This is a genomic window from Flavobacterium sp. N1994, assembly GCF_025947145.1.
Taxonomy (GTDB): Bacteria; Bacteroidota; Bacteroidia; order Flavobacteriales; family Flavobacteriaceae; genus Flavobacterium.
This window is the reverse complement of sequence record NZ_CP109999.1, coordinates 2363481-3286226: the sequence shown is the minus strand read 5'-3', so window position 1 is coordinate 3286226 and position 922746 is coordinate 2363481. Positions and strand designations below refer to the sequence as shown.

General features: G+C 35.1%; 800 protein-coding genes, 11 tRNA genes, 3 rRNA genes, 2 pseudogenes and 1 riboswitch (2 of these 817 running past the window's edge). Of the genes and pseudogenes, 367 read left to right on the top strand and 449 right to left on the bottom strand.

Translation table 11 applies throughout. The annotated features are described in order from the left end of the window. The 8 genes and pseudogenes from OLM53_RS14610 to OLM53_RS14575 form a co-directional block, all read left to right on the top strand. Window positions 1-831, top strand: the final stretch of a protein-coding gene (locus tag OLM53_RS14610) for a DNA translocase FtsK (RefSeq protein ID WP_264520964.1). The gene continues 1620 nt to the left of window position 1, outside the view; only the last 831 of its 2451 coding nucleotides appear in the window; its start codon lies beyond the left edge, outside the window; the stop codon is at window positions 829-831. Between the two features lies 1 nt (window position 832). Continuing rightward, window positions 833-1474, top strand: a complete 642-nt coding sequence (locus OLM53_RS14605) for a LolA family protein (RefSeq protein ID WP_264520963.1) — start codon at window positions 833-835, stop codon at window positions 1472-1474. A 7-nt stretch (window positions 1475-1481) separates the two neighbouring features. Next, window positions 1482-2891: pseudogene (locus OLM53_RS14600) on the top strand (LptF/LptG family permease); the annotation flags it as partial. Between the two features lie 443 nt (window positions 2892-3334). Continuing rightward, window positions 3335-4471, top strand: coding sequence for a 3,4-dihydroxy-2-butanone-4-phosphate synthase (gene ribB, locus OLM53_RS14595; protein WP_264520962.1), 1137 nt, complete (start codon window positions 3335-3337; stop codon window positions 4469-4471). 338 nt (window positions 4472-4809) lie between these two features. Continuing rightward, a complete protein-coding gene (locus OLM53_RS14590) occupies window positions 4810-5583 on the top strand; it encodes a S1/P1 nuclease (protein ID WP_264520961.1) in 774 nt (257 codons plus the stop codon). A gap of 649 nt (window positions 5584-6232) precedes the next feature. Further along, complete coding sequence (locus OLM53_RS14585) at window positions 6233-7114, top strand: UDP-2,3-diacylglucosamine diphosphatase (RefSeq protein ID WP_264520960.1); 882 nt, start codon at window positions 6233-6235, stop codon at window positions 7112-7114. Further along, window positions 7114-8154: a glycosyltransferase family protein gene (locus tag OLM53_RS14580; RefSeq protein WP_264520959.1), complete on the top strand. Its 1041-nt coding sequence runs from the start codon at window positions 7114-7116 to the stop codon at window positions 8152-8154. The genes OLM53_RS14585 and OLM53_RS14580 overlap by 1 nt, the downstream gene beginning before the upstream one ends. Next, complete coding sequence (locus OLM53_RS14575; RefSeq protein ID WP_264520958.1) at window positions 8154-9509, top strand: GH1 family beta-glucosidase; 1356 nt, start codon at window positions 8154-8156, stop codon at window positions 9507-9509. The genes OLM53_RS14580 and OLM53_RS14575 overlap by 1 nt, the downstream gene beginning before the upstream one ends. A gap of 260 nt (window positions 9510-9769) precedes the next feature. Here OLM53_RS14575 and OLM53_RS14570 read toward each other — a convergent pair whose 3' ends face one another. Further along, window positions 9770-10231: an endonuclease domain-containing protein gene (locus OLM53_RS14570; protein WP_319799852.1), complete on the bottom strand. Its 462-nt coding sequence runs from the start codon at window positions 10229-10231 to the stop codon at window positions 9770-9772. 316 nt (window positions 10232-10547) lie between these two features. Between OLM53_RS14570 and OLM53_RS14565 the strand changes: the two genes are divergently transcribed. The 5 genes from OLM53_RS14565 to OLM53_RS14545 all read left to right on the top strand — a co-directional run bounded on the left by OLM53_RS14565 (window position 10548) and on the right by OLM53_RS14545 (window position 14147). Continuing rightward, window positions 10548-11474 (top strand): PfkB family carbohydrate kinase, encoded by a 927-nt coding sequence (locus tag OLM53_RS14565; RefSeq protein ID WP_264520957.1) that lies wholly within the window; start codon window positions 10548-10550, stop codon window positions 11472-11474. Next, complete coding sequence (locus OLM53_RS14560) at window positions 11467-12369, top strand: pseudouridine-5'-phosphate glycosidase (RefSeq protein ID WP_264520956.1); 903 nt, start codon at window positions 11467-11469, stop codon at window positions 12367-12369. Before OLM53_RS14565 ends, OLM53_RS14560 begins: the two co-directional genes overlap by 8 nt. A 529-nt stretch (window positions 12370-12898) precedes the next feature. Further along, the gene (locus OLM53_RS14555) at window positions 12899-13054 is read left to right on the top strand and encodes a hypothetical protein (RefSeq protein WP_264520955.1); all 156 of its coding nucleotides are present in this window, start codon (window positions 12899-12901) and stop codon (window positions 13052-13054) included. Between the two features lie 31 nt (window positions 13055-13085). Then, the gene (locus OLM53_RS14550) at window positions 13086-13523 is read left to right on the top strand and encodes a glycoside hydrolase family 19 protein (protein ID WP_264520954.1); all 438 of its coding nucleotides are present in this window, start codon (window positions 13086-13088) and stop codon (window positions 13521-13523) included. 279 nt (window positions 13524-13802) lie between these two features. Beyond that, complete coding sequence (locus OLM53_RS14545; RefSeq protein WP_264520953.1) at window positions 13803-14147, top strand: DUF5763 domain-containing protein; 345 nt, start codon at window positions 13803-13805, stop codon at window positions 14145-14147. Window positions 14148-14170: 23 nt separating this feature from the next. Here OLM53_RS14545 and OLM53_RS14540 read toward each other — a convergent pair whose 3' ends face one another. From OLM53_RS14540 to OLM53_RS14460, 18 genes are all read right to left on the bottom strand, one after another. Then, on the bottom strand, window positions 14171-14554 hold the full coding sequence (locus OLM53_RS14540) for a hypothetical protein (RefSeq protein WP_264520952.1): 384 nt from the start codon (window positions 14552-14554) through the stop codon (window positions 14171-14173). A gap of 79 nt (window positions 14555-14633) precedes the next feature. Beyond that, window positions 14634-15437 carry an endonuclease/exonuclease/phosphatase family protein gene (locus OLM53_RS14535; RefSeq protein ID WP_264520951.1) on the bottom strand — a complete coding sequence of 268 codons (804 nt, stop codon included), beginning with the start codon at window positions 15435-15437 and terminating at the stop codon, window positions 14634-14636. Window positions 15438-15476: 39 nt separating this feature from the next. Continuing rightward, on the bottom strand, window positions 15477-16034 hold the full coding sequence (locus tag OLM53_RS14530) for a hypothetical protein (RefSeq protein WP_264520950.1): 558 nt from the start codon (window positions 16032-16034) through the stop codon (window positions 15477-15479). Window positions 16035-16154: 120 nt separating this feature from the next. Beyond that, the gene (locus OLM53_RS14525; protein ID WP_264520949.1) at window positions 16155-16343 is read right to left on the bottom strand and encodes a hypothetical protein; all 189 of its coding nucleotides are present in this window, start codon (window positions 16341-16343) and stop codon (window positions 16155-16157) included. A gap of 10 nt (window positions 16344-16353) precedes the next feature. After that, window positions 16354-16764: a molecular chaperone DnaJ gene (locus OLM53_RS14520; protein WP_264520948.1), complete on the bottom strand. Its 411-nt coding sequence runs from the start codon at window positions 16762-16764 to the stop codon at window positions 16354-16356. A gap of 7 nt (window positions 16765-16771) precedes the next feature. Beyond that, window positions 16772-17167 (bottom strand): hypothetical protein, encoded by a 396-nt coding sequence (locus OLM53_RS14515; protein ID WP_264520947.1) that lies wholly within the window; start codon window positions 17165-17167, stop codon window positions 16772-16774. Between the two features lie 81 nt (window positions 17168-17248). Beyond that, entirely contained in the window at window positions 17249-17677 is a 429-nt protein-coding gene (locus OLM53_RS14510) for a hypothetical protein (RefSeq protein ID WP_264520946.1), read from the bottom strand. A 187-nt stretch (window positions 17678-17864) separates the two neighbouring features. Further along, window positions 17865-18806 (bottom strand): hypothetical protein, encoded by a 942-nt coding sequence (locus tag OLM53_RS14505; protein ID WP_264520945.1) that lies wholly within the window; start codon window positions 18804-18806, stop codon window positions 17865-17867. A 6-nt stretch (window positions 18807-18812) separates the two neighbouring features. Beyond that, window positions 18813-19718 (bottom strand): DUF6175 family protein, encoded by a 906-nt coding sequence (locus OLM53_RS14500; protein ID WP_264520944.1) that lies wholly within the window; start codon window positions 19716-19718, stop codon window positions 18813-18815. Window positions 19719-19728: 10 nt separating this feature from the next. Next, window positions 19729-20202 (bottom strand): hypothetical protein, encoded by a 474-nt coding sequence (locus OLM53_RS14495; RefSeq protein ID WP_264520943.1) that lies wholly within the window; start codon window positions 20200-20202, stop codon window positions 19729-19731. Between the two features lie 3 nt (window positions 20203-20205). After that, window positions 20206-21036: a penicillin-binding protein activator LpoB gene (locus OLM53_RS14490; RefSeq protein WP_264520942.1), complete on the bottom strand. Its 831-nt coding sequence runs from the start codon at window positions 21034-21036 to the stop codon at window positions 20206-20208. 5 nt (window positions 21037-21041) lie between these two features. Then, entirely contained in the window at window positions 21042-21626 is a 585-nt protein-coding gene (locus OLM53_RS14485) for a hypothetical protein (RefSeq protein WP_264520941.1), read from the bottom strand. Window positions 21627-21874: 248 nt separating this feature from the next. After that, window positions 21875-22081 (bottom strand): hypothetical protein, encoded by a 207-nt coding sequence (locus OLM53_RS14480; RefSeq protein WP_264520940.1) that lies wholly within the window; start codon window positions 22079-22081, stop codon window positions 21875-21877. A gap of 25 nt (window positions 22082-22106) precedes the next feature. Continuing rightward, entirely contained in the window at window positions 22107-22910 is an 804-nt protein-coding gene (locus tag OLM53_RS14475) for a hypothetical protein (RefSeq protein ID WP_264520939.1), read from the bottom strand. A gap of 84 nt (window positions 22911-22994) precedes the next feature. Beyond that, entirely contained in the window at window positions 22995-23210 is a 216-nt protein-coding gene (locus tag OLM53_RS14845) for an HTH domain-containing protein (protein WP_413614249.1), read from the bottom strand. A gap of 155 nt (window positions 23211-23365) precedes the next feature. Further along, the gene (locus OLM53_RS14470; protein WP_264520938.1) at window positions 23366-24040 is read right to left on the bottom strand and encodes a response regulator; all 675 of its coding nucleotides are present in this window, start codon (window positions 24038-24040) and stop codon (window positions 23366-23368) included. Then, window positions 24041-25678 (bottom strand): ATP-binding protein, encoded by a 1638-nt coding sequence (locus OLM53_RS14465; RefSeq protein ID WP_264520937.1) that lies wholly within the window; start codon window positions 25676-25678, stop codon window positions 24041-24043. 57 nt (window positions 25679-25735) lie between these two features. Further along, window positions 25736-25912, bottom strand: a complete 177-nt coding sequence (locus OLM53_RS14460) for a hypothetical protein (RefSeq protein WP_264520936.1) — start codon at window positions 25910-25912, stop codon at window positions 25736-25738. A gap of 336 nt (window positions 25913-26248) precedes the next feature. Here OLM53_RS14460 and OLM53_RS14455 point away from each other — a divergent pair, with 336 nt between their 5' ends. Next, the gene (locus OLM53_RS14455) at window positions 26249-27085 is read left to right on the top strand and encodes a hypothetical protein (RefSeq protein ID WP_264520935.1); all 837 of its coding nucleotides are present in this window, start codon (window positions 26249-26251) and stop codon (window positions 27083-27085) included. Between the two features lie 135 nt (window positions 27086-27220). Next, window positions 27221-27943 (top strand): hypothetical protein, encoded by a 723-nt coding sequence (locus tag OLM53_RS14450; protein WP_264520934.1) that lies wholly within the window; start codon window positions 27221-27223, stop codon window positions 27941-27943. A 292-nt stretch (window positions 27944-28235) separates the two neighbouring features. On the opposite strand, the gene OLM53_RS14445 is transcribed toward OLM53_RS14450, so the two are convergent. From OLM53_RS14445 to OLM53_RS14425, 5 genes are all read right to left on the bottom strand, one after another. Continuing rightward, the gene (locus OLM53_RS14445; protein ID WP_264520933.1) at window positions 28236-32630 is read right to left on the bottom strand and encodes a T9SS type A sorting domain-containing protein; all 4395 of its coding nucleotides are present in this window, start codon (window positions 32628-32630) and stop codon (window positions 28236-28238) included. 6 nt (window positions 32631-32636) lie between these two features. After that, on the bottom strand, window positions 32637-35675 hold the full coding sequence (locus tag OLM53_RS14440; protein WP_264520932.1) for a T9SS type A sorting domain-containing protein: 3039 nt from the start codon (window positions 35673-35675) through the stop codon (window positions 32637-32639). Between the two features lie 801 nt (window positions 35676-36476). Beyond that, complete coding sequence (locus OLM53_RS14435; RefSeq protein ID WP_264520931.1) at window positions 36477-36836, bottom strand: DUF86 domain-containing protein; 360 nt, start codon at window positions 36834-36836, stop codon at window positions 36477-36479. After that, window positions 36829-37128, bottom strand: a complete 300-nt coding sequence (locus OLM53_RS14430) for a nucleotidyltransferase family protein (RefSeq protein ID WP_264520930.1) — start codon at window positions 37126-37128, stop codon at window positions 36829-36831. The genes OLM53_RS14435 and OLM53_RS14430 overlap by 8 nt, the downstream gene beginning before the upstream one ends. 74 nt (window positions 37129-37202) lie before the next feature. Then, on the bottom strand, window positions 37203-37391 hold the full coding sequence (locus tag OLM53_RS14425; protein WP_264520929.1) for a hypothetical protein: 189 nt from the start codon (window positions 37389-37391) through the stop codon (window positions 37203-37205). Window positions 37392-37741: 350 nt separating this feature from the next. Here OLM53_RS14425 and OLM53_RS14420 point away from each other — a divergent pair, with 350 nt between their 5' ends. Next, the gene (locus OLM53_RS14420; protein WP_264520928.1) at window positions 37742-38080 is read left to right on the top strand and encodes a helix-turn-helix domain-containing protein; all 339 of its coding nucleotides are present in this window, start codon (window positions 37742-37744) and stop codon (window positions 38078-38080) included. 323 nt (window positions 38081-38403) lie between these two features. On the opposite strand, the gene OLM53_RS14415 is transcribed toward OLM53_RS14420, so the two are convergent. The 9 genes from OLM53_RS14415 to OLM53_RS14375 all read right to left on the bottom strand — a co-directional run bounded on the left by OLM53_RS14415 (window position 38404) and on the right by OLM53_RS14375 (window position 48824). Continuing rightward, window positions 38404-39663: an McrC family protein gene (locus OLM53_RS14415; protein ID WP_264520927.1), complete on the bottom strand. Its 1260-nt coding sequence runs from the start codon at window positions 39661-39663 to the stop codon at window positions 38404-38406. Between the two features lie 2 nt (window positions 39664-39665). Continuing rightward, on the bottom strand, window positions 39666-42113 hold the full coding sequence (locus tag OLM53_RS14410; protein WP_264520926.1) for an McrB family protein: 2448 nt from the start codon (window positions 42111-42113) through the stop codon (window positions 39666-39668). A gap of 168 nt (window positions 42114-42281) precedes the next feature. Further along, complete coding sequence (locus OLM53_RS14405) at window positions 42282-42953, bottom strand: abortive infection system antitoxin AbiGi family protein (RefSeq protein ID WP_264520925.1); 672 nt, start codon at window positions 42951-42953, stop codon at window positions 42282-42284. A 9-nt stretch (window positions 42954-42962) separates the two neighbouring features. After that, the gene (locus OLM53_RS14400) at window positions 42963-43880 is read right to left on the bottom strand and encodes a hypothetical protein (RefSeq protein WP_264520924.1); all 918 of its coding nucleotides are present in this window, start codon (window positions 43878-43880) and stop codon (window positions 42963-42965) included. A gap of 90 nt (window positions 43881-43970) precedes the next feature. Next, window positions 43971-44258, bottom strand: a complete 288-nt coding sequence (locus OLM53_RS14395) for a hypothetical protein (protein WP_264520923.1) — start codon at window positions 44256-44258, stop codon at window positions 43971-43973. An 80-nt stretch (window positions 44259-44338) separates the two neighbouring features. Beyond that, window positions 44339-44905 carry an REP-associated tyrosine transposase gene (locus OLM53_RS14390; protein ID WP_264520922.1) on the bottom strand — a complete coding sequence of 189 codons (567 nt, stop codon included), beginning with the start codon at window positions 44903-44905 and terminating at the stop codon, window positions 44339-44341. A gap of 90 nt (window positions 44906-44995) precedes the next feature. Beyond that, window positions 44996-45778, bottom strand: a complete 783-nt coding sequence (locus tag OLM53_RS14385) for a hypothetical protein (protein ID WP_264520921.1) — start codon at window positions 45776-45778, stop codon at window positions 44996-44998. 521 nt (window positions 45779-46299) lie between these two features. Further along, window positions 46300-48489 carry a DNA/RNA helicase domain-containing protein gene (locus OLM53_RS14380; protein ID WP_264520920.1) on the bottom strand — a complete coding sequence of 730 codons (2190 nt, stop codon included), beginning with the start codon at window positions 48487-48489 and terminating at the stop codon, window positions 46300-46302. Next, entirely contained in the window at window positions 48486-48824 is a 339-nt protein-coding gene (locus OLM53_RS14375) for a nucleotide pyrophosphohydrolase (RefSeq protein ID WP_264520919.1), read from the bottom strand. The genes OLM53_RS14380 and OLM53_RS14375 overlap by 4 nt, the downstream gene beginning before the upstream one ends. A 360-nt stretch (window positions 48825-49184) precedes the next feature. Between OLM53_RS14375 and OLM53_RS14370 the strand changes: the two genes are divergently transcribed. From OLM53_RS14370 to OLM53_RS14350, 5 genes are all read left to right on the top strand, one after another. Beyond that, window positions 49185-49826, top strand: coding sequence for a DUF6266 family protein (locus OLM53_RS14370; protein ID WP_264520918.1), 642 nt, complete (start codon window positions 49185-49187; stop codon window positions 49824-49826). A gap of 363 nt (window positions 49827-50189) precedes the next feature. Further along, window positions 50190-50963, top strand: coding sequence for a M15 family metallopeptidase (locus tag OLM53_RS14365; protein WP_264520917.1), 774 nt, complete (start codon window positions 50190-50192; stop codon window positions 50961-50963). Between the two features lie 118 nt (window positions 50964-51081). After that, the gene (locus tag OLM53_RS14360; protein WP_264520916.1) at window positions 51082-51729 is read left to right on the top strand and encodes a hypothetical protein; all 648 of its coding nucleotides are present in this window, start codon (window positions 51082-51084) and stop codon (window positions 51727-51729) included. A gap of 48 nt (window positions 51730-51777) precedes the next feature. Continuing rightward, entirely contained in the window at window positions 51778-52152 is a 375-nt protein-coding gene (locus OLM53_RS14355) for a hypothetical protein (protein WP_264520915.1), read from the top strand. A gap of 464 nt (window positions 52153-52616) precedes the next feature. Next, window positions 52617-53372: a hypothetical protein gene (locus OLM53_RS14350; protein WP_264520914.1), complete on the top strand. Its 756-nt coding sequence runs from the start codon at window positions 52617-52619 to the stop codon at window positions 53370-53372. A 245-nt stretch (window positions 53373-53617) separates the two neighbouring features. Here OLM53_RS14350 and OLM53_RS14345 read toward each other — a convergent pair whose 3' ends face one another. Beyond that, window positions 53618-59086, bottom strand: coding sequence for a beta strand repeat-containing protein (locus OLM53_RS14345; RefSeq protein WP_264520913.1), 5469 nt, complete (start codon window positions 59084-59086; stop codon window positions 53618-53620). 295 nt (window positions 59087-59381) lie between these two features. Between OLM53_RS14345 and OLM53_RS14340 the strand changes: the two genes are divergently transcribed. From OLM53_RS14340 to OLM53_RS14325, 4 genes are all read left to right on the top strand, one after another. Next, window positions 59382-59819: a hypothetical protein gene (locus OLM53_RS14340; RefSeq protein ID WP_264520912.1), complete on the top strand. Its 438-nt coding sequence runs from the start codon at window positions 59382-59384 to the stop codon at window positions 59817-59819. 132 nt (window positions 59820-59951) lie between these two features. Next, window positions 59952-60389, top strand: a complete 438-nt coding sequence (locus OLM53_RS14335) for a DUF1801 domain-containing protein (protein ID WP_264520911.1) — start codon at window positions 59952-59954, stop codon at window positions 60387-60389. A gap of 203 nt (window positions 60390-60592) precedes the next feature. After that, entirely contained in the window at window positions 60593-60784 is a 192-nt protein-coding gene (locus OLM53_RS14330) for a cold-shock protein (RefSeq protein WP_264520910.1), read from the top strand. Window positions 60785-61325: 541 nt separating this feature from the next. Continuing rightward, window positions 61326-61973 (top strand): hypothetical protein, encoded by a 648-nt coding sequence (locus OLM53_RS14325; RefSeq protein WP_264520909.1) that lies wholly within the window; start codon window positions 61326-61328, stop codon window positions 61971-61973. 652 nt (window positions 61974-62625) lie between these two features. Here the strand turns inward: OLM53_RS14325 and OLM53_RS14320 are convergent. From OLM53_RS14320 to OLM53_RS14300, 5 genes are all read right to left on the bottom strand, one after another. Beyond that, window positions 62626-63171: a YceI family protein gene (locus tag OLM53_RS14320; RefSeq protein ID WP_264520908.1), complete on the bottom strand. Its 546-nt coding sequence runs from the start codon at window positions 63169-63171 to the stop codon at window positions 62626-62628. A 99-nt stretch (window positions 63172-63270) separates the two neighbouring features. Then, the gene (locus tag OLM53_RS14315; RefSeq protein ID WP_264520907.1) at window positions 63271-63564 is read right to left on the bottom strand and encodes a hypothetical protein; all 294 of its coding nucleotides are present in this window, start codon (window positions 63562-63564) and stop codon (window positions 63271-63273) included. A gap of 115 nt (window positions 63565-63679) precedes the next feature. Further along, the gene (locus tag OLM53_RS14310) at window positions 63680-64189 is read right to left on the bottom strand and encodes a GNAT family N-acetyltransferase (protein ID WP_264520906.1); all 510 of its coding nucleotides are present in this window, start codon (window positions 64187-64189) and stop codon (window positions 63680-63682) included. Window positions 64190-64201: 12 nt separating this feature from the next. Then, window positions 64202-64777 carry a helix-turn-helix domain-containing protein gene (locus tag OLM53_RS14305; RefSeq protein WP_264520905.1) on the bottom strand — a complete coding sequence of 192 codons (576 nt, stop codon included), beginning with the start codon at window positions 64775-64777 and terminating at the stop codon, window positions 64202-64204. A gap of 123 nt (window positions 64778-64900) precedes the next feature. Further along, window positions 64901-65026: a hypothetical protein gene (locus OLM53_RS14300; protein WP_264520904.1), complete on the bottom strand. Its 126-nt coding sequence runs from the start codon at window positions 65024-65026 to the stop codon at window positions 64901-64903. A 250-nt stretch (window positions 65027-65276) separates the two neighbouring features. Here OLM53_RS14300 and OLM53_RS14295 point away from each other — a divergent pair, with 250 nt between their 5' ends. Further along, entirely contained in the window at window positions 65277-65960 is a 684-nt protein-coding gene (locus tag OLM53_RS14295; RefSeq protein ID WP_264520903.1) for a hypothetical protein, read from the top strand. Between the two features lie 79 nt (window positions 65961-66039). On the opposite strand, the gene OLM53_RS14290 is transcribed toward OLM53_RS14295, so the two are convergent. Next, window positions 66040-66522: a VirK family protein gene (locus OLM53_RS14290; RefSeq protein WP_264520902.1), complete on the bottom strand. Its 483-nt coding sequence runs from the start codon at window positions 66520-66522 to the stop codon at window positions 66040-66042. Between the two features lie 255 nt (window positions 66523-66777). Between OLM53_RS14290 and hemN the strand changes: the two genes are divergently transcribed. Continuing rightward, on the top strand, window positions 66778-68136 hold the full coding sequence (gene hemN / locus OLM53_RS14285; protein WP_264520901.1) for an oxygen-independent coproporphyrinogen III oxidase: 1359 nt from the start codon (window positions 66778-66780) through the stop codon (window positions 68134-68136). A gap of 79 nt (window positions 68137-68215) precedes the next feature. Here hemN and OLM53_RS14280 read toward each other — a convergent pair whose 3' ends face one another. The 9 genes from OLM53_RS14280 to OLM53_RS14240 form a co-directional block, all read right to left on the bottom strand. After that, window positions 68216-68446: a YdcH family protein gene (locus tag OLM53_RS14280; protein WP_264520900.1), complete on the bottom strand. Its 231-nt coding sequence runs from the start codon at window positions 68444-68446 to the stop codon at window positions 68216-68218. Between the two features lie 20 nt (window positions 68447-68466). Then, a complete protein-coding gene (locus OLM53_RS14275) occupies window positions 68467-69168 on the bottom strand; it encodes a sulfite exporter TauE/SafE family protein (RefSeq protein WP_264520899.1) in 702 nt (233 codons plus the stop codon). Window positions 69169-69174: 6 nt separating this feature from the next. Then, window positions 69175-69615, bottom strand: coding sequence for a FixH family protein (locus tag OLM53_RS14270; RefSeq protein WP_264520898.1), 441 nt, complete (start codon window positions 69613-69615; stop codon window positions 69175-69177). Window positions 69616-69633: 18 nt separating this feature from the next. Further along, window positions 69634-71052, bottom strand: coding sequence for a cytochrome c oxidase accessory protein CcoG (gene ccoG / locus OLM53_RS14265; protein ID WP_264520897.1), 1419 nt, complete (start codon window positions 71050-71052; stop codon window positions 69634-69636). A 4-nt stretch (window positions 71053-71056) separates the two neighbouring features. Continuing rightward, entirely contained in the window at window positions 71057-71983 is a 927-nt protein-coding gene (locus tag OLM53_RS14260) for a cbb3-type cytochrome c oxidase N-terminal domain-containing protein (RefSeq protein ID WP_264520896.1), read from the bottom strand. Between the two features lie 29 nt (window positions 71984-72012). Then, window positions 72013-72156 (bottom strand): CcoQ/FixQ family Cbb3-type cytochrome c oxidase assembly chaperone, encoded by a 144-nt coding sequence (locus tag OLM53_RS14255; protein WP_413614248.1) that lies wholly within the window; start codon window positions 72154-72156, stop codon window positions 72013-72015. Window positions 72157-72184: 28 nt separating this feature from the next. After that, window positions 72185-74374, bottom strand: a complete 2190-nt coding sequence (ccoN, locus tag OLM53_RS14250; protein WP_264520894.1) for a cytochrome-c oxidase, cbb3-type subunit I — start codon at window positions 74372-74374, stop codon at window positions 72185-72187. A gap of 2 nt (window positions 74375-74376) precedes the next feature. Beyond that, window positions 74377-74568: a cbb3-type cytochrome oxidase assembly protein CcoS gene (gene ccoS / locus OLM53_RS14245; RefSeq protein WP_264520893.1), complete on the bottom strand. Its 192-nt coding sequence runs from the start codon at window positions 74566-74568 to the stop codon at window positions 74377-74379. A gap of 87 nt (window positions 74569-74655) precedes the next feature. Then, the gene (locus OLM53_RS14240) at window positions 74656-77037 is read right to left on the bottom strand and encodes a heavy metal translocating P-type ATPase (RefSeq protein ID WP_264520892.1); all 2382 of its coding nucleotides are present in this window, start codon (window positions 77035-77037) and stop codon (window positions 74656-74658) included. Window positions 77038-77144: 107 nt separating this feature from the next. Here OLM53_RS14240 and OLM53_RS14235 point away from each other — a divergent pair, with 107 nt between their 5' ends. Continuing rightward, window positions 77145-77825, top strand: a complete 681-nt coding sequence (locus OLM53_RS14235; RefSeq protein WP_264520891.1) for a Crp/Fnr family transcriptional regulator — start codon at window positions 77145-77147, stop codon at window positions 77823-77825. Between the two features lie 59 nt (window positions 77826-77884). On the opposite strand, the gene OLM53_RS14230 is transcribed toward OLM53_RS14235, so the two are convergent. From OLM53_RS14230 to OLM53_RS14170, 13 genes are all read right to left on the bottom strand, one after another. After that, entirely contained in the window at window positions 77885-78391 is a 507-nt protein-coding gene (locus OLM53_RS14230; protein WP_264520890.1) for a hypothetical protein, read from the bottom strand. Window positions 78392-78410: 19 nt separating this feature from the next. Then, complete coding sequence (gene trxA / locus OLM53_RS14225; protein ID WP_264520889.1) at window positions 78411-78713, bottom strand: thioredoxin; 303 nt, start codon at window positions 78711-78713, stop codon at window positions 78411-78413. A gap of 2 nt (window positions 78714-78715) precedes the next feature. Beyond that, window positions 78716-78907: a DUF2892 domain-containing protein gene (locus tag OLM53_RS14220; protein WP_319799866.1), complete on the bottom strand. Its 192-nt coding sequence runs from the start codon at window positions 78905-78907 to the stop codon at window positions 78716-78718. A 23-nt stretch (window positions 78908-78930) separates the two neighbouring features. After that, the gene (locus OLM53_RS14215) at window positions 78931-79248 is read right to left on the bottom strand and encodes a rhodanese-like domain-containing protein (RefSeq protein ID WP_264520887.1); all 318 of its coding nucleotides are present in this window, start codon (window positions 79246-79248) and stop codon (window positions 78931-78933) included. A 141-nt stretch (window positions 79249-79389) separates the two neighbouring features. Continuing rightward, entirely contained in the window at window positions 79390-79686 is a 297-nt protein-coding gene (locus OLM53_RS14210) for a chaperone modulator CbpM (RefSeq protein ID WP_264520886.1), read from the bottom strand. Then, entirely contained in the window at window positions 79679-80572 is an 894-nt protein-coding gene (locus OLM53_RS14205) for a DnaJ C-terminal domain-containing protein (RefSeq protein ID WP_264520885.1), read from the bottom strand. Before OLM53_RS14205 ends, OLM53_RS14210 begins: the two co-directional genes overlap by 8 nt. A 171-nt stretch (window positions 80573-80743) precedes the next feature. Continuing rightward, on the bottom strand, window positions 80744-81358 hold the full coding sequence (locus OLM53_RS14200; protein WP_264520884.1) for an NADPH-dependent FMN reductase: 615 nt from the start codon (window positions 81356-81358) through the stop codon (window positions 80744-80746). After that, window positions 81345-81584 (bottom strand): 4a-hydroxytetrahydrobiopterin dehydratase, encoded by a 240-nt coding sequence (locus OLM53_RS14195; RefSeq protein WP_264520883.1) that lies wholly within the window; start codon window positions 81582-81584, stop codon window positions 81345-81347. The genes OLM53_RS14200 and OLM53_RS14195 overlap by 14 nt, the downstream gene beginning before the upstream one ends. 106 nt (window positions 81585-81690) lie before the next feature. Beyond that, the gene (locus tag OLM53_RS14190; protein WP_264520882.1) at window positions 81691-82149 is read right to left on the bottom strand and encodes a ferritin-like domain-containing protein; all 459 of its coding nucleotides are present in this window, start codon (window positions 82147-82149) and stop codon (window positions 81691-81693) included. A gap of 88 nt (window positions 82150-82237) precedes the next feature. Beyond that, the gene (locus tag OLM53_RS14185) at window positions 82238-82822 is read right to left on the bottom strand and encodes a DUF4142 domain-containing protein (protein ID WP_264520881.1); all 585 of its coding nucleotides are present in this window, start codon (window positions 82820-82822) and stop codon (window positions 82238-82240) included. Window positions 82823-83082: 260 nt separating this feature from the next. Next, on the bottom strand, window positions 83083-83616 hold the full coding sequence (locus OLM53_RS14180) for a hypothetical protein (RefSeq protein ID WP_264520880.1): 534 nt from the start codon (window positions 83614-83616) through the stop codon (window positions 83083-83085). 137 nt (window positions 83617-83753) lie between these two features. Then, entirely contained in the window at window positions 83754-84143 is a 390-nt protein-coding gene (locus tag OLM53_RS14175; RefSeq protein WP_264520879.1) for a hypothetical protein, read from the bottom strand. Between the two features lie 11 nt (window positions 84144-84154). Next, on the bottom strand, window positions 84155-84409 hold the full coding sequence (locus OLM53_RS14170; RefSeq protein ID WP_264520878.1) for a hypothetical protein: 255 nt from the start codon (window positions 84407-84409) through the stop codon (window positions 84155-84157). 245 nt (window positions 84410-84654) lie between these two features. On the opposite strand from OLM53_RS14170, the gene OLM53_RS14165 reads away from it, so the two are divergent. After that, window positions 84655-85260, top strand: a complete 606-nt coding sequence (locus OLM53_RS14165) for a 2,3-bisphosphoglycerate-dependent phosphoglycerate mutase (RefSeq protein WP_264520877.1) — start codon at window positions 84655-84657, stop codon at window positions 85258-85260. A gap of 35 nt (window positions 85261-85295) precedes the next feature. On the opposite strand, the gene OLM53_RS14160 is transcribed toward OLM53_RS14165, so the two are convergent. Further along, window positions 85296-85988, bottom strand: a complete 693-nt coding sequence (locus tag OLM53_RS14160) for a type 1 glutamine amidotransferase domain-containing protein (protein WP_264520876.1) — start codon at window positions 85986-85988, stop codon at window positions 85296-85298. 385 nt (window positions 85989-86373) lie between these two features. On the opposite strand from OLM53_RS14160, the gene OLM53_RS14155 reads away from it, so the two are divergent. Next, a complete protein-coding gene (locus tag OLM53_RS14155) occupies window positions 86374-87561 on the top strand; it encodes a PAS domain-containing sensor histidine kinase (RefSeq protein ID WP_264520875.1) in 1188 nt (395 codons plus the stop codon). Further along, complete coding sequence (locus tag OLM53_RS14150; protein WP_264520874.1) at window positions 87558-88601, top strand: response regulator; 1044 nt, start codon at window positions 87558-87560, stop codon at window positions 88599-88601. Before OLM53_RS14155 ends, OLM53_RS14150 begins: the two co-directional genes overlap by 4 nt. A 253-nt stretch (window positions 88602-88854) precedes the next feature. Here OLM53_RS14150 and OLM53_RS14145 read toward each other — a convergent pair whose 3' ends face one another. The 8 genes from OLM53_RS14145 to OLM53_RS14110 form a co-directional block, all read right to left on the bottom strand. Further along, window positions 88855-89307, bottom strand: coding sequence for a hypothetical protein (locus OLM53_RS14145; protein WP_264520873.1), 453 nt, complete (start codon window positions 89305-89307; stop codon window positions 88855-88857). A 131-nt stretch (window positions 89308-89438) separates the two neighbouring features. Beyond that, window positions 89439-90134 carry a hypothetical protein gene (locus OLM53_RS14140; RefSeq protein ID WP_264520872.1) on the bottom strand — a complete coding sequence of 232 codons (696 nt, stop codon included), beginning with the start codon at window positions 90132-90134 and terminating at the stop codon, window positions 89439-89441. A gap of 449 nt (window positions 90135-90583) precedes the next feature. Beyond that, window positions 90584-90668: transfer RNA gene (locus tag OLM53_RS14135), tRNA-Ser, on the bottom strand. A gap of 378 nt (window positions 90669-91046) precedes the next feature. Further along, a complete protein-coding gene (locus tag OLM53_RS14130; RefSeq protein WP_264520871.1) occupies window positions 91047-91436 on the bottom strand; it encodes a YegP family protein in 390 nt (129 codons plus the stop codon). 39 nt (window positions 91437-91475) lie between these two features. Beyond that, a complete protein-coding gene (locus OLM53_RS14125) occupies window positions 91476-92219 on the bottom strand; it encodes a sensor histidine kinase (protein ID WP_264520870.1) in 744 nt (247 codons plus the stop codon). A gap of 227 nt (window positions 92220-92446) precedes the next feature. Beyond that, the gene (locus OLM53_RS14120) at window positions 92447-93097 is read right to left on the bottom strand and encodes a response regulator transcription factor (RefSeq protein ID WP_264520869.1); all 651 of its coding nucleotides are present in this window, start codon (window positions 93095-93097) and stop codon (window positions 92447-92449) included. A 36-nt stretch (window positions 93098-93133) separates the two neighbouring features. Further along, on the bottom strand, window positions 93134-93877 hold the full coding sequence (locus OLM53_RS14115) for a sensor histidine kinase (RefSeq protein ID WP_264520868.1): 744 nt from the start codon (window positions 93875-93877) through the stop codon (window positions 93134-93136). Further along, window positions 93867-94835 (bottom strand): hypothetical protein, encoded by a 969-nt coding sequence (locus tag OLM53_RS14110; RefSeq protein WP_264520867.1) that lies wholly within the window; start codon window positions 94833-94835, stop codon window positions 93867-93869. Before OLM53_RS14110 ends, OLM53_RS14115 begins: the two co-directional genes overlap by 11 nt. A 595-nt stretch (window positions 94836-95430) precedes the next feature. Here OLM53_RS14110 and OLM53_RS14105 point away from each other — a divergent pair. From OLM53_RS14105 to OLM53_RS14090, 4 genes are all read left to right on the top strand, one after another. Beyond that, entirely contained in the window at window positions 95431-95892 is a 462-nt protein-coding gene (locus tag OLM53_RS14105) for a hypothetical protein (protein ID WP_264520866.1), read from the top strand. Between the two features lie 102 nt (window positions 95893-95994). Further along, window positions 95995-111912 (top strand): T9SS type B sorting domain-containing protein, encoded by a 15918-nt coding sequence (locus OLM53_RS14100; RefSeq protein ID WP_264520865.1) that lies wholly within the window; start codon window positions 95995-95997, stop codon window positions 111910-111912. Window positions 111913-111952: 40 nt separating this feature from the next. Next, the gene (locus OLM53_RS14095) at window positions 111953-113227 is read left to right on the top strand and encodes a sterol desaturase family protein (RefSeq protein ID WP_264520864.1); all 1275 of its coding nucleotides are present in this window, start codon (window positions 111953-111955) and stop codon (window positions 113225-113227) included. Then, window positions 113217-113891, top strand: a complete 675-nt coding sequence (locus tag OLM53_RS14090; protein WP_264520863.1) for a lysoplasmalogenase — start codon at window positions 113217-113219, stop codon at window positions 113889-113891. The genes OLM53_RS14095 and OLM53_RS14090 overlap by 11 nt, the downstream gene beginning before the upstream one ends. Before the next feature lie 25 nt (window positions 113892-113916). Here the strand turns inward: OLM53_RS14090 and OLM53_RS14085 are convergent, their stop codons facing one another. Both OLM53_RS14085 and OLM53_RS14080 read right to left on the bottom strand, forming a co-directional pair. Further along, the gene (locus tag OLM53_RS14085) at window positions 113917-114330 is read right to left on the bottom strand and encodes a DUF6691 family protein (protein ID WP_264520862.1); all 414 of its coding nucleotides are present in this window, start codon (window positions 114328-114330) and stop codon (window positions 113917-113919) included. A 3-nt stretch (window positions 114331-114333) separates the two neighbouring features. Beyond that, window positions 114334-114891: a YeeE/YedE family protein gene (locus OLM53_RS14080; protein ID WP_264520861.1), complete on the bottom strand. Its 558-nt coding sequence runs from the start codon at window positions 114889-114891 to the stop codon at window positions 114334-114336. A 76-nt stretch (window positions 114892-114967) separates the two neighbouring features. Between OLM53_RS14080 and OLM53_RS14075 the strand changes: the two genes are divergently transcribed. The 4 genes from OLM53_RS14075 (at window position 114968) to OLM53_RS14060 (ending at window position 117756) form a co-directional block, all read left to right on the top strand. Beyond that, on the top strand, window positions 114968-115447 hold the full coding sequence (locus tag OLM53_RS14075) for a DUF4199 domain-containing protein (RefSeq protein WP_264520860.1): 480 nt from the start codon (window positions 114968-114970) through the stop codon (window positions 115445-115447). Window positions 115448-115491: 44 nt separating this feature from the next. After that, window positions 115492-115998 (top strand): 2-dehydro-3-deoxyphosphooctonate aldolase, encoded by a 507-nt coding sequence (locus tag OLM53_RS14070; RefSeq protein WP_264520859.1) that lies wholly within the window; start codon window positions 115492-115494, stop codon window positions 115996-115998. 67 nt (window positions 115999-116065) lie between these two features. Further along, entirely contained in the window at window positions 116066-116884 is an 819-nt protein-coding gene (kdsA, locus tag OLM53_RS14065; protein WP_264520858.1) for a 3-deoxy-8-phosphooctulonate synthase, read from the top strand. An 11-nt stretch (window positions 116885-116895) separates the two neighbouring features. Continuing rightward, window positions 116896-117756: a hypothetical protein gene (locus OLM53_RS14060; RefSeq protein WP_264520857.1), complete on the top strand. Its 861-nt coding sequence runs from the start codon at window positions 116896-116898 to the stop codon at window positions 117754-117756. A gap of 64 nt (window positions 117757-117820) precedes the next feature. On the opposite strand, the gene OLM53_RS14055 is transcribed toward OLM53_RS14060, so the two are convergent. Continuing rightward, on the bottom strand, window positions 117821-119191 hold the full coding sequence (locus tag OLM53_RS14055; protein WP_264520856.1) for a M20/M25/M40 family metallo-hydrolase: 1371 nt from the start codon (window positions 119189-119191) through the stop codon (window positions 117821-117823). An 86-nt stretch (window positions 119192-119277) separates the two neighbouring features. On the opposite strand from OLM53_RS14055, the gene OLM53_RS14050 reads away from it, so the two are divergent. From OLM53_RS14050 to OLM53_RS14030, 5 genes are all read left to right on the top strand, one after another. Beyond that, window positions 119278-119886 carry a hypothetical protein gene (locus OLM53_RS14050; RefSeq protein ID WP_264520855.1) on the top strand — a complete coding sequence of 203 codons (609 nt, stop codon included), beginning with the start codon at window positions 119278-119280 and terminating at the stop codon, window positions 119884-119886. A gap of 2 nt (window positions 119887-119888) precedes the next feature. Then, a complete protein-coding gene (locus OLM53_RS14045; protein WP_264520854.1) occupies window positions 119889-120185 on the top strand; it encodes a winged helix-turn-helix domain-containing protein in 297 nt (98 codons plus the stop codon). Window positions 120186-120243: 58 nt separating this feature from the next. Beyond that, window positions 120244-120972: a DUF1361 domain-containing protein gene (locus OLM53_RS14040; protein ID WP_264520853.1), complete on the top strand. Its 729-nt coding sequence runs from the start codon at window positions 120244-120246 to the stop codon at window positions 120970-120972. A 223-nt stretch (window positions 120973-121195) separates the two neighbouring features. Continuing rightward, window positions 121196-122560 (top strand): cell envelope integrity protein CreD, encoded by a 1365-nt coding sequence (gene creD, locus OLM53_RS14035; protein ID WP_264520852.1) that lies wholly within the window; start codon window positions 121196-121198, stop codon window positions 122558-122560. 15 nt (window positions 122561-122575) lie between these two features. Continuing rightward, a complete protein-coding gene (locus OLM53_RS14030) occupies window positions 122576-123358 on the top strand; it encodes an oxygenase MpaB family protein (protein ID WP_264520851.1) in 783 nt (260 codons plus the stop codon). A gap of 45 nt (window positions 123359-123403) precedes the next feature. On the opposite strand, the gene OLM53_RS14025 is transcribed toward OLM53_RS14030, so the two are convergent. The 4 genes from OLM53_RS14025 to OLM53_RS14010 are packed head-to-tail and all read right to left on the bottom strand — an operon-like array spanning window position 123404 to window position 126916. Further along, window positions 123404-124438 carry an o-succinylbenzoate synthase gene (locus tag OLM53_RS14025; protein WP_264520850.1) on the bottom strand — a complete coding sequence of 345 codons (1035 nt, stop codon included), beginning with the start codon at window positions 124436-124438 and terminating at the stop codon, window positions 123404-123406. A gap of 2 nt (window positions 124439-124440) precedes the next feature. Beyond that, window positions 124441-125118, bottom strand: coding sequence for a metal-dependent hydrolase (locus OLM53_RS14020; protein WP_264520849.1), 678 nt, complete (start codon window positions 125116-125118; stop codon window positions 124441-124443). Window positions 125119-125134: 16 nt separating this feature from the next. Then, window positions 125135-126058: a 1,4-dihydroxy-2-naphthoate octaprenyltransferase gene (menA, locus tag OLM53_RS14015; RefSeq protein WP_264520848.1), complete on the bottom strand. Its 924-nt coding sequence runs from the start codon at window positions 126056-126058 to the stop codon at window positions 125135-125137. Between the two features lie 18 nt (window positions 126059-126076). After that, window positions 126077-126916, bottom strand: coding sequence for a 1,4-dihydroxy-2-naphthoyl-CoA synthase (locus tag OLM53_RS14010; protein WP_264520847.1), 840 nt, complete (start codon window positions 126914-126916; stop codon window positions 126077-126079). 110 nt (window positions 126917-127026) lie between these two features. Between OLM53_RS14010 and OLM53_RS14005 the strand changes: the two genes are divergently transcribed. The 3 genes from OLM53_RS14005 (at window position 127027) to OLM53_RS13995 (ending at window position 130484) form a co-directional block, all read left to right on the top strand. Next, window positions 127027-128172 (top strand): C1 family peptidase, encoded by a 1146-nt coding sequence (locus OLM53_RS14005; protein WP_264520846.1) that lies wholly within the window; start codon window positions 127027-127029, stop codon window positions 128170-128172. 90 nt (window positions 128173-128262) lie between these two features. Next, window positions 128263-129507, top strand: a complete 1245-nt coding sequence (locus tag OLM53_RS14000) for an MFS transporter (RefSeq protein ID WP_264520845.1) — start codon at window positions 128263-128265, stop codon at window positions 129505-129507. 356 nt (window positions 129508-129863) lie between these two features. After that, the gene (locus OLM53_RS13995) at window positions 129864-130484 is read left to right on the top strand and encodes a hypothetical protein (RefSeq protein ID WP_264520844.1); all 621 of its coding nucleotides are present in this window, start codon (window positions 129864-129866) and stop codon (window positions 130482-130484) included. A 65-nt stretch (window positions 130485-130549) separates the two neighbouring features. On the opposite strand, the gene OLM53_RS13990 is transcribed toward OLM53_RS13995, so the two are convergent. Continuing rightward, window positions 130550-131608, bottom strand: coding sequence for an NAD(P)-dependent alcohol dehydrogenase (locus OLM53_RS13990; protein WP_264520843.1), 1059 nt, complete (start codon window positions 131606-131608; stop codon window positions 130550-130552). 251 nt (window positions 131609-131859) lie between these two features. On the opposite strand from OLM53_RS13990, the gene lipA reads away from it, so the two are divergent. From lipA to OLM53_RS13975, 3 genes are read left to right on the top strand one after another with little or no spacing between them, the layout of a single operon-like run. Continuing rightward, the gene (gene lipA, locus OLM53_RS13985) at window positions 131860-132729 is read left to right on the top strand and encodes a lipoyl synthase (protein WP_264520842.1); all 870 of its coding nucleotides are present in this window, start codon (window positions 131860-131862) and stop codon (window positions 132727-132729) included. Between the two features lie 17 nt (window positions 132730-132746). Next, window positions 132747-133736, top strand: coding sequence for a type I glyceraldehyde-3-phosphate dehydrogenase (gene gap / locus OLM53_RS13980; RefSeq protein ID WP_264520841.1), 990 nt, complete (start codon window positions 132747-132749; stop codon window positions 133734-133736). 43 nt (window positions 133737-133779) lie between these two features. After that, a complete protein-coding gene (locus tag OLM53_RS13975; RefSeq protein ID WP_264520840.1) occupies window positions 133780-135945 on the top strand; it encodes an ATP-binding protein in 2166 nt (721 codons plus the stop codon). On the opposite strand, the gene OLM53_RS13970 is transcribed toward OLM53_RS13975, so the two are convergent. Continuing rightward, complete coding sequence (locus tag OLM53_RS13970; RefSeq protein ID WP_264520839.1) at window positions 135942-136757, bottom strand: purine-nucleoside phosphorylase; 816 nt, start codon at window positions 136755-136757, stop codon at window positions 135942-135944. The two genes, OLM53_RS13975 and OLM53_RS13970, sit on opposite strands and share 4 nt — an antisense overlap. Further along, window positions 136729-137748 (bottom strand): tetraacyldisaccharide 4'-kinase, encoded by a 1020-nt coding sequence (gene lpxK, locus OLM53_RS13965; RefSeq protein ID WP_264520838.1) that lies wholly within the window; start codon window positions 137746-137748, stop codon window positions 136729-136731. Before lpxK ends, OLM53_RS13970 begins: the two co-directional genes overlap by 29 nt. A gap of 58 nt (window positions 137749-137806) precedes the next feature. On the opposite strand from lpxK, the gene OLM53_RS13960 reads away from it, so the two are divergent. From OLM53_RS13960 to OLM53_RS13935, 6 genes are all read left to right on the top strand, one after another. Next, the gene (locus OLM53_RS13960; RefSeq protein ID WP_264520837.1) at window positions 137807-138376 is read left to right on the top strand and encodes a hypothetical protein; all 570 of its coding nucleotides are present in this window, start codon (window positions 137807-137809) and stop codon (window positions 138374-138376) included. A 35-nt stretch (window positions 138377-138411) separates the two neighbouring features. After that, window positions 138412-139506, top strand: coding sequence for a Nif3-like dinuclear metal center hexameric protein (locus OLM53_RS13955; protein ID WP_264520836.1), 1095 nt, complete (start codon window positions 138412-138414; stop codon window positions 139504-139506). 3 nt (window positions 139507-139509) lie between these two features. Further along, entirely contained in the window at window positions 139510-140289 is a 780-nt protein-coding gene (locus OLM53_RS13950; RefSeq protein WP_264520835.1) for a zinc ribbon domain-containing protein, read from the top strand. Window positions 140290-140320: 31 nt separating this feature from the next. After that, complete coding sequence (locus OLM53_RS13945; protein WP_264520834.1) at window positions 140321-141166, top strand: alpha/beta fold hydrolase; 846 nt, start codon at window positions 140321-140323, stop codon at window positions 141164-141166. A gap of 249 nt (window positions 141167-141415) precedes the next feature. Next, window positions 141416-144040 carry a cyanophycin synthetase gene (gene cphA, locus OLM53_RS13940; RefSeq protein ID WP_264520833.1) on the top strand — a complete coding sequence of 875 codons (2625 nt, stop codon included), beginning with the start codon at window positions 141416-141418 and terminating at the stop codon, window positions 144038-144040. Between the two features lie 66 nt (window positions 144041-144106). Next, window positions 144107-144565 (top strand): DUF1569 domain-containing protein, encoded by a 459-nt coding sequence (locus OLM53_RS13935; protein ID WP_264520832.1) that lies wholly within the window; start codon window positions 144107-144109, stop codon window positions 144563-144565. Here OLM53_RS13935 and OLM53_RS13930 read toward each other — a convergent pair. The 8 genes from OLM53_RS13930 to OLM53_RS13895 all read right to left on the bottom strand — a co-directional run bounded on the left by OLM53_RS13930 (window position 144562) and on the right by OLM53_RS13895 (window position 152767). Then, a complete protein-coding gene (locus OLM53_RS13930) occupies window positions 144562-145821 on the bottom strand; it encodes an asparagine synthetase B (protein ID WP_264520831.1) in 1260 nt (419 codons plus the stop codon). The genes OLM53_RS13935 and OLM53_RS13930 overlap by 4 nt on opposite strands. An 85-nt stretch (window positions 145822-145906) precedes the next feature. Further along, the gene (dnaB, locus tag OLM53_RS13925) at window positions 145907-147454 is read right to left on the bottom strand and encodes a replicative DNA helicase (protein ID WP_264520830.1); all 1548 of its coding nucleotides are present in this window, start codon (window positions 147452-147454) and stop codon (window positions 145907-145909) included. 140 nt (window positions 147455-147594) lie between these two features. Then, window positions 147595-148548, bottom strand: a complete 954-nt coding sequence (locus tag OLM53_RS13920) for an acetyl-CoA carboxylase carboxyltransferase subunit alpha (RefSeq protein ID WP_264520829.1) — start codon at window positions 148546-148548, stop codon at window positions 147595-147597. A 91-nt stretch (window positions 148549-148639) separates the two neighbouring features. Beyond that, window positions 148640-149521: a DMT family transporter gene (locus OLM53_RS13915; RefSeq protein WP_264520828.1), complete on the bottom strand. Its 882-nt coding sequence runs from the start codon at window positions 149519-149521 to the stop codon at window positions 148640-148642. Beyond that, window positions 149508-150593 carry an LptF/LptG family permease gene (locus OLM53_RS13910; protein WP_264520827.1) on the bottom strand — a complete coding sequence of 362 codons (1086 nt, stop codon included), beginning with the start codon at window positions 150591-150593 and terminating at the stop codon, window positions 149508-149510. Before OLM53_RS13910 ends, OLM53_RS13915 begins: the two co-directional genes overlap by 14 nt. A gap of 4 nt (window positions 150594-150597) precedes the next feature. Then, window positions 150598-151728 carry a tRNA guanosine(34) transglycosylase Tgt gene (gene tgt, locus OLM53_RS13905; RefSeq protein WP_264520826.1) on the bottom strand — a complete coding sequence of 377 codons (1131 nt, stop codon included), beginning with the start codon at window positions 151726-151728 and terminating at the stop codon, window positions 150598-150600. 155 nt (window positions 151729-151883) lie between these two features. Continuing rightward, window positions 151884-152159, bottom strand: coding sequence for a hypothetical protein (locus OLM53_RS13900; RefSeq protein WP_264520825.1), 276 nt, complete (start codon window positions 152157-152159; stop codon window positions 151884-151886). Between the two features lie 137 nt (window positions 152160-152296). Further along, window positions 152297-152767, bottom strand: coding sequence for a response regulator (locus tag OLM53_RS13895; protein WP_264520824.1), 471 nt, complete (start codon window positions 152765-152767; stop codon window positions 152297-152299). Between the two features lie 122 nt (window positions 152768-152889). On the opposite strand from OLM53_RS13895, the gene OLM53_RS13890 reads away from it, so the two are divergent. Genes OLM53_RS13890 through OLM53_RS13880 form a run of 3 tightly spaced genes read left to right on the top strand, consistent with a single transcriptional unit; the run spans window position 152890 to window position 155352 of the window. Then, window positions 152890-153735 (top strand): transketolase, encoded by an 846-nt coding sequence (locus OLM53_RS13890; RefSeq protein ID WP_264520823.1) that lies wholly within the window; start codon window positions 152890-152892, stop codon window positions 153733-153735. Between the two features lie 5 nt (window positions 153736-153740). Continuing rightward, entirely contained in the window at window positions 153741-154394 is a 654-nt protein-coding gene (locus OLM53_RS13885; protein ID WP_264520822.1) for a hypothetical protein, read from the top strand. 4 nt (window positions 154395-154398) lie between these two features. Then, window positions 154399-155352: a transketolase family protein gene (locus tag OLM53_RS13880; protein WP_264520821.1), complete on the top strand. Its 954-nt coding sequence runs from the start codon at window positions 154399-154401 to the stop codon at window positions 155350-155352. Window positions 155353-155399: 47 nt separating this feature from the next. Here OLM53_RS13880 and OLM53_RS13875 read toward each other — a convergent pair whose 3' ends face one another. After that, complete coding sequence (locus OLM53_RS13875) at window positions 155400-156554, bottom strand: FKBP-type peptidyl-prolyl cis-trans isomerase (RefSeq protein WP_264520820.1); 1155 nt, start codon at window positions 156552-156554, stop codon at window positions 155400-155402. 80 nt (window positions 156555-156634) lie between these two features. Between OLM53_RS13875 and OLM53_RS13870 the strand changes: the two genes are divergently transcribed. Next, window positions 156635-157015, top strand: coding sequence for an RNA-binding S4 domain-containing protein (locus OLM53_RS13870; RefSeq protein ID WP_264520819.1), 381 nt, complete (start codon window positions 156635-156637; stop codon window positions 157013-157015). A 93-nt stretch (window positions 157016-157108) separates the two neighbouring features. On the opposite strand, the gene OLM53_RS13865 is transcribed toward OLM53_RS13870, so the two are convergent. From OLM53_RS13865 to recR, 9 genes are all read right to left on the bottom strand, one after another. Then, complete coding sequence (locus tag OLM53_RS13865) at window positions 157109-166321, bottom strand: lamin tail domain-containing protein (protein WP_264520818.1); 9213 nt, start codon at window positions 166319-166321, stop codon at window positions 157109-157111. A gap of 239 nt (window positions 166322-166560) precedes the next feature. After that, window positions 166561-171522 carry a MopE-related protein gene (locus OLM53_RS13860; RefSeq protein ID WP_264520817.1) on the bottom strand — a complete coding sequence of 1654 codons (4962 nt, stop codon included), beginning with the start codon at window positions 171520-171522 and terminating at the stop codon, window positions 166561-166563. Window positions 171523-171852: 330 nt separating this feature from the next. Further along, the gene (gene rfbB, locus OLM53_RS13855; protein WP_264520816.1) at window positions 171853-172899 is read right to left on the bottom strand and encodes a dTDP-glucose 4,6-dehydratase; all 1047 of its coding nucleotides are present in this window, start codon (window positions 172897-172899) and stop codon (window positions 171853-171855) included. Between the two features lie 10 nt (window positions 172900-172909). Next, on the bottom strand, window positions 172910-174187 hold the full coding sequence (locus OLM53_RS13850) for a nucleotide sugar dehydrogenase (RefSeq protein WP_264520815.1): 1278 nt from the start codon (window positions 174185-174187) through the stop codon (window positions 172910-172912). Window positions 174188-174240: 53 nt separating this feature from the next. After that, window positions 174241-175632, bottom strand: a complete 1392-nt coding sequence (locus OLM53_RS13845; protein WP_264520814.1) for a UDP-glucose 6-dehydrogenase — start codon at window positions 175630-175632, stop codon at window positions 174241-174243. A 9-nt stretch (window positions 175633-175641) separates the two neighbouring features. After that, window positions 175642-176622 (bottom strand): SDR family oxidoreductase, encoded by a 981-nt coding sequence (locus tag OLM53_RS13840; RefSeq protein ID WP_264520813.1) that lies wholly within the window; start codon window positions 176620-176622, stop codon window positions 175642-175644. Next, window positions 176619-179093 (bottom strand): polysaccharide biosynthesis tyrosine autokinase, encoded by a 2475-nt coding sequence (locus tag OLM53_RS13835; RefSeq protein ID WP_264520812.1) that lies wholly within the window; start codon window positions 179091-179093, stop codon window positions 176619-176621. The genes OLM53_RS13840 and OLM53_RS13835 overlap by 4 nt, the downstream gene beginning before the upstream one ends. 11 nt (window positions 179094-179104) lie before the next feature. Continuing rightward, window positions 179105-179893 (bottom strand): polysaccharide biosynthesis/export family protein, encoded by a 789-nt coding sequence (locus tag OLM53_RS13830; RefSeq protein ID WP_264520811.1) that lies wholly within the window; start codon window positions 179891-179893, stop codon window positions 179105-179107. 76 nt (window positions 179894-179969) lie between these two features. Then, window positions 179970-180590, bottom strand: a complete 621-nt coding sequence (gene recR / locus OLM53_RS13825; RefSeq protein WP_264520810.1) for a recombination mediator RecR — start codon at window positions 180588-180590, stop codon at window positions 179970-179972. A gap of 136 nt (window positions 180591-180726) precedes the next feature. On the opposite strand from recR, the gene OLM53_RS13820 reads away from it, so the two are divergent. After that, window positions 180727-182223: a sodium:solute symporter gene (locus tag OLM53_RS13820; RefSeq protein WP_264520809.1), complete on the top strand. Its 1497-nt coding sequence runs from the start codon at window positions 180727-180729 to the stop codon at window positions 182221-182223. Here OLM53_RS13820 and OLM53_RS13815 read toward each other — a convergent pair. Continuing rightward, complete coding sequence (locus tag OLM53_RS13815) at window positions 182220-182585, bottom strand: CoA-binding protein (RefSeq protein WP_264520808.1); 366 nt, start codon at window positions 182583-182585, stop codon at window positions 182220-182222. The genes OLM53_RS13820 and OLM53_RS13815 overlap by 4 nt on opposite strands. 112 nt (window positions 182586-182697) lie before the next feature. On the opposite strand from OLM53_RS13815, the gene OLM53_RS13810 reads away from it, so the two are divergent. Beyond that, complete coding sequence (locus OLM53_RS13810) at window positions 182698-183321, top strand: MarC family NAAT transporter (protein WP_264520807.1); 624 nt, start codon at window positions 182698-182700, stop codon at window positions 183319-183321. A 247-nt stretch (window positions 183322-183568) separates the two neighbouring features. On the opposite strand, the gene ctlX is transcribed toward OLM53_RS13810, so the two are convergent. From ctlX to OLM53_RS13790, 4 genes are all read right to left on the bottom strand, one after another. Further along, a complete protein-coding gene (gene ctlX / locus OLM53_RS13805) occupies window positions 183569-184504 on the bottom strand; it encodes a citrulline utilization hydrolase CtlX (protein WP_264520806.1) in 936 nt (311 codons plus the stop codon). A gap of 1 nt (window position 184505) precedes the next feature. Next, window positions 184506-185420: a dimethylarginine dimethylaminohydrolase family protein gene (locus tag OLM53_RS13800; RefSeq protein ID WP_264520805.1), complete on the bottom strand. Its 915-nt coding sequence runs from the start codon at window positions 185418-185420 to the stop codon at window positions 184506-184508. Between the two features lie 80 nt (window positions 185421-185500). Next, complete coding sequence (locus OLM53_RS13795) at window positions 185501-187480, bottom strand: T9SS type A sorting domain-containing protein (RefSeq protein WP_264520804.1); 1980 nt, start codon at window positions 187478-187480, stop codon at window positions 185501-185503. A 1-nt stretch (window position 187481) separates the two neighbouring features. After that, on the bottom strand, window positions 187482-190106 hold the full coding sequence (locus OLM53_RS13790) for a beta strand repeat-containing protein (RefSeq protein WP_264520803.1): 2625 nt from the start codon (window positions 190104-190106) through the stop codon (window positions 187482-187484). A gap of 642 nt (window positions 190107-190748) precedes the next feature. Here OLM53_RS13790 and OLM53_RS13785 point away from each other — a divergent pair. Continuing rightward, a complete protein-coding gene (locus OLM53_RS13785) occupies window positions 190749-190895 on the top strand; it encodes a hypothetical protein (RefSeq protein ID WP_264520802.1) in 147 nt (48 codons plus the stop codon). Then, window positions 190895-191140, top strand: a complete 246-nt coding sequence (locus OLM53_RS13780; RefSeq protein WP_264520801.1) for a hypothetical protein — start codon at window positions 190895-190897, stop codon at window positions 191138-191140. Before OLM53_RS13785 ends, OLM53_RS13780 begins: the two co-directional genes overlap by 1 nt. 110 nt (window positions 191141-191250) lie before the next feature. Here OLM53_RS13780 and OLM53_RS13775 read toward each other — a convergent pair whose 3' ends face one another. From OLM53_RS13775 to OLM53_RS13755, 5 genes are all read right to left on the bottom strand, one after another. Beyond that, window positions 191251-191505: a hypothetical protein gene (locus tag OLM53_RS13775; protein ID WP_264520800.1), complete on the bottom strand. Its 255-nt coding sequence runs from the start codon at window positions 191503-191505 to the stop codon at window positions 191251-191253. Beyond that, entirely contained in the window at window positions 191505-191876 is a 372-nt protein-coding gene (locus tag OLM53_RS13770) for a hypothetical protein (RefSeq protein ID WP_264520799.1), read from the bottom strand. The genes OLM53_RS13775 and OLM53_RS13770 overlap by 1 nt, the downstream gene beginning before the upstream one ends. Before the next feature lie 98 nt (window positions 191877-191974). Then, complete coding sequence (locus tag OLM53_RS13765; protein WP_264520798.1) at window positions 191975-192244, bottom strand: hypothetical protein; 270 nt, start codon at window positions 192242-192244, stop codon at window positions 191975-191977. Beyond that, a complete protein-coding gene (locus tag OLM53_RS13760) occupies window positions 192244-193143 on the bottom strand; it encodes an IS1595 family transposase (protein ID WP_264520797.1) in 900 nt (299 codons plus the stop codon). Before OLM53_RS13760 ends, OLM53_RS13765 begins: the two co-directional genes overlap by 1 nt. A gap of 174 nt (window positions 193144-193317) precedes the next feature. Beyond that, window positions 193318-194601 carry a citrate synthase gene (locus OLM53_RS13755; protein WP_264520796.1) on the bottom strand — a complete coding sequence of 428 codons (1284 nt, stop codon included), beginning with the start codon at window positions 194599-194601 and terminating at the stop codon, window positions 193318-193320. A gap of 715 nt (window positions 194602-195316) precedes the next feature. Here OLM53_RS13755 and OLM53_RS13750 point away from each other — a divergent pair. Then, the gene (locus OLM53_RS13750) at window positions 195317-197506 is read left to right on the top strand and encodes an ATP-binding protein (RefSeq protein WP_264520795.1); all 2190 of its coding nucleotides are present in this window, start codon (window positions 195317-195319) and stop codon (window positions 197504-197506) included. A gap of 84 nt (window positions 197507-197590) precedes the next feature. Here OLM53_RS13750 and OLM53_RS13745 read toward each other — a convergent pair whose 3' ends face one another. From OLM53_RS13745 to sucC, 7 genes are all read right to left on the bottom strand, one after another. Then, window positions 197591-199564: a T9SS type A sorting domain-containing protein gene (locus tag OLM53_RS13745; protein WP_264520794.1), complete on the bottom strand. Its 1974-nt coding sequence runs from the start codon at window positions 199562-199564 to the stop codon at window positions 197591-197593. Between the two features lie 44 nt (window positions 199565-199608). Next, window positions 199609-200376 (bottom strand): LytR/AlgR family response regulator transcription factor, encoded by a 768-nt coding sequence (locus tag OLM53_RS13740; protein ID WP_264520793.1) that lies wholly within the window; start codon window positions 200374-200376, stop codon window positions 199609-199611. A gap of 16 nt (window positions 200377-200392) precedes the next feature. Beyond that, complete coding sequence (locus tag OLM53_RS13735; RefSeq protein WP_264520792.1) at window positions 200393-202360, bottom strand: tetratricopeptide repeat protein; 1968 nt, start codon at window positions 202358-202360, stop codon at window positions 200393-200395. Between the two features lie 187 nt (window positions 202361-202547). After that, entirely contained in the window at window positions 202548-203285 is a 738-nt protein-coding gene (locus tag OLM53_RS13730; protein ID WP_264520791.1) for a class I SAM-dependent methyltransferase, read from the bottom strand. Window positions 203286-203292: 7 nt separating this feature from the next. Further along, window positions 203293-204249, bottom strand: coding sequence for a glycosyltransferase family 2 protein (locus tag OLM53_RS13725; protein WP_264520790.1), 957 nt, complete (start codon window positions 204247-204249; stop codon window positions 203293-203295). Beyond that, window positions 204249-205565 carry a glycosyltransferase family 39 protein gene (locus OLM53_RS13720; RefSeq protein ID WP_264520789.1) on the bottom strand — a complete coding sequence of 439 codons (1317 nt, stop codon included), beginning with the start codon at window positions 205563-205565 and terminating at the stop codon, window positions 204249-204251. Before OLM53_RS13720 ends, OLM53_RS13725 begins: the two co-directional genes overlap by 1 nt. A gap of 134 nt (window positions 205566-205699) precedes the next feature. Next, window positions 205700-206893 (bottom strand): ADP-forming succinate--CoA ligase subunit beta, encoded by a 1194-nt coding sequence (gene sucC / locus OLM53_RS13715; protein ID WP_264520788.1) that lies wholly within the window; start codon window positions 206891-206893, stop codon window positions 205700-205702. A gap of 330 nt (window positions 206894-207223) precedes the next feature. On the opposite strand from sucC, the gene gltB reads away from it, so the two are divergent. The 4 genes from gltB (at window position 207224) to OLM53_RS13695 (ending at window position 214149) form a co-directional block, all read left to right on the top strand. Beyond that, on the top strand, window positions 207224-211738 hold the full coding sequence (gene gltB / locus OLM53_RS13710; protein ID WP_264520787.1) for a glutamate synthase large subunit: 4515 nt from the start codon (window positions 207224-207226) through the stop codon (window positions 211736-211738). Window positions 211739-211741: 3 nt separating this feature from the next. After that, window positions 211742-213196 (top strand): glutamate synthase subunit beta, encoded by a 1455-nt coding sequence (locus OLM53_RS13705; RefSeq protein WP_264520786.1) that lies wholly within the window; start codon window positions 211742-211744, stop codon window positions 213194-213196. Window positions 213197-213263: 67 nt separating this feature from the next. After that, on the top strand, window positions 213264-213725 hold the full coding sequence (locus tag OLM53_RS13700; protein WP_264520785.1) for a hypothetical protein: 462 nt from the start codon (window positions 213264-213266) through the stop codon (window positions 213723-213725). Window positions 213726-213741: 16 nt separating this feature from the next. After that, a complete protein-coding gene (locus tag OLM53_RS13695; RefSeq protein ID WP_264520784.1) occupies window positions 213742-214149 on the top strand; it encodes a hypothetical protein in 408 nt (135 codons plus the stop codon). A gap of 20 nt (window positions 214150-214169) precedes the next feature. On the opposite strand, the gene OLM53_RS13690 is transcribed toward OLM53_RS13695, so the two are convergent. Then, the gene (locus tag OLM53_RS13690; protein WP_319799851.1) at window positions 214170-214904 is read right to left on the bottom strand and encodes a biotin--[acetyl-CoA-carboxylase] ligase; all 735 of its coding nucleotides are present in this window, start codon (window positions 214902-214904) and stop codon (window positions 214170-214172) included. A gap of 87 nt (window positions 214905-214991) precedes the next feature. Here OLM53_RS13690 and rsfS point away from each other — a divergent pair, with 87 nt between their 5' ends. From rsfS to OLM53_RS13655, 7 genes are all read left to right on the top strand, one after another. After that, window positions 214992-215363, top strand: coding sequence for a ribosome silencing factor (gene rsfS, locus OLM53_RS13685; protein WP_264520783.1), 372 nt, complete (start codon window positions 214992-214994; stop codon window positions 215361-215363). Window positions 215364-215380: 17 nt separating this feature from the next. Beyond that, the gene (ftsH, locus tag OLM53_RS13680; protein WP_264520782.1) at window positions 215381-217303 is read left to right on the top strand and encodes an ATP-dependent zinc metalloprotease FtsH; all 1923 of its coding nucleotides are present in this window, start codon (window positions 215381-215383) and stop codon (window positions 217301-217303) included. A 116-nt stretch (window positions 217304-217419) separates the two neighbouring features. Then, complete coding sequence (locus OLM53_RS13675) at window positions 217420-218025, top strand: lactate utilization protein B/C (RefSeq protein ID WP_264520781.1); 606 nt, start codon at window positions 217420-217422, stop codon at window positions 218023-218025. A 1-nt stretch (window position 218026) separates the two neighbouring features. After that, on the top strand, window positions 218027-218851 hold the full coding sequence (locus OLM53_RS13670) for a phosphatidate cytidylyltransferase (RefSeq protein WP_264520780.1): 825 nt from the start codon (window positions 218027-218029) through the stop codon (window positions 218849-218851). Continuing rightward, window positions 218841-219494, top strand: coding sequence for a phosphatidylserine decarboxylase family protein (locus OLM53_RS13665; protein ID WP_264520779.1), 654 nt, complete (start codon window positions 218841-218843; stop codon window positions 219492-219494). Before OLM53_RS13670 ends, OLM53_RS13665 begins: the two co-directional genes overlap by 11 nt. Before the next feature lie 6 nt (window positions 219495-219500). Then, window positions 219501-219776, top strand: a complete 276-nt coding sequence (locus OLM53_RS13660; RefSeq protein ID WP_264520778.1) for an acyl-CoA-binding protein — start codon at window positions 219501-219503, stop codon at window positions 219774-219776. A 4-nt stretch (window positions 219777-219780) separates the two neighbouring features. Beyond that, window positions 219781-220557, top strand: a complete 777-nt coding sequence (locus OLM53_RS13655) for a superoxide dismutase (RefSeq protein ID WP_264520777.1) — start codon at window positions 219781-219783, stop codon at window positions 220555-220557. A 41-nt stretch (window positions 220558-220598) separates the two neighbouring features. Here OLM53_RS13655 and OLM53_RS13650 read toward each other — a convergent pair whose 3' ends face one another. The 3 genes from OLM53_RS13650 to OLM53_RS13640 all read right to left on the bottom strand — a co-directional run bounded on the left by OLM53_RS13650 (window position 220599) and on the right by OLM53_RS13640 (window position 224487). Continuing rightward, the gene (locus tag OLM53_RS13650; RefSeq protein ID WP_264520776.1) at window positions 220599-222638 is read right to left on the bottom strand and encodes a M13 family metallopeptidase; all 2040 of its coding nucleotides are present in this window, start codon (window positions 222636-222638) and stop codon (window positions 220599-220601) included. Between the two features lie 138 nt (window positions 222639-222776). After that, entirely contained in the window at window positions 222777-222974 is a 198-nt protein-coding gene (locus OLM53_RS13645) for a hypothetical protein (protein ID WP_264520775.1), read from the bottom strand. A gap of 94 nt (window positions 222975-223068) precedes the next feature. Then, window positions 223069-224487, bottom strand: a complete 1419-nt coding sequence (locus tag OLM53_RS13640; protein ID WP_264520774.1) for an MBL fold metallo-hydrolase — start codon at window positions 224485-224487, stop codon at window positions 223069-223071. 165 nt (window positions 224488-224652) lie between these two features. Between OLM53_RS13640 and OLM53_RS13635 the strand changes: the two genes are divergently transcribed. The 4 genes from OLM53_RS13635 to OLM53_RS13620 all read left to right on the top strand — a co-directional run bounded on the left by OLM53_RS13635 (window position 224653) and on the right by OLM53_RS13620 (window position 228313). Beyond that, window positions 224653-226206 carry a bifunctional response regulator/alkaline phosphatase family protein gene (locus OLM53_RS13635; protein WP_264520773.1) on the top strand — a complete coding sequence of 518 codons (1554 nt, stop codon included), beginning with the start codon at window positions 224653-224655 and terminating at the stop codon, window positions 226204-226206. Between the two features lie 12 nt (window positions 226207-226218). Then, on the top strand, window positions 226219-226626 hold the full coding sequence (tsaE, locus tag OLM53_RS13630) for a tRNA (adenosine(37)-N6)-threonylcarbamoyltransferase complex ATPase subunit type 1 TsaE (RefSeq protein ID WP_264520772.1): 408 nt from the start codon (window positions 226219-226221) through the stop codon (window positions 226624-226626). 44 nt (window positions 226627-226670) lie between these two features. Next, on the top strand, window positions 226671-227864 hold the full coding sequence (locus OLM53_RS13625) for an alanine dehydrogenase (protein WP_264520771.1): 1194 nt from the start codon (window positions 226671-226673) through the stop codon (window positions 227862-227864). Between the two features lie 68 nt (window positions 227865-227932). Beyond that, the gene (locus OLM53_RS13620) at window positions 227933-228313 is read left to right on the top strand and encodes a DUF4258 domain-containing protein (protein WP_264520770.1); all 381 of its coding nucleotides are present in this window, start codon (window positions 227933-227935) and stop codon (window positions 228311-228313) included. 33 nt (window positions 228314-228346) lie between these two features. Here the strand turns inward: OLM53_RS13620 and OLM53_RS13615 are convergent, their stop codons facing one another. From OLM53_RS13615 to OLM53_RS13580, 8 genes are all read right to left on the bottom strand, one after another. Next, window positions 228347-228730 carry a hypothetical protein gene (locus tag OLM53_RS13615; protein ID WP_264520769.1) on the bottom strand — a complete coding sequence of 128 codons (384 nt, stop codon included), beginning with the start codon at window positions 228728-228730 and terminating at the stop codon, window positions 228347-228349. Between the two features lie 99 nt (window positions 228731-228829). Beyond that, window positions 228830-231802, bottom strand: coding sequence for a protein translocase subunit SecDF (gene secDF, locus OLM53_RS13610; protein ID WP_264520768.1), 2973 nt, complete (start codon window positions 231800-231802; stop codon window positions 228830-228832). A 437-nt stretch (window positions 231803-232239) separates the two neighbouring features. After that, complete coding sequence (gene mdh, locus OLM53_RS13605) at window positions 232240-233175, bottom strand: malate dehydrogenase (protein ID WP_264520767.1); 936 nt, start codon at window positions 233173-233175, stop codon at window positions 232240-232242. A 90-nt stretch (window positions 233176-233265) separates the two neighbouring features. Then, on the bottom strand, window positions 233266-235206 hold the full coding sequence (gene gyrB / locus OLM53_RS13600) for a DNA topoisomerase (ATP-hydrolyzing) subunit B (protein ID WP_264520766.1): 1941 nt from the start codon (window positions 235204-235206) through the stop codon (window positions 233266-233268). Window positions 235207-235438: 232 nt separating this feature from the next. Continuing rightward, window positions 235439-237112, bottom strand: coding sequence for an asparagine synthase B (gene asnB, locus OLM53_RS13595; protein WP_264520765.1), 1674 nt, complete (start codon window positions 237110-237112; stop codon window positions 235439-235441). 156 nt (window positions 237113-237268) lie between these two features. Beyond that, the gene (locus OLM53_RS13590; RefSeq protein ID WP_264520764.1) at window positions 237269-237718 is read right to left on the bottom strand and encodes a hypothetical protein; all 450 of its coding nucleotides are present in this window, start codon (window positions 237716-237718) and stop codon (window positions 237269-237271) included. Window positions 237719-237783: 65 nt separating this feature from the next. Beyond that, the gene (locus OLM53_RS13585) at window positions 237784-239523 is read right to left on the bottom strand and encodes a TonB-dependent receptor (protein WP_264520763.1); all 1740 of its coding nucleotides are present in this window, start codon (window positions 239521-239523) and stop codon (window positions 237784-237786) included. 19 nt (window positions 239524-239542) lie between these two features. Further along, on the bottom strand, window positions 239543-242557 hold the full coding sequence (locus tag OLM53_RS13580; RefSeq protein ID WP_264520762.1) for a tetratricopeptide repeat protein: 3015 nt from the start codon (window positions 242555-242557) through the stop codon (window positions 239543-239545). A 162-nt stretch (window positions 242558-242719) separates the two neighbouring features. Between OLM53_RS13580 and OLM53_RS13575 the strand changes: the two genes are divergently transcribed. After that, the gene (locus OLM53_RS13575) at window positions 242720-243403 is read left to right on the top strand and encodes a cell division ATP-binding protein FtsE (RefSeq protein ID WP_264520761.1); all 684 of its coding nucleotides are present in this window, start codon (window positions 242720-242722) and stop codon (window positions 243401-243403) included. Here OLM53_RS13575 and OLM53_RS13570 read toward each other — a convergent pair. Genes OLM53_RS13570 through OLM53_RS13560 form a run of 3 tightly spaced genes read right to left on the bottom strand, consistent with a single transcriptional unit; the run spans window position 243372 to window position 246587 of the window. After that, the gene (locus OLM53_RS13570; protein ID WP_264520760.1) at window positions 243372-244637 is read right to left on the bottom strand and encodes an ArnT family glycosyltransferase; all 1266 of its coding nucleotides are present in this window, start codon (window positions 244635-244637) and stop codon (window positions 243372-243374) included. The genes OLM53_RS13575 and OLM53_RS13570 overlap by 32 nt on opposite strands. Then, the gene (locus OLM53_RS13565) at window positions 244637-245464 is read right to left on the bottom strand and encodes a 2OG-Fe(II) oxygenase (RefSeq protein ID WP_264520759.1); all 828 of its coding nucleotides are present in this window, start codon (window positions 245462-245464) and stop codon (window positions 244637-244639) included. Before OLM53_RS13565 ends, OLM53_RS13570 begins: the two co-directional genes overlap by 1 nt. Further along, window positions 245451-246587, bottom strand: coding sequence for a hypothetical protein (locus tag OLM53_RS13560; protein WP_264520758.1), 1137 nt, complete (start codon window positions 246585-246587; stop codon window positions 245451-245453). Before OLM53_RS13560 ends, OLM53_RS13565 begins: the two co-directional genes overlap by 14 nt. 62 nt (window positions 246588-246649) lie before the next feature. On the opposite strand from OLM53_RS13560, the gene OLM53_RS13555 reads away from it, so the two are divergent. After that, window positions 246650-247576 (top strand): glycosyltransferase family 2 protein, encoded by a 927-nt coding sequence (locus OLM53_RS13555; protein ID WP_264520757.1) that lies wholly within the window; start codon window positions 246650-246652, stop codon window positions 247574-247576. Here OLM53_RS13555 and OLM53_RS13550 read toward each other — a convergent pair. After that, window positions 247553-247966 carry a sugar 3,4-ketoisomerase gene (locus OLM53_RS13550; RefSeq protein ID WP_264520756.1) on the bottom strand — a complete coding sequence of 138 codons (414 nt, stop codon included), beginning with the start codon at window positions 247964-247966 and terminating at the stop codon, window positions 247553-247555. The genes OLM53_RS13555 and OLM53_RS13550 overlap by 24 nt on opposite strands. Beyond that, window positions 247963-249039, bottom strand: coding sequence for a glycosyltransferase (locus tag OLM53_RS13545; RefSeq protein WP_264520755.1), 1077 nt, complete (start codon window positions 249037-249039; stop codon window positions 247963-247965). Before OLM53_RS13545 ends, OLM53_RS13550 begins: the two co-directional genes overlap by 4 nt. A gap of 44 nt (window positions 249040-249083) precedes the next feature. Here OLM53_RS13545 and OLM53_RS13540 point away from each other — a divergent pair, with 44 nt between their 5' ends. Further along, window positions 249084-250217: a glycosyltransferase gene (locus OLM53_RS13540; protein WP_264520754.1), complete on the top strand. Its 1134-nt coding sequence runs from the start codon at window positions 249084-249086 to the stop codon at window positions 250215-250217. On the opposite strand, the gene OLM53_RS13535 is transcribed toward OLM53_RS13540, so the two are convergent. The 3 genes from OLM53_RS13535 to OLM53_RS13525 all read right to left on the bottom strand — a co-directional run bounded on the left by OLM53_RS13535 (window position 250214) and on the right by OLM53_RS13525 (window position 253043). Beyond that, window positions 250214-251482, bottom strand: a complete 1269-nt coding sequence (locus tag OLM53_RS13535) for an O-antigen translocase (protein WP_264520753.1) — start codon at window positions 251480-251482, stop codon at window positions 250214-250216. The genes OLM53_RS13540 and OLM53_RS13535 overlap by 4 nt on opposite strands. A gap of 1 nt (window position 251483) precedes the next feature. Further along, a complete protein-coding gene (locus OLM53_RS13530; protein WP_264520752.1) occupies window positions 251484-251936 on the bottom strand; it encodes an acyltransferase in 453 nt (150 codons plus the stop codon). Between the two features lie 129 nt (window positions 251937-252065). Next, window positions 252066-253043: a GNAT family N-acetyltransferase gene (locus OLM53_RS13525; protein ID WP_264520751.1), complete on the bottom strand. Its 978-nt coding sequence runs from the start codon at window positions 253041-253043 to the stop codon at window positions 252066-252068. A gap of 113 nt (window positions 253044-253156) precedes the next feature. Here OLM53_RS13525 and OLM53_RS13520 point away from each other — a divergent pair, with 113 nt between their 5' ends. The 8 genes from OLM53_RS13520 (at window position 253157) to OLM53_RS13485 (ending at window position 261622) form a co-directional block, all read left to right on the top strand. Beyond that, window positions 253157-254980: a gliding motility-associated C-terminal domain-containing protein gene (locus OLM53_RS13520; RefSeq protein WP_264520750.1), complete on the top strand. Its 1824-nt coding sequence runs from the start codon at window positions 253157-253159 to the stop codon at window positions 254978-254980. A 35-nt stretch (window positions 254981-255015) separates the two neighbouring features. Further along, a complete protein-coding gene (locus OLM53_RS13515) occupies window positions 255016-255801 on the top strand; it encodes a TrmH family RNA methyltransferase (RefSeq protein ID WP_264520749.1) in 786 nt (261 codons plus the stop codon). 74 nt (window positions 255802-255875) lie between these two features. Then, window positions 255876-258095, top strand: coding sequence for a RelA/SpoT family protein (locus OLM53_RS13510; RefSeq protein ID WP_264520748.1), 2220 nt, complete (start codon window positions 255876-255878; stop codon window positions 258093-258095). Window positions 258096-258163: 68 nt separating this feature from the next. Next, a complete protein-coding gene (locus tag OLM53_RS13505; protein ID WP_264520747.1) occupies window positions 258164-258616 on the top strand; it encodes a Fur family transcriptional regulator in 453 nt (150 codons plus the stop codon). 3 nt (window positions 258617-258619) lie between these two features. Then, complete coding sequence (locus tag OLM53_RS13500) at window positions 258620-258847, top strand: hypothetical protein (RefSeq protein WP_264520746.1); 228 nt, start codon at window positions 258620-258622, stop codon at window positions 258845-258847. Window positions 258848-258868: 21 nt separating this feature from the next. After that, window positions 258869-259510 carry a hypothetical protein gene (locus OLM53_RS13495; RefSeq protein WP_264520745.1) on the top strand — a complete coding sequence of 214 codons (642 nt, stop codon included), beginning with the start codon at window positions 258869-258871 and terminating at the stop codon, window positions 259508-259510. Window positions 259511-259532: 22 nt separating this feature from the next. Beyond that, window positions 259533-260804, top strand: coding sequence for an adenylosuccinate synthase (locus OLM53_RS13490; protein ID WP_264520744.1), 1272 nt, complete (start codon window positions 259533-259535; stop codon window positions 260802-260804). A gap of 8 nt (window positions 260805-260812) precedes the next feature. After that, complete coding sequence (locus OLM53_RS13485) at window positions 260813-261622, top strand: hypothetical protein (protein ID WP_264520743.1); 810 nt, start codon at window positions 260813-260815, stop codon at window positions 261620-261622. 93 nt (window positions 261623-261715) lie between these two features. Here OLM53_RS13485 and OLM53_RS13480 read toward each other — a convergent pair whose 3' ends face one another. Further along, window positions 261716-262303, bottom strand: coding sequence for a hypothetical protein (locus OLM53_RS13480; protein ID WP_264520742.1), 588 nt, complete (start codon window positions 262301-262303; stop codon window positions 261716-261718). Beyond that, complete coding sequence (locus tag OLM53_RS13475; protein ID WP_413614247.1) at window positions 262304-264178, bottom strand: alpha-amylase family protein; 1875 nt, start codon at window positions 264176-264178, stop codon at window positions 262304-262306. Between the two features lie 129 nt (window positions 264179-264307). Between OLM53_RS13475 and OLM53_RS13470 the strand changes: the two genes are divergently transcribed. From OLM53_RS13470 to rlmH, 6 genes are all read left to right on the top strand, one after another. Beyond that, window positions 264308-265987 (top strand): OstA-like protein, encoded by a 1680-nt coding sequence (locus OLM53_RS13470; protein WP_264520741.1) that lies wholly within the window; start codon window positions 264308-264310, stop codon window positions 265985-265987. A 4-nt stretch (window positions 265988-265991) separates the two neighbouring features. Then, a complete protein-coding gene (locus tag OLM53_RS13465; RefSeq protein WP_264520740.1) occupies window positions 265992-267179 on the top strand; it encodes an aspartate aminotransferase family protein in 1188 nt (395 codons plus the stop codon). A 153-nt stretch (window positions 267180-267332) separates the two neighbouring features. Further along, complete coding sequence (locus OLM53_RS13460; RefSeq protein WP_264520739.1) at window positions 267333-268733, top strand: tetratricopeptide repeat protein; 1401 nt, start codon at window positions 267333-267335, stop codon at window positions 268731-268733. Further along, entirely contained in the window at window positions 268734-269474 is a 741-nt protein-coding gene (locus OLM53_RS13455; protein WP_264520738.1) for a shikimate dehydrogenase family protein, read from the top strand. 11 nt (window positions 269475-269485) lie between these two features. Beyond that, window positions 269486-269671, top strand: a complete 186-nt coding sequence (locus OLM53_RS13450) for a hypothetical protein (RefSeq protein WP_264520737.1) — start codon at window positions 269486-269488, stop codon at window positions 269669-269671. Between the two features lie 6 nt (window positions 269672-269677). Beyond that, window positions 269678-270151: a 23S rRNA (pseudouridine(1915)-N(3))-methyltransferase RlmH gene (gene rlmH, locus OLM53_RS13445; RefSeq protein WP_264520736.1), complete on the top strand. Its 474-nt coding sequence runs from the start codon at window positions 269678-269680 to the stop codon at window positions 270149-270151. Here rlmH and OLM53_RS13440 read toward each other — a convergent pair. Both OLM53_RS13440 and folP read right to left on the bottom strand, forming a co-directional pair. Continuing rightward, a complete protein-coding gene (locus tag OLM53_RS13440; protein WP_264520735.1) occupies window positions 270145-270780 on the bottom strand; it encodes a hypothetical protein in 636 nt (211 codons plus the stop codon). The two genes, rlmH and OLM53_RS13440, sit on opposite strands and share 7 nt — an antisense overlap. After that, the gene (gene folP, locus OLM53_RS13435) at window positions 270777-271595 is read right to left on the bottom strand and encodes a dihydropteroate synthase (protein ID WP_264520734.1); all 819 of its coding nucleotides are present in this window, start codon (window positions 271593-271595) and stop codon (window positions 270777-270779) included. Before folP ends, OLM53_RS13440 begins: the two co-directional genes overlap by 4 nt. Before the next feature lie 124 nt (window positions 271596-271719). Here folP and OLM53_RS13430 point away from each other — a divergent pair, with 124 nt between their 5' ends. The 8 genes from OLM53_RS13430 (at window position 271720) to OLM53_RS13395 (ending at window position 277068) form a co-directional block, all read left to right on the top strand. Then, a complete protein-coding gene (locus OLM53_RS13430; protein WP_264522459.1) occupies window positions 271720-272262 on the top strand; it encodes a DUF1599 domain-containing protein in 543 nt (180 codons plus the stop codon). 15 nt (window positions 272263-272277) lie between these two features. Beyond that, the gene (locus tag OLM53_RS13425; protein ID WP_264520733.1) at window positions 272278-273384 is read left to right on the top strand and encodes a MauE/DoxX family redox-associated membrane protein; all 1107 of its coding nucleotides are present in this window, start codon (window positions 272278-272280) and stop codon (window positions 273382-273384) included. 257 nt (window positions 273385-273641) lie between these two features. Continuing rightward, window positions 273642-273950 carry a hypothetical protein gene (locus OLM53_RS13420; protein ID WP_264520732.1) on the top strand — a complete coding sequence of 103 codons (309 nt, stop codon included), beginning with the start codon at window positions 273642-273644 and terminating at the stop codon, window positions 273948-273950. Between the two features lie 43 nt (window positions 273951-273993). Further along, on the top strand, window positions 273994-274491 hold the full coding sequence (locus tag OLM53_RS13415; protein WP_264520731.1) for a TlpA family protein disulfide reductase: 498 nt from the start codon (window positions 273994-273996) through the stop codon (window positions 274489-274491). Next, the gene (gene tpiA, locus OLM53_RS13410; protein ID WP_264520730.1) at window positions 274491-275243 is read left to right on the top strand and encodes a triose-phosphate isomerase; all 753 of its coding nucleotides are present in this window, start codon (window positions 274491-274493) and stop codon (window positions 275241-275243) included. The genes OLM53_RS13415 and tpiA overlap by 1 nt, the downstream gene beginning before the upstream one ends. A 144-nt stretch (window positions 275244-275387) precedes the next feature. Then, entirely contained in the window at window positions 275388-275858 is a 471-nt protein-coding gene (locus OLM53_RS13405) for a hypothetical protein (protein ID WP_264520729.1), read from the top strand. A gap of 64 nt (window positions 275859-275922) precedes the next feature. Next, a complete protein-coding gene (gene prmA, locus OLM53_RS13400) occupies window positions 275923-276756 on the top strand; it encodes a 50S ribosomal protein L11 methyltransferase (RefSeq protein ID WP_264520728.1) in 834 nt (277 codons plus the stop codon). A gap of 36 nt (window positions 276757-276792) precedes the next feature. Continuing rightward, on the top strand, window positions 276793-277068 hold the full coding sequence (locus OLM53_RS13395; RefSeq protein WP_264520727.1) for an ATP-dependent Clp protease adaptor ClpS: 276 nt from the start codon (window positions 276793-276795) through the stop codon (window positions 277066-277068). Here OLM53_RS13395 and OLM53_RS13390 read toward each other — a convergent pair. After that, window positions 277065-277493 carry a hypothetical protein gene (locus OLM53_RS13390; protein ID WP_264520726.1) on the bottom strand — a complete coding sequence of 143 codons (429 nt, stop codon included), beginning with the start codon at window positions 277491-277493 and terminating at the stop codon, window positions 277065-277067. The two genes, OLM53_RS13395 and OLM53_RS13390, sit on opposite strands and share 4 nt — an antisense overlap. 126 nt (window positions 277494-277619) lie before the next feature. Between OLM53_RS13390 and OLM53_RS13385 the strand changes: the two genes are divergently transcribed. The 4 genes from OLM53_RS13385 to OLM53_RS13370 all read left to right on the top strand — a co-directional run bounded on the left by OLM53_RS13385 (window position 277620) and on the right by OLM53_RS13370 (window position 280994). Further along, complete coding sequence (locus OLM53_RS13385) at window positions 277620-278399, top strand: hypothetical protein (protein ID WP_264520725.1); 780 nt, start codon at window positions 277620-277622, stop codon at window positions 278397-278399. A gap of 15 nt (window positions 278400-278414) precedes the next feature. Next, window positions 278415-279245 carry a 4,5-DOPA dioxygenase extradiol gene (gene ygiD, locus OLM53_RS13380; RefSeq protein ID WP_264520724.1) on the top strand — a complete coding sequence of 277 codons (831 nt, stop codon included), beginning with the start codon at window positions 278415-278417 and terminating at the stop codon, window positions 279243-279245. 360 nt (window positions 279246-279605) lie between these two features. Further along, complete coding sequence (locus OLM53_RS13375) at window positions 279606-280199, top strand: hypothetical protein (protein WP_264520723.1); 594 nt, start codon at window positions 279606-279608, stop codon at window positions 280197-280199. 87 nt (window positions 280200-280286) lie between these two features. Continuing rightward, entirely contained in the window at window positions 280287-280994 is a 708-nt protein-coding gene (locus OLM53_RS13370; protein ID WP_264520722.1) for a VIT family protein, read from the top strand. 88 nt (window positions 280995-281082) lie between these two features. Here OLM53_RS13370 and OLM53_RS13365 read toward each other — a convergent pair whose 3' ends face one another. From OLM53_RS13365 to OLM53_RS13350, 4 genes are all read right to left on the bottom strand, one after another. Continuing rightward, entirely contained in the window at window positions 281083-282261 is a 1179-nt protein-coding gene (locus OLM53_RS13365; protein WP_264520721.1) for an AIR synthase related protein, read from the bottom strand. A gap of 87 nt (window positions 282262-282348) precedes the next feature. Further along, window positions 282349-283119 carry an OmpA family protein gene (locus OLM53_RS13360; protein WP_264520720.1) on the bottom strand — a complete coding sequence of 257 codons (771 nt, stop codon included), beginning with the start codon at window positions 283117-283119 and terminating at the stop codon, window positions 282349-282351. Beyond that, window positions 283119-284030, bottom strand: a complete 912-nt coding sequence (locus tag OLM53_RS13355) for an OmpA family protein (RefSeq protein ID WP_264520719.1) — start codon at window positions 284028-284030, stop codon at window positions 283119-283121. The genes OLM53_RS13360 and OLM53_RS13355 overlap by 1 nt, the downstream gene beginning before the upstream one ends. 1 nt (window position 284031) lies before the next feature. After that, window positions 284032-284916 (bottom strand): OmpA family protein, encoded by an 885-nt coding sequence (locus OLM53_RS13350; RefSeq protein ID WP_264520718.1) that lies wholly within the window; start codon window positions 284914-284916, stop codon window positions 284032-284034. 110 nt (window positions 284917-285026) lie between these two features. On the opposite strand from OLM53_RS13350, the gene OLM53_RS13345 reads away from it, so the two are divergent. The 4 genes from OLM53_RS13345 (at window position 285027) to OLM53_RS13330 (ending at window position 288819) form a co-directional block, all read left to right on the top strand. Then, window positions 285027-285470 carry a T9SS type A sorting domain-containing protein gene (locus OLM53_RS13345; protein ID WP_264520717.1) on the top strand — a complete coding sequence of 148 codons (444 nt, stop codon included), beginning with the start codon at window positions 285027-285029 and terminating at the stop codon, window positions 285468-285470. Window positions 285471-285485: 15 nt separating this feature from the next. Then, window positions 285486-286517 carry a PQQ-binding-like beta-propeller repeat protein gene (locus OLM53_RS13340; protein WP_264520716.1) on the top strand — a complete coding sequence of 344 codons (1032 nt, stop codon included), beginning with the start codon at window positions 285486-285488 and terminating at the stop codon, window positions 286515-286517. Window positions 286518-286591: 74 nt separating this feature from the next. Continuing rightward, a complete protein-coding gene (locus tag OLM53_RS13335) occupies window positions 286592-287650 on the top strand; it encodes a hypothetical protein (RefSeq protein WP_264520715.1) in 1059 nt (352 codons plus the stop codon). An 80-nt stretch (window positions 287651-287730) separates the two neighbouring features. After that, window positions 287731-288819: a hypothetical protein gene (locus OLM53_RS13330; RefSeq protein WP_264520714.1), complete on the top strand. Its 1089-nt coding sequence runs from the start codon at window positions 287731-287733 to the stop codon at window positions 288817-288819. Between the two features lie 39 nt (window positions 288820-288858). Here OLM53_RS13330 and OLM53_RS13325 read toward each other — a convergent pair whose 3' ends face one another. After that, a complete protein-coding gene (locus OLM53_RS13325; RefSeq protein ID WP_264520713.1) occupies window positions 288859-291048 on the bottom strand; it encodes a glutamine synthetase III in 2190 nt (729 codons plus the stop codon). Window positions 291049-291242: 194 nt separating this feature from the next. On the opposite strand from OLM53_RS13325, the gene OLM53_RS13320 reads away from it, so the two are divergent. Beyond that, window positions 291243-292187, top strand: a complete 945-nt coding sequence (locus OLM53_RS13320; protein WP_264520712.1) for a TerC family protein — start codon at window positions 291243-291245, stop codon at window positions 292185-292187. 75 nt (window positions 292188-292262) lie between these two features. On the opposite strand, the gene OLM53_RS13315 is transcribed toward OLM53_RS13320, so the two are convergent. The 6 genes from OLM53_RS13315 to OLM53_RS13290 all read right to left on the bottom strand — a co-directional run bounded on the left by OLM53_RS13315 (window position 292263) and on the right by OLM53_RS13290 (window position 314827). Then, window positions 292263-293099, bottom strand: coding sequence for a hypothetical protein (locus tag OLM53_RS13315; RefSeq protein WP_264520711.1), 837 nt, complete (start codon window positions 293097-293099; stop codon window positions 292263-292265). Window positions 293100-293173: 74 nt separating this feature from the next. Further along, complete coding sequence (locus tag OLM53_RS13310; RefSeq protein ID WP_264520710.1) at window positions 293174-303574, bottom strand: T9SS type A sorting domain-containing protein; 10401 nt, start codon at window positions 303572-303574, stop codon at window positions 293174-293176. Between the two features lie 20 nt (window positions 303575-303594). Further along, the gene (locus OLM53_RS13305; RefSeq protein ID WP_264520709.1) at window positions 303595-304116 is read right to left on the bottom strand and encodes a hypothetical protein; all 522 of its coding nucleotides are present in this window, start codon (window positions 304114-304116) and stop codon (window positions 303595-303597) included. A gap of 473 nt (window positions 304117-304589) precedes the next feature. Then, window positions 304590-312119 (bottom strand): T9SS type A sorting domain-containing protein, encoded by a 7530-nt coding sequence (locus OLM53_RS13300; protein WP_264520708.1) that lies wholly within the window; start codon window positions 312117-312119, stop codon window positions 304590-304592. Between the two features lie 623 nt (window positions 312120-312742). Beyond that, on the bottom strand, window positions 312743-313861 hold the full coding sequence (locus OLM53_RS13295) for a GTP cyclohydrolase (RefSeq protein ID WP_264520707.1): 1119 nt from the start codon (window positions 313859-313861) through the stop codon (window positions 312743-312745). After that, entirely contained in the window at window positions 313862-314827 is a 966-nt protein-coding gene (locus OLM53_RS13290; protein ID WP_264520706.1) for a transporter, read from the bottom strand. Between the two features lie 124 nt (window positions 314828-314951). Between OLM53_RS13290 and OLM53_RS13285 the strand changes: the two genes are divergently transcribed. The 7 genes from OLM53_RS13285 (at window position 314952) to OLM53_RS13255 (ending at window position 323268) form a co-directional block, all read left to right on the top strand. Further along, window positions 314952-315203, top strand: a complete 252-nt coding sequence (locus tag OLM53_RS13285; RefSeq protein ID WP_264520705.1) for a DUF4834 domain-containing protein — start codon at window positions 314952-314954, stop codon at window positions 315201-315203. A gap of 89 nt (window positions 315204-315292) precedes the next feature. Further along, window positions 315293-317788: a YfhO family protein gene (locus tag OLM53_RS13280; protein ID WP_264520704.1), complete on the top strand. Its 2496-nt coding sequence runs from the start codon at window positions 315293-315295 to the stop codon at window positions 317786-317788. Further along, window positions 317788-319083 (top strand): glycosyltransferase family 4 protein, encoded by a 1296-nt coding sequence (locus OLM53_RS13275; RefSeq protein WP_264520703.1) that lies wholly within the window; start codon window positions 317788-317790, stop codon window positions 319081-319083. Before OLM53_RS13280 ends, OLM53_RS13275 begins: the two co-directional genes overlap by 1 nt. A gap of 6 nt (window positions 319084-319089) precedes the next feature. Further along, on the top strand, window positions 319090-320556 hold the full coding sequence (locus OLM53_RS13270; protein WP_264520702.1) for a lipopolysaccharide biosynthesis protein: 1467 nt from the start codon (window positions 319090-319092) through the stop codon (window positions 320554-320556). Between the two features lie 68 nt (window positions 320557-320624). After that, window positions 320625-322382, top strand: coding sequence for a DUF885 domain-containing protein (locus OLM53_RS13265; protein ID WP_264520701.1), 1758 nt, complete (start codon window positions 320625-320627; stop codon window positions 322380-322382). Between the two features lie 24 nt (window positions 322383-322406). Next, window positions 322407-322841, top strand: coding sequence for a VOC family protein (locus tag OLM53_RS13260; protein WP_264520700.1), 435 nt, complete (start codon window positions 322407-322409; stop codon window positions 322839-322841). Between the two features lie 16 nt (window positions 322842-322857). Beyond that, window positions 322858-323268 (top strand): hypothetical protein, encoded by a 411-nt coding sequence (locus tag OLM53_RS13255; RefSeq protein ID WP_264520699.1) that lies wholly within the window; start codon window positions 322858-322860, stop codon window positions 323266-323268. 64 nt (window positions 323269-323332) lie between these two features. Here OLM53_RS13255 and glmM read toward each other — a convergent pair whose 3' ends face one another. After that, window positions 323333-324721 (bottom strand): phosphoglucosamine mutase, encoded by a 1389-nt coding sequence (gene glmM, locus OLM53_RS13250; protein WP_264520698.1) that lies wholly within the window; start codon window positions 324719-324721, stop codon window positions 323333-323335. A gap of 142 nt (window positions 324722-324863) precedes the next feature. On the opposite strand from glmM, the gene OLM53_RS13245 reads away from it, so the two are divergent. The 14 genes from OLM53_RS13245 to OLM53_RS13180 all read left to right on the top strand — a co-directional run bounded on the left by OLM53_RS13245 (window position 324864) and on the right by OLM53_RS13180 (window position 346899). Then, entirely contained in the window at window positions 324864-325454 is a 591-nt protein-coding gene (locus OLM53_RS13245) for an acyl carrier protein phosphodiesterase (protein ID WP_264520697.1), read from the top strand. 3 nt (window positions 325455-325457) lie between these two features. After that, entirely contained in the window at window positions 325458-327128 is a 1671-nt protein-coding gene (gene ggt, locus OLM53_RS13240; RefSeq protein ID WP_264520696.1) for a gamma-glutamyltransferase, read from the top strand. A 135-nt stretch (window positions 327129-327263) separates the two neighbouring features. Further along, entirely contained in the window at window positions 327264-329567 is a 2304-nt protein-coding gene (locus tag OLM53_RS13235; protein WP_264520695.1) for a zinc-dependent metalloprotease, read from the top strand. 173 nt (window positions 329568-329740) lie between these two features. Further along, window positions 329741-331561, top strand: coding sequence for a chloride channel protein (locus OLM53_RS13230; protein ID WP_264520694.1), 1821 nt, complete (start codon window positions 329741-329743; stop codon window positions 331559-331561). Between the two features lie 80 nt (window positions 331562-331641). Then, window positions 331642-334473: an excinuclease ABC subunit UvrA gene (uvrA, locus tag OLM53_RS13225; RefSeq protein ID WP_264520693.1), complete on the top strand. Its 2832-nt coding sequence runs from the start codon at window positions 331642-331644 to the stop codon at window positions 334471-334473. Window positions 334474-334508: 35 nt separating this feature from the next. Further along, window positions 334509-335231 carry a TIGR00730 family Rossman fold protein gene (locus tag OLM53_RS13220; RefSeq protein ID WP_264520692.1) on the top strand — a complete coding sequence of 241 codons (723 nt, stop codon included), beginning with the start codon at window positions 334509-334511 and terminating at the stop codon, window positions 335229-335231. Between the two features lie 21 nt (window positions 335232-335252). Further along, window positions 335253-336686, top strand: coding sequence for an MBOAT family O-acyltransferase (locus tag OLM53_RS13215; protein WP_264520691.1), 1434 nt, complete (start codon window positions 335253-335255; stop codon window positions 336684-336686). Continuing rightward, on the top strand, window positions 336686-337573 hold the full coding sequence (locus OLM53_RS13210) for a hypothetical protein (protein ID WP_264520690.1): 888 nt from the start codon (window positions 336686-336688) through the stop codon (window positions 337571-337573). Before OLM53_RS13215 ends, OLM53_RS13210 begins: the two co-directional genes overlap by 1 nt. Continuing rightward, the gene (locus OLM53_RS13205; protein WP_264520689.1) at window positions 337570-340383 is read left to right on the top strand and encodes an aminopeptidase; all 2814 of its coding nucleotides are present in this window, start codon (window positions 337570-337572) and stop codon (window positions 340381-340383) included. Before OLM53_RS13210 ends, OLM53_RS13205 begins: the two co-directional genes overlap by 4 nt. Before the next feature lie 185 nt (window positions 340384-340568). Next, window positions 340569-342974 carry a thiamine pyrophosphate-dependent enzyme gene (locus OLM53_RS13200; protein ID WP_264520688.1) on the top strand — a complete coding sequence of 802 codons (2406 nt, stop codon included), beginning with the start codon at window positions 340569-340571 and terminating at the stop codon, window positions 342972-342974. Between the two features lie 25 nt (window positions 342975-342999). Then, a complete protein-coding gene (locus OLM53_RS13195; protein WP_264520687.1) occupies window positions 343000-344388 on the top strand; it encodes a hypothetical protein in 1389 nt (462 codons plus the stop codon). A gap of 21 nt (window positions 344389-344409) precedes the next feature. Beyond that, the gene (gene lysA / locus OLM53_RS13190) at window positions 344410-345615 is read left to right on the top strand and encodes a diaminopimelate decarboxylase (RefSeq protein ID WP_264520686.1); all 1206 of its coding nucleotides are present in this window, start codon (window positions 344410-344412) and stop codon (window positions 345613-345615) included. A 390-nt stretch (window positions 345616-346005) separates the two neighbouring features. Beyond that, window positions 346006-346539 carry a DinB family protein gene (locus OLM53_RS13185; protein ID WP_264520685.1) on the top strand — a complete coding sequence of 178 codons (534 nt, stop codon included), beginning with the start codon at window positions 346006-346008 and terminating at the stop codon, window positions 346537-346539. 3 nt (window positions 346540-346542) lie between these two features. Next, on the top strand, window positions 346543-346899 hold the full coding sequence (locus tag OLM53_RS13180; RefSeq protein ID WP_264520684.1) for a bleomycin resistance protein: 357 nt from the start codon (window positions 346543-346545) through the stop codon (window positions 346897-346899). A 27-nt stretch (window positions 346900-346926) separates the two neighbouring features. On the opposite strand, the gene pafA is transcribed toward OLM53_RS13180, so the two are convergent. From pafA to OLM53_RS13140, 8 genes are all read right to left on the bottom strand, one after another. Further along, window positions 346927-348540 carry an alkaline phosphatase PafA gene (pafA, locus tag OLM53_RS13175; protein WP_264520683.1) on the bottom strand — a complete coding sequence of 538 codons (1614 nt, stop codon included), beginning with the start codon at window positions 348538-348540 and terminating at the stop codon, window positions 346927-346929. Window positions 348541-348663: 123 nt separating this feature from the next. Next, entirely contained in the window at window positions 348664-350547 is a 1884-nt protein-coding gene (locus OLM53_RS13170) for an OmpA family protein (RefSeq protein WP_264520682.1), read from the bottom strand. Between the two features lie 11 nt (window positions 350548-350558). After that, window positions 350559-351518 carry a type IX secretion system membrane protein PorP/SprF gene (locus OLM53_RS13165; protein ID WP_264520681.1) on the bottom strand — a complete coding sequence of 320 codons (960 nt, stop codon included), beginning with the start codon at window positions 351516-351518 and terminating at the stop codon, window positions 350559-350561. 18 nt (window positions 351519-351536) lie between these two features. Continuing rightward, window positions 351537-362360, bottom strand: coding sequence for a gliding motility-associated C-terminal domain-containing protein (locus OLM53_RS13160; RefSeq protein WP_264520680.1), 10824 nt, complete (start codon window positions 362358-362360; stop codon window positions 351537-351539). Between the two features lie 385 nt (window positions 362361-362745). Further along, on the bottom strand, window positions 362746-363690 hold the full coding sequence (locus OLM53_RS13155) for an NAD(P)H-dependent flavin oxidoreductase (RefSeq protein ID WP_264520679.1): 945 nt from the start codon (window positions 363688-363690) through the stop codon (window positions 362746-362748). 21 nt (window positions 363691-363711) lie between these two features. Beyond that, entirely contained in the window at window positions 363712-365322 is a 1611-nt protein-coding gene (locus OLM53_RS13150) for a S8 family serine peptidase (protein ID WP_264520678.1), read from the bottom strand. Between the two features lie 27 nt (window positions 365323-365349). Continuing rightward, on the bottom strand, window positions 365350-366537 hold the full coding sequence (gene mnmA / locus OLM53_RS13145) for a tRNA 2-thiouridine(34) synthase MnmA (protein ID WP_264520677.1): 1188 nt from the start codon (window positions 366535-366537) through the stop codon (window positions 365350-365352). Between the two features lie 90 nt (window positions 366538-366627). Next, window positions 366628-367389, bottom strand: a complete 762-nt coding sequence (locus OLM53_RS13140) for a toxin-antitoxin system YwqK family antitoxin (protein WP_264520676.1) — start codon at window positions 367387-367389, stop codon at window positions 366628-366630. 268 nt (window positions 367390-367657) lie between these two features. Here OLM53_RS13140 and OLM53_RS13135 point away from each other — a divergent pair, with 268 nt between their 5' ends. Further along, complete coding sequence (locus OLM53_RS13135) at window positions 367658-368233, top strand: fasciclin domain-containing protein (protein ID WP_264520675.1); 576 nt, start codon at window positions 367658-367660, stop codon at window positions 368231-368233. Between the two features lie 49 nt (window positions 368234-368282). On the opposite strand, the gene proC is transcribed toward OLM53_RS13135, so the two are convergent. Beyond that, window positions 368283-369080, bottom strand: a complete 798-nt coding sequence (gene proC / locus OLM53_RS13130) for a pyrroline-5-carboxylate reductase (protein ID WP_264520674.1) — start codon at window positions 369078-369080, stop codon at window positions 368283-368285. 286 nt (window positions 369081-369366) lie between these two features. Here proC and OLM53_RS13125 point away from each other — a divergent pair, with 286 nt between their 5' ends. Next, on the top strand, window positions 369367-370350 hold the full coding sequence (locus OLM53_RS13125) for a fasciclin domain-containing protein (protein ID WP_264520673.1): 984 nt from the start codon (window positions 369367-369369) through the stop codon (window positions 370348-370350). Between the two features lie 65 nt (window positions 370351-370415). Here the strand turns inward: OLM53_RS13125 and yidC are convergent, their stop codons facing one another. The 6 genes from yidC to guaA form a co-directional block, all read right to left on the bottom strand. Then, window positions 370416-372326, bottom strand: a complete 1911-nt coding sequence (gene yidC / locus OLM53_RS13120) for a membrane protein insertase YidC (RefSeq protein ID WP_264520672.1) — start codon at window positions 372324-372326, stop codon at window positions 370416-370418. A gap of 26 nt (window positions 372327-372352) precedes the next feature. After that, window positions 372353-373966, bottom strand: coding sequence for a CTP synthase (locus tag OLM53_RS13115; RefSeq protein WP_264520671.1), 1614 nt, complete (start codon window positions 373964-373966; stop codon window positions 372353-372355). Window positions 373967-374109: 143 nt separating this feature from the next. Beyond that, window positions 374110-374301 carry a DUF3820 family protein gene (locus OLM53_RS13110; RefSeq protein ID WP_413614246.1) on the bottom strand — a complete coding sequence of 64 codons (192 nt, stop codon included), beginning with the start codon at window positions 374299-374301 and terminating at the stop codon, window positions 374110-374112. A gap of 41 nt (window positions 374302-374342) precedes the next feature. Next, window positions 374343-374747 carry an OsmC family protein gene (locus OLM53_RS13105; protein WP_264520669.1) on the bottom strand — a complete coding sequence of 135 codons (405 nt, stop codon included), beginning with the start codon at window positions 374745-374747 and terminating at the stop codon, window positions 374343-374345. Further along, window positions 374747-376801, bottom strand: a complete 2055-nt coding sequence (locus OLM53_RS13100) for a LysM peptidoglycan-binding domain-containing protein (RefSeq protein ID WP_264520668.1) — start codon at window positions 376799-376801, stop codon at window positions 374747-374749. The genes OLM53_RS13105 and OLM53_RS13100 overlap by 1 nt, the downstream gene beginning before the upstream one ends. Window positions 376802-376898: 97 nt before the next feature. Continuing rightward, window positions 376899-378428 (bottom strand): glutamine-hydrolyzing GMP synthase, encoded by a 1530-nt coding sequence (guaA, locus tag OLM53_RS13095; protein WP_264520667.1) that lies wholly within the window; start codon window positions 378426-378428, stop codon window positions 376899-376901. A 569-nt stretch (window positions 378429-378997) separates the two neighbouring features. Between guaA and OLM53_RS13090 the strand changes: the two genes are divergently transcribed. The 3 genes from OLM53_RS13090 (at window position 378998) to OLM53_RS13080 (ending at window position 384163) form a co-directional block, all read left to right on the top strand. Further along, window positions 378998-379675: a hypothetical protein gene (locus OLM53_RS13090; protein WP_264520666.1), complete on the top strand. Its 678-nt coding sequence runs from the start codon at window positions 378998-379000 to the stop codon at window positions 379673-379675. 721 nt (window positions 379676-380396) lie between these two features. After that, window positions 380397-381488 carry a hypothetical protein gene (locus tag OLM53_RS13085; RefSeq protein ID WP_264520665.1) on the top strand — a complete coding sequence of 364 codons (1092 nt, stop codon included), beginning with the start codon at window positions 380397-380399 and terminating at the stop codon, window positions 381486-381488. 65 nt (window positions 381489-381553) lie between these two features. Beyond that, window positions 381554-384163 carry a T9SS type A sorting domain-containing protein gene (locus OLM53_RS13080; RefSeq protein ID WP_264520664.1) on the top strand — a complete coding sequence of 870 codons (2610 nt, stop codon included), beginning with the start codon at window positions 381554-381556 and terminating at the stop codon, window positions 384161-384163. 215 nt (window positions 384164-384378) lie between these two features. Here OLM53_RS13080 and OLM53_RS13075 read toward each other — a convergent pair whose 3' ends face one another. Beyond that, entirely contained in the window at window positions 384379-385884 is a 1506-nt protein-coding gene (locus tag OLM53_RS13075; RefSeq protein ID WP_264520663.1) for a T9SS type A sorting domain-containing protein, read from the bottom strand. A gap of 152 nt (window positions 385885-386036) precedes the next feature. Here OLM53_RS13075 and OLM53_RS13070 point away from each other — a divergent pair, with 152 nt between their 5' ends. Then, complete coding sequence (locus tag OLM53_RS13070) at window positions 386037-387248, top strand: hypothetical protein (RefSeq protein ID WP_264520662.1); 1212 nt, start codon at window positions 386037-386039, stop codon at window positions 387246-387248. 136 nt (window positions 387249-387384) lie between these two features. Here the strand turns inward: OLM53_RS13070 and OLM53_RS13065 are convergent, their stop codons facing one another. Beyond that, entirely contained in the window at window positions 387385-390072 is a 2688-nt protein-coding gene (locus OLM53_RS13065; RefSeq protein WP_264520661.1) for a T9SS type A sorting domain-containing protein, read from the bottom strand. Window positions 390073-390188: 116 nt separating this feature from the next. Between OLM53_RS13065 and OLM53_RS13060 the strand changes: the two genes are divergently transcribed. Then, window positions 390189-391418: a hypothetical protein gene (locus OLM53_RS13060; protein ID WP_264520660.1), complete on the top strand. Its 1230-nt coding sequence runs from the start codon at window positions 390189-390191 to the stop codon at window positions 391416-391418. Window positions 391419-391472: 54 nt separating this feature from the next. Here the strand turns inward: OLM53_RS13060 and OLM53_RS13055 are convergent, their stop codons facing one another. Further along, entirely contained in the window at window positions 391473-393143 is a 1671-nt protein-coding gene (locus OLM53_RS13055; protein ID WP_264520659.1) for a sodium:solute symporter family transporter, read from the bottom strand. A gap of 156 nt (window positions 393144-393299) precedes the next feature. Beyond that, window positions 393300-393425, bottom strand: coding sequence for a hypothetical protein (locus tag OLM53_RS13050; RefSeq protein ID WP_264520658.1), 126 nt, complete (start codon window positions 393423-393425; stop codon window positions 393300-393302). 526 nt (window positions 393426-393951) lie between these two features. On the opposite strand from OLM53_RS13050, the gene OLM53_RS13045 reads away from it, so the two are divergent. From OLM53_RS13045 to OLM53_RS12965, 17 genes are all read left to right on the top strand, one after another. Next, on the top strand, window positions 393952-394821 hold the full coding sequence (locus OLM53_RS13045) for an ABC transporter ATP-binding protein (RefSeq protein ID WP_264520657.1): 870 nt from the start codon (window positions 393952-393954) through the stop codon (window positions 394819-394821). A 69-nt stretch (window positions 394822-394890) separates the two neighbouring features. After that, complete coding sequence (locus OLM53_RS13040) at window positions 394891-397263, top strand: ABC transporter permease (protein ID WP_264520656.1); 2373 nt, start codon at window positions 394891-394893, stop codon at window positions 397261-397263. After that, entirely contained in the window at window positions 397260-398420 is a 1161-nt protein-coding gene (locus OLM53_RS13035; protein ID WP_264520655.1) for a M1 family aminopeptidase, read from the top strand. The genes OLM53_RS13040 and OLM53_RS13035 overlap by 4 nt, the downstream gene beginning before the upstream one ends. A gap of 527 nt (window positions 398421-398947) precedes the next feature. Then, window positions 398948-399631 carry a hypothetical protein gene (locus OLM53_RS13030; protein WP_264520654.1) on the top strand — a complete coding sequence of 228 codons (684 nt, stop codon included), beginning with the start codon at window positions 398948-398950 and terminating at the stop codon, window positions 399629-399631. Window positions 399632-399824: 193 nt separating this feature from the next. Continuing rightward, window positions 399825-400457, top strand: a complete 633-nt coding sequence (locus OLM53_RS13025; RefSeq protein ID WP_264520653.1) for a DUF4145 domain-containing protein — start codon at window positions 399825-399827, stop codon at window positions 400455-400457. A gap of 172 nt (window positions 400458-400629) precedes the next feature. Next, window positions 400630-401049 (top strand): hypothetical protein, encoded by a 420-nt coding sequence (locus OLM53_RS13020; protein WP_264520652.1) that lies wholly within the window; start codon window positions 400630-400632, stop codon window positions 401047-401049. A gap of 146 nt (window positions 401050-401195) precedes the next feature. Then, the gene (locus OLM53_RS13015; RefSeq protein ID WP_264520651.1) at window positions 401196-402125 is read left to right on the top strand and encodes a DUF4365 domain-containing protein; all 930 of its coding nucleotides are present in this window, start codon (window positions 401196-401198) and stop codon (window positions 402123-402125) included. Window positions 402126-402212: 87 nt separating this feature from the next. Beyond that, window positions 402213-402512 carry a hypothetical protein gene (locus tag OLM53_RS13010; protein ID WP_264520650.1) on the top strand — a complete coding sequence of 100 codons (300 nt, stop codon included), beginning with the start codon at window positions 402213-402215 and terminating at the stop codon, window positions 402510-402512. Between the two features lie 914 nt (window positions 402513-403426). Next, on the top strand, window positions 403427-403906 hold the full coding sequence (locus OLM53_RS13005; protein WP_264520649.1) for a YbjP/YqhG family protein: 480 nt from the start codon (window positions 403427-403429) through the stop codon (window positions 403904-403906). Between the two features lie 202 nt (window positions 403907-404108). Next, window positions 404109-404519, top strand: coding sequence for a hypothetical protein (locus tag OLM53_RS13000; RefSeq protein ID WP_264520648.1), 411 nt, complete (start codon window positions 404109-404111; stop codon window positions 404517-404519). Window positions 404520-404695: 176 nt separating this feature from the next. Next, window positions 404696-405301 (top strand): REP-associated tyrosine transposase, encoded by a 606-nt coding sequence (locus OLM53_RS12995; RefSeq protein WP_264520647.1) that lies wholly within the window; start codon window positions 404696-404698, stop codon window positions 405299-405301. 77 nt (window positions 405302-405378) lie between these two features. After that, entirely contained in the window at window positions 405379-406317 is a 939-nt protein-coding gene (locus OLM53_RS12990) for a T9SS type A sorting domain-containing protein (protein WP_264520646.1), read from the top strand. Between the two features lie 155 nt (window positions 406318-406472). Beyond that, window positions 406473-407114, top strand: coding sequence for a T9SS type A sorting domain-containing protein (locus tag OLM53_RS12985; protein ID WP_264520645.1), 642 nt, complete (start codon window positions 406473-406475; stop codon window positions 407112-407114). A 60-nt stretch (window positions 407115-407174) separates the two neighbouring features. Further along, window positions 407175-407657, top strand: coding sequence for a hypothetical protein (locus OLM53_RS12980; RefSeq protein ID WP_264520644.1), 483 nt, complete (start codon window positions 407175-407177; stop codon window positions 407655-407657). Between the two features lie 83 nt (window positions 407658-407740). After that, entirely contained in the window at window positions 407741-408352 is a 612-nt protein-coding gene (locus OLM53_RS12975) for a hypothetical protein (RefSeq protein WP_264520643.1), read from the top strand. A gap of 123 nt (window positions 408353-408475) precedes the next feature. After that, a complete protein-coding gene (locus OLM53_RS12970) occupies window positions 408476-408751 on the top strand; it encodes a hypothetical protein (RefSeq protein ID WP_264520642.1) in 276 nt (91 codons plus the stop codon). 8 nt (window positions 408752-408759) lie between these two features. After that, window positions 408760-409446: a T9SS type A sorting domain-containing protein gene (locus OLM53_RS12965; RefSeq protein ID WP_264520641.1), complete on the top strand. Its 687-nt coding sequence runs from the start codon at window positions 408760-408762 to the stop codon at window positions 409444-409446. Window positions 409447-409644: 198 nt separating this feature from the next. On the opposite strand, the gene eno is transcribed toward OLM53_RS12965, so the two are convergent. After that, entirely contained in the window at window positions 409645-410937 is a 1293-nt protein-coding gene (eno, locus tag OLM53_RS12960) for a phosphopyruvate hydratase (RefSeq protein WP_264520640.1), read from the bottom strand. Window positions 410938-411160: 223 nt separating this feature from the next. Between eno and OLM53_RS12955 the strand changes: the two genes are divergently transcribed. Beyond that, window positions 411161-412225 carry a hypothetical protein gene (locus OLM53_RS12955; RefSeq protein WP_264520639.1) on the top strand — a complete coding sequence of 355 codons (1065 nt, stop codon included), beginning with the start codon at window positions 411161-411163 and terminating at the stop codon, window positions 412223-412225. Between the two features lie 38 nt (window positions 412226-412263). On the opposite strand, the gene carA is transcribed toward OLM53_RS12955, so the two are convergent. The 33 genes and pseudogenes from carA to rpsL all read right to left on the bottom strand — a co-directional run bounded on the left by carA (window position 412264) and on the right by rpsL (window position 430800). Next, a complete protein-coding gene (gene carA / locus OLM53_RS12950) occupies window positions 412264-413385 on the bottom strand; it encodes a glutamine-hydrolyzing carbamoyl-phosphate synthase small subunit (RefSeq protein WP_264520638.1) in 1122 nt (373 codons plus the stop codon). Between the two features lie 376 nt (window positions 413386-413761). Then, a pseudogene (rplQ, locus tag OLM53_RS12945) lies at window positions 413762-414214 on the bottom strand (50S ribosomal protein L17); the annotation flags it as partial. A 62-nt stretch (window positions 414215-414276) separates the two neighbouring features. Further along, window positions 414277-415269 carry a DNA-directed RNA polymerase subunit alpha gene (locus tag OLM53_RS12940; RefSeq protein ID WP_136151653.1) on the bottom strand — a complete coding sequence of 331 codons (993 nt, stop codon included), beginning with the start codon at window positions 415267-415269 and terminating at the stop codon, window positions 414277-414279. 21 nt (window positions 415270-415290) lie between these two features. Then, window positions 415291-415896 carry a 30S ribosomal protein S4 gene (gene rpsD / locus OLM53_RS12935; RefSeq protein ID WP_264520637.1) on the bottom strand — a complete coding sequence of 202 codons (606 nt, stop codon included), beginning with the start codon at window positions 415894-415896 and terminating at the stop codon, window positions 415291-415293. An 80-nt stretch (window positions 415897-415976) separates the two neighbouring features. Next, complete coding sequence (rpsK, locus tag OLM53_RS12930) at window positions 415977-416360, bottom strand: 30S ribosomal protein S11 (protein ID WP_131476278.1); 384 nt, start codon at window positions 416358-416360, stop codon at window positions 415977-415979. Between the two features lie 8 nt (window positions 416361-416368). Continuing rightward, window positions 416369-416743, bottom strand: coding sequence for a 30S ribosomal protein S13 (gene rpsM / locus OLM53_RS12925; protein ID WP_264520636.1), 375 nt, complete (start codon window positions 416741-416743; stop codon window positions 416369-416371). Between the two features lie 2 nt (window positions 416744-416745). Then, window positions 416746-416862, bottom strand: coding sequence for a type B 50S ribosomal protein L36 (gene ykgO, locus OLM53_RS12920; RefSeq protein ID WP_073370549.1), 117 nt, complete (start codon window positions 416860-416862; stop codon window positions 416746-416748). 10 nt (window positions 416863-416872) lie between these two features. Next, entirely contained in the window at window positions 416873-417088 is a 216-nt protein-coding gene (gene infA, locus OLM53_RS12915; protein WP_026714631.1) for a translation initiation factor IF-1, read from the bottom strand. 5 nt (window positions 417089-417093) lie between these two features. Next, window positions 417094-418437: a preprotein translocase subunit SecY gene (gene secY / locus OLM53_RS12910; RefSeq protein ID WP_264520635.1), complete on the bottom strand. Its 1344-nt coding sequence runs from the start codon at window positions 418435-418437 to the stop codon at window positions 417094-417096. An 11-nt stretch (window positions 418438-418448) separates the two neighbouring features. Next, window positions 418449-418901, bottom strand: a complete 453-nt coding sequence (rplO, locus tag OLM53_RS12905; RefSeq protein ID WP_264520634.1) for a 50S ribosomal protein L15 — start codon at window positions 418899-418901, stop codon at window positions 418449-418451. 11 nt (window positions 418902-418912) lie between these two features. Beyond that, window positions 418913-419095: a 50S ribosomal protein L30 gene (rpmD, locus tag OLM53_RS12900; RefSeq protein WP_121312865.1), complete on the bottom strand. Its 183-nt coding sequence runs from the start codon at window positions 419093-419095 to the stop codon at window positions 418913-418915. A 12-nt stretch (window positions 419096-419107) separates the two neighbouring features. Next, the gene (rpsE, locus tag OLM53_RS12895; protein WP_133533887.1) at window positions 419108-419632 is read right to left on the bottom strand and encodes a 30S ribosomal protein S5; all 525 of its coding nucleotides are present in this window, start codon (window positions 419630-419632) and stop codon (window positions 419108-419110) included. Window positions 419633-419638: 6 nt separating this feature from the next. Continuing rightward, complete coding sequence (rplR, locus tag OLM53_RS12890) at window positions 419639-419992, bottom strand: 50S ribosomal protein L18 (RefSeq protein ID WP_264520633.1); 354 nt, start codon at window positions 419990-419992, stop codon at window positions 419639-419641. A gap of 12 nt (window positions 419993-420004) precedes the next feature. Further along, entirely contained in the window at window positions 420005-420547 is a 543-nt protein-coding gene (gene rplF / locus OLM53_RS12885) for a 50S ribosomal protein L6 (RefSeq protein WP_264520632.1), read from the bottom strand. 16 nt (window positions 420548-420563) lie between these two features. Next, entirely contained in the window at window positions 420564-420962 is a 399-nt protein-coding gene (gene rpsH, locus OLM53_RS12880) for a 30S ribosomal protein S8 (protein WP_264520631.1), read from the bottom strand. Window positions 420963-421039: 77 nt separating this feature from the next. Then, window positions 421040-421309, bottom strand: a complete 270-nt coding sequence (gene rpsN, locus OLM53_RS12875; protein ID WP_264520630.1) for a 30S ribosomal protein S14 — start codon at window positions 421307-421309, stop codon at window positions 421040-421042. A 3-nt stretch (window positions 421310-421312) separates the two neighbouring features. Continuing rightward, on the bottom strand, window positions 421313-421864 hold the full coding sequence (gene rplE / locus OLM53_RS12870; protein WP_264520629.1) for a 50S ribosomal protein L5: 552 nt from the start codon (window positions 421862-421864) through the stop codon (window positions 421313-421315). 2 nt (window positions 421865-421866) lie between these two features. Further along, a complete protein-coding gene (gene rplX / locus OLM53_RS12865; RefSeq protein WP_264520628.1) occupies window positions 421867-422181 on the bottom strand; it encodes a 50S ribosomal protein L24 in 315 nt (104 codons plus the stop codon). A gap of 11 nt (window positions 422182-422192) precedes the next feature. Continuing rightward, window positions 422193-422561 carry a 50S ribosomal protein L14 gene (rplN, locus tag OLM53_RS12860; RefSeq protein ID WP_007803649.1) on the bottom strand — a complete coding sequence of 123 codons (369 nt, stop codon included), beginning with the start codon at window positions 422559-422561 and terminating at the stop codon, window positions 422193-422195. Window positions 422562-422563: 2 nt separating this feature from the next. After that, the gene (gene rpsQ / locus OLM53_RS12855; RefSeq protein WP_264520627.1) at window positions 422564-422824 is read right to left on the bottom strand and encodes a 30S ribosomal protein S17; all 261 of its coding nucleotides are present in this window, start codon (window positions 422822-422824) and stop codon (window positions 422564-422566) included. Window positions 422825-422840: 16 nt separating this feature from the next. After that, window positions 422841-423032, bottom strand: coding sequence for a 50S ribosomal protein L29 (gene rpmC, locus OLM53_RS12850; RefSeq protein WP_264520626.1), 192 nt, complete (start codon window positions 423030-423032; stop codon window positions 422841-422843). Window positions 423033-423045: 13 nt separating this feature from the next. After that, entirely contained in the window at window positions 423046-423471 is a 426-nt protein-coding gene (rplP, locus tag OLM53_RS12845) for a 50S ribosomal protein L16 (RefSeq protein ID WP_264520625.1), read from the bottom strand. 19 nt (window positions 423472-423490) lie between these two features. Then, window positions 423491-424246: a 30S ribosomal protein S3 gene (gene rpsC, locus OLM53_RS12840; protein WP_264520624.1), complete on the bottom strand. Its 756-nt coding sequence runs from the start codon at window positions 424244-424246 to the stop codon at window positions 423491-423493. Between the two features lie 5 nt (window positions 424247-424251). Continuing rightward, the gene (rplV, locus tag OLM53_RS12835; RefSeq protein WP_264520623.1) at window positions 424252-424662 is read right to left on the bottom strand and encodes a 50S ribosomal protein L22; all 411 of its coding nucleotides are present in this window, start codon (window positions 424660-424662) and stop codon (window positions 424252-424254) included. A 6-nt stretch (window positions 424663-424668) separates the two neighbouring features. After that, window positions 424669-424947 carry a 30S ribosomal protein S19 gene (rpsS, locus tag OLM53_RS12830; protein WP_007136562.1) on the bottom strand — a complete coding sequence of 93 codons (279 nt, stop codon included), beginning with the start codon at window positions 424945-424947 and terminating at the stop codon, window positions 424669-424671. A gap of 10 nt (window positions 424948-424957) precedes the next feature. Continuing rightward, on the bottom strand, window positions 424958-425782 hold the full coding sequence (gene rplB / locus OLM53_RS12825) for a 50S ribosomal protein L2 (RefSeq protein ID WP_264520622.1): 825 nt from the start codon (window positions 425780-425782) through the stop codon (window positions 424958-424960). 6 nt (window positions 425783-425788) lie between these two features. Further along, window positions 425789-426079, bottom strand: coding sequence for a 50S ribosomal protein L23 (gene rplW, locus OLM53_RS12820; protein WP_264520621.1), 291 nt, complete (start codon window positions 426077-426079; stop codon window positions 425789-425791). Between the two features lie 6 nt (window positions 426080-426085). Then, window positions 426086-426715, bottom strand: a complete 630-nt coding sequence (rplD, locus tag OLM53_RS12815; protein WP_121312851.1) for a 50S ribosomal protein L4 — start codon at window positions 426713-426715, stop codon at window positions 426086-426088. Further along, a complete protein-coding gene (rplC, locus tag OLM53_RS12810; protein ID WP_264520620.1) occupies window positions 426715-427332 on the bottom strand; it encodes a 50S ribosomal protein L3 in 618 nt (205 codons plus the stop codon). The genes rplD and rplC overlap by 1 nt, the downstream gene beginning before the upstream one ends. Before the next feature lie 99 nt (window positions 427333-427431). Next, window positions 427432-427737, bottom strand: coding sequence for a 30S ribosomal protein S10 (gene rpsJ, locus OLM53_RS12805; protein WP_264520619.1), 306 nt, complete (start codon window positions 427735-427737; stop codon window positions 427432-427434). 11 nt (window positions 427738-427748) lie between these two features. Beyond that, window positions 427749-429905, bottom strand: coding sequence for an elongation factor G (gene fusA / locus OLM53_RS12800; RefSeq protein ID WP_264520618.1), 2157 nt, complete (start codon window positions 429903-429905; stop codon window positions 427749-427751). Between the two features lie 10 nt (window positions 429906-429915). Next, on the bottom strand, window positions 429916-430392 hold the full coding sequence (rpsG, locus tag OLM53_RS12795; protein WP_264520617.1) for a 30S ribosomal protein S7: 477 nt from the start codon (window positions 430390-430392) through the stop codon (window positions 429916-429918). A gap of 24 nt (window positions 430393-430416) precedes the next feature. Next, complete coding sequence (gene rpsL, locus OLM53_RS12790) at window positions 430417-430800, bottom strand: 30S ribosomal protein S12 (protein WP_007136570.1); 384 nt, start codon at window positions 430798-430800, stop codon at window positions 430417-430419. A 181-nt stretch (window positions 430801-430981) separates the two neighbouring features. On the opposite strand from rpsL, the gene OLM53_RS12785 reads away from it, so the two are divergent. The 4 genes from OLM53_RS12785 (at window position 430982) to rlmB (ending at window position 438250) form a co-directional block, all read left to right on the top strand. Next, window positions 430982-432649: a hypothetical protein gene (locus tag OLM53_RS12785; RefSeq protein WP_264520616.1), complete on the top strand. Its 1668-nt coding sequence runs from the start codon at window positions 430982-430984 to the stop codon at window positions 432647-432649. A gap of 97 nt (window positions 432650-432746) precedes the next feature. Next, window positions 432747-436007 carry a SusC/RagA family TonB-linked outer membrane protein gene (locus tag OLM53_RS12780; protein WP_264520615.1) on the top strand — a complete coding sequence of 1087 codons (3261 nt, stop codon included), beginning with the start codon at window positions 432747-432749 and terminating at the stop codon, window positions 436005-436007. Between the two features lie 4 nt (window positions 436008-436011). Further along, on the top strand, window positions 436012-437451 hold the full coding sequence (locus tag OLM53_RS12775; RefSeq protein ID WP_264520614.1) for a SusD/RagB family nutrient-binding outer membrane lipoprotein: 1440 nt from the start codon (window positions 436012-436014) through the stop codon (window positions 437449-437451). 64 nt (window positions 437452-437515) lie between these two features. Next, on the top strand, window positions 437516-438250 hold the full coding sequence (gene rlmB / locus OLM53_RS12770; RefSeq protein WP_264520613.1) for a 23S rRNA (guanosine(2251)-2'-O)-methyltransferase RlmB: 735 nt from the start codon (window positions 437516-437518) through the stop codon (window positions 438248-438250). A gap of 133 nt (window positions 438251-438383) precedes the next feature. On the opposite strand, the gene OLM53_RS12765 is transcribed toward rlmB, so the two are convergent. After that, the gene (locus OLM53_RS12765) at window positions 438384-439148 is read right to left on the bottom strand and encodes a rhomboid family intramembrane serine protease (RefSeq protein ID WP_264520612.1); all 765 of its coding nucleotides are present in this window, start codon (window positions 439146-439148) and stop codon (window positions 438384-438386) included. A gap of 358 nt (window positions 439149-439506) precedes the next feature. On the opposite strand from OLM53_RS12765, the gene OLM53_RS12760 reads away from it, so the two are divergent. Beyond that, window positions 439507-440784, top strand: coding sequence for a replication-associated recombination protein A (locus tag OLM53_RS12760; RefSeq protein ID WP_264520611.1), 1278 nt, complete (start codon window positions 439507-439509; stop codon window positions 440782-440784). Here OLM53_RS12760 and OLM53_RS12755 read toward each other — a convergent pair. The 10 genes from OLM53_RS12755 to hpt form a co-directional block, all read right to left on the bottom strand. Then, window positions 440781-441500, bottom strand: coding sequence for a hypothetical protein (locus OLM53_RS12755; RefSeq protein WP_264520610.1), 720 nt, complete (start codon window positions 441498-441500; stop codon window positions 440781-440783). The genes OLM53_RS12760 and OLM53_RS12755 overlap by 4 nt on opposite strands. Beyond that, window positions 441500-442183, bottom strand: coding sequence for a YjjG family noncanonical pyrimidine nucleotidase (locus tag OLM53_RS12750; RefSeq protein WP_264520609.1), 684 nt, complete (start codon window positions 442181-442183; stop codon window positions 441500-441502). The genes OLM53_RS12755 and OLM53_RS12750 overlap by 1 nt, the downstream gene beginning before the upstream one ends. Before the next feature lies 1 nt (window position 442184). Then, entirely contained in the window at window positions 442185-442877 is a 693-nt protein-coding gene (gene radC / locus OLM53_RS12745; protein ID WP_264520608.1) for a RadC family protein, read from the bottom strand. Between the two features lie 36 nt (window positions 442878-442913). Beyond that, entirely contained in the window at window positions 442914-444269 is a 1356-nt protein-coding gene (locus tag OLM53_RS12740; RefSeq protein WP_264520607.1) for a UDP-N-acetylmuramate--L-alanine ligase, read from the bottom strand. Then, window positions 444269-444967, bottom strand: coding sequence for a tetratricopeptide repeat protein (locus tag OLM53_RS12735; protein WP_264520606.1), 699 nt, complete (start codon window positions 444965-444967; stop codon window positions 444269-444271). Before OLM53_RS12735 ends, OLM53_RS12740 begins: the two co-directional genes overlap by 1 nt. 136 nt (window positions 444968-445103) lie before the next feature. Continuing rightward, the gene (locus OLM53_RS12730) at window positions 445104-447260 is read right to left on the bottom strand and encodes a S46 family peptidase (protein ID WP_264522458.1); all 2157 of its coding nucleotides are present in this window, start codon (window positions 447258-447260) and stop codon (window positions 445104-445106) included. 279 nt (window positions 447261-447539) lie between these two features. Next, window positions 447540-448574, bottom strand: coding sequence for a GTPase ObgE (obgE, locus tag OLM53_RS12725; protein WP_264520605.1), 1035 nt, complete (start codon window positions 448572-448574; stop codon window positions 447540-447542). 72 nt (window positions 448575-448646) lie between these two features. Next, complete coding sequence (locus tag OLM53_RS12720; protein ID WP_264522457.1) at window positions 448647-449870, bottom strand: hemolysin family protein; 1224 nt, start codon at window positions 449868-449870, stop codon at window positions 448647-448649. 110 nt (window positions 449871-449980) lie between these two features. Further along, on the bottom strand, window positions 449981-450553 hold the full coding sequence (locus OLM53_RS12715) for an adenylate kinase (RefSeq protein WP_264520604.1): 573 nt from the start codon (window positions 450551-450553) through the stop codon (window positions 449981-449983). A gap of 21 nt (window positions 450554-450574) precedes the next feature. Then, window positions 450575-451105 (bottom strand): hypoxanthine phosphoribosyltransferase, encoded by a 531-nt coding sequence (gene hpt / locus OLM53_RS12710; RefSeq protein WP_264520603.1) that lies wholly within the window; start codon window positions 451103-451105, stop codon window positions 450575-450577. 97 nt (window positions 451106-451202) lie between these two features. Between hpt and OLM53_RS12705 the strand changes: the two genes are divergently transcribed. From OLM53_RS12705 to OLM53_RS12690, 4 genes are all read left to right on the top strand, one after another. Next, window positions 451203-451736 carry a hypothetical protein gene (locus OLM53_RS12705; protein WP_264520602.1) on the top strand — a complete coding sequence of 178 codons (534 nt, stop codon included), beginning with the start codon at window positions 451203-451205 and terminating at the stop codon, window positions 451734-451736. A gap of 48 nt (window positions 451737-451784) precedes the next feature. Then, window positions 451785-452936, top strand: coding sequence for a 5-(carboxyamino)imidazole ribonucleotide synthase (locus OLM53_RS12700; protein WP_264520601.1), 1152 nt, complete (start codon window positions 451785-451787; stop codon window positions 452934-452936). 100 nt (window positions 452937-453036) lie between these two features. Continuing rightward, window positions 453037-453519: a 5-(carboxyamino)imidazole ribonucleotide mutase gene (gene purE / locus OLM53_RS12695; protein WP_264520600.1), complete on the top strand. Its 483-nt coding sequence runs from the start codon at window positions 453037-453039 to the stop codon at window positions 453517-453519. Window positions 453520-453522: 3 nt separating this feature from the next. Then, entirely contained in the window at window positions 453523-455547 is a 2025-nt protein-coding gene (locus tag OLM53_RS12690) for a M3 family metallopeptidase (protein ID WP_264520599.1), read from the top strand. Window positions 455548-455597: 50 nt separating this feature from the next. Here OLM53_RS12690 and OLM53_RS12685 read toward each other — a convergent pair whose 3' ends face one another. Next, entirely contained in the window at window positions 455598-456413 is an 816-nt protein-coding gene (locus tag OLM53_RS12685; protein WP_264520598.1) for a hypothetical protein, read from the bottom strand. Between the two features lie 155 nt (window positions 456414-456568). On the opposite strand from OLM53_RS12685, the gene gcvP reads away from it, so the two are divergent. From gcvP to OLM53_RS12670, 3 genes are all read left to right on the top strand, one after another. Next, the gene (gcvP, locus tag OLM53_RS12680) at window positions 456569-459412 is read left to right on the top strand and encodes an aminomethyl-transferring glycine dehydrogenase (protein WP_264520597.1); all 2844 of its coding nucleotides are present in this window, start codon (window positions 456569-456571) and stop codon (window positions 459410-459412) included. 125 nt (window positions 459413-459537) lie between these two features. After that, window positions 459538-460140 carry an HAD family hydrolase gene (locus tag OLM53_RS12675; RefSeq protein ID WP_264520596.1) on the top strand — a complete coding sequence of 201 codons (603 nt, stop codon included), beginning with the start codon at window positions 459538-459540 and terminating at the stop codon, window positions 460138-460140. Between the two features lie 278 nt (window positions 460141-460418). Continuing rightward, the gene (locus OLM53_RS12670; RefSeq protein ID WP_264520595.1) at window positions 460419-461534 is read left to right on the top strand and encodes a tetratricopeptide repeat protein; all 1116 of its coding nucleotides are present in this window, start codon (window positions 460419-460421) and stop codon (window positions 461532-461534) included. Between the two features lie 119 nt (window positions 461535-461653). On the opposite strand, the gene OLM53_RS12665 is transcribed toward OLM53_RS12670, so the two are convergent. After that, window positions 461654-462298, bottom strand: coding sequence for a hypothetical protein (locus OLM53_RS12665; RefSeq protein ID WP_264520594.1), 645 nt, complete (start codon window positions 462296-462298; stop codon window positions 461654-461656). A gap of 405 nt (window positions 462299-462703) precedes the next feature. Here OLM53_RS12665 and OLM53_RS12660 point away from each other — a divergent pair, with 405 nt between their 5' ends. From OLM53_RS12660 to OLM53_RS12630, 7 genes are all read left to right on the top strand, one after another. Then, complete coding sequence (locus tag OLM53_RS12660; RefSeq protein WP_264520593.1) at window positions 462704-463084, top strand: group III truncated hemoglobin; 381 nt, start codon at window positions 462704-462706, stop codon at window positions 463082-463084. Window positions 463085-463206: 122 nt separating this feature from the next. Continuing rightward, window positions 463207-464265, top strand: a complete 1059-nt coding sequence (locus tag OLM53_RS12655) for a 3-oxoacyl-ACP synthase III family protein (protein WP_264520592.1) — start codon at window positions 463207-463209, stop codon at window positions 464263-464265. A 43-nt stretch (window positions 464266-464308) separates the two neighbouring features. Further along, window positions 464309-464833, top strand: a complete 525-nt coding sequence (locus OLM53_RS12650; RefSeq protein WP_264520591.1) for a methyltransferase — start codon at window positions 464309-464311, stop codon at window positions 464831-464833. Window positions 464834-465179: 346 nt separating this feature from the next. After that, entirely contained in the window at window positions 465180-465824 is a 645-nt protein-coding gene (locus tag OLM53_RS12645; protein WP_264520590.1) for a WG repeat-containing protein, read from the top strand. Window positions 465825-465925: 101 nt separating this feature from the next. After that, window positions 465926-466774 carry a glycosyltransferase gene (locus OLM53_RS12640; RefSeq protein WP_264520589.1) on the top strand — a complete coding sequence of 283 codons (849 nt, stop codon included), beginning with the start codon at window positions 465926-465928 and terminating at the stop codon, window positions 466772-466774. 70 nt (window positions 466775-466844) lie between these two features. Then, window positions 466845-467591, top strand: a complete 747-nt coding sequence (locus OLM53_RS12635) for an MlaE family ABC transporter permease (RefSeq protein ID WP_264520588.1) — start codon at window positions 466845-466847, stop codon at window positions 467589-467591. After that, a complete protein-coding gene (locus tag OLM53_RS12630; RefSeq protein WP_264520587.1) occupies window positions 467591-468355 on the top strand; it encodes an ABC transporter ATP-binding protein in 765 nt (254 codons plus the stop codon). The genes OLM53_RS12635 and OLM53_RS12630 overlap by 1 nt, the downstream gene beginning before the upstream one ends. Before the next feature lie 29 nt (window positions 468356-468384). Here the strand turns inward: OLM53_RS12630 and OLM53_RS12625 are convergent, their stop codons facing one another. The 15 genes from OLM53_RS12625 to OLM53_RS12555 form a co-directional block, all read right to left on the bottom strand. After that, a complete protein-coding gene (locus OLM53_RS12625; protein WP_264520586.1) occupies window positions 468385-469446 on the bottom strand; it encodes a mannose-1-phosphate guanylyltransferase in 1062 nt (353 codons plus the stop codon). Window positions 469447-469449: 3 nt separating this feature from the next. Continuing rightward, window positions 469450-469944 (bottom strand): hypothetical protein, encoded by a 495-nt coding sequence (locus OLM53_RS12620; RefSeq protein WP_264520585.1) that lies wholly within the window; start codon window positions 469942-469944, stop codon window positions 469450-469452. An 8-nt stretch (window positions 469945-469952) separates the two neighbouring features. Further along, complete coding sequence (locus OLM53_RS12615) at window positions 469953-470555, bottom strand: SprT-like domain-containing protein (protein ID WP_264520584.1); 603 nt, start codon at window positions 470553-470555, stop codon at window positions 469953-469955. Window positions 470556-470558: 3 nt separating this feature from the next. After that, the gene (locus OLM53_RS12610) at window positions 470559-471236 is read right to left on the bottom strand and encodes an SDR family NAD(P)-dependent oxidoreductase (RefSeq protein ID WP_264520583.1); all 678 of its coding nucleotides are present in this window, start codon (window positions 471234-471236) and stop codon (window positions 470559-470561) included. Between the two features lie 33 nt (window positions 471237-471269). Continuing rightward, complete coding sequence (locus OLM53_RS12605) at window positions 471270-471896, bottom strand: hypothetical protein (RefSeq protein WP_264520582.1); 627 nt, start codon at window positions 471894-471896, stop codon at window positions 471270-471272. Then, window positions 471896-472930 carry a D-alanine--D-alanine ligase gene (locus OLM53_RS12600; protein WP_264520581.1) on the bottom strand — a complete coding sequence of 345 codons (1035 nt, stop codon included), beginning with the start codon at window positions 472928-472930 and terminating at the stop codon, window positions 471896-471898. Before OLM53_RS12600 ends, OLM53_RS12605 begins: the two co-directional genes overlap by 1 nt. Before the next feature lie 11 nt (window positions 472931-472941). After that, window positions 472942-473652 (bottom strand): NRDE family protein, encoded by a 711-nt coding sequence (locus OLM53_RS12595; RefSeq protein ID WP_264520580.1) that lies wholly within the window; start codon window positions 473650-473652, stop codon window positions 472942-472944. Continuing rightward, complete coding sequence (locus OLM53_RS12590) at window positions 473640-474128, bottom strand: DinB family protein (protein ID WP_264520579.1); 489 nt, start codon at window positions 474126-474128, stop codon at window positions 473640-473642. The genes OLM53_RS12595 and OLM53_RS12590 overlap by 13 nt, the downstream gene beginning before the upstream one ends. Window positions 474129-474174: 46 nt before the next feature. Further along, a complete protein-coding gene (locus OLM53_RS12585; protein WP_264520578.1) occupies window positions 474175-474564 on the bottom strand; it encodes a DoxX family protein in 390 nt (129 codons plus the stop codon). A 12-nt stretch (window positions 474565-474576) separates the two neighbouring features. After that, window positions 474577-475035: a YHS domain-containing (seleno)protein gene (locus tag OLM53_RS12580; RefSeq protein WP_264520577.1), complete on the bottom strand. Its 459-nt coding sequence runs from the start codon at window positions 475033-475035 to the stop codon at window positions 474577-474579. A gap of 88 nt (window positions 475036-475123) precedes the next feature. Next, on the bottom strand, window positions 475124-475552 hold the full coding sequence (locus OLM53_RS12575; RefSeq protein WP_264520576.1) for a YHS domain-containing (seleno)protein: 429 nt from the start codon (window positions 475550-475552) through the stop codon (window positions 475124-475126). 26 nt (window positions 475553-475578) lie between these two features. Next, on the bottom strand, window positions 475579-476478 hold the full coding sequence (locus OLM53_RS12570; RefSeq protein ID WP_264520575.1) for a hypothetical protein: 900 nt from the start codon (window positions 476476-476478) through the stop codon (window positions 475579-475581). 6 nt (window positions 476479-476484) lie between these two features. Then, window positions 476485-476898 carry a DM13 domain-containing protein gene (locus tag OLM53_RS12565; protein WP_264520574.1) on the bottom strand — a complete coding sequence of 138 codons (414 nt, stop codon included), beginning with the start codon at window positions 476896-476898 and terminating at the stop codon, window positions 476485-476487. A gap of 81 nt (window positions 476899-476979) precedes the next feature. After that, the gene (locus tag OLM53_RS12560) at window positions 476980-477657 is read right to left on the bottom strand and encodes a Crp/Fnr family transcriptional regulator (protein WP_264520573.1); all 678 of its coding nucleotides are present in this window, start codon (window positions 477655-477657) and stop codon (window positions 476980-476982) included. Window positions 477658-477767: 110 nt separating this feature from the next. Then, window positions 477768-478907: an acyl-CoA dehydrogenase family protein gene (locus OLM53_RS12555; RefSeq protein ID WP_264520572.1), complete on the bottom strand. Its 1140-nt coding sequence runs from the start codon at window positions 478905-478907 to the stop codon at window positions 477768-477770. A 94-nt stretch (window positions 478908-479001) separates the two neighbouring features. Here OLM53_RS12555 and OLM53_RS12550 point away from each other — a divergent pair, with 94 nt between their 5' ends. Beyond that, window positions 479002-480084, top strand: coding sequence for an anhydro-N-acetylmuramic acid kinase (locus OLM53_RS12550; protein WP_264520571.1), 1083 nt, complete (start codon window positions 479002-479004; stop codon window positions 480082-480084). On the opposite strand, the gene OLM53_RS12545 is transcribed toward OLM53_RS12550, so the two are convergent. After that, the gene (locus OLM53_RS12545) at window positions 480053-480466 is read right to left on the bottom strand and encodes a DUF1003 domain-containing protein (protein ID WP_264520570.1); all 414 of its coding nucleotides are present in this window, start codon (window positions 480464-480466) and stop codon (window positions 480053-480055) included. The genes OLM53_RS12550 and OLM53_RS12545 overlap by 32 nt on opposite strands. Before the next feature lie 126 nt (window positions 480467-480592). Here OLM53_RS12545 and OLM53_RS12540 point away from each other — a divergent pair, with 126 nt between their 5' ends. From OLM53_RS12540 to OLM53_RS12530, 3 genes are all read left to right on the top strand, one after another. Next, complete coding sequence (locus OLM53_RS12540) at window positions 480593-480844, top strand: hypothetical protein (protein ID WP_264520569.1); 252 nt, start codon at window positions 480593-480595, stop codon at window positions 480842-480844. Between the two features lie 125 nt (window positions 480845-480969). Then, entirely contained in the window at window positions 480970-482196 is a 1227-nt protein-coding gene (locus tag OLM53_RS12535) for a Glu/Leu/Phe/Val dehydrogenase dimerization domain-containing protein (protein ID WP_264520568.1), read from the top strand. A gap of 79 nt (window positions 482197-482275) precedes the next feature. Beyond that, a complete protein-coding gene (locus tag OLM53_RS12530; RefSeq protein ID WP_264520567.1) occupies window positions 482276-483154 on the top strand; it encodes an energy transducer TonB in 879 nt (292 codons plus the stop codon). 52 nt (window positions 483155-483206) lie between these two features. On the opposite strand, the gene OLM53_RS12525 is transcribed toward OLM53_RS12530, so the two are convergent. The 3 genes from OLM53_RS12525 to OLM53_RS12515 are packed head-to-tail and all read right to left on the bottom strand — an operon-like array spanning window position 483207 to window position 484856. Further along, entirely contained in the window at window positions 483207-483740 is a 534-nt protein-coding gene (locus tag OLM53_RS12525) for a DUF4468 domain-containing protein (RefSeq protein ID WP_264520566.1), read from the bottom strand. 23 nt (window positions 483741-483763) lie between these two features. Then, window positions 483764-484159 carry an ExbD/TolR family protein gene (locus OLM53_RS12520; protein WP_264520565.1) on the bottom strand — a complete coding sequence of 132 codons (396 nt, stop codon included), beginning with the start codon at window positions 484157-484159 and terminating at the stop codon, window positions 483764-483766. Next, entirely contained in the window at window positions 484140-484856 is a 717-nt protein-coding gene (locus tag OLM53_RS12515; RefSeq protein WP_413614245.1) for a MotA/TolQ/ExbB proton channel family protein, read from the bottom strand. Before OLM53_RS12515 ends, OLM53_RS12520 begins: the two co-directional genes overlap by 20 nt. Before the next feature lie 127 nt (window positions 484857-484983). On the opposite strand from OLM53_RS12515, the gene OLM53_RS12510 reads away from it, so the two are divergent. Both OLM53_RS12510 and OLM53_RS12505 read left to right on the top strand, forming a co-directional pair. Then, window positions 484984-486204 (top strand): bifunctional folylpolyglutamate synthase/dihydrofolate synthase, encoded by a 1221-nt coding sequence (locus OLM53_RS12510; protein ID WP_264520564.1) that lies wholly within the window; start codon window positions 484984-484986, stop codon window positions 486202-486204. Window positions 486205-486273: 69 nt separating this feature from the next. Beyond that, a tRNA-Val gene (locus OLM53_RS12505) sits at window positions 486274-486348 on the top strand. A 387-nt stretch (window positions 486349-486735) separates the two neighbouring features. Here the strand turns inward: OLM53_RS12505 and OLM53_RS12500 are convergent. Beyond that, the gene (locus tag OLM53_RS12500) at window positions 486736-488463 is read right to left on the bottom strand and encodes a hypothetical protein (RefSeq protein WP_264520563.1); all 1728 of its coding nucleotides are present in this window, start codon (window positions 488461-488463) and stop codon (window positions 486736-486738) included. 417 nt (window positions 488464-488880) lie between these two features. On the opposite strand from OLM53_RS12500, the gene OLM53_RS12495 reads away from it, so the two are divergent. The 9 genes from OLM53_RS12495 (at window position 488881) to OLM53_RS12455 (ending at window position 501213) form a co-directional block, all read left to right on the top strand. Next, entirely contained in the window at window positions 488881-491949 is a 3069-nt protein-coding gene (locus OLM53_RS12495; protein ID WP_264520562.1) for a PAS domain S-box protein, read from the top strand. Beyond that, on the top strand, window positions 491946-492368 hold the full coding sequence (locus OLM53_RS12490; RefSeq protein WP_264520561.1) for a response regulator: 423 nt from the start codon (window positions 491946-491948) through the stop codon (window positions 492366-492368). Before OLM53_RS12495 ends, OLM53_RS12490 begins: the two co-directional genes overlap by 4 nt. Window positions 492369-492378: 10 nt before the next feature. Continuing rightward, window positions 492379-493401, top strand: coding sequence for a PAS domain S-box protein (locus OLM53_RS12485; protein ID WP_264520560.1), 1023 nt, complete (start codon window positions 492379-492381; stop codon window positions 493399-493401). 124 nt (window positions 493402-493525) lie between these two features. Next, complete coding sequence (locus OLM53_RS12480; protein ID WP_264520559.1) at window positions 493526-493939, top strand: response regulator; 414 nt, start codon at window positions 493526-493528, stop codon at window positions 493937-493939. A gap of 32 nt (window positions 493940-493971) precedes the next feature. Beyond that, complete coding sequence (locus OLM53_RS12475) at window positions 493972-496698, top strand: PAS domain-containing protein (protein ID WP_264520558.1); 2727 nt, start codon at window positions 493972-493974, stop codon at window positions 496696-496698. A 238-nt stretch (window positions 496699-496936) separates the two neighbouring features. Further along, on the top strand, window positions 496937-497479 hold the full coding sequence (locus tag OLM53_RS12470; protein WP_264520557.1) for a heme NO-binding domain-containing protein: 543 nt from the start codon (window positions 496937-496939) through the stop codon (window positions 497477-497479). 4 nt (window positions 497480-497483) lie between these two features. Further along, entirely contained in the window at window positions 497484-500186 is a 2703-nt protein-coding gene (locus OLM53_RS12465) for a PAS domain-containing protein (protein ID WP_264520556.1), read from the top strand. Further along, complete coding sequence (locus tag OLM53_RS12460) at window positions 500173-500490, top strand: Hpt domain-containing protein (protein ID WP_264520555.1); 318 nt, start codon at window positions 500173-500175, stop codon at window positions 500488-500490. Before OLM53_RS12465 ends, OLM53_RS12460 begins: the two co-directional genes overlap by 14 nt. A 6-nt stretch (window positions 500491-500496) precedes the next feature. Next, the gene (locus tag OLM53_RS12455; protein WP_264520554.1) at window positions 500497-501213 is read left to right on the top strand and encodes a LytR/AlgR family response regulator transcription factor; all 717 of its coding nucleotides are present in this window, start codon (window positions 500497-500499) and stop codon (window positions 501211-501213) included. Between the two features lie 1604 nt (window positions 501214-502817). On the opposite strand, the gene OLM53_RS12450 is transcribed toward OLM53_RS12455, so the two are convergent. Together OLM53_RS12450 and gldJ are read right to left on the bottom strand one after the other, a co-directional pair. Next, window positions 502818-504101, bottom strand: coding sequence for a UDP-N-acetylmuramoyl-tripeptide--D-alanyl-D-alanine ligase (locus OLM53_RS12450; protein ID WP_264520553.1), 1284 nt, complete (start codon window positions 504099-504101; stop codon window positions 502818-502820). Window positions 504102-504168: 67 nt separating this feature from the next. Continuing rightward, the gene (gene gldJ, locus OLM53_RS12445) at window positions 504169-505896 is read right to left on the bottom strand and encodes a gliding motility lipoprotein GldJ (protein ID WP_264520552.1); all 1728 of its coding nucleotides are present in this window, start codon (window positions 505894-505896) and stop codon (window positions 504169-504171) included. A gap of 206 nt (window positions 505897-506102) precedes the next feature. Between gldJ and porU the strand changes: the two genes are divergently transcribed. The 5 genes from porU to OLM53_RS12420 all read left to right on the top strand — a co-directional run bounded on the left by porU (window position 506103) and on the right by OLM53_RS12420 (window position 514573). After that, window positions 506103-509993, top strand: a complete 3891-nt coding sequence (porU, locus tag OLM53_RS12440; protein ID WP_264520551.1) for a type IX secretion system sortase PorU — start codon at window positions 506103-506105, stop codon at window positions 509991-509993. A 38-nt stretch (window positions 509994-510031) separates the two neighbouring features. Then, window positions 510032-511219: a type IX secretion system outer membrane channel protein PorV gene (gene porV / locus OLM53_RS12435; RefSeq protein WP_264520550.1), complete on the top strand. Its 1188-nt coding sequence runs from the start codon at window positions 510032-510034 to the stop codon at window positions 511217-511219. A gap of 93 nt (window positions 511220-511312) precedes the next feature. Then, window positions 511313-511795 carry a cytidine deaminase gene (cdd, locus tag OLM53_RS12430; protein ID WP_264520549.1) on the top strand — a complete coding sequence of 161 codons (483 nt, stop codon included), beginning with the start codon at window positions 511313-511315 and terminating at the stop codon, window positions 511793-511795. Between the two features lie 142 nt (window positions 511796-511937). Then, entirely contained in the window at window positions 511938-512939 is a 1002-nt protein-coding gene (gene pdhA / locus OLM53_RS12425) for a pyruvate dehydrogenase (acetyl-transferring) E1 component subunit alpha (RefSeq protein WP_264520548.1), read from the top strand. A gap of 2 nt (window positions 512940-512941) precedes the next feature. After that, the gene (locus tag OLM53_RS12420) at window positions 512942-514573 is read left to right on the top strand and encodes a pyruvate dehydrogenase complex dihydrolipoamide acetyltransferase (RefSeq protein ID WP_264520547.1); all 1632 of its coding nucleotides are present in this window, start codon (window positions 512942-512944) and stop codon (window positions 514571-514573) included. A 75-nt stretch (window positions 514574-514648) separates the two neighbouring features. Here OLM53_RS12420 and OLM53_RS12415 read toward each other — a convergent pair whose 3' ends face one another. Beyond that, window positions 514649-517564, bottom strand: coding sequence for a T9SS type A sorting domain-containing protein (locus OLM53_RS12415; RefSeq protein WP_264520546.1), 2916 nt, complete (start codon window positions 517562-517564; stop codon window positions 514649-514651). 99 nt (window positions 517565-517663) lie between these two features. Between OLM53_RS12415 and OLM53_RS12410 the strand changes: the two genes are divergently transcribed. Beyond that, complete coding sequence (locus OLM53_RS12410; protein ID WP_264520545.1) at window positions 517664-519562, top strand: hydrolase/aminopeptidase; 1899 nt, start codon at window positions 517664-517666, stop codon at window positions 519560-519562. A gap of 638 nt (window positions 519563-520200) precedes the next feature. Here OLM53_RS12410 and rrf read toward each other — a convergent pair. The 6 genes from rrf to OLM53_RS12380 form a co-directional block, all read right to left on the bottom strand. Continuing rightward, window positions 520201-520310: ribosomal RNA gene (rrf, locus tag OLM53_RS12405) — 5S ribosomal RNA — on the bottom strand. A 143-nt stretch (window positions 520311-520453) separates the two neighbouring features. Next, window positions 520454-523337 (bottom strand): 23S ribosomal RNA (locus OLM53_RS12400). A 103-nt stretch (window positions 523338-523440) separates the two neighbouring features. Further along, window positions 523441-523514: transfer RNA gene (locus OLM53_RS12395), tRNA-Ala, on the bottom strand. A gap of 92 nt (window positions 523515-523606) precedes the next feature. After that, a tRNA-Ile gene (locus OLM53_RS12390) sits at window positions 523607-523680 on the bottom strand. 87 nt (window positions 523681-523767) lie between these two features. Further along, window positions 523768-525279, bottom strand: a 16S ribosomal RNA gene (locus OLM53_RS12385). The 16S, 23S and 5S rRNA genes sit together here with 2 tRNA genes alongside, the layout of an rRNA operon. 546 nt (window positions 525280-525825) lie before the next feature. Continuing rightward, window positions 525826-527058, bottom strand: a complete 1233-nt coding sequence (locus OLM53_RS12380) for an ABC transporter permease (protein ID WP_264522455.1) — start codon at window positions 527056-527058, stop codon at window positions 525826-525828. A 4-nt stretch (window positions 527059-527062) separates the two neighbouring features. Between OLM53_RS12380 and OLM53_RS12375 the strand changes: the two genes are divergently transcribed. Next, entirely contained in the window at window positions 527063-528277 is a 1215-nt protein-coding gene (locus OLM53_RS12375) for a DUF1343 domain-containing protein (protein WP_264520544.1), read from the top strand. On the opposite strand, the gene OLM53_RS12370 is transcribed toward OLM53_RS12375, so the two are convergent. Next, the gene (locus OLM53_RS12370) at window positions 528274-528771 is read right to left on the bottom strand and encodes a YkgJ family cysteine cluster protein (protein ID WP_264520543.1); all 498 of its coding nucleotides are present in this window, start codon (window positions 528769-528771) and stop codon (window positions 528274-528276) included. The two genes, OLM53_RS12375 and OLM53_RS12370, sit on opposite strands and share 4 nt — an antisense overlap. A 53-nt stretch (window positions 528772-528824) precedes the next feature. Between OLM53_RS12370 and OLM53_RS12365 the strand changes: the two genes are divergently transcribed. Both OLM53_RS12365 and OLM53_RS12360 read left to right on the top strand, forming a co-directional pair. Further along, window positions 528825-529526, top strand: a complete 702-nt coding sequence (locus tag OLM53_RS12365; RefSeq protein WP_264520542.1) for a class I SAM-dependent methyltransferase — start codon at window positions 528825-528827, stop codon at window positions 529524-529526. 2 nt (window positions 529527-529528) lie between these two features. Next, a complete protein-coding gene (locus OLM53_RS12360) occupies window positions 529529-530071 on the top strand; it encodes a YfiT family bacillithiol transferase (RefSeq protein WP_264520541.1) in 543 nt (180 codons plus the stop codon). A 95-nt stretch (window positions 530072-530166) separates the two neighbouring features. Here OLM53_RS12360 and OLM53_RS12355 read toward each other — a convergent pair whose 3' ends face one another. The 8 genes from OLM53_RS12355 to OLM53_RS12315 all read right to left on the bottom strand — a co-directional run bounded on the left by OLM53_RS12355 (window position 530167) and on the right by OLM53_RS12315 (window position 537880). After that, window positions 530167-531372: an aminotransferase class V-fold PLP-dependent enzyme gene (locus OLM53_RS12355; RefSeq protein ID WP_264520540.1), complete on the bottom strand. Its 1206-nt coding sequence runs from the start codon at window positions 531370-531372 to the stop codon at window positions 530167-530169. Between the two features lie 55 nt (window positions 531373-531427). Further along, window positions 531428-532060, bottom strand: coding sequence for a 7-carboxy-7-deazaguanine synthase QueE (locus tag OLM53_RS12350; RefSeq protein ID WP_264520539.1), 633 nt, complete (start codon window positions 532058-532060; stop codon window positions 531428-531430). A 114-nt stretch (window positions 532061-532174) separates the two neighbouring features. Beyond that, the gene (locus OLM53_RS12345; RefSeq protein ID WP_264520538.1) at window positions 532175-533836 is read right to left on the bottom strand and encodes a tetratricopeptide repeat protein; all 1662 of its coding nucleotides are present in this window, start codon (window positions 533834-533836) and stop codon (window positions 532175-532177) included. Window positions 533837-533846: 10 nt separating this feature from the next. Further along, window positions 533847-534767 carry a PstS family phosphate ABC transporter substrate-binding protein gene (locus tag OLM53_RS12340; RefSeq protein ID WP_264520537.1) on the bottom strand — a complete coding sequence of 307 codons (921 nt, stop codon included), beginning with the start codon at window positions 534765-534767 and terminating at the stop codon, window positions 533847-533849. Between the two features lie 227 nt (window positions 534768-534994). Then, a complete protein-coding gene (locus OLM53_RS12330) occupies window positions 534995-535777 on the bottom strand; it encodes an energy transducer TonB (RefSeq protein WP_264520535.1) in 783 nt (260 codons plus the stop codon). 27 nt (window positions 535778-535804) lie between these two features. After that, on the bottom strand, window positions 535805-536365 hold the full coding sequence (locus tag OLM53_RS12325; protein WP_264520534.1) for an ExbD/TolR family protein: 561 nt from the start codon (window positions 536363-536365) through the stop codon (window positions 535805-535807). Window positions 536366-536382: 17 nt separating this feature from the next. Next, window positions 536383-537012, bottom strand: a complete 630-nt coding sequence (locus tag OLM53_RS12320; RefSeq protein ID WP_264520533.1) for an ExbD/TolR family protein — start codon at window positions 537010-537012, stop codon at window positions 536383-536385. A gap of 46 nt (window positions 537013-537058) precedes the next feature. Continuing rightward, the gene (locus OLM53_RS12315; protein WP_264520532.1) at window positions 537059-537880 is read right to left on the bottom strand and encodes a MotA/TolQ/ExbB proton channel family protein; all 822 of its coding nucleotides are present in this window, start codon (window positions 537878-537880) and stop codon (window positions 537059-537061) included. Between the two features lie 786 nt (window positions 537881-538666). Here OLM53_RS12315 and OLM53_RS12310 point away from each other — a divergent pair. Genes OLM53_RS12310 through OLM53_RS12290 form a run of 5 tightly spaced genes read left to right on the top strand, consistent with a single transcriptional unit; the run spans window position 538667 to window position 545255 of the window. After that, entirely contained in the window at window positions 538667-541342 is a 2676-nt protein-coding gene (locus OLM53_RS12310; RefSeq protein WP_264520531.1) for a leucine-rich repeat domain-containing protein, read from the top strand. After that, window positions 541272-541568: a T9SS type A sorting domain-containing protein gene (locus tag OLM53_RS12305; RefSeq protein ID WP_264520530.1), complete on the top strand. Its 297-nt coding sequence runs from the start codon at window positions 541272-541274 to the stop codon at window positions 541566-541568. Before OLM53_RS12310 ends, OLM53_RS12305 begins: the two co-directional genes overlap by 71 nt. 3 nt (window positions 541569-541571) lie before the next feature. Next, window positions 541572-544436 carry a T9SS type A sorting domain-containing protein gene (locus OLM53_RS12300; protein ID WP_264520529.1) on the top strand — a complete coding sequence of 955 codons (2865 nt, stop codon included), beginning with the start codon at window positions 541572-541574 and terminating at the stop codon, window positions 544434-544436. A 3-nt stretch (window positions 544437-544439) separates the two neighbouring features. Continuing rightward, window positions 544440-544883, top strand: coding sequence for a YybH family protein (locus OLM53_RS12295; RefSeq protein ID WP_264520528.1), 444 nt, complete (start codon window positions 544440-544442; stop codon window positions 544881-544883). A gap of 9 nt (window positions 544884-544892) precedes the next feature. Further along, entirely contained in the window at window positions 544893-545255 is a 363-nt protein-coding gene (locus tag OLM53_RS12290; protein ID WP_264520527.1) for a cupin domain-containing protein, read from the top strand. Window positions 545256-545309: 54 nt separating this feature from the next. Here the strand turns inward: OLM53_RS12290 and OLM53_RS12285 are convergent, their stop codons facing one another. The 3 genes from OLM53_RS12285 to OLM53_RS12275 all read right to left on the bottom strand — a co-directional run bounded on the left by OLM53_RS12285 (window position 545310) and on the right by OLM53_RS12275 (window position 549643). After that, window positions 545310-546650: an FAD-dependent oxidoreductase gene (locus tag OLM53_RS12285; RefSeq protein WP_264520526.1), complete on the bottom strand. Its 1341-nt coding sequence runs from the start codon at window positions 546648-546650 to the stop codon at window positions 545310-545312. 63 nt (window positions 546651-546713) lie between these two features. Next, window positions 546714-549101, bottom strand: coding sequence for a penicillin acylase family protein (locus OLM53_RS12280; RefSeq protein WP_264520525.1), 2388 nt, complete (start codon window positions 549099-549101; stop codon window positions 546714-546716). A 137-nt stretch (window positions 549102-549238) separates the two neighbouring features. Beyond that, window positions 549239-549643, bottom strand: coding sequence for a glycine zipper family protein (locus OLM53_RS12275; RefSeq protein ID WP_264520524.1), 405 nt, complete (start codon window positions 549641-549643; stop codon window positions 549239-549241). A 168-nt stretch (window positions 549644-549811) separates the two neighbouring features. Between OLM53_RS12275 and OLM53_RS12270 the strand changes: the two genes are divergently transcribed. After that, window positions 549812-550789, top strand: coding sequence for a YitT family protein (locus OLM53_RS12270; protein WP_264520523.1), 978 nt, complete (start codon window positions 549812-549814; stop codon window positions 550787-550789). Window positions 550790-550803: 14 nt separating this feature from the next. Here the strand turns inward: OLM53_RS12270 and OLM53_RS12265 are convergent, their stop codons facing one another. From OLM53_RS12265 to queA, 4 genes are all read right to left on the bottom strand, one after another. Further along, window positions 550804-551889: an agmatinase family protein gene (locus OLM53_RS12265; RefSeq protein WP_264520522.1), complete on the bottom strand. Its 1086-nt coding sequence runs from the start codon at window positions 551887-551889 to the stop codon at window positions 550804-550806. Window positions 551890-552005: 116 nt separating this feature from the next. Further along, entirely contained in the window at window positions 552006-554063 is a 2058-nt protein-coding gene (locus OLM53_RS12260; RefSeq protein WP_264520521.1) for a T9SS type A sorting domain-containing protein, read from the bottom strand. Window positions 554064-554138: 75 nt separating this feature from the next. Continuing rightward, the gene (gene kynU, locus OLM53_RS12255; protein WP_264520520.1) at window positions 554139-555422 is read right to left on the bottom strand and encodes a kynureninase; all 1284 of its coding nucleotides are present in this window, start codon (window positions 555420-555422) and stop codon (window positions 554139-554141) included. Window positions 555423-555639: 217 nt separating this feature from the next. Then, a complete protein-coding gene (gene queA, locus OLM53_RS12250; protein WP_264520519.1) occupies window positions 555640-556689 on the bottom strand; it encodes a tRNA preQ1(34) S-adenosylmethionine ribosyltransferase-isomerase QueA in 1050 nt (349 codons plus the stop codon). Window positions 556690-556829: 140 nt separating this feature from the next. On the opposite strand from queA, the gene OLM53_RS12245 reads away from it, so the two are divergent. Next, a tRNA-Pro gene (locus OLM53_RS12245) sits at window positions 556830-556903 on the top strand. 3 nt (window positions 556904-556906) lie between these two features. Here OLM53_RS12245 and aroA read toward each other — a convergent pair. From aroA to OLM53_RS12175, 14 genes are all read right to left on the bottom strand, one after another. Further along, complete coding sequence (gene aroA, locus OLM53_RS12240) at window positions 556907-558133, bottom strand: 3-phosphoshikimate 1-carboxyvinyltransferase (protein ID WP_264520518.1); 1227 nt, start codon at window positions 558131-558133, stop codon at window positions 556907-556909. Window positions 558134-558211: 78 nt separating this feature from the next. Continuing rightward, window positions 558212-558538, bottom strand: coding sequence for a nucleotide pyrophosphohydrolase (locus tag OLM53_RS12235; RefSeq protein ID WP_264520517.1), 327 nt, complete (start codon window positions 558536-558538; stop codon window positions 558212-558214). 23 nt (window positions 558539-558561) lie between these two features. Next, entirely contained in the window at window positions 558562-559011 is a 450-nt protein-coding gene (locus tag OLM53_RS12230) for a hypothetical protein (protein WP_264520516.1), read from the bottom strand. A 609-nt stretch (window positions 559012-559620) separates the two neighbouring features. After that, window positions 559621-560109, bottom strand: coding sequence for a hypothetical protein (locus OLM53_RS12225; protein WP_264520515.1), 489 nt, complete (start codon window positions 560107-560109; stop codon window positions 559621-559623). Between the two features lie 144 nt (window positions 560110-560253). Further along, window positions 560254-560664, bottom strand: coding sequence for a hypothetical protein (locus OLM53_RS12220; protein WP_264520514.1), 411 nt, complete (start codon window positions 560662-560664; stop codon window positions 560254-560256). 66 nt (window positions 560665-560730) lie between these two features. Then, window positions 560731-561183, bottom strand: a complete 453-nt coding sequence (gene dtd / locus OLM53_RS12215; RefSeq protein ID WP_264520513.1) for a D-aminoacyl-tRNA deacylase — start codon at window positions 561181-561183, stop codon at window positions 560731-560733. Window positions 561184-561262: 79 nt separating this feature from the next. Beyond that, entirely contained in the window at window positions 561263-561622 is a 360-nt protein-coding gene (locus OLM53_RS12210) for a four helix bundle protein (protein WP_264520512.1), read from the bottom strand. Between the two features lie 30 nt (window positions 561623-561652). Further along, window positions 561653-562630, bottom strand: coding sequence for a ribosome small subunit-dependent GTPase A (rsgA, locus tag OLM53_RS12205; RefSeq protein WP_264520511.1), 978 nt, complete (start codon window positions 562628-562630; stop codon window positions 561653-561655). A gap of 90 nt (window positions 562631-562720) precedes the next feature. After that, complete coding sequence (locus OLM53_RS12200; protein WP_264520510.1) at window positions 562721-563245, bottom strand: hypothetical protein; 525 nt, start codon at window positions 563243-563245, stop codon at window positions 562721-562723. A gap of 99 nt (window positions 563246-563344) precedes the next feature. Continuing rightward, window positions 563345-564427, bottom strand: coding sequence for a chorismate mutase (locus OLM53_RS12195; protein ID WP_413614244.1), 1083 nt, complete (start codon window positions 564425-564427; stop codon window positions 563345-563347). Window positions 564428-564431: 4 nt separating this feature from the next. Beyond that, on the bottom strand, window positions 564432-565283 hold the full coding sequence (locus tag OLM53_RS12190) for a prephenate dehydrogenase (protein ID WP_264520509.1): 852 nt from the start codon (window positions 565281-565283) through the stop codon (window positions 564432-564434). A gap of 9 nt (window positions 565284-565292) precedes the next feature. Then, on the bottom strand, window positions 565293-566438 hold the full coding sequence (locus OLM53_RS12185) for a pyridoxal phosphate-dependent aminotransferase (RefSeq protein ID WP_264520508.1): 1146 nt from the start codon (window positions 566436-566438) through the stop codon (window positions 565293-565295). Then, complete coding sequence (locus OLM53_RS12180) at window positions 566435-567262, bottom strand: prephenate dehydratase (protein ID WP_264520507.1); 828 nt, start codon at window positions 567260-567262, stop codon at window positions 566435-566437. The genes OLM53_RS12185 and OLM53_RS12180 overlap by 4 nt, the downstream gene beginning before the upstream one ends. 241 nt (window positions 567263-567503) lie before the next feature. Then, window positions 567504-568430 carry a M28 family metallopeptidase gene (locus tag OLM53_RS12175; protein ID WP_264520506.1) on the bottom strand — a complete coding sequence of 309 codons (927 nt, stop codon included), beginning with the start codon at window positions 568428-568430 and terminating at the stop codon, window positions 567504-567506. Between the two features lie 119 nt (window positions 568431-568549). Here OLM53_RS12175 and gldA point away from each other — a divergent pair, with 119 nt between their 5' ends. Then, complete coding sequence (gldA, locus tag OLM53_RS12170) at window positions 568550-569452, top strand: gliding motility-associated ABC transporter ATP-binding subunit GldA (RefSeq protein ID WP_264520505.1); 903 nt, start codon at window positions 568550-568552, stop codon at window positions 569450-569452. A 31-nt stretch (window positions 569453-569483) separates the two neighbouring features. Here the strand turns inward: gldA and OLM53_RS12165 are convergent, their stop codons facing one another. From OLM53_RS12165 to OLM53_RS12125, 9 genes are all read right to left on the bottom strand, one after another. Next, window positions 569484-570233 carry a head GIN domain-containing protein gene (locus tag OLM53_RS12165; protein WP_264520504.1) on the bottom strand — a complete coding sequence of 250 codons (750 nt, stop codon included), beginning with the start codon at window positions 570231-570233 and terminating at the stop codon, window positions 569484-569486. 10 nt (window positions 570234-570243) lie between these two features. Continuing rightward, on the bottom strand, window positions 570244-571332 hold the full coding sequence (locus OLM53_RS12160) for an acyloxyacyl hydrolase (protein WP_264520503.1): 1089 nt from the start codon (window positions 571330-571332) through the stop codon (window positions 570244-570246). A gap of 147 nt (window positions 571333-571479) precedes the next feature. After that, entirely contained in the window at window positions 571480-572436 is a 957-nt protein-coding gene (metF, locus tag OLM53_RS12155) for a methylenetetrahydrofolate reductase [NAD(P)H] (RefSeq protein ID WP_264520502.1), read from the bottom strand. Between the two features lies 1 nt (window position 572437). Then, a complete protein-coding gene (gene metH, locus OLM53_RS12150) occupies window positions 572438-575098 on the bottom strand; it encodes a methionine synthase (RefSeq protein ID WP_264520501.1) in 2661 nt (886 codons plus the stop codon). A gap of 59 nt (window positions 575099-575157) precedes the next feature. Further along, window positions 575158-576147 carry a homocysteine S-methyltransferase family protein gene (locus OLM53_RS12145; RefSeq protein ID WP_264520500.1) on the bottom strand — a complete coding sequence of 330 codons (990 nt, stop codon included), beginning with the start codon at window positions 576145-576147 and terminating at the stop codon, window positions 575158-575160. A 172-nt stretch (window positions 576148-576319) separates the two neighbouring features. Continuing rightward, window positions 576320-576424, bottom strand: a riboswitch (SAM riboswitch). Window positions 576425-576572: 148 nt separating this feature from the next. Next, complete coding sequence (locus tag OLM53_RS12140; RefSeq protein WP_264520499.1) at window positions 576573-577457, bottom strand: T9SS-dependent choice-of-anchor J family protein; 885 nt, start codon at window positions 577455-577457, stop codon at window positions 576573-576575. A gap of 140 nt (window positions 577458-577597) precedes the next feature. Further along, window positions 577598-578698 carry an aspartate kinase gene (locus tag OLM53_RS12135; RefSeq protein WP_264520498.1) on the bottom strand — a complete coding sequence of 367 codons (1101 nt, stop codon included), beginning with the start codon at window positions 578696-578698 and terminating at the stop codon, window positions 577598-577600. After that, window positions 578685-579689, bottom strand: coding sequence for an alpha/beta fold hydrolase (locus OLM53_RS12130; RefSeq protein ID WP_264520497.1), 1005 nt, complete (start codon window positions 579687-579689; stop codon window positions 578685-578687). Before OLM53_RS12130 ends, OLM53_RS12135 begins: the two co-directional genes overlap by 14 nt. Window positions 579690-579788: 99 nt before the next feature. Next, entirely contained in the window at window positions 579789-581081 is a 1293-nt protein-coding gene (locus tag OLM53_RS12125) for an O-acetylhomoserine aminocarboxypropyltransferase/cysteine synthase family protein (protein WP_264520496.1), read from the bottom strand. A 698-nt stretch (window positions 581082-581779) separates the two neighbouring features. On the opposite strand from OLM53_RS12125, the gene metK reads away from it, so the two are divergent. Further along, a complete protein-coding gene (metK, locus tag OLM53_RS12120; protein ID WP_264520495.1) occupies window positions 581780-583030 on the top strand; it encodes a methionine adenosyltransferase in 1251 nt (416 codons plus the stop codon). Window positions 583031-583083: 53 nt separating this feature from the next. Here the strand turns inward: metK and OLM53_RS12115 are convergent, their stop codons facing one another. Together OLM53_RS12115 and OLM53_RS12110 are read right to left on the bottom strand one after the other, a co-directional pair. After that, window positions 583084-585768, bottom strand: coding sequence for a carboxypeptidase-like regulatory domain-containing protein (locus tag OLM53_RS12115; protein WP_264520494.1), 2685 nt, complete (start codon window positions 585766-585768; stop codon window positions 583084-583086). Between the two features lie 18 nt (window positions 585769-585786). Continuing rightward, window positions 585787-586695: a GLPGLI family protein gene (locus tag OLM53_RS12110; protein ID WP_264522453.1), complete on the bottom strand. Its 909-nt coding sequence runs from the start codon at window positions 586693-586695 to the stop codon at window positions 585787-585789. Window positions 586696-586885: 190 nt separating this feature from the next. Here OLM53_RS12110 and OLM53_RS12105 point away from each other — a divergent pair, with 190 nt between their 5' ends. The 3 genes from OLM53_RS12105 to OLM53_RS12095 all read left to right on the top strand — a co-directional run bounded on the left by OLM53_RS12105 (window position 586886) and on the right by OLM53_RS12095 (window position 595482). Next, on the top strand, window positions 586886-587680 hold the full coding sequence (locus tag OLM53_RS12105) for a hypothetical protein (RefSeq protein WP_264520493.1): 795 nt from the start codon (window positions 586886-586888) through the stop codon (window positions 587678-587680). Then, window positions 587680-588294 carry a deoxynucleoside kinase gene (locus OLM53_RS12100; RefSeq protein WP_264520492.1) on the top strand — a complete coding sequence of 205 codons (615 nt, stop codon included), beginning with the start codon at window positions 587680-587682 and terminating at the stop codon, window positions 588292-588294. Before OLM53_RS12105 ends, OLM53_RS12100 begins: the two co-directional genes overlap by 1 nt. Window positions 588295-588471: 177 nt before the next feature. Further along, the gene (locus OLM53_RS12095; protein ID WP_264520491.1) at window positions 588472-595482 is read left to right on the top strand and encodes a T9SS type A sorting domain-containing protein; all 7011 of its coding nucleotides are present in this window, start codon (window positions 588472-588474) and stop codon (window positions 595480-595482) included. A gap of 272 nt (window positions 595483-595754) precedes the next feature. Here the strand turns inward: OLM53_RS12095 and OLM53_RS12090 are convergent, their stop codons facing one another. Further along, entirely contained in the window at window positions 595755-598355 is a 2601-nt protein-coding gene (locus tag OLM53_RS12090) for a sodium-translocating pyrophosphatase (protein ID WP_264520490.1), read from the bottom strand. Between the two features lie 166 nt (window positions 598356-598521). Here OLM53_RS12090 and OLM53_RS12085 point away from each other — a divergent pair, with 166 nt between their 5' ends. Next, complete coding sequence (locus OLM53_RS12085) at window positions 598522-599241, top strand: glycosyltransferase family 2 protein (protein ID WP_264520489.1); 720 nt, start codon at window positions 598522-598524, stop codon at window positions 599239-599241. 3 nt (window positions 599242-599244) lie between these two features. Here the strand turns inward: OLM53_RS12085 and OLM53_RS12080 are convergent, their stop codons facing one another. The 7 genes from OLM53_RS12080 to OLM53_RS12050 all read right to left on the bottom strand — a co-directional run bounded on the left by OLM53_RS12080 (window position 599245) and on the right by OLM53_RS12050 (window position 604869). Next, entirely contained in the window at window positions 599245-599844 is a 600-nt protein-coding gene (locus OLM53_RS12080; protein ID WP_264520488.1) for a DNA-3-methyladenine glycosylase family protein, read from the bottom strand. A gap of 19 nt (window positions 599845-599863) precedes the next feature. After that, the gene (locus tag OLM53_RS12075) at window positions 599864-602374 is read right to left on the bottom strand and encodes a DUF5686 and carboxypeptidase regulatory-like domain-containing protein (RefSeq protein WP_264520487.1); all 2511 of its coding nucleotides are present in this window, start codon (window positions 602372-602374) and stop codon (window positions 599864-599866) included. Window positions 602375-602504: 130 nt separating this feature from the next. Beyond that, on the bottom strand, window positions 602505-603482 hold the full coding sequence (locus tag OLM53_RS12070; RefSeq protein WP_264520486.1) for a pyruvate dehydrogenase complex E1 component subunit beta: 978 nt from the start codon (window positions 603480-603482) through the stop codon (window positions 602505-602507). 145 nt (window positions 603483-603627) lie between these two features. Continuing rightward, the gene (locus tag OLM53_RS12065; RefSeq protein WP_264520485.1) at window positions 603628-603843 is read right to left on the bottom strand and encodes a hypothetical protein; all 216 of its coding nucleotides are present in this window, start codon (window positions 603841-603843) and stop codon (window positions 603628-603630) included. Window positions 603844-603865: 22 nt separating this feature from the next. Beyond that, window positions 603866-604216: a hypothetical protein gene (locus OLM53_RS12060; RefSeq protein ID WP_264520484.1), complete on the bottom strand. Its 351-nt coding sequence runs from the start codon at window positions 604214-604216 to the stop codon at window positions 603866-603868. Window positions 604217-604226: 10 nt separating this feature from the next. Beyond that, window positions 604227-604391: a DUF6496 domain-containing protein gene (locus OLM53_RS12055; RefSeq protein WP_264520483.1), complete on the bottom strand. Its 165-nt coding sequence runs from the start codon at window positions 604389-604391 to the stop codon at window positions 604227-604229. Between the two features lie 16 nt (window positions 604392-604407). Beyond that, a complete protein-coding gene (locus OLM53_RS12050; RefSeq protein ID WP_264520482.1) occupies window positions 604408-604869 on the bottom strand; it encodes a universal stress protein in 462 nt (153 codons plus the stop codon). Window positions 604870-605072: 203 nt separating this feature from the next. On the opposite strand from OLM53_RS12050, the gene OLM53_RS12045 reads away from it, so the two are divergent. From OLM53_RS12045 to OLM53_RS12025, 5 genes are all read left to right on the top strand, one after another. Further along, window positions 605073-605819 (top strand): electron transfer flavoprotein subunit beta/FixA family protein, encoded by a 747-nt coding sequence (locus OLM53_RS12045; protein ID WP_264520481.1) that lies wholly within the window; start codon window positions 605073-605075, stop codon window positions 605817-605819. A 16-nt stretch (window positions 605820-605835) separates the two neighbouring features. Beyond that, a complete protein-coding gene (locus tag OLM53_RS12040) occupies window positions 605836-606804 on the top strand; it encodes an electron transfer flavoprotein subunit alpha/FixB family protein (protein ID WP_264520480.1) in 969 nt (322 codons plus the stop codon). A gap of 234 nt (window positions 606805-607038) precedes the next feature. Further along, entirely contained in the window at window positions 607039-607662 is a 624-nt protein-coding gene (locus tag OLM53_RS12035; RefSeq protein WP_264520479.1) for a bifunctional nuclease family protein, read from the top strand. A gap of 1 nt (window position 607663) precedes the next feature. Further along, the gene (locus OLM53_RS12030) at window positions 607664-608488 is read left to right on the top strand and encodes a thymidylate synthase (protein ID WP_264520478.1); all 825 of its coding nucleotides are present in this window, start codon (window positions 607664-607666) and stop codon (window positions 608486-608488) included. A 9-nt stretch (window positions 608489-608497) separates the two neighbouring features. Further along, complete coding sequence (locus OLM53_RS12025) at window positions 608498-609439, top strand: energy transducer TonB (protein ID WP_264520477.1); 942 nt, start codon at window positions 608498-608500, stop codon at window positions 609437-609439. Window positions 609440-609495: 56 nt separating this feature from the next. On the opposite strand, the gene OLM53_RS12020 is transcribed toward OLM53_RS12025, so the two are convergent. Beyond that, window positions 609496-609792 carry an isoamylase early set domain-containing protein gene (locus OLM53_RS12020; protein ID WP_264520476.1) on the bottom strand — a complete coding sequence of 99 codons (297 nt, stop codon included), beginning with the start codon at window positions 609790-609792 and terminating at the stop codon, window positions 609496-609498. A gap of 238 nt (window positions 609793-610030) precedes the next feature. Here OLM53_RS12020 and OLM53_RS12015 point away from each other — a divergent pair, with 238 nt between their 5' ends. Genes OLM53_RS12015 through OLM53_RS12000 form a run of 4 tightly spaced genes read left to right on the top strand, consistent with a single transcriptional unit; the run spans window position 610031 to window position 612362 of the window. Then, window positions 610031-610369: a 2TM domain-containing protein gene (locus OLM53_RS12015; RefSeq protein ID WP_264520475.1), complete on the top strand. Its 339-nt coding sequence runs from the start codon at window positions 610031-610033 to the stop codon at window positions 610367-610369. Further along, window positions 610366-610848 carry a dihydrofolate reductase gene (locus OLM53_RS12010; RefSeq protein ID WP_264520474.1) on the top strand — a complete coding sequence of 161 codons (483 nt, stop codon included), beginning with the start codon at window positions 610366-610368 and terminating at the stop codon, window positions 610846-610848. Before OLM53_RS12015 ends, OLM53_RS12010 begins: the two co-directional genes overlap by 4 nt. Window positions 610849-610903: 55 nt before the next feature. Then, window positions 610904-611635, top strand: a complete 732-nt coding sequence (gene ubiE, locus OLM53_RS12005) for a bifunctional demethylmenaquinone methyltransferase/2-methoxy-6-polyprenyl-1,4-benzoquinol methylase UbiE (protein ID WP_264520473.1) — start codon at window positions 610904-610906, stop codon at window positions 611633-611635. Between the two features lie 22 nt (window positions 611636-611657). Beyond that, window positions 611658-612362 (top strand): porin family protein, encoded by a 705-nt coding sequence (locus OLM53_RS12000; protein ID WP_264520472.1) that lies wholly within the window; start codon window positions 611658-611660, stop codon window positions 612360-612362. A 20-nt stretch (window positions 612363-612382) separates the two neighbouring features. On the opposite strand, the gene OLM53_RS11995 is transcribed toward OLM53_RS12000, so the two are convergent. After that, complete coding sequence (locus OLM53_RS11995; protein ID WP_264520471.1) at window positions 612383-613111, bottom strand: TrmH family RNA methyltransferase; 729 nt, start codon at window positions 613109-613111, stop codon at window positions 612383-612385. Between the two features lie 37 nt (window positions 613112-613148). Here OLM53_RS11995 and OLM53_RS11990 point away from each other — a divergent pair, with 37 nt between their 5' ends. From OLM53_RS11990 to accD, 3 genes are all read left to right on the top strand, one after another. Beyond that, window positions 613149-615686, top strand: coding sequence for an outer membrane protein assembly factor (locus OLM53_RS11990; RefSeq protein ID WP_264520470.1), 2538 nt, complete (start codon window positions 613149-613151; stop codon window positions 615684-615686). A 48-nt stretch (window positions 615687-615734) separates the two neighbouring features. Beyond that, on the top strand, window positions 615735-616802 hold the full coding sequence (gene fbaA, locus OLM53_RS11985; protein WP_264520469.1) for a class II fructose-bisphosphate aldolase: 1068 nt from the start codon (window positions 615735-615737) through the stop codon (window positions 616800-616802). A gap of 73 nt (window positions 616803-616875) precedes the next feature. After that, window positions 616876-617730: an acetyl-CoA carboxylase, carboxyltransferase subunit beta gene (accD, locus tag OLM53_RS11980; RefSeq protein WP_264520468.1), complete on the top strand. Its 855-nt coding sequence runs from the start codon at window positions 616876-616878 to the stop codon at window positions 617728-617730. A 249-nt stretch (window positions 617731-617979) separates the two neighbouring features. Here the strand turns inward: accD and OLM53_RS11975 are convergent, their stop codons facing one another. After that, window positions 617980-619233: an ABC transporter permease gene (locus OLM53_RS11975; RefSeq protein ID WP_264520467.1), complete on the bottom strand. Its 1254-nt coding sequence runs from the start codon at window positions 619231-619233 to the stop codon at window positions 617980-617982. Between the two features lie 163 nt (window positions 619234-619396). Here OLM53_RS11975 and purH point away from each other — a divergent pair, with 163 nt between their 5' ends. The 6 genes from purH to rodA all read left to right on the top strand — a co-directional run bounded on the left by purH (window position 619397) and on the right by rodA (window position 626608). After that, window positions 619397-620923, top strand: coding sequence for a bifunctional phosphoribosylaminoimidazolecarboxamide formyltransferase/IMP cyclohydrolase (gene purH, locus OLM53_RS11970; RefSeq protein WP_264520466.1), 1527 nt, complete (start codon window positions 619397-619399; stop codon window positions 620921-620923). A 54-nt stretch (window positions 620924-620977) separates the two neighbouring features. Further along, window positions 620978-622006, top strand: a complete 1029-nt coding sequence (locus tag OLM53_RS11965; protein ID WP_121312631.1) for a rod shape-determining protein — start codon at window positions 620978-620980, stop codon at window positions 622004-622006. Between the two features lie 72 nt (window positions 622007-622078). Further along, window positions 622079-622906, top strand: a complete 828-nt coding sequence (mreC, locus tag OLM53_RS11960) for a rod shape-determining protein MreC (RefSeq protein WP_264520465.1) — start codon at window positions 622079-622081, stop codon at window positions 622904-622906. Continuing rightward, window positions 622899-623405, top strand: a complete 507-nt coding sequence (locus OLM53_RS11955) for a rod shape-determining protein MreD (protein ID WP_264520464.1) — start codon at window positions 622899-622901, stop codon at window positions 623403-623405. Before mreC ends, OLM53_RS11955 begins: the two co-directional genes overlap by 8 nt. After that, complete coding sequence (mrdA, locus tag OLM53_RS11950; protein ID WP_264520463.1) at window positions 623402-625336, top strand: penicillin-binding protein 2; 1935 nt, start codon at window positions 623402-623404, stop codon at window positions 625334-625336. Before OLM53_RS11955 ends, mrdA begins: the two co-directional genes overlap by 4 nt. Before the next feature lie 12 nt (window positions 625337-625348). Then, window positions 625349-626608, top strand: coding sequence for a rod shape-determining protein RodA (rodA, locus tag OLM53_RS11945; RefSeq protein WP_264520462.1), 1260 nt, complete (start codon window positions 625349-625351; stop codon window positions 626606-626608). 101 nt (window positions 626609-626709) lie between these two features. On the opposite strand, the gene OLM53_RS11940 is transcribed toward rodA, so the two are convergent. Further along, the gene (locus tag OLM53_RS11940; protein WP_264520461.1) at window positions 626710-628980 is read right to left on the bottom strand and encodes a carboxy terminal-processing peptidase; all 2271 of its coding nucleotides are present in this window, start codon (window positions 628978-628980) and stop codon (window positions 626710-626712) included. Window positions 628981-629182: 202 nt separating this feature from the next. Here OLM53_RS11940 and surE point away from each other — a divergent pair, with 202 nt between their 5' ends. From surE to OLM53_RS11920, 4 genes are read left to right on the top strand one after another with little or no spacing between them, the layout of a single operon-like run. Then, entirely contained in the window at window positions 629183-629953 is a 771-nt protein-coding gene (gene surE / locus OLM53_RS11935; RefSeq protein WP_264520460.1) for a 5'/3'-nucleotidase SurE, read from the top strand. A 52-nt stretch (window positions 629954-630005) separates the two neighbouring features. Beyond that, window positions 630006-631118 carry a lipid-A-disaccharide synthase gene (lpxB, locus tag OLM53_RS11930; protein WP_264520459.1) on the top strand — a complete coding sequence of 371 codons (1113 nt, stop codon included), beginning with the start codon at window positions 630006-630008 and terminating at the stop codon, window positions 631116-631118. A 47-nt stretch (window positions 631119-631165) separates the two neighbouring features. Continuing rightward, complete coding sequence (locus tag OLM53_RS11925) at window positions 631166-631810, top strand: C40 family peptidase (RefSeq protein WP_264520458.1); 645 nt, start codon at window positions 631166-631168, stop codon at window positions 631808-631810. A 38-nt stretch (window positions 631811-631848) separates the two neighbouring features. Continuing rightward, window positions 631849-633879: a ComEC/Rec2 family competence protein gene (locus OLM53_RS11920; RefSeq protein WP_264520457.1), complete on the top strand. Its 2031-nt coding sequence runs from the start codon at window positions 631849-631851 to the stop codon at window positions 633877-633879. Window positions 633880-633890: 11 nt separating this feature from the next. On the opposite strand, the gene OLM53_RS11915 is transcribed toward OLM53_RS11920, so the two are convergent. From OLM53_RS11915 to OLM53_RS11905, 3 genes are all read right to left on the bottom strand, one after another. After that, window positions 633891-634358 carry a thioredoxin family protein gene (locus OLM53_RS11915; protein ID WP_264520456.1) on the bottom strand — a complete coding sequence of 156 codons (468 nt, stop codon included), beginning with the start codon at window positions 634356-634358 and terminating at the stop codon, window positions 633891-633893. A gap of 64 nt (window positions 634359-634422) precedes the next feature. After that, entirely contained in the window at window positions 634423-635934 is a 1512-nt protein-coding gene (locus OLM53_RS11910) for a peptide MFS transporter (RefSeq protein WP_264520455.1), read from the bottom strand. A 73-nt stretch (window positions 635935-636007) separates the two neighbouring features. Continuing rightward, a complete protein-coding gene (locus OLM53_RS11905; protein ID WP_264520454.1) occupies window positions 636008-637684 on the bottom strand; it encodes a peptide MFS transporter in 1677 nt (558 codons plus the stop codon). Window positions 637685-638445: 761 nt separating this feature from the next. Here OLM53_RS11905 and OLM53_RS11900 point away from each other — a divergent pair. Together OLM53_RS11900 and OLM53_RS11895 are read left to right on the top strand one after the other, a co-directional pair. After that, window positions 638446-638589, top strand: coding sequence for a hypothetical protein (locus OLM53_RS11900; RefSeq protein ID WP_264520453.1), 144 nt, complete (start codon window positions 638446-638448; stop codon window positions 638587-638589). A gap of 220 nt (window positions 638590-638809) precedes the next feature. Next, window positions 638810-639649, top strand: a complete 840-nt coding sequence (locus tag OLM53_RS11895; RefSeq protein WP_264522452.1) for an acyltransferase family protein — start codon at window positions 638810-638812, stop codon at window positions 639647-639649. Window positions 639650-639862: 213 nt separating this feature from the next. Here the strand turns inward: OLM53_RS11895 and OLM53_RS11890 are convergent. Next, window positions 639863-639935, bottom strand: a tRNA-Phe gene (locus OLM53_RS11890). Between the two features lie 99 nt (window positions 639936-640034). Between OLM53_RS11890 and OLM53_RS11885 the strand changes: the two genes are divergently transcribed. The 7 genes from OLM53_RS11885 (at window position 640035) to OLM53_RS11855 (ending at window position 647538) form a co-directional block, all read left to right on the top strand. After that, window positions 640035-640766 (top strand): type III pantothenate kinase, encoded by a 732-nt coding sequence (locus OLM53_RS11885; protein ID WP_264520452.1) that lies wholly within the window; start codon window positions 640035-640037, stop codon window positions 640764-640766. Next, on the top strand, window positions 640759-642024 hold the full coding sequence (locus OLM53_RS11880; RefSeq protein WP_264520451.1) for a hypothetical protein: 1266 nt from the start codon (window positions 640759-640761) through the stop codon (window positions 642022-642024). The genes OLM53_RS11885 and OLM53_RS11880 overlap by 8 nt, the downstream gene beginning before the upstream one ends. Window positions 642025-642036: 12 nt before the next feature. Next, on the top strand, window positions 642037-643311 hold the full coding sequence (locus tag OLM53_RS11875) for a tetratricopeptide repeat protein (RefSeq protein ID WP_264520450.1): 1275 nt from the start codon (window positions 642037-642039) through the stop codon (window positions 643309-643311). Beyond that, window positions 643311-643862: an LPS export ABC transporter periplasmic protein LptC gene (gene lptC, locus OLM53_RS11870; protein WP_264520449.1), complete on the top strand. Its 552-nt coding sequence runs from the start codon at window positions 643311-643313 to the stop codon at window positions 643860-643862. Before OLM53_RS11875 ends, lptC begins: the two co-directional genes overlap by 1 nt. A 5-nt stretch (window positions 643863-643867) precedes the next feature. Further along, window positions 643868-644065 (top strand): hypothetical protein, encoded by a 198-nt coding sequence (locus OLM53_RS11865; protein WP_264520448.1) that lies wholly within the window; start codon window positions 643868-643870, stop codon window positions 644063-644065. Window positions 644066-644068: 3 nt separating this feature from the next. Then, window positions 644069-645328, top strand: a complete 1260-nt coding sequence (locus OLM53_RS11860) for a hemolysin family protein (RefSeq protein ID WP_264520447.1) — start codon at window positions 644069-644071, stop codon at window positions 645326-645328. A gap of 107 nt (window positions 645329-645435) precedes the next feature. After that, window positions 645436-647538: a peptidylprolyl isomerase gene (locus tag OLM53_RS11855; protein WP_264520446.1), complete on the top strand. Its 2103-nt coding sequence runs from the start codon at window positions 645436-645438 to the stop codon at window positions 647536-647538. Between the two features lie 56 nt (window positions 647539-647594). Here OLM53_RS11855 and OLM53_RS11850 read toward each other — a convergent pair whose 3' ends face one another. The 7 genes from OLM53_RS11850 to OLM53_RS11820 form a co-directional block, all read right to left on the bottom strand. Continuing rightward, window positions 647595-648509, bottom strand: coding sequence for a GYDIA family GHMP kinase (locus tag OLM53_RS11850; protein ID WP_264520445.1), 915 nt, complete (start codon window positions 648507-648509; stop codon window positions 647595-647597). 23 nt (window positions 648510-648532) lie between these two features. Then, window positions 648533-649849 carry a hydroxymethylglutaryl-CoA reductase, degradative gene (locus tag OLM53_RS11845; RefSeq protein ID WP_264520444.1) on the bottom strand — a complete coding sequence of 439 codons (1317 nt, stop codon included), beginning with the start codon at window positions 649847-649849 and terminating at the stop codon, window positions 648533-648535. Between the two features lie 41 nt (window positions 649850-649890). Further along, window positions 649891-652683 carry an AsmA-like C-terminal region-containing protein gene (locus tag OLM53_RS11840; RefSeq protein ID WP_264520443.1) on the bottom strand — a complete coding sequence of 931 codons (2793 nt, stop codon included), beginning with the start codon at window positions 652681-652683 and terminating at the stop codon, window positions 649891-649893. A 120-nt stretch (window positions 652684-652803) separates the two neighbouring features. Next, window positions 652804-655674 (bottom strand): alpha-amylase family glycosyl hydrolase, encoded by a 2871-nt coding sequence (locus OLM53_RS11835; RefSeq protein ID WP_264520442.1) that lies wholly within the window; start codon window positions 655672-655674, stop codon window positions 652804-652806. A gap of 69 nt (window positions 655675-655743) precedes the next feature. Further along, window positions 655744-656904, bottom strand: coding sequence for a SusE domain-containing protein (locus tag OLM53_RS11830; RefSeq protein WP_264520441.1), 1161 nt, complete (start codon window positions 656902-656904; stop codon window positions 655744-655746). Between the two features lie 15 nt (window positions 656905-656919). Continuing rightward, window positions 656920-658482, bottom strand: a complete 1563-nt coding sequence (locus tag OLM53_RS11825) for a RagB/SusD family nutrient uptake outer membrane protein (protein ID WP_264520440.1) — start codon at window positions 658480-658482, stop codon at window positions 656920-656922. A 12-nt stretch (window positions 658483-658494) separates the two neighbouring features. Next, on the bottom strand, window positions 658495-661566 hold the full coding sequence (locus OLM53_RS11820) for a SusC/RagA family TonB-linked outer membrane protein (protein ID WP_264520439.1): 3072 nt from the start codon (window positions 661564-661566) through the stop codon (window positions 658495-658497). A gap of 227 nt (window positions 661567-661793) precedes the next feature. Here OLM53_RS11820 and OLM53_RS11815 point away from each other — a divergent pair, with 227 nt between their 5' ends. The 9 genes from OLM53_RS11815 (at window position 661794) to OLM53_RS11775 (ending at window position 675492) form a co-directional block, all read left to right on the top strand. Continuing rightward, a complete protein-coding gene (locus OLM53_RS11815) occupies window positions 661794-662819 on the top strand; it encodes a LacI family DNA-binding transcriptional regulator (RefSeq protein ID WP_264520438.1) in 1026 nt (341 codons plus the stop codon). Between the two features lie 467 nt (window positions 662820-663286). Next, window positions 663287-664651, top strand: a complete 1365-nt coding sequence (locus OLM53_RS11810) for an MFS transporter (protein ID WP_264520437.1) — start codon at window positions 663287-663289, stop codon at window positions 664649-664651. After that, window positions 664652-665305: a beta-phosphoglucomutase gene (pgmB, locus tag OLM53_RS11805; protein WP_264520436.1), complete on the top strand. Its 654-nt coding sequence runs from the start codon at window positions 664652-664654 to the stop codon at window positions 665303-665305. A gap of 25 nt (window positions 665306-665330) precedes the next feature. Continuing rightward, on the top strand, window positions 665331-667634 hold the full coding sequence (locus OLM53_RS11800; protein ID WP_264520435.1) for a glycoside hydrolase family 65 protein: 2304 nt from the start codon (window positions 665331-665333) through the stop codon (window positions 667632-667634). 57 nt (window positions 667635-667691) lie between these two features. After that, on the top strand, window positions 667692-669527 hold the full coding sequence (locus OLM53_RS11795) for a glycoside hydrolase family 13 protein (RefSeq protein ID WP_264520434.1): 1836 nt from the start codon (window positions 667692-667694) through the stop codon (window positions 669525-669527). A 90-nt stretch (window positions 669528-669617) separates the two neighbouring features. After that, entirely contained in the window at window positions 669618-671984 is a 2367-nt protein-coding gene (locus OLM53_RS11790; RefSeq protein WP_264520433.1) for a TIM-barrel domain-containing protein, read from the top strand. A 4-nt stretch (window positions 671985-671988) separates the two neighbouring features. Further along, window positions 671989-673638, top strand: coding sequence for an alpha-amylase family glycosyl hydrolase (locus tag OLM53_RS11785; RefSeq protein WP_264520432.1), 1650 nt, complete (start codon window positions 671989-671991; stop codon window positions 673636-673638). Window position 673639: 1 nt separating this feature from the next. Next, window positions 673640-674287 carry a glycerophosphodiester phosphodiesterase gene (locus OLM53_RS11780; RefSeq protein ID WP_264520431.1) on the top strand — a complete coding sequence of 216 codons (648 nt, stop codon included), beginning with the start codon at window positions 673640-673642 and terminating at the stop codon, window positions 674285-674287. Beyond that, window positions 674284-675492, top strand: coding sequence for an NAD(P)/FAD-dependent oxidoreductase (locus tag OLM53_RS11775; protein WP_264520430.1), 1209 nt, complete (start codon window positions 674284-674286; stop codon window positions 675490-675492). Before OLM53_RS11780 ends, OLM53_RS11775 begins: the two co-directional genes overlap by 4 nt. Before the next feature lie 2 nt (window positions 675493-675494). On the opposite strand, the gene OLM53_RS11770 is transcribed toward OLM53_RS11775, so the two are convergent. Together OLM53_RS11770 and OLM53_RS11765 are read right to left on the bottom strand one after the other, a co-directional pair. Continuing rightward, entirely contained in the window at window positions 675495-676262 is a 768-nt protein-coding gene (locus OLM53_RS11770) for a LuxR C-terminal-related transcriptional regulator (RefSeq protein ID WP_264520429.1), read from the bottom strand. A gap of 24 nt (window positions 676263-676286) precedes the next feature. Beyond that, entirely contained in the window at window positions 676287-677051 is a 765-nt protein-coding gene (locus OLM53_RS11765; protein WP_264520428.1) for a LuxR C-terminal-related transcriptional regulator, read from the bottom strand. A 339-nt stretch (window positions 677052-677390) separates the two neighbouring features. On the opposite strand from OLM53_RS11765, the gene OLM53_RS11760 reads away from it, so the two are divergent. The 4 genes from OLM53_RS11760 to OLM53_RS11745 all read left to right on the top strand — a co-directional run bounded on the left by OLM53_RS11760 (window position 677391) and on the right by OLM53_RS11745 (window position 681391). Next, window positions 677391-678308, top strand: a complete 918-nt coding sequence (locus tag OLM53_RS11760) for a T9SS-dependent choice-of-anchor J family protein (RefSeq protein ID WP_264520427.1) — start codon at window positions 677391-677393, stop codon at window positions 678306-678308. Between the two features lie 9 nt (window positions 678309-678317). After that, window positions 678318-678521 carry a hypothetical protein gene (locus OLM53_RS11755; RefSeq protein WP_264520426.1) on the top strand — a complete coding sequence of 68 codons (204 nt, stop codon included), beginning with the start codon at window positions 678318-678320 and terminating at the stop codon, window positions 678519-678521. Window positions 678522-678872: 351 nt separating this feature from the next. Beyond that, the gene (locus OLM53_RS11750; RefSeq protein ID WP_264520425.1) at window positions 678873-679091 is read left to right on the top strand and encodes a hypothetical protein; all 219 of its coding nucleotides are present in this window, start codon (window positions 678873-678875) and stop codon (window positions 679089-679091) included. A 92-nt stretch (window positions 679092-679183) separates the two neighbouring features. Further along, a complete protein-coding gene (locus OLM53_RS11745) occupies window positions 679184-681391 on the top strand; it encodes a tail fiber domain-containing protein (RefSeq protein WP_264520424.1) in 2208 nt (735 codons plus the stop codon). Window positions 681392-681440: 49 nt separating this feature from the next. On the opposite strand, the gene OLM53_RS11740 is transcribed toward OLM53_RS11745, so the two are convergent. Then, window positions 681441-681917 carry a TspO/MBR family protein gene (locus OLM53_RS11740; protein WP_264520423.1) on the bottom strand — a complete coding sequence of 159 codons (477 nt, stop codon included), beginning with the start codon at window positions 681915-681917 and terminating at the stop codon, window positions 681441-681443. A gap of 86 nt (window positions 681918-682003) precedes the next feature. Between OLM53_RS11740 and OLM53_RS11735 the strand changes: the two genes are divergently transcribed. The 6 genes from OLM53_RS11735 (at window position 682004) to OLM53_RS11710 (ending at window position 688318) form a co-directional block, all read left to right on the top strand. Beyond that, window positions 682004-683110: a diphosphomevalonate/mevalonate 3,5-bisphosphate decarboxylase family protein gene (locus OLM53_RS11735; protein ID WP_264520422.1), complete on the top strand. Its 1107-nt coding sequence runs from the start codon at window positions 682004-682006 to the stop codon at window positions 683108-683110. Further along, window positions 683107-684045, top strand: a complete 939-nt coding sequence (locus OLM53_RS11730; protein ID WP_264520421.1) for a mevalonate kinase — start codon at window positions 683107-683109, stop codon at window positions 684043-684045. Before OLM53_RS11735 ends, OLM53_RS11730 begins: the two co-directional genes overlap by 4 nt. 56 nt (window positions 684046-684101) lie before the next feature. Beyond that, complete coding sequence (locus OLM53_RS11725; RefSeq protein WP_264520420.1) at window positions 684102-685019, top strand: geranylgeranylglycerol-phosphate geranylgeranyltransferase; 918 nt, start codon at window positions 684102-684104, stop codon at window positions 685017-685019. 132 nt (window positions 685020-685151) lie between these two features. Next, on the top strand, window positions 685152-686063 hold the full coding sequence (locus OLM53_RS11720) for a pseudouridine synthase (RefSeq protein WP_264520419.1): 912 nt from the start codon (window positions 685152-685154) through the stop codon (window positions 686061-686063). Window positions 686064-686122: 59 nt separating this feature from the next. Beyond that, window positions 686123-686485 (top strand): nuclear transport factor 2 family protein, encoded by a 363-nt coding sequence (locus OLM53_RS11715; RefSeq protein ID WP_264520418.1) that lies wholly within the window; start codon window positions 686123-686125, stop codon window positions 686483-686485. 66 nt (window positions 686486-686551) lie between these two features. Next, window positions 686552-688318, top strand: a complete 1767-nt coding sequence (locus OLM53_RS11710) for a DUF885 domain-containing protein (RefSeq protein ID WP_264520417.1) — start codon at window positions 686552-686554, stop codon at window positions 688316-688318. 94 nt (window positions 688319-688412) lie between these two features. Here the strand turns inward: OLM53_RS11710 and OLM53_RS11705 are convergent, their stop codons facing one another. Continuing rightward, window positions 688413-689183: a hypothetical protein gene (locus OLM53_RS11705; protein ID WP_264520416.1), complete on the bottom strand. Its 771-nt coding sequence runs from the start codon at window positions 689181-689183 to the stop codon at window positions 688413-688415. A 341-nt stretch (window positions 689184-689524) separates the two neighbouring features. Here OLM53_RS11705 and OLM53_RS11700 point away from each other — a divergent pair, with 341 nt between their 5' ends. After that, window positions 689525-690817, top strand: a complete 1293-nt coding sequence (locus OLM53_RS11700) for a site-specific integrase (protein WP_264520415.1) — start codon at window positions 689525-689527, stop codon at window positions 690815-690817. Here the strand turns inward: OLM53_RS11700 and OLM53_RS11695 are convergent, their stop codons facing one another. The 33 genes from OLM53_RS11695 to OLM53_RS11535 form a co-directional block, all read right to left on the bottom strand. After that, the gene (locus OLM53_RS11695) at window positions 690818-691033 is read right to left on the bottom strand and encodes a helix-turn-helix domain-containing protein (protein ID WP_264520414.1); all 216 of its coding nucleotides are present in this window, start codon (window positions 691031-691033) and stop codon (window positions 690818-690820) included. A gap of 100 nt (window positions 691034-691133) precedes the next feature. Then, window positions 691134-692885, bottom strand: coding sequence for a DUF4209 domain-containing protein (locus OLM53_RS11690; protein ID WP_264520413.1), 1752 nt, complete (start codon window positions 692883-692885; stop codon window positions 691134-691136). 13 nt (window positions 692886-692898) lie between these two features. Continuing rightward, a complete protein-coding gene (locus OLM53_RS11685) occupies window positions 692899-693867 on the bottom strand; it encodes a TaqI-like C-terminal specificity domain-containing protein (RefSeq protein WP_264520412.1) in 969 nt (322 codons plus the stop codon). Window positions 693868-694042: 175 nt separating this feature from the next. Next, window positions 694043-694651, bottom strand: coding sequence for a formyltransferase family protein (locus OLM53_RS11680; protein ID WP_264520411.1), 609 nt, complete (start codon window positions 694649-694651; stop codon window positions 694043-694045). A 56-nt stretch (window positions 694652-694707) separates the two neighbouring features. Then, window positions 694708-695190: a GNAT family N-acetyltransferase gene (locus OLM53_RS11675; RefSeq protein WP_264522451.1), complete on the bottom strand. Its 483-nt coding sequence runs from the start codon at window positions 695188-695190 to the stop codon at window positions 694708-694710. Next, on the bottom strand, window positions 695136-695774 hold the full coding sequence (locus OLM53_RS11670) for a hypothetical protein (RefSeq protein WP_264520410.1): 639 nt from the start codon (window positions 695772-695774) through the stop codon (window positions 695136-695138). Before OLM53_RS11670 ends, OLM53_RS11675 begins: the two co-directional genes overlap by 55 nt. Window positions 695775-695827: 53 nt before the next feature. Continuing rightward, complete coding sequence (locus OLM53_RS11665) at window positions 695828-695956, bottom strand: hypothetical protein (protein ID WP_264520409.1); 129 nt, start codon at window positions 695954-695956, stop codon at window positions 695828-695830. Window positions 695957-696133: 177 nt separating this feature from the next. Next, window positions 696134-696490, bottom strand: a complete 357-nt coding sequence (locus OLM53_RS11660; protein ID WP_264520408.1) for a hypothetical protein — start codon at window positions 696488-696490, stop codon at window positions 696134-696136. Beyond that, the gene (locus OLM53_RS11655) at window positions 696487-696912 is read right to left on the bottom strand and encodes a hypothetical protein (RefSeq protein WP_264520407.1); all 426 of its coding nucleotides are present in this window, start codon (window positions 696910-696912) and stop codon (window positions 696487-696489) included. Before OLM53_RS11655 ends, OLM53_RS11660 begins: the two co-directional genes overlap by 4 nt. After that, entirely contained in the window at window positions 696913-697647 is a 735-nt protein-coding gene (locus OLM53_RS11650) for a hypothetical protein (RefSeq protein WP_264520406.1), read from the bottom strand. Window positions 697648-697649: 2 nt separating this feature from the next. Further along, a complete protein-coding gene (locus OLM53_RS11645) occupies window positions 697650-698096 on the bottom strand; it encodes a hypothetical protein (RefSeq protein ID WP_264520405.1) in 447 nt (148 codons plus the stop codon). 10 nt (window positions 698097-698106) lie between these two features. Then, window positions 698107-698334: a hypothetical protein gene (locus OLM53_RS11640; protein ID WP_264520404.1), complete on the bottom strand. Its 228-nt coding sequence runs from the start codon at window positions 698332-698334 to the stop codon at window positions 698107-698109. Next, window positions 698334-698702 carry a hypothetical protein gene (locus tag OLM53_RS11635; RefSeq protein ID WP_264520403.1) on the bottom strand — a complete coding sequence of 123 codons (369 nt, stop codon included), beginning with the start codon at window positions 698700-698702 and terminating at the stop codon, window positions 698334-698336. Before OLM53_RS11635 ends, OLM53_RS11640 begins: the two co-directional genes overlap by 1 nt. A 2-nt stretch (window positions 698703-698704) precedes the next feature. Further along, a complete protein-coding gene (locus tag OLM53_RS11630; protein ID WP_264520402.1) occupies window positions 698705-699415 on the bottom strand; it encodes a hypothetical protein in 711 nt (236 codons plus the stop codon). Next, on the bottom strand, window positions 699415-699912 hold the full coding sequence (locus tag OLM53_RS11625; protein ID WP_264520401.1) for a hypothetical protein: 498 nt from the start codon (window positions 699910-699912) through the stop codon (window positions 699415-699417). Before OLM53_RS11625 ends, OLM53_RS11630 begins: the two co-directional genes overlap by 1 nt. Before the next feature lie 3 nt (window positions 699913-699915). Continuing rightward, on the bottom strand, window positions 699916-700788 hold the full coding sequence (locus OLM53_RS11620) for a hypothetical protein (RefSeq protein WP_264520400.1): 873 nt from the start codon (window positions 700786-700788) through the stop codon (window positions 699916-699918). Further along, complete coding sequence (locus OLM53_RS11615; RefSeq protein ID WP_264520399.1) at window positions 700785-701279, bottom strand: hypothetical protein; 495 nt, start codon at window positions 701277-701279, stop codon at window positions 700785-700787. Before OLM53_RS11615 ends, OLM53_RS11620 begins: the two co-directional genes overlap by 4 nt. After that, window positions 701263-702129, bottom strand: a complete 867-nt coding sequence (locus OLM53_RS11610; protein WP_264520398.1) for a hypothetical protein — start codon at window positions 702127-702129, stop codon at window positions 701263-701265. Before OLM53_RS11610 ends, OLM53_RS11615 begins: the two co-directional genes overlap by 17 nt. 2 nt (window positions 702130-702131) lie before the next feature. Beyond that, a complete protein-coding gene (locus OLM53_RS11605; protein ID WP_264520397.1) occupies window positions 702132-702404 on the bottom strand; it encodes a hypothetical protein in 273 nt (90 codons plus the stop codon). After that, on the bottom strand, window positions 702404-702778 hold the full coding sequence (locus OLM53_RS11600; RefSeq protein WP_264520396.1) for a hypothetical protein: 375 nt from the start codon (window positions 702776-702778) through the stop codon (window positions 702404-702406). Before OLM53_RS11600 ends, OLM53_RS11605 begins: the two co-directional genes overlap by 1 nt. Next, complete coding sequence (locus OLM53_RS11595; protein ID WP_264520395.1) at window positions 702779-703282, bottom strand: hypothetical protein; 504 nt, start codon at window positions 703280-703282, stop codon at window positions 702779-702781. It lies immediately after the preceding gene. A 1-nt stretch (window position 703283) separates the two neighbouring features. Then, window positions 703284-704249, bottom strand: coding sequence for a late control protein (locus OLM53_RS11590; protein ID WP_264520394.1), 966 nt, complete (start codon window positions 704247-704249; stop codon window positions 703284-703286). Then, the gene (locus OLM53_RS11585) at window positions 704249-704851 is read right to left on the bottom strand and encodes a DUF6046 domain-containing protein (RefSeq protein ID WP_264520393.1); all 603 of its coding nucleotides are present in this window, start codon (window positions 704849-704851) and stop codon (window positions 704249-704251) included. Before OLM53_RS11585 ends, OLM53_RS11590 begins: the two co-directional genes overlap by 1 nt. Continuing rightward, window positions 704851-706665, bottom strand: coding sequence for a hypothetical protein (locus OLM53_RS11580; RefSeq protein ID WP_264520392.1), 1815 nt, complete (start codon window positions 706663-706665; stop codon window positions 704851-704853). The genes OLM53_RS11585 and OLM53_RS11580 overlap by 1 nt, the downstream gene beginning before the upstream one ends. Window positions 706666-706889: 224 nt before the next feature. Continuing rightward, window positions 706890-707444, bottom strand: a complete 555-nt coding sequence (locus OLM53_RS11575) for a hypothetical protein (RefSeq protein WP_264520391.1) — start codon at window positions 707442-707444, stop codon at window positions 706890-706892. An 87-nt stretch (window positions 707445-707531) separates the two neighbouring features. Beyond that, complete coding sequence (locus OLM53_RS11570) at window positions 707532-707918, bottom strand: hypothetical protein (RefSeq protein ID WP_264520390.1); 387 nt, start codon at window positions 707916-707918, stop codon at window positions 707532-707534. A 1-nt stretch (window position 707919) separates the two neighbouring features. After that, on the bottom strand, window positions 707920-708336 hold the full coding sequence (locus tag OLM53_RS11565) for a hypothetical protein (protein WP_264520389.1): 417 nt from the start codon (window positions 708334-708336) through the stop codon (window positions 707920-707922). Next, window positions 708337-709512 carry a DUF2586 family protein gene (locus OLM53_RS11560; protein WP_264520388.1) on the bottom strand — a complete coding sequence of 392 codons (1176 nt, stop codon included), beginning with the start codon at window positions 709510-709512 and terminating at the stop codon, window positions 708337-708339. Beyond that, window positions 709509-709964, bottom strand: coding sequence for a hypothetical protein (locus tag OLM53_RS11555; RefSeq protein ID WP_264520387.1), 456 nt, complete (start codon window positions 709962-709964; stop codon window positions 709509-709511). Before OLM53_RS11555 ends, OLM53_RS11560 begins: the two co-directional genes overlap by 4 nt. A gap of 50 nt (window positions 709965-710014) precedes the next feature. Beyond that, the gene (locus tag OLM53_RS11550) at window positions 710015-710488 is read right to left on the bottom strand and encodes a lysozyme (RefSeq protein WP_264520386.1); all 474 of its coding nucleotides are present in this window, start codon (window positions 710486-710488) and stop codon (window positions 710015-710017) included. 113 nt (window positions 710489-710601) lie between these two features. Continuing rightward, window positions 710602-710973, bottom strand: a complete 372-nt coding sequence (locus tag OLM53_RS11545; protein WP_264520385.1) for a hypothetical protein — start codon at window positions 710971-710973, stop codon at window positions 710602-710604. A gap of 1 nt (window position 710974) precedes the next feature. Continuing rightward, window positions 710975-711817, bottom strand: coding sequence for a hypothetical protein (locus tag OLM53_RS11540; RefSeq protein ID WP_264520384.1), 843 nt, complete (start codon window positions 711815-711817; stop codon window positions 710975-710977). A gap of 27 nt (window positions 711818-711844) precedes the next feature. Then, the gene (locus OLM53_RS11535; protein WP_264520383.1) at window positions 711845-712828 is read right to left on the bottom strand and encodes a hypothetical protein; all 984 of its coding nucleotides are present in this window, start codon (window positions 712826-712828) and stop codon (window positions 711845-711847) included. A gap of 193 nt (window positions 712829-713021) precedes the next feature. Here OLM53_RS11535 and OLM53_RS11530 point away from each other — a divergent pair, with 193 nt between their 5' ends. The 8 genes from OLM53_RS11530 (at window position 713022) to OLM53_RS11495 (ending at window position 719265) form a co-directional block, all read left to right on the top strand. Further along, the gene (locus OLM53_RS11530; protein WP_264520382.1) at window positions 713022-713306 is read left to right on the top strand and encodes an oxidase; all 285 of its coding nucleotides are present in this window, start codon (window positions 713022-713024) and stop codon (window positions 713304-713306) included. Next, complete coding sequence (locus OLM53_RS11525; protein WP_264520381.1) at window positions 713293-713817, top strand: hypothetical protein; 525 nt, start codon at window positions 713293-713295, stop codon at window positions 713815-713817. The genes OLM53_RS11530 and OLM53_RS11525 overlap by 14 nt, the downstream gene beginning before the upstream one ends. Beyond that, on the top strand, window positions 713814-715370 hold the full coding sequence (locus OLM53_RS11520) for a hypothetical protein (RefSeq protein WP_264520380.1): 1557 nt from the start codon (window positions 713814-713816) through the stop codon (window positions 715368-715370). The genes OLM53_RS11525 and OLM53_RS11520 overlap by 4 nt, the downstream gene beginning before the upstream one ends. Further along, on the top strand, window positions 715367-715837 hold the full coding sequence (locus tag OLM53_RS11515; protein WP_264520379.1) for a hypothetical protein: 471 nt from the start codon (window positions 715367-715369) through the stop codon (window positions 715835-715837). Before OLM53_RS11520 ends, OLM53_RS11515 begins: the two co-directional genes overlap by 4 nt. 5 nt (window positions 715838-715842) lie before the next feature. Then, on the top strand, window positions 715843-716268 hold the full coding sequence (locus OLM53_RS11510; protein ID WP_264520378.1) for a DUF1320 domain-containing protein: 426 nt from the start codon (window positions 715843-715845) through the stop codon (window positions 716266-716268). Then, window positions 716268-716762: a phage morphogenesis protein gene (locus OLM53_RS11505; protein WP_264520377.1), complete on the top strand. Its 495-nt coding sequence runs from the start codon at window positions 716268-716270 to the stop codon at window positions 716760-716762. The genes OLM53_RS11510 and OLM53_RS11505 overlap by 1 nt, the downstream gene beginning before the upstream one ends. After that, the gene (locus OLM53_RS11500) at window positions 716762-717997 is read left to right on the top strand and encodes a DUF935 domain-containing protein (protein WP_264520376.1); all 1236 of its coding nucleotides are present in this window, start codon (window positions 716762-716764) and stop codon (window positions 717995-717997) included. Before OLM53_RS11505 ends, OLM53_RS11500 begins: the two co-directional genes overlap by 1 nt. A 152-nt stretch (window positions 717998-718149) precedes the next feature. After that, the gene (locus OLM53_RS11495) at window positions 718150-719265 is read left to right on the top strand and encodes a phage minor head protein (RefSeq protein WP_264520375.1); all 1116 of its coding nucleotides are present in this window, start codon (window positions 718150-718152) and stop codon (window positions 719263-719265) included. Between the two features lie 168 nt (window positions 719266-719433). Here the strand turns inward: OLM53_RS11495 and OLM53_RS11490 are convergent, their stop codons facing one another. From OLM53_RS11490 to OLM53_RS11395, 20 genes are all read right to left on the bottom strand, one after another. Next, window positions 719434-719619 carry a hypothetical protein gene (locus OLM53_RS11490; protein WP_264520374.1) on the bottom strand — a complete coding sequence of 62 codons (186 nt, stop codon included), beginning with the start codon at window positions 719617-719619 and terminating at the stop codon, window positions 719434-719436. A 39-nt stretch (window positions 719620-719658) separates the two neighbouring features. Beyond that, window positions 719659-720048, bottom strand: coding sequence for a hypothetical protein (locus OLM53_RS11485; RefSeq protein WP_264520373.1), 390 nt, complete (start codon window positions 720046-720048; stop codon window positions 719659-719661). Between the two features lie 180 nt (window positions 720049-720228). Next, window positions 720229-720651 carry a hypothetical protein gene (locus tag OLM53_RS11480; RefSeq protein WP_264520372.1) on the bottom strand — a complete coding sequence of 141 codons (423 nt, stop codon included), beginning with the start codon at window positions 720649-720651 and terminating at the stop codon, window positions 720229-720231. Window positions 720652-720727: 76 nt separating this feature from the next. After that, complete coding sequence (locus OLM53_RS11475) at window positions 720728-720973, bottom strand: hypothetical protein (RefSeq protein WP_264520371.1); 246 nt, start codon at window positions 720971-720973, stop codon at window positions 720728-720730. A 122-nt stretch (window positions 720974-721095) separates the two neighbouring features. Then, the gene (locus OLM53_RS11470) at window positions 721096-721272 is read right to left on the bottom strand and encodes a hypothetical protein (protein ID WP_264520370.1); all 177 of its coding nucleotides are present in this window, start codon (window positions 721270-721272) and stop codon (window positions 721096-721098) included. An 11-nt stretch (window positions 721273-721283) separates the two neighbouring features. Next, window positions 721284-721649, bottom strand: coding sequence for a hypothetical protein (locus OLM53_RS11465; protein WP_264520369.1), 366 nt, complete (start codon window positions 721647-721649; stop codon window positions 721284-721286). Beyond that, window positions 721646-722071 carry a hypothetical protein gene (locus OLM53_RS11460; RefSeq protein ID WP_264520368.1) on the bottom strand — a complete coding sequence of 142 codons (426 nt, stop codon included), beginning with the start codon at window positions 722069-722071 and terminating at the stop codon, window positions 721646-721648. The genes OLM53_RS11465 and OLM53_RS11460 overlap by 4 nt, the downstream gene beginning before the upstream one ends. 11 nt (window positions 722072-722082) lie before the next feature. Next, window positions 722083-722514 carry a hypothetical protein gene (locus OLM53_RS11455; protein WP_264520367.1) on the bottom strand — a complete coding sequence of 144 codons (432 nt, stop codon included), beginning with the start codon at window positions 722512-722514 and terminating at the stop codon, window positions 722083-722085. After that, window positions 722511-722816, bottom strand: coding sequence for a DUF4406 domain-containing protein (locus OLM53_RS11450; RefSeq protein ID WP_264520366.1), 306 nt, complete (start codon window positions 722814-722816; stop codon window positions 722511-722513). Before OLM53_RS11450 ends, OLM53_RS11455 begins: the two co-directional genes overlap by 4 nt. Beyond that, window positions 722813-723145, bottom strand: coding sequence for a hypothetical protein (locus tag OLM53_RS11445; protein ID WP_264520365.1), 333 nt, complete (start codon window positions 723143-723145; stop codon window positions 722813-722815). The genes OLM53_RS11450 and OLM53_RS11445 overlap by 4 nt, the downstream gene beginning before the upstream one ends. A gap of 144 nt (window positions 723146-723289) precedes the next feature. Next, window positions 723290-723634, bottom strand: a complete 345-nt coding sequence (locus OLM53_RS11440) for a hypothetical protein (RefSeq protein ID WP_264520364.1) — start codon at window positions 723632-723634, stop codon at window positions 723290-723292. Next, window positions 723631-723876 (bottom strand): hypothetical protein, encoded by a 246-nt coding sequence (locus tag OLM53_RS11435; RefSeq protein ID WP_264520363.1) that lies wholly within the window; start codon window positions 723874-723876, stop codon window positions 723631-723633. The genes OLM53_RS11440 and OLM53_RS11435 overlap by 4 nt, the downstream gene beginning before the upstream one ends. A 192-nt stretch (window positions 723877-724068) precedes the next feature. Then, window positions 724069-724245, bottom strand: a complete 177-nt coding sequence (locus tag OLM53_RS11430) for a hypothetical protein (RefSeq protein ID WP_264520362.1) — start codon at window positions 724243-724245, stop codon at window positions 724069-724071. 126 nt (window positions 724246-724371) lie between these two features. Continuing rightward, entirely contained in the window at window positions 724372-725004 is a 633-nt protein-coding gene (locus OLM53_RS11425; protein WP_264520361.1) for a DUF3164 family protein, read from the bottom strand. Between the two features lie 10 nt (window positions 725005-725014). Then, window positions 725015-725368 carry a hypothetical protein gene (locus OLM53_RS11420; protein ID WP_264520360.1) on the bottom strand — a complete coding sequence of 118 codons (354 nt, stop codon included), beginning with the start codon at window positions 725366-725368 and terminating at the stop codon, window positions 725015-725017. Beyond that, complete coding sequence (locus tag OLM53_RS11415) at window positions 725358-725717, bottom strand: hypothetical protein (protein ID WP_264520359.1); 360 nt, start codon at window positions 725715-725717, stop codon at window positions 725358-725360. Before OLM53_RS11415 ends, OLM53_RS11420 begins: the two co-directional genes overlap by 11 nt. Further along, the gene (locus tag OLM53_RS11410; RefSeq protein ID WP_264520358.1) at window positions 725714-726361 is read right to left on the bottom strand and encodes a hypothetical protein; all 648 of its coding nucleotides are present in this window, start codon (window positions 726359-726361) and stop codon (window positions 725714-725716) included. The genes OLM53_RS11415 and OLM53_RS11410 overlap by 4 nt, the downstream gene beginning before the upstream one ends. Before the next feature lie 4 nt (window positions 726362-726365). After that, a complete protein-coding gene (locus OLM53_RS11405) occupies window positions 726366-727244 on the bottom strand; it encodes an ATP-binding protein (RefSeq protein WP_264520357.1) in 879 nt (292 codons plus the stop codon). Window positions 727245-727274: 30 nt separating this feature from the next. Next, window positions 727275-729326: a hypothetical protein gene (locus OLM53_RS11400; protein WP_264520356.1), complete on the bottom strand. Its 2052-nt coding sequence runs from the start codon at window positions 729324-729326 to the stop codon at window positions 727275-727277. 13 nt (window positions 729327-729339) lie between these two features. Further along, window positions 729340-729534: a hypothetical protein gene (locus OLM53_RS11395; protein WP_264520355.1), complete on the bottom strand. Its 195-nt coding sequence runs from the start codon at window positions 729532-729534 to the stop codon at window positions 729340-729342. Between the two features lie 126 nt (window positions 729535-729660). Here OLM53_RS11395 and OLM53_RS11390 point away from each other — a divergent pair, with 126 nt between their 5' ends. Further along, window positions 729661-730362 carry a helix-turn-helix domain-containing protein gene (locus OLM53_RS11390; RefSeq protein WP_264520354.1) on the top strand — a complete coding sequence of 234 codons (702 nt, stop codon included), beginning with the start codon at window positions 729661-729663 and terminating at the stop codon, window positions 730360-730362. Between the two features lie 495 nt (window positions 730363-730857). On the opposite strand, the gene OLM53_RS11385 is transcribed toward OLM53_RS11390, so the two are convergent. Continuing rightward, window positions 730858-732960 carry a BREX-1 system adenine-specific DNA-methyltransferase PglX gene (locus OLM53_RS11385; RefSeq protein ID WP_264520353.1) on the bottom strand — a complete coding sequence of 701 codons (2103 nt, stop codon included), beginning with the start codon at window positions 732958-732960 and terminating at the stop codon, window positions 730858-730860. A gap of 755 nt (window positions 732961-733715) precedes the next feature. On the opposite strand from OLM53_RS11385, the gene OLM53_RS11380 reads away from it, so the two are divergent. From OLM53_RS11380 to OLM53_RS11340, 9 genes are all read left to right on the top strand, one after another. Continuing rightward, window positions 733716-734954, top strand: a complete 1239-nt coding sequence (locus tag OLM53_RS11380; RefSeq protein WP_264520352.1) for a T9SS type A sorting domain-containing protein — start codon at window positions 733716-733718, stop codon at window positions 734952-734954. 52 nt (window positions 734955-735006) lie between these two features. Beyond that, a complete protein-coding gene (locus OLM53_RS11375; protein WP_264520351.1) occupies window positions 735007-735687 on the top strand; it encodes a response regulator transcription factor in 681 nt (226 codons plus the stop codon). Further along, window positions 735684-736955 (top strand): sensor histidine kinase, encoded by a 1272-nt coding sequence (locus tag OLM53_RS11370; RefSeq protein WP_264520350.1) that lies wholly within the window; start codon window positions 735684-735686, stop codon window positions 736953-736955. Before OLM53_RS11375 ends, OLM53_RS11370 begins: the two co-directional genes overlap by 4 nt. Window positions 736956-737047: 92 nt before the next feature. Further along, window positions 737048-737467 (top strand): PepSY-like domain-containing protein, encoded by a 420-nt coding sequence (locus OLM53_RS11365; protein WP_264520349.1) that lies wholly within the window; start codon window positions 737048-737050, stop codon window positions 737465-737467. Window positions 737468-737620: 153 nt separating this feature from the next. Then, the gene (locus OLM53_RS11360) at window positions 737621-738385 is read left to right on the top strand and encodes a phosphatase PAP2 family protein (protein ID WP_264520348.1); all 765 of its coding nucleotides are present in this window, start codon (window positions 737621-737623) and stop codon (window positions 738383-738385) included. 49 nt (window positions 738386-738434) lie between these two features. Next, entirely contained in the window at window positions 738435-739454 is a 1020-nt protein-coding gene (locus OLM53_RS11355; protein WP_264520347.1) for a YncE family protein, read from the top strand. Between the two features lie 29 nt (window positions 739455-739483). Continuing rightward, window positions 739484-740722: a TolC family protein gene (locus tag OLM53_RS11350; RefSeq protein ID WP_264520346.1), complete on the top strand. Its 1239-nt coding sequence runs from the start codon at window positions 739484-739486 to the stop codon at window positions 740720-740722. Next, a complete protein-coding gene (locus OLM53_RS11345) occupies window positions 740691-741647 on the top strand; it encodes an efflux RND transporter periplasmic adaptor subunit (protein WP_264520345.1) in 957 nt (318 codons plus the stop codon). The genes OLM53_RS11350 and OLM53_RS11345 overlap by 32 nt, the downstream gene beginning before the upstream one ends. Then, entirely contained in the window at window positions 741647-744700 is a 3054-nt protein-coding gene (locus OLM53_RS11340) for an efflux RND transporter permease subunit (RefSeq protein WP_264520344.1), read from the top strand. The genes OLM53_RS11345 and OLM53_RS11340 overlap by 1 nt, the downstream gene beginning before the upstream one ends. 226 nt (window positions 744701-744926) lie before the next feature. Here the strand turns inward: OLM53_RS11340 and OLM53_RS11335 are convergent, their stop codons facing one another. The 5 genes from OLM53_RS11335 to OLM53_RS11315 form a co-directional block, all read right to left on the bottom strand. Continuing rightward, window positions 744927-746132: a primase-helicase family protein gene (locus OLM53_RS11335; protein WP_264520343.1), complete on the bottom strand. Its 1206-nt coding sequence runs from the start codon at window positions 746130-746132 to the stop codon at window positions 744927-744929. After that, entirely contained in the window at window positions 746129-746446 is a 318-nt protein-coding gene (locus tag OLM53_RS11330) for a hypothetical protein (protein ID WP_264520342.1), read from the bottom strand. Before OLM53_RS11330 ends, OLM53_RS11335 begins: the two co-directional genes overlap by 4 nt. Before the next feature lie 12 nt (window positions 746447-746458). Beyond that, window positions 746459-746749 (bottom strand): helix-turn-helix transcriptional regulator, encoded by a 291-nt coding sequence (locus OLM53_RS11325; RefSeq protein ID WP_264520341.1) that lies wholly within the window; start codon window positions 746747-746749, stop codon window positions 746459-746461. Window positions 746750-746845: 96 nt separating this feature from the next. Then, window positions 746846-747751, bottom strand: coding sequence for a hypothetical protein (locus OLM53_RS11320; RefSeq protein ID WP_264520340.1), 906 nt, complete (start codon window positions 747749-747751; stop codon window positions 746846-746848). A 143-nt stretch (window positions 747752-747894) separates the two neighbouring features. Further along, window positions 747895-747976 (bottom strand) — tRNA-Leu (locus OLM53_RS11315). A gap of 106 nt (window positions 747977-748082) precedes the next feature. Between OLM53_RS11315 and OLM53_RS11310 the strand changes: the two genes are divergently transcribed. Next, window positions 748083-749471: a dipeptidase gene (locus OLM53_RS11310; protein ID WP_264520339.1), complete on the top strand. Its 1389-nt coding sequence runs from the start codon at window positions 748083-748085 to the stop codon at window positions 749469-749471. 155 nt (window positions 749472-749626) lie between these two features. Next, window positions 749627-750727, top strand: coding sequence for a DUF4407 domain-containing protein (locus tag OLM53_RS11305; RefSeq protein WP_264520338.1), 1101 nt, complete (start codon window positions 749627-749629; stop codon window positions 750725-750727). A 12-nt stretch (window positions 750728-750739) separates the two neighbouring features. Here OLM53_RS11305 and OLM53_RS11300 read toward each other — a convergent pair whose 3' ends face one another. From OLM53_RS11300 to ruvC, 5 genes are read right to left on the bottom strand one after another with little or no spacing between them, the layout of a single operon-like run. Then, window positions 750740-751111, bottom strand: coding sequence for an MmcQ/YjbR family DNA-binding protein (locus tag OLM53_RS11300; RefSeq protein ID WP_264520337.1), 372 nt, complete (start codon window positions 751109-751111; stop codon window positions 750740-750742). A gap of 4 nt (window positions 751112-751115) precedes the next feature. Further along, window positions 751116-751517: a GNAT family N-acetyltransferase gene (locus tag OLM53_RS11295; protein ID WP_264520336.1), complete on the bottom strand. Its 402-nt coding sequence runs from the start codon at window positions 751515-751517 to the stop codon at window positions 751116-751118. Then, window positions 751514-752266 (bottom strand): cyclase family protein, encoded by a 753-nt coding sequence (locus tag OLM53_RS11290; RefSeq protein ID WP_264520335.1) that lies wholly within the window; start codon window positions 752264-752266, stop codon window positions 751514-751516. The genes OLM53_RS11295 and OLM53_RS11290 overlap by 4 nt, the downstream gene beginning before the upstream one ends. Continuing rightward, a complete protein-coding gene (gene hemW / locus OLM53_RS11285) occupies window positions 752266-753399 on the bottom strand; it encodes a radical SAM family heme chaperone HemW (RefSeq protein ID WP_264520334.1) in 1134 nt (377 codons plus the stop codon). Before hemW ends, OLM53_RS11290 begins: the two co-directional genes overlap by 1 nt. Continuing rightward, a complete protein-coding gene (gene ruvC / locus OLM53_RS11280) occupies window positions 753399-753953 on the bottom strand; it encodes a crossover junction endodeoxyribonuclease RuvC (protein ID WP_264520333.1) in 555 nt (184 codons plus the stop codon). The genes hemW and ruvC overlap by 1 nt, the downstream gene beginning before the upstream one ends. Window positions 753954-753978: 25 nt before the next feature. Here ruvC and OLM53_RS11275 point away from each other — a divergent pair, with 25 nt between their 5' ends. Then, window positions 753979-754902 (top strand): hypothetical protein, encoded by a 924-nt coding sequence (locus tag OLM53_RS11275; protein WP_264520332.1) that lies wholly within the window; start codon window positions 753979-753981, stop codon window positions 754900-754902. Next, the gene (locus tag OLM53_RS11270) at window positions 754893-756026 is read left to right on the top strand and encodes a glycosyltransferase family 2 protein (RefSeq protein ID WP_264520331.1); all 1134 of its coding nucleotides are present in this window, start codon (window positions 754893-754895) and stop codon (window positions 756024-756026) included. Before OLM53_RS11275 ends, OLM53_RS11270 begins: the two co-directional genes overlap by 10 nt. A 76-nt stretch (window positions 756027-756102) precedes the next feature. Here OLM53_RS11270 and OLM53_RS11265 read toward each other — a convergent pair whose 3' ends face one another. The 9 genes from OLM53_RS11265 to OLM53_RS11225 all read right to left on the bottom strand — a co-directional run bounded on the left by OLM53_RS11265 (window position 756103) and on the right by OLM53_RS11225 (window position 768186). Next, window positions 756103-756579 (bottom strand): hypothetical protein, encoded by a 477-nt coding sequence (locus tag OLM53_RS11265; RefSeq protein WP_264520330.1) that lies wholly within the window; start codon window positions 756577-756579, stop codon window positions 756103-756105. 4 nt (window positions 756580-756583) lie between these two features. Next, the gene (locus tag OLM53_RS11260) at window positions 756584-756955 is read right to left on the bottom strand and encodes a hypothetical protein (RefSeq protein ID WP_264520329.1); all 372 of its coding nucleotides are present in this window, start codon (window positions 756953-756955) and stop codon (window positions 756584-756586) included. Window positions 756956-757073: 118 nt separating this feature from the next. After that, window positions 757074-760379 carry a T9SS type A sorting domain-containing protein gene (locus tag OLM53_RS11255; RefSeq protein WP_264520328.1) on the bottom strand — a complete coding sequence of 1102 codons (3306 nt, stop codon included), beginning with the start codon at window positions 760377-760379 and terminating at the stop codon, window positions 757074-757076. Window positions 760380-760684: 305 nt separating this feature from the next. Continuing rightward, window positions 760685-760758: transfer RNA gene (locus tag OLM53_RS11250), tRNA-Asp, on the bottom strand. Window positions 760759-760843: 85 nt separating this feature from the next. Next, on the bottom strand, window positions 760844-761770 hold the full coding sequence (locus OLM53_RS11245; RefSeq protein ID WP_264520327.1) for a DUF58 domain-containing protein: 927 nt from the start codon (window positions 761768-761770) through the stop codon (window positions 760844-760846). An 88-nt stretch (window positions 761771-761858) separates the two neighbouring features. Then, window positions 761859-762176 carry a thioredoxin gene (gene trxA, locus OLM53_RS11240; RefSeq protein ID WP_236397846.1) on the bottom strand — a complete coding sequence of 106 codons (318 nt, stop codon included), beginning with the start codon at window positions 762174-762176 and terminating at the stop codon, window positions 761859-761861. Window positions 762177-762289: 113 nt separating this feature from the next. After that, complete coding sequence (gene dnaE / locus OLM53_RS11235) at window positions 762290-766804, bottom strand: DNA polymerase III subunit alpha (protein WP_264520326.1); 4515 nt, start codon at window positions 766802-766804, stop codon at window positions 762290-762292. Window positions 766805-766963: 159 nt separating this feature from the next. Beyond that, window positions 766964-767341 (bottom strand): RNA recognition motif domain-containing protein, encoded by a 378-nt coding sequence (locus OLM53_RS11230; protein ID WP_264520325.1) that lies wholly within the window; start codon window positions 767339-767341, stop codon window positions 766964-766966. A gap of 128 nt (window positions 767342-767469) precedes the next feature. Then, complete coding sequence (locus tag OLM53_RS11225) at window positions 767470-768186, bottom strand: DUF6252 family protein (RefSeq protein ID WP_264520324.1); 717 nt, start codon at window positions 768184-768186, stop codon at window positions 767470-767472. Window positions 768187-768385: 199 nt separating this feature from the next. On the opposite strand from OLM53_RS11225, the gene OLM53_RS11220 reads away from it, so the two are divergent. From OLM53_RS11220 to OLM53_RS11190, 7 genes are all read left to right on the top strand, one after another. Further along, window positions 768386-769015 (top strand): 30S ribosomal protein S16, encoded by a 630-nt coding sequence (locus OLM53_RS11220; protein ID WP_264520323.1) that lies wholly within the window; start codon window positions 768386-768388, stop codon window positions 769013-769015. A 15-nt stretch (window positions 769016-769030) separates the two neighbouring features. Next, complete coding sequence (rimM, locus tag OLM53_RS11215; protein WP_264520322.1) at window positions 769031-769555, top strand: ribosome maturation factor RimM; 525 nt, start codon at window positions 769031-769033, stop codon at window positions 769553-769555. A 101-nt stretch (window positions 769556-769656) separates the two neighbouring features. After that, window positions 769657-770364, top strand: coding sequence for a tRNA1(Val) (adenine(37)-N6)-methyltransferase (locus OLM53_RS11210; RefSeq protein WP_264522450.1), 708 nt, complete (start codon window positions 769657-769659; stop codon window positions 770362-770364). Window positions 770365-770456: 92 nt separating this feature from the next. Then, window positions 770457-771185, top strand: coding sequence for a hypothetical protein (locus OLM53_RS11205; protein WP_264520321.1), 729 nt, complete (start codon window positions 770457-770459; stop codon window positions 771183-771185). A gap of 174 nt (window positions 771186-771359) precedes the next feature. Then, window positions 771360-772538, top strand: a complete 1179-nt coding sequence (locus OLM53_RS11200; protein ID WP_264520320.1) for an acyl-CoA dehydrogenase family protein — start codon at window positions 771360-771362, stop codon at window positions 772536-772538. Window positions 772539-772657: 119 nt separating this feature from the next. Continuing rightward, window positions 772658-773440: a DUF3050 domain-containing protein gene (locus OLM53_RS11195; protein ID WP_264520319.1), complete on the top strand. Its 783-nt coding sequence runs from the start codon at window positions 772658-772660 to the stop codon at window positions 773438-773440. Next, window positions 773437-774141 (top strand): SGNH/GDSL hydrolase family protein, encoded by a 705-nt coding sequence (locus OLM53_RS11190; protein ID WP_264520318.1) that lies wholly within the window; start codon window positions 773437-773439, stop codon window positions 774139-774141. The genes OLM53_RS11195 and OLM53_RS11190 overlap by 4 nt, the downstream gene beginning before the upstream one ends. Here the strand turns inward: OLM53_RS11190 and OLM53_RS11185 are convergent. The 10 genes from OLM53_RS11185 to OLM53_RS11140 form a co-directional block, all read right to left on the bottom strand. After that, window positions 774136-774471: a 2Fe-2S iron-sulfur cluster-binding protein gene (locus tag OLM53_RS11185; protein WP_264520317.1), complete on the bottom strand. Its 336-nt coding sequence runs from the start codon at window positions 774469-774471 to the stop codon at window positions 774136-774138. The two genes, OLM53_RS11190 and OLM53_RS11185, sit on opposite strands and share 6 nt — an antisense overlap. Beyond that, window positions 774472-775530, bottom strand: a complete 1059-nt coding sequence (locus OLM53_RS11180) for an NAD(P)/FAD-dependent oxidoreductase (protein WP_264522449.1) — start codon at window positions 775528-775530, stop codon at window positions 774472-774474. It lies immediately after the preceding gene. A gap of 85 nt (window positions 775531-775615) precedes the next feature. After that, entirely contained in the window at window positions 775616-775855 is a 240-nt protein-coding gene (locus OLM53_RS11175) for a NifU family protein (RefSeq protein WP_264520316.1), read from the bottom strand. 1 nt (window position 775856) lies between these two features. Next, window positions 775857-776990 (bottom strand): Mrp/NBP35 family ATP-binding protein, encoded by a 1134-nt coding sequence (locus OLM53_RS11170; protein WP_264520315.1) that lies wholly within the window; start codon window positions 776988-776990, stop codon window positions 775857-775859. A 125-nt stretch (window positions 776991-777115) separates the two neighbouring features. After that, a complete protein-coding gene (locus OLM53_RS11165) occupies window positions 777116-778417 on the bottom strand; it encodes a TolC family protein (RefSeq protein WP_264520314.1) in 1302 nt (433 codons plus the stop codon). After that, window positions 778410-780845, bottom strand: a complete 2436-nt coding sequence (locus OLM53_RS11160; protein WP_264520313.1) for an ABC transporter permease — start codon at window positions 780843-780845, stop codon at window positions 778410-778412. Before OLM53_RS11160 ends, OLM53_RS11165 begins: the two co-directional genes overlap by 8 nt. A gap of 36 nt (window positions 780846-780881) precedes the next feature. Next, on the bottom strand, window positions 780882-782282 hold the full coding sequence (locus OLM53_RS11155; protein WP_264520312.1) for a hypothetical protein: 1401 nt from the start codon (window positions 782280-782282) through the stop codon (window positions 780882-780884). A gap of 9 nt (window positions 782283-782291) precedes the next feature. Continuing rightward, window positions 782292-783074, bottom strand: a complete 783-nt coding sequence (locus OLM53_RS11150; protein ID WP_264520311.1) for a head GIN domain-containing protein — start codon at window positions 783072-783074, stop codon at window positions 782292-782294. A 23-nt stretch (window positions 783075-783097) separates the two neighbouring features. After that, entirely contained in the window at window positions 783098-783799 is a 702-nt protein-coding gene (locus OLM53_RS11145; protein ID WP_264520310.1) for an ABC transporter ATP-binding protein, read from the bottom strand. 20 nt (window positions 783800-783819) lie between these two features. After that, the gene (locus tag OLM53_RS11140) at window positions 783820-785058 is read right to left on the bottom strand and encodes an efflux RND transporter periplasmic adaptor subunit (protein ID WP_264520309.1); all 1239 of its coding nucleotides are present in this window, start codon (window positions 785056-785058) and stop codon (window positions 783820-783822) included. Window positions 785059-785199: 141 nt separating this feature from the next. Between OLM53_RS11140 and OLM53_RS11135 the strand changes: the two genes are divergently transcribed. Together OLM53_RS11135 and OLM53_RS11130 are read left to right on the top strand one after the other, a co-directional pair. After that, a complete protein-coding gene (locus tag OLM53_RS11135; protein WP_264520308.1) occupies window positions 785200-786546 on the top strand; it encodes a sigma-54-dependent transcriptional regulator in 1347 nt (448 codons plus the stop codon). Then, window positions 786547-787878: a sensor histidine kinase gene (locus OLM53_RS11130; protein WP_264520307.1), complete on the top strand. Its 1332-nt coding sequence runs from the start codon at window positions 786547-786549 to the stop codon at window positions 787876-787878. Here OLM53_RS11130 and OLM53_RS11125 read toward each other — a convergent pair. From OLM53_RS11125 to trmB, 3 genes are read right to left on the bottom strand one after another with little or no spacing between them, the layout of a single operon-like run. Continuing rightward, on the bottom strand, window positions 787856-788194 hold the full coding sequence (locus OLM53_RS11125) for an MGMT family protein (protein ID WP_413614243.1): 339 nt from the start codon (window positions 788192-788194) through the stop codon (window positions 787856-787858). The genes OLM53_RS11130 and OLM53_RS11125 overlap by 23 nt on opposite strands. Then, entirely contained in the window at window positions 788194-788820 is a 627-nt protein-coding gene (locus OLM53_RS11120; RefSeq protein WP_264520306.1) for a LysE family transporter, read from the bottom strand. Before OLM53_RS11120 ends, OLM53_RS11125 begins: the two co-directional genes overlap by 1 nt. After that, complete coding sequence (trmB, locus tag OLM53_RS11115; RefSeq protein WP_264520305.1) at window positions 788821-789495, bottom strand: tRNA (guanosine(46)-N7)-methyltransferase TrmB; 675 nt, start codon at window positions 789493-789495, stop codon at window positions 788821-788823. An 86-nt stretch (window positions 789496-789581) separates the two neighbouring features. Here trmB and OLM53_RS11110 point away from each other — a divergent pair, with 86 nt between their 5' ends. Next, entirely contained in the window at window positions 789582-790646 is a 1065-nt protein-coding gene (locus OLM53_RS11110) for a glycosyltransferase (RefSeq protein ID WP_264520304.1), read from the top strand. On the opposite strand, the gene OLM53_RS11105 is transcribed toward OLM53_RS11110, so the two are convergent. After that, window positions 790620-791663 carry a sensor histidine kinase gene (locus OLM53_RS11105; protein WP_264520303.1) on the bottom strand — a complete coding sequence of 348 codons (1044 nt, stop codon included), beginning with the start codon at window positions 791661-791663 and terminating at the stop codon, window positions 790620-790622. The genes OLM53_RS11110 and OLM53_RS11105 overlap by 27 nt on opposite strands. Beyond that, complete coding sequence (locus OLM53_RS11100; RefSeq protein ID WP_264520302.1) at window positions 791664-792347, bottom strand: response regulator transcription factor; 684 nt, start codon at window positions 792345-792347, stop codon at window positions 791664-791666. A gap of 288 nt (window positions 792348-792635) precedes the next feature. Here OLM53_RS11100 and OLM53_RS11095 point away from each other — a divergent pair, with 288 nt between their 5' ends. From OLM53_RS11095 to OLM53_RS11080, 4 genes are all read left to right on the top strand, one after another. Beyond that, window positions 792636-792950, top strand: coding sequence for a T9SS type A sorting domain-containing protein (locus tag OLM53_RS11095; RefSeq protein WP_264520301.1), 315 nt, complete (start codon window positions 792636-792638; stop codon window positions 792948-792950). A 103-nt stretch (window positions 792951-793053) separates the two neighbouring features. Then, the gene (locus tag OLM53_RS11090; protein ID WP_264520300.1) at window positions 793054-794784 is read left to right on the top strand and encodes a T9SS type A sorting domain-containing protein; all 1731 of its coding nucleotides are present in this window, start codon (window positions 793054-793056) and stop codon (window positions 794782-794784) included. Between the two features lie 100 nt (window positions 794785-794884). Further along, on the top strand, window positions 794885-795865 hold the full coding sequence (locus tag OLM53_RS11085) for an acyl transferase (RefSeq protein WP_264520299.1): 981 nt from the start codon (window positions 794885-794887) through the stop codon (window positions 795863-795865). A 44-nt stretch (window positions 795866-795909) separates the two neighbouring features. Beyond that, a complete protein-coding gene (locus OLM53_RS11080; protein ID WP_264520298.1) occupies window positions 795910-796635 on the top strand; it encodes a hypothetical protein in 726 nt (241 codons plus the stop codon). Between the two features lie 26 nt (window positions 796636-796661). On the opposite strand, the gene tyrS is transcribed toward OLM53_RS11080, so the two are convergent. After that, entirely contained in the window at window positions 796662-797963 is a 1302-nt protein-coding gene (gene tyrS, locus OLM53_RS11075; protein WP_264522447.1) for a tyrosine--tRNA ligase, read from the bottom strand. A gap of 256 nt (window positions 797964-798219) precedes the next feature. Here tyrS and OLM53_RS11070 point away from each other — a divergent pair, with 256 nt between their 5' ends. Beyond that, the gene (locus tag OLM53_RS11070) at window positions 798220-799215 is read left to right on the top strand and encodes an NAD-dependent epimerase/dehydratase family protein (protein ID WP_264520297.1); all 996 of its coding nucleotides are present in this window, start codon (window positions 798220-798222) and stop codon (window positions 799213-799215) included. Here OLM53_RS11070 and OLM53_RS11065 read toward each other — a convergent pair whose 3' ends face one another. Genes OLM53_RS11065 through OLM53_RS11055 form a run of 3 tightly spaced genes read right to left on the bottom strand, consistent with a single transcriptional unit; the run spans window position 799216 to window position 801709 of the window. Further along, window positions 799216-799623, bottom strand: a complete 408-nt coding sequence (locus tag OLM53_RS11065; protein WP_264520296.1) for a DUF4296 domain-containing protein — start codon at window positions 799621-799623, stop codon at window positions 799216-799218. It lies immediately after the preceding gene. A 10-nt stretch (window positions 799624-799633) separates the two neighbouring features. Next, the gene (locus OLM53_RS11060; RefSeq protein WP_264520295.1) at window positions 799634-800974 is read right to left on the bottom strand and encodes a dihydroorotase; all 1341 of its coding nucleotides are present in this window, start codon (window positions 800972-800974) and stop codon (window positions 799634-799636) included. A 9-nt stretch (window positions 800975-800983) separates the two neighbouring features. Further along, window positions 800984-801709 carry a polyprenol monophosphomannose synthase gene (locus OLM53_RS11055; protein ID WP_264520294.1) on the bottom strand — a complete coding sequence of 242 codons (726 nt, stop codon included), beginning with the start codon at window positions 801707-801709 and terminating at the stop codon, window positions 800984-800986. A 106-nt stretch (window positions 801710-801815) separates the two neighbouring features. On the opposite strand from OLM53_RS11055, the gene OLM53_RS11050 reads away from it, so the two are divergent. Continuing rightward, the gene (locus OLM53_RS11050) at window positions 801816-802490 is read left to right on the top strand and encodes a DUF4271 domain-containing protein (RefSeq protein ID WP_264520293.1); all 675 of its coding nucleotides are present in this window, start codon (window positions 801816-801818) and stop codon (window positions 802488-802490) included. A 10-nt stretch (window positions 802491-802500) separates the two neighbouring features. Further along, window positions 802501-803250 carry a uroporphyrinogen-III synthase gene (locus OLM53_RS11045; protein ID WP_264522446.1) on the top strand — a complete coding sequence of 250 codons (750 nt, stop codon included), beginning with the start codon at window positions 802501-802503 and terminating at the stop codon, window positions 803248-803250. A gap of 75 nt (window positions 803251-803325) precedes the next feature. Here the strand turns inward: OLM53_RS11045 and pckA are convergent, their stop codons facing one another. Together pckA and OLM53_RS11035 are read right to left on the bottom strand one after the other, a co-directional pair. Next, window positions 803326-804951: a phosphoenolpyruvate carboxykinase (ATP) gene (pckA, locus tag OLM53_RS11040; RefSeq protein ID WP_264520292.1), complete on the bottom strand. Its 1626-nt coding sequence runs from the start codon at window positions 804949-804951 to the stop codon at window positions 803326-803328. Between the two features lie 81 nt (window positions 804952-805032). After that, the gene (locus OLM53_RS11035; protein WP_264520291.1) at window positions 805033-805419 is read right to left on the bottom strand and encodes a DUF423 domain-containing protein; all 387 of its coding nucleotides are present in this window, start codon (window positions 805417-805419) and stop codon (window positions 805033-805035) included. 123 nt (window positions 805420-805542) lie between these two features. Between OLM53_RS11035 and OLM53_RS11030 the strand changes: the two genes are divergently transcribed. The 4 genes from OLM53_RS11030 to OLM53_RS11015 all read left to right on the top strand — a co-directional run bounded on the left by OLM53_RS11030 (window position 805543) and on the right by OLM53_RS11015 (window position 808718). Then, window positions 805543-806304, top strand: coding sequence for a DUF3108 domain-containing protein (locus OLM53_RS11030; RefSeq protein ID WP_264520290.1), 762 nt, complete (start codon window positions 805543-805545; stop codon window positions 806302-806304). 12 nt (window positions 806305-806316) lie between these two features. Next, window positions 806317-806643 (top strand): hypothetical protein, encoded by a 327-nt coding sequence (locus OLM53_RS11025; protein ID WP_264520289.1) that lies wholly within the window; start codon window positions 806317-806319, stop codon window positions 806641-806643. 10 nt (window positions 806644-806653) lie between these two features. Next, complete coding sequence (locus tag OLM53_RS11020) at window positions 806654-808027, top strand: saccharopine dehydrogenase family protein (RefSeq protein WP_264520288.1); 1374 nt, start codon at window positions 806654-806656, stop codon at window positions 808025-808027. Between the two features lie 220 nt (window positions 808028-808247). After that, window positions 808248-808718 (top strand): Lrp/AsnC family transcriptional regulator, encoded by a 471-nt coding sequence (locus OLM53_RS11015; protein ID WP_264520287.1) that lies wholly within the window; start codon window positions 808248-808250, stop codon window positions 808716-808718. Here the strand turns inward: OLM53_RS11015 and OLM53_RS11010 are convergent, their stop codons facing one another. The 3 genes from OLM53_RS11010 to leuS all read right to left on the bottom strand — a co-directional run bounded on the left by OLM53_RS11010 (window position 808719) and on the right by leuS (window position 813612). Beyond that, window positions 808719-809297 (bottom strand): hypothetical protein, encoded by a 579-nt coding sequence (locus OLM53_RS11010; RefSeq protein WP_264520286.1) that lies wholly within the window; start codon window positions 809295-809297, stop codon window positions 808719-808721. Between the two features lie 162 nt (window positions 809298-809459). Continuing rightward, the gene (locus OLM53_RS11005) at window positions 809460-810155 is read right to left on the bottom strand and encodes a zinc metallopeptidase (RefSeq protein WP_264520285.1); all 696 of its coding nucleotides are present in this window, start codon (window positions 810153-810155) and stop codon (window positions 809460-809462) included. Window positions 810156-810750: 595 nt separating this feature from the next. Next, window positions 810751-813612: a leucine--tRNA ligase gene (leuS, locus tag OLM53_RS11000; RefSeq protein ID WP_264520284.1), complete on the bottom strand. Its 2862-nt coding sequence runs from the start codon at window positions 813610-813612 to the stop codon at window positions 810751-810753. Between the two features lie 322 nt (window positions 813613-813934). Here leuS and OLM53_RS10995 point away from each other — a divergent pair, with 322 nt between their 5' ends. From OLM53_RS10995 to truB, 4 genes are read left to right on the top strand one after another with little or no spacing between them, the layout of a single operon-like run. Next, entirely contained in the window at window positions 813935-814810 is an 876-nt protein-coding gene (locus OLM53_RS10995; protein ID WP_264520283.1) for a cell division protein FtsX, read from the top strand. Window positions 814811-814857: 47 nt separating this feature from the next. After that, window positions 814858-815100 (top strand): DUF3098 domain-containing protein, encoded by a 243-nt coding sequence (locus OLM53_RS10990; protein ID WP_264520282.1) that lies wholly within the window; start codon window positions 814858-814860, stop codon window positions 815098-815100. Then, complete coding sequence (locus tag OLM53_RS10985; RefSeq protein WP_264520281.1) at window positions 815100-815897, top strand: undecaprenyl-diphosphate phosphatase; 798 nt, start codon at window positions 815100-815102, stop codon at window positions 815895-815897. The genes OLM53_RS10990 and OLM53_RS10985 overlap by 1 nt, the downstream gene beginning before the upstream one ends. Next, complete coding sequence (gene truB, locus OLM53_RS10980; RefSeq protein ID WP_264520280.1) at window positions 815897-816592, top strand: tRNA pseudouridine(55) synthase TruB; 696 nt, start codon at window positions 815897-815899, stop codon at window positions 816590-816592. The genes OLM53_RS10985 and truB overlap by 1 nt, the downstream gene beginning before the upstream one ends. Here truB and OLM53_RS10975 read toward each other — a convergent pair. Continuing rightward, on the bottom strand, window positions 816549-817181 hold the full coding sequence (locus tag OLM53_RS10975) for a thioredoxin family protein (RefSeq protein WP_264520279.1): 633 nt from the start codon (window positions 817179-817181) through the stop codon (window positions 816549-816551). The genes truB and OLM53_RS10975 overlap by 44 nt on opposite strands. Before the next feature lie 142 nt (window positions 817182-817323). Here OLM53_RS10975 and pyrH point away from each other — a divergent pair, with 142 nt between their 5' ends. From pyrH to OLM53_RS10960, 3 genes are all read left to right on the top strand, one after another. Then, window positions 817324-818031, top strand: coding sequence for a UMP kinase (gene pyrH, locus OLM53_RS10970; protein WP_264520278.1), 708 nt, complete (start codon window positions 817324-817326; stop codon window positions 818029-818031). 83 nt (window positions 818032-818114) lie between these two features. Then, window positions 818115-818675: a ribosome recycling factor gene (gene frr, locus OLM53_RS10965; protein WP_264520277.1), complete on the top strand. Its 561-nt coding sequence runs from the start codon at window positions 818115-818117 to the stop codon at window positions 818673-818675. A gap of 87 nt (window positions 818676-818762) precedes the next feature. Then, window positions 818763-821249 carry a DUF5686 and carboxypeptidase regulatory-like domain-containing protein gene (locus OLM53_RS10960; protein ID WP_264520276.1) on the top strand — a complete coding sequence of 829 codons (2487 nt, stop codon included), beginning with the start codon at window positions 818763-818765 and terminating at the stop codon, window positions 821247-821249. Here OLM53_RS10960 and OLM53_RS10955 read toward each other — a convergent pair whose 3' ends face one another. Next, on the bottom strand, window positions 821250-823520 hold the full coding sequence (locus OLM53_RS10955) for a cation:proton antiporter (RefSeq protein WP_264520275.1): 2271 nt from the start codon (window positions 823518-823520) through the stop codon (window positions 821250-821252). A gap of 185 nt (window positions 823521-823705) precedes the next feature. Between OLM53_RS10955 and OLM53_RS10950 the strand changes: the two genes are divergently transcribed. From OLM53_RS10950 to OLM53_RS10935, 4 genes are all read left to right on the top strand, one after another. Then, window positions 823706-826135, top strand: coding sequence for an efflux RND transporter permease subunit (locus OLM53_RS10950; RefSeq protein ID WP_264520274.1), 2430 nt, complete (start codon window positions 823706-823708; stop codon window positions 826133-826135). Between the two features lie 41 nt (window positions 826136-826176). Beyond that, window positions 826177-827610, top strand: a complete 1434-nt coding sequence (gene asnS, locus OLM53_RS10945) for an asparagine--tRNA ligase (RefSeq protein ID WP_264520273.1) — start codon at window positions 826177-826179, stop codon at window positions 827608-827610. A 75-nt stretch (window positions 827611-827685) separates the two neighbouring features. Beyond that, window positions 827686-829158, top strand: a complete 1473-nt coding sequence (gene rpoN, locus OLM53_RS10940; RefSeq protein ID WP_264520272.1) for an RNA polymerase factor sigma-54 — start codon at window positions 827686-827688, stop codon at window positions 829156-829158. A 12-nt stretch (window positions 829159-829170) separates the two neighbouring features. Continuing rightward, the gene (locus OLM53_RS10935; protein ID WP_264520271.1) at window positions 829171-829776 is read left to right on the top strand and encodes a hypothetical protein; all 606 of its coding nucleotides are present in this window, start codon (window positions 829171-829173) and stop codon (window positions 829774-829776) included. On the opposite strand, the gene OLM53_RS10930 is transcribed toward OLM53_RS10935, so the two are convergent. From OLM53_RS10930 to OLM53_RS10910, 5 genes are all read right to left on the bottom strand, one after another. Beyond that, on the bottom strand, window positions 829771-830463 hold the full coding sequence (locus OLM53_RS10930; RefSeq protein ID WP_264520270.1) for a porin family protein: 693 nt from the start codon (window positions 830461-830463) through the stop codon (window positions 829771-829773). The genes OLM53_RS10935 and OLM53_RS10930 overlap by 6 nt on opposite strands. Before the next feature lie 23 nt (window positions 830464-830486). Then, window positions 830487-830573 (bottom strand) — tRNA-Ser (locus tag OLM53_RS10925). Between the two features lie 58 nt (window positions 830574-830631). Beyond that, window positions 830632-831660 carry an asparaginase gene (locus OLM53_RS10920; protein WP_264520269.1) on the bottom strand — a complete coding sequence of 343 codons (1029 nt, stop codon included), beginning with the start codon at window positions 831658-831660 and terminating at the stop codon, window positions 830632-830634. Window position 831661: 1 nt separating this feature from the next. Continuing rightward, complete coding sequence (locus OLM53_RS10915) at window positions 831662-832786, bottom strand: 1-acyl-sn-glycerol-3-phosphate acyltransferase (protein ID WP_264520268.1); 1125 nt, start codon at window positions 832784-832786, stop codon at window positions 831662-831664. A 64-nt stretch (window positions 832787-832850) separates the two neighbouring features. Beyond that, window positions 832851-833618, bottom strand: coding sequence for a TatD family hydrolase (locus tag OLM53_RS10910; RefSeq protein ID WP_264520267.1), 768 nt, complete (start codon window positions 833616-833618; stop codon window positions 832851-832853). A 74-nt stretch (window positions 833619-833692) separates the two neighbouring features. On the opposite strand from OLM53_RS10910, the gene OLM53_RS10905 reads away from it, so the two are divergent. Beyond that, window positions 833693-834130: a retropepsin-like aspartic protease gene (locus OLM53_RS10905; protein WP_264520266.1), complete on the top strand. Its 438-nt coding sequence runs from the start codon at window positions 833693-833695 to the stop codon at window positions 834128-834130. Here OLM53_RS10905 and OLM53_RS10900 read toward each other — a convergent pair. Beyond that, window positions 834105-835340, bottom strand: coding sequence for a TCR/Tet family MFS transporter (locus tag OLM53_RS10900; RefSeq protein ID WP_264520265.1), 1236 nt, complete (start codon window positions 835338-835340; stop codon window positions 834105-834107). The genes OLM53_RS10905 and OLM53_RS10900 overlap by 26 nt on opposite strands. Before the next feature lie 133 nt (window positions 835341-835473). Between OLM53_RS10900 and OLM53_RS10895 the strand changes: the two genes are divergently transcribed. Beyond that, on the top strand, window positions 835474-836496 hold the full coding sequence (locus OLM53_RS10895) for a hypothetical protein (protein ID WP_264520264.1): 1023 nt from the start codon (window positions 835474-835476) through the stop codon (window positions 836494-836496). Between the two features lie 81 nt (window positions 836497-836577). Here the strand turns inward: OLM53_RS10895 and odhB are convergent, their stop codons facing one another. Together odhB and OLM53_RS10885 are read right to left on the bottom strand one after the other, a co-directional pair. Beyond that, window positions 836578-837795: a 2-oxoglutarate dehydrogenase complex dihydrolipoyllysine-residue succinyltransferase gene (gene odhB, locus OLM53_RS10890; RefSeq protein WP_264520263.1), complete on the bottom strand. Its 1218-nt coding sequence runs from the start codon at window positions 837793-837795 to the stop codon at window positions 836578-836580. A 103-nt stretch (window positions 837796-837898) separates the two neighbouring features. Next, on the bottom strand, window positions 837899-840679 hold the full coding sequence (locus OLM53_RS10885) for a 2-oxoglutarate dehydrogenase E1 component (RefSeq protein ID WP_264520262.1): 2781 nt from the start codon (window positions 840677-840679) through the stop codon (window positions 837899-837901). 115 nt (window positions 840680-840794) lie between these two features. On the opposite strand from OLM53_RS10885, the gene OLM53_RS10880 reads away from it, so the two are divergent. Next, window positions 840795-841343, top strand: coding sequence for a hypothetical protein (locus OLM53_RS10880; RefSeq protein ID WP_264520261.1), 549 nt, complete (start codon window positions 840795-840797; stop codon window positions 841341-841343). On the opposite strand, the gene OLM53_RS10875 is transcribed toward OLM53_RS10880, so the two are convergent. Together OLM53_RS10875 and OLM53_RS10870 are read right to left on the bottom strand one after the other, a co-directional pair. Then, window positions 841340-841690: a hypothetical protein gene (locus OLM53_RS10875; protein ID WP_264520260.1), complete on the bottom strand. Its 351-nt coding sequence runs from the start codon at window positions 841688-841690 to the stop codon at window positions 841340-841342. The two genes, OLM53_RS10880 and OLM53_RS10875, sit on opposite strands and share 4 nt — an antisense overlap. Next, a complete protein-coding gene (locus OLM53_RS10870; RefSeq protein ID WP_264520259.1) occupies window positions 841690-842664 on the bottom strand; it encodes a polyprenyl synthetase family protein in 975 nt (324 codons plus the stop codon). The genes OLM53_RS10875 and OLM53_RS10870 overlap by 1 nt, the downstream gene beginning before the upstream one ends. A gap of 148 nt (window positions 842665-842812) precedes the next feature. Between OLM53_RS10870 and OLM53_RS10865 the strand changes: the two genes are divergently transcribed. The 5 genes from OLM53_RS10865 to OLM53_RS10845 all read left to right on the top strand — a co-directional run bounded on the left by OLM53_RS10865 (window position 842813) and on the right by OLM53_RS10845 (window position 850211). Continuing rightward, window positions 842813-843571 (top strand): SDR family NAD(P)-dependent oxidoreductase, encoded by a 759-nt coding sequence (locus tag OLM53_RS10865; protein ID WP_264520258.1) that lies wholly within the window; start codon window positions 842813-842815, stop codon window positions 843569-843571. A gap of 8 nt (window positions 843572-843579) precedes the next feature. Beyond that, window positions 843580-844185 carry a TetR/AcrR family transcriptional regulator gene (locus OLM53_RS10860; protein WP_264520257.1) on the top strand — a complete coding sequence of 202 codons (606 nt, stop codon included), beginning with the start codon at window positions 843580-843582 and terminating at the stop codon, window positions 844183-844185. A gap of 8 nt (window positions 844186-844193) precedes the next feature. Then, on the top strand, window positions 844194-845516 hold the full coding sequence (locus tag OLM53_RS10855) for a TolC family protein (RefSeq protein ID WP_264520256.1): 1323 nt from the start codon (window positions 844194-844196) through the stop codon (window positions 845514-845516). 10 nt (window positions 845517-845526) lie between these two features. Then, window positions 845527-846666: an efflux RND transporter periplasmic adaptor subunit gene (locus OLM53_RS10850; protein WP_264520255.1), complete on the top strand. Its 1140-nt coding sequence runs from the start codon at window positions 845527-845529 to the stop codon at window positions 846664-846666. A gap of 86 nt (window positions 846667-846752) precedes the next feature. Next, window positions 846753-850211 carry an efflux RND transporter permease subunit gene (locus OLM53_RS10845; RefSeq protein WP_264520254.1) on the top strand — a complete coding sequence of 1153 codons (3459 nt, stop codon included), beginning with the start codon at window positions 846753-846755 and terminating at the stop codon, window positions 850209-850211. 298 nt (window positions 850212-850509) lie between these two features. On the opposite strand, the gene OLM53_RS10840 is transcribed toward OLM53_RS10845, so the two are convergent. Next, window positions 850510-851502, bottom strand: a complete 993-nt coding sequence (locus OLM53_RS10840) for a TlpA family protein disulfide reductase (RefSeq protein ID WP_264520253.1) — start codon at window positions 851500-851502, stop codon at window positions 850510-850512. Window positions 851503-851651: 149 nt separating this feature from the next. Between OLM53_RS10840 and aspS the strand changes: the two genes are divergently transcribed. The 17 genes from aspS (at window position 851652) to OLM53_RS10755 (ending at window position 868035) form a co-directional block, all read left to right on the top strand. Further along, the gene (aspS, locus tag OLM53_RS10835) at window positions 851652-853403 is read left to right on the top strand and encodes an aspartate--tRNA ligase (RefSeq protein WP_264520252.1); all 1752 of its coding nucleotides are present in this window, start codon (window positions 851652-851654) and stop codon (window positions 853401-853403) included. A gap of 219 nt (window positions 853404-853622) precedes the next feature. Further along, on the top strand, window positions 853623-853823 hold the full coding sequence (locus OLM53_RS10830) for a cold-shock protein (RefSeq protein WP_162126695.1): 201 nt from the start codon (window positions 853623-853625) through the stop codon (window positions 853821-853823). 205 nt (window positions 853824-854028) lie between these two features. Next, complete coding sequence (locus OLM53_RS10825; protein WP_264520251.1) at window positions 854029-854394, top strand: NADH-quinone oxidoreductase subunit A; 366 nt, start codon at window positions 854029-854031, stop codon at window positions 854392-854394. 26 nt (window positions 854395-854420) lie between these two features. Continuing rightward, window positions 854421-854966: an NADH-quinone oxidoreductase subunit B gene (locus OLM53_RS10820; protein ID WP_264520250.1), complete on the top strand. Its 546-nt coding sequence runs from the start codon at window positions 854421-854423 to the stop codon at window positions 854964-854966. A gap of 1 nt (window position 854967) precedes the next feature. After that, window positions 854968-855507, top strand: coding sequence for an NADH-quinone oxidoreductase subunit C (locus tag OLM53_RS10815; RefSeq protein ID WP_264520249.1), 540 nt, complete (start codon window positions 854968-854970; stop codon window positions 855505-855507). Then, entirely contained in the window at window positions 855508-856743 is a 1236-nt protein-coding gene (gene nuoD, locus OLM53_RS10810; RefSeq protein WP_264520248.1) for an NADH dehydrogenase (quinone) subunit D, read from the top strand. It begins immediately after the preceding gene. A 95-nt stretch (window positions 856744-856838) separates the two neighbouring features. Next, entirely contained in the window at window positions 856839-857369 is a 531-nt protein-coding gene (locus OLM53_RS10805; protein ID WP_264520247.1) for a complex I 24 kDa subunit family protein, read from the top strand. Between the two features lie 4 nt (window positions 857370-857373). Continuing rightward, window positions 857374-858741 (top strand): NADH-quinone oxidoreductase subunit NuoF, encoded by a 1368-nt coding sequence (gene nuoF, locus OLM53_RS10800; RefSeq protein ID WP_264520246.1) that lies wholly within the window; start codon window positions 857374-857376, stop codon window positions 858739-858741. An 18-nt stretch (window positions 858742-858759) separates the two neighbouring features. Further along, entirely contained in the window at window positions 858760-859815 is a 1056-nt protein-coding gene (locus OLM53_RS10795; protein ID WP_264520245.1) for a 2Fe-2S iron-sulfur cluster-binding protein, read from the top strand. Beyond that, window positions 859808-860839, top strand: a complete 1032-nt coding sequence (gene nuoH / locus OLM53_RS10790) for an NADH-quinone oxidoreductase subunit NuoH (RefSeq protein WP_264520244.1) — start codon at window positions 859808-859810, stop codon at window positions 860837-860839. The genes OLM53_RS10795 and nuoH overlap by 8 nt, the downstream gene beginning before the upstream one ends. A 12-nt stretch (window positions 860840-860851) precedes the next feature. Continuing rightward, entirely contained in the window at window positions 860852-861403 is a 552-nt protein-coding gene (locus tag OLM53_RS10785) for a NuoI/complex I 23 kDa subunit family protein (protein WP_264520243.1), read from the top strand. Continuing rightward, window positions 861403-861915, top strand: coding sequence for an NADH-quinone oxidoreductase subunit J (locus OLM53_RS10780; RefSeq protein ID WP_264520242.1), 513 nt, complete (start codon window positions 861403-861405; stop codon window positions 861913-861915). The genes OLM53_RS10785 and OLM53_RS10780 overlap by 1 nt, the downstream gene beginning before the upstream one ends. Window position 861916: 1 nt before the next feature. Beyond that, window positions 861917-862237 carry an NADH-quinone oxidoreductase subunit NuoK gene (gene nuoK / locus OLM53_RS10775; RefSeq protein WP_264520241.1) on the top strand — a complete coding sequence of 107 codons (321 nt, stop codon included), beginning with the start codon at window positions 861917-861919 and terminating at the stop codon, window positions 862235-862237. 6 nt (window positions 862238-862243) lie between these two features. Further along, on the top strand, window positions 862244-864121 hold the full coding sequence (nuoL, locus tag OLM53_RS10770; protein WP_264520240.1) for an NADH-quinone oxidoreductase subunit L: 1878 nt from the start codon (window positions 862244-862246) through the stop codon (window positions 864119-864121). 10 nt (window positions 864122-864131) lie between these two features. Continuing rightward, the gene (locus OLM53_RS10765; RefSeq protein ID WP_264520239.1) at window positions 864132-865568 is read left to right on the top strand and encodes a complex I subunit 4 family protein; all 1437 of its coding nucleotides are present in this window, start codon (window positions 864132-864134) and stop codon (window positions 865566-865568) included. Window positions 865569-865577: 9 nt separating this feature from the next. Continuing rightward, on the top strand, window positions 865578-866948 hold the full coding sequence (locus OLM53_RS10760) for an NADH-quinone oxidoreductase subunit N (protein WP_264520238.1): 1371 nt from the start codon (window positions 865578-865580) through the stop codon (window positions 866946-866948). 52 nt (window positions 866949-867000) lie between these two features. Continuing rightward, window positions 867001-868035: an aldo/keto reductase gene (locus OLM53_RS10755; protein WP_264520237.1), complete on the top strand. Its 1035-nt coding sequence runs from the start codon at window positions 867001-867003 to the stop codon at window positions 868033-868035. Here OLM53_RS10755 and OLM53_RS10750 read toward each other — a convergent pair whose 3' ends face one another. The 8 genes from OLM53_RS10750 to panC form a co-directional block, all read right to left on the bottom strand. Beyond that, complete coding sequence (locus tag OLM53_RS10750; RefSeq protein WP_264520236.1) at window positions 868036-869418, bottom strand: PQQ-dependent sugar dehydrogenase; 1383 nt, start codon at window positions 869416-869418, stop codon at window positions 868036-868038. Between the two features lie 208 nt (window positions 869419-869626). Then, entirely contained in the window at window positions 869627-871576 is a 1950-nt protein-coding gene (locus OLM53_RS10745; protein ID WP_264520235.1) for a transglycosylase domain-containing protein, read from the bottom strand. Window position 871577: 1 nt separating this feature from the next. Then, window positions 871578-872045 (bottom strand): gliding motility lipoprotein GldH, encoded by a 468-nt coding sequence (locus tag OLM53_RS10740; RefSeq protein ID WP_264520234.1) that lies wholly within the window; start codon window positions 872043-872045, stop codon window positions 871578-871580. 61 nt (window positions 872046-872106) lie between these two features. After that, window positions 872107-873468, bottom strand: a complete 1362-nt coding sequence (radA, locus tag OLM53_RS10735) for a DNA repair protein RadA (RefSeq protein WP_264520233.1) — start codon at window positions 873466-873468, stop codon at window positions 872107-872109. Window positions 873469-873487: 19 nt separating this feature from the next. Then, window positions 873488-874768 carry an alpha/beta hydrolase gene (locus OLM53_RS10730; protein ID WP_264520232.1) on the bottom strand — a complete coding sequence of 427 codons (1281 nt, stop codon included), beginning with the start codon at window positions 874766-874768 and terminating at the stop codon, window positions 873488-873490. Window positions 874769-874825: 57 nt separating this feature from the next. Continuing rightward, window positions 874826-875791 (bottom strand): lysylphosphatidylglycerol synthase transmembrane domain-containing protein, encoded by a 966-nt coding sequence (locus OLM53_RS10725; protein ID WP_264520231.1) that lies wholly within the window; start codon window positions 875789-875791, stop codon window positions 874826-874828. 5 nt (window positions 875792-875796) lie between these two features. After that, on the bottom strand, window positions 875797-876147 hold the full coding sequence (gene panD, locus OLM53_RS10720) for an aspartate 1-decarboxylase (protein ID WP_264520230.1): 351 nt from the start codon (window positions 876145-876147) through the stop codon (window positions 875797-875799). A 14-nt stretch (window positions 876148-876161) separates the two neighbouring features. Then, complete coding sequence (panC, locus tag OLM53_RS10715; protein ID WP_264520229.1) at window positions 876162-877010, bottom strand: pantoate--beta-alanine ligase; 849 nt, start codon at window positions 877008-877010, stop codon at window positions 876162-876164. 106 nt (window positions 877011-877116) lie between these two features. Here panC and OLM53_RS10710 point away from each other — a divergent pair, with 106 nt between their 5' ends. From OLM53_RS10710 to OLM53_RS10680, 7 genes are all read left to right on the top strand, one after another. Continuing rightward, on the top strand, window positions 877117-877923 hold the full coding sequence (locus OLM53_RS10710; RefSeq protein WP_264520228.1) for a glycogen/starch synthase: 807 nt from the start codon (window positions 877117-877119) through the stop codon (window positions 877921-877923). Window positions 877924-877937: 14 nt separating this feature from the next. After that, on the top strand, window positions 877938-879788 hold the full coding sequence (locus tag OLM53_RS10705; RefSeq protein ID WP_264520227.1) for a DUF4270 domain-containing protein: 1851 nt from the start codon (window positions 877938-877940) through the stop codon (window positions 879786-879788). 8 nt (window positions 879789-879796) lie between these two features. Further along, on the top strand, window positions 879797-881650 hold the full coding sequence (gene glmS, locus OLM53_RS10700; RefSeq protein ID WP_264520226.1) for a glutamine--fructose-6-phosphate transaminase (isomerizing): 1854 nt from the start codon (window positions 879797-879799) through the stop codon (window positions 881648-881650). Window positions 881651-881926: 276 nt separating this feature from the next. Beyond that, a complete protein-coding gene (locus OLM53_RS10695; protein ID WP_264520225.1) occupies window positions 881927-884806 on the top strand; it encodes a TonB-dependent receptor domain-containing protein in 2880 nt (959 codons plus the stop codon). Between the two features lie 27 nt (window positions 884807-884833). Beyond that, window positions 884834-886402, top strand: a complete 1569-nt coding sequence (locus tag OLM53_RS10690) for a G-D-S-L family lipolytic protein (RefSeq protein WP_264520224.1) — start codon at window positions 884834-884836, stop codon at window positions 886400-886402. Window positions 886403-886592: 190 nt separating this feature from the next. Continuing rightward, complete coding sequence (atpD, locus tag OLM53_RS10685) at window positions 886593-888104, top strand: F0F1 ATP synthase subunit beta (protein ID WP_264520223.1); 1512 nt, start codon at window positions 886593-886595, stop codon at window positions 888102-888104. Between the two features lie 10 nt (window positions 888105-888114). Continuing rightward, window positions 888115-888396 carry a FoF1 ATP synthase subunit delta/epsilon gene (locus OLM53_RS10680; protein ID WP_264520222.1) on the top strand — a complete coding sequence of 94 codons (282 nt, stop codon included), beginning with the start codon at window positions 888115-888117 and terminating at the stop codon, window positions 888394-888396. A 55-nt stretch (window positions 888397-888451) separates the two neighbouring features. Here OLM53_RS10680 and OLM53_RS10675 read toward each other — a convergent pair whose 3' ends face one another. The 3 genes from OLM53_RS10675 to OLM53_RS10665 are packed head-to-tail and all read right to left on the bottom strand — an operon-like array spanning window position 888452 to window position 889342. Continuing rightward, complete coding sequence (locus tag OLM53_RS10675; protein WP_264520221.1) at window positions 888452-888616, bottom strand: GldL-related protein; 165 nt, start codon at window positions 888614-888616, stop codon at window positions 888452-888454. A gap of 6 nt (window positions 888617-888622) precedes the next feature. Then, window positions 888623-888835 carry a helix-turn-helix domain-containing protein gene (locus OLM53_RS10670; protein WP_264520220.1) on the bottom strand — a complete coding sequence of 71 codons (213 nt, stop codon included), beginning with the start codon at window positions 888833-888835 and terminating at the stop codon, window positions 888623-888625. Window positions 888836-888838: 3 nt separating this feature from the next. Then, window positions 888839-889342, bottom strand: coding sequence for a DUF2975 domain-containing protein (locus tag OLM53_RS10665; protein WP_264520219.1), 504 nt, complete (start codon window positions 889340-889342; stop codon window positions 888839-888841). A 120-nt stretch (window positions 889343-889462) separates the two neighbouring features. On the opposite strand from OLM53_RS10665, the gene OLM53_RS10660 reads away from it, so the two are divergent. From OLM53_RS10660 to OLM53_RS10635, 6 genes are all read left to right on the top strand, one after another. Next, window positions 889463-890605: an aminotransferase class I/II-fold pyridoxal phosphate-dependent enzyme gene (locus tag OLM53_RS10660; protein WP_264522445.1), complete on the top strand. Its 1143-nt coding sequence runs from the start codon at window positions 889463-889465 to the stop codon at window positions 890603-890605. Window positions 890606-890647: 42 nt separating this feature from the next. Continuing rightward, window positions 890648-891049: a GxxExxY protein gene (locus OLM53_RS10655; protein ID WP_264520218.1), complete on the top strand. Its 402-nt coding sequence runs from the start codon at window positions 890648-890650 to the stop codon at window positions 891047-891049. A 63-nt stretch (window positions 891050-891112) separates the two neighbouring features. After that, the gene (locus OLM53_RS10650; RefSeq protein WP_264520217.1) at window positions 891113-891517 is read left to right on the top strand and encodes a DUF2007 domain-containing protein; all 405 of its coding nucleotides are present in this window, start codon (window positions 891113-891115) and stop codon (window positions 891515-891517) included. Further along, complete coding sequence (gene bioD, locus OLM53_RS10645; RefSeq protein ID WP_264520216.1) at window positions 891518-892135, top strand: dethiobiotin synthase; 618 nt, start codon at window positions 891518-891520, stop codon at window positions 892133-892135. It begins immediately after the preceding gene. A 113-nt stretch (window positions 892136-892248) separates the two neighbouring features. Further along, window positions 892249-893520 (top strand): adenosylmethionine--8-amino-7-oxononanoate transaminase, encoded by a 1272-nt coding sequence (gene bioA, locus OLM53_RS10640; RefSeq protein ID WP_264520215.1) that lies wholly within the window; start codon window positions 892249-892251, stop codon window positions 893518-893520. A 33-nt stretch (window positions 893521-893553) separates the two neighbouring features. Continuing rightward, entirely contained in the window at window positions 893554-894708 is a 1155-nt protein-coding gene (locus OLM53_RS10635) for a beta-ketoacyl synthase N-terminal-like domain-containing protein (RefSeq protein WP_264520214.1), read from the top strand. A gap of 262 nt (window positions 894709-894970) precedes the next feature. On the opposite strand, the gene OLM53_RS10630 is transcribed toward OLM53_RS10635, so the two are convergent. Next, window positions 894971-895441 (bottom strand): regulatory protein RecX, encoded by a 471-nt coding sequence (locus tag OLM53_RS10630; protein WP_264520213.1) that lies wholly within the window; start codon window positions 895439-895441, stop codon window positions 894971-894973. A 340-nt stretch (window positions 895442-895781) separates the two neighbouring features. Between OLM53_RS10630 and OLM53_RS10625 the strand changes: the two genes are divergently transcribed. Then, entirely contained in the window at window positions 895782-901811 is a 6030-nt protein-coding gene (locus tag OLM53_RS10625; RefSeq protein ID WP_264520212.1) for a T9SS sorting signal type C domain-containing protein, read from the top strand. 65 nt (window positions 901812-901876) lie between these two features. Here the strand turns inward: OLM53_RS10625 and bioB are convergent, their stop codons facing one another. The 3 genes from bioB to OLM53_RS10610 all read right to left on the bottom strand — a co-directional run bounded on the left by bioB (window position 901877) and on the right by OLM53_RS10610 (window position 904537). Then, on the bottom strand, window positions 901877-902962 hold the full coding sequence (gene bioB / locus OLM53_RS10620; RefSeq protein ID WP_264520211.1) for a biotin synthase BioB: 1086 nt from the start codon (window positions 902960-902962) through the stop codon (window positions 901877-901879). A 76-nt stretch (window positions 902963-903038) separates the two neighbouring features. Next, on the bottom strand, window positions 903039-903482 hold the full coding sequence (locus tag OLM53_RS10615) for a hypothetical protein (protein ID WP_264520210.1): 444 nt from the start codon (window positions 903480-903482) through the stop codon (window positions 903039-903041). 122 nt (window positions 903483-903604) lie between these two features. Then, the gene (locus tag OLM53_RS10610; protein ID WP_264520209.1) at window positions 903605-904537 is read right to left on the bottom strand and encodes a bifunctional riboflavin kinase/FAD synthetase; all 933 of its coding nucleotides are present in this window, start codon (window positions 904535-904537) and stop codon (window positions 903605-903607) included. 340 nt (window positions 904538-904877) lie between these two features. Between OLM53_RS10610 and OLM53_RS10605 the strand changes: the two genes are divergently transcribed. Both OLM53_RS10605 and OLM53_RS10600 read left to right on the top strand, forming a co-directional pair. Beyond that, complete coding sequence (locus OLM53_RS10605; RefSeq protein WP_264520208.1) at window positions 904878-907199, top strand: zinc-dependent metalloprotease; 2322 nt, start codon at window positions 904878-904880, stop codon at window positions 907197-907199. A gap of 130 nt (window positions 907200-907329) precedes the next feature. Next, entirely contained in the window at window positions 907330-908580 is a 1251-nt protein-coding gene (locus tag OLM53_RS10600; protein WP_264520207.1) for a zinc-dependent metalloprotease, read from the top strand. Between the two features lie 46 nt (window positions 908581-908626). Here OLM53_RS10600 and pth read toward each other — a convergent pair whose 3' ends face one another. The 3 genes from pth to OLM53_RS10585 all read right to left on the bottom strand — a co-directional run bounded on the left by pth (window position 908627) and on the right by OLM53_RS10585 (window position 910959). After that, window positions 908627-909193 (bottom strand): aminoacyl-tRNA hydrolase, encoded by a 567-nt coding sequence (gene pth, locus OLM53_RS10595; protein WP_264520206.1) that lies wholly within the window; start codon window positions 909191-909193, stop codon window positions 908627-908629. Between the two features lie 179 nt (window positions 909194-909372). After that, a complete protein-coding gene (locus OLM53_RS10590; protein ID WP_264520205.1) occupies window positions 909373-909978 on the bottom strand; it encodes a 50S ribosomal protein L25/general stress protein Ctc in 606 nt (201 codons plus the stop codon). A 39-nt stretch (window positions 909979-910017) separates the two neighbouring features. Further along, entirely contained in the window at window positions 910018-910959 is a 942-nt protein-coding gene (locus tag OLM53_RS10585; RefSeq protein ID WP_264520204.1) for a ribose-phosphate pyrophosphokinase, read from the bottom strand. Window positions 910960-911204: 245 nt separating this feature from the next. Between OLM53_RS10585 and OLM53_RS10580 the strand changes: the two genes are divergently transcribed. Next, window positions 911205-911284 (top strand) — tRNA-Leu (locus tag OLM53_RS10580). 217 nt (window positions 911285-911501) lie between these two features. Here OLM53_RS10580 and mgtE read toward each other — a convergent pair. From mgtE to serS, 5 genes are all read right to left on the bottom strand, one after another. Beyond that, window positions 911502-912851 (bottom strand): magnesium transporter, encoded by a 1350-nt coding sequence (gene mgtE / locus OLM53_RS10575; RefSeq protein WP_264520203.1) that lies wholly within the window; start codon window positions 912849-912851, stop codon window positions 911502-911504. Continuing rightward, window positions 912841-913617 carry a 16S rRNA (adenine(1518)-N(6)/adenine(1519)-N(6))-dimethyltransferase RsmA gene (gene rsmA, locus OLM53_RS10570; RefSeq protein ID WP_264520202.1) on the bottom strand — a complete coding sequence of 259 codons (777 nt, stop codon included), beginning with the start codon at window positions 913615-913617 and terminating at the stop codon, window positions 912841-912843. The genes mgtE and rsmA overlap by 11 nt, the downstream gene beginning before the upstream one ends. Before the next feature lie 96 nt (window positions 913618-913713). Next, a complete protein-coding gene (locus OLM53_RS10565) occupies window positions 913714-914025 on the bottom strand; it encodes a DUF4286 family protein (RefSeq protein WP_264520201.1) in 312 nt (103 codons plus the stop codon). A gap of 26 nt (window positions 914026-914051) precedes the next feature. Next, window positions 914052-915830, bottom strand: a complete 1779-nt coding sequence (locus tag OLM53_RS10560) for a tetratricopeptide repeat protein (RefSeq protein ID WP_264520200.1) — start codon at window positions 915828-915830, stop codon at window positions 914052-914054. An 80-nt stretch (window positions 915831-915910) separates the two neighbouring features. After that, window positions 915911-917182, bottom strand: coding sequence for a serine--tRNA ligase (serS, locus tag OLM53_RS10555; protein ID WP_264520199.1), 1272 nt, complete (start codon window positions 917180-917182; stop codon window positions 915911-915913). Window positions 917183-917381: 199 nt separating this feature from the next. Here serS and OLM53_RS10550 point away from each other — a divergent pair, with 199 nt between their 5' ends. The 4 genes from OLM53_RS10550 to OLM53_RS10535 form a co-directional block, all read left to right on the top strand. Then, entirely contained in the window at window positions 917382-919301 is a 1920-nt protein-coding gene (locus OLM53_RS10550) for a M1 family aminopeptidase (protein WP_264520198.1), read from the top strand. A gap of 79 nt (window positions 919302-919380) precedes the next feature. After that, entirely contained in the window at window positions 919381-920727 is a 1347-nt protein-coding gene (rseP, locus tag OLM53_RS10545) for an RIP metalloprotease RseP (RefSeq protein ID WP_264520197.1), read from the top strand. A gap of 84 nt (window positions 920728-920811) precedes the next feature. Further along, a tRNA-Asn gene (locus tag OLM53_RS10540) sits at window positions 920812-920885 on the top strand. A gap of 226 nt (window positions 920886-921111) precedes the next feature. Then, window positions 921112-922746: the 5' portion of a tetratricopeptide repeat protein gene (locus OLM53_RS10535; RefSeq protein WP_264520196.1), read on the top strand. The gene runs 504 nt beyond the window's last position; only the first 1635 of its 2139 coding nucleotides appear in the window; the start codon lies at window positions 921112-921114; its stop codon lies off the right edge, out of view.

The window sequence follows — 922746 nt, the reverse complement described above, 5'->3', positions numbered from 1 at the left end:
AAAGTAGTGCATACTTTAAATTCGTTGTGTATTGAAATGGACAACCGGTATTCTTTGTTGAAAGATGCTATGGTTAGAAATATCAAAGAATACAACGAGAAATTCAAATCCCGTAAATTAAATCCGGAACACGGTCATCGTTTCCTGCCTTATATCATTTTGGTTGTCGATGAGTTTGCCGATTTGATTATGACTGCTGGTAAAGAAGTGGAAACCCCTATTGCTCGTTTAGCTCAGTTGGCTCGTGCGATTGGTATTCATTTAATCATCGCGACACAAAGACCCTCAGTAAATGTAATTACCGGATTGATCAAAGCGAATTTCCCAGCGCGTATTGCCTTTAGAGTAACTTCTAAAATAGATAGTAGAACTATTTTAGACACGCAAGGAGCTGACCAATTGATTGGACGAGGGGATTTATTATATTCTAATGGAAATGATTTAGTGCGTGTACAATGTGCTTTTGTTGACACTCCCGAAGTGGAAAGAATTGTAGAATATATCGGTTCACAAAAAGCATATGCTAGTGCTTATCTCTTGCCAGAATATGTTGGAGAAGATGGCAGTAGCGTGAATCTTGAATTTGATATTTCAGAAAGAGACAGCATGTTTAGAGAGGCTGCCGAAATAATTGTATCCGCTCAACAAGGTTCGGCATCATTATTGCAGAGGAAGTTGAAACTGGGTTACAATCGTGCAGGTCGTCTGATTGATCAATTAGAAGCCGCCGGAATTGTAGGTCCGTTTGAAGGAAGTAAAGCGCGAAGTGTTAACATTCCCGACTTAGCTTCATTAGATCAATTTTTCACCAATGAACAAAACAATGCCTAAAATGAAAAAATTCCTATCCCTTGCGATCTTGCTTTTAGTAACGTTTACCACCCATGCTCAAGATAAAAAAGCAAAGGAGCTACTTGACCAAGTAACCGCTAAGATTAAATCGTACAACAACATTACCATCGATTTCAAATATTCCCTTAACAACAGTAAAGAGAATATCAACAAAGAAAGCAAAGGCAACTTAGTGCTAGAAGGCAATAAGTATGTGTTGAATTTCATGGGCGTTACCAAAATATTTGATGGTAAAAAAAGCTATACCATCGTTCCTGAAGACGAAGAAGTAACAGTATCCAGCTTAAACGAGAAAGATGACAATGCCATCACGCCTTCTAAAATGCTTACCTTTTTTAACACGGGTTATAAATTTGCCTGGGATATTCTGCAAGATGTAAAGGGAAGAAAAATACAATACATCAAATTGACGCCAACCAATGCCAAAGACCAACGCAAAGAGATTTTGTTAGGCATTGATTCTCAAACCAAAAACATTTACAATGTCATTGAAATGGGTAAAAACGGAACAAAAACGACACTTATTGTTAATTCTTTTAAAACCAACCAACCTTTATCCAAAAATCAGTTTACCTTTGCTGCCAGTAAATATCCTAATTACTACATCAATAAACTAGATTAATCTCGAGGTGAAAATACTGGACAAGTACTTATTAAAATCTTTCCTCATTACATTTGCTTCTGTCTTTGTAATTCTATTTTTCATTTTTGTACTTCAAGTAGTTTGGCTTTTCATTTCTGAATTGGCTGGGAAAGACTTAGACTTCATTATGATTTTGAAGTTCCTACTATTTAAAATGCCAAGTATCATTCCACTGGTATTACCGCTTTCTGTGTTATTGGCTTCGATTATGACTTTTGGAAGTTTAGCCGAAAACTATGAGTTTGCCGCGATGAAATCCTCTGGAATATCGCTTCAAAGAGCCATGCGTGTTTTAATTTATTTCATGTGTATATTAAGTGTGGCCGCTTTTATCTTTGCCAATAATGTCATTCCGTATGCCGAATATAAATTCACCAACTTCCGAACCAATATTGCCCAAGTAAAACCAGCCTTAGCCATTGCCGAAGGACAGTTTAGCCAAGTGGGGACCTATAACATCAAAGTAGAAAAGAAGTCAGGAGATAATGGAAAGTTCCTAACTGGGGTTACCATACACCAGATGTCTTCTCTAGGAGCAGGAAGTAATACGGTGATCAAGGCTAAAAAAGGTGAATTAGTCAGTAGTGAACATTCAAACATATTAAAATTAGTTTTAAAAGAGGGTAATTATTACGAAGACATCATTCCAAAAGATTTTGCAGACCGCAATAAAGTTCCCTTTGCCAAAAGCGAATTCAAACGGTATGTAATCAATATTGATTTATCGAAATTGAACAACACCAATGTCAATGAAGATAAAATTACCAATACCAATACGATGCTTAACGTTAGCGAGCTTCGATTTACTTTAGATTCCCTGCAGAAAAACTATAATAAAGACGTAGAGTCGATTTCAGAAAACATCAACCTTCGTTCTTCTTTGAATGGTAGTACTGGTATATCTACTACTCCTACAGCACCTACCCTTAGCTTTGCCAGTATTTTACAGTCGTATTCTGTAACCGATAAATCTCAAATCCTCCGGGTGGCGAGTAGTACGGTAGATGCGACCAACTTCACTTTGGAAAGCTCTCGTTTTGAGTTAGAGGACAAACAAAAAAACATCAATTTGCACTGGATTGCTTTACATGATAAGTTTGTCATTGCCTTTGCCTGTTTGCTAATGTTTTTTATTGGAGCGCCCTTGGGGGCTATCATCAGAAAAGGCGGTTTAGGATTGCCGCTTGTTTTTGCAGTCCTTATTTTCATCATTTTTCACTTCATCAATACCTTTGGTAAAAAGGTAGCACAAGAAGGTGGCATCTCCCCCTTTTTAGGTTGCTGGATGGCATCCTTAGTCTTAGCGCCTTTAGCTATACTATTGACCAAAAAAGCTACCGATGATAAAGGATTTGCTATTAATATGGATGGGATTGCTATTTTCTTCAACAAGTTGTTACCAGCAAAAACAATAGACGTTGTAGTAGAAACCGTTACGGGTATTGAAATCCATGATGCAGAAAATACTACTGAAGTAACATCCTCTATTCCTAAAAAAGAAGTTCCTGTTAAAGAATCGATGCCAATAGATGCCTCCGCTATTCAAAGCCAATACAAAAAGTATAGTATCCTAACGCTTGTTAGCTATGTTCTTTTGTTTGCCGTTATCATCGCAACAGCTTTAGAAGGTTTGTTGGTTATAGGTGGGGTAATAGCGTTATCGGTTGTTTTTTATTTTATGGTATACAAAACGCAACAAATAGTAAAAACGGCAGGAAACCAAAAAGATTTAAAAGATGCTATTGTACTATTGGGTGCTTTCCCGTTTTATCCTCTATTCTATATGTACAATACCCTTTATTTAAAAGAAGTTTTATCCGAATCAAATAAAAACGTCTAATGGACAACCCAAAAACCATTCAACTCAATACTATTGAAGAAGCCATCGAAGACATCCGTCAAGGCAAAATTATTATTGTAGTAGATGATGAAGATCGTGAAAATGAAGGCGATTTTTTGGCTGCAGCCGAAAAGGTAACCCCTGAAATGATTAACTTCATGGCCACGCATGGCAAAGGACTCATCTGTGCGCCCTTAACCGAAAAGCGTTGTGATGAACTCGAATTGCACTCGATGGTTAAAAACAATACCGACCATATGGAAACGGCCTTTACAGTTTCTGTAGATTTAAAAGGTCACGGAGTTACCACTGGTATTTCAGCATCTGATAGAGCAAAAACCATTTTAGCTTTAGTAGATGAAACTACTAAACCCTACGATTTGGCTCGACCAGGACACATCTTTCCTCTAACAGCTAAACAAGGTGGGGTATTGAGACGAACAGGACATACCGAGGCAGCTATTGATTTTGCAAGATTGGCTGGTTTTAAACCCGCTGGTGTTATTGTAGAAATCATGAATGAAGATGGTACTATGGCTCGCTTACCACAACTGGTAGAAGTAGCTAAGAAGTTTGATTTAAAACTAGTTTCCATCGAAGATTTAGTGGCTTACCGTATGCAACACGATAGCTTAATTGTCAAAAAAGACGACTTCGAAATAACGACTCGTTTTGGTACGTTCCGTTTGAGAGCTTACCAACAAACAACCAACAATCAAGTGCATTTGGCGCTAACAAAAGGCAGTTGGAATTTAGGGGAACCTATTTTGGCCCGAATTAATTCGACACAAGCGAATAACGATATTCTAAATACTTTAGCCAGCGCTATGGATAAAAAGTTGGATGATGTTTTTAATCGTATCATTCAAGAAGAAAAAGGAGCTATTTTATTCATCAATCAAGAAGTAGACTCCTCTGATTTGTTAGACCGCTTAGCCGAACTCAAACAATTGCAAGCCGATGGTATTTTTAAAGTACCTCAAATTAAGATGGACGTAAAAGACTTTGGCATTGGTGCCCAAATATTACACGACCTAGATATTTCAAAAATACGACTCATCTCTAATACTACTCAAACCAAACGAGTAGGAATGATTGGATACGGATTAGAGATTACCGAATATGTAAAGTATTAAATCTTTACCCTCCTATAAGAAAGAAAAAAACGTCCTAGTATACTGGGACGTTTTTCATTTGTGGCTTTAACAATGACATTAGTTAGGACCAAAAACTACTTTTTGGTGAGTCGCCTTCTTCTCTTGACAAACTCATTGTTTTATAATACGAAGATGCCGCTATTCAGTGTAACAGTTGTTATATAAATTTTGGAAAATATTATACTATTCCCACTTATATAGTAAAGACTAAAATTGTAATCCTAATAATACACCCTATAGTCGCTTTCTGTTTTTTAACAAAATATTGACTTTCCCCTTTCAGAATTACAATACATTTACAGTCTAAATACCACTTAATGAAACAGACATTCTTCACAATGGCTCTGGCTGTTGTATTATTATTAGGCACTACTCGCTCCTTTGCCTGGGGGCAAAAAGGGCACGCTTTAGTCGCCGAAGTAGCTTTTCACTATATGGATGAAACTACCAAAAAAAATGTAATGCAGTTCTTAGGCGGCATGTCTATTGAGGAAGCTGCCAATTGGATGGATGCCATCAAAAGCGACCATGCCAATGATTATATGAAACCTTACCATTATATCGATTTTGAAAAAGGATCTAAAGAAATCCCTGAAGGCGATAATATCGTTACGGTACTCAACAGTACGCTAAAAGACCTTGACCATAAGGAAACGCTATCGCAGGACGAAATTAAAAGACGAATACTAATTTTGTTTCATCTTATTGGTGATTTACACCAACCGCTTCACATTGGTTATCCTTCTGACAAAGGAGGGAATAACGTACAGCTTAACTTTATGGGAGCCTACGGAACCAACTTACATGCTACATGGGATTCTGGAATTATTGAATACAAAGGTACTACCCTACAAGATGTTTTGAACAGCAAAAAATACACTTCTGAAGAGTTTGCTGCGGTACAAAAAACCGATATTATTGGTTGGGCTAAACAATCCAGAGGCTTTCTTAAAGAGGCTTATAGTGTGAGAAACAATAAAGCGGATGACTTCTATGTAGATGCAGTATACCCAATTATTGAAAACCAAATTCTGGATGCGGGCATACGTTTGGCGGGACTTTTAGAACATTATTTCAAAACCACTTCTTAAACAAAAACCCCTTGTCAAGTTTAGAGCATTGACAAAGGATAGTCGTTATTTTCGTTAAACGAAAACTTATAAAATCGTCCCAGAGCTATGGGACGATTTGCATTAGTAGTTAAAGCAATGTTATTTGTTAGGACCAAATATTCTTTTTGGTGATATGCCTTCTTCTCTTGACAAACACATTGTTTATATAAGCAAATGTGCCACTTTATAGTCATTCTCTTGTTATAAAATTATTTAGAAGAGTTGCATAATTCTCATTTTCAGGAGGTAACATTGTGTGTTGTGATTTAGTTTAAAGGAGGACGACTCTGCATTTCGGTTGGTTTCTTTTTGGGTTTGGGTTTTAAGTGGTGGGTTTAAACCTGACAGGTTTTAAAAACCTGTCAGGTTTGAGACCATGCTGCTTCTCAAATACCTTAACCTAAATTTAACCATTTGGCAATCATAGGTTTCCGATGTAGTTTTACTTTTAACCTAAATTTTATAGTATAAAAACACTATCGAAATAGTACTTAAATATACTACCCTCATACATCAAGTAGTGTTTGTTTCCAACACTGCTAAGGAAACATCTCCTCTAATTACTCGCTTACCTTCTTATCCATTGCTAACCCTGTTTTATTTTATAAAATAGATAAATCCATACGCTATGCCTAAAACTAAAAAAAGAAAAATTGATTTATTGGTACTCTCCGATATTCACTTGGGAACTTATGGTTGTCAGAGTAAAGAACTCCTAAACTATATGAATAGCGTCAAACCTAAAATGGTGGTGTTGAATGGGGATATTATAGACATCTGGCAATTCAGTAAACGATACTGGCCTAAATCCCACATGCAAGTCATTCACAAGCTCTTTAATTGGATGAGCAAAGGCGTCAAAATCTATTATATCACAGGGAATCATGATGAAATGCTGCGCAAGTTTGAAAGCTTCAAAATGGGAAAACTGTCTATTGAAAACAAATTGGTCTTAGACTTAGATGGCAAAAAGACCTGGATATTTCATGGCGATGTTTTTGATGTTACCATGCAACACTCGAAATGGTTAACCAAACTGGGGTCACATGGGTATGATTTGTTAATTCTTATCAATGCCGTTTGCAATTGGGTTTCGGTTAAAATGGGGAAAGGAAAAATATCCTTATCCAAGAATATTAAAAACAGTGTCAAAACGGCCGTTAAGTTTGTTAATGACTTTGAAAAGACCGCAGCCGATATTGCCATCTCTAACGGATATGACTACGTCTTGTGCGGTCACATTCATCAACCAGAAATGAAAACCATTACTACCTCACACGGTAATGTAGAGTACCTCAACTCGGGGGATTGGATAGAAAATCTTACGGCATTGGAATACAACAACAAAGAATGGTCATTATATAAATACAATCCTGAAGCCTTCAGCAAAGCAACGCTAGAAGCCAATGAAGACGAATTAGTATTAATGGAAAACGAGCAAATATTCAACCAAATGCTCGGTAGTTTTTTAGAAAAAAAGGATATCATCACCCCTATTAAATTCAAATAATGAAAATATTATACGCCGTACAAGGCACAGGTAATGGCCATATTACCAGAGCCATCGAAATCATTCCCTATTTACAACAAAAAGGGGAAGTCGATATATTGGTGAGTGGTATTCAATCGGATATTGAGTTGCCTTTTGAAGTGAAGTACCGCTTCAATGGCCTTTCCTTCATCTTTGGTAAAAAGGGAGGGGTTGATTATTGGAAAACCTTTATGAAGTTAAACTCTCTTAAATTACTAAAGGAGATTAAAAAAATAAACCTAAAGTCGTATGATGTGATTATCAGCGATTTTGAACCTGTCTCTTGTTGGGCTGCCATCAAAGCTAAAAAAGTCTGCATCGGATTGAGCAATCAAGTGGCTACTTTACATCCTTTGGCACCGCAACCCAAAAAACAAGACATGATAGGGAAATTAGTGTTGCAAAACTATGCGCCTACCACCTACAACTATGGCTTTCACTTTAAACGGTTAGACGGTACTATTTTCACCCCTATTATCCGAAAGGCTATCCGCGAATTAGCACCTACTACTGGAGAGCATTATACGGTCTATCTTCCGGCTTATGACGACTTGCAAATCATCAAACGGTTGGAGAAACTAACGGAAGTGCATTGGCAGGTCTTTTCGAAACACAACAAAAAAGAAATCCATTTAGAACATATTACCATACTGCCTATTACCCCTGATTTGTTCCTGAAAAGTCTGGCTTCGGCTAAAGGCGTTTTGTGTAATGCCGGATTTGGCACCGCAAGTGAAGCTTTATTTCTGAAAAAGAAACTAATGGTTATTCCGATGAAGAAACAGGTAGAGCAATATTATAACGCGGAAATGTTGAAAGAAATGGGCGTTCCTGTTCTTAAAAAACTAAATTCTGATAGCTTGCCGAAACTAAAGAAGTGGTTAGCCGATGATACTGTGGTGGATGTAGATTACCCCGACAACGCCGAAGAAATAGTGAACCTCATCCTCGAAAATCATGCTGGGAATAAGAAGATGGATACCCAACACGAATCGAATAAATACCCTTTATTTCAATAATGGCAAACAAACCGTTGGCTAAAAAAGACTTTGGAACCGATTTCTTATGGGGCGTTTCGTCCTCTGCTTTACAAACCGAAGGAGCGGCTACTGTAGATGGAAAAGGAGTTTCTATTTGGGATGAATTCGTTACCCAGAAAAAGAAGATTCTAAACAACGATACCCATTTTGAGGCAGCCGATTTCTATACGCAGTACAAAACCGATATTGCTTTACTCAAAGAAATGGGGATTCCTAATTATCGGTTCTCCTTGGCGTGGACGCGCATTATTCCTGAAGGTATTGGTGAAGTCAATCAAAAAGGATTGGATTTTTACCATGAGGTCATTGATTGTTGTTTGGAACACGGTATCGAACCCTTTGTAACACTTTATCATTGGGACTTGCCTCAAGCCCTAGAAAATAAAGGAGGATGGACCAATCGTGCCATACTAGAATGGTTTGCCGACTATGTAAGGGTTTGTGTCACCGCCTTTAAAGACAAAGTACGGTACTGGATGGTACTCAATGAACCTATGGTCTTTACTGGAGGAGGGTATTTTCTGGGCATTCATGCTCCGGGTAAAAAGGGGTTTAAGCATTTTATTCCTGCTATGCATCATGCCGTATTGTGTCAAGCTATTGGGTATAATACTATTAAAGCGATTGCTCCTGAAGCTCAAGTAGGGACCACTTATTCTTGTTCTTATGTTACTCCATATTCAGGTAAAGTCAAAGATAAAAAGGCCGCTCATAGAGTAGATGCTTTACTGAACCGTCTGTTTATTGAACCTACTTTAGGGTTAGGCTATCCGATTGATGCGCTTCCGTTTCTGAAGCGGGTAAGACAATACGAGTTGCCACAGGATAAACATTTGATGCAAGTTAGTTTTGACTTTATTGGGATACAAAATTATACTAGAGAAGTAGTGGGTCATTCGTTATTTACCCCCTACATCAAAGCCAAAATTATTCCTGCCGACAAACGCAAAGTGTTTTATACCGCTATGGATTGGGAGGTCTATCCTGAAGCCATCTATGAAATGATTCTAAAATACGACCGCTACGAAGGCGTAAAAAAAATACTGATTACTGAAAACGGTGCTTCCTTTCCTGATGAACTAGAAAATGGTATCGTAGACGACCACCATCGCAGTCATTTCATCAAATCCTATTTAGAGCAAGTCCTCAAAGCCAAGCAAAGCAGTACTAAGATTGCAGGGTATTTTGTATGGTCGCTCACCGATAATTTTGAATGGGCCGAAGGCTACAAACAACGTTTTGGACTCATCCATATTGATTATGCTACTCAAAAGAGAACCATTAAGAATTCGGGATGGTGGTATAAGAGGTTTTTGGAGGGAGGTGAATTTTGAATTGTGAATGGTGAATTTTGAATGGTGAATGATGAATGGTGAATGTTGAATTGGGATTTTGTTTAAAGGAGGACGACTCTGCATTTAAGGAACCACCCCGTCATACACTTCGTTATGCCACCCCTCCTTGAAAAGGAGGGGAGTTTTACGAATATCATTTTTTTGCAATTAAGTTATAAAAAGAGCGATAGTGCTCCCCTCCTTTTCAAGGAGGGGTGCCCGAAGGGCGGGGTGGTTGGCGAAGTGGTTACTGTTGTCAGCTAAAGTTCCTGTTTAAAACATTTTCTAATCTCCTCTATTACCCCGTCTAAATTCTCAAATACTTGTTTGTTTTCAAAACGCACCACTTTAATATTGAAATAAGCTAAAAACAAATCCCTTTCTTGATCATACTGTTGAGCTATTTCATTGTTGTGAACTTCACCATCTAATTCTATGGCTAAAGCTTCACTTGGACAATAAAAATCAACAATATAATTACCAATGCTGTGTTGTCTTCTGAACTTTCTGTTGCTAAGCTTAGCCTTTTGAAGTTCTTTCCATAAATAAGCTTCAGCTGGAGTGAGTTTGCTGCGTAACTGAGTTCGAAAAGTTTTTAAATGAGGTAGAGAATGAATAGATAAAATAGGATTAGTTATTGTAACCACCCCGTCCTTCGGACACCCCTCCTTGAAAAGGAGGGGAGCCTTATCCTCATTCTTCAAATCTATTTTCTTTTTCATGTAAGCTAGTTTATTTGTAGTAAAAATAATAAATAATTGTAAGAGAATAAGTATATGGAAAAAATTTGCATAAAGAGTAACCACCCCGTCATACACTTCGTTATGCCACCCCTCCTTGAAAAGGAGGGGAGCTTTACGAATATCATCTTTTTGCAATTAAGTTATAAAAAGAGCGATAGTGCACCCCTCCTTTTCAAGGAGGGGTGCCCGAAGGGCGGGGTGGTTTCTTAGTAGTACACTCTTCCTCTCTAAAGTCAACCCACAACTTATAACCTACAATTCCTAATTCGTAATTCGTAATTATTATCTTTGCTTCATGTCAAAATCCGTGTTGTGTATTGGAGCTACTTTGGTAGATGAGCTTTATTTCTGTGAGGGGAATATTGTGGCTCAGTCTTCTAATCCTGCTCATAAGGCTACTTGTATTGGTGGCGTGGTGAGTAATATTGTGCAGCATTTGGCTTTGCTGGAGGTGAAGGTGGGGTTACTTACGGCTTTAGGTTCTGATGCGGATGGGGAGTATATTAGAGCTTCTTTTGGTCAACTGGGAATTGACTTAAGTCAGGCGGTGACTATGGACGGAAGCACTGGGAAATATGTTTCTATACTGAACCCTGATGGGAACTTATATGTGGCTGTTTGTCAGGATATTAGTGATGTGGCGATTAGTATTCCGGTGTTGGAGGCTCGAGCCAATTATATCAAAGGCTTTGAGGTGTTGTTGATTGATACCAATTTGGCTACCTCCACTATTCAATGGCTTATCGACTTTGCTAGAACCAATCATCAAACCCTTATTATAGAACCGGTATCGGTGCCTAAAGCGGCTAAACTGGCTTCTTTGAACCTACACGGCGTTTATTTAATTACCCCTAACCAAGAGGAGCTTCAAGTGATGCATCCTTTGGCTATTCCCCAAGAACAAGAACAACTCGATGCTTTACAACAACGAGGCGTATCCCATATCTGGCTTCGTAAAGGCAGTCACGGTTCGGTGATGCATCAAGCGGAAAACAGTATTACCTTGGGCGTATCCCCTATTACTATTGTGGATAGTACTGGAGCGGGTGATGCGGCCTTGGCGGGTTGGTTGCTGGGGTTCTTGCAAAACGAGGACGAACAGACCTGCTTACAATTGGGGCACACCCTAGCCTTTGAAATCCTTCAGCAAAAAGGCACCATTGATGCGACCATTACTAAAGAAAAATTATATACCTTAAAGTCTATTTATTACCATGATTAATTATATCAAAATACACCCCGAAGTCAAACATGCGCTTGAGAATAACCTGCCTGTAGTGGCTTTAGAATCGACTATTATCTCGCATGGGATGCCTTGGCCTCAGAATGCGGTTACGGCTAAATCGGTAGAAGCTGTCGTAAGAGAACATGGCGCGATACCGGCTACGATTGCTATTAAAGACGGCTGCTGTTTGGTGGGTTTGTCTTCTGACGATATTGATTATTTCGGTCAAGCCCAAGGAGTATGGAAAGTCAGCTTACGCGATATGCCGTATGTGATTGCCAATAAACTTCCAGGAGCAACTACAGTAGCAGCGACTATGCGGATTGCTTCAATGGTAGGGATTAAGATCTTTGCTACTGGCGGAATTGGTGGGGTTCATCGTGGCGCTGAAACTACTATGGACATCTCAGCCGACTTAACCGAAATGGCCCAAACCAACGTGGCGGTTGTAGCCGCTGGCGTGAAATCGATTTTAGATATTGGACTTACCTTGGAGTATCTGGAAACTATGGGGGTTCCTGTAGTGACTTATGGGCAGGATGAATTCCCGAGCTTTTACTCTTCTAAAAGTGGGTTTGCCTCTCCGTTACGCTTAGACACCCCCCTAGCCTTTGCCCAATTATTGAAAGCCAAATGGGATTTAGGACTCAACGGCTCGGTCTTAATAGCCAATCCTATTCCAGCCGAATATGAAATGGAACCGACTGAAATAGAGCAACACATCACACAAGCCTTAGCCGATGCTGCTAAGCAAAACATCAAAGGGAAAGAAGTGACGCCGTTTATCCTGCAACACATTGCCTCGCATACCCAAGGAGAAAGCTTAGAAGCGAATATTGCTTTGATAAAGCATAATGCTAGAGTGGCATCGGAGATTGCGAGGGAGATGTGATTAGTAATTAGTGACTAGTGATTGGCTACTGCTGTTTATAGATGGTGATAGTTTTTAGTTTTAAACCTGACTGGTTTTAAAAACCAGTCAGGTTTCTTTTTTAGAACTACTTTGGTGTAACAGCCCTTCCTACTATGCTAAAGTAATTAAAACCATGCTATAAAAGTAACCACCCCGTCATACACTTCGTTATGCAATTAAGTTATAAAAAGAGCGATAGTGCTCCCCTCCTTTTGAAGGAGGGGTGCCCGAAGGGCGGGGTGGTTACTGTTGTCAGCTAAAGTTCTTTTATAAACAGTAACTATTTCGCCATTACTTATTTACAAACCATAAAAATTTCTCTTTTCCTAATTGTTACAAATTAATTTCCTACTTTATTCCTAGTGCTTCAAAAGAGAATCACCACTACCACAATTTTATTTGTTTGCTTTTATTGATTTCCCCACAGAAATTGATAAGGTGGATTTTGCCTTGAGTGGGTTACGCTTTAGGCGCACAAATCTTGTATTCATTTAAAAACTATACTATTATGCAACTAACCGAAGACCAACTAAAGAAAATAATGCCTCAAGCCAGAATGCAATTATTAGAAATGTTTTTGGCCGAGTTTCAAGTACAATTCCCGAAATACCAAATCGATACTCCGTTACGACTGGCGGCTTTTTTGGCACAAGGGGGAACATGAAAGTGGAGAGTTACGAGAGCTAGTGGAAATTATGTATTACTCGACTTCCCAACGCTTGATGGCGATTTGGCCAACACGTTTTAAAACGGTAGAAAGCACCCTTCCCTATTTAAAGAACCCTGAGAAATTAGGCAATTTTGTTTATGCTAACCTCATGGGCAATGGTACTCCAGCCAGTGGTGATGGTTTTCGCTATCGTGGTAGAGGTTGGTTTAATGGTACGGGGAAAGATTTTTATAAAAAAATGACAACTTTGAGTAAACACGATTTTGTAGCCCATCCGGATGATATGGCGGTGCCTAAATTTGCTGTATTGTCGGCTTGTGAAGAATGGAAGGAGAATAATTTAAACGCGCTAGCAGATAAAGAAGAGTTTACCAAAATCACCAAGATTATTAACGGAGTGTTAATTAGCTTGCAAAGTAGACTGGTGCATTATCATAAAGCTAGAGCGTTTTTTGGGGTTTGAGTTAGTTGTTATATGTTCTAGGTTGTGGGTTTGTCTAATAGAGGGCTTTACTGCTAAGGGACTACCCACAGACGAAGTATCAGGATAAACTACTATACAATAAATTGAATAACAATACGAAAATTGATTACGATCTCGAATGAGGAATATGTTTATTGGATGTAATTTCTTGATTGCAAATACAATAAATATGGAGCAAGTGCTTTCTGTTGCCTTTATTTTACTACCTTAGCTTTACTACTAAAAACAAATCCTGGTGATTTTTTTTACTGTAATAAGATGTATAAATATCTAATCGTAGTTTTATTTTTTTCTTTAACTGCAAACGCCCAAAAGATTTATAAGACCCCTTCTGGTGCAAAGTATCATTTGGGTAGTTGTAGAATGGTTAACAATGTGTCGGAGGAACTATCTTTTGAAAAGGCGGCTGAACTTGGGTTGACCCCTTGTAAAATATGCAAACCACAGCATTATAATACATTGGGATTCAAGGCTTCCACAAACAGAGCTCAAGGGCAAAGTCAAACGGTTCAGTGTAAAGGAATAACAAAAAAAGGCACAAGATGCAAACACATGACTAGCATCGCCAATGGATATTGTTTTCAGCATAATCCTGCTAATTGAAAATAGTTGAAGTTTCTAAATACTTAATCTGCCTCTAGTTCATACTCATTACCATCATTGTCTGTTGCTTTCAGTTTGCCATAACCATCCCATTCCACTTTTACTTCTATTTCATTTCCATCGTCATCATTCAGTATACCTTCTCCATATTTATCTTGCATGGTAACATTTCCAGTAACCTCATCACCGTCTTGATTCGTTCCTGATACATCATAGTTGTACTGATAATCACCCGATGTTCCTGTGCGATGTTCATATTTGTAGGTGGTGTCTGTATGATAGGTCTCTTCAACTACAGCTTCTGAATGTGGAGTAAAACCTTGTGGTTCTTCTTGAGGCTGATTTTCTGGATTGCTTTTGCAAGCAACAAAAAATAGTAATAGTATATAAAAGTAACTGTTTTTCATACCTCCGTTATTATGTTAAACATCATTATATCAATAATTATTTCGTTCTAAAAAGCTAATTCAACCACTTGGTGATTGACTAGTTAGGTAATAATTCGACTGCAATTGGAATATGGTCTGAAATTTTCCTTGCTTCTTTTAGGGTGGGAAATGATTTGTAAAAATAAAGGACTTTGGGATTGGAAAGCGTCACTTTTGAGGACTGAAACCAAATGTTGTCAAATTCGGAAGCAAGGCAATCTTCCCCTTTGCATTCTTTCCTCAGGGAAGTTTTCTGCTTTTCAAAAGCATTTTTCCATCCCATTTTCCTCAACGGATTAAAAACCGTATGTGATTGGGGGCAATTGAAATCACCTAAGAATACAAGGTTTACGTTTGGGTATTCAGCTGGTAAAAACTTAAAATATTTGATTTCGGTTTCTGGTTGTTTGCTTTTGGTTATGGCGTGAAAGTTGACTAAAGTGATTTGTTTACTCTTATATTCAAAAGTGGCATAATAGGGTTCTCGGTCGATTTCGAGATGGTATTTCTTTTCAAGCCAAGGTTTGCCAATTAGCTTTATGCTTGCCGTCTTCCAAAGAAAAGCATAGCGCTCTGTTTTATAGGATGAACTACTCGTTGGGTCACTTATAACATAGTCCCATTTGGCTCCTTTTCTGTTTAGTTCCTCTGCCAATCTTGCAACAGCTTGGGAGCCACCATAACCAGCCACTACTTCCTGAATGGCAATTATGTCATATTCCTTAATGGTATTGGCAATAAAGCTTATCGTAGTATCTGATTTTGATTTGCCAAAGTTCTCGAGGTTCCAAGAGAGGGTTTTGAGTTGAGCGTGGACAACTACTGTTAGTATAAGAAATAGTAAGAGTAGTTTGGTTTTCATTAAAGTATTCTCTTTTTATTATCTCAAATTTAATCGAAATTATTTAAGTTGCTCAATTTTGCTTTTAGCTTCTTCAAAAGCATTTAGAATTAATTCAGCATTGTCTATAAAAACCGTGTTGTCTGAACCATATTTTTCAAGTTTTAAATACCAATTAATTTTTCCTTTACTAATATAATATCCAACTTTAAATCCATCAACAGTTGTGAATTTATTTTCTAAATAGTCTGGATTTGAAGCTAAATCATTTTCTACTTCTTGTTTTAATGTTTTGACTGCTTTGATTACCTCCATTAAATCAAGGTATTCGATTGATGCTGTTGAATTACTATACTGCCCTGATTTTTCAATTTGAAAAAAATAACTTGACACTGTACCTGAAATAATTTTTCTAACTCTAGTTTCGATCTTTCCGCCATATGAAATTTTTATTCCTTGAAGATTATAATCCAAGAATTTTACTATTGACCCGGTTTTGGATGTAAATGCATCCATTTTTGTTTTTATTGGTTCGGATTCTTTCTTTGTATCTTGCGCGAAAGATGTCAATGTTCCTATAAGCAAGAAGAGCAAAAGTGTTTTTGATTTTTTTATCATATTGATTTATTGGCTAATTATAAATTATAGTAATTTTCAAAATATTATTCAAAGTCTAACAAAATTTCAGCTTATTAATTAAATTCAGTTTGTTTTACCAATTCATTTCTAAAAGAGATTTTAATTTTTATCCCAATTAGTAATTGGTTTTAAACAGTTTATCCAAATCATTGCGACAATTGGAAGCATAAATCCAAAAAAGCCCCAACCTCCTGAATCTCTATTTAATTCTTTTGCTTTGCTTGAACAAACAACAGCGCCAACAATTCTTAAAATCAATTGTATAATTAATAATGCACCTGGTTCCATATTTTATTATTTAAAAATTAATATTTAATTCATTAATTGCCCTAAGTTTTAAAGCGTTTAATTTTTCAAAATTTCTTTCATTTTTTGTGATCTCCTGAAAAATTTCTTCTGCTACTTTTTGCTTAGAGTCATTTATAAATTTATCTGGATGGCATTTCTTACTCAACTCTTTATATAAAGTTCTCGAATTATGAATGCTATTAATAAGATTATCCATATCAACATTACTCTTCTTTGAATTTTTAATATTTTTTGTTTCCAAATCAGAGAGTGTAGAAACTTTCATTTTTCGTTTTAGTTTATGTATCAAAAAAAGAATTACTGCTAGTTCAACTATCGCAATCCAAAACCACACTGAATTAAAGAGTGTTATTTTTTCGACTAGAATAATTTTTTTATTTGAATCAATTGGTGAAATCATATAGTATCTATGTTAAAATTCCGCTTAAATTTGAATAATCCATTAATTTCCATTTACAACCATTGAAGCCAGCATTGTCATGAACTTCTAAAGTATCCCATCCCAAAGAAATAAGTTTTCTAACTAATTCATCATTATCTAAAACTACTTTACCAACTTCTATTAACTCACTTTTACTTAATGCCCTACCTGACAGCGCCTTAATTCTAAAACCACCTGCCATCCATTTTGAAAAAGCGTGCCTATAGTCACTTTCTCCATATGTTATTTTTGCTTCAAGTAAAGTTGGTGCTATTCCTGAAATGAATGCATTTTTTGCAGCGCGATTAAAATCACGTATTAGTTTAAAACGTTCTCCCATTTCACCAAACCAATCAGCGATAACCATAATTTTATGCCACATATTTATTGCCTTTTTGAAAGTTTATTATTTGGTTAGAAATATTCTAATATATTTAATCTATTTATTGGTAACTACAGTTTTTTATTCTTTAATAAAAACTGTATTTCCCCAAGCGTCTTTTTTGTATGTTCCAAGTTTATTTCCTTCATTATCGTATACAGCCGTATTTCCCCATGCATCATTTTTATATACATATTTGGTATTTCCGCTATTGTCTTGTTGGATAGTATTTCCCCAAGCGTCTTTCTTCTGTACTGAAGTTGTATTTCCATTATTATCTTGCTGGATAGTGTTGCCCCACGCATCTTTTTTTTGTGTAGTAATTGTATTTCCTCTATTATCTACCCAAACTTTATTACCCCAGGCATCAGTTTTCTGAGTGGCAATAGTTTGTCCATTAACATCTACTGCTACAATATTACCCCAAGCGTCATTCTTATATGTAATATTTTGAGCCAAGGAAATTTTTGAAAATGATAGAAATACAAATAAAAAGACTAATTTTTTCATAATGTTTTTTTTGGGTATATGTAAATTATTTTAAATTATTACTAACTTTTTTTAGTAGATATTCCACGTTTATAATTTCAATTTGGTTGCTCGTGTTAAAGCGATATAGCACACACTATTAAAGTTAGCTTAACTGAATAAGTTGCAATGAATTTTATTGCGCTATAAAAAGACATTCTGTTAGCTATTACTTAACTATCAAAGTATAATTCAAATTATTACTTTGACTTTTATAATAAGAAACTGCGATATCCTTGATGGCGTTTATCCTTTGTTTTTCCAACCCTACAGAATCGTTATATTGCTTCATTTGGAAATCCCATAGTTTTTTTTCTTCAGCATTTACTTTGGTCTCAATAGTTTTTGCAAGATTTTGAGCTTCTTTATAACAAGGTGAAGCGGGATCTATATCTGACAAAATGTTTAGTGTTTCTACATAATTGTTAGTTGCGATAGTATTTTTTGCCAGTTGCATTTGTTTGGTACAATTCTTTTTCTGAAATCCTTTGTAGGCTTCGAGTGCCGTTGCCTGAACCTGAGTATGACAGCTAACAGCATCTGGAACAGACATAAGTAAACCAAAGGCTTCTTCAAATTGCTGCTTCTTAATCAAATTCTCTGATTTTTTAATGATATCAGCACATTTTGCTTCGTAATACGCTATGATTTTGGTTTTACTTTTATCGATGAATATTTTATAGTCTGGATCGTTTACTGCAATTTTGGTTATTGCGTTTGTTATTGCTAATTCCTTACTGCTTGCGCTTCCGCTTATTTTTTTACTGACAGAAGAGAACAGTATATTGCTGTCTACCTGCTTTATAAAAAGACTTAACTCCACATTCACAACAGTTATGTTTTGCATTCCACCTTCGACAACGTTGGTTTCATTGACAGCCAACTTTGGATAAATCACAAAGTTGTTGTCATAACCAGAATCAGACAAACCTGAAAGTGTTACGATTTGGGAAATCTTTGTGTCTAGTTTTGCCAATTGGGAGTCATCTAAATTTTCCATTACTTCTGGCATGACTACCGAAAGAGAAATTTTGCCGATTTCATTAGTTAATTGAGCTTTTGATGTAAAAGAAAAAAGCGTAGCGATTAGTATAAAATAAATGTATTTCATTTTTATTTATTTAATTGTTATATAAATTGTACTGCTTTTAACATCTTTAGCTGGTTGTAAGCCCAAGCCTTTGAAAAATTTAAAAATTTCGAGCGCAAATTTGTTTGGATTGTAATTATTACCTGTAGTTTGGTCCTTCAATGGAATTTTGACATCGTCTAAGATCATTCTCGTATCGGTTGTCCCTTGGATGTGATAATTGTTTTTAAACGCATTTTTTTCCATCCATACTTCAATCTGATCGGAAAGAGGTAACCCATCTGAGCCTATCTCTGATGACATTTTATACTGCGAACCAGCATCAAAACTGATATCAACGATAACCGATTTCCCATTATTTACAATATCTGTAAATTTGGTCTGCATTACATTTAGGAAATCCTCAATACAACTTTCAACTGCTTTTGAAGCCAGCTTGTTATAATCTTCAGTGTAAAACCTACCACTCTCTCCAACTTTATTCGATAATGAATTTCCTGTTGATGCTTCATAACCAGTTAAAATTAGTTTTACAGCATTACCAGAACTTGCGTTGTCAACTATTACTTCTGCCTGTACATAAACATCAGCACCAGACATCTGAATAATCTGAGCCTTAATGTCTGTTTGATTATCCGAAGTAAAAATATTGTTGTCTTTAGCGGCTTTTAATTTTGCTATAAAATCTACTGTTGTAAAACCTCTACTGTCAAAACCTTCTTTTATTTTGGTTATTGCAATTCGTTTGTTTGGGTCGTTTTCTAAAACAGTACGCAAATCTTCACCCTCTTTTGTATAGGGGATTACCATTATTTTGGGTTGCACTGTTACTACCTGACCGCCACTGTTGGTCGACGCAATTTGGCTGAATATATTATTTGAAATGCATAGCATCAGCAGTACAGCATTATATTTTATGGCTTTATATATCATAAGGTGTATTTTAAAATCCAAACTTGCGGATTACATTGTTTTGTTCCAAGTCCTTTCGTAAGGCAACCAAGTTAATTTTTACATCGACGGCTATGCTTTTTGAACCTCCATTTTGTTTTGCAAAAGCACTGACTGGAATACTTGACATTATGAATGTTTTGTATCTTTTCTGATTATAAAACTTTTCGAAATAGACTTTGTTTTTTCCTATTTCAGCTGATTCATCAGTTCCAATTAAGGCTGTTTTTTGTTCCGATTCAGGAAGGCCTCTAAAAAGTATAACGTTAATGGCTTGCTTTTCAGCATTTCCAATTGCTTCCTGTTCGTTCTTTCCGTAACCGATTGCCCTTATCGTAATATATCCTTCTTTACCAGAAACATAATTTGCTTCGGAAGTTGGTACTATTTTATTACTGCAGCTACTAATGGTTATAAGGAACAATAAAATAAGTAAAAGACTTGTTTTATTAAATAGGGTTTTCATTTACTATTTTAGTATTAGTTTACAAGTTAATTTTTCTGCAGCGTTAAATCTGGAAAGAATTTCCTTCCCTCCATCAGAAACAGTACATTCTGAAAAATCATCCCCTGCAATTTTGCTTATTTTTAATTCGCCTATCTGAGATGGATATGGTTTGCCGTCAATCATTTCATTTTTTTCAACGGTTAGTTTATCGCCTTCCTTAAAACCAAATTCCTTTCCTCCAGAAATTAAAATAGTCAAGGCCGTTTCCTTTTTTATGGTTAGGATTTTACAAATCTTAGTTGTTAGTGGGAATGTTTTTATAAAATAGGCTATTAATTTGGGCTCAACTGATTTTAATGCTTCGTTTACGGCACTTTCAGGGGATAACATTAAAGGACTTACATCGGTCTGAAAGCTCTCGGCTTCAGTAGTTTTTCCAGATTCTACCTCATTTACTTTCAACGTAAAAGAGATACTTGATTTGTAGCCATTAACACTTCCATCACTGTTTTTAATCGCGTAAATACTCATTTTTAGAATATTGCCGACAATCATGTTTTCAGCTGCTAGAGCCACATCCTGCTTAACGGTGTTTTTACTATCCAGAAAAGCCTCTGACTTTTGGAATTCTAGTTCCTGTTTGAGTTTATCATAACTGGTTCTGTCAACTACCGTAAAGCGTTTTGAATTAGTAACTACTTGGACTACCTTTTCAGCAACAGCACCAGAATACTTAGAATTAACTTCTGAAGTAAATGCTGCGACTCCTAAAATTGGTTTTGCAGGTGATTGCGAATGCACTAAAAACACATTCGTAAGCAGAAGCAATAAAAGAGAGTTTAAATTTCTCATACTGCTTAATAGTTTCCGGAGGATTTCAGAGTTGCAATTAGGTTACTGATCACTTTTAGGTTTAACTTCAATTCCGGTAAAACCAACGCCATGACTTCTTTAGAAAAGTTTAAAGATTTTGTAGCTTTAGGAGCCTGCATCAATCCAGCGCTCTTGATATCAGATGATGCAGAGGCTACTAATGCAGATGAAGCGGTAACAATTTCAATCTGGCTAGCAATATTAGATGCCAATTTAGTAAGTTCATCCATTGTTGGCTTTTTAACCGTTACGTCTGTAACTCCATCTACTGATTCACCAACTGTTCTTTTATACATTTCAGGAACAAGAGTATTAATTTCTTTAGTTGAAACTAGCATCTTAGTAGAATTTACTGCCAGCTGATCAATGCTTGAAATCCCAGAAACTTTTGGTTCGGTTAATTTTTCAAATTTAGCTTTTCGCTCTTCTGCTTCTTTTGATTTCATTTCCGCTTTTAAAACTTCTCTTTCCGCCTTTAATTCATCTGGTGTTTTCTGAGCAAGACAGTTTTGGTTCATTATTAAAATCAATCCAAGAAAAAATGCTGTTTGGTAAATTTTTTTTGACATGTTATTTTAGTTTTTGTTTTGTCCTACTCTTTTGGCTTTTCGGTTACTCCTCGTTTTTTTTAGTGATTTCTGAACTTCACTCTCTTTTAATAATTATTTTTTTAAAACATAACAATTTTACAATTCCACTCTGCAACCAGAATGCAGTTTCTTAGTTTTTATTAACAATTAATTATATACTTTAGTGTTTGCGACCGAGATAGAATACCACAAACCATCCCGGAGCAAACACTTCTGCTATACTGTATTTAACTGGTGTGACATTCTGACGAACAGGTTTTACATCCGTTGGATTGTGGGTAGGTCTTTTTTGCTTTTTCTACCGCTGCTTTGCAGTTTTTAAAAAGGCCTAAATATTGTCTGTTTATAAAATTTGGCAAGTACTCACATACACTTGTATGTACTTCGTGGTCACCATTTTTTTGTGGATTGATATTAACGTAGTATAAGTTCATTCTTTTTCTTGTGGATAATTAGTAATTAGTATTTCCAAGTATCAGCTTGTGATTTAGAGTAAGTGAGGTAAAATTTATCGGGAGCACTGTTTATAAAAACATTGGTGATTCCTCCTCCTTTTTGATTACAAAAAGCATTCTTTTCCTCTCTGAAAGCATTCTTTTCGGCAATATTTGTTATTTCTGAAACGTAGAAATCATTTTTTACCTTGTTCGTTTTATCTCCGAGTTTATAGGTGATGCTATTGTAAAACTTTATAGGAGAAGAATCTTCGGAGAAAGCTTTATAGCTGGTTTGTTTTGCAGTAGGGAATCGCAATAAATCGCAATCTCTAATAACGGTTTGATTAATGTTAAATTCCGAAACCTTCTTGGAGGATTTAGGAGGGATAGCCACAACTTTAGCTTCTACAATCTGAACTCCGCTTGTACTATTTGTAGCTATTGTATTAGATGTGTAGGACGATAATGCTAGCCAACCCAATTGCGAAAACCCTGTAGTTTTTGAAGTATTTGTTGCTGTATTACTTGAGTTGCTATAGATTCTGTTTTGATAATAATCATATGCATTACCATTGATTACATAAAAACTTTCATCCAATTGAAGGTAGATAACCTCGTTAGTTTTGTTGTAAAATGTGAAACCAGGATTTCCATTGTTTGCCCAAAGATTATAACTTATTTTACAATTGTTATCCTCAAAAACAATAATGTTCCCTGATGGTTTAACTGTTTCGGATGTAGTTTTATACACCTGATAGTAGTAGGTGCTTACTGTTTTACATGATGTTAAAAAGCACAATAGTACGAATAGCGTAATTTTTTTCATTTTATTTGATTATTAGAATTAGTAATCAAACTTAAACTCAATAAAAATCAATTCTATACGGAAAACCGTAAAGACATAAAAAAACTACCCCTTGAAATTCAATTCACATTCCCTTTCGTAACGGTATTTTTTATTTTGGGAATCGTAAGTTATAGGAGCATTGAGTTCTGTTTTCATAAAAGTGATATAATTATAAACCGTGCGCACAGAAATCCCTAATCTCTCCGAAAGATCTTCTGAATTACCTGCTCGCTTGGCTTTAATTAGCTCGTGAATTTTTATGATGACTCTTATATCCAAAACAGTACAATTTTAAACATTAGGTCTGCAATCAAAATGCAGTATTACTATTTTGTAAACTTAAAGTGATGAAAGAAGTATTCCTTACGGAAAACCGTAAGAAATATAAAGAGGTGTATGAGATTCTTCCTTTGTCAGAATGACAAGACTGTAGGTTAAGCTATTCCTAAGTCTTTGGCAATTGCAATAAGATGCACGGTATTGTTAGCTCTGAAGTGGTCTTTGAGTTTACCTAATCTTTTTTCGATAGTACTTTTGCTGTTGGGGGTTATACCCAGTTCTTTGAATCTGACTTCGAGTTCATCTTGAGTCACTCCTATGGACAATTCTTGTATTATCTTAATATCGTAATCATCTATTTCAAGTGTCGTTTTGTCTTTAACTATATACTGTAAATTGGGTGAGAGATATATTTGGTCGTTCTCTTCTATTACTGAAATAGCTTTTTTAAGTTGGTCGATACTATTCCTTCCTTTGTGAACATAAGCATTGATTTTACAGTTGTCGAATAATGATTTTATTTTGAAGCTTTTATCTTCAACGGAATACACAATGATTTTTAATTGGGGTAATAATCCTCTAATTTGCGCAATGGCTTCTTCACCTGTTTTGATTTTAACCTCGCGATAGTCCGGTTCAAAGGAAAGGTCAGAAATGAATAAATCATAAGGCTCTTTCTCTGCAATTGATTTTTTAATTTTTAGTAGCGCATCATCACAATATTTAACATGATCGACTTGGGTTATGCCAAAATCGCTTACTGCCTTTATTACAGAAAGAAAAATACTGTCAATATCTTCGGCAACTAAAACTTTTTTAAATAGGCTCATCTATTTGGGTATTTGGATAGTAACTCTAAAACCTTTGCTGGTTTTACTGTCAAAATTAAAAGTTCCTTTCAAGGCTTTAATACGGTTTTCCGCATTTTGAAGTCCTTTTTTAGAGAATGTAGTAGGGTCAATGCCTTTTCCGTTGTCTGAATATTTTATTTCTAAGGATTTGGAAGTATTTTCAAAACTAAGTGCCACCAAGTTAGCTTCACTGTGTTTTTTCATGTTGACCAATAGTTCTTGCAGCACACGATATACGGCATACTTGGTTTCTTTATTCACTTTGTTCCAATCAATAACGGAGGCATTTTTTACAATAATATTGACTTCATTAGAGTTAAAACTATTTATTAATTCTAACAACTCTTTACTGTAAGATGCATCTGTTTTAATTTCACTATTGGATTGTGATATATCTCTTGCCTTTGCATAAATAGCATCTAAATTTTCAACTAAAACCTCTCTATTTAAAGGATTTTTAAGATCTTGGTTTTCCGCATAATTCATGGCTTGAAATACATCATTGGCTAATTCATCATGAATTTTTTTAGCGATTCTATGCTCGGTTTCATATACCGAGGCTTCTAACTTCTTCCTATTCCTTTTTCGAATATACCAGAATACTAGCATGGCCAAGAAAACAATTATTGCTACTGTAAAAAAGGCAAACTGCATTTTGCTCTTGTATTTCTTTTCATTTTCGATTGCTTTTTTGGAATCAAATCTGATTTTGGCAAACTGATTTTTAGCTGAATTTCGGCTTGTAGTCAGACTATCATTTATTTTTAAAAAGTCGGTTATATATTTTTTTGCGGCTTGCGGCTCACTACTTTGTATTAAGTATTTCAGGGATTCGAGTTTATCGTCAGGGTTATTTACTTGCTTTGCGGCGTTGAGCGCATTAAGCGCAAACTGGCTTGACTTTTTTTTATCCTTATCCCTAAAAAACTCCGCCAAGTGAGTGTTGGTTTGAATGCTTCCCATGACATCCTTTAGACTGTCTGTTACTTGATATGATTTTAAAAGATTAGCATAGGCTTCGGGACGGTTTAACTTATATTGTGAATACCCAAGGTTATTGAGGATTAAGGCATCATCCTGTTTTCGGTTATGCTTATTTAATAATGGTTTTAGTATTACTATGGCCTTTTCATGCTGATTTTTCTCTTGGTAAATCAAACCGATATTGTTTCTAGCAAGCGTTCTTGCTATAGTATCTTTAAAACTTTTTGAGGCTTTTTGATAGTATAACAGCGCATCATCCCATTTTTTCTGTTTATCAAAAGCCACCGCCATCATATTATAAAGGTAGGGTTTGTACACGGAACCTTTATAATTAGCCAATGCTTCGGTTAACGTTTCTTCACTTCCGTAGAAATCGCCCACATGTTGCTGAATGGTTGCAATTTGTAAGAGGGCATAGGTATAATCTTCCCCCTCTTTACTATAACAAATTTCCTTGGCGCGGTTGTAATAGTAAAATGCGCTATCCAGTTGCACTTTTTTATCAAAGAACCCATCCGCTTTATCGATTAAGGTCAAATACTTTTCCCCATCTTCTTTTACAGGATTGGTACAAGAACCTAGACAGCAAAGGATAAAAAATAAAATCGGGGAATATACTTTTTTACGTAACATTCCCCGAAGTTATTAAATAAATGTTAGACACAAAATTTGAATCTAACTTTTATACACTTATCCTCCTAATCCTGTCCCAGGTGGTTTTGGAGGTGGTGGTATCCCTTGTCCTCCTGTATCATCTGCTTGGATGGTTGTTGCAGCAGGTGCAGTATCGGAAACCGAATCGGTTGTACAAGATGTCATTATGGAAGATGACAGGATAAAAAATGATAAAAAAAGTATTTTTTTCATGATTTTAAGAATTAAAAATTGGACATAGTTGTGGCTGTTCGGGTGCTGCCCGAAGCCGTTGCATAGCGAAAAATCTATGCGGTTTTTTGAGTACTCGGTACTCTTTTTTTGGGAAGTAAGTGTGCTGCTACAGAACCGTTTTCTTATACTTCCCGAATAAAAATTCCGTCCTGTATAGCGACACTTTTTAAGAAGTAGTTTTGTACATTTGTTCTATCGCGATGTAGAACAAGAACTAATTCTGAAGCAAAGGAATGGGGTTTTTGTATGAGTGTTTACAAGGAATTCCGGTATTTCCGATGATTCCGAAGATTTCCTTAAAAATCCTAACCAACTATGAAACAAAATGACTTTGAAGCCTACAAAAAAGCGGTAAAACTTCGTTATGAAGAAGAAAAGAATGGCAACTATTCAAGCTTTTTATGGCAACCTAGTAGGGCTAATTTGAGAAAGCTTTGTGTGGAAAGATTGAAAGAAAATCCAAGCTCAGATGACCTCAATAGTTTTAAAATTTTCATAGGATTTGAATTCAAACCTGAAAACAGCAATAAGTTAAAAGATGAAACAGATCGTTTCAGAACTATAGAGAATTTTTTAAAAGGAAGTTCTGATAGTAATGATGTAGAGGTAATAAATTTAGCCGCTATTTTAGTTGATTTCACGCCAAGACCTTATTTAAAATTTGTAAAAAGTTGCAAAGATGAAATAGATACAATAGGTGTTAACTTTTTAGAAAAAGAAGAACCCAAAACAGTAAAAACACCACCAGTACTACCTGAGAAAAATTTAAGTACTAAAAAGAAATTAATTATAGGGCTACTAGGTTTTACCGCTTTATTCTCTATCGGATATACTGCAAAAGATTTGGTCCTACCCACAAAAGAGTGTATGCAATGGCAAAGTGACCATTACGTATTAGTAGATTGTCAAAGTGAGAACAATGGTTTGTTTGCCTCTTCCCCTATTATTCCTTATGATGAAAATGCAGTAGCTTTGCATAAATTAATGGTTTGTGACACCACTACTTTTTTTGAAGGCGGTAAGGCAATAATTTGGTATTGTAAAGTTGGTCGCTTGCCTGAGTTTTTTGATGGCCCAGGATTACATCCTATAACTGGAAAAGCTTTGCGACCCGTAACCAATTATATTATTGGGAAGTATGTAAAAAAATAAAACCGCATTTACGGTTTTCCGCATCCCTACTCTAATTCGTATTGCTATTTTTAGCCGAAAAACTATTCAAACCTAATAAAAATGGAAATCGAGTATTAATATAATATAATTGATAAAAACCAAAACCTTATACAAATGAAAAAAATACTTTTAATACTTATTGTCATTACTTTACTATTCCCAAAACAAGCAAGAGCTCAGAATAATACTGCTACAGCAATAGCAGCTACAGTAGCTACTGCAGGACTAATAACAGCAGCAATATTGTCTTCAGAAGACATGAAAGAAAGAGCAGAGCTTAGAGCTACTCAGTGGGTTTTAGCTAATCATCCAGAATTTACCACATTTAATTTAGAGACATTTGATTTTAATGGTAAGAAGGCAAAAGATATGTCCACAACAACTGTGATATCTTTTAAAATTCAAGAATTTACACCTGTAATGAATCCAAAACTTGATGGTAAAAAATATGTTTTATTTTGTTTTACTAGCTATGGTTGGATAAGTGATCAGGGCATGGATTTTAGCAAAGTGAATTGGTACTTAATTGATGGTGAAGAATGGTTGAAAATGATGGTGACCTACACTAAAGTGTCCTCAGAAGAAAAAGACGAAAAAGTACTTAAAGAAACATTATTAGCTGGTGTAATTGAAAATAAAGGAATTAAAGTTAAAGGTAAAATGGTAATTCCATTTTATAAGTTAGATGGTGATAGCTATTTAGTTACAGATTACTCTTCAGATATGAAATTTGTTTATAATGAAAAGTCACTTTGTATTTTTTTAAAAAAGACTGGGGATTTAGTACAGATGAGAAGGCAAACTATTATTGATACTCATCTTTTCTTTTTCCCTTAAATTAATAAAAACATACTCGGATATTTTAAACATTATGAATGCGATTAGCATATTTCCTGAAAAGCTTTGCGACCGGTAACCAATTATATTATTGCGAAGTATGTTAAAAATAAAACTGTAATTACGGTTTACTATAAAATAGGTGTTGTAATTTTTTCACGTCATAAAGTATGTGATTTAATTTTAGTTTGCTTAGGAAAGTTGGCGGAAGGTGTTTTGTAATGGAAGGTTACAAAAATAAAAAAAGCGTTAACCAAATAAATGAATAACGCTTTTTAGAACTTATTTTAATTTATTCTTTTATAAATTTAAACACTTCTTTTTTATCATCTGACTCTATCTTAATAAAATAATTATTAGCGGGTAAGTTGGATAAATCAATTGTTATTTGATTAGCGTTTTGTGGAATTGAATTTATCAATTGTCCCAAAGTATTATATATAGTTGTTAGCTTAATAGTAGTGGCGGATTCTATATTTAATTTATCTTTAACAGGATTTGGATACAGTTTACATCCTACTGCTTCTATATCACTAGCTCCTAAATTATTTATAATTGTCAAGTTTGTTGTGTTAGCATCCTGAATTGTTAATGCATCGCCAGTTTGATTATTGGCTGCTTCAACCATAGCATTTACTTGAGTTTGCGTTAAAGCTGGCAAAGATGATTTGGTTTGTAATGTTACTTTAAATAATAACCCTTGCCCGTTTATAGCGGCATTAGCATATCTAGTCATCCCAATACTTAGCATTGAAGCGGATGCATAATTCAAAACCAAACAATCTGAACCAGTATTTCCAAAAATAGAACCAGTATAATCAATTACAGCAGTACTTAAATTAAAAACAGATTCATCAAAAATTAAATTAGTAGATATACCAAATAAATTATTTAATCCTCCAGTATTATTTATACTCACATTAAATGTAACTGTTTGAGGTAAAATAGCTGCATTTATAGTTGTACTACTTGGTGTTACTATTATATTCCCTGCAGCAGTCGTATTTTGTGTTAGTGAGGAGAAAACAGGATTTGTAGATGACATTTTAGAATGAAATTGATTCATATTATAACCTATGGCAGCTTGGTCTGCATTGTTAATTACTCCGTCTCCATTTGAGTCTGCAAATACCTTGAAAGCATCACCATTAGGAGTGCTATGATTATATCCCCAAAGTGTCGCAGGTTGGGCATTCCATTGAATAGTTGCGTTTGGTCTTGCCGTTCCTATTGCATTATAAAAATACCCAATAGGTAATAAATCGGCTGTTGATACTGTGTGGGAATTATTTAAATCTCCTGGCCATACGGCTATTTGATTGGAAAATGTATAACAGTTTTGGCCTTGATTATTCAGCCCACAAGATGTTCCTGATGAATTATAGGCACTTACATCATCTATGTAGAAACAAAAAACGGTTCCGTCAGGAATAGTAATATTCTTAGTTACAAAACGCAAGGTATAGTACAAACCACTTCCTGAATAACCAGATGACGGACCTACTTTAGTAATACCAAAATCTAAAACGCCGTTGGTTGCTGTAGGTGGTGTAGAAATTACATTGCCGCCAGAACCCAATAAAGTACTGGCTGTAAATCCTTGATAATCTAAATATTGATTCACTGCCGCATTTCCTTTGAGTTTCATATACAAACTATACAGATTTGTTGCGCCTGTTAATTGAACATCCACCGTTATGGTGTCAAACAAGCCAATAGTTGTATTAGAAGATGTAAGACTCAAATTACCAATGTTAGGTTGTGGTGTGACATTTACAATAAACGAAGTAGTTTGTGTACAACCATTACTATTTACAAAACTAGCAGTATAGGTAGTTGTAGCACTTGGATACACGACAGGGTTGGCAACAGTAGCTGAACTTATAGCTGTAGCTGGTGTCCATTGAATATTTGGTACCGTATTAAAAGTCCCATAGAGCTGTAAAGGAATCGCACTACCACTAGTGATAGTAGCATTAGTTGCAATAATACCATCAGCAGAAATGCTGGCCGTAGGAGTAGTTAGAATAACTATTGATGTTGACGTAGAAATGGCTGGACATCCTCCACTTGGTTGAATCGTATATGTTATAGTATAAGCCCCGGCAGTCGACAAACTAGGATTAATTGATCCTGTAACTGAATCTATTGATAATCCAGCTGTAGAACTATAGGTGCCACCAGCATAAGCTACATTACCTACTGCCGTGACTTGAACCGATGTTAATGATTTACAAAACGGATTACCAGAATACGTTATAGTACCAGTAGGTAAAGAAGTTACAGTAATAGTTTTAGATGCTATTGCTGTACACCCATAAGAACTTGTTGCAGTAACAGAATATGTTGTTGTTACTGATGGATTAACAGTGATTGTATCTGAAGTGCTACCATTACTCCATAAATAAGAACTGCCTCCAGAAGCTGTTAATGTTGTATTTGAACCAGAGCACACGAAGTTTGAACCAATAATAGAAACTTGTGGTATTGGATTATCAATTGTAAAAAAGCTAGTCGTAGTAGCTCCGCTACATCCCAAATAAGTTGTTTCTCTTACTGATATGGTATGAGTTCCTGGGGCTAAATTATTAAACTGTGTTGAGGATTGCCATGAGCCATTATCTACACTATATTCATATAACATAAATGGTCCGAAAGTGCCAACATCACTGTAATCCTCAGGATCAATAGCTGTCCAATCAGCAGGGTTCCAAGTTACACTTGGTACTGTTGCCGTTGGGAGTCTTTTATATACATATCCTGGTTGACCACTAGGGGTAAAATCAAATCCACTCGTTTCCCCCCATAAATCAACTTCAACATCACTACTTGTTGTTAATCTAATATTATCGTTGGTGTTTACTCCTCCAGTACCACTCAAAAATAGATTTGGAACAATACCACCTATGTTCATAGAACTTCCAATAGCAACTACAAAAACAGAATTATTCGCTAAGTTTCCTGACAATGGGTAATTCCAAGCAGGAGTGGAATTACCGTTATAATAGGCTTTTAATTTATAACTGCTTAAGTTTACACTTGCCCCAGTTCCATTAAATATTTCAATATAAGTTAAGGCACTAGCAGCGGCGTCTGTTACTTCAGAAATATATAAATCAGATGGGGTATTAGGAATACTAGAAATAGAAGAAAGCGGTGATGTGACCTGAAGTCCTCCTAATAGATTATTACACGTAGGTTGTTGAATTGCTATTGTGGGTGTTGTATTTATTACATTTACTGTTCTAGAACTTGTTGAAATGAATCCGCAAGAATCAGTTCCTGTTACAGTATATGTTGTTGTATTAATTGGGTTTACTGTTATTGAGCTTGAGTTACTGCCGTTGTTCCAAGAATATGAACTTACGCCAGAAGCTGTTAATGTTACATTTTGTCCATTACATAGTGCATTTGGCCCCGAAATGATGACATTTTGGTTTGGAATTACTGATACACTTAACGAGGCAGTTGATGTGCAACCTACCGAATTAGTTACTGTAACGGAATACTGTGTGCTTTGAGTTGGATTTATAGTTATTGAGTTCGTATTTTGTCCTCCATTCCATAAAAAATTTGTCCCTGCACTTGCTGATAAAGTAACACTTTGTCCAGTACAAACTGCAGCTGTCGTCGATGGAATAATGTTAACAATTGAAATATTTGAAGCAGAGCATAGTGTTATTTTTCTAATTCTATTATTTCCACTATCCGCTATATAAAGAATACCAGAATTAGTAATGCATATACCATTTGGAGATTTAAATTGCGCAATTGTGCCTGCGCCATCAATATAACCTGCGCTTGAACCGACAACTGTTGAAACTACTCCTGCGGGAGTTATTTTTCTAACTTTGTTATTGCTATTATCTGTAACATATAAACTTCCAGTTGCGTCAATACAAATTCCAGTTGGATAATTAAATTGGGCTATTGCACCAGCACCATCAACATAACCCCCAGCATAGCCTGCAATGGTAGACACGGTACCAGAGGGAGTGATTTTTCTAATTTTATTACTTCCATTGTCCACAACAAAGACATTTCCGGAAGCATCAACACAGATTCCCAATGGGGAATAAAATTTTGCAGCAGTACCAATACCGTCAGAATATCCAGCTATAGACCCTGCTAAAGTTGTAACTAGTCCTGCCGGAGAAATTTTCCTTATTCTGTGATTACCGTTATCTGTCACAAATACATTTCCAGTAGCATCAATACAAACTCCATGTGGAAAATTAAATTGAGCAGTAGTACCTAATCCATCTACTGAACCAGAGATAGAGCCTGCCAATGTGGAAACCACTCCGGCTGGGGTAATTTTTCGGATTCTATTATTTCCCCTATCGGCAACATAGATATTGCCAGAAGCATCTGAACAAACTCCAGTTGGACCATTAAATGACGCAGCGGTACCAGAACCATCGCTATATGCAGCAGAACCAGAACCTGCAAAGGTAGTAACTATTCCAGCTGCAGTAATTTTACGAATTACATTACCATTCCATTCCGCTACATAAATATTACCTGAAGGATCAACGCAAACTGCAGTGGGATTGTTAAATTGAGCTGCTGTTCCTGTTCCGTTGGTAGAGCCTGCAACTCCGGAACCCGCAAAAGTAGATACTACTTGAGCATTTGAAATTATTGCGCTAAAAAGGATGCTAGCAATAAGAATAATTTTTTTCATAATTTTCTATTTTCTGTTAACAATCACTTTTTTAGTCATTATTATAGTATTGTTTGAGTTTGTTATTTGAACAAAATAAATACCCGTTGCACCCCAGTTTTTAGTAGAAAGGTCGGTAGTGGGGTTTTGGATGTTCATTTCCTCCACTGTTTGACCTAAAATAGTAATTACCTTTAATTTAAGATTATTCAATTGTGATGCCTTTGTTCCCGTAACAAGATGTACCATATCGTTTGTAGGATTAGGATAAAGAACAAAATCATCTTGTTTTATTGGATTAGTTCCTAAATTATTAGTGATGACTAAATTCGTTACAGGAGCATCTTGTATTACTAAAGTTTCCCCAACCTGATTATTGGCGGCATCTACATAACCGGAAACCGAGGTTTGAGTCAATGATGAACCAAGAGAAGATTTGGTTTGTAATGTTACTTTAAATAATAACCCTTGCCCTACTATAGCAGCATTAGCATATCTGGTAAGTCCAACGCTAATCATGTTAGTAGAATTAAAATTCAACGCCAAACAATCAGCTCCTACAGTTCCAAATATAGAACCCGTATAATCTACCGTTGCCGTATTTAAATCAAAAATAGTTTCGTCAAAAAGTAGGTTTACAGATGTACCGTAAAGCGCATTGAGCCCTCCTGTATTATTTACACTAACCGTAAAAGTTACTGTTTGAGGCAAAGCAGCTCCGTTGATAACCGTGTTATTTGGAGTTACAGTTAACGTGCCTGAAGCAGTGGTAAGTTGTTGTGGCGTAAAATGAGGTGGCGCTGCCGAAACCGCAGAAGTACTCATTTTGGAGTGTATCTGATTCATATTTAATCCTATGGCAGCTTGGTCTGCATTGTTAATGACCCCATCTCCGTTAGAATCGGCAAATACTTTATAGCCATCACTATTTTGTGAACTATGATTATATCCCCACAAAGTAGCAGGATGGGCAGACCATTGAATGTTAGTATTTGTTCTTGCTGGTCCAGTTGCATTATAAAAATACCCTATTGGCAATAAATCGGCCGTGGTAACTGAATTAGATTTATTTAAATCTCCTGGCCAAACATTAACTTGATTGTTAAAAGCATAACAATATGGAGGTTCATTATATATCAAATTAACAGTGTTTCCAGTAGAATTGTAGGCACTTACATTGTCTAAGTAAAAACAAAAACTAGTCCCTTGAGGAATTGGAATGTTTTTAGTAACAAACCGAAAAGAATAAAATAACCCACCACCCGTATACCCGGGCACCGAACCCACTTTGGTAATTCCGAAATCATACACCCCACTGGTTGCTACTGGTGCCGTTGAAATAACACTACTTCCTGTTCCCAGTAATGTACCGGCAGTATACCCTGAATAATCCAAATATTGACTTACGGCGGGATTACCTTTAAGTTTCATATACAAACTGTACACATCAGTAGCTTCTGAAAGTTGCACATCTACAGTAATGGTATCAAATAATCCGGCAGTAGTAGTTGATGAAGTAATGCTTAAATTACTATAATTTAGGATTACTACTTGAGTCGTAACATTAGTTTGGCATCCGTTATAGACAAAATATGAAACTGTATAAGTACCCGGCATAGAACTGCTTGGATATATTTCTCCTGTGGAAATATTCATTTCTAGTCCACTAGGTTGTGAGGAAAAAGAACCTCCCAAATAATTGCCTGACCCTGTTAAAGTAACTGGTTGTGGTGTAGTTACATTAGTATAATAGGTACTACTAGTATAACTGATACTTGCTGTTGGTGGAGTTACAATATTTACATCTACTTGATATTGTACATTGGGGCAACCATCTGGTGTTGCAGTACAAGTCACACCGTAGTTCCCCGGAACAGAAGAACTTGGAGATATAGACCCTGTTATAGTGTTTAGTGAAAGTCCTGTAGAACCTGAAAAAGTAATATTTGTATAAGTTCCTGAAATTTCCATCACATCTATGTTTCCCGCTGTTGCGCAAAAAGAGTTATTCACGCCGTAATATTGAAATCTTGGGTATATATCACAAATAGTTGTTTTTCGAATTATATTATTGCCTGAATCAGCTAAATATAATATGTTTGAATCTATAAAAATTCCTTTTGGTGCATTAAATAAAGCGGTTGAAACATTCCCATCTAAATAACCCTGGTTTGAACCAGAATAGGTTGCAACTGAGCCCAAATTAGGATTGTAAGTATAAATCTTCCTAATTCTATTATTGTTTTGGTCAGTTACATAAAGCTGACCATTGGCATCCATTGAAATGCTGGTAGGGTTATCAAATTTAGCAGTAGTTCCAGAGCCATCACTATATCCTTGAGTTGATCCCGCATAGGTAGTTACTACACCCGTTAACGTAATTTTTCGTATTCTATTATTATTCGTGTCCGTTACATAAATATCTGAGCCCTCAGCTGTAACTCCCCTAGGACCATTAAATTGAGCTACCGTTCCGGTGCCATCAGCATACCCTTGTGTAGAACCAACAAATGTAGTAACTACTCCCGTTGCTGTAATTCTTCGAATTTTGTTATTGCTAGTATCTGCAACATATACTATTCCGCCAGTAGTCAAACATATTCCCATCGGTGCATTAAACTTAGCTCCTATTCCCGTTCCATCAACATAACCTTGTGTTGAGCCTGCCAATGTAGTTACGACTCCTGCTGCTGTGATTATTCGAATTCTGTTATTATTGGTATCGGCTACATATATATAATATCCATCAGTACAAATACCAGACGGATTGTTAAATTGAGCTGCTGTTCCTGTTCCATCTGCAAAGCCCGCAACTCCTGAACCAGCAAGTGTTGTGACAACTCCTGTTGCCGATATTTTTCGAATTACGTTGTTATTGGAATCAGCTACATACACATTATGAGTATTATCTACACAAATGGCTGATGGATTGTTAAATTGAGCTACTGTTCCTGTTCCGTTAGTGGCCCCTGCAACTCCTGAACCTGCAAAAGTGGAAACTGCTTGAGCATTTCCTATAAAAACAGTACAAAACAAGGTTATTATGCAATAAAAAAAATCTTTCATTAGATTGAAAATTACTTTATCATTTGAGTATTATAATCACTTAATGTGATAATTATCTTGCCAAATATATGTTTTATAAAATATATGTTCATGCTAAAATATCCAAAAATTCAGTTCAAGTTGTTTCAACTACAGTAATGTGAATTTGGTCGGTAAATAGTATCGCAATCAGCAGTGAAACGGTCGGAAAATTAATTACTAATAATCCCTAAAATTCATTTCACCCCGCTCCGCAAAGAGGTCCCTAGAAAAGCTGCGTAAATGTCTCCCTACTTTGCGTAATTTTTTACTATTTAAAAAAGCTTAAATTTATAGCTCAAAGGATGAAGACTTTGCGAAGCGGAGATGTGATTAGTAATTAGTGATTGACTACTGCTGTTTATAGATGGTGGGAGTTTTTAGTTTTAAACCTGACTGGTTTCTAAAACCAGTCAGGTTTCTTTTTTTGAACTACTTTGGTGTAACAGGGGGGCACGCCTAGCTATGGTAATTATACCCCTGCTATAAAAGTAACCACCCCGTCATACACTTCGTTATGCCACCCCTCCTTAAAAAGGAGGGGAGCTTTTACTCAGATCATTTTTTAGGGATTATCTATAAATAAACTACACGCAGCTCCCCTCCTTTTCAAATTTGATAGTAAGAGGAGACCCAAGCTTGCGAATTGTATGGAGGTATAGCGTAATAAATGTCCAGTGGACATTCGGTTTTAACAGTGGCATAGTAGTGTATGACGTGGTGGTTGCTGCTGTAGTCAGCTGTCTGTTGTAAATTGCAGCGGTTACTCTTCCAGCAAGGGCTCTAAGTAGTTTTATCGTTTTCTTTGATTAACGCATGAACTTCGCTTTTTAGTTTGGGAAGATGGTTTGTTAGGATTGACCAAATATTTTCGTCCGAAACATTGTCATAAGCATGGATGACTTGGTTTCTCAACCCGATAATTGCTTTGGCATTACTAATTTTTTCAGTAAACGAAATATCACGAGTCATTATTCTGTTCACTGCCTCTCCAATAATCTCAAAATTTCTTTCGACAGCTCTTTTAAGCATTAAGTTGCTTTTGTACTTAAAGAAATCTTTTTCTTCTTCAATGAAAAAACTGTCGATTTCGTCAATAGACATTTTAATATCGTAAAGCCATTTAAGAATCCTTTCATCCATAAATAAGCGCTTTTGATTTGTTGATTGAGTGGATTAAGATTGGGTTTTTTAAAGTTTGTTCTTCCACTAAATCAACTTCACGACCAAATAATTTTTCTAAATTTTCTTTGAACTCCATGTAGTTATCGAAATACTTTGATAATTCAATAGCTTTAAATTTTACGAGAAGGTCAATATCACTTTCTTTATTGAAGGTAGTATTCAGTACTGAACCAAATAGATACATCTTTTCCACATTGTATCTTGTACAAAGTCTTTTTACATCTTCTATATTTTGGTCAACGATACCCATAAAGCAAATTTAGGTAAAAAAGTTCTATTTGATGCGGACGCCAAAATAATTACTAGTAACTACTACCCTGTCCATTATCTCAACAACTGCATCACTTTCTCAACTTCTAGTCCAAGATAGTCACAAAGTTCATCGATGGTGATGGGTTGGTGTTTGGGTTTGGCTTTGAAGGCTCTGATTTTTTTGATGACATCGCGACAGTGTCTTTCGCTTTTGCCTGTAATTTGTTGTACATCTTTGTTGTAAATGCAGATTCTGTTCATGGTAGTGTTTGTTGCAATAAAAAAAATAGCTTAGGTTGATTCTTAAAACATCAGTTCGCTGGGGTACAGCAACTGTTAGGGCATAATGTGGCGTTCTCCTTTTTGGTAAACGACACTCACACAGCACACTAGTAACCATGTGAAACAGATTTACTAGTATCAAATATAATACCAATACCTGTTACTTTTCCTATGATTTTAAAATCTTAAGGGAAAATTAAGTTTTCACTTTCGGCAAAAAGTGACGGTTTCGGCAAAAAACGGCAAAAACTACCTTTTTCGACAAACACCCTGTAACGACTTACTAAAGCACTCTTCTTGTGGGTATTGTCTCTTAATACGTTTTGATTATGCCTACACCTAATGAAACCCAAAGCAATGCCCCTACTCCTATAGGGACTAAAAGTAAAAAGAGTTGGAAAGAAGTAATCTTTAGCCTAGTGGCTTTAGTACACCGCAGAAAATTAGTAGAGCTAGAAGCGAACTACTATGACAATGCCGATTTAAAACAACTCTTTAAAGTGTGCGACAAAACCCTCTACCGCTGGCGCAAAACCCAACAAGTACCCTATGCTAAAATAGGCGGTAAAATCATGTACTCTAAACAAGCCATCCTAGGCATCCTGCACGAGCGTATGGCGAACCGCTACCACCCTATGCATATTAAAGACTATCAGAAAAGGGATTGATGAGTTGTGGGTTAGTAAGTGTAAACTGAGACCGCAAACTGAGACTCTAATCCAATCAAAAAAGCCCAGTTAGGGGCGGCATATTTGGTAGAAATATAATAAGAATAGGTTTTTACAGTGCCGTAGGTACGGTATAGTTATAGGTTTACCGTTTTTAGTTTTTTAGCCACAAATTACACAAATTAGCACAGATTATTTCAAGTTCCCACCCCTACCAGACAATCCTTTTCTAGGATTCATAAATACAACAATAATTGCTTTTTTTTAGATTTACTTACCACGCGAAAGGATTCGCGCGGGAGCGGGGCGGGGCCCTATTAAAACTAACTGTTTTTATATTCTACCGCAGAAAACCATCCCAAGATTTCTTTACCAATGTTTTCATTCAACGTTTCAGTAGCTTTATTAAAAATAGAAACCTTTCCTAAGGAACAAGCATGCTTGTTATTTTCAAAAGGTACAAAATCACCTTCTTTTATTTCTTTTGTTTCGTTTGAAGGATAGAGTAACATCGCTTTTTTACTATCCCAATACTCATTATAAACATACATCTGTCTTAAATCTTGTGTTGAGGGTTCTGAATAATCAATATTCTTCCATTTGGTATCTATAATAAAGGTTTCTTTGTCGTCACCTTCTCCTTTTTCAATTACAATGTCTGGGCGAATAGTGATATTCTTCCAAAATGGTTTTGAATCCTGCCCATAAACTCTAACATCATCTTTTGCCGATTGTTTCAAACGAACCAATACATATTCCTCCCACAATGAATTCATATCAAACAATAACGCCAACATTTTTTCATTACCACTTGAAATGTTAGGGGCATAATTCAAAATAATTAATCTAGCTATGGCTAAAGCTGTTTCATAAGGAGCTGTCTTCCTATTGTTAGGAAGTTTGGTAAAAGTTGTTTCGTTTACATGAATTGATTTTACCTCTGGAAAATCTAATTGTACCGTTTTACATTTGCTGTACAAGTAATTCCCTTTAGTGCATTTCTCTACTATAGTTAACGCTATATTTAATACTTGATGCACTAAATGGTCTTTATCATACACTTGATGCTTAGTATAGAAACGTTCTTTATGCACCAAGTTCTTGCTAATATGTCCAGCAAATTCGAGTTTGCCTTTCAAGGCTTTAACATTACTAGTTTCCTTATAATATTGTTTGATTAGCCCGTGATGGATTAGTAGTTGTACCTCATTTAAAAACCATTCAAAGTAAATGTCTAATAAGTGAATCTGTTGTTTTCTAACATTGGCTTCGCCTACCTGCTGCACTTTCAGTTTACGAGTAACTCGTAGCATTTCTATTAAAGCCCGCTGCCATTTTTGTTTAGCTAACTCATTCTCAGTTTCATATTTATCAATCTTGGGCAATATCTCAATGGTTAGACCATCCACTTGAATCACACCAACAAATTGCTTGAATAAAATGCCATTATGTTTTAAATCAAAGTATTGATATTGATGTAAAGCATTAAGTTTAGATAAGGCCACAAAATGGCGTTGCTCAAACTTACCTTCTATGGGGAGAAAGCTATGTTCAAAAACTTGTATGGTATTGTCTTTTAGCATGCTTAGGCTAATAAGGTTTGTAGCGCCTCTTCAAAATCAACCTCTTTAAATGGAATTAACTCATAGGCCTTAGCAATGTCTATTTCATTTTTAGTTTCAAAATCAGCAAAAATGTTTTTATCACTAGATTTTGTTATGTTTTTGTCTTGTACAAATCCTTTACCTAAAACCAAACCTATTTTCCCGTAATCATTATAAAAGTATTCCTGTAGTAACGGAATAATTTCATTTTCAAATGAGTTTTTGAAGTTATCTTTTATAAAATAAGCATGCCCTAAAGTATGGTTCCTGTCTAATAATAGCTCTATACGGTTATTGATTTTTTCCATGATTTCTATTCTTTTAAAATCTGTAAAACCTTTTTCCGCTACTACCTTACTGTCAGGCATTAATTCTTTAAAAGTAAACCTTCTTCTTAATGCAGTATCCAGAGCTTCCACACTGCGGTCTGCTGTATTCATAGTGCCTATGATATACACGTTTTGTGGAACGCCAAACTTTTCATTACTATAAGGCAAAGTAACTTCTAACGCTTCATCTTTTCCTATTCTTTTATCTTCTTCAATTAAGGTTATTAATTCTCCAAAGATTTGGGAAACATTACCTCTATTAATTTCATCAATAACAAGGACATAAGGTAAAGCAGGTAAAATAGTTTCTTGAATATCACTTTTTTTATTGCCCTTTATTCTTTGATTTACGTAATTTAAAACCGACCAATAAGCAGTCGAGTTTGAACCTCCTATTTCAGCTCTAAACTCTTTATCAATGTTTTTTATCACACTTAAGTCTGGGAAGGCTTCTTGTAATTTTTTGGCTCTTGAATAAGATACAGTATATTCTTTTGCTTGTTCAGAATAAATAGGTTTTAACTTTAAATTCCCCCCACCCGAAATATCTACTACTTGCAATCCCAGTTTAGGAGTTTGAATAGATAAAAACAAAGGGGTTTTTGCTTCTATTTGTTTATTAACTTCAGTAACTAAATCATCCCAACCATCATCAAACGTATATACTTCTTGAGTTTTTGTTATTGCTTTATTGGGTTTTTTAGCATTTTCTACCAATTGCTTAAATATTCCTTTTTCAACATCATAAATCACTTGTTTTTCGCCTTCTTCATTCTCATCCACTTTGGGCTTTATCCCTTCAATAAAATCTTCATAACTCATGCTTTGGTGAAAAGTGGTAAACACAATTCTCCCATCTTTAACATATTGGTCAAAGCGTTTTTTTATTTCCTTTCTATCCTCATTTTTTAAATCTTCTTCAGGTTTTTTTTCAATGATAGCTAATGATTTATTGATGGTATGAAAAGTCTTCCCTGTCCCCGGAGGTCCGTATAAAATTTGGTTGAGTGGAAAACCATTTGGTTTAGCGTTTTCAGTTTTGATTTCAGTAGAAGTAGTTCCGACAGCATAATCAAAAGTGTAATTTTCAAAATCTTCATCATTGTGGGTTCTGTAACCCGATTTTTTAGTTCTATTTAGTTCAGATATAAACCCATCAACTATTGATTGTCTTTCTTGTTCTGAAAGAATTAATTCATTAAAATAAGAGCCCCAAGGCAATGGTGCTGCTCCTTTATATTGTGAACTTGATTCATTTAATTTATCGTTTGATAACACATAAAATTTCCCTTTTTTTTCAGATGAATTTAATATCCAAGCTATTCGCTGTCCAATTGTGAAATGTAATCGTTTCCCTCTGTAACTAAATTGCAATCGTTCATCTCCTTTTTTAAGATTGAGTGTTGTAATTATGTATTTAAAAAAATCAAAATAAGTAGTTACATCTTTATCGTCAAACTTTTTTAAGAAAGTTAAAAAATCTTCTTTTTGTTCATCATCATTATATTTTACAAACCTTTTTTCCATTTTATCAATCATAGATTCAAAAACAGGAACAGTTATTCTATTAGCAACAAAATCTTTATTTTTAGCTTTTTCCCTTTGTATATAATCATTAACAATAGGTAGTACTATGGCAATGTCTTTATCTACAAATTCTAACATTTCCTCTATTGTTTCATAGCTACTCTTATGCATTTTTGTTTTTAGAGTATACATTTTATTATCAGTAGAGGTTACACTCTGTAGTCCTATTTTTTCCTCTAGAGCTGGCTTCATACTTTCAAGAAGCGATAAAATAGATTGGTTCTGGGCATTATGAGGCGATTTAGTTTGGTTAAACTCAATAAAATAATTATACCCCGTTTTGGTATAATGAAATATCAAACCAATATTGTCACCCGAAGAGCCAGGATAAGAACCTGGCAAGGTCCAAAAAGTGGTTGAAAAGTATTTGGATTTTTCAGTACCAATAAAATAATCCTTCTTAGCATCCCCAACACCGTTTCGGCGCACTGAAAAAGTAAAAGAATTATCTTTTTGATGCTTGGCCATTAACCAATCGTATACTTTCTTTTCGTAGTCTTTGTAGTTTAGCATAACTATTTTGTTTTATTCTTTTATTTTCTTTTATAAGCGAGTTAGTCACTATATGAAATGCTTGATAGACATAGCCATTTTTATGATTTTTATATCTTGCATAATAAAAAATCTAATTAATTTCAATTGTTTTACAAAAACGATTAAAAAACTTTTGTCTTGTTTTGGCTAAAAATCTCTTTCTATTTGTTTTGAAGTCATAATTTTTGAAAGCAATAATTCATAGCTCACTTTTTCATTACTTATTTCTTTTAGTATTGGCATTATTTTATCAAATTCTTTTTCATTTTCTATGATGATATATTCAATGGCACTCAATTCTAATTTCATTCTGTGTTGTTCATTGTTTCTTTCTGGAACTGATTTTCTAGATGTGCCGAAGAATGGCTCAACTAATGAATTATCTGGAACATAACGCCACTCTCTTTCATCGTAAAATTTCTTTCTTTTTTCTTTACCATCTTTATATTCCTGATTACCTAAAAACTGTTTTAAATATGGAATCAAATGCTTTCTTTCGTATTCATTAAGGTCTTTGTTTTTAATTAATGACCTTACTAAATTACTTTCACTTGTTACATACCAAACAGGTTTTACACCAAGTTCTCTCGCGTAAGTTCTTTTGATGCCAATTCCGTATCTTCCATACCAATCAAAATGTTCTTTAATCAAACTTAATGGAATGTCACAAAAACAAGCCATTGGAACCCTATAACCATTATTTCGTAATGGTAGCTTTTCATATGTGTTACTGCAATAAAATCCATCTCTTAAATTATTGATAAGATAATCTAAACTGTCAGTAAAATTGAATAAAGTTGTTGAGCTGATTCTTGTCATTTATTTTACTTAATTATTATTTAAAGCTGCTTCATTTACAATCGACAAAAATTCTTCAAATGATTTGTCTAAAAGGTTTCTATCTCTTAAATAATTTGGAATATTTAGTTCTTTTTTTTGGAGAAAGTCTTTTGTAGCAGTGTATAAATCATCAAACCGGTAATAATTCAATGAGTCGATAGATTTATTATTTGAGAAAAATGATTCAATAATTTCGCCGTTTAGTCGCTGAGATCTTGGAATGGGTATTGGCATCTTAATATTAGGATTGGATGATTCAATTTCTATTTCGTTTTTTCCAGTTATATTATGCTTAAACCCTTTATTACATTTAATAATTTCTTTAACAATATCATAAAGAGATAAATATTGGTGTTTTGCATCCAATACATCTTGATAATTCCATAATTCATTTGGGCGAGTTATTTTAGGATTATTTATTAATTCATCAGCCCAAATATTTGATGACCCTTCTCTGTCAAAAGGCGGGGAATGTTCGCCAATATTGCAATTTGGAATAAACATATCCCATACAGCAGCTTGATTTAACCATAATTGCTGATCTATAACCTGTCGAGTAAAATGAGATGGACCCCCAATCGGCCAATCCCAAAAACTATTCAAATTTGCACCGCTTATCCTTAAAAGTTTTGCTTCAACTAAACCAATTTTTACTTCCTCATTAAATCTGAAAACAAATAATGCATCCCGTCTTGTAGTATCCCTAGCATGAGCTTGAATAGAAAATGATCTTATAAATGGATATTTGTTGACTTCTTGTCTAATTAATCTACAAAGTACAGAAACTCTATCTCTTTCATTTGTCTCCAATGGATTATATGGGTCAATTAATTCCCGTCTAACTTCAGTGTCTGCCGTTTGAAATATACGTGCAATAATTTCAGCTATAAATGGATTTCCAAACATGATATAAATATTTAATTTAAATTCACCTTTAACTTGCCCAATTATCAATATCGGCAACAACTAATCAAGGTTGTATACGAGTTTATTTTTTTATTTATTTTCCCTCTCTATAAATAAAACTAAAGCCTCAATAAAGCCATGAGGACTTAAAGATACAATTTCATCTTCCGATTCATATCTAAATTCATTCTCAATAAATTCAGAAATATTTATTTGATCATATCCATTTTTTTCTAGAAAAGAATTGACTTCTGCAACAGTTGCTTCCATTGTTTTTTTAGTTTCAAATATTTTAAAAACTGCAAGCTCATCTCTGATTTCAACATCAAAAACTTTAGCTTCTTCTCTAGTATTTGGAAAATTATCTCTTAATCTCATCCCTAACTCTTTTTATATTCTACACTCTCCTCCGCAACAATCCCCGCTACCGCGCGAATCCCTTCGCGTGGCTCTATGAACTATAATTTAAAATACTGAAAAACACAAATACCATCTAACAATCCTTTTTCACCTGCATAATCCGGAGCACTACTATATTTGTAATCTTCAGGTCTAAACACAATTCCTTCCTCTACAGGATTATTGTGAATATAATCAATTTTTTGTTGAATTACTTCATTACTCCACAACTCAATTGGTTTATTATCATGTCGCCAAAATTGAAAATTTGTAGTATTTGAATTTTTTGCCGCTTCTTTTTTAAAATAGTCTAACAAAAACTCTTTTCTGCTTTCCTTTTGGTTTTCCTGAATACATTTAACAATCGACCTACTTGTAAACCTTTTTAAATCCCCAATCAATAATTCGGGATTTTGCCCCTCTATACTTCTAAAAACTAAATGTACATGGCTACTCATAATGCACCATGCGTGGATTTCTAATCCTTTGTTTTGTTGACAATGGGTAAGACTCTCTATAAATAAATCTTTATATTCATTACGGGTAAATACATCTAACCAACCAACTACAGCAAAGCTTATAAAATACAATCCTTCAGGATTATGAAACTTATAATTCCTACTCATATAATTTTATCAAATAAAGTAAAAGTAGGAATTTATTTTAAATATACCACGCGAAAGGATTCGCGCGGGAGCGGGGCACTAATGTTTTATTTATTTATTACAAATGCTTTCTAATTTATCAAAATAGTTTTTCTTTTCATATTCAGCTAATAACTGAAACTGATTAAAAGTATAATCACTGGTTAAATTAGTCAAAATACAATTTACATTTTTCTCTATGGTTTCGCTTGGAATATTTTCGTTTGATTGCTTAATAGATTTGACTAAATAGTCATATAAAAAATTCTTTATTTTCTGAGACCAACCGAGACTGGCTTTTTTGTCAATCCAAGGTAATACTTCCAAAACAACTTTTTGGTCATCCATGTAATTAGCATTATAAAAAGCAAACCATAGGTATTGAGTTGATTCTGATAAGCATGCGCTTTTGTTTAAATAAAGGACATTTTTATCACTAGGTATATTATTGGAGTTTGCATAACATGCATTTTGTACAATATTATTTGTACAATAATAATCAGCATCTTCTTTTGAAGTAAAAATGAAATACTGTCCTTTGTTACTACCTCCTATAACATTAAGTAGACTGAGTATAGCAGAAGATCCTTGAGCAGTAACAGAAGGTAAGCTACCAATAGTTGATGAAAGCGAACTTCTTAGTTGTCCATTCTCGTCAAGGAAAGAAACCCTGTAAACAAGTTGAGTTGTACCAGTCGGAATTTCAGCTCTTAACCACTTTCTTTTGTGATCTGCTAATGGTATTTCTTTTTCGGTTTTTCGTTCTTGGTCCCAATATCCATCTTCACTTTGCGCAAAAGTCCCTATGGTAAATAGCGTTGACAAGGCGATAATTAATAAGATTTTTGTATGCATAATTTAATTGTTTTAAAAGTTTTAATTTTTTATTTGTAATGCTAAACTCTGAGAAACAATTTGTTTTGGATTATCGACAGTATAGATATATTTAATACTAAATCTTTCAATCACAAAATGTTTTTAAGACACAAGTGAAGCAACTCTCAAACTCACCCGAGCAAAGCGAAAAGATGAAATAATCCAATTAACAATTTTGTTTCTCAAGATTACCACAAAGTCATGAGACTTCGCGGAGCGGGTTGTTTATTGGACTTAAATAATCAATAAAATTTTCACTTAAATCTAAATTTTTAAGGGTTTCTATTTTAGAAATTAAATCAATATTCTTAATGTTATTAGAAGATAAGTCTAAACTAATAATATTATCATCATCATCTAGCACATAAGCATTCTTTGTTTGATATTTAGAAAATAAATTATTATCAACTTTTATTAGTTTAATTTTATAATATTTTTCTAATTAAAGTATTTGAATTTCAGTCATATTTTATTTCCTTTTTAATTAAGCCACTATCTCTTTAACAAACACATTCAAAAACCCCAATCACTTTCAAACTACTCAATTCATCACTTTCAATTATAATATCTTCAAAAGATGAATCATAGGATATAGGTTTTAAAGTTATAGATTGATGACTCCATAAGTCTTGAGTAACTTCTTTTTTGCTTCTATATTCTTTTACACTGTATCCCGAACCAAAATCAGGATCTTGAATACTTGTGTGTTCTACCAAAACTATTTTTCCATCCCTTGAGCCTCCAGTATATTTTCTGAACATACATATTGAACCATTAGGTATAATCTTATTCATTGATTCACCAATAACTTTACAGGCGAATAAATCATTTGAGGGTTTATAATTTTTTGGTAAAGCAATCCATTCACAATCAGTTACGGTTTGTAATTCACTAAAATTCCCAGCAGCAACTTTCAAATCATAGATTGGAATGCTATTTACATAGGGTATAATATCATTTTTCTCTAAAACAAGAGTTCCTTTTTTAGTTTTAAATTTTGGTATAAATTGAGAAAAATAATCTCTTAAATCTTTATCACAAACGTATATATAGGTTCCTCGAATACCCCGAAGCATTATCGTTTTGTATATGTTTAAAATAAAATCTTTTAACTCTTCCGGGTCAACAATAGATTGTTTACCATTTACATCATAATAATTTTCTTTTAGAATTTTAATTTCATTAGTTGCTTTGTCATAAGTAATTTCATTCCCAAAAATTATCCCTGTATAATTTAAATCATATCCTTGTGTTGTATGAATGCAACCTACTTCTTCTCTAGAGTTAACAGAATTAACCCAATCAATGTTGGTGCTGTTCCATTTTAGCCTTGTCTTTTCAATTTCAATATCAAAATCTTGCTTGGAGTCTTTTTTATTGGTCATCCAAGGCCATGAATACCCAGCTACTAATCTAGATAAACCATTTTCTATATCTCTAGATTTTATTTCATTAACAATGTCCTCAATAGAATCAAAAAGAATAAGTTCATATTCCTTTGAATTAAAAATAATATTTGAATTAGTCAGATTACATTTTAAAAGATTATCAATATAATTTACATAATCATTTCCACCTCTAGACCTAAATTGAGATTTTAAATATTCTGTTTTGGTCAAACTATTCACTTTAAGTTTGTCAAAATCTTCTTTTTTAACATCGGAAGGTTTTATAGATTGGTTTTCATCATAAAAGTAGATAGCACTTTCAGATTGTTTCATAATCCAATCTAATTCATTGCAAGTGTGTTTATTTAAATTCAACTTTTCACAGACAACATCAAATGCTCTAAAATAAGCTCCTAAATTAACTCGGCGTCTTAAACGATGTGATTCATCAACAATAACAATATCAAATGTATCATTAACAATTTCGGCAGGTCCAATAACCATATTGGCACTAAGTCCCTTAATATTTTTAAATACTTTCTTTAATGTACTTCTAAAGGATGACATTGGAACAACCAGTGCCATTTTAGGGTTTGGATATTTCTTTTTTAACTCAAAAACAATTTCCATGAATTCGAACTCATCATCTCCAAATTCATCGAAATTAAAATCATCATTGGTAGTATTGAGTAATTTAAAAAGAAATATGGCTAGTATTGTTTTGCCAGTCCCAGCTCCACCTTCAATAATAATATTTTTATAAGTATTATTCAGTAGATTTTTCATTATAACCAGTAAACTACTTTTTTGTTCAGAGGTCAAGGTTTTGTATGGAGAATATTTGAATAAATCAGAATTGTCAATATAATCAATAGGATGTTTGGCTATTCCAACTGTTCTTAAGCTATCCCAAATGGATTTAAAAATATCCCAATATTCTTTTTTTTGATAGTAATTATGATTAGCTAATCCTATATTTCCATTGATTAACTTATATTGACCATCACCAGAAATATATTTAATCAAATTAGATTCAATATCTAAGGTTGCCGATTTATTAAATTTTTCACTGGATATTAAATGAACTGCAGATAGTTTATTTTTTTTATTATTTTTTAAGTGGCTACTCATTCTGGCATAGGCATCTGTTGTTTCTCCAACATAGGCTTCATTTATATTACCATCACTCAAAATATATACAACAGGCCATAAATCTTTTACATAATGGACTGTATTAAATTCATTAACTAAATTTGAATCAAAATCATATTTGTTAATTGTGAACAATTCGCCTTGACTCATAATTCGTTATATTTCCTGGCAGTTCCTTTTGCTTTATCTACTGGGTACTTTTCATTATTACTTTTTATCTTTTCTAAGACAATATCAAATACATCCAAGTTATGTTTTTCTGCCAAAAGAAAAGAAAAAGATAATATATCAGCTAGTTCTTCTTTCAAACGATCTTTCTTTACATTTTCTACATCATCTCCTTTTTTCCACAAGAAAAGTTCATTTAATTCAGCTGCTTCAAGAGAAATTGCCAATGCTAAATTCTTAGAATCATGAAACTGCTTCCAATCTCTATCATCTCTAAACTTTATTAGTTCATCTATTACTTGTCTGTATTTTTCCATAAAGAATAATTTATCATCCCAAACTTAACAAAAATCCCACACATACACAATCCTTATCCTTAGTGTTTTTTAGCCCTAACTTATCAAGCACACTTACAAAAAAAGTAACTCTCTTCCTTTGTTCGAGTTTCCTTCGGTCTTCGTTCGGTAAATGTACCATTTTGCCCAAACGCTATCGAACGAATATCGAACATGTATCGAACAAAACCCCTAAAAAGATAGAACAAATGGACATTACAGGACAGTTTCGGACACTTTCGGACATCGTAGTTTGTTACTGAAAGCCCTGTTGTAATTTCGGGTCACGGTGTTGGTAGAAGGCCACATCGGAAACAAATGTTTAATTTAAATTTTAAAAGTATGGGAACGTACAACAAAGGAATTTTGGGTCCATTTTCGGGGAAAGTGGGCACCGTAGTAGGCGCTAATTGGCGCGGGAAAGACATCATGAGATCTTTACCCAAAAAAGGAAGTAGAAAAGCCTCAGAGCTACAACTCTTGCAACGGGCTAAGTTCTTAATCGTAAACGAGTTTTTAACGCCTATCAACCCTATCCTAGGGAAGTACTTTGGCAGCAATGCCGGCGACAAAACGCGAATCAACCAAGCCTTGTCATACCACATGAGGGAGGCGGTAACCTATGTAGACCCCAGCTTTGTCATGGAATACGACAAAGTGCAAATCGCCAAAGGGGATTTACTAGGGATTCAAAACCCTACGGTAATTGCCTCGGGTAGCAATGGGGTAAAGTACAACTGGGAGGACAACTCGGGGCAAGGGGAAGCCAAAGCTACTGACCAATTGGTGGTTGTGGTGTATGCGCCAGCGTCTAACTTGTATTTTTACTTGTTAACCGCAGGAACGCGTTCAGCGGCTTCGGCAACCCTAACCTTACCTACTTATTTCGCAGGACTGGAAGTGCAAAGTTGGATTACTTTCGCCAGTGCCGATGAGAAACACTATGCGACCAGTGTGTATATGGGAGCGGTAACCGTAAGCTAAGGGTGTTGGGAAGATTAAACCTGACAGGTTGTTGTGATCTGTCGGGTTTGTTTTTTTACAACTATCCTGCTAAGAGCCTAACCACCCCGTCATACACTACGTTATGCCACCCCTCCTTCCAAAGGAGGGGAGCTTTACGCCCTTCATTTTTTTGCACTTAAGTCATAAAAACAGCAATAGAGTTCCCCTCCTTTTGAAATTTGATATTAAGAGGAGACCCGAGACCATAGGTCGAACTGTATGGAGTGATAACGGAATAAATGTCCAGTGGACATTCGGTTTTAACAGTGGCATAACGCAGTGTATGACGGGGTGGTTTCCTTTTAAGAATCAGAACAATTATAACTTTTAATAAATAGTATTATGAAACTATTAGAATTAGGCAGCCGTGGGGCTGCTGTAAAAAAATGGCAATATTTCCTTATCGGACAGGGATTTTATCTTGGTAGTGCCAATGGTATTTTTGATACCACTACGGAATATGCTACACGGCTGTTTCAAAAAAAGCAGGGTTTGGTGGCGGATGGTGTGGTGGGGAATTTAACAGTTGGCGTGGCGGTATTAGAAGGCTTTGAGGTTGTTGCTGAGAAGCGTAACGATACTACAGGAGTTGATTTTCCACCGAAACCTAGTTTTCCTCCTTTAGTATCTAATGCGCAACGGGAAGCGCTTTTTGGGAAAATAGGGGTTAAAGCTAGTCCCTTGCCTAACAATCCAGAACATTTTGACATTACGAATGATTGGCTTAGGGACAATATTGTTAAAGTGGAAATCCCCCAACTTATTCCTTTGAAAGGGAATGCTACGGTGTATTTTCACAAAAAGGGGGCGCGACAGTTACAGCAACTTTGGAAGGATTGGGAAAAAGCGAGACTGCTCTCTCTAATACTGACTTGGAATGGTGCCTTTAACCCAAGGTTTGTACGCGGCAGTAGGACCGTTTTGAGTAATCATGCCTTTGGAACGGCGTTTGACATTAATTATCCTTGGAATACACTAGGGAGTGTTCCTGCACTAGTAGGTCAAAAAGGGAGTGTTCGCTTGTTAGTCGCGATAGCCCATAAGCATGGTTTTTATTGGGGTGGTCATTTTACGCGCAAGGATGGGATGCATTTTGAGATAGCTAAAATTTGGTAACCGTTTAGTACATTAAAAATCTCATTTGTAGCGATTGTTTATTTGTGAGATTTTTGTTAGATTTGAAATAGATACTCTTTTAAGAATAAAGGGGTAACGTCAAACCTAAGGCATACCAATGAGACAAATCGTAAAATTCTGGAAGTGGTTTCAAGACAATGAGGAGGGGGTTAAAAATGCGATACTCCTCGGAATTAATACTGACGTAATAGAAGAAATGTACAACAGGTTTAAAACCATTTCCGTACGAATAGGGTTTAAAATTATGATTTCTCCAGAAACAGGAAAAGGCACCTTCATTATCTCAGGAGGGGGCTATCCTAAACTGTTTCCTAAAATAAATGCTATAGTAGCACAGGCGCCCCCTTTGGAGTATTTTGTTCCTGAGGCTTTTATCAAACCCATTGAAGACAGAACCCCCTATCTTAAAGGAGAAGATGATCCATATCCTTTTGATGACTATGAAATCAAAATCAGCGAAATCTACCTCTCCATAGCCGATTACAATATCGCTACCAAACAACTTAGAATTAAACTCCATGTTCCTGACTTCATCAGCCCCGAAGAGTATGAGGAGGCAGGCGAAGACATGTATACGTTGCTAGTGGATGTCCTAGGGGAAATAGCATATAAAAAACACATCAAGTCCTTTGAAATTTGTCCATTACCCGAAGACACCCGAGGTCTTTTTGAACTGATAACGCTTCAAGATCATATTGATTATTTGTATAAAGTGAATAGTAGAGGGAAAACACGACTTATTTAATGCTACTTTTGGAGACTCCCACTGGTATTATATCTTAAAAAATCCATCATGAAAAAACATCCCCTCCTATTTCCCCTAGTTGTTTTACTCTTCTGTACTGCGTTTACTACTTCCAAAAAAGGTAGCACTACTACTTGTGATATTGTCAACTTTTATAAAGCGGTGGAACCAGAGGACCGGGATACTAAAGTACTAACTCCCTCGGGCGACTTAGAAGCGGTGGACCTTATTTTAGTGCCTACGAAACCTGAAATAAGGACTTATAAAGTGATGCTAAGTCGGAAAGGGTCGAATTTGTATAAAGTAGACCAAGCCAATTTGTATATAGAAACGAACTACTGTGTCGAGTTTCCTAGTGATAAGGAGGTGACTTTGATTGTTAAAAGTAGTTATGGGGTTAGTAAGGGGAGTATGGAGTTGTGAGGAAAGAGGAAAGAAGAAAGAAGCAAGAGGAAAGAGCGAGACGTGAAGCTTTGCTTGACTGTATGGAGCTGAATTAATTACGAATTGGGTTGTAGGTTATGAATTATGTTGAATGTTGAATGTTGAATTGTGACACGAGAATTTTGATCGACTGTATGGAGCTGAATTAATTACGAATTGGGTTGTGAATTATATTGAATGTTGAATGTTGAATTGTGACACGAGAACTTTGTTCGACTGTATGGAGCTGAATTAATTACGAATTGGGTTGTGGGTTGTGAATTATGTTGAATGTTGAATGTTGAATTGTGACACGAGAATTTTGTTCGACTGTATGGAGCTGAATTAATTACTAATTACTAATTCCTGTTGTAGGTTAAAGAAATATATTTATGGGATGTGATCTATCGTTACTGAGTCGGCATACTTTGGACCTTTCTAGTCTGGAGGGCTTGGCTATGGATTTGGCTGAGCGGTTGGATATCAATATAGAATATGGCTATCATGCTATGGCGGAGTATAGTGACTTGTTGGAAGAAGCACTAGAGGAAGATTTCATACTCCTGGGCAAGATTAAAAAAGAAGGTTCCTGCTGGCACTTCCGACTTATTGATGAGCAGTATCAGCAAAAAGCGTTGTATGCTAAATTTGGAGATACCCTTTTTGAAAAAGAGGCATATTGGTATTGGGAAAGAGTGTTAGATGACGCTACTATCAAGGCTGAAAAAGAAAGTATTTTTGACCCTAATTTTGAACTAACGGCTATCATAGCCCTTGACAGCAACAGTAGTTTAAGTATTTATAAAGAGGTGATTAGTAGTGATTTGTTTTACTATAGCAGATGGTGGTCTTTTACGGATATCATGCAAGGGAACAACTATCTTTACGATGAACAAGACTTGCGAAAGTTCCGCCAATCGGTAAGGAACAGCACGCTGGCTCTTGGGGGTGATAAAGTGTATTACGTTAATGACCAATGCCCTCATTTGAAAGGCGTTGGCCAAGGAGACGAAAGCGAGTACACCTGGAAAGCGCTAGAACGTTATATACATTCTAGAAAAACATTGGAAGTGTTGTCCATCTCTGCTATTCTGACCGATAAGAACTATCAAAGAGAGGTGAAAACTAAAAACCAAAGGAATTTAGCCTTTTACGATGACTTTGAAGATTTAGATGGGAAAGACGCGCTGTTTCCTTTTTGGCAATTAAAAAAACCGTAAAGGAAGACTTGGTTTTACCATATTTACGTTTGAAAGGAAGTATTGTAGATTGGATGTGAAGAGAGAAGAAAGAAGAAAGAAGCAAGAAGAAAGAAGCAAGAAGAATGAGGAAAGAGGAAAAAAGCGATACGAGGGGATGGTTTGACTGTATGGAACGCAGCGGAATAAATTATAAATTTTAAGGAATAAAAAAACCACCTAAATCAAATGATAAAGATGGTTTTTACTTAGATTACTCCTTTATACTAGTCTATTAGTGTTTTCTTTGTGAAAACATAGTGGTCGTCTAACGTTACTTTTACCAAAAGAATTTGTGGTGCCACGTTTAATGAATTGGTTTGAAATACATTAGTGTTTAGGTTATTCTTAGTCAACACTACTTTGCCTAAAATATCAAATACTTCTACTTTGGTAATGGCTAGTGCTGGCGAAATTACTTCAAGCCCCTGATTTTCGGATATGATTTTAATATCCTTATCGGTTATTGTTGGCGTTGTTATACCCAATGCTTGCGCAGTAAATTGCAATTCAAAACGATTGTTAAAAGTACCACTAGTCGTTACAAAAGTATAAGGTCCGGTTTTTAAATTGTTTACTGTATTGGTTGTTTTATCTAACAAATAGATATTTTGACTAGTGAATACCCCATCAAAATCATCTAAATGAATACTCAATTCTCCGTTTATTGTAGTAGTGTACCCAATAGGGATACTATCTGTTGCTGAAAACGGTAGACTCTTTCCTTGTATGGCTAAATTATCTGCTCCGTTCATGGTATACATAGAAACCGAGTTCCCAACAGCGAACGTTTTACCATCAAATAACGAATCATAATCATTGGTGGCCCCTTCCACATAACCTACTAACATTTGGTTATAGGCTCCTAATGCACTTCTTAAGGAAAGCCAAACGCGATGTCTTTCTAATCCTTCTGAAATAGAGTTCGTCGTAGTGGATGCTGTACCATTTTTGAAAAACTGGGTATTATTCCCTGCCAAACGCATCGCATTATTAAAAGTAGCCGAGTAGGTTCCGTTGGCCAAACTTGTTTTAGCTTCGATAAAGAAACCTTGTCCTGCAGCTATTTTTCCCATTGGTCTTGATCCTCCGCTTGGAGCCGGAAGTGTCCCTACTCCTCCGGTATAGTTATATTTGGCATAATCATTGGCCGTATAGACATTGTTGGTAATAGCAGTATTGTGCGTCCATAAATACAACGTTCCGTTAGTAACTGCTGTGTTCGCTGTTATAAATAAATCAGCATCAATAGCGGATGGATAAGGGTTACCTATCAAATTATAAGTGCCTGTGCTTTTAACAATGGGAGTAGTAATCACTCCATTATTAGGAACACCTGTAAAACTTGTTTCTACAATTTGTGTCGGGCTATAGGTTAAGCCGCTTGGTGCTCTCCCTATATAACCAACACCTTGTGCCATGGTTGTTGCTCCAGTCTGGTAAACCCAATTATTAATCGTTGGGCTAAAATTATAAAATAATGAATTGGTGGCTAATTGGCTTAATGGAGCTGATGCTACCGGTGAAGACCAATAGGTATAATCATATTGTTTTAGAGGTGTTGTTTCTCTTTCGTAAGTTATCGTTCCACTGTTAACCGCCGCATCGTTTGTTTGAACTAAACTAGCCTTATCATTAAATCTTAAAGTTCCTCCAGAGTTAACTGTTACAGAGTTTAAAACCGTTAAGGTATGTCCTGAATTGATATTTACAGTAACCCCCGAATTAACTTGACAAGAACAACCTATCAAATCTGAAGAGGAGTTATAATTAGCAGCAAAAACAATTTTTTCAGTACTTGTTGGAGCTAATCCTGTTGACCATGATCCGTTCCATGTATTAGTGGGTTGTCCATTCACCGTTGCACTCGCAGAGGCTAATGAGGTACAAGTACCTACTGTAGCTTTTACTGTATAAGTTCCTGCAGGAGCGGTGATTACTGAACCAGCGATTGTTACCCCTGTTGCTGGCGTTACCGCATAGGTATAGGAAGCATTGTAATTTGTTATGGAAAAGCTACCCGTTGCTACAGCACATGTTGGTTGTGTTACAGCACCTAAGGTTGGCTGCACTGGAGTAGCTGGCTGTGCATTCACTGTTGTGCTGGCAGAGGCTACTGATGTACAAGTACCTAATGTAGCCGTTACTGTATAAGTTCCAGCCGGTGCTGTTATCGTTGCCCCAGAAATACTTACTCCTGTTGATGGCGATACTGCATAGGTATAAGAGGCGTTATAATTTGTTATTGAAAAACTACCTGTTGCTACTGAACATGTTGGTTGTGTTACAGCTCCTAAGGTGGGTTGAACCGGAGTAGCTGGTTGTGTATTTACCGTTGCACTCGCAGAGGCTACTGAGGTACAAGTACCTACTGTAGCTTTTACTGTATAAGTTCCTGCAGGAGCGGTGATCAATGAACCTGAGATTGTTACCCCTGTTGCTGGCGTTACCGCATAGGTATAGGAAGCATTGTAATTTGTTATGGAAAAGCTACCCGTTGCTACAGCACATGTTGGTTGTGTTACAGCACCTAAGGTTGGCTGCACTGGAGTAGCTGATTGTGCATTCACTGTTGTGCTGGCAGAGGCTACTGATGTACAAGTACCTAATGTAGCCGTTACAGTATAAGTTCCAGCCGGTGCCGTTATCGTTGCCCCAGAAATACTTACTCCTGTTGATGGCGATACTGCATAGGTATAAGAGGCGTTATAATTTGTTATTGAAAAACTACCCGTTGCTACTGAGCATGTTGGTTGTGTTACAGCTCCTAAGGTGGGTTGAACCGGAGTAGCTGGTTGTGTATTTACCGTTGCACTCGCAGAGGCTACTGAGGTACAAGTACCTGATGTAGCTTTTACTGTATAAGTTCCAGCTGGAGCGGTGATTACTGAACCAGCGATTGTTACGCCTGTTGCTGGCGTTACGGCATAGGTATAGGAAGCATCATAATTTGCTATGGAAAAACTACCTGTTGCTACAGCACATGTTGGTTGTGTTACAGTTCCTAAGGTTGGCTGCACTGGCATAGCAGTTACGCCTACCGTATAGGTTGCTGTTGCTATTTGTGGAGCACACGTATTATTACTCGTAACGGTCATTGTTAACTTTACCGTAGTACCAATATCACCAATTGCTGGAGTATAAGTTGGAGTAAGCGTTGTTGCATTTGATAGCGTTCCTGTACCATTATGCGTCCATAGTATCGTTCCGTTAGTTGCGGTAGCCCCACTTACCGTAGCAGTACTAGTAGAACATATGGCTTGACTACCACCTGCTGCAGCCGTTGGCAATCCTTGTACTGTTACCACGGTAGCCGATGAACTATTACTTTGACAGCCACTGGCATTGGTGATCTGCACGGTATAACTTCCGGCAGTAGTCACAAAAATACTTGGTGTGGTTTCACCAGTTGACCACAAATAAGTGGTACCGGCACTAGAAGTTAAGGTAGCCCCATCTGTCTGACAGAAAGGAATGCTATCTACCGTAGATATGGTTGGTGTGGTTGGAGAAGATGCGGTCGTTACATTGCCACTCGTCACGTTTGCACTGGTACCACAACCATTAACTGCTCTAATTCTGTATTTATATTGTGTTGCACTAGTTACTCCTGTTATAGTATAGGTCAATGCCGTAACTCCAGAAGCCGTTCCTAAAATAGTAGCAAAATTGGATGCCGCAGTCGACCATTCAATGGTATAGCTATTGGTTGTACCTGTTCCAGCAGCCCAATTGACCGTAAATTGGGTACAGGTAATTCCGGTTACAGCATTTAATGTAGGGATACCTGGTGCCGCTCCAGAAGTAGTAATAGTACCACTCGTAACATTGGCACTAGAACCACAACCATTAACCGCCCGAATTCTGTATTTATACTGTACGCCATTAGTTAATCCTGTTATGGTATAGGTTAATGCCGCAACTCCAGAAGCCGTTCCTAAAATAGTAGCAAAATTGGATGCTGCAGTAGACCATTCAATAGTATAGCTATTGGTTGTTCCTGTTCCTGCTGCCCAATTAATCGTAAATTGGGTACAAGTATTATTTGTTACAGCATTTAACGTAGGAATACCTGGTGCCGCTCCAGAAGTAGTAATACTACCACTCGTAACATTGGCACTGGAACCACAACCATTAACCGCCCGAATTCTATATTTATACTGTACTCCATTGGTTAATCCTGTTATAGTATAGGTCAATGCTGTAATACCAGTAGCCGTTCCTAAAATAGTAGCAAAATTTGACGCTGCCGTTGACCATTCAATTGTATAGCTATTGGTTGTTCCCGTTCCAGCAGTCCAATTGATAGTAAATTGAGAACAGGTATTATTTGTTACTGCATTTAAAGTGGGTGCACCAGGAGCTAAAGTTGTAGCATACGTTATGGTTCCAGAATTTGTACTAATACAAGTTCCGTTAAAAACCCTTACTCTATAATAGTAAGTTACCCCTGCTGTTAAACCGGTAATATTGCTTGTTACTACGTTACCAACATTTAACGCATTGTATCCGGGAACAAAACTAGTAAAACCACTATCGGTAGCCACATCCAATTCATAATAAGAAGCCCCTGATATAGCACTCCAGTTAGCCGTAATTTGAGTACAAGTAGCGCCAGATCCAGCCAAAGCAGTTGGAGCACTTAGTGAAGAATTCACCGTAACTGTAGTAAGGTTATTGGTAATAATATCAGAGTAACAACTTTGCGAAGTGATGCGAGTAATTTTAACCGTTCTAGTACCAACAGTTGTAAATCCGTTTGCTATAAACGTTCCGGTTCCTGCTGTAGTAACGTTCATTACTGCTGCTGTTTGTGGCACTCCCTGAATTTCGTAATCAACAGCGTACAAACCAATCGGTAAACCAATAGCCGTTGCGTTAAGCGTTATGATAGAAGAATTTCCGGCACATACATTCACAGAGGCTGCTACAGTGCTGGTTAAGCTGAAAGCAGCGCAATTGTAAGTAATTTTAATTTGACCATCTCCACCATCTCCACCTAAATAATAGAATCCAAAAAACCCAAAATCACCATTATCGCCACCGCCGCCACCGCCGCCTGGATTTGCCCCTGTCAAGCCATCGTTTCCAACATTTATAAGTAACCCTAAGAAATTAAAGATATAACCAACCCCTCCATTACCTCCTGCGGCACCATTTGTTACTGCATTGGCACCAGTGCCATTAGTGGCAGAATTACCATTTGAGGCACTACCGGCACTACCTGCACCGCCACCGCCACTGTTAGATAGTATTCCATTAGCCCCTTTTCCACCATTAAAGGTTGTTCCGGTTCCGCCGGCACCACCCACTCCTGAGTTTGAATTTCCTTGCATTCCACCAAATCCTCCATTGGCAGCAACAGTAGAGAAAGTAGTTGCTCCTCCATTTGCTCCATTTGCTGTTGTACCAGTTCCTCCTGCTCCAATAGTATAGTTTATACTTGAACCCGATACTACCGCAACAGTATTTTTAGAATAGCCTCCGCCTCCACCACCACCGCCAGAGGCAGTAGCATTTCCGGCAGTTCCACCTCCAGAACCACCAGCTCCCCAGCACTCTACTGTTAGTGAGGTAACTCCGGCCGGAACTGTAAAAGAGGATGTTCCTGGTGAAGTTAGAGTCACCGTTGTTTGGGAATAAAAACATACTGGCAAAAACAGTACTAGTACTAAAATAACATATATCTTTTTCATGGTAACATTTACATTCTATTGGTCGAATTTTATTTTTCAAAATTAACTCCGCCCCTGTAAACTGAGAAAGTTTATCGTTATTTAGCCAATAAAATCTATGAATGGCAACTACTAAGGAGATCATCTATTTTTTTTACCATTCAACTACACCTTTGTTATAGAAAATCATTATGAATCATATTTAGTAACACCACTTAAACCATAGTTTTCTTGAGTTGTGGATAAATAAATACTAATTACTAATTTCTAATTTCTAATTTAGCTTACGATTTGATAGTATATAAATTATAATAGAATGAGTGTCATTAAAGAAATCTACGATGTAGCTAAAGACAGTGCTGTGCTGGCTACTAAAGCTTCAGCTTTGAAGCGGGCTTTAAAAGCCGAGTTGAAACTGAATCAAAAACTACTGGCGGACATTGGGAAGTCGGCTATCATAGACCGGGAGCGTAGGTTACAAATCATTGCAATGCTAGAGGTGGGCGAACTCACTGCTGCGGTAAAATATGAAATGCCCTATACTACCATTTCTAGAAAAAAAGTAACAGCGGAACTTGCCGAAAAGCATAAGATTAAAAGAATCGTAGATTTTGATTTAGAAACCTTGATTGAGGCATTGTATCTGATGATCTCCTACTTGAAAAAAGACTGTCAAAACACGAAGATTGATTTGAACTTGAGGTTGATTAATATTACTAAGTATACTACTGTGTTGTTGGAGGTGTTGAGTTGAAGGTAAGAAGAAAGAAGCAAGAAGTAAGAAGCAAGAAGTGCTACACGAGAGCGTAGCTTTACTTTATAGAGCGAAATGAATCACTAATTACTAATTTGGCTATTAAATTAGAGCATATACTAATACCATATTATGGCAAAAAATAAGACTATTGCAACGGAGGTGGATGTGTTAGCTTTTATCGATTCTTATGTCGGTGAGGAACAAAAGAAAGCGGATAGTTATCAACTCATTGCGCTGATGCGGGATTGGACAGGATTTGAGCCGAAAATGTGGGGGCCTAGCATTATTGGGTTTGGTAGCTATCATTATCACTATGCTAGCGGACACGAGGGCGATATGCCTTTGCTAGCCTTCTCCCCTCGTAAAGCGGCCTTTTCGCTCTATGTCTACTCTCCCACCGAAGCATCAAAACCTTTATTGGAGGACTTGGGAAAGTTTAAAATGGGGAAATCCTGTATCTATGTAAAAAAGTTATCCGATATCCATATTCCAGTGTTGGAGAAAATGGGCAAAGCCACTATTGCGTATCTGAATGAAAATAAGGAGTGTGGTTGTAGGGAGTTGTGAGTTATAAGTTGTGGATTGTAGGTTAAAAAATTACTAATCGCTAATTACTAGTTACTAGTTACTAGTCCTTAATCACTATCCTTTTTGAAAAAATTTTAATCAAAAAGCTAATATTTTAAAATATTTTTAAATAAAATAAGAAAAAGATGCGTTTTTATTAAAAACAAACTATCTTTGCGCTTTAATACTATATATTTATTTTTATGATTGAAGGAACAATTAAATTTTTCAATGAAGCTAAAGGCTTCGGATTTATTACGCCAAATGCAGGTGGTCAAGATGTATTTGTTCATGTTACTGGCTTAAATGGTCAAGTACGTGAGAACGACAAAGTGTCTTACACTGTAGAAGAAGGTCAAAAAGGACCACACGCTGTTAATGTAAACGTTATCTAAGATATATTTTACCGATACCAAGGAAAGCCAGTCTAATAGACTGGCTTTTTTTATGGGTGTTGGGTTTAGAAAAATTACGAAGTTGGAAGTGCGGAATGCAAATTGCGAGACAGGAGCTTAGCTCGACTGTATGGAGTGCGACGGAATAAATTTACGTATGGATTTAAAATAGAACTTTTGTGCTTCTTTGGTACCACCTCGTTATAGATTGCATCGGTGCCACTCCTTTTTAATTAAAAAATGAATGTATTACTCTAAAAAAGACAATACATTTATTAACATAAAACTATTCCTCCAATCCTTTTTTTATGTTATATATCTTTCCGTATACCATAATTGGTCAAAATACTTAGCTAAATCCGTAATTTATTCCTTGTATTTAATTGTGATGAAAATGGATTTATACTAATGACTAGTTTGGAATAATTTCATTTTAAATATATATTTACAAACCAATTTTTACACAAATGCTGATTTTGAAATGATTATGTTTTTAGACTCGAATTTTGTCAACCCTTTTTTAGTTTAGATTCCTTTAATCATGAATAAATTATTATTACTATTATTATTATTTTCAATAAATATATTTTCTCAAAAATTTGTTTACGACAAAGTTTCAATTGAAACTAGTTTTGGGTATAATATTCCAATGATGAATCAATCTTCAGATGGAAGTGGTCAATTTGCTTCCTTTTCTCATATTAATATGGGGGGTCGCTATATGTTTAATCAAAAGTGGGGTGCAAAAAGTGATTTTAGTTTTGATACCTTTAATGCTGGAGATAAAGGCAGTGATCATTATAGATTAAATTTAGAAGCCTATTACAATGTAGGCGATTTTTTTGATTTGAATAGCATTTCTAATCAGAGTATTGCATTATATTCTCATTTGGGTGGTGGTATTACTTATAATAACACCCATAATAAGGAAATTCAAATCGGGTACATCCCCGGTTGGGAACGACAAATCAATGTAACTTTTGGATTATCTCCGAGATTTAGGCTAAACGATGACATTTCTCTTTTATTGGATTGGACTAATATCGTTGCCATGAGACAACATTTTTATTACAGTGGAGAGCCAGTATTAACTGCAGGAACAAACGGTACAATGGGATTTCATATGACTTTTAGCTTAGGTATTTCTTTTTCAATAGGAGAGTTTGATGATCACGCAGATTTTTATTAATATAAACGTCAATTTTTCTAAAGATAGCTGCGATAGATGGTATTTACAATCTGAAACCATGAATAAAGTTTTCAATAAATCCAACAAAACTATAACTAAAACGTTTTGCATTGCGTCATAGTTTCTAGCCAAACTGAAAAAAATCTTCCGATAGAGTAACAATTCCTCTTTCACTAGATTTGAAACGCTACTCTTACCATCAAATTTAAAAAGAAGGAAAACTTTTTTTGTTTACTTTTATTAAAAAAAGACACTATGAAATTTGGTTTCCGAATTCCTTCAATTACTAAAAGAATAGCGGCGCGCACTTCTCCGGCACGGTTTGTTAGGCATAACCTGGGTTTGAAAGCTCCACGAGGGATGGGATGGGTTACTAATCCGAAACGGTTTATGTATAATAAAGTGTATAACAAAACGTCTCGGGGGTGTTTGGTGAGTTTGGTGGTTTTGGTGGGGGTTCCCCTTGGGGCGTTGTTGTGGGTGTTATTCTAGACACTCCCCTAACCCCTGTCTAGAGGGTAATTTTAAGAGCTTTGTTTTTAATAGCTATGGATTCCCGCCTGCGCGGGAAAGACATAAAAATCTCAGTGACATGCTTTAGTATTACCACTTCCTAAAAAAGTCTAAAAGAGGTCGTTGTCATTGGGAATTTCTACTCTGGAATTACTTGTTGCTTTATGAATTGCATTTCTGCTATTAGCGATACTTCCTCGCCTACTAGCATTCCTCCTGCCTCTAGAGTTGTATTCCACTCTAATCCAAAATCTTTTCTGTTAATTTTTCCGGTTACCGATAGCCCTGCTTTTAGTTGCATCCAAGGATCAAGGATGGGCGGACTGTACTCTGCCGCTAAGGTGATGCTTTTCGTGTGCCCTTTTATGGTTAAATCTCCTGTTATGGTGTATCCTCCTTCTTTGAGTTGGATGATGTTAGTAGCCACAAAAGTCAGTGTTGGATATTCTGCTACGTCAAAGAAATCGCCCCCTTTGAGGTGTCCATCCCGCTCTTCATTGTTAGTGTCTATCGAAAGGGTCTCGGCCGAAAAACGAATCTTGGAAGTTTCAAAGGTATCGTCTTCATTTTCTATAGTTGCTTCGACGCTGTTGAACTTACCCGATACATTGGTAATCATTAGGTGTTTTATTTTAAAGCCTATTTCGGAATGTGTGGGGTCTAGGACCCAAAGTGATGTTGCCATGGTGATTGTGAATGGTGAATGGTGAAACGAGAGCTTTGCTCGACTGTATGGAGCGTAGCAGAATAAATGCTGAATGGTGAATTGAGGTAAAGAAAGGGGTTATTTTTTCTTTAAGGGTCTTTTTACAACTGCTGGTTTTTTAGCTTTTTCTTTGGCTAGTTGGGCTGCTTTCTCTTTAGCTTGTTCGGCATCTCTTTGCTTAGATTCTTTTTCATATTGTGCCGCTTGAGCTTCTACTTTTGCTCGACGTTCTTGCAGTACTTGATCAGGAGACTGGGGTTGTTGATCTATTTTGTCCTGATCATTTTCCTGATGGTCGTCTTGTTTTTCTGTTTGTGCAAAGGCTATTGTGGTTCCAACCAAAAAGAGCAGTGTTATCCATAATTTTTTCATGACATAAAGTATTAAACGTTATATCGAAGGTAGTTTTTTAGTCGGCCAATGCTTTTATAGTATTCTACAAAAAGATTGCATAATTCCTTGGTGGTGAGTTGGTATTGGTTGGATATTATTTACTCAATACCTTTTCAAAGGCTTTTCTAGGGCTGCCTCTGAAATAGACTTCTCCGCAATAAACATAGCCATTGTTTTGCAATAGGGTTAGCATGGGAGCATTGTCGAAATTGGTGTCGACTTTCAGGCTATAAATTTGATTTTGACGGGCGTAATCTTCTATATAAGCCAGCATTCTTTTGGCTACTCCTTGCCCTAAGAAAGCATCGGAGACAGCTACTCGATGGTATACCACAAAATCATGGTGAGTTAGCCACTGCCCTTCTATGGTATCGTATTCAGGTTCGTCATTGATTAGGATAGCCGTATAAGCGATGATAGTAGTGTTGAAGGTGATTAAATATCCTACTCCTTTTTCGATATCTTGTGTTACCACTTCAGGATTGGGATACCCGTCTTGCCATTGGTTGCTACCATCGGCTTTGCGTCTTTGAATGGCTTGTTGCAGGATGCCCCATATGGCAGGGACTTCGGATAGTGTGGCGAGTCGGAATTGATAAGACATTGCAGTTGTGGATTATATTTTATCTAGGGCTTTTCTTTTTAGGGTGCCCACTTCTTTGAAGTAGGTGGGTGTTAGTCCTGTTATTTTTTTGAATTGGGTGGAGAGGTGCGCCACACTACTGTATTCTAATTGAAAGGCGATTTGAGATAAAGTGAGTTGGTCATAGATAAGTAACTCTTTGGCTTTTTCTATTCGTTGTTCTATAAAATAATTTTCAATGGTTCTCCCTTCAATAGCGGAAAATAAACTACTTAGGTAAGTGTATTCATGGTGCATGACTTCGGATAAATAGATGGAGAGTTTGGTTTTGGCCGCATCCCCTTCCATTTCGTTACGGGCTCTTTTGATGACAACTTGTTTTATTTTTTCTATCAGTCCGCTGGTGTGATTGTCGATGAGTTCAAAACCTACTTGACTCAGGCTTGATTTTAAACGCGCTTTTTGCTCCTCCTTTATAGCCTCTTTCAAATGAATTTCGCCAAAGATGACTTTGTGAAACGGTATACCCTCTGTTTGCAAAATAGCTTCTACGGCCATGACGCAACGTTGGCAAACCATGTTTTTGACTACTAGTAAAGTGGAATTCATAGTGTAAAGTTACAGAATTGTGTTGAAAGTTGTGGGTTGTAGGTTGCTAGAGATTTCTATATGCTATTATAAAAGAAGCCACTCTGATGAAGAGCGGCTTGCTTTAGTCTGATGGGTTACTGTTTACTTGCAGGTACCACAAGTACAATTAGCACCACATTGACAATCGACGCAAGTACAATTGGGATTAGTACAAGTATTGGTCGTTGATTCGGCGGCACATTGGCACATTTTTACTGTTGTTTTCATGATGATTTCATTTATTGTTATTACTGGTACAAAGATATAGGCAGGCTACAACTGGGGCATTATATAACTTTGGGAAGGCATTATATAATTTTGGGGTTATGCGTTTTGGAAGAATAAAGTATGATTACGTTTTGGTTATGTATTGTTGTCTAAAGGGTTATCTCTATTTAAGTAGTCATTATAATATAAAAAAATTCTGAATATGTTGATTATTTTTTTATTTTTGAAGAATAACCTTAAAACAAAACAAATGAAAAAAATTTTAGCTTTATTGATTATTGCTGTTGCCATCACGAGTTGTAGTAAAGACTCTGGTAGTAGTTCACCCGCTTTCAAACCATCGGTAACCAAACTGAATCTAGCCACTAAAGTTCCGTCTAATTTACAAACCACTTCTCCAGAAGCTTGGACACAAATTAGTCAAATGGATGCCTATATGAGTCTTGGTGGTTCCTACATGACACCCCCATCTGGTAAAACGGATTCAGCTGGTTCCACTTATACTTGGACCTATGGCAACTATACTGTTGTTTATACTTATGCTTTAGTAGGTACAGAATATGAATTTAATTATACCATGACCCAAAGCGGTACGACTTACTGCACGATTACAGGTTGGGAAAATACAGATAGTTCGGCAGGACATTGGGCTTATAGCATCAATACAGCTGTAGTGGGTGATCCATCAGGTTCTGACTATAACATTACTTTTGACTGGACTAAAAACGCTACTAATGACTACCATTTTGTTATGAATTTTGATATGGGACAATCTAATAATTTACATTATGTGGCTAATATCAACCATGATTATTCTGGTGACTTCTTATACACTTCAAGTGGTACACAATACTATGGTGGCAGTTGGAATGCTTTAGGTCACGGTCAATACACCGATTACTTAACTTCTCCTCCTACAGTAACAACGTTCTAATGTAAAACGTTTTTGGAATAAAAAAGAGCAACATTTTATGTTGCTCTTTTTGTTTCTTGGAGTTATTTCTTTATCTACTTTATTCCACAAACAACGAAACGGCTCCATCGTTAGTGCCATCATTGATAGTGCCTTTGAAAGTTTCATCCATCACAATTTTGAACTTAGAGGAGAACTTTCGGGGTTTTAGGTAACGGGCCGTAATTTCAACTGAATTGTCAATTCGCACTTTTATTTTTACATAGTTATATACGTAACCATAAAAGGACTGATTGATTAATACGGTTTGGGAACTCGTTACAAAAGAAGGTACTTTGTTTTTGAACACACTGGAATCAAAGTATTCGTATGTATCCAATTTCATACCGCCAATGGCATTAGGCGATTCCGGTTCTTCCACACCGTCAGAAAATAGTTTGCATTTCCCATAGTAAATTAAAGCTTTAACTGATTTACCCGCTTTAAAAGCAGTCATCAATTCTTCAAAATTGTGAATAGGAGTCTGCGCTGATGCTGTAATAGAAAAGCCTAGCAGCAGCAATAAAAAAGTTATTTTTTTCATAGTAGTTGTGTTTTATGGAGCAAAAATAAAGGAAATCCTTTTGGATTTAAAATATTTTACAATCACATGATTTTAAAAGTTTTACTTCCCTATTTTTTCTATTTGGATTCAGAATCAGTCATACTCTTTAAAGTTCTAAAATTTCCCTTACATGATATATATCATTTTTGGTACAAGTTAAAAAATATAATTTTGGTTTGTATTGTAGGTGAGCGCATTAGATACTCCCTAAAAAAATTGCTTAAAATGAAAGTCATGAACTGTTCGCTTGTCCAAAAATATAATGTCCCTGGTCCGAGATACACTAGCTATCCTACTGTTCCTTACTGGGATGAAACCTTTACGTCTGACGATTGGGAGTCTATGCTAAAAATTTCTTTTAAAGAATCTTATCAAGAAGGGATTAGCTTGTACATTCATTTGCCATTTTGTGAAAGCATGTGTACTTTTTGCGGCTGTCATAAGCGTATTACTAAAAACCATCAAGTAGAAGAACCTTATATTCAAGACGTTTTAAAAGAATGGTCATTGTATTATAATTTATTGGGCAAAAGACCTTTGATTAAAGAAATTCACTTGGGTGGAGGTACCCCTACTTTTTTCTCTTCTAAAAATTTGGAAGACCTTATTAATGGTATTTTTTCTTTGGGCACCAAACATCCGCAATGCGACATGAGTTTTGAAGGACATCCTAACAATACTACCTATGCGCATTTGCAAACCTTATATCATTTGGGCTTCCGAAGAGTGAGTTTTGGTGTTCAAGATTACTCAGAGAAAGTACAGCGCGCTATTAACCGAGTGCAAGCCTTTCACAATGTGGCTCGAGTTACGCTTTGGGCCAGAGACATTGGTTATACTTCTATAGGACATGATATTATTTTTGGTTTACCTTTTCAAACGCTGGAAGATGTAGCGGATACGATTGAGAAAACAAAATCTTTACACCCCGACAGACTGGCTTTTTACAGTTATGCCCATGTGCCTTGGATAAAAGGAAACGGACAAAGAGGGTTTAAAGATGAAGATGTACCCAAAGATGATGAGAAACGAAGACTCTACGAAGAAGGCAAAAAAATGCTCTTAAACAATGGCTATCACGAGATTGGTATGGATCATTTTGCTTTGGAAACGGATAGTCTATATCAAGCTTTTCGCGATGGAAAACTACATAGAAACTTTATGGGTTATACCGACTCTAAAACAAAATTAATGATTGGTTTAGGAGTTTCTTCTATCAGTGATAGTTGGTTTAGTTTTGCACAAAATGTAAAAAATCTGGATGAATATCATCAGTTATTAGAATGGGATAAATTGCCTGTTTTTAAGGGACATCTTTTGACTAAGGAAGATTTAATCATTCGGAAACACATCTTGAATTTAATGTGTCAGTTTACTACTTCTTGGAAAAATGAAAGTGATTACTTTGATGATATTCCGGAGGTACTCATAGAGTTACAGGAGATGGTTGTTGATGGTTTACTAGAAATATCTAAAGATACTATAACCGTTACCGAAGCCGGAAAACCCTTTGTTCGTAATATTTGCATGGCCTTTGATTTACGATTAAAACGTCAGTTACCACAAACTAAGTTGTTCTCTATGACCGTTTAAATCTTTTCTTTTTCAACTGCATTTCTCATAAAAAAAAACCACGTTTCTCAACGTGGTTTTCTACTAATTGATAATCAAATTATCTATTCAAATAGGCGTATATTTCATCTTTTAGGAACAACAACTTCGCTTTTAATTCGTGCGTAAATTGTTCGTTAGCAATTTCAGTTCCGATATTGATTCGGTGAATCTGATGCTCCAATTCGTGGTAATCATCAAATAGTTTTCTGAAATGCGTATCGGATACTTTTAATTCGTGGATTTTATCCTGAAGTTCAGGGAATTCTTGTAGTAAATTGTGTTTTTCCATGAGTATAATTATTTTAGGTTTTAATGACAATTAGGATGTGCTTGGATAAACAAGCTCATCGTACTAGGTGACACATAAGGAATTCCGATTCCCAACCCTCTTAGAATAAAGAGCATCCCGATTCCCACTGCCACTATGGGAATTAGTTTTTGCATTTTGCTACGAATAGGATTGCCAAGCCAATGCGCCATATAAACTATAGCGCTCATCAAAGGAACCGTTCCTAATCCGTATAAAATCATGTAAGTCATACCATACCATTCGTTTTGCATAGCAATGGCTCCAAACAAAGCAGCATAGACTAAACCACAAGGTAAAAATCCATTAAGCAAACCAATAGTGTAAATAGAACTTGTTGATTTTTTCTTGAACTGTTTTCCTAAGCTCGATTTCACTTTGGATATCAAACGAAAAACAGGTTTTGAAAAATTATATCGGGCAAAAATCTTTTCGGGAATCAACACAATGGTAATCATCATAATTCCTATGACAATAGACATTTGCTGTTGAATTCCGGCGAGATATAACCCTTTACCTAGTAAGCCAAAAACCAATCCCAAACTAGCGTAAGCCGTAATTCTACCTAAATGATACACTATAATTTGAAACGTTTTTTTGGTTAGGTTATTGCGATCTAACGGCAACATCATGGCTATGGGTCCACACATACCAATGCAGTGCAGACTGGATATAAGTCCGAATAGTAAAGCCGTGTAAAGCATGATGTTTTAATTAATATAAACTACTTCTTTGGTGAGGTACTTTTTACCGTCATTTTGCCATTCCATATTAATGTCCCAACGACCGCCAACCAAGTTTGTTTTAGGTATGAGCAAAGATGAATTAGACAGTGAAATCGGAACCTCAAAATCTAATTTTTTGTTGGACGGTCGGTAAAAGGACACTATTCCTTTGGGTTGGCTATTTTTTGGAAATACTACTGTAATTCCTTTGGCATCATTAACAAATGTTGGTTTCTCAACCAAATCATGGGCGTTTTGAATACGAGCCATTTCGTCACCAAAATGAACATCGTGTTTGTAATATTCCTCAACCACTAAATCATTGTCATATTTTGAATCGGATTGTACTTTGAAAACAAAGTATAAAATGAAGCTCATGAATAGTGCAAAAGCTATTACGATTCCCTTTCCCCAATTAATTTTCATATCGTTATTTTTTTATGGTTAATCAAAACTTCTCGGACTAAGAAAGCTAGTAGAAGTGGTTTCGATTTTTTTATTTCCGTTATAGACTCCAATTTTAATTTTAGTTCTGTCATGATCTAACAAGTACTGATTGATTTCGATAAACAAAGTTCCTTTGCTCATGCTTTGTTTCGGCACTTTTAAATCTTGCTTGCCTACTACATTCAGTTTTCCTTTGATGTTCATCAGTTTGAAATGAATGTCATTAAAATCTTTAGTCGTTTTATTAATAATTTTGAACGTATAAATATTACTAATGTTATCTCCTTTGTGCTGAAACAGTTGTCCTGGTAATCTCAGAATGGTGGTTTCTACTTCAGAACGTAAGAACAGTAATCCAATTAAAATTCCCATCAAGATCAACAGTACTGCTGAGTATCCTTTCATTCTTGTGGTGAACTTGAACTTCGCTTTCTTTTCAATTTCATCTTCCGAAGCATAGCGAATCAATCCTTTTGGCAAATTGACACCTTCCATGATAGTGTCACATTCATCAATACAAGCGGTGCAATTCACACATTCTAGTTGCGTTCCGTTTCTGATGTCGATTCCGGTTGGGCAAACGTGCACACATTGTTTACAATCGATACAATCCCCTTTTCCAGAAGCGGCTCGGTCTTCTTGTTTGTTGAATTTGGCTCTACCGACTTCTTTTTCTCCACGAACAAAATCGTAGGCTACATTAATGGACTTGTTGTCTAATAAAACGCCTTGTAATCTGCCGTAAGGACAAGCGATAATACAAACTTGCTCTCGGAACCAAACAAACACGAAGTAAAACACGCCTGTAAAAATCAGTAACGCTATCAAAGTGCTTATGTGAGTCGCTGGTCCGTCTTCAATCATTTGGAACAACTCATCACTGCTGATTAGATACGCTAAGAATACATTGGCAATGAAAAACGAAATGATGAGAAAGATAAACCATTTAAGGCCTTTCTTTCTAATTTTCTCCGCATTCCATTCTTGTTTGCTTAAGCGAATTTGAGCCCCTCTATCCCCTTCAATCCAGTATTCAATTCTTCGAAACACCATTTCCAGAAAGATGGTTTGCGGACAAATCCATCCACAAAATATCCTTCCAAAGATGACGGTAAAGAAGATGACGAAGACTACGCCTACAATCATAAAGAGCACGAAGAGATAGAAATCTTGAGGCCAAAATGGGAATCCGAAAATATTGAATCGTCTTTCCAAGACGTTGAACATCATGAACTGATTCCCATTTATTTTTAAGAACGGATTGGCAATTAAAACGAGGAGCAGAAAATAGCTCACCCATTTTCGGTATTCATAGAATTTACCTGAAGGTTTTTTAGGAAAAATAAACTTCCTATGCCCTGCTTCATCAATCGTTCCAATGGTATCTCTAAAGGCTTCGTCCGGTAAATTTGACATTGTTTTATTTTTTTACTTGTGTACTATCCGCTTTAACTGTGGCTTTTGCAGCCTCGTCTACCCATACTTCTCCGTCTGGAGCTTTTGGATTTGGAGGATTACTGCCTTGTAAGGACAACACATAACTGGCTACTTTTTGGATGTCTTTTGGTTTCATACCATTGGTTTTCCATGACACCATTCCTTTTCCGTCACGTCCTCCATTAGTAATAGTATGGAATACATTTTTGATTCCACCACCTAAAATCCAATGATCGTCGGTTAAGTTAGGTCCAATTTGTCCTCCAGCATCCGCACGGTGACAAGCCACACAGTTGGTCATGAATATGGTTTTCCCTTCTGCTAATGACCCTTTGTCTGTAAGTAAGGTTACTGTTTTTTCGTCCATCAAATCAGGAGCCGTTTTCATGTAATTGGCAACATCAATCTTAGCTTGAGCCATTTCTTTTTTAAGCTCCATTTCTTGATTGTCACCTCCCATGATTTCAAATCGAACCAAATAAACAGCCGCAAAACCGATACAACCTAAGAACAAATACACCCACCATGGCGGTAATTTGTTATCTAGTTCTTTAATACCATCGTAGTCGTGATTTAGCAAAATATCGGTTTCGCTCTCCATTGGAGTAGTACGAGTTAACATTTGCATTAGTTTTTTATACCACTCCGCATCTTTAATGTTAAGGGTATTGACATTATCAACTACTTTTTTCTGTTCTTCTGTAAGCATATGATAAGTCACATTGTTTACGGCACTCATGGTGATTTCTATAGCTATCAAAAGGAATAGAAACACGGCTAGGAACACCATAATCATTGGGTACTTGATAAAAGCAGGACGGTCGCCTGAGTCTATGAAATACTCCATCGCCCCGAAAACTGTAAAGAATATAAGGGGAATTCGAACGTATACTGGGATTAATTTTTTCATTTTTTACTATTTAAAATTATAGTTTGGTTTTAATCGTTTAATGGAAGTTGACTTAACTCTTTGATTTTTTCTTTCTTATAGGAGTACACCCAAAGACCTAATCCTACGAAGAAGAAAAAGAAGATTAATAAAGACACTATTGGATAAATCGCAACTCCCGCGATGGTTTCCATATTATGTTTGATTTGTTCGAACATGGCGTTAGTTTTTAGCGGTTTCTTTTACTTTAATATCGGTACCTAATCTTTGAAGATAAGCTATCAAAGCTACTATCTCTCTTTCGTTCATAGGAACAAAAGCTTCTCCTTTAGCAGCTGCTTTATGCTTGCTGTCCTCATAACTTTTTACAAAATCAGGATCTTGTTTCAAGTTCTCTTCAATTGTAAGGGCTTGCGCTCTTAAGTTCTTTTGAGCGTTAGCAATATCGGCATCCGTATAAGGAACACCAAGAGTAGCCATCACTTTCATTTTTTTCTCAGTCAACGATATATTCAAAGGTTTGTTATCGAATAGCCATTGGTAACTTGGCATAATAGAACCCGCAGAAATACTTTGTGGACTCCACATGTGGTTAAAATGCCAGCTATCATTGTATTTTCCACCTACTCTTAACAAGTCTGGACCCGTACGTTTAGACCCCCAAAGGAATGGGTGATCGTAAACAAATTCACCAGCTTTAGATTGTGGTCCATAACGTTCCACTTCACTTCTAAATGGACGAACTGATTGAGAGTGACAACCCACACAACCTTCACGGATGTACAAGTCACGACCTTCTAGTTCTAGTGGAGAATAAGGTTTCACACTAGCAATAGTTGGGATATTTGATTTTACCATGATGGTTGGAACGATTTGGATAATTCCACCGATAAGAATCGCAATAACCGCAAAAATGGTTAATTGTATTGGTCTTCTTTCTAACCAGGAGTGGTATTTCTCGCCTTTCATTCTAGCACTGCTGATTCTTTGTAATTCAGGAGCTTCTGCTAATTCATCTTCTACCGCTGCGTTAGCACGTACGGTTCTGATAATATTGTAAACCAATACTAACATTCCCACTAAATATAAAGTACCACCCACCGCTCTCATGGCATACATTGGCATGATTTCTTTAACGGTTTCCAGGAAGTTACCATAAGTTAACGTTCCATCTGGGTTGAATTGTTTCCACATAGAAGCTTGCGTAAATCCAGCTACATACATTGGAAGGGTATACAAGATAATCCCTAAAGTACCAATCCAGAAATGGAAGTTGGCTAATTTTTTAGAGAACAAAGGTCCTTTCGTCATTCTTGGGATCAACCAATAAATCATACCAAATGCCATAAATCCGTTCCAAGCTAAAGCTCCCACGTGAACGTGTGCAATAATCCAGTCGGTATAGTGTGCAATAGCGTTTACATTTTTAAGAGACAACATTGGTCCTTCAAAAGTGGCCATACCATAACCGGTAACGGCTACCACGAAGAATTTCAAAATAGGTTCTTCTCTTACTTTGTCCCAAACTCCTCTTAAAGTAAGTAATCCATTAATCATACCTCCCCAAGATGGAGCAATCAACATGATAGAGAACACAACTCCTAAGTTTTGTGCCCAGTTGGGTAAAGCAGAATACAACAAGTGGTGAGGTCCAGCCCAGATATAAATAAAGATTAAAGACCAAAAGTGTACAATTGACAATCGGTAAGAATATACCGGACGGTTAGCTGCTTTTGGGACGAAGTAGTACATCAATCCTAGGAATGGTGTTGTAAGGAAGAATGCCACGGCATTATGTCCGTACCACCATTGTACTAAAGCATCTTGAACTCCAGCGTAAACAGAGTAACTTTTTAAAGCCGTAACTGGTAATTCTAAACTGTTGAAAATGTGTAAAACAGCTACCGTAACAAAAGTCGCAATGTAGAACCAAATGGCAACATATAGATGACGTTCTCTACGTTTCAGAATTGTTCCAATCATGTTGATTCCAAAGACTACCCAAATTAAAGCTATAGCAATATCTATAGGCCATTCTAATTCGGCATACTCTTTAGAAGTAGTGATTCCTAAAGGCAGTGAAATCGCTGCAGCGACAATGATTAATTGCCATCCCCAGAAATGTACGTTACTTAAGAAGTCACTAAACATTCTGGCTTTTAGTAATCGCTGTAAAGAATAATAAACCCCCGCAAACATAGAGTTTCCTACGAAAGCGAAGATTACAGCATTGGTATGTAAAGGTCTCAATCTACCAAAGCTCAACCAGGAAATTCCTTCGGTCATGTTTGGAAAAAGAAACATAAGAGCTAGAATTAGCCCTACTAACATTCCCACGACACCAAAGAGTATGGTAGCGTAAAGGAACTTTTTTACAATTTTGTTGTCGTAATAAAATTGTTGCATTTCCATAATTAAATTTGTTTTTCTATTTTGGTTTGTACTGATTTTGGTTTTTCTATTTTGAGTTCGTCGTCAAAGAGCATTCTGACAGACGGCGTGTAGTCATCATCATATTGGCCACTTCTAACCGCCTTGATGAAGGCAATAAAAAAGCAGATGGCTACTAGAATACTGATGGAGATTAATAAATAAATGACACTCATACCTTAAATTTGTGTTAACAAAGCTACTGTAGGAAATTCTTAAAAAATATGACATTTGTCATACTCCAAAAGGTTTCGGCTTTGGGGTTATATTTTAGTTTTTTTAGCATAATAATTACTCATCAAGGTTACAAAACTGACTATAGTAATGGTACTCAATGGCATAATGATGGCCGCAACTAAAGGCAGTAAATTTCCAGTTACAGCAAACGACAATCCGACTACATTATATAATAAGGAGAGTGTAAAACTCATCTTAATGGTGGTAATCGCTTTTTTAGAGAGTTGCAAAAAGTAGCCTAGTTTTTGAAACTCCCCTGCATCCAAAATAGCGTCGCAAGCAGGTGAAAACACATTGACATTTTCAGAGATGGAAATCCCAACATTACTTTGTGCTAAAGCTCCAGCATCATTTAATCCATCGCCTACCATCATCACATTTTTACCTTGCTCTTGAAGGGTTTTGATAAACTCTAATTTCTGTTCCGGTTTTTGGTTGAATATTAATTCGGTTCCTTTAGGCAACAGTTGTTCTAATATGGCCTGCTCCCCTTCGTTGTCTCCTGATAAAACTTTGATTTCATAGGTAGCACTCAAGGTTTTGAAAAGGGTGGAAAGTCCCTCACGATATTCATTATTAAAAATGTATTTACCATAGTAAGTATCGTCTACCTTAATATGTACCGTGGTTTGCTGAATGCTATTTTCGTCTTTGACTCCTAAAAATGCCGCTGAGCCAATGGTAACATGAAAATCGCCTACTTGTGCTTTTATTCCTTTCCCTGTAAGTTCTTCAAAATGGGTGACTTTTACTCTTCCTGATTCGGGCAAGTGGTTGTATAACATTCGGCTCAAAGGATGGTTTGAAGCTCTAAGGGTGTTTTTTAGCAGCATCTCATACTCTTCGGAAAGTGCTTTACCTTCATAAGAGATATTCGATTTCTTGTTGGTAGTAATCGTACCTGTTTTATCAAAAACGATGGTGTTTACTTTGGCTAATTGCTCGATAACAATGGCGTTTTTGAGGTAGAATTTCTTTTTCCCTAAAATCCGCAACACATTCCCAAAAGTAAAGGGCGCCGTTAAAGCTAGTGCACAAGGACAAGCCACAATTAAAACCGCAGTGAATACATTGAAAGCTGTATTGATATCTTTAAAAACCCAATACCCAAAACCAGCAAAGGCAATTAATAAAAGGATAGGCGTAAAATAACGGCTGATTTTGTCGGTAATGGTTTTGTGTTTTTGTTCTACATTTTTTTGGAAAACATCGTTGCTCCACAATTGGGTTAGGTAACTTTGGGAAACCGAATGCAGTACTTCCATTTCAATGACTTTCCCTACTTGCTTTCCTCCTGCATAAACTTTATCTCCTGATTTCTTGGTTATCGGAATGGCTTCCCCAGTAACAAAACTATAATCAATCTCGGCTTTATCTGAAATTAAAATCCCATCTACCGGAAGTAATTCTTGGTTTCTGATAAGCAGTCTATCCCCTTTTTTGATATCATAAATCGGAACACTTTCTTCTGAAAAGTCATCCCTAATTTTGGTAATCGCAATAGGGAAATAGGATTTAAAATCTCTTTCAAAACTCAAGAAGCTATAAGTTTTGATTTGGAACATTTTGCCTAATAACATAAAGAAAATTAAGCCCGTTAAGCTATCGAAGAAACCAGAACCATAGTTCATTAGGATGTCAACCGTACTTCGCACAAACATGACTACGATTCCTAAAGCAATAGGAATTTCGATGTTGAGCATTTTGGTTTTGATACTTTTATAAGCTGCCACATAATACCCACTAGCTGAATACAAGAAACTAGGTAGTGATAATGCAAAAATCAGCCAACGGAAAAAGCCTCGGTATTGGTCGAGCCAAAATTCATTCACTTCAAAATACTCGGGAAAGGAAAGCAACATGATATTCCCAAAACAGAAGAATGCTACGCCTAGTTTATAGGTCAGACTTCTATCGGTTTTAATCTTGCCGGTTTCGTAATTTTCTAAACTAATATAAGGTTCGTAGCCAATGGAGCTCAATAAATTGACGATGGCTTTTAACGAAACGATTTCTGGATTGAAAGTGATTCGAACTCTTTTTTCGGGGAAGTTGACTTGCGATGCTGTTATTCCCGCTTGAAGACGCTGTAGATTTTCCAAAATCCAAATACACGAACTACAATGAATGTGAGGAATATTAAGTGAAACAATAGCGGTGTTTTCTTCCTGAAATTCGAGAAGTTTTGTAATAATCGTTTCATTGTCTAAAAAATCATATTTGCCTTTAATCTCTTGTGGGGTTGCTCCAGGTGATTTCTCAAAATCGTAATAGCAGGTTAAATCATTGATGCTGAAAATTTCGTACACGGTTTTACATCCGTTGCAACAAAACTCCTTGTCATCAAACAAGATTTCCTCTTCTTTTACAATATCTAAACCACAATGGAAACATTTTGATGTGTCCATAACTTTGCTCATTTTACCTGATACAAAATTGATGAACAGTTGTTAACTAAAATATGATTTTTATCATATAAAAGATGTAAATTTGCGTACCTATAATATCCTAATTTATGAGTAAGTGTGAACAGTGTATCGTTAGGGAATTAAGTTCTCTAAAAGCTTTAAACAAAGACGAATTACTTAAAATTGCCGATTGTAAAACTTCTAAAATAGTTCGTAAAGGCGAAACCATTTTTGAAGAGGGCGAAACCATTCACGGGGTTTTTTGTGTGAAAGATGGCGTTTGTAAAATGTCGAAATTGAGTCCGAATGGAAAAGACCAAATCGTAAAATTGGTAAAAAAAGGAGAATTATTAGGGCAACGTTCTATGATTAGCGATGAGCCAGCCAACTTAACTGCGGTAGCCCTTGAAGACATGCAAGTGTGTTTCATCCCTAAAAATGAAATCCTTGGTTTCTTTGATAGCAACAATAAATTTTCGATGAATGTGATGAAGACCATCTGTGGAGACTTAAAAGACGCGGATGATATTATGGTCAATATGGCGCAAAAATCAGTAAAAGAAAGATTGGCACTGACTTTAATTTATTTAGAAGATAATTTTGGAAAACAAGAAGATGGCTCTCTTAAATTGCAACTTTCTCGAGAAGAAATTGCCGGAATGATAGGCACCGCTACTGAATCGTGTATCCGACTTTTGTCTGAATTCAACAAATTGGGATTGATAGAACTTACGGGTAAGAAGATAATTATCACGGAAAGAAATAAGCTTATCCGAATGGGGAATTAAAATACCACTTAGTGTTTGTATAAAAAGCCAATTGTTATAGAAATGATTGGCTTTTGTTTTTAATGTATAGCAAGCTTAGACTTTAACTCTTTCAGATTAAAATGCGTTTGGTATTCAGTAGTGGAACTTACTGCCGTTTTGTTTTTTTTGTTGGCATCCAACCAATATTCGCCACAAACTGAAATACAATAATCTGTTGTTTTCTCACTACTTCCGAATCCTCTTGAGCCTCCCTCACCATTATAAAAAGCAATCACGTAATAGTTGCCTATTTTGAATTTTGAAAGATAGGGTCTGCATAATATTCCGTTGTCGCCCCAAACGGTAATTTTTTTTCGAGTTTCTTTTCCCTTGTATATTGCTTTAACTTCAACTTCCATTGACATGGGCATTTTCTCTTTATAAATGTCTTTGAAGGTTAAATATTTAGTCACTTTTACTAATGCCACAAATGGTGTTTTGTTGGCCACTTTCAAAAAATCGCCTTTAGAATCACATTCACATGCGAATGTGGATTGGATTAGTAACAATGAAATAATGATTAGAGTAGATTTTAGTTGTTTCATAAAGTGAATTTACAACTTATTAATTGGTTTTTTGCAAAATAATCTCAGTTAGCTGTTCTTTGGTTAAAACTCCGGATTGCCTCCATAATGATTTGCCGTTTTGGAATAACATCATCGTAGGAACGCCACGAATTTGGTATTTTGAGGCTAGTTCTTGATTCTTATCGACATCAATTTTTATGATAGTAATGCGATCGCCTAAACTATCTTTTACGTTCTTGAGTACGGGAGCTAACATTTGGCAAGGACCACACCAAGTAGCAAAAAAGTCGAGTAAAACTGGTTTGTCTGAATTGATAATCTCTTGAAAGGAATTAGTCATCTTTATTTTTTATAACAAGTGTTAATACGTAATAGAGCATATAATGGACAAAAACTAAGCAAACTAGTCATAACAAAGATGATAGCCAATCCTACTAACACTAAAGCCAGAACACCGCTTATAACATTAGTTAAATACAAAATTGCTATTACAACCGCGATTAACACACGGATTAGTCTGTCGACTGTCCCCATATTTTTTTTCATGATTTATATTTTTACTTGTTTAAAAGAGATTCCACATTCTCCCAAGTACCGCCATTATACACATTTGTAAATCCATTGTGTTCTAAAATATATTTGGCTTGATTACTTCTGCCTCCACTTTTACAAAATACCACAATATTTTTTTTGCCTTTAAATTTTGATAAAAAGTTAGGGATTTGATTTAAGGGAATGTTGACTGACCCTTTTAAATGACCTTGAGCAAATTCGTCAGCCGAACGCACGTCTACCAAAAAAGCGCCATCATTTACTATTTGAGCTAAATTAATATCTCCTTTAGTAGAAAACATTTTATTGAGTATTTTGAACATTTTACTTGTAATTTTAAATTATAATTAATCTGTTTTAAAGCAAAATTACAACTAATGGTTTGCGTAAAATATGATAAAAGTTACATTATAGAAAAAAACAGATGATTTGATATAAGGGCATTTCGTAGTCAAAAAAATCAGTTACTCCTCTTCAAAAAAAGCTAACTTGTTCTTGGCGATTTGCAGTTGTCTTTGGTACTCTTCCATTTGATGGAGTAAATTCATAATCACATCAATCCCTTCTAGATTAATATTGAGGTCGTAATGCAATCGGATTATTTTTTCAATAGAAACCAATTGAGCCACCGAGAAATATTTCTTTTCTTCTCGTTCTACAATGTCAATCATACCCTGACTTTGTAGCTCAAAAATAAAATCTACCTCTATTCCGTGGTGCAAACAAAACAAGTCAATTACTATTAAATCGTCACTATTCATCGTTTCTTAATTTTGAAAGTTCAACAAATAATTCTTTCTCCTTTTCGGTCAGATTAGTAGGAGTTTTAATTGTATACGTGATGTATAAATCTCCGTACTGACCTTCCGTTTTATAAAGGGGGAATCCTTTTCCTTTTAATTTTACTTTAGTACCCGTTTGGGTTTCGGGTGGGACTTTCAATTTTACTTTACCATCAAAAGTATTGACCACCATATCACCTCCTAATACAGCTGTGTATAGGTCTAAATCAACATTGGTATACAGATTATTACCATCTCTTTTAAAAGGAGGAGTATCGACAATTGAGAAAGTTATATATAAGTCGCCATTAGGTCCGCCATTGGCACCTGGAGCACCGTGACCTGGAATCTTTATAATTTGTCCGTTTTCCACTCCAGCAGGAATAGTAATTCTAATACTTTTATGATTGACTGTTAAAGTTTGTTTTTGGGTTTGATAAACGTCTTTTAAAGTTAGACGTAATTCGGCAGTAAGGTCTTGTCCTCGGTATCTGACTTCCCTACCTCTTCCTCCTCCTGCATTACCAAACATGGACTGAAAGTAATCGGAAAAATCATCTGAGAAATCTGCCGATTGTTGTTGTCTTCCTGTACTTTGTTGTTGGTTGGGATTATATCCAGCTTTTTCAAACTCCTCCGCATGTTGCCAGTCTTTACCGTACTTATCGTATTTTTTACGGTTTTCGGGATGACTTAATACTTCATTGGCTTCATTGATTTCCTTAAATTTCTTTTCAGCATTCTTGTCATTCGGACTAACATCTGGATGGAATTTACGAGCCAATTTGCGATACGCTTTTTTAATATCGGCTTCTGTAGCGGTTTTGGGGACTTCGAGAATTTTATAATAATCTATAAATTCCATTGTAATATTTTTTTAGTAATGTAAATTAGAAGAAACATCCTTAAAGTTACGCTAAAAATCAATGATTTACAACTGTTTGAGTGTTAATTATGCGGTCCAAATTATTTAAAACTTACACCAACAAGTCAAATAAGATTTATATCCGTTATTAAAGCACAATGTATGGGTTTTCTAACCATTTTTAGAATAGGATTTGACAACGGATAGCAATTCTGATATAAAAACAGCAGCCAGTTTATCGGTAGTTTCTTTTTCAATAGCAACTCCATTTTCAGTATACTGTTTATCCACATTTGGTACAGAAAAGATAGCTGGGATGGTAATTGCTTTCATTTTCCAAAGGGTAAATTGCAACGACACTAACACTTGAGAGCCACCAAAGGCGCCATCCGAAACGGTTACTATGCCCACAGGTTTGTGATGCCATTCTTCTAATAACAAATCGATTACATTTTTCAAGCTAGCGGGATAACCACCATTATATTCGGGGGTAACTATGATTATACCATTGGCTGATTTAATCTTATCGGCAAATTCTATAACTTGTTCGGAAGGATTTACCATCGTACTTAGTTTATCTTCAAAAACAGGAAAAGCGTATTTTTTCAAATCCAGAATTTCATTCGTAGCTAAACAACTGTTTGTCAAATAATTTTGAAAATACAAGGATACAAAATGACTCTTTCGGTTATTTCTAACACTAGAGGAGATAATAGCGATATGAGGTAAGATTGTATTTTCGGGGGAAGGTGTTTCAACACCTCTTATAAAACTATTGGTTAGCATAAATGGTGTCTATTAGTTTCGCTAGTGAATGATCTTTTTCGGTAATCTTGTCCTTGGCATCATGAGTAAAAAGGGCTATATCAACTTTGTTGTATTCGTTACTCCAATTGGGATGATGGTTCATTTTTTCGGCGGCAAAAGCCACTCGGGTCATAAAAGTAAAAGCTTCTATAAAGTCGTTAAACTGAAAGCTTCGTTGCAATTGATTGTTTTCTTCTTTCCACATAATTTTTATTTTAATTCTAAGTAAGCTACCTCTCGTGATACCCAACTATTGCAATCCTTTTACGTAATTGCAATAGCGTTTATCCTAAAATGAAAGTAAATAGCAACTAAATTTCTACTAAAGCATCACGCATTGCTTTTACTTTATTGTGATCTGCTTTTATTAATGATTGTTGGTGACTTATCATCGATTGCTGTTTGGTATTTAAAAGTCCTGTATAATCTTCAAGGGCTTCTTTATAAGTGGCAAGTGCAGCATCTTCTCCGTATTCGCAGGAATTAAGAATCGCTTTCCTGTCTTTTCCTGTAAGCGCTGCTTTTACATCCATCCAAACTCGGAAGAATTTGCCCGAGGTTAAGGTACCTTCTGCAATTTCTCCATCAAGTGCAGCCACTTCTAGTACTAATTCTTGCCTGCATTTTTGACTAGTAGCAATAAATTGCCCAAACAAGTTTTTCAAATCTTGTTCTTCTGTTTCTTTGGAGGCCGTTTCATATCCTTCAATTCTATCGTTATTGATTGTGATTAGTGTATTTAACACTTCGACTGTTTTTTCATTTTCCATTTTTATTGTTTTTTACTTGTTTTAATTATTGTTTTTTTTTGTAACCCTCTATAAAAGTTGATGAATTCTCTAACCTCTATTGTTATACCTAATTTATTGCATTGCATTCCTTTTGACATTTTAAAGCCAGCTCGAGATTGGTTTTTAGAGTGGGAAGTGTTGAGCCTGCCCATGCTTTGATTTCTGGATCAAGACATTCTGAAGAGGCTGTTTCAAATAAGGATATAGCAAATTGATGTTGACTTATCATCATAGCCGTGTAGGTTCTATCAAAATTAATTCCTGACTGATGGTTTAGCTTTTGATAAGCTTTCAATCCCATTTCGGTTTGCGATGTAGGAAGTGTTATGCTTTTTGTTTTAAGTAATGAATTCAATACATTATTGGAATTTGCATAATCCCTTTCCATCCTTTTTCCTAAGACTTTAGTCTCTTTCTTATTTCCTTTTTGTTGTGCTAATTTCCCTAAACTAATTTGTTCTAAGTTAATTTCGGATGCATCCAATAAAAATTGAGCTGCTTCTTCGCTTCTTCTTCTATCGTAGGCAACATCGTTTCTTTGCAGTACGATTTTTTTACTAACTTGAGATTTGCCATCCAAATAGTTGAATGTTGTGCCAATGACAACAATTAACACGATTCCTTGTAAAACTCTTTCTTTATAATTTTTCATTTTGAATTGTATGAATAGCTATTGACATAAAAAATACCAAAGCACTATTTCATTTGCATTATTTGTTTGGCAAAATTCAATATATTCAGTTAGGAAAGGATTCTAAAATTCTTTTTTAAAATTATATGATTCACACTTTGAAAAAAAGATATGAATTGAAAGCTTGGTTGTTAAGCGTTTTTAGTTGTGAATAGAAGGCTTTATCGATCATCAAAATCAACAGCACCAATTAATGCAACAGCGTTGTTTTTGTCCATTGATTAATTTACTTTGCTTGCTTTTTTAGTGGGAGCAACCACTTGCACTTTTGTTGGTACTTTTTCTATGGCAATAAATGAATTGGTTAACAACAATACAATAGCAATTAAAATAGCAATCGTTGTCAAACTAACACCTTGTAAATACCTTTTATTTCCTTTGATGGTGGCTGCGCTGTTTTTGATGTAAGAAGCTTTGTTGGCTTCGATTTCAAAGAGTAAGACTTCTTTATAGGATTTCTTGATTAGGGTTTGATATTTTTCTGGAGATAATGCTTGGTCTAGAGGTTTACCCCTAAAAATGCTTAACATCAAAAGTATGGAACTGATGAATAAGGCAATGGAAGCAATCGAGATGTATTGAAATATCCGGTAAGCACCATTCAAACTATTTAAGAAAAACGGAATAAACAATACCGTAAAACCAATAATGGTTCCAGCATAAGAATGTTGTTGCCGATAGGAGTCGACTTGCTTCTCAATAATCTCTTTAGAGTTAATGGCAAGAAATTCTAAGTGCCTAAGATCTTCTTCCATATTAAAATAGAACTATTTGAACCGTTTTCATTACTAATGCTTTATTTCTCATATGATGGCATCCTGCCAGTAAAATGATTTAGTAATTGTTTTTTTTTTATTTTAAAAGGTTGAATTATAATGCTTTTAGAAACGCATTATTTATCATTAATTTCTTTTTCTATCTCCGCAATTTCTGTTTTCTCCATTTTGATACCTTGTCTTAGCAACCCAAACAAACTCATATAAAGATTGGCAATCCATACCAAAGAAAATCCAGCTATCAAATAACCTCTCCAATCGGGTATCAATAATTGGTATCCTGTTGTAATAAGAACCACTATGGTAACATAGTGGCTAAAACAATACTCGCAGGTAAAGAGGTAAAATAATTTTCGTTTTACTATCGACTTTCCCTGCTTGCTATGCTTGACACAAAACTCTCTAGGTTCCCTAAATACTTCTTCTTGAGTAACTGTCCAAGCAACACAAGCAATGGGCAATGCCAATAAAAAAAGCCAAATTACCTGAGTGCTTATTGCAGTCATGGGATTATTTTCTATTTAGTTTCCTCAAGAGCATTTTCGGCAGCAACTTTTTTAGCTACTTTTTCAGCTTTTTTTACTTCTTTCTTTAGGTTGTTCTTTTGAGTTTTACCTGTTGCTGAGTCTATCCTTTTATTGATTTTCTTTGCCAATCTTTTAGCCGTTTCATCAATTCTTCTCATTATTTTTTTTCCGCTTGATTTTACCAAAGTGGCTTCTTTAAGTGCAGAAGTAATTTCGGCAGCAATCTTTTTTGAACTTGATTTCATAATCTTGTTTATTAAATGTTTTGGAATAGCCAACCCAACTATTGAGACAGCCTTTTAATTATTTGATACAAATTTCCGACATCTATAAAAAAGAGCGAATGACAGATATCACCAGAATAAGTGACATACAACACTTATTTGACAGCAACGTAGAAAGTGAGCCTTATCATCTTTACTATCAATAAGACTCACAATCAAATGGCAAATTATGATGTAACTTTGTTTCCATCATCAACTTATGTACTATGTCCCTATTAGTTTTGGTTCGTCACGGACAATCAGTTTATAACTTAGAAAACCGTTTTACTGGCACTGTCGATATTGGTCTCACACCACTAGGAGAAGAGGAAGCAAAACAAACTGGAGAAAAACTCAAAGAGTACTCTTTTGATAGGGCTTATACTTCAATGCTTATAAGAGCTCAGGAAAGTTTACGAATTATTCTAGAAGTAATAACACAAACAAATATTCCTGTCATAAAAAACGCTGCCTTGAATGAAAGAATGTATGGCAGTTTACAGGGGCTTAACAAAGAAGAAACGACAAAGAAATATGGAGAAGCACAAGTTGAAATATGGAGAAGAAGTTATGCTGTTAGTCCACCCGATGGTGAAAGTTTAGCCGCCACTTTTGCAAGAACCGTACCCTATTACAAAACCGAAATAGAACCCAAATTAAGAGCTGGTCAAAATGTATTAATTGTGGCACATGGTAACAGTTTACGATCCTTGATGATGTATCTGGAAAACATCAGCCCAGAAGCCATTGCAAAAGTGAATATGTCAACTGGAGTGCCTAGAATGTATACCCTAAATACAGAACTGAAAGTTTTAGCCGTAGCCTACTTATAAAATTCACTCTCAGTCCTACTCCAATATAAATATCTTTATTTCTCTTTTTTGTCATTTAGTGTTTCTAATAGCAATTTTGCTACCGCAGCGGAAGAAGCTGGATTTTGTCCTGTAATCAGTAATCCATCTTGTTTTACATAGGATTCCCAGTCATTTCCTTTGCTATAATGAGCGCCCTGTTTGGAAAGCTCATCTTCCAGTAAAAAGGGAACCACTTTAGTTAACTTCACGGCCTCCTCTTCCGTATTCGAAAAACTAGTTAGGTGTTTTCCTTTTACTAAAGGCTGACCGTTTTTGGCTTTTACATTAACTAAAGCAGCGGGCGCATGACATACGAAAGCAATTGGCTTTTGATGATTATAAAAACCTTCTATCAAGTGAATAGAATCTTTGTCATTAGCCAAATCCCATAACGGACCATGACCTCCAGGATAAAATACCCCATCGTAGTCGGCTTGATCTAAATCACTTAATTTTAGGGAATGTGCGACAAGATCAATTGCTGTTTTGTCTTTGTAGAATCTCTCAGTATCTGCCGTCTGCGCTTCTTTCGCTTCGCTTTTAGGATCAACTGGAGGCTGCCCTCCTTTTGGTGACGCAATGGTAATAGTCGCACCAGCATCTAAAAGAACATAGTAAGGTGCTGCAAATTCTTCAATCCAAAAACCAGTTTTCCCACTGGTAGTCCCTAAAGTATCATGGGAGGTTAGTACAATCAGTATTTTCATGTCTTTGTTATTAGTGATTTATAAAAGTTAGTGTGTGTTTGAGTTGGCTGCATACAATCGTTTTACTTTTTTCCCAATCGTATTCATAAGGATTGAGGTAGTGATTGCCGTTAGCGCTATTAGAGCAAATAGTGTTCTCATTTGTTTTTATTGATTCTGATCAAGTAAATCCTGTATCCATGCAAAGTTGAAACAAGTCGTGTCAGATTAAAATGAGTACCACCATTACTTTATATGATATCTATCATTAATTAATAAGACCGTTGACATATAAAAAAAAGAAAATGAATGAATTCTATAATATATTAAAAGAATTATATAAAGCTGCACAAGCCTAAACAGTCGAAATTTACATAACACTAACGCTCATTAACCCAAAATAGTTATGGAAAAAGCTGCTCTACTTAATGCCATAGTGTATAATGCCATTGACGGTATTATCACTACTGATGATTTTGGAACTGTAGAAAGTATTAATCCAACAGCTTGTGTACTCTTCGGATATTCTGAACAAGAAGTTTTAGGAAATAATATAGCTTTACTAATTCCATCTCTCGATTGGCCATCACGCGATTACTTCTCTAGCCGATATAAAACAACGGTTGATAGCCCCTTTATAGAAAAAGCAAGAGAACTTAAAGGAAGAACTAAAGAGGGTTACCAATTTCCTTTTAAACTTGGTGTGAGCGAAGTTCATTATGCCGGTCGAAAGATTTATGCCGGATTCATTCATGACCTTAGCCAACAAAAAGCCGATGAAGAACGCCTAAAAAACTATGCTTCTCATTTGGAAGAATTGGTGGAACTCCGAACCAAAACCTTAAATGATACGATAAAAGCCCTCGAAAAATCAAAAGAGAAAGTAAGTGCCACTTTAGAAAAAGAAAAAACTCTTAGTAAACTTAAAAACCGATTTTTATCGATGGCTTCTCATGAGTTCCGCACTCCTTTAAGCACGGCTCAGTTATCCGCTTCTCTTATTGAAAAATATGCCGAGCCTCTGGAGAACGCTAATATTACCAAACATGCTGGCAAAATCATTAATGCTGTAACCAACTTGACTACGGTCCTCAATGATTTCTTATACATAGAACAATTAGAAATAGGTCGAGTGAAAACTAACATCACTTATTTTGACTTGAAGAAGTTAGGAGAGGAGATTACAGAAGAAATGCAATTACTTGCCAAAGGTCAGCAGCAAATACACTTCACTCATAATGGAACTCAAAAACTAATGCATCTGGATGCTAATTTACTTAAGAACAGTATCATCAATTTAATTACCAATGCTATAAAATACTCTAATGATACTTCTCGCATAGAGTTCACCACCGAAATTAACGATACCAATTGTATTATAACTGTAAAAGATGAAGGGATTGGCATTCCACAAGAAGATCAAAACCATTTATTTGAACCTTTTTTCAGAGCACACAATACGGGTAATATTCCTGGTACTGGATTGGGTTTGAATATAGTTGCCCGATATATTGCGCTGATGAATGGATGTATTTCCTATAGTAGTATTGTAAATGAAGGAACCCAATTTACACTAACCTTTTCGATGAAATGAGCAAAGTATTACTAATAGAAGACAACAACGAAATAAGAGACAACATTGTAGAAATCCTTGAATTGGCCAGATACGAAGTTATCGTAGCTCAAAATGGCAAAGAAGGGGTTGAAAAAGCTATAAAAACTATTCCCGATATCATTCTGTGTGATATCATGATGCCTGAACTGGATGGTTATGGCGTGTTGTATCTCCTCTCTAAAAATCAAGAAACCGTTAATATTCCCTTTATATTCACAACTTCTAAATCAGACCGACTTGATATACGCAAAGGCATGGAAATGGGAGCCGATGATTATCTTACTAAACCCTTTGGCCGATTAGAACTTTTAAATGCTATTGAAATCCGACTGAAGAAAAAAGTACTGCAACATGATTTTTACAGCAAATCCTTAGAACAGTTAGATCATCTTATATCAAAAAATAAAGGCCTGACCGAATTAAAAAAAATCATTGATGAACGTAAAAGCAGGTTGTTCAAGAAAAATCAGGTGGTGCATTATGAAGGAGATAATGCTACTGGGATTTACTTAGTACTTTCTGGAAAAATTAAGACTATCAAAATGACTGAAGAAGGAAGGGAACTCATTACGGGTATTTATGAGCCTGATGATTTTTTGGGGACCAACATTATCCTTTCGAATATGTCTTATGACGATACCGCCACCGCACTTGAAGACACTCATTTGTGCTTTTTCCCTAAAGCCCAATTTGATGAGATGTTGCGGTTGTATCCTGATGTTGCCGAAAAATTTCTCAAAATCTTATCTAATGAAATTCGGAATAAAGATGCCTATCTTTTGCAACTGGCCTACCAATCCGTAAGAAAGCGAATTGCCGAAGCTATTTTGCGCTTAGTAAAAAAACAAAGTAATGAAAGCGTCTGCATCACAAGAGATGATCTTGCTGCCTTATCCGGCACCGCTTCTGAAACCGTTAGCCGCACTTTAACGGAATTTAAAAATGAAGGTTTGATTGAAAAAAGAGGCAGTATCTTAAAAATTCTAAATCAAGATAAGATTGTTAAGATGCGGAATTAGAGCGAGATTATTCAGGCAGCAGGGAATCATGCCATTCCTTTATGGTAACAGATTTTACAATACCTTCTAGTATAAAAGGATCTTCTTTTACATATTGCTCAGCAGCTTCACGGGTTTTAACGTTCCGCGGCTTGACGCAGTGGCGGCAAGTTGAACGGACAAGTGTAAAGATATGAAAATTTCCGGCTGTCGATTTTCCGTTTAAGGAAAATCGGAACCAGCCATTGCTGCAAACCGCTGTTAGCACCAGTTGTTATACCAAATTTTTATTCAACCAAATATCAATTTTTCCTCTAAGCTTTTTCTTGTCTTTACTGAATACATAAATTTTTATTGATTTTTCAGACGTATGTCTACATCCAAAGCATGCATAATCAATTTCATTTAAGCTATATATTTTTTTGATTTCCATTTTTTCGTCATAAGTCAATGTCATTTTTCTTTGTGATTGCAATTTGTTACACTCTACAGCAGCCAAAAACTTTTTAGCCTTGTTTTTAGAAAGCAAAAGTTTTTTAACTTCATCGTAATTTTTCTCTTCAATTAAATGGGCCAAATTTGTCATCATTTTTCGGCTATCTGAATTAATTACAAAACCAATGATAGTGTCTTTGTCTTTTGAGATACTTATTGTCTCAATATGGATTTGAGCAGTTAAGCCTTGATTTAGCAATAATGAAAATACTATTAAAGATAAATTTTTCATAAGATTCAGTTTCAGTTTCACGCTGAGTAATTGGTGCTAACTAGTAAATGTACTCAAGTTATACAACTTCTTGGTATAAGTAACTCTTTCAAATATATAAAAAAGAGTGTAAATTCACCTTTAGCGGTCTTCTAATCATCAAAAGTTACCTTCAAATCAACGATTTTCAAGTAAAAATTAACGAAAGTTAGGGTCAAATCAACGAAAGCTGACCTTAAATCGACGAAAGTTGGGGCCAAATCAACGAAAGTTACCCTCAAATCGACGAAAGCTGGGGTCAAATCAACGAAAGTTACCCTCAAATCGACGAAAGTTGGGGTCAAATCAACGAAAGTTGGGGTCAAATCAACGAAAGCTGACCTCAAATCAACGAAAGTTGGGGTCAAATCAAAGAAAGTTACCCTCAAATCAACGAAAGCTGACCTCAAATCAACGAAAGTTGGGGTCAAATCAACGAAAGCTGACCTCAAATCAACGAAAGCTGACCTTAAATCGACGAAAGTTGGGGTCAAATCAACGAAAGTTACCCTCAAATCAACGAAAGTTGGGGTCAAATCAACGAAAGTTACCCTCAAATCAACGAAAGCTGACCTCAAATCAACGAAAGTTGGGGTCAAATCAAAGAAAGTTACCCTCAAATCAACGAAAGCTGACCTCAAATCAACGAAAGTTGGGGTCAAATCAACGAAAGCTGACCTCAAATCAACGAAAGCTGACCTTAAATCGACGAAAGTTGGGGTCAAATCAACGAAAGTTACCCTCAAATCAACGAAAGTTGGGGTCAAATCAACGAAAGTTACCCTCAAATCAACGAAAGCTGACCTCAAATCAGCGAAAGTTGGGGTAAAAACGAAGTGAATAGCTACTTAAGATTAAGTAAAAGGGATTAATTCTGTTGATCCCCTGGGGTGAACCTTGCAAAGGAAACCGTAACGACTTTTTCAAAGCCCTTGCTTTTTTTATATCCCTAAAGCCCTCAAAAAGGAACTTGTATATAAGGGATTAACTATGTTGATCCCCGAAGGTGAACCTTGCAAAGGAAACCGTAACGACTTTTTCAAAGTCCTTGCTTTTTTTATATCCCTAAAGCCCTCAAAAGTGAACTTGTATATAAGGGATTAACTATGTTGATCCCCGAAGGTGAACCTTGCAAAGGAAACCGTAACGACTTTTTCAAAGTCCTTGCTTTTTTTATATCCCTAAAGCCCTCAAAAGTGAACTTTTGGTGCTTTGGGGATATAAAAAAACCCGAAACTTTCGTTTCGGGTTTCCTTTGCGGAGAAAGAGGGATTCGAACCCCCGGACCTGTTACAGTCAACAGTTTTCAAGACTGCCGCAATCGACCACTCTGCCATTTCTCCAATAAGTCGGGCATCAATTTCTTAATGCGGTTGCAAATATAGTAACCTTTTTGATTTTGCAAAAAGAATTTCAGTAAAAAATACAGTTATTTTTTGAGAATATCTTTATTTGGTTAACGCACTGCTAATTATGAGATAAATCAAAGAATATCTGATGGTTTTCTTTTTTTTAAAACCCCGATTAATAGGTTCTAATCGGGGTTCACATTCTGGTAGTTTTGAGCCAAAAAAAGTTAACTAGGTAAGCAGAGGACAGTCTCAATATCCTTTGGTATGCTTGATAAATAAATGTAATTTCCCCTAAATCAAAATAGTAATAATTTATACAAGCTGCTTACCTAGAAAACACATTTGGGGTGTTAGCAGTAGTAAGTATAGTTACAGTGACGATTCTTTTATTGCATAGTTATTCGTCATTTCAGTAATAAAAATTCGTTTGTTAGATTTGTCTTCTACAGTAGCTTCAGGGGCATTACTTTTTATAGAGGCAATACCTTTATCACAAGCAAAATCACTTCCATACATTTGACTGGTACCAATAATTTGTCCATTACTGGCTAATAGGGTAAAGTAATACTTGCCATTGACCGATTTGTTTTTACGAAACAAACTACTGTCATATGAAAATCGTTTTACCGATTCGATACCCTTCTCGCAATTCGCTTTTGTAGTGTAGCCTTCACTAGTAAGAATTACCATTCCGTTATTGGCTTTCAAATTGAATTGAAATTCGCCATTAGTTCTTTTGGTGATTATAAATCTTCCCATAACTTCCTTTGTTTAGTGTTCTTCTTTCTTTTTTTGCAATTAATCCCTAAAATATATTTTGAACGTTGTCCCTACTCCTACTTCGCTATCCACGGTAACTTTACCATTCATAGCTTCTATTTGGTATTTTGAAATGTATAACCCAAACCCATTGGCATTTTCATGCTTATGAAACGTTTTATACAATCCGAATAAAGCATTTCCATGGCGTTCTAAATCAATTCCAATTCCGTTATCTTTTATGGCTAAGACTTGGTATTCGTTTTCAAGATAAAAGTCAAATTCTACTTGAGGTAATCGATCTTGGTGTGCATACTTAATGGCGTTTGTTGCAAAATTTAACAGCACGCTTTCCAAATAAGCCGAATTGAAATTCACATAGGCATTAGTAGGTACCTTATTGATAAAGGTGATGTGATTTTCATTCTTATACCCTGAAATAATTTGGCTGACTTTATCTATATATTGATTCAAATTCAAAGACTCTTTTGCAATATTCTTATTACTCTCCACACTCACTATCTTGAACAAATCGGCAATGGTGTTATTCAAATTATCAGAAACTGTTCTTAAATGCCCTAAGGCTTCTTTCGTTTCAGTAGGATCATCCTCAAAATCAATGATATCAAGCAATAACTTAATATTTCCCGTGTGGGCATTTAAATTGTGAGACATAGTATAAAATAAATTCAATAACCTACTATTAAGCTCTCTACAAGTAGTTAGCTTTTCAACCAAATCTAATTCTTTGGCAGGAGCGATACAGCTATTGGTCTTTTCCATCAAATTATATAGTATGCTATTTTGAATTACATTATCCTATCACAAATATAAATTCAATGAAATCAATAACTTGTAGAACATTAAAATTCATTTTGTAGAATTGTTTCTACAATAAAAAGGGCGAAAAATGGGTAAAAAAAGGAATAGAAAAAGCGTCTGACAATGCAGTGAAATGGAAACTAAAGGAATCGTATTTTTTATAACCAAATAGATTACAATAGCTTACATTACTTATTCTCCTCGAAGTACAATTGGAACAACTCAATTAAAGCGGCTAAGTTGTCGATTTCCAATTTTTCAAAAACACGGTTTTTAAAGGTGCTGACTGTCGTTTTCTTGATCTGAAGTAAGTCAGATATTTCTAAATTGCCATAACCTTTGATTAATAAGCGTGCGACTTCTACTTCTCGTATCGATAGTTTTTCAAGCGGATTGATTGGCGTTTTGGAGATGTAGGAATCTAATATTCGGTCTTTAATGGTTTGTGTAACATACTTGCCCGAAGTAATCATGCTTTTAACAGCGTTTTTAATCTCGTCTTCCGAGCAACCTTTGTTTAAAAAACCAGAAGCTCCAGCATTTAAATACCGCATCGCATAAATAGATTCATCATAAGCAGTAAAAATCAGAATCTTAATGTCGGGCTGAAGGCTTTTTACTTCCGGAATAATATTGATACTATTGCCATCGGGGAAGTTGATGTCTAAGACTAACAAATCTAACTTGGTTTCTTTAACTACTTTAAGGGTTTCTTTAAAAGTCCCTGCGGTATGGATTTTGGCATTTAAAAAGAGTTCTTTGATTACTAATGAAATTCCTTGACGCACCACACTATGATCATCAGCAATTAAAAAAGTATAGTTGTTTGTTAACTTCATTGAGAGAAGATTTGGCAATTAGTTTGTTTATTAGGCTTAGACTTGCGTAAGAATTAAATTGAAAGTAACATGGGTTCCTTTGCCTTGTTCACTGGTTACTGTAATTTCTCCATCGAATAATTCCACAATCTCTTTACAGATATTCAATCCTAAACCTACGCCTAAATTAGTAACTTTTTCTGAAACCGTTCCTTGATAATACGACTCAAATATATTTTTCAAATCGTTTTCTGATATTCCAACTCCATTATCTGAAATGATTACTGCTAAATTGTTTTCAAAACCAGAAATAGGTTTGAAATCTAGAGCTACTTTAATCCAACCTTTGTCGGTAAACTTATTAGCGTTTCCGATTATATTATAGAATAGCTGATGAATCTTAGCCACATCGGTATATACAACACTATCCGATTTTAAATTGGATTCTATTTGCAGTTGATTGCCTTTGGCTTCAGCCAATGAAGACATAGAAGAAAGAATATGATTTAATTCATCTTTCAAATGTACTTTTTTACATTTCAACACCAATTGATGTGTGTCCTCTTTTGAATATTCCAAAATTTGATTAGATAATAACAATAAGGAGTTGGTCGTAAATTCTATTGACTTAAAGGTTTCTTTCAATTCCTCGTCTTTAACATTCGCTCGAGCTTTTTTGCTATATAACCCGATAATACTTAAAGGGGAACGAATTTCATGGCTAATCATTCCGGTAATTCTGTTTTTAAAGTCTAGGTTTTGGCGTATTTTTTCTTGTGCAGTAGTTAATCTATTTTTCATATTCAAAAGCAATACGAGTGAAGTTAAACAGGATAACGGAAACCACCAGCATTAATAGTATCAACAAAATAATACTATAGCTTCTAACCATTTTATTAGTATGGTATTGATCTTCAATATTTTTCTGATTATCGTCTTGCAACAAGTTACTAGTGTTATAAGTCGACTTAACTTTATCGCTCAAGGCTAATAATTCATTATTGAGTTTCATCAACTTCAAATCACTTTTCCTTAAATTTGAGAAGGACTTTTTTAGAGTGTTGAATTCGTTTTCGTAATATTTATTGCTAATCAAAAGGGTGTTGGCCAATTGTTCTTCCATATTACCTGTAGATACTTTGTCTTTATAACGCATGGTAACTACAGTATTCAAGTATTCTTTCTGAATATTAATTCTCCCTGCAAAAGCATCTGCTAATCTTGAAAACAGTCCCTTACGAGAGGCAGTGTCTACCTTTATATAGGAATCGGTTTTAACATTGTCTAAAAACTTCTTAGATTCGAAGGGAGCAAACTTAAACAGTCTTGGAAATCCATCTTGGTTTTGACTTATTTGATTGTCAATAATAGAATCAATAGCGACTTTGATTCTCAAGATTTCGGATTCGGTTTTATCTTTCTCTTTTAGGATTTTCTTAAAATCTTTATCTTCTGAAGAAGCGAGATGGAGACTATCCATCAAACGTCCCATTTCATTTAAAGTAATAGTATAGTTTTTTAAAGAAGCCTCATCTCTATTATTGATATAATTGTTGAAATAACCTTGAGATTTAATCAATGAATTGTTTACAAGGCTAGTGTATTTCAGCGCTTTATTAGATGCCGCTATAGTATCAAAAGCATTAGACAACTTGGTTTCATTATACCAAGTTACTATAGCCATAACTTGTAAAAATATAATACTGGACAATAAGGTGTAATGAACTGCTTTTCTGTGTTCAAATTTTAATTTTTCCAAATAAATGAAATTTGTTGTTATTTTTTAATTGAGACAAAACATATAGGCCAAAATAAAAAATAACTTAGATTATAAAATAAAAAAATCACCATAGAACTAATTGAGTGTAGTGTCCTAACTTTCAATTACAAATGCTATAATGTTAAAAGAGATTTGGGGTTTTCTTTTAATTTTATCTGATGAAATAAATTCATTAGATTATTTCTTCTAGCTATAATTTAAGTAGAGAAATACTCAGCAAATTTAGCATTCTTAAAGAAAAAACAACGTAGTACATTATGAATATTGGTGTAGAATAAATTCTACATTATCAAATTTTTAGTCTAATTTACTCTTTTGTAAAGAAGTATAATAGGGTTTTACAACAACTAAATTGTTTAATTTAAAATAACACAATAGTTGACGCTAAATCATATAAAGCTTAGACAACAATTTGTATAGTTTTATGTACTTTGTAGTATATTAGTTAATTTTTTTTGTTTTAATAGGGAGTTTGGGAATTATACACAAAAATTATAGATATAATTCCTCTTTTATTTGCTTTTTACAATCTATTAATTACATTTGATTAAGATAACATTAACAACTGTTAAGCATGCCAAAACCATTACTTTCTCTTTTTGTAAAAAAGATAGAGTTCCATTATTTTATAGTTGGATTGGTATTGCTTTTTGTTCAAAAAACAAGCGCTACAACATTTTATGTTAATGATGATTCCCTTAAAGGGGATACTTATACAACTGCTATTGGAAATAACAATAATGATGGTATTTCACCAACTAGCCCAAAATTAAGTATACAATCGGCTTATCAAAAAGCTCAAGATGGAGATAATATCGTAATAGAGACTTACAGTTATTCTGATCTTTACACTAAAGGAGTTTTAACATTTGAAATTACAATAAAAGACAAATTTATAATTACGGGAATTACTGATAGTAACTTCTCACAAGCGCCCCTTCTCTCAAATCAAAAAGTATCCCCTACTGAATTTTACATTGAAAATGACAAACCTATTGATCGTGATGCCTACTTGCGAAATTTAAAAACGGAGTAGAGAGGAATGATTTTAAATAGGGCACTTGCACAAGTTCAGTGTGCCAAACAACTATAAATTGATTATAAAACTAATTTCACCCCTCGGGTTAAGTTAATAACTATGTATAGATTTTTACTTATAATATTGTTATCGTTTTCTGGACTTATAACTCAGGCAGCGGCTCCAGCTCCGGGCAATGATGACCCATGCAATGCTATACCATTAACTGTTGGGACTACCTGTAATTATTCACAATATACTAATACTGCTGCTACTGCATCTAGTGGAATACTTACTCCTGGATGTGCAAATTATTTGGGTGGCGATGTATGGTTTAGCGCTGTTGTTCCCGCTAGTGGAATTCTAATTATTGATACAAATGTCGGCACAATGACAGATGGAGGGATGGCTTTATATTCTGGACCCAATTGTAACAATCTTAACAATCTTATTGCATGTGATGATGATGGGAGCAGCAATGGCCTTATGCCTTCAATTAGTCAGACGGGGTTAACACCAGGAGCAACTGTATATATCAGAGTATGGGAATATGGAAACGATAACAATGGAACTTTTTCTATATGTGTAAAAGCAGGTGTTCCTTGTACTACATCAACTAATAATAGTTCATGTGCATCAGCTGATGGTTTTTGTACAGGAGTATCCTATGATTATTGCAATACAACAAATGTTGCATCAGTTGGACAAGGTTTGTTTAGTACAAGTTCCGGATACAATCCAATTTATGGTTGTTTGGGTTCAAGCCCTAATCCGGCTTACTATTTTATGAACATTGCCAATACAGGACCTATTACGTTCAACATTTCACAACAGACAAGTACAGGAGTGGGTATAGATGTAGACTATATAATTTGGGGTCCATTTGCTAGTCAAGCAGCAATGTGTAGCGGGCTTGCTGCAAATAACATTGTAAGTTGTAGTTATTCTACAGCTGCAGTAGAAACCGCATCCATACCAAATGCACAAGCAGGGCAATATTATATGGTGCTAATAACTAATTTTTCCGATCTGCCAGGGGTAATTAACTTTTCTCAAACAAACGCCTCTATGCCAGGCGCAGGAACAACAAACTGTAATATTGTTACAGCAGTTCCCAGTACTTGTTCAGGAGGAAATTTTACACTAACGGGCTCAATTAATGTTCCTGCACCTCCTATATCTGGAAATCTTACTATTACTAATTCATGTGGTGGATCACAGGTAATTAATGCACCATTCAACACACCAATTACTTATTCTATTCCCAATATTTGTGGTAATGGCGGTTCTTGTAATGTGACTGCTTTTTTTTCAGCAGCAGGCGCGCCAACAATATTACCTACAACATATACTGCCCCTAGTTGTAATTCATTAACTGTTTCACCTGGTATTTGTAATGGCAGTAATCAGTATGTACTTTCTGGCACTTTAACTACTGGGTGTTTACCAACAACGGGAACACTTACCATTACAAATTCTTGTGGAGGTTCAGTTGTTTTTACCGCACCTTTTACTAGTCCACTGAATTGGTCTTTGCCTGCTTCTTCTGGTAATGGGGGTAGTTGTACAGTTACTGCAGTTTATTCTGCAGCAGGCGCACCTATAATAACTCCAGCAACTTTTAATGAACCAACCTGTTGCGGTGCCAACGCAGGCACGGTCAATGTTACACTGACAAACGGTGGGGTAAAATCAACATTGGCAAACGGAAATATTCAAGTAGCACTTTGTCCTGGTGGGAGTGTAAATATTGCTACCAATAACGACTTTACACTGCCAACTCCAGGATGTGCAACTTGTATAGCAGGACTTATGTATGCAATATACAATAGTCAAGGACCTTCAGTTCCAGACCCTGATTTAGATCCCAATTGGACTGGGTATTATTGGACTGGGGCAAATTTTCCAGGCACCAGCACCGGAGGATTGAATACCAATTCTGGGGGAGCTTGTTCTGCTATTCTTAATCTTGATGCTGTAGCTGGGTATGCCTCTCCAAATTCGCCAACCAATACTTTAGTATTCGTCCCAATTACAGGAGATGCAGTTGATTTACCTAATCATGACAATAATGGTGATTTTTGTTTTGATATAGGCCCTTCCATTAGTGTTACCTATATGAATCCAATTACATTCAACGTGATTGGTAGTTGTTCGGGAAGTATGTCGATAGAAATTAATGGGGGTTATCCTCAATTTTTACCGGGGCTTTATACAATTACTAATACTGGTTCGGGCACACTAAGTAATACAACAGCTACATCTGGAGGAATTGTCACCGTATCTGGATTAACCAATGGACAAACTGTTTCATTATCAGTTACAGACGCAAGTGGCTGTGTTTATAATTTTACAAAAACATTTACTACAATACCATCGCCTGTTGTAACGGTATCGCCAACCAATACTTCCATTTGTCCTGGAAGCTGTGTTAATCTTGTTGGAACGGTAACATCTAGCGTTCCGTCTGGAGTTTCTACATTTACAAATTCGTTTTGTAATGCTATCCCTGATGGAGGCATTACTGGTACAAATACAGGACAATTTAATACTGGTTCATGGGCATCATCAATCAATAATATTTCTGGTTTTTGCGGTAGTACCTGGACAACAGGACAACCACTTACAGTTTGTTTAAATATTAATCATACATATGATTCTGATTTAAACATTTTCTTACAGGCGCCTAATGGTTCAATTCTATCATTAAGTCAGGATCATGGCGGTGCAGGTAACAACTATACAAATACCTGTTTTTCTACAACTGCTGCTAATGTCATTGGTTCAGGTGGAAATAATACTGCTCCGTTTTCTGGGACTTATGCCCCTGATGGAGCTGGAGGTTTTTCTGTTTTTAATGGAACTCCAATTAATGGAGCATGGACTTTATGGGTAGGGGACGATGCAGCAGGTGATGCAGGTACCATTTCTGGTTGGAGTATTACTTTCACTAATCAAAATACGTTCACCTATAGCTGGTCGCCTTCAACCGGATTGTCTGCTACTAATGTTTTAAATCCTCAAGCATGCCCAACAAGCACAACAACCTATACTTTAACAGCTACAAATTCTTGCGGCTGTACAACAACCGTATCAACAACAATTACAGTAGCTTCTGTAATCCCAACGATTATAACTCAGCCAGTTTCTCCCCCAGCAGTTTGTACAAACGGCACTTCAACCCCACTTAGTGTTACAGCTAGTGGTGGAGGACTTACGTATCAGTGGTATAGTAATACTATTAATAGCACTATAGGCGGAACATTAATACCGCTTGCCACTTCATCAACCTATACTCCTCCAATTAATGTTGCTAATACAATGTATTATTATGTTATAATTACATCAGGAACATGTGGAACCGTAACAAGTGATGTTGTTGCTGTTGTTGTGAATGCGGTTCCAACAGCTACTATCAGTTATGCTGGAGCTCCGTTTTGTAATTCGGTAGCTACTGCTCAAAGTGTTACTCTAACAGGAACTGGTACTTATACTGGTGGAGTATATACTGCTCCTGCGGGACTTTCCATTAATCCTGCTACTGGTGCCATTACTCCTTCGACTTCAACTCCAAATACTTACACGGTTACCTACACCATTGCTGCCGCTGGTGGTTGTGCAGCTTTAACTGCTACTACATCGGTAACTATTAGTTCTGTTCTAAATCCAACTATTTTAACTATAGCACCAACCTGCGCTGCTGATGGATTTACAACTATTACTAATTACAATGCAGCTAATACCTATACCTTCTCTCCTGCTGGACCAAATGCTGGAGCGGGGGGAGCCATAACCGGAGCTACTATTGGAACTGCGTATACTATAACTTCTACCAATGGTGGATGTACTTCTGCAGCCTCTGCTTCTTTTACTAATGTTGTGATGTTGGTTACTCCTGCTGTGCCAACGGTATCAACTACAGCACCAACGTGTGCGGCAGATGGATTTACAACTATTACCAATTACAACCCAGCTAATACCTATACCTTCTCTCCTACTGGTCCAACTGCTGGAGCGGGGGGAACCATAACCGGAGCTGCTATCGGAACGGCTTATACTATAACTTCTACCAACGGAGGTTGTACTTCTGCATCCACTAGCTTTACTAATTTGATTAAACTAGTTACTCAACCTATACCAACAGTATCCACCACAGCACCAACCTGCACTGCCGATGGTTTTACAACTATTACTAATTACAATGCTGCTAATACCTATACTTTCTCTCCTGCTGGACCAAGTGCCGGAGCTGGGGGAACCATAACCGGAGCTACTATCGGAACAGCTTACACGATAACTTCTACCAATGGTGGGTGTACTTCTGCAGCCTCTGCTTCTTTTACCAATCTGATTAAACTAACAACTCCAATAGTACCTACTCTATCTACCACAGCACCAACCTGTGCTGCAGATGGATTTACAATCATTACTAATTACAATGCAGCTAATACCTATACTTTCTCTCCTGCTGGTCCAACTGCCGGAGCGGGTGGAACCATAACAGGAGCTACTATTGGAACGGCATATACTATAACTTCTACCAACGGTGGATGTACTTCTGTTGCTTCAGCTTCATTTACCAATCTTATTAAACTAACAACTCCAGTAGTACCTACTCTATCAACCACAGCACCAACCTGCGCTGCTGATGGATTTACAACTATTACTAATTACAATGCAGCTAATACCTATACCTTCTCTCCTGCTGGACCAAATGCTGGAGCGGGGGGAGCCATAACCGGAGCTACTATTGGAACTGCGTATACTATAACTTCTACCAATGGTGGATGTACTTCTGCAGCCTCTGCTTCTTTTACTAATGTTGTGATGTTGGTTACTCCTGTTGTGCCAACGGTATCAACTACAGCACCAACGTGTGCGGCAGATGGATTTACAACTATTACCAATTACAACCCAGCTAATACCTATACCTTCTCTCCTACTGGTCCAACTGCTGGAGCGGGGGGAACCATAACCGGAGCTGCTATCGGAACGGCTTATACTATAACTTCTACCAACGGAGGTTGTACTTCTGCATCCACTAGCTTTACTAATTTGATTAAACTAGTTACTCAACCTATACCAACAGTATCCACCACAGCACCAACCTGCACTGCCGATGGTTTTACAACTATTACCAATTACAATGCTGCTAATACTTATACCTTTACACCTTCTGGACCAACTGCCGGAGCTGGGGGAACCATAACAGGAGCTACTATAGGAATGGTATATACTATAACTGCAACCAATGGTGGGTGTACTTCTGCTGCCTCTGCTTCATTTACCAATCTTATTAAACTAACAACTCCAGTAGTACCTACTCTATCAACCACAGCACCAACCTGCACTGCCGATGGTTTTACAACCATCACTAATTATAATGCTGCCAATACCTATGCCTTTTCTCCTGCTGGACCAACTGCTGGAGTCGGTGGCTCTATAACTGGAGCTACTATCGGAACAGCCTATACAATAACTTCTACCAACGGTGGATGTACTTCTGTTGCTTCAGCTTCATTTACTAATCTTATTAAACTAACTACTCCAGCAATACCGACTGTATCTACCACAGCACCAACCTGTGCTGCTGATGGTTTTACAACTATTACTAATTACAATGCTGCCAATACCTATACCTTCTCTCCTGCTGGTCCAACTGCTGGAGCGGGGGGAACCATAACAGGAGCTACTATAGGAACTGCTTATACTATAACTTCTACCAATGGTGGATGTACTTCTGCAGCCTCCGCTTCCTTTACTAATGTTGTGATGTTGGTTACTCCTGCTGTGCCAACGGTATCCACTACTGCACCAACGTGCGCTGCAGATGGATTTACAATCATTACTAATTACAATGCAGCTAATACCTATACTTTCTCTCCTACTGGTCCAACTGCCGGAGCGGGTGGAACCATAACCGGAGCTACTATAGGAATGGTATATACTATAACTGCAACCAATGGTGGGTGTACTTCTGCAGCTTCTGCTTCCTTTACTAATGTTGTGATGTTGGTTACTCCTGCTGTGCCAACGGTATCCACTACTGCTCCAACATGCGTGGCAGATGGTTTTACAACTATTACTAATTACAATGCTGCCAATACTTATATCTTCACTCCTGTCGGACCAACTGCTGGAGCGGGGGGAACCATAACCGGAGCTACTATCGGAACAGCTTACACGATAACTTCTACCAATGGTGGGTGTACTTCTGCAGCTTCTGCTTCCTTTACTAATGTTGTGATGTTGGTTACTCCTGCTGTGCCAGCATTATCTACTACTGCTCCAACGTGTGCGGCAGATGGATTTACAACTATTACCAATTACAATGCTGCCAATACCTATACCTTCTCGCCTGCTGGTCCAACTGCTGGAGCTGGTGGAGCCATAACTGGGGCAACTATTGGAACAGCTTATACTATAACTGCTACCAACGGAGGTTGTACTTCTGCATCCGCTAGCTTTACTAATTTGATTAAACTAGTTACTCAACCTATACCAACAGTATCCACCACAGCACCAACATGTACGGCTGATGGTTTTACAACTATTACTAATTACAATGCTGCTAATACTTATACCTTTACACCTTCTGGACCAACTGCCGGAGCTGGGGGAACCATAACCGGAGCAACTATTGGAACTGCGTATACTATAACTTCTACCAACGGAGGATGTACTTCTGCAGCTTCGGCTTCCTTTACTAATATCGTGATGTTGGTTACTCCTGCTGTGCCAACAGTATCTACTACTGCTCCAAATTGTATAGCTGATGGTTTTACAACTATTACTAATTACAATGCTGCTAATACCTATACTTTCTCTCCTGCTGGTCCAACTGCCGGAGCGGGTGGAACCATAACAGGAGCTACTATTGGAACGGCATATACTATAACTTCTACCAACGGTGGATGTACTTCTGTTGCTTCAGCTTCATTTACCAATCTTATTAAACTAACAACTCCAGTAGTACCTACTCTATCAACCACAGCACCAACCTGCGCTGCTGATGGATTTACAACTATTACTAATTACAATGCAGCTAATACCTATACCTTCTCTCCTGCTGGACCAAATGCTGGAGCGGGGGGAGCCATAACCGGAGCTACTATTGGAACTGCGTATACTATAACTTCTACCAATGGTGGATGTACTTCTGCAGCCTCCGCTTCCTTTACTAATGTAGTGATGTTGGTTACTCCTGCCGTCCCAACCCTTTCAACTACTGCTCCAAATTGTATAGCTGATGGTTTTACAACTATTACCAATTACAATGCTGCCAATACCTATACTTTCTCGCCTTCTGGACTAACTGCCGGAGCGGGTGGAACCATAACAGGAGCTACTATAGGAACTGCTTATACTATAACTTCTACCAATGGTGGGTGTACTTCTGCAGCCTCCGCTTCCTTTACGAATCTGATTAAACTAGTTACTCCTGCCGTCCCAACCGTTTCAACTACTGCTCCAACGTGCGTGGCTGATGGTTTTACAACCATCACTAATTACAATGCAGCTAATACCTATACTTTCTCTCCTGCTGGACCAACTGCTGGAGCGGGTGGAAACATAACTGGTGCTACTATAGGAACGGCATATACTATAACTTCTACCAACGGAGGTTGTACTTCTGCATCCACTAGCTTTACTAATTTGATTAAACTAGTTACTCAACCTATACCAACAGTATCCACCACAGCACCAACCTGCACTGCCGATGGTTTTACAACTATTACTAATTACAATGCTGCTAATACCTATACTTTCTCTCCTGCTGGACCAAGTGCCGGAGCGGGGGGAACCATAACCGGAGCTACTATAGGAACTGCTTATACGATAACTTCTACCAATGGTGGGTGTACTTCTGCAGCCTCTGCTTCTTTTACCAATCTGATTAAACTAACAACTCCAATAGTACCTACTCTATCTACCACAGCACCAACCTGTTCTGCAGATGGATTTACAATCATTACTAATTACAATGCAGCTAATACCTATACTTTCTCTCCTACTGGTCCAACTGCCGGAGCGGGGGGAACCATAACAGGAGCTACTATAGGAACTGCTTATACTATAACTTCTACCAATGGTGGGTGTACTTCTGCAGCTTCCGCTTCCTTTACTAATGTTGTGATGTTGGTTACTCCTGCTGTGCCAAAGGTATCCACTACTGCTCCAACATGCGTGGCAGATGGTTTTACAACTATTACTAATTACAATGCTGCCAATACTTATATCTTCACTCCTGTCGGACCAACTGCTGGAGCGGGGGGAACCATAACCGGAGCTACTATCGGAACAGCTTACACGATAACTTCTACCAATGGTGGGTGTACTTCTGCAGCTTCTGCTTCCTTTACTAATGTTGTGATGTTGGTTACTCCTGCTGTGCCAGCATTATCTACTACTGCTCCAAATTGTATAGCTGATGGTTTTACAACTATTACTAATTACAATGCAGCTAATACCTATGCCTTCTCTCCTGCTGGACCAACTGCTGGAGCGGGTGGAAACATAACTGGTGCTACTATAGGAACGGCATATACTATAACTTCTACCAACGGTGGATGTACTTCTGCATCCACTAGCTTTACTAATTTGATTAAACTAGTTACTCAACCTATACCAACAGTATCCACCACAGCACCAACCTGCACTGCCGATGGTTTTACAACTATTACTAATTACAATGCTGCTAATACTTATACCTTTACACCTTCTGGACCAAGTGCCGGAGCGGGGGGAACCATAACCGGAGCTACTATAGGAACTGCTTATACTATAACTTCTACCAATGGTGGGTGTACTTCTGCAGCTTCTGCTTCCTTTACTAATGTTGTGATGTTGGTTACTCCTGCTGTGCCAACGGTATCCACTACTGCTCCAACATGCGTGGCAGATGGTTTTACAACTATTACTAATTACAATGCTGCCAATACTTATATCTTCACTCCTGTCGGACCAACTGCTGGAGCGGGGGGAACCATAACTGGAGCAGTACTTGGAACTGCTTACACGATAACTTCAACCATCGGTGGATGTACTTCTGTTGCTTCAGCTTCATTTACTAATCTTATTAAACTAACTACTCCAGCAATACCGACTGTATCTACCACAGCACCAACCTGTGCTGCTGATGGTTTTACAACTATTACTAATTACAATGCTGCCAATACCTATACCTTCTCTCCTGCTGGTCCAACTGCTGGAGCGGGGGGAACCATAACCGGAGCTACTATCGGAACAGCATACACGATAACTTCAACCAATGGTGGGTGTACTTCTGCAGCCTCTGCTTCTTTTACTAATGTTGTGATGTTGGTTACTCCTGCTGTGCCAACGGTATCCACTACTGCACCAACGTGTGCGGCAGATGGATTTACAACTATTACCAATTACAACCCAGCTAATACCTATACCTTCTCTCCTACTGGTCCAACTGCTGGAGCGGGGGGAACCATAACCGGAGCTGCTATCGGAACGGCTTATACTATAACTTCTACCAACGCAGGTTGTACTTCTGCATCCGCTAGCTTTACTAATTTGATTAAATTAGTTACTCAACCTATACCAACAGTATCTACCACAGCACCAACCTGCGCTGCAGATGGATTTACAACCATTACTAATTACAACCCAGCTAATACCTATACCTTCTCTCCTGCTGGACCAACTGCTGGAGCGGGGGGAACCATAACAGGAGCTACTATCGGAACAGCATACACGATAACTTCAACTAATGGTGGATGTACTTCTGCAACTTCTGCTTCCTTTACGAATCTGATTAAACTAGTTACTCCTGCCGTCCCAACCGTTTCAACTACTGCTCCAACGTGCGTGGCTGATGGTTTTACAACCATCACTAATTATAATGCTGCCAATACCTATGCCTTTTCTCCTGCTGGACCAACTGCTGGAGCGGGGGGAACCATAACCGGAGCTGCTATCGGAACGGCTTATACTATAACTTCTACCAACGGAGGTTGTACTTCTGCATCCACTAGCTTTACTAATTTGATTAAACTAGTTACTCAACCTATACCAACAGTATCCACCACAGCACCAACCTGCACTGCCGATGGTTTTACAACTATTACCAATTACAATGCTGCTAATACTTATACCTTTACACCTTCTGGACCAACTGCCGGAGCTGGGGGAACCATAACAGGAGCTACTATAGGAATGGTATATACTATAACTGCAACCAATGGTGGGTGTACTTCTGCTGCCTCTGCTTCATTTACCAATCTTATTAAACTAACAACTCCAGTAGTACCTACTCTATCAACCACAGCACCAACCTGCACTGCCGATGGTTTTACAACCATCACTAATTATAATGCTGCCAATACCTATGCCTTTTCTCCTGCTGGACCAACTGCTGGAGTCGGTGGCTCTATAACTGGAGCTACTATCGGAACAGCCTATACAATAACTTCTACCAACGGTGGATGTACTTCTGTTGCTTCAGCTTCATTTACTAATCTTATTAAACTAACTACTCCAGCAATACCGACTGTATCTACCACAGCACCAACCTGTGCTGCTGATGGTTTTACAACTATTACTAATTACAATGCTGCCAATACCTATACCTTCTCTCCTGCTGGTCCAACTGCTGGAGCGGGGGGAACCATAACAGGAGCTACTATAGGAACTGCTTATACTATAACTTCTACCAATGGTGGATGTACTTCTGCAGCCTCCGCTTCCTTTACTAATGTTGTGATGTTGGTTACTCCTGCTGTGCCAACGGTATCCACTACTGCACCAACGTGCGCTGCAGATGGATTTACAATCATTACTAATTACAATGCAGCTAATACCTATACTTTCTCTCCTACTGGTCCAACTGCCGGAGCGGGTGGAACCATAACCGGAGCTACTATAGGAATGGTATATACTATAACTGCAACCAATGGTGGGTGTACTTCTGCAGCTTCTGCTTCCTTTACTAATGTTGTGATGTTGGTTACTCCTGCTGTGCCAACGGTATCCACTACTGCTCCAACATGCGTGGCAGATGGTTTTACAACTATTACTAATTACAATGCTGCCAATACTTATATCTTCACTCCTGTCGGACCAACTGCTGGAGCGGGGGGAACCATAACCGGAGCTACTATCGGAACAGCTTACACGATAACTTCTACCAATGGTGGGTGTACTTCTGCAGCTTCTGCTTCCTTTACTAATGTTGTGATGTTGGTTACTCCTGCTGTGCCAGCAGTATCTACTACTGCTCCAAATTGTATAGCTGATGGTTTTACAACTATTACTAATTACAATGCTGCTAATACCTATGCCTTCTCTCCTGCTGGACCAACTGCTGGAGTCGGTGGCTCTATAACTGGAGCTACTATCGGAACAGCCTATACAATAACTTCTACCAACGGTGGATGTACTTCTGTTGCTTCAGCTTCGTTTACCAATCTTATTAAACTAACTACTCCAGCAATACCAACCGTTTCAACGACAGCACCAACGTGCACTGCTGATGGATTTACAACTATTACCAATTACAATGCTGCCAATACTTATACCTTCTCACCTGCTGGACCAACTGCTGGAGCGGGCGGAAACATAACCGGAGCTACTATAGGAACTGCTTATACTATAACTTCTACCAATGGAGGTTGTACTTCTGCATCCGCTAGCTTTACTAATTTGATTAAACTAGTTACTCAACCTATACCAACAGTATCCACCACAGCACCAACATGTACGGCTGATGGTTTTACAACTATTACTAATTACAATGCTGCTAATACTTATACCTTTACACCTTCTGGACCAACTGCCGGAGCTGGGGGAACCATAACCGGAGCAACTATTGGAACTGCGTATACTATAACTTCAACTAATGGTGGGTGTACTTCTGCAGCTTCTGCTTCCTTTACTAATGTTGTGATGTTGGTTACTCCTGCTGTGCCAGCATTATCTACTACTGCTCCAACGTGTGCGGCAGATGGATTTACAACTATTACCAATTACAATGCTGCCAATACCTATACCTTCTCGCCTGCTGGTCCAACTGCTGGAGCTGGTGGAGCCATAACTGGGGCAACTATTGGAACAGCTTATACTATAACTTCTACCAACGGAGGATGTACTTCTGCAGCTTCGGCTTCCTTTACTAATATCGTGATGTTGGTTACTCCTGCTGTGCCAGCAGTATCTACTACTGCTCCAAATTGTATAGCTGATGGTTTTACAACTATTACTAATTACAATGCTGCTAATACCTATGCCTTCTCTCCTGCTGGACCAACTGCTGGAGTCGGTGGCTCTATAACTGGAGCTACTATCGGAACAGCCTATACAATAACTTCTACCAACGGTGGATGTACTTCTGTTGCTTCAGCTTCGTTTACCAATCTTATTAAACTAACTACTCCAGCAATACCAACCGTTTCAACGACAGCACCAACGTGCACTGCTGATGGATTTACAACTATTACCAATTACAATGCTGCCAATACTTATACCTTCTCACCTGCTGGACCAACTGCTGGAGCGGGCGGAAACATAACCGGAGCTACTATAGGAACTGCTTATACTATAACTTCTACCAACGGAGGTTGTACTTCTGTAGCTTCTGCTTTGTTTATTAATGCACCACATTTACTTAACATTCTTACAACTACTCTATCACCTCTTTATTATTGTGACCCGAACAATGATGGTTTTGGTTTCTTTGATTTAACTCAAGTGACACCATTAATTACTGGAGGAAATCCTTATTCTGTTAGCTTTCATGAGACGATAACAGATGCTCAAATTCATGGAACAACTATTCCAAATCCTTCAAATTATTATAATATTCACATAAATAGTCAGACCATTTACATTCGAGTTGAATTAACTGGATCTTCGAGTTGTTATCAAATCATAACGTTAGACTTAATTGTCAACCCAACTCCAGAAGCCACAGAGCCTGCAGATTATCATGTTTGTGACACTAATAATGATGGTTTTGCTAGCTTTGACTTGACAACAGTTTCATCTGAAGTTTTTGGTTCCATAAATCAATCAACAAATAGTATCTCTTATTATACAAGTTTAACCAATTCGGAAACGGAGACAAATCCAATAGGTAATCTCACTAATTTTATTAATCAAACTATCAATACCCAAACTATCTGGATACGTATAGAAAATAATGCAACAGGTTGTTCTGATATCGTAACTTTACAGTTGTTTGTAGACCCTTTACCATTGACTACACAACCTAATTATCCAGCTTACACACTATGTGATGTTTCATTACCCTTATCTTTTGAACAATTTGATTTAGGTTCAAAAATCAATACTATTTTACTAGGACAAAGTGGGATGAATGTTACTTTTCATTTCAGTCAAGCTGATGCTTTAGCCGATGTAAATCCGTTACCACTATTATATACAAATGCTATCCCATTTGTACAAACACTATGGATTAGAGTAGAAAATGCTATTACTGGATGTTTCGTATTATCTACAATGGATATAAGGGTTGAACCACTTCCAAGTCCGATTCCACAAAGTCAACCTTATACCATTTGTGATGGTAATCAGGATGGATTTGGTTCCTTTAATCTAAATTCATTAACTGCTGCTATATTACAAGGTGCTAATTATACTATTACATATCATGAAACTATTAATGATGCTCAATTAGGTAATAATCCTTTGGTTAGTCCTTATAATAATATAAACCCATTTGTTCAATTTATTTATGCATCAGCAATTGACAACGTTAATGGTTGCAGAAGTATTATCCCAATAGAATTGCATGTTGAACCTCAACCTTTAATGCCAATCTCAATTGCTCCGTTGATTCAGTGTGATCAGGATAACAATCCACAAAATGGAGCTATGTTGTTTGATTTAACACAAATCGATGCCGTTGTATTGGGAGCGCAAACTTCTTCTCCAACAAACTTTACTGTGACTTATTATATTTCTCAGGCTGATGCCATTGTAGGTACTGCTCCTATAATACAATCTACTCATTACGTTGGATCCAATCATCAAATTATTTGGGTTAGAGTTGAAAATAATCTGTCAGGTTGTTTTGCCGTAGGTTCTTTTGAATTATTGGTTAATCCTCCTCTTTTGTTAATTACTCCAGCACCTTTGAGTATCTGTGATTCTGATGCCAATCCAAATGATCAACACACTGTTTTTGATTTGACTGTTAAGAATTTTGAAATTACTCAAGGTCTACCTAACATGACAGTAACTTATTATCCTAGTTATCCTGTCACCGCTTCTAGTGCTCCAATTCCTAATCCAACAACTTATACCAATGTCTCTCCTGCTGTTCAAACATTAGGAGTTATGGTTACCAATCCACAAGGGTGCAGAAGTTACATTTCATTAGATATACGAGTATTGCCAATTCCGGTTCCAAATACCACAGGAATTCGACCATTGACACCTCAGTGTGATGTTAACAATACAGGAGATATGATGGAAATCTTTAATTTAACTTTAAACGCATCTCATATACTAAATGGGGATCCAACCCTAACATTACACTACTATCCTTCACAAAATGATGCTTTGGCTGGAACCAATCAAATTCTAAATCCTACAGCGGCTTTAGTTGGACAAAATGTGTGGATTAGAGTTGAAAACACGCGAGTGGATTATCTTGGTCATAAATGTTTTGTTTTAGTAGAGCAACCTCTAACAGTTAATCCTTTACCAGCAACTATTCCAAATAGTATTGTTCAAAATTGTGATGATGATACTGATGGGCAAACGGCTTTTGATTTAACAGCAATAACTTCTAGTTTTTACAACAATCCCAATTTTACTGTTACTTATTACACAACAGCAAATAATGCACAATTAGGAATCAATCCAATTTCTTACCCGACGACATATCTGAACGCTACAAACCCTCAAATTATTTATATAAGAGTGGTGAATAATATAACTGGATGTGTTAATTATAATGGACAATTTACTTTAACTGTTAATCCGAAACCAACAGCAACAGCTCCAGCTAATTTTGCTACTTGTGATACTGATGGAACCAATGATGGCTTCTTTGCTTTGGATTTAAGCACGTATATCAATGGAGTTATTGGTACTCAAGTTGGCGTTTCGACTACTTTTTATGATACTCAAAATGATGCGATTCAAGGTGTAAATTCAATCACTAATTTGAGTAATTACCAAACTTATACCCATACCATTTGGATTAGAGTAGAGAATACTTCAACTGGATGTTATCAATTAGTAACTTTTAACAATACTGTTGAGCCATTGGCTGAACCAAACATTACTTCACCAAGCGATACCATTTGTGTTGAATACGGAACCCATACATTATTGAGCGGATTGATATTAAACAGTGGTATTACCAACCCTAATTATACTTTTGCTTGGTCGTTGGGAGGGACTGCTATACCAAGTGCAACCAATTCAACTTATACCATTGCTGCTGCAGCTCCAGGAGATTATACTGTGATAGCTACCAGTACAAGTTCATTAGCCTGTGTTTCTGATGTATCGAATACTTTCACTGTGATTCAATCAGGTCCTCCTCAAGCTGATTCTCCTGCTTATACTGTTAGCAATGCCTTTGACGATAATCAAACTATAACCATAAATGTGTTAGGATTTGGAGTTTACGAATACAGTTTAGATGATGGTCCATTCCAAAGCAGCAATATTTTTGAATATGCAACATTAGGAGAACATACTATTACGATTCGAGATGTAAAAGGGAATACAAGTTGTGGTGAAATTGTAATTTCTGGTGTTCAAACGATTAATTATCCTCATTACTTTACTCCAAATGGAGATGGGTATCATGATACTTGGAATGTTATTGGGCTTGAAAACCAACATAATGCCCGACTATATATTTTCGATCGTTATGGTAAACTCTTGAAACAACTCAGTACCGATGGGCCTGGTTGGGATGGAACATACAATGGTTATATGCTACCATCAACTGACTATTGGTTCAAAGTGGAATACCTTGAGCAATCGAACTGGAAAGAATTTAAATCTCACTTCTCACTGAAAAGATAATAGCGGAATTTGTTATATTTGAAAGACAAATTCAACATTTATGGAACAATACGGGAAAATCTTATTGATTGCTATGCCCTTTTTTCTTTTACTAATTGTAATTGAAAAAATATACGGCTATTACAAAGGTATTGATCATGCTCCGATGATGGATAGTATTTCCAGCATCAGTTCAGGAATGACTAATGCTGTAAAAGATGCGTTGGGCTTGAGTATTGCCATTATTTCTTATGAATGGATGGTTACTCATTTGGCAATTATTCATGTTCAGACTACTGTTCTAACTTACATAATAGCTTTTTTTGCTATTGATTTTTATGGCTATTGGGGACATCGATGGGCACACCAAATTAATTTTTTTTGGAACAAACACGCCATTCATCATAGTAGTGAAGAATTCAATTTAGCTTGCGCCTTGCGTCAACCAATTTCAAGTTTTGTGAATTTATTTACTTTTCTTTTACTTCCTGCCGCACTTTTGGGAGTTTCTTCAACAGTGATCGCCATTTTATTACCAATACATTTGTTTTTACAATTTTGGTATCACACTCGATATATTGGCAAATTGGGTTTTATAGAAAAGTTTATGGTTACACCCTCTCATCACAGAGTTCATCATGCTATCAACCCGGAATATATGGATAAAAATCATGGTCAAATCTTTATTTTTTGGGACAAATGGTTTGGCACTTTTCAGGAAGAATTAGATTCGGTTCCACCAGTGTTTGGTATAACTAGACCCGCTCATACTTGGAATCCGATTAAAATCAATTTTCAACATTTGTGGCTTTTGATTAAAGATGCTTATCATGCCGAAAACTGGAAAGATAAATTCACTATTTGGTTTAAACCCACAGGATGGAGACCAAAAGGTTTAGATGAGAAATATCCAATTGATAAAATAACGGATGTTTACCGATTTGATAAATATGGACATCAGCATTCTCAGCTATTGATGTATTGGTCTTTAGTGCAATTGTTTACAACACTCGGATTAATTAGCTATCTTTTTGGAAATATTGCAACCATTGGTTTGCCAAATATTTTTGTCTATGGGATATTCGTTTTTCTGACGGTTTACAGTTACACCGAATTGATGGATACTAGAAAATTCTCTGTGTTTTGGGAAGGATTGCGATTTCTTTTTTCGATGGGAATCCTCTATTTCTATGGCGATTGGTTTGGAATGTCAACCCTATTGCCTTTTTCAAATGGATTACTTATCACCTATTTCACTTTATCTTTATTGATGAGTTCTTATTTTGTTTTCATCGAATTCAAGAAATCTAAAAACACGCTTTCTTATGATAACTAGTCAACGATTGCTTCAAGGTTTTCTGATTTTTGGGATAGTCTATTCTATACTTTTACTGACAGGAAATGACGCTATAACTTGGTACTTAAAACCGTTTTTATTGCCGTTATTATTTTATGCCGTAGTTAAAAGCGATTCGTTTGAAACCAAAAAATGGTTGTTATCAGCACTGTTTTTTTCTTGGGTTGGAGATTGTATTTTACTATTTGCCGACAAAGGAGAATTGTATTTTATCTTCGGATTGATAGCCTTTTTGATTGCTCACATTTTGTTTATCCGACTCTTTTTTAGACAAAAATCAGAAAAAAACCATTTAAAAAATCCATTATTTTGGATTGGTTTTATTGGAATAATAATCTATTTAAAAAGTATGCTTTCTTTGCTTATTCCCACGTTAGGCGATTTAAAAGTACCTGTGAGTTTTTATGCCATGACTATTTCCATCATGCTAATCATAGCTTTAAAAGGAGCTTTTAATTGGGAAAACAATTCAAAATATATTGTACTTCTTGGCGCCTTTTTCTTTGTAACATCAGATAGTATTTTGGCTATCGATAAATTTCATTCGCCAATACCATTAGCTTCGTTTTGGATAATGTTGACTTATTTAATTGCTCAATTTTCTATTACATATGGAATTTTAAAATTGAATCAAAAAAAATAGCATTTCGATTGAAATGCTATCTAATTTAATGTGGGAGTTTATCTTTTAAAACACCATATAAAAACGTACCAAAAACAGCGCCAATTAATATCAATCCAACGCTCAGAAATCCAGCTCCTAACATAATAAATATTGGTCCAGGACAAGCTCCTACCATGGCCCAACCTAATCCAAAAAGGATTCCACCAATCCAATATCTGGCATTCCCTTTTTCTTTGTCTGGAATAGTCAATACGTTTCCTTCAATATCTTTTAATTTGCTTCGTTTTATAATTTGGATTCCAATAACTCCAGTTGCAATAGCAGTCATAATAATGCCATACATATGAAAAGATTGAAATTGGAACATTTCATAAATTCGATACCAAGAAACCGCTTCGGCTTTAGTTAATACAATTCCGAAAAAGAAACCAACGAGTATAAACTTTATATATTTCATAACTTAGAATAATAAGGGTAATATAAAATGTGACATAATCAGTCCACCAACAAAAAAACCTATCACAGCTTTTAGAGACGGTAATTGTAAATTACTCATTCCAGCAATAGCATGACCTGAAGTACAACCACCCGCATACCTGGAGCCGAAACCTATCAATAATCCACCTACTAGTAAAATAATAATCATTTTGGGAGATTCAAATATTTGGTTTCCGAATAAAGCATCCGGTAATAATTTTCCGTTTGGAGCATCTATTCCCATTGCTGCTAATTGTTGAATTGTTTTAGGATTAATATCCACATTCGAAGCATCACTTAAAAAATGAACGGCAACATACCCTCCAATCATAGCTCCAAATACTACAGCTAAATTCCACCGTTGTGATTTCCAATCCCAATCAAAAAAAGGCACTTTTCGTCCGATTCCCGTCATGGCACATAAAGAGCGTAAATTGGATGACATTCCAAATACTTTTCCGAAATAATTAAGTAATAGCATTACAACTGCAATAAGAAAACCAGCAATTGACCAATGCCATGTATGTGTTAAAATTTCCATAGGTTGATTTTTTACAAAAATAGCAATATTAAATTACTGAAATGAAGTATTTTTGATCTCGAATTAAAAGACCAAAATGAAAAACTATTCTATAGAAATAAAATGGGCCCTTCGCTTTACCTTGTTGACCTTAGCTTGGTCTATCGGAGAAAAGACAATCGGACTTCACGATGAAAATATTGCAAACTACGGAATGTACACCAACCTTTTTGTTTTTCCAGCTATATTGTTTTTCTATTTAGCAATACAGGAAAAGAAAAAATATATTTTCAACAACAGCATGACATGGACACAAGGATTTGTTAGCGGAATAATTATATCCTTTATCATAGCTTTACTTAATCCTGCTGTGCAATATGTCATTTACAAAAGTATAACACCTCATTTTTTTGAAAACATCATAGCGTACAAGGTAAAAAATCATTACATGACTTTGGAAAATGCTAAAGTGTATTTCAATTTGAAAACCTATATGATAGAAAGTACTTTCACTGGTTTATCAAAAGGAATCATCACTGGAGCCCTAGTTTCATTATTGATTCGCAATAAAAAATAATTTTTAGCACGATTATTGTAGCTCCATGAAAAAAATAATTTATTATGAAACCAAAAATTCACGAATACAGAAAAACCAATAGTAGCATTGTGAGTAAAAATCTAATCCAACTGACATTTATTATTGTCATACTTTCTTTGTTTACCTCATGTGTTAGTACAAAATCGACATTAAAGAATGTAGATAATAATGCACCGATGCCCACCTTATCAAAAGACAATACTTTTGTTTTAACAGAGTATAGTAAAGACAAAAAATATGGTTATGATCCTGATTATCCTGTCAATGTTTTTTATTTAAATACTAAAAGCGAAAACTTAAATGCTGAACGTTACTTGAATGCTTTAGCTGGGCCGAAAGGCGAACCCATTACCTATATAAAATTAGAAAGCTGTTGTCCATTCCCTACAAAAAGATCAGAAATGGGAGCTGGTTTTCTCGATGTATATGAAGTACGATGGAAAGGACAAGCAGAACCTATCAAACTTTATTTAAACATCTATGAAAGAGGATACTTACTTGTTCCTTTAGGGCTTTCGATAAAAAAATAACTTAACATATTCACTGCAACTATTTATCAAATAAATAGTAACTTTGCACGCGTAAAAAACACACACTATGAATATTCATTCTATTCCACAAATCAAACATACTGATAGTGGGAATTTCTTTGTACTCGCTGGACCATGCGCCATAGAAGGAGAAGAAATGGCAATGAAAATTGCTGAAAAATTAGTTACTATAACTGATAAATTACAAATCCCATACGTTTTTAAAGGATCGTTCAAAAAAGCCAATCGTTCTAGAATTGACAGTTTTTCTGGAATTGGTGATGAAAAAGCTTTAAAAATACTTCGCAAAGTTTCGGAAACTTTTCATATTCCAACTGTAACCGACATACATACCAATGAAGATGCCGACATGGCTGCCCAATATGTTGATGTATTACAAATTCCTGCCTTTTTAGTTCGTCAAACGGATTTAGTGGTGGCTGCTGCCAATACCGGTAAAGTAGTCAATCTGAAAAAAGGACAGTTCATGAGTCCAGAAAGTATGAAACACGCTGTTCAAAAAGTATTGGATTGTAATAATCAAAATGTAATGGTTACCGATAGAGGAACTATGTTTGGGTATCAAGATATGATTGTAGATTTTCGTGGTATTCCAACCATGCAAAATTATGCAACGACCGTTTTAGATGTAACCCATTCATTACAACAACCTAATCAAACCACTGGAGTAACCGGAGGAAGACCCGATATGATTGAAACCATTGCCAAAGCTGGAATTGTTGTTGGTGTTGATGGTATTTTCATAGAAACCCATTTTGACCCAGCACATGCTAAAAGTGATGGTGCCAATATGCTGCATTTGGATTATTTTGAAGGTCTAATGACAAGGCTAGTAGCTATCCGAAAAACAATTAATCAATTTTAATATAATACGCTTTGAAAAAAATAGTTTTATTTTCGTTCCTAACAGTTTGTGTCTTATCACAAACCATTTCTGCTCAAGAAAAAGCAGTTAATCCTGAAAAATATACCGCACACAACAAAGGCAAGATGTACATTTATTGGGGTGGAAATCGCGAAAGCTTTTCTAAATCTGACATTCATTTTAAAGGCCCTGATTATGATTTTACACTTTACGATGTAGCCGCTGAAGACAAACCAAAAGGATGGCAGATAGATTATGTAAATCCTTCAAGAATGACGATACCACAAACCAATTTTAGAATAGGGTATTTCATCAATGACCATTATAATATTTCCTTAGGTTTAGATCACATGAAATATGTAATGATTCAAAATCAAACGGCTAACATTGGTGGTGTTGTTGGCGCTTCTTATCCTAATTTTCAAGGCACTTATTTAGAGTCGGGAAATCATACTATAGACTTAAGTGATGAAAAATTTCTAACCTTTGAACATACTGATGGATTAAACTATGTAAACACAGAAATTTCAAGAGTAGATGATGTTTCTAAACTTTTTCATTTACCAAATACTGATAAGTTTCAAGTAAACATAACAGAAGGTATTGGTGGCGGTTTTTTATATCCAAAAACAAACGCTAAACTACTAGAAAAAGAACGTCATGATGATTTCCATGTTTCAGGATTTGGTTTATCGGCAAAAGTGGGGATTAATCTAACTTTCTTTAAATACTTTTTTGTTCAAGCCGAATTAAAAGGAGGCTATATCGATATGCCAGATATCCGAACTACTTTTGATCCAGCAGATAGAGCTTCACAACATTTTTATTTTTTACAAAGAATTATTGCTTTTGGAGGAATATTTAAAATATAAAGCATCGCACAAAAATAAAAAACGTCCCAAAAATTGGGACGTTTTTTTATTGTTTAAGACTGAACTAATCAATCCCATATTGGTCAAATAAATACATCAATGAAGCCATAGTTGCAGCACCAAGTTCTAATTCTCTTTTATTCACAGCATCAAATGTATCATTCGCAGCGTGATGATAATCAAAATAACGCTGAGAGTCCGGCGCCAATCCAGCTTTTACAATTTTTGCAGAAGTTAAATGTCCAATATCTGAACCCGTTCCACCAATAGTAAAACTTTGAATTAAATAAGGGTCAAATAAATATTTCCAATTGTTTACTTTTTCAAAATTGGCTGCATCACATTCAAAAGTAAATCCTCTTGGGGAAAATCCTCCGGCATCACTTTCGAGAGCAAAAATGTGATTTTCTTTATTCTGCTTTGCTAACTCTTCGTATTTTTTTCCGCCCTTTCCTCCGTTTTCTTCATTTATGAAAAGTACAGCTCTAATCGTATTTTTGGGTTTATAGTTTAATTTTTTAAATAACTCTAAAACTTCCATGCTTTGTACCACACCAGCTCCATCATCTTGAGAGCCATCTGCTAAATCCCAAGAATCAATGTGTCCTCCAACAATCATAATTTTTTCAGGATGTTCAGAACCTGTAATCTCTCCAATAACATTATAAGAAAGAACATCTTCAAATGTTTGACAAGATAACTTCATATAGAATTTTAAACCACTATTCCCTTTTAATTTTTTGCTCAATAGTTCAGCTCCATTTGTACTGATAGCAGCTGTTGGGATATATTTTTCTTTTGGTAAATCACCATAACTTTGCGCACCCGTATGCGGAAAATCATCTAATCTGAAGTTCATGGAACGAACTATCGTAGCCGCTGCCCCATATTTTGCAGCTTCTTTAGCACCATAGAATCTTTGATCAACACAATTCCCATAGGATTTAAAAGCATCAATATTTTCGGGTTCAAAGGGTCTGTTATAGAAAACTATTTTTCCTTTAATTTTTTCAGTTCCAAGGATTTCTAGTTCTTTCAAGCTATGAACTTCTATAACCTCAGCTGTCAATCCATTTTTTGCGGTAGCAATAGAACCTCCAAGTGCACAAATGGGAATAGCAGTTTTTGTTTTATTATCCAAAATATAAGCCGTTTCTTTTTCACCCCTTACCCATTTTGGTACCATCACTTCTTGAAGATATACTTTATCCAATCCTAAAGTTTCTAGTTTTGATTTTGCATAAGCAATCCCTTTTTCAGCACTAACCGAACCTGATAATCTAGAACCAATTTTATTAGACAAATCATCTAACCAGGAATAACAATTGGAATTGGTTAACGAAAAAGTATAGATATCCTTAAACATTTGTTGGTCTTTGCTTTGGGAATACACTACAGAAGTAAGGAATAATGTGAAAAGTGCGATTTTTTTCATGGGAAATATTTTCATCAAAAATAAATGAAAAAACATTTGGTCAATGAAAAATATTTTATTTACTTTGTTTTTCAAAGTACTTTAAAATGGAAAACGAAAAATACCTTAAAGACATACAAGACATTAAACAAATGATGTCACAATCAACACAGTTTATTTCCTTAAGTGGTTTATCCGGAATTCTCGCTGGAATTTATGCATTGATTGGAGCCTTTATAGTTAACTACCTTTTGGAACAAAATAAATATGATGTTGTTATCATTGAAGGGCAGACATTTAAGTTGATTGTTTTAACAGCTTTAGTAGTTTTGTTGTTATCATTAACAACCGCTTTCCTGATGACTAAACAAAAAGCCAAAAAAGTGGGAGAAAAAGTTTGGAATGCTTCCTCCAAAAGATTGCTCATAAATTTCTGTATTCCTTTGTTCACTGGTGGAATTTTTGCTTTACTCCTATTGCGTCATGAAGTATATGGTTTGATTGCTCCGATAACATTAATATTCTACGGATTAGCTTGTTTAAATGCTAGCAAATACACCTTAAAAGATGTTCGTTATTTAGGCATCACCGAAATCATTCTTGGACTTATAGCAGTTGAATTTTCAGGATATGGATTGTATTTTTGGGTATTAGGTTTTGGCATTTGTCACATCATTTATGGAGCGATGATGTATTTTAAATATGATAGAAATTAATTTTGAAAAACATCATTCAAAATATCAACAAAGCCTTTGATCACCGAATTCGTTTGGGCATTATGTCGATTTTGATGGTGAACGAGAGTGCCGATTTTAATACGCTCAAAGAATTGCTTGGTGTCACAGACGGAAATTTAGCTAGTCATGCCAAAGCACTGGAAACCGAGGAATACATTATGATTGAAAAGCAATTTATTGGTAAAAAACCAAATACAAAATACATGGCAACACCTGCTGGGAAGAAGGCTTTTAAAGACCATATTGAAGCCTTAGAAAAATTGATCTCAAAAAGTTAACTCTATTTTTTTATAATTAAACTTTGAAATTCAAAGTACTTTTAAATACATACATGTTATGGACAAAATCTTATCGGTTTATTTATTAGATAAAAAACAAAATTCTATTTTAATACTATTAGCCTTGCTATCATTGGGTTTAATGCTGTTACGTGTTAAACTCACACGTGAAATCTATTTACTTTTTCTGCTCTGGAATTTGTTTTTAGCTTATATCCCCTATTTTTTGTCGAGTAAAATTAAGACTAGTATTCCTGGTACTTTATCTTTTTATTTCATAGGAATAACTTGGTTGCTTTTCTTGCCAAACTCCTTTTATTTAATAACGGATTTTGTTCATCTACATCACTTTAATAGTTATCAATATCTCTTTGATATTTTGCTGTTAACTTCCTTTACAATTGCAGGATTCTATGCTGGAATACTTTCACTGTTTGATATACATCATCTATTACAAATGAAATACAGCTTTAAAAAAAGCTGTTTCTTGATTGGAGTTAGTATTTATCTATCGGCATTTGGTATTTATCTTGGTAGAATATTGCGCTTTAACAGCTGGGATATCATAAGACATCCTTTTACGCTTTTTTACCATAGTTGGAAAAGCATTCAAAATAGTGAAACTCTTTTATTCACATTGGTTCTTGGCACTCTCATCTTTCTTATTTATGGCATTTCATATTCGTTTAACAACAAAAAAATCAACTGGAAAATTTTCAACCTATTTAGCCATTATCTCTTTTGGAATTGGCACTTTATTCCTAATCGCCAATCTCCTATTTCCTAAAGTGGATCAAATTTTAATTTTTGGATTCTTATATCTACTACTAGCAATAGTACTGAACGTAATCGCATTAATCAATTTAATTTATCAATTCTCAATCTACCAACAAGAAAGAGAAACCATAGCCATTAGAATATTGATTTTACTGGCTAATATTCCTATTGCCTTCTTTTATGCAAACATTGTATTTCACAACAATTTATTCTAACTAAAAACAATTAAAATTATGGAAATTTCAAAAAATGAAGAAATTCAAAACAACGAACCAAAATCCTTTTTTCAATCTACTACAGCCAAAATGCTAATGGTAGGATTTTTAACGCTTGTCTTATTAATTCCGTTATTCTTCGTGCAAGATTTAATCCGAGAACGTTCGGTACGAAAAATGGAAATGGTGGATGAAGTAACTAATTTATGGGGAAAAGACATTCTATTTTATGGACCAATTCTTCGTATTCCCTATACGAGCTATGAAGCTTATAATGTAACTAATTCTAAAACTGGGGTAACTACTATTGAAAGAAAAGCAATATCAAATTATGCCTATTTCTTCCCAAATGAATTGAAAAACACTTCAAACATCAAGAAAAACGAATCGCTTAAACGGGGGATTTTCAACCATGTCGTTTTCACGGCTGATATGAATTTTAAAGGAAGTTTCTCGAATCCCAACTTTTCAAAATTGAATATTGCTGAAGAAAACATTCAATGGGATAAAGCAACTGTACTAGTAAAAACTACGAATCTAAAAAGCATCAAAAGCGAATTAAAAATTCAGCTGAATAGTGATAAATTTTCATTTGAACCTCAAAATAATGACAAAAGCGAATACAGTGTTTTAGCCACCAATAACTTCGACTATAAAACATTAGTCAACAAAGAAAAAATCGATTTTAATTTTACTATTACCTATAACGGAAGTAATAGTGTAGAATTTATTCCTATTGGAAAGACAACTCAAGTGAGTGTGGATTCTGATTGGGAATCGCCTAGTTTTGACGGCTCATTTGCTGCAAGCGACACTACAAAAACTATAAATAAAAAAGGATTTCACGCCGATTGGAAAATTCTCGATATCAACAGAACCTTTTCGCAACAATATGCTAATGCTCTACCTGATTTAGATGATTATCTTTTCGGAGTAAAATTAATTCAAACCGTAGACGAATACCAACAGAACGAACGTGCTTCTAAATATGGTTTTCTAGTAATTGGATTAACCTTTTTAATCTTCTTTTTGATACAATCCGTTAGCAAAATAAACATTCATATTTTCCAATATTCAATGATTGGTTTGGCGCTGATTATGTTCTACACCCTATTGATTTCCATAACTGAACACAGTACCTTTAGTTTTGCCTACAGCATCGCTGGTGCTTCTGTAGTGGCGATGATAACCCTCTATTCCATTTCCATATTAAAAAATAGAAAGTTTCCCATGTTTATAGGTATTTCGCTTTCAGTGTTATATACGTTTATCTATGTTATTATTCAAATGGAAGATTATGCTTTACTGGTTGGAAGTATAGGATTGTTTGCCATATTAGGTGCTGTGATGTATTTTTCCAGAAAAATTGATTGGAGTAAATAATAAAATTATAACCCTATGGAAACCAAAAAAGAAATAGTAGACTTTGTGAATAAAGGTTCTGTTGTTAGAAAAATCTGGGGAAATAGTGACACCATTCTTTTCATTTTTGCTGGAGCTTCTGCCGAATTTGCACTAAACAAAGCAGTAGATTGGCTCTATTATACAGGAAAATTACCTTCAGATCCTTTAGGGAGATTGTTTTCGACAGTTAGTTACGCTAGGAAAATAGTCTTTTCGTCAACAGAGGAAGCTAATAAAGCTATTGATACGATGAGACAAATACACGCAGCTGTAGAACACAATCGAGGAGCAACAATTCCTGACTGGGCCTATCGTGATGTGTTGTTTATGCTAATTCATTATTCTATCGCTTCGTACGAACTTTTAGAAAGAAAATTGAAGGAGGATGAAAAAGAGGAAGTCTATAATGTCTTTTATCGTGTGGGAAAAAGAATGGGATTATCCGAATTACCAAAAACTTATACCGAATGGCTTCCTGTGAGAGAATCTCATTTGATAGAAAACCTAAAAGCCAGCAAATATACTTTTGACCTATTCAAACAATACAAAAAACACTTAGGCATTTTTAGATACAAAGTACTAATTGAAGCTCAAAAACTAGTTGTTCCAAAACGGGTAAAAAAGTTATTGTATCTGAATAATTCCTCTTTGTTATCGATTGCGATTCCAGTTTATAAATTGAGTCGGAATATAAAAATGAACCAATTTTTAAAAAATTTATTACTCCCACCTGATTATAAAATTGAAATAAGGGAACTGGATATTCATCCCGTTTAAAGTAAATTTTATTCCTTAAAAGCCTGCTTCTTGGAGCAGGTTTTTTTATATAGTAAAGTTCCAGTTTCTTGTTGTATCATACCAAAGTTGTCCATCATAAACCGTCAAAGGAGAATCAAAATTATTGGTATATAAACTTCCCGTTCCTAAACCTTGTGGCATCGAATTATTTTGTAAAAAAGTAAATTGGGCAATCGCATTTAAACCTACATTACTTTCCAATGCAGAAGTAATCCACCAACCGATATTGTATTTTTTTGCCAATGCAATCCATTCTAAAGTTCCTCTAAATCCGCCGATGAAACTGGGCTTCAAAATGATGTATTGGGGCATCACTTTTTGCAATAATTCTTCTTTACTTTCCAATGAAAATATTCCAATTAGCTCTTCGTCCAAAGCTATAGGAATTGTCGTGCTTTTACACAAAACTGACATCGTGTCAGTCTGATTTTTTTTAATTGGTTGTTCAATACTATGTAATTTAAAACCAGTTAGTTGTTTTATTTTAAATAAAGCATCATTTGAATCAAAAACACCATTGGCATCGACTCTGATTTCAATTGTTTTTTCATCAAAATTTGCTCTAATAAAGCGTAATAAATCTAATTCTTTATCAAAGTCTATGGCTCCAATCTTAAGTTTTATACAGCTAAAACCTTGCTCGATTTTGCCTTCAATTTGGGCTTTCATGAAGTCTTCATCCCCCATCCAAATCAATCCATTTATGGAAATACTTTTAATGCTTTTTACAAAATCGGAAGGAAATAATTCGAAGGGAGTTTCACTTTTCAAAGACAAAAAAGCCATCTCTACTCCAAATTGAATTGAAGGAAATTCGATTAATTCTTCCCAAAGTTTTTGTTCTCCAAGATGGATATTTTCGCAAGTCCATTTTAATTTTTCTTCATAATCGGGTCTATCATCCGCACTCAATCCACGAAGAATTCCACACTCTCCTATTCCCTTTTTACCTTCTTTTTCTAAGATGATAAACCAAGTTTCTTTATCGGTTAAAATGCCTCTTGAAGTTCCTGAGGCTTGTTTAAAATGAAGTATGTATTTGAAGTAAGAAGCTTTCATTATTAAAGCGAAATGCTTTCTCCAATATCTAAAAGCATTAAATCTTTTCCGGCATCAAAGAACTTCTTTTTGGCTTCATCATGATTAATTACAATAAATCCGAATGTATCAAAATGCACTCCTAATACTTTATCACATTGGACAAAATCTGCGGCAATAATAGCATCTTCAACATCCATTGTAAAATTATTTCCAATGGATAGTATTGCTAAATCTAATTTAGTTCTCATTGGAATAAGTTTCATATCCATAGTAAGAGCGGTATCTCCAGAAATATAGATGTTTTTATGCTCACCTTCGATTACAAAACCTGCAGGATTACCACCATAACTTCCGTCTGCAAAAGAACTGCTATGCACTGCATTGACTAATTTCACTTTTCCAAAATCAAATTGCCAACTTCCGCCATGATTCATGGGGTGGTATTTTAATCCTTTATTTGCAAAATGAACCGCCACTTCATAATTTGCTACAATAACCGCATCTGTTCGTTTAGCTATAGCTTCTGCATCAAGAGTATGATCATTATGAGCATGCGTAAGTAGTATATAATCTGCTTTTAACACATTGATATCAATATGAGAAGCCTTGGGATTTCCAGTAATAAAAGGGTCTACTAAAATATGTTTACCGCTTACTTCAATTCCAATACAAGCGTGTCCGTAGAATGTAATTTTCATGGCAAATGATTTTTTATTAAATGTAATTAACCAATAAGTCTGAAATAAAATAGATTAAGCTCAAAGCCAATAAAACCGATAGAAAAAATGTGCTTAAGGCTAATTTCTTCAACTCTGGATCCAATAATTTTGGGTTTCTATTTTTTTTCACTCTGTTTAGATGCGATAGTAATGGCAAATAGGCTCCTAAAAAAATATATTGATCGAAATGAAAATTATTCAAAATAGCAAAAATAACAACTAGAATCATTGCAGAAATCACTAAAAAGTAATGATATTTTTTTGCCCATTCACCGCCTTTTTTAACCACAACTGTATTCTTACCTGCTTTTCTATCGCTTTCTTCATCTCGCATATTGTTAAGATTCAAAACCCCTACGCTTAAAAAGCCTATAGCTGTCGCTGGAAGTAGCAATAGCCAATCTATTTCTTTAGAAAACATGAAATAAACACCAAAAGTACTAACCAAACCAAAGAAAATAAAAACAAACAAATCGCCATAACCTCTATAACCATATGCTCCTTTTCCAACAGTATAACGAATAGCAGAGGCAATTGCCAAAACCCCTAAAAACAAAAAGATAAAGGAATAAAGCAAGTAACTTTCTTTGAACGCACAATAAATCAGTAAAATGGCAAAACACAAAGTAACAAAGGATGTTAGTATTATGGCATTTTTCATAGCAAATGGAGTAATAGCTCCTTTTTGAATCGCTCGTTTTGGCCCCACCCTATCATCGTTATCCGTTCCTTTTACACCATCACCATAATCATTTGCAAAATTGGAAAGTATTTGTAATCCTAACGTTGTTAGCAAAGCAAAAACGACAATTTTCCAATTAAACATAGCTTGTGACATGGCATAAAAACTACCCACAATAATTCCTGATACCGAAAGTGGTAAAGTACGAAGTCTCGCCGCTTCAATCCAGTGTTTCATTTTTTTATTTTTAATGTTTTATGGCAACCACTTTTTTTCAAAGTTAGGTTTTCTTTTTTCTAAAAAAGCATCTCTTCCTTCTTTTGCTTCGTCAGTCATATAAGCTAATCTTGTAGCTTCACCAGCAAAAACTTGCTGTCCTACCATTCCATCATCTGTTAAATTCATAGCGAACTTCAACATTTTTATGGATGTCGGTGATTTTGCTAAGATTTCTTGTGCCCATTCGTAAGCAGTATCTTCTAATTCAGCGTGAGGAATAACCGCATTTACCATTCCCATTTCAAAAGCATCTTGAGCGGAATAATTTCTTCCTAGAAAAAATATTTCACGTGCCTTCTTTTGTCCTACCATCTTGGCCAAATAAGCAGAACCATAACCTCCATCAAAACTAGTTACATCGGCATCCGTTTGTTTGAAGATAGCATGTTCTTTACTAGCTAATGTTAAATCGCAAACCACATGTAAACTATGTCCGCCACCTACAGCCCAACCTGGCACAACACAAATAACAGCTTTTGGCATAAAGCGAATTAAGCGTTGTACGTCCAAAATATTTAGTCTGTGGTAACCATCATCGCCTACATAGCCTTGATGTCCTCGCGCTTTTTGATCTCCGCCTGAACAAAATGACCAAATGCCGTCTTTAGAACTTGGTCCTTCAGCAGAAAGCAAAACAACCCCAATAGAAGTATCTTCTTGAGCATCTTGAAATGCTTGTAGCAATTCGGATGTGGTTTTTGGTCGGAAAGCATTGCGAACATCAGGACGATTGAAAGCTATTCTCGCAACACCATTGCATTTTTTATAAGTGATGTCTTCAAAATCTTTAACTGTTTTCCAATGAATTGAACTCATGTAAATGCTAAAATTTGTTAAAATAAAAATCGAAAAAATAAATTGGTCTATTTTAGCGTAAAAATAAATCATTTTTTAGTCTTAACTACAAAAACAAATAGTAATTCCTTATGAACAAATCAATAATTTATGTTGCTTCCTTATTCCTCAGCTTTACTGGAATAGCTCAGACTTATGAATTTCATACCATTAAAGATATTGAAGCCACTCCTGTAATCTCTCAGGATAAAACAGGAACTTGTTGGAGTTTTGCTACAACTTCCTTTCTAGAAGCAGAAATCATCCGTTTGACTGGAAAGAAAATCGACCTATCGGAAATGTATAATGTTCGTAACACTTATCTGGATAAAGCCGAAAACTATGTGATGCGTCAAGGAAAAGCACAGTTTGGAGAAGGCGGATTAAGCCATGATGTGATTAATAGCGCTAAAAAATATGGTGTGGTTCCCGAAAGCAATTTCATTGGAAAAACAAACCCAGATTTGAAATACAATCACAATAAAATGGAAGCCGAATTAGAAGTGGTGGTTAAAAAAGCAGTAGCTGAAACCCCTAAAAAATATCCAAATTGGAAAGCGGATTATGCTACTATTTTAGATACTTACATGGGGAAATTTAATGAAGAGGATAAGATTATTTTACCTAATCAATCTATCGACAATAAGGAAGCTTCAGGAGAAAAAGCAGTAACGCCAAAGCAGTTTTTGTCTACTACTAAATTAAATTTAGATGATTACATTACCATAACTTCCTATATCAACCAACCTTTCTACTCCAAATTTATTTTAAACATCCCAGATAATTTTGCTAATGGCATATTCTACAACTTGCCTTTAGATGAATTTATGCAAAATATTGATAATGCTATTACTAAAGGATTTACAGTAGCTTTGGATACCGATGTAAGTGAAGCTACTTTCTCTGAAGAAAATGGTATAGCTGTCATTCCGGAAAATGCTGCTGACTCGGAAACTATTTTAAAAGAAATTAAACCCGAAAAAAATATTACTCCAGAATACCGTCAAGCGGAATTTGAAAATTACGACACCCAAGACGATCATTTGATGCACATTGTTGGAAAGGTAGAAGATCAAAAAGGGGATGTGTTTTACAAAGTAAAAAACTCTTGGGGAGCCAATTCAGGGAGAGATGGTTTTATGTATATGAGTGTTTCTTATTTGAGGTTAAAATCGATATCGGTCATGTTGCATAAAGATGGCTTGACTAAAAAAACTAAAGCAGCTTTGAGAGTATAACCTAAAAACAAATTATCACATTTCAAGAAACCTGGAGGAATTCAATTCTTTCAGGTTTTTTGTTATATTTAACCAACTAAAACCAACCTGATGAGAACCTTTACCCGTCAAGAGAAGATTAAAATTCTCTTTAGTTTCCCTGTTATTATTGCTGCTTTGGGCTATTTTGTTGATATCTATGACTTGCTGCTTTTTGGTATCGTACGCATTCCAAGTTTGAATGATTTGCATTTGGATGCCGATAAAGTAGGGACAATGATTATTAACTACCAAATGACCGGAATGATACTTGGTGGAATTTTATGGGGAGTCTTTGGGGATAAAAAAGGGAGGCTTTCGGTTTTATTTGGATCCATATTAGTGTATTCTTTAGCGAATATTGCTTGTGGATTTTTACCCCAAATGAACTTTGGTGACAAGGCGATGATTTATGCTTGGTTGCGCTTTATCGCTGGAGTGGGTTTAGCAGGGGAACTGGGTGCTGGAATCACCTTGGTTTCTGAAACGTTACCTAAAGAATTACGTGCTATTGGCACTTCTCTTGTGGCAGGATTTGGCGTTCTCGGTGCGGTAGTGGCTCAGTTTACTGTAGAGCTATCTGGAAGTTGGTCAACGGCTTATTTTATTGGAGGCGGATTGGGATTGGTATTATTAGTATTGCGTATTAGTGTTGCTGAGAGCGGTATCTTCAAAACGGTCAAAGAAAACACAACCATAAAACGAGGAGATTTTTTATCTTTTTTTACCAAAAGAGCATTGTTTGTCAAATACCTAAAATGCATCTTAATAGGAGTTCCTATTTGGTATTGCATCGGGATTATAGTCTTTATGGCGAACCAGTTTGCTCCTGAGATGGGTATTGCTTCTATAAATCCTGGGAAGGCCATTATGTGGACATACATTATGACTTCAATTGGGGATTTCTCTTCCGGATTTATATCTCATGCGTTGCGTTCGCGAAAGAAAGCCATATTGTATATGCTCCTTTTTACGGTTGTTGGACTTGCCCTACTCCTTTTTAGTGGCAACAAAAGCGAGAACATGTACTACTTTTATTGTGGGTGGATTGGTTTGGGCACTGGATTTTGGGCAATGTTTGTTACGTTGGCTGCAGAACAGTTTGGCACCAATTTACGAAGCACTGCTACTACGAGTGTCCCTAATATGGTAAGAGGGGCCGTTCCATTGATGTTGATTGGTTTTGATTATTTGAAACATAGCCATACGGTTATTATTTCGGCCGCTATTGTTGGGGCTGTAGTCTTTAGTATGGGACTTTATGCTGTACTTACTATCAGTGAAACTCATAACTGCGAAATGGATTTTGTGGAGTAATGAAATGACTTTTTTAGTGTCTGGTTAGATACTAATAACCTCTTATTTTACTATTTAAGTCTCAAATTTGATATTAATAATCTATTATTTTACTCTTATAGCCTCTAATTAGATACTAATAACCTCTTATTTTACTCTTATAGCATCTAATTAAATAATAATAATCTATTATTTGATACTATTTTATACTACGAAGAGTCTTTTTGCTGTTTAGAAGAAACTCAAAGTGTCAAAGAAGATAAAAACAGTATCAAAAGAACTCTTTTCATTTGCGACTAACATTAGGCAATTAATGTGAGTAACAACAGAAAAAAAATTAGAAATTACACTACTTTTGCGCCATCTAAAATACATTTATGAATTCTGATTATTTACAATGGATTGGCTATGTGGCTTCGGTGATTATTGTGTTATCAATGATGATGCCCTCTATAATTAAGTTTCGGTGGATTAATTTGGTTGGGGCTTTGCTGTTTTCTATATATGGTTTTTTGATTCAGGCGATTCCAGTTGGAGTGCTGAATGGGATTATTGTTTTGGTGGATGTTTACTATTTGTGGCTCATCTATTCCAAGAAAGAAACCTTTGAAATTCTAGAGATTAATGCTAGTAGTGAGTATTTGAAGCGCTTTTTGAAATTCCATGATGCCCGTATTCAAGTATATCGTCCTGGTTTTAGTTATAAGCCAGATGACAATACGGTTAGTTTTTTTATTCTGAGAAATATGGCTGTGGCAGGTTTCTTTTTGGCTCACCGAAGTGAAGGCTCTGTACTTAATGTAGATTTAGATTATGTCTTGCCCGAATACAAAGATTTTAAGAATGGAAAGTACATTTATTTTCAACTGAAAGATCAATTTATTGCTGCTGGCTTTACCCGAGTGGTGGCAGAAGGAAATAACAAACGCTATTTTAATTATTTGAAAAAACTCGGTTTTACCGAAGTGAAAAAAGGTGTTTATCAAAAAGACCTTTAGTGGATTTGTTATAAAAGAAAAAAAGCAGCCTCAAGGCTGCTTTTTTGTTTATGATTGTATTCCAATTAATTTTTTAGAGAAGCCATATCAATTACGAAACGGTAACGTACATCACTTTTCAGCATTCTTTCGTAGGCCTCATTGATGTCTTGCATTTTGATGATTTCGATTTCGGATACGATATTATGTTCGCCACAGAAGTCTAACATTTCTTGTGTTTCCGCTATCCCTCCTATTAAAGATGCTGCCACAGATTTTCTTCCCATGATTAGCGGAACAGTATTTAAAATTGGTTCTAATCCACCTAAATACCCTACCAAAACAAGCGTTCCACTGATTCCTAAAGTAGTGATATATGGATTTACATCATGTACATAAGGAACGGTATCAATAATCAAATCGAATTTCCCAGCAACAGAAGCCATGAGAGCGTCGTCTGTGGAGTTGATTACCGCATCGGCACCTAGTTCTAAAGCATCTTTTTCTTTGCCTGGTGTTCTTGAAAATAAAGTTACTTCGGCACCTAATCCTTTGGCTAATTTGATAGCCATGTGTCCTAATCCACCTAAACCTACTACCGCTACTTTACTCCCTTTACCTACTTTCCAGTGGCGTAATGGAGACCAAGTGGTGATTCCGGCACAAAGCAAAGGGGCTACTGCTGCTAAATCTAAATTGGCTGGTACTTTCAAAACATATTTCTCATCTACCACTACTTTTTCAGAATAACCGCCGTAAGTCATCCCGCCAAGGTGTTTGTCAGCACTGTTATAAGTCCCCACCCATCCGTTTAAGCAATATTGTTCAAGGTCTTGTTGGCAACTGCTGCAAGTTCGGCAAGAATCAACCAAACAGCCAACTCCAGCAAAGTCTCCTACTTTTAATTTGGTTACACCACTTCCTACTCTAGTTACTTTTCCGATAATTTCATGTCCAGGAACAGCTGGATATGAAGTAAATCCCCAATCGTTTCTAGCCGTATGCAGATCAGAGTGACAAACGCCACAATAAAGGATTTCGATTTCAATATCATTGTCAAGAACATCTCTTCGTTCAATATTCATTTGACTTAATGGAGCATCAGGCGCTCCTGTTCCGTATGCTTTTACATTTGGTGTTGCCATATTGGTGTTGTTATAAATTATTTTTTTATTTGATTTTGAAAGGTAACATTTATTCCTTGTTACAGCAAGTGTCCATTGATAGTATTTGCAAATAGTGATATAATTCACTTTTCTGTTTTAGGGTTATTAAGTTAAACACTCAATAGATAAATTTGTACTGTAAACACAATCTCAAAAAGAAAAAAATCCAAATGGTGTTAACGCCATTCTAAGATTTACCTTTGTATCTTTGTAGCGCAAAAAATTGGAATATGGAAACCGTTTTAGACACTAATTTACCTGTAGGCAAGCCTAAATGGCTTAAAGTTAAATTACCTATTGGTCAAAAATACACTGAACTTCGTGGCTTGGTTGACAAGTACAAACTAAATACTATTTGCACTTCAGGCAGTTGTCCTAATATGGGCGAATGTTGGGGAGAAGGAACGGCTACCTTTATGATATTGGGAAATATTTGCACCCGTTCTTGTGGATTTTGTGGTGTAAAAACAGGACGTCCAGAAACGGTAGATTGGGATGAACCCGAAAAAGTGGCTCGTTCTATCAAAATTATGAAAATCAAACATGCTGTTATTACTAGTGTGGATCGTGATGATTTGAAAGATATGGGTTCTATCATTTGGTTAGAAACAGTCCAAGCTATTCGCAGAATGAATCCAGAGACTACCTTAGAAACTTTGATTCCAGATTTCCAAGGAGTAGAAAGAATCATTGACCGAATTGTAGAAGCCAATCCTGAAGTGGTATCGCATAATGTTGAAACCGTTCGCCGTTTGACGCGAGAAGTTCGTATTCAGGCGAAATATGATAGAAGTTTGGCTGTATTGAAATACTTAAAAGCACAAGGCATTAGAAGAACCAAATCGGGCATCATGCTAGGTCTTGGGGAAACCGAAGAAGAAGTAATTCAAACCATGCGTGATTTGAGAGATAATGATGTGGATATCGTTACTATTGGACAGTATTTACAACCCAGCAAAAAACACTTACCTGTTAAAGAATACATCACTCCAGAGCAATTTGAGAAATATGAAAAGCTTGGAAAAGAAATGGGATTCCGTCATGTAGAAAGTGGCGCTTTAGTACGTTCCTCTTATCATGCCGAGAAACATATTCTTTAGCCTTAACAATAACAAAATTGAAAACAAAAATCGCCATTAATGGTTTTGGAAGAATTGGAAGAAACTTATTCCGATTGCTTTTGAACCACCCTAGTATTGAAGTTGTTGCTATTAATGATATTGCTGACAATAGAACGATGGCGCATTTGATAAAATACGACAGTATTCATGGAGTTTTGCCCTATGAGGTTTCCTTTGATGATAATTCAATCATAGTAGATGGTAAGCACTATTCGTTTTATCATGAAAGAGACATTCGTAATTTAAGTTGGAATGGCGTTGACTTTGTGATTGAAAGCACAGGGAAGTATAAAACTTTTGAAGACATAAACTTACATCTTTTGGCTGGAGCCAAAAAAGTAATTCTTTCTGCTCCTTCAGAAGTTCCAGAAATTAAAACGGTGGTTCTTGGTGTTAATGAAAACATATTAGATGGCACCGAAAAAATAGTTTCCAATGCTAGCTGTACTACCAACAATGCAGCTCCGATGATTAAAATCATTGATGAACTTTGTGGTATTGAGCAAGCTTACATCACCACGGTTCACTCCTACACAACCGACCAAAGTTTACATGATCAGCCTCATAAAGATTTGCGTCGAGCCCGTGGAGCTAGTCAATCTATTGTACCAACAACTACAGGTGCTGCGAAAGCATTGACGAAAATTTTTCCGGATATGGAAGGAAAAATCGGAGGAAGCGGGATTAGAGTTCCTGTTCCTGATGGTTCTTTGACTGATATTACTTGTTATGTAAAAAAAGAAGTCTCCATTGACCAAATCAATACTGCTTTCAAGAACGCATCACAAACTTCATTAAAAGGAATTTTAGATTATACTGAAGACCCTATTGTTTCTGTAGACATTATTGGAAACAAGAACTCTTGTTTATTTGATGCGCAACTAACTTCTGTAATAGGTAAAATGGTTAAAGTGGTAGGTTGGTATGACAACGAGATTGGGTATTCTAGCCGAATTATTGACTTAATTCTTTTGTTAAAAAAATAAATTCCCTACTTTTAGCATCCTGTAATTTTATTTGCAACGCTAAATGAAGTGGATTTGTATTTTACTATTTCTTCCAATTGTCTTATTTGGACAAAAGAAATCGGCTAAAGAAGTCGATAGTGTTTCTTATTTTATTCAGTTAGCCAACTTCAACAAAAAGACCAACAATTATAAATCTGCACTTGCTTTTTCACAAAAGGCATACAATTACGCCAAACAGAATAAAAATGTAAAAGGTCAAGCGAATGCTATGTTTTCTTTGGGTTTGACTTACTTTGACTTAAAGAAAATGAACGATGCCATTGAGACTTTTAATAAAAGTGCTGAATTATATGGTGTGCTTCGTCCCTCTACAGATTATGCTTTGTGCTACTACAATATTGGTCTTTGTTATATGAATTTAGAAGAGTTCAGCAAAGCCGAAATTAATTTTAACAAAGCCCAATCGATTTATACTATTTTAAAAATTGACACCACTCAGTTTTTGAATTTGCAAAAAGGAATATTGTATAAAAACAATGGACAAACCGATTTGGCGTCTAAATTATTCAATGAAATTATTTCCAAAGACGATTCAAAAGATATTTTCAAAACCAAAGCTGAAGCTTATTACCAATTAGGAACTATTGAAGAAACATTAAATCACAATAATTTAAGTGCTAATTATTTCAGTAGAGCTTTACGATTGAGTGAACAGGATAAAAATTTAGATCAAAAAGTTAAAATTTTATTGGAACTAAGTAAAGTTTATGAAAGATTATTAGACCTGAAAAAATCATATGCTTATTTAAAAGAGCATCTCAATTTGAAGGATAGTCTTTTGCATTTAAACAATCAAAAATTAGATGTGAATGATTATGTAGATTTTAAGGAAAGTGAGCGTTTAAAGGCTATTGATCAGATGACCAAAGAAAACGAGGCCCAACAAAAAACAAATCGTTTTGCTAAACTGATTACCATCTTAGCTATTTCTCTGATTACGATTTTATCTCTTTTGAGTTTGTCTTTATACAAAAACAACATCATCCGAAGTCAATCAAATACTGTTTTAAAAGAGAAAAACTTTGAGTTGCAAATTGCCAAAGACAATGCTGAGAAAGCATCAAAAGCAAGAGCCGAATTCTTATCGACTGTAAGTCATGAGTTAAGGACACCTTTAAATGCTATCAACGGAATTACCCATTTATTGTTGGAAGACAATCCAAAACAAAATCAGTTGCATTATTTGAATTCTCTTAAGTTTTCGGGCAACTATTTATTGACATTTATTAATGAGATTTTAGAAATCAACCGAATTGAATCTAGTAATATAGAGATTGAGTATATTGATTTTAACATCAAGCAATTGCTTACCGATATTCAAAATTCAATGGCGGAAATCGCATCAAAGAACAATAATAAATTTACGTTAGAAATTGACGAAAATATACCAGACATTCTATTGGGCGACCCAACAAAGCTTTCTCAAATCTTCATTAATTTGATTAATAACGCACTGAAGTTTACTAAAAATGGTGAAGTTGCTGTTATAGCTAAATTAGTGGAAACTGGTGATGACTTTTCGAGAATCAATTTTGCTGTACGCGATACAGGTATAGGCATCCCTGAAGAAAAACAAGAAACCATTTTTGAAAGTTTCTCTCAAGGTTCTATCGAAATCAACAGAAAATATGGCGGTACTGGTTTAGGCTTGACTATCGTAAAAAAACTAGTCGATTTATTGGGGGGAGAAATCAATTTAACTAGTAAAGTTGGTATTGGGACTACTTTTGACTTTGAAATCAATTTACTTCATGGCACAGAAGAAGTGGTGGTTGAAAAAGTGAAATTATACTCGGACGATATCTTAAAAGGCAAACACATTTTGGTTGTAGAAGACAATAAGATCAATCAAATGGTCACCAAAAAAATGTTAGAGAAAAAAGGAATCACTTGCCAAATTATAGACAATGGTGAAGATGCTGTTGAGATACTCTCTAAGGAAAACCCGTTTGATTTAGTCTTGATGGATGTCCATTTACCAGGGATTAATGGTACTATTGCCACTCAAAAGGTTAGAGAATACGACATCAAAAAACCAATTATAGCCCTAACTGCTATTTCGTTAAACGAAAATAGAGAAATGCTGTTATCTTTTGGAATGACAGATGTTATTACGAAACCTTTTGAACCCGAAAATCTTTATCGGATTATTGCTGCTAATCTTTAGAATTGTAAAATTAACTCTTTGATTAATTTTCTAACATGAGGTTCGGCTTTGGCTGCAGCTTTCAGCACTTCATCATGGCTTACATCTTCCATACTTGATTCAACATCACCCATATCAGTAATTACAGACAATCCAAAACAATCCATATCCATGTGACGAGCAACTATTACTTCGGGAACCGTTGACATTCCGACACAATCGGCACCAAGAATTTTTACCATTTTATATTCGGCAAACGTTTCAAATGTTGGGCCTTGCAAACCAAGATAAACACCATCGTGAAGGGTAATGTTGTTTTCTGTAGCTATTGATTTTGCTTTAGCTATCATCGCTTTATTGTAAGCTTCATTCATATTCAAAAACCTTGACCCAAAGCGAGGGTCGTTTTTTCCACGTAATGGATGTTCGGGAAACATATTGATATGATCTTTGATAACTACTACAGAACCTACTTCATAATCAGAATTCACACCACCTGAAGCATTTGAAACAATAAGTTTAGTTACGCCAAGATATTTCATTACTCGAACAGGAAACGTAACTTGTTTCATATCATATCCTTCATAAAAATGAAAGCGGCCTTGCATGGCCATCACTTTTTTATCTCCAATACTTCCAAAAACCAAAGCGCCTTTGTGACCTTCAACAGTGGAAACTGGGAAATTAGGTATTTCGTTATAGGGTAATGTAAATTCTATAGTGATATCTTCGGTAAAATTTCCTAATCCCGAGCCTAAAATGATACCATACTCAGGGGAAAAATTAGTTTTGTTTTTAATATAACTAACGGTTTCTTGTACTAGTTCCCACATAATTTAAAATAGTTTGATCAAAAGTCTCTTGATTCACAAGAAGTTTGCTTTTGATAGGTAAATAATATAATTGTGCTTTCAATAATTCAGCCTCCAAACGTACAAAATCTTTTTCAGTTGTAATGATGATTTTATTTTTGGCGCATTCTTTAATACGGTTAATTTCACTTTCGGTAAAATGATGATGATCATCAAAAGTCATCGTTTCATCCTTTTCAGCTTGTAAAAATTGAAAGAAAGGTTTTGGATTGGCAATGCCAGCAAGCAGTATTTTTTGTGTGGCTTTAACCTCTCCTATTGTTAGATTTTCAGCATCATTATAAACTTTATCATCATAATCAATACAGCTAAAAAAGATTGGCAAATTAATTCCTATTTTCTTTTTAATATTTTCTTGTTCTTGTATAGAAAGGTCTGAGGGACATTTAGTAACTATTATTAGATTAGCTCTTTTTGCTCCATCACGGCTTTCACGAAGATTCCCAGTTGGCAAGATAAAATCATCAGAAAATAAATCACCGTAAGCCGTTAAAAGAATATAAAAACCTGCTTTAACCTTTCTGTGTTGAAAGGCATCATCTAACAAAATAATTTCAGGTTTTGAAGATTGTGCCAATAATTGTTCTATCCCATTCTTTCTATTAGCATCAACGGCTACTTGAATGTTGGAGAATTTTTTATAATACTGAAATGGTTCGTCTCCAATGGTTTCAGCAGTCGCCTTTTCATTGGCTAAAATAAATCCTTCTGATTTTCTTTTATACCCTCTGCTTAATGTGGCTACTTTATATTTTGGAGAAAGCAACCGAATTAAATACTCAATCTGAGGAGTTTTTCCAGTGCCACCAACGTTAAGGTTCCCAACGGCAATTACTGGAATATCGAAAGAATAGGATTTGAAAATCCCTTTATCGTAAAGATAATTTCTTAAAGAAGTGATAAAACCATACAATATGGCAAAAGGAAAGAGTAATTTTCGCAACAAAATCATACTACGAAAGTAACGATTTTTTATATTTGAATGAAATTATTCGATTTATACAATACAAATGAAACCCCAATTACTAAAAACCCTCTTTGTTTTACTATTGATTTCACCAGTTGCCTTTACGCAAGAAGCAGAGAATTCGGCTATTTTAAAAATTATTTTTTCAAAATATTATAAAGACGAAAAAGTCATCGCCAAAGGAAGGTTACAACTCTTAAGTTTTTATTGTAAAAAAGCACCTAATAATGAGGAAGTCTTAGAAGTAATCTCTAAAAGCGAATTTCTAAAAAAGAATGCCTCCGAGATCAAAAAACAAATTGTTATTGGCATAGATGAAGATTGGTCGGCAGCCTACAATATGTTGTTTGACAATCAAAATCAATATTTAAAAAGTAAAGTAAATAACTGTTTGTCTTTGGAAGAATTTCAAGCGGCTTATGCCAAACACGGAGAAAACAACCAGCGCTTGATGATTATTAGTAAACCCATTTATTTTGCTAACGGAAACAATGCTTTAGTAAAAGTAGCCTTCTACAGAACCATTGAACACAATAGTGGTAGCTATTTGTTATTGGAAAAAGTAAATGGTGTGTGGACGATTAAAGAATATTTAAACCAATGGGCAACATAAACTGTATTCCCTCAAAGTAGGCCTATAAAAACAATATGAAGATAAAAGAAATCCTCCCGATACTAGAAGAAATGGCTCCTCTGGCATATGCCGAAGACTTTGATAATGTAGGCTTGCTTGTAGGTGATGCAAATTGGGAAGCCACAGGCATCTTGGTTTGTCATGATGCTTTAGAAAGTGTAATTGATGAAGCCATTGCTAAAAAATGCAACCTAATAGTTTGTTTTCATCCTATTATCTTTTCTGGTTTAAAGAAAATCACAGGCAAGAATTATGTAGAGCGTTCTGTTCTTAAAGCCATTAAAAATGATATTGCTATTTATGCAGTACACACCGCTTTAGACAATCATAAAAATGGAGTAAACAAAATATTCAGCGATGCTTTAGGTTTGGTGAACACCAAAATCTTAGTGCCAAAACAAAACTTCATACAAAAACTAGTGACTTATACCATTCCAGAAAATGTAGAAGCACTACGCAACGCTTTATTTGATGCTGGAGCTGGGAAAATTGGCAACTATGAAGATTGCAGTTTCAATTCGAAAGGAATCGGGACCTACATGGGCAATGAAGATAGTAATCCAGAAATTGGAGAACGTTTTGAATTTGTAGAAAATGAAGAAATCAAAATTGAAGTCACATTTGAAAAACACTTACAATCCAAAGTGTTGAAAGCGCTCTTTAAAAATCATGTTTATGAAGAAGTGGCTTATGAAATTTACAATTTGCAAAATACGCATCAAAATATTGGTTTGGGCATGATTGGCGAATTAAAAAACCCAATGAGTGAAACCGACTTTCTATCTTTTGTTAAAGAAAAAATGCAATGTGGTGGCATTCGACATAGCGCTTTACTGGGAAAACCAATAAAAAAAGTAGCAGTGCTTGGAGGTTCAGGAAGTTTTGCCATCAGTAATGCTAAACAAGCTGGTGCTGATGCATTTTTGACCTCAGATTTAAAGTACCACAACTTTTATGAAGCTGAAAATCAATTGGTTTTAGCTGATATTGGTCACTTTGAAAGTGAAAGATTTACAAAAAATTATATTGTTGATTTTCTTAAGAAAAAAATCCTTAATTTTGCAATCATTTTTTCGGAAGAAAATACAAATCCTGTTAAGTACTTATAAAATATGGCGACTACAAAAGAACTAAGTGTTGAAGACAAATTGAGAGCTATCTACGACCTGCAAATCATAGATACAAGAATTGATGAAATCAGAAACGTTAGAGGAGAATTACCTTTAGAAGTGGAAGATTTAGAAGATGAAGTTACTGGTTTAAGCAACCGTCTAGATAAATTAAAAAGTGATTTAGTAGTTATTGAAGACCAAATCAAAGCTAAAAAAATTGCCATTGATGATCATCAAGCTGCTATTAAAAAATACACAGAACAACAAAAAAACGTTCGTAACAACAGAGAATTCAACTCTTTAACTAAAGAAGTAGAATTTCAAGAATTAGAAATTCAATTAGCTGAAAAACAAATCAAAGAACTTAAGGCTTCTATTGATCACAAAAAAGAAGTAATCAGTTCTTCTAAAGAAAAATTGGACCAAAAATCTACACACTTAAAACACAAAAAAGCCGAACTAAACGACATCATGGCTGAAACTCAAAAAGAAGAAAGCTTCTTGATGGAAAAATCAGCTGAGTTTGAAGCTCAAATCGAAGAAAGATTATTAGCGGCTTACAAAAGAATCCGTTCAAGCGTTCGTAATGGTTTAGCCGTTGTATCTATTGAGCGTGGTGCTTCTGCTGGTTCGTTCTTTACCATTCCACCACAAACACAAGTGGAAATTGCTGCTAGAAAGAAAATCATCACCGATGAACATTCTGGAAGAATATTAGTAGATGCTTCTTTAGCAGAAGAAGAAAGAGAAAAAATGCAAAAATTATTTGCTCACCTATAATAATTAATCCCGATTCATTCGGGATTTTTTTATGCAAAAAATAAAATTCCTTATCCTCACCAAATCCGTTGGGTTTTATCTCAATGTGCTGAGTTATGTCAATTTAGAAAAAGCTAAAAACAAAGCTTACCAACTTTTTAGCCAACCCAGAAAAGGGCGACTTACTAAAGAACATTTACCAAAAACTTTGCAAAGCGCCACATTAGAGACCTTTCAATATGATAAAGACCAGTTTCAAACCTATATATGGAAAGGTAATCAAGAAATCATTCTTTTGGCTCACGGCTGGGAAAGTAATGCTTCCCGTTGGAAAAAACTATTAGCGTATCTCAAACCATTAGGAAAAACCATAATCGCTATTGATGCTCCAGCACACGGACTCAGTGATGGAAAAGAATTTAATGCCCCAAAATACGCCGAGTTCTTAAATGTACTCACTCAAAAATACCAACCCAAAACCATCATTGGACATTCCATCGGTGGCGCGGCAATTGCTTATTATTTGAACCAATACCCAAATCCCAATATCGAGAAAGTGATATTACTCGGAGCCCCTTCCGATTTTAAAATCATGAGCGATAATTTTATCAAGTTGCTCAGTTTAAACAACCGAATTAAAGACAGTTTAGAAGCCTATTATCTCGAAAAATTTAATATTCACATTGATGATTTCTCAGGACATAAATTTGCTGCTCACTTTACACAAAAAACATTCGTAGCACATGATATCCATGACGAAGTTGTGTTAATCGACGAAGGTAGAAAATATGCTTCCACCTTAAAAAAAGCAACCTATATTGAAACAAGCCATTTAGGTCACAGCATGCATGACGCCGATTTGTACCAAAAAATAATCCAATTTATTTCAGAAGCGTAAAAGCTTGGGCGTTCTTGTGGTCCCTTTTCCCGCTCTTCGTTATACAAGGTACCACTACGATCGGGGCTAACTAGGATTTGTCTTTTGTATTTGTCCACTTAAAAAACTGGAAATCAACACCAATTCACTCTAAGATATTGTATTTCGGGTACTTTTAGCATTTCAGCAAAAAAAAGTGTGTTTCAAAAACAAATATTTCCTATTTTTAACAAAATCATTACTAATTACTTTTACTAATTCTTCCTTATCATGAAAATAGATAAAATACAAGCACTCCGTGGTCCCAATATTTGGAGCGTTCAACGTAAAAAATTAATCCAAATGCGCCTTGATTTGGAAGAAATGGAGCAATTTCCAACCAATAAAATTGAAGGGTTTCGTGAAAGGATAGAAGCTATGTTTCCAACTATGATTGAACACCGTTGTTCTGAAGGCACTCGTGGCGGATTCTTTTCGCGCATCGAACGAGGAACATGGATGGGTCACGTCATTGAGCACATCGCTTTAGAAATTCAAACTTTAGCCGGAATGGAAACTGGTTTTGGAAGAACAAGAGAAACCAAAACACCTGGTGTATATAATGTAGTTTTTAGCTATACCGAAGAAAACGTAGGTATGTTTGCTGCAGAAAGCGCGGTAGCCATAGCTGAGGCCTTAATAGCTGGAACCGATTACGACCTTGAAGCTGATATTCAAAAAATGCGTGAAATTAGAGAGCGTGTTCGTTTAGGACCTTCAACAGGTAGTATTGTAGAGGAAGCAGTTAATAGAGATATTCCTTGGATTCGTTTAGGAACTAACTCTCTGGTACAATTAGGATACGGTATCAATCAAATGCGTTTTCAAGCTACGATAACTTGCAAAACTAGTAGCATTGCTGTTGACATTGCTTGTAATAAAGAACAAACTAAAAAAATGTTGGATGCCGCTTCAATCCCAGTTGCCAATGGTGGCATTTGCGTTGATGAAGAAGATTTAGACGAAGTAATCCGAAAAATTGGCTATCCAATTGTAATAAAACCATTAGACGGAAATCATGGAAAAGGAGCTTCTATCAATGTAAAAACAAGAGAAGACGCTGTAGATGGATTAGCCTACGCCAAAAAATATAGCCATCGAGTAATCGTTGAAAAGTTTATTACAGGTTACGATTTTAGAGTCTTAATCATTGACAATAAACTTGTAGCTGCAGCCAAAAGAGAACCAGCTCACGTTAAAGGGGATGGAAAACAAACCATACAACAATTAATAGACGAAACAAATAAAGACCCTAGACGTGGTTACGGACATGAAAATGTTTTAACTCAAATTGACGTCGATAGAGATACCACCGATTTATTAGAAAAATTAAATTACACTTTAGAAACCGTTCCAAAAAAAGACGAAATAGTATATCTAAAATCAACGGCAAACTTGAGTACAGGTGGAACTTCTATTGATGTAACCGATATGATGCATCCTGAAAACATTTTTCTTTGTGAAAGAATTTCTCGTGTTATCGGATTAGACATTTGTGGTGTGGATATCATGGCAGAAAATCTAACACAACCTCTAAAAGAAAACGGCGGTTGTATTCTAGAAGTAAATGCAGCACCTGGTTTTAGAATGCACTTAGCACCATCAGAAGGATTGCCAAGAAACGTGGCGGCACCTGTAATTGATATGCTTTATCCTCCAGGAAAACCTAGTCGTATTCCAATTATTGCCGTAACAGGAACCAATGGGAAAACTACCACTACCCGACTTTTAGCTCACATTGTAAAAAATAATGGGTACCAAGTTGGATTCACCACATCAGACGGGATTTATGTTCAAAACCACATGATGGAAAAAGGAGATACTACAGGACCTATTTCTGCCGAATATATTTTAAAAGATCCAACCGTGGAATTTGCTGTGCTAGAAACAGCTCGTGGTGGAATTCTTCGTTCTGGACTTGGTTTCAGCCGTTGTGATATTGGAATCATTACCAATATACAAGAAGACCATCTGGGACTAAGCGACATTCATACTTTAGATGATTTGGCTCGTGTAAAAAGTACGGTTGTAAAAAGTGTTAAGAAAGAGGGTTGGGCAATTTTAAACGCTGAAGATGAGCAATGTTTGAAGATTGCTAACGAATTAAGTTGCAACGTAGCCTACTTTAGTATGGATGAAAATAATCCAAAAGTAAAACAGTTTTCTAAAGAAGGTAAAATAGTAGCTGTTTATGAAAATGGATTTATCACCATCAAAAAAGGAGAATGGAAAATGAGAGTAGAAAGAGCTACTCACGTTCCGTTGACAATGGGTGGAAAAGCAAAGTTTATGATTGCCAATGTACTGGCAGCGACCTTAGCAGCCTATTTACAAGGTTTCAAAACAGATGATATTAGTTTGTCACTACAAACCTTCATTCCAAGTGCAGCGCAAACTCCAGGGCGTATGAATATATTTGAATTCAAAAAATTCAAAGTCTTAATCGATTTTGCTCACAATCCTGCAGGATATAAAGGTGTTGAAGAATTTTTAAGTTCTGTAGAAGCCACCAAGAAAATAGGAATTATTGCTGGAGTTGGTGACCGTCGTGACGAAGACATCAAAGAATGTGCTTTAATTGCCGCTAGAATGTTTGACCATATTATCATCCGACAAGAGAAATATTTACGGGGTAGAACCGAAGAGGAAATCATTGGTTTAATCATGGAAGGAATTGCTGAAAGCGGAAGAAATGTGACCCATGAAATTATTACTAAAGAAGTGGAAGCCATTAAACACGCAATCAACAATGCTGAAGAAGGCACTTTTATTACAGCACTTAGCGATGTAGTAACTAACGCTATTAATATTGTTCAAGAATATTTGGATAAAGAAAGCGAAGATGGCAACATCTAAAATTTGAAATAAAAATAACAAATCCCAAAATCTATAAGGTTTTGGGATTTTTTAAATTATACATCAATGAATCAACTTCAAAAAATCATTCACCAACTAGAAAACCAAATTCCAAATTTTGAAAAAACCAATGTAGCGGTTTCGCAATCTACAGTAGGCTGGCAAATAGATCACAGTTTATTGGTAGTAAATGGTGTAGTTGAACAACTTAAAAACTCCAATCCTGAAAATTACAAATGGAAGTTCAAGTGGATTAGGACTTATATTCAAATCATAAATAAAATTCCAAGAGGAAAAGTAAGGGTCCCCAAATCGGTTAAACCAATTGATGTGGCTGACATTGCTGATTTGACTAATAAACTAGAACTAGCAAAGAACAATATAGCTGAGATGGAAAAACTAGCGGCTAATAGTTATTTCACGCATCCTTTTTTTGGTGATTTAAATTTAAAATCTTCTATTTGGTTTTTAAAATTACACACCAAACATCATCTTAAAATAATTGAGGATATCGTTAAGAATTAAGTTTTTTGGGGTTTCTTGCTAGCTGCTGGAAACAATACGTTGTTCAATATCAATCGGAAACCCGGTGAATTAGGATGTAAATCTAGTACTGTTGGCTCATCACCTACTCTATGTTGGTAATCTTCTGGATCATGTCCTCCGTAAAAAGTAAAAAAACCTTTCCCCTTTTGTCCGTGAATGTAACGTGCTTCGTCATTCAATTCATTTTTTCCTAAAATGAGTACATTTGATTTTATCAATTCACTATCAAAAGCAGTAGTTTGTCCCATAAAGCCTTTTATCAATTGAGTATGATTTTGGCACAACATACTTGGAATGACATCCCATTTTGCAGAAAACTCCATCAAAGTGAAATAATCTTTTTCAAACGGAATTCTTCTTTTTTCTGTCATATCAATATCCGAAAACTCATAATGATCGGGCTTTCTATCTAATATGAAATTTTTAAAAGCAAAAGTATTAGAGTAATTTATTTTCGATTGATAATTAGGTTCACTATCATCGCCATCAAACATAGGTTCGCAAATATCAATACCGTCAGTAGCTAAAGCAATATCAAAACTATCCGTTGCTGAACACATCGCAAACATAAAGCCACCACCAATTACAAAATCGCGAATCTTTTTGGCAACAGCCAATTTATCCTGGGATACTTTAGCAAAACCTAATTTAGCAGCCAAAGCTTCCGCATCTTTCTTTTGTTCAATATACCACGGCGCATTTCTGTAGGCTCCGTAAAATTTACCATACTGTCCAGTAAAATCTTCATGATGCAAATGCAACCAATCATACAAAAGCAATTGATCGCTCAATACTTCTTCGTCGTACACCACCTTAAAAGGGATTTCAGCATAGGTTAGCACCATCGTAACGGCATCATCCCAAGGTTGTTTGCCTGGCGGAGAATAAACAGCGATTTTAGGTGCTTTTTCCAATACTACAGTCTCCATGTTTTGTGATGGACTAGAAATATCAGCTAAAATAGATTCTTCTTCAGCATCTGATAATATTTCGAAACTTACTCCTCTAATTTGGCATTCCTTTCTAATTTCGGGAGCGTCAGGAAGTAAAAAGGAACCGCCTCTATAATTTAACAACCAGCTTGCTTTGTATTGTTTGTCTAATGCCCAATAGGTTATTCCATAGGCTTTCAGATGATTTTTTTGAGTAGTTTCATCCATTGGAATTAAAATGAAACTCGCCTTCATCGAAAAGGAAATTAGCAAAAGGAAAATATAAAGCGATTTTTTAAACATTTTAGTAAAAATTGAAACTCAAAGATAACAGTTTTACTGTGAAGAAAAACATAAAAAAATCCCGAGGTTAATCGGGATTGTATATTTAGAATGGGACATCGCTGTCGTCATCGTTGGAATTGATATTACTACCAAAGGCTTCATTTGGTGATGGTAAATTTTTAGTCATAAACGGATTATCATCATGATTCATTTTGGATGGTAAATCATCGAAGGCACTTCCGTATTCTTCCAAATTATCAAACTTACCAAGGTTTCCGATGAATTTCAATCTTATGTTTTCTAACGAACCGTTACGGTGTTTAGCAATAATAAATTCGGCTTGACCGGCAGTTGGCGTTTGCTCATCATCATCCCATTCGTCAATTTTATAATACTCTGGACGATAGATAAACGAAACAATATCGGCATCTTGTTCAATCGCACCCGATTCACGTAAGTCGGAAAGTAAAGGTCTTTTACTAGAACCACGTGTTTCAACGGCACGCGATAACTGAGATAAGGCAATTACTGGAACTTCCAATTCTTTGGCTAAGGCTTTTAAGTTTCTAGAAATAGTAGAGATTTCTTGTTCCCGATTTCCACCACCTTTACCATTACTTCCTCCAGCAGTCATCAATTGCAAGTAATCAACAATGATTAATTTGATTCCGTGTTGGGAAGATAATCTACGAGCTTTAGCTCTTAAGTCAAAAATGGATAGTGATGGGGTATCATCAATAAATAAGGGCGCTTTTTCTAAGTCTTTCACTTTAGTAGAAAGCTGTTCCCACTCGTGTTTTTCTAATTTTCCAGTTCTCAATTTTTCAGAAGACAAGCCTGTTTCAGAAGAAATTAAACGAGTAATCAATTGTACTGAAGACATCTCTAAGGAAAACAAAGCTACGGGATGACCAAAATCGATAGCAATATTTCTTGCCATTGATAATACAAAAGCCGTTTTACCCATACCTGGACGAGCAGCAATAATAACTAAATCGGAAGGTTGCCAACCAGAAGTTACTTTATCCAATTTATCAAAACCAGTGGCGATACCACTCATTCCTTCTTTATTGGCAATATCTTCTATTCGTTTTTTGGCTTGAATTACCAAACTTTGCGCAGTTTCTGAACTTCGTTTGATATTTCCTTGTGTTACTTCGTATAATTTGGATTCAGCTTTGTCTAACAAATCAAAAACATCCGTAGATTCATCGTAGGACTCTTCTATAATTTCAGAAGAAATTTTAATCAAGCTTCGTTGAATAAATTTTTGCAAAATAATTCTCGAATGAAACTCGATATGAGCCGATGAAGATATCTTTTGAGTAAGTTGAATCAAGTAAAAATCACCTCCTGCTAAATCTAACTTACCATTCTTTTTCAGCTGTGCTGAAACTGTTAATAAGTCAATAGGCTGTGAATCTGTGAATAACTGAAAAATAGCTTCAAAAATATGCTTGTGGCCGTCTTTATAAAAAGCATCAGGCTGAAGGATATCAATCACTTCGTCAACCCCTTTTTTATCAATCATCATAGCGCCTAATACCGCTTCCTCCAAATCCATGGCTTGCGGTGGCAACTTCCCGCGTTCTAAATTGATGATGGTAGTTTTATCTACTTTAATTGGGTTTATATTTCTGATGTTTTCCATGTAGCGAAAGTAACAATTTTGGTAAAATTATTGGGATTGAGTTATTCAAAAAGTATGTTTATAAGTTTCTTTTTTTTGTTAACAACCAAAAAAAAATCCGAAACTAAAGGGCTTCGGATTTACATATATTTTGTAAGAAATTATTCTTTATATTCGCCCATCTTACTGTATTTGTCCATCCTTTGAGACACTAATTCGGCTGTTGATAAATCTTTCAGTTCGTTGAACGCTTTCATGATATATTGTTCAACAGTTTTGAATGCTGTTGCTTTATCGTAATGAGCTCCTCCAAGTGGTTCTGGAATAACATCATCAACTAATTTCATTTTTTTCATATCAGAAGAAGTCAGTTTCAAAGCTTCAGCAGCTTGTTCTTTATACTCCCAACTTTTCCATAAAATAGAGGAACAAGATTCAGGAGAAATAACGGAATACCAAGTGTTCTCCATCATTAAAACTCTATCGCCTACTCCAATTCCTAAAGCTCCTCCTGAGGCGCCTTCTCCAATGATTACACAGATAATTGGCACTTTAAGACGAACCATTTCTAAAATATTTCTGGCGATTGCTTCCCCTTGTCCACGTTCTTCGGCTTCTAAACCAGGAAATGCTCCGGGAGTATCAATCAAAGTTACTACTGGAATATTAAATTTCTCTGCCATTTTCATCAAACGCAAGGCTTTACGATATCCTTCCGGACTAGCCATACCGAAATTACGCAACTGACGCATTTTGGTATTAATCCCTTTTTGTTGTCCAATTAACATAAAAGATTGTCCGTCAATTTTTCCTAGACCACCAATCATAGCCTTGTCGTCTTTGAAACTTCTGTCACCAAACATTTCAAGGAAAGTACCTTTGGTTAAATTGGTGATATGTTCTAAAGTATAGGGACGATTAGGGTGACGTGATAATTGTACCCGTTGCCAAGCAGTAAGATTTTTGTATATTTTTCTTTTGGTTTCTTCTAGTTTTTTTTCAATTTGTTTGCAAGTTGCAGTGACATCAACATTGGATTCGGCTCCAATTATCTGGCATTTATCGAGTTGTTCTTCTAATTCTTTAATTGGAAGTTCAAAATCTAAATATTCCATAAACTTTGTTCTTTTAGGTTTAATCGAATAGCAAATATAAAATTTTATATTGTGATAAAACGCACTTTTTAGTGATTAGTTGTAAACAGTTTTAGTTCAATTTTTTACGAGATTTTATTACAGCGTTGAGAATAACTGTAACTAATATTATGACAGCCCCAATATAAAATTCAAAGCTCATTTTCTCTTTTTCTTTAAAAACTAATACCGCTAAAATGATTCCATAAATAGGTTCTAAATTAATGGTAAGCATCACCGTGTAAGGACTTAAAAATTTCATTATCGAAGTAGAAGCAATAAAAGCATAAGCAGTACAAACCGAACTCAAAATCATTAAATAAAGTAAATCTTTAGCAGAAAGCACAAAAAAAGTAGACGAAAAACTTTGTGTAAACAACAATAAAAAAGTAAAAAATAGCACTCCCCCACTAAGTTCATAAAATGAAATAATTGTTGGATTATGTTCCTTAACCAGCTTGCTATTTATAACGGCAAATAAAGCCGAAAGAAAAGCTGAAGTCAATGCTGTTGCCATTCCCCAAACGTAATTCCCTTCTACATTAAAAATGATATACAACCCAACAACAACAAGTAATCCGAAGAAAACTTCATAGAATACTATTTTTTTTCCGAATAAAAGAGGTTCTAAAAGTGACGCAAATAAAGCTCCTGTAGATAGACAAGCCAAAGTGATAGAGACATTTGAAATCTTTATAGCTCTAAAAAAAGTAAACCAATGTAACGCAATGATTAGTCCAGAGAATAAGAATTGGAATAAAGCTTTTTTGGAGACCTTTAAAGGTAATTTTTTGAAGTAAATATAAATGGCAATAAATCCAACTGCAAACAGCATTCGAAACCAAACCAAAGGCAAAGCATCAAGCGAAATTAACGCACCAAGCACTGCAGTAAATCCCCAAATAAATACCACTAAATGGAGATGCAAATAACTCTTAAGGTTATCGCTTAGCATTCCGCAAAAGATAAAGAGCTAAGATTCCAAAAATGATATTAGGTGTCCAAACCGCTATTAACGGAGGTGCCGAAGACTTTTCAGCCAATACCCCAAAAACCTTATCTAAAAAGACAAAGGTAAATGCTAATAAAATCCCTATCGCTAAGTTAGTTCCCATTCCACCACGACGCTTCATTGAAGAAACTGCCACAGCTATAATAGTTAGGATAAAAGCCGAAACAGGAATACTGTATTTTTTGTAAAGCACCACCAAATACACATTGATATTGGAAGAACCTCGAGCCTTTTCTTTATCGATAAACTTATTCAATTCGTTTAATGGCAAGGTTTCAGCAATATATACCACTGGAGTCAAATCTTCAATATCAAATTTAAAAACAGTGTCCTTTACTTCTCCTGATTCAATGATATCTCCAAATTTACCTACCTTTCTTTTATTGTAATTATATAAAGTATAGGTTTTCTGTATTGGATTCCACTTTATTCTACTGGCTAACAATTTGTATTTTAATTTATCTCCATCAAATTTTTCCATTGAAAAATTGAAAGCCATTTTAGAAACTTCATTAAAGTTACTCACAAATATATATTCATCTTTGCTTATTTGGCGAAACACATCATTGTTGTCTCTCATTCCTTCTGGACCACTAGCGTTGAGATACATGTATCTAAAATTATTAAATCCAGCACTTGCTCTAGGTACTAAAAAAATGGTCATTACCAAGGCAAAAAGAGATACTATGGTAGCCCCAATAATATAAGGTCTCAAAAATCTGGAGAAGGAAATACCCGAACTTAAGATGGCGATGATTTCAGTATTATTGGCCAGTTTTGAAGTAAACCAAAGTACCGAAAGAAATAAAAATATCGGGAATAATAAATTAGCAAAATAGATGGTGAAATCCAAGTAGTATCTAGCTATAGCCGAAAAAGCTACTTTATTTTCAATCATCTTATTGACTTTTTCAGAAACGTCAATCACTATTCCGATGGGAATAAACATTAGTAACATCACTGTGAATGTTCCTAAATAACGTTTGAGAATATATTTGTCAATTATCTTTAGCATAAAACTATAATCTTTGGCTCATATTTTTTACCATCATATCTTTCCAAGTTCTGAAATCTCCCGCTAAGATATGTTTTCTTGCTTCACGAACCAACCACATATAAAAACCTAAATTGTGAATCGTAGCAATTTGTTTTCCCAAATATTCATTAGCTGCAAATAGGTGACGTAAATAGGCTTTAGTATATTCTGTATCAACAAAAGTATAGCCCATTTCGTCAAGAGGAGAAAAATCATCTTCCCATTTTTTATTTTTGATGTTGATAGTGCCATTGGCTGTGAATAACATTCCATTTCGTGCATTACGCGTAGGCATTACACAATCGAACATATCAATTCCTAAAGCAATGTTTTCTAAAATATTGATTGGTGTTCCTACTCCCATTAAGTATCTTGGTTTGTCTTGTGGTAAAATATCGCAAACTACTTCGGTCATAGCATACATTTCCTCTGCTGGTTCACCAACAGATAATCCACCGATGGCATTTCCTTGTTGCCCTGCATTGGCAATATATTCAGCTGATTGTTGACGTAAATCTTTATAAGTACTTCCTTGAACTATTGGAAAAAAAGTTTGGTCATAACCATATTTAGTAGGCACTTTATCTAAATGATTGATACAACGATCTAACCAACGATGCGTCATGTGCATTGAGCGCTGTGCGTAACGATAATCACAAGGGTAAGGTGTACATTCATCAAAAGCCATAATGATATCAGCCCCTATAGTTCGTTGGATTTCCATCACATTTTCTGGAGTAAAAATATGGTAAGAGCCATCAATATGCGATTTGAATTTAACGCCTTCTTCTTTTATTTTTCGGTTAGCCGAAAGGGAATATACTTGGTAGCCTCCACTATCCGTCAGAATATTTCTATCCCAGTTCATGAATTTATGTAAACCTCCCGCTTTTTCTAAAATAGCAGTTTGCGGACGCAAATATAAATGATAGGTATTTCCCAGGATGATATCTGGATTAATCTCTTCTTTCAATTCTCTTTGGTGCACTCCTTTCACAGAAGCAACTGTGCCAACGGGCATAAATATTGGAGTTTCAATTACACCATGGTCGGTAGTGATACTTCCAGCACGTGCTTTTGAATTAGGGTCATTCGCTAATAAATCAAATTTCATAGTCTCTTTTTACAGTCGGCAAAGATAAAAGATTTAGAATTTAGGATTTAGGATTTAGGATTTTATTTAACAGAATTAATAACTTCAAAAGTAGATACAAATAAAAAAAAGGAACTCATCATTACATTGGGTTGCCATTATTTTTTAATGAATCATCATAAGAGGCTTGGAAAAGAAGAACTTCTGCTTTTTGGAAATGGCTCAGATAAATTCTCATCATCTTGTCCTGAAACTTCCGCATCGTCCTTATCTATTTTACTAGATGTTGTATCTCTATTGTCATTAGAAACACGATCAGGGTTAGCATCTGTGGACACTGTAGTTTTTTGATGTGGCTTTTTTTCAGAATGCGTATCATACTTACTTTCTATTTGATTTTCTTTTAAATCAGTAGCTTTAAGAGTGCCTTGGGGTTTTGGTATTGTTTTCATGATACTATATTTAATGGTTTATAATACAGTAAAATTAAGAAGGTCTTTTAACTAAAAATTGTACAATTCATTTATAAAGTTATATGATTGCCACATAACGAATGAAACAAGTATTTAGTTAATTGATTTACAAACTATCAACCGTTAATTTGACTTGATTTAATATCCATTTTCAATACGTTTTCTATAGCCTCTTTAAAGTCGTGAATACTGGGTCTTTTCAATAAGTAATTGACTCCTATCTCTGAAAAATGGCGCACCAACTTTTTAGGGTAAGCTCCCGATACCATGACAATAGGAATATCTTTCCATTCCTCAGTCTTTTTAATGAGAGCAACTATTTCCTCTCCGTTAAGAATAGGCATATGAATATCCAAAAAAATTATATCGGGTTTTTCTGCTTCATTGTCTAATGCTTGCAACATTCTGCGACCTTGTGTAAACAACAAAACATTGTGACCTAAACTCTCCGTAACTTCTTTAAAAAAATCTAAATCTTCTTGGTCATCATCTAGATAGTAAATAGTTTGTGATTTCATACTTTGTAAATTTGGTAACACAAAATTAGCACGAGGCCTACCAAAGAGTATTACAGAATAAATCGACATTTTTATATAATTTCACTATTGCAGTTAACTGTTTATATCCTGTAATAACTAATTTATAAAACTTTTGCCTTTCGAAAAAAATAGAATTACTTTTGAGAACGAATAATTTTTAACTACAAATAATGGCAAACATTCAACAACTACAAGATTTTACAACACAAACCAGAAGAGACATTCTTCGAATGGTACATGCAGTAAATTCAGGTCATCCAGGAGGTTCTTTAGGCTGCGCTGAGTTTTTAACGGTATTGTATCAACATGTAATGAAAAGAAATCCAGGTTTTAGTATGGACGGAATGGATGAAGATTTATTCTTCTTATCCAACGGTCATATATCCCCAATTTTCTATAGCGTTTTGGCGCGTAGTGGTTATTTTCCCGTTTCGGAATTGGCTACTTTTAGAAAACTGAATACCCGTTTACAAGGGCATCCTACCACTCATGAAGGTTTACCTGGCGTTAGAATTGCTTCTGGTTCACTTGGACAAGGTATGTCGGTAGCTATTGGCGCAGCTCAAGCGAAAAAATTGAACGGAGATAATCATTTAATATATTCTTTACATGGTGATGGTGAATTGCAGGAAGGTCAAAATTGGGAGGCCATTATGTATGCTTCTGCCAAAAAAGTAGACAACTTAATCGCTACAGTAGATTACAACGGACAACAAATTGATGGTGCCACTAATGATGTTTTAAGTTTAGGCAATTTAAAAGCTAAGTTTGAAGCTTTTGATTGGGACGTACTAGAAATAACAGAAGGTAACAATATTGAGGCTATCGTTGCAGGAATGAATGAAGCCAAAAGTAGAACCGGAAAAGGCAAACCTGTTTGTGTATTATTACACACCGTAATGGGACATGGTGTTGATTTTATGATGTATACTCATGCTTGGCACGGAAAAGCACCAAATGACGAACAATTAGCCAACGGATTAGGACAAAACAAAGAAACTTTAGGAGATTATTAATCTGAATGCGGAAATTTATCACTTTAACGGTTTTCCTTTTCTGTCAAAACGTTTTTTGTCAAGAATATTATTTTGATATTTTCCTTGAATATGCAGTAAAAAACAATAAAACGGACATGTTTTTGTTAAATTCCTCTTATGAGGATTATTTGTTTTATTGTTATAATAATGGAGGTGAATTTAAAGGAGAAATTGATGATCACAAGAATAATATAATTCATCACTATTCGTTAAAGAATATTAATAATTCAATAGAATTTAAATATTTATATTCAGAAATAGATACAAAACGCTTAGAGTATAAGAAAGCACCTTGCACCATTGAAACTGAAAAATACCAAGTGAAACAAAATGAAATTGATAGTTTGAACCAATCATTTGAAATTATAGAATTCACAAATAAAAGAAAGAAAAGAATTTATCAAACTATATATATAAATATGGTGAAACTTGTTGAATCAAAATCTTTACCATCCTTTGCATATGGTTATTTTAAAGATTACTCAAAGTGTAAAATTATTGACTTACCGAGAGGTTACATTCCATCTCTAATTTCAACAGAAACTGTCAATAAAGACAAAAATCAAATTAAACTTATACAAAAGAAAAAAATAAATACCATTTTGTCTATTAAACCTGAAGACATAAAATACAACTAGAACAATGAAAAAATATACCAACACAGGAAGTAAAGATACCCGTTCCGGATTTGGAGCAGGAATGACCGAATTAGGACAAAAAAACGAAAACGTGGTAGCGCTTTGTGCCGATTTAATAGGCTCGCTAAAGTTTGACGATTTTAAGAAAAACCATCCAGAGCGATTTTTTCAAATTGGAATTGCAGAAGCAAATATGATTGGGATTGCAGCAGGATTAACTATTGGAGGTAAAATTCCTTTTACAGGAACCTTTGCTAACTTTTCTACTGGAAGAGTCTATGACCAAATTCGTCAATCTGTAGCCTACTCTGATAAAAATGTGAAAATTTGTGCATCACATGCTGGGTTAACCTTAGGAGAAGATGGTGCCACACATCAAATATTAGAAGACATTGGGTTGATGAAAATGCTACCCGGAATGACAGTAATCAATACCTGTGATTATAATCAAACTAAAGCCGCTACATTGGCATTAGCAGATCATCACGGACCTGCCTACTTACGTTTTGGTCGTCCAGTTGTTCCAAATTTTACCCCAGCAGATGAACCCTTCGTTATCGGAAAAGCGATAATGCTTAATGAGGGAACAGATGTAACTATTATTGCAACCGGGCATTTAGTTTGGGAAGCCTTAATTGCTGCAGAAACTTTAGAAGCGAAAGGGATTTCGGCTGAAGTAATTAATATACATACCATCAAACCTTTGGATGACGAAGCTATTTTAAAATCGGTAGCTAAAACGGGTTGTGTAGTCACTGCAGAAGAGCATAATTTTTTAGGAGGCCTAGGAGAAAGTGTTGCTAGAGTTTTAGCTTTGAACAATCCAAGTCCTCAAGAATTTGTGGCCGTTAAAGATAGTTTTGGAGAAAGCGGAACACCAGAACAACTAATGGAAAAATACAAGCTCAATAATCAAGCTATTGTGGAGGCTGTAGAAAGAGTAATAAAAAGAAAATAGTTACTATAAAAAAAATCCCGCTTAAACTAGCGGGATTTTTTTTTATACTATTGGTCAGAAAAAACAGGCTTAGCTGAAGGATCTAAATATCTTCTTAATCTTGTTGGATCAGTAAAATCTGCAGGATTGTTTGATGTTGGATACCCTAAAGCATTATTAGGTCCAGTGAACTTTCTTGGAACCCCTTGTCTTTCATCTACATAAGGTGTTAACGGATCATCCACAGCAGCTCCATCATAAGGATAATATCTAACAGTGTGTACTGGATCAGTTGGATTTACATAACTTGTTTCACTTCTAGTCGTAAAGTAATCTCCATCATCATCATTATCTAAAAAATTTGGGATTTCATCACCATCGGTATCATCAATATTAGCAACACCCGTAGCTAAAGTCAACATATAACCATCAGGTGTAGTAGGATGTGCTGCATCGGTTCCTATATCTTCTAAGTATGAAGGAATTCCATCACCATCTTGATCAGCTCTTTGAATCTCAAATAATTTAAAACTAAAAATTAGTGGTGAATAAGCAGGAATACCACCCGTTGCATTAGAGTAATAAGCTAAGCCTGATGGTAGAAACATAACTCCAGCTCCATAATCATTATAAGTAACTGTACCATCAGAATTTCCAGTATAACTCCCTGTTTTAAATTGTGGGAATACCTCACTCCAACCTCTAATAACACTTGTTAAACTAAAAAAGTTTTGAGGAGTAACTAATTCTTCAAACTGATTTGATAAAACTGAAGTAATATTTGTTGTAGCATCTGTCGTGCTATAAATATACTCTCCTCTGTAAGCAGTTAATACTCTATCAACATTACAAGGTGATTTACTAGTAGCACCTGAACCTTGTCTCAACTGTAGGTAGTAAATTTTATATGGAATATCAACAGAATTTTGTGTTACAGTTACATTTCTGGTCAAAATTGGGTAAGTCGTTTGATCCCATATAGAAGTATGAGTTATATCTCCTGTTGGAATTAATGTAAAAGTCACATCTTGATCATCTGTTCCTCCCGGGTTACTAACAACTTCCATGTAATGAGTTTTCATAAAAGTTTCAATACTTGCCATATCTTTTACATTCTGCTCTGAATAATCGCGAATAGGCTCTTCACTGCTACTACTCTTCGAACAAGAAACAATAGTCATAGCTATAGTAAAAAGTAATATGATTTTGGATAATTTATTCATTTTTTGTTTGAATTTTAAGCCCGCAAGATACAATATTGATTTATTTTTGTGAACAATTTAACGTTGATTTTGGAAAAAAAATGAGAGTAGATAAATATTTATGGTGTGTTAGGTATTACAAAACTAGAAACATGGTAACGGAAGCTTGTAAAAAGAATCATATCACTGTTAATGGACAAGTGGCGAAGCCATCAAAAGAAGTTTTTCCGACTGACAAAGTTACCTTTCGTAAAGATCAAATTACTTATAGTATAACTGTTTTAGATATTCCTCAAAATCGAGTTGGTGCTAAATTAGTTGATATCTATAGAAAAGATGATACTTCCCCCGAATTATTTGCTCACTTAGAATTATTGAAATTATCAAAAGAACACTATCGGAAAACGGGCACCGGAAGACCAACCAAAAAAGACAGAAGAGACTTAGATGAACTTGATTTTGGATCAGAAGAAAATCAATAAAGTCTTTTAAAAATAATTTTTAGTTTAAAACCTTAACTAAAAAAAAGACCCTCGATTGCTCGAAGGTCTTTCTTATTTATACTAAAGAGTTATTTATCTCTTAACCACCCTAACGATTTCCACACTATCCTCTTGTGATACAACCACGTTGTAAACACCTGAAGGATATCTGTCTCCGATGGTGGTGTTCTCCATATCAGATACATTAACCTCACGTTGTTCTATTAACCTTCCAACCATATCGTACACTTTTACGCCTACAACTGATTTACTTGAAGTGGTAACATCTAACATAAAGTTATTGGCAAATGGATTTGGATAGGCCGAAGCTTTAAATGGCAATTTAACTGTTCTTGATGGAGCAGCTGTGAATAAATCACAAGCTGTTGAATAATCTCCAAACACTCCATTCTGTTTAATAGCTACCGATACATTGTAATTTTTACCTAACTGTGCAATTGAGAATTGATTCAATCTAAAGTTAGAATAAGTAATCACGATTTCTTGTGAGTTGGTAATAGACTCTCCACTAATTTCATCTAACTTCACTTTATAGTTAGGGAAACCTGGGTAAGGTGTAATGTTCAACTGTTGGGTTAACGAAGTTGCAGTTGACAATCCACATTGTGATGGTACTAACGATGTAGTTGGGAAGAATGGGGTTTGAACGATACATTCTGAACCAAATCCTGACCATTGTGTTACACTGTTGTTCAATATACTATACTCTACCGCGATAGAATATTGCGTATTGTAGGCTAACGTAATGCCTTGGAATGCTACTAATGATGAGAATCTACTAGCATTTGGTAAGGAATAGTAATACGTCGGCGTTGGCCCATTATCACTTGTCAATCGAATACGGAAACGGTATCCTGTAGCATAAGCTGCTGGACTCGCTGTAATACCTGCATTCATTGTAGCTACTTGCGAACCACAAGTTGGTGCTGCCAATCCAATTAATGGAATCGATGGCGTTGAAACTGTACATTCAGCTCCATAAGGCGCTTCTACTGGTAAACTAGTTACTGGATCATTGTAAGTATATTTTACAGCTACTTGATAACTTGTATTATACTGTAATGGGAAACCAGCAAATGTGTTAGCTCCCACAAAACGAGTGGCTGAAGAAGAGAAACCATACGTCGGTGTTGGTCCACTATCACTTGTCAATCGAATACGGAAAGTATACCCTGTAGCATTCAATCCGCCATTAGCTGAAATTGTAGAAGATAAACTAGCTAATGTAGCGCCACAACTTGCTGAACTCAAAGTAATCAATTGAACCGTTGGTCCAGTTACTGTTATAGTATTTCCGTAGAACGGAACAACTTCGTCATTAATCACTGCTGATACTTTAATAGTATAGGTAGCACCATATACATGAAGTGATGCTGGAATAGTTACATAACGTGAGGCTTGAATAATATCTGACGAGGTTACATTAGTAGTTACATTAGTGATAGAAAAACGATATTTAATATTCGAAGTTCCTGGATAAGTATATCCTACTGCTGGAATTGCTGTTGACAATGATAATAATGTGGTATTGTTGTATGAAGCTGTCATATTTACAACTACTGGCGCACATCCTTCAGACATTGCTCCACTACAATTATCATCAATGTTGTTATAACATATCTCAGTCACTCCTGGGTTAATAGTGGCAACAGCATCATTACAATCTCCACCTAAAAGACTATAAGCTGGAGCAAGATTAGAACAAGTTACTTGACTAACCGCTGAATTACCATAACCATCACCATCTAAATCTTGATACCATGTTAGAGCACTTACTACAGATACTACTACTGTGGCTGTGTTATCAACTGTACATGGTGAAGTAGCTGATTGTGTATAGGTATAAGTTCCTGCCCCAGATGGAGCTGGTGACCAAGTACCGCCTGTTGCTGGCGAACCTGTTAAGGCACCAAACAACAATCCTGTTGTTAAAGTAGTAGTAGAACAGATAGTCAAAGTACCATTACTTCCTGCACTAGCGGGTAAAGCTTGTTCGGTAACTGTTACTGTAGCTGTATTATTAACAGCACAAGGTGAAATAGCCGTTTGAGTATATGTATAAACTAATCCAACATTTGACCAAGTTCCTCCTGCTGCTGGTGAACCTCCTAAGGCAGCAAATAATTGTGCATTACTTGGTGTTGTACCAGCACAAACGGATAAAGTTCCATTTGTCCCCGCACTTGCTGGGGCTGATTGAACAGTAACCACTACTGTAGCTGTAGCATTAGCACAAGGTGCAGTTCCTGCTACAGTATAAGTATAAGTTCCTGCTATACTTGTTCCTGGAGTAAATGTTCCTAAGTTGCCTCCTGATAATGTAGAAGGGCCAGACCAAGTTCCTGAAGCATCGGGAGTGCCTCCTAATGAACTAAATAAGTTTACTGCTGAACTAGTAGAACATAAAGTAATCGAACCATTGCTTCCTGCATTAGCTGCTGTATTCACAGTGAATGTTTTAGAAGCAGTAGCTGTAACGTTATTACTATCCGTAATCGTAACAGTGTAAGTACCTGCATTAGTAATAGAAGCAGTTGCACCCGTTTGAACTGGAACAGTATCCCATGAATAAGAATAAGGTGCTACCCCTCCCGTTCCTGGTATTGCTGTCCATGTAACAGCAGAATCAGTAGAACATCTAGAGGCTGCTCCTGAAATAGTAACTGAAGGATTGGCTAAAGTAGTAACATTTATTACGTTTGAATTAGCAGAGGTACTTGTTGCTGCAAAAGCACGAGCACGATAATAATAGGTAGTGCTTGGCGTTAATCCAGTTACTGCCTGTGAAGTAGCATTAACGGTTAAATCATTATAACCAGAAACAAAAGAAGGAACAACAGGATTAGTAAACGTATGCGAACCAAGATTTGTTACTACATCAATATTAGACACTGTCCACTCTGTAGCCAAAGTTGGGAATCCTGATGATGGATTAGTAGTTACTCCTCCTATTACAGTTGCTTTTCTTACTAAGGTTTTATCAGTGGTAGCAAAGCCACCAGTAGCGGTCCAACCACCTGCTCCTGGATCTTCTCCTATTCTTCCAAAAATATCCACATTGGCATTGGTTGAAATTTTAAATAAAGCCACGGCGTCATTTCCATTGTAATTAAGAGCACCATTTGATGTCGAAGCACCTGCATATACTGTAGCTGAAGCGTTTTTATAAACTATAGTACTTCCATTGGCAAGAGTACCACTTAAAAGTACATCATTACCTGGAGTAGTTGCTCCATTAGTATAAGATCTTAATCTATAATCGGATAAATTAACCGAAGTACCTGTTCCATTGTAGATTTCAATATATTTATTGTTACTTGAACCTTCTACATACTCTGAAATAAACAAATCTGTAGCATTAGTAATAACACTAAAAGTAGATGATGTACTAACATCTAGTCTATAGCTTGAAGCTCCTGTAACAGCAGTCCAATTGGCAACAAAACTATTAGAAGTTACCGAAGAAGCAGCATTAGCTACTGGTGCCGCAAGTCCACTTGTTAAGAATGAAGCCTCAGCACTATAAAATGAACCAAACCCATTTACAACATAAGCATGATAGTAATAAGTAGTGTTAGGTGTTAAACCTGAAACAGAAGCTGTAAAAGGTCCTGTAGTATATCCTGTTCCTGTTACTTGAGTTCCAGCTCCGTTACTAAATCCAGCAGAAGTACTGTATTCGATTCCGTAAGAACTTATAGCAGAACATCCCGCAACCGTAATATTTCCTGCAAGAATAGCAGCTACTGAAGTGATGCCACTTGGATTTCCTGAAGTAACTGTAGGTGGTGTATTTATACCTGTTCCACTGGCGTCTACATAAACTGTAGTTGCATTTCCTCCACTTACTGGAATTCCATTTATACCTGTTCCTCCATATGATTGAACAGCAGTTGGTGTAAATTTAACATTAATAGTTGTTGATATAGTAGTTCCATAACCACTTATGGTTGCAGTAGCTCCGTATCCACTTCCTGCATCAAAAGTAAATCCAGCCAAAGGACCAATAGTTACAGTACTTCCATCGAGAGTCGTTCCTGATAAAGTAAATGAATTAGCAGCTGTCGTTGTATTGATACAAACACTACCAAAAGGATTAAGCGTTCCAGCACTTAATGTAGCCACTATTGGAGTAAGTGTTGTACCTCCAAGTCCAGTTCCAAAAGCAGTTTCAACATTGTCACCATTACGTGCTTTTAAGCGGAAAGTATAAGTGGTTGAAGAAGCTAAAGGAGAAACTGTAATAGTTGCCCAAGTAGCAGCAGTTTTCCATACTGGACTAGCGCCTAGTGTTCCATTAGCTTGAACATAATTACTAGTGCTTGTTTCCTGAATAGCAAATTCAGTAATAGATGGATTGCTATTAGTAGAAGATCCATCTAATGATATGTCTAAAGAAGTATAATTAGCATTATTTACTACAGGTAAACCTGGCACATTGGCCAAAGTGTAGAAATTGCTTTCACTACCATAATTTGTACCAATAGTATTGGTAGCATAAGCACGATAGAAATATTTTGTATTGATTGACAAACCAGATAGTGTACTAGCGAAAGTTCCTGTTCCTATTCCATCAGAAGTTCCTGTGGTTGGAGCGGTACTTGTACCGTAAGCTACTCCTCTGGCACTAACTGAAGCGCCTCCATCAGAAGTAACATTACCACCAGAAGTAGCTCCAGATGTTGTTATTGCAGAAGCTGTAGTTGTAGTAACTGTAGGTGCAAAAATAGTAGCAGTAGTTGATCCCGTTATAGTAACGTTTTTACAACGTACTGTTTGTCCAGAACCAAGAGTATTACCAGACCCTTTGTATATAAACACTCTAACATACAAAGTTTGAGTATTAGGTACCGAAATTGATAGTCCAGAAAAAGTAGTGGTAACTGCTCCAGTTCCTATAGCAAAAGAAGCTCCGGCAGAAACTGGCGATGTAAAGGATGGACTAAAAGAATAATATACTTCACCTGTTGCTGTTGTAGAAGAAAGGTTATTTGTAGTAGCAATACTTGAAACCACTAAATCATTTCCTGATGTTGGACTAATGGTGAATTGATAGTAATCATTGGCATCTAAACCAGCTGTACCCCAACTATTTGACGAAACACCATTTGTAGTGTAACTCATAGTACCAATTCCTGTGCCTCCTGTTTGAGTACCTCCTGAAACATTACCCACAGTAGTAGCATTAGCATTGGCGGTTAAAAGCCAAGTAGCAGAAGCTGTCTGAGCAATAGCAATAGCGCTACTAGTAACTTGAGGCAAAATACCTGAATCAGCAAATAGTGTATAAGACCCAGCTGCAGAAAGTTGTATATCATTAAAAGTAGCTACTCCTGCAACAGCTGCTTTGGTAGTAGTTCCTGATAATGTTCCAGAACCAGTTGCTTTGGTTAAAACAATATTAGAAGTATAAGTGTCATCAACTGAACCATTTGGTCTACGAGCTTCTACTGTAAACGATGTTAAATTAGTTCCAGTACTTCCTGTTGAAGGTACACCAACAAAAGTAAGGTGGTCAGCAGGTGTAAGTGTTGAAAAAGTAGTTGCAGCACCATAAGTGTAGGTCGTTCCGTCAAAAAGGTAAGCTTTAAAAGTATATCCAGTTGCAGGTGTTAAACCTGTTAAATTAAGTAAATAATTTCCTGTAGTCAATCCTGAAACACTTGAAGTAGTTACTCCTGTTCCACCATTTATTGGATCGCTATTAGTAGCGGTCACTGAATAAACAAACCCTTTTTGAGTAGTAGCCGCAGGGCAGATAGCAAGTGTTCCTACGTTTCCGTTTAATGTGGCTATGGTATTATTTAATGATGTTGCTGCTGAAGATGTTACTACCGCAGTAACATTTATCCCAGTTCCGCTAGCATCTACATATACTGTAGGAGCATTACCGCCACTAACTGGAATTCCATTACTACCTGTACCTCCATAAGATTGTACAAGTGTTGGAGCAAATTTTACATTAATTGTTGTAGCAATAGTACTTCCGTAACCACTAATTGTTGCTGTAGCTCCATACCCACTTCCAGCATCAAAAACAAATCCTGATAGAGGCCCTATGGTTATAGTACTTCCATCAAGAGTACTTCCTGATAAAGTAAATGAATTAGCACTTGAAGTAGAATTAATACAAGCGGTTCCAAACGCTGCAATTGTTCCAGCACTTAAATTTGGCGCAACAATCGTTTGAGCACCCGAAGCACTAGTAGTTCCTGTGATACTATTCCCTACTGAAGTAATTGAAGTATTAGTTAATCCATTTATAGTAATTGTACGGGAAGATATAGCTGTATTAGAAACATCAACGGTTAACCAATAGTAATAATCTCCTACTGATAAACTTTCTGAGGTTGTAAAAGAAATTGTCTCATTACTAGTTGCTGTAGCTTTACTAGAAGAGAAGGAAGCTATTGGAGTATTAGTATCAAAAGTAGAAGAACTTGTTCTCCATAATCTAAAACCGTTAGTAGTAATATCAGATGACACATAAGCTCCAGCCGATCCTGCTGTAACAAAATCAATTTGAGTTATACTAGCTGTACCTCCAGACACAGTAAATTTCGCTTTACTGATTACTGTTGTATTGGTTCCTCTTAAGATATTACCCGCTGCAACTTGTGTTCCATTATCAGCAATAGTAACGGAAGTAGCAGTAATTGTTTGTTGATTTCCTGCTGCAGAACCTGTTATGGTTTGACTAGCTGTGATATCAGTATTCGCTAAGGATGCTGTAAATGTTCTTGCGTTAGTAGCCCCTGAATTAACATCAGCAATTAACAAATAACGTTTTGCTGAACCTCCGGTTAAAGTTTGTACTAAAGAAGTAAACGATAATGGATTTCCATTAGTAAAACTAGCAGAACCAATGGCTGCTGAAATTTCACCTGCATCGGCTACCCCAAAATTAGAAGAATCAACAATTAATCTGAAGTTGGATAAATCAGAAGTTGTTGCTGTACCACTTGTAGCAATACTCGCTGCCGAGAAAGTATAACTTGCGCTACAACTTGATGGTGTTAAAGTAAATCCATATAATACAGCATTATTTGTTCCAGAAGCTATATTGGATGCTGCAGGTGTTCCTGTATTAGCAAGAACAATTTCTGGAGTAACTGAAGTACTTACAGTAATATCAAAAGTAGTAGCTGCATCACTAACATCAATAACTCTAATATAATACGTATTTCCTGAAACAGCGGTATTAAAATCAGCTGTTTCATCACCTCCATTGGTGCTGTTCGCAATTGGAACATTACCTGGACCATCTCCACCAAATAAAGTTAATCTTCCGGCTGTAGAAGAAGGACAAGTTGAAGCATAAACTTCAAAGTCAATATTTTCAGAATTATCTCCAGGGAAGTTGATAGCTATAGTATGCGTCCCTGAACAAGATGGTGTAAAGGAATACCATACATCTCTACTAGTTCCATAATCAGGAGTTGCACTTGCAAAAGTTCCTCCAGAGTTAGTAGTTCCAATACTTAAAACAGTGGCAGTGGCACAAGCATCATTAACTGGTGGCGCTGGTGTAGTGGTAAATTGAACTATACTTCCATAAGTGTACGTAGTTCCATCATATATATAGGCTTTATAAGAATATTGTGTACCATAAGACAAGCCAGTAACTGGTAATGTAAAAGTACCAGCAGAAGCCGATGTAGAAGTTGTTGTTACAAACGTTCCTCCTTGCAATGGATCCGCATCATCAGAAGTTTTAGAATATACAAAACCTCTAGTTGTAGAACTTGGACAAACCCCTAGCCCATAACTACCACTTAAAGTTGCCGTAGTTCCAGCAAATGTAGTAGGACTATTGGTAGTAGCAGTTTGTGTTACAGATGCAATACCTGTACCTGACAAACTACTTGTTGGTGTATTACTTCCACTAGTAGTACTTGTTACCGTTGCTGTAGCTGTTCTAGATCCGCTTGCTGAAGGGTCAAATGTTATAGTGTAGTCAGCAGTTCCGCTAGCAGCAATAGTTGAATTTTGAGTAAAACCACTAATACTAAAATCAGTAGAATTAGTACCACTTATTGCTACTTGAACTCCAGCCGCCGCAACAGGACCTGAATTTGTAATTCTATAGGTTACCGAACTAGTACCTGAATTTGTACATACTGAGCTAAAAGTGCTAGGTGTTCCTGGTATTGATATAGCAAGAACTGGGCTTGAACCTGTAGTAGATGGATTCTGAGCATTTGAATTACCACTCGCGAATTCGCCAACAGTATATTGAGAAACTGCTCTAACTCTATACCAATAAGACGTACCTCCACTCAAACCTGTTACAAGTTTTGAACTTGTTGCTTGACCCGAAACGTATAAATCGTTAAATCCTGAAACCATAGAGGTAAAAGCAGCGTCAGTCGCTACATCTAAACGATAACCTGTTACCCCAGCTACGGTAGTCCAATTTGCTGTAAAACCATTTCCATTAACAAGAGTAGCCGCAGTAGTGGTAGTGGTCGCTGGAATTGGATCCATCAACATATTACTAAAATTAACAGTATTTACCCCTGATGAATTTATACATTTAAAAAAATTAAGAGCTTGTGTAGCAGTTGTTGCAGATTTTTCATCTAATTGTTTGCTAGTCCCTACCCATACATCAAATTTATCATTAGCAACAGATTCTTCACTACCATTTGGAGCTTTATAATTTAATGTTGCCCCACTATTATTAATTACAAATAAAACGGTTTGAGTACCTGAAAAAGTAGTAGCACCATTTGTTGATCCAGCAATATCTCTAACAACAAATTCACCTGCATTAGCAGTACAGTTAAATGCTAATCTTGTATGAAGATCGGCATTAGTTAATGTGGTGTTATTTGAACTAGCGGTAGTCCCTCCTCCAACTGCAAATACCACTGCACTAGTAGATGCACCACTAGAAGCAGAGTTAGCATAATCAAATCTTATCATTAAGGAAGTTGGTGCTCCAAATGAAGCCCCCCTCACTATACCCCATGCATTTGCTGTTCTAGCAAGAGTTAATTTATTACTACCCACAGTAATTGTTGAACCCGCACCAGAAGAAGTAAACCCAGTAAATTGAGCATTTGTTGGAGAAGCTGCAAAATAGGTTCCCGTAGTTTGCACTGAACTAGTTGTTGCTAATGCTGTTGCAAATTGTTGTTGAAATAACTGTCCCAAACTCACATTCCATACCATCAAGAAGAATAGGATTAAAAAATTAGGAAGAATTCCTCTATTTGCTTTTACTTCTTGGCGCGAAATAACAAATAAAGACTCGAGAAGCTTAACGTACTTTTTTACCATGATATTAAAAATTTATGTATTTGACTAACACAAAAATATAGATAAAAATTGTAAAAAATTCAAATAAATATTAACTAATTGTTAACCTATAAAACACATGCATTTTATCGTTTCTATGCGCACTTTATCGATATTTTTTTTTATCAAGTATGTTTATTTCTTACAAAATAAAAATAGCTAAAACAAAAAAAGACCCTCGATTGCTCTAAGGTCTTTTGCATTTATTTAAAGTATATAACTTATCTCTTAACTACCCTTACGGTTTCAATACTATCCTCTTGTGATACAACCACGTTGTAAACACCTGATGGATATCTGTCTCCGATAGTAGCATTCTCTAAATCCGTTACGCTAACTTCACGTTGTTCTATCAATCTTCCAACCATATCGTACACTTTTACGCCTACAACTGATTTACTTGAAGTGGTAACATCTAACATAAAGTTATTGGCAAATGGATTTGGATAGGCCGAAGCTTTAAATGGCAATTTAACTGTTCTTGATGGAGCAGCTGTGAATAAATCACAAGCTGTTGAATAATCTCCAAACACTCCATTTAATTTAATAGCTACCGATACGTTGTAGTTTTTACCTAACTGTGCAATCGAGAATTGATTTAATCTAAAGTTAGAATAAGTAATCACGATTTCTTGTGAATTGGTAATAGACTCTCCACTAATTTCATCTAACTTAACTTTATAGTTAGGGAAACCTGGGTAAGGTGTAATGTTCAACTGTTGGGTTAACGACGTTGGTGTAGCCAATCCACATTGTGATGGCACTAACGATGTAGTTGGGAAGAATGGGGTTTGAACGATACATTCTGAACCAAATCCTGACCATTGTGTTACACTGTTGTTCAATATACTATACTCTACCGCGATAGAATATTGCGTATTGTAGGCTAACGTAATGCCTTGGAATGCTACTAATGATGAGAATCTACTAGCATTTGGTAAGGAATAGTAATACGTCGGCGTTGGCCCATTATCACTTGTCAATCGAATACGGAAACGGTATCCTGTAGCATAAGCTGCTGGACTCGCTGTAATACCTGCATTCATTGTAGCTACTTGTGAACCACAAGTTGGTGCTGCCAATCCAATTAATGGAATCGATGGCGTTGAAACTGTACATTCAGCTCCATAAGGCGCTTCTACTGGTAAACTAGTTACTGGATCATTGTAAGTATATTTTACAGCTACTTGATAACTTGTATTATACTGTAATGGGAAACCAGCAAATGTGTTAGCTCCCACAAAACGAGTGGCTGAAGAAGAGAAACCATACGTCGGTGTTGGTCCACTATCACTTGTCAATCGAATACGGAAAGTATACCCTGTAGCATTCAATCCGCCATTAGCTGAAATTGTAGAAGATAAACTAGCTAATGTAGCGCCACAACTTGCTGAACTCAAAGTAATCAATTGAACGGTTGGTCCAGTTACTGTTATAGTATTTCCGTAGAACGGAACAACTTCGTCATTAATCACTGCTGATACTTTAATAGTATAGGTAGCACCATATACATGAAGTGATGCTGGAATAGTTACATAACGTGAGGCTTGAATAATATCTGACGAGGTAACATTAGTAGTTACATTAGTGATAGAAAAACGATATTTAATATTCGAAGTTCCTGGATAAGTATATCCTACTGCTGGAATGGCTGTTGACAATGATAATAATGTGGTATTGTTGTATGAAGCTGTCATATTTACAACTACTGGCGCACATCCTTCAGACATTGCTCCACTACAATTATCATCAATATTGTTATAACAAATCTCTGTTACTCCTGGATTAATAGTGGCCACAGCATCATTACAATCTCCACCTAAAAGACTATAAGCTGGAGCAAGATTAGAACAAGTTACTTGACTAACCGCTGAATTACCATAACCATCACCATCTAAATCTTGATACCATGTTAGAGCACTTACTACAGATACTACTACTGTAGCTGTATTATTAACTGAACATGGTGAAGTAGCTGATTGTGTATAAGTATAGGTTCCTGCCCCTGTTGGAGCTGGTGACCATGTTCCTCCTGCTGCTGGTGAACCTGTTAAGGCACCAAACAACAATCCTGTTGTTAAAGTAGTCGTAGAACAAATAGATAATGTTCCGTTACTTCCTGCACTAGCTGGTGTTGGCTGAACGGTAACCACTACTGTAGCTGTATTATCAGCACTACATGGTGATGTAGCTGCTTGTGTATATGTATACGTTCCTGCCCCTGCTGGTGCTGGTGACCAAGTCCCGCCTGCTGCTGGAGAACCACCTAAGGCTCCAAACAACAATCCTGTAGTTAAAGTAGTCGTAGAACAAATAGTTAAAGTACCGTTACTTCCTGCACTGGCTGGTGCTGGTTGAACCGTAACCACAACTGTAGCTGTATTATCAACGGTACATGGTGAAGTAGCAGCTTGAGTATAAGTATAGGTTCCTGCACCTGACAAAGCTGGTGACCAAGTTCCTCCTGCCGCTGGTGAACCTGTTAAAGCTCCAAACAACAATCCTGTAGTCAAAGGAGTAGTAGAACAGATCGTTAATGTACCATTACTTCCTGCACTTGCTGGTAAGGCTTGTTCAGTAACAGTTACTGTAGCTGTATTATTAACAGCACAAGGTGAAATAGCAGTTTGTGTATAAGTATAAACCAATCCTATATTAGACCAAGTTCCTCCTGCTGCTGGCGAACCTCCTAAAGCAGCAAATAATTGTGCATTACTTGGTGTTGTACCTGCACAAACAGTTAAAGTTCCATTTGTCCCTGCACTTGCTGGTGCTGGTTGAACCGTAACAACTACTGTAGCTGTATTATTAACAGTACATGGCGAAGTGGCCGCTTGAGTATAAGTATAAGTTCCTGCACCTGCCAAAGCTGGTGACCAAGTTCCTCCTGCTGCTGGTGAACCAGTTAAGGCACTAAACAACAATCCTGTGGTCAAAGGAGTAGTAGAACAGATTGTTAAGGTACCATTACTTCCTGCACTTGCTGGTAAGGCTTGTTCAGTAACAGTTACGGTAGCTGTATTATTAACAGTACATGGTGAAGTGGCAGCTTGAGTATAAGTATAAACCAATCCAACGTTTGACCAAGTACCTCCTGCTGCTGGCGAACCTCCTAAAGCAGCAAACAATTGTGCATTACTAGGAGTAGTTCCTGCGCAAACCGTTAAAGTTCCATTAGTTCCTGCACTGGCTGGTGCTGGTTGAACCGTTACCACTACTGTTGCGGTATTATTACCTGAACATGGTGAAATAGCTGCTTGAGTATAAGTATACGTTCCCGCACCTGCTGGAGCTGGTGACCATGTTCCTCCTATTGCTGGTGAACCGGTTAAGGCTCCAAACAACAATCCTGTGGTTAAAGTAGTAGTAGAACAGATTGTTAAGGTACCATTACTTCCTGCACTAGCTGGAGGTGATTGAACCGTATTTGAAATAGAATTGCTAGTAGCTGTAGTTGAGGATAAAAACGTTCCTCCAGTAACCGTAATGTCAACTGTTACTGCTTGTCCATTAGTTATTCCTGTTGTTGTATAAACATTTGATGAAGAACTTTGTACAGAACTTCCATTTACTTTAAAATTATAAGAAACTGTCCCTCCTCCAACATTAGCAGCGGTAGCAGTAAAAGTTACGCTAGTTCCTAAACAAAATGTATTATCAGCATCGTTACTAACTAAAGAAACTGTTGGTGTATCATTTACCGTTAATACTCCTGTTGAAGCATTAAAACTTGCTGTTTGACCAGCTCCTAAACCAGTAGTTGATAAAGTAGAGGCACTGCTAAGAGCTCCAGGTAAAATAGTGTAGTTACCTCTAGCAGGAGCAGGGCTAAATGCAACACTCAAACCAGAAGTAGTAATTGTAGCAGTATAACCTGATTTTACGACACTTAGTGTTCCTGCTGTAACATTGGTTGCTCCAGTGTAAGTTTTATTATTACCAGAATAAACAACTGTTCCACCATTAACGATTACACCACTTGTATTAATAATATTTCCTGTTAAGTTTAGGGTTCCAGAACCACCATCAAAAGTTACATTACCACCTAAATAAATTTCATTATTAAATGTACAGCTTCCTGATCCAGATAAACTTATTGTTCTAGTGGCTCCACTTGTATTAGGAGCAACATAAATAGAATGACCAACAGTTACTCCATTTATGGCTTGTAAATTAACATTATTCGTTGTTGCAACATCACCAACGTTTAATCCCAAATCTACCCCTCGGTTGCTGGTAGAAGTATTTGTTCCTAAACCAGTTTGAACTCTAACAGTTCCGTTTCCAATTTGTATTTGTCCATTATAAGTATTAGATGAACCATTAACCACTAACGTTCCTGATCCATCTTTTCCGTATTTTGTACCATTATTAGCACCTCCTGTTAAATTTCCACTTAAGGTAAATGATTGTCCAGAAGAAACATCAATAACACCCGCAGAGGAATTATCAATAATATTAATATTTTGTGTTCTTGTTGTAGTTCCAGTCACTGCGAAAGTGGAGGTATTCGCTCCATTCCCGACATTTAAACCTGCCGTCCCTAATGCTGCATTATTTGAAATAGACAAAGTCCCTCCATAAATGGTTGTAGGACCTGAATACGAATTCGTTCCATTAAAAAACACACGTGTATTAGTTTGAACATTTCCTAATTCATCAGTTCCAATATCAATGGGTTTACTAGTTCCAGTTATATTTCCATTAATGGTGATTGTACCGCTTGTATTACTTCCTGCAATTCTTAGAGCAGTAACTCCACCACCTATATCTATAGCCCCTCCAAAAGTAAGGCTTCCTGAATTTTGAGTGGTTATCCAGGATGTTCTTGACCCAGCATCATAAAAATTTACTGTGTTATTTATAGTTTGAGCTACAGTAGACTGACTCAACACCCAACTATTATTAGTACTAAAATCAAATAGACTCACAGGATTACCAGTAATCGTATACGATTTTGCACCTGTAAAAAAAAGTCTCCAAGCACTAAATGGATTACCAGCATCATTGTTACTTGTGGCTAATCCATTCCCTTTCCATTCTAATTGGGCATAAGTAATCCCACCAGAAGTCCAGTTTGAAGTGGTACTCCAATTGTTTCCTGAACCAGTCCATTCTCTAAATACTTGAGAAAAAGAAAATAAAGGAGTTAACAATACTAAATAAAGTAATAATTTTTTCATAATAAGAAAATTAAAAAATTGATTTAAAAAACCTTAATTGTTACATTGTAAATTAAACAATGTGAAATCATGAACAAAAGGAATGTCAGGTTAAAGCAAATTTGGGAGTATAAAACTATAAAATTATATAAACTAAATTACAAAAGGAAACCTTACCACACAAGCGAAAACGTTTTCGTGTTAATAAATTATTGATTTTAAGTTAATAAAGTAAGAAAGCAAAAATAATTACCGGTTAAAATTAGCAAGTCCATAAATACAGGCTTATTGACAAAAAAGCAAAAAAATATCCGCTAAGGCGGATATTTAATATGTTGGAATTAATGAGATTTATTGATATTGCTTTTCATAATACGTTTGATAATCTCCTGAAGTAACGTTTTTAAGCCATTCTTCATTAGACAAATACCAGTCAATAGTTTTTTCTATACCTTGTTCAAAAGTTACAGAAGGCTTCCACCCTAACTCTTTGTTGATTTTAGTAGCGTCTATAGCATAACGTAAATCGTGTCCGGGTCTGTCTTTTACGTAAGTAATTAACTTTTCAGATTCACCTGCTGGGCGACCTAGCTTTACATCCATTTGACGGCAAAGTAATTTTACCAAATCAATATTTTGCCATTCGTTGAAACCACCTATATTATAAGTCTCATGATTCTTTCCTTCATGGAAAACTAAATCAATAGCAATAGCATGATCAATTACAAATAACCAATCACGTGTATATTTACCATCGCCATAAACAGGCAATGATTTATTATTAATGATGTTGTGAATAAATAACGGAACCAATTTCTCAGGGAAATGATTAGGTCCGTAATTATTAGAACAATTTGTAATTACATAAGGCAAGCCATAAGTCTCTCCATATGCTCTCACAAAATGGTCAGAACTCGCTTTTGATGCTGAATAAGGAGAGTTTGGATCATAAGGAGTCGTTTCAGTAAACAATCCCTCAGCTCCTAAACTTCCATAAACCTCATCGGTAGAAATGTGATAAAAACGCTTTCCTTCAAAGTTGTCTTTCCAAATGGTTTTAGCGGCATTCAATAAGTTCATGGTACCAATAACATTGGTTTTAACAAAGGCCAACGGGTCGGTAATAGAGCGGTCAACATGAGACTCCGCAGCCAAATGCAATACGCCATCAAATTGATGTTTTTGGAATAAATCAGTAATAAAATCAGCATCAACGATATCCCCTTTAACAAAAGTGTAATTGGGTGATTGATCAATATCTGCAATATTTTCTAGATTGCCCGCATAAGTCAGGGCATCCAGATTAAAAATTTGATAATTTGGATATTTGGTAACAAATCGTCTCACTACGTGAGAACCAATAAAACCTGCACCACCTGTAATTAATATCTTCTTCATAAATTTAAAATTATAATCTTCCGTCTGCTTTTTCGTTTAATACTCCTTTTACATCAAATAGAACCCCATTAGATTTTTTCAGTTTAGATAAATCAATAGTGGTAAATTCCTTGTGAGCTACACCAAGAACAATAGCATCAAATGTTGCTGAAGGAAGTTCATTTGTAGTAGTTAATTTATATTCATGTGCTACCTCTGATGGTTTAGCCCAAGGGTCAAATATGGTTACTTGAATTCCATAATCCGCCAAAGCATGCACTACATCCACAATTTTGGTATTTCGAACATCGGGACAATTTTCTTTGAAGGTGATTCCTAACATTAATAATTGGGCACCGTTAATAGTAATGCCTTTTTTAATCATCAGTTTCACCACTTGTGAAGCCACGTATTCTCCCATACTATCATTCAGTCGTCTTCCGGCTAAAATAATTTCGGGATGGTATCCTTTTTCTTGTGCTTTTTGAGCCAAATAATAAGGATCTACACCGATGCAGTGTCCTCCAACTAATCCTGGTTTAAACGGTAAAAAATTCCATTTAGTACCAGCAGCTTCTAATACTGCATGGGTATCAATTTCTAACAAATTAAAAATCTTAGCCAGTTCGTTTACAAAAGCAATATTGATATCTCGTTGTGAATTTTCAATCACTTTTGCTGCTTCTGCAACTTTTATAGAGGGAGCTAAATGCGTTCCAGCTGTAATAACTGATTTGTATAACTCGTTCACTCTTTGTCCAATTTCTGGAGTAGAACCTGAGGTTACTTTTAGAATTTTTTCAACCGTATGTTCCTTATCCCCTGGATTGATTCGCTCTGGAGAATATCCCGCAAAGAAATCAACATTGAATTTTAATCCGCTTACTCTTTCCAATACAGGAATACATTCTTCTTCTGTAACTCCGGGATAAACTGTAGATTCATAAATAACAATATCTCCTTTTTTTAAGACTTTACCAACTGTTTCACTTGATTTATATAAAGGTGTCAAATCAGGTCTATTGTTTTTATCCACTGGTGTTGGAACCGTTACAATGTAATAATTACAGTTTTGAATATCTTCAATAGTACTACTGCAATATAATCCGTTTGCATTACTACTTGAACTTACCAATACCCCTTTCAAAGTGGATTCGTCTATTTCTAACGTAGCATCATTTCCTGCATTTAATTCTTGAATTCTATTTTGATTGATATCAAAACCAACTACAGGATATTTTGTAGCAAATAATCTTGCTAGTGGTAACCCAACATATCCTAATCCAATAACTGCTATTTTAATATTCATGAGATTTTTTTAACTAATTGATTTAAAAAAGGGAATTAAATATACTTATTAAATTAAACACCAATAGATTGATATACAAATCCTATTGATTTCATATGCTCAGCATCCAATAGATTTCTTCCATCAAAAACAAACGCTGGTTTTAGCATACTGTCGTATATTTTTTGCCAGTCGTAGTCTTTAAATTCATCCCATTCTGTTAGTATAGCAATAGCGTGGCCGTTTTTACAAGCATCATAAGGGTTATCATACGAAGAAATGTGTTTCTCGTTTTCTGATGGCTTTCTTGTTTCTAGATAATCTAAATCGGAAAGCACTTGTTTTTGAGAAACTTTTGGGTCAAACAAAGCAATTTTTGCTTGTTCGTTAATCAAATCGTCAGCCACATAAATAGCAGCAGATTCTCTAGTATCATTAGTATCTTTTTTAAACGCCCATCCTAAAAAGGTTATTTTTTTTCCTGAAACCGTATTGTATAATGTTTGCACAATATTTTTAGAAAAGCGACGTTTTTGGTGATCGTTCATGATAATAACCTGTTCCCAATAATCCGCTACTTCATTTAGTCCAAATGCTTTTGAAATGTATACTAAATTTAAAATATCCTTTTGAAAGCAAGAACCTCCAAATCCTACTGAAGCTTTTAAGAACTTCGGTCCGATTCTACTATCCATTCCAATTGCTCTGGCTACTTCATCAACATTAGCTTCTGTTTTTTCACACAATTCAGAAATAGCATTGATAGAAGATACTCGTTGCGCTAAAAAAGCATTTGCCACTAATTTTGACAATTCTGATGACCAAACATTAGTGGTTAATATTCTCTCTCTTGGCACCCAGTTAGCATAAACATCAACCAAAGAAGCTATAGCTTTTTGTCCTTCAGGTGTATTTTCTCCTCCAATTAAAACTCGGTCTGGATTCAATAAATCTTGAACAGCCGTTCCTTCTGCTAAAAATTCAGGATTAGAGAGAATTTGAAATTGAACTCCGTTTCCAGTATTATCTAATATACTTTTTAATGCTTCTGCCGTTCTAACGGGTAAGGTTGATTTTTCAACAATAATCTTATTGTTTTTCGCAACTCTGGCAATTTGACGCGCGCAAAGTTCGATATGTTTCAAATCGGCTGCCATTCCTTTTCCAGTTCCGTAGGTTTTGGTTGGAGTGTTAACTGAGATGAAAATTAAATCTGCTTCATCAATAGCTTTATCCACTTCGGTAGAAAAAAATAGGTTTTTCCCACGAGTGCCAGCTACCATCTCGTTTAATCCAGGTTCGTATATCGGAATATTACTAACGTCTTTGTCATTCCACGCAGCAATTCTAGCTTCGTTTAAATCAACTACAGTAACTTTAATGTTTGGGCATTTTTGTGCTATAACGGCCATCGTTGGTCCACCTACATACCCTGCGCCAATACAGCAAATGTTTTTAATTTTCATTCTAATATTTTATTTTAAATTATCCCAATACCATTTCACAGCTTCTTTTAAGCCCTCTTGAAAAGAATATTTGGGAGCATAGCTTACTAATTTTTTTGCTTTATCAATACTTGCCAAAGAATGCGGAATATCGCCAGCTCTATTGGGTCCGTGTATCACTTTAACGTTAGCTATTTCAGCATCAAATTCGGATAAATACTCTTTCAAATAAGAAACCATATCATTTAAAGTGGTTCTATCACCAAAAGCGGTATTGTAAACGGTATTAATAGCTTCCTTATTTTGAGTCAACATCGCTAATTCATTCATCTGAATCACATTATCGATATAGGTAAAATCTCTTGAAAAATTACCATCTCCATTGATAATCGGACTTTCATGCTCCATTAACTGCATTACAAATTTAGGAATAACAGCCGCATAAGCCCCATTAGGATCTTGCCTTCTTCCAAAAACATTGAAATAGCGCAAACCAATAGTTTCTATACCATAAGTAGTACTGAAAATTTCAGCATATAATTCGTTTACATATTTTGTAATAGCATAAGGAGAAAGAGGTTTCCCAATTTTGTCTTCCACTTTTGGTAAGCTTTCCGAGTCACCATAAGTAGAAGAACTGGCGGCATAAACAAATCTTTTAACCCCTGCATCTCTCGAAGCTACCAGCATATTTAAAAAACCAGCAACATTTACTTCATTTGTAGTTATAGGATCGTTTATGGAACGAGGAACCGAACCTAAAGCGGCTTGATGCAACACATAATCAACTCCTGCAACTGCTGCTCTACAGTGTTCTAAATTCCGGATATCTCCTTCAATTAATTTAAAATGATCCAATTTTAAAAATGGGGCAATGTTATGCCTATGTCCTGTAGCAAAATTATCCAAACAAACTACAAAATATGCTTTAGATAAGAAATACTCACAAAGATTAGACCCAATAAATCCAGCTCCTCCGGTAATTAATATGGTCGTTTTAGCTCCTATCATTTACCTAATTTTTTTAATATTCGGTATTTCCATTTTGCAAAAAATGCTGTAGGCTCTTCATCTTCATGGTATCCGCTTCCGTAACCATAGCCATAACTATAGCCATAACCGTAACCGTAGCCATAGCCAACGCCATATTTGGCTTTGTTTTCATATCCATTAAATATGATACTCACATTATTAAGTTCGCCACGTTTGGTTCTATTATTTAATAATGTTAGCATTTCTTTTTTGGTAAAATTTTGACGCACCACATACAAAGTAACATCACAATATTGTGATAATTCTAATGCATCCGAAACTAGTCCAACTGGTGGTGTATCCAAAATGATATAATCATACTTTTTCTTTAATTCCGCAATCAATTCTTTCATCGTATCGCCAAGAATCAATTCGGAAGGGTTTGGAGGAATCGGTCCAGAAGTTATAACATCAAGATATGGAATGTGGGTTTTTTGAATTACCTCATCTAACGTTTTCTGACCAATTAAATAATTTACAGCACCCAAATCATTAAGAATATTGAAATCGTCAAAGATTTTTGGTTTTCTTAAATCCAATCCAAGAATAATCGTTTTCTTTTCGCTCAAGGCAAAAACAGTAGCTATGTTTAAGGAACAGAATGTTTTCCCTTCACCACTGACGGAAGAGGTTAACATTAATGTCTTCGTCCCAGAAATACTTTGCTTTTTATATAAAAATTGAAGTGACGATCGAATAGCTCTAAACGATTCCGAAAGGGCCGATTTAGGTCTTTCAAACACCGACAAATTACTTTCCGAATGTTTAACTCCAACAATTCCGATTAATGGCAATTGAGTTTGTGATGAAATATCTTCAATGTTTTGCACTGAATTGCTAATAAAGAAGATAAAAAACACTAATACCAGCGGGATGATTATTCCCATGAAGAAAGCCAAAACATAATTCACACTAGTTTTTGGACCTAATAGTCCGCCACCAACATCTTTAGCTGGATCTATAATTTGAATATCTGGTAAATTCGCTGCTTTTACAATAGAGGCTTCGCTCCTCTTTTGTAAAAAAGTATTATAAATGTTATCACTCAAATTATATTTCCTAGACAACTTTAACCATTCTTGTTTGTTTTCCGGTAGTTTGCTAATTTCAGCTTCTACAACACTTATTTTTTGATTGGCTAAATTCAAATCATACAACAAGGCATTTCTATAGGAATTAATATTTTCAAGCAATACTTTCTTAACCGATTGTATTTCATTATCTATTCTTTCATAGTACACCTCTCCTTTAATAGAATAGGCCAATTCAGATCGTTGTATCGATAATGAAATCAATTTAGAAACATTGGTATTAATGTTAGGTTCTTCAATCCCTGCAACGGTTGGCGCTGGTAATTTCGAAAAATCAACACTGCTTTTTAAATAGTTTTTTAAAGTGTTTAAGTAAGCAATCTTTCTTTCAACATCGTCTTTCTTAGTATCATAATCTAACAGACGTTGTTTATAATCTAAGCCTCCTTGCTCAATGTCGATTATGTTATTATTCTTTCCGAAATCCTTTAACTCATCGCCTGAATTTTTCATTATCTTTTCCATAGAAAGCAATTGCTTATCAATGAAATTAATGGTGTTTTCAGCAAATTTATTTTTATTGTCTAATTGTCTTTTTATCAATACTTCAACAGTAGCATTCAAAAAATCAACCATTCTGTTTTTGTTGTTTCCTTGCACACCTAGTTTAAGAATGGAGCCTGCTTTTTCATCCATAGACACATTAATTCCCATACAGTTAGACACTGTTTTATCGAAATTATTGAAACGAACGGAGATTTCTTCACCAATATTCCCAGTATCCGTAAAAGTAGATGAATTTAGCCTCCAATGAAGAAAGGGTAAATTTACGTCTTCTCCTACCCTACATATTTTTTTAAACTCTTTATTAGGAACAGGAATTGTAGTAATCTTGTTGTCTGAATACCGAATAACTGGCACTAAAGTAGCATGAAATGGGATAGTAATTTGATAAGTCTTATCAGATATCATTTTTACTTTTACAAACTGCTCCAGTAACTGAAATTGATTTTTATCTGCAACAACTTTAAAAGGAATCTCACCATAGACATCTTTTAAGAAATACTTAGTTTGTAATAAATAGTCAATATACAATTGCTTATTATCTACCACAATCTCGTTATGTGACCTTGATTTAAGCGTTGTAGAAATCATCTGAACTTTATCAGAAGTTCCGCCCCAATTGAAGACTAAACTGGTATTAGAAGTAAAAAAAGGATTGTTTTCCTCTTGAATGGTTATTGTAGTTTCAACACCATAAATTTTTTGTTTCCTAACGTTTACTTGATGCGCTATAGAAAAGGCAATGATTAATGCAATAACAAACCACTTCCAATAGCTCAAAGTCTTAATTAAAAACCCTTTGAAGTCAAAACTATTTTGTTGGTCAAAAAAAGTAAAATCTTTTACGTCTAACATGAAAAATGGAATTAGTTTCTAAGTAACAAATAGGTTGTTGTTGCTAATGATAACAAAGTAATTATGGTAGTAAGTGACTCTATACCTGTTTTCCCTGTTCCCCATGTTTTTTGTTTCAAGGGCTTAACATAAATGTAGTCGTTGGGTTGAAGGTAGAAACAAGGTGAATTAACGGCTTTACTATCTGTTAAATCTATAGTAAATGTTTCACTTCCTTGAGGATATCTTCTAATTACTTTCACATCCTTTCTGTCGCCAGTAATTGCAATATCACCAGAATTAGCAATAGCTTCCATGATATTTACTTTGTCTTGATACAAAACTTTAGTTCCGGTAGTACCCACTTCCCCATTAATAGTATATCTAAAACCAGCCTGTTTAACGGTAACAAAAATACCAGCCTCCGTTTTAAAATATTGATCGTGAAGCATTTTCTCCACTTTAACTCTTACTTCTTCAATGGTAAACCCTAAAACATTAATTTCTCCTAAGATGGGCATTCTAATATTACCATGATCATCAACAGAATAACCATTAAAGTAACTACTTTGCTCACTAGCTACCATAGTATTTTGAGCTCCAGAAGTATTAAAGATTTCAACTAATTTAGGATCTATTGCTTTTATAGTAATCAGTAAGATGTCATTAGTTTGAAGACGATAAGGTTTTTGATTTGAGGGTGTAACCGTTTGAGGGTTGGTGTCGTTTTTATCTTGTAAATAAATCAAATCCTTTTTAGGGATACATGAAGTGACTAAAATACTCAATAGCAGTAATAAATATATTTTGGGTTGGTTCATTATTTTTAATAAAAAATTAGCAAACAAAGATAGTTTTTCAATTCTAATTACAAAAATGTAGTTTGCTATTATTTTGTTATATATTTTTTAAGGTATTTTCAAACGGTATGCGGTTCAAAATACTACGTCCTAAAGTCACTTCATCAGCATATTCCAATTCATCGCCAACTGCAATTCCTCTAGCAATCGTAGAGGTTTTCAAGGGATAGTCTTTGATTTGTTTGAAGATGTAAAAGTTCGTTGTATCGCCTTCCATTGTAGAGCTTAAGGCAAAAATTAATTCTTCAATTTCTCCTGATTTTACCTTGGCGACCAAAGAAGCAATAGTCAATTGATTCGGACCAACACCATCTATCGGCGAAATTTTACCTCCCAAAACATGATAAATCCCCTTAAACTGATTCGTATTTTCAATAGCCATGACATCGCGAACATCCTCGACTACACAAATAATTTTGTGATTTCTCTTAGGATTATTACATATTTCACATACGTCAACATCTGAAATATTATGACAGGAAACACAAAATTTAATATTATCGCGCATCGTTGTCAACGCATTGGACAAAAAATGAGTCTGCTCCGAAGGTTGTTTTAACAAATGCAATACCAATCGCAAAGCCGTTCGCTTCCCAATACCTGGCAATTGCGCCATTTCGTTAACTGCTTTTTCTAGCAATTTTGATGAAAATTCCATTTGGCAAATTTAGAGAAAAGAACAAAGAACAAAGAACAAAGAAAGCAGAACTTTTCATCAAAATAATCGTCTTTACTCTTTCTTCTTTGTTCTGTATTCTTTTTTTGTATTTTGGCTTTCTGTAAAACCTGAACTTATGTCACCAACTACGATTCTTATTATCATCATTCTTTATTTTGGTTTACTGATTTTGATTTCCAATTTAGTCAGTAAAAAAAGCTCCGACAATGATACTTTTTTTAAAGCCAATAAAAACTCTAAATGGTATTTGGTGGCTTTCGGAATGATAGGAACAGCGCTCTCTGGCGTTACTTTTATTTCGGTTCCAGGGGAAGTGGGCAATCCCGATTTACAGTTCAAATACTTCCAGTTTGTTTTGGGAAATGCCATTGGGTTTTTAATCATTGCCAAAGTCTTACTCCCGCTATATTATCGTATGAATCTGACCTCCATTTATGGTTATATCGAGCAACGTTTAGGGGTTGTCAGTTATAAAACGGCTGCTACTATTTTCTTAATTAGTCGAACAATTGGTTCAGCTTTCCGACTCTATTTAGTGGTGATTGTATTACAACGTTATGTATTTGATTCTTTTCACGTGCCGTTTGCTTTAACCGTTTTAATTTCACTCGGATTGATATTCGCCTACACTTATCGTGGTGGTTTAAAAACGATTATTATTACCGATAGTTTGCAAACATTCTTCTTAGTTTCTTCTGTGTTTTTGACGATATTTTTCATTTGCAGCAGTTTAGATTTTACTTTTTTTCAAGCTTTTGAAGCCGTAAAACAAAGCAACTACTCTAAAATATTCTTCTTTGACGATTATCTGAAAGGGAATTATTTTTGGAAACAAATCTTAGGGGGGATTTTTGTAACTATTGCTATGGTTGGATTAGACCAAGATTTGATGCAAAAGAATTTAAGCTGCAAAAACATTGGCGAAGCGCAAAAGAACATGTTCACTTTTACCGGAATTTTTGTGATCATCAACATCTTCTTCTTAAGTGTTGGAGCCTTACTGTATATGTTTGCTGAGAAAAATGGCATAGCCGTTCCGATGGTAGATGATGTAGCTAGAACCGATTTTCTTTTCCCTGAAATTGCGCTAAAATCATTAGGTATTGTTCCAGCAGTAGTATTCTTATTGGGATTGACAGCAGCGACATTTGCTACGACCGATTCGGCACTGACTGCTTTAACGACATCCTTCTGCGTTGATTTTTTAGGTATGGATAAAACCGAAAACCAAAACAAACCCAATGTAGTTAGAACAAGACATTTTGTTCATATTGGATTTTCAATTCTTATGTTTTTGGTAATTGTGATATTCAATGCGGTGAATGATGCTTCAGTAGTAAAGATGATTTTCAAGATTGCTTCCTACACTTATGGACCACTTTTGGGATTGTATGCTTTTGGGTTGTTTGTGAAATCAAAAACAGTGCATGACAAACTGGTGCCTTTTATCTGCTTAATTTCTCCAGCGATATGTTTCTTTATCAGTAAGTATTCGGTTGAACTTTTTGGCGATTATACTTTCGACAATGAATTAATCATCGTAAACGGATTCATCACCTTTATCGGATTGCTTTTAATCAGTAAACCAGCGACTCAAAATACGCGTTACTAATATTGATTGGTCGCCAATAAAACCAAAGTACAAGCTACTTCTACTTTGATACCGTTGCCTTGTAATAACTGATAAAACTCGGGGTTCTCCGTTCCAGGATTGAAGACAACACGCTTGGGTTTTGTTTCGATAATGTAATTATAATACTCCCTTTGACGCACTGGATTTAGATACAATGTCACCGTATCAATATTTTTAAGTGGAATGTTTTTGGTTCGGATAGTAATGCCAGCCACTTCTCCCATATTAGAGCCAATCGCAATCACTGAATGCCCTTTTTCGACCAACATCGTAATCGCTTTGAAGGCGTATCTTTCTGGTTTTGTGGTAGCCCCAAGGACCAAAGTCTTCTTATTTTTCATGATTTCATTTCTTGGTGTCAAAGATAATGGTAACTTTATAATTCGGAAGATTTATTTAACTTCTATTTAATATTTAAAGTAAAACTGAGGAATTACCTTTGCCAAAAAAACTATGGAGCTTTTTCTTTTTCTATTTGCGGCGCTTTTTTCAGTGCTGAATCCTATTGGAACCGTGCCTATTTTTGTGGGCTTAACTCAAGATTACACTAAAAAAGAACGTTCTAGAGTTTCGCTTTGGACCGCCATAGATGTTTTCATTATTCTAATTATTTCATTTTTCATCGGACAATATGTGTTGACCTTTTTCGGAATAACCATTAGCGCACTTCGAATTGCTGGAGGTATTATTATTGCCAGTTCCGGGTTTTCGCTTTTGAATGGAAAGTTCAGTAAAAATCGTGGGATTGATAAAAAAGTCCAACAAGATATTGAAAACAGAAATGACATTGCTTTAACGCCATTAGCCATGCCGATGCTTGCTGGTCCGGGTTCTATTTCGTTATTGATTGCCTTTTATCAAGAGCACAATACTACTCATGAAATTCTTATTTCCTCCTTTGCTATTTTTATAGTGGCTTTTGTTGTTTTTTTAATTCTTCGCAGTGCTCATTATTTAGCCAAATACCTTGGAGCTTCTGGAATCGTAGCTATTTCTAGAATCATTGGATTTCTAACCATTGCTATAGGAATTCAATATATCATTAGCTCTGTTTTGAGTATTGTTAGAGGAATTTAATTAATTACGAATTGAAAATTACGACACGAGATTTGCTCGACTGTATGGAGCGTAGCGGAATAAATTACGAATTTTGAGAAAGTATTCTGTATCTAAAAAATAATCCTTTATAGCTTCTTCGAGTTATGTTCGATATTGGTTCGCAAAGGGGTAGTACAATCCCGAACAAAACCCCATGGAGACATCCATAAAAAAATCCCAAAAGCTATATTAGTTTTTGGGATTCTTTGAAAAGTAGTATAATCGTTTAGGCTTTCGGAAGGAAAATTTCGGCCATCATGCAGCGAGCACTTCCACCTCCACAAGCTTCGATAGTGTCTAAGCTAGAATGAATGATTTCTACATGGGCTTCTAGTTGGGCGATTTGTTTTTTGGTTAAGCTTTTATAAGCTGATTCACTCATCACCAAAAATCGCTCGTCATTTTTCCCTTTTACTTCTAACATGTTTCCTGCAAAGTTGTTTACCTGATCTTCTGTGATTAGGATGATTTCTTTGTCGTCTCCACGAAGACTATCAAGGACCATTTTGCGTTCTTTTTTGTCATCGATACAATCGGCACAAATTACGGCAAACGTATCGCCAAGGCACATCATTACGTTGGTATGATAAATTAGTTTTCTTTCGCCATTTACGGTTTGAAACGCTTCAAAAATTACGGGCGTAAATTCAAAATCTTCACAAAACTCAATCATCAATTCTTCATCGGCTCTTGGAGAAAGGGCGCAATAAGCTTTCCCGTTTTCTCGGTCTAAAAGCAAACTTCCTGTGCCTTCTAAAAAAACATTGTCTTCTTCTGCCAAAGTATAATCCATGATTTCATTGATTTCGAAACCTTCGTCTTCTAAAACATCCAAAATATCTTCTCTTCTTTCGGCACGGCGATTTTCGGCAAACATGGGATATAACACCACATCTCCACTTTCGTGAAAGGAAATCCAGTTGTTAGGAAAAATACTGTCTGGCGTATTAGGCTCTAAAGTATCTTCGACGACAGTTACCTGCACACCTACTTTTCGCAATTTATTGACAAACGCATCAAACTCGGCTTGAGCCTTAGCATTTACCGTTTCTGGCGAGAGTCCGTCCAGTACTTTTTGATAATAATTATTTACGGCAGTTTGCTCGTTCATACGAAACGCTACAGGGCGAATCATCAGTATGGCATTGGTAGTTTGTTTCATGTTAGTCTCTTATTAACGGTAATGTTGAACATCTCAACAGTCCTTCTTGTTTAGCAATCTCTGCGTATGGTATTTCTTCTACTGTAAAGCCATTATTACGAAGCCAATGATTTAATCTTGTAAAGTTTTTTTCAGAAACCACTACAGTATCGTCTATTGAAAACACATTGGAATTCATGTCATACATTTCGTCTCGAGTGATGTGAAAGAGGTTTTCTTTGCCAAATAATTTCACTAAAAACACATAATCTGCTTCTTCACGGAAGCCACTTTTATAGATGATTCCTTTGTTCTTACCCACAGGTTGAAAACAACAATCTAAGTGTAAGGCATTGTCTCGAGCTTCTAATTTTGACTTGACTAAATCAAATTCTTTCACCATTTTATTGGGAAATAATGCTTTGATATAATTGACCCCTGCCATATTGGTTCGGGCTGTAATGTAATCTTTGTAATCAGAACCCTTATAAGTTCCTATGAAAATATAATCGTTCCAAAGCATCACGTCTCCGCCTTCAATATGCACTTCCTCTGGAGGACGCACCACTTTTGCTGGATTGATTTGATCAATAACATACTGGACGGCATCTAATTCTCGTTCCCTATCAGGCAAAATATTAGCCTTAATAAAAATATCATCAATGACGAATCCGATGTCACGGGTAAAGATTTGGTTATAGTTTTCAATCATTTCAGGACGAAAAACTTGTACCTCATACTTTTGAAATACTTGATTAAAAGCTTCCATTTCTTTGACCATATCCTCTTCTACAGGATAGGTTCCTGCTAGAATGTGTTCTAGTGATTTGGGATCGTAAGCTTCTTCTTTTGTTGGTGTTGGACCATTATTAACGGCGGAACCGAGCACTACGGCTCTTAATCTTGACGTTTCGTTTTTTACATTTAATTGTAGCATAAAATAGCTTTTGGCTTGGGACAAATATAAAAAAGCTTCTCGGTTAGGAGAAGCTTTGTTTATAAGTATTTAGGGAAAAACTAGTTCTTTATCAACTTTTCGGTTACTAATTGTCCGTCTTCAGAAGTAATGTTGATGATATAAATACCATTGGCATAACGGCTTACATCGATTTGGGTTCTATCTGTTTTTTCTACTTGTTTTTCATCAACCACTTTACCGTCAATGGTGGCAATACTCACTCTACTGAATTGAGCTCCTTTCATTACAATTTCGATGGTGCTACTGGATGGATTTGGGATAATAGCAAATCCTTTGATTACTTTAACCAAATTAACCGTTTCTTTACCCATTGCTGGTTGACCATTAGTTACCACACTGTTCTGAGTTGGTGTTTTATAAGTAAAGTTGCCAGAGCATCCTTCGGGATAGGCAGAAAATTGGGAACCAAACACGGCTTCAAAACCAGGATTAAGTTCTACAAAATTGGTGGCATGATACACTACTCCATTAGACAAAACGTTATCACCTACTGAAACAATATTGGCTGCTTTAATCCAATCTGATCTTTCCTTAGTCTTCAGCAGTGGTGTTGCTAAATTATTGACATCATCTGCAGGCGAAATTAAGGTTAAGGTTGCTTTGCAACAATTAGTAAAGCTCACATCGGGGCCGATATTCGCTGAGTTATCGGATATGGTATAAATAAAATTTCCAGCTGGGCAATGCACATTAAAATTGGCATCTATTTGGAATTCAAAATTACCATTCGGATCTGCTCCAAATAAACTTGGTGCAACCGTAAAACAAAAGGTTGAACTCGTAAGTTGTGTTGGTGCATTTATGGTTCCAACTATCGCTCCGTTTTGAGTTATATTAAGAACAATTGAACTTAAAGTGGCATTAACAGGAGACTGATAAGTTCCACAAACCTGAATTGGGGTATTTCCAGACATATCTGGGCAATTGAGATTTGTTGGGTCCGTATTTAAGGCTCCAAGTTGAGGATTGGCGCAAACCGTTCCGCAAATATTATCTATATAAACTGTTCCAAAATGGGCTGAAGGTTGGCAATCACTAACGGTAAATTCTATAGTTCCTGGTTGGTTTAGAATTTCTCCCACATTCAATCGGGCACAAATCCAATCGGTATAAAGCACTCTTCTTTTACTGCTAACATAGATTACATTGAACAAACAATTGTCTGGATTAGCAATGATACAAATTTCATCTACCACATTACCAAATTGGTCTTTAGCTCTAACCCTGAAAAAAGGTTGTATAGGTTGTCCGTGAGCTGGCTTATTATCCATTACCAATGAAAAATTAAAATCAATGGTAGCTTGATTTATATTGGGAAAATAGCGAGAAACTGTGGTTTGATCGGAAGAGCCTAAACCTTGTTCATTATTTAACTTAATACACTTGCTACCTCCACCTCCACTAGTGAATAGTGTTGGGACGTTTACTCCTAAGCCTGCTAAAGTGGGGTCATACTGTTGGTATCCTGGACTGGTATTATCAATTAAAGTTACGGTGGCGTTCATATCGTTTACCACTGGAGTCACCACATTGGTAGCGGTCATTACTGATGGCGTTGCGCATGACAAGAAAAATGCTGTTCCAGAAGCAGGTTGCGGATGCGGGTCAGACCAAAAAGAATAGCCTGCGGTTCCGTTTTCAAAATCTCCGTTTACACATTGCTGTTGTAAAATAACAGGAATTGGTTTTGCATAATACTCGTCTTTTACCTCTGGATTTTGAATAAAGAATAGTTTTCTTAATTCAAAGACTTTCGTTTTTAGAATTGCATTTTGCAACTCGGCGTCGGTGAATTCTTCTTCACTTCTTAGATGCTGAATGAGCTCATCGTTAACTTGTTGCGATAATTCATAATTGTTAAGATTTTCATCTATAAATTTTTGAATTTCCGCTTCCGTCCGACTGGCATTTGAAATCCTAGTATTTTCAGCATTTAGATACTCATTAAGTTGTGCTGAGATAATACTTGAATTAAAACAAATAGCACAAACTAGTATTGTTTTTACTATCCTGTTCATATCAATCTTCGTTAGCAGTTAATTTTCTCACTAGAGTTTTTAGCTCTTCAATGTCTTTGTTGTTTTTTTCAATGGCTTTATTTTGCTCTATGATGTAAAGCGTTAATTCTTCAATTTTAGCCATGTGTTTCGCTTGCATTTCGGCTAAATCAAGTCCGCTTTTTGATAATTCACTTGCTGAGTCAATACCTGGTAAATGTTTGTTTGCCGTAATATATTCTTCCACATTTTTTAATGGCATTAAATTGTAATTTTTTTCAAAAACATAATCCGCCCAGTTAGCCGTACTTCTTAGTGCTACCTTTACTTTTTCTGTCAAGATTCCACCTTCTACAAATAACTTATAATTTCCAGTAGTACTTGGATAAGCAGCTGTTGAACCAAGGTATATTTTTCCATTTGAAGTGCTATTGGCTGTTTTAAACCAAATATTACTATTATTCATATCCACAATTCTGTTGCTATTGATTGTTGTGGCTTGGTTTATAGTTCCATTGTTAGCATAAAGGCTGTTATCTACTGAACTGATTTGAAATGGAGAAGCAGTTGAACCATTACCAGTTACAGTAATATTACTATTTCCAGAAACTACACTTGTAGTAGGAAGAGTTACTGTATTACCATTGGATATAGCTAAAGTATTACCCGTTAATGTTAAAGATTGAGCATCTGTATCGGTATAGGTTGGCAAGGTAAAAGAGCCACCACCATTAGAAAGCGTTACTGTATTTCCAGTTTGAGTGATAGTTTGAGGCACATCAGTGTATGTTGGAAGTGTCACACTATTTCCGTTTGAGATAGCTAATGTATTCCCTGTTAATGTTAAGGATTGTGCATCGGTATCGGTATCCGTTGGCAAGGTAAATGTCCCTCCTCCATTAGAAAGCGTAATCGTATTTCCAGTTTGAGTGATAGTTTGAGGCACATCAGTGTAAGTTGGAAGTGTCACACTATTTCCGTTTGAGATAGCTAATGTATTCCCTGTTAATGTTAAGGATTGTGCATCAGTATCTGTAAAAGTTGGTAAAGTAAACGAACCACCACCATTAGAAAGCGTAATCGTATTTCCATTTTGAGTGATAGTTTGAGGCACATCAGTGTAAGTTGGAAGTGACACACTATTTCCGTTTGAGATAGCTAATGTATTCCCTGTTAATGTTAGAGATTGTGCATCAGTATCTGTAAAAGTTGGTAAAGTAAACGAACCACCACCATTAGAAAGTGTTATTACCCCTCCTTCAGCCTGGGTAAGCACTTGAGGTACATCGGTATACGTTGGAAGTGTTACACTGTTTCCATTGGATATTGATAAAGTATTTCCTGATAGGGCTATAGTTTGTGCATCAGTATCAGTGTCTATTGGTAGTGTAAAAGACCCTCCACCTTGAGAAAGTGTAATGGTGTTCCCTGATTGTGAAAGCGTTTGTAATTCATTAGTTGTACTACCATCAACTTCTGTAAAAGTAGGTACTGGTAAATTTACTGGACTACTTGCCACACCATTAACAGTAGTTACTAATTGATTATTTGTATTGATAGCATTAGAAATAGAGTTGACAATAGGTGTTTGTGAAGCTATCCCATTTACATTGCTATTCATTACATTGGCCGTTGACGATAGAACGTTACTATCCACAACATTATTTATTTTTTGAAGCACTACATCACCAGTAGCATTAACACTTAAAAACTTATTGTTTTGTTGCACAGTAACCGCATTGAAATTGCTTGTTAGATTTGTAAAACGCAGTCCAGAGTTTCCATTAGTTCCTTGAGTAATTTCTAATTTATTATTGGGGGCACTTGTTCCTATTCCGACTTTACCTTCTACAAGCAAACCATTAACTGGAGCAACTTCACCAGGGACTATTCCATTAGGAGTAAAATTTTTACCTATTACTACAGCACCACTTACATCTAATTTATTGGCTGGGATAACATTATTCCCCAAACCTATCCCCATATTTCCGTATTTGTTAACAAAAATTCTTTGCATTCCAGAACCATCAGAAATTATAACTGATTTACTAGTATCATTCCCTGCTAAAAGAGATGTCGAGGGTAGTTTTTGTACAGCTATTCTATTACCTATGAATACATTTTGACTTCCGTTTAATAAATTAATTGCGGTTTCAGTACCTAAGAAAATATTACTGTCTCCAGTTTCTAAATTTCTTGGTGTTGAGCAGCCAACTGCAATATTATTATTTCCTAAATTGGTTAATAAAGAGGCATAACCAATGGCTGTGTTATTGTAACCTTCAAGATTTGCTTCTAAAGTTCTGTGTCCAATGGCAATATTTCGAGAACCCGTTGTGTTGTTTACTAAAGTTCTAGTTCCGAAAGCAGCATTTAAAGAACCTGAGCCATTAGAAACTAATGAACCATTACCAAAAGCACAATTAAAACCTCCAGTAGAGTTAGATAGTACTCCTATTCCGAAAGCACTGTTGCTGCTGCTAGTATTATTAATTAAAGCATTTTTACCAAAACCGGTATTGTAGTTTCCGGTATTATTTAGACCTGCATTCTCTCCTGAGAAAGTGTTATCTACTTGCGCATTTGTCGTAAATACGATACCGAAAAAAGATAGGATTGCAAAAAAATAGGTAGTTTTCATTTTCATAGCAGAACATTTTAAAATTATAAAATCAATCAAAAACACATCTTTATTTTTCTAAAAATGGTATTGATTTTGTTCTGTTATTTTGACATATCAAATGTATTTTTATTTTTTAAAATAATCTACAAAATACACATAAAATCGATGAATTACATATATTTATAAATTGATTAAGACAATATCTTACATTTTGATAGGTAACTATATATTACTTTGCAGTAATGAAAAAAGAGTGTTAAGTTTGGGATTTATCCAAAGTTTGAAAATACGCTAAAACTTGTGTTGTCTTAAGGTAAAAATCGACAACGAGTGCGGACGGCTTTGCAATGTTCGGCAACTATTTTGCGTCAACTTTAGACTTGTGCCTAATTCAGTCGTTTTGTGGTGGCTCACTAAGTCCCCCTATCGTGTGGAAATGCAAAGATAATAAATTGTAACTTTTTGCGTTTATATAACGTATAATGTTATGTGATAATGATGTAAACAATTAACAGAACTTTACAAATACATCAAGAACTTTACTACTATCTTTGTATAAGATATAAGTAGTTTACTTACATTAAACGGATAAATATGCATTTCATCGATTATTTTCATATAATCAATAGAATACTAATTACTTTTATTTCGAAATAAAACCATATCATGAAAACTACAACAGTAGATAAAAGCAAAGTAAAAACTCTTGAAGATTTTAAAAAACTTCAATGGACAAATGTATCAGCTAAACAAAAAGCCGATGTGTATTGCGCTATTGCTAAAATACAATCTTCAGTAGTAAAAATAGCTTAATGGCTTACGAAATAACTCCGCAAGAGCTATATGGATGGGCTATGTATTACTTTAATACTCCGACCCAAAAAATTAATGTTGCTTTTATGCATTTAGAAGACAATAATTATATGTCTATAGTATTTTCAGAAGACGGAAATCCAATAAACAATCCTCACGATGATAACTTTATAGAAACTATAGACGGTATTATAAATCAATTTGATGATAATAGAGGGTTAACATATCAAATGTATGCAGAATAAAAAAGCTCCTTAATTGGAGCTTTTAAAATAGTCGTAAAATACTAATAAAATTACGCTTGAATACTAAGGTTAAATGTATTAACAGATTTTATCAATAAAAACGCGAGTAGTTACTCGGGTTTTTGAGATTCATATTCTGAAAGCCATTTTTCAAATATTCCTATTCCAATTTTTAATCTTTTTAAAATACTTCGTATTTCTACTCTTAAAATCAAATCTTCGTTTGGGCGAATAGAAATTCTATACAAACAATTTGGACATCTATAAGTTCTCAAATTTGTCCTGTCATCCTCAATCTTACAATTTAAGTCTTGTAAAAACTTTATGAAAACCTCTGGCGATATTGCTTTTTCTGTACTTGCCATTAAAATTCCATTGCCATTTTTTTCAACTCAGCTTTTTCGGGTATATTAAACATCTTTTTTGCATCATCAAACGTCATTTCACTTTTTTCAACACGTTTCTTAAAGAAGTCATTTTTTTCCCAACCTAATTCACGTATTTCAGCATAAAAATTGGACTCGCCCATTTTATTGAAATCACTCATTAATAACTCTACTTGTATCGTTAAAAAATTTCTTGCCTCCTCTTCAGTAGAACCAGATGATGCTAGCATCATGCTTGGTATAACTAAAACGTGCTTATTGTTAATTTCATCAAAATAACCTAAACCACTTAAGTTAGCCTCAAGAACTTTCTTGCCGTTATATTTAATTATTTCTATATTTTGTGACATAATGTTTAAATGTAATTTAAAAAATACGAATGTAAAGATAATATCTTTTTAATACAACAACAACAAATTATTAATTCATTAAGAATTGTTGTTTGCAATTATTTTTTATCCTTGTTAGGGTTAAATTTAGATGCTTGTTTTAGCATTTTATTAAAAGTTGATAGTTCTCTATCGTCAACAAACTTTTCAAAGCTATTCTTTCGTGTAAATCGATTTTTTTTCTTTTCGCCTTGTTCGGTTATAATTATCTCAATATAATCTGCATCGTCAAGGTTTATCCCCAAAAGTTGTTCGGCTTCTTTTACAGAGTAATATATTTCCCCGTCAAGTTCCATTTTTAATATTGTATCTAATTTACTTAAGTCCATTAGTGAATAAGCATTTTATAAGTTGTTCTATTTTCACCATTCGAAAGTAATAAATTTATTCTGTCCTCTGTAGACAAATCTCGTGTATTATATCTATAAACAAACTCGTCAACGTATAACTGCAAATGTTTTTTAGATGTGAAATGATAAATCCCAATAATACCACGTTTTAATAAACTCCAAAATCCCTCAATAGTATTTGTATGTATATTTCCTCTAACATATTCATTTTTGTTATGTTTTATATATTGGTGGTCGTAGACTTTGCCCAATGCTCTATAAGAACGATGTTCGTCTGAATATAATACAGAACCTATTTCGACTGATTTAAGTACTTGTTCTTGCAATTCTATAGATGTAGCGTGATTTACAGTTTTAGCATAAACTTTACCTCCACGCTCGACTGCTCCAAATACAATATCTTTCCCGAAATAATTTGCACTACTACGTTTGTGAACAGGTCTATTTTTATCCTTTCCTCCCACATACGTTTCGTCGCATTCAACTTCATTGCGTAGTTGTATCTCACTATCAATCTTAAAACAGTTTCTTATCCGTTGCAACATAAACCAAGCAGACTTTTGAGTAATATCTAAATCACGACTTAATTGTAAAGAGGATATTCCCTTTTTATGCGAAGTTGCAATAAAAATAGCTAAGAACCATTTTTGTAAAGGCATCTTAGTATTGTCAAACAAAGTATTTGTCTTAACATTAAAATTCTTTTGTGTGTTCTTGCACATATAACCATTTTTGGTTTTATATACCTTTGAACTTGCATCGAAAGGACTAACTACATTGCCGTCCCAACGTATTCTCTCGAAATGCTCAATGCACGATTGTTCGTCGGGAAACGCTTGTAATAAGTCAATTACTGATTTAATTTCTTTGTTAAACATACCTAAATTGTTTAAAGTTTAAGCAAATATAAGAAGTAAAATGCAGTAAAAAAAATATATTTACTGCAAAATTGTATATAATACCCTTTTGATAAATTCTCTTTTACAAGTTATTTTCACAAAAAAACTCCTTACGATGGTAAGGAGTTTTATAAACTATAAAATGAATAATCTTTATCTTTTATCCATGGCTTTAAATTCTCTTAAAGGATAGCCGGTGTATATTTGTCTTGGTCTTCCTATTGGCTCTTTATTGATACGCATTTCTTTCCATTGCGCAATCCAACCTGGTAGACGACCAATAGCAAACATCACTGTAAACATATCCGTTGGAATACCTAAAGCACGATAGATGATTCCTGAATAGAAATCAACATTTGGATATAATTTTCTTGATACAAAATAATCATCTACTAAGGCAGCCGCTTCAAGTTGTTTGGCGATATTTAAAATTGGATCGTCTACCCCTAAGGTACTTAAAACCTCATCAGCGGCTTTTTTGATAATTCTGGCTCTTGGATCGAAGTTTTTGTAGACTCTGTGTCCGAATCCCATTAAACGGAAAGGGTCATCTTTATCTTTAGCTTTTGCCATATATTTAGCGGCATCCCCACCATCTTTTTGAATGGCTTCTAACATTTCTAACACTGCTTGATTAGCACCTCCGTGTAATGGACCCCAAAGAGCAGAGACTCCAGCAGAAATAGACGCGAACAAGCCAGCGTGTGATGAACCTACAATTCTAACGGTTGATGTAGAACAGTTTTGCTCATGGTCTGCATGCAGAATAAATAGTTTATCAAGGGCATTTACTACTACTGGATTTGAAGTATAAGGTCCGGTAGGTAATTCAAACATTAAGTGCAGGAAGTTCTCCACGTATCCTTTTGTGTTATCATAGTAGTTTAATGGATAGCCCATCATTTTTCTATACGTCCAAGTAGCAATGACCAAGAATTTACCCATGGTTTTACACACGGCTTCGTACATTTCTTTTTCATTTTCCACGTTAACTACTTTTGGATTAAAAGCAGTTAAGGCACTAGTAAGTGCAGAAAGCACACCCATTGGATGAGCCGTTTTTGGGAAACCGTCAATGATGTTTTTCATTTCTTCGTTTACCAAAGTATATTTTCTTATATCTGTTTCAAACTGTTCTAACTGGGTTTTAGTAGGTAGTTCTCCAAAAATTACTAAGTAAGCTACTTCTAAAAAATCGGCTTTATCAGCTAAATCTTCTATGGCATAGCCTCTGTAACGAAGAATACCTTCTTCACCATCAAGAAATGTGATGTCGCTTTTGCAAGAACCTGAGTTTTTGTATCCTGGGTCTAGCGTAATGGCACCCGTTAGGGCGCGTAGTTTTTCAATATCGATGCCAGCTTCGTTTTCACTTCCTACAATAACCGGAAACTCATACTTTTGGCCATCAAATTCTAATATTGCTGTTTTAGACATGGTATAAATAAGGGAATTAAATCTGATTGTTTATTAATTCAACAAAATTAGGGAATTCGAAATGAAATAAAAAAGAATTATGACAACGTTTTCGTTAATTATTTGATAAAAAAACGACATTTTATCTGCTTCGTTAAACTTGGTAACTTTAAAACCCTAAGTTGTAATTAGAAACCCCCTTCCTAATTGCTTTGTCACCACTAGTAAATGCTTTGTCACCCCGTCGGGAAGAAAGAAACCCTTTTGGGGAAACAAAAAACCTTAAGGGGATACTCTATCACCCCATCGGAAACAAAGAAACCCCGTGGGGGAAAAGAAAAACCCTGTGGGGGAAAAGGAAAACCCTGTGGGGTAAAGTAAAAACCCTAAGGGGATACTCTATCACCCCGTGGGGGAAAAGGAAAACCCTGTGGGGATACTTTATTACCCCTCGGGAAACAAAATAACCCCTCGGGGGGAAAGGAAAACCCCAGTTAGAAAGAATAAAACCCTAATTTAGGTTAAGAAAATCTATCTCTTAATTTATAAAGTCTAATAATAAAGGACGCCAGTTTTTTGATTTTTGGTTCCTATTTTACTACTTCTACTACAAAATAAGAAGGGTAAATTAATAATAATATGTTTAGGATAGAGAATGCCATTATTTTTTTGCTATTTTTGGGTGGAATGGAAATAATTTTACCCCAATTTTAATTACTATTTGCCGTCTTAACGAATGAAAGAAATCAGAAGTAAGATTAATTTATATTTAGAAGACTCTTATTCTATTAGGATTAATAATCTTGAAGAAAGTATTATCCTAACCAATAAGGCACTGGCTTTATGTGAAGGAAAAGAGTTTGATGATTTAAAAGCAAAAGCTTACTCTCAGCTTTCGTTATATTATATGATCACTGGTAAGTATGATGAATCCTTTAATTTATCTCAAAAAAGCATCAAACTTTATGAAGAGCTCCATGATGACAAAGGAGTTGCTGATGCCAAATATAATTTAGCCAGTTTTTATTACAAGACTAATAATTTTCAGATGGGCGTTGTATATCTTATAGATGCGCTCATTGTGTATAAAAACCTCAACGATTATCACAACATTTCCAAATGTGAAAAATCGTTAGGGACTGTTTACGACTTTACAGGTGATGAGCAAAAAGCCATTCAATCCTATAAAAATGCTATCAAAGCGGCTAAAAAAATCAATGATTTAAATCTGGAATCGAATGCTTACAATAATTTGTCGGGGATTTATATCAAGAATAATCAAGTTGAAGCCGCTTGGACCATTATTTTAAAATCGATTGAAATCAAGCAAAAAACTAAGGATACTCGGGGCTTGGGATTTGCCATTTATGGAAGAGGAAAAATTCATTTTGCACAAAAAAATTATACTGAAGCCATAGCCGATTTTATAGAAGCTATAGCCATTCATACAGAAATGGGTGAAAAATTGGGATTGGGAATGGCTTACACCAAATTGGCGAAATTGTATTTTGAAATTGAGGATATTGCCTTAGCCAAAAAATATGCTAGTCTTGGATTGGAGGTTTGTAATTCGTTTAACATTTCCATCATTAAAATTAAATTACTTCACCTATTTTATACCATATATAAAGCTGAAAACAATTTATCTAAAACCCTTGAATTTCTAGAGTTTTACCTTTTTGAAAAAGAAAGTGTACTCAATGCTCAAAACTTTAAGGTAATAGAGAATTATGATTTGCTAGTGCGGATGCAGGCTATGCAGAAAGAAGCTGAATTTCAAAAGGAGAAAGCCATTATCCTTGCCAAAAGTAATAAAGCCGAAGAAACTGCTAGAATACGACAAGAGTTTTTATCTACCATGAGTCATGAGATAAGAACCCCTTTGAATGCTATTACTACGGTGGCTACCATGCTAAATGAAAATGCAAAACCCGAAGACAAAGTATTGGTAAATTCGCTTAAATTTTCTTCGAATCATTTGATGCAGATTGTCAATAACATTTTGGACTATACTAAGCTTGATTTAGGAAAAATGACTTTAGATTTGAAATCCAGCAATATCAAATTCTTTTTAGATAACTTTTGGAATGCGTATAATTTTCAAGCTAAAGAAAAGGGAATTAAATTCAAATTAAAATTAGACGAAGCACTATTTGACTATTACTATATTGATGAAACCAAAATCACACAAATATTAGGGAACTTAGTTAACAATTCGCTCAAATTCACTGATATTGGAGCTATAAAACTGGACGTTAAGGTTGTACATCAAACAGAGACTCACGATACTGTGGCATTCAAAGTATCGGATACTGGCATTGGAATTGAGAAAGAGAATCTGGAAAAAGTCTTTGAAAGTTTCTCCCAACTTAAATCGGGCATTACCCGAAAAAAAGATGGAGCAGGTTTGGGTTTATCGATTACGAAAAGGCTCATTGAATTGCATGGAAGTAAAATAGAAATACAAAGTATTATTGGAAAAGGCTCAGCTTTTACTTTTGAATTGAAGTTGAAGAAATCTAAAAATACAGAGCAAAACAATCAGACTAATTTTGAAAATGATATTAATGGTGTAAAAGTATTGCTAGTAGAGGACAATGCTATTAATGCTATGATTGCCTTGAAACTTTTATCCAAATGGGGTATGGTTACTGACCATGCTAAAGATGGACTTGAAGCCACAGAAAAATCACAAAACACTAAATATGATTATATCCTAATGGACATTCACATGCCTGTTTTGGATGGTTATCAGGCTGCTAAAAACATTAGAACACTTCCCAACTTCAACAAAGAAACTCCCATATTTGGGCTCACTGCGGATATAGCTGCCAAAGACAATGAGGAATACAATTTTTACTTTAATGACTTTTTGTTGAAACCCTTGGAGATTGAAAAATTAAAAGGGGCTTTAAATTCCCTGTAGTGCCCTTTTATTTGAAATAAAAAAACCACTAATTTACATACTAACTAATGCAAACTAGTGGTTCAAACAAGCATATACAAAAAACTAATCTTTCTCTTTCACAATTTTTTCTACTTTCTGACCTTTATCAGAAGTTATTTTAAGGAAGTAAATTCCGTTTGATCTTTGCGTCATATCCATTGAGACCTTATCAGAATCGGATATATTGGTTTGCAACAACTTTCCTGAAATATCATAAAGTTGTACAGTTTTAATACTATTGTTACTATCGATATTTAGTATTGAATTGGTTGGATTTGGATAAACTAGGATAGAAGCATCCATTTCATTTTGCCCAATACTTAAATTCTGGAATGTAGTGGCAGCATTGTTCGTTGTAACTTCGGCAGGAGTTATAAGTGTTGGAATGAAACCTGCTTCATAATCGAAAAATAGTTGGGCACTACTGGTTACGGTAGATCCTGATGCTAACGAACCTACTGTTTTTATTTTTAGCAATATTCCTCCGTCTCCTCCAGGCCCACCAGCATTTACATTACCCATAAAAAATATCGCAGTTGCTCCGCTAATTCTAAGATTTAACGGATTAGAAGAATTGAGGATTTGCAATGAGTTCATGTCGTATTTTGCAGGGTCAAAAACCACTTTAGCAGTCACATTTTTAGCCACAGCATTTCCTGTGTTTACAAAATTGATTCGGTAATGAAGGTAATTTCCAATTTGTGTATTATCAGCGGCTACACCTTCTAGACAATCTATGGTGTTTTGAGTAACAGTACCAACACTTTGTTTGTAATTGAAAGCATTGTCTGGTGCTGTTGTCGTTTCTGTAGCTCCTAGATTATCGGTAATGGTAGTATTGAAATTTAAAGCCTCCCCTACTGCATTACCGGCATTTATTGACAGCGTTACATTAAAACTTCTGGTTTCGAATGGCAGTAAATTAGAAAAATTTAAAGCGACTTGTCCTGCAGTAGCAATAGAAGCGCTTACATCTGAGCAACTAACAATACTAGTTTTCGAACTATCGTAAGTAAGCAGCACATTTCCGTTTACTATTCTAGAGCCTTTGTTTTTATAGGTTACCTGATAAACTGTATTGCCTCCAGCTACTGCTGAAGCATTAGGTGCTACTACTACTTCTAAATCAGGCGAAGGAACAGTGGCTGCAGTGATAGGAAAGTCAACAGTAGCATTGGCACCCAAAGTTCCTCCCGGTGCTGTTGGAATTATAAATGCACTGCTCGTTTCAATTACTGGGCTTACGGTATAACTTCCTGAAGTTTGTTGGGTATAGAAAGCATATTGACCGTTTGCATCTGTTATAGTTTGAAGCGTATCGGCACCAATTACACATTTCACTTTCACAAATGGAAATTTAGCATCACTCGCATCAATTCCGTTCCCATTTCCATCATAAGCTATGGTTCCTGATATAGTTTCATAACTCCCTACAGGTCCTGGAGTTGGGGTACAATATGAATTAACAACAACAGTTGTACTACCTGGTAAATCATTTATGACTGATGCTACTTGAGCTTCATCAATACAGATATACGATAAATTAGAAATATCTCCACTGCTGAAATTAAAAACATCTGAATTGTTCCCGTTTTTGGCGTAAATGGTAAAAAGCGAATTATTGGATACATCAGAATCTAAAAGATTCACCAAAGCAGACAAATCTATTGTAGTAAGGCTATTATGATCAGCAACTAAATGTTGTAAGTTTACTAAAGCAGAAAGTTCAACAGTAGTGACTAAATTTTGGTGAAAATCTAAAGTTCTCAAATTGGTAAAACTCTCGATACCCGTCAAGTTTACTATAGAAGCACTACTTACATCTAATTGATAGACTGCGTTAGCTTCTGTCAAACTAATCTCATTATCGCCATCCGCATCTACTTTTAAATTATTGCCATTGTTATCTTTGGCAATCGAATTGGATGTGGAAGATTGCAATACTTTATTTTTAAAGACTGTTCCATCAAACACGATATTTGTAGCATTTGCCATCCCAGCAAACAACAACAGTATTAGGTAAATAGTATTTTTCATTATCATTATATTTTGGTTCAACTTGGGAGTCTGTATGGTGTATTTTAATTTATTTTTTTGGACAAAACGTCTTGCAATAAATCTCTTTTTCTTTGAGATACTGGAAGATGTTCGTCATTATGCATCACTACAAATCCATTTTCTTTTTTCACATACGACTTAACGTAAGCTAAGTTTATTAAATGCGATTGATGAATCCTGACAAAATCGTATTCTGATAACAATTCCTCATACTCTTTTAGTGTTTTTGAGATTAGGATTGGTTTTCCGCTTTTTATAAAAAACTTAGTATAATTGTCATCACTTTCGCAGCGAATAATATCATTAATGTCTAACAAATGCATTCCATCAGAATTGGACAAAGCGATTCTTTTAAAGTTATCTGCTTTTTTCCTGATGTTTTCTAATAATAAATCGATGTGTGAATAGTCGTTATCTTTTTCTAGAACCATTCTAATTTTATCCACTACTTTTTCTAAATCATCAGGTGCAACAGGTTTTAATAAAAAATCTAAAGCACTAAATCGGAATGCTTTGATAGCATAATGCTCATACGCGGTAACAAATATTACATGTGACGTTACTTTGCCGTTGATTTCAGATAATTTTTCTAGAATATCGAAACCTGTTCCGTCATTCATTTGAATATCTAGAAAAACAATTTGAGGTTTTAAGTTGTTTAAGATTTTCACGCCACTTTCCACGCTATCCGCTTCACCAATGATAGAAATATCGGGTGCATAAAGTGAAAGAAGTCCTTTCATTCCATCTCTTAAATTGATATCATCGTCTATAAGTACAGCTGTAATCATTTCTTTTTTAATTTAGTTATATAGTAGATAAATATTGTAGCGGTAAAACGAGTGTAACTCTAGTTCCCAATACTTTTCCGTTTTCCTGGATTTCTTCAATGGTCACTTTTGATTTTTTAGAGGTGGTTTCCTCCATCATTTCCAGTCTCTTTTTAGTAATATCTAATGCCATCGATTTGTGCATAGATACCAAGTTTTTCTTCATTTCTTTCGATTTGTTAATTCCTATACCATTATCGGTAACTACACAAACTAAACTTTCGTTTTCTAGAAAAAAATCTAAAGTGATAAGACCCGTTCTAGTGTTTGGATTCATACCGTGAATTATGGCATTTTCAACAAAAGGTTGCAACAATAAGGGTGGTAATGCCACATCGTCCTCAATTTCTTTGCATTTGTTTATTTTAAATTGGAACGAATTATTGAATCGCAATTGTTCTAGTTCCAAATAATTTTCAAGGCTTTCGATTTCTTTATCGATTGGGATTAGCGATTCTTTGGAATATTCTAAAGTTAATCGCATTAGTTTAGAAAACTTGGCTAAATATTTAATGGCGGCATCCGTACTGTTTTTGACAATAAAACTGGATATCGATCCCAAACAATTAAACACAAAATGAGGATTCATTTGCAAGTGCAATGCTTTTTGTTCGTATACGGCTAATTCTTTTTCAAGGGTTAATGTCTTTTTAAGTTGTACTCGGTTGTACATTAGGAAAGCAATTCCAGATAGCAATAAAGACAATAAAATAGATAAGAATACTTTGATTTGATTGTACTTTTTTTGCTCGTTGTAAACCAAATCCTTTTTAATTTGTTCTTCTTTTTGAATCATTTGTTTTCTATCGAAATCAAAATTCATTTCAGCGCGTATCGAATTTTTTATGGTTTGCGCATTGGTTACGCTATCTTTTGCAACACTATAGAGTTTGTAATGCTTATATGCTTCGCTTATATTATTTTGTTTTTCATAAATATCACTTAGCGTTTTTTCAAATACTTGTACTTTATCTAGCGTGTTTAACTCTCTTGACAAGACCAAAGCTTTGTTGGTATACTCTAATGCTGAATCGTATTTTTTTTGCTTTAAATATATTTCTCCCAAATTGGCATACGAATTGGCTATTCCAAATTTGTTTTCCGTTTTTGTAAAAATAGCCAATGCTTTATCTGTAAATTCAATAGCCTTAGCAAATTGATTGATTTCAGAATAATACAATGAATTATTATAATAAAGTTGGGCTAACCCTTGTGGATTGGGATACTTATCAAAATACACTTTTGCTTCATTGAAACGGGCTACTGCTTTTGGATAGTTTTTTTTCAGTAAGTAAATTAAGCCTATGTTACTAGTGGTAGTTCCAATGTTTTCGTCTTTTAGTTTTTCTTGAATATCCAAGCATTTTTCATAGTATACTAAAGCTTTAAAAAGCTCGTTTTGCGATTTATAAATTACTCCAATATTATTATAAACTCTAGCTAATTTTTTTAGGTTGTTGGTTTCTTCAAAGATTTTTAACGATTTAAAATTAAACTGCAAGGCTTTATCGTAATTACTTTGTTCCATAAAAACATAACCAATGCTTCCATAAGCACGAGCCAAGCCATTTTTTATTTCATTTATATTTTCTTCTGAACCTATAGGCAATTCATTTTCGAAAATAGTTTGGGATTTTGAAAAATAGTCAAGTGCTTGAGTATAGTTCCCAAGAAGTACATTAGCATTTCCTAGAAGATGATACGCATTTCCTTCTTCAACTTTAAAGCCAATTGATTTTGCAAGCTGCAACGCTTTAGTAGCATATTGCAAGACTTGTTTTGGATTTGTTGACAGGTATTCACTGGCCAAATTATTAAGCGTTTTAGCTTTTACAATATCGCTTTTGGTATGGGTAAGCTGCCATGACAAACTATCAATCGCTTTGTTTTGTCCGTTGACAAACAAAGAAAAGGAGAGAAATACAAATAGTAGTTTTAATTTCATATCGCTAATTATTAAATCAAAAATAGACTTTACTTCTAAACAATGCGATAAAAATTAGAATTCGATTGGTTTTGTCGAGAATTCGATGTAAAAATAAAAAAAGCCCTATCGGATTTCTATTTCCGAAAGGGCTTAGTAAACAATAGCTTATAGTGCCTTTTAATCGTTTTGAATTAGAATTTTGATACTAAGAAACTCTTTTGGCAATACAAAAAGTGCTTACGCCAAAGGGGAAATTCACTGCTTTCAACAGTTTGTTTTCAAAAACAATTAAATTAAGTAAAGTGGAATTTACTAAAGGGTTACCAATGCTAATATCGGCTTCTCCTTTTTTATTCTTTTGAAAAACAGCGCTCATTTTTCTGAATAAATACACCGGTAAAAACAAAAAGAAATTCCAATAACTAGATTTTATAATTTCTAAATTTTCAGCTATCAGCTTTGATTTTAATTCGGGATTAGTATAACGACGATAGTGCATATTTACTTCATCATGGTAACTCCATAACGACATAAAAGCGGGAACAAAAACATACATGGTCCCTCCTATTTTAAGCAGGCTTTTCCAATTTTTAATCGCTTTGGTGTCCTCTTGAAGATGCTCTAAACAGTCCGAGGCAATGATAATATCAAAAGTTTCATTGAGTGTTATGTTTTGGGCATCCATTACATAGGCATTAGCAATTCCGTTAGCCTTACAGTTTTCTATAGCTATTTCGCTAATATCAATTCCAAAAAGATTTTCAGTTTTAAAACCTAAAGCTTCCAAGTCTTTTAGAAAGATTCCAGACGAAGAACCAATGTCAAGTACTTTGCTGTCTTTTGGCGCGTCTTTCAGTAAGTCAAGCAAGTATTTTCTACGCGATTTGAACCACCAGTGGTCTGTTTCAACATCATGATATTTCTTTTCAAAATCTTTTTCCATAATTTTTTTAGTCTACTCTTTTATCAATGAAATATCGTGGTCTTTGTTTTACTTCTGAATAAATTTTACCAATATATTCGCCTATTATTCCGAAACAAAATAACTGAACTCCTCCTAAAAAATACATAGGTAACACCGTTGAAAGCCAACCGGGAACCACATTGCCTGTGTACAAAGCAAACAAAGCATAACCGGTCATAATCAAACAAACAAAAAAGATAACAAAACCTATTATAGTTACCAATTTTAAGGGATAATTACTAAAGGAAGTAACCCCATTCCAGGCAAAAGCAGCCATTTTTCGGAAGGGATATTTTGACTCACCTGCAAACCGTTCTAATCGGTCATAATAAACCACATCTTTGTTGAACCCAATGCTTGGGATAATGCCTCGAAGGAACAAATTCACTTCATCAAACTGCGCTAAAGCGTTCAAAACTCTTTTGCTGCACAATCTATAATCGGCGTGATTGTGAATGATATTCACCTTCATGATTTTCATTAAATTATAAAAAAGTAAGGCTGTATTTCGTTTGAAAAAAGTATCTGTCGTTCTTTCTTTTCGAACACCATAGACGACATCAATTCCAGATAAAAATTTTAAAATCATTTCTTCAATAACACTAACATCGTCTTGCAAATCGGCATCAATAGAAATTAAAGCGTCGGCTTCGTCTTTGAAGATAAGTAATCCTGCTAGTAATGCTTTTTGATGACCTACATTTCCAGCTAATTTTAAACCTTTAATATGGGTTAATTGAGTGGCTTTTTCTTCTATACAGTGCCAAGTTTTATCCTTACTCCCATCATCAACAAAAGCGGCAAAACTCTTTTCAGAAATGATATTTCGGGCCACCAAATCTTTTATAATATCGTTCAATTGCAATGATGTTTCAGGCAAAACTAATTCTTCGTTATAACAAGGAGAAACGATTCCAATAATGGGTTTTTGGCTGGCTTCCATTAGCTAGTTTGTGTTTTATTTGGAAAAACAAATTTAGCAATAAAGTTGACTTTATTTTGCACCCATCGAATTCTGTATAAACCTGCAGCACTCATGAGGTATAAAGCAACTCTTGTTGGAAACATATAACGTGGTTCCATATAAGTTAAACCGTGAAAAATTAATAAAGCAACAATAACTGCCCAAAACAACCAGTAATGGATTAAGTTTTTTTCTTTGAATAAAAATACAAAGGCTCCAAAAATGAGTAATAGATTAATACAATTTATCAGAAGAATTACAAACCAATAAGCTATGGGGCCGTGAATTGGTCCTAAATGAAATTTTTCTGGAGTAACACTATTAATGAAATAAACGTGACCATAAAAGCATTTTACAAAAAATTGTCTTGTAAAAAGGAATGGATGTTCAAAAGCATCATTAATCAAAAATTCTTTATAAACTTCGTTAGAGGAACGATGGGTTTTGTCCATAATACCAGACAATTCAGTTCCGCTTTTCCCCCAATTTTGATAGTCTTTACTATCAGCTCTGTTATCATTATCCCAGAAACGAAAGTCGGTAGGTTCCTCTCTAAATTGAAATCTTCCCATATGGGCTACATAATAAAATAAGCCTTCTTGGTTTTCATAAGATTTGGTCCCAGTGATTGCTTTTGCAGCTTGTAAGGCTCCGTATCCCAACAATCCAACACAACAAAAAGTTAGCAGGAGTTTTTTTCCAAAGATTTTAAAAAATTCCTTTCTCTTGAAATAAGAATAGCCGACAATCAAAAATCCTAGACCTAAAATCAGCATCGTGTTGGGTCTGTTCAGAATTAAGAACCACATGCCAAGAATCAATAAAATCCAACCTGTTTTTTTATTGGGATTTTGAAACGCTATAGTCCAACCATAAAGTGCTAATGTCAAGGAAAAAAAGGCAGGTACTTCGGCCAAAATTCCCAAAGAATAATAACAATGTATTGGGAAAGCAAAGAAGAGCAAAATAGTAAGAAGCCCTACTTCTTTTGAAAATAATGCATTGGCAATCTTAAAAATTAATAATAAACTGATAGTAACAATTATAAAAGTAAATACTGTTGCATATACCCAGAGCTGATTATCAGTAGCTTTTGAAGAGGCAATAAAATAAGCTGGTGTATAAAAAATAATAGGCCCTGGCGCTTTGGTTATAGTTACTTTATCATAGCTAACATCTCCTTTTAGATAACGGGCTAAATTTTTAGATTCGACATGAAAAGTATTATCACCAAAAGGTTTTGCTTTGAAAGGAAGGTTAAGCACAATCAACATCATGGTGGCTGATATCAGCATTATGAAAAGATTGATTCTTTTAGTTGAGAAAGTAGTTGTATCCATATATACTGTTACTTGAAATAGTGTCGAAAAATAATAAAAAATCCCGAGCTTTCACTCAGGATTTTATTTCTATATTGAATTTCAATTTATTAAGATAAAGCCGCTTTAACTTGATCTGCTGCTTCTTGAAATTGTACTGCAGATAAAATTGGCATACCCGAATTATCTATTAGTTCTTTTGCAATTTCAGCATTAGTTCCTTGCAAACGTACAATGATTGGCACTTTTATAGCATCTCCCATATTTTTATAGGCATCAACAACTCCTTGGGCAACACGGTCACAACGAACAATTCCACCAAATATATTAATCAAAATGGCTTTTACATTGGGATCTTTAAGGATAATTCTAAAGGCTGTTTCCACACGTTTTGCATCAGCAGTTCCACCAACGTCAAGGAAATTGGCTGGCTCAAAACCTGCATATTTAATTAAATCCATGGTTGCCATTGCTAATCCTGCTCCGTTAACCATACATCCTACAGTTCCATCAAGATCAACGTAGTTCAAACCAACTTCTTTGGCTTCTACTTCAATTGGATTTTCTTCACGAATATCACGCATGTCTGCGTATTTTGGTTGACGGTATAAAGCATTGTCATCAATATTCACCTTAGCATCAACTGCCATGATTTTGTTATCCGAAGTTTTTAAAACTGGATTAATTTCAAACATAGAAGCATCACAACCGATATAAGCGTTGTATAATGAATCTACAAATTTCACCATTTCTTTAAAAGCATTTCCAGAAAGTCCAAGATTAAAGGCAATTCTACGTGCTTGAAAAGCTTGTAAACCAACAGTTGGATCAATTTCTTCTGTAAAAATTAAATGTGGCGTATGTTCAGCTACTTCTTCTATATCCATTCCACCTTCTGTAGAATACATAATCATATTTCTTGCTTTGGCTCTGTTTAAAAGCACTGACATATAGAACTCAGACGTTTCACTTTCTCCAGGATAATAAACATCTTCAGCAACTAAAACTTTATGCACTCTTTTTCCTTCTGGTGGAGTTTGAGGCGTTTTTAACATCATCCCAATAATTTGTTCTGAAAGTTCTTCCACTTGTTGCAGATTTTTAGCCAATTTTACTCCGCCGCCTTTTCCTCTTCCACCTGCGTGAATTTGAGCTTTAATAACATGCCAGCCCGTTCCTGTTTCGGCCGTTAATTGTTTGGCAGCTGCAACAGCTTCTACTGGACTATTAGCGACGATGCCACGTTGAACGCGAACGCCATAACTTGCTAAAATTTCTTTTCCTTGATATTCGTGTATGTTCATATAAATAAGTTGGTTTGTGAGATGCAAAACTGTCCAAAAACTTCAGAACAGTAAAACGAGTCACAAAAGTAATTAATTAGAATCAAACCAAAAAGAAATGTATATCAAATTAGCTACTTTATTCAAGAAATTAATCTGGTCTAATTTGCTACTACTAATCAAACTCAAAACAGACAAAAAATTGCAGAGAAGCTTTTAAAACAATTCATTTATTGTCAAATTAATAATATTTTATAGTTTACAGCGTAATACTGATAAAAATTGATACAATAGTAAATTTAAGTAAATTATTTTTATCTAAAATATTAATTTAGTAAAAATTTAATACGCATGAAAATAAAAGAACAAGGTCTTTATTTACCAGAATTTGAACATGATAATTGCGGTGCAGGATTTATTTGCAATTTAAATGGAATTAAATCGAATGACATTATTCATAAAGCGCTTGACATTTTAATAAAACTAGAACATCGAGGCGCAGTAAGTTCGGATGGTAGAACTGGGGATGGTGCCGGAATTCTATTTGATATTCCTCATGATTTCTTTAAAAAAGTTTGTTCTTTTGAGATTCCAAAACCTAAAGAATATGCTGTTGGCATGGTCTTTTTACCCAAAAGTGAGAACCAAATTTCCTTTTGCAAAACTGCCTTTGAAACAGCCATTAAGGAACAGAATTTAACTATAATTGGTTGGCGTGATGTTCCTGTTGACAAATCTAATCTTGGAGCAATTGCAGCCGATAAAGAGCCTACTATAAAGCAAGTCTTTGTCAGCAAAAATGGATTACAACTTAACGAACAACAATTCAACGCTAAATTATTTGCTGCCAGAAAAATAGCGGAACATTCTATCATCAATTCTAAAATTTCCGAAAGTCATCGCTTTTATTTCTCAAGCTTTTCTACCACAACTATTATTTATAAAGGACTCTTAATGCCCGAAGATATTAGTCGGTTTTATACTGATTTGCAAGATGATGATTTGGTAACCCGATTAGCATTAGTACATCAAAGATTTTCAACAAATACTTTCCCTTCTTGGGAATTAGCACAACCGTTCCGTTACATGTGTCATAACGGAGAAATCAATACGCTCCGTGGAAACATTAGTCGAATGCGGGCACGTGAAGCGCTTATGAAAAGTGATGTTTTTGGCGATAACATCAAAAAATTATTCCCCATTATTTTAGAAGGAAAATCAGATTCAGCATCCATGGATATGGTTATTGAATTGTTACTAATGACAGGTCGCTCTTTACCAGAAGCCATGATGATGGTAGTTCCCGAAGCTTGGGAAAAACACCAAACTATGTCTGAGGAGAAAAAAGCTTTTTATGAATTCAATGCTTGTATCATGGAACCTTGGGATGGACCAGCTTCAATTCCTTTTACAGATGGGAATGTCATTGGTGCTTTATTGGATAGAAATGGATTACGCCCTTCACGTTACACCCTCACCAAAAGTGGTTTTGTTATCATGTCTTCGGAAATTGGAGTACTCGATATAAAGGCTGAAGATGTATTACAACACGGTCGATTAGAGCCGGGTAAAATGTTTTTGGTAGATATGAATAAAGGACGAATTATTGAAGACGATGAAATAAAAAATGCTATAGTTACTAAACATCCCTATAAAAAATGGTTAGATGAAAATCTACTTCAATTAGCTAAAATTCCATATACTAACAACCCTATTCCCCAAGAAAAGATAGATTTTGAAACTCGACAACGTTTGTTTGGTTATACTATTGAAGACCTTCAAACCATTATAAACCCAATGGGAATTCAGGCAGCAGAAGCTATTAGTTCCATGGGAAATGATACTCCTTTAGCCGTTTTATCCGATCAACCACAACTCCTTTATAATTATTTCAAACAAATGTTTGCTCAAGTAACCAATCCTCCATTGGATGGCATTAGAGAAGAGATTATTACAGATATTAGTCTAGCTATCGGTGGTGATTTTAATATTTTTGATATAGAGCCTAAACATTGCAAGAAACTTAAAATTCAAAACCCAGTTGTATCAAACGAAGATTTAGATAAAATTAGAAATATTCATCACTTAGATTTTAAATCGGTCACTATTTCGACTTTATATGAAATTGAAAAAGGCGTTAACGGATTTGAGCGAGCACTAGAAAAATGCGTTCAAGCTACCTTCAAAGCTGTTGAAGAAGGGTGCAATATTGTAATTCTTTCCGATAGAGGGGTCAATGAAAAAATGATGCCCATTCCGATATTGTTAGCTTGTTCTTATATTCATCATACTTTAAATACGCTTAAAGTACGTTCTAAATTTGGAATAATTATTGAATCTGCAGAACCTCGAGAGCCTCATCATTTTGCGCTATTGTTTGGTTATGGCGCGAGTGCTATCAATCCATACATGGTGAATGAAATTATTTACGACCAAGTTAAAAAAGGATTTATTCCTGATATCAAAGCAGATTATGCCATCAAGAATTACAACAAAGCCATTGCAAAAGGAATTTTAAAAATTATGAATAAGATTGGGATTTCTACTTTGCATTCCTATCGAGCTGCTCAAATTTTTGAAATTTTGGGATTGAATAAAACGGTTACTTCAAAATATTTCCCAAATACTCCTTCAAGAATAGAAGGAATTGGATTGATGGAAATTGAAAAAGAAATCAAAAAAAGATATCAAAAAGCGTTTCCAAATTCAAAAATTGCCAATTTATTACCTTTAGAAATTGGTGGTATTTATCGTTGGAGAAGGACAGGTGAAAAGCATATGTTTAACCCAACTACTATTGCCAAACTCCAACAAGCCGTTCGTTTAAACAGTCCTGAGAGTTATAAAGAATACTCCAAAACAGTTAACGAACAAAGTGAAAATCTAATGACTATTAGAGGTTTGTTTGAATTTAATAACCTCGACCCCATTCCTATTGACGAAGTAGAATCTTGGACCGAAATTGTAAAAAAATTCAAGACGGGTGCCATGTCTTATGGCTCCATCAGTCAAGAAGCTCATGAAAACTTAGCTATTGCTATGAACCGAATTGGTGGAAAAAGTAATTCTGGCGAAGGGGGAGAAGATTCCAAACGCTTTCAAAAAGACCTTAATGGTGATTCTAAAAACAGTGCCATTAAGCAAGTGGCTTCGGGCAGATTTGGAGTTTCCATCAATTATTTGACCAATGCTAAAGAGATACAAATCAAAATGGCCCAAGGGGCAAAACCAGGAGAAGGAGGTCAATTACCGGGAGAAAAAGTAGTGCCTTGGATTGCTGAAACTCGGAACTCCACTCCATATGTAGGTTTGATTTCTCCTCCTCCACATCACGATATTTATTCGATTGAAGATTTATCACAACTCATTTTTGATTTGAAAAACGCTAATCGGGAAGCTCGCATTAATGTTAAGTTAGTTTCAGAAGTTGGTGTTGGGACAATTGCTGCTGGTGTTGCCAAAGCAAAAGCGGATGTGATTCTAATTTCTGGTCATGATGGAGGAACTGGAGCTGCTCCACTAACTTCTTTACAACACACCGGAATTCCATGGGAACTAGGTTTGGCAGAAGCTCAACAAACTCTAATCTTGAATGATTTAAGAAGTCGAGTAGTTTTAGAATGTGATGGACAATTAAAAACGGGGCGTGATGTAGCTATAGCTGCCTTGCTAGGTGCCGAAGAATTTGGATTTGCAACAGCACCATTAGTAGCTTCTGGTTGCATTATGATGCGCGCTTGTCACTTGAACACTTGTCCGGTTGGTATTGCCACACAAGATCCTGAACTCAGAAAAAACTTCAAAGGAACGCCCGAGCATATCATCAATTTTATGTATTTCATTGCCGAAGAATTAAGAGAAATCATGGCACAATTGGGATACAGAACACTCAAAGAAATGGTAGGGCAATCCCAAAAATTGAATGTCAATAAAGCGATTCAACATTATAAAGCCAGTGGATTGGATTTATCACCCATTTTATACAAACCCGAAAAAGCCAAAGAAGTCCCTAATCACAATACCACTTCTCAAGATCATCATTTAGATCACGTCCTCGATTTTGAAATTATAAAAGCAACCATCCCTTCCATATACAGAAAAGAGAAAACCAGAATTAATTTTAAAATAAAAAATACCGACCGTTCAGTTGGTGCTATTTTAAGTAATGAAATTTCTAAAATTTATGGTGCCCAAGGTTTACCAGAAGATACCATCTTAATTGACTTTGAAGGCTCTGCTGGACAAAGTTTTGGTGCATTTGCCACGAATGGATTGTCGCTTAAAATTCATGGAAACTGTAATGATTATTTAGGCAAAGGACTTTCAGGAGGTAAATTAATCATTAAGGTCCCTGAAACTGCAACATTTAAACCAGAAGAGAATATTATCATCGGCAATGTAGCACTTTATGGAGCCATCACTGGGGAAGCCTATATTAATGGAATGGCGGGTGAACGTTTTTGTGTTAGAAATTCAGGAGCAACAGCTGTTGTAGAAGGCATTGGTGACCATGGTTGCGAATATATGACTGGCGGAACTGTCGTGGTTCTAGGGAAAACAGGAAGGAATTTTGCAGCAGGAATGAGTGGTGGCGTAGCTTATGTTTTTGACCCCAATAAATTATTCGAAAATGGATTATGCAATATGGAAATGGTAGCACTTGAAACTTTGGAAAATGAAGATTTTACTCTACTTAGAAGCTTGATAAAAAATCATTTTTTATACACCAATAGTCCATTAGCAAAAAGAATTTTAGATGATTGGGAAAACCAACAAAACCATTTTATCAAAGTGATGCCAACAGATTATAAAAAAGCATTAAAAAGATTGTCAGAAGAAAAACAAATAGCCGCATTAATAGCTTAAGTTATGGGGAAGATAGGAGGATTTAAAGAATTTGGAAGAACGGACGAGAGCAATCTACCCGTAAAAGAACGTGTTGCGAATTACAAGGAAATTACGATTCCTTTAGATAAAACTAAAATCAAACAACAAGGTTCGAGATGCATGGATTGTGGAATCCCATTTTGTCATAGTGCTTGCCCATTAGGAAATTTAATTCCCGACTTTAATGACATGGTTCATCAAGAAGAATGGCAAAGTGCTCTAACTATTTTACAAGCTACCAATAATTTTCCTGAATTTACTGGAAGATTATGTCCTGCCCCTTGCGAAAAATCGTGCGTTTTAGGAATTATTAGCGAACCCATTGCAATAGAAAACATCGAAAAAAATATCGTTGAAAGAGGATTTGCCGAAGGTTGGATTAAACCACAAATTCCTGAAATTAGAACCGGAAAAAAAGTAGCAGTTATAGGCTCCGGCCCTGCAGGATTAGCAGCTGCGCAACAATTAAATCGAGCTGGACATTGGGTAACCGTTTTTGAAAGAGATAACGCTATTGGTGGTTTATTGCGTTATGGCATTCCAAATTTTAAATTAGAAAAAGCTATTATTGATCGGAGAATTGCCATTTTAGAAGCAGAAGGTATCATTTTTAAAACCGATGTAAATGTAGGAGTGAATTTCAGTGTTGAACAATTAGAAACTTTTGATTCCATAGTTCTTTGTGGTGGCGCAACAGATAGCAGAAGCTTGCCGACTAAAGGAATTGAAAGTAAAGGTGTGGTGCAAGCCATGACTTTTTTAACACAACAAACCAAAATCTTGTATGGAGAAACAATTCCAAATCAAATAACTGCTAAGGGTAAAAATGTTATTGTAATTGGAGGTGGTGATACAGGTTCCGATTGTGTGGGAACAGCTAACAGACAAGAAGCCAAATCTGTAACCAATTTTGAAATTTTACCTAAACCACCAGAGTTCAGAAGTGAAACTACTCCTTGGCCCTTTTGGCCTTTGCAATTAAAAACTTCCACTTCTCATGAGGAAGGCTGTAATAGAAATTGGTTGATTAACACCAAAGAGTTCATTGCCAATGAAAAAGGAGAATTAATAGGCTTAAAAACGGTTGAAGTAGCTTGGAAAATGGTCCCTGGTGAAAGACCAGAATTGATTGAAAAAGAAGATTCTGAAAAAATTTGGCCATGTGATTTGGCATTATTAGCTCTAGGATTTACAGGCCCAGAGAAAACACTAAGCAAACAATTAGGCATTGAAATAGATAATCGAAATAATTATAAAGCTACAAAATACCAAACGAATGTCCCTCATATTTTTACTGCTGGAGATATGAGACGTGGACAATCACTAATTGTTTGGGCAATATCAGAAGGTAGAGAAGCTGCGCGTGAAGTAGATTTATATTTGATGGGCTACACTAATTTGCCAACTAAAGGAACTGGAGATTTGCCAACGTTATAAAAATTGTTTTTTTAACAAGTACGCAACCTTTCTTAACAAAAAGTATCATTAAGCAAACCAATAAACCATGAAAAAAATCTGTTTTTTACTATTTTTTGTTTTTCTCTTGAATGCTTGTTCTAGTAGTTCTTCACAACAAAGTCAATTAGTAATTGGAACTATTTCTAACAATAGTGAATATAAAGGTGGTGCTAATCCACCTCAAGAAATTTTAGATGCATTAGCTATTTACAACCCCTCAGCAAATCAAACATTTTATATTCGAAATGCTTTAAACTATACTCCCTTTACTCCCATTATTAGCACAATTACAACAGACAACAATGGCAGTTATTCCACTTCATTACCCGTTGGTTCCTATGCTATTATTAGTCAAGAAAAATATGATTTTGAACAAAATCCTTTAGCAGATGCAAACTGTAGTTATCTTCAGGTACCAGATTTTACTTTAACTATTGTCGCAAACCAAGTCAACTATAACAGTCAATATACCGATAAAGTCAATTACTGTCTGGCACTTCCACAATAATATAAATCCATAAACTATGAAAAAGCTAATTTCATTTTTTGGTGTTTTTTTCCTCTTCTTATTTGTGAGTTGCAATTCTAATTCGAACGCTACTACTGATCCTATTCAAGGACAATGGAAACTAGTTAATGTAAGTGGCACTTTTGCTGGTATAAATAATAACTTTACTGTAGGAATGATAACTTGGGATTTCAATCCAATTACACAAACCGTAACGGTAACAAACAATAACACAGATCCCAATTTATGGGATGTTTTAGAAACCGGTGTTTACCCTTATCATTTTGTAAATAATCCTGAATCACCATGTGGTCAAAGCATTGACATCAATGGAAGTGCGTATGGTTGTTATTCTATCTCCAACAATACTTTAGTAATAGATCAATCTATAGCCGACGGATTCGCAATTAGATTGGAAAGATAGTTGCTTCCTTTTTAAATATTTTAATATAACATTTTGATTTCTTTGATTTCAAAATGAGCAATACTGTCATCTTCTAATAGTATTTCTAATTTACCTTCATTACTTACTTTCTTAATAATACCCATGAATTGCTTCCCTGTTTTATCTTCAAAAGCAGACGGGTAATTTATTTTATATAAATTTTGATGATAACAATCCCATAATGAAGCTTGATTTTGCTCAAGTTGTAGCAAATTATCTTCTAAAGATTCTCTTATCAGTAGTGCTATTTTTTCTGTTGAATAGTTATCTCCTGTAACACACTTAAGCGAAGTCGCTTGAGGGAGATGTTCAAAATTAGTTTGATTTAAGTTTAATCCAATACCAACGACAGCCGTAATATTTCCATCCGTTTTAAATGTATTTTCAATTAATATGCCTCCCAGTTTTTTAGAATCTGCCATAATGTCGTTGGGCCATTTTATTTTGCATTGCTGAATTTTAAAAAATTGTAAAACTTTTAAAACAGATACGGCTACTGTAACATTAAGATCAAATATGGTATGATTCGTCAATTTAAAATCAGAAATCAAGATACTCATAGTGAGGTTTTTACCTGGCTCAGAAACCCATTTTGCTCCCATTTGTCCTTTTCCTTTTGTTTGTTCTTCGGCCATGACAATAGTGAAATTTTCTAATGTAGAAACTTTACTCAATTGCTTCAAATAGTCGTTAGTAGAATCTATGGCATTGAGTTTGATAAAGGGTATGGACATGTAATAAATATTAACGAATTTTAAACTTTTGTTGAGCAAAAATAAAGACAAAAAGTAATACATTTGCAAAACATACATAAATAGTAAATGACGAAAAAATCGGTAAGCAGTGATGTCCTTTTGGCAAACATTATAAAAGGCATTGAAGAAGTAAAAGGAAATGATATCGACATCCTCGATTTAAGAGCTATAGATACAGCGGTTTGTGATTATTTTATAATCTGTAACGGAAATTCCAACACACAAGTTAATGCTATAGTTAACTCCATTCAAAAACTAGTTTCTAAAGAATTAAAAGATAAACCTTGGCACGTTGAAGGAACGGATAATGCGGAATGGGTATTAATGGACTATGTAAACATAGTAGTTCATGTATTTCAAAAGCAAATTCGTGAGTTTTACAACATTGAAGGGTTATGGGGTGATGCTAAAATCACAACAATTGAAAATAAATATTAAAAGTTCCAATATAAAAAATGGCTAGCGAAAAAAAACCTACTGGTTTCAAATTAAGTCCTTGGTGGATTTATGGAATCCTTATTGCCGTATTTGTGCTTCTAAACTACATTGGTGGTGCGGGATTTCAGGATACAACAAAAATATCTTATTCTAAATTTAATGAGCTTTTAGATAAAGGGCAAATTGAAAAAGTTGTCATTTACAACAAAGTCGAGGGCGAAGCTTATCTTACTAAAGCCGCATTGGCAGATAAAGCCAATAAAAATGTGGCTAAAGATATGTTAGGAAACCTTAACAAAGGGCCTCACTACTCTTTTGATATTGGTAATGATGAAGTTTTCCAAAATAATATTGAAAAAGCTAAAACGGAAGGAAAAATTAAAGATTTTGACTTTAAAGCCAAAAGCAATTGGTCCGAACTATTAATCAGCATTTTACCAATCGTAGTAATTATTGGGCTTTGGATATTGATTATGAGAAGAATGTCAGGTGGTGCTGGCGGCGGTGGCGGAGGTCAAATCTTTAACATCGGAAAATCTAGAGCAAAACTTTTTGATGAAAACTCGGAAGTCAAAACAACTTTTAAAGATGTTGCTGGATTAGAAGGAGCCAAAGAGGAAGTACAAGAAATTGTTGAGTTCCTCAGAAATCCAGATAAATATACTGTTTTAGGGGGAAAAATTCCAAAAGGAGCCCTTTTAGTTGGACCTCCAGGAACAGGAAAAACATTATTAGCTAAGGCCGTTGCTGGTGAAGCAAAAGTTCCTTTCTTCTCTTTATCAGGTTCTGATTTTGTGGAAATGTTTGTAGGTGTTGGAGCTTCTCGTGTTAGAGATTTATTCAAACAAGCCAAAGACAAATCTCCTGCCATTATTTTTATTGATGAAATTGATGCTGTAGGACGTGCTCGTGGTAAAAATAATTTCTCTGGTTCTAACGACGAACGTGAAAATACTTTAAACCAATTGTTGACTGAAATGGATGGTTTTGGTACTAATACTCACGTTATCGTTTTGGCAGCAACCAATAGAGCTGACGTATTAGACAAAGCCTTAATGCGAGCAGGAAGATTTGACCGTCAAATTTATGTTGACTTACCAGACATTCGCGAACGTAAAGAGATTTTTGAAGTACACTTAAAACCTTTGAAAAAAGTAGAAGATTTAGATGTAGATTTTCTAGCCAAACAAACTCCAGGCTTCTCTGGTGCTGATATTGCTAACGTTTGTAACGAGGCTGCTTTAATAGCTGCTAGAAACAATAAAACAGCTGTAGACAAGCAAGACTTCTTAGATGCCGTTGACCGAATAGTTGGTGGATTAGAAAAGAAAAATAAAATCGTTACTACTGATGAAAAACGCGCTATTGCTGTTCACGAAGCTGGACATGCTACAGTAAGTTGGATGCTAGAACACGCTGCCCCATTAGTAAAAGTAACTATAGTTCCAAGAGGTCAAAGTTTAGGCGCTGCTTGGTATTTACCTGAAGAACGCTTGATTGTTCGTCCAGAACAAATGCTTGATGAAATGTGTGCGACTATGGGTGGAAGAGCTGCTGAGAAAGTAATGTTCAATAAAATCTCAACAGGCGCCTTAAGTGACTTAGAAAAAGTTACTAAACAAGCTCGTGCGATGGTTACCATTTATGGTTTGAATGACAAATTAGGCAATGTAACTTATTATGATTCATCAGGGCAAAGTGAATACAATTTCTCAAAACCTTATTCTGAAGAAACAGCTCAAACTATTGATAAAGAAATTTCTAATTTGATAGAAAATGAGTACCAAAGAGCCATTAAAATATTAGAAGAAAACAAAGATAAATTAGAACAACTGTCGAATATTTTAATTGAGAAAGAAGTTATTTTCAAGGATGATTTAGAAACCATTTTTGGAAAAAGACCCTTCGATATCCCAGCTGAAGAAACCGATATAGTTTAAGACTAAAAGTTTTTTAACATTTTTTTAAAATCTTAATTCAAAACAAGCTTTTGAATTAAGATTTTTTTATCTTTGAAGAATTCCTAATACCTAATTAAGATTATATAAATACAAGCATGAGTCTTTTCAGAAAAATTTTTGGCACTGGTAATGATGCATCTGACGAGGAAAGTCAAAGCGAATTCAATAATACCCCTTCAAGCTTTTCTTTACTTCCTGTTGACGAGAAGTTTACCTATAATTTCAAAAAAAATGGAGGTAAGTTTTTGTATTGTGAAAACTTAAGCGAAGTAAAAGACCAATTCCTAAATATTTTGGAAGAGAATGATTGGTTTGAATGTGAAGCTTTATGTTATGAACCAAAGCTTTTTAGCATGTTGGATGAAAACAAATTAACCTACGACAAACCTACCAACCCAAAATTTTTATTTGCCAGCTGTGAAAACTTAATTGCCGATGAAGGTTCAGTACTTTTTTCATCCAATCAAATCAAGCAAAACAAACCGAACGACTTACCTATAAACATCATAATCCTAGCCACTACAAGTCAAATTTTAGAAGCAAAAAGTGATGGTCTTCGCGTTATTAAAAAGAAATACGACAAAGATTATCCAACCAATATTACGACCATAAAATATTTTGAAAAAGCAAAAGACGAAGACTTTCTTCAATATGGAAGTACGGCCAAAAACTTATATCTCCTGCTTCTAGAAGATTTATAAAATGAACGAATCGCTAAAGAGATTATTATCTGGTGTAGTATATGTTGCACTACTTTTAATTGCAACTTCTTACTCCGTTACTAGTTTTTATATTCTCTTCGGGGTGTTTATGCTAATTGCCATTTATGAGTTCTGTCAGTTGGTCAATTTGAATAAAATACTACCGCTTCTTTTTGGCGCCTTCATCTATTATTTAGCCACACAGTTTAAAACTACTCAATTCAATGATGTTTTACTTTTATTAGCGACGCTATTTGTTTCTGTAAAATGTTTGCATCTTCTTTTTGTGTCAAAAAAAGGAAAGATTGATAAACTATCAAAATACATATATGTCATTGGCTATGTCATTTTTCCATTCATTCTAATAACCAAAATTCCATTTGGAATAAAAGGATTCAATCCAAAAATTATCATTAGTATTTTTATTCTAATCTGGACGAATGATACTTTTGCTTATATTGTTGGGAAATCAATAGGAAAGCATAAGTTGTTGGAAAAAATATCTCCCAAAAAGACTATAGAAGGATTTATAGGTGGCATTCTTTTTTCAGTAATCGCTGGAATTTTGATTTCTAAATTTTATATTCAACCCAAACCTAATCACCATTTTATTTCACTATTCATTTGGACCATAAGCGCTGTAATTATTAGTGTTTTTAGTACTTTGGGCGATTTAATCGAATCTAAATTTAAAAGAATTGCTGGTGTAAAAGATAGCGGAAATATAATGCCCGGTCATGGCGGTGTTTTGGATCGCCTAGATAGTATTATATTTGTAGCACCATTTGTTTATTTGTTTTATCAAATTTTATATTATGTTTCATAAAGAAGGCGGAAAAATTATTTTAATAGCAACTTCAGTAACTGTGGTAATTTTTCTTTTATCACATCAATTAACCTCTATTCTTTGGTTAGAAAAAGCGATTCAAATTGCAACTTTAGTTTTTCTACTATTGATTTTACAGTTTTTTAGAAATCCAAATAGAAGAATAGAAGCCAATGATAATATCGTTACAGCTCCAGTAGATGGAAAAGTGGTGGTAATTGAAGAAGTATTTGAAGAAGAATATTTCAAAGACAAACGTTTGCAAGTTTCTATTTTTATGTCTCCTATAAATGTACATGTTACCCGTTATCCTGTTAGTGGAAAAGTTAAATATAGTAAATACCATCCAGGTAAATATTTAGTAGCATGGCATCCAAAAGCTAGTACTGAAAATGAAAGAACTACTATTGTAATTGAAAATAGAATCTTTGGAGAAATTTTGTATCGTCAAATTGCTGGGGCTTTAGCAAGAAGAATAGTAAATTACGCTGAAGAAGGGATGCAAGTGCGTCAAGGCGATGATGCTGGTTTTATTAAATTTGGTTCAAGAGTAGACATTTATTTTCCATTAGGAACTAAAATAGAAGTATCACTCCAACAAAATGCAGTTGGAAATCAAACTGTTATTGCTATAAAAGAATAATCATACATGAGTGAAAAAGAATTAGATATTCGATTTCAAGAAGCTGTAGCTATAGCTTCTAATATGTCGCAATCATCCCTTCCACAAGATGTGCAATTGCGCTTGTATGCTTATTATAAACAAGCTACATTTGGTACTATTGATTATAATCATTCAGCTGATTTTGATTTGAGAAATGCTTTTAAAACCAATGCTTGGATGCAGATAAGTCATCTATCGATTGACGAAGCTAAAGAATTATATATAGAAGCTATTCATGCTATTGTGAAAAATACCAAATAGAATTATGAAAAAGATTTTTTCAATTGTTTTATGTTGCTCCTTTATTTTCTTTTTACCTGCATGTAAAAGAAAGAAATTGACAGAGGTTGTTGAAGTTCCATTACCTTCCGCCGAAGAAAAAGTTACCATCGGACAACCTGATGATGTAACTGCTGAGGAAGGTCAATTTGCATTAACCAAACTACCTTATGAATATAATGCGCTATCGCCAAGTATTGACATCCTTACTATGGAAGTTCACTATTCTAAACATTATTTAACCTACACAAACAATCTCAATAAATTAGTTGCTGCGGATGCCACATTGACCGATTTGACTATTGAAGACATCTTAAAAAAAGCGGATGGCACTAATGCCGATTTAAAAAATAATGCTGGCGGTTACTATAATCATGGATTTTTTTGGGAAGGAATGGGACCAAAATCGGGTGGAGAACCTAAGGATACTTTAGCCACTGTAATCACAAAAGACTTTGGTAGTTTTGAGAATTTTAAAACTCAATTTGCTGATGCTGCTGAAAAACAATTTGGTTCAGGTTGGGCATGGTTAGTTTTAGACAAAACTGGAAAATTACAAGTTACTAGTACACCCAATCAAGACAATCCTTTAATGCCAAAACAAATCGTTTCAGGTACTCCTTTATTAAATCTTGATGTATGGGAACACGCTTATTATTTAGACTATCAATACAAACGTAAAAGATATATTGAGAATTTCTTTAAAATCATCAATTGGAAGAAAGTTTCCGAAAGATATGAAGAAGCTATTGCTAAGAAATAAAAAAAATCCCTATCGTATGTTAGGGATTTTTTGTTTAAGCTTTACCAAATGACAACTCTGTCTTTTTCTGGCAAATACATTTTGTTGTTTGGTTTCACATTGAATGCTTTATAGAACTCTGCAATATTCATCAAAGGCCCGATAATTCTGAATTGTGCTGGCGAGTGAACATCAGACATAATTTGTCTTGCTACAGATTCATCTTTGGCTTGCACCATCCAGGCATATCCGTAAGACAAAAAGTATCTTTGCTCTGGTGTCAAGTTGCTAATTTTTTCTTTGTTTTTGAATTGCGCTGTTTTTTTGAAAGCTTCATAACCCATCACAACGCCTCCTAAATCCGCTATATTTTCTCCTTGTGTAGCATCGCCATTAATAAACTTTCCCTTAAGCGGTTCAAACTTGTTAAATTGTGCTACAATAGCTTTTGTTTTTTGAGTGAACTTTTCTTTGTCTTCTTTTGTCCACCAATCTCTCAAATTTCCTTTATCATCATACTGACTCCCTTGATCGTCAAAGCCATGTGTTATTTCATGACCAAATGTAGAACCACCAATAATACCATATAAAATAGCATCATCCGGCATTCTTCCTTCAAAACCTGGCACTAAAATATTACAGGCAGGAACACAAATTTCGTTGTTACTTGGATTATAATAAGCATTATACGTTTGCGGGAACATTCCCCATTCGGTTCTATCAACTGGTTTCCCATATTTGTTTATCATATAATTATAGGCCCATTTATTGACCGCCATGACGTTGTTACAATATGTATTTCTATTAATAACCACACTACTCATATCTTTCCATTTATCAGGATACCCAACTTTCATAACGATTTTACTCAATTTGAAAAGTGCTTTTTTCTTTGTCTCCTCACTCATCCAATCCAATTTCTTGATATGCTCAGCATAAACATCTCGAATGTTATTTCCTATTTCTAATAGTTTTTCTTTAGAACCTTCTGGTAAATAATCTTTAACATATACTTGCCCAATTAATTCTCCCAAAGAACCGTCAGTTTGTTCTACTATTCTTTTCCATCTTGGTTTTTGCTCTTTCACACCATTCATGACAGTCGAATAAAAAGCAAAATTTTGCTTCTCAATAGCATTATTTAAGTATGCAGCATAAGTATTTACCAAATCCCATTTCAAATACGTTTTCCAATCCTCAATAGCATAAGTAGCGACTATTTTATCCAATCCTTTGTAGAATTCTGGTTGACCAACAATAACCGTATCCGCTTTGGTAATGCCTAATTGTGGTAGTACATTTTCCCATGCTATCGATGGTGTTGATGCTTTAAATTGGGCTAAAGTCATTTTGTTATAATTCTTAATAGGATCACGAAGTGCTTCTAGCTTTCTGCTATTCTTAGCCAAATCGGTTTCCAATTTCATAATAGTTGTAGCAGCATTTTTGGCTTTAGCAGCGTCATCTCCTGTCAATTCCATAATCGCTTGAATATGCTTTACGTATTCTGTTCTGATTTTTACTGTTTCTGGGTCTGTATTAAAATAATAATCTCTTTCCCCTAATCCTAATCCACCTTGACTGAAAAATAAAGCATTTTTGGAACTTATTTTATCATCTTGACCCACTCCAAAAGAAAAGGCTGAACCCACTCCCATAGTATGTAGATGCCCTATAGTATTCATTAAGGTTGGAATATCGCTTATCGCTTGAATTTTTGCAAATTCCATAGCCAATGGTTTTAATCCTGCTTTTTCAATAGACAAAGTATCCATTCCTGAAGCATAAAAATCACCTATCTTTTGCTCATTACTTCCTTTAACGGCATCTGTATTTTTAGCCGATTTTTCACAAATGCTTTTTATTTGATTATTAATGGTATCTGCAATGGTTCTGAAAATACCATTACTGTTTTCACTATTTGGAATAGGATGTTTTTTAAACCAACCCCCGTTAGCATAATGAAAAAAATCATCACCTGGAACTACTGTTGTATCCCTGTTGGTAATTAAGGGGTCTTCATATTGAATTTCTTTTTTGTTACAGCTTACAATAAGCAGAGCCGAAAATAGGCAAAGAGTAAGTTTGGTATTAAATTGCATAAGTTTATAATTTTGATTACGAATAGGTCTAAAAAAATTAAAAAAGTTACCAAATGTATGTTATTATGTTGAAGATTACTTAAAACCAAAAAAAAGTGCTTGAATTTTCAAGCACTTTTTTCATAAAAGAAAAATAAATTATTTTTTTTCTTCTGCTTTTTTAGCAGCACAACAAGATTTTTTTTCTCCTGCAGCACACATTTTCTTTTCACCAGCAGCACATGTTTTTTCTGTTTTAGCTACTTCTTTCTTTTTTTCTTTTGGCTTTTCTTGTGCATTAACATTCATAGAGAATAAAAATGCCACCACTGCCATCATTGAAATTACTTTTTTCATTTTTATAAATTTAAATTAATATTGACTTCAACAGTTCCTCAAATGTAATTAATATTACAAATGTCAGATACACTTTAACATTCTTTTGACTATGCTATAATAATGTTGTCGGACAAACATAGTCTGAAATTGGAGTTGCTGTTATTTTGATTTCGTTGAACCCTCCTACTACATCTGCAAAATTTTCAAATCCTCTTTGTTTTAATATAGAAGCTGCAATCATACTACGATATCCACCCAAACAATGAATTACAAAAAATTGGTCTCTTGGGAATGCATCCAAATAATTATTGATTTCATTTAAAGGAACATTTTGAGCCCCAACAATATGCTCTGACTGAAATTCGCTTCGCTTTCTAACATCAAAAATGGGCACTTTATGAATTTCTTCCAAAATAACTAAATCCTCTGCGGTGATTCTATCTATAGTATCGATTTCTTTATTGACATTCTTCCAGGTCTGAAAACCCCCATCCAAATAGCCAATGCAATAATCATAACCTACTCTTGACAATCGAATAATAGTTTCTTGAACTTTCTCATTATCATCTGCTACGATTAAAATCTGTTGTTTCAAATCGGGGATTAATTCCCCAACCCACATAGCAAAATTACTTTCCAATCCAATATTGATACTATTGGGAATAAACCCTTTACAAAATTCTGATGCTTTACGGGTGTCCAAAATTAAAGCTTGCGTTTCATTAGCAACAAGTTCAAAAGTTTTGGCATCAAATGGTTTCTGACCCCGAAGCATAACGGCATCCAAACTTTCATAGCCTTGAATATTCATTAAAACATTCTTAGGAAAATATGCTGGAGGAGTATTCAGCCCAGTCAATATGGCCAATACAAATTCGTCTTCTGTGAATTGTGGATTTAAAGCATAATTCGTTCTTTTTTGATTTCCTAAAGTATCTGTGATTTCTTTACTCATCATTTTACCACAAGCACTTCCTGCTCCATGATTTGGATAAACAATCAAGTCATCTGCAAGAGGCATGATTTTTTCTCTTAAAGAGTGGAATAATAATCGAGCTAATTTATCTTGTGTTAAATCTGCAATAACATGTTGTGCCAAGTCTGGTCTTCCAACATCTCCAATAAACAAAGTATCTCCTGTTATAATTCCAAACTCTTTCCCCTCTTCATTTATCAATAAATAACAAGTGCTTTCCATAGTATGTCCCGGAGTATGAATGGCTTTTACCTTGCACTTCCCGACCTCAAAAATCTGATTATTTTTGGCAATCAAAGCTTCAAAATTGGGTTTTGCTGTTGGTCCGTAAACAATGGTAGCCTTTTCCTTTGAAGCTAAATCTAAATGTCCCGAGACAAAATCGGCATGAAAATGAGTTTCAAAAACATATTTTATTTTGGCAATATCTTTCCTAGCTCTGTCAATGTAGGGTTGGACTTCTCTCAAAGGGTCAAAAATAGCGGCTTCCCCATCACTTTCTAAATAATAGGCTACATGAGCCAAACATCCGGTATAAATTTGTTCGATTTTCATGTTTCTTCTTTTCTTCAAAAGTATCACTTCCCATTTCATATAAAAATGATAATTATCAGTTGATAGTATTGTGTTTATCTAAATCAAAAAACTTTTTCAGTTTTATAATAATTTTAATAATACTGCGTTTTATAAATAGTAATTTGCAACCAAACAATAACGATTATGGATACGATAAAAATTCTGTGGGTAGATGATGAAATTGATTTACTTAAACCACACATTTTATTCCTTGAAAAGAAAAATTATAAGGTAACTACTTTTAATAATGGTCGGGATGCTGTTGATGCTTTTGAAGATGGCAATTTTGACATAGTCTTTCTTGATGAGAACATGCCTGGAATGAGCGGTTTGGAAACACTTTCAGAAATGAAAGAAAAAAAATCATCCACACCGATGATTATGATTACCAAAAGTGAGGAAGAATATATCATGGAAGAAGCCATAGGTTCTAAAATAGCCGACTATTTGATAAAACCTGTGAATCCAAATCAAATATTACTAAGTTTAAAGAAAAACCTAGACCATTCAAGATTAATTTCAGAAAAAACAACCTTAGATTATCAAAAAGAATTCCGAAAAATTGCTATGGAAATGGCCATGGTAAACAGCTATGAAGATTGGGTAGAATTATATAAAAAATTACTTTTTTGGGAATTGGAATTAGAAAACATTAACGATCAAAGTATGTTTGAAATTCTAGAAAGCCAAAAAGTAGAAGCCAATTCGCAGTTTGGAAAATTCATTGAACGTAATTACGAAGATTGGTTTGAACCGAAAGCTGATAGACCCATTCAATCTCATACCTTGTTCAGAGAATTAGTTGTTCCCGAATTGGTTAAAAAAGATAAACCTGTCCTTTTTGTAGTTATAGATAATCTTCGTTACGACCAATGGAAAGCTATTGAAGGTGTCGTTAGCAATCATTATAAACTTGAAAAAGAAGTCCCATATTACGCTAGTTTACCAACTGCAACACAATATGCTCGAAATTCTATTTTCTCTGGTTTAACACCATTAGAAATGGAAAAGCAGTTCCCGCAATATTGGAAAAATGATGTCGAAGATGGCGGAAAAAATCTTTATGAAGCCGAGTTTCTTACTGCTCATTTAAAACGATTAGGTTTAAATATCAAACAAGATTATTTTAAAATTACCAATTTAACCAGTGGTAAAAAATTAGCTGAAAACTTCAAAGGATTAAAAGACAACCAATTGGTAACCGTCGTTTATAATTTTGTGGATATGCTTTCACATGCCAAAACAGAAATGGATGTGGTAAAAGAATTAGCTTCAGATGATAAAGCCTATCGTTCCCTGACACTAAGTTGGTTTAAAAACTCTCCTTTATTAGAAATTATTCAACAAGCCCAAAAATTAGGATTCAAATTAATCATCACTACTGACCACGGAACAATCAATGTAAAAAACCCTTCAAAAGTGATTGGCGATAAAAACACTAGTTTAAATCTGCGTTATAAAACCGGAAGAAGTTTGACTTATGAAGATAAGGAAGTATACGCTGTAAAAGATCCTAAAAAAATTGGTTTGCCAACCATCAATATGAGTAGTTCTTATATTTTTGCAAAGAATGATTTTTTCTTGGCTTATGTCAACAATTATAATCACTACGTTAGTTACTATAGAAATACCTATCAACATGGCGGAATTTCATTAGAAGAAATGATAGTGCCGTTTTTAGTTTTTAATCCAAAATAGTTTATTAGACCTATGGAAATCATTTTTTCATTAGATGAAATTCAAGAAGTAGCTCAAAAAATCATCGCCGAAAACCCAAATAAAGTAATGCTTTTTCATGGCAATATGGGTGTTGGAAAAACAACATTAATAAAGGCTTTGGCAAAACAACTTGGAGTTCAAGATGCTACAAGTAGTCCAACTTTTTCGTTAGTAAACGAATACAAAACCAATGATAATCAATGGGTGTATCATTTTGATATGTACCGATTAAAATCGGAGACCGAAGCCTTAGATATGGGTGTTGACGATTATTTATTTTCAGGAAATTGGTGCCTTATCGAATGGGCAGAAAAAATTCCGAATTTACTTCCTGATGATTTTTCGGTGGCTAAATTAACGCAAACCATCGACGGTAAAAGACATTTAACATTGAGCTAATTGAATAAATTTTTGTAATTTGGTGCAAAATTCAATTGTGCAGTATGGCTATTACCCCTTTCACAAAGCAACAGCTTTTACCTCAAGAGGAAAAATTAGAAGTATATCGTCATAAAAGCGAGCTCTTCATAGGAATACCCAAAGAAACTTCTTATCAAGAAAGACGTATTTGCTTAACTCCCGATGCAGTTAATTCACTGACTTCTCACGGTCATAAAGTAATGATTGAATCGGGTGCTGGATTAAGTTCAAGCTATACCGACAAAGAATTCAGCGATGCTGGAGCAACGATTACTAAAGATGCCAAAAAAGTTTTAAGTTGCCCCATGATACTCAAGGTCGAACCTTTAACCATGGAGGAAATTGCCTTAGTCAATAGCAATACCATTGTCATTTCTGCCATTCAATTAAAGACTCGAAAAAAAGAATATTTCGAAGCTTTAGCCAAGAAAAAAATAACGGCTCTAGCTTTTGAATACATCAAAGATGAAGACGGTTCCTATCCTGCTGTGAAATCATTAAGCGAAATCGCAGGAACGGCCTCAGTATTAATTGCAGCCGAATTAATGATTAACAACGAATTCGGAAAAGGATTATTACTAGGCAATATCACTGGAGTTCCCCCTACCGATGTAGTGATTCTTGGCGCTGGAACTGCTGGAGAATTTGCCGCAAAAACTGCTTTAGGCTTAGGAGCCAATGTAAAAGTTTTTGACAACTCCATCACCAAACTACGTCGTTTACAAAATAATTTAAATCAAAGAATATTTACTTCTACTATTCAGCCAAAATCATTGTTAAAAGCTTTGCGAAGATGTGATGTGGCGATTGGAGCTTTGCGAGGTAAAGAACGTTGCCCAGTTGTTGTTACTGAGACGATGGTAGAACACATGAAAAAAGGAGCTGTAATTGTTGATATTAGTATTGATACTGGAGGTTGTTTTGAAACTTCGGAAGTAACAACTCACGAAAATCCAACTTTTATCAAAAATAACATTATTCATTATTGCGTCCCGAATATCCCTTCTCGATATTCCAAAACGGCTTCGCTTTCTATTAGCAATATTATCACACCTTACCTTCTTCAAATTGCTGAAGATGGTGGTTTAGAGAGTGCTATCCGTTGTAATAAAGGGTTGAAAAATGGAGTCTATCTCTATCATGGAATTTTAACCAACAAAGCGATTGGCGATTGGTTCAATTTACCAGATAATGATATTAATTTGATTGTTTTTTAATAATAAACTTCCCTTAAAAATGTATTGGATATAGAACATTGATTACTTTTGCCAAAAATTAATCTACTATGAAGTTTTACCAACGTTTCGCCTACTACTTAGTAGGTTTAGTTATGGGCTGTTTTTTTGTTGCTGTTGTATTCAGCGGAAAAGACACACGTTGCAATTATTTTCCCAATGCCCGAGTTTTAAATGACTTAAGAACTAAGCCGTTCCTTTATGATATTGAAGCCTCGCGAAGACTTTCAGAAGATTGGGTAGATACACTTGACATCAAAAACACCTTGACTAATGGTGATGTTGATTTTGATAAAAGCAATATCAAAGAAGAAGGAGGTAAACTCTATGTCATCTATGGCAAAACCAGAAAAGGAAAAGAAATCACCTTAGAAGTTATCAATTACCCTGACAAAGCCGTATTGAGAAATATAATCAAGAAAGATAAATAATAAAAAAGCCGAACAATTAGTTCGGTTTTTTTATTATACTGGCGTTACATTTTTGAAATTATAACTAATAGTCAAAATAGCGACCACTAAAAATGGAATAGTAGAACCTAATATTTTGATATTTAAGCTCATAACTCCAATCACAAACATAAATCCTAATAATAAGGTCAAAGCGACAATACCTATAAAAGTAAGTGTTCTTTTAGTTGTGGACTGAAAAAGGGTAATTAACAATAGTAATTGTCCCAAAAAAGGAAGCAATACAAAAGGATGAAGTACTGTACTTGGATGTGTAAACATTTTTGAAAATAGTTCCATTTCAACTTGAAATAGAAATAAATGATTTGATTTCCCCCACTCTAAATAACCTATCAGCGAGGTAAGAATCAATAGTAGATTTAAAATTTTACTTTTCATTTTTAAAGAATATTTATTTACCATCTCTTGTAACAAATTTAACAAAAAAAGGGTTGCCACACTGACAACCCTTTTTCAAATATATATAAACTAAGTAACTTAGTTACCGTGTCTTTTTTCAATATCTTCAATAGCTTCTTTGCTCATGGTATCCACTAAAACTGGTGTTGCTATGAATAACGATGAATAAGTTCCTACGATAATACCAATCAACATAGCGAAGATAAATCCTCTGATTGATTCTCCACCAAAAATGAACATGATTAATAATACCATAATCATCGTTAACGAAGTATTTAATGTTCTTGATAACGTAGTATTAATAGAAGCATTTACCACATCTTTAAAGTGTCCTTTTCTGTCTCCAGCTAAGAACTCTCTAATTCTGTCAAATACAATTACGGTATCATTCATAGAGTATCCAATTACTGTTAAGATAGCTGCGATAAAGTGCTGATCCATTTCCATGTGGAAAGGCATGAACTTGTAACAAATAGAATAAATACCTAATACAAAGATAACGTCATGGACTACTGCAGCTAATGCTCCAAGAGAATACTGCCATTTACGGAAGGAAATTACAAGATATAAACCAACTACTAACATAGCTCCTAAAACCGCCCAGAATGAGTTAGTCTTAATATCGGCAGAAATCGCAGCTCCTACTTTAGAAGCTTGCAATACTCCTACTTGTTTTCCGTCATAAGTATTGATGAATTTATCATAAGTCATATTAGCGTTGAAATATTTTTTCAAGCCATTGTATAATTTTTCATTAACTTCTTTATCAACTCCTACTCCATCTTCTTTAATTTTGTATTTTGTTGTAATTTTTAATTGGTCATCTTCACCAAATACTTTAGCCTCAACCCCTGTTTTAAATTCAGCTGATAATTCATCTGATACTTGAGTAGGTTCTACTGGTTTTTCAAATTTCACTTGGAACGTTCTTCCTCCAACAAAATCAACACCTTCGTCTAAACCATTAACATAAAATGAAACACAACTTCCAATAATAACAATAGAGGAAATTAAATATGACCATTTTTTAATTCCAATGAAATCAAAATGGAAACCTGTAAACCAATTTTTAGTTAAGTTAGTTGTAAATGTTAAGTTAGCATTTTTCGCGATATCTCTATCAATAAACATTCTTGCGATGAAGATAGAAGTAAATAACGAAGTGAAAATACCAATTAATAAAGTAGTTGCAAATCCTTGGATTGGACCAGTACCGAAGATGAATAAAATAGCTCCAGTTAAAACGTGAGTAACGTTTGCATCAATGATAGAACGCATAGCTCCTTTCCAACCGTAAGATGCTTTTACTGCATCAGCTAATGACTTCCCATCCCTTAGCTCTTCTTTTGCCCTTTCATAGATGATGATGTTCGCATCTACTGCTGTACCTAATGTTAACACGATACCTGCAATACCTGGTAAAGTTAAAACCGCACCTAAACTTGCTAAGATTCCGAATAAGAAAAGTAAGTTCACTAAAAGCGCAACGTTAGCATACCAACCCGCTCTTCCGTAATAGAACACCATCCATAAACATACTAATAAGAATCCAACAATAGACGATGTTGTACCTGCATCAATAGCTTTTTGACCTAAAGAAGGTCCAACTACTTCAGATTGTACAATCTCGGCAGCAGCAGGTAATTTACCAGCTCTTAATACGTTGGCTAAATCTTTAGTTTCAGCAATATCAAAGTTTCCAGAGATTTCAGATCTACCTCCAGAAATTGGACCTGAAGTAACTCCAGGTGCAGAATACACAATGTTATCTAAAGCAATAGCGATATAGCTTTTTTGAGTGTAAGCTCTTCCTGTTAATTCTTCCCAAACTCTTGCACCTTGTCCGTTCATTTGCATAGAAACGGCTGGTTTACCCATTTGGTCAAACGTATCCATAGCATCTACAATAACACCACCACTTAACGGCGCTACATTGTCTCTGTTACCTTTTAAAGCATACAAACCAACAGTTTCTGTTTCTTTTTTGGTTTTTTCATCTACTTTAACTTCTGGTTTTCCCCAAACAAATTTAGCGTAACGTTTGTCTGCTGGTAATAAGTTGTGAATCTCTGGTCTTTTTAAATAACCGTTGATTACAGCAGTATCTTTTGGCGAAGCAATAACTAAGATTGGTCCTCCACCTTGAGAAATGAATTTATCAAATAAAGGGTTTTTTCCTTTTTTTGTAGCCGTTGAATCTTTGTCTTTGTCTGTTAACAATTTAGTCAATGAATCTGCAGGTTTTGCAGCAGCTACTTTCTCATCCGTTTTAACGGTTGCTTTCAAAGCCTCGTTAGCCGAACCTAAGAAGCCCATTAATTCTTCTGCTTTATAAGTTTCCCAGAACTCTAATTGAGCGGTACTTTGTAATAATTTTTTAATACGGTCAACATCTTTAGCTCCTGGTAATTCTACCAAGATTCTTCCTGTTTGACCTAATTTAGCTATATTTGGTTGAGTTACCCCAAACTTATCGATACGTTTTCTTAATACACCAAAGGCAGATTCTACTGACTCATCAACTTTTTTACCCAAGACTTTTTTCACTTGAGCATCTGTCATTTTGAAATCAATTTCTCCTTGTAAATTTCTATTCGCAAAAATACTAGGATCTGCTAATTTCACAGTCCCTCTTGACTCATTATCAAAAGCAATATAAAAAGCATCTAAGTAACTTTGATTCCCCACTCTGTCTCTAGTTGCATCTTCTAACGCTTTATTGAAAACTGGGTTTTTAGAGTAATTAGACAATCCTTTCAATACATCTTTTACAGATATTTGTAGAATAACGTTAATTCCTCCTTCAAGGTCAAGACCTTTATTGATTTGTTTATCTTTTACTTCATTGTAATTAAAATCGGTAAACCCTAAACTGAAAACTTTTTCTTTTCCAATAGAGTCAAGATATTTAATTTCTTTTTCAGGATGTCCTCCTGCAAAAGCCTTGGCATCATTTTTTACCTTGTTGGCCACAAATGTGAATGAAAGTTGGTAGATACTTACCAATGCAAATAGTATTGCGAAAAATTTAACTAGTCCTTTATTCTGCATTATTACTAAAAATTAATTAATTCTTTGGTTTAATATTATTGGTTTTTAAAAGCAAAAAACTCCTGAAATACAAGGGCTTAGACTATAATCCTTTGTATTTACAAGGTTTCGGCTTTTTTTGAAACGTGCAAATATATAATTCTAAGTGTGATTAACCAATATTTTATCGATTAATATCAAAAAAAATAGGGTGAAAATTGTAGTTTTTTTGAGTCTCAAATTATAATCTTTTTATTTATGCTGATAAACCGTTTAGTTTATGCCTATAAACTGAATGATTTATGCCTATAAACCGTTTTGTTTATGCCTATAAACTGAACCGTTTATACGGTTAATTTTTATATCCCTATAGACGGGCGTTAGTAGTGGCTTAAAAACAAAAAAAGATTGCACTTTGCAGTACAATCTCTTTTTATAATTTAGGTGGTAAATATCCCTTAACCTAATATCGATTTCAAATCACCATTCATCGCTCTTACTGCATCAGCACTCTTAGCAAATTTGGCTTTTTCTTCATCATTTAAAGTAATATCAACAATCTTCTCTACACCGTTTCTACCAATGATACATGGCACTCCGATACAAATATCACTCTGTCCATATTCTCCTTCTAGATATACTGAACAAGGAATCATTTTCTTTTGGTCATTCAAAATAGCATCTACTAAATAAGAAACAGAAGCTCCTGGAGCATACCAAGCAGAAGTTCCTAATAACCCCGTCAATGTAGCGCCTCCCACCATAGTATCTGCGGAAACTTTTTCTAATTCGGCTGTCGATAAAAATTCAGAAACTGGCACTCCATTATAAGAAGCTAATCTTGTTAACGGAATCATAGTAGTATCTCCGTGACCTCCAATTACCATTCCTTGAATGTCATTCGCAGGTTTGTCTAAAGCAAGTGACAAGTAGGTTTTGAATCGAGAACTATCTAAAGTTCCTCCCATTCCGATAACTCTATTTTTTGGTAATCCTAAAGATTTAAAAGTCAAATAAGTCATAGTATCCATTGGGTTAGAGACTATAACAAAAATTGCCTTAGGAGAATGTTGCAATAAGCTTTCTGCAACCGACTTCACAATACCAGCGTTGATTCCAATTAATTCTTCACGAGTCATTCCTGGCTTTCTAGGAATTCCGGATGTAATAACTACAACATCGCTTCCTGCTGTTTTTGCATAATCATTTGTACTTCCAGTAACTTTAGTATTAAACCCTAAAGTAGTTTGTGTTTGGGTAATGTCTAAAGCTTTTCCTTCTGCAAAACCTTCTCTAATATCTACCAACACAATTTCGCTGGCAATTCTTCTGTAAGCAATAGCATCAGCACAAGTGGCACCAACGTTTCCTGCTCCTACAATCGTAACTTTCATTGATTTTATTTTAAATTATAAATTTTGAATTTTAAATTGAACATTAAATTTTGAATCATTTAAAATTTATAATTCAAAATTTAAAATAATCTATGCATCTATCTTAGCATACACTGCATTCTTCTCTATAAACTCTCTTCTTGGTGGCACTTCATCTCCCATCAACATAGAGAATACTCTATCGGCTTCCGCTAAACTATCGATAGTTACACGACGTAAAGTTCTAAAGTTTGGATCCATGGTAGTTTCCCATAATTGCTCAGCATTCATTTCCCCTAGACCTTTGTAACGTTGAATCGCTGCACTTCCTCCCATTCTCTCATTAGCTGAATCACGTTGATCATCATTCCAAGCGTATTCTTTTTTGTTTCCTTTTTTAACTAAATATAAAGGTGGTGCTGCAATATAAACGTGTCCGCCTTCAATCAGTTCTTTCATAAATCGGAAGAAGAACGTTAATATTAAGGTAGAAATGTGACTACCGTCGACGTCGGCATCACACATGATGATTACTTTATGATAACGCAGCTTTTCTAAGTTCAAGGCTTTAGAATCTTCATCCGTACCAATGGTAACCCCTAGTGCGGTGAATATATTTCGAATCTCTTCGTTTTCAAATACCTTGTGATGCATGGCTTTTTCCACATTCAGAATCTTACCTCTCAAAGGCAAAATCGCTTGAAAGTTTCTATCACGACCTTGCTTAGCAGTTCCACCCGCCGAATCTCCCTCTACAAGATACACTTCGCATTTTGCTGGATCTTGTTCTGAACAATCAGACAATTTTCCTGGTAAACCTCCACCGCCTAAAACGGTTTTACGTTGTACCATTTCACGTGCTTTTTTAGCTGCATGACGTGCTTGAGCTGCTAGAATAACTTTCTGAACAATGATTTTAGCATCATTTGGATTTTCTTCCAAATAGTTTTCTAACATTTCAGCCACTGCTTGAGATACTGGAGAAACTACTTCTCTGTTACCCAATTTGGTTTTAGTTTGTCCTTCAAATTGAGGCTCTGAAACTTTTACTGAAATGATAGCGGTTAATCCTTCACGGAAGTCATCCCCTGAAATCTCAAATTTCAATTTATCTAAAAGTCCAGAAGCATCAGCATATTTTTTCAAGGTACGGGTTAATCCCATACGGAAACCTTGCAAATGCGTTCCTCCTTCGTGAGTATTGATATTATTTACATAAGAGAAAATGTTTTCAGAATAGCTAGTGTTATAAACCAATGCTACTTCAACAGGAACTTCCCCTTTTTCATTTTCCATGCCAATTACATGCGAAATGATAGCTTCTCTACCTTTATCTAAAAACCGAACAAATTCTTTTAATCCTTCTTTGGAATGAAAAACTTCTGAATTGAATTCCCCTTTATCATTTACATCTCTTCTATCCGTAAGTGTTATTGTGATTCCTTTGTTCAAGAAAGACAACTCACGCATACGTCCAGCAAGGGTATCGTAGGAGTATTCTATAGTTTGTGTAAAGATACTTTTATCAGGATGGAAAGTAACCATGGTTCCGCGTTTGGTTGTTTCGCCAATTTGCTTTACAGGATACATTGCTTTTCCTTTTTCGTATTCTTGCTCGTACACTTTTCCTTCTCTGAAAACAGTAGCTCTCAAATGATCAGAAAGTGCATTTACGCAGGAAACTCCAACTCCGTGAAGACCTCCAGAAACTTTATAGGAATCTTTATCAAACTTTCCTCCTGCACCAATTTTGGTCATTACCACCTCAAGAGCTGACACACCTTCTTTTTTGTGCATGTCAACAGGAATTCCACGTCCGTTATCTTCAACGGTAACCGAATTATCTTCGTTTATAATAACACCGATAGTGTCACAATGTCCAGCTAAAGCCTCATCGATAGAGTTATCTACCACTTCATAAACCAAGTGATGCAAACCTCTAACTCCAGTATCTCCAATATACATGGAAGGGCGCATTCTTACGTGCTCCATTCCTTCTAATGCCTGAATACTATCGGCCGAATAACTGTTCTTTTTAATCTCGTCGCTCATATTATTTTATCGTAAAAAATCTAATTTTGTCTAACGAGCAAATATATAAAAACGCATAGGATTTCCTATTCAAAATTGGCTTTAAAACCTTTAAGTTATTAACATTTTTGGCATGATTTCAACAAAAAAACGCTCAACAAAAATGCCGAGCGTTTTTAACAAACAAACTAAACTTCAATCTAAACTCAATACTTTACCATTGAGTTTCTTTTTAAAGCGAATACTATCGCTTTTATGCTTTTACATAGGCATCATCGTGCACATTTGCGACAGCTCTACCAGAAGGATCATTCATGTTTTTAAAGGCCGCATCCCATTCTAATGCAATTTTGGTACTACATGCTACACTTGCTTCTTGGGGAACACATAAAGCTGCTGCATCACTTGGGAAATGTTCGTTAAAAATAGAACGGTAATAATATTCTTCTTTTGATGTTGGTGTTTGCAACGGAAACTTATATTTAGCATTTGCTAATTGGTCATCCGAAATTTCTTTGGCTACCATTTCTTTCAAAGTATCAATCCAACTGTATCCTACTCCATCACTAAATTGTTCTTTTTGTCTCCAAGCAACACTGGCTGGCAACATATCTTCAAAAGCTTTCCTTAACACCCATTTTTCCATTCTTTCCCCATTAATCATTTTGTCTTGTGGGTTGATTCGCATAGCCACATCCATAAATTCTTTATCCAAAAATGGCACACGTCCTTCGATTCCCCAAGCAGCTAAACTTTTGTTGGCACGTAAGCAATCGTACATGTGTAATTTGCTTAATTTACGAACGGTTTCTTCATGAAATTCTTTAGCATTTGGTGCTTTATGGAAATACAAATAGCCACCAAACAATTCATCTGAACCTTCGCCTGAAAGTACCATTTTAATTCCCATTGACTTGATGACCCTTGCCATCAAATACATTGGCGTTGAGGCACGAACAGTCGTCACATCGTAAGTTTCCAAATTATAAATCACATCTCGAACAGCATCTAATCCTTCTTGAATGGTGAATTTTATTTCGTGGTGAATGGTTCCTAAATGATCGGCTACTACTTGCGCTGCTGCTAAATCAGGCGAACCTTCTAAACCTACGGCAAACGAGTGTAATTGTGGATACCAAGCATCAACAGTATCACCAGATTCGATACGTTTTTGAGCATATTTTTTGGCGACTGCCGAAGTAATAGAAGAATCCAATCCTCCTGATAATAACACTCCATAAGGCACATCACTCATCAATTGACGGTGAACAGCTGCTTCTAATGCTTTCTTAATTTCTTCAATGCTAGTTGCATTTTCTTTTACGGCATCGTAGTCTGTCCATTCTCTTTTGTACCATTGCACAAATTCGCCGTCTTTGCTTGATAAATAATGTCCAGGAGGGAATAATTGTATTTTAGTACAATATCCTTCTAAAGCTTTTAATTCTGATGCCACATAAAAGGTTCCGTTTTGATCCCAACCAATGTATAATGGAATAATTCCCATGTGGTCACGAGCTACAAAATATTCATCTTTCTTCACATCATAAATCGCAAATCCGAATATTCCATTCATTTCATCAATGAAGTGAACGCCTTTTTCTTGATAAAGTGCTAAAATAACTTCGCAGTCACTTTCCGTTTGGAATTGGTATTTCCCATCAAATTGTTTTCGTAACTCTCTGTGATTATATATTTCACCATTGGCCGCTAAAACCAATTTTTTATCTTGACTAAACAAAGGTTGTTTACCCGAAGCAGGATCAACAATAGCCAAACGTTCGTGAGCTAATATTGCTTTCTCATCGCTGTAAATTCCGCTCCAATCTGGACCACGGTGACGGATAATTTTTGACATTTCCAACACTTTTGGTCTTAATACTTCTGCTTTTTGTTTTAAATCAAAGGCACATACAATTCCGCACATATTCTTTTATTTTATTTTGATGGGGCAAAGATGGTATAATAGTTATAAATGAAAAACATAATTAACTATTTAATTATAAATTATAACTAAAAAACAAAATACTATTAACTTATGAAAGTTAAAAAATAGAAAAATGTAACTTTGAGTTAGAATTTGTTATAAAACACTTTCAATAGTATACCACTTCCCATTCATATCAAATGAAAAGTCGACTTGGTTCCCCATTAATTTGCTTCCGAGAGGTGATTGTGGTGAAAGTGCAAAAATAGTTTTATTGTCAATAGTTATTTTTGGCAAAGCCACACTTATAAAAAGCAACATACCATTGGCTTGAACTAAACTTCCCAAAGCTACTTTTTTATGAATTTGCGAAGCATCAATTTTATCAAGAATACTTTTTTGTTCTAGTATTTCTTTGAGCTTGTGATTGAGTTTTTCTTGTTCGATATGCATCATTGACAAAGCTGTCTCATGTTTATCTCCAGCTGAACCTTTGGCATCATTTTGTGCATCAATAGTTAAACCAGCAATCATATCTTGAAAAACATCAATTCTGTCTTGAACGAGCTCTTTGTAGCGATGAAGGATTTGTTGTTTGAATGTCATAGTTGGAAATAAAAAATCCTGTAAAGCAAATATACTTAACAGGATTCCTTTTGATTTAATTTCTATTAAAAATCAAATTTATAATTCGCTCCAATTAAAACTTGTATTGTTTGCACAGGATAATTTGACCATCTTTCATATCCTTGATTCGCTAAATTATTTCCTTTTAAGAAGAAGGATAAACGCTCACTATATTTGTATCCAACATGAGCATTCAAATCGAAATAGCTTTTAAGTGTGATGTTTTCATCTGGAGGAAAAGGAAGCGAAACAGTAGCTTGCCTGAAGAGGTCTTTTCTTTCTCCTACGAAGAACAAACTAGTTCCAGCATACCATTTTGGAGTAATGGTTACATCTAGGGTTGACGCTAATTTTATGGCTGGCAAATTCCAAGCTTCTTTTTCAACATCAGTGGTGAAACTACTAAAAGTTCCGTTGATACCGAAAGAAACGTTTTTAGAAAAATCAGCTTTTAATTCTCCGAAGAAACTTAACGTTTTTACTTTATCATATACCACATCAAAAGAATTGGCAAATGTATAACCATCCGTATTCGTATTAAATTGATCATAGATATTGCTTTTGAATAAGGCCTTCCCTTCTTCATTTTTGTATGAACCACGGATATTATAACTTACGCTACTAGCAAGTTTTCCTTTTAATCCCGCATAGATATCGTATTTTTGATCGGTTGGCCCTATACCAATTGTTGGAGATACAAAGAAATTTTCCTGAACAAAATCATGAAAAGAATTTTGATGCAAAGCACCTTCTAAACCAGCGTAGAAAACCATTAAATCTCCAACGATTTTATAGGAACCCGTAACCTGTGGATAAATAAAGAACTTGCTTTGTCCAGCTTCTTGTGCAGCACTATAGAAAAATCCAACACCAGCATTTATGGTTAAATCTCCTTTGTGAATTTTTACGCTTGGCTGAAAACCAACATTAGTAAAACCATATTTAAAAGAACTTCCACCATTGTATGTTTTATCAAAAGAACCATTGATATAATCCAACACAAAATCGGCTTTAATTTTTTGTTCTACAATATCAAATTCTAAAGATGGTTTGGCAACAAATCGATTTTCGGCTGAGCCAAATGCATCCCAAAACCGACTGAATTTCAAAGTACTTTCTTTAAGAAAACTATCACTTAAGCCTAATCTTCCTCCAACATACAATGTATGATACGTTTGTTGTTCGTTGATTGTTGCAATGGTGGCGTCAGTAAAAAGTCCGGGGTGAATTCCATACCAATTATATACTTGGTGTTGGTAGCCTAGATCAGCATTCCAACTCATGGCTTTAGTTCTACTCCCGTAAGTTAAATCTAAGGCTGTATTGAAGAATTTATCATCTAACGGCAAGTCTTTTATTCCTCCTTGTGAAGAATTGTGACGTAACATTCCACCAAAATAATCCGTATTACTAATACTTTGCGTAATGAAAAGCTCAGCACTAATGGTTCCAAAATTTCCTGCTCCTAAAGTTAAATAGTTGCTGAATATTTTTTCTTCGGCACTTTTGTCAACATTAGCTGCTTTTCCTTTTGAAGGTGTAAATGTAGACGCTACTGGAAAGGAAAAAATATTATATTTTATATTCTCTTTCTTCGAAGTGTCATCATCGTCCAACGTTGGAGTTTCCTTAACTTTAAAAGCATCTGAAATAGTTGGCGTGTAGGGTTTTACCACATTCACCACTTCGGTTCCGATATTGTCGTCTTTCTTTTGTGCAAATGAAAATTGGATTGCAAAAAGAAAAGCTATTATTGTTATTTTATGTTGAAAATTGATTTTCATAAATTTCATTTATTTGGGCTTATTCAGTTAATGATGAATTCGTTTTGGCTGCTTCACCTTTTATTATTTTGAGTTGCGCTTGTGCTTCTGCAATTACATCATCAAATTCTTTGAAGTTTTTAATTACACTGTCTAAAATGGAAGTAGCACTAAAATTGTCTTTCATTTGGTAATAATTATTAGCCATAACAATCAACCCTTTGGCACCAAAATATTTATACCCCGAATAATCTTTAGCTAATTTTTGAACTGTTTTATTCGAATCTTCAAATTTGCCATCTTTGTTTTTGAAATAAGCATCATAATATAAAGCTTCTGCCGCTACTTCACCTTTAGCTATGGTTAACAATTTAGCGTAAGCTGTTCTTGCTTTGGGTTCATCATTAGCCTTAATAGCAGAACGAGCCACGATAATTTGAGCATCACTTTTTATTTTGTTGTCAGTTTTTGGGTTTGCTAATACCTTATCAGCATAAACCACTGCATTAGGATAATCCTTTTGATCATAATACGCTCTCATCAAATTGGCTTGAGCAAAAGTTACGTTTTGAGGAAAATCAGCTTCTGTTTCTAAACGTTGTAATACTGGAACGGCTTTGGTATAATCGTCTTTTTTCAAATGAATTTCTGCTAAACGTGCTAAAGACTGCTCTGTGAATTCGTTTCTTGGTTTACTGATAACAAATTCATAATTGGGAATAGCAGTTACTTCTTTTCCATCAGCAAATAAAGATTGTGCTAAATAGAAATTAGCTTTCAAAGCGTGAATTCCGTTGGGAAACTGAGAAACATAGCTTGTCAAACTAGTTATGGCTTGCTTGGTATTGTTTTGCAAATATTGTTTTTCAGCTGATTCATATGTATCATTATCTAAATCAGCATCTGAAACTTCTACAAAATCTAATGTTTTAACCCAAGCAGCATATTCATTTACTTTTCCATTATCCATGTAAATCAAACGAGCTGTTGAAACCGCTTCCAAAGCTTCTGGAGTTCTAGGGTAATCGGAAGCTACCTTTTTAAATTTGGCAATAGCCAATTCATCTTTTTGGGAATTATAATACACTAACCCTTGACGTAAAATCGCTTTTGAAGCAAATGAACCATTTTTAAATTCGCTTAATAATTGGTCATACGTTTTAATGGCTAAATCTGTTTTGTTTTCGGTAACATAAGTATTTCCTAACTCGAATAATGCATCATCTCGATATTGTGAGGTTTTGAATTTTGCAAGAAACGAATTGAAATCCTCTATTTTCTTATCGTTTTTGCTAACAAAACCATAGCTTAATGCTTTTTGAAAGGCGGCATAATCGGCATCAATCCCTTTCATTTCTATCGCTTTATTGTAAGCATCCATTGCTGGCCAATATTTAGAAGAAACAAATCGGCTATCTCCAAGTCTTAAGTAAGCATCGTTTAAACGTACTTTGTCATCTTTATTCCCATCTACAAAACTTTGGAAATAATTACCTGCTTGGTCATACTCTTTTTGTTTGAAATAGGCATACGCAATATTGTAATTGATATTCTTATATTCAGGAGTTGTTTTGGCTTCCGCCGAATCTGCAAATTGTTTGAAGCTTACTAATGCATCATTAAAATTATCTAAAACATACTCGGTTTCTCCTTTCCAAAAAGTAGCACGAGCCGTGATTTTTGCATTTTTTTGATTGGCGATAGATTTCTTAAACATGCTCAATGCCTCTGCATAAGTACCATCAGTAAACAATTCGATTCCTCTGTAGAACAATACTTTTTGGTACGCTTCTCTGTTTTCAGGAGTGTTATTTTTTTCCAATAAAGTCAAAGCTGCTTTATAATTTTTTGAAGTGATGTACGAATTAATCAGCAATCCTTCGATTTCATTTTTGCTTGACGAATTTGGATATTTAGCTAAAAACGCAGACAAAACATCAGGAACCGATTGATACGAGTTTCCTATTTCGTAACTCAATTTTGCATAATTTAAATTAGCATCTTCTTGAATTTTTAAATCAAAATCCATTTCAGAAGCACTTTTAAAAGCGTTTAAGGCTTGTTGTTTTTTATCGGTTTTGAAATAACATTCTCCCAAATGATAATAAGCGTTTTGCGCTACCGAGTCTTTACCATCAATGATTTTATTAAACTGTGCAATAGCATTTTCGTAGTCTTTTTGCTGGTAATAAGTGTACCCTAATTGATAAAAATCGGTGTTACTCCATTTTCCTTTTTTGCCTTTGTATTCTTTTAGATAAGGCAATGCTTTATCGTATTGTTGCAAATTGAAGTAGCTTTCTCCGATGATTTTATTCAATTCTGATTTTTCAGAAGCATTTGATTTAGGCATAGCCGAAACTCCAGCATCAATAGCTTTTTGGAAATCACCCGATTTGAATGCCATATCTGCTTTGAAATATGATAATTTCTCTGAGTATTTTTCCTCGGTTTCTACTTGTTTGAAATACTTGTTAGCTTCTTTATAATTATCCCCTTCATAAGCCATAAAACCTAAGTAATAATTGGCTTGCACTCCATATTCCTTTGAATTAATCACTTTGTTGAAATAACTAGCCGCTTCTTTTTTGTCTCCTGCCGTAAAGTATGCATATCCTTTTTGGAAGGTAAATTTTTCTGTTTGCTCATACGTTAAAGCGTTTTCATCTACTTTATTAAAATACTCTAAAGCTTGCGGAAACTTACCTTGCTCAAAATAATATTGAGCCACTTCAATATAGGCTTGATTTTGTTTGGAACTTGTTGGATAATCCGAAATGAATTTTTCGATTAACTCATCAGCATTATTCTGATTCAAATGAATAGCGCAAATACCAACATAGTAGGCACAATCCGCTTGAACATCCTGATTGTTGTTTTCGTGTTTTACTTTTTCAAAAAGAATTTGTGCCGATTGGTACTGTTTGTCTTTAAACAATGAAATAGCGTTGTCAAATTCCGACAAGTTACTCGTATAAATAGCCGACTGCTGTGCTGAAACCTGATTTATCCCTGCTATAGAAAGCAGAAAAAATAACATTAAAAATTTACGCATGTTTTTTATTTTTTCTATCCCAAAAATAGTGTCCTATTACCTATAACGTAAAAACTACAGCTTTTATTATAAACATTCTTTTAAACAATTTTTATTATGGGATTTAGAATTTGGAAATTGGAATTTATATTTACTATTTTTACCCAATAAATGGAATTACTCATGTCAGAAACTATTTTATCTCTAAAAAACGCAACTATTTATCAAGAAAATAGAGTGATTTTATCACAAATAAATCTTGAAGTTAAAGAAGGTGAATTTCTATACATCATTGGGAAAACAGGAACTGGAAAAAGTAGTTTTATGAAGACCCTTTATGGTGATTTGCAATTAACCACTGGAACTGGAAACATTGTGGGTTACGATTTAGTCGGTTTAAAAGAAAATGACATTCCGTTTTTGAGAAGAAAATTAGGGATTGTTTTTCAAGATTTTCAATTATTGCCTGACCGAAGTGTCAATGAGAACATGCTATTTGTCTTAAAAGCAACGGGCTGGACAGACAAAACCGAAATGCAAACTAAAATCGATGAAGTGTTGAATAGTGTTGGTATGAAAGGTCTGACTAACAAAATGCCTCATCAACTATCGGGTGGTGAACAACAAAGAGTGGCTATTGCTAGAGCTTTGCTAAACGACCCTGAATTAATCCTTGCTGATGAACCGACAGGAAACCTTGATCCACAAACTAGTGCGGAAGTATTAGCTGTTTTGAAAAAAATCAATGAAAATGGAAAAACGGTGATTATGGCTACCCACGATTATGCTGTAATTATGAAATTCCCAGCGAAAACTTTGAAATGCGAAGACAATACTATTTTTGAAGTGGTTCAAAAAACGGTTTAAGTTGTTTTCTTTCTGATAAAAATTTTGCCAAAAGCACTATCATAAAAGGAAAAGTCACTAGGTGAAATCTATCGCCTTGACCACAAGATATTCCCGAAAGCAAAATGATATAAGTAATAAAAAAGGCCATAAAAAAGTATACTCTTTCCTTTCTGTAATTATTAAATAAAAAGTAAGCTGATAACAGAAGGGCTACTAAAGTAAAAAGTCGGTTTTGCCATTTAGTGATAGCAAATAATACGTTTTTTGACACATCAAAGAAACTTTGATTTACTCTTCTTAGATTTTTACATTCATAAAGACAACTGTTACCACTCTTAGTATTCTCTATAACATCTGAGAAATATGCCTTTAACAAATTGATTTTATTAAACTGCAATTGCTTTTTAAAATCCTCAGCCGCAATTATTTTTTGATTTTTAGATTCATTACTAAAAATATAATCTGCTCTTGGGTTATTTATTTGACTGTATTCTTTGCCATACTTGATACACATAGCCTTACTTCCAATATAGCCATAATAAGTCGGGGCATCAATATAACTAACTGTAAAATCTCCGAATTGGTATTTCATTCCGGCACACTGAATAAAGACCAAAAACAAACTACCATACAAAAACCAACTTGCTTTTGATTTGTAATTTTTGAAAATAATTTTGATAAAACAAACCACGAAAACAATTGCCAAAAACTTAGAACCTGGTTTAATTAGCATACTTAAAACGAATACGCTTAACGCTAAAGAAAGCCATAAAAAACGGTGTTTCTCATAATATTTTAGCAAAAAGTAAAAGGCCAAAACAAACATAAAAATATAAATCGTCTCAGTCAACAAATGAAAAACATGTGCTGTATTGCCCACTGTAAAGAAATATAGCAACGAGAAAAGAAAAGCATTTTTTGGCTTGATCGTTTTTTTTAAAATGTCAAACAGCAATAATGAAGTGGCTAGCCAACAAACCAGATTAACATAAAAACCGAAGGTAAAAATACTTTCATCAGAACCTCCAAATAGATAAGGAATTCCAGAAATTGCCGCCATTAAAATAGGCCGATAGTTATGACCTCTGTAAAAAACATATAAGTTTTTGGCCGACTCTTGATAGTTGAAAGAATCAGAATGCATCACGCCTTGACTACTCATTTGGGTCATAAAATCAAAGAGAGAAATCCAAAGCAACCCAATTAGTATTAGGAGAAAATGAAATTTATATTTTACAAAAAATGATGGCATTAATTCTCTTTTTTCTTGTAAACGTGTGGATTTTCTTTGATGCCTTTTTTGAAAATTTTACGCAAACACATTCTTAAAAAAGTGTCGGTTCTCAAAATTAAATCAGATAATTTATTTTCAGGTCTACCACGAAATGAAGTCACATGAAAGCTATCTGAAGCCAATAAAGGAGAATCAGAAAAATAATAATTAGAAACACAACGTCGATACCCTTCAAAAACTACTGGTGAAACCGAATGCAACGAATTATTATGGGTCTCCATAATCGCCAAACGATTGAATTTACTATGAATTGTGATGGGCTTCTGATCTAATCCATTAGGCCAAAGTTCTAAGTTACCACCGTATTCTTCTTTCCAATTGGGTGTCACATAGTACAATAAATTCAGCACACGCCATAAATTGCGGTCTTTGTCATGAGAATTGTCTAAATGGGGATTGAGAAATTGTTTGCTTCCCATTAAGGAAATACCTCCAGCATATAAATATTCATCAGGAATAGGATGCTTAACATTGCAAATTTCACCTATAACCGCAACCACTCTTTTGTCTTGAAACGCATAAATAATTTCTTCAAGTAACGGATTGTACAAATCCATTTGAGCGGCTATATACTTGTTTTCACGGATGCTTTTTTTTAAGACCATTTGATTCGGTTCTGGAAATACTTTTGCAATATTTTCTGCAATTTCATCTGGCAACAAATCATCTAACCACAAATGTCCTATACCATTTTGAGAAGCAGAAAACCGTTGTTTTAATTGTTCTTTTTCTGAAGAAATTTTTTCAAAAATTAAGGTGGCTAATGAAACTCTATCCCATGTCATAGTCTATGATTTTAGCTATTTGTTTTGCATTATTTATATCGTTCAGCACTTTGGAGAAAGCCTGATTTCTATTATCTACATCTTGAAAAGGTTGATTTCTTAGTGTTTTTATTTTCGCAATGAATTCTTCTTTTGAATGGGCAAGTTCACAAAATTTAAGCACTTGTTCATCATCAACCATATTGGAATTAACCAAACAAAATCTACTCTTAAAAAGCGAATTGATAACTTTCAGTTTTGTCCCCGATTTTTGAAAAGACAACATTACATTGATATGAGCATTCTTGAATAAATCGTCTAATTGAGAATCATTTTTAAGTTCAACAAACTCAATATTTGGTAAATTTTTAGTTCTCTTTTCAACCATTTTTTTTCCATTAGAGGAAGCTATTATCAATTTGTAATCACCAATCTGTTTAAAAACTTTTATTAAAAACTTAGCGGCATTCTTATTGTCAGCCAATCTTAAATCGCCATGATAAAAAGCATAATTTCCATATTCAGAAAGTGGCGCCACCTGTTCATTGCCATGAAAAACCGGAACATAACTTACCTTATCTGTAATCGTTTTTGCAAAGTCGTTCTCATAAGTGGAAAGCGTAAAAACATGATCGAAGTTGGCTATATTTTTCTGATAATCAATATACTTTTGAGCGGCATAATGATAAGCTATCTTTTTAAAATAATTGGTTTCATTCTGGCTCATTCCAGCATAAAAATTAGACTCAATATTATGGAGTCGCAAGTATTTTTTATTATCTAATTTAATCTTTTGAAGAATCATAGTCGTATGTAATCCTTCAAAAAAAATAGGCGCATCGACTTTTGCTAAATTCTCGATTAATTCATTGCGAAAACGGCAAACCACCGGGAAAGGATATTGAGAAAAAAGAAAAAATGGATTTTTGTTTTTCTTATATAAGTAAACCTTTTCAGTGATGGCTTTTAATTCATTTGAAACGACATCCCTATCCTCATAAAAACAATGCAAATGAATAGTAAAACCAATAGCATGCAAAGCTTTAACTTTATAAAAAACATCAATAGCTCCACCAAAATCTGGCGGAAACGGATTGTCAAAGCTGATGATGTGAAGCGGTTTTGTTTGCATTATAATAGACAAAAATAGCATTTTAAAAAGAAGTAAATGCGTCTTTTGAGTATATTTGAATTCAAAATTGACTTATGCCATTTTTTTCGATAATTATTCCAGTTTTCAACAAAGAACCATTTGTTAAAAAAACATTGAAAAGTGTTTTAAACCAATCTTTTACTGATTTTGAAATTATTATTGTCAATGATGGTTCAACGGATGAAAGCGAAGCTAAAATTTTGTCTTATAACGATCCTAGAATTCATTATTTTTCAAAATTAAATGAAGGAGTAGCTATCGCAAGAAATTTTGGGATTGAAAAAGCACAAGGAGAATTCATCTGCTTTTTAGATGCCGATGATTTTTGGCATCCCACTTTTTTGTCCACCATGCATTCTTATATTCAAAAGCTACCAGAACAAAAAGTATTTGCTACCGCTATTGAAATTGAAACCAATAAAAAAAGTATTACTGCTCAATATTCCATTCCCAAAATATCCTATTTTGAAATTGTGAATTTCTTTGATGCCAGCCAAAAAGAATGTGTGTTATGGACATCAAGTATTGCAATACACAAAAGTGTCTTGAGGACTGTGGGAAATTTTGACCCGATAATTAAAAAATGTGAAGATACAGAGTTATGGATTCGTATTGGACTTAACTATCCTATCGTATTTATTTGGGAAATTTTGGCAAAATATGTGTATGATGAAAGTAGTATTTCTAGGCAATGGAATTACTTTTTTGAACCTTATACTTTCAATAAATACGCTTTATTAGAAAAGCAAAATCCCAAATTAAAACAATACATCGATTTGAATCGGTTTGCCGCGGTGATAAAGTGTAAACTCTTAAGTAATTACAAATTAGCTGAAGAAATTTATTCAACCATAGACTTGAAAAGTCTACCTTGGAAAAAAAGAATACTACTTAAAATGCCAGCAATTATATTGAAAATACTTATCCAATTTCAAAAATTCACAACCAATATTGGCTTAGGAAATTCGGTTTTTAGATAGTTTATAATCTGTATAATCTCTAATGTAATCGGCTTCTTCAAAAATACCTGAAGCCAAGACTAAGCAAACAGAACCTGAAGAAAAATTATGCAACTCGCGCCAAATCCCATTAACGATAAGTAGGCCAACATTTGGTTTGTTAAGCGTTACTGTTTTTTCTTCACTTCCGTCATTTAAAATCACATCAAAACTTCCGCTCAACGCTACTAAAAACTCTTGTTGATTTTTATGTGAGTGCCCACCACGTCTACCTCCACTAGGAATATCATATAAATAATAAACCCTTTTCATTTCGAATGGTATAGCATTGTCCTCAATAACAGAAAGATTACCACGAGTATCGTGTACCTTTTTAATATCAATAACTTGGACGTCGTGGATGGTTGTCATTTTGCTTCTAATAAATTTTTCCAATGTCGGGCAATGGTTGTCAAAGATAAGTGTTCTACGCTTTTTTGAGCATTATTTTTGCAAATCCTATACAAATTTTCATCAAAAATCAAATTATGAATGGCTTCTGACAACGCTTTTTCATCATAATTTTGAACCAATAATCCATTATAGTTATTTTGAATAATTTCTTTTGGCCCTGTTTCGCAATCTACTGATATTACTGGAATACCAGCTGCTAATGATTCAACAACACTCATAGGAAACCCTTCGAATCGACTGGTTAAAATAGTATATTTAGCATGTTGAATGTAGGGCGTAATATTATTTTGGAAAGGCAACATTGTAACAAAACCCTCTAACTGTAATTCTTTGATTTTTGCAATAATAAAATCCTTGCTTGAACCTTCTCCAATGAGCAACAAGTGAATTCCTGTTTCATACACTTTTGACTGAGAAAAAGCAGTTAATAATAGAGTGAAGTTTTTAATTTCTTCTTCTAATCGACCAAAAAATAGAATATAGTTTTCAGGAGTATTACTAGGTTTTGGGGCAAGACTTTCTGGAAAAATAATCGGATTATAAATAGTTGTTGTATTTTTAAAATTGAATTTTTGGCAAATTTTATCTTCAATAGCTTTAGAAACACAAACTAATTTAGTGGCCTTTTTATATAAATAGTTAGCTCCTTTAGAAAAATACATATCCAATTTAGCACTGTGCACCATAAAATAGGTTCTTCTTTTACCATAAATCCATTTGGTAAAGACTTCTCTAATGAAAACAGGTCTTGAACGATTATCAATTACAACTTGAATATCATTTTCAAAAAGATAATTGGCAATATATTTTCCTTTTTTTACAGCTCTAAAAAATCCTTTTTCATTAGCAAATAATTTTCCTAAGTTGACCAAAGTACCTTGATATTCAAAATCAATTTCATCCGAAATAATGATATGATGTATTTCATAGCCTAAATCGTGCAACATAAAACTCAACAAACCTGCAAAACGCTCTGCACCACCAACACCAAGTGATGCGGAAACTATAGCTATTTTGTTGTTGTTTTTCATTTCTTACTTATATTGCAGTTCTATTTGCCAAATATAGCAAGATAATGAAGATTTTACTCATTGGAGAATACAGTCGATTGCATAATTCTTTGAAAGAAGGATTGCAAAAATCAGGAAACGAAGTAACCCTTTTAGGATTTAAAGATGGTTTCAAAAAATATCCTGTCGATTTTCCATTGGAGAAAAAATGGGATAGTGGGTTTTTAAAAAAATGCAAGTTGGGTCTTCTAGTGTTGACAGGATTTGACATTTCTTCTTACTTAACTTATCGACAATTTTGGAAAAATAGAAACCATTTCAAAGACTTTGATGTGGTACAATTGATCAATGAAAATAGTTTTTTTTGTGATTATAGTCATGAAAAAAAGATACTAGACTTTATTTTTAAACACAATAAAAAAGTGTTTTTACTTTCTAGTGGTGATGATTATTGTTATGTTAAGTATAATTTTGAGCATCCAGAAAATCCATCAATTGTTCAACCCTATTTGGCAGGTAAAATAGAGGATAAAAATTTTACGAACGTATTGAAATTTAGAACTAAATCATTCGAAAAATTACATCACTATATTTTTAAAAACATACACGGTGTAATTGCTACCGATATAGATTATCAAATCCCATTACAAAACCATCCAAAGTATTTAGGGTTAATTCCTAGCCCAATAAACCTAACTAAATTCCCAACAAGCAACATAGAAATAAACGATAAGATTATAATTTTTCACGGGGTCAATAGAGAAAGTTACTTTAAAAAAGGGAATGATTATTTTGAGAAAGCCTTGGTAATTATAAAAGACAATTATCCTGAAAAAGTGCATATAACTGTAGTCGAAAATGTGCCCTATCAAAAATACATTTCTTTATACGACAATGCTCATATAGTGTTAGACCAGTTATATGGTCATGATCAAGGGAGTAATGGTTTGGAAGGAATGGCTAAACAAAAAGTGGTTTTCACTAATGCCAGTGAACTTTTTGAAAAACATTATAATCTGACTGAAAAGGTTGCCATAAACGGTTTACCTAATGTAGATTATTTGGTCCAAGAATTATCTTTTTTAATCGAAAATCCTTCCGAAATAATAGCTATTGGAACACGAGCAAGAACCTTTATCGAAAAGGAGCATGATTATTTAAAAATTACTGAACGTTATTTAGCAGTTTGGAAAGATTAGCGTTTAAAAAACAATTTCCTAAACATAAATAAAACCAAGGCCAAACAAATTAGATTAGCATAAAAATAAGCTTGTAAAACGCCTTCTACCGAAAACTTTTTCATTAAATAAATAGAAAGCAAAAAGTACGACAAATTAAAAACTATCTCTCCCAAAAAATAGCGCTTCATCATAGTTTTTACTAAAATTTGAAAGCCAAAAGCCAAAGTAATTATTCGGATAAAATCGCCCGCTAATTGCCAAATCAACAACTCATTGATGCTAGAAAAATCTTCCGTAAATGCTACTTTAATGATGATACTTCTCGCCAAATAAATAACAATCAACATGACTAAAAACAAAGGAACAAAGATTTTAAAATAGGACTTTAATTCGGCTTTAAATTCTTTCTCTGTGTGTATGGATGCTAATTTTGGCATATAATACAAGGACAAACCCGAGCTGAAAAACATCATATAAAAGCTAGACAATCTATTCACAGCATCCCAAATTCCGGCCTCCTGAATAGAATAATTTTTGACAATCCCGTTTCTGATAAAAAGCAAAGCCATAGGAACAATAACAGCACTCAACAAAGCCATAACCGAAAACCGTTTGATGACATTGAGGTATTTTGTGCTCATTATTTTTTGCAAATCAAATTTGAAATAATCGCTATCCTTTCTAACAAACAAAAAGGTAACTACCACCATTAAAAACTCACCAATAGCGATAGATAAAAGTCCTCCTGAAATATTATGTTTCCATATTAAAAAAGCGGTCAATACAAAGATGACTAGATTGGAAATTATCTGAATAACCACAATACTTTTATACTTTTCCAATCCATTATAAATGGCCAACCAAAAAGTATTAATCACCATAAAAGGCAATAATAATCCAAAAAAACGTATAGGTGTAGTATACTGATTGGTATAAAATAAAAAGGAAGAAATGGGAGTTGCAAAAGCAAAAACTAAGATGGCCAATAAGGTTGATATAACTAAAAACAACCAAAAAAAAGTAGAGTAAATCACCGAAAGCTCTCGTTTATCTTCTTTATTTTCTACAAATAATTTAACAATAGAATTACTGATACCAAGGGTGGCAACCGATTTAATCATCGTAGTGAAATTTCGGAAACTGCCCATCAAAGCCATTCCGCTTGTGCCTAAAAAAATGGAAATGATTTTGGAAGAAAAAATACCTAAAACAAAACTCACTGCTACCGAAATAGAATTCAGCGACAAGACTTTTAGTAACGTATTTTGCTTAAAGATTTTCAAATTAGAGGTTTCGTATTACTCGTGCCGGATTTCCCGCTGCAAAAACATTAGGTGGAATATCTTTTGTAACTACAGAACAAGCGCCAATCACTGAATTTTCCCCAATAGTTACGCCTTTAAAAACAACCGAATTATAATAAATAACCGCATTCTTTTTAATCGTTATTTGACCAGTTTTAGGAATACCTGTCATTCTTTTTTCAGGATCAAGGTCATGACCATCAGTATCTACCAAAAAGCAATTGATGCCAATCATTACATTGTCTTCTAAAGTGATTTTAGAAACTGCTTGAATAGAAGCTCCGTTTGCCATGACTACATTATCCCCAATAATTACTTCACTATCTTCTTCTAGAGAAAGAATATAATTATAACTCGAATAAGTAAAATGCGCCGCTGTAACTCCGTTTTGAAAATTACTTCCAAATTGTATTTTCCCTCTTCCACTAAGCAAAAGTGGTAAATATAAATTCGGTTTCCCAGTTACTCTCTTACAATCCGAAAGCAGTTTATACTTCCAAATTCTTAACGTAACAAAAAGGAAAAATTTTATCTTATACCTAATATTCACAATCCCTAAATTTTAAATTAAAACTGTATCTAATGCACTAAAGTTGGACGGACTCACTTCATAATAATCTTGAACCGTAGTTTTTGCCCCAAAACTTTCTTTCCAAAACAAAATTCCCTCATTAATCTTCTTTCCATTTTCTTCATGAGATGGCCCAAAATCAAAGAAATTTTTATCTTTAAAAACTTCAGTAACCAAATGATGGTACAAAAAATCCAAACTACCCAATTCATTCTTTTGTTCATTGCCCGAAATATATTGTGGATGGGCCACTTTATCGGTGACAAAAATAGTTGTTCCTGCTACGATTTTATCTTGATAATACACATTAAAATGTCGAATGTTATCTGGGAACTTTTGTTGCAAACTTATAATTTCTGCTGCGGCGTGAACTGGTTTGGCGTTGTGTTTTTTATCCAAATTAGGAATTAAAATTTCATTCCAAAACAAGTCAAACTGAAGTTCCTCTTTAATAACCAAATTGTTCTTTTCACCACGACGAATGCTTTCTTTTCGTGTTTTAGAAAATGAAAAAGGTTTTGTCAAATCAATGACAGAAAGACAATCTCTTCGAATCAATTTAGCATTGGTCAAAAATAAAGCATATTCAATTTCTTCCGAAAAATACGTGTTGTAAATAGAAGGAATTAATTTCATTTGAAAAATGCTAATTCCTATTTGATTCAAAAACTGTAAAACCGATTGAGCAATTTCAAGAACTTGTCCCAATTTAATAGTAGCATGAAAAACAAATCCGCCATAAGTCAATCCTTGATGAGAAAAAATAATGTCCCCAACTCTATTAGCTGGAATAACAGAAACCAATTTTTCAGCTTCAAAAACCAACAGTGAAAAATCATGAAATCTATCCTGATGGTATTCCATGAAATTACGGTGAAACAAAAAAGTTCCATTTTTGGACTCGCTAACAAAAGCATTCCAAACAGCAAAATCTTCTGGTGAATATTGTCTGACAGTATAGTTTCTCACGTGTAGTTTTTAAACATCGGAAAATTAAACATTTATTTTTAAAAAAGTCGGTCTTATTAAAAATTCAGTTTTCAAAAATAATTGTTTAATTTTAGCTTTTAAACCCATTTGTTTTGAAATCATATCGTGTTTTATGGATTTTCATCATACTCCTTAGTCCATTTCCAAAACTATTTGGACAAACTCAGAATGTGATTTTTTATCAACAATTCAATGGCAGATACGATTTTACTTTTATTGGAAACACCCTAAATGTAACCCCAAATGGAGCTTTCGACCCATGTTTAGTACTACCTAATTCTTCGGCAACTTTAAATCTAAATACAAACGATGTCATTGAAAAGGCTTATTTATATTGGGCAGGTTCTGGAACTGGTGATTTTGATGTGAAATTAAATGGTACTGATATCGCCGCACAACGCACTTTTTCGGCTACTCAAAATTCAAATGGACATCCTTTTTTTAGTGCTTTTGCCGATGTTACAACGTTTGTACAAACTACTGGAAATAGTCTTTATACGTTATCTGACCTTGATGTATCCCCCTTTTTAGATGCCTCTACCTATTGTGATAACGGAACTAACTTTTCGGGTTGGGCTATTGTGATTGTATTCAAAAACAGCAATTTGCCATTAAACCAACTCAATATTTATGACGGATTAGAAGCTTTGCAAACTGCAATCATTAATGTTCAAGATTCATTAGTTATTAATTTACCCAGTTTAAATGTATTGGATGCCGCTGGAGCTAAAATAGGTTTTGTGGCTTGGGAAGGTGATGCTTCTATTCATAATCAGGAATCATTATCTATTAATGGACATATTTTGAGTAATCCTCCTTTAAATCCTTCCGATAATATTTTTAATGGCACCAATAGCATTACAGGTGACAACACTTTATACAACATGGATTTGGATATTTTTGACATTCAAAACAACATCCATGTCGGAGATACCTCAGCTTCCATAAGTATGACTACAGCGCAAGATTTTGTATTAATTAATGCCATTGTAACCAAGTTAAATAGCCAACTACCCGATGCGACCATTGCTATCAATGCTGTTGATAAACAATGTGATTCAAAAACAATAGTGGTGCATTATACCGTTGCTAATTTAAATTGTACCAATCCGCTTCCTGCTTTAACCCCGATTTCGATTTATATCAATGGAGTGCTTTTTCAAACCCTATTAACTCCAGTTGAAATTCCTATTGACGGCACCATTAGTGACCAAATCACACTGGTTTTGCCTAATGCTATTAGTACCAATTTTGAAATCAAATTGGTTGTTGATGATGCTGGTAATGGAACTGGAATTGTAACCGAATTAGTAGAAAACAACAATGTATCCATCACAAATGAAACGCTTTTGCTTTCACCAACAATTAATCCTTTACAAAATTTGCAAGTTTGCAACGAGGGATTTACTAAAGGCACTTTTGATTTTTCAAGTTATGAAGATTTAGTAAAAACAAATCCTGGTGATGCAGTTTATTTTTATGAAACTCTTGAAGACGCCAACAATAATGTCAATCCCATTTTAAATAGTACCAATTATGTTGCTTTGACCACTCCCAAAGAAATTTTTGTTAGAGTGAACAATGCCAATTGTTTTGCCACTACTTCCTTTTTAGTAACCACAAGAAATTGTCCTCCAACAGTTTACAACTTCGTTTCTGCTAATAACGATACGCTAAATGACGTTTTTTTTATTGCAGGGTTACGTGATATTTTCTTGAATTTTGAACTCGAAATATACAGTCGTTGGGGAAGATTGATTTGGACAGGTAATCAAAATACCGAAGATTGGAATGGTTATGTAAAAGACGGAATTGGAACCAAAAATGCACCCGATGGCACCTATTTTTATTTATTGTTTTTAAATGATATTGATTATCCCGAACCATTGAAAGGCTTTTTATATCTAAATCATTAAAAAAACGAAGTAACTTTGACTTTTCAATTACTCGCATGAAACAAATTACCTCTTCTCAAAATCCGTTTATAAAGTCACTGATTCAACTTCAGGAAAAAGCCAAAGCCCGAAAACAATCTGGCACTTTTTTGATAGAAGGAATGCGCGAAATTGAACTCGCCATCAAAGGAAATTATGAATTAGAAACCCTTCTTTTTCTCCCCGATTTAGTTTCTGAAACCCAAATAAGCAAATTCAAAAAGCATTCAGAAGTAATAGAAATCTCAAAAGAAGTCTATCAAAAACTAGCCTATCGTGACACCACTGAAGGGATATTGGCTGTAGCCAAAACCAAATCTTTACAAGTAGTAGATTTAAAACTTCCCGAGAATCCCCTAATCCTTGTCATGGAAGCCATCGAAAAACCAGGAAATATTGGTGCTGTCCTTCGTACTTGCGATGCAGCAAAAATAGATGCGGTAATCATTGCCAATCCAAAAACCGATTTGTACAATCCGAATATTGTTCGATCTAGTGTTGGCTGCTTATTTACCAACCAAATTGCAACAGGAACTACGGAAGAAGTTATCGATTTTTTAATCAAAAACAACATTCATTTCTACAGCGCGACATTACAAAATTCAACTTCTTATCATACTCAAAATTACACTAAGCCAACCGCTTTAGTTGTAGGAACTGAAGCAACAGGTTTATCCCAAGAATGGCGAGAGAAAGCCACGCAAAATATCATCATCCCAATGCAAGGCGAAATAGACAGCATGAATGTTTCTGTTGCTGCCGCTATTTTGATTTTTGAAGCAAAAAGACAACGCGGATTTTAATATAAGATTTTAATTTTTCCATTTGCACAGTTCATTTGTTATGCTTATTTTTAGCTAATTGATTGAAACATGCTATGATTGAAATAGATTTAGAAGAAGAAAAAAAAGCTATTGCCCGAGAATACAAAGAATTACTTCGCATAAGTTACCAAACACTTACTGATTCTGATAAAAAACTCATCCGTAAAGCCTTTGATGTCGCTGTAGAAGCACATAAAGACCAACGCCGTAAATCGGGCGAAGCTTATATTTTTCATCCTATTGGTGTGGCCAAAATTGTAGCTTCTGAAATAGGGCTTGGCGCGACTAGTATTGCAGCAGCTTTAATGCACGATGTGGTAGAAGATACTGACGTAACCATAGAAGACATTGAAAAAAAATTCAATCCAAAAATTGCTCATTTGGTCGAAGGATTAACCAAAATTTCTCAGGTTAAAAAAGACATGAACATCTCGATGCAGGCGGAAAACTTCCGTAAAATGCTGTTGACATTGAATGATGATGTTCGGGTGATTCTTATCAAAATTGCGGATCGTTTGCACAACATGCAAACTATGGATTCGATGCCCGATTACAAACAAGTAAAAATTGCTTCCGAAACCTTATACATATACGCTCCATTAGCGCACCGATTGGGATTGTATAACATCAAAACCAAACTAGAAGATTTAGGCTTGAAATATACCGAGCCCGAAATTTACAAAGACATTGTCAGCAAAATAAAAGAAACCAAAGAAGAACAAGACGAGTACATCAAAACAATTTCTGATGTTTTGAAAAAAACATTAGATGAAGAGGGTGTTGAATATGTGATGAAGGGCAGACCAAAATCTATCTATTCTATACGAAGAAAAATGGCAGCTCAGAACGTGACTTTTGATGAAGTATACGACAAGTTTGCCCTCCGAATTATCTACAAATCTAATCTTCATGACGAGAAATTCTTAGCTTGGAAAATCTATTCTATTGTTACCGATCATTATCGCCCAAGTCCAAGTCGATTACGGGATTGGATTTCTTCTCCAAAATCTACAGGTTATGAAGCGTTACACATTACAGTAATGGGACCTAAAGGACGTTGGGTAGAAATTCAGGTGCGAAGCGAACGTATGGATGAAATTGCTGAAAAAGGATACGCAGCCCATTACAAATACAAACAAGGAGCCACTGAAGAAAGTGGTTTGGATACATGGTTAAATCTTTTAAAAGAAGCTTTAGAAAGTTCTGAAACCAATGCGGTTGATTTTGTGGAAGATTTCAAAATGAATTTGTATGCCAAAGAAATCTTTGTCTTCACACCCAAAGGAGAAATCAAATCCTTGCCTAAAGGAGCCACTTCACTCGACTTTGCCTTCAGCATTCACTCCGAAATTGGAATTAAAACACGCGGAACTCGAGTTAATGGGAAATTAGTGCCCCTAAATCATGAACTCAAAAGTGGTGACCAAATTGAAATCATTACTTCTATCCATCAAAAACCAACGATAAACTGGTTGGATTATGTTACTACCTCGAGAGCCAAAAATAAAATCAGAAACGTTCTCAACGAAAATACCAAGAAAATTGCCGAAGACGGAAGAGAGCTTCTTACTCGGAAAATGAAACATTTAAAAATTACGTTGAGTGAAAGTGTGGTTAATGAATTGGTTAATTTCTTCCATTTAAAAACTAGTCTGGATTTATTTTATCGTGTTGGAATTGGCTCTATTGAAAACCAACAACTCAAGGATTTTGCCGCTCAAAAAAGCAATACCTTGATGAATTTCTTTAAAAGTAAAATCAAGCGTTCACCAAGTTCCAACCCAGAAGACATCAACAAACAAGTGCTTAATAGCAACTATGATATGTTGGTTTTTGGCTCAGAACAAGATAAATTAGATTATAAATTATCGTCCTGTTGTAACCCCATTCCTGGCGATGAAGTATTTGGATTTATTACGATTAACGAAGGGATAAAAGTCCATAAAAAAGATTGTCCTAATGCCATTACGTTACAATCTAATTACGCCTATCGCATCATGCAAGCCAAATGGATTGACTCCACACAACAAGAATTCAAAGCCATTTTGAAAATTACAGGTATGGATAGTTTAGGATTAACCAATGAGCTAACCAAAGTAATCTCTAACAATATGCACGTGAATATTCAAAGTATTTCCTTGAGTGGTGATGCCGGAATTTTTAACGGACAAGTAGCGGTGGTGGTTCAGAATAATGCCATTTTGAAAAAATTAATAGACAACATCAAAAAGATTGACGGAGTGGATAAAGTAACTCGAGTATATACCAACTAAAATGTTGAATTGTTAATATTTAAACTCGCAAACTTTTAATCTTTACCCAAAAAAATTACCTTTGTCCTATGACACTAATTGCATCAGATAATCTCAAAAATCAAGAGACCGTAAAAAATGTTTTTACGATGTATCTTGAAAACAAAGGGCACCGCAAAACACCTGAGCGCTATGCTATTCTTCAAGAAATATATGAAAGCGAAGAACATTTTGATATCGAAAATTTGTATATCAAAATGAAGAATAAAAACTATCGCGTTTCTCGTGCCACCTTATACAATACTATTGAACTTTTATTGGATTGTGGTTTGGTTCGAAAGCATCAATTTGGTCAAAACCAAGCGCATTATGAAAAGTCTTATTTTGATAGACAACACGACCATATTATCATGACCGATACTGGTGAAGTTATAGAGTTTTGCGACCCAAGAATTCAAACTATCAAACAAACCATCGAAGAAATTTTTGGTATTGAGATACACAACCATTCCCTTTATTTTTACGCTAATAAAAAAGAATAATCTATGAAGCCTTTCGACTATTTTAAAAAGACTTTTGTTTTTGTTTTTGTTTTTATAATCGTTTATAAAGCCGTCGGGTCAATGTTCAATCGCTTTGCTGATTTAGATCTTCTATACGCTTTAAAAACGCTATTGGTTGCATTCACAACTGCCTTAGTTCTTGGTGTCATCAATTATTTTGCAAAAGTGGATTTGTTTATCAAAGACCGAAATCAGAAATCAAAAGAGTAGCGGCAATAAATTACAACCCTAATGAAATTAAGACATTCACTCCTTTTAGCTATCCTTTTATTTTTTACTTTTTGTTCAAGTAGCATAGCCCAAAGACTTCCTGATGAAGCAGAGCCTCTGAGATTCCACAAGGATTACACCGAGAATGGATTGATTTTTGGAACCATTACATTTCCAAATGAAAAAATGAGATTTGATAATTATAGTATTCTAATTAATTACATCACCTCAGATAAAAAATTGCGTAGAAAGTATTCTAACAACATCCGAATAGACCCTACAATGTTTGTAGGGAAACATTATGGAGAACTGGAAGGAGGCAAAACCTATCTGTTTGTTATGGAAAAAGAACCAGGAGAATATACTATTCCTTCTGTAAAATTTACCATTTTTAAGCTCTTTGATTCTTCCCCACAATTTAGCAATGCTAACGGTTTCTCAATCCCGTTCACTGTCAATAAAGGGGAAATTACATACATTGGAGAGATTAACATAAATGAATATGCACTAAAAGGAGAACCTATAATTACCATAGAGGATAAATTTGAAAGGGATAAAAATGCTATGAAAAGCAGGTATAAAATGGTGAACTGGGACGCAGCCGTGAAGTCTAAATTTGAACTCTTTCACCCAGATGGCGATGAAAAAATAAGCAACTACTAACAACATATAATACAACAACACAATGACCGTAGATTTACTACTCGGATTACAATGGGGAGACGAAGGCAAAGGAAAAATCGTTGACGTTCTAACCTCAAAATACGACATCATCGCTCGCTTTCAAGGCGGACCTAATGCTGGACACACCCTAGAATTTGACGGAATCAAACACGTCTTGAGAACCATTCCATCTGGAATTTTTCACAGCAACAATATCAACATCATCGGGAATGGTGTGGTGATTGACCCTGTGGTTTTTAAAAGCGAAATTGATGGCTTAGCCAAATTCAACCTCGATTTAAAATCGAAACTAATCATTTCTCGTAAAGCCCATTTGATTTTACCCACCCATCGTTTGCTAGATGCTGCTTCGGAAGCTTCGAAAGGGAAAGCTAAAATTGGTTCTACTTTAAAAGGTATTGGACCCACTTATATGGACAAAACAGGGCGTAACGGTATCCGCGTAGGTGATATTGAACTGGCTGATTTCAAAGAACGATACAGAGCTTTAGCCGACAAACACGAAGCTATGATTGCTTTTTACGATGTAAACATTCAGTACAATTTACCTGAACTGGAAAAGGAATTCTTTGAAGCTATTGTCGATTTACAAAAACTAACTTTCATTGACAGCGAAGAGTATTTAGCACAAGCCCAAAAAGCTGGAAAATCAATTCTATGCGAAGGGGCCCAAGGATCTTTGTTAGATGTTGACTTTGGTACGTATCCTTTTGTAACTTCTTCTAATACAACTGCCGCTGGTGCTTGTACCGGATTGGGTATTGCTCCTAATAAAATCAAAGAAGTATACGGCATTTTCAAAGCCTATACTACTCGAGTAGGTTCAGGACCTTTCCCTACGGAAGATTTTGGCGAAGCTGGAGATGTAATGGCAAGCGTGGGGAACGAATTTGGTTCGGTTACCGGAAGAAAACGCCGTTGCGGTTGGCTCGATTTAGTGGCATTGAAATATGCTATCCAAATTAATGGTGTCACCCAACTGATGATGATGAAAGGCGATGTACTATCAGGGTTTGAGACTTTGAAAGTCGCTACAGGATATAACTACAAAGGCGAAGTCATTCACCATTTACCTTATAATATAGAAGAAGAAAACGTCACGCCTATTTACACCGAATTCAAAGGATGGAAACAGGACTTAACGGGTTTGACCACTTTTGAAAGCTTACCCAAAGAACTAAAAGACTACATCGAATTCATAGAAAGAGAAGTAGAAGTCCCGATAAAAATTGTATCGGTAGGACCGGATAGAAAGCAGACGATTACGAGATAAAGCTGCCTATGAAAAGCTATTTTTTATTTCTTGCCATCTTCCTTTTTAGTATCAGTAATGCGCAAACGACGGAATATAGAGTTTCTTTAGATTCTGGGCTTTTCTCTTATGGAGGTGAAGGTGCTTTTTCCTCAAGCAGTATGGTCATTTACCCTGGAAGAACTGATGGGTATACTTTAAATCCTTATGGCAGTGATGTTGCTTTTTGTTATGGACTATCGGTTGATTGGAGACATATTACTAGCTCTAAAACCCTCTTTGGATTTTCTTTAGGTTATGAAATAGTACGAAGTAAAACAACCATTACTTTGGTTCAAGGCGATTTTTCATCCTTTTATGGAAACATAAATGGTTTCTTACCTAGTGGCGCAGAAACCGTTACGACCAACTATGACCTCAATGCTTTTCCGTATGCAGGTCACCGTTTCATGATAAAGAAAACTCCTGTTGATTTAGTCTTTGGAGTAGATGTTGCCTATATTTTAGGTTCGACCGAAAAAGGGGAAGCTAATGGCACCTCCGTTATTTCAGGAACTGTTGTGACTGTCGGAGGTGGGGGAAATGGAGGAACTGTTCCCGTTTTAGGAGCAATAATCCCTACTAACCAAACTACTTATACCTCCTCTAACAATATTTACAATACTTCTTTTGACCTTAGACCAAGACTACAAGTTTCAGCCGATTATTATAATTTCGGACTTTACCTAGGCTACTCCTACGGACTAGTGAATTACAATACCAATCCCAGAAGTGGAGCCAATACAGGAAATACTTATTCCAGAATGATCCGATTTGGAGTAACTTATAAATTGTTTTAGAGGATTTAAAAATTAAAACGATAAGAGGAACAATAATCCTATTTGACATTAAATAAAAAGAAACCCTTTCATCGCTGAAAGGGTTTTTTTGATTTATTTACTGATAACTATTGGAGGTAATGGGGCATATATGATGCTATCCATCATCTTCTCTCGGTCATCGCCTAGCTTCTGCATAAATTCGGTAATGGCATCGCCGTAGCTTCTTTTCGTGTAGGCATAAACTAGAATTCCCATTTTGCCGTTGCCCAAATATACTTTTTTGTATCGATACATATTAAACTCGACTATCAATAGTTTATCACCATCGCTTTGACTCAATAAAAAATCGACCATAAACTCCGTACTGTCCCCGTTTTGATGTACCTCATAGTTGCACACCTTGTCGGTCTTTTTTCTAACTTCGAGTTCTTTTACTTTTTGTTGCATCGCGGCTTCGGCTGTCACATCTTTATCAAAAACATGCAGCGTCACCATCTGATTATAATGATCAAAGTTTTCGCCTTCAGGCAAATATTCCTGTATATAATAAAAGTCTTTGGGATGTTCGCTCCACGAAAGTGCAAAGGAAGTTCCGTTAAATTTTAAAGGTCCTGTTACTCCTATCCTATCAATAGGGTCAGTAGTGGCTTTAGTGAATGACAATAAAGCTAGACTAAAAATAAGCAGGCATTTTTTCATTTAAGGCAACTTAAAGATAAACGATTCGCTTGGTTTCACACTTACCACCATCTTCCCTTCTCCATTGTTAACATTCAACTGCGATGTATTTCCGTAAAGTTGGTCTTTTACATTGTACACTCCGTCTTTTAAATTCCATGTTTTAATCACGTCGGCTGGCACTTGCAACTCAAATTTACTGGTAGTTACCCAAGAGAAATTGACTACTATAATCAATTTTTCATTGGCGGTCCAACGCACATAAGAATACAATCCGGCGTCGTATCCTTTGGTTTTATTACGGTTAATAGTTTGTATTTCTTGGTATTTGCCTGTTAACGCATCGCTTACTAAAGTAAAATTCAACAAACGAGAATAAAAATCTCTAAGGTCTTTTTCTTCTTTGGTTAATTGACCTCCGTCAAATTTCCCACCGTTCATCCAACGTTGGTGATTGGGTACTCCAACATAATCAAAAATACTAGTACGCGTTGGTTTTCCGAAACCGCCATCAATAGTTCCTGCTTCGCCTACTTCTTGACCAAAATAAATCATGGTAGGTGAAGTTCCCATAGTAGCAGAATATACCATCATAGGTTTTCCTTTTTCGGGTGTACCTGCAAAATCTTTACTAGCCAATCGTTGTTCATCATGATTATCTAAAAAATGGAGCATATGATGATCAATATCCGCCATTCCCATTTGAATATCCGAAAGCGGATCTGGCATAGCGTTTCCTTGAATGATGGCTTTCAAGTGGTCGTACGTTTCTACTTTATCATACAAATAATCCATTTTTCCTAACTTGATGTAGTTTCTATATTCCTTCGGATTATACACTTCTGCCATCAAAAAGGCATCTGGGTTTTTCATCTTTATGGCTGAATTCATATAGCTCCAAAATTCATAAGGCACCATTTCGGCCATATCATAACGGAAACCATCTACTCCTTTAGCGGTCCAATACAAAGCAATGTCACGGAATTTTTTCCAAGAACTTGGAACGTCTTTATCTTGCCAATAGGCATAATGCGCTTTATAGTCTTTGTTGTCATAACCTGCAGGTAATTCTGGGAAATCTTTTGAACCATCTGGTTTGATACCATAATTTACTTTCACAGTTTCATACCAATCGTTAATATCAGGCTTAGCTTGACGTGAACCATTACCTGTCCATTTTGCAGGATATTCAGTAAACTTACCATCAATAAGCGGATTTTTTTCTCCGTTTAAAGGCTTATAAGAATCAGATGTTGGCACTTCAAAAGCTTTACCTGGAATGTAATAGAAGTTATTGTTTCGGTCGTATTCTACAGAAGTATTATCATCGGCACCAAAATCGCGAACCCCTTTTGGATTACTCAAGCTATGGTAATTACGAGCAATGTGATTCGGCACAATATCGATAATCACTTTCAAGTCATTTTTATGAGTGCGAGCAATTAAGGCTTCAAATTCTTCCAATCGTTTCGCTGGATTTTCAGCTAAATCAGGATTCACATTGTAGTAATCTTTTACAGCATAAGGCGAACCAGCACGTCCTTTTACGACATCTGGATCATCATTTGAAATACCATATTTAGTATAATCTCGAATGACATCATGATGAGGAACTCCGGTGTACCAAATATAGGTTACTCCAAGTTTCTTAATTTCTTGTAGTGCTTTATCAGTAAAGTCGTTGAACTTCCCTACTCCATTTTCTTCAATGGTTCCCCAGGGTTTGTTGGTGGTATTTTTATTTCCAAATAGGCGGGTAAAAACTTGGTAGACTACATCTTTCTTTGGCGTATTGGTTACTTTGGGTTTGGCACTCATAGTGGTTTTTTTTTGGGCAACAGTTGTATTAACAATAACACAACTTAGGATTAAGGCAAATGTTAAACGTGTTTTCATACTATGTTCCGACTTAAAATTGGTTCCATAAGTCATAGCTACAAATATAGAAATATATGTAACATAAATAATTCTTAATAAACCATTTCATTATGTCGAATTTCATAAATTTGGCAAAAATATAAACACTTGAAAAAGTTACTTTTTTACTTATTGCTCCTTCTTAGTATTGCCAACCCACTTCAGGCTCAAAAAACCTCAAAAATAGTGGTGGAACATGCTGATTTTTTTAATAAAGATGATGAGAAAATTCCAGATGCTGTTTTGCTACAAGGCAATGTGAGAGTAAGTCATGAAGGGGTTGTTTTTACTTGTAATAAAGCTTATGTTTTTGAAAAAGAAAATTATTTAAAAGCTTTTGGCGAAGTTCAAATGGTACAAGGTGACACCCTTTATCTAAATAGTAAATATGCCGAATACAATGGTGAAGTAAAACAAGCTTATGCTACTGGTAATGTTATCATGCGTTCTACCGATGCTACATTGGTTACCGATACTATTAACTTTGACAGAAAAGTTCAAGAAGCATTTTATAATTCTTATGGTACGATTACCAATAAAGAAAACACATTAAAAAGTAAATCGGGGCGTTATTATGCCAATGAGAAAAAGTTCCGTTTTCTTACTGCCGTAACCATTACTAATCCAAAATATACTATCAAGTCCAATCACTTAGATTATTATACGAATTCGGGTCACTCCTACTTGTTCGGTCCTTCCACTATTACAAGTAAAGAGAATTACATTTACACTGAAAAAGGATTTTACGATACCAAAAAGAACTTGGCTCACTTTCTCCGGAAGTCCTATATTAGATATAAAGACCGTTTAATTGAAGCAGACAGTCTTTACTATGATAGAAATCGGGAATATGCTTCGGGAACTAATAATGTCAAAATCACCGATTCCATTAATAAAGGGATAATCAAAGGACATTATGCGGAAATCTATCGGAATCTAAAAACCGAGAAAGACTCGATGATCATTACCAAACGAGCGGTTGCAATTACTTTGGTCGAAAAAGACTCTATGTATATTCATGGCAAGAAAATGCTGGTTACTGGAAAAACTGGAAATCGAATCATTCGTGCCTTCAACAATGTTCGTTTCTACAAACTAGATATGAGCGGGAAATGTGACTCGATTCATTCAGACCAAAAGAAAGCCTTAACGAAACTTATTGGCAAACCTATTCTTTGGAATTATGAAAACCAAATGACTGGTGATGTTATGCATCTAATTGGCAATAACGAAACTGAAAAATTAGACTCGCTTAAAGTACTCAATAATGCCTTTATCATTTCTAAAGATTCACTCGGCACTGGTTATAATCAGGTCAAGGGACGGAATTTGTATGGTAAATTCAAAGACAACAAACTTTATGATGTAGATGTCGTCAAAAATGCAGAAGTCATTTATTATATGCGCAATGACAAAAATGAGTTGATTGGTATCAATAAGAATGTAAGTAGTAAAATCAATATGACTTTGGATAAAAACACTATTGACACCATTACCTTTTTTGACCAAGTAGATGGCGATATTTATCCCGAAAAAGATTTACCCGAAAACACACGAAAATTGAGGGGATTCATATGGCGTGGCGATGAACGAATAAAAACTAAAGACGATATTTTCCCTGAAGAAGAAAATGTGTTAGATGCCAAAATTCAAGCTGAACGAAAAGCACAAATGGCTAAAGAGGATACCCCTTTAGAACCTAGCAAAGAAACTTTGGATTACGATAAAAACAATCCAAAACCAAAGGCTGAAAAAATAGACTCCAATTCAAAACCGATGGTGAAATAAGCTAATGAAGCAAGATTTTTTAAAATACCAAGCACAAACATCTCCTTATCCATTAGGCATGGAAGTCTCACATGCTGTGGGTTCCTATATTTATGACACTAATAATAAAAAATATTTAGATTTTGTTGCTGGGGTTTCTGCTTGCTCATTGGGACACCAACACCCAAGAGTCAATCAAGCCATCAAAGACCAACTAGACAAATATTCCCATGTTATGGTTTATGGTGAATATGCGCAACATCCTGCTGTGGCTTATTGCAAATTATTAGTAGAAAATCTACCACCAAGTTTGAACAAAGTTTACTTAGTTAATTCTGGTACCGAAGCTTGTGAAGGCGCTTTGAAATTGGTTCGAAGAGTTACAGGAAGAAGCCAACTGATTTCTTGTCACAATGCCTATCATGGAAATACAATGGGATCGATGAGTGTGATGGGTTTTGAAGAGCGCAAGCAAATTTTTCGTCCGTTAATTCCCGATGTTGATTTTATTACTTTCAATAACGAAGAAGACATTCTAAAAATAACAACTAAAACCGCTGGAATCATTTTAGAAAGTATTCAGGGTGGTGCTGGTTTTATTGAACCCAAAAATGATTTCTTTGCCAAAGTAAAAAGACGTTGTGAAGAAGTGGGTGCTCTAATGATTGTAGATGAAATTCAACCTGGTTTTGGAAGAACCGGAAAATTATTCGGTTTTGAAAACTACAATGTTGTTCCTGACGTAGTTATAATAGGAAAAGGAATGGCGGGCGGAATGCCAGTTGGAGGATTCATAGCCAATAAGAAGCACATGGATTTATTGAGTCACGATCCCAAACTAGGTCATATTACCACTTTTGGCGGGCATCCTGTCATTGCGGCAGCTTGCTTGGCTACTTTAGAAGAAATTTTAGAAAAAGACTACACAAAACAATCATTAGCAAAAGAAAAGCTGTTTCGAGAACTTTTGGTACATCCTTTGATAGAAGAGATTCGAGGAAAAGGATTAATGCTTGCGGCAATGACAAAAGAGGCAACAATTACTAACAAAGTAATTTTCAAATGTCAAGAAAAAGGGTTGATTTTATTTTGGTTACTTTTTGAAGCAAACGCAATAAGAATTACTCCTCCTTTAACCATCTCTGAAGACGAAATCAAAGAGGGTTGCGCTATCATCCTCGAAGCAATGGATGAAATTAGTAAAGAATCGTAGGGAAATAAAAACCTTACTTGTTATATGCTAAAGCATTAGCCCTAAAACTACAACTTGAATTGTTAATTAAATTGTTTACAACAATAAATCCAATTCATTATTTAAGCAGCGTGTTTCCCTAATTTTATTAAGGATAATTTAATACCTACAATTATGCACCTAGATCACGACGAAGAAGATTATAACTTATCCTTATCGAAATTCGAATCTATGTTAAAAACTAACAAAGTATTCTTTTTCGATTCAGAGGAATTTGAGGAAATTATTCTACATTACCTCGATATGGGAAAAGCTAATTTAGCCAAGAAAGCTTTAAAGTTAGGACTAGAACAACACCCAAAATCTACCGGATTAAAATTAGTTCAAGTAGAAATGTTAGTTTACGATGACAAATTAGATCAAGCAGAAAAGTTACTCAACGAATTATATGCTATCGAACCTACTAACGAAGAAATTTTTATCCAAAAAGCCAACATCTATTCTAAAAGAGATGACCACGAAAAAGCGGTAGAGTTTTTAAAAACCGCTTTAAAATATACTGAAGATTATGCCGATGTGTATAACTTAATCGGGATGGAATATCTTTTTATGGATAATCTAGAATTGGCCAAAGAAAACTTTATCAAATGTTTAGAAGAAGATTTTGAAGACCAATCTGCGTTATATAATGTGGTGTATTGCTTTGAATTTTTAGATCAAAACTTAGAAGCCATTGAATATCTAAAAACCTATATCGATAGAAATCCATACAGTGAAATCGCATGGCATCAATCGGGAAGATTGTATTATGGCGTTAAAGATTATGAAAATGCAGCTACTTCTTTTGAATTAGCCACATACATAGATGATGAATTCATCGGTGCTTATATGGAAAGAGGAAAAGCATTAGAACGCTTAAAAAGATATCCAGAAGCCATCGAAAGCTACAACAAAACTATCGAATTAGACGACCCTACTTCCTACGCCTTGCTTCGTATAGGAAAATGTTTTGAAAAACTGGGAAACAAAGTCGAAGCATTAAAATATTTCAACAAAACAGTGCATGAAGATCCTCTTTTAGACAAAGGTTGGATTGCTATTACTGATTTTTATGTACGTCAAAAAAACTACCAAAAAGCACTATATTTTGTAAACAAAGCTTTAGCCATTGATGATCAAAATCGATTATACTGGAAACGTTATGCTACGATTAATAAAGCGATGGATCATTTTGAAGAAGCTGAATTTGGGTATCGTAAAGCTATAGAATTTGGTGATGTTCAATTAGACACTTGGTTATTTTGGGTGGATATTATGCAAATAATGGGCGAATTTAATAACGCTATCCTAACGTTAATTCAAGCATTAGAATATTTCCCAGAGGATTACGAAATAGAATATCGTTTAGCTGGTTTTCATTTTTTACTTAACGAAGAAGAAAAAGGAAATTACCATCTAAGTAATGGTTTGCGAATTAATTTCAAACACCAAACGCTATTAAAAGATTTATTTCCTATGGTCTGGGAAAAACAATCCGTACAAGAGTATATTTCAAAACATCAAAAACCAGAATAAATGTCGAGAAGACAATTTGGTTTGATTGGTAAAAACATAAGCTATTCCTTTTCAAAGAAATACTTCACCGATAAATTTGCTTTAGGGAATTTAGCTGATTGTTCTTATGAGAATTTTGACTTAGCTTCTATAGAAGAATTTCCAACTATCATTAGCCATAATCCCGATTTAAAAGGATTGAATGTAACCATTCCGTATAAAGAAACTGTAATTCCCTATTTGCATAAACTTTCTAAAAATGCCGCGCAAATTGGTGCTGTAAATGTTATTCGTTTTACCAAAAAAGGAAAACTAAAAGGATACAATTCTGACTATTATGGCTTTATGAAGTCATTACAACCCTTATTAAAACCTCATCACAAAAAAGCATTGATTCTAGGAACAGGAGGCGCTGCTAAAGCAGTTTCTTTTGCTTTAGACAAATTGGGAATTCTATACACTTTTGTAACTCGAGAAGAAAAAGAAGGTATGATTGATTACAACCGAATCAACGCCACAACTTTTGATAATTATCAAATTATTATCAATTGCACACCATTGGGGACAAGCCCAAATACCAAAGAATTCCCACCAATACCTTATACCTTTTTTACGCCAAATCACATTGCTTTCGATTTGATTTACAATCCGGAAGAAACTCAATTTTTAAAAAAAGCTAAGAAAAAAGGTGCCGTAACTAAAAACGGTTATGAAATGCTAGAACTTCAAGCCGAAAAAGCTTGGGAAATTTGGAATAAATAAACTATAAAACCATGAATAGAAACAAAAGAAGAATTATTTTCGCGGTAATGTTTATGCTCTCCGTTGGAAATTTTAGTAGAATTCAAGGCAATGAAAACATCAGAACCATTCAGTTTATCTCCATTTTTGTGATGGGAATGTTGTTTGGATTATTGTTAAAAGAAATCATCGATGCTATTAGAAATAAACAGCAGTAATAGTTTATGAATATCAAACTTTTAGCTATTGGTAAAACGGACAATAAAGCGTTACAATCATTAATTGATGATTACACCAAGCGTTTGTCTTTTTATATCAAGTTCGATTTAGAAATCATTCCCGATATAAAAAATGTAAAAAACCTTTCTGAAAGTCAGCAAAAGGAAAAAGAAGGAGAATTGATTTTAAGTAAACTTGCTCCAACTGACCAATTAGTTCTATTAGACGAAAACGGCACCACTTTCTCTAGTGTTGGTTTTTCAGATTATTTGCAAAAAAAAATGAATTCGGGGGCAAAGACTTTAGTGTTCGTGATTGGCGGTCCTTATGGTTTTAGTGAGGAAGTGTATAAAAAAGCACAAGGTAAAATTTCGCTTTCACTGATGACGTTTTCCCATCAAATGGTTCGCTTGTTTTTTATTGAGCAATTATATCGTGGCTTTACCATTCTCAGAAACGAGCCTTATCACCATCAATAAATATATTCTAAATTATAGTTGATGGTTATGCTTTTGTTCGAAATCTTCAGTTTTTGCAAGAATAAAATCGTCTGCAAATAGTTTCCAAAAGCCATTTTTTTTCTAAAAGCAAAGACAACTTTTATAGGTTTATCTTGTATTGAGTTATTCAAAATAGCAACCAATTCTTCTTTTGAAAAAACTTCGTCTTTAAAGTGCACCAAATTGTTTTCATCAAAAGTTATGGTGTTTACAGTAAAATCTGGTTTTTCCAATTTGTATTTTAATTTAGTAAATGGAAGGAAAGCCATCGCTTTTTTCAATGTATCCGTATAAGTAAAATAGTTTTCAGCCGTTTCTGTTTTATGCATACTTACCTCCTTTTTGCTTTGCAATTTTTTAATTTCTGGAATGACTAATCGCAAAGGCAAACGCTTATCAATATTGAATAACCAGTTGGTAGTACTCATGATGTTATTTTTATTGACCTCCATCAAAGTGTCTTTCTTTTCGGTTTTGAAAAAGAAATAAATCGGCGAATGATCTTGAACATCTGCAACCATAGTTTCGCCAGCTTTTGGCAATAACACTTCTTTGTTTTGACAGGAAAACAAGAAAATACACAATCCTGCAATACTTAATTTCTTCATAATTTTGATACTAATTTTATAGTTTCCATAGCTTCTTTTACATCATGAACTCTTAAAATGTTGGCTCCTTTTTGAAGTGCAATAGTATTTAAAACAGTCGTGCCGTTAAGTGCAAAATCAGGTTGAGTTTCTAATGTTTTATAGATCATTGATTTTCTTGAAACACCCACTAATATTGGTAATTGTAACATCTGAAATAATTCAAGATTATTCAAGACTTCGAAATTTTGTTCTAAAGTTTTTGCAAAACCAAATCCTGGATCAATAATTACATCGTTAATTCCTAAACTTCTTGCTTGAGCCACTTTTTCAGAAAAATAAAGTAGCATTTCTTTGGTAATATTTTCATAATGTGCCAAACTTTGCATCGTTTGTGGATTGCCCTTCATGTGCATCATGATATAAGGAACTTGCAATTGAGCAACCCTCTTCATCATTTTTTCATCTAAACTTCCTGCCGAAATATCATTGATGATACAAGCCCCATTTTCAATCCCAGCTTTGGCAACATTAGCACGAAAGGTATCTATGGAAATCAAAGTTTCTGGAAAGTGTTTTAAAACCAAATTTACCATCGGAATCAAACGAGTAATTTCTTCTTCTTCAGAAACAAATTCGGCACTTGGCTTACTAGAATAGGCTCCAATATCAATAAAAGTAGCCCCTTCGGAAAGCATTTTTTCTACTTGGAATAACAAACTCTTTTCATCTGAATAGTTCCCTCCATCATAAAATGAATTAGGCGTAACATTTAATATCCCCATGACTTTAGGAACAGACAAATCGACAAGATTTCCGAGACAGTTAATGGTCATTTGTTTTTTAAGATAGTTATAAGATTTAGTCCTTTGTACTTCAATCTTTATTCTTTACTTTTGACGCGAGACCTTCCAATTGAATGGTACGAAAGTAAAAAATTTGACACAAAGATACACTGAAATGAGTAATACTTCTCAAGAATATGATAAGGTTATCGCTATTTGCCGACAACTCTATAGCAATAAAATGAAAGATTATGGAAGTGCTTGGCGAATCTTGAGATTACCCTCATTAACCGACCAAATATTCATCAAAGCACAACGCATACGTAGTTTACAACAAAATGAAATTCGGAAAGTAGATGAAGATGAAACGGGAGAGTTCATCGGAATTATTAATTATTGCATTATGGCTTTAATACAACTGGATTTAGGAGTTGTTGAACAACCCGATTTAGATGTTGCAAAAGCAGTTCAGTTATATGACGAAAAAATTTCTTTAACCAAAAAATTAATGGAAGACAAAAACCATGATTATGGTGAAGCTTGGCGCGAAATGAGAGTAAGTTCTCTTACTGATTTGATTTTACAAAAGTTACTTCGTGTTAAGCAAATTGAGGATAACAAAGGAAGGACTCTTGTATCTGAAGGCATTGATGCTAATTATCAGGATATGATAAACTATTCTGTTTTTGCCTTGATTTTGATGAAATTTGGACAATAATAAACAATTCAAATTATGACTACTGAAACCAAAAAATCATATTTAGCGTGGACACTGAGAATAATTGTAGCTGCTCTTTTTATTGTATCGGCTTTGGCCAAACTTTCTAAAGGTCATTTATTAGACTCTCCTTATTTTGCTATTTCAACTTTTGAAGTAAAACAATTATATCCACTTGGATTTTCAGAAGGATTTGCACCTTATTTTTCGAGAACACTAATTGGTATCGAATTAGCATTAGGATTATTGCTTTTGCAAAATAATTGGTTACGAAAATTTATAGTTCCTGTGACAACTCTATTACTTCTAGTTTTTATTGGACATCTCAGTTATGTTACTTTTTTAAGTGGAGGAAATACTGGGAATTGCGGTTGTTTTGGCGAGCTAATACCAATGACTCCCATTCAGGCAATCCTTAAAAACATTGTTGCTGTTGGTCTTTTGGGATACCTATATTATTTGTTGCCCAAAAAAGAAAAAAATGGAAACTTTTGGATACTCACCACTGTACTTTTTGCTACAATTTTAGGAATTTATATGTTGGCCCCTATTCAGCCTCCTGCAAGTAATTTTACGGTTTCAAGTCCAGCAGATACAACAACAGATACGATTTCAACAACACAAATAGATACAACGAAAACTGCTCCAACTGTTATTGCAAAAGATACTTTAAAGAAAGTGGAAACTATTGTAAAACCTGAAAATAATGAACCTGAAAAACACAAATCAGGTTACACTCAATATTTTGCCAATATTGATAAAGGCAGAAAAACACTTTGCTTCTTTGTACCAGGTTGCGATCATTGCCGTCAAGCCGCAAAAGAATTAACAGAATTGAAAAAAGCAAATAAGAATTTCCCAGAAATATCGATTATCTTTATGAATGAAGAAGCCGATTTGATTCCGGATTTTTTCAAAGAAGCAGGTGCGGAATATCCTTATAAAATAATCGAGGTTATCCCTTTTTGGAAAGTTTTGGGTAACGGAAAAGACACTCCGGGGGTAAAATATTTATGGAATGGCAACGAACTTAAATATTATTTTGGCATTACTGAAAACAAGTTTGATCCAGTAGATTATCAAAAATTGATAAACAAACCGTATTCAGATTTCAAAAAATAATTTTTTACAGCATTTCATTTAGAAAAATGGAAACAAAGTCAGTCAGTAAAATATATTTTAATATTTTTATATCCTTGCTTTTTATCTTATTGGGAATTTATTTGATAAGCAAAAGTGGTAACGAAAATAAAATTATAGGTATTCCATATAGAATGCTAATTGGAATTTTAGGGGTCATCGTGAATTCAATTTTAGGAATTAAATGGATTTTTATTCTTTTGACAAACAAAAAATAAATTCCATCAAAATTAGAGATTATGATTAAATATATAATGTCGCAAAGAGTACATATAAGAGGATTAATTGGAATCGGCTTTTGTATTTTTGTTTTTGCATTAGGTTATGTTGTTTTAGAATTTATTTCAACTAGAGAAGATCCTCCTTTAGGAAATACTATATACATACTTTTGGGCAGCACTTTTATTTTTACTTCAATACTAGGGTTCGTTGTTATTCTAAAATATCTTTATGATTATAAAAAGAAAAAACAAAAACGCGAAAGAAAAAGAAGAAAACACAAATTATTTTATTTGAAAGATGCTACTAAAAATAAAAAAATTGACTAATTCTATTAACAATAATCCGGTACTGAATTTTATAAAAAATAATATGAAAAAAACTGTTTTATCACTCATTGCAGTTATAGCTATAATAGCTTGTACCAATGCTCAAAAAAAGGAATTTTCTAAAGAAAGTTTGTCTAAAAAATTAGTCACTACTAGCAATTCAGAAACCTCTTTTGAGAATGTTTTGAAAAGTCATTTAGGAAAAGTTACCGTCATAGAAGTATGGGCATCATGGTGTAGCGATTGTGTCAAAGCCATGCCAAAAGTAAAAGACATGCAAGCTAACAATCCTAGTGTAGATTATGTTTTTATTTCAATGGACAAAGCCTTTGACAAATGGCAAGCAGGAATTCAAAAACATGAACTCAAAGGCGATCATTATTGGGCAACCGACGGTATGAAAGGCGAATTTGGAAAATCAATAGACTTAGATTGGATTCCAAGATATATTATAATTGATAAAAAAGGTAATATTATAACATATAGAGCCATTGAAACTGATTTTGAAAAAATAAACGAGACCTTAAAAAAACTACAATAATGAGACAAAAAATAGTGGCCGGCAATTGGAAAATGAACAAGAATGCTGAGGAAACGGAAGATTTACTAAATGAATTAATAGCAAAACTACCCCATGACAGTGAAGCCCAAATTATTGTAGCTCCAACCTTTGTCAACCTTGCTTCAGCTGTAGACCATTTAGAGTTTACGAATATTGATGTGGCAGCACAAAACATGAGTCAGTTTGAAAGGGGTGCTTATACTGGTGAAATTTCAGCTAGTATGCTTAAAAGCATTGGTGTAAATATTGTACTAATTGGTCACTCTGAACGTCGTGCATATTTTCATGAAACCGATTTTATTTTGGCAGATAAAGTAACAACTGCTTTACAAAATAATATGACCGTAATTTTTTGCTTTGGCGAAGAATTAAAAGACAGACAAAACAACCAACATTTCAATGTAGTAGAAAATCAATTACGAGATGGTTTGTTTCATCTAAAAGACAAGGACTGGGAACAAATTATTTTAGCTTATGAACCTGTCTGGGCCATTGGAACTGGAGAAACAGCATCACCGGAACAAGCTCAGGAAATGCACAGATTCATCAGAGAAACGGTTAGACAACGTTACCAAAGCAACATTGCCGAAGAGGTTTCAATACTTTATGGCGGAAGCGTAAAACCTGATAATGCTAAGGAAATTTTTTCAAAACCAGATGTGGATGGAGGACTAATTGGAGGAGCGGCCTTAAAAGCAGATGATTTTGCAGCTATTGTAAGTTCGATATAAGAAAATAAATATTTTATCTTGAAACCTTTCATTAATTTGAAAGGTTTTTTTTATGTAATAACTTTATATTTTGCATTTTGTCGATTTTTTTTGCTTTTAATCGAAATAATACACTATTTTTATCCCGCCCTAATGTCAAAACAAATGAAAACTAAATTTGCTCTATTTTTTGTGATGCTATTCTATCTGAATAGTTATGCTCAAATTGATACACAGAAACGATTTCAATCCGATTCCAGAAAATATTATGTTTGGAATACTGAGTTTGAAAAGTATGAATTGAAAGAAACTGAATATGAAAACTCAGTCATTGATATTCGTGAAATCGGTTCAAAAACCAATGGTTATATCGTGATTAGTATGATGGATAATGGACAAGTAAGATTGCACCATGGTTCTATTATAGAATTTGCACAAACCAGTGAAAATGAAGGAACTTGGCAAATTCGTTCCAAGTTTATGAGAGCTAAATTAATTTATAACCCCAAAGAAAATACCATAACCTACCTTTATGAAGCTGAAAACAAACGCTACAACAAGCTAATGATTTTTGCTGTAACCCCAGACGAAATTCCCAACGCAAGTTTAAAAACAGTTGTTAGAACAGACGATTAAAGTTTTTTGCAAGAATGATTTCTAAGTAACCTTATCGATTGTTACCTTTGCAAAAAAATAATCCATGTCAAACATCTATTTAGCCTATCATTTTTCGGTGGAACCCAAAGTATTAGGTTCTGAAATTTTAATTGCCGAATTAGGCGAAAAACCTTTTGAAAGTTTCATTGAAACCGAAAATGGGTTTAGTGCTTATATTCAAAAAGACCTTTGGACAAAAGACGTATTAGATGATATTTATTTGTTACATTCTCCTGAGTTCACTATTTCCCACACAATCGAAGAAATTGCGCAAGTCAATTGGAACGAAGAATGGGAAAAAAACTTCGAGCCCATTGATGTAGACGGAAAGTGCCATGTTCGTGCACCCTTCCATCCAAAAACTAATGCCGAATTTGATATTGTTATCGAACCTAAAATGAGCTTCGGAACTGGCCATCATGAAACCACTCACATGATGATTCAACACCTTCTTGAAACAGATGTTACCAACCTAAAAACCCTTGACATGGGTTGCGGCACTGCCATATTAGCCATTCTTGCCGAAATGAAAGGAGCCAAACCTATTGATGCCATTGATATCGACAACTGGTGCTACTTGAATTCTATAGAAAATGCAGAACGTAATAATTGCCATGAAATTTCGGTTTACGAAGGCGATGCTGCTTTACTTGAAGGCAAAAAATACGACTTGATTATTGCTAACATTAACCGCAATATTCTGTTGAACGATATGCAACAATATGTGGATTGTTTAAACAAAAACGGCATCCTTTTATTAAGCGGATTTTACATTGAAGACATTCCATTTATTGATAGTTCTTGCACAGAAAAAGGCTTGACCTATGTTAAAAAATTCGAAAGAAATAATTGGGTTTCTTTGAAATATGTAAATTAGCAACAGAAAAAATTACTCTAGTAAAACGAAATGAAAATGAGCACTATAGAAAAAGTACAGGAAGACGTTTTAGTCGAAGAACAAGTTGGAGTTAACAACGAAATCGTATTGTATAATGACGATGTCAATACCTTTGACCACGTAATTGACACCTTAATTCGAGTTTGCCAACACACTTCAGAGCAAGCCGAACAATGTGCCATCTTGGTTCACTATAAAGGAAAATGCACCGTAAAAACTGGTTCTTTTGATGAGTTAAAACCGCAATGCAATCAATTGCTGGAAGCGGGTTTAAGTGCCGAAATTATTTAAGCCTTAAACTTCCAATCAAATTCATCTTTGTCATTAATAATAGCACCTATTTCCACTCGGATAATATCATTATATTCTGATTGCAGAATTAACCAATTGCTCTCATTGAAATGATTTTCGGTAGTATCAAAATCTTCTTTGGTCCAAGATTTAAAAGGTAAGGCTTGCTTAATCTCATCAATGTTTTTACCAATTACTTTTTTATCTAAAATGGTAGCATCCGCGTGTGAACAAATGATGTAGCCCAAACGGAAGTCTTCTTCTTCATAAAAAGTCAAACTCCATTTTTGTTGATTGTACAAACAAATCACATTCCCATCTTCATCTTTATACTGCTTGTCTGGTTTGCCATAAATAGCCTCAACATGGTTTTGTTTCATCCCAAAAAGCAATTGGTCTACTCCGTTTTTTAGATTGATTATCATAATTATTTCTTTGATAACAAAGGTCGCAAAGTTTTTGAAAAAGTTGGAAACAGATTTGTTATTTTTACGTTAGCCAAATCCTTTAAAAAGCCTGTAGTAAATTTATCAAAATCCTAAACACAAAATATGAAAACAGATTTACTCTTTCAAATCGATGCTTGGATCATTTCATTACTACTTTTTATTTTAATGATCAGCGCCACTTTTATAGGGGTGAAAATTGGCAATAAAATAAATAACAATAAACAATCTAAAAAAAATTTAACAGAGACTTCTGCTCATATTGGACTATTATTTTTTTTACTAGCCTTTACCTTTGGAATGAGTGGCAGTCGTTATGATGACCGCAGGGCAATTGTTGTGGAAGAGGCAAACGATATTGGAACTGCTATTTTGCGAAGTGATTTATATCCAGATTCAGAAAGGGAATTATTTCGAAAAGATTTCAAGCAATACGTGGAAAGCAGGATTGCTTACTATCAAGTTGGATCTAACACTAAGGACATTGAGAAAGCCGATAGTATCTCTCAAACAATATCTTCACGATTATGGCATCGGGCAAGCGAACTTTCTAAAGAGCCCACCAATCTGTCAGCTACCCAACAAATGATTCCTGCTTTAAATACGATGATAGACGCATCTACCTCAAGGCTTGCTGGAGAAAAGGCAAAAGTACCTGAAAGCATTTTGATGATGCTGTTTTTACTGGCCATAATTTCTGCATTTTACAGCGGTTATTCGGAAGCCAGAAAAGGTAAAATTGATTGGTTGGTCCAAATCGGATTTTGTTTGCTGGTTTCATTAGTTATATTGTTTACTTATGATTTAGACAGGCCAAGAAGGGGTTTTGTAAACTTAGACGGACCAAATCAAAACATAATCGAATTACGTAAAAATTTCAAATAAATCCTATTGCTACTCATGCAAAACCTGAACAACTTAGAACAATTCTCAAACAGTTTACCGAATTCGGAACGAATGCCCTTATTGTTCATAGGTCATGGTAGCCCGATGAATGCTATCGAAGAAAATCAGTTTGTTACTGGTTTTAGAAATGTTGCCAAAACCCTTCCAAAACCTAGTGCAATTATCTGCATTTCGGCGCATTGGTTTACCAATGGCACTAAAGTTACCGCTATGGAAATGCCTCAAACCATTCACGACTTTGGTGGATTTCCAAAAGCTTTATACGAAGTGCAATATCCTGCCAAAGGAAGTCCAGCTCTTGCAGAAACCACTAAACTATTATTAGAACCTACACTAGTAGAGCTAGATGAAAAATGGGGACTAGACCACGGCGCCTGGTCAGTATTGAAGCATTTATATCCCAAAGCCGACATTCCGGTAATTCAGTTGAGCATTGATTATACTAAACCAGCACAATACCATTTCGATTTGGCTCAAAAACTAAGCAAACTGCGTGACAAAGGCATTCTGATTATAGGCAGCGGAAATATCATTCATAATTTACGATTAGTAGATTTTCATAATTTTGATAAAGATAATTATGGTTTTGATTGGGCGATAGAAGCCAGAAGCGTGTTAAACAATTATCTCTTGAAAGGCGATTTTCAGTCGCTGATTGAGTATGAAACAAAATCGACTGCTATTCAATTAGCTGTTCCTACTCCAGATCATTATTTACCTTTGATTTACACATTAGGGCTAAAGCAAAAAGACGAAGACCTATCCCTATTTAATGACAAATTAGTAGCGGGGAGTTTGAGCATGACCTCCGTAAAGATTGGTTAATAAATAGTTCACGCAATTAAATTCACAGAACTCTCAATTAAGATACTAGTTCACCAAACTAAATTGACAGAACTCTGAATTAAGATACTAGTTCACTAAACTAAATTGACAGAACCCTTAATTTAATTACTAGTTCACCAAACTAAATTGACAGAACTCTGAATTAAATTACTAGTTCATTAAACTAAATTGACAGAACCCTGAATTAAATTACTAGTTCACCAAACTAAATTGACAGAACTCTGAATTAAATTACTAGTTCACTAAATTAAAATTGGATTTCTGTTACGATTACTTTTAAAAAAATCGGACATTTACATAGCGATATTTAAATTGCTTTTATAAATAATTATATCAACTATGTGGTGGCAGTATTTATTAGTTTTTGCAGGAGCCTTTTTGTTTGATGTAGTTCCTTTTCCTTTTCCTCCCGCTTTTTCCATAATGGTACCTTTGCAAATCATGTTCAAACTGAATACTTGGTTGGTCATCATTATTGGAGTTATAGGTTCTATTTTAGGAAGGTATGTGCTTACGTTATACATCCCTTTGTTAGCCGATAAAATCTTTAAACCCGAAAAAAACAAAGAAGTACAATTTCTTGGAAAAAAATTAACCGAGAAAGGATGGAAAAGTCAACTGATTATTTTGGCTTATTCCTTATTACCATTACCTACTACTCCACTCTTTTTAGCTGGCGGTATGGCTCGAATAAAACCTATTCAAATTATTCCTGCGTTCTTTATCGGTAAATTCGTAAGCGATGCTATTGCTGTTCATTTGGGCAAATTTGCTTCTGAAAATGTTACTGATATGTTGAGCGCTGCTTTATCTTGGAAGTCAATTGGCAGTTTACTTTTTGGTTTATTGCTAATCTGTGCGCTATTATTTATTGACTGGCTATCGCTTCTTGAAAAGAAAAAATTCAAACTGAATTTTAAAATCTGGAAGTAATTCGGAAATGAAATTAACTGATAAAAGCACAACAATTTTTCATAAATTAGTGCTTCCCTTTATATCCAAATTATAAAATGTTCGATTATGGAAGACCACACAGACGATTATTTAGCTTCGCACTACATACATAAAAGCAATTGGTTAAGAGCTGCCGTTCTTGGTGCCAATGATGGTATTTTATCCACAGCGAGTATTGCCATTGGAGTTTCGGCAGCCAGTCATTTTAGAGAACCTATTGTGTTAGCCACTGTTGCTGGATTAGTTGCTGGAGCGTTGTCTATGGCGGCAGGTGAATATGTTTCCGTTAGCTCTCAAACCGATGTAGAAAAAGCCGATATCGAAAGAGAAGCACAGGAATTATTAGACATGCCAGAAATTGAATTACAACGATTGGCAGAGATTTATGAAAATAGAGGCTTAAAGAAAGAAACCGCTTTACTGGTGGCCAAAGAACTAACAGAACATGATGCTTTGGGAGCTCATGTCAGAGATGAATTAGGTATTAATGAAATCTCACAAGCCAATCCTATTCAAGCCGCATTGGCTTCGGGTGCTTCGTTTACTCTTGGTGGATTGCTTCCGTTGCTGGTAACCTTATTTTTACCTTTAAAAAACATGGAGTATTCGCTGTATGCTTTTGCACTGATGTTCCTAATCTTGCTTGGGGTAATTGCTGCCAAAACAGGAGGCTCAAGTATTCAAAAAGCCATCATCAGAATTACCTTTTGGGGAACTGCTGCTATGGGATTGACTGCATTAGTGGGCTATTTATTTGGAGTTAATGTAGCTTAATGAAATAACTTGACCTTAGTGGGTTCAATAAAGTTCATGTAAATGATTATGAGAAGAGATTCTTCCTTCGTCAGAATGACAAATTAAACTAATACTCAAACTTTCCGAACTCACTAGTAATGGTGAGTTTTTTGGTTTCACTAGCTTCTACTCTACCGACAATTTGAGCCTCAACACCAAAAGATTTTGAGATTTCGATGATATCTTTCGCAATAGCTGAAGGAACGTATAATTCCATGCGGTGACCACAATTGAAGACTTGGTACATTTCTTTCCAATCCGTTTTAGATTGTTCTTGGATTAGTTTAAAGAGCGGTGGCACCGGAAATAAATTGTCTTTGATGACGTGAACCTTATCCACAAAATGCAAGACTTTAGTTTGGGCGCCGCCTGAGCAATGCACCATTCCGTGAATATCATTTGGTGTGTATTTATTTAAAATTGATTTGATAATGGGCGCATAAGTTCTTGTGGGGGAAAGCACCAATTTCCCAGCATCTATAGGTGAGTTTTGAACAGCATCCGTCAATTTTACATTTCCAGAATACACTAAATCATCAGGCACCGAAGCATCAAAACTTTCAGGATATTTATCGGCTAAATATTTAGCAAAAACATCATGTCGTGCCGAGGTTAATCCGTTGCTTCCCATGCCGCCATTATAACTCTTCTCATATTTGGCTTGACCGAAAGAAGCTAAACCAACAATGACATCACCAGCTTGAATATTAGCATTGTCAATCACTTCACTGCGTTTCATTCGGGCAGTAACTGTGGAATCTACGATAATGGTTCTTACTAAATCCCCAACATCTGCCGTTTCTCCACCAGTAGAATAAATGGTAACTCCATAGGTTTTTAATTCAGCGATTAACTCTTCTGTTCCATTAATAATGGCTGATATGACTTCGGCTGGAATTAGGTTTTTGTTTCTGCCAATGGTAGAGGAAAGCAAAATAGTATCCGTTGCTCCCACACAAAGTAAATCGTCAATATTCATAATCAAAGCATCTTGAGCAATGCCTTTCCATACCGAAACATCTCCAGTTTCTTTCCAATACAAATACGCTAAGGAGGATTTTGTACCAGCGCCATCCGCATGCATAATGAGACAGTAGTTGTCGTCATTAGTCAAATAATCGGGAACAATTTTGCAGAAAGCTTTAGGAAATAACCCCTTGTCGATGTTTTTAATAGCATTGTGAACATCTTCTTTAGAAGCGGAAACCCCACGAAGATGGTAGCGTTGACTGTTATCAGAGCTCATGTGTAGTAGTTAGTTGTGTGTCGCAAAGATAAGTATTTCAATTGTGAATTGTGAATTGTGAATTGTGAATTGTGAATTTTAGGAATCTTATTTCTCTACAATCATAATCTCTACACGGCGATTTTCGTCTTCTTCTTGTGGTGTTTTTTCGGGGATGGGATGAATAGGTCTTGACGTTCCAAAGCCTTTAAAAGTCATTCGTTTTCTGTCAATTTTATTACGGAGCAAAAAGTTGTAAATAGCTCGTGCTCGTGCAGTAGAAACATCATTTAAATCACTGACCAACTGGCAACAGATGTGCCCTTGAATTTCAATTTTGAGTTTGGGATTTTCTTCCATGGCGCAACGCAAGTCGATTAAAGTGGGTTCAGACTTAGGAACAATTCTTGCCGAATTATTAAAGAAATAAATATTAGGTAAAGCAATGGTTTCGCCAACTTTAGAATTTTTAATCCTCTTAGTCAATTCACTTTCGACAGCAACAACTTCGGGTTCTTTATAAAAAATAGTGACTTTTCTATTCTCAGCTTGCACTTTGGATTGCTTAAAATCTTTACCAAAGGCAATTTTCTCTATATTTTTATTGAACTTTAATCCACTTTTATCCAATAAAATCTGAACATTTTCAATACGTCTTAGCGCTAATTTTTTATTGTAATCTTTCGTGTCAATACTATCGCAATAGCCTAATAGCTTTGTGATTTCTACATTTTTATTTGTGGCAATCCATTCGTTAATTTCTAGAATTGATTTTTGATTGGGAAAATCTTTATTAAAATCGAAAAAAACATCAAGTTGCTTTTGCCCCAACGATTTGATTGAAACCAGAAAAAATAATATGATAATGTTTAATTTCATTATTTATTTACAATTAGAATTTCTACTCTACGGTTAGCTGCGCGTTCCTTTTCATTTCTTTCCGGCAGTTTATATATCGGGTCATTACTTCCGTAACCTTTGAATGCAAGTCTGTTTACCTCAACTCCGTTTGTTGTCAAATATTTAAGAATAAAAAGCGCCCTTCTATAAGACAATTTGGTATCATTCGGATTTGGGTTACAGCAAATATGTCCGTGTATCTCAATCACCAGTTTCGGATTATTCAGCATAATATCAAGCAATTCATCCAAAAGAGGTATCGATTGATAGATCAGTTTTTCTGAATTAAATTCGAAGTTGATATTTTTTATTCTAATCAAGTCTCCTTTTTTGGCTTTTTCAAATTTCGATTCTAATGTAGCTCTTTCTTCTTCTACAATAGCTTCTATATCTGCAGCCTCTACTATATCCTCTGGTTCATTTTGCTTTGTTTCCTCTCCTTTGAGTTCTCTTTCTGGTCTTCTGCCAAAAGGACCTTCGGGTATTGTTTTAGTATTTTTTACAGCTTCATTATTAGTTGAAATCAAATTATAAAACACTTCTACTTTTCTGTTCTCGCTTTGATTTTTAGAAAACTTAAAATCTTTGCCAAATGATTTTAGCTCTACTTTATCTGCTATCTTAACCCCATTCTTATTCAAAAATGCTATCATCGAATTGACTCTTCGCATGGCTAAATCTTTGTTGTATTTACTATCATCAACGCTATCGCAATAGCCTAAAACCCTTGTAATTTCAACATTTTTATTTTTCAAAATCCATTGATTCATCTTTACTTGCGATGCTTGATTAGGGACATCTTGATTGAAATCAAAAAAAACATCAAACTTGTTTTGACCAATACAACCTAACGAAAATAACAGAACACAAATTAAAAAAGAATGACGCATCTTAATTATCTACAATTAAAATTTCAACACGGCGATTAGCAGCTCGTTCTTTTTCGTCTTTTTCAGGCAATGGGTAAATTGGATCTGTGCTTCCAAAACCTTTATAGGATAATCTTGCTCTGTACACATCATTGGCCACTAAAAAATTGTAAATGGCTTTGGCTCTTTGGGTTGATAAATCTGTTCTATCCACAGGCATACAACATAAGTGTCCTTGAATTTCAATCTTCAAAGTGGGATTACTTCTAAGAACTAAAAGCAACTCGTATAATTTTCCACGTGATTCTGGGACTACTGCAAAGGTGTTGATGATAAAGTTGAGATTGTCTATTTTAAGTTTTTCTCCCGCTTTAGCATGTCCAATTTTATTCATAAAAGCCCTGTCCAATTTGAATTCCGATTGGGTTCCGTTAGGGTTGTCAAAGACTAATTTTTCTGGATAATCGATATCAGGTTTAGGTTCTTCAACAACAACTTCTTTTTTGATCCCTAGAATTTCATCTTCTCGTGGGATGTCTTTTTCTAAAATATAATACACCAGTACTTTTCTGTTTTCTGCTTTATTTTTAGATTGTTGAAAGCTTTCCCCAAAACTTCTAGTTTTAAAATCTTCTCTGATTTTGATTTGGTTTTTGACTACATTAAATATGAAATTCACTCTGTTTTGAGCCAAAGTATCATTGAATCCGTTAGTACCATCTTCATCAGTAAAACCGTGAATAGCCACAATTTTATTGTTTTTGTTTTCACTAATCCAACCAGTAAGTTTTGCTTGTTCCTTGGCATTTAATTCAAATTTATTGCTGTCAAAATAAAGAGCCAATTGCTCCTGTGCACGAAAAGAAGTTGCAATAAGAAGAAAGAGAAAAACAAAAATAGGTTTCATACACTGGTTTTAATACTAACGAAAGTTACACAAAAATAGTATTTGATAGTATAAATTAGGTTAAATAGTTCCTTAATAATATTTATATTTGTAAAAAAAAACTCTAGCAAATGAAACAACTAATACTATTTACGTTTTTAATCATAACCGTTTCAGCCAGTTCGCAATCTCTAATACAATCCGTTAACTCGGGAAGTTTGATTACTGCAAGTTCTTCAGTTTCTATTGGTGAAATTGTGGTGGTTCCTCAAAATCAATCCCAATCTAGTTCTGGAATAATTGGAATCTTGGTTCAAACATTGGAAGTTCCAAAATTGGAATTAAGCAACAAAATTACGGTTTATCCAAATCCAACCACGTCAACGGTATACTTTCAAACAGATACCAATCTACTGGATGAGAAAGTTTCTGTTTTTAATTTATCGGGACAATTAATCTCTGAAAAGAAAATAACAGGAGACAATGCTTTGGATTTATCGGAGCTTTCTTCGGGAATGTACCTTATTCAATTCGCTAACAAGAGCATCAATTCCTTTAAAATAATCAAACATTAAAATCAATTTTCTATTATGAAAAAACTATTTATATTATTTACCCTTTTTATTTCCTTATTCACATTGGCTCAAGTCCCTCAAGGCATTTCTTATCAAGCGATTGCTTTAAATGGTTCAGGAGCTCCTGTTGTGAGTTCGAATGTTAGGGTGAGACTTTCAATTCTTGACAGTACAACTTCTGGAACCGTTTTATATTCAGAAACACATTTAAAAACCACTAATGCCCAAGGATTATTTAATCTTGTTATTGGGCAAGGGACAGTAGTTTCGGGAACTTTTGCCACCATCAATTGGGGAATTAATTCTAAATTCTTGAAAGTGGAGATGGATGCTACTGGAGGAACAACTTATGTATTGGTTGGCACAACACAATTACTTTCAGTTCCATATGCTATGACGGCAGGGAGTTTAGCAGATGCTTCTGCAAATGACAGTATAGAAAATAATAAAACTTCAAATTTTGCTTTTGCTAGCACTTCAGGCAATGTTTATGCTTTTAATGCTACTACTGGTGCTTGGGTTGGTCAATCTGGATCAGTTAGTGCAGTTGGTGGATTAATTAGTTCTAATAAAAATGTTGCTTTTCGTAGTACCTCTGGAACGGTATATGCTTTTAATTCTTCAACAAATACATGGATAGCACAATCAGGTACTGTTAGCAGTTCAGGTGGACTAATAGGTTCTAATGGAAATTTTGCTTTTGCTAGTACATCTGGAACGGTATATGCTTTTAATAAAAATACAGGAATCTGGTATGGCCAAAGCGGATCTGTTAGTAGCACTGGAGGTTTAGTAGGATCTAATGGAAGTTTTGCTTTTGGCAGTACTTCTGGAACCGTGTATGCTTTTAACCCATCAACAAATACTTGGATTGCCCAATCAGGAACTGTTAGCAGTTCAGGAGGACTTATAAGCTCTAATGGAAATTTTGCTTTTGGTACCACCTCTGGAAATGTATATGCTTATACAAAAAGTTCAGGAGTATGGACAGTTCAAGCTGGAACAGTTAGTGCTACCGGGGGATTAATTTCTTCCCCTTCTAATTAAAAAAAAGTACTATTTATTATAATCGTAGAATAAAAAAAACCTGCTCTTATCAAGCAAACATATAATCAAATACAATGAAAAAAATATTAATAATAGCGTCACTATTTCTATCTGCTTTAACTTTTGCACAAGTCCCACAAGGGATATCCTATCAAGCTATAGCTATAAATGGTTCAGGTGCTCCTGTTGTAAGTGGCAACGTAAGAGTGAAACTTTCAATATTAGATACTTCTGCGACTGGAACCGTTTTATATTCAGAAACACAATTAAAAACCACGAATGCTCAAGGTTTATTTAATCTTGTTATTGGTCAAGGAACAATAGTTTCGGGAACTTTTACTGCCATCAATTGGGGAACCAATTCTAAATTCTTAAAAGTTGAAATGGATGCAACTGGTGGGACAACCTATGTTGCTGTTGGTACTACACAATTGCTTTCAGTTCCTTATGCAATGCATGCAGGAAGTGTAGCTAGTATTGCTGGAAACACAGGGATAAATGATGATATCGTTTCCAACCAATCTTCTAATTTTGGGTTTATTGATTTCTCCGATAGCAAAGCCTATGTTTTCAACAGTATTATAGGGACTTGGTCTTCTCAAGCTTTTAATCCTAATTCTTCACCTGATTTAGTAGAAACTAAAGGTAGTTTTGCTTTCATAGATTTTACGACCAGTAAGGTTTTTGTTTGTAATGGAAAAACCGGAATTTGGTCCTCACAAACATTCAATTCAAATTCCTCACCTACTTTAACGGCTTCTAATGGAAATTTTGTTTTTACCGATTATTCAGGTAGTAAAATATATTCTTATAACGGTAAAACAGGTGCATGGTCTTCACAAAGCTTTAATCCAAATTCTTCTCCTGACTTAGTACAAACCAATGGTAACTTTGCCTTTGTAGATTTTACAGACAGTAAAGTCTATGCCTTTAATGGTAGAACAGGCAGTTGGTCATTTCAAACATTCAATTCAAATTCCTCGCCTACTTTAACAGCTTCTAATGGAAATTTTGCCTTTATAGATTTTACAGATAGTAAAGCATATACTTATAACGGAAGAACTGGAACTTGGGTTTCACAAACATTTAACTCGAATTCATCACCAACAATAACCGTTTCAGAAACAAATTAAAAGAGTTTTATTGAAGTACACCTTGCTACTATTTAAGTCCTTATTATTTAGATTACATAAAGCATATAAAACTTTACATTATGAAAAAAGTATTACTATCCCTTATATTATTTATTACTTTTCATAGTTGGGCACAAGTACCTCAGGGTATTTCTTATCAAGCTATTGCTCTAGATACTAATGGAAATCCTATTCCAAATTCCGTTATTGGTATTAGACTTTCTATACTTGATAGTAGTGTCAACGGGAGTGTTTTATATACTGAAACTCATCAAGTGACTACTGGCAGGGGAGGATTATTTAATTTGATTATAGGATTTGGTACTCCAGTTACAGGTACATTCCCTGCTATTATTTGGGGTACTAATACTAAATATTTAAAAGTAGAATTAAATCAAACCGGCAGTGGTTCAAATTACAACTATGTTGGTACGACCCAATTGCTCTCAGTGCCTTATGCTTTGTATGCAGAATCAGCCCACAATGTTAATGCTACTGATATAATAGGCTATACTGATTCTAATGCTAGAACGGTTGGGTACATGACATCAAATACCGGATACTGTTTTTTAAATGGGTATAACACGGCAAACCAATGGTTTTCACAACCATTATCGGGTCAACCCATAAAAATCGTAGGATCAGACTTTAACATAGGAATATTAACTTCAACACATGCTTATGTTGCTGCAATAAATAGTGATAATAATAATATTCAATGGTATTCAATTTCTTTAACAGGAACTCCAATAAAAATAATAGCTACTGGTGGAAAATTTGGAATATTAACAACTACTAATGCTTATGTCTTTTCAGATAGTGAAGATGCCAATAACAATGTGACTTTTAGTTGGTTTAGTCAAAGCCTTAACGGGACTCCTATTGATATTATGCCTTTATTTAGAGGGATTGGAGTTGTAACAACCACTAATGGCTATGGTTTTGGCAAAACAATTTCTAATACCAATACTGTATCTACCTGCAACTGGTATGCTTCAAACCCTATAACGGGCCAATTTATTAAAGCTATGGTTAATGAAGATCTATTTTCTATTTTCACATCAACCAGTTGCTACACTTTTGCTCCTGTGTCAATTTCAAATGCGATTGGATCATTCAACTGGACTTCAGTAAGCATGAACGGAAGTTTTATTGATGCTGCTAAATAAAAAAACCGCTCAATGAGCGGTTTTTTTTTATGAGTGGTATTATCTAGTAAACAATAACTCTCTGTATTTGGTTAGCGTCCAAATTTCATCATCTACTAGTAATTCTAATTTATCACAATGTTCGCGAATTACTTCAAAATAAGGTTTTACTTTATCACAATACGCTTCGGCCATTTTTTGGGCATCTGTTAAAGCATTAGCTTTTTTACGAGCTTCGGTCATTTCCTCTACTTTGGTGTTGATACCTTCAATATGATGAGATATTTCTTTGATTAACGAAATTTGTTCTTTGGCTATTTTCTCAAAGTCTTTTCCGAAAATTTCTTTTAATCCACGTACGTTTTCAATCAAGGTATTTTGGTAACGAATAGCTGTTGGAATCACATGATTGCGGGCAATATCACCTAATACTCTACCTTCAATTTGGATTTTCTTAGTGTACTCTTCTAGTTCAATTTCGTATCGCGCCTCTACTTCAACATGGTTCATTACATTTAAGTCTTTGAACAAGTCTAAAGCTTTATTAGAAACTTTAGCTTTCAAAGCAGCTGGAGTAGTTTTATGATTGCTCAAACCACGTTTCTTAGCTTCTTTTTCCCATGCATCACTATATCCATCACCTTCAAAAAGAATGTTTTTAGTATCCTTAATGTATTCTCTCAAAACATTAAAAATGGCTTCGTCTTTCTTCAAATCTTTTTTCTCGATTAAAGCATCTACTTCTTTTTTGAATTCTTTTAATTGTTTTGCTACAATCGAGTTCAAAGTAGTCATAGCGTTAGCACAGTTAGCAGAAGAACCTACGGCACGGAATTCAAATTTATTTCCAGTAAAGGCAAAAGGCGAAGTTCTATTTCTATCAGTATTATCTAATAATACATCTGGAATTTTACCCACTACATTTAACTTCAAATCTGTTTTTTCTTCAGGTGATAATTTCCCTTTGGTTACCCCTTCTAAATCGGCTAAAACTCTGGTTAATTGAGCACCAATAAAAACAGAAATAATAGCTGGTGGTGCTTCATTAGCGCCTAATCGGTGATCGTTACTAGCCGTTGCAATAGAGGCTCTCAACAATTCTTCATATTCATTAACCGCTTTGATGGTATTAATGAAAAAGGATAAAAATTGTAAATTACTCATTGGTGTCTTTCCTGGAGACAATAAATTCACTCCAGTATCTGTTGCCATTGACCAGTTATTATGTTTTCCAGAACCATTAACTCCTTTAAAAGGCTTTTCGTGAAATAGCACTTTAAAATCGTGTCTTTCTCCCACTTTTTGCATGACATCCATCAACAAAGAATTGTGATCAACCGCTAGATTCGTTTCTTCAAATATTGGAGCCAATTCAAATTGATTTGGAGCTACCTCGTTATGTCTTGTTTTTACAGGAATACCTAGTAACATACATTCTTCTTCCAATTCTCTCATGTAGTTTAAAGCACGTGAAGGAATAGAACCAAAATAATGATCATCTAACTGTTGTCCTTTGGCTGAAGTATGTCCCAATAAAGTTCTACCAGTCATGATTAAATCGGGACGAGAATTAGCCAATGCGGAATCAACCAAAAAATATTCTTGTTCCCAACCTAGAGTGGCGGTAACTTTTTTAACATTTTTATCAAAATATTTACATACATCAGTTGCCGCTTCATCAACAGCATTTAAGGCACGTAATAGAGGTGTTTTATAATCTAAGGCTTCACCTGTATAAGAGATAAAAACAGTAGGAATACATAATGTAGTTCCGAAGATAAAGGCTGGAGAAGTTGGATCCCAAGCTGTATAACCACGAGCTTCAAAAGTATTTCTAATACCACCATTTGGAAACGAAGAAGCATCTGGTTCTTGTTGTACTAATTGTCCTCCACCAAATTTTTCAAGAGGATCAGAACCATCATAAGAAGTTTCAAAAAAAGCATCATGTTTTTCTGCAGTTGCTCCCGTTAGAGGCTGAAACCAGTGAGTATAGTGAGTAACGCCTTTGGCAAGAGCCCATTCTTTCATTCCCATTGCGATATAATCAGCAAGCTTTCTGTCAATTTTAGTTCCATGCTGCACGGCATCTTTTACCCCCTTGTGAGCGTCAGAAGTCAAGAACTGCTTCATGGCTTTGTCATTAAACACATTGGAACCGAAAAGGTCTGATTTTCTTCCGGCTTCTTCAAATTTTACAGGTTTTCTACCTGATGCATCTTTTAATGCTTGGAAACGTAAAGTTGACATAAATTTAAATTTTAATATTATACCCTATTAATTTAGCACAAATATAAAAATATTTTATTCAAAAAATAATTATACCCTATTTTTTATAGGGTCAAAATACTAAATGTTTATTATTTTTATAAAAAGTTATTAATTCGTTAAATAATACCCATAAAAACACAATCCACTATATTTGTAATAATAAATCGTACCTCATGATTGTTTGGATCATTTTTTTAGCCACTATTTTATTATTTTTAGCATTAGATTTGGGAGTTTTTAATAAGACGCCACATATTATAAGCTCGAAAGAAGCAGGGATTTGGACTCTTGTTTGGGTTGTTCTTTCTTTTGCCTTTTCTGGCGTTATCAACTGGTTGTATAGCACTAACTACATTGCCAATCCAACAGGAATAAAACCTGCTGTAGCCACCATAAAATATATTACTGGTTATCTTATAGAATTGTCTTTAAGTATTGATAATATTTTTATTATAGCTGTAATTTTCGCTTCCTTTAGAATACCACAAAAATACCAACATCGTGTTTTGTTTTGGGGAATATTAGGCGCTATCATTTTCAGAGGATTAATGATATACTTTGGTGTTGTATTGATAAATAAATTTAGCTGGATGACTTATTTATTTGGAGCATTCTTACTCTTTACAGCTTTTAAAATGCTATTCAAAGGAGATGAAGGAGAGTTTGAACCAAAGAAGTCTTTTGTCTACAGAATGATTAGCAAAGTTATCCCTATAACAAGTCATACAGAGAAAGATCATTTTTTTACTAAAATCGATAGTATCAATTATGCAACACCTCTTTTTGTTGCTTTGTTAGTCATAGAAGTAATGGATATGCTTTTTGCTTTAGATAGCGTTCCGGCAATTTTAGCAATCACCTCTGATCCTTTTTTAGTATTTAGTTCTAATATTTTTGCTATCCTTGGTCTACGATCCATGTATTTCTTTTTGGCCAATATGCTAGAAAAATTTAGTTATTTAGAATACAGTTTAATAGCCATTTTATCATTTGTTGGCATCAAAATGCTGATTGTTGAATATTATAAATTTCCTGAATGGGTTTCGTTGAGTTTTATTGCCCTGTCGCTTATAACTGGAGTAGCTATTTCTGTTTTAAAATCATCTGAAGAAAACTAGTATATCGATTTAATAATAAATAAAAAAAGCCATCTAATTTAGATGGCCTTTTTTTAATAATTAAATTTTATTCTATTACAATGTCCAAGTTCCTGTTGCGGATTGCGAATTACCGTCAGTAACAGTAACTGAGAAGTTACCGGTTCCTAAACCGCTTAAATAAGCAACAGCATCATTTGAATTAACTGTTGAAATTAGAACATTGTTTTTATAAATTTTAAGTTGGTATGGTGCAGTTCCTCCAGTGATAGTAATAGTTACTAAACCATTTCCATCTTGACATACGTCAGGATTAGATCCAATTTGAATGTTTAAAGAAATGCCTCTACTACAATTAATGTATCCATTATCAACAGTTCCGTTGTCAAAATTTTGATTGATAGCCGTTGCGGCATCATTAATAGCTGATAACGAATATTGTGTAGAACAACCTCCAAGAACATTATTTGCTAATTGTAAAAAGTTAGCGATACTCATACCGGCAAATGTCCCCGATTTGATTGTTAATGAACCAAAACTTGTACTACTGGTAGAAAAATTTGGATCATAAACGTCAAAACCTACTGCTAAAGCAATAGCAAGTACTTGAGAAGATAAAACCCCTCTACTAGTAGTTGGATCTGTTGCACTTCCATTAAGAACAGCTGGGCTTCCACCTGCAGGCAAATAATTTGCAACAGCTGATGATGATGTAAAAGTCAATGTATTGCTTCCGCATCCAATCATTACTCCATCAGGAAAAGCAGCATCGAAATTTGCATCTCTGTAACATCCTGGATTGTTTCCGTTACAATTTGTTCCCCATCCACCAATTGTGAATGTTTTGAACTGACCTGAACAACCTTGGCTATACCCTGAAGTGATACCTAACATTAGTGTTAGGATAAAACTAATAAGAACTCTTTTTTTCATAATATTTGAATTTAAAAAGGTTTATAAAACCCTTCAAATAAGCTGAAGGGCTTTATTACCTCTTATTTATAGATTTATCTTTTAATTACTCTTAAAGTTTTAACTTCAGTTCCTTGAGAAACAATTACATTGTATACTCCAGCAGGGAAACGTTCTCCAACTTGCAATCCTGATACTTCATCTGCATTAACCTCACGTTGTTCGATTAATTTTCCAGTCATATCATAAATAGTCACCGCTACTTTATCAACACTTGATGTTGTTACATCTAAGTTGAAGCTACTGCTAAATGGATTCGGATAAGCTTTAGCAGTCATTGTAGTTGTCAAGTTATCATTTGTAGCTTTAGCACAAGTTGAACCTCTAGTGATTGTGAATGTTGCACAAACGCTATCTGAATTACAATTTCCTGTAATACTGTAAACCACTCTCACTGTTCCACCGTATGTCCAACTTGGTGCTACTCTACAATCTCCACTGAAGACTGCTGTTGCTCCACATCCTGAACTTACTGTTGTGAATTGAGCTAACCAATTAGCAAATGCACAATTAACTGCATATTGACTACTATAGTTAGTAGCTGGGTAACTTACATTACATGGTCCTGCTACATCAACAGCACCTCCAGCAACAACTGTAAATCGTTTTGTACAAGTATAAACAGTTGCTTGTGATGTTTGTCCTCCACAAGTAATAGCTTGACCACAAGTATTATTTGTTCTGTAAGTCCAAGTAACATCTACATATCCTCCACACGCTGATGGTGCACAAGATGGTGCATTGTTAGTCAAAGTTCCTGAACTACATCCACCGCTTACAGTTGTTGAAGCTAAGAATGATGTCCATGCGCAATTTACTTGTGCTTGAGTGCTACATGCTGGTACTGTTACATTATTACCACAGTTGAAAGTCACTGCTGGTGCAGCGGCTACTGTGAAACGTTTAGTACAAGTATAAGTACTAGCAGTAGTAGTTTGACCTCCACAAGTAATTGTTTGTCCACATGCACTACTTCCTGCTGTATAAGTCCAAGTCACGTCTACATATCCTCCACAAGCTGATGGTGGTGTTGATGGCGCATTGTTGGTCAATGTTCCAGTGCTACATCCTCCACTTACGGTAGTTGATGCTAAGAATGAATTCCATGCACAATTAACTTGAGTTTGAGTACTACATGATGGTACTGTTACATTATTACCACAGTTGAATGTTACTGCTGGTGCAGCGGCCACTGTGAAACGTTTAGTACAAGTTTGTGTTCCTGTAGTTGAAGTTTGACCTCCACATGTTACTGGTTGACTACAAGTACTGTTTGTTCTGTAGGTCCAAGTTACATCTACATATCCTCCGCATGCTGATGGTGCATTAGCTGGTGCATTGTTTGTCAATGTTCCAGAAGAACATCCACCACTTACGGTAGTCGAAGCTAAGAATGAAGCCCATGCTGCATTTATTTGTGCTTGTGAACTACAAGATGGTACTGTTACATCGCTTGCACAGTTTAGAGTTGCAGCTGTTGCAGCTTCTACTGTGAAACGTTTAGTACAAGTTTGTGTTCCTGTAGTTGAAGTTTGACCTCCACATGTTACTGGTTGACCACAAGTACTGTTTGTTCTGTAAGTCCAAGTTACATCTACATATCCTCCACAAGATGCTGGTGGTGTTGAAGGTGCATTGTTTGTTAATGTTCCAGTAGAACATCCTCCGCTTACAGTAGTTGAAGCCAAGAATGAAGCCCATGCTGCATTTACTTGTGCTTGAGTACTACAAGAAGGAACTCTTACATCACTTGCACAGTTTAGAGTTGCAGGTGTTGCTGCTTGTACTGTGAAACGTTTAGTACAAGTTTGTGTTCCTGTAGTTGAAGTTTGACCACCGCATGTTACTGTTTGTCCACAAGTACTATTAGTTCTGTATGTCCAAGTAACATCTACATATCCTCCGCATGCTGCTGGTGGTGTAGATGGTGCATTGTTTGTCAATGTTCCTGCACTACATCCACCACTTACAGTAGTTGATGCTAAGAATGAAGTCCAAGCAGTATTCACTTGAGCTTGAGTGCTACAAGAAGGTACAGTTACATTATTTCCACAATTAAGAGTTGCAGCTGGTGCAGCTTCTACTGTGAAACGTTTAGTGCATGACACTGAATTCGTATTACTGCTTCCACAACCTGATTGTTGTCCACATACACTTACAGTATAAGTCCAAGTAACATCAACATAACCTCCACATGTTGAAGGTGCGCTACAAGAACTTCTTGTTAACACTCCGTTACATCCACCTGAAGCAGTTGTTGAAGACAAGAATGAATTCCAAGCTGCAGTTACTTGTGCAGCTGTGCTACATGCTGGTACTGTTACATTATTACCACAGTTGAATACCACTTGCGATGGTGCAGCAACTGTAAATCGTTTAGTACATGATTGTGTAGTAGGAGTTCCTCCACATGATCCTGCAGTGTAAGTCCAAGTTACATCTACATATCCGCCACATGCTGATGGCATAGTACAAGTACTTCTTGTTAACACTCCATTACATCCACCACTTGCAGTAGTTGAAGCTAAGAATGCATTCCAAGCTGTAGTTACTTGTGCAGCTGTACTACAAGCTAGTACGGTTACATCAGTTCCACAGTTGAATACAACTGGAGAAGACGCAGCAACTGTAAATCGCTTAGTACAAGTATACACTCCATTAGAACTTGTAGCTGGAGCACCACAACTAGTTGCAGTTGTTCCACAACTACCAACTGTATAAGTCCAAGTAACATCAACATAACCTCCACACAATGATGGCATTGTAGCTTGAGTTCTAGTTAATACTCCATTACATCCACCTGAAGCAGTTGTTGAAGTTAGGAACGAATTCCATGCTGCTGCTAATTGAGATTGAGTGCTACAAGCAGGTACAGTTACATTATTTCCACAATTGAATACCACTGGAGCTGGAGCTGAAACAGTAAATCTTTTAGTACATGATACTGTATTACTACTTCCACATCCTGATTGTTGACCACAAGAACCTACTGTGTAAGTCCAAGTAACATCTTTATAACCTCCACATAATGAAGGTGGTGTTGTTCCATTGTTTGTCAGTACTCCGCTACATCCTCCTGTTGCTGTCGTTGAAGCTAAGAATGAATTCCAAGCTGCAGTTACTTCAGCTTGTGTGCTACATGCTGGTACTGTTACATTAGTTCCACAGCTTATAGCTACTGGTGCTGGTGCTGCAACTGTAAATCTTCTAGTACAGTGTACTGAATTACTGTTGCTTCCACACCCTGATTGTTGTCCACATGTACTTACTGTATAAGTCCAAGTAACATCTACATATCCTCCACATAATGCAGGTGCACTACATGCAGATCTTGTTAATACTCCATTACATCCACCTGTAGCAGTTGTTGAAGCCAAGAATGCACTCCAAGCAGCATTTAATTGCGCTTGTGTGCTACATGCTGGTAAAGTTACAACATTACCACAGTTGATAACAACTGGTGCTGGAGCTGCAACTGTGAATGTTTTAGTACAAGATTGAGATGTACCACATCCAATTACATTATAAGTCCAAGTAACATTTACTGAACCTCCGCACGCTGATGGTGCTGTTGTTGGCGCATTGTTTGTAATCGAACCATTAGTACAACCTCCACTTGCAGTAACTGAAGCTAAGAATGAAGCGTATGCCGCATTAACTTGAGCTTGTGTACTACATGCTGGTACTGTTACATTAGTTCCACAATTGAATACAACTGGTGTTGCTGGTGTAATAGTAAACGTAGCTGTACGAGTAGTTGATTGGTAACATTTATCAGATACTGTATAAGTAACTGTTGTTGCTCCTCCACAATATGCAGGTGCAGAAGGTGTTCCTTCTCCAAAGCTTCCTACTGGTGAACATCCTCCACTTACTGTAAATCCTGATAACCATGTAGCGAATGCTGCATTAGCTGCATCTTGATTGGCATAAGAACATGCTCCAGTTGTACTGTCTTGTGCGCTTGTCACATTAACAGCTGGTGCTGGTGTAATAGTAAACGTAGCTGTATGAGAAGTTGATTGGTAACATTTATCAGATACTGTATAAGTAACTGTTGTTGCTCCTCCACAATAAGCTGGTGCAGAAGGTGTTCCTTCTCCAAAGCTTCCTGATGGTGAACATCCTCCACTTACAGTAAATCCTGCTAACCATGTAGCGAATGCTGCATTGGCTGCATCTTGATTAGCATAGGTACAAGCTCCAGTTGAACTGTCTTGTGCACTTGTCACATTAACTGCTGGTGCTGGTGTAATAGTAAACGTAGCTGTATGAGTAGTGGTTTGGTAACATTTATCAGATACTGTATAAGTAACTGTTGTTGCTCCTCCACAATATGCTGGTGCAGATGGTGTTCCTTCTCCAAAGCTTCCTACTGGTGAACATCCTCCACTTACTGTAAATCCTGATAACCATGTAGCGAATGCTGCATTGGCTGCATCTTGATTGGCATAGGTACATGCTCCAGTTGAACTGTCTTGTGCACTTGTCACATTAACTGCTGGTGCTGGTGTAATAGTAAATTTAATTGTCACTGAACCTGAGTAACATTTATCTGTTACATTGTAAGTAACACAAACTGAACCTCCTGAACATAATGATGGTGCAGTTGGATGCCCTTGAACAGTTCCAACTGGCGAACACCCACCACTTACACTTAATCCATTTAACCATGTGTTAAATGCAGCATTTAATGCATCTTGATTTGCATAAGCACAAGAACTATATGTTACATTACTAGCTGCATTTATAACAACTGGCGCTGGTTGTGAAATAGTAAAGGTAGCTGTATGAGTTGTAGTTTGGTAACATTTATCAGATACTGTATAAGTAACTGTTGTTGCTCCTCCACAATGAGCTGGTGCTTGTGGAGTTCCTTCTCCAAAACTTCCTACCGGTGAACATCCTCCACTTACTGTAAATCCTGATAACCATGTAGCGAATGCTGCATTGGCTGCATCTTGGTTGGCATAATTACATGCACTCGTTACACTATCTTGTGCACTTGTCACATTAACAGCTGGTGCTGGTGTAATAGTAAACGTAGCTGAATGTGTAGTAGTTTGGTAACATTTATCAGATACTGTATAAGTAACTGTTGTTGCTCCTCCACAATAAGCTGGTGCAGAAGGTGTCCCTTCTCCAAAGCTTCCTATTGGTGAACATCCTCCACTTACTGTAAATCCTGCTAACCATGTAGCGAATGCTGCATTGGCTGCATCTTGATTGGCATAAGAACATGCTCCAGTTGTACTGTCTTGTGCGCTTGTCACATTAACAGCTGGTGCTGGTGTAATAGTAAACGTAGCTGTATGTCTAGTTGATTGGTAACATTTATCAGATACTGTATAAGTAACTGTTGTTGCTCCTCCACAATATGCTGGTGCAGAAGGTGTTCCTTCTCCAAAGCTTCCTGATGGTGAACATCCTCCACTTACAGTAAATCCTGCTAACCATGTAGCAAATGCTGCATTGGCTGCATCTTGATTAGCATAGGTACAAGCTCCAGTTGAACTGTCTTGTGCACTTGTCACATTAACTGCTGGTGCTGGTGTAATAGTAAACGTAGCTGTATGAGAAGTTGATTGGTAACATTTATCAGATACTGTATAAGTAACTGTTGTTGCTCCTCCACAATAAGCTGGTGCAGAAGGTGTTCCTTCTCCAAAGCTTCCTGATGGTGAACATCCTCCACTTACTGTAAATCCTGATAACCATGTAGCGAATGCTGCATTGGCTGCATCTTGATTAGCATAGGTACATGCTCCAGTTGAACTGTCTTGTGCACTTGTCACATTAACAGCTGGTGCTGGTGTAATAGTAAACGTAGCTGAATGTCTAGTTGATTGGTAACATTTATCAGATACTGTATAAGTAACTGTTGTTGACCCTCCACAATAAGCTGGTGCAGTCGGGATACTTTGTGTAGTTCCAATAACTCCAAGAACTCCTACTGGTGAACATCCTCCACTTACTGTAAATCCTGATAACCATGTAGCGAATGCTGCATTGGCTGCATCTTGATTGGCATAACTACAAGCATTTGTAGTACTATTATCTGGTGTTGTCACATTAACAGTTGGTGCTGGAGTAATAGTAAAGGTTCTTACAATTACAACTGGCTCATGACATCTATCAGTTACGGTATAAGTAACTGTAGTTGATCCTCCACAATAAGCTGGTGCTTGTGGTTGTCCCTCTCCAAAACTTCCTGATGGGTTAATACCTGCGCTTACACTAAAATGAGCTAACCATGCATTGAATGCTGCATTTGCGGCATCTTGATCTGCATAAGTACAAGCTCCTGTTAAACTGTCATTTGGTGTATTAATAGTTGCTGGTGTTACTGGTGTAATCGTAAACGTAGCGATATGAATTGTTGGTTCATAACATTTATCTGATACTGTATAAGTAACCGTTGTTGACCCTCCACAATATAATGGTGCTTGTGGCTGTCCATAACTTCCCACTGGTGAACATCCTCCACTTACTGTAAATCCTGCTAACCATGTAGCAAATGCTGCGTTTGCTGCGTCTTGATCTGCATAATTAGTAGCGGGAGTTATACTATTTGAAGGTGTATTAACTAAAACAGCTGGTGCTGGTGTAATAGTAAACGTAGCTGAATGAGTAGTGTTTTGGTAACATTTATCAGATACTGTATAAGTAACTGTTGTCGCTCCTCCACAATAAGCTGGTGCTTGTGGTTGTCCATAACTTCCCACTGGTGAACATCCTCCACTTACTGTAAATCCTGCTAACCATGTAGCAAATGCTGCATTAGCTGCATCTTGATTGGCATAAGTACATGCTCCACTTGTACTGTCTTGTGCACTTGTCACATTTACAGCTGGTGCTGGTGTAATAGTAAATGTAGCTGTATGAGAAGTTGATTGGTAACATTTATCAGTAACTCTATAAGTAACTGTTGTTGCTCCTCCACAATATGCTGGTGCTTGTGGTTGTCCATAACTTCCTATTGGTGAACATCCTCCACTTACTGTAAATCCTGATAACCATGTAGCGAATGCTGCATTGGCTGCATCTTGATTTGCATAAGTACATGCTCCACTTGTGCTGTCTTGTGCGCTTGTCACATTAACAGCTGGTGCTGGTGTAATAGTAAACGTAGCTGTATGTGTAGTGGTTTGGTAACATTTATCAGATACTGTATAAGTAACTGTTGTTGCTCCTCCACAATATGCTGGCGCAGAAGGCGTTACCTCTCCAAAGCTTCCCACTGGCAAACATCCTCCACTTACTGTAAACCCAGATAACCATGTAGCGAATGCTGCATTAGCTGCATCTTGATTTGCATAACTACAAGCTCCACTTGTACTGTCTTGTGCACTTGTCACATTAACTGCTGGTGCTGGTGTAATAGTAAACGTAGCTGTATGAGTAGTGGTTTGGTAACATTTATCAGTAACTCTATAAGTAACTGTTGTTGCTCCTCCACAATATGCCGGTGCAGAAGGTGTTCCTTCTCCAAAGCTTCCTACTGGTGAACATCCTCCACTTACTGTAAATCCTGATAACCATGTAGCGAATGCTGCATTGGCTGCATCTTGATTGGCATAAGAACATGCTCCGGTTGTACTGTCTTGTGCACTTGTCACATTAACTGCTGGTGCTGGTGTAATAGTAAACGTAGCTGTATGAGAAGTTGATTGGTAACATTTATCACTAACTCTATAAGTAACTGTTGTTGACCCTCCACAATAAGCTGGTGCTTGTGGTTGTCCATAACTTCCTATTGGTGAACATCCTCCACTTACTGTAAATCCTGCTAACCATGTAGCGAATGCTGCATTGGCTGCATCTTGATTGGCATAAATACATGCTCCAGTTGTACTGTCTTGTGCGCTTGTCACATTAACAGCTGGTGCTGGTGTAATAGTAAACGTAGCTGTATGAGAAGTTGATTGGTAACATTTATCAGATACTGTATAAGTAACTGTTGTTGCTCCTCCACAATAAGCTGGTGCTTGTGGTTGTCCATAACTTCCTATTGGTGAACATCCTCCACTTACTGTAAATCCTGATAACCATGTAGCGAATGCTGCATTGGCTGCATCTTGATTGGCATAAGAACATGCTCCAGTTGTACTGTCTTGTGCACTTGTCACATTAACTGCTGGTGCTGGTGTAATAGTAAACGTAGCTGTATGAGAAGTTGATTGGTAACATTTATCAGATACTGTATAAGTAACTGTTGTTGCTCCTCCACAATATGCTGGTGCAGAAGGTGTTCCTTCTCCAAAGCTTCCTACTGGTGAACATCCTCCACTTACTGTAAATCCTGATAACCATGTAGCGAATGCTGCATTGGCTGCATCTTGATTGGCATAAGAACATGCTCCGGTTGTACTGTCTTGTGCACTTGTCACATTAACTGCTGGTGCTGGTGTAATAGTAAACGTAGCTGTATGAGAAGTTGATTGGTAACATTTATCAGATACTGTATATGTAACTGTTGTTGCTCCTCCACAATAAGCTGGTGCTTGTGGTTGTCCATAACTTCCTACTGGCGAACATCCTCCACTTACTGTAAATCCTGCTAACCATGTAGTGAATGCTGCATTGGCTGCATCTTGATTTGCATAGGTACATGCACCTGTTACACTGTCTTGTGGTTTTATAACATTAACAGCTGGTGCTGGTGTAATAGTAAACGTAGCTGTATGTCTAGTTGGTTGATAACATTTATCAGATACTGTATAAGTAACTGTAGTTGATCCTCCACAATAAGCTGGTGCAGAAGGTGTTCCTTCTCCAAAGCTTCCTGATGGTGAACATCCTCCACTTACTGCAAATCCTGATAACCATCTAGCGAATGCTGCATTGGCTGCATCTTGATTAACATAGGTACAAGCTCCAGTTGAACTGTCTTGTGCACTTGTCACATTAACTGCTGGTGCTGGTGTAATAGTAAACGTAGCTGTATGAGTAGTGGTTTGGTAACATTTATCAGATACTGTATATGTAACTGTTGTTGCTCCTCCACAATAAGCTGGTGCTTGTGGTTGTCCATAACTTCCTACTGGCGAACATCCTCCACTTACTGTAAATCCTGCTAACCATGTAGTGAATGCTGCATTGGCTGCATCTTGATTTGCATAGGTACATACACCTGTTACACTGTCTTGTGGTTTTATAACATTAACAGCTGGTGCTGGTGTGATAGTAAAGGTTGCTGTATGTGTAGTTGACTGGTAACATTTATCAGATACTGTATAAGTAACTGTTGTTGCTCCTCCACAATATGCTGGAGCTTGTGGTTGTCCATAACTTCCTATTGGAGAACATCCTCCACTTACTGTAAATCCTGCTAACCATGTAGTGAATGCTGCATTGGCTGCATCTTGATTGGCATAAGTACATGCTCCTGTTACACTGTCTTGTGGTTTTGTTACATTAACAGTTGGTGGTACAGGAACTGTAAATGTACTTGTACAAGTTTGTTGTTGACCACATTGATCAGTAACCGTCCAAGTAACTGAAGTAGCTCCACCACATGCTAAAGGTGCAGATGGTTGCAAAGGATTTCTAATTAAAGAAGGATTTGTACCTCCTGTATAGCTGAATGAATTTAACCAATTATTAAATGCCGTATTAACTGCGTCTTGAGTTTGACATGCTGTAATTGTTGTTGTTTGAGGACAACTCAAAATAACTGGATTAAATGCTGGTTGTGTAATTGTTTGTGAAGTTGTTGTTTCACATCCTTCAGCTGACATAACATCTACAATATATGTGATACCAGATACACTTCCTGGTAAATTAGGAAATATACCTGTTGAATTAGAAGGTCCACTCGGTAAAAGAGTATAGGTGTAAGTTCCAACATCAGAGAATGAACCTACTGCTGTAAGAGTTGATAATTGTCCGTAACATAAGATTGGACTGTAAGAAGAAGTAGCAGCCACTTTCGATATCGAAACTGATTTACTACACTCACAAAATGTATGAGGAGAACTTGTTGAATTAGTTACGTCTAATTGTAAATTAAACTCTGCAGTAGTAGTACCAGGAAAAACCTGTAACGATTGTGTAGTTTTATTTGCAATTGGATCATATACTACATTCCCATAAGTTCTGATAAAAGCTCCAGAACTATTAGAAGGAAATGAATACGCAAAATTTAAATTATGCTGTGGATCTAAAAGATTTGGCAATCCACTTCTTGCTACCACAATATTAATTGTGATATCGCCTGAAGTGTCTAAAGAATTAGCTACTGCACAACCTTCAAGTGGTCCGATAAGATTACAAGCAGGCACTAATGTTCCTTGTGCAGAAACTCCTTGAGAAAAGGAACCCATAAATAGTAGGAAAACCAAAAGAAATTTGAAATTTCCTTTAAGACTTTCGCAACAACAATAGAAACGATTTTTAAATCTTGTTTCTATACTGAATAAAGTTGAATTTTTCATGTATTAGGTTTTTAAATAAATTAAAGGTTACCGATAGAAACCGATTTTGTACAAGAACATGTTTTACTAGCACCTCTTGAAGTAGGTGGGTTGATAACCGTTAATTTTAAATTAAATGCTCCGATTTTATTACCGGGATTTATTGTAATGTTTGGCTGTCCATTTTGTGTAGCAAAAGACGCAGCAGAATTATTGGATTTAAATTCCCATTTATAAATCGTTCCAGGAACTGATCTATAAACTTCAGAATTTATAGTGAAATTTTGACCTCCATCTCTTAGACGTTTGGCCTCTAAAACACCATTCAAATTACATGCTGGTTGTTGAGCAAATAAAAAATTAGTAAATAGAAAGAGTAAAACAAGTATAAAAAAACTTGGAATACTACCTTTCTTTTCAGAAGTTTTTTTAATGGAATTTGTTGTGTTTTGTGAATAATTCACTCGACTAAAATCCATCTTAAAGCCGTTTTCTTCTACAGGAGAACTGTAGTCTCGAATGTGCAGGCATTCTAGAAAATTAATTAAAGTACTGTTTTTCATAATGATTAGGTATTAAATTTATACCACATCATGAATAGGATCAGTTTAGTATTTTAGTATGACTAATTAAAATTTGATATTCAAACTTAATGTAGTCAATTAAGAAATAATTGATGGTAGATGTTAATTGGGATGATAAAAGTATATAGAAAAAATAATGGATGTTAAAAAAACCTAAAATTTTCTATGAATGAATTTATTTCATCGATTAAGTGCAGTTTTTCAAAGTTAAAAAAATTAATTTAATCGATTATATGCTTTTTTGTGTAGTTAAAAAGAAATTGAAAGAAAAAAATTGCTAATAATAAACTAATTTATCAATATCAATAAAATGGCAATTATCTGTTTCATTTGGGTTCATTTTATTACTTAAAAAGTAAGGTTACAAACATTACTCATTTTTCATATCTTTTTATATAATAAGGGCTCTTTAATTTAAATTAAAGAGCCCTTATTATTATTTTTAAAATCGACTACTGTTTAATCACCCTAGTAGTTTCAATTTCTCCTCCTTGATTAACAACGATATTGTAAATTCCAGTAGGGTAACGCTCACCTGTTTTAAATTCAGATACTTCAGACAGATTCAGTTCTCGCTCCTCCATTAATCTACCAGTCATGTCGTATACAGAAACTCCAACTTTTTCCTCACTAGTGGTAGTTAAATTTAAATTGAAATTCTGTGAATATGGATTTGGATAACTAAAAACAGAAATCAACTTATTAGTAGCACATACATTATAATATACTATTATTGGTGAACTATAAACAGCAGTTGCATCGCAATCTCCATTAATAAATTTGGCTCTAAAGTAATTTTTTCCAGCTGTTGCGGTTGTTACAGTATAACTTGGTCCGTTAGCACCATCTATTAGTGTGTAATCAGTTGATGTAGGGGCTGTATTTGAATTAAGTGGGACAACAGCTGTTTCCCAAAGAATTTTAGTAGCACTATACCCTTGTCTAACATTCAAAACTTTAGTAGCAGAAGTACATATTGGGTACCTAACACTTCCTGAAGTTGTAGGTGAGTTAATTGATCTAGCAATTGGAGCTGCATAAATTCTCACTGAAACTAGTGTTCTTGGTCCCTCAATTGAGTTTATCGTTTGTGATACATAATAATTTCCTGTAACCAAAACTGTCGTTGATGCCAATGCTGCGCCTCCTGTTGCAACAGTATACCATTTCAATGAAATTCCAGTTGCCACTAAGTCTGAAACAGTAGCTGAAATACAGAATGTTTGTGCTAAAGCTATTGGAGCAGTAACAATATTGCTAACAGTTACAGCCACTAAAGTTCTAGCACTTTCACATGAATTTAATGTTTGTGAAACATAATAATTACCTGTAGATATTGAAGTCGTTGACAACAAAGCGCTTCCGCCAATTGCAACAGTATACCATTTCAATGAAGTTCCTGTTGCTACTAAATTAGCAACAGTAGCTCCAGCATTAAATGATTGAGAAGTTGCAGTTGGAGCAGGTGTTACATTTACTGTTACTGCAACTATTGTTCTATTACTTTCACATGAATTTAAAATTTGAGAAACATAATAATTACCAGAACTCAAAGTAGTATTTGATGCTAAAGCAGTTCCACCAGTAGATACATTATACCAACTTAAAAAAGATCCAGTCGCCACTAAATTAGAAACAGTAGCTGAATTACAAAAAGTCTGAGCTGATGCCAATGGTGCAACTGTTGTATTTACTGTTATAGCAACAGCTGTTCTTGCACTCTCACATGAGTTTACTGTTTGTGAAACATAATAATTTCCAGAAACTAAGGCAGTATTCAATACTAAAGCCGTTCCGCCAGTCGCAACATTGTACCATTTCAAAGAAGTTCCCGTTGCAACTAAATTAGCAACAGTAGCTCCATTACAAAATGTCTGTGCTGATGTCGATGGAGTTGCCACCGTACTTACTGTTATAGCAACAGCTGTTCTTGCACTTTCACAAGAGTTTACTGTTTGTGAAACATAGTAATTACCAGAAGCTAAGGCTGTACTTGAAACTAAAGCTGTTCCGCCAGTAGCAACATCGTACCATTTCAAAGAGGTTCCAGTTGCCACTAAATTAGCAATAGTAGCTGAATTACAGAAAGTTTGAGCCGTTGCTGTTGGCGATGCAGTTGTATTGATTGTCACCGCAACAGTAGTCCTTGTACTTTCACATAAGTTTAGTGTTTGTGACACATAATAGCTTCCTGTTGTCAAAGCTGTAGTTGAGGCTATAGCCGTTCCGCCTGTTGCAACAGTATACCATTGTAAAGAAGTTCCAGTTGCGACTAAATTAGCAATAGTAACTGAATCACAAAAAGTTTGAGCTGTTGCAATTGGTGCAGCTGTAGTATTAACAGTAACAACTGCCAATGTTCTAGTACTTTCACATGAGTTTACTGTTTGCGAGACATAATAATTCCCAGAAACTACTGCTGTACTCGAAGCTAAAGCTGTTCCTCCGGTCATAACATTATACCATTGCAAAGAGGTTCCCGTTGCCACTAAATTAGCAACAGTAGCTCCATTACAAAAAATTTGAGCCGATGCTGATGGGGCAAAAGTTGTGTTTATCGTTACTGCTACTATTGTTCTAGGACTTTCAACTGAATTTACAGTTTGTGATACATAATAATTCCCTGTATTTAGTAATGTTGTTGTAGATAATGGAAGACCACCAGTAGCAACATCATACCATTTTAATGAATTTCCGGTGGCACCTAAATTAGCAACAATAGCCCCATTACAAAATGTTTGGGAGTTAGCTATTGGAGCAGCAGGTGTTGAGTCAATAATTACAGTAACTAATGTTCTTGAACTCTCACATGAATTTAATGTTTGTGACACATAATAATTACCGCTTACTAAAGCTGTTGTTTGTGTTAAAGACGTTACTGTTGTTGCATTACTATACCATTTCAAAGCCGTTCCAGTAGCCACTAAATTGGCAACAATAGCAGAATTATTAAAACTTTGAGTTGCAGCAGCAATTGGTGGAGTTGTTATGTTTACTGTTACCGCAACAGTTGTTCTAACACTTTCACAAGAGTTTACTGTTTGAGATACATAATAGTTTCCTGTTGTCAAAGCCGAAGTTGAAGCTAAAGCTGTTCCTCCTGTCGACACATTATACCATTGCAATGAAGTTCCAGTGGCAACTAAGTTCGAAACTGTAGCTCCATTACAAAAAGTTTGTGAACTTGAAGTTGGCGCACTAGTATTATTAATTGTAACAATTACTAATGTTCTTGAACTTTCGCATGAATTTACTGTTTGTGTAACATAAAAATTGCCTGACACCAAACTAAAGGTTGACGCTAAAGCAGTTCCTCCAGTAGTAACTGTGTACCATTTTAAAGCAGTCCCAGTTGCTACTAAATTAGCTACAGTCGCTCCATTACAAAATGTTTGTGACGTTGCTGTTGGTGCAGCGGTTATGTTTACAGTTACTGAAACAGTAGTTCTAGCGCTTTCTATAGAGTTTACAGTTTGTGATACATAATAATTCCCTGTAGTTAATGGTGTAGTTAAGGATAATGCTGTTCCTCCTGTTGCTACGTTATACCATTGCAAAGAAGTCCCTGTAGCAACCAAATTTGCAACAGTAGCCGAACCACAAAATGTTTGCGACGACGCTGTTGGTGCTCCTGGAGCACTATTAATCGTTACTGCAACTAATGTTCTCGTACTTTCACAAGAGTTTAATGTCTGTGATACATAATAATTTCCTGTACTTAATAGTGTCGTTGAGGCTAAAGCAGTTCCTCCTGTTGCAACAGTATACCATTGCAGTGAAGTTCCCGTAGCAACTAAATTTGAAACTGTAGCTGAATTATTGAAAGTCTGTGCCGTTGCTATTGGTGCAACTGTTGTATTTAAAATAACATTAACTGTAGTTCTTGAACTCTCGCATGCATTTACTGTTTGTGTGACATAATAATTACCAGTTATCAATGCTATAGTAGATGCTAAAGCTGTTCCGCCTGTTGCTACATTATACCATTGTAAAGAAGTTCCTGTAGCAACTAAATTAGAAACTGTAGCCGAATTACAAAAAGTCTGCGCTGATGCAGATGGAGAGACTGTCGTATTTACTGTTACACCAACTGTTGTTCTAGCACTTTCACATGAATTTAATGTTTGTGATAAATAATAATTCCCTGTAGTTAATGGTGCAGTTGACGCCAAAGCAGTTCCTCCAGTTGTAACAGTATACCATTTTAATGAAGTTCCAGTAGCTACTAAATTAGCTACAGTAGCTCCGTTGCAAAATGTTTGTGTCGTTGCTAATGGTGCTGCGGTTAAATTTACAGTTATTGCAACAGTAGTTCTAGCACTTTCTATTGAGTTAACGGTTTGTGAAACATAATAATTTCCTGTAGTTAATAGTGAAGTGGATGCTAATGCTGTTCCTCCTGTTGCTACGTTATACCATTGCAAAGAAGTCCCTGTAGCAACCAAATTTGCAACAGTAGCCGAACCACAAAATGTTTGTGCCGTTGCTGCTGGTGCTCCTGGAGCACTATTAATTGTTACTGCAACTAATGTTCTCGTACTTTCACAAGAGTTTAATGTCTGTGATACATAATAATTTCCTGTACTTAATAGTGTCGTTGAGGCTAAAGCAGTTCCTCCTGTTGCAACAGTATACCATTGCAGTGAAGTTCCCGTAGCAACTAAATTTGAAACTGTAGCTGAATTATTGAAAGTCTGTGCCGATGCTGTTGGTGCAACTGTTGTATTTAAAATAACATTAACTGTAGTTCTTGAACTCTCACATGAATTTACTGTTTGTGTGACATAATAATTACCTGTTATCAATGCTATAGTAGATGCTAAAGCTGTTCCGCCTGTTGCTACATTATACCATTTTAAAGCAGTTCCAGTGGCTACTAAATTAGCTACAGTAGCTGAATTACAAAAAGTCTGTGCCGATGCTGTTGGTGCAATGGTATTATTTATTGTTACAGATACTGCTGTTCTAGTACTTTCGCATAAATTTAATGTTTGTGATACATAATAATTTCCGGTAGTTAATGGTAAAGTTGACCCTAATGCTGTTCCTCCCGTTGCTATGTTATACCATTGCAGAGAAGTTCCTGTGGCTACCAAATTGGCAACTGTAACTCCATTACAAAATGTTTGTGAAGTTGATATAGGAGGTGCGGTCGTATTTAAAGTAACATTGACTGCAATTCTTGAGCTCTCACATGAATTTAATGTTTGTGATACATAATAATTCCCGGTAGCCAATACTGTAGTTGAGGCTAATGCTGTTCCTCCAGTTGTAACAGTATACCATTTTAATGAAGTTCCACTAGCAACTAAATTAGCAATAGTAGCTCCATTACAGAATGTTTGAGACGTTGCTGTTGGTACAGCAGTTATATTAACAGTTACTGCAACAGTTGTTCTAGCACTTTCTATTGAGTTTACGGTTTGTGAAACATAATAATTCCCTGTAGTTAATGGTGTTGTTGAAGCTAATGCTGTTCCTCCTGTTGCTATGTTATACCATTGCAGTGAAGTTCCAGTAGCTACCAAATTTGAAACAGTGGCTCCATTACAGAATGTTTGTGATGTTGCTATTGGCGCAGGTGGAGTTGTTCCTGAAGCAGCAGTTGCAAAACTTATTGTTGTTGTTCCTGTCCCACTATAATTAGAAGCTGAAATAGTGTAAACCGTTGTTGCTTTAACTTCTGTTGGAGTACCAGACAAAACACCAGTAGTAGTATTAAAATTAATTCCAAGTGGTAAGTTTGGAGTAATTGTATATGGATCAATTGAAGTTATTTTTCTTATACGTTGAGTGTAGGAATCTGCGACGAATACATTTCCAGATAAATCCGTTGTTACGCCAACAGGAAAATAGAATGAAGCAACATTGCCAATTCCATCAACATAATTACTAGAACCATCACCAGCATATGTACTAACTAATCCCGTGTTTGTAATTTTTCTAATAACTGAATTATAGTAATCTCCAACATAAATATTTCCTGATGTATCAAGAGTAATTCCAATTGGATTATAAAAATTAGCTAATGTTCCTTGACCTTCTGTATAACCAGCAAAACTACCCGCAAATGTACTTACAGTTCCATCAGTTGCTATTTTTCTAATTCTGTTATTTGCTGTATCAGCTACATATATAATACCTGTTGCATTATCAATAGCTATCCCTTGCGGATTCTTAAACCTAGCTATGGTTGATGCACCATCTGCATATCCTGAAAGAATATATCCTGCAACTGTAGTTACCATACCAGTAGTACTTATTTTTCTAATACGACTGTTTTTGGTATCTGCAACATATATATTTCCAGAAGCATCAACAGTTAAACTGTAAGGATTGTTAAATTTTGCAGCAGCACCTTGACCATCAAGATAACCCGCAGTCCCATCACCTGCAATAGTTGTTACTATTCCTGTGCTAGTAACTTTACGAATACAATTATTAAAGGTATCTGCAACATATATATTTCCAGCAGAATCAAGTGCTATTCCTTTTGGATTATTAAAATAAGCTGTTGCTCCTTGCCCATCAACAAATCCAGTAGTGGTGTTACCAGCAAGTGTAGAAACAATACCATTTGTGGAAACTTTTCTTATACAAGAATTAAAATCATCTATAACATAAATTATACCTGTTGATGTAACAGCAACTGCTACTGGACTATTAAACATTGCCATTGTACCTCCTTGCCCGTTTTCTAAACCACGAACAGCCGATCCAGAATATGTTGATGTATCTCCTACGTTAGTTATTTTTCTAATACAATTATTAGTAACATCAGCGACAAAAGCATTACCTGAAGAATCAACAGTAATTCCTTCTGGGTATTTAAATGTAGCCACTGATCCTATCCCATTAACTGCTCCAAAACCACCTGTACCTGACAAGGTAGTTACCAACCCAGTATTACTTATTTTTCGAATACAATTATTATTATAATCAACAACGTATAAATTTCCTGATGTATCAGCAGCTAATGCTCTAGGGGCATTAAATTGCGCGACTATTCCCTGACCATTAACAAGTCCAGGACTACCATTTCCTACAACAGTTGTTACTAATCCAGTATTTGATATTGCACGGATACGATTGTTAGATGTATCGCTTATATATATTACATTTGAACTAACAGCAACACCAACAGGATTATTAAATTTAGCTAGAGTTCCTTGACCATCTAAAAAACCAGCTGTTCCGTCTCCTGCAATTGTTGTCACTAATCCTGATGTTGAGATCTTTCTAATACGATTGTTACCTGAATCCGCAACGTAAACGTTTCCAGATGCATCAACTCCCAATCCTTTTGGGTTCAAAAATAAAACAGAAGTACCTTGCCCGTCAAGATAACCTGATGTGGTTACATTTCCTGCAAGTGTCGAAACTACACCTAGTGAAGATATTTTTCGAATGGCACTAGAATTAGATTCCGTAACGTATACATTTTCCGAAGCATCAACAGCAATAGAATAAGGTAAATTAAATTGTGCAACTGTTCCATCTCCATTTGCAAACCCAGGAATACCAGTCCCTGCAAAAGTTGACACAAAACCAGAAGCTGTTATTTTTCGAATACAATGATTTTGACTATCCGCAACATAAATGTTTCCAGATGTAGCAATAGCAACTCCAGTTGGACTATAATATTTAGGTGACGCAATTGTTCCATCTGCATAACCAGACACTCCATTTCCAGCAACGGTCCCTACATTAGCTCTAACTGATGGAGCTCCTCCACTATTTGTTGGTGTTAGTGGAGAGATTGCGTTGTTAATAATATAATTGTTTTGTACCCCTGAATAAGATATGCTTGGTACTTGTGCTAGAAGAAATGAGTTAGACGCTACTATGAAAAGTAATAACAAAATTCTTTTCATGTATAATTGTCTTTCATTTGATAGTTTTGGCTCTAATAAAATATAATTATCAAGAGTTACTTTTATCATTTCAACTAAATTAAAATATGTTTTAGTATTTTTTTTCATTTGGATTTAGTATTGCAATGATATATAATTTTTATTTTTTAAATGCTTTCAAATCAAAAGATTGGCAAATTTTAACATCTTAAAAATGTAGGTTTTTTATTAAAAATTACTTATCAATAGTTATCAACAAAATATTGTTTTTATTGTATTTAATTTTTTTTAACATTTTTTATTTATATATTTTACTCTATTTGTTAAATAGATAATTAATATATTATATATTAACATTTTAATGAATTTAATAACCGAAAGAAAATACATCTAAACTAAGATTTTATCTGTGAAGTGTAAAAATATCCGTTGAAATACATTCTTTTTTATTTAGTAAGATTTTTAACGTTAAAAATAAAATCTCATTTTTCGGATTCAAAAAAAGATACTTTATTCGTACAATTATAAATACTCTTTTACAATTCTACAGTAGAACTTTTAACTGCTTAATCACTATAACAATATTAAACATTTTATCGATTAAAATACAAATAAAATCGATTAAGTACACATTTTAACTAATTTATAAAGAAATATTCTTATATTTTTTATATTAAAATCTAAATTTACTTTTGCACATAAAAAAACCTCTTCGTTTCCAAAGAGGTTATTTTTTATAAATCCCATCAGCTTTATAAATCCAACTTATAAGTTCTTCGTCTTTTGAAAGTTACGGGCTCAAAATGCTTCCACATGTTGTGAATTGCGTGATTGTCTTCTAATTCTGGAGTTCTAATACAGTTTTGAATCTTTTTCTCTTTAAAGGTAATATAGTATTCATTGAAAATAATGGCGGTAACTCCTTTGCTCTGATATTCTGGGTCAATACCTATTAAATAGAAGAGTACATCTTTGCTCTCTTTTTTAGCTTTAAGTAAGTGATAAAATCCAAAAGGAAATAATTTACCTTTGGTCTTTTGCAATGCTTCTGAAAAACTTGGCATAACGATACTAAAGGCAACCATATTATCATCTTTATCCATAACAAATTTGATGTATTCAGGATTGATGAAACTGATGTATTTCTTTTTAAAATATTCCTTTTGAACATCGGTAATAGCAACAAACGAAGACAAGTTAGCATAGGATGCGTTGAATAAGTCAAACATTTTGTCTACATAAGGTAGAATATCTTTGGTATTTGTAAAATTTAATGCTGTAAGTTGGTATCGTCTTTTTATCAACTCATTAGGTTTTACAAAAAACTCTGTCTTTACATTAGTAAACGGAAACTTGTTTTCGAGATATTCTTTCTCCTTAACGTAGACTAACTTTTCTAAATGGTCTTTATAGTACGGAAAATTATACCAAGTAATCATAGATCCAATTTCATCAAAACCTTCCGTCAGCACCCCTACTTTATCCAAATTTGAAAAACCCATTGGTCCTTCTACATATTCCAACTTGTTTTTTTTGCCCAATTCATAAACTTTCTCAAGCAATGCTTTGGTCACCTCTATATCATCTATTACATCCCACCAACCAAAACGCACTTTACGCTTTTTCTGATGATTTACTTCATCCCAATTGATGATAGCAGCAATTCTCCCAACAATTTTATCCTTTTGGTAAGCCAAATAAAAAGTAGCTTCTGCCGATTTAAAGGCTGGGTTTTTTGATTTGTCAAAAGTATCTAACTCATCATTAATTAATGGTGGAACCCAATAAGGATTATTTTTATATAGGAAAAAAGGAAATAACACAAACTCCTTAAGTAGTTTTTTAGTATTGGCTTCGACTATTGTAATCATTTATTTGGTCTTTTCTAATTCTACTTCGTCTTTACGCTTTTTGCCTTTATCTTTTTTTGATTCTTTATCTTTCTTTTTATCTTTTTTATCGCCTTTTACTCTTTTGTAATTGACTTCATAATTACTATCAAAACGCCAAGCCATCCCAATATTGACCAAAAGCAACGATGGTGTTTCTTTTACGTTTTTACTAAATGAAGCATCCAACTGAATATTTTCACGAACCAAATAAGCCGCTCCTAAACGAAATACAGTATCTGCATAATAATCACTTTTATATCCTTGAAACTCCAAAAACCCTGACCAACGCATATTAAATCCTCTCGTCATTGTGGATATAAAACCCAGCGTTGGATAATCCGTCATGTATTTATCCGCAATAATATTATTAACCCAAACCCATTTAGTTCCAAAATGATGCTGTGTAATTACCATCAATTTGGGGCTTATAGTTTTGTCCGATGGAAAAGTAAACGGATTGTTCCCAAATTTTAAATTCACTCCGGCATAAACCGCAACAGCTGGAATAAATTGGCTCCATTTGAAACTATGATTAGCTCTCCAACTATATAAATTGGGCTTGTCTTCTTTTATAAATGGATCATAAACCAAATATTTTGCCCCAACAGTAACTTGTTTAAAACCGCCTCTAGTATCATTTACCAGAGGAGCTTCATACCAATCATATTGGTATTGAGTATTTAAATCAAATTCAAATTGATCAAAAAAAGCACCGTATCTAACATCTAATTCAGTCCCAAAACCGTTGGCTTGATATCGCAATAAATCATGCTTTTCTCTAATAGCATACAATCCTGCCTCAGCTTGAATCACTGTTTTTCCAACGGAAAATGCTGACATAGACTTACCAGGTCTATTGGAATTTATAATATCAGTATATTGTGCATATTGAGTAGCTGAAATTAGAAGAAAACCAGCCACTAACATTTTTTTTAAATTCATCATAAAGCAAGGAGATTAAGCATTGAATCTTTGTCAACCAAAAGTAATATATTTTATCATTTATTTAAGACGGCAAAGCGAAATTTAAATTGTGGAATTTAGTATTTTTGACAAAATTATTTTAACAATGGAAACCGCATCTTTCAACGGACTTATTGATACGCTTATCTTCATAATAGTTTTTTATTATGCTGCTAAATTCCTAGCCCGTTTATTTTTACCAGTCATTGCCAAAAAAGTAGTCGAAAAAGCTTCGCAGCAATTCCAACAACAACAGCAAAATTATCAACAACAAACTCAGTCACAAGCTACTTCTTCTGAAAAACCAAAAGAGAAAAAAATCGTAGGCGACTATGTTGATTTTGAAGAAATAGAATAATTTAGTACTCCAATCAGGAACACCTTACCTAAACCACACCCGAAGCGTAGCTGAATTGTTTGAAGCGCAGCGGAAAAAAACCAAATTAAATGAAGCAACTGCAAAAGTTATATCCACATCTATTAGCCATTATTGGTTTCATTATTATCTCTTTAGTCTACTTCTATCCCGTTATTCAAGGCAAAAAAATCTACCAATCCGATATTGCAAAATATACTGGAATGGCCAAAGAGCAAATCGACTTCAGAGCCGAAACTCATACCGAACCTTATTGGACAAACTCATCCTTTGGTGGTATGCCCACTTATCAATCAGGAGCTAATTACCCAAATGATTATATCGGAATGTTGGATAACGCTATTCGTTTTCTTCCTCGCCCCGCGGATTATTTATCCCTCTACTTTTTAGGATTTTATGCCTTAATGTTAGTCTTTAGAGTTGATCCTTTAAAAGCTTTCTTTGGAGCACTTGCCTTCGGATTATCAACCTATTTGATTGTGATTCTCGGCGTTGGACATAATGCCAAAGCCCATGCCATTGGGTATATGCCGTTTGTAGTAGCTGGGTTTATTCTAGTCTTCCGAAAGAAATATATTCATGGTGGAATTCTAACCATGCTGGCCGTTGCTCTCGAAATTACAGCCAATCACTTCCAGATGACTTATTATTTATTGTTGCTTTTGATAGTAATGGGTTTCTTTTTTGTGTACCAACTTTATCAAGAAAAGGACTTAAAATCGTTACCTAAAATCATAGGGACATTTATAGTCGCAATAATTCTTGCAGTCGGCGTAAATGCCACAAGTTTAATGGCAACCAAAGAATACACTGATTTCAGTACTCGTGGAAAAAGCGAATTGACTTTCAACACGGATGGTACTAAAAAAGAAGGCAACATTTCAATGGACAGAGATTATATCACTGAATATAGTTATGGAATTGTAGAAAGTCTAAACTTATTTTCTCCTCGATTATTTGGAGGCGGTAATAACCAAAAGCTAGGAGAAGATTCTCATGTCTACAATTTTATGTTGAATTATGGTGCCTCTTCTGAAGAAGCAAAACAACTTACCGACAACTACGCAGTAACCTATTGGGGAGACCAACCACAAGTAGCAGCGCCCGCTTATATTGGAGCAGTTGTTTTCTTCCTTTTTGTATTGGCATTGTATCATGACAAACGTAAAATAAAATACGCTCTAGTTGCCGGAGCTGTATTCTCATTACTCCTTTCTTGGGGTAAAAACTTATCGGTACTGACAGACTTCTTCATTGATTATGTTCCGATGTATGACAAGTTTAGAGCTGTGTCTTCTATTCAAGTTTTATTAGAATTGTGCATACCTGCTTTAGCTATTATGGGACTGCAATCCTTCTTTACGGATGAAGAAAATCGTTGGAAAAGCTTATGGAAAACAGGAGCCACAACCTTAGGAATTATAGTTTTACTCTTTGTTTGCAAAAGCATGTTCCATTTCTCAGGTGAAATTGATAGCCAACTTATTGAAGCTTTAAAACAACATCCTGATAAAGCATTCGGACCTCAATTCATAGACGCGCTGAAAGAAGATAGAAAAGATTTGTATTCTGCCGATTTATTACGTTCTGGGTTTTTAATTGCGGTTAGTTTTGGAGTACTTTATTTTTATATCAAAAATAAACTGGCTGCCAATACCGCTGTGATTTTAATTGGAATATTCATGGTGGGCGATTTGTTCTTTGTAGATAAAAATTATGTTAGTAATGATGGAAAACAATTCAGAAGCGCTCAAGAGGTAGACCTTCCTTACCAAGCCACCCAAGCAGATTCTTTGATACTACAAGACACTACAAACTTTAGAGTATACGAAGTAGCTGGAGGAATTTACAGTCCACGTTCTTCTTACTTCCACAAATCCATTGGAGGTTATAGTGCCGTTATGCCTAGACGCTTCAAAGAAGTGTACGAGTACCAAATAGAAAAAAGCATGTCGGATTTGGGTAGCATTATCGACCCTAAAACACTATCACTTTCTAAAAGTCTCCCAGTTATCAATGCCTTCAATATTAAGTATTTAATCGTTGGCACTGAAAAAGGCGATATTCCAATTGTAAATCCGTTTCATAATGGGAATGCTTGGTTTGTAACTAAAATTGAGGCTGTTAATTCTGCTGATGAAGAACTGAAAGCTTTAGGAAAAATTGATACTAAAGAAATCGCTGTTAGACAAAAAGAAAAAGATGAAAAGTCTTTTGAAATCTCTTTGCCATTTGCTAAAGATAGTTTAGCTTTTATAAAACTCGATTTATACAAACCAAACCATTTGATATACACTTCTAATAACACCAATAATGGCTATGCTGTCTTTTCTGAAATCTATTATAAAAATGGCTGGAAAGCTACTATCGATGGCAAGGAAAGCGATATCCAAAAAGTAGATTACACCTTAAGAGGTATGTTTATCCCAAAAGGAAAACACACCATCGAGTTCAAATTTGAGCCACAAGTGGTAAAAACGGGAAGCCTTATTGCACTGATTAGCTTTATAGTTATGGTATTGGCCATTATAGCTGGCGTATATTTAGATAACAGAAAAAAGACGTAATGTCAGCACCAAAGAAACTTTTAATCATCACTTATTATTGGCCCCCAGCAGGCGGACCGGGAGTGCAACGTTGGTTAAAGTTTGTCAAATATTTACCCGATTTTAATATCCAGCCGATAGTCTACATTCCTGAAAATCCAACCTATCCTATTATTGATAACGGATTAGAAAGCGAAGTTTCAGAAAAGGCAATTATTCTCAAAAGACCCATCTTCGAACCTTATGGTTTGGCTTCTTTTTTTGGTAAAAGCAAAACCAAGAAAATCAGTTCGGGTATCATTCCCAATCAGAAGAAACAATCTTTTTTAGAAAAGACTTTGCTCTGGGTTCGAGGCAATCTCTTTATTCCTGATGCGCGTTTTCTTTGGGTGACTCCATCTGTAAAGTATCTTAAAAAATACATCCAGGAAAATAATATTGATACCATTGTTACATCGGGACCGCCGCATAGTTTGCATTTAATTGGTCTAGCACTAAAAAAAGAATTAGATGTAAAATGGTTTGCCGATTTCCGTGATCCTTGGACTACCATTGGGTATCACAAAGCTTTGAAATTATCTTCGTATGCCGAAAAGAAACACAAAGCATTAGAAAAAGAAGTGTTGACAACTGCCGATACCCTAATTGTCACAAGCAAAACTACCAAAACCGAGTTCCAAGCCATAACATCCAAACCTATTGAAGTCATTACCAATGGCTATGATGTGGAGAAAATCGAGAAACAAGCTTTAGACGAAAAGTTTACTTTAGCGCATATTGGTTCCTTTTTATCCGAAAGAAATCCAACGATACTTTGGCAAGCATTACAGGAATTAGTTTCTGAAAATGCCCCCTTCAAAAACGATTTCCGACTAAAATTAATAGGTGCCACTAGTCAAGAAGTTTTGGATACGATTACCGAATTTAAACTAAAAGATTACATTCAAAATTTAGGCTACGTCTCCCATCAAGAAGCGGTGGAGCATCAAAGAAAATCACAAGTTTTATTACTCATCGAAATCGATTCTCAAGATACCAAAAGCATCATTCCAGGAAAGTTATTTGAATATATGGTTTCTGAAAGACCTATAGTAGCCATTGGCCCAAAGGATTCTGACTTTGCCGAAATCATTACAACAACCAATACTGGAGTTTTCTTTAATTATAACGAAAAAGAAAAACTAAAAGCATTACTTTTGAAGTACTATCAGGAATACCAAAATCAAAACTTGAAAGTTCATGCGGTTGGATTACAGCAATATTCTAGAAAAAGCCTAACGGAACAATTGTCAAAACTCGTAATTCGTAATTCGTAATTTAATATGGGCATCGTTCAAAGTCAATCCATCAAAAACACCTTTCTTACCTTTCTTGGTTTTGGGATTGGCGGGATTAATGCTTTGTTTTTTTACACTAATTTTCTCGGGAAAGAGCATTACGGAGTCATAACTACAATTCTTTCGGGAGCCAATATCATGATGCCGTTGATGGCTTTTGGAGCACAGAATACTTTAATTAGATTCTTTTCTTCGTATAAAAATCAAAAAGAACGCGACGAGTTTCTGACGTTTATGCTCTTTCTTCCACTTGCTTTAATCCTACCTGTTGCTTTAGCCTTTTATATTTTTTACGATGAAATTTCACACAGCTGGATTGAGGAAAACCCAATACTTAAACCATTTTTTTGGCTTATTCCACTAATTGGCCTTTTTATGGCTTATTGCGAGGTTTTTTATGCTTGGGCAAAAGTTCATATGAAATCAGTCACAGGAAGTTTCATTTATGAAGTTTTGTTGCGGTTTATCGTAATGATTTTATTAGTAGCAGTCCATTTCGACTGGCTTGCCAAAGATACTTTTGTCTATTGTGTTGCCATTGCCTATTTAGCGCAATTGATCGGAATGCAACTCTATGCTTTTTCGGTTAAAATGCCGGTATTGCGATTTGCCATTCCCGAAAACGTTAAGGAAATCGTTTATTATTCGATTTTCATAATTGTTTCGGGCGGTGTTGCTGTAATGCTAATCGATTTCGATAAAGTAATGATTGCTAAATACCTTCCGATAAGTGAAAATGCCTTGTACTCTGTTGCGATTTTTATCTCAACCGTAATTGCGGTTCCAAGTCGAGCCATGACTCAAATTATTGCTCCAATTACCGCCAAATTAATGGTAGAAAACAAACACGATGAACTGAATGATCTATATAAAAAAAGTGCCATTAACCTCCAAGTGATAGGTGGCTTTATCATGATACTGATTTTTGTCAACATCAAAGAAATGTACCATCTGATTCCGAAAGATTATAGTGGTGGAATTTTGGTAGTATTCCTTATCGGATTATCCAAATTCTATGATGTGTTGCTTGGAAACAACAACTCGATTATCGTCAATACTAAACACTATCGAACTGTTTTATTATTTGGCGTTTTTACTGTGGCATTGATGATAGTTTTGAACATGGTTTTTATTCCACTTTACGGTATTGAAGGTTCGGCCTTTGCTACTTTGCTTACCGTGGCTATATATAATACCATCAAACTGATCTTCGTGGTTAAGAAAATGGATTTGTATCCGTTTACCAATAACACCTTGAAATCATTAGCCATATTGGCCCTTTGTTTTTCACTATTTTACTTCTGGGACTTCCCGTTTCACACTATCATTAATATCGGATTGAAATCGATTTTGGTTAGTGTTTTGTATGTTTATCTGAATTACAAACTTCAAATTTCGGAAGAGGTCAACGGCGTTATTGAGAATGTTTTAAGAAAAGTGAAGTTGCTTTAGTTTTTTCGCATAAAGACTTTGGTTTTTTTGTAAATTCGTAATCCGAAATAATTAAACCAACCAAACTCATGAAAAAAATACTAGCAGGACTTCTTGTTTTACTTACTATTACATTCGTTAGCTGTAAATCTGATAAAAAAGAAAACAACGCAGATACCGACAAAAACTTTGCGTCATTTGAAACCAAATTCTTAGACGCCTATTGGAAACAATATCCTTCCCTTTCTATAGCGCAAGGGTATGGCAAATATTACGACAAACTAGTAGTCCCAAATACTGCTTCATTTGAGGCTAATGTGGCTTTTTCTAAAAAATGGTTAGCCGATTTAGCCGCTTTAGATTATGACCAACTAAGCGATAACAATAAAATCAGCAGTGATATTATCAAAAACCAATTGGAAAGCGACATTTGGTATACCACTGTTTTCAAACAACAAGAATGGGATGCTTCTATCTACAACATCAGCGGTTCTTGTGACTATATCATCAACCAACCTTATGCGCCTTTAGAGGAACGCTTAAAAATATTGTCTCACTTTTTAGAGAACTCGGATGCCTACTATAAAGCGGCTTTGGAAAACTTGAAACAACCTACCAAAGAACATTTGGAAATGGCCATCAATCAAAATAAAGGAGGTTTGGAAATCTTTGGCAAGTCCTTAAACGATTCTATTGCTGCCTCTAAACTAAATACAGCCGATAAAGAAAGTTTACAAAAAAACATCAACAAAGCCATCACAGCTATGAATGGCTATGTAAGTGGTTTACAAAAAATAGATGCCGATAAAAACTTCAAGTTCAAAGACTTTAGAATAGGGAAAAAACTATTTGCTGAAAAGTTTAAATACGATTTAGCAACCGACTTTACTCCAGAACAGATTTATGAAAAGGCTATTGCCGATAAGAAACTATGGCACAACAAAATGTTTGTCACTGCCGATAAAGTGTGGACCAAATATTACCCAACCACTGCCAAACCCAAAGACAGCTTAGAAGTAATCCGAATGGTGTTGAGCAAAATGCAGTTAAATCACCCTACGCCTGCTGAGTTTTATCCAACCTTAAAGAAACAGGTAACCGAATTGAAAAAGTTCATCATCGAAAAAAACTTATTTGATTTTGATACGGCATCAACACCGATTGTAGTGCGTTACATGCCAGTTTACGCCAGAGGTTTTGCCATGGCTAATGCAGAGTTTATTCCGCCTTACCAAAAAAAGGGAACCACTTATTACAATATTGATGACTTAACACAATATCCTCCTGCCAAAGCCGAAAGCGCTTTACGCGAAACCAATTCGTATTCTTCTCAAATATTATCCATCCACGAAGCCGTGCCTGGTCATTGCGTGCAAGGGATTTACAACAACAAAAAATCACCGGATGTCTTGCGTTCTGTGTTCCAAAATGGTGCTATGATTGAAGGTTGGGCGGTGTATTGCGAAGGCATGATGGTAGAAAACGGTTGGGGCAATCACGAACCTGAAATTGAATTAGCTCTTGGTGTTTGGAAACTTCGTGAGTTAGCCAACGTGATTATTGATTATGACATTCAGTGTTTAAATACTCCAAAAGCTGACATCGTAAAACTATTAACCAAAGAGTGTTTTCAAACGGATCAACAAGTGGAAGAAAAGTACCACCGTGCCACCGTTTCTCAAGTACAACTTTGCTCTTACTTTAGTGGTTCAACAGCTATTCAACAGCTTAGAGAAGATTACAAAAAGAAAATGGGCGACAAGTATAGCTTAAAAGATTTCCACGAGAAATTCTTGAGCTTTGGAAGTTCTCCGGTGAAATACATTCGCGAACGTATGTTGCAATAAGTTTAAATCCTAAATTAATAAACCATGGCATACATAAATCCTTATTTACTGTTTAACGGGAATTGCGAAGAAGCCTTCCTATTTTATCAATCTGTTTTTGGTGGTGAGTTTCCTTATATGGGAAAATTCAAAGACATGCCTGCTGATGACAATTGTCCTCCACTCACGGCAGAAGATGCTGAAAGAGTAATGCACGTATCGTTACCCATTGGCAATACCATTTTAATGGGAAGCGATAGCAATTCACAAAGCGGTGATGTGGTAATGGGAGCTAATGTTTCGATTTCTATCAATACCGAAAGTCGTGCCGAAGCAGACAAAATCTTCAACGGATTATCCGCTGGCGGAAATGCTTTTATGCCTATGAATGATACCTTTTGGGGCGCCTACTTCGGGATGTTTATTGATAAATTTGGCATTCATTGGATGGTCAACTTTGACGAAGTACCTCAACAATAATTCAACAACGTAAACCATGAAGAATATCAAAATAATTGCCATCTTATTATTTGCACTAAGCATGCAATTCGCAACAGCCCAAAAAGTAAAAATCAAAGACAATATTGCTTATGTAGATGATACCCCCTACCTAAAAGTGAGCGACTGTGGGATGTACAAAGAAGATTGCTCTATCAGTAATTTGGAGGGCAAAGTAATTATTACTATTGACAAACTACCCAACCAAGCCAAACCAGGAACCTATCTTCAAATCGCTTTTAAAGGGTTAAATACCAGTATCGAATTAAATACCACTATGTCAAGAATAGTTAAACTTTTGTACAAGAACAATGCTATTGATAAAGAAGGGAATCTAATTCCGGAGAATGTTAAACTCATTGCTACAAAATATACTAGAGAGTATTCCCTAAAGGAAGGAGACGATTAGTTTTTACTGAAATAGTACTTTATAAAAAAGCCCCGATTTCTCGAGGCTTTTTGTTTATTTCAATTTATATCCCAGCTACAGCCTTTATCTCCTCAATAATTCTTAACGCTAATTTATCGGCTTCGTCTTGTGTGGCGGCTTCAGTATAAATACGGATAATCGGTTCGGTGTTGGATTTGCGTAAGTGTACCCAGTTTTCGGCAAAGTCTATTTTTACCCCATCAATGGTATTGATTTCTTCGTTTTTGTATTTCTCGGTCATGGCTACCAATATCGCATCTACGTCTATTTGTGGCGTCAACTCAATTTTGTTTTTGCTCATGTAGTATTGTGGGTAGGATGCTCTTAATTCGGCCACCGTTTTGTCTTGGTTTGCCAAATACGTTAAGAACAACGCCACCCCTACCAAACTGTCTCTTCCGTAATGCAACTCAGGATAAATGATACCGCCGTTTCCTTCACCCCCTATGATAGCATTGGTTTTTTTCATCAGTTCAACTACATTCACCTCTCCTACTGCACTGGCTTGATAGCTTCCGTTGTGCTTATTGGTAATATCACGCAAGGCACGAGAAGAGGACATATTCGAAACGGTATTCCCTGGAGTTTTACTCAATACATAATCAGCGCAAGCGACCAAGGTATATTCTTCTCCAAACATTTCGCCATCATTTGAAATGAAAGCTAATCTATCTACGTCTGGGTCCACCACAATTCCAAAATCCGCTTTCTCCTCTACCACCAATTTACAGATATCGCCTAAGTGTTCTTTCAATGGTTCTGGATTGTGGGGAAAATGACCATTAGGTTCGCAGTATAATTTCACGCACTCTACGCCCATTTGCTCTAATAACTTCGGAATGATAATCCCACCCGAAGAATTCACACCATCCACCACTACTTTAAACTTTCTTTTAGCTACCGCTTCGGCATCAACTAAAGGTAAATCTAAGACCTCATCAATATGAATATCCATGTAAGCATCATTCACGGTAATTTCTCCCAAGGAATCCACATCCGAAAAGGTGAACGCTTCAGCCTCGGCAATCTCTAAAATAATAGCCCCTTCTGCTCCGCTTAAAAACTCGCCTTTAGCATTCAATAACTTCAATGCATTCCATTGTTTTGGGTTGTGAGAAGCCGTTAAAATAATGCCTCCATCCGCTTCTTCCATAGGAACAGCTACCTCAACTGTTGGCGTAGTGGATAACCCCAAATCAATCACATCAATCCCTAAACCAATCAACGTATTCACCACCAAATTGTGAATCATCGGTCCCGAGATACGAGCATCACGTCCGATAACTACCTTTAACTTGTCTTTTTTGATGTTGTTCTTTAGAAAAGTGCCATAGGCTGAAGCAAATTTTACAGCATCTACTGGTGTTAAATTGTCGCCCACTTGTCCGCCGATGGTACCGCGAATACCTGATATAGATTTGATTAACGTCATTTTGAGTTTTTAGTTTTGTATTATGAGCTGCAAATATAATGAATTGCCTTTTTCGGTACGTCAGTTCGTGTGAATTTGACAAAGTCGAAATTGTATCAAGAACAACTGTTGGTTTCTAATATAAAATTCTTAAATTAGGCACATGAACTTCCTAGCGCACATTTATCTTTCAGGCGATAACGATTTGGTGAAAATCGGGAACTTCATGGCGGATAGTATTCGAGGAAATAGTTATGAAGCCTATCAAGAGGATATCAAAAAAGGGATCTTACTCCACCGCTCTATCGATAGTTTTACTGATATGCATCCTATTTATAGGCAAAGTAAACACCGTTTACACGAAAAGTACGGCCATTACTCGGGTGTGATTATGGATATTTTCTACGATCATTTCTTAGCCAAGAACTGGCATTTATATTCTGATGAGAAGCTGGAAGACTATGCTACCAACTTCTATACTCTCCTAACCGACAATCGCGAATTGCTTACCGAAAAAGTACAGAACATGCTGCCTTCTATGATAGGACGCAATTGGTTGGTACGCTATGCTACGATTGAAGGGTTGGAAATGATTATGTTTCAAATGGACCATCGCACGATGAATCGGGTGGACATGCACGAATCTATTGTAGAGCTAAAACAGTACTACACCGAATTTGATACCGAGTTCCAATTGTTTTTTGAGGAATTGACCCAACATTGTAAGGCGAAATTAAAAGAACTGAATAGGTAATTTATGAAAAGAGGTTTGTTTTTATGGTTACTGATATCGCAGTGTCTTTTCTCCCAACAAAAAGGACTCGTTGCTGATAAAGCCATGGTGGTTTCGGCACGGGAAGAAGCGTCTAAGATTGGCGTAGCTATTATGAAAAAAGGCGGTAATGCATTTGATGCGATGGTAGCGACACAATTAGCACTAGCAGTAGCTTATCCTTATGCAGGAAACATTTCTGGTGGTGGTTTTATGGTGTACAGAAAAGCCGATGGTACTATTGGTTCTTTAGACTTTCGCGAAAAAGCTCCACAGAAAGCGACTAAAAACATGTATCAAGATAAAGCTGGCAATGTAATTCCCAATTTAAGTACGGATGGCGCGTTGTCTGTTGGTATCCCAGGAAGTGTGGCGGGGATATTTGAAGTACATAAGAAGTTGGGGAAGCTCCCTTTAAAAGACTTATTTCAACCGGCTATTACTTTGGCACAAAGAGGCATTGTAGTAACCGAGAAAGAAAAAGCTAAGTTGGATGAATATAGAGGAATTATTGTCAAAATAAGCGGAGACAAAACATTATACAATAAATCCTTTCAAGTAGGTGACACCATTAAATATTTGACATTAGCCAAAACCTTAAAACAAATAGTAAAGAACGGGAAAGATGAATTCTACAAAGGGAACACAGCTAAAAAACTCGTGACTTTCTTGCAAAAAAAAGGCGGTATTATCTCGATGAAAGATTTAGCCGATTATAAAGTAGTTTGGCGCACACCGATTACCTTCAAGTACAAAGAATTAAACATTATTTCGATGGCACCACCATCAAGCGGAGGAATTACATTAGCACAAATCATGAAGATGATTGAACCATATGACGTGTCGACTTTCAAACAGAATTCAACTCAATATATTCAGCTTTTAACTGAAGCCGAACGAAGAGCCTATGCCGATAGAAACTACTTTCTAGGCGACCCTGATTTTGTCAAAATTCCACTAAAAGGATTGCTTAACGAAAGGTATTTAAAAAATAGAATGAGCAATTTTTCTTTTGATAAAGCCACCCCTTCTAGTGAAGTCAGCCATGGCGATGTATCGGTTTACGAAAGCAATGAAACCACCCACTACTCTATTGTAGATGCTGAAGGCAATGCGGTTTCGGTAACCACCACTTTGAATGGCGCTTATGGTTCAAAGTTATATTGTGACGAACTGGGATTCTTTTTAAACAACGAAATGGACGACTTCTCCTCGAAGCCTGGAATCCCAAATTCTTATGGGTTGGTTGGAGCTGAAGCCAATAGTATTGCACCACAAAAAAGAATGTTGAGTTCGATGACGCCTACTATTGTGGAGAAAAACGGAAAGCTCTTTATGCTGTTAGGTTCTCCTGGCGGTTCTACTATTATCACTTCGGTTTTACAGACCATATTGAATGTGTATGAATTTAATATGACCATGCAACAAGCGGTTAATGTTCCAAGATTTCACAATCAATGGTTGCCAGAAGACATTATGGTGGAGCCAGATAAATTTGATAAATCAACCTTGGAAAGGCTATCGACTAAAGGCTATAAAATCAATGAAAAACTAGCCCCTGTTCTAGGTAAAGTAGACGCCATCTTGATACAATCGGACAAAAGATTGGAAGGTGGTGCTGACTTTCGAGGAGATGATAAAGCCGCGGGATTTTAGTCTAAAACACTAAAGAAACTTTTTCTTGTAATTCAAATCAAAAAAAGAAATAAAATATTTATTTTTACTCCCTTAAAACGGTAGGGTTTTTTTACCCTAAATTGTTTTTTTCAATTAACAAACTTATTAAACCTAATGAAAAAAATTATTCTTTTGTTATCCATTTCTTTCTCTTTGTTGAGTAATGCTCAAAGTGATAGAATTTGGAAACCTTACAGTGGTTTACCATTTACTAAAACCAAAAACGTAAATCGCCTCTCTTTCCCTAAAACTTTTGATTTGTATGAATTAAATTTTGACAACATCAAACAAGTTTTAAATTCAGCTCCAGACCGATATGTGAGTTCTAATGGAGTAATCCTGACCATCCCTAATACCAATGGTCAATTAGAACATTTTAAAATGTTTGAAGCTTCTAATTTTACACCCGAATTGCAATCACAATTTCCTGAAATAAGAGCCTATGTAGGTATTGGTGTTGAGGATCCTCATGCCCAATTGCGATTGAGTATTTCTCCACAAGGAATACAAACTATGGTTTCAAGAGCCGATAAAGCAAGTGAGTTTATGGAGCCTTATGCTACTGATGCCAATGTATATGTAGTATACAATTCAGCTCGAAATAAAGCCGCTATTCCTTTCGTTTGTTCTACAACAACGGAACCAAAAAATCCAACTATCACTGGGAAATCTGCTTCAACCAATAGATCAAACTCAGGTACTTTAAAAAATGTCCGTTTGGCTTTATCTTGTAATGGTGAATATGCTGCCTATTTTGGTGCTAGTACAGCAGGTAATGCTACCGACAAAGCAAAAGTTTTAGCCGCATTTAATGCAACTCTTTCTCGTTGTAACGGAGTTTATGAAAAAGATTTAGCGATACACATGAACTTGGTAGCTCAAACTACCAATGTTATTTATTGCAACCCATCAACCGACCCGTATTCAACCAATTTAAACAGTTGGAATGCACAACTTCAAAATACTTTAAGCACAAAATTAACAGGTGCTAGTACTACATTAGCAGCTAATAATGCTGCCTATGATATTGGACATATGTTTGGTGCTACTGGTGGTGGTGGAAATGCAGGTTGTATTGGTTGTGTATGTGTAGATGATACCTCAAGCACAACTGATTTGAACAAAGGTTCTGGAATCACTTCTCCAGCTGATGGAGTTCCAATGGGTGATAATTTCGATATTGATTATGTAGTGCATGAAATGGGACACCAAATGGGGGCTAATCACACTTTCTCTGATAGCAGTGAAGGAACTGGAGTAAATATGGAAATAGGTTCAGGTATAACGATTATGGGTTATGCTGGGATTACCAACTATGATGCAGCACAACATTCTATTGATATTTATCATGCAGCTAGTATTGGTCAAATTCAAACCTATATGAATTCCACTTCTTGTCCAACAGAAGTAACACTTGCTAATGCAGCACCAGTTGTGAATGCTGGTACAGATTATACTATACCTAAAAGCACTCCTTTTGTCTTAACTGGAGCGGCAACATCAACTAGTCCATCTGTATTAACTTATTGCTGGGAACAATATGATAATTGTGGTTCTCAGACTGGGGCAAATAGTGTGGCAAAAGTTACCAAAACAATAGGCCCAAATTGGATATCCTATACCCCTAGTGCATTACCTTACAAATACTTTCCCGTAATGGCTACTGTATTAGCGAACGCTCAAACGACTATTGGTGATGGAAGTCAAGGTATAGCTGTAGAGGCTTTAAATTCAGTAGCTAGAGTTTTAAATTTTAGACTAACCGTTAGAGATAATGTTGCCGGAGGTGGCGAAACTAATTTTGACGATATGAAAGTTACCGTTGATGCAACTAAAGGTCCGTTTACAGTTACTTCACAATCTGCTACTGGTATTTCTTATCCTGGTAATTCTACTCAAACCGTTACTTGGAATGTAGCTAGTACAAGCACATTAGCTGGTGCTTCAACGGTTGATATCTACTTGGCCACAAATGATGACGGTACCAATGCCACTTTTTCTACTTTAGTAGCTTCGGCATTACCAAATAATGGTTCGGCTTCAATTGTAGTGCCAAATATTCAATCTTCTACTTGCCGATTTATGGTAAAAGCATCTGGAAATGTATTTTTTAATGTGAATACGCAAGACTTTACGATTACAGCACCTTTAGCAACAACACAATTAGAAATGAGTAATTTTACTTTGTATCCAAATCCAAACAAAGGAAACTTTACAGTACAATTCAATTCTTCAAGCACAAATGATATAGCAATTGATGTGTTTGACATAAGAGGAAGAAGCATATTTCAAAAAGTGTATTCCAACACTGGATTCTTTTCACAGAATGTTGATATGAATTTAGTAGAATCTGGAGTGTATTTGGTTTCTGTTAAAGATGGAGATAAAAAAGTAGTGAAGAAAATTTTCATTAACTAATACTCTTCTATAAAACTAAAATATTTTGAAATCCTGTTTAGCAATGTTAAACAGGATTTTTTTATTAAAAAGAAACTCAAGAAAACAAAGCAACGAACATTTAAATTTAACTTTGAATTTTTATGAAATACTCTTTTTAAGAAGTATTTTAGCATTTCAAAAGATTTGAATAAATGTCGACGACAAAAGCTTCTCATTTTAAAATCATTTTTAGAAGTATTTTCAGAAGAGCCGAAAATCTAATTTTCCTTCTGAAGGATAAAGTAAGTGAACGGAATTTCATTTACTTGGCCAGTGTAGCTGTGGCGATAACTTGTTCTTTTGCCGTAATTATTCTTAAAAGTTTTGCTCACAATATTTTTCTTTGGGCCAATGATATCAATGGGTTTTTAAAACTGCCGTATATCAACAGTTTGTTACCCGTTGCCGGTATTTTACTCACGGTTTTTGTGATTCGGAATTTCCTAAACAATAACTTAGAAAAAGGAAGTTCCAGAATCTTATATGCCGTTGCCCGAAAAGGCGGTATTGTTCCTAAAAAACAAATGTATGCGCAAATCATAACCAGCTCCTTAACTGTAGGTCTAGGTGGTTCAGCTGGATTAGAGAGCCCAATTGTAATAACTGGTGCAGCCATTGGTTCTAATTTTGCACAGAAATATCATCTGTCACAAAAAGATAGAATTTTGCTTCTAGCTTGTGGTGTTGCAGCTGGAATTGGAGCCGCATTTAACGCCCCTATTGCGGGAGTCTTATTTGCCATTGAGGTGGTCTTGACTGATGTTTCTATTTCTGCATTTATCCCTATTATCATTTCGGCAGCTACTGGTGCTTTGATTTCTACAGTATCGCTTAATCACGATGTGATTTTAAACTTTGAGCAGACTTTAAAATTCGATTATCACAATACGCCGTTTTATATTTTATTGGGACTATTAGCAGGATTTGCTTCAATATACCATGCTCGAAACTTTCAAAGAATAGAGAAGTTCTTTGGCACTTTTAAAAATAAAGGGTATCGTAGAGCCTTATTTGGCGCCTCCATATTGGCGGTTTTGATTTTCTTTTTTCCAACCCTTTTTGGTGAAGGATATGAAAGCATTAAAACGTTAGCCTCTAAAAATCCAAGTATTTTATTGAACAATACCATGCTTGAACCTTTTAAAAGTAGCGAGTGGGTTTTACTAGCATTTGTTGGCGTAACGATGATGCTAAAAGCCTTTGCTACTGGACTAACTTTAGGCAGTGGTGGTAATGGCGGCAACTTTGCTCCTTCCCTTTTTGTGGGTTCTTATCTTGGTTTCTTTGTGGCCAAAACAGTAAACTTGTTAAACATCACCCACCATCTTCCGATTGCCAATTTTACTATTGTTGGGATGGCTGGCATTTTGAGTGGCTTATTTCATGCTCCGTTAACCGCTATATTCCTTATCGGAGAAATTACGGGTGGTTATGATTTGATGGTACCTTTGATGATTGTATCCTCTGTGAGTTATGCGGTTTCCAAACAATTTGAAAAACATTCAATGGATGTGAAAGCTCTTGCTGCTAAAGGAGAAGTATTTACCAGCGATAAAGACAAAAACATTTTACAAAGCATTGATATTTCCAAATTAGTACATCAAAACTTTAAAACGCTAACCATCGAAAACGCTGTTGAAAATGTGGTAGAAATATTCTCAACAACCGAACAAAAAATCATTCCCATTATTGATGCCGATAAAAACCTAATAGGTATTGTGGATTTTGAAACAACTAAAGCCATTATTTTTAATCCGTTTCGTGTAAAATTCATGTCGATTAGCGAAATCATTAGCCAACCCGATGGCATCATTTTACTCGATGATAAAGTAGAAAAAGTAATGAAGCAATTCGAAACCTCGAACAGCAGGATTCTACCTGTTGTACAAAAAGGAAAATACTATGGCTTTCTTTCTAAAATAGACATCCTAGAAAACTACCGTCTCCGATTGAAAGAAATGATTATTGAGTAATATCTTTTAACAATAACTTCTTAACTGTCTACCTAAAAATTCTTAGTAAAATAGTATCTTTGCGCTTTGCAAAAAATGCTATGCTAGATACGGAAAACACGATTGAAGTACTCGGTGCTCGAGTTCATAATCTGAAGAATATTGATATCACTATTCCCAGAGAAAAACTGGTGGTAATCACCGGGCTTTCGGGTTCGGGGAAATCATCGTTGGCTTTCGATACGATTTATGCCGAAGGACAACGTAGATACATCGAAACGTTCTCTGCGTATGCGCGTCAATTCCTTGGTGGATTAGAACGACCTGATGTAGATAAAATTGATGGCTTATCCCCTGTCATTGCTATTGAGCAAAAAACGACTAGTAAAAGTCCACGTTCTACAGTGGGAACTATTACTGAGATTTATGATTTCCTGCGTTTATTATATGCTCGTGGTGGTGAAGCTTTCAGTTATGTGACTGGTGAGAAAATGGTTTCCTATTCGGATGAGCAAATCAAGGAATTGATTGTACAAAACTTTACTGGAAAACGCATCAATATTCTAGCGCCAATCATTCGAGCTCGTAAAGGACACTATGCCGAATTATTCCAGCAAATTACCAAACAAGGTTTTCTAAAAGTAAGAGTAAATGGTGAAGTACAAGACTTGCTTCCCGGAATGAAACTAGACCGTTACAAAACGCATGATATAGAAATTGTCATCGACAGAATGGTGATTGAAAATAACGAAGAAAACGAGAAACGATTATCCGAAAGTATTAAAACAGCCATGTATCACGGCGAAAATGTCTTGATGATTCTAGACCAAGACACTAATGAAGTGCGTTATTTTAGTAGAAATTTGATGTGCCCAACTTCGGGAATATCGTATCAAAATCCGGAGCCGAATTTGTTCTCTTTCAACTCTCCAAAAGGAGCATGTGAAACTTGTAAAGGTTTAGGAACGGTACACGAAATCAATCTAAAAAAGATTATTCCAAATCCGAAACTATCTATTAAAAGTGGTGGTTTTGCTCCTCTTGGCGAATATAAAAGCTCCTGGATTTTCAAGCAATTAGAAATCATTGGAGAAAAATTTGGTTTTAAAATTACTGATGCCATTGAAACCATTCCAGAAGAAGCGATGCAGGTTATTTTGCACGGTGGCAAAGAGAAATTCTCAGTAGAATCTAAAACCTTAGGCATTACCAAAGAATATAAAATTGAGTTTGAAGGCATATCGCATTTCATCAAAAATCAATACGACGAAATTGGCTCGACTTCCATCAAACGTTGGGCAAAGGAATTCATGGATGAAGTTCAATGTCCAGAATGCCACGGCTCTCGTTTGAAACAAGAAGCAATGTATTTCCGAATCAACGATAAAAACATTTTCGATTTGTCGACTATGGATATTTCCGATTTATCGGTTTGGTTTGATGATTTAGAGCATCATTTAAATGAAAAACAAAAAATAATAGCCACTGAAATCGTCAAAGAAATCAAAGATCGTTTACGCTTTTTGGTAAATGTTGGCTTGAATTATTTATCGATAAACCGAAGTTCTAAATCACTTTCTGGTGGTGAAGCACAGCGTATTCGTTTGGCGACTCAAATTGGTTCACAACTCGTTGGAGTACTTTATATTTTGGATGAACCGAGCATTGGTTTGCACCAAAGAGACAACGAAAAACTAATTCATTCTTTAGAGCAATTGCGTGATATCGGAAATTCTGTTTTAGTGGTGGAGCACGACAAAGACATGATTGAACGTGCCGATTATGTGATTGACATTGGCCCAAAAGCCGGAAAATTTGGTGGCGAAATCATCAGTAAAGGAACTCCTGCCGAATTGCACAAAGAACATACGATGACAGCGATGTACTTGAATGGTGAAATGAAAATTGAAGTTCCCAAAAAACGTCGTGAAGGCAATGGCAAATTCCTAAAATTAACTGGAGCAACAGGAAACAACTTGAAAAATGTTTCTATCGAATTGCCTTTAGGAAAACTAATATGCGTAACAGGGGTTTCAGGAAGTGGAAAATCTACTTTGATAAACGAAACCTTGTATCCGATTTTGAATGCTTATTATTTCAACGGAGTCAAAAAACCACAACCTTATAAGAAAATTGAAGGCTTAGAACATATCGACAAAGTGATTGATATTGATCAAAGTCCAATTGGAAGAACTCCAAGAAGTAATCCTGCAACTTACACTGATGTGTTTTCAGAAATTCGAAGTTTGTATACGCAAACGCCAGAAGCTATGATTCGCGGGTATAAAGCGGGACGATTTAGTTTTAATGTTTCTGGTGGAAGATGTGAAACCTGTGAAGGTTCGGGAGTAAGAACGATTGAGATGAGTTTTCTTCCTGATGTTTATGTGGAATGTGAAACTTGTCAAGGAAAGCGTTTTAACCGAGAAACTTTGGAAATTCGATACAAAGGAAAATCCATTTCGGATGTGTTGAACATGACAGTGGATGAAGCCGTACCCTTTTTTGAAAACATTCCGAAAATCTATCGCAAAGTAAAAACAATTCAAGATGTTGGTTTGGGATATATTACTTTAGGACAACAAAGCACCACGCTTTCGGGCGGTGAAGCTCAGCGAATTAAATTGGCAACCGAATTGTCTAAAAAAGATACTGGAAACACTTTCTATATCATGGACGAACCTACTACAGGTTTGCATTTTGAAGATATTCGAGTTTTGATGGATGTCATTAATAAATTGGTTGACAAAGGGAATTCCATTTTGATTATCGAACACAATATGGACGTAATCAAACTTGCCGACTATATTATTGACATCGGGCCTGAAGGTGGAAAAGGCGGTGGCGAAGTAGTAGCCAAAGGAACTCCAGAAGAGCTAGTTAAAAATAAAAAAAGCTACACGGCGCAGTTTTTGAAAAAAGAATTACTTTAGCGCGTTTGCGTAAATATTAAAAATTAAAAATATACATGAAAGAAGAATTTCTAAATGAAGATGATAAAATCCATGACAAATTAAAACAAAAGCCATGGAATGAAATAAGAACTAACGACTCTTGGGCGATTTTTAAAATCATGTCGGAGTTTGTAAACGGATATGAAACTATGGCCCGTATTGGTCCTTGCGTTTCTATTTTTGGTTCGGCTAGAACAAAACCAGACGACCGATATTATCTATTGGCTGAAAAAATTGCTTATAAAATCAGTAAAGCGGGTTATGGTGTGATTACTGGCGGTGGTCCCGGAATTATGGAAGCTGGAAACAAAGGCGCACATAATGGTGGCGGAACTTCGGTTGGACTGAATATCGAATTGCCCTTTGAGCAACATTTCAATCCTTTTATTGACAAAGATAAAAACCTAAATTTTGATTATTTCTTTGTTCGTAAAGTGATGTTTGTTAAATATTCTCAAGGATTTGTTGTGATGCCTGGAGGTTTTGGAACTTTGGACGAATTATTCGAAGCGGTTACTTTAATCCAAACAAAAAAGATTGGGAAATTCCCGATAATTCTTGTTGGTACCGATTTTTGGTCAGGTTTAATCGACTGGATAAAAACGGTTTTAATTGAGAAAGAAAAAACAGTTCATATGGAGGATATGAACCTCATCAAAATTGTAGATACCGAAGATGAAGTAGTAGAAGCTTTAGATAATTTCTATAAAAAATACAATTTGAGTCCGAACTTTTAGAACCAAAATCAGTATACCAATATGTTTTTTAACTCACTACAATTTGCGTATTTTTTGCCTGTGGTGTTTTTGGCCTATTGGTTCATTCCCAATAAATCCAAGGCTTCTCAAAATTTTATTTTAATTGCGAGCAGTTATTATTTTTATTCTTGTTGGGATTGGCGATTTTTATTCTTACTCCTTTTTTCAACGTTATTGGTTTATTTTACTGCATTAAAAATTGAAAGCTGTGTTTCAGCTTTTTCCCGAAAAATGTGGCTTTGGTTTGCCGTTGCGTTGAATCTTAGTTTTCTTGGTCTTTTTAAATACTACGATTTCTTTGTTAATTCCTTCACCGATTTAGCAAACAGCTTTGGATTACATTTGAGTCCATTGTTACTAAAACTGGTACTTCCTGTTGGGATTTCGTTTTACACCTTTCACGGGTTGTCCTATATCATCGATATTTATTTTAAAAGGATTAAAGCCGAACGTAATATTATTGATTATTCGCTTTTCGTGAGCTATTTCCCATTGCTTGTCGCGGGTCCAATTGAAAGAGCGACACATTTGTTACCACAATTAAAAGTCAAAAGAGAATTCAACTTTGAAAAAGCTAAGGAAGGCGTCTATCAAATCATTTGGGGATTAGTTAAAAAAGTAGTGATTGCCGATACTTGTGCTATGTATGCTAATGCTGTATTTGATCATTATAATTCGATGAATTCGCTTTCGCTGATGTTGGGTGCTGTGTATTTTGCTTTCCAGATTTATGGTGACTTTTCGGGTTACTCCGATATCGCTTTAGGAACTTCAAAATTGTTTGGAATTGACTTACTGAAAAACTTTGATTTCCCCTATTTTTCTAGAGATATTGCCGAATTCTGGCGCAAATGGCATATTTCCTTAACGACTTGGTTTCGGGATTATTTGTACATTCCTTTAGGAGGAAGTAAAGGCTCTAAGTGGATGAAAATCAGAAACACTTTTATCATTTTCTTGGTTAGTGGTTTTTGGCATGGAGCCAGCTGGACCTTCATCGCATGGGGATTTATTAATGCGTTGTATTTTATTCCGTTGTTAGTATTAAACAAAAATCGGAATAATATAGATGCTTTTTCGCTTTCTTTCAATTGGAGTTCCTTGAAAATAGTTTTGAATATCTTGATGACATTTATTATAACTTGCCTCGCTTGGATATTTTTCAGAGCCAAAACCATTCACGATGCGCTAGCGTACATCAAACGTATGGTTACGGATTTACACTTTTCTTCACAGTATTTCAACTTAGAACGTTATAGTTATGAACTTGTATTTATGCTTTTATTTTTCGTCATGGTAGAATGGAATAATCGTTATAAAATAGAACCGCTCTCAGGAAAATATTCTTGGTTGAAAGTAAGTTTAAGCATCATAGCAATTATAGCATTAGGGATTTTTACGGATTACAAGAACTTTATTTATTTCCAATTCTGATGAAAAAGTTTTTAGTATTTATAACAAAAATTATACTGGTCATAGTGCTTTCTGCTGCTGTGTTAGATGTTGTGTATACTGCTATTTATTTGAGAAGTGCTAAAAGAAATAAAATAGAATACGTTATCAATTCAAAAAATAAAAGTTTTGATGTAGTCTTTCTAGGTTCTTCGAGAACGCAAAATCACATGGTAGCTAAACTCTTCAACGAAAAAGGAATTAAAGCATATAATTTTGGTATGAGTGGTTCCAAATTAGAGGAAACGGCTTTGCTTTTAAAACTAATGTTAGAACGAAATTATAAAATCAAAAACATCATTTTAGATGTTGATTTGAATCTCAATAGCAATGCTCATTCTGATGGTGTCAGAGCTATGTATATGCCTTATTTACATTGTTCGTCAACCATTCGAAACCATTACAAAACCATCAAAGGATACAACAAACTGCTTTATATTCCGTTTTACAGATACATTGAGAATGACACCAAAATTGGATTCCGAGAAATGTTTTTTTCATTGGTAGGTAAAAAATCAAATGCTTTAGATAACTTTGGGTATTTCCCGTTAAGAGGCGAAGGGAAAAATATGAGTTACGACCTTTCAGATTATGCGCCAAAAAGAAATATAGCTTACGAAGAAATAAAGTCCATTTGCCAAAAAAACAAGATTCATCTGATTGCCATTAGTACCCCAATGTGTCAAGAATGTGATTCAGACGCTTATTTTAACAGCATAAAGTCAGTGTATCCTGAAGTGTATAATTACGAGAACAAAGTAACGGAAGACAAGTATTTTTCATCCTGTGGGCACATGAATGTAGAAGGCGCTACGCTATTTACCAACCTTATATTAAACGATTTTATCCATAACAAATTCAACCCTTGAAAAAGCTCCTTTTTATTTTTCTGATTCTCAATCAAACCTTGTCAGCACAACACAAATCCAAATTAGTTGTTGCTATAGACCATGATAAAAAAGTCTTGACTGTAAATCAGCAACTGACCTTTTTCAACCAAACTAATGATACATTGACCAACATTGTTTTAAATGATTGGATGAATGGATACAGTTCCAAAAACACGCCTTTGGCAGCACGATTTTCAGATGAATTTGAAAGAGGATTTCATTTAGCCAAAGAAAAAGAACGTGGCAGAACAAGTGATATTGCTATTGTTGATGAAACCCAATCAGCCTATACTTGGGAAAGAGATGAGAACCATCCTGATGTTATTCAAATTCGGTTAAAAGAAAAGTTATTGCCAAATCAAAAAATAACGATTGTTTTAAGTTATAAAGTGAAAATTCCGAATGATAAATTTACCAAATATGGATACAGTGACAATGGTCAGTTCTATTTGAAGAATTGCTTTCTGGTTCCTGCACGGTATGACAATCATGGCTTTGTTAAATATGACAATTTAAATTTGGACGATTGTGCTAATGCCCTTTCCGATTATGATATTGAAATCAATGTCCCTCAAAATTTTAACTTGCATTCTGATTTAAATGAAGTACAAAAAGAATCTAATACTGGTTCCAATAACTATCATCTTACTGGAGAAAAAAGATTGGATTTTACACTCTTCCTAGATGATAAAAAGGACTTTGAAATTTATAAAAACGGTGATATAGAAATTGTTTCCAACCTAAAAGACAACCGTTTAAACGAAATTCAAAGAGCTCTTGTGGTTGATAGAATCGTGAGTTATGTCAACGAAAACTTGGGCAAATTCCAACACGGAAAGGTAACTGTAGCGCAAGCAGATTATGATAGAAATCCGTTTTACGGTTTGAACCAATTACCCTTTTTTATTAGCCCGTTCCCCGATGAGTTTATGTATGAAATCAAGTTTTTAAAAACGTATTTGAATAATTATCTTCACAATACGTTACAACTTGATCCTAGAAAAGACAATTGGATTTATGACGGAATTCAAGTCTATATTATGATGAAATATATTGAAGAGTTTCATCCTGATACTAAAATGATGGGCGGTGTTGCCAAGCTAAGATTGCTAAGAGGCTATAATTTAGTTTCCCTCGATTTTAATGGACAATACAGTTATTTGTATATGCTGATGGCACGTAAAAACTTAGACCAACCTTTGGGAAATCCGAAAAATACTTTGATAAAATTCAATGAAAAAATTGCTTCCAAATACAGAGCTGGATTGAGTTTAAGATACCTAGACAGCTATTTACAAAACCATGTAGTTCAAAATAGCATTCAACAATTCTTGGAGATGAATAAAAATCAGCAAACGAATCGCAAGGATTTTGAAAATCTTTTGACTACTAATTCTCCCAAAAAAATCAATTGGTTTTTTGATAAAATTATTGATTCTCGAGATATCATTGATTATAAGTTTGACCAAGTTACACGTACTAAAGATAGCATTCGATTTTCATTAAAAAACAAAACATCTACCAATGTTCCCATTTCTATTTATGGCATCAAAGGAAAAGAAATTGTTTATAAAAAATGGTTTGACACTATCGCTACCGACAGTATTTATTCTATTCCAAGAAATAATGCCGATAAAATTGTAATCAATTACAAAAATGAAGTTCCCGAATTTAATTTGAGAAACAATTGGCGTTCCTTACATGGTTTTCGCTTAAATAATCGTCCGATAAAATTCAACTTTATGAAAGATTTGGAAGATCCTTATTACAATCAAATCTTATATGTTCCCACTTTAGAATATAATTTATATGATGGTTTTTTACCTGGTTTGCGTTTTCACAACAGAACCATTTTAGACAAACCTTTTATTTTTGATCTCAATCCAACGATTTCAACCAAAACACAAAATTTATCTGGAAAAGGATTTATGTATATCAATCAATACAATAGAGATAGTAATTTGTATAATATTCGGTACTCACTAACAGGCCACTATTTACATTACGCGCCAGATGCCTATTATACCAAATTAGCTCCAACGGTAACTTTATTCTTTAGACCCGATGATTTTAGAGACAACAGAAAACAAGCTTTAAGTATAAAAGAAGTCATTGTAGACAAACAAGCAACAGCCTTTACCGTTAGTGAAAATAGCGAAAACTATCAAGTTTTTAATGTCAAATACAACAATTCTAAAACAGAGGTAACGAAACATTTTTCTTTTTTAGGAGACTTTCAATATTCAACTTATTTTGGAAAATTGGCTACTGAAGTGCAATACCGAAAACTTTTTGACAACAATCGTTCTATAAACCTTAGATTCTTTGCTGGGACTTTTTTGCATAATAAAACCACTTCCAATTACTTTGATTTTGGTTTAGACAGGCCTTCCGATTATCTTTTTGAAAGTGATTATTTGGGTCGTTCGGAAACTAAGGGAATCTATAGTCAACAATCGATTGTTTCAGATGGTTTTTTCAAATCCAAACTAGAAACCAGAACCGCGAACCAATGGATGGTAACGACGAATGCTAATTATACGATATGGGGTTGGATTGATGGCTATGGTGATATTGGTTTTATAAAAAATAAAGATAGTGCGCCTAAATTTGTCTATGATAGTGGTATCCGCTTGAACTTGGTTACCGATTATTTTGAATTATTTTTTCCAGTTTATTCTAATAATGGTTGGGAAATTGGAGACAAGAACTATGGCGAAAAAATTAGATTTATTATCACTTTCAGACCTGAAACCCTCATCAATCTTTTTACTCGAAAATGGTTTTAAACCAAAGTTAAATTTACTTTACTTTAAAGATTTGTTTAGATATTTTAATTTTTATTGAATATCTTTCATTATTACCTCTTATAAAAACAAATAAATTACAGATAGTTAAATCTATATTTTCAGTTGAGAATAGAATTTGTTACTACTTTTTATTTAAATTTGTTTCTTCATGAAATATTATTCCTATGTCTGAAACTACATCCAAAACCGAAATCACCTTTGAAGACTTTAAACAAGAAGTTTTAAATGATTATAAAATTGCCACTATAAGCAGAGAATGTAGTCTCCTTGGACGAAAGGAAGTACTAACAGGAAAAGCTAAATTCGGAATATTTGGTGATGGAAAAGAAGTGCCTCAATTGGCTATGGCAAAGGCATTTCAAAATGGAGACTTCCGTTCCGGATACTATCGTGACCAGACGTTCATGATGGCTATTGGTCATTTATCTATTCAACAATTCTTTGCTGGATTATATGGTCACACCGATTTGGCGCATGACCCAATGAGTGCAGGAAGACAAATGGGAGGACATTTTACCACCCATTCCATTGATGAAAATGGGAATTGGAAAAACCTAACGCAACAAAAAAACTCTAGTGCCGACATCTCTCCTACTGCTGGACAAATGCCGCGATTATTAGGATTGGCACAAGCTTCAAAAATCTATAGAAATGTTCGAGGTTTGGAGGGGTTTTCTAACTTTTCTAATCAAGGGAATGAAGTAGCTTGGGGAACAATTGGGAATGCTTCTACTTCGGAAGGATTATTTTTTGAAACCATCAATGCTGCTGGTGTTTTGCAAGTACCAATGGTAATCAGCGTTTGGGATGACGAATACGGAATTTCTGTTCATGCCAGACATCAAACTACTAAAGAAAGTATTTCTGAAATTCTCAAAGGATTTCAACGGGATGAAAATGGAAATGGCTACGAAATCTTAACCGTAAAAGGTTGGGATTATCCAACCTTAGTCGCTACTTATGAAAAAGCCGCAGAGATTGCCCGTGAGGAACATGTTCCCGTTTTAATTCACGTACAAGAATTAACTCAACCTCAAGGTCACTCAACTTCGGGTTCACACGAACGTTATAAAAATGAGGAACGTTTAGCTTGGGAAACCAAATTTGATTGTGTGGCTCAAATGAGAACGTGGTTACTTACCAATGATTTGGCTACAGCTGAAGAATTAGAAACCATTGAAAGCAATTCTAAAAAAGAAGTTTTAGAGGGTAAGAAATCCGCTTGGACTGCTTTTGTTGCTCCGATGAAAGAAGAACAACTGGAATTAATTTCGGTATTGAATTCGATTGCAGCATCTAGTACTAAAAAAGCTTTTATCGAAAAAGAAGCAGCAGATTTGGCCTCCATCAAAGAACCCATCCGTAAAGAAATTATAACCGTTGCTCGTAAAGTTTTGAGATGGGTTGTCAATGAAAATGGACAACAAGAATTAGCTACTTGGATAACCAATTACACCCATAAAATCCAACCAAAATTTAGCTCTCATTTATTTTCACAATCCGATAAAAATGTTTTAAAAGCTACCGAAACTGCACCAACTTATGATGACAAGGCTGAAGAAGTAGATGCGCGTTTAGTATTGCGTGATAACTTTGATGCTATCTTTTCAAAATATCCTGAAGCATTAGTTTTTGGTGAAGATGCAGGGAATATTGGAGATGTGAATCAAGGTTTAGAAGGCATGCAAGAGAAATACGGAGAACTTCGTGTGGCGGATGTTGGCATTCGTGAAGCAACTATACTAGGACAAGGAATTGGATTAGCCATGCGCGGTTTACGTCCGATTGCAGAAATTCAATATTTAGATTATTTGTTATATGCCATTCAAATCATGAGTGACGATTTGGCAACGCTACAATACAGAACACAAGGTCGTCAAAAAGCACCTTTAATCATAAGAACTCGTGGACATAGACTAGAAGGTATTTGGCATTCAGGTTCCCCAATGGGAATGATTATCAATGCTATTCGCGGGATTCATGTATTAGTGCCAAGAAATATGACTAAAGCCGCAGGTTTTTACAACACTTTGCTTCAAACTGACGAGCCTGCTTTAGTAATAGAATGTTTGAACGGATATCGTTTAAAAGAAAAAATGCCAACCAACTTGGGTGAATTTAAAACCCCTATTGGTGTTGTAGAAACCATTAAAACTGGAAGCGATATAACGATTGTTTCTTATGGTTCAACACTACGAATAATAGAACAAGCTGCAAAAGACCTACAAGAAGTAGGTATCGATGTTGAAATCATTGATGCTCAATCGTTGTTGCCGTTCGATATCAATAAGGACTGTGTTAAATCTATTATGAAAACGAATCGTTTATTGGTGATAGATGAAGATGTACCGGGTGGAGCTAGTGCTTATCTTTTGCAACAAATTATAGACGAACAAAATGGATATCAATATCTAGATAGTCAACCACAAACCTTAACTTCTAAAGCGCATAGACCTGCTTATGGAACCGATGGTGATTATTTCTCAAAACCTTCGGCAGAAGATGTTTTTGAAAAAGTATATGCCATCATGCACGAAGCTAAACCAACACAATTTCCTAGTTTGTACTAAGATTTTCCATCTATAAATCAACTCTATGCAACTTAAAAAAGTTTTCTTTTATATCATAGGCACTTTTACTTTGCTTATTCCAGCATTTTACAATGGATATCCATTAGTCTATTCTGACACAGGTTCCTATCTTTTCAATGGAATGGAATTAACAATCCCAAAGGACAGGCCTACAATGTATGGGCTTTTTGTTCATTTATTTAGTTTGAATTTTTCGTTGTGGCTTGTCATTTTCATGCAATCTTTTATTGTTTTTTATGTGCTTTGGCACGTTTTTAAACTGGCAACAAAACCATCAATACCCAAATGGTTTTTTATCCTTTCGATGGCTCTTATGTCATGGTTTACAGGTTTAGGATGGTATACAAGTCAAATCATGCCCGACATATTTACAATAGTCACTCTTTGTACTTTAGCACTTCTTCTTTTCAAGAAAAATCATAGCCGACTACAAACTATCTTTTTTAGTATACTATTGATTTTTGCCATGAATACGCACTTCTCCAATTATCTTATAGCGATACTAACCATCATTATACTATTTATAATAACCAGAAGAAATGGTATTCCCAATGCGAAAAAAGAAGTTTCCTTTAGGCTTCCTGTTTTAGTAACTATACTAGCCATTGCAGTGGGATCAATGACTAATTTTATGGTGGGAAGTACTTTTAAATTAAGTCAAAACAGTCATGTGTTTTTAATGGGGAAAATGCTAGACAGTGGCGTTTTAAAATCGTTTCTTGATGACAATTGTGCTACTAAAAATTATACCTTATGTGATTGCAAAAACACATTACCTGAAACGAGCAGAAATTTACTTTGGGATACTAATAGTCCGTTACAAAAAAATGGCGATTGGCAAAATTCAGAAGCTAGTTATAATGAAATTCTAGTTGATATTGTTACTAGTCCAAAGCACTTATCGCTTTTTTTATATAATGATTTTTGCTCCTCACTAACGCAACTTTTTCAAAACGAGGTGGGTTCGGGAGTGATATCAAATTGGTATTCAGACCCTACAAGTCCTCCTTACCAAGCCGTTGCAAAATATTTTCCGTTTGAATTAAATCAGTACAAACAATCTAGACAGAACACAAACTTATGGGAACAAAATTTAGACTTAACGCTAATCAATTTTATTACTTTCTTTCTTTTGATTATTGCGGTCATTGCTCTAATTTATGTTTTCTTTGTTAGCAAAATAGGACGTCAATATACAGTTCAAACTCAAGTTATAATTTATACAATCCTAATTGGAATTATAACTAATGCTATTGTGACCAGCTCCTTAGCCAATGTATATGACAGATTGCAGGCAAGAGTAAGCTGGGCTTTGGTTTTTTGTCTTTTACTTCTATTTACCCAACATAAAACCCAATTGTCCAACAGGATAAATGCTTTTTTAAAAAATTAAAATTTCTAAATTATAGAAACCATGCAACCAAAACAGTTACTTGACTTAGCCGAGACTTTTGGAAATCCGTTATATGTTTATGATGCTGATAAAATTGCTTTTCAGTACCAACGCTTAACCAATGCTTTTTCTAAAGTTGAAAAATTGCGTATTAATTATGCGATGAAAGCGTTATCGAATGTTTCTATTTTAAAGCTGCTTAAGAATTTAGGTTCGGGATTAGATACGGTTTCTGTTCAAGAAGTGTTGCTGGGTTTGCATGCTGGTTTTACTCCAGATAAAATTATTTTTACTCCCAACGGAGTTTCTTTTGAAGAGATTGAGGAAGTCGCTAAGATGGGAGTTCAAATCAATATTGATAACCTTTCGATTTTGGAACATTTTGGCACTAAGTATCCTAAGGTTCCTGTTTGCATCCGTATCAATCCGCATGTGATGGCGGGTGGGAATGAGAACATTTCTGTGGGGCATATTGATAGTAAGTTTGGAATATCGATTTATCAAATTCCGCATGTGTTGCGTATTGTTGAGAATACAAAGATGAATATCAATGGTATTCACATGCATACTGGTTCTGATATTTTAGATATCGAAGTGTTTTTGTATGCTTCGGAAATATTGTTTGATACTGCGAAACAATTTAAAAATTTAGAGTTCCTTGATTTTGGTTCCGGTTTTAAAGTGCCTTATAAAAAAGACGATATCGAAACCAACGTAGAAGAGTTGGGTAAAAAACTAACTAAGCGTTTCTTGGCCTTTGAAAAAGAATATGGTCGCGAACTAACCTTAGCATTTGAACCTGGTAAATTCTTAGTGAGTGAAGCTGGATTCTTTTTGGCCAAAGTGAATGTAGTAAAACAAACTACTTCGACCGTTTTTGCTGGCATTGATAGTGGTTTCAATCACTTGATTCGCCCTATGTTTTATGGTTCGCAACATTATATTGAAAACATATCCAATCCTAAAGGGAAAGAGCGTTTTTACACCATAGTAGGTTACATCTGTGAAACGGATACGTTTGCTAATAACCGTAGGATTGCTGAAATTCACGAAGGCGACACGTTATGTTTTAGAAATGCGGGGGCTTATTGCTTCTCGATGGCTTCTAATTATAACTCGCGTTTTAAACCCGCAGAAGTTTTATGGAAAGATGGTAAAGGCCATTTGATAAGAGAACGAGAAACCCTTGATGATTTATTACAGAATCAAATTATGATAGATTTGTAGCATACCATCCCACTTAGGTGGGATTTTTTATGGATTACAAATAGTGTTTTAGAGGTTGCAGTAGCTTTTTCGGACATTGGTTATGTGTTTTCGGAGGTTGGTCATGTAATTTCGGAGGTAAGTTATTGCTTTTCGGACGTAGGTCATGTGTTTTCGGGCGCTGGTCATGTGATTTCGGACATTGGTCATTGCTTTTCGGACATTGGTCATTGCTTTTTGGAGGTTGGTGATTCAATATCGGAGTTTGGCCATTGCTTTTCGGAGGTTGGTGATTCAATTTAGGAGTTTGGTTATATAATTTCGGGAAGTTTTGTTTGAAAGTTTTGTTTTGAGCAGAATATGAAATATTATTTTTCACTACATTAGACTTACTAAAATGTAATTAATTCAATGGAAAAAGAAGCCATTATATCCAAAATAAATAGTAATCATAATTCATTTATAGATTACATTTCACATTTAACTGAGGAAGAATTTGAGTATTGTTATGCTGATAAGTGGACCGCTGGGCAACAGTTGGAGCATATCTATTTATCAGTAAAACCACTTAATCAGGCTTTAGTTCTTCCAAAATTTTTATTGAAGTTTCTATTTGGAAAAGCTAATAGACCTAGTAAAACTTATGAGGAATTAGTAAAACGGTATCAAGATAAATTACAAGCAGGCGGGAGAGCTACTAGTAGATTTGTACCAAAGGTTATTCCTATTAGTCAAAAAATGGAACTAATTGAAAACCTAAACCTTATGATTCCCAAATTAACATCGAAAATAACTCGCTTTACAGAAACTGATTTAGATGTTATTATTTTACCCCATCCATTATTGGGAAAAATAACCCTTAGAGAGATGTTATATTTTACAGCCTATCACGTTGAACATCATCAAGAACTAACGAAAAGAAATTTAGCCAATAGAAATAATTAAATTATGCTTACCAACATTCATCCCAAGCTTCCCATGCGTGATAAAGCTATTACTCGGGAGTATTATATCAATCAATTAGGTTTTCATGAATTTGGCAGTGCTGATTATGAGGGTTATCTAATGGTAGAGAAGGACAATATCCAAATTCATTTTTTTGAATTCAAAACGTTAGACCCGAAAGAAAACTATGGACAGGTTTACATCCGAACGGATAACATCGAAACGTTTTACCAAACCTTATTAGACAATAAAATAAGAATCCATCCGAATGGCTATTTAGAAGCTAAACCATGGGGGCAACGGGAATTTTCTTTACTTGACCCCGACCATAATTTGTTGACCTTTGGGGAAAGTCTATAACTTAAAAAGGCTCCTAAGAGCCTTTTATTATTTATCCAGAATCTCTGTTAAGACTTGGGCTTCGGTTCCGTTAGGAAGGGCTACTTTTATTTTTTGAGCAATGGTTGGTGCTATTTCTGTAATTACTTTTCGGTCGCTGGTTTGTCCTGGTTTAATGTTCCAACCAAAGAAAAGTAAAGGCACATGAGTATCATAACTATATGGTGTACCGTGTGAGGTTCCCGTTGCTCCATATTCGATGTAACCTGGTTTGTCTAGAATTATTAAGTCACCATCTTGTGTGGCATCATATCCTTTAGCAATGCAATTTAAATAATAATCAGTGCCAGTATTGGCTAAGATTTCTTCTTCAGAATAGACCCTTTTTACTTGGTCTTGGGTCATTAAATAGTCTTTGAATGCTTGTTTCACTTTGGAAACTTCAAGCCCTTTTATTTTGATTTTTTCTTTATCTACAAAGAGATTGAAATTAGAATAGTTCCATACTAAATCCTCACCAAAAGTATCGGTTGAGAATTTCTTTAATCCTTTTACTATTTCTTTGGTTTCTATATTGATGACGTTGTATTTGTTGTCGTTTAGGAATTTAGCATTTTCAGCTCCGGCATGATCGGCTGTTAAGAATAAAAGATAATTCCCTTTGCCCACTGTTTTATCTAAATAAGCTAGGAAGTCAGCAATGGTATTATCTAAACGCAAATAGGTATCTTGTAACTCCATTGAACGCGGTCCTAAAATATGCCCCATGTAATCTGTAGAAGAAAAACTAACCGTTAAGAAATCGGTTATATTGTCTTTCCCTAATTGTTCTTTATCAATAGCCGTTTTGGCAAACTCCTCCAATAAATCATTTCCATAAGGAGTTGATCGAAGAATACCTGCATCATTTTTAACGGTATAAGCACTTTTTAAATCATACGGAAAAATAGGTTTGGCACCGTTTGGTTTTCCTTCATAAATATTATCATCTGGTAAACTTTCATCATAGGTTTCCTTTGGTTTTAGTAAATCCCAACCTTTATTGATATAAGGCATGAAGTGTTTTTCATTGTTAAATTGGGTAACCCAATCAGGCAAAGCCGTTCCGTAGAAAGTACTGGATATAAAAGATCCTGTTTTGCTGTACCAAAAGGCCCAATTGGCAAAATGTCCGGCAGGTAAAATAGCTCCACGGTCTTTTAAACTCATTCCGATTACTTTTCCTTTGAAGTTGGTGGCCAATCGCAATTCATCTGTTATCGTTGTAGACAGTAAATTTTTAGGAGACATTTCGCCTTCTTCTTTTGTTCCATCACCAATAGTTTGCACCGAGGCATCATCGGTACAATAAACGTCCTTGCCTAGTTTTCTGCTGAACCATTCGTTCCCTACAATTCCATGAGTGGCTGGTGTTGTTCCTGTATAGATGGACGCGTGACCAGGAGCGGTATAAGTGGGCATGTAGTTATAATGGGTATTCTGAAAAGTGTAGCCTTCCTTCATCAATCGTTTAAAACCATTCTCTGAAAAGTCACTTTGAAAGCGGTAGAGGTATTCCATTTTCATTTGGTCTACCACGATGCCCACCACTAATTTTGGACGTTGTTGTGCTGACAGATTGGAAATAATCAATAAGAAAGCGAAGGAAAGAAACTTATTCATGAGTTGTAATTATATTTTACAAAAGTACATATTCAACTGAATAGTAGCCTAAAAAAAATGCACTCTGTTCTTAGAGTGCATTTTAGTAAAAATCCCAACTTTATTAACAACAACTAACTGAAATTATTTCAAAATCATAAAAGTACATCTACGGTTGGTAGCGTGTTCTGCTGGAGTACAATCGTTTTTAGGACAAATAATTAACGGTTTTGTTTCTCCGTATCCAATGGAACGAAGTCGTTTTCTATCGATGCCATTTTTCACTAAATACTCTAAAGCAGAAGCGGCTCTTTTATTGGACAGTCTTAAATTATAAACATCTGATGCACGTGAATCTGTATGAGCACCAATCTCGATTTCCATGTATGGATATTTTTTAAGGATACCTAAAAGCACATTTAAAACTTGGGCTGCTTGAGGTTTAATATCCCATTTATTCAAGTCGAAGTAAATATTTTCAAGCTCAATCAAAACCGTTCCATCCGCTTGTTTGTTGATGATATCTTCGGCATCATAATACGATTGGACTTTCATTTGTAAATCTATATACACTTTGCCTTTTTGGCTAGTATCAAACTCGGCTTCGGCAGGAATATAAAAATCTTTGAAAGCCATAATTTTGTATTTCCTATTAGGCTCTGTGTTGAAATCAAAAGTACCATCTTTACCCACTAAAACTTCTTCAAGCAAATTACCTTTATCGTCAAATAATTTTACTGTAGCACCAGGTAAAAGTTCAGTTGTTTTAACATCTCGAACTTCTCCTTCCACTAAATATTGCAATTTATTTTCTTCTTGAACAAAGGTATACAAGTTATCATCACCCGTTCTGTTAGAGGCGAAATAGCCTTTTTGAGTTTTTTCATCAAGAATGAAATTGAAATCATCCATTTCACTATTAATAGTGGAGCCAAGATTAAGTGGTTTATCAAATTCGGTATCGCTAATTTTCAAGCTCATAAAAACATCTAAATTTCCATTCCCTTGATGCCCATCTGATGCAAAATAGAGCGTTCCATCTTCTGTCAGGAAAGGAAATTGTTCTCTGTGGATTGTATTGATTGTCTCTCCTAAATTTCTGGGTTGACTGTAGGTTCCATCTTCATTAACATCTACGACATAAATATCCATTGAGCCTTCAAACGAACCAGGCATATCACTGGCAAAATACAATTTCTTACCATCTTTAGTCAAGAAAGGATGTTCAACTGAATAGGTATCGCTTGAAAAAGGCAACATGGTTACTTTGTCCCATTTTCCGTTTACAAACTCTGCTTTGTAAATTTTGATCATGGCTACTTTCTCATTACCAACTTTGACTTGCTTTTCTCCACTTCTGTTGAAATACATGATTTTACCATCGGCACTAAACGTGGCGTTACTTTCGTGTTTCTTGGTATTGATAACATCAGAAAAAGGCTCTACATCGGTCAATTGTCCTTGGCTATTTACTTTTGCTGAAAACAAGTCAAGATAAGGTCTGTCGTTCCATCCGTATGCTTTATCAGCAGCATTTCTGAGGGACGCAAAGACTACTTTATCCCCATAGAAAGAAATTCCAAAATCACCGTTGGTCTTATTTTTCGACATCATTTGCAACTTGAAACTAGTAGGTATGTTTCTCGTTATGTTTTTCATGAATTTAGGAGTGCTTTGTTCGTATCCTAAATATTCACTCATGATAGCATCGCCTTTATCAAAATCTTTTGTTCCTTTCAAGGCATTAGCATATCTGAAAAACACTTCCTTTTTAACACTGTCTTTATAGGTAAAAAACAATTGTCCATATGCCCGAACGGCATTGTTCATTTGGAAATTATAGTAATAGCAATCGCCTAAATTTTGCAACACTTGTTTCGATTGAGGCACTTGCTCATAAGCCTCTGCAGCTTTGACATAAGCTTTTCTTCCAAATAAAGAATTGGCTTCTTTAACACTAGCTTTCTTTTGGGCAAAAAGAGTGGTGATACTGCAAAAAACAAAAAGTATGTAGTAGAATTTTTTCATCATTTTCATTTTTAAAAGAACCTTGGTGATTTGTCGTATCCTTTACCTGATGAAGAGAGTTTATTTGAATCTAAATCAAATAGTAAAAATACTTCGTGAGAACCCGAATTGAATCTACCCAAATTGGATAACGTATAATCATAGGAATATCCAATTCTGAGTGTTGGTGTAATATAAAAACTGGCTAATCCGCTAACCGAATCTCCCAATCTATAGCCAGCACCTAATTCAAATTTGTTATTAATTAAAACATTCGTCGTTAAATCTAAAGCAACAGGGGCTCCTTCTACTCCTTTGGCCATGAATGCTGGTTTTAATTTGAAATTATCATTTCCGTTAAACGTAAATACATAACCACTGGTTAAGAAAAAATGTACCGATTCCACACCACTTCCTGGACGTCCGTTTATGGTTTCAATATGTCTTGAAGTCATTAAATTAGGGGTGGAAAAACCAACATAATAATTGGGTCCAAACAAATACGTTCCGGCACCAATATTCGGAAAGGTTTTACTAATGTTATCCTGAAATGCTGGATCTATCGTAGGGTCGGTATAGACAAATCCGTTAAAATCGGTGTTAAATAAAGTAACTCCCGCTTTCAATCCGAATGATAATTTTACCGATTCGTTTAAAGGAATTACATAAGCAAAATCGGCAAAGATGTTATTTTCTCTTACCACATTACCAATTTCATCGTGTACCACTGAAATACCCATTTCCACTCTTTTCGACAACGGTTTGTGAGCGAAGAACGTTTGGGTCGTTGGTGCTCCTTTTATTCCTACCCATTGGGCACGATATAATCCTCCTAAATTAATTACATCTGGATTATCTGTTGCATATGCTGGATTGACCACACTCATGTTATACATATAATGAGTGAACTGCGGATCTTGTTGTGCGTGTAACTTTGAAGTCAAAAATACCACAAGCAGCACTAAGAGATATTTTATAATTTTATGTTTCATATTTGTACTCATTGCTCCTTATCTGTTTAGATATACTCTACCTTGAATGGCACTTTTTATTCCGTCATTAAAATCAAGAATATAAAAATAAACCCCAGTTGGTAATAATTTGTCGCCTAAATTCAAACCACCTACGGTAGTTGTTCCGTCCCAATTTGGAACGTTTATATCTCCTTTATAAACTAAACTTCCGTAGCGATTATAGATTTCTAATTTGAAATTTGGGAATAAAATAGCAAGATGTGGAATTTCAAAAGTGTCATTGATTCCGTCGTTGTTTGGTGAGAAACCATCTGGTATTACAACATCACAAACCGTCAAATCTACCTTAACAGGAAGGCGAGTTGCACTTTCGCAACCATTTGCAGAAACAAGAGCTCCATAATAGGTTGTTCCATTAACTAATAAATCGGCATCGCTATAAGCAGTTCCACCAATATTGGCATTATACCAAATTACTGTAGGAGTTCCAACAATATTAGCCGATAGACTTGCGATAGTTGGCGCTGGGATAAGCGTTCCGCAGAAAAGTTCACCATTTGGATTTAAAACTGGTGTTGCTAATGGCGCTACATTGAAAGTAGCTATTGGGAATACTGTGCCTGTAATACCACAAGTTGATGCAGTAGCAGTCAAGTTATTAATTGTTATAGTAGTATTTCCATTATTTACTATATCCGTTCCAGTTATGGTAAATGTTGTTGCTCCTCCTGTGAATGTGACAGAAACTGTTGCTGTTGCAGTATTTGCACCAGATAATTGATAGGTAATAGAATAATTACCATCTGCTAAACTAGTCGCTCCTGAAATAGTTACTACACTACCTATATTAGTACAAGTATCTTGAGCTGCAACTGTTGCTCCAGTAGTGTTTGGAATTGGATTGATGACAAAACTAACCGTAGCATTTTCATTGGCATTGGTACAAGCTGTTGTGGCTACAATTCCATTAATTGTTAATGTGTAGTTTCCAGCAGTAGGGAATACTGATGATGGAATTGCAAATTGACCTGCACCAGAAGTTATGGTTACATTTCCTGAATTTCCTGCTATTGGCGTTCCATTTGGAATCGAATAACTAAATTGATATACATCATCAGGGAGATTTGTAGCTCCTGAGATATTCACCACTATACCATTGCCAAAACAAACATTGGTCACACTTAAGTTGGTATTATCAACATCAGCAAGTGGTCTAATGATAATTTGTTGGACAACATTGGTTAGTGTGTTTGAACAAGTAGTTGTATTATTTACAATACTTGTAAATGTAATTACTGTTGTACCAACGTTTGGTAATGAGGCACTAGGAACAGTAAAGCTTCCGATACCAGATGCTATGGTAACTATTACTGATTGTCCTGCTAATGTGTTACTTCCTGATAAATCATAATTTAAGGTGTAAGTTCCATCAACCATTCCGTTAAGGCTCACAATAACACCGCTTCCTAAACATGCAGGAGAAACGGATACATTGAATGTTGCTAATTGTGGTGTAGCCAAAATAGTAAATTGCACTACTTCAGAATCTGATCCACACGCATTGGTAAGTGAATAGGTATAACTATATGTTCCAGCTGTGAAATTGATGATATTCAATGGTGATGTTACCGCTTGTCCATTACTATCAGTCCATCCTCCTCCAGCATCTTCATTTGTTAAAAGTGAGGCCAAATCAAGAACTCCTATTGAAGCACAATATGATGGTACTGGTGTAACAGCAGTTCCCGCTGATAAAGGAGCAACAACTGTAAATGTAATGTTGGCATCTTCATTAGTGTTTGAACAACCTATTGTGGTAGTGATGGTGTTAATAGTAAGCGTATAACTTCCAACGGTAGCAATAACTGACGCCGGAATTGTAAACTGACCAACACCACCTGTAATGGTTACATCACCCGAATTTCCTGTTGATGGCGTTCCGGTTGGAATAGTGTAATCAAATTGATAAACACCATCTGGAAGATTAACAGCGTTAGTAATATCCACTACTGCATTTGAATTTATACAAACAGATGAAACGGCCAAATTAGTATTGTCTATTTGTACAATTGGATTAATGGTGATGCTTCCAGCTACATTAGTCAAAGTGGTTTGACAAGTTAATGCTGTATCTTGAATTGTAGTAAAGGTAATAATAGTGATTCCTGTATTAGGAACATTGGCAGCAGGGATGGTAAAGCTTCCTGTTGTTCCCGAAATTACAACCGTAGCTGTTTGATTTGCTAATGTATTGCTTCCATTTAAATCATAGTTCAACGTATAACTTCCATCAACCATTCCTGTCAAATTAACCACGACATCAGTGCCTATACAAGCTGTTGCATTGGTAATGTTTGCTGACGTTATTACTGGATTTGGTAAAATTATGAAATGAACATCTGTGGTAAAAGTTCCGCAGGCATTAGTAACACTATAAGTATAGGTGTAAGTTCCTGCAGCAAAAGCACTGACATCAATTGGTGAAGGTGTTGACCATGTTCCCCCTGCATCTTGACCTGTTAATAAAGTAGTCAAATCTATAGTTCCAACAGAAGTACAATAAGAAGGCGTTGGTGTAACTGCTGTTCCTGATGACAGTGGAGCAACTACCGCAAATGTGATATTAGCATTTTGACTAGTATTAGAACAGCCTGTTATAGTAGTAATTCCAGTAACCGTAATGGTATAGTTTCCAACAGCTGCAATAACCGATGCTGGGACAGAAAACTGACCTACTCCTCCAGTTATAGTAACATCTCCTGAATTTCCTGTTGCAGGAGTTCCTGTTGGAATTGAATAATCAAATTGATAAACTCCGTCAGGTAAATTAATAGCATTTGAAATTTCAACTATGGCATTAGATCCAATACATACAGAAGAAACTGCTATATTAGTATTGTTAATTTGCACTAATGGATTAACGGTAATCGTAGCCAGTATAGCGGTCAAAGTCACTTGACAAGTAGATGTAGTATCTTGAATGGTATTAAAGGTAATGGTTGTAGTTCCCGTATTAGGAATACTAATAGTAGGAACTGTAAAACTTCCAACTCCTCCTGAAATCACAACCGTTATCGTTTGATTTGCTAATATATTACTTCCACTTAAACTATAATTCAGACTATACGTTCCATCCACCATTCCAGCTAAATTAACAACTGCATCAGTCCCTACGCAAGCAGCAGCATTACTAATGTTTGTATTTGTTAAGATTGGATTTGGTAGAACTGTAAATTGTACATCCGTAGTAAAAGTTCCGCAGGTATTTGTAACACTATAAGTATAGGTATAAGTTCCGGCAACAAAGCTTGAAATGTTAACTGGTGAAGGTGTTGACCATGTTCCTCCTGCATCCTGACCAGTTAATAAAGTATTTAAATCAATAGTCCCAACTGAAGTACAATAAGAAGGAGTCGGTGTAACAGCTGTTCCTGGCGAGAGTGGGCCAACAACTGCAAAAGTAATATTAGCATCTTGGCTAGTGTTAGAACATCCATTTGTGATGGTAATTCCACTAATCGTAATGGTATAATTTCCAATGGTTGCAAAAACAGAAGCTGGAACAGAGAACTGACCTACACCACCTGTAATCGTTACATCTCCTGAATTTCCAGTTGGCGGAGTTGCTGTAGGAATTACATAATCAAATTGATATATTCCATCAGGAAGATTAACCGCATTTGAAATTTCAACGACTGCATTTGAACCAATACAGATGGAAGAAACAGCAATGTTAGTATTGCTAATTTGCACTAACGGTTTCACTGTAATCGTTGCCAATATACCCGTTAAAGTAACTTGACATGTTGAGGCAGTATCTTGAATGGTAGTAAAGGTAATTGTAGTGGTTCCTGTATTAGGAAGACTAGTCGCAGGAACAGTAAAGTTCCCTACTCCACCAGAAATTACGACAGTTGCCGTTTGATTTGCTAATGTATTACTTCCACTTAAACTATAATTCAAACTATAAGTTCCATCAACCATTCCCGTTAAATTAATTAAGGCATCAGCACCAACACAAGCAGAGGCATTGATAACATTTGCATTAGTTAAGATTGGATTTGGAAGAACCGTAAAGTTAACATCCGTAGTATGAGTTCCACAAGAATTAGTTACCGAATAAGTATAAGTATAAGTTCCAGCAGTAAAGCCAGAAATGTTAACTGGTGAAGGTGTTGACCATGTTCCGCCTGCATCCTGACCAGTTATTAATGTATTCAAGTCGATAGTTCCTACTGATGTACATACTGGTGGAATAGTAACTGCAGTTCCTGGATTTGATAATGGATTCACAATTACTGTAACCGTAGAAGTAGCATTAGCACATGGTGAAGTTCCTATAACTGTATAAGTAAAATGATAAGTTCCAACACCAACGGTCGATGGATTGAATATGTTGTTTGTCAACGCATTTGTTGCATCATCGTCATTCCATGTACCTGATCCTTGTGTACCATTTAAACCTGTGGATAAATCAAATGAAGTGATATCAGCACAAGTATTTAAAGTCTGTCCAGTTCCTCCAGAATTTGGAGCTGTAACTATCGCAACTGTAACTGTTGCTGTTGATGGAGTAACACAAGTTCCTCCAACTGTATAGGCATAGGCGCCCGCTGTATCAACTGCTGGATTGAAAACACCAGTTCCACTAGCTAAAGCTGGCGACCAAGTTCCTCCTGCTTGTGGTGTTCCTCCTAATGAAAGGAATAAATCTTCAGAAGTTCCATTAGAACAAAATGTTTTAGGTGCATCAATACCAGCATCTGGAATTGGATTTACGGTAACCGATATAGTAGCAGAATCGCTAGAACATGGAGCTGTTCCAGACAAAGTATAAACATAATCCCCTTGTGGATCAACAGCTGGATCAAATAAACCAGTTCCACTAGCCATTGGTGGTGACCATGTACCGCCTGTTTGTGCATTTGGTCCTAATAATAAGAATAAGTCTTTTGGAGGATTATTGACACAGATTGTAAGTGTATTGTTTGCTCCTGCTTCTGGTCCTTGAACAACAGTAACAGTAACTGTTGAAATATCGTCAATACAAGGTGCAATACCTGTAATAGTATATGTATAAACTCCAGATGTATCTATAGCAGGATTAAAAATTCCTGTTCCACTAGCTAAAGGTGGTGACCATGTTCCTCCTAATTGTGGTGTTCCTCCCAGTGAGGCAATTAAATCAACTGAGTTTTGATTTGAACAAATAGTCAATGGTGCATCAATTCCAGCATCTGGTATTGGATTGATAACCACTGTGGTTTGTGCTGGTAATGCTGGACATGTCGTTGTGGTGTTGGTAGCGATAACGCTATAAACTCCTGCCGTAGTGGTAGTAAAGGTAGCAACGTTTCCTGGATTGGTAGCTCCCGATGGAACTGTCCATACATATGTATAAGTCCCTGCTGGACTCGGAGTAGCCGTTACGGTAGCTGGTGTCCCTTGACATACTGGAGCACTACTAACCGTTACTGTTGGTATTGGATTAATAACCACTGTGGTTTGTGCTGGTTGTGCTGGACAAGTCGTTGTGGTGTTGGTAGCGATAACGCTATAAACTCCTGCCGTAGTGGTAGTAAAGGTAGCAACGTTTCCTGGATTGGTAGCTCCCGATGGCACTGTCCATAGATATGTATAAGTCCCTACTGGACTTGGAGTAGCCGTTACGGTAGCTGGTGTCCCTTGACATACTGGTGCACTACTAACCGTTACTGTTGGTATTGGATTAATAACCACTGTGGTTTGTGCTGGTTGTGCTGGACAAGTCGTTGTGGTATTGGTAGCAATTACACTATAAACTCCTGCTGTAGTGGTAGTGAATGTAGCAACGTTTCCTGGATTGGTAGCTCCCGATGGCACTGTCCATAGATATGTATAAGTCCCTGCTGGACTTGGAGTAGCCGTTACGGTAGCTGGTGTCCCTTGACACACTGGAGCACTACTAACCGTTACTGTTGGTATTGGATTAATAACCACTGTGGTTTGTGCTGGTTGTGCTGGACAAGTCGTTGTGGTGTTGGTAGCGATAACACTATAAACTCCAGCCGTAGTGGTAGTGAATGTAGCAACGTTTCCTGGATTGGTAGCTCCCGATGGCACTGTCCATACATATGTATAAGTCCCCGCTGGACTCGGAGTAGCCGTTACGGTAGCTGGTGTCCCTTGACATACTGGTGCACTACTAACCGTTACTGTTGGTATTGGATTAATAACCACTGTGGTTTGTGCTGGTTGTGCTGGACAAGTCGTTGTGGTATTGGTAGCAATTACACTATAAACTCCTGCTGTAGTGGTAGTGAATGTAGCAACGTTTCCTGGATTGGTAGCTCCCGATGGAACAGTCCATACATATGTATAAGTCCCTGCTGGACTCGGAGTAGCCGTTACGGTAGCCGGTGTCCCTTGACACACTGGAGCACTACTAACGGTTACTGTTGGTAATGGATTAATAACCACTGTGGTTTGTGCTGGTAATGCTGGACATGTCGTTGTGGTGTTGGTAGCGATAACGCTATAAACTCCTGCCGTAGTGGTAGTAAAGGTAGCAACGTTTCCTGGATTGGTAGCTCCCGATGGAACTGTCCATACATATGTATAAGTCCCTGCTGGACTCGGAGTAGCCGTTACGGTAGCTGGTGTCCCTTGACATACTGGAGCACTACTAACCGTTACTGTTGGTATTGGATTAATAACCACTGTGGTTTGTGCTGGTTGTGCTGGACAAGTCGTTGTGGTGTTGGTAGCGATAACGCTATAAACTCCTGCCGTAGTGGTAGTAAAGGTAGCAACGTTTCCTGGATTGGTAGCTCCCGATGGCACTGTCCATAGATATGTATAAGTCCCTACTGGACTTGGAGTAGCCGTTACGGTAGCTGGTGTCCCTTGACATACTGGTGCACTACTAACCGTTACTGTTGGTATTGGATTAATAACCACTGTGGTTTGTGCTGGTTGTGCTGGACAAGTCGTTGTGGTATTGGTAGCAATTACACTATAAACTCCTGCTGTAGTGGTAGTGAATGTAGCAACGTTTCCTGGATTGGTAGCTCCCGATGGCACTGTCCATAGATATGTATAAGTCCCTGCTGGACTTGGAGTAGCCGTTACGGTAGCTGGTGTCCCTTGACACACTGGAGCACTACTAACCGTTACTGTTGGTATTGGATTAATAACCACTGTGGTTTGTGCTGGTTGTGCTGGACAAGTCGTTGTGGTGTTGGTAGCGATAACACTATAAACTCCAGCCGTAGTGGTAGTGAATGTAGCAACGTTTCCTGGATTGGTAGCTCCCGATGGCACTGTCCATACATATGTATAAGTCCCTGCTGGACTTGGAGTAGCCGTTACGGTAGCTGGTGTCCCTTGACACACTGGAGCACTACTAACCGTTACTGTTGGTATTGGATTAATAACCACTGTGGTTTGTGCTGGTTGTGCTGGACAAGTCGTTGTGGTGTTGGTAGCGATAACACTATAAACTCCAGCCGTAGTGGTAGTGAATGTAGCAACGTTTCCTGGATTGGTAGCTCCCGATGGAACAGTCCATACATATGTATAAGTCCCTGCTGGACTCGGAGTAGCCGTTACGGTAGCCGGTGTCCCTTGACACACTGGAGCACTACTAACGGTTACTGTTGGTAATGGATTAATAACCACTGTGGTTTGTGCTGGTAGTGCTGGACAAGTCGTTGTGGTATTGGTAGCAATTACACTATAAACTCCTGCTGTACTGGTAGTGAATGTAGCAACGTTGCCAGGATTGGTAGCTCCCGATGGCACTGTCCATACATAAGTATAAGTCCCTGCTGGACTTGGAGTAGCCGTTACTGTAGCTGGTATACCTTGACATACTGGTGCACTACTAACCGTTACTGTTGGTATTGGATTAATAACCACTGTGGTTTGTGCTGGTTGTGCTGGACAAGTCGTTGTGGTATTGGTAGCAATTACACTATAAACTCCTGCTGTAGTGGTAGTAAAGGTAGCAACGTTGCCAGGATTAGTAGCTCCCGATGGAACAGTCCATACATATGTATAAGTCCCTGCTGGACTCGGAGTAGCCGTTACGGTAGCTGGTGTCCCTTGACACACTGGAGCACTACTAACCGTTACTGTTGGTATTGGATTAATAACCACTGTGGTTTGTGCTGGTTGTGCTGGACAAGTCGTTGTGGTATTGGTAGCAATTACACTATAAACTCCTGCCGTAGTGGTAGTGAATGTAGCAACGTTTCCTGGATTGGTAGCTCCCGATGGCACTGTCCATACATATGTATAAGTCCCCGCTGGACTCGGAGTAGCCGTTACTGTAGCTGGTGTCCCTTGACATACTGGTGCACTACTAACCGTTACTGTTGGTATTGGATTAATAACCACTGTGGTTTGTGCTGGTTGTGCTGGACAAGTCGTTGTGGTATTGGTGGCAATTACACTATAAACTCCTGCTGTAGTGGTAGTGAATGTAGCAACGTTTCCTGGATTGGTAGCTCCCGATGGCACTGTCCATACATATGTATAAGTCCCTGCTGGACTCGGAGTAGCCGTTACTGTAGCTGGTGTTCCTTGACATACTGGAGCACTACTAACGGTTACTGTTGGTATTGGATTAATAACCACTGTAGTCTGTGCTGGTTGTGCTGGACAAGTCGTTGTGGTATTGGTAGCAATTACACTATAAACTCCTGCTGTACTGGTAGTGAATGTAGCAACGTTGCCAGGATTGGTAGCTCCCGATGGCACTGTCCATACATAAGTATAAGTCCCTGCTGGACTTGGAGTAGCCGTTACTGTAGCTGGTATACCTTGACATACTGGTGCACTACTAACCGTTACTGTTGGTATTGGATTAATAACCACTGTGGTTTGTGCTGGTTGTGCTGGACAAGTCGTTGTGGTATTGGTAGCAATTACACTATAAACTCCTGCTGTAGTGGTAGTAAAGGTAGCAACGTTGCCAGGATTAGTAGCTCCCGATGGAACAGTCCATACATATGTATAAGTCCCTGCTGGACTCGGAGTAGCCGTTACGGTAGCTGGTGTCCCTTGACACACTGGAGCACTACTAACCGTTACTGTTGGTATTGGATTAATAACCACTGTGGTTTGTGCTGGTTGTGCTGGACAAGTCGTTGTGGTATTGGTAGCAATTACACTATAAACTCCTGCCGTAGTGGTAGTGAATGTAGCAACGTTTCCTGGATTGGTAGCTCCCGATGGCACTGTCCATACATATGTATAAGTCCCCGCTGGACTCGGAGTAGCCGTTACTGTAGCTGGTGTCCCTTGACATACTGGTGCACTACTAACCGTTACTGTTGGTATTGGATTAATAACCACTGTGGTTTGTGCTGGTTGTGCTGGACAAGTCGTTGTGGTATTGGTGGCAATTACACTATAAACTCCTGCTGTAGTGGTAGTGAATGTAGCAACGTTTCCTGGATTGGTAGCTCCCGATGGCACTGTCCATACATATGTATAAGTCCCTGCTGGACTCGGAGTAGCCGTTACTGTAGCTGGTGTTCCTTGACATACTGGAGCACTACTAACGGTTACTGTTGGTATTGGATTAATAACCACTGTAGTCTGTGCTGGTTGTGCTGGACAAGTCGTTGTGGTATTGGTAGCAATTACACTATAAACTCCTGCTGTACTGGTAGTGAATGTAGCAACGTTGCCAGGATTGGTAGCTCCCGATGGCACTGTCCATACATAAGTATAAGTCCCTGCTGGACTTGGAGTAGCCGTTACTGTAGCTGGTATACCTTGACATACTGGTGCACTACTAACGGTTACTGTTGGTATTGGATTGATAGTTATTGTTACTGTCGAAGTATCTGGAGCACATAATGCCGAAGTAACAGTATAAGTAAAAACATAAGGACTTCCTGCCAAAGTCATTGTTGAAGGGTCTACTGTACCTTGCGAGCCATTTATAGTTGCTAAAGGCCCAGTCCAAACTCCTGTATTATCTGGTGTACCTCCTAATAAACTAAACAAATCAAAAGAAGGCGTGGTTGGAACTTGTTCTATGCAAATTCCTCTAGCACCATCAATACCAGCGTTGTTTGGCTCATAAATATTTACTAAAACTTCAAACCTATCGCTACTTTCACAAGGAGGATCTACTGTTGTGGCGTAATAAAACTGACCGTTAACTAAAGGAGTAGATAAATCTAATGGAATACCAAAAGCAGAAGTCAAATACCAATTATTATTTCCAGAAGCTACTAAATCACCAACAGTAGGCATAGCACCCGTATGACAAAATTCTTGGACAGCATTACCTGTTGGTACAGGAACTAATCCAACATTTACAAATAATTGCAACCTAGAAGTTTCACATCCAGTAGCAGGATTAGTTTGACTAATATAATAAATAGTATTATCCGAAAGAACAGCAGTATTTGAAAGTGCAGTACCTCCAGACGGAGTTGTATACCATTTTAAATTATTTCCAACAATAGCAAATTGAGAATTAGTTGGTGTAGCTTGACTCAAACTAGTAACGCAAACTCCTTGAAAGTTAGGTCCAGTTGGAGCTGAATACACTTTAACTATAACACTTTGTCTAGTTCCACAAGTTCCAGTATTATCATCTGCAAAATAATCTTCACCATTTATCAAACTAGTTGAACTTGATAAAGCTGTTGTAGATGTTGCAGTAGCATACCATTTAACCCCTCCCCCATTATCGGTAGCCACAAGACTAGCAATTGTAGGCGATTGTGTATCACAAAATGATTGATTGGCATTTGTTACTGTAGGACATTGAGAATATACAGTATTATTATGTCCGAAAAGACACAACAATAAAAGGAAATAAAAGAAATAGTTTTTAACAAGAGTAGTGATTCTCATAAGCAATTCAATTTTAAACAATTCTTTGCTAAACGAACTATACTAATAATCCTAATTACTTATTAAAAATAAATAAAACTGACATTTAAACAGTATACACCTAAGCAAAAAACGCTTCTACTATATTACTCATAAAAATAATTATGGTATTTAGGTTATTAAAATGTTATAAACAAAATCATCAACATTATTAACATTGTGATATTTAAATATCTACATTATATCTAACTGAATTAAAACAACTTATGAAAAATAAAAAAAGTTATTAATATTTTTTTCTTACAATAAAAAAATAGTAATGTTAATAACACACATTACAAATTAGTAAAAAATAACGATTAAATGCAGATTTCTATCGGCCAAATACAAAAAAAAAAGAATTGATTTAAAAAGAAAGATTCTGAGCCTTACCAAGAGTAGTATTGAAATCAAGGATGATTTCTTCAATAATATCTTTTACAGGCTTAATCTCATGAATTAGGCCCGCAATTTGTCCTATTTCCAACTCTCCTTCTATTAAATCTCCTTCAAACATTCCTTTCTTAGCTCTTGCTCTGCCTAAAAGTATTTTTAAATCTTCTGATGTTGGACATTTGGAGTAAAGCTCTTGAATATCATTATAAAATTTATTTTTTATTAGTCGGACTGGAGCTAATTCTTTTAAGGTTAATTGAGTGTCGCCCTCTTTTACATTTAGAATTGTTTTCTTGAAATTTTCATGTGAGGAACTTTCATGTGATGCCGCAAATCGAGAGCCCATCTGAACTCCATCAGCGCCAAGTACCATAGCTGCCAACATTCCTTTACCATTTGCAATACCGCCAGCTGCAATTAGTGGAATACTAATCTGTTCTTTAACCATCGGAATCAATGCAAAAGTTGTGGTTTCCTCTCTTCCATTATGCCCACCAGCTTCAAAACCTTCGGCAACAATAGCATCAACTCCAGCTTCTTGTGCTTTTAAAGCAAATTTGGAACTACTCACAACATGCACAACGATAATTCCCCTTTCTTTTAAATAACTAGTCCATGTTTTTGGATTTCCAGCAGAAGTGAAAACAATTTTTACTTCTTCCTCAATAATGATTTGAATAATTTCTTCAATATTAGGATACAACATTGGGACATTCACTCCAAAAGGTTTATCAGTAGCTTTTTTACATTTTTGAATATGCTCACGCAAGACATCTGGATACATAGAACCAGCACCTATCAACCCAAGACCACCTGCATTACTTACTCCACTTGCTAATTTATAACCACTATTCCATATCATTCCTCCTTGAATAATTGGATATTTTATATTGAAAAGTTGGGTAATTTTATTCATGCAGACAGAAAGTTTTCAGTATTAATTTTTAACGACTTTTCCAGTTTGTGTAAAGGAATCGCTTTTAATTGTATAGAAATAAATTCCCGAGTTTAAATCGGACATAGAAATGGTAGCATCAGAATTTTGAATTTTTTTCTCAATCAACAACTGCCCCAAAGCAGTATAAAAACTAACCGAGGCTTCCTCAAAATCATTTGGAAATAAAAAAATCAACTGATCATGAACTGGATTTGGATATACTAAAAAACGTCCTTTTGTAATATCATTTACAGAAAGCTGAGCATTATTTAAAGCCAATTGAAAGTCTGGAATTCCATAACCATATTGGTCATTCGGATTTGTGAATCTATCGGCTGATTGCTTTACATAATCTATCACTTGCTGATTGGTTAAACCCGGAACCGCTTGCCAAAAACTTGCAATAGCTCCCGCCATTATTGGACAGGCAAATGAAGTCCCGCTCGCAGTAACTATTTCCCCATTAGTATTAGAAAGAGTAGCACTTAACCCTTTTGCCATGACATCTGGTTTAACTCTGCCGTCAAAGCTTGGCCCGATAGAACTAAAAGAGGCATAAGTTCTATCAAACTGAACGGCTCCAACTGCTAAAACATTAGTAGCTTCTGCTGGAACCCCGATATGAGGATTATCACTTGTTCCTGAATTTCCTGCACTAGCTACTACAACCATTCCTTTGCTAAAAGCAATATTAGCACCTTGAGATGCAAAAGCAACATCCCCAGTCATCTCCTCATAAGTATGACTGTAATTTAGATTATCATATTCAAAATAACCTAAAGAAGTTGAAATGATGTCAGCTCCAATTCTATCGGCTTGTTCAGCTGCTTCTACCCAATAACTTTCTTCTACTGGATTTTCTCCACCCACATCTTCTGTAATGAATAAATAATATTGAGCATCAGGAGCTGTTCCTACTAATTGCCCATCAACATAACCTGTCATACAAGATAAAGTCATGGTTCCGTGATTGTGTGTTGAAAAAACATCAGTATTACCTGCTACATAATTATAGCCACCCAAATATTGACCATGATTAAAAAACCTGTTAAAAGGAATTATAGTATTCACCGCCGTAAAACCAGAATCTAAAACGGCTATTATTTTTCCGGAACCAGTATAATTAGCCTGATGCAATAAGTCTACATTAAGCATTTGAATTTGATTAGCAGAATTGCCGTAGTTAAAAACATCTTGTACGTTGAGTTGTTTATTTACAGCTTTGAATGATTGATGAGCAACCATTCTAGCATTCAAAGATGGATCGGCAAAGTGCACATGATTAACAAAAGGTAAATTGGTCAATGCTTGAATATCACTAACGCTTCCACGGATGTGGAGACAATTTAACCACTTGGACTTCGCTTTAACTTCTATACCTATAACTGATGAAATCGCATCAATATAGGATTGTTCTATAGGAGCGTCATTGGTGCTTAAAGAAATATTTTGAAGTGCTCTCCTATCTAAAGCTCTTTGTGACAACTCGGATAATGGATTATCAAAGAAAGCTTGAGCATTTGGTTTATCATTAAAGTACACCCAGGCATCTTCCTGAGAAAAGCCATAACAACTAAAAAGAAAAAATACTAAAAGGAAATAATTTTTCATCACTTTCGCATTTGGGAAAGTGCTAATTTATGAAATTACTCCAGAACCAACTAATTCTTCACCAATATTCCAAGCTACAAATTGCCCTTCAGTAATAGCGGATTGCGGTTCGTCAAAGGAAACATACAAACCACTTTCAAATTGATATAAAGTGGCTTTTTGCAAAGCTTGTCGGTAGCGAATGCGAGCCATTACTTCTAAAGATTCTCCATTTTTCAATTTCAAATCTTCTCTTATCCAATGAATTTCTGAAGGTTGTACCTGTAATGTTTTTTTGAACAAACCAGGATGATTAGCCCCTTGTCCAGTGTATATCGAATTCGATTTTACATCAGTAGCCATAATGAAAAGTGCTTCTTTTGTTCCGCCGACATTTAATCCTTTCCGCTGACCTATGGTAAAATAATGGGCGCCCTGATGTTTGCCAACCACCTTACCATTTTCTGGTGTATAGACAATTCCTTTGGCTTCAAAAACCAATTGCTCTTCTAAAGAATGAAACTCAGGTTTTGGCTGATTGTATATTGGATTAGTAGCGTCGATTTCATAAATCAAACCTTCTTTGGGTTTTAATTGTTGTTGCAAAAATTCAGGTAAACGAACTTTACCAATAAAGCAGAGTCCCTGAGAATCCTTTTTTTCAGCAGTAACCAAATCTAATTGTGTGGCAATTTCTCGTACTTCAGATTTTTTTAATTCTCCGATGGGAAATAACGACTTCGCTAACTGTTCTTGTGATAATTGACATAAGAAATAGGATTGATCTTTGTTGTCATCTTTTCCAGCTAATAATTGATAAACTGGTTTACCATCAACGTTTATTTCTCCTTTTCGGCAATAATGTCCAGTGGCTACATAATCGGCACCCAGACTTAAAGCAATTTTCATGAAAACATCAAACTTAATTTCGCGATTGCACAATACATCAGGATTTGGTGTTCTTCCTTGCTCGTATTCTTTGAACATATAGTCTACGATTTTTTCTTTGTATTGTTCGCTTAAATCAACTGTTTGAAAAGGAATCCCCAATTTTTCAGCCACGAGAAGTGCATCATTACTGTCTTCTAACCATGGACATTCGTTGGAAATCGTAACCGAATCATCATGCCAATTTTTCATAAAAAGCCCAATGACTTCATAGCCTTGTTCTTTTAATAAATAAGCAGCGACACTCGAATCAACTCCTCCGGACAGTCCAACAACAACTCGTTTCATTGTAAAAAAAAATTTGCGACAAAGTTACCGCAAATTCTGTATAGTTTTGTACTCTAATATCAGTTAAAGTAATTCAGTCGTAGAGAAAACTTATTTCTTCATTGATGGCATATCTTCTGGTTTCTCTTCAGGCTTAATTTCAATCTTAACATCTGACTGATTAGGCATAATAGGTCTTTTGAAATTCTTGTTTTGATAGTTCATGTTAACTTCTTTCAGTTTTCCTTTCACGAGAACTTTCCACATCCCTACTTTCTTTCCTTCTTTATAAAGTCCTTGTCCCACAATTTGGTTGTTAGGATCTTTAAAAATGGCTAACCCATCATACTCACCATTTTTATAAATACTTTCTTCAAGAACAATTCCATTTTCAGCGTAACTTTTATATTTACCTTCTTTAATTCCATTTTTGTAACTAGTTTCTTCAGCTATTTTCCCGCTTTGATAAAAGACTTTTCTAATACCTTCAAGTTTTCCATTTTTATAGAATTCTTGCGTCATTATTGTTGGCAAATCCTCGTGATAATATTTCCATTCACCATCAAATTGTTTGTTGATTACTTTTCCTTCGCTTACTTTATTTTTATTTTGATTGTAAAAAATAGTATAGCATGAACCATCTTTTGCATTAAATTCTCTCGTCGCAATTACAGTTCCTGCTTTGGTATCATCAAAAAATTTAAATATCCCCACTTCTTTTCCGTGGTCAAAAGTTCCTTCATATCTAGGTCGGTTTGATTCTTTATATATCCCTTTCCAAATGCCATGCTTCTTACCTGCCTCATCTAGTTTATTAAAATCCTGTGCGCACACCGAAATTGAGGTTAACAATAGTACAATTATGTATTTCATATTTTTTATTTTTTCTGGCTCAACAAAAATAGTTCTTTACTCATAACGTAAAACAGTGTAAAAAATTATTTTAATCAAAACTTTTCTGTTCAAACAAATACCAATCCGAAAAAATAAATGACTAAAAAGTGAATACAAACAGCCTATTTCTGTGATTCATAGACCAAACAAAATGTCTGTTTTTTTTATAAAATTTAATTTCTTGAATTTTTTATTTTTTGTTAAACAAAAATATTTTAGATTTGTGCTAACATAAAACAAAAACAATATGAAAAAATCAATTAAAAACGCTGCAATTATTTTATTGGCATTTGTAGCTTTTTCTTGTTCAGATGAAGGAAACACTGCTTTGAAAAAATCTTCAATTGGAGAAATAGCGAGAGCAACACCACAGTTAAGTTCGTTTGTTGAAGCCTTAGATATTACAGGATTAACATCAACTTTTGATAACGCTGGAGATTATACTGTTTTAGCACCTGACGATGCTGCATTTGATGCTGTATTATCTGCTTTTAGCGAACCAGACTTGGCGACTCTTGAAGCTGATTACCCAGGCCTATTGGCAAAAGTACTTAAGTATCATGTTGTTAGTTCAAGTGTGCTTTCAACTTCATTAAGCAATGACCAAAGTGTTAGTACTTTGTTTGAGCAACCTCTTACAGTATCTATCATTCCAGTCGACAGTGCTAATCCTGCAACATACCCAGGACAACCAAATTTCATTTCTTTTATTGGAAATAATACTACTACCCCATCTTCAGCAAACGTTACTGCAAGAGATGTAAAATGTACTAACGGTGTTATACATACTATTGATGCAGTATTAATTCCTGCAGGTTTATAAAATATTGTACCAAAAAATTAAAAAAAGCTTCCAAAATTGGAAGCTTTTTTTATGAACCTAATTCTAAAGCCCTGTCATTAGCAGCTTTAACTCCGTCTATTATTGTTTTCTCTAAATTTCCTTTTTCAAAAGTCTGTAAAGCTCTTTCCGTTGTCCCTCCTTTTGAAGCGACTTTGGCTATCCATTCTTCATTGGATAAGGAATAACTATTTTGTATTGCTACTGAACCCATAAAGGTTTGGTTCACTAGCAATTCCGCTTCTGATTCATTAAATCCTAAATCAATTGCAGCTTTAATCATAGATTGCATGAAGTAGAAAACATAAGCTGGTCCACTTCCTGAAATAGCTGTAGCGGCATCTATTAGTTTTTCATTCTCAACATACACTGATTTTCCTGTGGTATTAATTAAGTTTTGAATGATAAACAATTCCTTTCTATCCACATTAGCCGAGGCTGTAAAAACAGTCATTCCCATTCCTATTTGCGTTGGAATATTGGGCATAGAACGTACAATTTTAGTACAAGGCAACTCTTTGGCTATTTTTGAGATAGTAATTCCAGCCATAACTGAAAAAATGATCTGACTATCTTTTAAATAAGGTTTGATAGTTTGCGCTAAAGATCCAAAATCTTGTGGCTTAACTGCTAATATGACAATATCAAAATTGCCAATAGTTGTTGTTGGAATTGTTTCAAAATTATCCTTTGGAATTATTGTTTCCGCCTCTGAAAAATCATTTCTAACCAAAACATGAATGTCTTCCGGCTTTATAAAACGAGAACCAATAAAACTATTAGCATAGGTTTTACCCATATTTCCGTAACCAATAATAAGTACTTTCATATTAAGTAAATAATTAATTTTTCCAAAAGTAATTTATTTATAACTATCTACTTATAATTATTTACAAATTTAAATTGAGACTATTTCTGTTTAACTTTCTTATCAAATTAGAAAATAGATAAATTAATTCAAAGCCAATAATCATAGTAAATCCCTAGTAATGTGATTATAAGAACTGATTAAACAATACTGTTAATTTTTTATTAAACCTTACTTCGTTTAACTTTTTTCTTTTTTTGTTAAACAAAAAGTATTTAGCTTTGTTAAAACTTTAAATAAAAACGCTATGAAAAAATTAACAAAATTTATCGGAATGGCGTTATTGTCTCTTACCATTTTCTCTTGTAGTAGCAGTGACAGTTCACCAACCCAACAAACAATTGTTGGTATCGCATCAGCAGATGCTCAATTTTCAACTTTAGTAACAGCGTTAAACCGAACTGGATTAACAGCTACCTTAAACGGAGGAGGACAATATACTGTCTTTGCTCCAACCAATACAGCTTTTCAGACCTTTTTTGCTTCACTTGGGTCTGGTGTAACTGTTGATAATGTAGATGTAACTGTTTTGAAAAACATTTTACTAAATCATGTTATTGGTAGTGAAATTAAAAGTACTGCTGTACCAGCCGCTGGATATGTTTCTACATTATCTCCGATAAATACAACTCCTACTTCACCTACCATAAGCATGTTTGTTCAAAAGGTGGGTTCAGACGTATTTATAAACGGCGGAACTGCAACAACAGGTGTAAAAGTTACTACTGCAGATGTTGATGCAAGTAATGGCGTAATCCATATTGTGAATAAAGTAATCGCTATCCCAACTGTTGTTGATCATGTAGTTGCTAATCCAGATTTTGAGACTCTTCAAACAGTGGTAACTAGTGCAGATCAAAGTGCCGTTTTAGCAGCATTATCTGGATTAACAGCAGCCACTCCGGCAACCCTTTTTGCTCCAAACAATGCGGCCTTTGCTACAGCTTTAGGAACAGGTGGTTTTGCTAATGGCGCAACTGCAGCTCAAGTTACTAAAGTATTACAATACCATGTTACAACAGCTGGAAATGTTCGTTCAAGCCAATTAACAAATAATCAAGTTGTTGGTATGTTCACAAGTCCAGTTCAGAACGTAACTGTTATTCTTGGAACAGGAACGGTAGATATTAAAGATACAGCAAATAACTTATCAAGAGTTTACCAAGCCGATATCCAATGTTCAAATGGTGTTATACATGCTATTAACAAAGTTTTACAGCCCGTTTTATAATTTTAAATTGCTATAAAAAAGAAAAGCGCAGTTACACTGCGCTTTTTTTATTGGTTTAAGAAATGTTATTTCTTTTTATTTTGCAATTGCTTTTGAGCTTCGGCTTGTTCCATCATTTCTCTCATTTTCTTTTGGAACTTACTTTCAGATTTTGGCTTAGTCTTATTCTCTTGAATTTGAGCATGTATTTTTTCGCTGTTGATAAAATACTTCTTAATCACCAACATGATTCCAATAGTAATTAAGTTAGAGATAAAGTTATACAAACTCAATCCAGAACCATAACTATTGAAGAATAACAACATCATAACTGGCGAAATGTAAATCATCATCTTCATGATTTTAGTCATATCTGGCATTCCTTCTTGTTGTGGTTGTGCCATCGCCTGATCTCCTGAAGTCATTTTCATATAGAAGAAAATTGCAATAGCCGCCAAAATAGGAAACAAACTAATGTGGTTGCCATATACAGCCGAAATGATTGGAATATTTTGTTTCCAAGTAATTACAGCATCAAAAGACGACAAGTCATTGGCCCACAAGAAACTCTTTTGACGCAACTCAAATGCCGATGGGAAGAACTGGAACGAAGCATACATAAACGGAATTTGAATCAAGGCAGGAATACAACCCGCCATCGGATTTACTCCGGCTTTGCTATATAGCTTCATAGTTTCCTGTTGTTTCTTCATTGGATCTTTTTTGAATTTTTCTCCAAGTTCCATAATCTCAGGACGCAATACTTTCATTTTGGCTTGTGACAAAAAGGATTTAAAAGTAATAGGCGACATGGCAATTTTGATTAAAATGGTAAACAAAATAATCGCAATTCCATAAGGAATAAATGACCCTAAAAATCCAAATAACGGAATGAAAATAAAGCGGTTTATCCAACCGAAAATCCCCCAGCCTAACGGAATGATTTTATCTAAGTTCTTATCGTAGGCTTTTAATGTTTTATAATCTGTGGGACCATAATACCAATTCATTTTATAATCTAACTCGCCATTTTTAAATGCTAACGGTAAAGTGGATTTAAATTGTTTAGTAAAAATCGTGTCTTTAGTTTTATCCACTACTAAATCGGTAGAATAAAGTTTTGCATTTTCAATTGGAGCATTGAATAACAAAATAGAAGAAAAGAAGTGTTGTTTATACGCTACAAAAGTGGCTTTCTCTGGCAATTCTTCTTTGGCTGTACCTTGACTTACATAACTTACTTTTCCGTCTTTGTGCTCAAAATAAATCTCAGCATATCGGTTTTCATAAGCTATACTTTTTTCATTACAATAGGCTTTTAAATCCCATTCTAAATCTAATGGTTTGGTGGTATTTAAAACCCCATTTAACCCTTGAGAACGAAGATCAAAACCAAGCATATACTCTTTTGGTTTTAATACATATTTGTATTCTAAAAAGGCATTAGCTCCCGCTTTCAATTTCATTGACAACACTTGATCGTTACCAACTTTAGTTAGTGTTGGTTCAAAGAATAAGTCTTTCGTATTTAAAACTCGGTTGTCTTTGGTTTGTAATTGTAGATTAAGACTAGCATTATTGTTTTTTACTAATTCCACTAATTGCCCAGAACCTTTAGCGTATTTTTCAAATTCCTTTAAAGTGGCTTCTACTATATTCCCTCCTTTGTTGGAGATTTTTAGTTTCACTACTTCATTTTCTAATGTGGTTACATTTTCTTTGGCAGAAGGTAAGGTTGCCGAATAAGCAAAACTTCCTAAACTTCCTTGTAACTTTTTAATAGCTACTGAATCGGTTGCTGTCGAATCTACCACTGCTGTTAACGCTTGTTTTGGTAGCGAAGTTTTTGCTTTTTGAATGCTATCTTTAGTAGCTTTTGCTTTTGCTATTTGTTCCTTTTGAGATTCTTTTTGGTTGTTAAACATCATCCACATGATGATGATGAATATTAGACCAAAGCCTATAATTGTATTAAAATCAAATTTCTTTTGTTCCATAGTAACGCTGAACTTGTCAGTATCTTTTAATTATTTTTATGTTTGACCATTGCGGCCACAAAGCTAACAAAAATTGGGTGTGGATTTGCAACTGTACTTTTATATTCTGGATGGTATTGTACCCCGATAAAAAAAGGATGGTTTTTGAGTTCTATTATCTCCACCAATCCTGTTTCTGGATTAATCCCAGAGCAAACTAATCCTGCACTTTCTAATTGTTTTCTGTATTCATTATTGAATTCGTAACGATGACGATGACGTTCTTCTATTTGGTCTTTTCCATAAATTTGGTGTGCCAATGTGCCACCATTGATATCACACTTCCAAGAACCTAAACGCATCGTTCCCCCTTTATCTGTAATTGTTTTTTGATCTTCCATGATGGAAATTACCGGATGTTTGGTTTCTTCATTCATCTCAGTAGAATTCGCATCTTTAAGTCCTAGAACGTTTCTTGCATATTCGATAACCGCCATTTGCATTCCTAAACAAATTCCGAAAAAGGGAATGTTGTTTTCACGAGCATACTTAACGGTATCAATCTTTCCTTCAATTCCACGACCGCCGAATCCTGGAGCAACTAGTATGCCATCTAAATCCTGAAGCTGTTCTTCTGCCGTTTTGGCATCCAAATACTCGGAATGGATAGAAATCACGTTCACTTTCGTTTGATTAGCTGCACCAGCATGAATAAAAGACTCTAAAATAGATTTATAAGAATCTTGCAATTCCACATATTTTCCAACTAAGCCCACATTAACGGTCTGCTTTGGATGTTTTAATCTATGTAAAAAAGTATTCCAGTTTTTTAAATCTGGAGCCGATTTCTTTGGTAAGTTTAATTTCTTTAAAGCAACCAAATCTAAGCCTTCTTCTAACATCAAATTAGGGACTTCATAGATAGTTAAAGCATCGATAGATTGAATTACGGCTTCTCTTTTCACATTGCAAAACAAGGCCAGTTTTTGACGCAATTCATCGGATAGTTCATGCTCGGTTCTACATACTAAAATATCGGCTTTGATACCGCTTTCCATCAAAGTTTTTACCGAGTGTTGGGTTGGTTTTGTTTTTAATTCTCCGGCTGCAGCCAAATAAGGAACCAATGTTAAGTGAATTACAATTCCGTTGCTTTCTCCTAATTCCCAAACCAATTGACGCACTGATTCGATATAAGGTAATGATTCAATATCTCCGACCGTCCCTCCAATTTCCGTAATAACAATATCAAAATCGCCTGAATTTCCTAGGAGTTGCATGCGCTCTTTGATTTCATTGGTAATATGGGGAACTACTTGAACTGTTTTACCTAAAAACTCTCCTCTTCGCTCCTTTTCGATTACGGATAAATAAACTCTTCCAGTGGTAACGTTATTCGCTTGTGAAGTAGGGACATTTAAAAATCGTTCGTAATGTCCTAGGTCCAAGTCTGTTTCTGCTCCATCATCCGTTACGAAACATTCTCCGTGTTCGTATGGATTTAAAGTGCCGGGATCTACATTAATGTAAGGGTCAAATTTCTGAATGGTCGTTCGGTAGCCTCTTGCCTGTAGTAACTTGGCCAAAGAGGCAGCTATGATGCCTTTTCCTAAAGAAGAAGTCACACCGCCAGTAACAAAAATGTATTTTGTTTGATTCATTTTATTTAGTAGTTGTTGTGTTGTAGTTGTTGTAAAAAACGAGGCAAAAATACAATTTAAATTGGATTGTTAGTTTGTTAAATCGTTAGATTTTTAGAAAAAACAATAGGCTATAATCTAACTTATCTAAGTAGTCTATAAATCTAATAATCTTTCTTAGGATATTGCTTTTTTATGTTACGAACCAATTCTTCTAAACCATTTAATTTAAGTTCGTATACCAATTGCAATTGCTCTCCGAGTTGTCCTTTAGGAAACCCTTTATTGCTATACCAAACGACATAGTATTCGGGTAAGTCAATGAGGTAATACCCTTCATATTTACCGAAAGGCATTTTAGTATGAGCCAATTTTATAAGGAGTTGTTGTTGCGAATTCACTTCCAATTAAAGGTTATTTCCTTTTTGATATCGGGGTGTAAACTGTAAAACACGGGGCAAGTCATTGCAGCTCTTTCTAAAATAGTTTTGGTCTTATCATCAGCCTCTAAATTCATGTGAAAAGTAACATGAATTTCCGAAATTCTTCTAGGTTCAGCAGCCATGACTTTGCGCACTTCGGCGGTGGTGCCTTTTAATTCCACATCCATGTCTCTAGATTTGATAGCCATAATGGTAATCATGCAAGTGGCCAAAGAATTCGCCACCATATCGGTTGGTGAGAACGCTTCTCCTTTTCCATTATTATCGGTGGGTGCATCGGTAAGGATTTCGGTTCCCGATTGTAAATGCATGGACGATGTTCTTAGTTCGCCTAAATACCTAACAATAGATGTTTTCATTAGAGTGCTTCTTTTATCGTTAAATCGGTGTCGTAATACAGAATGTATATGCCGTTGTTGGAATAGCCGTAAGTAGCATTGGCTACGTATTCAAATTTGTTTTCTATTTGTTCAGAAGAAGAAGCTTGTACGGTTTCTTCGAACGTTTTATCCTGTGATAATCTTAGTAAGGTATCAAAGGTTACATCAAAGCCTCTGATGGCGTATTGGTTGGGCAAGATTTTATTGATTTTTTTATACTTGGCATCAAACTGATTGGCTTCATCGCTTTCGTTTGGTCTGGAAAGGGATGGGTATAATAGTTTTAGTTTGGTTAACCTTGTCAAGGATATTTCTTCAAAATCAAGCGTTTCATTAGGCTCTAAAATAACCAATTGTACTTGATAGTCTTTTTGAGCTGCTAGCATAGCCGATGTAGTTGCTAAAATCATTCCGGTACTTTCGGAAGCGAGCACTACATAATTGAGTTTGTCTTTCTGAAATACGGCTTTCAAACTATCGGCAACCACAGTTCCCTTTTCGCTCAAGCCCACTATTTTAACTGCGGTTTGTGCAGTTTGAATGTACTGTTTGATACTTCCTTTTTTATTATCTACTACCGCTACTATGTTACCGCCTTTCGATCTCATATAATTAAAAATAGAGCTTCTTAAGACATCATTTAATGGCATTGATTGGTATAAGTTAGCATACTTTTTCCCATCTTCTTTTGACAATGGTGAAATGACAGGCGTTTTAGTTGACTGTACCAATTCTGCTAGTTTTTCTACGTTGGATTGGTAAAAGGGTCCTACTATGGCATCCATCGTTTGGAGGTTGTTTTGTTGCACTAACGCCGCCACATTGGAAGAGTTTTTAGTTTCTTGTGAATCTAAAATTTTGATGTCTACATTTAAACCTAACACTTTAGCCGAGTCAATTGCCATTAGGGCGCCTGCGTAAAAATCTAAAGTCAAGTTTAAGAATTTATCTTTCTTCAAACGCGCTTGAGTAGAGTTAATGGTATCGCTTTCTAGTTTTGAGATATTAAATGGAAAAAGTAATGCGAGTTGTTTTCTCGCATTAGTGTTGATTGATTTCGATAAATTTCCTTGTTCCTTTCTGACCGGTTCTTTCCGCTGTCCTTTGGGAACTCTGAGAATCATCCCTAGTTTTACGCCCTTCTTTAACTCGGGGTTTAAGGAGATTAATTCCTTTTCAGAAATACCATAATCGGCAGCAATACTGGCTACGGTTTCTTTTGGTTTCACCACATATTCTTCCAGGTATTTTTTGGTACTGCTTGTGCTTTCTGTATTGGTTACTACTGGTGCTTCCGCCACGAGTTTCTTTGTTGGTTCTGCTACCGCTGGTGCTGGAGCATTTCCTGATACTACTATTTTAAGACCTATTGGAAAATCGTTAGCGATTTGTGGGTTTAGACGCTCTAATTCGGCAATGGTCATTCCGTATTTTTTAGAGATGCCGTATTTAGTTTCTTTTGGTTCAATGATATGATAGGTAGTTCCCGCTGGTGCTATTACCGGTTTTGGTTCTGCTTTTGGAGCTACCACTTTTGGAGTTTCTTTTACTACTGGTTTTTCTACCTCAACTGGTTTTGCCACCACTACACTTTGACCGCTTCCTGATGCAGGGATTTTAATATTCTGCCCAATCTTCAAACCATCTTTTAGCAAGTCTCCATTGGCTGCTTTTAGTTCGTCAATGGTGATGTTGTACTGTTTGGAAAGACTGTACATGGTTTCTTTCGGCTGAACTAAATGTGTAGTTGGGTTGGTGTTTTGAGGAGTACTCGGAGTACTTTTAGGTGCTGGAGCAGCTACTACTTCACCTGTTGGTGGAATTAGTAAGACACTATCCAATTGAATACCGTTTTGAGAATCGGGGTTTAGCTTGTAAATATCATAAGGGGTTACCTTATATTTTTGGGCTATCATAGTAATCGTTTCCCCTTTAACAACAGTATGTTTAATATATTTTTCTTGCTTCGCAGCAACCGTAAACACAAAAGAAAATACGGTTAAAACTATAGAAAAAAGAATGCGGTTTTTCATTTACTTATTATTTTTTAAACGTCTAAAGTTAACAAAACTTTTTAAATGCCATATTAATTGGTACTTTTTTTCATTAACTTTTTACTGTTAACAAAAACTACTCCCATTCAATGGTAGCTGGTGGTTTGGAACTAATGTCATACACTACACGGTTCACTCCTTTGACTTTATTGATGATTTCATTAGAGATTTTCATTAAAAAATCATAGGGTAAATGCACCCAATCTGCTGTCATTCCGTCTGTGGATTCTACGGCTCTTAGGGCTACTACTTTTTCATAAGTACGCTCATCACCCATCACTCCAACGCTATTTACCGGGAGTAAAATGGCACCTGCTTGCCATACTTTATCATATAAGCCATGCTCTTTTAACCCGTTGATGAAAACAGCATCTACTTCTTGGAGGATTCTCACTTTCTCTGGTGTGATGGCTCCTAAGATTCTGATGGATAAACCTGGTCCTGGGAAGGGGTGTCTTCCTAGTAGTTCTGGGTCGATGCCCAATGTTTTGCCTACTCTCCTTACCTCATCTTTGAACAACATTCGTAAAGGTTCTACGATTTGTAGTTTCATATAATCGGGGAGGCCTCCTACGTTGTGGTGGGATTTGATGGTTGCCGATGGCCCTTTTACAGAAACCGATTCGATTACATCAGGATAGATAGTGCCTTGAGCTAACCATTTTACGTCTTCTATACGATGAGCTTCTTCGTCGAAAACTTCTATGAAGGCTTTGCCTATGGCTTTACGTTTGGTCTCGGGGTCTTCTACTCCGGCTAGGGCTAACAGAAAACGATCGGAGGCGTCTACTCCTTTTACGTTTAGGCCCATGTCTTTGTATTGATGGAGTACGTTTTCGAATTCGTTTTTACGGAGCAAGCCGTTGTTTACAAAAATGCAATATAAGTTGGTTCCAATGGCTTTGTGTAATAGTACTGCGGCTACTGTAGAGTCAACTCCGCCTGATAATCCTAAAACTACTTTGTCTCCTTTTACTTTTTCTTGTAGTTCTTTTACGCAATCCTCTACAAATGCGTTTGGAGTAAAGTTTTGAGGGACTTGGGCAATCTTTACTAAGAAGTTTTCCAGTATTTGTTTTCCATCGGTGGAATGGTATACTTCGGGGTGGAACTGGATAGCATACGTGGTTTCTCCTTCTATTCTGAAAGCTGCGTTTTCTACGTCTTTGGTACTGGCTAAACGAACTCCGTTTGTTGGCAATTTCTTGATGGTATCGCTGTGGCTCATCCAGACTTGGGAATTTGGCGCTACATCTTGTAGAAAATGCTCTCCTTCTTTGATGAACGATAAATTGGCTCGACCGTATTCTCTGATGTTACTTGGTGCAACTTCTCCTCCATTGAAGTGGGCTAAATATTGGGCACCGTAACACACGGCTAGTAAAGGAAGTTTGCCTCTTATTTGGGATAAATCAGGATGAGGAGCGTCTTCGGCTCTAACGGAATAAGGGCTACCCGAGAGGATAACTGCTTTGTAGGAGGATAAATCATCTGGAAAATGATTGTAGGGAAAGATTTCGCAGAAGATATTGAGTTCCCTAACCCGGCGCGCAATGAGTTGTGTGTATTGCGAGCCAAAATCTAAAATTAGTACGTTGTGTTGCATGTGCAAAAGTACTATTCTGTATTGAAAATAAAAATTGAATTTACAAATTGTGGGAATGAATTTAATTTCATGCTATTAGACATCTAAAAAATGATTGGATGGGAGTAGAAATGTTGTGGGTTGTGAGTTATTGTTTTACATGGGGATTTTGAGGGGGATTTTGCTTTTTTGTACTTGTGTAAATGGGTAACATTTGGGCCTAGATGCTGTTTGTCCCGACCTATAAATTAGTTGTCCCAACCTAAGAATTGAATGTCCCAACCTAAGAACGTAATGTCCCAACCTAGATATTAAATGTCCCAACCTAGGAATTAGATGTCCCAACCTAAAAATGTAATGTCCCGACCTAGATATTGAATGTCCCGACTTAGGAATTAGATGTCCCAACCTAGAAATGCTATGTCCCGCCCTAGCTATTGCATTTTCCATACTAAAAAAGCTATGTACCTAACTTAAAGAATGTTAAAATTTTGTTAGCGTAGGAATTTTGGCACGCTTTTTGTTTTGGGTTTATTATACACGTGTACTGAGTTTTAAATTTTTGTTTTACTTTTTAAAATTTTATTATTATGATTACTAGAATTAAAAAAGAAGAATACACTGCTTTGGGTGATTTTATATTACCAAGCTTTGTGCGAGACCAAGCTATTATTGTGGCTAAGTTTCCTAAATTGAATGATGCGTTTTTGACTGCGTTTACTACCAAGTTAAATTTTGTAAAGAAATTGGAGAGTCGTGTGGTAAAGGCTGAAGAAAAAAAGAAAGTTACTGCTGACTTGTATCAAACGGCTGCTGCGTTGAATGCGGAGCTTACGGTTTTGAACAGTTATGTTGCTGATGCTGGGTTGAATACTCAGGTTGTTACGGCTTTGAAAAATGACCTTTACATTGCTAATATTGAGGGGGCTGTTTTGAAGACGGAGGGTGTTTTACAGTATGTTACTAGTAACCAAGCTGCTCTTGAGGAAGAAGGGATGTCGGCTGCGTTTGTAGCTACGTTGGATGACTTTATTACGAAGCTTGCTGCTAAGAATAGTTTGCAAAATGACTATATGAATAGTTTGAAGCAACTGACTGAGACCAATGGTTCGCATTATGATGAATTGTATGGGTTTATTAGTAAAATTGCTAACAAAGGAAAGTTGATTTTTAAAGCATCGGTTACTTATGATGAGTATTGCATTACGAAGAACATTAGTAAGATGCGTGCCATTAGGGTAAAAGTTGACGATAAGAAGTTGCCTTGATTTCTGAGTTGTTCATGACGAGAAGACCCCTGCCTATATGGTGGGGGTTTTTGGTTTTTGTCGGGTTTATTAAAAATATATAAATGGCGCTATATTTAATTTCAAGTTAGTTCAACCTAGAGAATAACCCTTCTATTTTTTTACCGTATCCTACTTTAAGAATGAGTTTAGTAATTTACTGCGTATTCCTTTATTACAGTTTGAGGCTTGTTTTTTGAAAATCTCATGGTATCCATGATTTGATACGCTTTTCTATATTCTTGAATTAAAACTTCAGCATCAGCTAATTGTCGTTTTTTTAGAGGGAGGTTTATTAAATCAATCTATGGAAGGCATATGAACTAAAGCAGGATTTTCGTCTAAAACTAATTTCTTTATTTCCTTTAAAGATGTTACTGGTACTACACCCATAGAATTTATAAAAAACGGGAATAATAAGGAGCTATCCTAAATCAACTTATTTAAGGAATCCTTTTTTAACTCAAACAATAAAAACCTAAAAAAGCCCAACCATTAAACACTTTTGGCTCTTTTAAAAGCACAAACATCTAAATAGTTATTGTACACTATTAGTCTTTTTGCCCCTATAGATTTTGGCGAAGTAACCTATTGCTTCTATTTTGTTTTATTCTATTGAACTTGATAAGGCAATTGTAATTTGATATCAAAAAATAGGATTTCACAATTTGTTCGCTATTTTTGAAATCCTTATACCAATTAAATGGCGCAACAATTATATCCTTTTGATACTTTTTCGGTTCGTGAGTTGAATCTTCAGCTGATGAAAAAGTTGGGGTATAGTATTAAGTCTAAATCAGATTGTGCTAAACTGAGTGAGTTAATCTTTAAAGAAGGCTTAGGGCTTATTTCGCAAAGCACCTTGTACCGTATTTTGCTTTATGACAAAGCGCATAAACCTTTTTACAATACCTTAACCATAATAACTCAGTTTTTGGGTTATATTGATTGGGAAGACTTTTGCAAAACGATACACCGTAAAAAGAAGTTGGAGTATACTAACGGTCATTTATCCCATACTAATCTTGAGAAATCTTTGCTTTATCAATGCATTCAATTAGAAAACTACCGGCCTTTAGAAGCACTATTCAACAACATAGGAGATGTTGAACAAGAAGCAAAAGACAGTATCACCTTAATGCTTTATGATAGTTTGTTATCAATATCGGATACGATGCCTTTCTTTACCTATTTTGGCAATAATACTTTTATTAGAGAATCGTTTTTTGAATACGGAGTAGATCCTAGTTTTAGAATTGCTAACTATGATGAGGGATTTAGAATATACTTAGGTAATTACACCCCTGATAAAAGTTTGTTGGATTTGCAGAGTTTTATCTTTGGAAACTGTGTCTTGTTTAGGCATTATTGTGTAAAAGGAGACTGGGATAAAGCTTTAGGATTGGGACAAACATTATATAATACGCCTCTACTTTCCGCTACCGAGATGGAAAGTATATATGTTTTTCCGCGTTTGCGTTACCTAAGTTTAAAGTTGGTGTATTTGAAATTAACAAACGCTAATGCCGCTTTGATTGAAGACTATGTTCACTATCTCATAGACTATGCTAAAACAGTGTATAGTTCCCTTACTTATATTGAGCGCAGAATTGTATTCTATAATCTTGGGGATGTTTTTTTACAGACTAATGTAAATAAATTTTATCAAGAGCAACTCAAAGCCCTTTTTGAAAATGAATTTGCCCTTTTTCCTGAGGGATTATTACATAAACCCTTAGCGAAAGTACTTCCGTATTTTGAACCTAATGGGTTATTACAGCATAGGCCAACTTGAACTAAAATGAACTGTTTTATTAAATAGCGTATTAGTAACATTGTAGTAAATTAAAATTTACTCTAATGAAAAAATTATTATTACCATTATTTTTTATAACAATCTCCCTTAGTGTTTATTCACAACCAGGCTCTTTAGATCTTTCTTTTAATCCTCCTAATGCCATATATGGAAATGGTCAAGGCGCTGACGCAGGTATTGTCTGTACAGCTCTTCAAACCGATGGAAAAATTATTATTGGAGGGTCGTTTACCACATACAATGGCACTGTGTGTAATAATATTGGACGTCTTAATAGTGACGGCTCTTTAGACACTTCATTTAATCTAGGAGGAACAGGACTTAACGGAGCTGTTACTAGTATAGCGCTTCAAAGTGATGGCAAAATTATAATTGCAGGCGCATTTAATGTTTACAACAATCTTTCATCTTGTCCTGGAATAACAAGGCTTAATACGGACGGTTCGATAGATACAACTTTTTCTGTTGGAAATGGGCCGGGCACCGGTATGATTTCATCACTTAAAATTCAAAGTGACGGAAAGATAATTGCCTGTGGAAATTTTAGAGATTTCAATAATGGATCGATTAGAAATGACATTGTTCGTTTAAATTCTAATGGAACTGTAGACCCCTCATTTACCTCTGGCTCAGTAGTAAATGGCGATGATATTCAATACATTACTTCCTGTTGTGTTCAAGGTGATGGAAAAATAGTTATTGCAGGAAATTTTACCTCTTATATAGGGAATACATGTTACGGAATTGCTCGTCTTAATATTGATGGTTCTTTTGACTCTACTTTCAACACTGGAACAGGTATAACTACCGCAACTGGCATGTATAGTAATGTTGTTAACCAGATTGGGTTACAAACTAATGGTAAAATTATAATTTGTGGACAGTTCCCATATTATAATGGATATGCAAGAAAGGGGATAGCTAGTATAAATACTGACGGCAGTATAGATACGACCTTTAATTGCGGTGAAGGAACAGATGGTTCTGTAGATTATTTATCAATAGAGAGCAATGCGAAAATCATTATATCTGGTTCATTTTCATCATATAACGGCTACTCTATGAGCAATAGTGCCAGATTAAATGCTGATGGATCATTAGATGGTAATTTTAACACCGGAACACCGGGATTACATTTTGTAAGCTCTAACACTCTAAATGATGGGAAGATTATTATTTGTAATGTTTTTATCCAAAGTTGGAATACCAAATCCATTGCTCGCCTAAATAATGATGGTTCATTAGATACTACATTTAACCCGTTATTAGGAACAGATAATATTGTAAATACTACTTTAATTCAGAACAATGGTAAAATTGTAATTGGCGGTAATTTCAAATATTATAACGGTAGCATGATAAATCGAGTTGCCCGACTTAATAATGAAGGATCATTAGATACTGCCTTTAACCCAGGAATTGGTCCTAATAATTCTGTTTTTACTTCAGCTATTCAAAATGATGGAAAAATTATTATAGGTGGTATTTTTACATCTGTTAATGGTATAGTGAATAATCGTATTGCACGTTTAAATACTGATGGTTCATTAGACACTACCTTTAATACTGGTTTAGGAGCAAATCAATCTTTTGTGATAGTAAATCAAGTTTCTCAGACAACCCCATCTATTAACACTATAGCAATTCAACTTGATGGTAAAATTATTATTGGCGGGAGATTTATCTCTTTTAATAATACTGCCCAAAAAAATTACATTGTTAGACTTAATGTAGATGGGACAATAGATTCAACATTTAATTCTGGTAACATTGGGTTAGATAGTACAGCAATTACCGTCATTAAAAATATAACTATTCAAAATGACGGAAAAATAATTTTAGTTGGAGATTTTTCCTCATATAACGGGGTTACAAGAAATCATATTGTTCGCATAAATACAGATGGAACTTTAGATTCTACCTTTAATCCTGGAACAGGGACCAATGGAATTATTTATTCGACAACTCTTCAAAGTGATGGAAAAATTATTATTGTGGGGAATTTTACATCCTACAATGGAGTTGCCAAAAAATATATTACCCGTTTAAATACAGATGGAACTTTAGATTCTACATTCAATACTGGTTTGATAGGAGCAAATTATGGTATAACAATAGCAACTCTTCAAAATGATGGAAAAATAGTTATTGGTGGAAGTTTTACAACATTTAATTTGGTTAGTAAAAATCACATTGTAAGATTAAATACAGACGGAAGTTTAGATGCCACTTTTGACGTAGGTAATGGTACTGGATCATATTTTATATCAGACCCTAGTCCAATTTGTTTTGCGCTTCAAACGGATGGTAAGATTATCGTAGTTGGAAATTTTACTAGCTATAATAATATAGCTAGATTTGGAATTGCTCGCATAAACTCACAAGGATCACTTTCGGTAAATGAAGACTATTTAAAATCTAATTTTACCATTTATCCCAACCCAACATCATCCAAAGTATACTTTGACAACAGTAAAGATAATTTTAAAGAAGTGGTTTTTTACAATTATTTAGGTCAAGAAGTTACAAAAGTTTCATTCACTGCAATAAGTGAAAATCAAGAACTAGATATGAGTAATTTAGCTTCCGGAGTTTATGTCTTAAAATTTGCAAACGACAAAATTAATCGATCAGTTAAAGTTGTAAAGCAATAAAAAAAGCAATGAGCTGCTTTGCTTTTTATATTTCATTTCAAATTATAGGTTAATCTTGTCCTCCTTTGTAATGACTATAAATGAAGGAGTACCCATTTACAAACTGAAAACATCCTTTAAAAAAATAACTTGCTAGTAGAGTACTATTGCTTTTATTATAAAAAAAGCGACAACCCGAAGGTTGTCGCTTAAAAAAACGAACTTAACTAATGGTATTATTCTTTTATAATTTTTTGAGTATAATGCTTATCCTCAGATATAATATCTAATATGTAAATTCCAGCTGCTAATGAACTAACATCACTATCTTTAGCATTAACATTGAGTAAACTTTTGCCAGTGATGTCGTAAATAGTTCCTGTAAATTCTTTTATTAGATCAACATGCAAAACATCTTGCATTGGGTTTGGGTAAGTTTTAATGGTACTGCTAGCGAAATTTTCATTTGCAAGATTGGCTGCGGTTAGTTTGATAAGAAATGCATCGGAATGGACATTATTTAGATTTCCAAATGTATCACCATAATTAGAATAGGTTGACCCTCCAGAGAGATATGTGCCATCTGCCAATTGCAAGAAGCCACCGGATTCATCTCCTGAACCACCTATGCATTTTTGCCACTGAATTGCATTGGAAGGACTAAATTTTAAAGCAAATATATCTCTGCCTCCATGATTCCCTGTAATATTTCCATCATTTGAAGTGGAACTTCCTGAAATTAAATACCCCCCATCAAGAGTTTGTTGTATTCCTCCTCCATCGTCGCCACTACCGCCATAACAATTTTGACCTAATATGACACCGGTATTACTTATTTTAAAGACCCAAACATCCCAATCACCATGATTGCCATATACATCGCCATCATTTGATTTTGAACTAGCTGAAACCAAATATCCGCCATCATTTGTTGCAATAATGTTAGAGCTATCCTCATTTAGAGAGCCTCCATAGCATTTTTGCCACTGTATATTGCCTCCTTGATTTACTTTAGTTATTAAAACATCATAGCCATCATGATAACCAGGAAAAGTTGATGAACTAGTACCTCCTGATAAAATATAACCCCCGTCGGATGTTTGTAATAAATTATAATAACTATTGTATTGATAATATTGTTGCCATTGTACATCACAAATATTAGTAAGTTTTATTAGCCAACTATACGAATATGTATAGGTAGCTCCATTATTATCTATTGTAATTGTTATTCTACCTGTTGCGAGAAACCCGCCATCTGAGGTTTGAATAATATTATAAAAAGCATCATCTCCATCGGAACCACCAAAGCATTTTTGCCATAGTATGGTGCCTTGAGCATCTATTTTGACCATCCAAGCATCATACCCTCCATGATTACCGGCAACGTCTCCATCAGTAGAATTGGTTTTTCCACTAATTATATACCCTCCATCAGTAGTTTGAATAAATGAGTACAGTTCGTCTTCGCCAGTGCCACCAATACATTTTTGCCATTGAATGGTTCCAACGGAATTGGTTTTAATAATCCAAACATCAGTTCCTCCATGATTACCGATTACAATTCCGTCGTTAGAGCTTGTTCGAGAAGCTATTATATAACCTCCGTCGGAAGTTTGAGATCCGCCGCCTAATCCATCATCATTAGAACCACCATAACATTTTTGCCAAATGGCAGTTGGAGCTTGTGCATTTGTAAATTGAATTGCTATAAGAGCAACTAATAGTAAAAGTTTTTTCATGAAATCAATTGTTGTCTATGATAATCGGCAAAAATATCTCAAATCTAAATCACTTATGTTTGGCAAATAAAAGCAAATAAAAAAGGGCTTTTATTATAACGAGAACATCAGTATTTTAGCCGACTATGGCCAGACTAATTCAAAAACCTAAATTGGAGTACTTACAGCACCTTAGGGCTGAAATCAATAAAAAATTTGTTAGTAATATTGCTTCAGCTACTGATTGTGAGACCTTAGCAGCTGCTATCTTTTTAAAAACACAACATCGTCTTTCTAATGATACTATTCGGCGGTTGTTTGCCATAAAAAAAAGCACATCGCATCCCAGCTTATTTACTTTAGATGTTTGTGCACAGTATTTAGAATACCAAAACTGGGAAGATTTTGTGCAATTTTTTTTGGAACAAAGTGCCTTACATCAAAAGAATTTATTGTTTGATATCATAGCCGAACAGGTCGCTTTTGAAGAACTACTTTCTCGAATAAATTCTTATATCCAGTCGACAGATTTATATGCTAATTTCAACAAGATAATTTTATATAAGGCTCAAATTAGGGACGAAGGTTTTTTTAAACGCCTCTTTGAGTTTACCCCCATTTTTGAATACAAGGAAGAACATAAATATGATATTTACTATACCATACATTTATTAGGTTCTTTATGTGACCGATATGATTGGTTAGGATCTATTGCTATTCAGTATTATCACACCATTCCTTATGACAATAATTACTTTGTAGAATGGCTTGTAGTTCCTGAAAAAAAATATTATTTGCCATTATTAGAAAACTATTTTGAAAACAATAGGAATATAAAATCTATAGCTATTTTTTATCATATAATATGGTCTACTCACTTTATTAAGGAACAAAATTGGGAAGGATTAGATGCGCATTTCAAAAAATCACTTCCTTTACTGATAGGCTCATTTACGCCAAACAGCATTTTAAAAATGAGATTGTTAGGCGTTCAAATGTTTCATGATTTTCATTTTAACAATGGTTCTCAAAAAAATACTATTTGGAAAAAAATATTCAACAATCCTCTTCTTGATGCACGAGACTCAGGAGATCGAATCACTAGTATTTTTATTATCAGTCTCTATTTAATTCAATTGAAAGAATATGAAATGATTATAGCACTTTTCGAGCAAAAAGCTATTAAATCGACAACGTTGTTAGGCCATTGGGGCAGTTTAAACTTTAATCAGTTAAAAGTGCTTTACGCTTTAGCTCTATTACAAACGGATAAAACGGAAGCCGCGCGTAGGGTATATAACCAAATTAAAGCCAACCAGTTTGACATGAACTTCAAAACGCAGATGCTAGAGGCTTACAAAATCTTAGCTGCCGAATTAAACTAAAAAAGCCCAACTACTAACTAAAGTTGGGCTCTCTTGTAACACTAAAATTTCTATGTAATTATTGTAAAATTATCTTCTTTCTGCAAAGTACTTCGTAAATGAAATTACTCTACGTGCAAGTAGTAGCCTTTTTTTATTATTTCTTAATTATTTTGACAGCTTGATTTCCTTGAGGTGATGAGAAACGTACTATATAGTTTCCTGTAGCTACTGTACTAGGCAGTAGTATTTCTTGTTGATACTCCCCTGATTGCTGTTCTTTACTATTTAAAACTGATTGAACCACTTTTCCTTGAAGGTCTATTATCTCAATTGTAACTATAGCTGCATCCTTTAGACTATAAGAAAAGGTTGCGCTCTCTTCAATTGGATTAGGATAGACCATGAAATTAGTATCTTTTGTTGTAAAATCTAAAGTGCCTAAATTCAAATTAGTATAGCGAGTCATCGCCATTATGGTATTAGACCCGTTAAATGATCGACCAACGGCTAATAATTTATTACTACTCAAATACAATAATTTATTAATGCCTGATGAATAATAAATTGGGGTAGATAGAATTCCCGCAGTTCCGAAGGTTGCATCTAATGTTCCATTTGTATTGTATCTTGTAATTCCAAATTGAGAATTAATTGCGCCCGCTTTTACAATTTTTCCATTGGGTTGCATAATCGCATTATAAAATGTATCTGTTACCAAGCCATTAGTTCCATAAGTGGTATCTATAGTTCCGTTAGGTAAAAATTTAGTAATTAAACTACCCGTTGATATATCTGAAACCAAGTATAAATTGGAATTCGAATCGGATAAAAATTCACGAGGATTATTATAGGTGTTATTTTCAGTAATTACTTTACCGTTTGTTCCAAAAGTGGTATCAATTAATCCAGAGACATTAAACTTAACCATTCCATTAGCTAAGGGAGGCAAGTTATTTCCAGTTGTATACAATGGACCCGTAACAATTACACTATTGTCAGGATTTAAAATTAACTTTCTTGGATATTCGTATTCTGTTGCAGAATAAAAATCAAATCTTGAGGTTGCAATACCATTAACGCCATAAGTTGCATCTAATGTTCCATCTAGATAATATTTACTAACACCAAAACTTAATAAAGAACCATCAATATTAAAATTATCAAATGCAACATAAATACTTCCATCATTTGCCGCTATTAAATCATCAACAAATGAATAGTTTAGTGATTCGTCCAAAACAGTAATAAATCCAGCATTTACTCCCCCAAATGTAGCGTCTAAAATACCATCTGATGAATATCTATAAATGGTTAAATCATTTGAAACTAATATTTTTCCATCCAACTGTTGTTTCATAACATAACCATAAGCAAAGCCACAATCTACAATTCCATTTGTACCGAAAGAATTGTCAATGGTTCCATTTTGATTGTATCTTATAAGAAGCGTTGTATCTGAACTGTATCCGTTTTTAGAAGAAACCATAACAACGGTTTTTCCAAAAGGCTGTTCTATTGCGCTGTTAATAATATCTGTTCCTTGTTTTAAATTGAAATCACGAATATATTCTGTCACTCCTGTACTGGAAGTTTGGATAAACTCCATTCTAAAATCAGAATTTGTATTTTTATTAAAATTAGTTCCTCCCGTTAAAATTTTTCCATCGGGTTCAACAATTAAAAAACTTGATAGCGATTTCAAATCCGCATTAAAACTACTTGAACCTACATATACTGTACCTGTTGAAGAAAACGAAGTGTCAGGAGTGCCGTCTGAATTGAATTGATTTAAAGCAAATTGAGTATTAGTTGTTATTGAGTCATAATAAGTTCCAGATATCAAAATTTTTCCTGAACTCAAACAATTTACTTGTGGTTTTTGATAAACATTATTGGTTCTATAACTTGGTTTTAACACACTGAATGTGGCATCTATAGAACCATCAATATTATAACGTTTAGCGTATAAGAAACTCGATGAAACTGAAATTGACGACGAAGAAGTAGAAGAGTTACTTGGAGATGTATAATTTCCGGCGGTAACTATTTTACCATCCGATTGAAAATCTATAGATTGAATTCCCGTGGTAGAAGTAACAATTCCATTAGTTCCAAATGAAGTGTCTAAACTACCAATAGTATTAAATCTAGAAATAATATAATCTGTACCAGTAGTTACTTGTCTTCTCCCTGCTACTACAATTTTACCATCAGTTTGAATTTTTGTTGCAAATAAAATTTCATTTGAGCCTGAAAGTGGTAATGTTGTCACGCCATCTAAATCAAAAAAGGTATCAATGGTTCCGTTACTATTCAAGCGAATTATAGCGAAGTCCGTGTCAGTTCCGTTACTTACATACCCTGTTGCAATTATTTTTCCATTGCTTAACATAGATAATGTTTTAATTGTCATGCTGTTTCCGTTACTATCTAAGTATATATAACCTGTACTATTAAAAGACGAGTCAAATGAGCCATCGGAATTTAGTCTTGTAACATAAGAACCACCAGCAACTAAAATTTTACCATCCGATTGAATCGTTACTGCTTCTAACACATTTGAAAAAGAACGATATCCATAATTATTAAATGAAGTATCTAAACTTCCTGTTGGAAATACTCTCGAGATAAAACCATTGGCAGCAAATTGATCTGCAGTACGACCAACAACAATAATATTGCCATCTGTTTGCAATGCTGCGCTTGTGACCCATTCATCCGTATTTGAGGTTGAGAATTGATTTAAAACAATCCCACCATTTGTGCCAAAAGTTGGGTCTAATGTTTGTGAAAAACTGATTATTGAGTTTGTAATAAGTATGGTTAAAAGTATTTTTTTCATGGAATTCAAATTTTCAACAATATTACTCCATTCCCCAACCAAAATAAATTGCAAGTTATTGCAACTTTATATTGAAAAGGTATTACCATTATATTTGTCATGCCTTACAAAACAATATGAACCAACCCAACCTTTATATCATTACCCTTTGCAATCAAGTGGAAACCCGCTTGGGCTTTAAGATTAAAAATATAGCCGATGCGCATCAGGCATCCGTTCAATTGGCATTGCAAAAACTACACATTTCACCCCATACCATTGCTCGTTTGTATGGCGTAGTGAAGCCTTTTAGAACGCCTTATAAAGACACCTTAAATGTGTTAGCACGCTATTGCAACTTTACCGATTGGGAAGATTTTTGCGAGAATCAAACCAACATTCCGTTTGATCCCAACTTTTTCCTAACCGAGGCTTCTGATGGGTTTTCCTTAGCGGTGTTGCAATTGGTTTTAGCTAATGAAGATTTTAAGGCCTTGCCACTGGTGTTAGCCCAAGCAAAGAACTCTGAAAATGAAACGATACGATTCACAGCGGCCGAACTTATAGGCGCCTATGTGCGCCAAAGCAAAAGACAAAAGGAGTTATTACAGATACTGGCAGCCAATTCAATAGGGCATCTCTTTTTTTATGAATGTTATGTAGACGAAGACAATGAAGGGAAGTATTTTTCAGAGGCTTTGTCTCAGTATTATTTACCTCAACTTAATAATGACTACAGAAAACTTTTTGTGTATTGTTTTATCATCAGTCAAACAGCGCATAAAGAACGCAAAGCCTCTCCTTTGATTCCAGAGTTTCAACAATTAATTCAAGAATTGGATAAAGCAAATTGCCATTTTCACGAACTTTCCAGATGGATAGAATGTTTGATTCTCATTGATGGATTTACTGGAAAGCTTCCAGCCACTTGCACAAAACACATACAGGAACTAGTGGCAGTGTGTATCGATTTGCCCAATACTGAAAAAGCATGGTTGCTGGCTAGGTCATTAAAAGCCTTATTACTCTTTGGTTTGAAAGAGGAATTGTTTCACAACAAAGCGCTAAACAAAGTTATTGATGCGCTAATCAAAAACCAAAAGAAAGAAGAGCATAGCATTGCTTTGTATATCCTACAATACTACTGGATTTGTCAATCGATGTACTTTAAAAGTAAAACTGTATATGCACCATTTCGCATTCACAATATTATATTCCAAAATGAAAGCCACGAAAAAACCGCTATTGAATTTGCGGTGGCCTCGTTGTTTGCTTCTGGAGAAAATAAAAGTATACTTGATTCAAATCTCAAAGGGTATTGCGAAGAAAAAGGGGTGCATTGGGTGTTGCGGTTATTAGATAAGTAATCGTAGGTTTATTAATTGTTACAAAGCTGTTCTGCAATGAGCTGCTTTTGTTTTTTAGTTCTCTTTATTGAACTCCAACTCATAATTGGCATTCGCTTTCTGTATGAGTCGATAGGACGCAAAGAAGACAACTATAAACACTAGTAATAATCCAATAAACAGGGCATAATTACCAACAAGGAAATTCCAAAAGATAAAGTAGAGTAAGAACCCATTTCCGGTTTGTAGAAGCCAAGCCAAAACTCTTAGTTTTGAAAAAGTTTTACCACTATTGTGGTAGCGTTTCCAAAATCCACCGGGTCTTATGGTAGTGGCAAATCGTTTTAATGTAGCGTCCTCTGTAGCGGGAGTGATAAAGGTAACAATCAACCAGCTTATGCAGACTGTTAGGGTTAACAGTATTATTTTAATAGGATAGTAATCCATAGTATAGGTGTGCTCAATGAAGCTAATGAATTGGTATACGGTAGCGTTGTTTTGATATAACCCATCCAGTAGTAGAGGGTAGACTATAGCTGCAATCATAGCGGTGAGTTGTGACCAAGCATTGATGCGCCACCAATACCAACGGAGCATGAACACCGGACCCACACCGGCTGTTATGGCAAATAAATATTGGGTAATTCCTATCAAAGAATCGGCATATATAGCAATACCTCCCGATACTATAGTGATATAAACCATTGCTAAGTTCCCTAATTTAGTTGCTTTAACCTCACTCAATTCAGGGTTGACTGTATGCTTGTAAAAGTTTTCAATTAAAAGAGAACCTCCCCAGTTTTGCATATTTTGCACAAAGGAGGTCATCGGAATCATAAACAGTAAGATTACCAATCCCCACATCCACTTAGGGAGTGCCTTTACAAACAAGTTGGTAAAAGCTAACTCGCTATCTGCAATACCGTTGGTAAAACCATAGACAACCGCCATGAAAGGCAAAGTAAATAACACAACTCTAAAAAGCACATTGAAGAGTGACGGCAAGAAAATACTTTTAACTAGGTCGTTACTGCTATGAGTCGCCATCAATTTTTGTCCGTTCATGTCAGGGTAATCCAATAAGGACGCTGACCACCATTGCACCAAAATAAAGACTAAAAACGCATTAAATGTGGTAGAACCCACACTTGGAATAATAGTAACATTGATTTTAGAAGCTTGCAAGGTGGTGGTCAAATGCGATAATCCACCGGTGTTTTGAAACAAGCCAATCACGACTGCGCCAAATATGAAACTGAACAGAATAAACAAGATAAAATCTAGCTTCATCCGTAACTTTAAACTGTTAAAGAAGGTGAGTATAATGAGAAAGGCAGTTATTAAAATTATAGTGGCATGAAGCTCTATCCCTGTAATAAAACACACGATTTTACTAAAAGCCAATACACTAAAACTAATAAGAAAAGGAATAATAAGGAGCCCTAAATACAAACTTCGAAATGTATGAAGTAAGGTAGCTCCTTTACCCGAATACCTGAAGAATAAAAATTCATTTTCGGTTTTTACTGGAACATTTCGCCACAAATGAGCAAAGAAAGCGACGCTAAATGTTGAACCAATAAACGCACTCCAATACAACCACATATCAGACAATTTTCCTTGTAGTAAAGCAGCACAAATTAATTGAGGTTCAATCAGGAAACCACTAGCCATCAAGATTGAAAAACCTACAAGCCACCACGATTCATTTTTGGAGTAAAATAAATGAGTTAGTTTCTTCTTCAATGGTTACTGTATTGTTTTATAAGTGATTCGTTTTAAGAGAATTTTAATTTCTTGTGAAGGTTTGTAATTTATCCTAGCTTCTTTGATATTAGTTTTACCCATGGGTACTTCGGGTGATTCTGCCGCTGTACCTTGCAAGTTTAGGAAAAATGTTCACTAATTATCTATTTTAATAATTCTATGTTGTGCCAATTGATTTCCGATAATATCGCTTAGCGCAATGATAAAGGCATAACAATCGGTTTTCCTTAAAATAGTAGCTTCTGAAATTATGCGTGCCAAATCATCAAGAGTTACTTCACTTTGACTAATGGCATACGGATACTATTTTATTTCCGGTGTGATGCACTATTATGTTGCTTGGCACCATTTTAAAATGTACAGCATAGTAATTTTTTTTTGATACCGTTAGAAAAATGATTTCATCCTGACGAAATTACAAAAACATACTGATATATTTTTGATTCCCCTAAGTGGAATTGCACAATTGCTGTTGGGAGATTAAAAAAGAGAGCTAGATAAAACCAAAAACACTACTTAAAGATGAAAAAAAGTGTTAGGTATAGCTTTAATTTTATACAGTTATTGGTATCTATTTCAAACTACTTTAATTTCTTTTTTAAGCTTTTCCTGTGAGCGGGATTCTTTAAGTGGAACTTATTCAAAAGACCATAAAACCTTACCCTCGAAACGCTATTATAAGTTGGTTCAAAAGTTTTTTTGTAGTATTGTTAAAATCTATGTGTAACAAAACAAACTTAGTGAACGTCAAACCGACTTTATAATAACTTCTAAACCAACCACATTTATGGAACTAGTCATTAAAAATTTAGACAAACGATACAGCAATGGCGTACATGCCTTAAATAATGTTTCTTTAACCATCCCCACCGGAATGTTTGGTTTATTGGGTCCTAATGGGGCTGGTAAATCTTCTTTAATGCGAACCTTGGCTACGTTGCAAGATGCTGATAGTGGTTCGGTGACGTTGGGCGCTATTGATGTGCTTAAAGATAAAGAAGCGGTGCGAAAAGTATTGGGGTATTTGCCTCAGGAATTTGGTGTGTATCCTAGAACTACTGCGGTGGATTTGTTAGATAACTTGGCTTTACTAAAAGGTTTTGAAAACAAATCGGAAAGAAAGCAAATGATTGAACAACTTTTGGTAAAAGTCAATCTTTGGGAACAACGCAATAAAGCGGTTAGCAGTTATAGTGGTGGAATGCGTCAACGTTTTGGGATTGCACAGTGTCTTATTGGAACCCCTCAACTGGTAATTGTAGATGAACCTACTGCAGGATTAGACCCAGGAGAACGTAATCGATTTTATAATATCTTGAGTGAGATTGGGGAGAATACTATTGTGATTCTTTCTACCCATATTGTGCAAGATGTTCGTGAATTGTGTACTCAAATGGCGGTGGTAGATAAAGGACGTGTTCTATTTTCTGGGAATACCGATGATGCTTTGCTTGAAGTAAAAGGGAAAGTGTGGGAGAAGAAAGTAACGAAACAAGAACTGGCCAAATATCAAGACGAGTTTAAAGTGATTTCTAATAAATTGGTGGGTGGACAACCTTTGATTCACGTGTTTTCGGAAGAGCGCTTGGAGGGCTTTGCTAAGGCGGAAGAAAACCTAGAAGATGTGTTCTTTGCTAAACTAAACGAGTTGGTATAACTTTTAAAAACGTAACGTCTTATGTGGAAATTTATACAATTCGAACTCAAATACTGGTTAAAGACTCCCATGGTGTGGATCTTTTTATTCATTAATGCTTTATTGGTCTTTTTTGCTGTAGCTTCTGAACATGTTACTATTGGAGGCGGCATTGGCAATACGCATAAAAACGCTCCTTTTGTGATTGAACAATATTATGGGGTGTTCTCTACTATTTGTCTTTTGATGACTACTGCCTTTATGAATGCAACTGCTAACAGGGACTTTCAATATGGGATGTACCAGTTTATCTTTACCTCCCCTATTAAGAAAAGGGATTACTTCTTTGGGAAATTTATTGGTGCTGCTATCGTTTCTGTTATTCCTTTGTTGGGGATTTCTATTGGGGCGCTTTTAGGAACTTTATTGGCTCCGGCGTTGGATATGTGTCCGGCGGAACGTTTTGGTCCTACGGATTGGAGTGGGCATTTCTTTGGGATATTAAACTTTGGGATTCCGAATGTGATTATCTCTGGGGTGATGTTGTTTTCTTTGGCTATTATTTTCCGTAGTAATATCATTTCTTTTATTGGTTCGATGTTGATATTGGTGTTTTATGCAGTGTCGAGCATCTTTACTCGGGATATTCAGAAAGAATGGTTGGCGAATATCTTAGATCCATTTGGCGCTAAGCCGTTTCAAATCATGACTAAGTATTTAACGGTAGATGAAAAGAATAATCATGCGGTTTCGCTTCATGGGGAACTGTTGGTCAACCGTGTGGTTTGGTTGACGATTATGATTGCTATACTGGTTTTTGTTTACTACCGCTTTTCTTTTAATACTAAAAATGTAAAGGCTAAAAAAGAGAAAGTGGTAAAAGACACTGCTCCTGCTGTTATCACCAATACCACATTCCAACCTACTAAAGCAGGGGTGTTTTCTTGGTCTACGTTTTGGGGGTTGACTCAATTTGAGATTAAAGCGGTGATTAAGAACCCTACGTATATTATCATTGTTTCGATAGGGATGATTTTATTGATTACCGAATTGACTAGCTTTTCGGGGCGTTTTGGTGCGGTGCAGTATCCTGTGACTTATGATATTGTAGACATTATTGATGGCAATTTGATGCTGTTTATGATTGGGTTTATTGCCTTTTATACGGGGGTATTGGTTTGGAAAGAGCGTGATGCTAAAATCAATGAGATACAAGATGCTACTCCAATTAAGACCATCAGTTTATTTGGGTCTAAAGTTGTGGCGGTGATCTTTGCTGTTGCTTTAGTATTAGTGGCTGCTATTCTTCTTGGGATTATTGCTCAAACCTTGCATGGGTATACTCGATATGATTTGGGTGTGTATATAGAATCGTTATTGGTCTTGAAATTATTGAGCTATGCTTATTTGGTGGTGCTTTCGTTACTGTTCCATTATTTGATTAACAATCGGTATGTGGCTTACTTTGCTTTTGTGATGTTTGTGATTATGAACTCTTTTATATGGGGATTATTGGAAATTAGTAGCAATATGGTTTCTTTTAATGCTAAGCCTTTCTTTACTTATTCGGATATGAATGGATTTGGTCCTTTTGTGCCTGGTTTGTTTTGGTTTAACTTGTATTGGGGGTTGTTTTGTATTTTGCTTTGCTTTGGTATCCTTGCTTTTTACATCCGAGGGAAAGAAAGCGACTTTAAACACCGTTGGCAACAAGCTAAAGTACAATTCCGTCAAAGCAAGATGGGACTTTCTATTGCTTTATTGGCTTTTATCCTTTGTGGAGGTTGGGTGTTTTACAATACGCAAATCGTCAACCATTATGAATCTGGAAAAAACATGGAAGATAAGCAAGTGGACTATGAAACGAAGTATAAAAAATACGAACATTTGGCACAACCTCGCTTTTATAAGTTTGATTATACGATAGACATTCAACCAGAGGAGCGCAATATGACGGCTACTATTGAAGCTTGGGCTAAGAACAAAACTAACGCTCCTATTCCCGAGTTGCATTTTACTTTGCCGATGTTATCCGATAGTATTAAATTGAACATCCCTAATGCTAAATTGAAAGTCAATGACAAAGATTTGAATTATAGAATTTATACACTGAATAAAGCTTTGGCACCTAATGATTCTATTAAAATTACGGTGAATGTCGTTAGTATCACTAAGGGGTTTGAGAACGAGGTAAGCTTTACGCAATTGACCCAAAACGGAACTTTCTTTAACAATGAAGAGATTATGCCGAATTTTGGATACAATGCCAATTTTGAAATCTCGGATAAAAACCTGCGTATTAAACGGAAGTTGCCTAAGCGTGATAGAATGCCTAAACTGGATACCAACAATTTAGTGGCTCGTGGGAATACTTATATCAGCAGTGATTCGGATTGGGTGGACGTTACTACTACTATTAGTACGGCTAAAGATCAGATTGCGGTGGCGCCGGGTCTTTGTTGAAGAGTTGGGATGCTAATGGCAAGAAGTATTTTAAATATCATTTAGATCAAAAGTCGCTTAACTTCTATTCGTTTATTTCTGCAAACTATCAAGTGGAAAGAAAGAAATGGCATGGCATTGACTTAGAAGTGTACTATTACAAAGAACATGCGACTAACGTGCCTAATATGATGAAGAGCATGCAAAAAGCGTTGGAATACTACACCACTAACTTTGGCCCTTACTATCACAAGCAGTGTAGAATTGTAGAGTTTCCTAGATACGCTAGTTTTGCGCAGGCGTTTCCGGGTACGATGCCTTATAGTGAAGGGATTGGGTTTATTACTGATTTGCGCGATGTGACTAAGGATGATATTGATATGGTCTTTTATGTGGTAGCGCATGAGATGGGGCATCAATATTGGGCACACCAAGTCTGTGGCGCGGGTATGCAAGGAAGTGAAATGATGAGTGAAGGATTTGCGCAGTATTCTTCGTTGATGGTGATGGAAAAAGAATATGGCAAGGATAAGATGAAGAAGTTCTTAGAGTATGAAATGAACGATTACTTGAGAGGGCGAAGTTCAGAGTTTGAAGGCGAGAATCCTATTATGAAAACGGAGAACCAACAGTATATTCATTACAATAAAGCCAGTGTGGTCATGTATTATTTTAAAGAAATGATTGGCGAACAAAACGTGAATAAGGCGATGAAGAACCTCATCAACGAATTTGCGTATAAAGATCCTCCTTATGCTACTTCTTTGGATGCTGTGAATGAATTTAGAAAGGTGACTCCGGATAGTTTGGGTTATTTGATACCCGATTTGTTTGAGCACATTACGTTGTTTTCTAACCGTGCTTTGAAAGTGACCTCTAAAAAAGTGGGAGCTGAATATGAAGTGACGATTAAAACTACCTCGGAGAAGTTTCGTTCTAATGCTTTGGGGAAAGAGACCCCTACTCCTATTGCGGATTATATAGACATTGGGGTATTTGGCAAATCAGACAAGGCGGATGTACTTGGGAAGCCCTTGGTGTATAAACGTTTGAAGATTACTAAAAAGGACAACACCTTTGTGTTTAAAACGAAAAACGAACCTGCTAAAGCGGGAATTGACCCTTATAATTATTTGATTGACCGTATTCCGGATGATAATGTGAAGGGGGTTGAGTGATTTTACTACCCTGTTTTACCTTAGTATGATTTTATAAAAAAGCGGTTTCCTTTAAACGGGAAGCCGTTTTTGTTTGTTTATGCTTTGGGAAGCTCCATTTAGCCATGGGGGTGCTTCATTTAGCTTTGGGGGTGCTTCATTTAGCTTTGGGGGTACTTCATTTAGCTTTGGGGGTACTTCATTTAGCTTTGGGGGTACTTCATTTAGCTACGGGGGTGCTTCATTTAGCTACGGGGGTACTTCATTTAGCTACGGGGGTACTCCATTTAGCCATGGGGGTACTTCATTTAGCTACGGGGTTACTTCATTTAGCTGCGGGGGTGCTTCATTTAGCTGTGGGGAGAGGGATTTACCCTTTTGAGTTATGCGTTATGAATTATGAGTTATGCGTTTAAAATGTGGGGGAATTCGTTAAATATTAGTTAAAATACTCGCTTACAGATGTTTGTGGCATGGAATTTGATTTTTTCTTACAAAATAGTACTTGGCTATTTTGTTAACCCATGTTTAATTTAAATTTTAATGTTATGAACTCTTATGTTAAAAATGAGGAAGTTACTGCGTTAGGTGATTTCGTTTTCACGAGTTATGAGCGTGATTTTGATGCTATTAAAAACAGATTCGCTACTATGAATGCTGCTTTTAGAGACAGTTTTGTTGCAAAACTGGATTTTGTTAAGGTTTTAGAAAGTAGTTTAGTACTTACTGAAAACCAAAAAGGGATTACTGCTAGTTTGTATGCAGATGCGAAACTTTTGAATGAAGAATTGAACTTCTTGAATGCTAATTTTGCTGATGCTGGTTTGAACACTCGTATTATTAGCGATTTGAAAAGGGATTTGCACAATAGTAACATTGAAGGGGCTATTTTGCAACTGGAGGCGTTGAAACAATTTGTTACTGCTCATAAAGATGAACTTATTGCTAAGGATATGCCTGCTGATTTTGTGGACACGTTAGACGGCTACAAAGCGAAATTGGCGTCTAAAAACAAGATACAAAATGAGATTATGGATAACCGCAAAATGCTTACTGATAAAAATATAGCGCATTATGATGAGTTGAAAAAGATGCTCAAAAGAATTATGCGTAATGGGAAGTTGGTTTTTAAAGGTACGGTCACGGAAGACCAATATGCTCTTATGAAAGTAGTGCAACGTATGCGCGCTGCGAAGCGTAAAAAAGAGGAAGAAGGCGGTGGTACCCTTTAAACTGCACTTCATTTTAGGGGAAGCCCAAGGCGAAAGTCTTGGGTTTTTTTGTTTGTATTATTGAATAACTATTAAATGGTTATTAATGGTTTTGTAATCTTTTTTATATATTTGGGATAGCTAGTGATGCTGAAGAGCTTTAGGAACTTGAGGATATTTACTAATTATAGGCAAGCTTTAAAAAAAAGTACAAATGACACCATATAAATTACCACAATTCGCTGAAACTTCTTTTAACTGTCCTATTTGCAATGCATTTGCAGCGCAAACTTGGAGTCAGATTTATTTTAAAATTAGTGGCGGAATTACTACCATTGATTCATCTTATATATCTCGTTGCTCGCATTGTCGTGATTATAGTTTTTGGGTTGATGAAAAACTAATTTTTCCAAGCTTAAGTACTGCTCCACTTGCTAATGTAGATTTGCCTGAAGAAATAAAAAAAGATTATGAAGAGGCTAGAGAAATTTTAAATAAATCACCCCGAGGTGCTGCAGCGTTACTTCGCTTATGTGTCCAAAAATTATGCGGGAAACTTGGTGAAAGTGGAAAAGACATCAATAAGGACATAGGCAGTTTAGTTGAAAAAGGATTGCCTATTCGTGTACAACAATCATTAGACATTGTTAGAGTAATTGGAAATGAAGCTGTTCACCCAGGTCAAATAGATTTAAAAGACGATATTGAAACAGCAACAAAATTATTTCAACTGATTAATATTATTGTTGATGCAATGATAACTCAACCGAAAGAAATTGATAAAATGTTTAATTCTTTACCTGAAAACAAACTTGACGGAATAAAAAATAGAGATACACCAAAATAAGCCTGCCTATAACAGCGGTTTAAAGCAACTGTCAGGCATGGGATTTTCTAGAATCTTATGCGAAGATTCAATGGAAAGTTTTGTACTTGGAGTAATTAGTGATAAATTTAACAGATGCTTTAAGCCGCGGCACGTTATGCACAATGCCAACAACCTTACAACCAAATAAATTATGGCAACAACATCTAAAGATTTCAGAATTTATTTTGCAGTAGTTTTTACAATTATAGCCGCTGTAATATTATATGACCAGCGAGAAAATTTCCTGGGATTATTTAATACTAAAAAGCCTTATTGGTGTTTAGCATTTTGTCTACTTGGGTTTAGTGTATTGGTCACAAAACTTTGTATAAACTCAAAAATTCCAGAAGCAGACAGAAAAAAAGTGTTGCTCAGATATTGTATGTATTATACAATTATGTTGATCGTTATGTCAGCTTTAAGTTGTGTGATTTCAATAAGCTTATTTAATAAATCTGAAAAAATATTTTTAGCTTCTTCTGCACTTTTATCTTTTTTCCTTGGTTTTTTCATAGACAGCTTGTCTATCATTGTAGAAAAGTTGGCGGAAAAATTAGGTGGAAATGACTAAGCAATAAGCATAACAGCTGTTTCACCCAATTGCGAATTTGTGGTTAGTTCATGTTTGCATTTTGCAAGATTTTATATCTTAGCCGAAAGTACGCAGTTCCGAACTTCGCAACTGACGAGAAGCGACGAAACGTTATATGAAATTTTATGGACGACCTTCCTATTTACGATAAAACAGAGGAAACAGCTAATCTTGGGATAATACTTGTATCAAGCCAGGTCGTAAAAACTTATTCATGGATTTTAAGAGAACAATTCAAAAATGATTTAGGAATTGATGTGCAAATTGAAATTGCAAATGAAAATAGGCAAGGTACAGGAAGACTTATAGCTGCCCAGGTAAAAGCAGGTCCATCATACTTCCAAGAGCCAACTGAAAATGGATTTGTTTACAGAGGCAAGAAAAAACACTTAAAATATTGGTTAAATCATTCATTGCCAGTTATTGTTATTCTTTGTGATTTAGTAAATGACATAAGTTATTGGACAGAGGTCAATAGAACCAGCATAACTAAATTAAAGAAAGGTTGGAAAATCATAATTCCTAAAAATCAAATTTTAGATGAGTCAAATCGCAGGAACTTATTAGCAATTGCAGGCGCACCACAACATCCAGATATAGTTGAATTATTAATTTTCAAGTTCCTACAAGAAAAATATCATAAGTATTCAGGAAATAGAATTAGTATTACTCCTATTTTACATGAACCGAGAGATTTTCATTATTTCACTTGTTTAGCTGAAATAGAAAATCTTCCTGGATTAGTATATGTAGCACATTATTATGATTTATATAAAGATCTTGATTTAGAAGATGTGAAAAAATTTATATCGTGGAGAGAATTGAACATAAAATCTTGTGGTCATTCAAATATTTTACCTAATTTATTTATACTCATTGTCTCAGAAAAAAAAGAAAATTTAATAATAAAAAAAGAAATACAAGAACTAATAGAAAATACTGAGAAACTATCTATTATACGACTTTATTACGAAAACAAACCATTACTTGGAATTAACAAATTTTATTCGTTAACTGAAATTGGTGAAGATGGTGAAGAAATTTACGATTACTAAAACTGCATATAATTGCGATTTGGCCCCGCTCCCGCGCGAATCCTTTCGCGTGCTAAATGGAAAGAATAAAAAACAATCTGGATTGCTATGACGCCATTACATGTATTTTATATAATGTTTGCTCTTCAAATTTGCGGCTATATTTTGCTTGACACTTTCAATTTACCCCGTTGGAAATATTTACTTCTTGCCATAGGTTTATTTTTAGATTTTTTTATCCTTCCAGATTATTTTATGCCAGTTTATAGAGAAGGACAGTTAAGATGTGGACTGCCTGAATTAGGGATTCATTTAGCATTTTGGATTTTCGGATGTGGAAGTATTATTTGTACTCATATTGTTTATGTTATTTTGAGCTCACTTAATAAAGCTAAAAAAAGAACTTAATAGTCTTTTGTTGGAATAACTGGTTTAGTTTTTAAGTTTGGGAAAAATAAAAATGTACACTTTTTGTGTACCTAATTACCATAATTACAATTTTGTTTGTGAAATCATGAGAAAACACAATAGCAGGTTTAGTTTTTAAGTCGGATAAAAATAAAAATGTACACTTTTTGTGTACTTGTTTAAAGAAATTAAAATATAGTATTACACCCGCTCAGCTTATAATGAATAACAAAGCGCAAAGTCGGGAGACATTTGCGCAGCTCAGTGGAAAAGAGAATACTTTGTGAAGCTTGGGTAATGGTAGGGTAAAAATATCGTACCTACGGCACTTTACTAATTTGTTGATTTCATTTTCTACCTTTATGGCATCCCTAACGGGATTATAAATATTCGTTAAAGGTTTCAGGATTCCCTGATTGTATCGGAATCATTTGAAGGGACGGGAGGGTAAAACAAGGTATCGGAGTTTAAGCAACAGTTATTAAAAACGTAACAGAAATAATGAAAGAAAAAATATTTAAATACTCAACGTTATCATTAGTGTTGATCAACTTTTGGACGTTATACCTATTCTTTGATTATTTCACTGAAAAGAGAGGAATATTTGAAGCATTAGGCTTATTCTTTCAGTTTGCAGGAAGTGTAGTCTATGCTGTTGCATTCAGTTGTGTTTTGTTGATTATCCGATTAGTTTTTCATCTAAGAAAAAAAACAAATCCATTGAAAACTAACTTCTTTTATATTCTTTGCGGAATATTCAACTTAAATAATTTCATAATTTGGTCGATATGTTTTGTTCTAAAAATTTTAGAAATTGGAAACTGTTATTTAGCCATTTTTATTGTTAGTTCATTTTTAATTTCGTGCTTTATACTCGTAGATATTTACCAATCAAATTTCAGAAGTAAGAAAGAATGAAAACCTGTAATAGTTATTTGCTAAGCCTTTTGATACTCATTTTCATACTCTCTTCCTGCAAGAAAAATGAAAGCACTGCCCACGAGTCAAAAACGAGGGTAGTAAATTCTGAAAAAGAAATTAAAAATACAATCAGAGCATTTTATTCGGCTTATATCACTGAATCTTTATCTGAAGAGCCTCTGAAGGAACAAAAGAAAAAATTAGATTCAATAACCCAAATTTATGTTACGCAATCATTACTGGACAGTATCAACTATGAGTTCAAAAACAATGCATTGGATTACGATCCTTTTCTAAATACTCAAGATACTACTCCGCAAATGCTAAAAACCCTAATCATAAAGAAAAGCAAACAAAATGGGAATTGTTATACAGTACTGTTCTTGAGTGATGCATATGATAATTCATTCACCACTATTACGCTCAAAATTTCAAATGAAAACGGTAGCTATAAAATTTCAGCCATCAAATAAAAGCGTTTGGTGCCAAAGCTAGTTTAGTTTTTAAGTTGGATAAAAATAAAAATATACACTTTTTGTGTACCTATTTACCATAATTAAAATTTAGTATTACACCCGCTCAGCAGTTATGATGTATAACAAAGCGCAAAGTCAGGAGACGTTTGCGCAGCGTGGGTCGGAACGTAAGTAGTCATTTAACCAATAACACTATAATATGAAATCTCTCCATCTTTATCTATTAGTTTTTTTCTTGTATTTTGTCAATGTCATGTCGGGTCAAAATGGTTACACGCTGAAGTTCGAAAGTGCTTTTTTCATGTCTTCTGAAAATCCAACATTATATACTGGTTCAACGGCAGAAGTTGTCAAAACTTTCACTGTTCCCGCCAATTGCGTTCTAGAGATTAATTCTGGATGTGTTGAATCTTCTCAAGGTAGCCCTTTTCCAATTACGAGATTAAAAATTGGAGATGAATACCTAACCAAATTGGATACTTCTAAAAACTGGCAACCCATTTTAGTTAAAGAAGGAACTGTTGTATCTCTTATTATGAAACCTGTAGTAAATAGACAATGCTTGTGTGGTTATGTTGCTGGAACATTGTATCGAAAAGTTCCGAATTAAATTGTTTCCTCAGCAAGGTGTTTATAAGAAAAGCTAGTTATGATGAATAATAAAGCGCAAAGTCGGGAGACATTTGCGCAGCTCAGTGCTCCTATAAGCATAGTGTTCCTAAGAAAAGCTGCGCAAATGTCTCCTGACTTTGCGCAATTTTTTTATATTTGATAAAGTATAATCTCATGAAAGAAGGATATGTTATAAGAGAACAATCATTACCCCATTTTTTAACGGCAACAGTTGTCGATTGGGTTGATGTTTTTTCAAGAAAAAATTATAGAGATACTGTAATCGAATGCTTTGATTTTTGCATTAAAAATAAAGGAATGATTTTGTATAGTTATGTAATAATGAGCAATCATATTCACATGATTATTCAGTCAAATGATGGAAAACTGTCGGATTTAATTCGTGATTTTAAAAAATTTACTTCTAAAACTATTTTAGATAAAATTCAATCAGAGCCTGAAAGTAGACGAGAATGGATGTTGGAACGATTTAAATTGGCTACAGCAACACATTCAAGAAATAAAAATTATCAGTTTTGGCAATTGGGCAATCATACAGAAGAAATTTATTCTGAAAATTTTATGTGGTCAAAAATTGATTATATTCATTTTAATCCTGTTCGCGCAGGTATTGTTTTAAAGCCACAAGATTATATTTATTCGAGTGCTTCAAACTATATTGATGGCAAAGGAATTCTTGATGTTGAAATAGTTCAAATTCCAGTTGTAAATGTTATGAATCCTAATTCAATTTCAAAATATATTAGTTACGATGAATAACAAAGCGCAAAGTCGGGAGACATTTGCGCAGCGTGGGGGTTATAGCCATAACTAAGCATGCCTTTAATTATAAAAATATGAGAAAACTAGTAGTAGTTCTTTTTGCTTTGACAACGAAGATGATCAGTCAAAATTTAGTGAGCAATCCCAGTTTTGAAACTTATTCCTCCTGTCCTGACAACAATAGTCAAATAGATAAAGCTACCTCATGGCATGTGACTAGCAATAGTGCCTCAGCCAGTCCAGATTATTATAACAGCTGTTATACCGATTCTAGTACTTTAGTTGGTGTGCCTGCCAATATTGTTGGAAATCAAAGTGCTTATGATGGTACAGCTTATGCTGGTATTTTTTGTTATTTCGAGGAGGTTGCCTTAAGGGAGTATATACAATCCCAATTAATTTCGCCTCTTGTTGCAGGGCAAAGGTATTATGTTTCTTTCTGGGTATCATCAGCGGACAGGTATGGTCTTACCATTAATTCTTTGGGGGCATATTGTTCAACTACTCCCATTAGCGGCGATGGGTCATTTGGTCCTATTGCTGTATTTCCTCAGGTGAATAGCAGTTCGATGCTTTCCGATGCCACAAATTGGACCCAAATTACTGGGAGTTTTATAGCAACCGGCGGAGAGCAATACATCACCATTGGTAATTTTTCGAGTGATGCCGCTACTCAACACGTTGTTTATAATCCTAATTCGTTATATACTTCTTTGGCCTATTATTATATAGATATGGTTGAGGTTTCTACCAGTTCCCTTAGTATAAGTCAATTTCACAACGCGACACTATCAATTCTTCCTAATCCCTTCAAAGACAGTATAACTCTTGACTATGAAAACAAAAGCGTTACGGATACTATCGAAATTTATACTATAAGCGGCCAGCTGGTAAAGAAAGTAGTAAGTGGCGTTGATACTATTTCCTTAGGGGATTTGCCAACAGGAGTTTACTTTATATCGGTTGACAGGCAGCTTTCCGGTAAATTAGTTAGTAAACTAGTGAAACTATAAAGCCTATCCTAAAAATTTATTGAGGAAATTAAAAACAGACAACAAGCTAGAGAGAAACAGTGGATTCGTTTTTACCTTGGGGATATTGAAAAGGGAAATTGTATATCTTTACTATTTGACTGGGGAGCATTGTGCAACATCATAAAACCAAAAAAATGAAAGCAAAATTACTTATTGTATTACTCTTTGTCTTGTTTGTTGTTAATTCCTTTGGACAAAACAATCCAGTTGAAAATTTGACTTGGTCACAAACTTACGAAACCCCAAATAATTATTTTCAACTAAATTGGGAAGAACCACTACAACCACATAATCCATTACTGGGATATAATATTTATCGTAACGACGAGCTCTTTAGATTTCAAACTGAGAGAGCTTTATATAATTTTTATTCTCCAGTTTATGGTTTTGTTTCAAATTGTGGGTTAAGCTTTTTAGAATTAGACAATCAAAATCAACTCTATACTGATGGTTTTGAAATTCACGTAACTGCGGTTTATGATCCAGGGCAAATGGAATCAAATTATACACAAACTTATCATGCTAATCCACTTGCGTTACAAAATACTAGTTTTACTCAAGAAAAAATGATACTATTCCCCAACCCAACAAAAGGATTAGTAACTATTGGGAACTTAGATTTTGAAAAAATAATGATTAGTGATATTTCAGGAAAAGTAATTAAGACCCTTGACGCTTCTCCTCAAATTGATTTAAGCGATCTATCCAAAGGGCTTTATATCATAAAACTATTTTCTGAACAAAAAATACTAGTAGACAAAATACTAATTGAATAGATTGTTTGATTAATAACCGTGTTACGTTGCGAGGCATATTCTAAAAACCTAATACCTAAAATGAAAAAACTATTTATTCTAATCCTCATTCCTTTTTTCATTTCCTGTGATAAACATTTAGATGAAAAAATATATAAATCCAAAGATATTACGGTAAAGTGGTATAGAGTTAGCAACATTTCAAGTGGTCACGACTTTATAGATTTAGAGCGTTGGGGAGATACTGACAATATCATGAAAGCCAATACCGGTGGCATATATGACGTGAAAATTATAGGAGACACCATACTAATTAGAGCCATTCCCCAAATAGGTATTTATGATTTAGTAGCCAAGAAAAATGAGTGCTATGTAAAATTAGACACGACCGTTACAACCTATGAATATATGAAAAAATTTCAACCAGAAAACGCTAAGTATTTTAAATCAAAAGATACATTGGGTTCAAGTGAAAATGTCTCTAAAGAAGAACTTGAAAAAAAGATACTGGTGGGAGATTTTATAGTTTCTCCTAAAAATAAAGAGGCTAAAAAAAACAAGTAGAACGATACTTATACTAAAAGCTATTAGTGGCTAGCCTAAATAGCTGGCATAGTCTTATTAGCTTAACGAAATACGAACCGCAATTGAAAGCACAAAATCAAAATAAAAGAATAATACAGCTAACGATTGTTGGAGGATTGTTCTTTTTCATTCTTTACAAATCCTATCAAGTTGATTTTATTTTTGCTGTTTTCTTCTATATAGTTTTCGGAATTTTAGAAATCATTTTATTGTCGAAAGTAATTCCTGAAGATTTAGAAGCGTTCAAAAAAAATAGAAATGCAAGAAGTTTACTTCCTAGCTTCCTAGCTGCATTTACTATTTTTTCGATACTCGGTTTATATCTGCATTATGAAAATTTGGAGCAGTCGAAAACCTATATTCACGCTGTTGGTAATGGGTTAATCATTGATTTAAAAGAAGATGGAAAATATATAATTAAAAGCGGAAGTTGGGGAGGACGAGTGCATCATTATGGGAATTACAAAATCCAAGACAGTATCATAAAACTTGATAAAAATAGGTTTGCAACTATAGAAATAAGTGGAGAATTCAAGATAGGAAAAGTATACATTGACAAAGAAAACAACAGTGAAAAGGTGCTTTTCCAAACTAAGAAAAATGAAATTATTGAAAATGCCGATTTTTTTATATTGACAAATAAAATGACTGTTAGCGGTCGTTTTGAGCAATAACTGGTTCAGGTTTTAAGTTGAGAAATACTCAAAAGGAAAATTATGTATCTTTACGATTACACTTACTGCAGTAGTACTTCTTTTAGTGGTGGGACGCTAGCTAATACCTCAAAAATTATATAAATGAAGCTATCTAAAGTTTTTGAATTTATAGCAGAAATCATTGTTTGGTTTCAAATTGTTATGTCCCCTACGCTAATTTGTTTTGCCATAGGCTCGATAATTTATTTTATGAATCCAGGCGAAACTAATTTGATTATAGCCATTGGTCTTATTTTTATTGGATTGGTTGGTGGCATCCTTTACGCTAATAAAATTTGGAGAACGAAAGGAACGGTTTCGTTTATATCGAGAGTGAGTGCTAGTCCTGAATTGGATACTGATAGTAATGACAAATAAAAGATAAAATGAAACATATACTGACTTTGCTTTCGATACTATACGGGATGAATTGTTTTTCGCAAACACCAAATCCTGATTTATTTCAGACGTGGTATTTATACGATTATTACTCTAGTGATGATAATATCCATCACCCTGTTTCGACTATAACTCCGGCTGTTTCCCCTTATGTAACTTTTTCAGGCACTTCTGATTTTAGTGGAATGGGAGCCTGTAATGCTTTTTATGGAACTTTCAGTTGTCCGGCTGCTAATCTTATACTATTCAATACTTTTGCCGGTACGTTGCTTCTTTGCAACGCTACTCAACATATCACATTAGAAAATGCTTTCTTTTCGCTTTTTCAATCGGGAGGGGAATATTATATCTCTGGGACAGGAACTGCTATGAGTTTGGTTATTTTTACGCCCATTTTTAATACGTATGTATTTGGAAATGCTCCGCTTGCCACAGAACGTTTTACTTTAAATCAAACGATGATCTACCCTAACCCCGCGGATTCGGAAATATTTATTGATGCTAAAAACAATGTGATTGACCGGGTTGATATTGTAAATTCCCTAGGGCAAACGGTGAAAACGGTGAATACTAATTTTGATAGTATTTTTATTTCCGACTTGGCTTCTGGAATTTATACTCTAAAGTTGTTTTCTGACGGCTACACGACTTACAGAAAGATTATAATAAAATAGCGTTGTTCTTCTTACTATTATTACTTGAAATGACGATGGGATGAATATATCGTACCTACGGCACTTTACTAATTCATACATTTTACTTTCTACCACTATTGTATCCCTAACGGGATTACTTTGCTTTTATAAAAAAGAAAACACCTGACCGATTTCTAAAATCTGTCAGGTGTACTTATAACCTATCCTTATAAAGGATTATTTTTGTTTGAATGCTTTTAAACCTGGGAAGTAAGCAGTATCACCTAACTCCTCCTCTATTCTTAATAACTGATTGTATTTGGCCATACGGTCAGAACGAGAAGCCGAACCGGTTTTGATTTGACCACAGTTTAACGCTACCGCTAAATCGGCAATCGTATTGTCTTCTGTTTCTCCCGAACGGTGTGACATTACTGAAGTGTATCCGGCATTTTTAGCCATGTTTACCGCTGCAATAGTTTCTGTCAACGTTCCGATTTGATTTACTTTTACTAGGATAGAATTAGCAATTCCTTTTTCTATTCCAGTGGCTAAACGCTCTACATTGGTTACGAATAAATCATCTCCTACTAATTGTGTTTTATCTCCAATTAATTCGGTTAAGTATTTCCAACCTTCCCAGTCGTCTTCGTACATTCCGTCTTCAATAGAAATGATTGGGTAGTTGGCGGCTAAAGAAGCTAAGTATTCCGCTTGTTCTTTTGAAGTTCTTATTTTTCCGGTTGCGCCTTCAAATTTAGTATAGTCGTATTTTCCGTCTACATAAAATTCAGAGGCAGCACAATCTAATGCAATCATTACTTCGTCACCAAATTTGTAGCCAGCATTTTCAACTGCTTTTTTGATGGTATCTAAAGCGTCTTCTGTTCCACCAGCTAAGTTTGGAGCAAAACCTCCTTCATCTCCTACTGCAGTAGAAAGGTTTCTATCGTGCAATACTTTTTTAAGGTTGTGGAAAATCTCTGTTCCCATTTGCATCGCATGAGAGAATGAAGTTGCTTTCACCGGCATAATCATAAACTCTTGGAAAGCGATAGGCGCATCAGAGTGGGAACCTCCGTTGATGATGTTCATCATCGGTACTGGTAAAGTATTGGCTGAAACACCTCCTACATATCGGTATAAAGGCAATCCCAATTCGTTAGCTGCTGCTTTAGCTACTGCTAAAGAAACTCCTAAGATAGCATTAGCACCCAAATTAGATTTGTTTGGCGTAGCATCTAATTCAATCATTAATTGATCGATATGATTTTGTTCAAAAACCGAAACTCCCATTAATTCTGGAGCTATGGTAGCATTCACATTATTTACCGCTTTAGAAACTCCTTTTCCCATGTAGGCTTTTCCGCCATCTCTTAATTCTACTGCTTCGTGTTCTCCTGTAGAAGCACCGCTAGGAACAGCAGCACGACCTAGAACGCCGTTTTCAGTAACTACATCTACTTCGATGGTTGGGTTTCCTCTGGAATCAAGAATTTGTCTTGCGTGAACTTTGATGATAATGCTCATTTTGAATTTGTTTAAAGGTTTTAATTAGGATTACAAATTTAAGAAATTAAAAAAAGAGACTTGCAATTATTTGCACAACTTATAAACGCAATCGTTTTAGTTAGCTATCGAATTTATGAAAAATAGTACTTCCCTTTAATTATATAAGTTTAAAATAATATAAGACAACATGCCCCCTTCCTGTTGGATGTAGATTTGTATCAATAATTAAACTATTGTTATCATGAAAACTTCTACTACTAAAAACAGTCCAACAAACAATCCACTGTCAATGATTTGTTTGTTCCTTTTTGTTGCTCTTCTTCCTAACTTTTTGCAGTCGCAAACTTTCAGAACCATCGATGCTTATATGGATGATTTTGCTAAAAACGAATTGTTTGTTAAAAAATCGTTGATGGATTATTCTGTTACTATAGTAGAATCGCAAATGTATTCTAGAACTAAAACTACGGCTGCTAGAATCATAGAGAAATTAGAGAAAGTGAATTTGCTTATGAAAAATAACAATAGAGGATTTGATGGCAACACCCAACTAAGAGATAGTTTCATCAAAATGAATCAAAAAACGATTGATTGTTTGAACAACGGAAGTTTAATTTTAAACGATTATGAATACCAAAGCACTTTGTCTTTAACTGAAATTGGAGACAATCTTAACCGAAAAGAAAGTGAACTTATCACCTATTATAAAGAGCTTAAAAGTTTTGAGTTGGATAAAAAAGCCTTTGCTTTCAATAATAAAATGCACCTTAATGTTAAAAAAAGAAAAAACATTTTAGAGTACAATGCGTATCAAAATATCCTTTTTTATAAAATGAATGTGATAGATGAAAAACTAACTGCCGTAATCACTGCTAAAGACAAAAAAGGATTTTCTGGTTGTTTAGATATCATAGCCTTAATGCATCAAGAAATTTTGGCCAAAACGGATCTTTATAAAGACCAGTACAAAGACAACACGTTAAATGATGCTAATATTGACTACTCTAATTTTATATCTAGTCAAAAAGATAAACTTACTGCTTTATTCAACAATTATGCTGATGCTTACAATGCGCTACAATTACTAAAAAAAGCACCACAAGCAGAAACCAATGAAACTATTGTAGCCTATAACAATGCGGTTAAAGTTTGTAATACCAAAAAGAATTTGTTTTATGCTGTCTTTAATGGCATCCAAACTATCAAAACTACTAAATACAATAATTGGTTGGCCACTAATAGTTCATTCTTAAAAAACAATGGTCAATTTGATAGCATTTATGAAAAATACGCTTATAACGATTAGTTGTAGAAGTCTAATTTAGTTATTCCAAAGGCGAAAAGTTATACTTCGAGTAGGCTTTTCGCTTTTTTTATGTTGGCAACAAAATCATCAAAAAGGTATTCCGAATCGTGCGGTCCTGGACTTGCCTCAGGATGGTATTGCACCGAAAAGCAGTTCTTTGATTTCATACGCATTCCAGCTACTGTATTATCATTGATATGATAATGGGTAATTTCTAAATCAGGATGTCTTTCTAGTTCTTCTCTGTTGACAGCAAATCCGTGATTTTGCGAGGTGATTTCACCTTTTCCTGTCAAGGTATTCATTACCGGATGATTGATTCCTCTGTGGCCGTTAAACATCTTATATGTTGAAACTCCGTTCGCCAATCCAATAATTTGATGTCCTAAACAAATGCCAAATACAGGTTTATCGGAAGCTATCATTTTTTGAGCAGTGGTGATTACTTGCTCTAAAGGTTCAGGATCACCAGGTCCGTTAGATAAAAAGTAGCCATCCGGATTAAAAGCTTTTAATTCTTCGAAGGTTGCATCGTAGGGAAACACTTTGATATAACAATCTCTTTTGGCTAGGTTGCGTAAGATATTGGTTTTGATACCTAAATCTAAAGCTGCAATTTTATAAGTTGCGTTTTCGTTACCAAAGTAATAAGGCTCAGTTGTAGAAACTTTAGAAGCTAGTTCCAATCCTTTCATATCTGGGACTTTGGCTAATTGACTTTTCAATTCTTCGACAGCAGTTCCATCAGTGCAAATTACTGCATTTTGTGCTCCGTTGTCACGGATGTAACTTACCAAAGCACGAGTATCTACATCGGAAATGCAGATAAGATTTTGTTTTTCAAAATAGTCGTAGAGATTGCTTTCTGAATCAGGGCGCGAATGGTTGAAGCTAAAGTTTTTGCAAACTAAACCAGCAATCCTAATTTTATCGGATTCTACTTCGTTAGCATTTACTCCGTAGTTTCCAATGTGTGGATTGGTCGCTACCATGATTTGTCCGAAGTAAGATGGGTCGGTAAAGATTTCTTGGTATCCAGTCATTCCGGTGTTGAAGCAAACTTCTCCAAAGGTTATTCCAGAGATTCCGATAGATTTGCCGTGAAAGATGGTTCCATCGGCTAGTAATAAAATGGCTTGTGATCTTGTAGTGTGTTGCATTGTGTAGTTGTGTTTAGCAAATTTATTTATTTCATACTAAAATTTAGAAAAGAATTATCAGAGTTTATAAACATTCTGTTTTAAGTTTTAGACAAAAAAAAAGGATAAACAAAATTGCTTATCCTTTTTTATATTTATGAGTTGGCAATCATTATGCCTCTTCTTCTTTTGATTCTTCATCAGCTGCTGGAGCTTCTGGAGTTTCTTCTGCAGCAGGAGCTTCTGCTTCTGCTACTGGAGCTTCTTCAACAACTTCTGGAGTTTCTACTTCTGCAGCAGGTGTTTCCACTTCAGCAACTGGAGTTTCCACTACTTCTTCTACTGCTGGAGCAGCTTCTTCAACGATTGGAGCAACTTCTTCAACAACTGGTGCTGGAGCTGGAGCTTTAGGAGCTGCAGTAGTTTCAGTCGTTTTCTTAGCACGACGTGTTCTACCTTTTTTCTCTTCTTTTTTACCTCCATTGTATAGTTCGTTAAAGTCAACTAATTCAATCATGGCCATATCAGCGTTATCCCCTAAACGGTTACCCATTTTAATGATACGTGTATATCCACCTGGACGATCTCCTACTTTAGCAGCAACTTCTCTAAAAAGTTCCGTTACTCCATATTTATTTCTTAAGTAAGCGAAAACAATACGACGGTTGTGAGTTGTATCTTCTTTTGATTTTGTTATAAGCGGCTCAACAAATTGTTTTAACGCTTTTGCTTTAGCAACAGTAGTGTTAATACGTTTGTGCTCGATAAGAGAACAAGCCATATTAGCCAACATAGATTTTCTATGTCCAGTCTGTCTGCTTAAGTGATTTACTTTTTTTCCGTGTCTCATGACTTATTTTTTTAACCTTCATCTTGCATCAATCCACCTTGGAGAGCAAAATATGAAGTAATTTATTCTTTATCTAATTTGTATTTACCTAAGTCCATTCCGAAAGTTAAATTCTTGTTGGCAACCAATTCGTCTAACTCAGTTAGCGATTTTTTACCGAAGTTACGGAACTTCATTAAGTCATTTTTGTTGAAAGATACTAGATCTCCAAGTGTATCAACTTCTGCAGCTTTCAAACAATTCAAGGCTCTTACAGATAAATCCATATCTACCAATTTTGTTTTAAGCAATTGTCTCATGTGTAATGATTCTTCATCATAAGACTCAGTTTGAGCAATTTCATCAGCTTCAAGGGTGATTCTCTCATCTGAGAATAACATAAAGTGGTGAATTAAAACTTTGGCAGCTTCAGTTAAAGCATCTTTTGGATTGATTGAACCATCAGTTTTGATTTCAAAAACTAATTTTTCATAATCTGTTTTTTGCTCTACACGGAAGTTTTCAATAGCATATTTTACATTTTTTACCGGAGTAAAAATGGAGTCTGTAAAGATAGTACCTATTGCTGCGTTTTGTTTTTTGTTCTCTTCTGCAGGAACATAACCACGACCTTTCTCGATAGTTAATTCCATATTAAGATTTACTTTGCTATCTAAGTTACAAATCACTAGTTCTGGGTTCAATACTTGGAAACCAGAGATGAATTTTTGAAAATCACCAGCAGTAATTTGATCTTTTCCTGAGATAGAGATAGAAACTGTTTCGTTATCTACATCTTCAATCTGACGTTTGAAACGTACTTGTTTTAGATTTAAGATAATTTCAGTAACATCTTCTACTACTCCTGAAATAGTTGAAAACTCATGCTCAACACCATCAATTCTGATAGATGTAATGGCATAACCTTCTAACGCAGAAAGTAAAACTCTTCTAAGTGCATTACCAACTGTCAATCCGTATCCTGGTTCTAAAGGTCTGAATTCAAACTTACCTTCAAAATCGGTTGAATCGATCATGATAACTTTATCGGGCTTCTGAAAATTAAATATTGCCATAATTTAGACTAATGTCAATTATTATTTGTTGTACAACTCTACGATTAATTGTTCTTTGATGTTTTCTGGAATTTGCAATCTTGCAGGTACAGAAACAAAAGTTCCTTCTTTAGTGTCATTATTCCAAGTAATCCACTCATATACGTGAGATGAATTGGCTAATGAACGCTCTATAGCTTCAACAGATTTAGATTTTTCACGAACAGCCACTTTGTCACCTGGTTTCAAGTGATAAGAAGGGATGTTAACCAATTCTCCGTTCACAGTGATGTGACGGTGAGAAACGATTTGTCTTGCTGCTCTTCTTGAAGGCGCAATTCCCATTCTGTAAACCACATTATCTAATCTTGCTTCGCATAATTGTAAAAGGATTTCACCTGTTACACCTTTAGAAGCTGCTGCTTTTTCAAAAAGGTTTCTGAATTGTTTTTCTAAAATTCCATAAGAATATTTAGCTTTTTGCTTTTCCATCAATTGGACAGCGTACTCAGATTTTTTACCTCTTTTTTTAGCCATCCCGTGTTGTCCAGGAGGATAATTTCTTTTTTCGAAGGCTTTGTCTTCTCCGAATATTGCTTCGCCAAATTTACGAGCAATTCTTGTACTTGGACCAGTATATCTTGCCATTTTAAATTGTTTTAAGATAGAGATTATGAATTCAGGTCGAATCCTCCGATAATCTTTATTCTATCTTGATTATACTATAATTATACTCTACGTCTTTTAGGAGGACGACATCCATTGTGCGGCATTGGAGTAACGTCAATGATTTCTGTTACTTCAATTCCTGAATTGTGTATAGAACGGATAGCAGACTCACGTCCATTACCTGGTCCTTTAACATACACTTTTACTTTTTTAAGTCCAGCTTCTAATGCTACTTTTCCACAATCTTCTGCTGCCATTTGAGCTGCGTATGGAGTGTTCTTTTTAGAACCTCTAAAGCCCATTTTACCAGCTGATGACCAAGAAATAACTTCACCTTTTTTGTTAGTTAACGAAATGATGATGTTGTTAAAAGTTGCATTAATATGCGCTTCGCCCGTTGATTCAACGATAACTTTACGTTTTTTTGTAGTCGCTTTAGCCATATTACTTATTATTTAGTTGCTTTTTTCTTGTTAGCAACAGTTTTTCTTTTACCTTTTCTTGTTCTAGAGTTGTTCTTAGTTCTTTGTCCTCTTAAAGGAAGACCAGATCTGTGACGGATACCTCTATAACATCCGATGTCCATTAAACGTTTGATGTGTAGTGACACTTCTGAACGAAGTTCACCTTCAATTTTGTAATATGATACCGCGTCACGGATTGCTCCGATTTCGTCATCATTCCAATCTTGAACTTTTGTATCTTGGCTTACTTGAGCTTTTTCTAAAATCTCAATAGCTCTACTTTTACCTACTCCGAAGATGTATGTTAAAGCGATAACTCCTCTTTTGTTTTTAGGTATATCTACCCCTGCTATTCTTGCCATAACTATCCTTGTCTTTGTTTAAATCTAGGATTCTTTTTGTTGATTACGTATAATCTGCCTTTTCTTCGTACAATTTTGCACTCGGCACTTCTTTTCTTAACTGATGCTCTTACTTTCATTGTAATACTTTTAATATCTATAAGTAATTCTTGCTTTTGACAAATCGTAAGGACTCATTTCTAATTTCACTTTGTCACCAGGTAACAATTTGATATAATGCATTCGCATTTTTCCAGAGATATGAGCAATTACAACGTGTCCGTTTTCTAATTCTACACGAAACATTGCGTTCGATAATGCTTCGATGATTGATCCGTCTTGTTCTATTGCTGATTGTTTTGCCATAAAAATTAAGCTACTGCTTTTCTATTTTTACCACTTTTCATCAATCCGTCATAGTGCTTATTCAATAAATAAGAATTTATTTGTTGAATAGTATCGATAGCCACACCAACCATAATGATTAATGAAGTACCACCATAGAACATTGCCCAAGATTGTTGAACACCAAGACCTACGATAATGGCTGGGAACACAGCTATCAATGCAAGAAATAATGAACCAGGGAATGTTATTAGAGACATGATTCTATCTAAGAAATCTGCTGTTTCAATTCCGGGTTTAACCCCTGGTATGAAACCACCGCTTCTTTTTAAATCATCAGCCATTTTATTTGTAGGGACTGTAATTGCTGTGTAGAAGAATGTAAAAATTACAATCAACGAAGCAAATACTAAACAGTACCAAAAACCAAACATATTACTAAAGGTTCCTGCAATAGATTGAGATGTTTCAGATTTTGAAAGACCTGCTACTGCTGCTGGAATAAACATAATTGCCTGAGCAAAAATGATTGGCATTACACCTGCAGAATTTAGTTTTAAAGGAATCCATTGTCTGTTTCCTCCCATCATATCTTGTTCGAAATCTCCAGTTGTAGTACGACGAGCGTATTGTACTGGGATTTTTCTAACAGCCATAACAAGTAAAACACAAGCGATGATTACTAATAACCAAACAATGATTTCAATTACTAACAACATTGGTCCACCATTATTATTGGTAACTTTTGAAGTAAACTCTTGAATTAATGCTTGTGGTAATCTCGCAAGGATTCCAACCATAATCAATAATGAAATACCATTACCAATTCCTTTATCAGTAATTTTTTCTCCTAACCACATGGCAAATATAGTACCTGTAGTAAGAATCAAAACTGATGAAAATAGGAATGCAAATGAGCTTACAGGTAGAAGGAATGCTCCTGGTTGTAATACTCTTTGCAAGTTATAGATATAACCTGGTCCTTGAATTAAAGTAATACCGATGGTTAACCATCTAGTAATTTGATTTAATTTCTTTCTGCCACTTTCCCCATCTTTTTGCAGTTTTTGCAAATAAGGAATGGCAATACCCATTAATTGAACAACAATTGAAGCAGAGATGTACGGCATGATACCTAATGCAAATACTGAAGCTTTTGAAAAAGCACCACCGGTAAACATATCAAGTATTGAACCAATACCTTTATCTGTTTGACCAGCTAAGCTGTGTAATTGTGTAGCATCAATACCTGGTAGCGTAACGTGCGCTCCAAATCTGTAAACTAATAATAGACCAAGAGTTACCAAGATTCTATTTTTTAGTTCTTCTATTTTCCAAACATTACTTAATGATTCAAAAAATTTCTTCATTGTTATAGCAATTATAGTGTTACAGCTTCTCCACCAGCAGCTTCAATTGCCGCTTTTGCAGTAGCCGTGAATTTATGGGCTGTTACTTTTAATTTTGCTTTCAATTCTCCTCTACCAAGAATTTTAACCATTTCATTTTTAGTAGCCAAACGGTTTTCAACAAATACTGCAAAGTCTACAGTATCTGTAACAATTCCATTATCAACTAACAATTGAAGTGCGTCAAGATTTACACCTTGGTATTCTTTACGATTAACGTTTGTGAAACCAAACTTAGGCACACGTCTTTGAAGTGGCATTTGCCCTCCTTCAAAACCAATCTTTTTAGAATAACCAGAACGAGACTTAGCTCCTTTGTGACCTCTTGCAGAAGTACCACCTTTTCCAGAACCTTCTCCTCTACCTAATCTTTTATTTTGATTATGTGTTGAACCTTCAGCAGGTTGTAAGTTACTTAAATTCATAACTGTATTTGTTATTTAACTTCCTCTACGGAAACTAAGTGTTTAACTTTATTTATCATTCCAAGGATCGCTGGATTTGAATCATGCTCCACAACCTGTCCCATTTTACGAAGACCTAAAGCTTCTAATCCTCTTTTTTGTGTAAGAGGACAATTGATTTTGCTTCTAACTTGTTTTACTAATAATTTAGCCATAATTTCCTTGAATTAACCTTTAAATACTTTTTCTAAAGAAATACCTCTTTGTTTTGCAACAGTAACAGCACTTCTCATTTGTAATAAAGCATCAAAAGTTGCTTTTACTACGTTGTGAGGATTTGATGATCCTTGAGATTTTGACAATACATCATGGATACCAACTGATTCAAGAACTGAACGAACAGCTCCACCAGCAATTACTCCGGTACCGTGAGATGCAGGCATCAAAAATACTGCTGCTCCACCAAATTTTCCTTTTTGTTCGTGAGGTACAGATTGTCCACTTAAAGGAATTCTAACTAAGTTTTTCTTTGCATCTTCTACTGCTTTAGCAATAGCTTCAGAAACGTCTTTAGATTTTCCTAAACCATGTCCAACAACACCGTTTTCATCACCTACAACAACAATCGCAGAAAAGCCAAATGCTCTACCTCCTTTTGTTACTTTGGTAACACGATTTACACTTACCAAACGATCTTTTAGTTCAAGACCACTAGGTTTTACTAACTCTACATTTTTGTATCCGTTATACATAATTTCTTAGAATTTAAGTCCAGCCGCTCTTGCGCCTTCCGCTAATGATTTAATACGACCGTGATATAAATAACCTCCTCTATCGAAAGTTACTTCTGTAATTCCGGCTTTTAACGCTTTTTCTGCAGCAAGTTTTCCAACTTCAGTTGCAATTTCTACGTTTGTACCTTTAATGTTTACTCCTTTATCTTTAGATGAAGCAGCCAATAAAGTAACTCCATTCACATCATCAATTAGTTGTGCATAGATTTCTTTATTACTTCTGAAAACAGAAAGTCTTGGTCTAGCAGCAGTACCGCTAACAATCTTTCTGATTCTGAATTTAATTCTTTGTCTTCTTTCAGTTTTTGTTAATGACATAATACTACTTTTTTACGCTGATTTACCTGCTTTTCTTCTCAATTCTTCACCAACAAACTTAACTCCTTTTCCTTTGTAAGGTTCTGGTTTACGGAAACCTCTGATTTTAGCAGCGATTTGTCCGATTAGTTGTTTGTCAAAAGATGTTAACTTCACGATTGGGTTTTTACCTTTCTCAGAAATAGTTTCTAATTTAACTTCTGGAGCTAATTCTAAAACGATATTATGAGAAAAACCTAATGCTAAGTCTAATTTTTGCCCTTGGTTAGAAGCTCTGTAACCTACTCCTACCAATTCTAATTCTTTAGTAAAACCTTCAGACACTCCAATAATCATGTTGTTGATTAATGATCTGTATAATCCGTGTTTTGCTCTATGATCTTTACTATCAGATGGTCTTTCTACTACTAGTTGACCTTCTTCAACTTTTACAGTTACGTCTGCGTAATCTTGTGTAAGTTGACCTAATTTTCCTTTTACTGTAATTACTGTTTCACTAACTTCAACAGTTACACCTGCAGGAATTGAAATTGGATTTTTACCTATTCTTGACATTGTTTAACAGTTTTAATTAGTATACGTAGCAAATTACTTCTCCACCAACATTTAATTGCTTAGCTTGTTTTCCAGTCATCAAACCTTTTGATGTAGAAACAATAGCAATTCCTAATCCGTTAAGGATTCTTGGGATTTTTGTTGAACCTGCGTATTTACGTAAACCTGGTTTACTAATTCTTTGGATATCTTTGATTACTGACTCTTTAGTATCTTTATCATACTTCAAAGCGATTTTGATGGTACCTTGAACAGTACTGTCATCAAATTTGTAACTTAAGATATATCCTTGATCGAATAAAATCTTTGTGATTTCTTTTTTCAAGTTGGAAGCTGGAATCTCAACCACTTTGTGGTTTGCCATCACTGCATTTCTAACTCTCGTAAGATAATCTGCAATTGGATCTGTATACATATGTATAAATTTGCGGTTATGGTTTTCAAAAAGTACTCACTAAATGAACCTTTAACCAATTGATAATTACTTGTTGATTACCAAGAAGCCTTTTTAACTCCTGGGATTAATCCTTGGTTTGCCATTTCACGGAAAGTAACACGTGAAATACCGAATTGACGCATATACCCTCTTGGTCTACCTGTTAATTTGCAACGATTGTGCATACGAACTGGTGAAGCATTTTTTGGTAATTTTTGTAACCCTTCGTAATCTCCAGCTTCTAATAAAGCTTTTCTTTTCTCAGCGTACTTTACTACCGTTTTTTCTCTCTTAACCTCACGGGCTTTCATTGATTCTTTAGCCATATCTTAATTCTTTTTAAAAGGTAAACCTAATTCAGCCAATAATGACTTTGCTTCTTTATCTGTGTTTGCCGTTGTTACGAAAGTAATATCCAAACCTGATATTTTGTTTACTTTATCAATATCAATTTCTGGGAAAATGATTTGTTCTGTAATACCAAGGTTATAATTACCTCTTCCGTCAAAACCAGTAGCTTTGATACCATTAAAATCTCTTACACGTGGTAAAGAAGATGTGATAAGTCTATCTAAAAACTCATACATTCTTTCCCCTCTAAGAGTCACTTTGGCTCCAATTGGCATACCTTTTCTCAATTTGAAAGACGCAACGTCTTTCTTAGAGATTGTAGATACTGCTTTTTGTCCAGTAACTTTTGTTAACTCATCAACTGCATAGTCAACTAGTTTTTTGTCAGATACTGCTGCACCAACTCCACGGCTTAAAACGATTTTTTCCAATTTAGGAACTTGCATTACGTTTTTATAACCGAATTCTTCTTTAAGGGCAGCTATTACTCTGTCCTTATATTCTTGCTTAAGTCTAGGAATATATGCCATAACTATAATACTTGATTAGATTTTTTAGAAAATCTTACTTTCTTATCTCCTTCTACTTTGATTCCAACCTTAGTAGCTTCTTTTGATTTTGGGTCAATTAAAGATAAGTTTGAAATATGCAAAGGAGCTTCTTTCTTAACGATTCCTCCTTGAGGGTTTTTTGCACTAGGTTTTGTATGTTTCGAAACCATGTTTACACCTTCAACGATTGCTTTGTTTTTCTCACGGTCAACACGTAAAACTTTACCTTCTGAACCTTTATGGTCTCCAGCGATAACTTTTACCGTATCTCCTGATTTTATTTTTAGCTTTATCATCTTACTACGAATTAAAGCACTTCTGGTGCTAATGATACAATTTTCATGAATTGTTTTTCACGAAGTTCTCTTGCAACTGGACCAAAAACACGAGTTCCTCTCATCTCACCTGCAGCATTCAAAAGAACACATGCATTGTCATCAAATCGGATATAAGAACCATCGGCTCTTCTCACTTCTTTTTTGGTACGTACAACAACTGCAGTTGAAACAGCACCTTTTTTTACGTTTCCGTTTGGTGTTGCATCTTTAATTGAAACTACAATTTTATCTCCAACAGAGGCATAACGACGTTTCGTTCCTCCTAATACACGGATAGTCAAAACTTCTTTTGCTCCTGTGTTATCTGCGACTTTTAGTCTTGATTCTTGTTGTACCATAATTATTTAGCTCTTTCAATGATTTCAACTAGTCTCCAACATTTAGTTTTTGATAAAGGTCTTGTTTCCATGATCTTTACTGTATCACCAATGTTACAGTCATTTGTTTCGTCGTGTGCATGAAACTTTTTAGTTTTTAACACGAACTTACCGTATAATGGGTGTTTTACTTTAGTTACTTGTGCTACAACAATAGACTTGTCCATTTTGTTTGACGTAACCACACCAATTCTTTCTTTTCTTAAATTTCTTTTATCTTCCATTTTAGCTAGCATACAATTATTGTAACTCTCTTTTAGTTAGCTCTGTTGCTACTCTAGCAACCGCTCTTCTAGCACTTCTAATTTGAAGTGGATTAGCAATTGGAGAAATAGCGTGAGCGTTCTTTAAGTCGGAATACGCTTTTCTTAATTGACTAAGTTTTTCTTGCAACTCAGCTGCGGATAGATTTATAATTTCTGATTGTTTCATAATTAATTTTAGATTATGCTTCGAAATCTCTAGCAACGACAAACTTAGTTTTTACAGGAAGTTTTTGAGCAGCAAGACGTAAAGCCTCTTTTGCAACAGAAAGTGGAACTCCACCAACTTCAAACATAATTTTTCCTGGTTTCACAACGGCAGCCCAATATTCGACTGCTCCTTTACCTTTACCCATACGTACCTCAAGAGGTTTCTTTGTGATAGGTTTGTCTGGAAATATATTAATCCATAATTGTCCTTCTCTCTTCATGTAACGAGTGGCAGCAATACGTGCAGCTTCGATTTGACGTGAAGTTAAGAACATACCATTTTCATGTACAGATTTGATTCCAAACATTCCACTTGAAAGCATGTGTCCTCTTTGAGAAACACCTTTCATTCTACCTTTTTGTACCTTACGGTATTTTGTTCTTTTAGGCTGTAACATTTTTCTTTAATTTAAAAAATTACTTTCTTTTACGTGCATCTGGTTTACCACCTTTGTTAAAAGGTTTTCTATCTCCTTTTGGAGAGTCTCCACCTTTACCGCCAGAAGCTTGTTTTTTATCCATTCCAACAAGTGGAGATAAATCACGCTTTCCGTAAACCTCACCTTTCATGATCCATACTTTGATACCCATTCTACCATAAGTAGTATGTGCTTCAGCCAAAGCATAATCAATATCGGCTCTGAAAGTTGATAGAGGAATTCTTCCTTCTTTGAATTGTTCAGAACGTGCCATTTCAGCTCCGTTCAAACGACCAGAAATCAAAACTTTAATACCTTCTGCATTCATACGCATTGCTGCTGCGATAGCCATTTTAATAGCTCTTCTGTATGAAATACGGCTTTCGATTTGACGTGCTATACTAGTTCCAACTAAATAAGCATCTAACTCAGGTCTTTTAATTTCAAAGATGTTAATTTGAACCTCTTTGTCAGTAACTTTCTTAAGTTCTTCTTTCAACTTGTCTACCTCTTGTCCGCCTTTCCCGATAATGATACCTGGTCTTGCAGTAGTGATAGTAACGGTTACAAGTTTCAAAGTTCTCTCGATGATTACTTTTGATACACTAGCTTTTGATAAACGAGCATGGATATACTTTCTGATTTTATAATCTTCGGCAATTTTATCACCGTAATCATTTCCACCATACCAGTTTGAATCCCATCCTCTGATGATACCAAGTCTGTTTCCTATTGGATTTGTCTTTTGTCCCATCTTACTTAATTTGCTTGTGTGTTATCTAATTGTCCTAATACGATAGTAACGTGATTAGAACGTTTTCTAATTCTGTGTGCTCTTCCTTGTGGAGCTGGACGAAGTCTTTTCAACATCATTCCACCATCTACAGTGATTGTTTTTACAAATAAGCCTGCTTCTGATACATTACCTTCACTATTTTTTTGCTCCCAGTTATTGATAGCAGATAATAATAGTTTCTCTAATTTTCTTGAAGCTTCTTTTGAGCTAAATCTTAATATATTTAAAGCTCTTTCCACTTTCTGACCTCTTACCAAGTCTGCTACTAAGCGCATTTTTCTAGGTGAAGTAGGGCAGTTATTCAATTTCGCGAAAGCAATAGACTTATTAGCCTCTTTTCTCGCATCTGCTGTTTCTCTTTTACGAACTCCCATTGCTTCTTATTTTTTACCTTTATTTTTTGCTCCAGCGTGACCTCTAAAAGATCTAGTTGGTGAAAACTCTCCTAATTTGTGTCCTACCATGTTCTCAGTTACATAAACCGGAACAAATTGACGACCATTGTGTACTGCGATTGTTTGCCCAACAAAATCTGGAGTAATCATAGATGCTCTAGACCAAGTCTTAACCACACCTTTATTTCCACCAGCAATATTTTCTTGAACTTTTTTATCTAATTTATAGTGTACAAAAGGTCCTTTTTTTAATGAACGTGCCATGTCTATCTAATTATTTCTTTCTGCGTTCAACAATATACTTATTACTCGGGTTCACTTTAGAACGAGTTCTATACCCTTTAGCAGGAAGTCCTTTTCTAGAACGTGGATGACCTCCAGAAGAACGTCCTTCACCACCACCCATTGGGTGATCGACAGGGTTCATAGCTACTGGTCTTGTTCTTGGTCTTCTTCCTAACCATCTTGTTCTACCTGCTTTACCAGAAACGATCAATTGGTGGTCAGAGTTAGAAACCGCCCCAATAGTTGCTGAACAAGTCAACAAGATTAATCTTGTTTCACCTGAAGGCATTTTAATTGTAGCATATTTTCCGTCTCTTGCCATTAATTGAGCAAATGTTCCAGCAGAACGAGCAATAACAGCTCCTTGTCCAGGACGCAATTCGATACAAGAAATAACAGTTCCTAATGGAATTTTGCTCAAAGGCAAAGTATTTCCAATTTCAGGAGCTGCACCTTCTCCAGACACTACAGTCTGACCTACTTGCAATCCGTTTTGAGCAACAATATATGTTTTCTCACCATCTACATACCACAATAATGCGATAAAAGCTGTTCTGTTTGGATCATATTCAATTGATTTCACTGTAGCTGGAATACCAACTTTAGTTCTTTTGAAATCAATCATACGATACCTTTGTTTGTGACCACCGCCTGTATAACGCATGGTCATTTTTCCTTGACTATTTCTACCTCCTGAGTTTTTTATCGGTGCTAACAAAGAGCGCTCCGGCTTATCAGTCGTGATGGCGTCAAAACCATTCACAACTCTAAAACGCTGACCCGGGGTAATAGGTTTTAATTTTCTAACTGACATTTTCTATTAGATATTATTGTAAAAATCTATTGTTTCTCCCTCTTTAACTTGAACGATAGCTTTCTTGTAGCTATTCGTTTTTCCACTGATTAAACCACTTTTTGTATACTTAGTAGTTCTATCAGCTCTATAGTTCATCGTGTTAACAGTAACAACTGAAATTCCGTAAGCAGCTTCTACAGCTTTCTTAATCTGAACTTTGTTTGCTTTTTTGTCAACAACAAAACCAAAACGATTGAAAACCTCACCTTCTTTGGTGATTTTTTCAGTTATGATAGGCTTAATTATGATACTCATGGTCTATTATTTGCTTAAATTTTCTTCAATTCCTTCTAAAGAACCCTCTAAAAGAACTAAATTATTAGCATTTAAAATTTCGTAAGTGCTTAACTCTGAATTAGTTACAACGCTAGACGCCTTTAAATTGCGTGAGGACAAATATACATTTTTATTTGAATCACCCAACACAAACAAAGATTTTTTGTTTTCTAACCCTAAAGCTTTCAAAACATTGATGAAATTTTTAGTGTTTGGTGTTTCAAAATTAAAGTCTTCAACAACTAATAAATTTGATTCTTTAACTTTTAAAGAGAAAGCTGATTTACGAGCTAATCTTTTTACCGTTTTGTTCAATTTGAAAGAATAGCTTCTTGGTCTTGGACCGAAAACTGTTCCTCCACCTTTGAACAATGGACTCTTTTTAGATCCTGCACGTGCAGTACCTGTACCTTTTTGTTTTTTAATCTTACGAGTACTTCCCGCTACTTCAGCTCTTTCTTTAGCTTTGTGCGTTCCTTGTCTTTGATTAGCTAAGTATTGCTTAACATCAAGATATACTGCGTGATTATTTGGCTCAATGCCGAATACTGAATCAGAAAGTTGCACTTTTCTTCCAGTATCTTTTCCGTTGATATCGATTACTTTTACTTCCATTACTTCTGAATGATTACGTAAGAGTTTTTACATCCAGGAACACATCCTTTGATAACAAGTAGGTTCTTTTCAGCCACTACTTTTAAAACTCTAAGATTTTGTACTTTTACATTATCACCACCCATTCTTCCTGCCATACGCATTCCTTTGAATACACGTGATGGATAAGAAGATGCTCCTACAGAACCTGGCGCTCTCAAACGGTTATGTTGACCGTGGGTAGCTTGTCCAACCCCACCAAAACCGTGACGTTTTACAACCCCTTGGAAACCTTTTCCTTTTGAAACACCTTGCACATCAACAAATTCTCCTTCGCTGAATACTTCCACAGTGATGTTATCACCTAATTTGTAATTTTCTTCAAACCCTTGGAATTCAACGACTTTTTTCTTAGCAGAAGTACCCGCTTTTTTAAAGTGACCTAAGTCAGCTTTAGTAGCGTGTTTTTCGCCTTTGTCATCGAAACCAAGTTGAAGAGCTGAATACCCGTCAACCTCATTGGTTCTGACTTGGGTAACGACACAAGGCCCAGCTTCGATTACAGTACAAGGAATGTTCTTCCCGTTCTCATCGAAAATGCTTGTCATGCCGATTTTCTTTCCAATTAACCCAGACATAAATATTAATTATTAATTATTACTTGTTTACTTTTTTTATAAAGAAATAAGTATCAGAAATAAAACTACTTCTGATACTCATTTCAGATAATGGTTTACTTATACTTTGATTTCTACTTCAACACCACTTGGCAATTCAAGTTTCATTAAAGCATCAATAGTTTTCGAAGAAGAACTATAGATATCTAGTAATCTTTTGTATGAACTTACCTCAAACTGCTCTCTCGCTTTTTTGTTAACGTGTGGAGAACGTAATACAGTAAATATTTTTTTGTGCGTAGGTAACGGAATAGGACCTATTACTACTGCACCTGTACTTTTTACAGTTTTTACAATCTTTTCAGCAGATTTATCTACCAACATGTGATCGTAAGATTTCAATTTTATTCTAATTTTTTGACTCATCTTGATAAAAATTATGCGTTTCCTTTTGCTTTTTTGATAACTGCTTCAGAGATATTAGAAGGTGTTTCTGCATAGTGAGAAAATTCCATAGTAGAAGTTGCTCTACCTGATGAAAGTGTTCTCAATGTAGTTACATAACCAAACATTTCTGATAACGGAACATCTGCTTTGATAGTTTTAGCTCCATTTCTGTCTCCCATGTCATTCACTTGACCTCTACGACGGTTGATATCACCAACGATATCTCCCATGTTTTCTTCAGGTGTAATAACCTCCATTTTCATGATTGGCTCCAAAATAATGGCACCAGCAGCTTTAGCTACTTCTCTATACCCCATTCTCGCAGCTAACTCAAAAGAAAGCGCATCAGAATCTACAGGGTGGAAAGATCCATCCAATAATGTTACTTTTAAACTATCTACTTGGTAACCTGCTAAAGGACCAGTTTTCATAGCTTCACGGAAACCTTTTTCTACAGATGGGATGTATTCTTTAGGAACGTTACCACCTTTTACTTCGTTAACAAACTGTAATCCGATTGGTGCTTTACCGTCAACTAAGTCAGCAGGCTCTAATCTAAATACAATATCTCCAAATTTACCACGACCTCCAGATTGTTTTTTGTAAACTTCTCTGTGTTGTGCTGTTTTGGTAAACGCTTCTTTGTACTCTACTTGTGGCTCCCCTTGGTTCACCTCAACTTTGAATTCACGTTTCATACGATCTACAAGAATGTCTAAGTGTAACTCACCCATACCTGAAATAATCGTTTGACCAGAAGCTTCATCTGTTCTTACAGTAAACGTTGGATCTTCTTCAGCCAATTTTGCCAAAGCCATACCCATTTTATCTACGTCTGCTTTAGTTTTTGGTTCAATAGCGATACCAATTACTGGCGCAGGGAATTTCATTGACTCAAGAATGATTGGGTGTTTTTCATCACACATCGTATCTCCGGTCTTGATATCTTTAAATCCAACTGCTGCTCCAATATCTCCTGCTTCAATATAATCGATTGGGTTTTGTTTGTTTGCGTGCATTTGGTAGATACGCGAAATTCTTTCTTTATTTCCTGAACGAGTGTTCAAGATATATGAACCAGCATCTAAACGACCTGAATAAGCACGGAAGAAAGCTAAACGACCAACATAAGGGTCAGTAGCAATTTTAAATGCTAAAGCAGCGAACGGCTCTTTTACATCAGGACGACGTAAGATTTTAGTTTGATCTTCTTCTAATAAATCAGCATCATCAGGGTGAATTCCTTCAATACCTTCTTTATCTAAAGGAGATGGTAAATATTTACATACAGCATCCAACATAAATTGAACACCTTTGTTTTTGAATGATGAACCAGCAATCATAGGAATGATAGCCATATCAATAGTAGCAGCTCTTAACGCTGTGTTGATTTCGTCTTCGGTAATTGAATCTGGATCTTCCATGTATTTATCAAGCAAGTTCTCATCATAATCTGCAACTGCTTCAATAAGGATATCTCTGTATTCTTTTACTTCAGCTAACATATCCGCAGGAATGTCAACAATATCAAAAGTTGCCCCTTGAGTTGCATCATGCCATACGATAGCTTGGTTTTTTACTAAATCAACTACTCCTTTAAAGTCATTTTCTTCACCAATTGGTAAAGTAATAGCCACCGCGTTAGATTTTAACATATCTCTAACTTGTTGACATACCATTAAGAAGTTAGAACCTTGACGGTCCATTTTGTTTACGAATCCCATACGTGGAACTCTATATTGATCTGCAAGTCTCCAGTTAGTTTCTGATTGTGGCTCAACACCGTCAACAGCACTAAATAAGAAAACTAAACCATCCAATACACGTAACGAACGGTTTACCTCTACAGTAAAGTCAACGTGTCCTGGGGTATCAATAATGTTAAAGTGATAATCATGAGAAGTTGGTAATGGTTTACCTTGCTCAGTTGGGAAACTCCATTCACAAGTAGTAGCTGCAGAAGTAATGGTAATACCTCTTTCTTGCTCTTGTGCCATCCAGTCCATTGTTGCAGCACCATCGTGTACTTCACCAATTTTGTGTGATTTTCCAGTATAGAATAATATACGCTCCGTTGTTGTTGTTTTACCAGCATCAATGTGAGCAGCAATTCCGATATTTCTTGTAAATTTTAGATCTCTAGCCATTTCTTAAATATTAAAATCTGAAGTGAGAGAATGCTTTGTTTGCTTCTGCCATTTTGTGAGTATCCATTCTCTTTTTAACAGCAGCACCTTCTTCTTTAGCCGCAGCTAAGATTTCTGAAGCTAATTTACCAGCCATAGATTTTTCATTTCTTCTTCTAGCATAAAGTATCATCCACTTCATAGCCATAGAGATTTTTCTATCTGGTCTGATTTGCATTGGAATTTGGAATGTAGCTCCACCCACTCTACGACTACGTACTTCTACGTGAGGCATAACGTTTGTTAAAGCATCTTTCCAAACTTCTAATGATGATTTTTCATCATTATTCTTTTTTGTTTCTACGATTTCCATTGCATCATAGAATACTTTGAAAGCTGTTGATTTCTTACCATCCCACATCAAGTTATTCACGAAACGCGTTACTAACTGATCGTTAAATTTTGGATCTGGTAAAAGTGGTCTTTTCTTTGCCGCTCTTTTTCTCATGTCTTTACTTTAAAAGTTTTTAAATTACTTTTTTGCTTCTTTTGGGCGTTTAGCACCGTACTTAGATCTTCTTTGTGTTCTTCCTGCTACACCTGATGTATCAAGCGCACCACGCACAATGTGATATCTAACTCCTGGTAAATCTTTTACCCTTCCGCCTCTCACTAATACTATCGAGTGCTCTTGTAGATTGTGACCTTCTCCTGGGATGTATGCATTTACCTCATTTCCATTTGTCAAACGTACACGTGCAACTTTACGCATTGCAGAGTTTGGTTTTTTTGGAGTAGTAGTGTAAACACGCGTACAAACACCTCTTCTTTGAGGACAAGAATCTAAAGCAACCGATTTACTCTTCTTAGTGATCTGAGTTCTTCCTGTTCTTACTAATTGTTGAATTGTTGGCATAATTAAATACTAATTTTTCTTTATTTATTAAATTCCCGCTTTTTTAGGGGTTGCAAATGTAGTAATTATTTTGAATGAAACAAATCGTAATTAATTAATTTTCAAACAAATTCTTTTTAGATTCGACGAACAACAATAAAAACAGATTTTTTGCGTTATTTTTATCCAAACTTTAGACCTCTTGAAAAAGATTTTTCTCTTTTTTTTCTTAATTACTATTAGCGGAACTATTTCTGCACAACAATTTTATCTAAAAATTATTGGTCAAAATGAAAAAGAAACTAAGTTGGTAGACAGCATCAGCTATGTAACGAACCATCAAAATGCGAAATCAATTGTTGATGAAAATAATTTATTTTATGAAAAACTAAACAGAATTGGATATTTAGAAAGTCAGCTCCAAGAAAATTTTAAACTAAATGATTCTACTTTTTGCTTTAAATATATGCTTGGAAAAAAAATAAATTATGCACGCATATATATAGGTATAAATTTGAAAGATAATATTCCCGAAACTTATCAAATAAAAAACGACTCTCTCACTCTGCATTATGATGAAATTGAAGGCTTTTTAAACACAACAGTAAAAAAATTGGAAAACAATGGTTTTTCTATGGCAAAAGTAAAACTGAATAATATTCAAAAGAAAAGCAATCTTATCACAGCTGACTTATCTATCACAAAAGAAATTAAGAGGCAAGTAAATGATATTGTTATTAATGGTTATAATAAATTTCCAGAGGGACACAAGAAAAATATCCTTCGATTGTATCGTAACAAAGTTTTTAATCAAAAAAACCTAGACAAGATTTATAATGATTTTGAAAAGTTCCGTTTTGTGAAACAAAGCAAGTATCCTGAAATATTGTTTACCAAGGATTCCACAAAGATTTATGTCTATTTAGAAAAAACAAAACCCAATACTTTTGACGGTTATATCGGTTTTAGCAATGACGAAAACAAAAAAATCGTTTTTAATGGTTATTTAGATTTGGTATTGAATAACATTTTGAATTCTGGGGAGAAATTTGCCTTGTATTGGAAAAGCGATGGAAAAGATCAAAAAACTTTCAACCTTGGAGTAGAATTACCTTATCTTTTTAAAAGCCCAATAGGCTTAAAAGCAGAACTGAACATCTTCAAACAAGACAGCACTTTTCAAAACACTAAAACGTCCCTCGATTTAGGCTATTATTTTAATTACAACACTAGATTATATCTAGGATATCAGTCCACTGAGTCTAGTGATATTAAAAATGCCAATACTAGTACTCTTAGCGATTTTAACAACTCCTATTTAACGTCAGCTTTAGAGTTTTTAGATTTTAAAAATGATGATTTTCTCTTTCCAGAAAAAACAAATTTTAACTTAAAAATCGGAACGGGAAAAAGAGATTCGAAGCTGATTTCAGACAATCAGTTTTTTATTCGTTTAAATTTAAATCATAATTTATATCTCAATCCAAAAAACATCATCAATATTAAATCACAAAATTTTTATCTTCAAAGTGGTAATTATATTATTAATGAATTGCAACGATTTGGTGGCATCAACTCTATTCGAGGATTTAGCGAAAATAGCCTTCAAGCTAATACTTTTAATTCTATTCTAACAGAATACAGGTATGTTTTAGCACCGAACATATACATACACACCATTATTGATTTCGCAAGCTTGCAAGACAACACTTCAAATAGTAAAGAAAACTTACTCGGTTTAGGTTTTGGCTTTGGTTTATTATCTAAAAACGGGCTATTTAACTTAGTCTATGCTAATGGAAGCACAAAGGATCAAGCCATAAAATTGTCCAATTCAATAGTTCATATTAGTTTTAAAGCTAATTTTTAAAAAAAAATACAAATTTTAACACATTGATTTAACTTTTCATTAGGATTATTAAGATTTTTTTAAGAATTTTGGATGACTAATTATAACCAAATAAATAATGAAAACAAAGTTAAATGGATTCTTAACGTTATTCATAGCGTTATTAGTGCAAATCTCTTTTGCACAGGACAGGGTAGTTACTGGTGTTGTTACTGATAACGGCGGATTACCCATTCCCGGAGTAAACGTTCTTGTAAAAGGAACTAAGTCTGGCACACAAACCGATATGGATGGTAAATACTCCATCAAGGCGACATCATCCCAAACATTGATTTTTAATTTCATAGGGATGAAATCTCAAGAAGTTACTGCATCATCTTCATCAATTAATGTAAAAATGAAAGATGACGCTGTTGAACTTGAAGGAGTTGTCGTGACGGCATTAGGTGTTAAAAGAGAGAAAAAATCTCTTGGTTATGCCACACAAGAAGTTAAAGGAAGAGATTTAAACGCAGGTGGCACAGGAGGAAACATTTTAAATGATTTATCCGGAAAAGTTGCTGGTGTACAAGTTAGAAGAAACAATAACTTCGGGGGTTCTACTGACGTGGTTGGTAGAGGTGTTAGAAATTTAACTGGTGGAAATCAAATGCTTATAGTAATTGATGGGGTTCCAATTAACAATGCAAACACCAATTCTACACAACAAAGAAACGGTAGAGGGACTACATTTGATTATGGAAGTACTGCATCCGACATTAATCCAGATGACGTTGAATCTGTAAACGTATTAAAAGGACCAGCTGCAAGTGCTCTATATGGGTATCAAGCTGGTAACGGTGTTTTAATGATTACAACTAAAAAAGGAAAATCTGGAAAAAAAGGTATTGGTGTAACTGTATCTAGCGAAGCTATTTTCGGTAGTATTGATAAAAGCACTTTCGTTAATTACCAAACTAAATACGGTGAAGGATATGGATTGTACTATGGCCCAAGCGGCGATGGCTATTTTGATCAGTCTGACATAAATGGTGATGGTATAATAGATAATATTGTTCCAACATACGAAGATGCTTCTTTTGGAGCTCCATTTGATAACAGCCTAGTGTACCAATGGAATGCATTCACTCCATATTCTCCAAATTTTGGACAAAAGACTCCTTGGAAAGCAGCTGCAAATGGACCTATAACGTTTTTTGAAACTCCAGTATCTTTAAACAATTCTATTTCTATTGAAGATGCTGATGATAAATCAAGTTTCTTAATTAATTTTTCTAACTTAAATCAAACTGGTTTAATGCCAAATAGTGAGTTAAAGAAAAATAATTTTAGCGCTAAGTTTACTCATAAATTTAATGAAAAATTAACTGCTTCTGTTTTTGCAAGTTATGTTACTCAAAACACCATCGGAAGAAATTCAACTGGATATAATGATAACATCCTTTCAAATTTCCGTCAATGGTGGCCAGTAAACGTTGATATAAAAGAATTAGAACAAGTTTACAATGCTTCTGGCGGACAAAACGTAACTTGGAATATTAAAAGTCCAACTGATTTAACTCCAGCGTATTGGGACAATCCTTATTTTCAAAGAAATAAAAACTACGAAAGTGACGAAAGAGACAGATTTATTGGATATCTTAATTTAGATTATAAAATCAACAACTGGTTATCTGCTCAAACAAGAATATCAAATGATTCTTATAGCGAACTTCAAGAAGAAAGAAGAAGCCAAGGTTCAATTGCTGCTGAATTCGGCATAAATCGTTTAGACGAGTCTTCTGGTTATCAAAGATTTAACAAAACATATCGTGAAAATAATTACGATTTAATTTTCAATGCCTATAAAGATTACGGAAAATTTGATGTTAGAGCTCTTGCCGGTGGAACGATCAAAAGAACTAAAGTAGCTACTATTTTAGCTTCAACACAAGGTGGATTATTATTACCAGGAATTTATAGTATTCAGAATTCTGTCGGAACTCCTCCTCCTGCTGTAGAAAGTGATATTAAAGACGGTGTTAATAGTTATTATGGTCAGCTTACATTAGGATATAACAAATTAGCCTATTTAGAAGGTACAATAAGAAGAGATGCTTTTGCTGCCTTACCTGCTGGTGATAATGTTTTAACAACAAAATCAATTAGCGGTAGTGTTATTTTTTCTGAATTAGCTAAAGCAAGCTGGTTAAATTATGGAAAAGTTAGAATTGCTTATGCAGAAAGCCCTCTTGGAAGTCCTACACAATCTCTTATAGATACCTATACAAGAGTTGATCCATTTGGCGATCAACAGTTGTATTCTGTAAATTCAATTAAAAACAATCCGTTTCTTCAACCTGTAAAAACAGATACTAAAGAAGTTGGTTTGGAAATGAGTGTATTAAATAGAAGATTGAATTTTGATTTTTCTATGTACAAATCATTAACAGTAGATCAAATATTTAATGCGCCTTATTCAACCTCTACTGGTATAAACACAAGAGTTATTAATGCTGGTTCAGTAGAAAACAAAGGATTTGAATTACAAGTTACAGGTACACCTGTAAAAACAGAAAAATTTTCTTGGGACATAACTTTAAACTGGTCTAGTAACCGTAACGAAGTAGTTTCATTAGTAAGTGGAGTTGACAACCTACAACTTGGAAGCTTCCAAGGGGGTGTTACTCTTAATGCACAAGTTGGGCAACCTTATGGTGTAATAAAGGGATCTGATTTCACTTATTTAAATGGACAAAGAATTGTAGGGGCTAACGGTAGATATGTTTTAAACAACAATAGTAATAATGTTATTGGAAATATTACTCCAGATTGGATTGGTGGTATAAAAAACAAATTTACATACAAAGACTTTTCTTTTAGTTTCTTAATTGATATGCAAAAAGGGGGAGATATTTTCTCGTTGGATAGATCATATGGCTTAGCAACTGGTTTATATGCAGAAACTGCTGCAAACAATGATTTAGGAAATCCTATCAGAAACCCTATAACTACTGGTGCTGATTCTGGAGGTATTATTCTTCCCGGAGTACAAGCAGATGGAACTCCAAACACAGTTAGAGCTCCTGGTCCAGAATATTATGGTAATAGCTTTGGTTACAGAAGACAACCAAACAGAGCTTTCATATATGATGCTTCTTATATAAAATTAAGAGAAGTAGCTATCAGTTATGAGTTTCCAAAAAAATGGATAGGAAAAATGTCTCTTGATGGTTTAAAATTAAGCATAGTGGGTACTAACTTATGGATAATTGAGAAAAACCTACCAGATGCTGATCCTGAAAGTGGTTTAGGTTCAGGTAATTTATCAGCTGGATATTCTGTTGGTTCGTTACCATCAACAAGAAATATAGGATGTAATTTAACTTTTAAATTCTAATCTAATGAAAAAGATATTATTAATGATTGTGGTCTTTACAGGAATATTTTCATGTACTGACGACATAACAGGTTTAAACCAAAACACCAAAGACGCTACTGTTGTACCTGCAACTTACGTGTTCACAAATGCACAGAAAAACATAGTAGACCAAATGGTAAGTACTAATGTCAACAATAATGTTTTCAGATTGTTTACTCAACAATGGACTGAAACTACATACACTGACGAAAGTAACTACGATGTAACTACCAGAACGGTTCCAGATAATCACTGGGGTGTTATTTACAGAGATGTATTAAAAGATTTACAAGAATCTAGAAAATTGTTAATGCAATATGTTCCTGCAACAACTCAAGAAGAAAAAGAAAATGCAAACAGAATTGCTATAGTTGATATTCTAAGTGCTTATTCCTATTCTGTTTTAGTTGATACATTTGGAGATGTTCCTTATTCAGAGGCATTAGATGTTGAAGCTCATCCACTACCTAAATATGATGATGCACAAACTATTTACAAAGATTTAATTAGTAAATTAACTGCTGCATCAACTACTTTAGACTCTGGTTATGATAGTTTTGGAGATGCTGATTTAATATACGCTGGTAGTGCTGCAAAATGGAAATTATTTGCGAATTCACTTAGACTAAAAATGGCAATCAATATGGATGATATTGATCATACCTATGCAAGCGCACAGGCATTAGCTGCTGTAGCTGATGGCGTCATTACAAGTAACAGTAATAATACAGCATTAAAGTATTTATCTGCACAACCAAATGCAAATCCAATATTTGTGGATGTAGTAGCAAGTGGAAGAAATGATTTTGTTCCAACAAGCACTGTTATCGATCAAATGAATGGTTTAAATGATCCTAGAAGATCAGCGTATTTTGATATAAATGGCAGCAATTATGTAGGTGGTACTCCGGGTGATGGAAATACTTTTGCTAACTTCTCACACATTGGAACTACTTTACTTGACCCTACTTTTGAAGGATTAATTATGGATGCAACTGAAGTAGAGTTCACTTTAGCAGAAGCTGTTGAAAGAGGAATTGCTGTTGGAGGAACTGCTGAATCTCACTATAATGCTGCCATTACAGCATCTATGAGTTACTGGGGTGTTTCTGCTGGCGATATCTCAACCTATTTATCACAATTAAGTGTTGCCTATACAACAGCAACGGGAACATGGAAACAAAAAATAGGAGAACAAGCTTATTTAGGTTTGTATAATCGTGGATTTGAATCTTGGACTTCATACAGAAGATTAGATTTCCCTGTTTTAACTGCACCTGTTGATGCAGCAGTAAATCAAGTGCCAACAAGATATACATATCCTGCAAGAGAAGAAACATTAAATTCAGCCAACAATGCAGCTGCATCTTCAGCAATTGGTGGAAATACACTAACAACAAAATTATTCTGGGACGTACACTAATCTCAAAATAAATGTAACACTAAAACCATCCCTTTTCGGGATGGTTTTTTTATATCTTTGCGCCATGGAAAAAGAAAACCAAATCTTCGGAATCAGAGCTATTATAGAAGCTATTAATGCAGGAAAAGAAATCGACAAAGTCTTTATTCAATCGGATGCACAAAGTGAATTGATGCAGGAACTACTAAAAGTGATGAAAAAAAATAGCATCAATTTCTCTTACGTTCCCGTTGAAAAATTAAACAGATTAACTCCCAACAACCATCAAGGTGCCGTAGCAACCATTGCTCCTATCACTTTTGTAAAACTTGAAACTTTAGTAGATAGCGTTGTAGAAAGTGGCAAAATGCCATTATTCCTAATCTTAGATCAACTAAGCGATGCCAGAAACTTTGGAGCCATCATCAGAACCGCTGAATGTACTGGAGTTGACGGAATCATTGTCCAAAAAACAGGTTCAGCTCCTGTTAATGGCGATACGGTTAAAACGTCAGCTGGAGCCGTTTTCAATGTGCCCATCTGTAAAGTTGATCATATCAAAGACGCCATTTTCTATCTTCAAGGGAGTGGCATTAAGACCGTAGCAGCCACCGAAAAAACAGAAGATAATATATATGACATTTCATTAAACGAACCTGTAGCCATCATCATGGGAAGCGAAGACCGAGGCATCAATCCATCAGTATTAAAAATTGTAGACGCTAAAGCCAAACTCCCTATGTTTGGAACCATTGGATCCCTGAACGTTTCAGTAGCTTGTGGTGCGTTTCTATATGAAACAGTAAGACAAAGAAAGTAATCCATCAACAAAATAATAAGAAGCGAAAGGCTCGGGAAGTATCAGTAATCCCTATTCCCGCTATCCATTACAATAAAATGTCCCGATATCTCGGGACATTTTATTTTCATTACTACCGGGGCTAGACAGTAAACTATTCGTTTTCCTTGTCATCGTTAGTAGCTTGCTTATAAACATAAACATATTGAGGCAGAACGGATGTTGCCTCTTCAACAATTTCTTCAGGTTTTGGTGTATTAACAAAGTTACCATGCTCATCAAATCGTTTCATAAAAGGGTCTTCTTCCGGATTAAAATCGGGTTTCTCCCAAGGATATTGTGTTGCTTTTACATAATCGGGGGTTTTAAATCTTATCGCAAAGAAAAAACCAGTAATCAAACCTGCCAGATGTCCCTCCCAAGAGATTTGTTTATCCACTTCGGGAAAAACATACCAAATCATTCCGCCATAGAGCATCACTACTGTAAGGGATAACGCCATCAATCGGTAATATTGGGTCATCATTCCTTTGAAGAAAATAAAGGAAACTAGAACATAAATCAAACTACTAGCCCCTATATGAAAAGAGTCTCTGCCTATTACCCAAGTTATAATTCCAGAAAGCAAAATCCCATAGAACAATACTTTCAAAGAAACGTCTCGATAAAAATAAATTAAAGCTGTTGTTAGGATAAATAACGGAATAGAATTGTTGGCAATATGATTCAAATCTCCATGCAAAAACGGGCTAAAAATAACGCCTTGCAATCCAGTTAAGGTTCTTGGTAAAATACCGTGTGAGGATAAATCAATTGCAAAGCTATGTTCAAAAAAGAAAACAGCCCATATCATAATAAGCAGTAACGAAGGTACAATCCAAACCGAAGGGGTAAACTTAAAATTATGGTAATCGTTCATTATATCTGATTAATTTTTTTACTACTTCTCAAAAATATAGCCAAACTAAAAGTAATGCTAATTTGTCAGTTTATCCCAAAATTTAGCCGATATATAGCTAGAAGGATTTGTACTCACCCGAAAGGGTATTGCTAGGTATCTTGAAGGTTCTGTGCTTTCCCGAAAGGTTGTCGCTACCTAGCGGGAAAGTTTCGGGAAGAAATGATCACTGCTTTTAAAAGGAGCCTAGAGATTGTAAATAGCCCCGATGGGAGTGGCATCTTGTCTTTTTTGACGAGATAGAACGGACAGCGGGAACAAGATTTAAAATTTACCCGAACGATGGGCTTCAAAATAATTAAAACTGTATTTTTACACCATGGAAGCACCACTTGCCGAACGCATCAGACCACAACGATTAGAGGACTACATTAGCCAACTTCACTTGGTGGGTGAAAATGGTTCTCTAACGCAACAAATTGTTCGTGGCATTATTCCGTCTATGATATTTTGGGGCTCACCAGGTACGGGGAAAACCACTTTAGCACAAATTATAGCCAAACAAAGCAATCGCCCTTTTTATGAACTTAGTGCTATCAATAGTGGCGTGAAAGACATCCGGGATGTGATTGAAAAAGCGAAACTCAGTGGCGGATTGTTTACTGCCAAAAATCCTATTTTGTTTATAGATGAGATTCATCGGTTTAGTAAATCGCAGCAAGATTCACTTTTAGCAGCGGTTGAAAAAGGGTGGATAACGCTTATTGGCGCAACAACAGAAAATCCAAGTTTCGAAGTCATTCCAGCACTTTTGTCACGTTGTCAGGTTTATATTCTGAATCCGTTTTCTAAAGAAGATTTGTTGGCGTTGTTAGAAAGAGCGATGAAGGAAGACCAAATCATTTCGACCAAAAAAATAAAATTAAAAGAAACCGAAGCGCTCCTTAGACTTTCGGGTGGTGATGGACGCAAACTATTAAATATTTTTGAACTCGTGGTAAATGCAAGCCCTGAGGGTCAAATTACCATAACCAACGATAAAGTTTTAGAATTGGTACAGCAAAACACGGTACTCTACGACAAAACAGGAGAACAACATTATGATATTGTTTCAGCATTTATAAAATCCATTCGAGGAAGTGACCCTAATGGAGCGGTATATTGGTTAGCTCGAATGATTGAAGGCGGTGAAGATGTGAAATTCATAGCAAGAAGAATGTTGATTTTATCGAGCGAAGATATTGGCAATGCGAATCCAACGGCGTTTATTATGGCGAACAATACCTTTCAGGCAGTTTCTACCATTGGTTATCCTGAAAGCCGAATTATCCTAAGTCAATGTGCAGTTTATTTAGCTACTTCAGCAAAAAGTAATGCAAGTTATATGGCAATAGGTGAAGCGCAGGCCTTAGTAAAACAAACTGGCGATTTATCGGTGCCCATTCATTTGCGAAATGCTCCTACTAAACTTATGAAAGAATTAGGGTATGGGGAAGAATACCAATACTCGCATAGTTATGAAAATAATTTTTCGGAGCAAGAATATTTGCCTGATGAAATCAAAAATACGGCTTTCTACAAACCAGGGAATAACGCTCGAGAAAACGAATTGCGCAATTTCCTAAAGAATCGATGGAAAGATAAGTATGGATATTAAAATTTAAGGTGCAATAGTTCTGAAAAATGATTGCCATTTTCATAATATTCAAAGTACCAGTGAGTATCTTTCTGAAACACCACTCCATTAGCATTTCCTTTAATTGCTATAAAAACATTATACTGTGAGGTATTTAACAATCTCATGATAACTTTTGGTTCGTTATCTACCACTTGAAACCCATTCGCTATAGGTTGGGCAAAATAGAATTCGGAATTAGTATTTACAACTTGATTTGAATCTTCATTTTTATTTATTACCACTGCAGTTTCTGTCCTAACATCATTTTTCCCATTGTATTTGTAGTTCAGTTTGTCAAAAGACTTAAAAGCTGCACGCAACGCCTGAGTATAGGCAACAGCATATTCTTTTTCCTTACTAGTGCCAAAATCTGTTTCATAAACTACTTTGTCTCTACAATCTTTGAGTACTACTTTTACTTTGGTAGCAAACATTCCATTTTTTTCGTCAAGCGAAGCATACAAAATAGAACATCTATCGTTTTGACCCTCGTCTGGAAAAGTTTCTGTACTCAAATACGATTTAAGTCCGTATTTCTGAAGTAATAATTTTGTTAATGTATTCAAACTGTATTTATCATTTTCTTTAAAAAAATCATATTTTATGGGTACAATAACATATTGGTAGTCATTTATACTTTGTGAAATAGCAGGAAGACTAACTAGGAAAACTAGGAACAAAAATATTTTTTTCATTACATCATATTTTTTAATTCTAATAAATGCTTTATAGTTACAACGCCATGGATATTATGGATTTCTTTTTCATCAAACAAAACAGCTTTCATTCCAAAATCTAATGCACCACGCACGTCAGCATCGATACAATCACCAATCATAATGGCATTCTCTTTAGCAACATTAGCCAAAGATAAAGCAAATTCAAATATGTTACGGTGTGGTTTTTTTACACCCGCCATTTCCGAATTTGTTATCGTTTTAAAATAATGCTGCAATCCTGAATTATTGATTTTTCGCTGTTGAACCTCAGCAAAACCATTAGTAATAATGTGCAAATTGTACTTAGGTTCCAAGTAATCCAAAATTTCAATAGCACCCTCAAACAGTTGATTATTATCCGGTAAGAATTCAATATAATCATGTGCTATTTTATCAATAGCTTCATCAGAAATAGCATATTCAATCCTATCGAAAGATTGCTTCAATCTGTTATAACGCAATTCCTCATGGGTGATTTTATCGACTTGATACAATTTCCAACAGGCTTGATTTATAGGAGCATAGACTTCTATAAAAGCATTAGTATCAATGGTAGGATGATGTTCCCTAAAGATTTTGTCAAAGGCTAAGATTGAATTTTTATCAAAATCCCAAAGCGTATGATCTAAATCGAAAAAGATGTCGGTGATGTGTTTCATATTAAAAAATGCCTTCGTCTTGAAAGCTGTAATATCCGTTTTCAGTAATGATAATATGGTCTAATACTTTAATGTCTAATTGTTCTCCTGCCAATTTTAATTTCTTGGTAATTTCCTTATCAGCATCACTGGCTTGCAACTTTCCGGAAGGATGATTGTGTGACAAAATTACGGAAGTAGCATTGTGTTCCAAAGCGGTTTTGAAAATTAATCGCACATCCACTACGGTTCCAGTAATTCCGCCTTTAGACAACTGCGATTTATAAATTACTTTATTGGAATTGTTGAGATACAACACCCAAAATTCTTCATGAGGCAACTCCCCTATTATAGGTTGCATGATTTCAAAAACGGCTTTGCTGGAAGTTATTTTTTGCAACTCAACCGACTCTTCTATTCTGCGTCTTCTCCCTAATTCTAAGGCAGCGGTTATCGTTACTGCTTTCGCCTCTCCTATTCCTTTAAATTCTAGTAATTGCTTCAACGATAATTTACCTAACGCATTTAGGTTATTATCAACACTCGCGAGTATTCTTTTGCTTAATCCAACAGCACTTTCATTCCGACTTCCAGAACCAATTAGGATGGCAACCAACTCGGCATCGCTCAAAGCTGTTTTACCTTTTAGCATTAGCTTTTCCCGTGGCTTATCATCTTCTGCCCAATGTTTTATAGAGAAATTTTGTTCACTCATCACTACTTAAATAATGATAAATGTAAGAATTTTAATTTAATTAATCAATCCCTTCACCTCATCAAAATTCAATCCGCCATAATTCCCCGAACTCATTAAGAGTAAGGCTGAGTTATTCAAATCGTAATTGAAAAGGAAATCCTTAAACGCTGCTGGATCTGTGTAAATAATCAAATCGTTGCGTTTGAAAGATTGCGCAATTTGATCATACGTTATTTCTTCAAGCTGTTTTATTTTGACCGCATCTGGCGAATAGAACACTACAGCAACATCTGCCGCATCAAGAGCGCCTTCATATTCTTTTAAGAATTCAGGATTCAAACTGCTATAAGTATGCAACTCTAAACAGGCCACTAGCTTTCTATTGGGATATTGTGCTTTTACGGCTTTAGTGGTGGCTGCAACTTTACTTGGCGAATGAGCAAAATCTTTATAAGCTACTTTACCTTTTCCTTCAGCTATTTTTTCTAAACGCTTGCTGGCACCTTTGAAACTTGCAATGGCTTCGTAGAAATCGGCTTCATCTACGCCCATGTTTTGGCAAATCCATTTGGCTCCGGCTAGGTTATTTAGATTATGTGCTCCGAAAACCTCAATTGGCATTGGTCCCTCTGGAGTGTCTAGTAAAGTAGTTCCATCTTCAACAGTATAACTTGGCGTTTGATAAGGCAATCTTCGGATGGTATTGGTGGTTTCTTCGGCTACTTTTTTAACCGTTTCGTCCTCTTCGTTATAGACTAGAATTCCACCTTTAGTAATTTGGTTGACAAAAATTTCAAACTGCTCTACATAATTATCAAAGGTTGGAAACACATTGATATGATCCCAAGCAATCCCCGAAAGCAAAGCGATATTAGGTTGGTACAAATGAAACTTTGGCCTTCTGTCTATAGGTGATGACAAATATTCATCACCTTCTAAAACAATAAAATCATTTTCATGGGTTAGATGTACCATGGTGTCAAACCCTTCTAATTGAGCGCCTACCATATAATCCACTTCGATATTATGATAATGCATCACGTGAAGAATCATGGATGTAATAGTTGTTTTTCCGTGAGACCCTCCAATAACAACCCTCGTTTTGTTTTTAGATTGTTCGTAAAGAAACTCTGGATAAGAATAGATTTTTAATCCTAGTGCTTGCGCTTTTAACAACTCAGGATTATCGGCTTTGGCATGCATTCCGAGAATGATAGCTTCTATATCTGCAGTGATTTTTTCTGGAAACCAACCCAACTCGACTGGTAATAATCCTTTCTTTTCTAATCTGGATTTGGAAGGTTCAAAAATGGCGTCATCGCTTCCTGTAACTTGATATCCTTTGTTGTGTAAGGCTAATGCCAAATTGTGCATGGCGGCTCCACCAATGGCTATAAAATGAGTTCTCATTATGATTTGTTTCGTTCTTGATAATTTTCTAAAAGTATTTTGGCTTTTTGTGGCTGATTCATTTTGTTCTTATATAAATCGGCTAATTTTTGATAGCTGGTTTTAGAACCACTTATGGCAATCGCTTTACTGTATTGTTTTTCGGCTTCTTTGTATCTTTCAAAATACTCAGCAATATGGCCTTTGGCAAGATAGCCATCAACAGGAGAAATTTTTAATAATTCAGCAGCATAATTTTCAGCCTTGCGTTCACTTCCTCCAACAATTCCTGGAAGTTGAAGGTATAATTCGATTAATGCCCAACGCGCTTCTATGTGATTTGGATTGAGCTGAATGGCTTTTTCAAAATGGAATTTGATATCGCTTATCATTCCGAGTGCTTTGAATTTGTTGCTCTCTTTTGCTTTCATTCCGAGGCACCCCCCGTATTTATAATAGTAATTGGCATTCGAAGGTTTGAGTATTTTTAATTTGCCATAATAACTCATAGCTTTATCCCAAGATTTGTTAATTCCTTCTATATCGCCTAGGTATTCTAATGTTTTAAGATGATGGGGATCTTCAAGTAAAATGCTCTCAAAGATTGGTTTAGCCATAGCATATTTCTCTTGGCTAAACAACTTCTCAGCTTTCTCAAAATTAGTTTGTGAGAAGGTCATGGTGGAAACAAAAAAAATAAGACAAAGTAACTTTTTCATTTACTATCATATACTTGATGCTAAAAGCAAATGTAGTTTATTATTAGGATTTCTATAAAACATTTAACGCAAAAAACCTTCCTGAATTACTTCAAGAAGGTTTAGATTTTTGTTTTGTACTGAAGACAAAGGTAGATTATTTCACCAAGGTCATTTCGTCTACAATATTTTTGGCTCCCGAGAAGTTCTCGATAACCCAAAGTACATAACGAATGTCAACGTTGATGGTTCTTTGTAATTTTTTATCGAAGATAACATCTCCTGCCATGGCTTCGATATTTCCGTCAAAGGCTATTCCTATTAGTTCCCCTTTTCCGTTAAGTACTGGCGAACCTGAGTTTCCTCCTGTGATGTCGTTATCGGTTAAGAAGTTGACGTGTAGGCTTCCGTCTTTATCCGCATATCGCCCGTAGTCTTTCTTTTTGTTCATTTCCAAAACTTTGGTAGGCAAGTCGAATTCTTCATCTCCTTTTTTATACTTTTTGACTTGTCCGTCTAGGGTTGTGTAATTGTTGATGGAAGCATCGTTTCGTTTGTCAGCTGGTAACGAACGTACTTTTCCGTAAGTTAAACGTAGCGTAGAGTTAGCATCTGGATATTTGATATCGCCAATTTTAGATTCTCTTAAACCTTCTACTAACAATCTGAAAGAAGCATCAAAAGCATCTTTAGCTTTCGCAATGGCATCCGATTTTACATTGGAATAAGCAATCAAATCAGTAGACAAACTATACAACGGATCATTGTCTAATAATCCTTGACTTGGGTATTCAATGAAAGCTTTTACTCTATCAAGCGAGGAGAAGATACTCAAATTGAAAGTCGCGTCTACATAGTTTTTGAACCCTTTCCCTTGATTGCTTTTTTGTAAAGCAAGTACTGATGGTGCTAAAGGATATCCTGCCGATTTAGTCGAATACAACTCTAATTGAGCCGTTAAAATATCTTTTTCAGCTGGTAGATAAGTGTCTTCAAAGAATTTACTGGCAACCGCTAGAACGTTCTCTTTCAAAGCTGCACGTTTTGTTTCATCAGCTTTAGTGTAAGCGTCTAAAAGTTTACCTAAGGATCTAGCAACACTCCCTGTAGCACTAGTTCTGAATAATTGTTGTAAATAATTGTCGTGTCTTGACTTCTCGTTGGTCAAGGCGTAGTACTTATTGATATTGGTTACCACGTTACCGTATTTGGCTTTATTTTCTGGCTTATTGGCCCATTTATCAAATTTGGCTTCTTGTGCTGCTTTTGATTTGGCGGTACCAAATTTCGATAAGGCATCAATCATTCCTTGACGATTTTTCCAATAGTTAGCAGTTGAGGCGTATTTAGATGCATACACTAAACGAAGCGCATCACTTTGGTCCATGTATTTTTTCATGTTATCCATTCCAGTTTTGGCTCCTTCAACCCACGCTGGATAGGCAAACTTAACGTTTTGTTCAATACCTCCTGCTGGCATCCAACGGTTGGTTCTACCAGGATAGCCTAGTATCATAGCGAAATCATTTTCTTTTACGCCACTAAGATTTACAGGCAAATAGTGTTTTGGTTGCAATGGAACATTACTTTCTGAATACGCTGCTGGATTCCCGTCTTTATCAGCATAAACACGGAACATAGAGAAGTCTGCAGTATGACGTGGCCATTCCCAGTTGTCGGTGTCTCCACCAAATTTTCCTAAACTTTCTGGTGGTACTCCTACTAAACGAACATCTTTATAGTCTTGGTAAACGAAATAGTAGTATTCATTTCCTTGGAAAAAGGATCTTACAGAAACGGTATATTTTCCGCCTTCGTTGTTTTCTTTTTCGATAAGGGCAATTTCAGCATTGATGGCTTTTTCTCTATCGGCTTCCGACATCGATGGGGTAACTTTGGCTAAAATTCTTTTGGAAACATCATCCATACGAACAAAGAAGCGCACGAATAAGCTAGTTTCTGGATGTTTTTCAGCAGCTCTGTTTGGTGCCCAAAAACCGTTTTTTAGTAAGTTGTTGTCGGCGGTTGATAATTCTGCGATGGCATCATATCCACAGTGGTGATTGGTTAATACTAAACCATCTTTGGAAACAATTTCTGCAGTACATCCACCGTTGAATTGTACTACGGCGTCTTTAAGACTGTGGTGGTTGATGCTGTAGATTTCTTCAGAAGTCAACTTTAGTCCTTCCTTTTGCATGTCGCGGTGGTTTAAACGTTCGATAAACATTAGGAACCACATTCCTTCGTCGGCTTTCATGGTCGTTGGTAGTAATAGTAGTGCCACGATTGCCGATACAATAATTCTCTTCATCATAAAGTAATAAGTTAATAGATTGAATGCTAGTAGTATGTTGATACTTGTATTTGTTACAACTACAACTGTTAAAAGCGTTGCGAATATAGTTTTTTTTAGGATTTTAACGAAAGGTATTTAACAGAAAAATAGAGTTAAAATCCTTTGCAACTGGATTATTATTTGCAAAAGGGAGAGTGATCATCTCCACTCTACAATTTTGCTTTAGTCAAAATCAATTAAAGTAGCGCAATGTGTAGATACAAAAAAATCCCGAATTGCTTCGGGATTTTCTATTTATATACCATGACTATTTTCAGGTTCTTCGGCATCTACGTTTAGCATTTCCCAAAGTTTGTCTTTTAGTTCGGTTAGCCCTTGGTTAGCTACTGAGGAAATGAAGAGATAAGGTGTTCCTTTGAATTCTTTATCGAGTTGTGCTTTGAGTTCGGCTTTAAGTTCGTCATCAAGCATATCGCATTTGGAAACCACAATTAGTTTGTCTTTATCCAACATTTCTGGGTTGTAGCGACGTAATTCGTCAAGCAAGATTTCATACTCTTTTTTGATATCTTCAGCATCGGCTGGCACTAGAAATAATAATGTTGAGTTACGCTCGATGTGTCTTAGGAAGTAATGTCCTAATCCTTTCCCTTCAGCAGCTCCTTGAATAATTCCGGGGATATCCGCCATGATGAACGATTTGAATTCACGATAAGCTACGATACCTAAATTAGGTTTCAAAGTAGTAAAAGGATAATCGGCAATCTTAGGTTTGGCTGATGTTAACACAGAAAGTAAAGTGGATTTTCCAGCATTGGGAAACCCTACTAAACCAACATCGGCTAACACTTTTAATTCTAATATGACATCCATTTCTTCGGTAGGCATACCCGGTTGTGCATAACGTGGCGTTTGATTGGTAGAACTTCTAAAGTTCCAGTTTCCTAAGCCTCCTTTACCCCCTTTGGCTAATATTCTTTCTTCGCCATGTTCTGTAATTTCGAATAGAATTTCATCTGTTTCTTTATCGCGCACTACAGTTCCTAATGGCACTTCGATTACTTTATCTTCTCCATCATGACCTGTACTTCGAGAACTTCCTCCATCGCCACCGTGTCCCGCTTTGACGTGACGTGCGAATTTAAGGTGAAACAAAGTCCAAAGTCCTTTATTGCCTTTTAGAATTACGTGTCCTCCACGACCTCCATCTCCGCCATCAGGTCCTCCTTTTTCAATAAATTTTTCTCGGTGCAAGTGAGAAGAACCCTTCCCTCCTTTTCCGGAAGAAACATATATTTTTACGTAGTCTACAAAGTTACCTTCTGTCATTTTTTCTCTCTTTATTACAATGATAACAAAAAAGCCGAATGTCCACTGGACATTCTCCTCTTAATATCAAATCTATTCTTTTAATGCTTTAACTAGCACTTTATCAATCTTAACACCATCCATATCGATGATTTCTAATTCAAATTTGTTCCAAATGAGTTTTTCTCCAGTAGTGGGTATCTTACCCATTTCGGTCATGATTAGTCCGCTTAATGTGGTTACTTCATAATCGTTCGTCAACTCATCCATATCGAAAAAGGTTAGGAAATCATGTAAGGAATACAATCCGTCTACTAACCATGTCCCGTCTTCGCGAGCTATTAATTGGTATTCATCTTCATCAAAATCGGACGCATCTCCCACCAAAGCTTCTAAGATATCATTCAAAGTAATGATACCTTGAAAAACTCCGTATTCATCAGTAACCAAGGCATAATGCACTTTAGACTTTTTGAAATTCTCCAAAGCTTTATAAGCTGATGTATGTTCTATTAAATATACTGGTTCTTTGGTAATGGCTTTTAAATCGAAAGGCCCTTTTTCAAATCCGGCAAATAAATCTTTCAATAAAACAATTCCTTCGACGTCGTCTAGATTTTCTTTGCAAACAGGATAAACCGAATGCAATTCGTCTAACACTTTTGCTTTTAATTCGGCAACGCTATCGTCATGGGAAAGATATACTATCGATTGACGGTGGGTCATTAATGAATTTATTTTTCGGTCACCAATGTGAAACACACGCTCAACAATATCTTGTTCAATTTCTTGTACTTCGCCCCCTTCGGTTCCTTCTTTGATGATAGCTTTGATTTCTTCTTCGGTAACTTTTCCGTCGGCGGTGGGTTTTATTTTTAAAAGATTCAGTATTCCATCGGTTGATTTAGTCAATAACCAAATAAAGGGCATCGTCACTATAGAGACCATTTTCATGGGAACAGCGACACCTTTAGCTATTGCTTCTGGGTAATTGAGTCCGATTCTTTTGGGTAATAATTCGCCTAAAACTAAAGAGAAAAAAGTCAATATCACTACAACGATACCTACACCGATACTCACAGAATAGGGTTTCAATACTGGAAAAGTAGCAATATACCCTTGAACATCGTGCGTGATTTTATCGCCAGAATAAATCCCTGTTAAAATTCCAATCAAAGTAATTCCGATTTGAACCGTAGATAGAAATTTGTTCGGAGAATTAGCCAAGTCTAGAGCCACTTTAGCATTGGTATTTCCTTTTTTAGCAGCTGTTTCCAAACGGGTTTTACGAGCCGATATCAGCGCGATTTCCGACATAGAGAAAACGCCGTTGAGTAGAATTAAAAAAAGAATGATTAAGATTTCCATTTTGAGTTATAAGTTATGAGTTATGAGTTATGAATATAACTTCTAACCAAAAATTTCAATTATAGGTTGTCGATTACTTGGCTTAATCGTTGTGTTACTTCTTCTATAGAACCGATACCATCCACTTTGTGGAATTTGCCTTGTGCGTTATAATAATGCATCAATGGTGCGGTTTTTTGATTGTATTCGTCGTAGCGATTTCTAATTTTTTCTTCGTCTTGATCGTCTGGTCTACCAGAAGTTTTCCCTCTTTCTAACAAACGTTGTACTAAAATTTCATCATCGGCTTCTAACGCTACGGTAGCCGTTATGCTTTGTCCTTTTGATTCTAAGAATTTATCTAATGCATCGGCTTGCGCTAACGTTCTTGGGAAACCATCAAACAAAAAACCAGCAGACTGTGGATTTTTATCGACTTCACTTTGAAGCATTTGAATGGTCACTTGATCTGGAACTAAATCACCTTTATCCATGAAGGTTTTAGCCAATTGCCCCAACTCGGTATCATTCTTAATATTGTATCTAAAAATATCTCCCGTCGAAAGATGGGTTAGATTGTATTTTCCTTTTAAAAATTCAGCTTGTGTGCCTTTTCCTGCACCTGGTTTTCCGAAAAGAACGATGTTAATCATTGTATTATTTTGAATTATAAATTATTGTGCTAATTGATAAATGTCTGGAAGGTTTCTTCCTAATCCGTCGTAATCTAAACCGTAACCTACTATGAATTTGTTTGGAATTCTAATCCCTACATAATCGATTTTGATGTCTTTTTTATAGGCTTCGGGTTTGAAGAAAAGGGTGGCGATTTTTAAATGCTTTACCTTTTTTTCTTTGAAAATAGCTTTCAATTCTTCTACCGTATTTCCTGTATCCACAATATCTTCCACAATAACAACCGTTCTTCCTTCTAAATCTTGGTTAAGACCGATTAATTGTTTGATTTGGTTAGTGGATTGCGTTCCTTCGTAGGAGGCCATTTTTACAAAACTTACTTCGCACATCCCACGATATTGTTTCATTAAATCAGACAATACCATAAAGGCTCCGTTCAAAACACCAATGAATACAGGCACATCATCAAAAAAATCATCATCCATTTGTTTGGCCATATTCTTAATTGCAAAATCAATTTCATCAGAAGAAATGAATGGCTCGAAAGTTTTATCGTGAAGATGTATCATGTGGTTTTGAATTTAAAATAAGGTGCAAATTTAAAGAAGTCTTGAGTATTACCTACTAAGTATTAGCACTTTTTTGCAAATTTGGTATATTTACTTCGTGAACGCAGAATTTTACAAACAAATTGAACAAGGAACCGCTCATCGCAAAAGTAGAGATGAAAATACTGCTTTTGTGTTATCCCATCCTGAATACCTTGATGATTTAGCTTTAATAGCTTGCCATCCTAAAGACAAGATTCATTACAAAGCTTTGTGGATAATGGAATTAATCAGTGTCAAAAACACATCCTTTTTAACACCAATTGTTGACACATTTTGTTCAGCATTAACACATTATACAATTGAAAAGGCCATTCGTCCTAGTGCGAAAATTTGTTTTCAATTAGTCAAAAGCAAAGCCATAACCCTCACAGCAAAGCAAGAAAAACAGATTATTGAGACGTGTTTAGATTGGCTGATTACAGATGTTAAAGTAGCACCAGCAGCATTTGCCATGCGTGCTTTATTTCTGTTAGGCAAGAAACATCCTTGGATACATGAGGAATTAAAGCTTATCCTTTCTAAGACAATTCCTAATCCAACTCCTGGATATCGTTTTGCTGTTAAAGACATTTTAAAACGTTTGCCATAGTTCAACTAATAGTTATCTTTGTGCCAACAACTACAACAACTACTACGAATGAATTACTTCTCATCCAATTTTAAACTAGGCATTCTCGGTGGTGGGCAATTAGGCAAAATGCTCTTGGCTGAAACGAGAAAGTTTGACATTCAAACGTATGTTTTCGACCCAAGTATGGATGCTCCTTGTCAATATGGGGCTACCAAATTTTTTATTGGCGATTTAATGGACTTTGATACCGTTTATGATTTTGGGAAAAAAGTAAATCTTTTGACTATCGAAATTGAAAACGTAAATTTAGAGGCGTTAGAAAAATTGGAATCCGAAGGATTGAAAGTGTATCCCTCTCTAAAAACCTTGAGATTAATCCAGAATAAAGGCGTTCAAAAAGATTTTTATATCGAAAATCAAATCCCAACCGCTGCTTTTAAAAGGTTTCCATCACTAAACGGATTAAGAGCGGAAATAGAAAATGGTTTGATAGAAACCCCTTTTGTATGGAAAGCGGCTCAATTTGGTTACGATGGTAACGGAGTTAAAGTAGTCCGTTCGGTTTCTGATTTAGAAAATTTACCAAATGTAGAATGCATTGCTGAACAAATGGTAGCCTTTAAAAATGAATTAGCCGTTATTGTAGCGCGCTCCGTTTCGGGAGAAGTTAAAGCATATCCGGTAGTAGAAATGGAATTCCATCCAGAAGCGAATCAAGTAGAATATGTAATTTGTCCAGCCAGAATCGACTTTCACATCGCCAAAAAAGCTACTGAAAAAGCATTAAAAGTAGCCAAAGCCTATAATCATGTTGGATTACTAGCAGTAGAAATGTTCCAAACGCACGATGAAGGAATTTTAGTTAACGAAGTAGCACCTCGTCCTCATAACTCAGGACATTATAGTATTGAAGCGAGTTATACTTCGCAGTTTGAAAATCATTTACGCGCTATTTTGGATTTACCATTAGGAAGTACTGCGAGTAAATTGGCTGGAGTTATGGTCAATTTGGTCGGTGCCGAAGGCTATCACGGCAACGTTATTTATGAAAATATCGAAAAAATTATGGCAATAAAAGGAGTAACTCCACATATTTATGGCAAAAAAGAAACAAGACCTTTCCGCAAAATGGGTCATGTGACTATTGTCAATGAAGATATGAATGAAGCTAGAAGAATTGCGGAAGAAGTAAAGAATACTATTAGAGTAATTTCATAAACTATTATGAATTATAAATTTTAAATTATAAATGATTATGTTTAACGATGAACAAATTTCATTCAAAATTTAAAATTCAAAATTTAAAATTTAAAATAACATGAAAGTAGCCATCATCATGGGAAGTCAAAGCGATTTGCCAATCATGCAGGAAGCCATAGATATCCTAAAAAGTTTTGACATCGAAACGGAAGTCGATATTGTTTCGGCACACCGTACTCCTGAGAAATTATTTGACTTTAGTAAAAAAGCTCATACTCGTGGCATTTCGGTAATTATAGCTGGAGCGGGAGGAGCGGCTCATTTACCCGGAATGGTAGCTTCGATGTCACCTTTGCCTGTAATTGGTGTTCCAGTAAAGTCTAGTAACTCCATTGATGGATGGGATTCTGTTTTGTCTATTTTACAAATGCCTGGTGGTGTCCCTGTAGCTACTGTTGCTTTAAACGGAGCCAAGAATGCCGGAATTCTAGCAGCCCAAATCATCGGAAGTCATGATAAAATGATTCTGGATAAAATAATTTTATACAAAGAAACCTTGAAAGAAGCGGTGAATAAATCATCGGACGAAATGAAAAAATAAACTATGAAAATCTTAACAGAAACCTTCACTACTAAACATAATACGGCACCTTTTAGCCAGATAAAACTAGAAGATTACCAACCCGCTTTTATCGAAAACATTGCCAAAGCTAGAGCAGAAATTGACAGTATAACAAACAATCCCGAAACTCCTTCTTTTGCCAACACCATTGAAGCTTTAGATTTCTCGGGAGAAGCATTAGACCGATTATCGTCTATTTTCTTCAATCTGAATTCGGCTGAAACCTGTGACGAAATGCAAAAGATTGCTCAGGAAGTATCGCCTTTGTTAACCGAATTCAGTAACGACATTGCTTTAAATGTGGATTTGTTCCAACGAGTAAAGACCGTTTATGACCAAAAAGACTCGTTAAACCTAACGCCAGAGCAAGCCACTTTATTAGATAAAAAATTCAAAAGTTTTGCACGAAACGGAGCTTTACTTCCTGAAGATAAAAAGGAAATTTTACGAAAAATAGACACCGTATTAGCCAAACTAAAACTGACTTTCGGTGAAAATGTATTGGCGGAAACCAACAGTTATAAATTACACATCACCAACGAAGGGGATTTAAAAGGTCTACCAGATGGAGCGAAAGAAATGGCGCGTTCTTTAGCCAAAGCAGATGATTTAGATGGTTGGTTATTTACCCTAGATTTTCCAAGTTATTTGCCTTTTGTTACTTATGTTGACAATAGGGAGTTGCGAAAAGAAATGGCTATTGCCGCTGGTAAAAAAGCCTTTCAAGAAAATGATTATGACAATCAGGAAAACGTAAAAAACATAGTAAAATTGCGTCACGAAAGAGCGCAGTTGTTGGGCTATAAGTCGCATTCTCATTTTGTTTTGGAAGAGCGTATGGCACAAAACCCTGAAAAAGTACAATCGTTTTTAAATGATTTGCTAGAAAAAGCCAAACCAGCCGCTTTAAAAGAATTTGCCGAACTAACCGCTTTCGCCAAAGAACTTGACGGATTAGAAAGTCTAGAGAAATGGGATGGCGCTTACTATTCGGAGAAATTGAAACAAAAATTATTCAGTTTAGACGACGAGATTCTTAAGCCTTATTTCAAATTGGAAAACGTATTGAATGGTGCGTTTACAGTAGCAGAAAAGTTATTCGGTATTACCTTCAAAGAAGTATTCGATATTGAAAAATACCATGACGATGTTCAAACTTTTGAAGTACTAGACTTCGAAGGAAAACTAGTAGCCATTTTCTACTCCGATTTTTTTCCAAGAAAAGGAAAACGAAACGGGGCTTGGATGACTTCGTTCAAACCACAATTTATTAAGGATGGCGTAAATGAAAGACCTCATGTGTCTATCGTTTGCAATTTCACGCAACCTACCGAAACCAAACCATCGCTATTAACCTTTAATGAAGTGACTACTTTATTCCATGAATTCGGACACGCTTTACATGGTATGTTAGCCAATACAACTTATCCAAGTTTATCAGGAACATCGGTGTATTGGGACTTTGTGGAATTACCAAGTCAGGTGATGGAAAACTGGTGTTACGAGCCTGAAGCTTTAGCGTTGTTTGCTAAACATTATGAAACGGGAGAAATCATTCCACAACAGTATGTAGAGAAGATTAAAGAAAGTGCAAGCTTTTTAGAAGGAATGGCAACCTTACGTCAATTGAGTTTTGGAATATTAGACATAGCGTATCATGCCAAGCCACAAACTATTGACAATATCAAAGCTTTTGAAAAAGCAGCTATGGACCACACCACCTTATATCCAGATGTAGCTGAAAATTGTATGAGTGTTTCGTTCTCCCATATCTTCCAAGGAGGATATTCTTCTGGCTATTACAGTTACAAATGGGCCGAAGTTTTAGATGCAGATGCTTTTGCATACTTTCAGGAGAAAGGTATATTCAACAAAGAAGTGGCCACCAAATTCAAAGACAACGTACTGTCAAAAGGCGGAACCGAATTGCCAATGGAATTATACAAACGCTTCCGCGGACAAGAGCCAAAACCTGAAGCCTTGTTAAAAAGAGCGGGATTAATATAGATCATTAGATTTTTAGATAGTTAGAAACCGGAGATAATGCTTCGGTTTTTTTATTGGAGGAACACCACTAACCCCCACCACAAAATAGGAATACTCTCTACCCAAAAAGAGCTGTAATATTTTGACCTTTTTTCATAAGCAAATAAAAGGAAAAGAAATACCGTGAAAGCAATGCCCAACTTTAAAAACAAAGTGGTAAAACTAAAATCCGAATTTAAAAATTCTAACAGTATAAAGACCACTAGTAACAACCCTCCCACTATTTTTGTCTTCTTAACTCCTATCTGTTGTGGCACCGTTTTTAAATTAGGATCATCAATTTTCAAATCGATGATTTCAAAGATTAAGATCAACACAAAAACCAAAACAAATCGCTGTAGTGCCACCAACATAACCGTTAAATTCATAGATAGTCCAGCATTCACAATGGGTAAAAACAAAGTCACCCCAACCCAGCACAAAGCCACAATATAAATCTTTACTCCAGCCCAATTACGTGCGTTTCTTCTATTAGGAAAAAAGGGTAAAGTGTACAGTAACGTCAAAATCAGAAAAACGAAAGCAATGATTTTGGTGTTGCGTTCCAATTGTAAAAAGTAAAATCCAGTAGCTAAAAAAGAAAGAAAACTCAATGCCGCAATTCCTTTTAATTCGGTTCGCATTTGCAATTTTTGTGTTCTGGCCAAAGCGTCGTATTTCACAAAATTATACCCCACTATCGTTCCATAAAAAGCAAACCAAGCTGGTGATTGTATTTCGGTAATGTCAAACAAATATCCCGTCATTCGAACCAAAGCATAACAAGACAAAGCCACGTGAATACTGCTGTTGATATAAAAATCGAGAAGTGCCTTTAGGAATCGCATAGTATAAAAGTAATCAAACTGTTAATAAGGGGCCTTTTTAGTTGAAAAATTCTCAAAACATTAGACTTTGTTTAGCACAAAATTAGAACATTAATAATTACTTTTGTTTGCGCAAAAAAAAGCACAACTATACACACTTTAGAACTTACATTTTAATGAGAACAGACGCATTTGCATTACGCCATATAGGTCCACGTGAGAGCGACCTTAACCACATGTTCAAAGCCATCGGTGTCGAAAACATGGAGCAACTGATTTACGAAACCATTCCTGATGATATCCGTTTAAAAAACGACCTTAATTTGGAGGCCCCGATGACCGAATATGAATACTTAAATCACATTCAGGAATTAGGCAAGAAAAACAAAGTCTTCAAATCGTACATCGGTTTAGGATATCACCCCACTATAGTTCCGGCTGTAATACAAAGAAATATTTTTGAAAACCCAGGTTGGTATACTGCCTATACGCCTTATCAAGCTGAAATTGCACAAGGGAGATTAGAAGCTATTTTGAACTTCCAAACTACCGTTATCGAGTTGACGGGTATGGAAATAGCCAACGCTTCTTTACTAGACGAAAGTACCGCTGCTGCCGAAGCTATGGCGCTATTATTTGACGTTCGTTCTCGTGACCAAAAGAAAAACAATGCTAACAAATTCTTCGTTTCAGAAGAAGTGTTGCCACAAACGATATCCGTTTTACAAACGCGTTCTACGCCAATTGGTGTCGAATTAGTAATTGGAAACCACGAAAATTTTGACTTTTCAACTGACTTTTTTGGAGCCATTTTACAATACCCTGGCAAATACGGTCAGGTAAATGATTATGCTGGATTTATCACAAAAGCCAAAGCCAACGAAATAAAAGTAGCCGTAGCTGCCGATATTTTATCTTTAGTAAAATTAACCCCTCCAGGAGAAATGGGAGCTGATGTAGTAGTAGGAACCACACAACGTTTCGGAATTCCGATGGGATATGGTGGTCCACACGCTGCCTTTTTTGCTACCAAAGAAGAATACAAACGTTCCATGCCAGGAAGAATCATTGGAGTAACTATTGATACTAACGGGAACAGGGCTTTACGTATGGCATTACAAACTCGTGAGCAACATATCAAACGTGAAAAAGCGACTTCTAATATTTGTACTGCTCAAGTGTTATTAGCCGTTATGGCCGGAATGTATGCGGTATATCATGGTCCAAAAGGATTGCGCTATATTGCGAATAAAGTACATTCTTCTGCGGTGACCTTGGCAGATGCTTTGAATAAATTAGGCGTATACCAAACTAACGCTTCATTCTTTGACACCCTTCTAGTAAAAGCGGATGCTCAAAAAGTAAAAGCCATTGCCGAGAAAAACGAAGTGAATTTCTTTTATGTAGATGCCAACACGATGGCTATTTCGTTAAACGAAACGACTTCGATTTCTGATATTAATCAAATCATTGCCATCTTTGCAGAAGCTACTGGAAAAGAGAAAATAACTATTACTCACCTATCTACTTCTGATAATTTTACGCCTAGCTTAGAAAGAAAATCAGCTTTCTTGATGCATGATGTGTTTAACAACCATCATTCGGAAAGTCAGTTGATGCGGTATATCAAAAAACTGGAACGTAAAGATTTATCCTTAAACCACTCGATGATTTCGTTAGGTTCTTGTACCATGAAATTAAATGCTGCTGCTGAAATGTTACCCTTATCAATGGCGAATTGGAACAGCATACACCCCTTCGCTCCTATGGAACAAGCAGAAGGGTATATCACCATGCTTAAAAAACTAGAACACCAATTAAATGTGGTTACTGGTTTTGCAGGCACAACATTACAGCCTAACTCAGGCGCCCAAGGAGAATATGCCGGGTTAATGACGATTCGAGCGTATCATTTATCTCGTGGCGATCATCACCGAAATGTATGTCTGATTCCTTCTTCGGCGCACGGGACTAATCCTGCCTCAGCTGCCATGGCTGGGATGACGATTATCGTAACCAAAACAATGGATAACGGTAATATTGATGTTGAAGATTTAAGAGCCAAAGCGATTGAACACAAAGACAATCTTTCTTGTTTGATGGTAACCTATCCATCTACTCATGGTGTTTTTGAAAGCGCTATTTGTGAAATCACTAAAATCATTCACGATAACGGTGGCTTGGTGTATATGGATGGTGCTAATATGAATGCCCAAGTAGGATTAACCAATCCTGCCACAATTGGTGCCGATGTTTGTCACTTGAACTTACACAAAACCTTTGCTATCCCTCACGGTGGTGGTGGACCTGGTGTTGGACCAATATGTGTCAACGAAAAACTAGTGCCGTTTTTACCAACTAATCCTGTAATTAAAGTAGGTGGCGACCAAGCCATTACAGCTATTTCTGCGGCACCTTATGGTTCAGCTTTAGTATGTTTGATTTCTTACGGCTATATCACTATGCTAGGGGCTGAAGGGTTGAAAAGCGCCACACAATATGCAATCTTAAATGCCAATTATATTAAAGCTCGCCTAGAAGAACATTACCCTGTTTTATATTCAGGAGAAATGGGACGTGCGGCTCACGAAATGATTTTAGATTGCCGTTCGTTCAAACAAAACGGAATTGAAGTTACCGATATCGCCAAACGTTTAATGGATTATGGTTTCCATGCTCCTACGGTTTCTTTCCCGGTAGCCGGAACTTTAATGATTGAACCTACTGAATCAGAAGATGTGGCCGAATTAGATCGTTTTTGTGATGCGATGATTTCCATCAGAAAAGAAATAGACAAAGCCAGTGCTGACGATGCGAATAACGTATTAAAAAATGCACCGCATACTTTAGCTATGTTAACTGGTGATACTTGGACTTACCCTTACACTCGTGAACAAGCAGCCTATCCATTGGATTATATTCACGACAATAAATTCTGGCCAAGCGTACGTCGTGTTGATGATGCCTATGGTGACAGAAATTTAGTTTGCTCTTGTGCTCCTATTGAGGCGTATATGTAACATTTAAAACTTAACTATCATAAATCCCAAATTCTAAGTAAGAGTTTGGGATTTTAATTTTTAGATATGAGAAATAGCCCCTTTTACCTAAAGGACAAGACCACAATCACAATAACATAAATAGCATGACTATCAAAAACATAGTATTCGACTTTGGAGGCGTTTTAGTAGACTGGAATCCAAGGCATTTATATAAAAACCATTTTCAAGACACCAATGAAATGGAGTCTTTCCTGAAAAATATTTGTACAGAGGAATGGAATATAGAGCAAGACAGAGGACGTTCTCTTGAAGAAGCTACTATAGAATTGCAAAAGAAGTTCCCAGAACACAGTGCTTCCATAGCACTTTTTTATGGGGAATGGGAAACGATGTTGAAAGACGAAATCCCTGGAACTGTAGCATTACTGTATAAACTCAAAGAAAAGTATCCCCTTTATGGTTTGACCAACTGGTCTTCGGAAACCATTGACATTGCCTACAGAAGATTTTCTTTTTTTAAGGAGTTTGAAGGCATAGTAGTCTCAGGAACAGAAAAGCTGATAAAACCAGACAAAAGAATTTATCAATTGTTGCTCGACCGATATTCGATAAAAGCGGAAGAAAGCATTTTTATAGACGACAATATCAACAATGTAAAAGCAGCTCAAGAACTTGGTTTTTATGCCATTCATTTTCAAAATCCCGCACAATTGGAAGCTGACCTTTCGAAGATCATCACAATATAAAGCGACAAATACCCACTAGTTCCCGCACAAAACCTTTCGTGTGATCTTTTCCCTTTATCCATTACAACTAGTAGACATTTGATTTGAATGGGGTATTCTCAACACTTAAGCACTAACAACAAAAGTAGTAGGGCTAAGTTACTTGGTTTTAAATAACCTCAAATCACTATTAACCAAATACTTATATGTTTTTTATTTAAAAAAAGCATATCTTTACTTTGTAAATTATCCGCCTAGATAAATGGAACTACTGTTTTGCCACTCTTATAACACAAGCTATGAGGAAAATAATACTATCTATTATTACCGTTTTTGTGTACCCTCAATTTTATGGGCAAACGGTTGCTGCCCTTTATGATCAAAAAGAGTATGAAGCACTTATCAAACTAGAGGACAAGGCTGATGCACTAACTGGTGAAGAATTATATCAAGTAGGCTTTGCCTTTTTTCAATTGGAAAATGATGATAAAGCTATTTCTTTTTATGACAAGGCTATTGCCAAAGGTTTTGATAATGCGCTTACCCATTTCTACAAAGGAGTAGCCCTTACTTTTCTGAGAAAATACCCAGAAGCACTTATTGAAGTGGATATGGCTCTAAAAAAGGAACCCAACAATCAGGAGTATATGAATCAAAAAGGGCTTATTTACAAATACCAGGGTAAGGAAGACAAGGCACTCGATTATTTTGAAGAAGCCACGCGTTTCCCCAATACTTTTGGCGAACCCTATTTCTGGGTAGCTTACATTTATCACGGAAAACAAGATTATGAAAAAGCCCTCAAACTGTATTACGTTGCTGCTCAAAAAGTGCCCAAACAAAATACGTATTATGTAAACACCCTTTTATTCATTGGCCAATTAGAGTATACGTTTACCCAAAATTACCAAAAATCGGCAAAAGCCTATGCAGAAGCAATAGCACTCAAGCCTAAGGACTATAACAATTACCCAAAACTCATTAAAGCGTACAATGCAGCAAAAGAATATGCCAAGGCTGATGCTGTTTTTGATTTGTTGAAAGCCGCTTATAAAAACAATGAACTTCCCAAAGAGTTCACAAAATATAAAACAGTGGCCATTGATGAATACGAATGGAACAAACAAAGACTACTAGTGTATAAATCGCTGGAAGATCCAAAAGAAGCACTGGATGTATCCTATACAATCAACCTATTAAATCCAAACGGAGATAAAGTACTACGGAAATTCACTGTGGAAAAAACCATCCAAATAGCTAACGGAAATAGGCACGTGTTTTGTGAAGTTCAAGAAGAGTCCCACCTGACCTACCCCTACGGCTGGAAAACGGATACCATACCCTTGGAAGACATAAAAAAGGCCATTACGCAAGTATTGGAAGGCAGTTTACAAAAGACTGCCACTGAAAAATAACTTTGTATCCTAAAACTTGTCATGCTAACAGTGGAAGCATCCCATTAACTTGAAAACGAATTGTAAATCCACACTATTAGGAAGACTGCTCACTACGAACTGCGACTGAAAACTAACCCCTACACCACCCCAGTAAACATAATCTGCACCGGATTAAACTGTTTGCTATTACAGTAATTCTTAGCCCCCAGCACCGTACGAGTATCCCATAACAATAGTTGGGCAGCAACTATAATCCTAGTACCCGTTGGAAACGATTGGGTTTCTAAAGTTAGGGTGGTTGGGACACTTTGCTCTAGCTCAAACCCAAAGACCTCTGTAACTACTGCTCTTCCTTCTTCAGCAGGAAAGCCCAACACCAGTATCGCTACTTCTCCTCCCCTATAGGAAATAGGCACTCTCATAGACAACAAAGGCTCTATAGCTACAGTAGGGAGTTGCACCGTACCACTTTCTGTAATCCTAAAAGACAACGTCTCTGGAAGATAATCCTGTAGCTGGCTATCCTTATGAAATTCAAAACCCACTAGTGCTGATAAGTCAGCGGAAAACAAAGTCAAATGCTTTGAAGAGTTCTGCGGAAAATGAAAGGCTTTATGTAATGCTCCCGTCAATCTTTGACTAGCATAAGGATCCGTACCCACCTGCAGCAAAGGACGCAACCCGTTTTTTATCCCTTTGGATTGTTCAACCGCATACCTAAAGTTAGCTGAACTAACGCGAGTACCCTTACTTTGTTTCGGGTCAACCGGACAAGGTTGCACTATTGGTTTACCATTCAGAATACGGGTATACACCGGACCAATAAGCCCCTGTAATTGCATTTTTCGATTTAGAGTTGCCATACTTTTGATGAATTTAAATTAAACAATCAGCTCTTCTTAATTACCTTATTATTAGAGCTATAGAATAGCTTCCTACATAAATCATGCCATTCTCCTTCCTAGTGTGTGCGGGTTCTGTACGGGTTCTATCCGATGTGTGTCCGAGTAAAACTATAGTTACATCGGACACACATCGCACACACATCGCACACACATCGGACACACTACGAAGAAAACCGCACCAATACTAGACTGAAGACTAGCGTTCTTTTTCTCTTAAAAAAATGACAACAATCAGTTTTTAGAAAAAGAGGAAAAGGTATCTTTGGGACTCAATTGATAATTATGCGCGACATTCAGAACCAAGACGACCTTTATGTATTGGTGGACGAGTTCTACAAAAAGTTATTGGCTGATGCTTCGATAAGCTATATTTTTACGGAGGTGGTAAAGATAAAGTTGGAAGAACATTTGCCTATTTTAGTTACATTTTGGTCACAGGCTATTTTAGGAACGGGAGGTTATTTCAATAATTTGACACAAATACATTTGGATGTAAGTGCTAAAGAATACCTATCGCCTGAACTATTCAACATTTGGCTAAATCACTTTTATGCTGCTGTTGATGAAAACTTCAAAGGCGAAAAAGCAGAGCAAATAAAAACCCAAGCCTTAAGTATTGCCACCATTATGCAGATTAAAATCATACAAGAAAAAGATAAATAATTATTAGTTCAATAATAATAAAGGTGATTCTTTACATTATTCACAATAGTTGGAAATTAGTTGGAAATTACATAATCAACAATTATTTTTATTAATAATTTCGTAATGAAATATTTAAAATAATGAATATAAAAATAACAGGTTCGGGAAGTTATATCCCTACACAAATAGTATCCAATAAAGATTTTGCAGCACATGTATTTTTAAATGATGACGGAACTCCTTTTCCTCATCCGAATGATGTTGTAGCCGAAAAATTTCTAGAAATCACCGGTATTAAAGAAAGACGTTATGTTACCGATGATTTACTTACTTCAGACATAGCCACCATAGCAGCTAAAAAAGCTATTGAAGATGCTAATATTGACCCCGAAACCTTAGACTATATCATCTTTGCACATAATTTTGGTAACGTAAAAAAAGGGGCCATCCAAACCGACTTACTACCCAGTTTGGCTACTCGAGTGAAATATGATTTGCGTATAAAAAACCCAAAATGTGTTTGTTATGATATGCTTTTTGGTTGTCCTGGTTGGGTAGAAGGGGTAATTCAAGCCCAAGCCTTTATAAAAGCAGGAATGGCCAAAAAATGTTTAGTTATTGGTGCCGAAACCCTTTCACGTGTAGTAGATTTACACGACAGAGACAGTATGATTTATTCGGATGGTGCAGGAGCTACTGTCATTGAAGCTACTGAAGAAGAAGGAGGAATATTGGCACATGAAACGGCTACTTTCACATATGACGAGGCGTATTATCTGTTTTTTGGGAATTCATTCAATAAAACCCATGATCCCGATGTGCGCTATATCAAAATGAACGGTAGAAAAATTTATGAATTTGCTTTAAGCAATGTGCCAAAAGCCATGAAAGCCTGTCTAGATAATAGTGGTATCGATATCAAAGATGTAAAAAAAGTATTGATTCATCAGGCCAATGAAAAAATGGATGAAGCCATCATACAACGTTTTTACAAACTTTACCATGAAACGCCTCCTGAAGGCATCATGCCCATGAGTATTCATGAATTAGGAAATTCTAGTGTTGCTACCGTTCCTACCTTATATGATTCCTTAGTTAAAGGTAAAATCGAAAATCAAAGCATCCAAAAAGGAGATGTAATTCTCTTCGCATCGGTTGGAGCAGGTATGAACGTGAATGCAATTGTATACAGAATGTAATAAAGTTTGTAACTTCGCACTCTATAATTTTGCAACATATTACATGTACGAGAAGACCTATCCCAGCAAACGCTTTAATTTAACGTTAGCTTTTTTACAGAAACACATCCAACCCACTGAAACCATTTTTGATCTTGGGGTGCCTAATCCCTTTTCTAAAATCATGGAAGAGCATGGCTATACCGTAATCAATACCAAAGGGGAAGATTTAGACAATGACCAATCTGCTTTACAAAATGAAAAGTATGAAGTCTTCACCGCTTTTGAGATTTTTGAGCACTTATTAAATCCATATACTGTTTTGGAAAATGTTACATGCGATAAAGTATTAATCTCTATTCCTATGCGATTATGGTTTTCTCCAGCTTATAGAAGTAAAACGGATAAATGGGATAGACATTATCACGAATTTGAAGATTGGCAATTAGATTGGCTTTTAGAAAAGACAGGTTGGAAAATTATAGACCGAGTAAAGTTCACGCATCCTGTAAAGAAATTGGGTTTCCGCCCTTTATTGAGATATTTTACCCCTCGTTATTATATGGTCTATGCTGAAAAAGTAAAATAACTTCCGATAGCAATCCAATAAAAAAACCATCTAGTAAGATGGTTTTTTTGTGCCTTTTTTATACTGAATTAATTTAATTATTTGATTTTCAGTACTATATATTTTATCACTGAAGTATATTGACTTATTTCGTTAATTCTTTCCTTTATCACTACTCTTTTTAGAAAGAAATAAAGAAAAAAAAGGGTACTATTTTAGTTTACAAAAAAGAACAATTGTAAGTTTTATAATAAGTATTTCCTACTTTTTGCAAAAAAAAATGCATTTCGTCGATTTTATTTGTCATTTAATCGACAATCTTAGTATGTTTGACCTGTAATTAAACAAAACCCTAAATCTATTTATTATGAAAAAACTATTTACTTTTTCGATGTTGACTGTTTTCACTTTTTCATTCGGTCAAAAATTATTTATTGTTAAATCCGATGAGAAATTCGGTATCATCAACGAGTCAGGTGTTGAAGTAATTCCACCAAAATACAATGCTATTGATGACTTTGATAAAATGCATCCAAATTGGGCTAAAGTAGAACTAGAAAACCTATATGGTTTCGTTGACAAAAGCGGAAAAATTGTGGTAGAACCAAAGTATCAAACCATTGAAAATTATGATGAGTACAACGATGGTTGGGCCTTGATTATTAAAGATGGAAAATATGGCTTCATGAACGAAGCTGGAAAAGAAATCGTTCCTCCTATGTATGACAAAGTTGGAAAATTTGGTGAGTATTCCAAAGAATGGATACTTGTTGAAAGCCAAGGTCTAAAAGGATTTATTGACAAAGATGGTAACATTGTTGTTCCAGTAAAATACGTAGAAGTGTCTAAATTTGACGATGTTAGAAAAAATTGGGCCCTAGTTAAAAACAGAAAAGAAAAACTTGGTTTTATTGACAAAACTGGTAAAGAAGTAATTCCTGTAATTTACGATACTATCGAAGCTTTCACTAAAAAGAAAGGTAAAACTACAGAATTAGCTAACGCAGAATAGATGTTTATATTTTATAGTTGATTTTAAAAAAGGATTTCTTAATTGAAATCCTTTTTTTTGTTTTCTAATTTATATTTTTACCCTATCAACCGATAGCAACAATGGATTATTATATTGTCATTCCTTCTCATAATGAAGAAAAATATATTGCACAAACCCTACAATCTATAGTTGAGCAAACTGTTTTGCCTAAGAAACTAGTAGTGGTTAATGACAATTCAACAGATCATACAGAAGCCATTGTTGCTAGTTTTATTCAAAATCATCCTTGGATTTCATTGGTAAATAAATCTTCTGAAGCGATACATCTTCCGGGCAGTAAAGTAATTCAAGCTTTTCAAAAGGGCTTAGCAACCTTAGACGACCACTATGAAGTCATGGTAAAAGTAGATGCCGATTTGATATTTCCTCCTACTTATTTTGAAACCATACTCTCCCATTTTCAATCAGACGACCAAATAGGAATGGCGGGGGGCTTTGCTTATATTGAAAAGAATGGGGAATGGATTTTGGAAAACCTTACCGATAAAGACCACATCCGTGGTGCTTTTAAAGCCTACAGAAAAGAAGCCTTCCAACAAATTGGAGGATTAAAACCTGCTATGGGTTGGGACACCGTGGATGAATTGTTATGCAAATTTTATAATTGGAAAGTGATAACTGATACCTCCTTAAAAGTCAAACATCTTAAACCCACAGGAGCTAGCTATAATAAAACCGCGCGTTACAAACAAGGCGAAGCTTTTTATACCTTGGGTTACGGATTCTTTATTACTGCCATAGCCTCGCTAAAACTAGCCCTACGAAAAGGAAAGCCACTATTGTTTATAGATTATATCAACGGATTTTGGAAGGCTAAATCAGATAAAAAACCACTTTTAGTTACTGCCGAACAAGCTAAATTTATTAGAAGTTATCGTTTGAAAAAGATGAAGGAAAAGCTAATGTAAAGCTAAAAAACCACCAACTCATACCTCATAACTCATAACTTCTCCCTATTTTTGACAATATTTTTAGCCCATGATGTTAGTCCGCTATTTATCGCAAATCGGAAAATATTTTTTGATGTGGAAAGAAATTTTCAATAAACCTACTAAGTGGTCGGTGATGAGACAATTAATCTTCAAAGAAATTGATGATTTAATTATTGGCTCACTCGGTATTGTGTGCTTTATTTCTTTCTTTGTAGGTGGTGTTGTTTCTATTCAAACTGCTTTGAATTTGACGAATCCCTTAATTCCAAAGTACCTTATTGGTTTTGCCACTAGACAATCGGTAATATTAGAATTTGCGCCAACCTTTATTTCGATAATTATGGCGGGTAAAATGGGTTCATTCATCACTTCTAGTATTGGAACAATGCGGGTTACAGAACAAATTGACGCTTTAGAAGTAATGGGAGTTAATTCCCTAAATTACTTAGTATTCCCAAAATTAATCGCCTTACTACTCTACCCATTTTTAATTGGTATCAGTATGTTTTTAGGGATTTTTGGAGGTTGGATTGCTGCTGTTTATGGTGGATTTGCTTCTAGTAATGATTTTATAACGGGGTTACAACAAGAGTTTATTCCGTTTCATATTGTGTATGCTTTTATTAAAACCTTTGTTTTTGCATTAATATTAGCCACTATTCCATCGTTTCATGGTTATTATATGAAAGGCGGAGCGCTAGAAGTAGGGAAAGCTAGTACCGTCTCATTTGTGTGGACAGCGGTAACCATTATTATGGCCAATTATATATTAACCCAATTACTTTTGACCTAATGATAGAAGTTAAAGACCTAGAGAAATCATTTGGAGACAGCAAAGTATTAAAAGGGATTTCTACCATTTTTGAAACGGGGAAAACCAATTTAATTATCGGGCAAAGTGGATCTGGAAAAACAGTTTTACTTAAAAGTTTACTTGGAATACATACACCAGATAAAGGCACCATTTCTTTTGATGGGAGAGTTTATTCCCTTTTAACCGATGATGAAAAAAGAGCTTTACGAACCGAAATAGGAATGGTATTTCAAGGTAGTGCCCTTTTTGACAGTATGACTGTTGAAGAAAATGTAGGCTTTCCATTGAAAATGTTTTCTAAAAAAACGGCTGCCGAAATTAAAGAGCGTGTTGATTTTGTAATCGATAGAGTAGATTTAAAAAATGCCCACGATAAAAAACCATCTGAACTTTCGGGCGGGATGCAAAAACGGGTAGCGATAGCTCGTGCCATTGTAAACAATCCGAAATACCTTTTTTGCGACGAACCTAACTCGGGCTTAGACCCAAAAACAGCCATTATCATTGACAATCTGATTCATGAAATTACGGTAGAATACAATATCACTACTGTAATTAATACACACGATATGAATTCGGTAATGGAAATAGGTGAGAAAATTATTTTTCTGAAACAAGGGATTTTAGCTTGGGAAGGAACCAAAAAAGACATTTTCAGAACCGATAACGAAGCCATAACCGACTTTGTGTATTCCTCTAATCTTTTCAAAAAAATTAGGAAAGCACAGAATAAAGAAGAATAAAAAAGGAGCAATTACTGCTCCTTTTTTATTTATAATTCATTAGCTAAACCAGTAATTCGCTTAATGTCTTGTTCTTTACTTTTGGGATAAATTAGTAAAATCCCTTCTTTATCTACAATTATATAATCGTTTAAACCGTCAACCACTATAATTTTATTGGCATCGGAACGAATGATGTTATTGGAAGCATTTTCCAACACTACTTTAGCATTGATAACGCCGTTGTTGTTTTCGTCCTTATCTAGTTTTTCGTGAAGTTGCCCCCAAGTTCCTAAATCATTCCAATCAAAAGTAGCTGGTAACACAAATACGTTTTTGGCTTTTTCCATTACGGCATAGTCAATGGAAATATTTTCTGCATTTTCGTAATGGTCTTCTATGAATTGTTTTTCATTTTCAGTATTATAAGTATCAAAACCTTCCTGAAATAGGGCATTCATTTGAGGTTGGAACTTTTCAAACGCTTCGGTAATTGATTTTACACTCCATATAAAAATACCGCCATTCCAAAGGAAATTTCCAGCAGCAAGAAAGGATTTTGCGGTTTCATAATCGGGCTTTTCACGGAACTGATTTACTTTTTTAATCGGATTAGCATCTGTTTTATCAAATTCGATATACCCGAAACCGGTATTGGGGAATGTGGGTTGGATCCCCAAAGTCATCAAAGCATTTTCTTCTTGACAAAAGTCGAAACATTGTTGTAGATTTCTTGAAAACGCCACTTCATCTTCAATCCAGTGATCGCTTGGTGCTACTACCATAACAGCATCTGGGTTTTGTTTTTGGATTTTCAAAGAGGCATATAAAATACAAGGTGCTGTATTTCGCATCGCGGGTTCTAGCAAAACTTGCTTTGGTTTGACCATAGGCAATTGTTCTAGAACCAAATCGTTGTAGCGTTCGTTTGTTAGAATTAATATGTTTTCTATCGGAATCAATTTTGACAAACGACTGAATGTCTTTTGAATCAAGGTATCTCCCGAACCCAACATGTCGTGAAATTGTTTTGGTAAATCAGTAGTACTAACGGGCCAAAAACGGGAACCTACTCCCCCAGCCATTAATATGGCGTAATAATTTTTATTCATTTTTTATCTTATTCTATCATCCATTTTTAAAAGACCACTTTGCCTGATGTCGTATAGAGTGCCTTCGATTTTATCATAATTTCCTTTAATATCAGTTTCTTTATTTGTGGTCAAATTGGTAACTAAAATTCCTGTTGTTAACTCATCGCTTTCGGAATAGTAATCATCATAAATTAAATAGTCAAAATTACCTATCTTAAAAAATATTGAAGTTATTTCCATTCCTGCATTTTGAATTCCACCCCCTCTAAAATAATACGAATAAGTAAACTTATTCCAACTTTCTTTATTTTTTTCAGGATATTCGAGTTCAATATTATTTGCTGTGCCAAATCTATAAATAATATAGGCATTATTTTTATCTTTTGCCAAAACCATTTTCTTTCCATTTTTAGTAGGAAAAGAAAATATCAAATCCTCGTTGGGCAAGATATAGTTTTGTGCCAAACAGAATTCAGCAAAAAGAAGCAAGAAAATAGTAAAGTTTCCTTTTTTCATAATGTCCTTTATCCTGGTAATATTTCCACCTCAGCATTGGCATTAAACAAAAACAATCTGCCTGTTTTCACTTCCAAACACTCATAGCGCTTGACACGAAGACCTTTCTTTTGAAATATTCTACCATTCTTTATTCGGAAAAAACTACCGCTTGGCACTTCGTGAATATAATGAACATCTGGTTTTCGTTCGTCAAATTGTTTTAAAGCATACGCCAATCTAGCATCGGTATCGCTACTAGCTGTGGGGTTTCTAAAATGATTGGCTACTAAGGGCAATACCGAATGAGGGAAGATTTCGGGACGAATAAACGGCGCCATCAATCGTTGAAAAGTGAGTTTCCATTCGTTACCATGAGGCTTTATCATCCTGCCGTATTTTTCAAAAGCTGCTAAATGAGCAATTTCGTGAACTAATGTTATTAGAAAACGGTACTTATTCAAGTTAGCATTGACGGTAATTTCGTGTTTACCATTCAACGATTTTCGATAATCTCCATGACGTGTTTGCCGTTCGTTGACGATTTTCAAATGCACATTATTGCTTTTGATTAACTCAAAGCAAGCTTGAACAGAGTGTTCGGGTAAATATTTCGATAAGACTTCGCTCAAAGGTTATGGCGTTGATGATGACACTTGAATTATTTTTCCGTTGTGATATTTGTTACCTGTAAGGGCAAAATTGAAAATATAATCGGCCATTTCTTTTGCAGAAATTGGTGCTTCATATCCTGGAAATGCCTCCTGTAACATTTCTGTATTTACCGCTCCGAGTGCTAATACATTGAAAGCAATGCCTTGTTCTCTGTATTCTTCGGCTAATAATTCGGACAAGGTGATTACCGCTCCTTTACTGGAACTGTAAGCTGATAGTCCAGCAAACTTCATACTTCCTTGTATACCACCCATGGAACTGATGGAGACTACATGGCTTCCTTTTTTAAGAAAGGGTAAGCACACTCGAGTCAAATTGGCCACCCCAAAAACATTAACTTTGTAAACGTTTTCAAAATCTTCTTGAGTCGTCTGAGCAAAAGGCTTCAAAACTAAACTCCCAGCATTATGAATAATAATATCGACATTTTTCCAGGCATTGGAAAGGAAATTTTCCATTGAATTCAAATCGGACTCTTTGGATAAATCTACCGAACGTGAAGTGATGTTTGGATTACCAAGAAACTCTTGAGGAATATTTCTTGAGATAGCTAACACTTGATGTCCTGCCTTGGCAAACTGCAATGCTAATTCGTAACCGATACCTCTGGATGTTCCTGTGATGATGATGTTTTTCAAAATCTTTTTTTTGTAAAAATAAGAAAATGAAAACTAGTAATAATATTTTTTGCAAAACTTAACCGCTTGAAAAATCCCCAAACCAAAAAACACAAGAGGAATGATCAATTGGATTAAATACTTAGCTAAAAATGCTACGTTGGCGGCAAAATAATGTAGTGACAGAATTAGAGTCAACATGCCAAAAAAGGTTCCAGTAACCGTCCCCAATACATAAAAGTATTTTCTTGATTTTGAAACTTCAATATATTGACCATTTAAAAGCCAGAGATTCCAACCCGTCCAAAATGGGATTTGAATAAAATTCAGACAACTCAATACAATTCCTAAAACAAATGGGGAATAAGTAAAAGAAGTAGCATGATTGGTTTTTGCATTGGAACCCAAATAGAAAACAATCGCCAAAACAAACATAAAGAGCACCGAAAAACCCTCGATGAATTGGGTTATTTTTTTATTCTCCGCTAGTTTTTTGGCAAAGATCAGAGTGAAATAAATCACGAAAAATTCAATACAAATCACACCAAATAAAAATATAACCGTGGTTTGCATTCCTGATTTTTGAAACAATTCAAAACCAACCACATTCAAATACCCTAAAGGAATAGAACCCAGAAAACTGACTATAAAACCAACGAATATATTTTTGAGATTTTGCATTAAAAATGGACTATTTTGTTGGATTGTTCTAGATGCAAACGGTATTGTTCCATCCCTACTTTATGAGACAAATAGGGGACTCCCCTTTTATGATTTTCTGCACTAATTTGAAACATATAACTGATGTGTCTTGCCAATTCTTTCCAAGCAAAAAACAACGAATGTTTTGGGTCATAAATGTGGGTAGGTTCACTAGCCGCTCCGTTTAATTCAACAATGGAGAAGTTTTTCCCTTCTTCCAACTCTTCCCAAGTGTTGTACATTAAGTCCATACGACCAAAATAAAAGGCTGTAATTTCAAGACACATAGCATCAATTACCTGAGTTAATTCAGGTGAAATTAAATGGGAGTAATCTAAAAATTTGGCGCCACGAGCGTGGTTTCCATAAGGAACTAAGTTGCGTTTTTCTCCTTTTGTCAATACGGTTTTTAATTGGCTTCCGTATTCTTTTTCGAGTGCCTTTAATTGCAATTCGTATCTTGGATTGGCTTTCAATAATGTTTCTATGGTAGACGAACCATCACCTTCAACGATAAGAAATTCTTTGGCAACAATGCCAGTAATTCTTCCGTGTTTTTCATTAGGGAAACGGACATAAAAAATACCTACTTCATTAGGATAGGGAATCAAATTCTGCAACAAATAATCAAAATTGGCTTTATGGTGATAGTTTCTTAATTCGTCCAAATTGGTGATTTTTTTCACTGCTGAACCTCGTAGTCCAATATCCGGTTTTACTATGAATGGCAAATTAATTTTAGAAGATTCTAAGATTTTCAAAACCTCATCAAAAGGAATTTTCTCTTGGACAAACCTTGTTTTGGGATAGTATTTTTGCGGAATCAAATCATAGATTTTTATCTTGCTATCCATGACAAAACCACCGTTTTCCATACTTGGATTACAAGCATTGAAAAAGAAAATGGTGCGTGCCTTCAAAGCATAATACCCCCACAAAAAATAAATAGGGATGTACACTATTTGGAAAGGCCAATATTCCCAATGGAACAATTTATGGAAGAAGAGTTTCAAATTACGAATGATTAAAGTGATAGAAAGGTATTGGAAAAATCCCGTTCGGCAATCAAATCCGAGTAATGAAGTTCGACTTTATTTTTTTCGACAACGGCTTGCGTGATGCTTAAGGTTTTTAGCATTTCATTTCTATTGATTACTAATCCATGTTCTGTATTTTCCGGTTCCGTATAGCGATGAAAATTAAACAGTTCTTCTTCATTAACTGCCGGTTTTATATCTAAAAATGCAGCAAACCAACTAGCTCTTTTGGCTCTGATTTCCTTTGAATACAAAGTCGATGAAGACCAAATATGACTTTGAGAAGTTGCTAATGCAATAGTACTTTTCTCGATTTCATTCCATCGCAACTGATAGAGTTTTTGATTTTCAAAAAGCACTAAAGTAAAAGGCTCAATAGCTGTTAAATCAATACTTTCCCAATCTTGAATCACCGATTCACCGCTGATGAGTTCTAGGACAATCAAGCCGCGACTTTTTCGGTAACTTTCTTTTAGGACATGCTTTTCCTCTGCCCCGTTTAAAAGCACTAAAACCGTAGCCTTTTCATTAACAGCAAACCAAGTTCCGCCCGCTTTTTTATCTTTTGGAAAAATAATATTCTTGTTGTTGATGAGATAATTTTTGGGTTCGATGGCATTAGGTCTCAGCACTTTTTCATCTCTATTGGAAGTGATGATTATTTTGCCATTAGCATTGACAAAACTTACTGTGCACATTGTTTTCTGTATTCTATTGTAGATCGGGCGACACCAAAATTTTCGTCAACCTGTAAATGTTGCGATTGCAAAACCGCTACTTTTATTAAAGCTTGATGATGAATACAATGTTCTAAATTGTATAATAACTCTCTGAAATAGTTGCTTTCAATTCGCAATTCTTCTCCGTCAACCATTTGCTGTAACATCAATGTTTTATTTTCTTTTTCTATTTGAATCTTTATTTCTGCAAAGCATTGCAGGGCGAAATCAGTATCCGTTTGAATTCGGTAGTCCCGATTTCTTTTATCATAATTCACAATGCCACTCTTATATTGATTTTCTAGGCACTGAAACATTTCAATAATATGTCGAGTATGTTCACCAATACTTGAGTTACTCAATCCGCTACAAGGAGCCGTATAATCCTCTTTGGAAAGTTGCTTTAACAACGAAACCAATTCATTTAATGTTTTATGTAAAGAAGCTATGAGCATATTTTTTGATGTTTTAATCAATTACGGATTTTCTACTAGTTCAGTTTTAGATTTTGAATCGGAGTAAATCAGGTATTTTATTCTTGTTTTGAAAAAGTAAGATAATACAACAAAGCAAGGTAATTATAGCCAAAGTAAACAATTCACCACCGTCATTTTTCACTTCTATACCCAACACAAACAAGTGTGAAAAAATAGCTCCAAGCATTGTTCCTGCTCCAATTAATGCGCCAAGCAATGTAGTTCTTGGGATTAAAATTAAAATAGAAGCAATTAATTCTGCCACTCCAGAACCAATTCTTCCGAAAGGTTCAATTCCTAATTTGGTAAAAATATAAACACTCTCTTCGGCTCCCGTAAATTTAAAAAATAAAGTTTGAACTAGGATTACCACTGCAATAAGTTTTACAATCCAAATGAATATTGATTTTTTCATTTTTTTAGTTTTTTAGTTGATGATTTTTTTCCAGTTAGCGTCCGCTTTTTTATTAAGATTGGACTCATCTTTATTCCATGATTTCAGAGTATTATTGAAGTAGGCATTGTAAAACAAAAATAGCTTCCCGTTGGTGATTTTAAACGTTTCAGGATCTACTTCCACTTTCTCTCCAGTAGAACCCATAGCATAAGCACACCAACCTCCGTATTGAGGCTCATAACTTGCTGGGGATTTAACAAAAGCTTCTTTATTAGCTTGAGAAGAAAAATTATAAATCACTCCTTCATTTGTTGCAGTGAATGTAGACTTTCCTTTCACCGCTTTTTTCTGGGTAAAATACGCCACAGGATCATATCCTTGAAGGGCTACTTTTTTATCAAGATTGAATTCTGCTATTCTTTTTTGAGCCGTTTGCCCAACCATTATTGTTGTAAAGCTAACGAACAATACTAAAAATACTTTTCTCATTTTTTTAAGTTTTATAATTTGATGAGACAAAGATATAGTGGGTAAAAATTTGACTTTGTCCGCTACTTTACATTTGAGGCAAAAAATATTATTTTTTTAATTTTTTCCAGTTCTCGTTGGCTTTGACAATGCGTTCTGCACGGTCTTTTGACCACATTTCTTTTACTTTCAAATTGTAATTCAGGTATAATTTATCATCCACAATGGTAAAGGCTTGTGGGTCGGTTGGGGAGGCATGACCTTCGGAAATACCGTAGGCACAATACCCTCCATATTGCGGTACATATTTTTCTGGTTTTTTTAGAAATAGGGCTCTGTTTTTTTCAGAGGAAAAGAAATAAATGGCTTTCTTATATTCGGTATTGATTTCGCTTCTGCCTTGGATGGCTTTGTTGCTTTCAAAATAAGCTACTGGATCAAATCCTTGAATGGCTACTCCATTTTTTAAATACTGATTTTGAGCTTGGATTTGTACTGAAATCATTGTAACGAACAGGACTAAAATTAATTTTTTCATGTTTTATATTTTATGTTTTTAATTTATTAAAATGAATATTGATATTGCAATCCTAGAACAAAGCTTCTAGTTAATCCGTCTGGACGACTATCTCGAACCACAAAAGGCGTTGCCAAGGACAATTCTAAACTGCTTTGTTTTGTAAGACTATACGAAGTTATTATATTTCCGTTAATGGTTAAACCATCCGAACCCTTAATGTTTTCTCTTTGTCCAAAAATGTTTTCAAAACTGTCTTTTCCCAAATGGTAAATGAATAATACATTAGGCTTAAACGTAAATTTCTTATTGGGTGTTTTTAGAGAATAAGTAGCTCTTAAAAGGGCATCGGGCTTACGCTCAAATAAATTGGTCGATGGAAAATCATTGGTTCCACCGTATTCTTTGAAATAAGAATTATTATTTAAGTTCACAATAGGAAGCTGCAAAGCGCCATTAAAATCCCAATACTTGTAATGCAAATTAGTTCCCAAAAACAAATCGATAGTTCCTAAACTAGATTGATAATCTAAGGGTAACGAATAGCCGTTAATCTTAAGATTAGAAGCAGTGAACGGAAATTTAAAGCCCAATAAAGTACTCCACTGTTTCTTATTCTTTTCTTTGAAAGTGTAATTGCCAATTAAAAAAGCATCTCCAAATTGACTACGCGTCCCAAAACTTCCATGAGCCGTAGAGTAAGTAACTTTACTTGTGAAAGAAAATCGCTCACTGAATCTTTTTGTGTACGAAATGTAAGGAGAAAAATACCCCACATCCGCTTCGCCTAAACTATAAATAGCAGCCAATTCGAGTGTGCTTTTAAATGATTTATCCTCCGATTGAAATCCGTGATTGATGGAACAAATTCCGGCATCGCTACAACCCTGAGAAAACATATAATTTACGGCAAGTAGTAACCCAAAAACTAAAAGTGTCTTTTTCATTATTTTTTAATTTGATGTTAATGCGGCAATAGCAAACAAATGATTGTACTGCTGACAATGGATTAATACATGAGAATAGTCGGCCACATTTACATTGGCTGGAATAAGATATACCGTTTGGGAAGTTAAATTTCCAAGGTTTACAAATTGATTTGGAGTAGCCGCTTTAGACAAATAGACTTTCAAATCAGGACCGTCCGAAATAGAAAAATTGTCGAGTTGTACTTTGTACTGATTGTTTTCGAGATAAATCTTAGCTTTTCCTGAAACAACAATGCCGTCAGTTGGTACAAAAGTGCCTGAGTATTTCAATACCGCTGTTGGCGTTATAACTTCAGCTTGGCTGTCTTTTGTTAAAGGTCCTTCTTCCTGACAAGAGGCAAAAATGAAAAGTATGGGTAGTAAAAAAATCTTTTTCATAGCATTTGTTTTTTTATTAAACAAAGCTATTACAGTTACTAAAAGAGAAATGTCGGGTAGTTTACAATTAGAATAAAAAAACTATAACTTCGAAATATCTTCTATGATGATTTCTTTGCGTCCGTAGTGCATGATTCCGTTTTCTTCTAATTCATTTAGTAATAAAGTGGCCGTTTGACGGGAGGTACAAATGATTTGAGCAATATCGGTTTGGGTAAGGTAATTTTCGAGAAGGACTCTATTGCCTTCTTTCTTTCCGTCACGGTCAGCCCAATCTTTCAGAAACGTTAGCAAACGAGTTTTAGCATCTTTAGACATCAAATTGGCATAATTGTTTTTAATGCGTTTCATTTTGAGTCCAACGAATTTGGTATAAGACAACGCTAAACTTGGATTTTGCAATAGTAAATTTTCAAAATCAGAAAGTAGGAAACTGCAAATGATGATATCATCGGTAAGTGCCTTAGCGTATTCATTTGAGTTTTGATCGCTATCTAATTCTAATTCGCCAAACAAATCTCCTTTTTGAATGATATCCTTCACGGTTTCATTTCCTTCTTCATCCACAGAAACAATTTTGATATTTCCTTTTTTGAGTAAAAAAACACGAGGTAAATCGGAAGAAGAAAAATAAATGATATCGCCCTTTTTAGCTTTTTTAAATCCGGTAATGATACACAACTGCTTGATTTGAGACATACTCAAGGTCCAAAACAATTTGTGATCACGGAGATACCAATATTTTAGTTCTTCATACATGAAGTAAATGTACTAATTTTTCCAAATCAAAAAACCCTTTCATTGCTGAAAGGGTTTAATGAGTATTAATTTTAAAATCTTATGTAGTTCAATAACAAATTTACAAAAAATTATGATACCAAACCACGAGAAATTACAATTCTTTGTATTTCTGAAGTTCCTTCATAAATTTGGGTGATTTTCGAATCGCGCATCATACGTTCTACATGGTATTCGGCCACATAACCGTTACCTCCATGAATTTGAACAGCTTCATTAGCTACTTCTAAAGCTATTTCAGAAGCATATAATTTAGCCATAGCACCTGAATGTGCAATGTCTTTCCCTTCATCTTTTTCGCAAGCGGCTTTCATGATTAACAATTTAGCCGCGGTAATTTTTACAAACATATCGGCTAACTTAAAGGCAATAGCTTGGTGTTTGAAAATTTCTTTGCCAAAGGCTTTTCTTTCGTGTGAATATTTTAAGGCCAATTCATAAGCTCCAGTTGCAATTCCTAAAGCTTGTGATGCAATCCCGATTCTTCCTCCGTTCAAAACGTTCATAGCGAAGTTGAATCCAAACCCATCTGCTCCAATTCGGTTTTCTTTTGGCACTTTTACATCCGTAAATAATAAGGAGTGTGTATCGCTTCCGCGGATTCCCATTTTCTTTTCTTTCGGACCTATTTCAAATCCTGCCCACCCTTTTTCAACGATGAAAGCATTGATTCCTTTATGCCCTTTTTCCACATCGGTTTGTGCTATCACTAGATAAGTAGAAGCCGTTCCTCCGTTGGTAATCCAGTTTTTAGTTCCGTTTAGCAAATAGTAATCACCCATATCTTTGGCAGTTGTTTTTTGAGAACTTGCATCACTTCCTGCTTCTGGTTCTGATAAACAAAAGGCACCTATAACTTCACCTTTAGCTAAAGGCACTAAATATTTCATTTTTTGTTCTTCCGAACAATATTTTTCCATTCCGGCACAAACTAAAGAATTGTTCACCGACATAATTACAGCAGCTGAAGCATCGACTTTAGCAATTTCAGTCATCGCTAAAACATAAGAAACACTATCTAATCCAGCACCACCATATTTTGGATCTACCATCATGCCGAGGAATCCTAATTCACCCATCATTTTTACTTGTTCTGTTGGGAACTTGGAATGTTCATCTCTTTCAATTACACCTGGTAATAATTCCGCTTGAGCAAAATCTCTAGCAGCTTGTTGAATCATTAAATGTTCTTCGGTTAAATTAAAATCCATAGTTGTGATAATTATGTTAGTCTATTCTTTAATTTTGGTGCCCAAAAGTATGATAATAAAGTCAAAATTTCAAACGTTTTCGTAAATTTAGCCAATGTTTAAAGAAACCTACCATGTTATCGGCGTAATGTCAGGCACATCCCTTGATGGTATTGATTTGGCACACATTCATTTCACTATAATTGAGGGCAAATGGAAGTTTGAAATTTTAGAATGTGAGACGATTTCTTATGACCCTTTTTGGTTAAACAATCTAAAAGTAGCCGTTGATTTTTCCACTGATGCATTAGCAAAACTGAATCAGGATTACACTATACTTTTGGCAAATGTCATCAAAGCATTTATAGAAAGACATCAACTGCAACATGTTGATGCTATTTGTTCTCATGGACATACCATTTTGCACCAACCTCAAAATGGATTTACACTTCAAATAGGCAATCTTCCTGAAATAGCCAATATCCTAAATCAAACTGTGGTTTGTGATTTTAGAGTTCAAGATGTTCAGTTGGGTGGACAAGGTGCTCCATTAGTTCCTATTGGGGACCAAATTTTATTTTCCGAGTATGATTATTGTTTGAATTTGGGTGGATTTTCTAATGTTTCATTTGAGACGAATGGAGAAAGAATTGCTTTTGATATTTCTCCAGTCAATACCGTTTTGAATTATTATGCCAACAAACTTGGTCTGGATTATGATGATAAAGGAACTATTTCAAAATCAGGGCAATTGAATGCTCGTTTGTTATCTGACTTAAATGAATTTGACTATTACAAAAAACCATTTCCAAAGTCACTTGGATTTGAATTTGTGAAAGCCACTGTTTTGCCTTTGCTAAAGGAATACAGCATTCCAACTGAAGACAAAATGCGAACTTTTACAGAGCATATCGCGTTGCAAACCGCTTTAGCACTACCCAAAAAAGAAGGCCAAATGCTAGTTACTGGTGGTGGAGCCTACAATAGTTTTTTAATAGAAAGAATGCAATTTCACTTACCCCAAATGAAGCTTGTTATTCCTGATGCAAAAACTCTAGAATACAAAGAAGCTTTGATTTTCGGATTGCTTGGCGTATTAAAATTACGAAATGAAATTAATGTGCTTAGCAGTGTTACTGGTGCCCAACACAACCATTCTTCTGGAGTTATTTTTTATCCATCGCTTCCAATATCCTAATAATTTTATCCAGCTTATCGACTTCCATTGAGTTTAGTTTGATGGTTAAAGCTTCAATTTCTTTTTTGGCATCAATATTAGTTTGATAATCGGCTTGTGCTTGAATTCTGTCACGCTCATTTTGACGATTTTGGGCCATCATAATAATAGGTGCGGCATAAGCTGCTTGAGTAGAAAAAAGTAAATTCAAAAGAATAAACGGATAAGGATCCCAATGAGAAACAAAGGCTACAAAATTTAAAATCATCCAGATTGCAACCACTATGGTTTGAATAATGATGAATCGCCACGATCCCATATTATTAGCTACTTTATCTGCTATACGACTACCAAAACTTAAGGTTTCTGAATGTTGCTCATGCCAATTTTTTATAATTCCCATGCTGATATAATGTTGTTTATTTGTAAAGTTTAAAACTAATCAAACCTATCGATTTATAACTAATATTTAACAAATTGTATTTTCTTTTTTTATACATTAGCTACTCAATCTTAAAATTTAAAAACGATGAAAAAACTAATGTTAGCCGTAATGGCAATGATAGGATTTACGCTTACTGCCTCAGCACAACAAGCTCCTAAAAAAGCAGACAAAGCTGCTAAAGAAACCAAAGCTCCTGCAGCTAAAAAAGAAGAAGCTAAAGCTCCTTTGAAAAAAGATGGCACTCCAGACAAACGTTTTAAAGAAAATAAAGAAGCTAAAGGACCACTTAAAAAAGATGGTACTCCAGACAAACGTTTCAAAGAAAACAAAAAATAAGAATTTTTTATCCCATAAAAACGCCACTCCCGGAGTGGTGTTTTTTTATGCCTAAATCCTACCTATTTAATCCCAATCTATAAATCTCAAATTCCTATATTTGCACCACAAACAAACTAATTACAATGAAAGAATTACTTAAAAAATTCGAAAACAAACAACCCGAAATAATATTCAACTGGAAAGACACTGAAACCGATGCCGAAGGATGGACGGTCATTAATTCTTTACGGGGTGGAGCTGCTGGTGGTGGAACAAGAATGAGAAAAGGACTAGACATGAACGAAGTCCTTTCTTTAGCCAAAACGATGGAAGTGAAATTTTCTGTTTCTGGACCAGCTATTGGCGGTGCCAAATCAGGAATTAACTTTGACCCCAATGACCCTCGCAAAAAAGGTGTTTTACAACGTTGGTATAAAGCGGTTTCTCCTTTGTTAAAAAGTTATTACGGTACTGGCGGCGATTTAAATGTGGATGAAATTCATGAAGTTATTCCGTTTACCGAAGAATGTGGGGTTTGGCATCCACAAGAAGGAGTTTTCAACGGACATTTCAAACCAACTGAAGCCGATAAAATCAATCGAATTGGTCAATTGCGTCAAGGCGTAATCAAAGTAATTGAAAATCCAAAATTCTCTCCAGATGTTTTACGGAAATATACTGTTGCTGATATGATTACTGGTTATGGCGTTGCTGAAGCCGTGCGTCATTATTATCATATTTATGGTGGTGATGTACAGGGTAAAAAAGCCATTGTACAAGGTTTCGGAAATGTAGGCTCTGCAGCTGCATTTTATTTGGCAGAAATGGGTGCTAAGATTGTTGGAATTATTGACCGTGATGGTGGCATCATCAATGAAGAAGGATTTACTTTTGATGAAATCAAAAGATTATTTTTAAATAAAGATGGTAACAAATTGGTAGCTGAGAATATGATTCCGTTTACAGAAATCAACGAAAGAATCTGGACGCTAGGGGCTGATGTATTTGCTCCTTGTGCCGCTTCAAGATTAGTGACCAAAGAACAAATTGACAACTTAATCCAACATGGATTAGAAGTTATTTCGTGTGGAGCTAATGTTCCGTTTGCCGATAAAGAAATTTTCTTCGGAAGCATTATGGAAGCTACTGATAGTAAAGTGAGTTTAATTCCTGACTTTATTTCGAATTGTGGAATGGCCAGAGTTTTTGCTTATTTCATGGAGAAAAAAGTACAAATGACTGATGAAGCTATTTTCTACGATATTTCAGAAACCATAAAAAAAGCCTTAGAAAAAGCGCATAACTTAAATTCAGATAAAAAGAATATCAGTGCCACTGCTTTTGAAATTGCCTTAAAACAATTGGTTTAATAAAAAATTAACAGCTGACATTACACAATATTTAGTACTTTTAAACGTTAGTATTGTATAAATAGACAAAAGAATAGCTATGAGTTTGGAAATCTCTAACGATGAAAAAAAATCTTTAGCCATTACGATAGTAGTGTATGCTTTGTTGCTACTATTACTTTTCTTTTTGCGCTTTTGGCCCCCTGCTAACATGAAACTCATGGGTGGCGGTGGCGGTGGCGGTATCGAAATGAACTTTGGCGATAGTGAATATGGTATGGGAGATAATTACAAAAGCGAAGTTCTAAATGTAAAAGACCAAGCTAAAGTTGCTCCAGTTAAAACTTCACCTGACGAAGATGTCATTTCAGATGATAACGCAGATGATAATGTAGTTATTCCTAAAAAGGAAAACATTAAGAAAACGCCAGTTGAAGTTAAAAAAGACATCAAACCTGTACCTGAAAAACCAAAAGTTTCTAAAAGTGCTAACGATGCCTTATCAAGTATACTAGGCAATAAAGGCGGTGATGGAAATGATACCAAAGGCGGAAACAAAGGAAGTGCTAACGGGAATCTAAATTCTAATGGCTATTACGGTAACGGAAGCGGAACAGGTTCTGGTGGTGGAAACGGTTCTGGAAACGGAACAGGAAGTGGTTCTGGAACGGGCTCAGGAAACGGTGGAGGCAATGGAAGTGGATCTGGGTATTCATTAGGAAACCGAAAAGCATTAAGTAAACCTCAACCTGATTATATCTGTCAAGAACAAGGAAGAGTTGCTGTAGAAGTTACTGTAGACAGAAATGGTAATACTTTGAAAGTTACCGCTGGAGTTCAAGGAACGACGAATACCGCAAAATGTTTAGTAGACCAAGCAAAAATTGCTGCAATGAGTACTAAATGGCAAGCGGATAGTAACGCTCCAGAAGTTCAAGTTGGAAAAATAATTTATACTTTCCGAAGAGCACAACAATAAAAAAATCCCGATTTCACAATCGGGATTTTTTTATTATTATTCTTTAAGAAGTTTACCAGTTATCAGCTTTCTTCTTTTTATCCATATAAGTTACTAAACTTTGGTTTAACCCGTTGAACAACCCTTCGTAAGAGTTAGGCGCATCACTTAAATATTTTTTCACATTGCCATCTTTATCATAGTATTCAGAGAAGTCGTCTAAATTAGGTCTAGCGATTTTTCCATTGATATCTTTTAATACAATATCAGTAACAGCGAATTTATATTTGCCATCTTTAAAAGTAATTTCGATTGTATAAGTGGCATTGGAACAAACTGTAGTTCCTCCTGCTTTGCTGCAAAGGAAGTTGTCTTTAACTCCTTGAAATGTTATTTTTTCATCTTCTACTACTGATTTTACGGCGTCTGCGCTTTTATTGTTTTCTTTAACCCAAGCTACTGTTCTTTTGAATAAATCTTTAGCCGGACTATCGTATGAAGTCACTATAAAATCAGTTAATCCTTCTTTTGAAAATTTGAAGGCGGTGTCTTGTGCAAAGGTTGATGCCGAAATAAAGACCATCAACAGTATCCCTTTTAGTTTCATCTTCTTACTATTTAATTTTTTATTTACTTTGGACTTGTGGCGATATAAAACTTCAATTTATTCCTCACTCCTATTTGCAATACATCCACTAAATCTTGTACTTGCAAAGTGGCTGGAATCCTAATTATAACCGTTTGGTCTTTAGCTGGATTCATTTTGGACAACAATTTAGCTTCCAATTGGTCAAAACCCACTTCTTCTTTATCCACGAAAAATTTCTTCTCCTCTGTAACGGAGAGCGTGATTAATTGTTTGTTTGTCTTTTCATTCGTTTTCGATTTTGGCAAGGTCATTCGGATAACATTTGGGTTTGCTAAAGTCGATATAATTAAGAAAAACAACAACAAGAAGAACATAATGTCGCTCAAAGACGATGTAGCGACTTCTGCATGAAATCGTTTATTTCGTTTTATTGCCATTTGGTCTTTGAATTATATTGATAAATTCTAATACTTGCTTCTGAATCGATAATGAAAAGGCATCAATTTTACCATTGAATAAATGATAAGCACTGTAAGCAATAATACCTACTATAAGTCCGGCACCACTACTAATCATTTTTTCATACAATCCTCCTGAAATATTTCCAATACTAATATCTTCTGTCACCGAAATAGCATAGAAAATCTTAATTACTCCCGAAATGGTTCCAATAAATCCGAGCGTTGGTGCAATACCAGCAATCAAACCTAATTGTCCGAGTCTTCGTTCCATGTAACCAATTTCAATATTGGCTGCACGTTCCATGTTAGATTCAATTTCGCCAATATGTCTTCCAATAGTAAGCACACCTTCTTTAATGATGGCTCCTTGTGCATTGCCACTTCTCTCAGCAGAAGAAACCGCCAAGTCAATATTCGCATTATTTAAATGATTGCGAATATCTTTCATTAAGTGTGTATCGATTTTGGCCGCTTTGTGAATATACAAATAGCGTTCAAAAATTACATACAACGTGTAGAACAATAAAATAGCAATTGGAATTAGAAAGATTCCTCCTTTAAAAATAAATTCTAAAACCGAAACTTCGTTTGTCAGAGCAGTATTGGCTTTATCCACTGCAGGAAGTGCTTGTGCTAAGGTGTCAACTTGTAACTGTAAAAACGTGCTTATCATATTTATCTGTTTTTTTACTATTAATTCTGAAAATAATTTCAATTTTGTACTCGTCGAATACGCCTCACAATATAAACGAAAAAAAACGTATTAAAGTATACTGCCCAGTTAAATTTTTCCGAAAATTATGAACTATAAAGAAACCTTAGATTGGATGTTTAATAAATTACCTATGTACCAAACACAAGGTGCTGCGGCTTATCGAAAGGACATTACCAATACTGTTTTGTTAGCCAAACATTTAGGAAATCCAGAACAATATTTAAAATGCATTCATGTGGCTGGCACCAATGGAAAAGGGTCAACCTCTCACTTGCTAGCTTCTGTTTTACAGGAAGCAGGTTATAAAGTGGGATTGTATACTTCTCCCCATTTAAAAGATTACAGGGAGCGAATTACTAGTAACGGAAAGCCCATTTCCGAAGCATATGTTTCGGAATTCATTACTAAAAACAAACCTTTTTTTGAAGCCCATCAGTTGAGTTTTTTTGAAATGTCGGTTGGATTAGCTTTCGAATATTTTGTCAAAGAAAAAACAGATATCAACATTATTGAAGTGGGCATGGGCGGACGGTTAGACTCCACCAATATCATCACACCATTAATTTCTGTAATTACCAATATTGGATTGGATCACACTCAATTTTTAGGAGATACTCTTGAAGCAATTGCTTATGAAAAAGCGGGAATTATCAAATCAAACATTCCAGTAGTAATTGGCGAATATGTTCCTGAAACGAAACCTGTCTTTATAGCAAAAGCCAAGGAAACAAATTCTGAAATCTTCTTTGCGTCTGATTTAATTGAAGAAACTTACCCTTCAGCATTAGTGGGGGATTATCAAATTCAGAATAAAAAAACCGTTTTGCAAACTATTAGCGTTTTACAAAAAAAAGAACTTCTATGCATTTCTGTGGACAACATAAAAGATGGCTTTTTGAATGTAATTAAAAACACTAACTTACAAGGAAGGTGGCAGCAATTAGGTGAGTATCCAAAAATAATTTGTGACACGGCTCACAATGCTCATGGACTTCGTATCGTTTTGAATCAATTACAAAAAGAGCGATTTGATCAATTGCATATTGTTTTAGGTGTTGTAAATGATAAAAACTTGGCAGAAATTCTACCTTTATTCCCTAAGAAAGCAAAATATTATTTCTGTAAACCTGAAATTCCAAGAGGATTAGAGGCAACAATACTACAACAAGAAGCAGTTGCTTTTGGACTAATTGGAAAAGTATATTCTTCGGTTTCAAATGCTTATCAATTCGCAAAGGAAAATGCTGGAAAGAATGACTTAATTTATGTGGGCGGAAGCACTTTTGTAGTAGCAGAAATTTTATAATTTTTTTTAATTTTAATTTGCATTATCAAAAAAGTAGTCTATATTTGCACTCGCATTCAAGCACAATGCGGGCGATTAGCTCAGTTGGTTCAGAGCATCTCGTTTACACCGAGAGGGTCGGGGGTTCGAATCCCTCATCGCCCACAAGAAAAACCGAAACTTCGTTTCGGTTTTTTTATTTTATAATGGTGTCAAAAGCTTGCTTTTGTAAGGCGTTATAAAATAAAAAAACGACTTGTTGCAAACAAGTTGGTTTTCTTGTTCAGAGAATCCCAAAAAGGGATCAGCGCAGCTAATCCAGATTATACTTTATGAGTTAAAGCTCAATATACCTGAAGCCCACTGGGCTTCCTCCTCTTAATATCAAATCTCATCGCCCACAAGAAAAATAAAAAGCAAGCTACCAAAAATAGCTTGCTTTTTTATTTAGCTTACTTAGTTATACTAAAAAGAAAGCCGATTAGTTTCCTAATCGGCTCCTGTAATTTAAAAGTATCTGCAACATACCTTCTAATAAGTTTGAATTTGTTCTTAGTTTGCTATTTTCTTTGTTGCTTTCAATCCTTCTATTGTGGTTACCTCAGCTAACAATACTTGATTGGCGACACCAACATTTATTCTGGTTTCCGAAGCATTAATCCCTGTTTTTTCAAACAATACTCTTCCGCTAATGTCAAAGATACGTACCGTTGCCATCATTGTTGAGCCTGAGTTTAGTATTAAAGTATGTTCTTGATTGTAAATCACAATAGAATTTGGGGTAAAACTGCTGTTAGGTACACTAAGCATATTTTGATAAACCAATTCAAAACGGTTAGCAAAAGTACCAGCCTCTGAAACGAAAGTATATGAAGCATTGTTCAAGTTATGTAACGAACCATCTAAATTGTCTCTAATAAAAATATCTTGAGCGTTTCCAGCAAACAACCCATCAACATGATCTATCGCTATAGTGTAAGTACCTGCGTTAGTAGCTTTGAAACTTAATGGCACTACATCAGAAGTAGTAAATGGTAAGGCCCTTCCCTGAATTGCATAACGATTAGTTCCAATTAATGTAGTCAAAGAAATATCACCATCATTAATAAATTTCCCATCAATCCCACTATCATAACCTTGAGTAGCATTGGTACAATACCCTATAAGCAATTGAGAAAAAGAACCATTCGAGCTAGTGGCATTAAGCCAAATTCTATGACTTTCAACTGTATTTGTTACGTTTGAGTTTTTAAAAAACTGATCGGAATGATCATTTGTGCGCATGGAATTATTAAAAATAAGGGTATTCCCATTTCCTGAACCTTCAACAAAAAAACCTTGTCCAGTTTGAATAACCCCATTTAAATCATAAACTTCCGCTTCTCCGTTACTAGCAAAACCCAATGAACTCCAAGAACAATAACTTGGCGATAAGGCATTGTTCGTTTTTCTCCAGAAATATAGGGTTCCCGTTATGTTGTCACTATTAGCAGCTACAAAACTAGCAGCATCTATAGGTGAAGGATAAGGATTACCTACCAAATTAAAACGATTCCCCACTCCTCCATCAACCATAGTAAAACTATAATCCCCACTATTAGGAACACCTGTAAAATTACCCTCCCAACTTGTCGCATTGGTTGATGGATGATTGTTAGGCATTCTAATTAAATACCCCTGAGCCATAGCAAATGTAGTAGTTGATGGATCAACAACAGTATACTGATTAGTGCTGCTTGTTGTGGCTGGCGGTACTATATCTTCATAAGTGGTGAATTTATAAAAACGATTGGTCAAAGTTAGAGGCGAAAAATTCAAAAGGGTTTGACTGCCAGTAACCGGACTTGACCATAAGGTGTAATCCAAACGTTTTAATAGGGAACTATTACGTTTCATAATTATGTTACCCGAATTCAAATTAGTTGTTCCTTCCTGAATCAAATTTGCATTATCATTAAATGTAATTGAACTTCCTGAATCTACAGTTAATGCCCCACTCAATCGTACTGTATTTCCTGAAGAAATGTTTACCGTGGCGTTATTTGTAATCGACAGGGAATAAGCATAAATATTTGCTTCTCCGATGGTAGTAAGAGGAGCAGCAATAACAGCATCTGTTGTTTCATTTGGTAGTCCATTATCCCAAGCCGGTGTGGTTGCAGGTGGGGTAATTGCCCATGTCGTAATAGCAGTGGCTTGTCCATAGCTTGAAAAATAAAATCCAAAAAGAAAGTATACTAATAAGATTCTGTTTGTTGAGAGGTGTAATAATTTTTTCATAATTGTTTGGGGTTTTAAGTTTAATCTCTAGAGAAGTTAAATAGTAGTTACTATTTTAAACCTTCAATTTTAATTGTTTGATTGACAAAAACACAATTGAAATAATCTTGAAAATCAGCATATAAGCCTTAAAAAAATAATTATCAGATGCATTTCATAAACAAACTTATAACCTATCGCTACTCCTATTTTCAAAAAATAGACGAATGGTTTTTTAAATTCGCTGAATGACTATTTAACATAGCTGAATGGAATATCTCTCGATAAAATACTATTTAATGTTAAAGTTTTAACAGTCTAACTTTTCCTATATAAGAAAATTCGATTATTTTTGTAAACAATAAACCACTCATTTAACATAAAAACCCAAGATTCCTTTTTTTTGGAGGAAAAGATGGTTTGCTATATTTTCCAAATATGATTGGTAAAAACACTCTTTCAGAATTCTTCAACATTTCCCCTACACCAAGTTTGGTTTTGCACATTGACGCACCAAAATTTACTATTGTCGAAGTCAATAAAGCTTATCTAGAAGCTACCAATTCTAAACGCGAAGATTTAATTGGGAAAGGGATTTTTGAAGCATTCCCAGACAATGATTTAGACTCAGCTGCTGATGGAGTTAAAAATTTATCCCATTCATTACATACTGTTGTACAAACCAACAAAAGGAATAAAATGGCAATTCAAAAATATGATATTCCTATTCGAGGAACGTCAAAATTTGAACTGAAATATTGGGAACCAGAGAACATTCCATTGCTTAATGACACTTCTGAATTACAATACATTATCCATTGTGTACTTGATGTTACCGAGAAAGTAAAAGCCGAAAAACGATTAAAAGAGTTTGAATATTTCTTCAAGAATAGTAACGATTTTTCTTGTATTGCCAACGATGAAGGATATTTTGAAATTGCTAATTCCAGTTTTAATACCATATTAGGATATTCTCAAAACGAATTAACAACAAAACCGTTTATTGATTTTGTTCATCCCGATGATATAGACTCTTCATTACAAGCCTACAACCAATTAAAATCTGGCGAGAAAGTAATACATTTTACTAACAGGTATCGCAAAAAAGATGGTTCCTATCTTTGGTTAGATTGGAATGCTACTCCCAATTCTATTACAGGTAAAATTTATTGTATTGCCCGGGATATTTCAGAGAGAAAAAAAGCAGAAGAAGAAAGTATCAAAGCGAATAAAAAGTTTAGTTCTATTTTTGATTTTAGTCCAGTAGCCATTTCAATTACAAAAGTGTCAGATGGTACATTTATCCAAGTGAATGATGCATTTTGCGACACAACAGGATATAAAAGTGAAGACCTTATTGGGAAAAAATCGGTTGATGTAAAAATTATTGATACCGAATTACGCCAAAAATTGATTTCCAAAATCTTGAAAGATGAGAACCAGAAAAAAGATATTGAAGGAACAATTAAAAAACCTAACGGTGAATTATTGGAGGTACTTTATAGAGTTGAGAAAATTGAAATAGATGATGAACCTTGTTTTATATCGGCATTAATTGATGTTACTGCTCAAAAAAAGGTTGAAGAACAACTGAACAAACTGAATGAAATACTAGAACAAAAAGTTCAGGAGCGAACTGAAGAAGTTAAAAAAGCACTTAACCGTTTTGAATATGTAACCAAAGCAACTTTTGATGCCATTTGGGATTGTGATTTAGTAGAAGATAAAATTTATTGGGGAGATGGTTTTAAAAAAATATTCGGATACAATCTTAAAGAACTAAATGACAATAGTGCAAGTTGGATGGAAAACGTTCATCCAGATGATTTAGAAAAAATCACAAATAGTTATCATACTACCATTAATAGCAAGGAGAACAATTGGATTGAAGAATACCGATACAAAAAAAATGATGGTAACTATTGCTATGTCATCAACAAAGGAATAATAATCCGTGATAAAAATGGCAAAGCCAATAGAATCATCTGCGCTATGCAGGACATATCCAAGAAAAAAGAGGAAGAGGTACGACTAAAACTATTAGAATCGGTAGTAACAAATACGAATGATGCCATAGTCATCAAAGAAGCAGTACCTTCTGACGAATCGGGAAGAAAAATTGTATATGTCAATAACTCTTTTACCCGTATGAGCGGTTACAAGCCCGAAGAAATTATCGGAAAAACTCACCAGCTATTGCAGGGTCCCAATACTGATAAAAAAGAATTAGCCCTTTTTTACAAATCCCTTGACAATTGGAAACCATGTGAAATTACTATAATTAATTATTCAAAAGAAGGTAAAGAGTATTGGGTTAACCTTTCATTAAATCCAGTTACTAATGAAAAAGGAGAATACACTCATTGGATTTCTATTGAAAGAGATGTAACAGAAAGAAAAAAACAAGAAAAGGAATTATATATAACTACATTAAAGTTATTTGATACGCTTGAAAGTATTCAAGACGGTTTTTATACTTTAGACAACAATTGGAATGTCACCTATTGGAATAAGGTTGCCGAAGCAATATCGGGCATGAAGGAAAACGCAATGATCGGGAAAAATTTTTGGGAAATATACGAAGGGCGCATTTCAGAAAAAATACATAGTGCCTTTTTAAAAGCCAAATTAGAAAAAAAACCCGTCAGATTAGAAACATACTCTAAGGCACGTAAAATGTGGTTTGAGTTAAATGCTTTCCCATCTAGTATAGGTTTGACGGTTTATTTCAAAAATATTACGGAAAGAAAAGCTACAGAAACTAAACTTAAAAAGAGTAACAAAGCCTTAGAGAATAACTTAAAAGAACTGGCTATTTCTAATCAAGAACTTGAGCAATTTGCTTATGTAGCCTCTCACGACTTACAGGAACCTTTGAGAATGGTTACCAGTTTTCTGACTCAGATTGAAAATAAATATCAAGATGTTCTTGATGAAAAAGGCAAAAAATACATCTTCTTTGCAGTTGACGGAGCTAAACGTATGCGTCAAATCATTTTAGATTTATTAGATTTTTCCAGAATCGGCAAACATGAAGATAAACTTGAAGAAGTTAATTTAAATTCCGTTTTGGATGAAATTAGGTTACTTTACAGAAGTCAAATTGAAGAAAAAAATGCCACAATGGAGTATGGCAAACTTCCTAAAATACAAACGTTTGCATCTCCAATAAAACAGGTATTTCAAAACTTAATAGGCAATGCCTTAAAATATTCAAAACCAAACGAAAAACCTATTATTACTATCTCTTCTGATGAGCATACTAATTATTGGCAATTTAAAATAACGGATAATGGCATTGGCATCAATGAAGAGTATTTTGATAAAATATTTGTCATATTTCAGCGTTTGCATACAACCGACCAATATGCTGGAACTGGAATTGGATTAGCTATATCAAAGAAAATTATTGATAATTTAAAGGGCCAAATTTGGTTAGAATCAAAAGAAGGACAAGGAAGTACTTTTTACTTTACCATTCCAAAAAATAAACAACATAAATTATGAAAGCAATAAACATTTTATTAATAGAGGATAACGAAGGGGATATTCTACTAACCCAAGAGGCATTGGGAGAAAGCAAAATAATCAACACTATTAATGTTGTTAAGGATGGCAAACTAGCTATTGATTTTTTAACCCTAAAAGAACCTTTTCAGGATGAGGAATTACCCAATCTTATTTTGCTCGACATTAATTTACCAAAGAAAAACGGACACGAAGTCTTGCAATACATTAAAGAAAGTGCAAAATATAGACACATTCCTGTTATTATGCTGACAACTTCCTCTTCTGAAAAGGACATTAATAAAGCCTATAACAATTATGTGAATTGCTTTATTACCAAACCTGTAGATGTAAATGAATTCATGCTTGCTGTAACAAAGATTGAAAGCTTCTGGATAAGTATAGTACAACTACCTTAAATAAAATACCATGAAAACTAGTAAAGATAATAAACCGTATCAAATTGTGATTATTGAGGATAATCCAGGTGATTATACACTTATTGTAAATTATTTAGAAGAACAGTTTTTATCCCCAAAAATTTTCTGGGCTAAAAATTTCAAAGAAGCAAAAAAATTAGTAACAGATGCTACCATTTGTAGTGACTTAATACTATTAGACCTTTCATTGCCTGATAAAAGTGGAGAAGAACTTATCACAGAAATGTTTTTGCTTTGTCCTGAAACCCCATTAATCATTTTAACAGGGCTGTCTGATAATACCTTTGGAATTAAATCATTATCACTAGGTATTTCTGATTATCTGATAAAAGACGAACTCGATGCCAACCTTTTATATAAAAGTATTATTTACAATATTGAGAGGAAAAAAACCTTACTTCAATTAGCAACTTCAGAAAAACGATATAGCGATTTATTTCATTTAAGTCCGCAGCCTATGTGGGTTTATGATACTGTTTCTTTACGCTTCTTAGATGTAAATGAGGCCGCAGAAAAACATTATGGATATTCATTACAGGAGTTTTTAGGTATGACGATTAAAGACATTAGACCTGTTGAAGACATCCCAGAAATGCACAAAAGAGTGGAATTTTTAAATGAAAATGAAGGCTCGCATTCATTGGGGACTTTTAGGCATAAAAAGAAAAATGGTGAAATCATTTATGTTGAAATTCAGAGTAATATTATACAATTTCAAGATTCTATTGGACGAATTATATTGGCAAGTGATGTTACAGAACGACTTTCTTATATTGAAGCCATTGAAAAACAAAATGAAAAACTAAAAGAAATTGCCTGGATACAATCGCATGTTGTGCGTGCGCCTTTAGCCAGGATGATGAGTCTGATTGATATCATTAAAAATTTTGGTATTGAAGAAAATGACAGTGAAAATTTATTAAATAACTTATTAATATCTGCCGAAGAACTTGACGTAATAATTAAAGATATTACAAAAAAATCAGAAGGGATACAACTAGATAAAAAATAACAATTCCATAATTAAAAAAATATTTATTTATTTAACCTAAAAATACTCCTTTCGTATATTTTTGTAACTGTTTAATCAAAAAATGTTGATTATCAATATTTAAAAAGAAAATCTATAAGTTAAAATGGTAAAAACATTAAAGATTCTTTTCATAGAAGACGACACTATTGAGGTGATGAAATTCAACAGAGTAATTGCTGCTTTAGGCCTAACCCATCAAATAATTGAATCCAATAATGGGGATAGTGCATTAGCTATTTTAGAAACAAAAGAAAACCTTCCAGATATAATACTTTTAGATTTGAATATGCCAAAACTTAACGGAATAGAATTTTTAACGATTTTAAAAAAAGACCCTGTATTAAGATATATCCCTACCATTATTTTAACCACTTCTAGTAATTTTAAAGATGTCAAAGAATGTTATAAAATTGGCATTGCTGGGTATCTTCTTAAACCTTTAAAATATGAAGACTATGTTTATAAAATTCAAAAACTACTAGATTATTGGAGTTGCAATGAATTGATTTCAGAATAAAACAAACCTTCTTTTGACAGTGCGGCTGACCTATGGCAGATATACAATTTACTTTTACGGACTCTACTTTAAATACCATTTTCCCTTTTTACATCCTAATTGATGAAAATCTCACAATTAAGAAGTTTGGGAACAGTATTGGTAAGATGATGCCCAACCTTGAAGAAGATAAATTATTTACAGATTTTTTTACGGTGATAAGACCTTTTAAAGAAAACATCACTTCAAAGAATTTCATAACCTTACTCAACCAGTCAGTCATATTTACCTCTAAAGGAATTAAAACTTTAACATTAAAAGGTCAATTTGAGCGGCAACAAAGTAATTTTCTCTTTCTAGGCTCTCCTTGGCTCATGTCATTAGGAGAGGTAAGCCAAAAGAAACTAGAACGTAGTGATTTTGCCTTTCATGATTCTGCATTGGAAATACTCCATGTACTCGAAAATCAAGAAAAAAACAATATCGAGTTAAAAGGACTAATTAAAACCATTGATACCCAAAGTAAACAACTTAAAATTGATAAAGAAGAACTTAACAGACTATCATTAGTAGCCAGTGCCAATAAAAATGGGGTGGTATTTACACAACCCCAAGGAGAAATATTTTGGTGTAACGAAGCCTTTGAATACATCACGGGGTTTTCAAAAAAAGAGATTATTGGAAAATCACTGATTGAGGTTGGTAGTGGTAAATTATCCAATAAAAAGGAAATTTACAAAATGATTGAAGCTTTTTACAAAGGCGTCCCTTTTGAAGTCGAATATCTCCACACCAAAAAACAAAAAGGGTCATTTCGTTCTAAAATAAATGGACAACCTATTTTTGATTCAGAGGGCTATGTGTCACAATATTTTGCTATTATTGAAGATGTTTCTATTGAAAAAGAAAAGGAAGAACAATTAAAACTTCTCTCTTCTATAGCTGAAAAAAACAGCAACCCAGTTCTTATTTCGGACAAAGATGGGAAAATCGAATGGGTCAATTCTAGCTTTTTAGATTTGACTGAATATAGTATTGAAGAAATAATTGGAAATAGTTCTGATGTTTTATTATATGGTCCGGAGACAGACAAAAAAACAAAACTATATCTAAAAGAGCAGATAAAAAATGGGTTGCCTTTTGATTGTGAAATTATAAACTATACCAAATCCAAACAAAAATATTGGGTTCGAATTCAAGGTCAGGCCTTGCATGATGAACAAGGGAAGATTAAAAAATACTTTACTATACAAGAAGACATTTCTTTAGAAAAAGAATTTAATCAGCAATTGATAGAATCACAAAATAGATTAAATTCATTGATTGCCAATTTACAGTCAGGGATTTTGTTTGAAGATGACAACAAAAAAGTATTGTTAGTCAATAGCAAATTTTGCAGCTTGTTTGAAATTGACGCCGATCCAGAGATTATGAAGGGATTAGACTGTGAAATGATTGCAAAAGGAGTCAAAGATTACTTTAAATATCCTGATCATTTTTTACAACGAGTGAATGAAACCATCGATAAAAAAGAAATTGTAATCGCAGAAATGGTGGAACTTGCAGACGGACGAATTCTAGAAAGAACTTTTATTCCAATATATCGAGGGAAGAAATTAGACGGTTATCTATGGAGTTATGAAGATGTCACTATCAAAAAAAGATACCGAGAAAGTCTGGAAGCCGAAAGAGAAAAATACAGTAGTATTATTGCCAATATGAATATGGGACTGTTAGAAGTAGATAACAACGATATTATCAAACTAGCTAATCAATCTTTTATTGAAATGAGTGGTTATGCAGACACTGAATTAATTAACAGAAAAGCTTCCGATTTATTTTTAAATAATAAAAGTAAAATCATTTTAAAAGAAAAAATGATAAATAGATTGAATAGAATTTCAAACTCATACGAAATTCCGATTACTAATAAAGTTGGTGAAGAAAAATATTGGTTGATTAGTGGTGCCCCCAATTATAATGTAAACGGAGAAGTAATAGGTTCAATAGGTATCTATTTAGACATAACCGCGCAAAAAAAATTAGAGATTCAAAAAGAACAACTTTTAAAGCGATTAGAAACACAAAACGAAAGACTTAACGAATATGCCCACATGGTTTCCCATGATTTAAAATCACCTTTGCGAAGTATTCACTCTTTAATTACATGGATAAAAGAGGACAATAAAAACATTTTTAATGAAACAACTGACCGATATTTTGAATTAATTGAGGATAAAGTAGAAAAAATGGATAATTTAATTCAGGGAATTTTGACCTATTCAAAAGTAGAATCAAATAAAGAAGTTACAGAAAAATTAAACCTTAATGAAATTGTTCAAAACTGTATCAAAATAATGCATATTCCAAAAAATACTACCATAACTATCAAAAGAGAATTACCAATACTTGAAACAGATCATTTCAGAATGCAACAATTGTTTCTAAACTTGATTAGCAATGCTGTTAACTATATTGATAAAAAAGAAGGAATTGTTGAAATAACATATGAAGACATTGGCAATGACTATATATTTTCGATTAAAGATAACGGCATAGGCATCGATGACAAGTACCAACTCAAAATTTTTGAGCTGTTCCAATCTTTTTCAAAAGATACTAAAGCTACAGGAATAGGATTATCTATAGTTAAAAGAATTGTAGATTATTATAATGGCAAAATATGGCTGGAAAGTTCTTTAGGAATAGGAACCACATTTTTTATCAAATTACCAAAGTTTCATAAAAAAACTATACGCCACAAAACAACCAATATATAATAATTGAAAATAGTATCAATCAAAAAAATACAACATTAAAAAACAACATCACAATTAGTCTTTAAAAAAGTTTAAATTTGAATGCTTTTTTATTCTTACTTGAAAAATAATTATTAAACAAAAAATTGTAAATAGCTCAAACATTGTTCCTTCATTCAAATCTAAGTAACTGAGATCAATCTCAAATAGTGTGAAAATATTGAAATGTAAGAGTAATATGTTTTTTAAATTAAATATAATGTACGGAATTGTAAATAAAGCAATAGAAGAATTAATAATTACCAATTATGGTGAAGACATTTGGAAAATCATCCATGCCAAAAGCGGTATAGACCATGATTTTTTTATCAGTGATAAAGCTTATGATGATGAAATCACTTTTACATTAGCAAAAACAATTTCTGAAGAACTTTCTATTCCAATTAACGAAGTTTTACTATCATTAGGAGAATGGTGGATTGTCAAAACCACTAGAGAAAAATATGGCTCTTTAATGGAGTCAGGAAGGTCTACATTAAAAGAGTTCTTGATTAATTTACCGATTTTTCACAACCGAGTTATGTTAATTTATCCCAAACTAACACCACCTGAATTTAAAGTGACTGACATTACCGAGAGAAGTCTTAATTTACATTACATCTCTAAAAGAGAAGGTTTACAAGAATTTGTTCGTGGTTTAATACAAGGGTTAAGTATTATATTTACTACCGATACCACTATAGAATTACTTCAATCACGTGAAAATAATGCCGAATTTGAAATTTTTAAAATAAGTTGGTAAGCGTATGAGTGAATCACCAATTGTAATTAACAAAACTTCATTTAATAATATTTTCCCTTTCCATATAATAATAGATGAAGATTTAAAGCTGAAGTCTTTTGGAACAAGTCTTTCGAAAATCTATCCAAAACTGGCTATAGGTGAAGTTTTTAGTACCTATTTCAATATCAAAAGACCTTTAATAACAACGCCAACACCTCAAAACATAAAATCAATTTTTAATCAGTTGGTTGTTATTACTGACAAAAAATCAAACGAATTATCGCTTAGAGGTCAATTTGAACCTCATGAAAATGGAGTACTCTTTGTTGGTTCTCCTTGGCTTGTTTCTATGGATGAAATGGTAGATAATAAATTAACCATCAGTGATTTTGCAAAACACGATCCATTACTTGACATACTTCACGTACTCAAAAACCAAGAAATTAAAAACCAGGAACTAGAAGAACTATTAGAAACTATAAATAATCAAAAAAAAGAATTAAAACAAGATAAAGAAAATCTAAACATACAATCACTGGTTGCAAGTGCTAATAAAAATGGCGTCGTTTTAACCAATGCTATTGGTGACATTATCTGGTGTAATAAAGCCTATGAAAGCATCGTAAATATGACTTCCTCTAAAATTATAGGTAAAAATATATTATCCTTTGGACCCTGTAAAATTACTGGAACTAATAAAAAGAAAAAAATACTAGAAGACTTCCGCAAGGGAATTATATTTGAAGGAGAAAAAAATATTGTTACCAAAAACAATAAAAAATATTATTACAAAACTACAAAGCAACCAATCAAAAATGAACAAGGTGAAGTAATTAACTACTTTGCAGTAATAGAAGATATCTCTGTAGAAAAAGAAAGGGAAGAACAATTGCTACTATTGTCTTCTATAGCAGAGAAATCTTTTAGTGCGGTAATCATTACTGATGAAAAAGGAAATACAGAATGGGTTAACCAAAGTCTTTTAAATATGACCGGTTACACATTTGATGAATTTATAGAAAAAAAACCTGGGGAACTATTGCATGGCCCCGAAAGCTGTCCTAATACAATTTCTTATCTAAAAGAGCAAATAAAAAATGGAGAGGCTTTTTATTGTGAAATGTTACACTACACTAAATCAAAAGAAAAATATTGGGTTCGTTTAAATGGACAGTCTATTCATGACAAGAATGGTAAAGTTTTTAAATTTTTCGCAACCATGGACGATATTACTATAGAAAAAGAGCATACAGAACAAATTTTAACCTCAGAAGAGAGATTAAATTCATTAATAGCAAATTTACAATCGGGGATTTTATTAGAAGATGAAAACCGTAAAATTATTTTAGTAAATAAAAAATTCTGTGACCTTTTTGGAATTCCTTTAGAACCCCATATGCTCAAAGATTTTGATTGTGAAGTAATGGCGGAACAATCAAAAGATTTTTTTAAAAATCCTGATGCCTTTTTAAACCGAATTAAAGATATACTCCAAAAAAAAGAAATTGTTATTACAGAAGAAATCGAATTAACTGACGGTCGTAGCCTTGAAAGAAGTTTTATTCCAATGCATAAAGGAGAAAAATTAGTAGGTTATATATGGTGTTATGAAGATGTTACCTTAAAAAAAAGATACTACGAAAATATTGCTAAAGAAAGAGAAAAGTATAGCAACATTATTGCAAATATGAATATGGGACTATTAGAAGTTGATAAACATGACATTATCAAACTAGCTAATCAATCCTTTTCTAATATGAGCGGTTATAGTATAGAGGAACTTTTAGAAAAAAAAGCTACAGATTTATTTGTGAAAGATACTAATAAAAGTATCATTGAAAATAAAACAAAAGAACGCAATATTGGACAATCCAATTCTTATGAAGTACCTATTGTCAATAAATATGGTGAAGAAAAGTATTGGATGATAAGTGGCGCTCCCAATTATAATCTTAATGGTGAGATTATAGGTTCTATTGGTATCCACTTGGATATTACTGAGCAAAAAAAATTGGAACTCCAGAAAGAACAACTTTTAAAGCGATTAGAAACACAAAACGAACGGCTTAATGAATATGCTCATATGGTTTCACACGATTTGAAATCTCCTTTGCGAAGTATCCACTCTCTAATTTCATGGGTAAAAGAAGATAATATGAATCTTTTTAACGAAACTACCATGAATTATTTTGAATTGATTGAGGATAAAGTAGAGAAAATGGATAATTTAATTCAAGGAATTTTAACCTATTCAAAAGTAGATTCAAATAAAGAAATTAAAGAGAAAATAGACCTTAATGAAATAGTTCAAAACTGTATTAAAATCATACACATCCCTGAAAACATTAATGTAAATATCAAAAAAGAATTACCAATAATTGAAACCGATCTTTTCAGAATGCAACAATTGTTTCAAAACTTAATCAGCAATGCCGTTAACTATATAGACAAAAAAGAAGGCATCGTCGAAATAGATTATCAAGAACACAATAAAGAGTATTTATTTTCTATAAAAGATAACGGACAGGGAATTGATCATAAGTACCAAAGAAAAATCTTTGATTTATTTCAAACTATTTCAGAAGAAGAACAATCTACAGGTATAGGACTATCCATTGTAAAAAGAATAGTTGATTACTACCATGGCACTATTTGGTTAGAAAGTTCTTTAGGAATCGGAACCACATTTTTTATCAAACTACCTAAGAATCATGGAAAAACCTAATATAGACTACATCAATAAACTTTCGAGAAATGAAGAAGCAGTAAAAGAAAAATTTATAGCAATACTCAAATTCGAAATCCCTATTGAAATTGATACTTATTTTGTAAGTTTACAAAATAACAAATGGAATGATACAAAAGAATCTATACACAAGTTAAAAAATAAAATTGGCATTTTAGGTTTGGAAAATAGTTATCATTTAGCGGATGAGTATGAAAAATCCAATCAAAATAATAGAAAAAAATTACAGATAGCATTTGAAGAAACATTAATTTTAATTCAGCAATTTGTGAGTTGCTTATAAAAAAATATGAATTGCATTATAATAGATGACGAAATGATGGCAAGAGCAGTTATTGCTCAAATGATTGCACTTTATACTGAACTGAATGTGGTTGAGGAATTTAGCAATGCTATAGACGCCATTAAATACTTAAACCAAAATACAGTTGATGTTGTTTTTCTTGATATTCATATGCCCGATTTTACAGGCTTTGATTTTATAAATACCATTAAAAACCCTCCTAAAATTGTATTAATTACTTCTGATAAAAATTTTGCCATTAATGCCTTCGAATACGATTGTATCGTTGATTATTTGGTAAAACCAATAACGGAAGATCGCTTTGAAAAAGCAATGCAAAAATTAAATTGGCGTGTTGAAACAGTAAAAAAAATTATTCCTTTTAGTGAGAAAAAAAAACTGAGCAATATACCTGATGAATTCTATGTCAACATTAATAATCGTTTAATAAAAATTGACATTCCAAGCATCACATTGATTAAAGCCAATGGAGATTATGTTACTATTAAAACAGACACTAGCTCTTATATAGTTCATACTACATTAAAAAAAATTGAAGTGAAATTACCACAAGATTTATTTTTAAAAATTCATCGTTCATATGTAATTAACACTAAAAAAATAATTGACATCGAAGATAATAGTGTTTTAATTGGAAAAGATGTTATTCCAGTAAGTCGTGGAAATAAAGCAGAGTTAATGAAACGGCTTAATTTATTATAGCAAAAACTCATTATAGTTACAAATTAGAGTAAATTATTAGCGAAAGCTTATAGTTTACTCTTTTTTATTTTGAAACACATAAGAATGAATTTAGTCGAAATAACCTTTGACCGCTTCAAAAAAACCATTCAACTATAGAAAAGCAACTCTCAACCGATTTTCAAAAAACACATGCAACTTCCTCCGTAAGTTTGCTATGTAAAACACTAATAAGTATTAGAATTTAATCTGACATATTATGAAAAAAGGTACTCGTACTCTGCCAAAATTTGTCATTTATGTGAATTTTATTTTTTTGCCTATTTTTTACACATTTAGAATTGATGCATCCTCATTAAATCTACTAATATTTCATGTGATAAATCAAATTTTAATACTGAAACTAGTATAACAAATTGTAATAGTAGTAAGCAAACAATAGTTGATAAAGGCCATTGGTAATTATGAATGTAATTACATAAAATAGGGCTTATATTTTGAAATAACACGCTTTTCCATATGGAAATTTTAGGGTTGTGTTTATTATTTTTTTTATTTGACACTAAAACCATCCTGATGTATCGGGATGGTTTTTTAAAAAAAACAAACCGTTTACAGTAATTATCACCCCAAATTACACCTGAAAGTAAAACCTTTTTTTAATCCTGATTTACCTACTTATGATTAACAGAACCTCAATACTAAATAAATCACACCACGATAAATTTGAATGTTTTAATACTGTTGGATTAATTTTACAGGACCAAATTTATCTCAATAGAAATGATGAGTTACTACAATTTGACATCAATGATATCAAACAAATCAATATTAAAAAAGAAAGAAACTTAAAAAATAACCATTCTCTTTTTGTCACTTCTTGCGCCTTAGTTTTTTCAACATTTCTTTTGGGAAATAGTATAGGACAAAATTACAAACTTGCCTTTATTTTTGTTTCAAGTGTACTCCTATTGATTTCTTTTTTTTTAAAAACTATCACTATAAAATTTTACTTATAACAGTACACTATCATTTTACTCCTATAATTGTAAAGGATAACTGCGAAGATCAAGCAAGTGAATTGATAACTATGACTAAAAATAAAATCATAAAAAACAAATTATATCAAAAAGCAAGTTAACATAAAAAAATGCAATGACTGTTTACAAATCAAAGTTTGGACTAATCAAAGAAGGCAACCTTATACTTTATAAGATTGATAGTGAACCGATTGCACTTGTCTCTATCGTAGATATAAAAATGAGCAAAAACAATCTGTGTCTTAACTTTTTTTTTAACTTATTTAAAAGAAACGAGTATGATTTTATTATTATGTTGGATAGTGAGAAACAGATTAAATTCTCATTTGGGAAAAAAAACTTAGTAGTGCTTCAGAATTTAAAAAAAGAATCTTGCACATGAAATTTTGTTTGCAAGATACCATCAGCGAATGAAATAAATTGTGGGTTGCTTTGATGGTTTCATTCTGATATAAAAGGGTGAAAAAATATTTCTTTTCATAGCAAATATTCCTTTTAAAATCATGACATACTTAAAACTAGCATTTAATCTGATTCGAAAATAACTCAACAAAAAAACTCCTCAACAAATTGAGGAGTTTTTATTTATAGATATTCCAAAGTCCGCTCTAATGCCATTCCTCTTGAGCCCTTTATCAACAGCGTTTTATTTTCTAATGTATTCAACTTTAAAAAGGCTGTAAAATCATCAAATGTACTATGAAAATGGAAGTTGTCTTTTGAAATTGCATTGACAAAGAAATCCTTCCCAACGAAATGACATTCAAACAAACTATTGTCCATCAAATACTCTACTATAGCTTTATGTTCTGAAAGACTTTCTTCACCAAGCTCATACATATCGCCAATGATCACTACTTTATTGTCTTTATCCAATTGTATAAAGTTTTCTAAAGCTACTCTCATACTGCTCGGATTGGCATTATAGGCATCTAATATAATCTCATTTGTACCTTTAGTCAATAACTGAGATCTATTATTCTCGGGAATATAACTTTCAATTGCTTGTTTAGTATCGTTTATAGATACTCCAAAATGATTTCCAATAGTTATGGCTGCATTAATATTGTTGGCATTATACAATCCGATTAAATGAGAATGGATTTCAACACCCAAGACTTTAATTTTTACAAACGGATTAGCGGTAACACTTTCAATAAAAACAGTAGCATTCATCTCCTTTTGACTGAATGTAACCCTATTGAAATTTACTGTTTTAGCATTCTGAATATCATCATCCAAATTAACAAAAACCGATTTATTATTCAACTTCAAATAAGCATACATTTCACTTTTCCCTTTTATTACGCCTTCTACTCCTCCAAATCCTTCAAGATGCGCTTTTCCAAAATTGGTAATATACCCATAATCAGGTTGGGCTATTTCACATAAAAACTCAATTTCCTTTTGATGATTGGCTCCCATTTCTACAATCCCAATTTCTGTTTCAGTAGTAAATGACAATAAGGTTAGTGGCACTCCAATATGATTATTCAAGTTCCCTGTAGTAGCTGTAGTATTGAATTTTTTAGAAAGGACTACATTGATTAATTCTTTGGTTGTAGTTTTTCCGTTACTACCTGTTAATGCAATTATAGGCAGCTTTAAATAGTGTCTGTGGAATTTGGCTAGCTCCTGAAGCGCAATTAGACTATCGGCTACTACTATTGTTCGCTCATCTATAAAGTAATCTGGATTATCAATTATAACATAAGATGCTCCTTTTTCTAATGCTTCTTTAGCAAAAGTATTAGCATCAAAACGCTCTCCTTTGATGGCAACAAAAAATGAATTGGCTTGAATTTTTCGGGTATCAATTGAAACCTTACTGCATTGCAAAAATAAATTATGAATCTCTTGAATGGTCATTTGGAAAAATAGTTAAAATAAAAAAGCCCTTAAAAATAGGGCTTTTTTGTATTATACAGAACTAAAATTAGTTTCTTGCTCTTTTCTTTTTGTCAGCTTTTGGACCAACTCTTGACATGGCACATCTAAATCCGATAAAGTCAGTAGCCATATCTTGTGGAAAGTATCGTCTTTGTGCTGGGTCTAACCAATACGCTCTATCTCTCCAAGAACCTCCTTTATAAACTCTAACATCATCATTTACTAAAGTAGTACGTTTATTAGAGTGGTCATACTTTCTAACCATATTTCCTAAACTATCTGTAGAAACATTATGCCTTGGAGAATCATACATTCTTTGATCGTCTTTAAGCTTTCCTTTTTCATCTCCTTCTTCAGATCCACCAAATTTGAAATATCTTGTTGATTGTTTATCACCGTCACGATAGTTTCTATTATCTGATTGAGTAAAGTTTTGTCTTAAATAAGTTTCTTTCTCATCAACTGCCACTTTAGCAATTTGACCAGGGAAATTTCTTGAAATAATTTTACCATTAGACAAGGTATCAAATTTTTGAGTCTCAGCAGTAACTAACTCTACTTTTCCATCATCTCCAATTTTATCTTTGGTATAAACATTTCCTCTGTAGTAGTTGAAATCGTTAGCTTCATCATCAACAATAGGTCTGTAAACATCAGCAACCCATTCGGCCACATTTCCTGCCATATCATATAATCCAAAATCATTAGGCGGATATGATTTCACTTTGTTAGTAATATCAGCGCCATCATCAGACCAACCTGCAATTCCACCATAATCGCCTTTACCTTGCTTAAAGTTAGCCAATTGATCTCCTCTTACTTGACGTTTCCCTGAACGAGTATAACTTCCAGACCAAGGATATTTCTTTTGTCCTTTGTATTGATTGTATTCTCTTTGACCTACATCAGCAGCAGCAGCATATTCCCACTCAGCTTCCGTTGGCAATCTATATTCTGGTAAAATCAAACCTGAAGTTCTTTGTGCGTAAACATTTTTAGCGCTGTTTCCAGCAGTATTGTTTGCTCCAGGAGCAGCTCCTTTTGCAGCAGGTTTTGCACCTCTACCAGCACCTCTTTTCAAAACAAGTTTTTCATCTCCCCCTTTTGCAGTTGAAGGAGAAGCAAGATAGGCTTCTGTACTGAAAACTTTATCAGCGGTCATATCAGTAACCTTTGAATCTTTTTTCAAATACTTTTGCTCTTCAAGGATTTTTTCGTTCACACGATCGGTTCTCCATTTTGCAAATTCAGTAGCTTGAATCCAATTAACCCCAACTACAGGATATTCAGCATAAGCTGGATGTCTTAGGTAGTTTTGAGTCATCGTTTCATTATATCCTAAACGATTTCTCCAAACCAATGTGTCTGGTGAAGCGCCTTCGTAGATGTTTTTATAATTGTCTTGGTCTGGTGGAAAAACTGTTTTTAACCAATTTAAGTATTCCATATACATTAAATTTGTTACTTCTGTCTCATCCATGTAGAAAGACATAACGTGTTGCTGATTTGGAGTGTTATTCCAATCATGCATAACGTCATCCTGAACTTTACCCATGGTAAATGTTCCTCCTTCAACCATAACTAAACCAGGGCCGGTTGCTTGTTTTTTAAATTTGTTAGCGTATTGAAAACCTCCTTTTTTATCGTTGATTTTCCATCCAGTGGCTCTAGAACCACCACCTTTAGTGCTGGATTTTTTACTACAACTAGCAAAACCGATTATCATTACTAAGGATAGTAATAACTTTACAGCAATAACTTTGTTTACTTTCATATTCATAGTAGGTATAAATTTCGAGCGCAATATAAGTATTTACCTTTAAATTGCAACAGTTTTTTTAAATTAATACTAAATTCGCCCTTTAAAGACGCGTCAGATACATAACGCAAAATTAAAAGTTTTATTGTATTTCAACTCAAAAAAAATATTTTTTTGCTCCTTTATACTTTTTTCATCATATTTACGTTTATTGTTTACTTATGAAAAGGAATATTACCATTTACTTAGTGTTTTTGAGCACTTTCTTGGCATTTGCTCAAGAACAAGGGAACATTTCATTAAACTGGACGAACAAAAAAAAGTTGTTCTATGGTGATTTTTACTTCATGGTTCCTCAATTCAATTCCGAAAATTATATTTTTGATACTTATTCAAAAACTATAAACTATTCTTTAACCATAAAGCTTAACAGCAAAATAAACGAGAGCGGATTTCAACTAACCAATCTTGTATTTGAATCTATTCCAGAAGATCAACTTGGAGATATTGCCCTCAAAAACATTCCTACATCATTCAAATATACTTTCAAAAACAACGTTGCTCGCGATCAATATTATGGTAAAATTTTAATAACACCTATAATTAAAGAAGGAACTACTTTTAAAAAATTAGTATCTTTCAGCTATTCAATTAGCCAAGTTGCTATGAGAACAACGCCTGTTGCTAATAATATCGTAACTATTGGAAACTCCGTTTTAGATTCTGGAAAATGGTATCGCTTTTATGTAGAGAAATCTGGAGTATACAAAATATCTAAAGGCTTTCTTCAAAGCTTGGGGTTTGATACGAATGTCGATCCGAGAAAAATAAAAATCTATGGCAACGGAGGTCGCTTATTACCCCTTCTAAATTCTGTGGATTACCCGATGGATTTAGCTGAAAATGCCATTCAATTTGTTGGCGAAAATGATGGCGTTTTTGATAATCAAGATTATATTCTTTTTTATGCTGAAGGCCTCGATAAATGGAATGAAGATTATAGAAGCAATTTAAACATCTATGCCAATAAATCCTATTATTACGTGACTGCCAATGGAGATATGGGAAAACGTATCGTTGACATGGCGCAACCGACTTCTAGTGCTACAGCCATCATTAATACTTTTGACGATTATCAATTTCACGAAACTGAAGAAGTAAATATTGGCAAGCTAGGAAGAGTATGGTTTGGCGAACAATTTAGTATTGATAATGAGCAAGATTTCAGTTTTAAATTTCCAAATTTAGTTACGTCATTACCCATAAAAGTAACTGTTCATGCTGCATCAATTGCTTTTAACACTACCTCTTTTAAAGTAGAAGCTAATAGTCAATTAGTTGGTAATATTGGATTCAATGCCTTAACCAATAATAGTGGTGTTTCCGCAAGTGATGGATCCCTAAATAATGTTGCTGTCAATGTTTCTTCTGAAGATGTTGTTGTAAAAGTTACCTATGATAACAATAGCGTTCCTAGTTCAAAAGGATATTTAGATTATATCAACATTAAAGCCACTAGAAATTTGCAAGGGTATGGAAAACAATTTCCCTTTCAATATGACCAAGCTGGTGCTATGTTAGGTGTTGTTGGAGAATATCAAATAGCCAACGCAGCTGCAATCTCACAAGTTTGGGACATAACAGACATCTATAATGTTACTAAAATTGACAATACCCAAAGCTCCCTCTCATTCAAATCCTTTTTAGGTCAAGTCCGAAAATATATTGCCGTTGACAATGCGGATTATTATACTCCCTTAAAGGAATCTAAAACAATAGTCGACAATCAAAATCTGAAAGGCACTATTTTCAACGACGCACAAGGGCAATTCAAAGATGTTGACTATCTAATTATAACCCCTAAATTTTTAAATTCCGAAGCCGAAAAATTAGCTGCCTTCCACAGAAGTTATTCTAATTTGAATGTTAAGGTAGTAAATCTGGAAAACATCTATCAAGAATTCTCTTCTGGCAAACAAGACATTGGAGCCATCAGGAATTTTGTTAAATATGTGTATTTCAACGCTTCAGCTCCTGACAAAAGAGTCAAATATTTAAATCTTTTCGGAGATGCATCTTATGATTTCAAAGACCGAATAGCGAACAACACCAACATCGTTCCTATTTATCAAGCGATAAACAGTTATACCGAAACCGATTCCTCCTTTGCCTCTGATGATTTTTATGCCATGATGGATGCTAATTCAGGAAAATTAGACTCCTATACCAGCAACTATATTGATTTAGGCGGAATCGAAATAGCGGTGGGAAGGATGATTGTTAGCACTGAACAACAAGCTGCTGAAATGGTAAATAAAGTAATTGAATACCATGATCTTAAATCTTATGGAAGTTGGAGAAATAATTATGTAGCCATAGCTGACGACCCCTCCATCGATCCAAATCGAACTGGCGATAATCAACTTCAGTACTTTCAAAACAGATTAGCCGACAGAATCTCAACCGAAAAACCATTCATAAACATAAAAAAAATTCTCCTAGACTCCTATCAGCAAGAAACTTCAGCGGGAGGAAAAAGATATCCCAAAGCAAGAGAGGAAATTTTTGCTGCTTTTGAAAAAGGAGCTTTAGTCTTTAATTATCTGGGACATGGTGGCGAAGATGGTTTGACTGAAGAACGAATTTGGGAAAAAACAGACGGACAAAATTTAAGCAATCAATATAAATATCCCTTATTCATTACCATTACTTGTGCTTTTTCCAGATTTGATAATCCATACCGTCCTACGGCTGGCGAATATACCTATTGGAATCCAAAAGGAGGAGCCATTTCTATGATTACTACCATTCGAGAAATTGGTCAATCTCCAGCTCAAACATTTAACGACAAAATAGGCGAATATTTATTTGCCTACGGAAGTAATAATTACACTTCAATTGCCGAATCCTTACGTCTTGCCAAAAACATAAACTCCAATCCTTCCACTAATGTAGTCTTTTGTTTAGGCGATCCCGCTTTGATGCTAGCCATTCCTAGACCCAAAGTGGTTTTAACTAAAGTCAACGGCATGCCTATCACTGGACCAATTGACGATTTTAAATCCTTAGCCTATGTGAAATTAACAGGCGAGATTTTAGACGAAAACAACAATATTGTACCCACTTATAATGGAGAATTAGCCGTAAATATTTTTGATAAAAACATTCATACGGAAACACAGAGAAATGATGGCTATGACGCCATTATTGATGATGCTTACGATACAGCTCCAAAAATGCCATTTACCATTCTTGGTGAAACCATTTTTAGAGGAAATGCTTCCGTTACTAATGGGAATTTTGAATTCGGATTTTATGTGCCAAGAGACATAAGAATCCCTGTGGACAATGGCAGAATCAGTTTTTATACCAAAAGAAATACCATTTTATTAGATAAGACAGGTTATAATACCGATATAAAAATTGGAGGAATTAACACGAATGCTGTTGCCGATGTAACACCCCCAACCGTAAAATTATACATGAATGATGAAACGTTTGTAAACGGTGGCATTACCAATACCTCTCCTTTTTTCTTGGCAAAACTTGAAGATGAACACGGTATCAACACAGCCAGTGGCATTGGACATGACATCCTGGGCATTCTTGATGGAGATGAAACAAAACCCTTCATCATGAATGATTATTATGAAACGGAATTAAATGATTATAAAAAAGGTCGTGTTTACTTTCCCTTCCGAAATTTAGCCGTTGGTTTACACACTATCACTTTTAAAGCTTGGGATGTGTATAACAATCTCGTAACTGCTGAAATACAATTTGTGGTAGTGGGAGATGAAAGCATAACGCTAAGTCACGTACTGAATTATCCAAACCCATTTGTGAGCTATACTGAATTTTGGTTTTCACATAACAGACCCTTTGAACCTTTAGAAGTGCAAGTGCAAGTAATGACTATAACGGGAAAAATAGTTTGGACAAAAAATCAAACGATTACTACAGACGGATTTCTTTCCAGAGACATCACTTGGGATGGAAAAGATGATTTTGGTGACCGAATTGGTAAAGGCGTTTATGTCTACAAACTAACTGTAAGGTCCACTTTATCGAATAAAAAAGCAGAAAAAATAGAAAAACTTGTTATCCTTTAGGAAAATACTATATTTGTTAACTTTTATTAAAATTGAAAATGAAAAAAATTGCATTACTACTTTTACTAACCTCCATACAAATCATCAATGCCCAAATAGATAGCCGAGTAATCACTACTGGGGTTCCTTTCCTTTTGGTGGCGGCTGATGCTCGTGCAGCTGGTATGGCTGATCAAGGAGTTGCTACTTCTCCGGATAATTTTTCGCAACAATGGAATCCAGCTAAATATGCTTTCGCTACAGACAAACAAGGTTTCACTGCCAGTTATACACCCTATTTAACAAGTTTAGTAAACGATATTTCTCTAGGACAAGCCACCTATTATAACCGATTCGGAGCCGAAGGAAGAAATGCCTTTGCAGGAAGTTTACGTTTTTTTGGTTTAGGAGAAATTGAGTTGAGACAAAATGCAGATGATCCGGCTCAAATTGTTAAACCAAGTGAGTTAGCATTAGATGGTTCGTATTCGTTAAAATTAAGTGAGCATTTTGCCATGGCAGTTGCTGGAAGATATATTCGTTCCGCTTTAAGAATTCCGTCAGGTGATTCAGGCGATGCAAAACCAGCAAGCTCATTTGCAGTAGATATCGCTGGATTTTATCAAGGTGAAGAAGCGGCTTTCTCGAGTTTTAATGGCCGTTTACGTCTTGGTTTTAATTTCCAAAACATGGGGCCAAAAATCAACTATGACGCTGGAGCTTCCGATGATAACAGTGCCAATTTCCTTCCAGCCAACATGAGAATTGGTGGAGGCTATGACTTTATTTTAGATGATTTCAACAAAGTATCTATCAATGTTGAATTTGCAAAATTATTAGTGCCTACCCCTCAAAAACTAGAAGATGTTAATGGCGACGGAGTAATCGACAATAGTGATAGTGCCATTATCAACAGTCAATACAATAAAATCAATTGGGTTTCAGGGATTTTCCAATCATTCAATGATGCACCGGGTGGATTTAGTGAAGAACTTAAAGAGATTACTTATTCTGTAGGTACTGAATATTTGTATCAAGATTCTTTTGCCTTTAGATTAGGTTATTTTCACGAAAGCCCAGAAAAAGGAGCTCGTAAATTTTTCTCTCTTGGAGCTGGGTTCAAATACAATGTAGTTAAAGTGGATGTATCTTATTTATTCTCTGCTTCACAAGTGAAAAACCCATTAGAAAATACACTTCGTTTCTCATTATCGTTTAACTTTGGTGATAAATACGACGATTATTAATAGATAGTAACTGATAAAAATAATATCCAAATTTCAAAAAAAGAGATTTGGATTTTTTTTCCTCAATACCCAATGAAAAATTAGTCATTCCGAATGAAAAAAATAGAAATCAATACCTCGTTCACTGCATTTCAATCTGTTGAAGAACTTCCGCAAGATGTTCAAGAGTTAATGAACCAAGCTATAGAAGTTAGAAAAAATGCCTACGCTCCTTATTCTAAATTTAGAGTGGGTGCAGCGCTCCTTTTAGATAATGGCAAAATAGTTTTAGGTTCTAATCAGGAAAACGCAGCCTATCCATCAGGTTTATGCGCAGAAAGAGTTGCCATTTTTCAGTCGGGTTCAATTTATCCTGATGCCAAAATCATTAAAATGGCCATTTCAGCAGCATCAGACACCAATAAAACCCTATCTCCAATACCTCCTTGTGGCGGTTGCAGACAATCGATTTCTGAATATGAATTCAAACAAAACACTCCAATTGAAATCTATTTCATGGGAGAAAGTGGCGAAGTTTACAAATCAGATTCTATCAAAAATCTTTTGCCTTTAAGTTTCGATAAAAACTTCTTGTAGCTAGGTAAAAATTACTCTTTTAAATTTTACTTCTTACTCGGAATGTTTTACTTTTGCCTTTCGCAAATTTGTGAGTGAGTGAACTGTTTTGCGTTGAATCATAAAAATTACAACTTAATAACACTTTAGTAAAAAGTAACAAATGAAAGAAGTAACCAGAGAAGTTTATTTAAAATGGTATGAAGACATGCTATTTTGGAGAAAGTTTGAAGACAAATTGGCCGCACTTTATATTCAACAAAAAGTTAGAGGATTTCTTCACTTATATAATGGTCAAGAAGCAGTATTAGCAGGTGCTTTACACGCTATGAACTTAGGCGGTAAAGACAAAATGATTACAGCTTATCGTAATCACGTTCAACCTATCGGAATGGGTGTTGACCCAAAAAGAGTAATGGCGGAACTTTTAGGAAAAGTAACAGGAACTTCCAAAGGAATGGGAGGCTCGATGCACATCTTCTCCAAAGAACACGGATTTTACGGAGGTCACGGTATTGTTGGAGCGCAAATTCCAGTAGGTGCAGGTATGGCTTTCGCCGATAAATATTTCAATACTGGCGGTGTAACTCTTACCTATTTTGGTGATGGCGCAGCACGTCAAGGTTCTTTACACGAAGCTTTCAATATGGCCATGTTATGGAAATTACCTGTAGTATTCATTTGTGAAAACAATGGGTACGCTATGGGAACTTCTGTAGAAAGAACTGCCAATCATACCGACATCTGGAAATTAGGTTTAGGATACGAAATGCCATGCGGACCCGTAGACGGAATGAATCCAGTAAAAGTAGCCGAAGCAATGCATGAAGCTATGGAAAGAGCACGTCGTGGTGACGGACCTACTTTCTTAGAAATGAAAACTTACCGTTATAGAGGTCACTCTATGTCGGATGCCCAATTATACCGCTCAAAAGAAGAAGTCGAAGAATACAAAAAAATCGACCCCATCACACAAGTACTTGATGTCATCATGGAAAAAAGTTATGCTACGAAAGAAGCTATCGAAGAAATTGATGAGCGCGTAAAAGATTTAGTAGAAGAATGTGCCACATTTGCCGAAGAATCTCCATTCCCAGAAGCACAACAATTATACGATGTGGTGTACGAACAAGAAAATTATCCTTTCATCCCTCACAGATTATAATTATGGCAACAAAAATCACAATGCCTCGCTTAAGCGATACAATGACAGAAGGAACCGTTGCTACTTGGTTGAAAAAAGTGGGTGATGTAGTTAAAGAAGGGGATATTCTAGCTGAAATCGAAACTGATAAAGCCACCATGGAATTTGAATCTTTCAATGCTGGAACTTTATTATACATAGGAATTAAAGAAGGTGAAACTGCAGCAGTAGATTCTCTTTTAGCCATTATTGGAAAAGAAGGAGAAGATATTTCTGGATTAATCTCAGGAGCTGCTCCTGCAACTGTTGAAACAAAAGCAGAAGCTCCAGCTACAACCGAAAGTACTCCAACAGCAACTGTCACACCGAGCGAAGTCGAGGTGCCAAAAGGAGTAATAGTAGTAACCATGCCTCGCTTAAGCGATACCATGACAGAAGGAACCGTGGGAACTTGGTTGAAAAAAGTAGGTGACGAAGTGAAAGAAGGAGATATCCTAGCCGAAATCGAAACCGATAAAGCTACTATGGAATTCGAATCGTTCAACGCTGGCACATTATTATTCATCGGAATTCAAGAAGGGCAATCAGCACCCGTAGATAGTGTATTAGCTATCATCGGACCTGCAGGAACAGACATTACTGGCATAGCCGAAAACTATAAAAAAGGAGGCGCTACTCCAGCTTCAACTCCGGCAGCAACAGAACAAGCAACCGTAGTTGCACCAGCCACCGAAGCTATTCAGACTAATGATGGAGCAAGAATTTTTGCTTCTCCATTAGCCAAACAAATTGCTAAAGAAAAAGGTATCAATCTAGCTCAAGTAAAAGGTTCAGGTGAAAACGGTCGTATCACAAAAAGTGATGTCGAAAACTTCACTCCTTCTACTGCAGCAGCTCCACAAGCAGTAGCTTCAGCACCAAGCTCAAGCGAAGCACCACAAGCTCCTGTGAGACCTTTTGTTCCAGCAGGAGAAACCATGTCAGAGGTAATCAAAAATTCGCAAATGCGTAAAACCATTGCGAAACGTCTCTCAGAATCTATCTTCACCGCACCGCATTTCTATTTAACGATAGAAGTAGCTATGGACGAAGCCATGAAATCAAGAGCAACTATCAATACCATTCCAGATACGAAAGTATCTTTTAATGATATGGTCATCAAAGCCTGTGCTATGGCCTTGAAAAAACATCCTAAAGTAAACTCGCAATGGAGTGAGGATGCGATAACCATAAATTACCACGTAAATGTTGGTGTAGCTGTAGCCGTAGAAGACGGATTAGTAGTACCGGTATTGCGTTTCACTGACCAAATGAGTTTAACTCAAATTGGTGGCGCTGTAAAAGATTTAGCAGGTAAAGCCAAATCTAAAAAACTACAACCAGCCGAAATGGAAGGTAGTACGTTCACAGTGTCTAACTTAGGAATGTTCGGTATTCAATCGTTCACTTCTATCATCAACCAACCTAACTCTGCTATCCTATCCGTAGGAGCTATCGAAGAAAAACCGGTAGTAAGAAATGGCCAAATTGTAGTAGGAAACACGATGACCCTAACCTTAGCTTGCGACCACCGCACTGTTGATGGAGCAACAGGAGCACAATTTCTGCAAACCCTTAGACAGTTCTTGGAAAATCCAGTGACGATGTTAGCGTAAATTAAAATGTCATCCCGAGCGCAGTCGAGGGAACTTTATAAAAAAACCCATTCATTTGAATGGGTTTTTTATTTATTACTCTTTAATTATTCTTAGTGTCTTTTGACCAGTTTCTCCCTGAACCTTGACAATATAATTTCCAGTAGTCAATCTGGATAAATCAATCGTTATGGCAGTACCATCAACCTTTTGCTCGAACACCTTTTGCCCAAGCATAGTATAAACCGTAACCGACTTTAAAACAACACTCGACTGCAACGTCAAAATATCCTTAACCGGATTTGGCGCAAATCGTATTGGGAATATTTCATTGTCAGTAACTCCTAAAGTAATATGAACCGTTACGGGTAATCGAGCAACACTTTCTATCCCTCCAACAGTTTGGGTAGCATAATAAGTAGTACCATCTACTAATGGAGTATTTAAGGGTAGCGGAGTAGATGTTGTCATTTTATTAGTAGCCGTAGCATACCATTGCACATTAGTACCATTTATAACAATATTAGCTAAAGTAGCACCAGGAGCAAAAGATTGCGAAACCAAACCTGTAGGCGGTGGCACACCATTAGATTGCAATACCACAAAACCTAAAGACATAGCAGAACACCCTGAAACACTAGCATTCTCAACACTTACACTATAAGCCCTGCTTTCGTTATTAGGTGTTGCTGAATTCACTGAATAGGTCGAATTAGTAGCACCCGCAATCAAAGTTCCATTAAGATACCATTGATAGCTATAGTTTCCTATCACCCCAGAGTCAAGTAAAAGAGATTGTACCACAGTATTACTAGCATCAACATAAACAGTATTAAATCCAGTAGCAGTAGTAATAATTGGATTTGGCAACGAATAAACCCTCAAAGGCTGTTCTACCAAAACATAACAATGATTACCTAAATAATCTGCATAACTATTTTCAACTCTAATCCAAACATTGGAACCAACCAAAGCTGCTACTGGGGTCAATATTTCATTCAAATTAAATTGAGCATCAGCCATTGTAGCAAAATAATGCAACGTTAAATTAGGATCACCATTCACAATGTAGGCTGCATTAAGTGTTAAATCAAACATTTCCATCATATCGCCTGAATTGTTGACATCACATTGTGAAACCAATGCAGGCGGATTGGTATTGGGTGTCGGAACTGGCAATACTCTGATATCTAAAGTTGACAACGTTACACATCCCGTTGGAACGGTTACCCTAACACCAAGGGTTTGAACTGCTGGTGTCACATTAGTATAAGCAGTCGGATTAGTTATTTGATTTGTATTATTGACTGCATCCATATAACTCGGATAATAAGTAACTAAATAAACTGGATGGAATTGATTTATTTCCGTGCTTTTCACATTCAAATCAAAAGTGGTGTATTGATCATTCGGATTAGCATCACTATCACAAACCTGCAAGGGTGTTGGAGTAGTTACAGCAAAAGGACCGCTGATAATTAATTGAAAATTGCCAACATTATAACAATGTGTTGCGCTATTTTCTACGCGATACCAAATGGTTTGTCCACTGCTTCCAGTATAATTTGTTACTGGTATAATCGGGCTAATTCCAGCATTGGCTAAAACCTGACTTGTATAAAATGTTACCGTATAATTGGAAGCAGGCAATGGCTGTACTGAAAAAATTGCAGCTGTTTTTTGTGTTAAATCAACTGTAGTAATTCCATCCTGAGGATTGGCATCCGTATCACATGCAGTAAGCCAGGAAAGCGTATAAGCTAATGGTGCCGGATTTACCTCAAGTTGAATGGAAATTACCGAATAACAATGAGTAATTTGATCTTCTGCTCTTACATATATGTTTTGTACAAATGGATTAATGTTTACATAAGGTGATGTTATTTCATTACCCCCAATTACAGCATCTGTAAACGTTTCATAAAATGTTATGATGTAGGGAATTGTATTTCCCTGATTTAAATCACCTGCCATTGATGTTAAATCAAATGTAGCAATACCATCCTGATCAGCATCACAAACAGTATAAGGACTTGTTGGTGGTGTCAAATGTGGCAAAGGTTTAACTACAATATCCATAGTAGATATAGTATAACATCCTGTAACCGCATTGGTTATTCTAATAGCCAGTGTCTGAACATATATAGAGGAATTAACATACGCAGAGGGGTTCACAATCGGATTCGTACTACTTTGCGCATCGGCCAAACTAGTATGAAAAGTTACATACATTCCCGTTTGCCCCATAAGGATAGAAGGAACTCTTGAATTCAAATCAAATACCTCATAACCTACTGCTCCGGTAGAATCACACAAAGCATATTCAGGATAATTAGGCTGCATCGACTGTGGTATCGGAGTAACATATAAATGAAAACTAACCACTTTATAACATCCTGTAGCATTTACGGCAACACGAGCCCAAATAACGGTTCCATTAGCGGCAACATAATTACTAATTGGAGTAATAGGGGAGGATCCTAAATTGGCATTAAGTAGTGACGTATGAAAAGTTACTGTAATAGTTGCTGGATTATTAACACCCACAAGTTGGGGTACCAATGAGGTTAAATCAAATGCCTCAAAACCATCATTATTAGAATCACACATTGAAATATCAGTAGGAACGGTGACATCTGGAGTTGGATTCACAACCAATTGCAAACTCCCAACTGTAAAAGCATTCGTATTGATATTAGTTACCCTAAAATAAATGGTTTGATTCCATGGATTGACATTATTATAAGGACTCGATATTGGATTAGCACCCGTTTGAGCATCGGTTGAAGTACTATAATACCCTACAACATAATTAGAAGCAGCACTTGATTGCGCCGCAAGTATTACATAATTCAAATCGGCAAAATCAAAAGTCCCAAACCCATCATTGTTAGGGTCACAATAAGTTAAAGGTTGAAGCGTTGGTGCCACAGGATCAACAGCTGTTATCGTATTAGCAAAGGAACATTGAAAGACAAATAACGACAAGACAATAAGTAATCTGATTTTCATAGTATAAGAGTTTTCCCAAAGCTACAAAAACATTTTATATAATTCTGACAAGCCAATTATTTTGATTTAATTTACACTTCCAATTAACAGTCCCATAAAATGAAATCAAAGTTTCACAAACTCTCAAAAAACACAACAACAGTAAGTAAAAAAGTAATCCTCTTTTCAATACTCCTTATCGCAATAGCTTGTCAAAAAAAAGAAACTACCCTTCCCTCCCAAACCAAATGGGTCCAAGACGACCATTCTTTTGCCCAACCTAATAAAGCCGTAGCAAAACACCTAGACTTAGACATCAAAGTTGATTTCGATACCCAAACCCTTTCAGGAAAAGCCTCTTGGACTATTGAAAACAACGCCAAAGGAAACGAAATCATCTTCGACGAAAATACCCTAAACATCACCAAAGTAACCCTAGGCGATGACGAAAAAGAAACCCAATTCCAACTAGGAGACTCCGTTGAATTCCACGGAAGACCCATTCACATTACGATACAACCAACAACTACCAAAGTCAACATTTACTATAACACCACCAAAAAAAGCGTAGCCCTACAATGGCTTACTCCAGAACAAACCGCCGACAAAAAGAAACCCTTCTTATTCTCGCAAGGCGAAAGCATCTGGTCCCGCACATGGTTGCCTTGTCAAGACTCCCCTGGCATTCGCTTCACTTATAACGCCAAAGTTACCGTGCCCAAAGACCTAATGGCGGTAATGAGTGCCGTTAACCCACAACAAAAAAACGATACAGGCATTTACACTTTCCAACAAGACAAACCCATTCCCTCCTACCTAATGGCCATTGCCGTGGGCGATATCCAATTCCAATCCATAGACCATCGCACTGGCGTGTATGCCGAACCTTCGGTAATCAAAAAAGCGGCTTGGGAATTTGCCAAACTAGGTGATATGGTCAATGCTGCCGAGAAACTCTTCGGTCCTTACCGCTGGGGACGCTATGATGTGATTGTATTACCGCCCAGTTTCCCTTACGGAGGCATGGAAAACCCTAACCTAACCTTCCTAACTCCTACCGTTTTAGCTGGCGACCGTTCGTTAACGAGCTTGTTAGCCCACGAACTAGGACACAGTTGGAGCGGCAACTTAGTCACCAATGCCACTTGGGATGACATCTGGCTCAACGAAGGCTTTACCACCTATGTAGAACACCGCATCGGCGAAGCAGTATTCGGCGTAAAAGAAGCCAAAATGCAAGACGTCTTAAGTCGAAAAGTACTGCAAGACAACCTAACCGATTTAGGCATCACCAGTCCTGACACCCGACTAAAAGTAAACACCACAGGCAAAAACCCAGACGATGGGCTAAGCGACATCCCTTATGAAAAAGGCTATGCCTTCCTGCAAACTATAGAAGCGGCTGTGGGTCGAGAAAAGTTTGATGCGTTTATCACCGCCTACTTCAAAGCACATTCGTTCCAATCCATCACCACCGAAGATTTTGTGACCTATTACAAAGAAAACTTAATCAAAGGCTACAAAGCCCTAGCCGATAAAATAAAAATGGAAGAGTGGATCTACAAACCAGGCATTCCCCCCAACATCATCACACCTATTTCTGAAGACTTCAACGCCATTGATGCCCTTCAAAAAACATGGCGACAAACGGGAGTCAAAGGCCTAAGCCAAAAAATAACCTCCACCAACGAAAAACAACATTTCATCGACTACCTTCCAGCCGACATCACTACGGAGGAAATGACCGCCATCGACAAAGAATGCAATTTCACCAACGGAGGGAATTTTGTAGTACGACGCCAATGGTTCATCCAAGCCCTAAAACACCACTACAAAACCGCCTATCCAGCCATAGAACAATTCCTAACCACCTACAGCCGCACTGGCTCCCTAACCCCACTCTACAAAGAAATGGCAAAGACCCCCGAAGGTAAAACCTGGGCCAACCAAATCTTTGCCAAAGTAAAAGCAGGGTATCATGCTACTACATTGGAAGCGGTGCAACAAGTGTTGAAATAAAGTCGCAACAACTATATTGTCACCCTGAGCGCAGTCGAAGGGCTTTAAATTAAAAAATCCCATTCTAATTAGAGTGGGATTTTTTATAATTTCTCTTGTCATTCTGACGAAGGAAGAATCTCATCTCACCCACTACCGCACGAATCCTTTCGTGTGGTTAATTAAATCCACAATAATACATTCCTTCATACAAACCCGACAAAGCCTATTTTTATAGGGCATTTATTTTAGTACTTCCATAAAATAAAAAATTAATTAAAGTTTAGGCAATAAATTCTCCATTGAAAAAGAAAGTAATGACAAGGCGTCAACATTTTCTCGAAGCAGCCTCAAGTTTTTATTTATAAGGCGTCAATATTTTGTCGACGCGGCTTGGACATTTTGTCGACGCAGCTTCAATATTTTGTTTTCCAATGCGTCAACATTTTGTTTTCCAATGCTTCAACATTTTCTCCACCGTATTAGAAAACAAAAAAACTTTGATATTAAGAATTTGATAATAAGAGGAGGAAGTCCAGTGGACTTCAGATTTGAAATTAAAAGGAGCAAGCCCAGTGGGCTTGAGGTACATGAACTTCAGTTCATCAATAACCATAAAACAAAAAACCCTATCCAAATAAATGAATAGGGTTTCTAAAAAAAGGCAGCGACATACTCTCCCACATAACTGCAGTACCATCTGCGCAGTCGGACTTAACTTCTCTGTTCGAGATGGGAAGAGGTGAGCCCCGACGCAATAACCACCTTAAGTCGTTTTGCAAAGGTGATTGACTTAATCAATCAACATTACACAATATCTTAACATACTGAGATAAAAAATATAACTTGTCATTCCCAACTTGATTGGGAATCTGAAAGATTGCACTCCCGTCTTGCGACGGGAGATGCGACGTACATAAGCTTACGGGTTATTAGTACTACTCGACTATGACATTACTGCCTTTACATCTATAGCCTATCAACGTGGTCATCTTCCACGACCCTTAAAAGAAATCTCATCTTGTGGTGGGTTTCGCGCTTATATGCTTTCAGCGCTTATCCCTTCCAAACGTAGCTACTCTGCGGTGCTCCTGGCGGAACAACAGATACACCAGAGGTTTGTCCAATTCGGTCCTCTCGTACTAGAATCAGATCCACTCAAATTTCTTGCGCCCACAATAGATAGAGACCGAACTGTCTCACGACGTTCTGAACCCAGCTCGCGTGCCACTTTAATGGGCGAACAGCCCAACCCTTGGGACCTTCTCCAGCCCCAGGATGTGACGAGCCGACATCGAGGTGCCAAACCCCCCCGTCGATATGAGCTCTTGGGGGAGATCAGCCTGTTATCCCCGGCGTACCTTTTATCCTTTGAGCGATGGCCCTTCCATGCGGAACCACCGGATCACTATGCTCTACTTTCGTACCTGATCGACCTGTATGTCTCTCAGTCAAGCTCCCTTATGCCATTGCACTCTACGCACGGTTACCAAGCGTGCTGAGGGAACCTTTAGAAGCCTCCGTTACTCTTTTGGAGGCGACCACCCCAGTCAAACTACCCACCAAGCAATGTCCCCCACATACGCGGGGTTAGACCTCAGATAAGCAAAGGGTGGTATTTCAACAATGACTCCACAACGCCTAGCGACGCCACTTCATAGTCTCCCACCTATCCTACACATCACTTATCCAAGACCAATACTAAGCTATAGTAAAGGTGCACAGGGTCTTTTCGTCCCATTGCGGGTAATCGGCATCTTCACCGATACTACAATTTCACCGAGCTCATGGCTGAGACAGTGTCCAGATCGTTACACCATTCGTGCAGGTCGGAACTTACCCGACAAGGAATTTCGCTACCTTAGGACCGTTATAGTTACGGCCGCCGTTTACTGGGGCTTCAATTCAATGCTTCTCCGAAGATAACATCTCCTCTTAACCTTCCAGCACCGGGCAGGTGTCAGGCCCTATACCTCATCTTACGATTTTGCAGAGCCCTGTGTTTTTGATAAACAGTCGCCTGGACCTTTTCACTGCGGCCAGCATTGCTGCTGGCGACCTTTCTCCCGAAGTTACAGGTCTATTTTGCCTAATTCCTTAGCCATGAATCTCTCGAGCACCTTAGGATTCTCTCCTCGACTACCTGTGTCGGTTTACGGTACGGGTACTGTTAATCTAAGTTTAGAGGTTTTTCTTGGAAGCCCTTAGGCGCACTATCACTTTGTCCGAAGACTCCGTGTACTATCGTATTTCCCCAAAAGCCGTGGATTTGCCTGCGGCTCTTATAGGTAGGTACTTTAACGAACTATTCCGTCAGTTCGCGGCGCTTTCATCACTCCGTCACCCCATCACAATTAACAGTAGTACGGGAATATTAACCCGTTGGCCATCGACTGTTCCTTTCGGATTCGCCTTAGGACCCGACTAACCCTCAGCTGATTAGCATAGCTGAGGAAACCTTAGTCTTTCGGTGTGCGGGTTTCTCGCCCGCATTATCGTTACTTATGCCTACATTTTCTTTTCAAACCAGTCCAGCATGCCTTACGACACACCTTCAACCCTGTTAGAATGCTCCCCTACCACTTATACTTACGTATAAATCCATAGCTTCGGTAATATGCTTATGCCCGATTATTATCCATGCTCGTCCGCTCGACTAGTGAGCTGTTACGCACTCTTTAAATGAATGGCTGCTTCCAAGCCAACATCCTAGCTGTCTGGGCAGACAAACCTCGTTTTTTCAACTTAGCATATATTTGGGGACCTTAGCTGATGGTCTGGGTTCTTTCCCTCTCGGACATGGACCTTAGCACCCATGCCCTCACTGCAAGTAAACATTATATAGCATTCGGAGTTTGTCAGGAATTGGTAGGCGGTGAAGCCCCCGCATCCAATCAGTAGCTCTACCTCTATATAACTTTAACACTTGCGCTGCACCTAAATGCATTTCGGGGAGTACGAGCTATTTCCGAGTTTGATTGGCCTTTCACCCCTACCCACAGGTCATCCGAAGACTTTTCAACGTCAACCGGTTCGGACCTCCACTATGTGTTACCACAGCTTCATCCTGCCCATGGGTAGATCACACGGTTTCGCGTCTAACACTACTGACTAAAGCGCCCTATTCAGACTCGCTTTCGCTACGGATCCGGTACTTAATACCTTAACCTTGCCAGCAACGTTAACTCGTAGGCTCATTATGCAAAAGGCACGCCGTCACCCCACGAAAGGGCTCCGACCGCTTGTAAGCGTATGGTTTCAGGATCTATTTCACTCCGTTATTCACGGTTCTTTTCACCTTTCCCTCACGGTACTGGTTCACTATCGGTCTCTCAGGAGTATTTAGCCTTAGCGGATGGTCCCGCCAAATTCAGACAGGGTTTCACGTGCCCCGCCCTACTCAGGATACCACTATCCTTATCTTCTCTTACTTATACGGGACTATCACCCTCTTCGGTTAACCTTTCCAGGTTATTCTAATTCAATCCGCAAGAAATGTCGTGGTCCTACAACCCCAAAATTGCCGTAACAACTTTGGTTTGGGCTAATCCGCGTTCGCTCGCCACTACTTACGGAATCACTTTTGTTTTCTTCTCCTCCGCCTACTTAGATGTTTCAGTTCAGCGGGTTTGCTCTCCTATCGGAGTGACATGTCTTCAACATGCCGGGTTGCCCCATTCAGGTATCTACGGATCAATTCGTGTGTGCCAATCCCCGTAGCTTTTCGCAGCTTATCACGCCTTTCTTCGCCTCTGAGAGCCTAGGCATCCCCCATACGCCCTTATTTTGCTTATTGTACTTTTGCTTCTACACATTACTGCATAGAGAGCGTGTTCTTTCTACTTTGTTATTATTTTCTTATCTCAATATGTCAATGAACTTTTCCGCGTTAGCGGCTGTGGAGAATATCGGAGTCGAACCGATGACCTCCTGCGTGCAAGGCAGGCGCTCTAGCCAGCTGAGCTAATCCCCCGTTCTATTTAGTGGACAGTTAACAGTTTTCAGTTAACAGTACTTCAAACGGTCACTCAACCTCTAAAATTTCCTTAAACAAGCTAAACAAAGTAGTCCCGCCCAGACTCGAACTGGGGACCCCTACATTATCAGTGTAGTACTCTAACCAGCTGAGCTACGAGACTCTGTATTTTGCTTATTATAATATTTGAACTAACAGCGAGAGTAATTGAATTTCTAATTTAAGGTCTAGTCCTTTTTATCGTCTCTAGAAAGGAGGTGTTCCAGCCGCACCTTCCGGTACGGCTACCTTGTTACGACTTAGCCCCAGTTACTAGTTTTACCCTAGGCAGCTCCTTACGGTCACCGACTTCAGGTACCCCCAGCTTCCATGGCTTGACGGGCGGTGTGTACAAGGCCCGGGAACGTATTCACCGGATCATGGCTGATATCCGATTACTAGCGATTCCAGCTTCACGGAGTCGAGTTGCAGACTCCGATCCGAACTGAGAACGGTTTTGTAGATTCGCTCCTGGTCACCCAGTGGCTGCTCTCTGTACCGTCCATTGTAGCACGTGTGTAGCCCAAGGCGTAAGGGCCGTGATGATTTGACGTCATCCCCACCTTCCTCACAGTTTACACTGGCAGTCTTGTTAGAGTTCCCGACTTGACTCGCTGGCAACTAACAACAGGGGTTGCGCTCGTTATAGGACTTAACCTGACACCTCACGGCACGAGCTGACGACAACCATGCAGCACCTTGTAAATTGTCTTGCGAAAGATCTGTTTCCAAACCGGTCAATCTACATTTAAGCCTTGGTAAGGTTCCTCGCGTATCATCGAATTAAACCACATGCTCCACCGCTTGTGCGGGCCCCCGTCAATTCCTTTGAGTTTCATTCTTGCGAACGTACTCCCCAGGTGGGATACTTATCACTTTCGCTTAGCCACTCAGATTGCTCCGAACAGCTAGTATCCATCGTTTACGGCGTGGACTACCAGGGTATCTAATCCTGTTCGCTCCCCACGCTTTCGTCCATCAGCGTCAATCCATTAGTAGTAACCTGCCTTCGCAATTGGTATTCCATGTAATATCTAAGCATTTCACCGCTACACTACATATTCTAGTTACTTCCTAATAATTCAAGTCTGACAGTATCAATGGCCGTTCCATCGTTGAGCGATGGGCTTTCACCACTGACTTATCAAACCGCCTACGGACCCTTTAAACCCAATGATTCCGGATAACGCTTGGATCCTCCGTATTACCGCGGCTGCTGGCACGGAGTTAGCCGATCCTTATTCTTACGGTACCGTCAAGCTCCTACACGTAGGAGTGTTTCTTCCCGTACAAAAGCAGTTTACACACCATAGATGCGTCTTCCTGCACGCGGCATGGCTGGATCAGGCTTGCGCCCATTGTCCAATATTCCTCACTGCTGCCTCCCGTAGGAGTCTGGTCCGTGTCTCAGTACCAGTGTGGGGGATCTCCCTCTCAGGACCCCTACCTATCGTAGCCATGGTAAGCCGTTACCTTACCATCTAGCTAATAGGACGCATGCCCATCTTTTACCGTTGGAACTTTAGTAATCAAGTGATGCCACTTAAATACACCATGGGGCATTAATCCAAATTTCTCTGGGCTATTCCCCTGTAAAAGGTAGGTTGCATACGCGTTACGCACCCGTGCGCCGGTCTCAGATATTGCTACCTTACCCCTCGACTTGCATGTGTTAGGCCTGCCGCTAGCGTTCATCCTGAGCCAGGATCAAACTCTTCATCGTATATTGTTATGCTGATATCGCTATCTGCATCGTAATGTAGACAAAGGCTAGGCTTTTTCAAATCTTTCGATTCTCTTACTCTCTTTTATTTGTTTTAAACATCACTGCTTAAAACGGCTGTCAATTCAATATGTCTATGAACGTGTTCTTCTTTTTTAATACCGCTTTCATTCTCAAAGCGGGTGCAAAAGTAATTATTCTTTTCTAACTAACAAGGCTTTTTAAAATTATTTTTGAATTATTTTAATTCCTTCGTTTTTTCAGTCTTCAATGAACTTTTCCTCTCTTGCGGGGTGCAAATATAAGAACTCTATTTCTTTCAATCCAAATAAAATTTGCCCTTTTTTCCATCTTTTTTTAAGATGTTGATAACTTGTGTTTTACAATTACCGTTTGTCGATTACCATTAAAAAACACTCCCTGATAAAAACCAAAAGTCATCACTAGCCCCGATAGTAGTGGCATCCTTTTTCCTTTTTTAAAGGAAAAAGATAGAACGGATAGCGGGAGCATATGCTCTTAAAGAATACTGACGTGGTGCTCCTTCTACTCGAAACGAATGGATTTGGACGGTGTGATTTTGGTAATAATGTAGGACGGAATGAGTAGTACCACTAAACAAATCGCTACGGTTCCTATGTTTAATAGCAGGATGTAGAACAAGTTGATGTCGACTGGAGCTTCGTTGACGTAATAACTTTCGGGGTTCAATTTGATGATGCCGAAGTATTTTTGAATAAGCAATAGTCCAATTCCAATGACATTCCCCCAGAGCAATCCTCTTCCTATTAAGTAGGCGGCGTTGTAGAGGAATATTTTTCGGATAGCCCAATTGTTGGCTCCAATAGCTTTTAGGATTCCGATCATTTGGGTTCTTTCGAGAATTAAAACCAACAGCGCCACCACCATATTAATGGTAGAAACGGCAATCATGACAATGAGAATGACGATGATATTGAAATCAAATAGTTTGAGCCACTCGAAGATGTAGTAGAATTTTTCTTCTATGGTTTGGGTGTCGAGTGTGGAGGACGTTTCTTGGTAGACTTCTTTTCCTTTTTGCTCGATTTGGGTAAAGTCATCTAGGAATACTTCGAAGGAGCCGATTTGGTCTGGGCGCCATTTATTGATGCGTTGCACGTGACGAATATCGCCAATGACATAACTAGCGTCGAATTCTTGAAAGCCTGAATTGTAGATTCCGACTATTTTGAAATTACGAAGATTGTAACCCTCGCTGTTTTCCTTCATGAAATAGGTTACGAATTTATCGTCGAGCTTTAATCCTAATCGGTTGCAGAGATATTGCGAAATCATCACTTCTTCATTAAGATTAGATTTGAAGTTAGGCAGTCTTCCTTGGACTAAATATTCTTTTAAGTTATCCGTTTGGTAATCCTTCCCTACTCCTTTGAAGATGATGCCTTCGAAAGCTGTTTCGGTTCTGATTATCCCTGCTTTGCTTGCCACGGCTTGTACATGGGAAATGCCTTCTACATTTTTGAACTTGGGGTAAAACTTTTGGTGAAGGGTAATGGGGTCAGTACTAACATCGGAATTGTTGTCGTTATACCCTGAGATGATAATATGTCCGTTGAAAGCGGAGACTTTTTGACGGATTTTTTGTTGGAGACCGATACCGGTTGCGATAGAAACTATCATCATGATCATACCGAGTGCTATGGCCGTGATGGCAATTTTTATTATTGGCGCAGAAATACTACTTTTATGGTCTTTAGCAGTAATGAGTCTTTTCCCTATAAAATATTCTAATTTCAATGGTATGATGTCAAAATTGGTGTTCAAAAATACAGTTTTATTCTTGGTTTTGCTAATGGTTTCTTGTGGGAGTTCTGTGAAGAGCAAAGAGGAAAGAAGCAAGAAGCAAGAAGTTATAGTGGAGAATACAACTTCAGAAATAAAAACTGGTGCTGATAATTACGCTACTTACTTGCCCTTATTAAAAGATAAGAAAGTGGGAATTATAACGAATCAGACTGGGATTCTTTCCGACAAAACTCATCTTGTTGATTTCCTTTTGGGAAAAAAAATAAATCTACTGAAAATCTTTGCACCCGAGCACGGCTTTCGTGGCACTGCGGATGCTGGAGAACATGTGGTGGATGGAAAAGATACTAAAACCGGATTACCCATTATTTCTTTATATGGCAATAATAAAAAACCTAAATCGGAACAACTGGCTGGACTTGAAGTGTTGGTTTTTGATTTGCAGGATGTTGGTGCTCGATTCTATACTTATATTTCTTCGTTGCATTATATTATGGAAGCCTGTGCGGAGAATAACATTCAGCTAATTGTTTTAGACAGACCCAATCCGAATGGTGGTATTGTTGATGGACCGATTTTAGAAAAAGAGTTTTCTAGCTTTGTTGGCATGCACCCAATTCCATTATTACATGGGATGACGATTGGTGAATATGCCCAAATGACAAATGGTGAAAAATGGCTTAAGAATGGCGAACTATGTAAGTTGACTGTGATTCCGTGTTTGAATTATAAAAGAGAAATGGCTTATAGTTTACCTGTAAAACCATCTCCGAATTTACCCAATGACCAAGCAATCAATCTTTACGCCAGTTTGTGTTTGTTTGAAGGAACGAATGTGAGCGTAGGGCGTGGCACCGAAAAACAATTCCAAATATATGGTTCGCCTTATTTGCCAAAAAGTGATTTTAGTTTTACTCCGGTACCGAATATGGGGGCTAAAGAACCACCTTATAAAAACCAATTGTGTTATGGTGAAGATTTGAGTAGTGCTCCTAAAGTGCATCAATTGGAATTGAAATGGCTAATAAAAGCTTATACTGCAACTGCAGACAAAACTAAATTCTTTACCGATTTCTTTACTAAGCTAGCTGGCACCAAGAAATTACAACAACAAATAGAAGCGGGAACATCGGAAGCTGACATTAGAAAATCTTGGGAGAAAGGGTTAGCAGATTTTAAAGTAATGCGAAAGAAATATTTGATTTATTAAAGAGGCAAACGCTTTTTCATTTCTTCTACAATATTGTAGGCTGCTGGACAAATAGCAACATTCTTCAATGTCAAATCTGCAATTTGTTGAAACTTCTTTCTATCAGTATGAGGAAATTCTCTACAGGCTTTTGGGCGTACATCGTAAATCATGCAGTAGTTTTCAGTATCCAAAAACGTACACGGAACACTTTGTAGCACATAATCTTTATCTTCATCTATTCTCAAATACTGATCGATAAACTGCTGTGGTTTTTGTTTCAAATGTTTAGCAATTCGTTCAATATCGGCCGAAGTGAATAATGGTCCTGTGGTTTTGCAGCAATTGGCGCATTGTAAACAATCGGTTCGTTTGAACTCGGCGTCATGTATATCCTGCATTACATAATCTAGATTCTTGGGTGTTTTCTTTTTGAGCTTATCAAAATACTTTTTGTTTTCGATATGCTTATCTTTGGCAAGCTTTTGAATTTCGTTTAAAGAAGGCTTTAGCATTTTGTTTTATTTCTAATGCAAAAGTACCAACTTTACCACTCTAATTTACATTTATGAAAGACCTTTTTGGAAAAGCCATCCTAGATTTTCAAACCCATAATTCACCCGAAGATTTGGTGACGGAAACTACTATTTCTGAAGCGGATGAAATGAGTGTGGCGTATCTTTTTAGAAAGTACAACGAAATGCCAAAACTCGAAAAGAAAGGGTTACAACTTTGTAAAGGAAAAGTTCTTGATGTAGGTTGCGGCGCTGGAAGTCATGCTTTATATCTTCAGGAAAAAGGATTTGACGTGACAGCTATTGATATTTCTGAAAATGCTATTAAAGCGTGTCAACTCCGTGGCATTAATAATGCGAGAGTACAAAACCTATTGGAAGTTAAAGATGAAAAATTCGACACCTTTCTGTTACTAATGAATGGCACGGGCATCTTTGGAACTTTAGCCGATACTTCAAATTATTTGCGAAAACTAAAGTCACTCTTAAATCCGAATGGTCAAATCCTAATTGACAGTTCTGATATTATTTATATGTTTGATGCAGATGATGACGGCAGTTATTTGGTTCCGGCTGACGGCTATTATGGCGAATTGACTTTTACTGTTTCCTATAAAGGAGCCACCGAGGAGCCTTTCCCTTGGTTGTATATCGATTATAATACTTTTCAAAATGTAGCTCATGCCAATGGTTTGCATTGTGAATTACTATTGGAAGGCAAACATTTTGATTATTTAGCCAAACTTACGCTCTAATTATGGAAAAATCTGATTTAGAAAAACTACGCTACCCTATCGGGATATTCGAAGCTCCTACTGTTTACACTGCTGAGCTTTTGGCGAAAGCCATACAAACGATTGCCGACTTTCCGCAAAAACTAAAAAAGGAAGTGCAGCATTTGTCAAAGGAACAACTGGATACTCCCTACAGACCAGAAGGTTGGACGATTCGTCAAGTCATACATCATTGTGCCGACAGTCATATGAATTGTTTTATCCGATTGAAATGGACCATGACTGAGAACAATCCGACTATAAAATTCTATTATGAAAACCTATGGGCTGAAGGAATAGACAACCGAACGATGCCTATTGAACCCACGCTTCAATTTTTGGAAGGACTGCATTACCGATTAGCCTTTGTGATGAAAAGTTTGTCAGAAACCGATTTGGAAATGGCCTACATACATCCCGAACACAATAAGGAATTTGAACTCCGAGAAATGATTTGTCTTTACGAATGGCATTGCACCCATCATTTGGCACACATTACCGAATTGAAAAAAAGAAAAGACTGGTAATGCTAATTTTTAGGAGCTATTTCCAGCTATCCACTATATCTTTTGCTTTTTAAAGAAAAAAGCAAAAGGATGCCGTTACTATCTGGGCTATGGTTTTAGACTTGAATCAAATCTGTTGTTCTAATACTATCTTCCAAAGCGTTGTATAAAATATCTAAATCGGCTTGAGCGTTATACCCATTGATAGAATACCGAATATAAATATTTCCATTTAAAGGCATTACTGGGATTTGAATTCTGTATTTATCATATAATAAACTCTTCAATTCCGCAGGTTTATCAGTATCAATTGGAACGCTTGCCATTTGTCCTAAAAATTCAGAGGTTATTGGACTCAATGGATTAGTATTTAGCAAATCACAAAAGCGTTGGTAATTATCCAATACTATTTGTTTGCAGTTTTTTGAAACTTCTTTCCAATTGTTTTCCTCTAAAAATTGAATCACCGTTGGCGTACATAAAAATGCTGAAATATCTCTAGTGCCTTGCAATTCGTGATAATCTAAAAACTGACTTTCACCAGGAGCCACACTTTCATATCCCCAACTTACCACCAAAGGTTCTAACTCATTTTGCAATTCGGGTTTAACATATAAAAAAGAACTCCCTGTAGGAGCCAGCATCCACTTGTGTAATGTGGCTGTATAATAATCTGGATTCAAATCGGAAATATTTAAATCGATATGACCTGGTACATGAGCACCATCAACTATAGTGATTAAACCCAAATCTTTAGCTCTATCACAGATTTCTTTTACCGGAAAAATCAAAGCTGTGGCACTCGACATCTGGTTTAGGAAAATTACTTTGGTGTTTTCGTTATATCCTTTCCAAAACTCTTCTATGATTTGTGCTTTTGAAACTATAGGCAAAGTAATGTTTTGACGAATGTATTTAGCTCCTGACTTTTTGCAATAAAAATTCCAAGTTCTATCCATGGCACCATACTCGTGATTGGTAGCTAAAATTTCATCTCCTTTATTAAGTTTAATGCTCCGCATGATAACGTTTACAGCAAAAGTTGGATTGGGAGTAAAAAACAAATCATGCCCTTGGCACCCTACATATTGAGCCAAACTTTCACGAGCTGTCTTTAAATACTTAGGCTGTCTTCGCTGAATAAAATCAACGGGGTCTGACTGTAATTCTAATTGAAAACGTTGAAATGATTCAAAAATAGGTTTGGGACAAGCGCCGAATGACCCATGATTTAAATAGGTAATGTTGGGATCTAAAAGAAATTGTGATTTACTCACACTATGTGATTTTTTATTTTGGAGTTCGTGAACCGATGGTTTCATGATTGATGAATTTTGGTAAAAATAAAAAATCCCAAACAATGTTTGAGATTTTACATTAAGGGATATTCAAATATTTGTGTGTTTGCAAAGACACTCTCCACTTTGGGTTACTCATTACATAATCAACAATAAGTGGCGTCATTTCCTCTTTTTTACTCCATTCTGGTTGTAAAAACAGAATGGCGTTGTCATTTACTTTGGCAGCTTGTTCTTCGGCAAAAATGAAATCGTGTTTGTTGTAAATGATAACTTTTAATTCATTAGCAATAGCATAAGCATCTGCTACTGGTAATTTATTTTTCTTTGGCGAAAGACAAAACCAGTCCCAAGTTCCTGAAACAGAATAGGCTCCAGATGTTTCGATATGAACTTTTAGATTTTTATCTTTTAATTTTTGAGTCAATACTGTCATATCCCAAGTTAATGGCTCTCCTCCTGTTACCACAACAGTATCAGCATATTTTTTTGCATTGTCAACAATCAAATCTGTTGCAGTGGGAGGATGTAGCTCTGCATTCCAACTTTCTTTCACATCACACCAATGACAACCCACGTCGCAACCGCCTATTCTAATAAAATAAGCTGCAGTACCTGTATGAAATCCTTCACCTTGAATGGTATAAAACTCCTCCATAAGGGGAAGCATTTCTCCTTTTTCAACCGCTAATTGTGTTTCTTTTGATAACATTTTTTTCAATAATAGTTGGCAAAGATAATCATTAGAAAGTGAGTTAATTTTAATTTTTACAAATAAAAAAACCGACAGCTTTTAACTATCGGTTTTAAATTTAAACTTTGAAAATTATTTTAATAATTTAATAGCTTCAAGAGCATATTGATTGGCTGGATCAAGCAATAATGTTTTATTCAGCAATTCCTTTGCTTTTGCTTTATCCGTATTGGCAAAAGTTGATGCTATATTATTATAAGACTCAATGAATTTGGCTTTGTTTTTAGTCACTTCTGCTTCTCCTTTTGCAGTCACTACATCAATATATTGTTGGTAATATGTTGCCATCTCGGTATCTTTTTCCAACAATCTATTGGTTCTTGCTCTAAAGATGTAAGCATCTTGAGTGGTAGGTGAAGCTGTGATTACATTTCCAAAGGCAACATCAGCTTTTTGCAAAGCAATAGGATCAGGTTTAACTACTTCTTTTCTAGTGTTATCATAATAAATAGCATTTCCTAAAAAGAAATTATCTAGTAAAAAGTTTTTAGAATTTGGATATCCAACCGCTATATCAAATATGGCAGCTGCGGCTCCAAATGCTTTTTGATCATACAATTTTTTTCCTATTTCATTCAATTCATTAGCGGCTAATGGCTCCATGTCAAGAGCTTTTTTAATATCCGCAATACCAGAGGCTAATTGTGCTTGGTCTACTGATTTACCATCAGCACTAGTTCCTTTTTTAATTTTAGCTTGACCTAAATATAAATAATCACGAGGGATAATTTTGTTGGCAGGGTTAGATGTGAATTTTTGTAAAGCATCTAAAGCGGCGTCGATGTTTCCATTTTCATAGGAAGAGTAGCCTAGATAACGAAGAATTCTTGGGTTAACTCCATCCAATTCTTTCATCTTATTTGCTTCTAATTCTAGTGCTTTGTAATCTTTGGCTAAGATTAAGAAGTCAGCATGACGCATACGAGACGTAATAGAATAGTCCGTTAAACTCATGTATTTTTCATAAAACCCTAATGCTTTTTGAATGTTTTCATCATAGCTTTTTGGAACATTGCTTCCCCATAAATAGTAAGTCTCTGCTAATTCACGATAAACCGGACCGTAATTTGGATTGATTGCTATTACTTCGTTATAAGCTTTAATGGCTTCTGTATAAGCTTTAGCTCCTTTTAATAATACCCCTAACTGCATTTTAGCTCTCAATAGAGAACTATCAAATTGATAAGCATTTCTGTAGGCCACATAAGAATCGTTTTGATTTTTAGCTCCATAATAGGCGTCTCCTAATGCTAACTGAACTTGTGGGTCATTGGGACTTGCTGCTTGAGCTTTTAATAAAACATCAATAGCGCTTTTATAATCTGGTTTATCAGCATCCATGAAAGCACGACCAATATAAACATACTCTTCGATATCTTTCTTTTTTAATTCTTTAGTAACCAAATCAAATTTTGCTTGAGCAGCAGCTTTGTTGTTGGCATCTAAATCCATTTGTGCTAAACCTATATTATTCAGCCTTGCCCCTTCGCTTGAAGCTAAGCCTTTTTGAAAATATATAGTAGCAGAATCCGCTATATTTTGTTTCAAATAAATGGTTCCTAATAAAAAGGACGCTTTTCCATTAGATGGTTTAGCTTGTATAACTGATTTCAACAATGATTTAGCTTTCTCATATTGTTCAGCATCTATTGCTTTTTTTGCTGATTCTAAATCTTGTGCTTTCGCAATGGTTGTTGCCACTAGAGCTAGACCAAAAATTTTATACTTATTCATCTTCTTCATATTAATTTTTATCTTTAGTAATTGTGTTTCTTATCATTATTTTTCTGCCTGGTGTACGCTCAGGAACAAGCCCTGATTTTAAAATAATACGTTGACCTCTCTCTCCTCCAAGGAAGGAAGCAAAGCCCATTCCCAGTCCAGAATAACCCTGACAATTCACTATATACAAATGCCGTGCCAAAGAATATTTACCCATCGCTAAATTATCTTGTGTAGGGAAAAAATATCCCCCTTTATCTTTGTCCTTAACGGCTAACACATTGACTTTATCTACAAACTCTTGTAAGTCTAGAGGCGGTTGAAATATCCAATTCATTCCAATTACCCCAACCATTCCATCATTTTTAGACACATACTTAATGACCTCCTCATTTGTTTTTAAGGAAAAAACATTCTTTTGGTTTATTACTGATGTTCCTAGAACTTTTGAAAGACATCTTACTGTGCTTGAATTAGCATTATCAAAAACTAACCCTTTAATATTTGAAACTGCTTCTCCTTTTAAAAATTTGGAAATGTCTTGTAATGTAACCAAGGTATCCTTATCTGTTTTACTTTTTATTAAAGCAACAGCATCAGACGCGAAAGGAGTTGTTTTTGGAAAAATCTTTTTAGCTTTAAAAGCATTGATCTCTTGTTTTGAAAGCTCTCTTGTTAGAATGGCAATTTTAGCTGTATCATTAAGTAAAGCATTTACAATTTCATTTTCTGATTGAGGAACTAAATGCAATTTAGCTTTGTATTCTGTTTCAAAAACGGCTTGCTCATCTTCAATAATTGGTAAAATAGATTCGTCAACGTAAAGTGTAGCTTTTCCTTCTATAATGGTGTCTTGCTTATCATTTTCTTTTTTCTGACATGAAAAAACAAAAAGCAAGGTTAACAAAACAAAGCCAATAAGTGTCTTAGTTAATTTATTCATTAGTCTTCTTTATTAAAGAAACGCAAAAATCGTAAAAAAGAATATACAATCAGTAAAATTCCAAAGGCAATTCTGTATTTATATTCTAAAGTTAAAGGTAAGGACTTCCAAAATATGATGATTAAGCCCAATGTTAAATAAATCAAAAAAAACAAAATGCCTATAACGAGAAGAAACCGCTCTTTAAGCGATTTCTTCTGAAAGTTTTCAATGTATTTTGAAATCATTTATTCTGCTGATTGGATAGAAATTGGTAATGAATATAACACTCTTACTTTCTTACCATTTTGTTCTCCAGGATTCCATTTTGGACAAGATTTTAAAACTCTTATCGCTTCTTTTCCAGAACCAGGACATACCTCTCTAATAACTTTGATATCGGTAAGTGAACCATCTTTTTCAACAACGAAGGTTACAAATACTTTACCACTACCACAATCTTCTGGAGCAGAGTAAGCTCTACCAATATAACCGTAAAATTTTTGCATTCCTCCTGGAAAATCTGGTTTTACTTCGATACCCGCTGTGTTGTAGATGTTATTATCTTCTTCAACGACACTTGGTCCGTTTCCAACGGGCTCTACTGTTAAAGGAGCATCAGGATCTCCTTTTATTGTTTCATCTCCTAATTTTTTATCTTTGATTTCTTCCACTTTTGGTGGTTCTTCCGTAACTTCATCTGTTTTAGCCACAACTGGCTTAACAAACTTCACCTGATCTACTTTAGGAGGAGGAGGTGGTGGTGGTGGAAGATCTTTTGGTTGTTCTTTTGGAGGCAATTTAATCGTAACGATTTTTTGATCCAATGTGGCTTCATTCTTTGAAAAATCAGGAATTAAGCTAATGATGAGTGGTGCACTTACTGCTAATGCAAAAACTATTGCCCCGATAACAAGTGAACGAATGGTTATTTTTGAATTTTCTTGACGCAATTCATAAGCCCCATAGGCTTTATTACGTCCTTCAAAAACGATGTCTATCCACTGTTTATTAAATAAGTCTAATTTCATTTTAGTATATTTTTGATTAACACTGGATTATTTGTTCATTTCGTCAACTAATTTCATCTCTTCTGGAGTAATGTCATTTACTATAGCATATGTTGGCACTTTGCAAATAGCCATTTCGTCCAAAACATCAACTAAGTTTCTATAAGTAGATTTTTTAGAAGGTTTAATAATTACTATCAATCCTTTGTTTTTATCACCCGTAACTTGAGGAACAGAAACTACTCTTTTCAAAATTTCTTGACGTAACCCATTTTTACCGTATACGGCATCAGTAGGTTTTCCATTAGGTTCAGGTGCTTCAAGAAGTCCGTGAAACCATTTTATTTTATTGTCTTTACCCATTATGATGGTTAAAGTTCTTCTTTGGTCAACCTTAACGTCTTTTTCAGGCTTGTCTTTTTCATCTTTATCAGGCAAACCTAAATCCATAGATTGAGGTTTTGATAATGAAGTGGTTAGCATAAAGAACGTAATCAACAAGAACGCCAAATCCACCATCGCAGTCAAATCAACCTTTGCATTGGATTTTTTACTTCTTACTTTGCCGCCTTTCTTGCCGCCACCGTCGCCGGTATTTAATTCAGCCATTGTATAATATTATTATATTAATAGTCTTTTCCTCTTAAACCAGTAACTAAATTAAAGCTATTGATTTTTTGATCTTGTAAAATATCCATCACTTTTTTGATTTGAGGATATTCTTCTTTAGCATCGCCTTTAATTGCAAATTGAAGCTCTTTAGTCCCTCCATTATCAATATTTGCTTTTCTAGCCCCTTGTATCCAATCTTGTAATTGATTGTTAATAGAGTCACAAGGAACACCAGGTTGCACCCCTTTTTTGGCTCTATCAGCACCTTTCATCCCCAGTAATTGCTTCAATCCTTCAACAGGAACTCCAAATTCGTCAACTAAGGCGAATTGAGCTTTCTCTGTCTCAGTGAATGTCACTTTATATTTCTGAGCCATATAATCTAGAGCTCCTGAACGGATGGCTCTATCTTTCATTCCAAAAAACACCTGCTCTTTTCCTTCACTTTTACCTACAGTAATAGTCACTAAACCTGTTTCTGGCAATTTAGTTTGCACAGTGGAAGAGGGAGTATCTACAGGAAGTGGCTCTGGCACTTTTGCCGTTGCCGTTAAGATAAAGAATGTAAGCAAAAGGAACGCTACGTCACACATCGCTGTCATGTCGATGGATGTTGACTTTTTGGACATTTTTACTTTACCCATTATTTATTTGTTTTTATAACAATTAATAGAATTCTCTATAACTGTATTATTTTTTTAAACTTCCTCTGAATTTTCTATAAGTGTTCACAATAGTTACACCAGCCTCATCAATAGAGTAAGTAAGTGTATCAATTTTAGAAGTAAAGAAGTTGTAAGTAATAATCGCTAAAGCCGAAGTAGAGATACCAGTAGCTGTATTAATCAACGCTTCAGAAATACCATTGGCTAACGCAGCTTGGTCAGGAGTTCCTGCTGAAGCTAATGCACCAAACGCTTTAATCATCCCCGTTACTGTTCCTAATAATCCCGCAAGAGTTCCTAAGGATACTAATGTAGAAATAATAGTTAAGTTTTTCTCTAACATTGGCATTTCAAGCGCTGTAGCTTCTTCAATTTCTTCGTGAATAGTTTCTGCAGCTTCCTCGCTATTGAATCCTTCAGCTTTCACTTCTTGGTATTTTACTAAAGCCGATTTTACTGCATTAGCAACTGAACCTTGTTGTTTGTCACAAGCATTGATAGCTTCATCAATTTTTCCTTCTTTAATATCCGCTTGGATTTTTGTCATAAAAGTATCCAAGTTTCCTTTTCCAGCTGCTTTAGAAATAACAGCAAAACGCTCAAATGAAAATACAATTACCATAAGCAATAATCCCATCAAAACTGGTACAATAGGCCCTCCTTTGTAAACCATTGCCAAATAATTCCCTGGAAGTGGATGTCCTGTATTTACACCACCTTCGAAATTAGCACCATTCCCCATGATGAAATTCCAAATAATCCATCCAATAAAAATACATGCTACGATTATGATTCCAGAAATCATACCAATACCTTTTGAACCGCCTTCTTTTTTAACGTTTGCCATTTTTTTAAATTTTAAAAGTTTTAAATAATTTATAAGTTTTAGTTGTTAATAAACTTGATTGGTAGCAAATTTAATTTTTTAGTTGAAATAAAAAAACTTTTTTTGAGATTAATACCTCAACGTTTAATAACATCAATTATGACCTTTTCAGTCATTACAAGCAATCATTAAATATTACCTAAAAACACTAATGATTTTAAGCACTTTACTACTTATTTTCAATGTATAACGTGAAAAGGTTTGAAAATGTATTTTTTTACCCAACTTTTTTAATCATCTAAATTTAAGTATTTTTAATTCAATTCAGAAACAATTAACATTTCCTATACTTTACCTCTACATTGGTTGAAAATGCCATCCTTATACTTTCATCCCTTATCCTGCTACTTATTAAGCAGAAATAAACTATGCTTTTTACAATTTCATACAGATTTACTATCTCGTTCTTGATTAGTGTGTAGCAAACCCATACCCTATCCATAGTGAGTCCATTAAAACATCATTTTTTATGGAGTAGCTATGGACTAGCTATGGACTAGCTATGGACTTGGTACAAACAAAACACTTTAAAATTTCTAAAATGGGTTGATGCTTTTCTTTGAAATTGAAACTTTTCTTTGGAAGCCTACAGTAGGTTTTTGCTTTTTGGTGTTAGCGGTATACTTTATCTTTAAGAAGTAGGTCTTTAAATTCTAATTCAAATAGGCAATTTACTCATTGATAATGAATAATATGAAAACTTATTTGTACTTTTGATTGTCATCCGAATCCGATAAATCAAAGCTTATGAAAAATTCTATTTTTACAATGTTTGCGTTACTTTCACTTTTTATTAGCAATGCTCAAAATGTCAACATCCCCGATGCGGTTTTTAAAACCGCTTTGTTAAATCATCAACCGGTCATTGATACCAATAGTGATGGAGAAATACAAGTAAATGAAGCTTTAGCAACCACTTCATTAGTTTTTAATGGTCCCAACAATCTTAATTATATAAATGGTAACATTCAAAACACAACTGGTCTTGAATCATTTACTAATTTAAACTCTTTGACCTTTAGACAATATCCTTTAGCCAGTTGGGATCTTAGTGCTTTAACCAGCCTTCAGCATTTAGACTGCTCTAGAAGTAATTATTTAACCACATTAAATGTTAGTGCATTAACTAATCTTCAGACTTTAGATTGTTCTTCTGGTGGGCATTTAAATTCCCTAAACTTAAATGGATTAATTAATCTTCAGACTTTAGATTGTTCTTTCTGCAGTTTAGCAACTTTAGACTTAACTGGATTGACTGGATTAACCTTTGTGGACAGCCACCAAAATTTGAGTATATCTTCAATTGTAACTACTGGAGCCAATAATATCACTCATTTTAATTGTTCACAAGGTTCGTTACTTTCTTTACTTGTAACGGGTATGACCAACCTACAATACTTGGATTGTGGTGCACAATTTAATTTGGCTGGAGTTAGTGGCATTACCTCTCTAGATTTAACGGGATTAAACAACTTGACCTATTTGAGCTGTAATTGGAACGAACTAACCTCATTAGATGTTTCCCATTTAACAAATTTAACCTATTTGAATTGTAATCGAAACCACATACCCGTTTTAAATGTAACCGCATTAACTAACTTGACTTTTTTGAATTGTAGCAATAATCTAATAGCAAACCTCAACGTAACACCTTTAACTAATTTGACTTATTTGGATTGTGGCTATAATCAAATACCATCGTTAGACTTAGCTCCATTAGTCAATTTAACTACCTTATATTGCTCAAACAACTTATTACCAACGATTTCTTTAAATACTTTAACAGCTCTTACTCAACTTGATTGTAGTGATAACCCAATACACGCTATAAATTTAACTAATAATACCAATTTAACATGGCTTTATTGTGGTAACAATCAACTAACAACACTTAGCATTGGTAACTTAGTAAACTTAGCTACTTTATATTGTGCTGGAAACCAACTGACAACTCTAGACGTTTCTAATCTACATCATCTCACCAGTATTAGAGTAGATGGTAATTTATTTACGACATTAGACTTTAGTCAATCTATTTTACCCATTCCAAACTATGTTTATATAAGTGTTAATTATTCTTTTGGTAATTGTCCAAACTTAACTTACGTTAATTTAAAAAATGGTGTAACTATGTCTTACGGAAATGTCACGGCTATAGACAGTCCTAACCTCCAATACATTTGTGCAGATGAGAGCAGCATTCAGGCGATACAACATGACATAGCTATGAACGCTTCTTACAGCACAACACCTGCTAATGTTCAGGTAAACTCGTATTGTAATTTTGTGCCTGGCGGAGTTCACAATACTATCTCAGGTACGGTTACTTTGGACAATAACAATAATGGTTGTGATGTTAATGATATTCATCCAAGAGATTTTAAAATCAACATTAATGATGGCGTACAAACTGGCGCTACCTTTTCAACGGCCAATGGTGGGTATTCCTTTTTCACACAATCAGGGAATTTTACTTTAACACCACAATTTGAAAACCCTTATTTTATAGCGTCACCGGCAAACTCCATCAAAACCTTTGCCACTCTTGACGGCTCTACTCAAACACAAGATTATTGCTTAACGGCCAATGGGGTTCACAATGATGTTGAAATTACTATAATTCCGGCAAGTAATGCTCGTCCTGGATTTGATGCTGTTTATTTATTAACCTATAAAAACAAAGGAAATCAAATACTGGCGGGGAATATAAATGTAACTTTCGATGATGGTGTTTTAGATTTTATTACGGCTACGCCAATGATAGACAGCCAGTCACTAAATAATTTGGGTTGGAATTATACCAACTTATTACCGTTTGAAAGCAGAATGATATATTTCACATTGAATTTAAATAGTCCAACAGATACTCCACCTGTGAATATTAATGATGTTTTAAACTTTAACACGACTATAAATCCAATCGCTGGTGATGAAACTACTAACGACAACACGTTCTCTATTGCTCAATTAGTCGGTGGCTCTTTTGACCCTAACGACAAAATTTGCTTAGAAGGCAATACCATAACTCCAAGCATGGTGGGAGGCTACTTGAATTACGTCATTCGTTTTCAAAACACAGGTACATTTTATGCCGAGAATGTTGTTGTAAAAGACGTAATCGATAGTTCAAAATTTGACATTAACTCACTTCAATTGGTAGCCAGTTCTCATCCCCACAATACAAGAATTTCTGGCAATAAAGTAGAGTTTATTTTTGAAAACATTAACCTTCCTGCACAGACAGATAACGAACCAGGAAGTCATGGATTTGTAGCGTTTAAAATAAAAACCAAAAGCAACTTAGCATTAGGCAATCAGATTCAAAACACAGCTAATATTTATTTTGATTTTAATGCTCCAGTTATTACCAAATACTACTTCTACCACTGTAGCTCTTTTAAATGTTTCCGAATTAGAAAGTAATACTGTTTCAATTACTCCAATTCCTGTTACAGATGTACTTGAAATTAGAGCATTGGAAACCATTACTTCTGTTCAGTTATTTGACATTCAAGGCCGACTATTACAAGTTAAAACAACAGATAGTTTGTCTACTACATTAGATTTTACTGGAAAATCCTCGGGTGTTTACTTAGTAAAAGTGCTTACTTCAAAAGGAATGAAAGTTCAGAAAGTAATAAAAAACTAAACCATGAAAAAAAACTATTGCACCCTCCTCCTTATTTTTGTTTTTTTTACAAGCCAAGCACAGATTGTGAACATTCCTGATGCGAATTTTAAAACCTACCTGATCCAATTTGAACCTACCATTGATACCAACCATGATGGTGAAATACAACTGAGCGAAGCACAAGCGGTTACTTCAATATATATCAATGGTAATAGTAATACTTTTATACAAGACCTTACTGGTCTTGAAGCCTTTACAAATCTAACCGGTTTGTATTTAAACTTCGTAGGGGAAACAGGATTTAATCCAAGTGTATTTACACACCTTCAAAGTCTATCCTTAGTGGATATGAACATTGCTACTTTGGATTTAAGTAATTTGACTACCCTTGAGCATATAAATCTGAATCATGCCAACATAACTTCTTTAAATATAACAGGTTTAATCAACCTTCGCACTCTCGACTGCTATAGCAATCCGCTTACTTCTTTGAATTTAAACGGATTAATAAATTTAGAAACTTTGAATTGTGCCTATAATGGTCTAACTGCTTTGAACTTAACCGGATTAAGTAGCCTAGTGACTGTAGACTGTTCCGACAATGCCTACATGACTTCACTTATAACCACTGGCGCCAATAATATTACCCATTTAAATTGTCGTGGATGTACTCTGACTTCATTAACCGTAACTAATATGACCAACCTACAACAATTAGATTGTAGCTATCAGGTATATGGTTCTGCTATGGGAATTTCAAATTTGGATTTAACAGGCTTAACTTCTCTTACTTCTTTGAATTGTATGAGCAATAACCTGACTTCATTAAATGTTGCTGACCTAACAAATCTTACTTCTCTACAATGCGCTAGTAATCATATAACCTCACTAGATGTAACTCCACTTGTAAACTTAACATCCTTAAGTTGTGGAAGTAACCCACTAACTACCTTAAACGTAACGCCGCTAACCCACTTGCTTGGATTAGAATGTAGCCTTACTTCAATAGTAGCTATTGATTTGAGTACATTAACTAATCTTGACAGTTTGAACTTAGTGGGCAATGCCATTAGCTCATTAAATCTTTCCAACAATTCAGCCTTAACTGAGCTTTATTGCAGTAATAACCAACTTACTGCACTACCAATTTCTAATTTAGTCAATCTTATACATTTTAATTGTTCCTCAAACTTATTAACCTCACTCGATCTTACTAATTTACATGCGCTACATGAAATAAGAGTAGGTGGCAATTTATTTACCTCTATGGATTTTAGTCACAATCCTGCTGTGGGTAACCAAGCCATTTCAATTAATGACTCTCCAAATTTAACCTACATCAATGTAAAAAACGGCACCTTGGGTCAAATGAGCTCCTATGGATTAGACATATCCAACTGTCCCAACTTACAAAATATTTGTACTAATGAAGAAGACATTGCCTATGTTGCTCAACAAATAGCATCTGGGTCTTATATGGGTACCACACCTACCAATTTACAAGTGAACTCTTATTGTTCTTTTGTTCCAGGGGGACTCAACAATACCATAACCGGTACAATAACATTAGACATCAATCATAATGGTTGTGATGTTAACGATCTTCATCCAAAAGATTTCAAAATCAATATCAATGATGGGACCAATAGCGGTGCTACTTTTACAACGGCAACTGGGAGTTATTTGTTTTATGTACAAACTGGGGATTACGCTTTAAGTCCACAGCTTAATAACCCATATTTCACCATTACACCAAACAACAACACCATAAACATTACAAATCTTGATGGAACTGCACATACACAAAATTATTGTGCCACACCAAATGGCACTCATAAAGATTTAGAAATTAATTTATTGCAAATAGGCAATGCTCGACCAGGGTTTGATACTCAATACGTTTTGGTGTATAAAAATAAAGGAACTGAGCCACTCAGCGGAAGTATTAACTTATCATTCGATGATTCCGTTCTTGATTTTGTATCAGCGAACCCGACAATAAGCAGTCAATCTTTAAATAACCTAACTTGGAATTATACTAATTTAGACCCCTTCGAAAGTAGAAGAATAAATTTCATTCTCAACGTGAATAGTCCAGTTGAAACACCTGCTGTTAACATAGATGATGTCTTGCGATTTGTTGCTACTATTAATCCCATTTCTGGAGATGAAACCAGTGAGGACAATTTATTTCATTTTGATCAGACTGTTAGGGGTTCTATGGACCCCAACGATAAAACCTGTATAGAAGGTAGTGCTATAACTCCAAACATGGTTGGTGGCTACTTGAATTATGTCATCCGTTTTCAAAATACAGGTACCTATTATGCCGAGAATGTTGTTGTGAAAGATATAATTGACACTTCAAAATTTGACATTAACTCCCTTCAATTGGTAGCCAGTTCTCATCCGCAAACCACAAGGATTTCAGGAAATAAAGTTGAGTTTATTTTTGAAAACATCAACCTTCCTGCTCAAATAGACAATGAACCAGCTAGTCATGGTTATGTGGCATTCAAAATTAAAACTAAAAACAATTTGGTTTTAGGCAATGCTATTCAAAATACGGCTAATATTTATTTTGATTTTAATGCTCCGATTATTACCAATACTACTTCAACAACTGTAGCACTTTTAAATGTTTCTGAATTAGAAATCAATTCCGTTTCAATTACCCCGATACCAGTTATTGATATCCTTGAAATTAAAGCATTGGAAACTATTAGTTCGGTACAGTTATTTGATATCCAAGGCCGACTTTTACAAACAAAAATTTGCGACAATACTACAACTACTCTTGATTTTACAGGAAAATCATTTGGTGTTTATTTAGTAAAAGTGTTTACTTCAAAAGGAATGAAAGTGCAGAAAGTGATTAAAAACTAACCCATGAAAAAAGTTGCTTTCCTTCTAGTAATTGGATTGGCATTAAGTTGCTCCAAAAAAACGGAAACTCAAAAACCAGAGACTTTAAAAGCAGAAGTTTTTAAGGCTGAAGCCGATTTTAAGAATCTATCCCAATCTAAAGGAATTGCTCAAGCTTTCTATACTTTTGCAGATAGCAATGCGGTAATTAAACGAGAAAACGATACTTTGATTCAAGGAAAAGAAAACATTAAAAACTATTATAGCAATCCAAAATTCCAAAAAGCCTCTGTAATTTGGAAACCTGATTTTGTTGCTGTTTCAAACGATGGTTCTTTGGCTTATACTTATGGAAAGTTTGTTTGGACTTCTTCAGATTCATTGGGAAACAAAAAAGAGTTTAAAGGACGCTTTCATACCGTTTGGAAAAGACAAAAAGATGGAAGGTGGAAATATGTTTGGGATTAATTTATAAATATGAAGAAATACTTGATACAAAAATCGCCCTTTGTAGTTCCGACTACTGATGGCAAACTGATTGAAGAACATCACGGAATTCCAACAACTGGAAACCAGGAAATATCTATTGCGCACATGATTGCACCTCCAAAATGGAGCGAACCTTTCCAAACCCCAGAGTTTGACGAATACACCTATATCATTTCGGGGAAAAAGCAATTTATTATTGAAGGAGAAACGGTTATTTTAGAAGCGGGTCAATCTATCAAAATTGAAAAGAATACTCGAGTGCAGTATTCTAATCCCTTTGACGAACCTTGTGAATACATAGCTATTTGCAAACCTGCCTTTGATTTTAATAAGGTGCATCGGGAGGAATAGTAACTATTCCACAGAGACACTCAGAGAAGACGCAGAGTCACACAGAGTCTTTTGTTATTTCAATAATGCTATGATTTTGTCTTCAACCTTCTTGCTATTCCACTCTTCTTCAATGTTTGGCATTTGCATTACTTCCTCCATGATTTTATTTTGGAAATCTCCTATTGCCAATGCTTCTGAATAGGGTTGTAAACTGAAGGTTACTCTACTATACAAGGGCAACCACATATTAGGATGTTTGTCAGAGAACCATTTTTCTATTTTCTTTTGCAATAAGAATTTCTCATCGGCTGTTTTGGTACTCATCTCGATAAAATTTCGAAGAGATAATTCGGCAATTGCATCAGCATTAGGTTTGCGTGATTTTTGATATTCCTCGAAAATAGTCTTCCAGTCATCCCCATATTTAGTCATCATTTGACTTAAGACGGTAATATCTTCAAAGCCAGCATTCATTCCGTGACCATAAAATGGCACAATAGCGTGTGAAGCATCTCCAATCAAAGCTACTTTGTCTTCAAACGTCCAAGGATAGCATTTCATAATCGCTAAATAACTGGTCGGATTTTTAAAGAAATCTCTAATTAAATCAGGAATAACTTCTTTGGTATCTGGGAAATAATTGGCAAAGAAATCTACTAAGGAAGTTTCGTCTTTTAATTGTTCAAAAGAATTTTCTCCTTCAAAAGGCATGAATAAAGTGCAAGTAAAACTTCCATCTAAATTGGCTAAAGCCATCAACATAAAATTCCCGCGAGGCCAAATATGCAAAGAGTTTTTATCAATCTTGTGTGTTCCATCTTCATTAGCTGGAATATGAAGCTCTTTGTAGCCTAACTTCATAAACTCTTGCGAATAATCAAACATACTTTGACGTTGCATTCGGTGTCGAATTCTAGAGAAAGCCCCATCCGCACCAAAGACTTTGTCGTATTGCAACTCGGCCCATTCTCCTCTTTCGGTTTCTCCTATGTGAAGTGTTGCTGTTGCTAAAGTGACATCCCAAATTTTGTGTTCAAAAAAGAATTCAATACCTTCTTCCTCAGCTAAATCAATCATTCTCCGGTTTAAAACCCCTCTCGACAAGGAGAAAATCGCCTCACCATCTTTACCGTAATATTGGTAATTGAGTTTTCCGTCTTTTAAATGAATGGCTCTTTTATCCACTGGAATTCCGATTTTACGAATTTCATCATCCAATCCAACATCTTCCATAGCTTTCCAACCACGGTTAGACATTACTAAATTGATAGAACGCCCTGAGAATTCAACTGTTCGAATGTCTGGACTTCTGTCATAAACATGAACGGTGTGACCTTGTTTTTTGAGATAAATTGCCAATAATGTTCCGACTAAGCCTGAACCAACAATAGCAATTTTTTGAGGAGTTTGCATTTATTTTTACTAAACGGTTTTGCAAATTTAATTATTAGCCCTGTAATACAAGCATGATTTTTATCATTCTTTCACTTTAAAAACCAACTTGGTAGAAGTTGTTTCGATTTCTTTTTTATTCAATTTCATTTTACGGAACTTACCTGTAACGAATAAATCGGATTGGTCGCTATAATGTTGACTCATTGGGTTTCCAGATTGCCCTGTTGGCAATACACTCCAGCTATTTTCAATATCCGAAAAATCGATGATACGTCTTGTTGAGGGGCCTCCTTTGGTATTAATTTCTGCCTCATCAGAATAAATGAAAAGTTGGTTGTTGATGACTTCATTAGTTCCAGAAATTGGGAAGGAACCCACATTGAAAAACTTACTAAACAATTTTACTTTACCTATAGGATGCTGAAATGTTACTTTATGTACTTTCTCCCATTGCCATTGGTTTACATCTGAACCTAATTGTTTTTCTAATGAAATTATGGCTTCTTTAAAAGATTGGGTTAAGATTTCCGATTGGGTTTCTTTCTTGGATTTGGTATTGATATTATCCCACCAAACCGAAGCACCATTTTTACTCTGATTTTCAATTACCTGTTTGATGATATGTGTATTGAGTAATAACTTAAAATTGTCCGCACCAAATTCATCTTCAAACGTATCTTTCAAATAAAAATAAATCCATTTGTTGTAAATCGTAGGCGCTATATCTTCCAAATTGTGTGTGGCTTTCCATTCTTTTAAAACCGTTAGTGCTTGCTTTTCATTTGATGAAAATTGAGCAGTATTCAGAGGTTTTGTAATATTTCCAACTATACTTTCTGCAGTAGCAGAAGTATTGTCAACAATCATTTTAGAAACATCTTCTTTGGTCCAATTGTTTTTTGGCGCCAATAAACCATCAATTCTTAAGGCTCTGTCTTTGGGCAAATAATAGCCTGGATACAAATAACCATCAATAGCTTCGGGTTGATTATTGGATGTGTAAACGTAATTCCATGGCGGGTTTATAGCGGCTGGATTTTTGGCAAAAGGCAACCATTCTTTTTTATCATCAATACCATTGGCACCATTTAGAATAAAATTAGTATTAACCGATTTGTCCACCTTATAAAGTTTACCGGAAGTTATCCAAGCTATGTTTCCTTTAGCATCGCCATACATAATATTTAATCCAGGTGCTTTAATGAGTTCAATATGTTTTTGAAAACTCTCCAAATCTTTAGCATGAGACAATTCATAAACAGCGTCAAGAATTTCATTTTTCTGTTGGGTATAAATCCACGACATAGCCACTGATTTCTCCGATTTCAATCCTTCTAACAAACCGTTTACTATAGGTCCGTGTTGTGATGACTTTACGTTCAGTTTGACATCAGAGCTGTCTTTTACTTTGATAGTTTTTTGCTTGAAAGTGTAGTTTTTAAAACCATCAATAGTTTTGTATTGTTTGTCATTATTAGGATTGTCTTCTTCTTGGAAGAAATCCACATCATCATTCTCAAACATGGTTAATCCGTAGGCATAATTACGATTGTGTCCTAAAAGAGGAAATGGAGTTCCAGCAATATAGTATCCGTATATTTCATAATCTGGGCACGTAATGTGAGCTTCATACCAAGTTCCAGGCTGCGAATACATAATGTGAGGATCATTAGCTAATATTACTTTACCGCTTTTTGTTTTGGCACCACCAATGACCCAACTATTGCTACCAATGAAAGCTGGAACAGGAGACGTTTCCAATAATCCAGCTACTGATTTCGAAATCGAGGCGTATTCTTTATAATCTCCTTTAAATGATTGTAATTGTTTCGTGCCGAATTCACCTTGAATGCCAAAATCTTGTAGATATTCCATTCCGAAACGGTCGCGAATATCTGTTAGCAAAGGATCTGTTTTTTGAGCCATCGCAAAGCTAAAAGACATAAATCCGAAGATATTGTAGACATCTTTTAAAGTAAATTTTTCTTGTTTGATTCCTAGCAATCTTAACTCTACTGGAGTAGTTCCTTGTTCTATATATTGATTAATTCCATCCAGATAGGCATTTGCTAAAATATAGGTTGGAGCGTTTTTATCTAAATGGGCCACAGCTTGTTTCGAGTTTTCGTCGATACCAATTCCAGCAAAGAATTTGTCTGTTTTTAATGCAGGTGTTCCAAAAATTTCTGAAAGTCTACCAGGAGCAATACGACGCATGAGTTCCATTTGCCATAATCTATCTTGAGCATGAACATAACCAAGTGTTGTCATCGCATCTTTTTGATTATCGGCATAGATGTGAGGAACACCATACTCATCAAAATAAACCGTTGTTTCTTTACTGATATTCTTTAGTTTTTCTTCTCCTTCGTACTTGGGTTTAGTGTATTGAAGATAGCCAAAGATTGCTATGGCAGAAAGAACTATCAGGATAAGAATAATGAGAACTATTTTCTTTATTAGTTTCATGGTGTCGAGGTTGTTTGGTAAACAAATATAATAATAACCAATATATGTTTGACCTAATCAAAATGCCATTAGTGCAAATAAAAACGAGTTGACACCATCCCTGACGTCAACTCGCATTCAAAAAATTATTATGTATCCTAATTTCTCTTACTGTCATCTATTATAGCTCCCGTTCCTGCTCCAAGACCCGCTCCAGCTAAACCACCAATTATAGCCCCTTCACCATGTTTTTTATCTACAAGAGCTCCTGTAATAGCCCCTACACCAGCTCCAATGACTGCCCCTTTTGCAGCACGGCTCCATTTTTTTCTTTTAGGAGTTGCCGCAGTAGCTTGTTGATCGTGAACAACTACTACTTCTTTTGGCTTTTGGCTATTATTAATCATTGTCATCGAATCAATAATATGTTGCTTTTCAGCTACTGATTTCATTGAATCAATGGTGGTTTGATGAACGTCATCTAACACTACTCCTTTAGTGTCAGTATTTTTACAAGACACAAAAGCGACTGTAAATACTGCAATCATTATTACCTTTTTCATTTTAATTGAGTTTATTGGTTATATAGCAAAGGAACAATAGAACTCCAAAGTAACTGTTATAAAATATTGGCTAAAAGTTATAGGATTATAATTTGAAAGTGTTGACTAGTTAGTTGAAAATCTTTTGGCTATATTTACCATAATCGACAATCATTAATTATTAATGCCATGAATTCAATTTGGAAAAAAATAATTCTTCGGACCACACTTAATGAAAGGCGTAAAAAATCAAGTAGCGAAAAAACCTTTTCAGATTATGAGTTAGCAAAAGGATACCGCCTATTTCTGATTTTAGGAAGAAGGCATTTTAAAGATTTTATTTTAATAAGTCTTGGCATTCTTTCTGCCTCCTTTGGATTTAAAGGTTTTTTACTAACCAATCATTTTATTGACGGTGGCGCTACTGGGATTTCATTATTGATTTCAGCATTGACAAACATTCCATTGTATTGGCTAATTATCGGGATCAATATTCCATTTATCATTTTGGGTTACAATGTGATGGGGAAGGCTTTTGCTATTAAAACTGCTCTTGCTATAACAGGCTTATCTATTTGTTTAGCTACAGTAACGTTTCCCAATGTTACCAACGATAATTTATTGGTGGCCGTTTTTGGCGGTTTTTTTCTAGGTGCAGGCATTGGATTGTCTGTACGTGGCGGGGCTGTTATTGATGGCACAGAAGTTTTGGCAATTTATCTCAGTAGAAAATTTGGAACGACTATTGGGGATATCATTGTGGTAATAAATGTGGCTATATTTTCAGCAGCCGCTTATTTTTTGGGGATTGAAATAGCTTTATATTCCATGATTACCTATTTATCCGCATCAAAAACATTAGATTTTATTGTTGAAGGAATTGACGAATATATTGGAGTAACCATCATATCCATGCGAAGTGAAGAAATGAGACAAATGATAATCGATACTATGGGTCGAGGTGTAACCGTATATAGCGGAAAACGTGGCTATGGAAAACGTGGTGAAACCAAAGAAGTTGATATTATTTATACCGTTATCACTCGCCTTGAATTAAACAAACTTAACACCGAAATTCAAAAAATTGAACCCGATGCTTTTGTTGTGATGAATAGTGTGAAAGATACCAAAGGAGGTATGATTAAAAAAAGAGCTTTGAAACACTAAGGTAAATAGTTCTTTTATTTTCTATCAAAAACAATCTTGTTCCCAACATTCATTCCATTATTCTTAGCCAATACCCCACACATGTGAAATAACATTCTAGCGCCAACATTGCCATCCCAATCTGTTTCGCCGGGAGCTACTTCAACTAAATCAAAACCAATAATTTCTTTACCGCTTTCGGCTAATTTGTTGAATAAATAAGTAGCTTGTTCAAATGAAAATCCTCCTGGAACAGGAGTTCCTGTACTTGGTGCATACCACTGAAACATTCCATCAATATCAAAAGAGATGCACACTTTTTGTGGCAAAGAAGCAATAATAGCATCGCATTGTGCTGCCCAAGTTATACCTTCAAAGGTTTCTTTTTTCAAATCAGAATCAGTATGAACCAAAACTCTTCCATTTTGTTGTTTTACCACTCCTACTTCTTGTTCACAGAAATCGCGAATACCAACTTGAACAATTTTTGATAGCTGTGGAATTTGTAATGCGTTGTACATAATAGATGCATGAGAATAAGTAAAGCCTTCATAAGCTATACGTAAATCCATATGAGCATCTAAATGCAAAATTCCGAAGTTATCATGTTGAGTGGCCAAGGCTTCATAATAGCCTAGTGGAGTAGAATGGTCACCTCCAAGTAAGGCTACTTTTTTGCCTTGTTTCATCCAATACAAAACTTTTTCCTTTACTTCAGAATGTAAGTCACGACAAACTTTATTAATCGTTGCCAAATCTTCTAACAAACTAGGATGATTGTTTAAATCCTCTCCTCCTTCTAACGCTTCTATGATGGGTTGGGCCAATGCTTTGTAGGCATTAGAATTAATCTTCCAATGTTCTGGCGCTTCGTCCATGAAAATGCCCAATTTCCATAACTCTGGAAAATCCTGATGACTTAAATCGACTTGAAAAGAAGCATCAAGAACAGTTTCTGGTCCTTCTGATGCACCCGAACCATAGCTCACAGTTACTTCCCATGGAACAGGAATGATAATAATTTCTGATTGTTCTGAAGAGAATGGTAATCCAAAAACCGTAGCATCGGCTAGTCCAGGTTGAGATGGATCAAAAGTATCTATAATTTGTTGTTTGGTCATTTTATTTTGAATTACAAAGTCGCAAAGATACTTTGTTGCATAGTCATTTGAAAACATTTATAAAAAAAGAAACCACAAATAAATTGTGGTTTCTTTAAATCTAATCTTATTAAGTATTAATTTTTAATAAATTTATAAGACACTTTAGCGTTTGTGAAGTATAGATTATAAACACCTTTTGCTAAAGAAGCAATATCAATACTTTCTTCATTAGAAGTTACTGCTTTTTTCATAACGGTTTGTCCTAACATATTGTAGATAATTACACTTTCGTTGCTATCAAAATCACCTTTAACATTTAACACATTGTTAGCAGGATTTGGATATAAAACAAAGTGGTTTTTCACTGACTCACTAACTCCCAAAAATGGTGTTATAGTAAGTTGAAATGTTCTGTTTATAGTTGAAGTACCACTAGTTGCTACCATTGTTATAGTATAAACGCCTGGCGCTAAAATGGTACCCATAACTGGGGATTGTGTTAGTCCTGCATCACAATTATTAGTAATTGGATTGGCTAAAGTAGCATAGCTTGGTAATGTATAGGTATTTGTAGCATCTGCTTGAACCGTTTGATCTGCAATAGTTCCCATTCTAAAAGCAATTGATGGCATTGTATATCCTCTATTAGTATAAATACCTGTCATTAATTGTATATCAGAACAAGGATAATTCATATTTATTGCGGCTTGTCTTACGGCGATAGCTGCATTTTGTTGGTTTGTTGAGCTAGTTGTAGTTGACAAACCTTCTAACATAGCCATATCTGATTTTGTTCTTCCAATAGCATCAAAGACTTCCATTCCAGCTGCAGCCCAAATTTCTCCATCATCATGAACTTCTCCATCTAAATCAGCGGGATATAATTTCGCTGTGTCTGTCATTCTACCTGGCCAAAAAGGATTGTGTCCATCCCAACTAAACACATAATTGTATTGATCTGTATTTGATGCCCATTGATTCAAACTTCTACTGTAAGAAACAGCCCAGTAATCACCAAAACCTTCACTCAAACCATTAACTTGTGATAAGTGACCTCCCGTAATCCAATCGTGAATTCCATGTCCTAATTCGTGTAAAATTACGTCAGCATCTTCAGCATCATCTACACCACCTTCTCCAAAATGTAATTGACCACTAGAATAGTGTGAGTTATCGGCACCACTTTCAGCGCTTGGGTCATAAAAAAGAACTCCTGAGTTGTATAAAGAAACACAAGGAATACCTAAAGTTAAATTTATATATCGAAGATTTTTATCAATATGATAATAGGCATTTACTGCTTCAAAACCATCTTGGTTTCTGTTGAAATTGAAAGCACTTGTAGCTTGAGTAAATAATCCTTTACTAGGAGCTGCTAAGTCTTTAATCTCAGCGTAAGTCCCTTTTAACTTATATACATTAGAGGCAAATTCAAGTTCAGGAATGGTAACACTAGTTCTTGCATTATCTAATGCTGTATTGGTAACATCGCCTGAACCAGCTCCGTCTACATAACTTCCGCCATAAACAGAACCTGTTTTGGATAGTGGATCTGGGTTGAAAACAAAACCAGTTCCTGAAACGAAATTTGTGGATTGCGTATTATTAGCTGGTGGAGTTGTAGTATTATTTGGGTTTCCTTTTTTGTGGTAAACAGCGATATCTTTAGTACTTAAAACAAGTCCGGTTTGAGCATCGATAATGGTCTCCCAACTTCCTACTTTGAATTCATTACTAGTTACTACTCTATAGACCAATTTAGTGTCTTGTAATTTTGTGTAAACAAAAAGGTTGCATTCTTGAAACGAGTTATTTCCTGTTAGTTTCAATTCAGCATTTGAAATTGTTATGGCTGAAGCCTTTGAAATTGAAGGAGTCGTATTTACTAAAACATTTTTATTTACATAAGAATCTGAAGTATAAGAAATTTCATTATCTGGAGAAAAATGGATAACAATTTCAGATTCAAAAACAGGAACATCGTTAACCATTTGTTGGAATCTAAGTGTTTCTCCTGACAAACTTTTTCTAACAAAACTTAACTTGAAAGTATCTGTTGATTTGATTTTAAGGTCACTGGCGTGATTGGTTATCCATTCTCTAGCGGCCCCTTCATTTTTAGAAACTTGAGCAAAGCTGGAAATTGAAAATAGAAGAGATGCAATAGTTACAAAAAGTAATTTAAATTTCATTTTTAATACTGTGGTTTTTATGGTAATTGATTAATAATTAATTGCAAATCAACAAATTGTTTTTCAGAAAACAAATTATTTTACTATTAAAATCCCTTTTTTAAGGATTTGTCCGAATTCATACATATCTTCATAAGAACAATAAAATGGTGCTGGTGCTAAACGGATTACATTCGGTTCGCGCCAATCCGTAATTACTCCGTTTTTCATTAAATAGTCAAATAAACTCCTTCCTTGTCCGTGAAGAAAAACAGAAAGTTGGCAGGCCCGTTCTTCTTGATTATTTGGCGTTATGATTTCAAATTCTGTTCCTTCGATTTCTTTATCAATTTCGTGTAGAATAAATTCTAAGTAAGCTGTTAATTGATTTCTTTTTTGGATTAGTTTATCCATACCCACTTCGGCAAACATTTCAACAGAGGCTAAATAAGGAGCTAAAGACAAAATAGGTAAATTACTTACTTGCCATCCATCAGCTCCAACAATAGGGTCATATTCTGGTTCCATTTTGAAGCGACGTTCTTTATTATGCCCCCACCAACCTCCAAAGCGATTTAAGTTTTTGTTAGTATGATGCTTCTCATGAATAAAGCATCCTGAAGCATTTCCTGGTCCAGAATTCATGTATTTGTAACTACACCAAGCCGCAAAATCAACATCCCAATCGTGCAATTGCAACTCAATATTCCCAGCAGCATGCGCTAAATCGAAACCGACTTTCGCTCCTACTTTATGTCCGGCCTCTGTGATGGTTTTCATGTCAAACACTTGACCGGTGTAATAATTAACACCTCCTATTAGTACTAAAGCTAACTCATCTCCCACTTCATTTATTTTGGCAAGAATATCTTCTAATCGAATGTTGTGTTCGCCTTCTCTTCTTTTGATTTCAACAATTACGTCCTCAGGTTTATAACCATGAAAATTGACTTGAGTTTGAAACATATATTGGTCAGAAGGAAATGCTTTTTCTTCGCAAATGATTTTATATCGTGTTTTTGTTGGCTGATAAAAAGTCACCATTAACAAATGTAAATTCACAGTCAACGTATTCATAACCGTGATTTCAGAAGGCTTTGCTCCAACCAATTTACTTAGAGGATTGGCAAATCTTTCATGATAATCCCACCAAGGTTTTTCGGCATAAAAATGTCCTTCAACAGCAAGATTAGCCCAATCATTCATTACCTCATCAACATAATTTTTGGTTCGTTTTGGTTGTAATCCTAAAGAATTTCCAGTGAAGTAAATTACATTCTTATTATGGTGTTGTGGAAAAATGAACTCTTCTCGGTAATTTTTTAATTCATCTTGAGAATCGAGTTGTTGCGCAAATTCGCGAGTGTTTTGGAAAGTCATTATTGTTTATTTGTTGCGTAAAAGTAGAAAAAGAAGAAAGAAGAAAGAAGAAAGAGAAAAGAAATTTACAATTTTATGGATGGTATATAGCCCTGATGGGAGCAAGCTACCGTGTAGCGCGGACAGCAGGAATAAGGTTTAAACTATGACCGAACGATTGGCTCAAAAAAAATCCCAACATGGCTGTTAGGATTTCATTTCGAATATTTAGAGTCAATTAGATAATCAACATCGCATCACCATAAGAGTAGAAACGGTATTTTTCTTTAATAGCTTCTTCGTAGGCTTTTTTCATTAAATCATGACCACAGAAAGCCGAAATCATCATTAATAAAGTTGATTTTGGTGTGTGGAAATTAGTCACCATACAATCTGCAATGCTGAAATCGTATGGAGGAAAAATGAATTTGTTAGTCCATCCTGTATAAGGATTCAAGGTTCTTGCTGACGATACAGAGCTTTCTATGGCGCGCATTGATGTTGTTCCGATACAGCAGATTTTTTTCTTTTTAGCTTTGGCTTGATTTACAATATCACACGCTTCTTGAGAAATGATTAATTCCTCAGAATCCATTTTATGTTTTGATAAATCTTCTACTTCAACTGGATTAAAAGTTCCTAAACCTACGTGCAGTGTTACCTCAGCAAAGTCGATTCCTTTAATCTCTAATCTTTTTAAAAGATGTTTAGAAAAGTGCAACCCTGCAGTTGGTGCAGCTACGGCTCCTTCTTCTTTGGCATAGATAGTTTGGTAACGCTCAGCATCTTCCTCTGTTACTTCTCTGTTGATGTATTTTGGAATTGGAGTTTCTCCAAGTTCTGTTAATTTTCTTCTGAATTCGTCATACGAACCGTCGTACAAGAAACGCAATGTTCTTCCACGAGAGGTAGTGTTATCGATTACTTCAGCTACTAATGAATCATCATCACCAAAATATAATTTGTTCCCAATTCTGATTTTGCGTGCAGGATCAACTAAAACATCCCAAAGACGTTGTTCCGCATTTAATTCTCTTAATAAGAAAACTTCAATTCTAGCACCCGTTTTTTCTTTGTTTCCGTACATACGGGCTGGGAAAACTTTGGTATTATTCAAAATCATTACATCCCCATCATCAAAATAATCAATAATGTCTTTGAATTCTTTGTGCTCTATAGTTTTAGTTTTTCTGTTGACCACCATTAATCTGGCTTCGTCACGATTTTCTGCAGGAAATTCAGCTAGCAATTCAGCTGGAAGATTAAACTGGAAATGAGATAATTTCATTTAATAAAGTTTATGAGTTTAGTTGTTTAAAGATTATTTTTCAGACAATTTTAAACGCTTGCAAATATACTATCGTGAGATAGCGAATGTCAAGTAAAAAGCAGTTTATTTTTATTTTTTACTATTTTTGCGACATAGTTCGGGATGTAGCGCAGCCTGGTAGCGTACTAGCATGGGGTGCTAGGGGTCGCTGGTTCGAATCCAGTCATCCCGACTTTTATTCTTCTTTTATTGTAAACCCAATACTTTTTAAATCTTCCCAAAACGTTGGGTAAGATTTAGAAACTACTTCGGCTTCTTCTATTAGGATTGGAACTTTTAATGCTAATGGAGCAAAAGCCATAGCCATACGGTGATCTTGGTAAGTTTTGATTTTTATATTAGAAAGAATGCTATCTGTTGGTTGTAAAGTCAAGCTATCATCAGAAATAGTAACTAGAGCTCCTAACTTTTCTAATTCATTTTTCAACGCTTGCAGTCTATCTGTTTCTTTAATTTTGAGGGTGTGCAAACCTGTCAAATGACAACCTATTCCTAATCCAAAACAAGTTACAGCAATGGTTTGGGCTATGTCTGGAGAATTATTTAATGGTGAATGGTGAATGGTGAATGATGACTGTTTTACTTTTTTCAGAAGGATAGTATTTTCCTGAAATGTAGTTTCCACTCCAAATTCATTATAAATTGTTGCTAAGACGCTATCGCCTTGCAAGCTGTTTATCTTATAACTAGAAAGCGTTATTTCGGTTCCTATTTCGGATAATGCAATGATTGAATAATAATAGGATGCGGAAGACCAATCACTTTCAATTACGAATTTAGAATTACGAATTACGAATTGTGGTTGCACTTCAATTTTATTATTTTCAAATGAAGTTTCAACTCCAATTTCATTGAGTAAAGACAAAGTCATTTTGATATACGGTACAGAAGTGATTTCTCCTTCTAAAGTAAGTTCAATGCCGTTTTCTAATTTGGGTGCGATGAGTAAAAGTGCTGAAATGTATTGACTGCTAACATTGGCCGCTAATGACACTTTGTTTTGTGTTAGTTTTTTGCCTTTGATTCTTATGGGTGGGAAGCCATCATTTTCTTCATAACTGATTTCAGCTCCAAGTTGACGTAAAGCATCTACTAGTATTTTAATGGGTCTTTCTTTCATACGGGAAGAACCTGTTAAAACCACTTCTCTATCTTCTTGAATAGCAAAATAAGCTGTTAGAAATCGCATAGCGGTTCCTGCATGATGAATGTCTATAACAGCATCATTACTTTGTAAAGCTTTGGTCATCACTTCTGAATCATCAGAATTGGAAGTGTTTTCTAGTGTAAGATTTGGATATAACGCTTGAAGCACCAATAATCTATTCGTCTCCGATTTACTTCCGGTGATTGAAATTGCTGCATTAGGATTAACGATTGAAGATTTTAGAAGTAAGTTCATAAGCTATTACACAGAGATTCCCAGAGAAGCACAAAGATACACAGAGAAACTTCCCTCTTCCAACTTCTAACTTCCATCTTACTTTAGTTTATCGTTATTATGATGGCGGTCGTGGTCGCGATTGGTTTTTAAATCCATTTTTTTATCAAAGGCGGCTTGCAAATCGATTCCTGTTTGGTTGGCCAAACATAAAACCACAAAAACAACATCGGCTAATTCTTCGCCAAGATCTTTGTTTTTATCACTTTCTTTTTCTGATTGTTCGCCATAACGACGGGCTATGATTCGGGCTACTTCCCCTACTTCTTCAGTAAGTTGTGCCATATTTGTAAGTTCGTTAAAATAACGAACGCCGTGGTTTTTTATCCAGTTATCAACTTCTAGTTGGGAATTTTTTAAGTCCATGTTTATGAATGGTGAATGGTGAATTATAGTATCCTGCTCCAATTTTTGGGGTCAAATATATCGTTATCTTTTTCGGATTGCATTATTTTTTCGGCTAGTTCTCGCATGGCATCGGCATTGTCTTCGTTATTAACGATACAATCCATGATATATTCTCTCACGCCTATAACTGCTTCATCTATTTCGAGCATTTTTTTATCTAGTTCTTCTTGTGCCATTACTAGATTGGCTTCGGCTTGTTTTTCGTCAAGAACAGCGTCTTCATACAAGTCAATTTTTTCGTCAAATGTATCGTAACCTTCTACCATTTCGCTTATATCATCTCCGTTTTCATTGGCTATCTCTTCGCTCAATTCTTTTAATTCTCTTAGTATATCTGGTTGTTCTAGTATAGGTTGTGCTTCTAGCCACTCTAACATCGCATTTTCATTTTCGTCAAAAATAAGTTCTAAAAGTTTTTTACGATATTTCATAAATGGTCTTTTTTTTCATTATGCATATTATTGGCTCAAAGTCAGGAGACTTTGCACAGCTGGTTATGAGCCTCACAAATATAATAATTGTGAAGTGTGAATGATGAATGGTGAGTGTTTTTTCTTAAAAAGAGACAGCATTAGCTATAACAGCAACACTAAAAGGAATAAAAAAACTTTCCGCCCCATAAGGAGCGGAAAGAGTGTGGTATTTTTTGAGTAAAAGCTTTGACTTTGTACTTAATGTCAAAGTTTCCATTGTGAAAATATTTAAAAAAGTAAAAAGTCAATAGGGTTATTTGATGAAAAGTACATGGCATAAGACGAATGGCAAAAAGCAAAGGATAAATGGCAAAAAAGTTGTTATAAAACCTAAAACTTGTCGTTGTTGACGCTATCGTTTAGGTGTATTAGCTAAAATTTTAGGTTGTGTATGTATAATTATACGTGAAGTAGTGTATATTTTTAGGTCTGTGATGTAAAATTTTAGGTTATTTACCTAAACGTTTAGGTTATATAAGGTAAACGTTTAGGTTTTTGGCTATGCCAATAAAAAACCCCTTTAGCTAATTATTGCTAAAAGGGTCTTGTTACCGATACTAAAGTACGCTATGACGTAGGTGAATCGGATGGAGGTGTCGAAGTTCCTGATCGTGGGAAAAACTGCGCCATCTCGTTTACCTTAGTTTCAAAACCAGCTGTTTTAGTCCCTGCTTTGTATTGGCTAAAACCATAATCCGTAAGGGCGGCTTGGTAATTGTCAAAGTCATGCAGGATTTTGTTGTTGTCTAATCCGTCTAACAAACTTTGCAAACGCGTGATAGTTGATTGTATAAATACCCTTGAATCATAATCATTTTGAAATTCGTCCCAATCTACATCGGGGCTACTAAGCGCAGGCTGGTTGTTATGGTAATCTAAAGCTTTGTTTACAATGAGTTTGTTTTGCTCATTGATGCTCCCATACTTTTTGCGTTCGTCAGGAGAGAGGTTTCTTAGTTTAGGCGTTAAGGCCGCTTCTAAATCATTTAATGCTTTACCAACTGCTGTTTTCTCGGTAGCATCATAATGCACATTGTTTAAATTTTCAAAAGGCATACTGTTGTTTTTTAAAAGATTAATACTACGTTTTAAAACTAAAGTACTATTTACCTTTCATATTGACAACTTTTTGTAGTTTTTTTAACATAAAAAAGCGGCAAATGCCGCTTAAATTGTCAATCTTGAAATTTTATTTAGTTTCTATTGTCTATTGTAATAGTATCCCGAATTCGTTGGTGTTGAATAAGTTGGTGTTGAGTAATAACTATTAGTTGTTGAAGGTGTTGTATAGGTTGGTGTTGGTGTTGAATAATAATAACTATTAGTTGTTGAAGGTGTTGAATAAGTTGGTGTTGAATAATAGCTATTAGTCGATGGTGTTGAATAGGTTGGTTGAACAGTACCTTGTTGTCCTGTATAAGGATTTACATTGGGGTAAGTTGAATAATTATCGTTTATTGTAGCGTTAGGAGTTGTTCTGTAATACCCTTGTACATAAGTACCGTTAGATTTTGTATACCCATTTACATAGGTACTATTTGGGTTTACTTGTGCATAAAAATCAAATGAGAACAAAAGTAACATTATGATTAAGAAGATTCCATTTTTCATTTTAAAAATAATTAAAGTTAGTCTTTCAAAGATAAACATAATTATTTAGAATTAACAACAACTCTCTTATTCTCTGTTCTTTGTATCCATAATTATAGTAACTGGCCCATCATTTAAAAGCGCTACTTTCATGTCGGCACCAAATTTTCCGGTTTGTACTTTTTTGCCTATTTCGGTTTCCATTTGTTGAATAAAGGACTCATATAATGGAATGGCAACCTCAGGTCTCGCAGCTTTAAGATAGGATGGGCGATTGCCTTTTTTGGTAGAAGCTTGTAAGGTAAACTGACTAACAATAATCATTTCTCCACCTACATCTTTGAGAGACAAATTCATCACTTCATTTTCATCACCAAAAATTCTCAGGTTAGCTATTTTGGCGGTAAGCCAATCTATGTCTTCTTTACTGTCAGCATCCTCAACACCAATTAAAACCAATACTCCTTTTTGAATATCGGCTACTTTGAGACCTTCAATAGTAACAGAGGCTTGAGAAACTCTTTGAATTACTGCCTTCATTTGAATTATGAGTTATGAATTATGAGTTATGAATTGAATGTGGTGAAATATTGGCTTTTTATTAATTTATAATTCATAATTATTTTTTCATACTTTGTTTGGTTGTTACTATTATTGATGCTAAAATTTTATTGATTTCAACAATATCAGACTTTAACGATTGAAATTGAATTTCATTCAAATATTCCGATTGGAATAATAACTGTAACCAATAATCAGTTTCGTTGGCTTCCTTTTGCGCAATTGCTAATTTATGTATAAAATCTGGTTTACTCTCTGCATGTTTTGCTTCACAAACTAAAGCTCCAATTGCCGTTCCGCTTCGTAGTAATTGTTTACTGAGGATAAATTCTTTTTTTTCTACACTTAAAAACTGATATAATTTTACTATTCTCAATGCAAAACTAAAAGACTTACTTTTTATGACATTATCACTCATAATTCACAATTCATAATTCACAATTCACAATTATTTCCTCGTTTGATCACTCGCAATGCGTTCCTCATTATAAATATCAGAACGATACTGCTCATCATCACCTTCCAGTATTTTGAGATAACTATTATAACGTGACCATGCGATTTTATTTTCTTCTAAAGCTAATTTGACAGCGCAATTGGGTTCTTCTTTGTGTAAACAATTATTGAATTTACATTGGTCTTGCAACTTAAAAAATTCTGGAAAATAGCCGCTCACTTCTGAGGGCTCCATATCAACAATCCCGAAACCTTTTATTCCTGGTGTATCAATGATTTTAGCATCAAAAGACAAATCATACATTTCAGCAAAAGTGGTGGTATGTTGTCCTTGCTTGCTTTGTTCCGAAATGTTTTTGGTTTTCAAATTCAAATCGGGTTCCAAAGCATTCACAAGAGTTGATTTTCCAACACCCGAATGTCCAGAAAACATGCTAACTTTTCCGGTCATCAATTCCTTTAATTGATCTAATCCTTTTTTCTCTTTTGCGGAAACTTTAAGGAATTTATATCCAATTTGAGAATAAATATATTGCAGATACAATTGTTCCTCTTGCATGGCTTCATCGTAAGTATCAATTTTGTTAAAAATCAAGACTGCTTCAATGCCATAAGCTTCGGCAGTAACCAAAAATCTATCAATAAAACTAGTAGTTGTTGGCGGATTATTAATCGTAATTAACAGAAAAACAATATCAATATTAGAAGCAATAATATGAGTTTGTTTAGATAAATTAACCGATTTTCTAACGATGTAATTCTTTCTATCGTGTATGTTATGAATCGACCCCGTAACGGCGTCTGAACTTTCATCTAATTCGAAGTCAACGACATCACCGACAGCAATGGGGTTTGTGCTTTTGATACCTTGCATTCGGAATTTTCCTTTGATGCGGCATTCAAAAATTTGGTTGTCAGCTGTTTTTACTGTATACCAACTTCCCGTAGATTTATAAACTAGTCCTGTCATAGAGCAAAGATACCATTTCCAATTTATATTTTAGAGCAAAAAAAAGTTGCCATTGCTGGCAACTTTATAATTATTAAAACTAAAAAAATATTAGTATTTGTATGCAACTCCTGTTTTGATTGCTTGTGAACCACCAAGAGCGTTTGAATTAGCTCCAACAGTTGTTTTATCAGATACTTGTAAAACAAAAGGGCATCCTAATTTTGCAGCATCCATTTTTAATTTTTTCGCCGCTTTTTTATCTCCAGTGTTTCCAGTTTGGAAGTTAATTAAACCTGTTTTTCCACGAACTTCACCCACTTTTTTCAAACCTGCGATGTATGATTTATCCTCAAGAATAACCACTTTTTCCCAATCATCTTCTCCGTTGATTACGATTTTCTCTGTAATGTCTTCTTGTCTTTTTGTTTTTCCGTAGATGATTTTTTCTACTGCATATTTACCAATAGTGTTTTCTGCATCTTCACCATCATACTTAAAAACAATAGTGTATTCGTCTAGACGGATTACTTTTCCTTCTACAATTTCTCCACTGTGTTTATAAATTTTGTCAGTTTGTGCATTGGCAACACCGAAGCTAAACACCATTGCGAATAATAAAATAATTTTTTTCATTTTTTGAGATTTTTAATTTAAGTTTCCTTTTTGTCTTGCAATGATACAAAAAATATATAATAACAAAATACGTCAATTATCGTATTTTTAAACAATTAGTTAAGAATTGATAATCTTTTCTTGATGCGCTATACTTTCTTGATGTATGGCTTTGAATATTTTTAATATAAATTCTTCACTTAAACCCCTTTCATCTCCATCTAAAATCATTTTTCCTAAAATTTCATTCCAACGTTTATTTTGAAGAACGGCCACATTTTTAGCTTTTTTCAAGGCTCCAATTTGCTCTGCTACTTTCATTCTGTTTCCTAATATTTCTAATAATTTGCTGTCAGCAATGTCTATATTCGCCCGAAGTTTTATCATTTCGGTATTGAAATCATCTTCTTCAACCGTTACTTTTTTAACTTTTAAATCTTCGAAAATCTTTTTCAAAACAGTTGGCGTCACTTGTTGTGCTGCATCACTCCATGCATTATCTGGGTCGATATGGGTTTCTATAATCAATCCGTCATAGTTCAAATCTAAGGCTTGTTGCGATACCTCTTGAATCATATTTCTTTGTCCTGTAATATGGGAAGGGTCACAAATCAAAGGCAAATCGGGGAATCGACTTTGCAACTCAATGGGTAATTGCCACTCTGGAATGTTTCTGTATTTTGTTTTCTCATAAGTTGAAAATCCACGATGAATTACTCCTAGTTTTTTAATTCCGGCATTAACCAATCTTTCAACACCACCAATCCAAAGAGCCAAATCTGGATTTACGGGATTTTTTACCAAAACAATTTTATCCGTTCCAACCAAAGCATCAGCAATTTCTTGAACGGCAAATGGATTTACTGTAGTTCGAGCACCAATCCATAACACATCAATATCATGCTCTAAAGCTAATTTCACATGTGCTGCATTTGCCACTTCTGTTGCCATAAGCAATCCTGTTTCTGCTTTTGCTTTTTGCAACCATTTTAAACCAATAGCTCCAACCCCTTCAAATCCTCCCGGACGAGTTCTAGGTTTCCAGATTCCAGCACGAAAAATACTAACATCAGAATTTTTAAGTTCGTGAGCAATTTTCAAAACTTGTTCTTCAGTCTCAGCACTGCATGGTCCCGCAATTACGAGAGGATGACTTAATTTAAAATCATCTAACCATTTTCTGTTTTCCATTGTAATATTCATAGCTTTATTTATTTCCGTTTAAAATTTCTTTTATTCTGTTTGTATTTTGCATTTCGTTGAAGACAGCTTCGTAATTTTCATCTTCTAGTAATTTTTTAAAGTGAGTTAAATTCAAAATATATTCATCCAAACTTTTAACAACATGCTTTTTATTTTGTTTAAAAATGGGTGTCCACATAGCAGGGGAACTTTTGGCTAAACGCACGGTACTTTCAAATCCGCTTCCAGCCATATCAAAAATATCGCGTTCATCTTTTTCTTTTTCTACCACCGTTTTGCCTAACATAAACGAACTAATATGCGATAAATGCGACACATAAGCAATGTGTTTATCATGCGATTTTGGGTCCATATACCGAATACGCATTCCGAGTTTTTTAAACAACTCCATTCCTCTTTCTTGCAGTTTAAAAGTTGTTTTTTCGACTTCACAAATGATATTCGTTTTATCTTGAAATAATCCTTTTATAGCTGCTGAAGGTCCCGAAAATTCGGTTCCTGCGATAGGATGTGTTGCCATGAAATTTCTTCTTTTGGTATGATTTTCAATGGCTTCACAAATGGGTAATTTAGTTGAACCAACATCAATAACCAGTGTTTCTTCACCAATTGCGTCTAAAACCTTTGGCAAAAGTACCAATCCAATATCGACAGGAACTGAAACAATTACTAAATCAGCAGAAACCAAATCTTCAATAGTGGCTTTCTTATCGATAACTCCCAATTTTATAGCTTCTTCCAAATGATTTTCATTAGAATCTATTCCGAAAACTATCGCCTTTTCATAGTGGGTCTTTATGTCTAATGCCATCGAACCTCCGATTAATCCAATTCCTATTACGTATACTTTTGTCATCTTTTCTATTTAAAATCTTGAAATAGCTTCTTGTATTTTAGCTTCAGTAACACAAAGTGAAAATCGAATATAACCTTCTCCATTGCTACCAAAAATAGTTCCTGGTGTTATAAAAATATGTTTTTCGAGTAACACTTTATCTATAAATTCTTCTGCAGATGGTATTTCTTTTGGCAGCTTAGCCCAAACAAATAAACCCACATTCGTTTTATCAAAAGTACAATTCAGTTTTTGAGCCAATTCGAAAATCAGGTTTCTGCGTTTGGTGTAAATTTCATTTTGCTCCTCAAACCAATCTTTACCAAGTTTCAAAGCTTCAATGGCTCCTTTCTGAATGCCATAAAACATACCACTATCCATATTGCTTTTTACTTTTAACACGGCATCAATCAAAGTTGGATTTCCTAAAACCATTCCAACACGCCAACCTGCCATATTATAAGTTTTGGATAAAGAATTTAATTCTAAAGCCACTTCTTTTGCGCCTTCAATCTGTAATATTGAAATAGGATTTTCGTTCAATACAAAACTATACGGATTGTCATTTACAATCAAAATATGGTGCTTCTTCCCAAAGGCTATTAATTTTTTAAATAATTCTAATGTCCCGTTTTTTCCTGTTGGCATGTGTGGATACGAAACCCACATTAGTTTGACTTTTGATAAATCTAATTTTCCCAAAGCTTCAAAATCAGGTTCCCAATTTGTATCCTCCGATAAATCATAATAAACGGCTTTAGCCTGAACCAATTCGGTTACCGAGGCATAAGTGGGATATCCAGGATTTGGAATTAAAACGGCATCCCCTTCATTTAAAAATGCTAATGAAATATGCATAATTCCTTCTTTGGAACCCATCAATGGCAAAACTTCTGAATTGAAATCTACTGTCACTCCAAATTGCTTTTGATAAAAATCAGCCATTCCTTTTCTAAGCTCTGGCAACCCCTGATAGCTTTGGTATTCGTGGGCTTTGTCATCAAACATTGCTTTTTGAATAGCTTCAATTACCGATTTATCTGGGGCCAAATCAGGACTACCAATTCCCATGTTGATGATAGGTTTCCCTTCCGAAATGAGTTGACGGACTTCCCGCAATTTCTTGGAGAAGTAATATTCCTCAACGGTATCTAATCTTTTGGCTGTTACTATCATTGCTCTCCTTTTTTATATTCACCTAACACTTTAAAATGCGTAGTCATTAATTCCAAAATCTTTTTAGCTTTTTCATAATGTTTGTATTTTTCAAAAACTACATCAACAAAAAAGGAATACTGAAATGGGGTTTCAATAATGGGCATGGATTGGATTTTAGTCAAATTCAGTTTCGAATTATTCATCACATTTAAAACCGTTGCCAAACTTCCCGGAGTATCATCTAATTCAAACTTAATCGAAGCCTTATTAATTTCCTCCTTGGGTAATTCTTTATTTTCCGTTTTTACAATCACAAATCGGGTTTTGTTGCTTTGAATCGTATGAATTCCTGCTGAGAGAATTTCTAAATCGTACAATTTGGCAGCAATGGGAGCCGCTACTGCGCCAATACCCATGAGTTTTTGTTCTTGAATTCTACTTGCCGTTTCTGCTGTATCTCCGCTTTCTACCAATTTGATGTGTGGGTATTGACTAAAAAAAGGAGCGCATTGTAACAGTGCCATCGGATGAGAATGCACTTCTTTGATATCTTCCATTTGCTGTCCCTTTAGCGCCATTAAATTCAGATGAATATCTAAATAATGTTCCCCAATAATATGCAGATTATTGCGGTCGATTAAAGCATAATTTGGAATTATAGATCCCGCAATTGAGTTCTCTAAAGCCATCACCCCTTTCTGTGTCTTGTTTTCTAAAAGACTTTTTACCAAATCTGGAAACGACATACATTCATCTAAATCAAAATCAGAAGCAAAATATTCCTGCGCCACTTGATGATGAAATGAACCTTTAATTCCTTGAATTGCAATTTTTGTTTCCATAGAGCCAAAAAAAAATCCCGATTCTCATCGGGATTTATATATGGTTATTTTAAATTTTACTTTTTTACATAACACAACACTAATCCCTTTTTCTGTCCGAAGAAGAAATAAAAGTAATAGTTAAACCAAGTGTTGAATGTTCTCATTTTTGATATCTGTTTGGCTAATGTAGGAAATAAAAACATAGGTTTTACAAGGCATTGCAAAAAAAAATACTATAACGTTTTAGTAAAAAATGAAACTATCTAATTTTTTGAACCCTCGTTGGTGTATCTTTCCCATTAACAATACTTTCCGAGCTAATCGCGATGGCTTTGATAATTTCGGTCATATTATCAAAATCTAAAGTGGATACTTCATCACTCAATTGATGATAATTGGGTTCTGAATCCATTTTTGAAGTAGAAATGGTATGAGCAGGAACTCCATAAGCGGCAAGAGTTGCATTGTCTGAACGATAAAAAAGATTTTCTTCTAAATAAGGGTCTTCATAAAATCGGAACTTACTCCCTTTCAAATTATTTTGAAGAATGGTTCCAAAATTAGACTTTTCAAATCCTGTTATGTAGGCCGAATTTTTATGCCACTTACTTTCTGTGCCAATCATTTCTATGTTGAACATAGCTATTACATCATCTGGATTTATACTTTCCGAAAAAAACTTAGACCCAAATCCTCCTTCTTCTTCTCCTGTAAAACAAACAAAGATTATGGTTCTTTCGTTATTATTCAATTCTTTAAAATAGTTTGCCAAAGCAATTACAGCAGTGGTTCCAGAAGCATCATCATTGGCACCATTGTATACTTTATCCTTTCCATTTTCTTCTTTCCCTAAATGATCATAATGGCTTGAAAAAACGACATATTCATTTGGTTTTGATTTTCCTGGAAGGATTCCAATAACATTATTGGCACTTGCATTTCTGACAACAAATTCTTGTCTATAATTCTTTAGTCCTTTGTAATAAGTCAATCCAACTTTGGAAAATTCTTTTTCAATAAAGGCTGAAGCCGAATCAACACCCGTTGTGAAAATTTGTCTACCTTCCATTTTATCAGATGCCAACGTTGTTTCAATTCTAACGATATCATCTTTTTGAATGGTTGGTTTGACTTGAGCTTTGGAAATAAATCCAATTAACAAAAACAGGAACAAGACTCTTTTCATACTTTATAGTGTTTTGTGTAAATATAAAAATCAAATTTTAAATAAAAACAACTATAGTAATCTTAAAAAATAATAAATCAATATTTTTTCTATTTACATTTGCTTCAAATAGTTCAGTTATGTCAATAGAAGTTCAAAATATTTCGAAAAGTTATGGTGCTCAGAAAGCATTAGACAATGTTTCTTTTTCAGTAAAAAAAGGAGAAATCGTTGGTTTTCTTGGGCCGAATGGTGCTGGAAAATCAACTTTAATGAAAATTTTGACCACCTTTATCAATGCTGATGAAGGAACTGCGACTGTAAATGGAAGTGATGTTGCTGAAAACCAAAAAGCAGTGCAACTTTCTGTTGGCTATTTACCAGAACACAATCCGTTGTATTTGGATTTGTATGTTAGAGAATATTTGGCTTTCAATGCGGATGTATATAAAGTGGCTAAATCCCGAATAGAAGAAGTAATTCAACTTACTGGTCTATCTCCAGAAAGTCATAAAAAAATTGGACAATTATCTAAAGGATTCCGTCAACGTGTTGGATTGGCAACGGCTTTGCTTCATAATCCTGATGTGTTAATTTTAGATGAACCAACAACAGGACTTGACCCAAATCAATTAGTGGAAATCCGAAATGTTATTAAGAATGTTGGAAAAGACAAAACGGTTTTTCTATCCACACACATTATGCAGGAAGTGGAAGCCATTTGCGATCGCGTCATCATCATTGATAATGGTAAAATTGTGACCGATAAAAAATTAGACAAATTAGTTTCAGAAGAAAAAGAACAAATCATCGAAGTAGAATTTGACAAAGCTATTGCTGAAAGTTTATTAGCTAATTTACCTAACATCAAAACTTATAAAAACACCAGTGACAATCTTTGGGTTTTAACCTTCAATACAGAAGAAGATATGCGTCCAAAAGTGTTTGATTTTGCACAGGAAAACGGTTTAAAAACACTTCAAATCAGTTTAAAGAGCAAAAATTTAGAACAGATTTTCAGAGAAAAAACAAAACAGCAATAAAACAAAAAATCCCGAATCATCGGGATTTTTTTTATGGATATACTACATGTCCATAAAACAATTGTTGGACATTAACAATTGGCGGTATATGCTTTAACATAATATTACCCGTACTATTCATAGTCCCGGTTATGCTTTGAATTGGGTTTACAATCATATCGTTAGAACCTCGATGATAGACTACAATATTTTGAGCAATTAAATTTTGAGCCTCAATCCGTCCGTCTCCAAAATAGAAATTAAAATTAGCCGTATTGGTTTGACCTGTCAAGTAAAATCGCGACACATTATTATTTGCAATAGTCAACGATTGATTATTAATATTCAAAGTAAAATCACCTATTCCTGCTCCAGCTTCACCATCGGCATCTTTATCAAAAGAGATAAAAATTAAATTTGGGAAAGTCAAAACCCCATTTGAACTAATATTTCTATCTGTTTTAGAATATACTTCTTCTAGCGTTGGTGTTGTTACCAAAATTTTTGTGGTTCCATAAGCTCTCACCCAATTGCAACTGGTGTCATCTTTAAAAATCAGTTGGTCCCCATTTTGTTGCACGCCAATATTGTCAATGAAGTTTTCTCCAGCTTGAATCTGAACTTTATACTCTGTTCCTTCTGTAATTACAACTTCAATTCCGCGATAAACTTTAATTTTTTTAAAGGGCAACACTGGAACATCCTTAGTAATAATAGCTCCGTTACTCTCCACACAATCGCTAGGTTTTTCACATGAGTTAAAAACCATTAGTAGCACTATAGATAACAAAAACTTTTTCATCTCTTTTATTTTATAATCTAACACCAATACCAAACTCTAAAGCTTCCGCCAAAAACATATGGGTCTTTATTGTAAAACTTCCGAATACTTTATCAGTGATATAATACTTCATACCCACTCGGTCATAAACCGGAATATCATTTTTAAAAGGCTCATAAACATAATATCCTAACTGAGCTTCAAGTGAAATCCTATTGACAAAAAGTTCATAACCCACAAAAATTCCTACTCGTTTATAATCGGTGTTAGGGTCAATATTCTTTTCAGGATAAGCCACCGAATAATATTTAATATAATCTTTAAAGGAATACGTCAAAAACAAATCTGCTCCAAGTTGTAAAGCCGACTTCCTATTAAAACGCTTATCAGTATAAAATCCAAGATGGTAAAAAGGCTGTTGTCCGCTTCTGATTATTGGACTTTCATTAACTCCAGTTCTAAAAACAAAATTGTATTTAATAGGTTCTCGATAGGATTTTTTTACCAGAGCCGTGTCATTCTGAATGGCTTTTTCGTTTTCGAAATTATAATTTAATCCAACGTTCAGCATATAAGTATTAATCCCGCTATTAGGCGTTTTCACTCTACCATTAGAATAATGTGTAAACATAAGCCCCGCATGAAACCCGATGTGATTAAACAACTTTTGGTTATCATAACTCAACCCAATATTGGTGTTATCTAAAATTTCGGTGCCAAAAGCCTTGTTAATACTATTGTTAACCTTGTCATACGGATTCGTTGCATAGGCAATCCCTTGTGATAATCGCAGTTGCAAATGTCTTTTTAAAAAATAAAAGTCGTAAAATCCTCCCACAGAATAACATAGTCCAAGAGGCTGACTTTTAAAATCCTGATACAAGAAAAAAGCCCCATAATCTGGGAAACCATAAATTTTATGCCAATCTTTTGCTCCGTGAGTTTTAACTAAAAAACTAACCACAACACCTTCTGGATGCCCATTAATCAAGTTATACATGTCTTCCCTATGCGGTAAAACATTCCCTCGCAAAGTAGCCACCTCAACTGCAAAAGTGTTTTTATGCTGAGCACAAACAACTCCCGAAAACAATACAATAAAGTAGAAAAAATGCCTCATCCTAAAAATTAAAACGCACAAATATAATCGAATATCTTTAGGAGCGAAGCGTTTGGGCATTTTTGTCAGCCATGTTCCCGCTGTCCGCGCTACACGGTAGCCACTCCCATCGGGGCTAGTTAGGATTTGTCTTTTGTGAAAATAATTTTAAAAAACAGTAGAAGCAATGGCTTTAATATTCTCGGCTTTTCCCATAGAATAGTAATGTAACACCGGAATTCCGGCAGCCACTAATTCCTTACTCTGTTGAATACACCATTCTATACCAATTTGTTTTACAGCATCGTTGTCTTTGGCTTTAACAACGGCCATAATCAAATCATCTGGCAATTCTAAACTAAAACGATGCGGAATCAAATTCAGTTGCTTCTTGGTTGCGATAGGTTTCAATCCAGGTATAATTGGAACTGTGATTCCAGCCGCACGCACTTTGGACACATAATCAAAGTATTTTTGATTGTCAAAAAACATCTGAGTGATGATATAATCCGCTCCGTTTTTGATTTTTTGCTTTAAGAAATGAATATCACTGTCCAAACTTGGTGCTTCCATATGTTTCTCCGGATAACCAGCCACACCAATACAAAAGTTAGTTTGAGCCGAATTCTTTAAATCTTCATCTAAATAAATTCCGTTATTCAGATTGCTTACTTGCAACACCAAATCGGTAGCATACTCATTCCCTTCTTTCTCAGGATGAAAATAGGTTTCTGTTTTCAAAGCATCACCACGAAGCGCCACAACATTATCTATTCCAAGGAAATCTAAATCAATCAATAAGTTTTCAGTATCTTCTTTGGTAAAACCGCCACACAAAATATGTGGAATCGCATCGACATTGTATTTATTCTGAATACCAGCACAAATACCAACTGTTCCTGGACGCTTTTTTACAATTTTCTTTTGTAATAATCCGTTGGGTAATTCTTTATACTCGTATTCCTCACGGTGATAGGTAACATCAATAAACGGCGGATTGAATTCCATTAACGGATCAATACTATCAAAAATAGACTGAATATTTTGTCCTTTTAAAGGCGGTAAAATTTCAAACGAAAACAATGGTTTTCCGTTGGCGTTTTCTATATGTTGGGTTACTTTCATCTTAATCTGCTATATTGGGGTTAAGCCATTTTGTAGCGGTTTCTGTCGAAATGCCTCTTCTTTTGGCGTAATCTATTACTTGGTCTTCTTTAATTTTCCCGAGTCCGAAATACTTACTCTCTGGATTGGCAAAATAATATCCTGATACTGATGATGCGGGCCACATCGCCATGCTTTCGGTTAATCGCACTCCGATTTCTTGTTCTACATTTAATAATTTCCAAATCGTTGGTTTTTCTAAATGGTCAGGACAAGCTGGATAGCCTGGTGCCGGGCGTATTCCTTTGTATTCTTCCTCAATTAAATCCTGATTGCTCAAGCTTTCATCCGAAGCATAGCCCCAGATTTCTTTTCGGACTTTCAAGTGTAAATATTCCGCAAAGGCTTCGGCTAATCTATCACCTAATGCTTTCACTAAAATCGAATTATAATCGTCTAATTGCTTTTCAAATTCGGATGCTTTTTCGTCAACACCAAATCCTGTCGTTACACAAAAACATCCGATGTAATCTTGCTTTCCGTTGTCTTTTGGAGTAACAAAATCCGCTAAAGCAATGTTTGGAGCTCCAGCTGTTTTTTGAGATTGTTGCCGTAAAGTCAGAAACTTGTAATTTGTTCCTTGAATTTCAATATCATCATCATTTACAGTATTCGCTGGAAAAATTCCTAGAATACCTTTCGCAGTCAGCCACTTTTCGGAAACGATTTGAGCTAACATTTTTTGAGCATCGGCAAATAAAGCAGTGGCTTGTTCTCCCACAACTTCATCCGTCAAAATCGCTGGATATTTCCCATATAATTCCCACGAACTAAAAAACGGTGTCCAGTCAATGAAATCAACTAATTCAGACAGTTCTATTTCAACAGTTTTGGTTCCGATGAAATTTGGTTTAACTGGACTGAAATTATCCCAATCTAATTGCAATTTATTTTTACGAGCGTCTTCAATTGACAAATAATTTTTATCCCGACTTCTATTCAAATATCCATCGCGTAATTTGTCATACTCAGCACGAACGGTTTTAGCGTATTCCACTTTAGTTTCAGCCTGAAGCAGATTGCTAGCTACTGTTACGGCACGTGAAGCATCGTTAACATGAACTACGGTTTCCTTATATTCTGGTGCAATTTTCACAGCTGTGTGAGCTCGAGAAGTGGTTGCTCCACCAATCATAATCGGAATTTTGATATTGAGTTTGTCCATTTCTTTGGCTAAATACACCATTTCGTCTAGCGATGGCGTAATTAATCCGCTAAGTCCAATGATATCTACATTGTGTTCAATAGCTGCCGCTATAATTTTTTCAGGTGGCACCATTACACCCAAATCGATGATTTCAAAATTGTTGCAACCTAAAACTACCGCTACAATATTTTTCCCGATATCGTGCACATCACCTTTTACCGTTGCCATCAACACTTTTCCGGCCGAGGAAGATTTTCCGTCTTTTTGTGCTTCGATGAAGGGCAATAAATAGGCTACTGCTTTTTTCATCACACGAGCTGATTTTACTACTTGAGGCAAGAACATTTTTCCGCTTCCAAATAAATCACCAACAACGTTCATTCCAGCCATTAAGTTAATTTCGATAACATCGATAGCTTTTTCAGAAGTAGCTCTGGCTTCTTCAACATCTATTTCTATAAATTCGTCAATTCCTTTTACTAAAGAATGTGTCAATCTATCTTGAACCGAACCGTTTCTCCATTCTTGAATTGCTTTTTCATTGACTTTAAAATCGCCTTTGAAACTTTCTGCTAAATCCAATAATCTTTCAGTGGCATCTTCTCTTCTATTCAACAAAACATCTTCTACATGTTCCAATAAAATTGGATCGATTTCGTCATAAATCTCTAGCATTTCTGGATTTACAATTCCCATCGTCATTCCGTTTTTAATAGCATGATATAGGAACGCTGAGTGCATTGCTTCACGTACTTTGTCGTTACCGCGGAAAGAAAACGAAACATTACTTACTCCGCCAGAAACTCCGGCATAAGGAAGATTTTCACGAATCCATTTGGTGGCTCTGAAGAAATCTAAAGCGTTTAGTTTGTGTTCTTCCATTCCGGTGGCGACTGGAAAAATATTCGGATCGAAGATGATATCCTCAGCTGGAAAATGCACTTCATTTACCAGAATATCGTAACTCCTTTTACAGATTTCGATTCTTCTTTCGTAATTATCGGCCTGACCGTCTTCATCAAAAGCCATTACGATTACAGCAGCTCCGTATCTTTTTATCAATTTGGCATGATGCACGAATGCTTCTTTTCCTTCTTTAAGAGAAATCGAATTCACAACCCCTTTTCCTTGAATCACTTTCAGACCCGCTTCGATGATTTCCCATTTGGAGCTATCCACCATTACTGGAACTCGAGCAATATCTGGTTCGGCTGCAATTAAGTTTAGGAATTTGGTCATAGCATACACACCATCCAACATTCCTTCATCCATATTAATATCGATGATTTGTGCGCCTCCTTCTACTTGGTTGCGCGCAATATCAAGGGCTTCTTCGTATTTCTCCTCTTTAATTAAACGCAAAAATTTACGCGAGCCTGTTACATTCGTTCGTTCTCCTACGTTTATAAAGTTTGATTCCGGAGTAACTATTAATGGTTCTAATCCGGATAGTTTTAAGTATTTTGTTTCTGCCATTTTTGTTTTTGCCACGAATTGCACCAATTATCACAAATTTAATTCGTGGTTGTTTTTTATTATGCGTTTTCTAAAATAGTTCTCGGTTTAAATTCTGCAGCTACTTCTGCAATGGCCTTTATATGCTCTGGAGTGGTGCCGCAGCAACCACCAATGATGTTGATTAAATTATCTTGTAAATATTCCTTAATTAACCCTTGCATTTCTTCCGGGGTTTGGTCGTATTGACCGAAAGCATTAGGCAAACCTGCATTGGGATGTGCTGAAATATTGAGTTGTGTATTGTGAGCTAATCTTTTTAAATACGGTTTCAATTGATCAGCACCTAAGGCGCAATTAAATCCGATACTTAGTAAATCGATGTGGGCAATTGAAATTAGAAATGCTTCTACGGTTTGTCCTGAAAGTGTTCTTCCTGAAGCATCGGTAATCGTTCCAGAAACCATCACGGGAATATCAAGATTGCGTTCTTCTTTTACTTCTTCTATGGCGAATAACGCCGCTTTTGCGTTTAGTGTATCGAAAATAGTTTCTACTAAAAGTACGTCGACACCACCATCGATAAGGGCTTCTACTTGTTGTTTGTAAGCTATTCGTAAATCGTCAAAAGTCACGGCACGAAATCCAGGGTCGTTAACATCTGGCGACATACTAGCGGTTCTATTAGTTGGCCCTATGGAACCTGCTACAAAACGAGGTCTATCAGTAAATTCGTCAGCTACTTCTCGAGCAATTTTTGCAGATTCATAGTTGAGTTCATAAACCAAATCTTCTAAGTGATAATCGGCCATACCAATAGTAGTTCCTGAAAACGTATTGGTTTCAACAATATCAGCTCCAGCTTGAAAATACAAGCGATGCACTTGTTTTACCGCTTCGGGTTGGGTAATAGAAAGTAAATCGTTGTTGCCTTTTAGAGGATGTGGAAAATCTTTGAAACGTTCTCCTCGAAAATCTTCTTCGGAGAAATTGTTGCGTTGTAGCATGGTTCCCATCGCTCCGTCGAGCACGAGGATTCTCTCTTGTATGGCTTGTTGAATCTTTGACATTTCTTATTCTTTACAAAAATGGATAACTAATTAGCCCCGATTGGCAGTGCTACCATGTAGCACAGAAAGCGGGAATATGGACTGCAAAAACACGCAAGCCATTCGCTCAGATACTGAAACAAGTTCAGCATGACAGTATTATAGGTTATCAGAAAGTTGAGAAGAATTCTCGGGGTTATCTGCTCCCAATAAATTGGGATAGAATGTAGCACCTTCTTTTGGCAAAGGGTTGCTAAGCTTTCAACGGGTCTATTCCCTCCAGCTTTCGTGATAACGAACAATAAGTTTATGAACACTGCAAAGTAATGACATAGTTTTTAAAATTACAACAAAAATCTATAAATATGTTCTAAAATAAAACTACATCGTTGTAATAAAAAAAGGAGCATAAAACTATGCTCCTTTTAAAATAAAATTGATGTAATTTAGTTTTTAATAATTTTTGATGTTCCAACTCCTAATTCAGATTTTACTTTAACAAAATAAACTCCAGCATTTAAATCAGCTATGTTTATTTGAACAGCCTCTATATTAGAAAACTTCATTTCCTTTACAATTCTTCCGTTAATATCTATTACGGAAACAGTATCAATTGTTGCATTATTTTTTGCGGTCAGATTAAAAACATCTTTAACTGGATTTGGTTGTAATGAGAAATTGTTTGCAAAGAAATCTCTTGAATTAAGAGCTGGTCTATCTACAGAAAAATTATCAATCCCAATATAATTTGAATTTATACCAGTTGGCCCACCTTGTTGCACATGATAACGCAATGCGATTCTGCAATCCGTTGGCCCTGATAATCCCGTAATTGTATAAGAATATTGTGTCCATATTGCAGGATAATCGGTTGTATTCATGGTAGGATTTACTGATAATGCCAAAGTGGTAAAACTACCAACGTTGTTAGGGGCATTTGGCATAACTTCTGTTGCTTCTGTGCTAATTCTTAGCTCTAATCTATCGGGATATGTTGCTGGATTAATAGTGGTACGAGTATAAAAAGAAATAATATCACCATTTTGCAATCCTGTTAACATAGGTGTAAACAACCAAGTGCTTATTCTACCCGAACCCGTAATGCTATTGAAATTGGCTCCAATGTAGGAAGTTGTTGCTCCGCTGTTAGCAGCAAAAACAGTATCAGTTCCTTGAAACCAAGTAGTACTTCCAACGTTATTTGCTAGGTTTGAAAAAATCCAACCACTTGGTTCTAGTGTCGTAATATCATCAAAATTTTGAGAAATTAAATTTTGAGCACTTGAAATAATTGTTGTAAAAAATGCGATTAAGAGTAAAGTTTTTTTCATAAGATATTTTTTAAATTTAATCGAAAATAATTTTTTTATTTTTTATTCATCATAACAAATCTTTAATCAGCATAAATACTCGACCAAGAGTTAACATCAGCATATTGTATGATAAAAATATGTATCCTAAATAAAAAAAATTACAACCAAACCGCTTCTTTAATTTTAATTTTTTCGGCTACTTTAAGAATATCTATCAAAACTCCTCGAGCAGTGACTTGCTTTCCGGCTCCAGCTCCTTGAATAACAATTGGAATCTCTCCATAAGATTTGGTGTAAATTTCAATTAGATTGTCTGCTCCTTTTAGTTGCCCTAAAGCAGAACTTTTGGGAACAGAAATTAATTTGACTTCTACTTGCTTTGATGTTACATCGAGTTCGCCCACATAACGTAAAACTTGATTTTCAGCTTGCGTGATTTTGGCGATTTGGAATGGCTTATCAAATAATTGTTTGTTGACCGAATAGTCGGCTTTGGAATTTTTTTCATTAAGATTTGGAAGCAAAAGGGATTCAATTTTGATATCAGAAAACTCAAGTTGTTGTTCTATTTCTCGTGCTAAAATCAACAACTTTCTAGCTACATCATTTCCGGATAAATCTTCTCTTGAATCGGGTTCGGTTAATCCGATTTTTTCGGCTTGTGCTAAAATTTTTGAAAACGGAAGTTCTTCTTCAGAAAATCGATTAAAAATATAACTTACAGAACCGGAAAAAACACCTCGAATTTTAGTGATTTCTTCACCAGATAAATACAAGTCTTTAATGGTTTTAACGACAGGTAATCCAGCACCGACATTCGTTTCATATAAAAATGTCTTATCATATTTCTTAAGATTTCTTCTTAACTCTTTGTAAAAATCAGTATGTAGCGTATTGGCTTTTTTATTGGCTGCCACAATATCAAATCCGTTTTGAATAAGTGGAATATAATTTTTGATGATATCTGCACTGGCTGTAGCATCAACGGCAATCAAGTTTTCCAATTGTTGTTCCTGAACGTATTCGATGATATCTTCAATTCGGAATGGAATAGCAGATTGGGCAAAGTTGGCTTCCCATTGATTTTTTAGTCCGTCTTTTTCAAAAAAGGCTAAAGTAGAGTTGGTAATAATGGGAAACCGTAGGTCGATGTTTCTTTTTTCTAGAAAGAATTTTTGACTTTCAATAACCTGATTGATTAAAGTGCTACCGACATTGCCGATACCAAAGAGAACGATATTAATTCTAAGCACTGACATAACTTTGTTGTTTTTTAATGTTAAAAATGGGGGCTAAAATTTGGGTTAATTGTTCGAATTCTATTAGGAATGCATCGTGACCATGAATAGAATGTATTTCTTGATAAAACACATTTTCTTTTATTGATTTCAAGACTTCATACGTTTCCCGATTTTCATCTGGGATAAAAAAGTAGTCCGTATCAACTGCAACAATATAAATATTGGACTGAATTGCTTTGGTCACCACCAAAAAATCATTTCTATCTCGAGTAATATCATTCGTTTTAAGCAAATGATTCATCAATTTATAAGCGGATAAGCGAAAACGGTTTTTGAGTTTGACTCCGTGATTGGCCAACCAATTCTCTATTTGAAACACCTCAGAATCTTTGAATTTATTTCGTTGAAAACGTTTGTTAATAGATTGAGGCGTTCTATACAACAACATAGCATGCAGGCGTGCATCGGCAATAGGATCATCTGAATTATTGAGAATTTGATCCTGAATCAAAACATTGGCAATAACCCAATCAGTAGCTTTCCAATCGGTTGCAATCGGAATTAAGTTTTCTATTGATTTTGGTTTTAAAGTTGCCATTTCCCAGGCCACAGCTCCTCCTAAACTTCCTCCAATAACAGCAAAAACAGATTCAATTTTGAGGAAAGACAAACCTTCCCAAAAAATTCGAGCCACATCTCTAATGGTAAAATCTTGATAAGAAGTGATTAAATTTCCAAAAATATTATCGTACCCATTTCCAGGGATATTAAACGAAATGACTGTAAAATAATTGGTGTCGACAGTTTTATCTTCGCCAATTAAATCATTCCACCAGCCATTTTCTCCGGTAACATTGGAGTTTCCTGTAAGCGCATGGTTAACTACTACGACTGGCGCCGACCCTATGGGCTGACCAAAGGTCTGATAGAACAGCGGAATATACGGTCTTCGTTTTCCGTTTTCTAAATCAAAAATGAACAGGTCTATTTTTTCTAAATTCTTTTTCATAACAATTTTTTTTAAAAGACTGCCTTCAACCTCAACTTTGAAGACAGTCTTAACAAACAAACCAAACCTAACCAATTGGTTTTATCTTCAATTTCTTTATTATATAAGTTGAGGCGTCTTTAGGGTTACAAAAACCGCTTTCAAATCGGCTTTCAAATCTTCAATATCTTCTAAACCTACTGAGAGGCGGATTAAATCTTTAGTCACTCCTGTAGTTTCCTGTTCGGCGTCAGATAATTGTTGATGCGTAGTGCTAGCTGGATGGATGATAAGCGATTTTGTATCGCCAATATTGGCAAGCAAAGAGAATAATTTAGTGCCATCAGCGACTTTTTTGGCAGCTTCGAATCCTCCTTTTAACCCGAAGGTTACGATGCCGCTTTTTCCTTTTGGTAAATATTCATCGGCTAAGTCTTTGTATTTAGATGATGCTAATCCAGGATAATTTACCCAAGCTACTTGCTCTTGCGTTTGTAACCATTGGGCTAAAGCCAAAGCATTTTCACTGTGTTTCTTGATTCTAATTTCTAAAGTTTCTAATCCTTGAATGGTTTGGAAAGCGTTAAACGGACTTAATGCTGCTCCGAAATCGCGTAACCCTTCGATTCTTACTTTGGCAATAAATGAGGCTGCTCCAAGAGCTTCGTAGTATTTTAATCCGTGATAACCTGCTGATGGCTCTGTAAATTCAGGGAATTTCCCATTGCTCCAATCGAAGTTTCCAGCATCAATGATTACACCTCCTAATGAAGTTCCGTTTCCTGTGATGTATTTGGTTAACGAATGAATAACGATATCGGCGCCATATTGAATTGGGTTCAGCAAAAAGGGTGTTGCTACAGTATTATCAACAATAAAAGGCACTTTGAAGGCTTTGGCTTCTTTAGAAATAGCTTTCAAATCCAACACATCTAATTTTGGGTTTCCTAAACTTTCGGCGAAAAAAGCTCTTGTGTTTTCTTGCGCTGCTTTGGTAAAGTTTTCTGGATTAGATGGATCGACGAAAGTTGTTGTAATGCCTAATCTTGGCAAAGTTACTTTCAGCAGATTATAGGTTCCTCCGTACAAGCTATTGGAGGCTACAATGTGATCACCCGCTTTTAGTAAAACCAACAAGGTCGTTGCAATTGCTGAAGTTCCTGATGCCGTAACTACTGCTCCGATTCCGCCTTCGAGTGCCGCTAAGCGTTGTTCAAGAATATCGTTTGTTGGGTTGTTCAAACGAGTGTAAATGAATCCGGCTTCAGCTAGTCCAAAAAGATTGGCAGCATGGTCTGAATTATTAAATACATACGAAGTCGTTTGGTAGATTGGAACGGCTCTGGTTCCTGCGTTTTTAGTAACGTCGTGTCCTGCGTGTAATGCGTTTGTTGCAAATTTTTGTGTGCTCATGATTTAGAATTTTAATTGTTTAACTATTTAGATTTTTTTTTTGAAATAAAAAAAGTCCCTTTGGATGGCTTACCAAAGGGACTTTTAGGAAGTAGCTATACTACGACTAAGTGCTCAACTTTTGGTAACAGGGTATGCCAATACAACAACACATCATATGCATCATCATGTTGTTCATCATCATATTTTTTCCTGTTCCGTTCATTATTTTATTTTTTAATTTTATTGCTTTTTGAATTTCTTTTAAATAAAAAAACCTCTGCGGTTTGCAGAGGTTCAATTGTATATATTTTAAATATTTAAAATTATGCAATAGTGAGCTCTGCGGAAGTTTCCGGCATCATGCAACACATATGGCACATTGTAAATTTCATTTTTGTTGTTTTTTGTTGGAGCAAACTTCTGAACTATTTTTCAATTGACCAAACTTAATTTGAAAATTTAACATTTGAGATTTGTTTATATATATTTAAATACTACGTATTTAGATTTTTTAAACAATCATAAAAAAAATAAAAAAAGTAAAATAGTTTTTTATATTCTAAATAGTCTTTATACATTTGCACACGAAAAAATGGGAGGAAAAATTTGAACTGATTGCAACCTCGTTAAAAAATGCTAAAGCAGAAACTCTCCTTTAGCTTTCAAAGCAATCTTCCTTATTTTTACAACAATTAATATAAAACTAAAATATAGTTATGGCTTATTTATTTACGTCGGAGTCAGTGAGTGAAGGACATCCAGACAAAGTTGCAGACCAAATTTCTGATGCATTAATTGATAACTTTTTGGCATTTGATGCTGATTCAAAAGTAGCTTGCGAAACATTGGTTACTACTGGTCAAGTGATTTTGGCAGGAGAAGTAAAATCAAGTACTTATCTTGATGTACAATCTATTGCAAGAGAAGTAATCAGAAAAATTGGATATACTAAAAGCGAGTATATGTTTGAAGCTGATTCTTGTGGTGTTTTATCTGCAATTCATGAACAATCTGCTGATATTAATCAAGGAGTTGATAGAGCAAGTAAAGAAGAGCAAGGTGCTGGTGACCAAGGAATGATGTTTGGTTATGCCACTAATGAAACGGAAAACTATATGCCATTGGCTTTAGATTTGTCTCATGCTTTGTTAATTGAATTAGCCAATTTAAGAAGAGAAAATAACGAAATTAAATACTTACGTCCAGACGCTAAGTCACAAGTGACTTTAGAGTATTCTGATGACAACAAACCACAAAGAATTGATGCCATTGTAATTTCTACTCAGCATGATGATTTTGCTGCCGAAGCTGAAATGTTAGCTAAAATTAAAAGCGATTTAGTTGGCATTTTGATTCCAAGAATTAAAGCAAAATACCCGCAATATGCTCATTTTTTCAATGACCAAATTACCTACCACATCAATCCAACAGGAAAATTCGTAATTGGTGGACCTCACGGAGATACAGGTTTAACTGGAAGAAAAATCATTGTAGATACTTATGGTGGTAAAGGAGCTCACGGTGGTGGAGCATTCTCTGGAAAAGACCCATCAAAAGTTGACCGTTCTGCTGCTTATGCAACACGTCATATTGCTAAAAACTTAGTAGCTGCTGGATTGTGTGACGAAGTTTTGGTTCAGGTTTCTTATGCGATTGGAGTAGCAAAACCAACTTCTATTAACGTAGTAACTTACGGAACTTCAAAAGTAAATTTAACTGACGGAGAAATCAGTAAAGTAGTTGAAAACGTATTTGATATGCGTCCGTACTTTATTGAACAACGTTTGAAATTAAGAAATCCTATTTACAGCGAAACTGCTGCTTATGGTCACATGGGAAGAACGCCAGAAACGGTTACTAAAACTTTCCAATTACCAAATGGAGCTCCAAAAACAGTAACGGTAGAGTTATTTACTTGGGAGAAATTGGATTATGTAGATAAAGTAAAAGCAGCTTTCGGATTATAAATCTGAAACTCCTTCTTATAAAAAAACCAGCTCAATGAGCTGGTTTTTTATTGCTATAAATTATATTTCATACTAAAAATAATATACCTTGGCTGAACAAAATACTGTGAGTTGGAAACAGCAAATTGGTTAAAACTACTATCGTTCAAGGATTTTGTGTTTAATAAATTATTGACTCCAATTTTATATTCCCACTTACTGTCTTTCTTTTGATAGACTAAACTAGAAGAAAGGAAATCATAATGATTATCAACCGTTTTATCATTGTTGTAATAATGGTAATACTCATACTCCGTTACCCAACCAAAGCTATCCCAGAAATAATAATCTAATCGTGCAAAAGGACTGTCTGTTTTAAAAGTAGTGTGATTATACTCATTATTGGTAAACGTATAGCCTAACTCGATATTAGGCATTTTTTTAAAATTGGTAGAAGTCTTTAAAGTATAAGTATGTGTAAAACTCTCTGTACTATTGTTGACCCCTCCGATAATATTATAAAACTTAGACCAATTAATATTGGCACTTAAAGAAGCTTTATAATACTTTAAAAAAGAACGTCCATAGCTTCCCATACTGGAAAAATTTTCATCTGGAAAGTTGGAATTATAAGGAGTGGATAATTGATTTACTCCTGCAAAAACGACTCTAGATTTCACAGCATCTACACTTCTCGTATAAGTTGCATTAGCAAAAATATTTTCAAAATTAAACATATTGTATTTGAAATAGCGCAAGGAGTGGACTTGAGATGTAGCATTTTCTAAATTCCTATTCCCTCTGAAAATACTATTATAGCTCGACATTAAATAGCCTTCAGCCAATTTTGTGATATCTGTAAAATCATTGGTTAAAGAGAAATTATAGGTCAGTGTCTCTGACTTTTTAATTTGGTATAACACAAACAAGTCGGGTAATAATTTATTGAAATGATTTTGTAACGAAGCCCCCAATTGCTGACTATTGGTGTTATAAAAATGATAGCTTACTCCTGGTGTAATAGTGAATTTTCCTTTAAGAATTTTGTAGTGTAGACCAATAAAGGCATCATTAAAACCATAAACCACTTGATTATTATTTTGATTCGAATTCAAATCATTTACGGAACCATTATCTAACATTTGGAATAAATGAGTGTTGAAATTTTGATTCGAATAAGTGTTTCCAATAGTCAGATTAATGTTGCTTTTGGGAGTTAGCATGTAATAATAATCAAACTTTGCGTCGATCTTATTTGTTTTGGCCAAACGATTTTGATTGATATCGTTTCTATTTTGTCCTGATATATAATCCGTTAAAGTAAAGGGTTGCGTTTGAAGATTAGCATTATAAAAAGGATCTTCGTATTGATACATGTGTTGGGCTTCCAATACAAAAACATTCTTTTCATTTTTCGTATAATACAATCCGAGATTTTGATTAATCGTCAGAGGGTTTTGTCTTTTATTGGTATAAATATTTTCGTTTGAATTAACGGAATTAATGATGGTTTCTCTGGTCAGATTATTATTTTCATCTTGTTTTGAAAACTTAGTTAAAACATCATAATCAAATTGAAAATCAGTAGTAGGTTTATAACTCGAACTCAACTTAGCCAACCCAAAATTACTGTTTTGAAACGAGTTTTCGTTGCTAATTTGTTGAGCATTATTAGACAAATAAGTAGTTTGCGATAGTGTTTGGACCTGCGTCTTTGATGCTGAAAAAATACCAAATCCACTTATATTCCATGCTTTAGTTGGGTTATAGGAGAAATTAGCTGCTCCAAACTTAGTGTCTATCTCTTTGGCTCGGTTGTTTCTGAGCATTAATATTCCTAAATCATTGGAGGATACATTAAAGTTACTCCCTCCTTTGGACATCATCTTTCGGAAGCCACCTGTCATTTTAAAATAATCTTGTATCGTTAACGGCAACTCTCCAATGTTATTAAAATTGGAAATGATATTGACACTGTACTTTGGACTATAATAAAACACTTTGGGATTTATGATATGACGATCTTCGACATGTCCAACGCCTATTCCAGCGGTCATGTCACCGAACCAAAAGTTCTTTTTCCCGTCTTTCAGTTTAATATTCATGGCTATATTATCCTGATTGTTCTCAACTCCTTTTAGGATAGAATTTTCATTGTAGTTTCTAAGCACTTGTACTTTATCAATGGCATCGGCAGGAATATTTTTAACCCCTAATTTAGTGTCTCCATCAAAAAAGTCTTTTCCTTCCACCATAAGTTTAGATACTTTTTTTCCTTCTACTTCAACTTCGCCATCAGCATTTACTTCAACTCCAGGTAATTTTTTCAAGACATCTTCTAGTTTTTTTTCTGTTCCAGTTTTGAACGAATCGGCATTATAAACAATGGTGTCTCCTTTAATAGAAACAGGCATTTCACGAACAATTTCAACTCCCTCGAGTTCTATTCCGCCCGTTTCCATCATTATATTTTGCGTTATATTTTGAGATTGAGTGGTCACCGTAATCTCTTTGTTTTGCATTCCGAGGTAACTCAGTTTAATGGAATAGGTTGAATTTGGTTTTAGATTTAGAAAAAACTTCCCTTTATCATTGGTAATAGCATAAGCATCCATAGTTTTAGTGCCCAGATTCATCGCCATTATGTTAGCCATTTCGAGAGGAGCCTTATTACTGTCTTGCACTAAGCCTTCAAAACGAATGTTTTGAGAAAAAGATATTGACGTTATAAACAAGAAGAAAAGAATACTATTTTTCATGAAGGTTTATGTTCCAAATTAATGCCCCATTCTCATTTCCATTCGTCTTCCATCACCACCTTTTCCGTCATACATTTGTCGCATTTCTTCCATTTTTTTTATTACGGTTTCGTCGTATTCTTTTTGAGAAATTACTTTTCCGTTGGTTGGCGCTTTAATTTCTGCCTTTTCTTTAGCATTCAAAACCACCTTTGAACATAAAACAGTCGTTTTACCATCGTTGACTTCGAGAATTAAACCTGGCAAACCCCAATAGCTTTCGGGCCCTTGATTTACTGGAATTTCAGGTGTATACCAAGCGGTGATTGTTATTTCCTTTGGCATATCAAAATCATCCATAAAATTGGTTTTCTTGTCTTTATCTTCGGTTTTTGGTTTGTCTGTTTTTTTATCTTCCTCTTTTTTGGGTCTGAAATTTCTAAAATCGGATTGACTTACTGGTCTAACGGCTGTTGCTTTGAAACAGTTGTAGCCGCCAATCATTCTGGTTTCGCTTTCCATTTTCCAGTTTAATTTGGGCAACGAATCTTTTACTAAAAATTCTTTCCCCATAAATTCTTTATCAACCGTATAACTTTTATCTTTTACATTTTTATAATAGGTGCCGCCACCGCCCATCATAGAGGACATCATTCGCATTCCTCCTCCTTGTCCTGTTCCTGGCGCATCTAACTTTTCTTCTTCTTTATAGATGGAAGCTGACTTATCAAAATTGAGAATGAATGTTTTTTCAAACATTTTTTTCATTCGCTCTTCAATCATTTTCTGCATTTCGGGAGTAATTTCTTTATTCCCTTGCAAACGAGATTTAAAATCGGAAGTGCTTGTTTTTGACTCATAAACGGCCATTCCTTGAAAATCTTTTTGAGCATTTGAAATACTAAATGCCAATAAAAATAATGAAGTATAAACTAATTTTTTACTCATCAGAGTTGCTTTTTTACGGAATTCGTGACCCGAGCCTGAAAGGTGAACGGATGAAATAATCTTTGATTTCATTGATTTTTAGTTTTGAAAGAACAAATATGACAAATACTTGCGAATTCGTTACCAATGTTTTGTTAAAATATCTTTTTGGTGTTGTCAAAATTAGATTCGTTTATTGTAAATTAGCCCTATGATGAAGAATGTAATTTATTTATTATTAGTGTTGAGTTGCACCATAGGTTTTAGTCAAAATCAAAAATTAAAAACTAAGGCATTGGATACAAAAGAACTAGACAACAAGACGTATATCGGCTTTGATGGCTTGGGTAATAATTATTATATAAAAGATAATGTTTTTAGTAAAGAAAACGAGACTCAAAAATGGGAATATAAAAATGTAGCGCTTGGAAAAATAACTTCTGTTGATTATATCAATCCCATGAAAATAGTGGTCTTCTATGAAGACTTTAATACGATAATTACGCTTGACAACCAACTGAATGAAACCCAAAAAACAAACCTATTCGACATTGACAATACCATTTTTGCTTCTAAAATTGGTTTAGCTTCTCAGAATCAATTTTGGATTTATAATGCTTTGACTCAGCAAATAGTATTGTTTGATTATTTGAAAAACACTTTTAAAAATATTGGAAATCCTATTCAAGAGAATATAAAATACACCCAGTCAGACTTTAATAATTTTTATTGGATTGATGAAGTGAACAATTGGTATACTATTGACATTTTTGGCAAGGTTACTTTATTGGCCAATATTCCACCTTTTGAAAAAATTCAAATTATTGATAACGAAAAATTATTGTTTTCAAGAGACAACGTGCTCTATTGTTTGAATAACCAAAATAAAGTCGTTTACGAAATAGAAATTGTTGAGAAATCGTTTAAAAATTATTATTACAAAGACCAAATTTTAGCTATTTTTACCAACCAACAAATTAAGAATTATAAAATAAAATTACCATAATGCACATAGCGGTAGCAGGAAACATCGGAGCAGGAAAGACAACGTTAACACGATTTTTAGCCAAACAATTCAAATGGGAACCTCATTTTGAAGATGTAGTTGACAATCCTTATTTGGATGATTTTTATCACCAAATGGAACGTTGGAGTTTTAACTTGCAGATTTATTTCTTGAACTCTCGTTTTCGCCAAGTGTTGCAAATTCGCGAAAGTGGAAAAAATATTATTCAAGATAGAACGATCTATGAAGATGCTCACATTTTTGCTCCTAACTTGCATGCTATGGGCTTAATGACCAATCGTGATTTTGAGAATTATTCTTCACTTTTTGAATTGATGGAAGGACTAGTTGGTGCTCCCGATTTGTTGATTTATTTACGAAGCTCAATTCCTAATTTGGTTTCTCAAATTCACAAACGGGGTCGTGATTATGAAAATACTATTTCAATTGATTATTTAAGCCGATTGAATGAACGATATGAAGCTTGGATACACACTTATGACAAAGGGAAATTACTTATCATTGATGTTGACAATATAGATTTCGTAAACAATCCAGAAGATTTAGGATTTGTCATCGATAAAATTAATGCCGAAATTAACGGTTTGTTTTAAAAAAAATATCTTCCAAAAAGCCTCGCATTTGTGAGGCTTTTTTATTTGTTCATCGGTAATAACTTCAAAAACAACGGTTAAATTTGGTTATTAAATAAATTAATATCTATTTTTATACAATTAGCATCAAAATAATTTAACCATTTTGGCTCATTTACACACCCCAAAAAATACCATATGATGAAAAATTACGCAATTAAAACACCTGTGCTTTTAGCATTCTTTTTGTTCCTATCATTTAATTTTACAACTTTAGCCCAATCAAAAACTGGAAAAGGTTCAGAACACAATAATAATTTCCGTCGAACTTCATCTCAAAACATAACCCGAAATAGCGCACCAACTCAAGGCACTTTAAGCACTTCAACTGTGACAGCTTGCGATAGTTATACTTGGCCTGTAACGGGTCTAACTTATAACATCACTGGAATTTATGGCTCAGGCGGAGGTATAACTCAGCTTTTTAATGATCAGACCGCATGGGACAATTCAGCAACTACTTATGGAGCAACCGTTGCGTTCAATAATTTAGCGGGAATTCCTGCAGCTACTACATTAAATTTAACTATTGGGAGTACTAATGTAACTTTGAGTGCTCCAAGTGGCATGTATTCTAGTGGTACTTTTGTAGGTACAAACAATCCACAAGAACCCATCACTATAACTTTTAGTCCAGCTATTTATGGTGTTGCTGGCAATTTTTTTGTTACTAATATTTCAGACAATATCATAAATGGAAACGTTACAGCTTCCTATTCTGATAGTGCCGTTGACAGCCGAAACGTAAATTCAGATACTGAAACTTACGGCTATTTTTCGACAACTCCTTTAACTAGTGTTATTTTAACAACTACTACCTCAAATAGATTTATCTCCCTAAAAAATTTAAGTATTGCTACTAATCCAGCTTCAACTGATACTTTAGATTTAACTATTATTACCCCAGCTACACCAACTTTCCCTGTTGTAGCACCAATATGTGAAGGAAATACTTTAGCAGCATTGCCAACTACTTCTAATAATGGAATTACTGGAACTTGGTCACCAGCTATAGATAACACAAACACCACTACATGTACATTTACACCTGACAGTGGACAATGTGCAACTAATACTACCAAAACAATTACTGTATTTCCTATTACAGCTCATTCTACAAGTATGACAGCATGTAATAGTTATACATGGCCAATTAATGGAGTAACCTATAACGCTAGCGGTTCCTATACAACCACAATCCCAATAACAGACACTTCAGAAATAGATGATTTTAATTTATGGGTTCAACATGCACTTTCTTTCAACGCTACTATAGTTTTGAATGATCTTAGCACTATTCCAGCAACCAATCCAACAACTTTTACTCTAGGTTCAACTAATGTTACCATGTCTGCACCCGGAGGAATGTATTCTAGCGGAAGTTTTCTTGGAACAGCCAACCCAAATAATCCGATAACAATAACATTTAACCCTCCTGTATATGGTGTATCTGCCAATTATTTTACAACCGATATTAACGATGCCGTTATTTCAGGAAATGTGACCGTTACTTATTCTGATGGTCACGTACAAAGTAGAACAGTTACTACAGACACAGATACTTTTGGCTATTTTAATAACAATTTAATAAGTAGTATTGTTTTTAGTTCATCAACAAATGTCCCTAATCATTATGTTTCGATAAAAAATTTCGCTGTGGCTACTAATCCTACCAGTTGTAGTACAGAAACATTAGACCTGACCATAAATACAACTCCACCTCCTGGAGACACTCGTGCTACAGCAATAAATGTTTCAACACCAAATTATACTACGACAGGGAACAACCTTGCAGCAAATTGTTATACTGATACATTTGGGACTCCTGCACCAGATGTTTGGTATAAAGTTACTTTAGATGCTTGTGCTCAATCTTTAAGTTTAAACACTTGTACTGGAACCAATTTTGATACTATTTTGAGAGTATTTACTCAAGATGGAACAACTGAATTAGCCAATAGTGATGATGATTGTGGACTTACTAGACAATCTTCAATAACTGGATTGGATGTTTCATCAGAAGATGTTGTTTATGTTTTGGTAGATGGATATTATGGTTTGGGTGAAGAACAAGGTACTTATGGATTGAATATTACACAAACCTTATTGCCACAAACTGCACCAACTTTTACAACTATTTCACCCATTTGTAATGGAGATGCATTATCATTGCCAACTACTTCCAATAATGGATACACCGGAACTTGGTCGCCAGCGATTGATAATACAACAACCACCACATATACATTTACTCCAAGTGCAGGTCTTTGTGCCTCAACTGCCAATCTAACGGTGACTGTTAATCAGCCAATAACTCCAACTTTTACGGCAGTTAGTCCAATTTGCAATGGTGATTCATTATCCCCTTTGCCAACTACTTCAAATAATGGCTATACAGGAACTTGGTCCCCAGCACTAGACAATACAATTACAACCATTTACACATTTACACCTGATGCTGGTCAATGTGCAGCTACTACAACTTTAACGATAACGGTTAATCAACCCGTAACGCCAACCTTCACAGCTATTGCTCCTATTTGTAATGGCGATTCATTATCCCCTTTACCAACTACTTCTAATAATGGATACACAGGAACTTGGTCGCCTGCTTTAGACAATACAACCACCACAACTTATACATTTACACCAACTGCAGGTCAATGTGCTGCAACTGCTTCTTTGACAATAACTGTTAATCAACCTATAACACCAACTTTTACCGCTATGGCTCCTATATGTAATGGAGATTCCTTATCCTTACCTACAACTTCCAATAATGGATACATAGGAACTTGGTCACCAACCCTAGATAATACAACAACCACAACTTATACTTTCACACCAAATACTGGTCAGTGTGCAACAACAACTTCTTTGACAGTAAATGTTAATCAACCTGTAACACCAACCTTTACAGCAGTCGCTCCAATATGTAATGGTGATGCTTTATCGGCTTTACCTACAACTTCCAATAATGGATACATAGGAACTTGGTCACCAACCCTAGATAATACAACAACCACAACTTATACTTTCACACCAAATACTGGTCAGTGTGCAACAACAACTTCTTTGACAGTAAATGTTAATCAACCTGTAACACCAACCTTTACAGCAGTCGCTCCAATATGTAATGGTGATGCTTTATCGGCTTTACCAACGACTTCCAATAATGGATATACTGGAAGTTGGTCTCCAGCTTTAGATAATACTACTACCACAACTTATACCTTCACTCCTGATGCTGGTCAGTGTGCTACAAATGCTTCATTAACTATTACGGTTAATCAACCCATAACGCCAACCTTTACTTCGGTTTCTCCAATATGTAATGGTGATTCTTTATCGGCTTTGCCAACGACTTCTAATAATGGATATATAGGAACTTGGTCACCTGCTTTAGATAATACTACATCTACAACATATACCTTTACTTCTGATGCTGGTCAGTGTGCTACAAATGCTTCATTAACTATTACGGTTAATCAACCTGTGACACCAACTTTTACAGCAGTCGCTCCTATTTGTAATGGAGATTCTTTATCGGCTTTGACAACAACTTCCAATAATGGATATACTGGAACTTGGTCACCAGCTATAGATAATACTACAACCGCGGCTTATACGTTTACACCAACTGCTGGTCAGTGTGCAACTACAGCTTCTTTAACTATTACAGTTAATCAACCTGTGACGCCAACTTTTACAGCAGTAGCTCCTATTTGTAATGGAGATACCGTATCGTTACCAACGACTTCCAATAATGGCTATATAGGAACTTGGTCGCCTGTTATAGATAATACAGCTACAACGACTTATACGTTTACTCCTGATGCCGGTCAATGTGCTACAACAGCTTCTTTAACTATTACAGTTAATCAACCTGTGACACCAACTTTCACAGCTGTAGCTCCTATTTGTAATGGAGATTCTTTATCAGCTTTACCAACAACTTCCAATAACGGATATACAGGAACTTGGTCATCTGCTTTAAATAATACAGCAACTACAACTTATACATTCACTCCTGATGCTGGACAATGTGCAAGTACAGCTTCTTTGACAATAACAGTTAATCAACCTGTAACACCAAATTTTACTGCGGTATCTCCTATTTGTAATGGAGATTCTTTATCAGCTTTACCAACAACTTCCAATAACGGATATACAGGAACTTGGTCACCTGCTTTAAATAATACAGCAACTACAACTTATACCTTTACTCCTGATGCTGGTCAGTGTGCAAGTACAGCATCTTTAACTATTACGGTTAATCATCCTCTGACACCAACTTTTACTCCAGTAGCTCCTATTTGTAATGGAGATACGGTATCGTTGCCAACTACTTCTAATAATGGATATAATGGAACTTGGTCGCCAGCTATAGATAATACAGCAACTACAACTTATACATTCACTCCAGATGCTGGTCAGTGTGCAAGTACAACTACTTTTACAATCACAGTTAATCAACCTATAACACCAACTTTCACAGCAGTGGCTACTATCTGTAATGGTGATACATTATCAGCTTTGCCAACTACATCTAATAATGGATATACAGGTACTTGGTCACCTGCTTTAGATAATACAGCAACTACTACTTATACCTTTACTCCTGATGCTGGTCAGTGTTCAAGTACAACTACTTTAACAATCACAGTTAATCAACCAGTAACGCCAACTTTTACAACAGTAGCTCCTATTTGTAATGGAGATTCATTATTAGCTTTACCAACAACTTCCAATAACGGATATACTGGATCTTGGTCACCTGCCTTAGATAATACAGCAACGACAACTTATACATTCACTCCTGATGCTGGACAATGTGCAACTACAGCTTCTTTGACTATTACGGTTAATCAACCTGTGACACCAACTTTTACGCCAATAGCTCCTATTTGTAATGGAGATGCACTATCAGCTTTACCAACAACTTCCAATAACGGATATACTGGAACTTGGTCACCTGCTCTAGATATTACAGCAACTACAACTTATACCTTTACTCCTGATGCGGGTCAGTGTGCAAGTACAACTTCTTTAACTATTACGGTTAATCAACCAGTAACACCAACTTTTACGGCTATAGCCCCTATTTGTAATGGAGATACGGTATCGTTGCCAACTACTTCTAATAATGGAATTTCAGGTACTTGGTCACCGGCTTTGGATAACACAACTACTACAACTTATACCTTTACACCTGATGCTGGACAATGCGCAATTACAGCTACATTGACAATAAATGTTAATCAACCTATAACATCAACTTTCACAGCAGTGGCTGCTATTTGTAATGGAGATTTATTATCAGCTTTACCAACTACTTCCAATAATGGAATTTCAGGTACTTGGTCACCAGCTTTGGATAACTCAACTACTACAAATTACACATTCACTCCTGATGCTGGACAATGTGCAACTACAGCTTCTTTAACTATTACAGTTAATCAACCTGTTACACCAACCTTCACAGCGGTGGCTGTTATCTGTAATGGAGATTCTTTATCAGCTTTACCAACTACTTCCAATAATGGAATTTCAGGTACTTGGTCACCAGCTTTGGATAACTCAACTACTACAAATTACACATTCACTCCTGATGCTGGTCAATGTGCAAGTACAGCTTCATTAACTATTACGGTTAATCAACCAGTGACACCAACTTTTACGGCTGTAACTCCTATATGTAATGGTGAAACTTTAACTGCTTTACCAACAACATCTAACAATGGATACACGGGTAGTTGGTCGCCAGCTTTGGATAATACAACGACGACAACTTATACATTCACTCCTGATGCGGGACAATGCGCAACAACAGCTTCGTTGACTATAACGGTTAATCAACCTGTTACCATACCAACATTTACAGCAGTGAATCCAATATGTAATGGTAATACACTAACAGCCTTACCAACTACTTCTAATAATAATATATCAGGTACTTGGTCGCCTGCTTTATATAATACAACAACTACAACTTATACATTCACTCCTAATATCGGACAATGTGGCGTTGTAACAACTTTAACAATAATCGTTAATCAACCCGTTACGCCAACTTTTACAGCAGTAGCTCCTATTTGTAACGGAGATGTTGTAGTCTTGCCTACAATCTCAAATAATGGAATTTCTGGAACTTGGTCGCCCGCCATAGATAATACAAGTACTACCACTTACACCTTTACTCCTAATGCTGGACAATGTGGTGTTGCTACAACTTTAACTATAACGGTTAATCAACCTATAACGCCAATATTTACTGCGGTGGCTCCTATTTGTAATGGAGATTCTTTATCGGCTTTGCCAACGACTTCCAATAATGGAATTTCAGGTACTTGGTCACCAGTTTTGGATAACACAACGACTACAACTTACACATTCACTCCAAATGCTGGGCAGTGTGCCACAACAGCTTCTTTGACAATAACGGTTAATCAACCTCTTACACCAACCTTTACTGCGGTGGCTCCTATTTGTAATGGAGATCCATTAGTAGGTTTGCCAACTACTTCTAATAATGGGTTTACGGGAACTTGGTCACCTGCTTTAGATAATACTGTAACTACAACATATACATTCACTCCAGATGCTGGTCAATGTGCAGCATTAGGTACTATGACTATCACTGTTAATACCGCCAATACCCCAACAGGAAACGCTACACAAACATTCCCAGTAGCTAATTTGAATGATGCTACAATTGCAAATATTGTTGTGAGTCCAGCAAATGTGGTGTGGTATGGTTCGTTAGCCGATGCTCAAACAGGAAGTAATGCATTAGCAACATCAACAGTACTTACTAATGGCGCTACTTATTATGCTGTCAATGTTGTTGGGTCTTGTTCTAGTACTCCTCTTGCTGTTACGGTAACTGTTAGTTTAGGCAGTGATGCATTTGATGATTTACATTTTGCTTATTATCCAAATCCAACTTCATCTGTGGTTACCATTTCGTATTCTAGAAACATTACTCAAATAACATTGGTTAACCTAATTGGCCAAACCTTGATGACAAAAGAAACAAATGCAACGGAAGTTCAAGTGGATTTATCTCGATTTGCTGAAGCCACTTATTTCATTAAAGTAGTTGCGGATGATAAAGAGAAAATCATTAAGGTCATTAAGAAAAGATAGTTCTTTTTATAAATGATTAAAAAGCTGGCTCTCTAATAATGAGTCGGCTTTTTTTATATCCTAATACCCTATACCTTGCAAATTAATAACAATTTGTTCCCGAAAGCTTGTCGCTAGGTAGCGGGAAGGTTTCTGGGAAACATTTTAAGGGTTTTGGACATAAACCGGGCACTTCTTGCCTTACCCAACAGAAAAAAGCTTGTTAGCATTTCATTAAAACAAAAAAACAGCCCACATAAGCGGGCTGTTTTTGTTTCTATAAAGTATACCTATTATTTCAATGCCTCTACTTTAGCTTTTACTTCTGCTTCTGTTCCTTCAAAAGTTTCAGAGGTTGAAGTACCCCCTACAGTAGTAGTAACAGTTGCTTTGGCTTTACCGTTTGTATTGATGATAACCACTTTTACATTTTTCTCAGTAGTAGATGGAGCTGTTGCTCCTTTTTTAGCACAACAATCTTCTTTTTTATCCGCTGACATATCAACACAAGATGTTTTCTTGATGAAGTTACCGTTAGCATCATAATGAGAAAGACAAGCTTCTTTTTGCTCTGGAGTACATTTTAAAGAATCACACATTTTAGCGCACTCGTCTTTAGTCATAGTAGCACATTTGCTCATATCGCATTTGCCTATCATATCCCCTTCACAAGATTCCATTTGAACAGTACATTTCATTTCTTTAGTTCCACCTTCGTTACCAGCCCCTAAGATTGGAGCGATTACTAAACCAATTAAACACGTCAATTTGATTAAGATGTTCATTGATGGACCAGAAGTATCTTTAAATGGATCTCCAACAGTATCTCCAGTTACAGCCGCTTTGTGAGCATCTGACCCTTTGTATGTCATTTCTCCGTTGATTTCAACACCAGCTTCGAATGATTTTTTAGCATTATCCCATGCACCACCAGCATTGTTTTGGAACACAGCCCAAAGTACACCTGAAACAGTAACTCCGGCCATATACCCTCCTAACATTTCAGCGATTAATTGGTTGTTATCTCCGTAAACTAATTTACCTAATAATACAATGGCAATTGGGAAACCAATAGTCATTACTCCAGGTAACATCATTTCTCTTAAAGCAGCTTTAGTAGAAATCTCAACACATTTACCATATTCTGGTTTACCAGTTCCTTCCATAATTCCAGGAATTTCTTTGAACTGACGACGAACTTCGTATACCATGTCCATAGCCGCTTTACCCACAGAATTCATAGCTAAAGCAGAGAATACTACTGGAATCATACCACCAACAAATAACATGGCTAATACAGGCGCTTTGAAGATATTGATACCGTCAATTCCTGTGAACGTTACATAAGCAGCAAATAATGCTAAAGATGTTAAGGCAGCAGAAGCAATAGCAAAACCTTTTCCAGTTGCAGCAGTAGTATTACCTACTGAATCCAAGATATCTGTTCTTGTTCTAACTTCTTTTGGTAATTCACTCATTTCAGCAATACCACCCGCGTTATCAGAAATTGGTCCGAAAGCGTCGATAGCTAATTGCATAGCCGTTGTAGCCATCATAGCAGAAGCCGCTAAAGCCACACCGTAGAAACCAGCAAAAGCATAAGAGGCCCAAATAGCACCAGCAAATAATAATACAGTTGGGAAAGTAGAAATCATACCTGTTGCTAAACCAGCGATTACGTTAGTTCCTGCACCAGTTGATGATTTTTGTACGATAGCCAAAACTGGTTTTGTACCTAAACCTGTGTAATATTCTGTTACTGATGAAATAGCTCCACCAACAAATAATCCGATAATTGTAGCATAGAACACACGCATTGAAGAGATTTCTTTTAATCCTTCACCGTAGAATTCCATTTTCATTGTAGCAGGCAACATGAATTGCACTAAGAAATAACAAGCAATTAAAGTTAATCCAATAGAAACCCAGTTTCCAATGTTTAATGCTTTTTGTACTTGAGCTTCTTTAGCATCATCACTAGTGATTTTAACTAACATTGTTCCGATGATAGAGAATAAGATTCCGAAACCAGCGATAGCCATAGGCAATAAAATTGGACCAATTCCACCGAAAGCGTCTTCGATTTTTCCGCCCATATCTTTAATCACATAGTTACCTAAAACCATTGCAGCTAATACCGTTGCAACATAAGAACCGAATAAATCGGCACCCATACCGGCAACGTCACCTACGTTATCTCCAACGTTATCTGCAATTGTTGCAGGGTTTCTTGGGTCATCTTCTGGAATTCCAGCTTCAACTTTACCTACTAAGTCAGCACCAACGTCAGCAGCTTTAGTATAAATACCACCACCAACACGAGCAAACAAAGCGATAGATTCAGCTCCTAAAGAGAAACCAGCTAATGTTTCTAATACCACGGTCATCCCTTCGGTATCTGTCCAAACACCACCCATAAAGAAGTGGAAGAACACTATAAAGAATGTTGTTAACCCTAAAACAGCTAAACCAGCAACTCCAAGACCCATTACAGTACCACCACCAAAAGAAACTTTTAAAGCTTGTGGCAAACTTGTACGAGCAGCTTGCGTAGTTCTAACATTTGTTTTAGTTGCAATTTTCATCCCCATGTTTCCTGCTAAAGCTGAAAAGAAAGCTCCGAAAATAAAAGCAACAACAATTAATAAATGCGTTTTAACACCAGGTAAAAAAGTAATACCTGCTAACACCACACTTGCAATAAGTACAAAAACGGCTAACAATCTGTATTCTGCTTTTAAGAAAGCCAAAGCACCTTCGTAGATGTAATCTGAAATCTCTTTCATTTTACCATCTCCGGCATCTTGTTTTAAAACCCAGCTTCTTTTGATTGCCATAAAAGCCAATCCAATTAACGCCATTACTATTGGCACATAAATCATGTATGATTCCATAAATATAATTTTTGTTATAAATTTTATCGGTCGCAAAAGTAACAAAACTTTAACAAATAAAAACAATATAATTAGTGAATATTAGTTCAATTGATATACATGTATTTAAAGTAAATCATTGCTTACTAAACCAAAAAAACTATTTTTGAGAAATATTTAAATCCAAATGGAGATTAAAACCCTTTCTGTTATTATTCCTGCCTACAATGAAGGTCCAACTATTTACAAAATATTGGACAAAATAAAAGCTGTTTCTCTTATTGACACCATTGAAAAGGAAATTATTATTGTGAATGATTGCAGCACAGACAATACTTCTGATAGTGTAAAAAATTACATCCTAAATAACCCAAATCTTACTATTGTTTTCAAAGAACACGATAAAAACAAAGGAAAAGGTGCCGCCATTCACACAGGAATAGAAATGGCATCAGGAGATGTTATTGTGATTCAAGATGCTGATTTAGAATATGACCCTCAGGAATATAACATTTTGCTAAACCCGATGATTAAAGATGTTGCTGATGTAGTTTATGGAAGTCGCTTTATGGGTGGAAATCCACACCGAATTTTATTTTTTTGGCATAGCATTGGAAATAAATTCTTAACCTTTTTGAGCAATATGTTTTCCAATTTGAATTTGACCGATATGGAAACCTGTTACAAAATGTTTAGAGCAGATGTCTTAAAATCGATACCATTAAAAGAAAAACGTTTTGGTTTTGAACCAGAAGTTACCCAAAAAATAGCTCGTATTCCTAAAATCAGAATCTACGAAGTGGGGATTAGTTATTATGGAAGAACTTTTGAAGAAGGCAAGAAAATAAACTGGAAAGATGGTTTTCACGCCATCTATTGCATTTTACGATATGGCATTTTCAAATAGGTATCATACCATTGGTTTCCGATTCCTTTTCTCCAAATAATGATGCCAAAGTATGAAAGTTGCCATGCTTCTGTAGGGTTTCCAATGGTCTGAAAGACGCTCCATTTCTTCTTTAGTGTGAACATCAAACAATTCTTTAATGGTATTGACTACTGCTATATCTCCAAGCGGAATAATATCTGGTGATTGTAATGAAAACATCAAATAGACATCAATAGTCCAATGTCCAATTCCTTTGATTTTGATGAGCTCATTTCTGACTTCGTCAGCGGATTTCGAATTGAAACTTTCTAAATCTAATTCTTCTGAAACCGCTTTGGCTAAAATTTTTAGGTAACTAATTTTTTGTCGACTCACCCCACAACTTTTGAGTTCATCATCAGAACATTTACTGATTGTTTCTGGAGAAACGTCACCTAACCTAGTTTCTATTTTTTGAAAACAAGCTTTCGCTGAATCAATAGAAACTTGTTGCTCTAAAATTAATTTGCATAAGGTAACAAAGCCTTGAGGTCGAGAAGGGATAAATGGATTCCCGTATTTATCGATAATCCCTTTTAGGGTTTCCTCTTTATCACATAAATAACGAATAGCTTCTTGCATCAAACAGTTTAAACGACAATTAGAATTCTGGATTAAAGTCTAATCGAATTCCAAAATTAGGGGCTTCAGGACCATTTACATTTTTGAAACTACTTCTCCAAACAAAGTCGATACGAATAGGTCTAAAGTTCCCATAACCAATGTTTTCTATTCCAAAACCAAACTCACTATATAATGAACTTGAAGGAGCATTATAGACAATGTTACTTCTGTTAATATCAATATTTTCTTGTCTAACTGTTCCGTAAATGCTTCTGTAAAACATGATTTCTCGAAGTTTCAACTTTTTTAGCAATGGTACTTTATTGAAAAGAAAGCCATTTAAATGATGCTCGAAGTGGCCCATAACGTAGGCATCTGTCATTAAATCATAGTAATCCAGCAAACAAAAAGTATTTCTTACTACAGAATACGATTGATTCGAAGCTACAGGGAAAAGTAGTGGAAGAGGTAAGGTTTCAAATACTTTACCAGCCTCTATATATGGTCTAAAAATACCAAAGTTACTCAAGAAAATAGGTCTTGAAATTGAAGCTTGAATTTTGTTATAATTAAAATCACTTCCAAAAATACCTTTATAGCCTTTTGTATATTTTAGGATAAAAGTTGGATACAAACTGTTTCCTATTCTTTGTTCTACACCAAAACCATAAACAAAACGTTTTGGAGTATACGTCAAAGAAATATTGGTCGTGAAGTTTTTAATAGCATTTATGTTATTGACTCCATCCAGCGAATAATCAATAGTAAAAAATTGTTCTGCTGCCGATTTAATATGTTGGTTGATTCCAGTAAAAGTAAGATGTAAATTTTTGTTTATTCCCCAATCAACATATAATGAATTCTTTTCTATTCGAGACAAATAATAATTATACCCACGGGCAATTAATACATTGGTTTCATTATTGGCTGAAAGTAAATCCGTAACATCTAATGTTCTTCCTCCAAGTTGCATATTGTCATCAACATGAGTAGCTCCAATAATTATTCTAGGATTAGGAAATAAAAGATATTTCACCTCTGCACCGTATTTAAGTTTATGGTCTTTGGTACCATAGGCAAAATAGAGCTGACTTCTGAACAAATCATTTGACGTTTTAAAAGTACGTAATCCTCCTTTTAAACGAGTTCCTTCGACGTTATTATTAGAAATAGTTTGCCAAAAAGAACCAAATTGAACATTTTTAAAAACATCAAAATACCCTGTAGACAATATGTTAATGGCACTTGAAACGGTTTTGACTCTTGGGTTGTTTTTTAATTCATCTATTATTTTTCGGGTAGCTCTCAAGTTTGGGTCTTTGGTAACTACACCATTCCAATAGGTATCATCTTTATAAAACTGATCGGAGCGTACTTGAGTGATTTTCTTGTTATAAAAAGCCTCGTCATGATTAGGTTCAAGATCATAATCACTGAATACTAAATTTTTCTTGACAAACAATCCTTTTTCTTCGTCGTTTTTGGTAAAAAGAGTAAAATCGCCTTCATAATAATCTCTATCTGGGAGATAAATACTATCGTTAAGGATTTGGAAGCTTTTTTCAATACTTAAATTTCTAACTAGGTTTAAATTGATTCCTTTATTGACTTTCATTGACACTTCTGTCAAAGCAAAGTTCTTATCTACTACTTTGAAGTTTCCTTCAAAAGCTATGGTTCCTGCTTGTCTTGGGAAGAAATACATTAGATAGGTTTTGCGATTATTTTCTACAATACTATCCTTCAATACATAATCATAAATCTCATAGCCTCTTTTGGATATCGGACTAACAAATGATTTATTTAAAATAAGTATATCGTCATCATACATGTCGATAGTAGAAAATGTATTGCTAATTCTATCAAATAAAAAACCATATTGACTAACCCCAACATTTCGTTCGGCCTCCATGTCTATACGTTCTTGCTTTAAAACATTATTGCCATAGATAGATTCATAATTCTCTTTCATGAATATAGGCACAAAAAACTTTTTATCTTTTTTTTCTGATTTTATAATTCTAACAATACTATCATACTGCTTTGCCATAGTTTTTTTCAAAAAAACACTATCTAAATTACTCAGTCCAATGGATACTGAAGTATATTTTTTATAATCGTAGGCTTTGACAAGATTTAAACCGTTCTTCTTTTTATTTGCCCATATTCCTTTTAGTATTCTATAGGCAGGATTTTCTTTTTTTGACAAGTGCTTTTTGGGTTTCCTTACAATTACGACTTCATTAAGTTGTTGTCCACTTTGTAACTTAATCTTAAGATTTTCAACTGTTGCACTTTTTAGTTCTACTACTTTCGGAGAATATCCAACAAAAGTAATCTCTATAGCTTTTTGATCCTTATCTGAAGAAATCGTAAATTTTCCATCCACATCAGTAGCAACTCCAATTTTTGAACCTACAAACAAAATATTAGCAAAAGGAACGGGTTGATTATTTTCGTCTAAAACAGTACCGCTTACTTTCGTTTGAGCAAGAATAGTGTTTGAAAACAGAAGAAAAAGAATAGAAAGTGTAAATATATTTTTCATGGCAAAAAAAAACTTCATCAAATTTTTCTGATGAAGTTTCAAATATAGTTATTTAGATTACTAGATTTTTAGACTTCTTAGATTTTTAGAACATTTTTCTATAGTTCTAAACATCTAACTACCTAACAATCTATTTATAAGTTACTTTTTTTACCGCCTTGACTACATCATCTGCATTGGGTAACCACTCTTTTAATAGTGTTGGTGAATAAGGTGCAGGTGTGTCCGCTGTTGTAATTCTTTGTATTGGAGCATCTAAATAGTCAAAAGCTCTTTCTTGTACCATATAAGTAATTTCAGAAGCAACACTAGCAAATGGCCAAGCTTCTTCTAGAACTACTAATCGATTTGTCTTTTTAACCGAATTGATAATCGCATCATAATCCATTGGACGAACCGTTCTTAAGTCGATGATTTCACAAGAAATTCCTTCTTTTGCTAATTCATCTGCTGCAATGAAAGCTTCTTTGATGATTTTTCCAAAAGACACAATGGTTACATCTGTACCTTCTCTTTTTACATCGGCAACGCCTAATGGAATGGTGTATTCTTCTTCTGGCACCTCTCCTTTGTCGCCATACATTTGTTCTGACTCCATGAAGATTACTGGGTCGTTATCACGGATGGCTGCTTTTAATAATCCTTTAGCATCATATACTGTTGATGGAACGACCACTTTTAAACCAGGAGTATTGGCAAACCAGTTCTCAAAAGCTTGAGAGTGAGTTGCTCCTAATTGTCCGGCTGAAGCTGTTGGTCCACGAAAAACCATTGGCATTGGAAATTGTCCAGCCGACATTTGACGCATTTTAGCAGCATTATTTATAATTTGGTCAATCCCAACTAATGAGAAGTTGAAAGTCATGTATTCTACAATAGGACGACAACCGTTCATGGCTGAACCTACAGCAATTCCTGCAAAACCAAGCTCTGCAATTGGTGTATCGATTACTCTTTTTGGTCCAAATTCGTCAAGCATTCCTTTTGAAGCTTTGTAAGCACCGTTGTATTCGGCAACTTCTTCACCCATTAAATATACTGATTCATCTCGACGCATTTCTTCACTCATCGCTTCGGCAATCGCTTCTCTAAATTGTATCGTTCTCATATAAATTTACTTTGTATCAATTTTGGATAGCAAAAGTAAAAATTTAAAATGAGAAACGATTTTTTTTAAGGTTTTTTGTGGTTCGTTTCATCGAAAAAAAAGAATTTATTTTAACGAAAACGATATAACAAACCTTAGCTCATTTTTACAATTTGTGATGTTTGGCTACTTCTTTATCATAAACCGCTGCCTTTTGGCTGTGCTCGTATGCCGTTTTAGCGCTTTCATTAGCTTCTAGTTCTTGACCTCCAGCATGATATTTCATAGCTTCCAAATGGGCTTTAGCCGCTTCTTGATGTTCTAACGCCGCATTTTTATGGCTTTCTATAATGGCTAATGTTGATTCTTTCTGCGTTTCCATAATTATATTTTGTATGTGATTATTAATTTTGATCATTATCTTCTTCTAAATTATCGTGATTGTCTCCGCCAATGCTGTACCCATTATTTTCTTCGTCTTCACTGCCAATATTTTCCTGTTCATCATCTAATTCAGAACCTGGAATATCTAAATCCGCTCCAGATTTATCTTGATTGAAGTTTTTCTCATTGTACTTTCCATCCTTGGCATTGGATGTTTTAGTTTTGGAAACCTCTTCGGGATCTATTTCAGTTTCTTCCTTATCAGTATTATAAATATCTTCGCTTGAGGGATAGATTTGATAATCTGGGAAAGTCTTATTTGAATCCTCTATGGTTTGTTTCTTTGCTATGTTGGTGCTATTTTTACTCATGTCTTTAGTTTTATTTTCTTTTTTTACTTAATCCTGCTTCACTTAAAGCAATGGCAACTGCTTGGTCTCTTTTTGTCACTTTTCCGCCAATTCCATCTTTTCCTGATTTTAAAGTGCCTTCTTTAAATTCGTGCATCACTTTTTCTACTTTATCTTTCTGTTTTTTAGTTTCCATAATTTCAATTTTTAAGTTATTTATGTTCTTTAATTGGAATAATAAACAAAGGTATTTTGGTTTCTTTTAAAACGCTTTCTGTTACACTACCCATTACTGCTTTTTCGAGCCAATTATGACTATGCGAACCAATAACAATAATAGTAACATGAAGTCTTTTTGCAGTATCTAAAATAACGGTTGGAAAATCCCCTTGTTCCGCAATAATTTCAATATCTGATGCTTTTAGATGACTTTTTATATTTCCTAAAAAATTAATAGAAGATTCAATCAAACTTAGATTGTTATCAATATTGAAAAAATCATATCCATAAAATCCCATAAAAGGTTCAGAATCTATACTGTTGTAATAAGAATCATCGGCAACTACATGAAGTAAGGTCACTTTGGCATTCATACTTTTGGCTAATTCAAATCCTTTTTCAGCAATCATTCGAGCTGACAACCCATAATCTAGGGCAATTAAAACCTTTGTCATTTTATATATGTTTAACTAATTATTCTTTTATAAAGGTACTTTAGGGTAGATTTCGAACCCTTACATAACTATTTTATTATGTTGTACAATTGTCACTTTACGAAATCGATATAATACTGAAAAATATTATGCGTGCATAGTACATTATTCGAAATATTATGCTAATTTTGTGCTTCAAATTTTTCAACAAATACCAAATACATATGAAAATATTAGTTTGCATCAGTCACGTGCCTGATACTACTTCAAAAATTAATTTTGTCAATGGTGATACAGAGTTTGACACGAATGGTGTTCAATATGTGATCAATCCAAACGACGAATTCGGATTAACAAGAGCCATTTGGTTTCAAGAACAACAAGGTGCCAATGTAACCGTTGTCAATGTTGGTGGAGCTGATGCTGAAGCCACTTTGAGAAAAGCATTAGCCATTGGTGCTAACGAAGCTATACGTGTAAACGCTAATCCAACTGATGGATTTTTTGTAGCTAAACAATTAGCCGAAGTGGTTAAAACGGGTGGTTATGATTTAGTAATCTGTGGAAAAGAATCTTTAGATTATAACGGAGGAATGGTTCCCGGAATGTTAGCCTCCTTATTAGATTATAACTTTGTAAATTCTTGTACTGAATTGACAGTAGAGGGTACATCAGCAAAAGCAGCTAGAGAAATTGACGGAGGAAAAGAAATCATAGCGGTGTCTTTACCATTAGTAATTGGCGGACAAAAAGGATTGGTAGAAGAAAAAGACTTACGTATTCCAAATATGCGTGGTATTATGACGGCTAGAACTAAAGTCTTAACAGTACTAGAACCTGTTGCAGCCAACATCAATACGAAAGCGGTAAAATTTGAAAAACCAGCTCCTAAATCAGCTGTGAAATTATTTGCCGCTGATGATTTGGACGGACTAATAAACGCCTTACACAACGAAGCTAAAGTTATCTAATTTAAAAACACACAACATGTCATTATTAATATACGCAGAATCGGCAGACGGAAAATTTAAAAAAGTAGCTTTTGAATTAGCCTCTTATGCCAAAAAAGTAGCCGAATCATTAGGAACAACAGTTACTGCAGTTACTGTTAATGCAGGAAATGTTTCTGAATTATCAAAATACGGAGTAGACAAAGTAGTAAAAGTAACTAACGACAAGTTAGCCACCTTTAATGCTAAAGCATACGCCGATGTTATTAAACAAGCCGCACAAAAAGAAGGAGCTAAAGTAATTTTACTTTCTTCAACTACTGATAGTCTTTACTTGGCACCAATAGTAGCTGTTGGACTTGAAGCAGGATTTGCTTCAAACGTGGTTGGATTGCCTTTGAGCACTTCGCCTTTTCAAGTAAAAAGAAATGCTTTCTCTAACAAAGCGTTCAATATCACTGAAATCTCAACTGATGTAAAAGTATTAAGCTTAGCTAAAAACTCTTACGGAGTATTCGAAAGCGCTTCCTCTGCTTCAGAAGAAGATTTTACACCAAGTTTAAACGAAGCTGATTTCAATGTAAAAGTTGAATCAGTAGAAAAAACAACTGGAAAAGTAACTATTGCTGATGCTGATATCGTAGTTTCTGGTGGTCGTGGTTTAAAAGGTCCTGAACATTGGGGTATCCTAGAAGAATTAGCTACTGTACTAGGAGCTGCAACTGCCTGTTCTAAACCTGTTTCTGATTTAGGCTGGAGACCTCATAGTGAGCACGTAGGACAAACCGGTAAACCTGTTGCTACTAATTTGTATATTGCCATCGGAATCTCAGGAGCCATTCAGCATATAGCGGGAATTAACTCCTCAAAAGTAAAATTAGTTATCAATACAGATCCCGAAGCTCCTTTCTTCAAAGTGGCTGATTATGGTGTTGTTGGTGATGCTTTTGATATTGTTCCTAGATTAACTCAAAAATTAAAAGAGTATAAAGCTCAAAACATTTGATATTAAGAGGAGGACTGCCAGTGGCAGTCAGGTATCAAATAATTCTACAAAAAAGATAAACCAACTTATTAATTCATTAAAAGAGCTATCAGAAATTTTATTTTTTTGATAGCTCTTTTTTTAAGGCTTGAATTTTTAGAAGCGAAAAGTTTTTGTTACTTTGCAGTCCATTAAAATGACCATAAACACAAAAGACTTTGACAGCTCATACTCAAGTCTTGATACTTATAAAACATGAGTTTAGTAAAACTAACTATAAAAGGGATTTCTTATAGTCAAACGCAAAACGGAGCGTATGCTTTAATCCTGAATGAAGTAGACGGAGAACGAAAATTACCTATTGTTATTGGCGCTTTTGAGGCACAATCTATAGCTATTGCTTTAGAAAAAGAAATCAAACCACCACGTCCTTTAACCCACGATTTATTCAAAAGTTTTGCCGATCGATTTGATATTGTTGTAAAACAAGTGATTATCCACAAGCTAGTTGATGGTGTTTTTTACTCGAGTATCATTTGTGAAAGAGATAAAATTGAAGAAATTATTGACGCTCGAACTTCGGATGCTATTGCGCTGGCACTTCGCTTTAATGCTCCCATTTTTACTTATAAAAACATTTTAGACAAAGCTGGAATTTATCTTAATAATCCAACAGAATTGGAAAATCAAAATCCTGATGATGAAGGAATACTATCCACTCCAGAAACTTTTGGATTAGATAATGAGGGAAAAGCAACAGACACTTATGTCAGCATGAGTTTATCCGAGTTGCATGAATCCTTAGAAAAAGCAGTACAAGATGAGGACTATGAAAAAGCGGCCAAGATAAGAGACGAAATTTCGAAAAGAGAATCATAAAATGAAGCAGTATCATGATTTAGTGCGACACGTTTTGGAAAACGGTTGCCAAAAAGGAGACCGAACAGGAACCGGAACCAAAAGTGTTTTTGGCTACCAAATGCGTTTTGATTTAAATGAAGGGTTTCCAATGGTGACTACCAAAAAACTGCATTTGAAATCGATTATTTATGAATTACTTTGGTTCTTAAAAGGCGATACAAACATTAGTTATCTTCAAGAAAACGGGGTGAAAATTTGGGACGAATGGGCTGATGAAAATGGAGATTTAGGTCCGGTATATGGTCATCAATGGCGCAATTGGAACAGCGAAGAAATTGATCAAATCACAGAATTAATTGAAACCTTGAAGGCCAATCCAAACAGTAGAAGAATGTTAGTCTCTGCTTGGAATCCATCTGTACTTCCGGATACTTCAAAATCATTTGCTGAGAATGTAGCGAATGGAAAGGCTGCTTTGCCACCGTGTCACGCTTTCTTTCAGTTTTATGTTGCCGATGGAAAATTATCATGTCAATTGTATCAAAGAAGTGCGGACATCTTTCTAGGGGTTCCGTTCAATATAGCTTCCTATGCCTTATTCACGATGATGATTGCTCAAGTTTGCAATTTGCAAGTTGGAGAGTTCATTCATACTTTTGGTGACGCTCATATTTATAACAATCATTTTGAACAATTGGAATTGCAGTTATCCCGCGAGCCAAGACCTTTGCCAAAAATGATATTAAATCCAGAAATTAAAAACATTTTCGATTTCAAATTTGAAGACTTCACTTTGACAGATTACGATCCGCATCCACATATTAAAGGAGCAGTTGCGGTTTAAAACTCAACTATGAAAACAAAATTCATTGTATTCTTTTTATTATTTTCCAAGTTGTTATTGGCGCAAAGCGAAAATGACAAAATAGTTTATTTAGATTCTTTATGGAAGGAAACCACAAAAGAAAAACAAGTTTATTATAGAATCATAAAAGATTACTACTCCGAAAAAACTGAATATAGATTTGAAACCTACTATAAGTCTGGCAAGATTGAAATCGAAGGGAATTCAGAAATTAAAGATTATTTCTTGAGAATAGGATTGATTAAAGAGTACTATGAAAACGGTAGTTTAAAATCTGAATCAAATTACGAAAAAGGAAGGCAAAAAGGAAAGCAAACACTATGGTACGATAATGGCGTAAAAAAAATGGAAAGCGAATTTGTACTTAAAGAAGGCGAACTAATTCCTGAACTTAAAATCAATCAATTTTGGAGTAAAGAAAACAAACAGGAAGTTATCGATGGTAATGGATATATGAATGATATTTATGAAAATGGTTCATCGAAAGGCAATTTGATTAACGGATGGAAAAACGGTATTTGGGAAGGAGAAGATAAAACTAATAAATTTTCATATACCGAAAATTATGAGAACGGAAAATTAATTAATGGGAAAAGTATTGATTCACAAAATGTTGAGCACACATATACTACTGTTATGTTGCAGCCAAGACCAAAAAAAGGACTGGAGCATTTTTATAAATACATAGGCAAAAAATTTAAAATTCCTAGAAATCTTGAAAATTTAAGCGGTAAAATAGTATTGACATTTGTTATTGACAAAGAAGGAAATGCCACTGACGTAACTGTGGTTAAAAGTTTAGAGGAAGACTTAGATAATCAAGCAATTAAATTGATTGAAAATTATCCCGATTGGAGTTCGGGAGAATTAAGAGGAATAAAAGTTAAAGTGCTTTATTCAATACCTATAAAAGTTGTTGCAGCTGAATAAAAAAAATCCGTTTCGATAAATCGAAACGGATTTTTAGTTCCTAACCAAAACTAAAACTATAGTGCTAACACACTATTTTCTTCACCAGCAAATTCGTTATAAGCATAACTATCTGCTTCTGGATCATTAACATAAGTACCATCAACTAAATATTTGAACTCAAAAGAATTGTCTTTTGGTAAATCAAAAGTAGCTTTGAAAGTTCCTGTTTTTAATTTAGATAATTCCCCTTCAGCTGGATTCCAATTATTGAAATCGCCAACTACTGAAGCTTTATTTGCTTCTTTTGCCTCAATTGAAAAGGTAACTTTAACAACTGGTTTTGTTTTTATAACTTGTTTCTTGATAGCCATAACTAATTCATTTATAGATTACTGAGACAAAGTAAAGAAATAGTTTATTAGGTTTTACACCAATAATCATTTTTAGGAAATTGCTAAAAACTAAGCCAATTTTAAAGAAGATGCATAATTATAAGTACTATTAATTTTGCATCTAGAATTAAGAAAACGTTTTCTTAGTACAATATCTTAAAATGAGATTTCTCCATTTTAAAAATAAATTTTACCTTTAAGGCACAATTTTCGTCTTATGGAAGCCCAACAACATGAATTATATGAATATGCTCGTGATAGAATCAAGCAAAAAAAAGGCTTGTTTTATCATTTTATTCTGCTTTTTCTTGGTGGTGTCTTTTTAATTATAGCCAATAATTGGTTAGGCTTTTATCCTGAGACAACTTGGTGGACATGGGCAGTTACCCTTTGGATTTTCTTTTTTATTCTTCATGTTATCAAGGTTTTTGTGATCAATAATTTTATGAATAAGCATTGGGAAAGAGAACAAATTGACAAACTGATGTTAAGACAAGCCAGCAAAATAGAAAAACTAAAAAACGACTTAGAAAATTCAAAACCATCAGCCGAATGATTACACTTATTGCAGCTGTAGGCGAGAACAATGAACTGGGTAAAGACAATCAATTACTTTGGCATTTGCCCGATGACTTTAAAAGGTTTAAAAATGTAACCACTCAGCATTACATTATTATGGGAAGAAAAACTTTTGAAAGTTTCCCAAAACCTTTACCTAATAGAACCCACGTAATTATTACAAGACAAAAAGACTATCATCCTGAAGGTTGTATTATGGTAGATTCTATACAAAAAGCCATTGCGACTTGTCCTATTGGGGAAGATATATTCATTATTGGCGGAGGAGAAATTTATAACCAGTCTATTGAAATAGCTGACAAACTTGATATTACTAAAGTCCATCACACTTTTGAAGCCGATACTTTTTTTCCAGAAATTGACAATACTAAATGGAAGTTAGTTGCTTCAGAATTTCATCCAAAAGACGAAAAACATGCTTTTGATTTTAGCTTTATGACCTATATTAGAAACTAAATTTAGAGAGTCCTTCTAATTAAAATATTGGTTTATATTTGTCAAAAATTCTAGCATGTCAAAGAGTATCACTCCTTATAAAGATTCATCATTAGGTAAAAAAGAGCAAATCACTCAAATGTTTGATAACATTTCGGGGAGTTATGACGGATTGAACAGGGTCATATCGCTTGGTATTGATGTAAAGTGGAGGAAAAAAGTGGTAGCTCTTGTTGCTGCAAAAAATCCTGAAAACATTCTTGACATTGCTACTGGAACTGGAGATTTAGCCATTTTAATGACTACTACTTCGGCAAAAAAAATTGTTGGGCTTGATCTTTCAGTAGGTATGTTAGATGTTGGGAAACAAAAAATTCTTGACAAAAAATTGGATGAAACAATTGAAATGGTAGTTGGTGATAGTGAAAATATTCCCTTTCCTGACAATCATTTTGATGCTATTACGGTTTCTTTTGGCATCCGAAATTTTGAAACTTTAGACAAAGGATTGGCAGAGATTTATAGAGTTTTAAAACCTAATGGTCTATTTGTGATATTAGAAACCTCGCTTCCAACTAAATTCCCATTCAAACAAGGACATGCTTTTTATACTAAATTCATTTTGCCAATCATTGGAAAAATCTTCTCTAAAGACAATAAAGCCTACGGTTATTTATCAGAATCGGCAGCAAATTTTCCTTTTGGCGAAGCCTTAAACAATATTTTGAGAAAAAATTCGTTTATAGACTGTAAAGCTATGCCGCAAACATTTGGTGTTGCCACTATTTACACCGCAACCAAAAAATGAAACTGGATTTTTCAGTAGTGCTATGAAAAAAATATTTATTCTATTTCTATTATTATCCATCCATGCTAAAGCCCAATTAGGCAAAAGTATGTTTACCAAAGATCCTATAATAAATTTAGAAAACTTTGATAAACAAAGAGTGTATTGGGGATATTATTTAGGGTTTAGTAATTTCGATTTCAAAATGGATTACAAAACCAATGACGGCACAGGTATAGATGTTCAAGGAAATTCAGGGTTTAATGTTGGGCTTATTGGTGCTCTCAGATTACAAGAATATTTAGAATTGCGATTTGAACCCGGCTTGTATTATGCTAGCCGAACACTAACTTACTCTCAATTTTCTAATGAAAGAGACGGCCTAAGAGAAGTTAAAGCTACCTATATTGATTTTCCAATATTACTGAAATTTTCTGCCTTAAGAACAGGAAATGTTAGACCTTATTTAGTAGGCGGTGTCTCGGCGACTTTAAATCTTTCTAGTAATTCTAAATCAAAAGATGATAATGCTCAACAAAAATTTAGAGTTCAACCTTGGACACAAAATCTCCAATTGGGTTTTGGTATTGACTTATACTTTGAATACTTCAAATTCTCCCCTTCTATTCGAGGTGTGTTTGGTTTAAAAAACGAACTCATTCCTGATGAAGATCCCAATAGCCCTTGGACCGGCAATATAGAATCCATGAAAACGAGAGCGATTCTTATCAATTTCACTTTCAATTAAAAATTGCAAAACCATTGCGATTAGGAGTTTCTTCTAAATTCACTTAACAAAATAGCGGTGGCAGTGGCTACATTCAAACTTTCTGTTTGTTGCAAAGTCCCAAATCGTGGAATGGCTATTTTATTTTTTGCCAGTTTCTGTAATTCTGAAGAGATTCCATTGGCTTCATTACCTAATATCAAAATACATTCTTTCGGCAATTCTTCTTTGTAGATATTATTTCCATCCATAAAAGTGCCATAAACTGGAAGTGGACTATTTAAAATAAACGCTTTCAAATCGACATAATTCACATTGACTCTCGCAATAGAACCCATAGTAGCTTGAATTACTTTTGGATTGTAAACATCAACTGTCTCTGAAGAACATAGTAATTGGGTTATACCAAACCAATCACAAAGTCGAATAATAGTTCCTAAGTTTCCTGGATCTCGAATGTCATCTAAGGCTACTATTAGTCCGTTATCATTTATTGTTGAAGGTGCTGGAATTTTAAAAAGGGCCAAACAAGAACTTGGTGAGCTTAGTGCCGAAATTCGTTTCATGTCTTGCTCTTTAACGACTGTTTTTTGAGCATTATTTACTTGTTCAAAAATAGCTTCAGTAACGAATAAATGTTCGAGTACAAAATTTGATTGTAACAATTCTTGAATTACTTTTACGCCTTCAGCAATAAACAATTGGTGTTCTTGTCGGTATTTTTTATGCTGAATGCTTGTAATTAATTTTATTTGGTTTTTACTAACCATAAAATACTGTACTTTTGAATTAAATATTTCGAAACACTTGAAAAATAGTCTCACAAAAATATCATTATTTATTCTAATAGGAGTAATTATCTTTGGATGTAATACCACAAAAAGAGTTCCTAACGGAAAAAGTCTTCTAACTAAAAATGATATTTATGTTGATGGCAAAAAAAACAATGTGGAGGATATTTTTAATCAACTCTATCAAAAGCAAAATAGCTCCATTCTTGGGTATCGTCTTCGATTGAATATTTACAATTTAGCCAAAGAAAAGACCGATTCTATTTATAGAGCAAAGTTTGCTCATAATCCGAAGAAATATTTCCGAAAAGTCAAGTGGCTTTCTAAAAAACAAGTCAAACGATTAGGGCAATCCTTTTGGTATGCAGGGATTCATAATTTCTTAAGAAAAACGGGGGAAGCTCCAGTAATTTTAGATACGGTAAGCACCAAAAAATCGCTACGCCGATTGAAATCTTATTATTTTAATAGGGGCTATTTTGATGTAACTACCCAATATAAAATTGACAGCGTTGGCCCTAAAAAGACAAAGCTCAGATATGATATCAAAACGGGCAAACCTTACATTGTTGACAGTATTCATTCCTATATTTCTAGTAAACCGCTAGACTCGATTTATCAATTGAGAAAAAAAAATTCATTGCTTAAATCAGGAGTGAAATTTGCCACTAGCAATTTTGATGCAGAGAAAGCAAGAATTACTGCCGACTTCAGGAATAATGGCGCCTATCGTTTTCAGCAAAACTATGTGACTTATGATATTGACACTTTGACCAATAAACATTTGGCGAATGTTGATTTAGTGATAGAAAATGAAACGATAAGACAAGAGGATAGTATTAAAAACATCCCTTTTGAATTGTATAAAATAAGTAAGGTTAATATTTATACGGATCATAGTCCAGTAAATCCAAATGCTCCGATTAAAGACAGTACCGTTTATAAAGATTTTACTTTATACAGTGTACACAAATTAAAATACCGTCCAAAATCATTAACTGATGGAATCTTTGTAGCTAAAGGCAATTATTTTTCCGAAAACCGAACCACATTAACTTCTAAATACCTGAGTAATCTTAAAGTTTTCAACTATCCATTAATTCAATATGTAGAAGATAAAAATGTAAAGAACGGATTGATTGCCAATATTTATTTAACTCCGAGAAAAAAATATACGTTTGGTTATTCTAATGATTTTACGCATTCTAACATTCAGGATTTTGGTATTTCAGGTAATACCTTTTTAGGCATTCGAAACGTATTTAATGGAGCAGAAACTTTTGAAATTGGCTTTAGAGGAAACATTGGCGCCTCAAGAGATATGGCTAATCCGAATAATAATTTCTTTAACATCTCCGAAATTGGGGCTGATGCCAAATTGAATTTCCCAAGGTTATTTTTACCATTCAAAACCGATAAAATCATTCCAAAAACCATGATTCCTTACTCTACAATTAGCGTAGGATATTCGAAACAGACAAACATTGGATTAGATAAACAAAACTTCACCAGCTCATTGGTTTATAATTGGACTCCAAGAAAAAATACCTCTTTCCGTTTTGATTTATTTAATATTCAGTTTGTAAAAAACATAAACCCAAGCAACTACTTTAATGTTTATCGTTCTTCTTATAACGTTTTAAATACGTTGGCCATCAATTATGGTGCTAGTTCAAGTTATTTTACCGATGGAAATTTAAGAATTGAAGATGGCGTTAATAATTTCTTGACGGATGTAGACAATAATGCCTTTCCGCTACTCTCTGCGACAGATGCAAGGTCTATTAGAAGTATTGTGGAACAAAGAACGAGATTAACTGAGGATAATTTAATTTTTGCCTCTAGTATTTCGTTCTCAAAAACCTCTAAAAAGGATATCTATGATAATAATTTCTATGCTCTAAGAGCCAAATTGGAATCCGCTGGGAATACCTTATCTATAGTATCCGCCGCTTCAAAGTTGACACAAGGAGGTTCCAAAACTGCTTTTGGAGTGGCCTATTCTCAATACATAAAAACAGAGTTTGAATTTATCAAACATTGGGATTTGTCTCGTAAAAAAGTATTGGCTGCAAAGGCATTCATTGGCGTTGCTATTCCTTATGGCAACTCTAATAGTGTTCCTTTTTCACGAAGTTATTTTGCTGGTGGATCTAATGATATTAGAGCCTGGCAATCTTATGGTTTGGGACCAGGAAAAACAGGTTCGGTTAATGATTTTAATGAAGCGAATATGAAATTGCTATTTAGCACCGAATTTAGGTTTAATATTTTCCAACAATTATACGGAGCACTATTTGTTGATTCAGGAAACATTTGGAATATAAAAGACATAGTAACTAATCCTGATGCTACATTCACGGGCTTGAAGTCTTTAGAAAATATTGCCATCGGTTCAGGTTTCGGATTTAGATATGACTTTAATTTCTTTGTGGTACGATTAGATTTTGGCTTCAAAACCTATAATCCGGCGAGAGTTGAAAATGATAAATGGCTGAAAGAAATGCGTTTTGACAAATCCGTTTTAAATATTGGAATTAATTATCCTTTCTAAAATTAGAAATTATTATTTTTGTACACTTAACTTTAAAAACACACGACAATGTCCCACAATATTAAACCTGGAGTAGCCACTGGAGATGAAGTTCAAGCTATTTTTGCTTACGCTAAAGAAAAAGGATTTGCGCTTCCTGCAGTAAATGTAATTGGATCAAGCACTATTAATGGTGTTTTGGAAACGGCTGCTAAATTGAAAGCCCCTGTTATCATTCAGTTTTCAAATGGTGGCGCGGCATATAATGCTGGAAAAGGACTTTCTAATACTGGGGAAAAAGCAGCTATCGCTGGTGCCATTGCAGGTGCTAAACACATTCATACACTAGCAGAAGCCTATGGAGCGACCGTAATTTTACATACTGACCACTGTGCCAAAAAATTATTGCCATGGGTTGATGGGTTGTTAGATGCTTCTGAAAAACATTTCGCCGAAACTGGAAAACCTTTATTTTCATCCCACATGCTTGATTTATCAGAAGAACCAATGCATGAAAACATTGAAATCTGCAAAACGTATTTGGCTCGTATGAGTAAAATGGGAATGACTTTAGAAATTGAATTAGGAATTACCGGTGGTGAAGAAGATGGTGTGGATAACTCTGGTGTTGATCATTCTGAATTGTACTCTACTCCTACAGAAGTTGATTTTGCTTATTCCGAATTACTAAAAGTGAGCCCACGTTTCACTATTGCAGCAGCTTTCGGTAACGTTCATGGTGTTTACAAACCAGGGAACGTAAAATTAACCCCAACGATTCTTAGAGATTCTCAAGATTACATACAGAAAAAACATAACACGGGTAAAAATCCAGTTGATTTTGTATTTCATGGTGGTTCTGGTTCAACTTTAGAAGAAATCAGAGAAGCTATAAGTTATGGAGTGGTCAAAATGAATATCGATACTGATTTGCAATTTGCTTACACAGAAGGCATCCGTGATTATATGGTAAATAATATTGAGTACCTAAGAACTCAAATTGGAAATCCAGACGGACCCGATTCTCCAAACAAAAAACACTACGATCCAAGAAAATGGATTCGTGAAGGCGAATTAACGTTTAACAAAAGATTAGAGGAAGCTTTTGCTGACTTAAACAACGTAAATACTTTATAAATTTAAATTACAGATTATAAATTATTAGGCACCTTTTAATTTGTAATTCGTAATTCATAATTCTCAATTAATTATGGCTTGGTTTAAAAGAACAGAAAAAGGGATTACCACCGCAACCGAAGATAAGAAAGACGTTCCAAAAGGATTATGGTATAAATCACCCACTGGAAAAATTATTGATCAAGATGAATTAGCCAGAAATCTTTGGGTAAGCCCTGAAGATGATTTTCATGTTAGAATTGGCAGTAAAGAATATTTTGAAATTTTGTTTGACAATAACGAATTCAAAGAATTAGATGCAAAAATGACTTCTAAAGACCCTTTGAATTTTGTTGATACCAAAAAATATTCTGAAAGATTAAAAGACGCTATTGACAAAACGGGATTAAAAGATGCCGTTCGTACAGGTGTTGGAAAATCGAAAGGAAAAGACTTAGTAGTTTGCTGCATGGATTTTGCTTTCATTGGCGGTTCTATGGGAGCTGTTGTTGGAGAAAAAATAGCCAGAGGAATTGATTACTCTATCAAACACAGAATCCCTTTTGTGATGATATCCAAATCGGGTGGTGCTCGTATGATGGAAGCGGCTTATTCTTTGATGCAGTTAGCAAAAACTTCCGCAAAATTGGCGCAATTGGCTGAAGCAAAAATTCCTTATATATCCCTTTGTACTGACCCAACCACAGGAGGAACTACGGCTTCTTATGCTATGTTAGGAGATGTAAATATTTCGGAGCCTGGCGCTTTGATTGGTTTTGCTGGTCCTAGAGTAGTTCGTGATACTACTGGTAAAGATTTGCCAGAAGGTTTTCAAACAGCTGAGTTTGTATTAGATCATGGTTTCCTTGATTTTATTGTACATCGTAAGGAATTAAAAGATAAGATTAACTTATATCTTGATTTGATTTTGAATGAAGATGTGAGATAAGGTTTTACCGCTTTAAAATACTAAAACACAAAGTTTACGCTTTGTGTTTTTTTTTGCTTTTAACTGAAATTTTTGAAACCGTTAAACGCCCGTCAGTTGCGGGATTTGAAGCTTTATAAAAAAAAGACAGAACAACTTAAAAATTCATGCCTATAAACCGTTTAGTTTATAGGCATCAACCAATCAGTTTATAGGCATAAACTAAACGGTTTACAAGTATCAATTGAAAAGAGTGCTAATTACTAAAAACTACATCCCACTCCTAATGGCTTCAACAGGATCTAAACGAGATGCAGAAATAGCAGGAAGTATTCCAGCAATTAAACCAATAACAGCTGCTAGACTTGTTCCTAGGATGATGTTTCCTATGCCAAGCACAAATTCAAAATCTAGGACTTTGGTTAGAATGAGCGCTATTATCCAAACCAAAAATAAGCCCACGATTCCACCAATAACACAAAGGATGACAGCTTCAAAAAGAAACTGAAAAAGGATAAACTTGTTTTTGGCTCCCAATGATTTTTGGATACCAATAAGACTAGTTCTTTCTTTTACAGAAACAAACATAATATTAGCAATTCCAAAACCACCAACCAACAGAGAGAACAGACTTATAATCCACCCTCCTATTTTAAGATTACCTATGATTCCATCAATTAAATCAGTGAATCCCGACAAAACGTTGATGAAAAAATTATCGATATCTCCTTGTTTTACCCCTCTAACGTTACGAAGTTTTTGAGCTATTTCTCCTTTTAGGGCATCCATATCAACTCCCTTTTCGGGCTTAATAATAATGACTGGTAGCACTTGAGGGTTATTATCGCCATATATTCTTCTCAAGAAAGTGGATGGAAAAAAAGCCGAAGTATCATCCCCACCTCCAAGATCCATTCCAGAACCTTTCTTTTTGGTTACCCCAATAACGGTAAATTGTTGCCCGTACATTCTAACTGTTTTTCCAATTGGATCAAAATCTTCAAACAAACTTTTGGCAATATCATAGCCTAAAACAACTACTTGTTTTCCTGCATTGGATTCTGCTTCATTGAAAAAACGCCCTTCTGAAAATTCCATTCGCTGAATATCTACAAACTCTGAAGTCACCGGAACCATATTAACAGCAGAAACGGTTTTTGATTCTTGTTTGATATTTTGATTGGAAGTAAAATATTGAAAGCAGGTATTCTCCACATGATTCAAAGAGCCTTTTAAATATTGGTATTCTTCGAAATTTACTTTTGGAAAATGTTCTCTTTTCCATCTTGGCACTTCGGTTGGGCCAAAGGATTGACTAGTTAAATAAATGGTATTTTTATCTAAAGTACTTAAATCGGCTTTTATTTTTTTATCCAATGAATCGACAGCTGCTAGTACCGCAATAATAGAAAATATTCCGATGGTAACTCCCAATAAAGAAAGCATCGTTCGCAATTTATTGTTGCGTAACGCATTCATGGCAAAGGCAAAACTTTCTTTAAGCAGTCTGAAATAAAGTAACATGTACTAGTTGTTTTTGGAATTGTAAATTTCAATAAAAATAATGGAAATCCGAGCTATTTTATCAAATGACTTATAGGTGTCATAAAATAAAATATTGTTACAGTTCTTGCTTGAATTTTGCTGGCAAAAAAACTACTTTTGTTGGCTTAAACACAACTACACTATGAGCACTACAAAAACAATCCAATCGGCACTGATTTCAGTGTTTTCAAAAGAGGGTTTAGAACCCATCGTTCGGCAACTACACGAACAAAATGTCACTCTATATTCCACTGGTGGCACGGAAGAATTTATTACTAATTTAGGAATTCCAGTAGTTCCTGTAGAAGAAGTAACTTCCTATCCCTCAATTTTAGGGGGTCGAGTAAAAACATTACATCCAAAAATATTTGGAGGCATCTTAAACCGTCAAGAAAATGCTGGGGATGTTCAAGAAATGATTGATTTTGAAATTCCACAAATTGATTTAGTCATTGTGGATTTGTATCCGTTTGAAAAAACAGTTGCTTCGGGAGCTAGTGAAGCAGATATAATTGAAAAAATTGATATTGGTGGTATTTCCTTAATTCGGGCTGCAGCCAAAAATTTTAAAGATACTGTTATTGTGGCTTCGGTTAAAGAATATGCCATGTTGTTGGATTTAATTTCTACTCAAAACGGAGCGACAACTTTGGAACAAAGAAAAGTATTAGCCACTAGAGCTTTTCATGTTTCCTCCCATTATGACACTGCTATTTTTAATTATTTCAATACCGACGAAACCTATTTCAAAACTAGTATTGACAATGGTCAGATATTACGCTATGGTGAAAACCCGCATCAGAAAGGCTTTTTCTTTGGAGACTTTGATACAATGTTTACCAAATTGCACGGTAAGGAATTGTCGTATAACAATTTGCTTGATGTTGATGCCGCTGTAAATTTGATCTTGGAATTCAAAGAAAATCAGCCAACTTTTGCCATTTTGAAGCATAATAATGCTTGTGGACTGGCGACAAGAAGCACTATGAAAGATGCTTATTTAGCCGCTTTAGCTGGCGATCCTACTTCTGCTTTTGGAGGAGTTTTGATTGCTAATGGCAAAATAGATTTGGCAACAGCCCATGAAATAAATTCACTTTTTTGTGAAGTTGTTATTGCTCCAAGTTATGATGATGAAGCGATCGCCATTTTATCAGAAAAGAAAAACAGAATCATCTTGGTTCAACATGATGTGGCCTTACCCAACCGTCAAGTGAGAACCTGTTTGAACGGCCTTTTGGTTCAGGATAAAAACAATGTTACCGACTCTAAATCCGACTTAAAAACAGTAACCAACACAGCACCTACTGAGCAAGAAATTGACGATTTATTATTTGCTTCAAAAATTTGTAAAAATACTAAATCAAACACGATTGTATTTGCAAAAAACAGTACATTAGTAGCATCGGGGACAGGTCAAACTTCTCGAGTAGATGCTTTGAAACAAGCGATTGAAAAAGCAACTACTTTTGGTTTTGATTTGCATGGAGCAGTGATGGCAAGTGATGCATTTTTCCCTTTTCCAGACTGTGTCGAAATTGCTCACAATGCTGGAATTACCGCTGTAATTCAACCCGGAGGCTCTATAAAAGATGAGCTGAGCATTAATTTTTGCAATGAAAATAAAGTTGCAATGGTATTTACAGGAACACGTCATTTTAAACATTAATTTGTTTAACTTTGTGCGTTAAAATTTTATAAACGTTAAACCCTAAATAAACCTATGGGATTTTTTGATTTCATGACTGAGGACATCGCTATTGACCTTGGTACCGCAAACACTCTGATAATACACAACGATAAGGTTGTAATTGATAGCCCATCAATTGTTGCTAGAGACCGAATATCGGGAAAAATTATCGCTGTTGGAAAAGAAGCCAACATGATGCAGGGAAAAACCCATGAAAACATAAAAACCATACGTCCTTTGAAAGATGGGGTTATTGCCGATTTTGATGCATCAGAAAAAATGATTTCGATGTTCATCAAAAGCATTCCAGCGTTAAAGAAAAAAATGTTTACACCAGCACTTCGAATGGTGGTTTGTATTCCTTCTGGAATTACTGAAGTAGAGATGCGTGCGGTAAAAGAAAGTTGTGAACGTGTAAACGGAAAAGAAGTATACTTAATTCACGAGCCAATGGCTGCGGCAATTGGTATTGGTATCGACATTATGCAACCAAAAGGAAACATGATTGTGGATATCGGAGGAGGAACTACAGAAATTGCGGTTATTGCTTTAGGCGGAATCGTATGTGATAAATCGGTTAAAATTGCTGGTGATGTTTTCACCAATGATATCGTGTATTACATGAGAACACAACACAATTTATTTGTTGGAGAAAGTACTGCTGAGAAAATCAAAATTACCATTGGAGCAGCTACAGATGATTTAGAAACTCCACCAGATGATATGTCAGTACAAGGTCGAGATTTATTGACTGGAAAACCAAAACAAGTGGAAGTATCCTATAGAGAAATTGCAAAAGCTTTAGACAAATCCATCCAACGTATTGAAGATGCTATCATGGAAACGTTATCACAAACGCCACCAGAATTAGCTGCTGATATTTACAACACCGGAATCTACCTTGCAGGTGGAGGTTCGATGTTGAGAGGATTAGACAAACGTATCTCTCAAAAAACAGATTTACCAGTTTATATCGCCGAAGATCCCTTAAGAGCTGTTGTTCGAGGAACTGGAATGGCACTTAAAAATATACCAAAATTCAGAAGTATTTTAATTAAATAATTAAGTCTGAGACTAATTATTTTTTATCTTTATTTCGAAGGATATTTATAACAAACATTATACAGTTTAAAAATGCAGCAAATTTTTAATTTTATACTAAAAAACAGTAATCGCTTACTGTTTTTGCTGCTTTTGGTATTATCCTTTTCATTGACAATTCAATCTCATTCTTATCACAAAAGTAAAATTATCAGTTCTGCCAATTTCTTTACTGGTGGCATTTATGAAAAGATAAATAACATTGACGAATATTTCGGTTTGAGAAAACAAAACGAAGAATTAGCATTGGAAAATGCTCGTTTAAAAACGCTTTTATTCAATCAAAAAGACACTACTAAATTACCTCAAATTGATACTATCAGAGGAGTGAAGAAAACGGATATCATTGTTTCTAAAGTAATTCACAACTCTTATAGCATTCAGGAAAACTTTATTACTATTAACAATGGTGCAGCATCAGGTATTAAACCGAACATGGGGGTAATTAATAGTGCTGGAATTGTTGGTATTATAGATAAAACTTCTAAAAATTACGCCACCATCATCAGTGTTTTGAATGTGAATTCGAAAATTAATGCTAAGATTAAAAAATCAAATCATTTTGGTTCCCTTGTTTGGAACGGAAAAAGCACCGGATTCGTTCAGTTGATTGATGTACCAAGATTAGCAGGAGTTCGTAAAGGAGATACCATCGTAACTGGTGGGCAATCAATAGTATTCCCGGAAAATATTGGCATTGGAACCATTGACAAAGTATATATTGATAACGAGACTAACTACTATACTTTGGACATCAAACTATTTAATGACATGACTAACTTAGGTCACGTTTATGTTATTAAAAACAAAGATGCTGATGAGATATCAAACTTAGAAAACCAAAACAAAAAAGATGAATAGTGCGTTGTTAGCAAATATAGCCCGTTTCATCTTGTTGTTAGCCGCACAAGTTTTGATATTCAACAGAATTGATCTTTTTGGATTTATCAATCCGTTCCCTTATATCCTATTTATCATTTTATATCCAGTTAATGGAAATAAAACAGGTTTATTAGTTTCCAGTTTCTTCTTAGGATTATTAATGGATATGTTTTGGAATTCAGGTGGTGTCCATGCGGCTGCTTGTTTAGTTCTTGCGTATTATAGACCTGCCATTTTTAAATTTTCATTTGGTTTAAGTTATGAATACCAAACCGTAAAACTCAACGATGTACTAACCCCAGAGCGCTTCTCATTCATACTAATTGCTGTGGTAATTCACCACTTTGTGTTATTTGTACTCGAAGTATTTAAAATTAGTTTCCTTTGGGATATTTTAGTGCGAACTCTATTAAGCACTCTTTTCACAATACTCACTTGCATTATTATTATCTACATCATTAAGCCTAGCAGACGATGAGAAAAGTTTTGTTGCCCACAATCATCTTCACTGGAGCAATTTTGCTAATATTACGACTTTTCTATTTGCAGGTTATTGATGATTCCTTGAAATTAAAATCAGATAATAATGCTATTAAAATAAAATATGATTATCCTGAAAGAGGTTATATTTACGATAGAAATGGCAAGCTTTTAGTAGCCAATCAACCATCATATGATATTATGGTTATTCCAAAAGATGTCAAAGATTTGGATACGACCGAGTTTTGTTCTTTATTAAAAATTACCAAAGAAGAATTCTTGATAAAAATTGCTAAAGCTAAAGTTTATAGTCCTAGACTACCTTCTGTTTTTTTGGGACAACTTAACAAAAAGGAATATGCAGCGTTTCAAGAAATACAAAGAAAATTTAATGGCTTTTATATTCAGAAACGTGCTTTAAGAGATTATCAAGTAGCTTATGGTGCAAACGTCTTTGGGTTTATCACTCAGGTAAATGATAAAATTATTGAGAAAAATAAATACTACAACAGTGGTGATTTGATTGGTCGTCAAGGAGTAGAAGAAAGTTATGAAGATTTTCTACGCGGAGTAAAAGGGGTAAAATACATTCAAAAGGACAAATACAATCGAGAGATTGGTTCCTACAAAGAAGGGAAATTTGACACCATCGCTGTTCAAGGAAAAGACATTAACTTATCTATTGATGCTGAGCTTCAAAAATATGGAGAGGAATTAATGGTTAACAAACGAGGCGGAATTGTTGCCATTGAACCAAAAACGGGAGAGATTTTAGCGTTAGTTACCGCTCCATCGTATGATCCAGCAATTCTTGTTGGTAGACAACGTTCAAAAAATTACACGATGTTGTACCACGATTCTATCGCAAAACCTTTATATGACAGAGGTTTATTAGCAGAATATACCCCTGGCTCACCATTTAAAATCTTGACAGGTTTAGTAGCACTTCAAGAAGGTGCGATTGATGAAAACACTACCTTTTATTGTAATCATGGTTTTAGTTATGCCCCTGGACGTTTTATGAAATGTCACTGTCATGGCGGAGCGATGCAACTTCACAGAGGGATTTATGAGTCTTGCAATACCTTTTTCTCGAGCTCTTACATGAAAACCATAGATAAATTCAACAATCCTCCTAAAGGAGTAGATGTTTGGAGTAATCACTTAAAAAGTTTTGGTTTAGGACAATTTATGGGTTATGATTTACCTACGGGAAGAAAAGGAAGTCTTCCAACTTCAAAAACCTATAAAAAAATGTATCCAGGCTGGGGTTGGTCAAGTAAAACTATTGTTTCCAATGCCATTGGTCAAGGAGAGGTTTTGATGACACCAATCCAATTGGCGAATATGATTGCTACTGTTGCTAATCGAGGATATTATTACACTCCACATATCATTAAAAAAATTAAAGGGACTCCAATAGACAAGCACTTTACAACAAAGCACGTAACGACCATTGATAAAAAATATTTTGAACCAATGATTAGTGGATTGTTTGATGTGTATAATTTTGGAACCGCACACGGATTGAATGTAGAAGGAATTGACATTTGCGGAAAAACAGGAACCGCAGAAAATTTTGCAAAGATTAATGGAAAGAGAGTTAAGCTTCAGGATCACTCTATTTTCGTAGCTTTTGCCCCAAAAGACAATCCTAAAATTGCTATTGCTGTTTTTGTTGAGAATGGATATTGGGGAGCTCGTTGGGCTGGGCCTATTACTAGTTTGATGATTGAAAAATTCATTAAAAGGAAAATTACTCGAACTGATTTAGAAAAAAGGATGTTAGAAGGAAGTCTCCAAGGGGAATACAATAAATATTATGCAAAACCAATTGTTGATACCTTGATCAAATCAAAAGTAGATACTCCTATTAAACCAAGTACCGTAAAAACCGAAATTAAAGTACCTGAAACACCAGACAATTAATTTCAAAAGAATATGAAAAATCAAAGTGTAACCAATAATCTAGACTGGATTAGCGTCGGCATCTATATTACTCTGGTAATAATGGGTTGGCTCAACATTTATTCTTCCTCATTATCTTCTATCGCGGGGGAAACTTCGATTTTTGATTTTACTCAAATTTATGGCAAACAGTTTATGTTTATCATACTCACCATTCCCCTGATATTCATTGTGATGTCTGTTGAAGGAAAATTTTATGAAAAATTTTCTAGTGTTATTTATGTTATAGGATTACTTTCCTTAGCGGGATTATTTGTGTTTGGAAAAACTATTAAAGGACAAGCCAATTGGTATTCTTTTGGCTCATTTGGTATTCAACCGTCAGAGTTTGTTAAAGCCGCTACAGGTTTGGCTTTGGCCAAATATTTAAGCGATGTTCAAGTCAATCTTAAAGACATGAATAGGCAAATTCAAGCACTAGGAATCCTTTTTTTACCCATATTATTAATAGTTCCTCACGACCCAGGAAGTGCCTTAATCTTCAGTATATTCATATTGGTTTTGTATCGTGAAGGATTACCCTCATGGTATGTTTGGACGGGATTTATTGCCTTAGTTTTATTTGTATTGGCGTTAATTATAAAACCTCTAATCCTAACTGGAATTGCTTTATTAGTTATACTATTCATTTATTATAGAAGTCGAATCATCAATAGAAACTGGATTCTGAGTAGTATTATATTCGTAATGATTGGTGGTTTTGTTTTTTCTGTAGATTATGTTTTTGTGAATGTTTTTAAACAACACCATCGTGATCGATTTAATATTCTCCTCGGAAAAGAAGTAGATATGAAAGGCATAGGATACAACACAAATCAATCTGAAATTGCTATAGGTTCTGGCGGGTGGTTTGGAAAAGGATATCTTGAAGGAACACAAACAAAAGGCGGATTTGTACCGGAGCAACATACCGATTATATTTTCACAACTGTAGGTGAAGAATGGGGATTTTTAGGTTCTCTTTTTGTTATCGCTCTATTTGTTTGTTTAATTATGCGGATTATCTACTTGGCAGAAAGGCAGAAGACTAAGTTCAGTCGAGTCTATGGTTATTGTGTGGCGAGTATTCTTTTTATTCATTTCTTTGTCAATATTGCTATGGTTTCTGGAGTCTTTCCAACCATTGGTGTACCTCTTCCCTTTTTCTCTTATGGAGGTTCTGGTTTATGGGGTTTTACCATCTTATTGTTCATCTTTCTAAAAATGGATGCCAATAAAGTTAATGAGTGGTAATGACTATTTTACCATGTGATTAATTGATTCATCTGAATTTTGAAAATATTTAGCATAAAAAAAACCCACCAAAAGGTGGGTTATGCATTTTACTATTTAGATTAGGACTTTACCATTTTTTCCTTTTTAACCTTTGTGGTTAATCCTTTATTATTTTCCGATTGCAAGTCATTTAAGATATGAATCGCTTCTTCTATATAAATGTCTTTTGATAGACTTTCGTGCCATCTTTCTCTTTTCTCTTTAAGCACAGGATCAGCTTTCATTTGAGCCACTTCATAAGGAAGTGAGTTGAATTGAAAAGCATTTTTATAGTCAACAATAGGTTTGTATTTTTTATTTTTTTCATCCAAAGCTTTTTGCTCTGCTTTGAACTTATCTATGTTTAGACTATAGATGTTTTCTTTATTTCTTTCATCTAACCATTTAGCATTGTCATCGATTAAGTTTAGCTGAGCGTTGTTACTCATTCTCTCTTTGCTTTTTGAAATAGCTAAATCAAAGTTGTTTTGTTTATCCCAAACTTTATAATCTGCTGCATCAATTTTGTCCCATGGCATGGCGTTGTCAATGTCTTTTTCTCCCATTTTAAGATAGGCATATCGGTCTGGAATAGCAACATCGCTTTTTACTCCTTCTAACTGTGTAGATCCACCGTTGATTCTGTAGAATTTTTGCGTAGTTGTTTTCAAAGCTCCCAAATCTCCGTAGGTACTTCCACGAACAAACTGATTTAAATCGATTACATTTTGTACTGTTCCTTTACCATATGATTGTTTGCTTCCAATGATAACGCCACGTTTGTAATCTTGAATTGCAGCTGCTAAGATCTCAGAAGCTGACGCTGAAAATTCATTAATCATTACTACAAGTGGTCCGTCCCATTGCACTTTAGCATCTCTATCATAAAGCACTTCTTTTTTTCCTGCTGCCGATTTTATTTGAACAATCGGTCCTTGATCAATGAATAAACCAGCAATGTCAACCACTGTTTTTAATGAACCACCACCATTATCTCTAACATCCATTACAATTCCTTGCACTCCCTCTTCTTTCAATCGTTCAACTTCTATTGCCACATCTTTCCCAGCATCACGACTATTTTGATCTTCAAAATCAATATAGAATTTTGGTAAATAAATGATTCCGTATTTGAAACCATCTTTCTCTACTACACTAGACTTAACATATGTTTCTTCAATTTCAACCTCATCTCTGATAATAGAAATCACTTTAATTGTTCCATCTGTTTTCTTTACAGTCAAACGAACTTGAGTCCCTTTTGGTCCTTTTATTTTTTTCACTACATCGTCTAAACGCATTCCAACAACATCAACAGGCTCTCCATCAGCCTGAGCTACTTTTAGAACAATGTCACCTGACTCTAATTGTTTCCCTCTCCATGCTGGACCACCGGAAATCAACTCTGTAATTTCTGTAAAATCATTTTTCTTTTGTAAACGAGCACCTATTCCTTCTAATTTACCGCTCATACTTACATCAAATTTCTCTTTTTCGCTAGGTCCGAAATAAGAGGTATGTGGGTCAAAACGAGAGGCAATTGCATTCACATAAATGGAAAACCAATCTTCTCTGTCTAAATCTTTGATAAAACTAAAGTTATCATTCAAAGAGTTAAGCGTACTTTCTCTAGTTTCTTTTTCTAATTGTTCAAAAGTTTTTGGCGCTTGATTTTTCTTTTTTTCTAAGTCAGAAAGAAATTTTTTCTCTGCTTCTGGGGTAAGATTCTCACCTTGATTTTCTCTAAATTCTTTCAGTTTTTCTTCAGTAGTTTTGTTTTTGTCTTTAATTAAATCTTCTTCTAATTTTTGTTTTTCTACCAAAGAAGATAAAGTAGAAAGTTTAACTTGTAAACGCCATCTTTCTTTTAAATCATTAACGCTTTTGGCAAAAGGCAACTTCTCATAATCGGTATTGATTGATTCCATTTTTTTGTAATCAAATGGTTTTTCAAGTGCCCATTTATAGTACTCTTTGGTCTCGTCCATTCTTTTCATAAGACGAGAATACGTTAAATCGAAAAACGTTAAATCTTTGTTTATGATTTCGTCGTCGATTTGGGTTTCATATTTGGCAAATTCATCAATATCCGATTGTAAAAAGAAACGTTTTGAAGGATCTAATGCGTTTAAATAATCTTTGTATACCCCTTTTGAAAAGGTGTCATCAATTTTTGCAGGATTGTAATGCCCTTTTTCAATAACAAAAGTTAATAGTTCAATTAACATTTTATCTTTTTCAGGGTCAGATTGCTTTTCTTTTGGAATAAAACTCCATAATGCTAATGCTAATACCGTAACTAACACAAGTATTTTATAGTTCCTTTTCATAAATTGAAATATTTTATTCATTAATTATTGGTCTAAAGTAAACAAAAAACTAGGTCAAGAGTTTTCTGTTGAGATAAATTTTTGTTAAAAATCGTTATGTTCATTGCTTTAGAGCGCAGAATGGCTCAAAGTTATAAAAATGTAGCAGTATAAAACCTTAAAATTAGTTAATTTTACAATCCTAAATTTAGCTTTAAAAACTACACTAATTTCAAATAATCTTATGCCACACAAGCCCACTATTTTAGTTACCAATGATGATGGTATTAATGCTCCTGGAATTCGTGCTTTGATTTCGGTCATGGCCGAAATTGGCGAAGTGATTGTAGTGGCTCCTGATAGTCCGCAAAGCGCCATGGGACATGCTATAACTATCAATAGCACTTTGTTTTTGAATAAGATATCACCAGAAAACGCAATCATTGCGGAATACAGTTGCTCAGGAACTCCTGTAGATTGTGTGAAGTTAGCCGTAAATGAAATTTTAAAAAAGAAACCTGACTTGTGTGTTTCAGGTGTTAATCATGGTTCCAATTCATCGATTAATGTAATTTATTCTGGAACTATGAGTGCGGCTGTTGAAGCTGGAATTGAAGGAATTCCTGCTATTGGTTTTTCCTTATTAGACTATGGATGGAATGCAGATTTTGAACAGATAAAGCCATTTATCAAAAAAATTGCATTAGAAGTTTTAGCAAAAAAACTAACCGAAGGAACCGTTTTAAACGTTAATTTTCCAAAACTAAAAGAAGAAGAAATTAAAGGCATTAAAATTTGCCGTCAAGCGAAAGCGATTTGGATGGAAAAATTTGACAAAAGACAAACACCTTACGGCAAAGACTACTATTGGTTGTCGGGAGAATTTGTTAATCAAGATAAAGGAGAAGATACTGATGAATGGGCTTTAGCTAATGGCTATGTTTCTATTGTTCCAGTTCAGTTTGATTTGACGGCACATCATACGATTGCCCAACTTAACACTTGGAATTTATGACACGAGCGAGAGCGACTGCATTTTATTCAAATAATAAATATGCAACTATAAAATGAGATACTACATTATTGCTGGAGAAGCTTCAGGCGATTTACATGGCTCTAATTTGATGAAAGCTTTATACAAAGAAGATGCTTCAGCGGACATACGATTTTGGGGTGGTGATTTGATGAAAAATGTTGGTGGCACTTTAGTTAAACACTATCGTGAATTAGCATTCATGGGTTTTGCTGAAGTAGTCCTAAACTTGAAAACCATTTTGAATAACATTGATATTTGTAAAGCGGATATTGAAAACTTTAATCCTGATGTGATTATTTTTATTGATTATCCAGGTTTCAATATGCGGATTGCGAAGTGGGCAAAACAAAAAGGAATTAAAACACATTACTATATAGCACCACAAATTTGGGCCTGGAAAGAAAATCGGATTAAAGCAGTTAAACGTGATTTTGATAAACTGTTTGTTATACTTCCATTTGAAAAAGATTTTTTTGAAGTGAAGCATCATTTCCCAGTGGAGTTCGTTGGACACCCCTTAATTGATGCCATTCATAATCGAGAAAAAACCGATGAAGTTTCCTTTCGGAAAGCCAATAATTTAGATGAAAAACCAATTATAGCTATACTTCCTGGAAGTAGAAAACAAGAAATTTCAAAAATGTTGGGAGTGATGTTGAGTATTGTGGCTGATTTTCCTAATTATCAATTTGTAATTGCTGGTGCACCGAGTCAGGATTTTCATTTTTACGAGCAATTTTTAACTACAAAAAATGTAAAGTTCATTTCTAATAAAACCTATGATTTATTAAGTATTGCCTCTGCTGCATTAGTTACTTCAGGGACAGCAACTTTAGAAACAGCCTTATTCAAAGTGCCCGAAGTGGTTTGTTATAAAGGGAGTTGGGCTTCCTATCAAATTGCCAAAAGAATCATTACCCTGAAATATATTTCTCTAGTCAATCTGATTATGGATGAAGAAGTAGTTACAGAATTGATTCAGGATAAATTCAATTCTAAAAATTTAAAAAAGGAGCTTACAAAATTATTAGATAACAATCACAGGGCTATATTATTGAAAAAATATGACGAATTAGAATCCAAATTGGGAGGTATTGGTGCCAGTGAAAAAACTGCTAAATTAATCCTAAATGATTTGAAGTAGTTTTCAAATTCGGCTTCAAATTTTTACCTTCGCAAAAAATAATTTTCTTGAAATATTCTCTATATATCATATCAATTCTATTGTTATTTACTGCTTGTAAACCAACATCTGCCATTATCACTTCAAAGGAAGTGGCAGTAAAAAAAGGGATTTACACGGCACCTGTTTTGACGAAAAACAATACAGTAAAAAAGAAATCTCAAAAACAATTAGCCACTAAACAAGTGGTTCAATCTTCTGATAATAATAAAATCACTGGACTTAATGACAAAAATGAAACCGATATTATTATAAGTGAGGATTCCAATTATTTAATTGATCAACTCATTAATAGTGCTAGCGATAACTTGGGTATAGGATATCGTTCTGGCGGCACTACAAAAGAAGGTTATGACTGTTCTGGTTTGATGTATTCCACCTTTAAAAAATATGACATTACCCTTCCGCGTTCTTCTTATGAAATGGCAGAAATAGGAAAGCAAATTGACACTGAAAAAGCCAAAAAAGGAGATTTAATCTTTTTCATCAATAGAGGTCAAAGAAGAATAAATCACGTTGGAATGATTGTGGAAGTTACGGATGATGAAATAAAATTCATTCATTCTTCAACCAATGGTGGCGTTATTATATCCTCCTTAAAAGAACCATACTACGAAAGAACTTTTAAGCAAATCAATAGAATTATAGAATAATTTTCTTGCATATTTAGATTTTTATGTACATTAGTGACATGAAAATCTTACAATTCCCTTTGGCAAGAATTTCCATTAGCTTTATTCTTGGCTTACTTTTTTTTAAATTTTACCAGCCTACTCCATTGCTTGTCTTTGGATGTTTATTCCTTTGTGTTCTTGTTTTAGTCATTTTACATTTTTTGGATAAAAAGTTTCCCCATTTAAAAATTTATTTCGGAATACTTACATTACTCCTATCATTTCAAATTGGAATTTCAACCTCTATTATTCATAAAGAAACTTATAATAACAATCATTATACTAACCAAATTTATGATTATGAAAAAGAATACTGTGTTGGATTAGTTATCAATGAAAAGCTTAAGAGTTCTCCAAAGAATAATCGCTATATTTCAATTATAAAAACTATTAATGGGAAAGAGAGTTTCGGTAAAATTATTGTAAACCTCAAAAAGACATCGGCCAAAAAAGAGTTGGAAATTGGAACTGATTTGATAGTTGAAGGAAAGATTTATAAAAACCGAAATCCTATTAATCCAAATCAGTTTGATTATGGTCGTTATTTAGAGAATCAAGAAATTTATGGACAACTATATACAGCATCTGGACAAATTAAAATCGGGAAAAATGCAGTAACTATTTGGTCTATATTTTCCAATTTCAGAAACAAAATTATTCATCATTTAGAACTTTCCAATATTAAAAGAGAAGAATTAAATGTTTTAATTGCTTTGTTAGTTGGACAACAACAAGACATTGCTCCCGAAGTATTAAAAGATTATCAATATGCGGGAGCGGTTCATGTTCTTTCGGTTTCAGGGTTGCATGTTGGATTTATCCTTTTGTTTGTTACTTTCATTTTAAAACCCATTCCTAATTCTAAAAAGGGGTCTTTTTTCAAACTCTTGTTAATCTTAACTTCATTGTGGGTATTTGGAATTCTAGCAGGATTATCTCCCTCGGTAGTTCGTTCTGTTGCCATGTTTTCTATTGTGGCTATTGGAAATCAATTGCGAAGAACGGTAAATACGTATCACACTTTATTGGTTTCGATGCTTCTGATATTGTTATTTAAACCTTCCTTTCTGTTTGATATTGGATTTCAATTGAGTTATTTGGCTTTGTTTTTTATTCTTTGGTTACAACCTATTTTGTCAAGCATTTGGACCCCAAAAAATAAAATTGTCCGTTATTTTTGGGATATTATTACCGTTTCCTTTGCAGCGCAAATTGGCGCTATGCCTTTGAGTATATATTATTTTCATCAATTTCCAGGCTTGTTTTTTATTACCAATATCATCGTATTACCGTTACTTGGAGTCATTATGATTGTTGGACTAATTGCTATTATTGTTGCGTGTTTTAGTTTAGTTCCGTATTGTATTGCAAAACCGCTTGAATTATTAATTACATTATTAAATACCATTATTCATTGGGTGGCTTCATTTGAAAGCTTTATCATCAAAAATATATCATTTTCCAATGAGATGCTTTTGGTTTCTTACTTGGTAATTGTAGTATTCATTTTATGGATTGAAAAACCAAATTTCAATCGATTATCAATTGCTTTGTCCAGTATTCTATTGCTTCAAAGCATTTATATTTTTAGCAAATACAACTCTGAAAACGCTGACGAATTGATTGTTTTTAATGTAAAGAAACACACTATTATTACTGAAAAGAATCACAATCTGGTTAGTGTTTTTAGCAATGATAGCATTCTTCAATCTTTAGACAACAACTTAACTATTCAGCCTTATTTGGTTGGGAATTTTTGTAAAGTAAAAAAGAAAAGTAGGCTTCAAAATTTGCTTTATTTTAAAAACAAAAAAATACTAATTATAGATAGTTCAAGTGTCTATTTAGAAAAAATAAAACCTGATATTTTGATTATTACTAACTCGCCCAAACTGAACTTAAAAAGACTTTTATCTGTATGGAAACCGGAACAAATTGTGGTGGATGGTTCTAATTTTAAGAGTTATATTAAACTTTGGGAGTCTACCTGTCATAAAGAAAAAATCCCTTTTCATAATACTAATGAAAAGGGATTTTATAAAATTTAATTTCAGAGAAATTATGATTTTTTTCCTGATAGAATTTGATTGGCTGCAGCTAACCAAGCATTAGGGCCACCAGCAAGATAACCAGTACTTCCTATTTTTTCAAGGTTTATTTTTCCGTCTTTTTTGCTTGCGTTAACAAACCAAACTGTTGGATATCCTTGTACAGCAAAAGTTTGTTGCAATTCTGAATTTTGTCTTTGAATTTCTGGCAGTTGTGGAGTTCTTCTTGGAAAATCTAGTTCGACTAAAACCACATTGTCTTTTGCCCATTTTGCAAATTCTGGTGTTTTAAATACTTCATTTTGCAAACGCATGCACCAACCGCACCAATCGCTCCCTGTAAAAAATAAGAATAATGGTTTTTTAGATTTTTTTGAAATCTCCATTGCTTTGTTCATATCAGTTTGCCATGTTAACTCTTGTGCTTGTATGGTTAACGATCCTAAGATTAGGAATAAAGTGATAGCTACTTTTTTCATTTTTTTATTGTTTTAATTTATGTTTTCTCATTGTCCTCAAAAACAATGCCGAAATTTAAGTATTTTATTTTACTTCCTGCATTAATTTTTTCACAAAAGGTGAAATTACGATTAAAATTAGTCCCGCAATAAGGGCGTAAAGTGCCAATTGATAGTACCCGTCAGCATATACGTTTAATTTATCTATGTTGGATGCATTTTCTGAAGCTTCTGCAATATTGGCTCCTAATAAACCTGCAAAGTATTGGCCATAAGCACTAGCTAAAAACCACATTCCCATGATAACCGCTTGTGTTTTTTGGGGTGATAATTTGGTCATAGCACTCATTCCTATTGGTGACAAACACAACTCTCCGAAGGTAATAACAAACCATCCGAAAGTGAATAAATCTAGAGAAGTTCTTCCTGTTGCATCGGCAAAAAACTTAGTGTAATAAAACACCCAAAAACCTCCTGCTAAGAATAAAAAACCTAAACCAAATTTAACAACAGTATTAGGTTCTGTTTTTTTCTTGGCCATCCATAACCATATAATTCCAACTATAGCAGCGAAGATAATTACAAATAAGGAGTTGGCAGAATTGTTAACGCCGTTGGGGTCTAATTTGACACCTAAGACTGTATTATGCAAATTATTGGCAGCAAATAAACTTAAAGAACCTCCACTCTGCTCGAAGAAAGCCCAGAAGAATATGGAGAAGATTATAAATACTAAGGCTGCTAATAGTTTTTTGTTTTCGGCAACCGTTAGAGTTCGCATTTCATAGAACAAATACACAAGTGATAATGGACCGATAGTGAACATAAAATAATCGGTGTATTCTGTTTTGGCTACCATGGTCATTACGATAGGAACAATCACTAATGAGCCTATGTAAGTTGCCATTTCCATGAATCTTCTTTTGGATTTATCTAGGGCTAATAATGGAGATAGTCCTATTTGCCCTAGGCTTTTTTGTGTTTGAGTAAAGGTTAGCAAACTTATCATCATCACTATTGATGCAAAGCCAAAGGCGTAATTCCAACGAAGATGCCTAGGGACATAAGAAGCCCACAAATTACCATTGGCTACTGCGATACAAATGTAACCACCTATTAAAGCGCCTAGATTTACTCCTGCGTAGAATAAGGAAAACCCTGCATCTCTCCTATTGTCATCGTCTTTGTATAATTTTCCGACCATAGTAGAGATATTAGGTTTGAAAAAACCTGTTCCTATAATGGTAAAACTTATTCCAAAAAAGAAGAACTGTTTGGGGTCAATGGCTAAAATGACACTTCCTACAATCATTAATAAACCTCCCCAAAAGAGTGATTTTCTATACCCTAAAACTTTATCAGCAAATAATCCTCCTATGAACGTGAAGGCGTAAACAAAAGCTTGAGTTGCTCCATATTGCAAGTTGGCTACTTTGTCGTCCATCATTAATTGGTTGACCATAAAAATTACCAACATGCCACGCATTCCATAGAAACTGAAACGTTCCCACATTTCGCTGAAGAATAAATACCACAATTGTTTTGGGTATTTGCCTTTGAAGTTTTGAATTTGGTCTGAAGTTTGATCTTGTTCCATTATGTACTAAATTAAAAAACCTCCAAGTATTCTTGGAGGTTTGAAAGATATAAAAATATTTTCGAATATGAGGTTATCTCACACCGTGCATCATTTTTTTCAATACTGGTGTTAAGGCTAAAAGGATTAAAGCTGCCAATCCAGTTAACACCACAAATACCATAAAGAATTCAAACAGATTGTGGATTTCAAATCCAGCAAAAATTGGGTTATGATCGGTAATTTGATTGTCGGCTAATAATTTTAATTGTTCAGCTGTTGGCGTGATTTTTTTATCAAGAACACCTTGTAAATCGATACCTAATTCTTTTGCTTTGTTGAATTTATCTCCAGTAGCTGGTAAGATAGAACCTAGAGTTCCTGCTAAAGCATACCCTGAAGCATTGGATAAAAAGAATACTCCATACAATAAAGAAGAGAAACGTTTTGGGGATAATTTACCCACTAAAGACAATCCGATTGGTGATAAACAAAGTTCGGCACAAGTTTGAATTAAATATAAAAGGATTAACCATTTTATGGCTAGAAGTCCGTTGTTTCCTAAATCTTTTACATTGTGAGCGATGATAAAATAACTCAAGGCAATTAATCCTAAACCAACGGCTTGTTTAACTGGTGAAATTGGCTCTCTGTCTTTACTTCTTAAATAATCCCAAAGCATACTAAACGGAACTGCGAAGGCTACAACGAATAATCCGTTAAAGATTTGAACCATTGATGGTGGCATGTTGTATCCAAAGAAGTTTCTGTCACATTGGTTATCTGCAATAAAGGTTAATGAAGAACCTGCTTGTTCAAAGGCTGCCCAAAAGAAAATGATAAAGAAAGCGACAATGTATATTACAAAAATTCTATCGCGTTCTACTTTTGTCAATGAGGAATCGGAAACGATTAATCCTGCTAACGTGATACCACTTGAATATATAACTGTGTATATCCAGTTTTGATTTACTACAAAATGGAAAAAGGCACCTAAAACAAAAAAGGCCACTACCGCTCCCATTAAAGCTTTTTGAGAGAAGACTGCTTTTTGAGATTCTCCTTCTTCATAGTCTTCAGAAACATTATGTTTTGGTAATCCTCCTAATGGTCTACCTTCAGGGGTTATTACATATTTATTTTTAAGGAAATAAAATACGGCTGTACCGATTAACATCGCTGTTGATGCTGCTAAGAATCCCCATTTGAAAGCATGGATATCTCTAATTCCGTCTGCTGTTTTAACATCTCCAACGATAGGGCAAATTAATTGTCCTAAGAAAGCTCCTAAATTGATTCCCATATAGAAAATGGTAAAGGCTGTATCTAGTTTACTTTTTTCTTGTTTTGGGTACAAACTTCCCACCATACTTGAAATGTTTGGTTTAAAGAATCCATTTCCGAAAATGATAATTCCCAAAGCCGTCCACATTAAAGTATTTGCTAATCCTATATTTGAGCCAAAAATAGAAGCACTAAAGAACAATAAGAATTGTCCCAAAGCCATCATCAAACCTCCTAATAAAATACAGTTTCTGTTCCCGAAGAAGCGGTCAGAAATGAATCCGCCCAACATTGGTGTTAAGTAACAAAGTCCTAGAAATCCTCCGTAGATTAAAGAAGCATCTTCTTCTTTCATCATTAAAGAATTTACAAGGAATAATGTTAAGATAGCTCTCATTCCGTAGAAGTTGAACCTTTCCCACATTTCTGTTCCAAATAATACCCAAAGTCCTTTTGGATGTCCTGTTTTTACAGCTGTTTCACTCATATTAATTTATTTTAGTTTGGTTTTGAATGGTTTCGTTTTCTTTATAAAAACTGTCAATTTTAGTGAAAAAAATACAAATACCAGCACTTTTTTGTGTTAAATGCAGTTTTCAAGCAACAATTAGAACTAAATAGGTTTGATATTTAGGCTATTATCCAATTGAGGATTGCAATTGCAGGGAAAGGAGGTGTAGGTATTAATTCAGGAAGTGTATTTATAAAGTGAGGAGATGCATTAAACAAATCAGGAAGTGTATTTACAAAGTGAGGAGATGCATTAAACAAATCAGGAAGTGCATTTATAAAGTGAGGAGGTGCATTAAACAAATCAGGAAGTGTATTTACAAAGTGAGGAGGTGCATTAAACAATTCAGGAGGCGTATTAAAGAAATGGTCTTCAGCCCAATGATGATATGGAGAAACGCTGTTTTTTACTTGTTTTTTTAATTAAAAAGTCTCTGTAAAGAGTAAGGTGAAAAAGTAACAAAAAAACCAAGAATTTTTTATTCAGATTTTGTTGAGGCACCTGTAATGATGCCATGATTTGAATCTTGTGGAATGACTTTTAGAGGTGGAACGAGAGGATTATATTTTTTAACTTCTATATTTGTTTTTTACAAAAATACGGATGGCATCAATGAGAGTCTTCCCGATTTCAAAATAAAAGTCCATATTGATGATTTAAAGTTCATCTTTAAATGATTCGTAATGTAAAATAAACGGTACTATTTAAATAGTATTTTAATAATAAACCTAAACAAAATGAACCCTTTAAATCCGATTTTTTCTGTTATAGTGTATTTGATTGCCATTGCTACAGGTTATCTACTAAATTTAAAATTTAAAATAACAAATGACAATGCTAGATATGAAACCATAGATGGCATGAGAGGGTTTCTTGCCTAAGGCGTTTTTATTCATCACTCTACCATTTGGTATCAATATTTACATATCAATGCTTGGGATTTACCAAAATCAAATTTATATACCCAATTAGGACAAACCAGTGTTTCCTTCTTTTTTATGATAACCTCCTTTTTATTTGTTACCAAATTACTGAATACCAATACTAAAGAAATTGATTGGGATACTTTTATATGTTTCCCGATTTTTTAGATTAGTACCTATGTATCTTGTTTCTATATCCGCAATAGTGCTAATTGTATTTATAATGAGTAATTGGAAATTGGAAGTGACGATCATCGAATTTTTTAAAGAACTATTTTACTGGGGAACTTTTACCATGCTTAGCACCCCTCCCATAAATAATTCGCAATTAACTGAAATTATAAATGCTGGCGTGGTTTGGTCCTTACCTTATGAATGGTGGTTTTATTTTAGTTTACCTATTATTTCCCTTTTAATCTTAAGAAAAGGCACCTCAAAATTCTATATGATTATGAGCTTGCTTTTTGTTGTTGGTTTTTACAAATACAAAGGGTTATCATCGTATCATGTTCTTTCGTTTGTTGGTGGCGCCATAGCTCCATTTATAATCAAGTATGGTCAAACAAAAATAAAATTCAACTCCATTATTTTTAGTATTATACTATTAGTTTGTTTAGCATTCATTTTATTTTTACCTATTACGGATAAATATACACGCAAAGTTTTAACCATTGTTGTTTTCAATTTGATCGCTTTAGGCAATAGTGTTTTTGGGATTCTAAAAAGTGCTACTTTAAAATTTTTAGGTGAGATATCTTATAGTACCTACTTAATTCACGGTATTATTATTTTTACGGTGATGTATTTCTATTTCGGTTTAGAAACAGCTGCCAATTTATCCGCTACAGAATTTTGTTTAACCATATTTAGTATAACTCCGATTGTTGTTTTTATAAGCTTTTTATCATTTAAAAACATTGAGAAACCCTGTATGAATTTTTCGAAAAGAATTAATGTTGACAAAATAAAACATCGGATAACAGGGGGTTTGATTCCACAGAGGGTTCCGAAGAAATAGTCTAGAATGAAATGGTGATGTAAAATTGGAACAAGTTAAAGCTTGTATACTTGAAGACTACTTGTAAGAAAATGAACTAAAGTTCATATACCTGAAGCCCACTGGGCTTCCTCCTCTTAATATCAAATTTTTAATTTCAAATCTCCAGGAATCGAATCTCTCCTTGCGTACCACAAAAAAACCCATCACTTTATGGTGATGGGCTTTTTTTTGTGGTACCTCCAGGAATCGAACCAGGGACACATGGATTTTCAGTCCATTGCTCTACCAACTGAGCTAAGGTACCTTGCTTTGTTGCGGGTGCAAATATAGGATGATTTTTAATTTATCCAAAACAAATACTAAAAAAAAACTATTCGTAACTTTGAGCACCAAAAATAGTGTCATGCTTTTAACCATTGATGTTGGAAATACGCGAATCAAAGCTGCTGTCTTTGAACAAAATACGTTGATAGAACTTTTTATTTTTGAGCAAGAGGCGCTTTTAAATAAGATTCATTTCTTAATGCATCAGTATCCAAAAATTGTGAATTTAGTAGTTGCTTCTGTTGGAAATGTAGAGAAAGACCTTTTTTTATCGATAGAAGACCGCGTTACAATTCATTTTATAACTCACGAAAGCAAATTCCCCTTTACCAATTTATACAGTACCCCAACAACCCTAGGAATTGATAGAATGGTTTTGGCATCAGGAGCTGTTTTGCAATTTCCTAATCAAAATCGTTTGGTTATTGATGCTGGGACTTGTATCACTTATGATTTTATAGATACCAATGACCAGTATCTAGGTGGTGCTATTGCTCCAGGTATTAGATTGCGTTATGAATCTTTGCATCATCAAACTGCTAAATTGCCTTTATTACAAAAAAAACATCCTGAAGATTATATTGGGAATTCTACCCAAGAATCTATTCATTCGGGAGTAATTAACGGTGTTGCATTTGAAATTGATGGATTTATAGAGCAATACAAAACCCAATACGCTAAATTTATCATAATTTTAACGGGAGGCGACGCAGAATTTTTGGCTATGCGATTAAAAAATACCATATTTGCCAATTCTAATTTTCTTCTGGAAAGTTTGAACCAAACATTTCAATACAATCAAAATGATTAAAAAAGTTATAGTAAGCCTTAGTTTACTTTTTTCATTGGCACTATTTGCTCAAGAAGGTACTTCTTCACCTTATTCTTTTTATGGAATTGGAGAAGTGAAATTTAAAGGAACTGTTGAGAATCGTTCCATGGGTGGGATTTCCGTTTTACCAGACAGTATTCACTTAAATATTCAAAACCCAGCTCATTTTGCTAGTCTTAAATTAACCAGTTTTGTTGTTGGCGGCACCTATGGTAACACCACCTCTAAATCTGAAACGCAAGAAGAAAAATCTAAGAGAACCTCTTTAGATTATCTTGCTATTGGGATTCCGATGGGGAAAGTAGGTATTGGGTTTGGGCTTATTCCTTATTCGTCTGTGGGATATAAAATTCAAAATTTATCAGGAGTAAATAATACAACATATTCTCAATATTCTGGTATTGGTAGTGTTAATAAAGTTTTCGCTGGTTTTGGATATCAACTATTCAAAAAAATCAATATTGGTGCGGATATCCAATATAATTTTGGAACTATAACAACGAAAAGTTTGCTTTTTCAAAATGGTCTTCAGTATGGTACTAGAGAAAATAACGCTTCTAATGTAAGAGGTGTCAATTTTGATTTTGGGCTATCTTACGAAACCAAAGTGAATAAAAAATATTCTTTTTTCAGTAGTATGACTTATACACCAGAAGCTAAATTAACTCTTGGCAATACTCGTACTCTTGAAATTATTCAGTTTTTAAGTACTGGTGCTGTTAGTGTTATTGAACAAAACCAAATACCTGTTAGTGACACCACTATAAAATTACCTTCTAAACTTTCTTTTGGTTCTGGTTTTGGAGAAGTAAAAAAATGGTTAGTTGGAGGAGAAGTTACTTTTACAAACAATAGCGTCCTTTCTAATCGTTTCAATGATATCAGCGGATCTACTTTTGAAAACTCTATTCGTTATAGTTTAGGAGGTTTTTATATTCCTAATTACAATTCTTATTCTGGTTATTTTAAAAGAGTGGTATATCGTGGTGGTATCCGTTTTGAAAACACAGGTTTAGTTATTCAAAATCCAGGTTATCCTAACAAATCAATTACTGATTTTGCTGGTTCTATCGGATTAGGATTGCCTCTTGGGGGTACTTTTTCTAATATCAACATTGGACTTGAAGTTGGTAAAAGAGGTACTAAATATGGGAATTTGGTTGAAGAAAATTATGTCAACTTAAGTATTGGTTTATCATTAAGCGAAAGATGGTTTGTTAAACGTAAATACGACTAAAACTTTTTACCTATGAAAGCAATTATTTTTATGATTGGTATTTTATTTATATCAAGTGCCAATGCCCAAAAGTTTGATTGTTCTTCAAAAATAGCAGCCTATCAAGAGCTTTATCAAGCCAAAAAAATAGCTGAATCGTTCGATATTTGGAACGAAGTGAAAAAAAATTGTCCTAAAGAAAATGAAGGTATTTATAAAGATGGAATCCAAATTCTTCAATATAAAATTGACAATGCAAAAGCAGATGAGGAGAAAGAAAAGTTAGTTCGTGATTTATTAAAATTGTATGATCAATACAATAAAAACTTCCCATTAGCTACTCCAAGTTTTCAAGCAGACAAGGCAATGGCACTTGTCAATAATAAGATTGAGGCTAAAGAAGAAATTTTCAATTTATTAGACACCGCATTTTTAAGTGCTTCAAAAAACATCACAGACGCGAACACCATCTTTACTTATTTTAGTATGTATTGTGAAAGGTTCACTAACGGCGACAAAAAAATCACTTCCAATTTAGTCTTAGAAAAATTCACTCAAGCCACTTCTATGCTGAATGAATTAACCATTTCTAACCCAACAAAAGCAAATGAGTATAAAACTGCGTTAAAAGGAGTTAATGCTTTGGCAAAAGATTTGGCGACTTGTGAAAACCTTGATGCATTTTACACAAAAAATTATGCAAGCAATCAAGACAATACAGATTGGCTTACGACAGCATTAATCAATTTATCGGAAAAATGTAGTGCCAAACCTATTTTTACTACCCTTACCGAAAAATTATATTCGATAAAAGTAACAGCGCAGTCAGCTAATTTTATGGCATTAAGCAACCTTAAACAGAGAAAGTTTACCGAGGCAATTAAATTCTATAATGAATCTGCAGAATTGCAAACCAATCCAATAGAGAAAGCCAAGATATATTATAATCTTGCTACAGGTTTGTTGGCCAATGACAATTCGAAATCAAAAGAATACTTAAACAAAGCCTTAGCTCTTGACCCTAAAATGGGAAAGGCTTATTTGTTTTTAGCACAATTGTATGCCAATAGCACTGATGAATGTGGTAGAACCGAGTTTGAAAAAAAGTCCGTATACTATTTAGCTGCTGAAACGGTTAAAAAAGCTGGTGTTGCCGAACCAAGATTAAAACCAACATCAGACAAAATGAGTAGCGATTTTGCAAAAAAATCAGTGACTCAAGATGATATTAAGAACGCTAAGATGGCCGGAAAATCTTTGAATATTGGATGTTGGATAAATGAAACTGTTACTTTTCCATCCAAATAATGAAACACCTTACTAGAAATAGTGTCCCTTTTATAACGGCATTCCTCTTTTGTTTTTTGATATTAGGATGCGAGGGTAATTTTCGCGATGTTCAAAAAATGGGGTTTGCTGAATTTTCTCCAAGTGGAGATGCTGATGACATCGATTTAAAATATACCGATTCTGGGAGGATTACCGCTAATCTGATTAGCCCGAAAATGCTAGATTATTCGACTGTTGAATATCCTTTTACAGAGTTTCCAAAAGGAATCCATTTAACCTTGTATGATAAAAAAGGCAAGGAAACTTATATCAATGCAAAATATGCTGTGTCACATAAAGCAACCAATATTATTGATTTGCAAGACAGTGTAAAAATATCCAATCAAAATGGAGATATGCTCGAAACAGAGCAATTGTACTATGACCAAAAAAACGAATGGTTTTTTACCGAAAAAAAGTTTAAATTTACCTCACCAAAAGGAGTTTCCTATGGCGAAGGAATTGATTTTAGTAAAGACTTCAAAAAAGTAAACTCACAAAAAATATCTGGAGAAGTCCAATCAGAATAAGAACTATGACCTATTTAAAATTTACTGTTTACGCTTACTTACTTGCTGGAATTCTATTTGCTGTTGATGCTTTTCAAAATTATCAAGCAGGCGAAACCAATAAGGCCTACATAAGCGGTGCCTTTGCTGTAGTGGGAATTTTTATGTTTTTCTTCAGAAGGAATTTTAATAAAAAATTTCAGGATCGCACTAAAAAACCTTAACCCATGGAAATCGGAATCATCATCCTATGCTTGATACTTTCCGCATTTTTCTCTGGAATGGAGATTGCTTTTGTTTCCTCCAATAAAATTTATCTTGAAATTGAAAAAAAACAAGACGATTTTATTTCCAAAATCCTTACCAAACTTACCCAAAAACCTTCCAAATTTATTGCTACGATGCTTGTTGGCAACAATGTGTCCATGGTCGTTTATGGTTTTTTTATGGGTGATTTGTTGATGCACTGGTTTGCTACCTTTGGATACAAATTTTCGGATTTATCCAATTTACTTTTACAAACTACGATTTCTACTTTAATCGTTTTGATGACCTCTGAATTTTTGCCGAAAGTTTTTTTTCAGATTTATGCCAATAGCTTTATGAAGTTTTTTGCTTTGCCGGCTTATTTCTTCTATAAACTTTTCTATTATATTTCCTCATTTATGATTTGGATTTCCGATTATGTTTTGCGCAAATTTTTCAAAACTGAAGGAGATCAAATTAATTTGTCATTTAGTAAAATCGAATTAGGAAATTATATTTCTGAGCAAATGAATGCTGTGCAAGACCATGAAACAGTAGATTCTGAAATACAGATTTTTCAAAATGCGCTTGAATTTTCTGGAGTAAAAGCACGAGACATCATGACTCCTCGAACGGAATTAGTGGCCGTTGATTTATACAGTTCTGTCGTTGATTTGAGAGAACTTTTTATAGCAACTGGGTATTCTAAAATTTTGGTTTATATCAATACCCTTGATGATATTGTAGGCTATGTTCATTCCTTTGAGTTGTTCAAAAAACCAAGAAGTATCAAGTCGATTATGATTGCAGTCGAATTTGTTCCGGAAACCATTTTGATCAAAGATGCCATGAATTTGTTGACAAAAAAACGTAAAAGTGTTGCTGTTATTTTGGATGAATATGGCGGTACTTCGGGCATTGTAACTATCGAAGATATAGTGGAAGAATTGTTTGGTGAAATTGAAGACGAACACGATTCTGACGAAGAATTGATTGAAAACAAGATCGATGAATCGAATTATATATTTTCCACTCGATTAGATGTTGAATATCTTAATGAAGAATATAAACTCAATATTCCCGAAAGTGATTCTTATGGAACACTGGGTGGATTTATCGTTGATTTCTCGAAAGAAATTCCACAAAAAGGAGATCAAATTACTATTGGTAACTTCCAATTTATCATTGAAGAAGCTACGAATAAGAAGATCGAATTAGTAAAAATGACGGTATTGGATTAATTTCTCGAAAAAAATCCACATTTAAACGAAATTATAGCTGTGTGTGTTTTGTTATTACACATATAATTGTATTTTCGCAAACTGAAATAAAATTAACAAAAATAGAAATGGCAGTTTTATCAAAAATTAGAAAACGCTCAGGTTTACTTTTATTAGCAATTGGTTTTGCATTATTAGCTTTTGTTGTACAAGATTTGTTCACCAAAGGTTTTAAAAGTTTATCCAAAGACGTAGGAAGCATAAATGGAAAAGATATTTCTTTTGAAGAATTTAGAGTAAAAGTAGCAAATACAGAAAAAAACAGTCAAGGCCAAGGTCAAAACATGACTGCTATGCAAGCTTCAAACCAAGTTTGGAGTCAAGAAGTAAATATTGCTTTGCTAACGGAAGAATTTGAAAAATTAGGAATTCGTGTTGGTGAAAAACATATTTTAGAAATATTCAAATCTGATCCTAATATTGGACAAAACCAAATGTTTTTGAATGCAGCTGGTAAATTTGATTTGAACAAATTCAAAGAATATTTCAAAGCAACGCCCGAAGGTGTTCAAATGTTGAAAGACAGAGAGAAAGATGCAGAATTGAATGCCAAATACCAAATTTATAATTCATTGGTAAAAGGCGCCATGTACACTACACAAACAGAAGGTAAATTTAAATATGAAGCTGAAACTAACAAAGTAAGTTTTGATTTTGTTTCTGTTCCTTATTCCTCTATAAAAGACAGCGATGTAAAAGTAACGGATGATGAAATTGTTGCTTACATGAAAACGAAAGAGAAAAAATTCAAATCAGAAGAATCACGTGAGTTGGATTATGTTTTAATTGCTGAGAAACCATCGGCACAAGATGAAGCTGAAATTAAGAAAAACGTTGATGCCTTATTATTGCCAAGCGTTCGTTACAATAAAGAAACAGGTAAAAACGATACTATTCCTGGATTTAAATCGGCAACTAACAATGCAGATTTTGTAAACTCAAATTCTGACGTTCCGTTTGATTCAACTTACATACCAAAACAAAATTTGCCACCAGCTAGCGCTGATCAATTATTTAATTTACCTGTTGGTGAAGTTTTTGGACCTTATATGAAAGACAATTACTATTGCATTTCAAAAGCACTAGGTAGAAAAGCTGGTGCCAGAGTAAAAGCAAGTCATATTCTTATCAGCTGGGAAGGGACTAAAGTTCCAAACAAAAAAGAGAAAAGAACAAAAGAACAAGCTAAAGCTAAAGCAGAAGGATTGTTAGCACAAGCGCAAGCTAATCCTGGTATGTTTATGATGTTAGCCATGACTAACTCTGATGATTCATCAGCAAATCAAGGTGGAGATTTAGGCTATTTTTCACAAGGACAAATGGTAAAACCATTTAATGATTTTGTTTTCAGTAACCCAGTTGGAAAAATTGGTTTAGTAGAAACGGAATTTGGATATCATATTATTCAAGTGACTGATAAGCAAGATGCTGTTAAATTGGCAACTATTGCTCAAAAAATCCAACCATCTGAAGCTACTAATGACAAAACTTATACTCAAGCAACCAAATTTGAAATGGATGCTGCTACTAAAGATTTTGCTGCCTTAGTAAAACAAATGAAATTGACTCCTAACCCAGCAGTTAGAGTTAAAGCAGTGGATGAAAGTTTTGGATCCATCAGCAATCAAAGACAAATTGTAAAATGGGCCTTTGATAAAGACACTAAAATTGGTGATGTAAAACGTTTTGAAATTGTGAACGTAGGTCACGTAATTGCCAAAGTGAAAAGTACTGCTGAAAAAGGTTTAATGACAGCTGAAGAAGCAAGACCACAAGTAGAGCCAATTTTGAAAAACAAAAAGAAAGCAGCATTAATCTCTGCTAAAATGAAAGGCTCTTCATTGGCAGCTATTGCAGCTAGCAACAAAGCTACTGTAATGAATGCTGTTGATTTAACTATTGAAAATCCAAATGTACCAAATGCTGGTTTTGAACCAAAAGTTGTTGGATTAGCTTTTTCATCTAAAGTAGGTCAACTTTCTAAACCAATTGATGGAAATTCTGGAGTATATGTAATAGCTACGAAAGTGGTTACTAAAGCCCCAGCAATTAAGAAATATGATGATTACATCAACAAACTAAAACCTCAAGTGGCTAATTATGCTGGAAGAGTTTTACCAGCGTTGAAAAACGATGCTGACATTAAAGACAACAGAGCTGATTTTTATTAATACCATCTCATCCTAAATAAAAAAATCCTGAAGCATGCTTCAGGATTTTTTGTTTCTTACAAGATCATTTCACTATAAGGAATGACGGTTTGAAACCCTTTGTCTTTAAAATATTCTATTGGATTTTCTTTGGAAATGCTCATTACAAAATCACCACCCCACGCACCAAGACTTTTGATTACTCCATCAAAATCGGGAAACAACGTTTCTTTTGCGGTTACTTGTTCTAAAATAGCACTCATCTCAATCTCGTGTTGTTGCAGTGCTAAAGAAAATTCACTTGCAGTAGTAGATTCGATTATCTTATTAGTAATATCATTTATTATAGGAATGCTTTTTTCAATGTTCCCTCGATTACTTAAATAGGTTGCTATAGCGGCTTTGCTATTTTGCTTTTTATTCAGATATACAAAGAAGATTTTATCTTTAAAGTCAGGGTTGAATTGTACTATTTCAACAACTGGATTTTCGTTGATCAATTGATAAACAATAGGGGTGTTATTTTGAGCGCAAGCAATATCATAGCCACTGCCTCCAAAACTTCTTTTTAGTAGCTTAAATGCATCTATTTGGAGCCATTGAGCAATGTTATTAATTAATGTAGAAGACGTTCCTAACCCCCAAAGTTTCGGGAAGGTCAATTCTGTTGAAATGGTATATCCATTGGCAGCAGTAATAAAATCAGAATTGATTAAATAGGCTTCATGCAAAATCTCGATTAAGGTATTCTTAATGTTTTTGATATCATCAAAACGCTCTTTCCTGACAATGGAAGAAAACGGAATGGTATCTTCGAACCAAACGCTTTTATCACTATCATAACTTTTCCAATGGATTACATTTCCTTCAGACTCTTCTACAATAAGATTTTGACCAAACTTTGTTGGCAATGCAAAAGCTTTGGCTCCATCCAGCACTACATATTCTCCTGTGATGAGCAGTTTTCCGTTGCTGTAAAAGGTCTTTTTCATTTAAGTTGCACTCCTTTCAAAATCTACTTTCTTAAATTTTCAATAAAGGCTACTACTGAAGCATGTGAAATCGTATTGTTCTCAAAATGATTTCTAATTATCTTTCGCTCTTCTGTTGTAGTTTGATATTGATTCAGAATATTATTAATGTGCATTTTCATATGACCTTCCTGAATTCCGGTTGTGGTTAACGAACGCAAAGCAGCAAAGTTTTGTGCCAATCCCGCAACAGCTACAATTTGCATTAATTCTGGTGCAGAAGGTTTTCCTAAAATTTCCAAAGCCATTTTCACTAATGGATGTAAAGAAGTCAGCCCACCAACTGTTCCTAAAGCTAATGGAATTTCCATCCAAAAAGTAAATATTCCGTTTTCAACTTTGGCATGAGACAAACTAGAATAGTGTCCTTCACGGGAAGCATAAGCATGAACTCCAGCTTCCACTGCACGGAAGTCATTTCCTGTGGCCAAAACCACAGCATCTACTCCATTCATAATTCCTTTGTTGTGTGTAACAGCGCGGAAAGGTTCTATCTCGGCAATACGAATAGCTTGTACTAATTTCTCGGCAAACTCTTTTGGATTTTCAATTTTCTTTTCTGCTAAATCTTCTACTTTACAAGATACTTCAACTCGAACAATACAATTGGGAACATAATTCGAAAGAATACTCATCACTATGACAATATCTCTCTCTTCTTCCGTAAAACCATTATAATTCTGGGCTTCTTCTTTTAACGATTTAGCTAATTGTTCCAAACAGGAATTAATAAAATTAGCTCCCATGCTGTCTTTGGTTTCAAAGGTTGCATGCAGTTGAAAGTAATTCTCTAGTTCAGAAGTTTTATCGCGAAGTTCTAATGATGTAATTCCACCACCTCGTTTTTGCATGTTTTGTGTAATGCTTTCCGTAGAGGCTAATAAATTTCCTTTAATCGAATTGAAAAACTGTTGCAGTTTTACGGAATCGCCGTTGAATAGAAAATGAACCTGACCTATTTTCTCCGTATTCAAAACGGTTGCTTTAAATCCGCCACGAGTACTCCAAAACTTTGCTGATTTTGCAGCTGCAGCTACAACCGAACTTTCTTCAATAACCATTGGAACAGAATAATACTTTCCATTGATCAGAAAATTTGGCGCAATTCCCATAGGCAAATAGAAATTGGTAATGGTATTTTCTATAAATTCATCATGTAATTGTTGGAGTTGAGCATCATTGTTCCAATATTGTTTTATTGTCGCAACTGCTTCCGTTGAATTAGCAAAATACTCTTTGGCAATCCAATTGATTTTTTCTTCTTTGGATAATTTTGAAAAGCCCGAAATGGAATTATTCATGGTCAATAATAAGTAGATTTATCAACTACAAATATAGTTTATTAATTGGTTGTTTGAGGTGTTGTTATAGGACCTTGAATTGGAGCTTGACCTTCTTCATATTCGGTTTCTTTCAAATCTTCGCTTTGTCTTCCTAGGCTAACTTTTGGATTGTCTTTGGTTCCAGTAATTTTCATTGGAATACCAATAATACCCAACGGTGGTAATCCTAATCGCATTTTGATATTCAATCGGCCATCAAAGCTTGTTTGCCCTTCAATTCTTGGACGGAATCCAGCTACTTTGAATTTAAATCGTTCAATGGTTATGATATTATTTTTGATGGTAGTATTAATATCTACTTTTGACAAATCAGGGTTTTTTATAGCTTCTCTTCCTGTCTTTCTGCTCACGGCACCAAACATCTTAAACCCTTTCATTTTTACATCCTTTACCGAAAGTGTTCCGCCTCCAATAAGTGATGGATAAATCGGCTGCATATTGCCATCTAATTTTCCAGCTACTTTATAATCTAAAGAGATTATTCCTTCAGCACTTTCTGCAGCAGAAGCCATTTCTCTGAATAGTTTAACTTCTTTATAAGCTCTTTTTACGTCAAAGTCTTTAGCTAAAATTTTGAAATCAAATGCTGCTTTATTTGTGGATTCACTTGCATACTCAACTTCCATTTTCACATTACAACCAATGACATCAAAACTGTTGTTCTTCATAATCAGTTTCCCATTATTGATAAGCATATTTCCGTTTAATTTTTCCAAAGCTAAATCTTGAAAGTTAACTTTATCAGCAACAGCGTGAAATTGCAAATCGAAATTACTTGGAATAACAATTACCCCTGTCTCTGCTGGCGTTAATGGTTTTGTATTGTCTTTAAGAATATCTGGAACGGCAGTTTGTGGTTGACTTGCTGAAGCAGACATAAATTCGTCACAATTGATATAATTAGATTGTAACGCAAAATTTCCTTTTAGAATGGCTTTGTTGGTCAAAACAAAGTCGATTACGTTTTGCAAATACCCGTTCATTTTAAAGTCGGACTGACCGTAAGTTGCCACAAAATCATTGAAATTCATTTTATCCTGATGGAACACAAAAGTTCCGTCTTTGATTAGAAATGGCTTTGGCAAATATTCTGATGTTGTTTTGATATTGCGCAGTTTCAATGTTCCGCTATTGTGAAGGTTTTTATAATTCCCTTTCATAGCGTCATTTTGTGAGCCTTTGAAAGTAACGTCAGCATTGATATAGCCCTCTAAATCTAATCCTTTTCGAGAGAATACTTTATAAATTTTGGCAACATCCAATTCTCCTTTGGCTTTAATATCATAATTAATATTATCAAAGTTCTGTAATTTAGCATTGACATAAATGGGCTTTCCTTCAAACTCAAAAGACGCTGGTGTAATATTGATTTTCAAATCATTTAAATTGCCTAGCTTATCTGAAATGCTAGCTAAAACATTGATATTTTTAATTGGATTGGGATAGTAAATTGTTTTTACGAATCCGTTTTTCAAAAAGACTTTTCCGTTGGTAACTGGAATCTTATTGTTTTTTTTATCATAAACTCCATTCGATTTTATGTCCATATTCAAGACACCACGCAAATCCATGTTTTGAAATCCAAAGGCTTTATTCATTTTTGCTAAATTAATCTTGGATTGAATTCGGGCTGCTATTTTTGGCTTTGAAAGTCCAACCGTTTTAATAATCGCTTTGAAATAATCTTTATCAACATTGAAGAAAATTGAATCAATATTGACCTGTAATTTTTCTGTATCTAAAGAAGGCAATTTGGTGTCAAAATTCAAAAAGATATTCGATGCTGGTATAGGAGCATTGTTATAATTAATAAATCCATCACGGATTTTCATATTGAAAGCCAAATCCGGTTTTTGATTTTTAGAAGCGATATATTTTCCTTTCAAAGTCAAAAGCAAATCGGTGCTTCCATTAACTTTTGATTTGTCAAGCCAAGTTACATAATGAGGGGGTAATGCAGTAAAAAAATCGTTAAGTTTACTGTCTTCTGATTTGATATTGAAATCCATATCATACCCATTGCTCAAGAAATTAAATTTCCCTTTGAACTCTACAGGTAGTTTATTGATTTTTAAATTATTTTGTTCGAAAACAAAGGCTAACGAATGGGTATTGATTTTAGTAATCAAATTGGCGTTAACTTTTTTGTTTTTTAAATACTGTTCTCCATTGTAAGTAAAATCAAAATCTTCAATATCAGCATCGGTGTTTAAATCGAATATTGCTTTGTCTAAATCGCCATTACCAACATAATTGAATCCATTGGCATCGATTAGCATTTTGGTTGATTTGTCATCGTATACTAAATGCGTATTCTCGATAGCTATTTTTTCTAAACGTAAATCGGTTGTACTTGTGGTATCTTTCTCGGTGGTTTTAGCATCCGATTTATAAACATTATAATTCGCCTCTCCTTTTTCATTTACTTTTACATTGATAAATGCGTCAGAAACAAATATTTTATCGATGTTGACTTGTTTATCAAAAAGCAGGGACTTAAGATTGATTCCAAAAGCTACTTCTTTTGCCGTTAGTAATTTTTCGTTTTTATAAGGAGCTGAACCATTTAATGAGAAATCGGTAAGGGTTAACGTTAAAGATGGAAAATGATTGAAGAATGATAGATTTGCTTCTTTGAAATTAAGCTTGCCATTAAGTTTTTGATTGGCAAATGATTTTACTTCTTCAGCAATTTTACCTGGAAAAAGCATTGGCAATATAAATAGCAAAGCTAAAATAAAGCCCAATGAAATTCCGGAGATTTTTAAAATTCTGATAATCACATTTTTCATGCCACAAAAATAGTATTCCAAAAGTTTAGAAAAAAATTTAAATTCTACTTTGTAAAAGCAAAAAGCCACGTTTTTAAAGACGTGGCTTTTAAAAAATTAATTATACTTACTAATCTAACCTTATTGTTTAATTAATTTCAAAGTTTTTGAGTTGTTATTCATATCTATAGCTTTCACTAAGTATACTCCTTTACTTAAATCATTAATATCAAATGGATAGTTGTCTGAAGAAATATTTTCAAAAGATTTTACCATTTGTCCAGTAATAGAATACACTTGAACTTTAGCAACTTGTCCGCTTATGGTGAACAATCCTGAGGTAGGATTAGGAGACAATTTTAAATTACTAACCATTTCAAATTCATTAGATGCCAAAGCTGCTGGTTGATTTCCGTATATTTTGTATTGTCCTGCAGCAATATTGATAGGTGCTGATGCATTTGATACTGATATTGGAGTATTGGTCATCAAGTCATACCAAGTTCCTGTATAAGGAAAATTAGGCACAACATTTTGAGCTGTTACATCAAAATTAGATAATACAACTACATTTTTTAAAGTAGTAGTTGGCAATGTATCATCCCAAATATAGATTTTAGGTTGTAAAGTAGTTCCAGAAGTTATACTTGAATTGGCTGAAAAAACAGAGTTATTCTTTTTCAAATCAATCATTTTTGCCCAATCGTTATAAATTTGGCTTCTGTTAGTATTTCCTAACCAATTGCTAGTCCATTGATTTTGAATTTTTGTATCCAATCTACAATCACCTGAAGTAGCATCAGAGGCAGTGTTTATCGTTCCATTATTACAAGTAAAAATAGACTCATCATTACCTAAATCTCCAAAACCCCAAATCATTTTTGGTCCAGGAACAAGTAAGGTAACAGCTCCAAGAGCTGACATTCTTGATAATGCAGTGTTTAAGTTGGTTACATTGTGTGCAGCATTAACTGTACTTCCGAAAGTAACATTTTTATACATCAATCTTTCTTCGTCATGACTTTCGGCATATCCAACTAATCTTTTATTGGTAAAACCTCTGCTTGAACTTGACATTCTAGAAATATCATTACTTGAATTATATCCCATAGTTAACTGATTGTACTGATCAGTCATTTTACCCCAAAGCATCACTCCTTTACTTGGTGTTTCAGCAATTCTATAATTAGCCCATTGTTGCTCTTCTGAATCCACTCCTAAGTGTTCAAAAATAGTATAATGTGTTGGGTCAAGTGACCATGAATAATCAGCATATTCTTTTAGGACATCCACTCTATCTTGTTGATATGAATTTGTACAAGCATCACTTCCTGTACAATTTTGAGTAAATCCTTTAGTTAAATCCCAACGTAAACCGTCAATTTTAAATTCTTGAATCCATTGTTTAATGACTCTTTTAGTATAGTATTTTGTTCTTGCTGAAGAGTGATTAAAATCATTTCCAACACCATAACTGTGAGTAGCTACCGTATTGAAATAAGGATTTTCAGAACTTGGATCTCCAAAACCATCTCCATCAGCATCAACCATCCACATTCTAACCATTGGGTTTCTACCGAAAGCATGATTTAAAGCAACATCTAATACCACTGCAATGCCGTTTTGGTGACATAAATCTACAAACTCTTTAAGCTTATTAGCTGGTCCATAGAATTTATCGGCTGCCAAATGAAATGATGGATTATAACCCCAACCTTCATTGCCTTCATACTCCATAACTGGCATTAATTCAATAGCATTAACTTTTAAATTTTTAAAATAATCCATTCTATCTATCAGACTTTGATAGCTTCTGTCAGCATCAAAATCTCTAACTAGAACTTCATAGATTACTAAATTTTCTTTGGCTGGCTTTGTAAAATTGGTAACAGTCCAGTTATAAGGTGTTTGTCCAGTTTGTAGAACAGTAACTTCTTTTTCTTGACCCGTTGGATAAGCTGGTAAATTAGGATATTTAGTAGCTGGTATATAAGGGTCGTCAAATGGTGACAATACTAATGTTGAATATGGATCAGCTGTTTTTACCACTTTAGGTGAATTAGTTATCGTTGGAGTTGTTTTACAAACCCAATATTGATAAGTATATATTTGTCCCGAAGTTAAACCTGTTAGCTCAAGCCAAAACTTGCCTGTTGTAGGATCCTTTTTCATAGCATATGCAGCAGTAGGAAACCAGTTATTAAAACTACCCGCAACATAAACAAAATCTTTATTTGGAGCATCTAATACCAATGTAGCTTTTGTAGCATCACCAGAATTATAAGTTATTCCATCATCGGCAACTCCAGAAGGAAGTGCTTGTGAAATGGTACCTGGATTAAATAGGTATGTAAATTTCTTTACAATGGTAGTTGCCCCTTGAGTACATTCCACTGTAAAAACAGTATTTTGAGATACTAAAGGTCCCGCAGTAAAGAATGTTGTAGAAGTTGGTCCACTTATAGTAACACCATTTGCTTTTAAAACGTAAGAGGCTGCACCTCCTGTGTTAGAGGCAACAATACTTGCATTAGTACTAGCAGATAATATGGTAAAACTATTTTCAACAGGTGATACTAAAGACATTTGGAAAGCACCAACATTAAAAATATTATCGTTGGTTTGTTTATTAGTACCATCTTTTGCTTTTACAAGAAAACCCATTCTCCCAAAAACGGTATTGTTATAAAATGTTTGAGGGACAAAAGTTATGGTGTAGGTATCATTCCCTGAATTATAAGTTAACCTATTGGCTTCTGATGAAGCTGTCCAAGTTCCATTGGTAGGACAATCTGCTATGTAATTGCCATTAGCATCTTGCATCCAAGCCCATAAATAAAGTGCATTACCTGTTACTCCCCAGGTAGCCTCATTTATTTGACTCCCTTGAACTGTGATAGTAATTTGCTGATTTCTCTCAAAAGGGTTTGGCGACACCGTTGGAGTAATAGTCTGAAGCTGTGCTTGTGAAGCAAAAGCTGAGAATAATAGTAATAAAAATATCTTTTTCATATTCTTTTTTTAAAAAAACATTCCCGCCAGCTAGTGACGGGAAATAGTTTTATGGTTTACTTGAATTAATTAATTTGGTATTAAACGCAAATTATAGTTAGCAGCATTTCTAACATCCAATACTACTTTGTAATTTCCTGCAGCAGGAACTTTCATATTTTGTCCGCCAAATTTAATTTTGTTAGCAGAAGTAGCTTGTAATGTTTCTGTAGCTGTTTGTGTAGAGCCCAATTTTTCAGACCAGTCATCTTTAGTACGAATTAAGAATTCGTCTTGAGCTAATGTCAAATCAATAGTGTACATTCTGAAATATGGGGATGCTGGATTAGTATCAAAAGTCAAATAAGTTGGTGTGCCCCATCCATTAGGAGTTGCAGCACCAATGATAGCAATTTGTCTAGCTCCTACAGAATAAGTATTTGCATTCCAATCCACGGTCATGAAATAAGTTCCTGCACCACCTGGTTTAATGTTTTTACCTCCTGAATGAACTAATGTTGCAAATGAATTAGGGTTTTCTGTAGTATCCCCTTTATCATTATTCCATGTAGTATCATAAGTAAATTTGAATTCAGGTGCAGGGTTATTCATCCATACAAAACCTTCATATTTATCATCCCCAGCTTTAGAGAATAATTTAGGAGCATTAGCTGGATCCCAATCAGCAAAAGTACTATTTCCTCCATAATTACCAGGAACATAGATTCTTTGATATTCATCAAATGCATCGTATGCTGTTGCAGTGACAGTTGCTTCTTGAGACATTGCCTCAGCTAAATTATTTGAGGATGTAGATAATTGGTCATTTACTTTACCAACAATTCTTATTTTATAGCTTGCAGAAGATCCTATAGAACCATTAGCCAACAATAAAAGTGTGTTAAATTGTCTTACTGTAACCGACTTTTCGAATGATTTACCTGCTTCAGAATTAAAATTACCTAAATCAAAAGAGGCATTACCTGTTGCAGCAAAAGTTCCAGAAGCTTGAACAGCTTCTAGTCTGTAGTTTACTGAAGCTTGGTACCCATAATCTGCAGAAGTCCACTTTACAAGAAATACTTCGTCAGAAGCATTAGTAGCATTTAAGGCATAAGTTCCATCAACGGGTGCTGATAAAACAAAATCACCACTTTGTTTAGCAACCGGGTCTAAACTGTCCTTTGAACAAGAAACTAGTCCAACCGTAATGAAGGTTACTAAAAATATTTTTTTAATTAAATTTTTCATAATTATATATTATTATTAATTATAACCTGGGTTTTGAGTTAAATTAGGGTTTGAACTTAAAGCTGTAAACGGTAATGGGAATAAGTTATAAGTTGCTGGAATTGCAGTTCCAGTTTGAACTCCACCTTTCCATGGCCATAAATAACTTCCTCCAGTAAATTTACCGAAACGAATTAAATCCGTTCTTCTATGTCCTTCAAAGTTCAACTCTCTTCCTCTTTCATCTAAAATGAAGTCCAAAGTCAAGTCAGCACTTGTTATTGGAGTAGCATTTGCTCTGTTGCGTATAGCTTGTACATAAGTCAACGCTTGTGAAGGTGATCCTCCAGTAGCTCCTCTTAAAGTACACTCAGCATAAATTAAATAAGCATCAGCTAATCTAAATAATGGAAAATCAGTACTAGAGAAAGAAGTTGGTGTCCAAGAACCAGTAGTAGAACTATTTCTGAATTTAGTACATGGATAACCATCTGACCAAGTTTTGTAATCGTTCATCTCATAACTTTGACCATTTCTCCAGAACAAACTTGCTCTAATATCAGGAGAAGCCCCTAAATCAGTTGCATTTGCTCCAAATAATCCGTACCAAGCTTTAGTAGCTCTGTGTCCACCCCAACCATCTGCTGCTCCAAATTGAGAAATTGGACTCATAGTATCATTATTCATATTACCATTTACTAAATAAGTAGTGTTACCATAACTTTGACTAGTTACAGCATCAGCAATAAGTGGGAATATAATTTCTGATGAAGTGTTATTATCAGAAGAGAAATTTTTCATGAAATTAGTTTCCAAAGAATACCCTCCTTCAGTGATTACTTTATTAGCATAAGTTAACGCATCGTTGTATCTAGCTGAACCAGTATACACTTCTGCATTCAAATACAATTTAGCTAATAACATTCTTGCGCAAGATTTATTTGCTCTACCATATTCGTTAGTAGCAGGTAAATCATTTTCAATAGCTAATAATTCAGACTCCACGTAATTGAATAGTTCTGTTCTTGAAGCTTCTGGCAATGGTGCTGATTGACCATAGTTTTCTGTAGTCACCAATACTCCTTTGCCAAAACAATCTATCATGTAGAAATAAGCTAAAGAACGTAAAAAACGTAGTTCACTAACGTATAATGCTTTATTAGGATCGTTAACCGAATTTAAAGCAATAATAAGATTAGTCGTTTGTGGTACTGTGTAATAAACTCTGTCAAATAAATAACGGAAGAATTTATTGTTTTGTGTCCAATCTTTAGTAGTGGTTAATTGATCTAGCCCATCATCTCCCCAACGATTTTTCATATCATCAGCAGAAAAGTCTTCTAGATTAATAATCCCTCTTAAAAAACCGCTTTCACCGGCATCATTAGCCTGAATATCAGAACTACCTGGACCGTTACCACCTGTCAAAGCAAATGTGGCATACATTCTAGACAACAATCCTTTCGCTGCGTTAGGATCTTGTTGCAACAAATTTTCAAAAGTACTCTCGACAACTGGTTTGGTGTCTAAATCTTTTGAACAAGAACTTATTAACATTAAAGTTAATGCAAGTCCTGCAATTTTAAATTTTATTTTCATAGTTTATTTTTTTTAAAAATCAATGTTTACACCAATATTGAACACTCTAGGTCTTGGATAGAAATTAGAATCAATGCCATTAAAGTTTTCTGGATCTTGTCCTGAATATTTAGTTAAGATGAACAAGTTGTTTGCTCCAACGTACAATCTTAAAGAAGAACCTTTGTATAGTTTATCAAATTTATACCCTAAAGAAACACTCTCACAACGTAAGAAAGTAGCATTTTCTAGATAAAAATCAGAAGTTGAAATGTTTCCATTTGTATTTTGGAATGGTAAATCATTCAAAACATTATTTAAATTAGATGTTACTAAAGGTTTTGCTCTGTCAATAGTTCCATATTGAGCCAATACACTATTATACACTCTACCTCCGATTTGTCCTCTAAAACTTGCATTGAAGTCGAAGTTTTTATAATTAAAAGTAGTAGAGAAACCATAAGTCCAGTGCGGAATGGTAGCTGAAAAATATTTATCTTTATCATCAACAGTACCATCACCATTCCTATCTACAAATACATTAGGAATTGGTTTACCAGCGCTATCATACACTTGTTCAAATACCCAAGCAGATCTTGGTTCCTCCCCAACTGCATTATAGATTAACGTTCTTCCAATTCCTGGCAAGTTACCTCCATTTACAGGCATTTGGGTGGCACCATTCACATCATCTACTTTACCAATATTATAGGTTAAATTTCCATTAACAGACCAATTCATAATATCTGAATTGATAATTTTAACGTTCAAACTAGTTTCAATACCTTTATTAGTGATAGCTCCAGCATTAGTTACAAAAGCATTCGTTAAAAATTGTCCAGGAGCAATATTCACAATAGCTAATAAATCAGTAGATTTTCTAACATAAGCATCAATAGTACCTGATACTTTTCCCCCTTTAAACAAGCTAAAATCGATAGCCGTATTTATTGTAGTCGCTTTTTCCCACGTTAAGTTCGGATTAAAAGCAGCAGCAGAGTATATGTTTACACCTGGAAGGTATTGCCCATTTGGAGAACCAGGGATAAAAATTGGTGTGTAAGGATAATTCCCATTGTTACCAACAACTGCATCTCTAATATCACTATTCCCTGTTAAACCATACCCTACTCTTAGTTTTAAATCCTCAAAAGTAGTAGAATTTTTGAGGAAGCTTTCTTCTTTCATTTTCCAAGCCAAACCAAAAGCTGGGAAGTAACCCCATCTTTTATCTGATTGGAAAAGAGAAGAAGCATCCGCTCTTATAGTCATTGTTAACAAATATTTATCGAAAAAGTCAATATTGGCTCTACCAAAATAAGACTCTAATGTCATTTTTCCATAATATCTATTGTTTGGATTTTGTACATTAACTTGTGGCTCTCTAAGTCCTGTTACCGTATTATATTGGAAAATAGATTTATTACCATCATTTACAAAACTTTGGAAAGAGTGACCAGCTTGAGCCTCAAATCTTGAAATGGCACCTGTAAGTTTTTTTGAATATAACAAATAAGCATCTAATGTTTTATTCATTACCGTTTGTCTTTCTGCATAATTCAACCCTGGATTAAATACATAATTAGTGGCTGGATCAATAGCAGTTGCTGTTTGATCTAATCTATAAGTATTAATTGCATTATCAGTATACATCTCTTTAATAGAAGATTGAGACGTTTCCATACCTGCATTAACTACAACGTGCAAATCAGGTAAAAAGTGAGTTTTATAATCAAATTCAATGTTACCTAAGAACTTATCTACCGATTCTGGACGATATCTTTGATTTAAAGCAGCCACAGGGTTGGTTTGACCTTGTACTTGATAACGATTATTAATTAGAGCATATTCTTGATAATATCCAGCAAAACGATTATCTGGACTATCGCCATAAACTGGTTTAGTTGGATCCATATTAAGAGCTGCACTGATTATACCACCCACATCAATGGCATTCTTTTTAGAACTTATCCCTTTGGCATTAACATCCACTTTCAAGTGACCATCTAAAAAGGTTGGTGTTAATTTTAAACCTGCTGTAATTCTTGAATAATCATTAGTTCTAACCAGACCTTCCGTTTTGTTATACCCTATAGAAGCTCTAAAAGGAACATCACCAAAAATAGCTGCTTTTGCAGTGAAATTATGGTCTTGTGTTGTAGTAGCTCTGTAAATTTCATTTTGCCAATTCGTGTTATAAAGTATTCGTCCTCCTGTAGTTGAATTAGGATCAGGAATTCCAAGCTTAGCTACATACTCTGGATTACTAACCCCGAAAGTATCATTAATAAACTTAGTATACGTTGGTCCATCCATCACATCAATAAGTTTATCCACTTTACCAAAGGAGAACGTAGAAGAATAAGTAAATTGTGGTTTACCAGTTGACCCTTTTTTAGTAGTAATAATGATTACCCCATTAGAAGCTCTTGAACCATAAATAGCACTAGCTGAAGCATCTTTAAGAATGGTAAATGACTCAATGTCATTAGGATTGATCATTGACAATGGATTAGACTGACCTGCGGCCAAAGTATTGTCAATAGGCACATTATCAATTACAATCAATGGGCTTTGTTGTGTATTAAAAGACCCTATACCTCTGATTCTAATATTAGGAGCAGTATCGGGTTGACCACCATCACTAGTAATTCTAACTCCCGCTGCTTTACCAATCAATAATTGATCAGCACTTAAAACAGCTCCTTTGTTAAAGTCTTTGGAAGTAACAGTTGTTACAGCCCCTGTAACATCTTTTTTTCTCGCAGTTCCATACCCCACTTGAACTACTACTTCTTGTAATTGATTTGCGCTTTCCCCAAGACTGACAGATATTTCTTTCTGTCCTGAATAGTTAACGGTTTTTGATTCATATCCAATAAAAGAAAAAAGGATTTTGTCACCACTTTTTAATTTGTTTAATTGGAATTTTCCATCAAAATCTGTTGAGGTGCTTTGGTTTGCGCCTTGAACGGTTACATTTACTCCTGGTAATGGTTGATTTGATTTTTCATCAACAACAACACCACTAAGATTGCTCTGTGCTAGAACACTAAGTGGTAATAAAAGAAATAAAAATAACAACTTTTTGTAAATTGTTTTCATACATTTTGTTTAGGTTAAAAAAATAATTTTGTGCTTATACTTTGACTTCGAGTGTTAAATTTATGTAAAAATTAGAACATAGCGAATAAACTATCGTTAAATGTGTTTCGAAAACGTTTTCGTGTTGAAAACTTTTTCATTTACATAATTAATTATGACTAAAATTGATAGAATCGAAAATAACATATATCTTTATTCAGAAAATACTATTTATCAAATTCCAAATGATGAGAAGAAAGATTACTTTAAAACAAATTGCCAGAGAACTAGACGTATCCATATCTACCGTTTCAAAATCATTAAGAAACAGCTTAGAAATTAGTGAAGACACTCGTCAAAAAGTGCAGGCATTTGCCAAATTATACAACTACAAACCGAACAATATTGCCTTAAGTTTAAAAAACAAGAAAACTAAGACAATTTGTATTATTATTCCTGAAATTATTCATCATTTTTTTGCCACGGTTATTAGTGGCGTCGAAAATGTGGCCAATGAAAATGGCTATAATGTTTTAGTTTGTCTTTCCGATGAATCCTTTGACAAAGAAGTCATCAATATGGAAATGTTAGCCAATGGAAGTATAGATGGCTTTATCATGTCTCTTTCCAAGGAAACCCAACAAAAAAAAGATTTTCACCATATTTTAGAAGTCATCAATCAAGGGATGCCCGTAGTAATGTTTGACAGGGTAACCAATGATATTTTGTGTGACAAAGTAATCATTGACGATAGTTTAGCTGCTTTTAACGCCACGCAATTTCTTATTGACAAAGGCTTCAAAAAAATAGCGCTAATCACTACAATTGACTATGTCAGCGTTGGAAAGCTCAGAACAGAAGGCTACATTAAAGCCTTAAAAAACAACGACATCAAAGTGGATGAAAACCTTATTGTAAAAATAGAAGATACCGAGAATTTTGAAGATAGCATTGCCAATCTTCTTCAAGACGAAACTATAGAAGCCATTTTTGCAGTCAATGAATTATTCGCTGTAACCGCCATTAAAGAAGCTAACAAAATAGGGAAAAAAGTTCCAGAAGACATTTCTATTATCGGGTTTACCGATGGTATTATCTCAAAATACTCTTCGCCAAGCATCACTACAGTTAGTCAAAATGGTATAAAAATGGGTGGAAAAGCTGCCAAAATGCTTATCGAAAGACTAGAATCAGAAGAGGAAGAACAACAGGACGAACAATACAGTACTGAAGTTATCGAAACCGAACTAGTCGAGAGAGAATCCACTATTTAAACACGCACCATTTTCATCTTTTTTCAAAAACCTGATAGTTATTGAAGGTATTCTCATGGGGTTTTGTTTGGGATGTGTGCGATGTGTGTCCGATGTGTGTCCGATGTGTGTGCGATGTTTTGATACTTTTTATCGGAGTCACATCGCATACAAAATGCACTCATTACGCACACACAGTGAAGCATCCACGAATCAAACCAACAGGTGACGTCAAGCAAGAAACACTGTAGACCAAAGGGAAAGACAATCTGAAACAAGTCATCGGTAAAATGGCCTTTCTAGTGTTATTTATCAACAAAAAAACGTTTGCGTAATCAATTTTGTTATTTTTTTTATCTAAAATTAACTCAACTTAAATTCTTTATTATCTTTACGCCAATTATCAAAGCTTATACTTTACTTCGAAAATAGATTAAAGTTTTGATAAGCATATCGCTTATCGTATTATAAATCATTAAATTACGATAATGGAAAAGCGTAAATTAGGTTTCTGGGAGATTTGGAACATGAGTTTCGGTTTCTTAGGAATCCAGATGGGTTTTGCCCTTCAAAATGCTAATGCTAGCCGAATTCTTCAAACTTTTGGTGCTGATGTAGATGAATTATCTTGGTTTTGGATAATTGCCCCTCTTATGGGACTAATTGTTCAACCCATCATAGGTCATTACAGCGACAATACTTGGGGAAGATTTGGAAGAAGAAAACCTTTCTTTTTAACTGGTGCCTTATTGGCTTCTGTAGGGTTGATTTTAATGCCACAAGCTGATATTTTCATTGCATTCATGCCTGCTCTTTGGGTAGGTGCTGGAATGTTAATGGTGATGGACGCTTCCTTTAACATCGCTATGGAACCATTCAGAGCTTTAGTTGGAGATAATTTACGTTCTGACCAAAGAACTTTAGGATTTAGTATTCAAACAGCACTTATTGGATTTGGAGCTGTAATTGGTTCATGGTTACCTTATGTCTTAACCAATTGGTTCCACGTTGACAACAGTTCTGAAAATGGTAAAATTCCGCATCATTTGATAGTTTCTTTTGTTATTGGAGCACTGGTTTTAGTTGCCTCTATTATGGTTACTTTGTTTTCAACTAAAGAATATTCTCCTGAAGAATTAGCCAGGTTTGAAGACGAGCAAGCCCACCAAAAAGCAATTGAAAAAGAAGGTCTTGACAAAAAATCAAGCTTAATGGACATCTTTGAAGATTTCCGTAAAATGCCAACCACTATGAGGCAATTAAGTTGGGTGCAATTCTTTTCTTGGTTCGCCCTTTTTGGTATGTGGGTTTTTACAACTCCAGCCATAGCTCAACACATTTATGGATTATCGGTAGAAGATCACACAAGTCCCGCTTTTCAAGAAGCAGGTGACTGGGTTGGGGTTATCTTCGGGGTATACAACTTAGTATCTGCCTTAGTAGCTTTATTCTTCTTACCTATCCTTGCTAAGAAATTCGGAAGAAAGAAAACCCATTCTATTTCGCTAATTGCAGGTGGTTTAGGGTTGCTTTCTATGTATTTTATGCCTAATAAAGAAATGCTTATTATTTCCATGATTGGAGTTGGTGTAGCTTGGGCTAGTATTTTATCTATGCCATACGCTATCCTAGCTGGAGCGATTTCTCCAAAGAAAATGGGAGTTTACATGGGAATTTTCAATTTCTTTATCGTAATCCCACAAATTATCAATGCCTTAATTGGTGGTCCTTTGGTGAAATACCTTTATAATGACCATGCCATTTATGCCTTAATGACAAGTGGCGTTAGTTTTCTTATTGCCGCAGCTCTAGTGGTGAAAGTAAAAGATGTTGATGACGTAATACAAAAATAAATGACAAAAAAAGCATTCATCTTCGATTTGGACGGGGTTATTGTTGACACGGCTAAATATCATTTTTTAGCTTGGCAAAAAATAGCAAGTGATTTAGGAATCGAATTTACACCTGAACACAACGAAGAATTAAAAGGAGTTAGCCGTGTTCGTTCTTTGGATATTATTTTGAAACTTGGCAATATTGAAGCTTCAGAAGAAAACAAAAACAAATGGCTAAAGCAAAAAAATGAAGATTACCTCTCTTATATTGAGCATATGGATGAATCAGAAATTCTTCCTGGCGTGCTCAATATTTTAGAATTTATTAGAGAAAAAAAACAATTAATTGCCTTAGGCTCGGCCAGTAAAAATGCCCGCCCTATTTTAGAAAAAGTAAAAATTTTGCATTTGTTTGATGCCATTGTAGATGGAAATGATGTTACGAATGCAAAACCAGATCCAGAAGTTTTTGTTAGAGCTGCAAAATTATTGAATGTGTCTAATGAGAATTCCATGGTGTTTGAAGATTCTGTTGCCGGAATACAAGCGGCTAATATTGCGCATATGACTAGCATCGGAATTGGTGACGAGAAAATTTTACACGAAGCAAAGTACAATTTTAAAGATTTTACTTTTATGGACACTTCCTTCATTGAAGCTTTCATAAACTAAAATTGAATGAAAAAAGAAAAATTAAATGAATCAAGACTATATCAAACCAGACAACTGGTCAATCATAGAAGAAGGTTTTGACTTAGACCAAGTGAAATCTTCTGAAAGCTTATTCAGCATTGGAAATGGGGCCATGGGGCAACGTGCCAATTTTGAAGAATATTATTCTGGAAAAACATTTCAAGGAAGTTATATAGCCGGAATCTATTATCCAGATAAAACCAAAGTGGGCTGGTGGAAAAATGGTTATCCAGAATATTTTGCTAAAGTGTTAAACGCACCCAACTGGATTGGAATCAACATAGAAATCAATGACGAAAACTTAGATTTAGCTTCGTGCAAAGAAGTAAAAAACTTCCGTCGTGAGTTGAATATGAAAGAAGGGATTTATAATCGTTCTTTTGAAGCCACTTTACAAAACGGTACTCAAATAGCAGTAAGCGTTCGCCGATTCCTTTCTTTAGATTTAGATGAAGTAGGTGTGATTCATTACGAAATAACCCCTTTAAACCATGACTCCAAAATAGTTTTCAAACCTTATGTTGATGCAGGCGTTCATAATGAAGATGCGAACTGGGAAGAAAAATTCTGGGAACCTTTAAACGTTAAAAACATAGGCAACGAAGCTTTTGTTACAGCACGAACTTTTAAAACCCATTTTACGGCTACTACTTTTATGCAAAATAGTATCTTATTAAATGGCGTAAATCAAAAAGTTTATCCTTCAAATGTAGCCTCTTCTAATGAGAAAATAGAATTTACTTATGAAGTTACCGCATTAAAAGGACAAACGGCATCTATTCAAAAATTAGGAGGATACACTGTATCCATGAATCACGATAATACAGAAGCTGCCGCTCAAAACGTTATTGCAAAAGCACTAGCATTGGGCTACGACCAATTATTGAATGATCAAATCGCAGCCTGGGCCAAAATCTGGGAAATGAGCGATATCACTATAGAGGGCGATGTAAAAGCACAGCAAGGTATTCGTTTTAATATTTTTCAGTTAAACCAAACCTATTTAGGAAAAGATTCTCGTTTGAATATTGGTCCAAAAGGATTTACGGGCGAAAAATATGGCGGTTCTACATATTGGGATACTGAAGCGTATTGTATTCCATTTTACATGGCAACCAAAGATCAGCAAGTAGCTAGAAATCTTTTGGCTTATCGTTACAATCAATTGGACAAAGCCATTGAGAACGCTGGCAAATTAGGGTTCACTAATGGAGCTGCTTTATACCCAATGGTGACCATGAATGGGGAAGAATGTCACAACGAATGGGAAATCACTTTTGAAGAAATTCATAGAAATGGCGCAATAGCTTTTGCTATTTTTAACTACTACCGATTCACTGGCGATTACTCTTATATTCCAGAAAAAGGATTAGAAGTTTTAATCGGAATTGCTCGTTTTTGGCATCAAAGAGCTACCTTCTCTACACACAAAAATCAATATGTGATTTTAGGTGTTACAGGTCCAAACGAATACGAAAACAACGTAAACAACAACTTCTATACTAATTATTTGGCCAAATGGTGTATCGATTATGCCGTTGAACAAATCCATAAAGTAGAAAAAGAATACAGCTCTGATTTTTCTCGTATTATGAGCAAAGTCAATTTAGATGCTTCAGAAATTCTTCATTGGAAAAAAGTGGCTGATCACATGTACTTCCCTTATTCAGAAGAGCATGATGTGTATTTACAACAAGATGGTTTCTTAGACAAAGAATTAGTAAAAGTGCACGATTTAGATAAATCACTACGACCCATCAATCAAAAATGGTCATGGGATAGAATCTTGCGCTCACCTTACATCAAACAGGCTGATACTTTACAAGGATTCTATTTCTTTGAAGATCATTTCAGCAAAGAACAATTACAGAAACATTTCGATTTTTACGAACCGTTTACCGTACACGAAAGTTCATTATCTCCATGTGTTCACTCGATACAAGCTGCCACTTTAGGTAGAATGGAACAAGCCTACACTTTCTATTTAAGAACATCGCGTTTGGATTTAGATGATTACAACAAAGAAGTAGAAGAAGGTTTACACATCACCTCTATGGCTGGAACCTGGATGAGTATTGTGGAAGGCTTTGGCGGCATGAGAGTCAAAAATGATGCTTTGCATTTCGAACCAAGAATTCCAAAAGACTGGAATGGCTATTCCTTCAAAATCAATTTCAGAAACCAAATCCTAAAAGTGGCTGTTCATCAAAACGACACTGAGTTTGTGCTTGAAGGTGAAAATCCAATTACCGTTTATGTAAATGGCACCGCAATTTCTGTTGAGCCAAATAGTTTGGTAACTGTTTAAAAAACAACCCAAACCCTTTCGGAACTAACTCTGAAAGGGTTTTTTATTTATAACAAAATGAAAAAAATACTTTTCTTCTTATTGATTTCTATTTCTGGGTTTGCTCAAATTGACAGAGTGGAGCCTCCTTTTTGGTATTCTGGAATGAATTTATCCAAAGTGCAAGTGATGTTCTATGGTAAGAACATAGCACAATATGATGTTACTGTTTCCAATAACATTGTAATTGATAACATCCAAAAAACAGAAAATCCTAACTATGTTTTTGTGACTATTGACACTAAAAACGCACCTATTTCTGAACTAACTTTTATTTTTAAAAACAAAGGCAAAGTAGCGTTTACTCAAAAATATGAGTTAAAACAAAGACGTTCGAACTCCAAATTCCGAAAAAGCTACGACAGTTCCGATATGATTTATTTAATTATGTCTGACCGATTCGCCAATGGAAATCCGAAAAACGATAGCGATAGTTCAGTTACTGAAAAAGCAGACAGAGCCAATCCAAATGGAAGACATGGAGGCGATATTGAAGGGATTATCAAAAATTTAGATTATATCAAAGAACTCGGAGCAACAGCCGTTTGGCCAACGCCATTGTGTGAAGACAACGACGAAAGAGGTTCCTATCATACTTACGGACAATCTGATTTGTATAAAATAGACCCACGCTTCGGGACGAATGAAGATTATTTACGATTGAGTGCTGAATTGCACAGCCGTGGCATGAAAAACATTATGGATTATGTTACGAATCATTGGGGATACAAACATTGGATGATGAACGATTTACCAACCTATGATTGGTTTCATCAATTTCCAGGCTATAAGCAAACTAACTATAGAATGAACTCGCAATTTGATACTAATGCTTCAGAAAGTGATGCCAAATTATATGCTAATGGCTGGTTTGTAAAATCGATGCCCGATTTAAATCAGTCTAATCCATTAGTGTTAAATTATTTAATACAAAATGCTATTTGGTGGATTGAATATGCCGATTTAGATGGTTTTAGAGTAGACACCTATCCGTATGGAGATAAAATAGGAGTCGCTCAATGGACCAAAGCCATTACTGATGAATATCCTAATTTCAATATCGTTGGTGAAGTTTGGTATCACAATCCTGCTCATATTGCTTATTGGCAAAAAGACAGTAAAATAGGCGAAATTGAAAGCTTTAATTCCAATTTGCCTAGTGTTATGGATTTTCCTTTACAGGAAACAATTAATGGAGGTGTCTTTAATGAAAATCAAAATGCTTGGGATAAAGGAATGATTAACATTTATACTGGTTTTACTAGTGATTTTTTGTATCCAAATTGCAATAATTTGCTAGTGTTTGTTGAAAATCATGATACTGATAGATTTAACGAAGTTTATAAAAACGATTTTGATAAGTATAAAATGGCCATGACTTTAATTGCTACGGTTCGAGGGATACCTCAACTCTATTATGGTTCTGAAATTGGGATGTCTGGAAGTAAAAAAGTTGGTGATGGTGATATTAGAAGAGATTTTCCAGGAGGTTGGAATGGTGACGCTACAAATGCCTTCACCAAAGGGGGAAGAACAGAAGAGCAACAAAAATTCTATGATTTCACTGCCAAATTATTTAATTGGAGAAAATCAAACCCAGTAATTCATAATGGAAAAACGACACACTACGCCCCTGAAAACAATGTATACGTATATTTCCGTTACAATGAAACCGAAAGCGTAATGGTGATAATCAATAACAGTAATGAAAAGCAAACGTTCAAAACCAATCGATTTGCTGAAAATATTCAAAATCATTTAGGAGGAAAAGACATTTTCACCGGGAAAATGATAGATTTTAAAAATGACATTCCCATCGAAGGAAAATCAGTTTTGCTTTTGGAATTAAAATAAATAAGTCTCGCCAAGTCGCAGAGACGCAAAAAATAAAAACTATAAAAATTGCTTTGCGCCTTTGTGCCTTTGCGAGATTAATTAAACAAAATGAGAAAGCTACTACTCCTATTATTAATCACTACAGTTTCATTTGCGCAGAATGCAAACAGAAAATTTATAAGTTTAAATCAAAAGGATGGAATTGTCAACATTAAAACAAACGACGGAGACTATTCAATTCATTTTCTTAGCAATAAAATTGTTGAAAATTCCTTTATTCCAAAAGGGCAAAGCAACAATTTAAAATCGGAAGCTGTGGTATTGAATAATGTGCCTTACCAATTTCAAATATTGAAAAACGGAAATTATTTGTCTTTTGGAACTGAGTATATAACGGTTTTGGTAAATAAAAAGCCGTTCCAAATTACTTATAAAGACAATGAAAATCATACGCTACTATCTGAAAAATTAGGCTACACCAAAAAAGATTCTACCGAAACGTTGTCTTTCAATCTTGACAATTCGGAAGCATTATATGGTGGTGGTGCTCGTGCTTTAGGCATGAACAGTCGCGGCAATCGTTTGCGATTATACAACAAAGCGCATTATGGTTATGAAACGCAGTCTGAGCTAATGAACTTCTGTATTCCTATGGTATTGTCATCCAAGTTATATGCCGTTCATTTTGATAATCCTGCTATTGGATATTTGGATTTAGACAGCAAGAAAGACAACACTTTATCGTATGAAACTATATCGGGAAGAAAAACCTACCAAGTTATTGTGGGCGATTCTTGGACGGATTTGATTTCAAACTACACGGATTTAACTGGAAAACAACCATTACTGCCACGCTGGTCCTTTGGTAATTTTGCTAGTCGATTTGGATATCATTCACAAGATGAAGTAGAAAGTACCATTAGAAAATTTCAAGAAAACAAAATTCCTGTTGATGCGATAATTCTTGATTTGTATTGGTTTGGCAAAGAAATCAAAGGAACCATGGGGAACCTCGATTGGGATAAAGATAAATATCCAAATCCTGATAAAATGATTTCCGATTTGAATGCCAAAGGGGTAAAAACGATTTTAATTACGGAACCTTTCATTCTAACTACCTCATCAAAGTGGCAAGAAACTGTTGATAAAAAAGTCTTGGTTACCGATAAAACTGGAAAACCAGCCACATGGGATTTCTATTTCGGAAACACCAGCGTTGTAGATATTTTCAAACCTGAAGGGGCAGCTTGGTTCTGGAGCGTTTATAAAAGATTAATTAATCAAGGCGTTGGCGGTCTGTGGGGTGATTTAGGAGAACCCGAAGTTTTTCCATCGAAAGTAATAACAGCAGGTGGCAAAGCTGATGAAGTACATAATATTTATGGTCACAATTGGGCCAAATTAATTGCTGACGGGTATAAAAAAGATTTTCCAACACAACGTCCTTTTATCTTAATGCGTGCAGGTTATTCGGGTTCACAACGTTTTGGGATGGTGCCTTGGAGTGGTGATGTGAGTCGAAGCTGGGGCGGTTTACAAAGTCAAATGGAAATCGCTTTACAAATGGGAATGCAAGGAATGGCCTTTATGCACTCTGACCTTGGCGGATTTGCCGGAGATTATTTTGATAACGAATTGTATTTGCGTTGGCTTCAATATGGTGTGTTCCAACCAATATTCCGACCACATGCACAAGAAGAAGTAGCTTCGGAAGTAGCCCGAAAAGACATTGTCACTATGGCTGCTGCTAAAAAACAAGTGGAATTGCGTTACCAATTGATGCCGTATAATTACACTTTGGCCTTCGATAATAATCAAAAGGGAACTCCTTTGATGCGTCCGTTATTCTTTGAAGAACCAAACAATACAGCATTAACATCAGTAGCTGGAACTTATTTCTGGGGTAATAACTTTTTAGTGAATCCAATTACTAAAGCTGGGGTAACCTCAACTGAAATGTATTTCCCAAAAAGCAATAATTGGTTTGATTTTTATACCAATGAAAAACATTTAGCTGGAACAACAGAAACAGTAAAAGTGACTGCCGATTATATTCCAACCTACGTTCGTGGAGGTAGTTTCATTCCGATGATTAAAACTATTCAAAATACTTCAGCGTATTCTTTAGACAATTTTGATTTGCATTATTATTTTGACGCCAGTGTGTCTAATTCCGCAGGAAAAGTATTCAATGACGATGGCAGTTCGCCAAACGCTTTTGAAAAAGGACAATATGAATTGCTGAATTTCACTAGCACCAATAATGGCAAGTCTTTGGTTTTAAAATTGGAAGAAACGGTTGGAAAGAATTATAATGCTACTGATAAAAATGTGGCTGTGTTAATCCACAACATCAAAGCGAAACACATTTTTGTAAACGGACAAGAACAATTTTACAAAACCTTTCATGAACCTATGCAAGTCAATGTTACTTTAACCAAAGGAACTCCATCAGAAATAAAAATTGAATACTAAAACTATGAAGAAAATAGCCCTATTATTTCTTATTGCTTTAACGATTAGCAGTAATGCTTTCGCACAAAAAAAGAAACCTGTTGCTAAAACCCCTTTCGTTTGGGAAAGTGCCAATGTATATTTTATCGTTACGGATAGGTTTAACGATGGCGACAAAACCAACAATCATAACTTCAACAGAAACAAACCTACAGGAAAATTGCGTGGTTTTGAAGGCGGTGACATTCGCGGTATTATCCAAAAGTTAGACGAAGGGTATTTTACCAATTTAGGAATTAATGTCATTTGGATGACGCCTATTGTGGAGCAAATTCACGATGGTGTTGACGAAGGAACCGGATTTACGTATGCCTTTCATGGCTATTGGACTAGAGATTGGAGTTCGATTGACCCTAGCGTTGGAACCAAAAAGGATTTAGCTGAACTAGTACAAAAAGCCCATGCCAAAGGAATCAGAATCATGCTAGACGCCGTAATTAATCATACTGGACCCGTAACCCCTGAAGACTCTGTTTATCCAACGGATTGGGTACGGACTTCACCAAAGTGTACCTATAAATCATACGACACTTATATCAACTGTACCTTAGTAGAAAACCTTCCAGATGTAAAAACCGAAAGTAATGACAATGTAGAATTGCCATCTTTTTTAGCGAACAAATGGAAAAAAGAAGGGCGTTATGACAAAGAAGTAGCTTCACTAGATGCTTTCTTCAAAAAAACAGGCTATCCAAGAGCGCCAAAATATTACATCATGAAATGGCTTTCGGATTATATCACTGAATTTGGAATTGATGGGTATCGAGTGGACACAGCCAAACATACTACTGAAGACGTTTGGGCTGATTTTAGAAAAGTATGTGATAGAGCTTTCGCCGATTACAAGAAAAACAATCCGAAAAAAGTATTGGATAACAATCCGTTCTTTACCGTTGGGGAGGTTTATGGTTATAACATTGGAAATAAAAAATTCTATGATTTTGGCGATAAGAAAGTCAACTATTTCGAAAATGGGTTTACCGGTTTAATCAATTTTGATTTTAGAAATGAAGCCAAAATGAACTATGAAGAATTGTTTGCTAAGTATTCTAATATTCTGCAAAATGATTTAAAAGGCAATACCGTGATGAACTATGTTTCGTCACACGATGATGGTTATCCGTTTGACAAGAAAAGAGAAAAGACCTTTGAAAGTGGTACCAAATTAGTATTAGCGCCTGGAATTTCTCAAGTGTATTATGGTGATGAAAGTGCTCGCTCCTTAGACATTGAAGGCACTCAAGGCGATGCTACTTTGCGCTCTAACATGAATTGGGAAGACATTGCCAATAATGCAACGACCAAAGAAGTGTTAGCCCATTGGCAGAAATTAGGATTGTTTAGAAAAAATCATCCGGCAGTAGGCGCTGGAGTTCACGCTCAAATTAGTGCTTCGCCTTACGTGTTTAGTAGAACATTTACTAAATCCAACTATAGCGATAAAGTAGTGATTGGTTTAGATCTACCAAAAGGCGAAAAGAGTATTCCGGTTGGAACAATCTTCGCTAACGGTTCAAAAGTAAAAGATACTTACTCTGGAAAAACTGCCACTGTTACTAAAGGAAATGTAACACTCAACACTGATTTCGGAATCGTATTGTTAGAAAAACTATAGCATGCTCAAAATTGGTCATCGTGGTGCCAAAGGCTATGTAGCGGAAAACACTTTGGCTTCTTTCCAAAAAGCTATAGAGCTGGGCGTTGACATGATTGAGCTGGATGTTTATTTAAGCAAAGACGCTATTCCTGTTGTCATTCACGATAAGACTATTGATAGAACTACATCAGGAAGTGGTTTGGTTGCTAATTTTGAAGCTACAGCATTGCAAGAGCTCGGTATTCCAACTTTAGAAGATGTCTTTTTACTGGTTAACCATCAATGTGAAATTAATATTGAAATCAAAGCTTTTGAAGCTGTGGAAAGTGTTTTGAAACTTATTGATTCCTCCCTTTTTAGTAAAGAAAAAGTAGTGATTTCTAGTTTTGATTGGAATGGGTTACAGGAAGTTCGTTTTCATGATGACAGCATCCGAATTGGGGTTTTGACAGAAGCGAATATCGACTTAGCTTTGGCTTTCGCCAAATTCATAAAAGCCTATTCCATTCATCCTTATTATCATTTGCTAACGAAAGAAAACGTTACCCAAATGCAATCCAAAAATTTTAAAGTCTATCCCTGGACCATCAATGAGCCAGAAGATATTATCTTTGTCAAATCGTTACACGTTGACGGCATTATTACGGATTTTCCAGATAGACTATGAACTCAAACTTCGATATAATCATTGTAGGCGGTGGCGCTGCTGGTTTTTTTACGGCAATTAATATCGTTGAAAACAATCCCAAGCTTAAAGTAGCGATTCTTGAAAGAGGCAAAACGGTTTTAGAGAAAGTCCGTATTTCAGGAGGCGGAAGATGTAATGTTACTCATGCTTGCTTTGTCCCTAATGACTTGGTTAAGTATTATCCGCGTGGCGAAAAAGAATTGCGAGGGCCTTTTCATCAATTCTGTTCAGGCGATACTATTGAATGGTTTGAACGTCATGGTGTGGAACTTAAGATTGAAGAGGACGGACACATGTTTCCCACTTCGGATAGTTCTCAAACTATTATCGATTGCTTTTTATCTGCTACCCAAAAACTCGGCATCCAAGTATTGACAGGTCAAAGTGTGCAATCTATTTTTCTTTCTGAGCCCTATTGGAAAGTGGAAACGAATCATGAGACTTTTGTTTGTCAAAAACTCATTATGACTACAGGTAGCAATCCTAAAATATGGGAAATGCTAACTACACTTGGTCATACTATCGTCCCTCCTGTTCCCTCCCTATTTACTTTTAATATTAAAGATGCTCGTATCAAAGATTTGATGGGGCTTTCTGCTTTTGCCAAAGTGAAAGTAAAAGGAAGTAAACTAGAAGCTAGTGGTCCCTTACTAATCACTCACTGGGGCATGTCTGGACCCGGAATATTAAGACTATCCGCTTGGGGTGCCCGAGAATTATTTGATAAAAACTATCAATTTATACTGCAAGTCAATTGGCTCAACGAACTCACTTTTGAAGAAGCTTTAGACACTTTGAAAGGCCTAAAACAAGAACACGCTAAAAAAGCAGTATCCAAAAAATCTCCTTTTGAGTTTCCTAATCGCTTATGGGAAAGTTTGGTGTTAGCTTCTGACATTGATAGCGAAACCAAATGGGCAGACTTATCCAAAAAGCAATTAACCGATTTGGCTAACCAACTCACTAACGGACAATTTCAGGTGAATGGTAAAAGCACATTTAAAGAAGAATTTGTAACAGCAGGAGGCATCGATTTAAAAGAAATCAACTTTAAAACGATGGAAAGCAAACTGCATCAAAATCTTTTCTTTGCTGGTGAAATAGTCAATATTGACGCTATTACAGGTGGCTTTAACTTTCAAAACGCTTGGACTAGCGGGTTTATTGTGTCCAAGTCAATCTAAAGCTACATCCATCCTTTGTCTATAGCTTTTGCAATTAATTCAGCTACTGATTTACAATCGGTTTTCTTTAAGATATTTTTTCTATGAGTATCAACTGTGTTTTTTGTTATGCCTAGTTCTGTCCCTATTAATTTACTTGAATACCCAATTGCCAAATAATTTATGATTTCTTTTTCACGCTTAGTTAAGAGATTTTTATTGGGGAGAAAAGCAACTTTTATAATATCTACATCCAAAAAACTGGGCTCTCCTTCTAAACCTATAAAACATAACGAAGATTTATTTCCCTTTTTTAAAAAAGTTATATCAGAATGCGAAACTAATACCCGTAATAATCTTCCCTCTTCTGTATGATCTATGGTTATGGCTTGCTGAAGTATTCTAACATATTCACCATTTGCTTTTTTTAATCGGAAGTCATAGCGGACTTTATATTTTTGAATTTTATGAGATGGCAGCTGTTTGAAAAACTCAGCAACTGTATTTTCATATTCTATAAAATATCCTAAATCATCCGGATGGATATAAGAAAAAACTTTTTCTACTGTTAAATCGGCAATATCATATCCCATTAATTTTGTAAACTCAGGACTAAGAAATTCAAATCTAACATCTATTAAGTTTAAAATATAAAAATAATACTCCCCAACTTGAAAAAAATTTAAAAGTTTTTTTGAAAGATTTAATTCAAGTAATAGTTTTTTTTCAGTTCTATTATGATGCGGCTGATACCAAATATTTTTTACATTATCAAAAATTAATTTATCCACACGAATTACTTATATAATTATGGTTTACATCCAACCTTTTTCTATAGCCTTTGCAATCAATTCGGCTACTGATTTACAATCGGTTTTCTTTAAAATATTTTTTCTATGAGTATCAACAGTGTTTTTTGATATTCCTAATTCTATCCCAATCTGTCTGCTAGTCTGACCCATTGCCAATTGATAAATAATTGCTTTTTCTCTATTGGTGACTACCTCTTTTCTATGTTTTAAAGTTTTAAGAATAGCAACATCAATATAACTAGGCTCTCCGTCTAGACCAATAAAACTCAAGGAGGATTTATTGTCTTTTTTTAGATGAGAAATATCGGTGTGCGAGACTAATGTCCTAATAATGGCACCTTCATCTGTACTATGGATAGTTAAAACCTGATGAAGGATTCTAATATAGTTACCGTCGGCTTTTCTTACACGATAATCATATCGCACCTTGTATTTTTGAATTTTATCAGGAGGTAGTTGAGAAAAAAAATCAACTACGGTATTTTCACAATTAATAAAATATCCTAAATCATCTGGATGAATATAACTTAAAAAATTTTCCATTGTAAAATCATCCGAATTATAGCCATATATGTCAAATACTTTAGAATTAAGATATTCAAGATTTCCATCAACAATATTTAATATAAAATAGCAAAAATCACCTACTTGAAAAAAATTCAATAATTTTTTATGTAGTTCTATTTCAATATTTAAATCTTTTTCAGAGTGAGACTTAGTAACTCCAACCCAAATTTTCTTAACACTATCAAAAACTAATTTTTCCAAGCCTAAGTATATTTATAATTTTACAAATAAACAACAAAAATAGTGTTAAAAAAATACCCACAAATGGGTATTTTATGTTAAAAAAAATTATTATTGTTTTGTAATGTATTAAAATTAAATATTTTACGGTATAAAACCATTAACTATTCTACTGTGAATACAAAAAAGAACTAATACTAGTTTCAAATTGTGATTGATTGAAATTTTTAGGATGCAACCCATTAAGATAGGGTTTATGCCAAAGCTTTCAGGTAGCTTTCAAAGTTATTAGACCATTTAGAGTAGGCATATAAGAATCTAAAATTAAAATATATATTATAAAAACAACAAATTAAAATCATGAAAAAAAAATTACTTTATATTGTTTTATTGGTAGCTTCGGGAGCAATTCAATCTCAAACTCAAAACCTATATAATTTTGGTTTTGATGGTACTACTCAAAATATGCTTTCTGCTGGTTGGGTTCAAACAAATCAAAGTGCAACTGCTGACCCCTTATTTCCTTGGAGTATTTCGACTGCAGCTACAGACCCTGGTGTTCAAGGTCAATCAGGAGGTGCGAATTCTTTCTGTTGGGTAAATTATCAAAGTACCACAAGCGCAACTGGTGCAACAATTAGTAATTGGCTTATATCGCCAACGATTACTGTTAAAAATGGTGATGTTATTTCATTTTACTCAAAAAAGGGAGTAATTGGTTCAACTTTTGCCGATAGACTTCAACTAAGAATGAGTATAAATGGAGCAGCAACAGTAAATCCATCAACTGGGCCAGATGATCTTGGAAACTTTACAATTTTATTAGAAGATATAAATCCTAATCTAAATTTAACATCTTATCCTTCAACATGGACACTATACAGTTATACAATTAGTGGCTTATTAGGAATTACAGATTGTAAGTTTGCATTTAGATATTATGTTACTGATGGTGGTCCAAGTGGCGCTAATTCAGATTTAATACATGTTGATACTTTTTCTGTTGATAGACCTTCGAGTCTTAACACTGAGCAGTATACCACTCAAAATTTTACAATATACCCCAACCCATCAAAAAATATTTTAAATGTTTTGTCTAAAAATGAAACTACTATAAATGAAATGAAAATTACTGATTTAAATGGAAGGGTAATCAAAATTTTAAATAATAATTCAAACACAATTCAAATTAATATTGAAGATTTATGTATTGGTGTATACTTTCTAAAAATAGTATCCAATCAAGGTACTGAAATCATAAAATTTCAAAAAAATTAATTGAAAAAAATGAAAAATCTAAACGCTATTCAATTAAAAAAAATATCAAGAATTTTTGGTGCTTTGGCATTAATTAGTATCATGATAATAATAACATTGAGAGATAAAAATGAAACTGGAATTCCTCCTGTTTATGGTTTGCCTGTTATGTTTGTTCTGCTTGGGGCAGCATTTTCTCAAAAAGCAAAGAAAAAAGAAGAGGAACACTCATAAAAATAATATGGTAACCCATTGGGTGTAATTATTAAAAATCAGTTCGATATTTAACGTTTTATCGCTAAGATCAATTCCAAAAAATGTTTTTATTATTTTGGTTTAAGACTTTAAAAAATTAGAGAATATTTATCATTAACTCAACTCCTTGATAATGGGTTTCAACTCCCTAATTACTATCTAAGATTTTGATGATAAAAGTGTTCAAGTCTTTATCGAATATCGAGAACCGTTTATGATGAAATTTTCCTTGTTCTCGATACAATCCTACCCAAGCGGAAACAACTGACGAAAAATTTTAACTAAAACTATTTACTCCTAACAGGTTAACATTAACTTAAAAAAACCATTATGAAAAAACTAAACTCCAATCAATTAAAAATACTCTATAGATTTTGCATGGCTGTAGCGGTTATCAGTCTGATTGTATTTATTGCTTTAACTTGGCGGAGAGAACTTGAATTTCCTTCTATTGCTGCATTTCTTCCTTTGTTTGTGATTGCGGTCGTACTCGTGTCTAAAAAAGTTAAAAAGGAGGCAACATCATCTAAAGAAGAATTAAATAAATAGGATTTCGATGAATAAAAAATGGTTCTTGCTTTGAAAGGTCCATTTGAATATGAATTTGATTCCCTTTTCTTAAAATCATTAGCAATTTTTTTATGAGAAAATTACAAATTGTATTGTTTACGTTTTTTGGTACTTATATCCTTAGTGCACAAGTAGGAATAGGAACTACCAATCCTCAGGCAGCATTAGATATTACTGCAACAACGGATGGACTTTTGGTTCCCAGGGTAGCCTTGTTTAATACGGTTACACCAACGATAGACACACCTACCCAATCCGAACTGGTATACAACACGGCCACGAGTGGCATTGCTCCCAACAATGTAACCCCAGGATTTTATTATTGGGATGGTTTAAAATGGTTAAGAATAAAAAGTAGTACTAATAACTCTGATACGTGGTCGTTGGAAGGAAATTCAGGAACTGTTGATGCCAATAATTTTATAGGCACTACAGACAATGTGCCTTTTAATATTCGCGTCAATAATCAAAAAGCAGGTAGGATTACTACTGGGGGAGACGTGTTTTTTGGCTATCAGGCAGGAAATGTCAATACGGGAGCTTCCAATACAGGGATTGGTTATAGGTCTTTATTCTCTAATGCTTCAGGGTTTTATAACACCGCTATCGGTTCTTTAGCATTAAACTCTAATACCACGGGAAGCTATAACACTGCTAATGGTACCAGTGCATTATATGGAAATAATACAGGAAACAATAACACTGCGAATGGTGCCTTTTCATTATTTGCTAATACCACAGGAAACAATAACACCGCCACAGGGAACTCGGCCTTAAGTAATAATACTACTGGTTATGAGAATACTGCCAATGGGTATGCTGCATTATTATTAAATTCTACAGGCTATTATAACACCGCCACAGGATCTGCTTCTTTATACTCCAATACTACAGGAACACGAAACACAGCCAATGGGATTCAAGCCCTTCGAAATAATATCACAGGAAACTCCAATACTGCCAGCGGAACTGTAGCATTGTTTTCAAATACTACAGGAACCAGTAATACTGCACATGGCGATAGTTCGCTTTATAACAATAGCACGGGATATTATAACACTGGCACGGGTACAAATGCATTGTTTTCTAACACCACAGGTTATGAAAATACGGCCAATGGATTTCAAGCACTTCGAAGTAATACTACTGGGTTTTATAACACCGCTACGGGTGTGAATGCATTATCTGCTAACACCACGGGGAGCTATAACACCGCGAACGGTGCCTATGGCTTATATTCTAATACCACGGGATACTCTAATACAACTAATGGAAATTTAGCATTATATGCTAATACCACTGGTTATGAAAATACGGCCACTGGGGTGCAAGCGCTTCGAAATAATACCACCGGATTCTATAATTCGGCTATGGGGCTTAATTCTTTATTTTCTAATACCACCGGGAACTATAATACTGCCAATGGCCATACCGCATTATATGCTAATACCACAGGAAGCTTTAACACCGCCAAAGGATATGCTGCTTTGTACTACAACACCACCGGGGGTAATAACACTGCTATAGGTAGTTATGCATTATTTTATAATACTACGGGAATTTCCAATACGGCGGTTGGTAGCTATGCTTTATATGCAAATACAACGGGAGGCGGCAATACTGCTTTTGGTTCAGGTGCTGGATTTGCAGGAACTGCTATTACTACAGGTTCTAACAATACCTTTATTGGAAATAATGCCAGTTCGGACAGTGCTATCCGTGTTAATAGCATTGCCATTGCCGGCAATGGCAACTTGGCCTTTGGAGGTGATAATAGAGTAAGGATTGGTAATAATGTCATGGGTTCTATTGGGGGACAAGTGGGTTGGACAACCATTTCCGATCAACGCGTAAAGGACAATATCCGACAGGATGTCAAGGGATTGGATTTTATTTTAAAGTTAAAACCACTAACCTATACTTATAGTATCGAAAAATCAAATCAAATTCAAAAAAGCACGATTGCCGATGAATGGCCTAGCAAGCACAACATTGAAAAAATAAGATTTAGCGGTTTTTTAGCCCAAGAAGTTGAAAAAACGGCAAAAGAGGTAGGTTATGATTTTAGTGGAGTAGATAAGCCTGAAGATGCTGACGGTTTGTGGGGTTTGCGTTATTCAGAATTTACGGTACCTTTAGTAAAAGCTGTACAAGAATTATCTGCACAAAACAAGCAGTTACAAGAATCCAACACAATACTAGTAAAACAATTAGAAGATTTATTGCAAAAAATGAAGGAGCAGGCGAAAAGAATACAATTACTGGAAAAGAAGATATAAACTCAAGGATCTGCCAGAGAATAGAAACTGATAGAAATGAAAAATAAATTTATTTATTTAACCACCAAATACTGGCATTGAGAATCGTTGCAAAACTGACCCAAGCTAAATAAGGAAGTAGTAATTTGCCAGCTACTTTATCAATTTTGACAAACTGATTATATGTTTCAAAAATTAATAACCAAAGCAAGATAATTTCAACTAAAGCCAATAAAGGATTGTGCAATCCAAAGAAAAGATAGGACCATAAAGCATTCAACGCTAATTGTGCTATAAATATCTTGAAAGCACTTTTGACTTTTTCCTCATCTGTTTCGATTCTATTCCAAATCATTCCACCAGCAACACCCATCAAAATATAAAGAAGGGACCAAACGGGAGCAAAAATCCAATTCGGTGGATTAAAGATGGGTTTAATTAATGTTGGATACCAAGTGGTAATACTATCTCTAGTTACCATTCCTGATAAATATCCAATCGTCACACAAGTAGCGACCACCAATAGTATTCTTAAAACTTTTTGCATGTTGACTTATTTAAGTTGCTCAAATATACTAAACGAAAACGGGTTCCTTTTATAAAAAAAGTATATTTGTCAAAAATTTAGAATCTATGATTTCTGAAAAGGAGTTTCTTCCCAAATCATTTTCAACCACCATAGAAAGCGGAAGTTTTCAATGGAGTGCTCCAAGTAATATTGCTCTAGTAAAATATTGGGGAAAGAAACCAAACCAAATTCCGGCCAATCCTTCTATTAGTTTTACGCTTTCGAATTGTAAAACAATAACCAAACTTTCGTTTGTCAAAAAAAATAATGCTATTACTATTGGTGCTACTAACGAAAAGTTTTCTTTTGAATTTCTTTTTGAAGGCAAACCCAAGGAAGATTTCAAACCCAAAATTCAAAAGTTTTTGGAACGTATTGAAAAATACTGTCCCTATTTAATCGATTATCATTTTGTTATTGATAGCGAAAATACTTTTCCGCATAGTTCAGGAATCGCTTCTTCTGCCTCTGGTATGGCGGCTTTATCGATGAACATTCTAAGTTTAGAAAAAGCTTTGAATCCTGCTATGACAGAAGATTTCTTTTTTCAAAAAGCCTCCTTCTTAGCTCGATTAGGTTCCGGAAGTGCTTGCCGAAGTGTAAAAGGAAGTGTTGTGGTTTGGGGGAATCATGCTGAAATTGAGGATAGTTCGGATTTATTTGGTGTTGAATTTCCAGCTAAAATTCATGACAATTTTAAGAATTATCAAGATACTATTTTACTAGTTGACAAAGGCGAGAAACAAGTCTCAAGTACCGTTGGACACGATTTGATGCACAACCATCCTTATGCTAAGGAACGTTTTGCGCAAGCTCACTTCAATTTATCGGCCTTAAAAATAGTTTTAGAAAATGGAAATCTAGAAGAATTTATCCAAATTGTTGAGAGTGAAGCTTTGACTTTACATGCTATGATGATGACTTCGTTTCCTTATTTTATTTTGATGAAACCTAACACCTTAGAAATCATTAATCGCATTTGGAAGTTCAGAAACGAAACCAAAACTCCAGTTTGTTTTACCTTAGATGCAGGAGCAAACGTACATATTTTATATCCCGAAAACGTTAGAGATTCTGTTTTGCAATTTATTACCACTGAATTAGTTGGCTATTGTCAAAATGGTAACTATATTTGTGATGCAATTGGAACAGGAGCAAATAAAATTCTATGAAAGGACCCTTATTTTATTCAAAAATTCTTCTCTTCGGAGAATATGGAATTATAAAAGATTCAAAAGGATTATCTATTCCGTATAATTTTTATAACGGCGCATTGAAAGTGGATGAAAATCCATCACCTGAAGCTATTAAATCAAATGAAAGTTTAAAGCGATTTGTAACGTATTTAGAGCAATTACAAAACGAACAATCTGACTTAGTAACTTTCAATTTAGAAGTTTTAAAAGCTGATGTAGCTAGAGGCATGTACTTTGATTCTAGTATTCCGCAAGGCTATGGAGTAGGAAGTAGTGGCGCTTTAGTAGCTGCTATTTATGACAAATATGCTAACCATAAAATCACCGTTTTAGAAAACTTGACTAGAGAAAAACTATTGCAATTGAAAAGCATTTTCTCTCAAATGGAATCTTTCTTCCACGGAAAAAGTTCAGGTCTTGATCCTTTAAATAGTTATTTGAGTATTCCGATTCTTATCAATTCCAAAGACAATATTGAAGCTACTGGAATTCCGTCACAAAGTGCTACTGGAAAAGGAGCTGTATTTTTGTTAGACTCAGGAATTGTAGGTGAAACTGCTCCTATGGTAAATATCTTTATGGAAAACTTAAAAGACCAAGGGTTCCGTAAAATGCTTAAAACACAATTCGTAAAATACACGGATGCTTGTGTGGAAAATTTCTTAGGTGGCGATATGAAATCCTTATTTGCTAACACTAAGCAATTATCAAAAGTGGTTTTAAACAACTTCAAACCGATGATTCCGGAACAATTTCATGGTATTTGGCAACGTGGAATTGACACTAACGATTATTATTTGAAACTTTGTGGTTCTGGCGGTGGTGGCTATATTCTAGGTTTTACTGAAGATTTAGAAAAAGCAAAACAATCCTTGAAAGACTATAAATTGGAAGTGGTTTACCAGTTTTAAAACATGTATTCCGATTTTGTCATCCTGAGCGCAGTCGAAGGACTAATTTTCCCAAAATGTTAAGCCGAAAAACCAAACATTTACTACTGAAAATTGTCAGTATGTTTTCTGTGGTTCGCGGTTATAATATTCCTGTTATTGCATTAGCTCAGTATCTTTCCGCTATCTTTATTTTGGCTCCTAACAAAAGAGCGCTTGACGTCCTTTTAGATTTCAATCTATTTGTTATTGTTATTGTTTCTACTTTAACCATAGCATCTGGGTATATCATTAACAATTTTTACGACAGCAAAAAAGACTTAATCAATCGCCCTAACAAATCACAACTAGATAGATTGGTTAGTCAAAAGACAAAACTACAAGTCTATTTTTCGGTTAATTTCATTGTATTCATATTAGCTTTTTTTGTTTCTTTTCGGGCAGTATTATTTTTTTCGACTTACATTTTTCTGATTTGGTTTTACTCACATAAGTTGAAGAAAATACTAGTGGTGGGTAATTTGACTGCTTCTTTCCTAGCGGTACTCCCCTTCTTTGCGATTTTGCTTTATTATAAAAACTTGTATCCTCAAATATTTGCTCACGCTACTTTTCTTTTTCTTTTGCTATTGATTAGGGAAATGATAAAGGATTTAGAGAATATTAAAGGCGATATTGCTAATGATTACCAAACCATTCCCGCTGTGTTTGGAGAATCCTATTCTAAAAGAATTATCACTTTGCTTACCGTTTCTACTATAGTTCCGGTTTACTATTTGGTAGATATATTTGAAGTGGGTTATATGGATATTTACTTTTATGTGAGTTTAATTGTTTTGATTTTCTTTTTACAAAAGCTTTGGAAATCTGAAACAAAAGTAGATTATTTGAAACTCCATAATATGCTTAAATTCCTTGTTGTTTCTGGGGTTTTCTGCATTGTGTTGATTAATCCCGAAGTGTTGATTCACGGAAAAAGATTGTTGAAACTATAGTTTTTTCTAGCCCAGATAGGAACGGCATCCTTTTGCTTTTTGCTGCCAAAAAGCAAAAGATATAGTGGATAGCTGGAAATAGCTCCTAAAAAAGCATCTGAAATACGTATCTTTGCCCAAATTACAGAATTTATGAATAAGAAGGACGGCAATAGTAATCGAAATAGCTCACGACCAAATAGTTCGAGACCGAATTCGAATAAGCCAAAACCTGCCATGGCTAAGAGAGCCCAAGGGCCTAAGAAAGCCAAACCAACCACTGATGACGCTGCTGCAAAACGTACTGCAAAACCAGCAAAAGCAGTTCAAAACAATGTTCCAAAACCATTGAAATCGGATGATATTCGTTTGAATAAATACATTTCCAATTCGGGGGCATGCTCTCGTCGTGATGCTGATATTTACATCCAATCGGGGAATGTGAAAGTGAATAATGTGGTGATTACCGAAATGGGATACAAAGTAAAACCAGGCGATGTAGTGAATTTCGATGGATCGGTTTTAACTCCAGAACGCAAAGAGTACATTGTTTTAAACAAACCAAAAAACTTTACAACTTCTAACGAAGACGATGCTGATCATAGAAATGTATTGGAATTAGTAAGAGGCGCCACCAATGCTAAAGTGCAACCAGTTGGCAGAATGGATAAGAATACGACAGGTTTATTGTTGTTTACCAACGATACGGATATGATTAGAAAATTCAGTTTGCCTAATCAAAAATCGACTAAGATTTACCAAGTGTCATTGGATAAAAATTTGAAATTCGAAGATTTAGAGAAGATTTCCCAAGGCGTTACGCTTGATGGTCACAAATTGTATGTAGACGAAATAAGTTATGTTGATAATGAGCCAAAAACAGAAATTGGTTTGAAACTTAGAACCCCAAACGTGAAAGTAGTTCGTGCTATTTTTGAAAGTTTCAAATATGATGTATTAAAAATTGACCGTGTTTCTTTTGCTGGGTTAACCAAAAAGAATTTGCCACGTGGTAATTGGCGTTTCTTGACAGAACAGGAAATTATCAATTTGAAAAACGTATAAAAAGCTTATCTTTACCAACCTAAAATCCCAATTGATTGGGATTTTTTTTATTAGCACTTATGTCAGCAGAAAAAAATTTATCGATTGCGATGCTTTGGTTCGAAGCTTTTAACGCACACAACTTAGAAAAATTATTATCCTTATACGATGAGGAAGCCCAGCATTTTAGTCCTAAATTGAAAATCCGTCATCCAGAAACTCAAGGTTTAGTTACTGGAAAAGAAGCATTACGTAGTTGGTGGAAAGACTCCTTTGACCGATTACCAAGTTTACATTATAAAGTAACTTCACTCACTTCAAATTCGGATAGGGTTTTTATGGAATATATAAGAACCGTAGAAAACGAAGACAATATGCTTGTTGCCGAAGTCTTGGAAATCAAAGAGGGAAGAATCATAGCTTCTAGAGTGTATCACGGGTAATTTTATCATTTCATTAACAAATCCATTCAGCATAAACCTATAGTTTTACGAACTAATCCATTAACTATGAAAAACTTAAAGACTTTAACCATAATGATTTTGTTGTCATTAGTAGTAGTGAACTGTAAATCAGAAAAGAAAGCAAAAGATTTCAAAACCATTACTGATGCTTATTTTGATGGTAAAAACGAATTAGATCCTTTGGGAGCGACTCAAAATGGTCAATATAAATACAATGACCAGTTTGTATTTGAAATGACCGATTCCTTTAGAAAAAAGCAAGCGGCTTTCTTTGATAAATATGAAAATGAATTAGCATCCGTTGATACTACTGCCCTATCTGATGAAGAGAAAAACAGTTATGACATTATTAAATGGGAAGTTACTGTTGGTAAAAATTTGTTGAAATACGACACTAATTTGATGCCTATTCACCAATTCTGGGGGACTAACATCACCATGGGACAATTTGCTAGTGGGTCAAGTGCACAACCTTTTAAAACGGAGAAAGATTATAGAAATTTCTTGAAAAGAATGAATTCCTTTTCGGTTTGGGTAGATTCTGCTATGGTTTACATGAAAAAAGGAATTGACAAAGGAGTTGTTTTGCCTAAAGCTTTAACCCTAAAAGTGATTCCTCAGTTTGAAAGCATGGTAACTCCTACTGTAGAAGAGAATCTATTTTATTCTGCCATAAAATCGTTCCCTAAAGAAATTACACCTGAACAACAAGATGCTTTGAAAAAAGAATATGCTGCTGTGATTACTGAAAAATTAGAGCCTCAATTTAAAAAAATGACTGCCTTTTTGAAAGAGGAATACTTGCCCGCTTCAAGAACTACTAGCGGTATTGGTAGTTTGCCAAATGGAAAAGAACTATATAAAGTCTATGTAAAACAATGGACCACAACCGATAAAACTCCAGAAGAAATTCACGCACTTGGTTTAAAAGAAGTAGCGAGAATCAAAGCGGAAATGGAAAAGGTAAAAGAACAAGTAGGTTTCAAGGGAACTATCAATGAGTTCTTTGAACACGTTCGAACAAACCCTAAATTGATGCCATTCAAAAAGCCTGAAGAAGTGATTGCTAATTTTGAAAGAATCCATCAAACGATTATGCCTAATGTTGACAAGTTGTTTTCGTTACAACCAAAAACAGCTTTCCAAATCAAAAGAACAGAAGCGTTTAGAGAAAAATCAGCTAGTGCTGAATACAATCAAGGAACCGCAGACGGAACTAGACCTGGAACATTTTATGTGCCGATTCCTGATGTAACAACCTATAACTGTTATGGCGATGAAGATTTGTTTTTACATGAAGCCATTCCTGGACACCATTTTCAAATTTCATTACAACAAGAAAACAAAGAATTGCCTGATTTTAGAAAATTCAATTGGTTTGGCGCTTATGGTGAAGGTTGGGCTTTATATACAGAAAGCTTAGGAAAAGAATTAGGATTGTATACCGACCCATATCAATACTTCGGAATGTTAGGCAATGAAATGCACAGAGCCGTTCGATTAGTAGTAGATACCGGTATTCATAACGAAGGATGGACACGCGAACAAGCCATTAAATATTCCTTAGAAAACGAAGCAGAAACTGAAGCTGGAATCACTACTGAAATTGAACGTTATATGGCTATTCCGGGGCAAGCCTTGTCATACAAAATGGGGCAAATGAAAATCTTAGAATTGCGTAAAAAAGCACAAGAAAAGATGAAAGACAAATTTGACATCAAAGTATTCCATCAAAAAGTATTGGAATCAGGAGTGTTGCCTTTAGCGCTTTTAGAAAAGAAAATCAATCGCTGGATTGAAACTGGAAAATAGTGTCAAACGTAAAGAAAATGTTCAGTGAACATTTTTAGCGAAGGAGCCAGCAGGCGTGTTAGACTAAAAAGCCTCTCCAATTGGAGAGGCTTTTTTAATTGGCCATACTAGTTTCCATACTTTTGAAATCGATGGGTTTCCCATCAACATCAAAAAATTCGTAATTGTATTTTAGTTTTCCTTCTATCTCCTCAATCTTAACTAACATTTGGTAGAAGCCTTGACTCCATTCAATAATCAAATGGTATTCATAATCGCCAACACCAAAACTTCCCGGAAGATTACTAGTGTAAATCAGTTTCTTCGACTTAAGATTTAACGTGTTAACCTCAATGTTTTCATAAACTCCTAATTCTTCATTGTCAACTTTTTTTCCAGTATAATCAACATTGGCTGTAGCCACTGCTTTTTTCTTTTTCTCTTTGTTCCGGTTGTAATCATCTTTAACAGAAAAAATAACATCCTTTAAAGAGTTTTTTCCAGCATTCAATAAATAGAAACGTATTTGGTGATGGTACATTAGTTTATGTACTTTCTTAGACCCTTTTTCGTTTGTGCTACCTTCATCTTCACTCAAATCATTATCAACAATCTCAATGATAGGCATGTTTTGACCAATACCATTACTCATCGATTCTGATTTTAAGCTTTTCATTTTTTGTTCTGCTTCTTCAACAATTTTGTCTTTTTGAACAATTTCAGCATGCAGGACTTCTATTTGTTTGATAGCTTCATCTAATTCTCTTTGTTTTTTGGATGAAATAGAACTACTAGTGTTTTTATAAAGTAAATAAACCGAAAACGCAAGCAAAACAAATCCCAAAAACGCCAAAACCGCTGTCATCATAAGCTTTTTCCCTTTCATTAGAATTTTAAATTTTAATCAAATGATTTTGATTTGGTAAAAATAAATGAATTTTCAAAATTTAAAACAGTCCCTATTAATAAACTGTAAACATTATTATTAACTATGATTGAAACAAAAAAAGCTTCTAAAATGAGAAGCTTTTGTGCGGGTAATAGAAATCGCACTCGTGATTAACCAAAATTCAATAAAATTAAACATCCCTTTATTTTAAAGCCTTAACAAGGTTTTTTGTGCTGTTTTAACTTCTATTAATTTACCAAAATTAACATCAATTAATAAATTACGGGGAATATACGGGGAATGAAAAATATTTTATATTTGTAAAAAAACCAAAAAGTATGGCTACTGGCAAATTTAGGATTAAAACTAGTAATGATTGGAACACTATTTTTTATAGATTTAAACATAGTAATTTATTCGATATTGAATGTTCAATAGGAATGCAAATTCCAAATAAAAGATGGAGTGAATCAAAACAAGAAGTTTTAGCGACAACCGATGTTAACTATAAAGAAATAAATAATAAGCTAAAAGAACTTAATACTTATATCCGAAAAGAGTTTGGCGATGCAACACTCAAAGCTGAAACAATAAATACAAATTGGTTGAAAGAGAAAATAAACATCTTTTTTAACCGAATAACTGATAATGAAGATGTAAATGCAAGTGTGTTTTTTACTAACTATATACTTTCTTTTATTGAAGAATCTAAAATTAAAAAAACTAGAAATAACACCCCTATCAAACCAAGAACAATTCAACACTACAATACTACCCTTAATAAAATTTTAGCTTTTGAGAACCACACTAGAAGTAAAATTAAACTTACTGACATCACAATCTCCTTTCATACAAAATTTGTTGACTTTTTAGAAAAAGAACAAAAACTAAACCCCAATACTATTGGTGGCTATATTGACGATATTAAATTATTTTGTAACAACGCAGACAAGAAAGGATTCACAATTACTAAGGAATTTAAGCTTGCAGAATTTTACTCGCCAACTAATAAAACAAATGACATTTATCTCAAAGAAGATGAAATAAACGCCATATACCACGAAGATTTCGAGCAAGACTATTTAGACAATGCTAGAGATTGGTTTATTATTGGTTTGAGAACTGGATTTAGGATTTCCGACTTTCTAAAACTAACAAAAAAGAACCTTGTCGATGGTTTTATAGAAAAACAGACTATCAAAACAGACTTTCCGGTTATTATCCCAATTCATAATCAAGTAAAGGCTATTTTAGAAAAGAGAAATGGGAGTTTCCCTAGAAAAATAAGCGACCAAAAATTTAATGATTATATCAAGATTATTTGTGAAGAAGTTGGATTTAAAGAGGTTGTTGAAGGCGCAAAGATTTCAGAAATTATAATTAAGAAAAACGGTAAAAAAGAAAAAATACACAGAAAACAAATTGGTAAATTTCCAAAACACGAACTGGTAACTTCACACATTTGCAGACGCTCATTTGCAACCAATTTATATGGCAAAATTGACACGCTTACAATTATGAAAATTACTGGTCATAAAACCGAAGCTCAATTTTTAAGCTATATAAAAATTACTCCTAAAGAATATGCAGAAAAGTTAAAAGCTTATTGGAAAAATTCAGCAATTATTTAACTAATTTATTTGAATCAAAGCTTTCTTTAGCTCTCCCTTTTTATAATAAACACGATTGCCAATACCGTAGGCAGTAACCTTGCCTTTTTTTGTCCAATGCCATAAAGTGGTAGAATTTATTTTTAGAAATTCAGCCGTTTCAGCTCTTGTTAATAAGGCTTCATCATTTTGCGATGAAATAAGCTTTGCAATCCTAGTTTCAATCTTATCAGCCAATTTATCAGCAATGATTTCTGTTAATTCCTAGAGTGAAATATTTTCTATTTGTACTAGTTCTCTCTTAACCATCTAATAAATAAATTTTCATTTAGTAATTTTATTGTTTTACAACCAAATTATATTTCCCCAATCTCAGAAAACATAGAAAAACTAATGCAACATTATCAAACGAATAATTAGAAAAGCTAAAAAAAGCGTGTGCAATATTGTTTCTTATATCTTTTCCTTTTCTAGTAAATGTGAATTTAAAAAGTTCAATATCTCTTTCTGTGAAAAGTTCTTTTATTTTATCATTGTCAATCAATTCTTCTAATAATTGTTCTTTCATTAAACCATCCTTATCAACTTTCGTACTATTGCCTCCACACAATCTAATAAAATCCCTTAAAGCACCTTCAAATTTTAAAGTTAAAGAATCTAATGCTAAAATATAATTATTAACCTTATTTGTTGAAAGCAACATCGAAATTTCATATTGTGTAAAAAAGTTATAAAGTCCGGGAGCTATTAAAGTTATCCAGTTAGTTTCTTCATCAATTTTATTATTTCTTAATACTCTTTCAAATTTATACTGGTACCAAGTATACTCATGTAAGTAATCATAAATTTTTTGATAAGTGAAATGTCCGTCTAAAATCCCCTTTCTAAAAACTTTAATAAAAAGAATGAAAAATGATAATTGCAATCCTATTAAATAGTTCTGAAAAATTTGATTTTCTAATTTTTGACTTTCATTGGGTTCTGAAAAATTTAAATTAATATCTAATGTGGTAACTGAAACAAGCCTTTGAAAAGAATTGTTAAATGTCTTTTCGGCACTTTTTTTGTTTTCCTTTGGGTCAACTAAGATACTTTCTTCGAAAGAGAAAATAGCCAATATTTCTTCGGTTGAATATTTTAAAATAGCTTCAGTTTTTTTATCAACATATTCATTTATCTTTAAGTTCAATTCTTCATCTATAGCAACTTGTACACGTCCAAGATTGATTACTTTTTTTAATTGATTATATTGTTCTGAACATTTTTGATATTCAACTTCTTGTGTTGTGTGTTTTAAATACCTACACTTCTTTCCAAAACTTAATAATCTAATGAAGCTATCTTCTGAATGTTGTTCAATAACTTGGTCTTCATTTTTTGCTAATAATAAATATAATTCCTCTTGTGGAATATTCAATTTTTTATACAAATCCAGTCCAAGAGAAAGATTTTGAGAATTAAAAAAGTAGTCGTCATTGTACCAGTTAGGTATATCAATAATTAATTCCTTAAGTTCAATATTTTTATGACTTTTTAGTTTAACAAACAAATTAAGAAGTAAACTTTTTTGACTACTATCAGCTTTTGATGCTAATTCTAAAAAAAACTTTTTTAATTCTTCTCTCTTATGTTTTGATTTACAAGAAATAAATAATAATGAAGCAACTATTTTTATAACCTTAAAAAAATCATTTTCTTGTTTGCTTTTTAATAATTCAAAATAATTATCAATGGCTATTTCTGCAAATTTTATATTTTTTGTTTCTTGCCAAATTATATGCGAATATTTGGCTTTCATTATTAAATTATTCGTTTCGTTCAATCGCTTTTCGATATAAACAATTTCATTGGTGTTGAAAAATTGAAATTTAATAGTATTTCCGATAGAGTTCGTTAAGTTTAAATTACTTTTTAATTCCCCATCATTTATATAAAATGAAAGTACTTTTCTTTCGATGGTAATTTTTTTATTTGATGCCACTGAAGCTACGTTAACTATGGGAATGTTGGCTAATATTTTCCACTCATCAATAGATTTTAGTTCTTCCAAATACAAATAAAATGACTTTATATCATTGTGCTTTCTCATAGTTTATTAAACACTAACTATTTTCAACAATTGCAATTTCCTCATTATTCAAACCATACAACTCATAAACCATTGCATCAATAGCTTTGTCTGTAGTGTCAATCTGCGTTTTTATGGTGTTTAATTTAGTTGCTTCGGTAGTAAAATATTCTTCCCACTCTGCTTCTTGCGATAGTGTGAGTTTTATTTTTAGTTTACCCAGTTCTTTTATAAAATCAGCATAAGATAACAAATACCAATCTTGCAATTTTTTAGGCAAAACATCTAACTCAAATTTGCGTTGTAATGTTCTTTGAAACTTTTGCGATTGTTCTTGTAATTCTTTGTTTAAATCTTGAATTAGGTTTACTTTATCCGCAAAATCTAATTGTTTATCATCATCAATATCTGCAATTGGTAATGATTTTATTATACTGGGTTTAACTTCGGCAAAAACTTTACCAACTTGTGGGCATTTAGCTTTGTAGATAAAATCAAATAGTTTAGAATTAATTAGGCTAATCAAATATTTTAAATTGTAGCTACTTGTAATCACAAATAATGAATTTTGAGGATAGAATAAATTATTATCAACAACAGCTCTCAAATCGTGGCTTGTTCTTCTTAATAGTATTTTTTCAGATTTAATTTTTAGTTCGTTTGATGCGTACATTAAATTTTTTCCATACAAAATGAATTCATTATCATTAAAATCTAATTTATATCTATTTACATCTGTTCCTGTGACTAATGGAAACCATTCATCATTTATCTTTGTATTTGAGTGATATATTCTATTATCAACCATTTCTCTTGTTTGTGGAGGTGTACCGTGTCCGACTTGGTAAGGTTTTATTCCAAATATAATTTCACTGCTATTTTCAAATGGCTTTGATATTGTTTCAAGTTTCTTAATAAAATTATGGCTTGTAATACTTAATTCGATTACAATTCTGTTTAGTTCATCACTTATATAATCGCGAAAACGAAATGTAAGACACATTAAAACGAAATGTGCAATTTTTTTCGTGTCGGTTAACAAATATATAACTTTATTTAAAGCTGGTTTAATCAGTGTTTAAATACCATAAAAAAAGAGTAAAAACTTCACTTTTTTAGTGTTTTTTTACTCTTTTTATTTGGTAGTTTCCTATGTATTCACTATCTTTACTATGTATTTAAGTTGAGGGTGAACCATGTTGTTCTATCATCAACAAATCAGGTTTGAATACATCTTTGACATCTGTGTTTGGCTCAAAAGTGCTATATCTAGCATCTTGTGGTACCTTTATTATTTTACCGGCATTAATATCAATCAAAGCCTGTTTTATCAATCTTAATCCCATATCCTGAAGCTCATACTCCCACAACCGTTTAGCAGCTTTCTTTGGATCCATAGAATAAAGCTTCGGGTCAATGAATACCCAGTCTTGGTAAGCAATATCACCTCTATCAATCCCATCATTAAGCCAAAAGACTGAACCACCTGTAATGGGGTCGCGCATTCTGATAGCCCATTCTATTGATGACCTACCCCGATGACGTGGTAATAAACTTGGATGATATCCAATCCAACCGATTTTAGCCTTATATCTCGTTTTTCTGCCAATATAATCAAAAGAGTGAGCCGTAATGCCAATATCTACATTATCGGGCATTGTATCGGCTTTTAATGAACCCGATGGAATAATAGACACTCCAAACTTATGAGCTGTTTTAGTTAGATACTTATCATCTACCGGAGAGCATACTCCAACTATCTCGACAAAATCAAGTTGAGATATCATACTAAACACTAATTCGCCAAAATACTTTTGACCGCTAATAAAAACTCTTAATTTTTTCATTTTCCTATATACTTAAAACTTTGAACTGCACGGAAATGACCGCCATAACCACAGCCAGTTATACTGCCTTTTTTTCCAGTTTTTGTTATACTTGCATTACTCCTGGTCTTATTGGCTCCATACAGCATTGCACCAGTTTGTTTCCAAACACCGGCATTGCGTAAATAACCGGAAAGCTGTGGATGACTTGTATGGAAAAAGGTAGAGTACTTATGCCCACATCTACCATTACCCTCCAAATGGTATTGCATTACTTCATTTAAAAAAGCTGTACCAACTCCGGCTCCTTGCCACTCAGGCATAACAACTAATCTAGTTGCCCTATATGCCTTAGCTGTGAACAATGGGCAAACTGCAACATGAGCAACCAACTCGCCATCAACAACTCCAACGAAATACTCAGCAGCGGGTGGGTGAGGTAGATCTAAATAATAATGCTCTTTAAATTCTTTCCAGTAACTTCCGCTGACCTTCCAAATATCAAGTTTGATTTGTGGTCGGTTCCCGATTTCAATTTTTTTTTTAATACTTTGGTGTTTAAGTCATACACCCAGTCTGGTTGGAGCCATTCAATAATATCATAGTGGCACGAAAGTAAAACTACCTTTTTCCCTTTATTACGCCGCCAACCTTTACCAAATGCCATTGCGCCAATTTTAGCAATTTGACGGTCAACCACACTAGTGAATTCATCAACTACTACCTCGTCAGGTGCCTCAGTAATTAATCTAGCGAGACCCGCTCGGAACTGCTGACCATTTGAAAGCGCATTTAAAGGACGTAACCAGCTAGGAACATCGCCCAATCCAACAGCTGCCAAAGCTCCAGTTACAGTATTGAAGTCACCTTCCGGTAAAATACAGTCAACAATGGGCTTCCCAAAATCCCAACCTTCATATAAATCGACAATCTTATTTTCTTGAAAAAACTGTCTACCAACTGAAGACTTACCGGAACCACTTGCGCCAATGATTAAACCAATACCCCATTCCAAACTATCAATATCAATGTCAAACTCTTTATTAAAGCTTGAACCATCCTCAGCATTAAACAATGATTTCACTCGCTGAGCTCTATAGCTTTCAAAATTCTTTGTACTATTATTTACTATAATTTTCACGTTGTAACTACTTTTAGTTTTTTACCCTCTTTTTGTAACTCCTCAAAAACGCGCTTTTGCTCGTCTTCACTCTCACAAATGACAATCACGCCATATTGTGGTTTGTAATTAAATTCTTTTGCCATATCTATAAATTTTAGTTTACTTTGCAGCTCTCACGGATTTTATAAAATAGCGAAGCCACAGCATAGAAGACTTATGTCCTCCAACGCTGTGGCTTTGTGCTATAAATTTAAAATACCGTGAGAAGTTTTTAAATGTTGGAGGGCTTTTTTTATTCTCTCCTCCAGAGAATTATAGTGTTATTCCTTGTAGTGTTTTAAAATCAATACAACTGAAACTCCAGAAAATACTACTGCAAAAATCCAATTGGGGTATAACATAGCGAAAAGACCGCCAAATACTCCCGCTACAGCAGTTATATATACTTTATTGATATCTTGATTAACTTTAAACTTTTCCTGCTGCCATTTATCCCATTTAAAGCAAATGAAACCTGCCGGTAGTAATCCAATCAAAGGAGTAAAATAGTTATTCCAATACTCAGCAGTCAATGGAAAGTTTTTTGTGTTAAGTCCACACATTAAAAAGAAATCATAGTCAATTGCTATTCCAATTAAGATGTGGTATAGCGTTCTAAGAGTTAAGTACTTTTTCATAATTGTATATTGTTAGCTTCTATAAATATTTCATCAACTTGTTCATCTGTCATTTGTAAAATGCCTTGTAACAAAACTACCGTTTGACTTTGCCTTTCTATTGTTGTCCCAAATTGCCAAATATTGAGTGCAGCAGTTTTTATTGGATCCTCCAAACTATTTAAAGCATCTTCAATAATGGTTTGCTTATCATTAAGCTTCAAAATAGTTCTTATTCTCCAAAGAGCAACTTCTAAAGGAACAGGAGCCACTTCACTAACTGGAACACCTTCATAAAAAAGTTTCTTTGTAAAATCATAATAAGGATTGTTAAATTCTCCTTGAGGATAATCGTCAATAATAAATTGATCTGCACTGATTTCTACTTCAATCGCAGTAAGATAAATTACTTTTCCTGTTTGTTTCTCAACGACTGTTTTCATTTAAACTTTGATTTCAACACTTTCTATTTGGCAAGTTGACAATGAACTAGTTGGTGTTATTGATATAAATAAATAGATATTATTACTGGTATTATCACAAGCAAATGAAACCGGACTTGCATAAGCTCCGTAATCTGAATAGTTATTAGTTCCAGCCGTCGTGAGCGCTGCATTTAAAATATTACCGCTTTTTAGTGTAAACTTTCTAGTTATTTGCATATTAGGATTGAAATTACCTCCTGTTTGAACCAATGCAATTAAATTGGCAGTAGCAAAATTATTGGTTGAATTTATTTTAACTGATACAGTATAGGCGGAGCTACTTCCACTTCGTGTTGAGTAAATAAATAAATCTAAAAAGCCACTTGATGGTAAAGTGCCTGGCGTTATAGTATAGGTTTTTGCTAAAGCTTCAGTTGTGACTCCAGTAATAGGCACAGCCGTCGTATCATTAACTATTCTTTTAACTCTACTCGCTAATTCGGTAGTAATAGCATTCTGAGTCATTGACCCATCAGTCGCGGAACCTGTACTAGTATAAAGCTTACCTTTCCCTTTTACCGAACTACTTGCATCTGGAACTGGATTAGTTAAATCCAATGATTTCACATTACCGGCATCATCTCTATAAAATAAAAGTTTGTCCTTTTGGTTAATGGCAATTTCGCCATCAGCCAAAGAACTTGGTACCGTTCCGGTAGTATTACTTCTTTTTATTTTAATAGTATTTGCCATAGTTAAAATGTACCGCCGTCAATGGTTGAATTAGCATCAAGCTTTGAGGCAAGAGATGCAGTTATTGTTGATGCAAAATTTGGATCGTTACCCAATGCATTAGCAAGTTCATTCAAAGTGTCTAATGCACCTGGTGCAGAATTTATCAAAGCATTGATTGCAGCAGTAACAGATGCTGTAGTAGCATAATTAGCGGCAGCAACACCACCCAATTTATCTGCATTGTCGGCATTATCTACCTTACCATTATTGTTAGTGTCATAAACTGACTTTTGCATATCAGCTCCGGCACCAGCCACAACAAAAGGACCTACTATGGTACTAACATCCTTTTTAATATAAAAGGCATTATCAGGAGCAACAAAAATGATTTCTCGAGTTGCCTGAAAATCGGTAAGCGCTGGAGCTCCCGTTGTTGTTTTAGTTCTAAGTCTAATTATATTACTCATAATCTTTTATTTAAAATATTAATCCACCGTCAATAGTTGGGTTTTGGTTTTGGTTGTTCCATTCCTCTTCAGTACCTATAAAACCATATTTAAGCGCAATCTGATAAGCTGATAATCCATCCCTGAAAACAGATAAAACTACATTAACGGACATAGCTTGAACAACCTCAATAATGTCAGGTTTGCCACAAGTTACTGTTGCTTTAATTGCTTCCGGTGATGTAATGGTTACAATCATTATTCAACTATTTTTTTAACTCCTTTAAATACTACTCTGCTTGAGTTTTGCTCAATGATTTCAAAGTAAAAATCACCTGAGGTTAAATTCTGTTTAGCCGGAGCAATAATTAAAGTCATTATTTTTTCAATAACCTCAATAGTTTTATAAACTACAGGCTCTGCGGGTGGAGCATCGACTTGAACATCAAAAGTTTCTGGAATAGTAAGAGCTGTCGTTTTTTTATCCGTTGTCCAAACTTTGTAGACATAAGAGCCAACCCAATTTTGCTCAGCCTCAAAATAAATCGGTACAATTTCATTTTTACCAATAGTCGCAATGTTTACAATACCCGCTATACTTGGGTCTATAGTTACCTGTTGTTTCATAATTATAATTGTTCAAATTCTATGTAGGCATGAGAAAACTCACCGCCATCAGATGTAGCTCCTTGTTGTGGAAAATAAACATTTTTTAATGCTACAAATCCTCCTTGATTAAACCAGGATGCCTTTACAAAACCTCCAGTATCAATAGTTATATTTAAAGGATCCTGAATTCTCACAACAGTCGTAGGAAAAAAAGGAATATTTGTTAACCAATAATCATCTACTTGATTTACTGTAATTTCATATCCTAAGCTATTTACTGATGCATCAAAAACATCACCACTTAGCGTCCCAAATGCTATTTTTCGACTAGGTAGAGTTGGCTCTGGTATATCAGTTGAACTTAAAAATATGAATTGGGCTTCAGTCAATGGAACATGTCCTATTCCATAAGTTCCCTCTTTACCAACAAATGCATAGACATACTGAATTTCTCCAACTTTATAAACTACAAAAGAAGGCTCTAAAAACGTTCTAGCAGTGTTAGTATTAAGATAAGTAATGAATGGAACTGAAATTGTACCTAAGTCAATCTTTCTGCTAGGATGAAAATTAGCCGGGTTAGGATTAGCAATAGCCCAAAGTACTGTTAATCTATTCAATAAAAAATTATAGTCAGCAGCAGACTCATACGTTTTTGGGTCTTTACCAACTGCCCAGGCTAATCGCTCAGGAGTATCAATTTTTTGAGGTGGATTTCCGTTCTGTAACATTAGATTGTATGTTGAGAGATTGTTAATAATCTTGAGTAATACGCTGCCAAGAACGCATCAATGTTAGCATCAAGTAAAGAGTAAAGCGTGTTACTCATGGTTTTGATTTTTGAGTTGCCACGGTTCTTTTCTATTGCTAAGTAAAATAAACGGCTAACCTCGTCCATTGGGAACTGTTGACCATCATAAGTAAACTTATCATCATCAATAGCCTGTTTTTTTAACCGTTCAGACTTCACTCCCATGATAATATTGTACTCAGTTTCAAAAACAGCCATTTCGCCTGGTGTTCTATCTTCTAAAACTCCACTAACAATTTTTAAAGGACAAACACCAAAAACATTAATAGGATTAGGTAAGTCATCCTCAGAGATAATTAAAGGATCATCCGCATACTCAGAAGCGGCAAACTCAGTAGGAGTAAAATTACCAACTGAATTCCAAGATATAAATGGTTTATCTGGACGTGAAATTGCACTGAAATATGTCTTTTTCATAGCTTAGTTATTATTTTTTGGTATTAAAATATAATCAAAGGTCAATGCCTGACCGCTAAAATTACCCCTATCCTGTAACGATAATTGGAAGGATGTTGACGTTTTATTTCTAATTCCCCAAATGACTGCACTATCAGCAGTCCAAGCAGAACCTGAACCCTCTAATGCCCCAACTACTTTGTAATTAGCAGTACCTATATCTGCAAAGCTTATCGTTACCAATTGCTCACTCGTAATCAAATCACCATGAACATAAGTTCCTTGCTTTAGGTAAGTCAATAATAAACCAAGAGGTTTATTTTTAATGTAAGCATCAGATGTGATATCGGTCTCTAACCAATCAACTTGAACGTTTACCTCTGCATTGGCAGCAATTCCGTTAAGCTTAGCTAATAATGCAGCCGTGAAGTTTTCATCTGTATGAACATATCCGGCATCATGTACGAGGTCAGCAGGAACGTCTATTAAAGTTGACCACGGCACTACATCATTGTATGGTATTCTAGTAAATGCACTAAGCGCAGTTCCTGTCGCATCTACAATTGCATTGGTTACCGTAAACACAACTGGATTAGTTCCGTTTTCAAATGATAACGAACCTGTAGTAACATTCTTTTTAATTTTAGTTCCGGTTGTTTCAGTTCCAGTTGTAGTACCCGCAAAAGGACAAAGAACACCATCTATGTACATGATACCAGGAGCAATATTTCCCGCTGCAAATTCACAACCTGAAACAATAAATTTTCCGCTATTTGGTACTCTCAAATGACCCATCAAGGCATCAAGAATTCCAAAGTAAGTAGACTGCATTTTATCAAATGTCGGTTGCTCCAATCTATAACCACCTAACTGGCTAAAATCTATAATATTACTCATATCGTGTAAGTTTCAATATTGTATAATCTTCCTATATATTCATATTTCCCAAATTCAGCTCTTAAATCCTGCTCATCAAAAACTACAGTGTCCGGTATAAAAATTGTAAAGCTGTATTCATTCAAAGTTTCATCTTCTTGATTTATAAAAACCTGAATAGTATTACTCGAGTCACCCAAAAAAACTGGGTTATTTTCTAAAGGCTGATAAATAAATACTTCCTGTATCTGAGCAACGTTTGTAATGTAAATTTTCTTTGTTTCATCATGTTGACTAGGATTATAACCTTCAATATTGTAATAATCATTTAAAACCTTTTCTAAATAAATCTTTCTACCATCGTGTTGAAGCGTGTAAAAAGTTTCATTATAAATCCTAATCAATGCAGAAATAAACGTATCAAAAAGAGCAAGGAATTTTGGCTTTCTTTTGAAAGTTGGCAAAAGCTCTCGTATCAAAACTGAAAAGTCAACTTTATCCCAAAGTACCATTACTCTTATAGTTTATAGTTAAATCAGCATCAAGTATTTCAAAATGCCCGGAGTTTGCAATTTTATAAATCCCCAAATCCATAAAAGGAAGTGACTCATATTTCCATTGTAATAATAGAGTTTGAAAATCAACAACTCCTGCCGCCTTTTGTATATAATCCTCAAGTTTGCTTTTTGATAGAGCTCCATTAAACTCAAGGTTTCTCAGGTACTCTTTAATTGCATCTTTTACAGGGTAAATCTCTTCAGTTGTATTTTTTAATTTACCGGTTGAAATTTCAATTATTAACGGATCGATATAAACATCAATTGTAAGCTTGATTTGATCAGGTGCTTTATTTATCAATGTTACATTAACACCAGGCTGAGTATTTTTATTTATGTAATATAAAATCGCAATTGCTTGGTCATTTGTGACTGGAGCTGTTGTAGCTCCACTTTCAGTTGCTATTTTTACTAAAATCCCTCTTGAGGTAGTTAATACGGCACATCTTTTTATTATCATTCTAGAAGCAACTTCAGCAGATGTTAAACCGGTAGTGTCAAACTGAAATTGATTATTTGCCCAAATAATAGGACACCCATCAATATAAGACATCACCATTGATTGATAATTAGGAATATTTTGGGGTCTTGTTTTAGCAGCGTTTGAAGAAACAACTTTTTCATGTAGCCAAAGAGAAAAAGAAAATATCCAAATAAATAAACGCCAGTTGGCAACCTTACTACTTGAAGTGGCTCCGCTCGCAGTTATCTCAGAATCTGTTAAAACATCTAAAGCATTTAGCTGTGAAGCTTCTGCTTTTTTATCTAACATTATTTGTTGTATTTCTCTAAATCTTGCATCCATTGTTAAAATGATATTGGGAATTCGCCTTCAGGGAATCCAAATGAAACAGTTGGTTCGGTATATTTTGTTCCAACTACTATATTGTTTTTTTTAAAATAGTTTGCTACTTGCTCAAAAGTATTATCGCTATTTGGTATAATTATTTTTTGTCCTGGTACTAACTCTTCAGTAACTGAAATCTCATTAGCTACAGCCAAATCAAAAGCAGCGAAAACGCTTCCGCACTCTTGTACCGCGATATCTAATAAAGATTGGTTATGTCGAATTATTGCCATTATTTATTAGCAGATTTTAATTGACGGTTTTCTTTTTTTAATTCAGTAATCTCCTGCTGTTGAAGCTTTATTTTTCGAGCTTGTAATTTAATTTCCTCTTCCAGCATCGAAACTTTTCGATTCATCATTTGCTCAAATTCACTTACTCTATCTTCATATCGCTGCTTTAAGTCTCCTATAATATCTTTATAATGACTTGACAGTTTTATATCATTATCAATAGCAACAGAGTCCGCGGCTTCCTTTCCCTGTAATACTTCAACCTTTATTTTTTCAATGTCTTGTTTATACTTTGACCTCATAAAAATTGAGGTTAAAAAACCGGAAGCGATTGATGCAGTTATAATACTGCCTATTAGCTCTAAAATACCCATTTAACTATCCTTTAAAAACTGATTAAACCTATTTTCAATGCCATTAAAAGTGGCTACATTATTAAGTGTCGTAGTATTGCCATTACCTCCAGTGGTTGTAACTAAAAAACTCATTGATTTAATGCCAATAAGTAAATCAGATACTAATTTCTTTAAGGTTTCATTTTGCTTTTTTAAGAGGAAGCCATCTCTATCAATTTTAAATTGAACTTCTCCAAAATGATAATCCAAACTTTCAAGCTCTGAGTAATATTCAACATAAAGCTTGTGTAAGTCCTCCATAATTGGGCTCACTAAAACATCACTTCCAACTTTAGGAAATAAATAAGATTTCTTATTATTTCCATCTATGACAGCCGACAAACGAACATCCGGAAACTCAATATCATCATCAGAAACAACACAGGTTCCATCTTCCTTATTTACAGAAACAACAGTAACTGCAAACGTATGAACACCACGCTCTTTTAATTTTCTGAATGCATCCTCAAGCTCCTTAGTCATTTTACAACTTATTACTTATAGTTACTTTTCTTCTTGCTCCACTCATTCCAAATGTGGTTACAACTTTTTTTATCAAATAGCTACCCTCACGGTTCGAGTGCTTTTTATCTCTGATTATAGCTTTCATTCCTCTGTTAGCAAACGGAATTAAGAAGGAAACTACATCACCGTCAAAGCCATCATATTTCAATTTCTCAAGCTCTACATTAGCCATTTCTTTGAGTTTTGCCTCATCTGAAACGACTGATGTATGAAAGGTTCTCAGCTCTCCATCAGAGTCTCCAAACTCATAGCTTTTCTTTTTGTTATCCTTACCGATGTAAGTATATTTTATTCTTATTTTACGGTCGTTTTTACTTCTAAACTCCAAGTTATTTTCAACTAAATTGTAATTTAGATCATAAACCACACTTTGCCCGATATTGTTCAATTGCTCAAGACCACAGTATAACTTTCCTTCATCATTAATGTAAGCAGAGAAAGGAAACTGTTTTTTTAAGTCCTCTAACACTTGAGCTCCATTTTTATCTATCATTGCCCATTGGTCAATGGCAACATCTGGAATGTTATTGGCAATTTCAACTGTCGTTCCACTTACTACCTCTTTTAAAATTGCTTTCAACGTTGTTGCCTTCAGCAGTTTTTTAATGTGGTTCCGGCGCAATAACCACATAGCATCCTCGCAATGAATTTCTAGTGGTATTTTAGGGGCAAACTTTTTGACATAGCCCACAAACTCAACCCCGGAATATTTATTCTTGTAGCCCAACGTTATTACAACTTTGTCCCCAACTTTGATAGCTTGCTCAGTAAATAAAAGATCGTTATTATTTCTAACCTTAAATCGTGTTGGCATTTTGACAACTGCCGTATCAGACATATCCTCAATGGACTTGGTAATCTCAACCTCATTAAAGGAATTGAAACTATAATTACCTATTGACACATTACCTTCTAATACAAACATTAGTTATTCAAAAAATTAGATTGCGTTATCTCCAGCTCGTTCAAATCTGCATAAAAGTCTTGATCACTTGTCGCAGTAAAAGAGTAAGCCTGTAATCCCTGTTGCCCCTGCATTTCATCAATATTCTTAGCTCTCAAAACTATTTTTCTAATTCCATAAAGCTCAAAAAATGGATTATCTACAATTTCTAATGCATCATCGATATCAAACATCTCATTCAAAATTCCAACTTGCGCACCAGGATACAACTCCGGGTTTTCAATATCAAAGCAAACACCCTTAATTGAAATTTGATAATTCTCTGTCGTTATATATTCAAGAACGGATCCTTTTCTTTTTTCTCCTACCGTTGGCGTTTCAACAATAGTCTTTACAAGACTTAATGAAACTAATGGCTCATTCGGAAAAGTGAATGTTTTACCATTGTAGCGGAGCTTAATATTCATAAAATACTTTTCTCCTAACAGCTGCGCAGCATTGATTGATTGTAAATCGGGTAGGTTATACTTCCGTTGGTTTTTTAACCACCAATCAGGGAAAGGAGCGCCTACATAATCAAATGCTATTCTTGCGATGGCTTTTTTAAAATCAAACTGTAACATTATGCGGTTTGAGTTTGGTTTACACTATTTACCGCTCGTAACAATACCTCCTGTATTTTATCGCCTAAGCCGTTCAAACCTTGCTCAGTATTACTTACATGAATTTCTGTTTTGTCTTGAAGCTTATTAATGTTCACAGTAATGTGAGTCATTTTTGAGCCTCCTCCTGTAATAGCGTCACCGGATCCAGTCCCTTTACCATTTGCTCCAGTTGTAGCTGCACCCTGAGGTTGTTGCGTTTTTAAGAAATCATCGTAAGCAGTTGTACTCATGTCCCTAGTTCCGCCAACTTTACTGAACTTATCTTTTAAGGCTTGAAAGTCTTTTGAAATGCCTTTTGTATCAACTTTAATCCCAACTTGACTAAATTCATTTTTAGCTTTTACAGCACTATCCGCCATTTTCTTATAGCCATCCGCAATAGATTTTTTACGGTTTTCGACTGAGGCGTTTATATCAGATATCATTTTTTGATTTTCCGAACTGTCTCCCATTCCAACAGCCTCCTTGAATTTATACCAACCTAATTTGATATAATCAATTCCCATCATTATTGCTTGTACTACAGTATTGAAATTGGCTTTTACATACTCCGTGTATGCCTGCCATAATAGTTTTGCACCATTAACAGTATGTTTCCAACTTTCGCCCCATCCTGAGGTATATTTAGAAACCATACCGAGAACCATGATTATTGCCATAATTCCCATTACAATCCAACCCAAAGGCGAAACCGCGAAATAGAGGTTAAGAAGACCCCAAGCAACAGCAACAGACATTATTACACCTTTGAAAGGCATTAACCAACCAATAATAACCTTAATACCAGTTGTAAGCCATCCCATACCAACTAGAACCCACGTCATGATATCTCCAAATCCCTTCAGTGCGGAACCTGTGTCGGTAAACCCAAAAACCGCTTTTATTAAAGTAAACAATGATGAAACTACAGGCTCAATCATAGAGTATAGAATAGTAAAATACTCAGAGACATAAGGTAAATAAGTGGTTAAAAAAGTTAATCCATTACTCAGGAAAGCAATAACTCCATTAGATATTCCAGAAGATTGACCACCGACATTCACTAAAAAATTATTCCACTGGTCTCCTAAGTTAGATATTTGACCGCCCAGAGTTTTAGAAACAACTTCCATTGATCCTGCAACACCTGCCATCTTTCCATATTCTTCTAATGCAGCTGTAATGGCATCTTTGTTATTAGCCACTTCTTTTGTAACGCCTTTAAATGAAAATGAGACCTTATCACCATGTTTTGAGGCATTGATACCAAACTCTTTTAACCTTTCAAATTGTGAGGTTTGTGCGTCTAATAATGCCTCTGTTAACTGGTCAAACCCTTTACCTTGTGAGCTTGCTAAATCTCCAAGCTTTGTCATTTCTGCGTAAGTTGGATTAACACCCCTATTAACTAATTTAACGAATGAGCCAGTTAAATCATTTAATTGATATGGAGTTTTAGCGGCAAAGTTGGTCAGCATATTTAGAGCCGCAGCTCCAACCTTATCACTTTGAAAAGTATTGGATAAAACCGCATTAAACTTTTCATATTCCGCCCGAGCATCAATGACTTTATTAGTAAATGACCAGATAGCTCCAACTGCAAAAACAGTGGCTATTACATTTTTAAGCTTACCCATAGAATTGCTTAAAGTTCCGGTGCTACCTTCAACCGTTTTTAAAGAGCCGTTTAGTCCATCTGCTTGACTTTTTGTAGCACCTACTGACTGAGCTACTTTTCGTAGCTCAGAGCTTGCATAATCTCGCATTTTAACAATGAATTCGTAGGCACTCATTTTTTATTGTTGTTCGGAAGCCTTTCGCTCCTCAGTTCTTATAAAGTGTAAATTTTGTACTTCTATTGCCCAATCCTGGTCGCTTAATTTTTGAGGTTTTCTGATGTGCATATAATAACTCAGATAAGCGTCTAATAATCTTATGTTGATTGATGGCTTACCGTTATCATCGTGTTGAACCCATCCATAAGACGAGGCATCATTTGGATTAATGGCTGCCTCACTTAGAGCTTTTCCAACCAGGCTACCTTTTTATTTTGTAAATCTTCAATTGCTTTGTAAAGTGGGAATCTTACTTCCGCGTTATTACGGTCTTTAAAAATCTCGTCTTGCTCAAGTACAACCATTTCGAATAGTTTTTCTTGAGTTACAAATGGTTTGCCTGAAGGGTTTTTTCTTTCTGCCATTTTCAAATCATCACGAGTGATCATTCTAACAATGCATTTATGCTCTCCAATTACTATTTGAGTGTTATTGGTTCCTTCAACAGGGATAAGCTCTGCGTCTTCATATCTGAAAAAGTCAATAAGGGTTTTTCGTGCCGGGTTGAAATATTCAAACTCCGTTTTTACTTCCGCATCTCCACCGATGAACAACGAGTTTAGCATTTCTTCGCCAAAAGCAATGTCGCCTCCTTTGTTCATAGCGGTAAAGGCACGTTTATAATCTTGCATATTAGGCTCACGCAAGTAAGCTACTTTGTCATCTACAGGAAGTTTATAAACTCCGCCGTATTGTTCTTTCCAATCTTGGATTTGTTTGTCTTTAATGGTTGCCATAAGTTTGTTTTTGTTTGTAATTTGTTGTTTTAAAAAAAGCCATCCACGACAATGAATGGCTTTTCTATATTGAATTGACCTTAATTTTTAACAGTTATTCCTGGACAAATTGACTTCCAGTTTTTGCAAATTCTTTTCGTGATCTATTACGTAATTAGAATGCAACTTTTCAGTGTAAGGTATCTGTATAAACTTAGTATCAAAGCTTTGCCACCCGACGTCAAAAATGACCGCAAAAGAGTTGATAGCTTCATAACTTTTTACAAATACGATTGGGTTATCAAAACCCGGTGTAATTACTGCTACATCATAGTCAGCAACTGAAAAGGTAAGTACATTTACAACCGTTGCAGTTACTGGATGGTAACTTTCAATTGTTGCTTTTTGTTTCGTATCCGGCATCTTTGTACTTGCGAACGCCGTGCTTGCAATCATCCCGAAGGCAAGCAAAATGATACATCTAATTGACTTCATTTTATTGTTGTGGTTTCACTTTGGTAAACATAAACGGAAGCTCAACGAGCATGTTTGTGTCACCATGTTTCATCCCTTTTTTATACTCTGTAATTTCGCATCCTACAAGGATATCAGTTACACTTGTACCCCCATCCTCAGGAACAAAAGCCCATACTAAGTCAAAGTTCAAAGCTAAAATGTCTTTGTTAGGAGCTGACTCAATCATTGCCTCTAGTTCACTTTGCCAAATGGTAATTTTACCCTCGTAACTTTTTTTACCTCTAAGGATCCCGTGTGGGTCATTACCTCGACCCTCTTGCGGTTTTTTTTCTTGTTTTACAGAGTATTCAACATCTGTAATTCCTTCAAAAATTCTACCACCAGTTGCAACAGAAATATCATTCCATGCATATTGTTTACTTGAAAATGTGCTCATCTATTCTAAGTTTAATGTAAATCCAATATTTACAGTTATAAAGTCACTATAACCAACCGGTAACAAACGCAATTCAACATTAATGTTATCCGTTTGTAAAACAGCTTGATTTGCGTCAATTTTAGCTTTGGCACCTGATAACTCTTTAGTTTGAACCATTAACTGATCCAAATTGTTTTCGATGTTATGTTGCCAAGTTTTAATGATTGCTGGGTGGATGGTTCCATTAGCGGCAGCTAAAACCTCGTCGGAAAGTTCATCGACTAAAACCCCATAAGTGATTAATACAGCTTTATCCATTACTAAACCACGAGCTAACGATTTGAAATCATTATCAGGTTTAGTCAAAGTTCTATCGCTTGTGAAATAGTAGCCGCTTCTGTTAGCAAAGCTTCTAAGGAAAATGTAACCTTTATTGTCTATTGCGTTCCAAGCCGTGTCTAAGGTTTCTACTTTCTCACCGTTAGTAAAATAAGCAGCCGTTGGTTCAACAGCTCCATTTTTAACTCGACTAATTTTTCTTTGTACAGGATCTGAGGCTAATCTTCCTAAAAGCATTCCAATTGATCCCTCTTTTGAACCATCATTGTTAGCTAAAAGAATGGCAACTTTCTCATTTTCTGTTGTAGTGTAGTCTTTTAAATCGGCTACATTACCGTTAAACTTATTACCAGAGATAATAATTCTAACTGGGTAATATCTACTTGAGTAATCTGAGGCTAAAGCTTGAGCTTTAATTACTGCTAAATCAACATCAGCGTCAACACCATTAGAAATGGTTTCTGTAGTACCTGATTTTTTAATGATTCCTAAAACTCTTACTTTACCTTGAGAATCTGCTAGTAATTTTTGGGCAAAAGGGTTTTCAATGTCAGCCATATCCTCCATTGTAGTGGCAGCAGTAACAACCATAAACCAAAGCTCAGCGCCTTTTTTCGCTTTTTCATAAAACGCGGCTATATGTTTGTAGGCAAATGCATTTGTTCCGGTTTCCTCAATTCCTAAGTTTACAGCTTCTTGAAGTGAGAAAATTTGGTAAGATGTTCCGGCAGTAACCTTATTTGCTCCGCTAACAGTTGCTCCAGTAATTACCAATCCTGGTATCTTCTGAATATCTGCGATTGAAAGCTCCAAGCCATTGCTTGAAATGTTGATATTGATAGTTGGTAAACTCATAATACTTTAAAAGTTTTAAGTAAAAAGCAGACTACGAAACCTACAATAAAAGCCCCTAACAAATCCATAAAGGTGTATCCGGTAACTTTTGTTTCTTCAGTATTTGAATCTGATATTTTACTATTGTTAGAGGTTTGTTTTTGTAACGCACTTTTGATTTTTGCTACTATTGCTAAACTATCGCAGGAGCCTGTTACATAAATTGTATCGTGTTTGATTTTAAATTTTACCGTCGCATTACCATTTTTTTGAGTGAAATAAACCGGCTTTTTATTGCCGTTTAAATCCGGTTTCAAATCCAATTGATTGATTGGAATTTTAACGGTTGTTTCTGCTTTAGGAGTAAAAAGAGTAGTGTCCTTGTAGGTCACAGCTTTATCGATTACTAGCGATGATGCAGTATCAACTTTTTGAATTTCCTGCCGTTGTTTAGAACTACGACAGGAAGTCAAAAAACAGCAACTAACCAAACAAAATAATAATGTGAGTGAGTGTCTTAGTTTCATAATGAGAAGTATAATTCTTTTTCTCTATTTCTTCTTTTAGTCAATCCGTTAGATGGAACTCCTTTTGATTTATTCCACTTCAAAAACTCGTCTCCGATGGTTTTGTCGTTTGGATTTTTATTTACTTTCTTGAGCAATGTACTGTCGCCTAATCCCTCTGGGATATCATCAGCATCAATATCAGAACCAAGATTGTAAGCAAAGTCAACCAAAGCATTAAACTGATTTTGATTTATCGGAACCTTCACCAAGCTTGTTACATCTTTAGCGAACATATCCGCTATAAACTTGTTAATCTCGATTGCGTATTCCTTTGTAATCGGTTTGTCTTTTAGAGTAACCTTTCTACCGTTTGGGTAGAACGTATTTCCGTAACCAATGGTCGGAACTCCCGCACTACACAAGTAAGGTGTTAGGCTCAAACCCTCAAAACCCTGAATCAGTAAATAACCGTTGTTGTCTAATTTCATAACTTTAAAAGTTATAGCCGGGCTTTGCGCATACTTGATGTTCACGCCATTTCTTTGCTATTGCGGTGGTCGTCTTTAGACGGTGGCGGTGCAATGCCAGGCTATATGGTTTATTACTCTTTTTCTGCTTGAGTTAGCTTGTAAGCCTCCAATGCAGAGATTAAAGTATCTTCTTTTAAATTTTCAGTCTCCAGTTTTAGGAACTTAACAAGGTCTTTTACGGCATTGTAATTCCCTTTTACTAAACCATTAGCCAAAAGTTCTTTTTGCTCCTCATTTAGCTCAACTGTGGTGTTTTCAGTATTACTTTCTACCTTATTAGGGTTACTGAAAGTTTTTACTTCTTTGCCCTCTTCAAGAGTTGCATTGTGCTGTGTTGCGAAGTATTTGTTTTCAAACAAAAATCCGTCTTCAGTACCGTGAATCTCTTTAGCTTTTGGATTAGCGGTGAAGTAATCCTTCACCGCTTTTTCTAAATCTTCCATACTAAGAAAGGATTGCTCCTAAGTATTTAGGCGTTGTTGCACGAATGTTACCAACAAGAGCTCTTTGAGCAAATGAGATTTCATCAGATTGTGAAGCCGCATTAGCAAGAGTCGCATACATATTCACATCACCGAAGCAACGGAACGTTTCGTCAGAACACCAGAAGAATGATGCCTGTAAATCTCCAGCAGCTTTAACTGAACCAAATGGTTTTTTAGCACCGGCAGATGTGTAGTAAGGATTTTTACTGTAATTCCAAACTTTAAATCCGTACAACATTCCAGACTCATTGATTTCCTTGAAAAGTTGTTTGTTTTCCTTACGGATTTTAGCTTTATCAGCTGGACTTAAACAAACATGTAGATTTTCAGTCATATCAAGAGCTTCATAAAATGCAGCCATATCAATTACAGCATCAACAAAAGAACCTCCTCCAAGAGTGATAATTTTGTTATAGGCATTATCGGCAGCAGGACACCAAGCATACGCTGCTCTTGCACCTAAGTTTTTCTGTAACACTTTTTGGTGTCTTGATGTTACAGAGGCTCTTTTGTTGTAAGCCAACTCAACTTCCTGTAGGTTTCTGTGGCGAGTTCTACTCGTTGAGTAAGTTCTCAAGATAACCTCGTTTGGAACGTCGGTAATTGTGGTGATTGGTAAATCAGTCTCACTTCCCACGAAGTAATCCTCATATACACTCGGTTCGATACCCGCCTCAGCAAGGTTCAATTTGTTGTTCTCTACATATTCCGACTTATCGGTAGATGCACTAACAAAACTTGTATTTGGTACCGGGTTTTCTTGAATCCCCGCAATCCATACTTCTTTTAATAATCCTGACATTTTATATTAGTTTTTAATTATCAATGATTAAACCTTAGCAATGTGTCTCACGCCGTTTTGATAGTCAGCGTAAAGCTTAGCATATTGCGTTGGGTTTTCGGCTTGCATTTTTTGAAGCTTCGCAACATCAAATTTTTGCAAGAAGTCGAAAGTTTCTTCAGTTCCTTGAGTACCTTTTGCAGCAGCTCCTAGAACAACCTCTTTTAGTGCATTATTTTTGTCTTGAGGATTAGCCTCTTTATGATTGCTAATCATTTTTGACAACAATGCTTTTTGTCCATCAAAATCGTTTTCAAACGCTTTGATTTGACCATCTTTCAAAGCTTCCGGGAATAACCCTAGTTTGATACACTCGTCAACTAAATCAGTTGCCGTAGTACCTCTTAAGGCTTTTAAATCTGCCGTTAGCTTTACAACCGATCCTTCAGCTGTATCTTTAGCAACTTTTAACTCATTGTGTTTAGCTAAAATTGCTGCCTCATCTGCATCAGCCGGTAAACCGTATGCAAGAGCAATTACTTTTAAATTTGACATATCTTCAGTTTTATTTGTACTCAGTTTTTGAAGTTTCATACTATCTCCATTTCGAGAAAGCTTTAAGGCATCATCATTACCGCCTATATCTACAATAGATATTTCAATAAGTTTACACTTAGTGACAGTTTCAAATATCTGTCCTGGCATTATATCCTCTGGTGCATTTGAACACGCAAGAACATCAGCATACATAGAAGCCATACGAATGAATCCTCGCTCTACCTTACCTGCAATTTTTGCGGCGAACTCGTCTTTCTCATCGAATTCAACATCAACCAATAATTGCTTGTTTTCTACCCATAATTTGACAGCTCGTCCAATTACTTCCGATCCTTTGTTTTCATCATCAAAGCGGTCATGCATATAAAGCACAACTGGGTTTCTTAAATACTGTTTAGTATCAATACCATCAGTCAAAATACGGTAGCCGTATTCGTTTACATTTTCGGTATTAACTATAAAAGTGTGGTTCATTAGCAAAAAGGATTTGATTTCAATATAAATCGTGTATTTGTTTTCTTTAGAGATGACAAAATTGAGTGAATGCCAAACCAAAAAAAAACAAGTCGTCAGAGGTTGTAACTAATTGATACAAGTGTTGTAATGATTTTATACAAAGCCCGTTAGTAAAATTTAAAACACAAATACGAAAGTCGAATTTTGCTTTATGAAAGATATACTAACAGACGAGGATGGCGACTTACTAATCCGCGGTGGCGACATTGTTATTGGCGATTCTGATAACCAACACCAGGAGGATATTATATTGGCAAGTAAAGGCGAGTATAAAGAAACGCCTGAGATTGGTGTGGGCATAATTCAAATGCTTTCTGACGATGATCCAATGAGTGTATTGATTGAAATTAAAAAGAACCTCCAGTACGATGGAATGCAAATTAGGAACGTCAAATATGAGGATAACGGAAAAATTACAATAGATGGCAACTACTAAGAAAGTTAAGCAAATCATTACGGCTGACAATTACGATCTAAGCAAACCAGGACGTATGAGTAATTCAGATCGTGACAAAAAGCAAAAGGATTCTCTTGGCTTATTTGTACGCGGTTATTCGCTGCAATCCATTTCAGAAATGGAAAACATAAAGGTTGGAGTTCCTACGCTTTCACGTTGGGCAAAAGACCATAATTGGGAGGAGCAAAAGCAACTGCAAAATATATCTCCGGCAGAGATTAAAGCAATGATTTTAAAAAACGTTGCAGCGATTAAACAGGGAAAAGAAATGCCTTATAAACCTGATGATATATCTAAGTTGGCGGCAGCATGGGAGCGTATGGATGACAATAAGAAAAAAGCAGTTTACACTATGGAAGCATTTGACCAGTTTATCGATTGGTTTATGGATAAGTGTGCTAAATCTAAAGCTAAAAACCGTGAAAAAGATTTGGACCTGTTGAAAGTAGTTAGATCCGTTCAGGATGAATACATCAAAACCCTACTATGACGACAACTGAATACAAAGCGGCGATTGAAAGGTATAATCAAAAATCTAAAATCATTAAGGAGCTTACTTATGATTCTCTAGTTAAGGAAACATCTGAGGAGCAAGAGGAAAGAATTGCATTTTTGTTGAAACCCGAAAATTATACTAAGTTCTTTGACTACTATTTTGGGGTTGGAGTTTCTCATTCATTGGCTGATGCTCCGTGTGCAGACTTCCACCAAACGTCGTATGAAAAGGTCTTTGAAGACCCTTTTATTGTTCAAATGAGAAAGTGGTACCGTGGTTCTGCAAAGTCAATACATACTAACGTTGGTAATGTTTGCCACTTAAAAGAAAATGACGAGCTCTTCTTTGGATTATTAGTTGGTAGAAACAATGATTTTGCTAAAATACTTTTATCTGATTTACAAACACATTTGCAGTATAACGAAAGGTATATAAAGGATTTTGGAATGCAAATGAGTTATGGGAATTGGGCAGACGGTGAGTTTGATACCAAAGACGGTAGGAAGTTTATGGGGCTTGGAATAAATCAACCCTTTAGAGGATTGAGAACTGGTGCACATAGGATTGACTTCGCGTCTATTGATGATTGCGAGGACAGAAAACAAGCCAAAAATGAAATTCTAATTAATGAATATGGAGAAAAAATTAGCGGAGATTTAGCTAAAGCTTTTCACCTTAGAAGAGGTCGAATGGTAGTCCCTAACAACTATATAGTAAAAAACGGATTACTTGACCACATTAAAGAAAGTTTTAAAAACTCCCGCCATTTTGATGAAATGGTAGTTAATATTTCAGACGAAAACGGCAATCCTACTTGGCATCAACGATTGACCAAAAAGGATGTAAAAAATATCAATGCAAAAACTGACTACTATACTTCGCAACGTGAGGACTACAATAACCCAATTGAAAAAGGAAAGTTATTTAAAGCCGAGTGGTTAAAATATGAAGCTATTCCAGAGGGAATGATATTCGATGGAGCTATTGCACATTGGGATTTATCATATACTAGAAATGGGGATTTTAAAGCTTGTGCAATTCTAGGGTTGAAAAATGGTAAAATCTATTTATTAGATGTTTTTTGTCGTCAATGTGATTTGCCTGAAGCAATGGAGTGGCATTTTGCAAAGTTGAGAGAATACAATAAAAAAGGGCTTTCAATACTTGCCTTTTATGATGCATCAGTAGCTCAAGCCGCTGTATTCTTACCTTCTTGGCTTGCCGCAGCTGAGCGTGAAAAATATGCCTCAGTTCCGCTGCCAAATCATACGTCAACAGATAAGCATTTAAGAATAGAAGCAACTTTGACCGATGTATTATTTAACAAATTAATGGTAATTAATAAAGCTTTAAAAGATACTCACGACTGGGACAAAGCATCAGAGCAATTACTATCGTTTGAAAAAGGAACCAAGGCGCATGATGACTTTCCAGATACATTGGAAAATGCAGTTAGACTGGGTAGAACTTACTTTGGATATTCAGTAAATCAAGAGAACAACTCAAAACCTCATATCGGTAAAAAGAAAACAACACGCAGAGTATGACACCAAGAAAAGAGCTATTTACTAAGATTAAAGAGGCATTAACTATGATTCCCGAATTAGAGTTAATTGATTTACAGCGAAAGCAATTTAAAAAACCCGCTGCCAATTATCCACAATATTTCACATGTGCGCTTATTGAAATTGGAGTTATTAAATGGGAGTCAATGGTGGAGCAAAAGCAAGAGGGCTTATGCGATATCGAAATCATGCTTTACTGTAAAGATGGTTGGATGGAACAACACCAAAAAACTAGCGACCCGGAAGGCGGTTTGATTGAAATTGATTTGATTGATATTATAGTAGAACAGCTTCAGGGTTTACAAGGTGATTACTTTAAACCATTAAGGCAAACAGCTGATGAACCAGGCGACGATTTAGAAGAAATCATGAGCTACAAAATTAAGTTTAGTACAACACTATACAGAAGGTTGGAGTACAAGTACACAAAGAAAAAATTAATCAATTAGGAATTATGTTTTTAGAAAAATCAGAACTTAAAACGGTATCAACTACCGAAATAATCAACTTGATAACTAATGGTGATGAGTCTATCATTACCACCATAATATCCGAATGCATTGATGTGATGTCAGGATATTTATTTCAATACTTTGATACTGCCGCCATTTTTGAAGCAACAGGAGACGAGAGGAATTTAACCATTTTGAAGCACCTCAAGGCTTTAGTAATTCACGGTATATACAAACGCCGTAGTAAGACTATGAATGAGTCTGTAAAGGATGATTACGACGAGGCAATGACTTGGCTAGAGAAAGTATCTGAAGGCAAAATTAAACCGCCATTACCTATCAGGATGGTAGACAACGGCAACGGTGGAACTGAAGCCGCTACCTTTTTAAAATTAGGCGGTAGAAAAAACTATGAAAATAGAATTTAATGGCAACGTTGGACGACTTAGAGAAAATGCTTTTACTAGCCGCCGAACAAATACCGGAAAAGGCATTGACCATTATTGAAGTTGAGGGAAAGAACTTCATACAAAAGAATTTTCAAGACCAGGGCTTTACTGATTCTGTATTAGATGAATGGGAAGAGCGTAAAACAACAGATAAAAAAGGGCGAGATATTACCACCTACAGAACCAACAGGCGTGGTAAAAAAGGATCCTTAAATAAATACGGCTCAGACATTAAAGACCGAGCCATTTTAGTTGGAAAAGGTACCGGAGGAAATAAGTTAAAAAACTCTATTAAAAGCCGCGTAAACAGATCCACAAAAGAGGTTAGATATTATACTGATAAAGAGTATGCAGCTCGACATAATGAGGGTCTTGATGGAATGCCAGAGCGAAGATTTATGGGCAAATCAAAATACTTGGACGGTAAGATATCTGATAAATTAAAAAGAGAACTAGATAAAATATTCAAATAATGGAAAAAGGCAAGTCAACTGTTAATATTGCGGGAAACCAAATCAATAAAAAGGTTAGTCTATCGGCTAATGATGCTAAAGACATCAACAAAATAACTAACTTAATGGTTGACGTTATCCGTCGACAACGTCGTTTATGGCGTAAAGAGATTACTGATTGGACTGCGGCTCGTTATGCTAAGTATAATGCGGAAATACCTCGTAATTATCCGATGCAGGAGCTTTATGATGATATTAGTCTTGATGGACATTTAACCGGTATTACGGAAAACCGTACTCTTAGAACTACCAATAAGAATTACGTTTTTGAGGTTGATGGTACCACCGATGATAATTTAACCGAATTCATAAAAGATAAGGAGTGGTTTGAAACGGTTAAAGAGGAGGCACACAAATCAACATACGTTGGTGAAAATGTAATTTGGGTAAAAGAGTTTGAACCGGGAAACATAAAACAAGTTGACATCATTCCTAGATTTTTGTTAGTTCCTGAAAAGAAAGTGATTCTTTATGATATTAATGCCTTAACCGGAATAGATTATTCTATCATTGATGACATTCTATGGCCAGCACGTTTTTATAGTGTTGTGGGGCTTTTAGAAAAGGCTGCCGTTTATACCATTCTAAAACGTCACTCTTGGGGTTCTTGGGATGAATTCGAGGAGTTGTTTGGTATTCCTATCAGGATTGCCAAAATTGCTTCTCAAAGCGAAACTGTTAAAAATGAGGTTGCGGATTGGCTTGAGGAAATGGGCTCAGCTCCGTATGGTGTTTTCCCAATTGGTACCGAAGTTGAAATTAAAGAAAATAGTAAAACGGATAGTTTTAATGTCTTCTTTCAAAAAATACAAGCTTTAGATAAAGAGCTTTCTAAATTGGTATTGCATCAAACAATGACCACCGAGAACGGAGCCAGTAAAGCTCAAGGAAACGTTCACGAAAATACTTTGGATGAGTTGATCCTATCCGATGAGAAAAAAATGTTAGCCTATTTGAATAATAGAGTAGTACCCGGTATGCGTAAGCTTGGTTATGCCATTCCGGACAATGCTAAAATTGCGGTAGAAAAAACAAAAGACCAGGAGAAGCAAATCAAAATAGATGGTGTTTTAATGACCAACGGCTATATCTTAAAACAACACTATTTAGAGTCAACGTATGGCGTAGAAATTGAGGCAATGCCAACTCCACAAACTGCCGGTGGAAAAGGCAATACTGACCCAAAAAAGCCTTAAGCCTGCTTAGGCTTCATTATCGTACCCATTGCTGTCATGATGACCATAAAAGCATAAAACTAAGCAAAGAGGACGGTCTAAGCAGGCTTATTGAAAACTACCTTCGGGACTTATTCAATACTAATTCTATCACAAAGGAAAACCGCAAAAAAATGTGGTCGTATTACTATTCAAATTTAGCTGATGCCATTGATACTGGATATAGTCCTAAGATTGAAATGTATGACCCACAACTGGCAATGTCACTTAAATACAATGTTGGCGAGTTCTCAGCATTTAAAGAAACAAGCTTCCGCAAGCAGCTCGAAAGTGCACTGACTGAAAACGGTAAAACTTTATCCTGGTCTCAATTCAAAGAAAAGACTAAAGAGCTTACGGCAGAGTACAACCAAAGATGGCTAAGAACTGAATTCGACCAAACAGTTGCTACGGCAAATATGGCAGAAAAATGGGAGGGATTTGTACGAGAAAAAGACTTATATCCAAACCTTAAATATGTTACAGCTGGCGATGCCAGAGTGCGTGAAAAACATAAAGCATGGGACGGTTTAATTTTGCCGATTGGACATCAATTTTGGAAAGACCATTATCCTCCAAACGATTGGGGCTGTCGTTGTAATGTTATAAATGTTGATGATAATCCAATGGTTGAAATTCCTAATGTGGAAGGTAAAACAGGGTTTAATAATAATGCCGCAATCACCGGTAAAATATTTAAGGATATACCATACGCTGACGGTTTGAACGTTAACGAAAAGAATGAGGCGAGAGATTATGCCAGAAAGCAAATGGAAGAGCTGTCGTTTGATAAAATGATACTCAAGAAATATCCTAACGGAGGTAGCATTGAAAGCTCTAGTTTAGTAGATAAAAAAGCTCCTGATTATACTGCTGTCTTAAACTGTTGCGCTCAATTTGCTAAGCTTGGTAAAACTGCCCAAATAATGCCAACCATTGCTGTTGACTCTCCATTGTATAAAGAGTTCTTTGCCGAGCTTATTGGGACACCTTATGAAGGTAAATGCCCGGACTTTGCCGTAGATGGAATATTTTATGAACTGGAGGGATTTGATAAGCTTGGAACAAGAACGCTTCAAAGAATGTTTAAACGTGGTTTAAAACAATCGAGTAGAATTGTTTTGACTGATGATGGATCAACAACCAATTACATTTTAAAGGTTATCAACTACAGGGTTAAAGTTGAAAAACAAGTTATTGACGAGGTGTGGATTTTGAGAAAGGATGGTAAGTTAGAGCAAATATATTAAAGACGAAAGCCTCCCAAAGGAGGCTACGTTATCAACCTGTTCCGTAGAACTGGCTCTGCAAATATAGTAATAAATCAATAAAACCGCTAAATAGCGGTTTTATTTTTTAAATAGCTGAAGAGGATAGCTTCATTTACCCTTCTACTCCTGAAGGGCACTATTTTATTTTTAGTTCTCTTTATAAATACCCTCGCTTTTAATAATAGCCTCTGCGGTTCTTGAAGCTATAAAGAATTTATCGGCAACATCATCAATGATGGCATCAATACGCCACTTAGGTTGCTCACGAACCAATTTATTAAATTCGTTGCGGACAGCTTGATTTCTCTTTTTGAAACGTTCCTTTTGGCTCATAGAGCAAAATTAGAAAATTATTCGTAATAAAAAAACCCGCTAATCTTGGCGGGTTTCTGTTATTGCTACTACGCTTGTTTTAATGTCGTAGGTTCCAAATGTAACACTGGTAACCTTAGCTCCAAATGAATTCTTTCCAGTGTATCTGATAACCAATTTAACGAGGTTTCCAGTATCTTTCTTATCATAAGTTCGATCTAGTAATTCAAAGCTCGAGGGATCCTTCATTTGCTTTTTAACAAGCTCCTTTAACTCTGTAAGTGCAAGGTCGATTTTCTTTTCCCGATCTGAAGCAAGGCTGTCCTGTTTTTCTTTTTGGATTTGTTCCGGTGTTTTGGTTTCCTCCGAGTTCTTGAATGAGCATCGAATAACTAATACCATAGCAAGTATAGTGGCTATAGTAAATACTTTAAAGATTTTTGTTTTCATTTTGTTGTTAGTATTTAATTAATCAAAAGTAGTAATTTTTGTTAAACGCATTCGTATCCACAATAATAGCATTTGTAAACATTGAATACATAGATAGATATTTTAATTTTTCTATCGTATTGACAGATTCCATATATACAATTTGGACAGTGAAAAAATAATGATTCAGTTTTAAACATATTAGTATCTTTTATCAGTCCAATGGATTAATTTTCTCTCTAACCAATTATCAGGTGTAGCTTTAATAAGTGGATAGAAGTAATCGAAAAAATCTTGCCAAGTATCGAAGCCATCATTTTGAGCAAATTCTATTAACTCATTTCCAAATAACTGTCTTACGCCAACTGATATTTCAATAATATCACAATAGGCATAGCTCATGTAAACTGATTGCGTGGAAGTACATGGTATTTTAGGAGCAAATCTAAACATGCTTGGTTGTCGACAATTGATGAAAAAATCAATCATTACTCCTCTTTTCCATCTATCATTTTTATCCTCTCTTAGAGTATGAATTTTTGCGTGCTTTTCTGCGAAAGCATCCATCGAAAACCCTCGAGGTGCAAAGTTAGCATCAAAGCCATTGTCCCATAGATTATTCATTATTAAACCAGAATGTATCCTCTCAACAAAATAGCTTGGCTTTCTGTTTATCTGAGTGCTAAATGGAAGTATCATTTTACGCTATTTTAAGGTTAGTTTTTATTTTTCTGTAGTCCAAGCCACCTTTTAGATAATGTTCTAAAATTGACGGACTATTTCGCTTTTCTAGGACTTCTTTTAGTGTTGGTCTGAACCATTCATACGTTGGAGTCATGTGTGGAGCAATATCTTTATAAAAAGATGATTTGTCGGTATTGTTACATGCCGGGCAAGGAATAAACATTGGCGTGGTGCCTTCTGAATTATCAATTGTTTTTGTCATGTGTCCTAAGTCACAATTATAGACATTTACCCGGTTTGGATTCTCGAGCTTGAAAGCCTCATCCGTTTTATGTTTCTTTAAAAGGTTGCCGTAAAGTTTCTCGACGTGAGCTGCTGTTTTTTTCATTTTCTTTTTTTCTTTTTAGGAGTTAGGTGAGTCATTTTGTTTCTAGTTTTCTGCCATTTCATTTTACCGCGCTGCATTGCTCTATCAAATGAATTGTCTTTTCGTTGTTGTTCGTTTGGATGATTTAAAACATCATCTAATTGCTCTAGGATTTTTTTATCAAATTCTTGCATGTTATATAGGTTTAATTGGCTCTAGTGCCCTGTTTTAAGTATAAGTCGTTGCGTCTAGTATAGCCCTCTTGAGTTTGGGCATCGAATATTAGTTTTACTCTGCTAATTTTTTCTAAGCTCAGAGCAAATACATTGGGGTAAGCGTAGAAGCTGAAAATAACGGAGTCATTGTGCAGGACATAATCAACGTAGGAAACGAAAACAGTATTGTCGTTTGACGTCCAAGTTATTTTATCGGTAGTGATTGATATCGTATCATTATTGGCTGCATTAGTCCAGGTTCCAACAAACATTGTTGGTATTGTAGCATTACCCTGTGTTTGAGCATTGCCAAATGACAACGATAGTATAAGGCTTAATAAAATTACTGTTTTCATACGACTACCTCATTTATGCATTCCTTCCAAAAGGCTTCTATTTCTGAAGCTGAATAGCCTAGCTCTATTAAATCTCTATTGATATTTTTAATTTTCCTTTTACAATTTTCAATAGTATAAGTTTCAACACTAAAGCTCCCATTAATTTCAAGCTCAAAGTTTTCAAATAATGCTCTGTAACTTGGGTCAAATTTTAGATCTGATCTGTGTTGATGTATGTAATGATTTATTGAGGCGTGGTCTTTATTAAAAATTGAAGCAATTGATTGTAATGTCATGCCTCTTTTTGTTCGTAAATAATAAGATATAGCCATTCTGCCATAAACGTTAGCTCTTTTTCTATTGCTACTCATTACATCACATTGAAATGATTTATTAGCCATTTCAATAAGGAATTCTGGAGAGTAAATTGGTTGTTTCATATTTGCTGTTTTTATTCGTCCCACCAACGCTGATTAATGAAAACCTCTGCGTAAGGAAACTTTTGATTGTCTTTTGTTTTTAGTCTTATGAATTCGGGGATTTTTAGTAGTATCTTAATTCGGTCAGGCTCTTTAAGTTTGTCCCAACGCTCACGTGCAATCTTCTTTTTAGATAATGGATTGGATGGATACATATTCCAAAAGCATTCAAAGCTTAAGTCAGGTTCGCCCACTTCAACGGTAGTGTTTCTGTAGAGTTTACTCCACTCTTTAATCTGATTTTCTTTCCATGGGAATTTACCTTGTCGGTAGAGGAAATCTTCTTGTTTTGACGACAGGTCACCTTCCATTACGTGAAAGAAAACTAAAACGCCGTTTAAATTGTATTTAAACTGCCATATATCGCCTGATTGCATCTTAACGGTATAAGTTCTTGTTATCATTGTAAATCGTTTAAATCTGAATAGATATCGAGGTTTAATGCGAAAGCTGCCTCGAGTTCGATTTGAGCGCCTTTGCTATTTACTGAGCATGGCAGCATAAAAATCCCTTGAGCGGTTCCTAGGGCGTTCAAACAAGTTACCATCGCCGCATCCCAACTTTCGTAAATATTATTCACGAGCTTTATTGGGTTAATTACTTCAAAGCCTTTAGCTCTGATTTGTACCTCTGCCGCTTCAAATTTGGCGGCGCACTCTTCCGGGTCTTCTCCGGTAACTTTACCGGCGATGTAAATTGTTCTCATGCTAGTTGTTGGTTTAGTTGGTCAATTACGCTTTGTATTTTTTGACGGATATAAGTTTCCTCTACGCTTTTAATTTCTTGAATGAGCAATAATTCTAACATATCGGCTTCGTGATGTTTGAAGGAAATAGTTATTTTTTTTCTCGAATTAAACAGATCCGTTTTTAGCTTAATATTGGTGAACTTCTTTTCCAATTTGCTCAAAACATCATGCGAAATTGAAAGAGTTGATTTCTGCCTCCTAGTAATAGCCTTTGTATTATAAAGGGGCTGCAACGTTGAAGTTATTATTGTAATATTTTCAAATGATATTTTTAAATCGATGTTCATCTTAGCACTCTGTTTTAGGTTTGGTTAATACTTTATTACAATCGGCGCAAACTTCAACGGTGGTTTCGCATCCGCCTACGCTATCAACAACCCGAGTTAGTTTATCCGGGTGTTTGCACTCTTCTTTTATGCTGTAGCTTTCCATTACGATCCAAAAAAGCATTTAACAACTTTCTCATAGGCATAAACTACTTTGGATGTTTCTTTAGGAGACATTTCAGTAAGTGGTTTATTGATGGGGGATTTAGTTTGAAGCCAATTCGCAAACTTTGACATATCGGCAATAGTTTTGCCGTTGACTTGCTTTGTAAATCCCATAGTGTGAAGCATAGACAAAATGTATTTGTGCTTGCTATTTTTGATATCGAAAGCTTCCCAGTTCTTACCATCTGTTTTGCCCTCCGGTTTGTCTGAGAAGTAATTCCCTATCGCCGAGCCAGTGCCACTATAGGCAACTGGCTTTTTTGCTGTGGTATTTGATTTTGTCATAATGTATCACTTGTATAAACTTTCTCAATTCTATGTTTTAGGAAACCATAATTGATATGGGGTGGTTTATGTAGTGGCATAGGCTGACCAGGAGCCATCATTTCCAATGAAGTTATTGGTACGATTCCACCTTTCCAAATGTCTGTTTGAAATGGTCTTGTTTCAACGATTTTTCCGTGTTCATCTGTAACTACAGTAAGGAAATCTTGACCGTTGTCTTCTAACGTGATAAATGTGTACATCTTATTTTGTTTTTGCTGTTACTACTGTTTTAAAAAAAGTTGTCTTTCCAACCGTCACGATTTTTTATTCAGATATTGTTTATCTATCCATTTTGGCACTTGCCTCAAATTGTTGCTCCCGGAGTAGGGATTGAACCTACACACAACGCCCCTTTTGTGTTACTCCTCTATTCGTATCCGGGATTACCAAACCTAACCTAAATCGTCAGCTTCTGGCTTTCTGTTAATGGAGTTCAAGTGCAGTTGTAATGCCTCGCTTTCCTGTGTGGTCAATTCTGTTTTTGCTACCCAGTTTTCGCTTTGGAACAAAATAGTTTTGCCATTTACTGTGATGGTCTCGCCATCGATTTGATTTACTTTTACGCTCATTTTGATATTGGATTAGTAATGTTTTAGATCTGAAATACATAAACCCGAAGGCTTCTTTTAAAAATTGTCTATGATGCAAAACCACTGTCAGTAGTAGAATTGACAAATAGTAATCAAGCGGTCGCATTAGATATTAGATAAGTTCAACTCGATGTTATTGTACTTACCGTTATCATCTTTAAGCCAAATACGGAAATATGTTTTGCTCTCTGGACGACGGATGGCAGATGTAATCAAATCAATTGCCTCAGAAAACAAAGGGTCATTGATTCGCGCTTTATGTCTTGTTAATCCCATTACTTTTTTAACGTCAAGTTGGTTGGTTCTCTGAGTCTCGAAAGCATCCATCACTAAGTCCTTAACGAATTCATTTTTACTATTGATGTTATCGTTTAGGAATTGATCTAACTTTTCTTTAGCGGCAACAATGGTTAAATCATCGAATTTGATGGGAGCTGACTGCGAAACCTCAATTTTTATTGTTCGATTAAAATTGAACCAGGTGTAATTGCCTTTGGTTTGTTTTTTTACATCCTTCTCCGCCATAAATGCCTCGTAAGCTTCAGTACATTTATCTTGAACAAAGGCTTTGAAGTCAGCAAGCTTTTTATTTACCTCTGTGGCTTTTTTTAGAATCTCTTCCGCACTTTTTTCGTGAAGGCGTTCCACCTTAGTAACTCTTTTTAATGGAATGCCGTTTCCAGTTTCGTCATACCAAATTTTGTCTTTTCCTGTTTGAGTGATTTTTAAATTTTCCATCTGTTTTTTATTATTCGTTAATGTCTATTTCGTTGATTTGTTTTTCCCAACCTGTTAAGATTATCACGGTTAGTATTTTTTGAATTTTATCTTCTATTTCTTGGCTTACCAAGTACTTTCTAACATCTTTAAATGCCATATTTCCAAAAATGTACTCTCGGTATTCTCGCATACTTGCGCGCTCCTGGTTCACACATATTTTTTCGCCATCGGTTAAAATGTCACGCTTTCGCATTACTATTTCGCCATCGATGTTTACTGGTATCTCTTCGAATAAAAAAGAGATTACATTGTCGAGTAGTTTTAGCCGTTCGACAACAGCTTCTAAATGGTAGTGGAATTCTCTTTCCTTCTTAATTGCCATATACTTTAAATTGAGGGTTTATGATTGTTTCAAATTCGGGGTTTAGTTTTTTTGTGGTTCCAATAATAGCCGTTGGGAACCTTTTGTATATCTCAACGGTTTCGCTTCGATACAGGTAGTGTAAATCGTTTGGCTTCTTTGGAAAATGGTCTACGATATCAACAAAGTTTTTTTCATACTGAGCATATTGCTGCATAAACCATCTATTGATAGCAGCATTTGCTAATAGTGATTGACAGTTGTTTTCAGAGGTGGCAAATTTTTTGCACCAACTCCAATATGTTTGGAAAATACCCTCGTCGTACTCTTCTGAGCTTATTGCTAAAATTGCTATTACTTTATTTTTCATTTTTTCTGTTTTGTTATTTCGCTACCGTGATATAGCATTGCTTTTTGGTCATCTATTGTTATTATTCCACCCGGACATCGTCCTCCAACGAATGCCGTTAAACCTTCAACTCTTATGTAGATATCACATAATTTTTTTGCGAGCTTTGCGGTTGCCGTATATGGTTCTTTTCCGTTATCCTCGATATGCGCCAGTAAGATGATTGTCACATCTTTGTCTTTTATCAAAAGGTGGAGCTTTCTTAATACTCCGTTTTTGAGTTCATCATTGTAGATGGTGGCGTTATCTAGTACAATTACTTTAGGATATTGCCGTGACTTAAACCTCTCTGTTATCTCCTCAACAGGCACATAATCTGAAAATTTGAGCTTCTTGTTTTTTGAATCTATCTTGGCTCGCTTTACATTGGATTGAAACGTTTTTCCAGTTCCCTCCTCAGCTGATACATACCAAACCGTTTCAAACTTGCTCAGGTAATCCGAAAGCTGTAACGTTAGCTGTGTTTTACCATTCTTTTCATTGCCATATATAACCCAAAAGCCGCCTTTCTCCGGTTCTCCTAGTAAGTCACCCCAAATGCCATCAAAGGCAAATGTTTTGTAGACTTTCTCATAGAGAGTTTTTGGGGATATTGCTCTAGCCATACTATTACGCCTGTAATTTGATTAGCGTTCCCAAATGGCGTAGCTTTTTTTCCTTTTTAACGCATTGGCGTACCAATGGAATTACTTTTGTCTTATCGTCCATGTTTGCCGATGCTACATCGTTAATTAGCTTTGAAAAGAATGCCTCACGGTTTTCTTTTCCAGTTGGAACAACCTTGATTATTTCATCAGAAAAGCGGCTTAAGATTTCGGCAAATCCTACTTTCTTCTTTTTGAAGCCATTGTCTAATTTGGTTTGCAAACCATCAGCTCCTATCATATACATACCACACATTCCCTCGGTAGCGTTCCATATTTCTTTAATTTCCAAGAAAGCCATATACTCAAGGTCTCCTGCCTCGTCAAAAACAATTAGTGGCTTATCTATGTTTACTAAAGCCCATTTAAGCCTAGTCTTAACATCAATGTATTTTCCGGTATTGTCCAATCCGACTATTTTAGCTAGTGCGCGGATAAACTGCTGACGTGTTTTGTACTGGGAGCAATCAATGTAAAAAGCGTTTTTCATCCCTTTTACAATATGGCGTGCGCTAAAGGTTTTACCTATATCACACTCATCACTGAAAATCATTGCCTTTGAAAACTCTTTACAAAATGTCAATGAGTCCTCTAATTGCTCATACACTTGAGTTCTTACTACTTTCCAGTTGTTCTCGTGTCGAGTAACTCCGTATTTAATGGCAATGTTTATCCAATTGCTTTCTGAGATAATCTTATCAACTTCGCCGCCTTTTAGTCTTGAATAAATTGCTCCGTTTAGTCCTAAGGTTTTTGCGAAGGCATCGTCAGAACCATCAAAGTTTTTTCGGGCTTCTAAAACTGCCGTTCTGATTTTAATTTTAAAGTCTGTTGAGATTTCCATACTATTATTTTGTTTGTGTTAGGGTTAGTTTTACTGTAAATACTGATTTCGCCAACTGTTTGCTACAGGCACCGGAACTAGTTCGTTTTCATCTTCGATATCATTTGAGAAAACTTGGGCAGGTTCATCAGGAGCTGTATATCTTTTAATTGTTGAAAATTGGAAATTTGAATTAACCGTTTTTGGCGTGTTATCTTTGATTTGGATATTTTCAATTCTATTTGATTGTTGACGGCAAAAAGCTTCAACTGATGCAACGTAAGAGCTTTGTAATTGTCTAGCGGCGTCATCTTCTGTACTTCTTTCTAGCGTTGCTCTGTTATAGCGTGGAAGTTCCATTACTTCACATACTAATTTTGTAGTTCCTTTTAGGTAAACTAAAGCCTTTAGTACGTTTCCATCATTGCCATCCAACCAGTAAACGTCAAGTTCTTTTCCTTCAATGATTTTCATTTTTTGAATTAATGCCTCACCAGTTAAGATGCCGCCATTTTCTGCAATGGCTCTCTTTTTACCTTGTAAACTCACGTAACCCACTTGGCATGATGTTTCAGTTTTAAATCCGATGTGGGGTAAGATTGCTTCCCAGTTCGTAGGCTTTAATTCCGGGTGTTGTTTCGCTAGAAAGTAATCGAAGCGGCTCATTGTAGGCTCTGTTGGGTGTGGCATATTATTCCACTTTTCTAGATCCAACATTCTATCATTTATGAGTTGATCATAAGGGATAATTTTTGTTTCGGTTGAGCTTGATTGATTTGCCTCTGAGTTTGCACCTGGTCTAGCAATCCATCCCAAGTTCTCTTTTTCTAATCCGTAACGAACTTTACCGAACATACGCTCAATGTACTTTCCACGAGCATTATTAGCTTCGATACGAACATTATCGAACATTGCTCCGGGACGTAGTATCGTTTCTTTGAAAGAGCTATTTAATGAACTCTCACACTCAAGTTCAGAAGGTAGACAAAGTCCCCATTCAGTATAATTTCTAATTATTTGACGGTAAAAATCAAGGATAATTCCCTCTTTGGTTTTTCCATGAACTACCGAAGTAATACATTGGCTTGCCACATCAATTCCGATGTAGAACCACGCTCTATTACGGTTATTATCATACCAAAATGGCGGTTGTCTATCATCAATGGAAAGTAGAGAACCCGCAAAGGTTGGCAAGTCCATTTGGTGGTGAGGTTTGAAAGCTCCGATAAACTTTTGACGGTCTCCGCTTCTAGCTTTGTGCGTAGCTATTTTGTTTTCCCACTTGTTAATCCAACTTATAACGGTTGATTGTGAAAGTGAAGGGAATCCTTTTGGATCATAAAGCTCTCCAGTATCTTCATTATAGACTTCCGCATATCCATTGATAAAGGCTTCATAATTTCGGGCAACTTCTGTTGGTGTTGGTTTGTGAAGTTGATTTTTGAATAAGGCGTTGAGTAGCATTTCAACGTTAGAATCAACTTTTAAAGCATTAAGAGCTTTGGTACCTTTTGGGTCTTTTATTAGAGAGTAATAGCCTCCGTTTTCATCTGATTTTTTAAAGTTCTTTAAAGCCTCTTTAAATCGGGGTGAAGTTGGGAGCGTATGCTCTACATTGTGCAATACTTTTAATGAATTTTGGAAGCTGATGGCATCTAAGCGTAAAGTCTCAGTTAAACCGGATAAACTACCACGCATTTTAATACGTTCTTGAGTTCTTGCCTCCTCTAAAGCTACTACAGCTTTTAAAACGCTTGCGTTTATAATATATCTTTCTTGCTCCTCAGCCGAAAGGTAAGAACCGTTTTCTCTTTTGAATTTAGCATAGTACCGAACGGCATCTGCATCGAATTTGAAAAAGCTTTCAAGAGGATGGTTTACTTTTCGTGGGTCACCAAGTTTCTCCTGTTGCGTTTTTGACAAAGTATCAAAATCAATTAATAGCCTACGTCCTTTGCCACCAAGTTGAAGACGTTTAATTCCGTAGGTTTTATTCTCGTCGCGGCGCAGCTGTTTTTGCAATGCTCCTAGAGTATTCCAAAACTGAGGTATCAATTCGGAAGGTTCTACGGCGACTTTATTATTTTCCCAAGTAAATGGCATAGTTAGTAGTTTATTAAGATTTGGATTGCTTTTGACTTTCTTCTATGAGGCTCTCACGAGTTTCGATGATTTTGATTGCGCCTTCAATTGCGCCTTTATCATCTCTGTTAAATCTTTTTCTTGCTGCCTCGCCTTGACAGCCCAACATGGCTCCTAATGTTGTGAAGTCGCCCGGTTGTAATTTGTTTTTTATTTCCTCTTTTGTCATTGGTGGTATTTTTTATATTACTTTTGTCCTGATGTCCGTACAAATATAGCGCAATATTTCCACTAAGCAAATAAAAAGCGCAATATTTCTACTTTTTAATAAAATTTTTTTGTGACAGCCCGAAAAATGGATAAAGACGAATTAATAAGCATTAGAAAAAAGCTTGAACTAAATCAAGAGGATTTCGCCAAATTGGCGGCAGTTTCGCGGCGCACTGTACAGAATTGGGAGAGCGGTGGAGTTATCCCTGAGACTAAATGGAATTTACTAAGAAATTTATTGCAGCAGGAACATAATAAAAAGGTAAATAATGCGTTAAATACTGTTAATGAACCTAGAGAATTTTATACCAATAAAAACGGTAATAAATTCATTGAATTAAAAAACGGTAAATTTAAAATCATAGTGAAAAAAGTCCCTGTAAAAGCATTTGCCTCTTATCTTAGTGATTTCCAAAACGCTCATTTCATGGATGAGCTTGAGGAAGTAAGTTTCACGGTTGATCATATAGGGAAAGGAAAATATCTTTGTTTTGAATCTGAGGGGGAGAGTATGAACGGCGGCAGTATAGATGATACTCCCGGAGATGCAGAGCTTTTATGTAGAGAACTTGGTAGACAGCATTGGAAAGATGGTTTTAGGGACTCACAATATGGTTGGGTAATAGTGCATAACCAAACAGTAATTTTTAAAGACATAAAGTCATTTGATAAGAAAACAGGAGATATAGTTTGCTCCTCAAGAAGTGGTTTACCTAACCATCCGGACTTTACTATCAACCTAAATGATGTTAGACAAATACTAAAAGTGATAAAACGCACCTTTTAGACATAACTTTTTTTAAATATTTCTCTAGTTAATTATATTATATGCTAGTATTTATAGGGCTTTAAGCCCTTTTTTTTGTTTTATATGTTTGCATTTATCCCCTTTGAGTTTTTAGAAATATTGCGCTTTTTATGTGTTTAGGTATATTATTAGTGTTTTAAACCTACAAAAACATAGTCTTTTTGTCCATCCAAATGTCCATCCAAATGTCCATCCATAGTTTTTTAAGCTTTTGAGCAATATTGCGCCAACATAAAAAAACCTCCTGATTAGGAGGCTTATTTTTAGTTATTTTAAGAGCTAAATACTATTATTTACTACATTTGTCCGTATTGTGGTAGTTAATAGCTCTACAATCTATTTAATTATTAATTAACTGCTAATTAAAGGGTAATTAATATATACTTAATCACATTTTGTTTTTTGTATCTAAAATAGGTATTTACCCTGTTAAACCCTGAAAATAAAGGCGTTTTGAGGCGTTTTGTGATTGGTTTATTTATTACTTTTTGTTTTAGTGCCTATACTTAACCAAATAGATTTTTCAACATAATGATTTATGATTTCTTTATTACCCCTTTGTTTTATGGCTAATACGTTACCATTCTCTTTAATTTCATTACTCATTATAATTGTTGAACTTTCTACAATAGCATCTTCAAAAATTGCATCTCCGTGGTCAACAATTTGGGAAATATTAAAACTCAATAAATATTTTCTAAATTCAGAAGTGTTGTTTATTAACAACCAAGTATTTGGAACAATAAACCCTAATATTCCTTTTTCTTTTAAGTTTCTTAATGAAAGTAACATAAAATACAGGTAAGTATCTTTTAATTTTGAAGGTACTAAAGGGTAATTTTTTACAAGAAAATCAGTGCTTAAATTGTCAATCTTTGCACCCCAAGGCGGATTTCCAATAATTACATCAAAACCTCCTTTTTCAAATATTTTAGGAAATTCTGTTTGCCAATCAAATGCTTTTTCTCCGGCAATAGTAATATCGTTTATAAGTGAGTTACCACATTTAATATTGTTGTTTAAGTCATTTAGTTTTCTGTTTGGTTGTGCTGTCCTTAACCATAATGAAAGCTTTGCAATCTCAACACTTTCCTCGTTTAAATCAACCCCAAACAAATTGTTTTCTAATATGCTTTTTTCAACATCACTTAATACCATTGCATCGCCAAACAACTTGGCTTGCAATTCGTCAATATATCTGTGTTCGGTAATTAAAAAATCTAGTGCTTGGTTCAAAAATGCACCACTTCCACAGGCTGGGTCGCAAATGGTAATTTGCAATAACCAGTTTCGGTAATTAGTTAATTTTTCTAGTAATGGTTGCTTGGTGGTTTTGGTTCTTTTTTTATCGGTAAAATAATCTTCTTCAATTATTTTAAGCTCGGCTTTTTTATCGGTGCAAAGTTTACCAATGGTATTATCAACAATGTATTTTGTAATGTATTTGGGCGTATAAAAAACGCCATCTTTCTTTCGTTTGGTTGTTGCTTTTTCTACTGTCGTACCTTCAAGTTGCGCTTTTATTTCGTCCAACTCATTCAATGAATTTTCAAAAATATGCCCTAATATATTGACATCAACCTCGCTTGCAAAATCGTATTCGGATAATTGCAAAGCGTGTTTATATAACAATTCATCATCAATAATTATATTGTCTAAAACTTCATCAGGCTTAAACAATCCACCATTATAAGCATATACATCATACCGTTTGCCTTTATAACCAGTATTAAGGTATTCAAAGTATTTTTTGAAACGTTCAAATAATGGTATCTCAACATCACGCTCTTGCAAATCCCTCCAATCATTCAATATTAATCGCACCGAGTTAGGCGGTAACAATTGCCTGTCCTCTGCAAAGAATAAAAACAGAAATCTATCAAGTAGTTTTTGAGACTTTTTAAAAAGTTCAATTGGTTCAAAATTTGGGTTTTGCAAAACCAAGTTTTGATGCAATTCTCTCTTAAATAATGAATAATCTTTGTAGAGTTTCTTGGTAATTAAATCTTCTTGGCTCAAAGATTCCTCTTTGATGCTCTTTGCAATGCCTTTTGAAAGGTTTTCATGCGCTAAACACAAATGCAGTAATTCAAATTCTTTTTCTGATAAGGTAAATAAATTGAACTCTAAATGCTCAATTGCATTATCAATATAGAACCGTAATTTTTCAAAATTAGAAGTTATTATATAGATACAATCGGGTTGATTGTTTTTATATCCAAATGCTTGTGTTTCTATTTTTCCTAAATCAGTTGTGTTTGTTCCTTTAAGTTCAATAACAGCTCTTACTTTATCATCTATCAATATAGCTCCATCTGCTTTTTTACTGTCTTTAACGCTTTTATATTCAGTTGTAAGGTTAAAATTTGGTTGAGGGTTTTTTGTATAACCTAAGATTGCAACGAATAAGTCAATTAGAAATTCTCCCTGATATTGTTCCTCTTTGCTGTTTCTGATATTGTCTTGAATAGTAACATTGTGAAAATGATTTTTGTAATCATTCCATCGTTTTGCAAGTAGTGTTTTATCTTGACTTTTTAAGTATTTTGATATTACTGAATTCTGAAATATAGGCATTGCAAACAGTTAAAGATTTTAATGTCTAAAAATACTAAAGAATAGTATTATATAACTGGATTTTAGTTTTAATTTTTAACAGTTTACAAACGTGTATTGAATACGATTGCAATTCTATTGCAATGGTTTTGCAATGTGCAATAAGCTAGTTTGCAATACTTATTGAGGGAATTGCAATTGAATTGCAATGATTATTGTGGGGCATTGCAATGATTGTTAGGCGAGTTTGCAATGGTTATTGAGGGGTTTGCAATGGTCATTTAAGGGAGTTGCAATGATTATTAAAAGGTTTGCAATTAACGTCTAGCGTGCTTGAAATGCGTATTGTGCGTTATTACAATGCGTTATAAGTGAGTTTGCAGGTAAATTGCAATGATTATTAAGGGGATTGCAATTTACGCCTAGCGTTTTTGCAATGCGTGATTAGTGAGTTTGCAATTGAATTGCAATGATTATGAAAAGGATTGCAATTTACGCCTAGCGTTTTTGCAATGCGTGATTAGTGAGTTTGCAATTGAATTGCAATGATTATGAAAAGGATTGCAATGCTTGTTGACTATGTTTGCAAAACGTATTATATTGTCACGTAATTAAATTCTCCAAGTTATCTAATCCACATTCCTTAACTGCTACATAAATTTTGTACTATACATTAATTGTTTTCATTCAACTTTAGAGTAATGTTTTGTATTAACATAGAATTACGATAGAATTGAATTCTAATTTTGTAATCAAAATTAAAATCATAATTTTAGATGAAATACATTTTACTCTTTGCTTTTATAATTTTATCAGTAAATACTAATGCTCAAATCAAAATTTTATTTGATGCCTCCAAAGCCGAAAGTGCAGGAAATGCAGATTGGGTTATTGATTCTGATACACACAATATAGGGTTTTCATCTGGTCCTGCAATAGTTGGAACTGGAAATGAAGCCAACCCGCAAAGAATACCAACTCCTTTGCAATCTAATATAACCGCATCAACTCCCGAAGATTATTGGAATGGTGGATTGTCTAATTGGGGAATTGATTGTGTAAAACAAGGCTATGTAGTAGAAAGTTTGCCTTATAATGGTCAAATAACTTATGGCTTAACTTCTAATTTGCAGGATTTGAGTAATTACAAAGTATTTGTAATTGATGAGCCTAATATTTCATTTACAGCCACCGAGAAAGCTGCTATTATAAGTTTTGTTCAAAATGGCGGTGGATTGTGCATTATTGCCGATCATACTATCTCTGACAGGAATAATGATGGTGTTGATGCTCCACAAGTTTTAAATGATTTGATGAGTAATAACACCATCCAAAATAATCCTTTTGGAATTGCATTTGATTATAATGACATTTCTCAAACCTCTTCAAATATTGCCAATATTCCTGCAAATTCCATTCTTCATGGAACAGCAGGGAATGTTACACAAGTAAAATGGTCAGGCGGAACAACAATGACCTTAAATACAACTCAAAATAACACTGCAACTGGATTAGTATATAAAACTGGCTCAAGTGCAATTGGATTAACCAATGTATTATGTGCTTCAGCAACTTATCAAAATGGAAAAGTGGTTGCTATTGGCGATAGTTCAATTCCCGATGATGGGACTGGTGATAGTGGTGACACACTTTATAATGGTTATATTGTTGATGCAAGTGGAAATCATCAAAAACTGTTAATGAATACCATTATTTGGTTAGCTACAACAAGTCCTTTAAGTATTGGAGATTCTAGTTTAACAGATATTAAATTTACCATAGCCCCTAATCCTATTCAAAATAAAGAGTTGAAGTTTACCTATGTGAATTCAGATAATGAGCCTACGCAACTTTTTATTTATGATACATTAGGTAGAACCATAAAACAAATGGCAATATCAAACGATGAAATTAATTCAGGTTCTATTGCTATCTCTGATTTGAATTCGGGTACTTACTTTTGTAAAATTACTATGGCGACGAAATCTAAAGTTTTGCGGTTCGTAGTTCAATAAATACAATTATATAATTTACTGTAGATTTGTATTACTACTTACTTCACCAACCATGAAAATATTATTAATCGAAGACCAATTGGAATTGCAAAAAAGTATCCAACAATACTTTGAAATGGAAGGAAATGTTGTTGAAGTTGCTTCTGATTATGGTAAAGCCGAGCAGAAAATAGCGATGTATGACTATGATTGCATTTTGGTAGATATTACGTTGCCCAATGGTTCCGGATTGGATTTAATCAAAGAGATAAAGCTAAAAAAATCAAAAGCTGGTGTTATTATCATTTCGGCAAAAAATTCGCTTGATGATAAGATTTATGGTTTAGATTTAGGCGCCGATGATTATTTGCCTAAACCTTTTCATTTGTCGGAACTTAATTCCCGAATAAAAGCTTTAATTAGACGAAAAAGTTTTGATGGTAATTTAGAAATTATTGTCAATGAAATTAAAATTCTTCCAGTTGAAAGAAGTGTTTTTGTGCATAATAAAGCAGTGATTTTGACCTCTAAAGAATACGATTTGTTGCTTTATTTTATAGCCAATAAAAATCGTGTCGTCAGTAAAAATGCTTTAGCGGAACATCTTTGGGGAGACAACGCCGATAGATTGGATAATTTTGATTTTATATACAATCATGTAAAAAATCTTCGGAAAAAGTTATTGGAAAAAAAATGTGAAGATTATCTGAAAACCATCTACGGAATAGGTTATAATTTTAAAACTGCGGAATGAAATTACTAGCTAAAACCAGTCTTTACTACCTGATATTCAGCATTCCAATATTAATATTGTCGGGTTTTGTTTGTTATTACATCGTCACAAAAGAGGTGCAGGATGGAAATAATGAGTTACTATTAAATCGTTCAGCACAAGTTGAGCAATACTTAAAAGAAAATGATGCAGTAGCTTTGCAGTTAATCACCAAAAGCGGTGAAGCTCAAATTAAAACCATTTCCAAATTTAATCCTAAATCAGTAGCTAAACCTGTGTTTGCAGATACGTTAATTTTGGATAAAAAAGAAAATGAACTAGCACTGAACAGGATGATTACATCCAATGTTTCCTTTAGAAATACCAATTATCAAATTAAGATTTGGCGTAGCACTATAGAATTTGACGAATTGGTTAGAGGGATATTTTACCTGCTTGTTTTTATATTGTTTTTTCTTTTTCTGATTTCGATGCTTATTAATTTTTGGGTTTCTAAAACCTTGTGGAAACCATTTTACAAGACTGTATCTTCCTTAAAGGAATTTCGTGCCAGTGACGATGCGTTACCTAATTTTGAATCAACGACTATAAAAGAATTTTCAGCTTTGAATGATTCCCTCAGTGCATTGATGGATAAAATGATGTCCGATTATAACAGTCAAAAACGATTTACGGAAAATGCTTCGCATGAAATACAAACGCCATTGGCAGTGATAAAATCCAAGGTTGATTTGCTAATTCAATCAGAGAATTTGAAAGACTATGAAATGAAGTTAATAGCCGGTATTGAAGATGCCTGCTCTAAATTAATACGTTTAAACCAATCCCTCTTATTATTGACTAAAATTGAAAACAGACAATTTAAAACTACTGAAAAGGTGTCTGTCGAAAAAATTATTGATAACTCGTTAGTTTTATTTGAAGAGCATATTAAAGCTAATAAAATAGTCGTGCTCAAAAACATCGAAGAAGATTTCTTAATTACTATGAACCCAGATTTATGTTTGATACTAATTAATAATTTGCTACAAAATGCCATTAGACATAATGTAGCAGAGGGAAGTATTGTGATTTTTATTAAAGCAACTAGTCTAACTATACATAACACAGGTATTGAGGAACCATTGAACATGGCATTACTTTTTAAACGTTTTCAAAAAAACTCCACCTCACATTTATCCATTGGATTGGGTTTATCCATTGCAAATGAAATCGCTGAAGTAAGTGGACTATCGCTAAAATATAAGTTCATTGCCAATAGGCATCGGTTTACATTAACGAATAAATAACAATTGCTACAGTATTAGAATAGAATCAAAATAGATTTGATTATTAGGTTTGTACTGTAAAATAATTTACAATAAAATAAAATAAAGAGATTATGAAAAAAGTAATGATGATTTTAGCAATTGTATTTATATACAGTTGCTCTTTTGCAAGCACACCACCAAAAGTGGTATCTGATGCTTTTACGAAAAAATTCCCTACGGCAACGAAAGTTAGTTGGGGTAAGGAAGGTCCAAAGGAATGGGAGGCAGAATTCACGCTCAATGGCGAAAAAATTTCTGCTAATTTCGGTCAAGATGGTACTTGGTTAGAAACGGAACAAGAAATTAAAGCTTCAAGTTTACCCGCAGCCGTTTTAGCTAACGTTAAAATGAAATATAGTGATTGGAAAATTGCAGAAGCAGATAAAACGGAAACTGCTAAACACGGAATCATTTATGAAGTTGACCTGAAAAAAGGATTAAAAAGTAAAAGCCTTGCTTTTAAAGCAGATGGCACAGCTGTAAAAGAATAATTTTAAACTTTTAGTTTTAAAATAAAATGGGAGTTAGTATAAAAACTGGCTTCCTTTTTTTATATAATTTTTCTTAAACTCACATAGATTTAAAATAGAATTGTATTCCATATTTGTGTCATTCAAATTAAGAAATAGTAAATATCAATTTTGATGAGCATCCCTAAAAAAAACCTAATTTCACTAATTTTAGTACTCCCATTTTATTTATTAAATGCGCAGGAACTGTCAAAAAAAGACAGCATAAGCAATGAAAATTTAAAGTTTAAATATAAACAATTAATTATTCCAACCTTATTGATTGGCTATGGAGTTATTGGTTTAGCAAGTGATGATTTAAAGGATTTCAATTTAGGAATACGAAATGAAGTGACAGACGACATTGATGGTAAACTTACCATTGATGATTATTCACAATACGCTCCCGCATTGTCGGTTTATGCTTTAAATTTATGCGGAATAAAAGGCAAAAACAATTTGCGTAACAGGAGTATAATTCTTGGTACATCTTACTTATTAATGTCAGGCACAGTGATGGGTTTAAAGTCGTTAACCAAAGTGGAACGCCCCGATGGGAGTGGTTTTAATTCATTTCCTTCAGGTCATACCGCTACAGCTTTTGCAGGAGCAGAATTTATGTGGCAAGAATATAAAGATGTTTCTGTTTGGTATGGAATATCAGGATATATTGTAGCTACTGGAACAGGATTTTTCAGAATTTATAACAATAAACACTGGTTAACAGATGTAGCCGCAGGTGCTGGAATAGGAATTTTAAGTACTAAAGTGGCTTACTGGATTTTCCCTTATGTAAATAAACATATTTTTAAATCTAAAAAGAATATCAGTACAGGAATGATTGCTCCTTTTTATAACGGAAATCAAATGGGCTTAGGCATGATTTTAAATCTAAAATAACCATTTAAACTAAAAGTAATTCAGATATTTACACTTTAAAAATAAGACTATGAAAAAAATAATTTCCCTTCTATTTATAAGTTTTTGCATTAGTAGTTGCATAGCGCAAACGTATAAAGTATCTAAAAAAATCAATATTGTTGGCGATGAAGGATGGGACTATCTTGCCGTTGACGATGTAAACCAACACTTATTTGTGTCGCACGGGAGTGTGGTGAATGTGGTTGATTTAAAAACCGATAAAACCATAGCGACCATTCCCGATACTAAAGGAGTTCATGGTATTGCTATTGCCAATGATTTGAATAAAGCGTTTATTACAGATGGCAAAGACAATGCTGTTACGATTGTTAATCTTACCACTTTTGAACTAATTGAAAAAGTTATTATTCAAGGACAAAAACCAGATGCTGTTCTATATGATAAATTTTCGCAAAAGGTATTTACTTATAATGCCAAAAGCAGTGATGCCACAGTTATTGATGCTGTTACCAATAAAATTATAAAAAACATTCCGCTTGATGGCAAACCTGAATTTTCTGTGACCAACGCCAAAGGATTGATTTATGTAAATATTGAAGATAAAAACCAAATCAAAACCATTGATACCAAAACTCTTGAAGTGATTGCTACTTGGAGCATCGCTCCTGGAGATGAACCGTCGGGGCTTGCCATAGATTTGGAAACGAACAGATTGTTCTCGGTTTGTGGTAATAATTTAATGATTGTGGTTGATGCCACTAATGGGAAAATCATCAAAACCTTACCAATTGATGATGGTTGTGATGGAGTGACTTTTGATGCCAAAAGGAAATTGGCTTTTAGTTCCAATGGAATAGGAACTATTACCGTTGTCAAAGAAGAAAATGCAAATGCCTTTTCAGTTCAGGAAACAGTAAAAACACAAAAGGGGGCTAGAACCATTGCCTTAAATAAATCGACTGACCAATTGTATTTATCGACAGCTGATTTTGGTGCTAAACCAGAACCAACAACAGAAAATCCAAAACCACGCGCTAGTTTAATTCCAAATTCTTTTGTTGTTTTGGTAGTTGAAAGTGCTAAGTAATACTAATTGATTTTGAGTAAATTAATACAATGAAATCAACCTTTTTTTTCATCCTTGTTTTGTTTAGTGTCAAGTCTTTTTCGCAAGAAAAGGACTTACGCTTTTATATGGAAAAAGCACAAACAAATTCACCTTTGCTAAAAGATTTATCCAATCAAATTAAATCGAATTCCATAGATAGTTTGTTGAATAAAGCCAATTATAAACCTCAAATTGCAGGAAACTTAAATGCAAATTATGCTACAGTTTTGAATGGTTTTGGATATGACACGGCTTTAAGTAATGGACAAACTATTTCAGGACTAGTTGGCGTAAATAAAAAAATTATTGGTAAAAACCAAGTTAATTCGCAAGCGGAAAGTTTTCAACTGCTCAAAGAATCATTAGTTTTAAACAAAAAAATCGCCAGTAAAGATGTAAACAAATTAATTACTGCTCAATACATTACTGCTTCGGGAAGTGCTGAACAATTGGATTACAACCAAAAAATGGCATCATTACTCAAAGATGAAGCTACCATTCTTAAGAAGTTAACCCAAAATTCCATATACAAACAAACCGATTATTTGGTTTTCCTTTCTACCATAAAGCAACAGGAATTACAAGTTTTACAATTGAAGCAGCAATATCAAAATGATTTGGGATTGCTCAATTACTTATCGGGAGAAGCCGATACCACTTTCGTGAATTTAAAAAAGCCCGATGTTACGCTAAAGACAATCCAATCTGCTGACAAAATTGTATTTGCAAAACAATTTGAAGTAGATAGTCTTAAAATTATCAACCAAAACAAACTAATTGATAATGCTTATAAACCATCCTTGTCATTAATAGGTGATGCAGGCTATTTATCAAGTCTTACTTATGAAGCCCACAAAAATTTTGGACTTAGTGTTGGTTTGGGTTTGTCGGTTCCTATTTATGATGGCAATAAAAAATCATTGCAGCATCAAAAGAATGAAACTGCCTTGGCAACTAATTTAGCTTACAAAGCTAATTTCAACAAACAGTATCAACAACAACTATTGATGCTCAATCAGAAATTAAAACAAGCAGTTGCCATTGAAAATCAATTACAATCCCAACTTCAAATTGTGGATGCACTGATTGAAGCAAATAAAAAATTGTTACTGACAGGCGATGCTCAAATCACCGATTTTGTAATTGCTATTGGCAATGTGATTACTATAAACAATTCAATTTCGCAAAATAAAATCAATAAACTTCAACTCATTAATGAAATCAATTATTGGAGTTCTAATGAATAATATTATGAAAAAATCTATCCTATATTTTATTCTAATCACTACTTTCTTTATTTCTTGTAAAGATACCAATGTAGTAGAAAAACCAATTGATGCAAGCGTTCCAGTAACTTTAACTACAATTGACACTTCGGGAATTGCAAATTATATTGACCTTAATGCAACGGCAACCTATTTGGTAAAAAATACTATAAAAGCCAATGCAACAGGTTATTTGAACTCGGTTAATGTTTCGGTTAACGATTTTGTAACTAACGGAAAGGAATTGTTTTCAATCAAAACTCGTGAAGCAAAAGTGTTGGGAAACACCATTAATAAAATAGATCCAACACTCAACTTTGGTGGTGCTATTCGAGTTCGCTCTAACACTAACGGAATTGTAACGATGGTTAATGTGCAACATGGAGATTATGTTCAGGATGGTGATGCTTTGGTGACAATAAATGACACTAAAAGTTTTGGAATAGTATTGAGTTTGCCCTATGAACTGAAAAGATATATCGTAGTTGGGCAACAATTGAATGTTGCTTTGCCCGATGGCACTACAAGAAAAGCAACAGTTCAAAAATTTATGCCAACGGTTGATGCAACTTCACAAACTCAGAATGTTGTATTAAAAATAAATGGCAAACAAGATATTCCAGAGAATTTAATTGTAAAAGTTAGAATAAACAAATCATCTAATTCCAAAACAATATCGCTACCAAAATCGGCTGTATTGAGTGATGAAACGGAAACTGATTTTTGGATTATGAAAATGATAAACTACAATACAGCAATTAAAGTCCCTATTAAAAAAGGAATTCAAACTGAAGATAAAATTGAAATCATCTCACCCGTTTTAACTCGTGAAGATAAAATTTTACTTACTGGAAATTATGGTGTTGCAGATACTATTAAGGTAAAAGTGATTAAAAAGGAATTGTAATGAACAACTTTTTTGTAAAACATAAAAATGGTTTAAGTGCCGTAATCTTTCTAATTATTTTGGGAGGATTTTTTGCGTATTCTAAAATGCAAACGAGTTTGTTTCCCGAAATTACCTTTCCGAAAATTAAAATCATTGCCGATGCAGGACAACAACCCATCGACAAAATGATGATTACGGTAACCAAGCCGTTGGAAAATGCCATTAAAAAAGTACAAGATTTAAAAACTGTTCGCAGTACAACCAGTCGCGGAAGTTGTGAAATCTCGGCTTTTATGGATTGGAAATCCGATATTGATTTGAGCAAAACCAGAATTGAAGCTCAAATTAATCAAATTAAAAATGATTTACCGCCAGATACTCAAATCACGGTCGAGAAAATGAACCCTTCTATTCTTCCGGTTATTGGATATGCGATTGAAGGTAAAAGGAAATCTGCGATTGAGTTAAAAAAAATAGCCAATTTTACAATCAAACCATTCCTTTCTCAAATTGATGGTGTTTCCGAAATACGGATTATTGGTGGTAAAGAAAAAGAATATTGGTTGGCATTAGATTTTAACAAAATGACTGCGCTCGGGATAACACCCAATGCTATTTCGCAAGTTTTAAGTCAAACCAACTTTATCAAATCGAATGGGTATTTGTCTGATTATCGGTATTTGTATTTAACCATTACTGATGCGCAAGTGGATAAAAAAGACGAACTCGAAAATCTAGTTATCAGCAATAACGGAAAAGGAATTGTCACCCTAAAAGACATTGCAACTGTTGAAATTAAGGAAGCAAAAGAATACATAAAAGTGAATGCCAATGGCAAGGAAAGTATATTGGTAGCTGTAATTAAGCAACCCAATTCCAATTTGATTTCGTTGACAGATGCCATGAATTCTAAATTAGAAGAATTAAAAAAAATACTTCCAAACGGAATCAAAATAACGCCTTATTATCAGCAAGCTACTTTTGTAAATGATGCGGTAAAAAGTGTTACCGATAGTTTGTTAATCGGATTATTATTAGCCATAATTGTTGCTGTACTGTTTTTGAAGTCTGCCAAAGCAAGTGCCACCATTTTGATAACGATTCCTGTAACGTTAGGGTTAACACTTATTGTTTTGTATCTCACGGGAGGAACGTTTAATATTATGACTTTGGGTGCGATTGCAGCGGCTTTGGGATTGATTATAGACGATGCTATTGTAGTTGTTGAACAAATTCACCGAACACACGAAGAGCATCCTGACGAACCAACGGTAACACTTTTGCAAAAAGCGATTCATTATTTATTCCCTGCAATGGTGGGTTCTTCCATTAGTACCATTGTGATATTTTTCCCTTTTGTTTTGATGAGTGGTGTTGCAGGTTCCTATTTCAAAGTGTTGACTGATACTATGATTATTACTTTGGTTTGCTCGTTCTTTGTTACTTGGTTGTTGCTTCCAGTAGTTTATTTGTTGCTTTCTAAAAAAGAAAAAACAACTTCTGAAAAACAAGAAACGGTCGAAATACATGAAGTAAAAACTCAAAAGTGGGTTGCTTATTTTATAGAAAAGCCCATTGTAAGCATTGTATTTTGTATCGTTTTAGTGCTTTCTATTTTTATCATTTTACCCAATTTAGAAACAGGGTTTTTACCCGAAATGGACGAAGGCAGTATCATTTTGGATTATGAAAGTCCACCGGGAACTTCACTTGAAGAAACCAATAGAATGCTTACCGAAGTAGAAAAAATAATTATAAAAGTCCCCGAAGTTGAAGCTTATAGCAGAAGAACAGGAACGCAAATGGGCTTTTTTATAACTGAACCCAATCGAGGTGATTATTTAATTCAGTTAAAAAAAGACAGAAGCAAAACCAGTAACGATGTTATTGATGAAATTCGTGCCAAAGTTGAAGCCACTCAACCTGCCTTGCGCATAGATTTTGGGCAGGTTATTGGCGATATGTTGGGAGATTTAATGAGTTCGGTTTCGCCAATCGAAGTAAAAGTTTATGGAAACAACCAAGCAGAATTGCAAAAAATAGCCAAAGAAGTTACTGCCATTGTTGAAAAAGTAAAAGGAACTGCTGATGTTTTTGATGGCATCATTTTGGCTGGACCAGCTGTAAATATTGAACCGAATTATTCAAAATTGGCTCAGTATGGAATTACACCAACCGATTTGCAATTTCAAATGCAAACAGCACTGGAAGGTAACGTTGTTGGCAGTTTATTAGAAAATGAAAAACAAACGCCAATCAGATTGATTTATGCTAATGGTCAGAAACGAAGTTTAGAAGATATCAAACAACTCAAAATATTTTTACCCAACGGACAATCTATACCTATTTCGAGTTTGGTTACAATTTCTGTCCAAAAGGGTGTTGCTGAAATTGAGCGTGAAAATCTTCAAATGATGAGTGTCATAACAGGACGATTAGACAACCGAGATTTGGGAAGTGTCATGCAAGAAATTCAGACTAAAGTTACTAATGACATTCATTTGCCAAGTGGCTATTATATTGAATATGCTGGTGCTTACAAAGACCAACAGCAATCTTTTAGAGAATTATTAATGATTTTAATAGCTTCATCCTTGTTGATTTTTGGTGTTATTTTATTTTTGTTTAGAGATTTTAGAATTGCTTTAACTATACTTCTAATTTCTGTGTTAGGCATCTCAGGAAGCTACATATTGCTCTTTATAACTGGAACTCCCTTAAATGTTGGAAGTTATACTGGTATTATTATGATCGTTGGTATTATATCAGAAAATGCCATTTTTACTTTTCTGCAATTTAGAGAAACATTCAAATTAACTCGAAACGTAAATCAATCAATAATCTATTCCATTTCAACGAGATTGCGTCCAAAATTAATGACGGCTTTAGGGGCTATAATTGCGCTTTTGCCTTTAGCAATTGGAATAGGTACAGGTTCAGAATTACACCAACCTTTGGCGATTGCAGTCATTGGTGGATTTCTAATTGCAATGCCTTTATTGCTAATCGTATTGCCAAGTATATTGTGTTTGGTGTATAAAAACGAGAAACATTTTAAGCATTTGGAGTAGATTTAGAGCTTCTATTTAATTCCTCATTGAACAAACCTAAGTTTCATAATAAATTAAATTTGGCGTTGATTTGTTGAAAAAAGCTTTAAGCTTCTATATTTTAATAGTTTATCGATAAACACAATGTCAACTTGGTTTCAACACTAATAATATTATTAGTGTTGACCTATTGTTGATTATGTTTTGAAACCAAAAGCAATTAATTATCAATGTTTTAAGGCATATTTCAACGCTTCAACAGTTTTTCGTTAAAAACATCTACAGTAAATCTATAATACCTGCCCTTTTGGTTTGTGAAATCCAAAAATTCTGGGGTCGAATAATCCGAACGGTATAACTGATAGCTACTGTTTTTTTCGTACACTAAATTAAACTTATCATTGAGAATAGTCTTAACGTAATTGTTAGTTACTTTTAAATTCCTTTTACCTAGCATTTCAACTATGTTTTGCGCTGTATAGCAAAGTTCCTCTTTTTCAAAAAATGCTAATTCATCAAGAATTAATTCTTCTATTTCTTTTTCAATGGTTGTTTTATTTCCTTGAATCAACACTTTTAAAGCTTCTGTGTAAATTTGTTCTTTTGCAAACCACATCCTAGTTTTTTCGGTAGTTTCCATTTCTCGGTTAGAGAGAAAATAAGTAAAACTTGGAATTTCCTTTTTCATTTCCTCTAACAATCTTGTATCACTACCATTTTGCAAACTAGGTACTTTACGAACCCAATACCTGATTTCATTATTATCCAATTTAACAAAGTTTTCCTCTTTATTAGAACACAAAATAAACTTCCCGAAAAACTCAACTTCTTCTCTGTCTTTCCCTTTTGCTTCTGATTTATAATATCTAGCCGTTGATAAATTTTTAATCCTTTCGCTGTCTTCTATTCTATCAAGTAGAACTTCATCAATGGCAACTATAAGCTTACCCGCCCAATCAGAATTAAATCTACTTCTGAAATCTTCGTTTGTATTTAAAGTCATATTACCCTCAAAAATATATTTAAGAAGATTTAGAAAAGTCGTTTTTCCAGTATTCCTTTCACTACTTACCAAACACAAAATCGGCAATACTTGTGTTGGTTTTCTCCAAAGCAAGGTTAGATAATCTAATCCCAATAGATATTGCTCTCCAAAAATATGTTTCAAGAAAAATTCTATTTTTGCCCACTTGCCGTTTTGGATTGGCTTATACGATAACGGTTCATATTTATTGTAAAAACCATTAATTACCCCCTCAAATTGAATGTGTGATGGAATTATACAAAACCCTTTAAATTTTGCAATCTCATCAATTTTAGATTTACCATAATCGTCAATTATAGTCTGCTTATTCCATTTTTTTAACACTTTTAATTTGTCGTTGGTCAATGGAATCTCAACTATTCTGTAATAGTCAGTTCCTACTCTTATATATTGTTCAATATCATTCATAGCATAAAATTTAAAAAAGCTATACCGCTTGGGTTTGTCATACGTTTTGTGTTTTCTAATACGATTATTACTTTACTTAAATCCGCATCAGATTCAAATAATTCATTTACTCTTCTACCTATTTCAATCAATTTTGAGTTAGTGCTGAATTGATATAATTTTTCAATTATCTGTATGGATTCAATTGTGTTTTGTGCATAACGAATAATTATGCGGTCACGGTTGTAGTTCAATTGTAAATTTTCACAATTAAGAGCAATTTGATTAAGATGATACAATACATCTTTATCATAGTTTATACTATCGTCGTTCATTGTAAAATAAATTTAGATTTTTGTAGATTTATTTTGCAATGCGTTGAGAACCTCACTTCTCTTATACCTAACACTTTTACCAATATGATAAACTGGAAACGCATTTTGCTTAGTTAGGCTCCAAAGGGAAACTAAAGAAATTGAAAGTAATTTTGCAGTTTCTTCTCGTGTGAGAAGCGTGTCGGTTTCTGTTTTTGCAGTAGAATTTTGAGTCAAATTTCTCATTTGCTCAACTACACCATTAATGATTTCGTTTTTGAAATCCTCTGAATTGATGTTTTCGATTTGGATTGTTTCTCTCATAATATTAATTTGTTTGAATTATTATGAGTCAAAATTAATTCACATTAAGAGGGGTGGAATCCACTAACTTATTCCACCAAATTCAAATAGACACAATTACAATTTGTTATTTATTGCATTTAAAATCTTCTTTACCGCTTCTATGTGGGTATTTGCAGTAAATTTTTTGGGATTTAATTCACTTTGTGGATTTAGTGCTTGAAAATTCTTTACAACATTATGAATAGTGTTTTTGTTATTATAATCTTGCTGAAGTAACGCTAAAATAATTTTTGCCTTTTGGTCATTGGATAAATCTTTAATCGCTTCCCATTTAAAAAAACCTAATTCATTTAGCATTGCAATAAATTTTGGTCTGCTGAATTTTTGATTATCTATTTCAACCATTTCATCTATTTCTTTTTTCGACTTTAAAAAAAATAGTATTCGACTCTGTCTTACATAACTGTAGTAAGTTGAAACAATATGATAATTTTGAATATTTTTTAATCCAAATAAATAATCTGATAAATCATACCAATTTATACTTAGGAAACTTTTAAGTATATCAAAATGCTGTTGCTCATTTTCAAAATCTGAATTATGGAGTTTTTTAAAGAGTTTTTTTTGAAGATAATTATTGTAACTTTTAATTTCATTTTGAAGCATTTCCGAAATAAAACTATCTCCAGAAAATTCTGCTTGAAGTTTTATAGTTTCTATATTATTTTCAATTATTGGAGCGTGTTGAAATTTAATATATTCAACACATTCATTAAATACTTCATTTAAAAAATCATCATTTAATTTGTAATTTACTCCATCAAATTCAAAATCTTGACCTAGGTACTTTGGATAATTATTACTACCTCCCCAAATTTCTCCCTCTTGCAAGCTAAAGTCGATTGGAATGCTTTTACCTTTTATATAAATTTTTGCTTCAATTAATATTGTTTTTTGTTCACTTTCTGACTTTTCTGAAAATGTTCGTATATCAAGAATATTAAAAAATTTAAGTGCCATTTAATCGTTTTTATTATAATTAATCGAATTTAATGAAATTAAATGAACTAACAGAAAAAACAATAATTCGGGGAATAATCGGGGAATATTAAAATAAAAAATCTCTAAATCGTTTAAATTCAACGCTTTAGAGATTATTTGAGTGCGGGTAATAGGACTCGAACCTACACGCCTTGCGGCACCAGATCCTAAGTCTGGCATGTCTACCAATTTCACCATACCCGCGAAATCGTGAGTGCAAATATAATCATAACTTCAAACTTTCAAAGGAAAATATTTAAAAAAAATCTAAAGCATTTTTGTACTTTTGGTTTTTATCAAACTTAAATCCATGGACAACATAAAAAATTACGTTCAACAAAACCGCGAACGTTTTATCAATGAATTAATTGAATTATTAAAAATACCTTCTGTAAGTGCTGATAGTGCTTATGCTCATGATGTGATTGCCACTGCGGAAGCGGTAAAATCTTCTTTAGAAAAAGCAGGTTGTAATCATGTAGAAATTTGCGAAACTCCAGGTTATCCAATAGTTTTTGGAGAACACATCATCGACAAAAACCTGCCAACTGTTTTGGTATATGGTCATTACGATGTACAACCGCCAGATCCAATGGAATTGTGGACCTCTCCTCCATTTGAACCCGTGATAAAAGTTACTGAAATTCATCCAGAGGGCGCCATATTTGCTCGAGGTTCATGTGATGACAAAGGGCAAATGTATATGCACGTTAAGGCATTTGAATATATGATTGCCAATAACAATCTGCCTTGTAATGTGAAGTTCATGATTGAAGGCGAAGAAGAAGTTGGGTCAAAAAGCTTGAGCTGGTTTGTAGAAAGAAACCAAGAAAAATTGAGTTGCGATGTAATTCTAATTTCAGATACTGGAATGATTTCCAACCAACAACCAAGCATTACAACAGGTCTACGTGGTTTAAGTTATGTTGAAGTAGAAGTTACCGGACCTAACCGTGATTTACATTCTGGTTTGTATGGTGGAGCTGTAGCGAATCCTATAAATGTTTTAGCCAAAATGATTGCCTCACTTCATGATGAAAATAATCATATTACCATTCCCGGATTTTATGATAATGTAGAAGAATTGTCGGCAGAAGAAAGAGCTGAGATGGCCAAAGCCCCATTCAATTTAGAAAACTATAAAAAAGCCTTAGACCTAAATGATGTTTATGGAGAAAAAGGATATGTAACCAATGAAAGAAACTCCATTCGTCCAACCTTAGATGTTAACGGAATCTGGGGTGGCTATACAGGCGAAGGAGCTAAAACAGTAATTGCCAGTAAAGCGTATGCCAAAATATCGATGCGTTTAGTACCTCATCAAGATTGGGAAGCCATCACCGAATTATTTACCAAACATTTTGAAAGTATTGCACCAAGTGGCGTAACTGTAAAAGTAAAACCTCATCACGGTGGCCAAGGTTATGTAACTCCTATTGATAGTATTGGCTATAGAGCAGCCAACAAAGCTTACACAGAGACTTTTGGCGTTCCAGCTATTCCGGTTCGCTCCGGAGGAAGTATTCCCATTGTTGCCTTATTTGAAAAAGAATTAAAATCAAAAACAATCCTAATGGGATTTGGTTTAGATAGCGATGCTATTCACTCGCCTAACGAACATTTCGGAGTATTCAATTATTTAAAAGGGATTGAAACGATTCCGTTATTCTACAAATATTTTGTGGAATTAAGTAAATAATTTTACCTCTACTAAATTATATAACCCGCTCTAAACCAGCGGGTTTTTTTATTAAACATCAGCCCGTTACAATAATTTAAAATTTTTGGCGTTATATTTGTATATCATCAATCATCAACTTTCTCGAACCCGTTTCGGGAATAAAATTAATCATCATGTTAAAACGTTTCTTCCTCCTGTGTTCAGGTGTCGATAGTGACATTGTGAACTCTTGTTCCAACGGCGAACAAAACAAATACGCTGGCATAGGTGCCACCGTTTTCTTTACAGCAGTTATGGCTTTTATTGCCAGTAGTTATGCGCTCTTTACTGTTTTTGACAACCTTTATACGGCTGTCTTTTTCGGATTAATTTGGGGCCTCTTAATTTTTAATCTCGACCGATTTATCGTTTCTACCATCAAAAAAAGAGAGAACTTTTTAGACGAATTGATTCAAGCTTCTCCAAGAATTGTTCTAGCAGTTATTATTGCGATAGTAATTTCAAAACCATTAGAAATCAAAATTTTTGAAAAAGAAATCAATACGGTTTTATTAAAAGAAAAAAATGAATTGGCTGTAGCCAATAAAAATCAGGTAACCAATTATTTCAAAAGTGATGTTGATAAAAACAAAGCTGAAATGGACAGTTTGAAATCGAGCATAACTAAAAAAGAAAAAGAAGTGGCCGATTTATATCAATCCTATATCACTGAAGCGGAAGGTTCAGCGGGAACTAAGAAAATGGGGAAAGGTCCTATCTACAAAGAAAAAAGAATGGCTCATGATTTGGCTGCCAAACAATTAGATTCTTTAAAAATAAACAATGCTAAAATCATTGCCGAGAAAGAAGCTAGAGCCAAAACGCTTCAAGCTGATGTAGATAAAAAAGTAACCGACACGCAACCCATAATTGACAGCTTTGACGGATTAATGGCCAGAATAAATGCCTTAAACAAACTGCCTTGGTTGCCTTCCTTCTTTATTATGCTGTTGTTCTTGGCAATCGAAACTTCTCCAATTATCGCCAAATTATTATCGCCAAAAGGGGAATTCGACTTTAAACAAGAAGACAAAGAAATGGGCATCAAAAACGTAATTTCACAAAATCGTTACCAAAGCGAACTGCAAAAGAAAACGGATGCCGAGATTTACGATAAAGTATATGCTGATATCAAAGAAGATCGCGAATTATACAACTACAAGAAAAAAGGTGCTACCGAGTTGCTCAAACTCCAAGCCGATGGTTTTGTAGCAAAACAAAAGAAATCCATGTAAAAATAAAGGAAGCTAATTAGCTTCCTTTTCTATTTCATCTCGACCCTTTTTAGTCAAGCCTCTATAAACCAAATCATAGGATTGATTGATTAATTCGCACATCATTTTATCGGAAACATCGCTGTTGAAATCAACAGTTACCCAATGTATTTTACTCATGTGATATCCTGGATTTATAGCTTCATATTGTGCACTAAGTTCTGCATTGTTTTCTGGCTCCCCTTTTAAGTTCAAAGAAGGTGTTCCATTTTCCCATTCTTTTAAGGAAGTCAGACAAAACATTTTTCCTCCAACCTTGAATACAAGAGTATCCTCATCAAACGGAAAATGTTCCGTAACTGCTTTTTTGGATAAACAGAATTCGTAAAGTTGCTGAATATTCATACTCTTATTTTATAACTTTTTCCATCATTTTCTCTGGGTGAGCCAACGAAGTAAAACCAAATTTCTCATATAAAAAATGAGCATCTGAAGTAGCCAGCCTCCAAATCTTTACTTGTTGCAATTGGGGTTCCTTCATCATAGCGTCAATCAATAGTGAAGAATAGCCTTTCCCTCGATGAGCTTCATCAATAAAAACATCCATTAAATAAGCAAACACGACATAATCTGTGACAACACGTGCAAAGCCAATTTGTTCGTTATCCAAATAAATTCCAAAACAAAACGACGCGTCTATAGTAATTTGTACTTCTTCAATCGTCCTTCCAGCCGCCCAATAAATATCCTTTAGGAAATTTTGAATGAACGGAACATTGAGTTTGCTTTTGTCGTTAGAAACGGTAATCATATCTTATATAAAACGGGTTTTGAAGGGGAGGCATCATTTTCAAAAGAAGCAATTTGCAAATTCAAGATATAACTTCCATCTTTAACTTCATCGTTTACAAAAATCATCTCAGTAATCGTGCAATCCCATCTGGCATCGGCATTCAAATTATTGACGTCTTTTACGTTCCAAAACGCTTTGTGTGCCAATAATTTTCCTTCATCTTCTTCCCTATCCACACTGGGTAAATCAATCAACAAATGTTTAATTCTGCTTTCGCGGATGAAAATCGCAGCTTCTTCTTCCAAATAAGGAGGATTAGTTTTGGAATAGTTTTTATGTTTTTTACTTTCTAAATTCGGTAAAGTTCTGATGATAATAGCTTCGGGGTTTCTCCCTCCTAATGCCTTTTCAATTTGTTGTTTGGTGATAACCAAATCATCATTCCTTTTCATGGGTTCCACTGAAATTAATTCGGCTGAAAAGAAAAACTGTTTCAAACATTGATTGATACTATAGAACTCTCGAGTAATATGACCCAAACATTCAGTATGAGTGCCGTGCCCGTGAGGATTAAAAAAAATATTGTTGAAATTTGTCGAACTCCCTTCAGAAACTTTTCCAACCCAATCACCAAAGCGAACGGGTTCCATCACTGGTTTTTCAATATACCAAGCAATCGGATTTTGGTCTGTATTAGATAAAGGAATCGAAATATCAATAGGTTTTGACAAATCGATTTCAAAGGTGTTATTAATTAGTGCTTTCATTATTCCAAATTTAGCAAAAACAAATGACTCGCAATCCCATCTCCTAAAAACTTCCCACTTTTGGTAGTTCGTAAAATGTTATCATCTACAAAAAGTAAATGGTCTTCAATATATTTCGCCGCTTGTTGGTTTAGATAATCTAAATAAGTTTTCCCAAATTCTTTCTCAATTCTGTCTAAAGAAACACCCCAAATCGTTCTCAAACCGGTCATGATGTATTCGTTGTATCGGTCTGTTTTAGATAATATTTCGGTTTCCAAAGGCAATTGATTCTCTTGAATCGATTTCAAATAAAGTGCATTATTCGACACATTCCATCCCCGTTTTTCACCATCATAACTATGAGCTGACGGACCAATACCAATGTATTTTTTGCCCAACCAATAACTCGAGTTGTTTTTAGAAAAATAGTTCTCTTTCCCAAAATTAGATAACTCATAATGGATGAATCCGTTTTCCTCTAGTTTATCTAAAAGCAAGTGAAAATGTTCTTGTGCTACTTCATCATCTAATGGCGGTATAATCCCTTTTTGTATAAACGAATGCAAAGCCGTTTTAGGCTCAACTGTCAAAGCATAACTAGAAATATGGGGAATATTATAAGACAAAGCCGTTTTGATGTTTTGAAGCCATTGGGCATTGCTCATATTAGGCATCCCGTAAATCAAATCAATGGTTATATTATCAAAATACTTTGTAGCTATTTCCAAACATTTTTTGGCTTCATCAACATTGTGAGCTCTGTTCATCAACTTCAAATCGTCTTCAAAAAAAGACTGTATTCCGATACTTAATCGATTGACTTTGTTTTGTGATAATTCGATAATGCGTTCTTCTGATAAATCATCTGGATTGGCTTCAACAGTGATTTCCGGATTTTCTACCACATTGTAATTAGAATAGACAGTATCCATTAGCAACTTCAAATCAGAAATGTCAAGTATACTAGGCGTTCCTCCACCAAAATAAATGGTTTCAACAACTTCATCTTTAAACTCGGATTTCCGCATCTGAATTTCTTTAGACAATGCCAAAATCATTTCGTCTTTCTTCTTTAAAGAAGTCGAAAAATGGAAGTCACAGTAATGACACGCTTGTTTGCAGAAAGGGATATGGATGTAGATACCTGACACTATTTTTTAATACGCTCTTCATTTTGTTTCACAAAAGCATCCCAACCCGAATAGCTTTTAGTTCCAGTAACTTTTCCAGAATTAAAGAAATGACAAACCGCTGCTGCTAAACCATCAGTAGAATCCAGATTTTTTGGTAATTCCTTTAAACCTAAAAGCTGTTGAAGCATTTTGGCTACCTGTTCTTTGCTGGCATTTCCGTTACCAGTTATCGCCATTTTTATTTTCTTAGGTTCGTATTCGGTAATTGGTATTTGTCGTGATAAACCGGCTGCCATTGCTACTCCTTGCGCTCTTCCTAATTTCAACATCGATTGCACATTCTTTCCAAAAAACGGTGCTTCAATCGCAATCTCATCAGGATGATGGGTTTCAATCAATTCGATGGTACGTTCAAAAATTACTTTCAACTTGGTGTAATGGTCATCATATTTGCTCAATATCAATTCATTCAACTGAAGGAACTCCATTTTTTTATTAACCACTTTGATCAATCCAAATCCCATTATAGTGGTTCCTGGGTCAATTCCTAATATGATGCGTTCGTTTGCCAATTTTTATTTTCGTTATTTTGTACCAATGATTTCAATTCCTCACAAAGCTAAGCAATTCAGCGTTTTTATTATCAAACTTTTGATTGTAACTGCTGCCTTTTATTTCATCTGGCAACAATTAGCTCAAAATGATAAACTCGACTGGCACAAATTCGTAATAATACTTCAAGAAAAGCAATCGGTTTTAGGCATACTCTTTTTATTGAGCTTTAGCTTTGTCAATCGGTATCTTGAAATTCTAAAATGGCAAAACCTAGTTTCTTTCTTTAAACCGATTACCATTGGCGAATCGACTAAACAAGTACTCGGCGCTTTAACTGCTGGGATTTTCACCCCAAACGGACTCGGAGAATACGCCGGGAAAGCTTTGTATTTTGAAAAACTGAAAACCAAAAAAATCATTTTCCTTAACCTCATTTGCAACGGAATCCAAATGATTCTAACGGTACTTTTCGGAACTATTGGGTTATTTATTCTCGGTTATTGGAAATGGGGTTTAGCTATTATCGGAATTTCTTGCTTCTTGGTTTTTGCTTCTTTCCTCTCAAAAAACATCAAGATTAAAGGCTATTCCATTCAAAAACTCCTTTATAAAATCAATGAAATCCCGAAACCCATTCATCGTAAAAACATCCTTCTAGGAACCTTACGCTATTTAGTTTTTTCGCATCAATACTATTTTTTATTTCTAGCTTTTGATGTAGATTTACCTTATCTAACCATGATGGCAAGCATTGCAACAGTCTATTTTTTAGCTTCTTCTTTACCAAGCTTTCAGTTTTTAGACTTTGCCGTAAAAGGAAGCATGGCGGTTTTTTTCTTCGGAAAACTTGGCGTCAACGAATGGATTGTGGTATTTATTTCCACACTAATGTGGTTTTTAAATGTCGTTTTGCCCGTCATCATTGGAAGTTATTATGTACTTAAATTCAAACCAAAATGGAGCTAATTTCAATAGTATTACTAATTATTGTAGCAGTTTACGCTGTTTTCATCCTGCAGTTAATTTTCGGATTCAATAAAATCAACTCTTTCGAAGGAACTAATGCCACTCCAAAAACAGCCTTCACCATTGTGATTCCTTTTAGAAACGAAGAAAAGAATCTGCCAAAACTATTACACTCCATTTCCCAATTAAACTATCCTCATCAATTGATAGAAATCATCATGGTAGATGATTTTTCAACAGATACTTCAGAACGCGTTTGCATAAAATGGCGCCTAGATTATGAACATCTCGACACTACCCTTTTGGAGAATTTACGCTTATCCTATTCTCCCAAAAAAGACGCTATCGCCAGAGCTATGCCTATTGCTAAACACGATTGGATTGTTACTACGGATGCGGATTGCATTGTCAACCCCAATTGGCTACTGACTTCAGACCACTACATTCAAAAAAATACCCCTTTTATGATAGTGGGAGCCGTAGTGTATAAAGCTAAAAACAACTGGTTCCATCATTTTCAGCAATTGGATTTGATGAGTTTACAAGGAACTACAATAGGCAGTTTTGGCATTGGAAAACCGTTTATGTGTAACGGAGCTAATTTTGCCTACACCAAAAATTTCTTTACGGAAATCGGAGGATTTGGCGGCATCAATGACAAGGCTAGTGGAGACGATGTTTTATTATTACAAAAAGCCATTAGAGTCAATAAAGAAAAAGTGCATTATTTAAAAAATACCGATGTCATAGTAAAAACCAAACCCGAAAACGACTTGGCCAAACTCTTCATGCAACGCGTTCGCTGGGCAAGCAAAACCAGTAGTTATAGTAGTAGTTATGCCAAATCATTGGCAGTAATAGTGCTATTGATGAATCTTAGCTTAGTAATAGGCGCTCTGTTATCAATGCTCTGTTACTTAGAGTATAAAATACTCCTAAGCACCTTCATAATAAAATACGTTGTTGATTATTTACTTCTTTATAAGTCCAACACCTATTTAAGAAATGGAAAGTTTTTTGTGCCAATAGCTAGCAGTGTTCTATACCCTGTCTTCTCAAGCTTAGTTGGGATTTACTCTTTGTTTGGAAATTTTTATTGGAAAGGGAGAAAATTTTCTAACTAGCCCCGGTTGGAACGACATCCTTTTTCTTGTCAAAGAAAAAGATATAGTGGAAGACGGGAAATAGCTCCTAATTATTTTACTCCGATTTAACAATCACAGGAAGCACAAACTGAGTTTTCACAGGAATCCCCCTCTTAATAGCCGGATTCACTTTAGGAAAATCTACAAGCCTAGCCCGAAGTATACTATCAATTTTTATAGTATCATAAGCCACAGAATCTTTAGGGAATTGAGGTTCAAATTGCAAAGTAGCATTAGGAAATACCGTCACTTTCACTTCAATGGTATCCAATTTTGGAAATAAAGTCGATAACGTATCAACAGCCAATTTTTCTTGAATCGTTGCTGTTAAAAATTCGAAAAAACATTGTTTGCGTTGGGTAGCATCCGATAACTTTTCACAATCCGCAACCGAAGGATACTCATCCACTTCTTTCCAATTAATTTCCTTGAGTTGCTTCTCCAATAACTCTTTTTCAGAAGGAACCTGCTTCTCAAAATATTGACACGACTGTAACACGAAAAGAAATAATATGGCCGAAATTTTTTTCAAGGAATTACTTTTTGGAGTTTAAATAATCGGAATAACTCTTGTCAAACCATTCTTGTTTGGTGCGTTGCGAGGCTTCTTTTTGGTCTTTATACAACAATCCTAATTTTTCAGAATAAGCAGCAATCTTGAGTGTATAAGCATAATACTCTTCTTTGGTAAGCGTAAGTTTTGAATCTCTTTGTTTCTGGAAAAACTCAAAAAACAAACTGTCAAAGGCTTTTTTGTCAAAGGTTTGTGCTTCTCTTTTATACTTTTTATACAAAGTTTCTTTAAGTGGACCATCAGGGTCGTTGGTTGCTTTTTCTTGCCCGAATGTAGTGTGAGTAACACCCAAAAATAAAAAGAGTAAAAAGGCAAACTGTATTATTTTCTTCATGTAAGGGTCCAAATTAACAGTCTCAAAAATAAGAAATTATATTCACTACATCTGTCGTTTGATAAAAAAAAGAAAAGCCCTCAAAAAATGAGAGCTTTCCGGTCTATTGAATAGTTTTTTAATCTACTAATAATTTCTTAACTACTTTCACGTTAGTATCTGTGGTGACTTCTAAAAGATAGATGCCTTTTGAAATAGAAGATAAATCAACTGTCTCTGTTGTTGCAGCGCTATTAGGCTTTTGAGAGACAATCAGCTTCCCTAACATATCATAAACCGCAATGTTGGCAATACTTCCATTGTTTTTCAAAGCAACGGTTACAATATCAGAAACTGGATTAGGATAGAAAACAAAATCACCATTTTCAAATTCATTCAAACCAAGTTGAGCAACAAATTCCGTATTGAAAGTATTGGTAATAATAGGTGCATTATAATCAAAATAAATAGAAGCTGTATTTGGAATAATAGTTCCAACAGCATATCCTGCTCTTGGTTTTACTTGAAAAGTAATATATCCTTTGCCTGTATTGGTATTAGCAACCGTAGGAGGCAATTGAATGTCATCAAAGCGCCATGTTAAATTATTCCCTATTCTGTCCATGATATAAGGATTACTAGCACTAATCATTTTAATCGATGTTTCATCCAATTTTGAATCTAACACATCATTAACTCTTACATTGATAGCACTAGCCGTTCCTGTATTTTCAAATCGAATAGTGTAATACAAATAATCCGTGTTTGAAAAGGAAGAATATAAAATTCTTTCCCCATGTGACTCCATTTTATCATTTGGATCATAGGAACCAATAATAATTTGAGAACAAGAAGAAGTGTTGTTAGTTGGAACTACATCTCCAGTTATTGGTGCTATACTAGCGGTATTCGTTAGTAAATTTCCAAGGGCAACTGTTGGTAAAGCTGGCACTTGCAGGATTACAGTCATTTCTCTGGTTTCAAAAGGCAATAAATTCGTAAACCCATAACTAAATCCGTTAGCGGTTGCTGTTGTTCCTGATTGTGTATTACCAATAATAGTTACCAAAGCATCTTTAGTAAAAGTAATAGTCCCAGAAGCTACAGTTTGATTACCAAAATTAGTGTATACAATTTTATTTTGATAAGTAAATCCTGGTCTTGGAGCATTGATCGGAATAATGTTAACTGCCAAATCATTATAAACTTGAGTTACCGTGATTGGGAAATTATAGGTTTGCATTCCGCCACCAACAACAACATGTAAATTAGAATATGAAGCAGTAGTAAGATTATAAGAGGGGGCATAATTAGGGTCAATAGTATAACTAACATTATAAGAGTTAGAAGCATTAGTGTCATAAATATTGTAAACCCCTGTTGGAGAAACTATATTATGAATATTACCATTACTATTTACTTCAGAAGTAAATTGCCCTAATGGAAAGTTCACCTCTCCATTATCTTGTGTCCCATTATTATTAGCATCTAAGAAAGCATGAAATCGCATACCGGAACAATCAATAGCTCCCACAGTAGTAGTAAGTTCAGTAATAGTAATAAATCCAGGCTGATTACTGTAATTCGTTACCATGATTATATAGTATTGTCCTGGTTGAGCATTAGTAATAACTGGATATTCAACATTTGCCGTCGAGTAACTACAAGAAACAACATTACTCAACAGTAAACTAGTATTACCACAGGCTGCAACTGGATCAGCAAATGGTCCATAAACTATATAATCAACATCTAAAGCACTTCCCGCATTCGAAACTTGTGCTATTTGCAAATTAATAGTTCCTGCTCCACTTACTGGCAAATAAAACCAAGTTGGATTAGGAGTCGAACCCAAACAATTTACTGTTCCGCTTCCGGGTAAATTAACTGTATTTGAAAAAGGAACTCCCAAAGAATTACATAAAGAATTGGCTTGATTACAGGTGTAAGCCAAATTACAATTACTGTAGGCATATAAATTAAAGCTATAAATAATATCACAAGAATTAGGAACAATTTCTCTAACAAAAACGGCTGTTATAGGATTTTGAACTCCTATATTCAGTGCTTGTGGATTAGCAAATGGTACTACTTGATTTTGAGCATTAGCTAAACTCGGATAATATTCTAAAGTATTGGTAGAATTTATTTGAGCATGTACCGTAGTTAAGTCAAAAGTCACAATAGTATCATTATTATCATCACATTGATGCATATCAGCAAGAGGAACTACAGTACTGGAAACTGTTTCGGCAACAACAGCAAAACTAAAGATTTGAAATTCCTGAGTAACAGTATTAGTTAATCTTGCAAAAAGGACTTGTGAACCACTTGTAATACAATAAGGAGACTGTAAGGCATTAGTTCCTACATTGGCATCGGCTTGAGAAAGGTGATAAGTAATACTATAATTCGTTTGAGTTAAATTTCCATAAATGTTTGAATCGTTATCTGTTAAATTAAAACACGCTTGACCATTACTAACACAATTGTTTAAGTTGGTTGGTTGACCTGCTTGAATGGTACAGGCTACAGTTGAAAAAGTAGTTTGAACCCAAGTACTCAAGTTAGCTGAATTACAAAAAGTTCTAATATAAATATCATAGGCCGAACCACATTGAAGTCCAGTTAATATATATGGACTTCCTTGAGTATAGTAAGCAGTGCTTGCTGCAGTTGGCGCAGGACCACCAGCTGGTGTTACATAAACTAAGGATTGAGTAGTATTATCAGTATTAGTCCAAGCTATTGTAGCAGTAGTTTGAGTAACAGAAGTAGTAACAGCAGTTGGTGGATTGCAAGTAGTTCCACTGCCACAATCTAACGTTTTCAATTCTATGATTCCAACAGCAAAACAACCAGTCAAAGTATTTTCAATTCTATAAAAAACAGGTTCTTGTGTTGGTGATGCGGTAGGTGAAACATAGCAACTTGGACTTGCTATAGCTGCTGATCCTGTTTGTGCATTAGCTTCTGTTTGATAAAAACTGATAGTAAACCCAACTGTTCCTTGAGCAATTGCACTTTCAACACTAGTTAAATCCCAACATTGAAACGTATTTGAACAGAGTGAAATGGTTTGTGTTGGAGCATTTGGTAAAGGATTAACATTCAAACTATAGGGTAAAATGGTAACTTGTCCACTAGTAACAGTAACAATACGTGCATAAAGAGTTTGTGATAAAGGAACAATATTAAAATATGTACTTGACAACGGATTTATGCCAGTCTGCGCTTCAGTTTGTGTTTCATGATGAGTAATCACATAATCTTGTGAATTTAAATTGCCTAAAATTTCAAATGAAATTTCATCTAAATAAAAGGAAGCAAACCCATCATTATTATCATCACAAACTGTATTAAATTGTGAGGGTTGATTAAAATTTTGAGCAATTAAAAGAGAAGTTGAAAAAAATAAAGTGAGAAGTAGTAGTAGTTTTTTCATTTTTAAAGTTGGTTTGGTTGATTGACAGTCATGCAAATTTAAGCTTGATGCTCAAAAATGCAATGCAATATACCTATTTTCAGTTAATTATAATAATAAATAATCAGTATAAAGCAAAAAAGCCATCCACAATAAAGTGGAAAGCTTTTCATTGGTCTAACTACTAAACCGCGCTACGAGTTACAAAGTCGTAGCAAAACAACACAACTAATTTTGAATGACTCGTCTACTATTTGACGAATGCATTTCATTTGCTTTTTTGGGCAAAAAAGGTTTTCATTTCTGAAAACCTTTTCCCAATTTCGCGGTCTGGACGGGACTCGAACCCGCGACCCCATGCGTGACAGGCATGTATTCTAACCAACTGAACTACCAAACCTCTGCGTTATTGCGGTTGCAAATATACAATGGTTTTTGTAATCTGCAAGAGTTTTTTACTAAAAAAATGGTTGAAAGAAAAAAAATTAACCAAACATTTGTTTTTCAACTAAGTAAGTTGTCAAAATCTTTTCAAAACTTTCCTCGACAGCAACGGGTACGTACTTAATTTTGTTTTGAGCACAAGTCATAGCGAGGTTTTTGAAATAAGTATTTACCTTTTCTTCATAAGCTTGTTTTATACTATCTGCAAAAATATTGATTTCCTCACCTGTTTCTATGTCAATGAATTTTTTAGGAGCATTATCAAAGTCAAAATTAACTTCTGTTTGCTTATCTATAACATGAAAAACAACTACTTTATGTTTGTCGTGTTTCAAATGTTGCAAGGCATTAAAAAGAGCTTCTTGATTTTCAGTTTGAAACATATCAGTAAACAAAATAATCATAGAACGGCGATGAATTTTTTCGGCTATTTGATGTAAAAAAGTAATCGTATTCGTTGTCTTAGAAACTTTTGGCTTTTCTAAAAGATCTTCTAGTTTATTTAAAATCATTCTATGATGTCTATCACTTCCTTTCTCAGGAGAATAATATTCATAAGTATCCGAATAAACACTTAAGCCAACGGCATCGCGCTGTTTTTTTAATAAATTCATTAATACCGCTGAAGCTAGAACTGAAAACCCTATTTTACTATGATAAAAGGGTTCATTGTTTTTCAATTTCGGATAATGCATCGAGGAAGAATTATCTATAATTAAATGACAACGAAGATTGGTTTCTTCTTCATATTTTTTGGTGTACAATCTATCTGTTTTGGCAAATAATTTCCAATCTATATGCTTAGTGCTTTCTCCTGAATTATAGACTTTATGTTCGGCAAACTCAGCCGAAAAACCATGAAATGGTGATTTGTGCATTCCCGAAATAAAGCCTTCTACAACTTGATTAGCAAGCAATTCTAAGTGCTTAAATCCTGAAACAATTTCTTTTTGTTCTTCTATCTTCATAATCCAAATATAAAGGGAAATTTCTAAATGTAATCATAAAAAAAGGCCCAACTTTCGTTGAACCTTTTAAAATTATTTTGATTATTGATTACAATAAAGCATCAATAGCATCTGTATAGGTTTTCTTTGGGGCCACTCCAACTTGACGACCCACTACTTCACCATTTTGAAAGACCAAAACAGTTGGAATATTACGAACTCCGTATTTTGCAGCGAATTCTTGATTAGCATCTACGTCAACTTTTCCAACAGTTGCTTTTCCTTCATATTCTGTCGCGATTTCGTCTATAACAGGTCCTACCATTCTACAAGGTCCACACCAAGCTGCCCAAAAATCTACTACTACTGGTTTATTTGATTTTAATACTACTTCATCAAAAGTAGCATCTGTTATTGCTAAAGCCATATTTTATATTTTTAAATTAGTGTAATTATTTGATGTCAAAATTAGACATTTTTTTTGGGTTTCCTTTGTAAAAAAATCAGTTTTGGCTATTAATTCATTGCTAGAACTGATACTTAATTTAAGCTGAATTTGACTCCCATTTTTTCCAACTCGACTAACAATTCGTTAGAAATTTTGATTTTTAATTTTCTACTCGGTAATGAAACTCTAGTTGTTATTTGATTTTCTACTTCCAAAATCGGAATTTCTAATGCAACCTCTTCTAGACTTTCTACGTCAAAGTTTTCTTCCTCTACGACTTCCAATTTGGGAACTATCTCGGGGATTTTTTTTATTTTATCGTATTCCACTATTTCAAAAGTAACGGTATTATCTCCTTTGTTTGATTGAAAAATAGCATTCAATTGTTGAATAGCATTTTGTTGCAAATCATTGATATCCATTTGAATACTTAACTTTTTAGCAAACTGTGGCAATACATCTTGAAGTTGTTTTACATCCACAAATTGTAATCTAGGTTCCGATTTTTTACCTGTTTCTCTATTTACCCATCCATCCTTTACAGTCACTTTAAAATAGATAAATTGATTGTTAACCAAAAAATGTCGGTATTTCAAATACTCTTCATCAAAAATCCGGAACTCGTGGCTTTCATCATATCCTTCAAGAGTAAACATGGCCCAATCTTTTCCATTTTTGGCGGTTCTGTATTGCACATTGGTTATAATCCCTGCAAAGGTTAAGGTCTTTCCAATATAATTCTCTAAGTTTTTTAAATTTTCTAATCGACTGTTGCAGAAATACTTCATCTCAAATCGATAGTCATCTAATGGATGCCCCGATATGTAAATTCCAACTACTTCTTTTTCTTTGGCCAATTTTTCCATCGTACTCCATTCATCACATGGCGGAACAATTGGCTCTGCGATTTGCACTTCACTGGCTTCACCAAACAAACTTACTTGAGAAGAATTTTCATTTTCTTGAAATTTCGACCCATACCGAATGGCTTTTTCTAAAAACGTAATGCCTTCTCCTTCAATATGAAAATATTGCGCTCGGTGAGTGTTTTCAAAACAATCAAATCCACCAGCTAAAGCTAAACTTTCAAAGGCTTTTTTATTGGCGGCACGCAAATCAATTTTCTTGGCTAAATCAAATATTGATTTATAGGTTTCCTCTTTTCTGTTTTGAACAATAGTATCCACTGCATTCGCTCCAACTCCTTTAACAGCTCCCATTCCAAAACGAACCGCGTAATTATCGTTTACCGTAAATTTATAAAATGACTCGTTCACATCTGGTCCAAGAACTTGTAACCCCATCCGTTTACATTCTTCCATGAAGAACGAAACTTGTTTGATATCGTTCATGTTGTTAGATAAAACTGCCGCCATATATTCAGCAGGATAATTGGCTTTTAAATAGGCTGTTTGATAAGCAATCCAAGCATAACAAGTAGAGTGCGATTTGTTGAAAGCATACTCAGCAAAAGCTTCCCAGTCTTTCCAGATTTTTTCCAATTTTTCTGCGGGATGTCCATTGGCCTCAGCTTGAGCAATGAATTTGGGTTTCATTTTGTCCAAAACATCTTTCTGCTTTTTCCCCATGGCTTTACGTAAAACGTCGGCGTCTCCCTTAGAGAAACCTGCCAACTTTTGGGATAAAAGCATTACCTGTTCTTGATAAACAGTGATTCCATAAGTGTCACCGAGTAATTCTTCGCAAGCCTCTAAATCGTATTCTATGGGTTCCTCCCAATTTTTCCTTTTGATAAAACTAGGAATATAAGCAATTGGACCAGGTCTGTAAAGGGCATTCATCGCAATCAAATCCCCAAAAACGGTAGGTTTCAATTCCTTCATGTATTTCTGCATTCCGGCACTTTCATATTGGAAAATACCCACTGTTTCTCCTCGTTGGAAAAGCTCATAAGTCTTTAAGTCATCAATCGGAAACTCATCTGGGTTAATATCTTTTCCTGTTCTATATTTTACAAGTTTTACAGTGTCTTTTATCAGCGTTAGGGTTTTCAATCCCAAGAAGTCCATCTTCAACAATCCAGCACTTTCAACTACTGAGTTATCAAATTGGGTAACAAATAAATCGGAATCCTTAGCCGTTGCTACAGGAACGAAATTAGTAATATCGCTTGGCGTAATAATGACACCGCAAGCGTGAATTCCGGTATTTCTTAAATTTCCTTCTAAGAATTTGGCTTGATTTATAGTTTCAGAACAAAGCGAATTTTCTTTAGAAAGCGAAATCAATTCTTTTACTTTATCAAACTCTTCTGGACGTAATACTTTTTTGATGGTGGCTTCGTCTTCGGATAATAGTCGGGCCAAATTCCATTTTGATGGCATCATTCCCGGAATTAACTTAGCTACTTTATCGGCTTCAAAAAGCGGTAAATCCATAACTCGAGCAGTATCCCGAATACTCGATTTAGTAGCCATAGTTCCGTAAGTAATGATTTGCGCTACTTGTTTAGAACCGTATTTTTGAATCACATACTCCATTACTTTACTACGCCCTTCATCATCAAAATCAATATCAATATCGGGAAGGGAAACCCTGTCAGGATTTAGGAAACGCTCAAAAAGTAAATTATATAAAAGGGGATCAATGTTGGTTATCCCGAGACAATACGCCACAACAGAACCCGCTGCAGAACCACGACCAGGCCCAACAGAAACTCCCATTTTCCTAGCTTCGGCAATGAAATCTTGAACAATTAAGAAATAACCTGGATAACCCGAGTTTTCTATAGTTAGCAATTCAAAATCGATGCGTTCTTTAATTTCTGGAGTGATTTCGGCATACCTTTTTTCAGCTCCTTTATACGTTAGATGGTGCAAAAATTTATTTTCTCCTCGTTTTCCTCCATCTGCTTCATCTTCTTGGACTAAAAATTCATTTGGAATCTCAAATTTTGGAAGCAAAACTTCCCGTGCTAAATCGTAAATCTCAATTTTATTTACAATTTCTTCTGTTGTAGTAATCGCTTCTGGTAAATCATGAAAGAGTTTTTTCATTTCATGACCCGATTTGAAATAATACTCCTGATTATTCATCCCGTAACGATAGCCTCGACCTCGTCCAATTGGCGTGGATTGCTTTTCTCCATCACGAACACACAACAAAATATCGTGAGCATTGGCATCTTCCTTATTGATGTAGAAAACATTATTAGTAGCAACCGTTTTAACTTGATGTTTTTTGGCTAAAGCAATCAATGAAACATTTACTCGATTTTCATCCTCTTGATTGTGACGCATCAGCTCGATGTATAAATCATCTCCAAATTCTTGTTTCCACCAAATCAAAGCTTCTTCCGCTTGGTTTTCACCAATATTTAAAATTTTACTCGGAATTTCACCATATAAATTTCCAGATAAAACTATGATATCCTCTTTGTACTCTTGAATGGCTTTTCGATCAATTCTTGGTACATAATAAAACCCTTCGGTATAAGCTATTGAAGATAATTTAGCTAAATTATGATAGCCTTTTTTGGTTTTGGCCAAGAACACAATCTGATAACCGTTGTCTTTTCGAGACTTGTCTTTTAAATCGTCGCAAACATAAAACTCGCAACCCACTATGGGTTTAATGATGGTTTCTGATGGAGTTTCTCCGCTTTCCTCTGCTTGTTTATTTTTGGCTTGTGCCGATTTATTATGGTATAAAATATCTCTAACGAAATGAAAAGCACCCATCAAATTAGCGTGATCCGTCATGGCAACCGCTGGCATTTTATTGGCAACCGCTGCTTTAACCAAATCGGCTACACTTATGGTGGATTGAAGCACAGAAAATTGGGTGTGATTATGCAAATGAACAAAATCAACATCTGCCACATCATGATGAATTTCCTTTTCAGAATCATTAGGAATGACGACTTCTTCTTTCTTTTGGAATTGTTTGCGAATCTCTTCTGACGCTTGTTTCAGATTGATATGTTGCAATCCTATAAGCTGAATTTCTTTTGGATTCTTTTCTCTAAACTTCGTAAAATAATCCGCTGGAACGTCTAACTCTTCTTTGGTAAAAACCTGTCTGTTAATTAATTCTAAGAAACAACGAGTGGTAGCTTCAACGTCAGCAGTAGCATTATGAGCTTCCGCAAACGGAGCACCAAAAAGATACTGATGTAATTCGGTTAATGTGGGTAATTTGAATTTTCCTCCTCGTCCTCCTGGCAATTTCAAAAGTGATGCTGTCACCTCAGTACAAGTATCTAGAACAGGCATAGAAGCCATAGGAGAATTGATCCCTAATCGATAAAATTCACAACCCATAATATTGACATCAAAGCCAACATTTTGACCCACTATGAATTTAGATTTCCCTAAAGCAATATTGAATTTCTCTAAAACTTCTACTAATGAGATTCCTTGTGCTTCTGCTAATTCTGTTGAAATACCATGTATTCTTTCAGCATCAAAAGGAATATTGAAACCCTCAGGCTTTACCAGATAATCTTGATGCTCAATAAGATTTCCGTACTCATCATGCAACTGCCATGCAATTTGAATACATCTTGGCCAATTGTCGGTATCAGATATGGGTGCACCCCAACGTTTTGGTAATCCAGTGGTTTCGGTATCGAAAATTAAATACATGCAAGTAAGGGATTAGGCAAAAGGTATTAACCAAAAGCTTCTATTATGACTAAAACAAAAATACATTTTAGCACTCAGAAAACGAATTTTAGTTATCAACAAAAAACAAAAAAGCCAACTCAATGAGTTGGCTTTTCAAATATCTATAAAGTATATATACTAGTATCTTCCTCTATTTCCACCACCGCTGTTTCCACCACTGTAGCTTCCGCCACCACGTGAGTTTCCACCACCGTTATAACCTCCACCGCTACCGCCTGAACGGTTGTTGTTGAAAGTTCTTCTTTCGCCTTCTGGTTTTGGTTCAGATTTATTAACTACAATAGCACGTCCTTCAACAGTTGCACCATTTAATTCTTGAATTGCTTTTTCAGCTTCTGTGTCATTTTCCATTTCAACGAAACCGAATCCTTTACTTCTTCCAGTAAATTTATCAGTGATAATTTTAACGGAATTAACCGTACCATAAGCCTCAAAAGACTCTCTTAAATCTGCTTCGTCAATACTAAACGGAAGACTTCCAACAAAAATGTTCATATTATTTATTTAAAATTCAGTTACAAAGGTAACTTAAATAAAATCTAAACCGCTATTAATTTGGACTTTATTATTAAATTAACAAAAAAACCATCCGAAGATGGTTGTATGTTTTTGGTTCTTAATGATTATATAGATGGATAAATCGGAATTTTATAAAATTCTCCGTATTGAAAATTTAAAATTGGCCCTCCAAATGGACTATTGTTTGTATTAGTCGCATTGAATTTAAAAGTTCCTGAAACAGTACCAGTTGTATCATCATAATCCGTAATCTTTATTTCTCCATTACTGTTTTGAACATTCTGCACTCTGAATTTGCAATTGACATTTCCTCCTGCAACTGTAATTAAATCTCCTGCTAGATAAGCATTACCACTTGAGGAAACTGTTACTTTACTAACAACTCCTGAAGCACTAGCAACTATATTTACTGTCAGACCACTTCCTGCCCCACCAGTTGTAATAACAGAATTTGCGCTAGTATATCCAGTCCCTCCATTAGTCAAAACGACGCTTGAAACTGGACCAGGAACAGCAATTGTAGCATAGTCAAGTTCAACATCATTAAAATTGGAATAATATGTAGCAGAATTATTTACATTAGTAGTTCCTAAAACATATGTTCCTGGAGTTGTACTACTTGTATTTAGAGTAATATTTTCATATTCTGTAAGTGCCTCAATAGTTAGCTTTCCCGTTGCAGAAACATAGGCTCTTGCGTCGTTAGCTCTCCAAAAAATATCATCTTTTTGTCCTTGAAAACCAGGAGTGTTAAATTTCACATTTTCTTGACAAGAAGAAAATGCTAATGCAATCAAAAATAGGGGCAATAATCTTTTCATTTTTTCAATGTATTTATCCACAAAAATAGCTTTTTAATACAAAACTGCTAATTTATTTTAAAAAAAAGATATTAAAATTGTTTAAAATAAGCAGATGCTATTTAAAAATATAAAATACAATTAGTTTGTTTACGAAAAAAAACTATCTTTGCGCCCTTAAATAACCGAGGTCGAGTACCTCAAATTAATCAAAAAGATTATGTCAGTAAAAATTAGATTACAAAGACACGGTAAAAAACAAAAACCTTTTTACTGGATCGTAGCAGCTGATGCTAGATCAAAAAGAGATGGTAGATACCTTGAAAAATTAGGAACTTACAATCCAAACACCAATCCTGCTACTATTGAATTAAACCTTGACCAAGCGGTACAATGGTTACACAATGGAGCTCAACCAACTGATACTGCAAGAGCTATCCTTTCTTACAAAGGTGCCCTAATGAAACATCACCTTGATGGTGGCGTTCGCAAAGGAGCTTTAACACAAGAACAAGCTAATGCTAAATTAGCTACATGGTTGGAAGAAAAAGCTAACAAAGTTGATTCTAAAAAAGAAGGGTTATCAAAAGCACAAGCTGCTGCCAAAGCGAAAGCTTTAAAAGCTGAAAAAGAAGCTAATGACAAACGTGCTGCTGCCGCTGTTGAAGCTGCAAAAGTAGAAGAAGTTGCTGTTGAAACGGTAGCAGAGGAAACTCCTGCTGTTGAAGAAACTGTTGCTGAAGTTGCTACAGAAGAAGCTCCTGCTACAGAAGAAGTTGTTGCTGAAGAGGCTCCAGCTGTTGAAGAAGCACCAGCTGCTGAAGAAGCTAGCGAAGAAACAGAAGCTTAATACTTCAAAGCAATTATGCGTAAAGAAGATTGTTTCTATTTAGGTAAAATTGCTAAAAAATTTAGTTTCAAAGGGGAAGTTCTACTCTATTTAGATACAGACGAACCCGAATTATATGAAAATATGGAATCAGTATTTGTTGAGTTCAACAAAAATCTGGTTCCATTTTTTATTGAAAATAGTTCCCTCCATAAAAATGATTTTCTTCGGGTGCAATTTGAAGACGTTACCTCTGAAGCAGAAGCCGATACTCTAATTGGTTGCGACATTTACCTTCCCTTATCTATGTTACCTAAACTGGAAGGTAATAAATTTTATTTCCACGAAGTCATCGGATTTGAAATCGAAGACAAACGTTTAGGTGTTTTTGGGAAAATTGTTTCCATAAACGATTCTTCTGCCCAACCTCTGTTTGAAGTGGTGAATGGCGAAGTAGAAATTCTAATCCCAATGATTGACCAGTTTTTAGTCAAAATCGACAGAGAAAACAAAAAAGTTATCATGGATTTACCAGAAGGTTTGGTTGAAATGTATCTTTAGGAGCTAATCCCGCTTTCCGCGCTACATGGTAGCCAGCTGCAATCGGGGCTATGAAACCTATTTTTCCATCAAAAATCGTTAATCCCCACTCTAAATCTCAAATGTTCCAATTCAAACAATTCACTATCCAACAAGATCGTTGCGCCATGAAAGTAGGTACTGATGGTGTGTTACTTGGTGCTTGGTGTCCTATTGATAATCATCCTTTTTCTGTTTTAGATATTGGTTCCGGAACTGGAATATTGTCATTAATGCTCGCCCAACGCAGTAATGCTGAGCAAATCGACGCCATCGAAATTGATGAAAATGCTTATGAGCAATGTGTAGAAAATTTCGAAAGTTCTCCTTGGAGTGACCGGTTATTTTGTTTTCATGCCGGCTTAGACGAATTTATGGATGAACCCGAAGAGGAGTACGATATCATCATTTCGAATCCGCCTTTTTATAGTGAAGATTACAAAAGTGATAATGAACAGCGGGATTTAGCGCGTTTTCAAGACGCCTTGCCCTTTGAAGATTTGGTAGAAGCGGCACAACTCCTACTCTCAGAAAATGGACTTTTAGCAGTCATTATTCCGTTTAAAGAAGAAGCAAAATTCATCAATTTGTGCGCTGACGCCGAATTATATCCTGTAAAGATAACCCGTGTAAAAGGCACTCCAACAACTGAAATCAAGAGAAGTCTTTTAGCTTTTAAACGCTATGAATTATCGGTTTTAACCGCAGATGAGTTGGTTGTTGAAACTGCCCGACATCAGTACACCTCAGACTACATCGCATTGACTAAAGATTTTTATTTGAAGATGTAAATTTATTTTTTACAAAAAGATTTAACAAAGCCTTCTGAATTTAAGTGTCATAATTTCCTTAACTTTAAGGTTTAATCACAATTCTATACCTTATGTCAAAAATTGCTTCCCTATTTTTTTTATTGATTTCTTACATCGGTTTTTCACAGACAGAACAGCTCATTAGTGGAAAAGTTTCTTATCAGGACACGTATCAAAAAAGCATTGATGTTATCAATTATACCACCAAAAAAATAACCCAGACTAATGCTTTAGGAGCATTTTCCATCGAAGCAAAAGTGAATGATGTCTTGATTTTCATGTCGGATACTTTTGTCGATCAGAAATACAAGTTAACAGCCGATGATTTTAACAAAAAGGTGCTTATTATCAAGATGGCTGAAAAACCAATCCCATTAGAAGAAGTTGAAATCCAGCAGATTAAAAAAATAAAAGTTGCTGCCGTTTCATATAACGATATAAAAATGTCTCAAATCCAAAAAGATGCTGCAAAACCAAAGGTTGAAGGTGTTTATACCGGCGAAATGGTGAATGCGGTTGATTTTGTTCAGATTGGAAAAATGATTGGAAAATTATTTAAGAGTAAAAATCCGAAAAAAGATATAAAAGAAGAACCAATGGGATTCAAGGAGTATGCCCTTACCAATTTTAATCCGTCCTTCTTTTCTAAAACATTGAAGTTAAAACCTGAAGAAACTTCTAGGTTTCTTGAGTATTGCGAAACTGATTCCAAATCAAAAACAGCCATACAAAGTAAAGATGAGCTGACAATGCTTGAATTTTTGTTGACTAAAAAAGGGGAATTCGACAAACTAAAATAGTTGTACTCAACCCTAGCCCAGATAGCAGTGGCATCCTTTTTCTTTTTAAATAAAAAGAAAAAGATATAACGGATAGCTGGAAAAAGCTTCTAAAAATTATAACAATTGTTCATGGGAATTTTGGTTAAGATTCTTTAGCTTTGCAAACGTTTTCGTAAAACCAAATTCAATACTATGAAACCAGATTTATTTCAAGCTCCAGATTATTATAATTTAGATGATTTATTAACGGAAGAACATAAATTAGTTCGTGATTCTGCCCGTGCGTGGGTGAAACGTGAAGTTTCTCCTATCATAGAAGAGTATGCACAACGTGCTGAATTCCCTAAACAAATCATCAAAGGTTTGGGAGAAATTGGTGGTTTTGGTCCTTACATTCCTGAAGAATATGGAGGTGCTGGTTTAGACCAAATATCTTATGGTTTAATCATGCAAGAAATTGAAAGAGGAGATTCGGGTGTACGTTCTACATCTTCAGTGCAATCTTCTTTGGTAATGTATCCTATTTGGAAATTTGGAACTGAAGAACAGCGTCAAAAATACTTGCCAAAATTAGCTACAGGAGAATTCATGGGATGCTTTGGTTTAACTGAACCAGATCATGGTTCGAATCCATCAGGGATGACGACCAACTTCAAAGACATGGGCGACCATTATTTGTTGAACGGAGCCAAAATGTGGATTTCAAATGCTCCTTTTGCAGATGTAGCTGTAGTTTGGGCCAAAAATGAAGAAGGAAGAATTCACGGTTTAATTGTGGAGCGTGGCATGGAAGGATTTACAACTCCAGAAACCCACAATAAATGGTCGCTTCGTGCTTCGGCTACTGGAGAATTAATTTTTGATAATGTAAAAGTTCCAAAAGAAAACTTGTTGCCTGGCAAATCAGGTCTTGGAGCACCAATGATGTGTTTAGATTCGGCTCGTTACGGAATTGCTTGGGGTGCTATTGGTGCTGCCATGGATTGCTATGATACTGCTTTGCGTTATGCTAAAGAACGTATTCAATTTGACAAACCTATTGCGGGAACTCAATTACAACAAAAGAAATTAGCGGAAATGATTACCGAAATCACTAAAGCGCAATTATTGACTTGGAGATTAGGGGTTTTAAGAAACGAAGGAAAAGCCACTACTGCTCAAATCTCAATGGCGAAAAGAAATAACGTAGATATGGCCATTCATATTGCTCGTGAAGCGCGTCAAATTCTTGGCGGCATGGGAATCACTGGGGAATACTCTATCATGCGTCATAGTATGAACTTAGAATCGGTAATTACTTATGAAGGAACACATGACATTCACTTGTTAATCACTGGAGCTGACATCACTGGAATTCCAGCTTTTAAATAAAATTAAACAATAGATAAAATTGATATAAAATGCTTCTCCATTTCGGGAAGCATTTTTACTTTTACATTACAATTAAAAACCCTTAACTTCTTTCCAATCGTATATATCAAAAAAACGCTATGACTATTTCAAACATCACCGAAAAAATACAATCCCAAAAAGACATTTTATTGCAACATCCGCTTTACGAAAAAGTAAAAACAATGGATGATTTGCATCAGTTTTTAGAAAGTCATGTCTATGCCGTATGGGATTTTATGTCTTTGTTAAAAGCATTGCAAAGTAAGTTAACTTGTACTACCACGCCTTGGTTTGCAACTCAAAATCCAGAAACGCGTTATTTGATTAATGAAATTGTTTTAGCAGAAGAAAGTGATTTGACTTTAGACGGAAAAAGACTGAGTCATTTTGAAATGTATGTAGAAGCGATGCAAAGTTGTGGTGCAAAAACGGATGAACTAGAAGCATTTTTACAACATGTACTAGATACCAAAAACGTTTTTATATCAATAAAACAAAGTGATTTACATCCGAAGATTAAAGCCTTTTTAGATTTTAGTTTCCGAGTAATTGAAGAAGGGAAAGCCCATAAAATTGCTGCCGCTTTTACCTTTGGAAGAGAAGATTTGATTCCGAATATGTTTACCGAGATTTTGAAAAACTTTCAGCAAAACTTTCCTGAAGCCGATTTGTCAAAATTGATTTATTATTTCGAAAGACATATCGAATTAGATGCTGACGAGCACGGACCAATGGCAATGCAAATGATTACAGAACTATGCCAAGAAGACGAACAAAAATGGAATGATGTAGAAGAGATTTCTATTCTAGCTTTAGAAAAAAGAATAGGCCTTTGGAATGCTATTGAGGAAAAAATTGAAGCTAGTTTAGAATTAGCATGACTTTCTTAAAGAACATAGTAATTTTAATCCTTATTCCTTTATTAGTAAGCTGTAGTGCTGAAAATAAGAGTACTGATACTGTATATAGCACCATAAAAAATTATAAATATCTAGCTTTAGGGGATAGCTATACTTATGGTCAAAGTGTTTGTGAAACTTGTCGTTTTCCTGAGCAACTGAAAGACAGCATAAAAAAGAGCCTAAATCCTAATGATAGTTTTTCAATAAAACTTATTGCTACAACGGGTTGGACCACAACCAATTTGAAATTAGCAATTGCTGCTCAAAATCTTGCAAGCGATTATGATTTGGTTACGCTTTTAATTGGAGTAAATAATCAATACCAGCACAAACCCTTTAGTTTGTATGAACAAGAATTTCCAGAATTAGTAAATCAAGCTATTGGATTTGTTAAAGGGAACAAGAATAACCTTATTGTGGTTTCTATTCCTGATTATGCTTACACTCCCTATGGAAATGGAAACTCAACCATTTCAACAGAGATAGATGCATACAACACCTTTGCAGAAAACTATTGTAATGCCAACAATATCGCTTTCGTCAACATTACCGATATAACAAGGTTAGGTTTACTTCAACCTGAATTGGTGGCGAATGATGGTTTGCATCCTTCCACAATAGCTTATTCTAAATTTGTAGCACGAATTGTACCTAAAGTGAAAGTCAAATTAGGATTATAAAGCTTCAGGAGCTAATTCAATCTCAAGTCCCTCAATAGCTTCTGTAATAGGAATTTGACAGCCTAAGCGACTGTTTTCTTTTACATTAGAAGCTTCAAAAAGCATGGCTTCTTCATCGGGTCCTTTTTCAGGAAGTACTATATCATTCAACACATAACACTGACAAGAAGCACACATGGCCATTCCGCCACAAATACCAATAGTTCCTTCTTCGGCTAATTCGTAGGCACGAACCAATTCCATGATACTCATGTTCATATCCGTTGGCGCTTGTACTTCGTGAGTGACTCCTTCTCGGTCTGTAATTTTTATGGTAATGTCTTGTGGCATTTAGTCTATTGATTTTATAACTGCTTTTTCAGCTTCTTTTCGTGTGCCGTCAAAACCATCTATACCAGAAACTGTAGTATATTTCAAAACGTATTTTTTTCCTGGATTGATTCTTTGATACACACTTTGACACATTAATGTAGCTTCGTGGAAACCACACAAAATTAGTTTTAATTTCCCTGGATAAGTATTAACGTCACCAATGGCATAAATCCCATCGATATTGGTTTGATAGTCTAAAGCGTTATTGACTTTGATGGCGTTCTTTTCGATTTCTAATCCCCAATTGGCAATGGCACCAAGTTTAGGTGTTAAACCAAATAAAGGAATAAAATAATCAGTTGCTACCTTCATTCGAGCACCATTGACCTCAATGTCTACTGATTCAATGCGTTCGTGCCCTGAGAAACCAACCACTTCTCCGGTTGTTATTAGTTTTATCTTTCCAGCAGATTTCAATTCTTGTACTTTTTCGACAGAATCTAAAGCGCCTCGGAATTCATTTCTTCTGTGAACCAACGTAACAGAAGCTGCTACATCCGTGAGGAAAACACTCCAATCTAATGCGGAATCACCACCACCTGAAATCACTACATTTTTTCCTCTATATTTTTCAGGGTCTTTGACAAAATAATCAACACCACGATCTTCTTTTTCGTAGAATTCTAAGTCTTTAAGAATAGGTTTTCTTGGTTCAAAAGTTCCTAATCCTCCTGCAATGGCAATAGCTTTAGCATGATGTTTTGTGCCTTCATTAGTGGTTACTATAAAAGTACCATCTTCTAATTTTTCAATAGCTTCTGCAGTTTCTCCTAAGGTAAATCCGGGTTGAAATTGTTTGATTTGCTCCATCAAATTGTTGACCAAATCGCCTGCTAAGACTTCTGGATATCCTGGAATATCATAAATGGGTTTCTTTGGATAAAGTTCGGATAGTTGTCCGCCAATTTGTGGCAGAGCGTCTATTAGGTGGCATTTTAATTTTAATAATCCTGCTTCAAAAACAGCAAAAAGTCCTGTAGGCCCAGCACCGATTATCAATATGTCTGTTTCAATCATTTTCTTTTGTGGCATAATAGCGAAGTTTCTATGCGGCAAAGTTTAGGAAACTCCGTTTCAAATAATATGATTTTTATCATTAAAACTAGGCGATATTCTCTACCGTTTCTATTTGTGGAGCATATTTTTTTATCGTGGTTTCCACGCCTGCTTTCATCGTACTTACACTCAAACTACAAGAGGTACAAGCTCCTTCGAGACGTACTTTTACATGTTTTTGATCTTCTATAGAAACCAAATGAATATCACCTCCATCTGAATTCAGAAAAGGTCTGATTTCGTTTAAGGCTTTTTCAATGTTTAAAGTCAATTCTTCTTGAGTCATTTTATTTTCCTTTAACGGCTGAGCAACCAGCCATGGTTGTTATTTTGATAGCTTCTGTTGGAGGCAAACTTTCGTTTCTGTTTACCGTTTCCTGAACTACATTTCGGGTAATTTCTTCAAAAACGCTTTCGATTACCGATGCCGTTTGCAAAGCTGCTGGACGACCATAATCTCCTGCCTCACGGATGCTTTGTACTAAAGGTACTTCTCCTAAAAACGGAACTTGTAAATCTTCGGCGAGGTTTTTAGCTCCTCCGTTTCCAAAGATATAATATTTGTTGTTTGGTAATTCTTCTGGTGTAAAGTAAGCCATATTTTCAATGATTCCGAGAACAGGAACGTTGATGCTTTCTGATAAAAACATGGACACTCCCTTTTTAGCATCTGCCAAAGCCACCGCTTGTGGTGTACTAACTACAACAGCTCCAGTGATTGGCAAAGATTGCATAATGGATAAATGGATATCTCCTGTTCCTGGCGGTAAATCGATTAACATAAAATCTAATTCGCCCCAAGCCGCATCAAAAATCATTTGGTTCAAAGCTTTAGAAGCCATTGGTCCACGCCAAATAACAGCCTGACTCGGAGAAGTAAAGAATCCGATAGAAAGTATTTTGATTTCATAACTTTCCACGGGTTTCATTTTTGATTTTCCGTCGACTTCTATAGAGATTGGTTTTTCGTTTTCTACATCAAACATGATGGGCATAGAAGGGCCGTAAATATCGGCATCTAGAATTCCCACTTTGAATCCCATTTTGGCTAAAGTGACTGCTAGGTTCGCTGTTACGGTTGATTTTCCAACACCTCCTTTTCCTGAAGCTACAGCAATAATATTGCTGATTCCTGGAATCGCTTTCCCTTTTATTTCATTTGGATTGGCTGGAGCTTCTACTTTGATATTCACTTTCACTACAGCATCAGGGGAAAATTTTTCGTGAATTAGTTTTTTGATATCGTCTTCAGCCCGTTTTTTGATGTGCATGGCTGGAGTAGAAATTACTAAATCCACTACTACTTCGTTGCCAAAAGTAAGTACATTTTTTACAGCACCACTTTCCACCATGTTTTTTCCTTCACCAGCTATGGTAATGGTTTCCAATGCTGAAAGGATTTCTTTTCTATCTAGTTTCATTTCGAATAATTAAGCTTATCAGTTCCTTTTATTTAAACTGAATTTAGATTGCAAAGATAATACGAATTGTGTTGAAACAATAGTTAATGAATTGAAAATATTGATGGATAAATAGCTTATTGATTTTAAAACGAATTCCCTTGAATTAAGCTGATTTTTAGAATTATATATTGTTGTTGCAATTGATTTTTAAGCAAATCGTATTGGGTGGTAAGTAGTTGGTTTTTAACTGCCGAAAACACCACTGCATCAATCGTTCCGACTGAAAACTTAGATTGTGACGTTTTAAAAGAAGCATCAGCAAACGATTTCATCTGCTCGAGTTTAGCTTGCAACTGCATATAATTTTCCTTGTTTTGATTTTCAATATCGATTTGATTTTTGATTTTGATTTTTTCTAGCTCGACTACATATTTTGATTTTTCACTTTCAATTTTCGAAACTAAAACCCTTTTACTATTTCTGAAACCGTTAAAAATAGGAACGTTTAATTGAATTCCAACTTGATGATTTTTGTTATCGTCAAGTTGTTTGTTAAACTCATCCACAACGGTATTTGGCTGGTTTAAAGGCTTGTAGTAGAAAGTAGAAAATCCATAATACGTGGTTAAAGATGGTAAGTTATAGGCTCTTTCCAAATGAATGTTATTCAGGTTACTTTTATAATTGAGCTCGGCAAATTTGATTTTCGGATTGGAAACTTTGCCGACTTCTTTCAAAGTTTTGTTTTCGATAAAATTTTCTAAGATCACTTCAGTTACAGACACATTTTCAACATTCATTAATTGAAACAACTGCTTTTTTTGAAGAATCGATAATTGTTCTGTTTCGGTTATCTTTAGTTCTTCTTGAGCAAAACTGAGTTGCATATCGTACAAATCACTTTGAGGCTTGCTGCCAATAGCAACTTCTTTCTGTACCCTGTCTAAATTAAATTGAGCATTTCTGAATTGTTCTCTTTGAATTTTTAGCAATTCCTGTGTAAAAAGCGCCCGATAATAACTCTCCAGAATTTGGAGTTGGTATTCGTTTTCGATTACTTCTAATTCGGCTTTTGATTTTTCGATATTGATTTTTGTTTTTTGAGCAGTTGCGAAAGCTTTGAAATCGATTAAATTCATTTGGGCATTCAAAAAGAAATTGTCGTTTTGAATATTGGTACTTACTCTTCCATTGGTTGCGGGATCAATGGTTGACCCAAAATTATAGCTCTGATTTCCGGTTAAATAAATACTTGGTAGCATTTGATTTACCAAAGAATTATGCTCTTTCTGAGTTTTCTTGATGTTGAGTTGCTGAATTTTGATTTCAATAGCATTTTTCCTTGCTTCATCAATGCATTTCTGCAATGGCCAAGAATTTACCTGACCAAAAGTAGTGGTGCAAAATATATAAAAACACAGTAGTATAAAAGCTCTCTTATTCATATTTCAAATATTTCAAAACATCTAATCGTGTTGCTTGATAGGCTCTTGAAAGGACTACTAACAATGTCAAGGTCAATAAAACTATGAAACCAATTAGAAATGGAATCAGGCTAATTTCTATTCTAAAAGCAAAGTTCTCCAGCCATTTATTCAGTAAATAATATACCGGGAATAAGGCAATAATAAAACCAACAATGCAAAAAACTACATATTGTTTAGACAACTCTTTAAGCAATACTGACGTTTCTGCTCCAAGTGTTTTTCGTATAGCGATTTCTTTCATTCTGCGCTGTATAGAATAAGAAGCTAAGGCAAACAATCCGAACAAGGCTATCAAGATTACGATAACATTAAGAAGTGAAAAAAGGTTTCTTTGCTTTACATAGGTCTCATAAGTTCGGGCATAAGCTTTATCCACAAAATCATAGTCGAACGGATAATCGGTATCTACTTTTTTGGCCCAAAACTTTTCAATATCGGCTATAGTTTGTTCTGGATTATCTCCATTAATTTTTACATGAATTTTATTGGCGTTTTGAAGCATCCAATCAATGGTTTTGAAATGAAAAAAAACCATGGGCGGAATATCTTCTTGAGGTCCTAAAAGGTTAAAATCTTTAACAACCCCTACAATTTTTAGCTTAGTGCCATTCCAATCAACCTCTTTCCCAATTGGGTTTTTCTCATTCATCTTTTTCAACGTTGTTTCATTAATTAACATAGAGTTGATAGTGTCTGAAGCAATATTTTCAGATAAAAACCGACCTTCCTTAAGTTGAATATGCATCATTTCTAGCATCCCAAAATCAACTCCCATATTTCTTCCTTGAATGTTTTCTCCGTTTTTATAGCTAAAACCAGAAGTTGAACCGTTAGAAGAACCAAAGGTGAAAGCTCCTGTAGCTACTTTTTCAACACCTTTGATTTTAGAAATTTCCTGCTTTATCAGATTGTATCGATCATATACTTTAGCCTTATAGTTTTTCTCTTTCCAGTCGTACTTATTTCTGTAAGTAATGGCTATTACCTGACTCCCTTTATATCCTAAATCTTTGGTGCTTATGTATTGAATTTGTTCATAAACAATATACGATCCAATAATAAAAAATGTAGCAATGGCAAATTGTAGAATTAACATGCCGTTTCTCAGCCAAATCCCGCTTTTGCTTCTTCCAAAATTACCTTTTAGTACTTTCAAAGTCTCGAAATTTGAGACATATATAGCTGGAAATATTCCAGCAAAAACGATAGTTAGAATAAAAATAAAGATTATTTGCAGGTAAAATTGATTACCGTGTATTAGCAATTTTTTTCCTAAAAACTCATTGTAATAAGGCAGAGAAAGTTCGACAATAACTAAAGAAAGCAATATAGAAAATAACACTATTAGTATGGTTTCGAATAAAAATTGCTTTACAATATTATGTTTCGAAGCACCTAATATTTTTCGAACTCCAACTTCTTTAGCTCTTTTAATGGCATTGGCTGTTGCCAGATTTACATAATTCACTATCGATAACACTAAAATTAAAATAGACAACCCAAGCATTATGAGCAAAAACTGATAATTCCCTTTACCTTCTGCAAATCCTTCTGCGATAGCATGCAAACGAGCATCTTTTAGTGACCCCAAAATAATTCTGGTACGATGATCTCCATTCTTTTTCATCCATTCCTCTGGAGTTAATCCTTCGTTTTTTGCCCATTTCAAAGCTCTGTTTTCATGAAGCAATTTTTCCATTCGGGATGCTACTTTATCCTTGTCCACTGGATTTTTCAATTTTAAGAGTAATCCATAATTGAAATTACCCCAATTATCCTTATCTCTTATTGTTTTTTCTTCCATCAAATTGGTTACTGCCATTGGTGCCATAGATGATTTTCCAGGAATAGTATAAACGCCACGCACTACTAATTTTTTTTCAGAGTAGGTAACGATTTTACCCATCGGATCTTCATCTCCAAAAAGTTTTTGAGCTGTTTCAGCAGAAATAGCAATGCTAGTATTGTCTTTCAAAGCCGTTTTAGCAGAACCTTTAATAAAATTGAATGGGAAGAATTCGAAAAAAGTGTTTTGTGCATCGGTAATTTTAATAATTTCTTTCTTGTCTTTGTATTTAATAATTTCTTCTAAATACCAATTTTCCAGATAACAATGAGAGGTAACTTCGGGAAAATATTTCTTGAACAATTGGTCAAACGGAATAACATTACTTGCCCAATAGTCGACATCACTAACTTTACTTATCGATTGAAAAACTTTTTCTCTCTCGGGATTCCAAGCATTGTAACTTTGCTCGTCATTCCAATAAAGAATGGCAAAAATTAATCCGGCTATACCAATGCTTAATCCTAAAATATTGAGTGCCGTAAACAGCTTGTTGTTTTTGATTTGGAATAAAAAAATATGTAACCAGTTCTTTAGCATGATTTGTGTTTTTTGATGATGATTGATGATAAGGCCTTATTTGAGTGCCGATTGTATGTTCGTAACAGAAACATCTGAATCAAAATATTTTGATTTGATGTTCTCCAATTGTGATTTGTTCTGAAGTGTTGCTTCGAGCGATTTGATTAGGAAATCATAATTGGTAAAATCTGTTTTCTCTTTGAGAAGGATTGCGAGCCATTGCCACATTTTTGGTTTGCCAATTTCTTTTTCAATTGCTGTAAAAATTAATGGTGCATAGTTGTAAACATAAAGTTCACGGTCTTTGTAATCATTTTTAGAATTCACCTTAGAAAACGACGTCGGATCAAAACCTTGCAACTCTTTCAGTTTGCCATTTATTTTCTTTTGGTAAACATCTTCTCCCAAAATATCTCGAGTAAGTTGAAGTGAAAGATATTCTGTAAATCCTTCGCTCATCATGTCGCCCAACTCGGAATTAAATACTTTATAGGTTCCGAAATAATAATGCCCGATTTCATGTGCTATAAAAGGACGGTACCAATTCTGTATTTTAGGATTAAACAAACTTTTCAGTCCATTTTCACCATGACCAATGCTAAAAATAGTAGGATAGGTTACAAATAGCCACGCATTTTTAGCTGATGTTGGCGTCGTATTTACAAAAGTCACTGCACCTCCAAAAGGAATTCTGAGGTTTTTCTCGTAATATTTCTGAAAGGAATTGGTGAGATTACAAAACTCGCTGAACTGTTCATCGGTTAAATTTGGGTTGAGAATGTAGGTTCCACCTCTATTTTTAAAATCAAAATTGCCACAATACATACTGATTTCTATGGGCACTTCGCTTTTAAATCGGGATTGGGTTGCTTTTACAGGAAGATTTCCGTTTATATACAAAGTGGTGCAGTCGCTACAAGCTACTTCAATATCATATTTTATTTCGCTATAAGTCTTGTCTTTTTCAACATCATACAACACCGGATACCATGCTGTTTGGCGTCCGTCAGCTCGAACAGAATATCCATTGAATGCTATATTTCCTTTCCAGTCCGATTTGCTGTAATTTTGAATAGTATCGGTCGCTACTGGAAATTTACCAGTATATTTCATTCGGATTTCTTTTGGTAAGAACTTCCCTTTTCTAGTATTATCCGGAAAAAAATACGCATTAGCTTCGCCGGTTGCTGTGGTATCTTTTAATGATTTGTCATACCCAATCAAAAAATCATTGGGTTTCAGACTATGAAAATATAATATATTCATACCGGAATTCAATCGTAAAAAATAATCTTTCAAAGGCGGAATGTTACTGAGAGTCACATCACAGTCAAAAGTTCCTTCTTTTATAGAAATAGTGACTTTGCCCGAAAGTGTGGGAACTGTCTCTTGAGCAGTTACTTTTGAAATAAAGAAAACTAAAACTAGGGTGGTTATTATTTTTAAAATCTTCATAAATGCAATTTATTTTTTGTTTACTGAACCTGATGATCCTTTTTCGGCATTAACCTGAGCTGGATTTCCGTAATAATTAATGGATGCGCTCGATGTTGCTTCGGCGTCTAAAGATTTGGTCACATTTAAAGTAACATCGGCAGAGCTACTGGCTTTTGCTTTGGCATTCTCTGATAGTAATTTCTTCAAATTACAGCTCGATGAACTACTGGCTTTAACTTGTAGCGTGATTGTTTTTCCGTCTAAATCAACATCAGCGGAACTGCTAGATTCGATGTTTATCGTTTTGGCATTCACATTACCATCAAAATCGCCACTCGAAGAAACATCTACTTTCATTTCATCACAATCAAAATTTCCCACAACACTTCCTGAAGAACTGGCGGCAATTTCTACTTGATTTGCCGAATTCAAATTTTGCATCTTGATCTTTGCCGAAGAACTTGCTTTAACCGCTGTCAAAGCTTTTCCAGTAATGTAAACCTTGAGCGTTTTAAATTTAATACCATTAATATTCTTTCCGTTACTGCTGTTTGAATTGTAATTATTTTTCTTCGTTTCCACAAAAACTTTTAAAGTCTCTCCTTCAACTTCAGTTTTGATATACTGCAGTTTATCGTTATCGTCAGTTTCTACTTTTACACTGGTTGTAGAAGAAACTGTGTAAAAAACATCAATTCCGGTTGATGCTTTCAGTTTGGAAAATTCGGCTACATTTCTGTTTTCTGAGACCTGTGAAGAGGCAATCAAGCTTATTAAAATTGCGGCTCCCGTTGCGATTACTTTTGACATGATTTTATTTTTTAATTATTAATTTAAGATATAAGAACATCAACATTTCGACTGTTATTCTTTTCGGAAAGAATCATTCCGTCTTTCATAAAAATAGTTCTTTGCGAAAAAGAAGCATCATAATCTGAATGTGTTACCATTAGGATTGTAGCACCATTAGCATGTAAATCGGTCAGTAATTCCATAACTTCATTTCCGTTTTTACTGTCAAGGTTTCCTGTAGGTTCATCGGCCAAAATGATTTTTGGGTCATTGATTAATGCTCTGGCAACGGCAACTCTTTGTTGTTGTCCACCCGAAAGTTGCTGCGGATAATGCTTCAATCGATGAGAGATAGCCAATCTTTCTGCTATAGTCTCTACTTTGTTCTTTCTTTCCAAAGCTGGAATATTGTTATAAATGAGTGGCAATTCGATATTATCAAATACTGAAAGTTCATCAATCAGATTAAAATTTTGGAAGATGAAGCCAATATTTTGTTTTCTGATTTTGGATTTTTCTTGCTCTTTTATCCCTACCATTTCCTGATTGAGTAATTGATAATTTCCGGTTGTGGCGCTATCAAGAAGTCCAACAATATTCAGAAGCGTTGATTTTCCGCTTCCTGATGAACCCATAATAGTAACAAATTCGCCTTGATTGATTGTGATTGAAACTTCGCTTAATGCCTTGGTTTCGACTTCTTCGGTTCTATAAACTTTAGAAAGATTTTTGATGTGTATCATATATTCGTTTTTTGATGTGATTATTCAATGTTTAATAATTCGGCTTCTGTGTAATCTTTGTAGGATGAAGTTATCACTTTTTCTCCTGGTTTTAATCCTTTTGTGATTTCATAATACAACGGATTTTCTCTACCGACTTCGATGTTTCGTCTTTCGGCTTTGTCTCCGGTAACTACAAATATCCATTTCCCCGATGTTTCCTGATAAAAGCTGCCTTTTGATAGCACAATGGATTTGGTTTTTACGGACAAATTCAATCTAACGCTGAAGCTAAGTCCTTGTCTTAAATCTAAATCCTCATGACTGACAAAATTCATTTCCACTTGAAATTTACCACTTTTAATTTCTGGGATAACTTTGGCTATAACCACTTCCACATCTTTTCCGTTAAAATCTACGGTTCCTTTTTTTCCTTGAGTTACTTTTGGCAGATAAAACTCATCTACATCCGCCATTAATTTATAGCCTTTCATTACATCAATTTTACCCAAGGTTTGTCCTTGTTGATACGTTTGTCCCAAAACAGGTTCAAAAGAGGTCAATCTCCCAGATAGTGGGGCAAGTACTAAAAAATTCTTCTTGTTGTTTCTCAAGATACCCAAACTTTTTTCCATAATTCCAATGGATTGATTAAGCTGTCCGATTTGGATTTGATTGGCTTGTTTTTCTTTAGTCACACTTTGTTTGATAATGTTCATACGTTCTTTCTGAAATCGAAAATTCTCTTGTGTTTTCTCCCATTCGTTTTTAGCTAAAATTTCCTGTTCAAACAATTTCTTATTCAAATCGAATAAATTTTTGGCATCTTGAAAATCATGTTCAATAGCGATTAAATCTTTTGCTAAGTTCAGTTCCTGATTTCTTAAATCTAATTTGGCTTTATTCAAATTGTTGATTTGTTCGATAATGGCCGTTTCCTGTTGCATATAATTCAGTTCCGTATTCGGATTGTATAATCTGGCCAACGGTTGACCTTTTATTACCATATCGCCATTGCTTACAAAAATTTCTTGAACCGAACCGCCTTCGACGATATTCACCAACAAAGAATTCATAGGTTCAACCCTTGCTTGAAAAACCATAAAATCTTCAAAAAAATCCTGCTCCACCGTTTTGATACTGATTTCGTTTTTCTTTACATTAAAACTTCTTTTTTTGGTGACCATGGAATATCCCAAATAGCTCAAAATTACTATTACCAATGCGGCGATGGTCAGATACTTTTTTTTGTTATTTTTACGATTGATGATAGTGTCCATTTTGATTTCTTTGGAAGGTGTAAATACAATTTTGTGCCAAAATTTTAAAAACGATAAGTTATTGATTTTGTGATTTATACAAACTAATTAAAATTCTATGTGTTCACTATCGAACACCAATTGTACGAAACCGAACAGTCAATGAAAAAAACCAATGCCAACATATTAGTGATAGACGACCAGGAAGACATTCTTTTTGCGGCAAAAATGCTTTTAAAAAAACATTTTGAAACAATTTTCACGATTAATAAACCAAGAAATGTACTTAGTTTACTAGCTGAAAATGAAATTGATGTAGTACTGTTAGATATGAATTACCGTATTGGCTTTGAAGATGGAAGAGAAGGTTTGTATTTTTTGAAAGAGATTAAAACGCTTTCGCCAAAAACTGTTGTGATACTAATGACGGCATTTGGCAAAGTAGAAACTGCTGTGGAAGGATTAAAATCGGGAGCTTTTGATTATGTATTAAAACCTTGGGGAAACGAAAAACTAGTCGAAATCGTAAAACAAGCTGTTGAAGAAAGTCGTAAAACAAAAAGAAAATCAGATAAAAAACCCATTGTAGATTCTTTTTTTATTGGAGATTCAAACACCATTAAAAAAGCCTATGCTTTGGGTGAAAAAGTAGCCAAAACCGATGCCAATGTATTGATTTTAGGAGAAAACGGAACCGGAAAATTCGTTATGGCACAATATATTCACCAGCAATCAGCTCGTAAAAACAGTCCGTTTATTCATGTTGATTTGGGTTCGTTAAACGATAACATTTTTGAAAGTGAACTTTTTGGTTATGCCAAAGGCGCATTTACTGATGCTAAAAACGATACAGCCGGAAGGTTTGAAAACGCTCAAAACGGAACTATTTTTTTGGATGAAATCGGAAACGTTCCGCTTCATTTACAATCTAAATTATTGCAGGTACTACAAACCAAAACCATTACCCGATTAGGAGAATCAAAACCTCGTCCGTTGGATGTTCGAATCATTACAGCAACCAATCTGAATTTGAAAGAAGAAGTAGCTCAAAAAAGATTTAGGGAAGATTTGTATTATCGCATTAATACCATGGAAATCACCTTGCCTTCGCTAAGAGATCGGAATGAAGACAAAATTCCGTTAGCACAATTTCTATTAGATAAAATCATTGCAAAGTATGAGCGTAATACCATTACTTTTAGCGAAAAAGCATTGGAACAAATTGGAAAACATGCCTGGAACGGCAACATTCGGGAAATGGAAAATCGTATCGAACGAGCCGTAATTCTTTGCGATAACAATACCATTTCTGCTTCCGATTTGGATTTAGATCAAATTACTTTTTACGAAAATCGCGATGATATTCCGCTTTCGGATGTAGAGAAAAACACCATAGAAAAAGTGTTGGCAAAGCACCAATACAATATCAGTAAATCGGCTGACGAATTAGGATTATCTCGAGCCGCATTATACCGAAGAATGGAGAAGTACAACATCAGCAATTCCTAAATGTTTAAAATCCAAAAGATATATCACTCCCTTTTTATTAGACTGCTGCTTATTTTGTGTAGTAGTGGTTTGAGCATCTTCTTTTTTTACAAAGATTTAGGCTATACCGGTTTGTTTTCAACTTTTATCTCCTTTTTATTGTTGGTTGAAATCTACTTTTTCCTGCGAAATGCTTTTTTGCTTTATGACCGAACTATCGCTTCAATTTTACAGAATGATTTTTCTTCTGACTTTTCTAAACACAGGTCTTATGAAAACTATAAAAGCCTTTTTCAACTGTATAAAAAGCTGAAAGAAAAACAACACGAACAAGTTTCTAAAGACATCATTTATCGATCCATTTTAAACAATATTGAAACCGGAATTATTATCCTGCAAAAGGAAGAAGACTCATGGAATATCTTTCTGATGAACGATTATTTTTCCAAATATTTTGCAGTTCCTAAGGTTTCCAAGTGGCATTATCTAAAAAACCAATTGCCATCGCTTTGCAATATAATTGAAGAACAAGGCTTTCAAGAAATGAAAAGTTCGCTGCAAATACGAGTTAACAAACAAGACACCCAAACGTTTATCATTCAAACATCGAGGACAAAAACGTTCCATCAGGAGTACTACATTGTTTTGTTGGACAGCATTCAAAAAGTCGTTGAAAAAAAGGAGAAAGAAGCATGGGTTAATTTGATGAAAGTAATCTCGCATGAGCTATTGAATTCGCTTACGCCGATTCGGTCGCTTTCGCAGAATTTAAACGAATTAGTGCAACAGGAAAGTCTATCAACGGAAGATTTAGAAGACATCAAACAAAGCGTTACTACGATGCACAACCGAAGCAATCACCTGCAGGAATTTGTAGAAAGCTATAGAAAACTGGCCATGTTGCCTTCGCCAAAAAAAGAAAAAACAGAGCTATCTGAATTGGTTGAAAATTGTTTGGAGATTATGAATCCTTTGCTCAAGAAAGACGGCATAACTATAATCAACGATATTGCGTTTAAGCGATGGATTCTCGTTGACAAAAACCAAATGGAGCAAGTGATTATCAATTTGCTGACCAACAGCATGTATGCTTTACAAGAAAAAAAAATCAAGGAAATTGTGATTTCTGCTCAAGTAAAAGAAAAGCGTGTTTATCTTATTATTACGGACACCGGAACAGGTGTTGAACCAGAAATTGAAGATAAAATTTTCCTTCCATTTTTCACTACACGTAAAGATGGGGCAGGAATTGGATTGACGTTATCCAAAAATATTATTGAAGCTCACGGTGGTTATCTGGCTTTTGAAAATGGCGATAATCAGACGAAGTTTACAGTGTGTTTAGTGGAGTAATAATCTCAGGCATCCAAAAATGTTTCTCAAAATCTACGATTTGATTATTGACAACTTTGATGCCTTCGTTTTCTAAGAGCTGCTGCATCAAGTTTGTCCCCTCGAAATGATGCTTTCCTGAAAGCACTCCGATGCGGTTTACTACACGATGAGCAGGAACATCCTCCATATTATGAGAAGCATTCATAGCCCAACCTACCATTCTAGCCGAACGACCAGTACCTAAAGCCTTTGCAATAGCACCATAAGAAGTAACTTTCCCTTCTGGAATTTGTCTTGCAATAGCATAAACTCTTTCGAAGAAATTGGCTTCCATTATTTATAAAGTAATTTTAACAAGGTGACAACAGCCATAAAAGTAGTGACAGAACCAATTATCGTATTAATGTTTTTAAACAAAAAATCGGTCTTTTTTTCTATCTTTTTAAAGGCTACTATATAAATATAAAAAACGCTAAAAGAACCTAAAACCACACCTGTAACAAAACAAGAAACTGGAATTTTATCAAAACTGAAATAACCCGATGCCGACAAACTCATGCTAGCAAAAACATAAAATGGAACTGGGAGCAAATTCAATGTAGACAACAACATTCCGAAAAAGAAACGATTAGACTTTGCTTTTATTTTGATGTCGGTTTTAATTTTCTTTGGTTTTTTGGCAATCCAAAAAAAGTAAATGCTCAATCCCGTAAATACAAAAATGCCGATTTCTTGTAAGGTGGAAATAATCTCCTGATGGTTGTTAATGAATCGAGCAAAAAGGACTGCAATAAAAGTTTGAAAAAAGATAATTACAGAAGCCCCAACAGCAAAACTTAGCGCTTCATTTCTGCCTTCTTGTGTACTTATTTTGGCTGCCGTCATATTGATTAGTCCTGGAAGGATAACCGCCAAAAAAGCAATGCAAAAACCCAAAACAAGTGGCAGAAAATAAGTCATTTATTTGATTTTGAAACGAATATACGTAATTGCTTTGTTGATTTCCAAATATTGCTTTTCATAGAATGTTTGAATAGAAGTTACTTCACTTGGTGCTCCTTCATTTTTATAAACATTATGGTTAGCATACAACACTTCGTGCCCTTCACCATGCAATAATCCCAAGGTATATCCGTGCATGAATTCGCTATCCGTTTTGAGATTGACAACGCCTTCTGGTTTGAGGATTTTTTTGTACAACTGCAGGAATTCTGAGTTGGTCATACGGTGTTTGGTACGTTTGTATTTGATTTGCGGATCAGGGAAAGTAATCCAAATTTCATCTACTTCCTTTTCAGCGAAAATAAAATTAATTAACTCGATTTGTGTTCGAACAAAAGCTACATTAAACATGGCGCTATCCACAGCCGTTTTAGCTCCACGCCAAAAACGGGCTCCTTTAATATCTATTCCAACAAAGTTTTTCTCTGGATATCGTTCGGCTAAACCAACTGAATACTCCCCTTTGCCACAACCTAGCTCAATAACGATAGGATTGTCATTTTTAAAAAAATCGGTATTCCATTTCCCTCTTAACGGAAATTCTCCATTTACTACCTCTTCTCTTGTTGGTTGAAAAACGTTTTCAAAAGTCTCGTTTTCTTTAAACCGCTTTAATTTATTCTTACTTCCCACAAACTTAATTTTTTGGTAAAATTAAGGAAATATAAACTATTCAAAATCTTTTTTACTTTGCAATGTTAAAACCGTAATTTCACTACTTGGAAAATTCAAAAAAAAATATTCTTGTTGCCCCATTAAATTGGGGGTTAGGCCATGCTACACGATGCATTCCTATCATTCGTGAGTTAGAAAAAAATGGTTTTGCACCAATACTAGCTTCTGATGGTGTTGCTTTGCAAATGCTTCAAAAAGAATTTCCTCATTTACAAGCATTGGAATTACCTTCTTATGATATTGAATATGCTAAAAATGAGGCTGATTTTAAATGGAAACTAATAAAAAACAGTCCAAAAATGATTGATGCTATCTTTTCCGAGAAGAAAATCGTCAAAAAATGGATAGCAGAATACCATCTTCAAGGTATCATATCGGATAACCGTTTAGGGGTTTATAGCAAAAAAATTCCTTGTGTTTTCATTACGCATCAATTGAATGTATTATCAGGAAAAACCACATGGATTTCTAGTAAGCTACACCAACATTTTATCAAAAAGTTCACAGAATGTTGGATTCCCGATATGGAAAAAAATCCGAATCTTACTGGAAAACTGGGACATCTAAAGAAGAACAAATTAAATCTAAACTACATTGGCCCACTTAGCCGATTAGAGAAAAGAGATTTACCAATCCGATATGATTTGATGGTTATTCTCTCTGGTCCTGAACCGCAACGTACTTTTTTGGAACAAAAGCTCAAGAATGAGGTTCGCCTTTTTGCTGGAAAAGTTCTTTTCATCAAAGGAAGCGTTGAGGAAGAGCAAAAAATAGATCAGGATGAAAATGTAACCTATTACAATTTTATGACTTCTGCCGAGCTAGAAACAGCTTTCAACGAAAGTGAAATGGTGTTGTGTCGATCAGGTTACACCACTGTCATGGATTTGGCAAAGTTAGGAAAGAAAGCTTTTTTCATCCCAACTCCGGGGCAATTTGAACAAGAATATTTGGCTAAGCGATTTAAAAGAAATGGTTATGCGCCTTATAGCAAACAAGATGATTTCAAAATTGAATTTTTAAAAGATGTGAAATTATATCGGGGTTTGCCTCAGTTGGAAAAAACAATTCACTGGAAACAGTTATTGATCCTTTTCGAGGGTGAATGAAAACTCAGATCCTTTTCCGAATTCACTTTCTACATAGATTTTTTCACCATGAGCTTCGATTATGTGTTTCACAATAGAAAGCCCTAATCCTGAACCACCTTCGCTTCTAGCACCGCTTTTATCTACTCTATAAAAACGTTCGAAGAGCCTTGGTATATTTTGTTTTTCTATACCTTCTCCATCGTCTCTAAAACGGATAATAACTTTGTCATTTACTAAATCTTCAATCGTGACTTCGGTCGTACCGTTTTCCTTTCCATATTTTATAGAATTGGTTACCAAATTGGTCAAGACTTGTTCGATTTTTTCTTTGTCGGCAAAAACTATTATGGGTTTGTTATACTTTCTGTCAAACATGAGGATAATGTTCTTTTTATCGGCATTCATTTCCAATAAATCAAACACATTTTGAACCAACTCTACAATATCAAACCTTGATAATTCAAGATTAACATCACCCATTTCGAGTTTGGAAATCATATCTAAATCTTCAACGATATAAATTAATCGCTCTACCCCTTTTTCGGCTCTTTCTAAATATTTTTTTCTAACACTTTTATCATTAATAGCACCATCTAGCAAAGTAGAAAGATAGCCTTGAACGGTAAATAAAGGCGTTTTTAATTCGTGTGAAACGTTTCCTAAAAATTCACGTCTATATTCTTCACGCACTTTTAGGGTTTCGATTTCTAATTTTTTATCTGTCGCAAACTTTTTAACTTGTTGCGTCAAAGTCGCCATATCTGTTGTTATGGGTTGATTACGAAATGAAGTAGATTCTAAAAGAGAAACGTCATCATAGATTTTTTTAACCCTTCTGTAGATGAATCTTTCAACACGGTATTGAATAACAAAAAAGGAAAAGGTAGCAATAGAAAAAGCAAAAACGGTTACTATTGGCAAAGAAAACTCATGAAAAAACCATAACAAAACAGCAAGAAAACCTGTAGAAAAAGCAGTAATGTAAGACGTTGAAACTAGGGCAAACGTGTATGTTTTCTTGAATTTTATTTTCATTTACACTTCTAATTTGTAGCCAACTCCTTTGATGGTTTTAAATAAGTCTTCGCCAATTTTTTCACGGAGTTTTCTAATGTGAACATCAATAGTTCTTCCACCTACGATGACTTCATTGCCCCAAACCTTATCTAAAATTTCTTCTCTTTTAAAAACCTTTCCAGGTTTAGAAGCTAAAAGATAAAACAACTCAAATTCTTTTCTTGGCAGTATAATTTCTTTGTTGTCCTTGACAATTTTATATTCTTCTCTATTAATTTCGATGCCCCCAACATTAAGTGTTTCTGAAGCATGTTCATCACTTTTCAAACGACGAAGTAGTGCTTTTACTTTACTAACTAATAATTTTGGTTTGATAGGTTTTGTAATATAATCATCCGCTCCTGCATCAAATCCAGCCACTTGTGAGTAATCTTCGCTTCTTGCTGTTAAAAAAGTAATAATAACATTGCTCAATTCTGGTAGTTTTCTGATGTTTTCGCAGGCTTCCATACCGTCCATTTCGGGCATCATTACATCCATAATAATGAGATGTGGCAATTCTTTTTTGGCTTTGGTTATGGCCTCTTTCCCATTGGTAGCGGTAATTATTTGATACCCTTCCTGGGAAAGATTATACCCTACAATCTCTAGGATATCTTGCTCATCATCTACTAATAAAATCTTGATGTCTTTCTTTTTCATAATGGACACAATTGTTTTGTGGATGTAAAGGTAAAGATAATACAAAATGATTAACCACAATGATATCTGAGTTAACAGTAATTTAATCTAGTAACAATTTGATAATATTAAAAGAATAAAACTGTATTGATGAGCGGTTTTTATCAAATGAAATATTGATGTTTAGTCTTTTCATCAAAAAAATTAAGACTCTAAATGTTAAATCATTGCAAAAATTTAGAGCGATTAATTTTTTTGGCATACTATTTGAAATGTTTTTTATACATTTGTCTTAACCAAATTGAAATGATGGCTAAAAATTACTTTATACTACCTTTTATTTTTTGTTTGTTTACCCTTGCTACTTATGCACAAGATGGTAAACAGCAAGGTAATGATGCATTAGGATTTTATCCTAATCCAGTTAGTAATGGTAAGATTTACATCACTTCTAAAACCAGCCTTGATAAAGAAGTCTTGATTTTTGATGTGCTTGGAAAAAAGGTTTTACAAACTACAATTTCTTCTCGAGAATTAAACATATCCTCAATCCCTCCTGGTGTTTATATCATAAAAATCACAGAAGGCGAAACTACCACCACTAGAAAACTTATTATCAGATAGTTGGTTTTTTGTTTTTTAACTTTTAATTAATCATTTTTTTACTTTCTTTTTTTCTACAAATGAAATTTGTACTTATATTTGTGGGCTAATTAAATTTAAAAAAATGAAAAAAATTTACTCTTTATTATTATTGGTAGTTAGTTGCGCGTCTTTTGGGCAAACTATCTATACAGAAAACATGGGAACTCCAACTGGAACAACATTAATTCCAGCTTACAGTACTGGTACTGCTCCTGCAACTTTCCAAAATTCTTCTCCAATCGCTTATTCTGGTACTGCTGATGTTAGAATCACAAGTGTATCTAGTGGATATACGGCTGCTTCTGGAGGTGGTAATGTTTTAATAAATGCTATTGCGGAATATTTTCAAATTGACGGAATAAATACATCGGCATATACTTCTTCAGGATTACAACTTTCTTTTGGAATTAATACGCCTACAGCAGTAACAAATCTATTAACTGTAGAAGTTAGTACAAACGGGACAACATGGACGCCGGTAACTTATACCCCAACTGGAATTGGTTGGACTTTGGCCACAATTTCCTCAGGAATTCCATCATCTACAACCTTATCTATTAGATTTACATCAACTACAGCGTCACAATTTAGACTTGATGACATAAAAGTTTTCAATTTTGATCCTTCATGTACATTAGCTCTTGGAACTCCAACAGCCGCATGTGATGCAATTACTTTTGGACTTGATACTTATACAGTTACCATTCCTTACACAGGAGGAACTTCTGGAGCTTATACCTTCACTCCTTCATCAGGAACTGTAGGAGGTGATAATCCTGCTACAGTACCAGTAGGTAATATTGTTGTAAGTGGTGTTACTGAAGGTACAGGGTTCACATTACACATAACTAAAGGAAGTTGTACTTACGATGCCAATGCTGTTGCTGCTATTGATTGCAAACCAGCTAACGCATTACCTTTTGAAGATAAATTCCCTTATACTGTTGGTTCTGCTTTAGGAGCTAATCAAACTTGGGCTAATGCTAATACTGGAGACAGTATTCTTGCCATTGCAGGAAGTTTAAGTTATACAGGTGTTACTTCAACTGGCAACTCAGTTTCTTTTGTTGGTACAGGTGCTGAATGTCAAACTCCATTTACTGCTACAACTAGTGCTGATAGCGGTTTATATGCAAGATTTTTAATCAATGTTACTGATTACGGAACAATAGCTGATGCTAGTACAACATATTTTGCAACTTTAACAGACGGTAATCCATCTAATCACAAAGGTAGATTGTTTATCAAAAAGAGTGGAACTCAATATCAGTTAGGCTTAGACGCTGCTTCTACTACAACTAACTTTGCCTCTACATTGTTTAATGTTGGTGATGTTGTATGTGTAGTTTTAGGTTATGATTTTGCTGGAAATACTTTAAAAGCTTGGTTTAACCCAACTCTTGCTACTTTAACAGATGCTACAACTCCAGACTTAACATCAACTCCAACTACAGCTATCACTACTTTAGGAGGGTTTTTATTAAGACAAGATAGCGCTACATTAACTCCAACAATTACTGTTGACGAATTAAAAATCACAACTACAATTGCTGGTTTATTAGGTGTTAGTCAAAACAGTGCTATTGCAGGTTTAAAAATATATCCTAACCCAGTTTCAGGTGGAACTTTGTTCATCGAAACTGCTGCTAATGCTGAGAAAACAATCACTGTTTATGATGTATTAGGAAAACAAGTATTAAACACTACAACTGCTGATAGTGCTGTAAATGTTAGCTCATTACACACTGGCGTTTATATTGTAAACATTACTGAAGAAGGAAAAACTGCTTCAAGAAAATTAGTTATCAAATAATTAATTACACTATATTTCCAAAAAGCTCTAACGAAAGTTAGGGCTTTTTTATTTTCATTACTTTTGCATCGTTCTGATTCAATTTAGAAACCTATTACTCTTGATAAACCCACAAGACATATTCACTATAGCATCTCAAAAGCAATTTGAAAAAATAGCTTTGAAGGTTTTTCGTTTTCAATACGAAAACAACATGGTCTATCAAGAGTTTTGCAATTATATGAAAGTGGACAAACAATCCGTAAAATCATTGCAGCAAATTCCGTTTCTACCAATTCAGTTCTTTAAAAGTCATGATATAGTTTCTAATACTGATAGTGTTCAAGAAATATTTACAAGCAGTGGCACCACCGGAATGATTACCAGTAAACATTTAGTGACAGATGTATCTCTTTACGAACAAAGTTATAGAAAAGCATTTTCTGAGTTTTACGGAAACATAGAAGATTATACCGTTTTAGCCTTGCTTCCGTCCTATTTAGAACGCAGTGGTTCCTCACTAATCTATATGGTTAAGGATTTAATAGCACTTTCAAATAACGAACACAGCGGCTTTTATTTGAATAATTATGATGAATTAATCGCTAAGCTTATTGAATTGGATAACGCGGGTCAGAATGTAATCTTAATTGGTGTTACTTATGCTTTATTGGATTTAATTGAGAAACAAAAATTCCAACTAAAGAATACCATCATCATGGAAACCGGCGGTATGAAAGGGAAGCGTAAGGAAATGATTCGGGAGGAATTGCACGAAATTTTGTGTAACGGTTTTGGAGTGCAAAATATCCATTCCGAATATGGGATGACTGAACTCTTATCACAAGCCTACTCTCTAGGAAATGGAATATTTGAATGTCCTGCTTGGATGCAAATTCTAATTCGGGATACAGAAGATGCTTTAACATACGTTGCTAATGGAAAAACTGGCGGGGTAAACGTTATTGATTTAGCCAATATTAACTCGTGCTCATTTATAGCTACGCAGGATTTGGGGAAAAAATACCCCAACAATTCTTTCGAAATATTAGGGCGCTTTGATAATTCTGATATTCGAGGTTGTAACTTGATGGTGATGTGATGTAATAAAATTTATTTTTCTCCGTTTTATTCTAAATCAGCACCATGAAATACCTTTTTCTTTTATTTATCAGCACTACTCTTTTGGCACAAAGTCCAAATATCAAAATCGAAATTGATTCCATTAAAACAATAGACAGCGCATCTTTCAGAAAATTCACTATTCAATATAGCATTAGAAATTTATCAAACAATACTATTTCCTTTTTTCTAAATCCTGAAAGAGTACAACCTGGCTCCGGCGGATCTATGGATACCTCTGTTTCTATGAGTTTGTTTCAAGAAAAGGAAGAGTTGCCAGCTCATAGAATTTTAGCATATACTTGGAAAAGTAGAGAATTACCAGCTGGGTTCGAATCCATAAAAGATGAAAAAATAAAAAATGAAGTCCTCAAAAAATACCTGAAAGAAGTTTTAGATTTTGATATAGATAGCGAATCGGAAGAGATCAAAAAAAATAGCGATTCAACGTATCGTTTAACAAAATCAAGTGAAAGATTAATGAAATCTATAATGAAACTAAATCCTTTTGAAGCAAAACACTATTCAAAAACATTCTATTGGGACAAAAAAAGATATCACAAAGTTGATGAAATGGAATATTACATCGATGAAAAATCCAACTGCTTTTTGCAATTATTCATAGTACTACTCAAAGAAGAATACAAAGAAAAATTATTAGCATCGGATTATACCAATCTTATGAATACACCAAATTTTATTAAAGGATGGTTTGTGTCCAACAAAGAGGAAATCAATTTTAAAGAATAAAAAAAGGAACCAAATGGTTCCTTTTTTTATTTAACTCGTATCACAAAATAATTCTTCTTGCCACGTTGTAATAAAACAAACTGTTGATTTATCAAATCCTTTGTAGTCAATTGAAATTCCTCAGTTACTTTTTCTTTGTTTACCGAAATCGAATTCTCTGCCAAAGCTCGTCTAGCCTCACCATTCGATTTTAAAAACCCAGATTTCTCATTCAACACGTCCACAATATTAATTCCTGTTTCAATATCTCCTTTTGAAATCTCAGCTTGAGGAACACCATCAAAAACTTCTAAAAAAGTAGCTTCATCCAATTGTTTCAAATCATCTGCAGTAGCATTTCCAAACAAAATATTGGAAGCCTGAATCGCTTTATCTAATTCATCTTTTCCATGAACTAATATCGTAACTTCTTCTGCTAATTTTCTTTGCAACACACGCAAATGTGGCGCTTCTTTATGTTCAGCAATCAAAGCATCAATAACTTCTTTATCTAAAAACGTAAAAATCTTAATATACTTCTCCGAATCTTCATCCGAAGTATTCAACCAAAATTGGTAAAATTTATACACCGAAGTCTTATCAGCATCCAGCCAAATATTCCCTCCTTCTGACTTCCCAAATTTAGAACCATCCGCTTTTGTAATTAACGGAGTCGTCAAAGCAAAAGCCTTAGCCTCTGTATTCGGATTCATTCTTCGAACTAATTCCGTTCCTGTGGTGATATTTCCCCATTGGTCAGAACCTCCCATCTGCAAAACACAATTGTAATGCTTGTGCAAATGATAAAAATCGTAGCCTTGTATCAATTGATAAGTAAACTCAGTAAACGACATTCCATCTCCAGCTTCTCCCGACAAACGTTTCTTCACCGAATCTTTTGCCATCATATAATTCACCGTAATTCTTTTTCCCACATCACGTGCAAAGTTGATAAAAGAGAAATCTTTCATCCAATCATAATTGTTCACCATCACAGGCGCATTGGGACCCGTCTGACTAAAATCTAAAAATCGAGAGAGTACACTTTTAATTCCAGCTACGTTTTTAGCCAACTGTTCTTCATTAAGCAAATTACGCTCATCCGATTTCCCCGAAGGATCCCCAATCATTCCTGTAGCCCCACCTACCAAAGCAATCGGTTTGTGCCCAAAATTTTTCAAATGAAGTAGCAAAATAATCTGCACCATACTTCCAATATGCAACGAATCAGCCGTTGGATCAAAACCAATATAAGCGGTCGTAGCTTCCTTGAGTAATTGTTCTTCGGTTCCAGGCATGCTGTCGTGATACAAACCACGCCATTTTAATTCTTCTACTAGATTATTCATCTCACTTATTTTGTATTTGTTCAAGGTGTTCGATGCAGTCGCCATACAGGCTCGTGTCATTCTAAAATAATTTGCGCAAATATAAGCAGAATTGGGAATTTTAGAAGCGAATGGTTTGGGATTTATCAGTAATCCATATTCCCGCTTTCCGCTCTACTTTGGTGCCGCTACAATCAGGGCTAATAGAAAGTCTTTGGGCTTACTTTTTCTCGTCACTAACTATCCAAAAATCTAACAATCTATTTATCTTTACCGCATGATATTAGTAACAGGCGGAACAGGTTTAGTGGGAGCACATTTGCTTCTTCATTTGGTTGAAAATGAAGATGCTATTAGGGCTATTTACAGAGAACCTAAATCAATCGATAAAACAAAATCGCTTTTCAAACTCCATCAAAAAGAATCCTCATTCTCTAAAATAGAATGGGCACAAGCTGATATTATTGATGTTCCTTCCTTAGAAAATGCATTCCAAAACATAGATTATGTCTACCATTGCGCTGGTTTAATTTCCTATGACCCCAATGACGAAAACTTACTTCGAAAAATAAACATAGAAGGCACTGCTAATATTGTGAATTTTTGCTTGGCATATAATATCAAAAAAATGTGTCATGTAAGTTCCATAGCAGCTTTGGGGAGTTTGGCTTCTCATGAAACCCAAATCACAGAAGAAACAGAATGGAATCCAGAAACTCCTCATAGCGATTATGCCATTTCAAAATACGGTGCGGAAATAGAAGTTTGGCGCGGACACCAAGAAGGTTTAAATGTGGTTATTGTAAATCCAGGAGTGATTTTTGGAGCCGGTTTCTGGAATCAAGGAAGCGGAACATTTTTCTCTGCCATAAAAAACGGATTCCCTTTTTATACTTTAGGTTCAACAGGTTACGTTGGCGTTACTGATGTAGTGAAAATAATGACCCAATTAATGAATGGAGATAGTACTGGCGAACGATTTATAGTGATTGCTGAAAATAGTTCCTTTAAAAAAATAATTTTTGAAATTGCCGACAAGCTAAAAGTCAAAAAACCAACTATTGAAGCAAAACCATGGCTTTTAAATCTGGGGTGGAGATTGGATTGGTTAGTTTCAACCGTTTTCAGAACCAAAAGGAAACTATCAAAGTATAGTGCTTCTTCTTTGCTAAATGAGGATGAAATTTCAAACTTTAAAATAAAAAATGCTCTGAATTTTGAGTTTCAAAGCATTGATATTGTTATTCAAGAAGTCGTTCGTTTGCAACAATAATTACTGGACTTGAGGAGTATCTGAATTTGAAGTGCTATTAGGATTTGTCGGAACGGGTTGGCCATTCTTTTTCAATTCCTCATCTGTTTTTGCTATCTCGTTATTTAATCTTTCCTTAATTTTTTCAAACATTTTTTTGTATTCATCCAAATTAGAGGCATAGTATTTATTGCTTTTTACAAACTGAACACTATCAATTTTATACTTTTTATAAATATATTCATTAGCGGCTTTATTGGTCATGCCTCCATTGATGTTTTGAGTTTTAATAGCTTCTAACAAAGACATGTCATATAAAATGTCTATCATTTTATCTTTCTCAATTAAGTTGTTTGGCTTTTCAATCGTACTCTTGTGACAACCAAAAACAACAAACAACAAACAAACAAGGAAAATATTTTTCTTCATTTTTATGATTTTATCTATCGAAAAGCAAACGCTTTCCAACAGGAGTTTCTTTGACTTTAAAATTTTGATACACCAACTCGCCGTTTACAAAAGTATGAGTAATTCTTGACTTAAAATTATATCCTTCAAACGGTGACCATCCGCATTTGGCCAAAATGTTTTCTTTCTTCACATTCCATGGTAAACCAGGATTTACAATAACTAAATCAGCATAAAATCCTTCTTTGATGAAGCCTCTTTTTTCAATTTTAAAAATCTTTGCTGGATTGTGACACATCTTTTCGACAATTTTAACTACCGAAATTTTTCCTTGATGGCTAGCTTCAAACATAGCTACAACAGCATGTTGCACTAAGGGTCCTCCTGATGGAGCTTTCAAATAAGACTGCTGTTTTTCCTCTAAAGTATGTGGCGCATGATCCGTGGCAATAACATCAATTCTATCATCTAACAATGCTTCCCATAAAGCAGCTCTGTCTTCAGCCGTTTTTACCGCTGGATTCCATTTAATCAAATTCCCTTTAGTTTTATAATCTTCATCCGAGAACCAAAGATGGTGAATACAAACTTCGGCAGTGATTTGTTTTTCTTCTAACGGAATTTTATTGGTAAACAACTCCATTTCTTTAGCTGTAGAAAGATGAAAAATATGCAATCTTGCTCCTGTCTTTTTTGCTAAAGCTATTGCTTTGGAAGAAGAAAGATAACAGGCTTCTGCACTTCGAATTAAATGATGACATTCTACAGGAATATCTTCTCCAAATTGCAATTTGTATCGTTCTAAATTGGCTTTTATAGTGGCTTCATCTTCGCAATGCACTGCAATTAACAATTTTGTACTAGAAAATATTTTTTCTAAAGACTCATCATTATCGACTAACATATTACCTGTTGACGAGCCGAGAAATAATTTTAATCCAGCCACATTTTTTGGATTTGTTTTTAAAATTTCTTCCAAATTATCATTCGTTCCGCCCATCATAAAGGAATAATTGGCATACGAAGTTTTTGATGCAATTTGGTATTTCTCTTCTAAAATCTCTTGTGTTACAGCGTTCGGAATGGTATTAGGTTGCTCAATAAATGAAGTAATTCCTCCTGCAACAGCCGCTCTACTTTCGGAAGCAATATCGCCCTTGTGTGTCAGTCCTGGTTCGCGAAAATGCACTTGGTCATCGATTGCACCAGGAATTAAATAACTCCCTTCAGCATCAATGATTTTACAACTGGATAATTTTGGACTAATACTTTCAGCAATTTCGACAATAAACTCGTTTTCTATCAAAACGTCTCCTTCAAGAATCGTCCCTTCATTTACAATTTTGGCATTCTTAATTAAAACGGTGTTCATTTTTGGTCTTTATAATTGGTTTAAAAACTTCCTGAATCTCAAGGAAATAACTCCAAATATTGCTTCTTTTATAATGGAGCCGCTCATTTTTGATTGGCCTTTAGTTCTATCTGTGAAGATGACTGGAACTTCTTGTATGTTGAAATTTTTGGCAAAAGCCCTATATTTCATTTCTATTTGAAACGCATACCCGATAAACTTTATTTTATCCAGATTTATTTTTTCTAACACTTCTCGATGATAACAAATAAACCCTGCTGTGGCATCCATGATTTTCATCCCCGTTATCATTCTCACATAAACCGATGCAAAATAAGAAAGTAAAATTCTACTTAAAGGCCAATTTACAACATTTACTCCAGTAACATATCTAGAACCGATGGCTAAATCAGCTCCATTATTTTTGCAAGCATCATACAATCGCTCTAAATCATTAGGATTGTGTGAAAAATCGGCATCCATTTCAAAAATATACTCGTAATGATGTTTTAATGCCCATTTGAAACCGTGTACATAGGCTGTTCCCAAACCTGACTTTTTCTTTCTTACGGATAAAAATAACTGATTCGGAAATTCGGCTTGAAGTTCAATCACTTTTTCAGCTGTTCTATCTGGCGAATTATCATCGACAATTAAAACATGAAACTGCTTTGGTAAAGAAAATACAGCTCGAATAATACTTTCGATGTTTTCAATTTCGTTATAGGTAGGAATAATTACAATGCCGTCGCTCATAAAATACTGTCATACTTCGTTGCAAAAATAAACTTTTTATCAGAGCACTATCTTAATAATTTTATAATAATTTAACAAATAAAAAATTAGTAATTTTGTCGGGATTATGATAGCAACTTATTTACAGCCGAGAGTTTTAGAACCTAGAGATTGGGCTACGTATTTATTTATACTTTCGTTTGCTTTGATTGCAATTTCAAGAACTGTTTTTGAAACTCGGTTCAGCGAGTTCTTGAGAATTTTGATTTCGGATAAATATATCAAAATATACAAAGACACCTCCCATTTAATGAGTGGTTTTACGATACTTTTATTTATAGTTCAAGTTATTTCGTTTTCATTTTTTATCCAATTACTGTTACATTCTCTTGGTTATGTTTCGAAAACTGATTGGATAATCTTTCTACGAATTTTTACCTTTTTTGGCATATTTGTGCTCTCAAAATTTTTAATAGAAAAAATAGTAGCTACTATTTTTAATATAGAGGAATTTACGGAACAATTTAATTTACAAAAAGTAAGTTACCGAACATTTATTGGCGTTGTGTTGTTACCTATTAATATCTATTTATTTTATAATAATTCTTCATCAAATGTTTTGCTTTTTTGCATTATTGGTGTGATTTTGGCAATTAATTTATACACATATCTCATTTCGCTAAAGATTTATCAAAACTTACTGATAGGTAAGTTGTTTTATTTTATTTTGTATCTTTGCGCACTTGAAATAGCGCCCTACTATTTTATATATTATTTGATTACAAAAAATTTAGCACATTAGAATGTCAAATTTGAAAGTGAAAACAATTTTGGTGTCACAGCCAGAACCCAAAGTAGAGAATTCGCCTTATTTTGAGTTACAACAAAAACATAAGGTAAAAATTGATTTTCGATCATTTATCCATGTTGAAGGTGTAAGTGCAAAAGATGTTAGAGCTCAAAAAATTGACCTAAATAACTTTACGGCAATTATCTTAACAAGCAGAAATTCTGTTGACCATTTTTTTAGAGTGGCTGAAGAAATGCGTTATAAGGTTCCTGAAGACCTAAAATATTTTTGCCAATCAGAAGCCATTGCTTTTTACTTACAGAAGTATGTGGTTTATAGAAAACGTAAAATATATGTGGGACAAAAAGACTTTGTCGATTTGTCACCTCTTATCAAAAAATATAAAGAAGAGAAATTCTTATTACCTGCTTCAGATCAGTTGAATTTTGATGTTCCTCAAACATTAAATAATTTAAAAGTAGAGTGGACACAAGGAACTTTTTACAAAACAGTAATGAGTGATCTTTCTGACTTAGCAGATGTTTATTATGATGTTTTAGCTTTCTTTAGTCCAACTGGAATCAAATCGTTATTCAAAAACTTCCCAGATTTCCAACAAAACAATACTCGTATTGCGGTTTTTGGAAGTACTACTCAAAAAGAAGCTTTAGAACATGGTTTGAGAATAGATATTTTAGCACCAACACCAGAAACCCCATCTATGACGATGGCTTTAGAAAGATATATAGCTGATGCTAATAAAGGAAAGTAAAAGAACATAAAGTTATAAAAAAAGCCATTCTCTTAATTGAGAATGGCTTTTTTCTTTGGTTAGGTTTGTTTGTTATTATAGTTGCGGCCCAGCTTTTACTAAACTTTGACCTTCATTATTATCTGTATATTGTTCGAAATTTTTAACAAACCGTGAGGCTAAATCTGCAGCCTTAGTATTCCAATCAGAAACATTTTCATAAGTATCTCTAGGATCTAAAATTGCTGCATTTACATCATGTAAAGAAGTTGGAATTTCTAAATTAAAAACTGGAACTGTTTTGGTTTCTGCTTTTTCTATCGAACCATCTAAAATGGCATCAATGATTGCACGGGTATCTTTGATAGAAATACGTTTCCCTGTTCCGTTCCAACCTGTGTTTACCATATAGGCTTTGGCATTGTTTTGTTCCATCTTCTTAACTAATTCCTCTCCATATTTAGTTGGATGTAATGTTAAAAAAGCTTTTCCAAAACATGCTGAAAAAGTAGGTTCTGGTTGTGTCACTCCTCTTTCTGTTCCTGCTAATTTAGCTGTAAAACCTGAAAGAAAATAATATTTAGTTTGCTCAGGTGTTAACTTTGAAACTGGTGGCATAACTCCAAAAGCATCTGCCGTTAAGAAAATTACTTTGTTAGCATGTCCTGCTTTTGAAATTGGTTTTACAATATTGTGAATGTGATAAATAGGATAAGAAACTCTTGTATTTTGCGTTACAGAAGTGTCTTTAAAATCTATTTTTCCATCCGAATCAACAGTAACATTTTCCAATAATGCATCTTTTTTGATGGCATCATAAATATCAGGTTCATTTTCTTTGCTTAAATCGATAGTTTTGGCATAACATCCTCCTTCAAAATTGAAGACTCCTTCATTATCCCATCCGTGTTCATCATCACCAATTAATTCTCTTTTTGGATCTGTTGAAAGTGTTGTCTTTCCTGTTCCGGATAAACCAAAGAAAACAGCAACATCTCCAGCCGTTCCTTTATTAGCAGAACAGTGCATAGAAGCAATTCCTTGCAATGGCAAGTAATAATTCATCATGGCAAACATTCCTTTTTTCATCTCACCACCATACCAAGTACCTCCAATAATTTGGATTTTCTCAGTCAAGTTGAAAGCGATATATACTTCTGAATTTAACCCATAATCTGCATATTCTTTGAATGACGTTTTAGAACCATTCATTACAATGAAATCAGGTTCTCCAAAGCTTTCTAATTCTTCTTCGGTTGGACGAATAAACATATTGATGACAAAATGAGCTTGCCAAGCCACTTCCATAATGAAACGAACTTTTAATCTTGTATTTTCATTGGCTCCACAAAAGGCATCGACAACATATAATTTCTTGCCTGATAACTGATCTGTGGTGTTCCCTTTTAGGGCGTTCCAAGTGTTTTGCGAAATAGGTTTATTGTCATTCGCTGCTTTATCTGAATTCCACCAAATGGTATTTTCGGTTATGCTATCTTTAACAATATATTTGTCTTTTGGAGACCGACCGGTAAAAACACCTGTCATAACATTTATAGCTCCAAGTTCAGTTAATTGTCCTTTTTCAAAACCCTCTAAATTTGGATTTAATTCATCAATGTATAATTGTTCGTAGGATGGATTATGAATTATTTCTTGAACATTTTTAATCCCATATTTTTCTAACGAAATCGATTTCGTAATTTGAGCGTAGTTCTCCATAGAAATTAGTTTGTGTTGCATTATAAATTAGACGGCAAAGGTAAAAATTAAATTTTAGAAACTATTTTATTTATTGAAATATTATCTTTTTACTTTCCAAACATTCCAGAATAAAAGGCTCCAAGCCCCTATTAATAAGGCTCCACCAATAGGTGTTATTATTCCAATAAATTTAAAATCGATTCCTGATATGGCTTTTGTGGTCAATAAATAAATTGACCCTGAGAAGAAAAGTACTCCAAAAATCACCAATTGCAATACCCTCTTTTTGGATTTTTCGTTTAATAAAGTAGTGACTCCCAAAAACAATAAAAATAATGCATGATACATTTGATATTTAACACCTGTTTCAAATGCCCCTAGCTCTTCAATAGATAATTGTTTTTTTAAAGCATGTGCTCCAAAAGCTCCTAAAATGATTGCTGTCAATCCCATCAAAGCAGCAACACTAATAATTTTTCTTTCCATATTAAATCCATATACTAAAACACAAATTTATCCGTTATCTTGTTACCAATAAAGAAATTTCATGTTTCTTTTCTTAAAGTTACCACTTTAAAAATTTTATATTTGCACCATTATTTTACAATTATGAAGAAGTTACTATTTATCCTTTGTATACTTTTCGTTTTTTGCTCCTTTACTTCTGAAGGAAACCAAAGTATAAAACCAGGTGAAAGATTAGTTTTTGCTGGCTCCTATAACATGAGTGGCCTAATGACTCAATTGGCTCAAGTTACTATGTCAACTGAAAGTATCAATACCTCTAAAAATAATTATTTGCATTTAAGTTGTGAACTAGCAACGTATAGTAAATGGGACTCTTTTTTTAAAATCAGAGATGTTTATGAATCGTATGTTAATCCGCAAACGTTAAAACCTAGTTTATACAAAAGAAGCATTGACGAAGGAGGTTGGACTAAAAAAGAAAAATATGTATTCAAAGGCACTACTGTAAATAGTACCGCGAAGAAAAAAAATACACCTGAAACTCAAAAGACTTTTACTATTGGCGGCACAACCCAAGATGTAATTTCGCTTTTTTATAAAGTAAGGACTATGGATTTTAGTAAATTCAAAGAAGGTCAAACGCAATCGCTAATGATTGTTTTTGATGAAAAAGAAGTTCCAGTAACGTTAAAATACATGGGGAAAGAAACTATAAGTGCTGGAAATTTGGGCAAAAAAGAATGTTATAAGATTTCTATTGGCGCCAAAACTGATGCTTTACGTGGTAAAGATAAAAACCTAATTTGGCTAACAGCCGATGACAAAAAGATTCCTGCTTTATTAAAATTTAGTATTCCAGTTGGAACAGGGCAATTAACTTTAACCTCAGCAACCGGAATTTAATCTAATTAAACCATGAGAAAGATACTTGTTGTTCTAGGGATTATTTTTACTGTTTTGGCAGTTGTCTTTTCGGTTTTACCAATGGACACTATTGCTTTTTTACCTATTGGTTTGGCTCTTGTTTTTGGATTATTACTCCTTAAAAAATCGAATGAAAACCAAAAAATACTACCCAATATATTGCTTCTTATATGTGTCCTTTCTTCAGTGTTTGTTTTAGGTAAAACGCTTTTGGTAAAAGATGAAGTTGAAAAAGACGTAAAATTTGAACAGCAAAAAGTAGAAGAAAATAAAGAAGCTAAACAAGAACTTGAAAATTTAGAAAAGGATTTGCAATAATAACAAACGCATGAGAAACATTTTAATCATTGGTGCTGGACGTTCAGCATCATCCCTAATAAAATATCTTTTAAGAAAATCTCCTCAGGAAAACTTAACGGTAACACTAGCCGATTTATCTATAGAACTAGCTAGAAGAAAAACTTATAACCATCCTAATGCTAATCCAATTGCTTTAGATATCAATAATGTAGAACAACGTCAAGCCGAAATTCAAAAAGCAGATATCGTTATTTCCATGTTACCAGCGCACATGCATATTGAAGTTGCAAAAGATTGTGTGACTTTCAAAAAAAACATGGTAACGGCATCTTATATTTCGGATGAGATGCAAAGTTTGGATGAAGCGGTAAAAGCCAACAACTTAATTTTTATGAATGAAGTGGGGCTCGATCCTGGTATTGACCATATGAGTGCCATGAAAGTGATTCATGAAATTGAAGAAAAAGGAGGTAAAATGATTTTATTTGAGTCGTTTTGTGGGGGTTTGATTGCACCCGAATCAGATGATAATCTTTGGAATTACAAATTTACTTGGGCTCCTAGAAATGTGGTTTTAGCAGGACAAGGTGGGGCGGCCAAATTCATTCAAGAAGGAAAATACAAATACATTCCGTATCATAAATTATTCCGTAGAACCGAATTCTTTCATGTAGAAGGTTACGGAAAATTTGAAGGCTATGCCAATAGAGATTCCTTAAAATATAGAAGTATTTATGGTCTTGATGATATCCTAACTTTATATCGAGGCACTATCCGTAGAGTTGGTTTTTCCAAAGCTTGGAATATGTTTGTGCAATTAGGCATGACTGATGATTCTTATGTTATGGAAAATTCAGAGACTATGAGTTACCGTGATTTTATTAATTCGTTTTTACCATTCCATGCCTCAGATTCTGTAGAATTAAAAACCAGAATGGCATTGGGGATTGAACAAGATGATATCATGTGGGACAAATTAGTAGAGCTGGATATCTTTAATCCTAAGAAAATAGTAGGCCTCAAAAACGCAACGCCTGCCCAAATTTTAGAACGCATCTTGAACGACAGTTGGACTTTACAACCTGATGATAAAGACATGATTGTGATGTACCACAAATTTGGTTATGAAATCAATGGGGAACGAAAACAAATAGATTCCAAAATGGTTTGTATTGGGGATGACCAAATCTATACAGCCATGGCCAAAACCGTTGGCTTACCTGTTGCGATGGCTACGTTACAAATCTTGAGTGGTAATATTAAAACTCCTGGGGTACAATTGCCTATTAAAAAAGAAGTATACGAACCTATTTTAAAAGAGCTAGCGGTACATGGTATCGTTTTCAATGAAACCGAGATGCCTTATGTAGGTTACAATCCTGATAAGTTATTAGGAAATTAAATAGATTTGAAAATATCATAAAACCGAAATCCTAACCGATTTCGGTTTTTTGTTTAAAGATGTAAAGTAAATCGTTACTTTTACTTTCAAATATTTAGATTATGAAGATAAACCAGCTACAAATAGAAATAGATGATTTGATATTAAGAGGAGCAAGCCCAGTGGGCTTGAGGTACGCAAGCTTCAGCTTGCCTTATCATTATAAACCAACTCAAAAGCCATGAAGATAAACCAGCTACAAATAGAAATTGATGGTATAGATAAAGAAATTCTTCGCGACTTGATGGAAGATGCTAGGAAGCCTATTCTGCAAATAGCTCATAAAATAGGAATTTCTGGTGCTGCCATTCATCAACGATTGCGGAAATTAGAGGATGCTGGTGTGATTGCTAGTTCCAAACTGATTGTAGACAATAAAGTTTTGGGTTATAAAACCATGGCTTTTATTGGAATCTACTTAGATAAAGCTTCTAGTAATGCCGAAGCGGTTAAAGAACTTAAAAAAATACCTGAAGTGTTAGAATGCCATTACACCACTGGAAACTGGAGCATATTAATCAAGATGATTTGCCGAGATAACGAACATTTAATGCAACTGTTAAACAAAAAAATTCAACCTATTGAAGGGGTTTCAAGAACGGAAACGTTTATTTCTTTGGAACAGCAGATTGAAAGACAGATTCAATTATAGCTATACTTTTATATGCCCCCAATTTTCACCACGCTTAATACGACTTACCTGCATTTCGCTTATTCCAAACTGCTTGGCCAACATTTTCATACGGGTTTTGTTGTTTGGATCGTTTAGTAATTTTTTTAAATACATTACTCTTGTTGCAGTAAGTTTACTTCCATCCGCTTTTAAGTTATGCTCTGTCAACTTTTGCAAAGACTTGATGACATGTGGACTTTTCTTATGATGTTCTAATTTCTCTTCATAGGTAGCCCATTTTAAATTTTCAACTTTATCGTTGTCACGAACATAATCAAGATGCAACACATGCAATTGATCTTCGGAAGTTTTGGGTATAAAAAACTCAGCCACTAACTTGTATATAAAAAGCGATTTGGTAATCCTTTTTCCATTTACTGTTTTGGAATAACGGAAAGCTCTAAAGCCATCAAATTTGGATCCTTTCAATAAATTACCATCCATAAAATTTTCTGTAAAACTGATGAGTCGGCCTCTGTTGGAAACTGCGTATCTAAATTTCAATGGAAACTCTGTTTCGATTTCCCGAAATAGTTCATTTGGATAAATTCTAATCATTATAGTGGTATTTGAATCTCAAATCTACGAAAAAAATACTTGTTTTGAATTAAATATTTTAATCAAAGTCAATTATAACAAGGCTTGCAGGAAATAAATTATAAAATCGTCTGCCAAATTCTTTAAAATATAAACCCGCTACACAAGTAACGGGTTCTAGTTCTATCTTCTATCCCCAAAGACTTGTAATGCCCAATACAATAGTGAAGCTAAAGCACCTATTGCAGCTACTACATAGGTTCTAGCGGCCCATTTAAGAGCGTCTTCGGCTCCTGCATATTCTTCTGAAGAAAGCATATTTTTATTTTTTAGCCAAGCTAAAGCTCGGTTACTGGCATCATACTCGACTGGGAGGGTTATGAAGCTGAATAGTGTGGCAACAGCCATCAACATTAAGCCTATTACCGCGATATAAAATCCGAAACCGAAATGAGCTGCAGCTCCTAATATCAATCCGCCAAAAATAAGCCATTGCGATAAGGTTGATGAAACGTTGACAATCGGCACTAGTTGGGAACGGAGTTGTAACATACTGTAAGCTTTAGCATGTTGTACAGCATGACCGCATTCGTGAGCGGCTACAGCAGCAGCGGCAGCGTTTCTTTGACTGTATACCGCTTCACTTAAGTTGACCGTTTTGTTGGCTGGGTTGTAATGGTCGGTTAACTGACCTTCTACTGAGATGACTTGCACATCATAGATGCCATTGTCATGTAACATTTGGGTCGCAATTTCGGCACCACTCATGCCATTTTGTAAATGAATGTGTGAGTACTCTTCAAATTTGCTTTTCAATTTTGAACTTACGGCAAAGCTTACTAAAGCTATGAGTCCGATTAATACATAATATCCTAACATGATTATATCTTTTTAGTTGCTAGACTAGTATCAAATTATATTCCAAACAGGATAATGTGACATCTTGACATTGTAACCTAATGAAGCACCATCCTACTTGTTTTTGGCATCTTGATTTGTGAACCAATATTAACCCTATTGCTTTTTGAAAATATTGTAATGAAACAGAGAAAAACCCCAACTTTTCGCAAAAAACCCCAACTTATAGAAAGAAACCCCTCCTCATTCGCAATTCACCCCTATTATTTGAGAAAAAACCCTTTCTAAAATTAAAAAACCCCTTCTATTTTTGTTTTCACCCCTTCTTATTGGAGAAAAACCCCTTCTAAAATTGAAAAACCCCTTCTAATTTTAGTTTCACCCTTCCTGAATTGAGCAAAACCCCTACTTTTTAGAGTGTCACCCCGATTGATTAGTCCATCACCCTTATTGAATTTAGTATTTCTTTGATTGATTTTTGATTCACCCCGATTGAATGCTAAATCACTCCCGGTTGAATTAAAAAAACCCAAACTCTTTTGGAATTTGGGCTTATTTAGTGTTCTCGAAACCTTTTTTACTTCATAAAAACCACTCGAACTGACGAGCTTTGTTCTTATCCTACTAAGTTGATGACTTTTCCTGGTACGATGATGACTTTATTTGGAGTTCTTCCGTCTAATTGTTTTAAGGTTCTTTCGTCGGCCATTACGATTTCTTGTATTTGAGCTACGGTTAAATCTAAAGGTAGCTTGATGGTGAAACGCATTTTCCCGTTGAAGGATACAGGATATTCTTTTTCAGATTCTACTAAGTATTTTTCGTTAACCAATGGAAAAGCTACTGTTGAGATAGAACCTTCATGCCCTAATTGTGACCATATTTCTTCAGCAATATGCGGGGCATACGGAGAAATTACTACGGCTAGTGGCTCTAGTATTTTGCGGTGATTGCATTTCATAGCGGCTAACTCATTGACACAAATCATAAACTGAGATACGGATGTGTTGAACGAGAAATTCTCGATATCCTCAGTTACTTTTTTGATGGTTTTGTTTAAGGACTTGTACATGTCGGCCGTTGGTTCTTCCTCGGAAATGTTTAAACCCGTGTTGTCATCAAAATACAAACGCCATAGTTTTTTTAGGAAACCTGATACTCCGGTGATTCCTGCTGTGTTCCATGGTTTGGCTTGTTCTAGTGGACCTAAGAACATTTCATATAAACGCAACGTATCCGCACCATAGTCGTTACAGATGTCATCTGGGTTGACTACGTTGTATTTAGACTTGGACATTTTTTCAACTTCGCGACCTACTATGTATTTGCCGTTTTCAAGTATGAATTCGGCATTCGCATAATCAGTATATAACGGATGCTTTTTGAAAGCTTCGATATCTAATTCGTTAGTGATGTCATTTATAACTGCAAGGTCAACATGGATAGGATGAACCTTTTCACCAGCTATTAATCCTTTTGAATATAGTTTTTTTGAATCTTCACTTCTGTAAACAAAAGCACTCATCCCTAAAATCATTCCCTGATTGATCAATTTCTTGAATGGTTCTTCAGTTGGGGCGTAGCCAAGGTCTTTTAGGAATTTGTTCCAAAAACGAGAGTATAGCAAGTGGCCTGTGGCGTGCTCGCTTCCTCCTATGTATAAGTCAACGTTTTCCCAGTATTTCAAAGCTTCTTGGCTGGCAAATTCAGCATCGTTGTGAGCGTCCATATAGCGCATCCAGTACCAAGAGCTTCCTGCCCAACCTGGCATGGTGTTGAGTTCTAATGGATAAACTCCGTTTGAAGCGAGCCCTTCGACTGCGCTCAGGGTGACAAGTTCATTAGAGACTATTTTGTTGTTAACCGTATCCCAAGCCCAATCGGTTGCATTTCCTAAAGGCGGTTGTCCGTCTTCTGTGGGTAGATATTTCTCTACTTCTGGCAATACTATTGGCAAATATTTGGCATCAATCATCTGCGGTAAGCCGTTTACATAATACACTGGAAAAGGTTCTCCCCAATATCTTTGACGAGAGAATACCGCATCGCGAAGACGGTAATTGGTTTTGCCTTTTCCGTGGTGGATGTTCTCTAGGGCTTCAATGATTTTCTTGGTGGCTTCTTTGTAACCTAACCCGTTTAGGAAATCAGAATTGACTAGTTCGAAACCTTCTTTAGAGGCGAATGCTTCTTGGGAAATATCTTGATTGAAGATATTTTTAATTTCGGGCATTCCGTTTTGACCTTTGAAGAAATTCGCGAAAGCATAATCTCTTTCATCGCCACAAGGGACTGCCATTACTGCTCCAGTTCCGTATCCTGCCAATACATAATCGCCTATCCAAACGGGAATCGGTTCGTGAGTGAAAGGATGTTCGGCATAAGCTCCTGTGAAGACTCCAGATATAGTTTTTACATCTGCCATTCTCTCGCGTTCTGAGCGTTTGGCTGTGGCTTCTACGTAGGCTTCGACAGTTGCTTTTTGTTCCTTTGTTGTGATTTGGGCCACCAATTCATGTTCGGGAGCCAATGTCATAAACGTTACTCCAAAAATGGTATCAGGTCTTGTGGTGAATACCGAAATGACTTCGTGGGAATGTCTTACTTTGAAATCAACAGAAGCTCCGACTGATTTACCAATCCAGTTGCGTTGTGATTCTTTGATGGATTCGCTCCAATCGATGGTTTCTAATCCTTGCAATAATCTTTCGGCATAGGCAGAAATTCGCATCGACCATTGGGTCATTTTTTTACGGATGACTGGATGCCCTCCTCTTTCAGATACTCCGTTTACGATTTCGTCATTGGCCAAAACCGTTCCTAGAGCTGGACACCAGTTGACTTCGGTTTCGGCTAGATAGGTTAATCGGTATTGCAATAATCTTCTTTGTTTTTCTTCTTCTGAAAACGCGCTCCATTCGGATGGGAAAAAAATTTCCACATGGTCATCACACACCGCATCAACAGTGGCGTTACCACTCATTTCAAAAATAGCAATCAAGGTCGAGATATCTTCGGCTTTGTCGGTTTCTTTATTGTACCAGGAGTTGAAGAGTTGGATGAAAATCCATTGCGTATGTTTGTAATAATCGGCATTAGAAGTACGGACTTCTCGGCTCCAATCAAAGGAGAATCCGATTTTATCTAATTGTTCGCGATACCTTGCAATATTTTCCCGAGTGGTTTTTTCGGGATGTTGTCCTGTTTGAATGGCGTATTGTTCGGCTGGCAATCCGAAAGAATCGTAGCCTTGTGGATGTAATACGTTGAATCCTTTATGACGTTTGAAACGGACCACGATATCGGAAGCGATGTATCCCAGAGGATGCCCTACATGTAAGCCTGCTCCGGAAGGATAAGGGAACATGTCGAGTACATAATATTTAGGTTTATCAGAGTTGTTAGAGGCAGCGAACGTTTGGTTTTGTGCCCAATACTGTTGCCATTTGGCTTCGATTTTTTCGTGGAAGTACTTCATTCGTCAATCTTATTGTTTTTTATTGGTCTCATGCTTGCCTTTAGGGCTTGCCATTATAAGCTCGCAAAGTCGCAGAGTCGCAAAGTTGCTGGTATTTATAAATTGTTAATTACATTTACTTTCTAGCCCCGATGGTAGTGGAAATCCTCGTAGAGATTGCAACGAACAGCGGGAAAATGGCTGACTGAAACTGCCCGAACCATTCGCTGCTAAAAAATTTTAAGCGACAAATTTACGTTTATTATAATAAAGTTAAAAGTTTGTACGTTATAAAGGAGAAAAACAATTTTCTTTATTATTTTTACGGCTTAAATCACTGTTTATGTCAGACTCATTTGAAAAGTTTCAGAAGCGCAGAGTTATTACCTCTTATTTTTCGGTAGTGTTGAGTATCTTTTTGGTGTTGTTTTTGTTGGGAATCTTGGGGCTTTTTGTCATCAATTCCAAACGATTGTCAGACAACTTTAAGGAAGAAATTGTGATGACGGTATTCTTTAAAACCGAAGCTTCCGACTCCGCTATAAGCGCCTTTAACACCGAATTGAAAACAGCCAAGTTTGCAAAATCTTTTGCCTATGTTTCGAAAGAGAAAGCGGCTGAGCAACATAAGAAAGTTATTGGGGAGGATTTTATGCAGTTTTTGGGCGTAAACCCTTTACAAAATTCGTTTGATATTCATTTGAAAGCTGATTATGTGACCAATCCTGAGATAGCTAAAATTCAGAATCGTTTGCGTAAAAATGATATGATTGCGGATATTGTTTATGACAAGCAATTGGTGACTTTGGTGAACGACAACATCAAAAACATTAGTATGTGGATATTGATTATTAGTTGTGTTTTTGCGCTGGTTTCGGTGTTGTTGATTAACAGTTCGTTGCGTTTATCTATTTATGCGAATCGCTTTATTATCAAGACCATGCAAATGGTGGGGGCTACCAAGTCCTTTATTAGAAAACCTTTTATTAAGACTAATGTTATTCTTGGTTTTGTGGGAGCGGTATTGGCGATTTTGGCTTTGATTGGCGTGTTGATTTATATTGAAACTAGTTTCCCGAATTTGGGAATTATGGAAAATAAATTGGCTATCATTGGGGTGTTGTTGGGTGTTTTAGTGCTTGGAACTGTGATTACTTTTATTAGCACCTATTTTGCAACACAGCGCTTTTTGAATTTGAGAACAGACGATTTGTATTAGAATAAAGAAGCAAGAGACAAGAAAAAAGAATTATACCTATAGAAAACATGAAAAATAACGAGCAACAACCAGATTTTCTTTTTGATAAAGTAAATTACAAGATATTATTGATTGGCATAGTTGTAATTGCTTTAGGGTTTATCCTTATGAGTGGTGGTGGAAGCGATGATCCTAAAGTTTTTAATGAAGATGTTTTTAGTTTTAGAAGAATCCGATTGGCGCCGACTGTGGTTTTGATTGGGTTTGGAATTACGATTTATTCTATTTTTAAGAAAAGTAAAACTGCCTAATGGATTATATTCAAGCCATTGTTCTGGCCATTATTGAAGGGATAACTGAATTTCTTCCGATTTCTTCTACAGGTCACATGATTATTGCCTCTTCCTTTTTTGGGATTGCACATGATGATTTTACCAAATTATTTACCGTTGTGATTCAGCTTGGCGCGATACTATCAGTAGTAGTTTTGTATTTCAAAAGATTTTTTCAAACGCTTGATTTTTATTTCAAATTACTAGCGGCTTTTATTCCGGCTGTGGTTTTTGGATTGCTATTTAGTAAAAAGATTGATGCTTTGTTGGAAAACCCAATCACGGTTGCAATTTCCTTAGTAATTGGCGGAATCATTTTACTGAAAGTAGACGATTGGTTTACCCAAAAAGAAGAGACTCAAGAAACAGAGAAAATAAGTTATGCTACGGCAGTTAAAATTGGTTTGTTTCAATGCTTGGCTATGATACCAGGAGTTTCCCGAAGTGGTGCGAGTATTATTGGTGGGATGTCTCAAAAATTATCTCGTAAAACGGCTGCTGAATTTTCGTTTTTCTTGGCGGTTCCAACGATGCTTGGAGCTACGGTTAAGAAATGTTACGATTATTACAAAGACGGTTTTGTATTGAGTCATGACCAAATTAACTTTTTGATTATTGGTAATGTCGTGGCATTTATTGTGGCGCTGTTGGCTATTAAATCGTTTATTGGGTATTTATCCAAACATGGTTTTAAAATGTTCGGTTACTATAGAATTGTAGCAGGTTTAGCGATACTTCTTATCCATTACTTTGTAATGACATTAACTACGCTTTAATGACTGCTGAAGACTATTTAGAAGGTCAAATTCTTCTCATTGACAAACCGCTGACTTGGTCTTCCTTTCAAGCGGTGAATAAGTTGAAGTACCTTCTGAAAAGGAAATATGATCTTCCTAAAAAATTCAAAATTGGTCATGCTGGCACTTTAGATCCTTTAGCCACAGGATTACTGATTGTTTGCACTGGAAAGTTTACCAAACGCATTACTGAAATTCAAGGTCAAGCCAAAGAATATACTGGAACTTTTACTATTGGGGCTACTACTCCTTCCTACGATATGGAAACGGAAGTGGATGCTACTTTTCCAACAGATCATATTACAGCCGAATTTATCCAAGAGACAACAAAACAATTCCTTGGTGAAATTGACCAAAAACCTCCTGTTTTTTCGGCTATCAAAAAAGACGGAAAACGTTTGTATGAACACGCTCGTGCTGGCGAAGAAGTGGAGATAGCGTCAAGAAAAACTACCATTCACGAATTTGAAATCACCAGAATTGCTTTGCCTGAAATTGATTTTAGAGTAGTCTGCAGCAAAGGAACTTATATTCGTTCGCTAGCTTTTGATTTTGGAAAAGCACTCCATTCAGGTGCTTATTTATCCGTTTTACGACGCACTAAGATTGGCGATTACGATGTTGCCAATGCTATTTCACCATCGGGATTTGAGCAGCTGCTAAATCAGCCCTAGTCATCAAATCCATAATTTCTTTTTGAGTTGACAATCCTTTATCGTGTAAATACCAAAGTTGCAAATTAGTTTTAGCCGTTTCATCTACTATTCCGTGTAGTGCTTTATAATCGAGAATCAGTTTTTTAGCTCCGTTTGGTCTTGGTCCAAAATCGCCTAAAACGCTCAAAGTATTTTTATCTAATACAATTAATTTGGGAATAGATTTGGTTCCATTAGTCAAAAACAAATTCATCAAATCCTCGTTCTCATCTCGAAACACAATTTTTAAATCAATTTTATGGGAACTTTCGGCCATTTTATGAATCACAGGAAGAATCTGAGCTGCATCGCCACACCATCCTTCAGAAAGCACTAACCAAATATATTCCCCCTGCAAATGATTTAATTGCTGAATGTATTCGGTTGAAATTTTTATGGTTTTCCCCAAACGATTCATACGCGCTTCATTCAATTCAGAATAGTGAAGCAAATCTTGAGTTTGTTCTTTTCCAGATGCTTTTCTTTCTTTAAGTAAAGAGGAAACTATACTTCTATATTGAGCATAATCATAGCTATTAGACAAACTTTTCTTAATGATAGGTACCATGGCTTGAATTTTATATTGCAAAATTACAAAACCAAAGATTCAAAAAATGTGATAATTGTTACCAAAACAATATTTTTATCAGATACTGTAAAAAAAGAGAATATGTTTATATTTGCAACACTAAAAATAAACACAATCCAGAATGAAATACAAAAGAATTCTTCTAAAACTAAGCGGTGAAGCTTTAATGGGCGAAAGACAATATGGTATCGACCCAAAACGTTTAGCCGAATATGCCGATGAAATCAAAGAAATTCATGATAAAGGTGTAGAAATTGCCATCGTTATTGGTGGAGGAAATATTTTTAGAGGAGTTGCTGGAGCCAGTAATGGTATGGATAGAGTGCAGGGGGATTACATGGGAATGCTTGCTACGATTATCAACGGAATGGCATTACAAGGTGCATTAGAAGATAAAGGCATGTTAACTCGTTTGCAAACTGCTTTAAAAATTGAAGCGATTGCAGAGCCCTATATCAAAAGAAGAGCTGTTCGTCATTTAGAAAAAGGAAGAATTGTTATTTTTGGAGCTGGAACTGGAAATCCTTATTTCACGACAGACACTGCTGCGGTACTACGTGGCGTAGAAGTACATGCTGATGTAATTTTGAAAGGAACACGTGTTGACGGAATTTATGATGCTGATCCAGAGAAAAATCCAAATGCCGTGAAATTTGACAGCATTACATTTGATGATGTTATCAAAAAAGGATTGAATGTTATGGACAGTACAGCGTTCACTTTAAGTCAGGAAAACGCTTTACCGATTGTGGTTTTTGATATGAATAAAAAAGGAAATTTACTAAAAATATGTAACGGTGAATCTATTGGCACCGTAGTGAAAATATAGACATTTTAGACTGCTTAGACATCTTAGACCAACTTACAATCTATGAAGTCTAAAAATCTAATAATCTAACAATCTAAAAAGAAATGGAAGAAATAGAATTTATTTTAGACAGTACAAAAGAATCGATGGCAGGTTCTATTGCGCATTTAGAAAAAGAGTTTTTGAATATTCGCGCTGGAAAAGCTTCACCACAAATGTTGGGGAGTGTTTTTGTAGATTATTATGGCTCTCAAACACCACTATCGCAAGTTTCCAATGTGAACATTCCAGATGCTCGAACCATTACTATTCAGCCTTATGAAAAAAACATGTTGCAAACTATAGAAAAAGCCATTATGGTGGCCAATCTTGGTTTCAATCCTATGAACAATGGTGAAAACATTATCATCAATGTTCCTGCTTTGACTGAGGAAAGAAGACGTGACTTGGTAAAACAAGCAAAAGCAGAAGCAGAAGATGCCAAAATCGGAATCAGAAATGCTCGTAAAGACGCCAATACTGAAATTAAAAAATTAGAAAAAGAAGGGACTTCGGAAGATGTTTGTAAAACGGCTGAAGATGACATTCAAAAATTAACGGATGGTTTTATCCGAAAAGTGGAGGAACACTTGGCTACAAAAGAAGCCGAAATTATGAAAGTATAACTTTTGTTAATTCAATATTAAAATCCGCCATGTGCGGATTTTTTTATCCTTATTTTTGTTTGATAGTTTGGTGCCAAAATTTCACTAATGAAGCAATTCTTTATTTTGTTTTTATTTTTCCCGATGTTGCTTCAAGCACAATATCAAGTCCATGGAATTATTAAAGATGTTGAGACAAAAAAAGCACTTCCTTTTGCCACAATTACTACAGAAAAAAAAGTCACAACCATTGCTGATGTGGATGGTAAGTTTAATTTAATTTCAGTTACAGCACCTGAAATCTTGACTATTTCTTATGTTGGTTATGAATCAAAAACCATTTCATTAGTAGAAATCAAATCGTTTTTAACACTTTATCTTTCCCCAAAAATTGATGCACTAAAAGAGGTTATTATTCCCAATTCAAATACGGCAAATGCTATTATTACGAAAGTAATTCAACAAAAGGCAAACAACAATCCTCAAAAAAAGCTACAAAGTTTTCAATTCAAATCATACAATAAATTAGTAGTAACTGCCAATCCTGACTCTATTATTGGTAAAATTGACACCGTTTTTGTTAATGCAGTTTCCAAAGATAAAATCGTCAAAATTGATTCTTCGGATTATAAGTTTAAAAAGCTAATTGATAAGCAACATTTGTTTCTTACTGAAAAAGTATCCCAATTTCAATTTGAAAAACCTCTTTTAAAAGAAACAATTCTAGGGACCAAAATGGCTGGTTTCAAAGAGCCTGTTTATGAATTTTTGGGATTCAGTTTACAGTCATTTTCTATTTATGATGACCAATATGAACTTTTTGAAACCAAATACAAAAGCCCAATTGCCAATAATGCATTGCAACGATATCGATTTAAAATATTAGACACCACTTTTGTGGATAATCGAAAAGTGGTGGTGGTATACTTCAAAAATAAAAATAATGCTAAAGGATTAGAGGGATTGCTTTATATAGACCAAGAAAACTATGCCATTGCTAAAGCTATAATGAGAATTCGAGGCGTTTTAGATATTACGGGAATTCATGAATTTAGCTATTTGCCAGAGGAAAAAGTTTGGTTTCCAACGCGTAAAAATTTTAAAATTGTAAAAGGGAAAAGCAAAGAACAAACTACTATTTTAGGCGGAAGGATTGCATTTTCAGCCGAAGATGATGAAACAAATTCGAAAAAAGCGGCTTCTGATTTTACTTATCTTTCTTCCGAAATGCATGTTTTTGATTTGAAAGTAAATCCCCCTTTGTCTATAAAAAAATCATTTATTGCCATTGATGTTAAAGAGAATGCAAATAACCAAAATAATGCTTTTTGGAAATCCAATCGCATTGACAGTTTAGATAGAAGAAGTGAAAGAACCTATCTCGTTTTGGATAGTTTAGTAACCAAGCGAAAGATTGAAAAAAAGATTAGATTGGGCCGAAAAATCATCAATGGGTATTTACCTGTGGGCTGTTTTGATTTTGATTTACGCTATTTGTTAACTTATAATAATTATGAAGGATTCCGATTTGGCATAGGAGGCATTACTAACGAATTGTTCTCGAAAAAAATTAGAGTTGAAGGATATACCGCCTATGGTTTAAAAGACGAAACGATTAAATATAATATTGGTTCAGCCTTCAGAATTGGCAATGCCTCCAGCTCCTGGATAGGCGCCGCTTATACTGATGATGTTCGGGAAATTGCTAGTACTAATTTCGCTACTGACAAACGGACCTTCAGATTCTATGATTCTAGGCCCTTCAATATTAGCACGTTTTATAATCATAAAACTTGGCGGGCCTATCTGGAGACTAAAATCATTCCAAAATCCGAAAGTATTTGGCAGCTTTCCCATAGCGAAATCCGGCCTTTGTTTAATTATACTTTTGCTTATGAAGGCAAACTGTACAATGAGTTTGCTTTTACAACAGCCTTATTGTCTATACAATGGAATCCGAACAGTGATTTTATGCAAACTCCCACTGGCAGAATTGAATTTGAAAAACGGTTTCCAAAATTCTCTTTACAATATACAAAATCACTTCCTGGCGTTTGGGGAAATCACTTTGTTTTTGACAAAATTGATATTAGGATTGAATATGAAAAAAAATATTTAAACGATCAAAAATCTACTTTTTTAGTGCAGGCAGGAAGTGTCTTTGGTGCTGCTCCTATTACTCATTTGTATAGTGTTTCTCCCAACAATTTGACTGCGGAAAATATAATAGAACAAATTAAATTAAGTGGAAAAAACAGTTTTGAGACCATGTATTATAACGAATTTTTTTCAAGTGAATATGTGATGTTTCAACTCAAACATGGTTTCAAGCGACTAACCGTATTTCGAAACATAAAGCCTTCTATTGTACTAGTAACTCGAATGGCTTGGGGCGACATGCAACATCCTGAGCGACACTTAGGAATAGTTTATAAAACTTTAGACCGTGGTTTTTTTGAGTCAGGCATTGAACTCAACCAAATTTACAAAGGTTTTGGATTGGGTGGATTTTACAGATATGGTCCAAATCAATTACCAAGATTTGAAGATAATCTTGCCATTAAAGTAAGTTTTATATTTGATTTTGGATTTTAGTTACGGCTTAACAATAAGCACAGAAGGAATATCAGTCAGCCAAGACACCTCATCATCTACTAACTTTTTCCAAGTTTCTAAACTAAAAACCATCAAATCTTGCTGTTGTAAAAACGGTTTGTTGAGTTTATCTGTGACAGAAACTTCAATGTTATTAGGATAGCTTTGTTCTAAGGCAGCTAATGAATTTTCAACAATAAAATTGTTTTTAGTATGTTCATTATTATCTAAAATGGTAATGTGAGAACCATTATTGTAAATCAATTTTTGAGCATAGTCAATTAAGAATACATCACCAACACTAAAAATACCCAGAAAGACTTTTTCAATTTTTTGCAAATCTTTGTCAATTAAGATTCCTAGTGGTGTTTTGGTTTTTGAAATTATCAAACGAGTTCTATCATCAAAAGGTGAGTTTTCAAACAATCCTTCTTTCCCTTTGAACTTATCCAATAATCTATCTGGGTTAATAATTCTTGAAGTAAATCCAAGTACTTTCCCTAAAATGGTTCCTTCAAAAATGGATTTCCCTAAACCGACCAATAGTAAATCGTATTTCCCTTCTCTTGCAATATCAGCAATGTCGGTTTCTATATCCCCAGTTGCTTTGAAAATCGTTGTAATTTCTTGATTAAGGTTTTGAGATTCCTCTATAATAGGTTTGAAAGTAGCTGCTTCATATTCTTCTAAATTGTAGGCGTGCATTTCGTCACTCATGGTTAAATGCATGGCCGTAACATTAGCTGTATCAGATTGTTTTTTGGTAAGACTGTTGGCCAAACGCAATAATGATTTCCCTTTTTCATTGTTCCCAAACGAAATCAGGATATTAAAATCGGAATTCTTTTTAACTTCAGAAGGAATAATAACATCTTTAGTTTTAAAAATAAAATTGATTATATCTAATGCTGGCCCAGTCATAAATGTGGTAACCAATGCCATAATAACCATCATGGTAAATACTTTTGGGGAAAGCACTCCTAATTCGTATCCAATATTTAACACCACTAATTCCATTAACCCTCGAGTATTCATTAAAGCGCCGATGGTCAAACTATCCCTCCAGGTTTGTCCGACAAACTTTGCCGCTAATGCACTTCCGAAGAATTTTCCGGCCACAGCTACTGCAATGATACAGCCCGTAACTTTCCATAAATAGATATCATTAATTAATCCAATCTCGGTTCGTAATCCTGTGAATACAAAGAATAACGGCAGCAATAAAATGACTGATACATCTTCTACTTTTTCAATAAAAACATTTCTGAATTTAGCGATATCAGGCATAATGGCTCCCATCAAAAAGGCACCAAATAAAGCGTGAATACCAATGATTTCGCTTACATAAGCAGAAACAATTAAGGTTAAAAGAAAAATTGCGACAACGGATTTTTTGATATTTTCCTTTTTTGCATACAAATCTCCGACACGTTTCAAAAAAGGTTTTACCACAAAAAGCATAGTCAAAACATAGACAAGAGCCAATCCAATAACATACAAAGAACTCACAAAACTTCCCGCTTTGACAATTGCAATTACGACTGCTAAGATGCACCATGCAGTAATATCATCGGCAGCGGCACATGTAATAACGATAGTCCCTAATCTTGTTTTATGAATGCCTCGTTCCTGCACAATTCGGGCTAAAACCGGAAATGCAGTGATACTCATAGCAATTCCCATGAACAAACTGAATGAAAGAAACTCAACGCCTGATGGCGCAAATTGATGATAGATGTAATACGACAATCCGATACCTAAAGCAAACGGGATAACAATACTCGCATGACTAATTACTACGGCTTCATTGGCTTTGTTTTTTAAGACTTTTAAGTCCAATTCCATTCCGATAACAAACATGAAAAGTATTAATCCTATTTGGCTCAATAACTGAAGATTTCCAAGAGATTCAACTGGAAATAAAGCATCCTTCATATCGGGAAAATATAATCCAAAAAGAGAGGGACCAAGAACAATTCCAGCGATGATTTCACCAATGACTGAAGGCTGTCCAATCTTTCTGAAAATCCATCCAAAAACTCTAGCCACGAGGACAATGGTAATGATTTGGAAAAGCAATAAAGCTAGCGGATGTTGTAAATTATGAAATAAAGAAGATAGAAACTGAACCCATTGGCTATCTGTAGATGATGGAGAAATGATTTTTCTACCTACTTCTAAAAGTTTTCCTTGTTCAACAATTCTATACATTAAGTAGGTGAACCCACCGGTAACAATGATATAAAATAAAGAGTTTTTTATATTTCTCATCCAAAAGTTGTTGTTGCTTCTGTTTACAAAGATGCTAAAAAGCAATGTATTTTTTTATTTTTTTTTATGCTATTAATGATTATTTAACTTCATCCGTAAATCTGCCATAAATTAAGCAAATCTTTTGCAAAAGACTATCCTATTTTACGCGTTTTAATTACCTTTGCAACCGTTTTTATCGTAAAATGAAAAAGAAAATTAAAGTAGGATTTTGGGAATTTATTGCAGGCATAATTCTGAGAAATAGAATTGCCATTAGCATTGGTATTTTTCTATTAACTATTTTCTTAGCCATGCAATGGAAAAATGTTGGCATGACTTATAAAGAAGCCAATCTACTTCCAAAAAACCATAAAGCCAATAAAGATTATACTCAATTCCTCAATATTTTTGGTGAAGAAGGGAACTTAGTCGTTATTGGAATTAAAGACAATCGTTTTTTTACACCAAAGGCCTATCAAGCTTGGAATGAATTGATGACTAATTTGAAATCTCACAAGGAGGTTGAATTGGTAGTGTCATTGAATGATTTAAAAAAATTACAAAAAAACGACACCTTAGAAAAATTTGAATTAGTCCCGCTAGTTAATCAAAAAAGAACGCTAGACCCTACTTATTTAGCTGAAATCAAAAGACAACTTTTTCATGATTTACCCTTTTACGAAGGGTTGCTTTTCAATAAAAAATCGGGAAGTATTCGCTCTGCTATTTATATCAACAAAAAGGTAGTTAACTCTCCTATTCGGAAAAAATTCATTCTAAATGTGTTGGTTCCTGAAGTAGCCAAATTTGAAAAGAAGACTGGAATTGATTTGAAAGTTTCGGGCATGCCCTATATCCGAACTATCAATACCGAAAACATGAAAGGGGAAATTGGGCTCTTTATTGGTGCAGCCTTATTCATCACTTCCTTAATTTTCTTTTTATTTTTCCGTTCCCATAGAGCAACTTTTATTTCCATTTGTATATTGATAGTTGGAGTAATGTGGTCTTTTGGAACACTCGGATTGTTCCATTACAAAATCACCATTTTAACGGCTATTATTCCACCTCTAATTATCGTAATTGGTATTACAAATTGTATTTTCCTTATCAATAAATACCAACAGGAAATCAAGACCCATCGCAATCAGGCGAAAGCTTTACAACGAGTAATTTCAAAAATTGGGGTGTCAACCTTGATGACTAATTTGACCACAGCCATTGGTTTTGCTACTTTCATGATTACTGGCAATGATTTGTTGTATGAGTTTGGTTTGGTCACTTCTATCAATGTAATTACGGTCTATCTTTTGACTTTGATGGTGGTGCCGATAGTGTATAGTTTTATGCCATTGCCCAAAGAAAAGCACTTGAATCATTTAAGCAAAAACTACTTGTCTTCCATTTTAAATTTGGTTGAGAATTTGGTAAAAAACAAACGCAATTTGATTTACAGTATTTACGGTTTGCTTTTGATTTTTAGTGTCATAGGGGTTTCTCAAATGAAAGTTTCTGGAAGTTTAATTGGAGAAATGCCAAAAAGTGCCTCGTTCTTTAAAGACATTGTTTTCTTTGAAAAAGAATTTAACGGAGTGATGCCTTTGGAAATTATGATCAATACCAAACGCAAAAAAGGAGTAATGAAATCCTCCACTTTGCGAAAAATGGATGAATTACAAACCACCATTGATAGCATTCCTGAATTATCAAAACCAGTTTCGATAGTAAATTTAGTAAAGTATTCGAAGCAAGCTTTCTATAATGGCAATCCCGAATATTACGATTTACCCAATTCCCAAGAGCAAGCTTTTATTTTGTCGTATGCCAAAAATGCTACCAAAGGTTCAAAAGACAATTTGATGAAAAGCTATGTGGATTCGACTGGTCAATATGCTCGAATTACTACGTTCATGAAAGACATTGGCACTGAAGAGATGGCTAAAATCGAAAAGAAATTGCATGCCAAAATTGATAAAATTTTCCCTAGCGACCGCTATGAAGTTACGTTAACAGGAAAGGCGTTGGTCTTCCAAAAAGGAACATCTTACTTGGTTACCAATCTTATCGAATCGTTAATCTTTGCCATTTTACTAATTGCTGGATTGATGGCTTATATGTTCCGTTCCTGGAAAATGATTTTTGCTTCGGTGGTAACCAATATTCTACCGCTTTGTATCACTTCTGGTTTAATGGGTTATTTCGGAATTCCCCTGAAACCTTCCACCATTTTAGTGTTTAGTATAGCTTTTGGAATCTCAGTCGATAATGCTATTCAGTTTATGGCGAAGTACCGACATGACTTAATTCAGAATGGAGGAAAAATCAAGAAAGCGGTTATTAGTGCCTTACATGAAACTGGCGTTAGTACTTTTTATACATCGGTGGTGTTGATTTTTGGTTTTGCTATTTTTACTTTATCAAGTTTTGGCGGAACGATTGCTTTGGGAGGATTAATTTCGGTTACTCTGACTTTTGCTATGTTTGCCAATTTGGTAGTGCTTCCGGCATTGGTTTTAACCACTGAAAGATGGGGGAGCAAAAAAGAATTACTCGAAGAATTGCTAGAAGAACCGAGCATTAATATCTATAGAGATAACAACGAAGAACACGGAGAAGAAGACAGCGAAAAATAAGGCTATTTTCAATTATATTTGCATCAGAAAAAGAATTAAAAATGAAACATTCAAGAGTAAAAGACTTACTAAGCAGCGAGAAATCAAACTATGAAGTAACTGTAAAAGGTTGGGTAAGAACTTTTAGAAACAATCAATTTATTGCGTTGAACGATGGTTCGACTATTAACAATATTCAATGTGTTGTCGATTTTGAAAACACTCCTGAAGAGACTTTAAAAAGAATTACTACTGGCGCAGCACTTTCGCTTACAGGAAATTTAGTAGAAAGCAAAGGAGCTGGTCAGAAATATGAAATTCAGGTTTCAAAACTAGAGATTTTAGGAGATTCTGATGCCGAGAAATTTCCAATGCAACCTAAGAAACATTCGCTTGAATTTTTACGTGAAAACGCCCATTTAAGAGTTAGAACCAATGCATTTGGAGCTATCATGAGAGTGCGTTCGGTATTGGCTTTTGCGGTGCATCAATATTTTCAAGAAAAAGGATTTGTATATGTAAATACGCCTGTAATCACTGGTGCTGATGCCGAAGGTGCTGGAGAAATGTTCCAAGTAACATCCTTGCCTTTAGATAATTTGCCAAAAAACGAAGAAGGCAACATCGATTACAAAAAAGATTTCTTCGGAAAACATACCAACCTAACCGTTTCTGGTCAATTAGAAGGCGAAACGTTTGCCATGGCATTGGGTCAGATTTATACTTTTGGACCCACTTTTCGTGCAGAAAACTCAAACACCTCTCGTCACTTAGCTGAATTTTGGATGATTGAGCCAGAAGTAGCTTTCAATGATTTGAACGACAATATGGATTTGGCAGAAGATTTTATCCAATACGTAATTAAATATACGATGGACAAATGCCAAGACGATTTGAAGTTTTTAGAAAGTCGTTTGCAAGAAGAAGAAAAACAAAAACCTCAAGCTGAGAGAAGTGAAATGGGATTGTTGGAAAAATTAAATTTCGTTTTAGAAAACAATTTCAAACGTGTTTCCTATACTGAAGCTATTGACATTTTAAGAGATTCGACTCCAAATAAAAAGAAGAAATTCCAATACATCATTAACGAATGGGGCGCTGATTTACAAAGTGAGCATGAAAGATATTTAGTGGAAAAACACTTTAAATGTCCTGTGATTTTGTTTGATTATCCAGCGAATATTAAAGCCTTTTACATGCGTTTGAACGAAGATGGAAAAACCGTTCGTGCGATGGATATTTTATTTCCTGGTATCGGAGAAATTGTTGGAGGTTCACAAAGAGAAGAGCGTTACGAGGTTCTAGTTGAAAAAATGAAAGTGCTTGGCATTGACGAAGAAGAACTTTGGTGGTATTTAGACACCCGTCGATTTGGTTCAGCTGTGCATTCTGGTTTTGGATTAGGATTTGAAAGATTGGTGCTTTTCGTAACGGGAATGACAAACATTCGCGATGTGATTCCTTTCCCAAGAACACCACAAAACGCAGAGTTTTAATAACTGTATTCTGTTTTAAGTTATCTGTTAAAATAAATTCAGAAACCGACAACCGACAACTTACAACCAACAACAATGTTAAAGCAGTTTCTAAATCTTAAATTATCACAAAAGCTATCGCCTCAACAAATTCAGTTGATGAAAATGATACAAATGCCTACGCAGGCATTTGAGCAACGATTGAAAGAGGAGTTGGTTGAAAACCCGGCCTTGGAAAGTGGTAGAGATGAAGAACAAGAACTTTACGAAAAAGATGAATTTGACAACAACGAAGAGTATGATGATCTTGTTGGAAGCGATAATATCGAAACCGATGAAATCAACATCGATGAGTATTTGAGTAATGACGAAACGCCTGAATACAAACTTCAAGCTAATAATTACAGTGATGATGACGATGACAGAGAAATACCTTTTGCCGCTCAGACTACTTTTCATCAAGATTTACTCAATCAATTAGACACCTTTCTTTTAACTGAGGAAGAACGTAATATTGCCGAATTTTTGGTAGGAAGTATTGACGATGATGGTTATTTACGTCGTGATGTTCAAGATATTGTTGATGACATGGCGTTTACTCAAGGTATTTATACGGATGAAAAAGCAGTTGAGAAAATGCTCCACATTATTTACGACTTAGATCCTCCGGGAGTAGGTGCGCGTAATTTGCATGAATGTCTTTTGCTACAACTTCGGCATAAAACCCCAACAGAATATATAGCGTTAGCCATCAATATTATTGAAAACGAATTTGATGCCTTTATCAAAAAGCATTACGAAAAACTAATGCTCACTTTTGAAATTTCGAAGGAGCAACTCAAAAAAGCCATCGAAGAAATTGAGAAATTAAATCCAAAGCCAGGTGGTACTTTTGATAGTAGCAGTAGTCGTTCTATAGAACAAATTGTACCCGATTTTATCATTAGAATTGTAGATGGGGAATTAGAACTTACTTTAAACAGCAGAAATGCACCCTCTTTACACGTTTCCAAAGATTATCAGGAGATGCTTCAAACTTATAAGGACTCTAAAGACAAATCCAACTCTCAAAAAGATGCGGTGATGTTTATCAAACAAAAACTAGATTCGGCCAAATGGTTTATCGATGCCATCCTTCAACGACAAGAGACACTTTATGTAACGATGAATGCCATTATGCATTTTCAGCAAGAATACTTCTTGGATGGAGAAGAAACCAAACTAAAACCTATGATTTTGAAAGACATCGCCGATATGGTTGGAATGGACATTTCTACAGTATCCCGTGTGGCCAGCAGCAAATATGTGGAAACACCATATGGCACAAAACTAATCAAAGAGTATTTCTCAGAGTCTATGAAAAATGACCAAGGTGAAGATGTTTCTACGCTCGAAATTAAAAAAATTCTGAAGACTATTATTGAAGAAGAAGACAAACACAAACCGCTACCTGATGATCAATTAGCAGAAATTCTTAAAGAAAAGGGATATCCTATTGCCCGAAGAACCATTGCTAAATACCGAGATTTGTTTGACATCCCTGTAGCTAGAATGAGGAAGAAGATTTAAAACCAAAGTATTTTGAAAAAAATCCTCCCTTTTTTTTCGTACCTCTTCCATCCTATTTTCATTCCACTTTTAGGAACTATATTCTATGTGCTATTTGATGAAAAATATTTCACTTTACCACAATACCTGATTCTATTTCTGCAAATCATTATTGTTACTTTTTTACTCCCGATTGCATTTTTCTATCTTTTAAGAACCTTTGGAAAAATTGAAAATGTAATGCTTTCAGATATAGCGCACCGAAAAATTCCGTTGTTATTGCAAATGGTTTTATTTGCTGTTTTAATAGAAAAAAGTATTACTGTAGATCGATTTCCAAGCTTATATTTCTTTTTTGTGGCTGGATTACTAAGTACCATTTTTGCTTTTTTATTGTTATATGTAAAAGTCAAAGCCAGCATTCACATGATTGGAATTAGTTCATTAACTGTTTTTATCATTGGACTGAGTATTCACAATCAAATCAACTCTATTAATTTGGTTGCTTTTTTTGTGATTATGAATGGCATAGTGGCTTCCTCACGATTGGTGATGAAGGCGCATACAAATAAAGAATTGTTAATTGGGTTTTTGTGTGGCATTATTCCACAAACAACGTTGCTGTTTTTTTGGCTATAAAATGTAAAACATTAAACCAAAATTAGTCGTATTCATATTAATGGATTCACCATCCATTTTTGCCGACGATTTAAACAATGGATTTAATCCATAATAGAAATAAAAATTCCAAGTGTTCCAACCAAAAGTTAGATAAACACCATATTGAAGTGGATTAAGATCTTTGTTATGGGATTGGGTAACCGTTGCGTTTGAAGATACCGATTTATACTCATCATAAAAAAGATAACTCAACTTAAATCCTGAATAAACCCTCCAAAAAATATGACTATCTGGAGTAGAATTACGCCATCTGAATTCTATTGGTAAATCTATGTAATGAAAAGATATTTTGTTTTTAGAATAGTAAACATTGGGATCTAAGGCTTGGTATGTATTCGTTCCATCGACATTAGAAATTCCTAAATTTTGACTGTAAATGGCCAATGAATAACCTAACCCTGCAGCAATGGAAACGGTTCTAGATTTATTGATGGGCATGTCTCTTAAAAAACCACCTGCAAAACCTGGTGAAAGCTTATTCTGTGCTATTTCTGAAGGACGTCTTTGAAGGGCATTATAAGTGATGTTCAGATAAAATTGATCTTCTCTATACAACGAATCGATAGCATCAAAATTAATTTCTTTTTCCTGAGCAAAAGTGGGAATAGAACTAAAAAAAATTATGATGAAAAGACCTATTCGCATAAAACTATTTTTAGAAAGAAAAGCAGAGAGGATGGGATTCGAACCCACGATACAGTTACCCATATACAAACTTTCCAGGCTTGCTCCTTCAACCACTCGGACACCTCTCTAATTGTGTTGCAAAGAACAACAAAATTTTTCAGTAAAAAAAGGTTAGTCTGTATTTTGTTAATGCATTTCTCCTCGAAGAGAGGTTTCAAAAATCGTTTTGAAAACTGCTGGTGCTACATTTTGTCCTAACAAATACATCAACTTAGTAATGGCAGCTTCCGTAGTGATATCTTTTCCAGAAATTACTCCAATTTTTTTAAGTTGCGAACTGGTTTCGTATTGTCCCATATTGACACTTCCACCTGAGCATTGGGTAACATTGATAATATACAAACCCTTTTTGATGGCTTTTTTTAAGGTATTGACAAACCATTCTTCTGTAGGTGCATTTCCTGAACCATAAGTTTCCAGAATAATCCCCTTCAGATTTGGAATAGCAATGATAGACGATAAGACAGATTCATTAATGCCCGGAAATATTTTTATTATCACTACATTGTTGTCCATCTCTTTGTGAACGACTAATCTTTTATTGGATTGTTTTTGTAAAACCAAAGTACTATTGACATTCAAATGCACGCCAGACTCGGCCAACTCAGGATAATTTGGTGAGGCAAAAGCTTTAAAATGTTCTGCATTAATTTTTGTAGTTCTATTGCCGCGGTATAATTTATATTCAAAATACAAGCAAACTTCCTGAATTACCGACTTCCCTTTTTGTTGCAATGAAGCAATTTGAATGGCGGTTATCAAGTTTTCTTTGGCATCCGTTCTTAAATCTCCAATAGGTAATTGTGAACCTGTAAAGACCACTGGTTTATTTAAATTCTCCAACATAAAACTCAATGCTGATGCGGAATAAGACATCGTGTCTGAACCGTGAAGCACTACAAATCCATCAAAGTTAGTATATCTTTCTTCTATAATTTCAGCAATTTCAACCCATTTCTCTAGGTTTATATTCGAGGAATCTATAGGTTTTTTAAAAGAAATCGTTTCGATATTACAATCCAAATGCTTGAGTTCTGGAATCTTTTGTAATAGTTTTTTAAAGTTGAATGCTTTCAATTCGCCCGTCTCAAAATCCTTAATCATACCAATGGTTCCACCAGTATAAATCAGCAATATGTTAGGCTTAGATTGCATGTTAGTATTTTGATTTATTCACTACTGGATTGGCATACATCGCTAAAAAGCTTTCTACCATTTGCGGATTAGTTTCATCAATTTTCATCTCTAATCGACGCTCAAATAACGACTTTTCGTTTTCGGTGTAAAAGTCTTTGTACTTATCCGTTTTATGTAATAAATCGTAAGCAATATAGTTAGTGGGCCACAATTTATAACTCTGTAAAATAGAATCATCAATGGCTTGAGCCAAAGCTTGAATTTGTTTATTGGAATTGTCAAATTCTTGTGTGATTTTATCTAATTCTTTGTCTAAAATATCACCTACATGAATATGGATTCTTTTCTTTTGACCAATGATTCCGCTTAAAAGCGTAACGAAATCTTCATTTTTCTCTTTGATGTAAATCTCATCATTTGCTTCAGCTATTAACTGTGGCATTTTCAAAGCATCTGTCGGGTCATATTCATAAGAAATGGAAACAGGAACTATTTTTATTTTCTTAAAATAATCCATCAAATTCACTTCATCCGAACCCATAGCTAGCATTTTTAAAACGCCTGAATGAGTAGCATCATTACCATCCTTGGTTCTTCCTTCACGTTGAGCTATCCAAACCGAACGATTTTCTCTTAGTAATAACTGACCAATATATTCGGACATTAATTTTGAACTTACCAGTAATTCTCTGGGAGGCAAACCTCGAAGTACCAAAAAATTTCTATTCAGTTTTGAAAGCGTTTTTAGAAACGATTTTTTAACCAAATTATCTCCAATGGCCGAAGCTGTCATTACTAATCCGTGATCAAACAAGGCAACGTTTAGTAATGAGGTGTCTAAAATGATATCTCTATGATTAGAAATAAAAAGATAAGCCGTGTTTTTTTGCAGCTTTTCAAAACCTGAAGTGGTCAATCCTTCCGAGCTTTTTTCCAAGACTTTTTGAACGGCTTGGTAAATAAAATTACATTGAAAATCGCGAATCGAATGTGTTTTTTTAAGTTGGTTTTTCCAAACTTCTTCATCCACATCTGGGAAAGTAAAGCTCATCAACGCCTTCATCATCGGATGATTTACCGCTGAGTGAATAGCTTCATTGACTTCGGCATCATAATACGGTCGAATAGAATCAAATCTTTGCATCTTGGCTTACAATTTAGCTGGAACAAATGAACAAAAAAAAAGTCACTTTTTGTTACATTTTAGGTTAAATCCCGAAAACTTGTTTAGAATTTTCGGTCGTGATTCGAGCAATTTCTTCTATTGGCAATTGATAAATCTGTGCTAATTTTTCGGCAACCAATTTAGTATAACTGCTTTCATTTCGCTTACCGCGATAAGGAACAGGGGCTAAATAAGGCGAATCGGTTTCAAGAACAATATGTTGCAAATCGATTTCGTTTAAAAACTGATCTATTTTTCCGTTTTTAAAAGTGGCCACTCCTCCTATTCCCAACTTCATATTCAAATCAATGGCTCTTTTGGCTTGACCGAAATCACCTGAAAAACAATGAAAGATTCCGAATAAATCAGCAGCTCGTTCGCTTTCTAAAACCTCGAAAACTTCATCAAACGCCTCACGACAATGAATATTGATACCTAACTGATATTTTTTGGCTAATTGTATTTGATATTGAAAAGCTTCTTGTTGGATTTTTAACGTGGTTTTATCCCAGTACAAATCGATACCAATTTCACCTATAGCGTAGAACTTCTTTTTGGATAATTCCGTTTCAACATGAGCTAGTTCTTCCTTATAATTTTCTTTCACATAGCAGGGATGTAAGCCCATCATTAAAAAAATATTTTCTGGAAATTGCGCTTCCAAATCATACATCTTCTGAGTGTAATTCGAATCAATTGACGGCACAAAAAAACGGGAGACTCCATCCTTAATAGCACGCTGAATCATTTCAGTTCTATCTTGATCAAATTCCTCGGAATATAGATGGGTATGTGTATCGGTAAAAATCATAGTGTTTTTCAAAGCCGCAAAGTTACAAAGTTTGCTATCGATTTTTGAATTACATTTGACATCATTTCACTTTTATGAAAAACCTGCAAGAAGTACTGAAAAAAGAAAAGTACAAGAAAATAAACTTCAAGGTGTCGAAAACACAACATTTGCTTATCAAAGCTACTATTAATAGCGTTACTGGAAATTTTATTTTAGATACTGGAGCTTCCAATAGTTGTGTTGGTTTTGAAGGTATTGAAAAATTTGATTTAAAAGCAGGAAAGTCTAAGACCAAAGCTGCTGGTGCTGGTGCCACTGGAATGTATACCCAATTAGCCAAAAACAATTCTTTGAAAATTGGTCGTTGGAAAACAGAAGAATTCCATTTGGTTATTTTTGATATGGGGCATGTGAATCAAGCTTTACAACAATACAAAGCCAAGCCCGTTCATGGTATTATTGGTGCTGATGTTTTGTTAGAAGGAAAAGCAATTATTGATTATTCTAATCACTGTTTGTATTTGAAGTAAAATGTTTTTTCAAAGAATAAAAGGCCAAAATCGTACTCAATAACATCAAAAAACTTCCTAAAACAAATGGTGCGCCAGCAAATTGGAATGGTGCTTCTTTGTGCGTAAAAAAGTAAAAGGTGTTAGTCATCATCGGCGGACCAATAATCGCCGAAGCACTCATCAAACTCGCCATAGTTCCTTGAATTTCACCTTGCTCATTTGCTGGGACTTTCGATGAAACGGTAGCTTGTAATGCCGGACCAGCAATTCCTCCTAGACAATACGGTATTAAAAAAACAAACATCATCCAACTTTCTGTGGCAAAAGCAAAAAGCAACATCCCAACAGTATAAAGCATTAAGCCGATATAGATACTCTTTTCATTCCCTAATCTTGGGCTAGTCCATCGAATTAATCCTCCTTGAACAATGCCTACTAAAAGTCCGACTGCCCCAAGCGATATCCCCACCATTTTTTCATCCCAATGGAAACGATACATGGTAAAAAAACTCCAGTTGCTATGCACAGCATGAGAACCAACATACAAAAGGAAAATAGCTAAAATCAAACCCAATAAAGAAGGGTATTTTTTTAATCTTAAGAAAGCAGTTATGGGATTGGCTCGCTTCCATTCAAAGTCCCTTCTGTTTTCTTTGTCTAGGGATTCTGGCAAAATAAAATAACCATAAAGAAAATTCAACATACACAAAATGGCAGCCGCATAAAACGGAACACGGGAACCATATTGGCCTAAAAGCCCTCCAATTACAGGTCCTATAATAAAGCCTAAACCAAAAGCAGCTCCAATCATTCCAAAGTTTTTGGCTCGGTTTTCAGGGGTACTTACATCAGCAATGTAGGCCGAGGCTGTTGTGATACTCGCGCCCGTTAAGCCTGCAATAATTCTTCCTAGAAATAACCAAGCAATCGTTGGCGAAAAGGCTAGTAAAAGATAATCTAGGGCAAAAGCAAAAAGCGAAATCAAGATGATGGGGCGTCGTCCAAATTTATCACTCAAATTCCCAATCAAAGGAGCACAGATAAACTGAGTTATAGCATACGCAAAAGTCAACCAACCTCCATACTTTGCCGCTTCACTAATGTCGCCATGAATGAGTTCTTTGATTAATTTTGGAATCACTGGGATAATAATACCCCAACCCGTAATATCGATAAGCATAGTGATAAAAATAAATCCTATCGCTGCTTGTTTTTGATTTTGCTTCATACCTAAAAACTGTAACACAAATTAACGGAAAACATATTTAAAAAAACTATTTGATACTAAATTCAAGTTTTTAACGTTTTACTCATACAGACGCAACCATTTAACAATAAAGCACTCTTTCAAAAAAAATCGTATGAAAAACACAACCAACTCTTTCAACTTAAAAAAAGCAGTTTTCCCTTTTTTAACAGCTTTAATTTTAATCATTATTACTATTAGCTGCAGCAGTTCCGATAATGGGAATAGCCTTCCAACCGCTATTAAATTTAACAAACTAAAAACGGATGCTCTTAACTCTCTTACCCAACATTTCCAATTTAATACTGCAGATGGTTATGCCAGTTTTACATCTTCCAAAGGAGTTCAAATATCTTTTAGTGCCATTGCCTTATCCTTAAACGGAAATCCTGTAACAGGAACCATTGACATCGAATATATTGAAATTTTTGACGGTGGCAACATGTTAGTTACTGGTAAACACACTATGGGAAAAATGCCTGACGGTAATCATTCTTTGTTGCTTTCTGGTGGAGAATTTTATATTAATGCCACTAAAAATGGACAACAATTAGAATTACAAGGAACAATAACATTGGGAATCCCAACCAATTTAACAGATGGAGATAATGGCGGAAATCCTAATATGACTTTGTGGAACAAGACTGAAAACGATTCTGTATGGGTACCGAATGAAAACAACAACCCAGCAGGAGCAAATGGTGTGGAGCTGGGACAAGGACAAATAGCAACCGGAAATGGATTTTCTATTTATTATGCCTATGTTGGCACTTTTGGTTGGACCAATGTAGATTGTTTTTATAACTACACTGGTCCAAAAACGACTATTTTAGCTTCTGTTCCAAATGGTTATACTGATCAAAACTCTGCCATTTATTTACATTATGATGGAAAAGGAAATGCATTAGCCAAATTAGACACTTACGATACTACCACGGGGCTTTTTACCGAACATTATGGACAGATTCCCATTGGATTAGCGTGCCATATTATATTTGCTACTGAAGATAATGGGCATTTTAGATATGCCATAAAAGCTGTTACAATTTCTGCTGGTGAAGTCTATAATTTTACTCTGAGTGAAACCACAGTAGGTACTCAAGAGCAATTGACAGCCGCCATAAATGCTCTTCCATAATATATACAAACTAAAAATCCCGCTTATAAAACTAAGCGGGATTTTACATATATAGGCGCCTCATCCGAGACGGAAAAAACTTTAAAGTTCTAAAGCTTTCTTAGGATCATTATCCATTAAAATTGCTACTGGGTTTTCTAATGCTTCTTTTACCGCCACTAAGAAACCTACAGACTCACGTCCGTCAATGATTCTATGGTCGTATGATAAGGCTACAAACATTACTGGAGCAATAACGATTTGTCCGTTTTTAACCACGGCTCTTTCTACCACATTATGCATCCCTAAAATTCCAGATTGTGGTGGATTGATGATTGGTGTAGATAACATACTTCCGAAAACCCCTCCATTAGAAATAGTAAAGGTTCCTCCTGTCATTTCATCAACCGTGATTTGTCCGTCACGAGCACGGATTGCTAAACGTTTAATCTCAGCTTCAACTCCGCGGAAAGTTAACGTTTCTGCAAATCGAACTACAGGAACCATTAATCCTTTTGGTCCAGAAACAGCTACAGAGATATCACAGAAGTTATATGAAATTTTCTCTTGTCCATCAATCATGGAGTTTACATCTGGGTATAATTGTAATGCACGAGTAACCGCTTTAGTAAAGAACGACATAAAGCCTAATCCTAATCCGTGTTTGGTTTTGAATTCTTCTTTGTATTGTTCGCGTAAAGCATAAATGGCGGTCATATCTACTTCATTAAAAGTAGTTAACATAGCCGTTTCGTTTTTAGCCGCTACTAATCTTTCTGCTACTTTGCGACGTAACATCGATAATTTTGTTCTTTCAGAACCACGAGTTCCTCCAATTGGTGTTCCCATGGAAGGTACTCCTTTTACTGCGTCTTCTTTAGTAATTCTTCCATCTCTTCCAGTTCCTGTAACGGTTGCCGGATCAATATTTTTTTCGTCTAATATTTTTCTGGCTGCTGGTGATGGCGTTTGTGAAGCGTAAGTAGTAGTCGCCACTGGAGCTGCTTTTGGAGCTTCTGCTTTTGGAGCCTCAACTGCTGCAGGTTTTACATCTGCTGCAGGAGCGCTTCCTGTTGGTTTAGCCGCACTAGTGTCGATTAAACAAACTACCGCGCCTACTACTACTGCATCACCTTCTTCTGCTTTTAATGTGATAATTCCACTGGCTTCTGCTGGTAATTCCAAAGTAGCTTTATCCGAATCCACCTCAGCGATGGCTTGGTCTTTTTCTACATAATCGCCGTCTTTTACTAACCAAGTAGCAATTTCAACTTCTTTTATCGATTCTCCCGGTGAAGGGACTTTCATTTCTAAAATCATCTTTTATAATTTTATAGTGTTGTTCTTATTTATCTTTTTCTAGCCCCGATTGTAGTGGAAATCCTCGAAGAGATTGCAACGGAAAGCGGGAAATAGCTCCAAATTATTGAAATAAATTTTTATCAAATACCATTTTAATAGCATCGGCATGGCGGCGTCTGTCACGAGTACTGCTTCCTGCTGCTGGTGCTGCGTAGGCTTTTAATGAAGCTAATCTCCATTTCACTACATTGAAATTCATTAGCATATAACTGTAAGCCCCCATGTTTTTTGGTTCTTCCTGTGCCCAAACAAAATCATCAGCATTTGGATAAGTCGCAATCACGGCTTTCAACTGCTCTATTGGTAACGGGAATAACTGCTCAATACGAACCAAAGCTACATCATCTCTACCTGAATTTAGTCTTTCGGCTAAGATATCGTAATAGAATTTCCCTGTACAGAACACCAAAGTTTTTACTTTTTTCTTATCGATAGTATCGTCAATTACTTCTTGGAAACTGCCGTTGTATAATTCCTCGCGAGTAGAAACACACAATGGGTGACGCAACAAACTTTTTGGAGTAAACACTACCAATGGTTTGCGGAATTTGGTTTTCATTTGGCGACGCAACAAGTGGAAGAAATTGGCTGGTGTAGTACAATCGGCGACAAACATGTTGTGACGAGCACACAATTGCAAATATCTTTCCATACGAGCCGAAGAGTGCTCCGCTCCTTGTCCTTCATATCCGTGAGGCAACAAGAGAACGATACCGTTTTGGTTGTTCCATTTGTCTTCCCCGCACGAAATGTATTGGTCAATCATAATTTGGGCTCCATTAGAGAAATCTCCAAACTGAGCTTCCCAAATGGTTAAAGCATTCGGATTGGCTAAAGCATAGCCATAGTCAAATCCTAAAACGCCATATTCTGAAAGGAAGGAATTAAAAATATTGAACTTCCCTTTTTTATCTTTTACCGTGTTTAAAAGAATTACTTCTTCTTCACTGTCTTCTACTTTTACTACGGCATGACGGTGAGAGAAAGTTCCTCTTTCCACATCTTGTCCTGAGACACGTATATCATAGCCTTCGGTCAACAATGACCCATAAGCTAAGGTTTCTGCCGTTCCCCAATCAATGACATCATTGTCATACATGGTTTTTCTATCAGTAACAATTTTGGTTATTTTGCTGATGAATTTCTTATCTGAAGGCAATGTTGATACGGAAACGATGATTTCGTCTAATTTGTTTTTGTCGAAAGTCGTGTCTACTTTTTTCAACATTTCATCATCGGAAACCTGAACATATCCTTGCCACTCGTCTTGCATGAAGGGTTTGATAATCGTCAAATCTTTTTTACGAGACTCTTGTAGATTTTCATCTAGTTGTTCTTTGTAATCGTTTTCTATTTTAGTCAAATAGGCGGCATCCACTATTCCTGAAGCAATTAATTTCTCGGCGTATATCTCTCTCGGATTTTGATGTTTGGCAATCAGTTTGTATAAAACGGGTTGTGTAAAACGAGGCTCATCTCCTTCATTGTGACCATATTTTCTATAGCCTAACAAATCGATGAAGACATCGCGTCCGAATTGCATTCTGAAATCTAAGGCGAAAAGCATGGCATGAACCACCGCTTCTGCATCATCAGAATTCACATGAAGTACTGGAGACAAAGTCACTTTAGCCACATCGGTACAATACGTTGACGAACGAGCATCTAAATAATTAGTGGTGAATCCAACTTGGTTGTTAATTACAATATGAATAGTTCCTCCAGTTTTGTATCCGTCCAATTGTGCCATTTGTACAATTTCATAAACAATTCCCTGTCCAGCAACTGCAGCATCCCCGTGAACGGCAATAGGCAATACTTTTGAGAAATCGTCTGGGAAATATTTGTCTTGTTTGGCACGAGTGATTCCTTCAATAACGGCACCAACGGTTTCCAAGTGAGATGGATTGGGTGCTAAATTCAAGTTTATTTTTTTTCCTGATTTTGTAGTTCTTTCTGCGGTTAATCCTAAGTGGTATTTAACATCGCCATCAAAGTATTCCTTGTCATAATCTTTTCCGTCAAATTCAGAGAAGATATCTTGAGTTGCTTTTCCGAAAATATTGGCAAGGATATTTAGCCTTCCTCTGTGTGCCATACCCATAACGAATTGCTCTACTCCTTTTTCAGCAGCGGCTTCAATTAAAGCGTCTAAGGCTGGAATAATACTTTCTCCTCCTTCTAATGAGAATCGTTTTTGACCTACATATTTGGTATGTAAAAAGTTCTCAAACGAAACCGCTTCGTTCAACTTTCCTAAGATATGTTTCTTTTGGTCGTTGTCGAAGTTGGGAAGATTATCATTGATGTTTAATTTATCTTGAATCCATTGAATGATTTGTGGATTTCTCATATACATGTATTCGATACCAATGTGTTGGCAATACACGTTTTTCAGATGATTCAATATTTCTTTAAGAGTGGATGGCTTTTGTCCTAAAACCTTAGCGGCATCAAAAACCGTATTCATATCGGCAGAGGACAACCCGAAATTTTCTAAGCCTAAAGTAGGTGTAGATTGTCTTCTAGTACGAACTGGATTTGTTTCAGTAAATAAATGTCCACGTGTTCTGTAGCCGTCAATTAGCTTTAATACATTAAATTCTTTTTGAAGGGTATCAGAAACTTGTCCGTTTTGAGGAACATTGGCAGCATAAGTAGCCAATTGTTGCACTTGATGATCGGCGTAATTCTCTTCTCCATAAGTGGTGAAACCAAAGTCAAAACCTTGAAAAAAGGCTCTCCAGCTTGGTTCTACACTATCGGGATTTTGAAGATATTGGTCGTATAAATCGGCGAAAAATTCAGTATGTGCTGCGTTTAAAAAGGAAAACCTATCCATATGTTATGAGTAAATAGTCTTTGTATTAAAAAATCAGATGCAAAAGTATGATATTTGTGATAATCTTTCAATGTTTTTAATACATTTATATCGCTAATTAAATATATATTTTGCTATGCAAAAAAATGGTATCAAAACACTAACAAAACTACTATTGTTAATTATACTATTTGGATTCCCATTTGTTATTTCAGCTCAAGAAAAAACTATGCCCAAAGCTAAAACTGGCGCTTTTTGGGAACATGTACAATTTGGTGGTGGATTAGGATTATCTATCAGTAACGATTATACCGATATCACCATTGCGCCAAGTGCTATTTATAATTTTAATGAACATTTTGCTTTTGGCACTAGCTTACAATACAGCAAATTGAAACAAAAAAATTATTATTCTTCTAATGTTTATGGGGGCAGTTTAATTGGATTGTTCAGTCCAATGGAAGAGATTCAGCTTTCCGTAGAATTAGAAGAAGTGAATGTCAACAATCAATACACGGACATGGGAGGTACGCTTAAACGAAGTTTTTGGAACACGGGCTTGTATCTTGGTGGCGGTTACCGACAAGATAATGTTACTATTGGAGGTAGAATTAATGTGCTTTTTGATAAAGACAAAGAAATTTATGGCAGTGCTTTTATGCCCTTTGTAAGGGTGTTTTTTTAGTAGTTATTCCTAAACCAAACTTTCATCCATTCTCGTTTTAAAACCAAAAATGCAATTTGTTCGGAAAGCACTACAGTGTCAGCACCATCTAACTGTTTGACGTTATCTTCGGGAACATCAATAATGTATAGCAGATTGAGTAATTCGGCGTATTTGTACTGAATTAGTCGGTATATTTTTTCGTGTAATTGCACCTTAAGTTCATTAGGTGTTGTGCTTTGAGGAAAATCAATGCCTTCGTTAGCTAAGTTAAAATCCTTATTGATTTGCTCAATTAGTTTGGAATACAGATTCTCTTTTTCGGCTTCCGAAAGTAAAAGATCTGTTGATGTTGGTGCTACAAACATTAGACTTTTCTATTCATTAATTTTTCTCCAAAGGCTTTCAAGATTGCTTTTTTATCTGTAGTAATATTCATTTTTTCTAAAGTTTCTAATGCTTTAAAGGTATAATTTTCTATGGCCTTTTGAGTAGCCTCTGATGCTCCAGTTTGATTAAAAATCTCTTTTACAGAGTTAATTTTATCCGTATTATCATTCGGCTGAATGGAAAACAAATGGTGTAACTGCTCTTTTTCATCAGCATTAGCAAATTCCATTGCTTTCAAATATAAGTAGGTTTTTTTATTTTCTATAATATCACCACCCACTTGTTTTCCGAAGGTTTCTGGATCTCCAAAAGCATCTAAATAATCATCTTGTAACTGGAACGCCAACCCTAAATTCAATCCAAAATCATAAATAGCATTCGCATTTTCTTGTGAAGTTTGAGCCACTATAGCTCCCATTTTCATTGCAGCACCAACCAAAACGGCTGTTTTATATTCAATCATTTTCAAATATTCGGCAATCGTTACATCATCACGTGTTTCAAAATCAACATCATATTGTTGTCCTTCGCATACTTCCAAAGCTGTTTTGCTAAATAATTTGGCTAACTGACTAAAAATGGCCGGTTCGTAACTTTCAAAATATTGGTAGGCCAAAATGAGCATTGCATCCCCTGAGAGGATTCCGGTATTGATGTTCCACTTTTCATGTACCGTTTCGCTTCCTCTTCTTAGTGGCGCATCATCCATAATGTCATCATGAATCAAGGAGAAATTATGAAAAACCTCAACGGCTGTGGCAGCGTCTAATGCTTTTTTATAATCAGCATCAAAAACTTCAGTTGCCATTAAGGTCAAAACTGGTCTCAATCTTTTCCCGCCAAGAGATAAAATATACTCAATAGGGTTATAAAGATTGAGAGGTTCTTTATCGAGTGCTAACGTTTTGAAGTGTGAAGAAATAATGTCTTGATAGAATGTAATGCCTTGCATGCGGTTATTTTTTGCTAAAGTAAAGGAAAAAGCGAATTTATCAAACGATAATTAAATGTTAAATAATTGTAAAAACTTAGGAAACTATTTTTGTGTTAAAAGTTTCCGTCTTACATTTGCGCCATATTTTTAATACAATACAACAAAGATGAGCAAAAAAATTGCTTTAGTTACTGGAGGCAGTAGAGGACTAGGAAAGAACATGGCTTTGCGTCTAGCAGGAAGTGGTCACGATGTAATCCTGACATACAACACTCAAAAAGAAGAAGCGGCATTGGTAGTAAAAGCAATTGAAGACATGGGTCAACAAGCAGTTGCTTTACAATTAAATGTAAACAACATAGGTAGTTTAGATGGTTTTTTAAACACTGTTTCGGATGTTTTAAATGAAAAGTGGCAAAGAAATTCCTTTGATTTTTTGATTAATAACGCAGGTGTAGGTGCAACAATTGCCTACTTAGATGCTACCGAAGAAGATTTTGACATCTTGATGAATATTCATTTTAAAAGTGTGTATTTCTTAACCCAAAAAGCATTGCCATTGCTTAACGACGGTGGCAGTATCATTAATTTATCTAGCGGAACAACTCGTTTTTGTAATCCTGGATATTCTATTTATGCTTCTATGAAAGGAGCCGTTGAGACCTTTACTAAATATTTAGCCAAAGAGGTAGGACCGAGAGGAATTACTGCTAATGTTATCGCTCCGGGACCTATTGAAACCGATTTTAACAATGCAACTATTAGAAATAATCCGCAAATTAAAGATCGTTTAGCTAGTATGACCGCCTTAGGAAGAGTTGGAGAAGCCAATGACATTGGGGGAATTGTGGCTTTCTTATGCTCTAAAGATGGCTACTGGATTACAGGACAAAGAATTGAAGCTTCAGGCGGTATTTCATTATAATATAAGTCATGGACAATAAAATAATTGAGAGAGCAACCGAAATGTATTTAACACTGGGATTCAAAAGTGTTACTATGGATGATATTGCATCAAGAATGGGGATTTCAAAAAAGACCATTTACCAGCATTTTGAAAACAAGAATGATTTGGTAGAAGCCGTAACGATGCATTTGTTTGAAACCATTTCTTGTGGTATAGATGAGATCATTACCTTAAATCAAAATCCCATCGAAGAACTTTTTTCTATTAAAGACTTTGTGATGCAGAATTTGAAAAATGAAAGTACTTCCCCTATTTATCAGTTGCAAAAATACTATCCACAAATACACAAAACCTTGATGTCGCGTCAGTTTGACAAAATGGGCGATTGTGTTATAGATAACTTGAAAAAAGGGATTGAGCAAGGATTGTTTCGAGAAGACATTCATATGGAATTAATTGCTCGTTTCTATTTTGCTGGTATGACTAGCATTAAAGATGCCGAACTTTTTAACCCAATACAATTCAGCACCAAAGAAGTTCAAGAAACTTATCTGGAATATCATTTACGCGGCATTGCAACAGAAAAAGGCATTGCTGTTTTAGAACAATTACTTAAAAACAATAATCAATAATCATCAAAATGAAAAACAATCTAATACTAACCCTTCTCTTGTTTGTGAGTATTTTACAAGCACAAGAAAAAAAACAAACCTATTCCTTTACCTTGCAACAGGCGATAGATCATGCGCTGCAAAACAGTTATTCTGCTATCAATGCTGATAGAGACATTGCTTCGGCTAAGCAAAAAAAATGGGAAACCACAGCTGCAGGACTCCCACAAATAAACGGAGTAGTAAATTATAGCAATAATTTCAAAATACAGCAAAACCAATTCACAGTAAACGGACAAACTAATACGCTTGAATTTGGAAATTTCAATTCTATGGATGCTAGTTTGAGATTGAGTCAATTGATTTTTGACGGTTCCTATATTGTAGCACTACAGGCCTCTAAAACCTATTTGAAATACTATGAAAATGCCAAACAAAAAACCAATTCTGAAATCAAGGAGATGGTTATCAATGCGTATGGAAACGTTTTATTAGCTCAAGAAAGCATCTCTATTCTTGAAAAAAATAAAGCAACACTTTCTAAAACATTGAACGACACCCAAGAAACGTATAAAAACGGTTTGATTGAAGAAGAAAATGTAGAGCAATTGCAAATCACATTAGCCTCTGTAAATAGCAATCTGAATAATGCTAAAAGACTTCAGGATGTAGCGCTCAAAATGCTAAAGTTCGCCTTAGGAATGGACATCAATGATGATTTGACACTGACCGATAAATTAGACAACTTGACGACATCCAATTTAGATTTGGCTTTTAGCCAAGGAGAATTTGCTGTAACCAACAATATTAATTATCAAATGGCTACCAACTTTACTGAGCAACGTTCATTAGAGTTGAAATTGCAAAAAAGCAAAGCATTACCATCATTATCTGCTAGTGTTAACTTTGGATACAATGCCTTTAACAATCAGTTTCAACTTTTCTCACAAGATCAAAAATGGTATAACTATTCTGGTCTTGGACTGAATCTGAACGTACCTATTTTTAGCAGCTTTGGAAGACATGCTAAAACGCAACAAGCTAAAATTGCTTTAGACCAAGCTAAAACCCTGCTTACTCAAACCGAGCAACAATTAAAATTAGAATACGAAAAAGCCAAAAGTGAGTATGACTTTAGCATCGAAGAATATGCCACTTCAAAAAGTAATTTGAGATTAGCCGAACGTATAGAGAAAAAACAAGAAATCAAGTTTACCGAAGGTTTATCCTCAAGCTTTGACTTTAGTGAGGCTCAAAGACAATTGTATACCGCACAACAAAACTATTTACAATCGATGGTAAATATTATCAATAAAAAAGCAACTCTCGAAAAAATATTAAATAAAAACTAACCTATTACAAATGAAAAAATTACTATACCTATTCGCACTTTCATTGTTTTTATTGTCTTGTTCCAAAGGAGCAAAAACGGAAAACATTGATGATTTAATTAGTGCCAAAAACGTAAAGGCATTAAATGAAAAGAAAACAGCACTCCAAGCTGACATTACCAAAATCGAAGAGGCATTAGCCACTTTGGATGTGAAAAAAGAAGAAGCTTTGGTTTCTGTCTTGACAGTTAAAGACACTGTTTTTAATCACTATCTAGATATTCAAGGAAATGTAAACACTAAAGAAAATATTTTGGTGCAACCAGAATTCAGTGGGACATTAACTTCATTGACCGTTAAAGCGGGTGACCGAGTTTCGAAAGGGCAAATTTTAGGAAGAGTGGATGATGGCGGAATGAGTCAACAACTAGCTAATGCACAAAATCAATACGCTTTGGCAAAAACAACTTTTGACAGACAAAAAAATCTTTGGGATAAAAAGATTGGTTCTGAAATTCAGTTTTTACAAGCACAAACCCAAATGATTTCTGCTCAAAAAGCAGTGGCACAAATCCAAGCACAATTAGCAAAAACCGTTATTCGTGCTCCATTTAACGGAAGCATTGATGAAGTTTTCGCAGAAAAAGGTCAGGTTGTGGCACCAAGCGCTACTGGTTTGATGCGAATTGTAAATTTAGGAAACATGTACGTTTCAACCAGCATTCCTGAAACCTATATTGGGAAACTAAAAGTTGGTGATATGGTAGATGTTTATTTAACTTCATTAGGAAAGACTTATAAAGGAAAAGTACGTCAAATTGGAAACTTTGTCAATCCAAACAACCGAACTTTTGGTATAGAAGTTAGTATTCCAAATCCTGATAATTTATTGCGTCCAAACCAAGTTGCTAAACTTAAAATCACAGATTATACCAGCAAAGATGCCATTGTGGTTCCAACGAATGTAATTCAGGAAGATGGGAAAGGCGACCACTATGTTTACACTGTTGAAGGAAGTAATGGAAAAACAGGAACTGCTAAAAAAGTGGTTGTTACTATTGGGAAATCTTCTGATAATGTAACTGAAATTTTAAGCGGTTTGTCAGCAAAAGATGTTATTGTGTCTGAAGGAGTGAATACCATTTCAGAAGGAATGAAACTTAATTTCTAAATCCGTTGTAAGTTCTAGTCTCTAAGTTTTAGGTTATCTCAATCTTTAACTTATAACTCATAACTTATAACTCATAACTTAAAACAATGAGTCACCAAAATAAAGAATTCAGCATATCAAGTTGGGCAGTTGACAATCGTGTCACCGTCTATATCTTGACTCTTTTAATCGTCATTACTGGTGTAATTGCCTATACGACGATGCCCCGTGAAGATTTCCCTGAAATCATCGAAAATAAAGTATACATCTCTTCTGTTTTTCCTGGAAATTCACCAGAAGATGTGGAAAAATTGATTATAAAACCTCTCGAAAAAGAAATCAAAAACATCAGTGGTGTTGGAAAAGTAACCGCTAGTTCGTTTCAAGATTACGGAATGATTGTCGTTGAGTTTGATGATAAAGTTTCTATTGAGGAAGCTAAAATTAGAATCAAAGACAAAGTTGACATTGTAAAAGCTGATACTGATTGGCCTAATCTAGACAATGGAAGTAAAGTAGAACCGAATGTTTTTGAATTGAATATTTCGGAAGAAGTGCCTATTTTGAATATCAACATGCAAGGAAATTATACCACACAACAGTTGAAAGATTATGGTAAAAAGTTGCAAGATGACATTGAGGAAATTCCAGAAGTTAAGAAAGTAGATATCCTTGGTGTGGATGACAAAGAAGTAGAAATCGCTGTGGATATATTTAAAATGACTGCAGCACAAGTTTCATTTGACGATATTCAAAATGCTGTTAAGTATGAGAATATGACCCTTTCTGGTGGGAACTTAACTTCACAAGGTTCGCGAAATAACATCCGAATAGTGGGTGAAATTAAAGACCCTAAAGAACTTGAAAACGTCATTGTAAAACACAATGGCGGCACCGTTTACTTAAAAGATATTGCTACGGTTTCCTTCAAAGAGAAAGAAAAAACAACTTATGCTCGTGAAAAAGGAACAGAAGTGGTCATGCTAAACGTAAAAAAACGTTCGGGTCAAAATATGATTTCTGCCATTGAGCAAGTGAAGGAAAAACTAAAATTGGCACAAGAACATTATTTACCAAAAGACCTATCTCTAAAACTGACCAACGACCAATCTTCTCGAGTAGAACATCAAGTTAATGAGTTATCAAACCATATCATTTTTGGGATTGTTCTGGTGATGATTGTACTGATGTTTACTATGGGATTAAGAAACTCTTTATTCGTAGGAGCTGCCATTCCTTTATCGATGATGATGGCTTTTACGATTCTTTCTGCCTTTGGTTTAACCTTGAACACGATGGTGCTTTTCGGATTAGTAATGGGATTAGGAATGCTTGTTGACGACGGAATTGTGGTGGTCGATAATGTATTTGCCAACATGAAGAAAGGAATGCCAAGAATTCAAGCTTCTAAAGTTGGTATTGGCGAAATTGCATGGCCTGTTATTTCTTCAACAGCAACTACCTTAATGGCCTTTTTACCCTTTGCGCTTTGGCCTGGAACTATGGGTAAATTCATGAAATATTTCCCTATTACATTGACAATAACCTTGAGTGCTTCGCTATTCGTAGCGATGGTTGTAAATGCTGCTATGACCGGTGGTTCTATGGATATTGAAGATAAAAATGTCACTAAGAAATCGGCTAAAACGTATTCTATAATTTTTACCATTGTGGCTGTGATATTTGTAACCCTTGGTAATATTTATGATTCCAAATTTGCTAGAGCTATTGGGCATTTGGCTATAATTTCGTTGGGATTAATGTGGTTGTACAAAATCAAATTGTACCAATGGACCCAAGATTTCCAACATAGTTTCTTCCCGAGAATGGAGAAAAAATACCAAAGCTTTTTATCCAAAATTTTAACTGGAAGAAACGCTTGGCTCGCCTTGGCCACCATTATTGGAATGTTGTTTTTCTCTTTCATTTTATTGGGCATCTTCCCAAGAAAAGTATTGTTTTTCCCAGACAATATCCCAAAACAAGTCATTACTTATATCGAATATCCTCAAGGTACCGATATTGAAAAGACTAACAAGGCTACCAAATTTGTAGAAAAACAAGTTATCACCATTTTGAAGAAATATGTTGATCCTAAAACCAATGAAAATTTCTTGGCTGAAAGTATTGTTTCGCAAGTAGGTATTGGCGCTGGGAATCCAAATGTTGATGCTGGGAATTCTTCTGAAACCCCATTTAAAGGGAAAGTTACTGTCAATTTTTCTGAATTCAAATTCAGAAGAGGCGTTAATACTTCTGATGTTTTAGAAGAAATTAGAGCTAAGGTAAAAGGAATTGCAGGTGCCAAAGTTACCGTAGAGAAAGACGCTAATGGTCCGCCTGCTGGTTATCCTATTAGTATTCAGTTAACTGGTGATGTTGGCGTTGACTATGATGTGATGTTGAAAGAAGCTGATAAGATGATTGCTTTCGTAAATTCGAAAAACATTCCTGGTATTGAAAGATTAAATGTGGATGTGAATAAAGAAAGTCCGGAGCTTGAAGTTAAAGTAGATAGAGTTAATGCTGGAAGTGTTGGCGTTTCTACCGGACAATTAGGATTCAATTTGCGTCGTTCGGTTTATGGTCAGGAAATTTCGACTTATAAAGAAGGTGATGACGATTACAATATTGTCATGAGAATGCAAGAAGATCAACGTAAAGATGAAAACATTCTTTTCAATCAATCGTTAACTTTCAGGAACCAATCTAATGGTCAAATCGTTCAAGTGCCTATTTCGGCTGTTTCTAAAACGGATAAAGTAAACACTTATAACCAAATTAAAAGAAAGAACTTCAAACGCATCTTGACTATTTATTCGAATGTATTGACGGGTTATAATGGAGACCAAATTACCAAACAGATTGCCACCGAATTGAAAGGGTACCAAATGCCAAAAGCCGTTTCGTATTCGTTTTCTGGAGTGCAAGAAGAACAAGGTAAAAATCAAAGTTTCTTATTTTATGCCTTATTCTTAGCCTTGGCCGGAATTACCGTGATTATTGTGTTACAATTTAATTCGGTTTCTAAAACCGTTGTGATTTTGTTTACGGTATTACTGAGTTTTAGTGGAGTATTCTATGGCTATGTCATTGCCGGAATGGACTTTGTGGTATTGATGACCATGATGGGAATTATTTCCTTGGCGGGAATTGTGGTGAAGAACGGAATTGTATTGATGGATTTCTTTGTGTTGCTTTTGGATAAAAAAGTAGCGGATAAAGATGTAGAATCACACAATGACTTATCGCTTGACGAAATAAAAGAAGTCATCATAGAAAGTGGGAAATCACGTTTACGTCCAGTTCTGTTAACTGCTTTAACCGCCGTTTTGGGATTGATTCCGTTAGCGATTGGGTTAAACTTTGACTTCTTCGGATTGATTACTGATTTGAATCCGCATTTGTATATGGGAGGAGATAATGTTATTTTCTGGTCGCCATTGGCATGGACTATCATCTTCGGGTTGACTTATGCCACCATATTAACTTTGGTGATGGTGCCCGTAATGTTCTTCTTAGTGAAACGAACTAAATATTGGTTAAGAGATAGAAGAGCGTTGTAAAAACACTTTACTAAAAAGGGAACTCCAATTGAGTTCCCTTTTTTATTGCAACTGTATCCTATACAATTAAAAGTTACAAGTGGAGTTTTATAAATTACAAGTAGAGTTTTATAAATTACAAGTGGAGTTTTATAAATTACGCAGGCTACTTTATAAATTACAGGTCAATTTTTATAAATTATGGTACTCTAGCTTACAAGTATCTTATTCATTTTGATAAATTAAAACTAGCTAATGCTACTGGTTTAAATAAAAAAAGGAGCCTCAATGGAGCTCCTTTTTTATAATGATTAGTGATTTATTGGAGTAAGCTATCTAATTGTTCGCTTAATTTAGGATTTGAAGGTCTGGCTGCATCAGCATCGAGTACATTTCCTTTTGGATCGATTAAAATAAATCTAGGAATTGAATTTATATTGAAGGATTTGATAAAATCAGAGGTCCAATTTTTATCAGCAAACAATTGAATACCCCCTAGTCCTTTATCTGTAACAAATGCTTTCCATTTATCGTGATCTTTATCTACATCAACAGAAATGCTAACAAAGGCGATGTTTTTTCCTTTATATTTCTCTTCTACTTTTTGTAAAAACGGAATTTCACCACGACAAGGACCACACCAAGTTGCCCAAACATCTATGTAAACGTATTTACCTTTTAAACTTTCTAAGGATGTTTTACTACCATCGTGATTTTCATAATTGAAATTTGGAGCTACGGCATTATTTAATTTCTTGTTGGCTTGCGTCATCGTATAATATTGTTGCAACTCCCCTATTTTTGCTTCCCCTTCTTGTTTTTGTAACGCTACAAAACCAGGATCTAACTTTGCTTTTTCTAAACGAGCTACATCAGCGGCTTTCATTTCGTTGGTTTGCTTCATAAAATCTTGCTCATTTGATTTTAATAAGGCTTCAAAATTTATTTTAGCATCTAGCAAAGTGCTTTGGGCTAAATAATTGTTTTCTTTTGCACCGTTTCCAGAAAAAACAATAGACTCATCAAACTGGGCCGCATCCATTTTTAAATCTAAATCATAGCCTGGTTTTAAATAAAGCTCGGCATATTCTACTCCGTCAAACATTTGATACATTCCTGCTTTAGTCTCAAAAGAATCATTAAAAGCACCTTCTTTATTTAATTTTATTTCTTTAACAATCGTTTTATTGTCTTTAATATAAATCACATCGCCATTCCTATTGGCAATTTTTCCGTGAAATAAAATTTTCTCTTGTGAGAAACTAATGGTGGTAAAAACTATTGCAAACAATAGCGAAAATAGAGTCTTCATAATAAATAAACATTAAATTGATGAATCCAAAAGTACTTTATTATTCTATTCCAACTTTAATTTTAACACAATTTTTCGTTGCTAATTTGGAGCAAAGAATTCCTCGTTAATTTGATTTTTGTTTTTACTTTTGCAAAAATTTTATTCTAATGTATAGAAGTCATAATTGTGGCGAGTTAAACGCCTCACACATCAATAAGGAAGTAACGCTGGCAGGTTGGGTTCAAAAATCGCGTGATAAAGGATTTATGGTTTGGGTGGATTTGCGTGACCGTTATGGTGTTACCCAATTAATATTTGACGAACAAAGAACTGATAAAGCTGTATTTGACAAAGCAAAATCTTTAGGAAGAGAATTTGTAATTCAAGTAAAAGGAACTGTTATTGAGCGTGAGTCGAAAAATGCCAATATGACTACGGGAGATGTGGAGATTTTGGTAACCGAATTGACTTTATTAAATTCGTCTATCCTACCTCCTTTTACTATTGAAGATGAGACCGATGGTGGGGAAGACATCAGAATGAAATACCGTTACTTAGATATACGAAGAAATCCGGTGAAAAACTCTTTACTTTTCCGTCACAAAGTGGCTATGGAAGTCCGCAAATATTTATCTGATTTAGATTTTTGCGAAGTGGAAACCCCTTATTTAATCAAGTCAACTCCAGAAGGTGCTCGAGATTTCGTGGTGCCTAGTAGAATGAATCAAGGACAGTTTTATGCTTTGCCACAATCCCCTCAAACTTTCAAGCAATTATTGATGGTAGGTGGCATGGACAAATATTTTCAGATTGTAAAATGTTTCCGTGACGAAGATTTACGTGCTGACAGACAACCAGAGTTTACTCAAATTGATTGTGAAATGGCTTTTGTGGAGCAGGAAGATATTTTAAATGTTTTTGAAGGATTGACCAGACATTTATTAAAAGAAATAAAAGGGATAGACGTAGCAGAATTTCCAAGAATGACTTATGATTATGCTATGAAGACCTATGGCAATGACAAACCAGATATTCGTTTTGAGATGAAGTTTGGTGAATTAAATGGAGTAGCTCAACATAAAGATTTTGGTGTTTTCAATTCGGCCGAATTAGTAGTTGGAATTGCAGCTCTGGGTTGTGCTTCATATACCAGAAAAGAAATCGATGCTTTGATTGATTGGGTAAAACGCCCTCAAGTTGGTGCTTCAGGAATGGTGTATGTAAAATGTGAAGAAGATGGCACTTTTAAATCTTCTGTAGATAAATTCTACGACCAAGATGATTTGAAAAAATGGGCGGAGGCTACTAATGCTAAAGCTGGTGATATGATTTTTGTGCTTTCTGGTCCAGCTAACAAAACAAGAACTCAGCTTTCTGCTTTGAGAATGGAAGTGGCTACTAGATTAGGATTAAGAAAACCAGAGGAATTTGCCCCATTATGGGTAGTTGATTTTCCTTTATTAGAATGGGATGAAGAAAGTGGACGTTATCATGCGATGCATCATCCGTTTACCTCTCCTAAACCAGAAGATATGGAACTCATTGCAACAGAACCAGGAAAAGTTCGAGCCAATGCTTATGATATGGTACTGAATGGAAATGAAATTGGTGGTGGTTCTATTCGTATACACGATAAAGAATTACAAAGCCGAATGTTCTCCCTTTTAGGATTTAGTCCAGAACAAGCGGAAGCTCAATTTGGTTTCTTGATGAATGCCTTTCAGTTTGGTGCGCCTCCTCATGGTGGCTTAGCTTTTGGATTGGACCGATTAGTGGCTATCCTTGGTGGACAAGAAACGATTCGTGATTTTATCGCTTTCCCAAAAAACAATTCAGGTAGAGATGTTATGATTGATGCGCCATCAGCCATTGACGATGCACAATTAAAAGAATTATATATCCAATTGGATTTGAAGTAATTTATATCAAATTCACATAATTTTAAGAAGCAATTGTTTAAATAGTTAAAAACAGTTGCTTTTTTTATGCTTTAATTTAAAATGTCGCAAGTATTTATCTATCAATATTTTATAAAAAAAATAAAATTTTAACATTTTTATAATAATTTGTGTCTGAAATGCTTGTTATGTCGCAATAAAATATATCTTTGAGCATTATTAATTATTTTTTTTTACAAAATGCGCACAGGAACAGTAAAATTTTTCAACGAGTCTAAAGGTTATGGTTTTATCACAGATGATGAAACTGGAAAAGACATTTTCGTACATGCTACTGGAGTTAAAACCGAAGGTTTAAACGAAGGAGACAAAGTATCTTACGAAGAAGAAGAAGGTAGAAAAGGTAAAGTAGCGGCTCAAGTAGTAGCTATCGAAGACTAATATATATTATTTTTTGATTACCTAAAATGACTTAACGTCCCGAAAATTTCGGGACGTTTTTTTATACCCTAATCACACTATTTAAAATCAGTTTAAATAAATGTTTTACAAGGATAATTGGCAAACGTTTATCGCTTGATTTTTGCGAATTAAATAATGCGATGTATATTTGTGCCTATTTTAATTACTTCTAAAAATACCCAATATGCAGTCTAATCAATTAGATTATTTACCAATCCTTATGCAGGCAGGTTTAGCAGTCGGATTTGTGGTCTTAACTATTATCGGTTCTAGTTTTTTAGGGCCAAAAAGACACTCTAAAAACAAAGACATCAATTTTGAATGTGGTATAGAATCTGTTGGAAATGCAAGGATTCCTTTTTCTGTAAAATATTTCCTAGTAGCTATACTTTTTGTGCTTTTTGATGTAGAGGTGATTTTCCTTTATCCTTGGGCTATTAATTTCAAAGCTTTAGGAGTTGACGGCATGATAAAGATGGTTATTTTTATGTTATTGCTTTTAGTTGGTTTCTTCTACATTATCAAGAAGAAAGCCTTAGAATGGGAATAGTACAAATTATAAATTACGAATTATAAATGAGTGATTCTAAAACAAATATGGTTGCTCCACCAGAAGGAGTAGTTGGTGAAGGTTTCTTTGCTACAAAACTGAATGATGTTGTCGGACTAGCTCGCGCTAATTCCCTTTGGCCATTGCCTTTCGCCACTTCTTGTTGCGGAATTGAATTTATGGCAACCATGGCCTCTCACTACGATTTAGCCCGTTTTGGTTCTGAAAGGGTGAGTTTCTCGCCTCGTCAAGCAGATATGCTAATGGTAATGGGAACTATTTCTAAAAAAATGGCGCCGATTTTACGTCAGGTTTACGAACAAATGTCGGAACCTCGTTGGGTAATTGCTGTTGGAGCTTGTGCTTCATCAGGAGGGGTGTTTGATACGTATTCTGTTTTACAAGGCATTGACAAAGTAATCCCTGTAGATGTTTACGTACCAGGTTGTCCACCAAGACCTGAGCAAATTGTGCAAGGTGTAATGCAATTACAAGAATTGGTGAAAAATGAATCGGTACGCCGAAGAAATTCACCAGAATACAAAGAATTATTAGCTTCTTACAACCTATAATATGGCTTTAGAAACAGCTTTTATACAAGAAAAATTGTCTCAAGCGTTTGGCAACAATGTGCTAAATTTTGAAATGAAAAGAGATATTTTCACTTTTGAGGCAACCCCAGAAACTATTCATGAAGTGATTCGCTTTTTGAAAGAACAAGAAGATTTAAACTTCCATTTTTTAACGGATTTGGCTGGAATTCATTTTCCAGATAATGATGAAACGCACCAATTTTCAGTTGTTTATCAAATGCATAATTGGATTGAAAATGTTCGTATCCGAGTTAAGACTTATTTGCCTGACCCAGCTGAAATAGATACGATAACCGATTTGTTTTTATGTGCCAATTGGATGGAAAGAGAAGCTTGGGATTTCTTTGGAATCAATTTTAAAGGACACCCCCAGTTGAAACGAATTTTGAATATGGATGAAATGGTTTCTCATCCGATGCGAAAAGAATTCCCAATGGAAGACAGCGGAAGAACCGATAAAGACGACCGTTTCTTTGGAAGAACACCAGTAAAAAGTCAAATGGATAACTCAACATTATAAATGTCAGATTTATTATTACCACCAGAGCATCGCTATGCTAAAATCATAGAGCAAACCCGAAATGAAGACGGAAGTGAATTTTCTATTCTGAATTTAGGACCAACTCACCCGGCTACTCACGGAATTTTCCAAAACATCTTATTGATGGATGGAGAAAGAATTCTAGATGCCGAACCCACTGTAGGTTACATTCACCGTGCCTTTGAAAAGATTGCTGAAAACCGTCCGTTTTACCAAATCAATGTATTGACAGACCGTATGAACTATTGTTCATCGCCTATCAACAATATGGCTTGGTGGATGACTGTTGAAAAATTGTTGAATATTGAAGTTCCTAAAAGAGCACAGTATTTAAGAGTTATTGTGATGGAATTAGCTCGTATTACGGATCACTTAATTTGTAATTCGATTTTAGGAGTGGATACTGGAGCTTATACTGGTTTCCTTTATGTATTTCAATTCAGAGAAAAAGTATACGAGATATATGAAGAAATTTGTGGGGCTCGTTTAACAACCAATATGGGAAGAATAGGTGGTTTCGAAAGAGACTGGTCTGAAGAAGCCTTTAAAAAATTGGATGTTTTCTTAACAGATTTCCCAGTAGCTTGGAAAGAATTCGAAAACCTGTTCGAAAGAAATAGAATCTTTATTGATAGAACGGTTAACGTTGGTCCGATTACTGCTGAAAAAGCTATGCAATATGGATTAACTGGCCCTAATTTACGTGCAGCTGGAATTGATTACGACGTTCGAAAAGCCGCTCCGTATTCGTCTTACGAAGATTTTGAATTTGATGTACCTGTTGGAAAATCAGGTGATACTTATGACCGTTTTTGTGTTCGTAATGCAGAAGTTTGGGAAAGCATCAGTATCATTAAACAAGCTCTAGCCAAATTACCAGAAGGACCAATTCATGCAGATGTTCCTGATTATTATTTGCCTCCAAAAGAAGATGTTTATACGAATATGGAAAGTTTAATCTATCACTTCAAAATTGTGATGGGTGAAGTTCCAGTTCCTGTAGATGAAATTTATCATGCCGTTGAAGGTGGAAATGGAGAATTAGGTTTTTATTTAATTACCGACGGAAGTAGAACTCCTTACCGTTTGAAGTTCCGCAGACCTTGTTATATCTATTATCAAGCTTACACCGATATGATTAAAGGCGGAATGTTATCCGACGCTATCGTAATATTATCAAGTTTAAATGTAATTGCAGGCGAATTAGACGCCTAAAAAAATTATAAATGATGAATTTTAAATTCTAAATTATTCCAAACATTTAAAATTTATAATTTAAAATTTATAATTCAAAATTTAAAATAATAAAAATGGAAAGATCACACATCAAACAAGAGATAAACATTACTGAACCCTTGATGGCTCGCATCAATGAGTTAATCAGTCATTATCCAGCCGATAAAAAGAAATCCGCTTTATTGCCTGTTTTACATGAAGTTCAAGATGCTCACGACAATTGGTTGAGTATTGAATTACAAGATAAAGTCGCCGAGATTTTAGAAATATTACCTATTGAAGTATACGAAGTAGTTACTTTTTATACCATGTTCAACCAAAGACCAATAGGAAAATACATGTTCGAATTCTGTCAAACTGCTGCTTGTTGTCAAAACGGCGTTGAAGATTTGATGGATTACACTTGTTCTAAATTAGGCGTAGGCATTGGCGAACCCACTGCTGACGGTATGTTTGAAGTACGTGGTGTAGAATGTTTAGGAGCCTGTGGGTATGCACCAATGATGCAGTTAGGTGATTTCTATAAAGAGCATTTGACAAAAGAAAAAGTAGATCAGTTAATTGCTGATTGCAAAGACGGAAAAATCACTTTACACGATAAATAATATCATGGGGAGAAAAATATTATTAGACAAAATCAACGTTCCAGGCATTAAAACCTATGAAGTCTATCGTCGTGAAGGCGGTTATGCTTCGGTAGAAAAAGCCCTGAAAAAAATGACTCCAGATGAAGTAGTGGAAGAAGTAAAAACTTCGGGACTTCGTGGTCGTGGTGGTGCGGGTTTCCCTGCTGGAATGAAATGGAGTTTTATCGACAAAAAATCGGGTAATCCAAGACATTTGGTTTGTAATGCCGATGAGTCGGAACCGGGTACTTTCAAAGACCGTTATTTGATGGAATACATTCCTCACCTTTTGATTGAAGGAATGATTACGTCGAGTTATGCTTTGGGTGCTAACCTATCCTACATCTACATCCGTGGAGAATATATGTGGGTTTACAAGATTTTAGAGAGAGCCATCGCCGAAGCAAAAGCTGCTGGTTGGTTGGGTAAAAATATATTAGGCTCGGGCTACGATTTAGAATTGTTTGTTCAAATTGGAGGCGGAGCTTATATCTGTGGAGAAGAAACGGCGCTTATTGAAAGCTTAGAGGGAAATCGTGGGAATCCTCGTTTGAAACCACCCTTCCCTGCTGTTAAAGGACTTTGGCAAAATCCAACCGTAGTAAACAATGTTGAAACGATTGCAGCTGTGCCTTGGATTATCAATAATTCAGGCGCTGATTATGCTGGTATTGGAATTGGCCGTTCTACGGGAACTAAATTAATTTCGGCCTCTGGAAATATCAAAAACCAAGGCGTTTATGAAATTGAATTAGGAGTTTCTGTATATGAATTCATGAATTCCGATGAATATTGTGGTGGAATGCAAACCGACAGACCTTTGAAGGCATTAGTGCCAGGAGGTTCTTCAGTGCCAATCTTACCAGCGCATTTAATCTATAAAACTGCTGCCGGTGAAGACCGTTTGATGACTTACGAAAGTTTGTCTGACGGTGGATTCGCGACCGGTTCGATGTTGGGTTCAGGAGGATTTATTGTATATGACGACCGAACTTGTATCGTTCGTAATACTTGGAATTTTTCTCGTTTCTATCACCATGAATCATGTGGGCAATGTACTCCTTGCCGTGAAGGTACAGGTTGGTTAGAAAAAGTATTGCACAGAATCGAAAACGGACACGGACGTGAAGAGGATATCGAATTATTATGGAGTATCCAATCCAAAATTGAAGGAAATACCATTTGTCCTTTAGGAGATGCGGCTTCATGGCCTGTTGCTGCGGCGATTCGTCACTTCAAGGATGAATTTGAATACCATATTCGTTTTCCTGAGAAAGTAAAAAACAGAGATCACTTTGTAGCGGAACCTTTTGAAAAAGTGAAGCATTTAGTGGCCAAACAAGAAATATAAAGACTAGAATTTCATACAATGAAAGTAACCATAGACGGTCAAGAAATTGAAGTAGAAGCAGGGACAACCATCCTGCAGGCTGCTCGTATGATTGGTGGAGAATCAGTTCCGCCAGCCATGTGTTATTATTCGAAACTAAAAGGAACCGGCGGAAAATGTCGTTGTTGTTTAGTGGATGTTACCAAAGGTAGCGAAGCCGATCCAAGACCGATGCCAAAACTTGTTGCCTCTTGTGTAACAGGTTGTCAAGATGGAATGGAAGTAGCCAGCAAAAAATCAGATAGAGTAACTGAAGCGAGAAAAGCGGTAACCGAATTCCTTTTGATCAATCACCCATTAGATTGTCCGGTTTGTGACCAAGCAGGAGAATGTGATTTACAGAACTTAAGCTTCGAACACGGAAAATTACAACAACGTTTCATTGAAGAAAAAAGAACTTTTGAGCCAGAAGACATTGGGGATAAAATCCAATTGCACATGAACCGTTGCATCGTTTGCCAACGTTGTGTAGAAGTTGCCGATCAATTAACAGATAAAAGAGTTCACGGGGTTTTGAATCGTGGAGACCATTCCCAAATTTCTACTTGTGTTTCAGCAGCGATTGATAATGAATTTTCTGGAAACATGATTGATGTTTGTCCGGTTGGAGCTTTAACAGATAAGACTTTCCGATTCAAATCAAGAGTTTGGTTCAACAAACCTTTTAATGCACACAGAGAATGTACTACACCGGGTTGTTGCGGAAAAACAACTTTATGGATGTTCGGAAACGAAATTCAGAGAGTAACTGCTCGTAAAGACGAATACCACGAAGTAGAAGATTTCATCTGCAATACTTGTCGTTTTGATAAAAAAGAAGTTTCGGATTGGGTAATTGAAGGTCCTAGAAAATTTGAGAAAGATTCGGTTATCAATCAAAATAAACATTACGGAAAATTAGATTCAGTTGTCATTGATACGGAAAAAGGAATCCTTCAAGGTAGAGATATCGACCGTAAAAAAATTAGTATGTCTGAGATTGAATACAACGAAAAAATAGATGGTAACCCAGTAAATTCAAAGAACAATGGATAGTGCCTTTATTATAGAAAAAAGCGTTTTGATTATAACCGTATTTGCCGTTACCATGATTATGGCGATGTATTCCACATGGGCTGAGCGTAAAGTGGCGGCTTTTCTTCAAGACAGAGTTGGTCCAAATCGTGCCGGATGGGGAGGTTTATTACAACCGCTTGCTGATGGTATGAAATTATTTGCCAAAGAAGAATTTGAGCCTAATACACCCAATAAATTTTTGTTTTTCGTAGGACCCGCTATTGCGATGAGTACGGCTTTGATGACCAGTGCTGTAATTCCTTGGGGAGATAAATTGGAAATCTTCGGAAGAACGGTTTATTTGCAAGCTACTGATATTGATGTTTCTTTATTATACATTTTCGGAGTGGTTTCTGTTGGTGTGTATGGGATCATGATTGGGGGTTGGGCATCCAATAATAAATTCTCTTTAATGGGAGCGGTTCGTGCAGCATCACAAATGGTTTCTTATGAGGTGGCGATGGGACTATCAATTATTGCTTTAGTAATGATGACTGGAACCTTGAGCTTAAAAGAAGTTTCGTTGCAACAACAAGGTATGAACTGGAATGTGTTCTACCAACCCGTAGGATTCTTAATATTCCTAATCTGTGCTTTCGCTGAAACAAATCGAACTCCGTTTGACTTGGCCGAATGTGAATCAGAATTAATTGGTGGATATCACACTGAATATTCTTCCATGAAAATGGGATTCTATTTGTTTGCCGAATATGCTAACATGTTTATTTCATCAACGATTATTGCGGTGCTTTATTTTGGTGGATATAACTATCCTGGTATGCAATGGATGGTAGATCATGTAGGGGTGAATACTGCGAATGTTTTAGGAATCGGAGTTTTATTTGTCAAAATATGTTTCTTCATATTCTTTTATATGTGGGTGCGTTGGACGATACCGCGTTTCAGATACGATCAATTGATGAACTTGGGTTGGAAGATTTTAATTCCGCTTTCTATCATCAACATTATAATAACAGGAATTTGCATTTTAGCTTTTAATTAAGATACAGCAATTATGTCAACAACAATACAAAGCATTTCGCTTTCGGGTCACAAAAAGCAAGTTTCCAATAAGGAAATGACTTTCTTGGAGCGCCTATATTTAGTAGCCATCTTTAAGGGTTTACTAATTACCATCAAACACTTTTTTAGAAAAAAAGCCACTATTCATTACCCAGAACAAGTACGTGAATTCAGCCCAGTTTATCGTGGACAACACATGTTAAAACGTGATGAACTAGGTCGTGAAAACTGTACCGCTTGTGGTTTATGTGCTCTTTCATGTCCAGCAGAAGCTATCACTATGAAAGCCGCTGAACGTAAAAAAGGAGAAGAACATTTGTACCGTGAAGAGAAGTATGCCGAAATCTATGAAATCAATATGTTGCGTTGTATTTTCTGTGGGTTGTGTGAAGAGGCTTGTCCAAAAGACGCTATCTACTTAACGATTTCAAAAGAATTGGTTCCTGCTCAATACAACAGAGAAGATTTTATTTTCGGAAAAGATAAATTGGTTATGCCTTTAGAAATGGCTATGAAAAACACTCAACTTAAAAACGCTAACTAATGTCGCCTATATTAATTACATTCTACTTTTTATCGGCCATTACGTTGGCTTCGGCGTTTTTGACTATTTACAGTAAAAACCCTATTCACAGCGCTATTTATTTAGTGATTTGTTTCTTCTCGATTGCGGGTCATTATTTATTATTTAATGCCCAGTTTTTGGCTATTGTACACATTATAGTTTATTCTGGAGCCATTATGGTGCTCTTCCTTTTTACTATCATGTTAATGAATTTGAATAAGGAAGATGAAGTCCATAAGCCTCGTATTACAAGACTTGGCGCTATCACAGTTTTTATATTAATGAGTGTTGTTTTGGTAACGATTTTCATTAATTCGAAAACGATTATGGGTGATTATGACTCTTCTGGAGAAGATTTTCAATCCATCAAAAAACTAGGAACAGTATTGCTTAATGAATACATGGTGCCTTTTGAATTTGCTTCTATCTTATTGTTAGTGGCTATGATTGGTGTTGTTTTATTGTCTAAAAAAGAAAAAACCGAAAAATAAAATGAATAATATTTTAAATCAAATAGGTATAGAAAACTACATTTTCCTTTCGGTACTGTTGTTTTGCATCGGAGTTTTTGGTGTATTATATAGAAGAAATGCGATTATTGTATTCATGTCTATCGAAATAATGTTGAACGCTGTAAATCTATTGTTTGTAGCCTTTTCAACTTATCATCAAGATGCCGAAGGACAAGTATTTGTATTTTTCTCGATGGCAGTTGCCGCTGCAGAAGTTGCTGTAGGTTTGGCCATTTTAGTTTCGGTGTATAGAAATGTCGGCTCTATTGATATAGCTAATTTAAAGAACTTAAAAGGATAATCAGGGATGGAAACAAAATTAGCTTTACTATTACTCTTATCTCCATTTGTTGGATTTCTTTTCAATGTTTTCTTTGGAAAAAAAGTAAGCCGAAACGTTTCGGGTGCTATCGGAACGCTAACTGTAGTGGTTTCTTTTTTACTAAGCATTTGCTTTTTTACCCAATTACAACAATCAGGAAAACCATTTGAATTTGCTTTATTCGATTGGATTTCGGTTCATAATTTCAGTTTAAGTTTCGGAATTTTATTAGATCAATTGTCATTGCTTTGGTTATTATTCGTTACCGGAATTGGTTCCCTAATTCACTTGTATTCTATCAGCTACATGCACGATGATGAGAATATGCATAAATTCTTTGCGTATTTAAATCTGTTTGTTTTCTTTATGATTACACTTGTTATCGGAAGCAACTTATTAGTAATGTTTATTGGATGGGAAGGCGTTGGATTGTGTTCGTATTTATTAATTGGATTTTGGTATAAAAACCAACCTTATAATGATGCTGCTAAGAAAGCCTTTATCATGAACCGTATTGGGGATTTAGGTTTCCTTATCGGAATGTTTATCATTGCCTCAATGTTCTCTACTTTAAATTATACTGAATTGAGAACCGCTCTTGCTGCAGGTAATTCAGATACTGCGATGTTGGCACTTGCTGCTTTATGTTTATTTATTGGAGCTTGTGGTAAATCGGCTCAGTTGCCTTTATATACTTGGTTGCCTGATGCGATGGCTGGTCCTACACCTGTTTCGGCCCTAATCCACGCTGCTACGATGGTTACCGCTGGTATTTTTATGGTAACTAGAATGAACATCTTATTCGACTTAACTCCAAGCGTTCAAAATATAATTGCTATTGTTGGAGCAGCAACTGCTTTAGTAGCGGCTTCGATTGGTTTATTACAAAACGACATTAAAAAAGTATTGGCTTACTCTACCGTTTCTCAATTGGGATTAATGTTCTTGGCATTAGGATTGGGAGCTTATAATGTTGCTGTATTCCACGTAATCACTCATGCTTTCTTTAAAGCTTGTTTGTTCTTAGGTTCGGGTTCTGTAATTCACGGATTGCATGGTGAACAGGATATGCGAAAAATGGGTGGTTTGCGCAAAGCAATGCCAATCACCTTCTGGACTATGATGATTTCTACTTTAGCGATTGCTGGTATCTTCCCTTTTGCTGGATTCTGGTCCAAAGATGAAATCTTAATGGTTGCTTTTGAACACAATAAAGTATTATGGGTTGTGGCTTCTATAGCTTCAATAATGACAGCTTTCTATATGTTCCGATTGATGTACTTGACCTTTTTCAAAGACTTCAGAGGAACCGAAGAACAAAAACATCATTTGCATGAAAGTCCAAGTCTGATTACTATTCCTTTGGTGATATTAGCGATTTTAGCTTTCGTTGGTGGTGCCATTAATTTACCAGGAAGTAATTGGTTAAACCACTTCATTGAACCCATATTAGGAATAAAACACGAAGAACACGCTTTAGGAAGCAACGAATATATGTTAATGGGAATTGCATTGGCTGGAGCAATATTTGGTATTCTTTGGGCTTACTCAAAATATATCAAACAAAGTTTTGTACCAAAAGAAGATGCGGACATTACTGGCTTTGCAAAAACAGTTTACAACAAATATTACGTAGATGAATTTTACACGTTCCTTATCGTAAGACCGTTAAACAGTTTGGCTAATTTCTTTAGAACCACTTTAGAACCCGCTTTAGGAAATACTGTTTTCAGTTTGGGAACTGTTGCTAATGGAATTGGAAAACAAGGTAAAAAATTACAAAACGGCAGTATTGGTTTGTACTTATTTGCTTTTGTAATTGGCGTTGTTGTCATCGTAACTTATTTATTTATAGCTCAATAATTTTTACATAATGGATGTAACTACTATATTATTATTACTTCTCGTTGGTGCCATAGCCACGTTTCTAGCAGGAGATAAATTAGCTTCTAAAGTCGCACTGGTTTTCAGTTTAGGTGCTTTAGGCTTGTCCTTGTATTTGTTAAACTTATTGAGTCAAGGGGCTGACATCAGTTTTATGGGAAGTTGGATTGATAATCCAAAAGTAGCTTTAGCTTTCAAAGCAGATGGCTTATCTATGGCAATGATCCTATTGACGACAGCTTTAACTCCGTTGATTATCTTTTCCTCTTTTGGAAATACGTTTTCAAATGCCAAAAGTTTTTATGCTTTAGTGCTGTTTATGTCATTCGCTATGACAGGAACATTCTTAGCCGCTGACGGATTATTGTATTATATTTTCTGGGAATTGGCTTTGATTCCGATTTACTTTATTGCTTTGATTTGGGGGAACGGAGATGCTGAAGAGCGTAAAAAAGCAGTCTTGAAATTCTTTATCTATACTTTAGGAGGTTCATTATTCATGCTAATTGCTTTTGCTTATTTGTATTCAAAAGCAGGAAGCTTTTTATTGGAAGACTTATACAAATTAGATCTTACGGCTAACGAACAATGCTGGGTTTTCTTCGCATTCTTCTTAGCTTATGCCATTAAAATTCCGATTATTCCTTTCCATACTTGGCAAGCAAAAGTGTATCAAAAAGCACCAACTGTTGGAACAATGCTTTTATCAGGAGTTATGCTAAAAATGGGATTGTACAGCGTTATACGTTGGCAATTACCTATTGCTCCAGAAGCTGCAAAAACCTATATGCCGATATTAATCGGTTTAAGTATTGCTGGTGTAATTTATGGTTCTATTGTGGCTTTACGTCAAAAGGATTTGAAAAAATTATTGGCTTATTCTTCATTGGCTCACGTTGGTTTAATTGCTGCGGGATGTTATACATTAACGCTTGACGGATTAAGCGGTGCGGTTTCTCAAATGATAGCTCACGGTTTTGTGATTGTAGGGTTGTTCTTTGCTGCTGAAATCATTTTCAGAAGATACGAAACGAATAAAATCGAGGATATGGGAGGCATTCGTTCCCAAACACCAAAGTTCACTTCTATGTTTATGATTTTGGTATTAGCATCGGTAGCATTACCCGGAACTTTCAACTTTGTGGGAGAGTTTACCGTATTGTATAGTTTAAGTCAAGCTAATATTTGGTTTGCTGTCTTAGGGGGAACGACTATCATTTTGGGCGCTTATTACATGCTGAAAATGTTCCAAAATACGATGTTAGGAGAAACGAACACAAGAGTATTTGCTGATGTCACAACCAGTGAAGCGATTACGTTTATCATCATTATTGCCTTTTTATTATTCTTCGGATTGTATCCAAAACCTATCGTGGATTTGGTAACCCCAAGTTTAAAAGAAATTTTAACCAACATTAATAACTAAGTCCTACCAATGAATACATTAATTGCCATATCAGGTTTAGGTGTTTTTTGCCTTATCGCTGAAATCTTTAATTTAAGAAAGCTGTTAGTTCCAGTAGCGGTACTTGGTTTATTAGCCATTCTTGGACTTACCATCTCCGAGTTTAACACGCCAGGAGCTTTCTACAATAATATGATTGTTGTAGATAAATTCTCTGTTGCTTTTTCTAGTTTATTTATTGTTTTAACTATCTTTTTAGTAGCGTTATCTGGTGATTTTTACAAAGACCATCCTACTAAAATATCCGATTTTATTGCCATTAAAATATTCCTTTTAGCGGGCGCTGTTGCTATGGTTTCTTTTGGAAACTTATCCATGTTCTTTTTGGGAATTGAAGTGTTATCCATCTCATTATATGTATTAGCGGCTAGCCGAAGATTGGATATTAAAAGTAATGAAGCTGGTATGAAATATTTCCTATTAGGTTCATTTGCTTCAGGAATTATTCTATTTGGAATTTGTTTGATTTATGGTGCTACTGGTTATTTTGACATAGCAGAAATCAAAGATTTATCACAAGGTGCTGGATTACCAATTTGGTTCCCAATAGGAATTACTTTGATGCTTATCGGGATGTTATTCAAAATTGCAGCTGCTCCGTTTCATTTTTGGGCGCCTGATGTTTATGAAGGCTCTCCATCCATGACCACAGCCACAATGAGTACTTTAGCAAAAGTGGTAGCGATGGCAACCTTGTACAAATTATTGAGTGGTATGATGACGGCTTTATCACCAACATTTGAAATGGTGATTGTGGTGGTTTCTATTCTATCAATGACCGTTGGAAATATTATGGCTTTACGCCAAAAGAATGTCAAACGTATGTTGGCTTTTTCCGGGATTTCACATGCTGGATTTATGTTGATGGCGATTCTAAGTTTATCATCGGCGGCAAGCACACTTTTATATTATACCGCAGCTTATGCCTTAGCTGGTATCGCTTCTTTTGCCGTAATTATTTATGTTACTAAAGACAAAGACAACGAAGATATTGAGAACTTTAACGGTTTAGGAAAAACCAGTCCTTTATTGGCTGCAGTATTAACTGCCTCACTATTATCGATGGCTGGAATTCCAATTTTTGCCGGATTCTTTGCGAAATTTATGTTGTTTAGTCAAACTATTAAAGCAGGCTTTATGGTAGTAGTAATTGCAGGTGTAATTAACTCTATAATAAGCATAGGCTATTATTTCAAATTAATTCTCGCGATGTATACTAAAGACGCTTCTGAAGAAAAGAGAGCTGTTCCTTTTGTATATTACTGCGTAGCCGTAGTGGCCATTTTACTTAACATTCTGATGGGAATTTATCCCTCATTCGTGACTAATTTATTGAGCTAAAAAAGAGATTTAGTTTAGTGCATTAGCCTCTCATTTATTTTGAAAACACAAAATGAAGTACACCACTTTACCCAATACTACCGTAAAAGTTAGTAAAGTTTGTCTTGGCACCATGACCTTTGGCGAACAAAATTCAGAAAGCGAGGCACATGCTCAATTAGATTATGCTATAGAAAAAGGCGTTAATTTTATTGATACTGCTGAAATGTATCCTATTGCTGCTAAAGAAGCTACACTTGGTGAAACGGAAAGATATATTGGGACTTGGTTAAAAAAATCTGGTAAAAGAGAAGATTTAGTTATCGCTACCAAAATCGCTGGTCCAAATCGTGGTATGGGATACATTCGCAATCCATTAGATTTTTCAAAGAAGAGCATTCACGAAGCCGTGGATTTGAGTTTAAAAAATCTTCAAACCGATTATATCGATTTGTATCAAATGCATTGGCCAGAAAGAATTATGAATATGTTTGGGCAACGCGGTGTTTCAAAAATTGACCCTAATTGGCAAGAAAATTTCTTTGAAGTATTGAGTGTTTATGATGGTTTAATCAAAGAAGGAAAGATAAAGCATATTGGAGTTTCTAATGAAAATCCGTATGGTGTAATGAAATTCATTAGCGAAAGTGAAAAACATAATTTACCCAGAATTATAACCATTCAAAATCCATTTTCATTGCTGAATCGTTTGTATGAAGTAGGTCTTTCGGAAATTGGCATGCGCGAAAATGTAGGTTTGTTAGCTTACTCCCCTTTGGCCTTTAGCTTTTTGACTGGGAAACATTTGAATGGCACTTTACCGACATCTCGTTTAGGTTTATTTCCTCAGTTTACAAGATATTCAAACGACAATTGTCATCGAGCCACAAAACTTTACCATGAATTAGCTCAAGCCAACGGACTAACTTTAACCCAGATGGCTTTAGCTTTTGTTAACCAACAAGATTTTGTGACCTCAACTATTATTGGTGCCACCACTATGGAACAACTTAAGGAAAATATTGTTGCTTTTGAAACGGTTTTAACACCAGAGATTATTTCTGAGATTAATAAAATTCAGGAATTAATTCCAAATCCTGCACCTTAATTATTCTATGATTAATTTTGATTGATATTGATTCCCTGTAGAATCTTCAACAGCAATCATATAAAGTCCACTAGATAAAGACGTAATATTTATAGAAGGGTTACTATTGTTTTCTAGTGTTTTTATCAATACTAATTTCCCCGTAAGGTCAACTATTTTGAGTTTGGAAAGTGATATTTCTGTACTGTTTTTAATGAAAATTTCAGTTTTGGCCGGATTAGGATAAAAACTCAAACCACTTTTATTAAAATTATTTATTGCCAAAGAAGTATCAATAATTTTGTAAAGAGTGCTGTTTCCTTTGCTAGCTATATACAGTTCCCCATCCTTGTCTTCACCAAAAGTAGTGAATGCTCCACCAGAAAGTGCCGGAGTCCAAGTAATAACTCCCGATGCGTTTACTAAGCCAATTTTATTAGTACAATAGTCTGCACAGAAATAATTATTTTGGAAATTTGGAAAAGCTGTCCCAGTATATAAAAATCCTCCAGTAATAGAGCAACCACTAGTAGCGGCATGAGTATATTGAGCAAAAGGAGCAACAGTAGTTTCAAAAGCAGGACAAATACCCGATGTGTTATAATTTGCCGAACCTTCATAACAACGCCATCCAAAATTCAAACCTGTTGGTAACGGACTTGTGATTTTATCTATTTCTTCAACATTACTTTGACCCACATCGGCTATCCACAAATCACCATTCAATCGGTTAAAAGAAAACTTCCAAGGATTTCTCATACCAATAGACCAAATTTCATCATTGCCATCAATGCCGACGTAAGGATTGGTTGGTGGAATACCATAAGGAGAAGCAGAATCAACATCTATACGCAACATTTTGCCTAAATTTTCATTTATGTTTTGGGCTCTGTTTTCGGGATCTCCAGATGAACCGCCATCACCCAGTCCAATATATAAATAACCATCAGGGCCAAACTTTAAACTACCGCCATTATGATTATTATAAGGTTGTGCAACCGTTAGTAAAACAGTTCCGCTTGAAGCATCAGCAACGTTTGGGTCGGCAGAAACCGTATATCTTGCAATAACCGTGGCGGCATCACCTGCACGAGTATAGTTTATATAAAAATAGCCATTAGTCGCATAATTGGGATGAAAGGTCAAGCCTAATAAACCTCTTTCATTACCTGCCGTACTTATGGTTGCTGTGGTTAAAGTTAAAAATGGAGTAGCATTAACAGAACCGTTAGAGTTAACAATTTTAATAATCCCTCCTTGTTGCACTACAAACAAACGAGAATCGCCCACTGGATGTGTTATTTCTGTTGGCGAGGTAAATCCGGTAGCGAAACTTTGTAAAGCAACTGTTTGAGCGTTTACAGTAAAACTAAAAAATGATAAAAGAAAGAGTAGTTTTTTCATAGTGGAGCTTTTTGTTTCGTAAAGCTACAAATAAAAAGTTTATTGTCAACTACTTATAAAAAACGCAATCGGTTAGGATTGTGTTGAAAATCTTTCACATAAAATAATCTAGAAAAAATGTAGCAAAGAAAGTTGTAGCAAAATAAATTGCTACAGAAAAAATTGCTACAAAAAGTTTGATAAGAAACAAAAAGCAGATTTAGACAGTTTAAAACTCAAATTCGTTGGTCTCTAAACTATCAATCACAGTAGTTTTTGCTTTTTGTTTTAAATAAGATTGCGCAGGTCCAGAAATAGACAACGGGAAATTATCAATAGTATCATTGGCTGTTAATAAATTTCTACGGAACATCAGGTTAGTCAAGAATTTTTCTTGTTGTTTTGGTCCTATCTTTAATTTATGTTCGGCATCAAATCGGTACATAAATCCTTTTGGGCTTGGAATAATAGTGGCCAAAAATAAGCATTCATTCACATTCAAATCACGAGGTGGTTTTTGAAAATAAAAGTGTGAAGCTTCTCCGATGCCATAAATGTTTGGTCCCCATTCGATGATATTGAAATACACTTCAAGCATTCGTTCTTTGGTGCTGATGTGATTGTTTTCAAGGATATAAACCAATAAAATTTCTTCCAATTTTCGGGATAATGTTTTTTCGCGTGTTAGGAAAACATTTTTTACTAATTGCATGCTGATAGTACTGGCTCCGCGTGAGAATTTCTTTGTTCGAATATTTTTAGTAATGGATTCTCTAAAAGCTTCATTGATAAAACCCCGATGTGTCATGAAAGAGGGATCCTCGCTAGTCAACACACATTTTTGCAAATACGGAGAAATTTCGGCCATCGGTGTAAAATTTGGATTCCCTGAGCCTACTAAAATCGGACGTTGCAATACTCCTTTATCATTAGCTCTATAAACAAATTCACCATTGATTTTATTCAAATCGGCTTCACCATATTTAATGATTTTTAAATTTTCAGGGTTGAGTTTACTGGTAAAAATAACCTCTTTTGGTTTGTGGTTGTTGTATTCAAAATTCAAAACATAGCTAAAATTTCCTTGGGCTTCCATTCCTTCAAAATGACGAAATAAACCGCTTGGCAAAGACACTATAAAGTCTTGTGCTTTCATTTTTGGTATGGTCAATTTGAGCGCATATACTTTGTCTTCTTCGTTTGTATAAGAAATATAAGGTTGACACTTAATTGTATTCAATTGAATAGTCGAAGTACTGTCTAACGCCATAAAACGCTTGCCTACAATCCAATGATAATCAAAGCGGGCATTTTTTACAACAACATCTTTTCCAGCTATTTTAGGATGATTAACAAATAAATCCTGAATAGAAGAATACCCATCAATATGCAATTCCCCGCTGTCCATAGCAAGATTGTCTAAGTTGAAATGAATGGATTTAAATCCGGTCTTCAAATTGAATTTTTTGTCTAAAAACGGAATACGAATGGTATCACTTTGAGCATTGAAAAACTGTAAATCGGCTTTCCTATCTCTAGGATCCGCAAAACCATTAATGCTCCATTGTTGTGAAAAATTATCCGAAGTAACTTGAATTAGTGTATTCAGTTTTTTATCGGCTAAAGCCAATTGATTAAAATCGAAGACGACTTTATTCCCTTTGTCATCAATCTTAAAGGCAAATCCTTTAACGTTCATATCGGTTGGAACTAAATCCATCAACTTAGAAGTTATACGATTTAGAAGCTTCGCATAATTGACTTCTTCATTGTCTTTTTTATCTTTTTTCGAACGAAGAAAAGCGTCAAAGTTGCTTCCATTTTTGGTTTTTACCAACTGAATATAGCCTTTATTGATTTCTAGTTTTCCCAATTGAATATCTCCCACCAAAAGTTTCCAAAAGTTAACACTGGTTTTCAATTCGTCAATGCGAACCAAAGTATCGGCTTGTTTTGGAACCAAATAAATATGCTGAAATTCGATGTTAGTCAACCCCTGAAATTGGGCTTTTTCAATAGTAAAATGACATTGATAGTCTTTATCCAATTTGGCGTCAATACGATGAATGACTTTTTCTAAAATGGTATTCCGAAAAGCAAAAACCAAAGCTAATCCCAGCAGTATAATGATACCTACTATTTTGAGAAATAGAAATGCTTTTTGTTTTGTGTTTTTCATTTTATTTTACACTATCAACATTTAATCCAACTCCGATGACATTGGGAAGAAAGGTAGCCATTTTAAAATCTTGTGAAATAGTAATTTTATAAATTCCTTTGGAAAGTGTTGTTTTTTCTTTTATTCGGTATTTTAAATCACATACATCTCCGGAACAGTCGGCAATTTCTTTACCGTCGGATTCTCTTATGGGCATATCAATTGCTAAATTTTCCGTTTTACCGTCGGGACTTTCAATAGAAAATTGGATGGGAACACTTGCGAATTGATAATCATAAACATGACTGAATTCAAATACAATATTGTATAATTTGGTATCGTCTTTAATTTCAAATTCATACTGTTTGACATCTGATTTATCCCAATGATTATTTTCGGGCATTTTATCAAATTGATTAAAAGTGCTTGAAGAATTACAAGACAATACAATAAAAAGAAATGCAATTAAGAGTAGTGATTTTGTTTTCATAAATAGCGGAAGTTCATTTATATAAAACGGCTTTTAAAGGCTTTTATTGTGTTGAGAAAGTTTAGCCAAATAATTGCTCCACTACTTCTTCAATTTTAGAAACCAAAACAATTTTAATTAACGGATTTTTGATGGCAATCTTATTGTATTTAGACACAAAAATCGTTTCAAAACCAAGCTTTTCGGCTTCTTGAATGCGTTGTTCTACTCTATTTACTGGGCGGATTTCTCCAGAAAGTCCTACTTCGCCAGCAAAGCAATATTGTTTCCCAATGGCAATATCTTCGTTAGAAGAAAGTATGGCAGCCACAACAGCCAAATCAATAGCCGGATCATCAACAGAAATACCTCCAGTAACATTTAAAAAAACATCTTTTGTTCCTAATCGAAATCCAGCTCGCTTCTCTAAAACCGCCAAAATCATATTCAATCGTTTAGCGTTATATCCTGTGGTACTTCTTTGTGGCGTTCCATAAACTGCTGTTGAAACCAAGGCTTGAATTTCTATCATCAAAGGTCTCATGCCTTCTAAAGTGGAAGCAATAGCCGTTCCTGAGAGTTCTTCTTCTCGATGCGAAATTAGAATCTCTGAAGGATTAGTCACCTCTCTTAAGCCAGAACCTTGCATTTCGTATATTCCTAATTCGGCTGTAGAACCAAATCGGTTTTTTAGTGATCGAAGGATGCGATACACATGATTTCTGTCACCTTCAAATTGGATAACAGTATCCACCATATGTTCTAATATTTTTGGTCCGGCAATACTTCCGTCTTTGGTAATATGACCAATCAGAATAACAGGGATGTTAGTTTCTTTAGCAAATTTTATCAACTCGGCTGTGGTTTCTCGAATTTGAGAAATGCTTCCCGGAGTCGAATCAATATAATCCGTATGTAAGGTTTGAATCGAATCGATAATCACAATATCGGGTTCGGTTTCTAGAATATGTCTAAAGATATTTTGCGTTTTGGTTTCGGTTAAAATGTAGCAGTTGTCGCTATTTGGATTGATGCGTTCTGCTCTCATTTTGATTTGTTTCTGACTTTCTTCTCCCGAAACATACAGCGTTTTGTAGGGTAATTTTAGTGAAATTTGGAGTAATAAAGTACTCTTCCCTATCCCTGGCTCACCGCCTAAAAGAATTAAGGAACCCGGAACAATTCCGCCTCCAAGCACTCGGTTAAATTCGCCATCTGTGCTATCCATCCGGGCTTCTTGAGTAGCATCAATTTCTTTTATCCTTAATGGTTTAGAGACTCTTTTTGATTCTGTTGAAGTGGGTTTCCAACTGGTTTTCTCTTCTTTTTGTATAATTTCTTCAGCAATGGTATTCCATTCTTTGCACGAATTGCATTGGCCTTGCCATTTGGCGTATTGAGACCCACAATTTTGACAAAAAAAAGTCGTTTTTATTTTAGACATTGCTGCTGAATCAGTATTGTTATTGTTTTTTATCTTCTTTTGGCGCAGGAGTTTCTTTTGGTGCTGGCGTATCTGTAGGAGTTGCATCGGTTGGAGTGTCAGCTGGTGGCGTTTCTTCAACGACTGGTTCTTCTTTTCCTTTTTTCCCTTTTTTAGGCAAACTTTTTTTCAATTCATCGGCTCTATCAATCATCATATCTTTGGTCAAATCTCCTATTTCCTCTCTTTGAAAAGCACTCAAATAGGATTTAACGGCTTTAGCATTATCTCCTTTTTTCTCATACATCTGACCCATTTCATAATCAGCAAGCATGGATTTAGGGTAATTTTTTCGAGCTAACTGTGCTAATTTATCAAATTCATCGTAGGCTTTGTTTTTTAAAATTGCAGCTTCAATAGCTTTAAAATCATTTAAACGAATAGGTAATTTTAGGGCAAAAGATTTTTCGATTACTTCATATTTTTTTTGTAAATAATCAACATACCCCGAAGTCAATACAGCAATTTTTTCATTGAATTCAGTTGTAGAAATAGGTTGATATACTGAGAATATTTGGTATAAAGCACTTGGAATCGAATTTAAAACCAAGGAATAATGTGAAGCTCCTTTGAAATCGTCAAACTGGTAATTCAGTGTTTCTTTCTTGATTTTTTTTACTCCTTCATCTAGCGCTTGAATTCGATTACGCATCTTTTTCACATCACCATCAGCAGTAGAGTGATAGTAGAAAAGAGGCTTTTGAATGGCGGCTAATCGGTCTGGGATTTGTTCTTCCATTCCAGTTGGAAGTTCAGGACTCATTGAAATAAAAGCGTCAAAAATCGGGTTGTCTTTGTAGAGATAGCAATTTAAAAAACCTGCGGTAGTATCTAATCCTGCTACAATTTTAAATGGCGCTGTTCTATATTTTTTATCAATATAAGGCAACAACTCCATTCCAATAAATTCAAAGAAACCTTCTCCTTTTTCGGTTGGTAAACCCGTAGTTTCGTCTACAGCACAATCGGTTTCACGTTCGTTATTTTTATTTTGACTAATCCCAACAATAATTACTTCTGGTAAATCGTCCCAATAGTAGCCATAACTTAAAGCTCCTTGAAAAGGGTCAAATAGGAAATCGCCGTCAAGTAAAAGCAATACTGGATATTTTTGATTTGGATGCTTATCATAAGATGGAGGTAAACCAATGGTTATTTGTCGGTCTTCATTAAGTCTTTTGGACGTAATACTATCCGTTACTTTTTGAGAAAATAGAGCATTAGAACAAACGAAAAATAAAAACAGGATACTTTTTTTCATAACTGTTAGAATTGATTTAATAACACTTTTGTTAAATTGATTAGCAATATAACAAATTTATTTATTCCTATTCAATAGCGGGAGTAAAACATAGGAAATCAATCCGAGGAGAATGGCTAGAATAGTTTGTGAAGCCCAAGCAAGCCATCCAAAAGCAGTTCCCACATCTTTAGTAATTCCGTAAAGGGAAAAAACAAGTGCTATAGAGAAAGGATAAGCTCCCAAGCCTCCGTTAGAAAAACCTACAGCAAGGCTACCAAAAATGAATCCCATAACAACGATATCGAAGCTGATAGTAGCCGTTTCAGGCATAGCAAATATGACTACATAAAACATCATTAAATAAGTAAACCAAATAAAAAAGGAATGAAAAATATATTTCCATTTGTCTTTCATTTTATAAATGGTGGTCATTCCTTCCATTAATCCTGACATTTTTTCCTTTAGTTTTAGAATGATTTTCCATTCGGCGTAAATCCAAATTAGAACAAAAACAACGAATAAAACTAACCCAAAGATTGCGGTTATTATTAGAGATTGAAGCGATACATTTTCGCTCAAAAGGAATTGGTAAATTTTATCAAACTGAGAAACAAACCCAATGAATACAAATAAAAAAAAGATAAATAAATCGACTATTCTTTCGGCTACAATAGTCCCAAATGCTTTGTCAAAAGGAACATCTTCGTATTTTTTTAATAACACCGCACGTGTGATTTCTCCGGAACGAGGAACTGTCAGATTTACCAAATAAGAAACACAAACGGTAAAAAAGTTATTATGGAATTTCGTTTGATAGCCCAAATGATTTAAAGCGAATCTCCATCGGTAGGCTCTTGACCAATAGCCAATAATGGCAAATACTAGTGAAAGCAGTATGTAATAGTAATTTGCCTTTTCAAAACTGATTTTTATCTTTTCAATTTCCTGCGCAGTTAAGGTTGTAAATTGATAGTATATAATTCCTATCCCTATTAAAAGAGGAACAAAGACTGTCAGTAATTTGACTATTTGTTTTTTCAAAATATTTAGGTGAGGGAATTAGTGTTTTCGTTGGGAAAAACCAGCCATGGTTTGAAACTTTTGGCTTCTTCAAAATCCATTAAAGCGTAGGACATAATGATGATAATATCACCTTTGTGTACTTTTCTTGCTGCTGGACCATTCAGCGTAATTTCGCCTGAGTTTTTATTTCCTTTGATAACATAGGTTTCAAAACGCTCCCCATTATTTACATTGACAATAGAAACCTTTTCGCCTTCAATCAGATTTGCTGCTTCCATTAAGACTTCGTCAATGGTTATACTACCAACATAATTTAAATCGGCACCGGTTACTTTTACTCGATGAATTTTAGATTTTACAACTTCAATTTGCATGGGTCAAAAGTAAATTAATTTAATGAAATCGTATCAATCAATCTGACATTGTTCACAAAGACTGCAATGAAGGCTCGGTATTTTTTGGTTTTACTTTTTCGAATGCAGGGTAATAAAGTAGCTTCATCGGCAATTTGAAAGTATTCCAATTCAAAGTTTTTATAGTTTTCAAATGTTTTAACAACAATTTGAGTTACCTCATTACTTGATTTTGTCTTGAAAAGTTTTTGCGTCTGCAATAATGTTTTGAAGATAATGGCAGCTTCATTTCTTTCCTTTTCTGAAAGCCTTTCATTACGCGAACTCATCGCTAATCCGTTTGGTTCTCTGAAAATTGGGCAGCCAAGAACTGTAACAGGGAGTTTCGTTTTTTGCACCATTTTTTTTACGATTTGCAATTGTTGAAAATCTTTTTCGCCAAAATAAGCGTTAGTCGGTTGTACAATTTCAAATAATCGTTTTACAATCGTTCCCACACCATCAAAATGACCTGGCCTGAACTTGCCTTCCATTTGGTTTTCCAATCCATCAAAATCAAAATGTTGCGAAATGGTTTTTCCTTCATAAATATCATCTACACTTGGAGCATAAACAATGATTTTATCAGAAACTGTTTTTATTTTTTCAATATCTGATGTTAAGGTTCTTGGATATTTTGCTAAATCTTCAGGATTATTAAACTGCGTTGGATTAACAAAAATACTAATCACAACAAGGCTGTTGTTTTGTAATGCTTCTTTCAATAAAGACAAATGTCCCTGATGAAGCGCTCCCATAGTGGGTACAAAACCTATTGAAGTTGCTGTGTTTGAAACAGAATTCAGATGAGATACTAATTCATTTTGAGTCTTAAAAATAAGCATTGGCTTTCAATAAATGAGTTGCAAACTTACCATTTTCATAAATAACTGCATAAATTTTTGTACTTTTGCCTGTTTTTTATTGCCAATAAGTAAAGTAAAATAGATTATGGAAGATAAGAGGATATTGTATGTATCATCTGAAGTGGTGCCGTATTTGGCTGAAAATGAGGTTTCTTTAATGTCTTATGATGTTCCCAAAATGATTAATGATCAGGGCGGACAGATAAGAATTTTTATGCCAAGATATGGAAATATCAATGAGAGAAGACATCAATTGCATGAAGTTATCCGATTGTCGGGAATGAATTTAGTCGTGAATGATTTGGATATGCCTTTGATAATTAAAGTTGCGTCTATTCCAAAAGAGAGAATTCAGGTTTATTTTATTGACAATGATGAGTATTTTAAAAGAAAAGCCACATTCAGTGATGAAGACGGTGTTCTTTATGCTGATAATGATGAAAGAGCTATTTTCTTTGCCAAAGGTGTTGTTGAAACCGTAAAAAAATTAAATTGGGTTCCAGATATTATTCATGTTCACGGTTGGATGGCTAGTTTGTTGCCTATTTACATGAAACATTACTATAAAGACGAGGCTTTATTTTCTGAAACTAAGATTGTAACTTCGGTTTATGGTCAATCTTTTGAAGGCAATTTAGATATTGAAATGATTAACAAAATAAAATTTGACAACATCCCTCACGAAGCCATTCAAGAATTGGAAACTCCAAATTATGAAAATCTTATCAAAGCTTCCGTAAACCATTCTGATGGGGTGATTATTGCCTCTGAAAATGTGTCGGCAAGTTTAACAAAATTTATAGAATCTTCAGGAAAACCTTTTTTATCTTTCGCCTCGAAAGACAAATTTACCGAAGCCTACACCAACTTTTATAAAAGTATGCTTTCTTAAACAGAATTAATTTTATGTACAAAAAAACATTTTTACACCCCCTTTTATTTGGATTAGTTACTATTCTTTTCATTTCTTGTGATAAGGATTATAATGAAATAGGAACGAATATTGTTGGCGATGACCACTTTGGTTTTGAAGTTGATACAACTTCTACAATAAAAGCATATAATCAAAAATTAGGAGAAATTGCTTCTAATAATTTGCCAATTAATGCTTTGGGGTTTTACACCAATCCAGCTTTTGGTACTACGCAAGCTAATTTTGTAACACAAGTTGAACTAGCAGCTATCAATCCAACTTTCAATAACACGACACCGGGCGATTATTCTACTGATATTGGTCACGGCCCAACTGCTATTGATAGTGTAGTAATGGAAATCCCCTATTTTAAAACGTTAAAAACGGCTAACACTGATGGGACTAACATCTACAGATTGGATTCAATATACGGAGCAAAACCATATGACATTGAAACTCCTGCTGAGGTTAGTTCAAAGTTCAAATTAAGTATTTTTCAATCCAATTATTTTTTAAGAGATTTAGACCCTGACCAATCTTTGATAGAACAACAATTGTATTACACAGGGCAAAATCAAGATGATGTTATTAATAACAACAAAATTCCTGTTTTACTGAATGACGCGCCTCTTGTTAACGTAACAGATGGAATACAAAATGCAGATGGCCATGAGAACGATAATTTCTATTTTGACAAAAGAGAACACAAAACAAAAAGCCTTGCGTCAGATGGTGTAACTCCAGTTTATACCAGAAGTGTCCCTTCTATGCGTTTGCATTTGAATAAAACCATTTTTGCCAATCTTATATTTAATGCTCCAAGTGGAAAGTTAACGGATAATACCACATTTAAAAATTATTTTAGAGGATTATATTTCAAAGTGGAGAATGGGAATCCTGGTAATATGGCAATGCTTAATTTCAAAGGAGGAAAAATAACATTATATTACAACGAAGACAATAAAACAACCTCTTCTACTGGAGTTGTAACTTACACCAGAGAAAATAAATCATTTATATTGAATTTAACTGGAAACTCTATCAGTTTATTGAAAAATTCATTGGAAAATACTGATTATTTAAATGCCGCAAACAGCTCTCAAGAAGCCTCTGAGATTTATTTAAAAGGAGGGCAAGGATCTATGGCTTATATTGATTTATTTGGCTCGACTGATACAAAAGGCTATGTTCTTAATTCGGCTTATAATTCAAATTTGCCTATTAGCGCAACCAATCAAAAATATACACTTACTGGGCCAAATGGGAAACCTGATGAAATTGATGATATCATATATAACGGTTGGCTTATCAATGAAGCGAATCTAACTTTTAACATCAAAAAATCAGCCATGTCGGATACCAAAACGATTGAGCCCAATCGTATCTTTCTTTATGATTTAACCCATAAGAAGGCATTAGTTGATTATACCTATGACGGAACTACTGATAGTAGTTATCCAAAAAACAATAAATATATCTTTGGTGGAATTCTTTTAGATAATAATAATGCCATATTAAAACAAAGAGATGCTACAACAGGTGAAATTACTAATAAAGGAACTAAATACAAAATCAGAATTACTAACTATGTTAGAAATTTAATCAAGAATGACTCAACCAATGTAAGACTAGGTTTGTCAATAACTGAAAGTATAAACAGTACGGGGATTTCTAAACTAAAAACAGCCAACAGTATTTCTGCCTATGCACCAACAATGTCGGTTTTAAGTCCGTTGGGTACAATATTATATGGGACTAATAATCCGCCCGTTCCAGGACCCAATCCTGGACAACCTTATAAGCAAAGATTAAAACTTGAAATTTATTATACAAAACCTAATTAAGTAAAGTTATGTGTGGAATTGTTGGATATATTGGATTTAGAGAAGCTTATCCTATAGTAATCAAAGGACTAAAAAGATTAGAATATAGAGGCTACGACAGTGCTGGAATCATGCTTTATGGTAATGATAAGGGTCTCAAAATTGCCAAAACTAAAGGCAAAGTTTCTGACCTTGAAGCTAAGTCAGTTTCTATTGCTTCCTCTAAGGCAACCATAGGAATGGGACATACTCGTTGGGCCACTCACGGTGTTCCTAATGATATTAATTCTCATCCGCATGTTTCTAATTCTGGAAACATTGTAATTATTCATAATGGAATCATAGAAAATTATGAACCCTTAAAAAAAGAATTACTAAAAAGAGGATATACATTTAAATCAGATACCGATACCGAAGTATTGGTTAATCTAATTGAAGATGTTAAAAAGAAAGAAAATATAAAACTAGGAAAAGCGGTACAAATTGCTTTGAATCAAGTTGTCGGTGCTTACGCTATTTGTGTTTTTGACAAAGAAAATCCAGATGAAATTATTGTTGCCAGATTAGGAAGTCCTATAGCTATTGGTGTTGGAGAAGATGAATTTTTCATTGCTTCCGATGCTTCACCATTTATTGAATATACTTCTAACGCTATTTATTTAGAAGATGAAGAAATGGCCATTGTTAGACTTCACAAACCTCTAAAAATTAGAAAAATTAAAGATGATTCTTTAGTTGATCCTTATGTTCAAGAATTGCAAATGAATTTGGAACAAATTGAAAAAGGAGGTTATGATCATTTCATGTTGAAAGAAATCTATGAGCAACCTAACGTTATTAAAGATACATACAGAGGAAGGCTGTTAGCGAATCAAGGTATTATTCAAATGGCCGGTGTTGAAGACAACCTCGAAAAATTTCTTCACGCCGATAGAATTATAATCGTAGCTTGTGGTACCTCATGGCATGCAGGATTAGTAGCAGAATATGTTATTGAAGAATTTGCCAGAATTTCTGTTGAAGTGGAATATGCTTCAGAATTCAGATACCGTAACCCAATCATCAACAAAGGAGATGTCGTTATAGCTATATCCCAATCTGGTGAAACAGCTGATACATTGGCCGCTATTAAATTGGCTAAAGAAAAAGGTGCATTTGTATTTGGAGTTTGTAACGTAGTTGGTTCTTCTATTTCAAGAGAGACTAATGCCGGTGCATACACTCATGCAGGTCCTGAAATTGGAGTAGCATCAACCAAAGCTTTTACTACGCAAATTACCGTCTTGACCATGATAGCTTTACGTTTGGCAAAAGCCAAAGGAACACTTTCGAACTCAGACTTTCATAGATATCTTCAAGAATTAGAAGTCATTCCAGAAAAAGTGGCCGAAGCATTAGCATCAACAAATGAAACGGCAAAGGAAATAGCTTCAAAATTCAAAGATGCCACCAACTGTTTATACCTTGGAAGAGGATATAACTTCCCAGTTGCATTAGAAGGTGCTTTAAAACTAAAAGAGATATCCTATATTCATGCCGAAGGTTATCCTGCAGCTGAAATGAAACACGGTCCTATTGCCTTAATTGATGAACAAATGCCTGTGATTGTTATTGCTCCAAAACAAGGTCATTATGATAAAGTCGTGAGTAATATCCAAGAAATTAAATCAAGAAGCGGAAAAATTATTGCTGTTGTAACTAAAGGAGATACACAAGTAAAAGGACTAGCTGACCATGTTATAGAAATACCTGAAACATCCGATGCTTTATCACCCTTAATTACTACCATTCCACTTCAATTATTATCTTACCATATTGCAGTAATGAGAGGTTGTAATGTAGATCAACCAAGGAACTTAGCTAAGTCGGTTACAGTAGAATAATTTAAAAAAAAGAATTAAAAAGCGAGACAATGTCTCGCTTTTTTTTTGCTTAAAATTTTATGATTAATTTATTAAATGTTTCTTTTTATATGTACGCATAATATTTTTTGTATCAATAAAGCCAATTCGTTAATAAAAACTTAAAAAACGTTTAAATGATAATAGTTTAGTCATAAAACTATAAAATAAATTATTAATAAAAATACCCAAGGTTTTTTGATAATGTAAAAAAAATATTTGTACTTTGGCATCATAAACCAACAAAATTAAAACCAAATGAAGATTTATTTATTTATCGTTTCATTGTTTTTTTGCGGAATAACCTTTGCGCAAACTTCAATATCGGGTTCGGTAAAAGACTCTAAGAACGAACCAATTCCTGGTGCCAATGTCAAAGTCGTTGGCGATAGTTCTGGAACCATTACAGATAGTGATGGAAATTTCAACTTATCTACCAAAAAAAAGCCACCATTTGACATCGAAGTGTCTAGTGTTGGTAATGGAATGAAAAAAGTGAGCATCACAACAAATAATCAAAAAGTTAGTGTTGTCTTAGTAGATGAAGAAACTAAACTAGATGAAATCGTTGTCTCTGCCTCTAGAACGCCTGAGAGAGTTTTAGAATCCCCTGTAACCATTGAGCGTATGAGTTTGCAACAAGTTAAAAACACTACTGCTGCAACTTATTATGATGGTTTAGAAAACCTTAAAGAAGTTCATTTTAACACTAGTAGTTTATCGTTTAAATCCATAAACACAAGAGGTTTTGCTACTGTAGCTAATACTCGTTTTTTACAGTTAGTAGACGGTATGGATAATTCCTCTCCAGCATTAAATTTTGTATTAGGAAATTTAATTGGACTTTCTGAATTAGATGTTGCCAATGTGGAGCTTCTTCCAGGAGCATCTTCAGCATTGTATGGTGCAAATGCATTCAACGGAATTATGTTTATGAACAGCAAAAGTCCTTTTACTAATCAAGGTTTGAGTTTTTATTTCAAATACGGACAGACGACTCAACAAGCTGCTGGAACTAATGATTACTGGGATTTTGGTATAAGAGCAGCACATGCGTTTTCTGAACATTTTGCAGCTAAAGCCAACTTCACTTTCATGAAAGGAACAGAGTGGATTGCTGCTGATAAAAGAGATTTAACAACTAATTTTACTGGTTCTCAAACAAATCCAAATTATGACGGATTGAACACTTATGGTGACGAAGTATCAACTAATATAAAAAGTGTTGGTCAATCATTAGCTAACTTAGGTTTGGTTCCTCAATCAGCTGTAAACTTGTTGCCAAACTATAATGTAGCTAGAACAGGTTATGATGAAAGAGATTTGAATGATAACACTGTAAAAAGTGTAAAAGCTGATTTCTCTCTTCACTTTAGACCATGGGCAAATGAAACTGAAATTATTTTCCAACATAAAATAGGTTTAGGAAATACCATTTATCAAGGAGCTAACAGATACTCTCTGAAAAACTTCTTTATGAATCAAACAAGACTTGAAATAAAAGGGAAAAATTTCTTTGTTAGAGGGTATATGACAGATGAAAATGCTGGTGATTCTTATGATATGCGTTTTGCGGCATGGAATGTTAATAGAGCATGGAAAGATGATTCAACTTGGTTCGGTCAATATGCTGGTGCTTATATTCAATCAACTTTGGCTGGAAAAACACCTGAACAAGCTAATGCCATAGCAAGAAATTATTCTGATTATAACATCATACCAACTGATGTCCCTCTAGCTCCTGCAAGTGGAAGCCCAAGATTTATGCCAGGAACAGCAGCTTTTACAAATGCATTAGCAAGTGTATCAGCAGATCCAGACTTAGTTACAGGTTCTAAATTTAAAGACCATTCTAAATTATATCATGCTGATGCAAATTATAACTTTAAAGATTTAATCAAAGTAGCCGAAATCCAATTAGGAGGTTCCTACAGACAATATGTAATGAATTCTGACGGAACTATTTTCACTGATTATGATGGTCCAATTAAATACAGTGAATATGGAGCTTATGCTCAGGTTCAAAAAAAGCTTATGAATGAGGAACGTTTGAAATTTACTGGGTCTATTCGTTATGACAAATCACAAAATTTTGATGGATTTTACTCTCCAAGAATATCCCTTGTATACTCAGCTGGCGCTAAAAAACAACATAACTTTAGAGCGTCATATCAAACTGGTTTTAGAAATCCGACTACACAAGATCAATACATTGGTTTGAATTTAGGGCCATTCGCTTTAATTGGTTCTGCTCCAGATAACTTAACAAGATTCGTAGAAACGTTTCCTGTTAGTACCGCAGGTCAACCGTACAATAACGGAAACCCTACAGCTACATTAGATGGGACAAAAGCTTATAACAATTCGTTTACTTTAACATCAGTACAAGCATTTTCTACAGCCGTTGCAGCTGGTCAACCACTAACAACAGCCGCGGCACTATTAGAAGTTGCTAAGATTAATTTAGTAAAACCAGAGAAAGTACAAGCTTTTGATGTTGGATATCGTTCAGTTATCAATAATGATTTAACTGTTGATATTACTGGATACTACAATATTTACAATGACTTTTTAAATCAGTCAAGAGTTATTACTCCTTACTATGGTGATGTAAATACATTTGACCCTGCTAACTTAGCAACTTATGCTCCTGTAGCGGCTTTATCAAATGGAGACAGAAGAGTGTATCAAGTATATGATAACTCTAAAGCAAAAGTTACTTCAATGGGATTTGGAGTTGGATTATCTAAAAAAGTATATAAAAACTTTGACCTTAGTGCTAACTATAATTATGCTGAGTATACATTTAATCAAGCGGAAGACCCAAGTTTTATTCCAAGTTTCAACACTCCAAAACACAGAGTTAAAGCCTCATTGGGTAACCAAAAATTATTTAAAAACTTTGGATTTAATACTAACGTAAGATGGAACACTGAGTATTTATGGCAATCGTCTTTTGCAGATGGTATGGTTCCTGAGAACGTAGTTTTTGATGCTCAAATGAACTATGCGATTCCAAAATTAAAAACCGTTTTAAAAGTAGGAGCTAATAATTTATTTGGAAAAGACTACATACAAGTTATTGGAGCTGGTGCCATCGGACAACAATGGTTTGCCTCAATAATAATTAATCCATAATAATCAATAATATATAATTTAAAAGTTATGATAAAAAATTTCAAATGGCTATTATTGGTTTCATTGACCTTTGTAGCGTGTACTAATAATGACGACGCAACTGTCGATCCAAATTCATCAGATGGTTTACCATTAACTGCAGGATCAGCCGACTTTACGAAATATGTTTCTCTCGGAAATTCATTGTGTGCAGGATATAGTGACGGGGCGTTATTTGCAGCTGGACAAGCAAACTCTTATCCAAATATACTATCGCAACAATTTGCTTTAGTTGGTGGTGGAGAATTTAAAATTCCTTACATGAACGATAATGTTGGTGGATTACTTTTAGGAGGATTTCAAATTCAAGGACCAAGATTATATTTGGCACCAGGTAATAATCCAACACCTGTAACTGGTACAATAACAACCGAAATAAGTAATATTTTGACAGGACCTTATAATAATATGGGAGTTCCAGGGGCAAAAAGTTTTCATTTATTAGCGCCAGGTTATGGTAATATTGCTGGTGTAGCAACTGGACAAGCAAATCCTTACTTTGTTCGTTTTGCATCAAGTCCAACAACAACTGTTTTAGCAGATGCTGTAGCTCAAAACCCAACTTTTTTCTCCTTATGGATTGGAAACAATGATGTTTTAGCATACGCAACATCTGGAGGAACTGGTGTAAATCAGTTAACCAATATTAATCCAGCGACTTATGGACCAAATGATATAACAAACACCAATGTTTTTGCAAACGTTTACTCAACACTTTTAGATCAATTAACGGCTAATGGTGCTAAGGGGGTTGTTGCTAATATTCCTTATGTTACTTCAGTTCCGTTTTTTACTGCCGTACCTACCAATCCAATTCCAGGATTACCTGCTTCAAACGCAGCACAATTAAACCAATTGTTTGGTGGTATCAATGCAGCATTAGCTGGGGCTGGTTTGCCTCCACGTTTTGTTACATTAGTGACCGATGATGGAAATCCTTCAACTACAGAAGCTAATCCATTATTGATTATTGATGAAACCTTGCCTAATATTTCTGCACAAATAACTGCAGCACTAACTCCAGTTCTTGGCGGACCTACAGCAGGTTATGTTGGTACTTTATATGGTCAAGCTAGACACGCTAGTAATGCTGCTGGTTCTAAAGATTATATCTTATTAACCACACGTGGGTTAATTTCTCCTCCTAACAATATTCAGTCTGGTGCGCCATCTCCATTTAATGTAAGAGGTGTTTCGTATCCTTTACAAGATAGTGCCGTTTTAACAGCTAGTGAAACAGCTGAAGTAAAAACCGCAACTGATGCTTTTAATACTTCTATACAAACCTTAGCAACTGCTAAAGGATTAGCTTTTGTAGATGCCAATGCGATCTTAGGTCAAGTGGCAAATGGAGGCCTTACAGTTAGTGGATATACTATGACATCCGCATATGTAACTGGTAATTCATTCTCTCTTGACGGAGTTCATCCTAGTCCAAAAGGATATGCCTTAATCGCTAATAAATTTTTAGAAGCTATCAATGCTACTTATGGATCTAATTTCAAAGGTGTCAATTTAGGACAATATCAAATATTGTATCCTGCAACTTTACCATAATAAAACCTTTTTATAATTAAAAAACCATCCTGAATATTCAGGATGGTTTTTTGTTTTTGGGTTGTCACAAAAAATCTTCTTTTTTTATAAAATATTTATTGATTTTTCGGTTTTTAAAAATTATCTTTGCGCTCTGATAAAAAGAGGTATTTTAATAAACCTAAATAGCTATTTAATAAATACATAAACAATGTCAAAAGCAATAGGAAAAGTTTCGCAAATCATTGGTCCAGTAGTAGACGTAGTATTTGATACTAAAGATGTTGAGTTACCAAAAATTTATGACTCATTAGAAATCATTAACAAAAACGGTTCAATTTTAGTACTAGAAGTACAATCTCACATCGGAGAAAATACGGTTCGTACTATCTCTATGGACTCCACTGATGGTTTGAGCAGAGGAACAGCGGTAAATGCAACTGGTGCTCCAATTCAAATGCCAATCGGTGCAGATGTTTACGGACGTTTGTTCAACGTTATTGGAGATGCTATCGATGGATTAGGAAATTTACCAAAAGCGGGTAAAGACGGTATCTCTATTCACCGTCCAGCTCCAAAATTTGAAGATTTATCAACTTCTACTGAAGTTTTATTTACCGGTATTAAAGTAATCGATTTGATTGAGCCTTATGCAAAAGGTGGTAAAATTGGATTGTTCGGTGGTGCTGGAGTTGGTAAAACTGTATTAATTCAAGAGTTGATTAACAATATCGCTAAAGGTCACGGTGGACTTTCAGTATTCGCTGGAGTAGGTGAAAGAACACGTGAAGGAAATGACTTGCTTCGTGAGATGTTAGAGTCAGGTATTATTAAATATGGTGAAGATTTCATGCACTCTATGGAAAATGGAGGATGGGATTTATCAAAAGTAGACAAACCAGGGATGAGAGAGTCAAAAGCTACTTTCGTTTTCGGTCAAATGAATGAGCCACCTGGAGCAAGAGCACGTGTTGCTTTATCAGGATTGTCTATCGCTGAGTATTTCCGTGATGGTGCTGGTTCAGATCAAGGTAAAGACGTACTTTTCTTCGTTGACAATATCTTCCGTTTTACACAAGCAGGTTCTGAGGTTTCGGCTCTTTTAGGTCGTATGCCATCTGCGGTAGGATACCAACCAACATTAGCAACTGAGATGGGTGCGATGCAAGAAAGAATTACTTCTACAAACAAAGGTTCTATTACATCTGTACAAGCGGTTTATGTTCCTGCGGATGACTTAACAGACCCTGCACCTGCTACAACATTTGCTCACTTAGATGCAACAACAGTATTATCTCGTAAAATTGCTGAGTTAGGTATTTATCCTGCGGTGGATCCATTGGATTCTACTTCAAGAATTCTTACGGCTCAAATCTTAGGCGACGAACATTACAACTGTGCGCAAAGAGTAAAAGAGATACTTCAAAAATACAAACAATTACAAGATATCATCGCCATCCTTGGTATGGAAGAGTTATCAGAAGAAGATAAATTATCAGTATCAAGAGCTCGTAGAGTGCAACGTTTCTTATCTCAACCTTTCCACGTTGCAGAACAATTTACAGGTATTCCTGGGGTATTGGTTGACATTAAAGAAACTATCAAAGGATTCAACATGATTATTGATGGGGAATTAGATCACTTACCAGAAGCTGCCTTCAACCTTAAAGGTACTATCGAAGACGTTATTGAAGCTGGTCAAAAAATGTTAGCGGAAGCTTAATAAATAAACTATGATTTTAGAAATAGTATCACCAGAAGCAACATTATTCAAAGGCGAAGTGACTTCGGTTTCCTTGCCTGGAGTAAATGGTTCGTTTCAAATTTTGAATAACCACGCACCTATCGTTTCTATTTTAAAACATGGTGTAGTTAAAATTGAGGCAACTAGTTTTGCGATCAATAAAGAAGTAGTTGATAAATTTACCAAGGTAAACGACCAAAACTATCTTTTGGAAATCAATTCAGGAACTATTGAAATGAAAGACAATAAAGTAATTGTATTAGCTGACTAATCCAATTCAAAATAAATTGAAGAAAGCCCAACAAAATTGTTGGGCTTTTTTTATTCTATTTTCTAAGTGATTTGATAACGAGTGAGGCTAACACATAAGCTTCAATAGCTAATCCAACAATCAATACATATTGTGAAAAGTCATAACCTTCAATCTTTAGTAAGGCTCCAACAATTACTAGTATCATTCCCAGTATCAAAAGGATTAAATCTTTTTTCATAAATTTTTATTTTATTTCGTTTACATATTCTAAAATATCGCCTGGTTGACACTCTAATATCTCACAGATGGCTTCCAATGTTGAAAATCGAACCGCTTTAGCTTTTCCTGTTTTTAAAATAGAAAGATTAGCAGTAGTAATACCGATTTTCTCAGCCAGTTCATTAGAACGCATTTTGCGCTTAGCCAACATAACATCTAAATTTAAAATGATTGGCATAATTTATATCGTTAATTCGTTTTCTTCTTTGATGGTTTTACCGATTTTAAAAACTTCGGATAACACTTTGAAAAATAATCCCAAAGCTAGCAAATATAGAAAGGGACCATAACCAAATTCAATCCCGATCTCGTCTTTAGAAAGTTTTGTAATAAAGTCAGAAAATAATTGAACAATAGAAGCCATAATAACCAAGCTTCCAATCTTATCCAATAAAAAACATATTTCCTCTTCAAAAATCATTCGCTTAACAAAACAACCCAAAAGCTTTCTGAAAAAATAAAGTGCATACAAGAGAAGTCCAAAATTAAAAACATTTATTACTAAAACTAATTTGCCAAAGCTTTTTGATAAATCTATGGTTCCAGTAGCAAAGGTTATCGGAATACCGAAAGTATCTTTATCAATTACAATCATAATGGAAAGGAAAATTATTAAAGGAAAAAAGATCAGTGACATAATCCATACGAAATCAACAATAGTCTTAAGCAAGTTTAATTTTTTCATGGTAAAAGAGGTTTTAGTTGACCACAAATATATAATAATTATTGATAAACAATAATAAATATTCTAAAAACGATAATTAATTTGAATTTAAATACTAAATCGTTCCTTATATTTGTAATGATGAAACTTCCAAAAAATCTGCAACTAAAACTTCAACAACGCGAAGAAAATAATGCTTTGCGTCAATTATCATTGACTAATGATTTAATTGATTTTGCTTCTAACGATTACATTGGCTTTGCCAAAAACGAAACCATTTTTCATCAAACACATCAATTGCTTGTAGACAAAAAATGTATCGTAAATGGCGCAACAGGTTCTCGCCTTTTATCCGGAAACCATATTGTATATCAAGAAGCTGAAAACTTTATAGCTGATTTTCATAAGGCAACGGCTGCCTTGATTTTTAATTCGGGTTATGATGCTAATGTTGGCTTTTTTAGTGCTGTACCACAACGATCTGATGTGATTTTGTATGATGAATTATGTCACGCTTCCATTCGGGATGGTATACAAATGAGTAATGCTAAGAGTTACAAATTTGAACATAACAACTTTGATGATTTAGAAAAACTCATTCAAAAGTTTAACTCAGAAGAGAGTGCTATTTATGTTGTCACTGAAAGCGTTTTCTCTATGGATGGCGATACTCCTAATTTAGAAGAACTAACTAATGTAACAGAAAAATACAGCGCCTATTTGGTAATTGATGAAGCTCATGCTTTGGGAGTTTTTGGCTTTAATGGCGAAGGCTTAGTTCAAAGTTTAGGATTGCAAAACAAAGTTTTTGCCCGAATTATGACTTTCGGAAAAGGACTGGGTTGTCATGGTGCTGCTATTCTCGGAAGTGAAGCATTGAAAAGCTATTTAGTCAACTTTGCCCGAAGTTTTATATACACTACAGGACTTTCCCCTCATTCCGTAGCGTCAATTCTTATTGGCTACCAGCATTTGAAAAAGGAGAAAATTGTTCTAGAAAAACTAAAAAGGAACATCGTTTTCTTCAATCAAGAAAAAATGCGTTTGGGATTGAAGCCTATGTTTGTTTACAGCAAATCGGCAATTCAATGTGCTATCATTCCAGGGAATGAAAGAGTAAAAACCATTGCCTCTAAATTACAACAAAAAGGTTTCGATGTAAAACCTATCCTATCTCCCACAGTTCCCGAAGGACAAGAACGTTTGCGTTTTTGTTTGCACAGTTACAATTCGGAAACCGAAATCTTTAAAGTTTTGGAGTTGTTGAGTATCTTTGTTTTTTAGCCCACAGATTTTACGAATAAAACTGATTAAGACCGATTTTATATGAACAGTTTATTACACAAAAAAATATCTGATGCTGTCTTAAAAGCGTATTATGATGTTTATAACCAACTTGGGTATGGTTTTCTTGAAAAAGTATATCAAAACGCAATGTATTTAGAGTTAAAATCTTTAGGATATACAGTAGAAGCTCAAAAACAGATAAAAGTATATTTTAAAAATCAGTTAGTCGGAGAATATTATGCTGATATAGTAATTGAAGAGAAAATAATTATTGAAATAAAAGCTTGTGAGTTATTAATGAGCGTTCATATTGCCCAATTAATGAATTATCTAAAAGCGACTGAAGTTGAAGTTGGCCTTTTATTAAATTTTGGAGAAGAACCAGAGTTTAAAAGAATTATTTATACAAACGATAGAAAAAAGAATTTAAAAAATCAGTGATAATCTGTTAAATCCGCATTATCTGTGGCCCAAAAAAATTGAAACAGAAATGTTTTTTAAGTTATGGAAGAAGAAACATTTACATTACTACGCCGATTTCAATACTCAAGTGAAGCTATCATTTACCAAGGTAAATTAGAAAGCCAAGGCATTGAAGTTTTCCTTAGAGACAACAACATCGTTGATTCCAATCCACTTTACAGTAACGCTGTAGGTGGTGTAAAGTTATTTGTCAAAACAGAAGATTTTGATAGAGCTAATGAGGTTTTAGGCGAAGTGAGTTTGTACTCTGTTGACGATGACAATCAACCTATAAAATGCCCAAAGTGTGGTGCTGAACAAATTGATATGGAAACATCCATTAAAGATTGGAAGACATTATGGAATGTTATATGGTTAGGCTTTTTAGCCTTGTCCTTTGAAAAACACAAATACAAATGTCAAAACTGTAAATTCGAATTTGATTAAATGAAACTATTTATCACAGGAATTGGTACCGATGTAGGTAAAACTATAGCATCCGCTATTGTAGTCGAAGCTTTAGAAGCCGATTATTGGAAACCCGTTCAAGCAGGCGATTTAGACCATTCGGATAGTCATAAAGTTAAAGTATTAGTGGCTAATGACAAATCCGTTTTTCATGCTAATGCTTATGCATTGAATACTCCAGCAAGTCCGCATTGGGCTGCTCAATTAGACGGAATTACTATCGATTTAAAACAAATCAAAGAACCCAAAACCAACAATCATCTAGTAATAGAAGGTGCTGGTGGTATTCTAGTCCCTCTTAACGACGAGCAGTGCATCATTGATTTAATTCAAAAAGACTATAAAGTTATTGTAGTTTCAAGACATTATTTAGGAAGTATCAATCATACTTTACTAACTATTGAAGCTTTGAAAAACAGAAAAATAGCGGTGGCTGGCATTATCTTTTCTGGCGATGAAAACAAAGCTACTGAAAGTATTATTCTAAATAAAACTGGTGTCAAATACCTAGGAAGAATAGAAAACGAACCTTATTTTGACGCCAACGTCATTCACTATTATGCTGATAAATTTAGAGACAATCTATTAAATGTATAAGAAACAAGAGCAAAGAAGCAAGAAGAAAGATTTTTTCTTCGTATATCTTTGCAACATTAATTTGAAAGAGCTTTAGTCTTTTCTCTTGCTTCTTTCTTCTATTATCTAGACAAATGAATCTTTCCGAAAGAGATAAACTATACAATTGGCATCCTTACACCCAACACAAAACGGCAAATGATTTTCCGGCAATTGTAAAAGGAGAAGGCGCTTTGCTTTGGGATGAAAATGGAAAAGAATACATTGATGCTATTGCTTCATGGTGGGTGAATCCTTATGGCCATTCTAACAAAGTAATTGCAGATGCTATTTATGCGCAACTAACTACCTTAGAACATGTTTTGTTTGGCGGTTTCACGCATGACAAAGCAGTTTTATTAGCTGAAAAACTAATGACTATTTTGCCCAACAATCAAAAAAAACTCTTCTATTCTGATAACGGTTCGACAGCTGTAGAAGTAGCGCTGAAATGTGCGTTACAATATTTTTACAACAAAGGGGTTACCAAAACCAAAATCATTGCTTTTGAAGATGCCTTTCACGGAGATACTTTTGGAGCAATGGCTTCTAGTGGCATTACTTTTTTTACCGAAGCTTTCAAAGGTTCTTTACTCGAAGTAGTTCGGATTCCTGTTCCTACAAAAGGAAATGAAGATGCGTGTTTACAAGCTTTGTCTGATTTGGTTGTCACCAATGACTTTGCCGCTTTTATTTTCGAACCCTTAGTACAAGGTGCCGCTGGAATGGTCATGTATGAAGCTGCTGTTTTAGATCAAATGATTGCCCTTTGTAACCAAAATAAAGTCTTCACTATTGCCGATGAAGTCATGACGGGATTTGGAAAAACGGGAAAAACATTTGCTACCGATTATTTAGGGAATAAACCCGATATGATGTGCTTGTCAAAGGCATTAACTGGTGGAACGATTCCGATGGCTATTACCACATTTACTGAAGAAATCTTTGACGGATTTTATGATGATGATACCAACAAAGCCTTATTTCACGGACATACTTTTACCGCTAACCCAACCGGTTGTGCAGCAGCCTTAGCTAGTATTTCTTTGCTGCAAAGCGAGGTTATGCAAAACAATATTGCTCAAGTAAATCAATCTCATTTGAACTTTGAAGAAAGAATTAAAGCTCATCCCAAAGTAAAAACCACAAGAGTTCTCGGAGTTATCTTTGCTTTAGAAATCAAAACTGAAAGTCAGGAAAGTTATTACGGAACGATGCGCAATAAGCTCTACAATTTCTTCATAGAAAATGGTGTAATTCTTCGTCCTGTGGGAAACATCGTTTACATCTTACCACCTTATATTATTACCCCTTCTCAATTGGAAAAAGTCTACGATACTATCGAAAAAGCGCTCGAAATAGTGTAGTTTTGCACTTGCAATGTTATTAATTCACTTCCCTTGAAAACGCCTATTGCCATCACTTCTATTGCTTCCTTTTCTCCTTTAGGAAAAACGGCGGACGAAGTTTGGAAGGAATATTTGAGTCCAAAAACATTAATCGTTGAACAAAAATTTGGAGATACTACTGCTTTAGTAGCTCCATTATCATCCGCTTTGATAGCCGAAGTACAAGCCTTACGGAATTCGGATGCCAAGTATAAATCGCTTGATAACTCTGTTCTTTATGCCATCTTAGCTTCGAGAGAAGCTATAAAAAGTGCAGGATGGAAAGACGCAACATTTGGTGTAAACATTGGTTCCTCTCGTGGAGCAACCCAATTATTTGAAAAGCATCATCAAGAATTTTTAGCTTCAGGAAAAGTAGCTACCCTCACCTCACCTACTACTACATTAGGCAATATTTCCACTTGGGTGGCTCATGATTTAAAATCAGAAGGGCCTGAATTATCTCATTCTATAACCTGTTCAACCGCTTTACATGCTTTATTAAATGGCATAGCTTGGTTACAAGCAGGTATGGCAGAAAAGTTTCTAGTTGGCGGAAGTGAAGCTCCTTTAACGGCTTTTACCATTGCACAAATGCAAGCTTTAAAGATTTATGCTAAAGAAACTACCGAGTTTCCATGCCGTGCTTTGGATTTGACTAAAACCAAAAACACTATGGTCTTGGGAGAAGGTGCCGCTATGGCTTGTTTGGAATTAGGTCCTCAAAAAAACGCCTTGGCTTATGTAACTGGTTTTGGTTATGCTACAGATGATTTGCAGCACAGCATTTCGATAACGGATGAAGCCGAGTGTTTCCAAAAATCAATGAAAATGGCGTTGCAGAATATCCCTCTTGAGGAAGTTGACGCTATTGTAATGCACGCCCCTGGCACCATAAAAGGCGATCAATCGGAATACAAAGCAATACAAAAAGTCTTTGGGAAAAACCTTCCGATGTTAACTACCAACAAATGGAAAATCGGGCATACGTTTGGAGCCTCGGGGATGTTAAATATGGAACTAGCTATCCTAATGATGCAACAGCAACAGTTTATTGGAGTGCCATTTATAACAGAACAAAACCCACGAAAAGAAATTCGAAACGTACTACTGAATGCGGTTGGTTTCGGAGGTAATGCCGTGAGTATTTTGCTTTCAAGTAGTTAATGCTTACTATGTACTTGGTGTTGCTTTCTCTGTACTCAGTACATAGTTCTCATTACTCTATAACTAGTTCTCCAAACTCAATTCATAGTTCTCGTTACTCGATAATTAGTTCTCCAAACTCAATTCATAGTTCTCATTACTCTATAACTAGTTCTCCAAACTCAATTCATAGTTCTCATTACTCTATAACTAGTTCTCCAAACTCAATTCATAGTTCTCGTTACTCTATAACTAGTTCTCCAAACTCGATTCATAGTTCTCGTTACTCGATACTGAGTGCTCTCCACTTTTCATAGATTAAATCGCTTTCCCAACCTTTGCGTAAGAGGTAATCACAGAACTTCTTTTTCTTTTTAAGCTGATTGCTTTCTTGAAGGGTGTCCCAATGTCTTGAAGCTAATTTATCAAAAGTTTCTTGGTACTCTTCTTCCGAGATTTCGGTTAGAGCACATTTGATGTTGGGTGTTGCAATTTGACGTTGTTTGAGTTCATTGACTATTCTGATATTGCCCCAACCTTTTATACGGTGTTTCCCTCTGGCGAAACTACGGGCAAAGCGTTCTTCATTAAGAAAGTTATTTTCAATAAGATGCACTATTATCGTATCGGCCTCGTTTGATTGTATTCCTAACTCGTAGAGCTTTTGAGTTACTTCTTGATGGCAACGGTCTTGGTAAGAACAGTAATGTTCTAGTTTGATTTGTGCTTCTTTATCAATCAGTTTATCTTTCATTTTAGGGATTCAAATGCTGCTTGCGAAGTTATAAATTCTAAATGAATTAGATTCGATGGTACTATTGCTTAAGATAAAACTTATTAAAAACATAAAGATAACATCCCTTTTATCATTTAAAACGTAATTAAAAGCAGTATAATTGCTTTTATTGACAAAAATAGCACTAAAAACAAACATTTTATTAATAACTTCTTAACCTAACTGTCTTGTATTTTAGTAATTTAGATGTAATTTTGTTGTCCCCCTTTTCTGCCTATCATTACCTGCCCTTTTTTGTGCAACAAAATTTGTTGTATCGCTATGATAATTAACAAGATAACCTAATTCATTTTTTATAATGAAAATAAAGATACTTTTTATTTCGCTATTGTTTAGTGCTTTTTCATGGGGGCAGGTTAGTTTAACTAATGGAAGTCCATCAAATACTATTGACTTTTCAAGTTCAATGCAAAGCACTGTTGGAAATGGAGCCTACACTGGCTCAGGTTTTCAAGCTAGTCCAACAGCAGGACAATTAAACTCAAATGCTTGGGCAGTTTCAGGATGGAGTGATGGTAATTTGGCTTTTGGAGGAACTCAAACTACAGGAGCAACTGATTATACAAGAGGAACGGTTTCTGCAGCTATATCAACAGGTGGTTTTTATTGTTACACAGGGTCGCCACACTCTGTTTCAAATCCTTGTTTTATGCTTCAACCAGGACTTAGCGATTTTACTCCAGGAACCTTGACGTTAAAAATTCAAAATAACGGAACAACAAACATTACTGATTTAGCTATTTCCTATAATCTATATGTTAGAAATGATCAAGGGCGTTCTAATAATTTTACTTTTTCGTACTCACCAGACAACACTACCTATACTGCTGTTGGAGCATTAGATTATACATCAACTACTACAGCAGATGCTTTAGGTTGGGTTCAAGTGGGAACATCGCCATCAAGAACAACAACAATCACAGGATTAAGTATAACACCGGGTAGTTTTTATTACATTAGATGGTCAAGTAATGATGTGGGAGGTGCAGGAAGCAGAGATGAATTTGGATTAGATGACATTACTATTACGGCTACTTATCCACCTGTTACAATTACATCTGCTCAAGATGGCCCATGGAGTGTAGGAACTACTTGGATTGGAGGTGTTGCGCCAACTGCTGCTCAAAGTGTTGTAATCAATCACAATGTATATATAGATGTAGCATCGGTAACTAGAAACGCATTACCAGTGACTACTACAGTATCAGTTGGAGCGAGTCTAGCTACTGCAAATAATGGAGTTGCCAATACGAATGTTTATACAAGTAACGGCACAACTACTATTAATGGAACTTTTAGGTTGGAAGAGAATAGTTCAATAGCCGGAACAGGGAGTTTTACTTATGGAGCATCTGGAACATTGAGTTTTAAAAACACAAACGCAAATACACCTGGTGGAAAAACTGTTAACGCCTCTGATATTTATTGGCCAACAACGAATGGCCCCTTCAATGTTAGTGTCATTGGTGACATTACAATGAACGCTAGTAGGACAGTAGCTGGTTTATTCACGGCTGGTACAAAAGCATCTACAGGTGTAACTATGCTAACAGGCTTCAATTTTACCATAAACGGAACTTTACGAATGGATAATGGCGCTGCTTTTGCCGGACCTACTACTACAGCTCCGATTTATGGAGCTTCTTCTTTACTGATTTATAATTTTGGAGCAACATCAAACAGAACAAATGAATGGCTTTCTGGTGTTGGATCTATAGCATTAACAGCTGGTTATCCTAATAATATTCAATTAAGCACTACTGGTACCAACTTAACTTATAATAGTAATACTGCCGCAAAAGCATTAGCGGGTAATTTAACTATTGATACTGGTTGTACTTTTAATATGGCTGCGGCTACAACATCTGATTTAACCATTGGTGGTAACGTTATAAATAATGGAACTTTCACTTTTTCTAATGCTACTTCTACTGGTGGAAATGTTATCGTAACAGGTAATTTTACTAATTCAGGGACAGTAACAATGGCTAGTCCAGCAGCGTCAACAGGTGGTAATTTAAAATTAGGAGGAAACTTTATCAATTCCGCTACAGCTGTTGCATTTAATGGAGGTAATCGAGGAATTTATTTTAGTAAAACTGGTACACAAACTATTCAAAATTTATCTGCAACACCCTTGACTTTTGGAGCTGTTTTAACAACTGGGGCAGGAACCACAGTTCAATTATTAAATGATTTAATAATTGGTGCACCAACTAATACATCAGGAGCAGTAGCTGTAAACTTTGGAAATGCAGCAGATGTTATTGATATTAATGGAAATACATTAACATTAGGATCAAATACATCCAACTCCATTTCAGGTTCAGGAAGCTTTAAAGGAAGTACTACTTCTAATTTAACTTTATTAGGGACAGGTAGTATTGGGACTTTAAAGTTTGCTACTAATTTGAACTTGGGAACTTTCACAATGAACAGAACCGCTGCCACTACAGGTTGTATTATGGGTTCTGCTTTGACAGTAAATACCAGTTTAGTTTTAACAAATGGTCTTATTGATTTGGGTTCTAATACCATGACTTTAGCTTCTACTTGTAGTAACAGCTTTACAGCTTCTGCTAACAGTTATGTTATCGCCGATGCCACTGTTGCTGGTGGTATTTTAAGCAAAGTGGTTACCGCAACAGGTACTGGTTATGTTTTCCCAATAGGAATTGGAGGCTATTCACCAGCTACGGTTAACTTTACTGCAGGGACTTTTTCATCCGCGACTTTAGGAATGGCTGTTAAAAATACTATTCAACCCAATTGGTCCTTCGCTACAACAGATTATTTAAATCGTTATTGGTCATTGACTACCTCGGGAATAACAACACCTACTTATGATTTTTCTGCAACCTATCCAGGCGCTGATGTATTTGGTACAATTTCAGCTAATTACAAATCCAATCAATGGAATGGTTCTATATCTGACTGGACAAATGGAGGAACAGTTATTACATCAGGAAGTATAACAAAAACGGGTTGTACTGTAAACAATACTTCTCCAACTGCAAATCATATTTCAGCAGCTATCCGTGATCAAGAAATTGAAGTTAAAAGTGGTGTAGCGGGAATAACTATTCTTAATGGTACAACAACTACAAGTGGCAATGCAGCTTATGGGACTAAAACTATTGGAAGTAATACCGCAAATACCTTCTCTATTTATAATAGAGGTGGTAAAAACTTAAATTTAACAAACACCCCAATTGTTGAAATTCTGCCTGGTAATCCTTCTGGAACTTCTAGTGACTTTGTGGTAACTACACAACCTTCTTCAAGTACAGTTGGAGCTGAATCAAGCCTTACTTTTGTAATCACTTTTACACCAAGTTATGCCGGATATAGATCTGCAACGGTACGAATATATAGCAATGACGCTGATGAAAATCCATATACGTTCATTATTGATGGTACTGGAGATTGTTCGCCTTTAGCAACCAATACTATTACACCTACATCAGGTCCTGTTGGAACTGAAGTAACGATTACAGCAACAGCTAACACTTTAACATCGGCTACGGCTTCATTTAATAGTGTAGCTGCATCAGTTACATTAATAGATGCCACTCATATGACTGCCATTGTACCAAGTGGTGCGGTTTCAGGAACATTGGTGACTACTAACAATCTTGGTTGTCAAGCTGCAAATACATTTACAGTTTTAGATAATGCTTCAACTTCTTGTGAAGGTGGTCTTCTAGCAAGCGATTTATTTTTTAGTGAGGTTACCGACTCTAATACTGGAGGACTGTCTTATGTTGAAATATATAACGGCACTGGGGTTTCTAAAAATTTAGGGAATTATATAATTAAATTAGCCGCAAATGGTTCTGCTACTTATTCTGCTACTTTAACATTAAATTCTGTTAGTTTACTACCCGGTTCTACATATGTCGTTGCCTTGGGAAATGACAGTCTTTGTGGTACTTATGGTGGAGATGGTAGTTTGGCAGCACAAATTACCGGAGGTTTGGGAATTAATTTTGATGCTTATGTTGTTGGTCCACCGTCTAAAGGAAATGACCACTATGCTTTGTTTAATGGGGCAACACAAATTGATAGTTGGGGAACCTACTTAAACCCAAGTTGGGCTCCGGCCTCTATAGGTACTGAAGGAGCTACTTTCAGAAGAAAAAATACGGCTACTTTACCAAATACTACCTATTCCAATTCTGATTGGAATATTGTTGATTTTTTTGGCAAAGGGTCAACTTATTGTGCCAATAATGATTATTCCGATATCGGGATTTACAATTTCAGAACTGGGGTTCCTCCAACTGTAACTGCACTTAGTTATACACCTACCTGCAAAGGAACCACTCTAACAGTAACAGGAACTGAGGGCTTCGTGGGAAGCAATCCTTTAGTTTATACTTGGTATGCTGTTGCGAATGGTTCTAATACTTGGAATTTGATTTCAAACGGAGGTATTTATTCAGGGGCTACCACCAATACATTAACCATTTCTGATATTTCTACGATACTTAACTATCAATTCTATTGTCAGGTTCGTGAAAATACTGCAACTTGTTATATTGCTAGTAATGCTATTAAAATCACGGCAAGCACAAGTACTACTTGGCAAGCTGGAAATACTTGGACTAATGGGGTACCGAACCTAAATACTGCTGTAATTATGGATAATGATTATGATACGGCCAATGGTTTTTCGCCTAGCTTTGATGCCTGTAGTTTAACTATTAACAATGGAAAAACGGTAACCATAAGAGCTAGTAATTATGCTAATATTCAGAATGATTTAACGGTGAATACCGGAGGTACTCTGAACGTAGAAAACAATGGTTCTTTAGTTATGGTTAATGATAATGGAATTGTGACCAACAACGGAACTACAAACATTAAAAGAACCTGTACTCCATACGAACGCTTTGATTATGTTTATTGGTCATCACCTGTTGTTGCTGCTAATGCCAACATAGCCTCTACATTTACAGGATGGAGAACTGATTATAGTTTTGAGTTTAATACAGCAAATTTCTATGATGTTAAAACTATCAACAGTTCTGGCGTTGTTACTGCAGTTGCTTCGGACAGTTTTGATGATTATGCTCCATGGGCATGGCAAAACTACAGTGGCAATATGATTACAGGTAAAGGATATGCTATTATGGCCCCGACCGCTGTTGCATTTACTCCTTCTGCACCTGGTGTAACGGTTACTTTTTCAGGAAAAGTTAATAACGGTGCTATCACACTGCCATTAGTTCAGACGGCTAACACGGATGCTGGTTATATAGGAGTAAATAATCCAAATGATGACTATAACTTTGTTGGAAATCCTTACCCATCGGCATTATATGCTAACAAATTTATAACCGATAACGGAGCAAACACATCTGGAACTTTATATTTTTGGACACATGTACTTAACATCTCTAATACGAATCCTGGACCTAATGTCTATAATTTCATTTCTGATGATTATGCATTATATAATATGACCGGGGGAACTAGAGCTAGTTTAACATCACCAGCCAGTAGCGTTCCAACGGGTTATATAGGGTCGGGACAAGGATTTTTTGTAGAGGCTCAAAGTAGCAGTAATTTGGTTTTTAATAATTCCATGCGTAGCAAAACTTATGCTAACAATGACTTTTTCAGAACATCGGCAACAGGTACTAGCGAAAAAGACAGACTTTGGTTAAACCTTACCAATGCAGACGGAGTGTTTGGTCAACAATTGATAGGCTATTTAGATGAAACCAGCTTAGGTTTTGACTGGGGTTATGACGGAAGGGTAAATCAGTCTAACAATTATGCGAGTTTTTATTCTTTGGCAGGAGATGAGAAATACAAGATACAGGCCAGACCAACTTTTGACTTATCAGACATTGTTCCTTTAGGATATTTTAGTGCTGTGACAGGAGAATTTACCATAAGTATTGATAAAAAAGAAGGCGTATTTGCCGCTGATACTACACCAGTTTATTTAGAAGATAAGGCAATGAATATTATTCATAATTTAAAACAATCTCCTTATACTTTCACTACTAGTTATGGACGATACGAAGACCGATTCGTTTTGCGATATACAGATACCGCTTTAAGCAATCCTGATTTTGAAACCTTAAACAGCAGTGTGTCAGTAGCTACTAATCATGGTGAAATAACCATCAAGTCTCATATAGAAACCATTCAGGAAGTAACCATTTATGATGTTTTAGGAAGACAGTTATTTGAAAGCAAAAATATAACCGACAACAATTTTACTACCACAAACATTTCAATGAGTCAACAAGCATTGATTCTGAAAATTAAATTAGCCAATGGTGTAGTTGTTACCAGAAAAATAATTCTTTAGTTTCTTTTAAAAGATAAAAACAAAAAAGGCTGGTATAATATCAGCCTTTTTTGTTTTTATCAAATCTACTTCCCTTTAGTAGATGCCTCTAAGTTTCTTTCTATTGAATGACCGGGTCTGGTCCATTTTGGCTTTTCGCCTAAGGCTTGATATTGCGAATCTGCAGCTTCTACTGTTTTAGGCTGCATAATTTTGATAAATGGTTTTTGAGCCACTAAACCAAGTGTTTCAAACATTTTCATGTCTTCGTTCACATCAGGATTTGGGGTAGTCAATAATTTATCACCAGCAAAAATAGAATTCGCACCAGCAAAGAAACACATGGCTTGCCCTTCACGAGACATTTCCGTTCTTCCTGCTGAAAGACGTACTTGTGTTTCGGGCATAACAATTCTAGTGGTAGCCACCATACGTATCATTTCCCAAATCTCTACTGGTTTTTCATTTTCCATTGGAGTCCCTTCCACTGCCACTAAAGCATTAATAGGCACTGATTCGGGTTGTGGATTTAAAGTAGAAAGCGCCACTAGCATTCCGGCTCTGTCTTCAATACTTTCTCCCATTCCGATAATACCACCGCTACAAACGGTTACATTGGTTTTACGAACATTTTCGATAGTTTCTAATCGATCTTCAAAACCTCTGGTTGAAATTACTTCTTTATAATATTCTTCGGAAGTATCTAAGTTATGATTGTAAGCATATAGTCCTGCTTCCGCTAATCTTTTCGCCTGATTTTCGGTTAACATTCCTAGTGTGCAACACACTTCCATATCCAGTTTGTTGATGGTTCTTACCATTTCTAAAACTTGGTCAAATTCTTCTCCGTCTTTTACATTACGCCAAGCAGCACCCATACAAACTCTGGAAGATCCATTAGATTTTGCTCTTAAAGCTTGAGCTTTTACTTGACTAACCGTCATTAAGTCATTCCCATCAACATTAGTATGATAACGAGCCGCTTGAGGACAGTAGCCACAATCTTCTGGACAACCACCAGTTTTTATAGATAATAAAGTAGATACTTGAACAACGTTTGGGTCGTGGTGTTCTCTATGAATGGTAGCAGCTTCATATAGCAAATCCATTAAAGGTTTGTTATAGATAGCAATAATTTCTTCTTTAGTCCAATTGTGTTTTGTAATGCTCATAGGTGCCATTTTATAGTGCACCAAAAGTAGTTAAATTGTATGTAAGTTACAATTTTGAGATGCTTTTATAAAACTTTTATGCGTCTTGGGAAGATGTCTTACTTCTCCAAAGTTGCATGGTGACAAAAACTACAATTACGGCAGAAGCTAATCCTTCAAACAAAACGCCTATGCAATATTGGTTAGCAGTTGGGTTTCCGCCAAATAAAAAGTCTTTTGAAAGTGTGTCAATGTAACTATCTCCTCCTCTTAAATAGATGTAAAGAAGCAAACCGCCTACACTGAACAAAACGCCTAAGATAGCTGTTAATCCTGCTGATAGTAAGTTGGAGACATATCCTGATTTGCCTTCAGTAAAATTTTCTTTTAAGGTTCGGTTTACTCCATAAAATACAAATAGGGCATTTGCCATTTTCAAATAAAGGATATGAGACAACCCAAAAAATTCTATTACTAAAAAGTAAATCGCAATACCAACAAAGATTAGTATTCCATTTGAAAGTTCTCTTGCTATTTTCATCTTAAAAGAATTTTAGTGAATAATTATAAAGGCTCTATCAAATTTAAGGAAATATCTTTGATATAGTAATTATTTAACAATAAAGATAAAAAGTAGTTAGCCGATAAATCGCATAATTGAAATTATGCCAAGTGTCGAATGTAGTCTTGAGAAGTAATTTTATCCAAACTTAATTGATTTTTTAGAGCATCTATAGAGTCGAACTTTTGCTCTGAACGAATTCTTTTTAATAAGGATACTGTTATTTTTTGATGGTATAAATCTTGATTGAAATCGAAAAAATTAATTTCAATAGTTTGGGTAGTCCCGTCAACTGTAGGTCTTGTCCCGATATTCATCATACCATAAACAACTTTACCATTTATACTACTCTTAGCAATGTAAACTCCGTTTTGTGGGATGAGTTTATAGCTTTCGGCTATTTTTATGTTCGCTGTTGGAAAACCAATGGTTCTGCCGAGTTGTTTCCCTTCAGATACAACCCCAGTTAAAGTATAATTGTAACCTAAATAAGCTGTTACCAATTCGATATCCCCTTCCAAAAGTGCGTTTCTTATTTTGGTAGAACTGATAGAAACTTCATTAATTTCTTGTGCCGAGATTTGTTCCACTTCAAAGCCATAGGTTTCTCCAAAATTGATTAAATCATCAATATCAGCGGTTCTATTTCTACCGAAACGATGATCGTGCCCTATAATTATTTTTTTTACTTTAAAAATATCGACTAAAACTTCTTTGACAAACTCCTCTGCCGTTAATCTAGAAAACTCTTTGTCAAAAGGATGAATAATCAAGTTGTCTATCCCCAAATCAGCTAACAATTTCGTTTTCTCTTCCAGCGTATTCAATTGCTTCATTTCTGAACCTTCTTGCAACACTATCCTTGGATGAGGGAAAAAAGTAAGTACTAAGCTTTCACAATTTAAATTCTGAGCACTACTAATAATTTGATCTAAGATTTTTTTATGCCCAAGATGCACTCCATCAAAAGTACCTATAGTAACAATAGTAGGCTTAACAGCCTTAAATGATTTTATGGATTGAAATATTTTCAAGAGATATTATAATGTATTTCGCAAAAATATGTTTTAGAAATTAAATACAATAATTTTTACCGTTTTAAAATTCAGAATTACACATCAAGCTTTTTCCAAGAAATTAAACCGAACATTAATATATCTTATGTTTTTTGATTTAAGCAAAATATTGAATCTTAGGCTATTTGTAACTTTAATAAATAGTTATAAAAAAAAGAATACAAAATCACATCAGCTAGAAGCTTAAAATATAACAATGTGTTAAAATTAATCGCGCATTATTTAATAATATGATGGATTATTTGCTGATTATTCAAACATAACTATCTTTACCTACTTTTATTAAATCAACAAAACCATGAAAAAAATTTTACTCTTGATTGTACTGTCCTTTTCCTTTGGACAAATGATGGCACAAAACAATTCCCTTTGGCAACAAAGAGAGGCTTCGAGAATTTCAGAACTTAAAAGAAATAGAACCGACAATGTTTGTGAAGGCGAATTATACTTTAGTTTGAATTTAAATGCTTTCAAACAAAGTTTAGCTAATGCCAAAGACAAATTCTCCCATTTACCGGGAGTAATTGTTAGCTTACCTAACTTAAATGGGCAATTAGAAACCTATGAAGTATGGGAAAACTCTAATTTTGAACCTGCTTTACAAGAAAGATTTCCAGAAATTCGTTCCTATGTTGGGAAAGGAATTACCGATAAATATGCAACATTAAATTTTAGTCTATCTCCACAAGGGATTCAAACTATGGTTTTCAGAGCAGATACTGGAACAGAATTCATAGAGGGTTATGACAAAGCATCTACCGTTTATGTCCTATTTAATTCAAGTAAAAGAATCAGCGGAAGATTGCCTTTCAATTGCGGCACTAATGATGTTGTTTTAGCGGATGACCTTTCAGGTAAAGTTTCTAACACTATGTTATCAGACAATGGAAGATACAAAACCTTTAGATTAGCTTTATCCTGTACAGCAGAATATTCTAACTTTTATGGCGCTACCAGCAGTGCCAATGTTGCTTTAGTCCTTGCAGGCATGAACGCCTCTATGACCCGTGTGAACGGTGTAATGGAAAAAGATTTAGCGGTTCATTTAAATATCATTGCAAATACAGACCAAGTAATTTATTATAATCCAGCTTCTGATCCCTATTCTGCTGCAGCTGCAGGTTCTGGAGGGGCTTGGAATGGCGAATTAATGAATAATTTACATACTACACTTGGAGACGCCGCCTTTGACATCGGCCACCTTTTTGGTGCTGATGGAGGTGGAGGAAATGCTGGATGTATAGGATGCGTTTGTACTAATGTTTTGTCAACAGGTGGAGGTGCAACAGCAAGCTATAAAGGATCTGGTTTCACATCACCTAGTAATGCTATTCCTCAAGGTGACAGCTTTGACATAGATTATGTGGCACATGAAATGGGACACCAATTAGGAGCTAACCATACCTTTACTTATAACGATGAAGGGTCTGGGGTACAAGTTGAACCAGGAAGCGGAAGCTCTATTATGGCTTATGCTGGAGTTGCTGATAACGGAACATCACTAGCCTTTAACGTGCAACAACATTCAGATGCTTTGTATTGTTATAGAAGTATTAATCAAATACAAGCTAATTTAGCAGCTTCTAGCGCTAGCTGTGCAGTTACCACGCTTTTAGCAGGAACAAATGCTACTCCAACAGTAAGTGGAAACGGTAGTTATTCTATTCCTATAAGCACTGCTTTTAGATTAAAAGCTACCGGTAATGATGCTGATGCTGGTGATGTATTAACTTATTCTTGGGAACAAAATAATAGTGGAACCGCAGCCACAACGCAAAACAACAGTAGAGTATACGGGGCAAAAACAGCTGGCCCTAACTTTAGAATTTTCCCTGCCTCTTCATCACCAACAAGATATTTCCCTCAAATGAGTAAAATTTTATCGGGAAATCTTGTAATAGCTACTGGAAACGACACCAACTGGGAATCGTGTTCAAGTGTAGCTAGAACATTGAATTTTACTGTAACGGTTAGAGACAACCATCCAGGTATGGGGCAAACTAAAACAACTGCTATAGCACTTACCGTAAATGCTGCTGCTGGACCTTTTGTAGTAACTTCTCAATCTACAACTGGAATTTCTTATCCATCTGGTTCTGTTCAAACAGTAACTTGGAACGTTGCTAATACTACCTCGTTAACGGGCGGAACAAACGTTGATATATTTTTGACAACCGATAACGGTGCTACATTTACCACTTTAGCTACAGGATTACCAAACAATGGTAGTGCAAGCGTTACTTTACCAAGCTTTCCTGTTGCTAAACCTATATGTAGATTTATGGTTGTAGCTTCTGCCAATGTATTTCTTGCCATGAATAGTAAAAACTTCGCCATTCAGGCAAGTCTTGGAGTAGAAGATTTTGCTTTGCAAAATTTAGAATTATACCCTAACCCAAATAAAGGTAGCTTTACCATTAAATTAGATTCAGCCGTAGTCTCTGATGAGATTAAAGTTAATGTTTACGACATGAGAGGAAGAACAATATTTGAAAACAAATATTCAAACCAAGCTACATTTAATCAAAATATTCAGTTAAATAATGCTCAATCTGGTGTTTATTTAGTTACTATATCTGATGGAAATCAGAAAATAGTTAAAAGAATAGTTATTGAGTAGTCATTTGACAGTTAAATAGTTAAAAAGAGAGAAGTCCTTAAAAGATTTCTCTTTTTTTTTGTTAAAAAATTTAACTCCTAAAAACATTTGATTAAATTTGGCAACTTTAAATTTAAATAAATTCATAAAAATGAAATTAAAATTACTTTTCGCATTGCTTGTTTTTCAAGTAAGTTTAGCGCAACATAGAACTTGTGGTATGCAGGAACAAATGCAAAGAATCATGAATGATCCTGCACAAAGACAAGCCTATCTTGACCAACAAAGTAAGTTTGAAACTGAGCTACAAAGAATAAATTCTAATAGTAACAGAAGCACAAATGTAGTAATCCGTATCCCTGTAGCTGTACATTACCCATCAGCAGCAGCAGCGACAGCAGCAGTTAAAACTTGTTTGAAGAATCTTGCTCAAAAACAAATTGATATTTTAAACGCAGATTATAATGGTACAAATGCTGATATAGCTAACTATGCTAATGATGCACAATATTATCCAGGAACTAATACAGGAAGTCTTCAAGTACAATTTGTACTAGCTACTCAAAACCATCCAGCTGGAACTGGTTTAGTAAACGGTGATGTAGCGGTAACTTTTGGCACTGATTTTTTAAGTGGTGCTGATACTGATGCAACATGGGCTGGTTATTGCAATTTTGTAGTTAGAAATCTTTCTGGTGGCACACTAGGATATTCACCACTAGGAGGGTCTCCTTCTTCTGGGATGACTGTAGTTATAGACAATAATGCTTTTGGAGCAACTTTAACAACTACTCCTACAAGTTGTACAGGATATGTTCCTGGTGCTCCATTTAATAAAGGAAGAACTTTGACTCATGAACTAGGTCATTTCTTTAATTTAGATCATACTTTTACAGCTTGTGATGGTGCAAATTGTGCTACATCGGGAGACAGAGTTTGTGACACCCCTGATCAAAGTACTGAAGATTATAACTGTCCTGGTGCAGGCTCGGTTCAAGGTTGTACAAGCTATGCTTTAACAATGAATTATATGGATTATGTAGACGATGCTTGTATGTATATGTTTACTGCTGGTCAGGCTACAAGAATGCAGGCTTGGTATAATGCTATAGCTACTCAATTAACAACAACGGCCTTGGCTAATGAAGAGTACTTACAAAGCTATTTTAGTATATATCCAAATCCAAATAAAGGTAGTTTTAACATTGAATTCAAAGATTTTTCTAACAGCTATTCTGTTGAAGTGTTTGATATCACTGGAAAAACAATTTATGAGAATAATTTTGAGCAATCTTCTAATTTAGTTCAGACTATCAATATCCAAAATGCTACAAGTGGTGTTTATTTTATAAACGTTAAAAGTGATAAAGGAATTGTAACTAAGAAATTAATTATTCAATAAATACATTTCCTGTAATTATATAAAAATCCCGATTACTCGGGATTTTTTATTTTCCATTAAAATTATTCATGGTTTCATTTAACCCTGCTAAAGCAAAAGATTCTACTATTTGTTTAGCTACTTCAAACCTTTCCGGAAGTTTATCTTTTTCAATAGCATTCCATTCTCCTAAAACATAATCTACTTGTTGTCCTTTTTTAAATTCATCACTAATTCCAAAGCGAAATCTTGGATATTCAGAGGTATTTAAAAGGAGTTGAATGTTTTTTAACCCATTGTGACCCCCATCACTTCCTTTGGATTTTATTCTTATGGTTCCAAATGACAAATTCAAATCATCTGTGATTACTAGGATATTTTCTTTTGCGATGTTTTCCTTCTGCATCCAATATTGAACTGCTTTACCGCTAAGATTCATATACGTGTTAGGCTTTAAAAGAATCAGTTTTCTTCCTTTTATACTGAATTGAGCAACAGCTCCAAGCTTGGCTGTTTCAAAAGACACATCATGCTTTGAAGCAATATAATCAACAATTTTGAAGCCAATATTATGACGCGTATTCACATATTCAGCCCCAATGTTTCCAAGACCGACGATAAGGTATTTCTTCATTCCTTCTGAGTTTTCAGCGATTGCATTTGTTTTAAATAAATTCGTAATCCAATTCATTTGGCAAAAGTAAACTAAAGTTTGGATATCACATTGCCCACTGGTAATGCTCCTTTTAATTTCAAATATAAAAAAAGCACCAGTGAAAACTGATGCCTTTTGGTATGCAAAGAATAAATTAATTATTTTTTCTTTTTTGCTGCTCCTTTTTCTGCTTTTGCAGCTTCTTGAGCCGCTTTCATAGCAGCACGAGAAATCTTAACTTGAGCTACAACAGTGTTGTCTGGGTGCATTAATTTGAAATTTGGTGCAGGTAATTTAGTTACATACAATTTATTCCCCATTTGCAACTCAGAAATGTTGGCTTCAACATAATCAGGAAGATTTTTTGGTAAAGCTTTCACTTTTAATCTACGTTGATTCAAGTTTAAAACACCTCCTAAAAGTACTCCAGGCGAAGTTCCCGTAACTTTTACTGGTACTTCCATGATGATTTCTTTGTTGTCATCCAATTGAAAGAAGTCAATGTGATTGATTCTGTCTGAAACTGGGTGAAACTGAATGTCTTGCAAAACTGCATTGGTAGTTTTTCCATCCAAATCAATCACAACAGTGTGTGCGTTTGGAGTGTAAACCAAGCTTTTGAATGCTTTTTCTTCTGCTGCAAAATGTAGTGGTTGACTTCCTCCGTAAATAACGCAAGGAACCATTCCAGCATTACGTAAGGCCTTAGTTGCTACTTTGCCCACGCTTTCTCTTTGTGATCCTTTAATCGTAATCGATTTCATTGTAAAAAATATATAGTTAATAAAAAATACTTGTTTGAATTACATCAGAAACTTCCCGCTGATGGAATTGTTGTGCTGCACCATGTTCATTACTTCTGCAAAAAGAGGTGCACAACTCACCACTTTTATTTTATCAGATTGTCTTTTTAATGGAATTGAATCTGTAACTATCAATTCTAATAATTGAGATTTCTCTAATTTATCATAAGCATCACCCGAAAGTATTGCATGAGTACAAATCGCTCTCACGCTTAATGCTCCTTTTTCAATCATCAAATTAGCTGCTTTAGCTAGTGTTCCTCCAGTATCAACCATGTCATCAACCAGAATTACATTTCTTCCTTTCACTTCACCAATCAACTCCATGGTATCAATCACATTGGCAGCTTTTCTTTGTTTGTAGCAAATTACTACATCTGATTCTAAAAACTTAGAATAAGCATAAGCTCTTTTGGAACCGCCCATGTCTGGAGAAGCAATCGTCAAATTATCTAACTGCAAACTCTTAACATAAGGCAAAAAGATAGTCGATGCAAACAAATGATCCACTGGCATTTCGAAAAACCCTTGAATTTGATCTGCATGTAAATCCATGGTCATAATTCGAGTAGCTCCTGCTGTTTCTAATAGTTTTGCAATTAGCTTTGCTCCTATCGGAACTCTTGGTTTGTCTTTTCTATCTTGTCTTGCGTAACCAAAATACGGAATTACAGGAGTAATGTGTCTTGCGGATGCTCTTTTAGCAGCATCAATCATTAACAAAAGTTCCATTAAATTGTCAGCACTTGGAAATGTAGAGCAGACAATAAAAACTCGTAATCCTCTTATGGATTCTTCAAAAGACGGTTGAAATTCACCATCACTAAATCTTGAGAACGTAACTTTACCTAACTGAACACCATAGTTTTCGGCTATTTGTTCAGCAAGATAGACGCTTTGCGAACACGCAAATATCTTTGCTTCTGGTTCAAACTGCGACATTGTAATTAGTTGTTTGTATCCGATGCGCTCCTTACGGAAGTGCCTCGAATGTAGTTAGTTAGTTGTTGTTCGTTTTACCGAGGTGCAAATTTAGGAATTAAATCCAACTCTGAAAGGATATTTTTAACTATTTTTTGGAAAGTTTGTTTAAAAAATATTTACATTTGCACCGTGTTTAAAAATAAGCAACTCTTTTGTTGTTTGTTTTTCGCGATAAATCAACTGTTGTTGGTTTTGTCTGTCAAGCCCGGATGGCGGAATTGGTAGACGCGCTGGTCTCAAACACCTGTGGGAAACCGTGCCGGTTCGACTCCGGCTCCGGGTACAAAAGCTCTTCCGAAAGGAGGGGCTTTTTTTATTTAGGAGCGAGTCAAACTTTTTTGTTTGATTGGCTCTGGGTACATAAAACCTCTGAGAAATCAAGTTTTTTTTAGTTTTAAAGAAAGCTTAAACGCTCTCAATAGCCCCGATAGGAGCAAGCTACCGTGTAGCGCGGATAGCGGGAGCATAAGTCTAAAGAAAGAAAATCTTCTGCTTCTGAATTAAAACCCAAGAATCAACCTAGCGATTCCGAAATAAATCATAATTCCAAAAACGTCATTAGTTGTAGTAATAAAAGGTCCCGTGGCTATTGCTGGGTCAATTTTGTTTTTGTGAAGAATTAAGGGCACTAGTGTTCCCAGAGCTGCAGCAAAGATAATTACCACAACCATAGAAATAGAAATTGCGAGTCCTACCAACTCTTGACCATACATTAGAGAATGGTATAAGAATAAGAAAGAAGATATAATTGTTCCTGAAATCACAGCAACAGAAAGCTCTTTTGTCAAATAGTTTTTGCTAAATTCTTTAAGCGAACCATTAGCTAATCCTTGCACAACAATTGCTGATGCTTGTACTCCAATATTACCCGCTGTAGCAGAAAGTAAAGGCACAAAAATAATTAATGTTGAATATTGTTGTACTGAAGTCTCGTTGCTTTTTAAAACTAACGAAGCTATTAATTCGATTACCATTCCGATTAAAAGCCAAGGCAAACGCGCTTTTATCATCTCAAAAACACTATCTCCAGCCTCAACGTCTTGTGTGATACCGGCCGCCATTTGGTAATCTTTATCGGCCTCTTCTTTGATCACGTCAACGATGTCATCGATGGTAACACGACCAACTAACCTGCCCATTTCATCAACAACTGGAATGGCTTCCAAATCGTATTTCTGCATGATTCTGGCGACTTCAGTATTTGGGGTATCTACTTTTACATAATCTACTTTTTTGATGTAGACCTCGCTGATGGGTGTTTTAGTAGAAGTGGTCAATAAATCTTTGAGAGACAATCTCCCTTTCAATCTGTTTTCATCATCCACAACATAAATAGAATGCACGCGGGTGACATGTTCCGCTTGACTTCGCATTTCTTTGACACAGGTAAGGACATTCCAATTTTCATTGACTTTTACCATCTCTTTCCCCATCAACCCCCCAGCAGTATCTTCGCTGTAGCGCAACAAGTCGACAATGTCTTTAGCATGCTCAACATCCTCAAGCTCTGAGATTACCTCTTCTTTTTTACTTTGTGAAAGTTCAGCAATGATATCCGCAGCGTCATCGGTATCTAACTCATCTAACTCTTCGGCAATTTCTTTAGCAGAAAGGCCATGGAGGATTTTTTCACGAACATCATCTTCTAATTCGGGTAGAATTTCAGCGGTGATTTCGCTGTCAAGAATTTTAAAAATATAGGTTGCTTCTTCAATGTCTAATTCATCAAAAATCTCAGCAATATCGGCATGGTGCAAGTCATTCAATAAAACGGTCAGTTCTTGATCATTTTGTTGATGAATGAGTTGCTCAATTTGCTCTAAGAGTTCTTTGCTGATTTTAAACTGCATTGGCTTCTATTTTTTGAGTCAGTTCAATGAATTGTTCTACCGAGAGTTGCTCTGGTCTGAGGTCAAAGATAGTGTCTTCTTTTAAATTATCCGAAAGGTTGAATGATTTTAAACTATTTCTTAACGTCTTACGGCGTTGTTGAAACCCTGTTTTTACCACTGAAAAGAAAAGTTTTTCATTACAAGGTAGGGTGAAATTTTCTTTTCGGCGTAAACGTAAAACACCAGAATTTACTTTTGGCGGCGGATTAAAAACATCTGGACTTACCGTAAATAAATATTCTGCTTCATAAAAAGCCTGAACCAAAACCGAAAGAATTCCATAAGCTTTGCTTCCTTTTTTTTCACAAATTCGTTCGGCTACTTCTTTTTGAAACATCCCAGAAAACTCAGGAACCTGATGTCGCAATTCTAAACATTTAAAAACGATTTGTGAAGAAATATTATAAGGAAAGTTGCCAATGATAGCAAACGGTTTTCCCTCAAAAACTTCATTGATATTGTATTTCAAAAAATCTTTAGAGATGATTTTACCATGGAGTTTTGGATAGTGATTTTCCAAGTAAACAACCGATTCCGTATCGATTTCGATGACATACGTAGTCGTTGGTTTTTCCAATAAATATTTGGTCAACACCCCCATTCCTGGGCCAATCTCCAAAGTAGTATCATAGCCTTCAAAATTCAAGGTGTCTGCAATGTTTTTGGCAATGGATTCATCGGTTAAAAAATGTTGCCCTAGGTGTTTTTTGGCTCTTACGTCCATTAGATTGTTAGATTTTTAGACTTCTTAGATTATTAGACTTTTTAGATTTCTTTCTAAGAAGTCTAAGTAAGTCTAAAATATCTAATTTAGTCTTGATTAATGTTCAGAAATCAACTCCAATTCGGTTCTAAAAGCCAGCATTTTATCTCCAAATAATCGCAATCCTTCTTCACGAAGTCTTGGCGCATCTTCTTCGTAATATTGTTGCAATGTTTCTTTGCAGTCAGTGGTATATTGAATGGAATACGTTGTTCCTCCCATATCTTCTTCTACCAAAACTTTTACCATTCGGGCCGATGAAAATTTTCCTGTGGCAAGCACATCGTTAATATGTTTTTCTTGCATCCATTGCATCCATTGGTCGTGAACGCTTTCGTGGATGTTGATGGTAACGTTATAAAGTATCATTTGGAATTATTTGTTGCGTTGAAAATTTAAAGATTAGTATCACCACGTAGTTTTCGGTATTTATTCCTCGAGTCTACATAGTAAATACTGTCTTCGTGTTTGAAAATCATTTCTTCATAAAGCGGTTTTGCTTTTTCGGGATCGTTTAATTGCGTATTGTAAATTTCTGCTGAAAAATAAAGCGCTTCATCTACATAAATGCTTTCTTTATGATTGGTAATGACGGTATTGTAATTGGCTAAAGCATTTGCAAAATCGCCCATCTTTTCATAAATCTTTCCGATACGCAATAAGGTTACCGCTTCAATATCTTCTCCTTTATGTTCTTTTAAAATAGTTTGAAAATGCGATAAGGCCTCTTGTTTTTTATTTTGATACAGTAGAAAATCGGCATGCGCAAATTTCTTCAAAGCCACTTGTAAAGAATCCTCGACTGTGTTGTCGCTAATTAGTAAAAACAAATCGAGAGCATCATTAGCAATCAATTGAGAAGAAGCTGATTTCAATACTTTTAATTGATGAGATGCCCATTCGAAATCGGTTTTGAAATAACTAGTTTTAGCGGTTTTTAAACTCGCCTCCTGACCAATAACATCACCGCTCATGTCTTCATCTATTTGAGAATAATAAATTAAAGCTTGATTGAATTTTTCTTCAAATAAAAGAATATCGGCCAATTCCATTTTCACTTCTGCCAATTCGTACTTATCCAAAGGCATGTCCATTGCATTTTTTAAAATGGTTTTGGCTTTTTCTGGATTTTTTAAATGAAAGGCTTCAAAATTGGCTTGCAGTTTTAAAAGTGAAATAGTGTAAGGACTTATGCCAAATTCTTTTATCAAACCATCTAATTCTGCTGTAATAGCTGGATAATCTTTTTCTAGTGCATGGTCAATTTTCATGTCGATAAGATAGGAATGTGCCTTAATTAACAAATCCAAATCTTTCGTGTTCTCTAAAACAAAAGTCAAAATCTCTTCTGCCGAACTTTGATCGTTATCCTCAATGGCCATTTGTCCTAAGTTAACAATATTAGCAAACGACTCTGGGTTTCTTTTGTAAATCGCTTTTTGTTGAATGAAAGCTTTTCCGTACTCCTTTTGTTGAACAAATAACCAACTCAAGAAGTCATTCCAAAAAATATCTTGTGTCTTCTGAGCTCTTATTAAAAGTGCTTTTTTTAGAGATTCATTAAAATTGACATCCACATCTTCGGTCATAAATCGCGATATCTGATTTTGAATTACAGGAAGGTTTTGCGGATTTTTATAAGATTCATCTAAGAAGGTTTCAATCATCAAATCGGTATTGCCTTGCTGACCATAGAGTATCGCCATTTGAAAGCTGAAATTCATCTTGGGTTCTACCGCAATGGCTGTTTTATAAGCTAACAAAGCAAAATCAACCAATGACTTTCTTTCAAAAATATACGCAATTCCATACACTTCATTTGGGTTTTTCTTGATTTTATCAATCGCTTGATTGTAGAATTTATTGGCCTTGTCTTGATTTTTTTGTAGCTGATAGTTATACCCTATTTCTACTAAAAGATTGCTTTGTTTGTATTTGCTAAATCGATCTTCTAAAGCTTTTTGAGACTTATCTAATTGTTGTAATTGCTGATAACATTCAATAACTCTTTGGAAATAATTAGAATTCCCTTCTTGAGATTTTAATAACTCCTCATAACTCACTAAGGCCTTTTCAAACTCTCCTCTGTCAAAATAATTATTGGCCAATTGCTCGTTTTGAGCTTGTGCCCAAAAACAACCAAAAAGGAAAAGTATGTAGAGGATTTTTTTCATGAGTAACGTTAAAAAGAACAATGCACTAAAATAACACTTTTGTGCCCAATTAGTACATTGTTTATAAAAGATTAACTTTTTTAGTTAATGATATCAAATCCAGTATACTTTCTCAGTACTTCTGGAATTACAATACCTTCTGGAGTTTGATAGTTTTCTAGTATTCCGGCCAAAACTCTTGGCAAGGCTAATGAGCTTCCGTTCAAGGTATGAGCTAACTGAGTTTTCCCTTCTTTTCCTTTAAAACGCAATTTTAAACGATTCGCTTGAAAGGTTTCAAAATTAGATACCGATGATATTTCTAACCATTTGTCTTGAGCGGTAGAAAATACTTCAAAATCATAAGTCAATGCCGAAGCAAATCCCATATCGCCACCACAAAGACGTAACACACGGAACGGTAATTTCAATTCACGCATAATCTCTTTTACATGTTCCACCATGCTATCTAAAGCTTCATACGATTTATCTGGATGTTCAATACGAACGATTTCTACTTTATCAAATTGGTGTAAACGATTCAATCCACGAACGTGTGCTCCGTAAGAACCTGCTTCACGACGGAAACAAGGAGTATATCCTGTGCATAAAATAGGCAATTCACTTTCTTGTAAAATCACATCTCGAAAAATATTAGTCACCGGAACCTCAGCGGTTGGGATTAAATACAAATCATCCGCAGCATCGTGATACATTTGCCCTTCTTTATCTGGCAATTGTCCTGTTCCGTAGGCAGAAGCTTCATTTACCAAATGAGGGACTTGAAATTCTTGATAGCCTGCATCGGTATTTTTATCTAAGAAATAAGAAATCAAAGCACGTTGTAATTTGGCTCCCTTTCCTTTGTAAACAGGAAAACCAGCCCCTGTAATTTTTACTCCTAATTCAAAATCGATGATGTCGTATTTTTTTACTAACTCCCAATGAGGTTGCGCTCCTTCATGTAAAACCGGAATGTCTCCTTCTTGAAAAACATTTAAGTTTTCTTCAGGCGTTTTTCCAACAGGAACAATATCAGCAGGAAGATTAGGCAACAAGTACATTTTTTGTAAAAGGTCATGAGCCAATGCTTCTGCTTTTTCAGAAAGTTCTTTGCTAGATTCTTTAAGCTGAACCGTTTTCATCTTAAGGATTTCCGCTTTCGATTTTTCGCCATTCTTCATTAACTCCCCAATGGATGCTGATAATTTGTTGGCTTCTGCCAAAGTATTATCTAAAGCTAATTGAGTGCTTCTTCTGTTTTCATCTAATTGGATTACTTCTTCCACGAGTGTTTTCACATCCATGTTTCTTTTGGCCAAAGCCGTAATCACTTTTTCTTTATTTTCTCTGATGTAACTTATCTGTAACATGACATTTTCTATATAAGGACGCAAATTTAATGAAATGTTTGATATAACCTTTCCTATACTTAAAAACTTACTTCTATCCCCCTATCAGCAGGTAATTCTTAAACAAATTAGAATCAAGCGAATAGAAGGTTAAATTATATATTTTTTGGCATACCCATGAATGAAGAATTATTATATTCGCAAAAAATTATCCAATGCTATGAAAAATACCTACGCTTTGCTTGCTTGTTTTGTACTATCTTTTGTTTTCGCCCAAAACAATCTAACCAAAACAAATGCAATTGCTCAAGCTGAAATGAAATCAGCTTCTGGAGTGATGAACTTTAGAGCAAATCCCAATACTGCCAATTATGACATCACTTATCATAAATTAGAGTTTACTATAAACCCTACAGTGAAATTCATAACAGGAAAAGTAACCACAACCTACACGGCATTAACCAACATGAATACGATAACCTTTGATTTTGCCAATCCATTATCGGTAAGTTCTGTCAAAAAAGGAACTACTGCTTTAACTTATGTTGAAAACTCCAACAATGAATTAATTATTACCTTGCCTACAACCCAAACTGCAGGAACATCGGCTACTATTGAAATCAATTATTCTGGTGTGCCACCTAGTAATGGTTTTGATTCTTTTGTACAAACCACTCATAATGGCAGCCCTGTTATTTGGACTTTATCTGAACCCTTTGGCGCCAGAGATTGGTGGCCATGTAAGCAAGATTTGAATGATAAAATTAATAGCATTGATGTGTATATTACGGCTCCTTCGCAGTACATTAGTGTATCAAATGGAGTAGAAACTACAGCACCAGTTGTTTCTGTTGGCAATAAAACAACCCACTTTCATCATGGATATCCAATCCCTGCTTATTTAGTGGCCATTGCTTGTACTAACTATAGTGTTTACAGTCAAACGGGAGGAACAGCTCCAAATACGTATCCTATCATCAACTACATTTATCCAGAAGATTTAGCTAGCATTCAACCACAATTAGATCAAACTCCACTTATTTTAGAGTTGTATGAGTCCTTGTTTGAAGTATATCCTTTTCACAATGAAAAATACGGTCACGCTCAATTTGGTTGGGGTGGCGGAATGGAACACACTACGGTTTCATTTATGGTAGGTTTTGATAGACAATTGATTGCTCACGAAATGGGACATCAATGGTTTGGCGACAAAATAACTTGTGGTTCTTGGAAAGACATTTGGCTTAACGAAGGATTTGCCACTTATTTAGCGGACCTAGTTATAGAAAACTTTGACGGTGTAGATGCTTTTATAGCCGATAAAGACAATATGATTAACTATATTACTTCTGTTCCAAACGGTGCTGTTTATTTAAACGATACAGAAGCTACCAATGTGAATCGGATTTTTAGCAACCGATTAACTTATGATAAAGGAGCCATGGTCATTGAAATGTTGCGTTTCAAGTTGGGAGATACTGCTTTCTTTCAAGGGTTGAAAAATTATCTAGCCGACCCAAATCTAGCCTACAAATATGCTTTAACAACCGATTTACAATCGCATTTAGAAGCGGTTTACGGACAAAGTTTAACCGAGTTTTTTAATGATTGGATTTACAATCAAGGGTATCCAACGTATACTATCACCGCTCAAAACTGGGGCGCTGGACAAGCTAAGTTTGTGATCAATCAAACACAATCTGACCCTTCTGTTTCTTATTTTGAAATGCCAGTTCCTGTTAGAATATACGGTGCTGGTGGACAACAAGCGGATATAGTGTTAGACAATACTTATGATGGAGAGGAAATTATTAAAAGCGTTCCGTTTACTATTTCGAGTATAGAATTTGACCCTCAAAAACATATCATCGCTTCGAACTCTACCGCCACTTTAGGCAACCAAAGTTTTGATTTAGACAAAGCCGTCGCTATTTATCCAAATCCGAGTGCCGATATGGTTCATATCCAAATGCCAAGCACCGCAACTTTAGAAAAAGTAATTGTTTATAACAGTCTGGGACAAAAAGTAATGGAAAATACCAGCTCAGATTTTTCTGTGGCTGGCTTGTCAATAGGAGTTCATTATATCGACATCCAAACAGAAGAAGGGGTTTTTCATAAAAAATTCATAAAAAAATAATCTTAAACAAAATATTATGTGCGATAGTAAGGTGGAAACCTTACTTTTGTGCGTTTAAAAGAAATCGATACTTAACGAAATGGAAATTGCAATTAAATTATCTCAATTTTTATTGAGCCTATCAATACTAATCATACTTCACGAACTTGGGCATTTTATTCCTGCCAAATTGTTTAAAACCCGAGTAGAAAAATTTTATCTTTTTTTTGACATCAAATATTCTTTGTTAAAAAAGAAAATAGGCGAAACCGAATACGGTATTGGCTGGTTACCCCTAGGAGGTTATGTGAAAATATCCGGAATGATAGACGAAAGTATGGATACCGAGCAATTGGCTCAAGAGCCTCAACCTTGGGAGTTTCGTTCTAAACCCGCTTGGCAACGTTTAATCATCATGTTGGGTGGTGTAACCGTTAATTTTATTTTGGCGTTCTTGATTTACATCGGAATGACTTTCTTTTATGGCGAACAATACATTGCCAATAGCGAAGTTAAAAACGGAATCTGGATTAACAATCCTGTAGTAGAAAAAGCCGGACTTAAAACTGGTGACCAATTAATTTCTATAGATGGTGAAAAAGTAGAGCGCTTTTACGAGTCGAATGAGAAATTGTTTTTGTCTAAAGAGATTATTGTATTGCGTGATGGCAAGGAAGAAAAAGTTCATTTCCCAGTAAACTTTATTGACCAATTGATGCAAGGCAAAAGAGCCTCCTTGGTTGAATTGCGTATTCCTTTTGTTATTGCCGATGTCCCTAAAGATTCTCCAAATAAAGACGTACTTAAAACAAAAGACATCATCACTAGTTTTAATGGAAAGCCAGTTCAGTTTGCCGATGAAGTATTATTAGCAGTTGATACCTTAAAAGGAAAAACGGTTCCTGTTATTATAAAAAGAGACAACAAAGAAATTGCAGCCACCTTAAAAGTAAATGATAGCGCTAAAATTGGAGCCTTCTATGCATCAAGATTACAATATGAAGACATCACTAAATTAGGCTTATATAAAATTAGTGAAGAAAAATTTACTTTCTTCCAATCTATTCCTGTTGGAATTGATAAAGGATTTGCCCAATTGAGTAGTTATGGCAAACAATTAAAAGCCATATTCTCTCCAAAAACTGGAGCCTACAAAGGGGTTGGTGGTTTTGCAGCAATCTTTAACATTTTTCCTAAGACTTGGAGTTGGGAAGCGTTTTGGGGCATCACTGCTTTGTTATCTATTATGCTTGGCGTAATGAATTTATTGCCTATTCCGGCTTTAGATGGTGGTCATGTGATGTTTTTATTATACGAAATCATTAGTGGTAAAAAGCCAAGTGATAAGTTCTTAGAAAGAGCCCAAATGGTTGGCTTTGTATTACTTATTTCTTTATTGCTGTTTGCCAATGGCAATGATATTTACAAAGCGATTTTTCACAAGTAATGTTTTTTTAAATAAATTTTAAAAATTGTTTGTAAAAAATAAAAATCGTTCTATATTTGCAACCGCTTAAAAGATAAACTATCTTCCTCCTTAGCTCAGTTGGTTAGAGCATCTGACTGTTAATCAGAGGGTCCTTGGTTCGAGCCCAAGAGGGGGAGCTAACAGAAAGCCTGATACGAAAGTATCGGGCTTTTTTATTTGTAAATATTATAGAAAACCATTTTTATCAAATCGACGATTCCAATCTGCGAAAAGTGAGCTTAAAAGAATAACACGATAATTGTGCCTTTTTTATAGTCTACATTTCCTCTGAAATTATTTCTTCAAAAAAAATATTCTTTTTTATTTCCTATTTTAGCCCCAAGTATACAATCCAAATAAAATATGTTTAAAATTATTCGCTTCGTCTCTGTACTTGCCTTTTTATTTATCTCTTCTGCATCCTACGGTCAAGACAAAATTATTGATTCCTTAAAAATCGTGTTGCGAAATCCAAAACTCCACGACACTACAAGAATACAACTCATATCAGATGTTATGGATGCCAACTATCACAACGAATATGACAAGAATTACCTCTATCTGAGCGGTATGATGGGTGCCTTGGCTGAAAAAAACTATGAAAAAAGCACTACTCCTACTCTACATAAAAAATACGGTGAATGGCTCGGCACTTATTACTCTGCCCTTGCGAATGACCTATCTCATAAAACACTATATGAAAAAGCATTGGCATATCATGACAAAGCCCTTGGTATATTAAAATCAGTCAAATCTTTAGATAACTATTATGTTGCCAATCTCAACAAAGCCCAGCTTTACACGCTGATGAAACAAGAAGATAAGGCAATACCACTCATCTTCGCCTCACTTAAATTTTTTGAAAAAGACAAGAAACGTAATGCCGAACAAGTCCCTTATGCCTTAACGATGATGTCACATGTTTACAGAGAACAACAACAATGGGATAAAGCCATAGAATACAGCAAGGAGGCTGTAAAATATTACGATATTTCATATAGCGAGAATCCTGTCAAACATACCTTATACCTCAAAGCAACGTCCTACACGAGTATTGCATATGCCTATAGTAAACTTAAAAAATATTCTGAGTCGCTTGAGTATAGCAACAAAGCATTAGAAATAACAAGGAAAATAAGGGCTGATACCCAAACAGGTCTCGCTTTATCAAGAGCTGGAGATACACAAATGAAACTTTCAAATTTTGAGGAAGCCGAAAAGTTATTTCTGGAAGTTTTGGGTATGAAAACCTTACCTCCTGATAATATAGCTATTGCGGTTTCTAACTTTAATCTAGGTATTTTATATTTTAAAAAGGGAGAGGTCGCCAAAGCAGGTCCTTATGCAGATAAGGCTTTTGAACTGAGCAAAAAAACAGGAAATGTAACACTTCAGAAAGATGTCGCCAATTTACTATACGACATTTACACTGCAAATAAGGATTATGAAAAAGCCATAAAAATATATCAGTTCAACGAGAAAATATCCGATTCGAGTCAAATACAATCCTCAAAAAACGAATTGGCACAACAGCTTCTGAAATACAATTTTGAAAAAAAGGAGTTGCAACAAAAAATAATCCAAGAAAAGAAATTAGCAGAAATAGAGCTAGAGGCAGAGAAGAAAAACGCTCTTGTGAAATCAAGAAATAAAATGGCTCAGCAACAATTGATGTACGACTTTGAGAAAAAAGAACTAAGTCAGAAACTAATTCAGGGAAAAAAACTATCGGCTATCAAGTTGGATGCCCAAAAGAAAACCGCCGCTAAAAACAACCTGTTGATCGGACTATCAGGCTTACTTTTGTTGATTTTAGTAGGAGCCTATTTTTACTATCGAAATAACAAACAAAAACAGGCTATTGCCGGATTAGAGAAAAACCAAATCAAGCAAAAGCTCTTGATTACGCAAATGAATCCGCATTTTATCTTTAATTCTATTCAAAACATACGATCGCTTATTTTTAACAAACAAGACCAAGATGCCGTAAATTATTTG

Coding starts and splice junctions, on each gene's coding strand:
- OLM53_RS14605 (WP_264520963.1), top strand. CDS start 833: ATGAAAAAATTCCTATCCCTTGCGATCTTGCTTTTAGTAACGTTTACC.
- ribB (WP_264520962.1), top strand. CDS start 3,335: ATGGACAACCCAAAAACCATTCAACTCAATACTATTGAAGAAGCCATC.
- OLM53_RS14590 (WP_264520961.1), top strand. CDS start 4,810: ATGAAACAGACATTCTTCACAATGGCTCTGGCTGTTGTATTATTATTA.
- OLM53_RS14585 (WP_264520960.1), top strand. CDS start 6,233: ATGCCTAAAACTAAAAAAAGAAAAATTGATTTATTGGTACTCTCCGAT.
- OLM53_RS14580 (WP_264520959.1), top strand. CDS start 7,114: ATGAAAATATTATACGCCGTACAAGGCACAGGTAATGGCCATATTACC.
- OLM53_RS14575 (WP_264520958.1), top strand. CDS start 8,154: ATGGCAAACAAACCGTTGGCTAAAAAAGACTTTGGAACCGATTTCTTA.
- OLM53_RS14570 (WP_319799852.1), bottom strand. CDS start 10,231: ATGAAAAAGAAAATAGATTTGAAGAATGAGGATAAGGCTCCCCTCCTT.
- OLM53_RS14565 (WP_264520957.1), top strand. CDS start 10,548: ATGTCAAAATCCGTGTTGTGTATTGGAGCTACTTTGGTAGATGAGCTT.
- OLM53_RS14560 (WP_264520956.1), top strand. CDS start 11,467: ATGATTAATTATATCAAAATACACCCCGAAGTCAAACATGCGCTTGAG.
- OLM53_RS14555 (WP_264520955.1), top strand. CDS start 12,899: ATGCAACTAACCGAAGACCAACTAAAGAAAATAATGCCTCAAGCCAGA.
- OLM53_RS14550 (WP_264520954.1), top strand. CDS start 13,086: ATGTATTACTCGACTTCCCAACGCTTGATGGCGATTTGGCCAACACGT.
- OLM53_RS14545 (WP_264520953.1), top strand. CDS start 13,803: ATGTATAAATATCTAATCGTAGTTTTATTTTTTTCTTTAACTGCAAAC.
- OLM53_RS14540 (WP_264520952.1), bottom strand. CDS start 14,554: ATGAAAAACAGTTACTTTTATATACTATTACTATTTTTTGTTGCTTGC.
- OLM53_RS14535 (WP_264520951.1), bottom strand. CDS start 15,437: ATGAAAACCAAACTACTCTTACTATTTCTTATACTAACAGTAGTTGTC.
- OLM53_RS14530 (WP_264520950.1), bottom strand. CDS start 16,034: ATGATAAAAAAATCAAAAACACTTTTGCTCTTCTTGCTTATAGGAACA.
- OLM53_RS14525 (WP_264520949.1), bottom strand. CDS start 16,343: ATGGAACCAGGTGCATTATTAATTATACAATTGATTTTAAGAATTGTT.
- OLM53_RS14520 (WP_264520948.1), bottom strand. CDS start 16,764: ATGATTTCACCAATTGATTCAAATAAAAAAATTATTCTAGTCGAAAAA.
- OLM53_RS14515 (WP_264520947.1), bottom strand. CDS start 17,167: ATGTGGCATAAAATTATGGTTATCGCTGATTGGTTTGGTGAAATGGGA.
- OLM53_RS14510 (WP_264520946.1), bottom strand. CDS start 17,677: ATGAAAAAATTAGTCTTTTTATTTGTATTTCTATCATTTTCAAAAATT.
- OLM53_RS14505 (WP_264520945.1), bottom strand. CDS start 18,806: ATGAAATACATTTATTTTATACTAATCGCTACGCTTTTTTCTTTTACA.
- OLM53_RS14500 (WP_264520944.1), bottom strand. CDS start 19,718: ATGATATATAAAGCCATAAAATATAATGCTGTACTGCTGATGCTATGC.
- OLM53_RS14495 (WP_264520943.1), bottom strand. CDS start 20,202: ATGAAAACCCTATTTAATAAAACAAGTCTTTTACTTATTTTATTGTTC.
- OLM53_RS14490 (WP_264520942.1), bottom strand. CDS start 21,036: ATGAGAAATTTAAACTCTCTTTTATTGCTTCTGCTTACGAATGTGTTT.
- OLM53_RS14485 (WP_264520941.1), bottom strand. CDS start 21,626: ATGTCAAAAAAAATTTACCAAACAGCATTTTTTCTTGGATTGATTTTA.
- OLM53_RS14480 (WP_264520940.1), bottom strand. CDS start 22,081: ATGAACTTATACTACGTTAATATCAATCCACAAAAAAATGGTGACCAC.
- OLM53_RS14475 (WP_264520939.1), bottom strand. CDS start 22,910: ATGAAAAAAATTACGCTATTCGTACTATTGTGCTTTTTAACATCATGT.
- OLM53_RS14470 (WP_264520938.1), bottom strand. CDS start 24,040: ATGAGCCTATTTAAAAAAGTTTTAGTTGCCGAAGATATTGACAGTATT.
- OLM53_RS14465 (WP_264520937.1), bottom strand. CDS start 25,678: ATGTTACGTAAAAAAGTATATTCCCCGATTTTATTTTTTATCCTTTGC.
- OLM53_RS14460 (WP_264520936.1), bottom strand. CDS start 25,912: ATGAAAAAAATACTTTTTTTATCATTTTTTATCCTGTCATCTTCCATA.
- OLM53_RS14455 (WP_264520935.1), top strand. CDS start 26,249: ATGAAACAAAATGACTTTGAAGCCTACAAAAAAGCGGTAAAACTTCGT.
- OLM53_RS14450 (WP_264520934.1), top strand. CDS start 27,221: ATGAAAAAAATACTTTTAATACTTATTGTCATTACTTTACTATTCCCA.
- OLM53_RS14445 (WP_264520933.1), bottom strand. CDS start 32,630: ATGAAAAAAATTATTCTTATTGCTAGCATCCTTTTTAGCGCAATAATT.
- OLM53_RS14440 (WP_264520932.1), bottom strand. CDS start 35,675: ATGAAAGATTTTTTTTATTGCATAATAACCTTGTTTTGTACTGTTTTT.
- OLM53_RS14435 (WP_264520931.1), bottom strand. CDS start 36,836: ATGGATGAAAGGATTCTTAAATGGCTTTACGATATTAAAATGTCTATT.
- OLM53_RS14430 (WP_264520930.1), bottom strand. CDS start 37,128: ATGGGTATCGTTGACCAAAATATAGAAGATGTAAAAAGACTTTGTACA.
- OLM53_RS14425 (WP_264520929.1), bottom strand. CDS start 37,391: ATGAACAGAATCTGCATTTACAACAAAGATGTACAACAAATTACAGGC.
- OLM53_RS14420 (WP_264520928.1), top strand. CDS start 37,742: ATGCCTACACCTAATGAAACCCAAAGCAATGCCCCTACTCCTATAGGG.
- OLM53_RS14415 (WP_264520927.1), bottom strand. CDS start 39,663: ATGCTAAAAGACAATACCATACAAGTTTTTGAACATAGCTTTCTCCCC.
- OLM53_RS14410 (WP_264520926.1), bottom strand. CDS start 42,113: ATGCTAAACTACAAAGACTACGAAAAGAAAGTATACGATTGGTTAATG.
- OLM53_RS14405 (WP_264520925.1), bottom strand. CDS start 42,953: ATGACAAGAATCAGCTCAACAACTTTATTCAATTTTACTGACAGTTTA.
- OLM53_RS14400 (WP_264520924.1), bottom strand. CDS start 43,880: ATGTTTGGAAATCCATTTATAGCTGAAATTATTGCACGTATATTTCAA.
- OLM53_RS14395 (WP_264520923.1), bottom strand. CDS start 44,258: ATGAGATTAAGAGATAATTTTCCAAATACTAGAGAAGAAGCTAAAGTT.
- OLM53_RS14390 (WP_264520922.1), bottom strand. CDS start 44,905: ATGAGTAGGAATTATAAGTTTCATAATCCTGAAGGATTGTATTTTATA.
- OLM53_RS14385 (WP_264520921.1), bottom strand. CDS start 45,778: ATGCATACAAAAATCTTATTAATTATCGCCTTGTCAACGCTATTTACC.
- OLM53_RS14380 (WP_264520920.1), bottom strand. CDS start 48,489: ATGAGTCAAGGCGAATTGTTCACAATTAACAAATATGATTTTGATTCA.
- OLM53_RS14375 (WP_264520919.1), bottom strand. CDS start 48,824: ATGGAAAAATACAGACAAGTAATAGATGAACTAATAAAGTTTAGAGAT.
- OLM53_RS14370 (WP_264520918.1), top strand. CDS start 49,185: ATGGGAACGTACAACAAAGGAATTTTGGGTCCATTTTCGGGGAAAGTG.
- OLM53_RS14365 (WP_264520917.1), top strand. CDS start 50,190: ATGAAACTATTAGAATTAGGCAGCCGTGGGGCTGCTGTAAAAAAATGG.
- OLM53_RS14360 (WP_264520916.1), top strand. CDS start 51,082: ATGAGACAAATCGTAAAATTCTGGAAGTGGTTTCAAGACAATGAGGAG.
- OLM53_RS14355 (WP_264520915.1), top strand. CDS start 51,778: ATGAAAAAACATCCCCTCCTATTTCCCCTAGTTGTTTTACTCTTCTGT.
- OLM53_RS14345 (WP_264520913.1), bottom strand. CDS start 59,086: ATGAAAAAGATATATGTTATTTTAGTACTAGTACTGTTTTTGCCAGTA.
- OLM53_RS14340 (WP_264520912.1), top strand. CDS start 59,382: ATGAGTGTCATTAAAGAAATCTACGATGTAGCTAAAGACAGTGCTGTG.
- OLM53_RS14335 (WP_264520911.1), top strand. CDS start 59,952: ATGGCAAAAAATAAGACTATTGCAACGGAGGTGGATGTGTTAGCTTTT.
- OLM53_RS14330 (WP_264520910.1), top strand. CDS start 60,593: ATGATTGAAGGAACAATTAAATTTTTCAATGAAGCTAAAGGCTTCGGA.
- OLM53_RS14325 (WP_264520909.1), top strand. CDS start 61,326: ATGAATAAATTATTATTACTATTATTATTATTTTCAATAAATATATTT.
- OLM53_RS14320 (WP_264520908.1), bottom strand. CDS start 63,171: ATGGCAACATCACTTTGGGTCCTAGACCCCACACATTCCGAAATAGGC.
- OLM53_RS14315 (WP_264520907.1), bottom strand. CDS start 63,564: ATGAAAAAATTATGGATAACACTGCTCTTTTTGGTTGGAACCACAATA.
- OLM53_RS14310 (WP_264520906.1), bottom strand. CDS start 64,189: ATGTCTTATCAATTCCGACTCGCCACACTATCCGAAGTCCCTGCCATA.
- OLM53_RS14305 (WP_264520905.1), bottom strand. CDS start 64,777: ATGAATTCCACTTTACTAGTAGTCAAAAACATGGTTTGCCAACGTTGC.
- OLM53_RS14300 (WP_264520904.1), bottom strand. CDS start 65,026: ATGAAAACAACAGTAAAAATGTGCCAATGTGCCGCCGAATCAACGACC.
- OLM53_RS14295 (WP_264520903.1), top strand. CDS start 65,277: ATGAAAAAAATTTTAGCTTTATTGATTATTGCTGTTGCCATCACGAGT.
- OLM53_RS14290 (WP_264520902.1), bottom strand. CDS start 66,522: ATGAAAAAAATAACTTTTTTATTGCTGCTGCTAGGCTTTTCTATTACA.
- hemN (WP_264520901.1), top strand. CDS start 66,778: ATGAACTGTTCGCTTGTCCAAAAATATAATGTCCCTGGTCCGAGATAC.
- OLM53_RS14280 (WP_264520900.1), bottom strand. CDS start 68,446: ATGGAAAAACACAATTTACTACAAGAATTCCCTGAACTTCAGGATAAA.
- OLM53_RS14275 (WP_264520899.1), bottom strand. CDS start 69,168: ATGCTTTACACGGCTTTACTATTCGGACTTATATCCAGTCTGCACTGC.
- OLM53_RS14270 (WP_264520898.1), bottom strand. CDS start 69,615: ATGAAAATTAATTGGGGAAAGGGAATCGTAATAGCTTTTGCACTATTC.
- ccoG (WP_264520897.1), bottom strand. CDS start 71,052: ATGTCAAATTTACCGGACGAAGCCTTTAGAGATACCATTGGAACGATT.
- OLM53_RS14260 (WP_264520896.1), bottom strand. CDS start 71,983: ATGAAAAAATTAATCCCAGTATACGTTCGAATTCCCCTTATATTCTTT.
- OLM53_RS14255 (WP_413614248.1), bottom strand. CDS start 72,156: ATGGAAACCATCGCGGGAGTTGCGATTTATCCAATAGTGTCTTTATTA.
- ccoN (WP_264520894.1), bottom strand. CDS start 74,374: ATGGAAATGCAACAATTTTATTACGACAACAAAATTGTAAAAAAGTTC.
- ccoS (WP_264520893.1), bottom strand. CDS start 74,568: ATGAGTGTCATTTATTTATTAATCTCCATCAGTATTCTAGTAGCCATC.
- OLM53_RS14240 (WP_264520892.1), bottom strand. CDS start 77,037: ATGGACACATCAAAATGTTTCCATTGTGGTTTAGATATTGTAAAAGAA.
- OLM53_RS14235 (WP_264520891.1), top strand. CDS start 77,145: ATGAGTAAGTGTGAACAGTGTATCGTTAGGGAATTAAGTTCTCTAAAA.
- OLM53_RS14230 (WP_264520890.1), bottom strand. CDS start 78,391: ATGAAACAACTAAAATCTACTCTAATCATTATTTCATTGTTACTAATC.
- trxA (WP_264520889.1), bottom strand. CDS start 78,713: ATGACTAATTCCTTTCAAGAGATTATCAATTCAGACAAACCAGTTTTA.
- OLM53_RS14220 (WP_319799866.1), bottom strand. CDS start 78,907: ATGGGGACAGTCGACAGACTAATCCGTGTGTTAATCGCGGTTGTAATA.
- OLM53_RS14215 (WP_264520887.1), bottom strand. CDS start 79,248: ATGTTCAAAATACTCAATAAAATGTTTTCTACTAAAGGAGATATTAAT.
- OLM53_RS14210 (WP_264520886.1), bottom strand. CDS start 79,686: ATGAATAGTGACGATTTAATAGTAATTGACTTGTTTTGTTTGCACCAC.
- OLM53_RS14205 (WP_264520885.1), bottom strand. CDS start 80,572: ATGGAATTTATAGATTATTATAAAATTCTCGAAGTCCCCAAAACCGCT.
- OLM53_RS14200 (WP_264520884.1), bottom strand. CDS start 81,358: ATGCTAACCAATAGTTTTATAAGAGGTGTTGAAACACCTTCCCCCGAA.
- OLM53_RS14195 (WP_264520883.1), bottom strand. CDS start 81,584: ATGTGGAAAGAAGAAAACAATCAATTGCAACGAAGCTTTCAGTTTAAC.
- OLM53_RS14190 (WP_264520882.1), bottom strand. CDS start 82,149: ATGGAAAATGAAAAAACAGTCGAAGTGTTAAATACACTAATCACAATC.
- OLM53_RS14185 (WP_264520881.1), bottom strand. CDS start 82,822: ATGAAAAATTATAAAGAAAGAGTTTTACAAGGAATCGTGTTAATTGTT.
- OLM53_RS14180 (WP_264520880.1), bottom strand. CDS start 83,616: ATGGAAGAAGATCTTAGGCACTTAGAATTTCTTGCCATTAACTCTAAA.
- OLM53_RS14175 (WP_264520879.1), bottom strand. CDS start 84,143: ATGACTGCAATAAGCACTCAGGTAATTTGGCTTTTTTTATTGGCATTG.
- OLM53_RS14170 (WP_264520878.1), bottom strand. CDS start 84,409: ATGAAATCAAGTTCAAAAAAGATTGCTGCCGAAATTACTTCTGCACTT.
- OLM53_RS14165 (WP_264520877.1), top strand. CDS start 84,655: ATGTCCCTATTAGTTTTGGTTCGTCACGGACAATCAGTTTATAACTTA.
- OLM53_RS14160 (WP_264520876.1), bottom strand. CDS start 85,988: ATGAAAATACTGATTGTACTAACCTCCCATGATACTTTAGGGACTACC.
- OLM53_RS14155 (WP_264520875.1), top strand. CDS start 86,374: ATGGAAAAAGCTGCTCTACTTAATGCCATAGTGTATAATGCCATTGAC.
- OLM53_RS14150 (WP_264520874.1), top strand. CDS start 87,558: ATGAGCAAAGTATTACTAATAGAAGACAACAACGAAATAAGAGACAAC.
- OLM53_RS14145 (WP_264520873.1), bottom strand. CDS start 89,307: ATGAAAAATTTATCTTTAATAGTATTTTCATTATTGCTAAATCAAGGC.
- OLM53_RS14130 (WP_264520871.1), bottom strand. CDS start 91,436: ATGGGAAGATTTATAATCACCAAAAGAACTAATGGCGAATTTCAATTC.
- OLM53_RS14125 (WP_264520870.1), bottom strand. CDS start 92,219: ATGGAAAAGACCAATAGCTGTATCGCTCCTGCCAAAGAATTAGATTTG.
- OLM53_RS14120 (WP_264520869.1), bottom strand. CDS start 93,097: ATGAAGTTAACAAACAACTATACTTTTTTAATTGCTGATGATCATAGT.
- OLM53_RS14115 (WP_264520868.1), bottom strand. CDS start 93,877: ATGAAAAATAGATTAACTACTGCACAAGAAAAAATACGCCAAAACCTA.
- OLM53_RS14105 (WP_264520866.1), top strand. CDS start 95,431: ATGCCAAAACCATTACTTTCTCTTTTTGTAAAAAAGATAGAGTTCCAT.
- OLM53_RS14100 (WP_264520865.1), top strand. CDS start 95,995: ATGTATAGATTTTTACTTATAATATTGTTATCGTTTTCTGGACTTATA.
- OLM53_RS14095 (WP_264520864.1), top strand. CDS start 111,953: ATGGAACAATACGGGAAAATCTTATTGATTGCTATGCCCTTTTTTCTT.
- OLM53_RS14090 (WP_264520863.1), top strand. CDS start 113,217: ATGATAACTAGTCAACGATTGCTTCAAGGTTTTCTGATTTTTGGGATA.
- OLM53_RS14085 (WP_264520862.1), bottom strand. CDS start 114,330: ATGAAATATATAAAGTTTATACTCGTTGGTTTCTTTTTCGGAATTGTA.
- OLM53_RS14080 (WP_264520861.1), bottom strand. CDS start 114,891: ATGGAAATTTTAACACATACATGGCATTGGTCAATTGCTGGTTTTCTT.
- OLM53_RS14075 (WP_264520860.1), top strand. CDS start 114,968: ATGAAAAACTATTCTATAGAAATAAAATGGGCCCTTCGCTTTACCTTG.
- OLM53_RS14070 (WP_264520859.1), top strand. CDS start 115,492: ATGAAACCAAAAATTCACGAATACAGAAAAACCAATAGTAGCATTGTG.
- kdsA (WP_264520858.1), top strand. CDS start 116,066: ATGAATATTCATTCTATTCCACAAATCAAACATACTGATAGTGGGAAT.
- OLM53_RS14055 (WP_264520856.1), bottom strand. CDS start 119,191: ATGAAAAAAATCGCACTTTTCACATTATTCCTTACTTCTGTAGTGTAT.
- OLM53_RS14050 (WP_264520855.1), top strand. CDS start 119,278: ATGGAAAACGAAAAATACCTTAAAGACATACAAGACATTAAACAAATG.
- OLM53_RS14040 (WP_264520853.1), top strand. CDS start 120,244: ATGGACAAAATCTTATCGGTTTATTTATTAGATAAAAAACAAAATTCT.
- creD (WP_264520852.1), top strand. CDS start 121,196: ATGGAAATTTCAAAAAATGAAGAAATTCAAAACAACGAACCAAAATCC.
- OLM53_RS14030 (WP_264520851.1), top strand. CDS start 122,576: ATGGAAACCAAAAAAGAAATAGTAGACTTTGTGAATAAAGGTTCTGTT.
- OLM53_RS14025 (WP_264520850.1), bottom strand. CDS start 124,438: ATGAAAGCTTCTTACTTCAAATACATACTTCATTTTAAACAAGCCTCA.
- OLM53_RS14020 (WP_264520849.1), bottom strand. CDS start 125,118: ATGAAAATTACATTCTACGGACACGCTTGTATTGGAATTGAAGTAAGC.
- menA (WP_264520848.1), bottom strand. CDS start 126,058: ATGAAACACTGGATTGAAGCGGCGAGACTTCGTACTTTACCACTTTCG.
- OLM53_RS14010 (WP_264520847.1), bottom strand. CDS start 126,916: ATGAGTTCAATTCATTGGAAAACAGTTAAAGATTTTGAAGACATCACT.
- OLM53_RS14005 (WP_264520846.1), top strand. CDS start 127,027: ATGAACAAATCAATAATTTATGTTGCTTCCTTATTCCTCAGCTTTACT.
- OLM53_RS14000 (WP_264520845.1), top strand. CDS start 128,263: ATGAGAACCTTTACCCGTCAAGAGAAGATTAAAATTCTCTTTAGTTTC.
- OLM53_RS13995 (WP_264520844.1), top strand. CDS start 129,864: ATGAATTCTGATTATTTACAATGGATTGGCTATGTGGCTTCGGTGATT.
- OLM53_RS13990 (WP_264520843.1), bottom strand. CDS start 131,608: ATGGCAACACCAAATGTAAAAGCATACGGAACAGGAGCGCCTGATGCT.
- lipA (WP_264520842.1), top strand. CDS start 131,860: ATGGAAACCGTTTTAGACACTAATTTACCTGTAGGCAAGCCTAAATGG.
- OLM53_RS13975 (WP_264520840.1), top strand. CDS start 133,780: ATGAAGTGGATTTGTATTTTACTATTTCTTCCAATTGTCTTATTTGGA.
- OLM53_RS13970 (WP_264520839.1), bottom strand. CDS start 136,757: ATGTGGGAACTAGTACAAGAAACCGTTAGTTATATTAAAAACAAAACT.
- lpxK (WP_264520838.1), bottom strand. CDS start 137,748: ATGATTTTGTTGCGAAAATTACTCTTTCCTTTTGCCATATTGTATGGT.
- OLM53_RS13960 (WP_264520837.1), top strand. CDS start 137,807: ATGAAACCCCAATTACTAAAAACCCTCTTTGTTTTACTATTGATTTCA.
- OLM53_RS13955 (WP_264520836.1), top strand. CDS start 138,412: ATGAAGATAAAAGAAATCCTCCCGATACTAGAAGAAATGGCTCCTCTG.
- OLM53_RS13950 (WP_264520835.1), top strand. CDS start 139,510: ATGGCGACTACAAAAGAACTAAGTGTTGAAGACAAATTGAGAGCTATC.
- OLM53_RS13945 (WP_264520834.1), top strand. CDS start 140,321: ATGCAAAAAATAAAATTCCTTATCCTCACCAAATCCGTTGGGTTTTAT.
- cphA (WP_264520833.1), top strand. CDS start 141,416: ATGAAAATAGATAAAATACAAGCACTCCGTGGTCCCAATATTTGGAGC.
- OLM53_RS13935 (WP_264520832.1), top strand. CDS start 144,107: ATGAATCAACTTCAAAAAATCATTCACCAACTAGAAAACCAAATTCCA.
- OLM53_RS13930 (WP_264520831.1), bottom strand. CDS start 145,821: ATGTTTAAAAAATCGCTTTATATTTTCCTTTTGCTAATTTCCTTTTCG.
- dnaB (WP_264520830.1), bottom strand. CDS start 147,454: ATGGAAAACATCAGAAATATAAACCCAATTAAAGTAGATAAAACTACC.
- OLM53_RS13920 (WP_264520829.1), bottom strand. CDS start 148,548: ATGGAATATTTAGATTTTGAACTTCCAATTAAAGAATTAGAAGAACAA.
- OLM53_RS13915 (WP_264520828.1), bottom strand. CDS start 149,521: ATGCTAAGCGATAACCTTAAGAGTTATTTGCATCTCCATTTAGTGGTA.
- OLM53_RS13910 (WP_264520827.1), bottom strand. CDS start 150,593: ATGCTAAAGATAATTGACAAATATATTCTCAAACGTTATTTAGGAACA.
- tgt (WP_264520826.1), bottom strand. CDS start 151,728: ATGAAATTTGATTTATTAGCGAATGACCCTAATTCAAAAGCACGTGCT.
- OLM53_RS13900 (WP_264520825.1), bottom strand. CDS start 152,159: ATGAAAACAATACCAAAACCCCAAGGCACTCTTAAAGCTACTGATTTA.
- OLM53_RS13895 (WP_264520824.1), bottom strand. CDS start 152,767: ATGTCGATTTATTCTGTAATACTCTTTGGTAGGCCTCGTGCTAATTTT.
- OLM53_RS13890 (WP_264520823.1), top strand. CDS start 152,890: ATGGCAAACATTCAACAACTACAAGATTTTACAACACAAACCAGAAGA.
- OLM53_RS13885 (WP_264520822.1), top strand. CDS start 153,741: ATGCGGAAATTTATCACTTTAACGGTTTTCCTTTTCTGTCAAAACGTT.
- OLM53_RS13880 (WP_264520821.1), top strand. CDS start 154,399: ATGAAAAAATATACCAACACAGGAAGTAAAGATACCCGTTCCGGATTT.
- OLM53_RS13875 (WP_264520820.1), bottom strand. CDS start 156,554: ATGAATAAATTATCCAAAATCATATTACTTTTTACTATAGCTATGACT.
- OLM53_RS13870 (WP_264520819.1), top strand. CDS start 156,635: ATGAGAGTAGATAAATATTTATGGTGTGTTAGGTATTACAAAACTAGA.
- OLM53_RS13865 (WP_264520818.1), bottom strand. CDS start 166,321: ATGGTAAAAAAGTACGTTAAGCTTCTCGAGTCTTTATTTGTTATTTCG.
- OLM53_RS13860 (WP_264520817.1), bottom strand. CDS start 171,522: ATGAAAAAATTATTACTTTATTTAGTATTGTTAACTCCTTTATTTTCT.
- rfbB (WP_264520816.1), bottom strand. CDS start 172,899: ATGAAGAAGATATTAATTACAGGTGGTGCAGGTTTTATTGGTTCTCAC.
- OLM53_RS13850 (WP_264520815.1), bottom strand. CDS start 174,187: ATGAATATTAAAATAGCAGTTATTGGATTAGGATATGTTGGGTTACCA.
- OLM53_RS13845 (WP_264520814.1), bottom strand. CDS start 175,632: ATGAAAATTAAAAACATTTGCTGTATTGGCGCAGGGTATGTAGGTGGA.
- OLM53_RS13840 (WP_264520813.1), bottom strand. CDS start 176,622: ATGATAGGAGCTAAAACGACCATATTAATTACCGGAGGAGCTGGATTT.
- OLM53_RS13835 (WP_264520812.1), bottom strand. CDS start 179,093: ATGTTAGACGTAAAAGATTTTACTTTTTTTGACCAACAAAATAGTTTT.
- OLM53_RS13830 (WP_264520811.1), bottom strand. CDS start 179,893: ATGAACCAACCCAAAATATATTTATTACTGCTATTGAGTATTTTAGTC.
- recR (WP_264520810.1), bottom strand. CDS start 180,590: ATGGAATTTTCATCAAAATTGCTAGAAAAAGCAGTTAACGAAATGGCG.
- OLM53_RS13820 (WP_264520809.1), top strand. CDS start 180,727: ATGTCACCAACTACGATTCTTATTATCATCATTCTTTATTTTGGTTTA.
- OLM53_RS13815 (WP_264520808.1), bottom strand. CDS start 182,585: ATGAAAAATAAGAAGACTTTGGTCCTTGGGGCTACCACAAAACCAGAA.
- OLM53_RS13810 (WP_264520807.1), top strand. CDS start 182,698: ATGGAGCTTTTTCTTTTTCTATTTGCGGCGCTTTTTTCAGTGCTGAAT.
- ctlX (WP_264520806.1), bottom strand. CDS start 184,504: ATGAAACAAACTACCAATGCCATACTGATGATTCGCCCTGTAGCGTTT.
- OLM53_RS13800 (WP_264520805.1), bottom strand. CDS start 185,420: ATGCTACAATTAAATGTAAAAAACGAAACGTCAAGATTAAGAGCCGTA.
- OLM53_RS13795 (WP_264520804.1), bottom strand. CDS start 187,480: ATGAACAGGATAGTAAAAACAATACTAGTTTGTGCTATTTGTTTTAAT.
- OLM53_RS13790 (WP_264520803.1), bottom strand. CDS start 190,106: ATGAAAATGAAAACTACCTATTTTTTTGCAATCCTATCTTTTTTCGGT.
- OLM53_RS13785 (WP_264520802.1), top strand. CDS start 190,749: ATGAAAACTACAACAGTAGATAAAAGCAAAGTAAAAACTCTTGAAGAT.
- OLM53_RS13780 (WP_264520801.1), top strand. CDS start 190,895: ATGGCTTACGAAATAACTCCGCAAGAGCTATATGGATGGGCTATGTAT.
- OLM53_RS13775 (WP_264520800.1), bottom strand. CDS start 191,505: ATGGCAAGTACAGAAAAAGCAATATCGCCAGAGGTTTTCATAAAGTTT.
- OLM53_RS13770 (WP_264520799.1), bottom strand. CDS start 191,876: ATGTCACAAAATATAGAAATAATTAAATATAACGGCAAGAAAGTTCTT.
- OLM53_RS13765 (WP_264520798.1), bottom strand. CDS start 192,244: ATGGACTTAAGTAAATTAGATACAATATTAAAAATGGAACTTGACGGG.
- OLM53_RS13760 (WP_264520797.1), bottom strand. CDS start 193,143: ATGTTTAACAAAGAAATTAAATCAGTAATTGACTTATTACAAGCGTTT.
- OLM53_RS13755 (WP_264520796.1), bottom strand. CDS start 194,601: ATGTCTAAAACAGCAATATTAGAATTTGATGGCCAAAAGTATGAGTTT.
- OLM53_RS13750 (WP_264520795.1), top strand. CDS start 195,317: ATGAAAGAAATCAGAAGTAAGATTAATTTATATTTAGAAGACTCTTAT.
- OLM53_RS13745 (WP_264520794.1), bottom strand. CDS start 199,564: ATGAAAAATACTATTTACCTAATACTGTTGTTGTTTGCTGGGATGGCA.
- OLM53_RS13740 (WP_264520793.1), bottom strand. CDS start 200,376: ATGATTACAGCTGTACTTATAGACGATGATATCAATTTAAGAGATGGA.
- OLM53_RS13735 (WP_264520792.1), bottom strand. CDS start 202,360: ATGAAATTAAAACTACTATTTGTATTTCTCTCCTTTTCTTTGTTTGTC.
- OLM53_RS13730 (WP_264520791.1), bottom strand. CDS start 203,285: ATGGAAAAAGATTTTGAAAAGAAATATCATGATGTTGAAACAGACCAC.
- OLM53_RS13725 (WP_264520790.1), bottom strand. CDS start 204,249: ATGGAAGCCAGCCAAAAACCCATTATTGGAATCGTTTCTCCTTGTTAT.
- OLM53_RS13720 (WP_264520789.1), bottom strand. CDS start 205,565: ATGCTGATATCAGCCACCATGATGTTGATTGTGCTTAACCTTCCTTTC.
- sucC (WP_264520788.1), bottom strand. CDS start 206,893: ATGAACATACACGAATATCAAGGAAAAGAAATTTTAGCAAGTTATGGC.
- gltB (WP_264520787.1), top strand. CDS start 207,224: ATGAAAATAAAAGAACAAGGTCTTTATTTACCAGAATTTGAACATGAT.
- OLM53_RS13705 (WP_264520786.1), top strand. CDS start 211,742: ATGGGGAAGATAGGAGGATTTAAAGAATTTGGAAGAACGGACGAGAGC.
- OLM53_RS13700 (WP_264520785.1), top strand. CDS start 213,264: ATGAAAAAAATCTGTTTTTTACTATTTTTTGTTTTTCTCTTGAATGCT.
- OLM53_RS13695 (WP_264520784.1), top strand. CDS start 213,742: ATGAAAAAGCTAATTTCATTTTTTGGTGTTTTTTTCCTCTTCTTATTT.
- OLM53_RS13690 (WP_319799851.1), bottom strand. CDS start 214,904: ATGTCCATACCCTTTATCAAACTCAATGCCATAGATTCTACTAACGAC.
- rsfS (WP_264520783.1), top strand. CDS start 214,992: ATGACGAAAAAATCGGTAAGCAGTGATGTCCTTTTGGCAAACATTATA.
- ftsH (WP_264520782.1), top strand. CDS start 215,381: ATGGCTAGCGAAAAAAAACCTACTGGTTTCAAATTAAGTCCTTGGTGG.
- OLM53_RS13675 (WP_264520781.1), top strand. CDS start 217,420: ATGAGTCTTTTCAGAAAAATTTTTGGCACTGGTAATGATGCATCTGAC.
- OLM53_RS13670 (WP_264520780.1), top strand. CDS start 218,027: ATGAACGAATCGCTAAAGAGATTATTATCTGGTGTAGTATATGTTGCA.
- OLM53_RS13665 (WP_264520779.1), top strand. CDS start 218,841: ATGTTTCATAAAGAAGGCGGAAAAATTATTTTAATAGCAACTTCAGTA.
- OLM53_RS13660 (WP_264520778.1), top strand. CDS start 219,501: ATGAGTGAAAAAGAATTAGATATTCGATTTCAAGAAGCTGTAGCTATA.
- OLM53_RS13655 (WP_264520777.1), top strand. CDS start 219,781: ATGAAAAAGATTTTTTCAATTGTTTTATGTTGCTCCTTTATTTTCTTT.
- OLM53_RS13650 (WP_264520776.1), bottom strand. CDS start 222,638: ATGCAATTTAATACCAAACTTACTCTTTGCCTATTTTCGGCTCTGCTT.
- OLM53_RS13645 (WP_264520775.1), bottom strand. CDS start 222,974: ATGAAAAAAGTAATTTCAATGATGGCAGTGGTGGCATTTTTATTCTCT.
- OLM53_RS13640 (WP_264520774.1), bottom strand. CDS start 224,487: ATGAAAATCGAACAAATTTATACCGGATGTTTGGCTCATGTAGCCTAT.
- OLM53_RS13635 (WP_264520773.1), top strand. CDS start 224,653: ATGGATACGATAAAAATTCTGTGGGTAGATGATGAAATTGATTTACTT.
- tsaE (WP_264520772.1), top strand. CDS start 226,219: ATGGAAATCATTTTTTCATTAGATGAAATTCAAGAAGTAGCTCAAAAA.
- OLM53_RS13625 (WP_264520771.1), top strand. CDS start 226,671: ATGGCTATTACCCCTTTCACAAAGCAACAGCTTTTACCTCAAGAGGAA.
- OLM53_RS13620 (WP_264520770.1), top strand. CDS start 227,933: ATGAAGTTTTACCAACGTTTCGCCTACTACTTAGTAGGTTTAGTTATG.
- OLM53_RS13615 (WP_264520769.1), bottom strand. CDS start 228,730: ATGAAAAGTAAAATTTTAAATCTACTATTGATTCTTACCTCGCTGATA.
- secDF (WP_264520768.1), bottom strand. CDS start 231,802: ATGCAGAATAAAGGACTAGTTAAATTTTTCGCAATACTATTTGCATTG.
- mdh (WP_264520767.1), bottom strand. CDS start 233,175: ATGAAAGTTACGATTGTAGGAGCAGGAAACGTTGGTGCCACTTGTGCT.
- gyrB (WP_264520766.1), bottom strand. CDS start 235,206: ATGAGCGACGAGATTAAAAAGAACAGTTATTCGGCCGATAGTATTCAG.
- asnB (WP_264520765.1), bottom strand. CDS start 237,112: ATGTGCGGAATTGTATGTGCCTTTGATTTAAAACAAAAAGCAGAAGTA.
- OLM53_RS13590 (WP_264520764.1), bottom strand. CDS start 237,718: ATGACATTCAAACAACAAATCCTTCATCGCTACAAAGAGCTCGTTCAA.
- OLM53_RS13585 (WP_264520763.1), bottom strand. CDS start 239,523: ATGAAAATCAATTTTCAACATAAAATAACAATAATAGCTTTTCTTTTT.
- OLM53_RS13580 (WP_264520762.1), bottom strand. CDS start 242,557: ATGCGTAAATTTTTAATGTTATTTTTTCTGCTTTCTATAGCAGGGATA.
- OLM53_RS13575 (WP_264520761.1), top strand. CDS start 242,720: ATGTCAGAAACTATTTTATCTCTAAAAAACGCAACTATTTATCAAGAA.
- OLM53_RS13570 (WP_264520760.1), bottom strand. CDS start 244,637: ATGCCATCATTTTTTGTAAAATATAAATTTCATTTTCTCCTAATACTA.
- OLM53_RS13565 (WP_264520759.1), bottom strand. CDS start 245,464: ATGACATGGGATAGAGTTTCATTAGCCACCTTAATTTTTGAAAAAATT.
- OLM53_RS13555 (WP_264520757.1), top strand. CDS start 246,650: ATGCCATTTTTTTCGATAATTATTCCAGTTTTCAACAAAGAACCATTT.
- OLM53_RS13550 (WP_264520756.1), bottom strand. CDS start 247,966: ATGACAACCATCCACGACGTCCAAGTTATTGATATTAAAAAGGTACAC.
- OLM53_RS13545 (WP_264520755.1), bottom strand. CDS start 249,039: ATGAAAAACAACAACAAAATAGCTATAGTTTCCGCATCACTTGGTGTT.
- OLM53_RS13540 (WP_264520754.1), top strand. CDS start 249,084: ATGAAGATTTTACTCATTGGAGAATACAGTCGATTGCATAATTCTTTG.
- OLM53_RS13515 (WP_264520749.1), top strand. CDS start 255,016: ATGAAACAAATTACCTCTTCTCAAAATCCGTTTATAAAGTCACTGATT.
- OLM53_RS13510 (WP_264520748.1), top strand. CDS start 255,876: ATGATTGAAATAGATTTAGAAGAAGAAAAAAAAGCTATTGCCCGAGAA.
- OLM53_RS13505 (WP_264520747.1), top strand. CDS start 258,164: ATGACACTAATTGCATCAGATAATCTCAAAAATCAAGAGACCGTAAAA.
- OLM53_RS13500 (WP_264520746.1), top strand. CDS start 258,620: ATGAAGCCTTTCGACTATTTTAAAAAGACTTTTGTTTTTGTTTTTGTT.
- OLM53_RS13495 (WP_264520745.1), top strand. CDS start 258,869: ATGAAATTAAGACATTCACTCCTTTTAGCTATCCTTTTATTTTTTACT.
- OLM53_RS13490 (WP_264520744.1), top strand. CDS start 259,533: ATGACCGTAGATTTACTACTCGGATTACAATGGGGAGACGAAGGCAAA.
- OLM53_RS13485 (WP_264520743.1), top strand. CDS start 260,813: ATGAAAAGCTATTTTTTATTTCTTGCCATCTTCCTTTTTAGTATCAGT.
- OLM53_RS13480 (WP_264520742.1), bottom strand. CDS start 262,303: ATGAAAAAATGCCTGCTTATTTTTAGTCTAGCTTTATTGTCATTCACT.
- OLM53_RS13475 (WP_413614247.1), bottom strand. CDS start 264,178: ATGAAAACACGTTTAACATTTGCCTTAATCCTAAGTTGTGTTATTGTT.
- OLM53_RS13465 (WP_264520740.1), top strand. CDS start 265,992: ATGAAGCAAGATTTTTTAAAATACCAAGCACAAACATCTCCTTATCCA.
- OLM53_RS13460 (WP_264520739.1), top strand. CDS start 267,333: ATGCACCTAGATCACGACGAAGAAGATTATAACTTATCCTTATCGAAA.
- OLM53_RS13455 (WP_264520738.1), top strand. CDS start 268,734: ATGTCGAGAAGACAATTTGGTTTGATTGGTAAAAACATAAGCTATTCC.
- OLM53_RS13450 (WP_264520737.1), top strand. CDS start 269,486: ATGAATAGAAACAAAAGAAGAATTATTTTCGCGGTAATGTTTATGCTC.
- rlmH (WP_264520736.1), top strand. CDS start 269,678: ATGAATATCAAACTTTTAGCTATTGGTAAAACGGACAATAAAGCGTTA.
- OLM53_RS13440 (WP_264520735.1), bottom strand. CDS start 270,780: ATGAAGAAATTAAGTATTGCAGGATTGTGTATTTTCTTGTTTTCCTGT.
- folP (WP_264520734.1), bottom strand. CDS start 271,595: ATGACCATTAACTGTCTCGGAAATCTTGTCGATTTGTCTGTTCCTAAA.
- OLM53_RS13430 (WP_264522459.1), top strand. CDS start 271,720: ATGAGTAATACTTCTCAAGAATATGATAAGGTTATCGCTATTTGCCGA.
- OLM53_RS13425 (WP_264520733.1), top strand. CDS start 272,278: ATGACTACTGAAACCAAAAAATCATATTTAGCGTGGACACTGAGAATA.
- OLM53_RS13420 (WP_264520732.1), top strand. CDS start 273,642: ATGATTAAATATATAATGTCGCAAAGAGTACATATAAGAGGATTAATT.
- OLM53_RS13415 (WP_264520731.1), top strand. CDS start 273,994: ATGAAAAAAACTGTTTTATCACTCATTGCAGTTATAGCTATAATAGCT.
- tpiA (WP_264520730.1), top strand. CDS start 274,491: ATGAGACAAAAAATAGTGGCCGGCAATTGGAAAATGAACAAGAATGCT.
- OLM53_RS13405 (WP_264520729.1), top strand. CDS start 275,388: ATGAAAACTAAATTTGCTCTATTTTTTGTGATGCTATTCTATCTGAAT.
- prmA (WP_264520728.1), top strand. CDS start 275,923: ATGTCAAACATCTATTTAGCCTATCATTTTTCGGTGGAACCCAAAGTA.
- OLM53_RS13395 (WP_264520727.1), top strand. CDS start 276,793: ATGAGCACTATAGAAAAAGTACAGGAAGACGTTTTAGTCGAAGAACAA.
- OLM53_RS13390 (WP_264520726.1), bottom strand. CDS start 277,493: ATGATAATCAATCTAAAAAACGGAGTAGACCAATTGCTTTTTGGGATG.
- OLM53_RS13385 (WP_264520725.1), top strand. CDS start 277,620: ATGAAAACAGATTTACTCTTTCAAATCGATGCTTGGATCATTTCATTA.
- ygiD (WP_264520724.1), top strand. CDS start 278,415: ATGCAAAACCTGAACAACTTAGAACAATTCTCAAACAGTTTACCGAAT.
- OLM53_RS13375 (WP_264520723.1), top strand. CDS start 279,606: ATGTGGTGGCAGTATTTATTAGTTTTTGCAGGAGCCTTTTTGTTTGAT.
- OLM53_RS13370 (WP_264520722.1), top strand. CDS start 280,287: ATGGAAGACCACACAGACGATTATTTAGCTTCGCACTACATACATAAA.
- OLM53_RS13365 (WP_264520721.1), bottom strand. CDS start 282,261: ATGAGCTCTGATAACAGTCAACGCTACCATCTTCGTGGGGTTTCCGCT.
- OLM53_RS13360 (WP_264520720.1), bottom strand. CDS start 283,119: ATGAAATTAAACATTATCATATTATTTTTTCTGGTTTCAATCAAATCG.
- OLM53_RS13355 (WP_264520719.1), bottom strand. CDS start 284,030: ATGCGTCATTCTTTTTTAATTTGTGTTCTGTTATTTTCGTTAGGTTGT.
- OLM53_RS13350 (WP_264520718.1), bottom strand. CDS start 284,916: ATGAAACCTATTTTTGTTTTTCTCTTTCTTCTTATTGCAACTTCTTTT.
- OLM53_RS13345 (WP_264520717.1), top strand. CDS start 285,027: ATGAAACAACTAATACTATTTACGTTTTTAATCATAACCGTTTCAGCC.
- OLM53_RS13340 (WP_264520716.1), top strand. CDS start 285,486: ATGAAAAAACTATTTATATTATTTACCCTTTTTATTTCCTTATTCACA.
- OLM53_RS13335 (WP_264520715.1), top strand. CDS start 286,592: ATGAAAAAAATATTAATAATAGCGTCACTATTTCTATCTGCTTTAACT.
- OLM53_RS13330 (WP_264520714.1), top strand. CDS start 287,731: ATGAAAAAAGTATTACTATCCCTTATATTATTTATTACTTTTCATAGT.
- OLM53_RS13325 (WP_264520713.1), bottom strand. CDS start 291,048: ATGTCAACTTTACGTTTCCAAGCATTAAAAGATGCATCAGGTAGAAAA.
- OLM53_RS13320 (WP_264520712.1), top strand. CDS start 291,243: ATGATTGTTTGGATCATTTTTTTAGCCACTATTTTATTATTTTTAGCA.
- OLM53_RS13315 (WP_264520711.1), bottom strand. CDS start 293,099: ATGAAAAAAAGAGTTCTTATTAGTTTTATCCTAACACTAATGTTAGGT.
- OLM53_RS13310 (WP_264520710.1), bottom strand. CDS start 303,574: ATGAAAAATTCAACTTTATTCAGTATAGAAACAAGATTTAAAAATCGT.
- OLM53_RS13305 (WP_264520709.1), bottom strand. CDS start 304,116: ATGAAAAACAGTACTTTAATTAATTTTCTAGAATGCCTGCACATTCGA.
- OLM53_RS13300 (WP_264520708.1), bottom strand. CDS start 312,119: ATGAAAAAAAATACTAAAACATATTTTAATTTAGTTGAAATGATAAAA.
- OLM53_RS13295 (WP_264520707.1), bottom strand. CDS start 313,861: ATGATTACAATAGTCGAAGCCAATACTAAAAAACTACTTAAGGAGTTT.
- OLM53_RS13290 (WP_264520706.1), bottom strand. CDS start 314,827: ATGATGAATTTAAAAAAAATGTTAGTGGCTGGTTTTCTTCTAATTTCA.
- OLM53_RS13285 (WP_264520705.1), top strand. CDS start 314,952: ATGGAAACCGCATCTTTCAACGGACTTATTGATACGCTTATCTTCATA.
- OLM53_RS13280 (WP_264520704.1), top strand. CDS start 315,293: ATGAAGCAACTGCAAAAGTTATATCCACATCTATTAGCCATTATTGGT.
- OLM53_RS13275 (WP_264520703.1), top strand. CDS start 317,788: ATGTCAGCACCAAAGAAACTTTTAATCATCACTTATTATTGGCCCCCA.
- OLM53_RS13270 (WP_264520702.1), top strand. CDS start 319,090: ATGGGCATCGTTCAAAGTCAATCCATCAAAAACACCTTTCTTACCTTT.
- OLM53_RS13265 (WP_264520701.1), top strand. CDS start 320,625: ATGAAAAAAATACTAGCAGGACTTCTTGTTTTACTTACTATTACATTC.
- OLM53_RS13260 (WP_264520700.1), top strand. CDS start 322,407: ATGGCATACATAAATCCTTATTTACTGTTTAACGGGAATTGCGAAGAA.
- OLM53_RS13255 (WP_264520699.1), top strand. CDS start 322,858: ATGAAGAATATCAAAATAATTGCCATCTTATTATTTGCACTAAGCATG.
- glmM (WP_264520698.1), bottom strand. CDS start 324,721: ATGACGTTAATCAAATCTATATCAGGTATTCGCGGTACCATCGGCGGA.
- OLM53_RS13245 (WP_264520697.1), top strand. CDS start 324,864: ATGAACTTCCTAGCGCACATTTATCTTTCAGGCGATAACGATTTGGTG.
- ggt (WP_264520696.1), top strand. CDS start 325,458: ATGAAAAGAGGTTTGTTTTTATGGTTACTGATATCGCAGTGTCTTTTC.
- OLM53_RS13235 (WP_264520695.1), top strand. CDS start 327,264: ATGAAAAAAATTATTCTTTTGTTATCCATTTCTTTCTCTTTGTTGAGT.
- OLM53_RS13230 (WP_264520694.1), top strand. CDS start 329,741: ATGTCGACGACAAAAGCTTCTCATTTTAAAATCATTTTTAGAAGTATT.
- uvrA (WP_264520693.1), top strand. CDS start 331,642: ATGCTAGATACGGAAAACACGATTGAAGTACTCGGTGCTCGAGTTCAT.
- OLM53_RS13220 (WP_264520692.1), top strand. CDS start 334,509: ATGAAAGAAGAATTTCTAAATGAAGATGATAAAATCCATGACAAATTA.
- OLM53_RS13215 (WP_264520691.1), top strand. CDS start 335,253: ATGTTTTTTAACTCACTACAATTTGCGTATTTTTTGCCTGTGGTGTTT.
- OLM53_RS13210 (WP_264520690.1), top strand. CDS start 336,686: ATGAAAAAGTTTTTAGTATTTATAACAAAAATTATACTGGTCATAGTG.
- OLM53_RS13200 (WP_264520688.1), top strand. CDS start 340,569: ATGTCTGAAACTACATCCAAAACCGAAATCACCTTTGAAGACTTTAAA.
- OLM53_RS13195 (WP_264520687.1), top strand. CDS start 343,000: ATGCAACTTAAAAAAGTTTTCTTTTATATCATAGGCACTTTTACTTTG.
- lysA (WP_264520686.1), top strand. CDS start 344,410: ATGCAACCAAAACAGTTACTTGACTTAGCCGAGACTTTTGGAAATCCG.
- OLM53_RS13185 (WP_264520685.1), top strand. CDS start 346,006: ATGGAAAAAGAAGCCATTATATCCAAAATAAATAGTAATCATAATTCA.
- OLM53_RS13180 (WP_264520684.1), top strand. CDS start 346,543: ATGCTTACCAACATTCATCCCAAGCTTCCCATGCGTGATAAAGCTATT.
- pafA (WP_264520683.1), bottom strand. CDS start 348,540: ATGAATAAGTTTCTTTCCTTCGCTTTCTTATTGATTATTTCCAATCTG.
- OLM53_RS13170 (WP_264520682.1), bottom strand. CDS start 350,547: ATGAAAAAATTCTACTACATACTTTTTGTTTTTTGCAGTATCACCACT.
- OLM53_RS13165 (WP_264520681.1), bottom strand. CDS start 351,518: ATGAAACATAAAATTATAAAATATCTCTTAGTGCTGCTTGTGGTATTT.
- OLM53_RS13160 (WP_264520680.1), bottom strand. CDS start 362,360: ATGAGAATCACTACTCTTGTTAAAAACTATTTCTTTTATTTCCTTTTA.
- OLM53_RS13155 (WP_264520679.1), bottom strand. CDS start 363,690: ATGAATAAAATTACCCAACTTTTCAATATAAAATATCCAATTATTCAA.
- OLM53_RS13150 (WP_264520678.1), bottom strand. CDS start 365,322: ATGAAAAATTATTTCCTTTTAGTATTTTTTCTTTTTAGTTGTTATGGC.
- mnmA (WP_264520677.1), bottom strand. CDS start 366,537: ATGAAACGAGTTGTTGTTGGACTGTCCGGAGGAGTTGATTCGAGTGTC.
- OLM53_RS13140 (WP_264520676.1), bottom strand. CDS start 367,389: ATGAAATACATAATTGTACTATTGTTAACCTCAATTTCGGTGTGCGCA.
- OLM53_RS13135 (WP_264520675.1), top strand. CDS start 367,658: ATGAAAAAATCAATTAAAAACGCTGCAATTATTTTATTGGCATTTGTA.
- proC (WP_264520674.1), bottom strand. CDS start 369,080: ATGAAAGTACTTATTATTGGTTACGGAAATATGGGTAAAACCTATGCT.
- OLM53_RS13125 (WP_264520673.1), top strand. CDS start 369,367: ATGAAAAAATTAACAAAATTTATCGGAATGGCGTTATTGTCTCTTACC.
- yidC (WP_264520672.1), bottom strand. CDS start 372,326: ATGGAACAAAAGAAATTTGATTTTAATACAATTATAGGCTTTGGTCTA.
- OLM53_RS13115 (WP_264520671.1), bottom strand. CDS start 373,966: ATGAATCAAACAAAATACATTTTTGTTACTGGCGGTGTGACTTCTTCT.
- OLM53_RS13110 (WP_413614246.1), bottom strand. CDS start 374,301: ATGCCTTTCGGTAAATATGAAGGGTATTACCTCATTGACTTACCCGAA.
- OLM53_RS13105 (WP_264520669.1), bottom strand. CDS start 374,747: ATGAAAACATCTATTGTTAGGTATTTAGGCGAACTAAGAACATCGTCC.
- OLM53_RS13100 (WP_264520668.1), bottom strand. CDS start 376,801: ATGAAAAACCGCATTCTTTTTTCTATAGTTTTAACCGTATTTTCTTTT.
- guaA (WP_264520667.1), bottom strand. CDS start 378,428: ATGCAACACAACGTACTAATTTTAGATTTTGGCTCGCAATACACACAA.
- OLM53_RS13090 (WP_264520666.1), top strand. CDS start 378,998: ATGATTACTAGAATTAAAAAAGAAGAATACACTGCTTTGGGTGATTTT.
- OLM53_RS13085 (WP_264520665.1), top strand. CDS start 380,397: ATGGCGCAACAATTATATCCTTTTGATACTTTTTCGGTTCGTGAGTTG.
- OLM53_RS13080 (WP_264520664.1), top strand. CDS start 381,554: ATGAAAAAATTATTATTACCATTATTTTTTATAACAATCTCCCTTAGT.
- OLM53_RS13075 (WP_264520663.1), bottom strand. CDS start 385,884: ATGAAAAAACTTTTACTATTAGTTGCTCTTATAGCAATTCAATTTACA.
- OLM53_RS13065 (WP_264520661.1), bottom strand. CDS start 390,072: ATGAAAAAAATACTTTTAACCATACTTATTACAAACTCAATAATCAGT.
- OLM53_RS13060 (WP_264520660.1), top strand. CDS start 390,189: ATGAACCAACCCAACCTTTATATCATTACCCTTTGCAATCAAGTGGAA.
- OLM53_RS13045 (WP_264520657.1), top strand. CDS start 393,952: ATGGAACTAGTCATTAAAAATTTAGACAAACGATACAGCAATGGCGTA.
- OLM53_RS13040 (WP_264520656.1), top strand. CDS start 394,891: ATGGTGTGGATCTTTTTATTCATTAATGCTTTATTGGTCTTTTTTGCT.
- OLM53_RS13030 (WP_264520654.1), top strand. CDS start 398,948: ATGAACTCTTATGTTAAAAATGAGGAAGTTACTGCGTTAGGTGATTTC.
- OLM53_RS13025 (WP_264520653.1), top strand. CDS start 399,825: ATGACACCATATAAATTACCACAATTCGCTGAAACTTCTTTTAACTGT.
- OLM53_RS13020 (WP_264520652.1), top strand. CDS start 400,630: ATGGCAACAACATCTAAAGATTTCAGAATTTATTTTGCAGTAGTTTTT.
- OLM53_RS13015 (WP_264520651.1), top strand. CDS start 401,196: ATGGACGACCTTCCTATTTACGATAAAACAGAGGAAACAGCTAATCTT.
- OLM53_RS13010 (WP_264520650.1), top strand. CDS start 402,213: ATGACGCCATTACATGTATTTTATATAATGTTTGCTCTTCAAATTTGC.
- OLM53_RS13005 (WP_264520649.1), top strand. CDS start 403,427: ATGAAAACCTGTAATAGTTATTTGCTAAGCCTTTTGATACTCATTTTC.
- OLM53_RS13000 (WP_264520648.1), top strand. CDS start 404,109: ATGAAATCTCTCCATCTTTATCTATTAGTTTTTTTCTTGTATTTTGTC.
- OLM53_RS12995 (WP_264520647.1), top strand. CDS start 404,696: ATGAAAGAAGGATATGTTATAAGAGAACAATCATTACCCCATTTTTTA.
- OLM53_RS12990 (WP_264520646.1), top strand. CDS start 405,379: ATGAGAAAACTAGTAGTAGTTCTTTTTGCTTTGACAACGAAGATGATC.
- OLM53_RS12985 (WP_264520645.1), top strand. CDS start 406,473: ATGAAAGCAAAATTACTTATTGTATTACTCTTTGTCTTGTTTGTTGTT.
- OLM53_RS12980 (WP_264520644.1), top strand. CDS start 407,175: ATGAAAAAACTATTTATTCTAATCCTCATTCCTTTTTTCATTTCCTGT.
- OLM53_RS12970 (WP_264520642.1), top strand. CDS start 408,476: ATGAAGCTATCTAAAGTTTTTGAATTTATAGCAGAAATCATTGTTTGG.
- OLM53_RS12965 (WP_264520641.1), top strand. CDS start 408,760: ATGAAACATATACTGACTTTGCTTTCGATACTATACGGGATGAATTGT.
- eno (WP_264520640.1), bottom strand. CDS start 410,937: ATGAGCATTATCATCAAAGTTCACGCAAGACAAATTCTTGATTCCAGA.
- OLM53_RS12955 (WP_264520639.1), top strand. CDS start 411,161: ATGAAAACTTCTACTACTAAAAACAGTCCAACAAACAATCCACTGTCA.
- carA (WP_264520638.1), bottom strand. CDS start 413,385: ATGCAACACACTACAAGATCACAAGCCATTTTATTACTAGCCGATGGA.
- OLM53_RS12940 (WP_136151653.1), bottom strand. CDS start 415,269: ATGGCAATATTTAATTTTCAGAAGCCCGATAAAGTTATCATGATCGAT.
- rpsD (WP_264520637.1), bottom strand. CDS start 415,896: ATGGCAAGATATACTGGTCCAAGTACAAGAATTGCTCGTAAATTTGGC.
- rpsK (WP_131476278.1), bottom strand. CDS start 416,360: ATGGCTAAAGCGACTACAAAAAAACGTAAAGTTATCGTTGAATCAACG.
- rpsM (WP_264520636.1), bottom strand. CDS start 416,743: ATGGCAAGAATAGCAGGGGTAGATATACCTAAAAACAAAAGAGGAGTT.
- ykgO (WP_073370549.1), bottom strand. CDS start 416,862: ATGAAAGTAAGAGCATCAGTTAAGAAAAGAAGTGCCGAGTGCAAAATT.
- infA (WP_026714631.1), bottom strand. CDS start 417,088: ATGGCAAAACAATCAGCAATAGAACAAGACGGATCAATCATCGAAGCA.
- secY (WP_264520635.1), bottom strand. CDS start 418,437: ATGAAGAAATTTTTTGAATCATTAAGTAATGTTTGGAAAATAGAAGAA.
- rplO (WP_264520634.1), bottom strand. CDS start 418,901: ATGAATTTAAGTAACTTACAACCTGCTGAAGGTTCAACACATAATCAA.
- rpmD (WP_121312865.1), bottom strand. CDS start 419,095: ATGGCTAAATTATTAGTAAAACAAGTTAGAAGCAAAATCAATTGTCCT.
- rpsE (WP_133533887.1), bottom strand. CDS start 419,632: ATGTATAACGGATACAAAAATGTAGAGTTAGTAAAACCTAGTGGTCTT.
- rplR (WP_264520633.1), bottom strand. CDS start 419,992: ATGTCATTAACAAAAACTGAAAGAAGACAAAGAATTAAATTCAGAATC.
- rplF (WP_264520632.1), bottom strand. CDS start 420,547: ATGTCAAGAATAGGTAAAAATCCAATTTCAATTCCTGCAGGTGTAACT.
- rpsH (WP_264520631.1), bottom strand. CDS start 420,962: ATGTATACAGATCCAATTGCAGATTATCTTACGAGAGTTAGAAATGCA.
- rpsN (WP_264520630.1), bottom strand. CDS start 421,309: ATGGCTAAAGAATCAATGAAAGCCCGTGAGGTTAAGAGAGAAAAAACG.
- rplE (WP_264520629.1), bottom strand. CDS start 421,864: ATGGCATATATTCCTAGACTTAAGCAAGAATATAAGGACAGAGTAATA.
- rplX (WP_264520628.1), bottom strand. CDS start 422,181: ATGATAAAGCTAAAAATAAAATCAGGAGATACGGTAAAAGTTATCGCT.
- rplN (WP_007803649.1), bottom strand. CDS start 422,561: ATGGTACAACAAGAATCAAGACTAAAAGTCGCAGATAACACAGGAGCA.
- rpsQ (WP_264520627.1), bottom strand. CDS start 422,824: ATGGAAGATAAAAGAAATTTAAGAAAAGAAAGAATTGGTGTGGTTACG.
- rpmC (WP_264520626.1), bottom strand. CDS start 423,032: ATGAAACAATCAGAAATTATAAATCTATCCGCAGCTGAGTTGCAAGAA.
- rplP (WP_264520625.1), bottom strand. CDS start 423,471: ATGTTACAGCCTAAAAGAACAAAATACCGTAAGGTACAAAAAGGTAGA.
- rpsC (WP_264520624.1), bottom strand. CDS start 424,246: ATGGGACAAAAGACAAATCCAATAGGAAACAGACTTGGTATCATCAGA.
- rplV (WP_264520623.1), bottom strand. CDS start 424,662: ATGGGAGTTCGTAAAAGAGAAACAGCAGATGCGAGAAAAGAGGCTAAT.
- rpsS (WP_007136562.1), bottom strand. CDS start 424,947: ATGGCACGTTCATTAAAAAAAGGACCTTTTGTACACTATAAATTAGAT.
- rplB (WP_264520622.1), bottom strand. CDS start 425,782: ATGTCAGTTAGAAAATTAAAACCTATTACCCCGGGTCAGCGTTTTAGA.
- rplW (WP_264520621.1), bottom strand. CDS start 426,079: ATGAGTATCATAATTAAGCCTATCATAACTGAAAAAATCACCAAAGAA.
- rplD (WP_121312851.1), bottom strand. CDS start 426,715: ATGGAAGTAAAAGTAATCGATATCAACGGAAAAGATACTGGAAGAAAA.
- rplC (WP_264520620.1), bottom strand. CDS start 427,332: ATGTCTGGGTTAATTGGAAAGAAAATCGGCATGACAAGCATTTTCGAT.
- rpsJ (WP_264520619.1), bottom strand. CDS start 427,737: ATGAGTCAAAAAATTAGAATAAAATTGAAATCTTACGATCACATGTTG.
- fusA (WP_264520618.1), bottom strand. CDS start 429,905: ATGGCTAGAGATCTAAAATTTACAAGAAATATCGGAATTGCTGCTCAC.
- rpsG (WP_264520617.1), bottom strand. CDS start 430,392: ATGAGAAAAAGAGCGGCAAAGAAAAGACCACTTTTACCAGATCCAAAA.
- rpsL (WP_007136570.1), bottom strand. CDS start 430,800: ATGCCAACAATTCAACAATTAGTAAGAACAGGAAGAACTCAGATCACT.
- OLM53_RS12780 (WP_264520615.1), top strand. CDS start 432,747: ATGAAAACAAAGTTAAATGGATTCTTAACGTTATTCATAGCGTTATTA.
- OLM53_RS12775 (WP_264520614.1), top strand. CDS start 436,012: ATGAAAAAGATATTATTAATGATTGTGGTCTTTACAGGAATATTTTCA.
- rlmB (WP_264520613.1), top strand. CDS start 437,516: ATGGAAAAAGAAAACCAAATCTTCGGAATCAGAGCTATTATAGAAGCT.
- OLM53_RS12765 (WP_264520612.1), bottom strand. CDS start 439,148: ATGAACGATTACCATAATTTTAAGTTTACCCCTTCGGTTTGGATTGTA.
- OLM53_RS12760 (WP_264520611.1), top strand. CDS start 439,507: ATGGAAGCACCACTTGCCGAACGCATCAGACCACAACGATTAGAGGAC.
- OLM53_RS12755 (WP_264520610.1), bottom strand. CDS start 441,500: ATGAAAAAAATATTTTTGTTCCTAGTTTTCCTAGTTAGTCTTCCTGCT.
- OLM53_RS12750 (WP_264520609.1), bottom strand. CDS start 442,183: ATGAAACACATCACCGACATCTTTTTCGATTTAGATCATACGCTTTGG.
- radC (WP_264520608.1), bottom strand. CDS start 442,877: ATGAGTGAACAAAATTTCTCTATAAAACATTGGGCAGAAGATGATAAG.
- OLM53_RS12740 (WP_264520607.1), bottom strand. CDS start 444,269: ATGAGAACTCATTTTATAGCCATTGGTGGAGCCGCCATGCACAATTTG.
- OLM53_RS12735 (WP_264520606.1), bottom strand. CDS start 444,967: ATGAAAAAGTTACTTTGTCTTATTTTTTTTGTTTCCACCATGACCTTC.
- OLM53_RS12730 (WP_264522458.1), bottom strand. CDS start 447,260: ATGAAGAGAATTATTGTATCGGCAATCGTGGCACTACTATTACTACCA.
- obgE (WP_264520605.1), bottom strand. CDS start 448,574: ATGACAGAAGGTAACTTTGTAGACTACGTAAAAATATATGTTTCTTCC.
- OLM53_RS12720 (WP_264522457.1), bottom strand. CDS start 449,870: ATGTCGGAAATCGCGCTGATATCGGCTCGTAAAACCCGTTTGGAAACA.
- OLM53_RS12715 (WP_264520604.1), bottom strand. CDS start 450,553: ATGATTAACATCGTTCTTTTCGGAAAACCAGGTGCAGGAAAAGGCACA.
- hpt (WP_264520603.1), bottom strand. CDS start 451,105: ATGATACATCTTCACGATAAAACTTTCGAGCCATTCATTTCTTCTGAT.
- OLM53_RS12700 (WP_264520601.1), top strand. CDS start 451,785: ATGAATTACTTCTCATCCAATTTTAAACTAGGCATTCTCGGTGGTGGG.
- purE (WP_264520600.1), top strand. CDS start 453,037: ATGAAAGTAGCCATCATCATGGGAAGTCAAAGCGATTTGCCAATCATG.
- OLM53_RS12690 (WP_264520599.1), top strand. CDS start 453,523: ATGAAAATCTTAACAGAAACCTTCACTACTAAACATAATACGGCACCT.
- OLM53_RS12685 (WP_264520598.1), bottom strand. CDS start 456,413: ATGCGATTCCTAAAGGCACTTCTCGATTTTTATATCAACAGCAGTATT.
- gcvP (WP_264520597.1), top strand. CDS start 456,569: ATGAGAACAGACGCATTTGCATTACGCCATATAGGTCCACGTGAGAGC.
- OLM53_RS12675 (WP_264520596.1), top strand. CDS start 459,538: ATGACTATCAAAAACATAGTATTCGACTTTGGAGGCGTTTTAGTAGAC.
- OLM53_RS12670 (WP_264520595.1), top strand. CDS start 460,419: ATGAGGAAAATAATACTATCTATTATTACCGTTTTTGTGTACCCTCAA.
- OLM53_RS12660 (WP_264520593.1), top strand. CDS start 462,704: ATGCGCGACATTCAGAACCAAGACGACCTTTATGTATTGGTGGACGAG.
- OLM53_RS12655 (WP_264520592.1), top strand. CDS start 463,207: ATGAATATAAAAATAACAGGTTCGGGAAGTTATATCCCTACACAAATA.
- OLM53_RS12650 (WP_264520591.1), top strand. CDS start 464,309: ATGTACGAGAAGACCTATCCCAGCAAACGCTTTAATTTAACGTTAGCT.
- OLM53_RS12645 (WP_264520590.1), top strand. CDS start 465,180: ATGAAAAAACTATTTACTTTTTCGATGTTGACTGTTTTCACTTTTTCA.
- OLM53_RS12640 (WP_264520589.1), top strand. CDS start 465,926: ATGGATTATTATATTGTCATTCCTTCTCATAATGAAGAAAAATATATT.
- OLM53_RS12635 (WP_264520588.1), top strand. CDS start 466,845: ATGATGTTAGTCCGCTATTTATCGCAAATCGGAAAATATTTTTTGATG.
- OLM53_RS12630 (WP_264520587.1), top strand. CDS start 467,591: ATGATAGAAGTTAAAGACCTAGAGAAATCATTTGGAGACAGCAAAGTA.
- OLM53_RS12625 (WP_264520586.1), bottom strand. CDS start 469,446: ATGAATAAAAATTATTACGCCATATTAATGGCTGGGGGAGTAGGTTCC.
- OLM53_RS12620 (WP_264520585.1), bottom strand. CDS start 469,944: ATGAAAAAAGGAAACTTTACTATTTTCTTGCTTCTTTTTGCTGAATTC.
- OLM53_RS12605 (WP_264520582.1), bottom strand. CDS start 471,896: ATGCAAAATCTCAAAAATATATTCGTTGGTTTTATAGTCAGTTTTCTG.
- OLM53_RS12595 (WP_264520580.1), bottom strand. CDS start 473,652: ATGTGCACAGTAAGTTTTGTCAATGCTAATGGCAAAATAATCATCACT.
- OLM53_RS12590 (WP_264520579.1), bottom strand. CDS start 474,128: ATGCTCATAGCTTCTTTACATAAAACATTAAATGAATTGGTTTCGTTG.
- OLM53_RS12585 (WP_264520578.1), bottom strand. CDS start 474,564: ATGAAAAAATCAATATTCATTTGGATTGTAAAACTTATTGCAGTGGTA.
- OLM53_RS12580 (WP_264520577.1), bottom strand. CDS start 475,035: ATGAGAAAAGTATTTTTAGTATTGTTCGTTAGCTTTACAACAATAATG.
- OLM53_RS12575 (WP_264520576.1), bottom strand. CDS start 475,552: ATGAAAAAATTAATTTTAGTCCTGTTCGTTACAATGATTTCAGTACAA.
- OLM53_RS12570 (WP_264520575.1), bottom strand. CDS start 476,478: ATGAAAAAGACACTTTTAGTTTTTGGGTTACTACTTGCCGTAAATTAT.
- OLM53_RS12565 (WP_264520574.1), bottom strand. CDS start 476,898: ATGAAAAAGATTTTTTTACTACCCATACTTTTCATTTTTGCCTCTTGT.
- OLM53_RS12560 (WP_264520573.1), bottom strand. CDS start 477,657: ATGTATGAAGAACTAAAATATTGGTATCTCCGTGATCACAAATTGTTT.
- OLM53_RS12555 (WP_264520572.1), bottom strand. CDS start 478,907: ATGGATTTTAATTTAACCGAAGAACATTTAATGATTCAACAAGCTGCT.
- OLM53_RS12550 (WP_264520571.1), top strand. CDS start 479,002: ATGTTTAAAGAAACCTACCATGTTATCGGCGTAATGTCAGGCACATCC.
- OLM53_RS12545 (WP_264520570.1), bottom strand. CDS start 480,466: ATGGGAATTATAAAAAATTGGCATGAGCAACATTCAGAAACCTTAAGT.
- OLM53_RS12540 (WP_264520569.1), top strand. CDS start 480,593: ATGAAAAAACTAATGTTAGCCGTAATGGCAATGATAGGATTTACGCTT.
- OLM53_RS12535 (WP_264520568.1), top strand. CDS start 480,970: ATGAAAGAATTACTTAAAAAATTCGAAAACAAACAACCCGAAATAATA.
- OLM53_RS12530 (WP_264520567.1), top strand. CDS start 482,276: ATGAGTTTGGAAATCTCTAACGATGAAAAAAAATCTTTAGCCATTACG.
- OLM53_RS12525 (WP_264520566.1), bottom strand. CDS start 483,740: ATGAAACTAAAAGGGATACTGTTGATGGTCTTTATTTCGGCATCAACC.
- OLM53_RS12520 (WP_264520565.1), bottom strand. CDS start 484,159: ATGGCAATAAAACGAAATAAACGATTTCATGCAGAAGTCGCTACATCG.
- OLM53_RS12515 (WP_413614245.1), bottom strand. CDS start 484,856: ATGATAAGCACGTTTTTACAGTTACAAGTTGACACCTTAGCACAAGCA.
- OLM53_RS12510 (WP_264520564.1), top strand. CDS start 484,984: ATGAACTATAAAGAAACCTTAGATTGGATGTTTAATAAATTACCTATG.
- OLM53_RS12500 (WP_264520563.1), bottom strand. CDS start 488,463: ATGAAAAAATTATTACACCTCTCAACAAACAGAATCTTATTAGTATAC.
- OLM53_RS12495 (WP_264520562.1), top strand. CDS start 488,881: ATGATTGGTAAAAACACTCTTTCAGAATTCTTCAACATTTCCCCTACA.
- OLM53_RS12490 (WP_264520561.1), top strand. CDS start 491,946: ATGAAAGCAATAAACATTTTATTAATAGAGGATAACGAAGGGGATATT.
- OLM53_RS12485 (WP_264520560.1), top strand. CDS start 492,379: ATGAAAACTAGTAAAGATAATAAACCGTATCAAATTGTGATTATTGAG.
- OLM53_RS12480 (WP_264520559.1), top strand. CDS start 493,526: ATGGTAAAAACATTAAAGATTCTTTTCATAGAAGACGACACTATTGAG.
- OLM53_RS12475 (WP_264520558.1), top strand. CDS start 493,972: ATGGCAGATATACAATTTACTTTTACGGACTCTACTTTAAATACCATT.
- OLM53_RS12470 (WP_264520557.1), top strand. CDS start 496,937: ATGTACGGAATTGTAAATAAAGCAATAGAAGAATTAATAATTACCAAT.
- OLM53_RS12465 (WP_264520556.1), top strand. CDS start 497,484: ATGAGTGAATCACCAATTGTAATTAACAAAACTTCATTTAATAATATT.
- OLM53_RS12460 (WP_264520555.1), top strand. CDS start 500,173: ATGGAAAAACCTAATATAGACTACATCAATAAACTTTCGAGAAATGAA.
- OLM53_RS12455 (WP_264520554.1), top strand. CDS start 500,497: ATGAATTGCATTATAATAGATGACGAAATGATGGCAAGAGCAGTTATT.
- OLM53_RS12450 (WP_264520553.1), bottom strand. CDS start 504,101: ATGACCATTCAAGAGATTCATAATTTATTTTTGCAATGCAGTAAGGTT.
- gldJ (WP_264520552.1), bottom strand. CDS start 505,896: ATGAAAGTAAACAAAGTTATTGCTGTAAAGTTATTACTATCCTTAGTA.
- porU (WP_264520551.1), top strand. CDS start 506,103: ATGAAAAGGAATATTACCATTTACTTAGTGTTTTTGAGCACTTTCTTG.
- porV (WP_264520550.1), top strand. CDS start 510,032: ATGAAAAAAATTGCATTACTACTTTTACTAACCTCCATACAAATCATC.
- cdd (WP_264520549.1), top strand. CDS start 511,313: ATGAAAAAAATAGAAATCAATACCTCGTTCACTGCATTTCAATCTGTT.
- pdhA (WP_264520548.1), top strand. CDS start 511,938: ATGAAAGAAGTAACCAGAGAAGTTTATTTAAAATGGTATGAAGACATG.
- OLM53_RS12420 (WP_264520547.1), top strand. CDS start 512,942: ATGGCAACAAAAATCACAATGCCTCGCTTAAGCGATACAATGACAGAA.
- OLM53_RS12415 (WP_264520546.1), bottom strand. CDS start 517,564: ATGAAAATCAGATTACTTATTGTCTTGTCGTTATTTGTCTTTCAATGT.
- OLM53_RS12410 (WP_264520545.1), top strand. CDS start 517,664: ATGAAATCAAAGTTTCACAAACTCTCAAAAAACACAACAACAGTAAGT.
- OLM53_RS12375 (WP_264520544.1), top strand. CDS start 527,063: ATGATGTCAAAATTGGTGTTCAAAAATACAGTTTTATTCTTGGTTTTG.
- OLM53_RS12370 (WP_264520543.1), bottom strand. CDS start 528,771: ATGCTAAAGCCTTCTTTAAACGAAATTCAAAAGCTTGCCAAAGATAAG.
- OLM53_RS12365 (WP_264520542.1), top strand. CDS start 528,825: ATGAAAGACCTTTTTGGAAAAGCCATCCTAGATTTTCAAACCCATAAT.
- OLM53_RS12360 (WP_264520541.1), top strand. CDS start 529,529: ATGGAAAAATCTGATTTAGAAAAACTACGCTACCCTATCGGGATATTC.
- OLM53_RS12355 (WP_264520540.1), bottom strand. CDS start 531,372: ATGAAACCATCGGTTCACGAACTCCAAAATAAAAAATCACATAGTGTG.
- OLM53_RS12350 (WP_264520539.1), bottom strand. CDS start 532,060: ATGTTATCAAAAGAAACACAATTAGCGGTTGAAAAAGGAGAAATGCTT.
- OLM53_RS12345 (WP_264520538.1), bottom strand. CDS start 533,836: ATGAATAAGTATAAAATTTTTGGTCTAGCTCTAGTGGCAACAACCATT.
- OLM53_RS12340 (WP_264520537.1), bottom strand. CDS start 534,767: ATGAATAAATTAACTAAGACACTTATTGGCTTTGTTTTGTTAACCTTG.
- OLM53_RS12330 (WP_264520535.1), bottom strand. CDS start 535,777: ATGAAATTAGACTTATTTAATAAACAGTGGATAGACATCGTTTTTGAA.
- OLM53_RS12325 (WP_264520534.1), bottom strand. CDS start 536,365: ATGGCTGAATTAAATACCGGCGACGGTGGCGGCAAGAAAGGCGGCAAA.
- OLM53_RS12320 (WP_264520533.1), bottom strand. CDS start 537,012: ATGGGTAAAGTAAAAATGTCCAAAAAGTCAACATCCATCGACATGACA.
- OLM53_RS12315 (WP_264520532.1), bottom strand. CDS start 537,880: ATGGCAAACGTTAAAAAAGAAGGCGGTTCAAAAGGTATTGGTATGATT.
- OLM53_RS12310 (WP_264520531.1), top strand. CDS start 538,667: ATGAAAAATTCTATTTTTACAATGTTTGCGTTACTTTCACTTTTTATT.
- OLM53_RS12305 (WP_264520530.1), top strand. CDS start 541,272: ATGCTCCAGTTATTACCAAATACTACTTCTACCACTGTAGCTCTTTTA.
- OLM53_RS12300 (WP_264520529.1), top strand. CDS start 541,572: ATGAAAAAAAACTATTGCACCCTCCTCCTTATTTTTGTTTTTTTTACA.
- OLM53_RS12295 (WP_264520528.1), top strand. CDS start 544,440: ATGAAAAAAGTTGCTTTCCTTCTAGTAATTGGATTGGCATTAAGTTGC.
- OLM53_RS12290 (WP_264520527.1), top strand. CDS start 544,893: ATGAAGAAATACTTGATACAAAAATCGCCCTTTGTAGTTCCGACTACT.
- OLM53_RS12285 (WP_264520526.1), bottom strand. CDS start 546,650: ATGCAAACTCCTCAAAAAATTGCTATTGTTGGTTCAGGCTTAGTCGGA.
- OLM53_RS12280 (WP_264520525.1), bottom strand. CDS start 549,101: ATGAAACTAATAAAGAAAATAGTTCTCATTATTCTTATCCTGATAGTT.
- OLM53_RS12275 (WP_264520524.1), bottom strand. CDS start 549,643: ATGAAAAAGGTAATAATGATTGCAGTATTTACAGTCGCTTTTGTGTCT.
- OLM53_RS12270 (WP_264520523.1), top strand. CDS start 549,812: ATGAATTCAATTTGGAAAAAAATAATTCTTCGGACCACACTTAATGAA.
- OLM53_RS12265 (WP_264520522.1), bottom strand. CDS start 551,889: ATGACCAAACAACAAATTATAGATACTTTTGATCCATCTCAACCTGGA.
- OLM53_RS12260 (WP_264520521.1), bottom strand. CDS start 554,063: ATGAAATTTAAATTACTTTTTGTAACTATTGCATCTCTTCTATTTTCA.
- kynU (WP_264520520.1), bottom strand. CDS start 555,422: ATGACTTTCCAAAACACTCGCGAATTTGCGCAACAACTCGATTCTCAA.
- queA (WP_264520519.1), bottom strand. CDS start 556,689: ATGAAATTATCTCATTTCCAGTTTAATCTTCCAGCTGAATTGCTAGCT.
- aroA (WP_264520518.1), bottom strand. CDS start 558,133: ATGAACTTACTTCTAAAATCTTCAATCGTTAATCCTAATGCAGCAATT.
- OLM53_RS12235 (WP_264520517.1), bottom strand. CDS start 558,538: ATGGACTTAAAAAATTCCCAACTAGAAGTTGATAACTGGATAAAAAAC.
- OLM53_RS12230 (WP_264520516.1), bottom strand. CDS start 559,011: ATGAAATATCGTAAAAAACTTTTAGAACTTATTTTTGACGAAAATGAA.
- OLM53_RS12225 (WP_264520515.1), bottom strand. CDS start 560,109: ATGCCTTTTGAAAATTTAAACAATGTGCATTATGATGCTACCGAGAAA.
- OLM53_RS12220 (WP_264520514.1), bottom strand. CDS start 560,664: ATGAAAAATGGAATCTTCTTAATCATAATGTTACTTTTGTTCTCATTT.
- dtd (WP_264520513.1), bottom strand. CDS start 561,183: ATGAAGGCAGTAATTCAAAGAGTTTCTCAAGCCTCTGTTACTATTGAA.
- OLM53_RS12210 (WP_264520512.1), bottom strand. CDS start 561,622: ATGAGTGATAATGTCATAAAAAGTAAGTCTTTTAGTTTTGCATTGAGA.
- rsgA (WP_264520511.1), bottom strand. CDS start 562,630: ATGACAGGACTAGTTTATAAATCTACGGGAAGTTGGTATACAGTAAAA.
- OLM53_RS12200 (WP_264520510.1), bottom strand. CDS start 563,245: ATGAAAAAAATTATTTTATTATTCGCAATGGTGTTTAGCTTCGGTGTT.
- OLM53_RS12195 (WP_413614244.1), bottom strand. CDS start 564,427: ATGAATATTACAATGGAAAACAGAAAATGGTTAGATGATTTTAAATTA.
- OLM53_RS12190 (WP_264520509.1), bottom strand. CDS start 565,283: ATGACAAAAGTATACGTAATAGGAATTGGATTAATCGGAGGTTCGATG.
- OLM53_RS12185 (WP_264520508.1), bottom strand. CDS start 566,438: ATGATAGTAACAGCCAAAAGATTAGATACCGTTGAGGAATATTACTTC.
- OLM53_RS12180 (WP_264520507.1), bottom strand. CDS start 567,262: ATGGAAACAAAAATTGCAATTCAAGGAATTAAAGGTTCATTTCATCAT.
- OLM53_RS12175 (WP_264520506.1), bottom strand. CDS start 568,430: ATGAAAAGAGTCTTGTTCCTGTTTTTGTTAATTGGATTTATTTCCAAA.
- gldA (WP_264520505.1), top strand. CDS start 568,550: ATGTCAATAGAAGTTCAAAATATTTCGAAAAGTTATGGTGCTCAGAAA.
- OLM53_RS12165 (WP_264520504.1), bottom strand. CDS start 570,233: ATGAAAAAGTTTTTGTTATCTATAGTGCTACTAATGGTTTTTAACTCA.
- OLM53_RS12160 (WP_264520503.1), bottom strand. CDS start 571,332: ATGAGGCATTTTTTCTACTTTATTGTATTGTTTTCGGGAGTTGTTTGT.
- metF (WP_264520502.1), bottom strand. CDS start 572,436: ATGAAAGTAACCCAACATATAGAAAACGCCAACGGAAAACCATTGTTT.
- metH (WP_264520501.1), bottom strand. CDS start 575,098: ATGGCAGAAACAAAATACTTAAAACTATCCGGATTAGAACCATTAATA.
- OLM53_RS12145 (WP_264520500.1), bottom strand. CDS start 576,147: ATGTCAAAGATTCAACAAGCCATACAAGAGAGAATCCTCGTGCTCGAC.
- OLM53_RS12140 (WP_264520499.1), bottom strand. CDS start 577,457: ATGAAAAAAACTTTACTCTTAATCGCATTTTTTACAACAATTATTTCA.
- OLM53_RS12135 (WP_264520498.1), bottom strand. CDS start 578,698: ATGTCAGTGCTTAGAATTAATATCGTTCTCTTTGGTATCGGCAATGTC.
- OLM53_RS12130 (WP_264520497.1), bottom strand. CDS start 579,689: ATGAAAAAGAATTTAGAAAAAATAGACCTGTTCATTTTTGATTTAGAA.
- OLM53_RS12125 (WP_264520496.1), bottom strand. CDS start 581,081: ATGAGCACACAAAAATTTGCAACAAACGCATTACACGCAGGACACGAC.
- metK (WP_264520495.1), top strand. CDS start 581,780: ATGGCTTATTTATTTACGTCGGAGTCAGTGAGTGAAGGACATCCAGAC.
- OLM53_RS12115 (WP_264520494.1), bottom strand. CDS start 585,768: ATGAAAAATAGTATTCTTTTCTTCTTGTTTATAACGTCAATATCTTTT.
- OLM53_RS12110 (WP_264522453.1), bottom strand. CDS start 586,695: ATGAGTAAAAAATTAGTTTATACTTCATTATTTTTATTGGCATTTAGT.
- OLM53_RS12105 (WP_264520493.1), top strand. CDS start 586,886: ATGATGAAGAATGTAATTTATTTATTATTAGTGTTGAGTTGCACCATA.
- OLM53_RS12100 (WP_264520492.1), top strand. CDS start 587,680: ATGCACATAGCGGTAGCAGGAAACATCGGAGCAGGAAAGACAACGTTA.
- OLM53_RS12095 (WP_264520491.1), top strand. CDS start 588,472: ATGATGAAAAATTACGCAATTAAAACACCTGTGCTTTTAGCATTCTTT.
- OLM53_RS12090 (WP_264520490.1), bottom strand. CDS start 598,355: ATGGAATCATACATGATTTATGTGCCAATAGTAATGGCGTTAATTGGA.
- OLM53_RS12085 (WP_264520489.1), top strand. CDS start 598,522: ATGGAGATTAAAACCCTTTCTGTTATTATTCCTGCCTACAATGAAGGT.
- OLM53_RS12080 (WP_264520488.1), bottom strand. CDS start 599,844: ATGCAAGAAGCTATTCGTTATTTATGTGATAAAGAGGAAACCCTAAAA.
- OLM53_RS12075 (WP_264520487.1), bottom strand. CDS start 602,374: ATGAAAAATATATTTACACTTTCTATTCTTTTTCTTCTGTTTTCAAAC.
- OLM53_RS12070 (WP_264520486.1), bottom strand. CDS start 603,482: ATGAGAACGATACAATTTAGAGAAGCGATTGCCGAAGCGATGAGTGAA.
- OLM53_RS12065 (WP_264520485.1), bottom strand. CDS start 603,843: ATGGAAACGCAGAAAGAATCAACATTAGCCATTATAGAAAGCCATAAA.
- OLM53_RS12060 (WP_264520484.1), bottom strand. CDS start 604,216: ATGAGTAAAAATAGCACCAACATAGCAAAGAAACAAACCATAGAGGAT.
- OLM53_RS12055 (WP_264520483.1), bottom strand. CDS start 604,391: ATGGAAACTAAAAAACAGAAAGATAAAGTAGAAAAAGTGATGCACGAA.
- OLM53_RS12050 (WP_264520482.1), bottom strand. CDS start 604,869: ATGACAAAGGTTTTAATTGCCCTAGATTATGGGTTGTCAGCTCGAATG.
- OLM53_RS12045 (WP_264520481.1), top strand. CDS start 605,073: ATGAAAATATTAGTTTGCATCAGTCACGTGCCTGATACTACTTCAAAA.
- OLM53_RS12040 (WP_264520480.1), top strand. CDS start 605,836: ATGTCATTATTAATATACGCAGAATCGGCAGACGGAAAATTTAAAAAA.
- OLM53_RS12035 (WP_264520479.1), top strand. CDS start 607,039: ATGAGTTTAGTAAAACTAACTATAAAAGGGATTTCTTATAGTCAAACG.
- OLM53_RS12030 (WP_264520478.1), top strand. CDS start 607,664: ATGAAGCAGTATCATGATTTAGTGCGACACGTTTTGGAAAACGGTTGC.
- OLM53_RS12025 (WP_264520477.1), top strand. CDS start 608,498: ATGAAAACAAAATTCATTGTATTCTTTTTATTATTTTCCAAGTTGTTA.
- OLM53_RS12020 (WP_264520476.1), bottom strand. CDS start 609,792: ATGGCTATCAAGAAACAAGTTATAAAAACAAAACCAGTTGTTAAAGTT.
- OLM53_RS12015 (WP_264520475.1), top strand. CDS start 610,031: ATGGAAGCCCAACAACATGAATTATATGAATATGCTCGTGATAGAATC.
- OLM53_RS12010 (WP_264520474.1), top strand. CDS start 610,366: ATGATTACACTTATTGCAGCTGTAGGCGAGAACAATGAACTGGGTAAA.
- ubiE (WP_264520473.1), top strand. CDS start 610,904: ATGTCAAAGAGTATCACTCCTTATAAAGATTCATCATTAGGTAAAAAA.
- OLM53_RS12000 (WP_264520472.1), top strand. CDS start 611,658: ATGAAAAAAATATTTATTCTATTTCTATTATTATCCATCCATGCTAAA.
- OLM53_RS11995 (WP_264520471.1), bottom strand. CDS start 613,111: ATGGTTAGTAAAAACCAAATAAAATTAATTACAAGCATTCAGCATAAA.
- fbaA (WP_264520469.1), top strand. CDS start 615,735: ATGTCCCACAATATTAAACCTGGAGTAGCCACTGGAGATGAAGTTCAA.
- accD (WP_264520468.1), top strand. CDS start 616,876: ATGGCTTGGTTTAAAAGAACAGAAAAAGGGATTACCACCGCAACCGAA.
- OLM53_RS11975 (WP_264520467.1), bottom strand. CDS start 619,233: ATGTTACTTTATTTCAGACTGCTTAAAGAAAGTTTTGCCTTTGCCATG.
- purH (WP_264520466.1), top strand. CDS start 619,397: ATGAGCACTACAAAAACAATCCAATCGGCACTGATTTCAGTGTTTTCA.
- OLM53_RS11965 (WP_121312631.1), top strand. CDS start 620,978: ATGGGATTTTTTGATTTCATGACTGAGGACATCGCTATTGACCTTGGT.
- mreC (WP_264520465.1), top strand. CDS start 622,079: ATGCAGCAAATTTTTAATTTTATACTAAAAAACAGTAATCGCTTACTG.
- OLM53_RS11955 (WP_264520464.1), top strand. CDS start 622,899: ATGAATAGTGCGTTGTTAGCAAATATAGCCCGTTTCATCTTGTTGTTA.
- mrdA (WP_264520463.1), top strand. CDS start 623,402: ATGAGAAAAGTTTTGTTGCCCACAATCATCTTCACTGGAGCAATTTTG.
- rodA (WP_264520462.1), top strand. CDS start 625,349: ATGAAAAATCAAAGTGTAACCAATAATCTAGACTGGATTAGCGTCGGC.
- OLM53_RS11940 (WP_264520461.1), bottom strand. CDS start 628,980: ATGAATAAAATATTTCAATTTATGAAAAGGAACTATAAAATACTTGTG.
- surE (WP_264520460.1), top strand. CDS start 629,183: ATGCCACACAAGCCCACTATTTTAGTTACCAATGATGATGGTATTAAT.
- lpxB (WP_264520459.1), top strand. CDS start 630,006: ATGAGATACTACATTATTGCTGGAGAAGCTTCAGGCGATTTACATGGC.
- OLM53_RS11920 (WP_264520457.1), top strand. CDS start 631,849: ATGAAAATCTTACAATTCCCTTTGGCAAGAATTTCCATTAGCTTTATT.
- OLM53_RS11915 (WP_264520456.1), bottom strand. CDS start 634,358: ATGAAAAAAGTAGCTATCACTTTATTCCTAATCTTAGGATCGTTAACC.
- OLM53_RS11910 (WP_264520455.1), bottom strand. CDS start 635,934: ATGGAACAAGATCAAACTTCAGACCAAATTCAAAACTTCAAAGGCAAA.
- OLM53_RS11905 (WP_264520454.1), bottom strand. CDS start 637,684: ATGAGTGAAACAGCTGTAAAAACAGGACATCCAAAAGGACTTTGGGTA.
- OLM53_RS11900 (WP_264520453.1), top strand. CDS start 638,446: ATGAACCCTTTAAATCCGATTTTTTCTGTTATAGTGTATTTGATTGCC.
- OLM53_RS11895 (WP_264522452.1), top strand. CDS start 638,810: ATGTATCTTGTTTCTATATCCGCAATAGTGCTAATTGTATTTATAATG.
- OLM53_RS11885 (WP_264520452.1), top strand. CDS start 640,035: ATGCTTTTAACCATTGATGTTGGAAATACGCGAATCAAAGCTGCTGTC.
- OLM53_RS11880 (WP_264520451.1), top strand. CDS start 640,759: ATGATTAAAAAAGTTATAGTAAGCCTTAGTTTACTTTTTTCATTGGCA.
- OLM53_RS11875 (WP_264520450.1), top strand. CDS start 642,037: ATGAAAGCAATTATTTTTATGATTGGTATTTTATTTATATCAAGTGCC.
- lptC (WP_264520449.1), top strand. CDS start 643,311: ATGAAACACCTTACTAGAAATAGTGTCCCTTTTATAACGGCATTCCTC.
- OLM53_RS11865 (WP_264520448.1), top strand. CDS start 643,868: ATGACCTATTTAAAATTTACTGTTTACGCTTACTTACTTGCTGGAATT.
- OLM53_RS11860 (WP_264520447.1), top strand. CDS start 644,069: ATGGAAATCGGAATCATCATCCTATGCTTGATACTTTCCGCATTTTTC.
- OLM53_RS11855 (WP_264520446.1), top strand. CDS start 645,436: ATGGCAGTTTTATCAAAAATTAGAAAACGCTCAGGTTTACTTTTATTA.
- OLM53_RS11850 (WP_264520445.1), bottom strand. CDS start 648,509: ATGAAAAAGACCTTTTACAGCAACGGAAAACTGCTCATCACAGGAGAA.
- OLM53_RS11845 (WP_264520444.1), bottom strand. CDS start 649,849: ATGAATAATTCCATTTCGGGCTTTTCAAAATTATCCAAAGAAGAAAAA.
- OLM53_RS11840 (WP_264520443.1), bottom strand. CDS start 652,683: ATGAAAAATGTGATTATCAGAATTTTAAAAATCTCCGGAATTTCATTG.
- OLM53_RS11835 (WP_264520442.1), bottom strand. CDS start 655,674: ATGAAAAAGATATTTTTATTACTATTATTCTCAGCTTTTGCTTCACAA.
- OLM53_RS11830 (WP_264520441.1), bottom strand. CDS start 656,904: ATGAAAAATTTAATTAAAAAAATATTTTTAGTAACCTTCATTACGGTT.
- OLM53_RS11825 (WP_264520440.1), bottom strand. CDS start 658,482: ATGAAAATAAAATTTAAAATTGCAGGACTTGCATTAACTTTAATGTTA.
- OLM53_RS11820 (WP_264520439.1), bottom strand. CDS start 661,566: ATGAAAACAATTTACAAAAAGTTGTTATTTTTATTTCTTTTATTACCA.
- OLM53_RS11815 (WP_264520438.1), top strand. CDS start 661,794: ATGAGAAGAAAGATTACTTTAAAACAAATTGCCAGAGAACTAGACGTA.
- OLM53_RS11810 (WP_264520437.1), top strand. CDS start 663,287: ATGGAAAAGCGTAAATTAGGTTTCTGGGAGATTTGGAACATGAGTTTC.
- pgmB (WP_264520436.1), top strand. CDS start 664,652: ATGACAAAAAAAGCATTCATCTTCGATTTGGACGGGGTTATTGTTGAC.
- OLM53_RS11800 (WP_264520435.1), top strand. CDS start 665,331: ATGAATCAAGACTATATCAAACCAGACAACTGGTCAATCATAGAAGAA.
- OLM53_RS11795 (WP_264520434.1), top strand. CDS start 667,692: ATGAAAAAAATACTTTTCTTCTTATTGATTTCTATTTCTGGGTTTGCT.
- OLM53_RS11790 (WP_264520433.1), top strand. CDS start 669,618: ATGAGAAAGCTACTACTCCTATTATTAATCACTACAGTTTCATTTGCG.
- OLM53_RS11785 (WP_264520432.1), top strand. CDS start 671,989: ATGAAGAAAATAGCCCTATTATTTCTTATTGCTTTAACGATTAGCAGT.
- OLM53_RS11780 (WP_264520431.1), top strand. CDS start 673,640: ATGCTCAAAATTGGTCATCGTGGTGCCAAAGGCTATGTAGCGGAAAAC.
- OLM53_RS11775 (WP_264520430.1), top strand. CDS start 674,284: ATGAACTCAAACTTCGATATAATCATTGTAGGCGGTGGCGCTGCTGGT.
- OLM53_RS11760 (WP_264520427.1), top strand. CDS start 677,391: ATGAAAAAAAAATTACTTTATATTGTTTTATTGGTAGCTTCGGGAGCA.
- OLM53_RS11755 (WP_264520426.1), top strand. CDS start 678,318: ATGAAAAATCTAAACGCTATTCAATTAAAAAAAATATCAAGAATTTTT.
- OLM53_RS11750 (WP_264520425.1), top strand. CDS start 678,873: ATGAAAAAACTAAACTCCAATCAATTAAAAATACTCTATAGATTTTGC.
- OLM53_RS11745 (WP_264520424.1), top strand. CDS start 679,184: ATGAGAAAATTACAAATTGTATTGTTTACGTTTTTTGGTACTTATATC.
- OLM53_RS11740 (WP_264520423.1), bottom strand. CDS start 681,917: ATGCAAAAAGTTTTAAGAATACTATTGGTGGTCGCTACTTGTGTGACG.
- OLM53_RS11735 (WP_264520422.1), top strand. CDS start 682,004: ATGATTTCTGAAAAGGAGTTTCTTCCCAAATCATTTTCAACCACCATA.
- OLM53_RS11730 (WP_264520421.1), top strand. CDS start 683,107: ATGAAAGGACCCTTATTTTATTCAAAAATTCTTCTCTTCGGAGAATAT.
- OLM53_RS11725 (WP_264520420.1), top strand. CDS start 684,102: ATGTTAAGCCGAAAAACCAAACATTTACTACTGAAAATTGTCAGTATG.
- OLM53_RS11720 (WP_264520419.1), top strand. CDS start 685,152: ATGAATAAGAAGGACGGCAATAGTAATCGAAATAGCTCACGACCAAAT.
- OLM53_RS11715 (WP_264520418.1), top strand. CDS start 686,123: ATGTCAGCAGAAAAAAATTTATCGATTGCGATGCTTTGGTTCGAAGCT.
- OLM53_RS11710 (WP_264520417.1), top strand. CDS start 686,552: ATGAAAAACTTAAAGACTTTAACCATAATGATTTTGTTGTCATTAGTA.
- OLM53_RS11705 (WP_264520416.1), bottom strand. CDS start 689,183: ATGAAAGGGAAAAAGCTTATGATGACAGCGGTTTTGGCGTTTTTGGGA.
- OLM53_RS11700 (WP_264520415.1), top strand. CDS start 689,525: ATGGCTACTGGCAAATTTAGGATTAAAACTAGTAATGATTGGAACACT.
- OLM53_RS11690 (WP_264520413.1), bottom strand. CDS start 692,885: ATGAGAAAGCACAATGATATAAAGTCATTTTATTTGTATTTGGAAGAA.
- OLM53_RS11685 (WP_264520412.1), bottom strand. CDS start 693,867: ATGTGTCTTACATTTCGTTTTCGCGATTATATAAGTGATGAACTAAAC.
- OLM53_RS11680 (WP_264520411.1), bottom strand. CDS start 694,651: ATGATATCTCAACTTGATTTTGTCGAGATAGTTGGAGTATGCTCTCCG.
- OLM53_RS11665 (WP_264520409.1), bottom strand. CDS start 695,956: ATGGCAAAAGAATTTAATTACAAACCACAATATGGCGTGATTGTCATT.
- OLM53_RS11660 (WP_264520408.1), bottom strand. CDS start 696,490: ATGAAAAAGTACTTAACTCTTAGAACGCTATACCACATCTTAATTGGA.
- OLM53_RS11655 (WP_264520407.1), bottom strand. CDS start 696,912: ATGAAAACAGTCGTTGAGAAACAAACAGGAAAAGTAATTTATCTTACT.
- OLM53_RS11650 (WP_264520406.1), bottom strand. CDS start 697,647: ATGGCAAATACTATTAAAATAAAAAGAAGTAATACTACCGGAACGGTA.
- OLM53_RS11645 (WP_264520405.1), bottom strand. CDS start 698,096: ATGAGTAATATAATTAGACTTAGAACTAAAACAACAACGGGAGCTCCA.
- OLM53_RS11640 (WP_264520404.1), bottom strand. CDS start 698,334: ATGATTGTAACCATTACATCACCGGAAGCAATTAAAGCAACAGTAACT.
- OLM53_RS11635 (WP_264520403.1), bottom strand. CDS start 698,702: ATGAAACAACAGGTAACTATAGACCCAAGTATAGCGGGTATTGTAAAC.
- OLM53_RS11630 (WP_264520402.1), bottom strand. CDS start 699,415: ATGTTACAGAACGGAAATCCACCTCAAAAAATTGATACTCCTGAGCGA.
- OLM53_RS11625 (WP_264520401.1), bottom strand. CDS start 699,912: ATGAAAAAGACATATTTCAGTGCAATTTCACGTCCAGATAAACCATTT.
- OLM53_RS11620 (WP_264520400.1), bottom strand. CDS start 700,788: ATGAGTAATATTATAGATTTTAGCCAGTTAGGTGGTTATAGATTGGAG.
- OLM53_RS11615 (WP_264520399.1), bottom strand. CDS start 701,279: ATGGTACTTTGGGATAAAGTTGACTTTTCAGTTTTGATACGAGAGCTT.
- OLM53_RS11610 (WP_264520398.1), bottom strand. CDS start 702,129: ATGGATGCAAGATTTAGAGAAATACAACAAATAATGTTAGATAAAAAA.
- OLM53_RS11605 (WP_264520397.1), bottom strand. CDS start 702,404: ATGGCAATAATTCGACATAACCAATCTTTATTAGATATCGCGGTACAA.
- OLM53_RS11600 (WP_264520396.1), bottom strand. CDS start 702,778: ATGGGTATTTTAGAGCTAATAGGCAGTATTATAACTGCATCAATCGCT.
- OLM53_RS11595 (WP_264520395.1), bottom strand. CDS start 703,282: ATGACTAAGGAGCTTGAGGATGCATTCAGAAAATTAAAAGAGCGTGGT.
- OLM53_RS11590 (WP_264520394.1), bottom strand. CDS start 704,249: ATGTTTGTATTAGAAGGTAATGTGTCAATAGGTAATTATAGTTTCAAT.
- OLM53_RS11585 (WP_264520393.1), bottom strand. CDS start 704,851: ATGTTACAGTTTGATTTTAAAAAAGCCATCGCAAGAATAGCATTTGAT.
- OLM53_RS11580 (WP_264520392.1), bottom strand. CDS start 706,665: ATGAGTGCCTACGAATTCATTGTTAAAATGCGAGATTATGCAAGCTCT.
- OLM53_RS11575 (WP_264520391.1), bottom strand. CDS start 707,444: ATGGCAACCATTAAAGACAAACAAATCCAAGATTGGAAAGAACAATAC.
- OLM53_RS11570 (WP_264520390.1), bottom strand. CDS start 707,918: ATGAAGTCAATTAGATGTATCATTTTGCTTGCCTTCGGGATGATTGCA.
- OLM53_RS11565 (WP_264520389.1), bottom strand. CDS start 708,336: ATGAGCACATTTTCAAGTAAACAATATGCATGGAATGATATTTCTGTT.
- OLM53_RS11560 (WP_264520388.1), bottom strand. CDS start 709,512: ATGAGTTTACCAACTATCAATATCAACATTTCAAGCAATGGCTTGGAG.
- OLM53_RS11550 (WP_264520386.1), bottom strand. CDS start 710,488: ATGAAATTAGACAACAACGGTTATTTACTGATTCAGGGTTTTGAGGGT.
- OLM53_RS11545 (WP_264520385.1), bottom strand. CDS start 710,973: ATGGAAGATTTAGAAAAAGCGGTGAAGGATTACTTCACCGCTAATCCA.
- OLM53_RS11540 (WP_264520384.1), bottom strand. CDS start 711,817: ATGTCAGGATTATTAAAAGAAGTATGGATTGCGGGGATTCAAGAAAAC.
- OLM53_RS11535 (WP_264520383.1), bottom strand. CDS start 712,828: ATGAACCACACTTTTATAGTTAATACCGAAAATGTAAACGAATACGGC.
- OLM53_RS11530 (WP_264520382.1), top strand. CDS start 713,022: ATGAAAGATATACTAACAGACGAGGATGGCGACTTACTAATCCGCGGT.
- OLM53_RS11525 (WP_264520381.1), top strand. CDS start 713,293: ATGGCAACTACTAAGAAAGTTAAGCAAATCATTACGGCTGACAATTAC.
- OLM53_RS11520 (WP_264520380.1), top strand. CDS start 713,814: ATGACGACAACTGAATACAAAGCGGCGATTGAAAGGTATAATCAAAAA.
- OLM53_RS11515 (WP_264520379.1), top strand. CDS start 715,367: ATGACACCAAGAAAAGAGCTATTTACTAAGATTAAAGAGGCATTAACT.
- OLM53_RS11510 (WP_264520378.1), top strand. CDS start 715,843: ATGTTTTTAGAAAAATCAGAACTTAAAACGGTATCAACTACCGAAATA.
- OLM53_RS11505 (WP_264520377.1), top strand. CDS start 716,268: ATGGCAACGTTGGACGACTTAGAGAAAATGCTTTTACTAGCCGCCGAA.
- OLM53_RS11500 (WP_264520376.1), top strand. CDS start 716,762: ATGGAAAAAGGCAAGTCAACTGTTAATATTGCGGGAAACCAAATCAAT.
- OLM53_RS11495 (WP_264520375.1), top strand. CDS start 718,150: ATGTGGTCGTATTACTATTCAAATTTAGCTGATGCCATTGATACTGGA.
- OLM53_RS11490 (WP_264520374.1), bottom strand. CDS start 719,619: ATGAGCCAAAAGGAACGTTTCAAAAAGAGAAATCAAGCTGTCCGCAAC.
- OLM53_RS11485 (WP_264520373.1), bottom strand. CDS start 720,048: ATGAAAACAAAAATCTTTAAAGTATTTACTATAGCCACTATACTTGCT.
- OLM53_RS11480 (WP_264520372.1), bottom strand. CDS start 720,651: ATGAATAATCTATGGGACAATGGCTTTGATGCTAACTTTGCACCTCGA.
- OLM53_RS11475 (WP_264520371.1), bottom strand. CDS start 720,973: ATGACAAAAACAATTGATAATTCAGAAGGCACCACGCCAATGTTTATT.
- OLM53_RS11470 (WP_264520370.1), bottom strand. CDS start 721,272: ATGCAAGAATTTGATAAAAAAATCCTAGAGCAATTAGATGATGTTTTA.
- OLM53_RS11465 (WP_264520369.1), bottom strand. CDS start 721,649: ATGAAAACAGTAATTTTATTAAGCCTTATACTATCGTTGTCATTTGGC.
- OLM53_RS11460 (WP_264520368.1), bottom strand. CDS start 722,071: ATGAAACAACCAATTTACTCTCCAGAATTCCTTATTGAAATGGCTAAT.
- OLM53_RS11455 (WP_264520367.1), bottom strand. CDS start 722,514: ATGATAACAAGAACTTATACCGTTAAGATGCAATCAGGCGATATATGG.
- OLM53_RS11450 (WP_264520366.1), bottom strand. CDS start 722,816: ATGAGAACAATTTACATCGCCGGTAAAGTTACCGGAGAAGACCCGGAA.
- OLM53_RS11445 (WP_264520365.1), bottom strand. CDS start 723,145: ATGAACATCGATTTAAAAATATCATTTGAAAATATTACAATAATAACT.
- OLM53_RS11440 (WP_264520364.1), bottom strand. CDS start 723,634: ATGACAAAATCAAATACCACAGCAAAAAAGCCAGTTGCCTATAGTGGC.
- OLM53_RS11435 (WP_264520363.1), bottom strand. CDS start 723,876: ATGTACACATTTATCACGTTAGAAGACAACGGTCAAGATTTCCTTACT.
- OLM53_RS11430 (WP_264520362.1), bottom strand. CDS start 724,245: ATGAGCGTAAAAGTAAATCAAATCGATGGCGAGACCATCACAGTAAAT.
- OLM53_RS11425 (WP_264520361.1), bottom strand. CDS start 725,004: ATGGAAAATTTAAAAATCACTCAAACAGGAAAAGACAAAATTTGGTAT.
- OLM53_RS11420 (WP_264520360.1), bottom strand. CDS start 725,368: ATGGCAATTAAGAAGGAAAGAGAATTCCACTACCATTTAGAAGCTGTT.
- OLM53_RS11415 (WP_264520359.1), bottom strand. CDS start 725,717: ATGAAAAATAAAGTAATAGCAATTTTAGCAATAAGCTCAGAAGAGTAC.
- OLM53_RS11410 (WP_264520358.1), bottom strand. CDS start 726,361: ATGGCTAGAGCAATATCCCCAAAAACTCTCTATGAGAAAGTCTACAAA.
- OLM53_RS11405 (WP_264520357.1), bottom strand. CDS start 727,244: ATGGAAATCTCAACAGACTTTAAAATTAAAATCAGAACGGCAGTTTTA.
- OLM53_RS11400 (WP_264520356.1), bottom strand. CDS start 729,326: ATGCCATTTACTTGGGAAAATAATAAAGTCGCCGTAGAACCTTCCGAA.
- OLM53_RS11395 (WP_264520355.1), bottom strand. CDS start 729,534: ATGACAAAAGAGGAAATAAAAAACAAATTACAACCGGGCGACTTCACA.
- OLM53_RS11390 (WP_264520354.1), top strand. CDS start 729,661: ATGGATAAAGACGAATTAATAAGCATTAGAAAAAAGCTTGAACTAAAT.
- OLM53_RS11385 (WP_264520353.1), bottom strand. CDS start 732,960: ATGCCTATATTTCAGAATTCAGTAATATCAAAATACTTAAAAAGTCAA.
- OLM53_RS11380 (WP_264520352.1), top strand. CDS start 733,716: ATGAAATACATTTTACTCTTTGCTTTTATAATTTTATCAGTAAATACT.
- OLM53_RS11375 (WP_264520351.1), top strand. CDS start 735,007: ATGAAAATATTATTAATCGAAGACCAATTGGAATTGCAAAAAAGTATC.
- OLM53_RS11370 (WP_264520350.1), top strand. CDS start 735,684: ATGAAATTACTAGCTAAAACCAGTCTTTACTACCTGATATTCAGCATT.
- OLM53_RS11365 (WP_264520349.1), top strand. CDS start 737,048: ATGAAAAAAGTAATGATGATTTTAGCAATTGTATTTATATACAGTTGC.
- OLM53_RS11360 (WP_264520348.1), top strand. CDS start 737,621: ATGAGCATCCCTAAAAAAAACCTAATTTCACTAATTTTAGTACTCCCA.
- OLM53_RS11355 (WP_264520347.1), top strand. CDS start 738,435: ATGAAAAAAATAATTTCCCTTCTATTTATAAGTTTTTGCATTAGTAGT.
- OLM53_RS11350 (WP_264520346.1), top strand. CDS start 739,484: ATGAAATCAACCTTTTTTTTCATCCTTGTTTTGTTTAGTGTCAAGTCT.
- OLM53_RS11345 (WP_264520345.1), top strand. CDS start 740,691: ATGAAATCAATTATTGGAGTTCTAATGAATAATATTATGAAAAAATCT.
- OLM53_RS11340 (WP_264520344.1), top strand. CDS start 741,647: ATGAACAACTTTTTTGTAAAACATAAAAATGGTTTAAGTGCCGTAATC.
- OLM53_RS11335 (WP_264520343.1), bottom strand. CDS start 746,132: ATGAATGATATTGAACAATATATAAGAGTAGGAACTGACTATTACAGA.
- OLM53_RS11330 (WP_264520342.1), bottom strand. CDS start 746,446: ATGAACGACGATAGTATAAACTATGATAAAGATGTATTGTATCATCTT.
- OLM53_RS11325 (WP_264520341.1), bottom strand. CDS start 746,749: ATGAGAGAAACAATCCAAATCGAAAACATCAATTCAGAGGATTTCAAA.
- OLM53_RS11320 (WP_264520340.1), bottom strand. CDS start 747,751: ATGGCACTTAAATTTTTTAATATTCTTGATATACGAACATTTTCAGAA.
- OLM53_RS11310 (WP_264520339.1), top strand. CDS start 748,083: ATGGACAACATAAAAAATTACGTTCAACAAAACCGCGAACGTTTTATC.
- OLM53_RS11305 (WP_264520338.1), top strand. CDS start 749,627: ATGTTAAAACGTTTCTTCCTCCTGTGTTCAGGTGTCGATAGTGACATT.
- OLM53_RS11300 (WP_264520337.1), bottom strand. CDS start 751,111: ATGAATATTCAGCAACTTTACGAATTCTGTTTATCCAAAAAAGCAGTT.
- OLM53_RS11295 (WP_264520336.1), bottom strand. CDS start 751,517: ATGATTACCGTTTCTAACGACAAAAGCAAACTCAATGTTCCGTTCATT.
- OLM53_RS11290 (WP_264520335.1), bottom strand. CDS start 752,266: ATGAAAGCACTAATTAATAACACCTTTGAAATCGATTTGTCAAAACCT.
- OLM53_RS11275 (WP_264520332.1), top strand. CDS start 753,979: ATGATTTCAATTCCTCACAAAGCTAAGCAATTCAGCGTTTTTATTATC.
- OLM53_RS11270 (WP_264520331.1), top strand. CDS start 754,893: ATGGAGCTAATTTCAATAGTATTACTAATTATTGTAGCAGTTTACGCT.
- OLM53_RS11260 (WP_264520329.1), bottom strand. CDS start 756,955: ATGAAGAAAATAATACAGTTTGCCTTTTTACTCTTTTTATTTTTGGGT.
- OLM53_RS11255 (WP_264520328.1), bottom strand. CDS start 760,379: ATGAAAAAACTACTACTACTTCTCACTTTATTTTTTTCAACTTCTCTT.
- OLM53_RS11245 (WP_264520327.1), bottom strand. CDS start 761,770: ATGAAGATAGAAGAACAAAAAGAAATTGTTTCAGGATTTAAGCACTTA.
- trxA (WP_236397846.1), bottom strand. CDS start 762,176: ATGGCTTTAGCAATAACAGATGCTACTTTTGATGAAGTAGTATTAAAA.
- dnaE (WP_264520326.1), bottom strand. CDS start 766,804: ATGTATTTAATTTTCGATACCGAAACCACTGGATTACCAAAACGTTGG.
- OLM53_RS11230 (WP_264520325.1), bottom strand. CDS start 767,341: ATGAACATTTTTGTTGGAAGTCTTCCGTTTAGTATTGACGAAGCAGAT.
- OLM53_RS11225 (WP_264520324.1), bottom strand. CDS start 768,186: ATGAAAAGATTATTGCCCCTATTTTTGATTGCATTAGCATTTTCTTCT.
- OLM53_RS11220 (WP_264520323.1), top strand. CDS start 768,386: ATGTCAGTAAAAATTAGATTACAAAGACACGGTAAAAAACAAAAACCT.
- rimM (WP_264520322.1), top strand. CDS start 769,031: ATGCGTAAAGAAGATTGTTTCTATTTAGGTAAAATTGCTAAAAAATTT.
- OLM53_RS11210 (WP_264522450.1), top strand. CDS start 769,657: ATGTTCCAATTCAAACAATTCACTATCCAACAAGATCGTTGCGCCATG.
- OLM53_RS11205 (WP_264520321.1), top strand. CDS start 770,457: ATGTCAAAAATTGCTTCCCTATTTTTTTTATTGATTTCTTACATCGGT.
- OLM53_RS11200 (WP_264520320.1), top strand. CDS start 771,360: ATGAAACCAGATTTATTTCAAGCTCCAGATTATTATAATTTAGATGAT.
- OLM53_RS11195 (WP_264520319.1), top strand. CDS start 772,658: ATGACTATTTCAAACATCACCGAAAAAATACAATCCCAAAAAGACATT.
- OLM53_RS11190 (WP_264520318.1), top strand. CDS start 773,437: ATGACTTTCTTAAAGAACATAGTAATTTTAATCCTTATTCCTTTATTA.
- OLM53_RS11185 (WP_264520317.1), bottom strand. CDS start 774,471: ATGCCACAAGACATTACCATAAAAATTACAGACCGAGAAGGAGTCACT.
- OLM53_RS11180 (WP_264522449.1), bottom strand. CDS start 775,530: ATGATTGAAACAGACATATTGATAATCGGTGCTGGGCCTACAGGACTT.
- OLM53_RS11175 (WP_264520316.1), bottom strand. CDS start 775,855: ATGACTCAAGAAGAATTGACTTTAAACATTGAAAAAGCCTTAAACGAA.
- OLM53_RS11170 (WP_264520315.1), bottom strand. CDS start 776,990: ATGAAACTAGATAGAAAAGAAATCCTTTCAGCATTGGAAACCATTACC.
- OLM53_RS11165 (WP_264520314.1), bottom strand. CDS start 778,417: ATGAATAAGAGAGCTTTTATACTACTGTGTTTTTATATATTTTGCACC.
- OLM53_RS11160 (WP_264520313.1), bottom strand. CDS start 780,845: ATGCTAAAGAACTGGTTACATATTTTTTTATTCCAAATCAAAAACAAC.
- OLM53_RS11155 (WP_264520312.1), bottom strand. CDS start 782,282: ATGAAGATTTTAAAAATAATAACCACCCTAGTTTTAGTTTTCTTTATT.
- OLM53_RS11150 (WP_264520311.1), bottom strand. CDS start 783,074: ATGTCAAAAGTAATCGCAACGGGAGCCGCAATTTTAATAAGCTTGATT.
- OLM53_RS11145 (WP_264520310.1), bottom strand. CDS start 783,799: ATGATACACATCAAAAATCTTTCTAAAGTTTATAGAACCGAAGAAGTC.
- OLM53_RS11140 (WP_264520309.1), bottom strand. CDS start 785,058: ATGGACACTATCATCAATCGTAAAAATAACAAAAAAAAGTATCTGACC.
- OLM53_RS11135 (WP_264520308.1), top strand. CDS start 785,200: ATGAAAAAAACCAATGCCAACATATTAGTGATAGACGACCAGGAAGAC.
- OLM53_RS11130 (WP_264520307.1), top strand. CDS start 786,547: ATGTTTAAAATCCAAAAGATATATCACTCCCTTTTTATTAGACTGCTG.
- OLM53_RS11125 (WP_413614243.1), bottom strand. CDS start 788,194: ATGGAAGCCAATTTCTTCGAAAGAGTTTATGCTATTGCAAGACAAATT.
- OLM53_RS11120 (WP_264520306.1), bottom strand. CDS start 788,820: ATGACTTATTTTCTGCCACTTGTTTTGGGTTTTTGCATTGCTTTTTTG.
- OLM53_RS11105 (WP_264520303.1), bottom strand. CDS start 791,663: ATGAAAATAAAATTCAAGAAAACATACACGTTTGCCCTAGTTTCAACG.
- OLM53_RS11100 (WP_264520302.1), bottom strand. CDS start 792,347: ATGAAAAAGAAAGACATCAAGATTTTATTAGTAGATGATGAGCAAGAT.
- OLM53_RS11095 (WP_264520301.1), top strand. CDS start 792,636: ATGGCTAAAAATTACTTTATACTACCTTTTATTTTTTGTTTGTTTACC.
- OLM53_RS11090 (WP_264520300.1), top strand. CDS start 793,054: ATGAAAAAAATTTACTCTTTATTATTATTGGTAGTTAGTTGCGCGTCT.
- OLM53_RS11080 (WP_264520298.1), top strand. CDS start 795,910: ATGAAATACCTTTTTCTTTTATTTATCAGCACTACTCTTTTGGCACAA.
- tyrS (WP_264522447.1), bottom strand. CDS start 797,963: ATGAATAATCTAGTAGAAGAATTAAAATGGCGTGGTTTGTATCACGAC.
- OLM53_RS11070 (WP_264520297.1), top strand. CDS start 798,220: ATGATATTAGTAACAGGCGGAACAGGTTTAGTGGGAGCACATTTGCTT.
- OLM53_RS11065 (WP_264520296.1), bottom strand. CDS start 799,623: ATGAAGAAAAATATTTTCCTTGTTTGTTTGTTGTTTGTTGTTTTTGGT.
- OLM53_RS11060 (WP_264520295.1), bottom strand. CDS start 800,974: ATGAACACCGTTTTAATTAAGAATGCCAAAATTGTAAATGAAGGGACG.
- OLM53_RS11055 (WP_264520294.1), bottom strand. CDS start 801,709: ATGAGCGACGGCATTGTAATTATTCCTACCTATAACGAAATTGAAAAC.
- OLM53_RS11050 (WP_264520293.1), top strand. CDS start 801,816: ATGATAGCAACTTATTTACAGCCGAGAGTTTTAGAACCTAGAGATTGG.
- pckA (WP_264520292.1), bottom strand. CDS start 804,951: ATGGAGAACTACGCTCAAATTACGAAATCGATTTCGTTAGAAAAATAT.
- OLM53_RS11035 (WP_264520291.1), bottom strand. CDS start 805,419: ATGGAAAGAAAAATTATTAGTGTTGCTGCTTTGATGGGATTGACAGCA.
- OLM53_RS11030 (WP_264520290.1), top strand. CDS start 805,543: ATGAAGAAGTTACTATTTATCCTTTGTATACTTTTCGTTTTTTGCTCC.
- OLM53_RS11025 (WP_264520289.1), top strand. CDS start 806,317: ATGAGAAAGATACTTGTTGTTCTAGGGATTATTTTTACTGTTTTGGCA.
- OLM53_RS11020 (WP_264520288.1), top strand. CDS start 806,654: ATGAGAAACATTTTAATCATTGGTGCTGGACGTTCAGCATCATCCCTA.
- OLM53_RS11015 (WP_264520287.1), top strand. CDS start 808,248: ATGAAGATAAACCAGCTACAAATAGAAATTGATGGTATAGATAAAGAA.
- OLM53_RS11010 (WP_264520286.1), bottom strand. CDS start 809,297: ATGATTAGAATTTATCCAAATGAACTATTTCGGGAAATCGAAACAGAG.
- OLM53_RS11005 (WP_264520285.1), bottom strand. CDS start 810,155: ATGTTAGGATATTATGTATTAATCGGACTCATAGCTTTAGTAAGCTTT.
- leuS (WP_264520284.1), bottom strand. CDS start 813,612: ATGAAGTACTTCCACGAAAAAATCGAAGCCAAATGGCAACAGTATTGG.
- OLM53_RS10995 (WP_264520283.1), top strand. CDS start 813,935: ATGTCAGACTCATTTGAAAAGTTTCAGAAGCGCAGAGTTATTACCTCT.
- OLM53_RS10990 (WP_264520282.1), top strand. CDS start 814,858: ATGAAAAATAACGAGCAACAACCAGATTTTCTTTTTGATAAAGTAAAT.
- OLM53_RS10985 (WP_264520281.1), top strand. CDS start 815,100: ATGGATTATATTCAAGCCATTGTTCTGGCCATTATTGAAGGGATAACT.
- truB (WP_264520280.1), top strand. CDS start 815,897: ATGACTGCTGAAGACTATTTAGAAGGTCAAATTCTTCTCATTGACAAA.
- OLM53_RS10975 (WP_264520279.1), bottom strand. CDS start 817,181: ATGGTACCTATCATTAAGAAAAGTTTGTCTAATAGCTATGATTATGCT.
- pyrH (WP_264520278.1), top strand. CDS start 817,324: ATGAAATACAAAAGAATTCTTCTAAAACTAAGCGGTGAAGCTTTAATG.
- frr (WP_264520277.1), top strand. CDS start 818,115: ATGGAAGAAATAGAATTTATTTTAGACAGTACAAAAGAATCGATGGCA.
- OLM53_RS10960 (WP_264520276.1), top strand. CDS start 818,763: ATGAAGCAATTCTTTATTTTGTTTTTATTTTTCCCGATGTTGCTTCAA.
- OLM53_RS10955 (WP_264520275.1), bottom strand. CDS start 823,520: ATGAGAAATATAAAAAACTCTTTATTTTATATCATTGTTACCGGTGGG.
- OLM53_RS10950 (WP_264520274.1), top strand. CDS start 823,706: ATGAAAAAGAAAATTAAAGTAGGATTTTGGGAATTTATTGCAGGCATA.
- asnS (WP_264520273.1), top strand. CDS start 826,177: ATGAAACATTCAAGAGTAAAAGACTTACTAAGCAGCGAGAAATCAAAC.
- rpoN (WP_264520272.1), top strand. CDS start 827,686: ATGTTAAAGCAGTTTCTAAATCTTAAATTATCACAAAAGCTATCGCCT.
- OLM53_RS10930 (WP_264520270.1), bottom strand. CDS start 830,463: ATGCGAATAGGTCTTTTCATCATAATTTTTTTTAGTTCTATTCCCACT.
- OLM53_RS10920 (WP_264520269.1), bottom strand. CDS start 831,660: ATGCAATCTAAGCCTAACATATTGCTGATTTATACTGGTGGAACCATT.
- OLM53_RS10915 (WP_264520268.1), bottom strand. CDS start 832,786: ATGCAAAGATTTGATTCTATTCGACCGTATTATGATGCCGAAGTCAAT.
- OLM53_RS10910 (WP_264520267.1), bottom strand. CDS start 833,618: ATGATTTTTACCGATACACATACCCATCTATATTCCGAGGAATTTGAT.
- OLM53_RS10905 (WP_264520266.1), top strand. CDS start 833,693: ATGAAAAACCTGCAAGAAGTACTGAAAAAAGAAAAGTACAAGAAAATA.
- OLM53_RS10900 (WP_264520265.1), bottom strand. CDS start 835,340: ATGAAGCAAAATCAAAAACAAGCAGCGATAGGATTTATTTTTATCACT.
- OLM53_RS10895 (WP_264520264.1), top strand. CDS start 835,474: ATGAAAAACACAACCAACTCTTTCAACTTAAAAAAAGCAGTTTTCCCT.
- odhB (WP_264520263.1), bottom strand. CDS start 837,795: ATGATTTTAGAAATGAAAGTCCCTTCACCGGGAGAATCGATAAAAGAA.
- OLM53_RS10885 (WP_264520262.1), bottom strand. CDS start 840,679: ATGGATAGGTTTTCCTTTTTAAACGCAGCACATACTGAATTTTTCGCC.
- OLM53_RS10880 (WP_264520261.1), top strand. CDS start 840,795: ATGCAAAAAAATGGTATCAAAACACTAACAAAACTACTATTGTTAATT.
- OLM53_RS10875 (WP_264520260.1), bottom strand. CDS start 841,690: ATGTTTGTAGCACCAACATCAACAGATCTTTTACTTTCGGAAGCCGAA.
- OLM53_RS10870 (WP_264520259.1), bottom strand. CDS start 842,664: ATGCAAGGCATTACATTCTATCAAGACATTATTTCTTCACACTTCAAA.
- OLM53_RS10865 (WP_264520258.1), top strand. CDS start 842,813: ATGAGCAAAAAAATTGCTTTAGTTACTGGAGGCAGTAGAGGACTAGGA.
- OLM53_RS10860 (WP_264520257.1), top strand. CDS start 843,580: ATGGACAATAAAATAATTGAGAGAGCAACCGAAATGTATTTAACACTG.
- OLM53_RS10855 (WP_264520256.1), top strand. CDS start 844,194: ATGAAAAACAATCTAATACTAACCCTTCTCTTGTTTGTGAGTATTTTA.
- OLM53_RS10850 (WP_264520255.1), top strand. CDS start 845,527: ATGAAAAAATTACTATACCTATTCGCACTTTCATTGTTTTTATTGTCT.
- OLM53_RS10845 (WP_264520254.1), top strand. CDS start 846,753: ATGAGTCACCAAAATAAAGAATTCAGCATATCAAGTTGGGCAGTTGAC.
- OLM53_RS10840 (WP_264520253.1), bottom strand. CDS start 851,502: ATGAAGACTCTATTTTCGCTATTGTTTGCAATAGTTTTTACCACCATT.
- aspS (WP_264520252.1), top strand. CDS start 851,652: ATGTATAGAAGTCATAATTGTGGCGAGTTAAACGCCTCACACATCAAT.
- OLM53_RS10830 (WP_162126695.1), top strand. CDS start 853,623: ATGCGCACAGGAACAGTAAAATTTTTCAACGAGTCTAAAGGTTATGGT.
- OLM53_RS10825 (WP_264520251.1), top strand. CDS start 854,029: ATGCAGTCTAATCAATTAGATTATTTACCAATCCTTATGCAGGCAGGT.
- OLM53_RS10820 (WP_264520250.1), top strand. CDS start 854,421: ATGAGTGATTCTAAAACAAATATGGTTGCTCCACCAGAAGGAGTAGTT.
- OLM53_RS10815 (WP_264520249.1), top strand. CDS start 854,968: ATGGCTTTAGAAACAGCTTTTATACAAGAAAAATTGTCTCAAGCGTTT.
- nuoD (WP_264520248.1), top strand. CDS start 855,508: ATGTCAGATTTATTATTACCACCAGAGCATCGCTATGCTAAAATCATA.
- OLM53_RS10805 (WP_264520247.1), top strand. CDS start 856,839: ATGGAAAGATCACACATCAAACAAGAGATAAACATTACTGAACCCTTG.
- nuoF (WP_264520246.1), top strand. CDS start 857,374: ATGGGGAGAAAAATATTATTAGACAAAATCAACGTTCCAGGCATTAAA.
- OLM53_RS10795 (WP_264520245.1), top strand. CDS start 858,760: ATGAAAGTAACCATAGACGGTCAAGAAATTGAAGTAGAAGCAGGGACA.
- nuoH (WP_264520244.1), top strand. CDS start 859,808: ATGGATAGTGCCTTTATTATAGAAAAAAGCGTTTTGATTATAACCGTA.
- OLM53_RS10785 (WP_264520243.1), top strand. CDS start 860,852: ATGTCAACAACAATACAAAGCATTTCGCTTTCGGGTCACAAAAAGCAA.
- OLM53_RS10780 (WP_264520242.1), top strand. CDS start 861,403: ATGTCGCCTATATTAATTACATTCTACTTTTTATCGGCCATTACGTTG.
- nuoK (WP_264520241.1), top strand. CDS start 861,917: ATGAATAATATTTTAAATCAAATAGGTATAGAAAACTACATTTTCCTT.
- nuoL (WP_264520240.1), top strand. CDS start 862,244: ATGGAAACAAAATTAGCTTTACTATTACTCTTATCTCCATTTGTTGGA.
- OLM53_RS10765 (WP_264520239.1), top strand. CDS start 864,132: ATGGATGTAACTACTATATTATTATTACTTCTCGTTGGTGCCATAGCC.
- OLM53_RS10760 (WP_264520238.1), top strand. CDS start 865,578: ATGAATACATTAATTGCCATATCAGGTTTAGGTGTTTTTTGCCTTATC.
- OLM53_RS10755 (WP_264520237.1), top strand. CDS start 867,001: ATGAAGTACACCACTTTACCCAATACTACCGTAAAAGTTAGTAAAGTT.
- OLM53_RS10750 (WP_264520236.1), bottom strand. CDS start 869,418: ATGAAAAAACTACTCTTTCTTTTATCATTTTTTAGTTTTACTGTAAAC.
- OLM53_RS10745 (WP_264520235.1), bottom strand. CDS start 871,576: ATGAAAAACACAAAACAAAAAGCATTTCTATTTCTCAAAATAGTAGGT.
- OLM53_RS10740 (WP_264520234.1), bottom strand. CDS start 872,045: ATGAAAACAAAATCACTACTCTTAATTGCATTTCTTTTTATTGTATTG.
- radA (WP_264520233.1), bottom strand. CDS start 873,468: ATGTCTAAAATAAAAACGACTTTTTTTTGTCAAAATTGTGGGTCTCAA.
- OLM53_RS10730 (WP_264520232.1), bottom strand. CDS start 874,768: ATGAAAAAAAGTATCCTGTTTTTATTTTTCGTTTGTTCTAATGCTCTA.
- panD (WP_264520230.1), bottom strand. CDS start 876,147: ATGCAAATTGAAGTTGTAAAATCTAAAATTCATCGAGTAAAAGTAACC.
- panC (WP_264520229.1), bottom strand. CDS start 877,010: ATGCTTATTTTTAAGACTCAAAATGAATTAGTATCTCATCTGAATTCT.
- OLM53_RS10710 (WP_264520228.1), top strand. CDS start 877,117: ATGGAAGATAAGAGGATATTGTATGTATCATCTGAAGTGGTGCCGTAT.
- OLM53_RS10705 (WP_264520227.1), top strand. CDS start 877,938: ATGTACAAAAAAACATTTTTACACCCCCTTTTATTTGGATTAGTTACT.
- glmS (WP_264520226.1), top strand. CDS start 879,797: ATGTGTGGAATTGTTGGATATATTGGATTTAGAGAAGCTTATCCTATA.
- OLM53_RS10695 (WP_264520225.1), top strand. CDS start 881,927: ATGAAGATTTATTTATTTATCGTTTCATTGTTTTTTTGCGGAATAACC.
- OLM53_RS10690 (WP_264520224.1), top strand. CDS start 884,834: ATGATAAAAAATTTCAAATGGCTATTATTGGTTTCATTGACCTTTGTA.
- atpD (WP_264520223.1), top strand. CDS start 886,593: ATGTCAAAAGCAATAGGAAAAGTTTCGCAAATCATTGGTCCAGTAGTA.
- OLM53_RS10680 (WP_264520222.1), top strand. CDS start 888,115: ATGATTTTAGAAATAGTATCACCAGAAGCAACATTATTCAAAGGCGAA.
- OLM53_RS10675 (WP_264520221.1), bottom strand. CDS start 888,616: ATGAAAAAAGATTTAATCCTTTTGATACTGGGAATGATACTAGTAATT.
- OLM53_RS10670 (WP_264520220.1), bottom strand. CDS start 888,835: ATGCCAATCATTTTAAATTTAGATGTTATGTTGGCTAAGCGCAAAATG.
- OLM53_RS10665 (WP_264520219.1), bottom strand. CDS start 889,342: ATGAAAAAATTAAACTTGCTTAAGACTATTGTTGATTTCGTATGGATT.
- OLM53_RS10660 (WP_264522445.1), top strand. CDS start 889,463: ATGAAACTTCCAAAAAATCTGCAACTAAAACTTCAACAACGCGAAGAA.
- OLM53_RS10655 (WP_264520218.1), top strand. CDS start 890,648: ATGAACAGTTTATTACACAAAAAAATATCTGATGCTGTCTTAAAAGCG.
- OLM53_RS10650 (WP_264520217.1), top strand. CDS start 891,113: ATGGAAGAAGAAACATTTACATTACTACGCCGATTTCAATACTCAAGT.
- bioD (WP_264520216.1), top strand. CDS start 891,518: ATGAAACTATTTATCACAGGAATTGGTACCGATGTAGGTAAAACTATA.
- bioA (WP_264520215.1), top strand. CDS start 892,249: ATGAATCTTTCCGAAAGAGATAAACTATACAATTGGCATCCTTACACC.
- OLM53_RS10630 (WP_264520213.1), bottom strand. CDS start 895,441: ATGAAAGATAAACTGATTGATAAAGAAGCACAAATCAAACTAGAACAT.
- OLM53_RS10625 (WP_264520212.1), top strand. CDS start 895,782: ATGAAAATAAAGATACTTTTTATTTCGCTATTGTTTAGTGCTTTTTCA.
- bioB (WP_264520211.1), bottom strand. CDS start 902,962: ATGAGCATTACAAAACACAATTGGACTAAAGAAGAAATTATTGCTATC.
- OLM53_RS10615 (WP_264520210.1), bottom strand. CDS start 903,482: ATGAAAATAGCAAGAGAACTTTCAAATGGAATACTAATCTTTGTTGGT.
- OLM53_RS10605 (WP_264520208.1), top strand. CDS start 904,878: ATGAAAAAAATTTTACTCTTGATTGTACTGTCCTTTTCCTTTGGACAA.
- OLM53_RS10600 (WP_264520207.1), top strand. CDS start 907,330: ATGAAATTAAAATTACTTTTCGCATTGCTTGTTTTTCAAGTAAGTTTA.
- pth (WP_264520206.1), bottom strand. CDS start 909,193: ATGAAGAAATACCTTATCGTCGGTCTTGGAAACATTGGGGCTGAATAT.
- OLM53_RS10590 (WP_264520205.1), bottom strand. CDS start 909,978: ATGAAATCGATTACGATTAAAGGATCACAAAGAGAAAGCGTGGGCAAA.
- OLM53_RS10585 (WP_264520204.1), bottom strand. CDS start 910,959: ATGTCGCAGTTTGAACCAGAAGCAAAGATATTTGCGTGTTCGCAAAGC.
- mgtE (WP_264520203.1), bottom strand. CDS start 912,851: ATGCAGTTTAAAATCAGCAAAGAACTCTTAGAGCAAATTGAGCAACTC.
- rsmA (WP_264520202.1), bottom strand. CDS start 913,617: ATGGACGTAAGAGCCAAAAAACACCTAGGGCAACATTTTTTAACCGAT.
- OLM53_RS10565 (WP_264520201.1), bottom strand. CDS start 914,025: ATGATACTTTATAACGTTACCATCAACATCCACGAAAGCGTTCACGAC.
- OLM53_RS10560 (WP_264520200.1), bottom strand. CDS start 915,830: ATGAAAAAAATCCTCTACATACTTTTCCTTTTTGGTTGTTTTTGGGCA.
- serS (WP_264520199.1), bottom strand. CDS start 917,182: ATGTTACAGATAAGTTACATCAGAGAAAATAAAGAAAAAGTGATTACG.
- OLM53_RS10550 (WP_264520198.1), top strand. CDS start 917,382: ATGAAAAATACCTACGCTTTGCTTGCTTGTTTTGTACTATCTTTTGTT.
- rseP (WP_264520197.1), top strand. CDS start 919,381: ATGGAAATTGCAATTAAATTATCTCAATTTTTATTGAGCCTATCAATA.